Here is a 916,800-nt window from a genome sequence, read left to right on the forward strand (position 1 = left end):
ACCTTGTAGGGCAGTTCGCACCTGACCGCCCACTCCCAGAACGCGTGCACGCCCTGGGACGTGAGCCGCTCACTGGCCGGGATGAGCGCGTGCAGTTCGTAGCGGTCCGAGGGGCCGAAGTAGCCCTCGGCGTCCTCGGGTCCGAGGGAGAAGTGCGCGTTGAGCGTGTCAACCACGAGGTTCTCGGCGACCTCGGCGTCCCCCAGAACCCCCAGCGTGACGGTCCGCAAAGCCATATTTTCCTCACATGAGTTCATCGGGTGGGGCGTCAGTGATAGTGCCTCTGCTGACCCTTCGGAAATAGATGCGACAGGGCACTTTGTTTAAGGACCACTCGTCTGGCGGAATGTGCGCCGCAAGGGTGAGACAGCCCTCTGACCTCACGGACCAGGCATTGGCATCCCCCGTCTGGACCTGCCGCGCGTCACGGTGGCAATTTGAGGTGGCTCACTCGAACGGCTCAGAAGATGGAGAGTGCCGGCGATCGAGGCGGCGGAAATTACGACGAGAAAATGCCTGTCGACCCAGCGGTCCAGTGCTCCTGCGACTCCCAGCGCGGCGATAGCTTTCACGTAGGCGGCGAGCATGTCGGGCACCGGCAGAGCCGAGCACGCCGCGCTGATGAGCGGCCGGACCAAGCACTCCCAGACGAAGAACGTAGCGAGTGCGAGAACTATCAGGTAGAGCATGGCGATTCCCGGGTCACGGGGCGCTGGCGTACACAAGCCGATAGGACGCGCCCACGCCGATCTGCCGTCGAATGAGCTGATCGAGACGGTACTGACTGACCCTTTTTCCGCGGTAATAATGCGAGCGGGAGTCCCCGGGCGTCCCCTCCCACATGTAGTCGGCGGAGGGCTCGTTCCCGTCGAAGTAGGGGGCGAGCCTGTCGGCCTCCTCGACCAAGAGGTGGTCATAGCGGAAAGTCAGCGGGCCAATATTCGCGTAGGGCCCGTTCTTCACCAGCGACTGCCACAGGAAGCCGTCCCACTGCACGACGGCGCCCGCGGTGTACGGCAGGGTCTGGGACCAGGTCGGCTCGACGTCCGGCATGTCGTCCCGGAGCGACCACACCGCGTCGTTGGTCCCCGGCTGGACGGCGGCGTAGACGCTCGCCACGTCGTCGGCCGCGTATCCGAGGTAGAGCCGCAGGGAGCCGCCGTAGGTGCTGGAGGTCTTGAACGTCACCCACAGTCGGGTCCAGGTGGTGTTTCCCGTTGGGTCGAAAATCGGCGTGCTCGTGCCACGGATGATGTTGATGCCGTTGTTGGCCCACAGGGTGATTGGGACTTCGCCGGCCATCGGCAGCACGTAGATGGAGGCCGTGTAGACAGTGTCCGGCTTGAGCCGGTCGACGAGGGCTGGCTGGGAGGTCTGAGAGATCACGCCGGTGCGCGGCGACGTGCCGTTGATCAGCGTGGCCGTGGGCACGGTGGCGATGCTGTAGTGCGCCGCATTGCCGACGACGCCTCCCCCGTTGGCCAGCGTCAGCGCGGCCGTTACACCAGCGTCCTTCTCCTGGCTCCAGCCCCAGAGCGAGTTCTGGAAGGAGGGGTTCTTGGCCAGGTTCACACGCGTGGCCCGGAGTTTGATGATGAGCTGTCGGGGCGGCTGCCACGGCCGCGCGGGGGATGCGCCGGCGCTGCGGGTGGCGATGGTGGAGGGCACCCACAGGCGGTGCTCGTCCACGAAGAACTGCACCCGGGCGGCACCGCCGGAAGTGACCCGGGGTACGACGGCGGCCCAGGCGGCGTTCGCGTCCATGGTGTGCGTGGCGGATGCCTGCTGCCACTTGTAGCCGCCGCCTGCGGTGACGGGGTCCCCGGCCGCGAAGCTGCCGATCAGGTTGAAGTTGGCGTCGTAGCGCAGGATGGCGCACCGGAACTGCATGCCGGCCGTCTGGCAGGCGACGGAGATCTGCGCCTGGTAGGTGACGCCGGGCTCGACCCGCACGAGTGCGGCTTGCAGTGGCTCCAGGGTCAGTGAGGCGGGGGCTGGGATGGGGTTGCCGCCGGTGGCGCCCGAGCCGTCCGGGTTGTCGGGCAGGCCCTCGCCGGGCAGAAAGGTCCGGTACTTGACGTCCGCGTAGGTGGCGCGCTTGGCCCGCAGGTTCGGGTAGGAGCCGAACTGCGCGACGGCCTCGTAGCTGTTTGTGGGCGGCGGGCTCTGGTAGACGAACTTGCCGGAATACTCGCCGCAGGAGGTGTACTCGCGGGTGCGGTCGTACGTCATGTGCGCGGTTTCCCCGCCGCCACCGACCGGCGTGTACATGAGCCGGCCCTCGTAGGAGGACTGCTCCAGATCGAAGAGGTTGCTGCCGAACTGGCTGGTGTCGGCATCGACACCAGGCGGGGTCTTTTCGAACTGGACGTAGGAGATCTGCTGTGTTTCGCCGACGGCCATGGCGGACGAGGTGATGCCGAGACGGGCGTAGTCGTAGATGCCGTAGATGGCACCGACGGGCCCCGGGCTGTAGACGGAGTTGCGGGCCTCCACGGTCAGGGACAGGCGCCGCCACGTGTTTGTCGGGTCGGTGCCGCCGATGCGGAGGGTTGCAGAGGTCGGGTAGCTGAAAGCCGGATCGGCGTATACGGACGGGCCGTAGGGCACCACTGCGAAGTCCGTGAAGGCGCCGGGGACGTTCGAGTAGGTCAGGGCGAGTGTGCCGTTGCCGACGCTGCGGCCGGCGTTCATGGAGACCTGGGTGATGAGCCGGAGGGCGGGGGCAAAGATGCCTGTGCTCGGCGTGGTGCCGTTCAGCGTGAGGGGGGCGGGGACGGTCATGTGCGCACCCTTTCGAGCAGGCCGTAGCCCAAGGCCGTGTTGTTGCGGGTGTCGGAGACGTTGGCGAGGGTGCGCCAGCCCGACCAGGCGCGGGCCTCGACGAGGATGTCTCCGGCCCGGTTGCGTACGCGCATGCGCTCGCCGTAGGCGATGGGCGCCCAGGTGGCCACCACGGCGACGTTGACGGCGGTGACGGTGCCGCCGGAGACGGTTACGGTGGTGTAGGTGAGCCGGTCGCGGGAGGCCAGCCAGTAGGCGGAGGCGTTGTACCGGAAGACCAGGCCGTGTTCCATGGTGGCCTGGCTGCTGTCCGGGGCGGACATGAAGGTCACGTGGGCCTGCTCGCCCTGCTGGCCCGTGGGGGCGGTGGGGTAGACCCAGTCCCGCTGGTAGAAGAGGACGCGGCCGGCTCGGCGCTCCAGGTCAGAGGCGGAGTTCCATCCGGTGGGCCGCACGACACCGCGGCTGTTTCCCCAGGAGCCGCGTACCGTCACCCAGGGGATGGGGACGCCATGATTTCCGGCCGCAGGTACGGTCCATCCCGTGGGAGGGCCGCTCGTGTAGGCCGGGTAACTGGGGCTCGTCTCGAACCGGTCAAACTGGAGCTGGGCGTCGGACATGACGAAGCCCAGGCCGCCGTAACCGCCGCTGGCGTTGTACCAGTTGACGAAGAGCCGGACGTCTGCCCCGGACGCTGTCGAAGTGCGGTTGTGGTAGAGCGAGTAGGTGTACCGCTGGACGTTCAGGCCACACCAGCGCCACCAGAGGTTGTCGGTGGTGTAGCCGGTCGGGTAGACGCCGAAGGAGGCGCGGGCGGCCTCGTAGAGGTGGCCGCGCCAGGAAATGCGGTCGCCTTTCTGATACGAGCGCGTGGGTGACCAGGACACGACTCGCGGCGTGTGGATCGCGTCGGTGAGGACGCGGCTGGGTTCCGGGGAAGTGTTGGCGCGGTAGGCGCGGAACTCCCACTTGTCGGGGTTGAGGTCGGGCTGCCGGCCAACGCTCTGAGTCCTGGCGACGTACACCGGAGGGGTGGCCCAGCCGAGCGGGTTCCAGGTCACGGCCTGACCGGGGTAGTACGTCTCCGCCGCGCTCCAGGTGTTGGCACGCACGAGGCCGGCCAGGAAGACCTCCCGCGTGCCCGCCGTTCCCAAGGCGGTGTAGTTCAGGGAGTTCCCGGTGCCGGGGCTGTTGGTGCCGACAGAGGCACCCTGGGGTGAGATCCACCAGTCGGGATTGGTGGTGGCGGTGACGTCCGGGTTGACGTCTCCGCCGGGGATCTTGAGGTTCCAGCTACCGTAGCCGCCGGTCAGCGGGTTCCATTCGGTCTGGACGTCCTTCAGCGTGTTCGGTGCAACGGCCTGCCAGTAGGTGGCGGACTGGGCGTGGCCGGTCGGCGGGATGTTCAGGTTGACGCCGGTGCCTTGGATGATCAGGTAGGAGATCGTGATGTCGTAGCCCTTGGACAAGGCATTCTTGCCGGTCGTCGTCAGGGTGAGGGTGTTGCCCGTCGCGGTGAGGTTGAAGGTGCCGACGACAGCGACCGGTACCTGCTGCCGCGAGGAGCTGTACAGGTCGATGGGTGTCATGCCGGCGTCGGTGCCGTTGACCTTTCCGTAGACGACGCCGCCGGCTGGGTCGGCGATGAGCACGACAAGGACGGTGTAGGTGCCGGCCGCGGGCGCGCTGAAGGTGTAAGTGAGTGTGCTGCCGGCCGAGGCGCCGCTGAGCCGGACGTAGCCGGGGTAGGGGTCGGCCACCCGATCGGGGTCTTTAACGACCGTGCCGGTCCCCGTTTTGGCCGGGTTGGACGATGTAGAGGACAGGTAGACGGATTCGCGGCGGGGCGTGCCGGTGGCCGCGTACAGACCGCCGTTGTAGGAGACGATGTCCGAGTAGAGCTGGGAGCCGACAGTGGTGTAGTAGATCCTGTCGCGCTGCCACGCCGGATACGTCGGGCTGGAGAATGCGGCCTCGTCGAGGTCGTGCATTTCGTTGTAGCCAATGATGACGTCGCTGTCCCAGCCCGTGGCCGCCTTGACGAGGGCCTGGGTGGACTCCGTGCTTCCCCGGTCGCGTTGAATGAGTGCAGCGTTGGCGACGTAAGAGCGGCGCAGCTCGGGTAGCGCGGGCATGCGGTCATCGATGCCCATTTCCTTCGCCAGCAGCATGAGCTGGCGATCTGTGCACCGCATGACGTCGTTGAGCCGCAACAGTTGATCATGCTCGCATTTGATGACGTCAAAGTAGTACCCGAAGATGCTGCAAAACCGGGCCAGTTGCTCGTTTACGGGAATGCTCGAAGCGGTGCTTTCCACCACGTCGATCTTGTAGGGGCGAGGGATGTGGTCGTACAGCAGCTCGCTGTGCCGGAAGTTCTTCACGGCCAGGCCGACGCAGCCACCACACCGGGTCCATGCCTCGGTCATCCCAGTCAGGCTCCAGCTCCCCGGGTTCGTGTCGGGCTGGAGCCCGCTGGCGGTCGCTGTCGCGGAGTAGACCCGGCCGCTGTAGGTGACGAGGTCACCCGGGTAGTACGTGGCGGTGGCGTCATAGGCGTCGGGGGCGACGCTCACGAACACCGCGTAGTAATAGACCTGCCCGGGGACGACGGTGTCGTCTAGGAACCGGTTGGTAGGCTCGCCGCTGCCGCTGCCGACGCCAGCAGCATTTTCGAGGATGACCCAGCCGTCGTCCTCCGTCTCCGGCACGCCGTAGGAATTGCGCACCAGGCGGAGGCGACTCCACTGCTTGACGCCGGTAAGGATTTGGCTGGAGTTCGCCTGAATCGGCGTCTCCCAAGAAACTTCGAGCGCGCCGTACCCACGCTGCTCGGCGGACATGGCCGACTCGAAGGAGACGAAAAGCGGTGCACCGTAAAGAGTCTTGGCGTAGATGTCAAGTTCGTAGACGCCCATTACTACCTCACGTCAGGTCGCGCACGAACGACATCGAGATCATGCAGTTGGCGTCTACCGTGTTGTCGCTCGCACCGTGCTGGCTTACCTGTACCTGAATGGGCACACCCTTATTCCAACGCCCCTGCCAGGACACGTTGATGCGGTGGCGAATCCACGTCTGAGTCTCAATGAGACTGTCCTGACCGGCGATTTCCTCGTTGCCACGCATCACCCGGATGTGGACGAAATGCAAGTCGTTGGGCCGCCTCACAGTGGAGTCCGCCCACACGTTCACAGACAGATCCCAGAAACCCGTCTGCGGTGAGTAGATGTTAGATCCGCCCTGGTACATCCGGTGAGGGTCGTAGTCGGCCGCGCCCCACTTAAACGGAGCCCACCTTCCCTCGCCGGCCGGAACTTTCATGCCCGGTGCGCGGATTGCCGCGGCGATCGGCTTGGTGGGCTTGTTCGTACCGGTCTGACCGACCAGGAGCTGTGTCATGAGTGTCAGCCAGGTCATCTGCTGCTGCATCGCCTGGAGCCGACCGGCGACGGAGGGAAACTTCTTGGACGCACCGAAGTTGGCGACCGGCGCCGGAGTCTTGAGGGTCATCGTCCCGGTCTTCGGCGGCCAGGATGTGTTGCCGCTGGGCACCCACCCCGACCAGACGTGTGGGTTGACGCCCACAGTCTTCTCGACAGCCGCCAATTCGTTCTGGAGATCATTGACGTGAGCAGCCCAGATGACGTCGACTTGGTCCGTCTTCGGGGCGAAACTCCGAATCGACATGGGGTAGACAGCGGGCATGGCGCGGGCTCCTATACTCCGCCGCTGGCGGTGATCGCAATGTTGCCGACAATCGGAATTTCGTTGTCACGGCAGACGACATCGGCCGTCCCGGACTGAGTCAGGTCGGAGCGCGCCATCATCTGAATGACCGCCCACTCCACCCCCGGGACGTCCTGAATCGCGCGGTAGAGGTGCGAGATGGAGATGCGCGATCCGAAAGTCGTTTGGGGTGGCGTGAAGACCTTCTGAATGGCCTGCTGTACGGCCAGCTTGACCGTGTCGCGTCGATACCGCGGCTGCACGGAGACGAGCACAGGAAGAGTGCTGCTGCCGATGTTCACGGGCACCAACGTCCCGTTGACGACGGCGACGACGACACCAGACAGGGAGCGGGCTTGTACGTACTGGGCCACCGCGTCTCGCTGGCCTTCGCTCGGGAGGATGTTGTTGGGGCCGATGATGAAGATCGTCACTGCTGATGCGGAACGCACCACCGCGCGGGCGTCGGCCACGCCGGCGACGGCCAGGGCCAGGTCGGAGTAGTCGGTGGCGCTGACGGCCCTGCCCTGGGCGCGGAACACTCGGGGGGCATTGAGCCGGATCTGGTCGGTGGTCTCCTCGTCGGCACCGCCGGCCATGGGGGAGGAACCTGCGACCACTACGCCGGGGACCCCTTCGGCCAGATCGACGATGCTGCCCTGCGGGATGTTGCCGTGTGAGCCGCCGCCGGTGCGGTACGCCGCGGCGATGGTCAGCCCGGTGGCGGGGATCGCGCCGGTGACGCCGTCTCCGAAGGTGACCTTGGTGACGCCCTGGTCGTCGGTGACCGCCGTGAAGATCAGGTCGGAATCCCTCGCCAGCAGGAAATCATCGACACGGGTCCACTCCGTGCCGCCTACTCCGTCGTCCACGAAGATCCGCACGGTGTCGAGCAGCACGGGACTTTGCGCGAGCGTGAAGGTCTGGCTCTTGGTGCCATCGCTGCTGCCGATGTCCTCGACACGGACGGTCGTGGCCGGCTGCCCGGCGGTGGACGCGTACAGGGCCAGGGAGCGAGTGCCCTGAGTGGCGCCCTCGGCAACCAGGGCCACGACCTGGGGAGCGGGCTCGGTGTAGGCCGGCACGATGACGTCACTGGTCGTCTCGAAGGTCAACGGCCGGTCGATGGCCGGGATGTAGTTGGTGATGACCTGCGTGCCGGCCGGCAGGACGACGGGCGACGTCAGTCCGGGAGTGGGAGAGAACGCCACCTGGCCGGTGGAGGGGATCGCAGTGTGGGGCCGGTAGCCGAGCTGCTGCGCGATGGCCACGACGCTGGATCGCTGGGTCGCGGTCGCCAGAAAGGCTTCGTCCTGAATGCGGTCCTGGTAGAAACTGATGATGTCGCCGAGGTAGGCGAAAAGCTCCACCATGACGACGCCGAAGTCCGCCGGGGACCGAGAGGTCCACTCAGGGAGTACCTGCTGAGCGTACGCCAGCAGAGAATCGCGGTATCCAGTGAAATCGCGCGACGTGTAGTCGATACTCGCTACCGCACCGCTTTCGACTGCCACCACTCACACTTCCTCTCGGTCCCCGCCAGCGGGATCGATTCAGAAATGTGTGCCGGCTGATAAATGTGATTCTACGGTTCGCAGCGCGTGCCCGGTAATGCGCTACTCCGCGGTTGATACGACGGTGCCTCCGACCAGGACTCCGACGGTGCGGGTGGTGTCCTGCTCGGCACCGGGGGTGTCGCTGCGGGAGACCTGCACGTTGATGTGGACCGTACCGAGGTCATCGTTCACGTCGGCGACGACGGCCGACACGACGGCGCTGGGCTCGTACTGGCTGACGGCGTCGAGAACGGCTCGCTCAAGCTGGTCGTAGGCCACGTCCGCATCGACGGCGAAGAGGGCGGCAGACGTCGGCACACCGTAGGTGGCGCGCATCACCCGCTCGCCGGGCAGAGTGCCGACCAGGGCGTGGACGCGGTCCACGAGTTGCTCGCGAGGGTCGGTGGTGGAGGCCACTGCCCCGGTGTGGTCGATGGCGAACGGTGTGCGCATGGCGACGCTGACCGCGGAGTCCTTCGGGTCGGTGGTTTGGATTACCGCCGGCGCCTCGGCCGTCTCGACGGTGAGGGGGACCAGGGCGGCGGCGCGGGTGAGAGCGTCCCCGAACGCGAAGAAGGGCGGCATCCGGTTGCTCGGGTTGCTGAGTGCTGCCTGGCTCAGATCGCCGTCGAGGTAGAAGCTCTTGCGCAGGGAGCGCGTGAGGTCGATCTGGACGCCACCGCCGACCTTGGCCTTGTTGACGATGTTTTGCGGGTCGCTGCCTTCGAAACGCAGGGGCGGCGTGTCGACGACGAAGCCGGCCGCGGCGAGTTCCTGTGTGACGAGAGCCACGAGGACGTCATCGAGCCCGGAGACGTAGGCCACCTCCTCGTTCTCGCGCTGGTCTTCGACCCCGCGCAGTGAGATGGCGCGGGCCGCGTTGCCCACGTTCACCTGGCAGAACGGTTCGTCGAAGGTGACGGCGGGCAGGGCGAGAGTGCTGGCGGTGAGGTTGCTGAGTCCCTCGAAGCTGTAGTAGGCCCCGTTCTTGCCGGCACAGTAGGCGGCGAGCTGAGAGGTCGGCGGTTCGATGGCACCGCCGTGGATGGCGATGTAGACGAGGTAGTCGCCGACGCCGTACCGGTTCTTGATGTCGTAGTCGATGCCGAGGGTCTTGGAAGCGGCCAAGGCGCGGAAGTACGGGTAGTAGGTCACGGCGGCTCCTCAAATGATGCGGGCGCGAATGCCGGTCAGCGACAGGTCGTAAGGGGGTGCGGTGCCAGCGGGGAAAGTCGCTGCGATGACGCCGTTGTTCTGCATCTGAATGCGGGCTGCGGGGGTGTCGTGCTGCCCGACCGGGATGACGGTGATCGATTTGTTGTCGAAGGACGCGGTAGAGCTGGCCCCTTCAGTGCGGTAGACGGCGGTCACCGTGTAGGTACTGCCCGGTGTCATGCCGGTGATCTGCCGCGTGCCCGCCGCGGTGGCGTTGTCCGGGCCCTGTACCTCCGCGGACCGGTGGTCGTCAGCTTCGGCGATGACAGAGGACCCCTGGAGAACACGTACGCTCATGAGGGAGCGCCCAGTCGCGGTATTGTTCTGCATCTGGGCCACGAAGAAGACAACGGCTTCTCCGGAAGCCGGCGAGATGAAGCTAACGCTGGGCCCGTTAGAGTCGGTGACGTAGGTAGCACTTGTGGTCGAGGTGCTGAAACGGTACTCCGCGTGGGCGGTCCGCGAGTTGTACGCGGTGTAGTAGCTGGTGGCTACCGGAGCGTGATAGCCCTCCAAAGGCCGGGCGCCCAGAGGGAGATCCGCGAAAACGACGGGCGCACCCAGCGGAATGGCGCCGCTCGTCTCGACTGACCCTGACAGCTCGACCATGCCGTCCTGGGTGAGACGGTAGACGGGGTCACCCAACCACGACTTCGTCCAGCCGGCCCGGAGGGCAAGCGGACGCCAGGCGGATTCCGCTCGCGGCCAGTAGACGGGATAGTTCAGATCTCCGCCCTCGAAGGCGACAGTGACCTTGTCGCCAGGGGCCGCAATGCCGTACGACACCGGCTCCGCCCAGCCGGAAACCATGGTGCCGGTGAGCTGCGGGATACGTACCCGAACGCGCCGGCGCTTCAGCGGGTCGTCCGTCGCGACGACCAACCCCGCGTAGACACCATGGAGCGCGCTCATACGCCCCCTCCGGTGTAGGCGGCCCTCCAGCGGCCCGAGACGAGCACGGTTGGTGCCGCGCTCTTCGGGCGCTGTTGGACATTCAGCTCCAGCGCGCGAGCGCTGTTACGGCCGACGACGAGCCTCGTGCTGTACGTGCTCTTCTGGGGATACAAGTGGTTGATCTCCAGTTTGTGCACGGCGGAACGGACCATCCACATACCTTCGTTGGCGTCGCCCAGGCCGGCACCGCGCAGCTCGACGAGTGACCCCGGCTTCAGCCTCGGGTCCCCATTGACGACCGCGCGGGCTTCCACCCACAGCCAGTCGGCCTCGGCCCCGAGCAGCCGCTGAGACTGTGCGTAGGACTCGGCCGGCCGGGCGGTGTACTGGGCCGTCAGGAGCGGGTTCACGGGGTCACCCTGGACGGTGGTGCGAGGCTGAGCGTACGTGCTCTGGGTCAGCACGCTGGAGGTGCGGTTGTAGGCGACGGTCTCGTACCGGGCGCGCAACCCGCCGGCGGGGTCGGTGTCTCCCACGACGGCGGAGAACTCGCGGATGCTGTCGATGACGCCGGGCGACTTCCGCTGGTAGAACGTGGGCCAGGTGCCATCCGTCGCCGGCATCACGGTGCCGCGGTCGACGAACCACAGCCGGGTGTTGTCGCAGTACAGCCGGTATCCGATGCGGTCGGCCAGATCGTTGAGGTACTGCCAGTCGCTGGCGGCCTGGGTGCTCTGCTCGTAGACCTGGGCTGTGGCGTCGATCTGTGGCTGGAGGCTGTAGTCCTGAGCGATCTGCCGCGCAGTGGCCGAAGCCGTCATGCCGCGCCAGGTACGGTTCCGGCGCGTCTGCATCGGCATGCTCGCTCCGGTCAGGGTGTACACCACTGGCACCTGCACCGCGTACCCGAACCGCGGGTCCGCCTCATTGGCGACGGCCCGGCTGGAGGCGACGTAGCCGTACCAGTCGGCGGAGTCGTCGCTGTACCAGCCGAACTGGAGATGCACAGGGGTGTTCTCAGGCCAGACCGAACCGGCCGGCGTCCGCCACTGCTGTGCGGGGAACCGGGGGTTGTACGTGTGCATCACGGTCAGTTCAGCGATCTGGTGAGCGCCTTCGGCCTGATAGATCTCCACGCTCGACAGCCAGGCGGCCTTTTCCAGAGCGGGGCGCCGGGCGTACAGATGCGGCCGGTAGACCCTACGCCACGCCACGGGGCACCATGATCTGCTGACCGGCCGGCACCTGTGTCCAGTCCAAAATCTGGGGATTAGCCTCGGCGTACATCCACCAGCTCGACTCCGAGCCGTAGTAACGCGAGGCCACGTCGTCGACTCGGTCACTGGTGCGCCACCGATAGTCGCTGACCCGCAGCGACTGGTTGGCGGGGCGCCGATGCATGACCGCGAGCTGGAGTCGCCCACGGCGGTCGGCGACGAGCGCGGTTTCGTTGCGCTGGTATCGCGAGGTGATGTCAATGGCCACGGTTTCCTCCTCACACCCATCCGGCCGTGCTCATGAGCTGCATGGAGACGCTCACCGCGCAGCGCACGGGGGTCATGCGCTGGCTGAAGTGCGTGTATGTGATGTCCAGAGAAGAGACATAGCCGAAATACTCCATGCGGCTGAGCGCCGGCAGTTTGTCTCGCATGGCGGTGCGCGCCTGTCCGAAGCGGCACCACACCGGCCGCATCTGCATGACGCCGATGACGTTGTCCGCGTCCGCGGACGACTCGGCCGAGGATTCCGTTCCCTGGTTCCAGACGACCTGCTTTTCGTTGATGCCGACCAGGTTGTAGAGCACATGGATGTCCGCCATGACGCCGTAGGTGCCCTCGACGGTGTTGAATTTCGTCGGATCGCTCATCTCGTAGCTGCGGTCGAACAGCAGCGAGAAGGACAGGGTGCCGCCTGCGGCGATGAGCGGTGTGCCCGAGTCCTGGTCCGAGCGCGTGTACGCCGGCATGACCTGATTGGCGGCGTCGATGCCGTGGCTCACCTGCACCGTGGATGGGTTGTACAGAAAATTGAGCATGTAGAAGCGTCCGGACTGCCCTTTGGGAAACGCAGTGGTCATGTACCCGCGGTGCAGTCCGAAGCTGGAGCCCTTCTTCTCCCCGGGCAGGTAGGAAGGGATCGACTGGATTCGCGGGTCGAAGTTGTTTTCCCAGATACCCTTGCCAGGAAGGTTGGTGGAGTCCTTTTTCTTTTCGGCCATCACCAGCCACCCATCAGCGTCTTGATACGGTCGTCGGCCGCGATGTGGGTGACGAATGCCTGCGCCGCATTCTTGGCGCCCTCCGCGGTGGCCGCGGGCATCTGGACCACGACACTGCCCGCTTCGAACTGGAGCGTGACCTGGCCGGCCGACTGCTCGGAGCGGCTGCCCTGGCCGGAAGAGGGAGTCAGGCCCTGGTTGAGTAGGGCTTGGCGCACAGTGTGGGCCGTGTTGCGCTCCAGGACCATTTCGCCGCCGTGGAGTTTGACGTCGAGCCCTTCACCGGGCTGCCCCGGGACTTCCCAGGCACCGTCCGCGTACCAGTGCGGGTTCTTCGAGTTCCAAAAGTTCCACGCCTTCTGCGGAGATCCGTAACGCCGCTTGATGTAATTCAGGCCCCAGTCGATCTGCTTGGCCGGGGAATTACGCCACGCCTTGGTTGCCGTCTCCGGGTAGAGATTCGACATGGCCTGCGGGATTCCGTACGCGTCGGATGTGGGGTTGTCCGCCCAGTGCTTCCACCCGGATTCGCCCATCCACAGCTTGTAGAGGGCATCCCACTGCGAACCGGTCCAACCGCGCTCGGCGGCCATTTTCTTGCCGAGCTTGACGTTCGCCTGGACGTTGTGGGGCGCGTCCTTCCCCGCGTCTCCACCGGCGTCGGTGTTCTCCGCTTCCGCCTCTTCATCCTGTGTCGCCTGGGGCGTGCGGCTGATGGACTGGACACTGCCTCCGCCGCCGCCCAGGGCCGCGGCCAAGGCGTCAACCTCCTCCACGGAGCCGTACGCGGAGACGGTCAGGCCGCCACTGCCCGCTCCCTCACCGGTGGTCGGGTCCTTCTGTTCGCCGGACAGCGACTCGGTGGCTTCCATGCCACCTGAGAGAACGCGGCGGGCCCGCTTGAACTTGCTGTACATGGGCCCTTCGACCACGCCTCGGCCGGGGTTCGCAGCCTCGACGACCTTGCCGCCGCCCACGTACAGGCCCACGTGAGACAAGTCCTTGTAGAAGACGAGATCGCCGGCGCGGATCTCGTCCATGTCGATCTCTACGCCCTTGTCAATCTGGTCGTAGGTCGTCCGCGGCAGCTTCACACCTGCCTCGGCGAAAGCCTGCTGCATGAGGGAAGAGCAGTCCCAGGCATCGGGGCCGGTGGCGCCCAGGACGTACCGGTCGCCGACTTGGGCACGGGCGAAGGAGATCGCTTTGGACACGCCGCCGCCGGTGACACCGGGCTTGTCCGCCTTCTTCTTGCTGCCGCCCTGCTTGGACTCCGGTGTCCCCCTATCACCGCCGAACAGGCCCTTGGCCCAGTTCCAGGTGCTCTTGGCCCAGGAAGACTGATCGGTGCCCTCTCCCCAGTCGCCGAAGAACACATTCGAGCCGGAGTTCCATCCGGACTTCAGGCCCGTGCCGAGGGAGCCCCAGAAGCCGCCGCCCTTGGCGCTACCGGCCATGGTGCCGATGGTGTCGGCGAGCGGTTCGAGAGTCTTCTGGAGCAGCGAATGGATATCGGCGAGGGTGTTGGCCGACGCTTTGGCGGCGTCCAGAAAGGAAGCGCTAGCGGGGAGGTGGCCTTCCCGGTCCAGGCCCTGGAGGTAGCGCTGGGAGTCTTGGTAGCTGTCGCCAACGCTCGGCGCGTATTTCTTGATCTGGTCGCGGGCCTTCTCACCTTCTTCGTCCCGCCGGCCAGCGTCCTCGATGGTCCGCAGCGCCTGTTCCTCGCTCATCCCTTTCAGTCCCGACTTACGGGAGGGGTTCATCAGGTCGCGCAGCAGCTCGACCTGATTGCGCATCGCCTCCGCTGACTGACCGCTGAGGCCGGCCTGCCGGGCGAAGGCGGACATCGACATGGACAGGGAGCCGCCCTGAGCGAGCTGCGCAGCGAGCTGGGAACCGGAGAGGTTGCCGAAGTTGCCGTTGTTCACCCGCTGGGCCAGTGACAGGGCGATGGACGCGGAGCTGTTCTGGGCGCCGCCGGCGAACCGGGTCGGGGCCAAGCCGAACATTTGGGCGCTGTAAAACGCCTGGGCCGTGCCGAGTTCCTGTTGCATCTGGGCGGCGCCCTGAATGCCCAGGCCAGGAGTGACGTACGCGGCCGAGGACGCCCGGCGCATCTGCTGGGCGTACTGGTTCAAGGGGTTCTGCTGGAGGATGGCGTTGGCGCCGCCGAACACGTCCTCGTTGCTGGTTCCCCACATGATGGTGCCGTAGCGCTTCATCTCCCGGCCGTAGCCGCGCGCCCGGGTGCCGGCGGTGCCGGCGTCGTCGGGCCGCATGAGGGAGAAGCGGCGCTCGTACTGCCCCAGCATCTCCTCGAAGCCGCCGGCGTAGTAGGAGCGGGCGGCCCCCACGACGGCGCCGGCGACCTGCCCGCCCATCGCGATGCGGTTCATCGTGGTCTGGGTGCGCTGTTGGGCCTGGAGCCGTTGCATGTCGCTGTACATCTGCGCCATGCCGGCGGAGTGCTGGTTGTCCTGGAGCGTCCATTCGCGGCGCGTCCGGGCCTGGTTGTTGGCGTAGAGAATGGCCTGCTCGTCGAGCAGATCCTGTGCCTCCTGCCGCCGCCAGGCCGGGGCGCTCATGTTGTTGACGTTTCGGGTGCCGACCCGCAGTTGCCGGTCCCACTGGAGCCGCTGACGTTCCAGCTCGTCTTGCATGCGCTGCCGGGCGACGTTGTGGGCGTCGTACTGCTGGGTGTAGCGCTGCTGGAGCCGGCCGAGCTGATCCCCCGTGCGCTGTCCCTGGCTCGCGTTGGACGCCTGCCAGCCCATCGTGGACAAGCCGGCGGTGCTCGCGAACCGGTTCGTGAAAGTCGTGAATGCCCGGGTGAGCGCGTCGATCTGCTGCCCGAGGTTATTCGTGCCGAAAAGACGGCCGCCAGCGGGATTGGGGCCGGGCGGCGGGCCAGGCGGCGGCGGGGGAGTGGCCACTTACTGCCTCCTTTCGACTTCCCAGGCGGCTCGTGTCACCCAGTGGTGGCGCTCTCGAATGGAGAGGGATTTGATCTCGCTCAGCGACCAGGCGGAGTAGAACCGGGCGAGGATCTCGAACTCACCGAAGGCGCGGCCGTAGTTACAGTCCGCGAAACAGGACGGCCAGGTTGATCGGCAGCGGGACCTCCTCTCCGCACGTCTCGTGCGTGAAGGAGAAGTCCAGGAGGCGCGGTCCTGGCTGGGTCTTCACGAGGAACTCGGAAATGGCCTGCCGGTCGGCCATGGAGATGCTCTGGGCCGGCGGGCGCCGTACTTCGGTGCCGTCTGGCTGAACCAGGCGCAGGACGCAGCGGCTGAGGATTTCCGAATCCTGCTTGGCACGGTTGCCCTTGATGGCGAAGACCGCCTCCTGGTCCTGGCCGGTGGGAAGCCGTACGAACGCCTTGGCGCCCTTGCGTAGCGGCACCTCGAACTCGATGCGCTCGGGGTCCTCCAGCTCGACGGTGGGGACGGCGCTGAGATGGACGGTCAGGTCGACCAACTCGCCGCACGTCCGGCAGGGGAGCCGCTCGAATTCGAGGTCTTCGCCGAAGGTGCAGCGCCGGATGGCCATGATGAGCAGCTCTCGGTCGCCGATGAGCAGTTCGCCGGCGAGCTTGCGGCTCATGGGCTCGCCGCCGATGCTGACCACGCCCCGCAGCAGGAGGGCCTCGAAAACCTTGTACGGCACTCCGCCGACGCCGGCCGCGGCGATGGCTTCCTCGTCGTAGCCGTTGAGTTCACGCACTTCTGCGTCGCGGTACCAGACGCCGTCACGGTTGATTCCGCGGTAGAGAGTGACCTGATTGTCCCCGGGGTTGTCGATGGTCGGCCGGCCGGATTCGCGGTCCTCCGTGAGGAGCGCCTGGGTCGCGGCGGTGGCCTCTTCGGGATTCTCCAGGCCGCTGAGGGCCTTTCCGCCGAAGGTCTCGAAATCGGGGAGCACAATGGGCTCAGACATGTGTGGTCCTTCGAGTTGCGAGTGAATTAGGGCAGCGAGATTCCGGACCCGGGCCCGTACTTGTTCGCGATCTTGAAATCCCAGCCTTCGTGGGCGAGGGTGATCTGCTGGAGTTCGATGCCGTTCGCGCCTGCATCGAGATCACCGAATGCGATCGACGTTGGCCAGCAGTTGTATACCCGCCAGCCCGCCTTGTAGTAGACGGTCTTCGTCGTCACGGGGTGGTCGAGCAGGAAAATGTCCATCGTGGCGCGAAAGTTTTTCGAGCCGTCGTTTCCGCCGGTGCCCTGCATGACCATGAACAGTTGCTTGAGCCACGCGTAGATGTCGGAGTCGCCGCAGATCAGCCCACGGGAAAGGGTGATCGGGGCGAAGTCGGACTGGCCGGGCATCTTCTGCGTCGTGGTGTTCATGCCGCCCTGCCGGTACACCACCACGTCGGTGGTGATGCTCAGCCCGCTGACGGACATGAAACCGAGCTGATTGGAGCGCTTGGAGCTGTCCAGAGTCGAGTTCGCCAGATGGATTTGCACCTGGAATTTGAAATTTCGGAGCGGGTCCGTCTGGAGCTGGGCGAGGCTCGGCTTCTGGGTCGTGCTCGTGGTCGCCACGGTTCACCTCTCATTTCCCTGGTCGAGGGGCCGCCGGAAAGATCAGAAATGAGAGGCGGTCGTGCTACGGATGTCAGATGGTCGTGGTCTCCTGCGTGGAGTCCGTCACCGAAGAGACACCGCCCTGGTGCTGGCTGATCTCAATGACGATGAACTCGGAGGGGCTGGCCAGAGCCACACCGACAGCGATGCGGACTTCGCCGAGGGCCACTGTCTGCGGCGTGTTGTTGGTCTCGTCGCAGACCACGAAATACGCCTCGTCCGGGATGGTGGACTGGAGCTGGCCGGCCTGAGTGAGCGTCTGGAGCTGCTGTTGCACCAGGGCGGAGAGCCGGGCCCACAGATCCGGCCCGTTCGGCTCGAAGATCGCGAACCGGGTAACGTTCTCCAGCAGGTTCGCGACGTACATCAGCATGCGCCGGACGCTGATATACCGGTCGGGCATGCCCTGGCGCAGCGTGCGGGCACCCATGATGCAGTAGCCCGCCTGCGGCACCGGGCGGATGATGTTGACGCCGCTGTCGTTGAGGGCGTCGAGCTGGTCGCCGGTGAACAGGTGCTCCACCCCGACGGTTCCGACAAGGTCGTAGGCAACGCCGGCCGGGGACCGGTTGGGGCCCACCGCGGCGTCGGCCTGGCTGAACTGCCCCATCACCGCACCGGCAGGCGGGAGCATGCGGGTGCTGCTGACCGAGGAGCCCGCAGGGTCCGCGATCTGAATCCAGGGGCCGTAGAACGCCGCGTACGACGTCGGCGGGGCATAGGCGCCTGCGGTCTCCTGGTACTTGGTCGCCGCGGTGTCGGCGGTGATCGGCGCCGGCTGCCGCGGGGCATCGAGGACCAGGAAGGCCGACCGGCGGGACTCGGCCCAGACCAGGGCCGCGTTGACCTGGGTCGCCGGGGGGATGTGGTCCGGCATGCTCGTGTTGCCGCACAGGTTGACCAGCAGCACGTCCGAGACGGACGCGAACTGAGTGCTGAGCTGCTGCGCCAAGTTCACGGCCTGGACGCCGTCGGCCCCGGCGGACAGGGGGGCGTCAGTGACGAACTCCGGCAGCCACGAAGCATCGGGCGTCGCCCCCGTTCCCGGCGTCGCGGACGTCGGAGGCAGAAGGTTGGTGACCCGGATGTAATTCGAGCCGCTGGTCGCGGAGTTCACTACACCGACGATGTAGCGGGGGTCGGTCGGGCTGAGCGACAGATCCTGCCAGGTCTCCACCAGGTTGGCCTTCGCCGTGCCGCCGTACTTGACGAACAGGTGGAAGCGGCCGGTCGTCCAGCTCGGTGTCACGCTCACGTGGATCTTGTTGCCGTACTGGCCACGGCCGAGGGCCTCGACCTGGAGGGCATCCACCTCGGTGTACCCCTCAGCTGTGTCGAAGCTGGCCGGAGTATCCATTGGCTGGCCCGCGGTCTCGCCCTTGTAGGGGGTGATCTGCACGTGGTAGGTCGTGCCGGGCGCGAGGTTGGTGAAGGCTGCCTGCGGCTTGCCGCTCTCGGGCTGCTCCACCCACACGACCTGGGCGAAAGAGCCCTCGTCGGGACGCGTGACGACGACTTCGTAGGCGTCCACGGAGGTGAGCGGGGTGATCGCCGTCCATTCGATCACGAAGGCGGTCTGCTCGGGGTTGGCAGTCACCGGTGCTTCCGGGGTGACGAGCTGCACGCCGGTGACCTTGGCGGCGGGCGCGGTCCCTGGACCGGTCGGGGCGGTGCCGTCCGGAGTCGGAGTGATTGTCTCCGCCGGCGGGAGCGGTTGGTTCTTCACGACTAGGCGGGCGGCCACGCTGTCGGTGGGGGTGGCTCGGAGAATCCAGGCAGCGCGGCCCCCGTTCGAGAAGTAGGAGTACACCTGGAAAGGCATGTAGTTCAGGCCGTTTCCGAAGCCGCCGTACAGGCTCACGAACTGCTCCCAGCTCGTCACCTTGACGGGAGCGCTGGGGCCGGCATCGTGTGTGCCGACGAACGCGGCCACTGCCACGCCAGGCGCGCTGACCTGCTGGGGGAGAGGCTTCAGCGTCTCGGTGATGTACACCCCGGGGCGCCGGTACGGGAAAGTCGTGGGCGTGGTCATGCGGTATCAGCCTCCGAGGGGGTGACCACCTGTGGGGGACTCAGCTCGACGGTGTGGCCCTCGTCGAAATAGCGCTTGTCGAGCCAACTGATGAGGATTCGCTGGGCCGGCGTGAGGGTGCGGATGTCGTCGAGGAAGATTTCGCTGGAGACTCGGATCACCCACGAGGCGATGAAAAGTCTCTTCCCCTGTTCGTCCTTCGACTCGCTGTATTCCGGACCACCGAGAAGGTCCAGTCGGCGAACTGTTCCGTCTTCGCCTATGGGCAAGTAGCCGAAACGGGCGGGGAGAAAGTGGAAGCCAGTGAGCGCGCCGGTCATCTCAATGAGATGGGTCTCTTTCCGCGCGTAGGCGTCGATCTGGTAGTCGACGTTCACCGGGATGGGCATCTGCGCCATGTACGGCGACTGCTCGGGGTCCGCCATGTCGGACCACGACTCGTAGCCTTCCGGGGCGTAGTGCAGATTCACCATGCCCCGGTGCTCGCGGTCCTCATCCCGGGAGATCCGGGAGTGCGAAATGAGAATCAGCGGATAGGTGGCATCCGCCAGTTCGTACTCAGGGTTCCTGTACCGCACGGTGACCTTGCGGCCAGTACCGGAAGTGGCATCATGCACCGTCAGGCCCATGAGCTTCTGCTTCAGGGCCTTATCTTCGTTCAGAAGAAAGGGCACGTGGCACTCCGGTATGGGCGGTTGTGGATCGCCCCACCAGAATGCGTGCGCCTATTTGCGAGCAGTTAATGAGCGCTGAGTCAGAAGACGCCGATGATCTTCAGGATGACCAGCACGAGAAGCACGATGAGTACGAGACCGACAATCTGAGAGACAGTCATGGCGGCCAGCTCCTTCGGGATCGCTTTTGGCCTGCCGCCCCGAGCACGGCAGGCCAGGGCTCCTAATGGTCGTCCTGAACGCCCGGCTGCACCTGGGCGCCCTGGCCGCCGTGCCGGCCCTGGGGACCGCGGGACCCGTCGTCGCCTCCCTGCCGGCGGCGGTCGTCGCCATCGTCGTCTCGCTCGCGCCGGCCGCGGCCCGGACGGTCGTCCTCGTCCCCCTCGCCGCTGCTCGGGTCCTCCGGTGCGAAAGCTGCCCCACCCTCGGCGTAGCGGTAGCCCTCGCTCAGGGCCACGGACTCCAGCATGAGCTGGTTGCCCTCCGGCACCGAGTACTGCGACGGGTCCTCCAGCTCGATCGGGCCGTACTTGATCGTCATGTCGATGCCGTCGGCGTCCACCAGGACGTAGCGGGCCATGAGACCTCCTTGGGAAAAGGCATGGAGCGGTCACAAATAGGATCTGAACCTGAGCGTCGCACGTGGTGATATGCGCGAGTTAATCCCTAGAACCAAGCGGTTTCTGACCAGGACTTGACGGGCTTGGTGACCCAAGCAGTTCCATTCCACACCTTGAGAGGCTTCGGAACCCAGGCGCTCCCGTTCCAGACCTTCACCACGGTCGTCGGCTTTGTGTTGACGTTGTCGACCTGGGCCGGCTGGGTGATACTTCCCGCGTCCGCGTAGCCCTCGAAGTTCGTTCGAAGCGTTCCGAATTTCAGCCACTGCGGAGTGGGCATGCTCCGGCGCACGGTCCAGGTCGATGCGTCCGGACTGGTTTCCCAGTAGAAGGTGCCGCCCGCTTCCCGGAACCGGAACCAGCGGTGGGCCACTGGGTCGTACGGAATAGTCGTCGGAGACGCATCCCAATACCCGACCGCGTTTTCAAGCACCAGCGTCTGGTTCCAGACGACCCACTTGAAACGCACGAACGTCCCGTTGTCCACCGGCCCCAGAATGAGCGCCGAGAACGTGGTGTTGCTGCCGCCCGTGGGAATCTTGACGATCTCGGCGTAGTGGGTTGTGCCGGTGATCTCGTGCGGCGAATTTGCCATCAGGCCCGCGAACTGCTCGTTGGCCTGGGCGGAGACGCGGTGCCAGTTTTCGTTCCAGAATGTGTCGCCCCAGTACACGAACTGCGAGGAGATGCCGGTAGTGAACTTATCGACGACCTCGGAAGTGGGCTTCGAGAAGAGCCCGTCCGCCCCCGAAAATTCCACCCATCCCGGATTCGTGGTGATCGCCGTGCTGCCGGACACGAGGTCTGTGGTGCCAGTAGCGCCGTAGTACAGGGTGCCGCTGTAGGAAGTGGCGTCGGTATTGGTGGCCTGGTAGCCGAACTCGACCACGATCCGGTCGCCGATCTGAAGCGCAACCGCTCCGACCGCCTGCTCCGTGGCCGCGCCGCCTACTGCCGTTGTCGGCCACGTTCCGCTGCCCTGCCAGTTGTCCAGCAGTGTCCCGCGCACCGTGTCACTGTCTCCGGCCGTGACGTACATGTGCACCTGCGTAACCAGGGCGGCGGCCGTCGCCGACGCGAGACGGCCGACACAAAAATCAACCGTCCCCGACAGAGTGCCGGCCTTCCGCGCCGGCGGGCTGATCCACCGGCCCAGCAGGACACTGTTCGGCGCCGCCGAGGTCTCGGCCATGACCGACGTCGCAGAAGTGCCGGCGGGCTGGCGTCCGAGCAGCCCAGCAACGGTCGACGTGGCATCCGTCCACGCGCCGCGCTTCGTCGCCGGTGTGTAGGGCGCGGCGGAGGAGGTGAGCCAGAAGCGAGTGGCCACGAGGGTGCCTCAGTTCGTGTCGATCCACACGTCCCCGAGAGCGGGGTTGGTGGGTGCGGTGATCCCGACCGTGATCTTCGGGACGTTGATCTGCGCCGCGGGCACCTTGGCGTCGGCGCCCAGGCCGGCCACGCCGTTGGCCGCGCCCACCTTGTCCGACGAGAGGACGTTGCCGCCCGTGGTGGGCACTGTCTGGGGAGCGAGTTGCCTGGCGACCATCAGCCCACCACCGTGACTCGGAACGTGTCCGCGGCGTAGGAGCTGGCCGTGGTGACGCTGATGGTGTTGGCGTCGACCACGTTGAACTTCGCGCCCACCAGCTCGCCTGTCGAGATCTCCTTCAACGAGGGCTCCAGGATGTCTGTGGTGTTCAGGCCGTGCACGATGTTCAGCGGCGTCCCGCCGGTCAGGGCGCCGACGTTCGCGCTGTACTTGCCGACCGTGCCCAGGGCGGTGCGGGCGCCGGCCGCGGTGGTGGCACCGGTGCCGCCCTTGGCGATGGTGACCAGGCCGACGGTCAGGCCAGCAGCGGACTTCGCGAGGGTGGCGTCCGCCAGCTCCAGGCTGAATGTCGTGCCGGACAGCTCCAGGCCCTGCCCGTCGGCGGTGTAGGTCTGGCCGCCGGCGGTGTACTGCACCCACGTCTGCGTCCAGGCGCCGGGCGGACCGGAGGGGGTGGCCGTCTGGATGTACTGAGTGCCGGCCCGGGTCCCCTCGGCCACTGCCACGAGCGTGCCGTCGAGGATCTCCCCGGTCGCGTCGGCGTCCGTGCGCCGGGTGGCCGGCTGACCGGACCCGGGGTAGGTGTAGAGGCCGTTCTGGGTGCCGGTGGTCTGTGCCGCCGCGAGGAAGGTGTTGTTGGCGGCCATCGTGACGCCGTCGATCGTGGCCGGCAGATTCGACAGGTCGATGTTGGCGGTCGCCACGACTCGGACCGGGTCCTTCACCCCGGCGATGCCCGCGCGCAGGTTGTCCGCGTACTGCTTCGTCACCAGATCGGTTGGAGCCGTGGGGTCGGCCGCGTTGGTGGCCCGCTGGCCGCCCAGGGAGACGGCACTGCTCGGCGCGGCGAACTGGTCGAGCCGGTACGCCTGCACCACGGCGGCGAGGTCGCTGATGGTGCTCGCCGCCTGGGTGCCGGTGTGGTCTGCGCGCGAGAGCGGGTCCTTCCACACGCTGGCGTTCCAGAACTTGACCGTGTGGTTGACGGTGTCCGTCCAAAGCTGGCCCTCGACGGGCGTGGTGGGTGCGGAACTGGCGCTTTCCGGCACGAGGCCCTGGACGGGCAGCTTGTTCAGCCGTACCGGGAACCGGAAATCGGTAGTGGCCATCGGGCGCTCCTAGTGCAGTACTGCTGAGCCGGTCTCCGCGAACGCGAAGCGGACCAGCACGGTGGTGGGGGTGGGGTATTCGACGGAGCCGCCGATTTCACGACCTGCGACGTCGTACAGACTCACGGCCGGCCGGTACGGCATGGTGTGCGGGATCGTCCACTCCGTGCTCGCCGAGGTCTGGGTGAATTCCTGCGGCCTCGGGGCGACCCGGGCTTCAAGGGCGTCGAGTTGCTCGCTGGTGACTTCTCCTGGGTCACCCTTGTCGCCCTTGGCGCCCTGGGGGCCTGCGACCGGCAAATAGTTGCCGGCGTAGGGCGAGACGGGGGCGATGTCCGCCAGGTCGACCGGCCCGGTGCCGCCGGGCAGCATGATGTGGAAGATCCTGGGAGGGATGCCCTTCAGCTTCTCGGTGACCTGGTAGGACCAGCCCTGCGGCGACATGCCGGGCACGTCAGTGGGGATGAGATCGACCTCGAACGCGCCGGTGGAGTCCAGGGTGACCTTTGCTGCGGTTGTGGCGATGACATCGGACGCTGGCAGGGTCAGGACGGACGGCGGCGCGAAGGCCACTGTCCCCGACAGTGGTGTCCCGTCGGGGGCGATGTAGCGGCCGGTGAGCCGGACAGAAGGGACGCCATCCGGTACGGCCTTGGTGAAGACATCAGGAGGAATAAGGGTCATCGCTCTCTTCCTCCGGGGTGATCACCGTCTGCGCCATCTGCTCGGGCGTGACGGCCGGCAGCTCGGTCGGGTCGGTGAGGTACTGCGCGAACTGGGGGTCGTTGACCAGCTCGTCGTTCTGGATTTGCTGGGCCTCGATGACGACCACGACGTCCCGCCGGCGAATCTGGCCGAGGACGTTGAGCCGCTGCACGCCGTAGAGGGCGTTGTCGTACGCGATGCGGTCGCGCTGGAAGCTGCCGTGCTTGATGTCCATTTCGGTGAGCCCGAACTTGACGAGCTGGTCGTATTCCAGGACCACACGCAGCGTGTCCGTGATGTAGAGGCCGCTGTCGCGGGGGTCGGTGTTGGCCGATTCCACGTGCGTGACGTGCAGGGCCGGGAGCTGCCAACGGCCGTAGTAGACACGGCCGGCGCCGGTGGCCTCGTCGTACACCTCGTGCATTTCCGACTCGGCGTGCTGGAACCGGAAATAGGTCACCGAGTCACCTGTGCGGGCCTGCCAGCCCCGCAACGCCCTGTGGATCAGGGTGGTCTCCGTGTTGACACCGAAGCGTCCACGCTTCCAGTCCGCGCGTCCTTGCACAGCCGGTCACCCCCACGTGCCCGGGTAGAGCGGCGAGGGGATTCCGGACTCGTCGTCGTAGGCGTCGCCGTCGATGGGCGGAAGAAGCCGCTCGGGCTTGGACGTGTCGTCGTACTCGCGGGCCTGGAAGAGAGGCACGAGCCTGTTCGTCGTGCGGGAAATCCGCCGGAGCTGGAACATTTCGATCCGGCCGAGCCCGACATTGAGCTGCTGGGCGAGGTTGTTGTAGCGGTCCTGGATTTGCGCCAGATGCTCCATGAGCTGCCGGTACCGCTGGCTGCGGGGCACGAAGGTGCCCTCGCTGGTGTTGACGTCGATGTCCGTGCTCGCGTCGGTCGCGAGTGTCCAGAGGACGTTGACCACGGCGAGGTAGGCGACCAGCGGCTCTTCGACCGCCGGCAGATTCTCCAGGTCGATGGGCTCCAGGTCGTAGCGGATGTGCCCGTGTCCGTCGCGGTAGCGGGTCCGCAGTGTGCGGCCGTAGGTGTGCTGGTTCATCGCGTCGGCGACGTACGTCTCCAGGTCCGCATCGCTGAACATGCCCTCGGAGGTGCCGCGGACGATGAGCGTCTGGCCGTGCTTGAGCGGGCTGTACGCCGGGTTTATCAGCAGGATGCTGCCTTCGGCCGGGTTGAGGACGTAGTCCGTGTCCTCCACCAGCTCGACGGTGCTCGCGGGGTCGGCAACGGTGACCTTGGCCTGCACGGACGAGACGTTGACCTCGCTGAGGTCGTACGACGACAGCTCGTCTCCGCCGACGAAGGTGTCCACGAACGGGGCGCTGAAGTCCCCGATCTCGGACCGGACCCGTCTGATGATTCCCGCGAGCGTCGCCACGTCAGGTCACCGCCAGCGTCATCGTCAAGCTGCCGGCCGCGAGCTGGAGGGCCTGGTTCTGCGCCGTGGTGATCGGCGAGCCCAGATTCCATGCCATCAGACACAGCCCGGTCGGCTGGCCCGCAGAGGACGTCATGCGAGTCACCAGCGCGGCCCCGGTGATCGGTGCTGCCAGACCGGCAGGGTCGCTGAAGGGGCCGAACTGGACGAGGTCCGTGTTCGTGGCGGTCCTGCTGCCGGGGGAGGCAGCTCCCCAGGGGATGGGCTGCCGCGCGTAACCGGTGCCGGCGGCCTCGCTGCCGACCAACGTAGTCATGTCGGTCTGGGCGTCGGTGACGACCTGGGTGAGCAGCATGAGGTACGTCGTCCGCGGCTGGGGAATGCCGGCCGCGGTCTTCGCCTGCCACTCGGCTTCCAGCGTCGTGGTGCGGCCGGTGAGGAAGTCGAGCGCGGACACGGCGCCCTGCACCGCGATGAACCCGTTGGCGGCCATCAGCCACCGCCAGCCATCTGCGCCTGCCAGTCCGCGTACTCCGGAGGTTCCTCGCCGGGGCCGACCAGGGCGCAGAACTGCGACTCAGGGAGAGAGATGTGGTGCTGGGAGAGCCGGCCGGGCGCGGTCTGCTCCAGCCACATGGCGACGACGGTGTCTTCGGCGCTGTACCCCACGCCGGCCGTGGCGGGTGCGACCACGTCCAGGACGAGGAGCATGCGGCCGTGCTCCTGGACCTCATCGCCGCCGGGGGGCCGGTACCGGTGCGTGCGCGTCAGCATTCCGACGCCCTCCCCGAAATCGGAGAGCAGCCGGTACCACTGACCCTTGGCCGGGGTGTCCTCGGTTTCCGCGAGGCTCTTCAGTTCCGCCACGAGGGCGCCCCTTTCCTTTAGGAGAGCCACTGCCAGACGTAGCCGAGCCGGTCGAGATGCAGGGCGACGTTGAGGGGGACCTCGTAGACCTGACCCTCCTTGAAATCGAAATCCGTGCCCTGACCGATGGTGACCTTCTCCAGATCACACGCGATACGGATCTTGACCTTTTCCGGAGGCAGCTCGACGGGCGTGTCCGTGGAGCTTTCCTCGGACACGGCCTGAATGGTTCGCCCCTTCTCGTCGAGAGAAATGGGCTGATCAAGATTCGCGGCAGCCTCGGCATGCTGCATGGCGAGTTCGCCCTTGCGCTTCGCCAGTTCTTCGGCGTGCTGCTCGGCGAGGATCGCCTTCTTGTTCCCGGTGTGATCCTTCGGATTCCGCTTGGTGCGCGGGTTCGCGGGCACGGTTGTTCTCCTAGCGAGTCGAGTGAGGAATCCGGGGCGGCGAGAGTCGATTACCGCCGCCCCGGAGAATAGGGCCGACCGGCTTGATCAGTTGGTCACGCACTGCACCACGGCGTAATCCGTGATGAGCCCAAGACCGAAAATCGAGTACCACGCCAGCGCGTGCTCGCGGCCGAAGTCGAGCACACCGCCGTCGCGCAGCTCGACGGGGAGGGAGATGGCGTGACCCGCCGCGTTGTCCCCGATTACCAGAGCGCGGTAAAGCGGGTTCGCCGGCGCGTTCGGGTTGGACGGCGTAGACGTCACCTCGGGAATGGCCGGGGTCGATCCGGACGCAGTCCGGGCGGGCTGGCCACCCCACTTCTGAGCAGTGTTCGTCGGAATGTTGGTTCCGAGCTGCTGGGTAGCCGGCGGGGTCGTGTTGCCCTGGAAGACCTGGGTGGTCTCGATGAACACCACGTCGTTCAGGCGGCCAATCTCTCCGAGCATGAAATTGCCCGGAGCGGCATACTTCGTGACCTCAATGAATTCGGGGTCATCGCGAAGCCGACGGCTCTGATGCGGGTGCACGAATGCCACGTAGGTCTCGCCGAGCCGCGGGACGTTCTTCGTGGCGAGGGTCTCTACGGCGTCCTTGACCAGCGCGGAGGTGAAGTAGAAGCCGCCGTTGGTCGCCATGGTCGCCTCGGAATCGGCGAACATTCCCCGGTCGTACGGAGAAAGCGGAGTACGCGCGGCTCCGGCCGACCAGGATGCGAGCTTGTCGTATCCGTAGAGGACCGACGGGGCGCCCATGAAGGTGTCCCTCGCGAGCGCATCGATGTACTGGGCCATGTTCCTCCCCAAAAGGCGAGCGCCCGACGCCATTACGTCGTCGAAGCTCGCGTTGAGGAGGAGTTCGGTCACCGCGATGGCGAATCCGTGTTCCGCGACGGTGATGGTGATCTGCTCGGCGGACAGTGCGTGCGTTTCCATTCGCACGCCTTCCACGAGCTGCTGAGCGCCGTCGAGCGACCGGTACCTCATGAAGTTCACCGTGAGGCCGGGGGCAGTCCCGAGTTCGGTCTTCTTCACAAGAAATTGCTCGAAACGCAGCACCGGCATCGCCTGGAACAGAATTTCCTTGCTCCAGATGGTCTGGATGGCCGGCGTGAGCATCGTGGAGTTCGCCGCCTGGTAGGCGGTCGGCGTGGGCGACAGGACCGGAGTCCCGGTGATTCCGCTTGCCACGGGAACCTCTCATTCCGTGATCGGCCGCCGGAATGAGTAGGAATGAGAGGCGGACCTGGTAGGGAGCTGGTCAGTCGAACAGCCCGCGGTTGCTGGAGTTGCTGGCTGCCGAGCCGAGAAGCTGAGAGCGGTACTTCGCGAATTCGGACATCGGCATGTTCTTGATGTCGTCGACCGAAAGCTGCCGGGCGCCGGCGTCACCGTCCGTCGGACCGTTTCCGGTGTAGCCGGTAGCGGAAACGCCGCGCATCTGCGAGCGAGCCTGCTGCTGCGCCGACTGCATCGACTGGAAGATGGCGTCCGTCTTCGCCTTGAGGATTTCGATCGACTGATCCACCTCTTCGCGTGTGTTACCGCTGACGAGGTCGACCAGTTCGGGAGCGATGTTGTTCCGCTCCGCGCCGATTCGTTCCTGAATGTATGCACGGAGCGCGTTGTACTCGGCCTCCTTCGCGAGGGCCGCGCGCTCCTGCTCGCGCTCCGCCTGAAGCTCCTGGAACTTTCGCTCCCATTCCGTGGAGCGCTCCTCGACGAGCCGCTTGGCGGACATCTCCGCCTCCGCCTTTTCCTTGGCGGCCTGCTCCTCCGCGGCCTGGCGCTCGGCCTCGGCCTGCTCTCGCGCCTCACGCTCCTCGCGCAGGGCCTTCAGTTCGGCTTCGAGGGCCTGGAGCCGCTCGTCACCCTTGGTCAGGCGCGAGTAGAGCTTGTCCTTCTCCTCCTGGCGGACCTGCTCCAAGTCCGCGGCGGTGAAGGTGCGCCCGCCCTGGCCCGGCTGCTGTTCGGCCGGCGGATTGGCGTCGGTGCGTACGGTCACGGTGCCGTCGGCGTTCGCCTGCGCGCCACTGCCCGGGTGGGCCGGGGGCCCCGGCGGGTTCGGCGGAGAGGGGTTCGGGTTGTCTGGCACTGCTTCACTCCGAATCGGGTGGAGCCGCCGGAACGATTAGAAATGAGAGGCGGACGGTTCAGTCGTTTTCCGGATTCCTCCGCTGGGCGAGTTTCGTGCCCTTGGAGAGCGTCACGAGTTCACTCAGGACTGATTCGATGTCCTGGCCGCGGCCTGTGCCGGGGAGACCCGGCAGGGGCCCGGCGCTTGTAGCTCCCGATTTACCGGTGTCCTTGGAGGACCCGTTCGCGGGAGCCGGGGGCGGGCTTTCCACGCCGGTTGGCGGCAATCCCGTTGAGCGCAAGATAGCCGAGGCAATTTGCGCCTTGATAAATTCGAGTGCGCCGTCTTCCTTGGCTTCGGCCAGGCGCTCGTCGAAAATCTCCTGCATCTTCTCGTCGACGAACACCTCGCCGAGGTCTCGCAGGGCTCCGCGCTTGGACTCCAACCCCAATGCCAACTTCGCCTGCACCTCGTTGAGCTTGACCAACTCGTCGACCGGAAGCGGCGGCGGCCAATCACACGTGGTGTCGTAGACGGTCGGGTCCCGCGGGTCGATAACGAGAGGCTGTTCCTCCGAGGTCCGGATTCCTTGGGTGGCCGGGTTGTAGATTCGGGTCTCCGGCTCGTACAGGAACAGCGTGCGCAGAATCAGTTCGTTGATCCGGCGTAGTCCATCGGTGTAGTTGGTCTGCTTGAGCGAGTACCGCTGCATCAGCGGGAAGAACTGGATGGACAGTGCGACACCCGAGGTATTGGAGATCGCCTGGGCCTGGCCCAGGGCCGACTCCGGGACGCCGGTCAGCTCGTGCATGCTGCGCTTGACCAGGTCCAGGTAGGCGAGGGGACCACTCAGATCGACACCGTTCTCCAGGTTAAAGACCGACGCGTCTTTCGGGAGCCCGCCCCAGATTTTGCGCGGGCCCTTCTCCAAGTTGCTCGCCTTGGCGCCGGTGATGATGGTGACCGGGGCCGAGTGGTAGTTGACGATGTCCGAGATCTCGGTGGCCTTCTCGTTGAATTCGCGATTCAGCGGGATAACGTCAACGATGTCGGCCAGGCCCCAGGGGGAGCCGGATACGGAGATGTTACGGATGTGAACGACCGGGATCTGTCCGAGGGGATTCTCCCGAGCGTCGAGGAGTTCGTCATTGACGTACTCCTCAATAAACTCGTCGGTGATGATCTCCGTGTAGGTGTATACGGCACGGGTTCCCTCTAGGGAGGTGCCCCAGAATTTGTACTTGACCTTTACGCGGAGCAAACGATCGCGGTCGTGTGGGTGGTACTCCGGGAATACCTGGGCGCTGTTCATCGGCAGGATGCGCACCCGGCCGGCGTGCACGTTGCCGGCGGGATCGGTCCAGGCCGGCTCGTAGGCCACCTTCACGAAGCAGTCGCCGGATACGCCGCCGTTCTCGCCCATCTGCCACAGCAGTGACTTCTTGTCGTTGTCGATGTTCCAGGCGCGGTCAAGCAATGCCGGGACGATGTGCTCGTATTTCTTCTCTGCCTGGAAATGGACACCGCGGCCGAAGGTGAAGTTGGTGATGTATCGGCTGAGGGCGCCAACATAGTTGATGGTGATGTTGGGCTCGCCGGCCTCACGCTTGTAGGCCCAGTGCTAAGTGATAGCCCAGGTACCAAGACCAGTGGTTGGCGTAGCGGGTCAGGCGGGGACCGTGGACCTCGAATTCCTCGGTAACTCGTCCGCCAGCTCCACCAGGCCGAGCGGGCTGACCGACACGGTCAGGTCACTCGCGGATGCTCGCATGCTGGGGGATACAAAGGCGATCGACATGGCATCACCTCCTCTCAGGCGCTATGGACTGGGTCAGATGGGCAGGTAGGGGACTGTCGACCCGGTCCAGGGCAGTGCGATGAGGTAGAGGCGCGGGTCCATCGACTGCGTGTAGACATTCGCGTTGGACACCGAAGCGCCGTAGACGTCTGCGGCCAGGGCGACGTTGACGGAGTCGCCGGCCTCGACGGTTTCCAAGAAAAAGAGATGGTGAGCCTGGTCGTTTCCGTTCTCGACGCCCCAGTTCCGCGACACGTAGGCGGTGCCTCCGTCGGCACGGACCATGAGGCGCGTCCGTACGGCAGTGCTGACGGAGGCCACTGACCAGCCGAGGATGACGCTGGCAAAGACGATCAGCAGTCGGCGCTGGGAGAAGCTGGGCACTTGGTACGAGTGGATCGTCGTGGCTGACTTGGTAGTGCCGGGCATGCTCCAGGCCGAGGTGCGCGACGTGGACTTGGCCCACGGCGCGACGCTGAGCGCGGAGACCTGTCCTTGCAGCGTGGTGATCTGCGCCTGCTGCTTGGACTGGGTCGTGTTGAGTGAGCCGATGGATGCGGACGCGTCGATCACACTGGGCTGGAGCGGCCCGGTCGGGGCGGTGCTGCCGCCGATGACGTTCTTGAGGACCGTGTCGATTGCGTCGGCAACGGCGGCAAGGTCCACGGGGACATCCGGGACCTTGCCTTCGCTGGGAACGGGGATCTTCGCCCACGGAGTGGACTGGCCGGGGTTGGTCACGGGGTAGTCCTCAGTCCACCCGTGCGTAGTTCCGGCGCTGGTGGCGGCCCTCGCCGCGGTTGACGTTCGAGTACTTCAGCTCGGGCTCCGAGGCACCCTCCGCCATGGCAGAGATGAAAGTCGGGGCCTCGGGCCACGAGGCGCTGCCGACATGGGCGCGCTCGCGCATGGTCTCCTCGGCCGACTTCTGCCACACGGGGAGGTTGTGGTTCGAGCGGCCGGGCGGGGTGCGGTAGCCCTGCATGACTCCGGTGCTGAATTCGTTCGGGATGTCGCTGTCGCTGGCCACACCCTCCTGGAAGCGCAGGGGGCCTCGGCGAGAGGGGTTGTTCGCGGTCTTCCGCTCGTAGAAGCGGTCGGCGCTTTCCTGGAAGTGCGGGTCCGGGGCGAGAGGGCTCTGCGCCATGGTGGGCCTCCAATTTGAGACGTCTCACCAAGGACGCTAAGCACGCCTTTTTTCGTGCCGTTAATGCCTACCAGGGGCTGTTGTGCATCTCGGCTTCGGGGAGCGCGATATCCGCCGTGAGGAAGAGGGCGTTCGCGAGGGAATCCACGTAGTCGTCGTGGGCAGCGTCAACCTCGGGGGCAGCGACGATGATGTGCGGACCCTGGTAGGTCAGCTCCGCGTCTTCCATCTGCTGCCTAAACTTCCGCCAGTTCTTGGTCTGCCGGGTCTTCGCGTGTGCCGGCCAGATGACGAGCCCCTTGGACATGAGGTCCATCATGTGCGCCCACCGCTTGGTTTGGTTCGTGCGGTCGCTCTTCAGGTCGACGATCTGGGCGTACGGCATCAGGACGCGCAGGCGGCTGGCGACGACGTCCCCCAGTCCGCCGGAGTCGATGCCAATGGCGAAGACGTTGTAGTGATTGAGGAAATCCACAATCCGGTAGTACTGGGTTTCCCAGTCGAGTCCGGTGAGGTCCAGCCAGTTGAGCACGCGGTGCTCGAAGTACCCGTACTCATCTGGATAGTCCCAGTTCACCCAGCAAACGGTGACGACGGTAGAGTCTGTTTTCCTCGCGGGGTCGATTCCTACGACGACGGGGGAGCGGTGCCATTCCTGGACCACGCGCATGGAAACGTCGCCGAGTGAGTCGAATCGGTCACTGGTGACCAGCATGCCCTTGTCGAGCAGCCAGATGAGACGGTAGCTCAGTTTGAATTCGTCGGACTCTTCGCCGAGCCGGTCCATCTCGGACTGGACGAATTTCTTGTACCGCGGGACGTGCTTGGCGACCTCCTTCCAGTCCACCTGGAAGTGGTCGTTCTTTCTACCTTTGCGGGTGGCTTCCCGCCGGTTCTTCTGGATCTGCTCGTAGAAGGAATTTTTGTTGTAGGTGGGGGTGCCGGTGAGGCACAGAGTCCCCGCGGTGCTCGAAAGCATCGGTGCGATCGACTTGTTGAGCACCTTCTCGTCCGCGGCCTGGGCCTCGTCGACCACCACTAGGTGGTAGGTCTGGCCTTCGATCTGGGCCTTCGGGTGCGCGGTCTGCTTGCGGATGATGGACCCGCAGCGCTTGAACCGCAGCAGCTTTCCGCGGGTGATGAGTTTTTCGTCGATCTCGGGGTCGGCGAGCAGCTCCTGGGCGCGCTCGGACGTGAGCCGGCCGACGATCCGGGAGAACAGGGTCTCCGACATCTCGTCCGTCGGGGCGAAGACGCCGATCCAAAGGCCCTCGCGGAACTTGCCGAGCAGGGTCGGGAAGAGCTTGGCGAGGCGCGGCAGCATGATCGCCGCCCCGCATACCGTGTCGGCGACCGTCTCGCTTTTGCCGGACTGCCGGGACCACAACGCGGTGATCTTGGCGGAGTCCTCGGTGATGAGGGACTCCAGGATGCGCCGGGCGAGGGGGAGCTGGTAGGGGCGCAGGGGGTGGCCGGACAGTTCGTCGATGACAAGGATGATCTTGTCGATGATGTCCGCGATGAGGGCGGGGTCGCTGCTGTCCTTGGACGCCGGCTCGGGCTCCTCGGGCATGCCCAGGGTCAGCTCGTGATCGGTGGCGTCGAGCGGCGTGGTCCCCATGCCGGCGAAGCTAAAGCGGTGCAAATATGGACAGATAATGCTCCTGCTGCTGTGAGCTGCGTTACTTGGTCTCGATACTTGCGACCTAACACCAAGTAACGCCCTACGGTGCGGCCATGACCACCGCGGACTTCTTCGACCTGAGCGCCCTCAACGCCGACCGGCTTGCCGAGCGCACCATCGACCAGATCGCCGACGCCTACCGCGAGCTGAAGGCGCTGAAGAGCCAGGAGACCGCGGACCGCTACCGCAAAGAGATCGACTTCTTCCTCGCGTTCATGCGCAAGTTCGGCGCCGACCCCGCGCACCCGACACAGCCCCATGTCAGCCGCTACCTCGCCTACCTGGCCAGCGAGCAGCACCCCGACCACCCGGGCCCCTGCTGGCACGAGTGCAAGTACCTCCCGTACGCGCCGGCCTCGCGTCAGCACCGGCTCGACGTCCTTCGCGACTTCTATGACTACGCCATCGCCAACGGCCTCCGCCTGCCGGCCAACCCCTGCACGGGCCTGATCATCCACGTCCCCAAGCCCGACAAGATCGACCACCTCACCGAGTGGGAGGCCCGCGACCTGTGGACCAAGGTGCGGGAGAAGTCGGCCCGCGACGCCGTGGTGGTCGGCCTGGGCCTCGGCTGCGGGCAGCGTAAGGAGGAGAGCATCCTCAGCCTGGCCGAGAACCTGGGGGAGAACGCGTTCGGCCCCACGTTGCGCTTCTGGCGCGTCAAGGGCCGCTACTGGCAGACGATCAACCTGCCGCTCCCTGTGCACGAGGCGATCACGACCCTGCTCAACGGCCGCACCGAGGGGCCGATCCTGCTCACCGGCCACCGCCCCTCCGCGAAGCTGGGCAAGGGGCTCACACCCCAGGGCGTGGACCACATCATCAAGGAAATCCGCGGATACACCGGCGTCCGGCCCGACGACTTCCACCACCATCTGATGCGCAAGACGTCGATCACTTTCGCGCGCACCCTCAAGGGCCTGGCGCTGGAGACCACCATGACGTTCTACGGGCACCAGAATCTCCGGGACCACCACCGGTACGACGCCTTCGCCCGCGACACCTTCGTCCGTGAAATCCGCAACCCTGCACAGGAACGCGGATTCTGGCGCCTGGCCGCCTGACGAATATCCGCAGAAAACCCTCCCTGCCTACGGTCGAAGCACCGGCCTCGGACGGGAGGGTTTTCCATGCCTCTGCACGGATTCAGTGACGACGAAATCCGCGAATACATTCTCAGCAGCCGCGAGCAGCTTGGGCCCCGCAAGTTCGCCGCGCTCGTACGCGCCTTCCACCTGGGCGACGACCAGGCCCTGCTCACCGAGCGGCCCACGAACACCTCGAACCCGCCCCGGCCGCGGACCATGGCCGCCGGCTACGACTACCGGTCCCGGACCATGTTCGTCAGGTTCCGAGGCGAAAAGATCGGCTCCGGCCTCTACCGCGACGGCGTCGGCTACGAGTACTACAACGTCTCCCGTCGTGAATGGGATCGTTTCCGCCGTGCCCCTTCGCCCGGCCGGCTGATCAACACCCACTTCAACAACAAGCCCTACAGCCCGGCGGCCTGGTGACGCTCATGCTCATCACCACCACCCGCTGCCGGCGCGACTGGCCCCGCCGCTACACGACCTACTACCAGGAGACGGAACCCCCCTACCGGCGGGCCGAGCCCGCCACCGTCTTCCGCCTCGGCACCCGCGGCCTCGTGGTCGGCCGCTGGACCTCCCGCGCCGACGACGAGCACCAGGCCCTCGCCCAGGCCCTCAGCGCCCGCCCTGCGGCCGTGCTCAGCTCAGAGGGCAATCTGCTGCCCAACTACCGCCGCCACACCCCGGAGACGCCGTGTTCGCCCGCCGAGACACCCCCAACCCGTACCTGACCGACGCCCGCCGGCGCATCGCCAAGATGACCCCGGACGCCGCGCGGGAGTACAGCATCTCGGTCTGGGCCTATGGCATGCGCGTGGCCGAGAACCCCGCCGAGCACCTCCCTGACGACCTCGGAGAGTGGGACATGGCACTCGCCACTCTCCAGGCCGTCAGGGAGCGAATGATCGACGCTTAATAGGTCAGCGCGATGTCCGTCTCGTTCTTCGCGATGACATGCCCCTCGACGCTGTCACGCGCGGCGCCGGCCTGGCAGACGGTCATGGTCGGCACGGCGTCCCTGTCGGTGCTCCAGGCGTCGATGTGAGCCACGAGCTTGCGGGCCAGGTCGGCACCGTCCGGCCCGTAGCCGGCAGCGCCCAGACGCCAGGGCCGCTCCGCATCGGCGTCCTCCCGCTGGAGGATCATGTAGGTCAGCGATTCGTCGGCGACGAGCGCAGGGGTCCGCACCGGAATCGCGGGCCGGCGCACTCCCGCCTCCAGGGCCTCCTTGGTGACCTCCAGCCGGCACACGCGGTCGTCGGTGACGGTGGCCCGCAGCCAGACCCCGTCGAACGGCTCCTCGCTGCCGACCCGGGCCTCCGACCACACCTCGACGAGCGATGTCGAGAAGACGTCGGCGAGAAGGCCACCGTCGACCTTCTGGTCCTGGTCGTAGTGCAGCCGGATCGTCCCGTCGGCGAGTTCGGTGGTGCGCTCCCCGTCCTGGCCGATGATGGGCACGAAGCCACACAGCTCCATTCCTTCGGAGACGAAGGTGTCGCCGCGGCGGGTCATGGCGACGGAGCGCGTCTGTCCGCGCCAGCGGAACGGCAACACGAGCTGGCCGCCGTCAGCGAGCTGCTCCCACCAGGCGTGGGGGATGTCCCAGAGACCGACGGTGGCGATCATCCGGTCATACGGAGCGTTTTCCGGAGCCCCCTTCAGACCGTCTCGCTCGATGACCGTCACACGCTCGTAGCCGGTGTTGTTCAGCGCGGTCCGCGCGTGTAGAGCCACATCCGGGTCGATATCCACGGTGGTGACCTCGCCGGCCTCGCCGACGATCTCGGCCAGGAGTGCGGCGTTGTAGCCGGTGCCGGCACCGACCTCCAGGACCCGGTCGCCAGGCTGTGCGTCGAGCTGCGCGAGCATCATCGCGACGATGGACGGCACGGACGCGAGCGACAGCGGCAGCGGACCGCTGGGGTTGTCCTTGATGCTCACCGCCTCGTCGGTGTACGCCTTCGACGGGTCGAGGCCCGGAAGGTGCTGATCGCGCCGGACAGTGCGCATGGCCCGCTCGACCGCCGCCGGCAGAGCGCGGCCGGCCGTGATCTGGTCGACGAGTCGGTTGCGCCGTTCGTCCAGGGTGGGTGTGTCGTTCACAGGGTTCCTTTCAGTGCAGAAGGAGGCACGTCTCCCACCCTGATGCAACGGGATGGGAGGGATTGAGGGTGTGGATGGTCAGGAGCACACCGTCGGCGCCCGTGAGCAGCCCGGCGCCTTCGGGAAGCGGATTGTGCGCCAGGTGGGCCGTGAACCGGGCCCGAAGACGCGGCAGCGTACGGCGTAGAGGGCTGTCGGAGTCGGTGTCGGCAGCCGCTCGGTCCGCAGCGAGGCACAGGCCGGCCCAGCCGTGGCAGACCGTGGGATCGGTGATGCGTGCGAGTTGGTCGGGGTCACGCAAGCACGCGGTCAGGAGGCTTTCTGCCCGGAGACGGCTGTCCTCCCTGCCGCAGGCAATCGCGGCCAGTTGTAGGGCTCGGGCGATGCCTGGCGTGCCGTAGCACCATGAGGGCCTGCCCGCCCGGAACTGAGGCACGGGACCTGCCAGCCACCTGTCCACAGAAACCGTCTCGGGCCAGGCCGCGCTCCCCGCCGGCGTTGGGTGAGCCCATTGCTCCAGGAGCCCGCAGGACGCCGTCAGGGCCTCAAGCTGGCCGGGCACGGTGTGCCCCGCTCGGCTCGCCAGGGCGAGAAGGGCAATGGGGCCGGCGACCCCATGAGCCATCCCGAAGTTCCCGTGCCCGGTCGGCCAGGCATCGTCAGGGTGGCTGGTGGGGCTGTCGGAGGTCCACCAGCCTGGCAGCTCGCGGCCGTCGACTTTGACCCGCTCCTGGAGCAGCCGGACCAGATACCGCAGGACGCCGTGCAGTGACTCGGTGCTCGAATCGCGGTGCAGGAAATACGCACCGAATCCAGTCAGGCCGCTGATCAGGTCGTACTCACGCATGCATGGCGGCCGGCCGTCGTCCATGCGCTGTTCGGCCGTCGACAGGCGCTGGGCCACCAGCATGGTCAGGGCCTCGTCCAGAGCTTCGAGCGCGGACCGGTAGGCGGGGTGCCCAGCCGAATGCAGGGCGAACGCCACGGCGGGGGCCCCGTAGTACAGGCCGGCGCTCTCGTGGTGTCCCGTGGGCGCCTTCGCGGCCATCGCGCGTGCCGCACGGTGCGCGGCCTGCCACCGACCGCTTCCCTGGGCGAGCAGCCCTTGGTACAGGACGGAGCCGGGCAGACCGCGCCCTAAGTCGTGGAGGACGTCAGTCATTGGTCGCCCTCCGGGCGAGCAGGGACCGGCACGCCTGCCGTGCCGCATGACGGCATGCTGCCTCTGTCTCCCTGTCGGGCCCCATGAGCCGGTTGTGGTGCATGTGCAGCAGCGATTCCAGCACGGAATCGAGCGGCCGGCCGCCGAGCTGCATGCGGTACGCGTCCAGCGCCTTGCTGCGGCGTTCCCGCGCGTTGACGATCCGGTCCGTCCAGCCTGTGCACCGGCCGAGGGCGCCTGCACGGATCTCGTCCAGGACGGCCCGGGTGATCTCCTGCCGGCCGGATGCGTCGGCGGCGGTGGTGGCCAGCCAGCGCACGCCTTCCTCTTCTCCCAGCAGTCCGCGCGCCATGTCGATCATGCCGAGTGCGCACAGGACGTTGCGGTCTGCCTTGGGGATGTCGGCGAGGAGGTGACGTGTCATGTCGCTGTCCGCGACGAATACGGCCTCGGCGGCTTCGAGTACCGGCCCGGTGCCGTAGCGGCCGAACTCGGGCCGGTAGCCGTCGATGACGAGCCGGGAGACAAGGCCGGCACGCTGGAGCTGCTCGGTCCACTCGGTCAGGGCCTGGAGCACCTCGGCGTACGACGCAGCGTTCTGCGCGGCGATGCGCAGCCTGAGATGATCATGTTCCTGCGAGGTGTGGTAGCGGATGAACCAGCAGTCACGCCCACCGAGTGTGTCGAGCAGCTCGGGGAGCCGACGGGTGAGGATCTCGTCCATCACGGTGGGGTGCGTGAAGAGCTTGGCCTGCGCCCACTGGGCGGCGCCCGGGGGCGGCAGCATCTCGTTGCGCACGACCGGCGCCATCGCGATGTCCGGGTGCGGCAGTGGAGAGCGCGCAGATGTCATGGGCAGGGTGATCTCGTGCGCGTGCCCGATCCAGCCCAGCTCGTGGTCTTCGGGGACCTCTATCAGCTCCGCATCCCCGTGACGTTTGAGGTGGGCGTGCAGCAGCCGCGCGTGAACAGGTTCGGCCAGGTCGAGACGCAGGTACCGGTCGTCGGAGAACAGCTCGACCCGGTGGGGGCACTTCCAGTTGGCGGCCCACCTGGTCAAGGCGTCGTGCCAGGCGGGGCCGAAGCTGCTGTCGGGCAGATCCTTGGCGGTCACGCGCCAGCGGGCGCAGGACAGGATGGCCTTGCCGTAGCGAACCCGCGGCAGGTAGGGCATCCCCACGGCAAGCGGTCCCCAGTCGAAACGGGTCCAGGCGCCGGCGAAGCTGCGGGCGAGCAGAGCAATGAACCGGGCCAGGGGAGGGGCTTGCTTTTCCAGCGCGAGCGGGTGAAGCACGACGGGTTCCACCACACGCCGGCGCGACAGACTCACCAGGTGCATCCGCCGGCTGGTGGACAGCACGGCGAGGTCATCGAGCGGGATCACGTGATCCGCGTCCTCCCAGTGCTCGCCCACAGGGATGACGTACGGCAGGAACTGCGGTGTGCGCGCGATATTTTCGGCGTGCGGGTGGGGCGGGACGAAGGAGAGCTGGGCCGGGAGAGCACCGTCGACCAGGGTGGGCAGCTTCCTGTAGGCCGCGCCCATCCCGCTGTCGTCGAGGGTGACAGCGAAACGCCCGGAGTACACGCCGGTGCTCCACGCGGGACGCACGGTCAGGGTGAAGTCGCCCTCGTCCACGGCCGCGGCCGTGGCGGCGTGGACGCGTACGGCCATCTCCATGTGTGGCACGACCGGCACTTCGTCCAGGTCGGCGGTGCACAGCTCGTCGAGGTCGGCGTCCGTGAGCCGGATCTCCTGGGCCTCGTGTATGGCGGTCTGCCACGCCTTGCGCATGAGCAGTTCATCGCGCGGAAGAACACTGACGGGAGGCTCCGTAAGCAGGGACATGGGGAAGTCCGCCGGCAGGCTGGCTCCGGCAGCCAGGTCGGCGGCCTCCCGGATCGGCACGAGACTGCCGGCGCCGTACCGCTCCCAGAAAATCTCGTGGTACGTGGACCACACTGGCCGTTCCCGCAGGTTCCTGGTCAGGCGAAGCAGCGCTTCTCCGGCGCGTTCGGCTTCCTCCAGGACGGGCGGGGGCACGCGCACCGTGGCGTCCAGCCGCAGATCGACGCTGAGCCGCGTCCGGCCTTCGTCGCAGACCCCGGTCATCCTGTCCGCAGCCGTCTGACGCAGCTTCCTGGCGACGTCGGGGGACTTGGCGGCGTTGTGCGCGCCGAACAGGCGGTGAATGTCCGTTAGCTCATCGAGCACGCCGACCGTGCCGGGGTTCAGGTTCGCCTTCACAGGCAGCAGGAGGCGAAGCATGTGCCCGAGGGGGTCGGGCTCTGTCATGGGTGCGGCCAGGTTGCTGGCCAGCGCGCCGGCCTCCAGAGCATCAGCGACAAGACGCATCGCTTGGCCGGGTGTGCCGCCCAACTCGCCTAGGTGAAGCAGCAGTTCATGCCCTGGGACGGGGTCGGCGGCGAGCTTCAGCAGGGCAGCCAAGGGCCGGTGGACACGCATGCTGGCCATTCGGCCACCGGACAGCGGACGGTCCAGGACGTCACCGCGCCTCACCACCAGGTCATCCACACGGAAAGACAGGTGCGGTACCACGTCGGGCCGGGCAGCAAGATCGCGGCGAACGTGGTCCAGCCACAGGGTGTCCGGGCGGGCGAGGGGCGTATGCGCTGTGCCGATCGTTCCGGTGCAGGGTCCGCGGCCCGCGGTGGCCACACCGGCGAACAGGCCGAAGGGCGTAGGCCGGCCCGCTGCGCGCAGGAAGTACCTGGCAGTGGCGGCCACCGTCTTGCGGAGCTGCTTCGGTGAGACGTCCTGTCCTTGCAGGACGCGGTCGGCGGCTTTGGCGAGTCGAGGCGTGGCCGCCCGAGCCGCATCCGAGAAGGTGGGGTTGGCCCAGACCTCTTCCAGCCAGCGCCGGCAGTCGGCCGGATCGTCCTCGACTGGCCATCGGATGTTCTGGGAGTTCAGCGGCAGCACGGCCGCCCGCACGAGAAGCACGTCGCCGCTGCTCAGGAGTTTGGCCCGCGTCTTCATGGATTGCCCTTCTGCCATGCCAGTGCGAGGCGGGTGACCGCCCCGCACTGGCTTCAGCTCAGATCAGAAGTCAGCTCGCGCACGCCGAGGCGCAGGAGCTGCCGCATCCGTCGCCGCTGCCGCAGTCGGCAGGTACGGGGGTCGGCGAGTCCGTGATCGTGATGTCGAGCTGCCAGTCGTCGATGTCGAGCTGGCCGGCGTCGGCCGGGACGGTGATCTTCTGCGGGGTCAAGGCAGTACCTCCGTGTGGGACGTCTCGCAGTGGGCGAGCGGGAAAGGGAATCTCTCCCGCGGTGAAAAGTAGAGCTTCTGTCATCCCGAGAGGAAGAGGTAAATGGGCCTGATTGGAAAATGGCATATGCTGAATTCGGCGATAATTTGCAGGCATGCCAAAACTCCGGAAGCGCTCAAATGACTTCCGGAATTAGCGAAGGGAATTGCCGTCCAGGTGAGCGCCTGGGCTGGTGGCGACCAGGGAGTCAGCACTCGCAATGCCAGCCCAGACGCAGCACTAGGTGCGACTTAAAGTTCGTCCCCGGAATCACCACCCTTCTGAATCGGCATCGTGAGCCGCCCGTACGACGGGTAGGGAGACGTGGAAGTCCCGTCGAAGGCGGAGTCCAGGTAGTCCTCTTCAGCACGGCAGGGACACCACGGAGGGCAGCACTGCCGGCGGCCGGCGGCGCGCACGATCAGGGCGACCGTGCCGGTCCAGACCGCTATGCCGAAGACGCCGATGAGCGCGCATACCTCTGCACTGCTGGCTGTCCTGCTGGTCATGCTGGTCTCCTCGATGGGGCCTGGCCGGCGGCCAACTGGAGGGCATCGCGCGCCGGCCAGGCCCGCTTTCAGGCGGCGGGAGGGCCTTCCTGAACACCTCCCGCCACCGCTTGTGCGCCCGAATGGGCTGGAATCGAGCCGAGTTGAGATGCACGGCCCGGCCCGCATGCTCCTTCGGAGGTCGGAGCCGGGCCGTGCATCACTGCCGCTGCGAAACCGCCGCAGCAGGTCCCGCCGGGCTAGGGCTCGATCTCGCCCGGCAGGGTGTCTTCTGGAACCGGCCCCAGCTTCTGCTCCAGGCCCCGGCGCAGCCGGTCAAGGAGCTGCAAGCTGGCAAATGGGTCAGGGGCCACCGGAAGGCCGGAGTTGGCCTCCTGGAGCATGCGCCCCTTGGCCTCCTCGTTCGCGTCCTCCAGTGCCCGCTTACGAGCCCGGTCAGCGAGGGTCAGCTGAAGTGCGCGGTACTTGCTGAACACGAACCCGAGCTGCTCTGGGGTGGTACGGATCTCGACGGAAGCGACCGTGCCGCCGGGGGCGTCCTCCCGGTAACCCAGCACGGTCAGCCGCAGAGGGCGGTCAGGGTACGGGTCGTGGGCTAGCTCTGCCTCGGACAGGAGCGACAGGTCGAATTCCTGCTTCGCGGTGGCCTCGTCTGTCGCCCTCATGGCCAGAACCTGATGATTTTCCCGTCGGAAACCGGGATCAGCTCGACGTGCCGGGATAACCCGGCTACGAGCTGCAATCCCCGGCCGTTCTCATCACCCTCACCGGAGAATCTCGGCTCCGGCTTGCTGAACGATGCATCCCTCACATCGACCGCGCCCGAGGGCCACACCGTGATCTCGAAGCACTCCCCGGTGGCGTGTTGGACCGCGTTCGTGGCGAGTTCGCTGACGAGCAGAGCGCAGGTGTACACCTGCTCCTCGGTGCCGCCGGCCTGAGTGAAGGCCCTCCTCACCCAGTCCCGCGCCAGACCAACCGCAGCCGGCAGTCGCGGGAACGAGCTTCTATCCACGAAGGCGTGGTGCTGTTGGTGCTGATCTTGCTGTTGGTGCTGATCTGTGCGCATGGCAGCCTCCAGCACGCGGCTATCGGCCAGCCGCGCAAGACGAACACGCACCGCTACGAGCCCCGTTCGGTGCGTTGCCACTGAGTGTGCTGCGTACGTAACTGCGTACGCAACCCAGAAGCCCGAATTGGCCCCGGACGTGCCACGATTGGGTGGCTTCGCGCTACCCTGCGCACGGAAGCCCGCCGACAGAAGGGAGGGATGATCTTGGCGGTCAACACCGCAGCCCTGCGGGCACGCAAGCGGTTCGGCGAGGAGCTGGCGCGCGTGCGAAAGAACACGCTCCTCAACGGCAAGCGAGTGCAGCAGATCGACGTCGCCAAGGCGATCGGGCGCACCACCTACCACCGTTACTCGCAGATCGAGACGGGCAAGTCATGGCCGAAGGACGACGAGTGGGCCACGATCTGCAAGTTCCTCAAGATGGACCCGGTCACCCGGGCCAAGCTGACCACCATGATCAGCGAGGGCAAGGCCATCGCCGGCGCCTGGTGGACCGACTTTGCTGACGAGTTCCCCGAGAGTCTCATCGAGTTCATCGCCTTCGAGGACGCCGCCGCCCGTATCACCACCTCGGCCGTGGGGACGATCCCGGCCCTGCTGCAAACGGCGAACTATGCACGCGCCTGGAGCGCATCGGTGGCCAGCTCGGTGCTGGCACAGGACCAGTTGGAACGCTCCGTGGCCCTTCGCCGCGGCCGACGCGCTGTGTTTGACAGGCCGCGGCCGGCCTCGCTCGAAGTGATCGTGAGCGAATCCGTCTTGCAGCAGGAAGTGGGCGGGAAGGGCGTCATGGTCGAGCAGTTGGACTCGCTGCTCGAAGATGCACGTAAGCATAAGGTCGCGTACAGGGTCATCCCGGAAACAGCCCCCGCGACCCTCGTGTACCCCTTGCATCTCCTTGAGTTTGACGGAGAGGGTGAGGACCCCATCGCCGTGTACGACACGATGACTGGGATGTTTCTGCGGAATACCCCTCGGGATGTCCGGGAAGCGCGCTACTACCTCGACTCTATGCGGACGCTGTCCGAAGGTCCGAGGGAGTCGTTGGAAATGATTCGATCGATCAGGAAAGAGAAGTCCCGTGGCTGACCACGCCGCCCTCGCGACCCAGCAGGTCTCTGAGGAAGATTTCTTCAAGTCGTCCTACTCCGGCAGCGGCAGCGGTTCAGACTGCCTGGAGACAGCGCCGCTCACCGGCGGGGTCCGAGTGCGGGACTCCAAGAACAAGCGAGGCCCCGTGCTGAACTTCGCCTCCGCCGGCTTCCAGGCGTTCATCGCCTCTGTGAAGGAGGACGACTCCTACCTCACCGACTGACAACCGGCGAAGGCCCCTCGCTCTGGCACGACTCAGAGCGAGGGGCCTTCGTCATGACCGCCTCTGGGACTTCGCCTTCCCACCGGCGGCCTTCTTCCCCTTGCGTGCGGGGAGCTTGGACTGGTCCGTCTTGTCGGCCCACTCCTCCGCCCAGGGCTTGCCCTTGGCGAAGGCCATCTTCTGCTGGGCCTTGCTCTTGAACGGCATCGCTACAGGCCGAGGACGACGCCGAGCTGGACGCTGACGGACACGAGGACGCTGAGGACGTCGGACATGGGTGACCTCCGGGTCAGTACGTGGGTGCCATGAAAATCGAGCTGCGGCCGTGGCCCATGGCCGGCGCTCCGGTGGGCGCGGCGCCGAGGCCGAGCTGGGCGCGGGTGGGGCGTCCGCGGACCGGGCTCGTGCCGGGCTGGGCGCTCAGCCGGGGGAGGGTGGCCGCGGTGTGGGCTGGCGTGCCGCGAGGGTCGGGAAGCTCCGAGGGCCAGCCGGCCGCGAGGCTGCTCCTGGGCCATCCGGTGGGAGTGCCGGGGAGAACCTCCTGGAACGCGTGCCACGACGGGTTCGGACGTCGCACGAGGGGCATGACGATCACCTCGACATCAGGCGGGACCACACCCACCGTGCCGGCGTCGAATTCGGGGCGGGTAATTTCAGGGGTTGCCGTATTCGGGCCTGGCGTAGGTGAGCTTCGGGAGCTGCTGGACGAGCGACCTGATCCGCTTGTACTTCACCCGGGTCGTGTGCCGGTCCCACGGGTAGTCCTCGACGACCGGGACGTTCGGGAAGAGCCAGAGGTCGTCGGGGTGGATGTGCCAACTGAGTTGACCGGTGGGGCACTCGACGTACAGCACCGGCCAGCCAGGGGCGAGAGGGTCGGTGTAGCTGAGTGCGCCGCCGAAGAGCGCGACCATCACGGCCAGGAGGTGGGCGCGCTCCGTGTAGATGTCGATCTCCGCCTTTTCGGAGCCGTCAGCCATCTGAGTGTCCTTTCGGAACGGGGCTGACGCCATCTTGAAACGGACGACCTTGGGTTCCAGCGCGACACGGACCGGCTTTCGAGTGAACCGGGGAAAAGATCGGCGGAGTTTTCGGTCGCTCACTCACATGGCCGTCATGCGCCGCGGCGGGGGGCGTAGACGAGGGCCGCAGCGACCGCGAGCCTGTAGGTGAGGTACGGCCGGCGCAACTCGTGGACGTGCAGCTCCAGGACGCGGTTGAGCGCCCGGTACAGATCGGTGCGCACGCCCAGGCCCTGGCCCTTGTGGTACGTGTAGCCGGGTTTCTGGTGGCCGTCGTCGGCCAGGTGCAGCAGCGGCAGAGTGGCCGGCGGTGGGGCGCCGCGTAGGTCGACATGGTCGCAGTCGGGGCAGCAGCACGGCCGGCCGCGGAAGCTGTCGACCTGCCAGCACTCGGCGTGCTCGCCGGCTGCGCAGGCCGGGGAGAGGAACAGGTCGGTGCTCAGCGCCGCGAGGAACGCGGCCTCGGGCAAGACGTCGGTGTACTCGCCGTCATCCACGGCGTGCTCCTCGGGGCGTCGGGGGAACAGCAAGACCCCCTGCTGAGGAGGAACAGGTCATCAGCAGGGGGCCATTCGCTGCGGTCTCAGGTCCGTCCCCGTCACCTCGCCGTGGAGAGCGACGCCGTCACGGCGGGGGACTTTCCGTCGTCCGTCGTACTGAGCAACGGTCTCCGGTGCCGGCAAGTTACGCCTTTTCGCAGGGGCCACTCGAATGGCCGAAGCGAAGCCGGTACCGGTCCAGCATTTCCAGTACGGGAGCCGACCCGTAAAGCAGGGGGGCGTCGGGGCACTCCGCCTGGTAGGCCAGCCAGAGCATGGCGACGGCGTCCCTGGCTGTTCTGCGCAGTCGGCGCCGCGGAAACACCGTCAGGCCCCTGCCCAGCCGCCGGTAGCGCTCCCTGCGGACGAAGGCCGCGCGCAGGGGAGGGCTGATCCGGCGGAGGGAATCGACCTCCACCCACGGGTCCGTCCAGTGAACGCCGTAGTTCACCGGGAGCCAGACGGCATCCATCAGAAACAGCGTGAAGTTGCCCACCGCTCTGGCCATGTACCGGGCGTCGCGTTCCAGCAGGCGCCGGCTTTTTCGGCTCTTGAGGTCGGCGTCCTGGACGTAGAACCTCAGATATGCAATCGCCCAGAGACGCGGGTCGTCCACGGCTTTCGGTTCCGCCATTTGCGGCATGTCAGCGATTAGCCTTCCAGCATGATTCACGTGCCTGAGCCGCGGGCCCTGTGCCCGGAGTGCGGCAGCAGAATTGAGGCAACTCGAATGGACTACGGGTATTGCTCACTGTGCCGCGATTTCCACGCGGCCAACGAAGATGTGGGGCCTGCCGGCCTCTCGCCGGTGCCCGTCATGGGCGGCGGTTTCATGCGCTGCTGTAGTGCCTCGCTGCGGGCCTGGACGGTCTACCACCCGGCGCCCTGGCCGGCCGGCATGCTCGTTCGGTGCGTCTACAGCGAGGACGCTCACCTGCACGCCATGCGGTTCTGCACCTGCGGCTACTGGCACTGGGCCCGCGCCATGTGCGATGACTTCCAGAAGGAGGCTGCCGAGTGACCGGGGAAGCCTGCACGTGCGTCATCACCGCCCTCGTCGAAATGGCCCCCGACCTCAAAACCGAAGTCGGCCGCTTTTTCCACTGCCGCAATCACGGCCAGATGATCGTCTGGGACGGGCAGCGCTGGCGCTGGTCGAACCAGCCCGAAGATATCGCCCAGCTCCCTCGAACGGCGGACTGCGCACCCGCCGACCCCGTGCCAGACTGAATCCGGCAGAACGGGGCTGGCGAGGTCCCACGCAGGTCGAAAGCCGCACCTTTTTGCGCATGGGGTGCGGCTTTCTCCTATGTACGGAGAAACGGCCGGTAGCCCTCGGGACGCAGCTCGACCTCGTAGTGGCCACCCACAGTGGGGGCGAACACGATGCTGCACGGGAAGATGTCGTCGTGGCCCACGATGGCGCGGGCGCGGTTCTCGACTTCTTCCGCCCAGTCCCGCATTTCCGCCGGCAGGCGCCAGGTGCCCTGCGAGCACTCCATCCACACGAGCCGCTCCTGGGGCGCCGTATAGATGCCTTCGACCCACAGCGTCACGGGGCGTTCGACGCTGAAAATCTGCATGCCTCGCACCTTGTTGAGGTACTGCGTCCTCAGCGTCCCGTTCAGGGGCAGCAGTGCCACGACCTCTCCTTATACGTTCTGCGCGGATGACAGTATCCGGACCGCCAAGCCGCCGGCCTGCCGGGAGAAGGCGGCCACTAGAGGCAGGGTCAGCAGCCCTCGGCGCAGGTCCGTGTCGACCTGGCGGGCCCAGTCGTGCAGGCCCTGGGGCAGGACGTAGCGGAGGCCGTTGGCGGGGGTCAGCGCCCAGTGCCCGTAGCCGCCGTCCCACTCCAGGGCATGCACGGTGAGCACCAGGCCCATGTCGCCGGGGTGGACGGCCGGCACGACCAGGCGGTGGGGGAGCGGGGGCCGCTCGCGCAGTTCACAGGTCGACATGGACCCGCCCTGACTGGAACTCGGCGGTGGCTTCCGGGTGGCCGCTCCGCGCCTCCGCTTCGGAGCCGTACGTCCACAGCCGCTTCACGAAACGAGGTTCGGGGCCCGCGGTGTACAGCACCGAGGCGTACAACTGCGGCACGTGTCCCTCCGGGACCGGTCCGCGGGAGGCTTCGTCGTCGAAGACCTGAAAAACCGTGCGCACGACGGCCGGCCGGCCTGACGGGAGTCTGATCGGGGTCCAAACCAGGGTGCAGCGATCGAGGTCTTCGGCCAGTTCGATGGCCTCCCGGGTGGTGATCGGCTCGCCCTGGAGGTTGAAGGCGATGGGGTCGCCACCCGGACCGCGAGGGACCGCGTCCATGTCCTGTTCCAGTTCGAGTAGGGCTTGGCTCAGCACGCTGCGTCCTTTCCCTGGAAAACGAAGGCCCGGCGCAACCAGGAGAAAAGGGCGCTGGGGGGGATAGCGCCGTGCGTCGACTGGTTGCGCCGGACCGTTCCGAGGCGCGTGCCAAGCGGGGCCCTGGCGACCGAGGGGGTGATCGACCAGGACCCCGCTCCGTGGGCACGCACAGACATCAACTCATGACTCCCTGTGGGAGTCACGCAGTTTCGGGGTTATTTCCCGCTGCATCACTCGAATGGGTGACGAAACTACCCTCTGCGCATATGCCAGGCGGTGATGATGCCCAGGATGCCCGGTATGGGTGTCCAGATATTGAGATTTTCAGCGAAGGAGATTACGGTCCGTTATCCCTTCACGGGAGCATCACTAGACATCCAACTCTCCTTCACGTCCGGGTCGGCCGCCTCCTCCACCGCCTCGCGCTCCGCCACGAGCTGCATGAAGTCCTCAACCGAGTCGGTGATGACGAAGACGCGCTCCAGGCCGGTGATGCGCATGACCTCCTCGACCTTGTCGCTCAGGTTGACCAGCGCGAAAACGGCCGGCCGCCCCTCGCTGGCCCGCTGAAAAGACTTGTAGCAGCCGACCAGTGCCCCGATCGCCGTGGAATCGAAGAACGGCACTTCGGACAGCTCCAGACCCAGATGTCGCACCTGCTTGTCCAGCGCCGCGCCCCGCACGAACTCCCGCCAGCGGGGCACCGTGTAGACGTCCACCTCGCCGTCCGTCCGCACCAGCACTGCTCCCTGACCCAGCTCCTCGCGGGAAACCCCGATGTCCATCCCAGCCCCTACTCGCCACGGTCCGGTTGGTGCGACGGGTCCGGGCAGACCAGCAACCCAGTCCAGTCCCTCTGGTACTTCTTCGCTGGATGCACCGGGCACCACCGCATGTCCACCGGCCTCGCCATGAACGGCAGAGCCAGCCGCTCCGCCTCGGCGACCTTGTCCTGCAAGTCGAACGGCATTGATCCACTCCGTCACAACGTGACCACTGTCTGTGCGGAAGAGTAGACCTGCGTACGCAACTGCGTACGCACAACGCTCAGATGGCATATGCCAGCACCGCCGCCGGCCTGCACCGCAGCAATGAATAAAAAACGCCACCACCCAAATGGGTTAGCCACGGTTTGCATAAACCGAAACTAGCTCCATAACTTCACGTTTCAGGAGGTCACATGACGCGCTACGCAAACCGATGGGCCGAATGCTGGCCCCACACGGTCACCTCAACCCGCCACGTCGAAGTCCTCGCCGACCGCGGCGCCTGGCGCGCAGAAGCGCTCGACAAGCGCATCCGCATCGACGAGGCCCTCCAGTACCACCAAGCCGACGACAACGGCCGCTGCCCCACCTGCCAGCAGCCGGCCCCCTGCCTCACCGCCTACGCCCTCACCACCCGCACCATCTGGGCCCGCATCGCCCAGGCCGAACCGCGCACCCAGACCCTCACCCCCGACGACATCAAGGCCGCCGTCGCCGAGCTGGCCCGCGAAGCCGCCACCACGGCCGGCAACCCCCCACGACGAGAGGCCAGTTAGCACACCGCTACTGGCCAGCTACCATGCGCGCATGAGCGAAGACGTGCGCCAGTCGAACAGCCCCGTCATCCTCCGCCCCCAAGAGCCCTGCCCCCGCTGCGCCAAACTGATCACTGTCGCGCAGGACCCCGACCGGCAGCGCAGCGGAGACGCCGGCGCCGCGCTCTCCCAGCTCATCGAGCACCACATCGCCGACCACGGGACCACCGCCGACCCGCTCCCCGGCTGCCCCGAGTGCACGCGCAAAAAGCTCACCGAAAACCACAGCGCGCTCATGGCGCACTGGGCCCGCACTCACTACGTCATGCACACGCTGGGCATCCTCAGCGAACCGGGACGCTACCTCCGCTTCGCGGACCAGCCCGACCCCCGGACATGACGGAGGGCCCGGGTTCTTCTCGGGCCCTCCGCTGTTTCTCGATCACGAGGATCTTCCGTAGAAGCTCGGTTGCGATCGGCAGTTCATCGCGCAACATGGTCCGAGCGGAGCCTGCTCCCGGCAGGCGACGCGACGCAAAAATCCCAGCCTGGAGGAGCAATGAGCGAGCCGGCCGAAGCACGAGTCGCCCGCCGGGACAAGGACGGCCGGCCACTCGATTTGATGGAGTGGGCGAGGCTGTATGAGGACGACGACTACCGCCTGGTCGCCGAAACTCAGGTCGACGACGTGCTCGTGCGCACGCTGTGGGAGGGTCACGACGTCCAGGTCACGTGCGCCGGCGACATGTTCCACACCGGCGTCCGCCGCGGTGACCGATGGACTGACGAATGGGTCGGCCACCACCCGTGCACGCTCATCGAGGCCGAGGCCGCCCACGAGATCGTCGTCGCGAAGATCCGGGAACAAGCCAACAAGCACTGACGGCTGCGTACGCAACTGCGTACGCACTAGCCTGCCGCCATGACTCAACCACGCCGAAGCAGCGACGAGTTGTTGGCGGAGGCCGGCAGGCTGTACCGGGCCTCGCTCCCGCAGCGGACCCCCGAGGAGGCGGAACGGGACCGAGAAGCGTCCTGGGCCCGCCTCTCAGCCCAGTGGAAGGCCGACCTCGACGCGGAGAACGCCGTCGCCTGCACCCTGTGCCTCACCCGCCGGCCTCGCATCCGCGACGACGAGCCCCTGTACTGCCTGGCCGAGGAATGCGTGAACGCCCGCAAGCCCTGGCACTACCACCGCGTCTGGAACAGCAAGACGGCCGACCAGCGCGAGAAGCGCCGGCACCGCCGGCGCCTCCGCAGGGGTCGACTGCCTCAGACACCCTCGGCGGAGGGAGCGACCACGTGAAGTCGAAGCAGGACATCGACGAGGCCATGGATGCGCTGGAGCAGCAGCAGGGCCACGACAAGGCCCGGGACATCGCTGCCAGCGCGCTCAACTGGGTCCTCAGCGATGACGACAGCGTCGAGCACCTGCTGTGGGAACTCGGAATGGGGCCCCAGCCCCCGCGCTGAATCCAGCCCCCCGCCATTTTTCGACCGGGCATCCGCTACGGTCGAGCTGAGGCTGGCCCCATGTGTGGAGCAGGACGGGCCAGCCTCACCATCAAGCGCCGGCGGCTCTCGCTACCCCCGTCGAGGGCCGCCGGCTCCTGGAGCACGCCGGGCAGCGCATGTCCGGCTCCGGTAACCCAGGCCCGCGGCCACTGCCGTCGGCATGGACACTGCCTCTGGAGGGAGGGCCGATATGCGTATGGAGCACCAGGCCCCCCGACGTTCGCTTTGCCCGATTAATGGTGGGGGGTGCCTTTCGCGAGGATTCGACCCCCACGGGGCTTTCGCGCCACTTCGGGAGTCTTGGGGTGTTGGCGGAGATTACGAGCTATACCCGCCTCTGCTGCAAAGGCTCTCCATGTCTGCTAAGTCGCGCATGTACGCCTATGCCCCATATTACAGGGCGTAAGATTCCTTACACCAAGTAAGTGTAGACGCACAGTGACCGACCGTGCGCGAGGCGTGATGCAAGTGGACGGCGGCCCATCGCTTTGCCGAGCGAATTTCAGCAAATTCCGGCACATGGTGCGTAAATCGCAATCCTGCTGTTACTCCGCGCGGGCAGGCAATCGTGAGGCACTGCCTAAAGAGGGCGCTTAGGGGTATACGGTGCGGCCCTGGCATAAGCTATTTCCAGGGCAAGTGGGGGTTACCACCTCATAGCCCGCATGCCACGCGTAGGCCATACACACGCACGAGCACGGCACAAGCTGCACAGCGGGGCAAGCATGCTCATCCTCTCTTCACTCTTATACGTAGCAAGAGGGGCAGATACTTCAGAACCCCCGAATTTTCGCGCCCTGGCATTTTCTAGGGCGTGTCCGTCATGCCCTGGTATGTGGTGGCGAAGCGCTGAGCGCCCCTCTGACGCGCCGGACCCCGTGAGGGTACCGAGCGACGCGGACAGCGAGACAGGCCGCGAGGCGGGCGCACACGGGTACTGACGGCCCCCGTACGGCCGGGCGGCCGGGCCGAATTGGCGCCATGCGAGCACGTCACCGGCCGTATGCGGGCCCGGGGGAGCGGCGCCGGAGGGACGGCCCCCGGCGGGGGGAGCGGCCCCCAGGGGAGCGCACACGGCCGCGACTACTTTCCGTGAATTTCTGCGGGTTTTCTCACTCTGCGTAGAGAATTCGGGCCCGTCGGGGCCGCTTGCAAGGTGCCGACAAGCGTTACTGACGCTGTGTCAGGAAATCGCATTTTCGCAGCTCAGAGGCCCTTTTCGGCCTTATTGAAAATCGCCCCCAATAAGGCGCCGACGGCGCCGTGATCATGGAATGTAAGGGTCGCAGAGCACTAGTGATCTTACCTTTAGGTAAAGGGAAGGCAAATAAACGAGATGGCTGCAAGCCTCTGACCTGCATAAACGCAGACTCCTCAGGATTCCCCGCGAAAACAGGTACACAGAGCCCCCGAGTTCCTCTAATGTCTTCCTTGTCACCGCAACCGAGAGGGGGCGGGGACAGCAAGGGAACGGAGCGGGCAACGACGACTCGCATAGCACCCCCGGACACGCCGGGCGAGTGCATGGACCTAGGTAGAGCTGTGCTTTTTCCAGCTCCCCCCGCGATTCCCGGCGGGTGCGTGTGGTGCACGTGCTGCGAAACACGTGTGCGCTTGGCAATGCGCCATATCCGTGAGGACTGGTGGCCTGTCTGGCGAATATTGATAGCTAATCCGTGCGCGTTACGTGAGTGACGTCAAGCGGGAAAGTGGACGCCGAACACATACGTTCTTGCTCAAGGTAGGGGCGCGAGTGTGTCGCTAGGCGGTGTGCCGTAAAGGGAAACCAGCGGCCTTTATCCCTTGCCCGATACCGAATGATCCTTGCTCGCACCACTAAGAGCATGGCTGCGGATTAGCTCGGCGATTAGCACAAGGGGTGACGTATGCCTAGCAAGCGTGCGCCACCTAGCCACTGATGACCGGACCGCCACAACGGGACCGATTCAGTGTTTGCCATGGCGGGGGCGAGTAGTCCCCCGGGATTTTCTCGCCCCCGCGCATGGTTTGTTGCCTAACCACTTGTTGATCATTGCCAACCTCGTAACACAAGGGGGGGACCTATGCCGACTCCGAAGATTGCGCGTAGGAAGTACGGAAAGCCGCTGTTCTCTGGACTTGACACGGAGGACAAGTCGTCGTCACAGCTTTACCGCGAGAATTTCGCGCGTGAGCAGGCCACCGAAAGCGCACGCGCGCACTTGCAGACCCTGCCGACCGCGCCGCAGTTCCGGGAGTTGCCCGCGAACAATCCGGCCGCGCGCTCGAAGTACGACCCCCCGAAAGCGGACGCGCGCTTGACCATGACGCGCGGTGCCAAGGGTGTGCGGAATACCATCGGCACCACAAGTGTGCCCACTGGGCTGCGTAAGAGCGCTGGTGAAAAGCTGCACCCGAAAGCCAAGGATGGACGCCGTAAGACGCGCGCTGCTGCGGCGACGCGTTCCAAGGGTGCCGAGAAGATCGTCTATAACTCGCGCGTCGGCATGACTGCCGCAAAGCGCATGACGCCGGAATTGCGCGCGAACGTGGCGCGCGAAGTTGCGGCGCAGCATGCCAAAACCCTGCGCACGCGTGAGGCCACGCGCGTGGAAAACGCGCACGCCGCGCGTGAGGCCGCGCGTAAGAACCTGCACGACGCCATTGCCCGCGAGCGTGACGCGCTCGCGCGTGGTGACACCGACGCCGCAAAGGCCGCTCGCGCGGACATCAAGAAATTCCGCAACGCCGCCAAGTTCAAGGGGAACTGACCATGAGCAACCGCCCGATGGCCTACAGCACGATCACGGCCATGCAGTCTGCCAACAGTCGCCACGTCATGGGCGCGCTGGCCGCGCTCGCCGGGGAGAACACCGCGAAGAAGCGACGCCGGATGCGCGGCCAGCAGGCGGCCCGGATCGCGCACGCCAACTTGCGGCCCGCGCCCGGCACGCTCGGCGAGACGAAGCGGCCGTGCGACATCCCGGTGACGTTCAAGGCGGCGAAGCCGGAGCGGCGCCGGGTGGTGCGTGCGGCGACGTCGACCGCGCCGGAGCCGGTCAAGGCGGAGCCCACGCCGAAGTACCGGCCGATCAAGGCCGCTGAGGTCCCGGCCGAGATCAAGGCCGCGACGCGTAGGCGGCTGGCCGACGGCGGACTGACCGGCGAGTGGTTGCGCGTCGGCATCCTCGACGGTCGGGACAACCTGACGGTTCACGTCTACGCGCGCAAGCACGGCGCATCGGTCCGCTATTCGACCGGCGCCTGACGCAGCGCATACCGGGGCGCCATTCCGGGCGAGGAATCGTCACGGGGTGGCGCCCTTTTCCATGCCCAGAAAGGGGGCAGCAATGCCCAGCATCACCGAACCGATCGCGCATATGGACATGGAGCCGATCACGGTTCCCGACGTGTACGCGCGACGCGTCCCGCGCGACGACATCGGCCCCGCGTTCCGTGAGCACGTGTCCCGGCTCGTCGGAGACGGGGTGATCGACTACGACTGGAAGACGGTGGGAGAGTTCGCCGACCGGTCGGGTGATTACCTCACAGTGCTGGCGTGCGTGCGCGGCGGGGAAATCTGGTACGGCCTGGAAATCATCGACGGGTCCGACGTCCTCCCGGCCGGACGATTCCGTAAGGCCGGGAAGTACGCGTGCATCACGCGTGAGGACAACGAACGCGAAATGTTGTGCGGCGCGACCGGGTACGTCCTCCAGCCGGAATTCTGCGATCGGTCCTCATCCCGGTACGTCACGCAGTACTGCTCCGGCTGTGACCGCGTGTACCGCCGGGAGAACGGTGGACGCGTGGCCAGCAGTGAAGACGACACGCTCTGACCCATCCTCGCGGCGGCATGGTCCCTGACGTTCCCTCGCACGAGAGGGGCTGTGCCGCTTCGACGATCGGTCCGTCAATCCGCACGGACACAGCAGCAACCGGCGCTCCGCATTCGGTGGGGCGCCATTTTCATGCCCGAAGGGAAACCCATGACGTACAAGATCATCGACACGGCCGGCCAGACCCGGACCTTCCTGGAGCTGGGTACCGCGCTCGCCCTGGCCGCCGGTCCGATCGAGGCCACCGACGAGAACGGCCGCACGGTCGTGATCGACCCGGCCGAGATCGGCGGTCAGAAGTGAGGCGCTCGCTGCTTCGTGCTGCGGCTCGACGCAGCATCCGATTCGACCGGCCTAGCGCGGTGCGCCGTTCCCAGGAGACGCGCGACCGGCTCGCGCACCTGCGGACCATTCGGCACGAGATTCCGGCGCACGCCTTCGAGTACCGCTGGTTCCAGGCGGCGCGCAATCGGCGGTTCCTCCGGCAGGACATCGACATAGAAATCCGGCGCATGACGGCGCACCGGACCGGCTGAGTAAAGGAGACAAGTGCAATGCGCGCGTGCACCACCATTCCGCTGTCCGTCACCATCTCGGGCCAGGAAATGCCCCGACTGAACCTGCTGTGTCCGCTGTACGGCAAGACGAAGAGCGGTCGCAAACGCGCGGATTTCACGCGCACGGTCAAGCTCGCCATTCGCCTGATCGACCGAAAGGAAGAGGTATGCCGCTGATCCCGCTGCCGCACTTGGAGGCCGGGGAAAAGACCTGGAGGGCTCGCGCTCGCTGGGTCACGTTCGAGATGACCACCCCGCCCGGATCGGCGCCCGAGCGTGTGCAGGAATGCCGTCGCTCGCTGGCTCAGCCGACGTATTTCGCGCGGGAGGAGACGGCGTCCGGGATCGTGCTACGGCCCAACCTGCTGTCCGCCGTGTGGTGGGCCCGGGGTTTCGCCGCGAACCAGAACAAGGTCGCGCCGCGCATGGCGCGTCGGGAGGGAGTAGAGGCATGACGCGAGCACGCAGGTACCCGATCGGCCCGCGGCCTGAGCTGACGGAGGCCGAGAAGGCGGAGCGGGAAGCGATGAACCAGCCGAGGCCGCGCGTACGGTCAGAGGCCGAGCGGAAAGAACTCGCGGCGCGGGTGCGTGAACTCCAGCAGGTCGACAGGCCGCTCACGACGGCCGAGCTGGTGCCGGGCCTGTGGGTGCGGATGCAGTACGTGAACGCGGTTGGCAAGCCCGCGGGGTCCCGGGTCGGGCTGCTGGCGGAGGACTACCGGGAGCCTGACCGGCTCGTGCTGTGGTCCTACGTCTACGACGGATTCCCGCCCGGCGCAAACCTCGTGCTCGGTCCCACCTTCGGACGTGACCGGGAGATGCCCACACACGAGATGCGGCCGGTCGACCCAAGCAGGTTTCGGGAGCAAGAGCGGGCGCAGATCGCGGCGTACGCGGAGCGCGGGCGCTGGAACCGGGACAAGTGCCGCTGGGAGCTGGAGCAGTAGACGCGTAGATGGCTTCAGTCGGCCTCGGTGTCAGGGGGCATCGAGGCCGGCGGTGGCTGTGCGCGACATGCAATCAGTCGGGCTGTGGCTCCGGCCGACCGCGGGTCGGCAGGGATGCAGCAGCAACTCGAAGCGCCGCCGTACGGGTGGCGCTTTTTTCATCTCGTTTTTGCGAGGGGGCAGGGTATTGCGAATGGGCGATGCTATCGACGCGGTCGAGCGAATGCGCATGCTGAACGTCTTCCGTTTCAAGCACGTTGAAGGCGAAGAGTTCCGCGTGTGTGAGTCTCCGTGGCCGCAGGGCGTGATGTCAGATGAGGAGTACGCGCGGTTCCTGGCGGCGGCGGACTCCAGGCACGACACCTACATGCAGAACGGCCGCAATCCGGTCCGGCCCACGGACTGCATGTACAAGGTGGTCGTGAAGCGGCAGGTCGTGGCCTGGGTGACGGCCGACGGTGTGCGGCACGTCATCGAGGGCGATCACGGACCGGCGATCAATCAGGTACGCGACCTGGCGCGCAAGCACCTGGCGGCCGACCCGAAGGCCCAGCAGATGCTCGCCGACGAGAGGGGGGACATCGAGCGGATGACCGCCGAGTGGTTCCCGCGCATCATCGGCGAGTTCCGCGGGCGAGCCGCACCGGGCAGCAAGCTGAACCGATACCCGGCCGGGCTGACGGTCCGGGAGTGGACGGACCAGCGGTACAAGGAGGAGCGGGCGCGCACCGGCAAGCAGTGGCCGTTCATCCCCAACCCGACGGAGGAGTACACCGACCGGGAGCGGGCCGAGTGGGCGGCCGAGGCCGACCGGTACGAGGCCGCATTCCGTGAGCGATTCCCGGTCGAGCACCGGCTGTGGGAGTTCCGCCAGTGGTGGGACCGAACCCAGGCACAGCGCGCACAGGAACCGCCGATGGACGTCAAGAACGGCATGCGCATTCTCATTCAGGAGTGCGGCGTGCTGGTTCCAGCCGTCATCGACGCCACCTGCAACAACAAGCACAACCCGGAGCCGACCGTTGACCTGCGGGTCAAGCCGTCGAGGGCGGAATCCGACGGGCTGAAGCGGTGGGTGCGGCTCTGGCCCAGCCGAGCGGTGGCGTACGAGGACATCCCGGAGGACGTCCGGCAGCACTGGGACGACACCTGGGCGGAAATCGAGAAGCTGGTCGTGCAGTAGGACAACTGCACCATTCGACGGATTGGGAGCCGTAGGGCGCGTATGTGCCGGGCGGCTCCCTTTTCGCTGTCCATCCTGAATTCTAGATCCGTCCATCGAATGGCGGAGCGAGGGAGTTTCAAGTGCTGGGCTCGAACTCGGTGACAAAGGTGATCGACCGCCTCCAGGACGCGCAGGGGTGGACGGACAACACGGTGCTCGACCTCCTGATCAGGTTCGTGGACGAGCAGGGGCAGGCCGCGGAATTGGACGAGTACCTGACGCGCGTGGCGAACGAGGAGAACGACACCGACGAAAAGTAGGCGATGGGCCGCGTTCATCGACAGGGTGCGTGCCTGGTTCGAGCAGCTCCCTGCTCGCTGTCCATCCTGAATTTCAGTCTCCGTCAATCGAATAGCCGAAGGAGGGTTAGTGAACGCGCGACGAATGAAGGCGCTGCGGCGCAAGCAAGAGACCGCCCGCATGCGACACCAGGTGGAGACGGCCCGTGCCTTCGTAAAACAGTGGCGGTGGGTCCTGGTCGAATTGCCCAACGGCTACGACTGCCACCTGAACTGCGGTGAGGCCGAGGCTGCGTACGCACTATGGCAGGTGTTCGGCGACCCGGAGGCCGCTGAGTCGCTCATCGAGCAGCACACCGAGAAGGACGAGTGCGGCGACAGCCACCACGAGTGCACGGAGGCGTGCCAGTGATCGACCGCAGCGACGAGACGCACACGTACGACGGAGTCGAGATCACGGCCGGCCTCAAGGTCTTCAACTACTACGACCAAAAGTGGGGGGTGGTCACCCAGGAGCAGTTCGAGCGGAACGGGGACATCGACCCCGGCGGCAAGCACTTCAACGGCTGGTACGACGTCCAGCACGACGACGGCTCCACCGTGCTGCTGAACGGCCACCGCATGTCCACGGTCAACCCGAATGGCGGACCGAAGGTTCTCCGTGACCTGCTCAAGTTCTGAGAAGGGGACTGCACATGTTCACGGTCTGCATTCTGGAACCGTGTTGCCTGCTGACGGAGCCGGGGTACGACCCCGGTCCGCGCCCGCGGTACCACCGGACACCCGGTGGGTGGCCGCCGCGCTGCACGCATCCGGTGCCGCGAGTAGCGACGCTCACCACCTACCAGGACCGCGCGGCGGCCGAGGCGGAGTACATGGGCAAGGCGCGTGGTTGGTACTCGACCGACGGCTACATGTTCGAGGGCGAGATGCCGCCGGAAGGCGAGCGGTTCCGCATCCTGCCGATCGGCGGCAGCCTGACCACGCACTACTACCACGGTGAGCCGGTCGAGATCCCGTTCCCGACCATCGAGATGGCCCGGGAGTACGCCGAGGACTGGCACGAGTACCCCAACGCCAAGCGGTACCAGCAGATCCTGTTCAACATCGTCGGCGACCGGGATACGCGGGTGCGCTGGTCGTCGTACGGGGTCTCGGTCGGCACCGAGCTGGAGGCAGGTGCGTACGCCTGAGTCGGCCGGCCTGCTGTGGTTCTTCATGCTCCAGCAGTACGTGCCTCCGGCCGGTGATCAACCGGCCGAGTGGGTCAACACGGCGACTCGGTACGTGGAACTCAAGCCGCGCGGAGACGGGCTGGAAACCGACCCGGTGACGGCGTACTGCGTCCGCCATATGCGAGCACGCCAGCGAAAAGGCGAGCCGCAATTCCGCGTGATGGTCCGCGAGTACCAGGGCCGCGCATTCCGTCAGCAATTCGTGGTGCACATCGACGGCACCCGCACACCAATAAGCGACTGAGCTAACGGAAGTCCAGGACGCAGCAGCAACGCCGCGCCCCGGGCTTTCGCCTGCCAGCCGTAGCGAAATGGAGGAGCAATGGACGGAACGACTACCGACGTCGAGACGTACGTCAAGCACACGGCGTTCAGCCGTGAGGTTCGGCCGATCGGGGAGCCGATCACGCACGCCGGGGAGTCCCCCGAAACTCTCGTGGAGGGCCGAATGCTGGTCCGCGTGCGGCCCTTCTACAAGGTCCCCGCCAGCCAGTGCTCGCTCACGACGGCGCGCTCCCCGTTCACCTACGAGGGCTACGTGGTCGGCGTGACGGCCGGCTCCATGGTCACCGTCCGCATGAACGCCTTCCAGGACTGCGCGCCCTGGCCCATCGAGGGCGCCTTCGACGTCAGCGAGCTGCACCGGGCGTACTCCTGCGAGTGCGCCGCGTGCAAGGGAAAGAACGGCATCTCGGAACACGACGGAGCGTGATATGGGAATCAACCTGCGGTTCGAGGGCGACGGGATTATCGGCGAGTGGTCCGCGTGGCTGGACGACAAGGCCGAGGAATTCGACCGGCTCGACGTCCTGTACGAGAAGTGGTCGGAGAAGCACGCGACCTGGCAGGACTACCCGTACGGCCCGATCCAGTTCCTGAACTGGCTGAAGCGGTACGGCATGACGGTCGAGCCGCCCCACTGGAGCGGTGAGCTGAAGACCGAGCACACGTCGAACTTCATCTCGTGGATCGACGAGGCGCTCCACTACACGATCTTCAAGCTCAACGGCACGTACTTCGTCGCGGTCTCACAGCCGAGCCACGTCAAGGACCCGAACTTCTACCGGCTCACCTGCGACGAGCCCGACGACTTTCTGAAGGTCACCGACGCGTGGATGGAGTGCGAGGGTGGCCACGCATTCGAGACCGAGAACACCTTCCACTGGCAGTTCTACGTCGAGGGCGTCGGCCCCCGCGGGCAGAAGTACCGGCTTTACGACCTGGACCGGGACGGGGATGGCGACCTGCTGTGCCCGAAGTGCACGAACAAGATCACGAAGGTGGGAGCGAACTGATGGTGACGATACAGGCGGCGACCGACTTCCTGAAGGGAATCAAGCCGGGCGCGCGGGTTTCGTTGTTGGACCCGCACGACGTGAATTCGCGCAACGAGTGGCAGGCGCTGCACGTACTGGAGGGGGAGCAGCCGACCCTTCCGTACGTGCCGGTCTGCCGGGACATGACCCACACCCGGATCTACATGCGGGTGTGGGTGCACACCGGGTTCATCGCGAACCTGTGCGCGTGTGAGCTGGCGGCCGGCCGCAAGTGGATCGCAACGTGGGACATGCCGGCCGACGCCAAGCACGTCATGTCGGCAACCGGGTTCGAGGACCGGGAGACCAGCCAGACCTGGCAGTCGACCCGGTGTGGCGTGCTGCTGGAGACGACTGACGGCCGCCGCCCGTACAAGGACGGACACCTCACCTACCCCACCCCCACCCACTGGCACAAGATCACCTGCCCGGGGTGCGCGATGCGTGAGGGGAAGGACCCTGAAGCGATCGAGGGCGTGACCGTCTTCGGCTCCCCCTTCTGAGTGCCTGCCCGGCCGACGAGCAGCGGTGCCGTCCTCCCCTATGCGGTATCCGGCGGGTTCGATTCCCGCGCCGGGCGCTGATGAAAGTCGCAGAGAGGAATGAGTGTGGCCGACATTTCGATGACCGATCTCGCAAGTGCAGCCGCTGAATTGGTGGTGTCCCGGCTCGACGAGAAGTACGGGCTGGTCTACGTCGACCGCGGCCAGTGCCTGAGCGACGAGCAGATCCGGAAGCTGCTCGCCGGTGACGAAGACGTGCTGGACGTCGAGTGGGAGTCCGAGAACAGGTGGCACGGTACGAAGTACGTCCTAGAGAACCTGCTGGACCAGGACGCCCGGGAGTGGCTGGAGGAGCACGGCGCCCTGGACCAGGTCCGCGAGGCCATCGAAGAGCGTGACGAGTCGGACCCGATCAGCGACCTGATGCGCGAGACCGGCTCGAAGCTGTTCCGCTACCGGCTCGACGGTGAGGCGAAGGCCGACCCGTGGCGATTCTCGGACGAGGAGACCGAGGACGCAGCACGAACTCTCGGTGACGCGGCCGGCCTCGACTTCTGGGACAACGTCGGCGCATTGCGGGAGCTGGTGGCGCACGCCAGTTACGGCGGCGGCCTGTACGTGCTGTGGCGCGGCAGCGTGAAGCCGGTTTACGAGGCCGTGTGCAAGGTGCGCTGGAGCGACCCGGTGCCCGAGATCACGGTGCAGTGGACCGACCCGGAGCTGCTCGTGCTCGACACGTGGAACGGCTCCGGTCACTCGGTGCGGGTGCGCGGCACCGTACGTCTCCCGTTCGATCCGGACCGGCTGTCCCTCGACACCGCCCGGATGCCGGGCGGCTACTCCTGGACGGACACCGTCGGAGGCGGATACCGGCCCGAGGGCGACGAGCCCGAATTCATCTACCCGGAAACGGAAAACGAGGCGGTTCAGCATGGCTGACATCAAGGCCGAAAAGATCGGCCTGGCATCCGGGGACTACCAGCTTCCCTGTGGCTGCAACATCCGTGTGGTATTTCCCGGCGGATACCTCCACCTGCACCACACCGGCAGCCAGTGTCCGGAGCTGGCGCGGCTGTGGAAGGAGGTCCAGTCCCTCCAGAACAGCTACGGGGCCCCCGACCCCTGGAACTGGCGGTCGATGGACAAGTACATCGAGTGCCTGCGGCACGTCGGCGCGTGGGAGGGCCGCATCAAGAGCACGGAGCAGGAGCGCGACAAGTACCCGCACCCCGACGCCGAGGCCGACTACCCGATCACGAAGGAGACCACCGGTGTCGACACTCGCGCCTGAGACGCGGACCGAATCCGGTCCGCCAGTACCGCTGCCCAGGATCAGGGTCCGGGCCCAGTCGGACGACGAGCCCGGCGCGTACCCGGTAGGCAGTGAGTGGTGGGAGGCCAAGGACACAGCAGCAATGCATGCCGGCCGCTTGGCCCCGCTGGTCATCGAGATCGTCGACGGCGCCGGCCGGGTCATGGCCGACTGCCCGAACCGGATCGGCCCCCCCAGCTTGATCGGCGTCTACGACAAGCCGGAGGAAATCGCTGATCCGTGGGTTCAGTACTACGCCGCCGATCACTGGACGCCCTGTTTCGGAATCGAGCCCGGGGACCTGGTCACCTTCGGCGGCGGCCAGAACTTCGCCGTCATCAACTTCGAGCAGGTCGACCAGGACTACGGCGACGTCGGCGCCAACACCGGATTCCTGCTCTGCCAATCCGCCGCAGCGCCGGCCGTCCGCTTCCTCGTGCCGGTGGAGGAGCTGAAGAAAGTGAAGGAGATCACCGCATGAAGGAGATCGGTGACATCGTCGGGGGCGAAGGCTGGACGATCGTCCACCTGGCCCGTCAAAAGCACTACGACGATCGCTACTACGGGCAGTTCCTCGGCGCCCGAGAGCACGCCCCCAGCGGCAGCACGGAGTGGATCGTCGGCCGCCTGTACCCGGGCAAGAGCCTGGACGACGGATTCGTGCACGGGGAATGGGCGTACTCGAAACGCTTCGCCGAAAGGCGGGCCACGGACAACGCGGATGCTGCGCTGAAGGCGTACATCGAGATGTCCCACGCCACGTTCGTCTGGAGCCGCGTCTTCGAGCAGGAGACCGGCCAGGCGATCGACCGGCACCTGGCCGGCCCCGAGGTCGCCGGCGCTCCGAAGCTGTCCGCCGGCTGGCAGCGCAGCGACCCTGGCCCCTCCGTTCCGCACGGCAGCCACACCATCTACCTGCCGTTCCACGAGGCGAAGTACTACCTCCTGCACTTCCTGCGGGACACCCAGCTCAGCGCGATGGCGCACCTGACCCAGGGCGTCACCCTCGACCGGCACCAGGCCGTGGACCTGGTGGTGAACGCCATCGGCCCGGTGCGCTTCGACTACGGCTACAACACCTACTGGCTCGCGGCCGAAGGCCCCGTCACGACCGTTTGATGAGAGGAACCACCCTCATGCGCTGTTCGACCATCTCTTCCACGGTCGCCCCCGGCGACGAGCCGTGCAAGAAGACCGCGACCCACCTGCTGATCGGCTCCATCCGCGAGGACGAAGGGGACCGTAAGCCCTTCCGAGACCCGGTGTGCGAGCCCTGCGGCGAGTCCTACACCCGGCGCCCCGCGCTGCGGGCGCGCATCGTCCCGCTCCACGTGCACATGCCGGAGAGCGCGTTCATCGGGATCGTCGAGGGGCACCGGCTGGTCAAGGACCCCGAGCACGAGGCCCGGTGCTACGACTGCGGCACGGCCGGCACCCCGACGTGGTTCCAGTTCCAGACGAACGGTTGCCCCGGCCGGCCGGAGTCCATCACCGTGCTGTGCCAGCCGCGCGAGTCCTACGGTGCCTCGCTCGACGAGTGGGCCCCGGAATCCGCACGCCTGTGGTGGAGCTACGCCGTTGACTACCTCCACATGCCCATCGAGGACTGGCGGCCGGTCACTGAGGCGACGTACAGCGCCTACTTCACGTTCCGCGACCGCGAGTACGCCGTGCAGCACAGCATGCTCGGCCGCCGGTTCGGAGCGGTGAAGCTGCCGAACCGGGGTCGTCCCTCGCCGGAGATCATCAACGCCGACCTCGACCCCTACAACCAGGCCGTCTTCAGCTTCCACGGCCGGGTGACGGAGTCCGGGTCCGAGTACTTCGCCGCCTGGACGCCCGGCCACGCGAACATCCCCGACCGCGAGCTGATCATCCTCTACACCCCCGAGGGCGCGATCAGCGAAGTCCTGCGCGTCCCGGGCCTGCGGTCGTGGGCCGAGACCACCGGCGCCATCTGCGACGCATTCGGCCCGATCAGCCGCATCAAGCTCCAGACCCGCATCTACGAGTAGGAGAAACCTTTGTCTGCGCCCCGCTTCATCTACCATCCGACGACCCCGCCCGGCGATGAGCCGACAAGGTTCCAGGTCTACGTCGACCCCGTTGGCTCCGCCCTGGAGGTCGACGACACATACCTCGGCACGGTCTACCTGACATCGGGGGGCGGATGGGTAGCCGACTGGAGCAAGCTCAACGGCGCCCCGGCCCTCGCCATGCCCGGCTTCCAGTCGAAGGAGGACGCGGCTTCCGCTCTGTACTGGTTCGCCCCGCCGGCGCAGTCGGCACGGAGTCGGCCGGCGGGTAGGGCGCTGTCGATGTCCGATGAACGCAAGATCGACCTGTCCCAGTGCGGGTGCTGCGTCAACAACGACTGCGAGTGCGAGGGACTGAACCGGATCTCCCAGCGTTTCGGCGTCACGCAGACCTACCAGGTCCAGCCCTCCCTCATCCCGGCCCCCGGAGCCCTCTTCTCCCTCCTGCCGATGAAGGACAGCGGAGACTTCCTCGTCGACCTCAACACGTGGGGCGCCGGTTCCGGCATCGGCTACCTCCAGCAGCGCGACGACGGCCGCTTCGACGTCCGCGTGGGCGCCAAGTCGCTCGGGATCGCGCCGTCACCGGAGACCGGCATGTGGGCGTGCCTCCAGGCCCACACCGGCACCAAGCTCTACGGCCGACTCTTGGACGGCTTCGAGTCGCACGACCAGGCCCCGACCGACACCAAGTAACCCACCCCACCACCAACCGACGAACCGGAAGGAACCCGAACTGATGGAGAAGATGAAGGTGAGCGCCGCACTGGAGCTGGCGCAGAAGGAGAAGGCGGCCGGCCGCTCCGGGGAGCTGCTGTTCGGCGGCCGGGCCAACACCGTCAAGCCCAGGTCCCCGAAGAGGGTCACGCTGACCCTGCTGCACCGAGGGAAGGTCGAGATCCGCGACCTGGACGGCAACCTCGCCGACGACACCCGCACCGGCACCGTCATGTGGTTCGGCGCCCCCGAGGAGACCACGGAGGAGGCCAAGTGACCGAGCTGACCTACAGCGGCGACGACTGGCGCGAGGCCCTCAACAAGGCCGGGGACGCCGAGTTCTGCGAGATCGACTCCCGTGAGAAGGGCGGAGAACTGGCAGGCGTCGTCAGCGAGCTGTACAACGACGAGGCTGGCTCCGACGAGGGCCTCGTGTTCGCGGCCATCACCGTGGCGGAGAAGCTGCGCCCCGAGTTCGACCGGGACTTCCTGACACGGGTCATCAAGACCTACGACGAGGAGACCACGGGCCGGTTGGTGGAGCGCGCGATCGGCTTCATCCAGGGGCGCTGGCCGGACTTCCCCATCAACTTCACGCGGAACCTGGAGCAGTTCGCGGTCGAGTACGCACTGCGGCACGAGGAGCGCGCGGCCGACGACGGCACCAGCGGTCCGATGTGCGTCTTCAACGTCGCCGAGCTGCTGGCGAAGAAGTGACATGGCACGGCCCACCGTGAGCAACCTGCCGCCGGACGATGCCGACGATCCGATCCCGCACCCGCTGTCCGTCGACCCGTTCGTCCCGCCGCCCGGCTGGACCATGCACGCCATCCGCGCCTTCGAGACGCGGCTGAGCGTGTGCAAGCAGCAGGCCCGGAAGATGCCGGAGGACGCGTGCTACCTGCTGCCCGCGATCGAGAAACTCTCGCGCTGGGTGCACGCCGTGCCGGCCGTCACGGAGTACTCCCTGATGTCCATCGAGCGGATCACCGGCTGCATCAACGACGAGTACTTCCAGCAGTACGCCAAGGAACTCGTCATCGAGCCTTGGGGAATCCCGGCCGTCGACACCTACCACTACCCCTGGAACCAGATCACCTAGCACGTCGGCTCACATGGTGGGCCGCGGACACAACAGAAATCCGAGACGGTCCGTTCGTATGCGCAGCCGTCTCCCGTCGACACGAGGAGCACCGCCATGAAGCGCCGCAAGCGCTACCCCTACTCCGAGCTTCCCGACGGCCAGTTCGTGAGGGTCTGGACCAACTCCACCCAGCCCCAGTACTACTACGGCCGCGTCCGGTACCACCGCCGCAACGACAAGGGGCGGCCGGTCGGGATCACCGCCGTGGAGACGCTGGACGCGCGGGACCTGGGTGACTGGTACAAGCGCCCGCGAGGTTGGTACCGCGAGATGGAGACCGAGTTCATCGAGCCGGTGAACCGCCTCACCGAGAAGCCCACCAAGGGCTCGTTCATCTGCGGCCATCCGATCGGCACCAGCGACGAGCCGGGTTACTGCACCGAGACGACCGTCGAGGACACCGACCGGTGCGCCGCCCATCAGGACACCACCATGGGCCGCCCCGAGCAGCCCGCCGGCGACTGAGCCGACGCTCACCCGACCAACGCGGCCCCTCACATGAGGTGCCGCTTTTTCATGCCCGAAAGCGGAAGGACGGCATGACGGCCGGCCCCGTGCTCCGGCCCGGGAGCCGGTCCTTTTGTGTGCCCACGTAGGAAAAGACCCCACTCCGCACCCCCGGTGGGGGCGAATAAACCAGCACATCACTCGAATGGGTGACCTGACTAATTACGGCTGTGCTCGTTGGGCCAAGAGCGCCGGCCGCGAGACGAAAGGACCCGCCATGACCACCAGCACCACGCCGAACACCCCGCCCGACAGCGGCTGGCTGACGGACCTGACCGAGAAGCAGAAGCAGAACCTGGCCGGCGCGAAGGTGGACGTCTTCTGCGGTCTGAGGGCGGCCAACGGTCTGGTGATGGACATTGAGGACGGCGTCATGCGCCTGTTCCGCGACGACCACGCCGAGCCCCTGGAGTTCCCGGTCGCCAGCACCAGCTACTCGCGCGTGCCGGGCACGCCGATGCGGCCGGCCCTCGCCCGTGCCCTGGTGTACCAGCGTGACTGGGAGGTGCAGCGGGCCTCCCTGACCAATGACAACGGCGACGCGCTGAACCAGGCCCAGTACGACGACGCGCTGAGCGAGTACGAGATGGGTCTGCCGGACCTCTATGACGCGCTGATCATGGAGTACGCCGGCGCGATCTTCCAGCCCGCCGTGCCCGGCCAGGGGGGCAACGCATGAAGGTCTCCTTGGTCCCGGGGACCCGCGTGATCCTCGACGACCCCGAGTACGGCGACTGGCACGGGCGGCTCGTGGTGTGCCTGTGCAAGCGGCACGTCTGGCAGCAGCAGGTGGGAGAGGGCGGACCCGGCCGCGAGTGCGGACACGCCCGGTGCGGCTTCTCTCCGGCAGCCGACGCCTGCCCCTGGCCGCTCCACGTGGTGTGGGACAGCCACTGGTCCGACACCGATGGCCCTAACGAATCGCACCAGGGCCCGGACTCCCTCCGGCTCGAACTGCCCCCTGCCGAGTGATCCGGCCGTTTCCGTGGCGCCCCTTCGGGGGCGTTGCGGTCTTTGCCGAGATCCACGCCCCACGCCCCTTTCCACGAGGAGAAACGCATGCCCACCCAGACTCAGCCCGAACATCGCATCGACATCATGCGAGGCGTCGGGCCCACGGAATTGTCCCGGTACACCGGTCACTACTTCCAGGTGCTACGCGGCACCGAGGGCTACGCCGGGCTCCTGGTCCGAGTCGACGGCCGCTACGCCGAGATCTTCCAGCCCCGCCTCCGCGGCACCGAGCGCTTCAAGATCGGCAACTGCACGTTCATCCGCTCCCTGGACAAAGCCCCGCGCCCGGCCTACGCCCGCGCGCTGGCCCACCAGCGGCAGTGGGAGGCCATCGACCTCAGCCTGCGCCGCGGCGTCGAGGACGCCCAGATCACCGACCAGGCCATCTGGGACCGCCGACGCGGCGAGTGGGAGCACGGCCTGGTCGCCATTCACGAGGCCCTGATGCAGGAGATGTACGAGATCCCGGTGTGTGACCTGCACCCCGTCTACGACGGAGAGTGAAGATGACGAAGCACGTCATTCAGTTCAGCGGCGGGCTCGGCAGTTTCGGGGCCGCCCTGTGGGTCGCCGAGAAGCATGGCACCAGCAACATGACGCTGCTGATAGCCGACACCAAGATCGAAGACCCCGACCTGTGGCGTTTCGCCGACGACACCAGCCGCCTGCTCGGCGTGCCGCTGACGAAGGTCGCCGACGGACGCACGCCGTGGGAGCTGTTCCGGGACAAGCGGTTCCTGGGCAACGACCGCATCACGCCGTGCACGAAGTACCTCAAGCAGATCCCGTGCCGGAAGTGGATGAAGGAGCACGCCCCGGTCGACGACTCGCTCGTCTACATCGGCGTCGAGAAGACCCCGCGCGACCGGCGCCGGGCTCCGGCCATCGCCCGGAACTGGAAGCCCTGGCAGGTGCGCTTCCCGCTGTGCAACCGGTGGATGCCGGAGCTGGGCAAGGAGGAGTCCAAGGCCCAGCTCATGGACCTGTCCCGGTGGTACGGCATCGAGCCGCCCCGGCTGTACGCGCTCGGCTTCGAGCACAACAACTGCGGCGGTACGTGCGTGCGCGCCGGCCAGAAGCAGTGGAAACACACGCTCGATGTGCTGCCGGAACGGTTCGCCGAGGCCGAGCGGGAGGAAGCCAGCCTCCGCGAGCAGCTCGGCGACGTCACGATGCTCCGCGAACGCCGCAAGGGCACCGCCTACGGCCTTCCCCTCTCCGTTCTCCGGCGTCGCCAGGACGCCGTCGCCGCGTTCACCACCCTTTAGGAGAACCATGACCACAACTGACGACCGCCCGGTGCTGCGCACGCCGACCGGCGGTGCCGAATCCCGGCCGCAGCGCCCCGAGCAGTGGCACGGCCACCCCTACGTCTGGGCCTGGAACGTCTCACTGGGCGCGACGAGCCCCACGTACATCGAGGGCGAGTGCAAGGCCGCCAAGGACGCCGGCGCCCCGCCCGACGCCGTGTACCGCACGAGAGACGACGACCCGAGCATGCCCGGTGAGTGGATCACCGTCGGCATGATGGTCAACGACCTGGCGCAGCAGCGCGTGCGCGAGTACGCCCAGGCCCTGGTCGACTGGCAGGACGCGCTCAAGGCGTACCGGCCCCGGCCTGTGATGCAGCCGCTCCAGGCGAAGCCGGCCGAGCCGCAGACCGACGAGTCCGAGAGCGCGGAGACCGAGGAGCCGGAATACGAGTACGCCGTCACGTTCACCGCCAGCTTCACCGGCGTCGTCACCGCGCGAAGCCTGCTGGATGCGACGAAGAAGATGACGCCGGGGGAGAAGTTCGCGCCCAGCGGTTACGGCGTCCTGGACCTGCCGGGCGACCACGGTGTGCTCTGGCACGCCGCGTTCGACTCGTGCAAGGGCACGATCGTGACAACGACCGACCCGCGGATCAGCCGTGACAACAGGCCGGCCGAAGCGCCAGCCGCCGAGAAGCCGGCCGAAGTGCCGACGGCGGCCGAGGACACGGCTGGACCGACGCCCACCGCAGGGCGTGGCGTGCGGCTGGTCAGGCGCCGGGCATAGCCCCCGACCACTCTGTGCAGGGCCCCGGGCTCGAAGAGCCGCCCGGGGCCCTTCGTCCGTTCACACACTGGAGGAAGACCCGCATGAGCAACACCGACGAGACGAACGACGAGGGCAAGTTCTTCACCGCACCCGTGGTGCAGAAGTCCACCAACTACCCCCTGGCCGAATTCGTCATCGCCGCGCTCCTCGGCATCGACGAGTTCACCGAGGACAACGAGGAGGAGTGCCTGCGCCGGACGAAGGCGGTCTTCGAGCTGTACGACCAGCTCGGCATCCCGCTCGTGTACTTCAAGGACGAGACGCCCTTCGCTGCGCGCTACGTCAACCGCGCGCTCATCCGCCGGCACCGGGGCCAGCGCACGGACCACCGCTGGAAGACGCCCGAGGAGTTCGACAAGCACCTCAAGCTCACCAAGGCGACCCGCACCGGCAAGCTGAGCCGCTCCTGCCACCGCGTTCTGCGCACCGGCTCGGCGCTGCGCCTGGAGGAGCCGTGGGTGGTCTACCAGGAGATCGACGACCACTCCGACACCGAGATCCGCCGGGTGGAGCTGTACCCCGACGGCCGCATGCTCTGGCACGACGACGACGCCTTCGAGCCGGGGACGGCGACGAAGGAGTGGGTGGAGACCGCCGAGATCCCGCTGCTGTCGGTGCGCAACAGCGCCGCCTTCCGGGAGGTCACGGAGGTGCCGGCGGAGGAGTTCGAGAAGCTCTGGAACGCGGCCAGGAAGGAGGGCTGCAAGTGGCCCGTGGACCTGCGGGCGCCGCGGCCCTGGCTGACCATCGAGCAGACCGAGACGGTCTACTGCGCCGAGACGCAGACGACCGACGACGGCTCGGCGTTCTGCACCGAGCACCGCGAGATGGCCGGCAGGGTGTTTCCCGCGCTGTTCCACAGGGCGTAGGTTCTGGGGGCAACGACACAGCAGCAACGAGGGACCACCCGAGGCTCAAGGCATCAGACCAACCCACCTAATCGAACTAGTATCGAAAACTTGGTGGGTGCATCCGGGCAGGACCATCGAGAGGCGTGGGGCGCGGTGAAGACAATTCGCCGCGTCGCGGGCTGACGGCTTCGCCACCTCATCTCCTACTCGGGATGACCGGTCAGGGGGTGCGGTGGAGTGGCTGCCAGCATCATCGTGCATTTGAACTACTTACTTCTTACGGACTGAAAGTTGAAAGGCGAGGACGTGGCCGAGCGCACCGCGATGAACTGGACGGACGACGACGGCAAGCAGCGGAAGATCCTCAAGAGCGGGATCGAGCGCCTGCGTTACGTGGCCAAGAGGTCCGGCACCGGACGCTTCCAGATGCCTCCCGGCCAGCCGGTCTGGAACACCAAGGACGTCCGGAACTTCGAGGATCTGGGCCTGTGGGCGGTGACCTGGCTCGAAGAAGGCGACGTCGACCGGGTGGGGGCCTGGCGCATCGACGGGATCACCGACAAGGCGCAGCGGGTGCTCGACGAGTGGAAGCGGCTCGTGGAGGGCGGCGGCGCCCAGCGCGGCCCCAAGCGTGGGCAGGGCGCGAACGGCGCCTGAAAAAGACAGTCCCCCTATATTTCCTCATCGCACCGAAGGCATCAAGTCAGAGTTGAGCCGAGCCTTCCGAGTGACATATGCGTTTCGCATGTACCGGTCAAGGTTGCTGGTGAAGCGGAGAAGGGGGAGACCAGCGCACACCACCATGCGCCTGGCGTATGCGCCCCTCGCGGCAGTGAAAGTACGGGCAGTTCCTGGCAAAACCTCATAGAGCCAAAGTCAGCCCAAAGAGCCTCCCCTACCCTTTCTTCCAGGTCTCACACCACTAGCTGCCGCTACAGTGCAGCCCCAGGTGCGACAACGATAAATAGACCCGTGGAGGAACAGCCATGGCGGTTCAAAGGTACGACGACCTGGACGGCACCGAGGGGGCGGAGACGGTGCGCTTCGCACTGGACGGCCGAGCGTACGAGATCGACCTAGCTGACAAGAACGCCCAAGCGTTCAGGGCCATGTTCGGGCCCTACCTGAACGTCGCACGTCCGGCACAGGACGCCCAAGGGGGGGTCCTCCTCTGCTTGCCAGCCCGCCTGAACCAGGACACCGGGCAGTTGATTCTCACCGACGAGGTCAGCAACCAGGCGCACCCCGCTGTAGCCACCGCAATCGGAGGCGGCGGGGTTGTTCTTACCGGGGAAGACCGGTACGGCCGACCTGCCCTCAAGCTGGCCACGGACGACGCCACGGACGTCACCCCTGACTCTGCTGACCCTGCTGCACCTTCAGAGAAAGGCCCGGCCGCCCGGCCGCCCGCCCGGCCGGTCGATGGGCCGGCACAACCGTCCCACGCCTCAGACACCGAGGTCCGCAACTGGGCCAAGCGCTGGTCTGTGCCCGGCCTCCCCACCCGAGGCCGCGTGCCGGCCAAGATCCGCGCCGTCCACGACCACTTCCACGACAACAACCTGGAGCCATGGAAGGAGCTGCTGCGCGAGCACGGCGTGGACCCCGCACAAGCCGAAGCCGACGCACGCGCGCTCACCGCCGTCGACTCCAAGAAGCGCACAGAACCCACTCAGGACGAACGCGACAGGAAGGCAGCAGAACGGGTCGGCAAGCTCAGCTCCGCCCAACTGACGCGCCTGCGACGCATGTACGCCGCAGAGGACGGCCGCGCAGTCTCGGACCGCAAGAACGGGGACACCACCAGCTTCGAGGCCCTCGCCCACCGCGGATGCTGTATCCAAGTCGAGACGGACGAAGCCCAGCGCACCAGCACCTACGAGATCACCAACGTCGGGCGCCTCTGGTTCGAGGTCCGTGGCATCGACCCAGTAGGTAGCTAGCGTGCACCCCCACCCCCCACACGGCCACCCGCTGTGGGGGGTGCACAGCAGCTCAAAGCCGTAAGCCCCCAAGGCCCCGTTAACACGGGGCTTTTTGCATTCACCCAGAAGGGAAGAACCGTGGCCCAGAAGATCCGCGTCATCCTGCTCGATGACCTCGCCAACGACGGCACCACCGAAGCCGATGAGACGGTCCAGTTCAGCCTCGACGGGGTGGACTACGAGATCGACCTCACCAAGGACAACGCCCACAAACTCCGGGCCAGGCTCAAGGAGTTCACCCAGGCCGGCCGCGTGGTCAAGCGCGGTGCCAAGCGCAGCAGGCAGCCCCTGACCGAGCGGGCCGGCAACGGGGCGACCACGAACCGGCACCAGGGCGGAAAGGACCCCGCGGTCATTCGGGCCTGGGCCGTCAAGGAGGGGCTGATCCCCGCCGGACAGCGAGGCCGGCTCGCCGCGAAGTACAGGGAGGCGTACACCGCCGCCCAGTTCCACAACTACGGCCCCCTGAACAAGCTGAAGGACGATCTGGAGGCCCCGGGCGACACCCCCGCCCTGGAGGAGTCCGGCGAGCCAGCCGGGGACCAGGCCAGCACCCCCGAGGACCCGCGCGAGGTCAAGGCCCGCGAGCACTACAAGCCCCTCACCCGGCGCAGCCCCGAGATGGAGGACGACAAGAAGTGGGCCCGTCGCACCGCCCACGGCTGCCAGCGCACCGACAAGGTCGAGCAGATGACGCTCGTCGAGCGCATCAACGCCATCGCTGCCGGCGGCAGCGACCGCAACCTGACCATCCTTGGCATGCTCGCCGGCATCCTCCCCCTCAAGACCGGAAAGGTCTCCCACCTCACCGGCAGCGCCATGCGCCTCCAGAACCTGGAGATGATCCAGTACGCCCCCGACAGCGAACACGGCTGGAAGATCACCGAGTTCGGCCGCTACGCCCACGCTTGGCATCACGGTGCGGAATAAACCCCCCGGTTGGGTGGAGCCTGCGAAAACGCGTGGAAGCGGGCTCCACAAGCGTTGGGCCAACGGTTCACCCATTCGAGTGTCGATGTAAGAAATCACCCAAGCTCGTTCCGGCCAAGGTCACCCCCCGGCTATTTTGTGATCCATCGCAATAAGAGAGCGACAGGGAGTAACCGTGACAACAAGCGAAGCTCACGAGCTGCCCACCGAGGAAGAGGTATACGACCACATCCGCAGCATCGCCCCCAGGTACCGCCGCTGCGCCGCAGGTGACCACAACTGGAAGATGACCGAAGGCGCGGGCTACACCGCAGGCGGCAGAGCCTTCCGGGGGAGCGACCTCAGCAGGGCGGCTTGGTTCGAGTGCACGGACACCTGCGTACCCGACGAAGAGGGTGAGCGCGGCTGCGGCCGGCAGCGCGGCTACGAGATGGAGTACGACGCGCGGCGTGGCCGCCTGGTCCGCACCACCGTCTACAGCTACAGCAACATGAACCCCGAACTGGCGAGCCCCAAGGGCATCTCGTTCACGGGCATCAACGTCCGCAGCGAGATGCCGGACGTCATGCGCGACGACCAGGTCCGACGCCAGTTGCTCCAGGTCACCGCCGTCAAGGGAGCCGCGTAAATGGCACAACGCCTCGTCACGGAACAGTTCTGCGACTGGCATGGCCAGCTCGACCAGCCCCAGCAGGTCCCCGCCGTCCACGTCCGGACCAACCCCCACGGCAAGGACAATGATCTCTGCGAAGCGTGCTGCATGATGTTCGACTGGGGCATGCCCCGAGTCGAGACGCTGATGGCGTTCTTCAACCCGGAGGTCATAAAGCGACTCCTTCGTGTCGGCCGGGAACCCGCCGAAGCCAAGAGCGAGCGCCGCTCCGCTCAGCTCGCCCTCCCCGGAGCCGCGCCGGCGTCGAAAGCCGTGCCGACCCCGAAAAAGGAAAAGACGAAGAAGACCACCACGCCCGACCCGGAATCCGTCCCGGAGAGCAACGCACGAAAAAGCGCCATCGCCAACCGCGGACGCTGGAAGCCGGACGTGGACCAGGTGCTGTGCCCCCTGGACCACAAGGGAGCCAACAGCCCCAAGCGGTACTGGGTCGACGTACGAGACCGCGGAAGCCATGCGAAGTCCAGCCACAAGGGGCTTCGGGGCCCGCAGGTTCCCTACGAGCTGCCCCCCGACGCCAACTTCACCCTGGACGTGAAGTGCTTCGACCACAAGGTGTGCGCGGAGGCTGGCGGTTTCGGATTCAAGACTCCCGCAGGACTGGCCATGCACATCACCAAGGCCGACGCAGAGGGCTGGGAGAAGGCATCCAGCAAGGACACAACCACCACAGACTAAGCTGCCACGGCAGCAGAAAACGACACAGGCCCCCGTCTTAGGCAGCCAGGACAGGGGCCCTCGTTGTGCCTGCTCTCAAGTCGCGTGCCGAACGGTGATCGTCCGCTGAATGAACCTCGCCTCCTCCATCACCGGCCGCGACCGGGCGAGGAACTCTGCGGCAAGCCACTGACGCCTCGGGTCGGCCGCGAGGCGTTCCCACAAGGCAGAAGGCAGCGACTGGTAGAGGGCATCGAGCGCCTCGGAGTTGGGCGTCCGGGCCAGGCCGCCGGCCAGCATGCCCTCTGCGTCACGAAAGTCCATGACGAGCAGGCTAGAGGGATGTCCGGGCCATTTCTGCGGCGCGTCACTCATATGGGCGTAGTTGAGGGAAAGTCCGAGCGGCGAGGGCGTACGTCAGATGGCCGTAATGTCTCACCCGCACGTAGGGATGAACCGTCTGCCATTAGATTGACGGGACTGTCCTATATATCCGAGTGGTGAAATCGACGCCTAGCGTTCCCGTATGTCTGAAAGCGTCACGTTTGTGTGGAAGCCGGGCCCCCCGCTCACCGCCGCCGAGCGCCGACGGCTCCAACAGCTCCTCTTCGGTGATCCAAACGAGGTACGCTGCCCCGAAAACGGCCCGACCCCCAAGCGCTTGGTGGAGCACGAGGGGGCCGGAACCAACCCGGCGGTGCGCGAACACCCCGGGGATGGAACAGTCGCGGAGGACTGAACATGCCTATTGTGGCACGCCCACGCCTGGCTGCTGAAGCAGCGATCGTCGTTGCGAAGTACGCCCGAGTTTCGACCCTCGACCAGCTCGACGGCTTCGGACTCGAAGACCAGGACAAAATCACGAACGGCTGGCTCGACCGCCATCCCGAGGCAACCGTCTACGACACCTACGTGGACGAAGCCGTATCCGGCGCACTGGAAAACCGTCCTGAGATGGACCGCCTTGTGGTCGATGCCCACAAGCAGTGCTTCAACCGCATCCTGGTCCCCAAGGTCGACCGCATCGGCCGTACCGCCCGCGCCGCCTACCAGTGGGCCTGGAACATGGCGGACATCGGCGTCTACTTCATCTCCGTCACCGAAGGAATCGACACCAGCACCGACGCGGGCTGGGCGCAGTTCATGCAGTACGTCACCTTCTCCGAGATGGAGTGGCGGCGTATCAAGGAGCGCACCTTCGCCGGCCGCGAGCTGAAGATCAGTTACGGCGGCTGGCCGGGCGGCCCCGCACCCTACGGCTACAAGATCGCCCAGGACACCTCCTGGGTCGGCAAGCGCAGGAAGAAGTTCTCGGTCCTCGTCACAGACGAGAAGGAGAGCATGGTCCTGTGGACCGCTGTCCACTTCGTCGTCGACAAGGGCATGAACTTCACCGAGGCCGCTGAAGCACTCAACGAGCGAGGGCTGTACACCCGCAGCGGAGTCCCGTGGACCGCCGCGAACCTCCGCGGTCGCCTCTACAGCGAAACCATCCACGACGGATACGTGGTCTACCGCAAGACCAACCGCGGTAACGGCAAGAACACCACCCTGCGCTACGAAGACGGCGCCCCCGTCTACGGCGAACCGGTCAAAATCGGCGTCCCGCCCATTTTCGACGAGGAGCGCGCCAGGGCACTCATGGAGGCGATGAAGAAGATCGGCTTCCAGAACGGCCGCAGCGCCGACCGCGTCTACCCCCTCTCCGGCCGCATCCACGGTCACTGCGGGGAGGTCTACACAGGCGCCGGCCGCGGCGAAGATGAAGCCGACCGCGCCTACCGCTGCAAGGGCATGAAGAACAAGGGAGGCTCCTGCGGCGAGCCGTACTTCAACGCCAACGAAATCGAGGGCGTCATCTGGGCGGAGCTGACCAAGCTCCTCAAGGACGAGGACCGCCTGAAGGCGATGGCAGCCGAATGGGTCCACAGCCTGCCCGGCGACAAGGAGAAGTACGAGAAGCGCGTCCAGGACTACGACAAGAAGATCAAGGAGCAGGACCACCTCATCAACACCAAGGTCCCCGAGTACATGCGCGAGGGCGTGGATGGCAAGGTCGTGGCTGCCGCCGTCCGGACGATGCAAGCGGATCTGGAGAAGTACAAGCAGGAGCGCAAGTTCGCCCAAGACTGGCTGGACGCGTACGCCGAGTACCAGCGCCAGGCCCACAACCTCGTGGACATCGCCAACAACGCCCGCGAGCGCCTGGACAGCATGACCCTGGCCGACCGCAAGGAAATCTTCGACATGTTCAATCTGTCGGTCGTGCCCGGCAAGATGGACCACGTCGCGAAGCCCGGCGTGCGGTGCGCGGTGCAGCACTGGCATTGGGACACCGGAACCCTGGTTCCGCCCGACCCGACAGACGCCGACTGGGAAGCCGTACTCGATACCCTCCAGCCGTTCTTCGGCGGCAAGAAGAAGAAGCACTTCACGAGCAAGTACGACATTCGCCAGCAGTTCTGCGGGATGCTTCACCGCCTGCGCCACGGTCTCTCGTGGGTCGACATGCCGCTCACCTGGGGCCCCATCAATCCCATGCGCGAGAGGCAGCTCACCTGGTTCAAGGCGGGGGCCTGGCCCGAGATCATGAAGACGCTGCGGGCCGACGAGAGGGGGGTGCCGGCGTACAAGCGTCCGACGCTGCCGCAACTGACTGTGACGGGTCAGCTCCGTGCCGGCCTGCTCGCGGAGGTCAGGACCGAGGAGCCGCGGCCGAAGCCGGCGGACCGGAACGCAGCCAAGGCGGACGGTCCCGGCTACACCGTTCTTTCTGCGACTGCTCAAATCGGCGTCGAGACCACCGTCAACCTCATCGGCAACGGCACCTACGCCCTGCTCACCCACCCCGGGCAGCGGGCCCGGCTCCAGCGCTCCCTGGCCGCCGGCGACCACGCCCTGCTGGAGACCGGCGTCGAGGAACTCCTGCGCTACGACGGCCCCGTGGAGCTGGCCACCTGGCGGTTCGCCACCCGCCCGCTGACCATCGGCGGACAGGACATCGCCCCCGGCGACCCCGTCCTCGTCGTCCTCGCCGCCGCCGACCGGGACCCGGCGAGGTTCGCTGACCCCGACACCCTCGACCTCGCCCGTCGCGACAACCAGCACCTCGGATACGGCCACGGCATCCACTACTGCCTCGGCGCCCCGCTCGCCCGCCTGGAGGGCCAGACCGCGCTCGCCACCCTCCTGGCCCGCCTGCCCGACCTGCGCCTCGCCGAGGATCCCGCCGAACTGCGCTGGCGCGGCGGGCTCATCATGCGCGGACTGCGCACCCTGCCCGTGTCGTTCACACCGGCCCCGGCGGCGGGCCCCGCGGCGGACCCCGTCCCGGGACCCTCGGGCAAAGGTGACACGCGCTCAACTTCGTGATCTTCACGTGATCTGCGCGGCATGAACTTGTGACAAGTGATCGTCTGCCTATACGTTCACGGATCAGCGCGGCGCCGAGCGCCACCCGCCGCGCGGGTCAGCGCTGTCTCCGAAAGGTCTTCGCATGCTCTCCGGGAACGGTCGTCACCGCCGCCCCCGCCAGGCCCCGGCTCTCGTCGTCGCCGCCGGCGTGACCGGCTCCGCCATCGCGATCCCGCTCCTCGGGGCCTCCGGTGCCAGCGCGGCCGACGGCGCGGCGTGGGACCGTGTCGCCGAGTGCGAGACCGGCGGCGCCTGGAGCCAGAACAGCGGCAACGGCTACTACGGCGGGCTCCAGTTGCCCCAGGAGAAGTGGGAGCAGTACGGCGGCCTCGCCTACGCGTCGAGCGCCGACCAGGCCAGCCGGTCCCAGCAGATCAGAGTCGCCGAGAAGCTGCTCGCGGCCGAGGGCATCACCGCGTGGCCGACCTGCGGACTGCTCGCCGGCCTGGAGAACGACTCGCCGTCGGCGGTCGGCGGCGGCACCGCGGATGACGGATCGTCGGACGCGACGCCCACCGCTCCCACGTCACCCACGTCACCCACATCGGACGCATCGGGCACCCCCGGGGCGACAACGGAGTCCGCGCCCGAGACCGCGCCCGAGAGCGTGCCTGCGTCACCGACCGCCCCGGACCCCGACGCGTCCGCCTCGACGGCCGCGCCCACTCCGTCCGGCACTCCCACGAACGGCACGGACGAATCCCCCAAGTCCGACACGTCCGGCGAAAATGGCTCGCCCGCGGCGACCGCCACCGACTCGGCCACCGCAAAGCGCGACGACTCGGACAACTCCGGGCAGGGTGCCGGTTCTTCGGATCTGACGGACACCGGCCAGAGCGGCACCGGCCGCCACCGCGGCGAGAGCGCGGACGAGGGTGCCGGGGACGGTCGTACGGGCGAGTCGGCGGGGCGGCATGCCTCGCGCGGCGACGCCGCCGTGCGGGATGCCGCGGACGGCACGTACACGGTCCGCTCCGGCGACAGTCTCTGGGGCATCGCCGACTCCCTTGAACTGGACGGCGGGTGGCGCGCGCTCTACGCCGCCAACGAGGAGGCCGTGGGTGCCGACCCGGACCACATCCTGCCCGGTCAGACGCTTGCAGTGCGGGTCGAATCGGGCGAAAAGTAGCGGGAGTTCATGTCAGGGTTCGGGCGCTGATGTCCGGTTTAGATGCCGTGAGAGATAGGTCTCAGAAGCCCTGATCGTCTTTGAAAATCCGCGGTGCGCGTGACTACGGTCGTGATCGCTCGCCATCGCGGGCCCCGGCTGCCGCAACGCCGAATCCTGCCAGCGGCCGTCCGGGAACAGTCGTCGCGTCAAGCGCCGTAGGCAGGAGCGGGGGACCCAAGGTAAGTGCCCGACCGGCCAGTTGCGCCGGAACGGCTAGGGGTGAAGCCGCGCTTCTCGTAAAGAGAGGTGTGGCCGGGCAATTCCACCGGCCCGAACCCGACAGCTCACCTCGTAGGCGTCGGTGAGGGGATCCAACCATGCTGTTTTCCGGCAAGGGCAAGCACCGTCGTCCGTCCAAGGCCACTCGCGCCATCGCCGTCGCCGGCGTCACCGGCGCCGCCGTCGCCGCCCCGCTGATGGCGGCCGGCAACGCCTCCGCCGCCACCGCCGCAGAGTGGGACGCCGTCGCCCAGTGCGAGTCCGGCGGCAACTGGTCCATCAACACCGGCAACGGCTACTACGGCGGTCTGCAGTTCTCCGCCTCCACCTGGGCCGGCTACGGCGGCACCCAGTACGCGGCCACCGCCGACCAGGCCACCAAGGCCCAGCAGATCGAGATCGCCGAGAAGGTCCTCGCGGGCCAGGGCAAGGGTGCCTGGCCGGTCTGTGGCAAGAACCTGTCCAGCGCCCCGTACGGCGGTGGCGGCTCCACCGAGTCCGGCGGTTCCTCGAACGGCTCCTCGAACAGCGCCTCCGGTGCCACCGAGAGCCGCGAGACCGAGCAGAAGGCCTCCCGTTCGCAGGAGCGCCCGGCCGCGCCCAAGGCCGAGGAGAGCAAGAAGACCGTCACCACCCCGACCGGCAAGAAGGTCGAGAAGGGCGACGGCGAGTACAAGGTCGTCAAGGGTGACACCCTCAGCTCCATCGCCACCGAGCACGGCGTCGAGGGCGGCTGGCAGAAGCTGTTCCAGCTGAACGACGACATCGTCGAGGAAGCCGACCTGATCTACCCGGGTCAGCAGCTGCACCTGAAGTAAGCAGCGGCCCGCAGTCCCCCCGTCCCGGTGCGTGTTCCCCCGTACGCACCGGGGCGGGGTTTTTCGCGCCGCCGTCCCGGGGAACCGGTGAGCCGCCGACCGCCGACCGCCGACCGCCGACCGCCGACCGCCGACCGCCGCCCGCCGGGCCCGGGAGCCGTCGCCGGGAATCCGGGGATACGCCTTTGTTCCGTTCGGAAACAATTTGCTCTCGGTTCTGTCCAAGGGGTGGGTGACCGGCTGGCCGATCGCCCGGAGCCGGTTAGGCTCATCCCGCAGAGCCCCACGGCCGGCCCGCACAGCCACCGCGGACCTGCCCAACAGCGTCACATCCACGAAGGAGATGCTCGTGCCGTCCATCGACGTCGTCGTAGCCCGGGAAATCCTGGACTCCCGAGGCAACCCCACGGTCGAGGTCGAGGTCGGCCTCGACGACGGCAGCACGGGTCGTGCCGCCGTCCCGTCCGGCGCCTCCACCGGCGCCTTCGAGGCCATCGAGCTCCGCGACGGCGACACCAGCCGCTATCAGGGCAAGGGTGTCGAGAAGGCCGTCCTGGCCGTCATCGAGCAGATCGGCCCGGAGCTGGTCGGCTACGACGCCACCGAGCAGCGCCTGATCGACCAGGCCATGTTCGACCTGGACGCCACCGACAACAAGGGCTCCCTCGGCGCCAACGCCATCCTCGGCGTCTCGCTCGCCGTCGCCCACGCCGCCTCCGAGGCCAGCGACCTGCCGCTCTTCCGCTACCTGGGCGGCCCCAACGCGCACCTGCTGCCGGTGCCGATGATGAACATCCTGAACGGCGGGTCGCACGCCGACTCGAACGTGGACATCCAGGAGTTCATGATCGCCCCGATCGGCGCGGAGTCCTTCTCCGAGGCCCTGCGCTGGGGCACCGAGGTCTACCACACCCTGAAGAAGGTCCTGAAGAACAAGGGCCTGGCCACCGGCCTCGGCGACGAGGGCGGCTTCGCGCCGAACCTCGGCTCCAACCGCGAGGCCCTCGACCTCATCCTCGAGGCGATCAAGGAGGCCGGTTACACGCCCGGCGAGCAGGTCGCCCTCGCCCTCGACGTCGCCGCCTCCGAGTTCTACAAGGACGGCGTCTACACCTTCGAGGGCAAGGAGCGCTCGGCGGCCGAGATGACCGAGTACTACGCCGAGCTGGTCGAGGCGTACCCGCTGGTCTCCATCGAGGACCCGCTGTTCGAGGACGACTGGGAGGGCTGGAAGACCATCACCGGCCGGCTCGGTGACAAGGTCCAGCTCGTCGGCGACGACCTGTTCGTCACCAACCCGGAGCGCCTGGCCCGCGGCATCGAGGAGAACGCCGCCAACGCGCTGCTGGTCAAGGTCAACCAGATCGGTTCGCTGACCGAGACCCTGGACGCCGTCGAGCTGGCCCAGCGCAACGGCTTCAAGTGCATGATGTCCCACCGCTCCGGTGAGACCGAGGACGTCACCATCGCCGACCTGGCCGTCGCCACCAACTGCGGCCAGATCAAGACCGGCGCCCCGGCCCGCTCCGAGCGCGTCGCCAAGTACAACCAGCTGCTGCGCATCGAGGAGATCCTCGACGACGCGGCGGTGTACGCCGGCCGCAGCGCCTTCCCGCGGTTTCGCTCGGCGAACCACTAAGCACGGCGAGGGCTGACCCCGCCCTCGTGGGCAGCGTCGTCCGTACGTCCCCGTATCCGGTCCCGTACCGTGTGCGGGGACGTACGCACGTATGAACACGGTATGAACACGCACGACGTGAACGGGAGGCGGGGCACATGGCGGTGAAGGACCGGGACCGTTTCTCCACCGCGACGCGGATCCGGCTGCTCGGGGAGCAGACCGCGGCCCGCGTCTACCGCTCGCAGACCAGGCGCCAGGCCCGCCGCTCCCGGCTGACCGGCCGGGCGGCGCTGCTCGCGCTGGTGGTCTGCTCGCTCGTGGTCGCGCTTGCCTACCCGATACGGCAGTACATCGCCCAGCGGGCCGAGATCGCCGACCTCCAGCGGCAGAAGCAGGAGGCCGAGCAGCGGGTCGAGGAGCTGCGCGACCTCAAGGCACGCTGGCAGGACGACGCCTACGCCGCCCAGCAGATCCGGCTGCGGCTGCACTACGTGCTGCCCGGGGAGACCGGGTACATCATGCGGGACCCGGACCCGGTCAGGAAGTCCCGCACCGGCCCCGGGGCGGCCGACCGCCCCTGGTACCGCAACGTGCTGGACGGGGTGGACAAGGCCGACGCCGCCGCCGACCGCTGAGCCGCCCCGGGACCGGCGTGCCCGACACCGACCAGACAGAAAGACACCCGAAGACCGTCATGGAAACCCCTCCGCCGCCCACCCCGCGCACCGAGCCCACGGACGCGGACGTCGAGGCCTTCAAGCACCAGCTCGGACGTCCGCCGCGCGGACTGCGCGCCATCGCGCACCGCTGCCCCTGCGGGCAGCCGGACGTCGTGGAGACGGCCCCACGGCTGCCCGACGGCACCCCCTTCCCGACGCTGTACTACCTGACGTGCCCGCGCGCCTCCTCGGCGATCGGCACGCTGGAGGCGAACGGCGTGATGAAGGAGATGACCGAGCGGCTGGCCGCCGACCCGGTGCTGGCCGCCGCCTACCGGGCCGCGCACGAGGACTACATCCGGCGCCGCGACGAGATCGAGGAACTGAAGAACTTCCCCAGCGCGGGCGGCATGCCGGACCGGGTGAAGTGCCTGCACGTGCTGGTCGCCCACTCGCTGGCGGCCGGCCCGGGCGTCAACCCGCTGGGCGACGAGGCGATCGCCATGCTGCCCGAGTGGTGGCGCAAGGGACCGTGCGTGACGGCCCCGGACGAGGGCGGCCAGGGCGAGGACCAGGACCAGCACGAAGGGGGCGCCGAGTGACCCGGGTCGCCGCCATCGACTGCGGTACGAACTCCATCCGGCTGCTGGTCGCCGACATCGACCCGGCCAAGCGCGAGCTGACCGACCTGGACCGGCGCATGACGATCGTGCGGCTCGGCCAGGACGTCGACCGCACCGGCCGGCTGGCCCCCGAGGCGCTGGAGCGGACCTTCGCCGCCTGCCGCGAGTACGCCGAGGTCATCAAGGAGCACGGCGCCGAGCGGGTGCGCTTCGTGGCCACCTCCGCCTCCCGGGACGCCGAGAACCGCGACGAGTTCGTCCGCGGGGTGATGGCCATCCTCGGCGTGCAGCCGGAGGTGATCACCGGCGACCAGGAGGCCGAGTTCTCCTTCACCGGCGCCACCGAGGAGCTGACCGGACGGGCGGACCTGCACCGGCCCTTCCTGGTGGTGGACATCGGCGGCGGCTCGACCGAGTTCGTCGTCGGTGACGACCATGTGCGCGCCGCCCGCTCCGTCGACGTCGGCTGCGTCCGGATGACCGAGCGCCACCTGGTCCGGGACGGGCAGGTCACCGACCCGCCCACCGAGGAGCAGATCACGGCGATGCGGGCCGATATCGAGGCGGCCCTCGACCTGGCGGAGCAGACGGTGCCGCTGCGCGAGGCCCGCACCCTGGTCGGCCTGGCCGGCTCGGTCACGACGGTCTCGGCCATCGCGCAGGAGCTGCCCGAGTACGACTCGACGGCCATCCACCATTCCCGCGTCTCCCGCGACCGGGTCCGCGAGATCGCCCACTGGCTGCTGCACTCCACCCACGCCGAGCGCGCGGCGGTGCCGTCCATGCACCCGGGCCGCGTCGACGTGATCGCGTCCGGCGCCCTCGTCCTGCTGGCGATCATGGACCGGATGGGCGCGGAGGAGGTCGTGGTGAGCGAACACGACATCCTGGACGGGATCGCCTGGTCCGTGGCGTAACGGGGCGGACGGCGGGGGTCAGTGTCCCGACGGCGGCGGGTTCTTCGCGACGGTGACCGCCATCAGGGCCAGGTCGTCGGCGAGGACGCCGCCCGCGTGGCGGTGGACCAGGCGGGCCAGGGTCTCCACCACGGTGGGCGGCCCCTGACGCCAGGCGGCGCGCAGGCCCTCCGCGGGCGAGAAGAACGCGCCGTCGGCGTCCCGGGCCTCCAGCAGGCCGTCGGTGCACAGCAGGAGCAGGTCGCCGGCGGCGAAGGGGCGGCTGTCGTACTCCCAGGGGCCGGGGTCCAGCTCGCCGAGGCCGAGCGGGAGCCCCGTGTCGGCCGGCGTCCACTCCTCGACGCCCGCCTCGCTCGCCAGGAACGCCGGGCAGTGGCCCCGGCTCAGCAGCCGCACCTCCTCGCCCCCGGGCGGGATCTCGGCGACGGCCGCGGTGACGAAGCGCTCGCCGTCCACGTCCTCGCCGCCGTCCGCCCCCTGACCGGCGCGCACGGCCGCCACGTCGTGGGCGTACCGGGTGACGGCCTCGTCGAGATGGCGGGCGAGCAGCGGCAGCGTCTCCGTGTGGTGCGCCGCCTCCCGGAAGCTGCCCACCAGCGCCGCCACGCTCGGGATCGCGTCCAGGCCCTTGCCGCGCACGTCGCCGATGAGCAGCCGTACGCCGTACCGGGTGCGCTCGGCGGCGTACAGGTCCCCGCCCACGGCCGCCGAGTGCGAGGCGGCCTCGTAACGCACGGCGATCCAGGTGCGTCCCAGCCAGGCCCGCACCGGGGGCAGCACCGCGCGCTGCGCGTACTCCGCGGCCTTCGCGGCTCCCGCCAGCCGTCGGCGCAGGGACAGCCGCAGCGCGCACAGCGGTACGGACACCCAGACCAGCAGGAACAGGGCGAAGTAGTCCGCCGCCCGATGGCCGGCGTCGTTCGCCAGGTGCCGGGTGAACAGCAGCAGCACCCCGGCCGCGCTGTTCAGCACCGCCAGCAGCACCACCATGGGCAGCGCGTAGACGCAGGCGGCCATCATCGCGCTGAGGACCAGCAGGGAGTTGCCGGTGACGGGCGCCGAGGTGGTCAGTTCCACGGCGACGGCCAGCACGATCAGGGCCACGGGCAGCCATCGGGCCCACCGCGGCAGCGCGATGCTCTCCGGCTCCGGGGCGTAGGAGAGCAGCCCCGTCGCACGGCGGTGCGGGCTCATGCGGAACCTTTCTCTCCCCGAGCACACTAGGGACGACTGAGCAGGTCGGCCAACGTGTGAGCGCGTTCGGGGGGTCGCGGGGCGGCGCCGGGAGGAGCCTCGCGAGAAAGTTCGTGAAGTTCTTCACAAGGAAATGGGCCCTGTCGGACGACAAAAACCCGGCCGTTGACCCTTTTGAGGGCTCAACTGCCCTTTGAACACGTTCAGGATGCCGCCCGGGGCGGGTTCGGCGGACGGGGTGGCCGGCCCCGGTCCGGCCGGTTCCACGATGCGGATGGGCAGCTCACGCGGCATTGACAGCCGGGTCCCCTACACGGTGGTTCCCGTTCGGCGCCATGATCTCCGTCACTGGGCGGCGGAGTGTAACACAGCCCTGACCGGAGCTTGTGAAGGGGCGCACGAAGCACCCCCCTCAGACGGGTGGATACTCGATGGCATGAGCACCACGGAGCGTCCCAGGATCCTCGTAGTAGGCGGTGGGTACGTAGGCCTGTACGCAGCTCGGCGCATTCTGAAGAAGATGCGTTACGGAGAGGCGACCGTCACCGTCGTCGACCCCCGGTCGTACATGACCTACCAGCCCTTCCTCCCCGAAACCGCCGCCGGCAACATCTCCCCGCGACACGTCGTCGTCCCCCTCAGGCGCGTGCTCCCCAAGGCGGAGGTCCTCACCGGCCGGGTCACCACCATCGACCAGGACCGCAAGGTGGCCACGATCGCCCCGCTGACCGGCGAGGCGTACGAGCTGCCCTTCGACTACCTGGTCATCGCCATGGGCGCGGTCTCCCGCACCTTCCCGATCCCCGGCCTCGCCGAGCAGGGCATCGGCATGAAGGGCATCGAGGAGGCCATCGGCCTGCGCAACCACGTGCTGGAGCAGCTCGACAAGGCCGACTCCACCACCGACGAGGAGATCCGCCGCAAGGCGCTCACCTTCGTCTTCGTCGGTGGCGGCTTCGCCGGTGCGGAGACCATCGGTGAGGTCGAGGACATGGCCCGGGACGCGGCCAAGTACTACACCAACGTGTCCCGTGAGGACATGCGCTTCATCCTCGTCGACGCCGCCGACAAGATCCTCCCCGAGGTCGGCCCCAAGCTCGGCAAGTACGGCAAGGAGCACCTCGAGGGCCGCGGCGTCGAGGTCTACCTGTCCACCTCCATGGAGTCCTGCGTCGACGGCCACGTGGTGCTGAAGAACGGCCTCGAGGTCGACTCCAACACGATCGTGTGGACGGCGGGCGTCAAGCCGAACCCGGCCCTGACCCGCTTCGGTCTGCCGCTCGGCCCCCGCGGCCACGTCGACTGCGAGCCCACGCTCCAGGTCAAGGGCACCGACTACATCTGGGCCGCGGGCGACAACGCCCAGGTCCCGGACCTGGTCGGCCGCAAGGCCGGCAACGAGAACGCCTGGTGCCCGCCGAACGCCCAGCACGCGCTGCGCCAGGCCAAGGTGCTCGGCGACAACGTGGTGTCCGGCATGCGGGGCTTCCCGCAGAAGGACTACAGCCACGCCAACAAGGGCGCGGTCGCGGGCCTCGGCCTGCACAAGGGCGTCGCGATGATCGTCCTGGGCAAGACCAAGATCAAGCTCAAGGGCCGGCTCGCCTGGTACATGCACCGCGCGTACCACGGCATGGCGATGCCGACCTGGAACCGCAAGATCCGGGTCTTCGCGGACTGGACGCTCGGCATGTTCCTCAAGCGCGAGGTCGTCTCGCTCGGCGCGATCGAGTCCCCGCGCGAGGAGTTCTACGAGGCCGCCAAGCCGGCCCCGGTCGCCGCGGCCAAGCCCGAGGGACAGAAGGCCAAGGCCTCCTGACCCCGGTCACCTCGACCACTCCCCGAAGGGGCCACCCGCCATCCGTGGTGCGGGCGGCCCCTTCGGCGTTCGCCTCCACCTGATCTCTCGCCGTCGGCTTCTTCGGACGAGGTGGCGCCCTCGCCGCGGCGCGCTTGTCCTCCGACCGTCACCCCGCACGAAGGTTTACCCAGCCATAACGCGCACGGGGGACTGCGGCGGGGGCGCTCAGGTGTTTACGTGGTGTCGGACTTTCGGGATCGTTGTCACGGAGGTGTGCACCATGGCGGACGTCGCGCCGCGGCTGAAGGGGCTGGTCGAACAGATGCTGGGGGCTCCGCTCCCGGTCCGCGTCCGTGCCTGGGACGGTTCGCAGGCCGGCCCGCCGGGCGCCCCGGTACTGGTCGTCCGCAGCCGCCGCGCCCTGCGCAGGCTGCTGTTCAAGCCCGGTGAACTGGGCCTGGCCCGCGGCTGGGTGGCCGGCGACCTGGACGTCGACGGCGACCTCTACGCCGCCCTGGATCTGCTCTCCGGTCTGATCTGGGAGCGCGGCGAGGACGCCAGGACCCTCGGCCAGGCGCTGCGTGACCCCGAGGTGCGCGCCGCCGTGCGCGGGCTGGTCAGGCTCGGCGGGCCGCCGCTGCCGCCCGCCCCGCCCGCCGAGGAGGTCCGCCGGCGCCGGGGCCATCTGCACACCCGCCGCACCGACAGACGCGCCGTCAGCCACCACTACGACGTCGGCAACGACTTCTACGAACTCGTCCTCGGCCCCTCCATGGTCTACTCGTGCGCCTACTGGGACGAGTCCCCCGGGGCCTCCGGGGCCACGCTGGAGACCGCCCAGCGCGACAAGCTCGAACTCGTCTGCCGCAAGCTCGGCCTGAAGCCCGGTCAGCGGCTGCTCGACGTCGGCTGCGGCTGGGGCTCGATGGCCATCCACGCCGCCCGCGACCACGGGGTGAGCGTCGTCGGCATCACCCTCTCGCAGGAGCAGGCCGCCTACGCCCGCAAGCGCGTCGCCGAGGAGGGGCTCACCGACCGGGTGGAGATCCGCGTCCAGGACTACCGGGACGTCGCGGACGGGCCCTACGACGCGATCTCCTCCATCGGCATGGCCGAACACGTCGGCGCCGGCCGCTACCTGGAGTACGCCCGGGTCCTGCACGCGCTGCTCAAGCCCGGCGGACGGCTGCTGAACCACCAGATCGCCCGCCGTCCGGAGCGCGACGAGACCGCGTACAGCGTGGACGCCTTCATCGACGCCTACGTCTTCCCCGACGGCGAACTGGCCCCCCTCGGCACCACCGTCACCCAGCTGGAGCGCGCCGGGTTCGAGGTGCGCGACGTGGAGTCGATCCGCGAGCACTACGCGCTCACCCTGCGCCGCTGGGTCGCCAACCTGGAGGACGGGTGGCCGCGCGCCGTGCAGCTCACCACCCCCGGCCGGGCCCGCGTCTGGCGCCTGTACATGGCGGCCTCCGCGCTGGCCTTCGAGCACAACCGCATCGGCGTCAACCAGGTCCTGGCGGTGCGCACCCCGGAGTCCGGCGCCTCCGGCATGCCGCTGCGCGCCCGCACCTGGAACTGACCGCGCGAGGGCCCCGCTCCCCTTTCGGAAGGGAGCGGGGCCCTCGTCGCCGTACGCCCGCCGCGGCTACTCGGTCTTGATGGCCGTCAGCATGTTCAGCCGCGCCGCCCGCCGGGCCGGCCACAGCGCCGCCAGGACACCGACGACCGCGGCCAGCGCCAGGAAGACCGCCATCCGCTCCCACGGCAGCACCAGCTCGTACGTCGCCATCGTCGAGCCCAGCAGCTCACCGGCCGCCCAGCCGAAGAACACCCCGAGCCCGATGCCCAGCACACCGCCGAACAGGGAGATCACCAGGGACTCCAGGCGGACCATCCGCTTGATGCCCCGGCGGTCCAGGCCGATCGCCCGCAGCATGCCGATCTCCTGGGAGCGCTCGAAGACCGACATGGCCAGGGTGTTGATGACCCCGAGGACCGCCACGATCACGGCCATGGCCAGCAGGCCGTAGAGCATGTTCAGCATCAGCGTGAACATCTGCGCGATCTCCTGGGAGATGTCCTTCTTGTCCTGGATCTTGATCGCCGGGTTGGTGCCGAGGGCATCGACCAGCCGGTCCTTCGTCGCCTCGGAGGTGCCGCCGGAGGTCTTCACCATGACCTGCATGTCGACCGGGTCCGGCTGGTGCGGGGCGAGGGTCGCGGTGTCGAGCATGATGCCGCGGATCATGTCGTTGCCCCGGTAGACCCCGGCGACCGCCAGCCGCTGCTTCTTGCCGTCCTCGTAGGCGACGGTGAAGGACGAGCCGGCCTTCCAGCCGTGCTCCTTCGCGGTGGTGTCGTCGACGACGACGTCCGTGCCGCCGACCTCGAAGGTGCCCGAGTCGACCTCGAGGTCGGTGAGCTTGCCGATGGTGGAGCCGTCGACGCCGGTGAGGTACTCGGTCTCGCCGCCGATCCGGGAGGGCGCGTTGCGCAGCGGGCTGGTGGCGGTGACCCCGTCGACCCGCCGGAGCTTCTCGGCGACGTCCGGGGAGAGCGGGTTGTGGTTCGCCATGGAGACCACGTAGTCGGCCTCGATCGCCGCCGACGCCATCTTGTCGATCGACTTCTGCAGGCTGCCCGCCATCACCGTCATGCCGGTGATCAGGGTGAGCCCGATCATCAGCGCCGAGGCGGTGGCGGCGGTACGGCGCGGGTTGCGCACCGAGTTCTGCCGGGCGAGCTTGCCGGCGACGCCGAACGCGCGCAGCACGGGCGCCGCGGCGGCGATCAGCGGGCGGGAGAGCAGCGGCGTCAGGACGAACACGCCGATGATCAGCAGCACCGCGCCGAGTCCCATCGGGGCCTGCCCGTCCGAGCCGTTCATCGTCGTGGCCGCCAGGACCACCGCGACGCCGGCCGCCGAGAACAGCGCGCCGAGGGTGTTGCGCAGCACCAGCGACTTGGTCGTCGCCTTGGCGTGCAGGCTGCTCATCGCCGCCACCGGCGGGATCTTCGCCGCCCGGCGGCCCGGCAGCCACGCGGCCAGCACGGTGACCAGGATGCCGACCGCGAGGGCCGCGACCACCGTGCCCGGCGTGATCACCAGGGGGCCGTCGGGCACGGGTGCGTCCAGGGCGCCCATCAGGGAGCGCAGCCCGGCACCGATCCCGACGCCCGCGACCAGGCCGACCACGGCGGCGACCGCGCCGACCACGAACGCCTCGATCAGCACCGACCGGGTGACCTGCTTGCGGGAGGCGCCGACGGCGCGCAGCAGGGCCAGCTCCTTGGTGCGCTGGGCGACCAGCATGGTGAAGGTGTTGGCGATGATGAACGTGCCGACGAACAGCGCGATGCCGGCGAAGACCAGCAGGCCCTGCTTCAGGCCGCTCATCGACGAGGCGATCATCTCCGCCTGGTCGTCGGCGAGCCGCTTGCCGGTGGTGGTCTCCACGACGTCCTCCGGCAGCGCCCTGTCCAGCTCGGCCTTGAGCGCGGCCTGGGTGACGCCGGCCTTCGCCTTGACGGCGATCTCGTCGTACGTGCCCGTCCTGCCGAACAGCTGCTGGGCGGTCGCCGTGTCGAACAGGGCGAGGCTGCCGCCGGCCGCGACATTGCCGTCGTCGGTGGTGAAGATGCCGGTGATCTCCGGGGTGAGCACCGGGCCGTCGACCGACAGCCGCACGGTGTCACCGACCTGGTAGCCGGTGCGCTCGGCGGTCTCGGAGTCGATGAGGATCTCGCCCCTGCCCTTCGGGGCGCGCCCGTCGACCAGCGGGTACCGGGGGTCCTTGCCGCCCCAGTAGTTGCCGCCCTGCGTGCTGAAGCCGTCGCCGATCAGCTTGCCGTCCTTGTCGGCGACGGCGGTGAAGCCCTGCACGACGCCGATCGCGGACGCGGCGCCGGGCACCTGGGCGCTCTTCTCCAGCAGGGCGTCGGTCAGCTCGTGCTGCTTGCCGACCCGGTCGCCCTCGGCGTCCTGGTAGTCCGGCGTGACGGCGACGTCCACCTGGTCGAAGCCCTTGGCGGAGCTGTTCTGGTAGGCGTCGGAGACGGTGTTGGTGAAGACCAGGGTGCCCGACACGAACGCCACGCCGAGCATCACGGCGAGCACGGTCATCAACAGCCTGGCCTTGTGCGCGAGTACGTTGCGCAAGGCGGTACGGAACATGGGGGTCTTCTCTGTCCAGACAGACGTACGACGGGGGGAACGGGGCGAGCGGTCGTCAGCTGGTGCGGCCCTTGGCGTCGAACTGCTTCATGCGGTCCAGCACCGAGTCGGCCGTCGGGCCGAACACCTCGTCGACGATCCGTCCGTCCGCGAGGAACACCACCCGGTCCGCGTAGGCCGCGGCCACCGGGTCGTGGGTCACCATCACCACCGTCTGGCCCAGCTCCCGCACCGAGTTGCGCAGGAAGCCCAGCACCTCGGCGCCGGAGCGCGAGTCGAGGTTGCCGGTCGGCTCGTCCCCGAAGATGATCTCCGGCTTGGAGGCCAGCGCCCGGGCCACGGCCACGCGCTGCTGCTGGCCGCCGGAGAGCTGGGCGGGGCGGTGGCCGAGCCGGCCGGAGAGTCCCACCATCTGGATCACGCTGTCCAGCCACTGCTTGTCCGGCTTGCGGCCCGCGATGTCCATCGGAAGGGTGATGTTCTCCAGGGCCGTCAGCGTCGGCAGCAGGTTGAAGGCCTGGAAGATGAAGCCGATCTTGTCCCGGCGCAGCTTGGTCAGCTGCTTGTCCTTCAGGGAGCCCAGCTCGGTGTCTCCGATGCGCACCGAACCGGAGGAGAAGGTGTCCAGGCCGGCCACGCAGTGCATCAGCGTGGACTTGCCGGAGCCGGAGGGGCCCATGATCGCGGTGAACTGGGCGCGCGGGAAGTCGACGGAGACCCGGTCGAGGGCGACCACCTGGGTCTCGCCCTGGCCATAGATCTTCGACAGCTCCGTGGCCCGTGCGGCCACGGAGGTGGTCCGGTCGGCGATGGGTGCGGTGGTCACGGGAAGGGTGCTCCTGACGGGACGACGGTGTGTTCGGGACGTCATCCATCGTCTCGGCCGCCGGGCGCCGTGTAGTCAGCCGCTGTTCCGGTTCCGGGGGGCGACTCGGGTCGGACACCGCGGGGAGGTGTCATACCTGGGGAGGACGAGCGCCCCTGACAGCGTCCCTGACATCTCGGGCCGTCCGCCGACCGTGTGAGAACAGGTCGTACGCCCTGGTCGGGACGGTGAAATTCCGTCATTCCGCACGCACGGCCGTCCGTCGCGAGCAAGGCTATTGGCAGGTGCGGAGGCATGCCCGCGTGACTGATGCTCCCTCAGACATCAATAAAATAAGACAACATCGCGTGCTCGCCCCGATGTTCGAGGTGTGCGTCCCGATAGGCTCGGGATCTCGACGCGGAGCCCACGGCCTGCCCGGATGGTGGAATGCAGACACGGCGAGCTTAAACCTCGCTGCCCCTACGCGGGCGTGCCGGTTCAAGTCCGGCTCCGGGCACCTCCACATCGCTGATCCCCCGACGACTTCCCCGCAGACCCGTTGACAGCGGGCGTACGTGGCCGGAAACTCACGTCAGCAGATAGTGAAGAAAATTTCGCTACACGAACAGCGGAAGCGGAGCTGCGGCGCCGCGACGTCGACCACCACGGCGCCGGCGGCAGCGCCGGCGACCACGTGACGTGACGGCAACGATGCCGATCGAGACGTGGCGGCAACGACGCCAATCGAAGGGAACGACCGATGCGCACCACCGTCGGGATCATCGGAGCCGGCCCCGCCGGCCTGCTCCTCGCCCGGCTGCTCCACAACGCCGGGATCGACTCGGTCGTCCTGGAGAGCCGCGACCGCGCCTACGTGGAGCGCCGCCAGCGCGCCGGGATCCTGGAGCAGGGGACCGTGGACGTGCTGCGCGCGGCCGGTGCCGGGGAGCGGATGGACCGCGAGGGACTGCGCCACGACGGCATCGAGCTGCGGTTCGACCGGAAGCGCCATCGCGTGGACTTCCCCGCCCTGACCGGCGGCCGGTCGGTGATGGTCTACGCCCAGACGGAGGTGTGCAAGGACCTCATCGCCCTCCGGCTGAAGGAGGGTGGCCCGCTGCTGTTCGAGGCGGAGGCGCTGGCCGTCGAGGGCGCCGGCACCGACCGCCCGCGCGTCCGCTTCCGCCACGGGGGCGTGGAGGACGTGCTGGACTGCGACTACGTCGTCGGCTGCGACGGCTTCTGGGGGGTCGCCCGCAAGGCGATACCCACCGGCCTCGTCCGCACCTTCGAACGCGCGTACCCGTTCGGCTGGCTCGGCATCCTCGCCGACGTCGCCCCCTCGCACGACGAACTGGTCTACGCCCGCCACGACCGCGGCTTCGCCCTGCTGTCCATGCGCTCCCCGTCCGTCTCCCGCCTCTACCTCCAGGTGCCCGCGGACGCCGACGCGGAGGACTGGAGCGACGAGGAGATCTGGGCCGAGCTGGAGCGCCGCTTCGAGACCGCGGACGACTGGCGGCTGGAGCGCGGCCCGATCACCCAGAAGTCGGTCACCCCCATGCGCTCCCACGTCCACGAACCCATGCGCCACGGCCGCCTCTTCCTGGCGGGTGACGCCGCTCACATCGTGCCCCCCACCGGCGCCAAGGGCCTGAACCTCGCCGTCGGCGACGTCGTCACCTTCGCGCGGGCGCTCACCCACCGGCGGGCCACCGGCTCCGACGAGCTGCTCGACGCCTACTCCGCGACCTGCCTGCGCCGGGTCTGGCAGGCCGAGCGGTTCTCCTACGACATGACCGCCCTGCTGCACCGCGCCCCCGACGCCACCGGCTTCGACGACCGCCTCCAGATCGCCCGTCTGGACCGCATCGCCTCCTCCCGCGCCGCCGAGACCGACCTCGCCGAGGCCTACACCGGTTTCCCGTTCGACCGGGGGTGAGGCCCCCGCCGTGAGGGGAATCACGGATCGGCGTACCGTGTTGGCCAGCAGCACGGGGGAAAGATCCTCCCCAGGCACTAGGGTCAATCCTTTGCCTTTCCATTACTCTTGAGCCAAGGCCGCGCAGGGCGGCCATGGAGGAGTGAAATGAGGAGCACGAACCCGGTCTTCTCGCGACGGGGGTTCAGCCGCGACAACGGCTACGCGGGCTTCAACACCGCGCCGCAGGCCGGGGGACCCGCCGTCGCCACGCAGGCCAACCCGTACGCGCAGCCCACCGGCAATCCGTACGCGCAGAACCCGTACGCCCAGCAGGACCTGCAGCACGGCGCGCCGCCGCAGGCGCCGGCCACCACCGGCCGGATGACGATGGACGACGTCGTCATGCGGACCGCCACCACCCTCGGCGTGCTCGTCGTCACGGCGGCACTCGCCTGGGCGCTGCTGCCGGTCGACGAGGCCAACCTCGGGCGGTCGTACGGCATCGCCATCGGCGCCGCGGTGATCGGCATGGTCCTGGCGCTCGTCCAGGCCTTCAAGCGCAAGGCGTCGCCCGCGCTGATCCTGACCTACGCGGCGTTCGAGGGTGTCTTCCTCGGCGTCATCTCCAACGTCGTCGACACCCACATCGCCGACGGAGCGGCGATGCAGGCCGTGATCGGCACCATGGCGGTCTTCGCCGGTGTGCTGGTGGCGTACAAGGCGGGCTGGATCCGCGTCAACCGCCGTTTCTACGGCTTCGTCATGGCGGCCGCCCTCGGCTTCATCCTGCTGATGGCGGTGAACCTGCTCTTCGCGGTCTTCGGCGGCGGTGACGGCCTCGGCTTCCGCAGCGGCACCCTCGGCATCATCTTCGGCGTCGTCGGCATCATCCTCGGCGCCTGCTTCCTCGCCCTGGACTTCAAGCAGGTCGAGGACGGCCTCGCCTACGGCGCCCCGCGCGAGGAGGCCTGGCTCGCGGCCTTCGGCCTCACCCTGACGCTGGTGTGGATCTACCTGGAGTTCCTGCGCCTGATCTCGATCCTCAACAGCAGCGACTGACGCGACGACGGACGGCTGCCGACGCAGGCGCGTGAAAGGGCCCCGGGTCTCCTCCCGGGGCCCTTCGTCCTTGTGGCAGTGCGCGCCTAGAGCAGTTTGCGCGCGGCCCTCCTCAGGTCGTACTCGTGGATGATCGCCTTGGCGTGGCCGTAGGCGAGGTTGTGTTCGTGGCGGAGCCAGCTGACCTTCTCCTCGAAGCGGAGAGCGGGGCCCTCTTCGACGGTGCGCAGCCAGTCGGAGATCTCACGGCCGGTGCACTGGGGGATGCGGGCGAGCAGGTTGCGATGGGTTTCCTCGGAGAGGACGTGGGACATCGGCGCCTCCGGACGCATGGGATGTAAGCCGGTCCTTCAGGTCACCGTGCCTGAGCGTTCGCGCGTTGGCAACAGTCCCGCACATCCGCGTACGCTCACGCCGTGGTTGATACGACGCCTCTGACCCGCGCGGTGGATCACTTCGCCGACCGGCTGCGGGCCGCCCCGCAGAGCCGGTTGCAGCGGGGGGCCGCCGCCGAAGCACTGGAGCTGGCCAGGGAGTTGGCCCGGCGCGCCCAGCTGGCCGAGCGGCCCGGCAGCGAGCCCCGGCAGATGCCCGACGCGGGGATGTTCGCCGCCGCCGACCAGATCACCGTGGCCGCACACGATTTGGCCCTCGTACTCAAGAGCGAGGCCGAGCTGGAGGACGCGGTACGGCTGGTGGCGGACGCACAGAAACGCGCCGGGGTGTGAGTCCCCGGCGCGTGCGATGCGGTCGGCCCCGGCTCTCTGCCTTCCCGGCTCCCCGGCTCCCCGGCCTTCCCGGCTCCCTGACTAGAGGGACGCGATGACGCGGTCCGCCAGGATGTAGACGCTCTCCTCGCCGCAGGCGAAGGTCAGCGCGTACGCCCCCGACACGCCCGACCCGCCCAGCAGCACCGGCGTGTCACCCGCGCGCAGCGCTGCGGACAGGCGCTCGGCGGTCTCCCGGTGGCCCGGGGTCATGCACAGCGTCGTGCCGTCGGCGAAGACGTAGACGTCCAGGGTGCCCAGCGGGCCCGGGCGGACGTCCGCCAGGCCGACGCGGCCGGCGGCCAGCTCCTCCAGCGTGGCGACGGTGCGCTCGTGGTCGTTCACGGCCGGTGACGGGTTGGGTACGAAGTCGGGGTGCGAGGGGTGCCGGCGGCGGGCGGCGGCCAGCTCGGCCGACTCACCGGACGGCTCGTCGGTGTCCGCGCCCGGCTCGGTCACCGGCTCCAGGCCCGCCAGGTCGGCCGGCCGGGGCAGGAACAGCTCGCTGTCCGGCAGGCCCAGCAGCAGCGGCGTGTCGGAGGCGTCCCGCGTCTCCTGGGCGGCCCAGAAGGCACGCGCCTCGGCCAGCTCCCGCTCCCGCTCCTCGGCCAGCGCCTCGGCGACCGCGGCGCGTATCTCCTCGGCGTCGGCGGTGCGGGCGGCGGGGACCCGCGCCGGCCCGGCGGCTGCCCGGCCCTCGGCCAGCTCGGTGTGCAGGGCCGCGACCTGGCGACGCAGCACCAGAATGCTGCGCAGGACCGCGACGCCCACGGCGCCGGTGGCGGCCGTGGTGAGCAGCAGGGCGATCTGTGTTGCGCTCACTGACGTACTCCCGGTTCAAAGTCGACCCCCGACTTCCTACATCAGCTTGAAGGGCGGACTAACCCGCTGTCAGTGCGTAACGTCACGAAACGGACAGGACTTTTTGCCCGGCAGGGGTGGGTGTGGCTGTGTTGACCTGCGTGGATCCTGTGGCGAGGGAGATAGGTCACATCCTGGGGGAGATTGGGTCACAAAACGGCCCGGAACCCTGCTTCAGGCGGGGTTCCGGGCCGGTCGTCACGTTGGGTCCGCCGGGTGCTACTGACAGTCCCTCAGCGGTGCCCCGGTGCCCTTCATCGGTGTGCCGGTCAGCTCAGGCGCTCGATGACCATGGCCATGCCCTGGCCGCCGCCCACGCACATGGTCTCCAGGCCGAACTGCTTGTCGTGCCACTGGAGGGAGTTGATGAGCGTGGTGGCGATCCGGGCGCCGGTCATGCCGAACGGGTGGCCGACGGCGATGGCGCCGCCGTTGACGTTCAGCTTCTCCAGCGGGATGCCCAGGTCGCGGTAGGAGGGGATGACCTGCGCGGCGAAGGCTTCGTTGATCTCGACCAGGTCGATGTCGTCGATGGTGAGCCCCGCGCGCCTGAGCGCCTGCTGCGAGGCCTCGACCGGGCCCAGGCCCATGATCTCCGGGGAGAGGCCGGAGACGCCGGTGGAGACGATCCGGGCCAGCGGCGTCAGGCCCAGCTCGCGGGCCTTGGTGTCGCTCATGATCACCAGGGCGGCGGCGCCGTCGTTGAGCGGGCAGCAGTTGCCGGCGGTGACCATGCCGTCGGGGCGGAAGACCGGCTTGAGGCCGGCGACGCCCTCCATGGTGACGCCGGGCCGCGGGCCGTCGTCCTTGGAGATCACCGTGCCGTCGGGCAGCGTGACCGGGGTGATCTCGCGCTCCCAGAAGCCGTTCTTGATGGCCTCCTCGGCGAGGTTCTGCGAGCGGACGCCGAACTCGTCCATGTCCTGGCGGGTGATGCCCTTGAGCCGGGCCAGGTTCTCGGCCGTCTGGCCCATCGCGATGTACGGGTCGGGCAGCAGGCCGTCCTCGCGCGGGTCGTGCCAGGTCGTCCCCTCCTGCTCGGCGACCGCGGCCGTGCGGGCCTCGGCCTCGGCGAACAGCGGGTTGTGCGTGTCGGGGAGGGTGTCGGAGTTGCCCTTGGTGTAGCGGGACACCATCTCGACACCGGCCGAGATGAAGACGTCGCCCTCACCGGCCTTGATGGCGTGCAGGGCCATGCGCGAGGTCTGCAGGGACGAGGAGCAGTACCGGGTGACGGTGCAGCCCGGCAGGTGGTCCATCCCCATCTGTACGGCGATGATCCGGCCGAGGTTGTGGCCCTGCTCGCCGCCGGGCAGACCACAGCCGAGCATCAGGTCGTCGATGTCCTTCGGGTCCAGCTCCGGCACCTTGGCGAGGGCGGCCTGCACGATCGTGGCGGCCAGGTCGTCCGGGCGCAGGTCCTTGAGGGAGCCCTTGAACGCGCGGCCGATGGGGGAGCGGGTGGCAGAGACGATCACGGCTTCGGGCATCACGGCTCCATTGGCTTACGAGGGTCGGGCGGCTGCTTGGGAAGTTACCGGGACGTATGGCCTGGGTCACGGGTCCGGCGGTGTGACATGGACCGCAACTTTCTAAGCGCTTGCTTTTCGGGTGGCGGCGCGGTGTTCCGGGCCGTTGGGCGTTTGAGTACCGGCAGGTACGCCGGGCCGTCCGGCGTCTGAGTCCCGGCGGGTGTTCCGGGCCGTCCGGCGTTGCGTCCCGGCGGGTGTTCCGGGCCGTCCGGCGTTGCGTCCCAGCGGGTGCCAGGCCGTCCGGCGTCTGAGGGCGAGGCCGTTCAGGCCGGTGGGGACGGGCGGCGGACCCCCGGCGAGCCCCGCACCAGCGCAGGGATGCGTCACACGGAAGGGGCCGCAGGAGCCGGGTCCGGCTCGGCCACCCGGCGCCGCCGCCGGCGCTTCAGCAGGGCCCACGGCCCCCGCGCCCCCGTCGACGCCGCCGCGACCTCCGTACCCGCCTCGGAGGCGGCCTCGGCCGCGGCGCGCGCCACCGGCAGGAAGCCCTCGTGGCGGGTGACGTCCGGACGCTCCTCCTCCGGCCACAGGCCGAGCGCCGCGCAGACCGTCGGCAGCACCGCCATCGCGGCGGTGGCGTAGCCCTCGGCGGAGGGGTGGTAGTTGTCGGGACCGAACATCGCCCGCGGGTTCTCCGCGAACTCCGGGCCCAGCAGGTCGCCCAGCGACACCGTGCGCCCGCCCTGCTCCACGACCCCGATCGTCTGCGCCGCCGCCAGCTGCCGGGACGCCCGCCGGGCCAGCCAGCGCAGCGGCTGCCGCACTGGCTCGATGGTGCCCAGGTCCGGACAGGTGCCGACGACGACCTCCGCCCCGGCCGTGCGCAGCCGCCGCACCGCCGCCGAGAGGTGACGGACCGAGCTGGTGGCCGGCATGCGGTGGGTGACGTCATTGGCGCCGATCATGATCACGCAGATGTCGGGCACCCGGGCGGGGTCCGCCAGCACCAGCCCCACCTGCCGGTCCAGGTCGTCCGAGCGGGCCCCCGGCAGCGCGACGGACTCCAGCCGGACCGGGCGTTCCGCCACCGCCGCGAGCCCCGACGCCAGCAGTGCGCCCGGTGTCTGCCCGGCCCGGTGCACGCCCTGACCGGCCGCCGTGGAGTCGCCCAGCATCACCAGCCGCAGGGGAGGCTCACCGGCCGTCGGCAGCGTGCCGCCGTACAGGCCCCCCGCGTTCGGCACGCGACCCGGCGTGCCGTTGCCCACCCGGCGTCTGGCCAACCGCACCTCGGCCAGCAGCAGACCGACCGTGGCGGCGCCCGCCAGACCGATGCCGCCGCCGCCGTAAGCCGCGCCGGCCGCGATCCGCCGGGCCACCCTCGCCCTCGACATGCTCGTCATGCGTCGCCGCCACCTCCTCACGAGCCGTACAACCAGTGCTTGCCCCGTACCGGCCGTCGTCCAATCTCAACGGGGAGTGAACGACCGCCACGGGGCCGCGGGGCACCGGCAGGCCATAGGCTGGCTGGCGGAACATCACAGCCATTTCTTTCGACCACATCTTTTGCGGCATCCGGAGACAACGGTGCAATTCCACGACTCGATGATCAGCCTCGTCGGCAACACCCCGCTGGTGAGGCTCAACAGCGTGACCCGGGGCATCAGGGCGACCGTCCTGGCCAAGGTGGAGTACTTCAACCCGGGCGGCTCGGTGAAGGACCGCATCGCCCTGCGCATGGTCGAGGCCGCCGAGCAGAGCGGCGAGCTGCGGCCCGGCGGCACGATCGTCGAGCCGACCAGCGGCAACACGGGTGTGGGACTCGCCATCGTGGCCCAGCAGAAGGGCTACAAGTGCATCTTCGTCTGCCCGGACAAGGTGTCCACGGACAAGATCAACGTGCTGCGCGCGTACGGGGCCGAGGTGGTCGTGTGCCCCACGGCGGTGGACCCCGAGCACCCCGACTCCTATTACAACGTCTCCGACCGGCTGGTCCGGGAGACGCCCGGTGCCTGGAAGCCCGACCAGTACTCCAACCCGAACAACCCGCTCTCCCACTACCACTCCACCGGTCCTGAGCTGTGGGAGCAGACGGAGGGGAAGATCACCCACTTCGTCACCGGCGTCGGCACCGGCGGCACCATCTCCGGTACCGGCCGGTACCTGAAGGAGGTCAGCGACGGCCGGGTCAAGGTGATCGGCGCCGACCCCGAGGGCTCGGTGTACTCCGGCGGCTCCGGGCGGCCGTACCTCGTCGAGGGCGTCGGCGAGGACTTCTGGCCGACCGCCTACGACCGGACCGTCGCGGACGAGATCGTGGCCGTCTCCGACAAGGACTCCTTCCAGATGACCCGGCGGCTGGCGAAGGAGGAGGGCCTGCTGGTGGGCGGCTCCTGCGGGATGGCGGTCGTCGCCGCCCTGGAGGTCGCCGAGCGGCTCACCGAGGACGACGTGGTGGTCGTGCTGCTGCCGGACAGCGGACGCGGCTACCTCAGCAAGATCTTCAACGACGAGTGGATGGCCGACTACGGCTTCCTGGAGGACGCCGGCCCCAGCGCCCGCGTCGCCGACGTCCTCCACGACAAGGAGGGCGGCGCCATCCCGTCCCTCGTCCACATGCACCCGGACGAGACGGTCGGCCAGGCCATCGAGGTGCTGCGCGAGTACGGCGTCTCGCAGATGCCCATCGTCAAGCCCGGTGCCGGCCACCCGGACGTCATGGCCGCCGAGGTCGTCGGCTCGGTCGTCGAGCGGGAGCTGCTGGACGCCCTGTTCGCCAAGCGGGCCTCGCTGGACGACCCGCTGGAGAAGCACATGTCCGCCCCGCTGCCCCAGGTCGGCTCCGGCGAGCCGGTCGCTGACCTGATGTCCGTCCTCGGCCGGGCCGACGCGGCGATCGTCCTCGTCGAGGGCAAGCCGACCGGTGTGGTGAGCCGTCAGGACCTGCTGGCGTTCCTCGCCAGGAGCGGCAAGTGAGCGGACGGCACCCTGGGCCTGATCCGGGCTTCTGGTCGCCGGTCGCCGGGCGCTGATCGCCGGGCTCTGGGCTCCGTTCTCCGGGCTTTGCGTGAACCCCGGGTGAACGGCCGGTGCCGAGGGCGGAGTTGAGGCGGCCGGTGGCCGGTGCGGACTTCGCGGAAGTGGTACGCGGGTGTCACGTCCGCGCAGCACTCGCTTAACACCGGCCCGTCACAGTGGGGTTGTCGGAAGGGAGAAGCGGGAGCGGCTCCCCGCGCCCCCTCCGGCACCGTACGGCGTCACGGACTTCCGGAGCGGCTCCCGGACCTCCCTGGACGCCACGGACGCGCCGCCCGGCCCGTGGGCCCGGCCCCGCGTCCCTCGCGGGGACCGCCGTCGTCCCGCCCCCCGGCAACGGGGGTGCGGCGGTCCCCGCGCTCACCTCACGCCGACGGCGCCGGTCCTCGAGTCCCGGTCCTCGGCCCCTCCCGGTCCTCGGCCCCTCCCGGTCCTCGGCCCCTCCCTGTCCTCGGCCCCTCCCTGTCCTCGGCCCCTCCCTGTCCTCAGCCCCTCCCGGTCCTCAGTCCTCCCAGTCGCCGTCCCGCTCGTGCCGCCGCCGGCGCCGGAACAGGCCGGGGTCGGTGCGGGCCACCTGGACGACGTTGACGCCGACGATGCCGGCCCAGGCGACCAGGAGCCCGGGGAGGTGGGCGGTCCCGGCGCCGATCGCCGACAGGGGGACGGCGAGGACCAGCGAGACGATGCCGAAACCGAACCGCTCGCCCCAGGAGTCCGTCGGTCTCGGCGACCGGGAGTCCCGGGCCACCCGCGTCTGCTGCTCGGCGAGCTGCCGTCGCATCCGGCGCTCGACCGCGCCGTCGATGCGCTGATCGACCTTCTCCAGGAACGAGTCGACCAGCGCGGACTCGTACTCCTCGCCCAGCTCCCTGCGGGCCTGCAGGGCGGCGTCGAGTTCCTTCTTCAGGTCGGCGTCCCGCGCGTCCATTCCGGTCATACGGCCCACGGTAGGCAGCCGGAGACCGGGTGGCACTGGGGTTAGCCCCCGTTTCCGTGCGGGGGACGGCCGGGCGGTGGAGGCCCCTGCGGCTGTATAACGGTATGCAGGCCCTACGGTCCGTGAATGGGCGGCCGGGCGCAGAGGCGGTCCGTGAAGAGGCGAGGATCGAGGGGGAGCACAGTCATGAGCGGGAGCGGGAGCGGGAGCGGGAGTGCGACCGACAGCCCTGCCGCGAGGCTGCAGGCGCTCTTCGAGGGGCACCGGCTGACGCCCACCCAGCGGCGCATCGCGCACAGCATGGTGCGGCGCGCGGCCGACGTGCCCTTCCTGTCCAGCGTGGAGCTGGCCGAGCTGGCCGGGGTCAGCCAGCCGTCCGTGACCCGGTTCGCCGTCGCCCTCGGTTTCGACGGCTACCCCGCCCTGCGCCGCCATCTGCGCGAGGTCGCGCCCGCCGGACCGGCCGCCGAGCCCGGCGCCCACAACGAGTACCAGCAGGCGGTCGAGGCCGAGATCGAGAACCTGCGCCACCTGGCGGCGGCCCTGGCCGACCCGGGTCCCGTGCGGCAGGCGGGGCGGGTGCTCGCCGCGAGCCGCCCGCTGCCGGTCCTCGGGCTGCGTGCGGCGGCCGCCCAGGCGCACGGCTTCGCCTACTTCGCCGCCAAGGTCCATCCGGACGTCCGGCTGCTGAACGAGGGCGGCACGATGATCCACGACCGGATCGACGCCGCCGTCCGGGCCGGTGCCGGCGCCCTGCTCTGCTTCGCGCTGCCCCGGCATCCCCGCGAGGTCGTCGACACCCTCGTGCACGCCAAGGAGGCGGGGCTCACCGTGGTCACCGTCGCCGACTCCGCCTTCGCGCCGGTCGCCAAGGTGTCCGACCTGCTGCTGCCGGCCGCCGTCGGTACCGGGCTCGCCTTCGACACCGCCTGCGCGCCGATGCTGCTCGGCCGGGTGCTGCTGGAGGCGATGTGCGACGACCTGCCGGACGCCCAGGCGCGGCTGGAGGAGTTCGACGCCAAGGCGGCGGCGCGGGGCCTGTTCGTGGAGTGACGGCCTCGTGAGGGCTGCCGGTGGCCGTTCTCAGATTCGTCTCACGTTTCCGCGTTACCGTGGCCGGGCTCACACACCCTCGGACGCTGCAACAGACGAGAGACGGAGGCGGAACGTGGCGCGCGGAGGACAAGGGCTGGCCCGGGTGGCCGTCGTCGTACGGGCGGGAGCGGCACCCATGTGGTGGCTGGGCGTACTCGCGGCAGGCATCGGACTGCTGGTGCCGGGCCTGACCGGACGCCGGATCGGCGTGCTGGCCGGGGCGGCGCTGTTCCTGGTCGCGGTGGGCGTCGTGGCCTGCGTCCGCCGCAGGCGGTACACCGCCCTCGCCCGTTCGGCCGCCCGCGCGGGCAAGCACGACGTCCTCCAGGACCGGGCGGTCACCGCGCGCAACTGGCGCCGGGGCCACCGCTGGTGGCTTCTCCTCGCCTTCCTCGCCGCCCTGGGCGGTTCCTTCGCCGCACCCGCCGCCGGCGGCATGCTGCTGGCCGGCTGCGGCGCGGGCCTGTGGGTCAAGGCCGCCTGGATCGGCCGCCTCGAACGCACCGAGGATGCCCTGCTGTGGGTCCGCGTCGACTGGCTCGCCAGGAACGCCGGACGCCCCACCGGCAAGACGGTCAGGGCCTACCGCAGCACGGGCATCGCAGCGGGCGACGCGGCTCCGGGCGGAGCGAGGCGAAAGGCGCCGGCCCTGGTGTGACGGGCGGCTGAACGACGCCGTAGGGGCGCGGATGCCGTGACATCGTGCGGCTCGGCCGCGGAACGCGACCGGCCACGGCGAAGCCGCAGCCCTCGACCGATCCTGGCCCCCTACGGCGCTGCCCCCGGCCCGTACGGCGCTGCCCCTGCCCCTACGGCACTGCTCCCAGCTCCTAAGGCGCGAGGCCGGACGTCAGGGCATCGGCGTGCGCCCCTCCCGCTTCGGTGACGATCTCCTCGACCGACTGGGCCTCCCGGACGACGGCGAAGGCCACGTTCGCCCCGTCCGTCGAGAACCCGTAAATCCCGGGCCGCGCGAGCGAGTTGTACGCGTAGTGGTGCGCGAAGCAGTACGCCCCCGTGTCCAGCGCCGCCACATGGTCCCCCTGCTCCACCAGCGGCAACTCCCGCCCCACCGCCAGCAGGTCCCCGGCGAAGCACGCGGGCCCGGCCACGTCCTGCGCCACGACGGCCCCCTCCTTCGGCCGCCCCTTGCCGTCGAAGACGGCGATCCGCAGGGGCCACGCCCCCGGCGCGTACACCGTCCGCGTCGCGACCTGCACGCCCGCGTGAGTGACCGCGACCGGCCGCCCGCCCGCGCTCTTGGCGTACTCCACCCGCGCCACCACCGTCCCGTGCTTGGCCAGCAGCGACCGCCCGAACTCGGTGACCAGCCCGTACCGTCCGTCGAACAGCCCCGGCACCGCCTCGCGCAGCACGCGCGCGTACTCGGCGTACGTCGGGGCCGTGGCGTCCGAGGCGAAGTTCACCGGCAGTCCGCCGCCGATGTCGAGAGTGTCGATCTGCCGGCGCCCGGCCCGCTCGTTGATCTCCTCGGCCAGCGTGTACGTCTCCCGCACGCCCTCGGCCATCAGCGGCAGCGGTATGCCCTGCGAGCCGGTGTGCGCGTGCAGCCGGGTCAGCCAGGGCCGGTCCAGACAGGCCCGCACCACCCACTCCCGGGCGCCCTCGTCGCGCAGCGCCACCCCGAACTTCGAGGTCGCCGTGGCCGTCGACAGCGCCTCGATGGAGCCGCCGCCGATCTGCGGGTTCACCCGGACGCCCAGCGGCGAGCGGCTGGGCGCGGACCTCATCAGCGCGTCGATGCGCTCCAGTTCCTGCGGGTTGTCCGCGTTGACGGCGATGCCCAGCGCCAGTGCCTCGCGCAGTTCGCCCGGTGTCTTCGCGGGCGAGTCGAGCACCGTGTGCCCCACCGGTACCCCGGCCGCGCGGGCCAGCGCCAGCTCCCCGGGGCTCGCGACCTCCGCGCCGATGCCCTCCTCGTGCAGCAGTCGCAGCACCGGCACCAGCGGCGTCGCCTTCACCGCGAACGCGTGCAGCACGGGCGTCCCCGGCGCCACCACCGCGTCGAACGCCGCCCGCAGCTCGGCCGCCGACTCCCGGATGCCGGCGACGTCCAGCAGCCCCAGCACGGCGGAGTCGGGCCCGAGCAGCCCCTGTTCCACCGCCGCCCGCACGGCCTGGTCCCGTCGCGCCGCCCGCTCCCCGCCGGTGCCGCCGTCGGCCTGTCGCATGTGGTCCCCCGTCCCGTGGATGCCTGCGCCCATACGTCCAGCCAAACATCCGCGACGCGCCGACGCCGACCTCACCCCGTATTGACTAGCTCTATTCAGGGGGCCAGGATGTGAATATCCGCAGCAACAATCCGTCGGGAGCAAGCCCAGCCACCAGGAGGCACACCATGTCCGGACCTCGCCCTGTCCGAGCGCCGCGCGGCACCACGCCGAGCGCCCTGGGATGGCAGCAGGAGGCCGCCCTGCGGATGCTGCAGAACAACCTCGACCCGGAGGTCGCCGAGCACCCCGACAAGCTCGTCGTCTACGGCGGCACCGGCAAGGCCGCCCGCGACTGGCGCTCCTTCGACGCCATGGTCCGCACCCTGAAGACCCTCCGGCAGGACGAGACGATGCTCGTCCAGTCCGGCCGCCCCGTCGGCGTCATGCAGACCCACGAATGGGCCCCGCGCGTCCTCATCGCCAACTCCAACCTCGTCGGCGACTGGGCCACCTGGGAGGAGTTCCGCCGGCTGGAGGCGCTCGGCCTGACCATGTACGGGCAGATGACGGCCGGCTCCTGGATCTACATCGGCACCCAGGGCATCCTCCAGGGCACCTATGAGACCTTCGCCGCCGTCGCCGCCAAGAAGTTCGGCGGCTCCCTCGCCGGGACCATCACCCTCACCGCGGGCCTCGGCGGCATGGGCGGCGCCCAGCCGCTCGCCGTGACCATGAACGACGGCGTCGCCCTCTGCATCGACTGCGACCCGCGCGCCATCGACCGCCGCATCGAGCACCGGTACCTCGACGTCAGGGCCGACTCCCTCGACCACGCCCTCCAGCTGGCCGTCGAGGCCCGGGACCAGCGCAAGCCGCTGTCGATCGGCGTGCTCGGCAACGCCGCCGAGCTGGTGCCGCAGCTGCTCGCCATGGGCGCGCCCATCGACATCGTCACCGACCAGACCTCGGCCCACGACCCCCTGGCCTACCTGCCGGACGGCGTCGCCTTCGAGGACATGGCCGACGCGGCCGCCAAGGATCCGGCCGGCTTCACCGCCCGCGCCCGCGAGTCCATGGCCCGGCACGTCGAGGCCATGGTCGGCTTCCTCGACGCCGGTGCCGAGGTCTTCGACTACGGCAACTCCATCCGCGGCGAGGCCAAGCTCGCCGGCTACGAGCGGGCGTTCGCCTTCCCCGGCTTCGTCCCCGCCTACATCCGCCCCCTGTTCTGCGAGGGCAAGGGCCCCTTCCGGTGGGCGGCCCTGTCCGGCGACCCGGCCGACATCGCCAGGACCGACAAGGCGATCCTCGACCTCTTCCCGGAGAACGAGTCCCTGGCCCGCTGGATCCGGATGGCCGGTGAGAGGGTCCACTTCCAGGGCCTGCCCGCGCGCATCTGCTGGCTCGGCTACGGCGAACGGGACAAGGCCGGCGAGCGGTTCAACGACATGGTCGCGAGCGGCGAGCTGTCCGCGCCGGTCGTCATCGGCCGCGACCACCTCGACTGCGGCTCCGTCGCCTCCCCCTACCGCGAGACCGAGGCCATGCTCGACGGCTCCGACGCCATCGCCGACTGGCCGCTGCTCAACGCCATGGTCAACGTGGCCTCCGGCGCCTCCTGGGTCTCCATCCACCACGGCGGCGGCGTCGGCATGGGCCGGTCCGTCCACGCCGGTCAGGTGACGGTCGCCGACGGCACCGCGCTCGCCGGGGAGAAGATCCGCCGGGTGCTCACCAACGACCCCGGCATGGGCGTGATCCGGCACGTGGACGCCGGGTACGACATCGCCGAGTCGGTCGCCGAGCGGCGCGGGGTGCGGGTCCCGATGCGCGAGGGTGACGACGTTCGCGAGGGTGACCGGGCGTGAGCTTCCACAGCATGTGGGCGGAGCTGCTGCCGATCGGCCGCAGCTCCGCCTCCGGCGGCTACCGGCGCTTCGCCTGGACCGAGGCCGACGCCGACTGCCGGGCCTGGTTCGAGCAGCAGGCCCGCTCCCGCGGGCTCGTCCACGAGACCGACCGCAACGGCAACCAGTGGGCCTGGCTCGGCGACCCGGCGGCGGGGAACGCCGTCGTCACCGGGTCACACCTGGACTCCGTGCCCGACGGCGGCGCCTTCGACGGCCCCCTCGGCGTGGTGTCCGCCTTCGCCGCCCTGGACGAGCTGCGCGGGAGGGGAGCGCGGTTCACCAGGCCCGTCGGCATCGTCAACTTCGGCGACGAGGAGGGCGCCCGGTTCGGCCTCGCCTGCGTCGGCTCCCGGCTCACCGCGGGGGTGCTCACCGCCGAGCAGGCGCACCGCCTGACCGACGGCGACGGGATCACCCTCCCGCAGGCCATGGCGGCCGCCGGACACGACCCCGAGGCCATCGGCCCGGACCCGGAGCGGCTGAACCGCATCGGCGCCTTCGTCGAACTCCACGTCGAACAGGGCCGCGCCCTGGACCTGTCCGGGGACCCGATCGGCATCGCCAGCGCCATCTGGCCGCACGGCCGCTGGCGGTTCGACTTCCGCGGCGAGGCCAACCACGCCGGCACCACCCGCCTCGCCGACCGCCGCGACCCCATGCTCGGCTACGCCGAGACGGTGCTCGCCGCCCGCCGCGAGGCCGGACTTGCCGGTGCCGTCGCCACCTTCGGCAAGATCGCCGTCGAGCCGAACGGCGTCAACGCCATCCCCTCCCTGGTGCGCGGCTGGCTCGACGCCCGCGCCGCCGGGCAGGAGGCCCTGGACGCCGTGGTGAACGGTGTGGAGAAGGCCGCCCGCGCCCACGCCGGCACCCACGGCGTCGCCCTCGACGTCGAACGCGAGTCCTTCACCCCCGTCGTCGAGTTCGACCACGCCCTGCGCGACGAGGTGGCCCGCATCCTCGGCAAGGACACCGACCCCGGCCTGAGGGTCCCCGTCCTCGGCACCGGTGCGGGACACGACGCCGGGATCCTCTCCGGACGCATCCCGACCGCCATGCTGTTCGTGCGCAATCCCACCGGTGTCTCGCACTCCCCGGCCGAGTTCGCCGCCGAGGACGACTGCGTGGCCGGGGTCGCCGCCCTCGCCGACGTACTGGAAGGACTGGCCTGCACGTGACCGTCTCGCAGCGGACCTACTGGCTGGAGCACGCCTGGCTCGGCACCCACGTGGAGCCGGGCGTCACCGTGACGGTGTCCGTCAGCGGCTCCGCCGCGGGGGCCGACGGCCGCATCACCGCCGTCCGCCGGGACACCCCCGCCCCGCCGCCCGGCGCCGAGGCCCTGCGCGGCCTGACCGTGCCGGGATTGGCCAACGCCCACAGCCACGCCTTCCACCGCGCCCTGCGCGGCACCGTCCAGGTCGGCTCCGGCACCTTCTGGACCTGGCGCGAGGTCATGTACTCCGTCGCCGACCGGCTCACCCCGGAGACCTACCACCAGCTGGCCCGCGCCGTGTACGCCGAGATGGCCCTCGCCGGCGTCACCGCCGTCGGCGAGTTCCACTACGTCCACCACGCGCCCGGCGGCGTCCCCTACGCCGACCCCAACGCCATGGGCGAGGCACTGATCGAGGCCGCCGCCGAGGCGGGCATCCGCATCACCCTCCTGGACACCTGCTACCTCTCCTCCGGTTTCGGGCAGCAGCCCAACGGCCACCAGCTCCGCTTCTCCGACGGAACGGCCGAGGCCTGGGCGGAACGCTGTGCGGTTCTCAAGGAACGGGATCACGCACGGATCGGGGCGGCCGTCCATTCGGTGCGGGCCGTGCCCGCCGACGAACTGGCGACCGTGGCGCACTGGGCTCACGACCGGCGGGCCCCGCTGCACGTCCACCTGTCCGAGCAGACCGCCGAGAACGACGCCTGCCGCGAGGCCCACGGGTGCACTCCCACCCGCCTGCTCGCCGACCACGGCGTCCTCGGGCCGCGCACCACCGGCGTGCACAACACGCACCTCACCGACGAGGACATCGCCCTGCTCGGCGGCAGCGGCACCGGCACCTGCATGTGCCCGACCACCGAACGGGACCTCGCCGACGGCATCGGACCCGCCGCCGCGCTCCAGGCCGCGGGCTCACCGCTCAGTCTCGGCACCGACAGCCACGCCGTCATCGACCTGCTCGAAGAGGCCCGCGCGATGGAGCTGAACGAACGGCTGCGCACCCGCACCCGCGGCCACTGGACGGCCGCCGCCCTGCTGCGCGCCGCCACCGCCGACGGTCACGCCGCCCTCGGCTGGGACGACACCGGCACCATCGAGGCAGGCGCCCGCGCCGACCTCACCACCCTCGCGCTCGACTCGGTTAGAACAGCGGGCCCGCCGCCCCGCCTGGGCGCCGAGACCGCCGTATTCGCCGCGACGGCGGCGGACGTACGGCACACGATCGTCGCGGGCCGGCACGTCGTACGCGACGGGGCCCACACGCTCGTACCCGATGTGCCGCGGGCGTTGGCCCGTGCCGTCGAAGCCCTGCGTGCGTGACCACCGCCCGACCCAGCCCCCACGAGGACGACGCCATGAGCAGCAGCACCGTCATCACCAACATCGCCGCGCTGGTCACCAACGACCCCTCCCTCGGGCGGGGGTTCCCCCTCGGCCTGGTCCGGGACGCGGCCGTCGTCATCGACGGCGACCGCATCGCGTGGACCGGTGAATCCAGCAAAGCACCCGCCACTGACAATCGCCTCGACGCCGAAGGCCGGGCGGTGCTCCCCGGCTTCGTCGACTCCCACTCCCACCTGGTCTTCGCGGGCGACCGCACCGAGGAGTTCAACGCCCGGATGTCCGGCCGCCCCTACAGCGCGGGCGGCATCCGCACCACCGTCGCCGCCACCCGGGCCGCGAGCGACGCGGAACTGGAGGCGAACGTCACCCGTTACCTCCAAGAGGCCCTCCGCCAGGGCACCACCACCTTCGAGACCAAGTCCGGCTACGGCCTGACGGTCGCCGACGAGTCCCGCGCCCTGCGCATCGCCGCCCGCCACACCGACGAGGTCACCTTCCTCGGCGCGCACATCGTCGCCCCCGAGCACGCCGAGGACCCCGCCGCCTACGTCGACCTGGTCACCGGCGAGATGCTCGACGCCTGCGCCCCGTACGCCCGCTGGATCGACGTCTTCTGCGAGAAGGGCGCCTTCGACGGCGACCAGGCCCGCGCGATCCTCACCGCGGGAAAGGCCAGGGGCCTGCACCCGCGCATCCACGCCAACCAGCTCTCCTACGGCCCCGGTGTCCAGCTCGCCGTGGAACTCGACGCCGCCAGCGCCGACCACTGCACCCACCTCACCGACGCCGACGTCGACGCCCTGGCGGGCAGCCGGACGGTCGCCACCCTCCTGCCCGGCGCCGAGTTCTCCACCCGCGCTGAGTGGCCCGACGCCCGGCGCCTGCTCGACGCCGGCGCCACGGTCGCGCTGTCCACCGACTGCAACCCCGGCTCGTCCTTCACCTCGTCCGTCCCGTTCTGCATCGCGCTCGCCGTACGGGACATGGGGATGACGCCGGACGAGGCGGTCTGGTCGGCCACGGCGGGCGGCGCGGCGGCCCTGCGCCGCGACGACGTCGGCCGCATCACCCCGGGCGCGTACGCCGACCTGGCCCTCCTCGACGCCCCGAGCCACGTCCACCTGGCCTACCGGCCCGGCGTGCCGCTGGTGGCCGGCGTGTGGCGGCGCGGCGTCCGCGTGGTCTGAGCGAGCGAGGCGAGCACCGGCGGCATGCGGGCGTCGATCCCGGCGGCCGTCCGGCAAGCCCTAGGGGGGCGGTCCGAGATCGGACCGCCCCCCTAGGGCAACCGGAGAACCGAAGCACCCGGGAACCGGGACACCCGGGACCGAAGCGCCGGGGCACCGGAGAACCCGCGAATCGAAGGACAACCGTGGAGGCGACCGTCACCCCGCCGCCACGGTCACTCCTCGACGGTCAGCCCCTTGCGCAACCGCACCAGCGTCCGCGACAGCAGACGCGACACGTGCATCTGGGAGATGCCGAGTTCCTCGCCGATCTCCGACTGGGTCATGCCCGCGACGAAGCGGAGGGAGAGGATCTTCCGGTCCCGCGGCGGCAGCTCGGCGATCAGCGGCTTGAGCGACTCGACGTACTCGATGCCTTCGAGTCCGTGGTCCTCGTAGCCGATCCGGTCCGCCAGCGCGCCCTCGGCGTCGTCCTCCTCCGGCTGGGCGTCGAGCGAAGCGGCCGTGTAGGCGTTCGAGGCCGCCATGCCCTCGACGACCTCGTCGTTGGAGATGCCGAGGCGCTCGGCCAGCTCGGCCACCGTCGGCGCGCGGTCGAGCTGCTGGGCCAGCTCGTCGCCGGCCTTGGCCAGGTCGAGCCGGAGTTCCTGGAGGCGGCGCGGCACGCGAACGGACCACGAGGTGTCGCGGAAGAAGCGCTTGATCTCGCCGATGATCGTCGGCATCGCGAAGGTGGGGAATTCCACACCCCGGGAGAGCTCGAAGCGGTCGATCGCCTTGATCAGGCCGATCGTGCCGACCTGGATGATGTCCTCCATCGGCTCGCTGCGCGAGCGGAAGCGGGAGGCGGCGAACTTGACCAGCGCGAGGTTGAGTTCGACGAGCGTGTTGCGTACGTACGCGTACTCGTGGGTGCCTTCCTCCAGGGACTCCAGCCGCTCGAAGAGGGTCTTGGACAGCGCCCGGGCGTCGGCCGGTGCCACCTCGTCGTACGCGGGGATGTCCGGAAGTCCGGTGAGCGCGTCGTCGGGTTCGACGACCGCGTCGTGGTGCCCGATGGGATCCAGATGTTCCGGAGGGAGTGTCGACGTCGCTTCTTGGGTACGCGATCCGTCGAGCCGGGGTGACATGATGTCCTCCATCGTTCTCGGCATACGGCTGCCGAAGCCAGATACGTGCACTGCGGTGTGCGGCGCCTCCAAAGCCGGCCGTGTCGGTTACGTGTTCCTCTAGGCCTACCGGCTTCACCGAGCCCACCGCAAGTGCGTTATGTGCAGGTATGTCCGGTTCTGTGTGGATGTTCGGGTGTCGAAGAGGGGCGGGAAGGCGTAGTGTTCGAGGGCGTCAGCAGCAGTCACGACCCCGGGAGAGAGAGACGGCATGGACCGCGGGACGGTCGGCAGCGCACAGTCGGGCCGGCTTCTGGTTGAGGTGCGGGAAGAGGGCCTCAGTGCCGTCGTGACTCCGGCGGGTGAGCTCGATCACCACACCGCCGATCTGTTGCGTGAGCCACTCGAGGAATGTCTCGCCAAGGGATTCAACCGGCTTGTCGTCGATTGCTCCCGTCTGGAGTTCTGCGACTCCACGGGGCTCAACGTCCTGCTCGGTGCGCGGCTGAAGGCGGAGGCCGCGGGAGGCGGAGTGCATCTGGCGGGAATGAAGCCGGTCGTGGCGCGCGTGTTCGAGATCACGGGAGCGGACGCCGTCTTCACCGTGCATGACACGCTTGAGGCCGCGCTGGCGAACGAGTCCGGCTGAGCCGCCTTGAGCGGCCGGAGACGTGGCTCGTGCGTCCCCTGTGACCGGCGTTTTCCGCCCCGTACGGGGTGTACTGCCGAATACAGGGGTGTTCAGCCGGTCCGGTCGGGCAGGAGACATCCTGAACATGTCGGCTGTCGGACGGGGGCGCCGGGGGTGGGCACACCGCTTGTACTGCGTGATCGACTGTGTACGACCTTGAAACGTGAACTGGTGAATCGGTGAGGTGAAGCGCTGATGAGCACCACCCGGCCCTACTCGCCGGGCGACCGCGGTCCGGAGCCCAGCGGCGCTTCCGCGGCGTCCGAGGGGGGCGCGTCCGGGACCGGTGAGCCCCTGGGACCAGTGGGACCAGCGTCCGTGACCGGGACGCCGGACGGGCACGTGGCCGCACCGTCCGCGGCGCCGCCCGGCCGGCAGGCCCGCCGGTTGAGCTTCGACGGCGCGAGCGGCGTCGTACCGCTGGCCCGCGACTTCACCCGGCAGGCGCTGTACGCGTGGGGCTGGCTGCCCGCCGCGACGGCCGACCAGCGGGCCGCCGCCGAGGACGTGCTGCTCGTCGTCTCCGAGCTGGTCACCAACGCCTGCCTGCACGCCGAGGGACCGGACGAGCTGTGGATCACCTGCGACAAGAAGGTGATCCGGCTGGAGGTCTCCGACCGCGGCACGGGCCAGCCGGCCCCCCGCACCCCGCACCGCGCCGGACGGCCCGGCGGCCACGGCATGTTCATCGTGCAGCGGCTCTGCCTGGACTGGGGGGTCGTACGCAGCCCGGGCGTCGCGGGCAAGACGGTGTGGGCGGAGCTGGGCGCACCGGCGTAGTCCCGCCGCGGAGACGGGGCGTGGGCCTCCGCTCCGGTCATGCCCGGGCTCCATCGGCCACAGTGCGCCCCGCCGACCAGGGTGGCCATGCCGACCAGGGCGGCCCTGCCGACCAGGGCCGACCGCCCCCGCGGCCCGGCCAGAGGGGCCCTGAAGCGGTCCGGCCCCCCGCATCCCCCATCTCTCCATCCCCCCATCCCTGGCCCCCCCATCCCCGTCCGGCCCCCCGGCCCTCACCCCGGCCCGCCCCGACATCCCCCCGAACCGCCCACCGCCCGTCCGTCCCCCCGGCGGGCCTCACGCGGCCGGTCCGCCCCCGGAAACGCCCGGAGGGCCACCGCGTCCCCAGGGACGCGGCAGCCCTCCGCAGAGCAGGCGGGTACGTCTCAGCGCACGTCGCCCATGAGCTCCTTGACCCGCTTGCGGTACATCCAGATCGCCACACCGGCGACCACGGCGAGGGTGGCCTCCGCGGCCACGACGCCCGTCTTGTTCAGGTCGACACCGGCGATGGAGAGCAGACCGGTCGTGGCGTCACCGGCGGTGACGGCCAGGAACCAGACACCCATCATCTGCGAGGCGTACTTCACCGGCGCCATCTTCGTCGTGACCGACAGGCCGACCGGGGAGAGCAGCAGCTCACCACAGGTCTGGACGAAGTAGATCGCCACCAGCCACAGCGCCGCGGCCTTGTGCCCGCCGTCCGCGATGGTGAGCGGCGCCAGGAAGAGGAAGAAGGACGAGCCGACCAGGACCAGGCCGAACGAGAACTTCACGATCGTGCTCGGCTCCTTGCCCCGCCGGTTCAGCGCCAGCCACAGCGTGGCGAAGACCGGGGCCAGGGCCATGATCAGGACCGGGTTGACCGACTGGTACCAGGAGACCGGGAACTCCCAGCCGAGGACGTTGTTGTCCGCCGAGGACTTGGCGAAGATCGACAGGGTCGAGCCACCCTGGTCGTAGATCATCCAGAAGACGGCCGCGGCCACGAAGAACCAGATGTACGCGGACATCTTCGACTGCTCGGTGCGGTCCAGCTCCTTGTCGCGCTTGATGCGCGTCAGCACCATCACCGGGATGATCACGCCGAGCAGGGTCAGCGGAACCAGGATCCAGTTCAGCGTGTAGTTGCCGGAGAAGCCGACGATCGCGTAGAAGACGACCGCGAGGGCGGCCCAGAACGCGGCCTTGCGCAGCGTCGAGGTCTTCTCCGCCGCCGACAGCGGCTTCGGGACGACGCTGGAGTGCGGCGCCAGGTGGCGGCTGCCGATCAGGAACTGGGCGACACCCAGCGCCATGCCGAGCGCGGCCAGCGCGAAGCCCAGGTGCCAGTTGACGCTCTCGCCGACGGTGCCGATGATCAGCGGCGCGCCGAAGGCACCGAGGTTGATGCCCATGTAGAAGACGGTGAAGCCACCGTCGCGGCGCGGGTCGTCCGGGCCGTTGTAGAGCTGGCCGACCATCGTGGAGATGTTGGCCTTCAGCAGACCCGAGCCGATCGCGACCAGTCCGAGACCGCCGTAGAACGTGCCGGTGAAGGGCAAGGCCAGCGTGAGGTGGCCGAGCATGATCACGCCGCCGGCGACGGCGACGGTCTTGCGGGGGCCCCAGACACGGTCGCCGAACCAGCCGCCCGGCATCGTGAGCAGATACACCAGCGACAGGTACACCGAGTAGATCGCGGTCGCGGTGCCGGCGCTCAGGCCGAGACCGCCCGGAGCCACGAGGTACAGCGGAAGCAGTGCCCTCATGCCGTAGTAGGAGAAACGCTCCCACATCTCGGTCATGAAGAGGGTGGCCAGACCCCGGGGGTGGCCGAAGAAGGTCTTCTCGGAACCGGGGGTGCCCGGGGAGACCGAGTCCTTCGTCAGGCTGGACGCCATGGTCGATCCTTGCTGGTCGGGACGCGCACGTAAGGCGATGCGCGCCCGGTGGGGGCGGCCGGCACCGGCGGCCCGCCCGTCCACCCCACGCCCACGGGGAGCCCGCTCCGGATCACGGAGCGGAGGACGGTGACCTCCGGGATCCACGCCTCATGGCGCGTTCGTGCGCGGTGAGGCCCGGCCACAGGTCATTCCACTCAAGGCTGGCCGTCGGCCAGCCCGCACACAAAAGAGACCTTCAGCGTCGAACAGCGCCAAAGGTCCCCGTGGTGCTACAGGCGTTGGTTCACCATACGGCAGGACACCGACCGGTATGGAAGGGCTTGTGTGGCGGATCACAGGAAAAACTGGAACCGCGCGCCCCTATTCGAAGGTGTCCAGCAAGATGGACTCCCATACCTCCAGGATGCCGATCAATGCCCTGTGCAGGCAAGTTGGGGCGGGAACCGACGGTGGCGATCACGGCCCGGACGTTCCGCCAAGCGGACTACCATCGGCTCATGACCCGTGTACTGCTCGCCGAGGACGACGCGTCCATCTCGGAGCCACTGGCCCGCGCACTGCGCCGGGAGGGGTACGAGGTGGAGGTGCGTGAGGACGGACCCACCGCGCTGGACACCGGGCTGCAGGGCGGCGTCGACCTCGTCGTGCTGGACCTCGGTCTGCCCGGCATGGACGGCCTGGAGGTCGCCCGCCGGCTGCGCTCCGACGGCCACACCGTGCCGATCCTCATCCTGACCGCGCGCGCCGACGAGGTGGACACCGTGGTCGGTCTCGACGCCGGCGCCGACGACTACGTCACCAAGCCGTTCCGGCTCGCCGAGCTGCTCGCCCGGGTCCGCGCCCTGCTGCGCCGCGGCGCCGCCGAGCCGCAGCAGCCGCCCGCCACCCACGGCGTGCGCATCGACGTCGAGTCGCACCGCGCCTGGATGGGTGACGAGGAGCTTCAGCTCACCGCCAAGGAGTTCGACCTGCTGCGGGTGCTCGTCCGGGACGCCGGCCGGGTCGTCACCCGCGACCAGCTGATGCGCGAGGTCTGGGACACCACCTGGTGGTCGTCGACCAAGACCCTCGACATGCACATCTCCTGGCTGCGCAAGAAGCTGGGGGACGACGCGGCCAACCCGCGCTACATCGCCACCGTGCGCGGCGTGGGCTTCCGCTTCGAGAAGAACTGAGCCCGCTCCGGGGTCCGCACAGGCAATTCCGTCTCCGGGGTCTCCACAGGCAGTCCGGCTCTCCACAGGTAGTCCGGGTCTCCACAGGTAAGAGGACATGCGCCGCCGACTGATCCAGTCCACGCTCGCCGTGGTGCTCGTGGTGATCGCCGTCTTCGGCGTCTCCCTCGTCATCGTCGAGACCCGCGCGATCAGCAGCACCGCGCAGGAGCGCGTCGACCTGGAGGCGGCCCGGCTGGCCAGCATCGTGGACAGCCGCCTGCTCGGCGCCGGCACCGTCGACGTCAACGTCCTGCGCCAGCAGCTCGAGGGCGACCGCTACGCCGAGATCCGCATCCCCGGCAAGCCGGTCATCGAGGTCGGCACCGAGCCCACCGGCGACGTCATCCGCGGTGAGGCCACCGGCGAGGAGGGCGAGACGGTCGTCGTCGAGGAGCCGCGCTCCTCCGTGACCCGCGAGGTCGGCCGGACCCTGCTGATCATCGGGCTGGTGGCGCTGCTCGCGGTGATCGCCGCCGTCCTGCTGGCCGTACGCCAGGCCAACCGCCTCGCCTCCCCGCTCACCGACCTCGCCGAGACCGCCGAACGCCTCGGCTCCGGCGATCCGCGCCCGCGGCACAAGCGGTACGGCGTCCCCGAGCTGGACCGGGTCGCCGACGTGCTGGACTCCTCCGCCGAGCGCATCGCCCGCATGCTGACCGCCGAGCGCCGCCTGGCCGCCGACGCCTCCCACCAGCTGCGCACACCGCTGACCGCGCTGTCGATGCGGCTGGAGGAGATCACCGTCACCGATGAACCGGAGACGGTGAAGGAGGAGGCGATGATCGCGTTGGCGCAGGTGGAACGCCTGACGGACGTGGTGGACCGGCTGCTGACGAACTCCCGCGACCCGCGCAGCGGCTCCGCCGTCACCTTCGAGCTGGACGACGTCATCCAGCAGCAGATCGCCGAGTGGCGCCCGGCCTACCGCAGCGCCGGGCGGGCGATCGTCAGCTCCGGCAAGCGGCATCTGGAGGCCGTGGGCACGCCCGGAGCGGTGGCGCAGGTGCTGGCGGCGCTGATCGAGAACTCCCTGATGCACGGCGGCGGCACCGTCGCCCTGCGCACCCGGGTGACCGGCAACCAGGCGGTGGTCGAGGTCACGGACGAGGGACAGGGCGTCCCGGCCGACCTCGGGGCGAGGATCTTCGAGCGCACGATCAGCGGACGGAACTCCACGGGCATCGGCCTGGCCGTCGCCCGCGACCTGGCGGAGGCCGACGGCGGACGCCTGGAACTGCTCCAGTCCAAGCCCCCGGTGTTCGGCCTGTTCCTGTCGCGCACGCCGCCCTCGAAGAGGTCGTCGGACTCGGGCCAGACGGTCAGATAGCCGCTCGCCGGGCCGCGCGCGGTGACACTCGCCGGGCCGCGCGCCTACGGTCGCCGGCCGGCGCCCACCCGTGTGGCCCTCGTCGCACGGCCGTCGCGCACCGCCGTCGGCTGCTCGTGCTCCAGGAAGGACTCCGCGCGGGTCACGGGCTCGTGCGGCGGCAGCGCGCGGAACACCCAGCTGCGGTACGACCAGAAGCGGAACAGCGTGCCGAGACCGATGCCGAGGAACTTGAAGATGTTGCTCTGCAGCGGGCTGTCCCAGCCGAAGCCGTACGTCGCCGTGAAGAGCACGCCGTTCTCGATCACCAGTCCGACGGCGCTGAACACCAGGAACAGCGACATCTCGCGGGTACGGCGGGTCTTGTCGCGGTCCCGGTAGGTGAAGTAGCGGAAGCCCAGGTAGTTGAAGACGATCGCGACGATCGTGGCGATGATGCTCGCCCGCACCACCTGGAGGTCGGTCGTGTGCCGTACGAGGTTGAAGACACCGAGGTTGACCAGCACCCCGGCTCCGCCCACCGCGCCGAACTTCACGACCTCACGGACGAGCCGCTCGACCCGCTGCCGCACCGCGCCCGGTGGCGCGGGAGGTACCGAGGGAAGCCCCGAGGAACCATGTCCCATGGTTGTGCCGGCCCCCGTCCGTCGGTTGGCGTCAACCCAGCCATGCTAACCACCCGGACGCGCGATCTTCCTGCCGACCGCGGCGGGGGCCGGGCGGAGGCCGCCGAACAGGGCGGGAGACGGGGTGGTCCGTCGTGGCCGATACGCTAGGGGTGTGACGTTCCCGGTAGTCGGCATGGTCGGCGGGGGCCAGCTCGCTCGTATGACACACGAGGCGGGCATCCCGCTGGGCATCAGGTTCAAGCTTCTCAGTGACACTCCTCAGGATTCAGCGGCGCAGGTCGTCGGCGATGTCGTCATCGGCGACTACCGCGACCTGGACACGCTCCGTGAGTTCGCCCGCGGCTGTGACGTGATCACCTTCGATCACGAACACGTGCCCACCGAGCACCTACGGGCCCTGGAGGCGGACGGCATCCCCGTGCGCCCCGGCCCCGACGCGCTGGTGCACGCCCAGGACAAGGGTGTGATGCGGGCCAAGCTCGACGCGATCGGCGTGCCCTGCCCGCGGCACCGCATCGTGTCCGATCCGCAGGACGTCGTCGCCTTCGCGGCGGAGGGTGACGGCTTCCCCGTCGTCCTCAAGACCGTCCGCGGCGGCTACGACGGCAAGGGCGTGTGGGTCGTGGACTCCGTGGCGGAGGCGGCCGAGCCCTTCCGCGCGGGCGTCCCGGTCCTCGCGGAGGAAAAGGTCGGCTTCGTACGGGAGCTGGCGGCCAACGTCGTCCGCTCCCCGCACGGCCAGGCGGTCGCCTACCCGGTGGTGGAGTCCCGCCAGGTCAACGGCGTCTGCGACACGGTCATCGCCCCCGCCCCCGGCCTGGACGAGACCCTCGCCCTGCAGGCCGAGCGGATGGCGCTGAACATCGCCAAGGAGCTCGACGTCGTCGGCCATCTCGCCGTCGAGCTGTTCCAGACCCGCGACGGGCGGATCCTGGTCAACGAGCTGGCGATGCGACCGCACAATTCCGGCCACTGGTCGATGGACGGCGCCATCACCTCCCAGTTCGCCAACCACGTCCGCGCCGTCCTCGACCTCCCCCTCGGCGACCCGCGCCCGCGCGCGAAGTGGACGGTGATGGTCAACGTCCTCGGCGGCGACTTCCCGGACATGTACTCCGCGTACCTGCACTGCATGGCCCGCGACCCCCAGCTGAAGATCCACATGTACGGCAAGGACGTGAAGCCCGGCCGCAAGGTCGGCCACGTCAACACCTACGGCGACGACCTGGACGACGTGCTGGAACGCGCCCGTCACGCAGCCGGCTACCTGAGAGGCACGATCACCGAATGAGCCCTGTTGTTGGCATCGTCATGGGGTCGGACTCCGACTGGCCGGTGATGGAGGCCGCCGCGAAGGCCCTCGACGAGTTCGAGATCCCCTACGAGGTCGACGTCGTCTCGGCGCACCGCATGCCGCGCGAGATGGTCGCGTACGGCGAGGAGGCCGCCGGGCGCGGCCTGAAGGCGATCATCGCGGGTGCGGGCGGCGCCGCCCATCTGCCCGGCATGCTCGCCTCGGTCACCCCTCTGCCGGTCATCGGCGTCCCGGTGCCGCTGAAGTACCTGGACGGCATGGACAGCCTCCTGTCCATCGTGCAGATGCCGGCCGGGGTCCCCGTCGCCACCGTCTCCGTCGGCGGTGCCCGCAACGCCGGTCTGCTCGCCGCCCGGATGCTCGCCGCACACGACGAGGAGCTGCTCGGCCGGATGCGGGAGTTCCAGCAGGAGCTGAACGAGCAGGCCACCGAGAAGGGCCGCCGGCTGCGCTCCAAGGTCGACGGCTCCGCGTCCGGCTTCGGCTTCGGGAAGTGATGCGGGTGACGTCCCTGGACCGGGCCCGGGAGCTGCTCGGCGAGTTCCCGGTCGTCGACGGTCACAACGACCTGCCCTGGGCGCTGCGCGAGCAGGTCCGCTACGACCTCGCCGCCCGCGACATCGCCGGCGACCAGTCCGCCCACCTGCGCACCGACCTGCCCCGGCTGCGGGCGGGCGGGGTCGGTGCGCAGTACTGGTCGGTGTACGTCCGCTCGGACCTGCCCGACGCGGTACCGGCGACGCTGGAGCAGATCGACTGCGTACGGCAGTTGCTCGACCGCCACCCGCGGGAGCTGCGCGCGGCGTTCACCGCCGCGGACATGGAGGCGGCCCGGGCGGAGGGCCGCATCGCCTCGCTGATGGGTGCCGAGGGCGGCCACTCGATCGCCAACTCCCTGGCCACGCTGCGCGGCCTGTACGCGCTCGGCGTGCGCTATCTGACCCTCACCCACAACGACAACGTGGACTGGGCGGACTCGGCGACGGACGAGCCGCGCGCCGGCGGCCTGTCGGCCTTCGGCCGGGAGGTGGTGCGGGAGATGAACCGGCTCGGCATGCTGGTCGACCTCTCGCACGTGGCGGCGACGACGATGCGCGACGCGCTGGACACCTCCACGGCCCCGGTGATCTTCTCCCACTCCTCCGCCCGGGCCGTGTGCGACCATCCCCGCAACATTCCGGACGACGTCCTGGAGCGCCTCCCCGCCAACGGCGGCATGGCGATGGTGACCTTCGTACCGAAGTTCGTCCTCCAGGCGGCCGTGGACTGGACGGCCGCCGCGGACGAGAACATGCGCGCGCACGGCTTCCACCACCTCGACACCAGCCCCGAGGCGATGAAGATCCACCGCGCCTTCGAGGAGCGCACCCCGCGCCCGGTCGCCACCGTCTCCACGGTCGCCGATCACCTCGACCACATGCGCGAGGTCGCCGGCATCGACCACCTCGGCATCGGCGGCGACTACGACGGCACGGCCTTCACCCCCGACGGCCTGAACGACGTCTCCGGTTACCCCAACCTGATCGCGGAGCTGCTCGACCGCGGCTGGTCGAAGACCGACCTGGCCAAGCTGACCTGGCAGAACGCGGTCCGGGTGCTGGGCGCGGCGGAGGACGTGGCCCGCGGCCTTCAGGCCACGCGGGGGCCGTCCAACGCGACCCTGGAAGAACTCGACGGCTGATCGCCGAGGGCGGGGTAGTCGGTGTAGCCGTCGGCCCCGCCCACGTACATCAGGTACCGGTCCCGCACCTGGTTCAGCGGTGCGCCGATCCGCAGGCGCCGGACCAGGTCGGGGTTGGCCAGGAAGGGCCTGCCGAGGGCGATGAGGTCGGCCCCGGCGGCCAGCAGCCGCCCGGACGCGCGGTGCACGGCGTCGGAGGACATCTCCGTCAGCACCGGGTTGGCGACGAGCGTCCCCGGCCACGCGGCGCGGATCCTTTCGAACACGGGGGCGTCCGGATCGGCGTACACCAGGTGCAGATACGCCAGCCCCAGCCCGCCGAGCCGTTCGGCGAGCGCCGGGTAGATCTCCTCGGTCTCACCTTCCGCGATGCCGTTGACGGTGTTGCCGGGGGAGACCCGCAGCCCCACCCGGTCGGCCCCGATCTCGGCGGCCACCGCCTCCGTGACCTCCGTCGTGAACCGGATGCGCCGCTGGACCGGTCCGCCGTAGCCGTCGGTGCGGTGGTTGGTGTTGCGGGCCAGGAACTGGTGGAGCAGATGCCCGTTGGCGGAGTGCACCTCCACGCCCTCGAAGCCGGCGTCGAGGGCATTGCGGGCCGCCTTCGCGAAGTCGGCGACGGTGGCGCGGATGTCCGCGGCCGTCATCTCACGCGGCACGACGGCCGCCCGGTGCCCGCCGGGCGTGAAGACCGTCTCGGGGAGCGGCACCGGTGAGGGCGCCACCGGCGTCAGCCCGCTGGTGGCGGTATGCCCGACCCGGCCGCCGTGCTGGAGCTGGAGGAACATCCCGCCGCCCCCGGCGTCGCGCACCGCGTCGGTGATCCGCCGCCAGCCCGCCACGTGCGACGGCGTGTGGACGGCGGTGATGTTCGGGTACGTCTGCCCGACCGCGTTGGGCGTCGCTGCCTCGGCGATGATCAGCCCGGCGGAGGCGCGCTGGGCGTAGTAGGTGGCCATGAGCGGGGTCGGGGTGCCGTCGGCGGCGGCGCGGTTCCGGGTCAGCGGCGCCATCAGCAGGCGGTTGGGAAGGGTGAGCGGGCCCAGTCGGGCGGGTGTGAAGAGTGCTGGCGTCTGCGTCATGCCCGTACGCTAGAACCTGACACTGATGTCAGAATCAAGCCCGGGGGTGGGACGGATGCGGATCGGTGAACTGGCCCGGCGCACCGGAGTGAGCGAGCGGTCACTGCGCTACTACGAGCAGCAGGGCCTGCTCGCGGCCGAGCGGACGCCCGGCGGACACCGCGCGTACCCGGAGGCGGCCGTCGACCGGGTCGTCCGGATCCAGGAGCTGTACGCGGCCGGGCTGTGCAGCAGCAAGATCGCGCAGCTCCTGCCCTGCATGCGGGACGCGGACGGCGGCCCTTCGTCCGTCGCCACGCCGAAACTGGTCGCCGACCTCACCGCCGAGCGCCACCGCATCGACCGCATGATCACCGACCTGGTGCGGTCCCGGGACACCCTGGACGAGGTGATCGACGCGGCCCGCGGCCGCCAGGGCCTGTCCGACAGGCCCTGGGCCGTACGTACCCCCGAACGCCCCGCCCGCCAGGAAGGGTCCCCGGCTCCGTGCGACGGTGACGGTACTGCACGACGACCGTACGGAGCCCGCCATGGCTGACCTCCAGGACGACCTGCATCCGCCCGCCGAGGCCGGCGAGCTCGACGACCTGCCGGTGCCGCTGCCCGCCGAGGCCTTTCCGCCGGAGCCGTACGCGCCCGTCTCCGACCCCGACGACGAGCCGCTGGCCCGGGCCCACGCCGTCCTGGCCGCCCATCCCGTCGCCGACGGCTACAGCGGGCTGCCCTGGGCACTCAAGCACCTGCCCTGGTACGACCTGGAAGAGGGCGAGAGCTCCGTCGACACGGATGTGCCGCGGCTGCGGCAGGGGCATGTGGGTGCGCTGTTCTGGTCGCTGCATCTGCCCGACGGCCTCGACGGCGACCGGGCCGTCGGCGCCACCCTGGAGCAGCTGGACCTGGTCAAGCAGGTGGTCCAGGCCCACCCCGAGGGGCTGCGGATGGCCTACGACGCCGGGCAGACCACCGACGCCCGCAACTGCGGCCGCACCGCCGTCCTGCTCGGACCCGCCGGAGCCGCCGCCCTCGGCGACTCGCTCGGCACCCTCCGCGCACTGCACGCCCTCGGCCTGCGCGTGCTGACCCTGGCCGGGGCCGGCTGGGCAAGCGAGGCCGGGCTGACCCGGTTCGGCGAGGAGGTGGTCCGCGAGATGAACCGGCTCGGCGTGATCGCCGACCTCTCCGGCGCCTCCCCGGAGACCATCCGGCGTACCTTCGCCGTCTCCAAGGCACCGGCGCTGTGCAGCCGCTCCGCCGCCCGTGCCCTGCGCCCGCACCCCGCCAACCTGCCCGACGACCTGCTGGCCGAGCTGGGCGCGGCCGGGGGGCTGTGCCTGGTGCCGCTGACCGCCGAGCAGACCGGCCCGACCGTCCGCGACGTCGCCGACCACCTCGACCACATCCGCGACGTCGCCGGCCCCGGGTGCGTCGGGCTGTCCGGCACGTACGACGCCGGCACCGCGCACCCGCTGGAGCTGGGCGACGCCTCCTGCTACCCCCGGCTCATCGCCGAGGTCCTGCGGCGCGGCTGGGACGAGGCCGACGTGGCCCTGTTGACCTGGGGCAACGTCCAGCGCGTGCTGCGCGGCGCCGCGTTCACCGCCCGCGCCGCCCAGGTGCGGCGCCGGCCGTCCACGGCAACCATCACCGAGCTCGACGGATAGGCGCCGACGGCGTCGCGCTGGGGCCCCGCAACGGCCTCACGGGTGCTCGATCCGGCACAGGCAGAACGGATGCCCGGCCGGATCGGCGTACACCTGGAAGCCCTTCTTCTCCCGGTCCTCCAGATCCAGTGGCCGGGCGCCCAGTGCCAGCACCTTCTCGTGGGCCGCGTCGATCTCCTCCCAGGTGGACCCGGCGTCGAAGTCCAGGTGGAACTGCTGGGCGTTGCGGTCCGAGCGCGGCCACTCCGGCGGGGTGAGGCCCGGTGCCCGCTGGAAGGAGATCCGGGGCCCGCCGGGCACCTGGAGCACCACCCAGTCGGGGTCCCCCTCCTCGGGCGTGCCACCGGCCACCTGCGCGTAGAAGCGGGCCAGCTCACGTGGGTCGGGGCAGTCGACGACGACGGAACGCACACGCGCCACGGGTGCCATGAAGTGTTCCTCCCGGTGTCGGGTCGGTGTCGGGCGCCCGCTCAGCAGGCACACAGACAGAACGGGTGCCCGGCGGGGTCCGCGTAAACCCGGAAGCCGCGTGAGCGGTCCTCGGTGTCCAGCGGCCGGGCGCCCAGCTCCAGCACCGCCTTCTCCGCCGCGTCCAGGTCCTTCACGTTCAGGTCCAGGTGGAACTGCTGCGAGTGCTCGGGGGACGGCCACCGCGGCGGGACGAACCCGGGGGCGGCCTGGAAGGCGAGTGTCCGCCCGCCGGGCAGCTTCAGGTCCAGCCACTCCGGTTCCACCTCGTTCTCCTCGATCGTGCCGCCGAGCACTTCGGCGTAGAAGGCGGCCAGTGTGCGGGGGTCGGGACAGTCCAGGACCACGGGGCCCAGTTCGGCGACAGCCATGACTTCCTCCTCGAAGCCTTCGGTTACCCACAAGGAGCGGGTAACCGGTAACGGTTACTGCATGCTGCCCTATCGGGGGTAACGTCGCAAGCATGAGTGAGAGGTCGCCCGCACCCGGAGGGCTCGCCCTGATCGAGTCCCTGGTGAACACACTGGACGTCGAGACGGGCGCCGACTCGCTCGGCACACCGGAGGGCCGGGCGCGTTTCGGGATCACTGAGGACGACCTGCCGGACGTACGCGAGCTGCGCGAGTCGCTCCGCGCCGCCCTGCTCGCCCACGCCGGTCACCCGCCGCACCGCGCCGTGACCCCGCTGGGCGAGCTGCTGGCCGCCGCGCCGCTGGTGGTCACGGTCGACGCGGCCGACGGCTCCGCCGCCCTCGCCCCCGCCGACGGCCGGCCGCTGCCCGCCCGGGTCGCCGCCGCCGTCGCCGAGAGCCTGGTCGCGGGCACCTGGAGCCGGCTCAAGGCCTGTGAGGCCGCCGACTGCCTCTGGGCGTACTACGACCGCAGCCCCGCCGGACGCGGTCGCTGGTGCTCGATGCAGGTGTGCGGGGCGCGGGCGAAGATGCGCCGGTACCGGGCAGCGGCCAAAGGGGCCTAGGGGCCCGTCGCGAAAGCGGCGCCTGCCGCGCGACGCACGGAGGCGCACCGCACGAGCGCACCGAGGCGCGACGCACAGCCCGTTTTCCCGGCCGCCCGGGCCGGTGTGGGGCAGAATGCAGCACGACGCCGGTTCGGCCGACTGAGCCTCGGCCGAACCGGCGTCACCCGTCTCCTCGGACGGCGCCTCCGTTCAGATGGTCGGACGTTCAGGCGGTCGGCCGTCCAACCGGCCGGGCGTTCAGGCGGTCGGGCGGCCCATCGCCCGGTACGTCCACCCGGCCCGCCGCCACGCCTCCGCGTCCAGCGCGTTGCGCCCGTCGAGGATCACCCGGGCCGCCGTGGCCGCGCCCAGCTCCTCCGGGTCCAGCTCCCGGAACTCCCGCCACTCCGTCAGGTGCAGCACCACGTCCGCGCCCCGCACCGCCTCCAGCGCCGAGTCGGCGTACCCGAGGGTCGGGAACAGCCGCTGGGCGTTCTCCATGCCCTTCGGGTCGTACACCGTCACCTGGGCGCCCTGGAGGTGGACCTGCCCGGCGACGTTCAGGGCGGGGGAGTCCCGTACGTCGTCGGAGTCGGGCTTGAAGGTCGCGCCGAGCACCGCGACCCGCTTGCCCAGGAAGGGACCGCCGCCCAGGGCCTGCCGGGTCAGCTCCACCATCTGGCCGCGCTGGCGCATGTTGATGGAGTCGATCTCGCGCAGGAAGGTCAGCGCCTGGTCGGCGCCCAGCTCACCGGCGCGCGCCATGAACGCCCGGATGTCCTTCGGCAGACACCCGCCGCCGAACCCGATCCCGGCCCGCAGGAACTTCTTGCCGATCCGGTCGTCGTACCCGATGGCCTCCGCCAGCTTGGCGACGTCCCCGCCCGCGGCCTCGCACACCTCCGCCATCGCGTTGATGAAGGAGATCTTGGTGGCGAGGAAGGAGTTCGCGGCGGTCTTCACCAGCTCGGCGGTGGGGAAGTCGGTGACGACGAACGGCGAACCCTCCGCGACGGGCGTCGCGTACACCTCCCGCAGCAGCTTCTCGGCCCGCTCACTGCGCACCCCGACCACGATCCGGTCCGGGTGCAGCGTGTCCTGGACGGCGAAGCCCTCGCGCAGGAACTCCGGGTTCCAGGCCAGCTCGGCGTCCCCGCCGGCCGGCGCGTGCCCGGCGAGGTAGGCGGCCAGCCGGTCGGCGGAGCCGACGGGCACGGTCGACTTGCCGACGACCAGGGCGGGCCCCTTCAGGTGCGGGGCGAGCGAGGCGATCGCGGAGTCGACGTACGACATGTCGCACGCGTACTCACCGTGCTTCTGCGGCGTGTTGACACACAGGAAGTGCACGTCGCCGAAGGCCGCCAGCTCGGCGTAGTCCGTCGTGAACCGCAGCCGCCCGCTGGAGCCCTCGATCCCCGTGACGTGCCGGCGCAGCAGTTCCTCCAGTCCCGGCTCGTACATCGGGACCTCGCCGCGCCGGAGCTTCTCGATCTTCTCCGGCACCACGTCAAGACCCATGACCTCGAAGCCCAGCTCCGCCATGGCCGCCGCATGGGTCGCGCCGAGGTAGCCGGTGCCGATCACGGTGATCTTGATGGCCATGGATGCTCCAGGGGTGTACGGCGGGCGTGCGCGCCCGAGCATAACCGGGCACGGGGGCGGGGCCTTGACGGGCAGCTTTCCCGCTGTCGTCAAGCTCACCTATCCATGACCACGGACGCAGCTCTAAAATTCGAGTTACTTAACGGTAGTTAGCGTGACCAGCATCGCAGCGTTTTGGAGCGTGAGAGACCTTGGCCGGATCGGCTGACTTCGACCTGTACCGCCCGTCCGAGGAGCACGACATGCTCCGCGACGCCGTCCGCGCGCTGGCCGAGGCGAAGATCGCGCCGCACGCCGCCGCCGTGGACGAGGAGGCCCGCTTCCCGCAGGAGGCCCTCGACGCCCTGGTGGCCAACGACCTGCACGCCGTCCACGTCCCCGAGGAGTACGGCGGCTCGGGCGCCGACGCGCTCGCGACGGTCATCGTGATCGAGGAGGTGGCCCGCGTCTGCGCGTCCTCCTCCCTCATCCCGGCCGTCAACAAGCTGGGCTCCCTCCCGGTGATCCTCTCCGGCTCCGAGGCGCTGAAGAAGAAGTACATGACCCCGCTCGCCAAGGGCGACGGGATGTTCTCGTACTGCCTGTCCGAGCCCGACGCGGGTTCCGACGCCGCCGGCATGAAGACCAAGGCGGTCCGCGACGGCGACCACTGGATCCTCAACGGCGTCAAGCGCTGGATCACCAACGCGGGCGTCTCCGAGTACTACACGGTCATGGCGGTCACCGACCCCGCCAAGCGCTCCAAGGGCATCTCCGCCTTCGTCGTCGAGAAGTCCGACGAGGGCGTCTCCTTCGGCGCCCCCGAGAAGAAGCTCGGCATCAAGGGCTCCCCGACCCGCGAGGTCTACCTCGACAACGTCCGCATCCCCGCCGACCGCATGATCGGCGAGGAGGGCACCGGCTTCGCCACGGCGATGAAGACGCTGGACCACACCCGCATCACCATCGCCGCCCAGGCCCTCGGCATCGCCCAGGGCGCCCTCGACTACGCCAAGGGCTACGTCCAGGAGCGCAAGCAGTTCGGCAAGCCGATCGCCGACTTCCAGGGCATCCAGTTCATGCTCGCCGACATGGCCATGAAGATCGAGGCCGCCCGCCAGCTCACGTACGCCGCCGCCGCGAAGTCCGAGCGGGGCGACGGCGACCTCACCTTCCAGGGCGCCGCCGCCAAGTGCTTCGCCTCGGACGTGGCCATGGAGGTCACCACGGACGCCGTCCAGCTCCTCGGCGGCTACGGCTACACGCGCGACTACCCGGTGGAGCGCATGATGCGCGACGCCAAGATCACGCAGATCTATGAGGGCACGAACCAGGTGCAGCGGATCGTGATGGCCAGGAACCTGCCGTAACGGCGGGCCGAGCCGACGGCGGGGGTGCCCGGTTCCGGGCGCCCCCGCTCCTTGGTTCCCCCGCTACTCGTGGACACGCGGGGCCGGGCCCGGAGGGCCCTTCGCCGGCGGAGGGGTCCGCGGCGCGGACGCGATGGCGCCGGTCAGGTCGCCGCGCAGGGCGGCGATGACGAAGGCCGTCATGGAGGCCAGCAGGAGCACCGCGAACGATCCCCAGATCACCGGGAGCGACCACATGGGCCAGTCGTTGCCCGCCTGCGCCCACAGGGCCATGATCGCCACGACGGCCAGGGCGACGCCGTGCCACCGCACCACGGTCGCCGCCGCCCGGTGCCGCCGGTTGCGCCGCGCGACCAGTGCCCAGACCGCTCCGACGAGGGCCGTCGCGCCGAACGAGAAGCAGGCGAGCGCGCCGCCGAGGCGGTCCGCGCCCCAGTTCACGGGCCCGGCGGAGGTCTGCTGCCGCAGTCCTTCGGCGCGCAGCTCGACGACCTGACCGTGCCAGACGATGCCGACGACCTCGTCGCCCGGCTCCAGCTCCGACACCACGGGGCCGGTGTCCCGGAACGTCACCTCCCAGGGCTCACCGGACGGCAGCAGCAGCTTCGCCTCCGGCGGCTCGCTCCGCTTCATGCGGTTGGTGTCGGCCGACCGGACGGTGTACTTCTGCTCCCACAGACACCCCGACGCCTCCACCGGAACGGAACGGCACGGCGGCGCGGCACGGAACTCGCGCTCCCGCTCCAGCGCGCCGCCGATCTCTCCGGCCGTCGCCCCGCCCACGCCGAGAGCCGCGATGGCGAGCATCAGCCACACCACGGCCCCGACCGTCTTGTTCTCCCCGGCTCCCACTGTGCCCCCCTCACCGCTCTCGTCCCCCGTAGGCGCATTCGAGCACGTCGGACGGATGGCCGCCCATGCCCGCCACCGGCAACCCACGGCCCACCGGATTGCCGGACCGGGGCAGCGAGCGGCCCGGATCCAGCGGGCGGGCGAGGCGGGTCAGCCGGTCAGCCGGTCAGCCGGTCAGCCGGTCAGTCCTCGAACCCCTCCGCCGCCCGCTGCCGGCGCAGTTCCAGGATCGCGCGGCGCCGGGCCAGGCGGTGGGTGCGGCGGATCTGGGCCTCCTGGTAGCGCCGCTTGTCCCGCTCGGTCTCGGGAATGACCGGCGGCACCTGACGCGGCTTGCCGTCGGCGTCCACCGCGGCGAACACCAGGTACGCCGAGCCGACCTGGGTGGGCGGGGTGGACTCGTTCCAGCGCTCGGCCAGCACCCGTACGCCGACCTCCATCGAGGTCCGGCCGGTCCAGTTGACCTGGGCCTTCACATGGACGAGGTCGCCGACGCGGACCGGTTCGAGGAACGCCATCTGGTCCATGGAGGCGGTGACGGCGGGACCGCCGGAGTGCCGCCCGGCGACGGCGCCGGCCGCGTCGTCGACCAATTTCATGATCACTCCGCCGTGCACCGTGCCCAGGAGGTTGGTGTCGCTGTGGGTCATGATGTGGCTGAGGGTGGTACGGGAGGCCGAGGTCGGCTTGCCCGGGATCTCCGGGGTGCCCGACTCGGCGGCCGAGGCCTGGTGTGCCTGGTCTGTCATGGCCTCCACCTTATGCCGAGGCGACATGGGTGTGATTTGTGTCAGCTTCGCAACAGCACTGCCCCTGTTTTCCGACGACTCTTGTCCGCCGCCCAGCGCCGACCGGCACACTGGGGCGCATGAGTGATTGGCCCGAGGGATGGTCCGGCGACAACCGCGGCAGCCGGTACGGACGCGGCAGCGCGAGCGCACAGCCCGAGAGCGCCCGCGTGATGCGGCAGATCCGCCGCGGCCCCGCGGCGCCCGGCCCGGCCCCGGCCGCACCGCCGTACGGCGGCGTTCCGCAGCAGCCGTCGTACGTCGACGGCCGCGGCCACGACGGCTACGGCCATGCCGGTCCCGGCGGGTACGACAGCGGCTACAACACCGGCCAGGTCTACGGCAGTCCCGGCGGCCGGGGCCCCGCCGGTCCCGGCCCGGGCGGCCCGCGGCCCGCGCCGAACTGGGGCAGACGCATCAAGCTGACGGCCATCACCCTGGCGACCGTGCTGGTCGTCACGTTCGTCGGCACCTACTTCTGGGCCGACTCCAAGCTCAACCGCGAGGTCGACCTCTCCAAGGTCATCGACCGGCCCGAGGCGGGTGAGGGCACGAACTACCTCATCGTCGGCTCCGACAGCCGCGAGGGCATGACCGACCAGCAGAAGAAGGACCTGCACACCGGTTCCGCCGAGGGCAAGCGCACGGACTCGATGATGATCCTGCACACCGGCGACAACGGCCCCACGCTGATCTCCCTGCCCCGCGACTCCAACGTGGAGATCCCGTCCTTCGTCGGCTCCGACTCAGGCAAGCGCTACGAGGGCACCGGCCGGCAGGTGAAGCTGAACGCCGCCTACGCCGAGGACGGCCCCGAGCTGCTGGTGCGCACCGTCGAGCACAACACCGGCCTGCGCATCGACCACTACGTCGAGATCGGCTTCGCCGGCTTCGCCAACATCGTGGACGCGGTCGGCGGCGTCGAGATGGACATCCCGCAGGACATCAAGGACACCAAGTCCGGCGCCGACCTGAAGAAGGGCAAGCAGACCCTGGACGGCCAGGAGGCCCTGGCCTTCGTGCGCACCCGGTACGCGTTGAAGGGCTCCGACCTGGACCGCACGAAGAACCAGCAGAAGTTCCTGTCGGCCCTGGCGAGCCAGGTGGCCACCCCGTCCACCGTCCTGAACCCCTTCCGGCTCTACCCGACCATGGGCGCCGGTCTGGACTCGCTCATCGTCGACAAGGACATGGGCCTGTTCGACCTGGCCGGCATGTTCTGGGCGATGAAGGGCGTCAGCGGCGGCGACGGCACCTCCATGAACATGCCGATCGCGGGCAACGCCGCCAACGGCAACCTCCAGTGGGACACCGCCAAGGTGAAGCAGCTGGTGGACCAGCTGAAGAACGACGAGAAGGTCACCGTCTCCGGCAAGTGAGCCGCCGGCCGCCGTCGCCGGGCGTCAGGGCTTGCCGCAGACCACCTCGTCGCCCCGTACGACCGTGCCCGGCTTCTGCGGCGGCTCCTCGGGCCGCACCGTGCGCACCTCCTTGAAGCCGGCGCCCGCGATCACCTTCAGCGTCGGGCCCAGGCCCTTGACCGCCCGCAGTTCGCTGCCGGGCAGCGCGGCGGCCAGCGACTTGGCCGAACGGTCCCAGCGGGGGTCGTAGGCGACGATCGTCCGCTCCACGGAGGGGGCCGCCGCGTTGACCGGAGCCCCCGTGGTGCGGAACCCGGTCGCCGCGAGGGCCCTGTCGACGCGCTTGCCGAGCCCGGGCGTGCGGGTGCCGTTCTCGATCTGGACGCGGATCTGCCGGGGGTCCACCGGGACGCGCACCGCCTGCTTCCCGGGCCTCGGCCGGGGCGGGGTCAGCGGCTTGTCCTCGCGCAGCGCCCGGAAGACCCGCTCGGACTTGACCGGGTCCCACTTCAGGGTCGAGCCGACGCCCTTCACGGCGTACCCCATCTGCCCGATGGGCACGGTCGTGAACTCCGAGGACGAGGGGGAGAAGTTCCGCATGGCCCGGCCCAGGGCCAGCAGTTCGTCGGTGCCGAAGCCCTTGTCGGCGCGGACCGAGCCGAGCACCGCGCGGGTGATGTCCCGGAACTTGATCGGGTTCAGCAGGATCCCGGAGGACGTGGCCCGGTCGATGAGGGCGGCCAGGAAGCGCTGCTGGCGCTTCATCCGGCTCAGGTCCGAGGCGCCGTCGACGTGCCGGGCGCGGACGTACTGCAGGGCCTGGCCGCCCATCAGGGTGTGGGTGCCGGACGGCAGGTCGAGCCCGCTGTGACTGTCCTTGAGCGGCTCGGCGGTGCAGATCTCCACCCCGCCGAGCACGTCGACCGTCTGCATGAAGCTGGTGAAGTCGACCTCCAGATAGTGGTCGATCTTCACGCGGGTCATGTTCTCCACGGTGCGGATCGTCAGCCGCGGCCCGCCCTCGGCGTACGCGGCGTTCAGCTTGAGCGGGTGCCCGCCGTGCCGTTTGCCGGAGTTCCGGTCGGTGTGCGGCGGCGTCATGGCGTACGAGTCGCGGGGCAGGCTGACCACGCTGGCGCGGTCCCGGTTCTCCGAGATGTGCACGATCATGATCGTGTCGGTGCAGTGGCAGGGTGCGCCGCCGAGCCGGTACTTCCTCCGCTCCTCAGCGGAGATCTTCTCCCGGCCGTCGGTGCCGACCAGCAGGACGTTCATGCCGTGGCCGGCCGCCGGGCGGTTCTTCATGTCCTTGAAGGCGTCCACCCGGGAGATGTCCGCGTCCAGCGTGGACAGCACGGCGTGCCCGATCCCGGCGGAGGCCAGCACCACCACGGACAGCGCGGTCACCGTCCGCATGGCCCAGCGCGGACGTCTGCGCCGCACGGGCGCCCGCCGGGCAGCCTGCGGGCGCCGCCGCTGCGGCGGGGGGCCGCCCCGCGCGGGCGCGGCCGGGACCCGGGGAGCGGGGGAGCGGGGCGGCTTGGGCAAGGGGACACCTCCGCGAGGACGGGCCCGTACGGGCTGCGGCCGGACGTGGGAACCCTGAGCACGGTAGGCCGATACGATCTGCTGCCCGGGGCAGCGCCCCCGCGGCGCGCACCGGTGTCCCCCGTTCGCGGTAACGTGAGCACCGATGAACGCCAAGTCCGACGTGCGGCTCCCCGCCGTTTCCGTGATCATGCCCGTCCTCAACGAGGAGCGGCATCTGCGCGGCGCCGTCCGCGCCATCCTCGCGCAGGAGTACGCCGGTGAGATGGAGGTCGTGATCGCCCTCGGTCCGTCCACGGACCGCACGGACGAGATCGCCGCCGAGCTGGTCCGCGAGGACCCGCGGGTGCACACCGTGCCCAACCCCACCGGGCGTACCCCGGCCGCGCTGAACGCCGCGATCAAGGCCTCCAGCCACCCGGTCGTCGTCCGCGTCGACGGTCACGGCATGCTGTCGCCGAACTACATCGCCACCGCCGTACGACTCCTGGAGGAGACCGGCGCGCAGAACGTCGGCGGCATCATGCACGCCGAGGGCGAGAACGACTGGGAGCACGCGGTGGCCGCCGCCATGACGTCGAGGATCGGCGTCGGCAACGCAGCCTTCCACACCGGCGGCCAGGCGGGCCCGGCCGAGACGGTCTACCTCGGTGTGTTCCGGCGCGAGGCGCTGGAGCAGCAGGGCGGCTACAACGAGGAGTTCATCCGCGCCCAGGACTGGGAGCTGAACTTCCGCATCCGCGAGGCCGGCGGGCTGATCTGGTTCTCGCCGGAGCTGAAGGTGTCCTACCGGCCGCGGCCGAGCGTGCGGGCGCTGGCCAAGCAGTACAAGGACTACGGCCGCTGGCGGCACGTGGTCGCCCGCTACCACTCCGGCTCCATGAACCTGCGCTACCTCGCCCCGCCCACGGCGGTGTGCGCGATAGCGGCCGGCCTGGTGGCCGGCGCCGCGCTCACGCCGTGGGGCTTCGTGATCCCCGGTGGCTACCTGGCCGCCATCGCCGCCGGGTCGGTACCGGCCGGCAAGGGGCTGCCGGTGAAGGCGCGGCTGCAGATCCCGGTCGCGCTGGTGACCATGCACATGTCGTGGGGCTGGGGTTTTCTGACCAGCCCGCGGTCGCTGGCGAGGAAGGTCATCGCGTCGCGCCGGCCGGCGGTGCCGACGCGGGCCTGAGCGCGCCTCCGGCCGACAGGGCGAAGGCCCTTCCGCACCACTGCGTTCGGAAGGGCCTTCGTCGTGAGAGCGGCTCGGTGACGGAGGGTCAGCCGCAGTGGTCGTCGTACTGGATCCGGACGTGGCTGTGCGCACCGGCCTCGCTGCCCCAGTCGACGCAGGAGTTCCGGGCGTACACGTAGACGGGGCCCGCGTAGTACTTGTAGGTACCCGCGTCCATTTCGCTGGACTTCCACACGGTGTCGTTCCGGGAGAGCCGCAGCCTGGCGTCCAGGTACATCGCGGTGCCCGGGCGGTCGCTGACGGTGACGACGCAGTTGTAGCCGTTGTAGCCGTTGGAGCTGTTGTAGGTGAGGAAGGTGTGCCCGTCGTAGGGGTCCATGGAGTCGATCACGCTGTAACCGGATCCGCAGGCGCCGTTGTAGGACGCGGCCGCGGCAGTGCCGGTGGCGGCGATCGTTCCGGCGACGGTCAGACCGAGGACGACCGATGCCGAGCCAAGTCGCTTGTCACTGAGCATGATTGGTTATCCGTAAAGTAAAGATCACTCCCAGCGGTAGGGCGCATAGACGTCCATGCACTGGCCGCTGTCCGAGCCGTTGATGGCGTCGGCGCTCTCGGGTACGGCCCCGGCCTTCGGCGGCGACTGCTGCGGATAGTCCGTTCCCGAGCGCCAGTCGGCACCCACGACCAGGGTGACGCCCGAGACGTCGGTGCTCTGCCGCACCGAGCTCGCCGGGAGGCCCAGTGACTCGGCGACGCGCCGGGCGTCGCCCTTCAGGTCCGCGCTGGGGAAGCGGATGACCGTCGTTTCCTCGCCGGGCAGCGCGGAAGGGTCCGCCACCGCCTGGGTGAAACCCTTGTCGACGAGCAGTCCGGCGATCTCCTCCGCCCGTCGGGGCACCATGGACTCCGTGCCGCTCCGCGTGCCGTTCCGTACCTGCACGGCGATCTCGGCGTCGGCGGCCGCCGGCTCCCCGGAGGCCGGCTCCTCGGGCGCCCGCTCCCCGGCCGGGGTCTTCGGCGCGCCGGAGCCCGTGCCGTTGTCGTCGAAGGAGACGTCGTCGCGGAGCATCGCCCACACCTTCTCGGCGTCGGCGCCGTCCGGGATCACGTGGTTGGCGTTCCGCGGATCCTGGACCCAGGGCATGGTCGTCATGGTGATGCGGTTGGTGGGCACCGACTTGAGCTGAAGGGCCAGTTCGTACAGCTTCTGCACCGAGCCGATCTCCTCCGAGACCTTCAGGGACTTCGTGGCCGCCTCGGCCAGGTCCATGAGCCGTCCCGTGTCGGTGAAGACGTTCTGCTCCTTCAGCGTGCGGATCATCGAGTTCATGTACATGTGCTGGGCCCTGGCGCGCAGCGGGTCGCTGCCCCAGGCGTGCCGGGTGCGCAGCCACTGCAGGGCCTGCTCGCCCTTGATCTTCTTGCGGCCGGCGGTCATCTTCAGCCCGGAGCCGCCGCCGTGCCCGGCCAGCGGGCGGTCCCACACGTTCTGGCGCACGCACACCTCCACCCCGCCGATCGCGTCCGCCATCTTCACGACGCCCGCGAAGTCGATGGTGATCCAGTGGTCGATGTAGACCCCGGTGAGGTTCTGCCAGGTCGCCAGCGTGCAGCCGGCCCCGCCGCGGGCGAGCGAGGCGTTGATGATGGTGGTGGTCGTCGGGAAGGTCTCGCCGGACTCCGGGTCCGTGCACCGGGGGATGTCGACCCGGGTGTCGCGCGGAATGCTCACCACCGCGGCGCTCTTGCGGTCCGCGGAGAGGTGGACGAGCATCTGCACATCGGCCAGTGGCGGATTGCCCCGGTTCTGCCTGCTGCCGCCCAGTGCCACGTTCTCGTCGGAGTTACGGCTGTCGGAGCCGATCACCAGGATGTTCAGCGGTGTCTGCCCGGCCGCGTTCGGTTCCGCCTTCTCCGCCTTGGAGTCACCGCTGCTGCGCTTGCCCTTCTGGATGTTGTCGTTCAGATGCCGGTAGTACAGGTATCCGGCACCCGCGGCAGCCAGTATCACCACCGCCAGAACGGTCGCCGACCACCGAAGGACCCGCCGCCTGCGGCGCTGCCGCCCGGTCCCGCGGCCCCCTCGGCGCCACCCGCCCGCGTCGTCCCGGCCGGACTCGGCAGACGTGTCCCGGTCCTGCGCCGCGGGGGACGCCACGTCCTGCGCCGCGGGCGCCTCCTCCTGCACACTGCTCTGCCTCAACGTCCTGTCCTTCCCCGCCCTTTGCCCACGCCGCGCCGCTCCCCGCCGGACCTTGCGGTCCGGCGGTGCGGATGCCGGCACGGTGGTGTCCTGTCTCAGACCAACGGGGGACCGGCACGGTTGCGCTGGCGGGCGGGCCGCGCCTGTCACCGGCCGTTCCGCGTACGACACGGCCTGGCGGTCGCCCGGCCGGACGCACGGCAGGCCGGTCAGGCCATGGGCCGTCGCCGGCTCAGCCGGCGCACTTGACCTGGTCGGCGGTGGACTTCTCCACATTGGGCGCGGTCGCCGGCGTCGCGTTCAGCTTCTCTCCGGCGCCCTTGAAGTCCTCGCCCAGGATCAGTGTCATCGCGGGCAGCCCCTGGGAGTTGGTCACGCTCTCGCCCTCCTTCATCGCCGAGCCGGACAGGCCCAGCAGGTCGGCGAGGCGGCGTGCCTGGTCGGCCTGGTCGGGGGCGTACTCCAGGGTGGTCTTGGCCTGGTTCTCGGGCGCGTTGCCCGCGTTCTCGGACTTGGTGACGCCCGCCTCGGTCTGCAGCCAGAGCAGTTCCCGCTGGGCGCTGCCGCTCGGGGCACCGCCGTTGAGGACGCGGACCCGGACCTCGGAGGCGTCGGCCTTGGGCCCCTCCAGACGCGCGGCGACGGCCGCGGCCTCCTTCTTCTTCTTTTTCTTGACCTCGGTGAACGAGACGTCGTTCTGGATCATGTCGAAGACCTGCGGGGCCTTGGACTCGTCCAGGACGACCGTCGCCTTGACCGTCTCGGCCGGGTTGTCGCGCACCGGCACGGTGGTGAACGTCAGGTTCTTGGTGTCGAGCTTGCCCAGCTCCAGCCCGAGGTCCTTCAGCTTGCCGATGCTGTCCAGCTGGGAGTCGACGGTGAGGGCCTCGGTGCCCGCCTCGGCCAGCTTCAGCATCTTGGACGGGCTGGTGAGCGTGTCGTTGGACTTCAGCTTGCGCATCAGCGAGCTGAGGAACTGCTGCTGGATCTCGATGCGGCTCAGGTCGCCGCCCAGGCCCACGGAGTGCCGGGTGCGTACGAAGGCCAGCGCCTGCTCGCCCTCGATGGTGTGCTCGCCCGCCGGGAGCTGCAGATGGGAGTCCGGGTCGTCGATGTCCTTGGCCAGGCACACATCGACGCCGCCGACCGCCGAGGTCAGCGTCTTGACCGCGTTGAAGTCGGCCACCATGAAGTTGTCCGGCTGCACCCCGGTCAGCTCGGTGACCGTCCGCATGGTGCAGCTGGGGGTACGGCCGGACTGGCCGAGGCTGGTGTTGAAACGGACGCCCTGCTCGCCGGCGATGACCTTCGTGGTCCCGTCCTCCTGCGTGGTCGGGCAGTCGGGGATGTCGACGATCAGGTCGCGCGGGATGCTCAGCGCGGTGGCGTTCGACCGGTCCTTGGCGACGTGCAGCAGGATCGTGGTGTCCGCGTGTCCGGCGCTGCCGGCGTCACCGTAGCCCTCGTTGCCGGCGCCGGTGCGCTTGTCGGTGCCGATCAGCAGGATGTTGATGGCCTCGTCCTTGCGGAAGCCACCGGTGCCCGCGCCGTCGTCGGAGACCGAGGTGATGTTGTCGTTCAGGTGCTCCAGGTAGAGGTACGCGGCCGCGGCGGTGCCGAGGACGACGAACGCCAGGGTGCCGCCGGACCACACCAGGGCTTTCTTCGCCGTCGACTTCTTCTTCACCGGACGGCGTCCGCGCCGCCCAGGCGGCGGTTCCGCGGGTGCGCCGCGCCGCCTGCGGGGGGACGGGACCTCCCTGCCGGGTGCGTCCCGGCCGGGTGCGTCCCTGCCGGGTGCGCCACGGTCCGGGTTCGCCGTACGGCGACGGGACGCGCCCGCTCTGTCCGGGGCGGCTCTGCGGGGACCGGGCACCTTCGACTGCGGAGCGGAAGGGGTCAGTCGCAGTTCGTATTCGCCGGTGCGCGGATTGAGCACCCACTGGTCTGCGGGGTCGGTGTTGTCCGCCCGCCCACGGCCTTGCGCGTCCACGGTTGTCCGAATCCTCCGTCGGGGCCACGCGGCGCCTTCCCCCTCAAAGGCGCTCGGGTCTCTCACTCGGTGCACGACCGCGGGACGACTGCCTCGGGGTGGGGTGCACCGGATCGCTCACACTATCCGCCCAGTTCAGCGTCCGGCGACGCCGGTGACAAATTCCACGACGCTTACAACCGGGCAATCCACCCAATTCCATGGACAAGAGTCCGTTCCTGCGACTGCCTTTGAGGCCGCTTTACCCGCAGGCGTCCTCGGCGGCGGTGTTCCCGCTGAACGTCGGCTCGGGGGAATCCGCGTCCGCGGGCTCGTCCCCCCGCCTTTCGCCGGACGTTGCGTCGTCGTGTCCGTACGGTCCGTGACCGGCGGAATCGGGTGCGCCCTCGGTGGCGGCGACCGCCACCGGTTCATCCATTCGCAGGCGGGTGAACAGCTTCTCCGCCGCGCTCTCCACGAGTTGGTCGCGATTGACGTCCTGTGCGTACGGCTCCCGCGGAACGGTCAGGAATTGCACGCGTTCGGTGGGAATGTCGCGCAGCCCGCGCACGAGGTCGTACAAACCGCGCAGGCTCGCCAGATCCGGGTCGGTGGTGAGAGAGGAGGTGGCGGCGTCCAGAACCGGGTACAGCTTCGCCGGATTCAGCAGAACGCCATTGCTTCGCACCTTGTTGACGAGCGCCCCGAGGAAGTGCTGCTGCCGTTCCATCCGGCCGGTGTCGCTGCCGTCGCCGAGCGACTTGCGGGCGCGGACGTAACCGAGCGCCTGTTCCCCGTCGAGCGTCACCCGCCCGGCGGGCAGCCGGAGGCGGGCCGCCTCGTCGTCGATCGGTTCCGTCAGGCACACCTCGACGCCGTCGACCGCGTCGACCATCTCCTTGAAGCCGTGGAAGTCGACGACCACGTGGTGGTCGAGGCGGATGCCGGTGAGTTTCTCCACCGTCCGGATCGTGCACGCCGAACCGCCCGCCTCGAAGGCGTAGTTGAACATGGTGAACACCGGCTCGGTGCGCGAGCCGTCCGGGCGGCGGCAGCCGGGCACGTGCACCATCAGGTCGCGGGGGAGGGAGACGGCGGTGGCGCTGCGCCGGACGGCCGCCAGGTGCAGCAGGATCACGGTGTCCGAGCGCTCGGTCCCCGGGTCCCGCCCGTAGCGGGCGTTGTCGTCGCCGGAGCGCGAGTCCGAGCCGATCAGCAGGATGTTCTGGGCGCCCTGCACCAGGGCGGTGGGGCGCTCCTCGTCGTACCGGGCGAGCTCGGCCGCGGCGGCCTCGTCGGGCGTGATGTTCCCGTCCAGCTTGGCGTACACCGCCCAGCCGGCGGCCGCCGCGCCGGCCGTGACGACGGCGACCGCGAGGGCGGCCCCGCCCAGCCGGCGCCGGCGCCGCCGCCGTAGCAGTCCGGGCCCGGACGCGGACGCCCCCGCGCCGGGCCCCAGGGTCCGGCCCCCGGCGGCCCCGGAAGCGGTCTCCGGAGCGGCCTCCGAAGCCGCCTCCGAAGAGGACGCCTCTGCCCTGTCGCCCACGTCTGGCGCCACCCCTCATGCCGTACGAGCGTGCCGTGCCTACGTGTCGTGCGTGCGTGCTGCTGGTCCTACGACCATGGCCCGGATGCGGGGTCGGGGCTGGGCGGGGATGGGCCGAATGGGGGGCGGGGGTGGCCGGGTGGGGTGGTTGGGCGGCTGGTCGGGCAGGCAGGCGGGCGGGCGAGCTGGTCGGGTGGGCGTTGGCCGAGTGGCCGGCCGAGGGCGTGGCCGAGTGGCCGGCCGAGCTGGTCGGGTGGGCGTTGGCCGAGTGGCCGGCCGAGGGGGTGGCCGAGTGGCCGGCCGAGGGAGTTGACCGAGTGGCCGGCCGATGCCTGAAGGGGCGCCGGTCAGCGAGCCGTCGCCGTCACCCGCTCCGTCTCGATCCGCTGGTCCAGCGCCTCGGCCCCCAGCCGGTCCAGGTGCCGGCACAGCACCACCGACCCGCCGGTCGCCAACGGTCCGTACAGCCCGGCGTTCAGCCCCTCCCAGGTGTCGTACGGCAGCCCCGACAGCAGCCGCGCGCCCGGTCCCGTGAGCCCGAGCCCCGTCGCCTCCGCGCGCGCCCGCTCGACCACCTCGGCCCCGCTGAACTCCCGCCCGGCCACGATGAGCCCGGGCTCCTCCGGGTCCACCGGCGCGTACGGCACGAACCGGTCCCCCTGGCCCGGCACCTCCACCGCGTAGTCGACGAAGCCCTCCGGCACCTGCGGGAACCGTCCCCCGAGCGGGCGCAGCGCCAGCGCGATCCGCGCCCCGGAGCACGCCCGGGCCGCCTGGAGCGACTCCGGCTCCGGTCCGCTGACCGCCACGTCCGCCGCCGCCGGGTCCCCGGCCACATCGGCGACCGCCCCGACCGACGCGCAGGCCAGCAGCCACACCGCCGTCTGCCAGTGCGCGGGCAGCAGCAGCGCGACCCGGTCCCCCGGCTCGACGGACAGCTCGTCCTGGAGGAGGTTGGCGGTCTTGGCCACCCAATTGGCGAAGGTGGCCACGGACAATTCGACGCGTTCGCCCGTGGCGTCGTCGTAGAAGGTCACCAGGGGGCGTCCCGGGTCCGCGGCGAGCGCGGAACTCAGCAGGTCGGCAGGGGTGCGGTCGGTGGCGTTCACCCGCGCAAGCGTACGCGCACCACGCGGCGCGCACCGAGCGGAGAAGGCCCCGGACCACCACCGGATCGGCCGAACACCCCTGGCGGGCCGTCAAGTTCCAAATGGACAGATTTGTACAGTCGTGTCCAGGATCGGGAACATGCGTGGATTCCTTGCTTCCTCGATCGGTGTCACGTGTGCAGCCGCCCTCGCCTTCCCGCTCGCCCCACCCGCGGCCGCCCAGGCGCCCACAAGCGGGAGGCCGTCGGTGTCGGCCGAGCCCCACGTCCCCGGCAACACCCAGTCGCTGCCCCTGAGGCCTCTCGTCGGCGACCGCGCGCCCGGCGCCGCCGTGCAGGGCCTGCCGCGCCGCGACGTACGGCACTTCTCGCTCGTCGGGGTCGTGTGGGACGACCCGGACACCGAGCTCCACGGCAGCGTCCAGGTCCGCACCCGCGCCGCCGACACGGGCGCCTGGTCCGACTGGCAGGACCTGCAGACGCACCAGGCCGAGCACGCCGCCGACCCGGACACCCCCGAGCGCACCTCGGGGCGGGTGCGCGGCGCCACGGCACCGCTGTGGGTCGGTGAGTCGGACGGGGTGGAGGTCCGGGTCCGGGCCCACGCGGACGGAGCCGAGGACCAGGGCGCCGGGGCGACCGACCGGGCCGTACCGCCGGCCGCCGCGCCCCTGCCCTCCGGCCTCCGCCTCGAACTCGTCGACCCCGGCGAGGGTGATCCGCCGCCCGCCGGCGTCCCCGCGGACGGACCGCGCACCGGTGCCCTGAGCGCCGAGGCGGCCGCGGCCGGGGCCGCGTCCGCCGTCAACGCCGACCTCGCCCCGCTCGGCGCCGTCGAGATCCCGGCGCTGAGCCGCGCCCAGACCGAGAGCGAACTGCTCGCGCTGGGCATCGACGCCCTGACCGGGCAACCGGGGCAGTCGGGGCAGCAGCAGGCCAAGCCGTACGTCGGGCCGCGGCCGCGCATCGTCACCCGCCGCGGCTGGGGCGCCGACGAGAGCCTGCGCGAGAAGAAGTTCGCCTACACCAAGAAGGTCAAGGCGGCGTTCGTGCACCACTCGGCCACCGGCAACAACTACCGCTGCTCGCAGGCGCCCTCCGTCATCCGCGGTATCTACCGCTACCACGCCAAGAGCATGGGCTGGCGCGACATCGGCTACAACTTCCTCATCGACAAGTGCGGAAAGATCTACGAGGGCCGGGCCGGCGGGGTGGCGAAGCCGGTGCTGGGAGCGCACACCCTCGGGTTCAACAGCAACAGCATGGGCATCGCCGTTCTCGGCACCTACACCTCCAAGAAGCCGTCCGCCGCGGCGGTGCGGGCCGTCTCCCGGCTGACCGCGTGGAAGCTCGGTCTCTACGGCATGAACCCGCGCGGCAAGACATACCTGAAGTCCGCCGGTGGCAATCTCCACCGAAAGGGCAAGAAGGTACGACTGAACGTCATCTCCGGTCACCGCGACGGATTCCGTACGGACTGCCCGGGACGGAAGCTGTACGGCAAACTCGGCACGGCCCGCTCGACCGCGGCCCGCTACCAGGGACGCTGAGGGCGGACGCAGGGGAAGACGGAGGGGAAGACAGAAGAGCGCACAGAGGGGAAGACAACAGAGGCGGCACGCACCGCACCGCCGTCGCCGGCACCACCGAACGGTCTGCATACACTGGCCGGTCGAAAGACAGTTCGGCCGGTCCCGGCAGGAAGCAGAGACGACAGGTGACAGAAGCGATCCTCCTGGTCGGCGGCAAGGGTACGCGGCTGCGTCCGCTCACGGTGCACACGCCGAAGCCGATGGTCAGGGCGGCGGGGGTGCCGTTTCTCATGCATCAGCTGGCGCGGGCGAAGGCGGCGGGGGTCGAGCACATCGTGCTCGCCACGTCCTATCTGGCCGAGGTCTTCGAACCGTACTTCGGCGACGGCTCGTCGCTCGGACTGCACCTCGAGTACGTCACGGAGGAGGAACCGCTCGGCACGGGCGGCGCGATCCGCAACGTGGCCTCGCGGCTGCACTCCGGGCCGGACGAGCCGGTACTGGTCTTCAACGGCGACATCCTGACGGGGCTGGACATCGGTGCGCTGGTCGACACCCACGAGTCGACGGGCGCGGACGTCTCCCTGCACCTGACGAAGGTGACCGACCCGAGGGCGTACGGCCTGGTCCCCACGGACGACACGGGACGCGTCCTGGCGTTCCTGGAGAAGCCCCAGACCCCGGAGGAGATCGTCACCGACCAGATCAACGCGGGGGCGTACGTCTTCCGCCGTTCGGTCATCGACACGATCCCGGCGGGCCGCCCGGTCTCGGTCGAACGCGAGACCTTCCCGGGACTTCTGTCGGCCGGAGCCCACCTCCAGGGCCTGGTCGACTCCACCTACTGGCTGGACCTGGGCACACCGGCGGCGTTCGTACGGGGCTCGGCGGACCTGGTCCTGGGCCGCGCCCCGTCCCCGGCGATACCGGGCCGCTGCGGCGACCGGCTCGTCCTGCCCACGGCGACGGTCGCGCCCGACGCCAAGCTGGCGGGCGGGACGGTGGTCGGCGAGGGGGCGTTCGTGGCGGAGGGCGCGCGGGTCTTCGGCAGCACGGTCCTGCCGGGGGCGGTGATCGAGCCCGGCGCGGTCGTCACGGACTCCCTGATCGGCAACCGGGCCCGGGTGGGCCAACGCTCGGTGCTGACCGGCACGGTCATCGGCGACGGCGCGGTCGTCGGCGCCGACAACGAACTCCGTGAGGGCGTCCGCGTGTGGTGCGACGCCCGCATCCCGGCGGGTGCGGTCCGCTTCTCCTCGGACACGTAGCCTCGCGGCGGCTTCGGGGTGGCGGTGGCGGTCGTGGGGTGTCTGCGGCGCCGTGGGTGGATGCCTGCGGCGCCTGTGCGGGTGGTTGGGGGTGCGCGTCTCATGCCTGCGGCGCCTGTGCGGGTTCGGTGGGGGTACGCGTAGCGCCTTGGGTGCGGTGGGTGGTTCGGGGCCGCGCCGGGGGGGTGTCCGTCCTCGGAACGTCGCGGAATCGGTCTGTTGTAGAGGGTGCCCGTGTTGACGCGACAACCGCTGCGGGCGGACACCCCCCGACACGTCCCCTTCCCGCCGCGGGCGGCTGCGGGCAGCGCCCAGGCCAGTCGTCCCTTCCCGCCGTGGGCGGCTGCGGGCAGTGCTCTGGCTGGTCGCTTCTTTCGCGCGGTGGGCGAGTGCGGGCAGTGGTCTGGCTGGTCGCTTCTTTCGCGCGGTGGGCGGCTGCGGGCAGTGGTCTGGCTGGTCGCTTCTTTCGCGCGGTGGGCGAGTGCGGGCAGTGGTCTGGCTGGTCGCTTCTTTCGCGCGGTGGGCGACTGCTGGCGCGCCCCGCCTGGCCGTCCAGCCGCGGGGCAGTCGTGCGAACGGCCCGGGAGGTGCCCCCAGGGCGGCACGGGCGGGTGCTGGGGGCACCCCCTCTGGGGGAGGCACCCCGTTCCGCCGGGTTGCGCGGCGCCCCGCCCTCAGCCGTGACGCCTCACAACCGCCCGATGTCCCGCACAGCCATGCGCGGCGCCCGCCTCGGCGGCACCCTCCCGCTCAGCAGGATCAACCGCGCCGCCCGATGCCGCTGCCCGGCATACGGCTCCAGCAGGCGCAGCATCTCCGCGTCATCGGCCCCCCGGTTCCCCGCCAGCGCCCACCCCACGATCCCGGGCAGATGCAGGTCCCCCACCGTCACCGCATCCGGCGCCCCATGACTGCGCTGCACCACCTCCGCCGAGGTCCACGGCCCGATCCCCGGCACGACCTCCAACCGCGCCTGCGCAGCCGTCGGCTCCATCCCGGCCGCCTCCTCCAGCCGCGCGGCGACCCGCACCGCCCGCAGGACGGTGGACGCCCGCTTGTTGTCGACGCCCGCCCGGTGCCACTCCCAGGACGGGATCAGAGCCCACGTCCGCGGCCCCGGCATCACGTACATCCGCCCGGGCACCGGCCCCGGCGCCGGCTCCCCGTACCTCCGTACGAGCAACCGCCACGCCTGATAGGCCTCGACCGTCGTGACCTTCTGCTCCAGCACCGACGGAATCAGCGACTCCAGCACCAGCCCCGTCCGCGTCAGCCGCAGCCCCGGCCGCCGATGCCGCGTCAGCGCCAGCACCCGGTGCCGCGGCCGGAACGCGGACGGGTCGTCGTCCGCGCCGAGCATCCCCGGCAGCCGCTCCAGCAACCACTCCGCGCCCGGCCCCCAGGCCTCGCCCCGGACCTCGCCGCCGCGTGCCGCGACGCGCAGCGTCCCGGGCCCGGCGGGCGTCAGGCTCGCCCGCCACACCGAGCCGTCCGGCATCGCCCGGAACGTCGGGTCACCCGGCCCGCGCCGCAGCGGCCCCAGCACCAGCCCCAGGTCGAACGGCCCGTCCGGCACCCAGGTGCGGACCTTCCCCGGCGCCGCGGCCTGCCGCGGCACGGCGGCCCGCCCGCCGCGCACGGTCGTCCGTGCCGGCCGGGGAGCGAAACGTCCAGCCACGAGTGAGGTCCCGGGAGAAAGAGTGAGCGGAAGAGGTCAGTACGAGGGTAGGCGCTCGCGCCCCGCGGTCACCGCACCTCCACGAAGGCCCCGGCGTCCCGCTCCGGCCGCGGCCGCGGCTCCTCGGCCGGGTGGCCGACCGCGACGGCACCCATGGGGTCCCAGTCCGCCGGCAGGTCCAGCACCTCCCGCACGACGTCCCGGCAGAACATCGTCGACGACACCCACGCCGAGCCCAGCCGCTCCCCGGCCAGCGCCACGAGGAAGTTCTGTACGCCCGCCCCGGCGGCCACCACGAACATCTCCCGCTCGGCCCCGTCCCGCCGCGCGTCCCCGTACGTGTGGGAGCCGTCCATGACCAGGCACGGGACGACGAGACAGGGCGCGTTGCGCAGCACGTCGCCGCGCCGGATCCGCCGGGCGATGGACTCCTCGCTCCTGCCGTCGCCTCTGAGGTCGGCGATCCAGGCGTCCCGCATCGCGTCCAGCAGACGGGCGCGGGACTCCGGGGACTCCAGGAGGACGAAACGCCACGGGGTGGTGTGGTGCGGGGCCGGTGCGGTGACCGCCGCGGCCACCGCCCGCCGTACGGCTCCCGGATCGACCGGCTCGTCGGTGAAGGACCGGACGGTACGGCGCTGGCTCACCGCCTGCCGTACCGCCTCCGAGGTGCCCAGGCGGAACATGTCGTCCCGCGCCCCGCGCACCATGGCGCGCGCCCCGTCGCCGTCGTCCTCGGCCACCACGTGCGGCAGGCCGCGCACCACGGCGACGGGCAGCCCGGCGGACTTGCCCTTGACCAGGTCGCCCGCGGCGGCGAGTTCGTCCGCCGTGGCGACGACGGTGGCGTTGAGCGGGTTGCCGTGCGCGTCCGTGCCCCCGCGCAGGTCGTCCAGGACCCGGACGCCGGCCGCGCCGATCGCCACGTCCGTCAGCCCCGAGCGCCAGGGCCGGCCGACGGTGTCGGTGACGACCACGCCGACCTTGACCCCGAGGGCGTCGCGCAGCCCGTCGCGGATCGCGCGGGCCGAGGCGTCCGGGTCCTCGGGGAGGAGCAGCACGGTACCGGCGGGGGTGTTGGACGCGTCGACGCCCGCCGCCGCCATGACCAGCCCCTGGCGGTTCTCGACGATCCGCAGCGTGCCGCGCCGGGCCACCACCCGTACCGTCTCCGCGTCGATCGCCGCCTCCCGGTCGGGCGCCCGCACGACGCGCCCCTCCGCCTTGGACACGATCTTGGAGGTGACCAGCAGGACGTCCCCGTCGGCCAGCTGCGGTTCGGCCGCGGCGATGAGCTCGGCCAGGTCGGCACCCGGGGTGATCTCGGGCAGGCCCGGTACGGCCCAGACCCGGTAGCCGTCCGCGCTCACGCGGCCCGCACCTCCTCCGCGAGGGCCAGCGCCTCGCGGGCCATCCGGGCGGTCGCCGCCACGTCCGTCATCATCAGCGGCACCGCCCGGCAGAGGATGCCGGCCGCCTTCACGCGCGTCACGGCCTCCGCGTCGACCGTGTCGACCAGCCAGCCGTCCAGCAGGCCCGAACCGTAGTGCTCGGCGACCGCCGCCGCCGTGGCCTCCACGCCCACCGCGGCCAGTACCTTGTCGGCCATCCCGCGCACGGGCGCGTCCCCGACGATGGGGGACAGGCCGACCACCGGCACCCCGGCGTCGGCGATCGCCTCGCGGATGCCGGGCACGGCGAGGATCGTGCCGACGGAGACCACGGGGTTGGAGGGCGGGAAGAGGATCACGTCCGCCTCGGCGATCGCCTCCAGCACGCCGGGCGCCGGCTTCGCCTGCTCGGCGCCGACCGGCACGACCGCCTCGGCGGGGACGGAGGCGCGCAGCCGTACCCAGTACTCCTGGAAGTGGATCGCCTTGCGCTCGCCGTCCAGCTCGACGGCGACATGCGTCTCGACCCGGTCGTCGGTCATCGGGATGAGGCGCACGCCCGGCTTCCAGCGGTCGCAGAGGGCCTCCGTCACCGCGCTGAGCGGGTATCCGGCGCCGATCATCTGCGTCCGCACGATGTGCGTGGCGAAGTCCCGGTCGCCGAGCCCGAACCACTTTGGGCCCACGCCGTACGCCGCCAGCTCCTCCTTGAGGTGGAAGGTCTCCTCGGCCCGCCCCCAGCCCTGCTCCTCGTTGATGCCGCCGCCGAGCGTGTACATCACCGTGTCGAGGTCCGGGCAGACCTTCAGCCCGAAGAGGTGGATGTCGTCCCCGGTGTTGCCGATGACCGTGATGTCCGCGTCCGGCGCGGCCTGCTTCAGACCGCGCAGGAACCGGGCACCGCCGATGCCGCCTGCCAGAACCACAATGCGCATGGCCCCAGTCTTGCAGGCGGGTACGACAGTGCGTCAGGCAGTCGTCACGGCCCCGGCATCGTGCGGCGCTGCGGCCGTGCACTGCGCCGAGTACGCCGCGTGCATCGGCATCTCCGTCAGGCCCGGGTGGTAGACGTGCAGGCTGACCGCCGGCTCCAGCGCGTCGTTGATCACCTCGTGCACGTATCCCGGAGCGAACACCCGCTGGGTGCCCGGCCGCAACGCGCGCGTGCCGCGCCGCGTGCGCTCGGTCAGGGTGCCGTCCAGGACGGTCAGCACGCCGGACGAGGGGCCGTGGTCGTGCAGCCCGCTGCCCTGGCCGGGCACCCAGGACAGCAGCCACACCTCGTAGCCGGGGCCGGTGCGCAGCCGGTGGTACCAGCGGGTCGTGGCGTCGTAGCGGACCAGGTGCTCCCACTGGGTCCGGTCGGCGGCGATGGAGCGGGCGAGACCGGCGTACTCGGCGACGGTGGCCGGGTGCTCGCGCGGTGCCTGGAGGAGGTGCGGGACTTCGAGGATGTCGCCGGCGATCTGCAGGTCGCTGTCGCTGTTCATGGGGTGCGGTGGTTCCTCGGCGGAGGGGAATGGGGGATGCGGAGAAGACGGAGGGCGCCCGGGTGAGGGCGGCGCGGAGAAGCGGTCGGGTGGGGTGGACCCGGGAAACAGCCGGAGCGCGCTTGGCTCAACAGCTGGAACGGCAACAACAGCTACAGCGAGCACGGGCAGCACCGTGGGACCCGGCGGGGCGGGTCGAGGTGAGTGCCAAGTTCGCGAGCATGCCCACTAGGACACCGGCTCACACCCGCACTGTCAACTTGATGCCCGTTATGTGGGACATGGTTCACCTCTTCCGGTTCATCTCACAGGTGAAAGGTTTGCTCACCCGGTTGTCGGGACACATGGCGCACAAGCCGGGCGCACAACCCCCGTTGCGATCCTGTGATGCGAACGTGATCCAGTTCGCTTCGGCGGGTGCGTCGGAACGAGATCGAACACGAGGGCGTCCTCCCCTGTGCAGGTGCTGTGTGGGGGTGGGGGCCCTCGCGGGCCTCGTTGGTATGTCAAGGTTTATGGCGATTTGAACACTTTCCGCATGGCCTTGGTTCCGCAGAGTGAATAAGGGGCCCAATAGCAGATCTCGGCTTGACTCGCCCGGAGCAGCACACTTGTAATTTCACTCGTGTCGTTCAGCCGGAATCGGTAACGGCAACATCACGGGGACGCGAAAGACGGACGAGGGGCGCACATGACCGAGCTGGTGCAGCAACTGCTGGTCGACGACGCGGACGAGGAACTCGGCTGGCAGGAGCGCGCACTGTGCGCCCAGACCGACCCCGAGTCCTTCTTCCCCGAGAAGGGCGGCTCCACCCGGGAGGCCAAGAAGGTCTGCCTCGCCTGCGAGGTCCGCTCCGAGTGCCTCGAGTACGCGCTCGCCAACGACGAGCGCTTCGGCATCTGGGGCGGCCTGTCCGAGCGGGAGCGCCGCCGGCTGAAGAAGGCCGCCGTCTGACGGACGGCACATCGGATCAGTACGCAAGTCTTCAGGGCACGGCCCGTCGCAGGTGGGTTATCCACAGGCGGCGGGCCGCCCTGTTGCCCAGCCGCTAGTGTGGTCGCTCGTCCGAGACGCCCCGCCGCCCCCATCAGGCACGGGCGTCCACCGCAGTCCACCGAACCGGGGCCCGTACCTCGATGTCCGTGCACAGCCACCCGGCAGCTCCTCAAGAGGCGGCCGCCACAGCAGCGTTCGACCAGGCCCACGCGCCTGCGTTCGACCCGGCCCACGCTCCCGAGTTCCCGCGTCACGTGGTGACCGCCGTCCTCGTCTCCCACGACGGCGCCCGCTGGCTGCCGGACGCGCTCGCCGGGCTGCTCGGGCAGGAGCGCCCCGTCCAGTCCGTCATGGCCGCCGACACCGGCAGCGGCGACGACTCCGCCCGGCTGGTCACCGACGCCGTCGGTGACGACCGCGTACTGCACCTCGCCCGGCGCACCGGCTTCGGCCAGGCCGTCGAGGAGGCCGCCCGCACCGCGCCCGTCCTCACCCCGGACGACCTGCCCTACCTCAAGCGCCCCAGCGGCTGGGACCCCGTCACGCGCACCTGGCGCGACGACGCCTACGACCTGCCCGAGCTGCCCCACGGCGAGCCGGTCCAGTGGCTGTGGCTGCTGCACGACGACTGCGCCCCCGAACCCGACGCCCTCGCCGAACTGCTGCGCGTCGTGGACAACGAGTACCAGCTCGGCCGCGAGGACGTCGCCGTCGTCGGCCCCAAGCTCCGCGGCTGGTACGACCGCCGCCAGCTGCTGGAGGTCGGCGTCTCCATCGCCAACTCCGGCCGCCGCTGGACCGGCCTGGACCGCCGCGAGCAGGACCAGGGCCAGCACGACCACGTACGCCCCGTGCTGTCCGTGTCCACCGCCGGCATGCTGGTCCGGCGCGACGTCTTCGAAGGGCTCGGCGGCTTCGACCGGCGGCTGCCGCTGATGCGCGACGACATCGACCTGTGCTGGCGCGCGCACGCGGCCGGTTACCGCGTCCTCGTCGCCCCGGAAGCGGTCGTGCGGCACGCCGAAGCCGCCTCCCGCGAGCGCCGCACCGTCGACTGCGCGGGCCGCACCACCGCCTCCCCGCACAAGGTCGACAAGGCCGGCGCCGTCTACACCCTGCTCGTCAACGCCCGTACCGCCGCCCTGCCCTGGGTGCTGCTGCGCCTCGTCCTCGGCACCCTGCTGCGCACCCTCGCCTACCTGGTCGGCAAGGTCCCCGGCCAGGCCGTCGACGAGATCCGTGGCCTGCTCGGCGTGCTGCTGCGGCCCGAACGCATCCTCGCCGGGCGGCGCGTGCGCGGCCGCCCCCAGGTCGACAAGGGCGAACTGCGGCCCCTGTTCCCGCCGCCCGGAGCCACCGTCCGCGCCACCGTCGAGCAGGTCGCGGGCAACCTCGTCGGCCGTTCCGACGCCGAGGCGGCCGTGGGCGCCGGACGGCACGGCGGCGCCGTCGAATCCGGACCCGGCGACGACGACGCCGACTTCCTCCAGGTCGAGCAGTTCGCCCGGCTCAAGCGCATCGCCCGCAAGCCCGGCCCGGTGCTCTTCCTGGCCCTGCTGCTGTTCTCCCTGGTCGCCTGCCGCGCCCTGCTCGGCGGCGGGGCACTCGCCGGCGGCGCGCTGCTGCCCGCCCCGGCCGACGCCGGCGACCTGTGGTCCCGCTACGCCGACGCCTGGCACGCGGTGGGCGCCGGCGGCACCGCCGCCGCGCCGCCCTACCTGGCGATCGTGGCCCTGATGTCCTCCCTGCTGCTGGGCTCCACCGGCCTCGCCGTCACCGTCCTGCTCGTCTGCTCGGTGCCGGTGGCCGGCCTCACCGCTTACTTCGCCTCCCGACCGCTCGTCACCTCCCGGCTGCTGCGCGCCTGGGCGGCCGTCGTCTACGCCTTCCTGCCCGCCGCCACCGGTGCCCTCGCCGGCGGCCGCATCGGCACCGCCGTCCTCGCGATCCTGCTGCCGCTCATCGCACGCGCGGGCGTCGCCGCCGCCGGCCTGGCCAACCCGGCCGGCGCCCGCGGGAGTTGGCGGGCCACCTGGGCCTACGCCCTGCTGCTGACCGTCAGCACCGCGTTCACGCCCGTGGTGTGGCCCATCGCCTTGGTCCTCGGCATCGGCGTACTCGCCCTGCGCCGGGGCGACATCACGGCGTACGGACTGCGCTTCCTGGCCCAGCTCGGCACGCCCCTGCTGCTCCTCGCGCCCTGGTCGCTGACCCTGCTGCCGTTCGGCTTCTTCCGCGAGGCCGGTCTGGAATACGGCGCCTCTGCCGCCTCCGCCCTCGACCTGCTCGGCGCGAGCCCCGGCGGCCCCGGCACGGTCAGCGGCCTGATGCTCATCGGCATCGTGCTGGCCGCGCTGGCCGCCCTGCTGCGCTCCGAACGCCGGCTGGGCATCTGGGCCGCCTGGGCCGCGGCCCTGGCCGGGCTCGTGTTCGCCGTCCTGTCCAACGGCTCCGCCTGGGCCGGGCCCGCGACCCTCGTCTACGGCATCGCCCTGCTGTCCGCCGCCGCCCTCGGCGCGGACGGGGCACGCTCGCGCGTGGCCGAGCAGAGCTTCGGCTGGCGCCAGCCCGTCGCCGTACTGATCGCGTTCGCCTCGGCTGCCGGGCCGCTGCTCGCCGCCGCCGGATGGATGATCCGGGGCGCCGACGGCCCGCTGGAGCGGCGCGACCCCGTCCAGGTGCCCGCCTTCGTCGCCGAGGAGAGCCGCACCCGCGACCAGGCCCGCACCCTCGTCCTCGACAGCGACTCCGCCGCCCACGTGCGCTATGTGCTGGTCCGCGGCTCCGGCGCCCGCCTCGGCGACGCCGAACTGGCCGCCGCCGACGGCGAGAACGGCAAGCTCGCCAAGGTGGTCGCCAACCTCGTCGCCGGGTCCGGCGCCGACCAGGCCGACCAGCTCGGCGGCTTCGCGGTGCGCTACGTCCTGGTGCACAAGGGCGCGCCGCGCCAGGTCACCCGCGTCCTGGACGCCACGCCCGGGCTGAGCAGGCTCAGCCAGCAGGACGGCAGTGCGCTCTGGCGCGTCGACCAGGAGGTCGCGCGGGCGACCGTCGTCTCCGGGTCCGGCGAGCCGCAGCCCGTCGCCGCCGGCCCCGTCGAGATCCACACCGAGATCCCGTCCGGCTCCCAGGGGCGCGTGCTGCGCCTCGCGGACACGGCCGACGCCGGCTGGACGGCCACCCTGGACGGCAAGCCGCTGAAGCCCACCACGGTCGACGGCTGGGCCCAGGGCTTCGAACTCCCCGCCACCGGCGGCAGCCTGGACGTCACCCACGACGCACCGCTCACCCACACCGCCTGGCTGTGGGCCCAGGGCCTGCTCGCCGTCGTCCTCGTCGTCCTCGCGCTGCCCGGCCGGCGCCGCGACGTCGACGACGACCTGCCCGACGAGCCGCTCGTCCCGGCGCAGGCCGTCGCCGGCGAGGGCCGCCGCGCCCGCCGGCTGCGGGCCCAGGCCGAGGCCGGGCCCGGCGCCCCGGCGACCGGACCGGAGGAAGAGACGGCGCCGGAGGAGCCGGCGGCGGTCCCGCAGCAGCAGGCCTACGACGAGTGGGACCCGGCGAGTTACCCGGGCGCCGGGTACGGCACGCACGACGCGTACGGCGGCGAGCAGCAGTACACCGGGGCGGGCGGCTACGGGCAGCAGCAGCCGTACGCCGGTGACACCCACCAGGGCGGGCAGTACGACCCCTACGCCTACGGCGGGCCGTCCCAGTCGGCACCCGGCCAGACATACGGCCAGACGTACGACCAGACGTACGGGCCCGGCGGTTACGGCACCGCGTACGACCCGGCACCACCCCACCACCCGCACGGCACGGGCAACGAGCGTCCCGACGGGAGCCAGCAGTGAACCGCACGACCCTCTCCCTCCTCGCCGGCGTCACCGCACTCGCCGCCGTCACCGGATTCGCGGCCGTGTCCACGCCGGAGGCCACCGGCGCGGGCAGCGCGGCCGAGGCGGCCGCCCGGCTCCCCGTGGAGCGCACCAGCCTGGTGTGCCCGGCGCCCAGCAACTCCGACCTCGCCGAGACGACGTACACGTCGTTCACGCCCGTCACGAAGGGCGCGGAGAAGGACGGGAACGCCGAACTGCGGGCGGCACAGGACGGCGAGGAGGCCGGAGCGGAAGCGGGGCAGGAGAAGGAGGCCGGCGAGAAGAAGGCAGACGAGCCCGCCCTGGAGCCGAAGGCGCCCGGCACACCGGTCACCGCAGAGAAGTCGGGCGGCGACGCGCCCGCGCTCGTCGGGACGGCGGAGGGGCGGTTCGCACCCGGCTGGACGGTGCAGCAGACCACGGAGGTCACCGCGGGTACCGGCCGGGGACTGCTGGGCGTCAACTGCACGTCGCCCGACACGGAGTTCTGGTTCCCCGGAGCCAGCACGGCGGACGGCCGCACCGACTACGTGCATCTCACCAACCCCGACGACTCGGCCGCCGTGGTGGACATCGAACTGTACGGCGAGGACGGCGCGCTGAAGTCGACGGTGGGCGAGGGCATCACGGTCCAGCCGCACGCGAGCGAGCCGATCCTGCTGTCCACGCTCAGCAACGAGAAGCAGACCGACGTCACCGTGCACGTGAGCGTCCGCAGCGGGCGGGTCGGGGCGGCGGTGCAGGCCCTGGACGACAAGGCCGGAGGCGACTGGCTGGCCCCGACCGCGGACCCGGGGAGCAGCCTGGTGCTGCCGGGCATTCCCAAGGACGCGTCCGCCGTGCGGCTGGTGCTGTTCACACCGGGCGACACCGATGCCGACCTGAAGGTGCGGCTTGCCTCGACGTCCGGGCTGATCACGCCGGCCGGTCACGAGACGGTGCGGATCAAGGCCGGCCGGACGACCGCCGTCGACCTCGGGGACGTCACGCGGGGCGAGGCGGGCTCGCTGGTGCTGACGCCGACGGAGCGGGCCGTGCCCGTGGTGGCGGCGGTGCGGGTGGTGCGGGGCAAGGGCACCGGCCAGGAGACGGCGTACATCCCGGCGACGAGCCCGATAGGGGCGCGCGCGACCTCGTCGGACAACCGCTCCAAGGGCACCACGCTGTCCGTGGCGGCACCCGAGGACACCGCGAAGGTGAAGGTCACCGCGTCGGCGGGCAGCGAGGGCGGCACGACGCAGTCGCGGACCTACACCATCAAGGGCGGCACCACCCAGGACGTCGAGGCCCCGGTCCCCGGCGGCCTGAAGGGCACGTACGCCCTGACGGTCGAGCCGGTGTCGGGCGGCCCGGTGTACGCGTCCAGAACCCTGACGGCAACGCACGACGACGTCCCGTTCTTCACGGTGCAGCCCCTCCCGGACGACCGGGGGACGGTCGCGGTGCCGCAGGCGGACGAGGACCTGTCGGTGCTCCAGAGGTAGCCGGGTGCGGGCGGGTGGGGCCCGGCCGGGCGGCCGGCGCTTCGCGGCCGGGCCCCGTCCGCCTCAGTCCTCCCCGTACCGCGGATCCACCGTCTCCGGCGTCAGCCCGAGCAGCTCCGCGACCTGCTCGACCACCACCTCGTGCACCAGCGCCGCCCGCTCGTCCCTGCCCTTCGTACGGATCTCGACCGGCCGCCGGTACACCACCACCCGGGCCCGTCGCCCGTCCCGCGAGGGGACGGTGCCGCCGAGCGGAACCGCCTCGTCGCTCCAGCCGTCCCCGGCCGCCCCGTCCAGCCGCGGCACCTCCAGCACCAGGAAGTCGATGTCGGCGAGCTGCGGCCACCGCCGCTCCAGCCGTTCCACGGAGTCCTGCACCAGGTCCGCGAACACCTCGGCACGGCTGGCGGCCAGCGGTACCTGCGGCGGTGCGATCGGACCGCGCATGCCCCGGCCGTGGCGATCACGGCGGCGGGGCCCGGGGCGGCCGGCGGAACGGGGTGTCGCGGGGGTGTCCATCACTGGTGAAGGTTAGTACTCGCCGGGTGTGCGCGCCGGGCTCCACACCGAGACCGGACCTCACCGGAGCCCCCCGTACCGCATGTCGCGGGATGACCATTCCGGCCAAGGTTGGGTTCGATTCCGTATCCCTCCGAGACCGGTGATCTCAAGGCAATTGATGCTGTTTGTGCCGGGTCGTGACCGCCTCCGGCCGCGTCCGATCCGCCGATCCCCGATGTCCGCGCAGGTCGGAGTGGCGCCCGCGGACGGCCCTGTGGGGCGTTTCACAGCACGACACGGTGGAGTGACCTGGTGGAGAGTCGTCGCGGCCCGCTCAAGAGTGCGGTACCGTCCAACATCGTGAGCCCTGTACGTCGCTGTTCGCGCACCGCCTGCGGCCGTCCCGCCGTCGCGACGCTGACGTACGTCTACGCCGACTCGACCGCGGTCCTCGGCCCGCTCGCCACCTACGCCGAACCCCACTGCTACGACCTGTGCGCCGAGCACTCCGAGCGCCTGACCGCACCCCGCGGCTGGGAGGTCGTCCGGCTGCTCGACGGCTCGGCCCCCGCCCGGCCGAGCGGCGACGACCTGGAAGCGCTCGCCAACGCCGTGCGCGAGGCGGCCCGCCCTCAGGAGCGCGCCGCCGGAGCCGGCGGCGGGGCACGCGCGGCCGACCCGATGGAGGTCGCCCGGCGCGGCCACCTCCGGGTCCTGCGCTCCCCCGACAACTGAGGCGCCTTCCGCCGCGCCGCCCCACGCCCACGTCCACGGCCATGTCGCCGACGGCGGGCCGGATGCCGCCCTGACCTTCGCGAACCGCGCGGCGCGCGGCCGGCGGGAGCGGGTAGTTTGTGCCTCATCGACAGGACTTTCAGGAAGGTTGGCCGTGGCTGCTGATCTGTCGCAGATCGTGAAGGCGTACGACGTACGCGGTGTGGTCCCGGACCAGTGGGACGAGTCGCTGGCCGAGCTGTTCGGCGCGGCCTTCGTCCGGATGACCGGCGCGAGCGCCATCGCGACCGGGCACGACATGCGGCCCTCGTCCCCGGGACTGTCGGCGGCCTTCGCGCGCGGCGCGGCGGCCCAGGGCGCCGACGTCACCGAGATCGGCCTGTGCTCCACCGACCAGCTCTACTACGCCTCCGGCGCGCTCAACCTGCCGGGCGCCATGTTCACGGCCTCGCACAACCCCGCGCAGTACAACGGCATCAAGTTGTGCCGCATGGGCGCCGCCCCCGTCGGCCAGGACACGGGCCTGGCCGAGATCCGCGAACTCGTCGAGCGGTGGACCGGGACCGGCGCCCCCGAGCCGGCCGCCGAGCCGGGCACGATCGGCCGGCGCGACACACTGGCCGACTACGCGGCCCATCTGCGCTCCCTCGTCGACCTCTCCTCCGCCCGCCCGCTGAAGGTGGTCGTCGACGCGGGCAACGGCATGGGCGGCCACACCGTCCCGTCGGTCCTCGCCGGTCTGCCCGTCGACCTTGTCCCGATGTACTTCGAGCTGGACGGCACCTTCCCCAACCACGAGGCCAACCCGCTCGACCCGGCCAACCTCGTCGACCTCCAGCGGCGGGTCCGCGAGGAGGGCGCCGACCTCGGCCTCGCCTTCGACGGCGACGCCGACCGCTGCTTCGTCGTGGACGAGAACGGCGACCCGGTCTCCCCGTCCGCGATCACCGCCCTGGTGGCGGCCCGCGAACTCGCCCGGAACGGCGGCCGGGGCACCGTCATCCACAACCTCATCACCTCCTGGTCCGTCCCGGAGGTCGTCGCCGAGAACGGCGGCACGCCCGTACGCACGCGCGTGGGCCACTCCTTCATCAAGGCCGAGATGGCCCGGACCGGCGCGATCTTCGGCGGCGAGCACTCCGCGCACTACTACTTCCGCGACTTCTGGAACGCCGACACGGGCATGCTGGCCGCCCTGCACGTCCTGGCGGCCCTCGGCGGCCAGGACGGCCCGCTGTCCGCCCTGGTCGCCCAGTACGACCGCTACGTCGGCTCGGGCGAGATCAACTCCACGGTCGCCGACCAGACGGGCCGCCTGGCCGCGATCAAGGCCGCGTTCCAGGGCCGCGACGACGTCACCCTGGACGAGCTGGACGGCCTGACCGTCACCGCCGCCGACTGGTGGTTCAACGTCCGCCCCTCCAACACGGAGCCGCTGCTGCGCCTCAACGCGGAGGCGCGCGACGAGGCGACGATGACCAAGGTCAGAGACGAAGCATTGGCGATCATCAGGGGATAGCGCACCGAGCCGCCGGCAGTCCGGGGCACCCGCGCCCGCCCCACCCCGGCGGTACCCTGACCAGCACATCCGCACATCCCAACGCTCCCGAAGGGAACCCCCATGCCGCTCGAAGCCGGCCTCCTGGAGATCCTGGCCTGCCCGGCCTGCCACGCCCCCCTCAAGGAGCAGGACACCGAGCTGATCTGTACCGGACAGGACTGCGGTCTGGCGTACCCCGTCCGCGACGGTATCCCCGTCCTCCTCGTCGACGAGGCCCGCCGCCCCGAGTAGACGCCGGGGAGAGCCCGGGGAGACCCCGAGGAGAGCCCGGGTGGACCACGGGTAGACGGAGCCCACCCGGGCAACCGCACCACCGGCACCGCGTAACAGACGTCCCGGCGATCGGAGACTGCCGCCATGCTCGACGAATCGCTGCTCGACAGCCCGGACGGGCTCGCCGACGCCGACCGCCGCGGTCTGCTCCGCGGCGCCGCGGAGGCCGGCGCCCGCGTGCGCACCGCCGCCCGGCACGCCGCCGAGGCCGGCATCAACGACCTCGAACCGGACGGCCGCCCCCGCGCCGTCCTCATCGCCGGCCCCGGCGCCGCCGCCACCCAGGCCGCCGACCTCCTCGGCACGCTCGCCGGCGCCGGCAGTCCCGTCACCCGCCTCGCCCCCACCGGCGTCGCCCCCGCGGCCGGCGCCCTGCGCTGGGAGCTGCCCGGCTGGGCCGGCTCCGTGGACCTGCTGCTGATCGCCACCCCCGACGGCACCGAACCGGGCCTGTCCCTGCTCGCCGAGCAGGCCTACCGCCGCGGCTGCACGGTGGCCGCCGTGGCCCCCGCCCGATCCCCGCTCGACGAGACGGTGAACGGCTCCCACGGCCTGTTCATCCCCATGGCCACGGCCCCCTACGACCAGGACGAGCCGCTCGCCGCGGCCGCCCCCGGCGTCCTGTGGGCGCTGCTCACGCCGCTCCTGGCGCTGCTGGACCGCACCGGACTGCTCAGCGCCCCACCCGACGCCCTCCTGAAGGTCGCCGACCGCCTGGACCAGGTCGCCGAGCGCTGCGGGCCCGCCATCGCGACCTACAGCAACCCCGCCAAGACCCTGGCCGCCGAGCTGGCCGACGCCCTCCCCGTCGTCTGGACCGAGGGCACCTCCGCCGGCCCGGCGGGCCGCCGCTTCGCCGCCGCCCTGGCCGAACTGTCCGGCACCCCGGCCGTCGTGGCGGAGCTGCCCGAGGCGCTCGCCGCACACAGCGCCCTGCTCGCCGGCCCCCTCGCCGCCGGCGCCGACCCCGAGGACTTCTTCCGCGACCGCGTCGAGGAGCCACCGGCCCTGCACGCACGCGTGGTGCTGCTGCGCGACCGCCCCATCGGCGGCCTCACCGCCGCTCCCGCCGCCCGTGACGTGGCCCTCGACCACGACACACCGATCAGCGAACTGGAACCGGAGGCGGGCGGCGAACTGGAGACCCTCGCGGAACTGATCGCCATGACGGATTTCGCCGCCGTTTACCTGGCGCTCGCCTCGGGCGCCTGATCTCAGTGGGTACTGAGCCCCGTACGGACTGAGCCGCGCGCCGGCGCACGTACCGCGACACGCCCCGAAGAACCGGCAGAGAGAGCCCATGGACCGCCTCGACAACGCCATCCGCCCCTACGCCTGGGGTTCCACCACCGCGATTCCGGAGCTGCTCGGTGCCGAGCCGAGCGGCGAACCGCAGGCGGAGATGTGGATGGGAGCCCACCCCGGCGCCCCCTCCCGCACCGGCCGGGGCACCCTGGCCGAGGTCATCGACGCGGCACCCGAGCGGGAACTGGGTTCCGCCTCCGTCGCCAGGTTCGGCCCGCGCCTGCCGTTCCTCCTCAAGCTCCTCGCCGCCGGCGCACCCCTCTCCCTCCAGGTCCACCCCGACCTCGAACAGGCCGCGCGGGGCTACGAGGACGAGGAGCGGCGCGGCATCCCGGTGGACGCCCCGCACCGCAACTACAAGGACGCCAACCACAAGCCGGAACTGATCTGCGCCCTCACCGAGTTCGACGGCCTGTGCGGTTTCCGTCCCCCGGCCGAGACCGCCGACCTGCTCGACGCGCTCGGCGTCGACTCCCTCAAGCCGTACGTGGACCTGCTGCACGCCCACCCCGAGGACGCCGCCCTGCGCGAGGTCCTCACGGCCGTCCTCACCGCCGACCCCGAGGAGACGGCCCGCACGGTCGCCGAGGTCGCTGCCGCCTGCGACCGCCTCGGCGGCGCCCACGCCTCCTACGCCGACATCGCCCACCACTACCCGGGCGACCCCGGCGTCCTCGCCGCGATGCTCCTCAACCACGTCCGGCTCCAGCCCGGCGAGGCGCTCTACCTCGGCGCCGGCATCCCGCACGCCTACCTCAGCGGCCTCGGCGTCGAGATCATGGCCAACTCCGACAACGTCCTGCGCTGCGGCCTGACCCCCAAGCACGTCGACGTCCCCGAACTGCTGCGGATCGTCCGCTTCCAGGCGGGGGACCCCGGCGTCCTGCGCCCGGAGGCCTCCCCGGACGGCGAGGAGGTCTACGACACGCCGATCGACGAGTTCCGCCTCTCCCGGTACGTCCTCCCCGAGGGCACCGCCGCCCACGACCTCACCCGCCCCGCACCGCAGATCCTGCTCTGCACCGCGGGCTCCGTACGGGTCGGCGAGCACGAGCTGACCCCCGGCCGGTCCGTGTTCGTCCCGGCGGGCGAGAAGGCCGAGGTGTCCGGGGCCGGCACGGTCTTCCGGGCCACCGTATGCATCTGACGCGTACACGGCGGACGGGCGGGCACACGACGCCGGACCGGACTGCAAGAATGGCCCACCGCCGACGCGGGCACGGCCGGTCACCGGCCGGGCGCCCTGAGCGGCGTACGTACGCAGTGCAGACGAAGGCGAAGGGACAACGCGGCACATGAGCGCGTCAGGCGGAACCAAGGCGATCGTGGCGGCACTGTTCGCCAACCTCGCGATCGCGGTAGCGAAATTCGTGGCGTTCCTCTTCAGCGGTTCCTCGTCGATGCTCGCCGAGTCCGTCCACTCGGTCGCCGACTCCGGCAACCAGGGCCTGCTCCTCCTCGGCGGCAAGCGCGCCAAGCGCGCCGCCACCCCGCAGCACCCCTTCGGCTACGGCCGTGAGCGCTACATCTACGCCTTCCTCGTCTCGATCGTGCTGTTCTCGGTCGGCGGCATGTTCGCCCTCTACGAGGGCTACGAGAAGATCAAGCACCCGCACGAGATCGACCACTGGTACTGGCCGGTCGGTGTCCTGGTCTTCGCGATCATCGCCGAGACGCTCTCCTTCCGGACCGCCATCCAGGAGTCCAACGCCCTGCGCGGCGACAAGTCCTGGAAGGAGTTCGTCCGCCACGCCAAGGCCCCCGAGCTGCCGGTCGTCCTGCTGGAGGACCTCGGCGCCCTCGTCGGCCTGATCCTCGCCCTCGGCGGCGTCGGCCTGGCCCTGCTCACCGGCAACGGCGTCTGGGACGGCATCGGCACCCTCTGCATCGGCGTCCTGCTCATCCTCATCGCCCTCGTCCTGGCCGCCGAGACCAAGTCCCTGCTGCTCGGCGAGGCCGCCGGCGCCGACGACGTCCGGCGGATCGAGGCCGCCGCCGTCGCGGGCGACACGGTCACCGGCATCATCCACATGCGCACGCTCCACCTCGGCCCCGAGGAACTGCTCGTCGCCGCCAAGATCGCCGTACGCCACGACGGCACGGCCACCGAGATCGCCGCCGCGATCGACGCCGCGGAGGGCCGCATCCGCGAGGCCGTCCCGATCGCCCGCGTCATCTACCTGGAGCCCGACATCTACGACGAGGCCGATGCGGACAAGGGCCCGGACCGCGAGGCCAGCCCCGGCGGGCCGGCTCCCACCGCCCACTGACGCGCCCGGCCCGGCGGCGGCAGCCACGGAAAACCGGCTGCCGTCGGAGCCGGACTGGGGACAGCGGCGGCCACCGGTGTAGCTTGGAACGGAGCCAGACGTCGCTGCTGATGGCGGTCGGGCGGTCGCACCAGGGGCCGGCCGAGGGAGAGAGGGCCTCCGACGGACTGCGCTGCGCGTCACGCGGGCATGCCTGTGTCCTCATCGGGCACCCCTGTGTCCGCCGCCGCGCAGATCAGCCCTGACCACCTCGACCAGACCCCGAGGAGCAGCTACACGATGACGACTGCCGAGAACCGACAGGACTTCAAGGTCGCCGACCTGTCCCTGGCCGAGTTCGGCCGCAAGGAGATCAGCCTCGCCGAGCACGAGATGCCGGGCCTGATGGCGATCCGTGAGGAGTACGCCGAGGCGCAGCCGCTCGCCGGTGCCCGGATCACCGGTTCCCTGCACATGACCGTGCAGACCGCCGTGCTGATCGAGACCCTGGTCGCCCTGGGGGCGCGGGTCCGCTGGGCGTCGTGCAACATCTTCTCCACGCAGGACCATGCCGCGGCCGCGATCGCCGCCGCGGGCATTCCGGTGTTCGCCTGGAAGGGCGAGACGCTCCAGGAGTACTGGTGGTGCACCGAGCAGGCGCTGACCTGGCCGGACAGCCCGACCGGCGGCCCGAACATGATCCTGGACGACGGTGGTGACGCCACCCTCCTCGTCCACAAGGGCGTCGAGTACGAGAAGGACGGCAAGGTCCCCTCGCCCGACACCGCCGAGTCCGACGAGCACCGCGTCATCCTCGAGCTGCTGAACCGCACCCTGGGCGAGAACCCGCAGAAGTGGACGCAGCTCGCCTCGGAGATCCGCGGCGTGACGGAGGAGACCACCACCGGCGTGCACCGTCTGTACGAGATGCAGCGCGACGGCATCCTGCTGTTCCCGGCGATCAACGTCAACGACGCGGTGACGAAGTCGAAGTTCGACAACAAGTACGGCTGCCGGCACTCGCTGGTCGACGGCATCAACCGCGCCACGGACGTGCTGATCGGCGGCAAGACCGCGGTGGTGTGCGGCTACGGCGACGTGGGCAAGGGCTGCGCGGAGTCGCTGCGCGGGCAGGGCGCCCGGGTCATCGTCACCGAGATCGACCCGATCTGCGCGCTCCAGGCCGCGATGGACGGCTACCAGGTCACCACGCTGGACGAGGTCGTCGAGCAGGCCGACATCTTCATCACCACGACCGGCAACAAGGACATCATCATGGCCTCGGACATGGCCAGGATGAAGCACCAGGCGATCGTGGGGAACATCGGCCACTTCGACAACGAGATCGACATGGCCGGCCTGGCGAAGGTGCCGGGCATCGTCAAGGACGAGGTCAAGCCGCAGGTCCACACCTGGACCTTCCCGGACGGCAAGAAGATCATCGTGCTGTCCGAGGGCCGCCTGCTGAACCTGGGCAACGCCACCGGACACCCGTCGTTCGTGATGTCCAACTCCTTCGCGGACCAGACCCTGGCCCAGATCGAGCTGTTCACCAAGCCCGAGGCCTACCCGACCGGCGTCTACGTGCTGCCCAAGCACCTGGACGAGAAGGTCGCCCGCCTCCACCTCGACGCCCTCGGCGTCAAGCTGACCACGCTGCGCCCGGAGCAGGCCGAGTACATCGGCGTCGAGGTCGAGGGCCCGTACAAGCCCGACCACTACCGCTACTGACAGCCGCCGCGCCGCGGCCTGCCGGGAGCACGTCCGTGCACTGACGCGCTCCCGGCAGCAGGTGCTCCGAGACAGGCCCCCGCACCCCCGTGCCGGGGGCCTGCCCCGTTGCTTGCCGGACCCGCAGCGCCGGACCAGCCCGTCACCACCCAGGACCCCCATGCCCCGCGGCCGTTATTCGCTCCACGATCCGCACGATCACACCCCCCTCGCCGAAGAGCACTTCCAATGCGCCGTCGGCCCCTCCGGCTGGCGCTACGTCTCGCAGCTGACCACACCCACCGGCGACCACGGCGGCTCCGTCGACCTCACCCTCGACGAACTCGGCCGCCCCATCCGCCTGGAACTCCACGCCGCGAGCTGGCAGGTGCGCGGCGCCGCCCTCGACGGCGTCACCTGGGTCCGGACCGACCCCGCCGGGACTCACGCCACCGAAGGCAATGTGCGCGCCCACGCCTTCGCCGGCACCTCCCCGGCCTTCCTCGTCGCCACCGCCCGTCTCCTGCGCCTCACCCCCTCCACAGCGGCAACCCGCCTTCGTCTCGTCACCTTCACGGACCCGGTCCTCGCCCCCCGTACCGTGGACCAGTCCTGGGCACTGGTGAACAGCGAAGCACACGCCACTGACAACGGCCCGCTGATCGTGGACGAATACCAGGTCACAGCCCTGGACACGGGCGAGCAGCACACCGTGCACATCGCCGGCGACGTCGTACTGGCGGCCCCCGGCGTCGAACTGGAGGACCTGGAGTCGCCGCCGTCCGTGTTCCCCTGACCGCAGGCAGGCCCTTCGCGCCCTACGCCGGGGGCGCGAATCCGGTGCCCGAGCCACGCTCCTCCACAGGCGCCTCCTGCGGCCCTTCCTGCGGCACCGAGGGCCGAGGAGTCACGGCCGCCGGGGGAGTCCGGGCCGACAGGGAGGGCGCTGGGGAGGCCTGAGGAGCGGCGGCGGGAGCGGCGGGGGCCGAGGGAGCCGCAGCCGCCGGGGAAGCCGTGGCTTCCGCTTTCCCGACCGGGCCGCTGCCGAAGACGCGCCGGGCCTCGCGCGCCTGCCGCTCCTGCAGCACCGCCGCCAGATACGCGGCCGGCGGGACGCCCTGCGGGGCCGGCGCGCCCGTACGAGCGGCGACATCGGCGGCCAGCCGCTCGGCCATCGCCCAGCCGACCTGCTGATCCAACTGCCGCATCCGCGTCAGGTACTGCCGCACGGCCAGCCACAGATCGTCCGGCACCGCCGACAGGTCAAGCTCCGAGAACCGCCCCGCCAGCCACGGCGGAGGCGGCGGCACGAAGCCGCCCGGTGCGGCCGGCACCCGCTCCCGTACGACCAGCGTCCCGGCGAACACATCACCGAGGCGCCGTCCACGCGCCGACACCAGCGAGGCGATACAGGCGACGACTCCCAAGGTCATCAGGATCTCGATCACCCCGATCAGCCCCCGGACCAGCGCATGCCGGAACCGGATCGGCCCGCCGTCGTCGCGCACCACGCGCAGTCCGCACGCCATCTTCCCGAGCGACCGCCCGTGACTGAGCGTCTCGACGGCTATCGGCCCGCCCACCAGTACCAGTACGAAGGTCCCGAGCGACAGCGCGGTCTGCGCCGCCACGTCCAGCGAGGCGGTGGCGGCCACCAGGCCGACGGTCACCGCGATGTACACGGCCACGGCCACCGCCAGATCGAGCAACACGGCCAGCGCCCTGCTGGGCAGTCTCGCGGGGCGCAGCTCCAACGCCACCGCCTCGCCCGTCACCAGATCACTCACGCCGCCGTCCTTCCCCTGACCTGCCTCGAACACCGCCAGTCTGCCAAGCTGAGGGCGCATCGCGCGTCAGTACGACAAGCTGATTCATGACGACCCGCCGACGACAGCCGAGGAGCAGGCACACCGATGGACCTCGACGTCTTCGTCTCCGCCCACCGAGCGGAGTGGGACCGCCTCGACGCCCTGCTCAAGCGCCAGCGCCGCCTGACCGGCGCCGAGACCGACGAACTCGTCACCCTCTACCAGCGCACGGCGACCCACCTCTCCCTGATCCGGTCCAGCGCTCCCGACCCGCAACTGACCGGACGCCTCAGCCAACTGGTGGCACGCGCGCGCAGTGCCGTGACAGGCACCCGACGCGCGTCCTGGCGCGACGTGACCCGCTTCCTCGCCCACGGCTTCCCCGCCGCCGTCTACCGAACCCGCCACTGGTGGGTTCCCACCGCGCTGGTCTCCACCGCGGTGGCAGCCCTCCTGGGCTGGTGGATCGGCACCCACCCGGAAGTCCAGTCCACCATCGCCGCCCCCGGCGAACTGCGCGAGCTGACCCGCCCCGGCGGCCAGTACGAGTCGTACTACTCGACCCACCCCGCGGCCTCTTTCGCCGCACAGGTCTGGACGAACAACGCCTGGGCAGCCGCGCTCTGCCTGATCCTGGGCGTCTTCCTGGGCCTCCCGGTCATCTGGATCCTCTTCCAGAACATGCTCAACCTGGGCGTCGGCTTCGGCCTGATGTCGTCCGCCGGGCGCCTCGACACCTTCCTCGGCCTGGTCCTCCCACACGGTCTGCTGGAACTGACGGCGGTGTTCGTGGCGGCGGGCACCGGCCTGCGTCTCGGCTGGACCGTCATCGACCCGGGCCCACGCACCCGCCGCACGGCCCTGGCGGAGGAGGGCCGCGCCGCCATCGGCATGGCGATCGGCCTCGCCCTGGTCCTCTTCGTCTCCGGCGCGATCGAAGGCTTCGTCACCCCCTCCGGCCTGCCCACCTGGGCCCGCATCACCATCGGCGTCGTGGCCGAGCTGGCCTTCCTGGCCTACGTCTACGTCCTGGGCGGACGTGCCGCGAGAGCCGGAGAGAGGGGCGACGTGGAGGCGGCCGAACGCAGCGCCACGGTCCCGACGGCCGCCTGATGTGCGCGCAGGCCCGGTGAGCTGCTAGTGTCCTCTTCGCCTCGCAAGAGCCGTTGACACGGATCGCGCGAGGAGGTAGATTCGAACAGTTGCCTGGAGATGGGTTCACCCCAGAGGGCAGCAGGCAGTATCTATCTGCTTCTCAATTCTTGAAGAAGCCTCCCGATGAATCGGAAACCAACGCCGGTAAAACCGGCCCGGAACTTCTGATAAAGTCGGATCCGCCGGAAAGGAAACCGCGAGAGCGGGAACCTGGAAAGCACCGAGGAAATCGGATCGGAAAGATCTGATAGAGTCGGAAACACCGAAGGGAAGCGCCCGGAGGAAAGCCGCGAGAGAGTCTCTCGGGTGAGTACAAAGGAAGCGTCCGTTCCTTGAGAACTCAACAGCGTGCCAAAAGTCAACGCCAGATATGTTGATACCCCGTCTACCGGACCTTCTGGTCTGGTGGCGAGGTTCCTTTGAAAAAATACAGCGAGGACGCTGTGAACGGCCAGGGATATTCCTCCTGGCTGTTCCGCTCCCGTGAAAAGCATTCACGGAGAGTTTGATCCTGGCTCAGGACGAACGCTGGCGGCGTGCTTAACACATGCAAGTCGAACGATGAACCTCCTTCGGGAGGGGATTAGTGGCGAACGGGTGAGTAACACGTGGGCAATCTGCCCTGCACTCTGGGACAAGCCCTGGAAACGGGGTCTAATACCGGATACAACCACTGGGGGCATCCTCTGGTGGTGGAAAGCTCCGGCGGTGCAGGATGAGCCCGCGGCCTATCAGCTAGTTGGTGAGGTAATGGCTCACCAAGGCGACGACGGGTAGCCGGCCTGAGAGGGCGACCGGCCACACTGGGACTGAGACACGGCCCAGACTCCTACGGGAGGCAGCAGTGGGGAATATTGCACAATGGGCGAAAGCCTGATGCAGCGACGCCGCGTGAGGGATGACGGCCTTCGGGTTGTAAACCTCTTTCAGCAGGGAAGAAGCGAAAGTGACGGTACCTGCAGAAGAAGCGCCACTAACTACGTGCCAGCAGCCGCGGTAATACGTAGGGCGCAAGCGTTGTCCGGAATTATTGGGCGTAAAGAGCTCGTAGGCGGCTTGTCACGTCGGTTGTGAAAGCCCGGGGCTTAACCCCGGGTCTGCAGTCGATACGGGCAGGCTAGAGTTCGGTAGGGGAGATCGGAATTCCTGGTGTAGCGGTGAAATGCGCAGATATCAGGAGGAACACCGGTGGCGAAGGCGGATCTCTGGGCCGATACTGACGCTGAGGAGCGAAAGCGTGGGGAGCGAACAGGATTAGATACCCTGGTAGTCCACGCCGTAAACGGTGGGCACTAGGTGTGGGCAACATTCCACGTTGTCCGTGCCGCAGCTAACGCATTAAGTGCCCCGCCTGGGGAGTACGGCCGCAAGGCTAAAACTCAAAGGAATTGACGGGGGCCCGCACAAGCGGCGGAGCATGTGGCTTAATTCGACGCAACGCGAAGAACCTTACCAAGGCTTGACATACACCGGAAACATCCAGAGATGGGTGCCCCCTTGTGGTCGGTGTACAGGTGGTGCATGGCTGTCGTCAGCTCGTGTCGTGAGATGTTGGGTTAAGTCCCGCAACGAGCGCAACCCTTGTCCCGTGTTGCCAGCAGGCCCTTGTGGTGCTGGGGACTCACGGGAGACCGCCGGGGTCAACTCGGAGGAAGGTGGGGACGACGTCAAGTCATCATGCCCCTTATGTCTTGGGCTGCACACGTGCTACAATGGCCGGTACAATGAGCTGCGATACCGCGAGGTGGAGCGAATCTCAAAAAGCCGGTCTCAGTTCGGATTGGGGTCTGCAACTCGACCCCATGAAGTCGGAGTCGCTAGTAATCGCAGATCAGCATTGCTGCGGTGAATACGTTCCCGGGCCTTGTACACACCGCCCGTCACGTCACGAAAGTCGGTAACACCCGAAGCCGGTGGCCCAACCCCCTTGTGGGGAGGGAGCTGTCGAAGGTGGGACTGGCGATTGGGACGAAGTCGTAACAAGGTAGCCGTACCGGAAGGTGCGGCTGGATCACCTCCTTTCTAAGGAGCACTTCTAGGCTGCCTCGGCAGTCCAGAGGCCAGTACATCAGCGAGTGTCTGATGCTGGTTGCTCATGGGTGGAACGTTGACTACTCGGCACACTCGGTCTGTTCGGGCCGCTAGTACTGCTCTTCGGAGCGTGGAACGCGGACCACGGGAGGCGCGGGGGTGTCGGGCACGCTGTTGGGTATCTGAGGGTACGGCCCGTGTGGCTGCCTTCAGTGCCACCAGTGCACTCGGGAGTTTTTCCGGGGTGATGGGTGGTTGGTCGTTGTTTGAGAACTGCACAGTGGACGCGAGCATCTGTGGCCAAGTTTTTAAGGGCGCACGGTGGATGCCTTGGCACCAGGAACCGATGAAGGACGTGGGAGGCCACGATAGGCCCCGGGGAGTCGTCAACCAGGCTTTGATCCGGGGGTGTCCGAATGGGGAAACCCGGCAGTCGTCATGGGCTGTCACCCGCTGCTGAACACATAGGCAGTGTGGAGGGAACGCGGGGAAGTGAAACATCTCAGTACCCGCAGGAAGAGAAAACAACCGTGATTCCGGGAGTAGTGGCGAGCGAAACTGGATGAGGCTAAACCGTATACGTGTGAGACCCGGCAGGGGTTGCGTGTACGGGGTTGTGGGATCTCTCTTCCACGGTCTGCCGGCCGTGGGACGAGTCAGAAACCGTTGATGTAGGCGAAGGACATGCGAAAGGTCCGGCGTAGAGGGTAAGACCCCCGTAGTCGAAACGTCAGCGGCTCGTTTGAGAGACACCCAAGTAGCACGGGGCCCGAGAAATCCCGTGTGAATCTGGCGGGACCACCCGCTAAGCCTAAATATTCCCTGGTGACCGATAGCGGATAGTACCGTGAGGGAATGGTGAAAAGTACCCCGGGAGGGGAGTGAAATAGTACCTGAAACCGTGTGCCTACAAGCCGTGGGAGCGTCGGAGCAAGGCTTGCCTTGTTCTCGTGACTGCGTGCCTTTTGAAGAATGAGCCTGCGAGTTTGCGGTGTGTTGCGAGGTTAACCCGGGTGGGGTAGCCGTAGCGAAAGCGAGTCCGAATAGGGCGTTTTTAGTAGCACGCTCAAGACCCGAAGCGGAGTGATCTAGCCATGGGCAGGTTGAAGCGGAGGTAAGACTTCGTGGAGGACCGAACCCACCAGGGTTGAAAACCTGGGGGATGACCTGTGGTTAGGGGTGAAAGGCCAATCAAACTCCGTGATAGCTGGTTCTCCCCGAAATGCATTTAGGTGCAGCGTCGTGTGTTTCTTGCCGGAGGTAGAGCACTGGATAGGCGATGGGCCCTACCGGGTTACTGACCTTAGCCAAACTCCGAATGCCGGTAAGTGAGAGCGCGGCAGTGAGACTGTGGGGGATAAGCTCCATGGTCGAGAGGGAAACAGCCCAGAGCATCGACTAAGGCCCCTAAGCGTACGCTAAGTGGGAAAGGATGTGGAGTCGCAGAGACAACCAGGAGGTTGGCTTAGAAGCAGCCACCCTTGAAAGAGTGCGTAATAGCTCACTGGTCAAGTGATTCCGCGCCGACAATGTAGCGGGGCTCAAGCGTACCGCCGAAGTCGTGTCATTCACATATTAGCCCCAACGGGTGTGTGGATGGGTAGGGGAGCGTCGTCTGCCGGGTGAAGCAGCCGCGTAAGCGAGTTGTGGACGGTTGACGAGTGAGAATGCAGGCATGAGTAGCGATACAAACGTGGGAAACGTTTGCGCCGATTGACTAAGGGTTCCTGGGTCAAGCTGATCTGCCCAGGGTAAGTCGGGACCTAAGGCGAGGCCGACAGGCGTAGTCGATGGATAACCGGTTGATATTCCGGTACCCGCTGTGAAGCGTCAAACATCGAATCCAGTGATGCTAAGCCCGTGAAGCCGTCGGCTGAGTCTTCGGACGAGGTCGGAGTGGTGGAGCCGGTGACCCGAGCTGGTAGTAGGTGAGTGATGGGGTGACGCAGGAAGGTAGTCCATCCCGGGCGGTGGTTGTCCCGGGGTAAGGGTGTAGGACGTCAGGTAGGTAAATCCGCCTGGCAATAGTCTGAGACCTGATGCCGAGCCGATTGTGGTGAAGTGGATGATCCTATGCTGTCGAGAAAAGCCTCTAGCGAGTTTCATGGCGGCCCGTACCCTAAACCGACTCAGGTGGTCAGGTAGAGAATACCGAGGCGTTCGGGTGAACTATGGTTAAGGAACTCGGCAAAATGCCCCCGTAACTTCGGGAGAAGGGGGGCCATTTCTGGTGATGAGTCTTGCACTCTGAGCTGGGGGTGGCCGCAGAGACCAGCGAGAAGCGACTGTTTACTAAAAACACAGGTCCGTGCGAAGCCGTAAGGCGATGTATACGGACTGACGCCTGCCCGGTGCTGGAACGTTAAGGGGACCGGTTAGTCACTCTTCGGGGTGGCGAAGCTGAGAACTTAAGCGCCAGTAAACGGCGGTGGTAACTATAACCATCCTAAGGTAGCGAAATTCCTTGTCGGGTAAGTTCCGACCTGCACGAATGGCGTAACGACTTCTCGACTGTCTCAACCATAGGCCCGGTGAAATTGCACTACGAGTAAAGATGCTCGTTTCGCGCAGCAGGACGGAAAGACCCCGGGACCTTTACTACAGTTTGATATTGGTGTTCGGTTCGGCTTGTGTAGGATAGCTGGGAGACTGTGAAGCTCGCACGCCAGTGTGGGTGGAGTCGTCGTTGAAATACCAGTCTGGTCGTGCTGGATGTCTAACCTGGGTCCGTGATCCGGATCAGGGACAGTGTCTGATGGGTAGTTTAACTGGGGCGGTTGCCTCCTAAAGGGTAACGGAGGCGCCCAAAGGTTCCCTCAGCCTGGTTGGTAATCAGGTGTTGAGTGTAAGTGCACAAGGGAGCTTGACTGTGAGACCGACGGGTCGAGCAGGGACGAAAGTCGGGACTAGTGATCCGGCGGTGGCTTGTGGAAGCGCCGTCGCTCAACGGATAAAAGGTACCCCGGGGATAACAGGCTGATCTTCCCCAAGAGTCCATATCGACGGGATGGTTTGGCACCTCGATGTCGGCTCGTCGCATCCTGGGGCTGGAGTCGGTCCCAAGGGTTGGGCTGTTCGCCCATTAAAGCGGTACGCGAGCTGGGTTTAGAACGTCGTGAGACAGTTCGGTCCCTATCCGCTGTGCGCGTAGGAGTCTTGAGAAGGGCTGTCCCTAGTACGAGAGGACCGGGACGGACGAACCTCTGGTGTGCCAGTTGTCCTGCCAAGGGCATGGCTGGTTGGCTACGTTCGGGAGGGATAACCGCTGAAAGCATCTAAGCGGGAAGCCTGCTTCGAGATGAGGACTCCCACCCACTTGATGGGGTAAGGCTCCCAGTAGACGACTGGGTTGATAGGCCAGATATGGAAGCCGGGTAACCGGTGGAGTTGACTGGTACTAATAGGCCGAGGGCTTGTCCTCAGTTGCTCGCGTCCACTGTGTTGGTTCTGAAACCACGAACAACCCGCCCATGTTTGGGTAGCTGGTTGGTTGTTTGTTTCATAGTGTTTCGGTGGTCATAGCGTAGGGGAAACGCCCGGTTACATTCCGAACCCGGAAGCTAAGCCTTACAGCGCCGATGGTACTGCAGGGGGGACCCTGTGGGAGAGTAGGACGCCGCCGAACAATTTTTGGGAGAACCCCGCACTGGAAACGGTGCGGGGTTTTCTGCGTTTAAGAGAGTTTCAGGCCACGGTTGTGGGGCCGCAGCCCGCCTGCCTTACAGGCGGCCCGCGGCCTTCAACGCCAGATACGCGTCCGACAATGCCGGCGCCAACTCGTCCGGTGTCGCGTCGACGACGGTCACGCCGTGGCGGCGTAGTTGTTCCGCGGTTCGCTCGCGTTCGGACTGCGCCTGTGCCGCCGCTGCGGCCTCGTACACGGATTCCGTACTGCCGCGGGCCTTCGCCATGCGGGCGACGTGCGGGTCGGCCACCGAGGCAAGCAGGACCGTGTGCCGCTGGGTGAGCCGGGCGAGGACGGGGAGCAGGCCTTCTTCGATCGGGGCCGCGTCCAGCGTGGTGAGGAGCACGATGAGGGATCGGCGGGGCGCCGCCCGCAGGGCGGTGGCCGCGAGACCCCGTGCGTCGGTTTCCACCAGCTCCGGTTCCAGTGTGGCCATGGCGTTGACCAGGGCAGGCAGGACGTCGCCCGCCGTGCGGCCCTGGACGCGGGCGCGTACTCGGCGGTCGTAGGCGAGGAGATCCACGCGGTCGCCGGCGCGGGAGGCCAGGGCCGCCAGGAGGAGTGCCGCGTCCAGGGAGGCGTCGAGGCGAGGCGCGTCGCCCACCCGGCCGGCCGACGTGCGGCCGGTGTCCAGGACGAGCACGATGTGGCGGTCGCGTTCGGGGCGCCAGGTGCGTACGGCGACCGTGGTCTGCCGGGCCGTCGCTCGCCAGTCGATGGAACGGGTGTCGTCGCCGGGGACGTACTCGCGCAGGCTGTCGAACTCGGTGCCCTCGCCGCGGGTCAGCACACTGGTGCGGCCGTCCAGTTCCCGGAGGCGGGCGAGCTTGGAGGGCAGGTGCTTGCGGCTGGTGAACGGGGGCAGGACGCGGACCGTCCAGGGGACCTCGTGGGTGCCCTGGCGGGCGAACAGGCCGAGCGGACCGTACGAGCGGATGGTCACGCGGTCGGCCTGCCGGTCGCCGCGGCGGGTCGGTCGTAGGCGGGTGGTGATGCGACGGCGTTCGCCGGGGGGAATCGTCAGGCGGTGGCGGGACGACGCGGTTTCCGTGCCGGGCTGCCAGCTGCTGGGGGGCCAGGCGTCGCGGAGGCGGGCGCGCAGGGGGCGGCCCGACGGGTTGGTCAGCGTGAGGGTGACGTCCGCCGTGTCGCCCAGCCGTACGGACGTGTCGCCGGAGCGGGCCAGGCCCAGGCGCCGTACGGGGGCCGCGAGGGCGTAGTCGCAGGCGCAGGCGACGGCGAGCGGGGCGTTGACCGCGAGGATGCCCGTCCAGCTGGGTTCCCAGATGCCGACGGGGAGGGAGCCTAGGGCCGCGAGGAGCGCGGCGCGTCCGGTGAGCGCCATCAGCGGGGCACGGGGACGTGGGCGAGGATCGCGTTGATCACGGAATCGGCCGTCACGCCCTCCATCTCGGCCTCGGGGCGGAGCTGGACACGGTGGCGAAGGGTGGGCAGCGCGAGGGCCTTCACATCGTCCGGGGTGACGTAGTCGCGGCCGGTCAGCCATGCCCACGCGCGGGCGGTCGACAGCAGGGCGGTGGCGCCGCGCGGGCTGACGCCCAGGGTGAGGGAAGGGGACTCGCGGGTGGCGCGGCAGATGTCGACGACGTACGCCGTGATCTCGGGGGAGACCGTGGTCTTGGCGACGGCGGCGCGGGCCGCCTCGAGGTCGGCGGCGTTCGCGACGGGGCGCAGGCCGGCGGCGCGCAGGTCGCGCGGGTTGAAGCCCGAGGCGTGCCGGGTGAGGACGTCGATCTCGTCCTGGCGGGAGGGCAGCGGGATGGTGAGCTTGAGGAGGAAGCGGTCCAGCTGGGCTTCCGGGAGGGGGTAGGTGCCCTCGTACTCGACCGGGTTCTGGGTCGCGGCGACGAGGAAGGGCTCGGGCAGGGCGCGGGGGGTGCCGTCCACCGTGACCTGGCGTTCCTCCATCGCCTCCAGGAGGGACGACTGCGTCTTCGGCGGGGTGCGGTTGATCTCGTCGGCGAGGAGGAGGTTGGTGAAGACCGGGCCGGGCTGGAAGGAGAACTCGGCCGTGCGGGCGTCGTAGACGAGGGAGCCGGTCACGTCGCTCGGCATCAGGTCGGGGGTGAACTGGACGCGCTTGGTGTCGAGTTCGAGGGCCGAGGCGAGAGCGCGCACCAGGAGGGTCTTGGCGACGCCGGGGACGCCTTCGAGGAGGACGTGGCCGCGGCACAGGAGGGCCACGACGAGGCCGGTCACGGCGGGGTCCTGGCCGACCACGGCCTTGGCGATCTCGGCGCGCAGGGTTTCGAGGGAGGCGCGGGTGTCGCGCGGGTCCCCGGTCTGCCCGGCGTTGTCAGTGGTCGGGTCCATCATGGACGGCGTACCTCTCTTTCGAGGGCGTCGAGTTGGTCGGCGAGGGAGATGAGGGCCGCGTCGTCGCCTGGCGGCGGGCCGAAGAGCAGGGTGGGCAGGGACTGTCCGTCGCCGTGCGTGCCCTGGAGGTGGGCGGACAGGGCGGGCAGCAGGGTCTCGGGCGTGTGCGCCTGGGAGGCGGGGGTGCCGACGAGGGGGGCGAGGCGCGTGCGGGTGGTGGAGCGAAGAGCGGCGGCCGCGCGGTCGCGGGCGTTCGCCTTGCGGTAGAGGCGGGCGCGGCCTTCGACGGTCTCGGAGGCGCGGATCGCTACGGGGAGTTTTTCGGGCACGAGGGGGCCGAGTCGGCGCGCCCTCCAGAGCGCGGCGAGTGCCGCGGCGATGAAGACCTGGAGCGTGCCCCAGAGCCAGCCGGAGGGGAGCAGGTCGAAGAAGTCGCGTTCCTCTTCCGGGGTGGCGGTGCTGTCGGCGAGCGAGGGGAGGTACCAGACCAGATGGGGGCGGGAGCCGAGCAGTTGCAGGGCGAGCGAGGCGTTGCCGTGGTCGTCGAGTCGGTCGTTGTGGAGGATGTCGGGGGCGCCGAGGACGATCGTGTCGCCTTCGGCCTTCTCCTCGCGTGCCTGCGTCGGCTGTTCCGGCGTCTGCGGGATGCGCAGCAGGGTGGCCAGGCGCTGGCTCGGGTAGCAGCGGTCGGCGTCGAGGTGGGTGGTGGTGTAGCGCAGGCCGCCCGTGTCGGCGTTGCCGGCGCGCCGGGCGGCGGGCAGGGCGCAGTCGGGGGACAGCGTCGAGTCGAGGCTGATGGCGGGGTCGGCGGTGACGCCGGGGGCGAGCCGCTCGACGGACGAGCTGCCGGGGGCGACCAGGACGGTGCGGCCGCCGGATCCGGCGGTGACCGAGTGCAGGTCGGCTTGCTGGCGCTCCGTCAGGCGGTCGGGGACGGCGACCAACAGGGTGGTGTCGGCGCCGGTCGCCGCGCGTGCCTGGGCGAGGGTGGTGACGACGCGGGTGGACACGCCCCGGTCGGTGAGGAGTTCGGCGACGGCTCGGCTGCCCCGGGGGTCGACGGAGCGTGGGTCGAGTTCGCCGTGCCGGGCGTCGGAGCGGACGACGGCGATCGCGACGGCCCCGGCGACGAGGAGGACCAGGGCGAGGACGATGCCCCGCGCGCGGGTCCACAGCCGGTGTGCGGTGGGCGAGGCCGAGGTGGGTCGGAGGGTGGCCTCGGTCGTCATCCGGCGGCTCCCTGGCGGGTGTGGTGGTCCGCGGTGCGGGCGCTGCTGTCGGCCGGTTGCGGCTTGCTGCGCTCCAGGCGGCGGTCCAGGTCGGCGATGCGACGGTACGACTGTTCGCTCGCCGACCGGCCGCCGTATGTGACGTCGTCGAAGTCGCGGGCGGCGGTGCGCAGCGCGGCGCCGTGCGCGGGCAGGGCGTGGCCGGCTTCGGCGGCCGCCTCGTCTGCGGTGCGGCCGGGGCGGACGTCGAGCAGGGCGCGCTCCTCCAGGGCACGGACGATGGCCCGCATGCGTTCCTGGACGGCCTGGTTCCAGTGGCCCTGGGCGGCGTGTGCGTCGGCCGCCGTGCGGTGTTCGGCGGCGCTGCGGGGGCGGTCGTCGAACACGGCGGCGGAGGAGACGGGGCGGCGGCGGGGGGTGCCCAGGCGCCACCAGAGGGCGCCCAGGACCGCCAGGACGGCGAGGATGATCACGACCAGGCCGAGCGTACCTCCCGGTGCCGCGGTCGAGGCGGCGCTGAACAGGTCGTCGATCCAGTCCCAGAAGGCGTCCAGGGCCCGTTCGAACCAGCTGGGGTCGTCCTCGTGGTACATGCCCTTGGACAGCTCGCGCCGGGCCGCCTCGCGCGCGGGGTCGCGTGGGATCGTCAGCGGCGGTTCGTCGTCGGAACGCGGCAGCGACCGGACGACGGTTTCGCCGGCGCGCAGCAGCGTCCGTACGGCGGCGCCCGGCAGCGCCTCTGTGAGAACTCCCCCCGGCGTGCTCACCGCATCAGCTCCCCGGGATGGCGCCGGGCGTGCCGGGGGCGCCGGGGCCGTAGCTCTGGACGCCGGCGGCGCGGGCCAGGTCGAGGTCGAGGGCCTCGCGGCGGATGCGCTGGTCGATGTAGAGGAGCACGGTGACCCCTGCCGTGATCGGGAACGTGATCATGGAGCCGATCACCGAGCCGATGCCGCTGACGATGAGGAAGGTCCAGCCGACGTCGCCGGTGCCGTTGAGGAAGCCGCCGACGCTCTCGCCGTCGAGGGTCGCGGCGAGGACGGCGAAGGGGATGACGATGATCGACGCGACGACGTTCGCGATGATCGTGGCGAGCAGCTGGATGCCGAAGATCCGCCACCAGGAGCCGCGCACGAGCTTGGCGGAGCGGCTCATCGACTTCACGATGCCCTGCTTCTCCAGCATCAGCGCGGGCGATGCCAGGGAGAAGCGGATCATGAGCCACAGGGCCAGGACGGCGGCGCCGATGATGCCGAGGACGGTCAGCGCGACCGCCGCGTCACCGCCGGCCGTGACGGCGACCAGCAGACCGGGCAGGGCGCCGACGGTGACGACACCGGCGGTGATGAGCAGCAGCAGGACGATCAGGCCGAACAGCTTCACGACCTGGGGGCGGGCGTCTCGCCAGGCTTCACGGGTGGTGACCGGTTTGCCGAGCACCGCGCGGCTGGTGACGGTGGTCAGCAGGGCGGTCGCCACGACCGTGCCGACGAGGGTGATCACGAAGAGGACGCCCGAGCTGATCATGGCGTCGGCCATGGCGTCCCCGAGTTCGCCGAGGGTCGCGCTCGGGTCGTTGAGGGCGTCCGTGCTGGTGTCCAGGACGAGCCCCTGGAGCAGGACGACGATGACCTCTATGACCACCGCGACGGTCAGGGAAATGCCGAGGACGGTGCGCCAGTACGTGCGCATGGTGGAGACCGCGCCGTCGAGGATCTCGCCGACGCCGAGCGGGCGGAGCGGGATCACGCCGGGCTTGGCCGCGGGCGGAGGGCCGCCCCAGCCGCCGTAGCCTCCGGGGCCGCCGTAACCGCCCCAGCCGCCGCCCGGGCCGCCGTGGCCGCCGCCGGGGGGCGGGGCGCCCCAGCCCGGGCCGGGGGGCGGGGGAGGCGGTGCCTGGCCGGGGCCCGTGGGTGCGGACCACTGGCCGGGTGGCGGCTGCTCCTTGGACCACTTCGTGCCGGACTGGTCCGACGGCTGTGCGCCCTGATCCGGATCGGGGCCCGGGCGGTCGGCCGGCCCGGCGGGGCCGGACGCGCCGGGCTGCCGCCCGTCGGACGGGGAGGATCCGGGCGAGGCCCAGCCCGGAGTGTCATTCATCGTCGCTCCTTCACGGTGCCCGTCCGCGGTCGCGGCGGCAGGTTGGCAGCCATCGTGCCATGTGGCGGTCGGGTGGGGACCGGCCACGGTAGGGGGTGCGCACCTTCAATTGTCCGCGGGATACGGGGCAGACTGACCGCATGGCTGATCAGTACGCGCAAAGCGGCGAGGACAAGCGGCCGACCGACATCCCGGCCCTCCGCTGGGAAGAACCTCCAGAGGGCCCGGTGCTGGTCCTGCTGGACCAGACGAGGCTGCCGGCCGAGGAGGTCGAGCTGGTCTGCACGGACGCGTCCGCGCTGGTGGAGGCGATCCGTTCGCTCGCCGTGCGCGGGGCCCCGCTGCTCGGCATCGCGGGCGCGTACGGCGTCGCGCTCGCCGCCGTACGGGGCTTCGACGTGGACGAGGCCGCCGACTCGCTGGCAGGGGCCCGGCCCACCGCGGTGAACCTCGCCGTCGGCGTGCGGCGGGCCCAGGCAGCTCACCGGGCCGTGCTCGCCGAGGGCGGTGACGTCCGGCAGGCGGCCGAGGCGGCGCTGACCGCGGCCCGGGCGCTGCACCGGGAGGACGCCGAGGCCAGCGCCCGCATGGCCGAGCACGGGCTGGCGCTGCTCGACGAGCTGCTGCCGGGCGGCGGACACCGCATCCTCACGCACTGCAACACCGGGGCGCTGGTCTCCGGCGGAGAGGGCACGGCGTTCGCGGTGGCGCTCGCGGCGCACCGGGTGGGGCGGCTGCGGCGCCTGTGGGTGGACGAGACCCGGCCGCTGCTGCAGGGCGCCCGCCTGACCGCGTACGAGGCGGCCCGCAACGACATGGCGTACACGCTGCTCACCGACAACGCGGCCGGTTCGCTGTTCGCGGCCGGGGAGGTCGACGCGGTGCTGGTCGGGGCGGACCGGATCACGGCCGACGGATCGGTGGCGAACAAGGTGGGGACCTATCCGCTCGCCGTGCTCGCGCGGTACCACCACGTGCCGTTCATCGTGGTGGCGCCGCTGACGACGGTGGACCCGGACACCCCCGACGGGGCGTCCGTCGAGGTCGAAGAGCGGCCCGGATACGAGGTGACCGAGGTCACCGCGCCCCAGGTGCCGGTGGCGGGCACGGCCGGGGGGATCCAGATGGCGCCGCTGGGGACGCAGGCGTACAACCCGGCGTTCGACGTGACCCCGCCGGAGCTGGTGACGGCGATCGTCACCGAGCAGGGCGCGATCTCGCCGGTGACCGCCGAGGCGCTCGCCGGGCTGTGCGCCGGATCCCGCCGGGAGACGTCCGGCTGAGGCGGTGCGGGGCCGGACCGCGCGGTCGCGGAGGGGCGGGGGCAGACAGTGACGGTCGCGTACGACTATCGTCACGAGGCAGTGACCTGCCTCACCTGCGCCTTCGCCACCGTTATGAGAATGGGATGATGTCGTTTATGAAGGGACGAGTCCTTGTCGTCGACGACGACACCGCACTGGCCGAGATGCTCGGCATTGTGCTGCGTGGTGAGGGTTTTGAGCCGTCTTTCGTAGCCGACGGCGACAAGGCGCTGGCCGCCTTCCGTGAGACCAAGCCCGATCTGGTGCTGCTGGATCTGATGCTGCCCGGCCGCGACGGCATCGAGGTGTGCCGCCTGATCAGGGCGGAGTCCGGGGTGCCGATCGTGATGCTGACGGCCAAGAGCGACACCGTCGACGTGGTCGTCGGCCTGGAGTCGGGGGCCGACGACTACATCGTCAAGCCGTTCAAGCCGAAGGAGCTGGTGGCCCGGATCCGGGCCAGGCTCCGGAGGTCCGAGGAACCGGCGCCCGAGCAGCTCGCCATCGGTGACCTGGTCATCGACGTGGCCGGTCACTCCGTGAAGCGGGACGGGCAGGCGATCGCGCTGACGCCGCTGGAGTTCGACCTGCTGGTCGCGCTGGCCCGCAAGCCGTGGCAGGTGTTCACGCGCGAGGTGCTGCTCGAGCAGGTCTGGGGCTACCGGCACGCGGCGGACACCCGGCTGGTCAACGTGCACGTGCAGCGGCTGCGCTCCAAGGTCGAGAAGGACCCGGAGAAGCCGGAGATCGTGGTGACCGTCCGTGGTGTCGGTTACAAGGCCGGGCCGAGCTGACATGTCCGAGGACAGTGCCGCTTCGGCGCCCGGCCGGTCCGGGGCCCGTGCCGGGCGGCCTGTCGACCGGACATGCGCGGGCTCCCGCTGGGGGCGCCTGCTGGAGAGCGGGCTGCTGCACGGCGGAGTGCAGGGCAGCCCGGTGCTCCGGCTCTTCATGCGCTGGGTGCGCCGGCCGTTGCTGCCCGTCATGCGGCTGTGGCGGCGCAACATCCAGCTCAAGGTCGTCGTCACCACGCTGCTGATGTCGCTGGGCGTCGTCCTGCTGCTGGGCTTCGTCGTCATCGGCCAGGTCCGCAACGGTCTGCTGGACGCCAAGGTCAAGGCGTCGCAGAGCCAGGCCACCGGCGGTTTCTCGGTGGCCAAGCAGCGGGCCGACGAGGCGGCCAGAGTCACCGACGAGGGCGGCAGCCCCCCGGACGCGCGTCCCTCGCAGAACGTGATCCAGTGGATGAGCGAGCTGGTGAAGGCGCTCTCCAGCGGCGGCCAGGGCGCCTTCGAGGTGGTCACGCTCCCGGTGGGCGGCGACGGCGGTGGCGGGCGCGGTCCGCGCGCCTCCGGCCTGGTCGACCCGACGGCCAGCGTGCCCGTGGCCCTGCGCGAGCGGATCGACAGCGACCCGACGGCGGCGCAGAGCTACACCCGCATCATCTACAACTCCAGCGAGGCCTCCCAGCCGGCGCTGGTGATCGGCAAGCAGGTCAACGACCCCAACGGTGACCCGTACCAGCTGTACTACCTCTTCCCGCTGACACAGGAGGAGAAGTCGCTGAGCCTGGTCAAGGGCACGCTGGCGACGGCCGGGCTGTTCGTCGTGGTCCTCCTCGGAGCCATCGCCTGGCTCGTGGTGCGGCAGGTCGTCACGCCGGTGCGGATGGCGGCGAGCATCGCCGAGCGGCTGTCCGCCGGGCGGTTGCAGGAACGGATGAAGGTCACCGGCGAGGACGACATCGCACGTCTCGGCGAGGCCTTCAACAAGATGGCGCAGAACCTCCAGCTGAAGATCAGCCAGCTGGAGAACCTGTCGCGGATGCAGCGGCGGTTCGTGTCCGACGTCTCGCACGAGCTGCGGACGCCGCTGACCACCGTCCGGATGGCGGCCGACGTCATCCACGACGCGCGCGTGGACTTCGACCCGGTCACCGCGCGGTCGGCCGAATTGCTCGCCGACCAGCTGGACCGGTTCGAGACGCTGCTCGCCGACCTGCTGGAGATCAGCCGCTTCGACGCGGGCGCGGCGGCGCTGGAGGCGGAGCCGATAGATCTCAGGGAGGTCGTGCGGCGAGTCGTCAGCGGGGCCGAGCCGCTCGCCGAGCGCAAGGGCACGCGGATACGTGTCGTCGGCGACCAGCAGCCCGTCGTCGCCGAGGCCGACGCCCGGCGGGTGGAGCGGGTGCTGCGCAACCTGGTCGTCAACGCCGTCGAGCACGGCGAGGGCAGGGACGTCGTCGTGCGGCTCGCCGCGGCCGGCGGGGCGGTCGCGGTCGCGGTGCGCGACTACGGCGTCGGACTCAAGCCCGGCGAGGCGACCCGGGTGTTCAGCCGCTTCTGGCGGGCCGACCCGGCACGCGCGCGTACCACGGGAGGTACGGGCCTGGGGCTGTCGATCGCCCTGGAGGACGCTCGGCTGCACGGGGGCTGGCTGCAGGCCTGGGGCGAGCCCGGCGGGGGCTCGCAGTTCCGGCTGACGCTGCCCAGGACGGCGGACGAGCCGCTGCGGGGCTCGCCGATACCGCTGGAGCCCACCGACTCGCGGCGCAACCGCGGACTGGGCGACGCCGGACTGCCGAACGCCGCCGATCGGCCGGCCGCAGTGCCGGCGCAGGCGACGGCCGGGCAGGCACCCCCGGCTCCGCACCGGGACCCGATACCGCCGAAGGCGGCGCCGGCTCCCGCGGCCGATCCGACGGCGCTGCCCGGCAACGGCGCGCGTGTGGTGCCGCGGCCCGTTTCGGGCGCCCGCGCGCAGGACGACCCGTCCGCCACGGAGGCGCGGGGCCGCACCGACGGCACCGGTCCGGAGGACTCGAGCAGGCAGGGGGAGGCTTTTCGTGGGCGCTGACCGGGAGGGGAGCGGCCGGCGCCGGCCCATGCGCTCGGTGGTGTACGCGGCCTGTGGCGTCGTACTGCTGGCGGGGTGTGCGTCCATGCCCGACAGCGGTGACCTGCGGGGCGTGGAGTCGACGCCGCGGCAGGACGCGCAGGTACGCGTGTTCGCCATGCCACCGCCGGAGGACGGCTCGCCGACGGAGATCGTGCAGGGTTTCCTGGAGGCGCTGACCAGCGACGATCCCAACTATGAGATGGCGCGCCAGTATCTGACGGGCGAGGCGGCGAAGACCTGGCGGCCGGAGCTGTCCACGACCGTGCTCGCGGGCGGTCCGGGCCCCGCGTCGGGGCCCTCGGTGCTGCGCGAGGACACGCGCGAGTACGCGCTGACCCTGACCGGCATCAAGGTGGCCACGGTCGACGCGCAGCGGTCGTACACGCCCGCCGAAGGGCAGTACCGGGAGTCGGTGCACCTGACGCGGGACACCGAGAGCGGGCAGTGGCGCATCGACGCGCTGCCGCAGGGCGTCGTCATGGGCCAGTCGGACTTCCAGCGCAACTATCTGTCCGTCAACAAGTACTACTTCGCCTCCAACGCCCCGGCGGACGCTCAGGCCGGCGCGGCCGGGCAGCCGGCGGCCGTCGCCGATCCGGTGTACGTGCGGCGGCGGGTGGAACCGATGACGCAGGTCGTGCGTTCTCTCATCAGCGGCCCGAGCAGCCTGCTGGGCCCGGTGGTCAGGTCGAGTTTCCCGACCGGTACGGCGCTGGCGAAGGGCGCAGCGCCACTGACCCCGGACGACCGCAGCCGGGTGGAGGTGCCGCTGAACGACAAGGCCGCCCGGGTCGGTGCGGACAAGTGCGACGAGATGGCCGCCCAGCTGCTGTTCACGCTGCAGAGCCTCACGCCGACGGTGGAGGAGGTCGAGCTGCGGGCGGGCGGATCCTCGCTGTGCTCGCTCACCGGCGACCAGGCCGCGGCGGTCGCCTCGCGCGGCTCGGCGCGGCCCCCGGACTACCTGTACTTCCTCGACGACAAGCACCGTCTGGTGCGGATCCCGTCGGACAGCAGCTCCACCAGGCCCCATGTGACCCCCGCCCCGGGGGCGCTGGGCGAGGGGGACACGGCCCTGCGGTCGGTGGCGGTGTCGCGCGACGAGCACACCGCGGCCGGAGTCGGTCTCGACGGCCGTGCGCTGTACGTCGGATCGCTTGTGTCGGGTGGTTCGCTCGGCGAGCCGGTGCTCGTCAGCCGGGGCAAGACGGAGCAGGACCGGTTCACGCCGCCCAGCTGGGACGCGTACGGCGACCTGTGGGTCGCCGACCGGAACCCGCAGGACCCGCGGCTGCTGGTGCTGCGGGAGGGCGCGGGCGGACCGGTGGAGGTGCGGGTCCCGCAGCTGGACGGGCGGATCGAGGCCGTGCGGGTGGCCGCCGACGGGGTGCGGATCGCGCTCGTCGTGGAGAAGGACGGTGACCGCTCACTGCTCATCGGCCGGGTCGAACGCGGCGAGAAGGCCGGTGACCGGCCGACGGTCCTCGAACTGCGGTCGGCCACACCCGCACTGGAAGAGATCAAGGCGATGTCCTGGGCGGGCGACAGCCGCCTGGTGGTGGTCGGACGCGAACACGGGGGCGTGCAGCAGATCGGGTACGTCCAGGTCGACGGCTCCACGCCGGAGGCCTCGGTGCCCGCGGCGCTGACCGGGGTCAAGGAGATCGCCGCGTCCGAGGACGAGCGGCTGCCGCTGGTGGCGTACTCGGAGGACGGGATCGTGCGGCTGCCGTCCGGGATGCAGTGGCAGAAGGTGACGGAGGGCACGGCGCCGGTCTATCCGGGGTGAGCGGTCCAGCACCGGCGTGTGCTTTGGGTGACCGCTGCGCTGAGGGTGGCACCTGCGCTGAGGTGACACAAGCGCTGAGGGTGAGCTGTCCGGCCGGTGAGGTGCTTCGGGCGGGCGTGCGGTGCTGCGGACGAGTGGTGTCACGGCCGTGCGGGGCCGCGGAAATGCCGTGCCCGAGGATGGGCCGTTTCGCTGGTGGGGCTCGTGTGAGGGACGCCCGTCGGCCGACGGCAGGAGTTGTCCACAGGGGTTTTCCACAGGGCTGGCCGAGTGGGGCCGGCGTTGGCACAGTGGTGGCCATGCGGGGGTGGTGGCAGGACCTCACCGACCTGGTGCTGCCGGCCGAGTGCGCAGGCTGCGGCGGGCCTCGCACGGTGCTCTGCCCCGAGTGCCGTGCCGCCCTGAGCGGGGCCGCACCGCGCCGGGTGCGACCGGTGCCGGAGCCGCCGGGGCTGCCGGTGGTGCACGCGTCGGCCCGGTACGCGGACGAGGTGCGGGCCGTGCTGCTGGCTCACAAGGAGCGCGGCGCGCTGGCGCTCGCGGGGCCACTCGGCGTGGCCCTGGCGGGGGCCGTGCGGGCCGGGCTCCGGGAGGGGCCGGCGGGTGGCGCCCACGGGGCCGGAGAGGGCCCGGCGCCGGTGGTTTCGCCGTCGGCGGGTGCGCCGGTGCTGCTGGTGCCGGTTCCGTCCGCGCCGCGGGCCGTGCGGACGCGTGGACACGATCCGGCGCGGCGGATCGCCCTCGTGGCCGCGGGTGAGCTGCGGCGGGCCCGGACGCCCGCCCGCGTGCTCACCGTGCTGCGCCAGCGGCGGGCCGTGGCCGACCAGTCGGGGCTCGACGCCCGGCAGCGGCTGGAGAACATGGCCGGCGCGCTGGCCGTGGCGCCGGGCGGCGGCCGGCTGCTGCGCGACGGTGGCCCGGTGGTGCTCGTCGACGACCTGATGACGACGGGCGCCTCGCTGACGGAAGCGGCGCGGGCGGTGCGGTCGGCGGTCGCGGAATCCGGTGCGTCGAGTGAGCGGAGAACCGGGGGCGGCACGTACAGAACGGCGACGACGGCCGTGTATCCGGGAGCAGCGTGGGAAGGCAGAGAGGAACGGAAGGCCGGAGCAACGGAAGTGAGGCTGAACCGGGCGTCTGCCGGACGGGGAATGACGGACGCGAACGGGGGTGGCGGCATGATCCGTTTCGCGATCGGCGCGGCCGTGGTGGCCGCTTCGCCAGATGCTTTTCAAATAAACCGGAACTGATTGAGATCTTGCGTCGTTCCAGGTAATGAGCAGGACCAATTCACCTGAACGGAGGTACGCCGCGGTAGAGGGTGACGACATCCGTCCGGGCGAGATATGTTCGGTTGTGAGGGAAAGCCGCAGGCCACACCTCTCCTGACCGAATGCCGTGCAGCGGATTTTCCGCATCACCCGCGCCGGTGGAGTGGAGATCTCGCCGACGGGGGAGGAGGTGGAAGTCACCGAGTCCGAGGTTCCGGGACTCACCGGAGCCTGGTGCAAAAGGGAGATGCTCCGCCGTCGAAGCGGAGCGATCCGGGAACGGAGTTCTGCGTGGACATCGTCGTCAAGGGCCGCAAGACCGAGGTGCCCGAGCGGTTCCGGAAGCACGTGGCCGAGAAGCTGAAGCTGGAGAAGATCCAGAAGCTCGATGGCAAGGTGATCAGCCTCGACGTCGAGGTGTCCAAGGAGCCCAACCCCCGACAGGCCGACCGCAGTGACCGGGTGGAGATCACGCTCCGCTCCCGCGGGCCGGTGATCCGGGCGGAGGCAGCGGCGAGCGACCCGTACGCGGCGCTCGACCTGGCGGCGGAGAAACTCGACGCCCGGCTGCGCAAGCAGCACGACAAGCGCTTCTCGCGACGCGGCGCGCGCCGGATCTCGGCCGCCGAGGTCGCCAACCACGTCCCGGACGCGGCGACGCTCAACGGGGCGGGAAGCGTCGCTCCCCGGGAGGAGCAGGAGCGCGTGCCGACCAAGAAGATCGGTTCGCTGGAGGTCCAGGGCGACGGGCCGCTCGTCGTCCGCGAGAAGACCCACTCGGCCGCGCCGATGACCCTCGACCAGGCGCTCTACGAAATGGAGCTGGTCGGGCACGACTTCTACCTGTTCATCGACTCCGAGACCAAGGAGCCCAGTGTCGTCTACCGGCGGCACGCGTACGACTACGGCGTGATCCATCTGCAGACAGACACGATGGTCACCCAGGCGCACGCACCCGAGGCAGGCGGTGCGCTGGGCGGCTGACCGGGCCGGCTGACAGCAGAGGCGGTGCCCCTGGAGCGCATGTGCGCCCCCCAGGGGCACCGGTGTGCGACGGCGTGCGACCCCTTGGGGCACCGCTCTGGCACCCCGGTGTCGCCCGGGCATGGAATCATGGCCGCAACGGCCCAACCGGTGGGTCGTTGCCTTGGGTTGGCGATGGCTCAGGAGCACAGGCCACAGCCGTCAGGGGGAGGAACGATGGCGGACAGCTTCGGACCGATGCGGGACGACGACGCGGACGACGGCGTTGTCGGCATGGGCCCGGACGCGGGCTCTCCACGCAAGGAGCCGATCAGAGTCCTGGTCGTGGACGACCATGCCCTCTTCCGCCGTGGCCTGGAGATCGTGCTCGCGGCCGAGGAGGACATCCAGGTCGTCGGGGAGGCGGGTGACGGGGCCGAGGCCGTGGAGAAGGCGGCCGACCTGCTGCCGGACATCGTGCTGATGGACGTACGGATGCCCAGGCGCGGCGGGATCGAGGCCTGTACCTCCATCAAGGAGGTGGCCCCCAGCGCGAAGATCATCATGCTGACGATCAGCGACGAGGAGGCCGACCTCTACGACGCGATCAAGGCGGGCGCGACCGGTTATCTGCTCAAGGAGATCTCCACGGACGAGGTCGCCACCGCCATCCGCGCGGTGGCCGACGGTCAGTCGCAGATCAGCCCCTCCATGGCGTCCAAGCTGCTCACCGAGTTCAAGTCGATGATCCAGCGGACCGATGAACGCCGTCTGGTGCCCGCGCCCCGGCTCACGGACCGCGAGCTGGAGGTGCTCAAGCTCGTCGCCACGGGCATGAACAACCGCGACATCGCCAAGGAACTGTTCATCTCCGAGAACACGGTGAAGAACCACGTGCGCAACATCCTGGAGAAGCTCCAGCTGCACTCGCGGATGGAGGCCGTGGTCTACGCGATGCGGGAGAAGATCCTCGAGATCCGGTAGCGGCGCCGAGCGCCGGTGAGCGGCGGCCGGTCGCGGTCGGTGCTCAGCCGGTCAGGCGGCTCAGCTCCCGCGCGAGGGGTTCGAGCAGTGCCGGATCGTCGATCCGCTCCACGCGTACGTCGGTGCAGTCCACCCAGCTCGCGGCCTCGATCAGGGCCTGCGCCACCGCCGGGACCGCCCTGGGTCCCTCCAGCGCGATCTGCTTGGCCACCAGCGTGCGCCCCTGCCGGGCCGGGTCGACGCGGCCGACGAGGCGGCCACCGGCGAGGACCGGCATCGCGAAGTAGCCGTGCACCCGCTTCTGCTTGGGCACATAGGCCTCGAGGCGGTGGGTGAAGCCGAAGATCCGCTCCGTGCGCGCCCGCTCCCAGATCAGGGAGTCGAAGGGGGACAGGAGTGTGGTGCGGTGGCGGCCCCGGGGAGGTGTCTCCAGTGCCGCCGGGTCGGCCCAGGCCGGTTTGCCGCCCCAGCCCGCCACCGCGACCGGAACCAGGCCCGAGTCGGCGATCACCGCGTCGACCTGCTCGGCCTTGAGGCGGTGGTAGTCCGCGATGTCCGCGCGGGTGCCGACGCCCAGGGACTGGCCGGCCAGGCGGACCAGGCGGCGCAGGCACTCGGTGTCGTCCAGCTCGTCGTGCAGCAGGTCGGCCGGGACCGCCCGTTCGGCCAGGTCGTAGACCCGCTTCCAGCCGCGGCGCTCGACGCAGACCACCTCGCCGTACATGAGCGCGCGCTCGACGGCGACCTTCGTGCCGGACCAGTCCCACCACTCGCTGGTCCTCTTCGCCCCGCCCAGTTCCGTCGCGGTCAGGGGGCCCTCCGCCCGGAGCTGCTTGATGACCTGGTCGTAGACGCCGTCGGGAAGCTCGTGATTCCACTGAGGGCGGCCGCGGTAGGCGCGGCGGCGGAAGGCGAAGTGGGGCCACTCCTCGATGGGGAGGATGCAGGCGGCGTGGGACCAGTACTCGAAGGCGTGCGTGTCCGTCCAGTAGGCGTCCTCGACCGTCCTGCGGCCCACCGCGCCGAGGCGGGCGTACGGCACGAGTTCGTGGGAGCGGGCGAGGACGGAGATGGTGTCGAGCTGGACCGCGCCGAGGTGGCGGAGTATGCCGCGGACGCCGGCGCGGCGATCTGGGGCGCCGAGGAAGCCCTGGGCCCGGAGGGCGATGCGGCGGGCTTCGGCTGCCGAGAGCTCCGTGGTGGGGCGCGGGAGGGTCGTCATACGTCCGCACGATAAGGGGTGGCACTGACAGAGGGGCCGGCAGTGGGAGGGGGAAGGGGGAGGGGCGGGGGCCGCGGTCCGGCCCCCGCGCCCGTCCGTGCCGCCCTCGGGGTCCCTCCCAGCTCGTCCAGACACCGGGGACACGATCGTCCGCGGCTGCGCAGCGGCGTGGGCACGCGGTCGCGCCGCTACGAGCGGGCCGGCAAGTACGGGGCCGTCGACGGCAGGCCCAGGTCCGACGGGAGCAGGGAGCCCACCCAGCAGTCGCGGCGTACGCCCTTGTTGTTGATGCCCGCCCGCAGGGTGCCCTCCAGGGTGAAGCCGGCGCGTCGCGCCACCGCGCGGGATGCCGTGTTGCCGACCTCCGCGCGCCACTCCACGCGGTCGACCTTCAGTTCGGTGAACGCCCAGCGGGACGCGGCGACGGCGGCCTCCGTGACGTACCCGTTGCCGCGGTGCTCCTTGGCGCCCCAGAAGCCGATCTCGGCGGTGCCCAGGGAGAGCATCGTCAGGCCGAGCATGCCCACCAGGTCGCCGGCGGGCAGGAACAGGCCGAACGTGAACATGGTGGAGTTCGCCCAGCCGTCGGGAACCATCCGCTCCGTGAAGCCGCGCGCGTGCTCGGGGAGATACGGCGAGGGCATCGTGGTCCAGCGCTGGATGTCGGGGTCCTGGCAGGCGGCGTACACCGCCTCGGTGTCCCGCGGGCCGACCGTGCGCAGGGCCAGGCGGTCCGTGGTGAGCGTGAGGGGTTCCATCGGCCGATTCTGCCGGGCGGCCCGTACCGGAGGCCAACCTTTTGCCGTGCGTGAACGGGCGGTCACGTGTCGCGCGGATCGTCGGCGGACGCGGCACCATCCACGGGCTCCGGACGTTGTCCTCAGTGAAAGCAGACTGGAGCAGACTGGAAGCGACATGAAGGAGCGGACGGTCGCCGCCACAGCAGGCCTCCCGGGGCGGCGGGGTCCTCGCTTACGATGGCCGTTGCTCAGTCACGTCCAGAATCGTAAAACCGACCGTCCCAGGCCCGACCGGCAAGGAGACCAACCCCCGTGTCCGTCCTCTCGAAGATCATGCGTGCAGGCGAAGGCAAGATCCTGCGCAAGCTGCACCGCATCGCGGACCAGGTCAACTCCATCGAAGAGGACTTCGTCGACCTCTCCGACGCCGAGCTGCGGGCCCTCACCGATGAATACAGGCAGCGCTACGCCGACGGCGAGAGCCTGGACGACCTGCTGCCCGAGGCGTTCGCGACCGTCCGCGAGGCCGCCAAGCGCGTCCTCGGCCAGCGGCACTACGACGTCCAGATGATGGGCGGCGCCGCCCTGCACATGGGCTACGTGGCCGAGATGAAGACCGGTGAGGGCAAGACCCTCGTCGGCACGCTGCCCGCCTACCTGAACGCGCTGTCCGGCGACGGCGTGCACATCGTCACGGTCAACGACTACCTGGCCGAGCGCGACTCCGAGATGATGGGCCGCGTCCACAAGTTCCTGGGCCTGAACGTCGGCTGCATCCTCGCCAGCATGACGCCGGCCCAGCGCCGCGAGATGTACGGCTGCGACATCACCTACGGCACCAACAACGAGTTCGGCTTCGACTACCTGCGCGACAACATGGCGTGGTCCAAGGACGAACTCGTCCAGCGCGGCCACAACTTCGCCATCGTCGACGAGGTCGACTCCATCCTCATCGACGAGGCCCGTACGCCGCTGATCATCTCCGGGCCGACCGACCAGGCCACCAAGTGGTACGGCGACTTCGCCAAGCTGGTCAAGCGCCTGAAGCGGGGCGAGGCCGGCCAGCCGCTGAAGGGCATCGAGGAGACCGGCGACTACGACGTCGACGAGAAGAAGCGCACGGTCGCCATCCACGAGTCCGGTGTCTCCAAGGTCGAGGACTGGCTGGGCATCGACAACCTCTACGAGTCGGTGAACACCCCGCTGGTGGGCTACCTGAACAACGCCATCAAGGCCAAGGAACTCTTCAAGAAGGACAAGGACTACGTCGTCATCGACGGCGAGGTCATGATCGTCGACGAGCACACCGGCCGTATCCTCGCCGGCCGCCGCTACAACGAGGGCATGCACCAGGCGATCGAGGCGAAGGAAGGGGTGGACATCAAGGACGAGAACCAGACCCTCGCCACGATCACCCTGCAGAACTTCTTCCGCCTCTACAACAAGCTCTCCGGCATGACCGGTACGGCGATGACCGAGGCCGCCGAGTTCCACCAGATCTACAAGCTCGGCGTGGTCCCGATCCCGACCAACCGGCCGATGGTCCGCAAGGACCAGTCCGACCTGATCTACCGCACCGAGGTCGCCAAGTTCGACGCGGTCGTCGACGACATCGCCGAGAAGCACGAGAAGGGGCAGCCGATCCTCGTCGGCACCACCTCGGTCGAGAAGTCCGAGTACCTCTCGCAGCAGCTCAGCAAGCGTGGCATCCAGCACGAGGTGCTCAACGCCAAGCAGCACGACCGGGAGGCGAGCATCGTCGCCCAGGCCGGCCGGAAGGGCGCCGTCACGGTCGCCACGAACATGGCCGGCCGCGGTACGGACATCAAGCTCGGCGGCAACCCCGAGGACCTCGCCGAGGCGGAGCTGCGCCAGCGCGGCCTCGACCCCGAGGAGCACATCGAGGAGTGGGCCGCGGCCCTGCCGGCCGCCCTGGAGCGCGCCGAGCAGGCCGTCAAGGCCGAGAAGGAAGAGGTCGAGGAGCTGGGCGGCCTCTACGTGCTCGGCACCGAGCGGCACGAGTCGCGGCGTATCGACAACCAGCTGCGCGGTCGTTCCGGCCGTCAGGGCGACCCGGGCGAGTCCCGCTTCTACCTGTCGCTGGGCGACGACCTGATGCGCCTGTTCAAGGCCCAGATGGTCGAGCGCGTGATGTCGATGGCCAACGTCCCGGACGACGTGCCGATCGAGAACAAGATGGTCACGCGCGCGATCGCCTCCGCCCAGTCGCAGGTCGAGCAGCAGAACTTCGAGACCCGCAAGAACGTCCTGAAGTACGACGAGGTCCTCAACCGGCAGCGCGAGGTCATCTACGGCGAGCGGCGCCGCGTCCTGGAGGGCGAGGACCTGCACGAGCAGATCCAGCACTTCATGGACGACACGATCGACGCCTATGTGCAGGCCGAGACCGCCGAGGGCTTCCCGGAGGACTGGGACCTGGACCGGCTGTGGGGCGCCTTCAAGCAGCTCTACCCGGTGAACGTCACCATCGAGGAGCTGGAGGAGGCGGCCGGCGACCGGGCCGGGCTGACCGCCGAGTACATCGCCGAGTCCATCAAGGACGACATCCACGAGCAGTACGAGGCGCGGGAGAACCAGCTCGGCTCCGAGATCATGCGGGAGCTGGAGCGCCGGGTCGTGCTGTCCGTGCTGGACCGCAAGTGGCGCGAGCACCTCTACGAGATGGACTACCTCCAGGAGGGCATCGGCCTGCGCGCGATGGCGCAGAAGGACCCGCTGGTCGAGTACCAGCGTGAGGGCTTCGACATGTTCACCGCGATGATGGAGGGCATCAAGGAGGAGTCCGTCGGCTACCTGTTCAATCTGGAGGTCCAGGTCGAGCAGCAGGTCGAGGAGGTCCCGGTGGAGGACGCCAAGCCCGCTCCGTCGCTGGAGAAGGGCACCCCGCAGGACGCGGTGCCGGCCCAGGCGGGCGCGCGCCCGGAGATCCGGGCCAAGGGCCTCGACGCCCCGCAGCGGCGCAACCTCCACCTGACCGCCCCCACCGTGGACGGCGAGGGCGGCATCATCGAGCGCGACGTCAGCGAGGACGGCGAGCCCGTGCGCTCCCCGGCCGACGGACTCACGCGCGCGGAGCGCCGCAAGCAGGCCAAGGGCGGGCGGCGCCGCAAGAAGTGACGGCCGCCTGCGCCGCTTGAGCGGCAGGGCGGGCCGGGAAGGGCCGGGGCACCTCGCAGGGTGTCCCGGCCCTTCGTATGGGGTCCTCTCCTCGGATGAGGTCCCTCAGGGATGCCGCGGGGGCCTCAGTCGTCGTCGACGTGCGGCATGCGCGGGCCGCCGAGTTCCACGGCCGAGCAGCGCCAGCGCAGGTCCCGGCCCCGTTCCAGGCGGAACGCCATGGCCCGCAGCCGGTCGCCCGCGCCGATCCGGACGAAGACCTCCAGGGCGCCGGGGCGCGGTGCGAAGTAGCCGACGTCCCGGACGACGGGCCGGGCGCCGCGGGTGCGCAGAGGGCCGCGTTCGGCGAGCCAGGCCAGTTCGTCGTAGGCGCGGCCGACGGTGTGCCGCAGCATCGAGTGCACGGGGCGCTGTCCGCAGAGCACGGCGAGGAGCCGTTCGGCGAAGACGTCGGTGGGGCGGGGCTGGGGAGGCGGTACCGGGCGCCGGGGGGTCTGGGCGGGGACGACCGGCGCGGGGGCCGCGGAGCCGGTGACCGGGTGGCAGGCGGCCGGTGCGGTGGCGCGGGGGGCGGCCGGTGCGGCGGGGGCCGTGCGGGAGGCGGGCGGGCGCTTGTCAGGGCCCGTCGGCGGCCGGGTGTCCGTGGGGCGCGTGCGGGAGCGTGGGCGCTGGGCGGAGGGGCCGGGCGGACGGCCGCCGGCTGCGGTGCCGCGGCCGGTCCTGCCGGGGCCGCGGGGCGGGGTGCCGCCGCCCCTGGAGGACGGCCCCTCGCCCGGGCGGCGGGCGGTGAGGGCGCCCGGTGCCGTACCGGCCTCCGGAGCGGTGCGGGCCGGGCCCAGGGGCTCCTGGTGGATCGGCGGCCGGCCGGCCGGGCGGCGTTGTGTCCTGGTCATGACCTTGTACATGGGGTCCCCGTTCTGCGGCCCGGTCGATACCGGGCAGTAACTTGTGGTCGGGGATCTTGTACGGGGACAGGGAGGGCGGGGGCAAGGACGGGGCGTGGCGGGCCGAGGGGACGGGGAGGTTCACCTATCCGGGTGGCGCGGTACCGGGCGGCGGCCGATGCGGGCGGCCGCGGCGGGTGAATCCGCGGCGTGAAGTGGACGTCCCGCGCGTCACGGGTGGGAACTCGAAAGGGGACACCTCCGCGTATCCTGAAGCCTCATCCAAGCCGAGCCCGATCCGGAGTCCGACCCGAGATCCGACCCCGGAGATCCGACCCGAAAGCGGCCAGCATGCGCGTCTACGTCCCCCTGACCCTCCCCGGTCTCGCCGAGGCGCACAGGACGGGCGAGCTGGGGGCCGCACCGCTCGTCGCGTACGCCGTCACGCCCGGGTTGCGCGAGTGGTACCTCTCGGAGGACGTCGAGGAGCTGGAGTACGCCGCCCTGAACCGGGCCGCGCTGGCCTCGCTGCGGCTGCTGGCGGCGGACGCCGGCGCGGCGCGGCGCCGGGTCGTGGTGGCCGCCGACGTCCCCGACGGCGCGGCGAGCGCCGACCCCGGCCGGGGACTGGACCCGGCCGCGCTCGGCGAGGTGCGGATCACCGCGGCCGTGCCGCTGGCCAAGGCGGCCTCGGTGCACGTCGACTCCGCCGACGCCGAGACGGACGTCGCCGCGGCCGTCGCAGCGCTCGCGGCGGCGGACGGCGGGGACGACGACGCGCAGTTCGTGGTGGACGGCGCCGAGGACCACGAGCTGCTGTGGTACGCGACGCAGGAGATTCCGAACCTGATCGGGTCCGGGGGCTGAGCCGCGCGCCCCGGCCTCACCGCCGAGCCGCTGTGAGTGTCAGTGGCGGCGGGTACGTTTTAGAACATGGGGATGCAGACAGGGGCACACATCGTCTGGGACTGGAACGGCACGCTGTTCCACGACAACGACGCGGTCATCGGGGCGACGAACGCGGCCTTCGCCGAGCTGGGGCTGGAGCCGATCACGCTGGAGCAGTACCGGGCGATGTACTGCGTGCCGGTGCGCACGTTCTACGAGCGGTTGCTGGGGCGGCTGCCCACCGACGCCGAGTGGGAGCTGATGGACGACACCTTCCACCGGCACTACATCGAGCACCGGGTGCGGTGCCGGCTCGCCGAGGGTGCGGCGGAGCTGCTCGCGGGGTGGCGGGAGGCGGGGCGCAGCCAGTCGATCCTCAGCATGTACGGGCACGAGGAACTGGTTCCGCTGGTTCGCGGATTCGGGATCGAGGCGCACTTCATACGGGTCGACGGGCGCACCGGGCCGTCGGGCGGCAGCAAGGCCGAGCACATGGTGCGTCACCTCGGGGCCCTGTCCGGGGTGGAGCCCTCCCGCACGGTGGTGATCGGGGACGCCGCCGACGATGCGCTGGCGGCGCGGCACGTGGGGGCGCGGGCCGTGCTCTACACCGGGGGGTCGCACGGCCGGGCCAGCCTGGAGGCGGCGGGGGTGCCGGTGGTGGATTCGCTTGCGGAAGCCGTGGAGGAGGCGGAGCGCTTGGCGGCGTAGCCGGGGCGGGGGGCGGGTTCGGGCCGGCATTGATCAATCTCCCAGGCCCTTCAGGCACTGGGGGAGGCGTGATCGCCCGCGGTTGCGCGCGTGGCGGCCCGCGGCTCCGCGTGCGACTGCCCGTAGTCGGCTCGTCTCTGTGCAGAACGTCAAACTTCCGCCCCCGGTTTTGTACACATACGGCTCATGACGGGCCCCCTGGGGAGAGCGATAGCCTTATGGCGTGATCAGCGCGATAGCTCGCGGGGGCACCGTTGCCTCCGCCCTGCGCCCGGTGAGCACGGAACACATCCGTGACCGGGCGGCGGTCGCTGGTCTTCGCGGGCGGGACGGGGCGTCGAGCGCCCCCGGGACGCCGAGCACCCCCCGGACGGCGGCGCCACCGAAAGCGGTGTCCCATCCGGTGGGCGCGTCCAACACGGCTGATACGCCCCCGCTCATCTCACCTTGCGGCATAGCGTCTGGTCAGACCGGAAACCCCGCGTCTGGGCGTCACGCCGGAAGGCAGGAGACCGTACTTCCTTCAACGTCACGCAACGGCGCGCGACAGGAGCCAGAGGACAATGCAGACCAAGCTGGACGAAGCAAAGGCCGAGCTGCTCGAAAGGGCCGCCCGGGTAGCTGAGAACAGCCCGGTCGGGGGGCACCTCTCGACTGGGACGACGGGCGAGGCCGCTCCGGACACCCCGGACCGTGAGTCCGTGCTCGCGTTCCTCAAGCGCTACTACCGGCACACCGCTCCGGAGGACCTCACCGACCGCGACCCGGTCGATGTCTTCGGGGCCGCCGTCTCGCACTACCGACTGGCCGAGAACCGCCCGCAGGGCACGGCCAACGTGCGGGTCCACACGCCGACGGTGGAGGAGAACGGCTGGACGTGCAGCCACTCCGTCGTGGAGGTGGTCACGGACGACATGCCCTTCCTCGTCGACTCCGTGACCAACGAGCTGACCCGGCAGGGACGCGGCATCCACGTCGTGATCCACCCGCAGTTCGTGGTGCGCCGCGACGTCACCGGCAAGCTGATCGAGGTGCTCACCACCTCGCCCACCGGCGACCTCCCGCACGACGCGCACGTGGAGTCCTGGATCCACGTGGAGATCGACCGGGAGACCGACCGCGCTGACCTGAAGCAGATCACCGCCGATCTGCTGCGCGTCCTGTCCGACGTCCGCGAGGCCGTCGAGGACTGGGGCAAGATGCGGGACGCCGCCGTCCGCCTCGCCGAGGAGCTGCCCGCCGAGCCCGCCCCCGGTGATCTCAACGACCAGGAGGTGGGTGAGGCCCGCGAGCTGCTGCGCTGGCTGGCCGACGACCACTTCACCTTCCTCGGCTACCGGGAGTACCAGCTGCGCGGCGACGACTCCCTCGCCGCCGTCCCCGGCACCGGCCTCGGCATCCTGCGTTCCGACCCGCAGCACCACGCCGCCGACGACCACCCGGTCAGCCCGTCCTTCGAGCGGCTGCCCGCCGACGTCCGCGCCAAGGCGCGCGAGCACAGGCTGCTGGTGCTGACCAAGGCCAACAGCCGGGCGACCGTGCACCGGCCCTCGTACCTGGACTACATCGGCGTCAAGAAGTTCGACGAGAACGGCAACGTCGTCGGCGAGCGGCGCTTCCTCGGCCTGTTCTCCTCCGCCGCCTACACCGAGTCGGTCCGCCGGGTCCCGGTCATCCGGCGCAAGGTGGCCGAGGTGCTGGAGCGGGCCGGTTTCTCGCCCAACAGCCACGACGGCCGGGACCTGCTGCAGATCCTGGAGACGTACCCGCGCGACGAGCTGTTCCAGACGCCGATCGACGAGCTGCAGGCCATCGTCACCTCCGTGCTCTACCTCCAGGAGCGCCGCCGCCTCAGGCTCTACCTGCGGCAGGACGAGTACGGCCGCTACTACTCGGCGCTCGTCTACCTCCCCCGGGACCGCTACACCACCGGCGTCCGGCTGCGGATCATCGACATCCTCAAGGAGGAACTGGGCGGCGTCAGCGTCGACTTCACCGCCTGGAACACCGAGTCGATCCTCTCCCGGCTGCACTTCGTCGTCCGCGTGCCCCAGGGCACCGAGCTGCCCCACCTGTCCGACCTGGACAAGGAGCGCATCGAGGCCCGGCTCGTCGAGGCCGCCCGTTCCTGGGCCGACGGGTTCGCCGAGGCGCTGCACGCCGAGTTCGGCGAGGAGCAGTCCGCGGACCTGCTGCGCCGGTACGGCAGCGCCTTCCCCGAGGGCTACAAGGCCGACCACGGCCCGCGGTCGGCCGTCGCCGACCTCGGTCATCTCGAGCGGCTCGACGAGGACCGGACGTTCGCGCTGAGCCTGTACGAGCCGGTCGGCGCCGCGCCCGAGGAGCGCCGCTTCAAGATCTACCAGAAGGGCGGCTCGGTCTCCCTCTCGCAGGTGCTGCCGGTGCTCAGCCGGCTCGGTGTGGAGGTCACCGACGAGCGGCCGTACGAGCTGAGGTGCTCGGACCGGACGACGGCCTGGATCTACGACTTCGGCCTGCGCATGCCGAAGTCGGTGGTCGGCGCCGGCGACTACCTGGGCGACGACGCCCGCGAGCGGTTCCAGGACGCCTTCGCCGCCACCTGGACCGGCCGGGCGGAGAACGACGGTTTCAACGCCCTCGTGCTCAGCGCCGGGCTGACCTGGCGGCAGGCGATGGTGCTGCGGGCGTACGCCAAGTACCTGCGCCAGGCGGGCTCCACGTTCAGCCAGGACTACATGGAGGACACCCTCCGCAACAACGTCCACACCACCCGGCTGCTCGTCTCGCTGTTCGAGGCACGGCTGTCGCCGGAGCGCCAGCGCGCCGGGCACGAGATCGTCGACGCCCTCCTGGAGGAGGTCGACGCGGCCCTCGACCAGGTGGCGAGCCTCGACGAGGACCGGATCCTGCGGTCCTTCCTCACCGTCATCAAGGCGACCCTGCGGACCAACTTCTTCCAGGAGGCGGCGGGCGGCAGGCCGCACGAGTACGTCTCCATGAAGTTCGACCCGCAGGCCATCCCGGATCTGCCCGCGCCGCGCCCGGCGTTCGAGATCTGGGTGTACTCGCCGCGCGTCGAGGGCGTGCACCTGCGCTTCGGCAAGGTCGCGCGCGGCGGTCTGCGCTGGTCCGACCGGCGCGAGGACTTCCGCACCGAGATCCTCGGCCTGGTCAAGGCGCAGATGGTGAAGAACACCGTCATCGTGCCGGTCGGCGCCAAGGGCGGCTTCGTCGCCAAGCAGCTCCCGGACCCGAGCGTCGACCGCGACGCGTGGATGGCCGAGGGCATCGCCAGCTACAAGACGTTCATCTCGGCGCTGCTGGACATCACCGACAACATGGTGGCCGGCGAGGTCGTGCCCCCGGCCGACGTGGTCCGGCACGACGAGGACGACACCTACCTGGTCGTCGCCGCCGACAAGGGCACCGCGACGTTCTCGGACATCGCCAACGAGGTCGCCGAGAGCTACAACTTCTGGCTCGGCGACGCCTTCGCCTCCGGCGGCTCGGCCGGCTACGACCACAAGGGCATGGGCATCACCGCCCGTGGCGCCTGGGAGTCCGTCAAGCGGCACTTCCGGGAGCTGGGCGTGGACACCCAGACCGAGGACTTCACGGTCGTCGGCGTCGGCGACATGTCCGGTGACGTGTTCGGCAACGGCATGCTGCTCAGCGAGCACATCCGGCTGGTCGCCGCCTTCGACCACCGGCACATCTTCATCGACCCGAACCCGGACGCGGCCGTCTCCTACGCCGAGCGCCGCCGCCTGTTCGAGCTGCCCCGCAGCTCCTGGGAGGACTACAACTCCGAGCTGCTGTCGGCCGGCGGCGGCATCTTCCCGCGCACGGCCAAGGCCATCCCGGTCAACGCCCACATCCGCGAGGCCCTCGGCATCGAGGAGAAGGTCACCAAGATGACCCCGGCCGACCTGATGCGGGCGATCCTCAGGGCGCCGGTGGACCTGCTGTGGAACGGCGGCATCGGGACGTACGTCAAGGCGTCCACGGAGTCGCACGGCGACGTCGGTGACAAGGCCAACGACGCCATCCGCGTCGACGGAGCCGACCTGCGCGTCAGGGTGGTCGGCGAGGGCGGCAACCTGGGCCTGACCCAGCTCGGCCGGGTCGAGTTCGCGCTGCACGGCGGGCGGATCAACACCGACGCCATCGACAACAGCGCGGGCGTGGACACCTCCGACCACGAGGTGAACATCAAGATCCTGCTCAACGGGCTCGTCGCGGACGGCGACATGACGGTCAAGCAGCGCAACAAGCTGCTCGCCGAGATGACCGACGAGGTCGGCCGCCTGGTGCTGCGCAACAACTACGCGCAGAACACGGCGATCGCCAACGCGCTCGCGCAGTCCAAGGACATGCTCCACGCCCAGCAGCGCTTCATGAAGCACCTGGTGCGCGAGGGCCACCTGAACCGGGCGCTGGAGTTCCTGCCCACCGACCGCCAGATCCGCGAGCGCCTGACCACCGGGCACGGGCTGACCAGCCCGGAGACGGCGGTGCTGCTGGCGTACACGAAGATCACGGTCGCCGAGGAGCTGCTGCACACCTCGCTGCCCGACGACCCGTACCTCAAGGGCCTGCTGCACACCTACTTCCCGGCGGCGCTGCGCGAGCAGTTCCCGGACCGGATCGACGGCCACCCGCTGCGCCGCGAGATCACCACCACGGTGCTGGTCAACGACACGGTCAACACGGGCGGTACGACGTATCTGCACCGGCTGCGCGAGGAGACCGGCGCCTCGCTGGAGGAGATCGTGCGGGCGCAGACCGCGGCCCGCATCATCTTCCGCTCCTCCCCGGTGTGGGACGCGGTGGAGGCCATGGACAACAAGGTCGACGCCGACGTCCAGACCCGTATCCGGCTGCACTCGCGCCGCCTGGTCGAGCGCGGCACGCGCTGGCTGCTCAACAACCGGCCGCAGCCGCTGGAGATCGCCGAGACGGTGGACTTCTTCGCCGAGCGGGTCGAGCAGGTCTGGTCCCAGCTGCCGAAGCTGCTGCGCGGCGCGGACGCGGAGTGGTACGTGAAGATCTACGAGGAGCTGACCGGGGCCGGTGTGCCGGACGACGTCGCCACCCGGGTGGCCGGGTTCTCCTCGGCCTTCCCGACGCTGGACATCGTCCTGGTGGCCGACCGCATGGGCAGGGAGCCGCTGGAGGTCGCCGAGGTCTACTACGACCTCGCCGACCGGCTGTCCATCACCCAGCTGATGGACCGCATCAGCGACCTGCCCCGCACCGACCGCTGGAAGTCCATGGCCCGTGCGGCGATCCGCGAGGACCTCTACGCGGCGCACGCGGCGCTCACGGCGGACGTCCTGGCGGCGGGCAACGGCTCGTCGACGCCGGAGCAGCGGTTCAAGGTGTGGGAGCAGAAGAACGCGGCGATCCTGGGCCGGGCGCGCACCACGCTGGAGGAGATCCAGAGCTCGGAGGCGTTCGACCTGGCGAACCTCTCGGTGGCGATGCGGACGATGCGGACGCTGCTGCGGACGCACTCGTGATGCGGTGAGCCGGTGGGCGCCGCGGGCCGGTGACGGGCCGGGGCGCCTCACAATTCGGACATCACGGATAAGTTGGGTGGGTGACTGAGCGTCTCCCCCGAGTGGCCGCCGCAGGCGTCCTCCTCCTGCTGCTCCTGGTCGTCGCCCGGCTCCCGTGGGCCGGCGACCTCGGGCTGCACGCGGCCACCGTCGAACGCCTGCGGCACAGCCTCACCGACCCCGGCAACCCACTGGTCGACGCGGACACCCCGAGCCCCTACTACTCGCCGTGGACGGTGCTCCTCGGACTGCTGGCGCGGATCGGCGGCGTCCCGGCCTTCGTCGTGCTGCGGATCGGCGCGCTGGTCGCGCTCGTACTGCTGGTGACGGGGGTCCGGGCCTACGTCCGCACGCTGAGCGCGCACCGGGCCGCGCCCGCGCTCGCCCTGCTGTGCCTGCTGCTGCTGTGGGGGACCGCCCCGTTCGCGTGGAGCGGCTTCCTCGGCCTGAACTCCCTGGCGCTGACGGTGTCGTACCCGAGCGTGCTCGCGCTCGGCCTCGCCTTCCACCTCTGGGCGTGGCTGACGCGGGCGCTGCGCGCGGCGGACCCGGCCGGGTGGGGGACGTGGGCGGGGCTGGGCGTGCTGTGGGCGGTGATCCTGCTGTGCCACCAGTTCTCCGGGGTCGTCGCCTCGCTGGGCGCCCTCGCCACGGTGCTCGGGGTGCGGGCCGGGCGGCGGCCGGTGTGGGCGCGGCTCGTGGCCGGGGGCGTACTCGGCCTGGTGGTGCTGTGGGCCTGGCCGTACTACGACTTCTTCGCGCTGTCCGGGGCCGGGGACGGGCTGGAGGCGGTGCACCGGCCGCTGTACCGGGACCTGGTGGAGCGGTACTGGCTGGTGCTGCTGGGGGTGGCGGCGCTGGCCGTGCGGTGGCGGCGGGACCGGCGGGACGTGCTGGTGCTCTTCTTCCTGCTGGGCGTGCTGGTCGTGGCGGCGGGCGGAGCGACCGGGCACTGGTCATGGGGCCGGGCGCTGCCTGCCGCGCTGATCCCGGCGCAGCTCGCGGCGGCGCTGGAGGCGACCGGGGCGGGGCGGCGGGCGGTGCGGGCCGGGTGGGCGGGTGTGCTCGCCGGGGCGCTGGCCGTGGGGGTGTGGGCCCAGGCGGGGACGGCCGGGTACGTGGTCGACCGGGGGGTGCTGCCGGCGGCGGTGGCGGAGAAGTACCGGGAGCCGTGGGCGGGTTACCACTGGATCACTCCGTGGGTGCGGTACGGGGACGTGGTCATGGCGCGTGTTCCGTTTCCGTCCCGGCAGATTCCGGCGTACGGGGCGTACACGGTGGCGCCGGGGTATCCCGACTTCTTCCTGCCGGACGAGGGGGAGCGGCGGGAGGCGGTGCGGCGGTTCTTCGCGGAGGGGACTTCGGGGAGCGAGCGGCGGAGGATCCTGCGGGAGTACGGGGCACGGTGGGTGGTGGACCGGGGGGTGGGGCTGCGGGGGGTCGAGGGGTTGCGGGCCGTGGAGTGGGGGCCGGGCGGGCAGGTGCTGTACGAGGTGGTCTGACCGCGAGGGGCGGGCCGCGAGGTGGGCCGGTCAGCGCAGCACGCTGCCCACCAGTCGGGCCGCCCGCCGCACACCCGGCCGGGCGAGGCGCCGTACCAGCGGCCTGACCATCCGCTCCGTCACCCCCACCGGCTCCCACCGCACCTGGAGACGGCCCGGACCGTGGCCCTCCGGTTCCACCGTGACGCGGTGCGGGGCGGTGCCGGAGCGGTAGGGCACGCGGGCGGTGAGCGGAGGGAAGGACAAGGGGGCCAGGAGGATGCCCGTGTGGGTCTGCGTCCGGTGGCGCAGGCGCAGCACGGGGTGGCGCGTGCCGTCGAAGCCGTGGAAGGGGAGCGGGGCCGTGGCCAGGTCCAGGCGGAGCCGGCCCTCGAAGACGCCGGGGCGGAGCGGCGAGAGGCGGAACGGCACCGTCATGCGGTGCCGGCCGGGGGACAGCAGCAGGGTGGCGCGCTGGGGGCCGACCGGGAGGCGCAGCGCGGGGTCGTAGGTGCGGACGGTCAGGTCGACCGAGGCGCCGGGGCCGCGTGTCACCTCGGTGATCTCGTGGCGGAACAGTGCGGCGAAGAACGGGCGGGTGTCCAGCTCCAGGTCGCTCACGTCGAGTTCGCCGCGGGCCGGGGCGGACGTCGGCACCTCCTCGCCCCAGTACGTCCGGCCCGTCTCCGGGTCCACCGTCACCCGACGGGGCGCCACCTCGTGGCCCAGCCCCCGGGCCGCGGTCCGCGCGTCGGACAGGCGCCGGTCGCGGACGAGCTGGACGACGACCCGTTCGGCTCGCGGCAGGCGGGCGTAGGCGCCCGGGACCAGCGTGTCGAGGTAGGGGTTCACGATGTCCGCGAAGGACGCCAGCCACTCCTCGCTCCGGTAGGGCAGGTCCCCGGCGTACATCCGGAAGTCGTGCTTGAGGAACTTGAAGTCCTTGTCCTCGCGCAGCGCCTCGCGCCCGCTCTCGGCCAGGAAGGCGTCGATGAGCCGCTGGACGTGGACGCGGTCGCGGACGTTGGACAGCCGGTCCCGCTGGTTGGATATGGAGGCGGTGCCGGCGGCGGCGTACGGGGCCACGTACCAGCGGTAGACCGGCTCCGGGACGATCGCGAACGTCTTGGCCAGGCAGTAGGCCTGCGCCGAGAAGAGCTGGTCCTCGTAGTGGATGCCCTCGGGGAAGCGCAGGTTGTGCCGGTCGAGGAAGGCGCGGGCGTACATCTTGCTGGTCGACAGGTGCTCGAAGAACAGCCGCGGATCGGCCTCGATGCCGTCCAGCGTGCGGCGCTCGGCCACCAGGCGCGGCATCCAGGTCGAGCGGCGGCCGTTGTCCACGCGTATCCGCTGCACCGCGCCCATCGCGAAGTCCAGGTCCCGTTCGCGGTGCGCGGCGAGCAGCGACTCGACGGCCCGCTCGGGGAGTTCGTCGTCGCTGTCCAGGAACATCAGGTACGGCGCCCGGGCGATCTCCAGGGCGCGGTTGCGCGGCGCGCTGCACCCGCCGCTGTTCTCGTCCAGCCGGAGGTACACGATCCGGGGGTCCTCCGCCGCCAGCCGGCGCGCCACCTGCGGGGTGGCGTCCGTCGAGTGGTCGTCGCTGATGACGATCTCGATGTTCGCGTGCGTCTGCCGGCGGACCGAGGCGACGGCGCGCGGGAGGCGCTCGGCGTCGTTGTAGACGATGACCGTGACGGTGACGTCGGGGGTGCCGGTGGTCATGGGCAGACCTCCTCGGGGCTCGGGGCCGGGGTGCGTTCCTCCAGCGGCAGCACGGGCGGCAGCGACTGTTCGTCCTCGCCCAGGAAGACCCGGCGTACGACGCGTTCGGCGGCGCGTCCGTCGTCGTACTCGCAGAACCGGCGCCGGAAGGCGGCCCGCGCCTTGGTCGCGCGCTCGTCGCGCCAGGCGTCCGTGGTGAGGATCTCCGCCAGCTCCTCCTGGGTGCGGGCCACCGGGCCGGGCGCCTCGGCCATGAGGTCGAAGTAGACGCCGCGGGTGGTGCGGTACGTCTCCCAGTCGTCGGCGTGGATCACGATCGGGCGGTCGAGGTTGGCGTAGTCGAACATGATCGACGAGTAGTCGGTGACCAGCGCGTCGGCCGCCAGGCAGAGGTCCTCCACGGGGTCGTAGGAGGAGACGTCCACGATCCGGCCGGTGCGGCGCAGGCCGGTCAGCGGGGAGGCGGCGCCCTCGTAGAAGTAGTGGCCGCGCACCAGCAGGACCGTCTCCTCGCCGAGCCGGTCGGCGAGTGCGGCGAGGTCCAGGCGCGGGGTCCAGCCGGCCTCGTAGTCGCGGTGCGTGGGCGCGTACAGCACGGCCCGGCGGCCGGGGGCGATGCCGAGGCGCTCGCGTATCGCGCGCACGTCCCGCGCACCGGCCGTGTAGTAGACGTCGTTGCGCGGATAGCCGTGGTCGAGCGAGACGTAGCGGGACGGGTACGCGCGCTGCCACATGCGGGTGGAGTGGCTGTTGGCGGAGACGCTGAAGTCCCACTTGTCGACGCGTTCCAGCAGTGCGGCGAAGTCCAGGCCGCGGGCGGCGGCCGGGTAGGGCATCTGGTCCAGGCCCATGCGCTTGAGCGGGGTGCCGTGGTGGGTCTGGAGGTGGACCGCGTCCGGGCGTTTGACCACGGCGTTGGGGAAGTTGACGTTGTTGACCAGGTACTTGGCGTGCGCCAGCGTCTCCCAGTAGCGGCGGGTGCCGGGGACGACGTGGTCGGTGCCGGGCGGCAGCAGGGCCACGTTGTCGGCGGTCACCACCCACACCGGGCGGATGTGCGGGGCCAGTTCGCCGAGCTTGGCGGCGATCGCGGCCGGGCTGCACGCCACGCCACGGTTCCAGTACGCGGAGAAGACCGCCAGCTCCGGGTCGACCGGGTCGGCGAGCGCCCTGCGGTACTGGTGCTCGCGGAGCCGGGCGCCGGCCTGGTGCCGGCCGGTCTTCACGGCCTTGCGGACGGTGCGGCGCGTGCGGTTGGCGGCCTGGAAGGCGCGGTACCGGGTGTAGGAGCCGTCCTCCAGCAGCGACCGGCGGACGCCCTCCAGGCCTCCGGGGCGCCGGTGGCCCTCGGGGCGGCGGCGTACGGCCGCCAGCGAGGCGCGGCGGAAGAACTCCCGGGCGACGGGCTCGGGCATCCCGGCGCGGACGAAGGTGCGCAGGCAGTCGCGGACCATCAGGTCGTAGAGGACGGACTGGGCGGCCGGGCGGTCGCGGGCCAGGTCGAGCAGCATCTCGTAGCGGTCGACCAGGGCGTGGTGCTGCTCGGCGGCGGGCGGCGGGAGGCTCTCGGCACGCAGTCGGCGGTCCTCGTACGCGGGGTGCGGCAGGCAGGCGACGCGGTCGGCGAGCAGCAGGGCGGAGTACGCGACGAAGGGCTCGTCGTCCGTGGTGAGCCGGCGCTCGTGCGCCCGCCAGAAGTCGGCGCGTATCACGCGGTTGCCGAGCAGCGGGGTCAGCCGCAGCAGGCGCGCCATGTCGTCGAGGGCGAGGTCGGCGCCGCCCGCGCGGGCGAGCAGCGGGCCGTCCGGGGAGGGCAGGGCCGAGGCCCGCCAGGTGCTGCGGACGTGGTCGACGAGCAGGACGTCCACCGGGTCCGGGAGGCCGGCGGTGTGCTCGGCCAGGGTGTGCGGGGCGCCGGGGGGCAGTCCGTCCTTGGCGCGTACGAAGTGCAGCCAGCGGCCGGAGGCGTGCGCCGCCCCCGCCGTACGGGCCGCCGCGTCGCCGGCGCCCTCCGGCAGGGGCAGTACCCGGAAGTCCGGGGCGTGCCGTTCGGCCGTCTCCCGGGCCCAGTCGCCGACCGCGGCGACGATCACCTCGGCGTTGGGGAGGGGATGGGCGGCCAGGGAGTCGAGGAGACCGGTCAGATGGTCCTGGAGGTTGGGTCCGTGGACGACGACGCTGAGTTCGGGTGTCTCGGACAACGCGGCGGACTCCTCATCTCATCGCACCGGGCATGCCTGTCCGGCCATAGTGGCACTGATCGGGCGAAAGGGGTGACCCCGGCTACGCCTCATGAGGGACGGGCTACCCGGGGCTCGGGCTTCGACACGGGTCCGGCTTCGGCTCGGGGGCGGTTTCGGCCCCGGCTTCGGCTTCGGTCCGGGCTTCGGCTTCGGTCCGGGCTTCGGCTTCGGTCCGGGCTTCGGCTCCGGTCAGGGTTTCGCCTTGGCCTTCGGCTTCGCCGTCCTGCCCGGGCCGCCCGTGAAGGCCTCGTACTCCTTGAGCACCTCCTCCGTCGGCCCGTCCATGCGCAGTTCGCCGCGCTCCAGCCACAGCACGCGGTCGCAGGTGTCGCGGATGGACTTGTTGCTGTGGCTCACCAGGAACACCGTGCCCGCGTGCTTGCGCAGCTCGCGGATGCGGGCCTCGGAGCGCTTCTGGAAGGAGCGGTCGCCGGTGGCCAGCGCCTCGTCGACGAGCAGGACGTCGTGGTCCTTGGCGGCGGCGATGGAGAAGCGCAGGCGGGCGGCCATGCCGGAGGAGTACGTGCGCATCGGCAGGGTGATGAAGTCGCCCTTGTCGTTGATGCCGGAGAAGTCGACGATCTCCTGGTAGCGCGCCCTGATCTGCTCCCGGGACATGCCCATGGCCAGCCCGCCGAGGTGGACGTTGCGCTCGCCGGTCAGGTCGTTCATCAGGGCGGCGTTGACGCCGAGCAGGGAGGGCTGGCCGTCGGTGTAGATCCGGCCGTTCTCCACCGGCAGCAGTCCCGCGATCGCCTTGAGCAGGGTCGACTTGCCGGAGCCGTTGGTGCCTATCAGGCCGATCGCCTCACCCCGGTACGCGACGAAGGACACGTTCTTCACCGCGTGCACCCGGCGCACGCCCGCCGCCTTCTCGGTCTGCCCGCGCCGCAGGATGCGGTTGAGCGCGGCGGTCGCGGAGCCGCGTCCGGCGCCGGTGCCGTTGACCCGGTAGACGATGTCGACGCCGTCGGCGATGACGGTGGGGGTCTTCTCGCCGGTCTTTCCGCTGGTTCCGTCGCCGGCCCTTTCGCCGGTCCTCTCGCTCGCGTTGTCAGCCACGGCCGTACGTCTCCTCAGCCTTCCAGAAGTAGATGAAGCCGCCGATGCCGGCGAGCAGCGCCCAGCCCGTCGCCAGCAGCCACACGTGGTCCGGCAACTGGCTCGCGTGGAAGCTGTCGATCAGGGCGAAGCGCATCAGGTCGATGTAGACGGCGGCTGGGTTGACCTGGAGGACCGGTGCCACCCAGGACGGCAGGTCGCCGGCCTCGCCCGCCATGTGGTGGATGCTGTACATCACGCCGGAGGCGTACATCCACGTGCGCAGCAGGAACGGCATCAGCTGGGAGAGGTCGGGGATCTTTGAGCCCAGGCGGGCCAGGATCATCGACACGCCCGCGTTGAACAGGAACTGCAGCACCAGGGCCGGGACCGCCAGTACCCAGGAGGCGGCGGGCGGCACGCCGAAGGCGAGCAGGATGACGGCCAGGGCGGCCATGGAGAACAGCAGCTGCTGGAGCTGCTGGAGGCAGAAGGAGACCGGCAGCGCGGCGCGCGGGAAGTGCAGCGCGCGGACCAGGCCGAGGTTGCCGGAGACGGCCCGGGTGCCCGCCATGATCGAGCTCTGGGTGAACGTCCATACGAAAACGCCCGTGACCAGGAACGGGACGTAGTCCGCCACGCCTCTGCTGGTCTGCATCAGCCGACCGAAGACGAAGTAGTACACCGCCGCGTTCAGCAGCGGGGTCATCACCTGCCAGACCTGGCCCAGCTTCGCCTGGCTGTACTGGGCGGTGAGCTTGGCGGTGGCGAAGGCTCCGATGAAGTGCCGGCGTGCCCACAACTGCCGGACGTACTGGGGCAGTGAGGGGCGGGCGCCGCTGACCGAGAGGCCGTGCCGGGCGGCGAGCGCGGCGAGGTCCCCGGCGGCCGGGGCGGGGGCCTCCCGGTGGGAGGCGGGGGATGGGGGCGGTGTGTGGAGTACCTGGCTCACATCCGCTGCTTTCGCTCGGGGGTGGGACGAGGGATCGCGGGGCCATGTCGCCGAGGGCTCATGGGCGACGTCGGGACGGCACCGTATCGTCGCTACGTGAGCGTAGGCCCGACCTGCGTCGGGACGCAACCGTTTCGTCGTGACGTAGCCGCCCCTATGCTTGGGCCGTATGACGACGAACGCCGACGATTCCCAGCCGCGCCCTCGGCGCCGGGCCCCCGCGGGGGCGGCCGTGCTCCGTCAGGACGTGACGGAGGCCATCCGGGCGGCCGTCTTCGAGGAACTCGCGGCCGTCGGCTACGCACGGATGTCCATCGAGGGGATCGCGCGCCGCGCGGGCGTGGGCAAGACGGCGGTGTACCGGCGCTGGCGCTCGAAGCTGCACCTGGTGCTCGACATCGTCTCGGCGCTCGCGGTGCAGGGCCTGCCGGCGCCGGACACGGGCGCCCTGGAGAGCGACCTGCGGCTGCTGTACGAGGTGACGTCCCGCGCCCTGCGCCACCCGGTGGCCTCGCAGATCATCCCCGACCTGCAGGCGGAGGCGGCCCGCAACCCCGACATCGCCGAGGCCCTGCAGAAGGCCCTGCGGGAAGGGCAGGAGGGTGTCGCCAGCAAGATCCTGGCGGCGGCGGAGCAGCGCGGCGAGCTGCGCTCCGGCTTCGACGACGAACTGGCCCTGGACCTGATCTCGGGCCCGCTCTACTGGCGTTCGGTGGTGATCCGCAGCGGTGTGCTGCCGCACGGCTACCTGGACGTGCTGGCCCGGGCGACGGCGGCGGCGCTGAAGGTGCTGTGACGCGGGGGCCGTACACGCCGAGGTGGTGAGCACCCCGCCCACGGCGCGGACAGCCGTCGGTTGTCGTTCGAGTGCGGCCCGGTGGGCTGGTCGCGCAGTTCCCCGCGCCCCTGGGGCGTCACCCGGACCCCGGTCGGCTACCCCCGCGCCGCCTCCGGATGCAGCCGGACCCAGCCCGACCAGGCCGAAGTGATCATGTCCTGCACGTCGTACTTCGCCTTCCAGCCCAGTTCGGTGGCGGCGCGGTCGGAGGAGGCGACGACGCGGGCCGGGTCGCCGGGGCGGCGCGGGGTGACCGTCGGGGGACGGTCGTAGCCGGTGACGGCGTTGATGCGGTCGATCATCTCCCGGACGGAGACCCCCTCGCCCCGGCCGATGTTCAGGGTGAGGTCGCGGCCGGGGGACGCCTGGAGCGCGCGGGCCGCCGCCACGTGGGCCTCGGCCAGGTCCACCACGTGGATGTAGTCCCGGACGCAGGTGCCGTCCGGGGTCGGGTAGTCGTCACCGAAGATGCGCGGGGCCGCGCCCTCCGTGAGCTTCTCGAAGACCATGGGGATGAGGTTGAAGACGCCGGTGTCCGCCAGCTCCGGGGCCGCCGCGCCCGCCACGTTGAAGTAGCGCAGCGACGCCGTGGACAGCCCCGTCGCCCGGCCCGTGGCCCGGACCAGCCACTCGCCCGCGAGCTTGGTCTCGCCGTACGGCGACATGGGGGCGCAGGGCGTCTCCTCCGTGACCAGTTCCACGTCGGTCATGCCGTAGACCGCCGCCGAGGAGGAGAAGACGAAGGACGGCACCTCGGCCTCCGCGACCGCCTCCAGCAGGACCCGCAGGCCCTCGACGTTCTCCCGGTAGTAGCGCAGCGGCAGGTCCACCGACTCGCCGACCTGCTTCTTCGCCGCCAGGTGGACGACCCCGGTGACCTCGTGGCCGGCGAGGGCACGCCGGACGCGCTCGCCGTCCAGGGTGGAGCCCACCACCAGCGGGACGCCGTCGGGCACCCGTTCGGCGATCCCGGTCGACAGGTCGTCGTAGACCACCGCCTTCTCGCCCGCCTCGGTCATCGCCCGTACGACGTGCGCTCCGATGTAGCCGGCGCCGCCGGTGATCAGCCAGGTCATGTGCGGCCGTCCCCTCGTTCCGTTCCGCTGCGTGGTCGTCTCTCAGTGAAGCAGGCGCCGGAGTCTGCCGCGCACCACGGCCCCGGCCCCGCGCGGCCCGGCCGCCACCCGCAGGGCCAGCGCGCCGGAGTGCGTGGCGTACGACTGGACCAGGAGCAGGCCGTACCGGGCGCTCGGCACGGCGCGGCGGCGCAGCAGACCGTCGCCCGCGCGCGCATGCGCCGTGACCTCGCGGCTCGCGCCGTCCCCGAAGCGCAGGCGCAGGTACAGGTCCCAGGTGCCCGCGCCGGACGCGGCCAGGGCGGCCAGATCCACGGGCGCCACCGCCCGCCACCCGTCCGGTGCCGGCGCCAGGGCCGCCGTACGGCACGAGGCCGTCCGTCCGTCGTCCCGGCGCCGCCACTCCACCTCCACCTCCCGCGGACCCGCCTGCGCTACGCGCCCGTACAGCTCGTGCAGGCGCAGCCGCAGCCGGCTGTCCCGCGCGCGGGGGCGCAGCTCCGCGTCGACGGCCAGCGGGAGCATGCCCACCGGCCGGGCCAGCAGGGGCTCCAGCGTCACCTCGGGCAGGTCGTCCGACCACACCGGCGTGCCGTCGGCGGCGCGCGCGTAGGGCGGCAGGAGGCGGGCCGGGCGGGCCGCCAGCTCCCGCAGGCGGGGCAGGTCGCACGGCTCGGGAGAGGCCAGCACGACCCGTCCGAGCAGGCTGCCCGGCGCGGCCGGTGAGCGCGCCCAGTCGGCCGCGTCGTACTCCGCGAGGCACTCCCGCGTGCGCGTCCACCACGCGCGCTGATAGCGCGCGTCCCGCAACTCCAGCTCGTGCGCGTACAGGCGCAGTTCGTGGTCGAGGAACCGGGCGCGCGCCGCCCGCGCCAGCTCCTTCTGCCCGGCGCCGAGCAGAATGTCGTACGCCGTGCGGCACGCGTGCGTGCGCGCCCGCCACTTGCCGACGCCGGACCGGTCCAGCGAGATGGACAGCCGCTCGGCGGACCGGCGGACGTGCCACACGTAGACCCGGTCCGGGACGAGGGCGATGCGCGGACCGGCGGCCAGCACGCGCGCGGTGAAGACGATGTCCTCGTAGGGGAAGCGGCCGTCGGGGAAGCGGATGGCGTGTTCGCGCAGGAAGTCGGTGCGGTAGAGCTTGTTGACGCACAGGGCGTCCCGCACGAGGCGGGGGCACCGCGCGGGGTGGTCGACGACGGTGCGCGTCCCGTAGAGCGCCGGCTGCCACGGCACCTCGCGGCCCGAGGGCAGCTCGCGGCGTACGCACAGCCCGCTCGCGACCTCCGCGCGCCCCGCGGTCGCCGCCGCCAGCAGTACCTCCACCGCCCCTGGCGCCAGCACGTCGTCGCTGTCCAGGAACATCACGTACGGCGTCGTCACCGCGTCCAGCCCGGCGTTGCGCGGCGTGCCGCAGCCGCCGCTGTTGGCCGTGCGCCGGATCACCGTCAGACGCGGTTCCGTCTCGGCCATGCGTGCGAGCAGCTCCGCGCTGCCGTCGGTCGAGCAGTCGTCCACGGCGACGACCTGGCGGACGACGGGGCCCTGGGCGAGCGCCGAGCGCACGGCGTCCGCCACGTGGGCCGCGTCCTGGTACCCGATGACGACGACGCCGACCGGGGCTCGCGGATTGGCTCGGGGAATCCGTCTCATCACGACGGATCGTAAGTCGTACGAAAGTCATATGGATGCCGATAAGGCGGCATCCGGCGTAAGCGTCGGTGCGGGCGCGCTACGCCCGGTCCGGCGGCGCCGGCCGCACCTCCGCGGGCCGCAACTGCGCCGACGCCGCCGTGTCCAGTGCGGTCGTGAGGCGGTCGAGGCGGGAGCGCAGGTCCTCGATCTCGTCCAGGCCGAAGCCGGTCGCCGCGGCGATCCGGCGCGGCACCTCCAGCGCCCGCTCGCGCAGCGCGACGCCCTCCTCGGTGGCCCGCACGTGCACCGACCGCTCGTCGCGCGCGCTGCGCTCCCGTCGCACCAGCCCCGCCGCCTCCAGCCGCTTGAGCAGCGGCGACAGCGTGCCGGAGTCGAGCCGCAGGTGCTCGCCGAGCCGCTTGACGGGCAGCTCGCCGTGCTCCCACAGCGCCAGCATCACCAGGTACTGCGGATAGGTGAGCCCGAGGTCCTTCAGGAGCACCCGGTAGACGCCGCCGAAGGCGCGCGAGGCGGCGTTCAGGGAGAAGCAGATCTGCCGGTCGAGGCGGAGCCAGTCGGCTGCGGGCGTGTTCATGCCCCCAGCGTAGCCGATGCGAGCAATTCGATTGTGCACAACTTAATTGTGTGCTCTACTTGGCGTCGTCAGGCCGCCCCGGAACCCCGGAGCGGCACGATCCTCATCACGGAGGGCTTCCATGAACGCGCTCTACACCGCCGTCGCCACCGCCACCCACGGCCGCGAGGGCCGCGCCGTCTCCTCCGACGGCACGCTCGACCTCCAGCTCGGCCTCCCGGTGGAGATGGGCGGCGACGGTCGGGGCACCAATCCCGAGCAGCTGTTCGCCGCCGGCTACTCCGCCTGCTTCGCCGGCGCCCTCGGCCTCGTCGGCCGGCAGGCCAAGGTCGACGTGAGCGACGCGGCGGTGACCGCCGAGGTCGGCATCGGGAAGCAGGGCGAGGGCTTCGGGCTGGCCGTCACCCTCCGGGTCGAGCTGCCCGGCACCGTGGACGAGGCGACCGGCCGCAAGCTGGTCGAGCAGGCCCACCAGGTCTGCCCGTACTCCAACGCCACCCGCGGCAACATCCCGGTCGAGCTGGTCATCGAGTGACCGCCGGCCGGCGGGCCCGTCAGCCCACCCGCGCCAGCACCTCGCCCGTCCGCTCGCTCCACGCCACCACCACCGCCTCCTCGGGCACCGGCTGCCACCGCGTCAGCAGCAGCCAGCGCACCCCGTAGCGGCGCACGACGGCGGCGCGCTCGGCGCGGGTGGAGCCGGGGGCGAGATAGGCCTCGACGTCGGCCACACGCCGCCGCCGCTCCCGCTCGTCCAGGGACGGGTCCGGCCAGGCGGGCGCGGCGAGGTTGGGGCCGTACCCGGCGATCGCGTGCACGGCGTAGTACCCGTCGGTGATCACCACCTCGCCGGGGGCGATGTACCGCGCCGCCCAGGCGTACGCCGGCCAGTCCGGCGGCTGTTCGAAGCCGACCGGGTCCAGCGCGCGCGGCACCACCGCCCCCGCCTGCACCGTGAGGAAGCCGAGGCAGGCGCCCGCGGCCGTCGCCCCGCCCAGCAGCCGCCGCCACCGGCGCCACGGGCGGGGCGCCGCCAGCTCCGCCGCCAGCGCGAACTGCAGCGGCACCAGGGTGAGCCCCAGGATCCTGCCGTAGGTGTAGTGGCCGCTCAGCCAGCCGTACGCCACCACCAGGCAGTCGAGGGCGAACAGCAGCACCAGCGGGTCCCGGGCCGAGCGGCGCCCGCGCAGCCACAGCGCCGGCAGCCCGAGCAGCGCCAGCCAGAACTGCCCGGGAAGGTTCAGGTACAGCACCCGGTGCATCGCGTCCACGCTGTCGTCCCCGGCCAGCGCGAACACGTCGAAGTAGGGCCAGGCCGCGGCCGTCGCCACCGCGACCGCGGCGGTCAGCGCCCACCTTCCGACGACGGCTCGCCGCCACCCCCGTTGCCATCCCGCGACGAACGCCACCGCGCCCAGCACCGCGGCCACCGACGTGATCGGGTGCACCAGCAGGATCAGCGCGTAGACCACGCCGAGCCCGGCGTAGCCCGCGAAACCGCGCAGGCCGCTCGGCCCGACGTAGCGCACCCGGCGCGCGTCCCGTGCCCGCGCCCCGGTCAGCGCCCAGGCCCAGAAGGTGAGCCCGATCGCGAACGCCGACGGGTAGCCGAGGTTGCCCGTCATCGACATCAGCCCGAGGTAGCCGCTCCACCAGGCCCGCTCGGTCCCCCACAGCAGGGTCATCGCCGCCAGCGCCAGCACCGGCGCCCAGGGCCGGGGTGTCAGCACCCGCACCAGACGCCCGATGCCGGTCAGCAGCACGAGCAGGTTCAGCGGCCCGGCGAGCCGCACCACCTCCCAGCCGCCCAGCCCCGTCAGCCGGGCGAAGGCGCCCTGCGCCACCGCGTACGGCGAGTAGTAGGCGCTGCCCGCGCCCGGCAGGTCGGCCATCGGATGGCGCGGACTGAGCAGGTCGGCCTTGAGCCGCTCGACGACGGCTGCGTGCTGGCCGGCGTCGCAGCACAGCGGCATCCGCCAGTACGCCAGCGTCATCAGCAGCCAGAACAGCAAGCCGGCGACCTGGTAGGGCGTGGGCCGCCACACCCGGCCGCCGCGCAGCGCCGTCGCACCGCGCACGGTCCGCCGGACGAGGACTCCGGCGCTCACTGGGCTGTCGGGAAAAGGAGCTTTCGGGGCATTTGCCGTATGTTCCCGGTCGGGTCAACGGCATGACGTCATATCACCGTATCGAGTGATGATCGGCGTGGGCCTGGGATGGCAGCGCCACCAGGTTGCCTCGCACCACCGGCTCCAGCAGCAGCGGCAGACCCACCACCGGCAGCAGCCAGGCCAGCACGATCAGCCGCTCGCCCCAGATGTTGATGTCCGGATGACCGGCCTGGGTGAGGACCCCGGTGAACGCCGCCGCGACCAGGAAGCCGCCGAACGCCGGCCGCCGCAGCGCACCCCACGCCCCGGCGGCCAGCGCGGCCACGAACAGCGGCTGCCACAGCTGCCGGCGCAGCCACTCCAGCCAGAAGTTGCCCTGCAACTGCACGAACTCCCGCCACGGCCGCTCCCGGTCCGGCCGGGAGAAGTGGCCGGTGAGCAGGTCCTGCACGCTGTCCGTCATCGTCGGGTAGTGCAGCAGCCGGGCCAGCAGCAGCGTCCCGGCGGCCGCGGTCAGGCCCGCCCCCGCGATCGCCCACACGCCCCGGCCCGCCGGCCGCCCCCGGCCGCGCCGCCGCACGGCGAGCACCGTGCCCGCCACCGCCAGACAGGCGCCGAGGAAGAGCGACTGGGAGTGCTTGACCGTGAACAGGAGCACCAGCGAGCCGGCCACCAGCGCCAACCCGGCCCGTGCCCGCCGCCCCTTGAGCACCAGCGCACAGCCCCACACCGCCGCCAGCGTCAGCGCCATCATCAGCCCCTCGGTCATCGGGCGCATGGCGGTCGTCCCGCACGGCAGGACGTAGTACAGGGCCTGCCCGGTCAGCGCGAGCGGCACCGGCACGGACAGGGTGCGCAGGATCAGGAAGGCGAGCACCCCGCCCGCCGCCGCGATGACGACGCTCGCGGCCCACAGGCCCCACGTCACGCCGAGCACGGTGACGAACGGCACCAGGAACACCGGGTAGCCGGGCCGCACCTCGAAGATCCGCTGGAAGCGCTCCGGCATGAACGGCACCGTGTGGCCGGAGGTCTGCCCGTCGGCGAGCCGCGTGTCCACCAGCTGCCACTGTTCCCTGTGGCACTCGGTCTTCACCCGGTCGGTGGGGTCGGGCCGGTGGAAGTGCACCACGTCCACGCTCTGGTTGCGGCGTGCCGTCGAGGCCCCGCTGAGGCAGAAGTGGTCGATGGTGGCCGCCGCGGCCTCCCGCTTGTCCTCGCCCGCGAGGCTCAGCGCGTACGACAGGTAGTTCTTGGTGTCGGGCGTGTCCCGGCCGGTGACGTTCGCGAGCTGGAGCACGGCGAACACCGCGGCCAGGACCAGCACCCAGGTGCGCGGTCTCATGACGAGGCCAGCGCGTCACGGCCGGCCGGGACGGAACGCGCGCCCGGTACCTTCGCGGGCGCGGGCATCTCCTCGCCCAGCATCAGGGTCCGCACCACCCGCTCGGCCGCCCGGCCGTCGTCGAACTCGCAGAACCGGTCCCGGAAGGCGGACCGCAGCCGCGCCGCCTCCTCGTCCCGCCACGTTCCCGAGGCGAACAGCCACGCCAGCTCCCGGTAGGAGCGCGCCACATGGCCCGGCGCCTCGGCGGTGATGTCGAAGTAGGCGCCGCGGCTCGCCGCGTACGCGCCCCAGTCGTCGGCGTGCACCACGATCGGCCGGTCCAGGTTGGCGTAGTCGAACATCAGGGCGGAGTAGTCGGTGACCAGCACGTCCGAGGCGAGCATCACCTCCTCGACATACGGCTCGTCCGTGGCGTCGACCAGCACCCCGCGCCGGTGCAGCTCCGCCAGGCCCATCCCGCGCGCGTGCCCGGCGGCCAGCGACGGATGCAGCCGGACGACCAGGGTGTGCCCCTCGCCGAGGTCCCGTGCGAGCCGGGCCGGGTCGAACCGGTCGACGTGCCCGCCCCGGCGGTAGTCGCGGCGGGTCGGCGCGTACAGCACCACCGTGTGGTCCTCCGGGATGCCGTACCGGAACCGGAAGGCGGCACCGTCCTCCGGGCCCGCGGCGACCAGCACGTCGTTGCGGGGGCTGCCGGTGCGCACCGAGGTGAAGTGGCAGGGGTAGGCCCGCTCCCACACCAGCTCCGAGTGCCGGTTGGCGACCAGGCTGTAGTCCCAGCGGTCGGCGCGGCGCAGCATTCCGGGCACGTCGGTCTGGAACCGGGCGCCGGGCTTGCCGAGCAGATCGGCGCCCATGTACTTCAGCGGGGTGCCCTGGTGGGTGTGGATGTGCACGCTGCCGGGCCGCTTGGGCACGCTGCCGGGCCAGTTGACGTTGTTGACGAAGAACGTGGCCCGATCCGTGACCCGGCGGTAGGCCGCGCTGCCGAGGATCACGTACTCGGTGTCCGGCGGCAGCAGCGCCGCTTCCGTCGCGTCCCGCACCACCCACACCCCGCGCAGCCGCGGGGCCAGCTCCCGCGCCTTGCGGTAGATCGCCGCCGGGTCGCCGAGCACACCCCGGTGCGAGAACGCCGAGTACACGGCGAGGTCCGGGTCCAGTGGCCGGCGCGCGTTCACCGCCGACCGGGCCCGCCCCAGCCGTCCGGCGGCCGCCTCGCGCGCCTGCCCGGCCCGTCGGCCCAGCTCCCGTGCGGCCCGGCCCGCCTGCCGCCGGACGAAGTAGGCGGCGTAGCCGCGCTCCAGCACCCGCAGTTCGGGCGGGACGGACACCCCCTCGGGCCGGTACGCGCGGAACATCCGCGCGGTACGGCGGAAGAACTCGCCCTTGTCGGACGGGGGCAGCCGGTCCGGCTTGGCGAGGATGTCCAGGCAGTGCTCGCCCATCTTGGCGTGCAGGAACGGCCGCCAGCCGGCCAGCTCCGGGCGGGTGTCGACGAAGGCGAACACCCGCTCGTACTGCTCGTGGATGTCGAAGTGCTTGCGGCTGGTGGTGGACAGGATGTTGCCCTGCCGCCGCTGCCGGTAGTTCAGGCAGATCCGGTCCAGCGCGGCGATCCGCCCGGCGCTGAGCATCACCGGGAACGTCCACGGCGTGTCCTCGTAGTAGCCGGGCGGGAAGGTGAAGCCCTCCCGCCCGACGAAGTCGCGCCGGTAGACCTTGTTCCACACCACCATCAGCAGATCGAGGATCTGCGGATGCTCGGCGGCGGTGAACGTGCCGTCGCCGGCCTCGGCGAGCACCCGCGCCAGGACGTTGCGGCGGGTGCCGCCCCACCAGTAGGTGCGCGCGTAGTCGAAGACCAGCACGTCCGGGTCGTCCGCCTCCGCCAGCCGGTCGGCCAGCGCGCGCAGCGCGCCCGGCGTGAGGGTGTCGTCGCTGTCCAGGAAGAACAGGTAGTCGCCGGTGGCGTGCTCCATCCCGGCGTTGCGGGCGCGGCCGAGGCCGACGTTCTCCGGCAGGTGCAGCACGCGCACCCGGTCGTCGCGGGCGGCGTACTCGTCGAGGATCGCGCCGCAGCCGTCCGGCGAGCAGTCGTCCACGGCGATCACCTCGATGTCGCGGTAGCACTGCTGAAGGACCGAGTCGAGGCATTCGGCGAGGAACCCCTGCACCTTGAAGCAGGGGACGATGACGCTGAAGCGGGGCACTTCGGGTTCAGCTCCTTACGAGGGTGGCGGCGGGGGCCGGGGAGCGCTCCGCGAGCGGGGTCACGGGCGGAATCGCCTCGGGCGGCTCGCCGAGCAGCACCCGGCGCACGACGCGCTCGGCGGCCCGGCCGTCGTCGAACTCGCAGAACCGCTCCCGGAAGGCCGCCCGCAGCGCCGTGGACTCGGGCCCCGCGTACGAGCCGTCGGCGAAGACCTTCGCCAGTTCCTCCGGCGTCCGCACGACCGGGCCGGGCGGCGCCGCCATCAGGTCGAAGTAGACGCCCCGTGTCTCCCGGTAGACCTCCCAGTCGTCGGCGTACACGACGATCGGCCGGTCCAGGTTGGCGTAGTCGAACATGATCGACGAGTAGTCCGTGACCAGCGCGTCGGCGGCCAGGCAGACGTCCTCCGAGGAGCGGTGCGCGGTCACGTCGATGACCCGGCCGGTGCTCCGCCGCCCGCCGCGGTCGTAGAAGTAGTGGGCGCGCAGCAGCACCACCACGTCCTCGCCGGCCGCCTCGCAGAACGCCTCCAGGTCGAGGGGGCCCGCGTCGAAGCCGGTCTCGTAGTCCCGGTGCGTCGGCGCGTACAGCACGGCCGTCTTCCCCTCCGGGACGCCCAGTTCGCGCCGGATGCGGGCCACGTCCTCGGCGGTCGCCGTGTAGTACACGTCGTTGCGCGGATAGCCGTATTCCAGCTGCTCGTACGAGCCCGGGAAGGCGCGCTCCCACATGCGGGTGGAGTGGGAGTTGGAGGAGAGGTTGTAGTCCCAGCGGTCCACCCGGCCCAGCAGCTTGGCGAAGCTGCCGGTGGCCGCCGCCACCACCGGGTACGTCGACTGGTCGACGCCCATCGTCTTCAGCGGCGTGCCGTGCTGCGTCTGGAGGTGCACGCTGCCGGGGCGCTTGACCACGCCCTCCGCGAAGTTGGCGTTGTTGATCAGGTACTTGGCGCGGGCCAGCACCTCCCAGTAGCGCCGGCTGCCGATGACGGCGTGCTCGACGTCCTTCGGCATGGTGTGCGCCTGGTCCGGCTCGACCAGGAACACCGACCGGATGTGCGGGGCGAGTTCGCGGGCCTTGGCGTGGATCGCGGCCGGGTTGCAGGCGTAGCCGCGGCCCCAGTAGGCGCAGTACACGGCGAGGTTCGCGTCCAGGGGCCGGCGCAGGTGGAGCCGGTACAGCAGCCGGGTGCGCAGGCCGCGGGGGCGCGGCAGCGCCTGGAGGGCACGGGTCGCCGCCCGGTTGGCGCCGCGCAGCGCCCGGAACGCCGTGTACGACCGGGCCGCCAGCAGCCGGTGCTGCACCCCGAGCCTGCCGCCCGGCGGCCGGAAACCGGCGGGGCGGTGCCGCCGGTACAGCGCGCTCGCCCGGCGGAAGAAGGCGCGGCGGTGCCGGGGCGGCAGCCGGCGCGGGTGCGTGGCCGTCTTCAGGACCGCCGCGAACAGCTGCTCGAACAGGGCCGTACGCCGCTCCTGGGCCAGCTCTGCCTCGGCGGCGTGCGCCAGCACCAGCTCGGCCTGGTCCAGCAGTGCGCCGTGGTGGTCGCCGGGCAGGTTCAGCCGGCTGCCCTGCCGTCGCACCAGGTGCCGTACCAGGACGGCGCGCAGCACCGCCATACGCGCCGCGCCCGCCGCCACCAGCCCGCCGAAGCCGACGTCGGTGTAGTGCCCGGCCGGGAAACGAAGATCGCGTGCGGTGAGGAACGCGCGGCGGTAGGCGGCGCTCCACGCCGGCAGCCGGACGCCGGTCAGGTGCGGGACACGGTCGGGGGCGAAGACGCCGTCCGGGGTGCCCGCGAGCACCTGCGCGGCCGGGTTGGTGGGCTCGCCCTCCCACCAGGGGACGCGTTCGTGCTCGAAGTACAGCACGTCGACGTCGTCGCCGGCCTGGGCCAGCCGCGCGTCGAGCGCCGCCAGCGCGCCCGGTACGAGGGTGTCGTCGCCGTCGAGGAACAGCAGATACGCGCCGGTCGCGGCCTCCATCCCCGCGTTGCGCGCCCCGGCCAGGCCGTCCGACGGCGGTGAGTGCACGGGCGCCACCCGGGAGTCCCGCTCGGCCAGGGCGGCGGCGACGTCCGCCGCCGAGCAGTCCAGCGTCCGGCACACCGGGATCAGCTCGAAGTCGCCGAAGGACTGGGCGAGGACCGAGTCCAGCGCCTGGGACAGCCGGCCCGCGACCCCATGGGACGGGACGATGATGCTGAAGCGGGGCATTCTGTGCTTTCTGTCGTCTTCGTGTGGTGGGCCCTCGTGCGCCGGACGGCTCAGTCGACGCGGCGGCGGCCGGGCCGGCCCGTCGGCCGCCGGGCGGGCGGCCGGGTCGGGGTGGGCCGCGAGGAGCTGCGGAGCATGTGGCCTCCCTGTGGGAAACGCGGTCAGCGGCTCGGGGTGACGGTGCGCGGGCCGGCCGGTCGCGGCACGGACGCGAGCGGCGAGTGCGGCAGGGACGCGGCGGCGGAGGGGGCCGGGTGGCGCTCGTCGAGCGGTACGACCGGTGGCAGGTCGCTCTCGCTCGCGCCGAGCACCACACGGCGTACGACCCGCTCGGCGGCGCGACCGTCGTCGTACGGGCAGAACCGGGCGCGGAACGCCGATCTGAGCTGCGCGGAGCGCGAGCCGCGCCAGTGGCCGGTGGCGAAGATGTCGATCAGCTCGTCCTCGCTGCGCGCGACCGCACCGGGCGGGAAGGCACGCAGGTCCAGGTAGGTGCCGTGGGCGGCCTCGAACGCCTCCGGCTCGTCGGCGTGCAGCACGATCGGCCGGTCCAGGCCCGCGTAGTCGAACATCAGCGACGAGTAGTCGGTGACCAGCGCGTCCGAGGCCAGGCAGAGCGAGGCCATGCTCGGGTGGCCGGTGACGTCGATGAGCCGGTCCGAGGCGCCCTCGCGCCGGAAGGGCCCCCGGGCCAGCACCACGAAACGCGGGCCGAGGCGGCGCAGGACCTGCTCCAGGTCCAGGCCGGGACGCTGGGTGCGGCGGTAGTCCCGGTGGGCCGGCGCGTACAGGATCGCCACCGTGCCCTCGGGGACGCCGAGCAGCTCGCGCAGCCGGGTCACGTCGGCGGCCGTGGCCGTGTGCAGCGCGTCGGTGCGGGGCTGGCCCACCTCCAGCGTGGTGTAGCCGCCGGGGAAGACCCGTTCCCAGGCCAGCGTGGAGTGGCGGTTGGCCGAGACGACGTAGTCCCAGGCCGCGACGGCGCGCAGCATCCGGGCGAAGTCCGTTCCGCGGGCGGCGGCCGGGCGTTCCTGGAGGTCCAGGCCGGCGTGTTTCAGCGGCGTGCCGTGCAGGGTCTGGATCAGCACCTGGCCGCGGCGCTTGACCAGCCGGGCGTCGAAGCCGGTGTTGTGCACCAGGTATTTGGCACGGGCCAGCTCCGTCAGGTAAGCGGCCGTGCCGGGCGTCACCCGACGCGGGCCCGGCGGGACGGCGTGGTGGTGCGCCGGGTCGGCGGCCCACGCGGTGCGGACGTGCGGCGCGAAGGTGCGGAACGCCTGCTCCAGCGCTCCCGGATTGCACCCGTGGCCCCGGCCGCCGTGGGCCGCGAACAGAGCGCGGTCGGCACGCACCGGAAGCAGGCGCTGGAGGCGGTAGTGCAACCCGAGCCCGGCCGTGCGCACGGCGCCCAGCAGCCGCGCGGTGAGCTTCCGGGCGCCGCGCGCCAGGGCCGCCGCCAGCCGCAGGGCGCGGTACGTCCGGTACAGGCCCAGGCGGGTCAGGGTGTGGTGCACGCGCGCGCGGGGGGTGACGGTGGCGCCGGGGACCCGGTGGCGGCGGTAGTGGGCGCGGGCCCGGCGCAGGAACTCGGTGCGTGCGCCGCGCGGCAGCCGGCGCCGGGAGTACACCGTGGCCAGGTGGTCGACCATGCGGCGGAACAGCACCGGCCGCCAGCGGGCCAGCTCCGGATCGGACTCCAGGAACGCGAACACCCGGTCGTACTGCGCGAAGACGTCGAAGTGCCGCTCGCCGGGCGTGCCCAGGATGCTGCCCTGCCGCCGCTGCCGGTAGTGCACGCAGACCCGGTCCAGGGTGGCGATCGACTCCGCCGTCATCAGCACCGGGTAGGTCCAGGGGGTGTCCTCGTAGTAGCCCGGCGGGAAGGAGAAGCCCTGGCGTTCGACGAACTCCCGGCGGCAGGTCTTGTTCCAGGCGACCATCAGCAGATGCAGCAGCCCCGGACGGTCGGCCAGCCGGAACGGGGCCGGGCCCTCCTCGGTGAGGCGCGCGGCGGCCTGGTTGCGCACGGCCTCGCCGGTCCAGTACGTGCGTGCGTAGTCGTAGACGAGTACGTCCGGCTCGTCCGTCTCCTTCAGCCGGTCCGCGATGGAACGCAGCGCGTCGGGGGTGAGGGTGTCGTCGCCGTCGAGGAAGACCAGGTAGTCGCCCGTGGCCCGGTCCATCCCGGCGTTGCGGGCCGGCCCCAGGCCGGCGTTCTCGGGCAGGTGCACCGGCCGTACACGCGGGTCGCGGGCCGCGAACTCGTCGATGATCGCGCCGCAGGCGTCCGGTGAGCAGTCGTCGACCGCGATCAGTTCGAAGTCGGTGTACGACTGCGACAGCACCGAGTCCAGGCACTCGTGCAGATACGCCTGAACCTGGTACGCGGGGACGATGACACTGAACCGGGGCACGGGGACATCCATGGGTCGGCGCGGGCGTTCGGCCCGGGAACGGCCAATGGAGTGACTTGGTTACGGTGCCTACGGCATTCGGGGGACCGGACTCGAACACGGCAGGGGGCGGACCGGCAGCCGGTCCGCCCCCGAGCCAGGGCCACAAGTTCTCGCCGTGCGCCGCTACTTCACCGCGCCCGCCATCACGCCGGACACGAACTGCCGCTGGAAGGCGAAGAACACGGCCAGCGGGATCACCATGGAGATGAACGCGCCGGGCGCCAGCACGTCGATGTTGTTGCCGAACTGCCGTACCTGCGTCTGGAGGGCGACCGTGATCGGCTGGCTCCCGGAGTCCGAGAAGATCAGCGCGACCAGCATGTCGTTCCACACCCACAGGAACTGGAAGATGCCCAGACTGGCGATGGCCGGGCCGCCGAGCGGCATCACGACCCTGGCGAATAGCCGCAGTTCACCCGCCCCGTCGAGGCGGGCCGCCTCCAGCAGCTCGCGCGGGATCTCCGCGAAGAAGTTCCGCAGCAGGAACACCGCGAACGGCAGGCCGAAGCCGACGTGGAACAGGATCACCCCGAGGATCGACCCGAACAGGCCGATGTTGCCGAACAGCTCGGCGATCGGGATCAGCGCCACCTGCACCGGCACCACCAGCAGCCCCACCACGCCGAGGAACCACCAGTCGCGGCCCGGGAACTCCATCCAGGCGAACGCATAGCCCGCCAGCGAGCCGATGACGACGACGAGGACCGTCGCCGGGACGGTGATCAGCACGGTGTTGACCAGCGAGTTCGTGATGTCGCTGTTGCGGAGCAGCTCGTCGTAGCTGGCGAAGGTGAGCTGGGAGGGCTTGGTGAGGACCTCCCACCAGCCGCTCGCCGCCATGTCCCGCGGGGTGCGCAGCGAGGACAGCAGCAGACCGATGGTCGGGACCAGCCAGAACAGGCCGACCACGATCAGGAACACCTGAACCAGGCCGCCGCTGACCCTTTCGGCGAGCCGTGAGCCCAGCGACCGCTTCGGCTCGGCGGGGGAGGCGGGCGGCTTCGGCTCCGCCTTGGTGAGAGGACCCGCGTCCGCGCTCATCGCCGCACCTCCCGCCGGAGTCGTCGGACGTTACTGTGCTCATCCGGAGGAGAACCCCCGGACTCCCGGCCGCAGCACGGCACATGCGATGTCATCGCCGCACCTCCCGCCGGAGTCGTCGGACGTTGAACCACATGACGGGGATCACCAGCAGCAGCAGGAACACCGCGATCGCGCTGGCGACGCCCGGCTGGTCCGCCGCGAAGCCCTTGCGGTACAGCTCCAGGGCGAGCACGTTCGCGTCGTCCTGCGAGGAGCCCGGCGCGATGATGAACACCAGGTCGAAGATCTTCAGCACGTTGATCATCAGGGTGACGGCCACGACCGCGAGGACGGGCGCGAGCAGCGGCACCGTGACCCGTCTGAAGACCTGCCACTCGTTGGCGCCGTCGACCCGCGCGGCTTCCAGCAGTTCCCGGGGCACGCCCGCGAGTCCCGCCGCGATCAGCACCATCGCGAAGCCCGCCCACATCCACACGTACGACCCGATGATCGCGGGCGTCACCAGTGACGGGCCGAGCCAGTTCAGGCCGTTGTACGGCTCCTTGAAGTTGTCGCCCGGCAGCCGCAGCAGCGCCCCGTCGGCCGCGGCGGGCAGCGTGAACGTGCCGTCGGCGGCGGCCGTCGTCGACGCCACCACCCTGCCGTCCTTCACCGCCTCGATCTTCATCCCGGCATAGCCGAGCTCGGCGTCGTCGACGCCGTTGAGCTGCCCGACGCCCTTGCCGCGGGTGAAGTCCTGCCAGGTCGTGCCGGTGACCTTGCCCGGCTCGGCCCGCGGCGCCACGGCCGTCTTCGCGTCGTCCGGCATCACGTCGGGGGCGACGCCGACCAGCGGCAGCGCCACCGGGTCGCCCGCGCGGACCGGCTCCTTGGTGACGAACGCGCCGCCGCCGGCCGGCTGAAGCGGCGACTCGCGGCCCGGGTGGGCCTTCGGGAACGCCGACGCCTGGGCGAACGTGTCGTGCACGCCGACCCATACCGCGTTCGCCACGCCCTTGTCCGGGTCCTGGTCGTAGACCAGCCGGAAGATGATGCCGGCCGCCAGCATCGAAATCGCCATCGGCATGAAGACGACCAGCTTGAACGCCGTGCCCCAGCGCACCCGTTCGGTGAGCACGGCGAAGATCAGACCGAGCGCGGTGGCCACCGTCGGCGCGAACACCACCCAGATGATGTTGTTCTTCAGCGCCGTACGGATGCCGTCGTCGGTGAACAGGGCCTGGTAGTTGTCGAAGCCGGCGAAGGAGTCGCCGGACTGGTCGTAGAAGCTGCGGACGACCGAGTACCCGATCGGGTAGACCACGAGCGCGCCGAGCAGCACCAGGGCGGGCAGCAGGAACAGGGCCGCCACGGTCCTGCGGGTGCCGGTCACGCTCTTGCGCGGGCGGGGGGCCGGGGGCGTCACCCCGGTCTTGGCGACGCCCTCCGCGGCAGCCGACGTCATCGCGTCAGTTCCCGTACGCGGCGGCCGCGTCGGCCTCCAGCTTCCGCTGTGCGCCCGCGACGTCCTTCGGGTTCTTCAGGAAGTCCTGCAGCGCCTTCCACTCTCCCTTGCCGGGCGTGCCGCCGAAGGCCTGCGGGGCCTGGTCGGACATGTCGAACCGGAAGTCGTCACCGGCCGCGATCAGCGCCTCGGCGATCCCCCGCTGGACGTCGTTGGGGTACGCGGAGGCGTCCACGTTCTTGTTCGGCGACAGGTAGCCGCCCAGCTTCGCGTGGATCACCGCCGCGTCCGGGGAGGCCAGCCAGGTGGCCAGCGCCTGCGCCGCCTTCGAGTCCTCCAGGATCACGGCCGCGTCACCGCCGGAGACCACCGGCGCGATGTCACCGACCGCCGGGAACGGGAACGCCTTGGCGTCCTGCCCGACCTTCGCGGTCGTCTCGCCGATGTTCACCTGCACGAAGTCGCCCTCGAAGACCATCCCCGCCTTCGGCTGGGCGCCGCCGGTGAAGGTCTGCGTCACCGAGGCCGGGAACTCCGTCTGCAGCGCGCCGGACGCGCCGCCCGCGATGTAGTCCTGCTTGCCCCAGATCTCGGCGAGGGTGGTCAGCGCCTCCTTCACCGACGGGTCGGTCCACTTGATCTCGTGCTTGGCCAGCTGGTCGTACTTCTCCGGACCCGCCTGCGAGAGGTAGACGTTCTCGAACCAGTCGGTCAGGGTCCAGCCGTCCGCGCCGCCGACGGAGAACGGGGTGACGCCCGAGTCGTAGACCGTCTGCGCGGTGCTGAGGAGTTCGTCCCAGGTCTTCGGCTCCGAGACGCCAGCGTTCTCGAAGACCTGCGTGTTGTACCAGATCAGCGACTTGTTGGCGGCCTTGTAGTAGACGCCGTACTGCTTGCCGTCGACCTTGCCGATGTCCTGCCAGCCCGGCGAGTAGTTCTCGCCCAGTTCCTTGAGCGCCTCGGCGCCCAGCGGCTTGGCCCAGCCCCTGTCCACGGCCTGCTTGATGGCGCCGGGCTGCGGCAGCATCACCACGTCCGGCGGGGCCCCGCCCGCGATCTTCGAGCCGAGGAAGTTGATGATCGGGTCCTGGGCGGGCACGAAGGTCACCTTGGCACCGGTGCGCTTCTCGAACTCCGCGAGGACCTTCTTGAAGTTCTCCTGCTCGGCGCCGGTCCAGACCGCGGCGACCTCCAGGGTCTCGCCGTCCAGCTTGGGGAGGGTGACGGCGCTCTCCGTCTGCTGGTCGCCGCCGCCCTGGCCGCCGTTGCCGTTGCCGCCGTCGTCGTCCCCGCCGCACGCGGTGAGCGAGAGCGCCAGCGCGCCCGCGGCGAGGGCCGCCGCGACTCTCGTGGCCTGCCTGACGGTCCTGCGTTTCCCGATGGTGCTGCTCGTGCGCATCACTGCCCCGTTCTTCGTGCCTCGTCGAGCGTTCGGCGCTGTCCCGTGCGGTCTGGTGTACGCCCGGGGGGTTGGGGGCGGCAAGAGCGCGTCCCTTGTCAACCGGGGGATCGTGACCCCCTCGTGACCATGGGTTGCGGGGGTGGGGGGTGGGAGTGGTCCGGGGCGCGAGGATTGGGTGACTGAGAGTCAGGCTTGGGGCGCCGCCGGGGTGTTGGGGGCAGTGCAGGGTTGTTGAGGGGGGCAGGCCTGGGGCAGGAGCGTGGGTGGACGGGCGTCAGAGCAGCGACGGCACTTCCGCCGCCGAGACCTCGCGGGCCGCCCGCTCCAGCGCGCTCGCCAGCAGTGCCAGGTCCGTCGGGCCGTTGCCCAGCTCCCGGACGGGACGTCGGGTGGGCGGATCGCCCATGCGGTGCCACTCCAGTGGGACGACCGTGGGGCGCAGGGTCGCCGTGCGGGGGATGCGGCCCGTGACGCGGCCCGCCTGCAGCGGTATGACCCGGCCGTCGGGGACGGTCAGCCGCCCGCGTCCGGGGGCCGGTTCGTCCGGGCCGGGTACCGGCGTGTCCAGGGTGACGCGCAGCGCCGCCCGGCGCGCGGGCTCCGTCTGCGCCGTACGGCCACCGGGGGTCGCCGCCGCGACCAGGTGGACGCCGAGCCGCTCGCCCTCGCGCGCCACGGCCTCCAGCGCCCGCATCACGGACCCCGCGGCGGGGCGCCCGGGCGATCCGAGGGCGGGCGTGACCAGGGCGTCCAGGTCGTCGACGACCACCACCAGCCGGGGCAGCGGCGGCGCGGCCTCCGCCCGACGCCGCGCCGCGCCCGGCCGCAGCCGCAGCGTCGAGCTGGGCGGGGCGTCCAGGTCCGCGGCGCCAGGGGACGGGGGACCGGTGGGAGTGGTGGGGGCGGTGGATGGGGTGGCGCCGGTATCGGCGGTGTGCGCGGGGGCCACGGCGGGGCCGGTGGCCGGGGCGGCACCGGTCGTCCCTGAGAGACCGCTGGTGCTGCTGGTGCTGCTGGCGCTGCTGTTGGTGCTGGTTCCGGTGCGGGTGCGGGCGCCCGCCGTGCGCTGGGCGACCATCCGGCCCGAGACCTCGCGTCCGGTGTGCCACTCGGTGAAGTCGGACCGCCCGAGCAACTCGGCGCGGCGCTTGAGCTCGGCGCTCAGCGACTGGGCGAACTCCCGCATGCGCACCGGGTCGTTGGCGGTGAGGTGGGTCGTGACGTGCGGGACGTCCGTGCAGCTGCGCAGGCCCTCGCCCACCGCGCCGCCGGTGCCCACGCCGTCCCGGCCGTCGATCAGGACGACGCCCAGGCGGTCGGGGCGCTCGGCCGAGGCGAGCGAGGCGACGAGCGCTCGCAGCAGCTCCGTACGGCCGCTGCCCGGCGGCCCCTCGATCAGCAGATGCGGTCCCTCGGCCGCCAGGTCCACGGTGACCGGGCCGCGCGGTCCGGCCCCCAGCACGCCGTGTGCACGCCCGCCGAGGGCGGTGGTGTCGTCCGCCGCGTCCGCCCACCGCGCCATCAGGGACGCCGGGGTGGCCCGGGCCAGGCCCAACTCGTCGAGGAGCCGGGCCGTCCGGGGGAGCGGTGCGGACACGCGCGGGTGCCGCTGACCGAGGGTGCCCTCCGGGCGCAGCGGGGCCAGCGCCCGCGCGAACCGCTCGGCCCAGGGCTGGGAGACGGCGTCCACCGTGCCGAGGGTGCCGTGGCCCACCGGACCGGGCCGGGGGGCGTCCGTGCCGGGTGCGCCCGCGCGGGCGACGCGGAGCAACCGCAGGGCCGTCGCCACGTCCCCGCTGAGCAGTGCGACGGCACCGCACTCCCGGAACACCGGCGAGACGGCACAGGCCGCCTCGTACGTCTCCGTCACCGGCGAGGCGGGGGAGGCGGCGGGCGTCTCGGCGAGGCACACGAGGTGGATCCCGGCCCGCGGCCCTTCGACCGCCAGCCGCGCCACCGCCTCGCGCACGTCGGCGCCGCCGGGGTCGCCGTCCACCACGACCACCGTGTACGGACCGGCGAAGCCGGCCGGCTCGCCGGAGTCCCCGTCGGCACGTGCCCAGGAGGGCCGCCGGACGGTCCCGGCCGCGTCTTCCGTGGCCGGGGTGTGGGGGTAGTGGCCGGCCGGGGCGGCCGGCAGGCCCGGTCCGGCGACCGCCCACCGTGCGGCGGAGCCGAGGACGGGGGCGGCAGCGCCGGACGCTCCGGGGGTTGGCGCCGCGGCGCCGGTTGTGCCCGAGTCGGGGACGCCGGGGACGGGGGCTGCCGAGCCGGGTGCGCCGGAGGTCGGGGGCGCCGGCGGTGTTGCCCGGGGGGCGGGTGCTGGGGAGGCTGATGCTCCGCCTGCGGTTGGTGTGGGCCGTGATGCGGTGGGCGCGGAGTAGCCGGGTGCCGCCGAGGCGGATGCTCCGAGAGCCGGTGTAGCCGGTGTCGGGGAGCCGGCGGCCTCTGCGGTCCCTGCCGCCGCGCCGGGTGCCGCGGTGCCGTGCCCTGCGGTGCTGTGCGCTGCGGTGCCGTGCCCTGCTGTCCCGTGCGCTGCTGTACCGGCTGTTCCGGGGAGCGGCCCCCCGGCGCGGGCGGCCGGCACGGTGTGGGCGGGCGTCGCCGGGCGTGGCCTGCCCGACCGGGCGTCCGCCAGGTGGTCCTCCAGCCGGCGGACCAGTTCCTGGACACGCGCCGCGGCCTGCTCGCGGTCGTGGGCGAGCAGGAGACGGCAGTCCTGGCCGTGCCCGGGGCGCAGATGCGGCAGCCAGCCCAGCCAGGACCACTCGGCGGTGCGCTCCTGGACCGGGCGGGCGCGGTCCGTGCTGATCAGGACGATCTCCAGGACGTCGGGGGAGTGCAGCGCGGCGAGCTGGGCCAGCACCGCGCGGGCCAGCCCGGAGAGCCGCTCGCGCGGACCCGCCAGCCCGAGCGCCCCGGCCTCGCGCAGCCCGGCGGTCACCGGCACCGCGGGCAGCGGCGACGAGCCGCCCGGCGCGACCCGGTCGGCCGTGCCGAGCCGCACGGTGAGCGCCTCCGGATGCCCCGGCCCGCGCTCCCACAGGCGAGGCCCGGGGCCCAGCGCCGTCAGCAGGAGCGCGGCCGGGTCGGGCCACCTCTCCGGTGTCGGGGGCGCGGTGACAGTGGCCTCGGCCGCGGGGTCGCCGGCCGGTTCGGCGTCGTACGCCGGACGCCCGGCCGCGCCCGGCTCACCGCGCCCGCCGGTCAGCCGCCGCGCCCACGCCGTGAGCCCCCCGCGCCTGCGCACGCCCTGTGGGGCATCGGTCCCCCGCACCGGAGTGCCCTTCCGGCGGCCGGTCCCGCTCCCGGCGACCGAGTCCCCGGAGTCGGTCGCCGGGGGCGGGCCGGCGTGCGTGGCGTCGGCGGCCCCGGCGCCGGACGCGGACGGGTGGTCCCCGGTGCCGGCGAGGGGCGTGGCGGTCGGTGCGGCGGCGGGCGGGCGGGTGCCGCCGTGCGTCTCGATCGTCGGGGCGCCGCCCTGGCCCGGTACGAGCGGCGCCTGCGGAGCGCCGTGGTCCCGGGCGCCGGGCGAGGCGTCGGCGGAACCCCAGCCCGCCGAGCCGTAGGCGTGCGGGGTCCCCCGGACTTCCCGGCCGCCCTCGTGGGCCTCCCGCCGTTCGCGGGCGCCCGGCCCGTCGTGAACCTCCGGGCCTCCTCGGGCTTCCTGGCCTTCTCGGTGGGCTTCCTGGCCTCCTCGGGCTTCCGGACCTCCGCGGGCTCCCGGGCCCACCTGGGTGCCGCTGCCCACCAAGGCGCTCGGCCCCCCACGGGCGTCCCCACCCCCGTGCGCGTTCGGGCCCCCGTGGGTGCCCGGGCCCCTGTGGCCGTCTTCGCTCCCGTGGGTGCCCGGGCTTCTGTGGCCGTCTTCGCTCCCGTGGGTGCCCGGGCTTCTGTGGCCGTCTTCGCTCCCGTGGGTGCCTGGTCCCCTGTGGTCGTCCTCGCTCCCGTAGGCGCTCGAACCCCTGTGGCCGTCCTCGCTCCTGTGGGTGCCCGGGCCCGCACGTCCGTCCTCAGCGCCGTGGGCGCCCCGGCCCCCGCGACCGTCCTCGCCCCCGTACGCGGCCGGCCCCCCGGGGCCCGCCGGGCCGCTCACCGCATGGTCCGTGCGCGCGGGTGCCGCTCCGCTCCCCCCGGCCGGTACGGCCACGCGCACGTGCCCCTCGCCGTCCGGGGTCGTCACCACCCGCTCCGACCCCCGGCCCGCCACCAGCCGCAGCGCCGACTCGCCGATCCGCAGCAGCGCACCCGGCGCGAAGCGGACGGGGCGGTCGCCCACGCGGGCGCCGTCCAGGGTGGTGCCGTTCGTCGAGCCGAGGTCGGCGACCGAGACGTGGCCGTCGGCCGCGACGGTCACCGCGCAGTGGAACCGGGAGACGTCCGGATCGTCGAGGGCTACGTCGGCGCCGGCGGAGCGGCCGAGCCGGATCTGGCCGCCGTGCAGCAGATGGACACCGCCCGCGTCGGGACCGGCGACCACATGGAGCTGGGCCGGGGCGTCGTCCGCCTCGGGGTGGGGCTCCGGCTCGCCCGGGGCGCCCAGCGACAGCACGGCACCGTCGATCAGCGGGGGCTCGCCCAGCGTGCAGCGCTGGGCGTCGAGCCGCCGCTCACCGGCGTACAGCACCACGGAACCGGAACCGGAAGCGGAGCCGTCACCACCCGGGAGGGCCGAGGCCAGCGCCGACGCCACCGCGGCCAGGGCCGTGCCGGCCGGGGCGGTGACCAGCACGTCGCAGCCTGCGGCGCTGCCCGCCGCGGAGGACGGGCGCAGCGGGTCCACGACGGTCAGCCGGATCTGCATCACTTCCCCCACCGCCACACGAGCACGTCTGCCAGTTCTGGAGGCATCCTCGCACCTGCCGCTGACAACGCGCCCGCCCTCCACCGTTCAATGATCTTGATTGGTCGGCTCTGCCCGCAAAAGTGCCTGACCAGTGCCGCCCGGCTGATCGTTTGAGCATCGCTTGAGATCGGTCACGTCCGGGCCCGGCAACCAACGGACCGGGTCGAGCGTCTTTCCTGTGAACACGCACCGGAAGCGGAACCCGGGCGCGGATGACGGACCGACGCGGAGACCGACGGAGATCAACCGCGGGCCCGCGGCCGGGCCACAGACGACGACGGCCCGGTGCCGCGCAGGGCGGCATTACAGTGGGTCGGAAACGCCAGCAAGCAGCAGGGAGCGCATGACGTGCGGCCGGTAGGCAGCAAGTACCTCCTCGAGGAGCCGCTCGGACGCGGCGCCACGGGGACCGTCTGGCGAGCCCGCCAGCGTGAGACCGCGGGCGCCGAGGCGGCCGTACCCGGACAGCCCGGCGAGACCGTCGCGATCAAGGTCCTCAAGGAGGAGCTCGCGAACGACGCCGACGTCGTGATGCGCTTCCTGCGGGAGCGGTCCGTACTGCTGCGGCTGACCCACCCGAACATCGTCCGGGTCCGCGACCTGGTGGTGGAGGGCGATCTGCTGGCGCTGGTCATGGACCTCGTCGACGGCCCCGACCTGCACCGCTACCTGCGTGAGAACGGGCCCTTCACCCCCGTCGCCGCCGCGCTGCTCACCGCTCAGATCGCCGACGCGCTCGCCGCCAGCCACGCCGACGGCGTCGTGCACCGCGACCTGAAGCCGGCCAACGTCCTGCTGAAGCAGGACGGCGGCGAGATGCACCCGATGCTCACCGACTTCGGGATCGCGCGCCTCGCCGACTCGCCCGGCCTCACCCGCACCCACGAGTTCGTCGGCACGCCCGCGTACGTCGCGCCGGAGTCCGCCGAGGGCCACCCGCAGACCTCCGCCGTCGACGTCTACGGCGCCGGCATCCTCCTCTACGAGCTGGTCACCGGCCGTCCGCCGTTCTCCGGAGGCTCGGCCCTGGAGGTCCTGCACCAGCACCTCAGCGCCGAGCCGCGCCGCCCGTCCACGGTCCCCGATCCGCTCTGGACGGTCATCGAGCGCTGCCTGCGCAAGACCCCCGACGAGCGCCCCAGCGCCGAGAACCTCGCCCGTGGCCTGCGCACCGTCGCCGAGGGCATCGGCGTGCACGCGAGCTCCGCGCAGATCGCCGCCGCGGAAGGCGTCGGCGCCCTCCTCGTCCCGGACCCGGCACCCGCCCCCGTGCCCGGCACGCCCGGTGCCGCCGACCCGACCCAGGTGCTGCCCCACGGCGCGGGCTCGTACGACCCGAACGCCGCGACCAGCGTCCTGCCGCACACCGGCGGCCCGGCCGGCGCCGCCGACCCCACCTCCGTCCTGCCGAACCGCGGCGCGGCCGACCCGACCGCCGTGATGCCCCCGGTGCCGCCGGGGCCGCCCGGTCAGCAGGGCCAGCAGGGCCAACAGGGCCAGCAGGGCCAACAGGGCCAACAGGGCCAACAGGGACAGGGCGGGAGCCCCGAGGACCCGCACCCCTGGCAGAACCAGCTGCGCGCCGCCCGCGACCGCAACGAGCAGACGCAGGTCCAGTACCTCGACCCCGCCCAGGACCCGCTGCGCCGCCGCCCGCAGCGCCAGGTCGCCCGGCCGCAGCAGCAGCCGCAGCGGCCGCCGCAGGGCGGGCCCCAGCCCCAGCAGGGATACGGGCATCCCCCGCAAGGCCGGCCGCAGCGCTACGCCACCCCTCAGCCGCAGCAGCCCCCGCAGCCCCAGCCGCAGCGGTACGCCCCGCCGCCCACGCCCGAGCCGCAGCGCCCCCGGCGCGAACCCCGGCCGCCGAGGCAGCGCAGCGCCAACCCCATGCGGATCCCCGGCCTGGGCTGTCTGAAGGGCTGCCTGTTCACGATCGTCATCCTGTTCGTGGCCGGCTGGCTGGTCTGGGAGCTGAGCCCGCTCCAGGAGTGGATCGGCACCGGCAAGGGCTACTGGGACCAGATCACCACCTGGGTCGGCGATGTCGCGTCCTGGGTCCAGGACCTGGGCGGCAGCGGCGGTACGGGCTCCGGCACCGGCTGACCGGCCCGGCCGCCCCGGCCGCGGCCAGGTTGGGGATTTGTCGACACCTGGCGGGTGATTTCCGCCTCCGCGGTGAAGGTTGGCTCGCCGTACGCGTAGTTTTGGCGACAACACGCGTCGGTAGGAGCAGTCTTGGCACGGAAGATCGGCAGCCGGTACACCGCCCACCAGATCCTCGGGCGGGGCAGCGCCGGCACGGTGTGGCTGGGCGAGGGGCCGGAGGGCCCTGTGGCGATCAAGCTGCTGCGCGAGGACCTCGCCTCCGACCAGGAGCTCGTCGGCCGTTTCGTGCAGGAGCGGACCGCACTGCTCGGCCTGGAGCACCCGAACGTCGTCTCCGTGCGCGACCTGGTCGTCGACGGCAACGACCTGGCCCTCGTCATGGACCTGGTCCGCGGCACCGACCTGCGCACCCGGCTGGACCGGGAGCGGCGCCTCGCGCCCGAGGCGGCGGTGGCGATCGTCGCCGACGTGGCCGACGGACTGGCCGCCGCGCACGCCGCCGGGGTCGTCCACCGCGACGTCAAGCCGGAGAACGTGCTGCTGGACATGCAGGGCCCGCTCGGCCCGGGCGCCTCGCACCGCGCCCTGCTGACCGACTTCGGTGTGGCCAAGCTCATCGACACCCCGCGCCGCACCCGCGCCACGAAGATCATCGGTACCCCCGACTACCTGGCGCCGGAGATCGTCGAGGGCCTGCCGCCGCGTGCGTCCGTGGACATCTACGCGCTCGCCACCGTCCTGTACGAGCTGCTCGCGGGCTTCACCCCGTTCGGCGGCGGCCACCCCGGCGCGGTCCTGCGCCGCCACGTCACCGAGTCCGTCGTCCCCCTCCCGGGCATCCCGGACGAGCTGTGGCAGCTCCTCGTGCAGTGCCTGGCCAAGGCACCGGCCTCCCGGCTGCGCGCCTCCGAGCTGGGCGCCCGGCTGCGCGAGCTGCTGCCGCTGCTGGCGGGCATGCCCCCGCTGGACGTGGACGAGCCCGGCGCGGAGCAGCCGGAGGAGGTCCTCGACGACGCCGAGGAGCCGGCCGAGGGCCCCGCGCGGGCCGGGGAACCGGTACGGCGCCGTGGCGCGGTCCCGCTGGTGCCCGGTGCCAAGCCCGCCGACTCCAACCGCGACACGCACACCTCCATGCGGGTACCGGCGCCCGACGAGCTGGCGGGTGGCGCCCGCGGGACCGCCCGCGCCCCGCGCGCGAGCGGCGCCCCACGCCCCGGCTCGGCCCGCAACCGGGCCGCCGCCCGGCGCCGCCGGGCCGCGCTGAGCGCCGGTGCGCTCGCCCTGGCCGCCGCGATCGGCGCCGGCACCTGGCTGGCCACGTCCGGTGACGACACGGGCGCCGACCCGCAGGACACGAAGAACTCAGCCCCCGCCTCGCCGTGAGGGCCCCCGCCTCGCCGTGACGGGCTCCGCCTCGCCCTGAGGACCCCTGCCCCCGTGACGGGCCCCGCCTCGCCGGGAGGCGGTGCACCCGTCCGCTCGCCCGCACCCGGCGTGGACCGCTTGGCGGAGCCGTTACGCTGGATGCGTGGCAGTCGTCGATGTATCCGAAGAGCTCAAGTCCCTCTCCTCGACCATGGAGTCGATCGAGGCCGTTCTGGACCTCGACAAGATGAGGGCAGACATCGCCGTGCTCGAGGAGCAGGCGGCCGCGCCGTCCCTGTGGGACAACCCGGACGAGGCGCAGAAGATCACCAGCCGGCTCTCCCACCTCCAGGCCGAGGTCAGGAAGGCGGAGGCGCTGCGCGGACGGATCGACGATCTCGCCGTGCTCTTCGAGATGGCCGAGGAGGAGGACGACCCGGACACCCGCGCGGAGGCCGAGTCCGAGCTCACGGCCGTCCGCAAGGCGCTGGACGAGATGGAGGTCCGTACGCTCCTCAGCGGGGAGTACGACGCCCGTGAGGCGGTCGTCAACATCCGCGCCGAGGCCGGCGGCGTCGACGCGGCCGACTTCGCCGAGAAGCTCCAGCGCATGTACCTGCGCTGGGCCGAGCAGCGCGGCTACAAGACCGAGATCTACGAGACGTCGTACGCGGAGGAGGCCGGCATCAAGTCGACCACCTTCGCCGTGCAGGTGCCGTACGCCTACGGCACCCTCTCCGTGGAGCAGGGCACGCACCGGCTGGTGCGCATCTCGCCCTTCGACAACCAGGGCCGCCGCCAGACGTCCTTCGCGGGGGTCGAGGTGCTCCCCGTCGTCGAGCAGTCCGACCACGTCGACATCGACGAGTCCGAGCTGCGCATCGACGTCTACCGGTCCTCCGGTCCGGGCGGCCAGGGCGTGAACACCACGGACTCCGCGGTGCGCATCACGCACATCCCCACCGGCATCGTCGTCTCCTGCCAGAACGAGCGCTCCCAGATCCAGAACCGCGCCACGGCGATGAACGTCCTCCAGGCCAAGCTGCTGGAGCGGCGGCGCCAGGAGGAGCAGGCCAAGATGGACGCCCTCAAGGGCGACGGCGGCAACTCGTGGGGCAACCAGATGCGTTCCTACGTCCTGCACCCGTACCAGATGGTCAAGGACCTGCGGACCGAGCACGAAGTCGGCAACCCCGAGGCCGTCTTCAACGGTGAGATCGACGGCTTTCTCGAAGCCGGAATTCGCTGGCGCAAGCAGCAGGAGAAGTAACCGGACTGCAAAAACGCCGCTTTGTCGACAAGGCAACTGCCGCCCTCCCGGCGGCAGTTGCCTTTTCTGTGCCGGTGATGTCCGGGTTTTACATCACACTCACGCCCTTCCGTTCCTGGCATACATCTCGTACCTGGACATCGCGTGCGCAACGGCCTTGACGTTGCTGTGAAAAATCGGAAGGGTGAGGCGCGGCATGCGTATTTCTGGGGCGCATGTGAACCGGGGGACTTGGCTTCGATACCGCTGCCCCCGTCGATCACGGCCCCGAACGCCGCCTCATCGACTATTCGGCTACTGGGGGTAGCAACTACATGACGAAGAAGACGCGGATCCGTGTCGCGCGCATAGCCGCGGGCGCGGTGATCGCCGCCGGCGCTTCGCTGACCGCCGCGGGTGCGGCGTCGGCGCTCGAGATCGGTGTGACCGCTGAGACGAACGAGGGCGGCCTCGGTCTCGGCATCGGTGTCGAGGCCGGCGAGGAAGAGACCGGCAACCCCTGTGACATCGTCGTCGACCCCTCGTGCGAGCCGGGCGGCGGCTCCGAGGGCGGCACCGGCACGGGCGGCTCCGAGGGCGGTACGGGCACGGGCGGCTCTGAGGGTGGTACCGGTACCGGTGGCTCTGAGGGTGGTACCGGTACCGGCGGCTCCGAGGGTGGCACGGGCACCGGCGGCTCTGAGGGTGGCACGGGCACCGGCGGCTCTGAGGGTGGCACGGGCACCGGCGGCTCTGAGGGTGGCACCGGCACGGGCGGCTCTGAGGGTGGCACCGGCACGGGCGGCTCCGAGGGTGGCACGGGCACCGGCGGTTCCGAGGGTGGCACCGGTACCGGTGGCTCCGAGGGCGGCACCGGCACGGGCGGCTCCGAGGGCGGTACGGGCACCGGCGGTTCCGAGGGCGGCACCAGCACCGGCGGTAACGGCGGTTCCACCGGCGGCAACGGTGGCTCCACCGGCGGCAACGGTGGCTCCACCGGCGGTAACGGCGGCGTGATCGGCGGCTCCGACACCACCGGCGGTTCCACCGGCGGCGACGGCACCACCCCCGACGGCGGTGGCAACGACGCCTCCGCGCAGGAGGAGGGCTCCTCCGCCCTCACCGACACCGGCACGGAGGTCCCGGCCTCCGACGCCTCGGCCCAGGGCAACGGCGAGGAGCTCGCCGAGACCGGTGCCGCGGAGACCACGTTCCTGGTGATCGGCGCCGCCACGATGATCGCCGGCGGCATCGGCTTCCGCGTGCTGCCGCGCGTGGTGGCCGGCCACGGCGCGGCTGCCTGACGGTAACCGTACGAACACGGCGAGGGGCCCGGAGCACAGTGCTCCGGGCCCCTCGCCGTGTGTCCCGCGTCAGGCGGTCTGGTGGGCCAGCAGCGCCACCGCCGCGACCAGCACCGCCAGCAGCGCGATCAGCGCCATCGGGTTCAGACCCGCGAAGAAGTTCCCCTGCTGCAGTCGCTCGCGGTTCGCCCGGCACACCGGGCACCGGCCCTCGTTCACGGGCGCCGCGCAGTTCGCGCACACCAACCGGTCGTACGTCATGCGCTCGCCCTCCTTGCACCGCACCGGTGTGTCGGTTCACGTGGTCACGTGTTCACGTACCCAACGCTCGCAGTCCCGCGAACGTTCCTCGTTCCACTGTGCCAGGTTCCGCGCGTCGCTGCGCGCGGTCCTCCGGGCGCCGGGGCAGGGACAAAACGCGCAACCAGCGCGCAACCCCGACCGGTGACTGCGGTCCCATACCCACTTCGCGTATGGTCACGCACATCTACCCCCGGCGACCCGTGGTGCATCCGTGATCCGATTCGACAACGTCTCCAAGGTCTACCCCAAGCAGAACCGCCCCGCCCTCAGGGATGTATCCCTGGAGGTCGAAAAGGGCGAGTTCGTCTTCCTCGTGGGGTCCTCCGGCTCCGGAAAGTCCACCTTCCTGCGGCTGGTCCTCCGCGAGGAGCGGGCCAGCCACGGACAGGTGCACGTGCTGGGCAAGGACCTCGCCCGCCTGTCCAACTGGAAGGTGCCGCACATGCGGCGCCAGCTGGGGACCGTGTTCCAGGACTTCCGCCTGCTGCCGAACAAGACGGTCGGCGAGAACGTCGCCTTCGCCCAGGAAGTGATCGGCAAGTCGCGCGGCGAGATCCGCAAGTCCGTGCCGCAGGTGCTCGACCTGGTCGGGCTCGGCGGCAAGGAGGACCGCATGCCGGGCGAGCTGTCCGGCGGTGAGCAGCAGCGCGTCGCCATCGCGCGGGCCTTCGTCAACCGGCCCAAACTGCTGATCGCCGACGAGCCCACCGGCAACCTCGACCCGCAGACCTCCGTCGGGATCATGAAGCTGCTGGACCGCATCAACCGCACGGGCACCACCGTGGTCATGGCCACCCACGACCAGAACATCGTGGACCAGATGCGCAAGCGCGTCATCGAGCTGGAGAAGGGCCGCCTCGTCCGCGACCAGGCGCGCGGCGTCTACGGCTACCAGCACTGAGACCGCACGAGATGCACGGAAAGGCATAACCAGACGCCATGCGCGCCCAGTTCGTCCTGTCGGAGATCGGCGTCGGTCTCCGTCGCAACCTGACGATGACGTTCGCCGTCATCGTCTCCGTCGCCCTGTCGCTCGCCCTGTTCGGCGGGTCGCTCCTGATGAGCGACCAGGTGAACACGATGAAGGGCTACTGGTACGACAAGGTCAACGTCTCGATCTTCCTCTGCAACAAGAGCGACGCCGAGTCCGACCCGAACTGCGCCAAGGGCGCGGTCACCCAGGACCAGAAGGAGCAGATCCAGGCCGACCTCAAGGAGATGTCGGTCGTCGACACGGTGACGTACGAGTCGCAGGACGAGGCGTACAAGCACTACAAGGAGCAGTTCGGCGACTCGCCGCTGGCCAGCTCCCTCACGCCGGACCAGCTCCAGGAGTCGTACCGCATCAAGCTGACCGACCCGGAGAAGTACCAGGTCATCGCCACCGCCTTCGACGGGCGGGACGGCGTGCAGTCCGTGCAGGACCAGAAGGGCATCCTGGACAACCTCTTCGGGCTGCTGAACGGCATGAACTGGGCGGCGCGGGCGATCATGGCGCTCATGCTGGTCGTCGCGCTGATGCTGATCGTCAACACCGTGCGCGTCTCGGCGTTCAGCCGGCGGCGCGAGACCGGCATCATGCGCCTGGTCGGTGCCTCCGGGTTCTACATCCAGGCGCCGTTCATCATGGAGGCCGCGGTCGCGGGGCTCATCGGCGGCGCGGTCGCCTGCGGGTTCCTGGTGGTCGCGCGGTACTTCATCATCGACCACGGGCTCGCGCTGTCCGAGAAGCTCGATCTGATCAACTTCATCGGCTGGGACGCGGTGCTCACGAAGCTGCCGCTCATCCTCGCCACCAGTCTGCTGATGCCCGCGTTGGCCGCCTTCTTCGCGCTGCGCAAGTACCTGAAGGTGTGACACATGCCAAGAGGGTCGTACGGACAAGCGTCCGTACGACCCTCTTCGCTTGTCCTAGACTCACCGGCATGTCAGGTCGTGACCTGTTCTGTCAGCCCCGCCGCATTCGCCACGGCGCCGCCCTGACATTGGTGTTCGCCAGTGTCCTGGTGGCCGGCGCGGCCACCGGCTCGCTCCCCGCGGGCGATCACGAGCCGGCGTCCGACCCGTCCCGTCAGGCCGCCCCCGCCGGGCGCCACGCGGACGTGGCCCGTGCGGCGGCCGAGGCGATGGCCGACGGCAAGTCCCCCGTCGAGGCGGCCGAACGGGCCGTCAGCCGCAGCGGGGACCGCTGGGGCGCCGTCTACTCCCCGGGCGAGTACCAGGAGTTGGCGGAGGCCCTCGACGGCCGGTACACCGGCGTCGGCCTCTCTGTGCGACGCGGCCGCGACGGCCGTGTCGAGGTGACGGAGGTGCGGTCCGGCTCGCCCGCTGCCGACGCCGGGATCCGCGTGGGCGACCGGCTGCGCAGCGTCGACGGCGGGACGGTCGACGGGCGGCCCGTCACCGAGGTCGTCGCCCTGCTGCGCGGCGACGCCGCCGACGCGCCCGCCGGCAGCACCGTCCGGCTCGGCCTGGAGCGCGGCACGCGCGCGTGGACCGAGACCGTGCGCCGCGCGGAGCTGACCACGCGGCCCGTCACCGTGCGCCGGCTGGCGAGCGGCGCGACCGTCGTCAAGGTCGCCTCCTTCACCAAGGGCGTCGGCGAGGAGGTGCGCACGGCCGTACGGCGCTCCCCGGCCGGCGCCGGCATCGTGCTCGACCTGCGCGGCAACTCCGGCGGCCTGGTCGGCGAGGCCGTCACCGCCGCCGCCGCCTTCCTCGACGGCGGTCTCGTGGCCACCTACGACGTGGACGGCGAGCAGCGCGCCCTGCACGCCGAGCCCGGCGGGGACACCACCAGCGCCCTGGTCGTACTCGTCGACGGCGGCACGATGAGCGCCGCCGAACTGCTCGCCGGCGCCCTCCGGGACCGCGGCCGCGCGGTCGTCGTGGGCTCCCGCACCTTCGGCAAGGGCTCGGTGCAGATGCCGGGCACGCTGCCGGACGGCTCGGTCGCCGAGCTCACCGTGGGGCACTACCGCACCCCCGCCGGCCGCGGTGTCGACGGCACGGGCATCACGCCCGACCTGGAACTCGACGCCGTCGACCCGACGGCCCTGCGCCGCGCGGAGACGGTGCTCAGCGGCCTGGGGGCGTAGCCGCGCCCGCCGCGTAAACGGCTTCCCGCCGACCCCCTCCGTAGTGCGAAAATGGTCGGCACTATGGCTAAGGAAAAAGGGCGCAAGCTGATCGCGCAGAACAAGAAGGCGCGGCACGACTACCACATCCTCGACACCTACGAGGCCGGCCTGGTCCTCACCGGCACCGAGGTGAAGTCACTGCGCCAGGGGCGGGCCTCGCTGGCCGACGGCTTCGTCCAGCTGGACGGGCACGAGGCCTGGCTGCACAACGTGCACGTGCCGGAGTACAGCCAGGGCACCTGGACCAACCACAGCGCCCGCCGCAAGCGGAAGCTGCTGCTGCACCGCTCGGAGATCGACAAGCTGGAGTCGAAGTCCCAGGAGACCGGGCACACCGTCGTGCCGCTCGCCCTGTACTTCAAGGACGGCCGGGCCAAGGTCGAGATCGCGCTCGCGCGAGGCAAGAAGGAGTACGACAAGCGTCAGACCCTCCGGGAGAAGCAGGACCGGCGCGAGGCCGAGCGGGCGATCTCGGCGATCCGGCGCAAGCAGCGGGCGTGACAGAGGTCACATCCCGGGGCCGGGAATGCCCGGGTGACGTACATGGTTGAACCTGCTGCCACACCCGGGTGACGCCGGAGAATACGCTGGCACTGACGGGTGCCGGTCACGTACGATGGCATCCGCACCGCAGGACGGTGCGACGCGGCCCTCTTGGAGGGTTTGAACGTATTCAATTGAACAGCGCAACATGGGGATGATCGGTTTCGACAGCGGCTGTCGAAGCAGGGGAAGCGTGTCGAGGAAGCGGCCATGATCTCGTAAACCACAGGCCGAAAAAAATAATCGCCAACACCAAGCGCGATTCCTCCCAGCAGGCCTTCGCCCTCGCTGCCTGATCTCAGGTAGCAGAGCGAGCCTCCTACTACGGGAGTGTCAGCCCGGGGCTGTTCCCGACCCGGAACCTGGCATCAGCTAGGGAACTAAACCTCGATCCCGGTCACGGGGTGAAGAGGGAAATCACACAGTGACTGAGCCCGTCGGAGACTTGTCCGCGTGATCTCCGGGGCCGAGAAAATCGAAGCGGACTGCACACGGAGAAGCCCTGGTTCCGCACCGTTGGACGCGGGTTCGATTCCCGCCATCTCCACAATCTCCATGTGACGAGGGCCCGGTGGTCGTAGACCACCGGGCCCTCGTCGTGTTTGTGGGGCCCAGCCCCATACCGAGGAGGGGTTCGCGCTTCTACGGTCCCTCCGCATGACACAGACGACACCAGCGCGGGTGACCCGGCCCAGGGTCGCGACCGTCCTGCTCACCGTCCTCGCCGCCGTCCTCTCCGTACTGCTCGCCCCGGCACCGGCCGCCGCCGCCACCCTCCAGGAGGTCACCGGCTTCGGCTCCAACCCCGGCGCGCTGCGGATGTTCCGGTACGTCCCCGACGGGCTGCCCGCCGGGCGGCCGGTCGTCGTGGCGCTGCACGGCTGCACCCAGAACGCCTCCGGCTACGGCACCGGCAGCGGCTGGCTCCAGCTCGCCGACCGGTGGGGCTTCTCCGTCCTTCTGCCGCAGCAGCAGAGCGCCAACAACCCCTCCTTCTGCCTGAACTGGTTCCAGACGGGCGACATCGCCCGCGGCCGGGGTGAGGCGGCGTCCATCGCGCAGATGGTGGACCGGCAGCTCGCCGACGTCTCCGGCGACGCCGCCCGCGTCTACGTCACCGGGCTGTCCGCCGGCGGGGGCATGACCGCCGTGATGACGGCCACGTACCCGGAGAAGTTCGCCGCCGCCGGGATCGTCGCCGGGCTGCCGTACGGCTGTGCGCAGGCGGCCGGGTCGCCGTACGTCTGCATGTACGTCGGCGCCGCGCAGACCCCGCGGCAGTGGGGCGACCGGGTCCGGGCCGCCCGCCCGGGGCACGACGGGCCCTGGCCGGCGCTCACCGTCCTGCACGGTACGGCCGACTACACGGTCAGGCCGGTCAACATGACCGACCTGGTCGCACAGTGGACCGACGTGCACGGCGCCGACCGGACCGCGGACGTCAGCGACACCGTGGCCGGACATCCGCACCAGGTCTTCCGGGACCCGGCCGGCCGGGCGGTCGTGGAGACCTACGCCCTCACCGGCATGGGCCACGGCCAGCCCGTCGATCCGGGGACCGGGCCCGAGCAGTGCGGCACCGCCGGCGCGTACGCCCTGGACGTGAACCTGTGCGCCGCCCACCGGCTGGGCCGGGCCTGGGGCCTGGGCTAGGGCCTGTTGCCGGGTGGGCGCCTGCCGCGCGACGCCGCAACAGGGCCTCGGCCGCGTCCGGTCCGGGGCCGACGGCACACCGGACCGCCTCACGGCACCGGCGGCGGAGCCGTGCTCGCGCGGGGCGTGAGGCGGGGCGCCAGCAGCGTGACCGCAGGGGCCGGCGCGCCGGCCGGCCCGCTCATCAGCAGGTCCACCGCGCGCCTGCCCGCCTCCTCGGCCGGGACGCACACCGAGGTCACCGGGACGCGGGCGGCGGCGGCGACCTCGTCCGGGCAGATGGCCGTGACCGACAGGTCGCCGGGCACTCGCAGCCCGAGCCGCCGGAAGGCGTCGACCAGTGGCCCCAGCAGCGGCTCGTTGTGCACGACGACACCGGTCGGCGCCGGGTGCCGGGCGAGCAGCGCCTCGGCGATCCGCCGGGCGCCGTCCCGCCCGGCGGCGCAGGGGTGCACGGAGGAGACCAGCCCCGCACGGTCGGCGGCGGCCGTGAACCCGCCCAGCACCCGGTGGGCGAACGCGGTCTGCCGCAGGTACACCTCCGGCGGCGAGCCGATCAGCGCCACGACCCGGTGCCCCAGCCCGGCCAGATGGTTCACACACAGTTCCGCGGCCGCCCGGAAGTCCAGATCGACGCAGGTCAGACCGTCGGGCTCGGCGGGCACGCCGATGAGTACCGACGGCCGGCCGAGCCTGCGCAGCAGCGGCAGCCGGGGGTCGCGCAGCTCCACGTCCATCACGATCACCGCGTCCGCCGTCCCCGCGGCCGCGATCCCGCGCAGCCCCTGCTCGCCGTCCTCCCCGGTGACCAGCAGGACGTCGTGGTCGTGGGCGCGGGCCGCACCCACCACGGACACCGCGAACCGCGTCACCACGGGCACGTCGACGCCGGAGCGCAGCGGGACCAGCAGCGCCAGCACCCTGGACCGGCCACCGGAGTGCGGGCGGTAGCCCAGCTCGCGGACGGCCGCCTCGACGCGGCGCCGGGTCGCCTCCGAGATCGGGCGCTTGCCGCTGAGGGCGTACGAGACGGTGCTGGGGGACACCCCGGCCCGCCGGGCCACGTCGGTGATCCTGGCCATCCGCCTCGCCCCTCCGGTGTCGACGCCGTCGAAGCGCTTCGACGCAGGAAGGTAAGGGCGCGACGTGAGGGCGTCAATGGTTCCGGCGGCACCCGGGGGACGGCAGCAGCGCCAGCAACAGCGCCACCGCGGCGGCCGTGACCGGAACGCCGTACCCGGCCGTGGCCGAGATGTGCTCCACCGTCCAGCCCCCGGCCGCGCTGCCGCAGGCGATGCCGCCCAGCAGGCCGGTCACCGCGAGGGTCATGCCCTCGTTGAGGCGGCCCTCGGGCGTGCGGCGCTGGACCAGCGTCATGGTGGTGACCATCGCCGGGGCGGTCGCCATCCCGGAGATCAGCAGCGCGCCCGCGAGCAGCGGGAGCGAGCCGGTGAGGGCCGCCGCGAGCAGCGGCAGGGTCAGCAGCAGCGCCATCGCTGCGACGCACCACGGCAGACGTGCCTCGGCGGGCCCGGCCGGCCTCAGCGCGCCGTACAGCAGACCCGCCGCGCACGAACCGGCCGCCTGCAGTGCCAGGACCAGTCCGGCCGCCGTGCGGTGCCCCTGTGCGTCCGCGAACGCGATCGTGACGACCTCCATGGCGCCGAACACCCCGCCCACGGCCAGGCACACCACCAGCAGCGGCGGTATGCCGGGTGCCCGCAGCGGTGCCCTGGCGTGCGGGCGCGGCCGGGCGGGCGGCTCGGTCGCGCGCTGGGCGGTGAACAGGAGCATGCCGGTCAGCAGCAGCACCGCCCCGACCAGCGTGCCCGCCTCCAGGAACAGCGCCCCGCACAGCACGGCCGCCAGCACCGGGCCCAGCATGAAGCACAGTTCGTCGGTGGCCTGCTCGAAGGAGTTGGCGGTGTGCAGGCCGTCGGCGTCGCCCTTGAGCAGGTGGGCCCAGCGGGCCCGGGCCATGCCGCCGGTGTTGGGGGTGGTGGCGGTGGCGGCGTACGCGGCGAACAGCGTCCAGTCGGGGGCGCCGTGCCGCACGCACAGCAGCAGGGCGAGCGAGCCGAGGACGGCGAACACCGTGGCCGGTACGGCCACCCGGGCCTGGCCGTACCGGTCGACGAGCCGCGCGGTCCACGGCGCGGCCAGCGCGGTCGCCGCGAGCCCGGTCGCGGTGACGGCGCCGGCCAGGGCGTACGAGCCCCGGGTGCCGGCGATCATCACGACCGCGCTCACGCTGAACATGCCCATGGGGAGCCGGGCGATGAGGTTCCCGATCGTGAACGCCCGGGCGCCGGGGACGGCGAGGAGCCGGCGGTACGGGCCCGGCGGCCGGGAGCGCGGTGGGCGGCGACGGCGCGGGCGGGTGTCGTGCGGGTTCCGGCGGCGCGGGCCGAAGTCGGCGATGACCAGGGTGTCGGCGGTGACGGTCGGCAGGAGACCCCGGCGGGGCGGATTCTGTGCGGTCGGCTGCGGCATGGCCCCACCGTCCCGCCCGGCCGATCATGCGGTCCAACACCTTCTCCGGGCGCATTGACGCACTCCGGTTGTAGATTCGCCGGATGCCTTCCCCCGACCTCCCCGGCCACCCCGGCCACCTCGAACCCCGCCTTCTGCGCGCCTTCGTCACCGTCGCCGAGGAGCTGCACTTCACCCGGGCCGCCGCCCGGCTGTACGTGGCCCAGCAGGCGCTCAGCCGGGACGTACGGCGGCTGGAGCGGGAGCTGGGCTGCGAACTGTTCGTCCGGAGCACCCGGCAGGTGACGCTCACCGCCGACGGCGAGCGGCTGCTGCCGTACGCCCGGCGGGTGCTCCAGGCGCAGGACGACCTCCTCGCCGCCTTCGGGCAGGCCCGGCCGCTGCTGGTGGACCTCAACTCCCCGGGGCTGGCCACCGGACGCGAGGTGCTGCACCGGGCCCGCCGGCTCGCCCCCGACCAGGAGTTGATGGCCCGTTACGAGAGCGGGCTGACGTACGCCGCCGCCGAAGTGCTCGCCGGCCGCCTCGACGCGTCGTTCGGGCGGTTCGCGGGGCTGGCGCCGGCGCTGCGGGCCGGGCTCTCCCACCAGCCGGTCCGGTACGAGCCCATGGCGGTCGTGCTGCCCGAGGACCACCCGCTGGCCCCGTGGCCCGAGGTGCCGCTCGCCGCGCTGGCGGGGGAGACGGTGTACGCCGGGGCCGGCAATCCGCGGACACCGGAGTGGACCGACCTCGCACAGCACCTGTTCGAGGGACGCGGCATCGATGTGGCGTCACCCGTTCCGCTGGCCGTGGGGGAGGAGGAGTTCCAGCGGATCATGGGGAAGTCGCCCACCCCGATCCTCGCCGTCGTGCACTTTCCGGCCATGCCGCGCACGGTGGTGCGTCCACTGGTCGATCCGGTGCCGCTGTCGCCCGTGTCACTCGTCTGGCGAAAGGGGCTGGTGCACCCGGCGCTGGACGCGCTCCGCCGGGCCGCGGCCCAGCTCGCGGCCGAGAACGAGTGGCTCCGGCGACCCGCAGACGGATGGATTCCGGACAGTGATGCCACTGTGATGTCCGTCCCCAACTGACACCGTGGAAACCACAGGCTCTCCACGTGCGCTACATTCTTGGCCTGAGCACGGTGTGGTACAGGGGGCGCTCGAACCTGGTGGGGGCCGGTTCGGTCGACGGGTGCTCGGAGTCGTATGCGCACCCGGAACTGTCCCGTGGGGGGAAGTGCGTGCGCGTGAAGAAATGGCAGAAAGACGCCCAACCGGAGTGGCCCGAGGCCGCCTCGGTGACCCGCGGGCTTCCTGAGACGAGGCCCGGCGCCGGCATGAGGCACGGGTTTCCCGAGACCGGCGCGTTCCCCGAGCCCGGCGCCGGCATACGCCCGCCCGGCCAGGACGCCGCCCCCGCCACCTCCGCCGCCTCCGCCGCCTCCGCCGCCCCCACCCGGACACCGGGTTCCCGAAGGGACCGAAACCCCATGGGCCCGGACCGAACGGGCGCGCACCGCCCCGGCGCAAACCGAATAGGCCCGGACCGAATAGGCCCGGACCGAGCAGGCCCGGACTGGACGAGCGCGGAGCGGCCGGGCCCCGACCGGACGGGGCAGGACCGGACCCGCCCCATGCGGCCGTACCGACCCGGTGGCCCGGACGACGACGCCACGGACGTCCTCCCCTCGGTCGCCGCCACCCGAGCCTTCCCCGGCCCCGGTACCGGCCCCGGTACCGCCCCCCTCCGCGACCCATGGGCGGACGCGCCCGGTACCGGCCCCGGTACCGCCCCCCTCCGCGACCCATGGGCGGACGCGCCCGGAACCGCGGCGCCCTCGCCGGACGCCGGCGCGGAACACACCCACGACCCGCACGAGGTGACGGTCCAGCTCGACGCCGTCCAGCTCGGGGACGGACTGCTCCGCCGGGCCGAGGGCACCCCCCGCAGGGCCCCCGAGGGCTCCGACGGGCCCGTCTTCGTCGACGCCTCCGGCCGCCGCAGCCGCCGTTTCCGCCGCCTCGGCATAGCCGTCGGCATCGCCTGCGCCGTCTACGCGGTCGTCATGGTGGCCACGCTGATGTCCGGCAACTCCAACGCGCCCTGGCTGCCCGTCCCGGGCCAGCAGGAGGGCAAACCGGCCGGCCAGGTCGACACCACGCCGCTGCCCGAGGAGCCCGTAGAGCCGTCCGCCACCGCCGGCGGCACCGTCCCCCGTGCCACCCCTTCGGCCGGTGACACGGCGGCACCCGCCCCCGGCGCCGAAGCACCCGCCGCCGGCACCACCGCCGACCCCGCACCGCCCGCCGGTGCGGCCGACCCCGAGCCGACCGCCACCCGGACCACCCCCAGGCCGGGCGCCGGCGGCGCGACCGAGCCGGGCCCGGGCGACACGCCGAAGGCCCCGGACCCCGGCCCGGTGGACCCGAGCCCCACGGACGGCGGCGAACCCTCCCCCGACCCGTCCCCGACCACCGGCGGCGGCGACTCCGCGGGCACCGGCGGCGACCCCGGGACCGGCACCGTCCCGAACGGCGCGACCGACCCGTCCCCCGTCGCGGCCCCGTTCGCCGACGCTCACCCCTCTCCCTCCCCGTCCCCGGAGTACACCCTCTGATGGCATCCCGCACCCGCCGTCACCGGGCCGCGACCGGAGCCCGTGACGGCTCCCCGCGGCGCCGTCTGCCCTTGCGCCTGCTGCTGCCGGTGCTCGTCCTCGCCGCCCTGATGGCGATGCTCATGCTGCGCGGCTACGTGCACAGCGAGATCCTCGCCGACCACCGCGTCCAGGCCCCCGCCGCCACCGACCGGGTTCCGGAGGAGATCCTGGAGGGCGGCCCCGTCATCGACACCCGTGGCGGCCGCACCGAGAGCCTGAGCGTCCCGGACCACCGCCTGGTCCTCACCTTCGACGACGGCCCGGACCCGATCTGGACCCCGAAGGTCCTGGACGTGCTGAAGGAGCACGACGCGCACGCCGTCTTCTTCGTCACCGGCACCATGGCCTCCCGCTACCCGGACCTGGTCAGGCGCATGGTGGACGAGGGCCACGAGATCGGCCTGCACACCTTCAACCACCCCGACCTCTCCCTCCAGTCCAAGGACCGCATCGACTGGGAGCTGTCGCAGAACCAGCTCGCCATCACCGGCGCCGCCGGCATCCGCACCTCCCTGTTCCGGCCGCCGTACTCCTCCTTCGCCGACGCCATGGACAACGAGACCTGGCCGGTCACCCAGTACATCGGCTCCCGCGGCTACATCACGGTCGTCAACAACACCGACAGCGAGGACTGGCAGCGCCCCGGCGTCGACGAGATCATCCGCCGGGCCACGCCCGAGGGCGGCAAGGGCGCCATCGTCCTGATGCACGACTCCGGCGGCGACCGCAGCCAGACCGTCGCGGCGCTGGACAGGTTCCTGCCCGACCTGAAGAAGCAGGGCTACGAGTTCGACAACCTCACCGAGGCCCTGGACGCGCCCAGCGCGCACAGCCCCGTCACCGGGACCGACCTGTGGAAGGGCAAGGCCTGGGTCTTCCTGGTCCAGGCGTCCGAGCACATCACCGACGTCCTGGTGGCCGGTCTCGCGGTCATCGGCTTCCTGGTCATCGGGCGCTTCCTGCTGATGCTGGTCCTCTCCGGCATCCACGCCCGCCGGGTGCGCCGCCGCGGCTTCCGCTGGGGACCGCCGGTCACCGAACCCGTGTCGGTGCTGGTCCCGGCGTACAACGAGGCCAAGTGCATCGAGAACACCGTCCGTTCGCTGATGGCCAGTGACCACCCCATCGAGATCCTGGTCGTCGACGACGGCTCGACCGACGGCACGGCCCGCATCGTCGAGGCCATGGGCCTGCCCAACGTCCGCGTCGTCCGGCAGCTCAACGCGGGCAAACCGGCCGCGCTCAACAGGGGCCTGGCCAACGCCCGCCACGACATCGTCGTGATGATGGACGGCGACACGGTCTTCGAGCCCTCGACCGTCCGCGAACTCGTCCAGCCCTTCGGCGACCCGAACGTCGGCGCGGTCGCCGGCAACGCCAAGGTCGGCAACAAGGACAGCCTCATCGGCGCCTGGCAGCACATCGAGTACGTGATGGGCTTCAACCTGGACCGCCGCATGTACGACGTCCTGCGCTGCATGCCGACCATCCCGGGCGCCGTCGGCGCGTTCCGGCGCTCGGCGCTGGAGCGGGTCGGCGGCATGAGCGACGACACGCTCGCCGAGGACACCGACGTCACCATGGCGCTGCACCGCGACGGCTGGCGCGTGGTCTACGCCGAGAACGCCCGCGCCTGGACCGAGGCGCCGGAGACCGTCCAGCAGCTGTGGTCCCAGCGCTACCGCTGGTCCTACGGCACGATGCAGGCGATCTGGAAGCACCGCCGGGCCCTGATCGACAAGGGCCCCTCGGGCCGCTTCGGCCGGGTCGGACTGCCCTTCGTCTCGCTCTTCATGGTGCTGGCCCCGCTGCTGGCCCCGTTGATCGACATCTTCCTCCTCTACGGGATCGTCTTCGGCCCGACCGAGAAGACGATCGTGGCCTGGCTGGGCGTGCTGGCGATCCAGGCGGTCTGCGCGGCGTACGCCTTCCGCCTCGACCGCGAACGCATGACCCATCTCATCTCGCTGCCGTTGCAGCAGATCCTCTACCGCCAGCTGATGTACGTCGTGCTGCTCCAGTCCTGGATCACCGCGCTCACCGGCGGCCGCCTGCGCTGGCAGAAGCTGCGCCGCACCGGTGTCGTCGAGGCGCCCGGCGGCGCCCCCGGGATGCCGCGCCAGCGGACGCGCGGCAGCGATGACCGGAGGCCGGTGGCATGACCCACGGACACCCGACCGGCACGAGCCCGGAGCCGACCCCCTACGGAAGCCCCCAGGCGCCGTACGGAACCCCGCAGGCGCCCTACGGAGCCCCCCAGCCGCCGTACGGGATCCCGCAGCAGCGCACCACGGTCCCGGCTCCGGAGCCCGCACCGCAGAGCGCGCCGGAGACGGGGGCCGCGGCCCCCCGGAAGCCGGGCCGCGACCGCTACCTGGACCTGCTGCGCTCCGTCGCCCTGGTCCGCGTCGTCGTCTACCACCTCTTCGGCTGGGCCTGGCTGACGGTGCTGTTCCCGTCGATGGGCGTGATGTTCGCGCTGGCGGGCTCCCTGATGGCGCGCTCCCTGAACCGGCCCGCGCTGGGCGTGATCAAGAGCCGTGTGCGGCGCCTCCTGCCGCCGCTGTGGGCGTTCAGCGCGGTGGTGCTGGCGCTGCTGTTCGCCGGCGGCTGGAACCCGGCCGACGACGCGGACCACGGCGACACCTGGGGCCTGCTCGGCCTCGTCAACTACCTGGTCCCGATCGGCGCCCCGCCCTTCCCCTGGCAGATCGGCTCGCCGTCCGGGCTGCTGGAGGACACCTGGGCGGTGCAGGCCGCGGGTCCCCTGTGGTACCTGCGCGCGTACCTGTGGTTCGTGATCGCCTCCCCCCTGCTGCTGTGGGCGTTCCGCCGGGCGCCGTGGCCGACGCTGCTCGCGCCGCTGGGCCTGACGGCGATCGTCGGCACCGGCCTGGTGACCATCCCCGGCGAGACCGGCAACGCCGTCACCGACTTCGCGGTCTACGGCGGCTGCTGGGTGCTGGGCTTCGCCCACCACGAGGGCCTGCTGAAGCAGATCCCCCGCTATGTCTCCGTCTCGCTCGCGGCCCTGATCATGGCGTTCGGCCTGTGGTGGGCGTCGAACCACCTGGGCGCCGACGGCTGGGACCTGAACGACATCCCGCTGGCCCAGGCCACCTGGTCCTTCGGCTTCGTCGTGATCCTCCTCCAGTACTCCCCGTCCTGGCAGGAACTCCCCGGCCGGCTGAAGAGGTGGGACCGGCTGGTGACCCTCTCCAACAACCGGGCGGTCACCATCTACCTGTGGCACAACATGCTCATCATGGCCACGATCCCGATCATCGACCTGGCCTTCGAACTCCCCTTCATGCAGAGCGAGCGCGCCGTGGACGCCCTCGGCTCGACCTACACGCTGTGGATGTTCTTCCTGGTCTGGCCCCTGATCGGCCTGATGGTCGTCGCGGTCGGCTGGGTCGAGGACCTGGCGGCCGGGCGCAGGCCGCGGCTGTGGCCGAACGGGACCGGCAGGCGGCGGTCGCGGAGCAGGTGACCGCCCGGGCCGCGCCGTGACCTCTCACCCCGCTCCCCGGCGGGGTGAGAGCAACGTTCCCTTCCGGTCACCCACAGGCACAGGCCGGAAACGCGTCCTCCCTACCTTCGGAACTCCGAGTTTCGGAGCACCGTGGAGGCGTCATGACAGGCCCTGGTACAGCCCCCGCACCCCGGCACAGGGGCGGCCGCTGGATCGAGCGCTGGGACCCCGAGGACGAGACGTTCTGGCGGGAGACCGGTGAGAAGGTCGCCAACCGGAACCTGTTCTTCTCCGTGCTGTCCGAGCACATCGGGTTCTCGGTGTGGACCCTGTGGTCCGTGCTCGTCCTCTTCATGGGACCCGAGTACGGGCTGACCGCGGCCGACAAGTTCCTGCTGACCTCCGTGGTCACCCTCGTCGGCGCGGTCGTCCGGGTGCCCTACACCTTCGCCGTCGCGGTCTTCGGCGGCCGGAACTGGACGATCATCTCGGCCAGTCTGCTGCTGATCCCGACCGTCGCCGCCTTCGTCGTGATGGAACCGGGGACGTCCTACTCCACCTTCCTGCTGGTCGGCCTGCTGGCCGGCATCGGCGGCGGCAACTTCGCCTCGTCCATGACCAACATCAACGCCTTCTTCCCGCTGCGGAAGAAGGGCTGGGCGCTCGGTATGAACGCGGGCGGCGGCAACATCGGCGTGCCCGTCATCCAGCTGGTCGCCCTCGCCATCATCGGCGCGAGCGGGGGACCGCGGGTGCTGCTCGGCATCTACATCCCGCTGATCGTCCTCGCCGCCACCCTCTCCGCGCTGTACATGGACAACATCGCGTCCGTGAGGAACGACACCGGCGCCGCCAAGGACGCCGCCCGGGACCGCCACACCTGGATCATGGCCTTCCTCTACGTCGGCACGTTCGGGTCGTTCATCGGCTACAGCTTCGCCTTCGGGCAGGTGCTGACCAGCCAGTTCGGGCGGACTCCGATGCAGGCCGCCTACCTCACCTTCATCGGTCCGCTGCTCGGCTCGCTGATCCGGCCCGTGGGCGGGCGGCTCGCCGACCGGTACGGCGGGGCGCGGATCACGCTGTGGAACTACGTCGCCATGGGCGCCGCCACCGCCGTACTCGTCATGGCCAGCATGCAGCGGTCGCTGGCGCTGTTCGTCGCCGTGTTCGTCGTGCTGTTCGTGCTCAGCGGGCTCGGCAACGGCTCGACGTTCAAGATGATCCCCGGCATCTTCCAGGCCAAGGCGCTGGCCAAGGGCCTGTCCGGGGAGGAGGCGGCCGCGTACGGGCGGCGGCTGTCCGGTGCCTCCATGGGGCTCATCGGGGCCGTGGGCGCGCTCGGCGGCGTCGGCATCAACCTCGCCTTCCGGCAGTCCTTCCTCTCCTACGGCTCCGGCACCGGCGCCTTCGTCGCCTTCCTCGCCTTCTACGCCGCCTGCTTCGCGGTCACCTGGGCCGTATACCTCCGCCGCCCGGCCGCCACAGCGCCGGACCAGGGCGTCGCCGCCGAGACGAAACCGCAGTTCAGCTACGCCGACGTGTGACCGCGCGGGACGTAACACTGGTGACATACGTCCGAACCGAGCCTGTCACGAGCCGTTGACAGGCTCGTCCGGCACGTGGGTGTGAACGACGCGTGAATGTGAATGATCAGGGGCGAGTGCCATGGACGACGAACAGCAGCGACCGGACCACGGCCCGCTGGCCGGCTTCACCGTGGGGGTGACCGCCGCCCGCCGGGCCGACGAACTGGGGGCGCTCCTGCAGCGGCGCGGTGCCGCAGTCCTGCACGCCCCCGCCCTGCGGATCGTGCCGCTCGCCGACGACAGCGAACTGCTCGCCGCGACCAAGGAGATCATCGGCCAGGCGCCCGACGTGGTCGTCGCCACCACGGCCATCGGCTTCCGGGGCTGGGTCGAGGCCGCCGACGGCTGGGGGCTCGGCGAGGCCCTGCTCGACCGGCTGCGCACGGTGGAGCTGCTGGCCCGCGGCCCGAAGGTCAAGGGCGCGGTCCGGGCCGCCGGGCTGACCGAGCGGTGGTCGCCGTCGTCCGAGTCCCTGGCCGAGGTGCTGGACCGGCTGCTGGAGCAGGGCGTCGACGGCCGCCGCATCGCCGTCCAGTTGCACGGCGAGCCGCTGCCCGGGTTCGTGGAGGCGCTGCGGGCGGGCGGCGCCGACGTCGTCGGCGTCCCCGTCTACCGGTGGCTTCCGCCGGAGGACCTCGGTCCCGTCGACCGGCTCCTGGACGCCGCCGTCTCGCGCGGCCTGGACGCCGTGACCTTCACCAGCGCGCCCGCCGCCGCCTCCCTCTTCTCCCGCGCCGAGGAACGCGGGCTGCTGCCCGAACTGCTCGCCGCCCTCGGCCACGACGTCCTGCCGGCCTGCGTCGGCCCGGTCACCGCGCTGCCGTTGCAGGCGCGCGGGATCGACACCGTCCAGCCCGAGCGGTTCCGGCTCGGCCCGCTCGTCCAGCTGCTGTGCCAGGAACTCCCGGGCCGCGCGCGGTCGCTGCCGCTGGCCGGGCGCCAGGTGGAGATCCGCGGGCACGCGGTGCTGGTGGACGGCGAGCTGAAACCCGTACCGCCCGCCGGGATGTCGCTCCTGCGGGCGCTGGCCCGGCGGCCCGGCTGGGTGGTCTCCCGCGCGGAGCTGCTGCGGGCCCTGCCGGGTACCGGGCGCGACGAGCACGCGGTGGAGACGGCGATGGCCCGGCTGCGCACCGCCCTCGGGGCGCCGAAGCTGATCCAGACCGTGGTCAAGCGCGGCTACCGGCTCGCCTTGGACCCGGCCGCCGACACCAAGTACGCCGACGACGACGCCTGAACCCCGTACGGCCGGCCGGAGGGGTTCCGGAGCCGGGAGCGGGCGGGCACTGTGGGAGGGGAATGCTCCGGGAGCGCTCCGCTCCCACCTGCTGGGGAAACCCTAGGCGGTGACAGGCACATGGCACTGGGTACGGCCACGTCCCCGTACGACCTGCGGTTCGACACCGGACGGATCTGTCTGGACCTCCTCACCACCACCCACCCGGTCGAGCGGCTCACCTCCGTCGCGGTGCTGCGCGCGTGGATCACCGGCTGCGGGCTCGTCCCGCCGGGCACCCCGCTGGCGCACGCAGACGCCTCCTGGCCGGCCGCCTTCCGCGAACTGCGCGCCCAGACGTCCCTGTTGGTGCGCGCCCGCCCGGCACCCGGCGCCCGTCCCTACGACCTGGCGCTGGCCCGGGTGAACGACCTGGCCCGCGCCGCGCCCCCGGCGCCGCGCGCGGTGCGCGGCGAAGACGGTGCCCTCGTCCGGGAGCTGACCGGCCCCCCGGAGTGCACCGCCCTGCTGGCCGCGGTGGCCCGGGACGCCGTGGAACTGCTCACCGATCCCGTCGCCCGTGCGGCGCTGCGCCAGTGCGAGGGCGACAACTGCCCGATCGTGTACCTGGACACCTCCCGGGGCCGCCGCCGGCGCTGGTGCTCCAGCGGGATCTGCGGCAACCGCGAACGCGTCGCCCGCCACCGCCGCCGCGCCGCCGCCCTCGCCCGCGCGTGAGAGATCACGTGGCAAATCGCGTGGGAAATGTGGCCGCATGTCCCGCTCGTCATGCCCGCCGGAGAAAACTGCCGCCCCCCTTTGAACACCCGGCGCCCCGCATCCGTACCGGATGGGCGAGCGACCGACTCGGGGGAGGCCCCGGACATCGGAGGTGGGCGTGCGCAAGGATCCCGTCGTGGCCAGGGAACGTGGAACGAGGGCCCGACATCGCATGTCCTCCCAGCCCTCGGAACCCGACGAGGAGCTGATGCGTGCGCTGTACCGGGAGCACGCCGGACCGCTGCTGGCGTATGTGCTGCGACTGGTCGCGGGGGACCGGCAGCGCGCCGAGGACGTCGTGCAGGAGACGCTCATCCGTGCCTGGAAGAACGCCGGTCAGCTCAATCGGGCGACCGGATCGGTACGCCCCTGGCTGGTGACGGTCGCCCGGCGCATCGTCATCGACGGCCACCGCAGCCGGCAGGCCCGGCCGCAGGAGGTCGATCCGTCGCCGCTGGAGGTCATCCCCGCGGAGGACGAGATCGACAAGGCGCTGTGGCTGATGACGCTGTCGGACGCGCTCGACGACCTGACCCCGGCCCACCGGGAGGTTCTCGTCGAGACGTACTTCAAAGGGCGTACCGTCAATGAGGCGGCCGAGACACTGGGCATACCTAGCGGCACCGTGCGCTCACGGGTGTTCTACGCCCTGCGCTCGATGAAGCTGGCTCTGGAGGAGCGGGGGGTGACGGCGTGATGAGCGGATACGGAGGCTTTCAGGGATACGGCGCGGGTGACACGGGTAACTCTGGACCCATGAGCCCCACGCAGGGAGCACCGGTGCCGAACGAACACGAGACCGTCGGCGCCTACGCCCTCGGCATCCTCGACGACGCCGAGGCCACCGCGTTCGAGGCGCATCTGGCCGGCTGCGAGTGGTGCGCCCAGCAACTGGACGAGCTGGCCGGGATGGAGCCGATGCTGGCCGCCCTCGCGGACCTGCCGGGCGCCGGCACGCCCGCGATCGCCGAGTCACTGTCGGCGAAGCCCAGCCCGCGGCTGTCGGAGAAGCTCGTCGACGAGGTCGCCGAGCGCCGCGCCCGCAAGAAGCGCCGCAACCTCTACCTGGTGGGCACCGCCGCCGCGCTGATCATCGGCGGTCCCTTCGCGGCCGTGGCGACCACCGGCGACGGCGGCGGCGGTGGCGGCCAGAAGACCGAGGCGGCGCCGGAGGCCGGTCCCGCCGCCTCCGCCTTCGCCGAGATGCCCGACCGGGTCAGCGCGACCGACCCGAGCACCAAGGTCAGCGCGACCGTGGCCCTGGAGAAGAAGGCCTGGGGCACCCACGCCGTCCTGGAGCTGAAGAACGTCAAGGGCCCGGAGAAGTGCTCCCTGATCGCCGTCGGCAAGAACGGCGAGCGCGAGACGGTCACCTCCTGGTCCGTCCCGGACTGGGGCTACGGCATCCCGAACGCCACCACCGAGCAGGCCAAGAAGCCGCTCTACGTCCATGGCGGCGCCGCCTTCGAGCCCAACGAGATCGACCACTTCGAGGTCATGACCTTCGACGGGAAGCGGCTCGTGGAAGTCGACGCGTAGCCTCCGGTGGCCCCCTTCGCGTACGGTTGACGGCTGCCCAGCACGTCAGAAGGGGGCCCGGTGGCCGCACAGGCTCAGCAGGATTCAGCGGTCGGCTCGGTGCACGACTCCGTACGCGACCGAGAGATCAGCGTGGAGCAGGAACACCTGGACCGGGTGTACCGCCGCCTCGAGGAGAAGATCCACGAGGCCGAGTTCCTCATGGACGACGCGGCCCGGCGCGGCCAGGTCGGCACGCCCGGCGCGCTGGCCGAGCGGGACGCCCAGGTCTACCGGGCCGGCATCCACCTCAACCGGCTGAACAACGAGTTCGAGGACTTCCTCTTCGGCCGTATCGACCTGCTCCCCGGCAAGGACGGCAAGAAGGGCCCGGACGGCGCCTACACCGCCGTGGAGCCCGCCGAGGGCGCGGTGCGGCCGGACAACACCGCAGACATCGCCGAGACCCTGCACATCGGCCGTATCGGCGTCCTGGACGCGGACTACGCCCCCCTGGTGATCGACTGGCGGGCGCCCGCCGCCGCGCCCTTCTACCGCTCCACGCCGGTCGACCCCGGCCGGGTGGTCCGCCGCCGGGTCATCCGCTCCAAGGGGCGGCGCGTCCTCGGCGTGGAGGACGACCTGATGCGCCCCGAGGTCCGGGCGCACCTCGACGGCGACGAGCTGGCGGTGATCGGCGACGGCGCCCTGATGGCCGCACTCGGCCGGGCCCGCACCCACAGCATGCGGGACATCGTCGCCTCCATCCAGGCCGAGCAGGACCTGGTGATCCGGGCCCCCGCCGCCTCCGTGACCTACGTCGAGGGCGGCCCCGGCACCGGCAAGACCGCCGTCGCCCTGCACCGGGCGGCGTACCTGCTCTACCAGGACCGGCGCCGGTACGCGGGCGGCATCCTGATCGTCTCCCCGACCCCGCTGCTGGTGGCGTACACCGAGGGCGTGCTGCCCTCCCTGGGCGAGGAGGGACAGGTCGCCATCCGGGCCATCGGCTCGCTCGTCGACGGCGCCGAGGCCGGGCTCTACGACTCCCCGGCCACCGCCCGTGCCAAGGGATCCGCCCGGATGCTCAAGGTGCTGCGCAAGGCCGCCCGCGGCGCCCTGGAGCTGAACGACGCGCCGCAGCGGCTGCGGGTCGTCGCCTTCGGCCGCCGGCTCGAACTGCAGGCCGAGGAGCTGGCGGGCATCCGCCGCGCCGCCCTCGGCGGCACCGCGCCGGTGAACCTGCTGCGCCCCCGCGCCCGCAAGCTGCTGCTGGACGCCCTGTGGGACAGATCCGGCGCCGCCGCCCGGCACACCGACCCCGAACTGGCCGCCGAGCTGCGCTCCTCCTTCGACGAGGACGTGTCGGCGGAGGACTCCTTCCTCGCGTTCCTGGACGCCTGGTGGCCGGAGCTGACCCCGGCCGCGGTGCTGGCGGCCATGGCCGACGAGCGGCGTCTGGGCCGCTGGTCCCGCCGGGTGCTCAACCCCGGTGAGGTCCGCCGGATCGCCCGCTCGCTGCGCCGCGAGGGCTACTCGGTGCACGACATCGCCCTGCTCGACGAGTTGCAGGCGATCCTCGGCGCCCCGGCCCGCCCGCGCCGCAAGCGCGAGATCGACCCGCTGGACCAGCTCACCGGCCTGGAGGAGCTGATGCCGCAGCGCGAGGAGAGCCGGCGCGAGCGCGCCGAGCGGCTGGCGCAGGAGCGCACCGAGTACGCCCACGTCATCGTCGACGAGGCGCAGGACCTCACGCCGATGCAGTGGCGCATGGTCGGCCGCCGCGGCCGGCAGGCCACCTGGACGGTCGTCGGCGATCCGGCCCAGTCCTCCTGGTCCGACCCCGAGGAGGCGGCCGCGGCCCGCGACGAGGCCCTCGGCAGCCGCCCGCCCGTCTCCCACCACCACTCTTCCGAGGAAGGCCCTGCGGGCCGCCCCTCTCGTGGGCGCCGCTTCCGGCTGACCGTGAACTACCGCAACCCGGCCGAGATCGCCGAGCTGGCCGCCAGGGTGCTCGCCCTGGCCATGCCGGGCTCCGAGTCGCCCTCGGCGGTGCGCTCCACGGGCGTGCGGCCGCGGTTCGCGGTGGCCGGGGACGCGCCGGCCGACACCGTCCGGGCGGAGACCGCCCGCCTGCTGGACCGGGTCGACGGCACGGTCGGCGTCGTGGTGGCGATGAACCGCCGCGAGGAGGCCCGCCGCTGGCTGGCCGGGCTCGGCGACCGGGCGGTGGCGCTCGGCAGCCTGGAGGCCAAGGGTCTGGAGTACGACGCGACGGTCGTCGTCTCCCCGGCCGAGATCGCGGACGAGTCGCCGGCCGGGCTGCGTGTGCTGTACGTCGCACTGACCCGGGCCACCCAGCAGCTGACGGTCGTCTCGGGGGAGCGGGACGAGCCGGACGAGGCCGGGGTGCCGGACCTGCTGCGCGACTGAGCCGGACGGCGTGAGGCCCGCACCGTCGATGGTGCGGGCCTCACGCGCTGCGTCTGAGTGGCACCGACCCGCCATGCTCGCCTCGCGGCAAGTGGTCGCTCGCAGCGACGATGGTTGGGCCCGGGGGCTTGGATCGAGCCGGTGCCACGTCCACGGTAACAAACGATCGCCGTAGGGCCATTCCCCTTCCCGGGGCAGTTTTCTCCGTCACCCGATGGTCTTCCTTCCGCCTTGAACTTCTCGTATGGTGGAAGTCGTTTTCCGAAAGACGGCTACCGCTGGCCGGCCTGCGCGCGAACAAAACGTTCGCAATCCAGGGCGGCTAACAGGTACTGAGCGGTAGGTGCGACGATCGGACGGCACAACACAGCCATACGGTGAAAGCAGAGGAAGTCGGCCATGGCAACGGCGCCCAGCGTCTCCTACTCGATGACGGTCCGGCTGGAGGTGCCCGCGGGCGGAACCGCCGTCTCGCAGCTCACCACCGCCGTGGAGTCCTCCGGAGGCTCGGTGACCGGCCTCGACGTCACCGCCTCCGGCCACGAGAGGCTCCGGATCGACGTCACCATCGCGGCCAGCTCCACCGCGCACGCCGACGAGATCGTGGAGAAGCTGCGCGGCATCGAGGGCGTCACGCTGGGCAAGGTCTCGGACCGCACCTTCCTGATGCACCTCGGCGGCAAGATCGAGATGGCGTCGAAGCACCCCATCCGCAACCGTGACGACCTCTCCATGGTCTACACGCCGGGCGTGGCCCGCGTCTGCATGGCCATCGCCGAGAACCCCGAGGACGCCCGCCGGCTGACCATCAAGCGCAACTCCGTCGCGGTCGTGACGGACGGCTCCGCGGTGCTGGGCCTGGGCAACATCGGCCCGAAGGCCGCGCTCCCCGTCATGGAGGGCAAGGCGGCCCTGTTCAAGCGGTTCGCCGGCATCGACGCCTGGCCGATCTGCCTCGACACCCAGGACACCGACGCGATCGTCGAGATCGTCAAGGCGATCGCCCCCGGCTTCGCCGGCATCAACCTGGAGGACATCTCCGCGCCCCGCTGCTTCGAGATCGAGGCCCGGCTGCGCGAGGCCCTGGACATCCCCGTCTTCCACGACGACCAGCACGGCACCGCGATCGTCGTCCTCGCCGCCCTCACCAACGCCCTGCGCGTGGTCGACAAGGGCATCGAGAACGTCCGCGTGGTCATGTCCGGCGCCGGCGCGGCCGGTACGGCGATCCTGAAGCTGCTGCTCGCCGCCGGGGTGAAGAACGCCGTCGTGGCCGACATCCACGGCGTGGTGCACGCCGGCCGCGACGACCTCGTCGACGCCGCCCCCGGGTCGGCGCTGCGCTGGATCGCCGACAACACCAACCCCGAGGGCCTCACGGGCACGCTGAAGGAGGCGGTGCGCGACGCCGACGTCTTCATCGGCGTCTCGGCCCCCAACGTCCTCGACGGCACCGACGTGGCCGCGATGGCGGACGGCGCGATCGTGTTCGCCCTCGCGAACCCCGACCCCGAGGTCGACCCGGCAATCGCCCGTCAGACGGCCGCGGTTGTGGCCACGGGCCGCTCCGACTTCCCCAACCAGATCAACAACGTGCTGGTGTTCCCGGGCGTCTTCCGCGGTCTGCTGGACGCCCAGTCGCGCACCGTCAACACCGAGATGATGCTGGCCGCCGCGCAGGCCCTCGCCGACGTGGTGACCGAGGACGAACTGAACCCCAACTACATCGTCCCCAGCGTCTTCAACGACAAGGTCGCCGGTGCCGTCGCCGGCGCGGTCCGCGAGGCGGCGAAGGCGGCGGGCGCGACCGCGTAGGGGCGATCCACCGGACGGTGCGGGCCGCGCCACGGCGGCTGTGAGGATCTTCACGGCCGCCGTCCGGCGCGTCGCGGAACCGGCGGACCCGGCCCGCCCTCTAATGTGGCGGCCAGGCTCAGGCCCTCTCATCGTGTGACTCCCAAGGGTGTTCTCACGACTCCTGGGGGTGCCGGATTGGCTTTACCGCCGCAGGTGGAGGCAGGATGCCTCCCTGGGCGCGAGGGTCTGACGACGGACCCGGGTCCGGGACCTCACCGGGGACCCTGGCAGCATCGGCTTGGCCGTGCCCATCATGCGGCTTGGCCGCGTGGCACGCCGCAACGGCAAGAAGAACACGGGAGTAACAACATGAACCGCAGTGAGCTGGTGGCCGCGCTGGCCGACCGCGCCGAGGTGACCCGCAAGGACGCCGACGCCGTGCTGGCCGCGTTCGCCGACGTCGTCGGCGACATCGTCTCCAAGGGCGACGAGAAGGTCACCATCCCCGGCTTCCTCACCTTCGAGCGCACCCACCGTGCCGCTCGCACCGCCCGCAACCCGCAGACCGGCGAGCCGATCCAGATCCCGGCCGGCTACAGCGTGAAGGTCTCCGCGGGCAGCAAGCTCAAGGAAGCGGCCAAGGGCAAGTAAGGGCGCCTTCACGCCGTACCGGCGTGGCGCCACGGGCGACTGCGGGCCGGCTGTGGCTGGTCGCGCAGTTCCCCGCGCCCCTTCGGGGGCGCTTCTCCACACGCCGATGGGGCGGCCACCCGAGTCCGGGTGGCCGCCCCATCGGCGTGTGCCGGGCCGTCGGTCAGCCGAGCGCCTTGCCGGGCAGCTCGACCTTCGCGCCCAGCTCCATGAGCTTCTCCATGAAGTTCTCGTAGCCCCGGTTGATCAGCTCGATGCCGTGCACCCGGGAGGTGCCCTGGGCGGCGAGGGCGGCGATGAGGTAGGAGAAGCCGCCGCGCAGGTCGGGGATGACCAGGTCGGCGCCCTCCAGCTTGGTCGGGCCCGACACGACCGCCGAGTGCAGGAAGTTGCGCTGGCCGAAACGGCAGTGCGATCCGCCGAGGCACTCGCGGTAGAGCTGGATGTGGGCGCCCATCTGGTTCAGCGCGGAGGTGAAGCCGAGGCGGGACTCGTAGACCGTCTCGTGGATGATGGACAGGCCCGTGGCCTGCGTCAGCGCCACCACCAGCGGCTGCTGCCAGTCGGTCTGGAAACCGGGGTGGACGTCCGTCTCCAGGGCGATGGACTTCAGCTGTCCGCCCGGGTGCCAGAAGCGGATGCCCTCGTCCTCGATCTCGAAGGCGCCGCCCACCTTCCGGTAGGTGTTCAGGAACGTCATCATCGACCGCTGCTGGGCGCCGCGGACGTAGATGTTGCCCTCGGTCGCCAGCGCCGCCGACGCCCAGGACGCTGCCTCCAGGCGGTCCGGCAGGGCGCGGTGGTTGTAGCCGCCGAGCCTGTCCACACCGGTGATGCGGATCGTCCGGTCGGTGTCCATCGCGATGATCGCGCCCATCTTCTGCAGCACGCAGATCAGGTCCTCGATCTCCGGCTCCACGGCCGCGTTGGACAACTCCGTGACGCCCTCGGCCAGAACGGCCGTCAGCAGCACCTGCTCGGTCGCGCCCACGGACGGGTACGGCAGCCGGATCTTCGTGCCGCGCAGCCGCTGCGGGGCCTCCAGATACTGGCCGTCCGCCCGCTTCTCGATGGTCGCGCCGAACTGCCGCAGCACGTCGAAGTGGAAGTCGATGGGCCGGCCGCCGATGTCACAGCCGCCCAGGCCCGGGATGAACGCGTGCCCGAGGCGGTGCAGCAGCGGCCCGCAGAACAGGATCGGGATACGGCTCGACCCCGCGTGGGCATCGATGTCGGCCACGTTGGCGCTCTCGACGTGCGTCGGGTCGAGCACCAGTTCACCGGGCTCCTCGCCCGGGCGGACCGTCACCCCGTGCAGCTGCAGCAGTCCGCGTACGACACGCACGTCGCGGATGTCCGGCACGTTGCGCATGCGGCTCGGCGCGCTGCCGAGCAGCGCGGCGACCATGGCCTTCGGTACGAGGTTCTTCGCACCGCGGACACGGATCTCGCCCTCCAGCGGGGTCCCGCCGTGGACAAGCAGTACGTCATCAGCGCCGTTGACGGTCATGAATCTCGCGTTCCGTGGGGTGGGGCAGGGGCCAGGAGGGAAAGGGTAATCGCCTTGCACCCCCCTTCTGTAAGCCCACGTACCGCCCCGCACCGTCATAGCTCTGTCACAACACGAACCGTTGGGTGACGGGCACATGCGGTCACGGCCGGCACGTGTGCGCGTGGGCTGCACCGGTGCGCCCTGACCTGCTCCTCACCCCCGTGCCCCGATTGCCTCCCCACGGACGGACAACATGCGGGATCATGTCTGCCATGACCGAGGTGTCCTCGCTCACAGGGCGGCTGCTCGTGGCCACGCCCGCCCTGGCGGACCCGAACTTCGACCGCGCGGTGGTGCTCCTTCTCGACCACGACGAGGAGGGCTCCCTCGGCGTCGTCCTCAACCGTCCGACGCCGGTGGACGTGGGCGACATCCTGGAGGGCTGGGCCGGCCTCGCCGGTGAGCCCGGCGTCGTCTTCCAGGGCGGCCCGGTCTCCCTCGACTCCGCCCTCGGCGTCGCCGTCGTCCCCGGTGACACCGGCGGCGGGACCGCGCCGCTGGGCTGGCGCCGGGTGCACGGCGCGATCGGCCTGGTGGACCTGGAGGCCCCGCCGGAGCTGCTGGCCCCCGCGGTGGGCTCCCTGCGGATCTTCGCCGGATACGCCGGTTGGGGCCCCGGCCAGCTGGAGGACGAGCTGGGGGAGGGCGCCTGGTACGTGGTGGAGTCCGAGCCGGGCGACGTGTCCTCCCCGGCCCCCGAGCGGCTCTGGCGGGAGGTGCTGCGCCGCCAGCGCAACGAGCTGGCGATGGTGGCGACGTACCCGGACGACCCATCGCTCAACTGAAGCGTGTGAGCTTCAGTACCCTTGGCACTTATGAGCACTCTCGAGCCCGAGCGCGGGACTGGTACGGGGACCCTCGTAGAGCCGACGCCACAGGTGTCCCACGGTGACGGCGATCACGAGCGCTTCGCCCATTACGTCCAGAAGGACAAGATCATGGCGAGCGCCCTCGACGGCACCCCCGTCGTGGCGCTCTGCGGCAAGGTCTGGGTACCGGGCCGCGACCCGAAGAAGTACCCGGTGTGCCCCATGTGCAAGGAGATCTACGAGTCCATGGGCGCCGGCGGCGACGAGGGCAAGGGCGGCGGCGACAAGAAGTAGCCTCCCGCGGCCCGGCTGAGTCCCGCGAGGCCCCTGGAGCGCGTCGGCGCGCGCTCCGGGGGCCTTTGTGTGCCACGAAGTGGTCGAGACCTCTTGTGGGCATGTTCATGTTGTCCCTAGCCTCCTCGGAGTTGTGCAGAGCAAAACCGTCATTGCGCATGCTGCAACGCTCTGGAGGATCTCTCCATGAAGCTCTCCCCCCGGCTGGCCGGACTCCTGGCCGCGGCCGTCGTCGCCACCGCCTGCGCGCCCCAGACGTCCGGCAACTCCTCCGCCGGCCGGGACGACAGGCCCGGCACCCTGCGGGTCTGGCTGTTCCAGGAGGTCGGCAACAAGCCCGAGGAACGGGTCGTCGACGCGGTCCTGGCCGGCTTCGAGAAGGCCCACCAGGGCACCGAGGTCACCGTCGAGTACATCCCCGTCGAGACCCGCGCCCAGCGCATCAAGGCCGCCTTCAACGGCCCCGGCAGCGCCCCCGACGTCATCGAGTACGGCAACACCGACACCGCCGGCCATGTGAAGGACGGCGGGCTCCTGGACCTCACAGAGGAGTTCGGCGCCTGGCCGGAGGCCGAGACCACCGACCCGACCGCCCGGCAGTCGGTCACCGTGGACGGCGAGGTCTACGGCGCCCCGTACTTCGTCGGCGTACGGGCCCTGTACTACCGCACCGACGTCTTCGCCCGACTGGGCCTCGAAGCCCCGAGGACGCTGGAGGAACTGGCGTTCACGGCGAAGAGGATCCGCGCCGCCGAGCCGGACCTGTACGGCATCGCCGTCGGCGGCGCCTACACCTACGGCGCGCTGCCGTTCCTCTGGGCCCACGGCGGCGAACTCGCCACCGGCAAGGGCGGGTCGTACGCCTCCGCCGTCGACAGTGCCGCCGCGCGGCGGGGCATCGAGGCGTACACCTCCCTCTTCGGCGACGACAACTGCCCCGCCGCGAAGTGCGCCGGCACGGGCGGCAAGGACACCGTCACCGCGTTCGCCTCGGGCAAGGCGGCCATGGCCATCGGCGGGGACTTCAGCCACCGGGCGGTGGAGGCGGGCCGGGCCAAGGGCAGGTACGCGGTGGTCCCGCCGCCCGGCGTCGAGCCAGGGTCGACCGCGCCGGCCTTCGCGGGCGGCAACAACATCGGGGTTTCGTGATGCTGCTGATCCTGCTCGCCGTGACCCTGGTGTACCTGCGGCTGCTGCGTCGCCAGGGGGAGGAACTGTGAATGCTCCGCGCGCGGGTGCCCCGTCCGTGGCGGCCGGCGGCCGAGACCTCGGCGCTGCTGATCGCCGTCGTCGTCGCCTTCCCGCTCTACTGGATGGTGCTGAGCGCCGTCAGACCGGCCGGGGAGATCGAGTCCGCCGAGCCCCGGCCATGGACGCTCGCGCGCTCCCTGGACTCCTTCCGGCGGGTCTTCGAGCAGCAGGAATTCGGCCGCTGCTTTCTCAACAACCTCCTTGTCGCGGGGGTCGTCGTGATCGCCTCCGCGTTGATCGCGTTTCTCGCCGCGACGGCCGTGACGCGATTCCGGTTCCGCTTCCGGACCACCTTGCTGATCATGTTCCTGGTGGCCCAGATGGTGCCCGTGGAAGCGCTCACGATCCCGCTGTTCTTCCTCATGCGGGACTTCGGCCGGCTGAACACGCTGGGCTCGCTGATCCTGCCGCACATCGCCTTCTCGCTGCCGTTCGCGATCTGGATGCTGCGGGGCTTCGTGAAAGCCGTGCCCCGGACCCTGGAGGAGGCCGCCCAGCTCGACGGAGCGAGCCGGGCGCGATTCCTCTGGCAGATCCTTTTCCCGCTCGTCTTCCCGGGGCTGGTGGCGACCAGTGTGTTTTCCTTCATCTCGGCCTGGAACGACTTCCTGTTCGCCAAGTCCTTCATCATCAGCGACACCTCCCAGTCCACGCTGCCGATGGCGCTGCTGGTCTTCTGCAAACCGGAGGACCCGGACTGGGGCGGGGTGATGGCGGCGTCCACGGTGATGACGATCCCGGTGCTGGTCTTCTTCGTACTCGTGCAACGACGACTCGTCTCCGGCCTCGGCGGAGCGGTGAAGGACTGACGTGATGGACGTGATTCCCCGGCCGGCGCAGCTGACGGCCCACAAGGGCGGGTTCTTCGAACTGGGCCCGGACACCGCCCTGGTGGCGGGCGCGGGCACGGAGCGGACCGAACGCTGGCTGCGCGGCACGCTGGGCGCGGCCACCGGCCTGCCGCTCGCCCCCGGGGCGAGGGACGGCGACGCCGTCCGGCTGTCACTCGACGGGGACCTGGAGGCGGAGGGCTACCGGCTCACCGTCGAGGCGACCGGCGTGCACCTCACGGGCGGCGGTCCGGCCGGCCTCTTCTGGGGCGCTCAGACGCTGCGGCAACTGCTCGGCCCGGACGCCTTCCGGCGCGCGCCGCTCCCCGGCCGGCGGTGGCGGCTGCCGCTGGTCCGAGTGCGGGACGCCCCCCGCTTCCGCTGGCGCGGCTTCATGCTCGACGTCGCCCGGCACTTCATGCCCAAGGACGGCGTCCTGCGCTACCTCGACCTGATGGCCGCGCACAAACTCAACGTCTTCCACTTTCATCTGACGGATGATCAGGGCTGGCGTGTCGAGATCGAGCGGTATCCGAAGCTCACCGAGACCGGTTCCTGGCGGGCCCGCACCAAATTCGGCCACCGGGCCTCGCCGCTGTGGGAGGACAAGCCGCACGGCGGTCACTACACCCAGGACGACATCCGGGAGATCGTCGCCTACGCCGCCGAACGGCACATCACCGTCGTCCCGGAAATCGACGTGCCCGGACACTCGCAGGCCGCCATCGCGGCGTATCCGGAACTCGGCAACACCGATGTCGTCGACACCGCCGCCCTGTCCGTCTGGGACACCTGGGGCGTCTCTCCGAACGTCCTCGCCCCCACCGACGGCACCCTGCGTTTCTACGAGGGGGTGTTCGAGGAACTCCTCGCCCTTTTCCCCTCGGAGTTCATCCACGTCGGCGGCGACGAATGCCCGAAGGACCAGTGGCGGCGCTCGCCGGTCGCGCAGGCGCGCATCAAGGAACTCGGGCTCGCGGACGAGGGCGCGCTCCAGTCCTGGTTCATCCGGCACTTCGACCGCTGGCTCACCGCACGCGGGCGCCGGCTCATCGGCTGGGACGAGATCCTGGAGGGCGGCCTGGCCGACGGGGCGGCCGTGTCGTCCTGGCGCGGGTACGCCGGGGGGATCGCCGCCGCCCGGGCCGGGCACGACGTCGTCATGTGCCCCGAGCAGCAGGTGTACCTGGACCACCGGCAGCACGCGGGCGCCGACGAGCCGGTACCGATCGGGTTCGTGCGCACCCTGGAGGACGTCTACCGGTTCGAGCCCGTTCCCCCCGAGTTGACGCCCCGGGAGGCCCGGCACGTCCTGGGCACGCAGGCCAACGTGTGGACCGAGGTGATGGAGAGCCCCGCGCGGGTGGACTACCAGGCCTTCCCCCGCCTCGCCGCCTTCGCCGAGGTCGCCTGGAGCGCCCTGCCGGCCCCCGCCGAACGGGACTTCGCCGACTTCGAGCGCCGGATGACCGCCCACTACCGGCGGCTCGACGCCCTGGGCGTGGCCTACCGGCCGGCCGCCGGGCCGCGGCCGTGGCAGCGCCGCCCCGGCGTGCTCGGCCGGCCGGTCGACGGCCCGCCGCCGAACAAGTAGGACCGGCACCCGAACGAGTACACCCAGCCCCGAACCAGCAGAACCGGCCCTGAAAAGTGCGAAGAACGCCGCAATCTTCACCGAAGAGTGCCAATTCGTACGGCGTGGACAAACCTCGTAGATGCCGAGCGAAACGGACCATCTCGCCGGTGAGGTGGGCGAATGCCTCCTAGCGGACCCCCGCGCTCGGGCCCTGCGAAGATGTGCCAGAGTTGCCACGTCCGCCCTGTCAGCACGTACCGTACGGCAGCACAGGCGGGACCAGGTGGACAGCGGGAAGGGGCAGCCGGTTTGAGCACGCACGCACCGCAGGCGGCGCAGGCCGTCACGCTGCCCACGACCCTGGACGAGGCGGTGGCGGCGCTCACCGCCATGCCCGCCGCCGTGCCCGTGGCCGGCGGTACCGACCTGATGACCGCCGTCAACTCCGGGCAGCTCAGGCCCACCGCGCTGGTCGGCCTCGGCCGCATCAGCGAGATCCGCGGCTGGCAGTACCAGGACGGGCACGCACTGCTCGGCGCCGGCCTCACGCACGCGCGCGTGGGCCGCCCCGACTTCGCCGCCCTGATCCCGGCCCTCGCCGCCGCCGCCCGCGCGGCGGGGCCGCCGCAGATCCGCAACGCGGGCACCCTGGGCGGGAACATCGCCGCGGCCGCCCCCACGGGCGACGCCCTGCCGGTGCTGGCCGCCCTGGAGGCGACGCTGATCATCGCGGGCCCGGGCGGGGCCCGCCGGGAGATCCCGGTGTCGCACCTGCTGGCGGGCATGGAGATGCTTCGCGCGGGCGAACTCATCGGTTACGTGCGCGTGCCGCTGCTGCACGCTCCGCAGGTCTTCCTCAAGGCGACCGGACGGACCGGACCGGGCCGCGCGGTCGCCTCCGTGGCGCTGGTGCTGGACCCGGCCCGGCGTGGCGTGCGGTGCGCGGTCGGCGCCATCGCCCCCATGCCGCTGCGGCCCCTGGAGGCCGAGCAGTGGGTCGGCGGGCTCATCGACTGGGACAACAACCGCGCGATCGTGCCCGAGGCCGTGCACGCCTTCGGCGAGTACGTCGCCGCGGCCTGCATCCCCGACCCGGCCCCGGCCGAGGACGGCTCCCCGCAGCAGCTTCCGCCCGCCGTACTGCACCTGCGGCGCACCGTCGCCGCGCTGGCCCGACGAGCACTGGGGAGGGCGCTGTCGTGACCGACGACCAGCACGGAGACCGGCACCCGGAGGGCGCCGCCCAGGGCGGCGGACGCTGGGACCCGCTGCCCCAGGGCGACTACGACGACGGCGCCACCGCCTTCGTGCAGCTCCCCGAGGGCGGCATCGACGCGCTGCTGGAGACCCACGAGAGCCCGCTCGCCGCGCCCGGCCACGGCTACACGCCCCCGCAGATAACGGTCACGCCCGCCACCACCGGCACCGACCCGGCGGCCACCGGCACCTGGACGATGCCGGCCGCGCCCGTCGACGGCACGCAGTGGCACGTCCCGGACGCCCACCGGCAGGATCCGCACCAGCACGACGCGCACCAGGAGGACCCGCACCAGCAGGACCCGTACGGCACCGACGCCGGGTACCGACAGCAGGACCCGTACGGCGCGGCCGGGCAGCAGTACGGCGGGGACGACCGGTTCACGTACCGGCCGGGGGCCACCGGCCACTGGGACTTTTCGGAGGCCGCGCCGGACGCCGAGGCCACGGCCGCCGACGGCTCCGCCGGGAGCGGTGCGCCCGGCCACGACGTGACCGGGCAGTGGTCCATTCCCGTCGCCGGGGGCGATCTTCCGGACGAGTCGGGCGAGTTCACCGCGTCCTCGCTGGCCGACCAGTGGGGCGGCACCGCCCCGGCCACCCTCCCCGGCGGAGCCCCCGCGCCCTGGGCCACCCAGGAGGTGGGGCAGCCGTGGTCCGCCTCCGCCCCCGCCCCCGAGCGGCCGGCGCAGGCGGAGCACGCCGCGGAGCAGCCGTCCGGGCACCCGGCCGAGCACCTCACCGAGGACGCCGAAGGCGCCGCGGCAGCCCCCGAGAGCCCCGCCGAGCCGTCGGCCGAGCCGCTCCCGGCCCCGGCGGCGCCCGACGCCGAATCCGCCCCGGAGAGGGCGGAGGAGTCCGCGCCGCCCGCCGGCACGGAACCGGCGGAGTCGACCGACCCGCAGCCGCAGCCGGAACCGGAGCCGCAACCGGAGGCGGAATCGCAGCCGGAGCCGGAGCCGGAGCCGGAGACCGAGCCGGCCGCCGAGGCCCCCCAGGAACCCGCGCCCGGGCCGGCCGCCGAGCCGACGCCCGAGTCCGCGCCCGACGCGGCGGCCGAACCGGCCTTCGCGGCGGAGCCGGCGCCCGAGCGGGCCCCCGACCCGGCGTCCGACGCGGACACCGCCGCGCCCGACCCGGACACCGCCGCGCCCGCCCCCGACCCGGCCCCGGCGCCCGTGCAGGAGCCCGCCGTCTCCGCCGGTCACCACGAGGAGCACCCCCTCGCCTCGTACGTGCTCCGCGTCAACGGCACCGACCGGCCCGTCACCGACGCCTGGATCGGCGAGTCGCTGCTGTACGTGCTGCGCGAGCGGCTCGGCCTCGCGGGCGCCAAGGACGGCTGCTCGCAGGGCGAGTGCGGCGCCTGCAACGTGCAGGTCGACGGCCGTCTGGTCGCCTCCTGCGTGGTCCCGGCCGCGACCGCGGCCGGCAGCGAGGTGCGCACGGTCGAGGGACTGGCCGCCGACGGCCGGCCGTCGGACGTGCAGCGGGCGCTCGCCCGGTGCGGTGCGGTGCAGTGCGGTTTCTGCGTGCCCGGCATGGCGATGACCGTGCACGACCTGCTGGAGGGCAACCCGGCGCCCACCCGCCTGGAGGCCCGCCAGGCCCTGTGCGGCAACCTGTGCCGCTGCTCCGGCTACCGGGGCGTCCTGCGGGCCGTCGAGGAGGTCGTCGCCGAGCGCCAGGCGCACGGCGCGGCCGACGCGCCCGACAGCGCCGACGGCCACGCCACGTCCGGCGGCTCCGGCCCCTCCGGCACGACCGGCACCGACGAACCCCGCATTCCGCACCAGGCGGGCCCGGGGGCGGGCGGCGTGCACCCGTCGGCGTACGAGAGCCCGGACGCTCCGGGGGCCCGCGCACCGCACGACCAGCCGCACGACCAGCCGCACGACCACCCCCACGGCGAGACGCCGTACGGCCAGGACGGAGGCCACGCGTGAGCAACGAAGCAGCCACCGCGGAGGCCGCGGGGGCCACGGAGGCGGCCCCCGCCCCCGAACCGATCCCGCACGGCCTCGGCGCCTCCCTGCCACCCGCCGACGCACGCGCCAAGACGGAGGGCACCTTCCCGTACGCCGCCGACCTGTGGGCCGAGGGCCTGCTGTGGGCGGCCGTGCTGCGCTCACCCCACCCGCACGCGCGCATCGTGTCCATCGACACCACCCACGCGCGCGAGATGCCCGGCGTCCGGGCGGTCGTCACGCACGAGGACGTGCCCGGCACGCCGCTGCACGGACGCGGCCGGGCCGACCGTCCCGTCTTCGCCTCCGAGGTCGTACGGCACCACGGCGAGCCCATCGCCGCCGTCGCCGCCGACCACCCGGACACCGCGCGGATGGCCGCCGCCGCCGTCATCGTCGAGTACGAGACGCTCGACCCGGTCACCGACCCCGAACAGGCCTTCGAGGCAGAGCCGCTGCACCCCGACGGCAACCTGATCCGGCACATCCCGCTCCGGCACGGCGACCCGGAGGCGGCCGGCGAGATCGTCGTCGAGGGCCTGTACCGCATCGGCCGCCAGGACCCCGCCCCGATCGGCGCCGAGGCCGGGCTCGCCGTGCCGCGACCCGACGGCGGCGTGGAGCTGTACCTGGCCTCCACCGACCCGCACAACGACCGCGACACCGCCGCCGCCTGCTACGGCCTGTCGCCCGAACAGGTGAAGATCGTGGTCACCGGGGTGCCGGGCGCCACGTCCGACCGCGAGGACCAGGGCTTCCAGCTTCCGCTGGGCCTGCTGGCGCTGAAGACCGGCTGCCCGGTGAAGCTGACCGCCACGCGCGAGGAGTCCTTCCTCGGCCACGCCCACCGCCACCCCACCCTGCTGCGCTACCGCCACCACGCGGACGGCGAGGGCCAGCTGGTGAAGGTCGAGGCGCAGATCCTGCTCGACGCGGGCGCCTACGCCGACACCTCCTCCGAGGCCCTGGCCGCCGCCGTGGCGTTCGCCTGCGGCCCGTACGTCGTGCCGAACGCGTTCATCGAGGGCTGGGCAGTGCGCACCAACAACCCGCCCTCCGGTCATGTGCGCGGCGAGGGCGCCATGCAGGTGTGCGCCGCGTACGAGGCGCAGATGGACAAGATCGCCAGGAAACTGGGCCTGGACCCGGCCGAGGTGCGCCTGCGCAACGTCCTGGCCACCGGCGACGTACTGCCCACCGGCCAGACGGTCACCTGTCCGGCCCCGGTCGCCGAACTCCTCCAGGCGGTCCGCGACTTCCCCCTCCCGCCGCTGCCCAAGAACACGCCCGAGGAGGAGTGGCTGCTGCCCGGCGGCCCCGAGGGCGCGGGTGAACCGGGCGCCGTGCGCCGCGGCGTGGGCTACGGCATCGGCATGGTCCACATGCTCGGCGCGGAGGGCGCGGACGAGGTCTCCACGGCCACCGTCAAGGTGCAGGACGGCGTCGCGACGGTGCTGTGCGCGGCCGTCGAGACCGGCCAGGGCTTCAGCACGCTCGCCCGGCAGATCGTCCAGGAGACCCTCGGCGTCGACGAGGTGCAGGTGGCGCCCGTCGACACCGACCAGCCCCCGGCCGGCGCCGGCTGCCGGGGCCGCCACACCTGGGTGTCGGGCGGTGCGGTGGAGCGGGCGGCCAAGATGGTCCGCACCCAGCTGCTCCAGCCGCTCGCCCACAAGTTCGGCATGTCGACGGAGCTGCTCCAGATCACCGACGGCAAGATCACGTCGTACGACGGCGTGCTGTCGACCACGGTCACCGAGGCGATGGAGGGCAAGGAGCTGTGGGCCACCGCCCAGTGCCGCCCGCATCCCACCGAGCCGCTGAACGAGTCCGGCCAGGGCGACGCCTTCGTGGGCATGGCCTTCTGCGCGATCCGCGCGGTCGTGGACGTCGACATCGAGATCGGCTCCGTACGGGTGGTGGAGCTGGCCGTCGCCCAGGACGTGGGCCGCGTCCTGAACCCGGCCCAGCTGACCGCCCGGATCGAGGCCGGGGTCACCCAGGGCGTGGGCATCGCGCTGACCGAGAACCTGCGCAGCCCGCGCGGCCTGATCCGCCACCCCGACCTGACCGGCTACGCCCTGCCGACCGCCCTGGACACGCCCGACATCAGGATCGTCAAGCTCGTCGAGGAACGGGACGTGGTCGCCCCCTTCGGTGCGAAGGCGGTCAGCGCGGTGCCGGTGGTGGCCTCCCCGGCGGCCGTCGCCTCCGCCGTGCGCGCAGCCACGGGACGCCCGGTCAACCGCCTGCCGATCCGCCCGCAGGCCGCCGTGGTGACCGGCACCTGACACCGCTCCCGAACGCGCCCCGGACGGCGGGGCGTTGTCAGTGGTGGCGCGTAGGGTTCGAAGCGGTGGGAACGGCTGCCGTGCCCACCGCGCACGGGCACGCACACAGGCGGGGGAGACGATGCACGGGGGCATGCGGGAGATCACGAGCGGTGCGGCGACGCGGGCGGTGGCGCCGGTGCCGTCGCCGCTGACCCTGGTCCGTTTCGCGACGGCGGCGGACGATCCGTCCTGGGCGCGCGGCGCGTCCCGGCGCACACCGGCGGGCTGCGAGGTGCCGCTGTTCTGGCGGGCGGCCGCGCTGATCGGCTGCCTGGTGCTGGCGGCGGGCCGCAGCCCGGTGTCGGGCCCGGCCGTGGAGCTGCCGCCCCGGCTGCTGGACCGGGAGTTCGGCCGGGGCCGGGTGACCCGCTTCGAGGACATCGACTTCCCCGCGTGCCTCACCCACGAGCCCACCCGCCGCTTCCTGCGCGAGACGGGCCTGCCCGAAACCGCCTTCCCGTTCCTCCACGACGCCGAGGAGATCGCCCTGCCCACCCTCGCCGAGTACTACGCGGACCCGGCCGTCGGGCAGGCGGACCGCCTCATACGCCTGGGCCGGCTGGCCGACGGCCATGACGTGGTCGTCGACGGCGCCACCGGCGCGGTCCTGACCCGTCACCCGGCCGACGACAGCCGCCGCCCCCTGGCCCCGGACGTCTCCGCGCTGGCCTTCACCCTCTGGCTCCTGCACCGCGCCGGTCCCCGGGGCCGGTCGTAGGACCAAGTTCCCGGTGCCGAACCGTCTCCCGACAGGGGTCACCCCGGGATTCGGCCCCTTACTCTTGCGGCCATGACCGTCCCTGAACCCCGCGACACAGGCGTCGCCGACACCGCTGCCGGCGCCGTCCGCCCGCCGCCCGCCTAGAGGCGACCGCCGAGGTCACCGGGGCGCCGGCCGCCGAGGAGACGGTGCTGAGCCGTACCTGCCGGGCCCTGAGCGTCGGCATCGTCTCCGTGATCGTGCTGATCGTGTTCGAGGCGACCGCGGTCGGCACGGCGATGCCGGTCGCGGCGCGCGAGCTGGACGGGGTGTCGCTGTACGCCTTCGCCTTCTCGGGGTACTTCACGACGAGCCTGTTCGGGATGGTGCTCTCCGGCCAGTGGTCGGACCGGCGCGGTCCGCTGGCGCCGCTGGCCTGGGGCATCGCGAGTTTCGCGACGGGGCTGGTGCTGTCGGGGACGGCCGGGGCGATGTGGCTGTTCATCCTCGGGCGCGCCGTGCAGGGGCTCGGCGGCGGGCTGGTGATCGTCGCGCTGTACGTCGTCGTCGGGCGGGCCTGCCCGGAGCGGCTGCGGCCGGCGATCATGGCGGCGTTCGCGGCCGGCTGGATCGTTCCGTCCATCGTCGGCCCTCCCCCACTGCTTCAAGGGCGTGGGAGGTGCCCCCAGCCTCGGGCGCGGTGACCGAACACCTCGGCTGGCGCTGGGTCTTCGTCGGCATCCCGGTCCTGGTGGTCGTGCCGCTGGCGCTCGCCCTGCCGCAGATCCGCACCCGCGCCGCCGGCCCGGTGACGCTCCCGCCCCGGGGGAGCCCCCCGCCTCCTTCGACCGCCGCCGCATCCGCCTCGCCCTCGGCATCTCCCTGGGCGCCGGACTGCTCCAGTACGCCGCCCAGGACCTGCGCCGGCTCTCCCTGGTCCCCGGCGCGGCGGGCGCGGCGCTGCTCGTCCCGGCCGTCCTCGGCCTGCTGCCCCGCGGCACCTACCGCGCCGCCCGCGGCCTGCCCTCCGTCGTGCTGCTGCGCGGCATCGCCGCGGGCTCCTTCATCGCCGCCGAGTCCTTCGTGCCGCTGATGCTGGTCACCCAGCGCGGCCTCAGCCCGACACTGGCCGGCTTCTCGCCGGCGGCGGGCGGCGCCACCTGGGCGCTGGGCTCCTGGGTGCAGTCCCGGCCACGCCTGGAGGCCCGCCGGGAGCGGCTGATGACCGTCGGCATGGTCCTGGTCGCCGCCGCGATCGCGACCGCGCCGAGCGTGCTGATCGAGGCGGTGCCCGCCTGGACGGTGGCCGTGGCCTGGCCTTCGGCTGCTTCGGCATGGGCCTGATGATCTCCTCCACCAGCGTCCTGCTGCTGAAGCTCTCCGCCCCCGAGGAGGCCGGCACCGACTCCGCCGCCCTGCAGATCTCCGACGGCCTGTCCAACGTGCTGCTGCTGGCCACCGGCGGAGCCGCCTTCGCCGCCCTCGGCGGCGGCACCGTGAGCCACGCGGCGACCCAGGCCGGCGGCTCCCACCCGGCGGCCTTCCTGGCGGTGTTCCTGCCGATGGCCGCGGTGGCCCTGGTGGAGGCGTGGGTGACGACGCGCCTGCGGGCCCGGTGAGCCACCGGCGACCGGCGGGGCCGCTGTGACGTCCGTCCCACCCGGGGGTGACCCGGCCCGGACCCGGCGTCGACCGGCCCGGGCCGCCGGTAGGGTGGCCCGGTTGTCATACGTGGCCGAGCCGATCTACCCCCTTCGGAGACCGTGACTACCACCGCCAGCTCCTCGCACCACCTGTCCCCGGCCTTCCCCGGCCGCGCACCCTGGGGCACCGCCAGCAAGCTGCGGGCCTGGCAGCAAGGGGCGATGGACAAGTACATCCAGGAGCAGCCGCGCGACTTCCTGGCGGTCGCCACCCCCGGCGCCGGCAAGACGACCTTCGCGCTGACGCTGGCGTCCTGGCTGCTGCACCACCACGTCGTGCAGCAGGTGACCGTGGTGGCCCCGACCGAGCACCTGAAGAAACAGTGGGCGGAGGCGGCGGCCCGGATAGGGATCAAGCTCGACCCCGAGTACAGCGCCGGACCGCTCGGCAAGGAGTACCACGGCGTCGCCGTGACCTACGCGGGTGTCGGCGTGCGGCCGATGCTCCACCGCAACCGCTCCGAGCAGCGCAAGACCCTCGTCATCCTCGACGAGATCCACCACGCCGGAGACTCCAAGTCCTGGGGCGAGGCGTGCCTGGAGGCCTTCGAGCCGGCCACCCGCCGGCTCGCGCTGACCGGTACGCCGTTCCGGTCCGACACCAACCCCATCCCGTTCGTGACGTACGAGGAGGGCGGCGACGGCATCCGGCGCTCGGCGGCCGACTACACCTACGGGTACGGCTCCGCGCTCGCCGACGGGGTCGTGCGGCCGGTCATCTTCCTCTCCTACAGCGGAAACATGCGCTGGCGCACCAAGGCGGGCGACGAGATCGAGGCCCGCCTCGGCGAGCCCATGACCAAGGACGCGATCAGCCAGGCCTGGCGCACCGCGCTGGACCCGCGCGGCGAGTGGATGCCCGCCGTGCTGCGCGCCGCCGACCAGCGGCTGACCGAGGTCCGCAAGGCCATCCCGGACGCGGGCGCCCTCGTCATCGCCTCCGACCAGGACTCCGCCCGCGCCTACGCCAAGCTCATCCGCGAGATCACCGGCGACAAGGCCACCGTCGTGCTGTCCGACGACGCCGGCGCCTCGAAGAGGATCGACGAGTTCAGCGCGGGCACCGACCGCTGGATGGTCGCCGTCCGCATGGTGTCCGAGGGCGTGGACGTGCCCCGGCTGGCGGTCGGGGTGTACGCCACGACCATCTCCACGCCGCTGTTCTTCGCCCAGGCCGTCGGCCGCTTCGTACGGTCCCGGCGGCGCGGCGAGACGGCGTCGGTCTTCCTGCCGACCGTGCCGGACCTCCTCTCCTTCGCCAACGAGATGGAGAAGGAGCGCGACCACGTCCTCGACCGGCCCAAGAAGGGCGGCGAGGAGGACCCGTACGCCGAGTCCGAGAAGGAGATGGAGGAGGCCAACCGGGAGCAGGACGAGGACACCGGCGAGCAGGACATGCTGCCCTTCGAGGCGCTGGAGTCCGATGCCGTCTTCGACCGGGTCATGTACAACGGCGCCGAGTTCGGCATGCAGGCCCACCCCGGGAGCGAGGAGGAGCAGGACTACCTCGGCATCCCCGGGCTGCTGGAGCCCGACCAGGTGCAGCTCCTGCTCCAGAAGCGGCAGGCCCGGCAGATCGCGCACAGCCGCAAGAAGCCGGACGAGGAGGCCGACCTGCTCGAACTGCCCGCCGAGCGGCGGCCGGTCGTCTCCCACAAGGAGATGATGGAGCTGCGCCGGCAGCTCAACGGCCTGGTCGGCGCCTACGTCCACCAGAGCGGCAAGCCGCACGGCGTCATCCACACCGAGCTGCGCCGGGTCTGCGGCGGCCCGCCCAGTGCCGAGGCCACGGCCGGGCAGCTGCGGCAGCGGATCGCCAAGGTCCAGGAGTGGGCGACCCGGATGAAGTGAGGCGCGCGGCCGGCCCGGGCGTGCGCCCGCCGCCGACCGGCGCCTGCCCCGGGGTGCGCGTGCCCTGAGCGTGCGCCGTACGTATCGGGACAAAAGTCGGTAGTCCCTCTCGGCCACTGCCCGGATTCTGGACGGAGACTTCCGCTGAGCGGACCGGCTCGCTACTGTCCCTGCACGCACACGCCCCGTGGCAGCGCCGCCGCGGAGCGCAGCCGTGAAGCGACTTGGGTCCGGACCGCACGCCGGGCCGCCGGCCGATCGGCGGCCTGAAGCGCGTCACCGACGGGACTCGGTGACGCATCCGCCGCGACGGGCCGCCGACCTCACCACTGAAGGAGTGGGCGTCGTGACCGCGGAGACTTCCCAGACGCTCGACAGAGGACTGCGCGTCCTCAAGCTGCTGGCCGACACGGACCACGGGCTGACCGTGACCGAGCTCTCCCACAAGCTGGGGGTGAACCGGACTGTCGTGTACCGGTTGCTCGCCACGCTGGAGCAGCACGCGCTCGTACGCCGTGACCTGGGCGGACGTGCCCGGGTCGGGCTCGGGGTGCTCGGCCTGGGCCGCCAGGTGCACCCGCTGGTCCGGGAGGCCGCGATGCCGGCACTGCGGTCGCTGGCCGAGGACATCGGGGCGACGGCGCATCTGACGCTGGTGGACGGCGCGGAGGCGCTGGCCGTGGCCGTGGTCGAGCCGACCTGGACGGACTACCACGTGGCGTACCGGGCCGGGTTCCGGCATCCGCTGGAGCGCGGGGCCGCGGGCAAGGCGATACTCTCCGCCCGGATGCAGCAGCCCGACGACCCCGGCTACACCCTGACCCACGGGGAGCTGGAGGCGGGGGCCTGCGGGGCCGCGGCGCCGTTGCTCGGGGTGTCCGGGGTGGAGGGCAGCGTGGGCGTGGTGATGCTGGCCGACGTGGTGCCGGAGCGGGTGGGGCCGCGGGTGGTGGACGCGGCCCGGGAGGTGGCGGAGGCGCTGCGGTGACCGCCCGGCCGCGGGCGGCGCCCCGCGAACGCCGGCCAGCGTGACCCACCCTTCGGGAGCCAGGTCGGGTGCGTCACCAACGGGCGCCAGGTCACCCCGGCCGAAACCCCCACGTTAGATTGACCCCGTGCTCTCTCGTCTCTCCCGCCCCCGTGCTCTGGCCGTCTGTGCCCTGCCCGTCGTGGCGCTGCTCGCCACCGCCGTGTTCGCGCCGCTGCCGTTCTCCGTCGCGCGGCCCGGTCTGACGGCGAACGTGCTCGGCGAGAACCGGGGCACCCCGGTGATCACCGTTTCGGGAGCGCCGACCCACGACACCAGCGGCGAGCTGCGGATGACGACGATCGAGGCGACCGGCCCGGACGCGCACATCTCGCTCGGTGACGTGATCGACGGCTGGTTCGCCACCGACCGTGCGGTCATGCCCAGCGACGCGGTCTACCCGAGCGGCGACAACCTGAGGGAGATCGAGCAGTACAACGAGGAGCAGATGGAGGAGTCCCAGGACGCGGCGACCACGGCCGCCCTGGGCCACCTCGGCCTCGACTCCGCCGACATCGACGTCACGCTGCGCCTCGCCGACGTCGGCGGACCGAGCGCCGGGCTGCTGTTCGCCCTCGGCATCATCGACCGGCTGGGCCCCGGCGACCTCACCGGTGGCCGGATCATCGCCGGCACCGGCACGATCACCCCCGGCGGCGAGGTAGGCGCCGTCGGCGGCGTACCGCTGAAGACGCAGGCCGCCCGGCGGGACGGGGCGACCGTCTTCCTGGTGCCGAAGGCGGAGTGCTCGGACGCCAGGGCGGAACTGCCGGAGGGGCTCCGGCTGATCCCGGTCGAGACGCTCGACGGCGCGGTCGACGCCCTGGAGGCCCTGGACACCGGGAAGGGCAGGGTCCCCGCCTGCTGACCGCGCTGCTGACCGCGCCGGTCGGGCCTCCGCCGGGTGAGCCCCCGCCGGGTGAGCCCCCGCCGGTGACCCCCGCCGAGGCTCGCCCGCCTCAGCCCTCCTTCACGAAGCCCTTCTCGATCATCCAGTCCAGCGCCACCTGGTGCGCGTCCTCCCCCTCGACGTCGACCTTCGCGTTCAGCGCCCGCGCCACGTCGTTGGTCAGCGCCTTCGTCACGGGCTCCAGGACGGTGGCGATCGCCGGCCACTTCTCCAGCGTCGCGGTCCGCACCATGGGCGCCGCGTTGTAGTTCGGGAAGAACTGCTCGTCGTCCTCCATCACCACCAGGTCCATCGACTTGATCCGCCCGTCGGTGGTGTACACCTCGCCGTAGGTGCAGGCACCCTTCGCCGTCTGGGTGTAGATGATCCCGGTGTCCATCTGCGTGATGTCGCCCGGTGGGATGTCCATCCCGTACGCCCTCTCCATCCCCGGCAGCCCGTCCGCCCGGTTGGAGAACTCGACCTCCACGCACAGCGTCACCGCACCCGGGTCGGTCTTCGACAGCTCGGCCACCTCGGACAGGGTGTCCGTGCCGTACTTCCGGTGGTTGGCCCGGTTCATCGCCAGCGCGTAGGTGTTGTTCAGCGGCGCCGGCGGCAGCCAGGTCAGCCCGTTCCCCAGGTCCTCGTCGCGCACCGCCCGCCACTGCTCCCGCTCGTCCGGGATGGGCTCGCCGTGCCCCAGGTACGTGATCCAGGCGGTGCCCGTGTACTCGTACGTGGCGTCGGCGTCGCCGTTCTCCACCGCCGCGCGGGTGCCGACGGAGCCCTGGATGCCGGTGCGGTCCAGCACCTCGGCGCCTGCCGCCTCGAAGGCGATCCCCATGATGGCGCCCAGGATGAGCTGCTCGGTGAACTGCTTGGACACGACGGTGAGGCTCGCGCCGTCGAGCGGCCGGCCCCGGCCGATCGTGCCCGGCTCCACGTCGTCGGCCATGGGCGAGCCGCTGGTGAGGCCGCAGCCGGAGGCGGCGACCAGGGCCGTGGCCAGCAGCAGGCAGGCACGTCGTCTCATGCTCCCGCCTCCAGTCCGCGCGGGCGCAGCAGCAGTTCGGCGAGCGAGGCCAGCCAGTCCACCAGCAGGGCCAGGGCGACGGTGAGGATCGAGCCCAGCACCAGCACCGGCATCCGCTGGCTGGTGATGCCGGTGGTGATCAGCACACCGAGACCGCCGCCCCCGCCGAAGACCGCGAGCGTGGCCGTGCCGACGTTGAGGACGAGCGCGGTGCGCACGCCGGCCAGGATCAGCGGCACGGCCAGCGGGAGTTCGACGCGGGTCAGCACGCCCAGGGGGGACATGCCGATGCCGCGGGCCGCCTCCAGCAGCGTCGGGTCGTTGGCCTTCAGTCCGGCGATGGTGTTCGACAGCACCGGCAGGACGGCGTAGACGATGATGCCGATCAGGGCCGCCCGGCGGCCGATGCCCAGCCAGATCACCAGCAGCGCCAGCAGACCGATCGCGGGGGTCGCCTGGCCCATGTTGGCGAACGCCAGCGCCACCGGGGTGGCCTTCCGGAACGCCCGGCGGGTGAGCAGGATGCCCAGCGGAATGGCGATGATCAGCACGAAGAAGGTGGAGATCACCGTCAGCTGCACGTGCTGCCACAGCGCCTTGCTGACCCGGCCGTCCGACAGGGCGTTGCGGCTGAGCGCGTCCAGGTCGGCCTGCCGGAACCACAGCCAGGTCGCCAGCAGCACCGCGATGACCAGCACCGGCAGGAACGTCAGCTTCTGCCAGGTGACCCGCCGCTTGGTCGCGGCCGGCGACGGGGGGCCGGGCTCCGGCTCGCCCTCCGCGTCGCCCGCCTCCGCGTCGCCCGCCTCCGCGTCGCCCGCCTCCGCGTCGGCCGCGTCGGCGTCGGCCGCCTCCGCGTGGTCGTCGTCGCGGAGCCCGACGTCCGGCCCGCCGTCCTCGGGCCGGCCCTCGGGCCGCGGCGGCCGGCGCCTGACGATGCGCGCGGAAACACGCCGGGACGAGGGCCCGGGGGAGTCATCCGAAGGACTTCCGGAAGAGGTGCTCACGCCTTCGCCTCCCCTCCGAAGCCCTCCTGCTCGGCATGGGTGCGATCGGCGCGGGCCTCCTCCAGGTCGTGCTGGTGCTCCAGCGCGTCCAGCCGGTCCGCCTCCAGCAGCTCGTGCACGGAGTTCAGCAGCGTCTCCATGTCGACGACGCCGATGTACTCGCCGCGCCGGCCGGTGACCGCCACCCGCCCGGTGTTGTCGGTCAGCACCGCCTCCAGCGCGTCCCGCAGCGTCGCGTCCCGGGTCACCGTGTCGTGCACCAGGGTGCCCGCCCGCGCCAGCGATCCCCTGGCCCGCATCAGGTCACCGCGCCGCAGCCATTTGTACGGCCGCCCCCGCTTGTCCAGCAGCAGGATCTCGTTGCTGCCGCTGTCCCGCAGCCGGTTGAAGATGTGCTGGAGCGGGTCGTCGACGGTCACCGTCGGAAGGTCGGTGATCTCCACGTCCCGCACCCGGGTGAGGTTCAGCCGCTTCAGCGCCGCCCCGGCGCCCACGAAACCGGAGACGAAGTCGTCCGCCGGGTTGGTGAGGATGGCCTCCGGGGTGTCGAACTGCGCGATGTGGGAGCGTTCGCGCAGTACGGCGATCCGGTCGCCGAGCTTGATCGCCTCGTCGAAGTCGTGGGTGACGAAGACGATCGTCTTGTGCAGCTCGTGCTGCAACCGGATCAGCTCGTCCTGGAGGTGGTCGCGGGTGATCGGGTCCACCGCGCCGAACGGCTCGTCCATCAGCAGCACCGGCGGATCGGCCGCCAGCGCCCGCGCCACGCCCACCCGCTGCTGCTGGCCGCCGGAGAGCTGGCGCGGATAGCGGCCGTGGAACTCGCCCGGGTCCAGTCCCACCAGGTCGAGCATCTCCTCCACCCGGGAGCGGATGCGGGACGTGGACCAGCCGGCCATCTTCGGCACCAGGGCGATGTTCTGCGCGACCGTCATGTGCGGGAACAGGCCCGAGGCCTGGATGGCGTAACCGACCTTGCGGCGCAGCTTCACCGGGTCCATGTCGGTGACGTCCTCGCCGTTGATGCGGATGCGTCCGCCGGTCGGTTCGATCAGCCGGTTGATCATCTTCAGGGTGGTGGACTTACCGCAGCCCGACGGGCCGACGAAGATGACAGTCTCGCCCGCCTTGATCTCCATGGAGACGTTGTCGACGGCCGGCTGCGGATTGCCCGGGTAGCGCTTGGTGAGGTTGTGCAGCTCGATCGCGGCACCCGACGCGGCGGGACTCTCAGGCACGGATCCCCCTCGGAATGGTCAGCCGCCCGATCAGGACGTACGCGGCGTCGAACAGCAGGGCGAGGACGATGATCCCGAGCGTGCCGGAGAGCACCAGGTTGAGCGCGTTCTTACTCCCCAGGGAGGCGATCCCGCGGAAGATCTCGTTGCCGAGGCCGGGCCCGGAGGCGTACGCGGCGATGGCGGCGATGCCCATGAGCATCTGCGTCGAGACCCGGATGCCGGTGAGGATCGGGGGCCAGGCCAGCGGCAGCTCCACCCGGAGCAGCCGGGCCGTCCGGGACATGCCGATGCCCTTCGCGGCGTCCACCAGCGCCGGGTCGACGCCGCGCAGCCCGACGATGGCGTTCCGCACGATCGGCAGCAGCCCGTACAGGGTCAGCGCGGTCACCGTCGGCGGCACGCCCAGGCCGACGATCGGGATGAGCAGGCCGATCATGGCCAGCGACGGGATGGTCAGGATGGTGGAGGTGGTGACGGTCGCCAGGCTGCCCGCCCACTCGCTGCGGTAGGTGACGACACCGAGGAGCACGCCGAGCACCGTCGCCACCACCATGCACTGGAAGACGGCACTGGCGTGCTGGTAGGCGTCGGTGAGCAACTGCTGGTGGCGGCTGACCAGGAACTCCCAGAAGTTCACCGCGCTCACCTCCGGGACGGCCGGTCCTACTCGCGTCTGTCCTGGGCCGCCTGCTCCACCAGCGGGATGATCCGCAGCGGAACCGGATTCTCCATCACGATCGCCGTGGCGGCCCGGACGATGCCATCAAAACCGACAACCCGGTCGATCACACGCTGGAGATCGGCGTTCGAGCGGGCCACCAGCCGGCACAGCATGTCCCCGGTGCCGGTGGTGGTATGCAGCTCCAGCACCTCCGGCACGGTCGCCAAGTGGGCGCGCACGTCGGCCCCTTGGCCCTGCCGGATCTCCAGCGTGGCGAACGCCGTGACCGGATAGCCGAGCGCGGCCGGGTCGACCTGCGGGCCGAAGCCCCGGATGACTCCGTTCGACTGAAGCCGGTCCAGTCGCGCCTGCACCGTCCCGCGCGCCACGCCCAGCCGCCGGGACATCTCCAGCACCCCGATCCGCGGCTCCCGCGCCAGCAGCCCGATGATCCGCCCGTCCAGTCGGTCGATCGCCACGCCCGTCACCCTCCCGGCTGGTCATCCTGTACAGAACGCCCGCCAAGACGCGTCCCACACTGAGCAGATTGCCCAGTGAAAACGCAAACTATTGCGCACCTTGCGGGGGCGGGAGACCCTGCGGCTATGACGCAGACCACACACCACACTCCCGACACCGCCCGGCAGGCCGACCCCTTCCCGGTCAAGGGAATGGACGCGGTCGTCTTCGCCGTGGGCAACGCCAAGCAGGCGGCGCACTACTACTCCACCGCCTTCGGCATGCAGCTGGTCGCCTACTCCGGACCGGAGAACGGCAGCCGCGAGACCGCGAGCTACGTGCTGGAGAACGGCTCCGCCCGTTTCGTGTTCACCTCGGTGATCAAGCCGGCCACCGAGTGGGGCCGCTTCCTCGCGACCCACGTGGCCGAGCACGGCGACGGCGTCGTCGACCTCGCCATCGAGGTCCCGGACGCCCGCGCCGCCCACGCCTACGCCGTCGAGCACGGCGCCCGTTCGATCGCCGAGCCGTACGAGGTGAAGGACGAGCACGGCACCGTCGTCCTCGCCGCCATCGCCACCTACGGCGAGACCCGGCACACCCTGGTGGAGCGCACCGGCTACGACGGCCCCTACCTGCCCGGCTACGTCGCCGCCGCCCCGATGGTCGAGCCGCCCGCCCAGCGCACCTTCCAGGCCATCGACCACTGCGTCGGCAACGTCGAACTCGGCCGGATGAACGAGTGGGTCGGCTTCTACAACAAGGTCATGGGCTTCACGAACATGAAGGAGTTCGTGGGCGACGACATCGCGACCGAGTACAGCGCGCTGATGTCGAAGGTCGTCGCCGACGGCACGCTCAAGGTCAAGTTCCCGATCAACGAGCCCGCCGTCGCCAAGAAGAAGTCCCAGATCGACGAGTACCTGGAGTTCTACGGCGGCGCCGGCGTCCAGCACATCGCGCTGAACACCAACGACATCGTGCAGACCGTCCGCACGATGAGGGCGAACGGCGTGCAGTTCCTGGACACGCCCGACTCCTACTACGACACCCTCGGCGAGTGGGTCGGCGACACCCGCGTACCGGTCGAGACCCTGCGCGAGCTGAAGATCCTCGCCGACCGCGACGAGGACGGCTACCTGCTGCAGATCTTCACCAAGCCGGTCCAGGACCGCCCGACCGTCTTCTTCGAGATCATCGAGCGGCACGGCTCCATGGGCTTCGGCAAGGGCAACTTCAAGGCCCTGTTCGAGGCGATCGAGCGCGAACAGGAGAAGCGCGGCAACCTCTGACGGCCCCGGCCGCTAGAAGGCGGGCGGGTCCTCCACCGAGGGCTCGCCCAGCCGCCGCAACGCCCGCTTCGCCTCCGGCACCCGCAGCGGCGAGAAGTACGGGTCGATCCGCAGCGCCTCCTGAAGGTGCCGCCGAGCCGCCCCGTACCGCCCCAGCTTCCGCTCGATCATGCCCCGGTGGAATACGTACAGCGCGCTGCGCACCCCGCCGCCGTGCTCACCCTCGGTCGCCCGCGTCGCAAGGCGCAGCGCCTCCTCGTACCGCCCGGTCCGGTACAGCGCCCAGCCCAGCGCGTCGGCCACCGCCGTGGCCGGCTGCCGCTTCCACTCGGCCCGCAGCCGCCGCACCGCCGCCTCCGCGTCCCCGTGGTCCGCCTCGAACCGCCCCAGCACCAGCTGCTCGTCCACCCCGGCCGCCGCCGCCCGGCGCACCCGGTCGCGCAGCAGGTCGTACTGGACCTTCGCCGCCTGCCCCAGCCCCAGCGACTGGTACAACTCGCCCAGCTCCAGCGCCCAGTCGGGCCGCGGCTGCTTGGCCAGCGCCGCCTGGTACGCCGTCAGCGCCTCCGACGTCCGGCCCAGCGCCGCCAGCGCCCTGCCCTGCCCGGCCTGCGCCGCCCGCAGGTCGGGGTCGGTGCGCAGCGCCTCCTCGAAGTGCCGCAGCGCCATCTCCCGGTCCCCGCGCTCCAACGCCAGCCGCCCGGCCTGCTCCAGGTACGCCGCCCGCTCGGCCGGCGCCTCGGCCGCCGCCGCGGCGTCGGAGATCTGCGCCGCGGCGTCCTCCCGCCAGCCCTTGTCCCGGTAGACGGCCGCCGCCCGCGCCTTGACCGCCGGACCCGAGCCCAGCTCCGTCATCCGGTCCATCGCCTTCGCCACGGCCTCGTGGTCCCCGAGGCCGGTGTACGCGTCGATCAGCACCGCCTGCGTCGTCCACCGCTTCGGCGCCGCCTCGCGCGCCGCCTCCGCCCACTTCCGCGCCGCCGGGAAGTCCCGGCGCGCCACCGCCAGCGCCGCCAGCCCCTCCAGCGCCCGAGAGCCGCGCGCCCCGTGCTTCAGCGCGTTCCGCAGCGCCCGCTCGGCCCGCGGGTACTGCCCGGCATCCGCCGTCCGCCGCCCCTGCTCCACATACGCCGTCCCCAGCACCGCCCACGCCCCGGCGTCCCCGGGGCGGGCCCGCACCCGCGCCTCCTGCTCCCCGACCAGCACCGCCAGGTCGGACAGCGCGGCCGGCGCCCCGGCGGCGACCGCGCTCCGCGCCTGCGCCGCCGGCCCCGGTGCCGGCGGGGGAGCGGACTCCCGCTCCCAGGGCGACACCACCAGCACCCCGCCGAGTACGGCGCCCCCGGCGGCCGAGGCGACCAGCGCCCGCCGGATACGGCGGGCACGCCGCCGCCGGTGGCCCGGAGCCTCCAGAATGTTGATCACACCGCATACTGTGCGCCCGTACGGCCGCCCCGCCCGGGCAGCCCGAGGCCGCCGCACGCGGGGTTCACACCGATGGCCCCCCGGTGCGACCCTGTGATCATGAGCCGTATCGAAGCGCGCCCCGACGAGGGCGGCGCGGTCACGGGCGACCTCGTCGACCGGCTGCTCGCCGGCCTGCCCGCCGACGCGCTCCTCACCGACCCCGAGGTCACCGCCTCCTACGCCCACGACATGGCGAGCTTCTGCCCGGCCGGCGCCCCCGCCGTGGTCGTGCTGCCGCGCACCGTCGAACAGGTCCAGCACGTCATGCGCACCGCCACCGAGCTGCGCGTCCCGGTCGTCCCGCAGGGCGCCCGCACCGGACTGTCCGGCGCGGCCAACGCCTCCGACGGCTGCATCGTGCTGTCCCTGACCAAGATGGACCGCATCCTGGAGATCAGCCCGGTCGACCGCGTCGCCGTCGTCGAACCGGGCGTCGTCAACGCCACGCTCTCCCGCGCGGTCGGCGAACACGGCCTCTACTACCCCCCCGACCCCTCCAGCTGGGAGATGTGCACCATCGGCGGCAACATCGGCACCGCCTCCGGCGGCCTGTGCTGCGTGAAGTACGGGGTCACCGCCGAGTACGTCCTCGGCCTCGACGTCGTCCTCGCCGACGGCCGCCTGATGACCACCGGCCGCCGCACCGCCAAGGGCGTCGCCGGGTACGACCTCACCCGGCTGTTCGTCGGCTCCGAGGGTTCCCTCGGCATCGTCGTACGGGCCGTGCTGGCGCTGCGCCCCAGGCCGCCGCGGCAACTGGTGCTGGCGGCCGAGTTCGCCTCCGCGACGGCCGCCTGCGACGCGGTGTGCCGGATCATGGCGGGCGGCCATGTGCCGTCCCTGCTGGAACTGATGGACCGTACGACGGTCAAGGCCGTCAACGACCTGGCGCACATGGGTCTGCCGGAGACCACCGAGGCCCTGCTGCTGGCCGCCTTCGACACCCCGGACCCGGCCGCCGACCTCGCCGCCGTCGCCGCCCTGTGCGAGGCGGCCGGCGCCACCCAGGTCGTCCCCGCCGACGACGCCGCCGAGTCCGAACTGCTCCTCCAGGCACGGCGGCTGTCGCTGACCGCGCTGGAGGCCGTCAAGGGCACGACGATGATCGACGACGTGTGCGTGCCCCGGTCACGGCTCGGCGACCTGCTCGACGGCGTCGAGCGCATCGCCGCCAAGTACGGCCTCACCATCGGGGTGTGCGCCCACGCGGGCGACGGCAACACCCACCCGACGGTCTGCTTCGACGCCGCCGACCCCGAGGAGTCCCGGCGCGCCCGCGAGTCCTTCGACGAGATCATGGCCCTCGGCCTGGAACTCGGCGGCACGATCACCGGCGAGCACGGCGTGGGCGTGCTGAAGAAGGAGTGGCTGGCGCGCGAGATCGGCCCGGTGGGACTGGAGATGCAGCGGGCCGTCAAGCAGGCCTTCGACCCGCTCGGCATCCTCAACCCGGGCAAGCTGTTCTGAACCCCGGACGTTCACTGGGCGAGCAGCTCGGCCAGACCGTCGTCCAGGCCCAGCCGCCCGCCCTCGGTCCCCGGGGGGCACGCTCGCAGCGTCCGCTCCAGCCAGGCCGACACCTGCGCCGTCGGAGCCTCCAGCAGGGCGTCCCCGTCCGGGCTGCTCAGCGCCATCAGCACGACGCTGCGCCCGTCCGCCTTCGTCGGCCACACCCGCACGTCCCCCTGCCCGCACGGCCGGAACACGCCCTCGACCAGCAGATCGCGGGCGAAGGTCCAGTGCACCGGCCGTTCGGAGTCGACGTGGAAGGTGATGTGGACGGCGTACGGGTCGTCGGTGCGATAACCGAGCCGGGCCGGCACCGGAGCGGCGTGCCCCGGCGACAGGATGAGCCGCAGTTCCAACTCCCGCTCTACGACCGTGTGGTGCATGGCGTGCGTACCTCTCTCGTGACTCGGGCCGGACCCGTGCCGGCCCGTCACGAGTGAGAGCGGCAGGAGCGGGAAGCGTTACGCGGGTTCGCGGAAGTCCACCGGAATTTTTTCCAGGCCCCTTGCCGGGGTGTGAAGCCGTGTGCACGAGGTTGCCCGGAAAGGGGCGGGTCCGGCGGGAGTGGCGGTGCGCGGTGCGCCGGTCTGATAGATGTGGAGGCCCCCATACCACCCATCGAGCAGATACGGGACGACGGACATGAGCGCCCCAACCCCGGCCCCCGGCGACGACAGGCCCCGCGAAGGGTACTACCCGGACCCGTCCATTCCTGGATATGTCCGGTACTGGAACGGCGCCGCCTGGGTGCCGGGCACCAGCCGGCCGGCGCCCAAGGACGGCGAGTCGCTCGCCCCGCCGCCCGGCGTGCGTCCCGCCCGGCCCTCCGTCGAGGAGACCGGCCCGCACTTCTTCGACGAGGACCCGGTCGAGGAGCACTCCGGGCCCGCCGCCCCGTCACAGCACGGCAGCGCCCCGGAACCCGCGTCCGCGTGGGCCACCGACGAAGGCCGCCGCGCGCCGTGGCCGGCCCCGCAGGGCAACGACCCGAGACTGCCGCACGGGTCCGCGTCCGCGCCGGCGGAGCCCCGGCCTGCCGGCGGCTGGCCCGCGGCGGGTGGCGGGTCCGCCGGGTCCGCAGGGACCGGGTCCGGTGCCGGGTCCGCCGGGTCTGGATCTACCGGGTCCGGGACCGCCGGGTCCGGCGCCGCCGGTGCCGCGGCCGCCGAGGGCCGTTCCGCCGACGCCGGGTCCGCCGGTGCCGCCGGGCGTTGGCCGGCCGCCGGTGCCGGGCCCGCCGGTGCGCCCGCCGCCCACCCGTCCGCAGCCCACCCGCCCGCCGAGCGCCCCGCGCAGCCCGAGGGCCGCGCGGCCCGGGGCGAGGGCGCGGCGGCCCCGGCCGGTGAGGCGGAGGACAGGTCCGGGGGGACGTTCGTCTTCCGCCGCCCGACCGCCGCGCCCGCCGCCGACGAGGGCACGATGACCTTCCGCGCGATGCCCCCGCGCGGGGCACAGCGGAAGGCCGAGGCGGGGACCGGCACCGCGGGCCCGTCCGGCGGCCCGTCCGGCGGCCCGGGCTTCGGCGCCGGGAAGGCCGCCGCGGCGCAGGCGGGACCGGCGGCAGCCGCCGCCCCGACGGCGCTCTCCGGCCCGCAGCAGTCGCCCCCCTCGGTCCCGCAGCAGGCCGCGGCCCCGCAGCAGGGCCCCGCCGCCCAGCCGGCCCCCGCCGCTCAGCCGGCGGCCCCCGCCGCCCAGCAAGCCGCGGTCTCCCAGCCGGCCCCCACCGCCCAGCCGGCCCCCGCTCCCCCACAGACCCCGGCTCCGCAGGCCGCCGCCCCGCTCACCAGCGGCCCCGGCGGCGGGCAGCCCTCCTGGGCGCAGCAGGTGCACCGGCTCGCGGGCGCCGCGGGGGACGAGCAGCCCGTCGCGCCCTGGAAGCCGCCCGTCGACGACCCCTTCCAGGCCGCCGCCCGGCGCCAGTCCGCGGCGCGCCCCGCCGGGATCGGCAAGCGGCTGGCCGCCCGGCTGCTGGACACCCTGGTGCTGGCCGCCCTCACCGCCGTGGCCGCCGTACCCCTCGGCATCAAGGCGATCGACCACGTCAACGAGAAGATCGACGCGGCCAGGCTCTCCGGGGAGACCGTCACGGTCTGGCTGCTCGACGGCACCACGTCCACGTACCTGGGCATCGTGCTGGCCGTCCTGCTGCTCTCCGGCGTTCTGTACGAGGTGCTGCCCACCGCCAAGTGGGGCCGCACCCTCGGCAAGAAGCTGCTCGGCCTGGAGGTGCGGGACATCGAGGGCCACGAGCCCCCGTCCTTCGGCGCCGCGCTGCGCCGGTGGCTGGTCTACAGCGTCCCCGGCCTGCTCGTCGTCGGTGTCGTGGGTGTCGCGTGGTGCCTCTTCGACCGCCCCTGGCACCAGTGCTGGCACGACAAGGCGGCGCACACGTTCGTCGCGGGCTGACCGGCGCCCGGCGCGGCCCGCCCCGGCCTCGGGCGGCCGTACTCCGGACGGCGGCTCGCCGGATGCGCCGCCGCGGGGATCACGGTCGACTCGGGCCATGAGCAGTGAACCGCCCCCCGGCCCCGGCCAGCAGCGGCCGGACGACGACGACCCGTTCAGGAAGCAGCCCCCGCCGCCCGGAACGGGTCCGGGTGCGGGCGCCGGCAGTGGTGGCGCCGGCGGCTCCGGCTCGCCGTACGACAACCCGCCGCCCGGGGCCCCGCCCCCGCCCGGCGGCATGCCCCCGCCCGGAGGCGCTCCGCCGCCCGGCGGTGGCGGCCCCTACGGCGGCGGGCCTTACGGCGGCGGCCCCTCCGGCGGTGACCCGTACGGCGGAGGCTCCTACCCCACCGATCCGCTGTCCGGCATGCCCCCGCTCGCCGACAGCGGCCGGCGCACGCTGGCGCGGATCATCGACATGATCCTGGTGGGCGTCGGGGTCTGGCTGCTCAGCTGGGCGTTCGGGGTCAACGAGTACGAGGTGTACGGCGACCGGGTCGAGGTCGACGAGTCCTTCGGCCAGTCGGTCATCGCCGTCGTGCTCTACATGGCCTACGACACCTTCCTGACGGCCAAGCGGGGCCAGACCCTCGGCAAGCAGTGGCTCGGCATGCGGGTGGCCAACCTGGACAACGGCGCCACACCCTCCGTCCAGACCTCGCTGATGCGCGCGGCGGTGCTGTGGGTTCCGTTCGCCTTCTGCTGCGCCTGCGTCTGGACGGTCATCTGCGGCGGCTGGAGCTTCTTCGACAAGCCCTACAAGCAGGGCCTGCACGACAAGGCGGCCAAGACGGTGGTGGTCAGCGCCCGTTGAACCCCGTGAGGCGCGGCCGGGCGGTCAGGCGGCCCGCTGGCGCACCGGCTCGCCCGCCCGTCCGGCCGTCCGGGGGGACGGCGCCGGCTCCCGGTGCCCGGGGGCCACGGCGGGCCGAGGGGCCGCCGTCCGCCGCGGCCCCGGCGCCGCGACCGTCAGGGCGACCACCAGCCCGAGGCCGAGTGCCACGACGGCGATGGCGGCGGTGACGGCGACTCCCGGTCCGGAACTCGCCTGCGCCGCGAGGAGCATGGCGATGGTCGAGAAGATCACGGTGCACGAGCCGTAGGCGAACTGTGCGACGGTCGGGCGTGGCATGGCCATCGTGTCCTCGGCAGACATCGGGGGTGAAACGGGCTGTCGGCCTGGCTTTCCGCCGACGTCGGGCGTTCCGCCAATCGACTCTAGTCGCCTCCATGCCCGAGCGGAACGGACAGTAAGCGTGACCTGACCAACAGCACCGATGCACCGGGGGCGCACGGAGTCATGACGTCCACCAAGTGGACGGGCCCGCGCGCCCGTTCGAGGCCGACCGTCCGCAAAGCGGACGTGGACTCCGCATAGTGCACTTGATCTGCTCAAGTCAAGGTCTGTCTTTTCCGGCGAACCTCTAGTCCAATGTCGTCACTTGAAAACACGCGTTGATCACGTGTGCGCGGACCCCAGCATGTCCCTGACCCCCCATCCGCGCACGCGCACGCGGGGGAGGAACTCAAGTGACCAGTAGACCCTGGACGTTGAGAGCAGCGGCCACCGCCGTCGCCATCGCCGCGGCCGGCGCCACGCTCTCCGCCGCCGGTGTCGCGCAGGCGGACGCGCCCGCCCGCCCGGCCGCCGTGGACCGCCACGACCCGCACCCGGAGAAGGGCAACCACTCGCACGACCTCGAAGGACCGCTGAGCAAGACGCGGGCGGCCCAGCGCGAGGAGGCCCTGAAGCAGGTCATCTCCGGCAAGGCCTCGGTGAAGAAGAAGGACGGCTCGAAGGTCGTCCAGCTCAAGAGCAAGAAGGGCGACGCCAAGTACGTCGAGCTGGGCCGGGAGAAGACCGACAAGATCTTCACCATCCTGGTCGAGTTCGGCGACAAGATAGACAGCCGCTACGGCGGCACCCCGGGCCCGCTGCACAACCAGATAGCCAAGCCCGACCGCAGGACGGACAACTCCACGGCCTGGAAGGCCGACTACGACCAGCAGCACTTCGAGGAGCTGTACTTCGGCTCCGGCAAGGGCGTCAACTCGGTCAAGACGTACTACGAGAAGCAGTCCTCCGGCCGGTACTCGGTCGAGGGCGAGGTCTCCGACTGGGTCAAGGTCCCCTACAACGAGGCCCGCTACGGCAACAACGCCTGCGGCGCCACCAACTGCCCGAGCGTGTGGAACGTCGTCAGCGACGGCCTGAACGCGTGGGTCGAGCAGCAGAAGGCGGCCGGCCGCAGCGACGCCCAGATCAAGGCGGACGTCGCCCGCTTCGACGAGTGGGACCGCTACGACTTCGACGGCGACGGCGACTTCAACGAGCCCGACGGCTACATCGACCACTTCCAGATCGTGCACGCCGGCGAGGACGAGTCCGCGGGCGGCGGCGCCCAGGGCACCGACGCGATCTGGGCCCACCGCTGGTACGCCTTCGGCACCGACGCCGGCGCCACCGGCCCCGAGCAGAACAAGCTGGGCGGCGCGCAGATCGGCTCCACCGGCGTCTGGGTCGGCGACTACACCGTCCAGCCGGAGAACGGCGGACTCGGCGTCTTCGCCCACGAGTACGGCCACGACCTCGGCCTGCCGGACCACTACGACACCGCGGGCGGCGAGAACTCCACCGGCTTCTGGACCCTGATGTCCTCCGGCTCCTGGCTCGGCACCGGCCGCAAGGAGATCGGTGACCTGCCCGGCGACATGACCGCCTGGGACAAGCTCCAGCTCGGCTGGCTGAACTACGACACCGCCAAGGCGGGCGTGAACTCCTGGCACAAGCTGGGCGTCGCCGAGTACAACACCAAGCACAAGCAGGCGCTGATCGTGGAGCTGCCGAAGAAGGCGGTCACCACCGAGATCATCACCCCCGCCCAGGGCGAGACCCAGTGGTGGAGCGGCAGCGGTGACAACCTCAAGAACACGCTGGCGCGTTCGGTCGACCTCACCGGCAAGTCGTCCGCCGAGCTGACGTTCGACGGCTGGTACGACATCGAGGCCAACTACGACTACCTCTACACCGAGGTCTCCACCGACGGCGGCGCCAACTGGACCGCCATCGACGGCACCGTGGACGGCAAGCCGATCCCGCGCGACGGCAGCGACAAGCCCGCCCTGCACGGCACGCTCGAGGGCTACACCGAGTTCGCGTACTCCCTCGACGCCTACGCCGGCCAGAAGATCGACCTCCGCTTCCGCTACCAGACCGACGGCGGCGTGGCCCAGAAGGGCTTCACGGCCGACGCGATCACGGTCACCGCGGACGGCGCGGCCCTCTTCACCGACAACGCCGAGACGGCGGACGGCGCCTGGAAGGCCACCGGCTTCACCCGCGTCGGCGCGTCCTTCACCAAGGACTACGCGCAGTACTACATCGCCGAGAACCGGCAGTACGTCTCGTACGACAAGACGCTGAAGACCGGCCCGTACAACTTCGGCTTCACGTCCCGCCCGGACTGGGTGGAGCACTACGCGTACCAGAACGGCCTGCTGATCTGGAAGTGGGACACCTCGCAGCAGGACAACAACACCAGCCAGCACCCCGGCACCGGCCTGGTCCTGCCGGTCGACTCCCACCCGACCGCGCTGAAGTGGGCCGACGGCACGCTGATGCGCAACCGCATCCAGAGCTACGACGCGCCGTTCAGCAAGTACCGCACCGACGGCATGACGCTGCACAAGGCGGACGTGGCGACCTGGATCCCGGGCTCGAAGGGCGTGCCGGTCTTCAACGACCGGAAGAACGACTACTACGACCCGTCGAACCCGACCGGTGGCGTCAAGATCACTGACACCAACACGAAGATCAAGATCCTCAAGGAGGCCAGGAACGGCTCGACGATCGAGCTGGAGGTCGGCCCCGCGGGCAGGTAAGACCACATCTTCGCAGGTCAGAGCGTGATCGGCGGTGACCCCCTGGCGGGTCACCGCCGATCCGTGTTTAGGTGCGTCCTGTGGCTCTCTTATTGACACCAGCTGATACGGGGGTATGACCGCATGGCCGCAGGAGGTTTCTGCAAGCTACCGAACGGCACCGTGGTGGTGGCACTGAACCTGCCCAGTCCCGCCGCCGACGGGCCGGGCAGCGTCCGGGTGCTCGTGCACGCGGCGAACCGGGCGCGCGCCCTGACCAGGCTGCGCAACCTGGGGCTGCGGGCGGTCTACCTGCGGGGCAACGCCGCCCCGCCGAGCCCGGACGAGATCACGGCGGTCCTGCACCACCCGGACGGCCTGATATGGCGCACGGCCCCGGCCGGCGGCATCACGGGCCCGGACCCGGTCCAGGAGCTGTGGCACCCGATCCGGGCACTGCTCAGACGCCCGACGGCACAGACGTGAGGGGCCCGGCGGGCTACTGGACGACCGGCTTGCCGGACAGCTCCACGCCCGCCTCCCGCAGCTCCTCCAGCGCCCGCTCGGTGGAGTCCGGGGCCACCCCGGCGGTCAGGTCGAGCAGGACGTGGGTGCGGAACCCCTCCTTCGCGGCGTCCAGCGCGGTGGCGCGCACGCAGTGGTCGGTGGCGATGCCGACCACGTCCACCTCGTCGATCTCCCGCTCCCGCAGCCAGTCGGCGAGCTTCACGCCGTTCTCGTCGGTGCCCTCGAAGCCGCTGTAGGCCGCGGAGTACGCCCCCTTGTCGAAGACGGCGTCGACGGCGCCGGAGGCGACGGCGGGGGCGAAGTTGGGGTGGAAGCCCACGCCCTCGGTGCCGGCCACGCAGTGGGCGGGCCAGGAGTGGACGAAGTCGGGGTTGTCGGCGAAGTGGCCGCCCGGTGCGATGTGGTGGTCCCGGGTGGCCACGACGTGGCGGTAGCCGGCGGGCGCCTGCCCGATCAGCTCGGTGACGGCGGCGGCCACGTCGGCACCCCCGGCCACCGCGAGGCTGCCTCCCTCGCAGAAGTCGTTCTGCACGTCTACGACGATCAAGGCGCGGCGCATGGCGGGTGTCCTTCGACTATGGGATCCGGGGAGGAACGGATGACAGCGGGTGCCGGCCCGGAGGTCGTCGGACCCCCGGGCCCGCGGCGTTCGGCGGCGGTACGGGACAGGGCACTGCGGGCTTCATCGCGTCGCACTCGTCCTAGCTACCCGAGCCCCCGTGCACGTACTCCGTCGGAATGACGGGTTCCCCCCGGGACAGCTGTATAGCGGACAGCGGCAGGTTCGCGCGGGCCGCGATGTGCCGGTCGCGGGGGACGTCCAGCGGCTCGCGGGCGACGACCGCGCCGCCCTTGACCAGCTCCACCTGGAGCCGGCGGTCGGCCAGCTCACCGGGGACGGGCCCGGTGCCGACCACCTCGGCCTCGGCGATCCCGTGGGCGTCCGGGCGCCGGGCGGCCCACTTGCGCCCGCCGATGGAGGTCTTGCCGCCGGTGGACTTCTTGGCCACCGGCACCAGCGGCGCCGAGGGGTCGGCGGACTCGGCGCGCGCGACCAGCTTGTAGACCATCGCGGCCGTCGGGTACCCCGACCCGGTCACCAGCTGGGTGCCGACCCCGTAGGCGTCCACGGGTGCCGCCGCCAGCGAGGCGATGGCGTACTCGTCCAGGTCCGAGGTCACCACGATCTTCGTCCCGGTGGCACCCAGCTCGTCGAGCTGCTGCCGCACCCGGTGCGCCACCAGCAGCAGGTCCCCGGAGTCGATCCGCACGGCGCCCAGCCCGGTGCCGGCGACCTCCACGGCGGTACGGACCGCCTCGGCGACGTCGTAGGTGTCCACCAGCAGGGTCGTGCCCCGGCCGAGGGTGTCCACCTGGGCCCGGAAGGCGTCCCGCTCGGTGTCGTGCAGCAGCGTGAAGGCGTGCGCGGAGGTGCCCACGGTCGGAATGCCGTAGCGGAAACCGGCGGCCAGGTCGGAGGTGGTGGCGAAGCCGCCGACGTAGGCGGCCCGGGCGGCGGCCACCGCGGCCAGCTCATGGGTGCGGCGGGCGCCCATCTCGATCAGCGGCCGGCCACCGGCGGCGGAGGCCATGCGGGAGGCGGCCGCCGCGATCGCGGAGTCGTGGTTGAGGATCGACAGGATCACGGTCTCCAGCAGCACGCACTCGGCGAAGCTGCCCTCCACCCGCATGATCGGCGAGCCCGGGAAGTACACCTCGCCCTCGGGGTAGCCCCAGATGTCACCGCCGAAGCGGTAGTCGGCGAGCCAGGCCAGGGTCTCCTCGTCGACGATGCCGCGCTCGCGCAGGAAGCCGAGGACGTCCGCGTCGAACCGGAAGTTCTCCACCGCGTCCAGCACCCGCCCGGTCCCGGCGACGACGCCGTAGCGCCGTCCGTCCGGCAGCCGCCGGGTGAAGACCTCGAACACGCTCCGCCGTCCGGCCGTCCCCGCCCGCAGGGCGCCCTGGAGCATCGTCAGCTCGTACTGGTCCGTGAAGAGCGCCGTCGAGGGAACGCCCACCCGTCGCCCGCCACCGCCCTTGCGCGGAAGCGCTTCGCGCTCTTCTTCTTTCGGCAGCCCAAGGTCCGCTGTGTTCATGGTCAGGGATCGTACCCCCATTTCGTCAGTCTGACGATTTATGGGCAACAGGCCCGGCCGCCCAGCCCGTTTGTGCGAGTACCCCCCTGTGGTGGCAGCATGGGCCATGTGACGGCAGCCGCACCCATCGAGATCGAGAAGACCGAGTCGGCGGAGGAAGTCTCCGCCGTGCCCGAGCCCGACGTGCCCTGGGTGACGATCGTTCACAACGACCCCGTCAATCTCATGAGCTATGTGACGTATGTCTTCCAGTCGTACTTCGGCTACTCCAAGGACAAGGCCACCAAGCTCATGCTCGACGTCCACCACAAGGGCCGGGCGGTCGTCTCCAGCGGCACCCGCGAGGAGATGGAACGGGACGTACAGGCCATGCACGGCTACGGGCTGTGGGCCACCCTGCAGCAGGACCGGAAGTAGCGAATCTCCTCCATGCCAGGACACTTCGAACCGCTCCCCGGCGGCGGCGCGGCCGTCGCCCTCGACGACGTCGAGATCTCCATCATCCGGTCGCTGGCCGTGCAGCTGCTCGAGCTGATCGGCCCCGGCCCCGCCGAGGACGCGTCCGGCGACCCGCTCGCCGAGCTGTTCGCCGACGGCCCGAGCGAGCCGCCCTCCGACCCGGTGCTCCGGCGTCTGTTCCCGGACGCCTACAGCGACCCCGAGGCGACCCCGGGCCCGCGGGAGGCGGAGGAGCGGCGGGCGTACTCCGCCGAGTTCCGCCGCTACACCGAGAACGACCTGCGGGCCGGCAAGCGCGACAACGCCCTGGCGGTGGTGCGCTCCCTGGACGCGCTGGCGTCCGAGGCCGCGGGCGAGGGCGGGGCCGTGCTGAAGCTGTCGGCCGGGGAGTCCCGGCAGTGGCTCGGCGCGCTGAACGACCTGCGCCTGGCGATCGGCTCCCGGCTGGAGATCGCGGACGAGGAGGACACCGACCTGCTCTACCGCCTTCCGGACGAGGACCCGCGCAAGCCGATGGTGATGGCGTACCTGTGGCTGGGCGGCCTCCAGGAGACGCTGGTCTCCACACTGATGCCCTGACCGTCGCCGATGCCCTGGCCGTCGCCGATGCCCTGGCCGTCGCCGATGCCCTGGCCGTCGCCGATGCCCTGGCCGTCGCCGACGCCCTGGCCGTCGCCGACGCCCTGACCGTCGCCGACGCCCTGACCGTCGTCGGTGCCCTGACTGCCGGTGATGCCCTGATCGTCCCGGTTCGGGCGTCCGCTCAGCGGAGTCTCAAATCCGGGTAAGGATCACGTCAAGAGAACGTCCCCTTGTGTCCCCTTCGGGCGTTCTTTGAGCCTTTCTGTCTGTGTGCTGCCTCACAGTGCGCCTCTGCGCTGCCCGTTGCCGGCGTGGTAAATCTTCACGACCGCCCGGCGAACACCACCCGCATGTTCGGCCGGGTGCGCCACCGAGCCGGCGGACCGCCGGCCAGGCACGAGCGGACCCGGGAAAGCCCGCTCAGCTCCATCATCCGGGGGGATCGAGACCCGATCCGGGGCCGACGCGAAGGTCCGGGTCGGCATGGAGAAAGGCGCACCAACACATGACCTCAGCGCAGGTCGACAAGGCGAACGCTCCGGAAGAGGGGTACGAGCGCGGGCTCAACAGCCGTCAGGTCCAGATGATCGCGATCGGCGGCGCCATCGGCGTGGGTCTCTTCCTGGGCGCAGGGGCCAACATCGCCAAGGCCGGACCCAGCATCATCCTGATGTACGCCCTCGCGGGCGTGATCATCTTCTTCATCATGCGGGCGCTCGGGGAGCTTCTGCTCTACCGTCCGGTCTCCGGCTCCTTCGCCGAGTACTCCCGCGAGTTCCTCGGCCCGTTCTTCGGCTACTTCACCGGCTGGACGTACTGGCTGATGTGGGTGGTCACCGGCATGGCCGAGCTGACCGCCGCCGCCATCTACATCAACTTCTGGTTCCCCGCGATCCCGCAGTGGGTGTCGGCGCTGGTCTTCCTCGTCCTGCTGTTCGCGGCCAACCTGATCTCGGTGAAGCTGTTCGGCGAGATCGAGTTCTGGTTCTCGATGATCAAGGTCACCGCCATCATCGGCATGATCGTGATCGGCCTCGGCGTGCTCACCCTCGGCTTCAGCCAGGCCGGCGACACCGCCGCCGTCTCCAACCTGTGGGCCTTCGACGGCTTCTTCCCCAAGGGCGTCGGCTCCTCCCTGATGACCCTCCAGGGCGTGATGTTCGCCTACCTCGCCGTCGAGCTGGTCGGTGTCACGGCCGGTGAGTCGGAGAACCCGGAGAAGACCCTCCCCAGGGCCATCAACACCCTGCCCTGGCGCATCGCGCTGTTCTACATCGGCGCCCTCACCGTCATCCTGTGCGTGGTGAAGTGGACCGAGTTCGCCGAGGGCGTCAGCCCCTTCGTGAAGGCGTTCGCGGTCATCGGCATCCCGGCCGGCGCCGGCATCGTCAACTTCGTCGTCCTCACCGCCGCCCTGTCCTCCTGCAACTCCGGCATGTACTCCACGGGCCGGATGCTGCGCACGCTCGCGGACAACGGCGAGGCGCCGCGGGTCTTCCGGCGGCTGTCGTCCACCAAGACCCCGGCACTGGGCATCGGCGTCTCGGTGGTCTTCATGGGCATCGGCGTGGTGCTGAACTACACGGTCCCGGAGAAGGCGTTCGGCTACGTCACCTCGGTCGCCACCGCGGCCGGCATCTGGACCTGGCTGATGATCCTGCTCAGCCACGTCCGCTACCGCCGCCAGGTGGTCGCGGGCCGTCTGCCGGCCTCGTCCTTCCCGGCGCCGGGCGGCTCGGTGTGCTCCTGGATCGCCATCGTCTTCCTGCTCTTCGTCACCTGCCTGATCGCCTACGACGCCGACGCCCGGGTCTGTCTGTACGTGATGGCCGGCTGGGCCGCCGCCCTGTCGATCGGCTGGGCGGTGCTCAAGAGCCGCAGCCCCGAGGTCACCGAGCGCCGCCCGTCGGAGTTTGAAAGGGTCGGCTGACCAGGGCTCTCGCGCGCACTCGCGGACGTGGGGCCGCACGGGGTACTCGTGGCACCCCGGCGCTGCCGCCGTCCAGGCGTCCGGCATGTGGGCCGTTCCGTACCACCCACCGGTACGGAACGGCCCATCTGCTTATCCTGACTCCCATGCTGACCATCACCCAGGCCCTGTACGACCAGATCGTCGCCCACGCCCGCGCCGACCACCCCGACGAGGCGTGCGGTGTGGTCGCCGGCCCCGTGGGCGAGGGCCGCCCCGAGCGCTTCGTCCCGATGCTCAACGCCGCCCGCTCGCCCACCTTCTACGAGTTCGACTCGCAGGACCTGCTCAAGCTCTACCGCGAGATGGACGACCGCGACGAGGAGCCGGTGGTCATCTACCACTCGCACACGGCGACCGAGGCCTACCCCTCGCGCACCGACATCTCCTACGCCAACGAGCCCGGCGCCCACTACGTGCTCGTCTCCACCGCCGACACCGACGGCGCCGGCGAGTTCCAGTTCCGCTCGTTCCGGATCGTGGAGGGTGAGGTCACCGAGGAGGAGGTCAAGGTGGTGGAGGCCTACTGATCCCACCATCCGGACGTAAAGCGACCGGAATGTGAGATCACACTCCGAATCCCGGACCGGGAATCGATACGATGAGCCCATGGTTCTTCTCGACGTGAGCGACAAGGCGCCGGGCACGCTGCTCGTGGCGCGGCTGCACGTCGACCTGTGCAGGCTGAACAGCGCCATCTGTTGACCCTCCGCTGCCGCCGCTCGGCCAGTGGGCCGCGGCGGCCTCGCCGTGCGCTCTCTTCGAACCGACCACACCTTCCGACAGGAGCCCTCAGCCATGGCCATCGAGGTCCGCATCCCGACCATCCTCCGCCAGTACACCGACGGTCAGAAGGCGGTGGAGGGCACCGGGGACACCCTCGCCGAACTCTTCGCCGACCTCGAGACCCGGCACGCGGGCATCCAGGACCGTCTCATCGACAAGGCGAACGGCGACCAGCTGCGCCGCTTCGTCAACGTCTACCTCAACGACGAGGACGTCCGCTTCCTCGACGGCATCAACACCAAGCTGGCCGACGGCGACAGCGTCACGATCCTGCCGGCCGTGGCCGGCGGTATGGCCTGATCGGGATGCGGTACGACTCCCCGCTGGCCGCGGTCGGCAACACCCCGCTGGTGCGCCTGCCGCGGCTCTCGCCGTCCGATGACGTCCGTATCTGGGCCAAGCTGGAGGATCGCAACCTCACCGGCTCGATCAAGGACCGCCCGGCCCTGCACATGATCGAACAGGCGGAGAAGGACGGCCGCCTGACCCCGGGCTGCACGATCCTGGAGCCGACCAGCGGCAACACCGGCATCTCGCTCGCCATGGCGGCCAGGCTCAAGGGCTACCGCATCGTCTGCGTGATGCCCGAGAACACCTCCCAGGAGCGCCGCGAGCTGCTCGCCATGTGGGGCGCGGAGATCATCTCCTCCCCGGCCGCCGGCGGCTCCAACACCGCCGTACGGGTCGCCAAGGAGCTGTCCGCGGAGCACCCGGACTGGGTGATGCTCTACCAGTACGGCAACCCGGGCAACCCCGGCGCCCACTACGCGACCACGGGCCCGGAGATCCTGGCCGACCTGCCCTCGGTCACCCACTTCGTCGCGGGCCTCGGCACCACGGGGACGCTGATGGGCGTCGGGCGCTACCTGCGCGAGCACAAGCCCGACGTGAAGATCGTCGCCGCCGAGCCCCGCTACGACGACCTGGTCTACGGCCTGCGCAACCTCGACGAGGGCTTCGTACCGGAGCTGTACGACGCCTCCGTGCTCACCACCCGCTTCTCGGTCGGCTCGGCCGACGCCGTCACCCGCACCCGCGAGCTGCTCCAGCAGGAGGGCATCTTCGCGGGCGTCTCCACCGGTGCCGCCCTGCACGCCGCGATCGGCGTCGGGAAGAAGGCGGTGAAGGCGGGGGAGAGCGCCGACATCGTGTTCGTCGTGGCCGACGGCGGCTGGAAGTACCTCTCCACCGGCGTCTACACCGCGGCCACCACCGAGGACGCCATCAAGACCCTCCAGGGCCAGCTCTGGGCCTGAGTCCCGGGGGCCCGGCTCACGTGGCGAGGTGCCGGACCTGGTCCCACAGGACCGGGTCCACCTCGCCCACCCGGCGCCGGAAGTCCCGCACCGGGACCTCCCGCAGCTCGTCCGTCTCCAGGTAGCTCGTCCGGCCCTGCGCGTCCCCGACCGCGCCCGGCGGCAGCGGGATCACCCCCGACCGTGCCTCCCGGTACCGGCTGGTGATCTTGGCGACGAGCACCCGCCGTCGGTGCACCGACAGCACCAGGCACGGCCGGTCCTTGGCGCCCGGCCCCTCCTCGTACGGCACGCTCGCCCACCAGATCTCCGCCGGCCGCGGCCGGACGGCCCGCTCACCGGGGCGCCCCGGCGGCCTGCGCCGTCCCCGCGGCCCCGGCGGCCGGTGCCCCCGGCCCCAGCCGTCGACGAGCGCGGCGACGAGCGCGAGCAGCACCACCGCCGCGAGCGCGAGCCACCACGAGGTATCCATACGACGACGTTACCGGCGCGCACCTCTTCCGCGCGCCCCCTCATCGGTCCCACGAGCCCCGCTTCCAGCCGAACCGGTGACACCGCAGGTGAGTTCCCCCACAACGGCACCTGGCGGAGGAGCGACCCGAGGTTTTGCGCCTTACGCTCGACAAACCGCACGACCCCCGTCACTCCGTATCCGCCAGATATCCGCCAGCGGAGGTTTCTGCTTCATGAAGCTCACCGTCGTCGGCTGCTCGGGGTCGTTCCCGTCCGCGGAATCGGCCTGCTCGAGCTACCTCGTCGAGGCCGACGGCTTCCGGCTGCTCCTCGACATGGGCAACGGCGCCCTGGGCGAGCTGCAGCGCCACTGCGGTCTCTACGACCTCGACGCGATCTTCCTCAGCCACCTGCACGCCGACCACTGCATCGACATGTGCGCCTACTTCGTGGCGCGCTACTACCGGCACGAAGGCGGCCGCTGCGCCCCCCTCCCGGTCTTCGGGCCCGAGGGCACCGAGCACCGGCTCACCACCGCCTACGCCGACACCCCCTCCGCCTCCTCCATGAGCGAGGTCTTCGACTTCCACACGGTCAAGCCGGGCACCTTCGAGATCGGCCCCTTCACCGTGCACACCGACCAGGTGGCCCACCCCGTCGAGGCCTACGGCGTCCGCATCGAGCACGACGGCAGGTCGCTGACGTACTCCGGCGACACCGGCGTCACCGACGCGCTGGACGAACTGGCCCGGGACGCCGACCTCTTCCTGTGCGAGGCCGCCTTCACGCACGGCAAGGAGAGCATCCCCGACCTGCACCTCAACGGCCGCGAGGCCGGCGAGACGGCCGCCCGCGCGGGCGCCCGGCGCCTGGTCCTCACCCACATCCCCCCGTGGACCGACCCGCAGACCAACCTGGCCGACGCCCGCGAGGCGTACGCCGGACCGGTGGAGCTGGCGGCGCCGGGGAGGACGTACGAGGTCTGAGCGGTACGGGACCGTACGCGGACACGCGAAGGCCCCGGAACCCTGCGGTTCCGGGGCCTTCGTCATGTCCTGCGGCGCACGCTCACGCCTTCGTGAGGTCCTCGACCTCCTCCTCGGGCTCGCGGCCCGGGGTCGGCAGATTGAACTTGACGATCGCGAACCGGAAGATCACGTAGTAGATCACCGCGAACACCAGGCCGATCGGGATGATCAGCCATGGCTTGGTGGCCAGGTTCCAGTTCAGCGCGTAGTCGATGAAGCCCGCGGAGAACGTGAAGCCCGCGTGGACGCCGAGCGCCCAGGTGATCGCCATCGACAGGGCGGTCAGCACCGCGTGGATCACGTACAGCACCGGCGCGATGAACATGAACGCGAACTCGATCGGCTCGGTCACACCCGTGACGAAGGAGGTCAGCGCGAGGGAGACCATCATGCCCATCACGGCCTTGCGGCGCTCCGGACGGGCGGCGTGCGCGATGGCGATCGCGGCGGCCGGGAGACCGAACATCATGATCGGGAAGAAGCCCGACATGAACTGCCCGGCGGTCGGGTCACCGGCGAAGAACCGGTTCAGGTCACCGTGCACCACGTCGCCCGCGGCGTTGGTGAAGTCGCCGATCTGGAACCACGAGACGGTGTTGACGAACTGGTGCATGCCGATCGGGATCAGCGCGCGGTTGATCAGACCGAACAGACCGGCGCCGAAGGCCCCGAGGCCGGTGATCCACTCACCCGCGTCCGAGATGACCTCGCCAACAGGCTCCCAGACCAGGCCGAAGAAGACACCCACGGCGGTGCCGACGAAGGCCATGATGATCGGCACCAGTCGACGGCCGTTGAAGAAGCCGAGCCAGTCCACCAGCTTCTTGCGGTGGTACCGCTGCCACAGCACCGCGGCCAGCAGGCCCATCAGGATGCCGCCGAGGACACCGGGGTTGTTGTAGGTCGCGGCTATGTCCTCGCCGGCCTTGACCTGGGCCTCGGTGACCGGGAACGCCTTCAGGACGTTGCTGTAGACCAGGAAGCCGACCAGGGCGGCCAGCGCCGTGGAGCCGTCGGCCTTCTTGGCGAAGCCGATCGCCACACCGATGCAGAACAGCATCGGCAGGTTGTCGAAGATGGCGCCACCGGCGGTGGCGAACACGGCCGCGACCTTGTCCCAGCCCAGGCCGTCCGCGCCGAACACGTCGGGCTGGCCCAGACGCAGCAGAATGCCCGCCGCCGGCAGTACGGCGATCGGGAGCTGCAGGCTGCGGCCGATCTTCTGCAGACCCTGGAAAAGACCGGATCCCCGCTTCTTTGCGGGGGCCGCCGTATCGGTGGCGGTGCTCATACTTCCTCCATCGGGTGGTGGTCTACACCACTCAGTGGTGTAGACCTGTTGTAGCACGATGAAGGGGCCGTAAGGAACCCGCGATTCCTCATACTGATCCGCTACGGGCAGTGCCGGAAAACGGCCACGCAAGGGCCCCCGGACCGGGGGTCCGGGGGCCCTGGAAAAGGGTACGTGCGAGCTACACCTTGGTCACGTCCTCGACCTCCTCCTCCGGCTCCCGCCCCGGAGTCTTCAGGTCGAACTTCGTGATCGCGAACCGGAAGACCACGTAGTACACCACCGCGAAACCGAGCCCGATCGGAATGATCAGCCAGGGTCTGGTCGCCAGGTTCCAGTTGATGACGTAGTCGATGAGCCCCGCCGAGAAGCTGAACCCGTCCTTCACACCCAGCCCCCACGTCACCGCCATCGACACCCCCGTCAGCACCGCGTGCACCGCGTACAGCACCGGCGCGATGAACAGGAACGAGTACTCCAGCGGCTCGGTGATCCCGGTCACGAACGACGTCAGCGCCACCGACAGCATCAGACCGCCCACCTCCTTGCGGCGGTGCGGCTTCGCGCAGTGCGTGATCGCCAGCGCGGCGGCCGGCAGCGCGAACATCATGATGGGGAAGAAGCCCGTGGTGAACTGGCCCGCGTTCGGGTCACCCGCCAGGAACATGTTGATGTCACCGTGCACCACCGTGCCGTCCGGCTTGGTGTAGCTGCCGAACTGGAACCACATCGGCACGTTCAGGAACTGGTGCAGCCCGATCACCAGCAGCGCCCGGTTCGCCACCCCGAACACACCCGCTCCCCACGCGCCCAGGCCGGTCAGCCAGTCGCTGAAGCTCTCCAGCGCGTCACCGATCGGCGGCCAGACCCACAGGCACAGGGCGGCGAACAGGATGGCCACGAACGCCATGATGATCGGCACCAGCCGGCGGCCGTTGAAGAAGCCCAGCCAGTCCACCAGCTTCGTCCGGTGGAACCGCTGCCAGAAGTAGGCCGCCAGCAGGCCCATCACGATGCCGCCGAAGACGCCGGGATTCTGGTAGGTGAACGCCGTCACCGTGCCCGACCCGTCGGTCAGCCGGCACCCCACCTGCGGCACCGCCTCCGCCCCTGCCGGACAGTCCTCCGGGAACTGCCGCAGCACATTGAAGTAGACGAGGAACCCCGCCACCGCCGCGAGCGCCGTCGAGCCGTCCGCCTTCTTCGCCATGCCGATGGCCACGCCCACGCAGAACAGCAGCGGCAGCCCCAGCGAGCTGTCCAGCAGCGCCCCGCCCGCACCCACCATGACCTTGGAGACATTGCTCCAGCCCAGCCCGTCGTCCCCGAACACGTCCGGCTGGCCCAGCCGGTTGAGGATGCCCGCGGCGGGCAGGACCGCGATGGGCAGCTGGAGGCTGCGGCCCATCTTCTGCAGCCCCTGGAACAACTTGTTCCAGCGGGCACGGGCAGGGCTGACCGTGCTGTCGGCACTCATCCGGTTCTGGTCTCCTGGGGCGGAAGGCGGTTCGGCGGCCGTCCACTAGGGTGGTGTAGACCAGTCGGCGGACGGTTCCGCTGTCGTGACGCCATCATTCGGCACCCACGGCACGACCGCTCGCGAAGATGGGCCAACTGTGGGTTACTGCGACAAAGCGGTTCGGATCAGGGAGAAGGAACATGGCCAGCAAGGCTGAGAAGATCGTTGCCGGGCTCGGCGGCATCGACAACATCGAAGAGGTCGAGGGCTGCATCACCCGCCTCCGCACCGAGGTCTCCGACCCCGCGCTGGTCGACGAGTCCGCCCTCAAGGCCGCCGGCGCCCACGGCGTCGTCAAGATGGGCAGCGCCATCCAGGTCGTCATCGGCACCGACGCCGACCCGATCGCCGCGGAGATCGAAGACATGATGTGAACCACCGGTTCACCGGCCCCACGGGCCGTGGGGCCCCTCCCGAGACCCCGGGAAGGGCCCCTTCCGTATGCGGCTAGGCTCACCCGCATGTCACGAATCGACGGCCGCACCCCCCAACAGCTCCGCCCCGTCACCATCGAACGCGGCTGGAGCAAGCACGCCGAGGGCTCCGTCCTCGTCTCCTTCGGCGACACCAAGGTCCTGTGCACCGCCTCGGTCACCGAAGGCGTCCCCCGCTGGCGCAAGGGCAGCGGCGAGGGCTGGGTCACCGCGGAGTACGCCATGCTGCCCCGCGCCACCAACACCCGCGGCGACCGCGAGTCCGTCAAGGGCAAGATCGGCGGCCGCACCCACGAGATCAGCCGCCTCATCGGCCGCTCCCTGCGCGCGGTCATCGACTACAAGGCGCTCGGCGAGAACACCGTCGTCCTCGACTGCGACGTCCTCCAGGCCGACGGCGGAACCCGCACCGCCGCCATCACCGGCGCCTACGTCGCCCTGGCCGACGCCGTCGCCTGGGCCCAGGACAGGAAGCTGATCCGCGCCGGCCGCAAGCCGCTCACCGGGACCGTCGCCGCCGTCTCGGTCGGCATCGTCGACGGCACCCCCCTCCTCGACCTCCGCTACGAAGAAGACGTTCGCGCCGAGACCGACATGAACGTCGTGTGCACCGGGGACGGACGCTTCGTCGAGGTCCAGGGCACCGCCGAGGCCGAACCCTTCGCCCGCGAGGAACTGAACGCCCTCCTCGACCTCGCCACCGCCGGCTGCACCGAGCTCGCCGAACTCCAGCGCAAGGCGCTGGCCACGGCCCTCGAAAGGTAAACGGAACGCCAAGAGCGGACCAGGAAACGACGGCCCGGCACGCAACTGCGCCGTCCGCCGCCGCGTCACTACAGGTACGGGCGTGCGGCTCACCGCCGTACGCCCGGCGCAGTACCCACGAGGGGCCGCCCGGCCCCGACCGAACGGGAGGACCGCACCATGGCCGCGATACGACGCAGCCGACGTCGCCGTACCGCCATCGCCGCCGCAGCCCTGGCGGCCGCCGGCCTGACCACCGGTCTCACCACCGGCTGCGACGCCGTCGGCAAGGCACTGGACTGCGTCCAGGCCGCCGATGCCATAGCCGGAAGCGTCACCGAGCTGCAGCAGGCCGTGGAAAACGCCTCCAACGACCCGACCCAGCTGGAGGAGTCCCTCACCTCCATCGACAAGAACCTCGACAAGATCGGCGACAAGACCGACAACGCCGACGTCAACAAGGCCGTCGACGACCTCGGCAAGGCCGTCGACAACGTCCGCACGTCGATCGAGAACGGCGACAACACCCCCGACATCAGCCCGGTCACCGATGCGGCCGGCGAACTGACCAAGGTCTGCACCTCGTAGCGGACCAGGCGGCCGGCGGAAGCGGGCGGCACGAAGGAGCCAGGCGGGTCCGGGGATACTGATCCCCATGACCCGCCTGATCCTCGCCACCCGCAACGCCGGAAAGATCACCGAACTGAGGGCCATCCTCGCCGAGGCCGGCCTGCCCCACGAACTGATCGGCGCCGACGCCTACCCCGACATCCCCGACGTCAAGGAAACCGGCGTCACCTTCGCCGAGAACGCCCTGCTGAAGGCCCACGCCCTGGCCCGGGCCACCGGCCTCCCGGCCGTCGCCGACGACTCCGGCCTGTGCGTCGACGTCCTGAACGGCGCCCCCGGCATCTTCTCCGCCCGCTGGGCCGGCCGTCACGGTGACGACAAGGCCAACCTCGACCTGCTCCTGGCCCAGCTCTCCGACATCGCCGACGAACACCGCGCCGCCCACTTCGCCTGCGCGGCGGCGCTGGCCCTGCCCGACGGCACGGAGCGGGTGGTCGAGGGGCAGCTGAGGGGCGTCCTGCGCCACGAGCCCGCCGGCACCGGCGGCTTCGGCTACGACCCGATCCTCCAGCCGGACGGCGAGAGCCGGACGTGCGCGGAACTGACCCCGCAGGAGAAGAACGCGATCAGCCACCGCGGCAAGGCGTTCCGGGCACTGGTGCCGGTGGTGCGGGAGCTGATCGGCTGAGGCGTGAACGAGGGTGGCCTGCGAACCGTCCTTGGTTTCGCAGGCCACTTGCGTGCGGCGGAAGGGATTCGAACCCTCAAGCCCGTTCAAGGGCCACAGATCCTAAGTCTGCTGCGTCGCCATTGCGCCACCGCCGCCAGCGTCTGCCATCGTACCGGGAGCCGTGCGTCGCCTTGAGCCTCCCCTGCACCAGGTGCTGGTGATGGCATGAGAGTTGGGGCAGATCTCGCACGGAGTGGCGAACCGTTCATCGGACAGTCACGACCGCTATGCGGAACGGCTCCTGCCGCGCCGAGGCGGCAGGAGCCGTTCGCCGGCTGCGGGGGCCGGCGGTCAGATGCCCAGGTCCTTGATGATCTTGGCCACGTGGCCCGTCGCCCGGACGTTGTACAGGGCCTTCTCGACCTTGCCCGCCTCGTCCACGACGATCGTGGAGCGGATGACGCCCAGGTACGTCCTGCCGTAGTTCTTCTTCTCGCCGAAGGCGCCGTACGCGTCCAGGACCTTCTTGTCCGGGTCGGCGAGCAGGGTGACCTTCAGGGACTCCGCGTCGCGGAATTTGGCCAGCTTCTCCGGCTTGTCCGGGGAGATACCGATGACGTCGTAGCCGGCGCCGGCCAGCAGTTCCAGGTTGTCCGTGAAGTCGCAGGCCTGCTTGGTGCACCCCGGGGTAAGGGCAGCGGGGTAGAAGTAGACGATGACCTTGCGGCCCTCGTGGTCGGACAGGGACACCTCGTTGCCGTCGGCGTCCGGGAGGGTGAAGGCGGGGGCCACGTCCCCGGGCTGCAGTCGCTCGCTCATCGAACCAATGTAACCGGGGGTCCTGACCGTGCGGGCGGGCGGGAAGCTGACAGACTGTCCGGAACAAGCATCAGCATCACATCGGAGGCCGTACGGTGGCGGACACGTCGGACACCAGAACCCCGGCGCAGATCGAGGCGGACATCAGGCGCCGTCGCGAGGTGCTGGCCGAGACGCTCGACGAGATCGGGATGCGCGTGCATCCGAAGACGATCATGGGGGACGCCAAGGCCAAGGTCGTCTCCAACATCGACCACACTCTCGGGCGGGCCTATGTCGGAGCCAACCGGGTCGTCAGCGATGTGAAGGGACAGTTCGTGGACGAGGACGGCGCGCCCCGGATGGAGCGGGTGCTGCCGGCCGCGCTCGTCGTGGTGGGTGTCGTGGGGCTGCTCGCCCTCGGCACCCGGCGGCGCAGGGCATGAGAAGAAGCAGGTAGGTTCACAGGCGTGAGCGCCAACAGAAACGACCACAGCATCCCGCACGACAAGCTGCCCATCCGCATGCTGCACGACCGTGTGCTCGTGCGGCAGGACACCAGCGAGGGCGAGCGGCGTTCCGGGGGCGGCATCCTGATCCCCGCCACGGCGGCGGTCGGCCGGCGGCTGGCCTGGGCCGAGGTCGTCGCGGTGGGGCAGAACGTACGGACCGTGGAGCCGGGCGACCGGGTCCTGTTCGACCCGGAGGACCGTGCCGAGGTCGAGGTGCGGGGCGTGGCGTACGTCCTGATGCGTGAGCGCGACCTGCACGCCGTGGCCGCGGACCGGTTCGAGGGGTCGGAGGACTCGACCGGCCTGTACCTCTGAGCCGGCCGCCGCATCGGCGGGCCGTCGGGCCCGAGGGGCTGGTGACCATCGTCACCAGCCCCTTTGTGCGTCCTTTGCTACCTTGGAAGCAACCCGACGAGACGCGCCGTACCGGGTGAAGGCAAAGACGACGCACCACCGTTCAGTTCGCTCGCGTTCGCCTCGGAGGTGCCGTCATGGCCTGGGTTCTGCTGATCGTCGCCGGTCTGCTGGAGGTCGGCTGGTCGATCGGGATGAAGTACACCGACGGTTTCACCCGTCTCGTCCCCAGTCTCCTCACCGGCGCCGGCATCGTCGCCAGCATGCTGCTGCTGTCGTACGCCGCCCGGACCCTGCCCATCGGCACCGCCTACGGCGTGTGGGTGGGCATCGGCGCGGCCGGGGCGGCGGTGCTCGGCATGGTGGTGCTGGGGGAGCCGGCGACCGCCGCGCGGATCTTCTTCGTCTGTCTGCTGCTGGTCGCCGTGGTGGGGCTGAAGGCGACCTCCGGCCACTGAGCCGGGGCCTTCGAGCCGGTGGCCGCCGGGCGCCGGCCGGGGCGTCAGTCGGGGCGTCGGGGCGTCAGTCCGGGCGCGGCGTCCACGGGAACCGGCCGACCGTCGTCGCACCGTCCGTGTCGCCGCCGCCTCCGCCGCCTCCGCTGCCCGCACCGTCGTCCCCGCCGCCGGTGGTGGCGCCGCCCCCGCCGCCGGTGCCGGGGTCGCCGGTTCCGCCGCCGGTCGGGGCCTCCCCGGAGGCTCCGCCGCCGGTGGTGCCGGGCTGGGCGGTGCCGCCGCCCGTGTCCGCGTCCCCGCCGGTCGAGGCGTCGCCCGTGGCGCCGCCGTCGGTCCGGCCCTCGGTCCGTCCCGGCAGGGCCGGGCTCGTGCCGTCCCGGTCGTTCGCGCTGGGGCTGGCGCTGCCGGCCGGGTCGCCGGTGCCGGCGCCGGAGGACGGTTCGCCGGACGGGGCCTGGCTCGCGTCGGCGCCGGACTGGAGCCGCAGGTCGAAGTCGCTGACCGGCTCGCCTTCCAGCGCCTCCCGGGTGAACTGGGCCCAGATCTCCGCGGGCGCCCCGCCGCCGTTGACGCGCTCCAGGCCCATCGCGCCGTACAGCGACTTGTGGGCGGCGGTGACCGGGTCCTGGCCCATGACCGCGACCACGGTGGCCAGCTCGGGGGTGTAGCCGGCGAACCAGGCGGCCGTGTCCTCCTCCGCCGTGCCGGTCTTGCCGGCCACCGGCCGGCCGGCGGCCTGGGCGGCGGTGGCCGTGCCGTTCTGGACGACGCTGCGCAGCACCCGGGTGGTGGTGTCGGCGGCCTCGCGGCTGACCGCCTGCCGCTCGCGCCGCTCCGGCAGCCGGATCTCCTCGTCGCCGCCCCGGGTGACCTTCTCGACCAGGGTGTACGTGCCGTGGCGGCCGTGGTTGGCGAGGGTGGCGTAGGCCTCCGCCATGTCCAGGACGCTCGCGGTGGAGGTGCCGAGGGCGACGGACGGGCTCGCGACCAGCTCGGGGGTGTCGGGGGACAGGCCGAGGTCGATGGCGGTCTGCTTGACCTTGTCGGAGCCGACGTCCACGGCCATCTGCGCGTAGACCGCGTTCACGGACTTGTCGGTGGCCTCCTGCACCGTGATGTCGCCGTAGTCGCGGTGGTCCTCGTTCTCGGGGGCGTAGTGGCCGCCGGACCAGCCCTGGACGGGGCGTTCGCTGGTGCCGTCGTAGACGGTGTTCGGGGTGATCAGGCGGCCGTCCTGGGTCTGGGAGTGGTTCTGGACGGCCGAGGTGAAGACGAACGGCTTGAAGGTGGAGCCCACCTGGAAGTCGCGGCGGGTGGCGTTGGGCGTGTACTGCTTGACGTAGTCGACGCCGTTGTACATGGCGAGGACCTTGCCGGTCCCGGGGTCGACGGCGGCTCCGCCCGCGCGGACGTAGGTGTCCACCTTGCGGTTCTTCTTGTCCAGCTTGGACATCAGGTTGTCGTCGACGGCCTTGACGAAGGCGTCCTGCTTGTCCTTGTGCAGGGTGGTGGTGATGCGGTAGCCGCCGCGGTCGAGTTCCTCCTCGGAGACGATGCCGTTCTGGACGAGGTGGTCCTTGACGATCTGGACGACGTAGCCGCGCTGTCCGGACATGCCGGTGGAGACGGTGGTCTCCTTCGGCACCGGGAAGGTCAGGCCCGCCCGTTCGGAGGGGGTGAGCCAGCCCTGCTCGACCATGCCGTCCAGGACGTAGTTCCAGCGGGCCTCGGCGGCGGGCTTGTTCTCGGGGTGGGCGACGACGTCGTACTGGCTGGGGGCGTTCAGCAGGGAGGCGAGGTAGGCGCCCTGGGCCGCGTCCAGCTCGGTGGCGTTCACGCCGTAGTAGGCCTGGGCGGCGGACTGGATGCCGTAGGCGCCCCGGCCGAAGAAGCTGGTGTTGAGGTAGCCCTGGAGGATCTCGTCCTTGGTCTTCTCGCGGTCGAGCTTGATCGCGATGAAGAACTCCTTCACCTTGCGGGTGATGGTCTGCTCCTGGGCCAGGTAGTAGTTCTTCACGTACTGCTGGGTGATCGTCGACCCGGACTGCTTGCCCTTGCCGGTGGCGGTGTTCCAGGCCGCGCGGACCATGGCCTGGAGGTCGACGGCGGACTCGGTGTAGAAGTCCCGGTCCTCGGCGGCGAGCACGGCGCGCTGGGCGTCCTTGGAGACCCGGGCCAGGTCGACGCTCTCCCGGTTGACCTCGCCGTCGCGGGCCAGCACGGTGCCGTCGGCGTACAGGTAGACGTTGCTCTGCTGGGTCGCGAGGGCGTTGGCCGAGGGGATCTTGACCAGCGAGTAGCCGAGGAAGAAGCCGCCGATCAGCAGCAGGACGCCGACGGCACAGGTGGTCAGGACCGTGCGCCAGGTCGGGATCAGCCGGCGCCAGCCGGTGCGCCGGGGGCGCTTCGGCTTGCCACCGGCCGCGGGCGCGCCGGTCGCCGCGGTGTGCTCGGGCTTGTCGGCGCCCCGGGACCCCGGGGCGTTGCTGCGTGCCCAGGCCGGGATCGGCGGCTTCGGCTGCGGCTCGTCGCTCATGGTGTGCGGAGACTCCTGTGGTGCCTGCGGTGCGCTGTGTCGTACGTCTGCGTCTGGTCCGTACGTCTGTCCGTATGTCTTGGTGCTTATGTCTCGGGGGCTTGTCCCGGGGGCTGTGTCTCGCGTGCTCGTGTCTCGGGCGCTTGTCCCGAGGGCTTTCGTACGCCCCGAGAAGAAGGTCCTCAGAAGAAGACTGTCCCATCCGGCGATCAGTTCCCCGACCCGAGACCGTGTCGCGCCGGAAAATCCGTGGCGGGCCCGCGTCCGGCCGCACTAGGCTCCTGCGCTTCGGTGCCGGGCGAGGGGAAGGGGCGGCGGGCGTGGACGTGGGCGGCGCGGCACGGCTGTACGCGTCCGTCGCGGCGGGCGGGTTCCGGCGGTACGCGACCTACCGGGCGGCCACCGCGGCCGGGGTGTTCACCAACACCGTCTTCGGGCTGATCCTCGCCTACACGTACGTGGCCCTGTGGGATCAGCGGCCCGGCCTCGGCGGGTACGACCAGGCGCAGGCCCTGACCTATGTGTGGCTGGGGCAGGTGTTCCTGTCGACGCTGGCGCTCGGGGGCGGCGGCGTCGAGAACGAGTTGATGGAACGCATCCGTACGGGTGATGTGGCGATCGACCTGTACCGGCCCGCCGACCTCCAGCTGTGGTGGCTGTCGGCGGACCTGGGGCGGGCGGTGTTCCAGCTGCTGGGGCGCGGGGTGGTGCCGTTCGCCTTCGGGGGGCTGTTCTTCCATCTGGCGGTGCCCGCGGACCCGGTGGTGTGGGCGGCGTTCCTGGTCGCGGTCGCGCTGGCGATGGTCGTCAGCTTCGCCATCCGGTACCTGGTGGCGCTGTCGGCGTTCTGGCTGCTCGACGGCACCGGTGTGACGCAGATGCTGATGCTCACCGGCACGTTCTGCTCGGGGATGCTGCTGCCGCTGAACGTCTTTCCCGGCGTGCTCGGCGAGGTGGTCCGGGCGCTGCCGTGGTCGTCGATGCTCCAGGCGCCCGCGGACGTGCTGCTGGGCGAGGCCGATGTGCTCGGCACGTACGCCTTCCAGGCCGGGTGGGCGGTGGTGCTGCTGGCGGCCGGGCGGCTGCTGCAGTCGGCGGCGACGCGACGGGTGGTGGTCCAGGGTGGCTGAGGGCGGTGCCGTGGGGGGGCAGGGCCGCCGCGGGCGCCTCCCGGCTCGGGGAGGGGCTGCGTGCCTACAGGCTGATCGCGGGGATGTGGATCCGCTCCACGATGGCCTACCGGGCCTCCTTCGCGCTGACCACGGTGGGCAATTTCGCGCTGACCGCGCTCGACTTCGTGGCGATCCTGCTGATGTTCTCCCGGGTCGACGCGCTCGGCGGCTACAGCCTGCCCGAGATCGCCTTCCTCTACGGCCTCTCCAGCGTCTCCTTCGGGCTCGCCGACCTCGCGATCGGCTCCATGGACCGGCTCGGGCGGCGGGTGCGCGACGGCACCCTCGACACGCTGCTGGTGCGTCCGGCGCCGGTGCTGGCGCAGGTGGCCGCCGACCGGTTCGGGCTGCGCCGGCTGGGCCGGGTCACGCAGGGAGCCCTGGTGCTGGGCTATGCGCTGAGCGTCGTCGACATCGACTGGACGCCGGCGAAGCTGCTGCTGATGCCGGTGATGGTGGTCAGCGGTGCGGCGATCTTCGGGGCGGTGTTCGTGGCGGGCGCGGCCTTCCAGTTCGTGGCGCAGGACGCCTCCGAGGTGCAGAACGCGTTCACGTACGGGGGGACGACGCTGTTGCAGTACCCGCCGACGGTGTTCGGGCGGGAACTGGTGCGCGGGGTGACGTTCGTACTGCCGCTGGCCTTCGTCAACTGGCTGCCGGCCACCTATGTGCTGGGGCGGCCGTATCCGCTGGACCTGCCGCGGTGGGTGGCGTTCGCGCCGCCGCTGGTGGCCCTGGCGTGCTGCGCGCTGGCGGGGCTGGCGTGGCGGGCGGGCCTTCGTTCCTACCGGAGTACAGGGAGTTAGCCGAGGTGGACAGTGACGTCAGCGGAGTTGCTGATGGGGGCGCCGGGGGTCTCGGGGGCGTCGGCGACTTCATCCGTCTGGACGGGGTCGAGAAGGTCTTCGACGTGCGGAAGAAGACCGGCTTCCTGAAGCGGGAGCGGCGGCAGGTGCGGGCCGTGGACGGGCTGTCGTTCACGGTGGCGCGCGGTGAGATGGTCGGCTACATCGGCCCGAACGGCGCCGGCAAGTCGACCACGATCAAGATGCTCACCGGCATCCTCACGCCGAGCGGCGGCCGGCTGCGGGTGGCCGGTATCGACCCGTCCCGCGAGCGGACCCGCCTCGCGCACCGCATCGGGGTGGTGTTCGGGCAGCGTACGACGCTGTGGTGGGACCTGCCGCTGATCGACTCCTACCGGCTGATGCACCGCATGTACCGCATCCCGGACGCCCGTTACCGGGCCAACCTCGACCGCTGCGTCGAACTCCTCGATCTGGGCGCCCTGCTGGACGTGCCGGTGCGTCAGCTGTCGCTGGGCCAGCGGATGCGGGGGGACATCGCGGCGGCGCTGCTGCACGACCCCGACGTGCTCTACCTCGACGAGCCGACCATCGGCCTGGACGTGGTGTCCAAGGCCAAGGTGCGGGGCTTCCTGCGGGAGTTGAACACCGAGCGCGGCACGACGGTGCTGCTGACCACGCACGACCTGCAGGACATCGAGCAGTTGTGCTCGCGGGTGATGGTCATCGACCACGGGCGGCTGATGTACGACGGTCCGCTCGCCGGGCTGCACGAGGCGGGCGAGAGCGAGCGGACCCTGGTGGTGGACCTGGAGCGGGAACTGCCCCCGATCGACGCCCCGGCGCCCGCGCGGGTGGTCCGGGTCGACGGCCCCCGGCAGTGGCTGGCGTTCCCGGCGACGGCCTCGGCGGCCGGGCTGGTGGCGTCGATCGCCGCCGCGTATCCGCTGGTCGACCTTTCGGTGCGGGAGCCGGACATCGAGGCGGTGATCGCAAAGATGTACGCGGAGAGGGCGAGCGCGTAGTGCCGCGCACGACGACCTCGTAGGCTGCTGTACATGACCGACGACGCCCCGGAACTGCGTGCATCCGACGCCGATCGCGAACGAGTCGCCGAGGTCCTGCGGGACGCCCTCGCGGAGGGCCGGCTGGACATGGCGGAGTTCGAGGAACGGCTGGACGCCACCTACCAGGCCCGCACCTACGGGGAACTCGCGCCGATCACCAGGGATCTGCCCGTCGGTGACGCGCCCGCGCCCCGGGTGTCGATGACCAAGGAACCGGTGGGCGGCGACGAGTGGGCGGGCCGGATCACGGGCGGTGAGGGGTCGTCGACCTGGGCCGTGGCCGTGATGTCCGGGTTCCAGCGCAAGGGGCGCTGGACGGTGCCCAGGCGGTTCAACAGCTTCGCCTTCTGGGGCGGCGGGGACATCGATCTGCGGGAGGCGAACTTCGCGGACCGCGAGGTCGTGATCAACTGCGTCGCGATCATGGGCGGGATGAACGTGGTCGTGCCGCCCGGCGTCGAGGTGATCGTGCGCGGGGTCGGGATCATGGGCGGCTTCGACCACCGCGAGGAGGGCGTCCCCGGCGACCCGGGCGCCCCGCGCGTGATCGTCACCGGCTTCGCCTTCTGGGGCGGCGTCGGCGTGGAGCGCAAGCTGACCCGGGCGGAGCGGCAGCGGCTCAAGGAGGAGCGGCGCCAGGAGAAGCTGGAGCGCCGGCAGGAGAAGGAGGAGCGCCGGCGGGACAGGCTGGAGCGCAAGGCCTCCGGCAACGAACTGCCGGGTTCCCGCCACGGCCTGGGAGCCGACCTGCACGGCCTGAACCTGCACGAGCCACGCCCCGAGGAGCGCGACCGCCGCCGGGATGTGTGACGCCGGGGTCGTGTGAGGCCGGGTCGTACGGGGTCGGATCACGCCGGGGTCGTGTGAGGCCGGGTCGTACGGGGTCGGATCACGCCGGGGTCGTGTGAGGCCGGGTCGTATGGGGTCGGATCACGCCGGGGTCGTGTGAGGCCGGGTCGTATGGGGTCGGATCACGCCGAGGTCGTGTGAGGCCGGGTCGTATCGGGTGGGATGACGCCCGGATGCGACGCCGGGTCGGGTGACGCCCGGGGCGGGTGACGCCCGCGTCGTGTGAGGCCGGGTGGTATCGGGTGGGATGACGCCCGGATGCGACGCCGGGTCGGGTGACGCCCGGATGTGACGCCGGGGCGGGTGACGCCCGCCTCGTGTGCGGTCGGGGCGTATGAGGTCGGGTGACGCCGGGTGGTGTGACGCCGGGTCGTGTGGCACCGGGTCGTGTGACACCGACGGCGCCTGACCGGGGGTGGCCGGGGTTGAGTGGGGGTGCCTGCGCCTGTGCCTACGCCTGCGCTCGGGGTGCCGGTGTCTGTGCTGGGGTTCTGCGTCCGCGCTGGTACAACGGGCCTGCGCCGGGGGCCGCCCGGGCCCGCGCCGGGGCGTCGCCTGCGGCGGGCATGCGGCCCGCGCCCGGGCCGGGAGCATTTCCCGCAGGCCCGCGCCGGACGCCGTGGCCGCGCTCGCGCCGGGACCACCGCTCGCGCCGGGACACCGCCCGGGACGGGACAGCGCCCGCCCACCGGGAACGCAGCCCGTGCCCGCGGAGGAGCGGCCCCGCGGCCAGGGAGGGTACGCGGGCCGTGCCGCCGTCGGGTCCGCCCGGAGGCCGGGCCTCGCGCCACCTGGTGCTGGGCCGGAGCCCGAGCCGGAGCCCGAGTCGGAGGCGGAGCCCGAGCCCGAGCCAAAGCCGGAGCCCGAGCCGGAGCCCGAGCCAGAGGCGGAGGCCGAGTCGGAGCCGGAGCCCGAGCCAGAGGCGGAGGCCGAGCCGGAGCCGGAGCCGGAGCTGTGGCCGGTCGGCCGGACCGCACCGGCGGAGCGGTCGCCGAAGCCAAGCCCGCTCGGCCCACCGCCGGACCGGCACCGGCCGGTGTGCGGCCGGCCCACCGGCACCGGCACCGGCGGCCCCCGGCCGGCTCACAGCTGGGCCGGTGCCGCCCCCTTCAGCAGCTCCAGGTCGAAGACCTCGGCCATCCGCGCGTACCCCCGGTCGCTGGGATGCAGATGGTCCCCGCAGTCGTACTCGGCGCGCAGCCGGCGCGGGTCGTACGGGTCGCGCAGCTTCTTGTCGAAGTCGACCACCGCGTCGAACACCCGGCCCGCGCGGATCTCGGCGTTGATCTTCTGCCGCACCGCCTCACGGGCGGCGGTGTAGCCGCGGTGACCGCCGAACGGCATCACGGTCGCGCCGGTGACCTTGAGACCGCGGGCGTGGGCCTGCTCGACCATGCCGCGCAGGCCGTCCAGGATGGCGTCGGAGTCGGCGGCCGGGTGGCGCAGGATGTCGTTGACGCCGAGGACGATGACGACGGCCTTGACGCCCGGCCGGCCGAGGACGTCCCGGGCGAACCGGTCGACGCCGCTCGGGTTGTCGGCGGGGCGGCCTTGGCCGCCGGTCAGCACCCGGTTGCCGCTGATGCCCTGGTTGACGACGCTGTATCGGGGGACGTCGCGGCCGGACCCGACCGCGGTGCGCAGCCGCGCGGCCAGTACGTCGGTCCAGCGGCGGTTGGTGTCCATGGTGGAGGAGACGCCGTCGGTGATCGAGTCGCCGATGATGACGACGGTGCCCTCGGCCTCGTTGCTGAGCACGTCCAGCGCGGTCAGGTAGCGCCAGTACGACGTCTTCTCGGCGTACGCGCCACCGGTCACGTCCTCGGTGCGGTCACCGGTGGCGAGGTAGCTGGTCTCCCGCGCGTGCCGGTGGTAGGTGACCGGCCCGGACGGCGTGGGGGAGTACGTGGTGACCAGCACGTCGCTGCCGTACGGGACGGTGAGCTGCACGGCGTCGCTCATCACCTGGCCGCCCGCCGGGATGACGACCTGGGGGTTGCCGGCGAAGGTCAGGCGCCGCATGGTCTCGGCGACCGCCGCGGGGGTGTCCTGCCCGGCGGCGAGGGCGATCGAGGCGTGCGTGACGGTCAGCGGTGACTGGCCGTAGAGATTGGACAGCGTGATCCGGGCACTCGTGCCCCCGATGTTCGCGTGCACGACGTTGCGCACCGAGCGGCCCGCCATGCCGGTCAACTCGGTGCCCGGCTCCGCCCCGGCCGGGGAGGCGGACCAGGCGCCGACCCAGGTGCCGGTGGAGGCGGGCGCGGCGGGGTTGTTGGCGCGGCCGCCCGCGGAGAGCGTCGTCCGGTCCTTCGTGCCGTCGTCGGCCGCCACCCCGACGAAGATGGCGGCGGACAGGGCCACGATCGCGGCGACGACGGCGGCCAGCAGGGCACGGTGCTGGTGGGTACGGGGTGCCCCCCCGTCACGACCCCGGGTCATGCTGTGGTGTTCTCCTCGGGCGATGGGAGCCTCGGGCTCCGGTCCGATGAGCCCATGATGCGGCAGAGGTCTGGCCGGGGTGCTGGGACCCCCCGGCATTACCCCGTCCGGACAGACGCCGGGAACCTGTGTTCTGTTCCCGGAGTCGGTCAGGAAGGGACAATGTGTGAGAGATCACCGAGCGGGTGGAGCGGATGGAACGGACAAAACCTGAACTCCCGGACAGCGGGAGCGGTGCGGGCGGTCAGGGAGCCGTAGGGCAGGCCGCCCGCCCCGGTGCCGTCACGAACCGCGCGATGACGACGTTCAGCGCGGCAGACGAGGAGAAGCGGCGCGGCGTGCGCCGGATGAAGCTCACCGCCACCGGACTGCTGCTCTTCGTCGCCCTGGTCTACGTCCTCACCGAGTGGGCCTCGCACGCGGGCGCCGGCCCCTGGGCCGGGTATGTCTCGGCCGCCGCCGAGGCCGGCATGGTCGGCGCGCTCGCCGACTGGTTCGCGGTCACCGCCCTCTTCCGCCACCCCCTGGGCATCCCCATCCCGCACACCGCGATCATCCCCACCAAGAAGGACCAGCTCGGCGTCTCGCTGGGCGAGTTCGTCGGCGAGAACTTCCTCTCCGAGGACGTCGTACGGCAGCGGCTGCGCGCCGTCGGCATAGGCAGCCGCCTCGGCGCCTGGCTCGCGGTCCCCGAGCACGCCGACCGGGTCACCGCCGAGCTGTCCGCCGCCCTGCGCGGCGCCCTGACCGTCCTGCGGGACTCCGACGTCCAGGCGGTGGTCGGAGAGGCGATCACGCGCCGGGCCGACGCGGCCGAGATCGCGCCCGGCGTCGGCAAGATGCTGGAGAAGGTCGTCGTCGACGGCGGCCACAAACGGGCCGTCGACCTGGTGGTCGGCCGGGCCCACGACTGGCTGGTGCTGCACGGCGACTCCGTGATGGACGCCGTCCAGGGCGGGGCGCCCGGCTGGACCCCGCGGTTCGTGGACCGCAAGGTCGGCGAGCGCGTCTACAAGGAGCTGCTGCGCTTCGTCACCGAGATGCGCGACATGCCCGCCCACCCGGCGCGCGGCGCCCTCGACCGGTTCCTGACCGACTTCGCCTCCGATCTCCAGTCCGACACCGACACCCGTGCGCGGGTCGAGCGGCTGAAGACCGAGGTGCTGGGCCGGAGCGAGGTCCAGGACCTGATCACCTCCGCCTGGACCGCCGTACGATCCATGATCGTTTCGGCGGCGGAGGACGAGCGCAGCGAGCTGCGGCTGCGGGTGCGGGCCTCGCTGCTGTCGCTGGGGCAGCGCATGGCCTCCGACTCCAAGGTGCAGGGCAAGGTCGACACCTGGCTGGAGGGGGCGGCGGTGTACGTCGTCACCACCTACCGGCGGGAGATCACCTCCCTGATCACCGACACGGTGGCGGGCTGGGACGCCGAGCACACGACGAAGAAGATCGAGGCCAACATCGGCCGCGACCTGCAGTTCATCCGCATCAACGGCACGGTGGTGGGCTCGCTGGCCGGGCTGCTGATCTACACGGTGTCGCGTGTGCTGGGCGCGTAGGCCTGTTCGACGACAGCACCGGCTCCCTCCCGGCCGAGCGCGACCGGCGGGCCGAGCACGACCGGCGGGCCGGGCGTGGCCGTCGGCCGGGCGTGACCGTCGGCCGGGCGTGATCATCGGGCCGAGCATGGTCATCGGGCTCCCGGGCTCCCGGGCACATGGGAGGGGTTCGCTCGACGGAGAGGGAGCCCTGACAGCGGATTCGTCGCCGGGCTCGGTGCCCGCATCCACCGGAACCGTCACCACCGCCGTCCCCGCCCGCCTGGACCGGCTGCCCTGGTCGCGGTGGCACTGGATGATCGTGGTCGGTCGCGTCACCGTCTGGATCCTGGACGGCCTCGAGGTCACCATCCTCGGCAACGTCGCCGGCCGCCTCGCCGAGGAAGGCAGCGGCCTGGACATCACCTCCGCCCAGGTCACCGGCATCGCCGCCGCGCTGTGTGTGGCGGGCGCCTGTTCCGGGGCGCTGTTCTTCGGCTGGCTGACCGACCTCCCCCACTGCTGAACGCGTGGGGACCCCCATCGGCCGCAAGAAACTCTTCATCACGACGCTGGCCGTCTACCTGGCGGCGACCGCGCTGACGGCGCTGTCCTTCGACACCTGGTGGTTCTTCCTCTTCCGGTTCCTCACCGGCTTCGGCATCGGCGGCGAGTACGCGGCCATCAACTCCGCGATCGACGAGCCGATCCCGTCCCTCTACCGGGGCCGGGTCGACCTGATCATCAACGGCAGCTACTGGCTCGGCGCGACGCCGTGCCGAACAGCAGCAGGCGGAACGCCGTTCCCTGGGGACATCGCCCGTCCGCTGTCGGCGACGGAGGCGACGGAGGCGACGGCGGGCAGGACGCCGGGGGCGTCGAAGGGGACGCCGGGGTCCGGGTACGGCGAGGTGCAGGGGGCCGAGCCGTGCCGGCGCACCCTCAGGCGCGTCGGTCGGCGACCGCCCAGGACGCCAGGGCGACGGCGCCCGCGACGCCGGACACGGCGGGCCAGGCGCCCACCTTCTTGGCCAGCGGGTGCGACCCGGCGAAGGCGGCGACGTACGCGGCCGTCAGCGCCCCCGCGGCCGTCCCGCCGGCCCGCTGCCGCCACTGCCGCGCGGCGGCGGCCCCGGCGACGGCGAGAACGGCACCGCCGAGCGGCCGTTTCCTCGTCCACCGGGCCACGCCGTACCCGCCGACGAGTCCGCCCGCGGCGACCGCCGCGCTGGGAACCCTGGCCATGTCTGCCTCCTGCTGCTGACGACTGGATCCTCGCTCCGAGGCTAATCCGCCCACGCCCCGGCCCCGGCCCCGGCCACGCCCCGCCCCCGGCCCGTACCCCCACGCCCCTCGCCCGGTCCGACCAGCGGAAAGCCCCCTCCAGGCCTTCCCTTGAGTCGGGGCTTGTCAAGTTTCCTCCTCGGAGCTATATAAGAAGAGGCAATCAGGGCATCGCACAGCAGCGCCTGAACGAGAGGAGTGAACTGTGATGCTCATGCGTACGGACCCGTTCCGCGAGTTCGACCGCCTCGCGCAGCAGGTCTTCGGGAACACCACCCGCCCGGCCGCCATGCCGATGGACGCCTACCGTGCCGGGGACGACTTCATCGTCCATTTCGACCTCCCCGGCATCGACCCGGAGACCATCGAGCTGGACGTCGAGCGCAACGTCCTCAACGTCCGCGCCGAGCGCAGGTCCCCCGCCCCCGAGGGCGCCGAGACCCTCGTCGCCGAACGGCCCGCCGGCACCTTCACCCGCCAGCTGTTCCTCGGTGACACGCTCGACACGGACCGGATCGACGCCTCGTACGACGCCGGCGTCCTCACGCTGCGCATCCCGGTCGCCGAGCAGGCCAAGCCGCGCCGCATCCAGATCTCCGGCGGCAGCGACCGCAAGCAGCTCAGCGGCTGAGCGGCCCACCGCGTCCACCCGTATCCACCACATCCACCACATCCACGAGGCGCGTCCCGCAGGCCCGGCATCCGCCTGCGGGGCGCGGTTCCGTCCGCCCGTCACAACTGGAGAAGGAGTCCGCAGATGACCGTGCCGACGATGCCGAATCCGACGACGCCGAACCCGACGACGACGCCGCCGCACGGTGCACGGCCCGGATGGACCGACCTGATCGAGGAGGTACGGGAGGCCGGCCGGTACCCGACCCGGGCGGAGGCGGAGAGCGTCACCCGTATCGTCCTGTCCGCCCTCGGCGGGCACGTCGTCGGCGACGAACGCGTCGCGCTGGCCCGCGCCCTGCCCGAGGAGGCGGCACGCGTGGTCGCCGAGCAGATACCGGCCACCCGCCCGCTGACCGCGCCGGAGTTCGTCGACTCGGTCGCGGCCCGCATCGAGGGCTCCACCCCCGCCACGGCCCGCTGGGACGTCAGCTCGGTCCTCAGCGTCCTGCCGCCGCTGATCGGCGACGACCTGGTGACCCGCGTCCTGGCCCAGCTCCCGCCGGGCTACGCCCTGCTGTTCGGCCGCGCCGATCTCAGCGCGGTGGCGTGACGCCCGCCCGCTGCCCGGGGCCGGCCCTCGGCCGGCCCCGCCCCTCCTCCGTACGGGCGACTGTTCAGGCGGCGGGTACGAAGCAGGGCGGGGACTGCCGAAGAATCCCTGACGGGCCCGGCCCGCGGATCCGGGCGACGGCGGCACCTCCCCGGAATCCGCCGCGGGGCCCCACGGACACCGCCAGGCGCACGAGGGAGAGACCATGACCGAACCCGACACGGAGCGGGAGGCGCGCGCCGGGACGGCGGTGGTGGACGGCGCCCGCGTGGCCTACTGGGAATCCGGCCCCGCCGACGGCGAGCCGGTCCTGCTCCTGCACGGTTACCCCGCCAACCACCACTGCTGGCGCCACCAGGCCCCCGCACTCGCCCGGGCCGGCCACCGGGTCGTCGCCCCCGACCTCCTCGGCTGGGGCCGCTCCGACCGCCCCACCCACCTCCCCTTCGACTACGACACCGAGGCCGCCCGGATCGGCGTACTGCTCGACGCGCTCGGCATCGAGGCCGTGAACCTCGTCGGCCACGACTACGGCGGTTTCCTCGCCCTCGGCTTCACCCAGTCCCACCCCGGCCGCGTGCGCCGCCTGGCCCTGCTCAACAGCCGGGCGCAGTCCACCTTCGTCCCCCGCTGGTACGCCGCCTTCGGCCTGATCTCCCTGACCGGTCGCATCCCCGCGCTCCACCCGCTGCTCAGCCGACTCCCCCTCGCGCGGATCCACCGGCGGTCACTCACACCCCTGGTCCACGGCGGCCACCTGGACGAGGACGGGCTGAACGGCTACATCGACTGGATGCGCACCCGGGAGGGCCGCCGCTGGCTGGCCCACTACTTCGGCGACTACCGGGTGACCGTCCGCCCCGAACTGCGCCGCCGCCTCGGCGACATCACCTGCCCGACCGCGATCATCTGGGGCCGCGCGGACACCTACCTGCGCCCGGCGATCGCCACCGAACTCGCCGAGCGCATCCCGCACGCGGAACTGACGATGCTGGACGACACCGGCCACTGGGTGATGGACGAACGCCCGGCCGAGGTGACGCGCGCGCTGAAGGAACTCCTCCTCCGCGACACATAAGTGGCGCAGGTCACATCCGACTGCTCTCTCGGGACGTCACACGACGCCCGTCCCCTCCGTCGTATCTGCGTAAGGCCGAACACACCGAACACACCGAACACACCGAACACGCCGAACACCCGCCACGCAGCCGGAGGAATACCGATGGAAGCCCGCATCAACCCGTTCGAGAGCACCGTCGCGAAGAAGGTCGTGCAGCACCTGGCCTCGACCAACAAGGCCATCTCGGACACGGGCCTGCCGATGGCCACCCAGGAACTGGTGAAGCTCCGCGCCAGCCAGATCAACGGCTGCGGTTTCTGCACCGACATGCACGCCAAGGACGCCGCGAAGGCGGGGGAGACCGCCCTGCGCCTGAACCTCGTCGCCGCCTGGCGGGAGGCCACGGTCTTCACCGACGCCGAGCGCGCCGCCCTGGAACTGGCCGAACAGGGCACCCGCATCGCCGACGCCGCCGGCGGCGTCACCGACGAGGCGTGGGAGAACGCGGCCAAGCACTACGACGAGGAACAACTCGCCGCGCTGGTCTCCCTGATCGCCGTCATCAACGCCTTCAACCGCATGAACGTCATGTTCCGCCTGCCCGCCGGGGGCTACGAGCCGGGGATGTTCGGCTGACGGGCGGACGGTAAGGCCATCTCGGCGGGCCCCGTACCCCTCCTTTGGGGGGCGCGGGGTCCTGCTGTCCACCGGTCCTCCGCCTGGCCGTCGAGCGGCATTGCTTCGCCCGCTCCTTCGCATCCACTTAGGTACGGTGAGAAACGCGTTCGGCCGTCGTCCAAGGCGGACCTCTGTCTCACCCCGGTGAAAGCGAGAGGGAGAGGCCCGGCATGCGCGCATGCCGCAGTTGCTGCCCCCTCTCGTCCACGCGCAAGGTGAACGTCTCGGGCCCCGGCCGCCCGGCTGCGTCGAAGGCGTCCAGTACGTGCTCGACACGTTCCCAGAGCCTCAGGGGACCGCCTTCCCGCACGTCCCAAACCCCGCCACTGACGGAGAGGGTCGCCGCCGACCCCGTGCCGACGTCGACCAGACGCACGACCCCGTCGACGGTGACGATCTGGGTGTCCGGCACGGCACACTGGGCCAGGAAGCGAAGGTGGAACGCCTCCTCCGTGGCGGCCGTGATCCGCTCGGGACCGTGCCGAGCAGGTCGTGGTCGCTCCGGTAGGCCCGCAGCCCAGTCAGCGGGATTGCCGAACGGGGGCGCGGCATGCACCCGGGCGGACATGTACGAGACGGTACCCGGCAACAACGGCCCTTCGGCCGTGCCGTCCTCGGCAACGGTGAGCAGGACGCGCGCGTACCCGTAGAGCCAGCCGGACAAGTTGAGCAGGACCTTCCCGCCGGGCCGGGTCTGAGCGAGCAGCGCCCGCGGCACGGTGCGGAAGGAACAGGCGGTCACGATCCGATCGAACCAGGCCTCCGGCCAGTACCCGAACAGCCCGTCCGCCACGGCCAGGGTCGGTGTGTGGCCGCAGCCCTGCAGGACGTTCGCCGCTGCTTCCAGTCGGTGCGGGTCGATGTCGACGCTCGTGACGTGTGACGACCCCAGCCGCTCGCAGGCCAGAGCGGTCGAGTAGCCCGTCCCAGTCCCGATCTCCAGCACCGTGTGTCCGTCGGTGACCTCGGCGTCGCCCCACATGCGTACGACGAGTGACGGGAGCGTCGATGACGAGGTGGGGGTCCCACCATGCCGAACGGCAGGGTTCTTCCAGTCGGGCTCCTCGCCGTCGAACTGTGTGATCAGCGTGGCGTCGGAACAGGCGGCGGCCAGCCACCGGCCGTAGTCGAGCTCGGCCGTTACGGGCTCCCACACGGTCAGACGCTGTGCCTCGGGTTCTTCGGCAGCCAAGTAGAAGCCAGGAACGAACCGGTGCCGTGGCACGGCCTCCACGGCCGCACGCCAGCCGGGATCGACCAGCACGCCTTTCTGCACGAGCGTCTCCGCCATGGCCTGGCGCAGATGGGCCGCGTCGGTCTCACGGTCGGCGGGCATCGTCATGACGTGCTGCTTCCTTCCGGACGAGGATGTCGGCGAACGCCTCGGTGACGTCCTCCAACGCGGTGACGAAACGGACGGTCTGGGTTTCGTCCAGCGCTGCCGTGGCGTACGGCGGCGGACTGACCGGCAGCCGGTCGGTCACCAGACGCAGGGCCCAGGGGTCCTGAGCGGCCAATGCATCCATGTCCTCACCCTTCTTCTTCGATGGATACGCGACGTGCCTCTTCGGCCTCTCCCACGAGCCGCGCCCGGCCGCGCTGGAGAAGGGCGGTGATGGCCCGGGGCGCGCAGAGGTCCCCCTCGTAGCGCGGCGGCACGACCCAGTAAGTGCCCGGTGGCTGCTGCCGGTCGATGCGCGGCACACCCAGGTACGTGCCGTGCCCGAGACAGGGGGCGACATCGGAATAGGCCCAGACCAGGCCCGCATGTCCCTGGATCAACGCGTAGTACGTCCCGTCGGCCACCCGTCGGTCGAAAATGATCGACCCGCCGAGCGACTCCCCCAGCGCCACGGCCACGCGGTCCCTATCCGCGGAACCGACGGCGGCGTGCACGACCTTCGACGACATACGCACGGCAGCGATCCGCTGTCCGAGGGGCAGAAGTGCGACGCCTTGCGCGTCCCACTCCTGCCATGCCCGTGCAGGCATCGGATGGGTGCCAGCGAGCCACCCGGCGATCGCCCTGTCCAAGGCCTCCTGCGTGTACAAGGCTCGCTCCTCGGTGTCGACTCACGGTCACTTCGTCGATCAGAGTCCACGAAGTGTGTGTAAGTAACGAGGACTTCAGAAGGTCACGTGAAGGACTCGAAAAGGTCCTCACTTCCGCCTATCGAGTGGTCAGTGTCTCTGAATGGGACTCACTGTGGGATGGTCGACCCAGCCGACTCAAGGAGGTGCTCGTGCCCAGACCGACAGGGAACGTCCGGCTGAAGGCCGCCCGGGTGGCCGCAGGGTTCAACTCCCAGCAGGACTTGGCAGACGCTCTCACGGAGCATGCGAAGCGTCTGGGCATCCGCAGCCTGTCCGTCGGGGTGCGACAGGTCCGTCGCTGGGAGTCGGACAATCCTCCCTGGCCCCAGCCGGACTGCCAGAGGGCGCTGACGCACCTGCTCGGACAGGATCTGGAGTCGCTCGGCTTCACGCCCCCGTGGGGCGCGGACGACCGTCGTCGCGATCGTGTCCGAGGCAATCCGGTCACAGGCGGCCTGCGACCGCTGACCACGGCCGTCCGTCTCGGCCCTGTCACAGGATCCCAACCCGACACAGCGGGCACGGACTACGCGACGGTCACCCGGGCGCATCGGCGGCTCTACTGGTCCGTTGCGCCGACCGACCTGCACCCGGCGGTTATGGCACACGCGACGCTGGGCAGTGTGCTGGTCGGGCAAACAACCGAGCCGACCCGTCGGCTGATCGCCGCATCCTTGGCCGAGACGTACCTCATGGCAGGCCGGCTCGAGTTCTTCGACCTGCGTGAACCGGCCACCGCGCACGAGACCCTCGTTCTGGCCTTGCAGGCAGCGGGTGAGGCCGACGATCCGCTCCTCGGCTCGGCGGTCATCGCCCACATGGCGTTCGTCCCGGGCTGGGGAGGGGACCGGGACGGCGCCCGGGAGCGGATGATCGCCGCCCGCACCTACGCCCGCCGAGCCCCGGCGTCAGCGGAGTTCCTGGCCTGGCTGGACGCCGTGGAGGCGGAGTGCGAGACGCGGTGCGGCGACACCCGCACCGCCCTGCATCTGATCGGCCACGCCGAGGACGTGATGCGGGACGGCAGTGATCACCCATCACCGGAGTGGATGGACTGGTTCTCCCCGGCGCGCCTTGCGGCCTTCAAGGGCAACACCCAACTGCTCGCGGGTCATCTTCCACAGGCCCGCGAGACCCTCCTCGGGGCCCTGGAGGCCTTGTCACCCGGCGAGCAGAAACAGCGGACGGTCGTGTACGGCGATCTGGCGGCCGTCGAAGCAGCCACCGGGAACACGGAAGCGGCCTGCGAGTACGCCGGCCAAGCCCTCGATCAGCTTGCCGCCACCTGGTACGCGACTGGCATGGACCGGGTGCGTGAGGTCCGCCGGGCGCTCACCCCACATCAGCACGAGCGCTGCGTCCGCGAGTTGGACGACCGCCTCTATGACTGGTCGACGACGGTCAGCGTGCTGAGCCGTTGAACGTCTGGATTCTGCTGGGCAGTTCGGCTAGCCCCTCGACGCGGAAGGTCGGAAGCTCCATGGCCTCCGCACTGTTCCACTGAATGGTGGCCCAGGGCCCGCGATGGACCAGTGCGGTATGCATTCCCGCCTCGCGGGCCGGCCGGATGTCGTTGTCGCAGCGATCACCGACATAGAGGATCTGGCCGCCTTGGAAGGGCACGGCGTCGGTGACTCGCTTGAAGAACTCAGGGTCGGGCTTGCTCGCCCCCCAGTCGTCGGACGTGCCGATCAGGTCCACGTCCTCGGTGAACAGTTCCCGGAGGATCCGCCCTGCCCGGACGGTCTGGTTGCCTGCGATACCGAGCCAGAGACCGTCGGCCCGGAGCTGTCGTAGCGTCGGCCGCACATCCGCGTAGAGATCCTCCTCGCCGAAGGACTCCGGTTGCCCGGCGGCGGCACGCTTCTCGCGCTCGGCGTAGAGGTCGAACCCGGGCCGGAACTCCTGAAAGGTCTCGCGGTAGTCACGGCCTTGGGCGACCACGGCGCCGAACATCGCGTGGAACGTGTGGCGCGGCACGCCGAGCCAGTCGGCCCAGGTTCCGTACTCACGGGTCTCGTCCACGAGACACTCACCGACGTCGAAGACCACTGCGCGGATCATGAGAGCAGCGTATAGCGCTGGCGACTCACTCCAACGTGCTCCTCATCGAATTAGCCCGCCGCGATCGCTGAGTACGTCCACACGTCGGCTGGCAACTCGTGCTTCAGGCTCCACGTGATGCTCATCGGCTTGCTGCCTCTGTGGCTCTCGTAGGTTGCCGGGCCGAGGAGCATCCAGGGTTGGGGCTTGCCTATGTCGGTGTTCTTGTAGCGCCGCATGAACAGCAGGATGTGGCTTCCTCGCCGTGCGTGTTCCTGATACCGCCTACCGGTAGGGGAGTCCTCAGCCGTGTTGTTCTGCGACTCCCAGTGGAAGAGACGCGGGCTCAGCGCGTAGTCCTTGTACCGGACCGTGGGTGAAAAGTCCTTCTCGTTCTTCTCCAGAGTGATCAGCAACGCGTCCGTTTGCAGGTCCTCGACCCACTGCACGCCCTGGGCGAAAGACCGCGGCATCTGGCCACCGAATCGGGCCACGCCGAGGGCGGCCAGGATTTCGGAGCGGTTGTAGGAGCTGTGGATCTTCATCGGAACCTGGCTGAGACCGCCCGACAGCGGGATGGGGAAGTGGTCAGCCTGCTCCATAACGAACGACAGCAGTTGTGTCACCTCGTGGCGGAACGCCTTCTGCGGACGCAGCGATTCGAGCCCTTCCCGGAAGCTGGAGAATCCGCCCGCGTTGTCCCAGAGGTTGAAGAAGAGCATGCGGGCGTAGCCCTGGTCCGTGGGGCCCAACTCCTCGTACGGGGGAGCATCGTCGCTGAGGAGGCGCAGGTACGCCTGGGCGCGCTCGGGGCCATCAACGTGGAGAAAAGCGTGGACGCGCTTGAGGAGCCCCGTCTCCCCCTCAGGTGCGGCCGCCTCGATGAGACCGGCTCGGCGCAGGATGGTCGTCCAGGAGTTGTCGCTCTTATACAACTCCTTGATCTCTCGGCGACTTTCCCGCAGGTAGTCGGCCAGGCGCGGGGTACTGTACGCCTTCACCTCGTTGACCAGCGTCTTCACCGTGGCGCCCAACTGTGTCCTGATGTTGTCGAGGACGAGCTTCTTGGACTTGCCTTCCAGGATGATCTGGCAACCGGAGGGCAACTGCGGGAAGTCACGCTCGATGTGCTCGACCAGACGGTTTCGCGTCAGGTTGGTCAACGCCCGGAACTGCTCTTCGAAGCGGAATTCGGCGCGGTGCTGGCCGATGAAATCAAGAACGGTGAGTACCGGTTTCGTCTCCGTCCGTCGCAGCCCTCGCCCCAGTTGCTGCAGGAAGACCGTGGCACTGTTGGTGGGACGCAGGAGCAGCAGAGTATCGACGTCCGGGATGTCGAGGCCCTCGTTGAAGAGGTCGACCGAGAAGATCACTTGCAGTTTGCCCTCGCGGAGGTCGGAGAGCGCACGGGCGCGCACATCCGCAGGCGAGTCACTGTCGAGCGCGACTGCCTGGAAGTTGGCCTTGCGGAAGAAGTCGGCCATGAAGTGTGCGTGCGCCTTGCTTACGCAGAACCCCAGAGCCCGCATCGAGCCTGGGTCGGACACCTTGTCCAGGATCTGTTTCACCACGATGCGAGCACGGGCGTCGTTGCCCGTGTAGAGGTTCTCGAGATCCTGGTCGGCGTAGCCACCTCGCTGCCAGCCCAGGTTCGTCAAGTCCGTGCCGTCCGGGATACCGAAGTAGTGGAAGGGAGACAGGAGCTCGTTCTCCAGGGCCTCCCACAGGCGCATCTCGGCCGCGATACGACCGTCGAAGAATTCGTCCTGGACGTTGAGTCCGTCCATCCGCTCGGGAGTCGCCGTCAGGCCCAGCAGTTCCTTCGGCTCGAAATGATCGATGACCCGGCGATACGTTGAGGCGGTGGCGTGATGGAACTCGTCGATGACGATGACGTCGAAATGGTCGGCAGCCAACTGCTCCAACCGCTGGACGTTCAGGGACTGCACGCTGGCGAAGACGTGGTTCCACTCGCGTGGATCCGCACCGCCGTAGAGCAGCTCTCCGAACGATGCGTCGTCCAGCACCTCACGGTAGGTCCGCAGCGACTGCTTGAGGATTTCCTTGCGATGGGCCACGAAGAGCAGCCTCGGTCGTTCACCGGCCGACTGCTGGCACAGGCCGCGGTAGTCGAGCGCGGCCATGACGGTCTTGCCCGTTCCGGTGGCCGCGACGAGCAGGTTCCGATGCCGCCCGCGGATCTCGCGCTCCACACTCAACCGCTCGAGCATGTCCCGCTGATGCGGGAAGGGGCGCACTTCGAGGCCGGAGAGGTTGATCTTCAGATCGGTCGTCGAACCCGTTCCGCTCGCCTGCTCCAGCGCTGCGGCGAGACGCTCTCCGTGAAGGACGGGGTCGTATGTCTCGAAGGCGGTGTCGTTCCAGTACGCGTCGAAGGTCGCCTCGAACTTGTCCAACACGGCGGGTGTGGCCACGGACGACAGGCGTACGTTCCACTCCAACCCATCGAGCAACGCTGCCCGCGACAGGTTCGAGCTGCCGACGTAGGCCGTGTCGAATCCCGTCTTGCGTCGGAACAGCCACGCCTTGGCGTGGAGCCGAGTCGAGCGGATCTCGTAGTTGACCTTGACCGTGGCCCCGAAGTCGCGGACGAGACGGTCGAGGGCATGGCGGTCGGTGGCGCCCATGTACGTGGTGGTGATGACCCGGATCGGCACGCCCCGTTCTCTCGCGGCGCGCAGGGCATCCTCCAGAACGCGGATGCCGTACCACTTCACGAACGCGCAGAGCAGGTCGATACGGTCCGCTGTGGCCAGCTCCGCCCTCAGCTCGGTGCCAAGGCTGAGGTCCTCCGGCGAATTGGTGAGCAGCGACGTTTCGGACAGTGGGGTGAGCGGTCGGATCGCATAGGCCCCGGGGGCCTCCTGCTCGGCTAGGGCCAGCAACTGCCGTGGCCCCTGGGCGATGCTGCTGACCTGGTCGCCAGCTTCCTGCTCGGAGGAACCGGCGGTCAGGGATTGCAGTATCCGGTTGGCGAATGACACCTGTTGGTCGGGCGGGAGCTGATTGAGTCGGCGGGCCACTACGTCAGCGATGTGACGTGCCAGCACATGAGGTGACGACTCCGCACTGACCTCGGCGTCGATGGCCTTCCATCCCGCAGCCTCGAGTTGCGTCAGTTCGTCCTGCACGCTGTCCGTGATCAGCTTCTCGTAGACACCCGCGACCGGCTGCGCCAGCTTCCCTGCGTCCCCCACCGAAACCCCCCTCGATCAACACATCGATGTGACCTAGTTCTAACAGGGGCCGCTGACAATGCAGGAGCAAGCCGCCCGGCTCTCACCTCAGGTAGAGGGTCGAGCGGTACTCAACGAAGCGGAGCAGGAGATCACAGGCGCCCGTGACACTCGCCGTACGCCGTTCCCGACCCACACCAGCACCCCGCCCCCCGCTCCGGCGGCCACTCCATCGCCCTCCCCCGGGCGGCCAGGGTCGTCGCGTACTGGGGGAGCAGGGTCGCGTCCTCCGGGGAGGCGGCCTCCGAGGCGGCGAAGGCCTCGTAGGAGGGGACCGTGCCCCGCACGATGCCCAGGTTCGGCGTTCCCGACGAGGCCAGTTCCCGCAGGGCCGCCTCGGTCGCCGAGACGTGCTCCTCGTAGGAGGGGTACTCCCCGGACAGGGACGGGTACGCCTCCAGCAGTTCCGCCAGTTCGTCCGCCGGCCAGTGGAGCATGGCGACGGGGAAGGGGCGGGACAGCGCCTCCCGGTACGCCCCGAGTTCCGCCCTGAGCCGGGAGATCTCCGCCGCCAGCTCCGCCGGGTTGTCCGAGCCCAGGGACCAGACGCGGCCCGGGTTGTGGAGCTCGTCCAGGGAGATCGGCATCGAGTGGAGGGTGTCGGCCAGGGTGTCCCACTCGTCGTGGGCCAGGCCCAGCATCCGGCGGACCCGGTGGCGGCCGATCAGCAGCGGGCGGGTCGGGCGCGGGGGCTCCGGTACGTCCGTCAGGAGCAGCCGGGCGCCCTCGGTGAACGTCTCGTGGGCCGCCTCCAGCTCGTCGTGGGACTCCAGGGCCTCCGCCACGATCACCCACGGCGCCGCATCGCGCGGGGACGCCGCGCGGACGCCGTCGATGATGGCCTTGGCCTCCGCCTCGTGACCGTACTCCCACAGGTTCGACGCCTTCAGGGCGCGGACCAGGGCCGGGTTCTCCAGCCCGGCCGGCGAGGACAGCAGGCGGTCGTAGAGCTTCGTGGCGGCGGGGCGGTCGCCGGACAGTTCCAGGTGGGCCGCGGCCCGCAGCAGCAGGGCCTCGGCGTCCTCGGGATAGAGGCCGGCGGTCCGCTCCAGGCGTGCCGCCTCCGCGGTGTGGTCGACGTTCTCGGCAGGAGTGTCGGGGCGCATGAGGGACACCGTACTGCCGAGAGGTGACGAAGGTCAGGCGGCGGTATGGCGGCCTCTGTACGGCGGCCCCTGCGTGATCGGGTCCTGTATGGCCGAGGGGCGCGTCCTGTATAACCGAGGGAAGTGTGAGCGTCCGTTCGGGAGGGAGGTGGCCGCCGGTGATCCGCGACCGGGTCCGTACGCGTTCCCTCGCCGCCCTGCTGCTCCTCTTCCTCCAGCTCGCCCTTCTCGACACCGGCAGCCTCTCCGCCGCCGTCGCGCTCGCCGCGACCGCCGCGGCCGGGGCCGCGCTCGCCGCGTGCTCCGTGATCGCCGCCCGCTGCGCGCCCGCCGTGCCGCCCACCCGGGTGCGTACGGCCATCCGCGACCGGGACCGGCGTACGGCCTTCCTGCCGCAACGCGATCCCGACGCCCCGGGCCGCCGTCGGCCCCGAGCGCCCGGTCGCGCCCTTCCGGCGACCGCCGCGTAGGGCCCCTTCCACGCCAGCAGTCCGGCCCCGCGCGGGGCGTGTCGTCATGCCATGCCGCACACCCTCTTCACCCGGCACGACGAGACCCCGGAGGGCTCACTCACCGATGTCCGTATTCTCTGCATTCCCTGCATACTCTGCATACTCTGCAGTTTCTGTATTTTCTGTATTTTCTGTATTCTCCGGCTTCGCCGGTCTGGTCGAGCGGCTCGCCGACCTGCTTCAGCCGCTGTTCGGCGCCTCCGCCGCTGCCGCCGCCATCGTCCTGTTCACCGCGCTCGTACGGCTGGTGCTGCTTCCCCTGTCCGTCGGCGCCGCGCGCGGCCAGCGGGCGCGGGCCGCGCTGCAGCCGAAGATCGCCGAGCTGCGGCGCAGGCACGGGAAGAACCCCGAGAAGCTCCAGCGGGCCGTGCTGGAGCTGCATGCCGAGGAGAAGGTGTCGCCGCTGACCGGCTGCCTGCCCAGCCTCTGCCAGCTGCCCGCCTTCTTCCTCCTCTACCACCTGTTCTCCAGCTCCTCGATCGGCGGGCGGGCCAATGAGCTGCTGGCCCACCGGCTGTCCGCCGCCCCCCTGGGCGGGCGGTGGGCCGACGCCCTCGACGCGGGCGGGCTCGTCGGCGGAGCCGGGCTGGTCTACCTCGCGCTGTTCGCCTTCGTCGCCGGTGTCACCGCCTTCGGCTACCGGCTGACCAAGCGGACGATGGCCGCCCGGCCGGTCGCCCGGCCCATGACGGGCGACGGCGCCCCCGGGCTGGGCGCCGTCGGCAAGGTCATGCCGTTCATGTCCTTCTTCACCCTCGTCACGGTGGCCGTCGTCCCGCTCGCCGCCGCGCTGTACGTCGTCACCAGTACGACGTGGAGTGTCGTCGAGCGGGCCGTGCTGTACCGGTGACGGTCGCGGGGGCCCGGGACCGGCCGGCGTCGCCGGACCCCCGCGCCGTGGGCGTCACCGCCGGCGCGTCACAGCTTCCGCAGCTTGTTCTCCGTCACATGGCCGCCGACGTCCCGGCCGAGCTGCAGGCCGTCCACCGCGTCCCAGGTGAAGTGGACGCCGAGCCAGAGGCGGCTGTCGGCGTTCTCCTCGGCGGCCTGGGCGAAGCCGCTGAAGGTCCGGTGCTTCACCGGCGACTTGGGGTCGTCGGTGGTCGCGGTGAACGTGATCCGGTCCGTTCCGAAGACCTCGGTCATCACCGCCTGCCAGGCCCCGCCGAACGTCGCGTGCCCCGACGCCCAGGCGGGGAAGCAGGGCGAGGGGCCGAGCGGCTGCCAGGCCGGGTCGTTCAGGCCTTCGCGGATCGCCGTCACCGGGCGCCACAGGTCGATCGGCGTGCGGTACTTCACGTCCCACCCGGCGATCGCGCCGTCCGCCATCGCCAGCGACACCAGCGCGTACATCCGGGCCGTGCGGTAGGTGTCCACCCGGCGCTGGTCGGCGAGGGTGCCGGTGAGTTCCAGGAACTGGCCGGGCGTCTTGTACGTGCCGTCGGCGTCGTTGGCCCAGAACCAGGCCGCCGCCGTCTGGTCGGTGGTGCGCTCGGTGGAGTCGGCCCCGCCCAGCCTGCGGACCTCGTCGACCTGCTCCCGGTACTCCGGGCTCGCCAGCAGCGCCTCGTACGTGCCGTACGTCCGAGGCGTCGGGGGCCGGAACCGGTCGGCGGAGCCGAGGACGAACGGCCGCACCTGCGCCCAGTGCGGGTCGACGGCGTCGCTCTCCGCGGTGCATCCGCTGTTGCCGGTCGGACGCCAGGCCCCGGGCCTGCCGTCCACGCGGTACGTCGCGGTCTCGCGCGAGCCGTCCTCGTACCGCGTGTTCCACATGCGGTCGGCGATCGGTTCGGCCGCCAGCGACTTGAGGATGTCGAAGTCGGTCCACTCGTGGCCGAAGCGCTCCTTGAAGCGCGTGTTGATCAGCGTCGCCTGGCTGGGGAACAGGCGCACCAGGAGATTGCGGGCCGTGTGCCCGATCAGGCGCTCCTCCTCGGCGGGCCCCTCCAGGAAGGGCGCCCCCGAGTACTTGGGAGCCTCCAGATACGGCTCGAACTTCAGCGAGTGCCAGGTGCGCTGGTAGGCGCTCTCCGCGTCGTGGATCGCGGCGTTCATCATCGCCGCCGCCCGCGTGAGCGGGCCCGGCCCGACCTTCCTCTGGCGCTGGAAGACCTCCAGCAGCACCTCGTTCCAGTACTGCACCGGGCGGCCGTCGAAGGTGTCGGCCTGTGCCGCCGAGGGTGCGGCGGCGAGCGTGGTGGCGCCTGCGACGGCGGGTGCGGCGGCGGCCGACGGAGCCGGCACGGACAGCGGTGTCAGCACAGCGGCCAGCGCGGCCGACAGCGCGAGCCACGACCTCCTCGACGCGGTGCGCACCACCCGGGGGCCGCTCACCGCGGTGCGTAACGCCCGGGGGCCGCACGCCGGGGTGCGTGACACCCGGGTGCGGCCGGGTCTCGTGGATGTCCTCGAGAACATGTGCGTCCCTCCCCTGTGAGCCCGGCGCCCACTGCGCCGGTGGGCCCAAGCTAGGAAGCCCGCGCGTGCCCGGGCATCCCGCAGGAGGCGGACCGCCGGTAAACCACCGGCGTATCCGGACGGCCGTCCTGCACCGTGCGTGGTAAGCCCGGCTTCGTACATGTGCGCGGATGGCTACGGTCCAGTACGTGAACGGGGTATTGCGGATTGGACCCCCACCTTGGAGGATCGACCAAGTCCTCCGATGGCTGCACCGGCCGCACCCAGTCGCACCTCATCGGGCGGGGCACCCGCGACGACGAGGGAGTTGGGGAACATGAAGCTGCTGCGAGTAGGTGCGGCAGGGGCCGAGCGGCCCGCGCTGCTCGACGCCGACGGAACCCTGCGGGACCTGTCGGGTCTCGTGCCGGACATCGACGGGAGCCTGCTCGCCGATGACGCGGCCCTCGGCCGGATACGGAGCGCCGCCGAGGCCGGTGAGCTGCCCGCGCTGGACGCGACCGGGCTGCGGATCGGGCCGCCGGTGGGCCGGATCGGCAAGGTCGTGTGCATCGGGCTGAACTACCACGACCACGCCCGGGAGACGGGCGCCGAGCCGCCCGCCGAGCCGGTGGTGTTCTTCAAGGCGGCCGACACCGTGGTGGGGCCGAACGACACCGTGCTCGTCCCGCGCAGGTCCGTGAAGACGGACTGGGAGGTCGAGCTGGCCGTCGTCGTCGGGCGTACGGCCCGGTATCTGGAGTCGGCCCGGGCGGGGCTCGCTAGCGTCGCCGGGTACGCCGTGGCGCACGACGTCTCCGAGCGGGAGTTCCAGATCGAGCGCGGCGGGACCTGGGACAAGGGCAAGAACTGCGAGACGTTCAATCCGCTGGGGCCGTGGCTGGTGACCGCGGACGAGGTGCCCGACCCTCAGCGGCTCGGCCTGCGGCTGTGGGTGAACGGGGAGCTGAAGCAGAACGGGACCACCGCGGACCAGATCTTCCCGGTGGGGGAGGTCGTGCGGTACGTCAGCCAGTTCATGACGCTCTACCCCGGGGACGTCATCAACACCGGGACGCCGGCCGGGGTGGCCATGGGGCAGCCGGAGCCCAAGCCCTATCTCCGGGCCGGAGACGTCGTGGAGCTGGAGATCGACGGGCTGGGCAGGCAGCGGCAGGAGCTGAAGGACGCCTGAAGGACGCCTGAGGGAGCCTGAGGGGCGCTGAACCGCGGTCCGGCGGTGGGCGCGGGCCCGTCGTGGCGGGTCGCGCGCCCACCCGGCGGAGCCGCAGGTGTCGCAACCCCGCGCCCTTCAGGCCTCGCACCTCACCCCAGCAGGGAAGCCAGCCGGCGCCAGCCCTCCCTCGGCAGGGCGTTCTGGTCGGTGCCCTCCACCACCTGGAGGGCGACGTGGTCGGCGCCCGCCTCGTGGAACTCCGCGACGCGGCGGCGGATCGTGGTCTCGTCGCCCCAGGCGAAGACCGCGTCGATCAGACGGTCGCTGCCGCCGCCGGTGACGTCCTCCTCCGAGAAGCCCAGGCGGAGGAAGTTCTGCGTGTAGTTCGGCAGCTCCAGGTAGCGGGCCAGATAGGCGCGGGCCGTGGCGCGGGCGCGGGCCGGGTCGGCTTCGAGGACGACCTTGAACTCCGGCGCCAGCAGCGGCCCCTCGCCCAGCCGCTCCCGCGCCTGCGCGGTGTGCTCGGGCGTGACCAGGTACGGGATCGCGCCCGCCGCCCGGTCCCGGGACAGCTCCAGCATCTTGGGGCCGAGCGCGGCAAGGACCCGGCCGTGGGCGGGCATGCCCGCCTTGTCCAGGGCGTCGAGGTACTCGACCATCGTCGAGTACGGCCGCCCGTACGCGCGCACCCGCGGGCCGTGGCTCACGCCCAGGCCCAGCAGGAAGCGGCCCGGGTGGGCCACCTCCAGCTCGGCGAAGCGGGCCGCGGCGGCGGAGGCCTCGTGCTCCCAGATGCTCTGGATGCTGGTGCCGACCACGATCCGCGAGGTCGCCGCGATGAGCGGGGCGGCGTGGCCGGCGTCGCTGTTGCCCCCGAGCCACAGGGCGCCGAACCCGAGCTGCTCCAGCTCCGCCGCCGTCTCGGCCCGTTCGCCGCGTCCGTCCGGGGCCTCGGAGCGCAGGCCGACGCTCCAGATGCCGTACCGTCCGACGGATTCCTTCAGGGCGGTCGTGGCGTCGCGCATGGGTGCGATCCCTTCGCTGGGGGCATGATCGTCACTCTTACGTCGCGTGCCAACCACCGGGACGCACGGGTGATTCCCGTCGGTGCCCGGCCGTCGTCCGATCGGTGCCCGGCCGGAGCGGGTCCGGGCTATGCGCCCCGCTCGTCCAGGAACCGCTCCAGCGCCTCGACCACCAGCCGGTGGTCCTGCACCTGCGGCAGACCGGACACCGTCACCGCGCCGATCACGCCCACGCCCTCGACGGTGATCGGGAAGGAGCCGCCGTGTGCCGCGTAGGCGTCGAGGTCGAGGCGGGAGGACTCCTCGAACGTGGTGCCCTTGGCCCGGAAACGGGCGCCGACCAGGTACGACGCCGAGCCGTAGCGCTCCACCACCCGGCGCTTGCGGGTGATCCAGGCGTCGTTGTCGGGCGTCGAGCCGGGCAGGGCGGCGTGGAAGAGCTGCTGGCCGGCGCGGTGGATGTCGATGGCGACCGGTGCCTGCCGCTCGCGGGCCAGCTCCACCAGGAGTGAGCCGAGCGCCCACGCGTCGTCGTGGGTGAAGGAGCGGAGCACCAGGCGGCGTTCCTGCGCCTCCAATTCCTCCACGCTCGGGGCCGGTTCAGGAGTCGTCTTCGGGGCCGGTCCCGGCTCGCGCGTCGTCACAGGGTCACCGCCACTCCGTCTCGGGCCGAACGGCGGGCCGCTTCCAGCACGTCCAGGGCCGCCGCCGCCTCGCGGACGCCCACCGGGTTGGGGGCGCCCTCGCGCAGCGCCGCCGCCACCGCCGCGTAGTACGCCGGGTAGTCGCCGGGCAGGGACTGCTCCACGCGTCCGCCGCCGGTCAGCGGGGACTCACCGGCACCGACGCGGCCCCACAGCGACTCGTCCTCCTCGCCCCAGCCCGGGCCGGGCCGCTTGCCCTCGCGCAGCGCCGCCTCCTGCGGGTCCAGGCCGTACTTGACGTAACCCGCCTGCGAGCCGAGCACCCGGAAGCGAGGGCCGAGCTGGGCCGTGGTCGCCGAGACGTAGAGGTGGGAGCGGACGCCGTTCGCGTGCGTGATCGCGATGAACGTGTCGTCGTCGGCCTCCGCGCCCGCGCGGCGGACGTCCGACTCGGCGTACACCTGCGTGGCCGGGCCGAAGAGGACCAGGGCCTGGTCGACGACGTGGCTGCCGAGGTCGTACAGCAGTCCGCCGATCTCCGCCGGGTCGCCGGACTCGCGCCAGCCGCCCTTCGGCTTCGGCCGCCAGCGCTCGAAGCGCGACTCGAAGCGCCACACGTCGCCCAGGGCGCCCTCGGTGAGCAGCTTGCGGAGGGTGAGGAAGTCGTTGTCCCAGCGGCGGTTCTGGAAGACGGAGAGCAGCAGGCCGCGCTCCTCGGCCAGCGCCGCCAGCTCCCGCGCCTCGGCCGCCGTGCCCGCGACCGGCTTGTCCACGACCACCGGCAGACCGGCCTTCAGGGCGGTGGTGGCCAGCGGGACGTGCGTCTTGTTCGGGGACGCGACGACGATCAGGTCCAGTTCGGCCGCGCGGCCGAACAACTCGTCCGGCGTCGCGGCGATCCGCACGTCCGGGAACTCGGCGCGGGCCTGCTGCTGCCGGTCGGGGTGGGAGGTGACCACCGTGTCCAGGGCCAGGCCCTCGGTGGCGGCGATCAGCGGCGCGTGGAAGACGGAGCCCGCCAGGCCGTAGCCGACGAGGCCCACGCGGAGCGGGGTGCCGGGGGGTGTACCAGTCATGCGTCCACTTTCGCAACGCTGTTGCCAAAGTGCAAGCAGGAGGGACAATGAACGGCGTGAACAGGAGTGACGGCGGCGCCAATCTGCTCGCCCTGCGCAGCCACAACGCGGCGCTGGTGCTGGACCTGCTGCGTACCGCCGGTGCGCGGGGCATCAGCCGGCTGGAGCTGGCCGAGCGGACCGGGCTCACCCCGCAGGCGGTCAGCAAGATCACCGCCCGGCTGCGGCAGGACGGCCTCGTCGCGGAGGCCGGGCGCCGGGCGTCCACGGGCGGCAAGCCGCGCACGGTGCTGCGGCTGGTGCCGGAGGCGGGGCATGCGCTCGGGGTGCATCTGGACCGGGACGAGCTGCGGGCGGTGCTGGTCGATCTCAACGGCGCGGTGGTGGGGGAGCGGCGGGCCCCCCTGGACCTCGGCGCGGGCGCGGAGGCGGTGCTGGACGGGGTGACCCGGGCGGCGGAGGACCTGGTGGCCGACGTCCTGCGCCCGGAGGGGGCGGCCGGGCGGCGTGCGGGCGGGGCGGACGTGCGCCGTCGGGAGGGGGCGGCCGGGTCTTCGGGCGGGCCGTCTCTCGCCGGTGCGCCGACGCCGCTCGGTCTGGGCGTCGCCCTTCCCGGGCCGCTGGACCACGCCCGTGGCGTGCTGCACCGGGTGACCGGGTTCCCCGGGTGGGACGGCTTCCCGCTGCGTGACGCGCTGGCGCGGCGGCTCGGGGTGCCGGTCGTCGTCGACAAGGACACCAACGCGGCGGCGCTGGGCCTGGCCGTGGGCGGGGGCGTCACCGCGGTGGCACCGGAACTCGCCGTCGGCGCCGCGGACCGGGGCACGAGCGGCTCCGTGCAGGGCGGTTGCTTCGCCTACCTGCATCTGGGCACCGGCCTCGGCGCCGGGCTGGTGATCGACGGGAGCGTGCACCGGGGGGCCCGGACGGGGGCCGGTGAGTTCGGGCACCAGGTCATCCAGCTGGACGGGCCGCCCTGCACCTGTGGAGCCCGCGGCTGCGTCGAGGCCCTGTGCCTGCGCGCCGTCGCCCGCGGCGACCTGGAGGAGGCGGCCCGGGTGCTGGGCGCGGGCGCCGCCAACCTCGCCGGACTGCTGGACGTCGACCTGGTCCTGCTCGGCGGCCGGACCGTCGCCGCCGCGCCCGAGGTCTTCGTCCGTGGCGTCGGCGCCGTCCTGGACGCCCGGGCCCGGCGCGAGGGCGGGCACGAGGGCGCCGTACCGGTGCGGATCGCGCCCGGCGGGGAGCGCGGGGTGGCCGAGGGCGCGGCGCAGCTGCTGCTCGCGCCGCTGTTCGGACGGGGAGACGCCTGACGGGCGCGGGCGCGGGCGCGGCGGCACCGCGAACGACGCCGGCGCCCGCGCGGCGGAGGCACTCCCGGTACGGGGCGGTGCGCCTTGCGCGGCGGAGGCACTCCCGGTACGGGGCGGTGCGCCTTGCGCGGCGGAGGCACTCCCGGTACGAGGCGGTGCGCCTTGCGCGGCGGAGGCACTCCCGGTACGGGGCGGTGCGCCCTGCGCGGCGGAGGCACTCCCGGTCGTGGGCAGCGCCTCCGGCACGGCGGGCGGGGACCCGTGCCGCGGTGGACGGTGCCTCCGGCGCCCCCGCCCCGGCAGGCGCCCCGGCAGGCATCCCGGCCCTGCGACCGCCCCCGCGGCTCAGCGGCCGACGGCGCAGGCGTCCCCGTTGAGGGTGAACCGCGGCGGCGGCGACGCGTCGCCGGTGTGGTCGGCGAGGTAGCCGAGGGTGATGCTCGCACCCGGGGCGATCCGGGCGTTGTGCGGGGCGTTGGCCGCCGCGATCGTGTTGCTGCCCTGGGTCAGGTCGGTGTTCCAGTCGGAGACGACGGTCTGCCCGAGGGCCAGCGGGAACTCGAGCGTCCAGCCGTTCACCGCCGTGTCGCCGGTGTTGGTGACGGTGAGGTCGACGGTCGTACCGGTGTCCCAGGAGGTCACGGTGCGGTCCACCCGGCAGGTGGGGTCCTCCCGCGCGAACGACACGCGGTGCAGGCCGCCGGGCAGGTCGTTGACGACGTAGAACTCCCCGTCGGCGGTGGTGCCGATCGACGTCACCTGGGTGGGCATCTCACCGATCTCGGCCTGCTCGTAACCACCGCGGCCGTCGGGGCGCAGCGCCCAGACCGTGGAGGAGCAGTAGTCGGTGGCGATGTAGGTGCCGCCGACCAGGTCGGCGTACTCCCGGCCCCGGTAGACGTGCCCGCCGATGACCGAACAGCCGCCGGTGTACGGGGAGTACGTGAAGACCGGCTCGGTGTACCGCTCACCGGGCGGGCAGTGGCCCCCTGCGAACCTCTCCAGCCCTTCGTAACAGGACCAGCCCAGATTCAGCCCGCCGCGGCCCGGAGCGAGGTGGTCGACCTCCTCCCACCGGCCCTGGCCGACGTCGCCGATCCACATCGAGCCGTCGGCGCGGTCGAAGGAGAACCGCCACGCGTTGCGCAGGCCGTGGTGCCAGATCTCCGCGCGGGCGCCGGGGGTGTCCACGAAGGGGTTGTCGTCGGGGACGCAGTAGGCGAGCGGGGCGCAGCCGCGGCTCACGTCGATGCGCAGGATCTTGCCCAGCAGGGTGTCGAGCCGCTGCCCGGCCCCGAAGGGGTCCCCGGAGCCGCCGCCGTCGCCGATGCTCCAGTAGAGGTTGCCGTCGGGGCCGAAGGCCAGCTGGCCGCCGTTGTGGTTGCTGTACTCGGCGTGCTCCTGGGAGAGCAGGACCTCAAGGCGCCGTTCATCGAGCCGGTAGCGGGCGAGGGTGACCGCGCCGTCGGGCAGCGCCGTGTACGCCAGGTACAGGGTGCGGCTGTCGGCGAAGTCGGGCGCGAGGGCGATGCCGAGCAGGCCGCGCTCGTTGCCGGACTCGTCCACGGCCGACGTGATGTCGAGGAGCGGGGTGCCGGCCAGGCCGGTGTCCGGGTGGTAGACGCGGACGGTGCCGCGCTTCTCGGTGATGAACAGGCGGTCCGTGCCGTCGTCGGGGGCGACGAGGGCGGTGGGCCGTCTCAGCCCGGAGGCGACCTGGGTGGTGGTCGCGCTGAGCGACGGCAGGGGCACGGGTGCCGCGTCCTCCGCCGTCGCGGCGGCGGGCGACGGGGCGAGGAGGGTCAGCAGGAGGGCCGGCAGCGCTGCCAGGAGCACGGTCAGCGTGCGCGTCACGCGACGCCGCACGCCTAAGCTCTGGTCATGCATATGACAATCCATGATCTCTCTCCGTAGAGGCGGGCGGGGCGGGCGAGGCGGGGCATGGCATGGGAGCGCTCCCGCACCAGGCTGCGGGTCACGAAACGGAGCGGCAACGTTCGATCGCGCCACTTTCGCGCCGCTTGGCGCAAACCTTGCGTATCGGCGTATCGGCGTATCGGCGTATCGGCACCACTGGTGCCCACTGCCGTCCACCGGCACATCAGCAAACCGGCACACCGGCACCCCGGTACCGCCGGCCGAGGGCATTCGTCCCCCCGTCCGGGGCCCGTGGCCCGAATGGCGGTGTGCGAAACGGGCCTCGACCGGCACGCTCATGTGTTCATGCGACTGTCCACGCCCTCGTCCCCCTGCCTGCTGGCGGCAGCCGCCCTCCTGGCCGGTTCCGCGTCCGTGCCCGCCGTGGCACACCCGCACGCCGGCCCGCCTGCGCCGCTGCCCGCCTGCACCGCCCCCGAAGACCACACCTTCCCGCTCACCACCCGCATCCACGGCGGCCCCGCCCGCTACGAACCCGGCGGTGGCTACGGCACCTGGTACCTGGACCTGCACAACACCACCGACCGGACCTGCTCCGGCGTGCACCCCGTCGTCGTCCTCGTCGACGAGGAGCGCGCGCTGCGGCCCGGGCAGCCGCGCCTGGAGTTCTACGCGGACGATCGCCCGCACGCCGTCCGCTTCGAGGAGACCGACGCGGACGAGCTGGTCGGCGCGTTCACCGGCGAGGGCGACGACTTCCCCGGCTTCACCGTCGGCCCCGGCCGGACCGTCACCGTGAAGGTGCGGCTCGCGCTCACGTCGGACGCCGTGCCCAACGAGGTCACCGCCAACGCCGCCGTGGTCCAGCGTCGCGCCGGCGACGGCGACTGGGTCGGCCAGTCGAACGACTACCGCTTCCGCATCGCCGCCGACGAGACGAGCGCCGATCCCGGCGCCGACGCCGACACAGGTCCCGACGCCGACCCGAGCACCGGTCCAGGCACCGACCCGGGCGCCGACCCGGGCACCGCCGCCTCCCCCGCCCCCACCGGAGACCTCGACGTCGCCGACGAACTCGCCGGCACGGGGCTCGGCCGGACCTACGCCGCCCTCGCGGCCACGGCCCTGCTGCTCGCCGCCGGAACCGGAGCCGTGGTGCTGGGCCGGCGCGGACGCCGCTGACGGATTGCCACGCAGGGCACCGTCGCCCCGGCGCGGACACCGTCATCGTCACTGCATCCCCTCCTCGGTGTGACCCGGCTGGGCCTCGGCCACCGACGAGTTCTGGCCCCGCACCCGGCGCGGCCGGTCCCGTGAGCCGACGGCAAGTCCCGTGAGCTGACGGCAAGTCGTCCGCCCGCCTGGACTTCACCACCCTCCACCGGCAGGAGGTCGGCCGGGCCACCCAGATCTACCCCCCGTGCCCTCCGGTGCCTCCAGCGTCCGCTTCCGCTTCCGGCGCACCGGGTCCGACAACCGATACCGGCTGATCGACGGGGTCACTTACCACCACCTCCTGATTAGGCTGTGGGGCGTCGGTACGCCGTGGTTCCGGCGCCCCAGCCCTGCCCGCACGACGCCAGGAGTTCGAAGCACATGGCAGACCGCAAGCCCATCGAGTCGTGGCTCACCGACATGGACGGCGTGCTCATCCACGAGGGCGTTCCGATCCCCGGCGCCGACGCCTTCCTGAAGAAGCTGCGCGAGTCCGGCAAGCCCTTCCTGGTCCTCACCAACAACTCCATCTACACGGCGCGCGACCTGCACGCCCGGCTGAACCGGATGGGCCTGGAGGTGCCGATCGAGTCGATCTGGACCTCCGCGCTGGCCACCGCCCAGTTCCTGGACGACCAGCGGCCGGGCGGATCGGCGTACGTCATCGGCGAGGCCGGACTGACCACGGCGCTGCACGACATCGGGTACGTCCTCACCGACCACGACCCCGACTACGTCGTCCTCGGCGAGACCCGCACCTACTCCTTCGAGGCCATGACCAAGGCCGTCCGGCTCATCAACGACGGCGCCCGCTTCATCGGCACCAACCCCGACGAGGTCGGCCCCTCCACCGAGGGCCCGCTCCCCGCGACCGGCGCCGTGGCCGCGCTGATCACCAAGGCCACCGGCAGGCAGCCGTACTTCGCGGGCAAGCCCAACCCGCTGATGATGCGCACCGGACTGAACACCATCGGCGCCCATTCCGAGACCAGCGCCATGATCGGCGACCGGATGGACACCGACGTGCTGGCCGGCATGGAGGCCGGCATGCAGACCTTCCTGGTCCTCACCGGCGTGACCCGCCCCGACCAGGTGGAGAACTTCCCCTACCGCCCGTCCCAGGTCGTCGACTCGATCGCGGACCTGGTCGACCGCATCTGAAGCGCCGTCCCGCATGCCGGTCCCGGGCGCCCGGGACCGGCATGCGGCGTGGTGAAATGCCTTGTGTCGCAAGGGACTCGGCAGCCACGGGGGACATGAGCGCATGACGAACACCAGCATGTACATCGGGCCCGACTCCGCCCCGGACCGGTACCGGCTGCTGCGCTCCATCGGTCGCGGCGGGGAAGCGGTGCTGTACCTGGCCGAGATCGAACTGAGCGGGGCGAGCGAACCGGTCGTCATCAAGGTCTTCGACGCGGAGGCCACCCTGACCCCAGCCGAGCTGGCCAAGGTCAGCGCCCGCTGGAGTGAGCAGGCCGAACTGCTGCGCTTCGTGCACCGCCTCGGCGTCGTCGGCGTCCGCGAGCACTTCGAGGGCCCGCCCGCACACCGCAAGGGCGCGGCCGGCACCCCGGCGGGGCGGTCCCTGTGCCTGGTCATGAACTACGTCGAAGGCGTCGACCTGCGCGACTGGCGGGCCGAACACCCGCTGGTCACGCCCGCCGAGCGCCGGGAGGCGGTGCGGTACCTGGAGCAGCTGGCCGAGGTCCTGGACTGGCTGCACGCGGGCAAGGGCACCCCGTCCGGCCGGGTCGTGGTGCACGGCGACCTGTCCCCGGGCAACGTGATGGTCGACGCCAACGGCCAGGCCACCCTCGTCGACTTCGGGCTCAGCAAGCTGACCGCGGAACACCGCACCGCCGAGGTCTGGTTCACGCCCGGTTTCGCCGCGCCGGAGGTCTTCGAGGGCCGGCGCACCCCGGCCACCGACCGGTACGCCTTCGGGGCGATCGCCTGCTTCCTGCTGAGCGGCGAGTCCCCGGCCCACACCCCCGAGCAGCTGCGCGGTCAGTTCCTCGCCCTGCCCGAGCTGACCGCGCTGCCCGCCGAGCGGCAGGCGGAGCTGGCCGCCGTCTGCGCCACCGATCCCGAGCAGCGCCCGGACTCACTGGTGCGGTGGGTGTCCGGTCTGCGCACCGCGGTGATCTCCACGACGACGGCCGCCTCCCGGCGGATGGCCGGCGCCGCCCCCGCCGCGGCCCCCGTGGACACGCCGCCCGCGCCGGCCACGCCCCCGGCGGCGGACTACGTCCCGGCCCGGCCGACGACCGCGCCCGCCCAGCCGGCCCGGCCGCCCCGGACCACACCGACCCGGGCGCTGACCCCCGAGGCCCCGCCGACCCTGCCGCCCCCGCAGCCGCCGCACGGCCCGCACACCGCCGCCGCGGCCACCCAGCCCGCGACACCGTCCCCGCTGCCGCCCCCGCCGCCCTCCAAGCGGTCGCGCCGCGCCCTGACCATCGCGGCCACCCTCCTCGCGGTCGCCGTGGTGGCCGGCGCCGGCACCTACGCCGCCGTGCGCATGACGGAGGACGACCGCACCGGCAACACCGCCTCGCAGGACGACCCGCCGCCCGCCGCGGCCACCCCCGGGCCCGCCGACACCCCGGACGCGGAGCCCAGCGTTGCGCCCACACCGTCGAGCAGCCCCGAAGGCGCCGGTGACGGCACGGCGAGCCCGTCGGCCACCGGCACCGGCGCCGGGGCCGGCACCGGCAAGCTGCCACTGACGTCGCTGGAGGCGGTGGAGATGAAGAACATGGAGCAGGGTTCCGCCACGGTGGACACCCAGGACCACGAGGACGCACTCCTCGCGGACGCGGGCTTCTGCTTCGTCAGCTCCGCGGAGTACAACCTCGCGCGGGAGTGGAACACCCTTCGGTTCACCGCGGGCATCACCGACGTGTCCGCAGACGGCATCCCCCGCAAGCTCACCGTCCACGGCGACGGAAAGCTGCTGACCAGCAAGACGCTGAACTTCGGCACGGCCGAGTCGGTGTCGGTCGACGTCAGCGATGTGCTGCGGCTGCGCATCGAGGTCAGGAACGTTGACAGCGACGGCTGCAGCAGCGACGTCGTGACCGCCCTGGCCGGCCCCCTGCTCACGAGGTGACAGTACGGCCCCCCGTCACCCGGTCGGCCCAGCCTGAGCGCGGCGCCGGGTGCGGGGAGCGGGCCCGCGGGGGAGTCTCCAGGTAACTGGAGGTACACGATGGGCTCACTGAAAATCACTCTCTGTGCCGGAGCCGCGCTGGCCTCGGTGCTCGGCCCGACGGCGTACGCGGCGTACGCGGCGGACGGCGCCGGAGTCTCGGTGACCCCGGCCAGACCCGCGCCCGGCACCGACGTCACGCTCCGCGTGGCCGACTGCACCGAGAAGACGGCCGTCGCCGCGTCGGCGGCGTTCGTCACCGACGCCCGGCTGTCCCTCGCCAGCACGGACGGCGCACTCGTCGGCTCCAGCCGCGTGAAGTCCACGGTCACCGCGGGCGCCTACGCCGTGAAGGTCCGCTGCGGCGGCGCCGAGCGGACCGGCACCCTCACCGTCGCCGAGCGGGCCCGCTCCTCGGCCGGCGCGTCGGCCCGGCCCACCGCCCACCCCTCGCCCGTCGCCCCCGTGGACGCGGGCGGCGGCGGCACCGCGCACCTGGCCGCCGCCGGCGGACGGGACGACGACGCCCGGGCGGAGGGCCCCGGCACGGCCCACGCGGTGACCGGCCTGGTCCTCGCCGGCGTCGCCGCGGTGGCCGTGGCGCTGCGCAGCGCCCGCCGGAGCCGCGGAACGGACTGAGCAGACCCATGTCCGATCAGGAGCGCCCCGCGGGCAGCGGCCGTCTGGCGACCGGTATCGCCTGGGCGGTGCTGCTCCTCGGGCTGTGGCTGTGGGGCCGCGAGGCCACCGACGTACCCGACGGCATATCCGGGCCGGCCACCGGCGACATGGCGGCGGCCGGCCGCCCCCCGCACATCGATCTCCCGCCGGCCCACCGGCCGCTCGACGCGGCTCTGCCGCAGCGCCTGGACATCCCCGGACTCGGCATCCAGGCACCGGTGATGGCCCGCGGCCTGGACGCCGAGGGCGCTCTCGAGGCACCGCCCTTCGACCGGGCCGGCTCGGTCGGCTGGTACGCGGCCGGGGCGACCCCGGGGGAGGCCGGCACGGCCCTGATGGTGGGCCACGTCGACACCGAGACCCGGCCGGCCGTCTTCTACCGGATCAGCACCCTGGAGCCCGGTGAGACGATCCGGGTCATCCGCGACGACGCCGGGGTCGCCGAGTTCACCGTCGACGACATCCAGGTCCTCACCCGCGACGGCTTCGACGCCCACCAGGCCTACGGGCCGCACCGCACCGGCCGCGCCGAGCTGCGGCTGATCACCTGCGGCGGCAGCTTCGACGAGGCGGCCAACGGCTACACGGCGAACGTGGTCGTCTCGGCCTACCTCACCGGCACCGGCCTGTAGCACCCGCGCGACCGGCCTGTGGCACCCGCGCGACCGGCCTGTGGCACCCGCGCGACCGGCCTGTGGCACCCGCGCGACCGGCCTGTGGCACCCGCCCGGCGCCCCGGGCCCACGGGCCTCGTGGGTGCCGGGGGCGTATGTCAGGATTGAGCCTCCGAACAGTGCACCAGGGGGGTTGGATGTACGGCAGCAGGGGGGCCGGAACGTTTGCCGCGGCCAAGGCGTCCGCGGCGGTGCTGGGGGTGGCACTGCTGCTCGCCGGCTGTTCCTCCTCCGGGGGCGGGGAGGACAAGGAGCGGGACGGCGACGCGGGCGGCGGGATCACCCAGCAGCCCAAGGACGCCGCGCCGTTCTGGGTCAACCCGGACGGCACCGCGGCCCGGGCCATGGCCGAGCTGAAGCAGGACGGCAAGGACGCGCAGGCCGAGGAGATCCGCGAGATCGCCCAGCAGCCGGTCGCCGAGTGGATCAGCCCGGAGAACCCGGAGGAACAGGCGCGCGGCTTCACCGAGGCCGCTGACGAGGCCGGCCGCACCGCGCTGCTCGTCCTCTACAACATCCCGCACCGCGACTGCGGCCAGTACTCCCAGGGCGGCGCCGCCGACGGCGACGCCTACCGCGCCTTCGTCGACGGCGTAACCAAGGGCATCGGCGACCGCTCCGCCACGGTCGTCCTGGAGCCGGACGCGGTCCTGCACCTGGTCGACGGCTGCACGCCGGAGCAGTACCACGAGGAGCGCTACGACCTCCTCAAGGGCGCCATTGCCAAGCTCAAGTCGCTGAAGAACACCAAGGTCTACCTGGACGCGGGCAACGCCGACTGGGGCCACCCCGACCAGATCTTCGAGCCGCTGAAGTGGGCGGGCATCGACCGGGCCGACGGCTTCTCGGTCAACGTCTCCAACTTCTACACGACCGAGGACTCCATCGCCTACGGCAAGGAACTGTCCGCCAAGGTGGGCGGCAAGCACTTCGTCATCGACACCAGCCGGAACGGCAACGGCCCGTACACCGAGGGCGACCCGGGCGAGCGCTGGTGCAACCCGCCGGGCCGCGCCCTCGGCGAGACCCCGACGACGAAGACCGCCGACCCGCTGGTCGACGCCTACCTGTGGATCAAGCGCCCCGGCGAGTCGGACGGCGAGTGCAAGGGCGGCCCGAAGGCGGGCCAGTGGTGGTACGACTACGCCCTGAAGCTGGCGCAGGCCTCGACGCCGTAGGGAACCGCGGCGCTCCCGCACCCGGCGACCGGGCCCGCGGGAGCGCCGCGGCGAGAAGGACCTACGGAACCTTCACCCACTCCGCCTTGCTCGGCACGCCGTTCTTGTCCGTGACGAACAGCATGTACCACCCCGACTGCACAAGGTTCCTGTTCTCCGGCACCGTCACCGTCACCTGATCCCCGGACGCCTTGAAGTCCAGCGCGATCGACCGCTGGTCGACGTCGGTCACGTGCGTGGACGCGCTCGGCCGGATCAGCCGCACCTTCTCGATCGACGAGCCCGCCCTGGAGGTGAAGGTCCCGGACCCGCCGCGCTCGATGGTCTTCGGACCACCGGACAGGTCCGGCCGCTCCTCGCCGTACAGATACGGCGGCGTGTAGATCTCGATGCGCTGCTCGAACGTGCCCGGCTTGGTGTTGGCCTTGTCGGCGAAGAGCGAGTCCGAGCCGAAGAACATCACGCGCCCGTCGGGCAGCAGGACCGATCCCGAGTGGTAGTTGCGGCCCACCAGCGGATCGGCGACCCGCTCGAACGCGTTCTTCTCCGTGTCGTAGATCCGCGCCTGGAGGATGTTGGAGTCACTGCGGCCCCGGTAGTCCTCCGAGCCGCCGGAGACCAGCACGTCGTCGTTGGGGAGGATGGAGGCCTGCGGGTAGCGCGTGCCCTTCTCCAGCGAGGGGCCGTCCGTGAACCGCGGCTTGTCGTCCTTGAGGTCGACCAGCCGGGTCTTGTTGCTGGACAGCTTGGACTCGCCGACCCCGCCGCCGCCGATCACCATGTACCGCTCGTCCTGCGCGGGCGGCAGCAGCACGGTGCCGGAGGTCTCCAGCCGGTCGGCGTCGCTCATGCCGGGGATCTTCGTGAACTTGTTGGTCTCCACGTCCCAGACGCCCGGGTCGCGGCCCACGTCGTCGGGCCCGTAGCCGGCGTTGGAGCCCGAGTAGAAGATCTTCCCGTTCTGCATCAGGAACAGCGCCGGGTACGTCGGGAACTGACGCTGCTCCTCGGTGTACGTCCACTCCTTGGTCTTCGGGTCGTAGATCTCGTTCTTGCCCGGGACCAGCTGGCCGATGTCGTCGAGGCCGGAGACGCTGAGGATCCTGCCGTCGCTCAGCGTGGTGAGGGTCGGGTACCAGCGGGCCTCGTGCATCGGGTCGACCTTGATGTACTTCTCGGCGACCGCGTCGAACTCATAGGTGTCCCGGATGCCCTGGAAGTCCTTCTTGTCGAGGGCGAGCTTCTCCGCGATGCCGTACGTGTTGCGGGCGTCCTCGCCCTTGAGGCCCTGGATGCGGTAGTTGTCCTGGGTGCCGGTCTGGTACTTCCGGCCCTCCCGCTCCGCCTCGACGTAGACGCGGCCGTAACCCGGGGTGTTGCCGAGGAACCTGCCGGTCGCCTTGTCGAAGTTCTTCTCCGCGCGCGGGACGAGGACCGGGTCCTTGGAGACGAAGGTCTTGCCGTTCTGCTTGCCGGTGAACCGGGTGCCGGCGGGCAGGGTGATCGGCTTGTCCGGGTTCTCGTTGTGGACGATCATCAGGCCGCCGGCCTTCTTCACGTCGCCCTTGAGCTTCTCGTACCGCTTGGTGCCGCCCGCGATCAGCAGATTGCCGTCGGGCAGCTGGGTGTGGCCGGTGCAGAACAGGTCGGTCGGGGTGGGGACCTTCTTGATGGTGCCCTTGACCGGGTCCCAGATCCGGGTGTCGTACCGCTTCGCGTCGAAGTTGTCCTGGTTGTTCCCGGACCCGGCGACGAGCAGCACCTTGCCGGTGTGCAGCAGCGCCGCGTGGATGGTGTTCTGCCGGTACTTCTCGGGGAACTCGACGATCTCCCACTTGCCGTTCTCGGCCTTGTACTCCGGCTTGTTGATGGTGTACTGGTGGTATTTCTCGGTCCCGAAGCGGTACAGCCACGGCCCGTTCATCCCGGCCAGCGCGACTACCACCGCCGTACCTATCGCGAAGCGACGGGCCCGGCGGCGGCCGGCACGGTCTTTCATTCCTTACGTCCCCCAAGTCCACCAAGGGCGATCTGCATGGTCTGGTCGTTCCCCCCGTCGGCTCCGCCGCCTCCCCCGGACGCGGCCCAGGTGGGCCGCTGCTCCGGCGCGTGCGGCCCGTGGCCCGTCGGCTGCTGCGGTATGACGGGCTGCGGCTCGTACCCCGCCGCGGGCGCCGGTTCCCGTACCTCGGCGGCGGCCGGGGCGGCGGGCCGCTTCTTCGCCTGACGCAGCGAGTGCCGCCAGGCGAAGATCGGCGTCGCGGTGACCAGCATGGCGAACGACGCCCAGATGATCATCGCGGGATGGGAGTTGCCGAAGACGAAACCGGCGACGATCGACGCGCCGAAGATCAGGATGAAGTACCAGTGGTACCGGAAGGTGCCCAGCCACCGGTCCGGGCTGGCCGAGTCGCCCTTGGGGGTCACCACGAACTTGCTCTTGCGGCGCAGCACCGAGTCGATCAGCGCCTTGGCGTACAGCGGTGCCGACAGGGCGGACATCACCATGCCGGCCACACCGCCGGAGCCCTCGGGCTCGTGCGGGGACACGTTGTGGCGGCGGTTCCAGACGTACAGGCCGATCTGGAGCGCGGAGGCGTTGCCGTAGAGCATCAACCAGACCGCCGGGTCGATGTTCACACCCGAGGCGCCCAGGCCCAGGAACAGCGCACAGCTCAGCGCCGCGAGGATCCAGTTCAGGGCCGACATCGGGTAGAAGATGATCATCATGGTGTAGTTGAAGAGCTTGCTCGGCGGCAGCGAGTACCAGCCCTTCCAGTACTGCTTGAGGATCGTCTCGTACGTCCCCCGGGACCAGCGCATCTGCTGGGTGAAGAAGTCCGTCCAGGCGTTCGGGCCCTCGCCGACCGCGAGCACGTCCGGGGTGTAGACCGAGCGCCACTTGCGGCCCGTCGCCGGGTTCTTGGCGCGGTGCATCTCGAAGCCGGTCGCCATGTCCTCGGTGATCGAGTCGTACAGACCGCCGATCTGCTTGATCGCCTTGATCCGTACGGCGTTGGAGGTGCCGACGAACATCGGCGCCCCGTAGCGGTTGCCGGCCCGCTGGATCAGCGCGTGGAAGAGGAACTGCTGGGACTCGGCGGCCTTGGTGACGAAGTTGTCGTAGTTGCCGTAGACCTGGGGGCCGATGACGAAGCCGACGTCCGGGTCGCGGAAGAAGCCGAGCATCCGCTCCAGGTAGTTGGGCAGCGGCACGTGGTCGGTGTCGACCGAGGCGAAGAAGTCGTAGTCGTCGCCGTGCGCCTCCAGCCAGGCGTTGTAGTTGCCGTGCTTGGTCTTGGCGCGGTGCGGGCCCTTCTTCCGGTTCCACTTCGCCACGCCCTTGCGGGAGAAGTGGTGCACGCCCAGGCGCGCGCACACCTCCTTCACCTCGGGGTCGTCGCCCTCGTCGAGCAGCCAGACGTGCAGCAGACCGCGGTGGCGGATCTTGACGGCCGCCTCCAGGGTCTTCGTCACCATCTCCAGGGGCTCCTTGCCGGGCACGAAGGAGGTGAGGAAGGCCACCCGGGTGCCGGTCTCGGGCACCACCGGGACCGGGTCGCGGGCGACCAGGGTGGCGTGCGCGTTCGACAGCACGTTCATACAGCGGAAGAACTCGATCAGGCCGATCGAGACGAGCATCACGATGTCGAGGGCGGGCAGCCAGTCGAAGGCGGGGTAGTCGCGCTCGGTCCAGTGCGCGGGCTGCAGCAGCCAGAACAGCAGCACCAGCGACAGCACCGGGGCCGCGACCAGCATCAGGGTGATCCGGATGCGGTGGGGCTCCTGGGATATCAGCGAGCGGTACTGGACCTTGTACGGCTTGTGCGGGTCCGGCTGGGTGAGGGGGCCCGCCAGCCGGCTGTAGTGCTCGTAGTCGTACCTCGGCAGGCTCTTCCTGATCCGCCGGAACGTGCCGGTCGTGCTGTTCCGATGCGCGGGCACCCTGAGCTGGGTGGTCCGGGACGGATCGAAGTCCTGTCGGTCGCCCGTCGGCGTCGACGCCATGAGTCATCCCCCCACACGCGGCGCGCCGCGTGTTCCGTCGCTTCCTGCGCCCGGTTCCGGGTCCCCCTCGACCTTCACGGGCGTGTCAGTGGCGGGTCGCTGCCGCCACGTCATCCACACACCTTATAGACATGGAGCGACGCCTCCCGGTTGCATGGTGCCCCCTCGGCATCCGGTCACCACCGGGATCCCACCACCCCGCGGCACCGGAAACCGGTTCTCCCCCCCAACCGGACCAGGGTTCTACGGCGTTCGTCATGATCGCAAGATGCGAAACGCGGTGTTTGCCGGTCAAACGTGTTCATTGTGGCGTGTGGGGAGCGCACGACGAAGGCCCCCCGCTCGAAGCGGAGGGCCTTCGCTGTCGGTGCGCCGCCAGGGACTCGAACCCCGGACCCGCTGATTAAGAGTCAGCTGCTCTAACCAACTGAGCTAGCGGCGCCGGCTGACGCCCACAACTCTACCCGACCCCGGAGGGTGCTCCTGACCGCCGGCCGGGGGCCGGGCCGGCGCCCGGGAGGCCCCCGTACATCATTCGGACCGTCAGCATGCGCGGTTCGAAGTCAGTTGAGAAACTGACGCACGTGTACCGCCGCGGACTTTTTCAGCAGGAGTGTGAGGGGAATCGCATGGAGGCTCCGGTATTCGAGGAATTCGACCCGGAGGTCGACTGCGACTGCCCGGGCTGCCGGCACTGGCGGCGCGTCCTGCCGCATTCCCCGTCCGGCCGCACCTTCGCCCATCCGGCGGCCCACCGGACCCTGATCGTGGCGGCCGCGGCCGCGGCCTCCGCCGCGCTCGGCGCGAGCCAGGCGGCAGCGCTCCCGGCCGCCGCCCACGCCCCCGACCGGCCCGGCATTCCCACAGGTGACGAGCCCGACACCCCGCAGGGCGACCGGGCTCCGCTGCACGGCGCGAGCGGGAAGCCGGTGGTCCCGCCGGCCGGCGCCGGTGTCCGCGCGATCACCCGGACGGAGATCATCAACCGGGCCAAGAAATGGGTCGCCGCGAAAGTGCCGTACAGCATGACCGCCTACTGGTCCGACGGTTACCGGCAGGACTGCTCGGGCTATGTGTCGATGGCCTGGAGCCTGCCCGGAAACGAATGGACGGGCAGCCTCGGCACGTACGCGGACCGGATTTCCAAGGAGGAACTCCAGCCCGGTGACATTCTGCTGTTCCACAACACGTCCGATCCGCACGCGGGCTCCCACGTGGTGATCTTCGGCGGCTGGACGGACCACACGCACACCTCCTACACCGCCTACGAGCAGACCCGCCCGCACACCCGGAAGCAGACCACCCCCTACGCCTACTGGAGCAATTCCTCCCGCTATCTGCCCTACCGGTACAAGGGTGTGGTGTCCGCCACCCCGGACACCGCGGGGCCCCAGGCAGCGCCCTCGACGCGCTACCCGGGGGCGGCGTCCTTCGGACCCGGCGCCGACAACGCGTACGTCACCCGGCTGGGGCGGCTGCTGATCGAGCGCGGCGGCGGGCGCTTCTACGCCTCCGGGCCGGGACCCCGCTGGTCGGACGCGGACCGCAGGGCCACCCAGGCGTTCCAGCGGGCCCAGGGCTGGCGCGGCGCCGACGCCGACGGGCTGCCGGGTCCGGCCACCTGGGAGCTGCTGGCCACCGGCAAGGGCAGGGACATCCCGGCCGCGGCGGCGGGCGGACCGGCCCCGGAACCCGCCTCGCACGGGGTGCCCGGCTACCCGGGCCGTGCGATGTTCCGGCCGGGCGCCACCAACGAGTACGTCACCCGGCTGGGCAGGCAGCTGGTGAAGAAGGGATTCGGCAAGCACTACACGACCGGTCCGGGCCCGCGCTGGGGCGAGGCGGACCGGCGGAACGTCGAGGCCTTCCAGCGCGCCCAGGGCTGGCGCGGCGGAGCGGCCGACGGCTACCCGGGCCCGGAGACCTGGCGGCGGCTGTTCTCCTGACCACCGGCCCGCACCGGCATCCGCATCCGCGACCCCACCGGTCACCCCACCTCCTCTCACCACTCCCACACGTCTCCTCACCCCCTCATCTCCTCACCCCCACTCCTCTTCGGACCCTGCACTCGCCGACCCCCCGTTCATGACGCATCTGGCGCGGAGGCTGGAGCACGCATGAGTACGACCTCTTCGACGACCACGTCACCCACCCCCGAGCCGAGCGGACCGGCGGAGGGCGCGGCCCGGCCCGTCCGGCTCATCCAGAACGAGTCCACCACCGAGATCCCCGTCCACCTGCTCTTCCGCGACGACCCGGACCCGGAGCCGGTGCCGCTGCGACCGGCGGTCGTCGGCCGCAGGCAGGGCACCGGGGAGCAGCCGCGGCTGCGCCGTCCGCTGCCGGGGAAGCCGCGGCCCGTGCCGCAGGTCGACCCGGACCTGGTGGAGCGCCCGGCTCGGGTGCTGCCCGGCGCGGCCGGCGTGCTGGCCGGTTCCTGCGGCGCGGCCGGCTGTGCGGTCACCACGTGGTGGGCGGGCATCCTGCCGCCGATCGCGGCCTCGGCGCTTCCGGCGTACCAGGGTGCCGGGCTCGGTCCGGTGCAGTGGGCGGCGTACGCGGCCGCCGGGGCGCTGGGGCTGTTCGGCTTCGGCGGGCTGGCCCGGGGCCGGACCGGGCGGGCCTGGGTGCTCGGCCTGTTCGGGCGCTACCGGGGGACCGTCCGGCGCACCGGCCTGATGTGGGTCAACCCGCTGCTGCTGCGCCGCCGGGTGGACGTCCGGCTGCGGCACTGGCGCAGCGAGCCGATGCCCGCCGCCGACGGCAGCGGCGTAGCGCTGCGGGCGGTGACGCTGGTGGTGTGGCGGGTGCGGGACACCGCGCGGGCCACGCTGGGCGTCGAGGATCACGAGACGTATCTGCGCGAGTGCGTGGAGGCGGCGCTGGCCCGGGTGCCGGTGGAGACACCCGGCGGGTCGCGGGGTGCGGCGGACGCGGCGGCCGAGACGCTGACCCGGCTGGTGGCGGCGGAGGCGGCGGCGATCGGTCTGGAGGTCTTCTCGGTGCGGCCGGTGCGGGTGGAATACGCCCCCGAGGTCGCCGCCGCGATGCACCGCCGCCGGATCGCCGCCCTGGACGCGCAGCACCGGGCGACCGTGCTCACCTCGGTCGTGGACTCGGTGGAGGACACGGTGACCCGGCTGACCACCCGCGGGCTCGTCACGCTCGACGACTACGAGCGCAAGGCGCTGGTGCGGGACCTGACGGTGGCGTTCTGCGCGGGACGCGGGGAGGGCCCGCACTGACGGTTCCGCGACGGCTCCCTGACGGCTGCCCGAGGCGCCCCCGAGGCGCCCTCGACCGGGTTCCTCGATTGGTATGGACATGTTCAACTAACGGCAATAACCTGAGACTTGGTCTAGACCTGCACGGCTCACTGAACCTCCCCCACGTCACAGGAGCGGCAGTATGCGCAAAAGGACCAAGTTGTACGCCGGGGCGGTGGGTCTGGCGACCACCGGCGCCCTGGTGCTCTCCTCCGGCGGTGCCAGCGGTCACGGCTACACCGACCTGCCCATCAGCCGGCAGAAGCTCTGCCAGAACGGCTCCGTCAGCAACTGCGGTGCGATCCAGTGGGAGCCGCAGAGCGTCGAGGGCCCGAAGGGCTTCCCGGCGGGCGGACCGGCGGACGGGCGGATCTGTTCCGCGAACAACGCCCCGTTCTCCCAGCTCGACAGCCCGAAGACCCCCTCGGGCGGAGCCTGGCCGACGACCAGGGTGACCGGCGGGCAGAACTACACCTTCCGCTGGCAGTTCACCGCCATGCACGCCACGACCGACTTCAAGTACTACGTGACGAAGCCGGGCTGGAACCAGAACCACAACCTGTCCCGGTCCGACCTCAACCTCACGCCGTTCCTGACGGTGCCGTACAACGGGCAGCGCCCGCCGTCCACGCTCTCCCACAGCGGCCGGCTGCCGTCCGGGCTGAGCGGCCACCACGTCATCCTCGCGGTGTGGACGGTCGCCGACACCGGCAACGCGTTCTACGCGTGCTCGGACGTGACCTTCTGAGGCTCAGAGGAAGGGGCCCCCTCGCGTCCGCGAGGGGGCCCCTTCGTTTGTGCGCCGCCAGGGACTCGAACCCCGGACCCGCTGATTAAGAGTCAGCTGCTCTAACCAACTGAGCTAGCGGCGCATGACTCCCGCCGACCGCGCGTTTCGCTCTCGCGGCGGCGACGAGGAAAATACTACCTGGTCCACGGAGGTGCTTCCGACCACGGACAGGTGAACCGGGAGAGCCGCGGGCCGGGTGTCCTAGATCGCCAGCGACAGCAGTACCCGCGCCGCGTTCCGGTTCAGCGTGTCGGCCGCCCGGCGCAGCCGGTGGGCGTGCTCGACCGGCATGGACAGCGCCAGGCAGCCCGCCGAGGCGCCGGCCGTGATCGGGACCGCGGCGCAGACCGTGCCGACCGCGTACTCCTGGAGGTCGAGGACGGGCACCGAGGGCGGCTGCGCCTCCAGGCGGGAGAGCAGCAGTCTGTCGCTGGTGATCGTGCGCGAGGTGAGGCGGGCCATCTTGTGCCGGGCCAGATGGTCCCGGCGGCCGGCGTGGTCCAGCTGGGTGAGCAGGCTCTTGCCGACCGCGGTGGCGTGCGCCGAGCAGCGGAAGTCGACCCACTCGTTGACCTTGGGCGCGGCCGGGCTGTCGGCGTACTGGGTGACGCGGACCTCGCCGTCGACGTACCGGCTGATGTAGACGGCCGCGCCGACGGAGTCGCGCAGCCGGTCCAGGGTGCGCTGGAGCTTGTCGCGCAGTGCCTCCTCGTGCCCGTGCGCCGAACCCAGCCGGGCGAGCGCCTCCCCGGTGACGTACGCCCCCTCGTGCCTGCCGTCGGTGATCTGCTCGACGTACCCCTCCCGGCGCAGCATCCGCAGCAGCGTGGTCAGCCGCTCGGGGGCCAGGCCGGTGTGCCGGGCGAGCCGGGCCTCGGTGACTCCGGTGCCGTGCCGTGCCACGACCTCCAGGACCCGCAGGGCGTCCTGGGCGGAGTGGAGCGGAGCGGTCGGCTTGTGCTGCAGCGCCACGGTGGTCTCCCTGCGCTCGCTCGTTGGGCCGTGGTCCGGACGGCGAATCCCTCTCACGATAGCGGCCAAAGGGCCTGAATTGCGCGGCGGTTGACGAGAATGCCTGCCCTCCCAACTGGGGCGTTGACCGCTGGCATATGCCAAAGGAATGCCCCAACGCCCGGACCTCGGGCGTCGGGGCAGACACTGCCGGCCGTCAGAGGACTGCGCTGAGGAACTCCCGGGTCCGGTCGTGCTCGGGCTCGCTGAAGATCTTCTCCGGCGCACCCGCCTCGATGACGCGGCCCGAGTCGAACATCAGGACCTGGTCCGAGATGTCCCGGGCGAAGTTCATCTCGTGGGTCACGCAGAGCATGGTGATGTCCGTGCTGCGCGCGATGTCCCGCAGCACGTCCAGCACGCCGGCGACCAGTTCCGGGTCGAGCGCGGAGGTGACCTCGTCCAGCAGCAGCACCTTGGGCCGCATCGCCAGCGCCCGGGCGATCGCCACCCGCTGCTGCTGGCCGCCGGAGAGCTGGGCCGGGTGAGCGTCGCACTTGTCGGCCAGGCCGACCATGTCCAGCAGTCCCTTGGCCCGCTCCACGGCCTCGTCCTTGGACATCCCGAGGACGGTGACCGGCGCCTCGGTGATGTTCCGCAGCACGGTCATGTTCGGGAACAGGTTGAACTGCTGGAAGACCATCCCGATCTTCTTGCGGACCTCGCGGACCTCCTTGTCGGAGGCCGGGAACAGCCGCTGCCCGTCGACGGTGATCACGCCCTCGTCGGGCTTGAGCAGCGTCATCAGCAGTCTGAGGATCGTCGTCTTGCCCGAACCGGACGGGCCGATCAGGGTGACGTGCTTTCCGGCGTCCACGGCGAAGTCGAGGTGGTCCAGGACGGTGTTGTCCCCGAACCGCTTGGTGACCTGCTCCAGCCGGATCAGCTCGCCGCCGCCCGACGCGGTGCTCTTCTCGGGGTTCTCGGGGGTGGGAAGGGTGTCAGTGGACAAGGCGTCGCTCCAGGGCTCGCAGGGCAAGGGAGGCCAGGTAGGAGATGACGATGAAGGCCACGCCGATCACCGTCAGGGGCTCGGTGAACTGGAAGTGCTCACGGGCGAAGAGCTGCGCCTCGCCGAGCATCTCCAGCACGGTGATCGCCATCAGGATCGGGGTGTCCTTCAGCATGGCGATGACGTAGTTGCCCAGCGCGGGGACGACCCGGCGGATCGCCTGCGGGAGGATCACCGCGGCCCAGGTCCGGCGCAGGGGCAGGTTCAGCGCCGTGGCCGCCTCCCACTGGCCGACCGGTACGGCTTCGATGCCGGCCCGGTAGACCTGCATCGTGTAGGTCGAGTAGTGCAGGCCGATGCCGATCACGCCGGTGGTCAGGGCGGAGGCGGTCAGGCCCCACTCGGGCAGCACGTAGAACAGGAAGAACAGCTGCACCAGCAGCGGAGTGTTCCGCACGAACTCGGTGATCGCACCGACCGGCCAGGTGACCCAGCGCGAGGGCGCCCGCATCAGCAGCGCCCACACCAGGCCGAGGACGAAGGAGATCACCGATCCGATGACCAGGATCTGCAGGGTGACCAGCAGGCCGTCCCAGAAGTGCGGCATGAAGTCGGCCACCGCGTTCCAGTCCCAGTTCACGAGACACCTCCCACGGTGGCCTCGGGCTGCCGAATGGCTTCGGTGCCGGTCCGAGGCGTCTTCCCCACCCCTGCCTTCAGCTTCTTCTCCAGGCCCCGCATGAGCCGGGTGAGCAGGAAGGCGATGACGAAGTAGATGAACAGGATGTACGTGTAGATCTCCGCGCTCTCCTGCAGCGCGAGACGCACCAGGTTGCCGCTGAACGCCAGGTCGCCCATGCCCATGAGGGACACCAGCGCGGTGCCCTTCAACAGCTCGACCAGCAGGTTCGAGAACGGCGGGATCATCTCCGGCACGGCCTGCGGCAGCAGGATCAGCCGCATCCGCTGCCAGGGCGTGAAGCTGAGGGCGATACCGCCCTCCTTCTGGGCCGGATCGACGGCCGCGATCGCACCGCGCACGATCTCCGAGCCGTACGCCCCGTACGTGAGCCCGAGCGCGAGCGTGCCCGCCCACATCGGCACGAGCTGCCAGCCGAAGCTCAGCGGCAGCACGAAGTAGATCCAGAAGATCATGATCAGCGCGGAGGTCCCACGGAACACCGTGGTGTACAGGCCCGCGAGGAACCTGACCACCCGCGACTGGTGGGTGTGGGCGATGCCGACCACGAAGGAGATCGCGGCGCCCAGCAGCGCGCTGAAGACAAGCAGCTGGATGGTGGTCCACACGCCCCTGACGACGAGTTCCCAGAGTCCGGATGTCATCCGCCGCAGAGCTCCTTCGCGGTCAGATCGGTCATCTCTTCCTCCGTGAAGCCGAACGGGCGCAGGATGCGCAGCAGTTCGCCGCTCTTCTTCATCTTGTGCAACTCGACGTTGAAGGCGTCACGCAGGTTGGTCTCGTTCGGCCGGAACGCGAAGGCGCCGCCGTCGACGTGCGGTTCGCCGTTGACGATCGGCTTGAACGGCTCGGTCACCTCGGCCTTGGTGGACTTCTTCACCACCTCGCGGGTGGTCAGCGCGGTACCGGCGAAGACGTCGGCGCGTCCGGTCTCGACGGCGTTGAGACCGGCCACCTGGTCCGGCACGATCAGGATCTCGCCCCGCGGGTAACCGGCCTCCACGGCGTACCCGATCTCCGCGTAGCCGGTGCCGGTCGCGAACTTCGCCTTCTTCTCCACGACGTCCCGGTAGTTGTGCAGGCCCAGGGGGTTGCCCTTGCGCACGATGAACGAGTCGAGCATCTGGTAGTCGGGGTCGGAGAAGATGACCTGCTCGCAGCGCTCGGGGTTGACGTACATCCCCGCGGCCACGATGTCGAACTGCTGCGACTTCAGACCGGGGATGAGGGAACCGAACTCGGTCGGCACCGGCTGCACCCGGTCCACGCCGAGACGTTGGAAGATGACCTTCGCCAGCTCCGGCGCCTCGCCGGTCAACTCGCCGTTCTTGTCGATGTACCCGAAGGGGATCTCCCCGGCGATGCCGAGCCGCGCGACGCCCTGCGCCCGGAGCCGCTCCAGGAGTTCACCCCCCTCCGTGTCCGAGGCGGTGGCCACGCGCGAGCATCCGGCGGCACCCAGCGCGCCGAGCGCCGCGACCCCCGCGAGCAGCGACCGGCGCGTGGGCCCGGATATCCCGGATATGCGGTCACGCCTGACTGTGGGCGGAATTCTGTCTGGTGGTGAGGCCATGGGCGCGCGGCTACCCGAAGCCCTCCGAGTTATGCCGGTCTTTTTCGGACCGGTATCGCACCGATGCGCCCTTGACCGCGGCGGCCGCGGGCACTGCCATGGGGGGATGGCTGATCGCTTCATCGAAGTCTCGCTGGTCAAACGCGACATCCGCTGCACGGCCCGGCTGCTGGACGACCGCGCTCCGCTCACCTGCGCGGCCGTCTGGGACGCGCTGCCCCTGGCCGGCGACGTCTACCACGCGAAGTACGCGCGCAATGAGATCTACGCGCTTTTCCAGCCCTTCGCGGAGAAAGAGCCGCCTCTGGAGAATCCGACCGTAACCCCTATCCCGGGCGATCTGTGCTATTTCGCCTTCGCGGGCACGGAGCTGGGCACCAAGGCGTACGGCTACGACCGTGAGGTCCGCCCGGGCACCACCCTGGTCGACCTGGCCCTGTTCTACGAGCGCAACAACCTGCTGCTCAACGCCGATGTCGGCTGGGTGCCCGGCATCGTCTGGGGCCAGGTCGTCGAGGGACTGGACGCCATGGCGGAGGGCTGCAACGACCTGTGGCGGTCGGGAGCGGCGGGGGAGGCGCTCAGCTTCCGCCGGGTGTAGTGCCGGAGCCGGGCCGCACGACGGGTTCGGCGACCCCGGCCTCGTACAGCGCGTGGGCCGTCCGCAGGAGCAGATCGTCCCGGTGCCGGGCGGTCACGAGCTGCATGCCGATCGGCAGGCCGTCCCCGTCCCGCCCGACCGGGACCGTCGCGGCCGGCTGCTGGGTCAGGTTGAACGGGTAGGTGAACGGCGTCCACCCCGTCCACCGCCGGTGCCCCGAGCCCTTGGGCACCTCCACGCCCGCCTCGAACGCGGTGATCGGCGTGGTCGGCGTGACCAGCACGTCGTACGCCTCGTGGAAGCGGCCCATCCGGCGGCCCAGCTCCATGCGGACGTCCACGGCGGCCAGGTACTCCAGCGCGGAGTGCCGCGCCCCGGCGGCGCAGACCTCCCGCAGGCCCGGATCGAGCAGCGCCCGCTGCTCGGGCCCGAGGTGCTGCACCACCCGCGCCGCCCCGCTGAACCACAGGGTGTGGAAGGCCTCCACCGGCTCGGCGAAGTCCGGGTCGGCCTCCGTGACGTACGCGCCCAGGTCCGCGAGCCGCTGCACCGCGTGCCGCACCGCCGCCGCCACCGCCGGCCGCACCGCCACCTGCCCGCCCAGGCAGGGGGAGTACGCCACCCGCAGCCCCCGCACCCCGCCGGACAGCGCCTCCGTGTACGACCCGGGCGGCGGCCCCAGCGCGGACCAGTCCCGGGCGTCCGGCACCCCGATCACGTCCAGCAGCAGCGCCGCGTCCGCCGCGTCCCGGGTCATCGGGCCCACGTGGGCCAGCGTGCCGAAGGCGCTCGCCGGGTAGAGCGGCACCCGGCCGTAGGTCGGCTTCAGGCCGAAGATCCCGCAGAAGGCCGCCGGGATGCGCACGCTGCCGCCGCCGTCCGTGCCCAGCGCCAGCGGCCCCGCACCGAGGGCCACGGCCGCCCCGGCGCCCCCGCTGGAGCCGCCGGCGGTACGGGAGGGGTCGTGCGGGTTGCGGGTGATGCCGCTCAGCGGCGAGTCGGTCACGCCCTTCCAGCCGTACTCGGGTGTCGTCGTCTTCCCCAGGAAGACCGCACCGTGCTCCCGCATCCGGGCGACCGCGGGGGCGTCCTCCTCCCAGGGGCCCTCCGGCGAGACGGCGCGCGACCCGCGCAGGGTCGGATGGCCGCGCATCAGCAGGATGTCCTTCACCGTGGCCGGGACGCCGTCGAGCCGTCCGCACGGTTCGCCGCGCCGCCACCGCCGCTCCGACTCCCGTGCCCGGTCGAGTGCCTCCTCGGCGGTGAGCCGGACGAAGGCGTTCACCTCCGGCTGGATCCGCTCGGCCCGCTCCAGCGCGGCCCGGGTCGCGTCCACAGGGCCGAATGCGCCCTTGCGGTAGCCGTCGATGAGCTGTACGGCGGTCAGCTCGGTGAGGTCGGTCATCCACCCTCCAAGGGAGTCAGTGTCCGGGTACGTACCCGCGCTGCTTGTCGACCACGTTCGTCAGAGGCCTGCCCGCCGACCAGCTCTCGTACAACTCCACGAACTGCGCACCCAGCTCGTCCCGCCAGCCGATCGTGTCCCCGCTCATGTGCGGCGACACGATCAGTCCCGGGACCTGCCACAACGGACTGCCGGCGGCCAGCGGCTCGGCCTCGAACACGTCCAGGGCCGCGCCCGCGATCCAGCGCTTGGCCAGCGCCTCGGCGAGCGCCTCCTCGACCACGAGCTGGCCGCGTCCGATGTTGACGAAGCGGGCGGAGGGCTGCATCACGCCGAACCGGCGGGCGTCGAACATGCCGCGCGTGTCCTCGGTCAGCGGGGCGGCCGCGATCACCCAGTCGGCGCGGGCCAGCAGCCGGTCCAGCTCCTCGGGGCCGTGCACGCCGGTGCGCGGGGTGCGGCCGACCAGCGCGGTGGTGATGCCGAGCGCCTTCAGGGTGTGCGCGATCGCCCGTCCGATCGGCCCCGAGCCGACGACGACCGCACGGGTGCCGGCCACCCGCTGCGACTCCCGGTGCCGCCAGGTCCGCTCCCGTTGCAGCTCCAGAGTCCTCGGCAGATCCTTGGCCATCGCCAGGACGAGGGCGGCGACGTACTCGGCGATGGGCTGGTCGAAGACCCCGCGGGCGTTGGTCACCACGGTCTGTGAGGCGGCGAGTTCCGGACACATCAGATGGTCCACCCCCGCGCTCGCGGTGTGCACCCAGCGCGGCCGGGGCCCACCGCCGGGCCACGCCTTCCGCACGGCGTGCGAGGTGAAGTCCCACACGAGCAGCACGTCGGCGTGCGGCAGCCGCTCGGCGAGCGTCGACTCGTCCGCGTACTCGATCCGGGCGCGTCCGGTGAGGCGGCCGAGGCGGGGGCGGGGGTCGGCGTCGAGGACGAGGAGGGTCGGGACGGGGCTGGTCATCGGCAGGCGCTTCTCCGGAGAAGGGGTGTGCGGCCGGTCCTGGAGGATGGGGGTGACCGACCTGTTGCGGCGGTCGCGGCACGGGGGCTGACGAGGGATTAACCAGCTGTTGACCTGCTGGTGACGCGCGCGGATTGACCACGCTCGCACCGGAACCTACCGTCGTCAACACGGCCGTGCGTACGGTGCGTTGTCCTCTCCTCCCTCAGTGTGAGGCCGGTGCGTGCCATGGACATCTCCTTTCTCGGCGGACCCGCCCCGCAACGCGGTGTCGGTGTCGTCGCTCCCTTCGACTTCGCTCTCGACCGCGAACTGTGGCGCTGGGTGCCGGACGAGGTCTCGCTCCACATGACGAGAACGCCGTACGTGCCGGTCGAGGTCAGCCTGGACCTGGCCCGCCTGGTCAGCGAGCACGAGACGCTTCAGGAGGCCACCCGGACCCTGAACGCGATCGCCCCCGGCGTCCTCGCCTACGCCTGCACCTCGGGCAGCTTCGTCGGCGGCATCGCCGGCGAACGCGCGATGTGCGCGGCGATGACCCGGGCCGGTGCGACCCCGTCGCTGACCACCTCCGGCGCGCTCCTGGAGGCCCTGGCCGAGCTGGGCGTACGCCGGGTCGCGCTGGTGACCCCGTACACCGTCTCCGTCACCCGGGCCCTGGAGGAGTACGTCGCCCAGGGCGGCGTCTCGGTCACCGGCTGCGCCTTCATGGGCCTGACCCGGCACATCTGGAAGGTCGGGTACCGCGAGGTCGCCGACATGGCCCACCGGGCGGTGCCCCGGCCGGGGGCGGCGGACGCGCTCTTCATCTCCTGCACGAACCTGCCCACCTACGACGTGATCCCGCAGCTGGAGGCCGAGCTGCGCATTCCGGTGATCTCCGCCAACCAAGTGACGATGTGGGCGGCGCTGCGCCGGCTGGGTACCCCTGCCGTGGGGCCGTATCAGGCGCTGATCGACCCGGCGGCCCGGTTCGGTTCCGTGGTGTCGGAGGTACCCGAGGCCCCGGGTGCCCCGAGCCTCCCGGGGGTGCCCGGCGTCCCCGGCCTTCCGGGTGTGTCGGGGGTCCCGGGGGTGTCCGGTGTCCCGGATGTGTCCGGCGTCCCGGGCGTTTCTGGTGTCTCCGGGCTTCCGGAGGAAGAGCAGCAGCAGGAAGGGTGGACATGACAGCACTGGGATTCCTGTACCCGGGTCACTCCGGCGAGGACGACTATCCACGCATCGAGCAGCTCCTGGGCAGTGACATCCGGGTCGACCTGGTGCACACCGACATCGGCGAGGACGCGCACCGCGTGGACGCGCTGCGCGAGATGGGCTCCCCGCAGCGGCTCGCGGCGGGCGTGCAGGAGCTGCGGCACGCGGGTGCGGAGGCCGTGGTGTGGGCGTGCACCAGCGGCAGCTTCGTGCACGGCTGGGACGGCGCCCACCAGCAGGTCCGCACCCTGGCGGCGACGGCCGGCATGCCGGCCTCCTCGACTTCCTTCGCCTTCGTGCACGCGATCCGGGAGCTGGGTCTGCGCCGGGTCGCGATCGGCGCGACGTACCCGGAGGACGTGGCCCAGCTCTTCGCGGAGTTCCTGCGCGCGGCCGGTCTGGAGGTGGCCGGCGTCCGCAGCTCGGGGATCATCACGGCGGCGGAGGTCGGCACCTGGACCGAGGCCGAGGTGCTGGCCCTGGCCCGCGCGGCGGACCATCCGGAGGCGGAGGCGATCCTCCTCCCCGACACCGCGCTGCACACGGCGGCCCACATCCCGGCCCTGGAGAAGGAACTGGGCAAGCCGGTCCTCACCGCCAACCAGGTCACGGTCTGGGAGGCGCTGCGCCTGGCGGACCGCCGGGTGAACGCTCCCGAGCTGGGCGCCCTGTTCACCCGGGAGCCGATCGTGCAGGCCTAGGGCGATCGTGCAGGCCCGGGGCACGATCCGCCGGACCGGTCCGAGATCCGCGGGCAGGTCCGGCACAACCTTGATCGGCTCGCCACAGTCTTGCTCCCGTAATCCCCGCGCCGCGTTCGGCGCGGGGCGTTGAACACAGGGAGTAGCACCGTGCGACCCACCGCCGTCCGCCGTACCGTCCTGACCGCCTCCGCGGCCACCCTCGCCCTGCTGGTCACCGCTTGTGGCGGCGGTGACCAGAAGGGCGGGAACGCCGAGGACAAGGGGGCGAAGGACGGTGGCGCGTCGAGCGCTCCGGCGGCGAAGGCGCTGACCGCCGCCGAGCTGGAGAAGCTCGTGATCGCCTCGGCCGATCTGAAGGACCACAAGGTCACCAAGCCGGGGAAGGACGCCGTCGCCGACCCCGCCACCCTCTCGGTCGGGAAGGCCGAGTGCGAGCCCGTCGCCCAGGTGCTGTCGGCCCTGCCGGCGGGCAAGCCCGCGGCGAGCGCCCAGCGCCTCGTCGTCCAGGAGTCCGCCGCGGCCAAGGAGGGCATGCCGGACCTCGACGGGCTGACGGAGGAGCAGGCCAAGGAGGCGATGCTCAACTCCCTCGACGTCACCAAGACGACGACCTCCCTCTGGTCCTACGACGCCGACGGCGCGGAGCAGACGCTGAAGACCCTGCGGGAGGCCGGCAAGAAGTGCGCCGGAGGCTTCAGCATGTCGGTCGAGGGAGAGAAGCAGCAGGTCACCAAGATCACCGAGGAGAAGCTCACGGCCGGGGAGGACGCCGTCGCCTGGACGGTGGGCACGAAGATGGACGGCACGGCCGCCGACACGAAGGTCGTCGTCTTCCGCCAGGGCACCACGCTCGCCGGGTTCTCGTCCTTCAACATCGCGTCGGTCACCCGGGGCGAGGCGTTCGACCAGCCGACCGCGGTGATCGACGCGCAGGAGGCCAAGCTCGGCTGACCGAAGCGGGGCCACGAAAGAACCCCGGCCCCGCTTCCGCGGGACCGGGGTCTTGACCGGAGCGCTGGGCAGGCCTTGCACCTGCATCTCCCCGCAGGAAGCGGGGCGTCTTTCCTTGGACCACCAACGCACTACCGGCTACCGGGAGTTGCCCCGGCGACCAGCGTGCGATGAGCGTACCGCAGCGATGCCCGGCACGCACATCGGCCCGCCCCGGCACCGCTACCCGGCGGTCCTGGAGCTTGTGACCCAGAAGGCAAGGACCCAGAACAGGGCCAACATCGCCACCCCCACCCACGCTCCGGTCATTGCCAGAACCGAAACGCAGGTACGCATCAGCATCTCTTGCCGCTGGAGCGCCCCTGTCGGGTGCGCCGTGCTTCCCGAAACTCCCGTATCTGTTGCTCGTCCCGCTCAGCAGCGCGTCGCCGTGACCGGGCCAGCAGCGGCTGGAGCACGGCGTACATCGCCGAGTAGACCAGGCACCGGGCGGCCAGGTCCCAGCCCCACGCCCGATCGGTGATCGCGGTCGTCAGTACGCCCGCCACCATGCCGCCGGCGACCGGCGCGCCGACCCGTCTCCACCACGGCCTCATGGGGTGCGGCTACCCCCGAGCGGCGGCCGGGCACCCGTCCGCGCGTCGATCAGGCCGTACTGCGAACCGGCGTCGCTGCGTGTCCCAGCTCGCACCACACGTACTTGCCGCGGTTGCCGTCCCTGGCGAGCGGTTGCCAGCCCCACACGTCGGCGCAGGCCCGCACCAGGGCCAGTCCGCGGCCCTCCTTCGATTCCGTCGCCTGCTCGAAGGGCCTGGGCGGTTCCGGGGGCGAGGGGTCGGCATCCCACGCACCGATCCGCAGGATGCCCGTTCCCGACCAGCGCACGCGTAGTGCGGCCGGTCCTTTGGTGTGGCGTACGGCGTTGGAGGCCAGTTCCGCCGCCAGTAGTTCGGCGACGTCGACCAGGCGGATCAGGCCGTGCAGGGTGAGGGTGAGGCGGAGGGTGCGGCGGCAGACGGTGACCGCGCGGACGTCGTTGGGGATGTGGAGGCAGTACTCCCACGGTTCGTTTTCGGGCATGCGGACTCCTCGGCGGTGAGGGGGAGTTGAGAGCGGGCGGGCCGGTGTCATTGCCGCGTCCGTCGTGGCAGGGCGGAGCGGTGCGCTTCCGGGGGCCTGGTGTCGCACGGTGTGCGTTGCGTCACCGACGGTAGGACCTAAATTTAGGTCCCGGCAAGTCGTTGCCGTAATCTTTCACCGAACGAGTCGGGCCTGAGTGGCAGTTGGGGCGAGGAGGAAGTGGATGGGGCGTCGTCAGCAGCCCACCGCGCGCCAGGTGCGTCTGGGGCATGAGCTTCGAAGGCTGCGAGAGGCCGCAGGACTCAAAGCGACCGAGGCGGCGAGCCTGCTCGGCGTGACCTCTGTGCAGATGAGTCAGATGGAGTCCGGGATCACGGGAGTGAGCGAGCGGCGACTGCGTCGGCTCGCTGCCCACTATGTGTGTACGGACGAGGGTTTGATCCACGCCCTGGCGGCGATGGCCACCGACCGCACGCGGGGATGGTGGGAGGAATACCGAGGCCTCCTGCCCGCGCAATTCCTGGACCTTGCCGAGTTGGAGCATCACGCCACTCACAGATGGGACGTGGACTTCCTCTACGTCCCGGGCCTTCTCCAGACGGAGGACTACGCGCGGGCCGTCTTCTCCTACCGTGTTCCCGAGTTGCCCGAGGACGAGTTGCAGCTGCGGGTGCGTCATCGCATGCAGCGCCGGGTGATCCTCGATGGGCCGGCGCCTGTCCCGTACGAGGCGGTAGTCCATGAAGGCGCGCTCCGTATCAGGGTCGGTGACCGGGCTGCGTCTCGTGCGCAGCTCTCGCACATCCTCGACCTGTCCACGGCGGGCCACATCACCGTGCGGGTCATCCCATTCGAATTGGACGGCTTCGCTGGGGCCGCGAGCGGGATGATCTACGCCGGTGGCGCCGTGCCCAAGCTGGACACGGTCGTACGGGATGCCCCTCACGGCACCGCCTTCGTCGATTCGGAAGCACAACTCGGCGCCTTTCGAACGCTCTTCCGTAAAGTGAAGGCTGTGACTCTGGACCCCGCTCAGTCCCGTGACTTCATCCACAGGTTGGCGAAGGAACTGTGAGGCTCTCGATGGCTGCATCCGGCAACTGGCGCAAGTCTTCCTACTCGGGACCGGGCGACGGCAATGCCTGCGTGGAGGTCGCCCACCACAGCCCCCGTATAGCCGTCCGCGACTCAAAAGCGCCGACCCGCGCCATCCTCACCTTCCCCGCTCCTGCCTTCACCGCCTTCATCGCCTCCCTCAAAGCCTTGGACCAGGAGAGCTGAAGCCATGGGTACACCCCAAACTCTCCGCTGGCAGAGGTCGTCATACTCCGGCGGCGGAGAGGGCAACGACTGCGTCGAGATCGCGGAACTGGACGACCTCATAGCCGTCCGTGACTCGAAGACCCCGGCCCGGGTCATCCTCACGTTTCCGGCTCCCGCCTTCGTGTCGTTCCTGGACGCTCTGAAGGCCAGTCCCGAAGGTGGACGATGACCACCCCCGGGCACCTGGCAGAAGTCGTCCTACTCGGGCGGCGGCCAAGGCGACGCCTGTGTGGAAGTGGCGCACCACCGGTCGCGGATAGCCGTGCGTGATTCCAAGGCGCCGACGCGTGCCCCCCTCACCTTCCACGCGTCCGCCTTCACTGCCTTCATCAGCACCCTCAAAGCCCCCCACCAGGAATAACCCGCCCCCACCTCCTGTTGACCCCGGCGCGAACGTCACCCGTCTCAGCGCCACCCAGGAGGCACCCCACCATGTCCGAAGACGCCGCAGAGGAGATCCGGGGCACCGCCCACGGCACCGCTCCCGTCCCCCTCTCCGTCCTGGACCTGGTCACCGTCGGCGCCGGACGGACGGCCACCGACGCGCTGCGCACCAGCGTCGAGCTGTCCCGTCTCGCGGAGTCCCGCGGGTTCCACCGGTACTGGGTCGCCGAGCACCACTCCATGCCCGGCGTCGCCTCCTCCTCGCCGGCCGTGATCCTGGCGCACCTCGCCGCGCACACCGAGCGCATACGCCTCGGCTCGGGCGGCGTCATGCTGCCGAACCACGCGCCCCTCGTCATCGCGGAGCAGTTCGGGACGCTGGAGGCCATGGCCCCCGGGCGGATCGACCTCGGCCTGGGCCGCGCCCCCGGCACCGACGGTGCCACCGCCGCCGCCCTCCGGCGTGCCGACCGGCTCAGTGAGGGCGCCGACGAGTTCCCGCAGCAGCTCGCCGAACTCGTCCGGTTCCTGGACGACGACTTCCCCGACGGGCACCCCTACCGGCGCATCCACGCCGTGCCGGGGCCGGTCCAGGCCACGAGCCCCGGCGGCGTCCAGTCCCCGCACCGGCCGCCGGTGTGGCTCCTCGGCTCCTCCGGGTTCAGCGCGCGGCTGGCCGGCGCCCTCGGGCTGCCCTTCGCCTTCGCCCACCACTTCTCGGCGCAGAACACCGTCCCCGCGCTCGACCTGTACCGGGAGACCTTCCGTCCGTCCGCCGTCCTCGACCGGCCGTACGCCCTGATCGGCGTCTCCGCGCTGGCCACGGAGGACGAGGAGGAGGCCCGGCGGCAGGTGCTCGCCGCCGCGCTGAACATGGTGCGGCTGCGCACCGGGCGGCCCGGACTGGTGCCGACGCCCGAGGAGGCGGAGGCGTACGACTTCAGCCCGACGGAGCGGGAGTTCGTCGCCTCCTGGAACGCGAACGTCATCCACGGCACGCCGGAGGCGGTCCGCTCCGGCCTCGACGACCTCCACAAGCGCACCGGCGCCGACGAGCTGATGATCACCGGCAACGCGCACAGCGGCGACGTACGGCTGCGCTCCTACGAGCTGATCGCCGACGCCTACGGGTTGCCGACGGCCGGCTGAAGCAGCAGCTCGGAGATGCGGTCCGGCGAGACCGGGCGCGAGTACAGCCAGCCCTGGCCGGTGTCGCAGCCGATCCGGCGCAGGCGGGTCGCCTGGTCGGACGTCTCCACGCACTCCGCCGTGACCGTCAGGCCGAGCCGGTGGGCCAGCTGGACCATCGCCTCGACGATCACCTCGTCCGCCGGGCTGGTCCGGTCGGCGTCCGTCTCCGCGTCCCGCTCGGCGCTGCGGGCGTCGTACTGGAAACCGCGCACGAAGGAGCCGTCCAGCTTCAGGACGGAGACCGGGAGGCGGCTCAGGTACGCCAGGTTCGAGTAGCCGGTGCCGAAGTCGTCGATGGCGATGTGCACGCCCATGTCGCTGAGCGCCTTCAGGGCCTGGAGCGGGCGGCCCGCCGAGCCCATCACCGCCGACTCCGTGAGTTCCAGCTGCAGCAGCTCCGGCGCGAGTCCCGTCTCGGCCAGCGTCGCCGCCACGTCCGCCACCAGGTCCGAGTCCCACACCTGCCGTACCGCCACGTTGACGCTGACGAAGATCGGCGGCTCGCCCGGGTTGTCGAGCTGCCAGCGGCGGGCCTGGCGACAGGCGGTGCGCAGCACCCAGCGGCCGAGGGGAACGATCGAGCCGTCCTCCTCCGCCAGTGCGATGAACCGATTCGGCGCCAGTACGCCGAACTGAGGATGATTCCAGCGGATGAGCGCCTCGACGCCGCGCAGCCGCCCGTCCTCCATGCCGACCAGCGGCTGGTACTCCAGGGCGAACTCGCCGCGGTCGATGGCCGGGCGGAGGGTGGAGGCGAGGGCCTGGCGGGTCATGCGGTGGGCGTTGCGCTCGGGGTCGAACAGCGTCCAGCGGGCCTTGCCGTCCGCCTTGGCCCAGTAGAGCGTGGTGTCCGCCGCCTGCATCAGGGCGGTGGGGGTCGTCCCGGCGGCGTGCCGTTCCACGACGCCGATCGACGCGGTCACCGACAGGCGGCGGCCGGCCAGGTCGAAGGGTTCCTGGAGGGCGGCCAGCGCGGATTCGGCGAGGTCGGCGAGCTGGTCGGTGCCCGTGGAGTCCTCGACCAGCAGCGCGAACTCGTCGCCGCCCAGCCGGGCCACCAGCGGTGTGCCGGTCCGGGTGTGGGCGGCCTCCTCCGCGCAGCGGCTGAGGCGCTCGGCGACGGCGGTCAGCAGACGGTCCCCGACGCGGTGGCCCAGGGTGTCGTTGACGGCCTTGAAGCCGTCCAGGTCCAGGTAGCACAGGCCGATCCGGCCGGTGCCGCCGTGCTCGTACGACTCCGGCTCCAGGGCGGCGGTGAGGCGCTCGAAGAACAGGGCGCGGTTGGGCAGCCGGGTCACCGGGTCGTGCATCTGCAGATGGCGCAGCCGGGCCTGGAGTTCGCGCCGGGCGCTGATGTCCGCGACGGACAGCAGCAGGCCGGGCGCGTCCCCGGCCAGCGGCGCCACGGTGACCTGCGCCCACAGGGACTGGCCGTCGGGGCGTTTCAGGCGCCGGGTGCAGCGCAGCCGGGGCCGGTCGCCGCGCAGCACCTCGCGGTACGCGCTCCAGGTGCGGGCGTCGGAGGCGAGGTCCACCAGGTCGGCCGCCGGGCACCCCGCCAGGTCCTCGGGCGTGGCGCCGAGGAGCGTGCCGAGCGTGTCGTTGGCGCTGACGACCAGGCCCTCGGGGTCGACGACGGCCATGGCGAGCGGGGCCGCCGTGAACACGGAACGGTAGGGCGGGGCGTCGCCCGCGAGGCCCGTACGAGGAGCCAGGCCGATGTCACTGTCTGTGACGGCTGACCGGTCGAGGTCTGCCGCGGGCGTCGGCCCTTCGGACGTTCCGCTCACCGCTTGCTCCCGCAGTGCACTCGATCGCTGTCCGTGCCGGAAAGTGTGCCGATCATAGAGGCTGGCCCGGGGGCCTTCCAGCCGCTGCGCGGTGTCCCGGGCGGGCGGGAAGCCCTGCCAGATCGTTTCTGCTCACCAATGGCCGGGTCCCAAACGTCCCCGACCAGTTGTGACGTTCCGTGAGTGGCTCGGGGGTGTCGGTTCTGGCGGGCGCGCGGAATTCCGGGCGGCTCACCCGACCGGTGCAGTCGGACAGGGCGTAGTACGACAAATATGCACAAGCTGGGTGCGGTGTCCCGCGAACCGCCCCGGAGGTCCATGTGCCGCGCCAGCTCCCCCTGAGGCGACTTCCCCGAGAGGCCCTCAAGGGCCTCGGTGGCGTGGGGCGCCGGGCGAGTCGCGGAGGGCGCCGGGCGAGCGGCGAGGGACGCCGGGCCGACGGGAACCCGCCCCGGACCGGGCTGCGCAGGACGGCCGCCGTGGCCACCACCATGTCGGCACTGGCCGCGACCTCCCTGGTGGCCGCGCCCTCGGTCGCCGAGCCATTCTCGCCCGAACCCTGCGCCCTGGAGCGGACCGACGCCCACCACTCCGAGGGTCTGGACACCTGGAACGCCGCCTATCCGCGGCCGACGCGCGCCCTGGACGCGGTGATGGTGTTCCTGTCCTTCCCGGACTCCCGGCCCCTGACCGCACCGCTGGAACTGGCCGCCGACCACTTCCCGGCCACCACCCACTTCTTCCAGCGGGCCTCCTACGGCAAGTTCACGCTCCGCCCGCACCCCCTGCAGCACTGGGTGCCCATGCCGCGCCCGTCGACGGCGTACGCCATACAGCGCGACTGGGACGCCCCGAGCCGCGCCGCCTACCTGCGCGACGCGCTGGCCGCGGCGGACCGGCACGTGGACTTCTCCCGCTACGACATCGTCTACTTCGTCGCCGACCCGGACGCGCCCGGCGTGGACTCGGACGCCACGAAGGTCGTCAATCTCGACACCCCGATGCGGGCGGACGGCACCGACATCCGGCGGGTCGTCACCGTCTTCGAGAACCACCCGCCGGACCGCCTGGTCCTGGCCCACGAGACGGGGCACGTCCTGGACCTGCCCGACCTGTACCACCGGCCGGCCGACGGCAAGGGCGACTGGGACACCTATGTCGGGGACTGGGACCTGATGGGCAGCCAGTTCGGCCTGGCCCCCGACCTGTTCGGCTGGCACAAGTGGAAGCTGGGCTGGCTGGAGTCCCGGCAGGTGGTCTGCGTGCGGGGCTCGGAGCCGACGCGGCTGACGCTGGAGCCGCTGGGGGCCGGGCCCGGGGTGCCGGTGACGGGCGCCGCCGGGGCGCCGGCCTTCGGGCTCGGCCGGGGCACCAAGCTGGCGGTGGTGCGCACCGGTGCCCGGAGCGCGCTGGCCTTCGAGGCGCGCGGCCCGGTGGGCAGCGACATCGGCGCCTGCCGGGCGGGGGTGCTGGTGTACCGGGTGCACAGCGGGGCTCCGTCCGGCGGCGGGCCGATCGAGGTGATCGACGCCCATCCGCGTACCTCGGCGTGCTGGGAGGGCTCGGTCTACCCGCCGCTCGCGGACGCGCCCGTCGGGCTCGGGGAGAGCTTCACGGTGCCGGGGGAGGGCGTGCGGGTGGAGGTGGCGGGGCGGACGGTGTCCGGGGCCTGGACGGTGACGATCACGCCGGGGCGCCCGGTGTGAGGATGCCCGGCCGGTGGGCGTGCGGGGGGCGCGGAACGGGCGCGCGGAGGGCACGGAAAAGACCCCCCGCTTGCGCGAGAGGCCTTCTCGTGTCGTGCGCCGCCAGGGACTCGAACCCCGGACCCGCTGATTAAGAGTCAGCTGCTCTAACCAACTGAGCTAGCGGCGCCTGCTGACGTCGTAGACCTTAGCACCCTGCTCGGCGGGAGGAAAAATCGATATCCGCACGGCCGCGCGGGCCGCCCGGACGGCCGCCCACAGCAGGACCTCGGGGCCCGGCAGCCAGGGCTGACGGGTGTCGGGGGCGACCAGCCAGCGGGAACCGGAACCCGGGCGGGCGGGCGTCCCGGCGACGGCCGGGACGGTCACCGCGTCCCCGGTGCCGTGGCACAGCAGCGACGGCACCGTGCCGGTACGGCCGCCCCACTCCTCCCACTCCAGCAGCGAGGGCAGCCGCTGGGCCGTGCCGGGCGCGGCGAACAGCAGCATCCGGCCCCGTAGCTCGGCCACCGGCCCCGAGCCCGGGCCCTCGGCCCACAGCCGGTCCAGCATCCGGCGCCCGAACATCGCCGAGGCGCTGACCACGTCGAAGGCGGAACCGCAGGGCAGCACCACCGGGGCGTCCGGCCGCTCCTCCCACAGGGCGAGCGTGCTGCGCGGGTACGGGCCGGCCGAGGCCAGCCAGGCGGCGCCGTCCGAAGTGACGTGGGAGACGTTCGGTGTGCTGCTCATGGGGTCCACATCTACCCCCGGTGAGCAGTCCGTTCCGCTGGGTTGCCGGAATCCGGGACAGGAGGGGGAGGCGAGGAGTATCTTGCCCGCCTGGCATATGCCGGGCGTGGGTGGGAGGCGGACTCACACCGGGTCGACGTGCCCCCGGCTGCCCTCGGCGCCCCGCATCAGATCACGCCCGAACTCCACCATCTTCTTGGCGTAGTCCTCGGTCCACTCGGCCCGCTCGGCGATGTCCGCGGTCGTCAGCCGGTCGAACCGCCGCGGGTCGGCGAGCTGCGCCGCCGCCACCGCCTGGAACTCCATGGCGCGGTCCGCCGCCACGCGGAACGCCTCCGTCAGCTCCGTCGCGCGCTCCAGCAGCGCCCGCGGGTCGTCGATCGACTCCAGGTCGAAGAAGTGCTCCGGGTCCGCGGCCGCCGCCGCGGGCTCGAAGAGCAGGGGCGCGGGGCGTAGCCGCGGTTCGTTCGGACGCGGCGTGGGCTCCGCCATGTCTTCTCCTCACTCGTACGTCGCGCGTGACCCTCGCCCCGCGAGCGGGGGCACTCCGGTGGAGCGGGCCACCGTCCATTGTCCCGCGCCCGCGCAAGGGGGCATCGAGGACCACTCGCGCCCCCTACGGCCGCCAGGGCACGGCGTGCCGGGACAGGTGGGCGAGGACCGCGTGGTTGGCCTCCCAGCCGTCCGGGAACTTCACCACCGTGCCCAGCTGGACCGGCTCCGTGGACGGGTAGTCGTCCAGGAGGGCGTCCACACCCGCTCGGCAGACGACGACGCAGGCGTGCCGGTGCCGGGAGGCCAGGACGCACAGGCGGCCGGTCTCCAGGTGGAAGGCGGTGGCGTCGGGGCGGCCGGAGAGCGGATGCAGGACGACCGTCACGTCGTACTCGCGGCCCTGCAGCCGGTTCGCCGTGTCGACGGTCACGTCGGTGACGCCCAGCTCCGCCAGCGCCGCGCGCACCGCGGCCGCCTGGTCCCGGTGCGCCGTGCCGACGGCGATCCGCCCGGCGGCCAGCGGCACCGGGTCGGGCGAGCGCTCCGACGTCGCCGCGCCGTCCCGGTCCAGCAGGCGCCGGACCACCGTCGCCACCGCCCGCACCGCCTCCGGGTCCGTGCGCGGGGTGTGCCGCGCGGGCAGTTCCAGCAGGCCCCAGCCGGAACGGGCCGCCTCGTCGATCACCCGGTCCGGGGCGGACCCGTCCGACGGCACCGCGAAGGCGAGGCTCCGGTCGCCGTGGCCGGTGCCGCTGCGGAACGGCGTGTACGGGTAGAACGCGTCCGAGACCAGGGGGGCCGCCGACGCCGGGAGCCGCCAGGAAACCGGCAGGCGGTGCTGGGGCAGGCCCGGGTTGTGGGCCAGCAGGGTCGTCACCGCCGACGCCGACGGGTCGTACGACAGGCCCGCCCACTGCTCGCTGCCCACGGTCGCGAACGGGTCCAGCTGCCCCGGGTCGCCCACGAACAGCGCCCGCTCGAACAGCCCGGCCACGGCCAGCAGCGAGTCCGACCGCATCTGGTACGCCTCGTCCACGATCGCGTGCCGCCACGGCTCGTCGACCTTCACGTGCGCCCACTTCGCGGCGGTGGACAGCACGACGTCGAGACCGGCGAGGTCGGAGGCCTTCGCCGACTTGCGCACGTTGGGCAGGTCGTCCAGCGCCTTGTCGTACGGGTCCGCGTCACTGCTGTGCAGCCGGCCCACCGGCAGCTCGGGGTTCTTCTCGGCGAGCCGCAGCACCAGGTCGTCGACCTGGGCGTTGGTCTGCGCGACGACCATCAGCGGGCGCCCCGCCTCGGCCAGCTCCAGCGCCGCCCGGACCACCAGGGTGGACTTGCCGGCGCCCGGTGGGGAGTCGACGACCACGCCGCGCTCGGTGCCGTGCAGGGTGTCGTGGAGGATCGCGGCGGTGGCGCGGCCCGCCTCGGCGCCCGGGTCGAACGCGGCGCCCGGGGCGGCGGTGGCCTCGGCGGTCACGGTCACAGCACATCCTCCTCGGTCATCGGATCGGCGGGTTCGGGCACCGGGTCCTCACCGGGCGGCCCGCCGTGGGTCCACGGCGTCCGCTCCCGGTCGGGCAGCTTCGCGCCGCCGCGCTGCTCGTGCTCGAAGAGGGTGAAGCAGACCCGGTCGCCCTTCTCCGGCACCGACCCGGCCTCCGGCTCCCGGCCGCGGCCCATCCTGTCGACGATCCGGAGGACGTACACGCCCTCGTCCTCCTGCCCGGCGAACTCCGCCGCCTGCGGCTTCCCGCCCAGCGACCGGTACACCTTCACCCGCTCGCCGAGCTGCGGCCGGTCGTCGGTGCGGACCGTGACCAGCGGACGCGGGCTGGGCCGCCTGCTCTCGCTGTACGCCATGACCACATCCGTGACCTCGCCCGCGAACGCCTCCCCGGCCAGCCGCCGCCCGGCCATCACCAGCGGATCGTCCAGCGCCTCCTGCGCCTCCAGCCGGGCCTGCTCGCGCTCGCGGGTGGCGAGCTTGTTCGCCGCCGTCACCGCGTCGTCGTGGCGCGGCTGCGGCGGCTCGCCCGCGGCGATCCGGTCCCGGTGCCCGGTGAACGACCAGCGGTCGCGGGTCCACCGCTCCTCGACGTGCGCGCCGGCCGGCAGCTCCCGCAGCAGCTCCAGGCCGCGCCACACCGCGTCCCAGGCCGGCCGGGTGTGCCCGGCGACCAGGTCGCGGATCTCCCGCTCGGCGGCGGCCAGCGCACCGAGCCGCTCGTCGGCCGCCGGCCCGTCCTCGGCGGCGGCCAGCGCGGTGCGGGCCCGGTCGTACCGCTCGACGGCCGGGGCGAGCCGCTTGTTGTCGAACGCCGGGTCGGTCGCCGGTCCGGCGGGCGGGCACAGCAGCTGGCCGTCGGCGTCCCGGGCCAGCTCCGCCCGCAGCGCCTCCTCGGCACCCACGGCCCCCTCGGGCGGGTCGATCCAGGCGAGCAGCGCCGCCAGGTGCTGGTCCTCCAGCGTGGACTGGCCGGTCGCCCAGTGCCGGCCCAGCAGGTCGGTCATGGCCAGCAGCAGCGAGGAGCCGGGCACCCTCGCCCGCTCCCCGTAGTGGGTCAGCCACCGGCCGAGCAGCGGCACGCGCGGCGGCGCGGGGTGCGGCGCCTCGGGGTCCTGCTCGGCCGTACGCCGGAACCGCATGGAGCGGCCGAGCAGCCGTACGAAGTCGATGCCCGCGCGGCTGGGCACGATCAGCTGCGCGGCGTCCGCGCACAGGTCGACCTCGACCTTGACCCGTTTGCCGGTCTCCGGGTCGGTCTCGGTGCGCTCGGCGGCCTCGACGGCGTCGGCGTACGACTCCACGTACGGCAGCACGATGTCCGCCAGCTCGGCCAGGAACGCGAACCGGAGGTCGCGGTCCCGCGGCTGCGGCACCACCAGCAGGTGCGGCGCGTCCCGGTCGGTGCCGACCAGCGCGCCGAGCGGGGCGCCGGCCTCACCGGCGGTGGTGAGCGGAACGAACACCAGCGGCCGGTCGGACAGGTGCCGGTGCCGCACCGTGGCGGTGGGCCGGGCGCGGCCGGCCCGCACGGCCTCCAGCCGGGCCAGCGTCGTGATCAGTGACACGCCGTCGCCCCCGACGCCATCGCCCCCGGCGCCGCCGTCTCCAGCGCCTCCGCCCGCAGCGCCGCCGCCCGGCGCAGCGCCGCCACCGCCGGGTCGTCCGGATCCCCGGCCTCGCCGCGGGCCGCCGCCAGGACGTCATCGACCGTGGCCAGACCGCCCAGTTCCGCCCGCACGGAGCGGCCGAGGCCGGTCACCGCGCCGGCCTCGCGGGACCGGGCGCGGCAGTGGAAGGCCAGCTCGCACGCCGACAGGCACTCGGGCGCGTACGTCGCCGGAACCGCCTCGACCGCGGCCGTCAGCTCCTCGGCCGGCAGGTCGGGGGAGAAGCACGTGCCCTCGGGGAGGGCGTCGGCGATCTCCTCGATCCGGGTGAGCCGGGCCAGCTGGCGCCCGGTCACCGCGCGCTGTTTGCGGACGTCGACGGCGGAGGCGGTGGGCAGGTTGGAGAAGTCCTTGGGGCACACGAGCAGGACCCGGTGGCGCACGCGCGGAGCCGGGTCCAGCCTGGCCGCGACCTCCTCCAGCGCCAGCACGTACACCGCCGCCTGCCGGGCCGCGGCGCCGACCTTCGCCGGGTCCGCTGAGCCGTCCAGCATCGGGAACGACTTGATCTCCACGACCGTCCAGCTGCCGTCGGGGTGCACCACCACCGCGTCCGGCTCCAGGAAGGCGGGGGAGCCCGCCACGTCGAGGGCGACCATCGGGTGGTCCAGCAGGGTCCAGGCACCGGACGCGGTGGCCTCCCGCAGCGCCAGCGCCGTACGCGCCGCGCGCCCCTCCGGGCCGGTCGCGGAGAGGTCGGGCACCGCCGCGCCCCCGGGCGGCTCGGCACCCCGGTCCAGCTTCTCGTGCACCAGCCGCAGCAGCTCCGTGCCGCCGTCCGCCTTGACCCGCGCCTCGAAGGCGTTGCCCCGCATGAACGCGAACTGCGACTGCCCGAAGACCGACGGCGCGCCCAGCGCGCTCGCCAGCGCCGCCTTGTTCACCCCCGCGCCGTCGAGGATCGCCCGCCGTCTGCACCCGGGGTTGGCGGCGAGGGCGGCCAGGGCGCGGGCGTCCAGCGCCTTGGCCGGTACGTCGGGACCCCGCAGCTCAGCGAGCCGGTGCCGGAGTGCCGTCCCCCGCTTCCGCGGGTGCGGTGTCCGGCTCGGCTCCGGACGGGAACCGCTGGTCGCGCTGCCGTGGAATTCGCTCACCCGCGGAAGTCTGGCATCCGCCACTGACAATCGGGGAAACCGCGTCGGCCGGGGCCGGTGCGACGGGTGTGCCGCCGGGCGTCACCGACCGTGCGGCGATCCGCGCCCGCACCCGGTCGGCGTACCGCATGACGTGCGGCGTCAGCAGCAGCCCCGCGCCCATCACGGCGGCGCCGGCCACGGCGTCGAGGAAGTAGTGGTTGGCGGTGCCCATGACCACGATCGTGGTCACCAGCGGGTAGACGACGGCCGCCGCCTTCGCCGCGCGCGTGCCGCCGTACCGCCACAGGATCACGCCGCACCACAGCGCCCAGCCGACGTGCAGGCTCGGCATGGCCGCGTACTGGTTGGTCATCCCGCCCAGTCCGCGCGGCGCGCTCGCCTCGCCGCCCCACCAGCCGTACGAGCTGTAGAACGCCATGGTGTCGACGAAGCCGTGGCTCGGGTCCAGCAGCCGCGGCGGGCAGGTCGGCAGCAGGGTGAAACCGATCAGGCCGATGAACGTGGACGTCATCAGCCAGGTGCGGGCCGCGCGGTAGCGCACGGTGCGGGAGCGGAACAGCCAGATGAGGACCGCCGGGGTCACCAGGTAGTGCAGCGACGCGTACCAGAAGTCGGCCGGTATGCCGAGCCAGGGCTCGCTGGTGAAGAGACGGTTCAGCGGGTGCTCGGCGTTGAGGTGGAAGGCCTTCTCGACGCGCAGGATCGCCAGGCCGTGGTCGACGGCGTCGGAGACGTCGCCGCGCACGAGCAGCCGGCCGACGGAGTAGCAGGCGTAGACGAGGAGGATCAGCGGCAACTCGGTCCACCAGCGCGGCCGGGCCCACGGGGCAGTCGCCTCGGTGCCCGGTCTCCCCGGTATCTCGGTGTCCCGCATCCGATCGCCCTCCCCCTTCGTCTCACGCACCCCGACCAGGCCGGGCGTGCCACTCTACGGCGTAGGGCGCCCTCGTTCGCGGGGCGCCTCGGCCCTGATAGACGCTGGGATCGCCCCCCGGGTTGCTCCTGCACAGGGTGCGCGATGATGGAGGGGCTTCGCTCGACATTTCTTCCGGAAGGCGGCCCCCTCCATGGCACCGCGCATCCTGCTGGCCCGGCACGGACAGACCGAGTGGTCGCTGTCCGGCAAGCACACCGGCCGGACCGATGTGCCACTGCTGGAGGAGGGCCGCCGCGGCGCCAAGCTGCTCGGCGAGCGCCTGCACCGGGCGCCGTTCGACGGCCTGTCCGGTGCCGAGGTGCGCACCAGCCCGCTCTCCCGCGCGCGTGAGACGTGCGAACTCGCCGGGTTCGGCGACCGCGCCCGCACCTGGGACACGCTGATGGAGTGGGACTACGGGACGTACGAGGGCATGACCCCGGCCCAGATCCAGGCCGCCCGGCCGGGCTGGCTGATCTGGCGCGACGGCGTCCCGGAGGGGGAGAGCCTGGCGGACGTCACCGCGCGCGCGGACGAGGTGGTGGAGTGGGCCCGCGCGGCCGACCGCGACGTGCTGGTCTTCGCCCACGGGCACATCCTGCGCTCCATCGGCGCCCGCTGGCTGGGCCTGCCGCTGGACTTCGCGGCGCGCATACGCCTGAACCCGACGTCGCTGTCGGTGCTGGGCTGGGCCTACGGGGAGCCGGCGATCGAGAACTGGAACGACGTGGGGCACCTGGCGGGCTAGCCGCGGCAAGGGCGAGCGCCGGGGCACCCCCTCAGGGGGAGGCGCCACGCCGCGCCCGGCCGCGCGCGCCTCCCCCGCAGCGCACCGTCACCACCTCACGCGGGCCGCGGCAGCGAGGCGTGCCGCTCCAGGAACGCCGACACCCCCGAAGCCCGCCGGTGAGGCGCCAGCACCCGTGCCGTCCCGCCCAGCATCGTCTGCACCCGCGACGACTGGACCTCGCCCAGCAGATCCAGCACCCGCATCCCGGCCGCCGCCGCCTCGTCGGGCCGTCCGCCGCGCGCGAGGTCGTCGGCCAGCTCGGCCGAGTACAGCGCGATGTTCCGGGTGAAGTGCGGGTCCTGCAGATCGGCGGCCCGCCGCGCGTGCCGGGCGGCCCGAGGCCAGTCGCCCAGCGTCGACCAGCACTGCGCCTCCAGCCCCTCCAGCTCCGCCTCCCCGTAGAAGCTCATCCACTCGGGGTCGGCGTCCGAGGGCCCCCGCTCGAAGAGGGCCTGGGCGCGGGCCAGCGCCTGCGCGCAGCCGGCCCGGTCGGCGAGTCCCGCCCAGCCGCCCGCCTCGCGCAGCGCCAGCAGGGACATCAGGCGGGCAGAGCCCAGGGGGCGCGCGGCGCGTTGCGCGGCCTGGGCGGCCCGGACCGCCTCGCGCGGCCGGCCCGCGTCCCGCGCGAGGAACGCCGTGTTGCAGAAGGCGTGGGCCTCCAGGCCGGGATCCCCGTTCATCCGGGCGGTCGCGAGGGCCTCCGCGTAGTGCGAGCGGGCGTCGTCGAAGCGTCCGGAGTCATGGGCCAGCCAGCCCACGGAGATGGCCAGTTCACCGGCGCCCGAGTAGAGCCGGTCCGCCGTCGTCTGCCGGGTCGCCCCGGCGTCCAGCAGCGCGTACGCCGTGCGCAGCGGGGCCGCCGCGCGCCGGTAGAGACCGTCGGCGCCGTGCCGGTCGTCGAGCAGCCGGATCCGGCGGACGGCTTCTTCCAGGGCGCCCGCGTCGCTCGCCCCGGGGCGGCGCGCCGGGCCTGGAACCGCGGCGGCCTCCCGGGCGAGGCCCAGCGGGCCCAGCGAGGCGGCGGCCACCGTGGCGCCCCCGCCGGTCATGAATGCGCGACGCAGCACGTCGCTCTCCTCGTAGTTGTCGTGCGTGATGTACGGGTCCGGCGTGTCATACGTCGCGTGCGCCGCGCGCGTTTCACGGGCGGCGCGTGCCCGGCGCCCGCGTACCGACGAGCGGGGCGCGAACCCCAGGTCGGTGAGCGTGCGGCCGGGGAACATGTGCAGGAACACCCGTTCGTACGCGTAGTTGGGGCAGCGGATCTCGCCCGACTCGACGCGGCCGATGTACCGAGCGTCACAGCTGACGCGCTCGCCGATCTCCCGTGCGGCCCGGCGGACCGCCGCCGCGAACTCGGCCGGCGAGCGCTGTCCGCGCAACCGCCGGAAGGCGAGGTTCGGCTGCGGTGGCCGTTCGGGCTGGGGGGAGGTCACCGTTGACGACGCCATGGCCGGGCCCTCTCGTGCGAACCGTCGAACCATGCCGGGCTCAGGGCGAGTTGTCGGGGTGATGACATGATCGACCCGTTTGCCGCCCTGTTTCCGGCGAGCAAGAACGTACCTGCTGTGACGGACCCGCCACGCGGTGTTTGGCTACAAACCGGATATCTCATCCGTCATCTGCCATGAAGTGCCATCCTTTACGGCCGACTTGTGCCGTAGCCGTTGACGGTCTGCCGCGTTGCACAGAGTGGACCGGGAGGCCCCCGACTCCCGACCGCTCGTCCGAGGAGGGGTTCCGTGGTGGAGGCCGGGATGGATACCAGCCGGATCAGCAGTCTCCGTAGTGCCTGTGACGCCTGTGACGTGGTGACCGTTCCGACGCGCCAAGGGCTGGAGGCCGTCGACATCCTCAGACGAGCAGCCGGTGACGGGGTGGGGCCCGTGCTGCACGACGACGGCTGCGGCACCCTCGGCTTCCTGGTCCCGCCGGGGACGGCCGCCGCGTGGGACGTGCCGGGGAGTACGTGCACGGAGACCGACGGGCGGGGCCTGAGACTCGCCCCCCTTCCCCCGGTGGAGGGCTCGGACTGGCTGGTGCCGCCCGGTGAGGCGGACCTCGCGACCGACCCGGCCGTGCTGCGGGCCGCGCTCGGCGAGGCGGCCCGGCTGCTGGAGGCCGCGGACAACTGCCGCTGACTTCCGGCGTGGGCCCCCGACGGCCCCCCGACGCGGGCCTCCGACGCGGGCCCAATGCCGACAATGCCGCTCCTCGGCGCCGGCCTCCGACGCTGCCTCTCGGCGCCGGCCCCCGACGCCGCCCCTGACGCCGACCGCCAAGTCGACGCCTTCTCACGCCGACGACTCCTCCCGTCGGCGTACTCTCATGTCGCCCCTCGCCCCTCGCACCCTCGCACCCTCGCCGCCTTGGCTCCGTCGCCCCCCCCTGCGTCGGAGCCGCCGAACCCCGCTCCGCCCCGCCCCGCCCCGTCCCGCGATAATGGACCGGTGGGAAGGACCAGGAAGCCCCGGCGCGGGCGCGATGCCGCGGATGTCGTCGTCGAGGACGTCGACGGCGGGCGCGCCGAGCTGATCCCCGACCGGGACCGGGCGCGCGCCTGGACGCTGCTCATCGACGGCGCCCCGCAGTCGCACGTCGACCTCGACGACCCGGCCCACCTGTCCTTCGAGTACCAGCGCCGCATCGGCCACGTCATCGACCTGGCCGCCCCGCCGGGCAGACCCGTCCACGCCGTGCACCTCGGGGGCGGCGGCTTCACCCTCGCCCGCTACGTCGCCGCCACCCGCCCCCGCTCCACCCAGCAGGTCGTCGAGCGGGACGCGGCCCTCGTCCAACTGGTCCGCCGCGAACTGCCGCTGAACCCCGGCGCCCGCGTCCGGGTGCGTTCCGCCGACGCCCGCGCCGGGCTCGCCAAGGTGCCGGACGGCTGGGCCGACCTGGTCGTGGCGGACGTGTTCAGCGGCACTCGCACCCCGGCCCACCTGACCTCGACCGAGTTCCTCGACGAGGTCCGCCGGGCGCTCGCCCCCGGAGGGGTCTTCGCCGCCAACCACGCCGACGGCCCGCCGCTCGCCCACCTGCGCGGCCAGATCGCCACCGCGGCCGCCCGCTTCCCGGAACTGGCCCTGATCGCCGACCCGGCCGTGCTGCGCGGCAAACGCTTCGGCAACGCGATCCTCGTCGCCTCCGGCCAGCCGCTGCCGGTCGCCGAACTGACCCGCCGGGCCGCCTCCGACGCGCAGCCCGCCCGGGTGGAACACGGCCGGGCGCTGACCGACTTCACCGGCGGCGCCGCCCCCGTGACGGACGCCGTGGCGGTGGCCTCACCGGCGGCGCCCGCGTCGGTCTTCCGGTGAGGCCGCGGCCGCGGGGAGCGCCGGCGGGCGACCTCGGCCCTCGTCCGACACGAGGGCGGCGGGGTCAGTAGCTTCCGGTCTCCACCCGCGGCGGCCCGTCGTGCCAGGTGCAGAACACCGACACCCGGTCCGCGCCCGAGGCGAACTCCACCCGGATCCACGACTCCGTCTTCCACACCTGCATCGACCAGCCGGCCTCCGGCGCGGCGGACACCAGGGTCGCGGACGTCTCGCCGAGGTCGAACACCGCGCGCCCGCCGTCGGTGTCGTAGCCCTTCACCCGCCCGGAGGCGGTGGGGGACGGGCCGGGCGCCTCGGGGGCGGTGCCGTCCGGGGCGCGGGACGGCGCCGGGCCGGGCTCGCGCCGGGGCGTCCCGCTCGGCGACGGCGATGGAGACGACGACTGCGACCGGCCGGCCGACGGCGACCGCCGTGCCGTGGCGGAGGCCAGCGGCTCCGAGCCCTGCGCGGCCGCCTCGGCACCCTTGATGGGCAGGGCGCGGGGCGGGTCGTACGCCGTGCCCGCCATGACCGTGTGGACACCCCACCACGACAGCGTGACCGCCGCGCCGGTGGCGAGCAGCCAGGCCAGTACGTGTACGAGTCCTCTGCGCATCGCCGCCATACTGCCTCACACGTCCCACGCGTGTCGCCCGAGCGGAGTTGTCCCCAGGCCCGCACCGGGCTTGTCCGCATGGCGTACGGTGCCGCCCATGGCAAGTGTGCTCGTGGTCGAGGACGACCAGTTCGTACGCTCGGCGCTCATCCGGCACCTGACCGACGCCGCGCACACGGTGCGCAGTGTCGGCACGGCGCTGGAGGCGCTGCGCGAGGTCGCCCATCACCGTTTCGACGTCGTCGTCCTGGACCTCGGACTGCCCGACCTCGACGGTTCCGAGGCCCTGAAGATGCTGCGCGGCATCACCGACGTGCCGGTGATCGTCGCCACGGCCCGGGACGACGAGACGGAGATCGTCCGGTTGCTGAACGCCGGGGCGGACGACTACCTCACCAAGCCGTTCTCCGTGGAGCACCTGTCCGCGCGGATGGCGGCCGTGCTGCGCCGCGCTCGGTCCGGCGCCGGCGAGGCAGCGCCGTCGACCGTGCTCCGGGTCGGCGGCCTCACCGTCGACCCGCTGCGCCGCCAGGCCGAGCTGGACGGCGTCCGACTGGACCTGACCCGCCGCGAGTTCGACCTGCTCGCCTTCCTGGCCCGCCGCCCCGGCGTGGTCGTGCCCCGCAGGGAGCTGCTCGCCGAGGTGTGGCAGCAGTCGTACGGCGACGACCAGACCATCGACGTCCATCTGTCCTGGCTGCGGCGGAAGCTGGGCGAGACCGCCGCGTCGCCCCGCTATCTGCACACCCTGCGCGGGGTCGGCGTGAAGCTGGAGCCACCGGCCGTCGAGCCGTCCGGAGCGGAGCCGTCGCGATGAGATGGGCCCTGGTCAAGGTCTCGCTCGCGGTCACCGCGATGGTCGTGATCGCGTTCGCGGTCCCGCTCGGACTCGTCATCCGCGAGATGGCCCGGGACCGCGCCTTCTCCAGCGCCGAGCGGGAGGCGGCGGCGGTCGCGCCCGCCCTGTCCATCACCACCGACCGGGACCAGCTGGAGCGGGTGGTCGCCTCCGCCGGTTCCGGGGGCGCCGGGCTGGCCGTGCACATACCCGCCTCCGGCCGGGACGGCGACCGGGTCGACATCGGGCGGCAGCGCGCCACCGAAGAGGACATCGCGGCCGTACGCGACATGGGCCGCGCCTCCACCACGGAGGTGACCGGCGGGTCCACCCTGCTCCAGCCGGTCGCCCTCAGCTCCGGCGAGATCGCGGTGGTCGAGGTCTACGTCCCCGAGTCCGAGGTCACCAACGGCGTCGGCACCGCCTGGGCGGTGCTCGCCGCGGTCGGGGCCGCGCTGATCGTCGGCTCGGTCGCGGTCGCCGACCGGCTCGGCGTCCGGATGGTGCGGCCGGCGCGGCGCCTCGTCGAGGGCGCGCAGGAACTGGGCGAGGGAAAGCTGGGCGCGCGGGTGCCGGAGGAGGGGCCGAGCGAACTGCGGCTCGCGGCCGTCGCGTTCAACTCCATGGCCGACCAGGTCGTCCAGCTCCTCGCCAACGAACGGGAGCTGGCGGCCGACCTGTCGCACCGGCTGCGCACCCCGCTGACCGTGCTCCGGCTGAACGCCGCCTCGCTCGGCGACGGCCCGGCCGCCGAGCAGACCCGGACCGCCGTGGAACAACTGGAGCGCGAGGTCGACACCATCATCCGCACGGCGCGGGACGCCAAGCCGCAGACGACCGCGGCCGGCCCCGGCACCGGGTGCGACGCCGCCGAGGTGGTCCGCGAACGGATGGCGTTCTGGTCGGCGCTCGCCGAGGACGAGGGCCGCAAGTGGCGGATGGCCGGCGCGGACCGGCCGGTGCGCATACCCGTGGCCCGCGCGGACCTGGCGGCGGCCCTGGACGCCCTGCTCGGCAACGTCTTCCGGCACACTCCGGAAGGCACCGCCTTCGCCGTTGACGTGCACAACGGCGAGGAGGCGGTGATCGTCCTGGTGTCGGACGCCGGCCCCGGCATACCCGACCCCGAGGCGGCGATGGCACGCGGCCGGGGCTCGGGCAGCGACGGTTCGACCGGCCTCGGCCTGGACATCGTGCGCCGGCTCGCGGAGTCGACGGGCGGGGACGTGCGCATCGGCTCGTCCGTGCTCGGCGGCACCGAGGTGCGCATCTGGATCCAGCTCGACGGGCGGTCGGCCCCGGTGCGGCGCGGGCACCGGGGCTCCGTGCGACGCCGCCGGCAGCCCCGCCCGAGACCGACGCCCGATCGGCCCCGATCCCTTCCTTGAGCCCGCCCCGAGATCACCGGCCCCCGCCCGGACCAGCCATCCGGTGATCGGCGTCAGCGATGTCGTGTCCGAGGTCTTCGACGTCGACGACGCCGCCCAGCTGGTGGACTTCGCCGAGGCCAAGGGGCTCGGCCGGCTGTCCATGTGGTCCGCGGTCCGCGACAAGGCCCGCCCGGGCGGCCCGAAGCCGGCCGCCGACGCGACGTGCAGCTCCCCGGCCCAGCGGAAGCACGCCTTCGCGAAGGCGTTCGCCGCCCACCGGTGACCCCCAGGGGCGGGGCGCGGCACCCGGTCTCCCGGGCGCCGCCCCCCTGGCTCCGCCTACGCCCCCTGCTCCGCCGTCTCCACCGACGGCAGCGTCCCCGTCCGGGCCGCCTCCCCGTACCACCGGGCACTCGACTTCGGCGTCCGCTCGAGGGTGACGTAGTCGACGTAGACCGCGCCGAACCGCTTCTCGTAGCCGTACGCCCACTCGAAGTTGTCCATCAGGGACCACAGGTAGTAGCCGCGCACGTCCGCCCCGTCGGCGATGGCCCGGCGGACCGCCGACAGATGGCCGTGCAGGTAGGCGATGCGCTCGGGGTCGTGCACCCTGCCGTCCGGGTCGGGCTTGTCGTCGTAGGCGGCGCCGTTCTCGGTGATGTACAGCGGCAGGCCCGGCGCCTCCCGGGTGTAGCGCATGATCAGCTCGTGCAGCCCGGAGGGGTCGATCGTCCAGCCCATCTCCGTGCGCTCACCCGGCGTCTGGTGGAACGCCACGTCGTCCGCCCCCGGCCACGGCGAGTGGTCGCTGGCCCCGTGGCCGTCGGCGCGCGGGCCGCGGGCGTCCGCGTCCCCCGCCGAGACCAGGGCCGGCGTGTAGTAGTTGAGGCCCAGCGCGTCCAGCGGCTGGTGGATCGCCGCCAGGTCGCCGTCCTGCACGTACGCCCAGTCGGTGAGCGAGGCCGTCGACTGCAGCAGGGACTCCGGGTAGGCGCCGTGCAGCAGCGGGCCGTGGAAGACGCCGTTGGCCAGGTCGTCGATGCGCTGCGCCGCCGCCAGGTCCTCCGGCCGCCGGGAGAGCGGGCGCACCACCGAGGAGTTGAGGCTGAGCGCCACCGTGTTGCGGGCCGGCATCACCGAACGCAGGGCCGTCGCGCCCAGCCCGTGCGCCAGGTTCAGGTGGTGGGCCGCGCGCAGGGCCGCCACCGGGTCCGTACGGCCGGGGGCGTGCACCCCGGAGCCGTAGCCGAGGAAGGCGCTGCACCACGGCTCGTTGAGCGTGATCCACTGCTCCACGCGGTCGCCGAGCGCCGCGCCGACGATCTCCGCGTACTCCGCGAACCGGTACGCCGTGTCCCGCTCCGGCCAGCCGCCCGCGTCCTCCAGCTCCTGCGGCAGGTCCCAGTGGTAGAGGGTGACGGCCGGCTTGATGCCGTGCGCGAGCAGCTCGTCGACCAGCCGGCGGTAGAAGTCCAGGCCGCGCTGGACGGCGGGGCCGCGGCCGGTCGGCTGCACCCGGGGCCAGGAGACGGAGAAGCGGTAGGCGTTCAGGCCCAGCTCCGCCATCAGGGCCACGTCCTCGCGGTACCGGTGGTAGTGGTCGACAGCGATGTCACCGGTCTCGCCGCCGGCCGTCCTGCCGGGCGTATGGCTGAAGGTGTCCCAGATCGACGGGGTGCGGCCGTCCTCCCGCACCGCGCCCTCGATCTGGTACGCCGAGGTCGCGGCGCCCCAGAGGAAGGCGGGAGGGAAGGTGACCGGGGACACCGGAGTTGCGGACTCAGGCATGGAAGCGCTCCCAACGGAGGTCGTGAAGACCGACGGGCGAAGAGGACGCCGACGGCACAGGAAGGGGAAGGGGAAGAGGGGGGAGGGACTGGGGAGGGACGGAGGGGAAGCAGGGCGGAGCGGGACGGGAAGGGGCCGGTACGACGGTGGCCCGGCCCCCGGGAGCCGGGGCGTCAGCCCTTGACGGCGCCCTGCATGATGCCGCCCACGATCTGCTTGCCGAAGATCGCGAAGACGATCAGCAGCGGCAGCGTGCCGAGCAGCGCGCCCGCCATGATCAGGGACTGGTCGGGGGTGTAGCCGCGGCCCAGGCCCGCCACCGCTACCTGCACGGTGGGGTTGCCGCTCTGTGTCAGCACCAGGAACGGCCACAGGAAGTCGTTCCAGACCTGCACGAACATCAGCATGCCCAGCACCGCCATCGCGGGCCGCGCCGCCGGGAACACCACGTGCCACACCACGCGCCAGCTGCTCGCGCCGTCCATCCGCGCGGCCTCGATGATCTCGTCGGGCAGGGCCTGGAGCAGGTACTGCCGCATGAAGAACACCCCGAAGGCGCTCACCAGCGACGGGAGGATCACCGCTTGGAGCTGGTCGGTCCAGTCCAGCTTGGCGACCATCATGTACAGCGGGATGACGCTCAGCTGCGGCGGCACCATCATCGTGCCGATCACGATCAGCATCAGCGCGCCGCGGCCCTTGAACCGCAGCTTGGCGAAGGCGAACCCGGCGATCGTCGACAGGAAGACGATGGTGAGCGACGAGACGCCCGCCACGATGGTGGTGTTGAGGAACGCCTCGCCCAGGTTGGCGTCGGTCCAGGCGATCTCCATCTTGTCGAACAGGTTGGAGCCGAACCAGAACGGCGGCGGGGTCTGCGCCAGCCGCTGGTTGTCGCGGGACGCCGCGATCGCCGTCCACACCAGCGGGAACAGCGAGCCGATGGTGAACAGGGCGAGGATGACGTACGCGATCGGCCCGGCGTGCAGTTGCCCGCCCGCGCGCGCCGACTTCGAGCGCCGGGGCCGCTTCGGCGGCGGGGAGGCCGGATCGGCCGGAGGTTTCGTCAGGGTCGTCGTCACGGCCGGTTCTCCTTAACCACTGGCGCGCAGCCGGCGCGAGATGACGTAGTTGACGATGCCGATCACGATGAGGATCAGGAACATCGTCCAGGCGATCGCGGAGGCGCGGCCCAGGTGCTGGTTGACCCAGCCCTGCTCGTACAGATACAGGCCGAGCGTCTGGAACTGGTGCTCGGGGCCGCCCGAGGCGCCCTTGTTCGCGTCGAACAGCAGCGGTTCGCCGAACAGCTGCGAGGCGCCGATGGTCGACACGACGACCGTGAACAGGATCGTGGGGCGCAGCGACGGCAGCGTGACGTGGAAGAACTGCTGCCAGCGGCTGGCGCCGTCCAGCGCCGCCGACTCGTACAGGTCCTGCGGGATCGCCTGCATCGCCGCCAGGTAGATCAGCGCGTTGTAGCCGGTCCAGCGCCAGATGACGATCGAGGAGACGGCGACCTTCGAGGCCCAGTGGTCGTTCTGCCAGTCGATGTTGTCGATGCCGACGAACCCCAGCGCCCAGTTGATCATCCCGTAGTCGCGGCCGAAGAGCAGCACGAAGACGAGTGAGGCGGCGGCGATCGAGGTCGCGTACGGCGCCAGCATCACGACCCGGTAGAAGGTCGAGTTCCGCAGCTTGTAGTTGAGGATGTGCGCCAGGCCCATCGCCATGAGCAGCTGTGGCACCGTGGAGATGACGCCGATGATCAGCGTGTTCTTCGCCGCGTTCCAGAAGAAGTCGTCGTCGAAGATCCGGGTGTAGTTGCGCAGGCCCGCCCACTCCATGTCGGTGGGCGCGGTCAGCTCCACCGAGTGCAGCGACGCCCAGCCGGTGTAGACGAGCGGGAACAGACCGAACGCGGCGAAGAGCAGGAAGAACGGCGAGACGAAGGCGTACGGGCTCCAGCGCGTGTCCCGCTGCCAGCGGCGGGACAGGCGCTCCCGCTTCTTCGCCTCCGCGGGGGACGGCGCGTCGGCCGGGCCACGGCCCGGGGCCGCGCCCCCCTCCTTCGCGGGGGGCGCGGCGGTGTCGTGCCTGGTTGCCATTCCGGTCACTGGTCCAGGTTGTTGTCGATGGTCTTCACGGCGTTCTCCCAGGCCTCCTCGGCCGACTTGCCCTGGGTGACGAGGATGACGCCGTTGTCGGTCAGGCCCTGCTGGATGATCTGGTCCTTCGGGCCGATGACCTGGACCGGGCTGCTCGTGGCGGCCTCCGCGAAGATTTGGCCGATCGGGGCGTCACCGGTCATCTCGTTCGTGGCGTTCTTCACCTCGGGCAGCTCGTACGCCGTCTGCGCGCTCGGGAAGCTGCCCTGCACGGCGAACAGCTTGGCCTGCTGCTCGGGCGCGGTCAGCCAGGCGGCGAGCTTGGCGGCCTCCTCGGCGTTCTTGCCGGACTTGGGCACCGTCAGGAAGGAGCCGCCCCAGTTGCCGGACTTCGGCGCCGTGGCCACGTCCCACTTGCCGGCCGCCTCCGGCTTCGACTTGCCCTTGATGTAGCCGAGCATCCACGGCGGGCAGGACATCGCGGCGAACTTGCCGTTGGCGATGGTGGTGTCCCAGGCCGGCTGGAACTGCGTCTGGTTGCCGATCAGTCCGTCCTCGGCGGCCTTCGCGGTCAGGTCGAACGCGTCCTTCACGGCGGGGTTGGTCTTGTAGATGACCTCGCCGGAGGAGTCGTAGAAGCGCTCCTTCTCACTGCTGAGGATGGCGTTCAGCAGACCACCGGGGGAGTCCAGGAAGGTGGTGCCCTCGGGGGCGTTCTTCTGGTAGTCCCGGCCGACCTCGACGAACTTGTCCCAGCTGCCCGCCCAGAGCTTGCCGACCTCCTCGCGGTCGGTGGGCAGACCGGCCTTCTCGAACAGGTCCTTGCGGTAGCAGACGGCCATCGGGCCGACATCGGTGCCCAGGCCGATGGTCCGGCCGTCCTTGGTGGTGGCCTGCTGCCACTTCCAGTCCAGGAAGTCGCTCTTCTTGCCGTGCTCGGACAGGTCCATCAGCTTGTCGGACTGGGTCTGCACGATCTCGGCGATGTTGCCGACCTCGACGCCCTGGATGTCCTGCAGGCCGCTGTTGGTGGTCAGGTGGTTGACCAGGGCGGGATAGTAGTTCTCGTTCCGCTCGACGACCGTCTGCTCGACGTCGATGTCCGGGTTGAGCTTCTCGTACTCCTCGTAGAGGCCGGCCTCCTCGAACCCGAAGGTCCCGAACAGCCCAAGGGTGATCTTGGTCTTGCCGCTGCCGCCGCCCGACGACGAGCCGGACTCGTCCCCGCCGTCGTCGGCGCAGCCGACCAGCAGCCCGGCGCCCAGCGATGTGATGGCCGCGACGACCAGCGCCTTGCGGGCGATGGGGGTTCCCCGGCTCGAGCGAAGTCGAGAGTGGGGGAGGGTACGTGCTGCTCGCATTGCGTCCTCCTGTTGCCCTGACGTGCCGACCCCCCGGCCAACTGCATGGTCGGGCCCGCTGCTTCATCTTCGTTCGTCGCTGCGGCTCGGGCGGGGAACGTGCGGGATGTGTATGTGCGAGGTAGCGTGGGAGCGCTCCCACAGGTGATGTGTTGAAGAGTCGTGGGTCCGGGCGGGGGTGTCAAGGGAGTGGACGCGGAGATCTGCGTTCAGTTATCTGCCTGTTAACTGGAGGCCGGAGGAGCCGAGGAGACGGTACTCCGAGGCCGAGGCGGTGGCCCGGGGCCGGTCATGGGACCCGGTCGGCCTGTTAAATTCCAGGCCAGCCGCAGAGTGCGGGTCTCGACGGGAGGCGGAGCCCATGGCAAGCCACACAGCGCGCGGGCGGAGTGGTGGCCGGACCACCCTCGAAGAGGTGGCGGCACGCGCCGGCGTCGGCCGCGGCACGGTCTCCCGGGTGATCAACGGCTCGCCCCGGGTCAGCGAGGCGACGCGCGCGGCCGTCGAGGCGGCGGTCGCGGAACTCGGCTACGTCCCGAACACCGCGGCCCGCGCCCTGGCCGCCAACCGCACGGACGCGATCGCCCTCGTCGTCCCCGAGCCGGAGACCCGGTTCTTCGCCGAGCCGTACTTCTCGGACATGCTGAAGGGCGTCGGCTCGGAGCTGTCCGACACCGAGATGCAGCTGCTGCTGATCTTCGCGGGCAGTGACCGGGAGCGGCAGCGGCTCGCCCAGTACCTGGCCGCGCACCGGGTGGACGGCGTCCTGCTGGTCTCGGTGCACGCCGACGACCCGCTGCCGGACCTGCTGGGCCAACTGGAGATACCGGCGGTGATCAGCGGCCCGCGCTCGGCCGGGGAGACGCTGGCGTCCGTGGACTCCGACAACTACGGCGGCGCCCGCTCGGCGGTCGAGCACCTGGTGGCCCGGGGGCGGCGCCGGATAGCCCACATCACCGGCCGCCTCGACGTCTACGGCGCCCAGCGGCGCATCGACGGCTACCGCGACGCCCTGCGGGACGCGGGCCGGGCGGTGGACGAGCGGCTGATCGAGGCCGGGGACTTCACGGAGGACGGGGGCCGCCGCGCGATGGCGGCGCTGCTGGAGCGGTGTGCCGATCTCGACGCGGTCTTCGCCGCCTCGGACGTCACCGCTGCGGGCGCCCGCCAGGTGCTGCGCGAGGCCGGCCGCCGCATCCCGGACGACGTGGCGCTGGTCGGCTACGACGACTCGGCCATCGCCCGCCACATGGACCCGCCGCTGACCAGCGTCCGCCAGCCCATCGAGGAGATGGGCCGGGCGATGATCGACCTGCTGCTGACGGAGATCGCCGACCGCCGCCCGGCGGCGTCCCGGGGCCTGGAGCGGCAGCATGTGGTGCTGGCGACGGAGCTGGTGGCGCGCACCTCGTCGTGATCGGCGGAGCCGACTCCCGGGGGCGGCCCTGGGGGGAAACGCAGATCAGCCGGCGACCCTGTTCCCAAGGTCACCGGCTGATCACTCAGGGTGAGTGACGGGACTTGAACCCGCGACTTCCTGGACCACAACCAGGTGCTCTACCAGCTGAGCTACACCCACCACGACCGGTGCCCGAAACCTCTGACGAGGTGTTCCGTGGGTTTCCCCGACCGGCCGAGAAAAAGTGTACAGGGTCCGAAGGGGTGCTCGCGCACGTCTTTCGCGGCGCCCCGTCCGGGGTCGTCTACTGGGCGGGCAGGACGTGCTTGGCGGCGATGGCCTTCGCGGCGTCGGAGTCGGGCCCGGGCTGCGGGACGAAGACGGCCTCGCGGTAGTAGCGCAGTTCGGCGATGGACTCGCGGATGTCGGCGAGTGCCCGGTGGTTGCCGTTCTTCTCGGGGCTGTTGAAGTACGCCCGCGGGTACCAGCGGCGGGCCAGCTCCTTGATCGAGGACACGTCGACGATGCGGTAGTGGAGGTAGTCCTCCAGGGTGGGCATGTCCCGCAGCAGGAAGCCGCGGTCGGTGCCGACGGAGTTGCCGCACAGCGGGGCCTTGCCGGGCTCCTTCACGTACTTCTTCACGTACGCCAGGACCTGTTCCTCGGCGTCCGCCAGGGTCGTGCCGTTCGGCAGTTCGGCGAGCAGTCCGGAAGCGGTGTGCATCTGACGCACCACCTCCGGCATCGTCTCCAGGGCCCGTTCCGGCGGGCGGATGACGATGTCGACACCGTCGCCGAGCACGTTCAGCTCGGAGTCGGTGACGAGGGCGGCCACCTCGATGAGCGCGTCGTCGGACAGCGAGAGGCCGGTCATCTCGCAGTCGATCCACACCATGCGATCGTTCATGCGAACACTTTATTGCCGGTGCCCCCCCAAAGGATCCCCGGCGTTGCGGCGGGGCGCCGTGCCGGGGGGCGGACGCCGGACGGGACGGGGTCCCGTCCGGCGTCGCCCGCGTCACGTCGCGCTGCGCTGTCCCGGCAGGCTGGCACGGCTCGGGACGTATGCCTCGCGGGGGTCGCGGCCGTTGTCCGTCGTCGCCGACGCCGGGACCGGTGCTGACGTGCGGCGGGTCTGGAACGGCAGCGGGCTGTCGGGCGGCGGCGCGGTCGGCTGCTGGCCCTCGGGCGGGCCCGCGGTCCTGGCGACGTGCGCGGCACCGGCGTCAGCCGTCTCCACCGGGCGGTCGCCCTGCGGCCGGCGGGCGCGGTACGCGGCCCGGTACGCCGCCGGGGAGGAGCCGAGCTGGCGGCGGAAGTGGCCGCGCAGGGCCACCGGCGAGCGGAAGCCGCAGCGGCCCGCGACCTCGTCCACCGAGTAGTCGGACGTCTCCAGGAGGCGCTGCGCCTGGAGCACCCGCTGGGTGATCAGCCACTGCAGCGGGGCACTCCCCGTCAGTGAGCGGAAGCGGCGGTCGAAGGTGCGGCGGCTCATGTACGCCCGTGCCGCCAGCGTCTCCACGTCGAACTGCTCGTGGAGGTGCTCCAGCGCCCAGGCGACGACCTCGGCGAGCGGGTCGGCGCCGATCTCCTCCGGTAAAGACCTGTCGAGGTAGCGCTCCTGGCCGCCGCTGCGGCGCGGGGGCACCACCAGGCGGCGGGCGAGCGCTCCGGCCGCCTCGTTGCCGTGGTCGGTGCGCACGATGTGCAGACACAGGTCGATGCCGGCCGCGGTGCCGGCCGAGGTCAGCACGTCTCCGTCGTCCACGAAGAGTTCCCGCGGGTCGACGTGGACCGACGGGTAGCGCTTGGCCAGCGTCGGCGCGTACATCCAGTGGGTGGTCGCGGGGCGGCCGTCCAGCAGGCCCGCCGCGGCGAGCACGAAGGCACCCGTGCACAGCCCGACGATGCGGGCCCCCTCCTCGTGCGCCCGGCGCAGTGCGTCGAGTGCCTCCTGAGGTGGCGGCGAGGTGATCGAGCGCCAGGCCGGCACGACGACCGTGCCCGCCCGGGAGATCGCCTCCAGGCCATGTGGTGCGGTGAGTTCCAGGCCCCCGGTGGTCCGCAGCGGGCCGTCCTCGCCGCCGCACACCAGCAGTCGGTAGCGCGGCACGCCGGCGTCCTGGCGGTCGATCCCGAACACCGACAGCGGTATGGAACTCTCGAAGATGGGGCCGCCGCTGAACAGCAGCACCGCGACGATCTCCTTGCGGCGGCGCCCGGAGAGCTTCCGGGCCGTGGCTTCCGGCGCGGCGGTGGAGTCGTGGCTCATGGCTGCTAAGCCCCCCTCGGTGGTCGCGGCGCCCTGATCCCTTCGGGTCTGTCGCTCCAACACGTTTCCCCTCGGTCCTGCACGAGTCCCCCGCCGTAGACAGTCAAGATCGAATCTACTGTGTCCTGTCGCGCCCAGGTGGCCGGTTCGGCACTTGGGACATTGTCGACATGGCAACTTGGCGTAAAGCATTCGATCACGAAGCGTTGCACTCCGGAGCGTCGCAGGGAAGTGCGCCTCGTGGTGGTGGCTAATCCCCGTAGGGTGCGCAGGGTCCCCGAGACCCTTTCCGTGCAGGTGGAACGGGGGTTGGGGGGTCGTTTCGGCGGGTGATACCCCTGTCCGAGAAGTTGGCTGAAAAGAGACGGGCGCGTGCACAGAAACCGGTCAACCGCCCGGTGTGTTCCCTCCGGCGTGCCGACCGCCGCGGTGCGCCCCCGCCTGCGCGGCCACGCGTTCGGACCGGTGCAGCAGCAGCCGGCAGGCGGTGGTGACGGCGGCCAGGCCGAGGGCGGGGCCAGCCGCGCCCGCGGGGGAGGCGCCGCACAGCAGCAGGACGACCGGGACCAGCAGGCAGCCGAAGGCGGCCCAGCGGACCAGGCCGGTGATCTCGTCGCGGGAGTGGCGGGGGCTTCGGGGGCTCCGGGGACCTCGGGAGCAGCGGAGGTCGCGGGAGTCGCGAGAGCCGCGGCGGCGTCGGTGTCCTCGGGCGTCGCGAGCCCCGGCGAGTGGTCCGGGCGTCTCGGTGCGGCGGGGTCCGGGCATGCGCGCTCCCTGGAGTGGGTCACGGGGTTCAACGCCGGCCCGGGGCGGCGGTCACGGTCGGTCACGAAGGACGTGGCCGAAGGTTGAATACTGTCTAAACCGCCTGTACAGCGCAGCAACCATTGCGTTACGGACGCACCCTCGTGCATGCTCCGGTGAACCCCGCGGCGGAGCGTCGCGGGATCCGGGCGAAGGAGGAGTGCCGCCGTACCCTTGGGGGTATGGGGTCGGGAAGGTTGTTCCCGGACACAGCTCCGCCGCACACTGTCGTCCCATCCATAAAGGATCACAACGCCGAGACAGCCATGGCCGGTCACGAATTTTTCGAACCCGCGGACCGCAAGCGGCCCGTCGCCGACCCGACGGCGGCCGAGCCCTTGGCGGCGGAAGAGCCACGCCATGCGTGCGACCCCGCGTTCAAGCACGGAGTGGTCGTCGGCTTCGACGGCTCCATGTCCAGTGAGCGCGCCCTGGCGTACGCCATCGGCATGGCGCGGCGCCTGGCGGCGGGACTGATCATCGTCCATGTGGCCAACCGGTTGCCCACCACGGTGTGGGCGGGCTGCGAGCCGCCCGTCTTCGTCGACGTGCCGGATCACCGCACCGAGGTCCTGGGGCTGGAGCTGGCCTGTGCGGACTATCTCGCCGAGGTGCCGTGGATCCTGGTCGAGCGCGGCGGCGACATCTGCCACGAACTCGAAGAGGTGGGGCGGGAGTACGAGGCCGACGCGATCGTCGTCGGCTCCACGCACGGCATCGTGGGCCGGATCTTCGGCTCCGTCGCCGGACGCCTCGCCAAGCGCGCGCAGCGGCCCGTCGTGGTCATTCCCTGACTCGTTTCCCGCCTCCTGTCTCCCGCTTCCCGTCTCTTTTCCCGTCTCCGGCCGACGCACGGCCCGCCCCTGGCGAACTCCCTGAAAATACTGGCCCGTAGAGGTGTTTGTGCCCTTGTGAAGGGCATATACGGGTCACCGCACAACTGCACATGCAAGAAGGGAGCCCGCCGTGGACAACGACGTCTCAGCGGGAAGCACCACCACGACCACGATCTTCGGCCGACTTGCCCTCGGCATCACCCTGTTGGCCTTCGGCCTCGGCCACACCGGCGTGATCGGCGGGGTGAGCGCGGCCGACGCCGCGACCGTCGCCCAGTACGTCGGCGGGGTCGCCCTCTTCGTCGCCGGCCTGATGGCGTTCCGCGACCGCGACACTGCCACCGGGACGGCCTTCGCCGCGCTCGGTGCCCTCTGGTTCACCTGGGCCGCCGGGGCGGGCGGTCAGGCCTCCGCCAACGCCGCCGGACTCTTCCTGCTGTTGTTCGCCCTCGTGGCCCTCACCCTGACCTTCGCCGGTGGCGACATGCTCGGTCAGGGCACCTACGGGCTGCTCTTCGTCTCCCTGCTGCTGATCGCCATCGCGCGCTTCGCCGACGCGGAGGGCCTCGCCAGGGCGGGCGGCTGGTTCGCGGTCGCCGCGGGAGCGGTGGCCTGGTACGCGGCGACGGCGGCGTTGGCCCACTGGCCGACGGCCGTGTCGCGACGCGGTGCGGGCCGGGGGGTGACGGCCACCGGTTAGCTGTCGCCGGCTGGGGGTTGGGCGGCCCCCGGCGATGAGGACGGCCCCCCGCGTGTCTGGTGGCGACACGTGGGGGGCCGTTCGGCTGTTCGGCCTCTGCGGGGGATCGGTTGCTCGCGCAGTTCCCCGCGCCCCTGAAAAGCAGGGCGCTGCCGGACCGCCGTCGAGCTGGTACCCGCGCCCGTTCGGTGGCGCGCTACTCGACCGTCACCGACTTGGCGAGGTTGCGGGGCTTGTCGATGTCCCTGCCCAGCGCCAACGCCGTGTGGTAGGCGAGGAGCTGGAGGGGGATGCCCATGAGGATCGGGTCGAGTTCGTCCTCGTTCTTCGGGACGACGATGGTGTGGTCGGCCTTCGCCTCGGCCTGGTGGGCCACCGCGAGGATCTGGCCGCTGCGGGCCTTGATCTCCTCCATCGCGGCGCGGTTCTTCTCGAGCAGGTCGTCGTCCGGGACGATCGCGACCGTCGGCAGGGCGGGCTCGATCAGGGCCAGCGGGCCGTGCTTGAGCTCGGAGGCGGGGTAGGCCTCGGCGTGGATGTAGGAGACCTCCTTGAGCTTCAGGGAGGCCTCGCGGGCCACCGGGTAGCCCCTGACGCGGCCGATGAAGAGCATCGAGCGGGCCTCGGCGTACTGCAGGGCCAGCTTCTTGACCTCCTCCTCCTGCTTCATGATCTCGGAGATCTGCTCGGGCAGCTTCCGCAAACCCGCGATGATCCGCTTGCCGTCGCGGACCGACAGGTCGCGGGTGCGTCCCAGGTGGAGGGCGAGCAGGGCGAAGGCGACCGTGGTGTTGGTGAAGCACTTGGTCGACACCACGCAGACCTCCGGGCCCGCGTGCACGTAGATGCCGCCGTCCGCCTCGCGGGCGATCGCCGAGCCGACCACGTTGACCACGCCGAGGACCCGGGCGCCCTTGCGCTTCAGCTCCTGCACGGCCGCCAGCACGTCGTACGTCTCACCCGACTGGGAGACGGCGACGTACAGGGTGTCGGGGTCGACGACCGCGTTGCGGTAGCGGAACTCCGAGGCCGGCTCGGCGTCGGCGGGGATGCGGGCCAGCTCCTCGATCATCTGGGCGCCGATCATGCCCGCGTGGTAGGAGGTGCCACAGCCGAGGATCTTCACCCGGCGGATCCGGCGGGCCTCGCGGGCGTCCAGGTTGAGGCCGCCGAGGTGCACGGTGGAGAAGCGGTCGTCGATCCGGCCGCGCAGCACGCGGTCCACGGCGTCGGCCTGCTCGTGGATCTCCTTGTGCATGTAGGTGTCGTGGCCGCCCATGTCGTAGGAGGCCGCCTCCCACTCCACGGTGGTCGGCTCGGCGGTGGTGCGGGTGCCCTCGGTGGTGTAGGTGCGGAAGTCGTCGGCCTTCAGGGTGGCCATCTCGCCGTCGTCGAGGGTGACTATCTGGCGGGTGTGGGCGACCAGGGCGGCGATGTCCGAGGCGACGAACATCTCCTTCTCGCCGATGCCGAGCACGACCGGGGAGCCGTTGCGGGCGACCACGATGCGGTCGGGGAAGTCGGCGTGCATGACGGCGATGCCGTAGGTGCCCTCGATCACCCGGAGGGTCTCGCGGACCTTGTCCTCCAGCTTCTCGGCCCCCGAGCGGGCGATCAGGTGGGTGAGGACCTCGGTGTCGGTCTCGGAGAGGAACTCGACGCCGTCCGCCTCCAGCTTGCGGCGCAGGTCGGAGGCGTTGTCGATGATGCCGTTGTGCACGACGGCGACCTTGTTGTCGGCCGACATGTGCGGGTGGGCGTTCACGTCGGACGGGGCGCCGTGGGTGGCCCAGCGGGTGTGGGCGATGCCGGTGGTGCCCTTGAAGCGCGCCGGGACCTTGGCCTCCAGGTCGCGGACCCGGCCCTTGGCCTTGACCATCTTCAGGCCGGACGCCTTGGGGGAGGTCACCACGATGCCGGCCGAGTCGTAGCCGCGGTACTCCAGCCGCTGGAGGCCCTCCAGCAGCAGCGGGGCGACGTCACGCTTCCCGATGTATCCGACGATTCCGCACATATATACGCATTCCTCAGCCGTAGACGATGCGGCGCAGCTGGCGGAGCGTCAGCTCCGGCGGTGCCACCGCCCGGTATTTCAGGTCCGCCGCGATCTGCTCGAAGATCGTCGCGTTCACCAGGCCGCGGGCCTGGAGTTCGCGGTGGCGGCGACGGACGTACTCCTCGGTCGTCTCGTCGAAGTAGGCGAGCACGTCCTGGATCACACGCAGCGCCTCGCCCCGGCTCAGCGGGGTGGACCGCGTCAGATGATCAACGAGTTCGTCGTGCACCCGGTAGATCCTGGGGTACCGGCGTGGCTTTCGCAAGGAGTCTGCCCGATTTCGGGCAGGGCTCTGCGCGCATCGCTCACATTCGTTTGAGGATCGCCTGCTTGGCGAGGGCGAACTCGTCATCGGTCAGCACCCCGGAGCGGCGCAGCTCGCCCAGTTCGCGCAGCCGGCGGAGCAGGGCGTCGTGGTCGTCCTCGGCGGCGGGGGCCGGCTGCGCAGGGAGAGCGGCCGCGTCGGGTCCGGCGGGGCCGGCCGGGTGCGGGAGGCGGGCCTGCACGGCGGCGGCGACCAGGGCCATCAGGGGGTCCTTCTTGAAGCCCCACAGCTCCACCGCGTTCGGGTCGTACTTCGGCGGCGCCTTGGTCGGCGCGTTCCTCACGGTGAAGCGGAGGCAGCCGTTCTCCAGACCGACCGCCGGGTGCCACTCCACGGCGACGATGTCGGCCAGGCCCAGGGTGCGGGTCCCGGCGGCGACCTTGGCGTCCTCCGTCTTCCAGTTCCACTCCAGGCGGACCCGCTCGCCGTCGAAGCTCGCCGTGCCGTCCCCGGCCGACACCGACAGCGGCACGGACGGGCCCGGCAGCAGATACGCGTCCACCGGGCCAGGGGGAACCTGCTCCAGGAGCAGGGCGTTGCGCACCTCGTCCACGAAGTACTCGGCGACGCCGTACCGGTCGGACTCCACGACGAGTTGGTAGGGGTCGTGGGGTTCCGTCAGCCGCCCGCCGGTCGCGTGCAGCAGGGGGTCGGCGCCGTCCCGCAGGCGCAGCCTGAGCCGCCCGGACTTCCTGCCCTGCTCGAACGACACCCCGGCCAACGCGCCCAGGGGCACGACCAGTTCACCCAGTTCCTTGCGCAGCAGACCGACGTTCTTGTCCCGTCCGGGAGTCAGCCGCAGGGCGTCGCCGTCGAACGTCCATGTGCCGTCCTTCTGGATGATTTCCGCCATGGGGTGGATTGTTTCATCAGATTAGGTACACAGTGGTCCAGACCTCTTGGAGCTCCAACGGCTCATGGAAGGGAATGTTTTGTGACACAGCACCACAGAACGCTCCGCCTTCTCGGTTCACTGCTCCTCGTCGCGGCCCTGGGCGCCTCCGTCACCGGCGCCGTCCCCGTCCGGGAGGCCGCCTCCGCCGCTCCCACCCCGCTCGACCGGATCATCCCGGCGCCCGCCTCGGCCGACCCGGGCGGCTCCCCGTACCGCATCACCCCCGGCACCCGCATCCGCGTCGACGGCCCGCCGGCGGCCCGCCGCGTCGGTGAGTACCTCGCGGACGTCCTGCGGCCCGCCACCGGCTACCACCTCCCCGTCACCTCCCACGGCCGCGGGGGCATCCGGCTCCGCCTCGCCGAGGGCCCGTACGGCGCCGAGGGCTACCGCCTGGAGAGCGGCCGCTCGGGCGTCACCATCACCGCCACCGAGCCCGCCGGCCTGTTCCACGGCGTGCAGACCCTGCGGCAGCTCCTCCCCGCGGCCGTGGAGAAGGACTCCGTGCAGCGCGGCCCCTGGCTGGTCGCGGGCGGCACCATCGAGGACACCCCGCGCTACGGCTGGCGCGGCGCCATGCTGGACGTCTCCCGGCACTTCCTGACCCTGGACGAGGTCAAGCGCTACATCGACCAGCTCGCCCTCTACAAGATCAACAAGCTGCACCTGCACCTCAGCGACGACCAGGGCTGGCGCATCGCCATCGACTCCTGGCCGCGCCTGGCCACCTACGGCGGCTCCACGGAGGTCGGCGGCGGGCCCGGCGGCCACTACACCAAGGCCGAGTACAAGGAACTCGTCCGCTACGCCGGCTCCCGCCACATGGAGGTGATCCCCGAGATCGACATGCCGGGCCACACCAACGCCGCGCTCGCCTCCTACGCGGACCTGAACTGCGACGGCGTCGCGCCCCCGCTCTACACCGGGACCAAGGTGGGCTTCAGCTCCCTGTGCGTCGGCAAGGAGATCACGTACGACTTCGTGGACGACGTCGTGCGCGAGATCGCCGCGCTCACCCCCGGCCGGTACTTCCACATCGGCGGCGACGAGGCGCACTCCACCAGCCACGAGGACTACACGACGTTCATGGCGCGGGTGCAGCCGGTCGTCGCCAAGTACGGCAAGACCGTCATCGGCTGGCACCAGCTCACCGGCGCCGCCCCGGCGGAGGGCGCGCTCGCCCAGTACTGGGGACTGGACTCCACCAGCGCCAAGGAGAAGGAGCAGGTGGCCGCCGCCGCGCGGAACGGCACCGGGCTGATCCTGTCCCCGGCCGACCGGATCTACCTCGACATGAAGTACGACAAGAACACCCCGCTGGGCCTGTCCTGGGCCGGCTACGTCGAGGTGCGGCGGTCCTACGACTGGGACCCGGGCGCCTACCTGCCCGGCGTCCCCGACTCCGCGATCCGCGGCGTGGAGGCACCGCTGTGGACGGAGACCATCGAGAACTCCGAGCACATCGACTACATGGCCTTCCCGAGGCTGCCCGGCGCCGCCGAGCTGGGCTGGTCCCCCGCCTCGACGCACGACTGGGAGGACTACAAGGTGCGGCTCGCCGCACAGGGACCGCGGTGGGAGGCGATGGGGATCGGGTTCCACCGGTCACCGCAGGTGCCCTGGCCGGCCGGCGGGACGGACACCGCCGGCTGACCCGCCGGCGACCCGTGCAGTCCCGCGCAATCCCTGGGGAACCGGTGCCGGCGCCTGCGAGGACGCGGCCCGGCTGCGTCTCTGACCCGGGCCCGCGCGCCGCACGCGGGGGAGGACCTCAAGGCCGCCACGGCAAAGTTCACCGTTCACGCCCTCGCGGCCGAGTCGGCCGGCTGCGCGACGAGCAGTGACCGGGCGCCCCGGCACGCCGGACGGGCACCCCGGAGGACCGTACTCCGGGGTGCCCGTCTGCCGGGGAGGGCCTACCGGCCCGCGAGGGGGTTCTTCAGGCTGCCGACCAGCTGGAGCGCGCCGGACGGGTCCGCGAGGTCCACCATCTGCTTGTTGTTGCGCAGCTGGAGCCGGTTGAGGCAGGACAGCGCGAACTCGGGCGCGAACATGTCGTACCGGGCGAACTTGTCGGCCAGCTCCGGCACCGACGCCTGGTACTCGCGGGTGGCCTCGGCGACCGTGCGCCAGAAGTCCTCCTCCTCCAGGATGCCCTCGGTGGCCAGGTTCGCGGCGAGGAAGCGGAAGAAGCAGTCGAAGACGTCCGTGAAGATGGAGAGCAGCTTCTTGTCGTCGGGGACCTCCACCGCGATCCTCGACACCTCCGGAGGCAGCACCGCGTCCGGGTCCATCACCGCGATCTCCTCGGCGATGTCCTTGTAGACCGCCCGCTGCACGACGCCGTCCTTCAGCACCAGGATGACGTTCTCGCCGTGCGGCATGAAGACCAGGTCGTAGGCGTAGAAGCTGTGCAGCAGCGGGGTGAAGTAGGCCCGCAGGTAGTGCCGCAGCCAGTCCCTCGGGGCCAGGCCGGACCGCTCGATCAGCGCGCCCGCGAAGGACGCGCCCTCGTGGTCGACGTGCAGCAGGGAGGCCATGGTGGCCAGGGACTCGCCGTCCTGGAGGGACGGGACCGGGCTCTCCCGCCACAGGGCCGCCAGCATCTTGCGGTACGGCGAGTAGCGGTCGGTGGCCTTCTCGTACTCCAGGTGCCGGTAGCCGACCGCGGCCCGCTCCCGGATGATGGTCAGACCCGTCGCCTTCAGCACCGGGTCGCCCTCGATGAGCTGGGCGAGCCAGTCGTTGATCGCCGGCGTGGCCTCCATGTAGGCGGCGGACAGGCCGCGCATGAAGCCCATGTTGATGACGGACAGGGCCGTCTTCACATAGTGCTTCTCGGGGTGGGAGACGTTGAAGAAGGTCCGGATGGACTGCTGGGCCAGGTACTCGTCGTCGCCCTCGCCCAGGCAGACCAGGTGCTTCCGGGCGACCTCGGCGGCGAAGGTGACGGTCAGCTTGTTCCACCACTGCCAGGGGTGGACCGGGATGAGCAGGTAGTCGGCCGGGTCCAGGCCCTGCTCGCGCAGGATGCCGTGGAAGCGGTCGACGGTCGCCCCGCCCAGCTCCTGCCGGAAGAAGGACTCGTGGTCGATGCCGACGCCCGCGGTGAACGCGGCGCGCGAGCGGTGCGCGGCCAGCCACACCAGGCGGACCGGGCTCGCGGTCTCCGGGGCGTACGAGAGGTACTCGTGGATGCCGAAGCCGAGCCGTCCGTTGTTGGCCACGAAGCAGGGGTGGCCCTCGGTCATGCCGGTCTCGATCGCCTGGAAGCCGCTGCGGGCCAGCTCGGCGGCGGGGACCTGCGGTTTGGTCAGCTTGTAGCAGGTGCCGGAGAGGGTGGAGGAGATCTCCTCCAGGTAGACGGGCAGGATCTCGTCGCTCAGGCCCAGGGAGTCCTTCAGTTCGACGAAGAAGTCCAGGGCGGCGAGCGGGAGTTCGCCGCCGTCACGGTGGCGGGTGATGGACCCGGCGTCCACCTGCCAGTGGTCCAGGGCGCGGACGGTGGCGGCGAAGCGGTACGCGGTCTGGCCGTCGTCGCTGCGGACGACGTACCCCCCGCCGTCCCGCTCCGGGGTGAGCAGCCGCTCGTGGGTGAACTCGGCGAGCGCCTTGCGGATCAGCAGGCGGTTGGCCTGCTCCCAGCGCTCGGGGGTCAGGTGGGCCACGGCATCGGCGAGGCTCATGCTCCCACCGCCTTCTCGAACTGCTCGCGCGTGCAGAAACTCAGCAACGCCTTCTTCTCCGGCTTCTGGATCTCGCGTGCGGGGACGAATCCGACGGCCTCGTTCAGGGCGTGCACCGCCTTGTTGGTCACGTCCGGCTCGACGACCACGCGCCGGGTCGCCGGGTCCGCGAAGAGGTGGCGCATCACGGCGGTGATCACGGCGCGGGTGAAGCCGTGCACGGGCCGGTCGGTCGGCGCGACCAGGAAGTGCATGCCGACGTCGCCCGGCTCCGGCTCGTACAGCCCGACCAGCTCGCGGTGGGCCGGGTCGTACTTCTCCATCAGGAAGGCGGGGACGCCGTCGTGCAGGCCGAGGTAGGCGTGGTGGTGCTCGTCGGCCGCGATCTCCATGTAGGCGCGCTCGACGTCCACCAGCTCGGCGTCCTGCATCATCCAGAACGCGGCCTTGGGGTGGGTCACCCAGCCGTGCAGCAGCTCGGCGTCCTTCGTCGGGTCGAGCGGGCGCAGGGTGAGGGTGCCGACGGTGCGGGCGTTGGCGGCGGTGGTGCTCATACGGCGAACTCCTGGAACGCGATGGTCTTCTCGACCGGGTAGTACTCGGTGCCGAGCAGCTCTCGGATGATGTAGCTGTTGCGGTAGGCGCCCATGCCCAGGTCGGGGCTGGTGATGCTGTGCGTGTGCACGCCCGCGTTCTGCAGGAAGACGCCCTTGCCGGTGACGTCGACGGCGTAGTTGCGGGCGACGTCGAAGTTGCCCTGGGAGTCGTAGCGCAGCCGGTCGCGGACCGGCTTGAGGAACTCCGGCTCGGCGTACCGGTAGCCGGTGGCCAGGATCAGGCCGTCGGAGCGCAGCTCGAAGTCCTTGCCCTGCTCCTCCTGGCGGAAGGTGAGGGTGTAGGTGCCGTCCGCGTACCGGGCCTCGGTGAGCGCGGAGTTGGTGAGCAGCCGGGTGGGGACCGGGCCGCCGAGCTTCTTCTGGTAGAGCAGGTCGAAGATCTCGTTGATCAGATCGCCGTCGATGCCCTTGAACAGGCCCTTCTGCTGGGCGGTGAGGCGGTAGCGGGTGGCCTCGGGCAGTGCGTGGTAGTAGTCCACGTACTCCGGGGAGGTCATCTCCAGCGTCAGCTTGGTGTACTCCAGCGGGAAGAAGCGCGGGGAGCGGGTGACCCAGTTGAGCCGGTAGCCGTGGACGTCGATCTCGCTGAGCAGGTCGTAGTAGATCTCGGCGGCGGACTGGCCGCTGCCGACCAGCGTGATCGACTCCTTCCGCTGCAGCTCCGCCTTGTGCTGGACGTAGCGGGAGTTGTGGATGAAGTCGCCGGCCAGGCCCTGGCAGGCCTCGGGGATGTGCGGCGGGGTGCCGGTGCCGAGGACCAGGTGGCGGGCGCGGTAGGTGTCGCCGGAGGTGGTCTCCACGACGTACAGGCCGTCCTCGTCCCGGTACGTCACCTCGGTGACCGTCGTGCCGAAGCGGACGCTGGTCAGTTTGTTCGCGGCCCAGCGGCAGTAGTCGTCGTACTCGACGCGCAGCGGGTAGAAGTTCTCGCGGATGTAGAACGAGTACAGCCGGCCCTTCTCCTTCAGGTAGTTGAGGAAGGAGTAGGGGGAGGTCGGGTCGGCGAGGGTGACCAGGTCCGACATGAACGGGGTCTGGAGGTGGGCGCCGTCCAGGAACATGCCGGCGTGCCACTCGAAGTCGGGCTTGGACTCCAGGAAGACGCCGTCCAGCTCGGCGATGGGCTCGGTGAGGCAGGCGAGGCCGAGGTTGAAGGGGCCGAGCCCGATCCCCACGAAGTCGTAGGTCTTCGTCGTGGCGTCAGGAAGCGCGGTCAAGGGACTCTCCCAGGTACTGCTCGGCGTGGCCGGCGATCAGGTCGAGGACGGCGGCGATGTCGTCCGTCGTGGTCTCGGGGTTGAGCAGGGTGAACTTCAGGTAGTGGCGCCCGGCCACCTTGGTGCCCGCGACCACCGCGTCGCCGGAGGCGAACAGGGCCTTGCGGGCGTGGAGGTTGGCGCGGTCGATCTCGGCGGGGTCGGTGACGGCCGCCGGGATGTAGCGGAAGACCAGGGTGGACAGCGTCGGCTGGACCACCACGTCGAAGCGCGGGTCGGCGGCGAGCAGCTGCCAGCCCTCGGCCGCGAGGTCGCAGACCTCGTCGAACAGCTCGCCGATGCCGTCGGCGCCCATCACGCGCAGCGTCATCCACAGCTTGAGCGCGTCGAAACGGCGGGTGGTCTGCAGGGACTTGTCCACCTGGTTGGGAATACGTTCCTGCACCATGCGGCGCGGGTTGAGGTACTCCGCGTGGTAGGTGGCGTGGCGCAGCGTCGAGGCGTCCCGCACCAGCACGGCGGACGAACTCACCGGCTGGAAGAAGGACTTGTGGTAGTCGACGGTGACCGAGTCGGCCCGCTCGATGCCGCGCAGCCGGTCCCGGTACTTCAGCGAGGCGAGCAGTCCGCAGCCGTAGGCGGCGTCGACGTGCAGCCACGTGTCGTACTGGCCGCACAGCTCGGCGATCTCCGGCAGCGGGTCGATGGAGCCGAAGTCGGTGGTGCCCGCGGTGGCGACGACGGCCATGGGGACGAGGCCGTCCCGCGCGCAGCGCTCCAGTTCGCGGGCGAGGGCGACGGTCTGCATCCGCTTGTCGTGGTCGACCGGGATCGGGACCACGGCGTCCTGGCCGAGGCCGAGCAGCTTCGCCGACTTCTTCACGCTGAAGTGGCTGACCTCGGAGGCGAAGATGCGCAGACCGGCCAGGTCGGGGGACTTCGCCTCCTCGCGGGCCAGCAGCAGCGCCTGGAGGTTGGACTGGGTGCCGCCGGAGGTGAAGACGCCGTCGGCGGCGGGGCCGAGGCCGATGCGGGCGGTCGTCCAGTCGATCAGTTTCCGCTCGATGAGGGTGCCGCCGACCGACTGGTCCCAGGTGTCCAGGGAGGAGTTGACGGCGGACAGGACGGCCTCGCCGAGCACGGCCGGGATGACGACCGGGCAGTTGAGGTGGGCCAGGTAGCGGGGGTGGTGGAAGTAGATCGCGTCCCGGAGGTAGACCTCCTCCAGTTCGTCGAGGACCGCGGCCGTGTCGTGCAGCGGCTCGTCGAGGTCGATCTCGTCGATGCGGGGGGACAGGGCGTCGACCGCGACGCCGGTGAACGGACGGTCGGTGGTGGCGAGTTTGGCGGCCACCCGCTCGACTCCTTCGGTCACGGAACGGCGGTACTGCTCCGCGGTGGTGTCGTTGAGCAGGTGCGAGCGCATGTGGGGGTCCTCCGGTGGGGACGGTCCGTGAGGGACGAGAAGAAGGCGGAGCCGGGGCGGAGTTCCGGCCGGGGCGGGCGGCTCCAACTTAGGTAAGCCTAACCTAATCGGAGACGGGGTAAACGCGGGCTTCTACGTGACTAGCGTCACTCGCGCGCCAACAGCCCCAGGGCGTACGGGAGTCAAGCCTCTTCCCGCAGCTGCTCCTCCGTCAGTCCACGGCGCCAGTAGCCGACGAAGGTGACCCGGCGCCGGTCGATGCCGCGCTCGCCCACGAAGTGCCGGCGCAGCTGCTTCACACAGCCGGACTCGCCCGCCATCCACACGTACGGGCGCTGGGCGGCGGGGAGTTCGGCGGAGCGGATGGCGTCGAGAGCCAGGGGAGAGCCTTCGGCGCGGTCCGGGGCCGCGTCCCGGACCAGCCAGGTGATCTCGGCGTCCGCCGTGGTCGTCAGCTCCTGGACGTCCTCGGCGTGCGGCACCTCCAGCCACACCCGGGCGCGGGTGCCGGGCGGCAGCGCCTCGACGACCGCCGTAGCGGCGGGGACGGCGGTCTCGTCGCCCCAGATCACCACCAGGTCGGTGTCCTCGGGCGGCCGGAAGCGGATGGCCCGGTTGTCCGCGATCGCCGGGCCGAGCACCAGCACCCGGTCGCCGGCCGCGGCGCGCGCGGCCCAGCGCGAGGCGGGCCCGGCCTCGATCGCGGCACCCGGCTCGACGCCGTGCAGCACGAAGTCGATGTCGATCTCGGTGGTGCGGCCGTGGTCGTCCCGGCGCAGCGACCGCAGGGTGTACGAGCGCATCACCGCCCGTACGTCGTCGGGGAGTTCCCGCCAGCCCTGCCACCAGCCGTCGCCCAGCTCCAGGGGAACCCGCGGCTCGCTCTGGCCGGGCTGCGGCAGGAACAGCGACAGGGACTGGTCGTGCCCGTCGGAGTGGAAGGCGTGCAGATCGGGTCCCGCGAACGTCACCCGGGTCAGGGACGGGCCGAGCCGCCTCGTCCGTACGACCTGGAGGGAGAAGAAACGGAACGGGGCGGCTACGGCAGTCGTCACTCAAGGCTCCTGCGAGTCGGGGTGGGCCGGGGTCAGCTGACCTTCTTCGCCTTCTCGATGGCCTCGGCGAGGTTGTCGAGAAGCGGCGTGCACTTGTCGTACGACAGGATCGGCTCCGGGGACCGGGCGATGACCTGGCCGGCCTTGACCGCGGGCAGCTTCTTCCAGGTGCCCTCGGTGATGTCGGCCGGCTGGATGGTGGAGGAGCGGTCGTCCATGATGATGACGTCCGCCGGGTACTTGTCGACGTTCTCCCAGCTGAGGCTCTCGAACCAGCCGCCGGTCGCCTTCTTGGCCTCCTCCGAGGGCTCGACGAAGTTCACGCCGAGGGCCTTGAAGTACTCCAAATCCACCGAGAGGTTGGTGCCGGAGACGTAGAAGAGCTGGTCGCTCGCCGAGCCGGCCAGCACCTTGATCTCGGGGCGGGCCTTGGCGGCCTTGCGCAGCCGCTCGCTGGCGGTCTCGAAGTCCTTCTTGGCCTGGACCACCTTCTCGGCCTGCATGTCCGCGCCCAGCGACTCGGCCAGCTCCCACATGCGCTGGAGCGGCCGGCTCAGCTGGCGGTCGAAGACGGAGATGGCGACGCTCGGCGCCAGCTGCGCGATCTTGTCCTTGGACTCCTCGGGGACCGACCAGAGGGTGCCCGCGGTGTCGAACGTGGTGCTGATCAGCAGCTCGGGGGAGAGAGCCGCGTACTTCTCGACGTTGAGCTTGCCCCACTCGTTGCCGAGGACGGTGACCTTGCTGACGTCCATGTCGCCGGCCTGGACGTCGGGCTTGCCGTCCTTGGTGGTGGTCGGGCCGAAGACGCCCTTGACCTGGATGCCGTAGTCCCAGAGGGCGGCGGCGACACCGGTGAAGGCCACGATGTCCGTGGGGACCTTGTCGAGCTTCACGGTCTTGCCGCGGTCGTCCTTGAAGGTCCAGGGGCCGGACTTGGCGGCAGCCGTCTCCTTGTCCGAGCCACCGTTTTTCGCGTCGTCGTCACCGCAGGCCGTGAGCACGGCACCGAGGCCGAGTGCGCCGCCCGCGGCGAGTATTCCGCGGCGGGTGAGGTGGGTAGCTCTGGCGTTGGGCATGGCGTAGCTGCTTTCGAACGGGGCGGAGCGTCCGCTGGGACAGTTCGAAGGTAGGTTAGCCTAACCTCAGGTCTTGTCCAGTGGGCGGGGTCACTCCGCGCCCGTCCGAAGCGCGGCCGGGCAGGGTGAGTTCAGCTCACCAGCCCCAACTCCCTTGCGATCAGCATCCGCTGGACCTCGCTGGTGCCCTCGCCGATCTCCAGGATCTTCGAGTCACGCCACATCCGGGCGACCGGGTACTCGTTCATGAAGCCGTAGCCGCCGTGGATCTGCGTGGCGTCCCGGGCGTTGTCCACCGCGACGGTCGACGAGTACAGCTTCGCCAGAGCCGCCTCCTTCTTGAACGGCTCGCCCGTCACCAGCCGGGAGGCCGCGTCCCGCCAGGCGAGCCGGGCGGTGTGCGCCTTCATCTCCATATCGGCGATCTTGAACTGGATCGCCTGGTTCGCACCGATCGGCCTGCCGAAGGCGTGACGTTCCTTCGCGTACTTGACCGACTCGTCCACACAGCCCTGCGCCAGGCCGGTGGCCAGCGCCGCGATGGCGATCCGGCCCTCGTCGAGGATGCGCAGGAACTGGGCGTAGCCGCGGCCCTCCTCGCCCAGCAGGTTGGCGGCCGGGACCCGTACGTCGTCGAAGGACAGCTCACGGGTGTCGGAGGCGTTCCAGCCGACCTTGGAGTACGGCGGGGCGACCGTGAAGCCGGGCGTGCCCGAGGGCACGATGACGGCCGAGATCCGCGGCCTGCCGTCCGGCTTGCGGCCGGTGACCGCCGTGACCGTGACCAGACCGGTGATGTCCGTGCCGGAGTTGGTGATGAAGCACTTGGTGCCGTTGATCACCCACTCGTTCGTCGTCTCGTCCAGCCGCGCCGTGGTCCGGGTCGCACCCGCGTCCGAGCCGCCGTCCGGCTCGGTCAGGCCGAAGGCGCCGAGCATCTCGCCGGCGCACAGCTTCGGCAGCCACTGCCGCTTCTGCTCCTCGGTGCCGAACAGGTGCAGCGGCATCGCGCCCAGCGAGACGCCCGCCTCCAGCGTGATGGCGACCGAGGAGTCGACGCGGGCCAGCTCCTCCAGCGCGATGCCGAGGGCGAGGTAGTCGCCGCCCATGCCGCCGTACTCCTCCGGGAAGGGCAGGCCGAACAGGCCCATGCGGCCCATCTCGCGGACGATCTCGTACGGGAACTCGTGCCGCTCGTAGAAGTCGCCGATCTTGGGCGCCACGACGTCGTGCGCGAACTCCTCCACCGTGCGGCGGAGTTCCTCGAGTTCTGGGGAGAGCTTGTGGTCCATGGTTGTCACTGCTCCTTGTGGGAGGCGGCGTCGGAGCCGGTGGAGGAGAGGGCTCGTACGGTGCGGGACGGGCTGGGGCGGCCCAGCCGGCCGGCCATCCAGACGCTCGTGGCGACGAGACGGCCGAGGTCGACCCCGGTGTCGATGCCGAGGCCGTGCAGCATCCACACCAGGTCTTCGGTGGCGAGGTTGCCGGTGGCGGACTTGGCGTACGGGCAGCCGCCCAGGCCGCCCGCGGAGGCGTCCACGGTCGTGACGCCGCACTGGAGGGCGGCGAGGGTGTTGGCGAGCGCCTGCCCGTAGGTGTCGTGGAAGTGCACGCCCAGCACCTCCGTGGCGATGCCGGCCTCGCCGAGGGCGGTGAGCAGCGCGGTGACGTGGCCCGGGGTGGCCACGCCGATGGTGTCGCCGAGGCTCAGTTCGTCGCAGCCCATGCCGACCAGGGCGCGGCAGACCCGGACCACCTGCTCGACGGGGACCGCGCCCTCCCAGGGGTCGCCGAAGCACATGGACAGATAGCCGCGGACGTGGCCGTCGGCCGCCTTGGCGCGGGCCACCACCGGCTCGAACATGGCCAGCGCCTCGTCCACCGTGCGGTTGAGGTTGGCCTTGGCGAAGGACTCCGTCGCGCTGGCGAAGACGGCGACCCGCCGGGCGCCGAGGGCCAGCGCGCGGTCCAGGCCGCGCTCGTTGGGGACCAGGACGGGCAGGTCCACGGGGAGTTCCGCGACCTGCGGGTACAGCTGCTCGGCGTCCGCCAGCTGGGGCACCCACCTGGGGTGGACGAAGCTGGTCGCCTCGATGGTCGTCAGGCCCGCGTCGGCCAGCCGCCGGACGAACTCCGCCTTGACGTCCGTCGGGACGGTGGCCTGCTCGTTCTGCAGGCCGTCGCGGGCGCCGACCTCGTGGATGCGGACGCGGGCGGGCAGTCCCGGGGCCGGGACGGTCATGGGCAGTCCGTCGGTCATGCCGTCTCCTCCTTCGCCGTGGCCTCCCTCGCCGGGTCCTCCACAGGGGCGATGACCGCCAGGACCTGGTCCATGGCGACCGCCGTGCCGGGGGCGACGTCGAGTTCGGCGACCGTGCCGGCGTGCGGGGCGGAGATGACGTGCTCCATCTTCATCGCCTCCACGACCAGCAGGCTCTGTCCGGCGGCCACCTCGTCGCCGACGGCGACCTTCACCACCGTCACCGTCCCCGGCATGGGCGCGGTGAGCGAGTCGGCGCCCGCGTGCGCGGCGCGGGTGAGGGAGGCGGTGACCGGGTCGTGGTCGCGCACGTGCCAGGCGTCGCCGTCGCGGCCGAGCCAGTCGGCGGCGCGGTGGAAGGTGTGCCGGACGCCGTCGAGGGTGACGGACACCCGGTCCTCGGTGACGGTGTGGGTGCCGCGCGGAGTGTGCTCGACGGGGTCGCCGCCGGCCTTGAGCGGGAAGGCGACGGGCCTGTGCTCGCCGCCGAGGCGCCAGCCGCTCGGCACCGAGAACGGGTCCGTCCAGCCCGTGCCCCGGGGGCGCAGCGCGTCCAGGCGCACGGCCGCCGCCGCCTCGTACACCTCCTCGGGCACGTCCGTGGTGACCAGGCCGTCGACCTCGCGCTCGACCAGCCCGGTGTCCATCTCGCCGGACACGACCGCCGGATGGGCGAGCAGCCGCCGCAGGAACCCGGCGTTGGTCTGCACACCCAGCGTCACCGTCTCCGCCAGCGCCGCCCGCAGCTTGCGCAGGGCCGAGGCGCGGTCGGGGCCGTAGGCGATCACCTTGGCCAGCATCGGGTCGTAGAGGCTGCCGACCTCCGTGCCCTCGGTCAGCCCCGAGTCGGTGCGGACGCCGTCGCCCTGCGGCTCGCGCAGCCGCAGCACCGTGCCGCCGGACGGCAGGAAGCCGCGCGCGGGGTCCTCGGCGCACAGCCGGGCCTCGACCGCGTGCCCGGTGAGCCGCACGTCCTGCTGCCCGAACGCCAGCGGCTCGCCCGCCGCCACGCGCAGCTGCCACTCCACCAGGTCCAGGCCGGTGACCAGTTCGGTGACCGGGTGCTCGACCTGGAGGCGGGTGTTCATCTCCATGAAGTAGTACGAGGACGGGTCGGTGCCGGGGACGATGAACTCCACCGTGCCCGCGCCCCGGTAGCCGCAGGAGCGGGCCGCCTGGACCGCCGCCTCGCCCATCGCGGCCCGCGTGGCCTCGTCGAGGAGCACACTCGGCGCCTCCTCGATGATCTTCTGGTGCCGGCGCTGGAGCGAGCACTCGCGCTCGCCGAGGTGGACGACACCGCCGTGCCCGTCCGCCAGGACCTGGATCTCGATGTGCCGGGGCCGGTCGATCCACCGCTCCACCAGCAGCGTGTCGTCCCCGAAGGAGGCGCGGGCCTCGCGGCGGGCGGCGGCGATCTCGTCGGCGAGCAGGGACTCGTCCCGCACCAGCCGCATGCCCTTGCCGCCACCGCCGGCCGACGGCTTCAGCAGCACCGGCGTGCCGATCTCGCGGGCCGCGGCCACGAGCTGCTCGTCCGTCAGGCCGCTGCCGCTGGAGCCGGGCACGACGGGGACGCCCGCCGCCTTCACCGTCTCCTTGGCCCGGATCTTGTCGCCCATCAGCGCGATGGCGTCCGCGGGCGGGCCGATGAAGACCAGCCCGGCGGCCTCGCAGGCCCGTGCGAACTCGGCGTTCTCCGCGAGGAAGCCGTACCCGGGGTGGACGGCCTGGGCGCCGGTGCGGGCGGCGGCGTCCAGCAGCCGCTCCACCGACAGATAGCTCTCCGCGGCCGGGGGCGGGCCGATCCGCACCGCCGTGTCGGCCTCCCGCACGTGCCGGGCGTCCGCGTCGGCGTCGGAGAAGACGGCCACCGAGCGCACGCCGAGCGAGCGCAGCGTCCGGATGACACGGACGGCGATCTCGCCCCGGTTGGCCACCAGTACTGTGTCGAACATCGTCGTACTCCCCCTCACATCCGGAAGACGCCGAACTGGGGTTCACCCAGGGGCGCGTTGGCGCAGGCGGTCAGGGCCAGGCCCAGCACCTGACGGGTCTCGAGCGGGTCGATCACGCCGTCGTCCCACAGGCGGGCGGTCGCGTAGTAGGCGTTGCCCTGCCGCTCGTACTGCGCACGGACGGGCGCCTTGAACGCCTCTTCCTCCTCCGCCGGCCAGGACTCGCCGCGGGCCTGAAGCTGGTCCCGCTTGACGGTCGCCAGCACGCTGGCGGCCTGCTCGCCGCCCATCACGGAGATCTTGGCGTTCGGCCACATCCACAGGAAGCGGGGGGAGTAGGCCCGGCCGCACATCGAGTAGTTCCCGGCGCCGTAGGAGCCGCCGACCACCACCGTCAGCTTCGGCACGCGCGTGCAGGCCACCGCCGTGACCATCTTGGCGCCGTGCTTGGCGATGCCGCCGGCCTCGTAGTCCTTGCCGACCATGAACCCGGAGATGTTCTGCAGGAACACCAGCGGGATGCCGCGCTGGTCGCACAGCTCGATGAAGTGGGCGCCCTTCTGGGCGGACTCGGCGAACAGGATGCCGTTGTTGGCGACGATCCCGACCGGGTGGCCGTGGATCCGGGCGAAGCCGGTGACGAGGGTCTGCCCGAACTCGGACTTGAACTCGGCGAAGCGGGAGCCGTCGACCACGCGCGCGATGATCTCGCGGACGTCGTAGGGGGTGCGGGAGTCGACCGGCACCGCGCCGTACAGCCCGTACGGGTCGACCTTGGGCTCGACGGACTCGGTGACCGACCAGGGCAGGGGGCCGCGCCCGGGCAGGGTGGCGACGATGTTCCGCACGATCCGCAGGGCGTGCGCGTCGCTCTCCGCGAGGTGGTCGGTCACGCCCGACACACGCGCGTGCACCTCGCCGCCGCCCAGCTCCTCGGCGGTCACCACCTCGCCGGTGGCCGCCTTCACCAGCGGCGGGCCGCCCAGGAAGATCGTCCCCTGGTTGAGGACGATCACGGCCTCGTCGCTCATCGCGGGCACGTACGCGCCACCGGCGGTGCAGGACCCGAGGACGGCGGCGATCTGCGGGATGCCGGCGCCCGACATCCGGGCCTGGTTGTAGAAGATCCGGCCGAAGTGGTCCCGGTCGGGGAAGACCTCGTCCTGCATCGGCAGGAAGGCCCCGCCGGAGTCGACCAGGTACAGACAGGGCAGCCGGTTGTCGAGCGCGACCTCCTGCGCGCGCAGATGCTTCTTCACGGTCATCGGGTAGTACGTGCCGCCCTTGACCGTGGCGTCGTTGGCGACGATCACGCACTCCCGGCCGCTGACCCGGCCGATCCCGGCGATCACCCCGGCGGCCGGCGCCTGCCCGTCGTACAGCCCGTCGGCCGCGAGCGGCGCCAGCTCCAGGAACGGCGAGCCCGGATCCAGCAGGCCGTCCACCCGGTCCCGCGGCAGCAGCTTGCCGCGCGCGGTGTGCCGGGCCCTGGCCTTCTCGCCGCCGCCGAGCCGGGCCGCGGCCAGCTTGGCGCGCAGCTCCTCGACGAGGGCGCGGTGCGCCTCCTCGTTGGCCCGAAAGGCCTCCGACGCGGGATCGGCCGCGCTCGTCAGCTCCGGTGCCTCATGCATCCTGCGGTCCCCTCACCCAGTGGTCCACCAGTTAATGAGCGTTAACGCATTTCCCTCAGGTTAACGAACGCTAACCTCCCTGTCTAGAATCGTCTCCATGGCCACCAGAACCGACGCCCCCACCCGCCGCGAGCAGATCCTCAAGGAGGCCGCCCGGCTGTTCGCCGAGCGCGGCTTCCACGGGGTGGGCGTGGACGAGATAGGCGCGGCGGTGGGCATCAGCGGGCCCGGCCTGTACCGGCACTTCGCCGGCAAGGACGCGATGCTCGCCGAGCTGCTGGTGGGCATCAGCGGTCAGCTCCTGACGGGTGCGAAGCGGCGCCTGGCGGAGGCCGAGCGTGCGGACGGCGCCGGCGGGGCGGCCCCCGAGGCGGTCCTCGACTCGCTGATCGAGGGGCACATCGACTTCGCGCTCGACGACCGCCCGCTCATCACCCTGCACGACCGCGAGCTGGACCGCCTCCGGGACACCGACCGCAAGATGGTCCGCCAGCTTCAGCGCCAGTACGTCGAGCTGTGGGTGTCCGTGGTCCGCCGGGTCTACCCGGGGCTGAGCGAGCCCAGCGCCCGCTCGGCGGTCCACTCCGTCTTCGGCCTGCTCAACTCCACTCCCCACCTGGGCCGCCCCGGCTCCCTGCCGGGCCGCGGCACGACGGCCGCGCTGCTGCACCGGATGGCCCGGGGGGCGTTCGCGGCGGCGGGGGCGGACGGGACGCCGTAGGGCGGCGTGCGCGCGGGCCCGGCAGGCTCACGGACCTCTCACCGCGCCGGCCGGCAGGTTCCGGCGCCTCCCGCCGCGCCGGGCGGCCGGACGTGACCCGCGTCCCAGCGGGCGATACGCCCGGGACCCGCACGGGCGGCTGCCCTCACAATGGAGCCATGCCGATACCCGGGACACCCAGCCGCGCCGAACTCGTCGAACACCTGGTCAGGACCCGCATCGCGGGTGACGTGGCCACACCCCGCGAGAACAACCTCTCCCACTACCGGAAACTCGCGAACGGCGACCGCCACTACTGGCTCGGCCTGGAGCTGGGCGACCGCTGGACCGACGAGCAGGACGTCCTCGCGGTGATGGCGGAGCGGGCCGGCGTCAACGACGACCCCGAGTGCCGGTACGGCCAGGACACCATCGACCCCGAGCTGACCGTCGCCGCCCTGGAGCGCATGGCCGGACGGCTGCGCAAGGCGGCCGACGGCGGGCAGCGGGTGCTGTTCGCCACCGGCCACCCGGGCGGGCTGCTCGACGTGCACCGGGCCACCGCCGCCGCGCTGCGCGCCGCCGGCTGCGAGATCGTCGTCATCCCGGAGGGACTGTCGACGGACGAGGGATACGTCATGCAGTTCGCGGACGTGGCGGTGCTGGAGCACGGCGCCACGCTGTGGCACACCCACTCCGGCGAGCCGATGCGGGCCATCCTCACCGGCCTGGAGCGCGAGGGCCGCCCGCTGCCCGACCTGGTCGTCGCCGACCACGGCTGGGCCGGGTACGCGGGACAGCACGGCGTCGACTCCGTCGGCTACGCCGACTGCAACGACCCGGCGCTCTTCCTCGCCGAGTCCGAGGGCACCGTCCAGGTCACGGTGCCGCTGGACGACCACGTGGTCAGCCCCCGCCACTACGACCCGATGACGGCGTATCTGCTGGCGGAGGCGGGACTGGCCTAGCCGGGGGACCGGGTCGGCGGCGGGACCGGCCTGGCCGGGGGACCGGGTCGGCGGCGGGGCCGGCCTGGCCGGGGGACCGGGTCGGCGGCGGGGCCGGCCTGGCCGGGGGACCGGCCCGGGGCAGGACCTCACGGCCAGGGGTTCAGCCCCTCCGTCCTGCGCTGCGCGTAGCCGGGCGTCGGGTCCAGGTAGACCCGGCGCACCCCGGGCAGCGCCGCGCGCAGCCGGTGTTCGGCTTCCTCGCAGGCCCACTCGATCTGGGCCGCCGTGGACACGTCCCGGAAGTCGACCTTGGCGGCGACCAGGGCCTGGTGCGGCCCCTGCACCAGCGTGGTCAGCTCCAGCACCGCCTCGACGTGCTCCACCGCCAGCAGCTCCGCCCGGACCCGCTCCCGCAGGGGCACCGGCAGCGGGCGTCCGATGAGGAACCCGGCGTTGGACCGGCCGAGCACCCAGGCGACGTACAGCAGCACGGTGCCGATGCACAGCGAGGCGACGCCGTCCCACACGCCCGAACCGGTGAGCTGCCCGCCCAGCAGCCCGCCCGCGGCCAGCACCAGGCCGATCAGGGCGGCGGAGTCCTCCAGGACGACGGCCTTCACGGCGGTGTCCGGGGTGCGGCGCAGATACCGGCCGAAGGGCACCCGGAAGCGGGCCGCCTCACCGCGCGCCTGCCGCACACCCGTCCGCAGCGAGTAGGCCTCCAGCCCGAAGGCGACCGCCAGGACGGCGTACGCCACCAGCGGGTCGCCCGGCTCCTCGCCCGCTACGAGGGTGTGGACACCGTCGTAGAAGGAGAAGACCGCGCCGCCCACGAAGGTGGCGACGGCGGCGAGCAGCGCCCAGATGTAGCGCTCGGGGGCGTGGCCCAGGGGATGGTCCTCGTCGGCGGGCTTCTCGCTGCGCTTGAGCGAGGCCAGCAGCATGACCTCGGTGACCGTGTCGGCGACCGAGTGCGCCGCCTCCGACAGCATCGCGCTGGACCCGCTGAGCACGCCGGCCACCGCCTTGGCGAGCGCGATGCCCAGATTGGCGAGGGCGGCGACGATCACCGTGAAGGTGCTCTCGCCGCCGCCCGGAGCGGCCTGTGGAGCGGCTTGTGGAGGGGTGTGAGCCATGCCCCTCAGTGTTCCCGGGGGACGCGCACCACGCCTTCCTGGATCACCGAGATGGCGAGCCGCCCGTCCTGTGTGTAGATGCGGGCCTGGCCGAGTCCCCGGCCGCCGTGCGCCGACGGGGACTGCTGGTCGTACAGCAGCCACTCGTCGGCGCGGAACGGCCGGTGGAACCACATCGCGTGGTCCAGCGACGCCCCGACGACGTCCCCGACGGCCCAGCCGCCCCGGCCGTGCGCGAGCAGCACCGAGTCCAGCAGCGTCATGTCGGAGACGTAGGTGGCCAGCACGACGTGCAGGTGGGGGTTCCCCCGGACGGAGTCTGGGGGAGGGTCGTCGGCGAGCTTGCCGTTGGTGCGGAACCACACCTGCGAGTGCGGCTCCCGGGGCTCGCCGAAGCTGCCGAACGGCGGGTCGTCGACGTAGCGCAGGTCGACCGCCGCGCGTGCCTCGATGAACCGCTCGACGGTCTCGGCGGGCAGGTGCGGGTAGCTGCGCAGCCGTTCCTCGCCGGTGGGCAGCGTGGCCGGGTCCGGCGCGGGCGGCATCGGGGCCTGGTGGTCCAGGCCCTCCTCGTACGTCTGGAAGGACGCCGACAGGCCGAAGATCGGCTTGCCGTGCTGGACGGCGACCACCCGGCGGGTGGTGAAGGAGCGTCCGTCGCGCAGCCGGTCGACGTTGTAGACGATCGGGGCGTCCGGGTCGCCGGGGCGCAGGAAGTACGCGTGCAGGGAGTGCGCGAGCCGGTCCGCGGGGACCGTGCGCCCGGCGGCGACCAGCGCCTGGGCGGCCACCTGCCCGCCGAAGACCCGGGGGACGACGGCGGAACGGGAGTGGCCGCGGTAGATGTCCTCCTCGATCCGCTCCAGGTCGAGCAGATCGAGGAGGGACTGGAGTGCGTCGCTCATGCCCTGCGGTCTACAGGCCCATGTCCTTGGCGATGATCATCTTCATGACCTCGCTGGTGCCGCCGTAGATGCGGTTGACGCGGTTGTCCGCGTACAGGCGGGCGATCGGGTACTCGTTCATGTAGCCGTAGCCGCCGTGCAGCTGGAGGCACCGGTCGATGACGCGGTGGGCGACCTCGGTGCAGAACAGCTTGGCGCTGGCGGCCTCGGCGGCGGTCAGCTCACCGGCGTCCAGGGCCTCCAGGGCGCGGTCGGCGACCGCCTCGGCGGCGTCCACCTCGGCCTGGCAGGCGGCCAGCTCGAACTTGGTGTTCTGGAACGCGGCGACCGGCTTGCCGAAGACGGTGCGGTCCTGGACGTACTGCTTGGCGAACCGGACGGCGGCCTTGGCCTGGGCGTAGGCGCCGTAGGCGATGCCCCAGCGCTCGGACGGCAGGTTGGCGCCGAGGTAGGAGAAGCCCTTGTTCTCCTCGCCGAGCAGGTCCTCGACGGGCACCTTGACGTCGACGAACGCCAGCTCGGCGGTGTCGGAGGTCCTCAGGCCCAGCTTGTCGAGCTTGCGGCCGACCGAGTAGCCCTCGGACTTGGTGTCCACGGCGAACAGCGAGATGCCGTAGCGGCGGTCCTCGGGGGTGGGCGGCGCGGTGCGGGCGCAGACGATGACCTTGTCGGCGTGCACACCGCCGGTGATGAAGGTCTTGGCGCCGTTGAGGACGTAGTGGGTGCCGTCCTCGCTCAGCTTGGCGGTGGACTTCATGCCCGCGAGGTCGGAGCCGGTGCCCGGCTCGGTCATCGCGATGGCCCACATCTCCTCGCCGGAGACGAACTTCGGCAGGTAGCGCTTCTTCTGCTCGTCGTTGGCGAGCATCTTGATGTAGGGCAGGGCGAGCAGGACGTGCACGCCGGAGCCGCCGAAGCTGACGCCCGCGCGGGCGGTCTCCTCGTACTGGATCGCCTCGAACTTGTGGCTGTCCAGGCCGGCGCCGCCGAACTCCTCCGGGACGTTGATGCCGAACAGGCCCAGCTCGGCCAGCTTGTAGTAGAACTCGCGCGGCGCCTGGCCCGCGGCGAACCACTCGTCGTAGACCGGGACGACCTCGGCCTCGATGAAGGCGCGCAGGGTCTCCCGGAACGCCTCGTGATCCTCGTTGAACACCGTACGGCGCACGCCGCCACCTCCACCGGTACGTCTCTGTCTAAGCGCTTGCTCAGATTGCACCGTACCGGTCGGTAGGGAGGGCGTCCAGGGAGGGGGACGGGTAACGCTCGTCACGCGGGTCGCGTCCAGGGTCGTACTCAGATCCGCCGCAGCGCGAACCACAGCTCCATCCGTACGTCCGGATCGTCCAGGTCGGCGTCGAGCAGGGCCGCGCAGCGGGCGATGCGCTGGCGGACGGTGTTGCGGTGCACGGACAGGGCGACGGCGGTGCGGTCCCAGCTGCCGTGCAGGGAGAGCCAGGTGCGCAGCGTCTCCGGCAGCGCCGGGACGGCCGCGAGGGGCGCGAGCAGGGCGCGGGCGTGCGCCTCGGCCTCCTCGTCCGGGAGCAGGTCGGTCAGGGCGGGCCGGTCGGCGTGGCGGACCAGCGGGGTGCGCCGGGCGCGGGCGCGGGCCAGGGCGCGGGCCGCCTGGGCGTCGGCGGCCGGCCAGTCGCGCGGGGCGACGGGGGCGCTGACGCCCAGGGTCCAGCCGGGCTGCGGGGCCGGTTCGCGGCCGGCGGGCAGCACCACCCGTACGACGTCCCCCGCGGTGTCCACCAGCGGCGAGCCGAGCGCCGTGCCCAGGGCCGAGGCGGCCACCGGGTCGGGGACGGGGCGGGCGCCGGGGCGGGCGGTGCCGTCGGTGCCATCGGGCCTTGCGGTGCTGTCGGGCTTTGCGGTGCCCTCGGGCCTTGCGGTGCCGTCGGGGTGGGCGTGCACGACGTGCCAGTGCGCGGCGTCACCGAGCAGCGGCGCGACCTCCTCCGGCGGGACGCCCAGCAGCAGGCGAACGAGGGCAGAGGAGCGGGCCGCGCCGGTGCCGCTGTGGTGCTCGCCGGTGAGCAGGGTGAGCAGCACGGCGGCGACCGAGGCGATGGTGTGGTCCCCGGGCTCCCGGTGCGGCGCGGCGACGCCGAGGACGAAGCCGTCCCGGGCGGCGCCGAGGGCGTAGGCGGACAGGTGGACACCGGCGACCGTGTCGGTGGCGGTCGTGGACGGCCGGGCGGCGACGAAGCGGGCCAGGTCGGCCAGGGCCGCCCGCGTCCCCTCCGGCTGCTCCCGCCCCACCGTCGCGATCTCGGCGCCCTCCGGCCCGTACAGCGCCGCCCGGCCCCCGAGGCGGGCGGCGAGCCGGCGCAGCACCGCCGGTACCGGGTCCGTGGAGGAGGCCGCGGCGGCCAGGCCGTGCTGGGCCTCCGACACCCGGCGCAGCTCCGCCAGCCGCGCCTGCGCCATCAGCTGCCACACCGCGCGGGCCACCGCCGCGAACGTCGTCCGCTGCGGCACCTCCAGCAGCGGCAGCCCGTGCCTCTCGCAGGCCGCGGCCAGCGCCCGCGGCACGGTGTCCCGCACGGGCGCCACGCCGAAGCCGAGGGCGGCACCGCCCGCGGCCACGATCCGGGAGACGTAGCCGTCGAAGTACGCGTCCTCGTCGGCGGCCCGGGGGATGTGCACGCCGGCCGTCAGCAGCAGCTCGCCGCCGAGCAGGTACGGGAACGGGTCGGACATCTCCGAGGTGTGCGCGGCGTGGATCACCACGCCCGGGCCGGGGCCGGCGACGACCTCGCGCAGGGCCAGGTCCTCGCGGGACAGCAGGGCCGCGAGGGGCACGGGAGGCGTGGGAGGGACGGCCGGTTCCTGCACGATGGACATTCCCTCCACTTCAGCGGCCCCCAGTGGATGAAACGTACACTTCGCAGCCGCTTTTCGGCCACCTACTGTCAATCCAGACCGGAAGCCACACCGGCCGCAGCGGGTACGGGCGGATGTCCCCGCGACGCGCGCCACCCGGTCGTCCCCATCAGCACGACACGCCACCGGAGTGCGCGAAGGAGGGCCCCATGGCCGTCGACTACCTAGTGATCGTCGTCTATCTGGCCGGCATGCTGGCCATGGGCTGGTGGGGCATGCGCCGCGCCAAGTCCAAGAGCGAGTTCCTCGTGGCCGGCCGCCGTCTCGGCCCCGCCATGTACTCCGGCACCATGGCGGCGATCGTCCTCGGCGGCGCGTCCACCATCGGCGGCGTGGGCCTCGGCTACCAGTACGGCCTGTCCGGCGCCTGGATGGTGGTCACCATCGGCCTCGGCCTGCTCGCGCTCTCCGTCTTCTTCTCCGCCCGCATCGCCCGCCTGAAGGTCTACACCGTCTCCGAGATGCTCGACCTGCGCTACGGCGGCCGGGCCGGCGTCATCTCCGGCGTGGTCATGTGGGCGTACACGCTGATGCTGGCCGTCACCTCCACCATCGCCTACGCCACGATCTTCGACGTCCTCTTCGACGTGAACCGCACGCTCGCGATCATCCTCGGCGGCTCGATCGTCGTCGCCTACTCCACGCTCGGCGGCATGTGGTCCATCACCCTCACCGACATGGTGCAGTTCGTGGTGAAGACCATCGGCGTGCTGCTCCTGCTGCTGCCCATCGCCGTCGTCAAGGCCGGCGGGTTCAGCGGGATGAAGGCCCAGCTGCCGACCTCGTACTTCGACCCGCTGGGCATCGGCGGCGAGACGATCTTCACCTACGTGCTGATCTACACCTTCGGCATGCTCATCGGGCAGGACATCTGGCAGCGCGTCTTCACCGCACGCAGCGACAGGACCGCCAAGTGGGGCGGCACGATATCCGGCACCTACTGCCTCGCCTACGCCGTCGCCGGCGCGATCATCGGCACGGCCGCCAAGGTGCTGTACCCGAACCTCGCCAACGCCGACGACGCCTTCGCCACCATCGTCAAGGACGAGCTGCCGGTCGGCGTGCGCGGCCTGGTGCTGGCCGCCGCCCTCGCCGCCGTGATGTCGACGTCGTCCGGTGCCCTGATCGCCTGCGCCACCGTCGCCAACAACGACATCTGGGCGCGGCTGCGCGGCGTGGTCCGCGAGACGGAGGGGGACGTGCACGACGAGGTGAAGGGCAACCGCGCCTTCATCCTCCTCATGGGCGCCGCGGTGATCTGCGCGGCCATCGCGGTGAACGACGTGGTCGAGGCACTGACCGTCGCCTACAACCTCCTCGTCGGCGGCCTCCTCGTCCCGATCCTCGGCGGGCTGCTGTGGAAGCGCGGCACCGTGCAGGGCGCCCTCGCCGCGGTCACGGTCGGCGGCCTGGCGGTCGTCGGCCTGATGGCGGCCTACGGCATCCTCGCCAACCAGCCCGTCTACTACGGACTGCTCGCCTCGCTGGCCGCCTACGTCGTCGTGTCCCTGGTCACCAGGCCCACCGACGCGGCCGTCCTCGCCGCCTGGCGGGAGCGCCTCGCCGGACGGGCCCCCGAACCCGTGTCCGAACCGGTGCCGGCTCCCCGCTAGAGTCGGACCATAGCAAGTAGTACATACGCGACGAAGCGTACGAAGGAAGGCAGTTCATGAGCAGCAACGAGACGCCCCGCGGCCCCGTCGACTCCTCCCGCGTCCCGCGGTACGCCGGCCCCGCGACCTTCGCCCGGCTGCCCCGCCTGGACGAGGTCGGCACCGCCGACGTCGCCGTGGTGGGCGTGCCGTTCGACTCGGGCGTCTCCTACCGGCCCGGCGCCCGCTTCGGCGGCAACGCCATCCGCGAGGCGTCCCGGCTGCTGCGCCCGTACAACCCGGCGCAGGACGCCTCCCCCTTCGCGCTCGCCCAGGTGGCGGACGGCGGCGACATCGCCGTGAACCCGTTCAACATCAACGAGGCCGTCGAGACCGTCGAGGCGGCGGCCGACGACCTGCTCGGCACCGGCGCCCGCCTGATGACCCTGGGCGGCGACCACACCATCGCCCTCCCGCTGCTGCGCTCGGTGGCGAAGAAGCACGGCCCGGTCGCCCTGCTCCACTTCGACGCCCACCTGGACACCTGGGACACCTACTTCGGCGCCGAGTACACGCACGGCACCCCGTTCCGCCGGGCGGTCGAGGAGGGCATCCTCGACACCTCCGCGCTCTCCCACGTCGGTACGCGCGGCCCGCTGTACGGCAAGCAGGACCTCGACGACGACGCCAAGATGGGCTTCGGCATCGTGACGTCGGCCGATGTGATGCGGCGCGGTGTGGACGAGGTCGCCGACCAGCTCCGCCAGCGCATCGGCGACCGCCCGCTGTACATCTCCATCGACATCGACTGCCTGGACCCGGCCCACGCGCCCGGCACCGGCACCCCGGAGGCGGGCGGCATGACCTCCCGCGAGCTGCTGGAGATCCTGCGCGGCCTGGCCTCCTGCAACCTGGTGTCGGCGGACGTCGTCGAGGTGGCCCCCGCGTACGACCACGCGGAGATCACGTCGGTGGCGGCGTCCCACACGGCGTACGAACTGACCACGATCATGTCCCGACAGATTGCCGAGGCGCGCGCGAAGTGACCCACGACCACGACCTGGTACTCCGCCCGACCCCCGCCCAGGCGGAGGCCGCGCTGAACCCTCCCCCCGGCCGCAACGGCGGAGACCTGGTCGTGGAGACCCTGGCCGGGCTCGGCGCGACCACCGTCTTCGGCCTGCCCGGCCAGCACGCCCTCGGCATGTTCGACGCCCTGCGCCGCTCGGACCTGCGCTACGTCGGCCTGCGGGTGGAGAACAACGCGGGCTTCGCGGCCGACGCGTACGGCCGGATCACGGGTGAGGCGGCGCCGCTGCTGCTGTCGACCGGCCCCGGCGCGCTGACGTCGCTCGCCGCGCTCCAGGAGGCCCGGGCGGCCTCGGCCCCGGTGCTGGCGATCAGCAGCCAGATCCCGAGGGCGGGTCTGGGCGGCGGCCGGCACGGCTACCTCCACGAACTGCCCGACCAGGCGGCGTCCTTCCGGGGCGTGGTGAAGTCCGTCCACACGGTCCGCGCCCAGTCCCAGATCCCGTCGGCGATCGCGGAGGCCTGGAAGTCGGCGCTGACGGCCCCGCACGGCCCGGTGTGGGTGGAGATCCCGCAGGACGTGCTGCTGGCCGACGCCTCGCTCCCGGTGGTGACGGGCGTGGACGCGACGCCGGAGGACCTGGTCCCGCGGGTGGAGCTGACCGCGGTCGCGGCCGACCTGCTCTCCCGCGCCGCCCGCCCGGCGATCATCGCGGGCGGGGGAGTGGTCCGCTCGGACGCGACGGGCAAGCTGCGGCAGCTGGCCGAGCGGCTGCAGGCCCCGGTCGTGACGACGTTCGGCGGCAAGGGCGCGTTCCCTTGGGAACACCCCCTCTCCCTCCAGTCCTGGCTGGAGGACCGCCACACGACGGACTTCCTGGAGGACGCCGACGTCCTGCTGGTGGTCGGCTCGGGCCTCGGCGAACTCTCCTCCAACTACCACACGTTCAAGCCCCGCGGCCGGGTGATCCAGATCGAGGCCGACCTCGGCAAGCTGGAGTCCAACCACCCGGCCCTGGGCATCCACGCCGACGCCCGCCTGGCCCTCCAGGCCCTGCTGGAGACGGTGGAGGAGCGCCGGGACGAGACGGCACCGAGCCGCGTCCGCGACGTACTCGGCCGGGTCCGCGACCGCATCGCGTCCCAGGACCTCACCATGGAGCAGGAGGTCCTGGCGTCGGTCCGCCGGGCGCTCCCGGCCGACGCCCCCAGCTTCTGGGACATGACGATCCTGGCCTACTGGGCCTGGTCGGCCTTCGACGCCAAGGGCCCCAACACCATGCACTCGGCCCAGGGCGCCGGCGGCCTCGGCTACGGCTTCCCCGCCGCCCTCGGCGCCGCGGCGGCCGACCCGACCCGCCCGGTCCTGGCGGTGTCCGGCGACGGAGGCGCCCTGTACTCGATCGCCGAGCTGGCGACGGCCCGTCAGTACGACCTGCCGGTCACCTGGCTGATCGTGGACGACGGCGGCTACGGCATCCTGCGCGAGTACATGACCGACGCCTTCGGCCGGGCCACGGCGACGGAGCTGACCCGCCCGGACTACGTGGCCCTGGCGGAGTCGTTCGGGGTACCGGGCGTACGGACGTCACCGGAAACCCTGGAGACGGACCTGTCCAAAACCCTGTCGGCCCCGGGGCCGTCGGTGGTGGTCCTCCCGGCGGTGCTGAGGATGTTCGCGCCTACGCATCTGCCTTCAACGCCCTGACGAACGACGCCCAGCCAGCTGTGGAGAAGACCACGGCCGGTCCATGGGGGTTCTTGGAGTCGCGGACGGGGACGCCGGAGGAGTGGTTGTCGAGGACTTCCAGGCAGCTGCCGGCGTTGTCGTCGCTGTACGACGACTTGCGCCAGCCGGTCAGCGTGGTCGCGTCGGGGATGATGTGCTCAGTCATGGTGCCCGTACTCCTTCGCACTGGCCCTGAGCAGGGCTAGTGAGTCCTTCAACGGCATCGCGTCGCTCAGCGCGAGATCGTAGCGATGGTGCAACTTGTGGACTGCGGGCGGGGAGTCGTGCAGCTTCCCCACATGCCCGCCCTCGGTGTAGGCCAGCGGTGGTTGGTCCTCGAACCACATCAGCGTGAGCATGCTGCTCATCAGCGGATGATGGCCCACGGCGAATGGCAGCACGTGCACACGGACGCGTCCAGCCTCGGAGAGACGCGCGACATGCATGATCTGCTCCGCCATGACGTCGGCGCTGCCGATGGGACGCCGCAACAGTGTCTCGTCCAGCAGTGCCCACACCACAGGCGTCACCGGGTCGTCGAGAATCTTCGCCCGCTCAAGGCGTGTGACAACCCGCCTGTCACATTCCTCGTCGCTCACCGGAGGGAACGCCATGCCCAGAACCGCACGCGCGTACCGTTCCGTCTGAAGAATGCCCGGGAAGTACGCGAGTGCGAACTCGCGGATCTCCACCGCCTGTTGTTCGAGGACGCGCACCCTCTCGAAGTACTCGGCGACCGACACGTCGTCGTCCTGCGGCAGAAATCTGCTGAGCACGTCCCCGGTGTTCAGAGCGTTGTCCAGCCGCCGCGCGTCCTCTCTGGACGGCACCCGGCGCCCCGCCTCGATGTGCGCGATGTGCGAACGCGTCATGAACGCTATGTCGGCCAGTTGCTGCTGGGTCAGCCCCGCGGTCTCCCGCTGCTGCCTGAGCCAGTCGCCGTAGATGTTGCTCACCGGTTCGACCCCCGGGTGACAAAGCCACCGTCACGTCCGCACTACTGGCGAGCCTAGCCCCGGCCGTCTCACTGTGTACGCGATTCGCTACGGAAAGCGATCCCCCCTCCCGCGGACACACCGAACGGAGCCGCCGTCATGCCCGACGGAATGGACGCACCCCGCCTGCTGCCCTGGCAGAGCGACGAGGGCAAGCCCTGTTACCTGCTCACGGACGGCACCGGCCCCCTGTCCCGGCTCGCCGACCACGTTGAGACGGTGCAGCTGGAGACGGCCGCCCGACTCCTCGCCCACGCCGCCGACCTGCTGGCCGCACCCCGGGCGACACCCGACCAGCTCCGCTTCCTCCTGCACCGGATGCACGAGTCCCTGACCGACGTCCACCGCATCGCCCGGAGCCGGGGTGTCAGGCCCCCGGTCTAGGGTGAGAACGACCGCCCGTTCGAACTGCGCCGCGAGGTTCACCCATGTCCGTCCCCTCCCCAGACCAGGCCGTAGCCCACTTCGGCCCCGCCGGGATGCGCCGCTTCTCCCTCACCGGGACACCCGGCCTGCGGCTCCCCGGGGCGGCGCGCGAGCTGCTGACCGAGACCGGTGTCCCGCTCCTCGTCGCCCCCTACTTCCGGGCCGCGGCCGAGACGGACGCCGTACCGCTGGGGACGTACGCGGGACATCACGGTGTGGAGCACCCACCGGCCGGGACGGACGGCTGGGCGCGCATCGGCCACGACCGGCTGGCGCAGCTCTGCGTACGCCCGGACGGGGCCGTGCAGGCGGTGTTCCTCGGCGACGAGGCGGACGACATGTTCGTCGCCACCGACCTCGCCTCGCTGATCGCCTGCCTGGCGGCCCTGGACCGAGCCCTGCCGGTGATCGCCGCCGCACCGGGCCTGCCGGAGGCAGCGGCTGCCTTCCGTGAGCTGAACGAGGAGCTGCGCACCATCGACCCGTCCGCCTTCGCGGAGCGGGAGAACTGGTGGCCGCGCGTCCTGGACGACGTACGGCACACCCTCAACTTCCCCTTCTCCTCCGCTTTCGAGTACGTCGACGAGGCGGGGACCAAGCAGATCGTCACGGACGCCACGGGACCGGGCCGCCCGCACCCCGAGGAGATCATCCGCCTCCGACTGGAGGCGGAGGGAGTCCCGGCGGAACGCGTCCGGCGGGTGTACTGCGAACTCCAGCCGTGCATGATGCCGGGCCACTACTGCGCGGTCTGGCTGCAGCAGGCCTACCCGCACGCGGAGTTCACGCACAGCTTCGACTACGGCGAGACCGCCGACTCCCGTGAGCAAGGGCTGAAGGAGCTGATCACGTACACCGCGCAGCAGGCGGGCCGCCGTTGACCGCCTCGGGCACCTCGGGCTCCTGGGCCCGCCCGGCGGCGGGCCGTGAACCGGCCGGTGCCGCGCTCCTGGGCTGGCTCGCCGACCCGGCGGCACCCCGACTGTGCCTGGTGACGGGAAGAGAGCGATGCGGCAAGTCCCAGCTGCTGGCGTGGCTGGTGGCACACGGTACCCGTCCCGGGACGGCACCGGAGCGTCGCGTGCACGGTTTCGTCCCGCTGGCCGGGCAGGGCGTACGTACGGCGGTATGGGCCCTGGCCGACCAACTCGGCGTGGCGGCACGCGCGCCGGGGGAACTCCTCGCCGAGCTGTCGGCGGACCGGCGCCGTACCGTGCTCGTCCTGCCGGACCTGCACGCGGCCACCGACCCGTACGCGCTGACCGACCTGATCAGAGAGCTGGCCGGACTGGAGCATCTGAGGGTCGTCGTGGAAGCGCGGACCGGGCACGACGCCGTACCGGCGCTGAAGACGCTCGCCCCTGCCGAGATGGACCTGGACGACCCTCGGTGGACGGACCCGGCCCGGGCCGAGGCATGGCGGGCCGGACACCCCACACGTCAGACGCCGGTGCCACCTGTTCCGGTCGAAACGGAATCCCCTGACCTGGACGACCCCGTGGCGATCTGCGCGGCGGACCCGGACCGGGTGACGGCGGCGTACGAGGCGGACGCCGACCCGCGAGGGGGCCTGCGGTCGGCGTGGCTGCGTGCCGGTCAGTCCCTCCTGCGCGCCCAGCGGCCCGCCGACCGTGCCCTGGTCCTGCTGGCCGCCCTCGGTGACGGCGCGGATCCCCGCCTCGCCCCCGCGCTGGAGGAACTCGCGGCAGAGACGCCGTGGCGGCTGGTCTGGTCCCGCATACGCGGGGATGTGACGCCACCGTGGCCGGGCCCGGCCCTGGCGCTGGCGGCCGGCCGGGGCCCACTGGAGGGACAGCTGCTGGTCGCCGACCAGACGGGTACCCTGCGCGCAGTGTCGCTCTCCGACGCGGCCCCGGCCGGTCGTATGCCCGACCTCGTGCCGGACCTCGTCGGCCTGGCGGCACTGCCGGACGGCACGGTGATCGTGCTGGACGGCGAGGGACGCCTGCGCAGCCACCGAGCCCCGACCGCCCCTCGTCCCTTGGGCCTGGCCGCCCTCCTCGACGACGGTACAAGCGTGGGCCGACAGGCGATGGACGTGCTCCGGGCGGCCGTGACGCAGACGCGGATCACCGCGCTGGCGGCTTCCGAGCACGCTGTGGCGGTGGCGGACGGAACGGGAAGGGCGTACGCCGCGTTCCTCGCCGACCCGGACCGTGTACCGCCGTCCGAGCACCTGCACGAGGGCCCTGTCACGGCCCTGGCGCTGGCGGACGTACCGATTGACGAAGCCGGACAGCACGTCTGCCTGTTGTACAGCGGGGGAGCGGATGGCCGCGTCCGCGCGTGGGGCCCCGGGCACGAGCCGCTGGAGGTCCCGGTCGCCGAACGCGGCTGCCCGGTCCGCGCGTTGGCGGCCGGGACGACACCGTCGGGCCCGACCCTGTCGGTCGCCTGGGCAGACGGCCTGGTCGAGCTCCGCCGCCTCGACACCCACGAGCGGCGCACGTTCCACCCCGGGCCGCCGGTGACGGCCCTGGCACTGGCACCGACGGAGGAACTGCTGATCGGCACGGACGAGTCGCTGACGTGTCTGCGGCCGGTCCCGCCCGCCGTGGAGGGACTGTGACGATACGTCAACAGTTGCTGCAGTAACCGTAGTTTCGGTTGACGAACGCATGTCCGATTGTGAGGCTGAAGGGAGGTGATCACCGGGGGAGATGTGACACGTGGGCAAGAAGCTGCCCGATGAGCTCGTCGAGATCCTTGACCTGGTCGGTGTGCAGTGGCCGAACATCGACGAGGACGAGGTCCGCGACACCGCCAAGGACTATCGCAGCCTCGCCGAAGGCATACGGGACGTCATAGTTGAGGGCAACAAGGCCTGCTCGCACATAATCGGCGGGCGCAGCAAGGGCAAGACGGTCGATGCACTGGACCGCCGCTGGGGCAAGCTCACCACCAAGGACCTGACCACCTTCGCCAAGGCCCTCGACGACCTCGGTGACGCCCTCGACGACTGCGCCGGCTTCATCGAGGGCTGCAAGGTCGCCTGCATTGCAGAGCTCACCGCCACCGCCGCCAGCGCCACCGCCGGAATCGTCGGCATGTTCTTCACCGCGGGACTCAGCGGCATTCTCAGCGCAGCCGCGATAGCAGCCTGCCGACTCGCTCTGAACGAGGCGATCGACTACGCGGTCGAACAGATCACGTCGATCGTCACGGACCGGATCGAGGCCAAGATCCTCGCCAAGATCGAGGACGTCTTCACCGACCGCCTGGACGCCGACGACGAGGACCTCTCCCGCTACGCGGCGGGTGGCTCGGACATGGCCCAGGACCTGGTGATCGAGTTCGACGAGTTCGATCGCGCCACCGGCGACTACGGCACGACCCGCGAGAACTTCGACAAGAAGAAGGGTGCCCACAAGACCGGCGGCACCAAGCGCCGCTCCTCCGTCAAGAAGGACAGCCGCTTCCACAAACTCGCCGCCGTCATGGACAAGTGCGAGGACGCCGTCGACAAGAAGGCCGACGAGACGGTCGACGTACTGGAGAAGCACGGCGGGGCGATCGACAAGGGCAAGAAGGAACACAAGGAGCGGGACGAGAAGGCCAAGCGGGACATCGACGGCTGCGACAGCGGCGATGTGCCGATGTATCTGCTCGACGCGGACGGCAAGGTGCAGCAGCTGCTGCCCAACGGCACGACCAAGCCGGTCAGTGAGAATGACAGCTCCGGGATCAACACCATTCTGGATGAGGGCAGGGCTTGGCGGCCGTGGACCAATCCGCAAGATAACACCAAGTTCCCCATCTCAGACGGTGGCGCGGACGCCAAGAGGGTCGAGTCCACGAAGATTCCGCCAGGGTCCAACGAATTGGCGCGAGCTACCCAGATTGCGCGCTATAACAAGGCGCACTACGCGCCTGATCAATACAAGCGGGGAGGGAACTACGCGTCGGGCCTTTTTGATGACGGGAGCGGCCGTAAATTCATTCTCGTCGGCTATAGCGACGGCCCGCACTCCGAGAGGATGATCGGTTACCCTGTGCTGCGACACAAGGAGGGAAAAAATCTCACCGCCCTTTATACGGAGCGTGAGCCCTGCCAGGAACGCAGTTATTACTGTGATCAATGGCTGGCGAAGCATTTTTCCCCTGATCTCGCAGTGACTCATAGCGCCAAGTACGATCAGGATGAGGCAGGTCCGGATGGTAAGGAGTTGACCAAGTATCGCCAGGATCGCGAACACAGGGAGTATGTGAAATTCCTGGAAGGTGAGTGGAAGGAAAAGGGGGTGGATGGAGGTGTGTCCAGAGATATAATCGATGTTCCACCCTTCAGGAAGAAGGGTTCTTGAGTATTGGTTGAGTCGATCTGAGGGCTGTATATGTTGTTCGGCGTGTCACGTGACCGCCTGGTCTCCATGGTGGGGGATGAGGCCGTTTTCGTTGCGACTCCTGACATGCTTGCAGATATCCCTGACGGTGTGCCTGGTTATGAGATTCTGGCAACCGTCGGCATTCCTACGGGGATCTTCCGGCCTCAGGCGCCGCTGGACTCGGGATGCTTTCCGTCGGTGAACGAGAAGATCGACGTTGCCGACTATGTCGCACCGGCCGGTGCGGAGACGTGGAGGGTGTTCGGCTGGATTCCGTTGACTCATCTGGCTCTGGACGTATCGAGCGGCAGGGTCTTCGGGTTCTCGGAGAACGGGGGGCCCGTACAGTGTTTGCACAAGGATCTTTCCTCGCTGGTGAAACTCACCTCTGAGCTGGGAGCGCTTCTCAAGAGCTTCGTATCCACCGGAGATGACGACGAAGACTACGAACGCAGAGCAGCAGCCGTTGAGCACATCCGTGCGGAGGTGGAGGAGCGCGATGAGCTCCCCTTCCGTGGCGACTCCATATGGCCGGAAGTCATGGAGGAGATTGCCGCCGGAATGTGGTCCTGAGACGCGGCGGCCGAGATGGCGTTCTCTCCGTGCAACTCGTTCGGCCCGGGAGCGGCGGACCGGCACACCCAAACGTCTATGCCTTCGGTGAATGGGGTGGATCGACTTCACCACCCGTCCCACCCCAGGACACCCACCCGCCCTACCGTGCCCCCATGCGTCTGCGACCTCTCATCGCCACTGTCGCCGCCACCCTCACCGCAGCCGTCTGCCTCACCACCACCCCCGCTGCTGCCCACGGCAAGCCCCAGCACCACAACAGCTGCTCTCCCTCCGTGATCCTCACCGCCTACTCCGACGCCCTCGACAAGACCACCCACGACGGCACCTACGTCGGCAACCTCTCCGCCGTCGCCCCCGACCGGCACCGCACCCTCGCCGCGCTCTCCGACCGGTCCGCGCTCTTCCGGTTGGACACCCAGACCTTCGCGCCCGAGCGTGTCGTCCAGCTCGCCGACGAGAGCGGCGCCGCCCTCGACGCCGAGGGGCTCGTCGTCGACCGGGACGGCACCTATCTCGTCGCCTCCGAGGGAGAGCCCACCGTGCGCCGCTACGCACGGGACGGGGGCCGGATACTCGAACGGCTGCCCGTGCCGGACGATCTCCGGCCCGCCCCTGACGGCCGCGCCCGTGGCAACGGCACCTTCGAGGGGCTGACCCTGCTGCCCGGCGGGCGGAGCCTCGTCGCGTCCATGGAGTATCCGCTGGCCGGCGATCCCGCCGACCTCGTGCGGTTCCAGACCTGGCAGCGGACCCACAAGCACGGCGGCGGCTTCCGGCTCGGCGCGCAGTACGGCTACCGCGTCGACCCCGGTCTCGGCGTCTCTGAGATCACCGCCACCCCCGACGGTCGCCTCCTCGTCCTCGAGCGCGGCTTCACCGCCGGTGTCGGCAACACCGTCCGCCTATACCAGGCCGACCTCCGCCACAGCACGGCAGACCTCCGGCCCCTCACGGCCGGCAAGCGCCTCCTCGCCGACCTCGCCCAGTGCCCCTCCCTCGGCGCCCCCGCCAAGCAGCCCCAGCCCAACCCCCTCCTCGACAACTTCGAGGGCATGGCCGTCACCGGCCGCACCCACGGCCGCCTCGACGTCGTCCTCGTCAGCGACGACAACCAGAACGACGCACAGACCACCCGCTTCCTGTGCCTGAGGGTGCGAGTGTGATCACCACGGGACTCGAAAACGACGAGACCTTGGAAGACTCGGCTCGAGAACCGAGGATGGCGGACTACTTCGGCCTCACCGGCGTCACATACTTCCCCCGCTTCTCCGGCAGTCACCTGCGAAGTGACGTAGCACACTTTCTGTCGAATATCGGACTACCGGAAAGCTCGTTCTCTTCGAGTCGACTCGACCTTGAAGACGAGTCTTTGGAAAGGGTTGACGACAAGCCGACGCTGAAGGCCACCCTCGAGGCGGACGAGGCCGAATGCCCGCCCGAATCCGAAGGGTGGGAGATCCTGGGTGCGTTCAACTGCGCGACGGTCGCCATCGATCCGAGTGATGGGCGCATCTACTCCTTCCCTGAGGGAGAGGTGGCCTACACCTTCATGCACGCAGATATTTCCTCATTCGTTCATTCCCTCATCGTCATGGAGCAGGGAAAGCGCGAGTACATGGGGCTTCCGGTGGGTGATGAAGGGGAACGCGTGCGCGTCGTGGAGCGCCTCAGGCGGCAGATTTCCGAGGTCGACCCGACCCCTTTCGCCGATGAAGACGGTGAGTGGAGCAGGCTCCTCGAGGAGATCGGTTTCGGAATGTGGGGCTGATGCGGAGGCCGGCGGCGGTCGGCACGCGCACCTGCACCCTCACCTCCTCCTCCCCGCCTCCCCGCGGCACGGCTGCGAGGCCCGAGCAGGACCGCGGGATGAAATCGCCCTCCGTCCGCGTTGGTGCCTTCCGGTAGACCAGGCAGAACCGACCGGCAGGACCGGCAGACCGACGATCACGGAGGGCACCCGCGTGGACGCGCAACGGGGATGGGCACGGCGACTGGTCGGATACGCGTGGCGGTATCCCAAGGACGTCGTCCTCGCCCTCGGCTCCTCCCTCGCCGGCATGGCCGTCATGGCCCTCGTCCCGCTGATCACCAAGGTGATCATCGATGACGTGATCGTGGGCAAGACCAGGGACATGGCGGTCTGGGCCGGTCTCCTCATCGGCGCCGCCCTCGCCGTCTACGCCCTCACCTACATCCGCCGCTACTACGGCGGCCGGCTCGCGCTCGACGTCCAGCACGACCTGCGCACCGACATGTACGGGACGATCACCCGGCTCGACGGCCGGCGGCAGGACGAGCTGTCCACCGGGCAGGTCATCGGGCGGGCGACCACCGATCTCCAGCTGATCCAGAGCCTGCTGTTCATGCTGCCCATGACCATCGGGAACGTCCTGCTGTTCCTGATCTCCCTGGGGATCATGGCCTCGCTGTCCCTGCCGCTCACGCTCGTCGCGCTCGCCGTCGCGCCCGCCCTGTGGTTCATCGCCAAGCGCAGCCGCACCCGGCTGCACCCCGCCACCTGGTACGCCCAGGCCCAGGCCGCGGCCGTCGCGGGCGTCGTCGACGGCGCCGTCAGCGGCGTACGCGTGGTGAAGGGGTTCGGGCAGGAGGAGCAGGAGACCGGCAAGCTCAGGGAGGTCGGGCGCAGGCTGTTCGCCGGGCGGCTGCGGACCATCCGGTTGAACAGCAGGTACACCCCGGCGCTCCAGGCCGTCCCCGCCCTCGGGCAGGTCGCCATGCTCGCCCTGGGCGGCTGGCTGGCCGTGCGCGGTGACATCACGCTCGGCACCTTCGTCGCCTTCTCCACCTACCTCGCCCAGCTCGTCGGCCCGGTCCGGATGCTGGCCATGGTGCTCACCGTCGGCCAGCAGGCCCGGGCCGGCACCGAGCGCGTGCTGGAGCTGATCGACACCGAGCCGGCCCTCACCGACGGCACCAGGGAACTGCCCGCCGACGCGCCCGCGACCGTCGAGTTCGACGACGTGTCCTTCGGGTACGACCCCGACCGCCCCGTCCTCGACGGGCTCTCCTTCGAGATCCGGCCCGGCGAGACCCTCGCCGTCGTCGGCTCCTCCGGGTCCGGCAAGTCCACCGTCTCCCTGCTCCTGCCGCGCTTCTACGACGTCACCCGCGGCGCCGTCCTCGTCGGCGGCCACGACGTGCGCGAACTGACCCTCGACTCGCTGCGCGCCGCGATCGGGCTGGTCCCCGAGGACTCCTTCCTCTTCTCCGACAGCGTGCGCAACAACATCGCCTACGGGCGGCCCGACGCCACCGACGAGGAGGTCGAGGCCGCCGCGCGGGCCGCGCAGGCGCACGGGTTCATCAGCGATCTGCCCGAGGGGTATGCCACGAAGGTCGGCGAGCACGGCCTCACCCTCTCCGGCGGCCAGCGCCAGCGCGTCGCCCTCGCCCGCGCCATCCTCACCGACCCCCGGCTGCTGGTCCTGGACGACGCCACCTCCGCGGTGGACGCCCGGGTCGAGCACGAGATCCACGAGGCGCTGAAGGAGGTCATGCGCGGCCGCACCACCCTCCTCATCGCCCACCGCCGCTCCACCCTCAACCTCGCCGACCGCATCGCCGTCCTCGACCAGGGCCGCCTCGTCGACCTCGGCACCCACGAAGAGCTGCGGGAACGCTGCGCCCTGTACCGGCGGCTGCTCACCGACCCCGACGAACTGGGCGGCGTCTCGCCCGGTCACGCCCAGCCCGCCGCACCGGCCGAGGACACCTCCGTCCGCGACGAACTGGACGCCGAGTTCGACGCCGAGCGCGGCATCACCCCCCGGCTGTGGGCGGGGGAGCGCCGGCCGCGGGACGCGGCCATGGAGGGCACCCCGGCCACTCCCGAGCTGCTCGCCCAGGTCGACGCGCTGCCCCCGGCGACCGGCACCCCGGACGTCGACGAGGCACAGGCCGTACAGCCGGAGGAGTCCTACGGGCTGCGGCGTCTGCTGCGCGGCTTCGGGCTGCCGCTGCTGGTCAGCCTGGGCCTCGTGGCGGTCGACGCCGGCACGGGCCTGCTGCTGCCCGTCCTGATCCGGCACGGCATCGACGACGGCGTCACCCAGGCCGCCCTCGGCGCGGTCTGGGCCGCGTCCCTGCTGGGACTGCTCGTGGTGACCGCCCAGTGGGCGGCGCAGACCGGCGAGATCCGGATGACCGGGCGGACGGGGGAGCGGATCCTCTACGCCCTCCGGCTGAAGATCTTCGCGCAGCTCCAGCGGCTCGGTCTTGACTACTACGAGCGCGAGCTGACCGGGCGGATCATGACCCGGATGACCACCGACGTCGACGCGCTGTCGACGTTCCTGCAGACCGGCCTGGTCACGGCGTTCGTCTCGCTGGTCACCTTCTTCGGCATCATGGCCGCCCTGCTGGTGATCGACATCCAGCTCGCGCTGGTCGTCTTCGCGACCCTGCCGCCGCTGATCGTCGCCACGTACTTCTTCCGCCGGGCGAGCGTGAAGGCGTACGAACTGGCCCGGGAGCGGATCTCCACGGTCAACGCCGACCTCCAGGAGTCGGTGTCCGGGCTGCGGATCGTGCAGGCCTTCCGGCGCGAGCGCGACGGCGGCCGGAACTTCGCCGAGCGCAGCGACGCCTACCGGCAGGCCCGCATCCGCGGCCAGTGGCTGATCTCGGTCTACTTCCCGTTCGTGCAGCTGCTGTCCTCCGCTGCCGCCGTCGCGGTGCTGATCGTGGGCGGCCACCGCATCGACGACGCCACGCTGACCACCGGCGCGCTGGTGGCGTACCTGCTCTACATCGACCTGTTCTTCGCCCCCGTCCAGCAGCTCTCCCAGGTCTTCGACGGCTACCAGCAGGCCTCCGTCTCCCTCGGCCGCATCCAGGAACTGCTGCGCGAGCCGACCTCCACCCGGGCCCCGCGGAAGCCGCTCGACGTCCCCGCCCTGCGCGGCGAGATCGCCTTCGAGGGCGTGCGCTTCTCCTACGGGGACGAGGAGGAGGCCCTGCGCGGCATCGACCTGCGCATCCCCGCCGGGCAGACCGTCGCGTTCGTCGGCGAGACCGGCGCCGGCAAGTCCACCGTCGTCAAGCTGGTCGCCCGCTTCTACGACCCGACCGGCGGCCGGGTCACCGTCGACGGGCGGGACCTGCGCACCCTCGACCTCACCTCCTACCGGCACCGGCTCGGCGTCGTCCCACAGGAGGCCTACCTCTTCCCCGGCACCGTCCGGGACGCCATCGCCTACGGCCGCCCCGACGCCACCGACGCCGAGGTGGAGGCGGCGGCCCGGGCGGTCGGCGCCCACGAGATGATCGCCACCCTGGAGGGCGGCTACCTGCACGAGGTCGCCGAACGCGGACGCAACCTCTCCGCCGGGCAGCGGCAGTTGATCGCGCTGGCCCGCGCCGAGCTGGTCGACCCGGACGTGCTGCTGCTGGACGAGGCGACGGCGGCGCTGGACCTGGCGACCGAGGCGCAGGTCAACCAGGCCGCCGACCGGCTGGCGGGGCGCCGTACCACGTTGGTGGTCGCCCACCGCCTGACCACGGCCGCCCGCGCGGACCGGGTCGTCGTCATGGACCACGGGCGGGTCGCGGAGGACGGCACCCACGACGAACTGCTCGCCCGCGACGGGCACTACGCGCGGCTGTGGCGGACCTTCGTCGGCGCCGCCGAGCCGGAGGAGCCGGTGGGCGCCTCGCGGTGACCGTGCGCCGCACGCGGTGACGTACGCCCGGCACGCGCCCGGCCTACGCCCCCCGTGCGACCGTCGCACCACGGCGCCGCCACAGTCGTGCAACCATCCGGCCTACGCCCGGCGTCCGTACACCCGTACGTCAACCGACGCCGTACGGGAGGGACGACAGTGGGCAGAGGTGCTGCGATACGCAGGCGGCTGGCGCTCGGCGTGGCCGTGCTGACGGCGTCAGGACTGCTCGCTGTGGCGGCGCCGCAGGAGGCGCACGCCGCCGCGTCCTGCCCCGGCCGGAAGGTCCGTACGCTCCCGTTCTCCGCCGGCACCGTGCTCGTCTACAAACGCAACGGCTACGTCTGCGCCGTCACCGTCCCCCAGCGGCACGGCACCAAGCGCTTGATGTCCGTCAGCGTGCAGCCGCGCGGCGGCCGGCCGGTCGTCGACGAGGGCCGGTTCGCCTACCGGGCCGGCCCGGTGACCGTGCACGCCGGCCAGCGCTGCGTGTGGGTGCGGGGCAAGGTCAGCCGGGGGGCGGTCAGTTCCGGCTGGATCCTGTGCTGACCGAGGGGTTCACCTCCATTTGCCGATCTCCCCTGGTGCGCACCCGAGTTGCTCCGATAGCTTCCGGGCGCACATCTGTCTCACAGGGGAGAAGGCATGCGCAAGGCGCTCAGATGGCTGCTGGCGCTGGCGGTGCTCATAGGCACCGTCGGCACGGCCGGGACGGCCACCGCCGCCCAGCCGGAGGCCACCGGCTCCACCGACATCAAGGAGAGGCTGCTCTCCATACCGGGCATGAGCCTGATCGAGGAGAAGCCGTACCCCGGCTACCGCTTCTTCGTGCTGAACTACACCCAGCCGGTCGACCACCGCCGTCCGTCCGACGGCACGTTCCGGCAGCGGATCACCGTGCTGCACAAGGACGTCGACCGCCCGACGGTCTTCTACACCGGCGGTTACAGCGTCTCCACCAACCCCAGCCGCCGCGAGCCGACCCAGATCGTCGACGGCAACCAGGTCTCCATGGAGTACCGCTTCTTCACCCCGTCCCGGCCTGACCCGGCCGACTGGTCCAAGCTGGACATCTGGCAGGCCGCCAGCGACCAGCACCGCATCTTCAAGGCCCTGAAGCCGATCTACGACGAGAACTGGATCTCGACGGGCGGCTCCAAGGGCGGCATGACCGCCACGTACTACGAGCGGTTCTACCCGCGCGACATGGACGGCGTCGTCGCGTACGTCGCCCCCAACGACGTGGTCAACAAGGAGGACTCGGCCTACGACCGGTTCTTCGCCACCGTCGGCACGAAGGAGTGCCGCGACAAGCTGAACGCCGTGCAGCGCGAGGCGCTGGTGCGCCGGGAGCCGCTGAAGAAGAAGTACGAGGCCCTCGCCGCCGAGAACGGCTACACCTTCAACACCGTCGGCAGCCTGGACCGCGCCTACGAGGCGGTCGTCCTGGACTACGTCTGGGGCTTCTGGCAGTACAGCACCGTGAAGGACTGCGCCGACATCCCGGCGGACGCCAAGAACGCCATCGACCAGGAGATCTGGGACTCCGTCGACACGGTCTCCGGCTTCTCCTTCTACACCGACCAGGGGCTCTCCCCGTACACGCCGTACTACTACCAGGCCGGTACGCAGCTCGGCGCGCCGACGATCCACTTCCCGCACATCGAGAAGAAGTACATCCGCTACGGCTACCAGCCGCCGCGCAATTTCGTGCCGCGCGACATCGAGATGCGCTTCGAGCCGTGGGCCATGCGGGACATCGACCGCTGGGTGCGCCACAACGCCCGCCAGATGCTGTTCGTGAACGGCGAGAACGACCCGTGGAGCGCCGAGCCGTTCCGCCTCGGCCACGGTGCGCGTGACTCCTACGTCCTCACCGCCCCCGGCATGAACCACGGCGCCAACGTCGCCGGACTGGTCCCCGAGGAGAAGGCCTTCGCCACGGCCCGCATCCTGGAGTGGGCCGGTGTCGCCCCGGCGAAGGTCCAGGCGGACCCGGCGGCGGCCAGGCCGCTGGCGAAGTTCGACGCCAAGCTGGACAAGCGGGGCGTCGAGCGGGAGCCCGCGCTGCGGCCGTAGGACCGTGACCGCGCCCGGCCGTCACCCAGGACTCACAGCGGCCGGGCGCAGCCCACCGGGCGCTCGCCGCCCAACCGGACGTACAGAGCGGTCGACGACGGGCACCGCGCCCGGTCGTCGACCGCTTCCGTCACCTGGTACTGCGGCTTCCGCTGCCCCTCGCCCTCGCACGCCGTCTCCCGGACCTCGCCGTCACCGGCGTCGCGGACGCAGTCGCCGACGATGGTGTGCGGGCCGCCCCCGCCGCCGGGGTCGCCCGGGTGCGGCGGCCGGAGGTTGCGCATGCAGGCGTAGCCGCCCGGGACGGCGCCGTCGCCGTCCTCGTCGAAGGACGGGCGCCGTTCGCTGATGTGCAGCACGAAGTCGGTGGCCGCCGGGCACGGCGGTCCGTTCCGCACCCGGCCGTCGTGCCGGGCCACGACCCGTGCCGCCGCCCGCTCGCCGGAGCACGGCACCTCGGTGAAACCGGTCCGCCCGAACGAACTGCACTCACCGCGCCCGAGGAACACCGCCCCGTACCCCGACGGCCGGGTCGCCGCCGGCACCGGCGTCCCGGCACCGCCCAACCGCACGTCGTCCGCGGCGCCGGACGGGCTCTGGCACCCCGTCAGCAGCGCCAGGAGCGCGCACAACGCCGCGCCCGCGCCCCCCACCGGCCATCTCTCACGCATCGCCACCCCCGGCAGGCTCCCCCGAGCCCCGCCCAGCGTGGCCCGCCGCAGCGGGCGCACGCCAGACGCGCGGGTTGCTTCGCGCAGGGCGCGGGGGGCGCTCCCGGCGCGCGTCGCAGGCGCACTACCCTGGCCAGGCACCCGCGCCCGCGCCACGCCGGGCCAGGCAGCCGCGCCCGCGTCACGCCGGGCCAGGCAGCCACGGGCACGCCACGCTCGGCCAGGCAGCCGCGCCTGCGTCCCGTCCGGCCAGGCAGCCGCGCCCGCGTCACGCCGGGCCAGGCAGCCACGCGCACGCCACGCCGGCCAGGCAGCCGCGCCCGCGCCACGTCCGGCCAGGCAGTCGCGCCCGCGCTATGACCGGTACGACAGCCCGTGCCCGACGGGATACAGCACCGTCGCCGGGTCGTCCGCCCGGACCACCGGCACCGGCAGCTTCCCGCGCGGCGACTCCCGCCCCGCGATCACCCGGGCCGCCGCCCGCACCTCGACGTCCGTCCAGGAGTAGGCGGCGAGGTAAGCGGGCACGTCCGGCAGCTGGGCCACGTCGTACGGGTTGCGGACCGCGACCGCGACGACCGGCCGCCCGGTCGCCAGCAGCCGGCCGACCAGCGTCCGCTGGCTGCTGTTCGCGGTGACGTTGTACGTGGCCACCACGACCGCGTCGGCGTCCTGGGCCGCCGCGACGGCCGCGTCGATGGCGGCGGCGGACGGGGAGATACCGGTGGACCGGGCGGTCGCCGTGAAGCCCAGGTCGGTCAGGGCGCCCGCGAGCACACCGGTGGGCGGCCCGGTCGTGCCGGACGGCGAGGCCGGGTCGGCGCCGACCACGAGGAGCCTCGGCGTCCGTCGCTTCGACAGCGGCAGCAGCCGCCCCTCGTTCACCAGCAGCGTGGTGGTCCGTCCGGCGATCCGGTCGGCCGCCGCGAGATGCCCGCGGGTGCCGACGGTGCGGTCCACGTCCCGGGAAGAGGTGTACGCGTCCCCGAACAGCCCCAGCTTCGCCTTGAGCCGCAGCACGCGCAGGATCGATTCGTCGAGCCGCGCCTCGGCCAGCTCGCCCTCCTGCACGGCCGTCAGGACCGCGTTCCAGGCGAGGTCCAGGTCCGGCGGGTTGAGCAACTGGTCCACGCCCGCCTTCAGTGCCAGCACCGGCACCCGGTCGTCGCCGTACTTGGTCCGCACGCCCTGCATGCCGAGGGAGTCGGTGACCACCACCCCGTCGTAGCCCAGCTCCTCGCGCAGGATGCCGGTGAGGATGGGGCGGGAGAGGGTGGCCGGGTCGCCGGAGCCGTCGAGGGCCGGGACCATCAGGTGCGCGGTCATGATCGAGTCGATGCCGGCCTCGATCGCCGCCCGGAACGGCGGCGCGTCCAGTTCCTCCCACTGCTCCCGGCTGTGGGTGATGACCGGGAAGCCGGTGTGGCTGTCGGTGGCCGTGTCCCCGTGGCCGGGGAAGTGCTTGGCGCACGCGGCGACACCGGAGCGCTGATAGCCCGTCACCTCGGCGGCCACCAGCCCGGCGACCGCCTGCGGGTCGGCGCCGAAGGAGCGGACGCCGATCACCGGATTGGCCGGGTTGACGTTCACGTCGGCGACGGGGGCGTAGTCCTGCCGGATGCCCATGGCGCGCAGTTCGGCGCCCGCGATCCGGCCGAGGGCACGGGCGTCGGACCGCGAGCCGCCGGCGCCGATCGCCATGGCGCCCGGGAAGAGGGTCGCCGGCTCGCCCACGCGAGCCACTATGCCGTGCTCCTGGTCGGTGGAGATGAGCACGGGCAGCCCGCGCGGCAGTTCCAGGGACGCCTTCTGGATGCCGTTGGAGAGGTCGGCGATCTGGTGCGGGTCACGGGTGTTGTGCGCCCAGGCGAAGTAGATGACGCCGCCGACCCGGTATCTGGCGACCAGCTCGGCGGCGGTGCGGACGCCGATCTCCTTGAGGTTGGCGTCGATGTCGGCCTGGTCGGGCGCGGTGGCGGAGTGGCCGTAGACCCGCATGACGAAGAGCTGCCCGACCTTCTCCTCCAGGGTCATCCGGGAGATGAGGGAACGGAGCCTGTCGTCGTCGGGCCGGTCGGCACCGGCCTGCGCGGTGCCGGTGCCGGCGGCCGCCACGGCGGCGGTGAGGCCCGCGGTGGCGGCGAGGACGGCGCGTCTGGAGGGCTGGGCGGTGCTTGCTCTGCTTCCTGTGCTTCCCGTGCTGCTGTCGTGCACGTGCGCTCCTTCCGGAGGGGCCGCTGGCTGGGACGTGCGGGAGCGTGCTGGGCGTGCGGGGAGGTGCTGGGCGTGCTGAAGCCGCACTGAAGGAAACTTCCGAGGAGTCACCAATATCCGGGAAGTTTCTGCCAGTCAAGGGAACGCACAGGAGTCGTGAACGGGCCGCCGTCGGCGTTGTGGGAGGGGGGCGCGCCGACGGCGGCGTGCTGCCGGCCGCGGTGCGGCGGAGAGGGTGGCCGGCGATCGCAGCCAGTGGCGAGGACCGCCACCGCACCGCGAGACTCGTCCGGCAGCGTACGGGTGGGACGCGCGAGGCCGGGGCCGGGTTCCCGCACCGGGCGAGGGCTCCCCGTACCGGGGTGAGGGTTCCCTACCAAGGGTCCTCGTGGGTGACCCCGCACCGGGGTGGGTGACCCCGCATCGGGGCGAGTGTCCCCGCATCGGGGTCAGGGTCCCCGCATCGGAGCGAGGGTTCGCATCGGAGTAAGAGTCCCCGCGCCGAGGTCAGAGCCCCGCGCCGGCTGGTCCGCGCAGGGTGAACGGTGCGAGTCGGTGCCCGTGCCCTCAACGGGGCCCGTGGGCCGACACGGCCGGCCAGTGCTCGCGCAGCGCCCGTACCGTCTCCGCGATCGCCGGACGCCGCGCCGCCCCCGCGCGCCACAGGGCGTACAACCGCCGTACGGGCAGCGGGTCGAGCGGCACCTCCACCACCCCGTCGGGCAGCGGACCGCGCCCCAGCCGGGGGATGACGGCGACGCCCAGTCCGGCGGCGACGAGAGCGACGAGGGTCGGGTTCTCGTCGGCCTGGTGGACGATGTCCGGCTCGTGCCCGGCCGTGCGCAGGGTGCGCATCAGCCAGTCGTGGCAGACCCGCCCGGGCGGCTGGCAGATCCACCGCTCTCCACCCAGCTCCGAGCGGCGCACCCCGGTGCGCCCCGCGAAGGGATGCCCCGCGGGCACGAGCAGGTCGCACAGGTCCTCGCCGATCACCGCCTGCTGCACGCCGGCCGGTGCGGGCAGCGGCGCGATGTCCCAGTCGTGCGCGACGACCAGGTCGACGGCGCCCTTCGCCACCAGGTCCACGGACAGATGCGGATCGACCTCGGTCAGCCGGGCGTCGAGCGCGGGGTGCCTGACCGCCAGGTCGGCCAGCACGGACGGCATCAGCCCGCGGGCCGCCGACGCGAACGCGGCGATGGTCAGCCGCCCGGCCGCCGCCCCGCGCCGCTCCTCCAGCTCGGTCTCCGCCCGCTCCACGATGGCCAGCAACTCCCGGGCCGTGTCGGCCAGTTGCCGCGCCTCGTCGGTGAGCCGCACCCCGCGCCCCTCCCGCTCCAGCAGCACCGTCCTGGTCTCCCGCTCCAGCTTGGCGATCTGCTGGGAGACGGCGGAGGGCGTGTAGCCGAGGGCCGCGGCGGCGGCCCCGACGGTTCCGTGCACGGAGACGGCGTGCAGGGCGCGCAGTCGCTGGAGGTCGAGCATGACGGCTCCTCGGGCGCTCGGCGGTGCTTGACCGCTCAGCTGATTGCTTAGCAAGTCTTCACCCAATCATGCAGCAATCATCGCTGGTGCTACACGGTTGCTCCGGGTGACCCTCGACGCATGCGACCCTCCCGGATGCCCCCGTCCCACCTCGGCCTCGCCGTGCTCGTCGCCGCCGTCTGGGGCGTGAACTTCACCGTCATCGCGATCGGCCTCGACCACTTCCCGCCGCTGCTCTTCTCCGCGCTGCGCTTCCTGGCCGCGGCGCTCCCCGCGGTGTTCCTCGTGGGCCGCCCGAAGGTGGCCTGGAAGTGGATCGTGGGCGTGGGGCTCATGCTCGGTGCGGCCAAGTTCGGCCTGGTGTTCATGGGGATGGACGCCGGGATGCCGGCCGGGCTGACCTCCCTGGTGCTGCAGATCCAGGCGGTGTTCACGGCCGTGATCGCCGCGGTGGTGCTGCGGGAACGGCCCACCCGCATACGGGTGGTGGGCATGCTCGTGGCCCTCGCCGGGATCGGCGTCGCGGCGGTCGACGAGGGCACGAGCGGCCCGCTCGGCGCCTTCGCGCTGGTGGTCGCGGCGGCGGCCTGCTGGGGCGTGTCGAACGTCCTGACCCGCAAGGCGTCGCCGCCGGACGCCCTGAACTTCATGATCTGGGTCAGCACCGTCCCGGTCCTGCCCCTGCTCGGCCTGTCCCTCCTGCTGGAGGGCCCGTCCCGGGACCTGGCGGCGCTCCGCGCGCTCGACTGGCAGGGCGCGGGCACGGTGCTGTTCGTCGCCTGGGTCGCGACCGTCTTCGGCTTCGGTGCCTGGGGCTGGCTGCTGCGCCGCCACCCGGCGTCCACGGTGGCGCCGTTCTCCCTGCTGGTCCCGGTCTTCGGGATGTCGTCCGCGGCCCTGTTCCTGGGCGAGCCGGTGACCCCGCTGCGCTGGTGCGCGGCGGCCCTGCTGGTGGCCGGGGTGACGCTGACGACGGTCGGGCCGGGCAGACGCGCGGGCACCGCCGAAATGGATCAGCGGGTTTACCTACCGTCTCCGGATCGCACCGCTGAAACTATTTGTCGGGAGAACTCTTCACTCGATTGCCGCGCATCTGCGGGAAGCGGGCCGCGTTAGTCGGGATATGACCAAGGCGGCTGGGGAAAAATGCGCCCCCGGAAATTCGGGCGGGACAAAATGACCACAGCGCGGGCGGTCCCGGCGGGGCCCTACGTTTACATTCCGGCGCCGAAGCAATCCGCGGGCGCGGTGAGAGGGGCCCTCACAAAAGACGGACGCCTTATTACGCTCATGGAAACGGAAAGTATTCTGCGGGATTTTCTGAGCGTCATGGGCGAACTGCAGGCGGAAGCTGCTCGGCGGTGGGGCGAGACGAACTCATGGCCCGCCTTCGCGGGATCTGAGTGATCGGGTCGCCTGGTGTACGACGGATACATGGGTCATTCCCCGGAGTATCCCGGCCATTACGGCGGTGGCGCCGGCGGGGCGGGCACCGGACGGCATCGCGCACCCGCCGAGGACCTCTCGGTGCCCCTGGTGCCACCGGACCCGCTGTGGGACCCGGCCGAGGAGCTGGCCTTCATGCTCCAGGACGCGATGGAGGAGGGCCGCCCCCGGATTCCCGCTCCGCGTGACGAGGTCTCGGTCGCGGCCCCCGTCCCCGGAAGCCCCATGGGGACGCTTCAGGAGATCACCGCGGAACTGCCGCCGCTCAGGGACGCCGCCCGCAGCCACCGCAAGGTGCGCGAACGGCGTCACCTGGGCGCGGTCCGCACCATCGGCCGCGTCGTCGCCGCTCTCGTCGCCGTCGGAGCCTCGGCGGTGAGCCTCTTCAGCGCCGTGGTCGCCTACGATCCGCTGCGCGCCGTCGCCGAGTCCCGCATGCAGGTCGGTTCCGTCGCCTGGTGGCCCCTGCTGGTCTACGGCCCGTGGCTGGTGGCCTCGCTGTCCGTGCTGCGGGCCGCCCTCTACCAGCGCCGCGCGACGCACTCGTGGTGCGTGGTCCTCGGCTTCTCGGTCATCGGCATGCTCCTGTGCGTCGCCCAGGCGCCGAGGACCGCCACCGACATCGCGGCGGCGGCCCTGCCGGGCCTTGCCTCCCTGGCCTGCTTCCAGCAGCTCGTACGCCAGATCACCCTGACCCGGCCGCCACGTCGGGCGACGCCGCGGCACAGGCTGCGGCCGCCCGCACCGGATGCGGGCGTCGAGGCGGAGGAGACGGCGGCCCCGAGCGCGGACGAGGACGCCCCCGTCGTCCAGGGCGCGCAGCCCGACGGCGCTCCCGGGCCCCGGCCGGCGGGGCCCGCGTCCCGGGCGCCGGAGCCGGGCACCGGCACGTACGTGATCAGCGACTGCCGGACCGGCCCGGCGGAACCGGGCCGGCCGCGGATCCGCCCGGGCGTGGCCGGGGAGAAGGTCAGGCCGACTCGCTGAGCAGCCGGACGAGGTGCTCGCGCCCCCCGGCCAGCAGGCCGGGGAGCGGGGCGGCGGCCTCGTACCAGCGCTTCTCGTACTCCCAGCACAGCCAGCCGTCCCAGCCGTGCCGGGACAGGATCTCCACGCACTCGGCGAGCGGGAGGACACCGGCGCCGAGCGGGAGCGGGGTGGTGTCCTCGGCGGAGGCGATGTCCTTGACCTGGACGTAGCCGAGGTGGGGGGAGAGGGCAGCGTGGGAGTCGGTGGGCTGCTCGCCGCCGAGCCAGGTGTGCATGACGTCCCAGAGCGCCCCGACCCGGCCGTGGCCGACCAGCCCGAGGACGCGCATCGCGTCGGCGCCGGTGCGGTGCGAGTCGTGGGTCTCCAGCAGGATGCGCACACCCGCTTCGGTGGCGTGCTCGGCGGCCGTGCCCAGCCGGCGGGCGGCGATCGCGTCGGCCTCGTCGGGGCTCTGGTCGCCGCCGCCGGGGAAGACCCGGACGTACGGGGCGCCCAGGTCGCGGGCCAGGTCGAGGAGGGCGCGGATCTCGTCGATCACGGGCTTGTCGTCGCCCGGCGCGGCGACCCGCGGGTAACCGGCGACGGCGAGGATCTCGACGCCGGCCGACCGGAACCGGGCCGCGACGTCGGCGCGTTCGGCCGGGGTGAGGCCGGGGTGGACCGGCTCCTCGGGGTGGGCGCGCAGTTCGACGCCGTGGTAGCCGTGGGCGGTCGCGAGCCCCAGCACATCGGTCAGGGGCAGGCCGGGGACACCGAGGGTGGAGAACGCCAGCTTCATGTCGTCGGACCCTACCCGCTGCGACGCCGGTCACTCGGCGTCCTGCGCCGCCGACGGCGCCGTCACTCCCTCGGCGCCGCCGACGACCCGCGCACCATCAGCTCTCCCCGCACCGTCGCGATCCCCCCGGGCGGCGGTTCCTCCCGGCCCATCGCGATGCGCCCCGCGCGTGCTCCCGCCCCGGCGAGCGGCAGGCGCACCGTCGTCAGGGCGGGCACCGCGTCGATGCTGAACGGCAGGTCGTCGAAGCCGGCGACGGACACGTCCGCGGGGATGCGCAGTCCCGAGTCCCGCAGCGCGGCGCACGCGCCGAGGGCGACCGAGTCGTTCGCGGCGACGACCGCCGTCAGGGTCGGGTCCCTGCGCAGGAGTTCGAGGGTGGCCTCGTAGCCGGACTGCCGGTCGTAGCGGCCGTGGACCGTGCGCCGGGGGTCGTCCTCGATGCCGTGCGAGGCCAGCGCGGCGCGGTGGCCCTCCAGGCGGTGCCGGGTCGTCGTGTGCTCCTCGGGCCCGGCGATGTACCCCAGGCGCCGGTGGCCGAGGCCGATCAGATGCTCGGTCAGTGCCTGCCCGCCCCCGCGGTTGTCGAAGGTCAGCGCCACCGCCCCGGTCTGCGGCGCCGGCGGCCGGCCGCACAGCACCACGCGCGTCCCGGCGTCCGCGAGCCTGCGCAGCTTCGCCGCCACGGCCGCCTGGTGCGCCGCGTCCTCCACCGCGCCGCCGGTCAGCACCACGGCCGCCGCCCGCTGCCGTTGCAGCAGCGTGAGGTAGGTCAGCTCGCGCTCCGGGGAGCCGCCGGTGTTGCACACCACGGCGAGCCGCTCGCCGCCGGCTCTGCCGCCCGGCCCGCCGATCTCGGACTGGATCGCGCTCGCCATGAGCCCGAAGAACGGGTCGGCGATGTCGTTCACCAGGATGCCGACCAGGTCGGACGTCGCGGCGGCCAGGGCGCTCGCCGGGCCGTTGAGCACGTAGTCCAGTTCGTCGACCGCCTTCAGCACCCGCTCGCGGGTGGACGCGGCCACGGGGTAGTTCCCGTTCAGCACGCGCGACACCGTCGCGGGGGACACCTGCGCGCGGGCCGCCACGTCCGCCAGGGTCACCGTCATGTCCTCGTCCTCCGGTCGCGCGTCTCGTCGTACGACGCCGTACGCCCTCGTCACCCGACGCCGTACGCCCTCGTCACCTAACAGGGGACCTTACGGCCGCCGCCCGCCGTTGTTCGCCCCCTCGAACAACTCGCCCCGGCCGCGGTCTTGTCCGGACCACCGTCCACAGGCTAGCTTCGACCCTGATAGAAAGCGCTTGCTGCCGCGCTCACCAGTCAGCCAGTCACCGCTGGCACCTCTGCGGCGCGCGGACCGCGTACGACGCGTACGAAGGGAATGACGTGACACGCAAGACGGTGCGTATCGCCATGAACGGCGTCACCGGGCGCATGGGCTACCGCCAGCACCTGGTCCGCTCCATCCTGGCCATCCGCGATCAGGGCGGCCTCGACCTCGGCGGCGGCACCGTGCTGTGGCCCGAGCCGGTCCTCGTGGGCCGCCGCGAGCACGCGCTCCGCGCGCTGGCCGAGCGGCACGGACTGGAGCACGTCTCGACGGACCTGGACGCGGTCCTCGCCGACGGGAGCGTCGACGTCTACTTCGACGCGCAGGTGACCTCGGCCCGCGAGGAGGCGATCCGGAAGGCGATCGCCGCGGGCAAGCACATCTACACCGAGAAGCCGACCGCCACCGGCCTCGACGGCGCCCTGGAGCTGGCCCGGCTGGCGAACGCGGCCGGAGTCAAGCACGGCGTCGTCCAGGACAAGCTGTTCCTGCCGGGCCTGCTCAAGCTCAAGCGGCTCATCGACGGCGGCTTCTTCGGCCGCATCCTGTCCGTGCGCGGCGAGTTCGGCTACTGGGTCTTCGAGGGCGACTGGCAGGAGGCCCAGCGCCCGTCCTGGAACTACCGCGCCGAGGACGGCGGCGGCATCGTGGTCGACATGTTCCCGCACTGGGAGTACGTCCTGCACGAGCTGTTCGGCCGGGTGCGGTCCGTCCAGGCGCTCACCGCCACCCACGTCCCGCAGCGCTGGGACGAGAACGGCAAGCCCTACGACGCCACCGCCGACGACGCCGCCTACGGCGTGTTCGAACTCGACGGCGGCGCCATCGCCCAGATCAACTCCTCCTGGGCGGTCCGCGTCAACCGCGACGAACTGGTCGAGTTCCAGGTCGACGGCACCGAGGGCTCGGCGGTCGCGGGCCTGCGCAACTGCCGTGTCCAGCACCGGTCCGCCACGCCCAAGCCGGTCTGGAACCCCGACATCCCGGCCACCTACTCCTTCCGCGACCAGTGGCAGGAGGTCCCCGACAACCAGGAGTTCGACAACGGCTTCAAGGCGCAGTGGGAGCTGTTCCTCCGGCACGTCTACGCCGACGCGCCCTACCACTGGGACCTGCTGGCCGGCGCCCGCGGCGTCCAGCTCGCCGAACTCGGCCTGAAGTCCTCGGCGGAGGGCCGCCGGATCGACGTACCGGAGATCGCGCTGTGACCATCCACCTGCCGAACCCCGACGGCACCCTGCGGGCGTACGAACCCCGAACCGACCCCCTCGCCCTCGGTCCGGGAAGCGCTTTCACCTCCCGTACGGTCTTCTCCGCCGCGCACGTCGTCGCCGACCCGTACGCCGACGTGTCGCCCGACTCGCCCGCCGCCGTCGACTGGGACGCCACGCTCGCCTTCCGCCGCCACCTGTGGGCGCACGGCCTGGGCGTGGCCGAGGCCATGGACACCGCCCAGCGCGGCATGGGCCTGGACTGGGCCGGTGCTGCGCAGCTGATCCGCCGGTCCGCCGCCGAGGCGAGGTCGGTGGGCGGCCGGATCGCCTGCGGCGTCGGCACCGACCAGCTCACCGCGGGCACGCTCGCCGAGGTCCGGGCGGCGTACGAGGAGCAGCTCGCGGTGGTGGAGGGGGCCGGCGCCCAGGCGATCCTGATGGCCTCCCGCGCCCTCACGGCCACCGCCACCGGCCCCGACGACTACCTGGACGTCTACGGCCACCTGCTCCGCCAGGCCGCCGAGCCGGTGATCCTGCACTGGCTCGGCCCGATGTTCGACCCGGCCCTGGAGGGTTACTGGGGTTCGGCCGACCTGGACGCGGCGACGGAGGTGTTCCTGGAGGTCATCGCCGCGCACCCGGACAAGGTGGACGGCATCAAGGTGTCGCTGCTGGACGCCCGGCGCGAGGTCGACCTGCGCCGCCGCCTGCCGAAGGGCGTGCGCTGCTACACCGGCGACGATTTCCACTACCCCGAGCTGATCGCCGGTGACGAGGAGGGCTTCAGCCACGCCCTGCTGGGCATCTTCGACCCGCTGGGCCCGCTGGCGGCGGAGGCGGTACGGGCGCTGGACACCGGGGACGTCCAGGGCTTCCGCACCCTCCTCGACCCCACCGTCGCCCTCTCCCGCCACCTCTTCCAGGCCCCCACCCGCTACTACAAGACGGGCGTGGTCCTCCTGGCCTGGCTCGCCGGCCACCAGAGCCACTTCACGATGGTCGGCGGCCTGCAGTCGGCCCGTTCCCTGCCGCACCTGGCCCGCGCCTACGAACTCGCCGACGGCCTGGGCCTGTTTCCGGACCCGAAACAGGCCGAGGAGCGGATGCGGGCCCTGCTCTCCGTGCACGGAGTGGACCAGTGACCGATCTCGAGCGGTTCAGCATCAACCAGATGACCGTCAAGCAGCTGTCCCTGCCCGAACTGGCCGACGCCTGCGCCGCGCTCGGCGTGCGCCACGTGGGCCTGTGGCGCGAACCGGTCCAGGCGTACGGCGTTCAGGCCACGGCCAAGCTGATGCGCGACGCGGGCCTGTCCGTCAGCACCCTGTGCCGGGGCGGCTTCCTCACGGACATCGACCCGGTCCCGCGGGCCGAGGCGCTCGGCGACAACCACGCGGCGATCGACGAGGCCGCCGCGCTGGGCACCGACACCCTGGTCCTGGTCTCCGGCGGACTCCCGGCCGGCAGCAAGGACCTGCACGGAGCCCGGGAACGCATCGCCGACGCCCTCGCCGTCCTCGGCCCCTACGCAGCCGAGCGCGGCGTCCGCCTGGCCATCGAGCCCCTGCACCCCATGTACGCCGCCGACCGCTGTGTGGTCTCCACCCTCACCCAGGCCCTCGACCTGGCCGAGCGCTTCCCGGCCGAGCAGGTCGGCGTCACGGTGGACACCTACCACATCTGGTGGGACGACCAGGCCCCCGCCCAGATCGCCCGCGCGGGCGCGCAGGGCCGCATTCACACCTTCCAGCTCGCCGACTGGACCACCCCGCTCCCGGAGGGCGTCCTCAACGGCCGCGGCCAGCTCGGCGACGGCGCCATCGACATGCGCGAGTGGAAGACCCACGTGGAGGCGGCCGGCTACACCGGCCCGATCGAGGTGGAACTGTTCAACGAGGGGCTGTGGTCCCGGGACGGCAGGGAGGTCCTGACGGAAACGGCGAAGCGGTTCCTGACGCACGCGGCGTAGTGCCAGTGGGACGGCGTCAGTCTTCGAAGAACGCCCAGAAGACGCCGACCTCCTCCTCGGACACGGCGACGAGACCGCAGTCGGTGGTGTAGACGGCCAGGCACTCCCACTGGGTGTCGGGGTTCAGGAGGTCGGCGTCCGGGTTCTCCCGGGCATCCCCGGCGTTGGTGAAGAAGCGTGCGTCCGGACCGAACCGCGACAGAATCTCCCGGGACGAGCTGAACAGCCCGTCCTTGTGCTGCTCGTACCCGGGGCGGTTGGCGGCTTGGTACCACTCGCCTCCGAGTGCGACCAGCAACTGGCCGGCCGGCCTCCTGCGGACCTCGTACAAGGAGTTGCCGAGCACGTCGAGGCTCCAGGGCATGAAGGGAGAGCCCGTACCGCTTCGGTCCTCACCGACTTCCGGTGCGAAGTTGATCGACATCCAGCGCCTCGGGTCGGTGGTCTTGAGCGCCATGACCGCAGCCGTGTCGCGGCGCCAGTCCGTGTGGCTACGAGGCCCCACGCTCACGAACGTCCAGCCGCCCCCGAAGAGGTCGAGCACGGCCGACTTCCAGGACGCGGCGCCGACGGTGGTCTCCTGCTCAGGCAGGGGTTCTTCGATCACACGAAGAAGGCTGCCAAAAAGTCTTCTCCGGCCGTGCAACCCTTCCCCCACCTCGCCGGTCGTACTTGGCATCAGGACACCTCGGTGGGGGGATCCGGGGGGATCGCGAGGGTCCTGGTGGGAGGGGAAACCCCGAGGGGGTCGGGTCGGTGACCTGGCCCCCTCGAAGCTGTCACGGAGCGGGACGGCGGCGGGCGGTCAGAAGAAGACGCCGCAGCGGAGCAGGACGTTCGCGTACGGGCGGGCCCCGCCGGTGCGGACGATCAGGCGGGCGGACACCGACAGTCGTTTGAGGTGCTCGTGCGGGACCAGGTCCAGGGACGGGAAGTGGCCGGCCAGCAGGGTCGCCGCCTCGGGGTTGGCCCGGCACACCTCCTCCTCCGCCGTCGCGCCCTCGGTGACCAGCTCGGCCGGCAGGCCGTCCAGCACCTCGGCGAAGGACGGCACCCCGGCCCGGAACGCCAGGTCGACCACGCGCGGCCCGTCGGGTACCGGCATGCCCGCGTCGCAGACCAGGACCCCGTCTCCGTGGCCCGGTTCGGCCAGGGCGCCGCAGAGGTGGCGGTTGAGGATGCCGGACTTCTTCACCGGGCCTTCTCCGAGGGCATCCTGCCGGGCACCGTGCCGGGTGCCGTGCCGGGCACCGTACGTCCTTCAGCGGCCGCCACAGCGCCTCCTCCGAGGCCCGTCACAGCGCCTCGACCTCCGCCGCCGTCGGGTACGACGCCTGCGCCCCCGCCCTCGTCACCGCCGCCGCTCCGACCCGGGCCGCGTACGCCGCCGCCTCGGCGAGCGACGCGCCGGTGCCCAGCCGCCAGGCCAGCGCCGCGGTGAACGCGTCGCCCGCGCCCGTGGTGTCCACGGCGTCCACCTTCACCGAGGGCACGCGTGTGACGCCCTCCGCCGAAGCCACCAGCGCTCCCTCGGCACCCAGGGTCACGACCACCGAGCGCGGCCCCTTCGCCAGCAGGATGCGCGCCCAGTCCTCGGGCGCCTCGCTCACCAGGGAGCCGCCGAGCAGCACCCTCGCCTCGTGCTCGTTGACGATCAGCGGGTCGCACGCGTCCAGCACCTCGCGCGGCAGCGCACGCGGCGGGGACGGGTTCAGGACGAAGCGGCTGTCCGGGGCCAGGCTCCGCACCACCTCCACCACCGTCTCCATCGGGATCTCCAGCTGTGCCGAGACCACCCGCGAGGCGTGGAACAGGCTCGCGGCGGCGCGGACGTCCTCCGGTGCCAGCCGGCCGTTCGCGCCCGGCGAGACCACGATGCTGTTGTCCCCGGACGGGTCCACCGTGATCAGCGCGACGCCCGTCGGAGCCTCACCGACCAGGACGCCCACCGTGTCCACGCCGGCCGCCCGCTGCGAGTCGAGCAGCAGCCGGCCGTAGTCGTCGTCGCCGACCCGCGCCAGCAGGGCCGTACGGGCGCCCAGCCGGGCGGCGGCGACCGCCTGGTTGGCGCCCTTGCCGCCCGGGTGGACGGCCAGGTCGGAGCCGAGCACCGTCTCCCCGGCTCCGGGGCGCCGTTCGACGCCGATGACCAGGTCGGCGTTGGCCGACCCCACGACCAACAGGTCGTAGTCGTACATGGGTTGTCTCCCCACTCTCCCGCTGTCTCCCCGCGGGCTCATGACCCTAGTGGCCCTGGTGACCGTGGCCCTCGTGACCGCGGTCCTCATGACCGGGCGGGCGGTCGGCCGTGACCGCCCGCCCCGAACGCCGGCGTACGCCGGTGTGTCAGCCGTCGAAGCCGGCCACGTTCTCCTTCGTGACCACCTTCACCGGCACCTTCACCGTCTCCTCGACCTTCTTGTCCTCGGCCGCGCGCAGCGCGTTCTCCACCGCGATCCTGCCCAACTGCCTGGGCTGCTGCGCCACGGACGCGTACAGCGTGCCCTCCTGGACCGCCTTCAGTCCGTCCGGAGTGCCGTCGAACCCGACGACCTGCACCGACTTCCCGGCCTTGGCACCGAGCGCCTTGATCGCGCCGAGCGCCATCTCGTCGTTCTCCGCGAACACGCCGTCGATGTCGGGGTGCGCCTGGAGCAGGTTCGTCATCACGTCCAGGCCCTTGGTGCGGTCGAAGTCCGCGGGCTGCTTGGCGACGACCTCGATGCCCGGGTAGTCCTTCAGCCCCTCGGCGAACCCGGCGCCGCGCTCCCGGCTGGCGGAGGTCCCGGCCTGCCCCTGGAGGATGATGATCGTGCCCTTGCCGCCGAGCTTCTCGGCCAGCGCCCTGGCCCCCAGCTCGCCGCCCTCGACGTTGTCCGAGGCGACCAGCGCGGCCGTGTCCGCCTCGTTGACGCCGCGGTCGACGGCGATGACGGGGATGCCGGCCTTGTTCGCCGCCCGCACCGAGGGGCCGGCCGCGTCGGAGTCCACCGGGTTGACGATGACCGACGACAGGCTGCCGCTGGTGAAGTTCTGCAACTGGTTGGCCTGCTGCGAGGCGTCGTTCTGCGCGTCCGTGACCGTCAGCTCGACGCCCAGCTCCTTCGCGCGCTCCTCCGCACCGGCCCGGATCTGCACGAAGAACGGGTTGTTGAGCGTCGACAGCGACAGGCCGACCCGCTGCGTCCCGCCCGCCGGGGAGCCGCCGTGCAGGAGCGAGGTCGCGCCGACGACGGCCACCGCCACCACGGCCGCGATCACATACGTCAGCGCCTGCCTGCCCTTGCCCCCGCCGGACGCGCCCGCCGCCGGCGTGGTCGCCCCCGTCCTGCGCCGCACCGTGTCCAGCAGCACCGCCAGCGCGATGACGACGCCGATGACGACCTGCTGCCAGAAGGCCGACACCGACAGCAGGTTGAGGCCGTTGCGCAGCACCGCCAGGATCAGCGCGCCGACCAGTGTCCCCGACGCCCGGCCGGTGCCACCGGCGAGCGAGGCACCGCCGATCACGACGGCCGCGATGGCGTCCAGCTCGTAGCCCTGCGCGGCCTGCGGCTGCGCCGAGGACAGCCGGGCGGCGAGCACGACGCCCGCGGCGGCGGCGAACAGCCCGGAGAACGCGTAGATGGCGAGCTTCTGCCGCTTCACCCGCAGCCCGGACAGCCGGGCCGCCTCCTCGTTGCCGCCGATCGCGTACATCGAGCGGCCGATGTACGTCCGTCCCAGCACGAACGCCGTGACCAACCCCATGACGACCATCACGAGCACCGGCACCGGCAGCCACCCGCCGAGCGTGTCGCCGAGGTGCGAGACCGACTCCGGGAAGGCGATCGGCGAGCCCTGCGAGACGACCAGCGACAGCCCGCGCGCGACCGACAGCATGGCCAGCGTCGCGATGAACGGCGGCAGCTTCCCGTACGAGACGAGGAAGCCGTTGACCAGGCCGCAGGCGATGCCGGTGGCGACCGCGAGCAGCACCGCGATCGGCACCGGTATCCCGGCCTCGGTGGCGCTCCACCCCAGCACGGTGGCGGACAGCGCGGCGACCGAGCCGACCGACAGGTCGATGCCCGCCGAGACGATGACGAAGGTGACGCCGAAGGCGAGGATCGCGGTCACCGCGGCCTGGACGCCGACGTTCAGCAGGTTGTCGGCGGTGAGGAAGTCGCCGGACAGCGCCGACATCGCGACGACCAGGACGATGAGCGCGGTCAGCGCGCCGTTGTCGAGCAGCAGGCGGCGCAGGCCGCCCGTGGCGCCGCCCTGCGCGCCCGGCTTGCTCTTGAGCGTGTCAGTGGCCACGGGAGGCCTCCGTTCCGTTGCTGGTTCCGTTGCCGGCGGGAGTACTGACGGCGAGCGCCATCACGGCGTCCTGGGTGGCCTCCTCGGCGGTGAGTTCGCCGGCGATCCGGCCCTGCGCCATCACCAGGACCCGGTCGCTCATGCCGAGCACCTCGGGCAGGTCGCTGGAGATCATCAGCACGGCGGCACCGGCGGCCGTCAGCTCGTTGATCAGCTGGTAGATCTCGACCTTGGCGCCGACGTCGATGCCGCGCGTCGGCTCGTCCAGGATTAGCACCCTGATGTCGGCCAGCAGCCACTTGCCGATGACGACCTTCTGCTGGTTGCCGCCGGACAGGGTGCGCACATGCTGGCCGAGGCCCGCCATCCGCACGCCGAGCTGCTCGGCGATCCGGGCCGCCGCCGTGCGCTGCCCCTTGAGGTCGACGAGCCCCGCGCGGGTGGCCGACTTCAGGGTGACCAGCCCGAGGTTCTCCTCGACGGAGGCGTCGAGGACGAGCCCCTGGCCCTTGCGGTCCTCGGGCACGAGCCCGACACCGGCCGCCAGCGCGGCGTTCACGTCGTGCCGCCGCAGCCGGGCGCCGCCGACGGTCACCTCCCCCTTGTCGTAGGGATCGGCGCCGAACACGGCCCGGACGACCTCGGTCCGCCCGGCGCCGACCAGCCCCGCGATGCCGACGACCTCACCGGCGTGCACCTCGAAGCCCACGTCGTGGAAGACCCCGTTCCGGGTCAGCCCCTCGACCTTGAGCAGCGCCTCGCCCGTGCCGGCCCGCTGGCGCGGGTACTGCTGCTCGATCGACCGCCCGACCATGAGCCGTACGAGCTGGTCCTCGGGCGTCGAGGCCGGGACCTGCCCGACACTCCTGCCGTCCCGGATGACGGTGACCCGGTCCCCGAGGGCGGCGATCTCCTCCAGGTGGTGGGTGATGAACACGACCCCGACCCCGTCCTCGCGCAGCCGCCGCACGATGGCGAACAGCTTCTCGACCTCCTCGGAGGTCAGCACGGCGGTCGGCTCGTCCATGATGAGCACGCGCGCGTTCAGGCTGAGCGCCTTGGCGATCTCGACCATCTGCAGCCGGGCGATCCCGAGTTCCCGCACGCGCGCGCGTGGCGACACCTCCACCCCGACCCGCTGGAGGAGCACCTCGGCCTCCGCGTCCATCCTCTTCCGGTCGATCATGCCGAGCCGGCGCGGCTGCCGCCCGAGGAAGATGTTCTCGGCGACCGTCAGATCGGGTACGAGATTGAACTCCTGGTAGATGGTGGCGATCCCGAGGCGCTCGGAGTCCTGCGCACCGTGGATGCGCACCCCTGCGCCACCGACGAGGATCCGCCCGGCGTCGGGCGTGTGGGCGCCGGAGAGCATCTTGATGAGCGTGCTCTTGCCCGCGCCGTTCTCGCCGAGCAGCACGTGCACCTCGCCCCGGCGCAGATCGAAGTCCACGCCGTCGAGCGCGACCACACCGGGAAAGGTCTTGCGGATGCCCTCGATGCGCAGCAACTCGTCCGGGTTGCTCACGACGTACTCCTTCGTACGGGGGAGGGGGACGGCGGCGGAGGGGCGGCCTGTGCGGGCGCCGTTTCGCCGCACGAGCGGCGCATCACGAGCCGGGCCGGAAGGGTGACGGACCGTCCGAGCCGCCCCTCGATCCGGTCGACCAGGGCGCGCACGGCGGCCCGCCCCAGCTCGCCCGTGGGCTGGGCGATCGCGGTGACGGGCGGATCGGTGTGCACGAACCACCGGATGTCGTCGAACGCGGCCAGTGCGAGGTCGTCCGGAACCCGCAGCCCACGCGCGCGTACGGCGTCCAGCGCGCCGAGCGCCATCAGGTTGTCGGCGGCGAACACGACCTCGGGCGGCTCGGGCAGGTCGAGGAAGCCTTCGGTGACCCGCCGCCCGCTCTCGGCCTGGAAGTCACCCTGACCGACGTAGGTGTCCGGGAGGGCGAGGCCGTGTTCGCCCAGGGCCTCCCGGAAGGCGTCCACCCGCTCCCGCCCGGTGGTGGTGGCGGCGGGTCCGGCGATGATGGCCAGCCGCCGGTGCCCGAGGCCGTACAGGTGCGCGACGAGATCCCGCACGGCGGCCCTCCCGTCCGCGCGCACCACCGGCACGTCGACGCCCGGGATCCACCGGTCCACGAACACCATCGGCGTCCCGGCCCGCGCGGCGTCCAGCATCCGCGGGGAGCCGCCGTCGGTGGGGGAGACGAGGAGACCGTCGATCCGCCGGTCCAGCAGCGTCGTCACGTGGTGGTCCTGGAGATCGGGCCGCTCGTCGGCGTTGCCGATGATCACGCTGTAGCCCAGCGCGCGGGCTTCCTCCTCCACGGACCGGGCCAGCTCGGTGAAGTACGGGTTCAGCACGTCGCTGATGACCAGCCCGAGGGTGCGGGTCTGGTCCGTCCGCAGCGACCGGGCGACGGCGTTGGGCCGGTACGCCAGCGCCTCGACGGCGGCCAGCACGCGCGCGCGTGCGGCGTCGCTGACGGCGGGGTGCCCGTTCAGGACGCGCGAGACGGTCGCGACCGAGACGCCGGCCTCGGCGGCGACGTCCTTGATGCTCGCCATCGCCGTTCCACCTCCTCGTGGAATCGATTACAGCGACGAATTGGAATCGATTACACGACGAGGCGGCAAGGGGGCGGAGTTGGCCGAGACTCAATCGTGACCGGGGCGGGCCCCGGCCCGCCGTCCGCCGGATCAGCTCCCGGAGGCGGCCGACACGCCGGCGTACCGGGCCGCCAGCTCACAGGACCGCAGCCGGTCCTTCAGGGCATACACGGGCGTGACGAGCATCAGCTCCTGCGCGCCCGTGCCGTCGACGAGATCCGCGAGCCGCCGCACCACCGTCTCGGGGGTGCCGTACGCCTGCTGGGCGTGGAAGCCGGCCAGGCCGCGCCGCTCCTCGTCCGTGAAGGTGTGCTCGGCCGCCTCGGCGGGCGTGGGGAACGCGAAGTCGCTCCGTCCCTTGAGCAGCCCGGCCTTGACGACGTTCATCGGCCCGGCGAGCCAGAACGCCTCTTCCTCGGTCGGCGCGCACACCGTCTCCACGCACAGCAGGACACGCGGGGCCGCGCACCAGCGGGACGCCGTGAAGTGGGCGCGGTAGTGGTCGATCACGGCGGCGGTGTTGTCCGGGCGGATGTGATGGGCGACGGCGACCGGCAGGCCCAGGCGCGCGGCGAGGGCGGCACCGGCCGTGCTGGAGGCCAGCAGCCACGGTTCGGGGAGCGCGCCGAGGGCAGTGAGGTCGTCGTCCAGCAGGAATCGCAGGGTGTCCGCCACGTCCTCCCCGTACTCCTCGTCCGTGGGCGGCGGCGCCCCACGCCGCAGCGCCCGTACCGTCGGCTCGTCGAAGGTGCCGGGACCGCGGCCGATCCCGAGGTCGATGCGGTCGGGGTGCAGTGCGGCGAGCGTTCCGAACTGCTCGGCCAGCATGATCGGAGTGTGGTTGGGCGCGAGGACACCCCCGGAGCCCAGCCGGATCGTCGAGGTCGACGCGGCGGCGTGGGCGATGAGGACGACGGGAGGGAACGCGCCGATGGCGGGCGAGCGGTGGTGCTCGGCGTACCAGATCCTCCGGTACCCCATGCTCTCGACCTCGCGGGCGAACTCGGTCGTGTCGCGCAGGGTTTCGGCGGCGTCGGCGCCGGCCTGAACCATCGCGACTTCCAGTACGGAGAGCGGCACGGCGATCATGCGGCCAGTATGGCCGACCCCGTCACCCGGGCCGACTGCTTCCGGCCGCGCCCTCGACGGCCACGTCACCGTCAGGCGGCCGGTGAAGGTGCCCCCGCCGGGCTCCCGACCTCGCACCACACGTACTTGCCGCGGTTGCCGTCCCTGGCGAGCGGCTGCCAGCCCCACACGTCGGCGCAGGCCCGCACCAGGGCGAGGCCCCGCCCCTCTTCGGACTCCGCGGCCTGCTCGAACGGCCGCGGCGGTTCCGGGGGCGAGGGGTCCGCGTCCCACGCACCGATCCGCAGGACGCCCGTCCCCGACCAGCGCACGCGCAGCGCCGCCGGTCCCTTGGTGTGGCGTACGGCGTTGGAGGCCAGTTCCGCCGCCAGCAGTTCCGCGACGTCGACCAGACGGATCAGGCCGTGCAGGGTGAGGATGAGGCGGAGGGTGCGGCGGCAGACGGTGACCGCGCGGACGTCGTTGGGGATGTGGAGGCAGTACTCCCACGGTTCGTTTTCGGGCATGCGGACTCCTTGGCGGTGAGGGAGAGTTGAGGCGGAGCGGGCGGGCCGGTGTCAATGCCGCGTCCGTCATGGCAGGGCGGAGCGGTGCACTTCCGGCGCCTCGGTGTCGCACGGTGTGCGTCACGTCACTGACGGTAGGGCTAACATGTCATACCGAGCAAGCCGGTCGCCTAATCTGACCCCGAACGGGTTGCATCCGAGGGCCCGTTGAACCGAGGAGCCGTCGATGGTTTTGAGGCGCGAACCCACCGCGCGACAGATGCGTCTGGCAGCTGAATTGCGCAGGCTTCGCGATGCGTCAGGGCTCACCGCCGTCGAGGCCGCGGCGCTGCTCGGGGTGCATCGGGTCCAGATCAGCCACATCGAGTCCGGGCTCGCGGGCGTGAGTGAGGAGCGGCTGCGTCGCCTCGCGGCTCACTACTCGTGCACGGACGAGGCGTTCATCGACGCTCTCGTGACCATGGCGACCGACCGGACGCGCGGCTGGTGGGAGGAGTACCGAGGGTTGCTGCCCACGCCGTTCCTGGATCTGGCAGAGCTGGAGCATCACTCCACGTACCGATATGACGTGGAGTTGCTGTTCGTCCCCGGGCTGCTCCAGACAGAGAGCTATGCTCGCGCCGCCTTCTCGTCCAGGATTCCCGAACTGCCCCATGAGGAACTTGAGCTGCGAGTCCGCCACCGGATGGAACGCAAGGTGATCCTCGAAGGCCCGGCGCCCGTGCCGTACGAGGCCGTCGTTCACGAAGCGGCGTTGCGCATCAGGGTCGGGGATCGAGCCACGGCGCGGGCCCAGCTCGCTCGCGTCCTCGAACTCTCCGACGCGGACCACATCACCGTACGCGTCATCCCCTTCGACCTGGACGGCTTCGGGGGCACCTGGAGCCCGATGATGCTGGCCGGTGGGGCCGTGCCCAAGCTGGACACCGCCGTTCGTGACGCGCCCCACGGGACCGGCTTCATCGACTCCGAAGCCCAACTGGGCGTCTTTCGAACGCTTTTCCGTAGAGTAGAAGGCGTCTCACTCGACCCCGCTCGGTCGCGTGACTTCATCCACACACTGGCCAAGGAACTGTGAGGGTCCGTGACCACTCCCGACAACTGGCGGAAGTCGTCCTACTCCGGCGGCGGCGACGGCAACAACTGCGTGGAGGTTGCGTCCTCTGCCACCCATGCAGCCATGCGTGACTCCAAAGCCCCCACCCGCGCGATTCTCACCTTTTCAACCATGGCCTTCGCTCTGTTCGTCGAACACCTCAAGGAACCGGCCGACAAGTTGTGAGGTGACCGTGACCATGCCCGACAACTGGCGGAAGTCGTCCTACTCCGGCGAGGGCGACGGCAACAACTGCGTGGAGGTCGCGTCCTCTGCCACCCACACAGCCGTCCGCGACTCCAAAGCCCTCACCCGAGCCACCCTCACCTTCCCCGCCACCGCCTTCACGCCCTTCCTCGGCGCCCTCAAGCAGACCGACAGCCCCGCAGGGGGCCCGCTTCCGGGATCCTTCTCCGTATGAGAACACCACCGAACGGGCTGCCCGCCTACCGGGTCCTGACCGGGCCGGACGACGCCTCGTTCTGCCGGCGTGTGAGCGAAGCGCTGGAGCTCGGTTACGAGCTCCACGAAGGCCCCGCCGTCACCTTCGACGGTGAGCGGGTCATCGTCGCGCAAGCGGTGGTCTGGCCGGCGCAGTCGTAGGGACCGGTCCTGCTTGTCACACCCCACCGGTACCGTCGGATCATGCCCAACCAGTCCGCAGCGGTACCCGGTGAACGGCGACTCGCCGTGCTCGAAGGCGTCCTGGAGCGCATCACGTACGCCAACGAGGAGAACGGCTACACGGTCGCCCGCGTCGACACCGGCAGAGGCGCCGGCGACCTGCTCACCGTCGTCGGCGCGCTGCTCGGGGCCCAGGTCGGGGAGTCCCTGCGGATGGAGGGGCGCTGGGGGTCGCACCCCCAGTACGGCAAGCAGTTCCACGTCGAGAACTACACGACCGTGCTCCCGGCCACCGTCCAGGGCATCCGGCGCTATCTGGGCTCGGGCCTGGTGAAGGGCATCGGCCCGGTCTTCGCCGATCGCATCACCCAGCACTTCGGGCTGGACACCCTCCAGATCATCGAGGAGGAGCCGCAGCGGCTCATCGAGGTCCCCGGCCTCGGGCCCAAGCGGACGAAGAAGATCGCCGACGCCTGGGAGGAGCAGAAGGCGATCAAGGAGGTCATGCTCTTCCTCCAGACCGTCGAGGTGTCCACGTCCATCGCCGTGCGCATCTACAAGAAGTACGGCGACGCCTCGATCTCCGTCGTCAAGAACCAGCCGTACCGCCTGGCCGCCGACGTCTGGGGCATCGGCTTCCTCACCGCCGACAAGATCGCCCAGTCCGTCGGCATCCCGCACGACAGCCCGGAGCGGGTGAAGGCGGGGCTCCAGTACGCCCTGTCCCAGGCCACCGACCAGGGCAACTGCTACCTGCCCGAGGAGAAGCTGATCACCGACGCGGTCAAGCTGCTCCAGGTCGACACGGGCCTGGTCATCGAGTGCCTCGCGGAGCTGGCGGAGCCACCGGAGGACGGCGGCGACCCCGGCGTCGTACGGGAGAAGGTCCCCGGCCCGGACGGGGGCGACCCCGTCACGGCCATCTACCTCGTCCCCTTCCACCGGGCCGAGCTGTCGCTCTCCGCACAGCTGCTGCGCCTGCTCCGTACCGATGAGGACCGGATGCCGTCGTTCCGGGACGTCGACTGGGACAAGGCGCTCGGCTGGCTGCAGGGCAGGACCGGTGCCGACCTCGCCCCCGAGCAGGAAGCCGCCGTCAGGCTCGCCCTCACCGAGAAGGTCGCCGTCCTCACCGGCGGCCCCGGCTGCGGCAAGTCCTTCACGGTGCGCTCCATCGTGGAGCTGGCCCGCGCCAAGAAGGCCAGGGTGGTGCTCGCCGCGCCGACCGGCCGCGCCGCCAAGCGGCTGGCCGAGCTGACCGGCGCGGAGGCCTCCACCGTCCACCGCCTGCTCGAACTCAAGCCGGGCGGCGACGCCGCCTACGACCGTGACCGGCCGCTCGACGCCGACCTCGTGGTCGTGGACGAGGCCTCCATGCTCGACCTCCTCCTCGCCAACAAGCTCGTCAAGGCAGTCCCCCCGGGAGCCCATCTCCTCTTCGTCGGCGACGTCGACCAGCTGCCCAGCGTCGGCGCCGGGGAGGTGCTCCGGGATCTGCTGGCCGACGGCAGTCCGATCCCCGCCGTGCGGCTCACGCGCGTGTTCCGCCAGGCCCAGCAGTCCGGTGTCGTCACCAACGCCCACCGGATCAACGCCGGGCAGCACCCGGTCACCGACGGCATGAAGGACTTCTTCCTCTTCGTCGAGGACGACACCGAGGAGGCCGGCCGGCTCACGGTGGACGTCGCGGCCCGGCGCATCCCGGCCAAGTTCGGACTCGACCCGCGGCGCGACGTGCAGGTGCTCGCCCCCATGCACCGGGGACCCGCCGGCGCGGGCACCCTCAACGGGCTCCTCCAGCAGGCCGTCACCCCCGGCCGCCCCGACGTACCCGAGAAGCGGTTCGGCGGCCGGGTCTTCCGCGTCGGCGACAAGGTCACCCAGATCCGCAACAATTACGACAAGGGCGAGAACGGGGTCTTCAACGGCACCGTGGGTGTCGTCACCGCGCTCGACCCGGTGGACCAGCGCCTCACGGTGCTGACGGACGAGGACGAGGAGGTCGCCTACGAGTTCGACGAGCTGGACGAGCTGGCCCACGCCTATGCGGTGACCATCCACCGCTCCCAGGGCAGCGAGTACCCGGCGGTGGTGATTCCCGTGACCACGGGCGCCTGGATGATGCTCCAGCGCAACCTGCTGTACACGGCGGTCACCCGGGCCAAGAAGCTGGTCGTCCTCGTCGGTTCGCGCAAGGCGATCGGGCAGGCGGTGCGCACGGTCTCGGCGGGCCGGCGCTGCACGGCGCTGGACTTCCGCCTTTCGGGAGCCCGCCCCGCCGGCCTCTCGGCAGCCGGCCCCGTCACCGCCGCCGAAAAATGATCGATCAAATGAGTCACGAAGGTCACAGAGCCCTTCCAGGCGGGCTGGGAAGGGGGCAGGATGAGCAAGTTGGCGGCACTGAGTGCCGCCGATAGGCCCGATGGTCGACCCCGAGTGCACTCTCCTCAGCCAAGTGGGGGATGGTAGAGACAGTCAGGGCACCTCGAAGATGAGGCACTACGTCGGTGAGGGAAGACGTGAGCGACAACTCTGTAGTACTGCGGTACGGCGACGGCGAGTACACCTACCCGGTGATCGACAGCACCGTCGGCGACAAGGGCTTCGACATCGGGAAGCTCCGCGCCCAGACCGGTCTGGTGACACTGGACAGCGGGTACGGCAACACCGCCGCGTACAAATCCGCCATCACCTATCTGGACGGCGAGGCGGGCATCCTCCGCTACCGCGGCTACCCGATCGAGCAGCTGGCCGAGCGCTCCACCTTCCTGGAGGTCGCCTACCTGCTGATCAACGGCGAGCTGCCGACCGTCGACCAGCTCACCGGGTTCCAGAACGACATCACGCAGCACACCCTGCTGCACGAGGACGTCAAGAACTTCTACCGCGGCTTCCCGCGCGACGCCCACCCGATGGCCATGCTGTCGTCGGTCGTCTCCGCGCTGTCCACCTTCTACCAGGACAGCCACAACCCGTTCGACGAGCAGCAGCGCAATCTCTCCACCATCCGCCTGCTCGCCAAGCTTCCGACGATCGCGGCCTACGCCTACAAGAAGTCGGTCGGCCACCCGTTCGTCTACCCGCGCAACGACCTCGGCTACGTCGAGAACTTCCTGCGCATGACGTTCTCGGTCCCGGCGCAGGAGTACGACCTCGACCCGGTCGTCGTCTCCGCCCTGGACAAGCTGCTGATCCTGCACGCGGACCACGAGCAGAACTGCTCGACCTCCACGGTCCGCCTGGTGGGCTCCTCGCAGGCGAACATGTTCGCCTCGATCTCCGCCGGCATCAACGCCCTGTGGGGCCCGCTGCACGGCGGCGCCAACCAGTCGGTGCTGGAGATGCTGGAGGGCATCCGCGACACCGGCGGTGACGTCGACACCTTCATCCGCAAGGTGAAGAACAAGGAGGACGGCGTCCGCCTGATGGGCTTCGGCCACCGGGTCTACAAGAACTTCGACCCGCGCGCCAAGATCATCAAGGCCGCCGCGCACGACGTGCTCTCCGCCCTCGGCAAGTCCGACGAGCTGCTGGACATCGCCCTGAAGCTGGAGGAGCACGCGCTCTCCGACGACTACTTCACCGAGCGCAAGCTCTACCCGAACGTCGACTTCTACACCGGCCTGATCTACCGGGCCATGGGCTTCCCGACCGAGATGTTCACGGTCCTGTTCGCCCTCGGCCGCCTTCCGGGCTGGATCGCCCAGTGGCACGAGATGATCAAGGAGCCGGGCTCCCGCATCGGCCGCCCGCGCCAGATCTACACGGGCGTGGTCGAGCGCGACTTCGTGCCGGTCGAGGAGCGCTGAGCAGCGCGCATCCCGCGGTACTTCGAAGCCCCGTACCACTGAGGTTGGTGCGGGGCTTCTCCCATCCCCCGCGCAGTCGCCCCCCCCGGCACGGTTCGTGTCCCGCGCACAGTGCGCATCGCCCCGCACGGGCGGTCGGCGACAGCAGAAGGCGCCCCGGTGCGCCGGTCCCCCCACGGGCCGACGACCAGGGCGCCTTCCCATGTCCCGGTGCGGATTCCCCCCACGGGATCCGGCCGGGCGTCTGTGAGGACAGCGCCTGAATCGCTGTGTGAGCACAACGAGCAGAAGTCGCCGTACTCGTCCTGTGCTGTTGTGTTGCCTGCGTGCGGTCTGCCGGGACAACGCACGCCCGGGAGGGCCGCTCAAAGCTTCCCGGTGTACGTGCCCCGGCAACGCATTTCCGGGGAAGTCCCCCAAGACATCCCCAGATGCCGGATTGCGCCCCCCAAGACGCCGGCCGACATCGCCAACTTAGACCTTCGAACCCCTTCGATGGTTACGTTCGCATCACTGTGATCTGCGTCTCTTGCGTATGTCCGGTAGATACGCAAGGGACCCGATTCGCGGAACGGGATCCAGCGTAAGGAAGATGCGTGGGCCTTGTGAAGAGCTTATGTGAGGCGTCTGCCGGACTCCAGGGGGGCTGCCGTTCCGGGATCAGCGGAACCTGCGCAGCCGGAGGCTGTTGGTGACCACGAACACCGACGAGAACGCCATCGCCGCCCCGGCGATCATCGGGTTCAGCAGCCCGGCCGCGGCCAGCGGCAGCGCGGCCACGTTGTAGCCGAAGGCCCACCCGAGGTTGCCCTTGATCGTCGCCAGCGTCCGCCGGGAGAGCCGGATGGCGTCCGCGGCCACCCGCAGGTCCCCGCGGACCAGGGTCAGGTCGGCCGCCTCGATGGCCGCGTCCGTGCCCGTGCCCATCGCCAGCCCCAGATCCGCGGTGGCCAGCGCGGCGGCGTCGTTGACCCCGTCGCCGACCATCGCGACCGTGCGGCCTTCGGCGCGCAGCCGCCGTACGGCGTTGACCTTGTCCTCGGGCAGCACCTCGGCGAGCACCTCGTCGATGCCGACGGCCCGGGCGACGGACTCGGCCACCCGCCGGTTGTCGCCGGTCAGCAGCACGGGCCGCAGCCCGAGCCGGCGCAGCTCGGCCACCGCCTCGGCGCTGGTCTCCTTGACCGTGTCGGCGACGGCGACGACACCGCGTGCCGCCCCGTCCCAGCCGACGACGACGGCCGTACGACCGTCCCGCTCGGCCCGCTCGGCGGCGCGGGCGACGTCCTGCGGCACGGACGCGAAGAGGCGCCCCACGGCCACCTCATGGCCCTCCACGCGCGCGCGTACACCGCGTCCCGGCACGTTCGCGAAGTCCTCCGCGTCCGGCAGCGTGCCCAGCCGCCGCTCGGCGCCCGCCGCGATCGCCCGGCCCACGGGATGCTCGGAGGCCCGCTCGACGGCGCCCGCGAGGCGCAGCACCTGCTCCTCGTCGGCGTCCTCGGCGGCGTACACCTCGTGCAGGGTCATGCGGCCGGTGGTGACGGTGCCGGTCTTGTCGAGGACGACGGTGTCGGCCCGCCGCGTGGACTCCAGCACCTCCGGGCCCTTGATCAGGATGCCGAGCTGGGCCCCGCGGCCCGTGCCGACCAGCAGCGCGGTCGGGGTGGCCAGCCCCAGCGCACACGGGCAGGCGATGATCAGGACGGCGACGGCGGCCGTGAACGCGGCGACGGTGTCGCCGGTCGTGCCCAGCCAGCCCCCGAAGGTGCCGGCCGCGATCAGCAGCACCACCGGCACGAAGACGCCGGAGATCCGGTCGGCGAGCCGCTGCACCTCGGCCTTGCCGCTCTGCGCGTCCTCCACCAGCTTCGCCATCCGCGCCAGCCGGGTGTCGGCGCCCACCCGGGTGGCCTCGACGACGAGCCGGCCCCCGGCGTTGACCGTGGCGCCGGTGACGGTGTCGCCGACGCCCACGTCCACCGGTACCGACTCGCCGGTCAGCATCGCGGCGTCCACCGCCGAGGCGCCTTCCACGACCGTTCCGTCGGTGGCGATCTTCTCGCCGGGGCGGACGACGAACCGGTCGCCGACGGCCAGCCGGTCCACCGGTACCCGCACCTCCCGGCCGTCGCGCAGTACGGCCACGTCCTTGGCGCCCAGCTCCATCAGCGCCCTCAGCGCGGCGCCCGCACGCCGCTTGGAGCGGGCCTCCAGATAGCGGCCGAGCAGCAGGAACGCGGTGACACCCGCGGCGGTCTCCAGGTAGATCGCGGAGGCACCGTTTGCGCGGGAGACGGTGAGTTCGAAGGGGTGCCGCATGCCCGGCATCCCCGCGTCGCCGAGGAACAGCGCCCACAGCGACCAGCCGAACGCCGCGAGGGTGCCGAGGGAGACCAGGGTGTCCATGGTGGCCGCGCCGTGCCGCAGGTTGCTCCAGGCGGCGCGGTGGAAGGGCAGGCCGCCCCAGACGACGACGGGCGCCGCGAGGGTGAGCGAGAGCCACTGCCAGTGGTCGAACTGGAGCGCCGGGACCATGGCGAGCAGGACGACGGGGGCGGCGAGGGCCGCGGAGACGACCAGGCGCCGACCCAGGGCGGACAGCTCGGAGTCCGTGGCGGGCGTGCCGTCCCGCTCCGTCCCGGCACGGGCCGGGTCGTCCGCTCGCTGCGGCTCGGCCGGCGGGGGCGGCTCCTCGGCGGTGTACCCGGTCCTGACGACGGTGGCGATCAGGTCGGCGACCTCGATGGTCGCCGGGTGGCTGATCCGGGCCTTCTCCGTCGCGTAGTTCACCGTGGCGGTGACGCCGTCCATCCGGTTGAGCTTCTTCTCGACGCGGGCCGCGCAGGACGCACAGGTCATGCCGCCGATGCGCAGCTCGACCTCCGCACGGCCGGGGTCCGTGCCGGTCGGGGCCGCGGGGAGCGGGGTGCCTTCGGTGGTGCTGGTCATGGTCCGGACTCCATACGGACGGCCGGGCCGTGCCGGTGCGGCGCGGCCCGGCCGGCGGGGCTGCGGTGGCGGTCGGGAGGGTGCCGCTCAGACCGTGCCGGCGAGCTCGAAGCCCGCCTCGTCGACGGCGGCGCGCACGGCCTCCTCCTGAAGCGGTGCGGCGGAGACGACGGTGACCTCGCCGGTCGAGGCCACGGCCTTCACCGAGCTGACGCCGGGGATCTCGGAGATCTCGCCGGAGACGGCGCCCTCGCAGTGTCCGCAGCTCATCCCGCTCACCTTGTAGACGGTGGTGACGGAACCCGGGGTGTCGGTCTTGGCGGTCATTCGCAACTCCTCGTCGGGGCGTGGGGGGCGGGTACCCGGCATCCGGGGCCCGGAAGGCCCCGGATCGGATCACACGTTCCCCACCATACCCCTAGGGGGTACTGGTGTCGCGTACCGGGGTTTCCGGACAGCGTAAAAGGACGCCCTCCCTCCCGTGTGCCGGCGCCTCCCGCTCGGCGCCTTCCTGTGTCACCTCGGGGGCGGGCGTCACTCGTGCCTCCGTCCTCGGTTGCTCGGCCGGGACGCCACCCAGGCGCGGATCGTGTCGGCGTACCAGTAGGGCTTGCCGGCCTCCACGTGGTCCGGTGGCGGCAGCAGGCCGTGCTTGCGGTACGACCGTACGGTGTCCGGCTGTACCCGGATGTGGGCCGCGATGTCCTTGTACGACCAGAGCCTGCGGTCGGTCATGCGTTGCACCTCCCCGCGCGTTGCCGCGGCGTCGGCCGGGAACGGCCGTCGGGGGAGCCGGGCACTGCGCTGGTGATCATCAGCCTGTGCCCGCTCAACGACGCACCGTGAGGGCCGGAGGGTGATCGTGCGTGCGTGTGACCGAGGGGCCGCGTAGGCGTGACGCCTGTGACGCATCGGTGGTGTTTGTGACACGAGTGCTGCACGCGCGTACGCGGGCTCGTGGGCGCGGCGCATTGACCCGGAGGGCGCCGCGCGTCAGTTGACCCGGACGGCGCCGCCCCTCGGTCGAAGATGCCAAGAATGTCATTCGAATGTCCGGACAAAGCATTGACAGGTCTGTCGGCGCCGCACTACAAAGCCGGAGGAAGAGACCGCCTCCGGTGCGGGAGGCCGCTTCGCCCTGGCAGGAGCGAAGCGCGGGCGCCGACTCCCCGCCCGCTGCGCCCCCGCGCCGGAGGCCCGGCCGGCCCGTACCGCCCTGCCCCTGCCACCCGCCCGGAACATGTGTCTACGCGCGGACCCGAACCGCAGACACTGTGTCGGGCGCATGCGAGGTCCACGCCTGGTGGGATGTATCCGTGGCCGAGACCGCGACCCGAACACCGTGGTCAAGGCCGCTGAGCTGTACGAACGGCACGTCTGGACCCGACGCCGCCATCTGCGAAGGAGTACTCGGTCATGACGAAGATCGTCAACCACTGGATCGGCGGAAAGGCCGTCGAGGGCGCCTCGGGCACCTACGGGCCGGTGACCGACCCGGCGACCGGTGAGGTCACCACCAAGGTCGCCTTCGCGTCGGTCGAGGAGGTGGACGCCGCCGTCGCCGCCGCCCAGGAGGCGTTCCGGACCTGGGGCCAGTCCTCGCTGGCCCAGCGCACGTCGATCCTGTTCAGGTTCCGGGCGCTGCTGGACGCGCACCGCGACGAGATCGCCGAGCTGATCACCGCCGAGCACGGCAAGGTGCACTCCGACGCCCTCGGCGAGGTCGCGCGCGGCCTGGAGATCGTCGACCTGGCCTGCGGCATCAACGTCCAGCTGAAGGGCGAGCTGTCGACCCAGGTCGCCACCCGCGTCGACGTGGCCGCGATCCGGCAGCCGCTGGGCGTCGTCGCCGGCATCACGCCGTTCAACTTCCCGGCGATGGTGCCGATGTGGATGTTCCCCATCGCCATCGCCTGCGGCAACACCTTCGTGCTCAAGCCGAGCGAGAAGGACCCCTCGGCGTCGATGAGGATCGCCGAGCTGCTCGCCGAGGCGGGCCTGCCGGAGGGCGTCTTCAACGTCGTCCACGGCGACAGGGTGGCCGTGGACCGGCTGCTGGAGCACCCCGACGTCAAGGCCGTGTCCTTCGTCGGCTCCACCCCCATCGCCCGCCACATCCACACCACCGCCTCCGCCAGCGGCAAGCGCGTGCAGGCCCTGGGCGGCGCCAAGAACCACATGCTGGTGCTGCCGGACGCCGACCTGGACGCCGCCGCGGACGCCGCGGTGAGCGCGGCCTACGGCTCCGCCGGCGAGCGCTGCATGGCGATCTCCGCGGTCGTCGCGGTCGGCGCCATCGGCGACGAGCTGGTCGAGAAGATCCGCGAGCGCGCCGAGAAGATCAAGATCGGCCCCGGCGGCGACCCGGCCTCCGAGATGGGCCCGCTGATCACCAAGGCCCACCGCGACAAGGTGGCGTCCTACGTCGAGGGCGCGGCGGCGGAGGGCTGCGAGGTGGTCCTCGACGGCACCGGGTACACCGTCGACGGCCACGAGAACGGCCACTGGATCGGCATCTCGCTGCTCGACAAGGTGCCGACCACCGCGAAGGCCTACCAGGACGAGATCTTCGGCCCGGTGCTGTGCGTGCTGCGCGCCGAGACATACGAGGACGGCGTGGCCCTCATCAACGCCTCGCCCTTCGGCAACGGCACCGCGATCTTCACCCGGGACGGCGGCGCGGCCCGCCGCTTCCAGCTGGAGGTCGAGGCCGGCATGGTCGGCGTGAACGTCCCGATCCCGGTGCCGGTCGGCTACCACTCCTTCGGTGGCTGGAAGGACTCCCTCTTCGGCGACCACCACGTCTACGGCAACGACGGCACGCACTTCTACACCCGCGGCAAGGTCGTCACCACCCGCTGGCCGGACCCGGCCGACGCCCCCGCCGGCGTGGACCTGGGCTTCCCGCGCAACCACTGAGCCGCGGGCTTCCGCGCAACCACTGAGCCCCGGGCGGCCCGCCGCCGCGTACCACGACCGCGGTACGCGGCGGCGGCGCCGTACGCCCACGGGAGGTCCGGGAGTTCGTCCCCGGGACGGCACCGGTTGTCGGTGGCGGCCCGTACCGTTGACGCATGGATCTTCGACTGCCCGGACTGCGAGGGCTGCTTCGGGGGCCGCGCCGGATGCTGACCGCCGCGGCCGCCGTCGTCGTACTCGCCGGTGCCGGTACGTGGACGGCCGTCGCCGCCTCCGACGACGCGCCGGAGGTGCGCCGCGCCGACCGGGTGATGCCGGTGGGTGACGGCGTGCGCCTGGACACCTCGTACTTCACGGCGGGTCCCCCCGGCCGCCGTCCGGCCGTCCTGCTGGCCCACGGCTTCGGCGGCAGCAAGGCCGACGTGCGGGACCAGGCGGAGACCCTGGCCCGGGACGGGTACGCGGTCCTGACCTGGTCGGCCCGCAGCTTCGGCAGGTCCACGGGGAAGATCGGGCTGAACGCCCCCGACGCCGAGGTCGCCGACGTCTCCCGCCTGCTCGACTGGCTGGCCGGGCAGCCCGAGGTGCGCCTCGACGGCAAGGGCGACCCGCGCGTGGGCATGGCGGGCTCGTCGTACGGCGGCGCGGTCTCCCTGCTGGCCGCCGGGCACGACGACCGGGTGGACGCCATCGCCCCGGCCATCACCTACTGGAACCTGGCGGACGCCCTGTTCCCGAACGGCGTCTTCAAGAAGCTGTGGGCGGGCCTCTTCGTCAACAGCGGCGGAGGCTGCGAGAAGTTCGAGGAGCGGCTCTGCCGCATGTACCAGCGGGTCGCCGCGTCCGGCGAGCCGGACGCGGCCGCGGTGAAGCTGCTGGAGGAGCGCAGCGCACAGGCCGTCGGTGACCGCATCGAGGTACCCACGCTGCTGATGCAGGGCCAGTCCGACTCCCTCTTCCCGCTCGCCCAGGCCGACGCGGCGGCGAAGGCGATCCGGGCGAACGGCGCTCCCGTCGACGTCGACTGGATCGCGGGCGGCCACGACGGCGGCGACATGGAGACCGACCGTCTCCACGCGCGCGTGCAGGCCTGGTTCGACCGCCATCTCAAGGGCGACAAGGGCGCCGACACCGGCCCCGCGTTCCGGGTCAGCCGCACCGGGGGCGTCGACTCCACCGACGGGCAGGCCCAGTTGCGCGGCGCGAGCGCCGACACCTACCCGGGCCTGGAGAGCGGACGCCGGCCCGTACCCCTGACCGGCGGCGAGCAGACCTTCGCCAACCCCGCCGGGGCCAGCCCGCCCGCCGTCTCCGCCCTGCCCGGCCTCGGCGGCTCCGGCGGGCTGGCCCAGCTGTCCTCGCTGGGCGTCGGCGTCTCGCTCGACTTCCCCGGCCAGTACGCCGCGTTCACCTCCGCGCCCGTCCGCGACGACCTGCGGATCACCGGATCGCCGGAGGCCACCGTCCACGTCCGGTCCACCGCCGAGGACGCGGTCGTCTTCGGGAAGGTGTACGACGTCGGCCCGGACGGCACCCGCCAGGTGCTGCCCGCCCAGCTCGTGGCCCCCGTCCGGGTGGCGGGCGCCCAGGCCGGCAAGGACGTGACGCTCACCCTCCCGGCGATCGACCACGAGGTGCAGAAGGGCCACCGGCTCCGCCTCGTCCTCGCCTCCACGGACCTCGGTTACGCCTCACCGGCCGCCCCGGCGACGTACACGGTCTCCCTGAAGGGCGACCTGACCGTCCCGACCGCACCCGGCGTGCGGACCGCCGCCGCCCCGCTGCCCGCCTGGGTGTGGTGGCTGCCCCCGGCCGGCGCGGTGACCGCCCTGGCCCTGCTGCTCACGGCACGCCGCCGCACCGCGGCCCCCGCCCCGGATCCGGCGCTGGCCGAAGTGCCCCTCGAGATCACCGGACTGAGCAAGCGCTACGCCGGGTCGAGCGACCGGTACGCGGTCCGGGAGCTGTCCTTCCGCGTCGAGAAGGGCCAGGTCCTCGGCCTGCTCGGCCCCAATGGCGCCGGCAAGACGACGACGCTGCGCATGCTGATGGGCCTGATCCGGCCGGACGACGGCGAGATCCGCGTCTTCGGCCACGCGATCCGTCCCGGCGCGCCCGTGCTGTCCCGGGTCGGCGCCTTCGTCGAGGGCGCAGGCTTCCTGCCCCACCTGTCCGGCCGGGAGAACCTGGAGCTGTACTGGAAGGCCACCGGCCGCCCGCCGGAGGACGCGCACCTTCAGGAGGCCCTGGAGATCGCGGGCCTCGGCGACGCGCTGGCCCGCGCGGTCCGCACCTACTCGCAGGGCATGCGCCAGCGCCTCGCCATCGCCCAGGCCATGCTGGGCCTGCCGGACCTGCTCATCCTCGACGAACCGACCAACGGCCTGGACCCGCCGCAGATCCGCGAGATGCGCGAGGTGATGATCCGCTACGCCGCCGAGGGCCGCACGGTGATCGTCTCCAGCCATCTGCTGGCCGAGGTCGAGCAGTCCTGCACCCACCTGGTGGTCATGGACCGCGGCCGGCTCGTCCAGGCGGGCCCGGTCGGCGAGATCATCGGCTCCGGCGACACCCTCCTGGTCGGCACCGACGTGCCCGTCGAGGAACCCGTCGTCGACAAGGTCGTCGCACTGCCGGGCGTCGCCTCGGTCGTGCGCACCGACGACGGGCTGCTGATCCGGCTCGACGCCGACGGCACCGCGCCCCGCCTGGTCGCCGAACTGGTCCGGCTGGAGGTGCCGGTGGCGTCGGTCGGTCCGTACCGCCGCCTGGAAGACGCCTTCCTCACCCTGATCGGAGGCTCCGCATGAGCCCGCTCACCGAACCGGCCGAGACCGCCTCCGGCTACCGGGCGGGCCGCACCCTGCCCCTGCGGGTGGAACTGGTCCGCCAGCTCAAGCGGCGCCGCACACTGGTCATGGGCGCGATCCTCGCGGCGCTGCCGTTCGTGCTGGTCGCCGCCTTCGCGATCGGCGGCGAGCCGGACGGGCCCGACGACCGGATCACGCTGATGGACACGGCCACCGCGTCCGGCGCCAACTTCGCCGCGGTCAACCTCTTCGTGTCCGCCGGATTCCTGCTCGTCATCCCGGTCGCCCTGTTCTGCGGGGACACCGTGGCCTCCGAGGCGAGCTGGTCCTCCCTGCGCTACCTGCTGGCCGCCCCGGTGCCACGCGCCCGGCTGCTCGCCTCCAAGCTCGCGGTCGGGCTCGGTCTGAGCCTCGCCGCCATGGTCCTGCTGCCGGTGGTGGCCCTCGCCGTCGGCACGGTCGCCTACGGCTGGGGGCCGTTGCAGATCCCCACCGGCGGTGCGCTCGACGCGGGCACGGCGGTGCAGCGGCTGGTCGTGGTCGTGGCGTACATCTTCGTGTCCCAGCTGGTCACGGCGGGGCTGGCGTTCTGGCTGTCCACGAAGACCGACGCCCCGCTCGGCGCGGTGGGCGGCGCCGTCGGCCTGACCATCGTCGGCAATGTGCTGGACGCGGTGACCGCCCTCGGCCACTGGCGGGACTTCCTGCCCGCGCACTGGCAGTTCGCCTGGGCGGACGCCCTCCAGCCGAGTCCGGAGTGGTCCGGCATGATCCAGGGCACCGCCGTCTCGGTAACGTACGCGCTCGTGCTGTTCGCCCTGGCCTTCCGGGGTTTCGCCCGCAAGGACGTGGTGTCCTAGGTCAACGGAGGATCACCCACCGGTCTCGACGGGCCCCCGCCGTGCCCAGTTCGAGACACACCCGTGACGCCCCGTGCCGCACGTTCCGTCCCCCCACCGCGTCACAGTCACGTACGTCGGCATCGGCGGACCAGTCAGGGCACCGGTCGACGGACCGGGTGACGGTCCGGCCGATGGACCAGTCAACGGACCAGGGGGCACGGACGATGAGGCGGCACGGGACACGACAGCTGCACCGGCCACGACGGCTGCGCGGCGCACTGCTGGCGTTCACGGCGGCGGGCGGCCTGCTGCTCACCGGCTGCAGTGGCACCGGCGGCGACGACCAGGGCAGCAGAGCGGACGGCAGGCACGGCGGCGGCAACGCCCTCCCGGGGCCGCGGCCCCCGGCCGACCGGGAGGTGAGCACGGGCGGACAGGGCGACGACCGGTACGAGGAGCCGCAGGACCACCTCTCCACCTTCGCCCTCGACGTCGACACCGCCTCCTACGGCTACGCCCGCCGCACCCTGGCCGGGGGCCGGCTCCCCGACCCGTCGACGGTGCGCCCCGAGGAGTTCGTCAACAGCTTCCGCCAGGACTACGCCCGCCCCGACGGCAACGGCTTCACGGTGACCGTCGACGGCGCCCGGACCGCGGACGAGGACTGGTCCCTGGTCCGCGTGGGCCTGGCCACCCGGGCCGCCGAACCGGCGGACGAACGCCCGCCCGCCGCCCTCACCTTCGTCATCGACATCTCCGGCTCCATGGCCGAACCCGGCCGCCTCGACCTCGCCCGGGAATCCCTCGGCGTGATGACCGACCGGCTGGACGACGACGACTCGGTGGCGATCGTCACCTTCAGCGACGAGGCCGAGACCGTCCTGCCGATGACCCGGCTCGACGGCAACCGCGACGAGATCCACGACGCCATCGACGGCCTGGAGCCCACCGACTCCACCAACCTCGGAGCGGGCGTCGAGACCGGCTACGACACCGCCGTGAAGGGCCTGCGCGAGGGCGCCACCAACCGGGTCGTCCTCGTCTCCGACGCCCTCGCCAACACCGGTGACACCGACCCCGACACGATCCTCGAACGCATCGCGGACGAGCGCCGCGAGCACGGCATCACCCTCTTCGGCGTCGGCGTCGGCAGCGACTACGGCGACGCGCTGATGGAACGCCTCGCCGACAAGGGCGACGGCCACACCACCTACGTGTCGGATGACGAGGAGGCCCACGAGGTCTTCAGCGAACAGCTGCCCCGGCACATCGAGCTGACCGCCCGCGACGCCAAGGCCCAGGTGGCCTTCGACCCGGAGACGGTCGCCGAGTTCCGGCTCATCGGCTACGACAACCGCCGGGTCGCCGACGACGACTTCCGCGACGACCGGGTCGACGGCGGCGAGATCGGCCCCGGGCACACGGTCACCGCCCTCTACGCCGTCCGCACCGAGCCCGGCGCCGACGGTCACCTGGCCACCGCCACCGTCCGCTGGCTGGACCCCGGCACCCGCGCCCCGCACGAGGAGTCCGGCGACGTGGAGACCGGCGCCCTCGACGACGACGTCTGGAGCGCGGGCCGCGGCATGCAGGTCACGGCGACCGCCGCCTGGTTCGCCGACGCCCTGCGCTCCTCCCACGGACGCGACGGACGCGACGGACGCGACGGACGCGACGGCCCCCTGCCGGGCGCGCCGGGCCTCGCTGAACTCGCCGAGCGGGCCGACGACCTGGCGGACCGGACGGAGGACGAGGACATTCGCGGGCTGGCCCGGGCCATCGAAACGGCGAACCGCCTGATGTGAGCGGACGGGGCCGGGCCGCGGCTTTCCGAACCCTTGACTTTCTTACGCGTGGGTAAGTTGACTCTGGAGTAAGTAAGCCTGCCAGCACGTCAGCCACCGCCGCGACCGGGAGCCGCCATGGGCGTACGCAAGGATCTGAAACGGGCGAAGCGCCACAGCCAGCTGGCGTCCCGCACCCGAACCGAGACCGTCAGGGACGCCCACGGCACGGTCCGCGAGGCCCGCACCGCACCCCTGGCGTCCCGACCCACCACCGGCAGCACCGCCGACATCCCGTTCACCAACGCCGCCGAGGCCCCCGACGCGGTGCTCCTGCGCCGGGAGACGGCCGGCGCCTGGCGGCCCGTGACCGCGGCGGCCTTCGCCCGTGAGGTGACCGCCGTGGCCAAGGGGCTGATCGCCGCCGGCCTGGAACCCGGCGGCCGGGTCGCCGTGATGTCCCGCACCCGCTACGAGTGGACGGTCCTCGACTTCGCCATCTGGGCCGCCGGCGGCCAGAGCGTCCCCGTCTACGCCACCTCCTCCGCCGACCAGGTCGAGTGGATCGTCCGCGACTCCGGCGCCCGCCACGTGATCACCGAGACTGCGGACAACACCGCCACCGTCCTGGCCGGCACGGCGGACCACCCCGAACACCCACACACCTGGGAGCTGGACGCCGGTGCGCTCGACGACCTCACGGCCCTCGGCCGGGACGTCCCCGACGAGGAGGTCACCAAGCGCCGCACCGCCCTGACCCCCGAGACGGTGGCCACCGTCTGCTACACCTCCGGCACCACCGGCCGCCCCAAGGGCTGCGTCCTCACCCACGCCAATCTGCACGCGGAAGCCGCCAACACGGTCGAGCTGCTGCACCCGATCTTCAAGGAGGTCACCGGCCAGACCGCCTCGACCCTCCTCTTCCTCCCGCTCGCCCACATCCTCGGCCGCACCATCCAGATCGCGTGTCTGATGGCCCGCATCGAGATCGGCCACTGCCCGAGCATCAAACCCGACGAACTGCGCCCCGCGATGAAGGCGTTCCGCCCCACCTTCCTCGTCGGCGTGCCCTACCTGTTCGAGAAGATCCACGACACCGGCCGCGCGACCGCCGAGAAGATCGGCCGCGGCGCCTCCTTCGAGCGCGCCCACCGCATCGCCGTCCGCTTCGGCGAGGCCCACCTCAACCGCTTCCTCGGCCGCGGCAAGGGCCCCGGCCCGGGCCTGTGGGCCGCCTGGGCACTGTACGACCTGCTGGTCTACCGCCGGGTCCGCCAGGAGCTGGGCGGCCGGCTGCGCTACGCCATCAGCGGCGGCTCCCCGCTCGAACGGGACCTCAACCTGTTCTTCTACGCCGCCGGCGTCATCGTCTACGAGGGCTACGGCCTGACCGAGACGACCGCGGCCGCCACCGTCGTCCCACCGCTGAAGCCCCGCCCCGGCACCGTCGGCCTGCCCGTACCCGGCACGGCGGTCCGCATCGCCGACGACGGCGAGGTGCACATCAAGGGCGGCATCGTCTTCGGTGCGTACCGGAACGACCCGGCCGCCACCGACGAGGTTCTCCGGGACGGCTGGTTCGCCACCGGCGACCTCGGCTCCCTGGACGCCGACGGCTACCTGACCATCACCGGACGCAAGAAGGACCTCCTGGTCACCTCGGGCGGCAAGAACGTCTCCCCGGCCGTCCTGGAGGACCGGCTGCGCAGCCGCCCGCCGGTCGGCCAGTGCCTGGTCGTCGGCGACAACCGGCCCTACGTGGGCGCCCTGATCGCCCTCGACCCCGACGCGGTCGCCCACTGGCTGGCGGTCCGCAAGCTGCCCGCCGACACCCCGCTGTCCGAACTGGTCCGCGATCCGCGGCTGCGCGCCGAGGTTCAGCGGGCCGTCGACTACGCCAACGCGGCGGTCTCGCGCGCCGAGTCCATCCGCGCCTTCCGCCTGATCGACGGCGAGTTCACCGAGGAGAACGGGCTGCTGACCCCGTCGCTGAAGGTCAAACGGCATGCGGCGGTGACGGCGTACGCGGCGGAGATCGAGGCGCTGTACGGGCAGCAGCGCTGACGGACGAAGAGGTCCCTTTCTCCCAGGGAATTCCTCCGCGACAAAGGGTGCTCACGCCAATGCACTCTCTTTTCTCGACATGCGAGGGCTCCGGCCGCGCTGCGCCATGGGGCATTCGAGTGAATTCCTCATGGTCATCCGTTTCGTAGTTTCCCCGGCAGTCATTTCCTCGTTTGCAGGCTGCGGTCATGGTGCGAGCCATCGAAACGGTGCTCGCTCGGCTTCGGCCGTCACTCCAGCATGACTGCAGAGAAGGGACATGACATGAAGAAGAGTGCTGCTCTCGTCGCGGGCACGATCATGGCTCTGGGTATGGGCACCCCGGCCGTCGCCGACGCCGACACCGCGGCCGTGGCCATGGATTCCGAGGGCGATTTCTCCGGCAACGTCGTCCAGGTGCCGGTCAGCGTACCGGTGAACGTCTGTGGCAACACCATCAACGTCATCGGTCTGCTGAACCCAGCGTCCGGCAACGAGTGCGAGAGCGACTGACGCCGTCGGGCACCAGCCGCCCGGCTGCGTCATCGTCGGCCTCGGGCGACCCAGTTGGTGCCAAGGCCGGTTTCCCACATCTACCAGCAGGAAGATCAAGGAATTGCGACAGACCTTGAGCAGGGGAATGGTCGCGGCCGCCGCCGCGACCGGCGTCCTGTCCTTGTGCGGCAGCCCCGCCCTCGCCGACGCGCAGGCGGACGGGGTCGCCAAGAATTCTTCGGGTGACTTCTCCGGCAACGTTGTCCAGGTGCCGGTCAACGCGCCGGTGAACGCCTGCGGCAACACCGTCGACGCGGCTGCAGCGCTCAACCCGTCCTTCGGCAACAAGTGCGGACCCGACTCCGACGAGCGCGAGGACCACGACTCCGGGTACGGCGCGGACGAGGACTGGGGCTACGGCTCGGACGACGGATACGGTTACGGCGAGGACGACAGTTCCGGCTCCGCCGCGGACAGCCGGACCGAGGGCTCGTCCGGTACCGGTTCCGGCAACGTCGTCCAGGTGCCGGTCAACGCGCCGGTGAACGCCTGCGGAAACACCGTCGACGTGGTCGGTGCGCTCAACCCGGTGGCCGGCAACAGTTGCGGACATGGTGGTTACGGCGACGAGGCAACACCTTCGAAGCCGCAGCCGCCGGACGGCCACACCCCGCCGCCGGCGGCCGAGGAGAAGTCTCCCCCGGCCGGTGAGGAGGAGACCCCGCCGTCGGACGGGGAGGAGAGCACGCCGCCCGCTGGTGAGGACAGTGCGCCGCCCGCGGGCGAGGACAGTGCGCCGCCCGCCGACGCCGGTCACGGGACGCCGTCCCTGCCGGAGACTGGTAGCGAGGGCCTGCTCGGCGCCGCCACCGCGGGTGCCGGGTTGATCACCGGAGGTGTCCTGCTGTACCGTCGCAGCCGCGCCGTCTCCGCTCGGTAGCGTCGCCGCGGCCCCTTCCCCGCTCCGCCCCCGCACGGCGCCGACGGCCCGGCCGGGGGCGGAGCTGTGTCCGCCGCCCCCGTTCAGCGGCTGCCCGCCCGTTCGCCGACGCCGAGGCCTACCGGGTCGGCCGGGTCCGCCGGATCTGCCGGGCCGGCCTGGACCGGCAGCCGGGTGGCGGCCGTCTGCGGAAGCGGGCGGACGCCCGCCATGCCCCTTCGCCCCGTGTCCTGTCGGCGCAGGCGCTGAACCAGCCGCCTGGCCACATGGCGGCCCCACAGCCCCCACAGCTCTCGGCCGGGGCCCCGGTCGTCCGGAGCGTGCCAGGCAGGCTCCCGCCCGCCGGGCGCCGGCCGCAGCGCGGTCAGCGGCGCGTAGTTCTCCACCACGAACACCCGGCCCGGCACGGCCGCCCCCACCGGCAGTGGACGGTGCGTCAGGTCAAGGTGCAGAGCCCGTACGACGTCCAGCCCGGCGGTGTCGGTGAAGAGCCGGAACTGGGCGCCGGGACGTGGGTTGAAGTCGAGCAGGTGATAGCGCCCCGTGCTGCCGCAGCGGCGGAAGTCGAGGTCGAGGACACCGCGGTAACCCAGCTCGCCGACGACCCGCTCGGCGAGCGCGCGCACCCCCGGGTCGGGTGCCCAGCGGCCGACCGCGGTCAGGCCGGCGCCGCGCGGCCGGGCGTGCGTCTTCCGGCCGGTGCCGCCCGCGCGCAGGGTGCCGCCGCGGTCGACGTACCCGTGGAAGAACCAGTCACGGTCCGGGCCCGGAGGCAGGAAGGCCTGCAACAGCAGTCGGCCTCCCGCCTCCTCGGCTCGCGCGTACAGTTCTCGCGCCTGCTGCGCGGAGCGTACGAGCCGTGTGCTGCGCAGCCCGCTGCCGGCGGGCAGCAGCCAGGGCCGGCTCCACTTCGCGACCACCGGCGGCCCCAGCGCCTCCACCGCGCGGACGGCCTCGGCCGCGCTGTCCGGAAGCACCGTCACCGGATGCGGGATGTTGAGGGCCGCGCACACCGCGGCGAGTTCGGCCTTGTCGGCCACGCGCTCGGGCAGCGGGCCGGGCAGGTCCGGTAGCAGATAGCGGGAGACCAGCTCCGCGCGCGTGCGGCCCACCGCGATCGCACTCGCGTCGTCCATCGGCACCAGGACGGCGGGCCGCGCGATACCGGCCGCGACGCGGCGCAGTACTTCCGCGATGTCCGCCGGGGATGCGCCGGGCGGCGGCGGGGTGTGCAGCCGGCGGATGTAACGGGAGGCGCCGACCGGGCTGTGCGCGCAATCGGCGACCACGTGCACGTCCACGCCCGCCCGGCCGAGGGAGCGCACGGCGCCCAGGGTGCCGTGGTGGAAGGGATTGGGGTCGATGCGCAGGACGACAGCGGGAACGCGGGTGTCGAAAGACGACACTGACTTTCTTCCTTCGGTTCGGGAGTACTCGGAAGCCGTAGTACCGGTGGCGTGATGGCCTCTCACATGACTGACTGTCAACAGACGAGGAGAAAGAGCAGCTGAGACAAGAAGGAAACAAGGGAGAAAGAGAGGGCCGGTATGCCCCCACACCAGCCACGGACGCGGATGCGGCGGTCGGCGCTCGTGGCGGCAACGATCGCCGTGTCGGCCGCGCTGGCCGCGGGCCCGGTGCGGGCCGCCGGCCCAACCGACCCCGGACCGTCCGCCTCCGCCGCACCGTCCGCTTCCGCCGCACCGTCCGCTTCCGCCACACCGTCCGCTTCCGCCGCACCGCAGGAGCCACCGGGCGGTGTTCCCGCCTTCGGTGCCTACCTGCAGTACGACTCCCGCGGCGTGGCCCGGATGGCCGAGCTGAGCCGTTGGCTGGGCGGTGCCGAGTTGCGCGTCGGCCACACCTATCTGCCTGGCGACCGGTGGAGCAACATCGCGGGCGCCCCGGGCTTCCTCGACGCGTGGGCCGACTGGCGGAGCCGCGGGGCCGATCGGCTGTTCGTCCTCAATGTGCCCATGCTGGAGCGCAACGAGGAGGGCATCCCCGACCACGAGGTGCGCGAGCTGCTGCGCGCGGGCGCGGCCGGACGGTTCGACCACCATTTCCGGGCCCTGGCCGAGCGGCTGGTCGAGCTGGAGGTGCCGGACACGGTCCTGGTGCTGGGCTGGGAGATGAACGGCACCACGTACACCCACCGCTGCGGTCCGGACCCGCGGGCCTGGAAGGCGTACTGGAACCGGATCGTCACCACCATGCGCGCCGTGCCGGGCCAGCGGTTCCGCTTCGACTTCGCGCCGAGCCGCGGCCGTGACGCCGTTCCCTGGACGGAGTGCTACCCGGGGGACGACACGGTCGACATCATCGGCATGGACTCCTACGACCAGCCGCACGGCATGACCTTCGACGAACAGGTGACCGAGCCCTACGGCCTCCAAGCGCACGTCGACTTCGCCCGGGCACATGGCAAGCCCATCTCCTATCCCGAGTGGGGACTGTTCCGCAACGGCGACAACGCCGAGTACATGCGGCGCATGCTCGCCTGGATGGACGAGCACCGGCCGCTGTACAACACGCTGACCGACTACTGCCCGCACGGCGTGTGGCAGTGCGCCGGCAATCCCCGCTCGTCCCAGGTCTACCGGTCCGTGCTGTCCGGCCGCACGGACGAGCCCGGCACCCCGCCGGCACCGGTGCCGACGCCGCAGCCAACCAGGCCCGAGCCCCCGGCCGGCTGCTCGCCGCTGGACCTCGGTGACTGGTTCGACCGCTGGTTCGAGCGCTGGTTCGGCAGCCGGCTGTGCCTGCGCCTGGACCGGCTGCCGGAAGACCGCTAGCGGCGCACGGTGGCGGCCGGCCCGGTCAGCCCCCGCCGCCACCGTCGCGCTCCTTCCGGCCGCGCAGGAACTCCTTGCCCCGACGGCGTGCGGCGATGTCACCGACCGCCGCCGCCAGCAGCGGTGCGGTGCGCCGCCGGGCCAGCAGCAGCCGCTGGTTGACCACCCTGCGGGGCCGCCAGTGGTGCTTGTACGGTTCGTCACCGCGCAGCAGACTCAGCGTTCCCCGTCCCTGCGCCAGGCTGTGCCCGGAGCAGGAGTCCAGCAGCATCGTTGCCACGTCCGCCCTGCGGTCGCGCAGCCGGGGATGGGCGCCGTACAGGTAGCCGCCCGCGAGCCCCGGTGACAACAACGTCAGGTCGACGGCCACCACCTCGTCGTCCAGCCGGAACTCGGTGACGACCGCCTCCCCGGAGCACACCATCGCTCCCGCCGACCGCACCAGGTGCTCACGGAACCGGGCCCGCAGATGCTCCCTGTTCACTCCCCGCGCCTGCCACTGCAACCGGTGCAGCTCCAGCAGCCGTCCCACCGCTGCCTCCGCTTCACAGGGCAGGACGACGTGGCTCTTGACGCCGAGCGCGTGCAGCCTGCGCAGCTTGGCCCGGGCCCGCTGCTGAGACTTGGCGGAGGGCAGCCGGGCGATCAGGTCGGGCATCGGGACGGCGGGCAGCTCCAGGCAAGGGGAGTCGTCGACCTGGCGCCGGGGTCCGCGCCAGCGGGCGTACACCCGTTCGGCTGCGCCACCGGGCCGCACCTCACGGAGATCGACGAGGGCGGTGCGCGCGGCGGCCGACAGGGCGTCGGTGAGCTCGGCCACCGCAGCCTCGCCGTGCTCGTCGTCCACCAGGACGTCCCCGTAGTCGGAGATCGTCCCGCCGAGCGGTACCAGGGCCGGCACCGGCCGCCGTACGCGCATCAGCGGGGCGGCGGCGACCAGTGCGGGCCCGTCGCGGACCACGAGCAGCCGCAGCCGGCCCGGCCTGCCGTACGAAAGCCACCACGAGTGCAGCCAGGCGTGGCTCTGGAACGGGGTCGCCGACCCGCACCGCCGGTGCAGGCGCCTCCAGTCGGTGTCCAGACCGGCGAAGCTCCGCTCGTCGGTGATCAGTTCGGTCCGGTACGTCACAGGTGCCCGCGGACGTCGGAGGTGGGCACGGGGGCGTGGGCGGGCCCGGGCACGGCGGCCGGGCGGCCGGGTGTGTCCGCGGCCCGGCGCGGCCGGACCAGCAGGCCGAGCGCGCCGAGCAGGCCGCCCGCGCTCGCCCCGACCAGGCCGGTCAGCGCGGCGGACGCGGACGACGGCTCGGCGGGCTCGGTGGCGCGGGCGAACTGCCGCAGTCCGACGTGGGTGGCGTGCGCCGTGGTGCTCGCGTGCTGGGTCAGCGCACGGGCGACGGCGTTGGCCATGTCCGCGGCGAGGCCCGGGCGGGCGGAGGTGGCGGTCACCGCGACCATCGGCGCGTCCGGCGAGGTCGCCGTCCGCACGCTCTCCTCCAGCGTCGCGGCCGGCACCCCCGCCCACACCTGTGCGTCCCCGAGTACCGCGAGCTGTGTGGCGACCCGGCCGTAGGCCTGTGCGAAGCCCAGCGCGGACGCCGGGTCGCTCCCCTCGGCCGGTACGGCGACGACGTAACTGGTGGCCGTGTACTGCGGCGACCGGGCCAGGCCGTAGGCGCCGCCGGCCAGGGTGCCGGCCAGGGCGCCCGCGATCAGCAGGGACCAGGACGGCAGCGACCGGGCCCGGGACCTGACGCGGGTTCCGGCGCGGGCCAGGGCGGTGGCTGGGCGGCGGCAGCCGGGCGCCTGCCCGTCGGCTCGGTCGCCGGCCCGGCTGTCGGGCCTCTTCTGTGTCTTGTTCTCCGTCTTGTCCGTCATACGGAATTGACTCCCTGGGATGCGGATGCCGGGGGCAACGCGTGCGCGAGGACGGTGGCGTACACGTCCATCAGCTGGGCGGCGCTGTGGGTGATGCAGTAGTGGCGGGCGGCCTCCGGCGGATGGCGCGGGGAGGGCCCCGCCGCCCGGACCTCGGCCAGGGCGCGCGCGAACTCTTCCTCGCCGCCGCGGACACGCCGGGCGCCCGGCGCGGTGTACGGGGGCAGGTCCTCGATCGCCGGGCAGGAGGCGTACAGCACCGGCAGCCCGGAGGCGAGCCCTTCCACGGCCGCCAGCCCGAAGGCCTCCTCGGGGGACGGGGAGGCCAGCACGTCCATCGCGGACGCCAGCGACGGCAGATCGGGGCCGGGGGAGCCGTCGGGCAGGTAGGGGCGTTCCCCGGTGAGCAGCACCCGGTCGGTGACCCCGGCCTCGTGGGCGGTCCGGCGCAGGAGATGCTCCTCGGGGCCGCCGCCGACCAGCAGCAGCCAGTAGTCCCGGGGAAGGCGGGCCAGGGCGCGGACCAGGACGTCGAACCGTTTGTCGGCCACGAGCCGGCCGATGCCGCCGATGACGTAGGCCTCGTCCGACAGCCCCAGCCGGCGCCGGGTGGCCAGCCGCCGTACCGGGTCGAAGCCGAAGCGGTCCAGGTCGATGCCGTTGGGAACGACTTCGATACGCGGCGCGGGCACGCCCCAGCGTCGCAACCGGTCGGCGACGGTGGGGGAGACGGCGACGGTGGTGCTGCCCAAACGCTCCCCGGCCAGGTACAGGGCGCGTACGCTCGCGGTCAGCGGGCGCCCCTCCATCCGGGTGTCACCGAGGGAGTGCTCGGTGGCGACGACCGCGCGGACGCCGGCGAGCCGGGCGGCGAGCCGGCCGTAGACGCAGGCCCGGTAAAGGTGGGTGTGGACCAGGTCGTAGCCGCCGTCGCGGATCAGGCGGACCAGGCGTGGCAGGGCGGACAGGTCGCGGTTGCCGGTCATGCCGAGGTGAACCACGTGCACCCCGTCGGCCGCCAGCCCGGCGGCGACCGTTCCCGGCTCGGTGAGCGTGACGACGTCGCAGTCGACGGGCAGATGCCGCAGCAGCAGCCGAAGTTGCTGCTCGGCGCCGCCGGCACCGAGACCGGTGATGATGTGCAGGACCCGCATCTCACACCCCCTCGGCAGCACGTCGTCGCCACCGGTGCAGTGCCCTCTTCAGAAGCAGCCGTACGGCCGTGTCGCTCTCCCCGACATGGATCCGGGGGAGGGCGTACGGGCCGGTCAGCGCACCGGGGTCGATGGCGCAGCCGTAGCCGTACCCGGCCTGCCGTACGGCGTCGGCGACCCGCCGGTCGACGGTGCCGTACGGGTAGCAGAACCCGGTGACCGGAGCACCCGTCAGCTCAGTGAGCCGCGCTCTGCTCCCGGCGACCTCCGCCCGCAGCGTGGCGTCGTCGGCCTCGGTCAGGTCGACATGGGTCAGCCCGTGGGAGCCGATCTCCACGCCCTCCGCGGCGACGTGCCGGATGCCGTCCGCGGTCAGCAGTGGCTTGCGCGGGCCCAGCCGGTCCCAGGCGTTGTCGGCGCCGAGCCGGCCCGGCAGCACGAACAGGGTCGCCCCGCAGTCCCATTTGCGCAGCAGCGGCAGGGCGTGCGTGACGAAGTCGGCGTACCCGTCGTCGAAGGTCAGCCCGACCAGGCCCCGGCCCTCGCCACGGGCGCGGGCGGCCAGCAGGTCGGCGACGGACACCCCGCGCAGCCCGCGCCGCCGCAGCCAGCCGAGCTGCCCGTCGAGCCGGCCGGGCGTGACCGTGACGCGGTACGGGTCGTCGGAGCGGTCACCCACTGAGTGGTACATCGCGATCCAGGGGACGCGCGGCGGGCGGGCACCGGTGGCCGCCCGGGCGTCAACGTGGCCTGCGGAGCCGGGGGAATCTGCGGTAGCTGCGGAGACGGCCATACGGAAACCTTCGTGAGACGGAACGGAGAAGACTCGGGGCCGCGGCGGCCCCCGGGACGCCCAGAACCGGGCCGGCCAGGACGAAGACGACGGCGACGGTCGCGGCTCCCGCGGCCAGACCGGGCACGGGGGCGGCGCACCGGCCGGCGACCGCCGCACCCGCCGCCGTCGCCACCGCCGCCGCGGCCAGTGCCCGGCCCAGGCCGGCCAGGAGGTGGCCGGTGTGCACCGGGACACTGCGCGGTCCCATCCCGGCGAGCAGCAGCGCCGCCGTGACGGTGATGCCGGCGGCGTTGGCGGCAGCGATGCCCCGCACCCCCCAGGGGCCCACGGCGCAGGCGCCGATGACGGCGGTGGCGGCGACACCGGCGGCCATCGCCCCCAGTGGGTACCAACTGGCGCGACCCGCCGAGAAGTACGAGCGGGCCAGCGCGCCGACGACCGTCTGGGCGAGCAGCCCAAGGGCGTAGACGCGCATGACGCCTGCGGTGGCCGCCGTGTCGGCTTCGGTGAACGCGCCGCGCTGGAAGAGGAGTTCGGCGAGCTGCGGCGCGCAGGCGACGACCGTGGCCGCGCCCAGCAGCACCAGGCAGGCGGCCAGTGCCACGTCCCGCTCCACCCGGGATCGGGCCCGCTCGGTGTCGCCGTCGGCCAGGGCCCGCGCCACCACCGGGAAGGTGACCGTGCAGAGCATCAGCGACAGGGTCATCGGGATCTGGGCGACCTTCTGCGCGTAATTCAGGTGCGAGATGGCGCCGGGGGGCAGGCCGGAGGCCAGGAACCGTTCGATGAGGACCTGTGCCTGCCGGCAGAGCGCGAACAGCAGGACGGTGGTGAACAGGGCGAGGGCGAGCGGACGCGTCTCGTCGGCGACGGGGCCCGCTCGCCGCGTCCGCCCCCGCCGCATCTGCCCGAGCAGTGAAGGAAGCTGGGCCGCCACCATCAGACAGCCGCCCACCGCGACTCCGGCCGCCGCCGATCGGACCCCCCAGTCCCCGGCGAACAGGAACATCGTGGTGATGATGCCGGTGTTGTAGGCGACGTAGATCGCCGCCGGCGCCAGGAAGCGGCGGTGGGCGCGCAGGGCCGCGCTGGCGTACCCGGCGAGCCCGAAGCTCAGGACACAGCTGGCGGTGAGCCGCGTGCAGTCCACGGCGAGTGCCCGGTCGGGCAGGCCGGGCGCCAGCAGTCGGACCAGGTACGGGGCGGTCAGGGCGGTCAGCGCGGCGACCGCGGCGAACGCGAGCGCCAGCCGGGGCAGGGTGGCGGCGACCAGGGCGCGGACCGGGTCGCCGGCAGCTCCCCGCGCACGGCGGGCCAGGGCCAGGCTGAACATCGGAACCAGCGCGAACGCCAGGCCGTCCTCGATGAGCAGCGTCGCCGCGAACTCCGGCACCGTCCACGCCACCAGGAACGCATCCGTCCCGCTGCCCGCTCCGAAGAGCCGGGCCAGGGCCTGATCCCGCACCAGCCCCAGCACCGACGCGGCCACGGACAACGCGGCGGTGAGCAGCGCCGCCCGGGTCAACGCCCGCGAGCCACCGGCTCGCCCGCCGGGCTCGGTTACGGCCTCGGCCACGGACGGGGCACGCCCGATCGCCGAACCGGCGTGCCCGAGGCCCGGCTCGCCGTTCCCCACCGCGGGGACCACCGCCGGGCCGGCCGGGGGAGGTGTCACCGTCATCGGGCCCCGACTTCCTCGTCACCGGTGCCGACCGCCCAGCGGGCCGCGAGTCCGAAGCACACTGCCGTCAGCACGGTCGAGGGCCCGCCGATGTCCGCGTACGCGAAGTCCGTCAGCTGCCACACCAGCAGCCCGCACGCGATCAGCCCGCTCTCGTGGCGGGCCGCGCGGCGCCGCAGCCGGAGAATCCCGCACACCAGCAGCGCCAGCCAGCTCCCCACGAGGGTGAGCAGCCCGAGCAGCCCCTGTTCGGCGAGTACGAGCAGGTACATGTTGTGCGGCGACAGCAGCGGCTGCCGGCGGAACGCCGCGCCCGCTCCCTCCGTGTCGCTGCCCGAGGCCAGCGCCAGCGAGGCGTGCGAGTCCCGGTGTTCGGGGAAGCCCTTCAGGCCGACGCCGGTCAGCGGCTTCTCGCGCCACATGCCGACCGCCGCCGCCCACATCGTGTAGCGGTCGGTCACGGACTGGTCGGGGGCGTCGGCGATCCGCGTGATGCTGTCGACGCGCTCGTGGAGCATCGCCGTGCCCAGTCCCAGCCCGCCCACCAGGACCACCCCCACCGCGACCACGGCCGTCCCCACCGCCAGCGCCCGCCGCGCCCCCGCGAGCAACAGCAGCGCCGCACACGTCACCGCCGTGGCGATCCACGCCCCCCGGCTGAAGGAGAGTGCCAGCGGCGCCGCCAGCGCCACCGCGCACCCGGCCGCGACGGCCCGCTCCCGCAAGGACACCCGCCCCAGGGCGAGGCCGGTGGCGCACACCAGCCCCAGAGAGACGACGGTCGCCATGCCCATCACGTCCTGCGGCCCGAACGTGCCGACGGCCCGCACCGGTTCACCCCGGTAGGAAGCCCCGGTCCCGGTGACGTACTGGTGCACGCCCACGGTCCCCTGCCACAGCGCCAGCCCGATCAGCGTCCAGGCCAGCAGCCGTACGTCGCGCCGGTCGCGGACCAGCAGCAGGACGGCGGCCGGGACGAGTACGAAGATCTGGAGGTAGCGGCCGAGCCCTGTGAGCCCGGCCCCCGGCGACGGTGCCCCCACGGCGGCGACCGCCAGCCCCAGCACCGGCAGCCCCAGCAGCATCGCCGCTCGCCGGGACAGCGGGCGCCGGCGCTCCCGCACCAGACGCAGCGCGCACCACAGAACCAGGACCGCCGAGACCGCGTCCGCCGGGTGCGCGCCACCGTCGCCGCCAGGCGGACGCGGCACGGCGAGCAGGGCGATCACACCGACCACCGGCACCACGGGCGGCGGCGTGCGGGCGCCCGGCGGGGAGAGGAGCAGGGCGTGGCTCACCACGATCAGCTCCCCGTGGGGCGCACGAGCGTGGCCGCCGTCCGCAGCAGGATGCACACGTCCTGCCAGAGCGACCAGGTGTCGATGTAGGCGTTGTCGAACCGGGCCCGGTCCTCGATGGAGGTGTCTCCGCGCAGTCCGTGGATCTGCGCCAACCCGGTGATCCCGGCCGGCACCCGGTGACGGGCGGCGTAACCGGTGTAGGTCTGACTGAACTTCGTCACGAAATAGGGGCGTTCGGGGCGCGGCCCGACCAGGCTCATGTCCCCCCGCAAGACGTTCCACAGCTGGAGCAGCTCGTCCAGCGAGCTCCGGCGCAGGAAGCGGCAGAACCAGGTCATCCGGCGCTCGTCCGCCACGCTCCAGCGGGTCGCCGCCTCATGCGCGTCGGCCGGGCGGTGGGTGCGGAACTTCAGCAGGGTGAACGGCTTCCCCCCCTGGCCGACGCGTTCCTGGCGGAAGACGACCCCCGGCCCGTCGCTGACCCGCAGCACCGCCGCGCAGGCCAGCAGCAGGGGGCTGAGCACCACCAGCAACACCCCCGACACCAGCACGTCCAGCACCCGTTTGCCGGCACCGGCCCGGCCCGGCCCCGGCGCCAGCTGCCGACCGGAGAACCCGGCGAACCGGTCCCGGCCCGGATACCACCCCGGGTACGAAGAGGGGTCGGCGTCCACCTCCCAGACCGCGCAGCCCGACTCGGCCAACGTCCGCAGCAGCGGCGTGTGCTTCACCCGTACGGAAGGGTGCACGGCCAGCACGTCCCGGACCCCGTTCTGCACGACAGCCCGCTGCACCTCCTCGTCCGTGGTCAGTACGGGCAGCGGTTCCGTACCGTCCGCGTCGTCGGCGACGATCCCCACCGGCCGCACCCCGCAACGCGGGCCGCGCAGCACGGCGGCGGCCACGCGCCGTGCGGTCGCCGCCGGCCCGACGACGAGGGCAGCGTGCGGGTGGTCCAGCAGCGCCGTACGGCGCCGCCGGTGCACGGCGCCGCGGCCCGCGCAGCTCACCGCCAGCTGCACGGCGAAGCCCGCTAGCAGGGCCGGCGCCGACAGCGCATACCGTGGATCGCAGGCCGCCGCCAGTGCTGCCAGCGCCAGCCAGACCACCGCGATCCGGCCGCACACGACGGGCAGTTCCTCCAGCACAGCCGGCACCCGCCGCACCCGGCGCGGTGCCAGCAGCAGAGAGGCGCCCACCAGCAACGCCGCGAAGAGCGGCCGGTGCGGCACACCGGGCGACGCCAGGGCGGCGAGCAGGGCGGCGACGCCGTCCGCGACGAGCAGCGGCAGCACGGAGCCGGGCCGCGCGGCCGGACGTCCGGTGGGGAATGGCGGACCGGGCATGGCACGCGGCGGCAAGACCGAGACCGGGGGCCGCCCGAGGTCGCGGGGCTGCCCGGCGGGGGTGGGGACGGTGCTTTCCGCGGTCACGAGTGGATGGACTCCCTGTACTCGGTGGGCGTGGCGGACCACCCCGAGGCGTCCGGTCCGCTGCCGAGGAGCTGGCGATACACTTCCGCGACGGCCTCGGCCGTCAGCCGAACGTCCCGTGCGGCCCGGACGTGCGCCAGCCCCTGGCGGCCCAGCGACGCCCGCAGCGGCGGATCGAGCAGCAGACCGGCGACCGCGTCCGCCAGCGCCGACGGATCCCGCGCCGGTACCAGGCAGTGCGGCACGAGGGGCGGCGGCAGGGCTTCACGGGCCCCGTTCACGTCCGTCACCACCACTGGTCGGCCGCAGGCCATCGCCTCCAGCGGCGCCAGCGCCATGCCCTCCCAGCGCGACGGCAGGACGACCAGATCGGCGGCCCGATACCAGTGGGCGGGGTCGGTGACCGGTCCCGTGAACCGTACGGACCCCGGCGCGGCCGCCCGTAGTTGCTCACGGTCCGGCCCGTCACCGACCAGCACCAGCCGCGCCGTCGGCACCCGCTCAAGGACTCGGTCCCAGGCCGCCAGCAGGACGTCCTGGCCCTTCTGCCGGCACAACCGCCCCACGCAGACCACCAGTGGCGCCCGCGTCTCGGCCGCGGCCACGGGACGCGCGGCGGGGCGGAAGCGGTCCGGGTCGATGCCGTTCGGAATCACCGCCCACTTGCCGCGGATTCCGGCCCGTACCCCGGTGCGGCGCTCCGCCTCACTCACGCACACCAACCGCGCCGCCCACCGCGCCCCCCACCGTTCCCATGCCCGCGCGAGGGCCGCGGTGGTGCCGCCGACGGCTTCGAACGACCAGGCGTGCGGCTGGAACACGGTGGGGATCCGCCCCCGGACGGCGAGCCGCCCGGCGAGCCCGGCTTTCGCGCTGTGCGCGTGCACCAGATCGGGCCGTACGTCCGCCACGACACGCCCGAGCCGCCGTACCTCCGCGGCGAGTGACGGCGTCGGCGAGCGCGCGGCCCGCCACAGCCGTACGTCGGCACCCAGCGAGCGGAGCGTGCCGGCCAGGGCGCCTTCCGGGCAGGCGACCGCGACATGCAGTCCCGCGGCGAGCTGTGCCCGTGTCAGGTCGCTCACCACACGGGCGACTCCGCCGTCCACCGGCTGGGTGACGTGGAGGACTCGAAGCGAAGGGTCGGTCGCTGACAGGTGCATGCGCGGCTTCCTCGCTCATGGGTAGTGCACAGGACGGGCGGGAACGCGCCTCACTGCGGTGGCACGAGGGATGCGTCGATTGGCCGGAACTCTAGCCACAAAGTTAACCAACAGGGAGAAGCCGGATAAGTGTGTCGGATGGGGTAATGCAGGTGCCCTGGGAGGGATCACCCCATCGGCGCACAACCCACGCACGCGGCTCGCGTTCACAGTGCACCGGGCACCCCGTCCGGATGTTCGTGTCAAACCCCGAGGAGCACCTGTCCATGTCGCGTACCGCGAGAAGCCTGGTCCTGACCTCCGTCGCCATCGCTACGGTGACGGGCACCACTGGTGTCGCCGCTGCCCACGACGCCGGTGCGCGGGCGGTCACCGCCGACTCCGGTGGCGGGCTGTCGGGCAACGTGCTGCAGGCCCCGGTCCACGTACCGGTCAACGTCTGTGGCAACACCATCAACGTCATCGGTCTGCTGAACCCGGCGTTCGGCAACGAGTGCGAAAACGGCTGACGCTGCCTGGCCCCCTGACCGGCCGGCCGCCTCACGCTTCCCGCGGGCGGCCGGCCGAGCGCGGTACGGCGCTGCCCTGAATGGGCGGCGAGCCGACGGGTGACGCTGGACAGGCCGTCTCGCCAGCGACGGCACCGTCGGCACAGAGAACCCTCACTGCACTGCGCCACGGTTCGGTTGCGGAGCGCGGGGATGGATCCCACGGTGGGCACAAGACCCTACGCACCACCGAAAGGACCCCCATGCGTCTGCCTGCACGGCGAACCGCCACCTCCGTACTCTGCGCCACCCTCCTGCTCGGGGTCACCGGGCCGGCGGCGATGGCGGCCGAGGGCGACGCGGCCCGGGAGCGCACCCACACGGCAGTGCGCGCGCCCCTCCCCGACGCCGACGAACTGAACACCCAGGTGGAGACCCTGAGCACCATGGGTGGCTATCTCCAACCGGTCACCGAACTGCTCGGCACCGTGCTGAAGAAGAACGACGGCCGTCTCACGCCCCATGAGCGGGACCAGCTCACCGCCGCCATCGAGGAAGCACTCGCCAAGGCCGAAGCGCCCAAGTCACCCGCTGCCACCGATCCGGACGACGACGATGACGGCGATGACGATGACGATGACGACGACGAGGACTGGGACGATGACGACGACGAGGACTGCGACGATGACGACGACGGGGACTGGGACGGTGGGGGCTGGGTGAAGGAGCCGGGGGCCAACACGCCGGCGCGACCCCCGGCCGACGGTGCTTCGGACGCCACGGCACCGAACGGCACCGCGCCCGCCACCTTGCCGGCCTGGATCTCCCCCACGCAGGACGACCCGGCTGCCGCCTCGGCCGCCGATGCCATCACCATCGCGATGGCCGCGCTTCAGGCGGAGGTCGACGCCCTGGTCAAGGCCAGCACCTCCGGCACGGTCGAGCAGATCGGCTCGGCCGCCTCCGATGTGGTGAAGGGCCTCCTCGACGCCGTCGCAGCCACGCTGGCAGGCGGCGAGTTGCCCGCCCCGACGGTGGCGGACCCCGCCTGACACCGACCCGTCACCCTCTGGCCGTCGCACCTGCCCTGGGCAGGTGCGACGGCCCTTCTCATGACCTTCTGGCGCCTATCTCATATGAGGAGAAAGGGAGGCGAGAATTCCCCTCGGCGTGGGGTTTCCGTTCCCGAAGGATGTCGTTAGGCACGGCGACAGATGTCCCTCATGGGACACCAGTTGCCGAGAGAGGAACACAATGAAATCGCTGAAGGCCGCCGCCGTCATCGCCGGATCCGTCGTCCTGGCCGGCGCAGCCACACCCGCTCTCGCCCAGGCCCCCGGCGGCGCCGGGATCGCGCCCACCGGCCTCGACGGCGCGGTGGACACGCTCGCCAAGGGCCCCGTCCACGTGGTGCCGCTCCACCACCGGCCAGACGTACTCGGCACCGAGAACCCTGAGAGCAAGGACTCCGTGCTGGACACCGTGAAGGGCGCCGCCACCCAGCCGAACCCTGCGGGTGGGCTGCTCGGCGGCCTCCCGCTGAATGGCTGACGTCCGCGGCACCGGCGCAGAGCCGGCGGTCTCTTCGCCGTACCACCCGCGCTGTCGCGGCACTCGAGTGAATCCCGCATCGCGGGCCACTCCTACCGCCACGCACACGACCGAACCGGACGAGGAGTCGGACATGGACGTCAGCGCGGGTGGCACAGCGAAGGAGACGGAGCGGGATCCGGCGGGCCCGGCGCGCGGCGGGCCCGCGTCCGTCACCCGGCGCGACGTGGTGCGCGGGCTGCTCGCTCCCGCCGTCGCCCTGCCGCTCACCTCCCTGACCGCCGCGTCCCCGTCTGGCGGCGACACCTTCGACGAGCACTACCGCGGACGCCGCGTCGAGGGAACCGCGGCTCCGGCCGGCGGCTGGCACGTCACCGTGGACGGCCGGCCGCTGCACCTGATGCGCCGCGCCGACGGCACCTGGATGAGCGCGGTCGACCACTACCGGTCGTACCCCACCCCGCTCGAGGCGGCCCGCGCAGCTGTCGACGAACTGGGCCCCGGGCAGCACTTGAGCACGACCACGGCACACGGCGGCCAGGGGCACCCGGGGGGGCGCCATGGCGTACACGCGTAAGGACGTCAGTACCCTCACCCGGACCGAGCGGCGGCGGTTCGTCAAGGCGCTACTGGAGTTGAAACGCCGCGGCGAGTACGACGAGTTCGTGCGGACGCACATCGAGTACTACGTCCCGGACGGCGAGGAGGGACTGCGTACGGCCCACATGGCGCCGTCCTTCCTGCCCTGGCACCGGCAGTTCGTGCTTGAGCTGGAGCGGGCGCTGCGTCGGGTGGACGCGTCCGTGTCCGTACCGTACTGGGACTGGACGAAGGACCGCTCCGCCACCTCCACGCCCTGGACCGCAGACCTGCTCGGAGGCACCGGGCGGCGGTCCGACCTCCGGGTGACGACCGGCCCGTTCGCCTACGCGCAGGGCAACTGGACCCTCACGGAGAACGTGACCGACGCCGAGTTCCTCACTCGGGATCTCGGCCGCCCCCGTGACCCCATCCGGCTGCCGACCCGGCAGGACCTGGACAGCGCGCTGGACGACCCCGTCTACGACGCCTCCCCGTGGGACTCGACGGCGAAGAGGGGATTCCGCAACAAGCTGGAGGGATGGGGGCCCGGACGCGGCAGCGCCTCCTGGCGCAACCACAACCGGGTGCACCGCTGGGTCGGCGGCGCCATGAACGGCGGCGCCTCCGTCAACGACCCGGTCTTCTGGCTGGTGCACGCCTTCCTCGACCTGCAATGGTCCCGTTGGCAGCGCCGGCACCGAAACGCCCGCTACCTGCCGGCCGATCCGCCCGGCCGGGACAGCGACCAGTACGGGCGGATCGTCGCCCGGCACGAGAGGCTGCCGCCCTGGAACGTCACACCGGACGAACTGGAGGACCACGGCCGGATCTACCGGTACGCATGACATACCCGGGACCCGGACCGGAGGCAGAGTCCCGGCTTCGGGTGCCCGGCACCTGTTGACCCTCCGTTCCAGCGCGCTTACCCATGACGGCCTCGCACATGGCGGTCGGCCTGGTCTCGCCGCAGGGAGACATGACCGACGGGCCGGCCGGTCACGTGTGACACGGAAAGGTGAATGCGGGGCGAGGCCGAGGGCCAAATGGGTGGAATGGGGCCGGAAGGAGTCCCGAAGCACCGCTAGCATCCCGCACCATGACTTCTCCGAACACCGCACCCGCAAAGCCAGAAGGCTCCCTTCTGGGGACTCTCACCATCGTCCCCTGGTCCAGCGTGCCTTCCGCCGACACTCCACGGCTGCCGTTTCTCACGGTGTACTCGCTCGGTGACGGTATCGAGGGTCCCGAGACCGGTGAAAAGACGATGCGTGCCCACCTGGAGAAGATCGGCCTGCCGGTGACCGGCCAGCCGGTCGAACTGACCCAAGAGGCCAAGGCCGCCGTCACCTTGCTGGTGGAAGCCGAACAGGCCGTGCTCACCATGCCGTTTCTCCGGGTGCAGTGTCCCGTTCCACCGCATTGGCAGGACGCCGCGCACAAGAACGGAAAAGTTCATCTCATCTGCCTGACCCGCCCGTGGCCGCACGCCGCTCCGGGGCAGGACCTGAGCCCCGAGCAGCTGCGCGGCTTCCTCGCCGATGAGGAAATCCGGTCGGCCAGCACCCACTGCCTGGTTCCGGTCACCCGTCTGCGCCGCTGAGAACACCGTTCCGCCGAGACGCGATGGCTGAGTGACCGCACCTGACTTTCCTCGTTGTCCGGTAAGGCAGGAAACGAGCGTCAAGTCAGGGGCCTGCCCGTCGTGGTGCAGGCCGTGAAGGTATTACTTTAAGGAATTCTCATGCGACGATCCCTTACTGTAGGCGTTACGGGACTGGCTGCTCTGGCCTGGGCTGGCGCAGGAACCGCCCAGGCTGTGGACGTTGCCGACGCATCCACCCTGGAAAGCATTCCGGCTGTCTCCCCCGTCGGCCTGAGTGATGCGGTCGAGGGGGCGGCGCAGAAGCCGACGAGCCTGGTGGCGGACGCCGGCGGAAAAAGCGCCCAGACGGTACTCCCGGAAGCGGGAAAGGCGGCACGTCTGGTGTGACCGACCGCGCTCGGCCGTGCGCATTCGTCCCCTCTCGGGCGGGCCGTCCCTGCCTGTGTTCACAAGGACGCGGCAGGGACGGCCCGCCGGTCAACGCGTGGAAAATTCCGGTCCGGACCGCTGGCTCGTTCGGATCCGTTACTCACCAAGTCACACGAATCCGGTGTTCGGGTGATTGCGGAACGCCGAGGGAAACGTCCGAGGAGGAAAACAGTTAGCGAGAGTGCTGACGTCTTCGTCGGAGAACGTCACCATACGCGAGGAAGGTAAACACCATGGATGTCAAGAAGATCGTCGCGGGGTCCATGCTGACCTTGACTGTCACCGGGGTCGGCGTCACGCCGGCCGTGGCCGACGAAGAGGTCCGCGGTCACTACTCGCAGAGCGTCGAAATCATCCGTGACGTCTGCCCCACGATCCAGGACATCGACGTCCTCACCATCGAGGTTCTGGACGAGGCCCGTGCGTTCCAGTGCAACGAGATCCGTCAGGGGTCGAAGGTGAAGGACGACTCCTCCGCTCCTGCCCTGCCTGTCCTGGGACGCGTCCTCAACTAGCTCTCGGACGCCGTTTACCCGGTTTCCTGCGGCCCCCTACCGTAGCGGGCAAACAGGCCCCGGTGCCACGCGAACAGCCGCGCGGCACCGGGGCCTCGTGCTGGGGCCGATCGAGTCGAAAATCGCCATGCTGATCCGATTGGATAACCGACACCCCGGCCCATCCATTGCTGCAAGCGGATGAATCGAGGATGGGACACGAAACTCCGAGGGCGCGCAGCCGGTTAGTGAGCTGTCGGCACTCACCACAAGGTGTCGCGGTATCACGCACAAGGAAGGCAACACGAATGAACGCCAAGAAGGTCCTCGCCGGTTCGATGCTGACGCTGGCTGCTACCGGCGCGGCGGTTTCGCCGGCCGTGGCCGACGAAGAGGTGCACGGTCACTACTCGCAGAACATCGAGATCATCCGCGACATCTGCCCCACGATCCAGGACATCGACGTCCTCACCATCGAGGTCCTGGACGAGGCCCGTGCGTTCCAGTGCAACGAGATCCGCCAGGGGTCGAAGGTGACCGACAGCTCGTCCGCCCCCGCCCTGCCGATCCTCGGGCAGGTCCTCAACTAAATCGTGGACACCGTGCAATCGGTGTCCTTCGATTCCTCTCTCGTCGTTCGGTGTTCTACGAGTTCTGTCCTCGTCGAGGGAGAATGCGCCCCGGACTGTGCGACCAGCCGCACTGTCCGGGGCGTTTGTTCTGTGCGGCATCCGGCGCCCTCCGGTTGCCCATTGCTGCAAGTGGATGAATTAGGGTCGCGGTGCGAAACCCCGAGGGTATGGAGTTGGTTAGTAGGCTGTCGGCACTCACCACTACGTGCCGCGGCTATCACGCACAAGGAAGGCAACCCGAATGAACGCCAAGAAGGTCCTCGCCGGTTCGATGCTGACGCTGGCTGCTACCGGCGCGGCGGTTTCGCCGGCCGTGGCCGACGAAGAGGTGCACGGTCACTACTCGCAGAACATCGAGATCATCCGCGACATCTGCCCCACGATCCAGGACATCGACGTCCTCACCATCGAGGTCCTGGACGAGTCCCGTGCGTTCCAGTGCAACGAGATCCGCCAGAAGTCGAAGGTCAAGGACGACTCCGCTGCGCCGGCTCTCCCCATCCTCGGTGCGGTCATCGACTGAACGAGTAGTTGAGGCAGGCTCTACTGCTGACGCCGGGGCCGCCGCCTCAGGAGCGGCCCCGGCGTAATGCGCAACGGCTCGACCACACGAGTCCTGGGCGCATGCGCTGAAAAAGCCTGAGGCTTCCGATCTTCTGATCGAGAGGCCTCAGGCTTTTTCTGTATCACCCGAGATGGAGTGGATCCGGCTACTAGTCCATGACGCTCACGAGCGCGCTGTGGTGCACGGATCCGGCCCAGATCCCCGTGCCGGAGGATGTCTTCAGACTTTCGAAGCTTCCCCCGATCTTTCCGGCGGCGACCAGGCGGTCGCGGTGTTCATCTTCGTTCGCGGTGGCAGTTCCGGCTCCCAGCGCGACGGCGGCGGCAGCGATAGCCGCGCACGTCATGAACTTCTTCATCATTTTCTCTCCGGGTTGAACGGTCGAGCCGTCCCTTGCATGGGACGGGCTTCCGCGGTGATGCTAGCCCTGAATGCGGAGATATCCGCTGGAAACGGGCGTGGCTCACTCTTTCGGTACGAGCGTTGAGCCCATTCGGCTGGGTAAGGGGACCTCGCCGACCGGGTGCGCAGGGGTACCGCCGGGTGCGTGGCCCGCCGCGCGGCGGAGGCGCTTGGGTGAGTGCGGGGGCGGGCCCGGTGTCAGCGCTTCGGGAGGCCGCAGTCGCGCGGTCCGCCCCGGCTGAAGCGTCGGCTCGGCTCCAGGGGGGCGCGGTCGGACCGCCCGCGCAGGCGGGTAACGACTCCATGCTACCTGCGGAATGCCCGCAGACCCGAGAATGGGTCGGTGGCGCCCCCGGCAGGACTCGAACCTGCGGCCAAGCGCTTAGAAGGCGCCTGCTCTATCCGCTGAGCTACGGGGGCCTGGTGTGGTGGCCTCGGTCGTGGTGCCCGGGTGTGGGCCGATCCGTGACGTTGCCGGGGACAAGGATAGGGCTCCCGGCTCCTTGTCCCAGTTGCTTCGCCTCCGTGGCTCGATGTGGAGGTTCAGTGAAGCGATCCTGATAATCGCAGGCAGGTACGAATCGTGCATCGCTTTTGGCGTCTCGCGCATCGGGTGTTGTGCACTCGTTATGCCTGGGCCGCGCTCCTGCCCCACTCGTCCCTTGTGCCCCTTGTGTCCGATCGGCGCGCAGGCATGCTCATATGCTTCAGAATTCCCCTGAAATTGGGCATTCTTCGCATGTGGTGACCTTGGACGTACGGCCTCAGCTGCTCGACGCACTCTCCGCGCTGCGCGACCGTGTCGCGGCCGCACGCTTCCCGCTGCCCCTGGCGGGGGCCCCACGCGCGCGTGCCAACCGCGACGAACTGCTCGCGCAGCTCGACGACTACTTGGTGCCCCGGCTGAGAGAACCCGAAGCGCCGCTTCTGGCCGTCATCGGAGGCTCCACCGGCGCCGGGAAGTCCACCCTGGTGAACTCGCTCGTCGGGCGCCGGGTCAGCGAGGCGGGCGTCCTCCGGCCGACCACCCGCACGCCGGTCCTGGTCTGCCATCCGGAGGACCATCACTGGTTCAGCGGCATGCGGGTGCTGCCCGACCTCACGCGCGTGTGGGTGCCCCATCAAGACCCCGCCGACGACCTCCTGATCCCCGGCGAGAACCCCGCGCGCGTGCTGCGCATCGAGACCGCCGACACGCTGCCGCCCGGCCTGGCCCTGCTCGACGCGCCCGACATCGACTCCCTGGTCGCCGAGAACCGGGTCCTGGCCGCCGAGCTGATCTGCGCCGCCGACATCTGGGTGATGGTCACCACGGCCGCCCGGTACGCCGACGCCGTGCCCTGGCATCTGCTGCGCACCGCCAAGGAGTACGACGCCACCCTGATCACCGTCCTCGACCGGGTGCCCCACCAGGTCGTCTCCGAGGTGTCCCGGCAGTACGGCGCCCTGCTCACCAAGGCGGGCCTGGGCGACGTCCCCCGGTTCACGGTGCCGGAGCTGCCCGAGTCGGCCTGGGGCGGCGGACTGCTGCCGGCCACCGCCGTGGCCCCGCTGCGCACCTGGCTCGTGCACCGGGCGCAGGACCCCGCGGCCCGCGAGCACGCCATGGCGCGTACGGCCCACGGCGTCCTGAACTCCCTCAAGGCCCGCCTGCCCGAACTGGCCAGTGCCGCCGCCGCGCAGTACGCCGCGGCACTGCGGCTCACGGCCGCCGTGGACGGGGCGTACGACAGCGAGCACGCGCGCGTGCGCGGACGGTTGCAGGCGGGGGCCGTACTGGCCGGGGACGCCCTGAAGCGGTGGCGGGCCTTCCCGCTGGACTGCACCGCCGGGGAACTCCTCGACTCGCTGGTGGAGAGCCTCAGCGCGCTCCTGCTGTGCGCCGTCACCGCCGCCGACGAGCGCGTGAACGACGCCTGGCGGCGCGAACCGGCCGCCGGCGGTCCGGGACTGACGGACCGCGACGGGCTCCCGGAGAACGCCGAGCACCGCATCGGGATGGCCGTGCGGCGGTGGCGGCGGGAGCTGGAGGAGTACGCCGAGGACGAGGTGCACGAGCTGGAGCGGAGCCTCGCGCCGGACCCCGAGGTGGTCGCCGCCCTGGTCGCCACCGCGCTGCTGGGCGGGCGCCGAGGGAGGTCCGCCGGGGAGGGGCTCGCCGAGCGGCTCGGCGCCCACGGGGCGCTGCGGCTGCGGGACCGGGGCGGGCGGCTGCTCACCGAGCACGTGGACCGGATCCTGCACACCGAACGCGAACGCCGGCTCGCCCCGCTCGACGCGCTGGACGTCCATCCCGAACCGCAGGCAGAACTCATCGCCGCCCTGTCCGTACTGCAGAAGGAGAGGTGACCGGTGACCGCCGTCACTGACCAGGACCCCACCGAGCACACCGACCACACGGGGGACACGGGCGCACGGAGCGACGACTCCGGGAACGGACGCCCCGACGGGGACACCCCCCGTGAGCAACGTCCTCCCTCCTCCGAGCGGACCGAACACGCCCGGAACGAGGACGCGGACGGGGAGGGCCCGGCGCGGGGCAGGCGGCCCCGGGAGCGCTGGCGCCTGCTGGACCGCGCACGCGACCGGGAACGGGAGCGCGGGGACGAACGGGAGCGGGAGAGCGAGCGGGGCCGCGAGGGCGAGCGAGAGCGCGACGGCGAGCGGGGACGCGGGCGCGATCGAGAGCACGCGGGTGATCGGGAACGGGACGCCCGCGCGCGCGTGAAGGCCGTCGACGCCGCCCACGCGGACGACGAGGGCGCCTGGGACGACGGGCTGATCGCGCGGCGGGTGAACGAGACGGAAGAGGCGGAGCAGTACGCCCGAGTCGAGCGGTACACCCCCGTGGACCGCGGCAGGCCGCACGGCGCGTCGGGCGTGACGCCCCTGGCGTACGACGGGCCGCTCCGGGCACGGCTCGACGCCCTGCGCGAACTGGTCGGGCTCTCCCGCACCCGGCTCGACAGCAGGACGCTCGCCGAGGCCGGCCGGGTGCTCGACGAGGCCGCCGCGCGACGCAGGCTCTCCGGGCAGCACACCGTCGTCGCCATCGCGGGCGCCACCGGCAGCGGCAAGTCGCAGCTGTTCAACGCGCTCGCCGGGGTGACGATCTCGGAGACGGGCGTGCGCCGGCCGACCACCGCGGCGCCCATCGCATGCAGCTGGAGCGACGGTGCGGCCAGCCTGCTGGACCGGCTCGGCATCCCCGGCCGGCTGCGGCGGCGCCCGGTGCAGCACCCGGACGCCGACTCGCAGCTGCGCGGACTCGTCCTGGTCGACCTGCCCGACCACGACTCGGCGGCCGTGCAGCACCGTGAGCAGGTGGACCGCATCCTGGCCCTCGTCGACGCCGTCATCTGGGTCGTCGACCCCGAGAAGTACGCCGACGCCGTCCTCCACGAGCGCTATCTGCGGCCCATGGCGGGGCACGCCGAGGTCACCTTCGTCGTCCTCAACCAGATCGACCGGCTGCCCGGCGAGGCCGCCGAGCAGGTCCTCGACGACCTGCGGCGCCTGCTCGACGAGGACGGCATCGCGCTGGGCGAGTACGGCGAACCGGGCGCCACCGTGCTGTCGCTGTCCGCGCTCACCGGCGACGGCATCGGCGAGCTGAAGGAACTCCTCGGCCAGTTCGTGGCGGAGCGGAGCGCGCCCGCGCGGCGCATCGCGGCCGACGTGGACGCCGCCGCCTGGGGGCTGCGGCCCGTCTACGTCACCGGGCGGCGCACGGGGCTCAGCGAGGAGGCGCGGGAGGAGTTCGCGGCGCGGCTCGCGGACGCCGTCGGCGCCACCGCGGCGGGTGACGCCGCCGAGCGCGCCTGGCTGCGCAACGCCAACCGCGCGTGCGGCACGCCCTGGCTGCGGCTGTGGCGCTGGTACCACGACCGGCGCGAACCCTCCACCGGACGGCTCCCGCTGCGCGCCCAGGCCGACGAGGAGGCCACGGCCCGCCAGCGCGTCGAACAGGCGGTGCGTACGGTGTCCGACCGGGCGTCGGCCGGGCTGCCCGCGCCATGGGCGCAGGCGGTGCGCGAGGCCGCCGTGCGCGGCTCCCAGGGGCTGCCCGAGGCGCTCGACGAGCTGGTCGCGCGCGCGGGGCTGCCGCCGGGGCGCCCGCCGCGGCCGGGGTGGTGGCCGATGGCCGTACTGGCCCAGGCGTCGATGACACTGCTGCAGGTGGTGGGCGGCCTGTGGCTGCTGGGCCAGATCATCGGGGTCATGTCGCCGAACCTGGGTGTGCCGGTGCTGCTGATGGTGTGCGGCATCGTCGGCGGCCCCGTCATCGAGTGGAGCTGCCGCATGGCGGCCCGCGGCCCGGCCCGGCGCTACGGCCACGAGGCGGAACGCCGATTGCGGGAGGCCGCCGCGGGCTGCGGCCGGGCCAGAGTGCTGGACCCGGTGGCGGCGGAGCTGCTGCGGTACCGGGAGGTGCGGGAGCAGTACGGGCGGGTCACGGGGGTGGGGGCGAGGTAGGCGCAACCGGCCCGGGAGTGACTCACGTGGACGCGGCCGCCCGATGCGCGGACGTGGAGGATCACCCGCACGGGTGACGGGGTTTTCCACAGACGGACGGGTGGTCCACAGCGCTCGGCGGGCCCGCCCCGGCGGCGGCAGTCTGGCCGTACGCCGACCGCGACGGAGCGGCCGGCACGGCAGACGCAGCCCCGCGGGACGGGCCCGCGGGCGTAAGGGGTGGACGACGATGAACGAGACGATGGTCTGCGCGGTGGGCAACGTGGCGACCCAGCCGGTGTACCGGGAACTGGCGAACGGCCCGTCGGCCCGGTTCCGGCTCGCGGTGACCTCGCGCTACTGGGACCGCGAGAAGAACACATGGACGGACGGCCACACCAACTTCTTCACGGTGTGGGCCAACCGGCAGCTCGCCACCAACGCCGCGTCGTCCCTCGGGGTGGGCGATCCGGTCGTCGTCCAGGGCCGGCTGAAGGTGCGCACGGATGTGCGCGAGGGGCAGAGCCGGACGTCGGCGGACATCGACGCGGTGGCGATCGGCCACGACCTGGCGCGCGGCACGTCGGCGTTCCGGCGCGCGAACAGGCCCGAGACGACCGCCTCCCCGCCGCGCCCGGAGCCGGACTGGGAGACACCCGCGGCCGACGACGCCAAGGCCCCGGAACCGGAAGTCCGTTTGGAACCGGCGGCGGTGACCTGACGTCTGCCGGCCGCGTACACGGGAGCCGACCGAACTGCGGCTTATCGGCGCATCCATGCCGGACGGTCCCGCATGGATTTGTCGATAAGCCCTGCTCACGGCTGGTCCGGCGATAACGATTCCGAGTCGGATCGGTGATCGGACGGCATCCCCGTGAAGGCTGGTGCCGGAGATCTTTAGGATGCCGAACAGGCCTACCGTGGCTGCTGATTCTGCTGGTGGGACCGTGCCCCCCACACCAACTGGTCCTGCTCGAAGGGGAATTTGGTGCTTGCTTCGTTCTCTGTGCTCTCCGTGACCGGGCGAGGAGCGGCGCGTCTCGCCGCCGCGACGGCGGTGTCCGCGCTGGCCGCCACCGCCGTGGTGACCGGCGCCGGCCGGGCCGCCGCGGACGGGACGGCACCGGGCCAGGGCGGAGCGACGGCGACGATAGGCGGACTGAAGACGTACGGCGCCGCGGTGATACGCGGCGACGCCGGCGACCAGCAGGTCTCGGCCGGCCTGTTCGAGATGTCCGTCGACGGCGGCGGCATGCTGCAGACCTACTGCGTCGACGTCCACAACCCCACCCAGAAGGACGCCAAGTACTACGAGACCCCGTGGAGCGGGACCTCCCTGGGCGTCAACGAGGACGCCGGCCGGATCCGCTGGATCCTGCAGAACTCCTACCCGCAGGTCAACGACCTCGCGGCGCTCGCCAAGAAGGCGGGCGTGCGCGGCGGGCTCACCGAGCAGGACGCGGCGGCCGGCACACAGGTGGCCATCTGGCGCTACTCGGACGACGCCGATGTCGAGGCCGTTGACCCGCAGGCCGAGCGGCTCGCGGACTACCTGGAGAAGAACGCCCGCGACCTGGGCGAGCCCGAGGCGTCGCTCACCCTCGACCCGCCCGCGGTCTCCGGCCGCCCCGGGGAGCCGCTCGGCCCGATCACGGTGCACACCAACGCCGGCGGCGCGACGGTGACACCGCCGGTGGACGCGGCGACGAGCGGCGTACGGATCGTCGACAAGAACGGCAAGCCCGTCACCTCCGCCGCCGACGGCAGCCGCCTCTACTTCGACGTGCCCGAGGACGCCGCGGCCGGTACCGCCGCGCTGACCGTGCAGGCCTCGACGTCCGTGCCGGTCGGACGCGCCTTCGCGTCCGAGAGCCGCAGCCAGACCCAGATCCTGGCCGGCTCCAGCGAGTCGACGGTCTCGGCCACGGCGAGCGCGACGTGGGCGGAAGAGGGCCCGATACCCGCGCTGTCCGTGGCGAAGAACTGCGCCGAGGGCGGCGTGGACATCACGGCGGCCAACAAGGGCGACGAGGCGTTCACGTTCGAACTGATGGGGACGGAGCACACCATCGCGGCCGGCGAGACCCGGACGGTGACGGTGCCGCTCCAGGAGGACCGGTCCTACGACTTCACGATCCGGGGGCCGGGCGGCTTCGAGCAGCGCTTCACCGGCGTCCTCGACTGCCGGACCCGGACCGGCACGACGGGCGGCGAGGTGACCCAGACCCTGACCGAGCCGGGCCCCGCCACGGTGGGCGGCTCGGCGTCGGACGCCAACCTCGCCGAGACCGGCGGCTCGGGTGTCACCCCGCTGATCGGCGGCATCGCCCTGACCCTGCTGGTGCTCGGTGGCACGACGCTGCTGGTGGTCCGCCGGAAGAACGCGGCGCGGAGCTGACCGGCATGACGGACGACGGCGTCCTGCGCCTCGACCGCGCCGGCGCCGAGGACCTCCACGAGGTGCTGTGGCTGGTGGGCGAGCACCTCGCCGCCGGCGCCCCCGTCCCGGCGCCGCCCGCCGGGACCGACGACCGGCTGAGCCGGGTGATCCGCACATCGGGCGACGCACTCGGCAGAGGCGGACCCACCCGACAGCTCCGAGGCCAGGCGAAAGCCCCAGGTCAGAGCGGCCAGGGCAGACGCGTTTCCTCCCAGGGGTGGCGGTACGGCAAGATGGGGTGTATCTGCCCACTGCCAGATTTCAAGCTGCCGGACGGTTTCTCTTGGCTGAGTTCATTTACACCATGCGCAAGGCGCGCAAGGCGCACGGCGACAAGGTGATCCTCGATGACGTCACCCTGAACTTCCTCCCCGGGGCGAAGATCGGCGTCGTCGGCCCGAACGGTGCCGGTAAGTCGACCGTTCTGAAGATCATGGCGGGGCTGGAGCAGCCGTCGAACGGTGACGCGTTCCTCACTCCCGGTTACACCGTGGGCATCCTGCTCCAGGAGCCCCCGCTGAACGAGGACAAGACGGTCCTGGAGAACGTCCAGGAGGGCGTCGCCGAGATCAAGGGCAAGCTCGACCGGTTCAACGAGATCGCCGAGCAGATGGCGACCGACTACACCGACGAGCTGATGGACGAGATGGGCAAGCTGCAGGAGCAGCTCGACCACGCCAACGCCTGGGACCTCGACGCCCAGCTCGAGCAGGCCATGGACGCGCTCGGCTGCCCGCCCGGCGACTGGCCCGTGGCCAACCTCTCCGGCGGTGAGAAGCGCCGCGTCGCGCTCTGCAAGCTGCTGCTGGAGGCGCCCGACCTGCTGCTCCTCGACGAGCCCACCAACCACCTCGACGCCGAGTCGGTGAACTGGCTGGAGCAGCACCTCGCCAAGTACGAGGGCACCGTCGTCGCCGTCACCCACGACCGGTACTTCCTGGACAACGTCGCCGGCTGGATCTGCGAGGTCGACCGCGGCCGGCTGCACGGCTACGAGGGCAACTACTCCAAGTACCTGGAGACCAAGCAGACCCGTCTGAAGGTCGAGGGCCAGAAGGACGCCAAGCGGGCGAAGCGGCTCAAGGACGAGCTGGAGTGGGTGCGGTCCAACGCCAAGGGGCGGCAGGCCAAGTCCAAGGCGCGACTGGCCCGCTACGAGGAGATGGCCGCCGAGGCCGAGAAGATGCGGAAGCTGGACTTCGAGGAGATCCAGATCCCGCCGGGGCCGCGCCTGGGCAACGTCGTCGTCGAGGTGAACAACCTCAGCAAGGCGTTCGGGGACAAGGTCCTCATCGACGATCTGTCGTTCACGCTGCCGCGCAACGGGATCGTCGGCGTCATCGGGCCCAACGGCGCCGGCAAGACCACCCTGTTCAAGATGATCCAGGGGTTCGAGGAGCCGGACTCCGGCACCATCAAGGTCGGCGACACCGTCAAGATCTCCTACGTCGACCAGAGCCGCGAGAACATCGACCCGAAGAAGACGCTGTGGGCCGTCGTGAGTGACGAGCTCGACTACATCAACGTCGGTCAGGTCGAGATGCCCTCGCGGGCCTACGTCTCCGCCTTCGGCTTCAAGGGCCCGGACCAGCAGAAGCCCGCCGGGGTGCTCTCCGGCGGTGAGCGCAACCGCCTCAACCTCGCGCTCACCCTCAAGCAGGGCGGCAACCTGCTGCTCCTCGACGAGCCGACCAACGACCTCGACGTCGAGACGCTCTCCAGCCTGGAGAACGCGCTGCTGGAGTTCCCCGGGTGCGCCGTGGTCGTCTCCCACGACCGGTGGTTCCTGGACCGCGTCGCCACGCACATCCTCGCCTACGAGGGCGACTCCAAGTGGTTCTGGTTCGAGGGCAACTTCGAGTCGTACGAGAAGAACAAGATCGAGCGGCTCGGTCCGGACGCCGCCCGTCCGCACCGCGCCACCTACAAGAAGCTGACCCGGGGCTGATCGATCTTGCGGCACCTCTACCGCTGCCCGCTGCGCTGGGCGGACATGGACGCGTACGGCCACGTCAACAACGTGGTCTTCCTCCGCTACCTGGAGGAGGCCCGTATCGACTTCCTGTTCCGCCCGGACAAGGAGTTCCAGCAGGGATCGGTGGTGGCCCGCCACGAGATCGACTACAAGCGGCAGCTCGTCCACCGGCACACCCCGGTCGACATCGAGCTGTGGGTCACCGAGATCCGGGCCGCCTCCTTCACCCTCTCCTACGAGGTGAAGGACGGCGACCAGGTCTACGTCCGCGCCTCGACCGTCATCGTGCCCTTCGACTTCGAGGCACAGCGGCCCCGGCGGATCACCGCGGAGGAGCGGGAGTTCCTCGAGGAGTACACCGATCCCGCCGAGGACAAGGACAAGAAGGGGACCGAGGAGGAGGCCGTCGCCGCATGACGGTGCTCCATCTCGCCGACGAGGGGGAGGCGGCGGATCTCGCGGCCTTCCTCTCCCGGCTGCTCCACTACGACCGGTCGGCGGCGGTCCGTCTCCAGGCGGCCGGCACCGCGCTCGCCGTCTTCGGCCGGCCGCCGTCCTTCGAGGTGCTGGCCATCCGCGCGGTACGGCTCGCCAAGCCGTACGAGAACGGGCTCGACGTCACCCTCGACGTGACCGTGTCCGCCGGTGAGCTGCTGGAGTCGGTGGACGAGGCGGGCGCCACGGCTGCCGTGCCCGGTGCGGTGACCGGGCCCCCGTGGGCGGGCGTCCTGCCGCCGCGCGGCGGCTGGCGGCCCGAGCCCGGGCTGCCGCCCCTGGACGCCCTGCGCGCCCTGGTGGCCGCCGGCGTCGCCGAGTTCCGCCGCCGGACGCAGGAACTGGCACCGGAGGCACGTACCCGGGCGGAACTCGACCGGATCGGGCGGGACATCTGGTCCCGTACGGTCGGCGGCACCGGGCTGCCGGTGCGGGCCGTGCACGCGGCCCAGTCGCTGGGGTTCCTGCGGCCCGCGGGGCCCGGGAGCACACCCGGGCTGTTCTCCTCGGGCGCCTGGCTGCGGCTGCGGACGCCGTACGGGTCCGTCGCCGTGCGCCGGGCCGGGACCAGCGCGCTGGGCATCAGCGTGAGCTGACCGCCGGGCCGCGCGACGGTCAGTCGCGCTCGGTGTCGTCCGGGCGTACCGCGATGTGGTCCGGCTCCAGTTCCAGCGCCACGCGGTCGCGCATGCCGAGCGCCCTGGTGTACTCGGCGGGCAGCTGGAGGCGGCCCGCGCGGTCCAGCATCGCGTACTCGCGCGCCACCACCGTCTCGTCGCCGGTCGCGGCGTCCACCTCGCTGCGGCGCAGCACCTCCGTCGAGGTCCGGCCGTCGCGGATGGCGACCGTGCGGCGGACCTCGCCGGCCACCGCCTGGTCGTGGGTGACGATCACGACGGTGGTGCCCAGGCGCTCGTTCGCGGTGCGGAAGGCGGCGAAGATCTGCTCCGCCGTGTGCGAGTCGAGTTCGCCGGTGGGTTCGTCGGCGAGCAGTACCGAGGGCTCGTTGGCCAGGGCCACGGCGATCGCCACGCGCTGCTGCTGGCCGCCGGACAGCTGTGCCGGGCGGCGGTCCCGGCAGTCGGCGACGTCCAGCAGCTCCAGCAGCTCCAGGGCGCGGCCGGACGGCCCGGGCCCGGCGGGTGGGCCGGCGGCCCCGGACGCGGCCGGCTCCACCGCGGGAGCCGCTGACCTGCATCGGCAGGACGACGTTCTGGACGGCGGTCAGGTACGGCGGCAGATTGCGGGAGGTCTGCTGCCAGACGGAGCCGACGACCTCGCGACGGTAGGCGAGCCGGTCCTTCGCGGACATCGTCAGCAGGTCGCGGCCGGCGACGCGGGCCGCCCCGGCGGTGGGGGTGTCCAGGCCGGCCAGGATGTTCATCAGCGTCGACTTGCCGCTGCCGGACGCGCCGACCAGGGCCATCAGCTCGCCCCCGCGGACCATCAGGTCCAGACCCTGGAGGGCCTGCACCTCGACGCCGTCCGCACGGAAGACGCGGACCAGCCGGTCGCAGGTGATCAGGGCGTCGTGGCCGTAGGCGGGGCGGTTGCGCGCGGCGGTGGCGCGGTCGGCCAGGTCGGTGAGGCTGGGGCCGGTGAGGGCGGGGTCGGTGGTCATCGGGTCTCCTGGAAGGCGCCCGGGGGTGGGATGAGGATGGCTCGACCGCGCCGGCGGGGTGCCGCCGTCCTGGGCGGGGCGCCGCCCCGGCGGCGTGACGGCCGGCGGCCACCGTGACGGCCCGCGGCTGCGCCGGCCGGGCCGGCTCCGCGGTTCATCGGGCGTCCCCCGCCCGCAGCTCCACCACCGAGCCCCGGCGGTCCGACCACCAGGCCTGGGCTCCGGCGACCCCCACCGACACCGCCAGCACCGTGGCCGCCGGGACCGCCAACGACCACAGGTCCGTGCGCAGTTCGGCCGGTTCACCGGTCGGGGACGCCGTCGCCGCCAGGGCGATCGTCGTCAGGTCGATGCCGGGGGAGAGCAGGCGGACGGTCGCCCAGCCGGTCAGGGCACCGCCCGCGGCGGCCAGGAAGGCCTGCGGGAGGGACTCCAGGACCAGCAGGCGGCGGCCCTGGGCGCGGGTCAGGCCCATGGTGCGCAGGCGGGCCAGCAGGGCGGTGCGTTCCGGGGCGGCGCGCAGGAAGGACAGCAGCAGGGCGAGGACGGCGTAACCGGCGCCGGCCGCCACCGCCATCGCGTAGACCCGCTCGGCGCCGGACTGGAGCGGCGAGTCGACGTACCGGGCGCGCTCCTCCGTCCGCAGCCGCACGGACGCCGCATCGTCCGTCGTCCGGCGCAGCGCCCCGGCGTCCAGGCGCGCACCGGACAGCAGCAGCACGGTCGGGCGGGCCGCCCCGGCCGACAGTCCCGCGCGGTCCACGACCAGGAACTCGGTACCGGCACGGCCGGGGTGCGGTCCCGGACCAGGACGATCCGGACGCTGACCGTCGTGCCGTCGTCCCAGCGCACCGGGAAGGGACCGGTGCCGTAGCGCTCCGCGACCTCGCGGGAGGCGAGCGCCGGGAGCGGGGCCTCCCCCTCGTTCCCGGGACGCGTCAACTCGCCCGCGTCGAAGGGGCCCAGACCCGACCGTGCCGACAGTTCGGCATAGGTGCCGGGGTCCACGCCCGCCACCGGTACCGGCTGCCGGCCGTCCTGGAGCTTGGCCTGCTGGGCGAGGCTCGCCGCGGCCAGCGCCTCGACGCCGGGCGCCTCGCGCAGCCGGCCGGGCAGGCCGGAGGGCAGCGGCCCGGCCGCCTCCACCCGGGCGTCGGCGCCGAGGGCGAGCAGCGCCGCCCGCTCCCGGGCGTCGTCCACGCCGGCCAGCACCGAGCCGCCGAAGGCCGCCGTGGTGAGTGCCGTCAGCAGCGCCAGCAGGGGCAGCGCCGCCGATGTGGAGGTGCGGCCCGCGCGGGCCAGCGACAGGTGGGCCGCCGCGCCGCGCCGCGCAGCCGGACGGCCGGGCGGGCCAGCCGGCGCAGCGGCAATGGGTGGAGACGCGCCAGCACCAGCGCCGCGACCGCGCCCACCAGTACCGGTGCCAGTGGCACCAGGTCGCCCGCGGTGCCGGACGCGCCGCGCCTGCGCAGCAGTTCGACCGCGCCGAGGGCCAGGGCCACCAGCGTCAGTTCCGCGACCGTCCGGCGCCGGGACGGACGTACCGCCGCCACGTCCTGCCGGCCGCCGTGCATCCGGACCGCTCGGTGCGCGACGGCGGCCCGTACCGGCAGCGCGGCACAGGCCAGGACGGTGACCGCGGCGGCGGCCCACACCGCGGGGCGAGCCGGGCGCCGGGCAGGGCGACGGCCAGGCCGAGGGCGCCCGCGGGCAGCGCCGTGGCCGCGGCCTCCGCCAGCAGCCTGTCCGCCACGCCGGCCAGGGACGCGCCGCGGGCGCGCAGCAGGGCCAGTTCGGTGCGGCGCCGGTCGGAGGCGAGACCGCCCGTCATCAGCAGGACGACGGCGGCGACGGTGCCGGTGCCGGCCGCGGCGACCGCGACCAGCGGGCCGATGCCGGCACGCAGACGCTCGTAGGAGCCGAGCACTTGGTCGAGGCCGGTGCCGACGTCGGTGTACGGGTCGATGGCCGAGCGCATCTCCCGCACGCCCGGCCCGGACTCCGGCGCGGCCACGGACGCCTTGAGCCGGTCGAGATCGCGGCCGTGCAGCGCGTCGCCGTCCGGGACCAGGTGCCAGTCGCGCTGGGCGCTTCCGGCGGTGCCCAGCAGCACCGGTGCGGCCTCGGGGGCGAGCAGCAGGGCGCCGAGCCAGTACTTCGGGGCGTCCGGGCCCTCGGTGCCGGGGACGCGCACCAGAGACGGGGTGCGCAGTACGGGTTCGGTCGACCAGTAGGCGCCGTCGGGTTCGCGCGGGTCGAGGATGTCGGTGACCCGGACGGCGAGCGGTGCCTCCGTGGCGGGGACGTGCAGGACGGAACCCACCTCGATGCGCAGGGTCTTCGCCGTCTCAGCGGTGACCGCGGCCTCGACGGCGCCGGTCGTGGCGGTGACCGGGCCGTCGGCCACCCGGGGCAGGCGGCCGGAGCGCAGCCGGGCGTGGTCGCCGAGGCCGTGCGGGGCGGCGAGGACCATCTGCGCGGGCAGCCCGTTGGGCCGGGGCAGCCAGGGCTCCGGCACCGGCAGGCCCTCGACGGTGCGCACCCCGTACGTCGATCGTGACCGGTCGACGACGAGCGGGCCAGGCACGGCGCCGACGACGGCGCGGTAGTGGTCGCCGAGCACCTCCGGGGTCAGCTCGTGCTCCCGCTCGCGGGCCGCGAGTCCGAGGCCGGGCTCCGGCGCGGTCACCAGCACGCTGGTCCGGTCGGGATGGGACCGGGCGACGGCCCGGCTCAGCCCCGCGTCCTCGTACCGCTCCAGCGCCCGCGGGAACGCGGCGGCCAGACACGCGGTCAGCGCGACCAGCAGCGCCAGCGCCACCGCGGCACCGGGGGCGGCCCGCAGCCGCGTACGCACCCAGGGCACGGCCGCCCGCTTCACCGGCCTTCACCTCCTTGCCCGGTGCCGTGCGGCGCGGTGGGTTTCCGCGGCACGTGCGGCGTGGCGGTTCTGTGCGGCTCCTGTGGCGCGGTGGTTCTGCGCGGCTCGTGCGGCCTGCTGGTTGGGTGCCGTTCGTGTCGCACGTGCCGTTCGTGCGGCGTCGGCGTCGGCGTCGGCGTCGGCGTCGGCGTCGGCGGAGTGGGCCCCGATGGTGTGGTGGCGTGCGTCATCCCGTCTCGCCTCCCTGCTCGCGGAGCGTCGCCGCCGGGTCGGTGCGGCGGACCGACAGGGCCGCCGTGACCAGCAGCGGGGCGAGGGCCACGGCCGCCAGGAGTACGGCGACCCGCCCCGGCGGCAGGACAACGTGCACGTCGGGGACCGGCCGGGTGGCCTGCGAGGTCAGGACGATCAGCGGGACCACCGCCCGGGTCAGCACCGCCCCCAGGGCGGCGCCCACCAGCAGGGCCAGGCCGACCAGCAAGCCCTGCTCGACGGCGACCGCACGGGCCAGCCGGCCGCGCGGGGCGCCCAGCGCGCGCAGCACCGCGAACTCGGCGCCGCGCTCCCGGAGGGACCCGGCCACGCTCACCGTGAAACCGACCGCGGCCAGCAGCGCCGCCACCACGGCCGCCGCAGCGAACGCCGCCTCGCTGCCCGCGCCGAACGGGTCGTCCCGCAGCCGTTCCGCCAGCTCGTCACGCACCACGACCTGTGTCGGCTCCACGTCCGGGAAGGCCCGTAGGACCGCCGCGACCTCGTCGGCCCGGCCCGGCGCCGGCCTCAGCCACCACTCGGTGGGTGTGATGGCCGTGCCATGGCGCTGCTGCAGGACTCGGTTCACGGACCGCAGATCGACGAGCACAGCCCCGCCGTCCTGTGCCGATGATGTCTCCGGCGCCGTGGTCGGCAGCTCTCGTACCGCCCGCGCGATGCGCACCGGCACGTCGTGGCCCCCCAAAGCCACCTCGATGCGCTGACCGACGCGGGCGCCGGTCGAGGCGAGGAAGCGGTCGGTGGCGACGGCCGCGACCGTGGCAGGCACGGGCCGGGCGATCCACAGCCGTACGGTGAGTTCCGACGGGTCCAAGGCTCTCCCGGCCGGGGTGCGTCCGGTGTCGTACTCGGTTGACGGCGGCGTGGACGACCGCAGGGGCAGTTCGGTGGGAGCCGTCTGCACGCCCGCTCCCGCGTCCGGCGCGTCCCTGTGCCCGGCCGCCGTCCACGCGTCGGGCAGCTCCAGCCGCCGTACCGTCCCGTCGGCGGCCGTGGCCGTCATCCCGGCCACGGTGAGGCGGTGCCGTTCGGCGCGGCCCGGCGGCTGGACCATGACCAGCTCCACGCCGGTCAGGGTCAGCGGTCCGGCGGTCACGCCGACGGCCAGGGTGCGGGCGCGGCCGTCGGCGGCCAGCTCGCCGGCGGGCAGTCGGTACGGGGTGCCGTAGCGGTCCTCGACGGTGACCGTCAGGTCCGCCGTCATGGCGGAGCCGGGGTCCGAGCTGCGCAGGGTCGCCGTCAGACCCAGCCGCGCGGTCCCCGCGGGCACCCGCACGCCCGCCGCCGCGCCCTCGGCGGCCATCCCGGCCAGCAGCGGACGTACCGGCCCGTCGGCCAGGTCGGGGCGGATCAGCACCGCGTCCGCCGCCCGCGAGGTGTCCAGCGCCAGCACCGTCGCCGTCCGGTCGCCGGACAGCGTCAGCTCGGAGCGGACCGCCGGGGCGATCTCCCGGACGCCCGGCACGGCCGCGTACGTCTCGGTACTGCCCAGCTCCGCCTGCCCGGCGGAGAGCATCCGCACCGGCGCCCCGGCGCGGAAGTCGGCCTGGTCGTCCTGCGAGCGGTCCCAGGACGCCCCCTGCCCGACGGCCAGCATGCCCAGCGCCACGGCGAGCACCAGCAGCAGCACCGGACCGGTCCCGCGCATCGGGCGGCGGCTCAGCTGCCAGCCCGCCAGCGCCGCGGTCAGCCCGCGCCCGCCGGCCGCCCGGCGCTCGGCCGGCGGGCCACCGGCGGCAGCAGCCGCAGCGTCAGCACGGTGCCCGCCAGCAGCGCCAGCGCGGGCGCCGCGACGAGCAGCGGGTCGACGCCGAGAGGGCCGCCGCCCGAGCCGCCCGCCCGGCCGTCCGCCGCCGCGCCGGAGGTCTGCCGGTCCAACTGCCAGTAGGCGACGCCCGCCACCAACAGCAGCCCGGCATCGGCGCCCGCGCGCAGCGGTGCGGGCAGCGGCCGGGCCCGGCCCCCGGCCGCCTGCGACGAGGTCAGCGCCGGCAGTGTCACCGCCACCGCGCAGCCGACCGCCGCGAGCGCCGTCACCAGCCACACCTCCGCGCTGCCGCCGTCCGGCACCTCCCAGCGCAGCCCGATCCGGTCCAGCGGCCCCCCACCCGGCCAGCAGCCGGGTCAGCGGTCCGGCCAGCAGCGGCGCGCAGACCACCGCGGGCACGGCCAGCAGCAGCGCCTCCAGCGCGGACGTGCCCGCGAGCCGGACCCGGGAGGCACCGCGCGCCCGCAACAGCCGCAGCTCGCCCGCGCGTTCGGCGCTCAGCAGCCGGGCCACCAGCAGCAGCGCAGCCCGCCAGCAGGACCAGCTGGACGGCGATGACCAGGACGGTGGAACGCGAGACCACCAGCGAACGGCCGAGGCGGTCGAGGACCTCGGGCAGCCCGGTGGCCGCGGTGGCCGCGCCGCTGAGCACCGGCCGGTCGCGCAGCCACGCCGTGCCCTCCCGGCCGACGCGCGCAGTGCCGCCGTCCGCCCGGCCGTCAGCGACGCGTAGTCGGCCGAGGCCAGCCACCCGGACGTCCCGGTGCTCACCGCACCGCCGGTCACCACGCCGGGCGCGGCCAGCAGCGGCCCGTACGTCGTGAAGCCGCCCTGCCCGACGCCGCGCCCCTCCAGGTCTTCCAGCCGCCAGTACGCCGCCGTGGCCTCGGCGGGCCGGTACGGGCCGGTGACCGTCACGGGCACCGCCGGGCCGTCGAGCCGGTCGGTGAGGGTGAGGCGGGCGCCGGGGCGCAGGCCCAGCCGCTCGGCGGCGCCGGCGGGGAGGGCCACCTCGACCGGGCCGTCCGGCCGCCCGCGCGGCATCCGCCCCTCGGTCAGGCGCACCTGTCCGGCGTCCAGCTCCGCGAAGAACGTCAGGTCGGGTTCGCCGGACGGTTCGGCGGTGCTGCGGTGCTGCGGGGCCGCGGCCCGGCGGGGAGCGCGTACGGGCCCGACCGCTTGAGGGTCCGCACCGTCACCGGCAGCCCGCCGAAGATCCGCTCGGCGCCCTCCCGTACGGCGGCGTCGGCCTCCTCGCGCCGGTCCTCCGGTACGTCCGCCTTGACGATCAGCGCGGCGTCGGCGGCGCCCCGCGGGCCGGCCAGCGCGTGCCGCAGGGCCGCGTCGCCGACGGTGCCGGTGTACGCGGTGAGAGTGGCCAGTACGGCCGTGGTCAGCAGGACGGTGAGCAGGGCGGCGGCGAAGCAGCAGCCGGTGCGCGCGGGCGCGCAGCAGCACGAACCCCGCCGGCCCCCGAACCCCGTCAGCCCGGCCCCCGCCGCTGTCGTACAGGCTTCCGGTGATGTTGTCAGAGGCGACGGGCGCGGGGTAAGCGCTTGAGGCGCGGACTTGACCGGATCGTGACCGGAATGCGGCGACGGCGACCGGAATCCGCGCGTCAGGTGGAGGTCTGTGCCGACCGGGCCGTCAGTCCGGGGTGTTCACCATCGAGGCGGCCGCGTACGTCATGTAGTTCCACAGCGTCCGCTCGTGCTCCTCGGACAGGCCCAGCTCGTCGACGGCCGCCCGCATGTGCTTCAGCCAGGCGTCGTGCGCGGCCCGGTCGACGGTGAAGGGGGCGTGGCGCATGCGCAGCCGGGGGTGGCCGCGGTTGTCGCTGTACGTCGTCGGGCCGCCCCAGTACTGGATCAGGAACAGCGTCAGCCGCTCCTCGGCCGGGCCCAGGTCCTCCTCGGGGTACATGGGCCGCAGCAGCGGATCCTCGGCCACGCCCTGGTAGAAGCGGTGGACGAGCCGGCGGAAGGTCTCCTCCCCGCCGACCTGCTCGTAGAAGGTCTGCTCCTGAAGCGTGCCGCGCCGAATCTCGGTCACGTGTGTGCCTCGCCAATCTCGTGCCGGTCCGCCCCGAGGCTGTTCGGCCGGGGGTCCGGGGGCGGTCCCCCCGGAATTGCAGTACGTGCTCCATGGTCTCAGACGGCCCGGCATAGGACTCAAGGCTTAGGCCCCCCTACTGTGGAGGTATGGGCGGGCACGCGCCGGATGCAGAGCCGGACCGTCTCGCCGCCTCCGCGCGGGCGGCGCTGGTGCGGGAGATCGAGCTGAGCGGGGCCTGGGCGGACGACCCGGTGTGGCGGGCGGCGTTCGAGGCGGTCCCGCGGCACCTCTTCGTGCCGTACTACTACGTGGGCGTCGCCGGCGGCTACGAACGCCGCTGGGCCGAGCACCCCGACCCGGCTGCGCGCGAGCGCTGGCTGCGCGGCGCCTACGCGGACACCCCGCTGGCCACAAGGCTGCGCGACGGGGAACTGCTGTCCTCCAGCAGCCAGCCCTCGCTGATGGCGATGATGCTGGCCGCGCTGGAGGTGCGGGACGGCGACACGGTCCTGGAGATCGGTACCGGCACCGGTTACAACGCGGCCCTGCTCGCCCACCGGCTAGGCACCGGCGACCTGGTCACCACCGTCGACCTGGACCCGGAGATCACCGAGTCCGCCCGCCGGCACCTGGACACCGCCGGGTACCACCCGGCCGTCGTCACCGGCGACGGGGCGCGCGGTGTTCCCGAACGCGCTCCCTACGACCGGATCATCGCCACCTGTGCGCTCTCCTCCGTACCGCGCGCCTGGCTCGCCCAGTGCCGTCCCGGCGGCCGGATCCTCACGCCGTTCGCCACCGGCCTGCTCGCGCTCGACGTACGGGACGCCGAGCACGCCGAGGGGCGCTTCCTGCACACACCGGCCTACTTCGTGCCGCTGCGCGGCGCCGAGCGGAGCCGGCCGGAGGCGCCGGGTCTGGGCGGGGTGCCGCGCCGGGCGCGGGAGGACGACCTGTTCCGGTTCCTGCTCGCGCTGACCCGCGGCAGCCTCGATCCGCAGGAGGCGTACGCACTGTGGGTGCGCGAGTGCGCACCCCGGCGCGAGCGCTACGGCGTCACCGTCGGCGGCGACCGCGCGTGGGCGTGGCTGGACGACCCGGAGGGGCCGTACGTGTGGCCCCTCCCCGACGCCCCGCCGCGCGGCTGAGCGGGGTCAGCCCCGGCGGATCGTGATCGTCGTCCAGGCGCCGACGTGCACCCGGTCGCCGTCCTGGAGCGGGACCGGCACGAAGGGCTGGATCGGCTCCTCCGCGCCGTTGACCGTGGTGCCGTTGGTCGAGTTCTGGTCGACGATCGCCCAGCCGCCGTCCGGCTGCTGCACCAGCACCGCGTGCTGGTGCGAGACGCCCGGGTCCTCCGGCGGCACCGACAGGTCGATGTCGGGGGTGTCGCCGGTGGAGTGGCGGCGGCGTCCGATGGTGATCTGGTTGCCGGTGAGCGTGCGCTGCTGCTCGGGCGAGTAGGCCGGCAGGTTCAGGCCCGCGGCCTCCGGGCCGGAGCGCTGCATCATCGCCATGAAGTACTCGCGGTCCGGGCCGATCGTCGCCGTCCAGGTCACCTGCTGATGCTGCGGGGGCGACTGATGCTGCTGCGGCGGCTGCGGGAAGCCCGGGCCGGGCGGCGGCGGGGGCGGCGGGGCCTGGGTGGCGCCGGGCTGCGGGTAACCGTAGCCACCGCCCCGACCAGCGCCGTTCGGGCCGCCGGGGCCGCCGGGGCCGCCTCCGGGCCCGGTCGACGGCGGGGGGAGCAGCCAGTCGTCGTCACCGCCGCCGAAGGAGGGACCGCCCGGCTGCGGCCGGCCGGTCTCCTGCGGGAAGGCGGGCGGGGCCGGCGGGCCGGACTGCTGGAACCCCTGCGGGGCGCCTCCCGGTCCACCGGGCCTGTTCTGCCCGTCACCCTGGCCGTGGCCGTGGCTGCCGTGGCCGCCGTGGCCGCCGTGGCCGCCGGGGCCACCAGGACCGCCGGGGCCCCCGGGACCACCAGGGCCGGGCGGCGGGGGGACCGGGCGGGACGGGTCGCCGCCGAAACCGGGCGGGCCCGGCGGGATCGGCTCGGCGGGGCGGTTCATCTGCGACGGGCGGGAACTCTGGTAGTCGTAGCCGCCCTCACCGCCGTACGACGGCCCGGGGCCGGGCGGCGGCTGCTGGAAGCGGCCGGCCGGGTCGGGCGCCGGCGGGCGCGGCGCGGCCGGGGTGTACGAGGTGGCGGTGTTCGTCAGGAAGTTCCACCGGCACTCCTCGCAGAAGGGCGCGCCGCCCTCCCGGGGCGTACGGCACTGCGGGCACAGCTCCGGCTCGGCGCCGGGGCCGCCGCGGCCGGCCGGGCCCCCGGGCCCAGCTCCGGGGCCGCCGGGCGGCGGGAAGCCGTAGCCGCCGGCCGGGGGTGGCGGCGGGGGCGGCGGCACGGCACCGGCCATGCGGTGACCGCAGACCTCGCACCAGTCGTCGGAACCCGACTGGTGTCCGTTCGGGCAGGTCGGCATGTCGGTGCTTCCCCCTCTTGCGGAGCTTCTCGCGTGGTGGCCTGTGTTACTTCTTGACGCGAACGGTCTTGGTCGACCGGGTTTCGAGAGTCATCTCGTCCGCCTCCTCGACCTTCGCCTTCAGTCGCACAGTACCTGCCGCGGCGTCGACCACGTCCACCACCTTCGCAAGCAGTTTCGCAGTATCCGCGTTTCCGGAGGCCCCGGCGAGCTGAACCGCGCGGCCCAGTCTGGCCGTTGCCCCGTCGATGTCTCCCGCCTTGCGCAGTTCGAGCCCCTGCTGGATGGCCTGTGCCAGTTCCGCCTGGCCGGTGTAGTGGGCGACCTGCGGGTTGATGGACGTGGAGGCGACCATGTCGTCCGTCCACATCGCCCGTACGAGCCCCTGGGCCCCGAGGTTCTGGGCTGTCCCGTCGGGCTGCGGTACGACCAGCGAGACGCGGGCGGCGAGCATCTCCTGGCCGATCCCGGCGGGCGGAACCTGCACACAGACGTGGTAGTCGCGGGACTCGTCGCCCCAGGAGCCGGTGGGGTAGTCCCCGGCCCGCGGGCCCGCCTCCGTGCGGCGGTCGGTCAGCTCCTCGACCGTGGGCGCGACCTGCTTGACGAACTTCACCGTGGCACCGGCCGGGGTCCACAGGCGCAGCGCGACGTCCGCGACCTCCTTGCCCATGGCCGTCTCCATCATCTGCGTGAAGTCGGCGGTCAGGCCCGCCGGGTCGGCGACGATGTCGGCCGTGCCGAGCAGGGCGGAGGCGATGCCTGTGACTTCTTTCACTTCCCAGTCGGTGCCCACGCCGCGCGCGTCACAGGTGAACCGCCCGGCGCAGGTGTCCAGCGCCGCCTTCAGCTCCTCGGGCGACTCGTGCTCGTTGCGGCCGTCGGTGAGCAGGATGCCGTGCCGGATGGCGACGTCCGCGGAGGCCAGCAGCCGGTCGGCCAGCCGCAGCCAGGTGCCGATGGCCGTTCCGCCGCCCGCGCCGAGCTTGCGCAGGGCCTGTTTGGCCTGTTCCCGGGTGGCGGGATCGGCGACCGCGAGCCGGCCGTCGCCCGGGTAGACCTCCTTGGCCACGTGGGTGCCGCCGACCACCGCGAAGTGCACGCCGTCGCGCAGGGTGTCGATCGCGGCGGCCGTCGCGTCCCGGGCGTTGCGCATCTTGCTGGGCGGGTAGTCCATCGACCCCGAGCAGTCGACCAGGATCGCCACCGCCGCGGACGGCCCGTGGCCGGGCGAGTACAGGTGCGGCGCGGCGACCGCGCTCCCGATCGTGCCGCCGCCGGTGGCGGTGACCGTCACGATCGCGTTGACCTCGCCGGCGCCCTCCGGCAGGTACTCGTTCTGGTACACGTCCACCGAGAACCGCGGCACGTTCGATTTCGAGAAATTGGCCATGCCCGATCGCATCCCCCTCTGCTCCCCCACGGTGGTGGGGCGATGGCTGAAGCGGGCCGCCCCCTGCGGTCCGCGAGGCCGGCCCCGCGCAGGCATGCGCGACCCCCGGCCTCAGCCGATACCTACCCTTGCGGCGGGGCGGGGAACGGCACGACCGCCACTGTTACGTTGTCGTGGCCCCCGCCGTCCAGGGCGTGGCCGACCAGCACCCGGGCGCTGTGCAGCGGGCGGTCGGCGGCGTCGAGGGGAACGGCCTCGGCCATGTCCTCGGCCGCCTCCGCGTAGTTCCACAGGCCGTCGGTGCACACCACGACCACGCCGGGCCGGTCCGGCTTGAAGGCCGCGGTGTGCGGCTCCAGTTCGTAGGCGTCGGCGCCGAGCCAGCCGGTGATCGCGTGGGCGCGCTCGTCGGCGTAGGCCTCGGCCTCGTTCATCAGACCGGCGGCGACCATCTGCGCGGCCCAGGAGTCGTCCTCGGTGAGCCGGGCGGCCGGTGCCGAGCGGTCCGCCGGGACCCAGTAGACGCGGCTGTCGCCGACCCAGCCGACGACCAGCAGCCCGGAGGTCACCACGGCGCCGACCAGGGTGCAGGCCGGGGCGTTCTGGTGCGCGGCCTGCTCGCGGGCCGTCGCGGGCTCCTCCGCCAGCGCGTTGACGGCGTGCGAGGCGGCGACGATCGCGTCGTGCATGGCCTGCTGCGGATGCGTGCCGCCCGGCAGCGCGGCCAGCAGCGACTCGCTCGCCGCCCGGGACGCGGCCAGGGACGCGTCGTCGGGCCGCGTCGCCGAGGAGACGCCGTCGCAGACGATGGCCACGGCCGCGGTCGTGCCGTCGGGCAGCGCCGTCCGGCCGAGGGCGAACGCGTCCTCGTTGCGGTGGTGGCGCAGCCCGCGGTCGCTGACGGCGGCGACCGGACCGGACTCCTGCTCCATGTGGTCGCGTTCGCGGGGCTGGGCGTGCCCGCAGTTCTCGCAGTAGCCGTCGTCGTCGACGCGACCTGCCCGGCAGGCCACGCACACCGGCTCGCCGGGCGCGGGTGCGGACGCGGGTGCGGGTGCGGCAGACGGCATGGCCGGCGGGGCGGGCGGCGGGGCGGGCAGGTCGGTGACCAGGCGCGGGTCCGGCGCCTGGAGCGGGTACTCCTCGGGCTCCCGCGGGCGGTCGAACCGCACGCCGGGCGCGGGCGCGGCCGGCGGTACGGGCGGCGGGGGCGCCTGCGGCGGCAGCGGTCCACCGCCCGAGTCGGTGCCCGGCAGGTCCGCCGGCAGATGCGCCGACGCGGACGGGCCCGGGCCGTCCGGCCCCCCGGCCACCGGCCAGGGCGCGCCGCCGGGCGGTGCCGCCGGGCGGGCGGGACCGTCGCCCGGCGGGCCGGGCTCGGGCACCGAGCCGTACGGCGCGATCGTCGGGTCGTCCTGAGGCCGTTCGGGCACGGCGGACAGGTCGTATCCGCACGCTCCACAGAAACGGTCACCCGACTCGAGGGGTTCCTCGCAGCTCGGGCAGGCAGACAACTGGGGCATCTGCGACATCAACTACACCCACGTCCGGGGGCGGTAACGGTTGGCTCGTTCCACCAGGTCGATCCTCTCCTCGCCGCCCCGCGCCAGCCGGGCCAGCGTGCGGTACGAACGCTCCAGGCCGAACCTGAGGCCCCGTTCGTCCAGGCCACTGCCGAGCAGTGTCCGCCCTCCGGCGGCTGGAGAAGCGGAACCCTGGCCACCGGAGAGTACCCAGTCCAGGGCGGAGCCGAGGACTTCGGCCGCCAACTGCTCGCGGCGCGCCGGGTCCAGACCGTACACGTCCAGCGCCTCGACCTGCGTCGCGGCGGCGGTCAGGTCGTCCAGGAAGGGTACGTCGGCCCCGACGGCCGTGCGCTGCCGGAGCCGGGCCCGCACCGCCGCCACGCGGGCGGCCGTGTAGTGGATGGACGACTCCGGCACCGACTCCAGCGTCCGTACGGCGCCGCGCCGGTCGCCGGTGGCCAGCTGGACCCGGGCCAGGCCGAACGCGGCGCTGACGTAGCTCGGGTCGGCCGACCACACCAGCCGGTAGTACTCGGCGGCGTTGTCCAGTTGACCCAGCACCTCCGCGCACAGCCCGAGCGCCAGCTTGGGCGCGACCTCGCCGGGGAAGGCGTCGTAGATCGCGTCGAAGGCCAGCGCGGCGCCCTCGTGGTCGCCGGTCACCAGCGCGGCCACGCCCCGGTACCAGACCACCCGCCAGTCGTCGGGCCGTTCGCCCTCCAGCGCCGCCAGGGCGTCCAGCGCGGCCGGCGCGTCACCGCCCTCCAGCCGGGCGCGGATCTGCCTGAGCCGCGTCTCGACGGACGGTGCCGGCGCGGCGGCCAGCGCGGTGAGCAGCTCGCCCGGCGCGGAGGCCATGAGGCCCGCGAGGAAACCGGCGTTGGGGTCGCCGGGGTCGACGCGGGGGACCGGCAGGGCGAGGGACGCGTGCGGGGCGTCGACGGGCTTGACCAGGCTCGCGGTGCCGGCCGGGGCGCCGGTGCCGCCGGGGTCGGTGCCGTCGGGCGTTGCCGTGCCGTTGGGCGCTGCGGTGCCGTTGGGCGCTGCGGTGCCCGCCGGGCCGCCCGGGGGGAGCGGGGCCGGTATGGAGGTGCTCGCCGGGCCGGAGGGGGCGGGCGGGGCGGGGACCGCGGCGTTGGCGGCGGGCAGGGCCCCGTTGCCGGTACCGGCGGCACCGGACAGGGCGCCGTTCCCGGTCCCGGCGGTGCCGGGGCGTACGGCGGCCCGGCGTCCGCGCACGGGCACCGCCCGCGCCCCCAGCCGCGACACCTCCCCGTCCAGCTTCGGGAACAACTCCGTGTCCGTGACCCGGACCTCCGGACCGAACAGGGTCGACAGGGCGGGCCGGGCGCGGCCCGTCTGGAGCGAGACCACCTCGCGCAGTACGCCGGTCAGCTGCTCGGCCATCTCCTGCGCCGAGGCGAAACGGCGGCCCGGATCCGGGTCGGTGGCGCGTACCAGGAGCCGGTAGAAGGACTCGTAGCGCCGGAAGACCTCGATGGTGTCCGGGTCGGGCAGGGAGTCGGCGTAGACGCCGGTGTAGCCCTGGAAGTCGAACGTCAGCACCGCGAGCGTGCGGCCCACCGTGTACAGGTCGGAGGCGACCGAGGGGCCGACGTCCGCGACCTCCGGCGCCTGGTAGCCCACCGTGCCGTAGATCGCCGACTCGTCGTCGTCCATGCGGCGCACCGCGCCCATGTCGATCAGCTTGAGCTGGTCCTCGGTCTGGATGGCGTTGTCGACCTTGAAGTCGCAGTACAGCAGGTCGCGGCTGTGCAGGTGGGCCAGCGCCTCCAGCGCCTCGATGCCGTACGCGCAGGCCTGCTCCACCGGCAGCGGGTCGCGCCGTCCCTCCGGGGTGCGGCGGGCGTTGGCGATCTCCTTCAGGGACTTGCCGCCGACGTACTCCATCACGATGTAGCCGTCGAGGGAGCCGGTGCGCTGGTCGAGGTGCTCGACGAAGTTGTAGATGCGCACGATGTTGGCGTGCCCGATCTCGGCGAGGAAGCGCCGCTCCGAGATCGCGGCGGCCATCGCGTCCTGGTCGCCGGTGTCCAGCAGGCCCTTGAGCACCACCCAGCGGTCGGAGACGGCCCGGTCGACGGCGAGGTAGATCCAGCCGAGCCCGCCGTGCGCCAGACAGCCCACGACCTCGTACTGGCCGTGCACCACGTCCCCGGCCGTCAGCTTCGGCACGAACGAGTACGGGTGCCCGCACTTGGTGCAGAACCCTTCCGTCCGGCCCGGCCGGTCACCGCGCGCCCGCCCGACCGGCGCCCCGCAGTCCGACCGCGAGCAGAACCGCTTCCGCTCCGGCACCTCGGGGTCGGCCAGCACCATCGAGCGGGGGTCGGGCCGGGGGATCGACGGGACCTGGACCAGGCCCGCGCCCAGCCGGCCGCGCGTGGTGGAGGCGGCGCCCGAGCCCGAGCTGCGCACCGACACCGACCGGCCGGTCGACTTGCCGGACAGGGACCGCGAGAGCCGACCGGACACCGACCGGCGCGACTTCGACGACTGCGACGACGTACGCGAACTGCGGCCGCTGGAGCGGGAGCTGCCACTGCCCCGCGAGCCCCTGCCGCCGCCGGTGATGCCGGTCGGCGCCGAACCGACCATGCCGGAGGCGGACACCACCGGTGCCAGGCCGCAGGTGTCGCAGTACAGCTCGCCCCCGCCCATGTCCTCGTAACCGCCGCCGCAGCCCGGTCGCTGGCAGCGGCGCGAGCTGCCGCCGCTGCCCTCCGGGCCCGAGCCGCCGCCGGTGGGCGCGGAGCCTGCCGGGCCGGAGGCGGACGCCGACGGTGCCAGGCCGCAGGTGTCGCAGTACAGCTCGCCGCCGACCACGCCCCCCGTGTCCCCCGCGTCCCCCGCGTCCCCCATGTTCACGTAGCCGCCGTCGCAGCCCGGGCGTTGGCAGGGCCGCTGTGCCTGACTCATGACGTTGCCTCCCCCTCGTCCCTCAGGCGCCGGGCCTGGCGCCGCCGAGCTGCTCCATCGCCGCCTGCTGGTAGCGCAGCACGGCCTGCTCGGCGACGCGCAGGTCGCAGGGCGCGCTCCACAGCATGCGGCGGGCCTTCTCGTACTTCTCGACCAGTTCGGGGTCCTCCGCCAGGCCGTGCCGGGTCACCTTCGCCCGGTACGCGTCGAGCCGCCCGCGCAGTTCGGCGCGGACCGCGAGCGGCGCGGTGACCGCGGTCAACGACTCGCGGGCCCGGATCAGTTCGTCCTCCGCCTTCTGCTCCAGCGACTCCAGCAGCGGTGACAGCCGGTGCCACTGGGCCTGTCTGCGGTACTCGGCGGCCGTCGCCAGCTGCTCCTGCATCGCGGTCGGCGGCCCGCTGACGACCGGCACCTCCGTCGCGGCGATCTTCGCCAGCACCTCGCCGCGCGCGGTGCGGGCCTCGGCCAGCGTGCGGTCCGCGCGGGACAGCACGTCCCGCAGCTTCACGATCCGCTGCTCCGCGTCCTGACGCACCGCCAGGACCGCGTCGATCTCCCGGCGTACGTCCTCCAGGGCGCGCGCCTCGCGGTCGTACACCGTGGTGTCCGGCCGGCCGCCGCCCGGCGCCGAACTGCCCTCGGCCGGCACCCAGAACGCCAGCGGGTCGGACACCACCCGCTCGCGCAGCCTCGTCAGCGTGCGAGTGATCCGCTCCAGGTCGTCGCCGGCCGGGTGCTCGCCGGGGCGGACGCCGACGGAGTGGGCGAGCTGCCGGGTGCGCTGGAGTTCGGCGGCGAGCAGATCGATGCGGGCGGGCAGCGCCGACCAGACCGCGTCGGCGGCGACCACCATGTCCAGGGAGGCCGCGTACAGCTCGTTCATCCGGTCCACCAGCGTGCCGAGCGAGAACCGCTCACTGAGCCGGGGTCCGCCCGGAGTGCCGGACAGCGTGGGCGCGTTGGCGGTGGCGGTGGTGGCGCTGCCGGCCACCATCACCGACTCGCCGCGCAGCAGCTCGGTCAGCTCCGCCAGGTCCTCGCGGCTGGACCAGCGCCGCCGGGCGCGGATCTCCCGGGCGGTGCGCAGCGCACCGGAGTAGGCGTCGAAGCAGGTCCACAGCAGCGTGATCGACGCCTCCGTGGCCGCCCAGCGCTCGGCGGTCAGGCCGGTGAGGTCGGCGCCCTCCAGGAGTCTGCGGCCGGCATGGTCCTGCAGGGCGAGCAGCGAGGTCTCGATCGCCTCGTGCTCCGCGCCGAGCCGCCCCAGCGCACGGTCCACCTCGTCCCGGTCCATCACCGGCCCGGTGGGTCCCGTGCCGCCCATCGATCACCTCTCGCTGTGTCGGACGTGTGCTCTCTCGGGTACCTGTGCCGGTACCTGCTGTCCCCGCCGGTCCCCCTGCCGTTCCTGCCGTTGCCTGTTCCGCCGGCCGTTCAGTTCTCGCGCTCGTACCGCGGCGCGGGCGGTTCCGACTCGGCCGGGTCGTCGCCCAGTGTCGCCGACAGCCACCGCTTGTACGACTGCTGCCAGCCGTTCGCGGTGTCCTTGCGGAAGTCCACCAGGATCTGGTTGACCCGGCGTACCAGATCGTCGGCGTCCTTCTTCATCGCCACGCCGTAGTACTCGGTGGTGAACGCGTCGCCCTTCAGTTCGACCGTCGGGTCCTGTGCCGCCTGGCTCGCGGCGAGCGCGCCGTCGGTGACCACCGCGTCGACCTCGCCGAGCTGGAGCCGCACCAGGCAGTCGAGCTGGTTGGGTACGGTGGTGCCGAGGTCGGCGGAGGCCACGAGCCTGCCGTCCTTCCGGTCCTGCTCCAGCGTGCTGAACGCCGTCGAACCCGTCGCCGTGCAGATCTCCTTGTCGGCCAGCGTCTCGTCGTACCCCGTGATCGGCGAGGACTTGGGGGCCAGCAGCTGCTGGCCGGTCCTGAAGTACGGGGCGGAGAAGGCGACGTCCTGGATGCGGGCGCAGTTGATGGTCATGGTGCGGACCACCATGTCGACCCGGCCGTTCTGGATCGCCGGTATGCGCTGGTCGGTGGGGATCGCCTTGAACTGGACCGCGTCCGGGTCGCCGAGGATGTCCTCGGCGATGCGGTGGACCAGGTCGATGTCGAAGCCCTCCAGCTTCGCGGCGCCGCCGCTGTTCGGGTCGCGGTAGCCCCAGCGGTAGCTGCTCTGGTCGACGCCGACGACCAGCTTGCGCTTCTCGCCCACCCGGCTCTTGATCGCGTCGATGGTGGGGCCGTCCGCGCCGGACGGGGACAGCGTCTGCTTCTCCGGGTCCGTGCACTCCTGCTCGGCCCGGGCCTGGCTGCCGTGGGCCACGTTCTGACCGTCCGGACCGGTCCCGTCGCCGGAGCCCCGCGACTGGACCAGCGGCAGCAGCAGCGCGAAGAGCACGGCCAGGGCGCACAGGACCGCCATCGCGCCCACTCCGCCCCAGCCCTTCAGGCCGGCCCGCAGACGTCGTGCACTCATCCTCGCGCCCCCTCTCACCGGTACTCCGACAGCCTGCGGCTGATGCCCAGCACCGCGCCGGCCGCGCCGAGGACGGCGAGGACCGCGGCGCCCGCCGGCAGGCCGGTCATCGCGTCCCGTCCGTCACCGGCCGCCTGCTCGAACTCGCGCTCCTCGTGGGCGAGGGCGTCGGCGAGGTTGGCGTCGATGTTGTCGAAGCACTCGACGGTGGCGCCCTTGCCGCCGATCACCCGGTCCAGCGCCTGCTGGTAGTTGCCGTTCTCGTCCTCCTCGCGGGCCGCGCCGTGGCGTTCGGTCCACTCCCTCATGTTGCCGGCCGCCGCGGTGACCGGCCGCTTCCCGGTCTGGTCGTCGGCCAGCCGCTCGGCCTCGGTCAGGCGCGCGTCGAGGGTCCTCATGTTCTGCCGGAAGTCGTGGTCGTAGGCGTCGTACGTCTTGTCGCCCACCTTCTTGGTCTCCGCGCCGCGGGCGACCAGGGTGAGGTTCTCGTTGCCGCGGGCCTTGAGGGAGGCGATGCGGGCGTCGTGCAGGACGTTCAGCGAGCGGACCCCGTGGGTGCGGGACTCGTCCAGGTTCGCGCGGGCGACGCTGTGGCCGACGGCCAGCCACAGCAGGACCACCGTGGTGGCGGCCGTGGCGGCCACCAGGCCGTGGTTGAGGACGCGGTTGGTGCGCCGGTAGGTGCGGTGCTGGGCCCAGGCCAGCGCGGCGAGCGCCGCGACGCCGAGGGCGATGGCCGCCCACGGGTAGGGCGTGGCGTCCGCGTAGTCCGCGCGCAGCCGCTCGTTCTCCTTCTTGTAGAGGGCCTCCGCCGCCGGGAGCATCTCCTGCTGCATCTTCTCGTTGGCGTAGCGCAGATAGGCGCCGCCGACCGGGAAGCCCTGGCGGTTGTAGGTGCGGGCGCGCTCCACCAGGCCCTTGTACTCGGGCAGCAGCCGGTTGAGCTTTTCGATGGTCGCCGCCGACGGGGAGCCCGGGTCGGAGGAGGCCGCGGCGTTCACGAGACCCGCCGCCGCCGTGCGGATGCCCTTCTCGTACCGGTCGCGGGAGGCCTTCGTCTCCTGGCCGCCGGCCAGGAAGCCGCTGGAGGCCGCCGTGTTGGCGTCCGCGAGCGAGCGGTAGATGTCGGCCGCGTCGGAGGTGAGGGGCTGACTGCGGGTGAGGACGTCGTCGGCGGCGGCGGCACGGTTGGTGGTCTGCCAGGCGGTGACGGCGCCGAAGGCGATGACGAGCAGGGCGAGGAGGGCGCCGATGGCGCGCAGCCGGCCCGGTTCGGTGGTGGCCGCGGCGCGCAGCCGGTCCAGCCCCTCGGCGAACGCGGTGCGGCGCTGCTGGAGTTGGGCCCGCGGCGGGGCACCGGGCGGGGTCGCGGGACCGGGCTGCGGTGGCACGGCCGGCAGGGTGGGCGTGCCGGACCGCGGTGGTGGTGCCGTGCTGCCCCTCGGCGGTTGTGTCACTGCTGACCTCCCCCATGGTCATCCGTCGCCGCAAGTATCGCCCCCGGCACCGACATCCGCACCGGCCTTCACCCGATCTTGATCCGATCCCGGGCTCCGCACCATCCCCTGCCCATGAATACGCCGTCGGAATCGGTTCGGTTCCCGCCCGGCCCGGGCCTCAGGCGCCGTACCGCGCGCGAACCCGTGCGTGCGCGCCCGGCGCCGCCCCCAGGCGGTCCAGCCCCAGCAGCACCGCCCCCAGGACCGGCCGCGCCGTCACCACCCGGGGCACCGCCTTCGGCGCGCGGGCCGCCAGCAACTCCCGGACGCGGGTGTCGAGTCGGGGGTGGCGCGCGGCCAGCACACTGCCCCCCAGCAGTACCGGCGCCGCCTCCTCCAGCAGGTCCAGCCGGGTCAGCGCCACCGTGGCCATGGCCACCACCTCGTCGGCCTGCCGGTCGACGATCGCGCCGGCGACCGGGTCGCCCTGCGCCGCCGTCGCGAACAGCACGGGCGCCAGCTCGTGCCGCCGCACAGCAGCGATCCCGCCCAGGTGCAGCGCCTCGACCAGGGCGTGGACGGACGGCAGCCCGAAGTGGCCGGGAACCGTCCGGGCCAGTGCCGTCGGGTCCCCGCGCCCGTCCTCCGCGCGGGCGGCGTGCCACAGCGCCTCCTCTGCCAGGCCCCAGCCGCCGCCCCAGTCACCGGAGATGCGGCCCAGGGCCGGGAACCGGGCGGTGCGGCCGTCGGGGAGCATGCCGACGCAGTTGATGCCGGCGCCGCAGACCACGGCGACCCCGCGCGGCTCGGTGACGCCGACCCGCAGGATCGCGAAGGTGTCGTTGCGGACGTCGACGCCGTCGCCCCACGCGCGCGCGTGCAGCGCGGCGGCCAGTCGTTCCTCCTCCACCGGCAGGTCGGCGTTGGCCAGGCACGCCGAGACGTGGTCCACGGCGCTGACCCGGGCCTCGGCGAAGGCGCGCGTCACCACCTCGGCGAGGGCGTCCACGGCCCGCTCGACGCCCACCGCGGGCGGGCGGAAACCGCCGCCCCGGGCCGTGGCGAGGACCTCCCCGCCGCCCGTGACCACCGCCACGTCGGTCTTGCTGTTCCCCGCGTCGACGGCGAGCACCGTCCCGGTCACGCCCACGCGAGGTGCTCCCGGTTGTGCGCGATCAGCCGGTCGGTGAGGCGGTCGGCGCAGGCGTACTGGCCGACGAGGGGGTGCGCGAGCAGCGCCCGGAAGACCCGGTTCCGGCCGCCGTGCAGGGCCGCGTCCAGGGCCAGGTCCTCGTACGCCGTCACACTCGCCATCAGGCCCGCGTACAGCGGGTCCACCTCCGGCACCGGCAGTGGCCTCGCGCCCTCGCCGTCCACCGCCGCCTGCACCTCGATCACCGCGTCGTCCGGCAGGAAGGGCAGCGTGCCGCGGTTGCAGGTGTTCACCACCTGGTGGGCTGTCGCGCCGGCGCCCCCGAGGAGCGCCGCCGCCAGGTCGACCGCCGCCTCCGAGTAGTAGGCGCCGCCGCGCTCGGCCAGCAGGGCGGGCTTCTCGTCCAGCGCGGGGTCGGCGTACAGCCTCAGCAGCTCCCGCTCCATCGCCGCGACGTCCGCCGCGCGGGACGGCTTGGTGCGCAGCTCCTCCACGACCTCGTCATGGGCGTAGTAGTAGCGCAGGTAGTAGGAGGGCACGACGCCCAGCCGGTCCAGGAGCGGGCGGGGCAGCCGCAGGTCCGCGGCGATCGCGTCGCCGTGCTCCGCCAGCAGCCGGGGCAGGACGTTCTCTCCCGCCGGTCCGCCCAGGCGCACACCGGTCTCCCAGGTGAGGTGGTTCAGGCCCACGTGGTCCAGGTGCACGCCGGCGGGCGCGACGTCGAGCAGCGCGGCGAACTTGCGTTGCAGGCCGATCGCCACGTTGCACAGGCCGACCGCCTTGTGACCGGCCCGCAGCAGGGCGCGGGTGACGATGCCGACCGGGTTGGTGAAGTCGATGATCCATGCCTCCGGATTGGTGCGCCGGACCCGTTCGGCGATGTCCAGCACCACCGGGACCGTGCGCAGCGCCTTGGCGAGGCCGCCCGCGCCGGTGGTCTCCTGGCCGACGCAGCCGCACTCCAGCGGCCAGGTCTCGTCCTGCTCGCGGGCCGCCTGACCGCCGACGCGGAGCTGGAGCAGGACCGCGTCGGCGCCGTCCACGGCGGCGTCCAGGTCGCAGGTGGTGACGAGCCGGCCGTCGTGGCCCTGCCGGGCGAGGATGCGGCGGGCCAGACCGCCCACCAGTTCCAGGCGGTCCTCCGCCGGGTCGACGAGGACGAGTTCCTCGACGGGCAGGGTGTTCCGCAGCCGGGCGAAGCCGTCGATGAGTTCCGGTGTGTAGGTCGAGCCGCCGCCGACCACGGTGAGTTTCATAGATGTCAGCCTTTGTTTCGTCGGCCTGTGTTTCGTCGGCCTTTGCTGTGTCGGCCTCTGCTGGGTCAGCTCCTGCTTCGGCCGGCCCGTGACTCCGGCCGTCGCGAGGTGTCGAAGACCTCGTCGCGGGTGGTCGCGAGCGCGCTCTCCAGCGCGCCGCGCAGTACGGGGTCCGCGGTCACGTCGCCGAGGACGAGCCGGGGGCGGGGTGCGGCCAGCTCCTCCAGCTCGGCCTGGACGAGGGCGCGCAGTGCCTCCCCGCCGGAGGTGAGGGCCGTGCCGGCGAGGACGACGAGTCCGGGGTCCAGGACGGAGACGAGGGAGGCGAGGCCGGTGGCCAGCCGGGTGGCGTACTCCCGGAGCAGGCGGCGGTAGGGCTCGTCGTCGGCCGGGGAGGCCGGGGAGGCCGGGGAAGCAGGGGAGGCCTGGGCGGCCCGGCCGAGCAACTCGGCGGCGGCCTCGGCGTACGGGCCGGACGGCAGGTCGGGGACGCCCAGCTCGCGGGCCAGCTCGGGAACGGCCTGCGCGCCGGCCAGCTCCTGGTAGCCGCCGCTGCCCGCGCGGCCGACCTGGCGGACCAGCGGGGCGCCCGGCACCGGCAGGAACCCGACCTCGCCGGCGCCACCCGTGAAGCCGCGGTGCAGCCGGCCGCCGAGGACCAGGGCGGCGCCCAGGCCCTCCTGGTTCCACAGCAGCACGAAGTCGTCGTGGCCGCGGGCGGCGCCGAGCCGCTGCTCGGCCACGGCGGCGAGATTGACGTCGTTCTCGTACTCCACCGGCATCGGCAGGGCGGCGGCGAGGTCGTCCAGCAGGGTGGGGGAGTGCCAGCCGGGCAGGTGGGCGGCGTAGCGCAGGCGGCCGGTGCCGGGGTCGAAGGCGCCCGGGGTGCCGATCACCAGGCGGTGCACGTCGGCCCGGGTGAGCCCGGCCGCCCGCACCGCGCCGTCCAGGGCGTCGGTGACCTGCTGGACGACGGGGGCGCCGGTGCGCCGGGCAGGGGTGGGCAGCTCGTACCGGCCGACGGTACGGCCGGTGACGTCGGCGACGGCGGCCAGGATGCGGTCCCGGGTGACGTCGAGGCCGGCGGCGTACGCGGCGGCCGGGTTGACCTCGTAGAGCTGGGCGACCGGCCCCGGACGGCCCTCGGTGGTGCCGCCGGCCAGCACCAGTCCCGCCGCCTCCAGGCGGGCCAGCAGCTGGGACGCGGTCGGCTTGGACAGGCCGGTGAGCCTGCCTACGCGGGTGCGGGACAGCGGGCCGTGCTCCAGCAGGAGGTCCAGCGCGGCGCGGTCGTTCATGGCGCGCAGGACGCGCGGGGTGCCCGGCGTGCCGGTCGTCGTGCCGGTCGTTCCTGCCATGCGATTCCCACCTGCCTCTCGGCCGCGCGACGTTTCGGCGGGCGGCGGGGACGTCGACGGGAGCCACCGCGACGCCACCGCGCCATCGTTCCGGCTATTGTTAGGAAAGTTTCCTGCCAACGCCGGAGAAGGTAGGCCCGCACCGGAAGGGGCGTCAAGAGGCCGCCCCCGCGGGCGGCCGGAGCCGGTCCTGCGGGGGCGGGTGCCGAAGAGGTGAGCGTCGGTCGGGCTACTTGGCGGTGCTGGTCGTACCGGAGGGGCCGGGCAGCGGGGAGGCGGCGATCGACTGCGGGGAGATCGAACTGGCGTAGGCCGACGGGGCCGCGACACCGGCCGTCGGGTCGGCGGCCTGCCCCTGGTCGCCCGCGGCGGTGGCGCCGCCGACGATGGGGATGTCGGCCGCGTCGAAGGCGCGCTTGATGCGCCAGCGCAGCTCGCGCTCGACGGTGACGGACTTGCCCGGCATGGTCTTCGCCGAGACGCGGACCACCATGGAGTCCAGGTACACGCTGTCCAGGCCGAGCATCTCGATCGGCCCCCACAGCAGCTCGTTCCAGGGCTCCTCCTTGCCCATCCGCTCGCCGACCGCGCCGAGGGTCTCCCTGACCTTGTCCAGGTCCTCGTCGGACCGCACGGTCACGTCCACGCCGGCCGTGGACCAGCCCTGGGAGAGGTTGCCGATCCGCTTGATCTCGCCGTTGCGGACGTACCAGATCTCGCCGTTGTCGCCGCGCAGCTTGGTCACCCGCAGCCCGACCTCGATGACCTCGCCGCAGGCCACGCCCGCGTCGATGGTGTCACCGACGCCGTACTGGTCCTCCAGGATCATGAAGACGCCGGACAGGAAGTCCGTGACGAGGTTGCGGGCGCCGAACCCGATGGCCACGCCGGCGACACCGGCGGACGCCAGCAGCGGCGCCAGGTTGATCTGGAAGGTGCCGAGGACCATCAGGGCGGCGGTGCCGAGGATCACGAAGCTGGCGACCGAGCGCAGCACCGATCCGATGGCCGCCGCGCGCTGCCGGCGGCGCTCGGCGTTGACCAGCAGCCCGCCCAGCGCGGGGCCGTCCACCGACTGGACCGAGCGGTTCATGCGGTCTATCAGCTTGGTGATGGACCGCCGCACGACGGCTCTGAGCACGACCGCGATGACCACGATCAGCAGCACCCGCAGCCCGATCGCGAGCCATGTCGACCAGTTCTGCTCGACCCAGCTCGCGGCGTTCGTCGCACGCTCCTGGGCGTCCTGGAGCGAGGGCACGGCCGGAACCGTCGTCCCGTCCGGGGAGGGCGAGGGGGACGGACCGGCGGCCGGTGGGACGGCGGCGGACAGGGACACGGCGGCTACCTCCAGGTGCGCGTCCGCCCCCCGGGCGCGGCACGGTCGGTCGCGACCGTGGCCGGCATCGGTCCAAGGTCACGAAAAGGTCACCGGACGGGCGGAATCACCACACTAACGGGGCACGGTGTGCGGATCGGCGGGAACGGCGGGGCTGAGGCGGTGCTCACCCGCGCTTGAACAGGTCAGGCCCCGGGGGATGCATCGGATGTGGTCGAAAACACTCCCAGCCCGTTACCGGGACATGGTGGCGCTTCCACCAGCCATGAGGGGAAACTGACTACGGATCGTCCCGGCGCGAGCCACGCGCCGCCGGCGTACAAGGAGGCATCCGTGCCGCATGTCCTGGTGCTCAACGCGTCGTACGAGCCGCTCGGCGTCGTACCGCTCCGCCGCGCGCTCGTCCTCGTCCTCGAGAACAAGGCCGTATGCCTCGAGGAGTCCGGCGCCTACCTGCACAGCGCAACCGTCACCGTCCCCGCTCCCAGCGTGGTCCGGCTCAAGCGATTCGTGCGGGTCCCCTACCGGGGACCCGTGCCTCTCACCCGGCGGGCGCTCTTCGCGCGCGACGGGGGCCGGTGCATGTACTGCGGTGGCGTCGCAACCAGCGTCGACCACGTCATCCCGCGCAGTCGCGGGGGCAAGCACGTCTGGGACAACGTGGTGGCGTCCTGCCGCCGCTGCAACCACGTGAAGGCCGACCGCCACCTCGGCGAGATCGGCTGGCGGCTGCGCCACAAACCCGCCCCGCCCACCGGCCTGGCCTGGCGCATCATCGGCACCGGGCATAGGGACCCGCGCTGGCTGCCCTACTTGCAGCCGTACGGCGCGGACGACGCCTTGGCCCGGATCGACGGCATCTCCGCCTGACGGTCCGGGCCCGCGTCTGCCGGGTGCCTGCCCGGCGGGCGGGACACTCAGCGCACCCAGCTCTTCAGCGGCTCGGTGTCCAGAGTGATCCCCACCGGCTCGGGCAGGGCGACCTCCTTGCCGAAGGGCAGCGTCCGCACGGTCTCGTACCGGCCGCCGTCCGGCTGGCTGTGTACCTTGACCTCGCAGGTGTCCCGGTCGATCAGCAGGTAGACCGGGATGCCGGCCCCGGCGTAGGCCCGGGGCTTGTCGACGCGGTCACGGCGGTCGGTGTCGGAGTCGTACGACGTGACTTCCACGACCATGAGGACGGGGGCGGGGTCGGCCCATTCGCCGGCGCCGGCGAAGGCGTGGCTGGGGACCAGCGAACCGTCCGGGCGGGCGCGGCCCTCACGGTAGGTCTCGACGACGAGGCCCTGGTGCGAGTCGAGCCACAGCTCCGGGCGATGCTGCATGCAGACCCTCGTGAGCCATTCGATGATGCTTCCGTGGTCGCCGTCGGGCACGGCCTTCCCCCCGATGTGTCCGTTGACGAACTCGAGCCGCGCGCCTTCTGTGCTCCGGGCGGCGTGCCGGGCGAGTTCCTCGAACTCGGTGACGAGCATCTGGGGCCTGTCAGCGGTCACGGTCACAGGGCTCCGGCCTTACGGGGTTCCACGATCTCAGCGTAGGTCAGGTTCCGGCCGGAGGTGTCCCACTCGGCGTACACCGTCCTGCCGACCGTCCGCGGCTCCCAGCTCCACCGGTCGGCCGGCGCCGCGACGAGTAACAGGCCCGCCCGAACCGACCGGCGGCCCCTCCGGGAGGGCGAGGGATCGGCACCCTCTCCCCGCGCGGACCGCTCATTTCCACTCGCAGTACGCGGTGACCGAGGCCGACGCGTACGCGGACGGGCCGGCCCCGCAGGCCGCCGTGCAGCAGGGCGCTGGTCATCAGCTCCGACACGACGGGAACTCGCCGGCGTGTGCGTGGAGGACCAGGAGGCAAGCAGCGCTTACCGGGACTTCTCGGCCGGCGAGTGCGTCGAGGTCGCCCTCAACGTCCCCGGCGCCGTCGACGTCCGTGATTCCAAGGACGCCGGTGACGGTCCGACACACCGCCTGACGCCGGAGGCCTGGACGTGTCGCTGCGCTGATCCGTCAACCGGCCCGCTTCAGTTCGCGGGTGACGGCCTGTGCGTTCTGTCCGAGGACGGTCTCCTCGAGGCTGCTGTCGTCCCGGCGGGAGAACCGCTCACCCCGTGCGAAGTCCTCCTCGCCGAGGACGCGGCCGCACCACTCTCCTCGCCCTGCCGTGCCGTCGTCGAAGGGGACGGCGGCGCCCTCGCCGAGGACGGTCCACCGGCCCTCGTCCCAACGGAGGGCGAGGAGATAGGTGTGGCCCGGTTCCAGCCGGGGCGCGGCCGCCGTCGTTCTCTTGACGCGCGTGCCGCTGTCCCGGTACACCCGCCAGCCGGCGGCGACCATCTCGAAACTCTCGCCCATCGAACGGCGGGGCCGCTCGGAGGACCAGAGGACGTCGTCCGTACGGAAGCTCACGGCGCGGTCGGTCTGGTACTGCACGGAGCCCTTGTCGAAGTCGCGGCGGTTGGTGTCCCGTTCCGCCGTCGGGCTGGCGACGACGACGTGATCGGCGTTGTCCACCCAGTCCTTCGCCGTGAGGGACGGGCGGTCGTCGCCGGTGATGCCGCAGCCGACCACGGTGTCCAGCCCGCCTCGGCCCACCAGGACACCGGCGGTCATACCGGCGAGCGCGATACCGGCGACGACGGGACGATTCAGCAAGCGGTCGGAAGACAGCGTACGCACGTGGGTCAGGCTCCTGCGAGGTGAGAGAGGAAGGCGCGGCCGGCGGTCGCGGTGCGGCGTCGGAAGCCGGCGTTTCAGAGCGGCACGTCCAGGGACGGAGGCAACAGACGGAGCCGCAGCGGCGTGCGCACGGCCGTTCCACGGCATGGCGAACCCCCCCAAGGCGACGGTGCCCCCCGTTCGCCGGTCGACGCGCATGGCGGCGGACGGAGTGGATCCGACCGCCGCCATGATCATTTCATGTGCGTCGTCCGGCGCAGGCACCGGCCGGCCGCGCCCTCCGGTGACCGGGCCCTGGGCCGTTACACGTACCGCAGCTCTCCCGGCCGCACCGACCGCCGCAGCAGCGGGAGGGCCGTGGCCGTCGCCAGGAGGCAGGCCGCGTAGACGGCCGGCGGGACGAGGAAGGCCGCGGCCGGCAGGGAGCCGGTGTCCATGAGGGTCGTGTACCAGGTACCGATGGCCATGCCGCCCGCGCCCGCCACGAGTACGGCGGGGGCCAGGGGGAGCGCCGTCTCCAGGAGCAGGGCCCGGTTCAGCACCGCCCCCGGGACGCCGGCGGCGACCTGGGCGGCCAGCGTCCGGCGGCGGGTGGTCAAGGACTCCGCGGTGCCGACCGCGAGGCCGGAGAGCGTGATGGCGAGGGCGACGAGGAGCGCCGCGCCGGTCAGGTCCAGGCCGGTGGTGTAGTAGTCCATGTCCGCGGCGGAACGCTCCCTGCGCAGCTCGGTGAGCATGGCGTGCCGGATGCACAGGAACGCCGTCCCGGCGACCGTCACCAGCAGTACCGCCGCGTGGGTGCGGGACGCCGCCCACGGGTCGTCGCGCAGCCGTTCCGCCGCGATCAGCGGCGCCGGCCGCCCGGCCCGCGCCGCCAGCAGCCGCCCGACGGACCGGGAGGTCCCCCCGGCCAGCCACACCGCGCCCGCGCCGACGGCCAGGACCAGCCCGAAGACGGTCAACGGCCCCTGCCAGTGGTCCCGGCCGCCCGACCCGGCCCCGGTACTGGTCACCGCCGGCAGCGCCACCGCCGCCATCAGCACCAGCCCGCCCAGGAACACCAGCCCCGGCCCGCGTCCCGTGCCCGGTCGCACCCGGCGCACCCAGCCCAGCGGCGAGGCCACCACCCGGCGCAGCGCCAGCGCCCCCGCCGCGGCGCCCAGCACCGGCACCGCCACGGCCACCAGCGCGATGCCCACCCAGGTCAGCGCCGTCGGCCGGCTCCACAGGCGCAGCAGGAGCAGCACCGAGAAGACGGTCGTGACCGCCGAGCCGACCAGACAGGTCAGCCCCGTCTCCAGCGCGGCGATCCGCCGCACCTGCCACGGCGTCGCCCCGGCCAGCCGCAGCCCCGCCAGCCGCCGGTCGCGGTGCACGGCGCCGATCCGGGCGCACTGGCCGAGGAAGCCGAGGACCGGGACCAGCAGCATCAGCAGACTGACGATCACCCCGGCGCGGGTACCGGGCTCGTCCAGCAGGCCGTGGCCGACGGAGACGCGCCAGCCGCCCCGCAGCGACGCGAGGGTGACCGCCGCCAGGGCGAAGCCCGTCGCCAGCCCCGCGCCCATCGCCGTGAGCACGATCCGCCACCACTCCCGCCGGCCGGAACCGCGCACGAGCTGCCAGGCCAGCCGTACGTCCGACACCGTCGCCGCGCTCATGCCGACACCCCCAGCGGAGCCACGACGCCGTCCCGCAGCCGCACCTCGCGGTCCGCGTACGCCGCCACCTGGGCGTCGTGCGTGACCAGCAGCACCGCCGCGCCCGACTCGCGGACCGTGTGCGCCAGGGCCGTCATCACCTGCTCGCCCGCCAGCGAGTCCAGCGCCCCCGTCGGCTCGTCCGCGAAGACCACCTTCGGGCCGGTGACCAGGGCCCGCGCCAGTGCCACCCGCTGCGCCTGACCCCCGCTCATCTCACCCGGCCGCAGCTCCTCCTGCCCGCGCACCCCGAACCGCTCCAGCCACTCACCGGCCCGCTCCCGGGCCGCCGCGCGGTCCGTGCCCCCCAGCATCAGCGGCAGGGCCACGTTGTCCAGCGCCGTCAGCTCCGGAATCAGCTGGCCGAACTGGAAGACCACGCCGAAGTCGGTCCGGCGCAGCTCGCTCAGCCGCTTCTCCGGCAGCGCGTCCAGCCGCTCCCCGGCGTACGTCACCGCCCCGGCGTCCGGCCGGACGATCCCGGCCAGGCAGTGCAGCAGCGTCGACTTGCCGCTGCCGCTCGCGCCGGTCACGGCGAGGATCTCGCCGCCGCTCAGTTCGACGGAGGCGCCGCGCAGGGCCTCCGTCCGGCCGTGCGCCTTCACCAGGTCGCGGGCCGCGAGCAGCTGCCCCGGCGTCTGTCCGTTTCGCGTGTCCCCGTTGCTCATGCCGTGTCGACCTCCGCGGTCAGGGTGGTGAGCCGGGCCGCCGTGGTGGCCATCCAACGGAGGTCGGCATCGAGGTGGTTGAGGGCGTAGTCCGCCGAGAGCACGGTCGCCAGGTCCGCCCCCGGTGCCGTCTTGACCGCCGTGAGCTGCCGCATCCGCTCCATGTGGGCGGCGCGCTGCGCGCTCAGGTAGGCGGCCGGGTCGCCGCCGGTCAGGATCGAGACGACGACCTTGGCGAAGATCTCGTTCGTCACGAAGGGCGCGGGCGGGGCGACTTCCGCGGCCCACCGGGCCAGCTCGCGCGCGCCCTCGTCGGTCGCGCGGTACGTGGTCCGCTCCGGGCCGCCGTCCGCCTCGGTGCCCTTGACCTCCGCCAGGCCGTCCCGGACCAGGCGTTGCAGGGTCGTGTAGACCTGCCCGTAGGCCAGCGGACGGGCCTGCGGGAAGCGTTCGTCGTGGCGTCGCTTGAGGTCGTAGCCATGGCCGGGCCCCGAGGCGAGCAGCCCCAGCAGGATGTGACGGGTGCTCATGCGAGCCATTATGTACTCAGTGCATGTACTGAGTGAATAGTCGGCCCGGGAAACGGCGGTTCCGACGGCAGGAGCGAGGGCCCCTGCGGGGAGGAGAGCGGCGCCGGCGGCCGGGCGGGCCGCGCGGTTCACTCCGCGACGGCGTACGCCTCCACCGACCACAGCGAGTACCCGTACCGCGTCGCCCGCTTCTCGCCCTGCACGCGCACGTACCGCACGTCCCGCGCGTCCATCCGGACCGACTCGCGCCCGCCCCGGCCGTCCCGTACGGCCGCCGCCGTACGCCAGCGGCGGCCGTCGGCCGAGACCTGGACGCGGTACGCCGACGGGTGGGCGTCCTGCCAGTGCAGGACGACCTGGCCCAGCCGCACCGTCCGGTCCAGCTCCACCTGCCACCAGGCACCGTCGTCCACCGGGGACGACCAGCGCGTCCGCGGGTCGCCGTCGTTCGCCGCCGAGGCCGGGAAGTCGGGCGTCTCGTCGCCCGAGGAACTCGCCGTGCCGCTGCGCGCCAGGTCGGGGCCGGCGGTGCGCGGGAAGGAGTGGACCGTGAGCGAGCGGCCGGTGCCGGCGAACGACAGCCGCACCTCGTACGACCGCGCCGGCGTCCCCGGCGCCACGGTCACCCGGACCGGCACGTCCACCCGCTGGCCGCGCGGCAGCGTCAGCGGCCCCTCGGGCACCCGCACCTCGACGCCCTCGGGAGCCTCGGCGGTGAGCCTGCCGCGCACGTCGGCCGGCCGCTGCGAACCGAGCCGCACCGTCAGCCGCTCGGTACCGCCGATCTCCGCGTCCGTCTCCTCGCGCGCCAGGTCCACCGACACGGCGGAGCCGGCGAACCACGGCACGACGTGCCGCAGACCGGCGGAGCCCGTTCCGGTGACCCGGACCGCGTCCGCACCGGCCCCGGCCCCGCCCGGCGCGACCTCCGTGGCCCCGCTCGGGTCCAGCGACCCGACCCGGCGCCAGCCCGCACCGCGGACGTGCACCTCGACGTCGCCGCGGGTGCCGGGCTCGGCGAGCACCGTCACCGCGGACACGTCCCGCGCGCGCGGGAAGCGGACCGTCCGGCCGCCCGACGCCTCGTCCGCGCTCACCGTCGGCTCGCGGTCCAGGCCCGCCCAGGCCGCGTACGCCTTCTGCGCCCGCCGCAGGAAGGCGTCCAGCACGCCCTCGCCGACCGTCACCCGCGCCGACTCCAGCCGCTCGCGCTGCCCGCCGAGCCGCCGGTACGCCGTCCACGCCGCCGCGGCGCCCCCGGCGCGCTGCGCCCGCAGCATCCCCAGCGCGGTCGTGCCGGCCTCGCCGTACCGGGCCAGTTGCTCCGACCAGGGGGCGACCTCCGCGGCGAGCCCGTCGCCCGCCAGCCGGTCCGGCAGCTCGCGCAGCACCGCGAACTCCTCCCGCAGGCGCCGCTCCGCCGAGCCGCCGCTGGCCTCGGAAGCCGTGCCGCCGCCGGACCCGGGAGCCGTGCCGCCGCCGGACCGGGGAGTGGCGTGCTCCCGCCAGAACGCCTCGATCAGCGGCCGCAGATACGCCGACTCCTCCGTGTCCAGCACCGACGACGCGTCGTTGCCCGCCAGTGCCGACAGCGCCTCCTGGCGGGGCCCGGCCCCGCCCGCGAGGGCGTCGATCGCGGCCCGCCAGGACTCCTCGGGCCGGTAGGCGCGCGGGTTCCAGGCGTAGTCGGCCGAGGTGAACAGCGGGATGCGGGACACCTCCGGCTGCTCCATCGCGTTGGCGAGCAGCGCCGCCGAACCGGAGGCCACGGCCGGTTCGCGCCCCTGGTAGGGGCCGAGGAAGAGGCGGCCGGGGGCGTAGTCGTTGACCGGGTAGTTGTCCAGCGTCACCAGCCGGTGCCCGAACACCTCCCGCGCCTTCGCCAGCTCCCGCCCGGTGATGGTCCGCGGCACCACGCCCACCCCGGTCCACGCCACCTGCACGGCCCTGTCCAGGGCCTGCGCCAGCGCCCGGCGGTAGGCGGTCGAGCCGTCCTGGTAGTACTCCGTCGGCATCACCGTCAGGTCGACGGTCTCCGGGTAGCGCTCGGCCAGGTGCCGGGCCACCGCGTTCGCCACCCGCGCCTGCGCCCGCGCCGCCGCCTCGGGCCCCGACCCGAACCGCTCCGCGTCCGCCCCGCAGTGCCACTCGCTGTAGCTGACGTCCTGGAACTGGAGCTGGAACGCCCGGAAGCCCAGCGACCGCATCGCGTCCAGCTTCCGCGTCAGCGCCCGTACGTCGTCGTCCGACGAGAAGCACATCGCCTGGCCCGGCGCCACCGCCCAGGCCGGCGTGACGTGGTTGCGCCGGGCCCGCTCGGCCAGCTCCCGGAACTGCGCCCGCTGCCCGGCCGGGTAGGGCTCGCGCCAGCGGGCCTGCCGGTAGAGGTCGTCGCCGGGGGCGTACAGGTACCGGTTCTGCTTGGTGCGGCCCAGGAAGTCCAGCTGCTCCAGACGCTGCCGGTGGGTCCACGGGGTGCCGTAGAAGCCCTCCGCGATGCCGCGCACCGCGGTGCCGGGCCAGTCCCGCACGGACACGGCCGGGATCGTGCGGTCGGCGCGGATCAGCTGGCGCAGCGTCTGCACGGCGTGGAACAGCCCGTCCGGCCCGCTGCCGGTGAGGGTGACGGTGCCGCGCTCGACGGTCAGGCGGTAGCCGCCGGAGGGCAGGGCGTGCCGGGAACCGCCCCGGGGTTCCCGCTCCGTCTCCGCGCGGACGACCAGCGCCCCGGCGGGCGGTCGCTCACCGGCGGCCGGCGTCGTGACCCGCACCCCGGCGCCGTCGAGCAGCGCGCGCAGCTCCCGCACGGCATACGGGTCGGCGCCCGCGCCGGTGATCAGCGCCACCTCGTCCGGGACCGGGACCGGGGCGCCGGTCACCCGCAGGGACTGCGGCCGCGGCCAGACGGCGACCTCGGCCGCCCCCGCCGTCTCGGACGCCGACTCCGTCGCACCGGGGGAGGGCGCCGAGGGCGGGGCCGCCGCGGCGGAGGCCGTGCCCAGCGCCCCGGCGAACAAGGTCAACGCGAGGGCGGCAGCCCCCTTCCTGTGCCGTGGCTGCACGGCCCCCTCCCGGTCACTCGGCATCCGCGCCCCCCGCAGTCAGGTCACAGAGGCATCACAGAGACACCGAGCCCACCACTCGTGCACCGAACGTGTCAACGACAGTGACTCCAGTGACGGAATTGCCCCGATCTCCGGGTTGCTTTCCGGGGCAGAATGTGACCAGAGACACGTTCACCGATCTGAGACGTCTGTCCTCGCGTCCACTGGGTAGGGCTGCACCAACCCGCAAGCCACCGACCTGCAAGCAGCCAACCTGCGAGCCGTGCTCGACCGTGCTGACCAAGGAGACCCCGTGACTGCACCGGCACACCTTCCGCTTCCCGCCCAGTCCAAACCCGTGGCGGAGCCGTCCATCACGCCCCTGGTGGAGTCTTCCGCCGAGTCCGACACCCCGCACGTGTGCGCCTTCAGCGCCGAGGGCACCTGCGCCGAGGCGCCGCTCACCAGCGAGCCGCCGCTGCCCGACGCCGAGCCCCTCACCAGCGAGTCGCCCTTCGCCGACGCGATGCCGCTGACCAGCGAGTCCTCGCCCGAACTCACGGCAGTGGTGCCCGAGCAGGGCACCGCGTCGTTCGCCGTCCCGGAACCCACGAGGTCCTAGATGACAGCTGCCCGGCCGGCCGAGCCCCCCGCCGAGGACCTGTCCCGGCTCGCCGCACTGCACGGCGTCGCCACCTCCTACAGTCCGTCCCCGGACCGTACGGTCGCGGCCTCGGCCACCGCCGTCACCCTCGCTCTGGCGGCCCTCGGCGTCGACGCCGGCAGCCCGCAGGCCGTGCGCGCCGCGCTCGCCGCCCGCGAGGCGGAGCTGCGCACGCGCCTGCTGCCGCCGACCGTGGTCCGCTGGAGCGACGGCGGCGTCCCGGCCGCCCTGGCCGGGCTGCCCGAGGGCACCCGGCTGAGCATCGACACCGAGCAGGGCGAGACCCGCACCGACCCCGGGGACCTGCCGGCCGGCGTGCACCGGCTGACCGCCACCGCCCCCGACGGGCGCGTCGGCCGCTGCCACCTCGTCGTCGCCCCGGCCCGGCTGCCCGCGCCGGCCGGACGCTCGTACGGGCTGCTCGTCCAGCTCTACTCCCTCCTGTCCCGCCGTTCCTGGGGCATGGGCGACCTCGGTGACCTCGGCGAGCTGTCCGCCTGGGCCGGCCGCTCCCTCGGCGCCGGATTCGTGCAGGTCAACCCGCTGCACGCGGCCGTACCCGGCGCCCCCACCGACCCCTCTCCGTACCGGCCCTCCTCCCGCCGCTTCCCCGACCCCGTCCACCTGCGCGTCGAGGACATCCCCGAGTTCGCGCACGTCGACGACCGCGACCGCGTGCACACCCTGCTGGAGCGGGCCGGGCGGCTGCGCGAGGCGGTGCTGGAGAAGGACGCCCTGATCGACCGCGACGCGGTGTGGGAGCTGAAGCGCGAGGCGCTGGAACTGGTCTGCGAGGTTCCGCTCGGACCCGGCCGCCGCGCCGCCTACTGCGACTATCTCGCCGCCCAGGGCCAGGCCCTGGAAGACCACGCCACCTGGTGCGCCCTCGCCGAGGTGCACGGCTCCGACTGGCACCGCTGGCCCGCCGGGCTCCAGGACCCGGGCTCCGCCGAGACCGCCCGCGCCCGCGCGCGGCTGATGGACCGCATCGACTTCCACAGCCGGCTCGCCTGGCTCACCGAGTCCCAGCTCGCCGCCGCCCAGCGCACCGCCCGCGAGTCGGGGATGCCGGTCGGGATCGTGCACGACCTGGCGGTCGGCGTGCACCCCGGCGGCGCCGACGCCTGGGCGCAGCGCGACCACTTCGCCGCGGGCATGTCGGTGGGTGCTCCGCCGGACGCCTTCAACGCCCGCGGCCAGGACTGGGGGCTGCCGCCCTGGCGCCCCGACCGGCTCGCCGAGTCCGGCTACGCCCCCTTCCGCGGCCTCCTGCGCGCCCTGTTCCGCTACGCGGGCGCGCTGCGCATCGACCACGTGATGGGCCTGTTCCGGCTGTGGTGGGTCCCGCACGGCCACCCGCCCACCGAGGGCACCTACGTCCGCTACGACGCCGAGGCCATGCTCGCCGTCCTGGTCCTGGAGGCCTCCCGCGCCGGGGCCGTGGTGATCGGCGAGGACCTCGGCACCGTCGAGCCCGGCGTCCGCGAGACGCTGCGCGAGCGCGGGGTGCTCGGCACGTCGGTGCTGTGGTTCGAACGCGACTGGGAGGGCGACGGGCGCCCCCTGCCGCCCGAGAGCTGGCGCGCCGACTGCCTGGCCACCGCGACCACCCACGACCTGCCGCCCACCGCCGCCCGCCTCACCGGCGAGCACGTCGAACTCCGCGCTGGTCTCGGACTGCTCACCCGTCCGGCGGAGGAGGAACGGGCGGAGGCGGCGGCGGACACGGCGGAGTGGCTCGACCTGCTCGCCCGCCTCGGCCTGCTGCAGGGCACCGGCGGCGGCACCGGCACGGCCGCCGAGGAGGCCGAGGTCCAGGCCCTCCACCGCTATCTGCTGGCCACCCCCGCCCGCATGGTCGGCATCTGGCTCCCCGACGGGGTCGGCGACCGCCGCCCGCAGAACCTCCCCGGCACCTGGGACCAGTACCCGAACTGGCGCCTGCCGATCGCCGACGCCGAGGGCCGCCCGATGACGCTGGAGGACCTGGCCGCCTCGCCACGTCTGCGCGCACTGATCGAGGCGGTGCGGGACTGAACACCGGGGGCCTTACACCGGGGGCCTTCGCCTTCCCGGCCCGCCTTGACGTGGCCTGTCCGGCACTCGACCGCAAGGCGTGGGCCGGGCCCACCCAGCCCGTCCGGCGTTGGAGGACGAGGCCGTTCAGGCCGGAGCGGGGGCCCGGGGGCGGCAGCCCCCGGAACGACGGCCACACCGATGCCGAGCACCGGACAGCCCGGGCAGAGCCCAATACGGCACCCCGGCCGCGCATCGCCGACCGCCGTGAACTAACTTTGGCACCGTGGACAAGAACAACGCCCTGCGCGCCGGCACCCTGGCGGCCGGTACGACGCTGATGATGCTGCTCATGTCGTCCCCCGCGCTCGCGCTGACCCGCGACGACGGTGACGACCCCGGCACGGGCCTGAGCGTCATCGAGACGCTGGGCCTGTTCGTGTTCGCCCCGATCGTGCTGTTCCTGGTCATCGCGGGCCTCACCCTGGTCCTCGACCGGTCCAAGCCGGAGCACCGGGTGACCAGCCGCAACGTCAAGACCAAGGAGACGGTGAAGGCCGACGCCAAGGCCTGACGGACGTCTCCCTCCCGGAACCCGGGAGGCCCGCGCTTCACCGAGGGCGCCGGCCCCGCCGCACGTACGCGCAGCTGCCGTACGCGGGCGAGGCCGGCGCCCTCGGCATGTCCTCGGGCGGTGCGCGTCACGGGTTCGGCGCGGTCAGATAGCGCTGGAGCGTGGGGGCCACCCACGCCACGACCTCCTCGCGGGCCAGCGCCACGGCCGGCGGCAACCGCAGCACGTACCGGGTGAGCGCCAGCCCGAGGAGCTGCGCCGCCACGAGCGCGGCCCGCGCCGGGGCCTGTTCGGGGTCGGGGCACACCTGCCGGGCGACCGGCAGCACCTGGTCGCGGAAGACGCCCTGGGTGCGCTCGGCCCCGGCGCGGTTCGCGGCGCCCACCCGCAGCAGGGCCGTGAGCACCTCGTTCTCCTCCCACATGGCGAGGAAGTGCCGCACCAGGGCCTCGCCGACCTCCGCGCGGGGCAGTGCGGACAGGTCGGGGAGCTTCAGGTCGACGGTGACGACCGCCGCGAAGAGGCCCTCCTTGTTGCCGTAGTAGCGCATCACCATCGAGGGGTCGATGTTCGCGTCCCGCGCGATGGCCCGGATGGTGGCCCGCTCGTACCCGTCCGCGGCGAAGCGCTCGCGGGCCGCTTCGAGGATGGCGGCGCGGGTGGCGTCGGAGCGGCGGGAGGCCGACTGGGGCGTCTGAGACATGCCCACAAGCGTATGCCTACAGCCGTTGGCCAACAAGCGTTGACGCCTGCCGTCGCTACCCCTACGGTGACAACAAGCGTTGGCAAACGGGCGTTGGCGAACGAGTGTTGGCGAACGACCGTTGGCAAGCCAAGTGTCGGCACCGCAAGGAGGCCCCAGATGAACGGCACGCACGGTACGAACGGCACGCACGACAACGGCACCCCGGACCGCAGCGCCCCGGGCCGCGACACCCCCGGCTCCGTCATCGTCGTCGGCTCCGGCCCCACCGGGCTCCTGCTGGCCGGCGACCTGGCCGCCGCCGGCGTGCCCGTCACCGTCGTCGAGAAGCGCCCCCACCGGATCAGCAACCTCTCCCGCGCCTTCGCCCTGCACGCCCGCACCCTCGAACAGCTCGACGCCCGCGCCCTCGCCTACGAACTGGAGGCCGTGGGCCGCCCCCTCGACCGCCTCCGCCTCTTCGGCCGGCTCACCGTCGACCTCCGCACCCTCCCCTCCCGCTTCCGGCACGTCCTCGTCATCCCGCAGTACGAGGTCGAGAAGGCCCTGGAGCGGCGCGCGGTGGAGGCCGGCGTCGACTTCCGCCACGAGACCGCCGTGACCGGGCTGGAGCAGGACACGGACGGCGTGACCGTCGAGGTCCGGGGACCCGGCGGGCGGACGGAGGCGCTGCGGGCGGCGTACGTCGTCGGCGCCGACGGGATGCGCAGCACCGTGCGTGACGCGGTCGGACTGCCCTTCCCGGGCCACTCCGTCATCCGGTCCGTCGTGCTCGCCGACGTGAAGCTCGCCGAGCCGCCCGGGACGCTGCTCACCGTCAACGCGGTCGGGGACGCCTTCGCCTTCGTGGCGCCGTTCGGCGACGGCTACCACCGGGTGGTCGGCTGGCACCGGGGCCGCAACGTCCCCGACAGCGAGCCGGTCGACCTGGCGGAGATCAAGGAGATCACCCGCCTCGCCCTGGGCCGGGACTTCGGGATGCACGACCCCCGCTGGATGTCCCGCTTCCACAGTGACGAACGCCAGGCGCCCGCCTACCGGGTGGGCCGCGTCTTCCTCGCCGGCGACGCGGCGCACGTGCACACCCCGGCCGGCGGCCAGGGCATGAACACCGGGCTCCAGGACGCGGCCAACCTGAGCTGGAAGCTGGCGGCCGTGCTGCACGGCCACGCGGCGCCCGCCCTCCTCGACACCTACCAGGCCGAGCGCCATCCCATCGGCCGGGCGGTGCTGCGCAGCAGCGGCGGCATCGTGCGCCTCGCCATGGCCAAGCGCCCCTGGACGCGGGCGCTGCGGGCGACGGTCACCACCCTGCTGAACCAGGTGGGCCCGGCCCGCCGCCGGGCGGCCGGCCAGATCACCGGCATCGGCTACCGGTACGCCGCCCCCCGGGGCGCCCACCCCCTCACCGGCACCCGCGCCCCGGACGTGGCCCTCGCGGGCGGCGGCCGGCTCTACGAGGCGCTGCGCGGCGGCCGGTTCGTGCTGATCGCGCCGGACGGTTACGCGGCCGACGAGGGCGCCGCCCGCAAGGACCGGCTCGCCGTGGAGCGTTGGGCGAGCGCCCGGCGTACGGCGCTGCTGGTGCGGCCCGACGGCTACGTGGCCTGGGCGGCGGACGCCGCGGACGGCCCGGCGATCGAGGCGGTCCTCGTGGCCCACGTGGGCTGACGCCCTCCCGCCCTCCCGCCCTCCCGCCCTTACGCCCTCCCGCCCTTACGCCCTCGCGCTCTCCAGCCCTCGCGCCCTCGCGCTCTTGCGGGGTCGAGCGGGACGCCTAGCGCTCGCTCGCGGACAGCAGGTCACGCAGCAGGCCGGCCAACTGGCCGGCCTGTTCGGCGTCGAGGGCGGACAGCGCCTCGGTCTGCACGGCGAGGCCCGCGCCGACCGCCTCGTCGACCAGCTCCAGCCCCTTCTCGGTGAGCGTGACCCGCAGTCCCCGGCGGTCGTGCGGGTCGGGGGAGCGGCGCAGCAGGCCGGCGCGCTCCAGCTTGTCGAGGCGGCCGGTCATGCCACCGGTGGTGAGCATCAGGGTCGCTGACAGCTGCCGGGGGGAGAGGGCGTACGGCTCGCCGGAGCGGCGCAGCGTCGCCAGGACGTCGAACTCCCCGCGGGAGATCCCGAAGCGCGCGTAGGTCCTGTCGATCCGGTCGCCCATCGCGCGGGTGATCCGGTAGATGCGGCCGAAGACCTCCATGGCGGTGGTGTCGAGGTCGGGCCGGACCGCCGCCCATTGGCCCACGATCGCGTCGACCGGGTCCCGGTACTGCTCGGACTGCTGCTCGGGGCGCTCACTCATGGGACGAGTATCTGCCGACGTCGGGTCGGCCGCAAGAAAGTAGCTTGACGAAAAGTAGCTTAGAGCTAAGCTACTTTCTACTGACCTACTTCGGTCGGCCCACTCCCTCCCGAAGGGACCACCCATGGTCGCGAGCCGCCCCGCCCTCATCGCCCTGACCGCCCTCGCCCCCGTCTCCTGGGGCACCACCTACGCCGTCACCACCGAGTTCCTCCCGCCCGACCGTCCCCTGTTCACCGGGCTGATGCGGGCGCTGCCCGCCGGGCTGCTGCTGCTCGCCCTCGCCCGGGTGCTGCCGCGCGGCGTCTGGTGGGCGAAGGCGGCGGTGCTCGGCGCGCTGAACATCGGCGCCTTCTTCCCGCTGCTGTTCCTGTCCGCCTACCGCCTGCCCGGCGGCCTCGCCGCGGTCGTCGGCTCGGCCGGCCCGCTGGTCGTCGTCGGGCTCTCGGCGCTGCTGCTGGGGCAGCGGCCCACCCTGCGCTCCGTCCTCACCGGCGTCGTCGCCGCCTTCGGCGTCAGTCTGGTCGTCCTGAAGGCGGCCGGGGCGCTGGACGCGGTCGGCGTGCTGGCGGCCCTCGCCTCCACGGTCTCCATGTCGACCGGCACCGTGCTCACCAAGCGGTGGGGCCGTCCCGAGGGTGTCGGTCCGCTCGCGCTCACCGGCTGGCAGCTCACCGCGGGCGGTCTGCTCATCGCGCCGATCGCCCTGCTCGTCGAGGGCGCGCCGCCCGCGCTGGACGCCCCGGCGGTCGGCGGCTACCTCTACCTCGCCGTGGCGAACACGGCGATCGCGTACTGGCTCTGGTTCCAGGGCATCGGCCGGCTCACCGCCACCCAGGTCACCTTCCTCGGGCCCCTGTCGCCGCTGACCGCGGCGGTCGTCGGCTGGGCGGCGCTCGGCGAGGCGCTGACGCCGGTGCAGCTGGCGGGCATGGCCCTGGCCTTCGGGGCGACGGTCGTGGGCCAGCTGACGGCGCGCCCGGCGCGGGCGCAGGCGGGGGTGCAGGCGCAGGCGCGGGTGCGGGAGCAGGAGCAGGAGCGGGCGCAGGTGGGCCGACCGTTCAGTTCTCCTGAAGGGAATGGTCGTAAAGATTCGATGGACCTGACAGGTGCGGCGGTGCGACGGTAGGTCCACGGCGATCACCGACCACCAGCGAAAGGACCTCCGTGCCCGTAGTCCACGACCGGACCACACCCCCCGCCACCACTTCCGCCACCACCTCCGCCACCCCGAGGGCGACGGCTCCCGTCGCCCTCGGGGTCGCGCTCGCCGCCCTCGCGACCCTCGTCTGGTCCGGCAGCTTCGTCACCTCGCGCGCCCTCGGCGACAGCGTGCCGCCCGTCCAGCACGCGTTCTGGCGCTGGGTGGTCGCGCTGGCCGCCGTCGCCCCGTTCGGCGCCCGGCAGGCCTGGCGGCAACGGGCCCTGATCCGCCGTCACCTCGGCTTCGTGCTCCTCGTCGCGCTGCTCGGCGTGGCCACCTACAACACCCTCGTGAACCAGGCCGGGGTCACCACGCCCGCCGCCAACATGGGCATGATCATGGCCGCCTCGCCGGTGCTGATGGCGGTGTTCGAGCGGGCGGGCGGCGTCCGTCTCGGCGCCCGCCGCGTCGCCGGGCTGCTCGTCGCCTGCACGGGTGTCCTGCTGCTCGTCGGCGGCGCGGGCGCGGTCGGCCTCGCGGCCGGCGACCTGTGGATGATCGCCGCCGCCTGCTGCTTCGGCTCCTACAGCGCGCTGCTGCGCCGCAGGCCCGCCGAACTGGGCGGTGCCGCCCTCCTCTTCACGACCTTCCTGCTCGGCACCCTGATGCTGCTGCCCGCGCAGGCCGTCAGCCTCACCGTCCAGGGCGGCTTCGCGCCGACACCCGGCACCGTCCTGCCCCTGCTCTACGTCGGCGTCGCCTCCTCCGCCCTGGCGTTCTTCGCCTGGAACAAGGCGATCGCCCTGATCGGCCCGACCCGCGCGGGCATCGTCTACTACCTCCAGCCCGTCTGCGTGGCCCTGCTGTCCTGGGCGCTGCTCGCCGAGCCGACCGGCTGGGCGCAGGCCGGCTGCATGGCGCTGATCCTGGGCGGCGTCATCCTCGGCGCGGGGTCGCGCAGGTGACGGCGAGGCCCCGCGGCTAGATTGCCGCCATGGCCGAGTGGGACATCAGGAAGCTTCAGATCCTGCGGACGCTGCGGGAGCGGGGGACGGTGACCGCGACGGCCGAGGCGCTGCGCATGACGCCGTCGGCGGTCTCCCAGCAGCTGACCAACCTGTCCCGGCAGCTGGGCGTCGAGCTGCTCCGGGCGCAGGGCCGGCGGGTCCGGCTGACGGACGCGGCCCGGCTGGTGCTGCGGCACGCCGAAGCGGTCTTCGAGCAACTGGAACGAGCGGATGCCGAGTTGGCCGCCTACCTGCACGGGGACGCCGGCGAGGTCCGGGTGGGGGCCTTCTCCACCGCCGTACCCGCGCTGGTCGTACCGGCCGTGACGGCGCTGCGGGCGGCGCACCCGGGTGTGTCGGTGCGGGTGCGGGAGGCGGAGGCGCAGGAGGCGTACGAACTGCTGGCGGCCGGGGAGGTGGACCTCGCGCTGTCACTGGCGGCCCAGGCGCCGACTGCGGCGGACCCGCGTTTCGCCCGGGTGCCGCTGCTCGCCGACCCGCTGGACGTCGCTCTGCCCCGCGACCACCCGCTGGCGTCCGCGGAGGGGCTGCGGCTGGCCGACCTGGCCGCCGAGCCGTGGATCTTCGGCGGCAGCGGGCCCTGGTCCGACATCACGCGCGCGGCGTGCGAGACGGCCGGGTTCCGGCCGCACCAGGGGCACGCGGCGGCCGGCTGGACGGCGATCCTCGCGATGGTCGAGGCGGGGATGGGGGTGGCGCTGGTCCCCCGGATGGCGGCGGTGCCCCGGGACGGGGTGGCGATGCGGGAGCTGACCGAGGACCGCCCGGTACGGCACGTGGTCGCGGCGGTGCGCAAGGGCGCCGGGGACGGGGCGGCGGTGGGCAGGGTGCTCGACGCGCTCCGCTCGGCGGCGCGGGCGTGAGAGACGGCCACGCGCCCCGCAGCGCCTGACCGCGGACACGCGCCCCGCGGAGCCTGAATGCGGCCACGCGCCCCGCGGAGTCCGAACGCGATCAGCTCCCGGCCCCGCGCCCCGGATACGACGGGGCGCCCGGCATCGCACCGGGCGCCCCGACAACGTACCGGCGGGCTGCCTACTCCGCCGCCGCGTCCGCCGCCTGGGCCCGCAGCGCGCGCTCCACGCCCGCGCGGGACTCGGAGACCAGGCGGCGCAGGGCCGCGTTCGGCTCGGCGGACGACAGCCAGGCGTCCGTCCGCTCCAGCGTCTCCCGCGACACCTGCACCGACGGGTACAGGCCGACGGCGATCTGCTGGGCCATCTCGTGCGAGCGGGACTCCCAGACGCCCTTGAGCACCTCGAAGTACTTCTCCGCGTACGGCTCCAGCAGCTCCCGCTGGTCGACCTGGACGAAGCCCGAGATCACCGCCTCCTGCACCGCGTTCGGCAGCTTGTCGGACTCCACGACCGAGGCCCACGCCTCCGCCTTGGCCTCCGGGGCCGGGCGGGCGGCCCGGGCCATGGCGGCGTGGCGCTCACCGGCGGCCGTCCGGTCCCGCTCGTACTCACCGCCGATCTCCGCCTCGTCGAACCGGCCCACCGCCGCGAGCCGCTGCACGAACGCCCAGCGCAGCTCGGTGTCGACGGCCAGCCCCTCGACCTGCTGGGAGCCGTCCAGCAGCCCCTCCAGCAGGTCCAGCTGCTCCGGCGTCCGCGCGGTCGCCGCGAAGGCCCGTGCCCAGGCCAGCTGGTGGTCGCTGCCCGGCGCGGCGGCGCGCAGGTGGGCCAGCGTGGCCTCGGTCCAGCGGGCGAGCAGCGCGTCGCGGGCGGCCGGGTCGGCGTACAGGTCGACGGCCAGCTTCACCTGGCGGTGCAGCGACTGCACCACCCCGATGTCGGACTCCTTGCCGATGCCGGACAGCACCAGGGAGAGGTAGTCGCGGGCGGCCAGTTCCGCGTCCCGGGTCATGTCCCAGGCCGACGCCCAGCACAGGGCGCGGGGGAAGGACTCCGCGAAGTCACCGAGGTGCTCGGTGACGAACGCCAGGGACTGCTCGTCCAGGCGGACCTTGGCGTAGGAGAGGTCGTCGTCGTTGAGCAGCACGACCGCCGGGCGGCGCTTGCCGACCAGCTGCGGTACGTCCGTCAGCTCGCCGTCGACGTCCAGCTCCAGGCGCTCGCCGCGCACCAGCCTGCCGCTCGGGTCGAGGTCGTAGCAGCCGACCGCGATGCGGTGCGGGCGCAGCGTCGGCTCGCCCTTGGCGCCGGCGGGGAGCGCCGGGGCCTCCTGGCGGACGGCGAAGGAGGTGATGGTGCCCTCGGTGTCCGTGTCGATCACCGGGCGCAGGACGTTGATGCCGGCCGTCTCCAGCCACGCCTTCGACCAGGTCTTCAGGTCCCGCCCGGAGGTCTCCTCCAGGGCGCCCAGCAGGTCCGACAGCCGGGTGTTGCCGTACGCGTGGCGCTTGAAGTAGGCCTGCACGCCCCGGAAGAACTCGTCCTCGCCGACGTAGGCGACCAGCTGCTTCAGCACGGAGGCGCCCTTGGCGTACGTGATGCCGTCGAAGTTGACGAGCACGTCGTCCAGGTCGCTGATGTCCGCCATGATCGGGTGGGTGGACGGCAGCTGGTCCTGGCGGTAGGCCCAGGTCTTCATGGAGTTGGCGAACGTCGTCCACGAGTGCGGCCAGCGCGAGCCGGGCGCCGCCGCCTGGCAGGCGATGGACGTGTAGGTGGCGAACGACTCGTTCAGCCACAGGTCGTTCCACCACTCCATGGTCACGAGGTCGCCGAACCACATGTGGGCCAGCTCGTGCAGGATGGTCTCCGCGCGCATCTCGTACGCCGCGTCCGTCACCTTCGACCGGAAGACGTACTGGTCCCGGATGGTGACCGCGCCCGCGTTCTCCATCGCGCCCGCGTTGAACTCGGGCACGAACAGCTGGTCGTACTTCTCGAACGGGTACGCGTAGTCGAACTTCTCCTGGAACCACTCGAAGCCCTGCCGGGTCACCTCGAAGATGGCGTCCGAGTCGAGGTGCTCGGCGAGCGAGGGACGGCAGTAGATGCCGAGCGGCACGGACTGGCCGTCCTTCTCGTACACGCTGTGCACGGAGTGGTACGGGCCGACGATCAGCGCCGTGATGTACGTCGAGATGCGCGGCGTCGGCTCGAACACCCAGACGTTGTCCCGGGGCTCGGGGGTGGGGGAGTTGGAGACGACGGTCCAGCCCTCGGGCGCCTTGACGGTGAACTGGAAGGTCGCCTTCAGGTCCGGCTGCTCGAAGCTCGCGAACACCCGGCGGGCGTCCGGCACCTCGAACTGGGTGTACAGGTAGGCCTGGTCGTCGACCGGGTCGACGAACTTGTGCAGGCCCTCACCGGTGTTGGTGTAGGCGCAGTCGGCGACGACACGGAGGATGTTGCGCCCCGGCAGCAGGCCGGGCAGGGCGATCCGGGAGTCCGCGAACACCTCGCCGGGGTCCAGCGAGTCCCCGTTGAGGGTGACTTCGTGGACGGTCGGGGCCACCAGGTCGATGAAGGACTCCACCCCGTTCCCGGCCCCGCTCTCCGCGCCGTCCCGCGCGACGTCGAAGCGCACGGTGGTCACGGACCGGAAGGTGTCGCCCTCCTGCGCGCCGGAGAGGTCGAGATCGATCTCGTACGAGTCAACGGTGAGCAGCTTCGCCCGCCGCTGCGCTTCTTCGCGAGTCAGGTTTGTGCCAGGCACGCGGTCATCTCCTCGTGATGTGTCGGTGGCGTCATCCTTCCACGGCCACGGTGCCGAACGCGATGTCCGTTTCCCGCCGGTCAGCGCGGCCGCCGGGCCCCAGCGTGGGGTGCATGACCCACACGTACACAGCGGACCCCGTCCCGGCGCGGACGCTGAAGGAACTGCGACACGTCGACGACGCGGGACGCCCGGCGGTCGCCGCGACGGACCGGGAGGGCGGGGCGCCCCTGCGCTGCTGTCTCCGGCGCAGCGCGCCGGGGGAGCGGATCGCCCTGGTGTCGTACGCGCCGCTGCGCCGCCGGGCGCGGGAGACCGGCACCGGCCCCGGGGCCTACGACGAGCAGGGCCCCGTCTTCATCCACGCCGGGGAGTGCCCCGGCCCGGCCGGGGAGGCGCTGCCCTTCACCGACGCCCACCGGGTGCTCCGCCGCTACTCCGCCGAGGGCCGCATCCTCGGCGGCCGGCTGGTCGGCCCCGGCCCCTTCGAACCCGCCCTCGCCGAGGCGTTCGCCGACCCGTCCGTGGCACTCGTCCACGTCCGGGCCGTGGAGTACGGCTGCTTCCTGTACGAGGTGCGCCGGCCCCAGGGCCCGCCCGGCCGAACCTAGTGGCTCGTCACGCGACCTCGGCCGGGTACTCGAGCCGTGGTCGGCGAGAGGTTTTGCCAAACGGTCGACCATCGATCGTCCCTGCTCAGATAGCTTTCCGGCATCCGTTGAAGGTGATGAGCGGGCTGCTTGCGCCCTGGTGGAAGCAGCTTGCTGGGAGGCATGTGATGAGTTCGATCAACGTCGTGGAGACAGCGGCCACGCTGCCGGCTGCCTGGAGCTCCCACTCCTTGGGAGAGGTAGGGGCGGCCTGTGTGAAAGTCCTCCGTATGGACAGCAGCCCGGTCCGGGAAGAGACTCACCGAGCTGATGAGGTGCTGCTGGTGCTCGACGGGCGGCTGGAACTGCTGGTGGAGGGCATCAAGGTCGCCGTGGAGACAGGCGAGATGTACCGGGTGCCGGCAGGTGCTCGACACGCGGTCGGCCCGGGTAGCCGCGGCACATTGGTGATCGTGGAGGAACCTGGGGCGTGAACGCGCTCACCCGGCCCGGGCCGGGTAATCGGTCCAGGCGCGGATCGGTGAGCCGGGAGCGAAGTTCGCCCTCGGCTCGGCGCGGGCATGGCGCGGCCGTCGCGGAGGCGTCCGGTTCCGCCGCCACCGCCCGCGCGAAGGCTCGGACCGTCTCCGTCTCCCGGTCCCGGTGCCACACCAGGCCGAGGGCCGACTCGGGCAGGCCCTCGACGGGGACGAAGACGACGTCCTCCCGGCGGTGGTGGTCGGCCGTGGGCCGGCACAGCAGCAGGCCGCCGCGCCCGGCCGCGACCAGGCTCAGCCCCTCCTGGAGGGTCGTCACCTCGGGCCCGGACAGGTCTCCGGGGGCCTGCACCGCCCGCCAGTACGCGGGCGCCGGGGGAGCGGGCCGGACCAGCGGCACGGCGGCCAGCTCGGCGACGGTGACCGAAGGACGGCCCGCGAACGGGTGGCCCGCGCGGACGGCGACCGTCTGCTGCCGCAAGGAGAAGACCGGGCCCAGCACCAGGTCCCGCTCCTCGACCGGCAGCAGCACGACGGACGCGTCCACCACCCCGTCCCGCACCGCACCGAACGGGTCCGCGAGCGGGATCTCCACCAGCTCCGTCCCGCACCCCGGATACGCGGCCTGGAACGCGGTCACCGCCCGCACCAGCCGGGCGTCCGCCGTCCCCTGGAAACCGATCCGCAGCGTGCCCCCGACGCCCCGCGCCGCCGCCCGCGCGCCCTCCACCGCCGCGGCCAGCGCGTCGTAGGCCGGGCGCAGGTCGGCGAGGAACCGCTCGCCGAGCGGGGTGAGCGTCACCCGGCGGCTGGTGCGGTGCACCAGCGTCGCTCCGATCCGCCGCTCCAGCGACCGCAGCAGCTGGCTCACCCGGCTCTGCGAGACGAACAGCCGCTCTCCCGCCCGGCCGAAGTGCCGCTCCTCGGCGAGCACCAGGAAGCATTCCAGTTCGCGTGTCTCCAGCCCGGCCACGGCCGATGACCTCCCGCCCGACGATCGAATGAGTCCCGCTCATGCAAGGCTGAGGACTTCGCCGTTGTTCCCGGCGCCCCGCCGCCGAAGGGTGGAGGGCATGTCCTCCATGACCACCGACCCTGCCTCCCACGGCACCTCACCCGCCGACGCCCCCCGTCGCCCGTGGGCCGCCGTGCTCGCCGTCGCCGCCGCCACCTTCGCGGTCGTCACCACCGAGATGCTCCCCGTCGGCCTGCTCACCTCGCTCGGCACCGGCCTCGGCGTCTCGCCCGGCACCGCGGGCCTGGCCGTCACCCTGCCCGGCCTGGTCGCCGCGGCCGCCGCGCTGCTGCTGCCGGTGGCCGTGCGCCGCGCCGGCCGGCGCACGGTGCTGTGCGTGCTGCTGCTCCTGCTCGCCGCCGCCGACCTGCTGTGCGCGCTCGCCGGCGACTTCACCGTCCTGCTCGCCGCCCGCGCCGTCGTCGGCGTGTGCATCGGCGGGGTGTGGGCGGTGGCCGCGGGGCTCGCCGTACGGCTGGTCCCCGGGGCCTCGGTCGGCCGGGCCACCTCGGTGATCTTCAGCGGGATCGCGGTGGCGTCGGTGCTCGGCGTGCCCGCGGGCACCTTCCTCGGGGACCTGGCGGGCTGGCGGTGGGCGTTCGCCGCGCTGGCCGGGCTCGCGCTGGCCGTGGCGGGCGCGCTGGCGCTCGCGCTGCCGCCGCTCCCCGCCGACCGGCCGGTACGGCCCGGCGCCTTCGCGCGGCTGCTGCGCGTGCCCCGCTTCTCCCGCGGCCTGCTCGCGGTGGCCCTCCTGGTCACCGGCCACTTCGCCGCGTACACCTACGTCCGGCCCGTCCTCGAACGCGTCCCCGGCACCGGAGCCGGCCAGATCAGCGCCCTGCTCCTCGGCTACGGCCTGGCGGGCGTCGCCGGCACCTTCACGCTGGGCGCGCTGGCCGCCCGCGACCCGCGCCGGGCGCTGCTCACCGTCAGCGCCGGGATCGGCGCGGCCGTCGCCCTGCTGGCGCCGTCCGGCGGCTCGTTCGCCGCGTCGGCCGCGCTGCTCGCGGTGTGGGGCGTGCTGTACGGGGGTGTCTCGGTGTCCGCGCAGAACTGGCTGGCGGCCGCCGCACCGGGCGCCCGGGAGGCGGCGTCGGGCCTGTTCGCGGGCGTGTTCAACGCGGCGATCGCGCTCGGCGCGTTCACCGGCGGCCGGATCGCGGACGGGCCGGGGCTGCCGTACGTGCTGGGCGCGGGCGCCGGGCTGGCCCTGCTCGCGCTGGCCGCCGTCGCGTACGCCGGACACGCGGCTGGGGCGGCCACCGCCATGCGGTGACCGCCCCAGTGCTCGGCTCGCGCCGCCTGCCCGGCCTAGGCGGCGGACAGCTCCGCCGCCACCAGCTCCGCGATCTGCACGGCGTTCAGCGCCGCGCCCTTGCGCAGGTTGTCGTTGGAGACGAACAGGGCGAGGCCGTTCTCCACGGTCTCGTCCTCGCGGATACGGCCCACGTACGACGGGTCCTGCCCGGCCGCCTGGAGCGGGGTGGGCACGTCGGTGAGGACCACGCCCGGGGCGTCGGCCAGCAGCTCCTTGGCGCGCGCGGCGCTGATCGGGCGGGCGAAGCGGGCGTTGACCTGGAGGGAGTGGCCGGTGAAGACGGGCACGCGCACGCAGGTGCCGGACACCTTCAGCTCGGGGATCTCCAGGATCTTGCGGGACTCGTTGCGGAGCTTCTGCTCCTCGTCGGTCTCGTTCAGACCGTCGTCGACGATCGAGCCGGCCAGTGGCAGCACGTTGTACGCGATCGGCGCCACGTACTTCTCCGGCTCGGGGAAGGTGGCCGCGGTGCCGTCGTGGGTGAGCTTGGGGGCGTCCTCGCCGACCTTCTTGACCTGCTCGAACAGCTCGTCGACGCCCGCGAGGCCGGAGCCGGACACCGCCTGGTAGGTGGCGACGACCAGGGCCTCGAGGCCCGCCTCGGCGTGCAGCGGACGCAGCACCGGCATGGCGGCCATCGTGGTGCAGTTCGGGTTGGCGATGATGCCCTTGGGGCGGTTCCGGATCGCGTGCGGGTTCACCTCGGAGACCACCAGCGGCACCTCGGGGTGGCGGCGCCAGGCCGAGGAGTTGTCGATCACCACCGGGCCCTGCGAGGCGACCTTCTCGGCCAGCGCCTTGGAGGTGGCGCCGCCCGCGGAGAACAGCACGATGTCCAGCCCGGAGTAGTCGGCGGTCGCCGCGTCCTCCACCGTCACGCCGTCCAGCTCCCGGCCCGCGCTGCGGGCGGAGGCGAACAGGCGCAGCTCGTCGACCGGGAAGTTGCGCTCCGTGAGAATCCTGCGCATGACCGTGCCGACCTGACCGGTGGCTCCGACGATTCCGACCCTCACGACGACTCCCTTTCGTGACATGCGTGCGCCCGCCCTGGGTGGCTGGGGCTTTTCCATCATGCGGCCATCCCCGGTCCACCTGTCCAGTTCTTTGGCCGGTGAGACCGAGGGGTGGGACGCGGCGGCTCGGACGGCGGTCGCGGTCCTGCGGTCGCCGCCCCGGCCGAGCTGGAGGAATTCACCCGTACCGGGCCCCGCGCCGCAAGCTGTGCTGCCTGGCCCCTGCCCCTTTCCGCCCGGCCCACACCCGGTGTGACGTACGCCTCCCTCCTGCCGGTCCGGCCCGCGGCGAACGTTTCGGCCCCGTCCGGCGTCATAGGGGAAACGCGGCGAGGGAGGGGTGGCTGTGCTGCGCAGAAGCGGCAGGAGGGCCCGCCGTGGCCGGACGGACGCCGTACAGGGCGATCCGCTGGACGCGGCCCAGGAACGCCGGGTGCGGGCGGTGCTCGCGCTGGGCGGCGTGCCGCAGGCGGACCTGCCGGACGGGGTACAGCAGGTCCGCCTGCGGTTGCTGGAGCGGGCGGCGACCGGTCACGAGGCGCCGCGCGACGTGTCCGCGTGGGCCGCGGTCGTCGCCTCCAACCTGGCCATGGACTGGCACCGTGCCAAGCGCCGCCAGGAGCGGCTCGGTGAGCGCCTCGCCGCGCTGCGGCAGGCCGAGCACCCGTCCGGCGAGGAGACCAGCCTGCTCTCCCTCGCCGTCGCCCGGGGCCTGGACGAGCTGCCCGACGCCCAGCGTCAGGTCCTCGTACTGCGCTTCTACGCCGATCTGCCGGTGCGCGGCATCGCCGAGGAACTGGGCGTCCCCGAGGGCACGGTCAAGAGCAGGCTGCACACCGCGGTACGGGCGCTGCGGGCCCGGCTGCACGAGGACGAGGTGGTGTGACATGGCCGCCGAGCACGAGGACCGCGCCGTGGACGCGCTGATGGCCGCGATCACGGACCAGCCGCTGCCGCCGGGGGACGGGCCGGACCCCGCCCTCCCGGCGGAGCACCGGTCGGCCACGGCCGACGTCGCCCTGCTCCGGGAGCAGCTGAAGATCATCGGAAACGCCCTGGCGGACGCCGCCCCGGGCTCGGCTCCCGAGCCTGCCCCGGCCCCGAAGCCGGCGCCCGCCGCCGCGGGCCCGGGTCCCGGGCCCACCGCCCTGGGCGCGGAGCCGGCGACCGCCACAGGGCCGGAGCCTGCACCCGGCCCGGGAACCGGGCCGGAGCCCGAGCCGGTTCCTGCCCCGGAGGCCGGGCCGGTCGCCCCTGACTCGGGGCCCCGCCCCGCCGGGTCCCGGCCCCGCCCCCGGTCCCGGCCCAGCCCCCGGCCCCGCCCCGGGTCCCGGCGCCGGCCCCTCGCCGTCGCCCTCGGGGCCGTTGCGGCGGTCTGTGCCGGCACCCTGGTGGCCGGTCTGGGCTGGCTGGCGGCGCAGGGCGGGGGAGGCGCCAGCGACGCGGCGAGCGACAAGGCCGCCGTGCAGGACGCGGACGGCGTCGCCTTCGGCAGCCCCCGCCACCTCGCCTGCGCCCGCCTGGTGGCCGAGGGCACGGTGACCGGCGTCGAGCCGCTGACCGGCGGCGAGCGGCACCGGATCAGCCTCGACGTGACCCGCTCCTACAAGCCGGACCCGGGGAAGCGGCGGATCACCTTCCTGCTCGACGACGCCACCGCGCGGCTCCACGTGGGCGACCGGGTGCTGGTCGGCGTCCCGCTGGGCGGCGACACCGCGGACGCCGTGATCACCGGCGAGCGGGCCATCGCCGCCGAACGCCCCTGGATCACCGCCTCTCTGCCCGAGTCCCGCGCCCTCACCTGCGACTGACCCGGAGCGGACGGAAACGCGAAGGGGCGGGCGCCCGTCGGACGCCCGCCCCGGGCCTCGCGGCCCCGTGCCGTGCCGGACCTACGGCACGACCTTCTCGATCGCCACGCTGCCGACGCCCGCGACCGTGCCGCGCGTGTTGGCCAGCTGGACCCGGCCGAAGAACGCCCGGCCCTCGGGCGCGGCGGCGCGCACCGTCACGCTCGCCGAGACCGTGGCCGTCTCACCCGTGCCGAGCCGGACCGGCGCCGACCCGTCCACGGTGACCGCGCCGAGGGAGTCGGCGAAGTACACGTCCCGGTAGTCGTACTCCGTGGAGCCGGCCGGGATCGCGTAGCCGAAGACCTCGACGGTGTACGTACCGGCGGCCGGCTTGCGCACCGAGACCGACTCCTCCGAGTCGCCGTCGGCGGACTGCCCGACCACCTTGCCGTCCTGGTCGTACACGGTCAGGTCGAGGTCGGCGGCGGCGTCCGAGACGCCTCCGATCGCGACGTCCAGCGACTCGGCGCCGGCGGGCACCGCGACGGTGGAGGTGTGCGTCTCGCCCGGCTTGATCGTCGGGCGGGCCGACTTGGCGGAACCGAGCGGGCCGCCGACCAGCTTGCCGTCGATCGGGGCGAACTCGTTCGTCACCTTCCAGGAGGCGTCGACCGGCGTGCCCACCTTCGCCTCGGGCACCGTCACGACCTCCGGCTCGAAGGCGGCACCGAGGACGGTGGCGTCGAGCCGGTAGGGGTTGTCCAGCAGCGGCGAGGTGCGCCGCGACTCGACCTCGATCTCCCAGACGCCGGGCTGCGGGTCGGCGTAGGAGCGCACGTCGGGCCGGCAGCCGTTGCCGTCGAGGTAGTTGTTGTAGCAGTTCGGCGTCGACGTCCTGTCGACCGGGACGCCGTAGGGGTGGATGGCGATGAACCGGGTCTGGCTCTTGCCCTTCAGCCCGCCGATCGCCACCTCCAGCGTCTTCGCGCCCTCGGGGACGGTCACGAAGTACGACTCGGTGCTGTTGCGCTGCACGGAGCCCGACGCGGAGAAGCCGCGCTCCAGCGGCGCCGCCGCCACGACCGTCGTCAGCACCTGCTTGTCGATGCCCCCGGTGCGCGGGTCGTCGACCTCCAGGATCGCGCTCTTGAGGCCCTGCGACCGCGGCCCGGCCTCGACCTCGACGGTCACCGGCCGGTTCAGCGGCAGCCGCACCTCGTCGGAGCCGACGATCCGGAAGGTGCGCCCGGCGTTGTTCTCGAAGTGCAGCTCGTGCCGGATCGCCCGGTCCGCGCCGGAGGTGCGGGTGAGGGTGATCTCGTACCGCTTCTTCTTGCCGACCTGCACGCCGCCCTCGCGGTCGTACAGGCCGGTGCCGTACCCGGGAGTCTTCAGGAACTGGTCGATCGCGGTGTCGACCGGCGCCTTGACCGTGTACTCGTGCGCGGTGGCGCCCTTGCGGATCGCCTTCCAGGCGTCCACCACGTTGATCAGGCCCGCGCCCTCCTCGTACGCCTGGACGCCCGGGATGTGGTCGGCGGTCGAGGTCAGCGCGGTGCGCAGCTTCGCCGGGGTGAGGCCGACACCCTTCTGCTTCGCCGCGCTCAGCAGCAGCGCGGCGGCGCCGGCGGCCTGCGGCGAGGCCATCGAGGTGCCCTGGAGCATGCCGTAACCGGCGGGCAGGTCGTAGCCCGCCTCCGGGACCGGCGCTCCGGGCGCCCAGGTCTGGATGGTGTTGACGGCGGCGCCGGGCGCGACCAGGGTGGGCGTGAACCCGCCGTCCTCACGCGGGCCGCGCGAGGAGAACGGCATCATCGCCTGCTTCTTGCGCACCTCGGAGCCGTAGTTGGCGGCCCAGGTCTCGCGGGAGGCGGACGCGCCGACCGAGATGACCTTGTCGGCCAGGCTCGGGTCGCCGATGGTGTTGGCGCCGGGGCCGGAGTTGCCCGCGGAGATCACCAGCTGAACGCCGTAGGTGTCGATGAGCCGCGTGTACAGCGCGGCGCGCGCGTTGTTGCCGTCGTTCAGCGCCGGGAGCCCGCCGATCGACATGTTGACGATGTCGACGCCGCGGTTGACGACGAGGTCGATCATGCCCTCGGTGAGCGCGACGTTGGTGCAGCCGCCGCTCCAGGTGCAGGCACGCGAGGAGACGATGTTCGCGCCGGGCGCGGCACCGTTCATCCGCCCGCCGAACAGGCCGTTGGCGGCGGTGATGCCGGCCACGTGCGAGCCGTGCGAGCCCTCGATGAGGCCGATGTTGACGAAGTCGGCCTTGGCGCCGGAGCCGAGGACGACGTCCTTGCGGATCTCGACGACGAACGGCTGCCGCTCGGCCACGTCGGTCGACGGGTCGTCGGTGCCGAAGTACCCGATCTGGAAGCCGTCCTTGTACGGCTTCATGGGCGTGTCGTCGGTGAAGTCGTGGTTGCCGTTCAGGTCGACGCGGACCGTGCCGGCCGCCGCGTCGTACAGCACGCCCCAGGAGTCGGTGGTGTCACCGTCCCGGTTGGCGTCGCCGTTCGCGTCGCCGCCGACGGTGTAGTCCTCGCGGAAGGCGTCGACCTGGTAGGAGCCCTCGGGCGCCGTCCAGGTCTCGCCGTCATGGGTGAACACCGGCCCGGAGACGGAGGTGGTCATCGGGCGCCAGGTGCGGTCGCCGTCCACGACCGGGTCGGTGGCGGTGACCCAGTCGACGATCTTGCGCTCGCCGGTGGTGGTCCTCTGCAGCGCCGGGTGGGCGAGGTCGACGCCCGAGTCGAGGATGCCGATGGTGATGCCGCGGCCGTCCGCCTTCGGGTTCTTGCGCACGAAGTCGACGGCGCCCGTCTCGTGGGACGGGTTGTACGGGTTCTCGGCGGGGGTCCTGCGGTCCGGCCCGGTGTAGCGGCCCTCGGCGGCCGCGGGGGCGCCCTCGGCGCGGTCCGCGCTCGGCGTCGGGTCGTCCAGCGGGATCTCCTGGCGCAGGTCGATGCCGTGCACGGAGGAGAGCTTCGCGGCGGCGGCGATGGCCGCGTCCGCCCGGTCGGTGGGGACGGTGGCCCGGACGTAGCCGAGCTTGTCGAAGGTGCGGCCCACGGTGCCGCCCCGGACCGCGTCCAGTTGCTTCGCGACCTGCTCGGTGCCGCCGGGCGCGGTCGCGACCATCATCGTGATGTTCTTCTCGCCCTCGGCCTTGGCCTCGGCGAGCAGGTCCGCGTCGTCCGAACCGAGCTTGTCGTGCGCGGACTTGGCCGTGTCGTCGGCCGGTACGGACGCGGCGGACCCGGCCGGGTCGTCGGCGGCGAAGGCCAGGGGGATCGGTCCGGCCGCGGACAGCGCGGCGACGAGACCGGCGGCCACGGCGACACGGGCCACGCGTCTCGTGCCCGATATCGGGTCACGCTGGGGGGAGTGGGTCATCGGCATCCCTTGTAGTAAAGGAGCGTTCGTGGAACGACCGGAGCTGATCGGCCCTGGCCGTGACGATCCGGAATACGATCCCGGACGATCGCAGAGCTTTACGCAAGGGACAGGCGATTGGGGAGGGTTGACCGAATCGCAATGGATGCATGGGGAAAACCCCCGATGCGCTTATCCGGACAGGACCGCGCGAAGGCAACAAGTCGCCGACCGGTCCGGGTTAACGTCCCGGAGTGCGACAGACGCTGAGGGTGGCGGCCTACGCCGTGGTGGTGCGCGACGGTCGGCTCCTGCTCGCCCGGTCCCCGGGGCCGGGCGGCGTTCCCGAGTGGGTGATGCCGGGCGGGGGCATGGAGCACGGCGAGGACCCCTACGACACCGTGCGGCGGGAGGCCGAGGAGGAGACCGGCTACCGGATCGAGGTCACCGGACTGCTCGGTGTGGACTCCACCCGCCGCACCTTCCCCGGCCGCCTGGGCCGCGCCGTCGACCATCATGGCGTACGCCTCGTCTATGAGGGGCGCATCACCGGCGGTGAACTCCGCAACGAGGTGAACGGATCCACCGAGCTCGCCGCCTGGCAGCCCCTGGACGCCGTTCCCGGACTGGTCCGCGTCCGCATGGTCGACATCGCCCTGCGGCTGTGGCGCGAACGGCCGGCGTCGGGACACTTCACCACCCAGTACACCGAGAAGGGCTGAATCCCGATCAACCCGCACAACCGACGGCAACCCCCGCACCACCGGCCGGAGTCTCTCCCCCCGACCACGTGCCGAACGGCACGGACCGGCACGACGGCAAGGGGGAGACGGATCATGCGCAAGACGACCTCAGGCACGCGGACGGCGTGGGTGGCGACCACCGCCGTGGCCCTGTCACTGGCGCTGGCGGGCCCCGCGGTGGCGGCGGCACCGGCGCAGGGCGAGGACGGAGGCAAGCGGCACCAGGCGACCAGGAAGGCCATGCGGGACGCCGTACGGGCCGGTGTGCCCGGAGTGACGGCGACGGCCCGGGACGCCCGCGGGACCTGGGCGGCGACGGCCGGCGTGGGCGACCTGCGGTCCGGCGAGCCGCGTTCGGCGTACGACCGCTACCGGGTCGGCAGCATCACCAAGACGTTCGTCGCCACCGTCCTGCTGCAACTGGAGGCCGAGGGCAGGCTGTCGCTGGACGACACGGTGGACGAGTGGCTGCCCGGCGTGGTCGAGGGCAACGGCCACGACGGCACCCGCATCACCCTGCGCCAACTCCTCAATCACACCAGCGGCATCTACAGCTACACGGCGGACGAGGACTTCGGCCGCCGCCACTTCCTCAAGGAGGGCTTCTTCGAGCACCGCTACGACACGGTGCCGGCGAGGGACCTGGTCGCCATCGCCATGGGCCACGAGCCGGACTTCGCGCCGGGCACCTCCTGGAACTACTCCAACACCAACTACGTCCTGGCCGGGATGGTGATCGAGAAGGCCACGGGCCGCGGTTACGGAGCGGAGATCCGCCGGCGCATCATCGAGCCACTGCACCTGCGCGCCACCTCGCTGCCGGGCACCCGCGTCACCGTCCCGCAGCCCAGCAGCCGGGCCTACTCCAAGCTGGCCGGGACGGCGACCGGGCGCACGTACGACGTCACCAGGCTCAACCCGTCCATCGCGGGGGCGGCCGGCGAGATGGTCTCCGACTCGGCCGACCTGAACCGCTTCTACTCGGCCCTGCTGCGCGGCAAGCTGCTGCCCGCCGCGCAGCTCGCACAGATGACGGACACGGTCGACGTCGCCAAGGGCCTCGGCTACGGCCTGGGTCTGATGAGGACGGAGCTGAGCTGCGGCGTGAACGTCTGGGGCCACGGCGGCGGCATCCACGGCTCCGTGTCGGAGGCGGTCACGACGAAGGACGGCCGGCACACCCTCGCCCTCAACTTCAACGGGGACTGGTCGGGTGACGGCGGCGCGGTGATCGAGGCGGAGTTCTGCGCCAAGTGATCGAGGCCGAGTTCCGCGCCGGGTGACGGAGGGCCGGCACAGGAGGAGGGGCCGCCGGTGATCCGGCGGCCCCTCCTCTCCCCTCCTGGCCCCGCCCCGGTCCGTCACTACCGGGGCAGCACCACGACATACGCGGCGGGTTCCCGGTCCGCCGCCGCCATCAACGCGGTACGCACCACCGCCGCCTGCTGCTCCAGGGACTCACGGAGCTTCCTGGGCGTCAGGTGGACGACCGTGATCCCCAGCCTTTCCAAGTGCTCGCGCTTGCGGGCGTATTCCGACCACAGCGCGTCCTCTTCCTGCGACTGCCCCTGCCGGTGGGCGCGGGTGTCCAGCTCGACCGCCACCGCCTGCTCCGGCCAGTAGGCGTCCAGGCCGCCGAGGTGGGGACCGCCGGGCAGCCGCAGATCGACGTTCCACAGCGGTTCCGGCAGACCGTGCTCGCGCACCATCCGGTACAGCCGGTCCTCCGCGAGCGCCCGCCCCTCCGCCAGCAGCGAGTCCACCGCGTCCACCACGTGCGGCCGGTTCAGCAGCCGGGCCCGGGTCAGCTCGCGGACCACCGCCGGCGGTTCGCAGTGCCCGCCGCGCACCGCCTCCGTCAGCAGCCGGCGCACCATCCCCGCGTCCGCCGACTCCGCCACCGCGTCGGCCAGGGCCCGCGCGACCGGTGCCACCGGCACCCCGGTGACCTGCTCCGGCGTGGGCAGCGCGGCCGTACGGACGATCCGCGCGCAGCCCGTCGACCGCAGCCGGCGCAGCCGCGGCACGAGGACGTCGAACGCGTCCAGGGACGTCAGCGGGGGAGCGGAGGCGAAACCGTGCAGGGTGAGCGCGGCCGGCCCGGTGATCATCACCTCCGCGTACGCCGGTCCGGGCGGTGTGCCCCCGCCGGGCTGGGGCGGCACGGCGGTACCGCGGTCCCGGGCCGCGTACAGCAGCACCGCGTGCAGCCGCTCCTCGCTGGTCGGCGGTCCCGGGTGGAGCAGGACGACACCGGGGAGCAGCTGCTGCCAGGGTCCGCCCGGGCGGCACTGCTCGTCGGTCTCGGCGGCCGTGACACCGTGCGCGCGCAGCTGCGCGGCGGTCAGCACGGCGGGCCGGCCGGTGGCCAGGTGGTGCAGGGGGCGGGGGGAGAGCGGGGGGTTGTGGGTCATGACCGGGGATTTCCCGCGTCCCATCCATCCCTTAACCGCTGTTACACGCCTGTCGACGAATGCGGACAAGCCCGCCCTAAAGGATGCATGTTCGGATGCCGAAAACCCCTGGTCCGTTCGGGGGCGGGCCAGGGGTTACGGCCTGAGCGCACTCATCTTGTAACGATGACGGAACGCCCAATCTTTGGCCAAAGATGCGGTGTTCTTTCGGTACCGGGTTCGGTGCCGCGCCCCCTCATCGACCACCGGCAGCCGCGTCGCACTCCTGCCCTCGCAAGGCACGGGCCAGATCGTCCCGCGCCTCCAGCACCAGCCGCCGCAGCGCCGGGGCGGCTCCGGCGTGCGCCGCCAGCCACGCGTCCGTCGCCTCCAGCGTCGCCGGCGAGTCCTGGAGCGCCGGGAACAGGCCCCGCACCACGTCCATGCCGATCTGGATCGACCGCTCGGTCCACACCCGCTCGATCGCCGCGAAGTACTTCTCCGCGTACGGCGCGAGCAGCTCCCGCTGCGAGGACTGCGCGAACCCGGCGATGGTCGCCTCGACCAGGGCGTTGGAGAGCGCGTCCGACTCCACGACCTGTGCCCAGGCCTGCGCCTTCACCGCCGCCGACGGGCGGGCCGCCAGGCAGCGGACCTGGTGGCGCTTGCCGGAGGCGGTGTCGTCGCGGGCCAGCTCGGCCGCGAGCACGGCCTCGTCCGCGCCTCCGTGCGCCGTCAGCGGCTCCAGGAACGCCCAGCGCAGTTCCTGGTCCACGTCCAGACCGTCGATCTTCTCGGTGCCCTCCAGCAGCCCCCGCAGCAGCCCGAGGTCCGCCTCCCCGGACGCCACCGCCGCGAAGAACCGGGCCCACGCCAGCTGGTGCTCACTGCCCGGCGCCGCCTCCCGCAGCTCCCGCAGCGCCCCCTCGGCGAGCAGCCGCCCGCCGGTCTCCCGCCAGTCGGGGGCGGCGTAGTGCACCAGCGCCGAGTTCGCCCAGGCGTGCAGCATCTGGAGCACGCCGATGTCGGACTCGCTCCCCGCGAACCGCAGGACCAGGTCCACGAAGTCCCGGGCCGGCAGCAGCGCGTCCCGCGTCATGTTCCACAGCGCCGACCAGCACAGCGCGCGGGCGAGGGGGTCGGTGACGTCGCCGAGACCGGCCCGCAGCGTGGCCAGCGAGGTCTCGTCGAAGCGGATCTTGCAGTAGGTCAGGTCGTCGTCGTTGACGAGCACCAGCTCCGGCGCCTGCTCCCCGGCCAGCTCAGCCACCACCGTGCGCGGCCCGTCGACGTCTGTCTCGGCACGCGCGTACCGCTCCAGCGCCCCCTCGGGGGAACGCCGGTACAGGCCCACCGCCACCCGGTGCGGGCGCAGCTCGGGGTGGCTCTCGGCCGCCTCCTGCACCACGGCCAGCTCGTCGATCCGGCCGTCGGTGCTCAGCAGCACCTGCGGGGTCAGGGAGTTGACGCCCGCCGTCTGGAGCCAGGAGCGCGCCCAGGCCGCCATGTCCCGTCCGCTGGTCTCCTCCAGCACCGACAGCAGGTCACCGAGCCGGGTGTTGCCGTACGCGTGCCGCTTGAAGTAGCGCCGGGCGCCCTCCAGGAACGCGTCCTGGCCGACGTACGCCACCAGCTGCTTGAGCACCGAGGCGCCCTTGGCGTAGGTGATGCCGTCGAAGTTGAGCTTGGCGTCCTGAAGATCGCGGATGTCGGCGGTGATCGGGTGGGTGGACGGCAGCTGGTCGGCGCGGTAGGCCCACGCCTTGCGGCGGTTGGCGAAGGTGATCCAGCCGTCCGTGAATCGGGTGGCGCCGACCAGCGAGAAGGCGCCCATGAAGTCGGCGAAGGACTCCTTCAGCCACAGGTCGTCCCACCACTCCATGGTGACCAGGTCGCCGAACCACATGTGCGCCATCTCGTGCAGGATCACGTTGGCGCGGCCCTCGTACGACGCCTGCGTCACCTTGCCCCGGAAGATGAACTCCTCCCGGAAGGTCACCAGACCCGGGTTCTCCATCGCGCCGAGGTTGTACTCGGGCACGAACGCCTGGTCGTACTTGCCGAACGGGTACGGGTAGTCGAAGTGGTCGTGGAAGAAGTCCAGGCCCTGCTTGGTGACGGTGAAGACGTCCTCGGCGTCGAAGTGCGGGGCGAGTCCCTTCCGGCACATCGCGCCGAGGGGGATCGCCAGCCGCGTACCGTCCTTCAGGGTCCGCTCGTAGGAGTCCGTGACGTAGTGGTACGGCCCCGCGACGACACACGTGATGTACGTCGGGATGGGCTTCGTCTCCGCGAACCGCCACACCCCGTCGGCGCGTTCGCCCACGCCGTTGCTCCACACCGTCCACCCCTCGGGCGCCCGCACCTCGAAGCGGAAGGGCGCCTTGAGGTCCGGCTGCTCGAAGTTGGCGAACACCCGGCGGGAGTCGGCCGGCTCGTACTGGGTGTAGAGGTAGACCTCGCCGTCCTCGGGGTCGACGAAGCGGTGCAGGCCCTCGCCGGTGCGGGAGTAGGCGCACTGGGCGTCGACCACCAGCTCGTTGTCGGCGGCCAGGTCCTCCAGGAGGATCCGGGAGCCGTCGAAGACCTCGCGGGGGTCGAGGTCGCGGCCGTTGAGGGAGACGGCCGTGACGCTCGGTGCGATCAGGTCCGCGAAGCCGGCCGCGCCCGGCTCGTTGCAGCGGAAGCGGATCGTGGTGACGGACCGGAAGGTGCGCGGCCGCTCCCCGTGCGCGTCGCCGACCGCGGAGCGCACGTCGAGGGACACCTCGTACCCGTCGACGGACAGCAGGGCTGCCCGCTCCCGGGCTTCGTCGCGGGACAGATTCTCACCGGGCACGGGCGGCACTCCCTCGGCTCGTGTTCAAGATGTGGACAGCGCCGATCCTGCCATGTGCCCCTGACGGCGGGCACCCGGGAATGACCGCGGCAAGCGGTGGCGTTGTCCGGGTGATCGTCCGCCGTGACGCCGGCCCTGAGGAGAGACATGTCCGACAAGACGCCCGTCGACTTCTGGTTCGACCCGCTGTGCCCCTGGGCCTGGATGACCTCCCGCTGGGTGCTGGAGGTGGAGAAGCTGCGGGACATCGAGGTCCGCTGGCATCTGATGAGCCTCGCCGTCCTCAACGAGGACAAGCTCGACGAGCTGCCCGAGGAGTACCGCGAGATGCTCGAGACCAAGGCCTGGGGCCCGGTCCGCGTCGTCATCGCCGCCCAGGAGGAGCACGGCGCAGACGTCCTCGGCGACCTCTACACCGCGCTCGGCACCCGCTTCCACAACCAGGGCGAGGGGCCGGAGAAGGAGACGGTCGCCGCCGCGCTGAAGGACGTGGGCCTGCCCGAGTCCCTCATGGACCACTGGGACGACACCCCGTACGAGGCGCAGCTGCGCGCCTCCCACAAGGAGGGCATCGACAAGGTCGGCCAGGAGGTCGGCACCCCGGTCATCGCCGTCCCCGGCGCGGACGGCGGGCAGATCGCCTTCTTCGGCCCGGTCGTCACCCCCGCCCCCAAGGGCGAGGACGCGGCCAAGCTCTGGGACGGCACCCTCGCGGTCGCCTCCATCCCCGGCTTCTACGAGATCAAGCGCACCCGCACCAAGGACCCCGACTTCAGCAACCTGTAGCGGTCACGCGTGACGGGCCCGGGCCGGCGCGGCACCCGGGATCCGTCGTACGCGGTCGGCCGGGGCGCGTCGTACGGCGGTCAGGTCAGGCCGTGCGCCGGCGGCTGCCCGCGCAGCCAGCGCCCGACCTCCTCCGCGGCCGTCCGCGCCGCCTTCCGGGCCGCCGCACGCGTCGCCCCGCCCAGCCTCGGGGTGAGCACCACCCGGTCGGCGAGGCCGAGCAGCCGCGCGTGATCCGGGCCCGTCTCACCGCCCCCGGTGTCGAGCGCCGCCGCCGACACCCGGCCGCTCTCCAGCGCGTCGCACAGCGCCCCCTCGTCGAGGAGCGGCCCCCGGGCCGTGTTCACCACCACCGCCCCGGGCGGCAGCAGCGCCAGCTCACGGGCGCCGATCAGGCCGCGGGTGCCCGGGCCGTCCCCGGCGTGCAGCGTGATCACCCGGGAGCGGGCCAGCAGGTCGTCGAGCGAGGACACCCGCAGCCCGTGGATCTCGCCGCGCACGTACGGGTCGTACACCATCACCTGGGCGCCGAAGGCGCACAGCACCCGCGCCACCCGGTCGCCCACGGCCCCGTGGCCGATCAGCCCGACGGGCAGGTCCTCCAGCTCCAGCCCGGCCCGCTCGTAGGCCGGGGTCTCGGTGCCCGCCCACGGGACCCGGCGCAGGACCGCCAGCATCAGGCCGAGGGTGTGCTCGGCGGTGGCGGCGGCGTCGCAGCCGGGCGCGTGGCACACCCGGACGTCCCGGATCTTGGCCGCGTCCAGGTCGACGCCGGCCGGGCGGCTGCCGCACACCGCGACGAGACCGAGGCCGGGGCAGGCGTCCAGGACGCGGTCGGTGACCGGTCCCGACCGGGTCACCAGCACCCGGGCCCCCGCCAGCGCCTCGATCAGCTCCTCCTCGGCGCCGTCCCGCGCCGGGCCCGGCTCCAACTGCCGCAGGTCGAGGGGACGGTCGCCCAGCTCGTCGCCGACCGCGCGCGCGATCAGCGACGACGGGACGAAGGGGTCGCCGGCGGCCACGACTCGTACCGGATCGGTCATCGCAGGAGTTCTCCCGTCTCGTCGCTGCTCCTCGGACGCGCCGCTCCTGGGGGACAGGTGACTTGAGGGCACTTGAGCGCGCCGGAACCGGTGCGTCAATCCCCCGCGGGGCCCAAGTTCCGCGCCGTCACGGGGGAAAGGCCCGTACCGGCCGATCGGGCCCCGGCCGTGCGGCCCGGCGCGCGGAGCCGTACGCTCGCCTCGTCGGCGGGCGGACGTGGCGGAGAAGTCCAGGTCCTCGCCCACGGCACCACCCGAAACTGGAGGCGAGGCCCACCCCATGACGGAGATCGACACCTCTGTGCCGCACTCGGCCCGGATCTGGAACTACTGGCTGGGCGGCAAGGACAACTACCCGGTGGACGAGGCGGCCGGCGACGCCTACACCGCCGTCTTCCCCGGCATCGTCACGATCGCCCGCAGCAGCCGCGCGTTCCTCGGCCGCAGCATCCGGTACCTGGTGCAGGAGGCGGGTGTACGGCAGTTCCTCGACGTCGGCACCGGGCTGCCCACCGTCGACAACACCCACGAGGTCGCCCAGCGGTACGCGCCCGAGTCACGGATCGTCTACGTCGACAACGACCCCCTGGTCCTCGCCCACGCCCGCGCCCTGCTCACCTCCAGCCCAGAGGGCGCGACCGCGTACGAGGACATGAGCCTGTACGAGCCGGAGAAGATCCTCGAGGCGGCCGGCCGCACCCTCGACCTGAGCCGCCCCACCGCCCTGATCCTCAGCGGCATCCTGGGCCACGTCACCGACTACGACGTCGCCCGCGAGCTGGTCCGCCGTCTGATGGCCGGCCTGCCCTCCGGCAGCTACCTGTGCGTCAACGACGGCTCGCGCGGCACCGACCCGGCCTACGAGGAGGCCCAGGACGGCTACAACGAGACCGGTGCCGTTCCTTACTTCCTGCGGCCCGTCGAGCAGATCGAGGCCTACTTCGAGGGTCTGGAGCTGATCGAGCCGGGCGTGGTGTCGGTGCCGCTGTGGCGCCCGGACACCACCGTGGACGGTGCGCAGCCGCGGCCGATCGGCCAGCACGGCGGGCTCGCCCGCAAGCCCTGACCCGGCGCGTACACCGCCGGACACGGAAGGCCCCCGCGAGTCACGTCCTCGCGGGGGCCTCCCTCTTTCCGCCTGCCGCCGTGAAGGGTGAGAAGACGATCACGAGGCAGGACGTCCTGCGGGCCCGGTGGGCCGGTGGTCAGGGCGCCAGCAGCAGCGTGTTCGCGCGGGACCTGGCGGCCTCGTAGCGCTTCGCCACGTCCTGCCAGTTGACGACCTGCCACATCGCCTCGATGAAGTCCACCTTCTGGTTCCGGTACTGGAGGTAGAAGGCGTGCTCCCAGGCGTCGAAGACCAGGATCGGGGTGGAGCCCTGACCGACGTTGCCCTGGTGGTCGTAGACCTGCTCCACGATCAGCCGCCCGCTCAGCGGCTCGAAGGCCAGCACGCCCCAGCCGGAGCCCTGCGTGGTCGCGGCGGCCTTGGACAGCTGCGTCTTGAAGGCCGCGAAGGAGCCGAACGACTCGGCGATCGCGTCCGCCAGCTCGCCCACGCCGTCCTTCTCCAGGGGCTCGCCGCCGCCGTCGCCGGTCATGTTGTGCCAGTAGATCGAGTGCAGGATGTGCCCCGAGAGGTGGAAGGCCAGGTTCTTCTCCAGGCCGTTGATCGAGCCCCAGGACTCCTTGTCCCGCGCCTCGGCGAGCTGCTCCAGCGTGTCGTTGGCGCCCTTCACATAGGCCGCGTGGTGCTTGTCGTGGTGCAGCTCGATGATCTCGGGGCTGATCACGGGCGCCAGCGCGGAGTAGTCGTACGGCAGTTCAGGAAGCGTGTAGACGGGCATCGCGGTATCCCCTCCGACCTCTTATTGCAAAAGGCTTGCAGGTGCACGCTAGCAGCAAGAGCGTGCGCACGGGTGCGGGGGCACGCGAAAGGGCCCCCGCACGACCGGTCTCCGTGCGAGGGCCCTCGGGGGGTGTGGGGGCGTCAGTCGCGGGCGCTCGCCCGCGTGCGCTGCCAGGCGTAGCCGACGGCCGCGAGGACCAGCGTCATGCCGCCCGTCGAGTACAGCTGCACCCGCGTGTCGGGCTCACGGGCCATCAGGATGAACACCGCCGCCATGCCGGCCAGCGCCACCCAGGTCAGCACCGGGTAGGCCCACATCCGCACGGCCAGCTTCTCCGGCGCCTCGCGCTCCAGGCGGCGGCGCAGCCTGAGCTGCGAGACCGCGATGAAGATCCAGACCACCAGGATCACCGCGCCGATCATGTTGAGCAGCCAGGAGAAGACGTCGTCCGGCCGCCAGTAGCTCAGCAGCACGCAGCCGAAGCCGAAGACGCAGGAGGCGAGCACGGCGACGCGCGGCACGCTGCCCGACACCCGGCCCAGCGCCTTCGGGCCCTGGCCGCGCTGCACCAGCGAGTAGGCGATGCGGGAGGCGCCGTAGATGTTGGCGTTCATCGCGCTCAGCAGCGCGACCAGCACGACGACGTTCATCAGCTGCCCGGCGCCCGGGATGCCCAGCTCGTCGAGGGCGGCGACGTACGGGCCGCTCTCGACGACCTCCGGGGAGTCCCACGGGACGAGGGTGACGATGATCGCCATCGAGCCGATGTAGAACACCGCGATGCGCCACATCGCCGTCCGCACGGCGCTCGCGACGCCCTTGACCGGGTTCTCCGACTCGGCCGCGGCGATGGTGACCGTCTCCAGGCCGCCGTACGCGAAGACGGACGCGAGCAGGCCGATCACCAGCCCCTCGCCGCCGTTGGGCATGAAGTCGGAGAGATGGCTCGCGCCCGGCGAGTCGGTACCGGGCAGCACGCCCGCGATGGCCAGCCCGCCCAGCACCAGGAACAGCGAGATCGCGCCCACCTTGAGCGCGGCGAACCAGAACTCGAACTCGCCGAAGTTCTTCACGGCCGCCAGGTTGGTGCCGCAGAAGACCAGCATGAACAACGCCACCCACGCCCACTCGGGCGTGCCCGGCAGCCAGCCGCTGACGATCTTGGCGGCACCGATGCCCTCCAGGCCGACCGCGGTGCACAGCAGTACCCAGAACGACCAGCCGGCGGTGAAACCGGCCCAGGGGCCGATCGCCCGTTCGGCGTGCGCGGAGAAGGAGCCCGACGACGGATACGCGGCGGACATCTCGCCGAGCATCCGCATCACCAGCATCACGAGGAGGCCGGAGAGGGCGTAGGCGAGGACGATCGAGGGACCGGCGGCGGCGATGCCCGCGCCGGACCCGACGAACAGCCCGGCGCCGATCACGCCGCCGAGGGCGATCATGGAGAGGTGGCGCTGCTTGAGGCCGTGGGAGAGGGAGGCGTCGTCCGGCTTCGGCGGCGTCCCGGTGGTGGTGCTGGACATGAGCGGCTCGTCCAATGCGTGCGATGGCCTGCGGAAGGGCAAAAACCCCCACAGTCTCGGGGCTCGCGCCGCCCCGGAACACCGGCTGCCCACGATGTGGACGATCCCGATACCGAGGGTGATCGCCCGATTGCCCGGACTCGGTTTGGTGAATCCCTACAGCCCTCACCGGTGGATCGGTGCGGCACCCGCCGCCACCGGCCGCCGTGACCCGCACCTCGCCGCCTCAGTGACCGGTTTCACGCCCCGTCGGGTTATGCTCGCCCCCTTTGTCGGGAGCCCACCAAGCCGCCGCTCGACCCTTTGTCGACCGCTGATGGTGATCGGCTCCGGCGCGCTGGGATAGCGTCACCGTGTCCGACATGTCCACACCACCGCGGAGTCCCCATGAGCACCGCTGCCGCAGCCCCCGCCCGCCCCGGAACGGTCCTCGCCGACCTCCTCCCGTCCTCCCGAGTCCGGGACGCCGCGCTCGTGGTCGGCGGCGCCGCCCTCACCGGCCTCGCGGCCCAGATCTCGCTGCCCGTGCCCGGCTCCCCGGTCCCGGTGACCGGCCAGACCTTCGCCGCGCTGCTCGTCGGCACCACTCTCGGCGCCGGCCGCGGGCTGCTCTCCCTCGCGCTGTACGCGCTGGTGGGCATGGCGGGCGTGCCGTGGTTCGCGGGTGGCGCGTCCGGCACCGCCGCCCCCTCCCTCGGCTATGTCTTCGGCATGATGCTCGCCGCCGCGGCCGTGGGCGCCCTGGCCCGCCGTGGCGCCGACCGCTCCGTCTGGCGCATGGCCGGCACGATGCTGATCGGCGAGGCGATCATCTACGCCGTCGGCGTCCCCTACCTGGCCCTCGCCACCGGCATGTCCGCCACCGCCGCCGTCGCGGCCGGCCTCACCCCCTTCCTGATCGGCGACGCGCTCAAGGCGGCCCTGGCCATGGGGCTGCTGCCGACCGCCTGGAAGCTGGTCGACAAGCGCTGAACGACCGGACGTTCCCCCGGCGGAGGCTCGCCCGGCCACACCACGACGTCGGCCGGCCGGGCCTCCTGCGCGTTCCGGCGCCGCCACGACCCCGCTCGGGACGTCCGCAGAGCCCGGAGTTCAGGCAGGACGGCACGGACGTCAGACGACGGAGAAACCGGCCCAGCGCCCGAGCGCGCGGTCGGCGTGGGCGGAGAACGACCCGGACGTCGGGTCGGCGCCGATGACACCGCCGACGGCGATCATGGACAGATGGCGGTTCTTGAGCCCGGCGTGCAGCCCGGAGCCGGGGTTTCCGATGGGTTCGGGGCTTTCTTCCGCCTGGGTCGAAGTCGGCCGCGAGGTCATGCGGTGGATTTCCCTCGCACCGGTGGTGCTGTCTCTCGTCCGGCCGGTGGACGAATCGGTCGAGGGAAACAGAGGTAAACCGTTCCATTGACCTTCGAATGCAGACCGCTCCTTGAGTTTCTCCTGAGCTTCTATGACAGGCTCTGCATTTCCCAAAGCGCCACCCCGCGCCTGAGCCCGGAAGCGGGCGTGTCACACTCGTCGCATGCGCGTGTACCTCGGCTCCGACCATGCCGGTTTTGAACTCAAGAACCACCTCGTGGAGTGGCTCAAGGCCGCCGGCCACGAGCCCGTCGACTGCGGCCCGCACATCTACGACGCCCAGGACGACTACCCGCCCTTCTGCCTCCGCGCCGCCGAGCGGACGGCCGCGGACCCCGACGCCCTCGGCATCGTGATCGGCGGCTCCGGCAACGGCGAGCAGATCGCCGCGAACAAGGTGAAGGGCGTGCGGGCGGCCCTCGCCTGGAGCGAGGAGACGGCCGAGCTGGGCCGGCAGCACAACAACGCCAACGTCGTCGCGGTCGGCGCGCGCATGCACACGCAGGAGGAGGCGACCAAGTTCGTCGAGACCTTCCTGAACACGCCGTTCTCCGGCGACGAGCGCCACGTCCGCCGCATCGACATGCTCGCGTCCTACGAGACGACGGGCGACCTCCCGCCGATCCCGGCCCACCACCCCCAGCAGTAGGCAGGACCCACCCGCCCGGGCGGAGCCACCCCCGCCCGGGCCACCGCGTGCCGCAGCCCGACTTCTGCCGCCGGCGAGGACCGGCAGCGACCCGGGACGCGACGACCGGCACCGACCCGGGATGCGACGACCGGACGAGACCCGGGGTGCAGGGGGCGCAGCCCCCGGCGGGGTGCGGGGCGGAGCCCCGGAACCGAGGCCCGCTCCTCGACTGACCGAGTCGGGTGGGCGGGTGGGCGAACTCTCTGGGGGTGCTGGGGGTGCAGCCCCCGCCGGGGCCCGGGGCGGAGCCCCGGAACCGAGGCCCACCGCTCGACCGACCGAGTCGGGTGGGCGGGCGGGCAAAAAACGAAAGGAACCCCACCCGTGCCGGAAGGGCACACGATCCACCGCCTGGCCCAGGACTACGCCACCGCCTTCACCGGCGGCCCGGCAGTGCACGTCACCAGCCCCCAGGGCAAGTTCAGCGACGCCGCCGCCCTCCTCGACGGCACCCCCCTCCGCACCGCCGACGCCCACGGCAAGCACCTCTTCCTCGGCCTCGGCGCCGCCGACTGGGTCCACATCCACCTCGGCCTCTTCGGCAAGGTCGCCTTCGGCCCGGCCCCCGCGCCCCCGCCCACGGACACCGTCCGCCTCCGCCTCGCGAACACCACCGCCTACGCCGATCTGCGCGGCCCCACCACCTGCGCCCTGATCACCGAGCCCGAGAAACAGGCGATACACGACCGCCTCGGCCCCGACCCCCTGCGCCCCGACGCCGACCCGCAGACCGCCTACGCGCGCATCCGCCGCAGCCGCACCACCATCGCCGCCCTGCTGATGGACCAGAAGGTCATCGCCGGCGTCGGCAACGTCTACCGCGCCGAGGTCCTCTTCCGGCACGGCATCGACCCCTACCGCCCCGGCAGGGACATCGCACCCGCCGAATGGGACGCCCTCTGGAGCGACCTCGTCGACCTCATGCGCGAAGGCGTGCGCAACAACCGCATCGACACCGTCCGCCCCGACCACACCCCGGAGGCGATGGGCCGCCCGCCGCGCGTCGACGACCACGGCGGCGAGGTCTACGTCTACCGCAGGGCCCACCTGCCCTGCCACATCTGCGGCGGCGAGATCCGCACCGCCGACCTCGCCGCCCGCAACCTCTTCTGGTGCCCCGCCTGCCAGCGGACCTGAACCCGCGTCAGAACGTCAGAACCCGTGCGGCAGCCACGGCGCCACGTCGGAGGCGAACCCCCACGACGCCTCCGCCAGCGCCCCCGGCCGCAACTCCCGCACCCGCCCGGCCTCGGCCAGCGAGCCCAGGGACACCCCACCGAGGTAGGCCGCCCCCAGCTCCCGTACGCCCAGAGCCAGATCCGCCGCGTCGGACGTACGCGCGCAGGACGCCCCCTTCGCGTCACCCGTCAGCCGCCAACGCCCCGCGTTCCAGGGACAGAAGGCGTCCTCCACCTCGAACACCACGTCCACCGGAGCCTGGTACGTCCGCGCCTGCAAGGCTTCCCCCACGTCCACCAGCCGCACGTACAACGCGTCCCGCAGCCGCGGCAGACAGCGCCGGATGTCCGACACCTGGTACTGCCAGGCCTCGTCCACCGGCCGCCCCTGCACGGTCAGCTTCGTCGTCAGGTCGACGCCGAACAGGAAGCGCCACAGCGCCGCCCGAGTCGCCGGGTCCAGCGCCTCCAGGTCCTGCAACAGCACCGTCCCGTCGTGCCCGCTCGGCCCCCAGCCCAGCCGCACCCGGAACCGCGCGTACCCCGTGACCTCCCCGTCCCGCGACGCGACCACGCACTGCAACGGCGACGCCCCGTCCCGCGCGCTCTCCGGGTCCAGCAGCCCCACCCGCTCCCAGCCCGGCCGCCGCGCCAGCATCCCCGGCCGCCGCGGTACCAGCCGCGCGTACACCGCCTCACAGGCTTCCAGCACGTCGCCGGGCGCCGCGTACCGCAGCCGTACGTCATCGGTGCCGGACGGCACCGACAGCCGTACCCGGCCGGTATCGATCTCGGCGCTCATCTGGAAGGTCGCCGCGCCGTACCCGAACCGGCCGTAGATCGCCGGCTCGGACGCCGTCAGCACCGCCAGCGGCTCGCCCCAGGACCGGACGTCGTCCAGCTGCCGCCGCATCATCGACGTCAGCACGCCCCGCCGCCGGTGGGTGGCGGCGACGCTCACCATGGTGACGCCCGCCGCCGGCACCTCGGCCCCGCCGGGCACGGTCATCCGGAAGCCGAACGCCCCCGCCGTGCCGACACAGGCATCGCCCTCCCAGACACCGATGGAACGGTCGAACTCGGTCAGGGAGTTCCACAGTTCCTTCTCCTCGGCGGACTCCGGAACCGCGCCGAAGGCGCGGATCAGCGTGCCGTACCAGGCCTCCCACTCGTCCTTGCGCAACACCCGCAGGTCCGTCGCGAGGTCGGTGCCGCCGGTGCCTTCGGTGCCCTCATTGCCCATGGGGCCATGCCTATCAGGGGCGCCGCGGGACGGGCGAGGGAATTTCCGCCCGGTGGCCGCACGGGGTCGCGCCGTGAAGTTCACTGTGAAGTCCGGCCCCGGACGGGGGACAAGTGGGACCTCCCGTGCCAAGCGGCTGCTCCGATGGATAGGGTCCCGAACTGATGACAGCAGGACGACAGCGGCGCGCCGCAGCCGAGACGTTCCCGGCCCGGTTGAAGAAGCAGTGGCACCGGGCCCGCGTCGGCGTGCGCCGATCCGCCGTCGACTACTTCCGCGGCGACGGCTCCGACTGGATCGCCCTGGCCGGACTGCTGCTGATGATCCCCCTGATCGCGGCCGGCACGATGGCCAACTCGGTGTGGGTGTCCCCGGCCGCGCTGGTCCTGCCGATCGTGGCCGGCGGCCTGCTGCTGCGCCCCGCCAGCCTGCTCGGCCTCTACGCGGCGGCGGCCACGGCGCTGATCGTGGAGTCCGTACAACTCGGCCCGTACACCGAGGGCCCCTCCCGGGTCACCCCCGGCGTGGTCCTGGTCGTCGCCGCCTGCGGCTTCTTCGGCCTGCTGCTCGCCCAGTTCCGCAGCCGGGTCGGCGTGCCCTGGCGGCGCGGCGGCACCATGCTCTTCGACCTGCGCGAACGCATCCGCGTGCAGAGCAAGCTGCCCAAGCTGCCGGCCGGCTGGCACCGGGAGATGGCCCTGCGCCCGGCCGGCGGCCAGTCGTTCTCCGGCGACTTCGTGGTCGCGGCCCGCACCAACGGCGGGCGGACGCTGGAGGTGGTCCTCACCGACGTCTCCGGCAAGGGCATGGACGCCGGCTCCCGCGCCCTGCTGCTGTCGGGCGCGTTCGGTGGCCTCCTCGGCAGCCTGCCCCCGCACGCGTTCCTGCCGGCCGCCAACGGCTATCTGCTCCGCCAGGACTGGGACGAGGGCTTCGCCACCTCCATCCACCTGGTCCTGGACCTCGACTCCGGCGACTACGAGCTGTACTCCGCCGGGCATCCGCCGGGGCTCCAGCTCAGCGCGGGCAGCGGACGCTGGGAGCAGAAGGCGGCCGAGGGGCCGCTGCTGGGCGTGTACGACGGCGCCCAGTTCGACCCCGTCAAGGGTTCGCTGCGCCCCGGCGACGTGCTGATGCTCTTCACCGACGGCCTGGTGGAGACCTCCGACCGGGACATCGTCGAGGGCATCGACCGGCTCACCGGCGAGGCCGACCGCTATGTGGCCGGCGGCTTCCACGGCGCCGCCTGGCATCTGATCGAGTCGGTCGCCAAGGACGTCAACGACGACCGGGCGCTGCTGCTGATCTGCCGGGAGGGCCCCACCGCCCAGGCCCGGGCGCAGGCGGAAGCCGAGGCCCGGGTCCGGACGGCACAGAGCCGGACCTTGGCACACTGAGGACGTGACCCGGACACCCCTGCTGACGCCGACCGACATAGAGGCCATCGCCCGTGCCGCCCACGAGGGCCAGACCGACAAGGCCGGACGGCCGTACGCCGAACACCTGGCGGCCGTCGCCGACGGAGTCCGCCGCCGCGGCGGGGACACCGACCAGATCGCGGCGGCCTGGCTGCACGACGCCGTCGAGGACGACGCCCTCACCGAGCGGTGGCTGCGCGAGGCCGCGCTGAGCCGCCGTACGAAGGACATCGTCCTGGCGGTCACCAAGCGGGCCGGCGAGTCCCCCGAGGCGTACGCCGGCCGCATCCTCGCCACCCCCGGCGCGCTGCTGGTGAAGGAGGCCGACCTGGCGCACAACGCCGACCCGGCGCGGCTGGCGGTCCTGGACCCGGCCACGCGCACACGACTGACCGAGAAGTACGCACGGATGCGCGCACTCCTCGGTCTGGACGTCTGAAGGGGAGCCGGACGTCTGAAGGGGAGCCGGACGTCTGAAGGGGAGCCGGACGTCTGAAGGGGAGCCGGACGTCCGAAGGGGAGCCGGACGTCCGAAGGGGAGCCGGACGTCCGAAGGGGAGCCGGACGTCCGAAGGGGAGCCGGACGTCCGATCCGAAGAGGCCGGGGACCGGCCGGCCGACGGACGAGCGGGCCCCGCCTAGACCGGCACCTTCTCGCCGGACTCCCGCGTCCCGGCCGCCGCCGTCCCGTCCTTGTCCCGCCGCTCGCGCTCCCGGGCCGCCTCGCCCGGGTCGCGCCGGAAGGCCCACTCCATCCTGGGCTCCACCACGCACCGCAGGACTCGCTGGACGGGCTTGGTGCACAGCAGCGTGATGCCGACGGCACCGGCGACGGTCAGGGCGACCGCGCCGAGCGGCGTGTCCAGGGCGGCGCTGTGGAACCAGCCCGAGTAGATGCCCTCCTTCACCACGAAGCCGTGCAGCAGGTATCCGTAGATCGTGCCCGCGCCGAGCGCCGTGAACCACATGCGCCGGCCCGGCACCCAGGCGAAGAAGCACGCGGTCAGCACCAGCGAGCAGCCGAAGAGCGCCAGCGTCAGGACCGGCCCGGTCCACCACGCGGCGTCCGTGTTCTGCGCGGCGGCGTTGCGGTAGAACCAGCCGGTGTCCATGCGCGGCACCGACCACCAGCCGATGACCAGCGCCGCCGCGACCACGGGCACCGACGCGATCCGCACCGAGCGGCGCCGCACCAGTTCGAAGTGCTCGGGCCGCAGCAGCAGTCCCAGCACGAAGCACGGCAGGAACTGCAGCACCCGCTGCATGTTCAGGTCGTTGCCGATCGTGGGCGTCATGGACGCCAGCGCCGCGATGACCAGCGCGATCGGCAGCGGCCAGCGGACCGTCTTCCAGATGGGGGTGGTCAGCCGCCAGACGAACAGCGCGCACAGGAACCACATCAGGTACGTGGCGTCCAGCAGGCTGATGTCGTGGCCCGGGTCGTTGTCGCCCCAGCGGCGGTGCAGCGAGTAGGCGACCTCGAAGACGACGTACGGGACGACGACGCCGGTGATCAGGCGCTTGACGCGCTTGGGGCTCAGGTCGAAGCTGCGCGAGAAGTAGCCGGAGATGATGATGAACGCCGGCATGTGGAAGGTGTACAGGACCCGGTACAGGGTCTCCACCGACCGGTTGCCGTCCAGGATCTGTCCCCAGGCGTGCCCGACGCCGACCAGCACGATCGCCAGGTACTTGGCGTTGTCGAAGAACGCGTCGCGCCGGCCCGGCGGGTTCTTGCCCCGGTCCTGCGGCGTGGGCCGTGGGCTCGGCACTCCCGACACCGTCGACTCGGCCGGGGGGAGCGGCGTACTGCGGTGGCCATGCGGTCGCAGCGAGTTCGTCATGGACCCTCCCGCCGGGAAGTCGGCGAGCAGGCCCGGGACCTCGCTGCGCTTACGGGGGACGTGGCAGCGTTGAACATCTGAGGCACCCTAGCGTCGTGCGAGCTATTCCGTAAAACGCCTGGCGCCGGACCCGACGCCGTTTTGCATATCGCCACCGACTACCCGCTATTAACCGGAGGTTGACACCCTCGCCGGTGTGACGCCTCCCACGAGGCAGAGGTCGGGGCGGGGCCTGGGATGCCCTGCTTGTCACGATCATTCGTGACTGAACATCCCATAAGTCCGGCGGGCGACTCCGGTGGAATGTCTGATTCAGCGTGCTTCAGTGACCGTTGGCAGGGTCTTCGGTGTACGTGCCGCCACAATTCGAAATACCTGCGAACGTGTTGTGTGGGCACGGAAACGAAGTGATCGAATTGCCCGTCCGCGTGGAACCTCGAAATTCTGTGCGGGGCGCGGCCGTCGGTTTCCCTCACGCACGCCGCAGCGGCGGCCGGACCGCCGGACCGCGGGGCCGGCGCCGCGCGGACTCGGCCAAACGTTGCGTCAGCTGCCGCATGGGGCGGCCGGGTTGGTGGCACGATGGTTCTGGCGGGGGTGTGCGGGGCGGCACCCCCGGGCCGGGAGAGCGGACCGACCGAGGGTGTGATCAGTTGTGGCCATTTCACTGTCAGTGGTGCTGCTGTTGGCGATCATCCTGGTGGTGCTCCTGCGGGGAGGCTCCCTGAAGGCCGGCCCCGCGATCGTCGCGGTGCTCTTCGGGTTCTTCCTCGCCTCGACCGGCGTGGCCCCGTCGATCAACCGCTTCATGGACTCGATAGCGGACACGATCAACTCGATCAGCTTCTAGCGGACGCCCCGGACGCCTGGACGTCACGGACACCCGGACGCGCCCCGGACAGCCGGACGCCCCGGCCCCGGAACGCGCGTGGGGCCCGGTTCCACGGAACCGGGCCCCACGGCCGAAGAGAGCGGGCGACGGGAATCGAACCCGCGTAGCCAGTTTGGAAGACTGGGGCTCTACCATTGAGCTACGCCCGCACGGCGCGCACCGCGCGTCGGTGACCGCGGCACGAAGTGCATCGTAGCGGGTCGCACCCCGTCCACGCACACCCCGTTTCCGTTCGCCGCGGAGCGTCATCGGCGCCCGGGGAAATGCGGCGGCCCGCGGAGGCCGGCGGCATGTACCCTACGTCTCGCACCAGACGGGGTGTGGCGCAGCTTGGTAGCGCGTCCGCTTTGGGAGCGGAAGGCCGTGGGTTCAAATCCCGCCACCCCGACCATTCGCCGGTCGGTCACCGGCCGCCCGCCGGCTCACCCACCGGCCATCCGGCCGATCACCTCGCTTGATCGAGCTTGATCGCCTTTTGGGCCGTGTACCCGCTGCCGTTACTATGCAAGCTGCACGCCCGTGTGTCTCATCCTGTGCAGTCCTCCGGGCGGCGAAATCGGCCGGGCCGCTCTGGCTCCGGCAGAACCCAAGAAGTCAGCCACAAGGAGACCGAACCGTGAAGAGCGCCGTGGAGACCCTGAACCCGACCCGGGTTCGGCTCACTGTCGAGGTGCCCTTCGAGGAGCTCAAGGACAGCCTCGACGCGGCGTACAAGAAGATCAACCAGCAGGTCACGGTGAAGGGCTTCCGCAAGGGCAAGGTCCCGGCCCGAGTCATCGACCAGCGGTTCGGCCGGGGTGCCGTGCTGGAGGAGGCGGTCAACGACGCGCTTCCGAAGTTCTACACCGACGCCGTCAACGAGGCCGAGCTGAACCCGCTGGGGCAGCCCGAGGTCGACATCACGGAGCTGAAGGACGGCGAGACGCTGAACTTCACCGCCGAGGTCGACATCCGCCCGGCCCTGGAGATCCCGGACTACTCCGGCATCGAGGTCGAGGTCGACGCCGTCGAGGTCACCGACGAGGACGTGGAGAAGTCGGTGGAGGAGCTGCGCGAGCGGTTCGCCTCCACCACCCCGGTCGAGCGCGCCGCCGAGGACGGTGACGTCGTCACCATCGACCTGGAGGCCAAGGTCGACGGCGAGGTCCTGGAGGACGGCATCGCCAACGGTGTCTCCTACACCATCGGCTCCGGCGAGCTGCTCGACGGCATCGACGACGCCGTGAAGGGCCTGTCCGCGGGCGAGGAGGCCACCTTCACCTCCGAGCTCAAGGGCGGCTCGGCGGCCGGCAAGGAGGCCGAGGTCACCGTCAAGGTCACCCAGGTCGCCAAGCGCGAGCTGCCCGAGCTGGACGACGACTTCGCGCAGCTGGCGTCGGAGTTCGACACGCTGGAGGAGCTGCGCGCCGACAGCCGCAAGCGCCTGGCCAACATGAAGCAGTACGACCAGGCCACCCAGGCCCAGGAGCGCGTCCTGGACAAGCTGCTGGAGCTGGTCGAGGTCCCGGTCCCCGAGAAGCTCCTCGAGGACGAGGTCAGCACCCGTAAGCACAACCTCGAGCACCACCAGCTCGGCCAGATGGGCCTCACCCTCGACAAGTACCTCGAGATCCAGGGCAAGACCGCCGAGGAGTTCGACGCCGAGACCCGCGAGGCCGCGGTCAAGGGCATCAAGACCCAGTTCGTCCTCGACGAGCTGGTCAAGCAGGAGAAGCTCAACGTCAACCAGGAGGAGCTCACCGAGCACCTCATGCGTCGTGCGGCCTCCTCCGGCATGTCCCCCGACCAGTTCGCCCAGGCCGTCGTCGAGCAGGGCCAGGTGCCGCTGCTCGTCGGTGAGGTCGCCCGCGGCAAGGCCCTGGCCGCCGTGGTCGAGAAGGCCACGGTCAAGGACACCAACGGCGAGATCGTCGATCTGGACGAGGAGGAGGAGACCGCGGCCGAGGCCACGGACGCCTCCGCCGAGTCCGGCGAGGCCGCCGAGGCCGCCGAGGACAAGGGCGGGGAGAAGGCCGAGGGCTGAGTCCAGCCCCGCCTCTCACGGCTGTGGAACGGGCCCCGGACGATCGTCGCCGGGGCCCGTTCCGTCGTACGGCGGCGCGGCGTCCCAGGGGGCGCGAGGGGCTGTGCCCGCGACCGCGCACCACCCCCAGCAGCCCGTGAACCGGCAGCACAACGGCGAGGGGCCGCCCCCGCTCGTCGGAGCCCTCCGCGCTACGCCCCCGGCGAACACCCGCGGAACCGGGATGGCGCCGCAGGCCCACCGCGTTAGGGTCCATGAATACGAGGGCAGGGGAGTCCCCGAAGCGGCTCCAGCCCCGCAGGGAAACGTGAGACGGCCCGGCGCCGTCGTAAGACGAGCAGGTGGATACGTGACGAATCTGATGCCCTCCGCCGCCGGCGAGCCTTCCATCGGTGGTGGCCTCGGCGACCAGGTCTACAACCGGCTGCTCAACGAGCGGATCATCTTCCTCGGCCAGCCGGTGGACGACGACATCGCCAACAAGATCACCGCACAGCTGCTGCTCCTTGCCGCCGACCCGGACAAGGACATTTACTTGTACATCAACAGCCCCGGCGGTTCGATCACGGCCGGCATGGCGATCTACGACACCATGCAGTTCATCAAGAACGACGTGGTGACCATCGCCATGGGTCTCGCGGCGTCCATGGGCCAGTTCCTGCTCAGCGCGGGCACACCGGGCAAGCGCTTCGCGCTGCCGAACGCCGAGATCCTGATCCACCAGCCCTCCGCCGGCCTGGCCGGCTCCGCGTCGGACATCAAGATCCACGCCGAGCGGCTGCTGCACACCAAGAAGCGCATGGCCGAGCTCACGGCCCAGCACACGGGCCAGACGGTCGAACAGATCACCCGTGACTCGGACCGCGACCGCTGGTTCGACGCCTTCGAGGCCAAGGAGTACGGCCTCATCGACGATGTGATCCCGACGGCCGCCGGCATGCCGGGCGGCGGCGGCACCGGGGCCTGACCCGCCCCCGCACCAGCCCCGAGCCGACCGCCTCAGCCTCTTCCAGGAGACCACTGTGAACGACTTCCCCGGCCGCGGCCTCTACGACCGCACGCCAGCCGTGCAGGACACGCGCGCCGCGCAGGGCCAGTACACCGGCCCGCAGGCCGAGTCCCGCTACGTGATCCCGCGCTTCGTCGAGCGCACCTCCCAGGGCGTCCGCGAGTACGACCCGTACGCGAAGCTCTTCGAGGAGCGGGTGATCTTCCTCGGCGTCCAGATCGACGACGCCTCCGCCAACGACGTCATGGCGCAGCTGCTGTGCCTGGAGTCGATGGACCCCGACCGGGACATCTCGGTCTACATCAACAGCCCCGGCGGCTCCTTCACGGCCCTGACGGCGATCTACGACACGATGCAGTACGTCAAGCCGGACATCCAGACGGTCTGCATGGGCCAGGCGGCCTCCGCCGCCGCCGTCCTGCTGGCCGCCGGCACGCCCGGCAAGCGCATGGCGCTGCCGAACGCCCGGGTCCTGATCCACCAGCCGTACAGCGAGACCGGCCGCGGCCAGGTCTCCGACCTGGAGATCGCCGCCAACGAGATCCTGCGGATGCGGACCCAGCTGGAGGAGATGCTGGCCAAGCACTCCACCCAGTCGATCGACAAGATCCGCGAGGACATCGAGCGCGACAAGATCCTCACGGCCGAGGACGCGCTGAGCTACGGCCTGATCGACCAGATCATCACCACCCGGAAGATGGACAACGCTTCCCTGCGCTGAGGCAGGAGGCTGTATCGTCTGCCGCCCCTTGGCATGGTTGGCACGGTTCACGTCAAAGCGAACCGTGCCAAGGGGGGCCCGAACGGGGGGCCCGGCAAGGTACCGTCGGACATAAGGCAGCACCAGGAGTCCGCTGGACGTCGACGTCGCGTCGAACTCCAGGAGTCTCCCAGGCGAAGGGGAAGCACACCGTGGCACGCATCGGTGACGGCGGCGATCTGCTCAAGTGCTCGTTCTGCGGGAAGAGCCAGAAGCAGGTCAAGAAGCTCATCGCAGGGCCCGGTGTGTACATCTGCGACGAGTGCATCGACCTCTGCAACGAGATCATCGAGGAGGAGCTGGCCGAGACCAGCGAGGTCCGCTGGGAGGAGCTGCCCAAGCCCCGGGAAATCTACGAGTTCCTCGAGGGGTACGTGGTCGGCCAGGAGGCGGCGAAGAAGGCCCTCTCCGTCGCGGTGTACAACCACTACAAGCGGGTCCAGGCCGGTGAGAACGGCGGCGCCCAAGGCCGTGACGACGCCATCGAGTTGGCCAAGTCGAACATCCTGCTGCTGGGCCCCACCGGCTCCGGCAAGACACTGCTCGCCCAGACCCTCGCCCGGATGCTGAACGTCCCGTTCGCGATCGCCGACGCCACGGCGCTCACGGAAGCGGGGTACGTCGGCGAGGACGTCGAGAACATCCTCCTGAAGCTCATCCAGGCGGCGGACTACGACGTCAAGAAGGCCGAGACCGGCATCATCTACATCGACGAGATCGACAAGGTCGCGCGCAAGAGCGAGAACCCGTCGATCACCCGCGATGTGAGCGGCGAGGGCGTGCAGCAGGCCCTGCTGAAGATCCTGGAGGGCACCACGGCCTCGGTCCCGCCCCAGGGCGGCCGCAAACACCCCCACCAGGAGTTCATCCAGATCGACACGACGAACGTCCTGTTCATCGTGGGCGGTGCCTTCGCGGGCCTGGAGAAGATCATCGAGGCCCGGGCCGGCGCCAAGGGCATCGGCTTCGGCGCGCAGATCCGCTCCAAGCGCGAGCGCGAGGCCAAGGACCACTTCGAGGAGGTCATGCCGGAGGACCTGGTGAAGTTCGGCATGATTCCCGAGTTCATCGGCCGCCTCCCGGTCATCACGTCGGTCCACAACCTCGACCGCGAGGCACTCCTCAAGATCCTGGTCGAGCCGCGCAACGCCCTGGTGAAGCAGTACGAGCGCCTCTTCGAACTCGACGGAGTGGAGCTGGACTTCGAGCGCGAGGCCCTGGAGGCCATCGCCGACCAGGCCATCCTCCGCCAGACCGGCGCCCGCGGCCTGCGCGCCATCATGGAGGAGGTCCTCCAGGGCGTGATGTACGAGGTCCCGTCCCGCAAGGACGTCGCCCGCGTGGTCATCACGGCGGACGTGGTCCTCTCCAACGTCAACCCGACGCTGATCCCGCGGGATTCGCGGGGGCGGGGCTCGGGGGAGCAGAAGACGGCGTGACGTGACATGGGAAGGGGCCCCGGTCGGCGGACCGGGGCCCCTTCGCACGTCGTGCCGCATCACACCTTGACGCGGATGTCCTTGCGGAGCTTGGTCGTGAGGTCCACCGCCACGTCCTTGCTGATGTCCTTGTCGACCTCGCCCGGCGACACCAGAGCCAGCGTGCTGTGATCGGCCCACGCGCAGAACCAGTCGGTCTTGACCTTCTTGGTCTGCGGGTTCGCGCCCTTCGCCGCCTGGCACTTCATCAGCGCGCCGTCGAGCTCCACCTCCTCCGGCTCACCGAGGAGTTCCGACTTCGCGCCGCCGCTGCCGGAAGACCCGTCCTCGGCCGACTTCTTGAACTCGGTGAAGAGGGTGTCGAGAGCGGCCTCGGGGTCGGAGATCTCGCCGTAGGCGCCGAAGAACGTGAGCGTCGAGAACTCGGAGGGGACCGAGCCGGGGTCGCCCGGGTCGTACGAGGACGGGTCGATCGTGGAGTAGAAGCCGAACGAGGACTCGCCGTTCTTGACGCCGCTCTTCGCCAGGTCCTTGGCCACGTCGTCCCCGCCGGACGTCGCACCCTCCTCGGACATGCGGTTGTACTCCCCGCCGATCACCGACTTCGGCGCGGTCAGCTTGTGCGGGCCGTCGTCCTCCAGGCCGCCCGCGCCGCCGCCCCCGCCGAGGACGAAGTACGCGCCCACGCCGATCGCCGCGACCACCGCGACCGCGCCGATGATCAGGCCGGTCTTCTTCTTGCCGCCGCCCGCGGCCGGCGGCTGGGGCATGCCGTAGGGGGCCTGGCCGTAGGGCGGCTGCTGACCGTACGGGGGCTGCTGGCCGTAGGGCGGCTGCTGCGGCGGGACACCGCCCTGCTGCGGGTGGCCGTAACCCGGCTGGGGCTGCGGCGGAGGCGTCTGCTGGGGGTAGCCGTAGCCGGGCTGCGGAGCCTGCGGCTGCTGGCCGTACGGGCCCGGCTGGCCGTACGGACCGGGCTGCTGGGGCTGCCCGCCGTACGGGCCCGGCTGGTTGTAGCTCATGTTCTGGGTTCCCCTCCAGATGCTTACGCGTTGCTGACATCCTGACGCAGACATGCCGGGGGCAGGTCACCGGGGGCCGCACCGTTACAAAGGAATCGCGTTTCGGGACAGGCTCGTGACCCCTCTAAACTGACCCCGTGACCGAGAACTCTCAGCAGCCGCAGCAAGCGCCCACCACCGAACTGCCGACCCAGTACACGCCGGCCGAGGTAGAGGGGAAGCTGTACGAGCGCTGGGTGGAACGGGGTTACTTCGAGGCGGACGCGGGGAGCGACAAGCCGCCGTACACCATCGTCATCCCGCCGCCGAACGTCACGGGCAGCCTGCACCTCGGGCACGCCTTCGAGCACACGCTGATCGACGCCCTGACCCGCCGCAAGCGGATGCAGGGCTACGAGACGCTGTGGCAGCCCGGCATGGACCACGCCGGCATCGCCACGCAGAACGTCGTCGAGCGGGAGCTGGCCAAGGAGGCCAAGTCCCGGCACGACCTGGGCCGTGAGGCGTTCGTCGAGCGCGTCTGGCAGTGGAAGGCCGAGTCCGGCGGTCAGATCGGCGGGCAGATGCGCCGCCTCGGCGACGGCGTCGCCTGGTCGCGCGAGCGCTTCACCATGGACGAGGGGCTGTCCCAGGCCGTCCAGACCATCTTCAAGCGGCTCTACGACGACGAGCTGATCTACCGCGCCGAGCGCATCATCAACTGGTGCCCGAGGTGTCTGACGGCCATCTCCGACATCGAGGTCGAGTACCAGGACGACGACGGCGAGCTCGTCTCCATGAAGTACGGCGACGGGGACGAGACGATCGTCGTCGCCACCACCCGTGCCGAGACGATGCTCGGTGACACCGCCGTCGCCGTCCACCCGGACGACGAGCGCTACAAGCACCTGGTCGGCAAGCTGATCAAGCTGCCGCTGACCGACCGCTCCATCCCGGTCGTCGCCGACGAGCACGTCGACCCCGAGTTCGGCACCGGCGCCGTCAAGGTGACGCCCGCGCACGACCCGAACGACTTCGAGATCGGCCAGCGCCACGACCTGCCCGCCATCGCCGTGATGGACGAGCACGCCGTCATCACCGCCCACGGGCCCTTCCAGGGCCTGGACCGGCTGGAGGCCCGCTCGGCCATCGTCGCCGCGCTGCGCGCCGAGGGCCGGATCGTCGCGGAGAAGCGGCCCTACGTCCACTCCGTCGGCCACTGCTCGCGCTGCAAGACCACCATCGAGCCGCGCCTGTCCATGCAGTGGTGGGTCAAGGTCGGCCCGCTGGCCAAGGCGGCCGGCGACGCCGTCCGCGACGGCAAGGTCAGGATCCACCCGCAGGAGATGGAGAAGCGCTACTTCGACTGGGTCGACAACCTCCACGACTGGTGCATCTCGCGCCAGCTGTGGTGGGGCCACCGCATCCCGGTCTGGTACGGGCCGAACGGCGAGGTCGTCTGCGTCGGCCCCGACGAGGAGCCGCCGGCCGGCGACGGCTGGCACCAGGACTCCGACGTCCTGGACACCTGGTTCTCCTCCGGCCTGTGGCCGTTCTCCACGCTGGGCTGGCCGGAGCAGACCGAGTCGCTCGCGAAGTTCTACCCGAACTCCGTCCTGGTCACCGGCTACGACATCCTCTTCTTCTGGGTCGCCCGGATGATGATGTTCGGCCTCTACGCCATGGACGGCACCCCGCCGTTCCACACCATCGCCCTGCACGGCATGGTCCGCGACCAGAACGGCAAGAAGATGTCCAAGTCCTTCGGGAACGTGGTCAACCCGCTGGACTGGATGGACAAGTACGGCTCGGACGCCCTGCGGTTCACGCTCGCCCGCGGCGCCAACCCGGGCGTCGACGTCCCGATCGGCGAGGACTGGGTCCAGGGCTCCCGCAACTTCGCCAACAAGGTCTGGAACGCCACCCGCTTCGCGCTGATGAACGGCGCGACGGTCGAGGGCCCGCTGCCGGACGCGTCGCAGATGTCCTCGACGGACCGCTGGATCCTCTCCCGGCTGAACTCGGTCGTCGCCGAGGTCGACGCGTACTACGAGGACTACCAGTTCGCGAAGCTCTCCGACGCCCTGTTCCACTTCGCCTGGGACGAGGTCTTCGACTGGTACGTCGAGCTGTCCAAGACCACCTTCCAGGCGGGCGGCGAGGCGGCCGAGGTCAGCAAGCGCGTCCTGGGCGAGGTCCTGGACGTCACACTGCGACTGCTGCACCCCGTGGTCCCCTTCGTCACCGAGACGCTGTGGACCACGCTGACCGGCGGCGAGTCGGTCGTGATCGCGGAGTGGCCGTCCGACTCGGGCTTCCGGGACGCCGACGCCGAGCGCGAGATCGAGACGCTCCAGTCCGTCATCACCGAGGTCCGCCGCTTCCGCGCCGACCAGGGTCTCCAGCCCGGCCAGCGGGTCCCGGCCCGGCTGACGCTGGACGGCACGGCGCTGGCGCCGCACGAGCCGGCCGTCCGCCAGCTGCTGCGCCTCCAGCCGGAGGGCGACGCCTTCACCGCCACGGCCACCCTGCCGGTGGCGGGCGTGGAGGTCGCGCTGGACCTGTCCGGCGTGATCGACGTCGCGGCGGAGCGCAAGCGGCTGGCCAAGGACCTCGCCGCCGCCGAGAAGGAGAAGGCCCAGGCCACGGGCAAGCTGGGCAACGAGGCGTTCCTGTCGAAGGCGCCGGACCACGTGGTGGAGAAGATCCGCACCCGCCTGGCGAAGGCGGAGGAGGACATCACCCGCATCCAGGCCCAGCTGGAGAAGCTGCCGCAGGCGTAAGTGCTGCTACGCGGACGAGGGCCCCGGTGCCGCCGTGTCGGCGCCGGGGCCCTCACATCCCTCGGGGGCGCGGGGCTGTATCGATGTGCGGCTCCGCCGCGTGGGCGCGGGAAACGCCGCACGGCCCGCACTCGCACGAGATGACCAGCCGCCCCCGTCCCTGGGCGCCGCCGACCACCGCACGTTTTGTCACAGCCGCTCCGTAGACTGGGCCCCGTGAGCGACAACCCCGGCACCAACGACCAGCCCGACCCTCTCGAATCCTTCGACGAGATCATCGCCGCCGAGACCGACCGCGACCCCGATCTCGCCGTCATCGAGGCCGGCAGCCGCACCCTGCGCACCCAGGGCGGCCCGCCGCAGGCCGACGTGCCCGGGCGGCCCGAGGACCCCGAGGTGGACCGCGCCCTGCGCGAGGTCGAGGGGGAGCTGGCCACCCGCTGGGGCGAGACCAAGCTGGAGCCCTCCGTCAGCCGCATCCGCGCGCTGATGGACGTCCTGGGCGACCCGCAGCGGTCGTACCCGTCCATCCACATCACGGGGACGAACGGCAAGACCTCCACCGCCCGCATGATCGAGGCCCTGCTCGGCGCCTTCGAGCTGCGCACCGGGCGGTACACCTCGCCCCACGTGCAGTCGATCACCGAGCGGATCAGCCTGGACGGCGCGGCGATCTCCGCCGAGCGCTTCGTCGAGACGTACCAGGACGTCAAGCCGTACGTGGAGATGGTCGACGCCCAGCAGGAGTACCGGCTGTCGTTCTTCGAGGTGCTGACCGGCATGGCGTACGCCGCCTTCGCCGACGCGCCCGTGGACGTCGCCGTCGTCGAGGTCGGGATGGGCGGCAGCTGGGACGCCACCAACGTGATCGACGGGGACGTCGCCGTGGTCACGCCCATCGACCTGGACCACACCGACCGGCTCGGCAACACGCCCGGCGAGATCGCCACCGAGAAGGCCGGCATCGTCAAGCAGGGCGCCACCGTCATCATGGCCCAGCAGCCGGTGGACGCGGCGCAGGTGCTGCTGAAGAAGGCCGTGGACGTGGACGCCACCGTGGCCCGCGAGGGCCTGGAGTTCGGCGTCGTGGCCCGGCAGGTCGCCGTCGGCGGCCAGCTGCTGACGCTGCGCGGGCTGGGCGGCGAGTACACCGACGTCTACCTGCCGCTGCACGGCGCGCACCAGGCGCACAACGCCGCCGTGGCGCTCGCCGCCGTGGAGGCGTTCTTCGGCGTGGGCGCCCAGCGCGTCGAGCCGCTGGACATCGACACGGTGCGCAAGGCGTTCGCCGCCGTCGCCTCGCCGGGTCGGATGGAGGTCGTACGGCGGTCGCCGACCGTCGTCCTGGACGCGGCGCACAACCCGGCCGGCGCACGGGTCACCGCCGAGGCGGTCGGAGAGGCCTTCCAGTTCAGCCGGCTCATCGGCGTGGTCGGCGCGAGCGCCGACAAGAACGTCCGGGGGCTGCTGGAGGCCTTCGAACCGATCTTCGCCGAGATCGTCGTCACCCAGAACTCCAGCCACCGCGCGATGGACGCCGACGAGCTGGCCGCGCTCGCCGTGGAGGTGTTCGGCGAGGAGCGGGTCCAGGTCGAGCCGCGGCTGCCGGACGCGCTGGAGGCCGCGATCACGCTGGCCGAGGAGGAGGGCGAGTTCGCCGGCGGCGGAGTGCTCGTCACCGGTTCCGTCATCACCGTCGGCGAGGCCCGACTGCTCCTGGGGAGGGGCTGAGATCCCGTGCGTACGCTCTGTTCATCGACCCTGATCGGCGAGTTCTTCGTCATCGGCTTCGCCGGGCTGGTGGCCATGAAGGACCCGGACCTGTCCATGGGGACGGTGTGGACGGTCAGCGGCATCGCGATGTTCCTGTGCCTGGTGCTGTGCGGCCTGGTGACCCGGCCGGGCGGCGTCGCCCTGGGCTGGGCGCTCCAGGCCGCCCTCATCGCCTCCGGCTTCGTGGTGCCGATGATGTTCGTCCTGGGCGTGATCTTCGCGGCCCTGTGGTGGGCGTCCGTGCACTACGGAAGGAAGATCGACGAGGCGAAGGCGAGATTCGCGGCGCAGGCCGGTTCGGACCCCTCGACGGCCGACGTGGCGTGACGCCCCGCGCCGCGGGTGGCGCGACGGCTCCGGGCCGCGCGGGGGGCCGGTGACGCCGGGGCGCTCCGAGCCCCCGCGATGCCGGGCGGGCGTTGTGCACTCCTGCGCTGGGGTGGTTGCCGTCCGTTCCTGCGCCGGGGCCGGGGCCGGTGCCCGTCCGTTCCTGGGCCGGGGTGGTTGCCGGCTGTTCCTGCGCCGGTGTGGTGCGTGCTCCGGCGGCGGGGTGTCCGGGGCGGCCCGGCCGACGTGAGCGGCCGTGCGGGGCTGCCCGGCCGCCGCCTCCAGCCTCCCCGTCGCCCCGCGGAACCGCTTCGGCTGACGCTGCGTGACAGGCGGCGCGACACGCCCGGTAACCTCAGTCATCACCTCGCACAATCCCACATTCCAAGGAGCCCGTCGTGACTCAGCGCACCCTCGTCCTCCTCAAGCCCGACGCCGTCCGTCGTGGCCTGACCGGCGAGATCATCAGCCGTATCGAGCGCAAGGCGGGCTGGCGGATCACCGCGCTGGAGCAGCGCACCCTGAGCACGGACACCCTGGAGCAGCACTACGGCGAGCACAAGGGCAAGCCCTTCTACGAGCCGCTCGTGGAGTTCATGTCCTCGGGACCGGTCGTGGCCATGGTCGTCGAGGGCGAGCGGGTCATCGAGGGCGTGCGTGCCCTGGCCGGCCCGACCGACCCGATCGCCGCGGTGCCCGGATCCATCCGGGGGGACTACGGCGTCATCGTCCGGGAGAACCTGATCCACGCCTCCGACTCCGAGGAGTCCGCCGAACGCGAGCTGAAGATCTTCTTCCCCGGGCGCGTCTGACCCGTCCGGCGAGCTGCCGGTTCCTGACATCCCGTCAGCCAAATGGCGCAGCTGACCTGGGGGGCCGCGTATATGCGGCGGCCTTGTGACACATGCGTGCCGATCGGGGGAACGTTTGCCTCCGTCGGCCCGTCTCCACAAGCGAGGCGGCGTGCCATCTGCTGACAATGGCGAAGACCCTCGCACGGTGTTCGTGAAAGCGCGTCTACGATGGAAGCATTCACGTCACAGCAACCCACCTCGCCGACCTGAAAAGCCCTCAAAGGCTCGTGGGAAGGCCAGTCGAATCCTGATGGGGAACTCTATGTCGTTCATCGGCCGTGACATGGCTGTCGACCTCGGGACCGCCAACACGCTGGTGTACGTCAGGGGTCGCGGGATCGTACTCAACGAGCCGTCCGTCGTCGCGATCAACACCAACACCGGTGGCATCCTCGCGGTCGGCGCCGAAGCGAAGAAGATGATCGGGCGCACGCCCGGCAACATCGTTGCCGTGCGTCCGCTGAAGGACGGCGTGATCGCCGACTTCGAGATCACCGAGCGGATGCTCCGCTACTTCATCCTGAAGATCCACAAGCGGCGGTATCTGGCTCGTCCGCGGGTCGTCGTCTGTGTGCCCTCGGGCATCACGGGCGTCGAGCGTCGCGCCGTCATCGAGGCGTCGTCCCAGGCCGGCGCCCGCCAGGTGCACATCATCGAGGAGCCCATGGCCGCGGCCATCGGCTCCGGCCTGCCGGTCCACGAGGCCACGGGCAACATGGTGGTCGACATCGGCGGCGGCACCACGGAGGTCGCGGTCATCTCCCTCGGCGGCATCGTCACCGCACAGTCCATCCGCGTCGCGGGCGACGAGCTGGACAACGCGATCATCCAGCACATCAAGAAGGAGTACTCCCTCCTCCTGGGTGAGCGGACGGCCGAGCAGATCAAGATCACGATCGGTTCGGCGTACGACCTCGACACTGACGAGCACACCGAAATCCGCGGCCGGGACCTCGTCTCCGGGCTGCCCAAGACCGTCGTCATCTCCGCCGGCGAAGTGCGCAAGGCGATCGAGGAGCCCGTCAACGCCATCGTCGACGCCGTCAAGACGACCCTCGACAAGTGTCCGCCGGAGCTGTCCGGCGACATCATGGACCGGGGCATCGTCCTGACCGGCGGCGGTGCGCTGCTGCGCGGCCTGGACGAGCGGCTGCGCCGGGAGACCGGCATGCCCATCCACATCGCCGAGGACCCGCTGGACAGCGTGGCGCTCGGCTCCGGCAAGTGCGTGGAGGAGTTCGAGGCACTCCAGCAGGTGCTGGACGCCCAGCCCCGCAGATGACACAACGCTTCGATTCCGCCGTACGAGACGATCTCCTCTCGTGCGGCGGATCGTTGATATAGAGACAGGACGGTGCCCATAACGCCCTTCAGGGGGCGTTCCCGGGCGGTACAACCGAATCCCCGCCCCACCGAATCCCCACTCAACACCGACGAATTTCCCGAATTCCGACGAGGAAGGCACGGCCGCCGCACGTGAGGGACACGAAAGAGAGCCGGCTGCTCCTGGTGCTGCTGATCGCCGTAGCGTTCGCGCTGATCACGGTGGACATCCGCGGCGGGAAGGATTCACCGGTCGACGGTGCCCGCCAGGCCGCGGCCACCGTCTTCGGCCCGATCGAGAACGGGGTGTCGGCCGCGGTCGACCCCGTCGGCAACGCGATCGCCGCGGTCCGCGCCTCCGGCGAGCGCCACGACCGGCTCGCGCAGCTGGAGAACGAGAACGCGGCCCTGAAGGCGAAGCTGGGCAGCGACGACCGCAGCCGCAGCCGTCTCAAGCAGCTCGACAAGCTGCTGAAGACCGCCGGCAAGGGCCAGTACGGCATCAAGGGCGCCCAGGTCATCGCCATAGGAGCCGCCCAGGGTTTCTCCTGGACCATCACCATCGACGCCGGTGCCAACGACGGCATCGAACGCGACATGACCGTCCTGAACGGCGACGGCCTGGTCGGCCGGGTCACCACCGTCGGCCCCAACTCCTCCACGGTGCTCCTCGCGACCGACCCCGACTTCACCGTCGGCACCCGCATGGAGTCCACCGACGAACTCGGCTTCGCCTCCGGTCAGGGCGACCGCCCGCTGCGCGTCGAACTGCTCAACGGCAAGGCCGACGTGAAGAAGGGCGACCGCCTGGTCACCTTCGGCTCGCAGGCCGACAAGCCCTTCGTGCCCGGCGTGCCCGTCGGCGTCGTCTCCCGCGTCGACCCCTCCAGCGGCGACCTGACCCGCAGGCTCTACGTCACGCCGTACGTCAGCTTCACCAAGCTCGACATCGTCGGCGTCGTCGTCCAGGCCCCCGAGAAGGACCCGCGCGACACCGTGCTCCCGGACAAGCCCAAGCCGACCCCGAAACCGACCGTGACGGTGACCGTGACGCCGTCCGCCGACGCGCCCGCCGACGGCCAGGTGCCGCCCGAGCAGCCCGAGCAGTAGGAGCTTTGAGTCCCATGCGCGTCAACCGGATCCTGCTCTCCGTCTCCCTGGTCGTCGTCGCCCTGGTGATCCAGGTGAGCGTCCTCGCCCGCCTCCACCTGCCCGGCGCCGTCCCCGACCTGCTGCTGCTCACCGTCCTCGGCTTCGCCCTGGTCTACGGCCATGTCGGCGGCGCCCTCATCGGCTTCGGCGCCGGACTCCTCGCCGACCTCGCCCCGCCCGCCGATCACGCGGCCGGGCGCTACGCCCTGGTGCTGTGCGTCATCGGCTACCTCGCCGGGCTCGTCAAACCGGAGAACGGCCGGCTGAAGTCGGCCACCGGCCCCATGGTCGTGGTGGCCGTCGCCGCCGTCGCGACCACGCTGCTGTACGCCGGCGTCGGTGCCCTCGTCGGCGACACCGCCGCCCGCCACGTCGGACTGCCCGGCCTGGTGTTCACCGCCGCCCTGTACGACCTGCTGCTCGCCCCGTTCGTCGTGCCCGGGGTCATGGCCCTGGCCCGGCGCGCGGAGAACGACCCGCTCGCCGAGACCAACTCCGCCGGGCAGGGCACCGACATCTCCTCCGGCTGGCTCTCCTCGGGCACCGGGCTGCGCATCGGCGGGCAGCGGAGCGGGCTGCGGGTGAAGGCGGCGCGGGCGCGGATGGCCCGGGCGGGGCGGATCAAGGGGGTCAAGCGGCTGTGAGCGCGGGGAAGTTCACCGGAACGGGTGAGACCAGCAGGAACGCCGCCTCGCCGGCCGGGCGTTCATCACTTGTACCCAGGCCGTCGTTCGTACACGGGCCGTCGTTCGTACACAGGTCGCCGCGCGTACACGGGCCATCGCTCGTGCACGCGCAACCGTTCGTGCACGCGACATCACCCGCACACGCACTCGCGTACGCGTACTGAGAGGGGGAGACAGCCGCAGTGACCAACATTCCCGAGACCGGACGAAACCCACGCGTCCAGATCCGGCTGGCCGTCATCCAGATCCTCGTCCTCTCCCTCCTCGGCACCCTCGGCGGGCGGCTGTGGTACCTCCAGATCCGCCAGGGCGACGAATACGCCAAGGAAGCCTCCGGCAACCACGTCCAGCAGGTCGTCCAGCCGGCCGTACGCGGCTCGATCCTGGACGCCCGCGGTGTCGCCCTCGCCGACAACGAGACCCGGCTCGTCGTCTCGGCCTCCCGCACCGACCTGCTGAAGATGAAGGACGACGGCAAGGCGGTCCTCACCAAACTCGCGGGCGTCCTCGGCATGCAGCCCAAGGAGGTCATGGAGAAGGTCCGGCTGTGTGACGCCGAGACGCCCCAGCCGTGCTGGAACGGCTCCCCCTACCAGCCGATCCCCATCACCGACGAGGCCACCCCCAAACAGGCCCTGCAGATCCGCGAGCGCGCCGAGGACTTCCCCGGCATCACCGCCGAACCGCAGGCCATGCGCCGCTACCCGAGCCCGGGTCAGGCCAACACCGGCCAGGTCCTCGGCTACCTCTCGCCCGTGACCGACGAGGAGATCCAGGAGGCGCAGGACACCGACTCGCCCTTCCTGCGCTCCGACCAGGTCGGCCGCTCCGGGCTGGAGCGCCAGTACGACAGGGCGCTGCGCGGCAAGGCGGGCGTCACCCGCTACGAGGTCGACAACCTCGGCCGCGTCATCGGCATGGCCGAGGCCGACCCCGCCCAGCCCGGCTCCAGCCTCGTCACCAGCCTCGACGCCCGCGTGCAGCGCATCGCGGAGTACGAGCTGAACGAGGCGATGAAGGAGGCCCGCAAGCAGTACGACGACAACACCGGCGAGAACTACAAGGCCGACGCCGGCGCGGTCGTCGTGATGGAGGCCAAGACCGGACGGGTCGTCGCCATGGCGTCCAACCCGACCTACGACCCGAACGTCTGGGTCGGCGGCATCTCCGCCAAGGACTACAAGAGGCTCACCGGCAAGGACTCCCACTACCCGCTGCTCAACCGCGCCATCCAGGGCCAGGCCGCCCCCGGCTCCATCTTCAAGGTGGTCTCCACCGCCGCCGCGGTCGAGGCGGGCTACGACTTCGACGGCGGCTACAACTGCTCCAGCTCGTACTCCGTCGGCGGCCAGGTCTTCAAGAACTTCGAGTCCCAGAGCTTCGGCTCGATCGGCCTCGGCCGGGCCCTCGAGGTTTCCTGCGACACCGTCTACTACCGCCTCGCGCACGAGGAGTGGAAGAAGGACGGCGGCATGAAGCCGAAGAAGCCCAACGACTACTTCTACAAGGCCGCCCACCAGTTCGGCCTCGGCGAGAAGACCGGCATCGACCTGCCCAACGAGGTCACCGGCCGGGTCCCCGACCGCGAGTGGAAGCAGAACTACTGGGAGGCCAACAAGGACGCCTGGTGCAAGACCGGGAAGAAGGGCGGCTCCTACGTCGAGAGGCTCGCGTACGAGGGCTGCCTCGAGGGCAACAAGATGCGCGCCGGTGACGCGATCAACTACTCCATCGGTCAGGGCGACACCCTCGTGACCCCCATCCAGATGGCCACCATCTACGCGGCCATCTCCAACGGCGGCACCATGTACGACCCGTCCATCGGCAAGGCCATCATCAGCCCCGACGGCAAGCAGGTCACCGACATCAAGCCCGAGTCGCACGGCAAGCTGCCGATAAGCCAGGCGACGCTGAAGAAGATGGACGACGCCCTGGAGGGCGTGGCCACCCGCGGTACGGCCGCGTGGCGGTTCGAGGGCTGGCCGCAGGACGAGATCCCGATGCACGCCAAGACCGGTACCGCCGAGGTCCACGGCAAGCAGACGACGTCGTGGTTCGCCACGTACACCGACGAGTACGCGATCGTCATGACGATCGCCCAGGGCGGCACGGGTTCCGGCGCCTCCGGCCCGGCCGTCCGCAACATCTACGACGCGCTGTACGGCGTCCAGGAGGACGGCTCGATCGACAGGAAGAAGGCGCTGCTGCCCGAGCCCCAGCAGGGCCTGCCGAAGATCAAGGCGGACGGGACCATCGCCTCGCCGAAGATCTCCGAGGACCCGGTGAAGGACATGCTGGCCGAGCAGGAGGCCGCCGAAGAGGGCGCCGACGTCCCGGCCGACGGCGGGCAGGACCCGCAGGACCAGGGGGCGACCGTGCCGCCGCCGCAGACGGAGAACCGTGAGACCAGGCGACGCGGCCGGGGACGGAGCGGTCGGCGTAACCGGAGGGTGCGCACATGACGGGCGCGAACAGTTTCCAGGTCTCCGGGTACGGGCCGGAGCGCGCCGGATGGACGCGCCTGTTCGCGCGGGACGGTGTCGCGCGCCGGATGGACTGGCCGATACTGCTGGCGGCCACCGCGCTCTCGCTGCTCGGCTCGCTGCTGGTCTTCTCCGCGACCCGCAACCGCACGGACATCAACCAGGGCGACCCGTACTACTTCCTGGTCCGGCACCTGCTCAACACCGGCATCGGGATCGCCCTGATGATCGGCACGGTCTGGCTGGGCCACCGCACCCTGCGCACGGCCGTGCCGGTCCTGTACGGCGCGTCGGTGTTCCTGGTCCTGCTGGTGCTCACGCCGCTGGGCACGACGATCAACGGTGCGCACTCCTGGATCAAGCTCCCCGGCGGCTTCTCCGTGCAGCCCTCGGAGTTCGTGAAGATCACGATCATCCTGGGCATGGCGATGCTGCTGGCCGCGCGGGTGGACGCGGGCGACAAGCAGTACCCCGACCACCGGACGGTGCTGCAGGCGCTGGGGCTGGCCGTGGTGCCGTCGCTGATCGTGATCCTCATGCCCGACCTCGGGTCGGTCATGGTCATGGTGGTCATCGTGCTGGGCGTGCTGCTCGCCTCCGGCGCGTCGAACCGCTGGGTGTTCGGGTTGATCGGCGCCGGCGCGCTCGGCTCCATCGCGGTGTGGCAGCTGGGCATCCTCGACGACTACCAGATCAACCGCTTCGCGGCGTTCGCCAATCCCGAGCTGGACCCGGCGGGCGTCGGCTACAACACCAACCAGGCCCGCATCGCCATCGGCTCCGGCGGCCTGACCGGCTCCGGCCTCTTCAACGGCTCGCAGACCACGGGCCAGTTCGTGCCGGAGCAGCAGACGGACTTCGTCTTCACGGTGGCGGGGGAGGAGCTGGGGTTCGTCGGGGCCGCCTTCATCATCGCCCTGCTGGGCGTGGTCCTCTGGCGCGCCTGCCGCATCGCACGGGACGCCACCGACCTGTACAGCACGATCGTCGCGGCGGGCATCGTCGCGTGGTTCGGGTTCCAGACGTTCGAGAACATCGGCATGACGCTCGGCATCATGCCGGTGACGGGCCTGCCCCTGCCGTTCGTGTCGTACGGAGGCTCGTCGATGTTCGCCGTGTGGGCAGCGGTGGGTCTGCTCCAGTCGATCACGGTGCAACGCCCCATGTCGGCGTGACCGCTGCGGCACCGCGGGCACTGGGCGTCTGAGGGCGCCTGGGGGCGCCGGGAGCACTCGCCCGGCGCCGACCCCGTGACCCGCCCCGCCCGCCCGACTAGATTCGCCCCATGGCGGACACCAAGCGCGAGATCGAGCGGAAGTACGAGTCAAAGGACAGCGGCCTCCCCGACCTCACCGGCGTCCCCGGTGTCGCGGCCGTCGTCGACAAGGGCGTCGCCCACCTCGACGCCACCTACTACGACACCGCCGACGAACGCCTCGCCGCCTCCTCGGTCACCCTGCGCCGCCGCACCGGAGGCTCCGACGCCGGCTGGCACCTGAAGTTCCCCGTCGCCCCCGGCGTCCGCGACGAGATCCGGGCCCCGCTCTCCGACCACGTCCCCCGCTCCCTCGCCGGCCTCGTCCGGTCCCGGGTCCGCGACGCAGAGCTGGTCCCCGTCGTCCGCCTCGTCAGCGACCGCGACATCCGCGACCTCGTCGACGCCGACGGCCGGCTCCTCGCCGAGGTCAGCGTCGACGCCGTCCACGCCGAACGCCTCACCGGCACCGGCACCGGCACGGGCACGGGGAAAGGCACTGCCACCGCCCAGTGGTCCGAGATCGAGGTGGAGCTCGCCGACGGCGGCGACCCCGCCCTCCTCGACAAGATCGACAAACGCCTGCGCAAGGCCGGCGTACGCCCCTCCCGCTCGGCGTCGAAGCTGGCCAGGGCCCTGAGCCGGACGAAACCGAAGAAGCAGCGCGGAGCGGCCGCGCGGAAGCCCCAGCCCCCGGCCCCCGTGACCGCCGGCGAGCACGTACTCGCCTACGTCCGCGCCCAACGGGACGCCCTCGTCGCGCTCGACCCCGACGTACGCCGGGACGTCCCCGACTCCGTGCACCGGATGCGCGTCGCCACCCGCCGCCTGCGCAGCACCTTCCGGTCGTACGCCAAGGTCCTCGACCGCACCGCCACCGACCCGATCGGCGCCGAACTGAAGTGGCTGGCGGCGGAGCTGGGCGCCGGCCGCGACCAGGAAGTCCTCACCGACCGCCTGACCACCGCCCTGGCCGAGCTGCCCCGCCCCCTCCTCGCCGGACCCGTCCGCACCCGCCTGCGCACCTGGTCGCACGCCCGCGGCGGCGGCTCCCGGCGCAGGCTGATCGCCGTACTGGACGGCGGCCGGTACCTGGCGCTGCTCGCCGCCCTGGACACCCTGCTCGCCGACCCGCCGCTGCGCCCACCGGCCGGCGCCAGAAAGCCGGGGAAGGTGATCGGGGCGGCGGTACGCAAGGACTTCGGGCGGGTGTCCGAGCTGGTCGAGCAGGCCCTCTCCCTGCCCCCGGGAGACGAACGCGACCAGGCGCTGCACGACGCCCGCAAGGAGGCCAAGCGGACCCGCTACTCCGCCGAGGCGGCCGTCGGCCTGCTCGGCGACCCGGCCGCCGACCTGGTGCGGTCGATGAAGTCGCTCCAGCAGCTCCTCGGCGACCACCAGGACAGCGTGATGACCCGCGAGGCCCTGCGCACACTGGCCCGGCAGGCGCACGCGGCCGGCGAGAACTCCTTCACGTACGGCGTGCTCCACGGCCGCGAGGAGCGCCGGGCGGCGGACGCGGAGGCGGCGCTGCCCGGACTGTGGGAGACGGTCCGGGGCGGGCCGGTGTTCTGAGCGGTGCGGGGGACCTCCCCGATCGGGTTAGTCTGGATGGTCACCCTGTCCGCACACAAAGGTTCCGCGAGATGTCTGCCGAAGCCACCGAGTCCGTGTCTTCTGTGTTTCCGCAGCTCGAAGCGCTGCTCCCGCATGTGCAGAAGCCGATCCAGTACGTCGGCGGCGAGCTCAACTCCACGGTCAAGGACTGGGACTCCTGCGACGTCCGCTGGGCGCTGATGTACCCCGACGCCTACGAGGTCGGACTGCCCAACCAGGGCGTCATGATCCTCTACGAGGTCCTGAACGAGCAGCAGGGCGTCCTCGCCGAGCGCACCTACAGCGTGTGGCCGGACCTGGAGGCGCTGATGCGGGAGCACGGCGTCCCGCAGTTCACGGTGGACAGCCACCGCCCGGTGAAGGCCTTCGACGTCCTCGGCCTGTCCTTCTCCACGGAGCTGGGCTACACCAACATGCTGACGGCCCTGGACCTGGCGGGCATCCCGCTGGAGTCGAAGGACCGCGGCCCGGACGACCCGGTCGTCCTGGCCGGCGGCCACGCGGCCTTCAACCCCGAGCCCATCGCCGACTTCATCGACTGCGCGGTGATCGGCGACGGCGAGCAGGCGGTCCTGGAGATCACCGCGATCATCCGCGCCTGGAAGGCGGAGGGCCGCCCCGGCGGCCGCGAGGAACTCCTGCTGCGCCTGGCGAAGACGGGCGGGGTGTACGTCCCCGGCTTCTACGACGTCGAGTACCTGCCGGACGGCCGCATCGCCCGCGTCGTCCCCAATCGCTCGGGCGTCCCGTGGCGGGTGTCCAAGCACACGGTGATGGACCTCGACGAGTGGCCCTACCCCAAGCAGCCCCTCGTCCCGCTGGCCGAGACGGTCCACGAGCGGATGTCCGTGGAGATCTTCCGCGGGTGCACCCGCGGCTGCCGCTTCTGCCAGGCCGGCATGATCACCCGCCCGGTGCGCGAACGCTCGATCACCGGCATCGGCGACATGGTGGACAAGGGCCTGCAGGCGACCGGCTTCGAGGAGGTGGGCCTGCTCTCCCTGTCCTCGGCGGACCACTCGGAGATCGGCGACATCGCCAAGGGCCTGGCGGACCGCTACGAGGACGACAAGATCGGCCTGTCGCTCCCGTCCACCCGCGTCGACGCCTTCAACATCGACCTGGCCAACGAGCTGACCCGCAACGGCCGCCGCTCCGGTCTGACCTTCGCCCCCGAGGGCGGCTCGGAGCGCATCCGCAAGGTCATCAACAAGATGGTCTCCGAGGACGACCTCATCCGGACCGTCGCCACGGCCTACGGCAACGGCTGGCGCCAGGTGAAGCTGTACTTCATGTGCGGCCTGCCCACGGAGACCGACGACGACGTCCTTCAGATCGCCGACATGGCGACGAAGGTCATCGCCAAGGGCCGCGAGGTGTCGAGGTCCAACGACATCCGCTGCACGGTCTCCATCGGCGGCTTCGTGCCCAAGCCGCACACCCCCTTCCAGTGGGCCCCGCAGCTCTCCGCCGAGGAGACCGACGCCCGCCTGGCCAAGCTCCGCGACAAGATCCGCGGCGACAAGAAGTACGGCCGCTCCATCGGTTTCCGCTACCACGACGGCAAGCCCGGCATCGTCGAGGGACTCCTCTCCCGCGGCGACCGCCGCATCGGCGCCGTCATCCGCGCCGTCTACGACGACGGCGGCCGCTTCGACGGCTGGCGCGAGCACTTCTCGTACGACCGCTGGATGGCCTGCGCCGACAAGGCGCTGGAGCCCTTCGGCGTGGACGTCGACTGGTACACCACCCGCGAGCGCACCTACGAGGAGGTCCTCCCCTGGGACCACCTCGACTCGGGCCTCGACAAGGACTGGCTCTGGGAGGACTGGCAGGACGCCCTCGACGAGACGGAGGTCGAGGACTGCCGCTGGACCCCGTGCTTCGACTGCGGGGTGTGCCCACAGATGGACACCCAGATCCAGATCGGCCCGACCGGCAAGAAGCTGCTGCCGCTGACGGTGAAGCAGCCGGCGGGCAGCGGACACACGCACTGAGCAGGGGCCCCTCCTCACGAGGGGCCCTTCTTCGTGCATCCGCGCGGCCCCGCAAGGGTGTCTCGCCGTCGCGATCCGGGTGCCGGTGCGGATCGTCGTGTTCGTGCTGGTCGTGCCGGCGCGGGTGGTGTGGGACGCGCTCGTCGTCGCGGGACGGTTCCTCGACGACGTGGTGCTGCGGCCGGTCGGGCGGGCTCTGGCGTGGGTCGGGCGGGCCGTGTTCGTGTGGCCGTTCGTGGGGCTGTGGCGGTACGCCGTGGTGCCCGTGGGGCGCGGGCTCGCCTGGCTCGGGAACGTGCTCGTCGTCGTACCGGCCGGGTGGCTGTACCGGTGGACGCTGGTTCCGGCGGGGCACGGGCTGGCGTGGCTGTACGTGCGCGTGCTCACGCCCGTCGGGCATGCCGTGCTCCGGGCGCTCAGGGGCGTGGGCGCGGCGTTCGCCGCCCTCGGGGGCGCTCTGACCCGGTTGGGGAACGTGCTCGTCGTCGTACCGGCGGTGTGGCTGTACCGGTGGGTGCTGGCCCCCGTCGGGCGGGCGGCCGCCTGGTGTGTGCGGGCGGTCGTCGCCGGGATCGGTGTGGTTCTGTACTGGACCGCCCGGATTCTGCTGGTCCTGCCCGCCCTGGCACTGTGGCGGTGGGTGCTCGCGCCCGTCGGGCGGGTCCTCGGGGTCGTCGGCCGGGAGGTCCGTGACGCCCTGGGGCATGCCTGGCGCGTGGCCGGGTACGTGTCGCGGGCAGTCGGGCGGTTCCTCGGGACGCTGCTGCGGTGGGCCCTCGTGGAGCCGGTGCGCCGGGCGTACCGGAGGGTGCTGACGCCGGTCGGGCACCTGGTGCGGGACACCGTGCTGCGGCCCGTCGCCGAGGCCGGCCGGCAAGCGCTCGCCGCCTGCCGGGCGTCCGTGCGGCAGGCCCGCGCCGACCTGCGCCGGATGCTGTCCGGCGAGCCGGAGCGGGTCCCGTCGGTGGACCGGCGGGAACCATCCGGTGGCGGGCGACGTAGTCTTGGTAGAAGTACGACCGCTCTCACGAAGGACTGAACGACACTGGGCAAGCGACAGCCCGAAGGCCCGCCGCCGGTACCCGCGGTGCAGCGCATCCGTCTGCGGTACACCAAGCGCGGCCGCCTCCGGTTCACCAGCCACCGTGACTTCCAGCGCGCCTTCGAGCGTGCGCTGCGCCGCGCCGAGGTGCCCATGGCGTACTCGGCGGGGTTCACGCCGCACCCGAAGGTGTCGTACGCCAATGCCGCACCCACCGGCACGGGCAGTGAGGCGGAGTACCTCGAGATCGCGCTCACCGAGGAGCGTGACCCGGAGCAGCTCAGGGTGCTCCTCGACGCGTCGCTGCCCACCGGGCTCGACATCGTCGACGCCGTCGAGGCGCGGACCTCCGGGCTCGCCGACCGGCTCACGGCTTCCCTGTGGGAGCTGCGGCTGGACGGCGTGGACCCGGCCGACGCCGGGCGCGCGGTCGAGGCCTTCAACAGGGCCGAGGCCGTCGAGGTCCAGCGCAGGACCAAGAACGGCGTCCGCACCTTCGACGCCCGCTCCGCGGTCGTGAGTCTGGAGAGTGCGGAAACGCACGGTTCGCCGGCTGATAGGCCGACCGACCAGCCCTGTGCGATACTGCGGCTGGTTGTTCGGCACGTGACGCCTGCCGTACGACCCGACGACGTCCTGTCCGGTCTCCGCGCCGTGGCCGACCTGGCGCCGCCGGTCCCCGCAGCGGTGACCAGGCTGGCGCAGGGGCTGTTCGATGAAGAGACCGGCACGGTGACCGACCCGCTCGCGCCCGACCGCGAGGCAGCAGCGACCGAGCCGAAGAAGGCCGCCGCGACTGCCGCCGCGACGGCGTTGGCGTAAGGAAGGTTCCGCGTAGGGACGGACGTCGTAAGCGCCGCCCTTGAACTCGGGAGCCACCTGGGTCGGGCAGCGCACCGACCAGAAGACTTTCGCCAGGCCGTAAGCGACAAGGCGTGCGGAACCGGCGAGACAGGACACAGGAAGCTCCCGAGCGGCGCCCGCGCCCCGGACGGCGGCAACCGCGCACCGCGCGAGCCGCGGACGTCACCGGTGGTCGACTCGATCGACACCGGACCAGGCGCGGCGCCCGGGAGCCCGACGGGAGAAACGCCCGCATGCTCGAACCAATCGAATCCGTAGAGTCCTCAGAGTCCTCCACGGGCTCCGAGACGAACAACTCTCCCAGCGACACGCTGCCGCCGCGCCGTCGGCGCCGGGCCGCGTCCCGCCCGGCGGGACCGCCGGCCGCCTCCTCCGGAACTCCGGTGGAGACCGTCGAGCCGGTCGTCGTGGTCGCCGAGGCCGACGCCGTCCCCGACGCGGTCGAGGACGAGGAGAACGCCCAGGCCGAGGTCCGGACCGAGGCAGAGGCCAAGAACACGGACACGGACACGGCCGCGGAGGAGCCCGCCCCCGCCGGCCGGCCGCGGCGCCGCGCGGTCCGTCGCGCCTCCGCGCCCGCCGGGTCCCCCGGGTCGGCCGAGGCCGCCGAGACCGTCGTACCGGCGACGCCCGCCGCCGAGGCCGCCGAGGCCGGGGCTGACGTGCGGGCCGAGGAGCCCGCCGCGGCGGCCGAGGCCACCCCGGCCGCCGAGAACGCCACGCCTCGCCGTACCCGCCGGCGCGCCACGCGCAGCGCGACCTCGCCCGACCTGCCGGCCACCGCCTCCGCGTCCGCGGAGCCCGAGACGCCCGCGGAGCGCGAGACGCCCGCGGAGCGTGAGACGCCCGCCGCGGCGGACAAGGCCGAGGCCACCGAGCCCGCGCCCGCCGAGGAGGCCGCGCCGCGTCGGACACGGCGCCGTGCCACGCGGCGTACGTCCGTTCCGGCCGCCGCCACTGCCGCTGCCGAGCCGAGTGAGACCGCCGCGCCCGCGGAGCAGGCCACCGCCGCAGCCGCGGAGACCGCCTCGGCGCCCACCGCCGAGCCCGCCGCTCCGGCCGAGACCACCGCTCCGGCCGAGACCACCGCTCCGGCCGAGACCACCGCTCCGGCCGAGACCACCGCTCCGGCCGAGCCCGCCGCCGAGGACGCCGCCCCGCGCCGTACGCGCCGCCGGGCGGCCCGGAAGGCCGCCACCGGCTTCGCCGCGCCCGCCGTGCCCGCGGCCGCCGCCGAGCCGTCGGCCGCCTCCGCCGAGGCGTCCGCCGACGAGCCCGCCCGGGAGGAGGCGCGGAAGCGCCCGGCCCGGCCGGCCGTCGCCGTGTTCCAGCCGCCCGTCTTCACCGAGCCCAGGTTCCAGACGCCCGAGCGGGCCGCCGCGGAGGCCGCCGCCGAGGCCACCGAGGACGAGGAGCCGGCCGAGTCCGTGGAGCGCCCGCGGACCGAGGAGCCGGCCGAGGAGCAGCCGACCGGTGGCCGTCGCCGCCGTCGCCGCCGGGGAGCCGCCGCCGAGGAGGCCGAGGACCGGGCCGCCGAGAGCGCCGTGACCGACGAGCAGGAGGCCGAGGGCGAGGCCGAGGCCGAGGAGTCCGGCGAGGACCATGGCGACGACGCCGAGGCCGGCGAGGAGGGCGGGTCGCGCCGTCGCCGTCGCCGGGGCGGCCGTCGCCGTCGTCGGGGCGAGTCCGCCGACGACGGGTCCGGTGACTCCGCGGACGCCGAGCCTGAGAAGGCCGCCGCCGCGCAGGCCGCCCAGGACGCCGAGGACACCGCGGAGCAGCTCGAGGAGGACGCCGAGGAGGCCGACGAGAGCGAAGGGCGCGGCGAGGAGCAGGGCGCCGCCGGGTCCGGCTCCAGCAGCAGCCGGCGCCGTCGCCGCCGTCGCCGCCGCGCCGGTGACGCCTCTCCCGAGGCCGAGCCGTCCGCCGACGACCCCGAGCGCACCGTGGTCAAGGTCCGCGAGCCGCGACCCGCGCGGGAAAAGGGTGCCGAGCCCTCCGACGAGGTGCAGTCCATCAAGGGCTCCACGCGCCTGGAGGCCAAGAAGCAGCGCCGCCGCGAGGGCCGCGAGCAGGGACGCCGCCGCGTCCCGATCATCACCGAGGCCGAGTTCCTGGCCCGCCGCGAGGCCGTCGAGCGCGTCATGGTGGTCCGCCAGCATGGCGACCGTACGCAGATCGGCGTCCTGGAGGACGGCGTGCTCGTCGAGCACTACGTCAACAAGGAACAGGCCGTCTCGTACGTCGGCAACGTCTACCTCGGCAAGGTGCAGAACGTCCTGCCGTCGATGGAGGCCGCCTTCATCGACATCGGCAAGGGCCGCAACGCCGTCCTGTACGCCGGTGAGGTCAACTTCGAGGCGCTGGGCATGGCCAACGGGCCGCGCCGCATCGAGTCCGCGCTGAAGTCGGGCCAGTCGGTGCTGGTGCAGGTCACCAAGGACCCGATCGGCCACAAGGGCGCCCGCCTCACCAGCCAGGTCTCCCTCCCCGGCCGCTACCTGGTCTACGTGCCCGAGGGCTCGATGACCGGCATCAGCCGCAAGCTGCCCGACACCGAGCGCTCCCGGCTGAAGACCATCCTCAAGAAGATCGTTCCCGAGGACGCGGGCGTCATCGTGCGCACCGCCGCCGAGGGCGCGAGCGAGGACGAGCTGCGCCGGGACGTCGAGCGGCTGCAGGAGCAGTGGGAGGACATCAAGAAGAAGGCCAAGAGCGGCAACGCCCCGACGCTGCTCTACGGCGAGCCGGACATGACCGTCCGGGTCGTCCGCGACATCTTCAACGAGGACTTCACCAAGGTCGTCGTCAGCGGTGACGACGCCTGGCAGACCATCCACGGCTACGTGTCCCACGTGGCGCCGGACCTCGCCGACCGGCTGTCCAGGTGGACCTCCGAGGTCGACGTCTTCGCCACCTACCGGATCGACGAGCAGCTCGCCAAGGCCCTGGACCGCAAGGTCTGGCTGCCCAGCGGCGGTTCGCTGGTCATCGACCGGACCGAGGCGATGGTCGTGGTCGACGTCAACACCGGAAAGTTCACCGGTCAGGGCGGCAACCTCGAGGAGACGGTCACCAGGAACAACCTGGAGGCGGCCGAGGAGATCGTGCGCCAGCTGCGGCTGCGCGACCTCGGCGGCATCATCGTCATCGACTTCATCGACATGGTGCTGGAGTCCAACCGGGACCTGGTGCTGCGCCGCCTGCTGGAGTGCCTGGGCCGGGACCGTACGAAGCACCAGGTCGCCGAGGTGACCTCGCTGGGGCTCGTGCAGATGACCCGCAAGCGGGTCGGGCAGGGGCTCCTGGAGTCCTTCTCCGAGACCTGCGTCCACTGCAACGGGCGCGGTGTCATCGTCCACCTCGACCAGCCGTCCGCCGCAGGCAACGGCGGGGGCAAGCGCCGCAAGCGGGCCCGTGCCGGGGCCGCCGAGCAGCCGCACGAGCACGAGGCCGTGGCCGCCCTCGACACCGCCGAGACGGCGGAGGAGGAGGCGGAGACCGAGTCCGAGGTGGCCGCCGAGGCCGCCGCGCCGGTCGCGCTGCCGGCCCCGGACTTCGCCCCGGACGAGGAGCTGTTCAGCAGCGTCGCCGAGGCGGAGGCCGCGGCCAAGCGCGGGCGCACGCGGCGCCGGGCGAGCCGGCGGGCGTCGGCCCCGGCCGGTGCGCCCCGCACCGAGGTCGAGCAGGCCGGGCAGGCCGAGGAGACGCCCGCCGCCAAGGGCGCCGTGGGCAAGGACGGGTCCGAGGCCGAGAGCGTCAGGTCCGTGGCGCCGACCGCGCAGGACGTCACGGTCGAGGAGGAGATCGAGCGTCCCGTGCGGCAGGAACCGGCCGCCGAGGTGCTGGCGGAGCCGGCTGCCGTCGAGGACGCCGTCTCCGGCGCGCAGGCTCCGGCCACCCGTGAGGCCCAGGCCGCCGAGGAGGCCGCGCCCAAGGGCCGTACACGCCGTCGGGCGACCCGCAAGGTGTCCGCGCCCGCCGGTTCGCCCGCGGGGGCCGAGGCCGCCGTGGTGACGGTCCCGGAGACGGCCACCGCCGAGCCGAAGGCCGAGGAGGCGCCGGAGCCGGTCGCCGCCGGGCAGCCCGGGGCCCCGGCCGGGACCGCCGCCGAGGCACCCGCCGAGCCCGCCGCCCCGGCCCGCCCGCGGCGCCGCGCCGTGCGCAAGGCCACCGCGCCCACCGCGCCGGAGGAGACGGCCGTCGTGGTCGTCCCGTCCACTCCGGCGGAGGAGACCGCGGCCGAGGAGACCCCGGCTTCGGGTGAGCCCGCCGAGGCGGAGGCCGCCGGGGCGGAGGCCGCGCCGGCCAAGAAGACCGCCCGCAAGGCGGCCAAGAAGGCGACGGCGAAGAAGGCCGCCACCACCAAGAAGACGGCGGCGAAGAAGACGGCCGCGAAGAAGACCACGGCGAAGAAGGCCGCCACCACCAAGAAGACGGCGGCGAAGAAGACGACCGCCAAGAAGGCCACGTCCAAGAAGACCTCGGCGGCGGAGCAGTCCGCCCCGTCCTCGGTCCAGGCCGTGACCGACGAGGGCTGAGCCCGGCGCCGTACGTGTGGTCCTGTCCGCGAGCGGGCAGGACCACACGCTTCCCCGGGGGCCGACGGCACCTCACCCGGGCGCCCGGTCCTTCGCGCGCCCACAGCACAGTCAGTAAGGAGAGAACCGCGATGATAGGCCTCGTGCTCGCGGCCGGCGCCGGGCGCCGTCTGCGGCCGTACACCGACACCCTGCCCAAGGCCCTGGTGCCCGTGGCGAACGAGGGTTCCCCGGACGCGCTGAGCGTCCTGGACCTGACGCTGGCCAATTTCGCCGAGGTGGGGCTGACCGAGGCCGGGATCATCGTCGGTTACCGCAAGGAGGCGGTGTACGAGCGCAGGGAGGCGCTGGAGGCCAAGTACGGCCTGAAGCTCACCTTGATCGACAACGACAAGGCCGAGGAGTGGAACAACGCCTACTCCCTGTGGTGCGGGCGGGACGCGCTGAAGGACGGTGTGATCCTCGCCAACGGCGACACCGTGCACCCGGTCTCGGTCGAGAGGACGCTGCTGGCGGCCCGCGGCGACGGCAAGAAGATCATCCTGGCGCTGGACACGGTCAAGCAGCTCGCCGACGAGGAGATGAAGGTCGTCGTCGACCCCGGCAAGGGCGTCCGGCGGATCACCAAGCTGATGGACCCGGCGGAGGCGACCGGCGAGTACATCGGCGTGACCCTGATCGAGGGCGAGGCCGCCGCCGAGCTGGCCGACGCGCTGCGGGCGACCTTCGAGCGTGACCCGCAGCTGTACTACGAGGACGGTTACCAGGAACTGGTGAACCGCGGCTTCAGGATCGACGTGGCGCCGATCGGCGACGTCAGCTGGGTCGAGATCGACAACCACGACGACCTCGCCAGGGGACGGGAGATCGCGTGCCGGTACTGACGAGGCTCATCCCCTCGCCGGTCGTCGTCGACATCCGGCCGGGCGCCCTCGACGACCTGGCGGGCGTCCTGGCGGACCAGCGGATATCGCAGTCGGGGAACCTCGCCGTCGCGGTCAGCGGCGGCTCGGGCGCGCGGCTGCGCGAGCGGCTGGCGCCCGCCCTGCCCAGCGCCGACTGGTTCGAGGTCGGCGGGGGCACGATCGACGATGCGGTGCGGCTGGCCGACGAGATGAAGGGCGGCCGCTACGACGCGGTCGTCGGGATCGGCGGCGGCAAGGTCATCGACTGTGCGAAGTACTCGGCGGCCCGTATCGGCCTGCCCATGGTCGCGGTCGCCACCAACCTCTCCCACGACGGCCTCTGCTCGCCGGTGTCGATCCTGGACAACGACGCGGGCCGTGGCTCGTACGGCGTGCCCACGCCCATCGCGATCCTGGTCGACCTCTCGGTGATACGCGAGGCGCCCATCCGGTTCGTCCGCTCCGGGATCGGCGACGCCCTGTCCAACATCTCCGCGGTCGCGGACTGGGAGCTGGCCAACCGGGTCAACGGCGAGAAGATCGACGGCCTGGCCGCCGCGATGGCCCGCCAGGCCGGTGAGGCCGTGCTGCGCCACCCGGGCGGCTGCGGCGACGACGGGTTCCTGACCGTGCTGGCCGAGGGCCTGGTGCTGTCCGGCATCGCCATGTCGATCGCGGGGCACAGCCGGCCCTCGTCCGGCGCCTGCCACGAGATCAGCCACGCCATCGACCTGCTCTACCCCGGGCGGGCGGCGGCCCACGGCGAGCAGGTGGGCATCGGCGCGGCCTTCGCGATGTATCTGCGCGGCGAGGCGGAGGCCTCCCGGATGATGGCCGGGGCGCTGCGCCGGCACGGGCTGCCGGTCGTGGCCCAGGAGATCGGCTTCGCCGACGACGAGTTCGTACGGGCGGTGGAGTTCGCCCCGCAGACCCGGCCGGGCCGGTACACCGTCCTGGAGCACCTGGACCTGTCGCCGGCGCGGATCGGGGAGGCGTACGCCGAGTACGTGACCTCCGTCGCGTCCGTCACGGACTGAGCCGCTCCCGGGCCCCGCGCCCGGCCTGCCCGGGGTCCGGTTTGACCCCGGGGAGCGGCCACCGTAACCTTGACCGTCGGCGTGTCCACTGACCCGCCACATCCCCGTAAACCTCTTCCTCCCGGGCGCGAGTCGTGGCCGGGAGAGGCCGTCCGCGTTCGGCGCGGGACGGCTGGCCTGCGGGGGTGCCGTTTCTTCGAGCGTAGAGAGTGAGTTCCGCGTGTACGCGATCGTGCGCAGCGGTGGTCGTCAGCACAAGGTTGCTGTCGGCGACATCGTCGAGGTTGACAAGATTTCCACCGCCAAGGTCGGCGACACGGTCGAGCTCTCGACCCTGCTCGTTGTCGACGGCGACTCCGTGACCAGCGACCCGTGGGTGCTGGCCGGCATCAAGGTCCAGGCCGAGGTCGTGGACCACCACAAGGGCCAGAAGATCGACATTCTGCGCTACAAGAACAAGACCGGCTACCGCCGTCGTCAGGGCCACCGCCAGCAGTACACGGCGATCAAGGTCACTGAGATCCCCACGGCTGCGAAGTAAGGGACTGAGAACAGATGGCACACAAGAAGGGCGCATCGTCCACCCGGAACGGTCGCGACTCCAATGCCCAGCGGCTCGGCGTGAAGCGCTTCGGCGGTCAGGTCGTCAACGCGGGTGAGATCCTGGTCCGTCAGCGCGGCACCCACTTCCACCCGGGCGCCGGCGTCGGCCGTGGCGGCGACGACACGCTGTTCGCGCTGCAGGCCGGTTCGGTGCAGTTCGGCACCAACCGCGGCCGCAAGGTCGTGAACATCGTTCCGGTCGCCTGATCCAGGCCGTACCCGGACGTTTCGCGAGGCGGACCTCACTTCCCGGTCGGGAAGGCGGGTCCGCCTTTCGCGTGTTAAGACAAGAAATCACTGATACGTCTCTGGAGGCACCCCACCATGACCACCTTCGTGGACCGCGTCGAACTGCACGTCGCCGCGGGTAACGGAGGCCACGGCTGTGCCTCCGTTCACCGGGAGAAGTTCAAGCCGCTGGGCGGCCCGGACGGCGGGAACGGCGGCCGGGGCGGCGACGTGATCCTCACCGTCGACCAGTCGGTGACCACGCTGCTGGACTACCACCACTCCCCGCACCGCAAGGCCACCAACGGCAAGCCCGGCGAGGGCGGCAACCGTTCCGGCAAGGACGGCCAGGACCTCGTCCTGCCGGTGCCGGACGGCACCGTGGTGCTCGACAAGGCGGGCAACGTCCTCGCCGACCTGGTCGGGCACGGCACCTCGTACGTCGCCGCGCAGGGCGGCCGGGGCGGTCTCGGCAACGCGGCACTGGCCTCCGCCCGGCGCAAGGCGCCCGGGTTCGCGCTGCTCGGGGAGCCGGGCGACCTCCAGGACATCGTCCTGGAGCTGAAGACGGTCGCCGACGTGGCACTGGTCGGCTACCCGAGCGCGGGCAAGTCGTCGCTGATCTCGGTGCTGTCGGCAGCCAAGCCGAAGATCGCCGACTACCCCTTCACCACGCTGGTACCGAACCTGGGCGTGGTGACGGCCGGTTCCACCGTCTACACCATCGCCGACGTGCCCGGTCTCATCCCCGGCGCCAGCCGGGGCAAGGGGCTCGGCCTGGAGTTCCTGCGGCACGTGGAGCGGTGCAGCGTGCTCGTGCACGTGCTGGACACCGCCACGCTGGAGTCCGACCGCGACCCCGTCTCCGACCTCGACGTCATCGAGGAGGAGCTGCGCCAGTACGGCGGCCTGGACAACCGTCCGCGCATCGTCGTGCTGAACAAGATCGACGTACCCGACGGCAGGGACCTCGCCGAGATGGTCCGGCCGGACCTGGAGGCGCGCGGCTACCGGGTCTTCGAGGTGTCCGCGGTGGCCCACATCGGCCTGAAGGAGCTGTCGTTCGTCCTCGCCGACCTGGTGGCCACGGCACGTGCCGCCAAACCGAAGGAGGAGGCCACGCGGATCGTCATCCGGCCCAAGGCCGTGGACGACGCGGGGTTCACCGTCACGCGCGAGGACGAGGGCCTGTTCCGGGTGCGCGGCGAGAAGCCCGAGCGCTGGGTGCGGCAGACCGACTTCAACAACGACGAGGCCGTCGGTTACCTCGCCGACCGGCTGGGCCGCCTCGGCGTGGAGGAGGAGCTGCTGAAGGCGGGCGCCCGCGCCGGGGACGGTGTGGCCATCGGCCCCGAGGACAACGCGGTCGTCTTCGACTGGGAGCCGTCGATGATGGCCGGTGCGGAGATGCTCGGCCGCCGCGGTGAGGACCACCGGTTCGAGGGCACGCGTCCGGCGGCCCAGCGCCGCCGGGACCGGCAGGCGGAACGGGACGAGGCCGAGCGGGAGTACGACGGTTTCGAGCCGTTCTGAGAGCGGGAGGGTGGTCCGTGCGGGCGCTGCGGACCACCCCGGCACGCTCGGCGAGCCGACAGGCACTCCCTGCGCCCATACCCGCTGGCGTACCAAGGCGAACACGACGCGTACCACGATGAACACGAGCGACAGGTCTGACCGCGCCTGTGACTCGATCTTGATGCGTGGCGCGAGCAACCTTTGTGCAGTGCAACCGATCAAATCAGGTGCAATGCCAGCCATTGGGCGGTGATGGGACCACATCGCCTCAAGGGGGAGGACCTCGCCTGTGAAAATCGCATTTCTGGTGCGCGACCTGTGTCACATGGGGGGCGTGGTCAGTGCCACGCAGAATCTGGCGGGAGCGCTCGCGGGCGGCCATGACGTGGAGATCGTGGCTCTGCGTAAGGTCCGCGACAGATCGCGCTTCGCCCTCGACGACCGGGTGAGTGTCCGAGCCCTCACCGACCTGCGGGAGCACTCGCCGGCGTACGACGGTGACGACCTCCTGGCGCATGAATTCCCGGTGCGCTACCCGTACCCGGAGAGCGAGAAGAAGCCCGTGGTCAGCCGGCTCGCGGAGAAGCGGCTCTTCGCCTATCTCGCGGAGACCGACGCCGACGTGGTGATCAGTTCCAATCCGCGTATCACCACGCTGCTGGCCACGGCGCCCGGCGGATACCTGAAGGTCGCCCAGGAACACTCGATGCCCGGGATCTACGCGGCTGCCCTGCGCCGGGTCCTGTTCGAGGAGGCCTACCCCAGGCTCGACGCGATCACCGTGCTCTCGCCGGAGGAGCGGGAGAACCTCGGCGGTCTGGTGCCGCACGTCCGGGACCGCATCCACGTCATGCCCAACTGCATCCCGGACCCGGGCGGCCGGCAGTCCGACGGGACGACCAGAATGGTCGTGACCGCGGGCGTCTTCAAGCCGCACAAGAACTTCCAGGGTCTGGTCGACGCCTTCGCGACCGTGGTGGCACGCCACCCCGACTGGGGGCTGCGGATCTACGGCAGCGGCCCTGAGGAAGCGGCCATGCAGCGCAGGATCCAGGAGAAGGGTCTGTACAACCACGTCCATCTGATGGGGCCGGCGTTCCCGGTGACCGCCGAGTTCACCAAGGGGTCGATCTTCGTACTGCCGTCGCTGCGCGAGCCCTTCGGGAACGTGACGGTGGAGGCGATGACCCGCGGGCTGCCGGTGGTCAGCATGGACTGCGACCACGGGCCGCGGAACATCCTGACGCACGGGCAAGACGGTCTCCTCGTGCCCAACGGCGACAACGAGGCCATGGCGGAGGCGATCATCGACCTGATCGAGGACGAGGACCGGCGCGTCAGGATGGGCCGGCAGGCCAGGCTGACCTCTGAGACGTTCGGCCCGGGCCCGAGCGCCGAGCGGTTCGAGGCGATCCTGGCCGAGGCCGCCGCTGTCCGCCGGCTGCCCGGCGCGGTCGACTGCACCGTCCTCGCCGGCGGCGACGTCCGGGTGGACCTCCGCCCGCAGGAGGGTACCGACGCGGTGCCGGACGGGCTGACGCTGCTCTGCCGTGATGTGCGCGGCAAGAAGAAGTCCGAGACGTTCCCGTTCATCGGCGGCTCGGCGGTCATCGCACGCCGTGGCGCGCTCGCCGAGGGGCTGTGGGAGTTCGCCGCCTCGGCGGAAGGCCGGGAGAAGCCGCTCCGCGTCGAGCACTGCGATGTGCGGAACCTGGTCGCTCCGGCCTGGGAGGCGGGCCCGGAGGGCCTTCAGGTGCTGCTGCCGTACCAGGAGAAGGACGGCCGGCTGCGGGTGCGCAGCCGGGTGCGGGCGGAGCACGCCGAGGCCAGCCGGGTCGACGTCCGTGAGCGCGATGTGCTGGTGGAGGGCGAGTACTGGGGCGCCGAGTCCGTCACCACGGACGGCGTCGTCACGGCGGTCAACCGCAGGGAGCGCAAGCGGGTGCTGTCCTTCCCCGTCGCCTGGGCGGAGGGGACGCGCTTCCGGTGCGAGATACCGCTGGCCGCCCTCGTCGCCGAGCACGGTGACGGGGAGGAGGTGTGGGACGTCTGGGTGCGGCCCACCGCGGGCGGCCCGGCCCGGGTCGGCAAGCTCGCCACCGACATCCTGGAACCGCACAAGGTTTTCCGCTACCCGCGCCCCGTGCAGGAGCGGCCCCGTACGGCCGCGGCGAGCGAACGCCGCTCCTCCGGCCGGCGTTTCCTGCGTACCGGCCGCGGCACGCAGGCTCCCGCCGCGGCCGCCAGGGTCGAAATCCGGCCATACTACACGACGGCCGCCCAGCTGGCGTTCAAGACGGTCGCGTTCTGACCTGCCCGAGTGGGCCCGGTCCACAGCCCGACCCTCTGGCGTCCGGTCTACGACCCGATCGGCGGCGTGGCCGTCGTGCAGGTCGCAGAACAGGTGGTGGAACCGGTCGAACCGGTCCTTGGTACTGGGCCTGGGCCCGGTTTCGATGTCCTGGATGGCGTCGATCAGCTCCTTGAAGTTGTCGGTCACTGAACGCTTCTCATCCTGAGCGCCAGATGATCTCGATGACGTGAATGGCAGCGACCGTGCGACCGATGCGGTTGGTGCTGCACCGGGCCTTGCGGAGGATCCGCCATTGCTTGAGGCGGGCGAAGGCGCGTTCGCCCGGTGCTCGCAGCCGGGCGTGGTCCCGGTTGTACTGCCGGTAGTGCTCGGGAAGCTCGTGGTTGCGGTAATAGGGAGTGCGGACGGTGGCGCCGGCCCCCTGGTAGGCGCGGTCGGCCAGGACGAGGAGCTGACGGGACAGACAGGCGTGGATCACACCGTGTGCACGGGCGGCTGTCAGGTCGTGGGTGCGGCCGGGCAGAGCACGGGAGAACCACAGGGGTGTTCCGTCCGGAGCGGCCACGGCCTGCACGTTCATTCCGTGGCGCCGGTGCTTCATCGAGTAGTACGGCTGGTCCGCCGCGATGCGGTCGGTGGTGATCAGGGTGCCGTCGAGGATGACGAACCCCTCCGGAGGCGGCTCGCGCAGGGCCTCGTGCAGGCTTGGGGCGCGCTCGGCGAGGAGGTCGATCGTCTCGCTCACGTACCGGCCGGCGGTGGCGGTGGAGACGCCGAACCCCGCGGCGACCTGGGCCAGAGTCTCGTTCTTGCGCAGGTGCACCAGGACGAGCAGGGCCTGCCGGAAGCAGCTCAGCCTGCGCCAGCGGGAGTTCAGCTCACACCTTCGGGCGTAGATCAGCCAGGAAACATGCTCAACGACCTTGAGCGGGACGTCGAGCATGGCACGATACGGGACCAACAGGGCTCCTGCGTCGAGACGTTGGCGAGTGAGATCACCAGCCGAAACGACCAGGAGCCTTGCCACGTCACGGGCCCTGACCGCCAGCCGTCGTCACCCGCGAACCACAGGATGAGAAGCGTTCACTGAGCGTTTTCCAACTTGCCAGCAGGGCCGGACGCTTGGGCTGACAGATAGGTGAAGCCCCTGGTAGATGGGTTTTCGACCAAGAAGAACCATCTCCACCAGAGGCTTCGTGTGCTGTGTCCAGCTCTGCCCTGCGCTTCCTGTCCTCCCATCTCCGTCAACGGCGTCGGGAGCTCGGTACCGGGTGGCGGTCGCCTGAGCCCAGGCCGACAGGCACTCCTCACGCTCGCCCACCTTCGCAACGGCCACTCGTATGCCCAGCTCGAGGCCGGGCCCGATGTCGGGACCACCACTGCCTACCGGTACATCACCGAGGCCGTCGAGGTCCTGACCGCATTCACCCCGACTCTTGCGGAGGCGGCCCGGGCGGCATCGACGAAGGCGTTCGTGCTGCTGGACGGCACGTTGCTGCCGATCGACCGGATCGCCGCGGACCGTCCGTACTACTACGGCAAGCACAAGAAGCACGGGATGAACGTGCAGATCCTGGCCGATCCGTCCGGTCGGCTGCTGTGGGCGTCGCCGGCTCTGCCCGGTGCCGTCCACGACGTCCGGGCCGCCCGGGAACACGGCATCATCGACGCTCTCACGGCGGCCGGCATCAAGTGCTGGGCGGACAAGGGGTACCGAGGTGCCGGAGGCATGGTCCGTGTCCCGTACTGGGGCCGATAGCAGACCCTCTCCGCTGGTCAGAAGGCCGTCAATCGGTCCCATGCGAAGATCCGAGCCCTGGTCGAGCAGGCCGTCGCCACACTCAAGTCCTGGAGAGTCCTGCGCAAGCTCCGGTGCTCGACCACCCGTATCACGAGCCTCTTCCAAGCCGTCCTCTGCCTGCGTCTGACCAGCTCAGATTGAGCTTGGAAAACGCTCACTGGGCCGGGGGAGTCCTGCTCGAAGTCGAAGTACAACTCGTACAACTCCGCAAAGGCATGGCGGAGCTGAGGCGGGCGAGCCCTGCGAAGGAAGTGTCCCGACCGGTTACCGAACCGTTGTCGCCGTGTCTGCAACCGTGCTGTGCATCACATCGGATAGTGATGGCAATGTCCTGATTGCCTATCTGATCCCATTGCGGTGTTGATCAAATGCGTCATAGGAAGGGATGGGGCCGTGAAACTCAATACACAAAGGGGGGGACATTGTGTCCGCCGCATCCCTGACCAGGCGGCAGATCCTCGTCGGCATAGCCGTCGCAGGAGCAACTGGAACACTTGCCACCGCTATTCCGCCACGCTCGGCGTACGCCGCCGACTCCGGATTCGACGAGCGCCTGCCCGACACTGACCGCGCCAAGGCAGTGCGCGCCTACAAACTCGGCGGCAGAGCCGTGCGGGAGCAGGCTGCCGCAGTCCTGGCTGGTACTGCATCCCTGAGCCAGTTCCTTTCCACAGGACTGGCCGAGGCCCGGGCCGAGGACAACCGATTCGCGGTCTTCGAGGGCCTTGCCTATGCCGGGAAGTCCACTCAGGAGGCGGCCAGTCAGGCTCTCGCCACCGGCGACGACGCCATCTCAGGCTTCCTCAAGGACGGTTTCAAGCAACCCCTGCTGACCGATCTGCGCGTCGAGGTCTTCCGCGTGATGCGCAACGCGGGCAGAGCCGTCCAGCGGGAGGCAACCGCCGCCCTGGAGAAGAACACCCAGGGAGCCCTCTCCGCGTTCCTCACCGACGGGCAGTACGCCGCTCTCGAGGAGGACGAGAGGGTCGAGGTCTTCAAGATTCTTGGAACCGCCTCGCCGGAGGTGAAGAAGTACGCCGAGCGGGCGCTGGCAGACGGTACTCCGAAGGCCATTCACGACTTCCTGACCACCGGTCAGCACATCGCGCGGGCCCGTGACGAGGAGCGCGCCACGATCGACCAGCTCGTCGCGATTGTAGAACGAGAGGGTAGAAACGCCGCCCTCAAGACGGAGAAGGCCGTCGCTACGTCCGAGCACGCCAAGCAGGCCGCCGCCAAGGCCAAGGCCGCGGCGTTGCTGGCGGCGGAGGAAGCGAAGGCGGCGCAGCAGGACGTCCGCAAGTCGGCCCGCGCGGCCGAGGCGGCGGCGTCGGCCGCGCGGGGGGCAGCGGGCGCGGCCCAGACCGCCATCAGCGCCTCCCGCGCGGCGCAGTCCGCCTCCTACCGGGCAGCGCAGTCGGCGCAGGCCGCCGCCGCCGCGGCGGCCCAGGCAGGACGGGCGGCGTCCCGTGCCTACAACGCCGCCATCGCCGCTTCCGGAGACGCCTCCAAAGCGGCCGCGGCCCGCAGGGCTGCCGAAGGCGCCCGCGACGCGGCCAAGAAGGCGCGCACCGCGGCCGCGGCGGCCGACCACGCCGCCGCCGCGTCGAAGCAGGCTTCGGCCGCTGGCTCGGCCGCGGCATCCGCCGCGAACAACGCCGCCGCGGCGGCCAGCGCCTCGGCCGACGCCGCGGCGGCGGCCGGAGCGGCGACCAGCCACGCCCGCCGGGCCCGTGAGGCGGCCCAGGAGGCGAGCAGCCAGGCCGCTCTCGCCAGCCGCGCGGCGGGAACCGCACAGCGCCTCGCCAACAAGGCCGCGTCCGCCGCCGCCGCGGCACGCGCCGCCGCCAACTCGGCGGCGGACCACGCAGACAAGGCGGCCGACGCCGCCGAGGACGCCGCAGAGCACGCGGGCCAGGCCATCGAGTACGCCAAGCGGTCCACCGCCTACGCCAACGCCGCCGTGGAGGCCGCCACCACCGCTTCCGACGCGGTGAAGCAGGCCCAGGAGGTGGAGACGGCGGCCCGCGAGGCGGAGGCCGACCGTATCCGGCAGGACACCGAGGTCGGCATCGAGGTCGCCCGGCTGGCGGCGCAGATGGAACAGGAGAACATCGAGCGCGTCCAGCAGCAGCAGAGCCAGAGCGCCCAGACCTCCCAGGAGATCGCCGATCTCATCTCCCAGGCGGAGAAGGCGCTGCAGGGGAACGACAGCGCCAGGGCCGTCAAACTCGGCCGGAAGGCGGCGGTCGAGCTTCTCGACAGCCACGGCACATGGACGCGGGAGGCTGCGGAGTTCGCGCTCGCCGGGAGCGACTACGACGTCTTGAACTGGATCGACGCCGGCCGTCTGGCCGCCCAGCGGCAGGACGACCGGGAGAGCGTACTGGCCCTGGCCGAGGTCGCGTCTCCCGATGTCGCCGCGGCCGCGGCGCAGGCGCTGGAGAGCGACGACCCGGACGCCGCCCGGAAGTTCCTCGATCACGGCATGATCACGGCCTCGGAGACCGAGAGCCGCGTCGCCATCTTCAAGATCCTGGGGCAGAACCCCGGGAAGGCGGTCAAGGCCCAGGCCGAAGCGGCCCTGGCCGACGGCAGCGCGGAGGCGATGTACCGCTTCCTGACGGTCGAGTACACGCAGGCCATCAAGGAAGACGACACGGTTGAGATCTTCAAGATCCTCAACTCCGGCGGGGCGTACCTCAAGGCCGCCGCGACGATCGTCCTCGAAGGCTCCGCGCAGATGCGCAGGAAGTTCATGGCCCGCGACCGGTTCAACGTGGCGCGCCTGGACCAGGACTCCGCCGCGCACGTCGCGTCCGTGCGGGCCGCCATCGCGCACGCCGCGCACGTCGCGCACAAGGCCCTGGAGGACGCCGCGCGTGCCTCGAAGGCCGCTGCCGAGGCACGCAAGGCGGCCCAGGAAGCCGCGGACTGGGCGGCCAAGGCCAACGACTACGCCTCCGACGCCGCGCGCTCGGCGCAGGAGGCCAAGTCCAACGCGGACGCCGCCGACGCCTCGGCGGCCGACGCGCTCAAGTCGGCGGAATCGGCGAAGCAGGCCGCCAGTGTGGCGCGTTCGGCCGCCCGGCGGGCGAACTACTCCTCCAACCAGGCATGGGACGCGGCCCGCCAGGCGCAGCAGTCGGCCGCGTCGGCACAGGCCTCGGCGTCCCGGGCGCTGGCGGCGGCAGTACAGGCGGGGAAGGACAAACAGGCGGCCTCGGCGGCGGCCACCGAGGCGCACAGCATCGCCGAGCAGAAACGAAAGGCCGAGATCGCCGCCGCGGCACGTGAGGCGGCGCGGAAGGCGCAGGAGAACGAGAAGACGGGAACAGACCCGTCCGACACCCCGGACAGCGACCATTCCAAGAAGGACAAGGAAGGGGAGTTCCTGGGGCTGACGGCGCAGCAGTGGTCCGACTACTCCAGCACGGTGAGCACGTGGGCCGGCACGCTCGCCACGGCGGCCGGCGCCATCGCCCTCATCCCTGGCCCGCACACTCCGTTCTTCGCCGGTGCGGCGACCGTCCTCGGGGGCATCTCCGTGGCCGCGGCCGGAGTGACCGCCATCGCCGACTACTTCGCCGACGGCGACTGGAAGAAGTCTCTGGGCACGTTCGCCGTGTCGGCCATGTTCTTCGGCAAGGGCCGGGGGATCGGCTGGGCGTCCAAGAAGGTCGAAGGACTCAAGGGAATCGCTGACACATTCGGCTCGAAACTCTCCGGTGTACTGGAGGACGGGGCGATGTCCGTGGTCGGCTGGATCGGATAGAAACCGGAAAAAGCAAGCTGAACATCACCTGACGGCGGGTGGGTGATCATATGGTCACCCACCCGCGGGCCAGCCTGGAACATACCCCCAACCCGGGAATACTCATGTCTCATCTTTCCACCGAGCATTGGTGTGTGATTGCCGCCCTTTCGGGGGTAGCCGCGATCGGATCGGCTTTCCTGTTCTTCCCAGGGTGGAAAATGCGAGCGATCATGGCCGTCGGGCCCGTCGTCGCGGTTCCCGCCCTTTACGTCCAGGCAGTGGCCCGGGATCACGGCCCGCGGGAATCGTTCATTCTCTACTTCATCGTCATGGTGACGTTCGTCCTGCTCATGGCCATGAGTCGTGGCTACATCAGGCGGAACACCGTGCGGTACCGCCGGGGGGAACCTCTCGAGGAGTACCCGCTGTGGAAGTCGGCGCTGGTCGTGCTCGTGCTGGCCGCTGTGGCGATCCCTCTCATGGTCGTTCTCCTGTAGCAGGCGCCGGCCGGGGTCCGGAGCCCTCCGGGGTTCCGCCCATGTCCCTTGCACGTGTGCGGAAAATGCATGCCCTTCATGTGAAAGGAATCATCTCTATGAGTCTCATACGGCGGATCATCGCCACGAGTGCCGTCGCCGCGGCCGGCATCGGCCTGGTCGCCGCCGGCCTGGCGGACACGGGGCGGGAGCAGGCCCCCGTGCAGACGGTCGCCGACGGCGAACCCGGTTATGCGGTCGAGGACTTCAACTACCCGCAGGCCGACAAGATCGAGCAGGAACTCGGCATCATCCTCAAGCGGGGCGACGGCCACATCACCCTCGCGGAGTGCGGCTCGGCCGAAGGCCTGCTGGAGGTGTACTCCCGCCAGACCCAGAAGATCTGCTTCCGCGCCACCGGCGACTCCGGGTTCCTGACGATGGAGATCCCAGCCGTGTACGGCGTCAAGGCGGGAGCGGAGCACGACGCGAGCCTGAAGCTGACTGCCGACGGCGAGACTCAGAACGTGTTCGCGGACAAGAATTCCTTCAAGCCGGCCGGGGAGGCTCTCGACCCCGACGGGCGTGACCACGTCCTCGTCGAGATCCGCACCTCCAAGTGACCTCTCCAGCGTGGACGGAACTGCCCGGATCGTCGCGGTGGTATCGCGGTACGACTAGGGCGGCTGCCGTGGCACCGAAGCGGCGCAGGCCCCGGCGCTGACCATTGGGCGATCAGAAGAAGCACTGTGAGATCGGTGACTGACCCCGAAGATAGCGATCACATGTTGATAGAGATCACCAGCAATTAAGTAGAGAGAGGGCAATGAATATCAGATCGACCAGACGCCCTGCGGGCCTTCTGGCAATGCTCGCAGCGGCCGTGATTTCCCTGCCGCTGGCTGTCACTGCCGCCCCCGCTCAAGCAGTTGTGGGCACTCCGGCTCCGGACGACGCTCACACCTTCGCCGCGAAACTCGTCATCGGAGACCACAACCGAGGATGTTCCGCGGCGCTTGTTACGCCGGAGTGGTTGCTGAGCGCGGCCAGTTGCTTCGTGGACGACCCTGCGGCCGGCCTCGCCCTTCCGGCGGGCAAGCCCGCGCTGAAGACTGTCGCGACCGTGGGAGGGGGGCCCTCCTCCGCGGTCCGGCAGACCCGTGACGTGGTCGAACTCCGCCCCCACGGGCAGCGTGACCTGGTGCTGGCCCGTCTTGCGCAGCCGGTAGTGGGTATCGCTCCGGTATCCGTCGCCGCCGCGCCCGCCACGGCCGGAGAGCAACTGACGGTTGTCGGCTACGGTCGGACGGCGCGGGACTGGGCGCCAGAGAAGCCTCACACGGGGACCTATACCGTCGGCGCGGTTGGTGACGATGAGATCACCGTCAGCGGCGTGAACGGTGCTGCCATCTGCAAGGGCGACGCTGGGGGACCGACGCTGCGTATGGTCGGTGGCAGGGCACAACTCGTTGCTGTGAGCAGCCGCTCCTACCAAGTCGGCTGCTTCGGCGTGGACAGCCCGGAAGGTACACCGAACACGGCAACCAGCACCCGCGTCGACGACGTACGCGCCTGGATAGCCGACAACGCCAAGCAAACGCCGGTTCAGGACTACAACGGCGACGGCCGCAGTGACGTCGCCACGTGGTACGACTACGCCGACGGCAGTGACAAGGTGCACCTGTGGAACGGCGGTGCGGACGGCGCCATAAAGCTGCCCACCGTCGCTTATTCAGCCGGTGCCGGTACGTGGACCAAAGACCACGCGAAGCTGGTCACTGGTGACTACAACGGTGACGGTCGCAGTGACATCGGGACGTTCTACGGCTACTCGAACGGGACGGTGAAGCTGTTCACCAAGAGCGCCAAGACCGACGGCACGTTCGAGGGGGCCGTGGTCTCCTGGACTGACACCGACTGGACCTGGGCGCGGATGCACCCTTATTCCGGGGACTTCAACGGTGACGGCCGCGATGACATAGCCGTGTGGTACGACTATGCCGATGGCAGTGACAAGGTCTTCACCTTCCTTTCGAAGGAAGACGGCACCCTCAAGGCGCCCTTCACCGCTTGGAGCCGTTCCAGCGGTTGGTTTTTCGACCACATGAAGGTAGCCACCGGTGACTTCAACGCCGATGGTCGCGACGACCTGGGCCTCATGTACTTCTATGACTCCGGCGAGGTGAGGACCATAACCCTGCCGTCCTTGGAGACCGGCGCCTTCCAGCACGGGCAGGTGGAAGGGTGGACCAGTGCCTCCTGGGGGTCGGCGGAGCGCACCAGTGTCCAGTCCGGCGACTTCAACGGTGACGGCCGCGACGAACTGGCTGCCTGGTATGACTACAGCGACGGCTCGGACGCGGTCATCACCTTCTCGTCGACCAGCTCCAACGGAGCGCTCACCAACCGCAAGGAGGTCTGGCGGGCGGACGCCGGCCGGTACGTGCGGGACAATATGCGCCTCTTCGGCGGCGACTACAACGGTGACGGTCGCGACGATCTCGCCGCCCTGTACGGCTACAACAACGGCAGCATCAAGATGATCACATGGGTGGCCAAGGCGGACGGCACGCTCAACGAGCCGCTGCACGGTGCCGAGAAGACGACGGGGTGGAACTACGACCGCGTGAGCGTCTTCGTACGCTGACCCGCCGGTCGGTGACTGACGGCCGGGCCCGGTACGCCACCGGCCCGGCCGTTTCGCATCTCCCGGATACGACACCGGCCTCCGGCTCTGCCGTACGCGCACCTGTGTGCCGGCCTTCACACACCGGTCGGCCGGTGAGGCTCAGCTCCGGTCAGGACGGTGAGCATCTGACGCCCGTACGGTATGGGGCAGGCCACAGAGGATGGCCTGCCCCATACAAGGTCGGTGGCTCAGTTCTCGCGCTCGAACCGGCGTGCTTGCTCGAGCATCAGGTCCACGACGCGACCGGCGGCATGGCCGTCGTCCAGGTCGCAGAAGAGGTCATGGAAGCGCTGGTAGCGCTCCGCGTACTTCGCGGACACCTTGTCGATGTCACACAGGGCGCTGACCAGCTCCTCCGACGTCCGGATGAGCGGGCCCGGAGCGTCGTTCTCGAAGTCGAAGTAGAAACCGCGCAGCTTGTCCCGGTAGTGCTCCAGGTCGTAGGTGAAGAAGAGCATGGGGCGCTTCAGGTGCGCGTAGTCGAACATCACTGACGAGTAGTCCGTGATCATCACATCCGCGATGAGATACAGGTCGGCGATGTCCGGGTACTCCGACACGTCGTAGACGAACCCGTTGCCCGCGCCCGGGATGCTGTCCACCACGTTGGAATGCCGCCGGACCAGCAGGACGTGATCGTCCCCGAGTCGCTCGCGAGCGTCCTCGACATCGAGGCGCAGGTCGAACTTGAACTGGCCCCGGCGGTGGGACAGGTCATCCCGCCAGGTCGGCGCGTACAGCACGACGCGCTTGTCGGTGGGCAGACCGATGCGCTCCTTGATCTCCTTGGCCCGCTGTTCGAGATCGGGGGAGTAGAGGTAGTCGTTGCGCGGATACCCCGTCTCGACGATCTCCCCGTCGTATCCCATGGCGCGCTTGAGGATCGGTGTGCTGAACCGGTTGGAGGAGACCAGCATGGTCCAGTTGCGGGCCTCCTGGATCAGCCGCTCGTGGTACTGCGGGTCGAACTTCGGCGCCTCGATGTCCAGGCCGATCTTCTTCAGCATGGTGCCGTGCCAGGTCTGCACGATCACCTGGCCAGGGCGTCGTTCCATCCAGTGCGGCAGGTGGGCGTTGGTGACGATGTAGCGGCAGCGGGCCAGGGCCTCGTACCACTCCGTGCTCCAGAACCGCACCTTCCGCGCGGTGTCGGGCAGGTCGACCTGGCCGTCGCGGACCAGCCACAGATACTCCAGGTCGGCTCCCCGGCGCAGCAGCTCCTCGTGCATGGCACGCGGCGAGTCCGAGTATTGCTTGCCGTTGTAGCTGATGAACAGCACGGCGTCGCGGAGGGGCTTGTGCCTGCCTGCTTCGTAGACATCCCTGCGCAGCCGTTCCTGGCGGTAGGCGCCTCGCTCCAGGATGGACAGGTCGGACGGGCAGTGCAGCTGCGGAAAGTCGTACCAGCGCGCCTCGAACTCGTACTCGCGGTCCTTGGCGGCACCGCGCACCGGGAAGCTGGCCACGGCCAGCCGGTCGATGACGAACGGAATGTCGTAGCTCCCGTCGGCGAGGCGCAGGAAGAAGTTCCAGCGCCCGCTCTTCAGGGGCAGCGTTGCGTCGGGCCCGGACATGGAAGCAGGCGTGAACTCGGCGCGGAACGAGCCGTCCGGCGACGTATGCAGCGGCACCGTCTTCTCGTCGAAGCGGTCACGGGCCTTGATCACGAGGACCGCACCCGCGATGTCGGCAGGAGTGCTGCCCTGGACGAGATAGCGGTCCCCGGACCACACGACCTTGGTGATCTTGGCCTGGAGAGGGCGGCCTGAGAACTTCAGATAGCCGTTGTATCCCGATATCAGCGCGATCTCGTTGCGGTCGGAACCTTCGGCGAGGGAAGCGGGCAGCCGCACCTGGCGGTCGGCGAGGCCTTCGCGCACCACGGTGGAGAAGCGGCGCTCCGTTCCGTCGGGAGCCACCGCGACGAGCTGTGTGCTCCAGTTGCGGCGTGAGGCGAGCGCGGGGTTGGCGCCGCCGGCGGCGTTCTCCTCCTTGACGACGTCCTGGTGCTCGCGGAGCAGCGCGATGTCCAGCATGGGCACGCGGACGGTGAATGGCGTGCGCGAGTCGGAGCCGGCGCCGAGGCTGACCGGGTAGTGCAGCTGCTCTCCGCTCTTGCGGTTGGTCACCCGCAGGGAGACGGTCTCGCCCGCAGCGAGGGGCACCCGAATCTCACCGTCGATCTCGATTTCCGTACCCACCGCGCGGTGGTCCGTGATCAGCGCGCGGACCCGCTGGACAACGAGGCGCAGCGCGCCCTTCTCGGGGGTGGGCAGCAGCCGGAAGTCCTCGTCCAGCCAGCGGTACGGCGGGTGGTTGGCCCGCGCCGGTCCCTTCACCTGGACCGCACGCTTGCGTACGAGCCCGGACGTGGTGATGCCGATGCCCACCCGCCAGGTGCCCTCTTCCCAGTGACCGCCCCGGCGCAGCTTGGCGGGGTCGAGTTCCAGCTCCCAACCGGACCAGTCGTAATTGGTGTGTCGCTGTCCGGACAGCGAAGTGGCCTCCGGGGCATAGGTGTTCCGCAGCGGCATCACGGAGATCTTGCGGGAGCCGTCCTTCTTCAGGACGAGGATCTTGACGGCACTGCGCTTGGTCGACTGGTCGATCCGGTTGATCCATGCGTGCCCGGAGAGGAATAGTTTGCCGTCTTCGTTCCAGCCGATGTTCTGCAGCGGGGCGTGCAGCTTCAGGTCAGGATCGATGCGCCGGGCTTTCCTCGGCAGCTGGGCGGCGACCGACTCCATGCCCGGGTAACTGATGTACTTGCGGATCAACCCGTCGATCTCCACGCGATCGCCGCGCCGCTCCGTCCTGATCATTTCCACGATCTCGTCCACCGCGTGCTTGCGGACGAGCAGCCACTTGATACGCGCGGCTGCGGGCAGGTTCATGACGATCTGTGGGTCGACCTGGTCCAGGTACTTGTTGATCACTCGCAGGAATTCGGCCCGGAACTCCTCGTCGCCCTCGGGCAGGACGTTCATGAAGATGCGCAGGTCGCCGGTGAGCGCGGTGTGGTCGTACTCCCGCTTCAGCTCGGCGGCCAGCCCCCCGGGCTGAGTGGCGAAGAACCTGCTGACTGACTCCACCGCGGCCGCACGGTCACGTACGGCCTTGGGCTCGGTGCGGCGCTGGGTGATCGAGGGAGCGGCCTCCCCCTCACGGAGCCGCCAGTAGTACGTGGGCTCGCTGATGATGTCGACGGCCTCGGCGAGGAACTGCGCCGGCAGCATCACCGGGACGTCTTCGTACAGCACCCCCTCGGGGAAGGCGAGCTGGTGCTTCTCCCAGAACGAGCGGCGGAACACCTTGTTGCAGGCTATTCGGTCGGTCAGCAGCTTCCGGTTCCGTGACACATGCGTGCCCTTGACGGCGCCGCCCGCCAGGATGCGGTGCATCGGCGACTGCCAGACCTTGGTGCTGTTGATGTGTTGCACATTGCCCGTGACGAAGTCCGAGCCGCTCTCGTCCAGGCTCTCCACCATGAGCCGGTACGCGTTCGGCGGGATCATGTCGTCACTGTCCACGAACGCGACGTACTCGCACTCGGGCGCCAGATGAGATAGGCCCGTGTTGCGGGCGGCGCCGAGCCCGGCGTTCTCCTTGCGGATCAGCTTGAACCGCGCGTCGCGATCGGCGTACTCGGCGGCGATGGCGGCCGAGCCGTCGGGCGAGCCGTCGTCGATCATCAGCACTTCGATGTCGCGGAAGGTCTGCGCGGCGAGCGAGTCCAGGCACGCGGGCAGGTACCGCTCGACGTTGTAGATGGGCACGATGACACTGAGCCGAGGGGCCATGGCTTGGTGGTCTTCCTTTCGGGGTTCAGGCCCGCTCGACCAGTTCGAGCGCCTGGGCGGGGGTCGGGGCGTGGGAGCGTTCGTCGAACGGGACGAAGGGCAGTTCCTTCTCCTCGCCGAGGAAGACCCGGCGGACGACGCGTTCGGCTGCGTGTCCGTCGTCGAACTCGCAGAAGCGCCGGCGGAAGGCTTCCCGGCGCTCGGCCGCGTCCCCGTCGTCGTAGGCGCCCGACCCGAGCAGACTGATCAGCTCCGCCTGGGTGAGGGCCACCGCGCCGGGCGGCTGGGCCAGCAGGTCGAAGTAGGTGCCGCGGACCGCGGAGTAGACGTCCCAGTCCGGTGCGTAGACGATGATCGGGCGGTCCAGCAGGGCGTAGTCGAACATCGCCGAGGAGTAGTCGGTGATCAGCGCGTCGGCGGCGAGGTACAGCTCCTCCACCCGCGGATGCCCCGACACGTCCATGATCCGGCCGCGGCGGCGCAGTTCGGCGATGTGCGGCGAGCTGCCGTAGAAGTAGTGGCCGCGGATCAGCACGGTGACGTCGGGCCCCAGCTCCTCGGCCAGGCGGGCCAGATCGAGGCTCGGGGTGAAGCCGGGCTGGTACTCCCGGTGGGTCGGCATGTACAGGAACGCCTTGGTGCCGTCCGCCAGCCCGAGGGCCGCGCGGGCCCGGCGCACGTCTTCGGCGCCGGCGTTGACCAGGACGTCGTTGCGCGGGTAGCCCGTCTCCAGCGAGGTGAAGGAGCAGGGGTAGACCCGCTCCCAGATCGCGGTCGAGAAGCGGTTGGAGCTGATGCTGTAGTCCCAGCGGTCGCAGCGCTCCAGCAGCTTGTCGAAGCTCATGTTGGTGGACGCCGGGTACTTCTGCTGGTCCAGGCCCATGGTCTTCAGCGGCGTGCCGTGGTGGGTCTGCACATGGATCTGGCCCTCGCGTTTGACCACGGCGTCCGCGAAGTTCACGTTGTTCACGAGGTACTTGGCACGGGCCACGGCCGCCCAGTACTCCCGCGAGCCCACGCACACGTGGTCCACGCCCTCGGGCACCTGGTCCACGGCGTCGGCCCGGACGGCCCACACCCGGCGGATGTGCGGGGCGAGCCGGGCCAGTTCGGCGTCGATCGCCGCGGGGTTGCACGAGACGCTGCGGTTCCAGTAGGCCGTGAACAGCGCCAGGTTCTGATCCAGCGGCAGTCTCAGCTGGGACTGGTAGAAGACGCCCATCGCGCTGCGCTTGGAGCGGTTGACCGCGCTGCGGGCCCGCTTCCTGACGGACTGGCGGAGCTTCACCGCCGCGGTGGCGCTCGCCATGGCGGCGTACGCGTCGCGCTGCAGCATCGTGTACTTGTGGCCGCGGCCGCCGGGCGGACGCGTGAAGCCCTGGGGCAGGCGCGCGCGGTAGTCGGCGGAGGCGCGGTGGAAGAACTCGGCGCGCGCGTTCTGCGGCAGCCGGCCCGGGCGCTCCAGCACGGTCAGGTAGTGGTCGACCATCTTGCGGAACAACGGGCCGCGCCACTCGTCGAGTTCCGGACGCTCGTCGAGGAAGTCGAAGACCCGCCGGTACTGGTCGAAGACGTCGAAGTGCTTACGGCTGACCGTCTTGAGGATGTTGCCGCCCTCGCGCCGCTGGCGGTACATCACGCAGACGCGGTCCAGTACGGCGATGGTCTCGGCGCTGATCAGCGAGCAGTACGTCCAGGGGGCGTCCTCGTAGTACCCGGGCGGGAAGGCGAGTCCGGCGCGGGTGATGAAGTCGCGCCGGTAGGCCTTGTTCCAGACGATCTGCAGCAGGTCGAGCAGTTCGGGACGCTCGGCCAGGGAGAAGGGCCTTGGGCCCGCGCCCTTGAGCAGGTCCGCCCGCATGTTGGGACGCACCTTGCCGTCCCAGTAGGTGCGGGCGTAGTCGTAGATGAGTATCTCGGGGTTCGAGGCGGCCTCGAGCCGCTCGGATATCGCCGACAGCGCGCCCTCGGACAGAGTGTCGTCGCTGTCCAGGAACAGCACGTATTCGCCCTGCGCCTTTTCCAGTCCGGCGTTTCGCGCCCGGCCCAGACCCACGTTTTCCGTGAGGTGAATCACATGAATCCGGGTGTCGCGCTGTGCGTACTCGTCGAGAATTGCCCCTGAGCCGTCCGGCGAACAGTCGTCGACCGCGACGATCTCGAAGTCCGTGTAGTCCTGCCCGAGTACGGAGTCAAGGCACTCGGGCAGATAGCCCTGCACCTTGTACACAGGGACGACGAGGGAGAGTTTGGGCATCCTTACAACCTGTTCCGAGACTGGGCCACGGCAGTACGTGCGGGACCGGAGCGGGCTCCGAGCGCGGGGCCTGGAACGCGCCGCCGCATCAGCGTAAAGGATTCACGCGGAGTTTCCGTGGGCAAGGTAGCGGGACTCCCTGTGCCCGGCCAGTGCCGAATCTTGTGACCCTTTCTCGAATTATGTCCCTTTTGCCCGACTCGATTTTCCGCGGCCCGCGGGCAAGTCTGCCCCCAGTGACATCGACTTGGGAGGCACGAGGATGAGCTGGCTGGTCACGGGCGGAGCCGGGTACATCGGCGCACACGTGGTGCGCGCCATGGTCGAGGGCGGCGAGCGCGTGGTCGTGTACGACGACCTGTCCACCGGCAGCGAGGACCGCGTGCCCGACGGGGTGCCGCTGGTGGTCGGCAGCGTGCTCGATCCGGTCCTGCTCGAGCGGGTGATTCGTGACGAGGCTGTGACAGGTGTGGTGCACATCGCAGCCAAGAAGCAGGTGGGGGAGTCCGTCGAGCGGCCGCTCCACTACTACCGGGAGAACGTGACCGGCCTGCAGACCCTGCTGGAGGCCATGCGGGCCGGCGGCGTCGACCGGCTCGTCTTCTCCTCCTCCGCCGCGGTCTACGGCATGCCGGATGTGGATCTGGTCACGGAGGAGACGCCGTGTGCGCCCATGAGCCCGTACGGCGAGACCAAGTTGGCCGGCGAGTGGCTGATCAACGCCGCCGCCCGGGCGTACGGCATCCGGGCCGCCTCCCTGCGCTACTTCAACGTGGCGGGGGCGGCGGCGCCGGAACTGGCGGACACCGGCGTGTTCAACCTCATCCCCATGGTCTTCGAGCGCCTGGAGGCGGGGGAGGCCCCGCGGATCTTCGGTGACGACTACGCCACCCCCGACGGCACCTGTGTGCGCGACTACATCCACGTCGAGGACATCGCCTCCGCGCACCTCGCGGCGGCACGGCGGCTGCGGGACGCCGCGGAGGGGACGGCACTGACCATCAACATCGGCCGGGGCGAGGGCAGTTCGGTCCGGGAGATGGTGGAACGCATCCTCAAGGTCACCGGCCGGCAGGAGCCGGCCCCGGCGGTGGCCGAGCGCCGGCCCGGCGACCCGGCCCGCGTGGTCGCCTCCGCCGACCGGGCCCGCGAGGAGCTGGGCTGGTCGGCCCGGCACGGCCTGGACGCCATGATCGACTCGGCCTGGCAGGGCTGGCGCCACCACCACGCCTGACGCTGCCCGCGGGGCACGGCCGGCTTCTTCGCCCCCGCCGCCCCTGCCCATCCCGGCCCTGGGGGCTCCGCCCCCGAACCCCCGTTTCGGCCTGGACGGCCTCGTCCTCAAGCTCCTCCAGAGGGGGTACCCCCAGACGGGCTGGTTTCTCAGCCCCTCCGGCGCTTGAGGAGCGGGGGTCCGGAGGTCCGGGGGTCCGGGGGGAGCCCCCGGGGACGGGCCGGGTAAGGGCGGCGGGGGCGCAAATCCCTCGTTCAGGCCCCGGCCGGCGCCTCCGCCGCCGCGGGCGCCCGACGCGGCGCGGGAAGCTCCGCCGAAGACCACCGCGCCCTCCGCGCCCTCCGCGCCCGATGCTCCCGGGCCACCGCCGCCAGCGCCTCCACCGCCGCACCGAACCGCTCCTGCGAGGGCGGCTCGGCCGGCCCCAGCAGCCGGCGCGCCAACGCGGCCCGCGCCTCGGCGAGGTCGTCCTTCTCCGGATGCCGCACCGCCTCCAGCAGCCCGGCCACCCCGCCCGCGTCCGGCGTCAGCACGGTCGCCGCCGCCACGGTCGGGAACGCCGCGCGGAACGCCTCCTCCGTCAGCCCGCCGGTGTTCGCCACCGCGTACGGCTTGCCGCTCGCCAGGAAGTCGCTGATCACACTGGACACATCGCTGATCAACAGGTCGGCCCGGTTGAAGCAGGCGTAGAGCGCGGGCCGGGCGTCCGTGACGACCTGGTGCTCCCACGCCGGCAGCGCGGCCCAGTACGCCTCCTCCCAGGCCGCCGTCGCCCGCGCCACCCGCTCCGCGCGCCCCGCCGGCGGCGCCGGCTGCCGCAGCATCCGCTCCACCTGGTCGGCCGCCGCCCGGAACCCCGACGCGGTGAGCCGGTCCAGCTCGGCCGCGGACCGGTCCCGCTCGGCCACCGCCGAGGCGTCCGGGCGGGGCCCGCTCCGCTCCCGGTTCGCCGCCCTGATCAGTTCCCGGATGCGAAGATCGGCGGCCCCGGCCCGCGGATCCACCGACCCCGTCAAGGGGTGCGGCTTGTACAGCAGCCGCACCCCGGGGTCCGTCAGCAGCGCCCGTACGAGGTTCTCGCCGACCGCGACCAGGGAGGTGTTGCCGGGGTTGCCGTCCCAGCCCTCCCACGTCGGCGCGTACAGGACGGTGGTGTACGGACCCGCCGGCGGCCCCGCGTACGGCCGCACGGCGTCCAGTTGCGGACGGCCGATCTCCACCACGTCCTTGTCCTCGACGCCGACCTCGGCCAGCGCGTACCGCTCGCGCGCCGCCGGGCCGGCCACCCACACCTCGTCGTACGCCTTCGCGTACGGGTTGCAGGAGGACAGCTTGTCGCTCTCGCCGTGGTTGACGAAGGCGTGCTTGATCGTGGGGATGCGCAGCACCTGCGAGGTCTTGCCGGAGTTCGACGGGTGCAGCAGCACCTGGAGCGTGGAGTGCTCCAGACGCATCAGCGTCGACACCTTCGGCAGGCACACGATCGGGATGTCGGTCTCCTCGATCCGCTGCACCATGAACCGTTCGCGCAGCACGATCAGCGGTCTCCCCCCGAGCCGGGCCAGCGGCTCCAGCCACATGTTCGCCTGGTACGCCGAGGAGGCACCGCCCGAGAAGTACAGCCCGACGGTCGGCCGGTACTGGGCCAGCCAGGCGTCGAACCAGTCCAGCACCTCCTGCTCGCCGGCCGGCCGCCGCCCCGGCAGCAGCCGCAGCAGCAGCGCGGCCAGCCCGGCCAGCGAAAGGACGAGGGACAGGGCCAGGCCCGCCGCCCCGTACACCGGAGCGTCGGCCGCCGCCGTCGCCAGCAGCCCGGCCGTCGCCGGCAGGCCGAAGACCGGCAGCCGGTGCCCGGGGCGGCGCAGCAGCACCGGCGGGGCCGGGGACAGCCGCAGCGCCGAGGCGTCGATGTTCCGGGTCACCACCGGGAGCGTCCGGGTACGCCGGACCAGCACGGAGACCGCCTGGATCGCGCTGTGCAGCGCGTAGAAGGCGAGCAGCCCGGCGACGAGCGGCGCGTACACCGTCTCGCGGTGCTGCTCGCCGAGCCGCAGCAGGCCCACCACCAGCAGCAGGTCCCGCAGCACGTGCCGCACGGTGGCATCCGCCTGCGACTTGGCGAACAGCGACACCATGCCGCGCTGCCAGCGGTACAGCACGGCCTCCGCGGCCAGCGACGCGACGGTCGCCGCCAGCAGCAGCGGTACGTGCGGCAGCAGCGCACCTACGGCCTGCGCGGTGCACGCGGCCGCCAGCACGCCGAGGACGAGCAGCTTTCCGGCGGTCTGCGGGCGCGGGAGGCGCGCGAGGAGCCGCCGGGGGAGAGAGGGTACGGGCACTGCGGTCACTCCAGGGTTGTCGCAGAGGGTGCGTACGGGTTAACGCGCGGCGACCTCCGGACGACACGCGCGTGCCCGGGACCTCGCGTGCGTGGTGAGTGCTATGGCCCCCGGGGCCCGGTCGTCCGGCCCCGTGACCTTCTGCCCTTCTGCCCCTCTGACCTCCTGGGTCCCAGACCCCCTGGTCGTCTTCCCTGGCCCCCTGGTCCCCTGGTCCCCTGGTCCCCTGTTCCCTGCCTTCTGGTCCAGGGCACGTCCGGGCCCGCAGGGCCCCGCAGGCCCGCACAGGAGCCGTGTCCGGGCCCGGAGGAGCCGTGCCCGAGCCGGGCCGGCCCCGGCCCGGCCCCGGCCTGACTTCGGCCCGATACCGGCCCGATACCGGCCCGATACCGGCCCGATACCGGCCCGAACCCTGGCCGGGCCCTCCCGAACCCCTGTCCGAGCCCTGAAACCCGCGCGCGCCCCCGCTCCGTCCTCGCGTAGATTGCGGTTCCGGGGGACCCGGACGGACATGAGGGGAACAGCGCAGGTGACAGGGGCAAGGCAGGCCGTGGGCGAGGCCCGCAGGATCGTCGTCAAGGTCGGGTCCTCGTCGCTGACGACCGCGTCCGGAGGGCTGGACGCCGACCGGGTCGACGCGCTCGTCGACGTGCTCGCCAAGGTCCGCAGCGGCGGTGAGCGCGAGATCGTCCTCGTCTCCTCCGGTGCCATCGCCGCCGGCCTCGCCCCGCTGGGCCTGCGCCGCCGCCCCCGGGACCTGGCCCGCCAGCAGGCCGCCGCCAGCGTCGGCCAGGGCCTGCTCGTCGCCCGCTACACCGCCTCCCTCGCCCGCTACGGCGTCCGCGTCGGCCAGGTGCTGCTGACCAGCGACGACATGAGCCGCCGAGCCCACCACCGCAACGCCTCGCGCACCCTGGACAAGCTGCTCGCCATGGGCGCCCTGCCGGTCGTCAACGAGAACGACACCGTCGCCACCGACGAGATCCGCTTCGGCGACAACGACCGCCTCGCCGCCCTCGTCGCCCACCTGGTCCGCGCCGACCTGCTGGTCCTGCTGTCCGACGTGGACGGGGTGTACGACGGCGACCCGAGCAGGCCCGGCACCTCCCGGATCGCCGAGGTGCGCTCCCCCGCGGACCTGGCGGACGTCGAGATCGGCAGCGCCGGCAAGGCCGGCGTCGGCACCGGCGGCATGGTCACCAAGGTCGAGGCGGCCCGGATCGCCGCCGCCGCCGGCATCCCCGTGGTGCTGACCAGCGCGGTCCATGCCGCCGACGCCCTGACCGGCCAGGACACCGGCACCTACTTCCACCCCACCGGCAAGCGGTCCGCCGACCGGCTGCTCTGGCTGCAGCACGCGTCCACCCCGCAGGGCGCCCTGACGCTGGACGACGGCGCGGTGCGGGCGGTCGTCCAGGGTCGCAAGTCGCTGCTGCCGGCCGGGATCTCCGCCGTCGAGGGCGAGTTCAGCGCGGGCGACCCCGTCGAACTGCGCGACGGCGCGGGACGCGCGGTGGCGCGCGGACTGGTCACCTTCGACGCCAAGGAGATCCCCCGGCTGCTCGGCCGCTCCACCCGGGAACTGGCGCGCGAACTCGGACCCGCGTACGAACGAGAGGTCGTACACAGGGACGATCTGGTGATCCTGCACCCGTAATCGGTCGAAACGTCCCCGCACCGGTGGTGGACGTTCCGCAAAATCGCCACACGATTGCCTGCGGCCTGCTCAACTTTGTCTCAGGGACAGGCCCGGTTCCCCCGCCGGGCGGAGGTGAGCGCGTGAAGGAGGCCGTCGTGAGACGAGTGCGCCGGGGCACGGCAGCGTCCCGCGGTGCCGGAACCCGTGGGGCCGGGTCCCGTGGCGCCGGATCCCTGGGCGCTCCCGGTTCCCGCGCGACCGGCGAGGAGCGCGCCCTGACGAGCGTCGCGGCCGGTGACCGCTGCGCGGACGAGGACCCCGCCGACCCTGCCGACACCCCCCGCCTGTGGCACGTCACCCTCAGCGTCTCCGGCGCGCGGGCCCCGCTCGGCGAGGTCCGGCGCGCCCTGGAGCAGCTCGCCCACGACCACCCCTTCCTGCTGACCAGCCGGTACGCCGCCGACCACGCGGAGATCCGCTACTGGGAGGAGGCGCGCGACCTGCACGACGCCGCCGCCGTCGCGCTGCGCCTGTGGGGCGAGCACCGCCGCAGCGCGGGGCTGCCGCCCTGGGAGATCGTCGGCCTGGAGGTCATCGACCGCGCCACCTACCACCAGCGCGTCTCGGCGGGTTACGGCCCGGCACCGGCGACACCTGTCGGGGTTCACCCCTTTTGACCGGACGCGGGGCTTTGTCTCGGGGTGTGGAACGGCCGCTGGACGCCCCTGACCGGCGGACTACCCTTCCCTCATGACCACGCTCTCGCCGTACGACTCGATGTCCCCGGTCACCCGGGCCGCCTACCGCGCCAAGGCCGCCGCCGCCGACCTCGCGCCGCTGCCGCGGGCGGCGAAGGACGACGCCCTGCTCGCCGTCGCGGACGCCCTGGAGGTCCGCACGAGCGAGATCGTCGAGGCCAACGCCCAGGACGTGGCCAAGGCCCGCGAGGCCGGCACCTCGGAGGCGATCATCGACCGGCTGACGCTCACCCCGGAGCGGGTGCGGGCCATCGCCTCCGACGTCCGGGACGTCGTCGCCCTGCCCGACCCGGTCGGCGAGGTGGTCCGCGGCTCCACCCTGCCCAACGGCATCGACCTGCGGCAGGTCCGCGTCCCGCTCGGCGTGGTCGGCATCATCTACGAGGGCCGCCCCAACGTCACCGTCGACGCCGCCGCCCTGTGCCTGAAGTCGGGCAACGCGGTGCTGCTGCGCGGCTCCTCCTCGGCGTACCGCTCGAACACCGCCCTCGTCCGGGTGATCCGCGACGCCGTGGGCGGGGCCGGGCTGCCCGCCGACGCCGTGCAGCTGGTGCCCGGCGAGAGCCGCGACAGCGTGCGCGAGCTGATGCGCGCCCGCGGCCTGGTCGACGTGCTGATCCCGCGGGGCGGCGCCTCGCTGATCAACACGGTCGTCCAGGAGTCCACCGTCCCGGTCATCGAGACCGGCACCGGCAACTGCCACGTCTACGTCGACGCCGCCGCCGACCTCGACACGGCCGTCGAGATCCTGATCAACTCCAAGGCCCAGCGGGTCGGCGTCTGCAACGCCGCCGAGACCCTCCTGGTGCACCAGGACATCGCCGCCGACTTCCTGCCCCGCGCCCTGGACGCCCTCGCCGAGGCCGGTGTCACCGTGCACGCCGACGAGCGGGTGCTGGCCTACGCCAAGGACTCCCGGGCGACGGTCCTGGAGGCCACGCCGGAGGACTGGGAGACGGAGTACCTCTCGTACGACATCGCCGCCGCCGTCGTCGACTCCCTCGACAAGGCCGTCGAGCACATCCGGCTGTGGACCTCCGGGCACACCGAGGCGATCGTCACCGCCTCGCAGCAGGCCGCCCGCCGGTTCACCCAGCTGGTCGACTCCACCACGGTCGCGGTGAACGCCTCCACCCGCTTCACCGACGGCGGCCAGTTCGGCTTCGGCGCCGAGATCGGCATCTCCACGCAGAAGCTGCACGCCCGGGGCCCGATGGGCCTGCCGGAGCTGACCAGCACCAAGTACATCGTCACCGGCGACGGGCACGTACGACGCTGAGACCATCCCGTCCGGACCGTCCCGCCCGGGCGGTCTCGCGGTGTCTCATCCAGCGGATGAATTTCCATACCGTCTGCCCAAAATGACCCCCCAGGTCTACTCTGGATCCGTGCCGGAGGACGTGGGGGGCACGCCGTTCCCTGACGGCTGGGAGCCCGACGACGACCACGACCGCGGGGTGTCGGACGAAGAGTTCGCCTCTGTGGTCTTCGACGAGGCCTTCGTACGTGCGGCCGAGGTGCACGAGCCGACCGCCGTCGAACGCCTCCTGGCCGCCGCGCAGGCCAGAGCCGAGGCCTCCGAGGCGGAGGCACGCGGCGCCCGCGCCCGGGGCGAGCGCTACGACGACGGGTACGGCGACTTCGGCCGAGACTCCGACGACCACGACTTCGACGACGCGGACGACGGCGTCGACCCCCTCGACCGTCCGTACGGCGCCCCTGCGTCCTACGGCAAGCAGGTCCGCTGGCACCGGCCCGTCGCCTGGATGCTCGCCCTCGTGATGGGCGTCGGCATGGTCGCCCTGGCCTTCGCCGCGGTCTACCGGGGCGCGTCCTCGGGCAGCGACCGGGACCAGGTCCCGCCGCCCGCCTCGACCGGACCCGAGCAGGGCGGCGCGGCGCCTCCCTCGGCCTCCGCCGACTACTCCCAGCCGGCCGTGTCGGTGCTCCCACACACCCCCTGAACTTGGTGAGAACCTGCCAGAAGTTGCCCCGGAGCACGGCGTTTACGGGGTCGCCGGCCGACCTACCCTGAAGGTATGGGAGGGCCTGCGGACCCGCCTGACGGGGCACCCGAGGGCGCACCCGGAGGCGGCGAGGAAGAGTACCGATCCGTCGTCTTCGACGAGTCGTTCGTCCGTGCTGCCCGCCTCCAGGAGTACTCCGCCGAGGAGCGCATCAGCGACCACGCGCCCCCCGTCCGCAGCCGCATACCCCTGCGGCCGGGCCTGCCCCGGCAGGCGCTGATCCTGGTCGTACTGGTCGCCGTGGCCTTCGGTACCGCCGTCTTCATGGGCCTGCGCCACCCCGCGCAGGCCCCCACCGCCCAGCCGGCCGCCGAGCCCCTGCGGACGACCGTCGTCCCGCTCGCCCCGCGGGGCCCGGTCCCCGGCGCCGCCGACGCCGACCGCCTGTACGCGCACAGCCCCGCCGCGGAGTTCCGCGTCGGCGCCGAGGGCGTGCCCCTGCCGACCGACCGCAGCACCGCGCACTTCACCGAGGAGCAGGTGACGAACGCCCTCACCACCGCCCGGAGCTACATCGTCCGCTCCGCGCTGGACCCGGACGTGCTCACCGGCGGAGCGGTCCGCCCGGTGCGCGTCCTGCTCGCCCCCGACCAGCTGGAGCAGTTCGACGCCAGCTTCGACCGGCCCGCGGCCGACGGCCGGCACGCGGCGACCGGGTGGCTGGTCCGGTTCGACACCGACCGGGTCGAACTGACCGGCGACGAGATCCGCGTGCGGGGCAGTCTGCGGGCCGCGGAGAGCGACGCCGCCACCCTGGAGGTCACCGCCGAACACACCGTCGTCTATCCGGTGCGGCCCGCGGGGGACGACCGGGCCGAGGTGTCACTGTTCACCGTCCGGCGCGAGCTGCACTTCCGGTTCGACCGGGACGACCTGCGACTGCACCAGGCCCGGCTGGTCGCCTCCCACGTCCAGGCCGGACCGCTGTCCTGCGCCGAGGACTCGGCGGACCGGCTGCGCCCGCTGCTCGCCGGGCAGACCGCCGAGAAGGGCGGTCCGGCCGACACCGACCCCTACGCCACCGACGGCGCCGTCGGCCTGTGCGGCACGCTGGCGGGCAGCGCACAGCCGGACGTCTGACGACGGCCCCGGGCCGCCCGGGTCCCACCCCGGCCGGCGCCGCGGCGACCGCTCAGTCCGGAGCCCGGCCCAGTCCGGACGCCGGCCCAGCCCTGCGCCGGCTCAGCCCGAGGTCCCCGCCCCGCCGCTCCCGCCAGTCCCGCCGCTCCCGCCGCGACCGTCTGCCCCGCCGGTCCCCTCGGTCCCGTCGGTCCCGTCCGTGCCGTCGGCCTTCGGCGGCCTCGGCTGGGGGCCGGTGAACCCGCCGAAACCGCGCCGCATCCGCTCGCCCAGGTCCCCGGCTCCGCCGGCGATGTCGTTCACCAGCTTCATCAGCGGGTCCTTGGAGCCGCGCACCTGGGTGGCGTAGCTGGACGCCGACTCGCGGAAGGAGTCCCGGACCGAGGCGTCCCCGTCCTCCTCGCGGCGCGGGTAGTGGCCGTCCATGATCCGCTGGTAGTCGCGGGAGGCGGCCCACTTCTTCAGCTCGGCGGCCCGCACCGTGGTGAACGGGTGGGAGCGCGGCAGCACGTTCAGGATCTTCAGCACGGAGTCGCGCAGGTCGCCCCCGGCCTCGTACTCGTCGGCCTGCTCCAGGAACGCGTCCACGTTCATCTCGTGCAGGTGGTTGCCGCCCGCGATCTTCATCAGACCGCGCATGGATGCCTGGATGTCCTGGCCGACCAGCAGCCCCGCGCGGTCGGCGGACAGCTCCGACTTGCGGAACCACTCGCGCAGCGCGGTCACGATCGCCATGATCGCGATGTTGCCCAGCGGGATCCAGGCGACCCGGACGGCGAGCGACGTCAAGAAGAGCAGGACGGTGCGGTAGACGGAGTGCCCGGACAGCGCGTGCCCGACCTCGTGGCCGATGACCGCGCGCATCTCCTCCTCGTCGAGCAGCTCGACGAGCCCGGTGGTGACGACGATGATCGGCTCGTCCAGGCCGATGCACATCGCGTTCGGGTTCGGGTCCTGGTTGACGTACATCGGCGGGACCTTCTCCAGGTCCAGGATGTAGCAGGCGTCCCGCAGCATGTCGTTCAGATGGGTGAACTGCCGGTCCGAGACGCGCACCGAGTCGGACAGGAACAGCAGCCTGAGACTGCGCTCGGGCAGCAGGCCGCTGAGGGTCTTGAACACCGTGTCGAAACCGCTCAGCCTCCGCAGGGCCACCAGGGCGCTGCGGTCGGCCGGGTGCTCATACGCACGCGAGGAGATCCCAGGGAAGCGCCTGCGCTGCCTGCTCGGCACGTGCTCGTGCCCGTTGTGCTGGTGGCCGTCGGACATGTCTTCCCCCAGGTGCGTCTGTATGGCCCTTTGCGAACCCCGGTACGGGTCCTGGTGCCCCCGAAGCAGAGCCCAGCCTAGGCGGACATACCGTGGGAACGCAGTACAGCGAAGGAGTCCGCCTCATGGAGCACACCCCCCACACCACCTGGCTCGCCGACGCCGCGGGGGCCGCCGCCGAGCAGCAAGGGGCGGGCAATCTGCTCCGGGTCGTCCTGATCGTGATGGTGCTGGGCTGCGTGCTGACCGCGTGGTTCCTGCTACGGGGCTACAAGCGGAAGGACGACTGAGCCGATCGGAAGGTTCCCCGGCCGGTCCGCAACGGCGGAGTCGGCGTGAGCACCCGGACGGTGCCCGCATACGATGAGCCGACGTCCTTATCCCGCCCACACCTGATAGGTCCTGCCGAAGATGAGCTTCCACAGCACCGCTGCGCAGTTGGTCACCGTTGCCGCCGAGGGCGGCGAGGGGCACGGCGGCAACCACGAGAGCCTCAACCCCTACGTCACCGGCATCGGCGCGTTCGTCGTCCTGATGCTCCTGCTGTGGATCACCACCCGCTTCAACCGCGACCGCTGAGCGCGGGCCCGGACTCCGCCCTGATCCGGGGCCTGTCCGGCTAAGGCCCCGGGCCGGGCCGGTAGGGTCTGCACGCATGGGAGAGCAGGACATGCCTACCGGTCCGGCGGACGGCACGGCGAGCGGCGCGCGGCGCGGCTCGGCGAGCGGCCGCGCCGTCGGCACCGGCAGCGGCCCGTCGCGGCCCGACAAGCGCCGGCTCGGCGTCATGGGCGGCACCTTCGACCCGATCCACCACGGGCACCTCGTGGCGGCCAGTGAGGTCGCGGCCCGGTTCCACCTCGACGAGGTGGTGTTCGTCCCCACCGGGCAGCCCTGGCAGAAGAGCCACCGCACGGTCTCCGCGGCCGAGGACCGGTACCTGATGACGGTCATCGCGACCGCCGAGAACCCCCAGTTCTCGGTGAGCCGCATCGACATCGACCGCGGCGGTCCCACGTACACCGTGGACACCCTCCGTGACCTGCGCGCGCTCAACCCCGACACGGACCTGTTCTTCATCACCGGCGCCGACGCCCTCGCCCAGATCCTCACCTGGCGCGACAGCGAGGAGCTGTTCTCCCTCGCGCACTTCATCGGTGTCACCCGGCCCGGCCACCACCTGACCGACGCCGGGCTCCCCGAGGGCGGTGTCTCCCTCGTGGAGGTGCCCGCCCTCGCCATCTCCTCCACGGACTGCCGTGCGAGAGTCGCGGGCGGCGACCCGGTCTGGTACCTGGTGCCGGACGGAGTCGTGCGCTACATCGACAAGCGCCAGCTGTACCGCGGCGAGTGAGCCGAGAGGGGCACCGGTGAACGACCGATACGACGCGGGATACGGCGACGGTCACGCCGACCAGTACGAACTCGTCGGTTACGACGAGTACGGCCGGCCCGTCTACCGCCAGGCCGCGGCGCAGCCCGCCCCGCAGCAGACGTACGACCCGTACGCCCAGCAGGGACAGCAGGGCTACGCCTACGACCCGTACGCCACCGGCACCCAGCAGCCCGCCCCCGCGTACGACCCCCACCGCTCCTACGACGGCCACGACGGTTACGACGGCCAGGGCGGCTACGGGGGTTACGGCGGCTACGACACCGGTCGGCAGCAGCCCGCCCCGTCCTACGACCCGTACGCCTCCGGCACGCGCGCGTACGACGACCCGTACGGCCGGGCCGAGGCCGGTGGCGGGCCGCAGCCGCGGACGGCCGAGCAGACGGCGTACATCCCGCAGCAGGCCGGCCCGCCCGAGGGACCGGGCACCTCCACCCGGGACGAGCCGGACCACCGCACCGAGCAGGCCGAGTACGGCGCCGAGCAGGCCGAGTACGGCGCCGAGCAGCCGGAGTACCGCACCGAGCAGTTCTCCTTCGTCGAGGAGCCGGACGCCGACTCCGAGGACGTCATCGACTGGCTGAAGTTCACCGAGAACCGCACCGAGCGCCGGGAGGAGGCCCGGCGTCGCGCACGCGCGCGTGTCATCGCCCTGACCGTCGTCCTGGCCCTGGTCGCGGTCGGCGGCGTCGGCTACCTCTGGTCCGCGGGCAAGCTGCCCGGACTGTCGTCGTCGGACGGCAAGGCCGGCGGCACGACGGCCGCGGGCGCCCAGAAACGGGACGTGCTCGTCGTCCACCTGCACGACACCGACACGGGCGGCACCACCACCGCACTGCTCGTCGACAATTCCACCGCCGAGCGCGGCACCACCGTCCTGCTGCCCAACTCCCTCGCCCTGACCACCGACGACGGCACCAGCAGCACGCTCGCCGAGTCGGTCGACGAGGCCGGTCCCGACGCCACCCGCACCGCCCTCGACTCGGTGCTCGGCACCGACATCGAGGGCACCTGGCGCCTGGACACCCCCTACCTGGAGATCCTCGTCGACCTGGTCGGCAACATCGAGGTCGACACCGACGCCGACGTCCCCGACCCGAAGGCCAAGGACAAGGGCGCGACGCCCCTCGTCCGCAAGGGGGAAAAGCAGACCCTCAGCGGCAGGATGGCCGTCGCCTACGCCACCCACCGGGCTTCCGGTGAGGCACAGAACGCCCAGCTGGAGCGGTTCGGGCAGGTCCTGCAGGCGGTGCTGCGCAAGCTGTCCTCCGACCCGCAGGCCGCGACCACCACGATCGAGACCCTCGGGCTGATCCTCGACCCGCCGCTGACCGACCAGGACCTCGGGTCCTTCCTCGCCTCCCTCGCCGACCTCGCCAAGGGCGGCGACTACGAGACGGCCCTGCTGCCCGTCCAGGACGACGGCTCGCTGAGCCCCGAGGCGAGCGAGTCCGTCGTCGAGGACGTGCTCGGCGGCACCGCGAACAGCCCGGACGACGACGCCGCCGTCAGCGTCTCCGTCCGCAACGCCACCGGCGACCAGGACGACACCGCCAAGGCCCGCGTCGTCCTGCTCAACGGCGGCTTCACCTTCCTCCAGGGCGGCACCGCCTCCGCCGCGCAGGCCACGTCCGAGGTCGTCTACGCCGACGCGGCCGACAAGGAGAACGCCGTCCAGGTGGCAAAGACCCTGGGCCTGCCCACCGACTCCGTCACCCAGGGCAAGGTGTCCTCGAACGCGGACGTCACCGTGGTCCTCGGGCAGGACTACGCACCCTCGTCGTAGCGGAGAGTAATGAAGCGGGACCCGGTCGGCGGTCATGAGACCCTGGGAGTCAAGTGACCGTCGACCGAAAGCCTCGTAGTGACCGCGACCGACCGCTCCCTGGAGCTCATCAACACCGCCGCCCAGGCGGCCGCCGACAAGCTCGCCCACGACGTCATCGCCTATGACGTCAGTGACGTGCTGTCCATCACGGACGCCTTCCTGCTGGCGTCCGCGCCCAACGACCGTCAGGTCAAGTCGATCGTCGACGAGATCGAGGAGCGCCTCGGCAAGGAGTTCGGCGCCAAGCCGGTGCGCCGCGAGGGCGACCGCGAGGCCCGCTGGGTCCTGCTCGACTACGTCGACATCGTCGTGCACGTCCAGCACAGCGAGGAGCGGGTCTTCTACGCGCTGGAGCGGCTCTGGAAGGACTGCCCCGAGCTGGAGCTGCCCGCCGACGCCAGGGCGACCCGCGGCAAGGGCGAGGAGCACGCCAAGCAGCGAGCAGCCGAGGAGGCCGCGGAGACCGGCGGAGAGTGGCGATGAGCGCCACCGGTGAGGTCTCGGGCCGCCCGGCGGGCCGGGGCCGCCGCATCATCCTCTGGCGGCACGGCCAGACCTCGTGGAACGTGGAGCGCCGCTTCCAGGGCACCACGGACGTCGAGCTGACCGAGACCGGCGTCGCCCAGGCCCGCCGCGCCGCCCGGCTGCTGGTCAACCTGAAGCCGGACGCGATCATCGCCTCCGACCTCCAGCGGGCCGCCCGCACCGCCGCCGAGCTGGCCGCGCTCACCGGCCTGGACGTCGCCCTCGACGAGGCGCTGCGCGAGACGTACGCGGGCGTCTGGCAGGGGCTGACGCACGACGAGATCATCGAGCGGTACGGCGAGCAGTACTCGGCCTGGAAGCGCGGTGAGCCGGTCCGCCGCGGTGGTGGCGAACTGGAGACCGAGGTCGCCGACCGCGCCGCCCCCGTGGTGCTGCGGCACGCCGAGAAGCTTCCCGACGACGGCACGCTCGTCGTGGTCAGCCACGGCGGCACCATCCGCACCACCATCGGCCGCCTCCTCGGCCTGGACCCGCACCACTGGGAGAGCCTCGGCGGCCTGACCAACTGCTGCTGGTCCGTCCTCAGCGAGGGCGCCCGGGGCTGGCGCCTGCTGGAGCACAACGCCGGCACGCTGCCGGAGCCGGTGCTCGGCGACGACGACTGAGCGGCACGGGGGAGGGCCTCTCGCGGGGCCCGGGACCTCGATTTCACTTTCCGGCAGGTCGCAGGCTAAAGTTCTTCTTGTTCGCCCCGCCGAGCGGGAAGAACACCGGCCAGGGGCTATAGCTCAGTTGGTAGAGCGCTTGCATGGCATGCAAGAGGTCAGGAGTTCAATTCTCCTTAGCTCCACAGCTCCACGGACGATCCCGTCCCCTTCGGGGGGCGGGATTTTTCGTCGTGCGCGGTTGAGTAGTCCGCCTCACCCGGGCGTATACCTCGGTGGAGGTCTGCACGGACGCCGTGACCGGACCGGTGCCGAGGCGTCGCTGACCGTGTTGGTCCGGTCGTGGCAGAATCAAACGGCCGGAAGGGGGCGCGGCCCGACGGGAGGGAGTAGCGATGCCTGCGAGCATCCTCGAGGAGGTCGACGGCCTCCTCGACGTGGCGTTGACACGGAACACGACCACTCGCCTCAGCTGCCCTTCCTGCGGTTCCGCGCACGTCGCCCAAGTCCTCGGTGACAACGGCGGGATCTCCTACGTGTGCACGGCCTGCGGCCACAGCTGGAGCTGATCGATGGGTGCACACAGGCGGAAATGCGACTGGTGCGACAGTGGTACGCCGATCGTCCGCGACATGGAACCGGTCAATCCCGAGTACCAGTACTGGTGCGAGGAGTGCGCGCGGGCGCTGATCATAAAGGGCGACCCGATCGAGACGTACCGCGAACTGGAGGGGGAGCCGATCTACGGCCGGCTCCTCGAAGAGCACTGCACGCTGAAGAGGTTCTACTCGTTCGTCACCGCGTGACCCGCGAAGGCACGCAGCGAATCGGATAACTCGGACAGTACGGACAAACCGGGAAACGATTTGGTGCGGGGCCGGGTCGACCGTGTAATGTTGGCGTCGCCGCCGGGGAAACCACCCGGAAGCGACAAGGGGCTATAGCTCAGTTGGTAGAGCGCTTGCATGGCATGCAAGAGGTCAGGAGTTCAATTCTCCTTAGCTCCACAGACAAAGATCCCCCGGGTCCTCAGGACCCGGGGGATCTTGCGTTCCGTGCCGCCCGCTCAGCGCCCGAGGGCGCGGCGGCCGCGGCCCTGGGACAGCACCGGAAGATTGCTGCGCGTGGGCGCCTGCCCGCGAGTGTCCTCCTCGATCCGCAGGGCGAGCGCCGGACAACGGCGCACCGCGCGCAGCGCCTTCGCCTCCGCGTAGCGCGGCACCTCCGCCTGGGCGACCGTCGGGAACCCGTCGGCGCCGAGCTGGAAGACCTCCGGGAGGATGTCGGCGCACAGGCCGTGGCCCCGGCACAGCGTCCAGTCGACGTAGATCCTCTGCCGGCTGGGGCCGTTCTCGCCGGCCGCGCCGCCGCCCGGGATGCCCGTCGGGGCCCTGCCTCCCCCGAAGAGTGGGAGCACGCCCTGAACGGGCCGCCCGCAGCCATTGCCGAGGACGTGGGCGGCAAGATCGTCGGTGAACGCCTTGACGGTCGACTCCAGGAACATCGCCGAGCCGTCCGGGTGCGAGCACGCGCCGCGCCGTTTGACGTTCCTGGCGACCTGCTTGACCGCCTCCAGCGCGGCCGGGCCGCCGCCGCTCAGGATGTCCTCCAGGCCGCGCGCGGCGGCCGGCAGACCGAGGTAGCAGGGGCCGCACTGGCCCGCGCTCTCCTCGGCCAGCCACTGCGCCACCCGCAGCGACTCGCCCAGCGGGCAGGTCTCCTGACTGATCGGCAGGATCGCCCCGGCACCCAGCGAACCGCCCACCGCGTCCAGGGAGTTGCGGGAGACGATCGCGTCGTTGACCGTCGCCGCGTCGATCCACTTGCCGTGGTAGCCGCCGGTCAGCACGCCCTGCGGCACCGGTGGGGCGCCGGCGAGCTGGAGGACGTAGCGCAGCGGCACCCCCGTGGGGACCTCGATCACCATCGGGCGGGCCACCGCCCCGGAGACCGTGAGCATGACGGTGCCCGGCTCGTCGTACAGCCCGGTGTTGCCGTAGCGCTCCGGGCCGATGCGGGCGGCGATGGCCAGCTGGGCGAAGGTCTCGGCGTTCGACAGCAGCGTCGGGGCGCCGCCGACCCCGCTCCTCGAGGCGCTGGTCTTGCGGCCGGGCGGGATCGCCGGGCCGCCGTCGATGGAGCGGATCAGCGAGGCCGCCGCGCCGGTGACCATCCGTACCGGATTGCGCTGCACGCGCGCGCGGAGGGCCGAGCGGCGGCCGTTGCTCAGGCCGCGTTCGGCGAGCGCGGCCTCCATGGAGCGCTGTGTGGACTCCCGGGTGACCCCCACCACGAGCGTGCGGGCACCCAGCGCCTCGGCGCACAGCAGCGCGCCGTCCAGGATGAGGTGCGGGGCACGGTTGATCAGCACCGTGTCCTTGCGGCAGGCCGGTTCGTCCTCGCTGCCGTTGACGACCACGACCGGCCGCACGCCCCGCTTGATCGCGGACTCGGCGACCGAGCGCAGCTTCTTGTGGAAGGGGAAGCCCGCGCCGCCGCGGCCCCTGAGGTTGATGCGTTCGGCGAGCTGCGCGAGCTGCTCGCCGCCCAACGGTTCCAGTGGCCCGTGCACCTTCAGGTGCATGGGCAGATCCAGTCGTTCGACAAGGTCGAAGCCCGACGTGAGCTGGGGAAGTCCGACCACGCGGACTTCGGGTACGTCGGGCAGGGCCTCGTTCACTTCAGGCCTCCGGAAGGCGTGTTCCAAGGTTCGCCCGAACCCGGTGCGTCGAAGTTGTAGTCGTAGGAGGCACCGGGGGTCGTTTCGGTTGCGGGACCGCTGTTGTACGTGTCGTTCGGGTAGTACGTGTCGGAGACGGTGTTCGTCTCACCGGTGTCGTACACGTCACTCGATCCGTAGCCGGAGGCGTCCGGGACGCCGTAGGCCGGGATGGTGGCTCCGGTGTCGTTGAGCGGGTCGTACGCCGACGGGGGCGCCTCCCCGACCGGCGGCGGGGACGGGATCGGCCAGCTGCCGGAGGCGCTGCCGACGCGGTCCGTGCCCTCGGCGGGACGCAGGTCGAGCGGCATCCCCACGGGTGCGGTCTGCTCGGCCGCCAGCGACTGCTGCGCGTGCGAGGGTCTCGAGACGGCCCGGTAGGCCGCCGCGAAGCCGTTGGCCGGTTGCTCCTGGGGGGCGGGGCGCTCGGCCGGCTCGTACCGCGGGGGCGGCGGGGCCGCCCAGCGGTCCTCGAAGCCGCCCGGCAGTCCCTCGAAGCCGCCCTGCCTTCCGCCCTGGCCCCCGGACCCTCTCTCGTAGCCCGGCAGCGCGCCGGTCGCGCGGGCCCGGATCTCCTCCAGCTCCTCGCGGACCAGCCGCTCCCGGCCCCCGAACAGCTCGCCGAGCGCGTCGGCCACCTTGCGCCTGACCGGCCGGGGGGCGGCCCGCAGCGCGAGGGCCGCCATGACGCCGAGCACGGACAGGCCGTACAGGATCGTGAAGACCGGCTTCGCCGCGCGACCCGCGTAGAGTCCGTGGAGCAGGGCGAAACACCAGGCCGGGTAGGCCAGCATGTGCATGGCGCGCCAGCGGGAGGCGATCAGCGCGGGGGCTGCGAAGCGGTTGCGCAGGGCGCCGGTGATGCCCACGAAGAGCATCAGCAGGCTGGCCAGCGTGCCGAAGCCGATCAGCACCTCGCGGCTGGCGAACTCCTCGGAATCCGTGGCCAGCAGCCCGAAGGGGATCACCGCGGCGACCCACGTGGTGTGCTCCAGGGCGAGCTTCACCCCGATGTGCACCAGGAGGAAGACGATCGAGGCCACGGCCGTGATCCGGTGCACGGCCTGGGCCATGATCCGCCGGCGGGCGTCGAGGAGCATCCGGTCCTGGGCCACCAGGCCCCAGATGACCGAGCAGCTGAGCAGGACCAGGGAGAACACACCCGCGCCGAAGTTGAGGAACTCCGCGAACGAGGTGTCCGCCGTGCTGTCGTTCGTGGTGTCCACAATGCCGTCGTCGGTCACCACGGCATGCCTCCCCACGTCGTGACGCGGGGCGGGAGCGGTGGGGTACTGCGTGGAGGGTTCATGGGGCGACTCCGAGCGGTTCGGGAAAGAGCGGTCCCGCTGCCGCACTCTAGGTCGCGCCGTACCCATGGGTACGGGGTTTGCGTTATTGCGCTGTTATCAAACGACAATCTGGTTGCTGTAATGCCCCTTAGCGACTGTTACGCCGAGTAATCTTTGACCTTGGTTCAGGTTCGGGGGTGCTCGGACCGGGTGCTCGCAGGGTCCTGGAAGCCCGTCGCAGCCCGCTCGGCGACTGCGGTACCCTGACGCCATGCGTGCCGTACGCCTTCTGCTTAGCGAGCCGCGCTGATCAGTCCCGACCGCCGGCGCTCCGGACGGTCGGAATCGGCGCGGCGTCCCCTCCTGTGCGAGGGGATTTTTCATTTCCGGAAAGTCGCAGCCGCAGGCAGAGACGATCGATGGAGCTTTGAGGATCATGAGCGAGACGAACCCCGCAGCCACCGAGGTGGCGGCGCCGCACCGCTACACGGCCGCCCTGGCGGCCGAGATCGAGGCACGCTGGCAGGACTTCTGGGACGCCGAGGGGACGTACGCGGCGCCGAACCCGAAGGGTGACCTGGCAGGCGATCCGGAGACGGTCGCCAAGCCCAAGAAGTTCATCATGGACATGTTCCCGTACCCCTCGGGTGCGGGCCTGCACGTCGGCCACCCGCTGGGCTACATCGCCACCGACGCCTTCGCCCGCTTCCAGCGGATGACCGGCCACAACGTCCTGCACACCCTGGGCTTCGACGCCTTCGGCCTGCCCGCCGAGCAGTACGCCGTGCAGACCGGCACGCACCCGCGCGTGTCCACCGAGGCGAACATCAAGAACATGCAGAGCCAGCTGCGCCGGCTGGGCCTGGGCCACGACAAGCGCCGGTCGTTCGCCACGATCGACCCGGACTACTACAAGTGGACCCAGTGGATCTTCCTGCAGATCTTCAACTCCTGGTACGACGAGGAGGCGCGCAGGGCCCGCCCGATCGCCGAGCTGGTCGCCCAGTTCGAGTCGGGTGAGCGCGCGGTCCCCGGCGGCCGTACCTGGACCGAGCTGACCGCCCGCGAGCGTGCCGACGTCCTGGGCGAGTACCGCCTGGCCTACGCCTCCGACGCGCCGGTCAACTGGTGCCCCGGCCTGGGCACCGTGCTGGCCAACGAGGAGGTCACCGCCGACGGCCGCTCCGAGCGCGGCAACTATCCCGTCTTCAAGGCCAAGCTGCGCCAGTGGAACATGCGCATCACCGCCTACGCCGACCGGCTGCTGGAGGACCTGGAGGCGCTGGACTGGCCCGAGGCCATCAAGCTGCAGCAGCGCAACTGGATCGGCCGCTCCGAGGGCGCCCGCATCGACTTCCCGATCGACGGCGAGCACATCACGGTCTTCACCACCCGCCAGGACACCCTGTTCGGTGCGACCTACATGGTGCTGGCGCCCGAGCACCCGCTGGTCGAGAAGTTCACCCCGGCGGCCTGGCCCGAGGGCACCCACGAGGTGTGGACCGGCGGTCACGCGACCCCGGCGGAGGCCGTCGCCGCCTACCGCGCGCGGGCCGCGGCCAAGTCCGACGTCGAGCGGCAGGCCGAGGCCAAGGACAAGACCGGCGTCTTCACGGGCGCGTACGCGACCAACCCGGTCAACGGCGAGAAGGTCCCGGTCTTCATCGCCGACTACGTCCTGATGGGCTACGGCACCGGCGCGATCATGGCCGTCCCCGCGCACGACAGCCGCGACTTCGCCTTCGCGCGCGCCTTCGAACTGCCCATTCGGTGCGTCGTCGAACCGACCGACGGCCGCGGCGTCGACACCTCGACGTGGGACGACGCCTTCGTCGCGTACGACGCGAAGATCGTCAACTCCGCGGGCGCGGACGTCTCCCTGGACGGCCTGGGCGTCGTCGACGCCAAGGCGCGCATCACCGAGTGGCTGGAGCGGTCCGGTGTGGGTGAGGGCACCGTCAACTTCCGGCTGCGCGACTGGCTGTTCAGCCGTCAGCGGTACTGGGGCGAGCCCTTCCCGATCGTCTACGACGAGGACGGCATCGCCCACGCCCTGCCCGAGTCGATGCTGCCGCTGGAGCTGCCCGAGGTCGAGGACTACAGCCCGCGCACCTTCGACCCGGACGACGCCGACACCGAGCCCGAGACGCCGCTGTCGCGCAACGAGGAGTGGGTGAACGTCACCCTGGACCTGGGCGACGGTCCCAAGCGGTACCGGCGCGAGACCAATACCATGCCCAACTGGGCCGGCTCCTGCTGGTACGAGCTGCGCTACCTGGACCCGCACAACTCCGGGCAGCTGGTCGACCCGGAGATCGAGCGGTACTGGATGGGCCCGCGCGAGGGGCAGCCGCACGGCGGCGTCGACCTGTACGTCGGCGGTGCCGAACACGCCGTGCTGCACCTGCTGTACGCGCGCTTCTGGTCCAAGGTCCTGTACGACCTGGGGCACGTCTCGTCCGCCGAGCCGTTCCACAAGCTGTTCAACCAGGGCATGATCCAGGCCTACGTCTACCGCGACAGCCGTGGCATCGCGGTGCCGGCCGCCGAGGTGGAGGAGCGCGACGGCGCGTACTACCACCAGGGCGAGAAGGTCAGCCGCCTGCTGGGCAAGATGGGCAAGTCGCTGAAGAACGCGGTCACCCCGGACGAGATCTGCGCCGAGTACGGGGCCGACACGCTGCGCCTGTACGAGATGGCGATGGGCCCGCTGGACGTCTCCCGGCCGTGGGACACGCGCGCGGTGGTGGGCCAGTTCCGGCTGCTGCAGCGGCTGTGGCGCAACGTCGTCGACGAGGACAGCGGCGAGGTCACCGTCGTCGACGCCGAGCCGGACGAGGACACGCTGCGCGCCCTGCACAAGGCGATCGACGGTGTGCGCGGCGACCTGGAGGGCATGCGGTTCAACACCGCGATCGCGAAGATCACGGAGCTGAACAACCACCTGACCAAGGCGGGCGGTCCGGTGCCGCGGCCGGTCGCCGAGGCGCTGGTGCTGATGGTGGCCCCGCTGGCCCCGCACGTCGCCGAGGAGCTGTGGCGCAGGCTGGGGCACACCGACTCGGTGGTGCACCAGGACTTCCCGGTCGCCGATCCGGCCTACGTCGTCGACGAGACCGTCACCTGCGTCGTGCAGGTCAAGGGCAAGGTCAAGGCCCGGCTGGAGGTCGCCCCGTCCATCTCCGAGGAGGAGCTGGAGAAGGCGGCGCTGGCCGACGAGAAGGTCGTGGCTGCGCTGGGCGGGGCCGGTGTCCGCAAGGTGATCGTGCGGGTGCCGAAGCTGGTGAACATCGTCCCGGCGTGACCGTCGCCGGACCGTGGGTCCGGCTTGGGGACAGTCCCCTACGGGCAGGTTCCGGGTTCGGGTGGAACCCCGGGCCTGCCCGCTGCGTTTACCGTGGAGGAGCGGCGCGACCGGTGCCGCGTGACGGCAGCCTTGCCGAAGGAGGAGCACCGTGGAAGCAGTGATCGCAGTCTTCGCCCTGCTTTTCGTGCTCCTCGTCGCCCTGGGCGCCTACGCCACGGTGAAGGCCGTCGGCGCCGCCAAGCGCAGTGCCGACCGCCGCATCACCCAGGCCCGCCGCACGGTCGAGGACCACACGCTGCGGGCCAAGTCCCTGGTACAGGCCGGCCCGGCGGGCGAACTCGCCCAACTGCGCCTGAAGCTGCGCACCTCCATGCGGGCCACGCAGGACGCGCTGCACGCGGGCGTGGCCGAGGACGAGTCCCTGAAGGAATCCCTCGCCCTCTTCGAGCGGCTCAGCGCGCACGGACACGAACTGGACGGCGAGCTGAGGCGCCTGGAGTCCGAGCCCGACCGCGCCAGGGTCGCCGAGCGCCTCCCCGGGCTGCGCGAGCGCACCGAGCGCGTCACCGAGGCGGCCGACTCCCTGCGCTGGGCGGCCCGCGACCGGGCCCGCCGGTTCGCGGAGGACGACCTGGACACGCTCAGCGCCCAGATCGACATCGAGGCCGGTGCCCTGCGGCACTGGACGCGGACGGATCCCTCCTCGGCGCCGCCGCCATGGCCCGAGGCATCCGAGGCCGCCGACGGGACCGGTCGGCAGACCTGGCCGGAAACCCCGGAGCAGAGCCCCGCGGAGGAACCGGAAACCCCGGAGCAGGGGCCCGCGGAGGAAGCGGCACGGCCGGCCATCACCCCGCCCGGCCCGCGCCCGTCCTACCCCTGGCAGAAGAAGGCCCGGCCGGAGAACACCACCTGACCGCAGCGACGTCCGTGCCCGGGTGCGTGTCGTGGCGGTGACGGGGCCGGACTGCCGCACGGGCGCTACGCCAGGTAACCTCCAGCTCATGTCCCGCCATGTCGCGATCGTCACCGATTCAACGGCCTACCTTCCGGCCCGGACGATGGAGCGCCACGGCATCACCGCGGTACCCCTGACCGTGGTTCTCGGCGACCGCGCGCTGGAGGAGGGCACCGAGATCTCGACCCGCTCGCTGGCCCAGGCACTGCAGAAGCGACGTCCGGTGACCACCTCCCGGCCCAGCCCCGAGCAGTTCGCCGAGACCTACCGCAAGGTCGCCGAGTCGGGTGCCACCGGCATCGTCTCCCTCCACCTCTCCGCCGAGCTGTCGGGCACCTACGACGCCGCGGTGGTCGCGGCCCGCGAGGCGCCGGTCCCGGTGCGCGTGGTGGACACCGGGATGATCGCGATGGCCCTGGGGTTCTGCGCGGTCGCGGCGGCCGAGGCGGCGGACGGCGGCGGCACGATGGACGAAGCCGTCACGGCGGCGGAGAAACGCGCGGCGGGCACGTCGGCCTACTTCTACGTCGACACCCTCGACTATCTGCGCCGCGGCGGCCGGATCGGGGCGGCGCAGGCCCTGCTCGGCTCGGCGCTCGCCGTCAAGCCACTGCTGGAGCTGAGCGACGGCCGGATCGAGCCCCTGGAGAAGGTGCGCACCGCGTCCAAGGCGATCGCCCGCCTGGAGGAGATCGCCGCCGAGCGGGCGGGCAGTGCCCAGGTCGACATCGCCGTCCACCACCTCGCCGCCCCCGACCGGGCCGCGGCCCTGGCGGACCGGCTGGGCGCCCGGGTGCCGGGACTGGCCGACCTGCACGTGAGCGAGGTCGGGGCGGTGATCGGGGCGCACACGGGGCCCGGGTTGCTGGGGGTCGTGGTCGCGACGCGGTGAACTGCCGCCACGGGGCGGTTCGCTGATGCTTGGGATGCCTCTGCTTACTTCTGATGCTTCCGATGCAGTCCGATGCATTCGATGCATTCGATGCATTCGATGCAAGCGGTGCTTCCGGTGCTTCTGAGGCATGTAATACGTGGGTCACTCGTCGGAGTGACGGAGATATCCACAACCGGGCGGTAGTCCCCGGGAAATGAGCAAGATCATCGCGAGTGCGGCGGGCTGCCCGATCCTCGTCGCATGGCACTGCGATCACACACCCACACCGCCCGTCCCACCAGCGGCCCGGGCCGCGGTCCGGCGTCCGACGTCCGCACCCGGCACCGTCGCCCGCCCCACGTCCGCGGGCACGGGCACGCACGGTACCTTCGCCGTCGTGCGCCCGCGGAGGAGCTGCGCCGGCGTGCGGAGACCCTCTTCGGCGACGGGCCGAGGCCGAAGGAGGAGACGGGCAAGGGACCCCCTCGGGGAAGGCACGGCACGACTGACCTGGGGACGGAGGCAGCGGACCGGGGGACGGGGGCAGCCGATCGAGGGGCGGAGACAGCCGGCCGGGGGACGGATACGGGGACGGATACGGGGACGGGGGCAGGGGCGTTCCACGCGGGTCGTGAAGCGGTCGGCGGGCAGGCAGGGGCGGTCCCGCCTCGTGCGGTGCTGGGGCCACCCGGTGCGGGCCATGGCGCAGCCGGTGAAGAGACGGGAGGAACTGCCGCGCCTGCGCAGGAGAGCGGCTTGTTGCGGCAGCGCCTCGGGCTCGCCCTGCGGGAGCGGATGCCGTTGTGGCTGCAGGCCCGGTGCGGGCTGGAGCGGCGCAGCGTGCTCGCGCTCACCGTGGTCCTGGTCGTCGCCGCGGTCCTCGCCGTCCAGCACTTCTGGACCGGCCGGACCCAGCCCGTGCGTGCGCCGGAGATGGTGCGGACGGCCCCGCCGTACGGTGCCCAGGGCGACGAGGCCGGAGCCGCGGCCGCACCGGCTGCCGCGGCCGGCACGCCCGACAGCACGGCCACGCCGGGCGCCGAGATCGTGGTGGACGTCGCGGGGAAGGTGCGGGACCCCGGGGTCCATCGCCTCCCGGCCGGATCACGGGTCGAGGATGCCCTGCGCGCGGCCGGCGGCGTGCGTGAGGGCACCAGGACCGACGGCCTCAACCGCGCGCGCTTCCTGGTGGACGGCGAACAGATCGTCGTCGGCGGGCCGGCTACCGGGGCGGACACGGCGACCGGGGCGGGCCCGGTTGCCGGTGTGGGTTCCGGCGGGTCACCCGGCGGTGGGCCGCCCGGCGCGGCGGTCGGAGTGGCGCCTGCGGCTCCGATCTCCCTCAACACGGCGACCGCCGACCAGCTCGACACCCTGCCCGGTGTCGGCCCCGTGCTGGCCCGGCACATCATCGACTACCGCACGCAGCACGGCGGCTTCCGCTCGGTCGACGAACTGCGCGAGGTCAACGGCATCGGCGACCGCCGCTTCGCCGACCTGCGAAACCTCGTACGGCCATGAGGCAGCACGAGGACCGCGCCGCCCCGGTGGGCTCGTGGCCCGGTCGGCAGGAGGGGCGGCAGCCCGGCGCGGGCGCCGGGACCACGCCACCCGCCCGGTCGCCCGTGCACGCCGCGTCCGGGAACCGGCTCGGCGCCGCGCGTCCGCGGCAGGACGGCCCGGCCGACCTGCGGCTCGTGCCGCCCGCGCTCGCGGCATGGGCGACGGCGGCGCTGATGCTCGGTGCCGCGCCCGGATGGGCCGCCGCAGTCGTGGCCGTCTGCCTGGCCGTCGCCGGAGCGCTGCTGGCGGCGCGTCGACGGGCGCGGCGGCAAGCAGAGGGACGGGAGTTGGATGCCGGGCGGCGGGCTGCCGGGGGGCGGGAGTTGGATGCCGGGCGGGGGGCTGTCGGGGGACAGGGGTCCGTTGCCGGGCGGGGGGCTGTTGGAGGGCGGGGGTCCGCTGCCGGGTGGGGGGCTTGCGAGGCACGGGAGCGCGTTGCCGGGCGGCGGGCCGTTGGAGGAGGCGGGTCCGTGGCCGGGCGGACGTCGGCGGGGCCGGCCCGGCCCCGACCCCGGGGGGCGGTCGCCGCCGTGCTGCTCTGCGTCGCCGCGTCGGCCGCCTCGGCCGGGCTGCACGGGGCGGACCTGCACCGCGGGCCGGTGCCCGAGCTGGCGCGGCGGTACGCCACCGTGACCGCCGAGGTGGAGGTCACCTCCGACCCCCGGCTCACCCGGCCCCGCGTCCGCGGCAATCACGCCGCTCCGCCCGCCGTCCTGGTCGGCGCCGAGGTACGGCAGGTGAGCCTGGCGGACGGCTCGGCGCTGACCACGCGGACGCCGGTGCTGCTGATCGTCGGCCCCGACGCCGCCGCGGCACCCGGCGGTGGCGGGGAGGGGGCCGCCACGGCGCGGCCCGCCGTCCCACCGCCCGCCGCCGAGGGCGCCCGCGCCTCGCCCTGGCTCGGCCTGCTGCCGACCACACGGCTGCGTGTGACGGCCCGGACGGCACCGCCCCTGCCGGGTGGCGGCGACCGGATCGCCGCCGTGCTGCGGGTGCGGGGCGGGGCGGCGCCGGAGGTGGTGGCCGAGCCGTCGGGCGCGCAGCGGCTGGCGGGCCGGCTGCGCGCCGGGCTCAGGGAGGCGACGGACGGCCTGTCGCCCGACGCGCGGGCGCTGCTGCCGGGACTCGTCGTCGGTGACACCTCGCGGGTCACCCCAGAGTTGGAGGAGGCCTTCGAAGAGACCGACCTCGCGCACACGCTCGCGGTGTCCGGGGCCAACTTCACCATTCTGCTGGCCCTGTTGCTCGGGCCACCGGGCCTGGCCATGCGCAGCGAGCGCCGAGGACTGGCGCCCCGCCTCGGCATCCCGCTGCGGGCGACGGCCGTGCTCGGCGGCGCTCTGGCGCTGGGATTCGTCGTCGTGTGCCGGCCCGAGCCCAGCGTGCTGCGCGCCGCGGCCTGCGGCGGAGTGGCGCTGCTGGCGCTGGCCACCGGGCGCCGCAGATCCCTGGTGCCGGCTCTGGCGACGGCCGTCCTGCTCCTGGTGCTCTACGACCCGTGGCTGGCCCGCAGTTACGGCTTCCTGCTCTCCGTACTGGCCACCGGCGCCCTGCTCACCCTCGCACCGCGGTGGAGCGCCGCGCTGCGCCGGCGCCGGGTCCCGCCCCGGCTCGCCGAGGCGCTGGCCGCCGCTGCCGCCGCGCAGGCCCTGTGCGCGCCGGTCGTCGCGGTGCTGTCGGCACGGGTGAGCCTGGTCGCGGTGCCGTGCAACCTCCTTGCGGAGTTCGCGGTGGCGCCGGCCACCGTGCTGGGCTTCGGCGCGCTGGCGGCGGCACCGCTGGCGATGCCGGTGGCGAAGGCGCTCGCCTGGTGCGCGAGTTGGCCCGCCGAGTGGCTGGCCGGGGTGGCCCGCGGCGGGGCCGCGCTGCCCGGCGCGGGAGTGGACTGGCCCGGCACCTGGAGCGGGGCGGCGCTGCTCGCCCTCGCCACGGTGGGCGTCCTGCTCGTCGGCCGGGGGCTGCTGAGGCGCCCTCGGTGGTGTGCTGTCGGCGCGGTGCTGCTGGTGCTGGCCGTGGTGCAGCCGCCGCCGCTGGCCCGGGTGGTCACGGGCTGGCCACCGCCGGGCTGGCGGTTGGTGATGTGCGACGTCGGCCAGGGCGACGCCCTCGTCCTCGCCGCGGGGGACGCCACGGGAGTGGTCGTGGACGCGGGGCCCGATCCGGTGCTCGTCGACCGCTGTCTGCGCTCGCTCGGCATCACTCGTGTTCCGCTCGTCGTCCTGACCCACTTCCACGCCGACCACGTGGCGGGCCTGCCCGGGGTACTGCGGGGCCGCTCGGTGGGCGCCATCGAGACGACCGGCTTCGAAGAGCCCGCCGAGCAGGCTGACTTCGTCCGCAGGCAGGCGACGGCCCGGCGGATTCCCCTCCGTCACGCGGTCGCCGGGGAGGTGCGGCGGTCCGGGCAGCTGTCCTGGGAGGTGGTGTGGCCGCCCGCGGCCACCGGGCCCGCCGCGGCGCCGGGGCGGGAGCCGGAGCCGGAGCCGGAGGGACCGAACGACGCCAGCGTCACCCTGCTGGTCCGCACGGCCGGGCTGCGCCTGCTGCTCCTCGGCGATCTGGAACCCCCGGCCCAGCGTGCCCTGGCGAGGTCACCGACGGCGCCCGCGCTGGAGGGCGTCGACGTGCTGAAAGTGGCACATCACGGCTCGGCGTATCAGGACCCGGCCCTCATGCGACGCGTCGCGCCGAGGCTGGCGCTGATCTCCTGCGGCGAGGACAACCCGTACGGGCACCCCGCGCCCAGCACGCTCGGGGCGCTGCGTGCCCAGGGCGTGACGGTGCTGCGAACGGACCGGGACGGCGCGCTGGCGGTCACGGGCACCGACGAGGAGCTGGGCGTGGTGGCGGACTGAGCCACGCTCGGCGACGGGCTGAGGCCGTTCCGGACCGGGGCGGCGTGCTCGCGCGGTGGCGGACAATGGCCGGTGTGAGTGACGTGAGACATCTGCTCGTGCTGCCCGATCGCGAGGCCGCGGAAGAGGCCGCGGAGGCGCTCGGGGAGCGGTTCGGCCTGGTGGAGGAACCCCGTGTCGTGCGGGACGCGTTGGCCGGGGAGGACGACGCCGAGGACGCCCAGTGGCTCGTCGTCCTGCGCGACGAGGAGGAACGGCTGGACGCCGAGGAACTGGACGAGTTCGCGGCCCAGTGGGACGGCTGGCGCGAGGAGCCCTAGCCTCACGGCGAGGACACCGCACCGTCGAGCGACGGCCGAACGACGGTGGGGGCCTTGCGTGGCCGGGTGACCGCACGTCCGGACCGACGGTGCCGCAGCCCTCTGCGGCGGGGTGGCGAGGCCTCCGCGGTCCTCCGCCACAGAAGCTCCGCCGCACCTCGTCCCTCCACGACAGGAGCCCCGTCACCTCTTCCCGGAGGCTTGTCCAGGGGTCCCGCCACCTCTCCCCGCAGCTCATCCAGGAGCCCCGCCTCCCCCCTCACCCCACCCCACCCACCCCACAGGCTCACCCCAGGACCCGCCACCCCACACCCGGGCCCCCGCCCCCCGTCGCAGTCACCGCACAGCCCCGCCGCCCTCACAGCGCGGCGTTGTCAGTGCCGCGTGCGATGCTTGTCGCGATGGCCAGGAAGACTGCGAACGACGACCCTCTCGCCCCGGTGACCCTCGCCGTGGGCCAGGAGGACCTCCTGCTCGACCGTGCCGTGCAGGAGGTGGTGGCCGCCGCCAAGGCCGCCGACGCCGACACGGACGTACGCGACCTCACCCCGGACCAGCTGCAGCCCGGCACGCTCGCCGAGCTCACCAGCCCGTCGCTCTTCGCCGAGCGCAAAGTCGTGGTCGTACGCAACGCGCAGGACCTGTCCGCCGACACGGTCAAGGACGTGAAGGCCTATCTCGGTGCCCCCGCCGAGGAGATCACCCTCGTGCTGCTGCACGCGGGCGGTGCCAAGGGCAAAGGCCTGCTGGACGCCGCGCGCAAGGCGGGGGCCCGCGAGGTGGCGTGCCCGAAGATGACCAAGCCGGCGGACCGGCTGGCCTTCGTGCGGGCGGAGTTCCGCACCACCGGGCGGTCGGCCACGCCGGAGGCCTGCCAGGCGCTGGTCGACGCGATCGGCAGCGACCTGCGGGAGCTGGCGTCGGCGGTGTCCCAGCTGGTCGCCGACGTCGAGGGCACCGTCGACGAGGCGGTCGTCGGGCGGTACTACACCGGCCGCGCCGAGGCCTCCAGCTTCACGGTCGCCGACCGGGCGGTCGAGGGACGGGCCGCGGAGGCGCTGGAGGCGCTGCGCTGGTCCCTGTCCACCGGCGTGGCACCGGTGCTGATCACCAGCGCCCTCGCGCAGGGCGTGCGGGCGATCGGCAAGCTGTCGTCGGCGCGCGGCGGGCGGCCCGCCGATCTCGCCCGGGAGCTGGGCATGCCGCCGTGGAAGATCGACCGGGTGCGCCAGCAGATGCGGGGCTGGACACCGGACGGCGTCGCGGTGGCGCTGCGGGCGGTGGCCGAGGCGGACGCCGGGGTCAAGGGAGGCGGTGACGACCCCGAGTACGCACTGGAGAAGGCCGTTGTCACCATCGCCCGTGCGGCGCGGTCGAGGGGCCGGGCGTAGAGGAGGAGAATCGGTGTGTCAGCCGTAGTCGCCCAGCAGTGGAGAGGTGGCGAGCGTCATGGCTGAACACCCGCACGCAGTACTCGTCCGTAAGGGCTATGAGGCGTTCTCGAGCGGGGACCTGGACACCCTGCGCGGCCTGATGGCGGCGGACGCCACGCATCATGTGCCCGGGACCGGCGTCCTCTCGGGTGACTTCAAGGGGCAGGACGCGATCATCGACATGTACCGGCGGATCGCCGCGGAGACCGACGGAACGGCGCGGGTCGAGCTGCGCCACATCCTCGTCGACGGCCGGGGCCACGCGTCGACCCTGCACCGCCTCATCGCCGACCGTAAGGGCAAGCACCTGGAGGAGAACGGAGGCATCGTCTTCCGCATCGTCGGGGACAAGATCACCGATCTCGACGAATGCGTGGAGGATCTCGACGCGGCCGACGACTTCTGGTCGTAGCGCTCAGCGGCGGGTGTGCTCCCTACGCATGCCCAAGGATCCGGACACGCGTGTCCAAGGCCCCGCGCACACGCGCGCCCAAGGCCCGCACACGCGTGCCCAACGCCCGCTCACGCATATTGAAGGCCGCGCAGACGCATGCCGAAGGCCCCGCCCGGCACCCTGGGGAAGGGTGCTGGGCGGGGCCTTCGGTTCACGCTCGTGGACCCGTGCCCGCGTGGCGAACGCAGGCCGCGCACGGATCCGGGGTGCCGGTCGGGAGCGGATGAGAGAGGGCCCGCCCTGGGTCCTTCCGGCGATCAGACCAGATAGGGGATTCAGCCCTTGATGGCGGCGACCTTCTGCGCCAGCGCCGACTTCTTGTTGGCGGCCTGGTTCTTGTGGATGACGCCCTTGGAGACGGCCTTGTCGAGCTGACGCGCAGCGATGCGCTGGTACTCGGTGGCCTTCTCCACGTCACCCGCGGCAGCGGCCTCGCGGGCCTTGCGGATCGCGGTCTTCAGGGAGGACTTGACGGCCTTGTTGCGCAGCCGAGCCTTCTCGTTGGTCTTGATCCGCTTGATCTGGGACTTGATGTTCGCCACGAATGAGCCTTTTCAGGTTCTGGCACGGGGCCGGGCGGTGTGCCGCACGGATCCTGTGCCGGTGATTTCCAGATGACGTGTCTCACGCTGAGAGGGCAAGAGACACAGCCCCCCACACTACCAGCGGCCCATTCCGTGGCCCAAACCCGTCGCCGGTCTCCACGCGTGGGACCATGGAAGCTACGTATCGATCCGATCCGACCCGAGACCGCAGACACTGCGGACGCCTCAAGAATCAGGACCCTGCGTGCCCGCGATCCCTAGCCATGTGCCCGAGCCGAGCCGAACCGACCCGGCTCTGATCCGCAACTTCTGCATCATCGCGCACATCGACCACGGCAAGTCCACGCTCGCCGACCGGATGCTCCAGCTGACCGGTGTGGTCGAGCAGCGGCAGATGCGCGCCCAGTACCTCGATCGCATGGACATCGAGCGAGAGCGCGGCATCACGATCAAGTCCCAGGCGGTGCGATTGCCGTGGGCCCCGACCCACGACAAGGGCAACACGCACATCCTCAACATGATCGACACCCCGGGGCACGTCGACTTCACCTACGAGGTCTCGCGGTCGCTCGCCGCGTGCGAAGGGACCATCCTCCTGGTCGACGCCGCCCAGGGCATCGAGGCCCAGACCCTCGCCAACCTCTACCTGGCGATGGAGAACGACCTCACGATCATCCCCGTGCTGAACAAGATCGACCTGCCGGCCGCGCAGCCCGAGAAGTTCGCCGAGGAGCTGGCCAACCTGGTCGGCTGCGAGCCCGACGACGTGCTCAAGGTCTCCGCGAAGACCGGGCTCGGTGTCGAGGCGCTGCTGGACAGGGTCGTCGCCGAGGTCCCGCCCCCGGTCGGCGTCAAGGACGCCCCCGCCCGCGCGATGATCTTCGACTCCGTCTACGACTCCTACCGGGGTGTGGTGACGTACGTCCGTGTCATCGACGGCCAGCTCAACAAGCGCGAGCGCATCCGGATGATGTCCACCGGCGCCACGCACGAGCTGCTGGAGATCGGCACCAACTCGCCGGAGATGCTGTCCGCCGACGGCCTCGGCGTCGGCGAGGTGGGATACCTCATCACCGGCGTGAAGGACGTCCGCCAGTCCAAGGTCGGTGACACCGTCACCAGCCAGCAGAAGGGTGCCGAGGAGGCGCTCGGCGGCTACAAGGACCCCAAGCCGATGGTGTTCTCCGGCCTCTACCCGCTGGACGGCTCGGACTACCCCGAGCTGCGCGAGGCGCTGGACAAGCTCCAGCTCAACGACGCCGCCCTGGTCTACGAGCCGGAGACCTCCGCCGCCCTCGGCTTCGGCTTCCGCGTCGGCTTCCTGGGCCTGCTGCACCTCGACGTGATCCGCGAGCGGCTGGAGCGCGAGTTCGGGCTCGACCTGATCGCCACCGCGCCCAACGTGGTCTACCGCGTGATCATGGAGGACGGCACCGAGCACACGGTCACCAACCCGAGCGAGTTCCCCGAGGGCAAGATCAGCGAGGTGTACGAGCCGGTCGTGCGCGCCACCCTGCTGGCGCCGACCGAGTTCATCGGCTCGATCATGGAGCTGTGCCAGAACCGGCGCGGCACCCTGCTCGGCATGGACTACCTGTCCGAGGACCGGGTGGAGATCCGTTACACCCTCCCGCTCGCCGAGATCGTCTTCGACTTCTTCGACCAGCTGAAGTCCAAGACCCGCGGCTACGCCTCCCTCGACTACGAGCCCACCGGCGAGCAGACCTCCAGCCTGGTCAAGGTCGACATCCTGCTGCACGGCGACAAGGTGGACGCCTTCTCGGCGATCACCCACAAGGACCAGGCGTACGCGTACGGCGTCCGGCTCGTCGCCAAGCTCAAGGAGCTGATCCCGCGGCAGGCCTTCGAGGTGCCGGTGCAGGCCGCCATCGGCTCCCGGGTGATCGCCCGCGAGACCATCCGCGCCATCCGCAAGGACGTCCTCGCCAAGTGCTACGGCGGTGACATCTCCCGTAAGCGGAAGCTGCTGGAGAAGCAGAAGGAAGGCAAGAAGCGGATGAAGATGGTGGGTTCCGTGGAGGTTCCGCAGGAGGCCTTCATCGCCGTCCTGTCCAGCGACGACAGCGCGGGATCCGGCAAGGGCAAGAAGTAGCCGCCCGCAAAAGAGGCGGAACGGGGCCCGTCGTGCGAAAGTGCGGCGGGCCCCTTCGTGTGCGCCGGCGCTGTCTGTGGGAAGTGACAGGGTGCGGGCTCTTACGTCGTGGCCGACCTGCCTCTACTCTGTCCCTGCCCGATAGTTACTCATGAGTTAAACAACCGCCCGAGTGTGAGAACCAGCCCCGCCTGAGCCAGCCCCCACCTGAGCCGGCGCAACGAGCCAGCCGCAACGAGCAGCCGCACCGTCGCGGGCCCGGAGGATGTCGTGAGCGACACACAGACACTGATCGAGAACCGTCCGCCGTCCGTGGCGGGCCTCTTCCTGGAGCGCGTGGCAGCCACGCCGGACGCCGAGGCGTACCGCTATCCCGTGCCGCCGGCCTCGGGCCACGGCCCGGACGACTGGAAGTCGCTGAGCTGGGCGCAGGCCGCCGAGCGTGTGTACGCGATCGCGGCCGGCCTGATCGAGCTGGGCGTGCAGCCCGAGCAGCGGGTGGCACTGGCCTCGGCGACCCGGATCGAGTGGATCCTCGCCGATTTCGGCATCATGTGCGCGGGCGCGGCGACGACGACGATCTACCCGCAGACCAACGCCGACGAGTCGGCGTACATCCTCTCCGACTCCGGGAGCCGCGTGCTCATCGCGGAGAACGCCGAGCAGCTCGCCAAGGCGCGCGACAAGCGCGGCGAGCTGCCCGAGCTCACCCATGTGGTGGTGATCGACCCGGCCGGCGCCGACACGTCCGAGGACTGGGTGCTCACCCTGGACGAGCTGGAGAGCCGGGGCAGGGCCCGCCTGGAGAAGGACCCGGACCTGGTCAAGGAGCGGGTCGGCGCGCTCACCAAGGACCAGCTCGCCACCCTCATCTACACCTCCGGCACCACCGGCCGCCCCAAGGGTGTCCGCCTCCCGCACGACAACTGGTCGTACATGGCGAAGGCGATCGCCGCGACCGGGCTGGTCGGCCCGGACGACGTGCAGTACCTGTGGCTGCCGCTCGCGCACGTCTTCGGCAAGGTGCTGACCTCCGGCCAGGTCGAGGTCGGTCACGTCACCGCCGTCGACGGCCGGGTCGACAAGATCATCGAGAATCTGCCGGTCGTCCAGCCGACGTACATGGCGGCCGTGCCGCGCATCTTCGAGAAGGTCTACAACGGGGTCGCGGCCAAGGCGAAGGCCGGCGGCGGCGCCAAGTACAAGATCTTCCAGTGGGCCGCCGGCGTCGCCCGCGAGTACGCCAAGGTCACCCAGGACAACTTCCGCCGCACGGGCACCGCGAACGCGCCCTTCGGGCTGTCCGCCAAGCACAAGGTCGCCGACACCCTCGTCTACGCCAAGATCCGCGAGGCCTTCGGCGGCAACCTGCGTGCCTGCGTCTCCGGCAGCGCCGCCCTCGCGCCGGAGATCGGCTACTTCTTCGCCGGCGCCGGCATCCACATCCTGGAGGGCTACGGCCTCACCGAGTCCTCCGCCGCCTCCTTCGTCAACCCCGGCGAGGCGTACCGCACCGGCACGGTCGGCAAGCCGCTGCCCGGCACCGAGGTGCGCATCGCCGACGACGGCGAGATCCTGCTGCGCGGCCCCGGCATCATGGAGGGCTACCACAAGCTGCCCGAGAAGACCGCCGAGGTGCTGGAGTCCGACGGCTGGTTCCACACCGGCGACATCGGCGAGCTGTCGGCCGACGGCTACCTGCGCATCACCGACCGCAAGAAGGACCTCATCAAGACCTCCGGCGGCAAGTACATCGCGCCCGCCGAGGTCGAGGGCCGGTTCAAGGCGGTGTGCCCGTACGTCTCCAACATCCTGGTGCACGGCGCCGACCGGAACTTCTGCACCGCCCTCATCGCCCTCGACGAGGTGGCGATCACCGAGTGGGCCAAGGAGAACGGCCTGGAGGGCAAGCCGTACGCCGAGATCGTCGCCGCGCCGGCCACCGTGGAGATGGTCGACGGCTACGTCAAGCAGCTCAACGAAGGCCTCCAGCGCTGGCAGACGATCAAGAAGTTCCGGCTGCTGCCGCGCGACCTCGACATCGAGCACGGCGAGCTCACCCCGAGCCTGAAGCTGAAGCGGCCGGTCGTCGAGCGCGAGTACAAGCACCTGATCGACGAGATGTACGAGGGTGCGCGCGAGGCCTGAATCACGGATGCGGTCCGGATCGGTCCCGTTCCGGACCGCTCCCGACCGCCTCTGTAGCACGGTTGTCACCCATGGCGGCCCACTTCGGTAACTCGGCGCGTACGCCCGCGTCCGGTCTGTCACTCTGTCGGCAGCGACCGCGGTGTACACGTACGAAATTCCCAGGGGGCCGTCCATGGGGGCCATTCCGACGCAACGGGAGACCGTCTTCCGTGCCGATGGCGTGCCCGCGCACTCCACGACTTCCGGGCAGACGAGCGCGACCCTGCCCGGAAGCTCCCTCGCGCCGGGAGCCGCCCGCGCGCTGCTGCGGTCGGCGCGCGCCGAGTGGACCGGGCTCGGTCTGCCCGGCGCCGAGCACCTGACCGACCGCCTCCTCGAGGACGCCCTCGTGGTCGTCAGCGAACTCGTCACCAACGCCGTCGTGCACGCCGGCACCGACGTCGAGGTGGTCTGCCGGCTGGAGGACAGCGGCGCCCTGGTCGTCGAGGCGTGCGACCGCCACCCCTCCCGCGCCCCGCGCAGCGGCGACCCGCAGTCGCCGTACGACGGCTCCGAGTACGGTCGCGGACTGCGGCTGGTGGCCGCGCTCTGCGAGACGTGGGGGATCACCTACCGCGTCGGCGCCAAGTCCGTCTGGGCGCGCCTGTGCCCGGCGGCCGCCGGGCAGGCCGCCGCGCGGACCGAGGCGTACGCCGGAGAGGGCGACCTGGCGCAGGGCCTGCGGTGCGCCGGACTGCTGGCCCCCGAGCCGCCCGAGGCGGACCGCGACCGGGAGTGGCTGGGCCGGGCGGCGCTGTCCTTCCTCGCCGAGGCCTCCGACCTGCTCGCCGGACAGCTCGACGAGGACCTGGTCGCCTCCCTCACCGGCCAGCTGATCGTGCCCCGGCTCGCCGACTGGTGCGCGGTGTGGATGGAGGACGAGGCCCCGGGCCGCTCCGCCACCGGCGCACGGCTCGCCCGCGTCTGGCACGGCAGCGAAAGCCGCATCGAGGAACTGCGCCGGGCCCTGGAGAAGGACCCGCCGCGCCCGCCCGACCCCGGCCACGCCGGTCCGGCCGGTCCGGTCGCCCATCCCTGGCCCGGCGAGGCGCTCGGCCCGCACGAGACGCGCGGCGCGGCCCTCGCCTACCGGCTCGCCGCGGGCGGACGGCCCCTGGGCACCCTGGTCATCGGCCGGGCCGGGCCGCACCGCATCCCCGACGAGATCACCGGCCTCGTCGAGGACCTCAGCCGCCGGGTGGCGCTCGCGATCGGCGCCGCCCGGCAGTACGCCCGGCAGGCCGCCATCAGCGCGGTCCTCCAGCGCGGCCTGCTGCCCGGCGCGGTCGCCGAGATCCCCGGCGTGCGCACCGCCCTCGTCCACGAGCCGTGCGTCAAGGGCGGCCCCAGCGGTGACTTCTACGACCTGTTCCCGGCCGGCGACGGCCGCTGGTGCTTCGCCGTCGGCGACGTCCAGGGCAAGGGTCCCGAGGCCGCCGTCGTCATCGGGCTGGCCCGGCCCTGGCTGCGGCTGCTGGCCCGCGAGGGGTACGGCGTACCCGGCGTCCTGGACCGCCTCAACCAGCTCCTCCTCGACGACGCCACCGAGGCAGCCGACGCCGCCGCCCGCGCGCTGGTGGCCGCCGGCGCCCGCCCGGCCGCCCCCGGCGACGGCCCGCAGACCCGCTTCCTGTCCCTCCTCTACGGCGAACTGGTGCCCTTCGACGGCGGGGTCCGCTGCACCCTGGCCTCCGCCGGCCACCCTCTGCCGCTGCTGCTCGCCCCCGACGGCACCGTCCGCTCCGCCGCGCAGCCGCAGACCCTCCTCGGGGTGATAGAGGACGCGACGTACACCAGCGACACCGTCGAGCTGCGCTCCGGCGACACCCTGCTGTGCGTCACGGACGGGATCACCGAGCGGCGCGACGGCTCCCGCCAGTTCGACGACGGCGACGGGCTCGCCGCGGCGCTCGCCGGGTGCGTGGGGCTGGACGCCGAGCCGATCGCCGAGCGCATCCGGCGGCTCGTGCACGAGTTCGGGGACCGTCCGCCGGAGGACGATCTGGCCCTGCTGGTGCTCCAGGCGGAGTAGCCCATGCGGTACGGGACAATGGAGGAATGCCCTCCGCACTCCCCGACGGCGAACCCGTCCCGGCCGACGGCGCGCTTCCCGCCTCCGCGCTCACCGGGGCCGCGGACCGCCCCCTCGGCTTCTATCTGCACGTCCCGTACTGCGCGACCCGCTGCGGTTACTGCGACTTCAACACCTACACCGCCACCGAGCTGCGCGGCACCGGCGGCGTGCTCGCCTCCCGCGACAACTACGCCGGGACGCTGACCGACGAGGTCCGCCTCGCCCGCAAGGTGCTCGGCGACGACCCGCGCGAGGTCCGCACGGTGTTCGTCGGCGGCGGCACACCCACCCTGCTGGCCGCCGACGATCTCGTACGGATGCTGCGCGCGATCCGCGACGAGTTCGGGCTGGCGCCGGACGCCGAGGTCACGACGGAGGCGAACCCGGAGTCGGTCGACCCGGCGTACCTGGCCGCGCTGCGGCAGGGCGGCTTCAACCGGATCTCCTTCGGCATGCAGAGCGCGCGGCAGCACGTGCTGAAGGTGCTGGACCGCACCCACACGCCCGGCCGGCCCGAGGCCTGCGTCGCGGAGGCCCGCGCGGCCGGCTTCGAGCACGTCAACCTCGATCTGATCTACGGCACGCCGGGCGAGTCCGACGACGACTGGCGGGCGACGCTCGACGCCGCGCTCGGCGCCGGCCCCGACCACGTCTCGGCGTACGCCCTGATCGTCGAGGAGGGCACCCGGCTCGCCCGCCGCATCCGGCGCGGTGAGGTCCCGATGACGGACGACGACGTGCACGCCGACCGGTACCTGATCGCCGAGGAGCGGCTCTCGGCGGCGGGCTTCGACTGGTACGAGGTCTCCAACTGGGCCACCTCCGACGTGGGCCGCTGCCTGCACAACGAGCTGTACTGGCGGGGCGCCGACTGGTGGGGCGCCGGGCCCGGTGCGCACAGCCACGTGGGCGGGGTGCGCTGGTGGAACGTGAAGCACCCGGGCGCGTATGCCGCTGCGCTGGCCGGCGGGCGGTCGCCGGGGGCGGGGCGGGAGGTCCTGGCGGAGGAGGACCGGCGGGTGGAGCGGATCCTGCTGGAGCTGCGGCTGCGGGAGGGCGTGCCGCTGTCGCTGCTGCGGGAGCGGGGGCTGTCGGCGTCGCGGCGGGCGCTGGCGGGCGGGCTGCTCCAGGAGGGGCCGTACGGGGAGGGCCGCGCGGTGCTGACGTTGCGGGGGCGGTTGCTGGCGGATGCGGTGGTGCGGGACCTGGTGGACTGACCGGACTGTTCTCGCCCCCGCCGCCCCCACCCGTCCCCTCCCCTGGGGGCTCCGCCTCAGACCCCCGGTTGTCGGCCTGGACGGCCTCGTCCTCGAGCTCCCCCAGAGGGGGTACCCCCGGACGGGCTGAAAGCCAGCCCCTCCGGCGTTTGAGGAGACGGGCCGGGGCGGCGGGGGCGAGGGACTTACGCCGTGACGAAGTCGATCAGTTCCTCCACCCGCCCCAGCAGCTCCGGCTCCAGGTCCTTGTACGAACCGACCCGGGACAGGATCCGCTGCCAGGCCGCGCCCGTGTTCTCCGGCCAGCCCAGCGCCCGGCACACGCCCGTCTTCCAGTCCTGGCCGCGCGGTACCCGGGGCCAGGACCCGATGCCCAGGGCCGACGGCTTCACCGCCTCCCAGATGTCGATGTACGGGTGGCCCACCACCAGGGCGTGCTCACTGGTCACCGACTCCGCGATGCGCCACTCCTTCGAGCCCGGCACCAGGTGGTCCACCAGGACGCCCAGGCGCGCGTCCGGCCCGGGGGCGAACTCGCCGACGATCGACGGCAGGTCGTCCACGCCCTCCAGGTACTCCACGACCACGCCCTCGATGCGCAGGTCGTCGCCCCACACCTTCTCCACCAGCTCGGCGTCGTGCCGCCCCTCGACGTAGATGCGCCCGGCGCGGGCCACGCGCGCGCGTGCGCCCGGAACGGCGACCGAACCGGACGCCGTACGCGTCGGACGCGCCGGCCCCGAGGACGGCCGCACCAGTGTCACCACCCGGCCCTCCAGCAGGAACCCGCGCGGCTGGAGCGGGAACACCCGGTGCTTGCCGAAGCGGTCCTCCAGCGTCACCGTGCCCGCCTCGCAGCCGATCACCGCCCCGCAGAAGCCGGTCCCCGGCTCCTCCACCACCAGTCCCGGCTCGGCCGGAACCTCCGGCACCGGCTGCGGCTTCTTCCACGACGGGGTCAGATCGGGGGAGTACTGGCGCATTCTCCCGACGATAGGAGAATCCCGCGTGCCGTGATCAGCGCGACACGCCGTACCGGGCCGCCAGCGCGTCCCGCTGGGCCCGGACGAAGGCCGCGTCCACCACCGCGCCGTGCCCGGGGACGTACAGCGCGTCGTCCCCGCCGAGGTCGAGGAGCCGGTCCAGCGCGGCGGGCCAGTGCGCCGGTACGGCGTCGGGGCCCGCCTGCGGAGCCCCGGACTCCTCGACCAGGTCGCCGCAGAAGACGACCTCCGGGTCGCCCGGCACCAGCACCGCCAGATCGTGCGCCGTGTGCCCGGGCCCGAGGTTGGCCAGCAGCACCTGCCGGCCGCCGCCCAGGTCGAGGGTCCACTCGCCGCACACCTGGTGGCGCACCGGCACCAGGGCGTCGGCCGCCTCCGCCGCCCGGCGTGCGTCCAGGCCGTGGGCGACCGCGTCCGCCCGCAGTTCGTCCCGCCCGGAGCCGGTACCGAGGACGGTGTCCACGCCCACCGCGCCGAACACCTCCGCGCCCGCGAAGGCCGCCGCGCCGAAGACGTGGTCGAAGTGGGGGTGGGTCAGCGCGAGATGCGTCACACGGTGACCGGCGAGCGCCTGCGCCTCGGCACGCAACCGGGCGCCCTCCCCGAGGCTCGACCCGGCGTCGATCAGCAGCGCCGCGCCCCGGCCGACGACCAGCCCCGCCGTGCAGTCCCACACCGGCAGCCGGCACCGCCCGACACCGGCCGCCACCCTCTCCCATCCCAGCTCTTCCCAAGTCACCGTCATACCGCGACGCTAACGGGGACGACGGATCCGGGCACGACGGCGCAGGCCCGCCCTTGCCCGGGGTGTGCCCCACGGCCGTACACTGGCCGGGGAAGTCTGGCACTCACACGCGCCGAGTGCCAGGAGGGGAAGCCGGACGAAGGACTTTTGGAGGTGTGCGCGATGCTCAGTGAACGAAGGCTGCAGGTACTGCGCGCCATCGTCCAGGACTACGTCGGCACCGAGGAGCCCGTCGGCTCCAAGGCCCTCACCGAGCGGCACAACCTCGGCGTCTCCCCGGCCACCGTGCGCAACGACATGGCGGCCCTGGAGGAGGAGGGGTTCATCGCCCAGCCGCACACCAGCGCCGGGCGCATCCCCACCGACAAGGGCTACCGGCTGTTCGTCGACAAGCTGGCCGGGGTCAAGCCGATGACGGCCCCCGAGCGGCGCGCCATCCAGAACTTCCTGGAGGGCGCCGTCGACCTCGACGACGTGGTGGCCCGCACGGTGCGGCTGCTGGCGCAGCTGACCCGGCAGGTCGCCGTCGTGCAGTACCCGTCCCTGACCCGCTCGACCGTGCGGCACGTGGAGCTGCTCTCGCTCGCGCCCGCGCGCCTGATGCTGGTGCTGATCACGGACACCGGGCGGGTGGAGCAGCGGATGGTCGACTGTCCGGCGCCGTTCGGCGAGTCGTCGCTGGCGGATCTGCGCGCGCGGCTCAACAGCCGGGTCGCGGGCCGCCGGTTCACGGACGTGCCGACGCTGGTGGAGGACCTTCCGGACGCCTTCGACCCCGAGGACCGCGGTACGGTCTCGTCGGTGCTCTCCACTCTCCTGGAGACACTGGTCGAGGAGAACGAGGAGCGGTTGATGATCGGCGGCACCGCCAATCTCACCCGCTTCGGGCACGACTTCCCCCTCACGATCCGGCCGGTGCTGGAGGCGCTGGAGGAGCAGGTGGTGCTCCTCAAGCTGCTCGGCGAGGCCAAGGATCCGGGCGTGACCGTCCGTATCGGTCATGAGAACGCCCACGAAGGACTCAACTCCACGTCCGTCGTGTCGGTGGGCTACGGTTCGGGCGGCGAGGCGGTTGCCAAGCTCGGCGTGGTCGGACCGACCCGCATGGACTACCCGGGAACGATGGGAGCGGTACGCGCAGTGGCACGGTACGTCGGACAGATCCTGGCGGAGTCGTAGGTGGCCACGGACTATTACGCCGTTCTCGGCGTGCGCCGCGACGCGTCGCAGGAAGAGATCAAGAAGGCCTTCCGGCGGCTCGCGCGCGAGCTGCACCCGGACGTCAATCCGGATCCGAAGACCCAGGAGCGGTTCAAGGAGATCAACGCCGCTTACGAGGTGCTGTCGGACCCGCAGAAGAAGCAGGTCTACGACCTCGGCGGCGACCCGCTGTCGCAGGCCGGCGGCGGTGGCGGGGCCGGCGGCTTCGGCGCGGGCGGCTTCGGGAACTTCTCGGACATCATGGACGCGTTCTTCGGTACGGCGTCGCAGCGCGGGCCGCGCTCGCGCACCCGCCGGGGCCAGGACGCGATGATCCGGATCGAGGTCGAGCTGGACGAGGCCGCGTTCGGGACCACCAAGGACATCCAGGTCGACACGGCCGTCGTCTGCAACACCTGCAGCGGCGAGGGCGCGGCGCCGGGCACGAGTGCCCAGACGTGTGACATGTGCCGGGGCCGCGGCGAGGTCTCCCAGGTGACCCGGTCCTTCCTGGGCCAGGTCATGACCTCCCGCCCCTGCCCCCAGTGCCAGGGCTTCGGCACGGTGGTCCCGACCCCGTGCCCGGAGTGCGCCGGCGACGGCCGGGTCCGCTCCCGTCGCACCCTGACCGTGAAGATCCCGGCCGGTGTCGACAACGGCACGCGGATCCAGCTGGCCGGTGAGGGCGAGGTCGGGCCCGGCGGCGGTCCGGCCGGTGACCTGTACGTCGAGATCCACGAGCTGCCGCACCCCACCTTCCAGCGCCGCGGTGACGACCTGCACTGCACGGTCACCATTCCGATGACGGCGGCGGCCCTCGGCACCAAGGTGCCGCTGGAGACGCTGGACGGCATGGAGGACGTCGACATCCGGCCCGGCACGCAGTCCGGCCAGTCGATCCCGCTGCACGGCCGGGGCGTCACCCACCTGCGCGGCGGTGGCCGGGGTGACCTCATCGTGCATGTCGAGGTCACGACGCCGACGAAGCTCGACCCCGAGCAGGAGCGGCTGCTGCGGGAGCTGTCCAAGCTGCGTGGTGAGGAGCGGCCGCAGGGGCAGTTCCAGCCGGGGCAGCAGGGGTTGTTCTCGCGGCTGAAGGACGCGTTCAACGGACGCTGACGGGATGGTGGCGGACGGCCGGTTCTCGCCCCCGCCGCCCCTACCCGGCCCATCCCGGGGGCTCCGCCCCGGACCCCCGCTCCTCAAACGCCGGAGGGGCTGAGAAACCAGCCCGTCTGGGGGTACCCCCTCTGGGGGAGCTTGAGGACGAGGCCGTCCAGGCCGAAATCGGGGGTCTGGGGGCGAAGCCCCCAGGGGACGGGTAGGGGCGGCGGGGGCGAGAACCCGTGTGGGCCGGTGCTGACGGTGGTCCGCGGGTGCGGATGCTCCTGGCGTATGCCAACGGAAGGCCGGATTCGGACTTGTTCGGAGGACGTGAAAACATGCCGTCATGTCCTCCGCACTGACCGATCTTTTCCCTTATCCGATCGTGCAGGCTCCCATGGCGGGCGGCGTCTCCGTGCCGCGGCTCGTCGCCGCCGTCTGCGAGGCCGGCGGGCTCGGCTTCCTGGCCGCCGGGTACAAGACCGCGGACGGGCTGTACCAGGAGATCAAGCAGGTGCGGGGGCTGACCGGCCGTCCCTTCGGCGTCAACCTCTTCCTACCGCAGCCGGAGACGTCCGACCCGGCCGCCGTCGACGTCTACGCCCACCAGCTCGCCGGTGAGGCCGGCTGGTACGAGACCGAGCTGGGCGACCGGGACAGCGGCCGGGACGACGGCTACGAGGCCAAGCTCGCGGTGCTGCTCGACAACCCCGTGCCGATGGTCTCCTTCCACTTCGGTGTGCCCGGCCGCGAGGTCGTCGACTCCCTGCACCGCGTCGGCACCTTCGTCCTGGTCACCGCCACCACGGCCGAGGAGGCCCGGGCCGTGGAGCGGTCCGGGGCCGACGCGGTGATCGCGCAGGGCGTGGAGGCCGGCGGACACCAGGGCACCCACCGGGACCTGCCGGAGACCGACGGCTCCGGGATCGGGCTGCTGCCGCTGGTCACCGAGGTCCGCGAGGCGGTGAGCCTGCCGATCGTCGCCGCCGGCGGCATCATGCGCGGCGCCCAGATCGCCGCGGTGCTCGCGGCCGGGGCGAGCGCCGCCCAGCTCGGCACCGCGTTCCTCGCCACCCCCGAGTCCGGTGCGCACGACCTGCACAAGCAGGCGCTGACCAACCCCCTCTTCGTCCGCACGGAGCTGACCCGCGCGTTCTCCGGCCGTCCGGCGCGCGGCCTGGTCAACCGCTTCCTGCGCGAGCACGGCCCGTACGCCCCGGCCGCCTACCCGGAGGTCCACCACCTCACGGCGCCGCTGCGGAAGGCGGCGGCGAAGGCCAAGGACGCGCAGGGCATGGCGCTGTGGGCGGGCCAGGGCCATCGCATGGCCCGGGAGCTGCCCGCCGGTCAGCTGGTGGAGGTCCTGGTGGCCGAACTCGCCGCCGCCGGGACAGCGTTGTCGGCGTACGTCACGGGAGGTGGGGGCCGATGACGGCGCCGGTGTTCGTGGCGGAGCACCTCGACGCGACCGGGGACGGCCGGTATGTGCTCGACGGTCTCGAGGGGCGGCACGCCGTCTCGGTGAAGCGGCTGCGCGTCGGCGAGACCGTGGTCCTCACGGACGGGGCCGGGCGCTGGGCCGGGGGCGAGGTGCTGGCCACCGAGGGCAAGGACCGGCTGGTCCTGCGCCTGGACCCGGTCGCCGAGGAGCCCCCGGAGCAGCCCCGCATCACCGTCGTCCAGGCCCTGCCCAAGGGCGACCGCGGCGAACTGGCCGTCGAGACCATGACCGAGGTCGGCGTCGACGCGATCGTGCCGTGGGCGGCGTCCCGCTGCATCACCCAGTGGAAGGGCGAGCGGGGCCGGAAGGCCCTCGGCAAGTGGCGGGCGACGGCCCGCGAGGCCGGCAAGCAGTCCCGCCGGGTCCGCTTCCCCGACGTCGCGGACCTCGCGACCACCAAGCAGGTCGCCGCACTTCTCGCCGCCGCCGACTTCGCCGCCGTGCTCCACGAGACGGGCGAGGAGCCGCTGGCCACCGCCGAACTGCCCGGCACCGGCGAGATCGTGCTGGTCGTGGGTCCCGAAGGCGGCGTGAGCACCGAGGAGTTGGCGCTGTTCGCCGAGGCGGGCGCGCAGCCGTACGTTCTCGGCCGCACCGTCCTGCGGACCTCGACGGCCGGCACGGCGGCGACCGCCCTGCTGCTGGGGCGCACCGGCCGCTGGGGCTGACGAGCGGGGTCGCCACCGGGGTGGTGCGAAGTGGCCGTATGCGCCCTACCGTCTCGCGCCCGTCGGTGGCAGGCTGCCCGGCATGGGGGCAATGAGGCGGTTGCTGGGCGCCGGGATCGCCGTGCTCGCCGTCGGCGGGGTCGTCGCCTGCGAACCGGGCGGAATGAGTTCCGCGTCCGTCGCGTACACCACCGACGAGACGGTGACGCGGGAGATGCAGCGGCGCGACACCGAGGTGCGCTGGCTGACGTGCACGGCCGACTACGGCGACTCCGGGCGGTCCGCGTCGGCCACCGAGGAGACCGTCGCCTCCGTCGACTGCGAGGGCGAGACGAAGGACGGCAAGAAGATCACCGTCGACGGCAAGGTGACCCGCATCGTCGACGGCGCCTGCGTGCGCGGCGAGTTGACCGCGAAGGTGGACGGCAGGCAGTGGTTCCGCGTCAACGGGCTGGGCGACTGCGACGCCACCCCGACCCCGCCCGGGAACGGCCCCGGCGGCAACGCTCCCCGGCCCACCGTCACCGTGACCGTCACCAAGACCGTCTGGTGCCAGGAACGCCCCGGATGCTGGCCCGAGGGCAAGTGATCCAAACTGATCCAAACCCCTGTCCGGCGAGGCCGCCGCTGCATAGGCTGAGGGCGTGACTCAGTCCGCAGCGCCTGCCTACCTCCGGTTTCCGCACCCGCACGGCGAGTTGGTCGCCTTCACCGCCGAGGACGACGTGTGGCTCGCCCCGCTCGACGGCGGGCGGGCCTGGCGGGTCAGTGCCGACAACGTGCCGGTCACCCAGCCGCGCATCTCGCCCGACGGCACCACCGTCGCCTGGACCTCCACCCGGGACGGCGCCCCCGAGGTGCACGTCGCGCCCGCCGACGGCGGGCCCGCCAGGCGCCTGACGTACTGGGGGAGCCCGAAGACCCAGGTGCGCGGCTGGACCCCGGACGGGCACGTCCTGGCCATCAGCGCCCACGGCCAGGCCAGCCTGCGCCGCACCTGGGCCCGCGCCGTCCCGCTCGACGGCGGACCGGCCGACACCCTGCCGTACGGGCCCGTCGGCGACGTCGCGTACGGGCCGCGCACCGTGCTGCTGTCCGCGCCCATGGGCCTGGAGGCGGCCCGGTGGAAGCGGTACCGGGGCGGCACGGCGGGGAAGCTGTGGATCGACCCCGACGGCAACGGCGAGTTCGTACGGCTGCACCAGGACCTCGACGGCAACATCGAGTACCCGATGTGGGTGGGGGCGGGGGCCCCCGAGCGAAGCCGGGAGCGGGGCAGGATCGCGTTCCTCTCCGACCACGAGGGGACCGGCGCCCTGTACTCCTCCCTCGCCGACGGCTCCGACCTGCGCCGGCACACCCCTCTCGACGGCTTCTACGCCCGGCACGCCGCCACCGACGGCACCCGCGTCGTGTACTCCTGCGCCGGTGAACTGTGGGTCCTGGACGACCTGGACGGCGCCGAGCCGCGCCGCCTCGACGTCCGGCTCGGCGGGCCGCGCGTCGACCTCCAGCCCTACCCGCTGAACGTCTCCCGGTTCTACGGCTCCGCCGCTCCCGACCACACCGCCCGCGGCAGCGCCGTCTGCGTGCGCGGCGGCGTCCACTGGGTGACCCATCGCTCCGGGCCCGCCCGCGCGCTGGCCGCGACGCCCGGCGTCCGGGCCCGGCTGCCCCGCACCTTCCGCGCCGAGGGCGAGGAGTGGGCGGTGTGGGTGACGGACGCCGAGGGCGACGACGCGCTGGAGTTCGCGCCCGCCACCGGGCCGGCCCCCGGCACGACCCCGCGCCGGCTCGCCGCCGGACAGCTCGGCCGGGTGCTGGAACTGGCCATGGCGCCCGACGGCAGCCGGGCCGCCGTCGCCTCCCACGACGGGCGGGTCCTGCTCGTCGAGCGCGAGACCGGCGAGGTCCGCGAGGTCGACCGCAGCGCGGACGGTGACGTCTCCGGGCTGGTCTTCTCGCCCGACTCGGCCTGGCTCGCCTGGTCGCACCCCGGCCCGCGCCCCCTGTGCCAGCTGAAGCTCGCCAACACCACCGACCTGTCGGTCACCGAGGCGACCCCGCTGCGCTTCCAGGACTACGCCCCCGCCTTCACCCTCGACGGCAAGCACCTCGCGTTCCTGTCGGCCCGCTCCTTCGACCCGGTCTACGACGAGCACGTCTTCGACCTCGCCTTCGTCGAGGGCGTCCGCCCGTACCTGATCACGCTCGCCGCCACCACGCCCTCGCCCTTCGGCCCGCAACGCCACGGACGCCCCTTCGAGACCCCGGACCGCGACGAGACCCCCGACAGCGAGGGCGCCCCCGCCACCCGCGTCGACCTGGAGGGCCTGGCCGACCGGATCGTGCCGTTCCCCGTCGAGGCCGCCCGCTACTCCGGGCTGCGCGCCGCCAAGGACGGCGTGCTGTGGCTCAGGCACCCGGTCGCCGGCGTGCTCGGCGCCTCCCGGGCCACCCCCGACGACCCCGACCCCAAGACCGAGCTGGAGCGCTACGACCTCGCCCAGCAGCGCGTCGAGCATCTCGCCGCCGACGCCGACGACTTCGAGGTCAGCGGGGACGGCAAACGGGTGCTGCTGTGGACCGACGGCCGGCTCAAGGTCGTGCCCAGCGACCGCCGCGCCTCGAACGACGAGGACAGCGACACGAACATCACCGTCGACCTGACCCGGGTCCGCCAGAGGGTCGACCCGGCGGCCGAGTGGCGGCAGATGTACGAGGAGACCGGCCGCATCATGCGGGACCACTTCTGGCGGCCGGACATGAGCGGCGTCGACTGGGACGGCGTACTGGACCGCTACCGCCCCGTCCTCGACCGGCTCGCCACCCACGACGACCTGGTCGACCTGCTGTGGGAGGTGCACGGCGAACTCGGCACCTCGCACGCCTACGTCGTCCCGCGCGGCGGTCACGGCCGCGGCGCCCGGCAGGGCCTGCTCGGCGCCGACATCTCCCGACACCAGGACGGCACCTGGCGCATCGACCGCGTGCTGCCCTCGGAGACCTCCGACCCCGACGCCCGCTCCCCGCTCGCCGCGCCCGGCGTCGCCGTACGCGCCGGGGACGCGATCGTCGCCGTCGCCGGACAGCCCGTCGACCCGGTCGCCGGGCCGGGCCCGCTGCTGGTCGGCACGGCGGGCAAGCCGGTGGAGCTGACCGTCCTCCCGTCCGGCGGCGGCGATCCGCGGCACGCCGTCGTCGTCCCACTCGCCGACGAGGAGCCCCTGCGCTACCACGCCTGGGTCGCCGACCGCCGCGCCTACGTCCACGAGCGGTCCGGCGGCCGGCTCGGCTACCTGCACGTCCCCGACATGCAGGCCCCCGGCTGGGCGCAGATCCACCGGGACCTGCGGGTCGAGGTCGCCCGCGAGGGCCTCGTGGTGGACGTCCGGGAGAACCGCGGCGGCCACACCTCGCAGCTCGTCATCGAGAAGCTGGCCCGGCGGATCGTCGGCTGGGACCTGCCGCGCGGCATGCGCGCCGACAGCTATCCGAGGGACGCGCCGCGCGGACCGGTCGTCGCCGTCGCCAACGAGTTCTCCGGCTCGGACGGCGACATCGTCAACGCGGCGATCAAGGCGCTCGGACTCGGCCCGGTGGTCGGCACCCGCACCTGGGGCGGCGTCATCGGCATCGACAGCCGCTACCGCCTGATCGACGGCACGCTCGTCACCCAGCCGAAGTACGCGTTCTGGCTGGAGGGTTACGGGTGGGGCGTGGAGAACCACGGCGTCGACCCGGACGTGGAGGTGCCGCACCCTCCGCAGGACCACGCCGCCGACCGCGACCCCCAGCTGGACGAGGCGGTCAGGATCGCCCTGGAGGCCCTGGAGCGGGCCCCGGCGAAGACCCCGCCGGACCTGCCGTAGTCCGCCGGCCCCCGGCCACGGCGGGCCGGCGGATACGATGCCCCTAGAAGATCATCGGCGTGAGGAGGCCCCATGGCAGGGGAACCGCAGGACGACTGCCTGTTCTGCAAGATCGTCGCCGGCACGATCCCGGCGACGATCGTCCGCGAGACGGAGACCACCGTCGCCTTCCGCGACATCAACCCGCAGGCGCCCACGCACGTCCTGGTGATCCCCAAGGCGCATCACCGGGACGCCGCCGCGCTCGCCGCCGCCGACCCGGCGCTCGCCGCGGACGTGCTGCGCGAGACCCAGGCGGTCGCCGACGACGAGAAGCTGGAGAGCTACCGCATCGTCTTCAACACCGGCGCCGGCGCGGGCCAGACCGTGTGGCACACCCACGCCCACGTGCTCGGCGGGCGCGGCCTCGAATGGCCCCCCGGATAGGCGGCCGTGTCCGTCCGCGAACTGGTGGTCCTCGGCACCGCCAGCCAGGTCCCGACCCGGCACCGCAACCACAACGGCTACCTGCTGCGCTGGGACGGTGAGGGCATCCTGTTCGACCCCGGCGAGGGCACACAGCGCCAGATGCTGCGCGCCGGGGTCGCCGCGCACGACCTGAACCGGATCTGCGTCACCCACTTCCACGGCGACCACAGCCTCGGCCTCGCCGGTGTGATCCAGCGCGTCAACCTCGACCGGGTGCCGCACCAGGTCACCGCGCACTACCCCCGCTCCGGGCAGCGCTTCTTCGACCGCCTCCGGTACGCCACCGCCTACCGCGAGACCGTCGACCTCACCGAGGCCCCGGTGGACGCCGACGGCACCCTGGCGGTCACGCCCGCCTACACGCTCCGGGCCCACCGGCTCTCCCACCCCGTCGAGTCCTACGGATACCGGCTCACCGAGCCCGACGGCCGCCGCATGCTGCCCGACCGGCTCGCCGCGCACGGCATCAAGGGCCCCGACGTGGGCCGCATCCAGCGCGAGGGCGAGCTGGCCGGCGTACGGCTGGAGGACGTCAGCGAGGTGCGCCGGGGCCAGCGGTTCGCGTTCGTCATGGACACCCGGCTGTGCGAGGGCGTGCACGTCCTCGCCGAGGGCTGCGACCTGCTCGTCATCGAGTCCACGTTCCTGGACGAGGACGAGGAACTGGCCGTCGAGCACGGCCACCTGACCGCCGGCCAGGCGGCCCGGGTGGCGAGGGACGCGGGGGTGCGGCACCTGGTCCTCACCCACTTCAGCCAGCGCTACTCCGACCCCGAGGAGTTCGAGCGACAGGCACGGGCCGCCGGGTACGAGGGCGAGCTGACCGTCGCCCATGACCTGCTCCGGGTAGCGGTTCCGAAACGTCGGTGAGACCGCCGTACGATGCACTGATGCCCCTGCCCAAAGCTGAACTGCACCTGCACATCGAAGGAACTCTGGAACCGGAGCTGGCTTTCGAGCTGGCCGCGCGCAACGGTGTCGCCCTGCCCTACGCCGACACCGACGCCCTCCGCGAGGCCTACCGGTTCGCGGACCTCCAGTCCTTCCTGAACCTGTACTACGAGCTGATGGCCGTCCTGCGCACCGAGCGGGACTTCGAGGACCTCGCCGACGCCTACCTGGCCCGCGCCGCCGCCCAGGGCGTGCGGCACGCGGAGATCTTCTTCGACCCCCAGGCGCACCTGTCCCGGGGCGTCGGCATGGAAACGGTGGTCGAGGGGCTGGGGCGGGCGCTCGACCGCAGCACCGAGAGGCACGGCGTCTCCACCCGGCTGATCATGTGCTTCCTGCGGGACGAGTCCGCCGAGTCGGCCCTCGACACGCTCCACCTGGCCAAGCCCCACCTGGACCGGATCACCGGCGTCGGTCTGGACTCCGCCGAGGTCGGGCACCCGCCGGCGAAGTTCCGCGAGGTGTACGAGACGGCCGCCGCCCTCGGGCTGCGCCGGGTCGCGCACGCGGGCGAGGAGGGCCCGCCGGAGTACATCACCGAGGCCTTGGACGTGCTCGGCGTCGAGCGCGTCGACCACGGCCTGCGCTGTGTGGAGGACCCGGCGCTGGTCGAGCGGCTGGCGCGCGAGCGCGTCCCGCTGACCCTGTGCCCGCTGTCCAACGTCCGGCTGCGCGCCGTCGACACCCTCGCCGGCCACCCGCTGCCCGCCATGCTGGACGCCGGCCTGATGTGCACCGTCAACTCCGACGACCCGGCCTACTTCGGCGGCTACGCCGGCGACAACTTCGACGCCGTGCGGGACACCCTCGGCCTGCCGCCGGAGCGGCTGCGCGAACTCGCCCGGAACTCCTTCCTCGCCGCCTTCCTGGACGACGACGAGCGGCTCCGGGCGCGGTACCTCGCGGAGGTCGAGGCGTACGAGTTCGGGTAGCGCGCCGTAGGAGTCAGTGCCCGGGCCCCGGTGCGGCCGCCGCGTGCCGGGGCCCCGCGGTGTCGTAGGCCCGCTGGACGGGAACGGCCGGGGCCTCCACGGGGATCTCCACGACCGGCTGTTCCGGGGCGCCGACCTCGGGGACCGCGCCGCTGGGCGTGCCGGTGGTGGCGGCGACCACGGCCGCCGGGTGGCCGCCGCGGCGGCGCACCGCGCCCGGCAGCAGCGGGCGCCCGCCGGTGTGCAGGGCGACGGCCGTCATCGGCACGGCGACCAGCAGCAGACCGGCACCGAGGACCGCGCCCATGACCGGGAACCCGGCCTGCGCCGACAGCACACTGCCGGTCAGCGGCCCCGCCGACGAGCCCAGCGAGGAGGCCGACCCGACGAGCACCGCCCACCTGCCGCGCGGGTCGAGGGAGGCGGCGAGCCCGATGAGGTACGACAGGACCACCGGGTACAGCGTGTTCCAGGCGATCTCCCCGGTCGCGAAGGTCGCCGGACCGGTCGCGGACGCGGTCAGCGCGATGCATCCGGCGATCAGCAGCGTCCCGGCGCCGATGGGCACCGCACGCCCCAGCCGGGCCCCGAGCGCCCCGGCGGTCAGCACGCCGACCAGTCCCGCGCCCAGTGCCGCGGCGAAGACGAGCCCGAGCGTGGCCTCGCCGAGGTGCGCCTGCTCCAGGCCGATCCTGCCGCTGACCCCCCACAGGGAGTTCTGCGCGAGCGACCAGCACGCCACCGCGGCGGCGAGGACCAGTCCCGAGCGACGGCGGGGGAGGGGCGCCCGGTCGGCTGCCCCGGGCGACGACACGTCGCGCGCCGGGCCGGGCAGGCGCCCGGTCAGCGGCCACACGGCGAGGGCGGTCAGCGCGATCGCGGCCAGCGGCAGCCCGTGGCCGGGGCCGAGGTGCGGAACCGTCAGATACACCGCGCCGGCCAGCGCGGACACGGTCAGCAGCCCCAGGGTGGAGGCCCGGTGGGGATCCCGCTCCCCGGCGATCCGGGTGGCGGCGACCGTCATGGCGGTCCCCGAGCCGAACCCGCCCACCACCGCACCGGCGACGACGGCCGGTACGTCGGTGGTGAGGGCGGCGGTGCCGTAGCCGAGGGCGGCCAGGACGAGCCCGAGCCGGGCCAGCGACCGGGCGCCGACCCGCTCGACGTGGGAGGCGAGCAGGAAGCCGGCCGTCGCCGAGCTCAGCAGCAGCGCGCTGCCGACCGCGCCGGCCTGAGTGGCGGTCAGGGCGAGTCCGCTGTCCAGTCTGCCGACGGTGGTGGGCAGGAGATACGGAGCGAGGTACCCGGCCGTGAAGAGGGCGACGAGGGGCCAGGGGGTGGTGCGGGCGACGAGGGGCCAGGGGGTGGTGCGGGCGAACACGGGCGTTCCCAGGGCATGCGAAAGGAAGGGGACAGAAAAGGGAAAGGCGCAGAAGGGAAAAGTTCAGAAGGGGAGGGGCGACGACCGTCGACGGACAGGAACGCGCGGGCAATTTGTATCAAGCAAGGGGACGAGCAGGCGAAGCCAGGGAGTGTGATGTGGAGCACTCTTGTGTTTGGGGCTCATGGGGCTGGGTAGCAGTGGCCCCTTGTGCCGGTGGACCGCCCGGCTCGCACCGGTGAGCGTGCCGCGCCCGGACCGGCGGGCCCGCCCCGCCCGCGGTTGCCCCGTTGACGCCTCTTCGTTCGGCTCCCTAACCTGCATTCTCATATGTGGATACCGTTCGGAGGAGCCGCCCTATGGCCGACCACCCCGTGCGCGACCTCGCCATCACGGACGTGCGGCTGACGCCGGTCCTGGTCGCCGATCCACCGCTGCTGAACACACAGGGCGTGCACCAGCCGTACACTCCCCGGCTGATCGTCGAGGTGGTGACGGCCGACGGCGTCACCGGCGTGGGTGAGACGTACGGCGACACCAAGTACCTGGACCTGGCCCGCCCGCTCGCCGAACGGGTGACGGGCCGCCGGGTCACGGACGTGAACGAGCTGTTCGCCCTCGCCGACGCGGTGGCCGTCGGGTCGTCCCAGGACTCCGGGCGGATCGACGTCGGGGGCCTGCGCGGTGTGCAGACCCCCGACAAGCTGCGCCTGTCCGTCGTCTCCGCCTTCGAGGTCGCCTGCCTGGACGCCCTCGGCAAGTCGCTCGGCCTGCCCGTGCACGCCCTGCTCGGCGGCAAGGTGCGCGACGCCGTGGAGTACGGCGCGTATCTCTTCTACAAGTGGGCCGCGCACCCGGAGGGCGTGGCCTGCGAGAAGGACGACTGGGGCCCCGCCCTCGACCCGGCGGGAGTCGTCGAGCAGGCCCGCACCTTCCAGGAGCGGTACGGCTTCACGTCCTTCAAGCTCAAGGGAGGCGTGTTCCCGCCGGAGGAGGAGGCCGCCGCGATCCGGGCGCTCGCCGAGGCGTTCCCCGGCCACCCCCTGCGCCTCGATCCCAACGGTGCCTGGTCCGTGGCGACGGCACTGACGGTCGCCGAACGGCTCGGGGACGTGCTGGAGTACCTCGAGGACCCGGTGCTGGGTACCTCCGCCATGGCCGAGGTCGCGGCGCGGACCGCGGTGCCGCTGGCCACCAACATGTGCGTGACGACGTTCGCCGAGATCAAGGAGGCGTTCACGCGCGACGCCGTGCAGGTCGTCCTCTCCGACCACCACTACTGGGGCGGGCTGCGCAACACCCGGCAACTCGCCGCCGTGTGCCGCACCTTCGGCGTCGGGGTGTCGATGCACTCCAACACCCACCTGGGCATCAGCCTCGCCGCGATGACCCAGGTCGCGGCCACCGTCCCGAACCTGCACCACGCCTGCGACTCGCACTACCCCTGGCAGCCGGAGGACGTGCTCACCGAGCGGCCGGCCTTCGAAGGCGGCAAGGTCACCGTCTCCGACGCCCCCGGCCTCGGCATCGCACTCGACCGCGACCGGCTGGCGTACCTGCACCGCCGCTGGCTGGACGACGACGGCACGCTGCGCGACCGCGACGACGCGGCCGCGATGCGGGTCGCCGACCCCGGCTGGGTCACGCCGTCCGTGCCGCGCTGGTGACCGGGCGCGACGCCGGACCGGGCTGTCGCTCCCGTGGTGCACACTGGCCTGACCCGCACCATGTCAGTCCGTGTCAGGGAGCGCACCGTGACAGCGACCACCGTGTCCACCGCGTCCGCGTCCGAGGTCTCCGGCAGGTCCGCCCGCCACGCCGACGGGCAGGCCCGCCACCACCCCCATGTCGACCCCCTGGCCGCCGTGCGCGCACCGGGCGACCCGTCCTGCGACGTGTACCTCACCGGCACCGTCTTCCTCGACATCATCTTCACCGGGCTCGACTCCGCCCCGGTGCGCGGGACCGAGTCCTGGGCCCGCGGCATGGGGTCGAGCCCGGGCGGCGTGGCCAACATGGCCACCGCGCTGGCCCGCCTCGGCCTGCACACCTCGCTCGCCGCGGCCTTCGGCGACGACCACTACGGCGACTACTGCTGGGACGCCCTCGAACAGGGCGAGGGCATCGACCTGGCCCTCTCCCGCACCGTGCCCGGCTGGCACTCGCCGGTGACGGTCTCGATGGCGTACGAGGGGGAGCGCACGATGGTCTCCCACGGCCACGAGCCCCCGCCGGAGGAACCGGCCCCCGACTGCCCGCCCCGCGCGCGTGCCGCCATCGCCTCGCTCGCCCCCGGCCACCGCGCCCCCTGGATCGCCCAGACCGCCGCGAAGGGCACCCGCGTCTTCGCCGACGTCGGCTGGGACGACACCGGCGCGTGGGACCTGGCGGGCCTGCCGGACCTCGCGCACTGCGAGGCGTTCCTGCCGAACGCCGAGGAGGCCATGCGCTACACCGGCACCGACTGCCCGCGCGCCGCCGCCCACGCCCTGACCGAGCGGGTGCCGCTCGCGGTGGTCACCCTAGGCGCGGAGGGCGCCTACGCGGTCGACCGGCGCACGGGGGAGACCGCCGAGGTCCCGGCCATCGAGGTCGAGGCGCTGGACCCGACCGGCGCCGGTGACGTCTTCGTCGCCGGGTTCGTCACCGGCACGCTGGCCGGCTGGCCGCTGGCCGACCGGCTCGCCTTCGCCGGCCTGACCGCGGCCCTGTCCGTCCAGGAGTTCGGCGGCTCGCTGTCGGCGCCCGGCTGGTGCGAGGTCGCGACCTGGTGGCGCAGGGTCCAGTCGGTCGAGGGCCAGAACCCGGCGGCGCTGAGCCGCTACGCGTTCCTCGCCGGACTGGTCCCCGACGAGCCGGTCAGGCCCTGGCCGCTGCGCAGGGCGGTCCCGACGATCGGCTTCCGATGCCCGACGTGACCCCCGGCCGGCCGCTCAGAACCCGAGCCGCCGCAGCTGCTTCGGGTCGCGCTGCCAGTCCTTCGCCACCTTCACGTGCAGGTCGAGGAAGACCGGCGTGCCCAGCAGCGCCTCGATCTGCTTGCGGGACTTGATGCCGACGTCCTTCAGGCGCTTGCCCTTCGGGCCGATGATGATGCCCTTCTGGCTGGGGCGCTCGATGAAGACGTTGGCGTGGATGTCCAGCAGCGGCTTGTCGGCCGGGCGGTCCTCGCGCGGGAGCATCTCCTCGACGACCACCGCGATGGAGTGCGGCAGCTCGTCCCGGACGCCCTCCAGCGCGGCCTCCCGGATCAGCTCGGCGACCATGACCTGCTCGGGCTCGTCGGTGAGGTCGCCCTCCGGGTAGAGCGCCGGGCCCTCGGGCAGCAGCGGGATCAGCAGGTCGGCCAGCAGGCCCACCTGCTGGTTCGCGGTGGCCGAGACCGGCACGATCTCGGCCCAGGTGATCCCCAGCTCCTTGCCCAGCTGGTCGATGGCGATCAGCTGCTCGGCCAGGGTCTTGGAGTCCACCAGGTCGGTCTTGGTGACGATGGCGACCTTCGGGGTCTTCTTGATCCCGGCCAGTTCCTTGGCGATGAACCGGTCGCCGGGGCCGATCTTCTCGTTGGCCGGCAGACAGAAGCCGATCACGTCGACCTCGGCCCACGTGGTGCGGACGACGTCGTTGAGCCGCTCGCCGAGCAGGGTGCGCGGCTTGTGCAGCCCCGGGGTGTCCACCAGGATCAGCTGGGAGTCCGGCCGGTGCACGATGCCCCGCACCGTGTGCCGCGTGGTCTGCGGCCGGTTCGAGGTGATCGCCACCTTCTGCCCGACCAGAGCGTTCGTGAGGGTGGACTTGCCCGCGTTGGGACGGCCCACGAAGCAGGCGAAACCGGCCCTGTGGACAGCCTCGGCCGGCTCTTCGGATGACTGGGTACGGACGCTCATGGCGTCCATTCTCCCTGATCCCCGGACCCGCGCCGCACCGTCCACCGCCCCGCGCCCGCTGGCCGCCGCGAAAAGCGGCCGAGCCCCGGCCCCCTGCACGGGGGAACCGGGGCTCGGCGGGAGCGCGGATGTCAGCCGAAGGCCTTGACCGCGTTCCAGTTCACACCCAGGACGACCTTCACGGGAGGGTTCGTGTTGGTCCTGGACGGGTGGTAGATCCGGGTCTGGCCGTCGGAGGCCAGGCGCGCCCAGATGTCGGGGATGCCGTCGCCGTTGACGTCCGGGATGCCGAGGGCCGTCGGAACATTGGCCTCGGTCCAGCTGGTGCCGTAGGCCACGTCCCCGTTGAGGGAGTTGGCGGCCAGCTTGAGCGAGACCAGGTCGACGCTGCCGCTGACGGTGCCGGGCTTGCCGTGGCGGACGTACATGTTGCCGTTGTCCAGGTTGCGCCACAGCAGGTCGGGCGTCTTGTCCCCGTTGATGTCCGCGACGTTGACGATCTCCCGGCGGGCCCAGGCGTCGCTGTTCATCAGCGTGGCGGTCCGGAAGGTAGCGCCGCTGTAGCCGGACAGCGTCCAGAACCCGGCTCCGGCCCGCAGGACGAGGTCCGGGTGCCCGTCGCCGGTGATGTCGCCGACGGCTCTGATCTGGGTCCAGGTCGAGGGCGCCGGGGTGCCGGCGGGCAGGCGGAGGCTGATCCGCTTGTCGACGTTGAAGCTGCCGTAGCCGTCTCCCGGGTAGAGCCAGGCGCGGCCGTCGGGGGTGACGGCGAACAGGTCGGTGGTGCCGTCACCGGGGTAGGCGTCCGCGTGGTGGGTGATCAGCGCCGCCTTGCCGGTGGCCGGGTCGTACCAGTGGTTCTCGGGGTGCAGCTTCTTGTCCGAGGTGTACGCCGCGCCCAGGCAGCCGTACAGCTCGCCGCCCGTGTTGCCGACACAGTTGAACAGGTTGCCGTCGGCGTCCACGATCAGCAGGTCGGGAATGCCGTCGCCGCCCGTGTCCCAGGGCTCGTCGGCCTTGTCCCGCGGCGGGACGTAGAAGGTGTAGTCCGAGCGGGCACTCTTATTGCCGTACGCGTCATAGGCGTACACGTTCAGCCAGTTGGGGCCCGCGTGCGGCGGCTTTAGGGCGGTCACGGTGGCGACCCCGTCGGCGTTGGCGTTCACGTAGGTCCAGTCCAGCCCCTCGATCGCGTACTGGAACTTGGTCGCGCCCGGCGAGCGGAAGGTCACCGAGCCGGTCGCGCCGAACTTGACCTTCGACCAGGTCTGGCCGTCGGATGTGGCTTCGGGGAAGGCCTCGCTCTCGATCTCGGGCTGCGGCGGAGCGGTGGCGTCCACGGTGATCCGGCAGGGCTCGGTGCCCGGCGGGAAGAAGGAGGAGACCAGGCCTCCGGAGTCCTCGGCGCGCACGTCCCACGAGTAGGTGGTCTTGTCCTCCAGCGGGAACGTGGCCGGGATGGTCACCCTGGCGGTGCCGGCGGAGTCGGGGGTGGCGAGCGTGCCGGACGGCACGGTGCCGCCGGTCTTCCAGAACCGGAAGCGGAGCTTGCTGAGGTTGCCGTCGGGGTCCTTGGCGTTGGCCGACAGCGTGATGTTGGTCTTGCCGACGGTCACGCCGCCGCCCGGGCCGACCGCGCACGTGCCGCCGGGCGAGGACTTGCCGCCGGTCGGCTCGCCGGGCTTGCGGTTGTAGACCACTTCCAGCGTCGCCGAGGTCGCCCGGAACTTCCGCCACGTCTGGGTGTCCGACTCGCTGGTCGCGCGCATGCCGAAGGTGATGTTCGACCAGCCGCTGTCCGCGCCCTTCTGGGCGGCCGTCTTCACGTTGAACGCCTCGTAGGCGTCCGGGCAGGAGCTGGAGGACCAGCCGTGCGCGAACGACTGCGCATCGAGCTTGGTGGACCAGCTGGGCTGCTTGTTCCACGTCGTACCGGAGGAGATCGCCCCGGTCAGCCAGAACTGGAACTCGCGCTTGGTGCAGGACCAGGAGTGGTTGTTGAGCACCTTGAAGGTCGCGGAGGAGACCGTCGCGCCCTTCAGCGCGCTGCTGTAGTTCATGCGCCAGAAGGAGCGTGCGGTGCCGTTGGTGTCGTCCTCGTGGCCGACGCGGGCGTCCGAGGTGCCGGAGCTGAAGTTGGTGCCGTTCCAGAAGCTGCTGTTCGGGTACGGCTTGTACGCCACCGTCCAGGCCAGCCAGCCGGCGTTCAGGGTCGGGTCGACGAACACCGGGAAGCGGGCGTCCTCGTCGGTCAGCAGGCCCAGCTCACCGAGGTTCAGGTCCAGCCGGGCCGTCCCGGTCCGGTCGCCCTCCAGACGGAGCGGCAACCGGTCCTGGCGCGCGCCCGGCTCGATACCGCTCAGGCCGGACAGTTTCAGCACGTCGGCCGGCGTCTCGACCGAGGTGCGCGGCGCGCCCTCGGCCAGTTCGGGGTCACGGCCGGCGGAGTCCCAGGCGAAGGGCGTCGGAACGGAGCCCAGCTCCTTGCCGGACCGGTCGAGGACCAGGACGCGGCTGCCGCTCTCGTCGTACTCGAAAACCGCCGTGTCCGAGCGCAGTCCGTACGAGACCTCGGCGAGCGCCTCGCTCCGCGCCGCCTGCCGGTCCTTGACGATCAGCAACTGCGCGAAGCCGCCCTCCTCGCGGGCGACCAGCAGCAGGTCGACGCCCGGCAGCACCTCGGGGTACAGGGCCCGGGGACCGTCCAGTACCGGCTCGGGCAGCGGCCCCGGCCAGGTGTAGGCGACGGTGTGGCCGTCGATGTCCAGTTCGGCCAGCACCGTGTCCTGGTCCGCGGTCTCCGCGGCCAGCGGCAGGCGGGCGTAGGAGCGGTCCGCGCGGTCGTTCCGGCCGGGGGTGCCGCTGGAGAACCGCACCGGCACCGGTGGGTTGGCCGGGCGGACGCCGAGGCCGTCGGCGTCCTCGGTGCGCCGCAGCCGGTTGTCGATCGGCGCCCACGCCCCGTCGGCGTTCTTCGCCCGCTGGGGCAGCGCGCTGATCCGGGTGCGCAGCTGTCCGTCCGGCTGCGCCCAGGTCTGCGAGGTGGCGCTGGTCGCCGTGTCGACGAGCACCCGCTTGCGGGTGCGCCGGGCCTCGGCAGCGGCGGCGGCCTCGTCACGCGGGCCGGTCGTCGTCTGCTTGGCGTCGGCCGGCTTGCGGGCCTGCGGTGGCGACGAGTCGTCGGGCAGCCACCACGGCAGCAGGGCGGCGGTCAGTGCGGCCAGGACGAGGCCGAGGGTGAGGGTCAGCCTGGTGCGCGTGCGCACGAAGGGGCTGAGAAGACGAGGCGGCGCAGGCACGGCGGCGGTTACTCCCGTGTGGACCAGGCGGATGGGGAGAGCACGGACAGCCCCGGACTGCAGGTCACGGGGCATGGGCGCGCATACGATCACACGATTCACACACCGTGTCGACGCATGAGGAATTTATGAAGCTGTGATGGTCGGTCAGCGGGTGTGCGATGACCGGCAGCAGGTGTCGTGTCTACGGCTTTTGATCACCTGTTGTGAGCCGATGGAAGTGGTTTTTCGCCATAGATCGCGTCAGTCACGAGAAAGCCGCTTCTGATGGGCGGTGCACCGTGGCGCAGCTCACTCCAGAGGCTTCTGGTGGCCTCTCGCTGATCTTGAAATGTGTGGCGCTCATGACAGAGGGTGCGGGGCACATTCGTATTGCCTGGGTGGGAGTCGACGCGCATGCGTGCTCAAGGTCCGCTGTCCTGGCCGGCGTGGAGACGCCCGGCTCCGGCAGAGTCACAACGACGGCGTCGCCGGCACGGCCGCGCGGCGACCGTCCTTTTGCTGTCCACGACGCTGATGGTGACCAGCCTCAGCGCTCAGGCGTGGGCGGTACCCGGCCCCGGCATGAGCCGCGAGGAGTCGGTCGACCTTCCCGACCTGCCGAAGAGCACGCCGGTCGACGGGGACGAGCAAGCCGAGAAGAACCTCACGACGGCCCCCGAGGTGCCCGTCGACCCCTACGCGCCGACCGCCGTGACGCCCTGGTCCGACGGCAGCGGCACCGCGACCCTGGCCCCGGACGCCGAGGCCGGCACCATGGTTGCGGTCTCCGACGGCGTGCCCGTCGCGGTGGGCGTGCCCGCCGGCGCCGACCCCGCTGCGATCGCCGGCGAGTGGAAGGTGGACCTGGCCGCGCCGGCCGCCTCCCAGGACGCCGGTGTCTCCGGCCTGATCATGAAGGTCACCCCGCCGGCCACCGCAGACCCGACCGCGCAGGTGGCGCTCGCCGTCGACACCACTTCCTTCGCCGACCTCTACGGCCCGCAGGCCGCCGATCGCTTCGGCCTGGTGCTGCTGCCCGAGTGCGTGCTCAGCTCCCCCAACAGCGGCGACTGCGCCGCCGAGGGCGGAGTCCAGACGATGTCGGGCAAGGCGGACGACGACAACGCCGAACGGCTGCCCAGCACCGTGGAGGTGGTGCCGGCGAGCAAGGCGCCCACCAAGGCCAAGGCTCCGAAGAACGCCTCGAAGCACAAGATCCTCTCGGGCTTGGTGCCGGTCGCCAACCTGCTCGGCGCCGAAGCGTCCGCCGAGCCGGACGCCGAGTCGGCCCCCAAGCCGTCCGGAGCCTCCGTCCGTACCGCCTCCGCCACCTTCGCGAGCACCGACGCCCTCCAGGCGGTCGACGCCTCCGGCCCACAGGTCGTCGGCGCCATGGACACCGGCGCCTCGGCCGCCGGCGACTTCACCGCGACCCCGCTGCTGTCCTCCGGTTCCTGGTCGGCCGGCGCCTCCTCGGGCGCCTTCACCTACGGCTACCAGGTCCAGGTGCCCGAGACCGCCGGCGGCCTGATGCCCAAGGTCGCGCTGAGCTACTCCTCGCAGTCGGTCGACGGGCGCACCTCCGCCACCAACAACCAGGCCTCGTGGATCGGCGACGGCTGGGACTACAACCCCGGCTCCATCACCCGCACGTACGCCAACTGCCGCCAGGACTCCAAGAAGGCCGGGTCGAACAACGCCAAGCACCGCACCGCGGACCTGTGCTGGGGCTCGAACAACGCCACCCTCTCCCTCGGCGGCACGACCACCGAGCTGGTCTGGGACGAGGCCAAGGGCACCTGGTTCACCGCCAACGGCGACGGCTCGAAGATCGAGCGGATCAAGGGTTCGGCGACCGGCAACGGAGCGAAGGACGGCGAGTACTGGGTCGTCACCACCACCGACGGCACCCGCTACCACTTCGGCCTGCACAAGCTCCCGGGCTGGACCGAGGGCAAGCCGGTCACCGACTCGGTGCTGACCGTGCCGGTCTACGGCAACCACCCCGGCGAGGACTGCTACAAGGCAGGTGACTGGGCCGGTTCCTGGTGCACCCAGGCCTGGCGCTGGAATCTCGACTACGTCGAGGACATCCACGGCAACGCCATGTCCCTGTGGTGGAAGACCGAGCAGAACCACTACGCCCGCAACTTCAACTTCAAGGCACCGGTCGTCTACGACCGCGGCGGCTACCTGTCCCGTATCGACTACGGACAGCGCAAGGACAGCATCTTCTCCGCGACCGCCCCGGCCCGCGTCCTGTTCAAGGTCGCCGAGCGCTGCCTGGACGAGGCCACGCTGACCTGCTCCGATGCGAACTTCAGCGACAAGGACCCCGGCAAGTACCGGATCTGGTACGACACCCCGGCCGACCTGCGCTGCGAGGCCGGCAAGAAGTGCTGGAACGCCGGTCCCTCGTTCTGGACCCGCAAGCGCCTGACGGAGATCCAGACCTCCGCGCAGCGGCGCACCGACACCGACAGCCGCCAGGTAGTCGACCGGTACAGCCTGAAGCAGAGCTTCCCGGTCCTGAAGACCGGCCCGAACACCGCCCTGTGGCTGGAGTCCATCCAGCGCACCGGCTACGCCCGCAAAGGCTCCACCGACGACAGCGTCACGCTCAACGCGGTGCGCTTCGAGTCCAACGCCGAGGACATGCCCAACCGGGTCATGCGGCCGAACGACCCGCGCCCCGGCTTCTCGCGGCTGCGCATCGAACGCGTCATCAACGAGTACGGCGGCGAGACCGTCGTCGCCTACAAGCCCGCCGCCGGCGACTGTGCCACCGGCACCGGACTGCCCGGCAAGAGCGACACCGCCGCGCTGAAGTCCAACACCCGCCTGTGCTACCCGCAGTTCTGGAACCCCGACCCCGAGGTCGAGGACATCGACTGGTTCCACAAGTACGTCGTGGACTCCATCGAGGAACTGCCCAACGTCGACGGCGCGTTCGCCACCCGCACCGCCTACGCGTACAAGAACGCGGGCTGGAAGCTCGCCGACGCGGAGTTCACCAAGAAGTCCACCCGCACCTACTCCCGGTTCGCCGGGTTCGAGCAGACCACGGTGATCACGGGCACGGACGAGCCGTCCATCGGCAGCAAGAAGTCCAAGGCCGTCACCCGCTACTTCCGCGGCATGGGCGACACCGTCCCGGTCACGGACATCACCGGCACCGAGATCGCCAAGGACCGCGAGCCCTTCGCCGGACGTATCGCCGAGGAACTCACCTACACGAGCGCCTCCGCGGCCGACACCGACTGGCTCTCCCGCAGCGTCACCGTGCCGGCCGCCACCGAACTGGGCAAGCGCGACCGCGACGACGGCCTGGACCCGCTGCGCGCCTGGCGCGTCACCGAGCCCAGGGAAGTGGCGTACACCAAGTCCTCCGGCACGGGTGACGACGATCGTACCCAGCGCGTCGTCGAGACGAAGACCACCTATGAGCCGACGCACGGCCTGCCCACCCAGGTCGAGTCGCTCGGCGACACCGGCAAGCCCGGCGACGAGTCCTGCACCAAGCTGGAGTACCTCCACCACACCGGCAAGAACATCATCGGCCTGACCAAGCAGGCCCTGATCTCGCCGACCACCTGCGCGAACGCCGACTTCGCCGACCTGTCCACGCTGAGCGGCGCCACCCGCACCGCCTACGACGGGCAGGGCTACGGCACCGCGCTCTCCTCCACCACACGTGCACTGGCCACCGAGACGTGGTCGCTGAACGGCGCCGGCACCGGCTTCCAGTCCAACGGCACCAGCGCGTTCGACGCCGTCGGCCGCGTGGTCAAGCAGACCGACCCGGACGGCAACTCCGGCACGATCACCTACACCCCGTCCACCGGCCAGGTGTTCACGGTCACCGAGACCAACGCCGCCGGCCACACCCAGAAGCAGGAGCTGGAGCCGGGCCGCTCGACGACCCTGCGGACCACGGACGCCAACGGCCACGTCAGCGAGGCCAAGTACGACCCGCTGGGCCGCCTGGTCGAGGCGTGGGCCCCGGGCCGCACCCCCTCCGGCTCGGCCGTCCCGGACTTCCGCGCCGTCTACACCATCCCCGCGTACGACCCGCAGAACCCCGACCGCAAGCCCCCGTACGTCACCACCCACACCCGCGGCCACAACGACAGCGTCGAGACCTCCGTCACCCTCTACGACGGCCTCGGCCGCGAGCGGCAGACGCAGGAGGAGGCCGACGGCGGCGGTCACCTGATCACCGACACGCTGTACAACAGCTCCGGCGAGGTCTGGCAGACCAACAACGCCTACCTCACCCACGAGGCCGAGCCCGGTGAGCTGTTCACCCCGCTCGCCGACACGGCGGTCCCCAACATCACCCGCTACACCTACGACGGCCTCGGCCGCGTGGTGCAGGAGACGCCGGTCCTCAAGGTCAAGGACCCGGCGACGGGCGAGGCCACGTCCGAGCCGGTCCCGGCCCGCGCCACCCGCTACGAGTACGGCGCGGACTGGTCGAAGGTGAGCCACCCGACCGGGGCTTCCTCCTACCGCGTCTACACCGACGCGCTCGGCCGCACCTCCCGGGTGGACACGTTCAACCCGCAGGCGCCCGAGGGCTACACGTCGATGCGCTACACCTACGACGCGCACGGCCAGATGGTGAAGGCGGTCAACTCGGCCGACGAGACCCATCCGTGGACCTGGACCTACGACCACCGCGGCCGGCAGACCAGCGCCACCGACCCGGACACAGGCACCACGCGGACGACGTACGACCACCGCGACCGGCCGCTGACCACCACCAACGCCCGCGGCATCACCGTCTGGAACGGCTACGACGTCCTGTCCCGCCCGACCGAGCAGCGTCTGGACAGCTCCACCGGCAAGCTGCTGGCCGACTTCGGCTACGACTCGGCCCCCGGCGGCAAGGGCATGCCCGCCACCGCGACCCGGCACACCGACGGACAGGCGTACACCCAGCGGATCAACGGCTACACCAAGGACTACCAGCCGACCTCGACCACACTGACCCTGCCGCAGACGCTGGCCGACACCTGGGGCCTCCAGACCTCCTACACATACGGCTACACGTACAGCGACACCGGCGCGCTGAAGGAGGCGTCCCTCCCGGCCGTCGGCCGGTTCGACGCCGAAAAGCTCGTCGTCCGCTATAACAAGGACGGCAAGCCCCTGTCGATCTCCGGCAAGGACTGGTACGGCGCCGAGACCGTCTACGACTCCTACGGCCAGGTGCTGCGCTCCACCCTGGGTGCCCAGCCGTACCGGGTCTGGACACAGAGCTCGTACGATGAGTCCAGCGGCGAGCTCAAGGAGCAGTCGGTCTACCGCGAGCAGGCCGGGGGCCAGAGCCTGGTCGCCGGGCACCTGGTCTCCAATCGGTCGTACACCTACGACCCGGCCGGCAACGTCACCTCCATCCGCGAGCACTCCGACGGCATCGCCGAGCGCCAGTGCTTCTCCTACGATCCGCTCGGCCAGCTGAAGACGGCCTGGACCGCCAAGGACCAGACCGCCTGCGGCGGCCCGAAGAACAGCGACGGCACGCTCAACGTGGCCGCCGGCAAGGACAGCTCCGGCTACTGGCAGGAGTACGAGTACGACCTGCTCGGCAACCGCACCAAGCTCACCGAGAAGAACCTCACCGGCGACACCGCCAAGGACGCCACGACCACCTACGCCTACGGCAAGGCCGACGGCACCCAGCCGCACACGCTGACCAAGGTGTCCAAGACCTACACCACGCCGCAGGGCGCCCAGGTGAAGGCCGAGGCCGAGCGGCTGTACGAGCTGACCGGCGAGACCAAGTCCGTCACCTCCGTCGAGAACGGCGACAAGCAGGAGCTGACCTGGACCCACGACGGCCAGGTCGACCGCATCAAGGGCCAGGGCACCGGCGGCAAGACCCCGTACGTCGGCCTCGCCGACAAGTGCCTCGACCTCAAGGGCGGCACGACGACGGCCGGCCAGCCGATCCAGCTGTACACCTGCAACGGCTCCCCGGCCCAGAGCTGGAAGTTCACCCCCAAGCCGGGGGCGACCGATCCCGACCAGGGCACGCTGCGTGTCTACGACGACTGGTGCGTGGCGCCGGCCTCGAACACCTCCAACGCGGCCCTGCAGCTGGACAAGTGCGACGGCTCCAGCTCCCAGCAGATCCAGCGGACCGCGACCGGACTCCGCCATGTCGCGACGGGCCTGTGCCTGGCGGTCAGCGGCGGCAACTCGGCGAACTCGACGCCGATCGTGCTCAACCCCTGCTCCTTCTCGCAGGCGTCGCAGCAGTGGACCGCACAGAACGACACCCGGCACATCTACGGTCCCGACGGCTCCCGGCTGCTGACGATCAAGGGCAAGGAGGCCACCCTCCACCTGGGCGAGGCCGAGGTCACCGTCCAGCGCGGCGGCGTCCTGGTCAGTACCCAGCGTACCTACACCGCCCCGGGCGGCGCGGTCATGCGCTACGCCTACGGCAACGGCGGCGAGAGCCTGGTCGCGCTCGCCGGCGACCACCAGGGCAGCAGCTACGCGGAGGTCGCCCTCAAGGACGGCATGGAGGTCCGCGTCCGCAAGCAGGACCCGTTCGGCAACCAGCGCGGTGCGGGCACGGCAGGCGTCAACTTCCAGAGCCACACCGGCTTCCTGGGCGCGACGCGTGACGACGCCTCCGGCTACCAGCCGCTGGGCGCCCGGCTCTACGACCCGGTGGTCGGACGCTTCCTGTCCGCCGACCCGGTGCTGGACCTGAACGACCTGCTCCAGTCCAACGGCTACGCCTACGCGCACAACAACCCGGTGACGATGTCCGACCCGACGGGTCTGGCCATCACCCTGACCGCCTCCGAGCGGGCCGCGGCCCTCGCGGGCGCGGGCCTGTCCCCGGCACAGGTCGCCCAGGCACAGGCCACCATGGGCAAGTCGCTCAGCTCGGTGATCCTCTCGGCGGCCTGGGGCGCGCTGAAGGACTTCATCGGCATCAATGACGCCCTGGCCTGTTTCGGCGGTGACATGTGGTCCTGCGGCAGCCTGATCGTCGGGGCGATCCCGTGGACCAAGCTGGGCAAGATCCCGTCGGTGCTGAAGGCGGTCAGCCGCACGATCGACGCCATCCAGGCCTTCCGCAAGGCGAAGAAGGCGGCGGAGGCGGTCCTCCGCGCGGCGAAGGCGGCCGAGGCCGCGGCGCTGAAGGCGAAGAAGGCGGCGATCGAGAAGGCGAAGAAGGAGGCCGCGCAACGCGCCAAGAAGAAGGCGGCGGAGCAGGCCAAGAGAACCTCCGACAAGGCGGTCGCCCAGACCAAGAAGACCGGCAACCCGGTCCAGAAGCAGGCCCAGGCGAAGTCGGCCCCGAAGGCGTCGTCGGTGAGTAACAGCTCCAAGGGCGGCGGAGGCAAGGGCGGCGGCTCCAAGCCGGGCGGCGACTCCGGCGGCTCCTCCCGCACCAAGGGCGGCGGCAGCAGCGGAAGCGGCGGCTCCGGCAAGGCCGACGGCGGGGGCGGCGGCTCCTGCCCGATCAACAACAGCTTCGTCCCGGGCACCCGCGTCCTGATGGCCGACGGCACCACCAAGCCGATCGAGCAGGTCAAGGCCGGCGACAAGGTCGTCGCCACCGACCCGAAGACCGGCGAGCGCCGCGTCGAGACGGTCACGGCCGAGATCAAGGGCGAGGGCCTGAAGCACCTGGTCAAGGTCACGATCGACACGGACGGCCCGAAGGGCGAGAAGACGTCCGAGATCACGGCCACCGACGGCCACCCCTTCTGGGTCCCGTCCCTCGGCAAGTGGCTCGACGCCACGGACCTGAAGCCCGGCCAGTGGCTCCGCACCAGCGCCGGCACCCACGTCCAGATCACCGCGGTCAAGCGCTGGACGAGCCCCGGGGCGACGGTCCACAACCTGACCGTTGGTGACGTCCACACGTACTTCGTGGCGGCGGGGGCTGCGCCGGTCCTGGTCCACAACTGTGGCACCGGTGGAGCTGATCCCGACCACCTTCAGGACATGGTCGATGACATGACCGATCTCGCCGGGGGAGGCGCGGGCTGGCGCACTATGGGCGCGCTTCACGCCGACACCCCGACGGGTGGATTGGATCTTGTCGCCGTGGGAGCGCGTGCGGACCTTACACAGAAGCAGTGGACGGCGCTTCCGTCGCTCGGCTCGGGCACCCTCGCCATTCGTGTCCCGCAGCCGGCCAGGACGGTGGCCAAGGACGATCTCTGGCATGCCGAGGTGAAGCTGTGGACGGAGGCGGCGGGTATCCTCCAGATCCAGCCGCGTCTGCTCGTGGTCAGCAGACCCATCTGCCCCGCGTGTGAGAATTTCCTGACACGTCGAGGCGCGACCATCACGTCGGCCACCACGGCTGCGTGGTAGGCGACTGATTGAGGGCTGTGGGGGGAGCGGGTGTTCGCTCCCCCCACAGTCGTGGCGATCGTTCAGGATGGAGCACACACATGCAGGATGTGGCGCGCGGCGCTGCCCTGGCTTATAACGCGTCCGTGGTCCTGCGGATCGGGAGCGCGGTTTTTGTCGTCTGTCCGGACGACCGTCTCCAGTCCCTGTATTACCGCGTGGATGCGGGAGTCAGGGCCGTGTGGCGCCATTTGCGGGGTTCCGACATCCATCCCGGAATCCTTCAGGGGGCCGAGGAGGCGAACCGCACGTTGTGGCAACAGGCCCGGGCGCTTCCCCTGCCCGAGGAGTTCCTCGCGGGTTACCACGACCTCGCCGCTGGTGCGCTCGCCCATTTCGGCCGGAACGAGGCCGTGTCCAGGGACGACATGTCCACCCGGGCCACCGAGACCGTCGGCTTCCTGGAAGCCGGAGTGGACAGCGCGGAGGGAGCGGTGGCCTTCGAGCGGTCGTGCCAGGCGGCCACCGACTCCCTTCTCGAGAGCTGGGCCGATGATCCGCTGTCCACGATGAGGAAGGTGCGTCGCGAGACCGATGTGTGGGCCCTGGCCTACCAGCGGTTCGTGAGGCCGGAGCTGGGCCGTGGTCACGGCGTCACGGACTGACCGGTTCGCCGCACTGAGAGCTCGGACGGCCGAGGGCGTTGTTCCGCCCTCCACCGCTCCTGGAAGGGTGGACGTCAGCCCGCCGTCACCGTCCCCCGCACCGTCCCGTCCGGCCCCGCCACCAGTACCGGCGTCTGAGGGCCGCCCAGGTCCCGTACCGCCGCGCGGTCCTCGTCGGACGCCGTGTCGGCCTCCGTCACCACCGCCGCCGCCTCCAGGGACTGGGCGCCGGAGGCCACCGCCATCGCCACCGCCGTCTGGAGTGCGCTGAGGTTCAGGGAAGCCAGGGCGACCGTGCCGGCGACGTACGTGCGACCCGTTTCGTCGCGGACGGCGGCGCCCTCGGGGACGCCGTTGCGGGCGCGGGCCGAGCGGGCCAGGGTGACGATCTTGCGGTCCTCGGGGGAGAGGTCGGTGGTGTCGGTCATGGACGCAGCATACGTAGGCGTACGCCGCAGCAGGCGCCCGGTCACCCCATCGCCGGGTAGGTCGCCCCGGGCCGGTCGCCCGGTCATCCCGCCACCGGGTAGGCCGCCCCGGGCCGGTCGCCCGGTCACTCACCCCGCCACCGGGTACATCGCGCCGCGCCGCCCCTCCGGCGAGGCCAGCCAGCGGAGCTTCGCCGGACTGTTCGCCTCGTCCAGGGGCGTGTGCAGGACGATGAGGAGGTCCGGGCGCGCCGGTACCTGAAGCGCCGTCGACTCCAGGCACAGCAGGCCGACCAGCGGATGGTCCAGCTCCTTGCGGAGTTGCCCGGCGTCCTCGATGTCCCGCCGGGCCCACAGCCGCCGGAACTCCGCACTCGCCGCCGACACCCGGTCCAGCACCTCCCCGAACCCCTCGTCGTCGGGTGCCGCCGCGCACGCGGCCCGGAACTGGGCGACGACCGTCCGGGCGTTCCGCTCCCAGCTCTGCGAACGCGCGCGGTACATCGGGTCCGTGAAGAAGTCCACGAGGCAGTTCTGCGTGGTGCCCGGCCGCATGCCCAGCACCGTCGCCGCCGCCTCGTTGTGCAGGACGAAGTTGTAGTACCGGTCCATGATGTGCGCCGGATACGGCATCCACGTGTCGATCAGCCGCCGCAGCCCTTCGCACATGTCCCGCTTCTCCGGCGCCACCTCGGCCGCGGGCGGATTGAGCCCCGCGAGGACGTACAGATGGCGGCGCTCAGCGTTGCTGAGCCGCAGCACCCGCGCGACCGCGTCCAACACCTGCGGCGAGACGGAGATGTCCCGGCCCTGCTCCAGCCACTGGTACCAGGACGCGCCCACCCCGGCGAGCACGGCGACCTCCTCGCGGCGCAGCCCCGGCGTCCGGCGCCGGCCACCGCCACCCGGCAGCCCGACGTCCTCGGGCGAGACCCGGGCCCGGCGGCTCATCAGGAACTCGCGCAGTTCCGCCCGGCGGCCGGTCCTCCGGCCCACCCCCGCCTCCATCACGTCCGGCACACGTCCCCCCGGTGTCTCACGGCGCACCTCCCTGGTGGCGCCACCACCAGGACAACTGGCCGCTCCCCACGGCTATTCCGGCGCCCGCAGGCTCGTGACCATGGCGATCGACACCGACTTCCCCGTACCCAAGCCGCCCGCTCCCCGGCTCACACACCGCGACAAGCTGGTCCTCTTCGTGCTGTGCGCCGCCCAGTTCATGGTCGCGCTGGACTTCTCCGTCCTGAACGTCGCCCTGCCCGTGCTCGGCACCGACCTGGGCATGAGCCCCTCCGCCCTGCAGTGGGCGGTGACCGCGTTCGCGCTGCCGTCCGGCGGCTTCCTGCTGCTCTTCGGACGGATCGGCGACCTCTACGGCCGCCGCCGGCTGTTCCTGGCCGGCCTCGCCGTCTTCGGCGCGGCCTCGGTGCTGGCCACCTTCGCCTGGGACCCGGCGTCCTTCCTCGCCGGACGCGCCCTGCAGGGCCTCGGCGCGGCCGTCATCGTCCCGACCGGCATGTCGCTGCTGACCACGACCTTCCCCGAGGGCCCGGCCCGCGACCGTGCCCTCGGCATCTCCGGCACGCTGCTCTCCCTCGGCTTCACCGTCGGCATGGTGGCCGGCGGCGTCCTGACCGACCTGCTCGGCTGGCGCTCCACCATGGGCCTGCTCGCCCTGTTCGCGTTCCTCGTGCTGCCGCTCGCCCCCGGCCTGCTGCCCGAGTCCCTCCACCGCAGCCCTGAACGCCCGGGCGGTGCCCCCACCCCCGGCCGGCCCCGCCTGGACACCCCGGGCGCGGTCACCGTCACCGGCGGCCTGCTCGCGCTGATCTACGCCCTGACGACGGCCGCCGAGCACGGCTTCGGCCGTACCGACGTCCTCGTCACCCTCGTCGTCGGCGTCCTGCTGCTGACCGCCTTCGTGATCGTCGAGTCCCGCACCGCGACCCCACTGGTCTCCCTGCGGATGCTGCGCCGCCGCACCGTCGCCTGGGGCAACCTCGGCGGACTGGTCACCTTCTCCATGATGTCGACGGTGGTCTTCGTCCTGACCCTGTACCTCCAGCAGGTCCTGGGCCTGTCGGCGTTCGAGACCGGCCTCGTCTTCGGCGTGCAGGGCGTGCTCTCGGTGGTGGCCGGCGCGTACGTGCCGCGGGTCGTCGGCCGGATCGGCGCCCGCCGCACGCTGGTCGCCTCCCTCGCCGGGCAGGGCCTGCTGGGCGCCGCATTGCTCGGGCTCGGCGAGGGCGGCCGGTCGGTCTGGCTCGCGACGGCCGCCGTCTCGCTGGCCAGCATGTGCCACCTCGGCGCGATCATCTCCTACGGCATCACCGTCACCTCCGGCGTCCCCGACGGGGAGCAGGGCCTGGCCACCGGCCTGGTCACCTCGACCCAGCAGGTCGGCATCACCGTCGGCATCCCGCTGCTGGGCGTGCTGGCCACCACGTCCACGGACCTGATGACCGGCGTGCACACGGTGCTGGCGCTGGACGCGGCGATCGTGCTGGCGGCGGCGGTGCTGGTGGCGCTGGGCCTGCGCTCGGCCCGCCGCGATGGCCCGGGTGCCGCGGATGCGGACCGCCGGGACGGCTCAGGGACGGTCGAGGCGGAGCCGGTCGGCTCGCGGTAGACCGGCCACCACCAGGTCGTAGGAGTCCTCGACGAGCTCCCGGACGAGCCGGTCCGGGAGCGAGCCGTCCACCGTCACCGTGTTCCAGTGCCGCTTGTTCATGTGCCAGCCGGGCACGATCAGACCCTCGTACTCGCCGCGCAGCCGGACCGCGTCGTCCGGGTCGCACTTGAGATTGACCTTCAAAGGCCGCGCGTCGAGGCTCGCCAGGGCGAACATCTTGCCCAGCACCCGGAAGACCGAGGTCTCCGGGCCGAACGGGAAGTCCTCGACGGCCGCGTCGAACGACAGACAGAACGCGCGCAGCTCCTGCGGGGTCACTCCGGCCCGGCCTCCCCGGACGCGGTCGCCGGGGCCACCGGCTCCGCCAGCACCGTCACGATCTTGTTCCGGCGGCCCGCGGCGGCCTCCGCCGTCAGCCGCAGCTTCCGCCCGTCGGGCAGCTCGACGACGGACGAGGCCCCCGCGATCGGCACCCGGCCCAAGGCCTTCGCGAGCAGACCGCCGACCGTCTCCACGTCCTCGTCGTCGAACGCCTCCAGGCCGTACAGCTCGCCCAGGTCGCCGATGTCGAGGCGGGCGGTGACCCGGAACCGGTCCTCGCCCAGTTCCTGGACCGGCGGCAGCTCCCGGTCGTACTCGTCGGTGATCTCACCGACGATCTCCTCCAGGATGTCCTCGATGGTGACGATGCCGGCCGTGCCGCCGTACTCGTCGATCACCACGGCGACGTGATTGCGCTGCTTCTGCATCTCGCGCAGCAGATCACCGGCGTTCTTGGTGTCGGGCACGAAGAACGCCGGCCGCATCGCCGTGGACACCAGGTCGCTCTCCGCGTCCCGGCTGATGTGCGTCTTGCGGGCCAGGTCCTTCAGGTACACGATCCCGACCACGTCGTCCTCGCTGTCCCCGGTGACCGGGATCCGGGAGAAACCGGAGCGCAGGGCGAGGGTCAGGGCCTGCCGGACGGTCTTGTACCGCTCGATGGAGACCAGGTCGGTGCGCGGCACCATGACCTCCCGTACGAGGGTGTCGCCCAGCTCGAACACCGAGTGCACCATGCGGCGCTCCTCGGCCTCGATCAGCGACTCCTTCTCGGCCAGGTCGACCAGCGCCCGCAGCTCCGCCTCGGAGGCGAACGGCCCGCGCCGGAAGCCCTTGCCGGGGGTGAGCGCATTGCCGATGAGGATCAGCAGCGACGGGATCGGGCCCATGATCCGGTCCAGCGGCACCAGCACGTACGCCGCCGCCGTCGCCGTGTTCAGCGGGTGCTGGCGGCCGATGGTGCGCGGGGAGACCCCGACGGCGACGTACGAGACGAGCACCATGACCGCGATGGCGATCAGCAGCGCCTCGGTGGTGCTGGGGAACTCCCGCAGGCAGGCGTAGGTGACCAGGGCCGCGGCGGCCATCTCGCAGGCGACGCGGACCAGCAGCGCCACGTTCAGGTAGCGGGTCGGGTCGGCGGCGACCTTGGCCAGCCTGGCGCTGCCGCGCCGCCCGGAGCGGGCGGCCTCCTCCGCCCGGAAGCCGGAGACGCGGGCGAGGCCCGCCTCCGCGCAGGCGGCGAGCCAGGCGACGACGACCAGGGCGATGGCGCCGGTGACGAGCGGCAGACTCATGACACGGTCGGGGCCGGGGACGGGCCGGTCAGGCCCTTCTCCGCACGCCAGCCGTCCACGATGGCCGCCTGCAGGCCGAACATCTCGGCCTTCTCGTCCGGTTCCTCGTGGTCGTAGCCGAGCAGGTGGAGCACACCGTGGACGGTGAGCAGCTGCAACTCCTCGTCCATGGTGTGCTGCGTCGGTGCTTCCCGGCCCTGCTTCTCGGCGACCTCCGGGCAGAGCACGATGTCGCCGAGCAGGCCCTGCGGCGGCTCGTCCTCGTCCTTGGACGGCGGCCGCAGCTCGTCCATCGGGAAGGACATGACGTCGGTGGGGCCCGGCAGGTCCATCCACTGGATGTGCAGCTGCTCCATGGCATCGGCGTCCACGACGATCACCGAGAGCTCGGAGAGCGGGTGGATGCGCATCCGTGCGAGCGCGTAGCGGGCGATGTCGAGGATCGCCTGCTCGTCCACCTCGGTGCCGGACTCGTTGTTGACGTCGATCGACATGGTCGTGCTGGTCTACTTCCCCTTGGAACGCCTGGTGCCGGACGGCTTGCCGTGGGCCTTGTGGCCGGGTTCGCCGTCCTCGGTGCCGTGCGTGCTGTCGTACTTCTCGTAGGCGTCGACGATACGGCCCACCAGCCGGTGCCGTACGACGTCCTGGGACGACAGCCGGGAGAAGTGGACGTCCTCCACCCCTTCCAGGATCTCCTGCACCTGCCGCAGACCCGACTTCTGCCCGCCGGGCAGGTCGACCTGCGTCACGTCACCCGTGATCACGATCTTCGAGTCGAAGCCGAGCCGGGTGAGGAACATCTTCATCTGCTCGGGGCTGGTGTTCTGCGCCTCGTCCAGGATGATGAAGGCGTCGTTGAGGGTGTTGTGCGTCAGCAGGTAGTCCTGTGTGACGTACAGCGAGTCCTCGGCCGCCACCTGGATGCAGACGGTCTCCTCCCTGCCCGCCGGTTCGATGCTGTCGATGAACCGCATCGGGCGTCCGCCGCCTCCGGCCGCGTGGTACTTGTCGCGTTTACGGGCCAGGCGGAAGGGTTCGACCCCTTCGGGGAGGCGGATGTCGATGATGTGGGCGTCGCGGCAGTGGGCGACATCCCGACCGTTCGCCCGGCCCGGCGTGCGGCCCTCGGCAGCGCGCCGCCGTGTGTAAGCCACGCCGCCGAGTGACCGGACCAGTGCGATGACGTCGTCGCGGAGGAGAATCGACGTCGTCGTGTACTGGATGCGGCAGGTACGGTCAGCCTGCGTGACAGGGCCTCCGTCGGAGTCGAGCAGTCCCTGCAGCACAGCCAGGCGGACGTCGGCGGAGTTGTTCAGGTAGTCGTCGGGCACGAACGTGGAGTGCGACCGGGTGCGCAGCAGGTCCGGCTCACGCAGTACCCGCGTGACCGGGTTCTCGAGGGTGACCACGTCACCTGGCGCCTTGATCCGGTCGAGGACGTGGTCGGGCCCGCCCCGGTGCCGTGCCTCGACGCCTGGCAGCGCAGCCTCCAGCGCGCTGACCAGCTCGGAGTCCTCCGTGGAAAAGGAGGGCGCGGTGGAGCCGGTCAGACAGCCGTCACCGAGCAGCAGCCCCAGAGCGTACGGGTCCACGGGGACCTTCCGCTCGGGAAGCTCCACTGGCGCCGTGAGCAGCGGCAGCTCGTACCGGCGTGCGTGTGCCGCACGCAGGTTGCCGATCATGTCCTGGGTCTCCAGGACCCGCCACGGCTTGTTGCGGCGCTTGTCCGAGGCCGTACGAACCGTCCACAGATGCTCGCCGCAGCACAGGGTCCAGGCGCCGTCCTGGGCCGTGACACGGTAGACGTCCTTCTCGCCCTGCGGGTAGACGCCCAGAACGGGGGTCGGCTCACCGTTCGAACCGATGACCAGGTCACCGACCTCAAGGTCACCGATGGGGCGCCAGCCGTCCGGGGTGAGGACGTTCGTGAAGAGCGGCTGCGCGCGGCCACGCATGTACGCCAGCGGTGCCACCTCGATCGTGCCCGCCGCCATCAGCCGGGGGATCGAGTCCGGGTCGATCATGTCGTGCAGCGCGTCGTACAGCGGGCGCAGATACGGGTCGATCTTCTCGTAGAGCGTGCCGGGCAGGAAGCCCAGCCGCTCGCCGGCCTCGACCGCCGGGCGGGTCAGGATGATGCGGTTGACCTGCTTGGACTGCAGGGCCTGCACCGCCTTGGCCATCGCCAGGTAGGTCTTGCCGGTGCCCGCCGGGCCGATGCCGAAGACGACCGTGTGCTGGTCGATCGCGTCGACGTAGCGCTTCTGGTTGAGCGTCTTGGGGCGGATCGTGCGGCCGCGCGAGGACAGGATGTTCTGGGTGAGCACCTGGGCCGGGGTCTCCTGGCCGTCGCTCTCGCCGTTCTCGCTCGCCTTCAGCATGGCGATCGAGCGTTCCACTGCGTCCTCCGTCATCGGCTGTCCGGTGCGGAGCACCAGCATCATCTCGTCGAACACGCGCTGGATGAGGGCGACCTCATGGGAGGTGCCGACCGCGCTGATCTCGTTGCCCCGGACGTGGATGTCGGCCGCCGGGAAGGCCTTCTCGATCACGCGCAGGAGGGAGTCGCCGGATCCCAGTACGGTCACCATGGGGTGCTGGGCGGGGACGGTGATCTGTGCTCTCGCCTGCCCCTGCGCGGGGTTGTGAGCTGAGGGTGTCTGAGTCATGGGCCGGCGCTTGAGGCCTGCATGTCCTCCTCTGCGGCGTATGCCGCGTGACTGGCGTGGTCTGACGTGTTCCAGCGTACGACTTGGCGCCGACAGCACCGAGAGCTTTTCCCCGGACTCCCGGCCCAGCGGCAGGACCTGTGCCACCGGCCCCCGCCTCAAGCCCACGCTCCACGTCCGCACCACCAGCACCGCCGCTCACGCGGCGCCGGTCACGCCCCCTCCTTCAGCACCCGCGAGATCAGCTTCCGCTGCTCCTCCGTGAGCCGGGGGTCGGCGGCGTAGACCGTCTTCCCGTCCACGGTGATCTGGTAGCTGAACCCGTCCGGCACCCCGACCGGCGGCGTGCCCCGGCCGGCGGAGACCGCCTGCTCGGCCAGGGCGTGCCACTCGCCCGCGTCCGGGCGGCCCGTGGTGTCCACCTCCGCGTGCCGCTCGATGCCCGCGAAGCCTCCTGTGCGCCTCACCTGAATCCGCATGGGTCCGTGTCTAGTACGGAACTACAGCAGCCGCACCCCGACCTGTTCCCAGCCCTTGCGCACCGCCTCCAGCTCGTCCGCGTCGCCGTAGCGCTCCCGGGCCGCCTTCACGGTCAGCGTGGCGAAGTCCGCGAACAGCGCGTCCTGCCGCAGTTCGCCGCCGGTGAGCACGTCGTACCAGACCTGCCCGGCCCGCTCCCAGGCGTGCCCGCCGAGTGCCGTGGCGGCCAGGTAGAAGGCGTGGTTGGGGATGCCGGAGTTGATGTGGACGCCGCCGTTGTCGCGGCCGGTGCGGACGTAGTCGTCCATCGTCGCCGGCTGCGGGTCCTTGCCGAGCACGTCGTCGTCGTACGCCGACCCCGGCTCCTTCATGGAGCGCAGGGCCACGCCCGTCACCCGCGGCGCGAGCAGCCCGGCGCCGATCAGCCAGTCGGCCTCGGCGGCGGTCTGGCCGAGCGTGTACTGCTTGATGAGGGCGCCGAAGACGTCCGAGACGGACTCGTTCAGGGCGCCGGGCTGGCCGAAGTAGGTCAGGTTGGCCGTGTACTGGGTGACGCCGTGGGCCAGTTCGTGGCCGATGACGTCGATCGGGATGGTGAAGTCGAGGAAGATCTCCCCGTCCCCGTCGCCGAACACCATCTGCTCGCCGTTCCAGAACGCGTTGTTGTACTCGCGGTCGTAGTGCACCGTCGCGTTCAGCGGCAGTCCGCCGCCGTCGATGGAGTCGCGGCCGTACGCCGACAGCAGCAGCTCGAAGGTGGCGCCCAGGCCCGCGTAGGCGCGGTTGACGGTGGCGTCCCGGCCGGGCTCGTCGCCCTCGCCGCGCACCTTCCTGCCGGGCAGGTCGGTGCCGTGCCGGGCGTCGTGGATCGTCCGGCGGGGCCGCGGGGGCCCGGCGTCGGCGGGCGGGGCCGCGGTGGGGGCGCCGATGACCGTGGTCAGGCGGCGGTGGGTGCGCTCGAAGGCGTCACGCTGGAGGGTCCGGCGCGCCGGACCGGCCAGGACCGGGTCCTCGGCCTGGGCGAGCCGGTCCAGGACGTGCGGCGGGACGATCGTGCAGAAGACGGGCTGGAAGCCCCCGTTGGTGGTCATGTCCGGCACCTTTGCACTGGGTGACCCCGCTGTCACCACCTGCAACCATGATTGGTGAAATGCCGTGGCGGCGGAGGTCTCCGGGGGGCGAGAAGTGGTATGCGGCACTTTTTGCCCTGGTTATCCCTCTGGTCCCGCATACTGATACGGGCCCGCGCATCCGGCGTGGCTCGGTTAGGCTGCGGAGCATCATGCGTTTCGGGCTGCTTCTCCTTAGTTGCCGCGGCGAGGGCCTGTAGTCGAGGCCGACTCCCTCCCCGCGGAGCTTGGCGCTGCCGTCGGCCGTCCACCCGGATTCCCGCGGTGACCCGCGGACACCCAGAGGAGCCCACGCCACCATGGCGAACCGCCAGCAGCCCAGTTCCATGCCGATCAGCAAGTACCGCGGCTACGAGCAGGTCGACATCCCCGACCGCACCTGGCCGAACCAGCGGATCACCAAGGCCCCCCGCTGGCTCTCCACCGACCTGCGCGACGGCAACCAGGCCCTGATCGACCCGATGTCGCCCGCCCGCAAGCGCGCGATGTTCGACCTGCTGGTCAAGATGGGCTACAAGGAGATCGAGATCGGCTTCCCGGCCTCGGGCCAGACCGACTACGACTTCGTACGCTCCATCATCGAGGAACCCGGCGCCATCCCGGACGACGTGACGATCTCCGTGCTGACCCAGGCCCGCGAGGACCTGATCGAGCGCACGGTGGAGTCCCTGAAGGGCGCCAGGCGCGCCACCGTCCACCTGTACAACGCCACCGCCCCGGTCTTCCGCCGGGTCGTCTTCCGCGGCTCCCGGGACGACATCAAGCAGATCGCCGTGGACGGCACCCGGCTGGTCATGGAGTACGCGGAGAAGCTGCTGGGCCCCGAGACGGAGTTCGGCTACCAGTACAGCCCCGAGATCTTCACCGACACCGAGCTGGACTTCGCCCTGGAGGTCTGCGAGGCGGTGATGGACACCTATCAGCCCGGCCCCGGCCGCGAGATCATCCTCAACCTGCCCGCCACCGTCGAGCGCTCCACGCCCTCCACCCACGCCGACCGCTTCGAGTGGATGGGCCGCAACCTCTCCCGCCGCGAGTACGTCTGCCTGTCCGTCCACCCGCACAACGACCGCGGTACGGCGGTGGCGGCGGCCGAGCTGGCCGTGATGGCCGGCGCCGACCGCGTCGAGGGCTGCCTGTTCGGGCAGGGCGAGCGCACCGGCAACGTCGACCTGGTCACCCTGGGCATGAACCTGTTCTCCCAGGGCGTCGACCCGCAGATCGACTTCTCCGACATCGACGAGATCCGCCGTACGTGGGAGTACTGCAACCAGATGCAGGTCCACCCGCGCCACCCGTACGTGGGCGACCTGGTCTACACGTCCTTCTCCGGCTCCCACCAGGACGCCATCAAGAAGGGCTTCGACGCCATGGAGGCCGACGCCAGGGCCAAGGGCGTCACCGTCGACGACATCGAGTGGGCGGTCCCGTACCTGCCGATCGACCCCAAGGACGTCGGCCGCTCCTACGAGGCGGTCATCCGCGTCAACTCGCAGTCCGGCAAGGGCGGTGTCGCCTACGTCCTGAAGAACGACCACAAGCTGGAACTGCCGCGCCGGATGCAGATCGAGTTCTCGAAGATCATTCAGGCCAAGACGGATGCCGAGGGCGGCGAGATCGCGCCGAAGGACATCTGGGCCGTCTTCCGGGACGAGTACCTGCCCAACCCGGAGAACCCCTGGGGCCGGATCCAGGTCAGGAACGGCCAGTCGACGACCGACCGGGACGGCGTGGACACCCTGACGGTGGAGGCCGAGGTCGACGGCGTGGAGACCACGCTGGTCGGCACCGGCAACGGACCGATCTCGGCCTTCTTCCACGCGCTGCAGGGCATCGGCATCGACGCCCGGCTGCTGGACTACCAGGAGCACACGATGAGCGAGGGCGCCTCCGCGCAGGCCGCCTCCTACATCGAGTGCGCCATCGGCGACAAGGTTCTGTGGGGGATCGGAATCGACGCGAACACCACGCGCGCCTCGCTGAAGGCGGTCGTCTCCGCCGTCAACCGCGCGACGCGCTGACCAGTCGAATCGGTGGTTTCGGGCCCCGCTCGCCGCAAACCGGCGGGCGGGGCCCCGTCGGATACCGGCCAGATACCCGTGCAGGTCACGGAAAGGTCTCGTACGAGGTACTGACTCCACGTCGACGATGTGGCTAACATCACGCCAGCGCGGCGATGCTGCCGCGCGGTTACGGAGGTGCGACGTGCTGCCTGGACGGGGACGAAACGGCCGAGCTGCCCTGCTGCCACGCATCGCGGGCACGCGCACCGCGTGGACGCCGGTCGGCGACGGCGAGTTCTTCTGCCCCGGGTGCGGGGGCGACCGCAACTACCAGCGCCTGGCCGGCCGCCGCCGCTTCACGCTGCTCGGTCTGCCCGTGCTGCCGCGCGGCGAGACCGGCCCGGCGATCGAGTGCGCCGCCTGCCGCCGCCACTTCGGCACGGACGTCCTCGACCACCCGACCACCACCCGCTTCTCGGCGATGCTCCGCGACGCCGTCCACACCGTCGCCCTCGCGGTCCTCGCCGCCGGCGGCACGGCCTCCCGCACGGCCCTGGAGACGGCCGTCTCGGCGGTGCGCGCGGCCGGCTTCGCCGACTGCACCGAGGAACAGCTCGACACCCTCGTCGAGGCGCTCGCCGCGGACACCGGGCGGTTCCACGGCGAGCCCTGCGTGCCCGGCCTGGCCATAGAGCTGCACGAGGCGCTGGACCCGCTGGCCCCGCACCTCGCCGCCGCCGGCCGCGAATCGATCCTGCTCAAGGGCGCCCGTATCGCCCTCGCCGACGGCCCCTACACCCCCGCCGAGCGGGACACCCTGGCGACCGTCGGGGCGGCCCTGGCCATCAGCTCCGACGACGTCACCCGCCTGCTGGCGGCGGCACGTACGCCGTCCTGACACCTCCGCCGCTCACGCCCGCTCCCGCTCCCGCTTCCGCTTCCGCTTCCGCTTCCGCGGGAGCACGGCACCGGCGGATCACCCGCGGCGGTACCCGCTCGTCCCGGCACATCAAGCGCCCGCTGGCCCCGACTCGGACGGCACCACCCTCGCGCCCACCCGGGCGTGGGCACTGGCCCGCCTGCACGAACCACTGACGGTCACGCGGCTCGCCGCGCACGCCCACATGGCGCCGCGCACCTTCGCCCGGAGGCTCGTCGCCGAGACCGGCGCGACGCCCCTGCGGTGGCTGCTCTCCGCCCGCCTCGACCGGGCCCGGGAGCTGCTGGAGACCACCGGACTCCTCCGGCTGCACTTCCGGCGCTCCCTGGGGACGACACCCACCGCCTATCGCGCGGCGTTCGCCCGGGGGCAGCCGGTCACAGGAAGAAGCTGTCGTGCCGGACCTGGAACTCCCGCAATTCCTCGCCGCCGCGCCGCGCGAACTCGGCGACGCGCTCGAAGTACTCCTCGCGCGGGGCACCTGGGGAGAACAGCATCAGCATGGACAGGGGCTCGTCGCTGTCGTTCTTGAAGGCGTGCAGCCCGCCGACCGGCACGTACAGGAAGTCGCCCTGGCGTCCGGTGATCCAGCGTTCACCGTCGTAGAGCCGGACCTCGCCGGACAGGACGTAGAACGACTCGGAGATGCTCCGGTGGAAGTGGGTCTTCGCGCCGGGCGCCTTGGGCCCCATGTCGACCTTGTACAGCCCGAACTCACCTCCCGTGGAGGCGTGACTGGCGAGGTAGTGGGTGGTCGTCCCGTTCGGGGAGACGATGTCGGGCGGGCTGTCGGCCGCCCTGAACACGGCGTTGATCTCGCCCTTCTCACCGAGGTAACGTGGCTCCGGATACGACATGGGTGGCCCTCTCCGTTGGTCGTCACGGCCCGTAACTCTCGCAGGCAGGGGGCGCCTTCGTCATCGTCCGACGGACCGGGAACGGACTAGGGCGGGCGGCGTAGGCCCCGCCTCCCACTCCCCGACGGTTCCTATGAACGCCGTCCAGGCCGCCGCCCCCACGACGACCACCGGCCCGCCGGCCACCTTGCTGTCCCGGACGGGAACGAGGCCGGGGACTCCGTCGGCGACCTCGAGACATTCTTCGCCACCACTGCCACCGCTGTAGCTGCTCTTGCGCCAACAGGCGTTGGTCAGGTCGTACCCGCGCATCGTCTGTAGCCCTCCGCCGCCGTCACGATCATGGACAAGGACGCCTCCAATGACAGAGACGCGGCCCTGAGAAGATCGTAATCCGCGTGCACACGCTTCACTACTGCCGGATCGTCCAGCAGGTTGCCCGACAGCACGCCCTCTGTATAGACGGTTGGCGGCGCATCCTCGAACTCCATGAGCCTCATCAACTTGCCCATCTGCGGATGCGCTCCTGCGGAGAAGGGCAACACCTGTACCAGGACCTTACGGGCGCCGGCCATCGCCGCGATGTGGTCCAACTGCCGGGCCATCACTCCGGAAGAACCAACTGGCACGCGCAGTGCGGTCTCATGCAGCAGTACCCAATACACCGGCCGTGTAGCGTCCTGAAGAATCTGCGCTCGCTCGACACGGAGCCGGACTAACTCCTCGATGTGCTCGTCCGGGGAGAGTGGGTTGCTCGACAAGTAGATCGCACGGGCGTACTCAGGTGTCTGGAGAAGCCCCGGAACCACGGCAGGCGCCCACTCGCAGATACTCGTCGCCAGCCGCTCCAGTTCCGCCGCGTGCGCGAAGTACTCCGCATAGCGCTGTTCCTTGATGAGTTTCCGTCAAAGCCGCTCGAAAATACCGTCGGTTTGCAGCGCCTCGTCAATCCGCTGTGCCACATCCAACTGCGGTTCCCGAATGGCCTGTTCGAACTGCCCGATGTAGCCCCCGGAAACGAACACCCGCGACCCCAGCTCCACCTGCGTGATCCCCGCGTCCTCCCGCCTCCGCTTCAGCTCAGCGCCGAAGAACTCCCACACCGCCTGCCGCGAACCACTGGCCATGGCCAACCCTCTTTCTGCGGCCTCCACTTGCCGTGCGCGGACCCCTGCCGAGTGTAAGCAAAGAAGGGCATCGTCGAGGTAAGAAGAGTGAAACCCGAAAAGAAAGGGAAGCGCGGTGGAGGCACGACACTCGGCGTTCTGCGTCGAAGAAGCGGAGGAAACAGTGAAGGAATTGCGGGCGGCGCTCGCCAAGGCCGGAATTATCCTGCCGTCACTCGGGCTGGACCCGGTGAGTCTTGCGCGGGAGGCGCCCTGCCCGCTCATCGAATTGGGGCGCTGTTCCGTCGAGACCGCGCAGCGCCTCGCGGCGGTGCTGCGATGAGGAGCCATCCGCCCGTCGGCACGTACGCCGTCGACACCCGCACCGGACGTCTCGGCGTCGTCATGGGGCACGAGGGGCCGTACGTGCAGCTGCGGCCGTACGGCGGCGGGAGGGAGTGGGACGCCGAGCCGGGTGCCGTCCGTGTCGCCACCCCCGCCGAGCGGCTCCGCGCGGCCACCGCCTACGCCAATGCCCGCAGTCGCGGTGAGGTGCCTTGAACGTAGGCGACAATGGACCGCATGAGTCTGTTCCGCGACGACGGCATCGTGCTGCGCACCCAGAAGCTGGGCGAGGCGGACCGGATCATCACGCTGCTCACCCGCGGTCACGGCCGGGTACGCGCCGTGGCGCGGGGCGTGCGGCGGACGAAGTCGAAGTTCGGGGCGCGGCTGGAGCCGTTCTCCCACGTCGACGTGCAGTTCTTCGCCAAGGGCAGTGAGCTGGTCGGGCGCGGGCTGCCGCTGTGCACGCAGAGCGAGACCATCGCTCCGTACGGCGGCGGGATCGTGACGGACTACGCCCGGTACACCGCCGGGACGGCGATGCTGGAGACCGCGGAGCGGTTCACCGATCACGAGGGGGAGCCGGCGGTGCAGCAGTACCTGCTGCTCGTCGGCGCCCTGCGCACCCTCGCCCGGGGCGAGCACGCCCCGGGGCTGGTCCTCGACGCGTTCCTGCTGCGCTCCCTCGCCGTGAACGGGTACGCGCCCACCTTCGGCGCCTGCGCCAGGTGCGGGATGCCCGGTCCCAACCGGTTCTTCTCGGTCGCCTCGGGCGGTTCCGTCTGCGTCGACTGCCGGGTGCCCGGCAGCGTCGTACCCTCGCCGCAGACGCTGGAACTGCTCGGCGCGCTGCTCGCGGGAGACTGGGAGACGGCGGACGCCTGCGAGCCGCGGTACGTCCGGGAGGGCAGCGGGCTGGTGTCCGCGTACCTGCACTGGCACCTGGAGCGCGGGCTGCGCTCCCTGCGATACGTCGAGAAGACCTAGAGAAGCGACAGCACGAGGAGACGAGAGACACATGGCCGTACGCGGGATCCTGGGGCGCCAGCGCCGGGAGTACAGGACGCCGGAGCCGCACCCGTCCGGCGCGCGGCCACCGAAGCTCCCCGGTGAGCTGGTCCCGAACCACGTGGCGATCGTCATGGACGGCAACGGACGCTGGGCCAAGGACCGCGGCCTGCCGCGCACCGAGGGGCACAAGGTCGGCGCCGAGCGGGTGCTGGACGTGCTCCAGGGAGCCATCGAGATGGGCGTGGGGAACATCTCGCTGTACGCCTTCTCCACCGAGAACTGGAAGCGCTCGCCGGACGAGGTGCGCTTCCTGATGAACTTCAACCGGGACTTCATCCGCAAGACCCGCGACCAGCTCGACGAGCTGGGCATCCGGGTGCGCTGGGTGGGCCGGATGCCGAGGCTGTGGAAGTCCGTCGCCAAGGAGCTCCAGGTCGCCCAGGAGCAGACCAAGGGGAACGACCGGCTGACGCTGTACTTCTGCATGAACTACGGCGGCCGGGCCGAGATCGCCGACGCCGCGCAGGCGCTGGCCGAGGATGTGCGGGCCGGGCGGCTCGACCCCTCGAAGGTGAACGAGAAGACCTTCGCCAAGTACCTGTACTACGCCGACATGCCGGACGTGGACCTGTTCCTGCGGCCCAGCGGTGAGCAGCGGACCTCGAACTACCTGCTCTGGCAGAGCGCGTACGCCGAGATGGTCTTCCAGGACGTCCTGTGGCCGGACTTCGACCGGCGCGACCTGTGGCGCGCGTGCGTCGAGTTCGCCTCCCGCGACCGGCGGTTCGGCGGGGCCATCCCGAACGAGGAGCTGCTGGCCATGGAGGGCAGGCAGCCGTAGGGCCGGGGCCGGGGCGGGCCGCTAGGGTTCCGCCCATGGATCACCAGGGGCGGGACATCATCGAGCACACGGACGCCGACGTGGTGGAGCTGGTCTTCCGGCCGACCCGCGCCGACATCCTCACCGGCATCCGCACCCGCGACCGGGTGCGGAGGCTGGCGGTGCTGCGCGGGGCGCTGGTGGCCCTGTTCGCCGTGGCCGTGGTGGTGGGCGCGGTCAAGGGCGCGGCGTGGCTCTCGCTGGTGCTGTACACCGTGTGCGGCGTCGTGATCTGGTGCACGCCGCGCTTCCAGGCGAACCATGTGCTGCGCACCGTCTCCTGGCAGGGCGATTACCGCGCCACGGTCACCACCGGCGGGGTCACCGTGGAGACCGAGCACACCGTGCTCACCCAGCGGTGGTCCGTCTTCCGCGGCCACCGGGAGACCCGCGACCACCTGGTCCTGCTCAGCCGGGACCCGAGCATCCTGGTCATCGCGGTGCTGCCGAAGCGCGGCCTGGGCGCGGAGAGCGATCTGACCCGGCTGCGCGACCTGCTGGCCGCGCATCTGCCCCGGGTCTGAGCTCGGCTCGCGGGGCGCCGTCCCACGGGCGGGCGGGCTAGTTGCCGGCCGTCGCGCACTCCGCGCAGGTGCCGAAGATCTCCACCGTGTGCTGCACGTTGACGTAACCGTGCTCCGCGGCGACGGCCTCCGCCCACCTCTCCACCGCCGGGCCCTCGACCTCGACCGCCTTGCCGCAGGAGCGGCAGACCAGGTGGTGGTGATGGTCGCCGGTGGAACAGCGGCGGTAGACGGACTCGCCGTCGGCGGTGCGCAGCACGTCGACCTCGCCGGCGTCGGCGAGGGACTGCAGGGTGCGGTACACGGTGGTGAGGCCGACCGAGTCCCCCTTGTGCTTGAGCATGTCGTGGAGCTCCTGCGCGCTGCGGAACTCCTCGACCTCTTGCAGGGCCGCCGCCACGGCGGCGCGCTGCCTGGTGGCCCGGCCCTTCACGGGCGGTCCAGCGGTGGTCACCGGTTGCCTCCTCACGTCTGCTCCTGCCGGGCCATTGTGCCAGCCCGGTTCGGCAGCGGTCAGACGCCGACCTCGTCGCCGGAACCCCGGCTGGCCGGAATCGCACACTCCGCCGGGTCCGGAGCGGGCCGCACCGCAGCGGCCGCCCGCGCGCGTCGCCGGGCCAGCGGTGCCGCCAGCGCGGTCAGCACGATGAACGCGGCGATGGTGAGCAGCACGATGGTCGCGCCGGGCGGAACGTCCTGGTAGTAGGAGGTGACCGTGCCGCCGATGGTCACGCTCACGCCGATCGCGACGGCGATCGCGAAGGTGACCGCGAAGCTGCGGCTGAGCTGCTGCGCGGCGGCCACCGGGACCACCATCAGCGCCGAGACCAGCAGCAGGCCGACCACGCGCATCGCGACGGTCACCGTCACCGCCGCCGTGATCGCCGTCAGCAGGTTCAGGGCGCGCACCGGCAGGCCCGTCACCCGCGCGAACTCCTCGTCCTGGCTGACCGCGAACAGCTGACGGCGCAGGCCGACTGTGACCAGGACCACGAAAGCGGCCAGGACGCAGATCGCGGTGACGTCCGATTCCGAGACCGTCGACAGCGAGCCGAAGAGGTACGAGTTGAGGTTCGAGGTGGAGCCGCCGGGGGCGAGGTTGATGAACATCACGCCGCCGGCCATGCCGCCGTAGAAGAGCATGGCGAGGGCGATGTCGCCGCGGGTGCGGCCGTACCAGCGGATCAGCTCCATGAGGACCGCGCCGAGGACGGAGACCAGCGTCGCCATCCACACCGGGGACCAGGAGAACAGGAAGCCGAGGCCGACACCGGTCATCGCGACGTGGCCGATGCCGTCGCCCATCAGTGCCTGGCGGCGCTGCACCAGGTAGATGCCGACGGCGGGGGCGGTGATGCCGACCAGGACGGCCGCCAGCAGGGCCCGCTGCATGAAGGCGTAGTTCAGGAGTTCCATCGGATCACTCGGTTCAGCTCAGCAGGCCCGTGCGGACCGGTTCGGCGCCCGCGGGTGCGTGCGGGTGGACGTGGTCGTGGCCGGGCAGGGCGTGCTGGCCGACCGCCTTCGGAGGCGGGCCGTCGTGCACGACGCAGCCGTCGCGCAGGACGACGGCCCGGTCGATCAGCGGCTCCAGCGGGCCCAGTTCGTGCAGGACCAGCAGGACGGTGGCGCCCGCCGCGACCTGGCCGCGCAGGGTCTCGGCGAGGACCTCCTGGCTGGCCAGGTCGACGCCGGCCATCGGCTCGTCCATGATCAGCAGCTCGGGTTCGGGGGCGAGCGCGCGGGCGATCAGGACCCGCTGGTGCTGGCCGCCGGAGAGGGCGTCGACCGAGTCCTTGGCCCGGTCCGCCATGCCGACCAGGTCCAGGGCCCTGCGCACGGCCTCGCGGTCGGCCTTGCGGAGCATGCCGAAACGGGCCCGAGCGAGCCGGCCGGAGGAGACGATCTCGGTGACCGTCGCGGGCACACCGCCCGCGGCCGTGGTGCGCTGCGGCACGTAGCCGACGCGCGCCCAGTCGCGGAACCGGCGCCGGTCGGTGCCGAACAGCTCGATCCGCCCGGCGCTGACCGGAATCTGGCCGATGACGCTGCGCACGGCGGTGGACTTGCCGGAGCCGTTCGCGCCGAGCAGCGCGACGACCTCGCCGCGGCGCACGGTGAGGTCGATGCCGCGCAGCACCGGGCGCGAGCCCAGCTCGGCGCGGACGTCGCGCAGGGATATGACCGGCTCGGTCATGCCGTCCTCCGAAGGGCCGGTCACTTGGCGCCCAGGGCCTTCTGCAGGGCCGCGAGGTTGGCCTCCATGACCTGGATGTAGTCGTCGCCGCGGGACTTGTCGGTGATGCCCTCGACCGGGTCGAGGACGTCCGTCTTCAGGCCGGCGTCCTTGGCGAGGGTCTTCGCGGTCTTGTCACTGACCAGCGTCTCGTAGAAGACGGTGGTCACGCTGTCCTCCTTGGCCACGGTCTGCAGGTCCTTGACGCGGGCGGCGCTCGGCTCGGACTCCGGGTCGAGGCCGCTGATGGCCTCCTCGGTCAGGCCGTAGCGCTCGGCGAGGTAGCCGAAGGCGGCGTGCGTGGTGATGAAGACCTTGGTGTCGGTGTTCTTCAGCCCGTTTGCGAACCTGGTGTTCAGGGCGTCGAGCTTGCCGACCAGGGCCTGGGTGTTCTTCTTGTAGTCGGCGGCGTGGTCGGGGTCGGCCTTCTCGAAGGCCTTGCCGACGCCCTCGGCGACCTCGGCGTACTTGACCGGGTCCAGCCAGATGTGGGGGTCCTTGCCGCCTTCGCCGTGCTCGTGGCCGTGCTCCTCCTCGGCCGCGTGCTCGTCCTCGTGCCCGTGCTCGTCCTCGTGGCCATGGCCGCCGACCTCGGTGCCGTGCTCCTCCAGGGAGGTCAGCGTGGTGGCGTCGATCTTCGTCTTGATCCCGGACTGGGCGATGGCCTCGTCGACGGTGGGCTGGAGGCCCTTGACGTAGAGCGCCGCGTCGGACTCCTGGAGCTGCGCGGTCTGCTTGGCGCTGATCTCCAGGTCGTGCGGCTCCTGGCCGGGTTCGGTGAGGCTGGTGACGTTGACGTGCTCGCCGCCGATCTGCTCGGCGAGGAAGGCCATGGGGTAGAAGGACGCGACGACGTCGAACTTCTCCGTGTTGCCGGGGTTGCCGGAGTTACCGGCGTCGCCCGTGGCCGCGCTGCCGCCGCCGCAGGCGGAAAGGGTGGTGAGACCGAGCGCGGCGGCCGCCGCGACCGCTATGCCGGATATGTGGCGTCGTCGTACGTTCATGACAGTCATTTTCAACGAATCTGGAAACCGTTGTCAACAAACGTCCGATCCGGCCCCGGGGGCCCCCGATTTGATTGAGGGGGAGTCCGCGCCGGTAACCTGAAGCATTCGCTGGAAGCATCTCGCTTCGTCGCCCGTCGTCGTAATGAAGAGAGCACCGTGGCCGCCGACAAGATCGACACCATCGTCAGCCTGAGCAAGCGCCGTGGCTTCGTATTCCCCTGCAGTGAGATCTACGGCGGCCAGCGTGCCGCCTGGGACTACGGTCCGCTGGGTGTCGAGCTCAAGGAGAACCTCAAGCGCCAGTGGTGGCGCTACATGGTGACGTCGCGCGAGGACGTCGTCGGTATCGACTCGTCCGTGATCCTGGCCTCCGAGGTCTGGGTGGCCTCCGGTCACGTCGCCACCTTCACGGACCCGCTCACCGAGTGCACCTCCTGCCACAAGCGGTTCCGCGCGGACCACCTGGAGGAGGCGTACGAGGAGAAGAAGGGCCGCGCCCCGGAGAACGGCCTCGCGGACATCAACTGCCCGAACTGCGGCAACAAGGGCCAGTTCACCGAGCCCAAGCAGTTCTCCGGTCTGCTCTCCACCCACCTCGGCCCGACCCAGGACAGCGGCTCCGTCGCCTACCTGCGGCCCGAGACCGCGCAGGGCATCTTCACCAACTTCGCCCAGGTGCAGACCACTTCGCGCCGCAAGCCGCCGTTCGGCATCGCCCAGATGGGCAAGTCGTTCCGCAACGAGATCACGCCGGGCAACTTCATCTTCCGCACCCGCGAGTTCGAGCAGATGGAGATGGAGTTCTTCGTCAAGCCGGGCGAGGACGAGAAGTGGCACGAGTACTGGATGGAGCAGCGCTGGAACTGGTACACCGGCCTGGGCCTGCGTGAGGAGAACATGCGCTGGTACGAGCACCCGGCCGAGAAGCTCTCCCACTACTCCAAGCGCACCGCCGACATCGAGTACCGCTTCCAGTTCGGCGGCAGCGAGTGGGGCGAGCTGGAGGGTGTCGCCAACCGGACCGACTACGACCTCTCCTCGCACGCCAAGGCCTCCGGCCAGGACCTCTCCTACTTCGACCAGGAGGCCGGCGAGCGCTGGACGCCGTACGTCATCGAGCCGGCGGCCGGTGTCGGCCGGGCGATGCTCGCCTTCCTGCTCGACGCCTACGTCGAGGACGAGGCGCCGAACGCCAAGGGCAAGATGGAGAAGCGGACCGTGCTGCGCCTGGACCACCGCCTCGCCCCGGTGAAGGTCGCGGTGCTGCCGCTGTCCCGGAACCCCGAGCTGTCGCCGAAGGCCAAGGGGCTCGCGCAGGCCCTGCGGCAGAACTGGAACATCGAGTTCGACGACGCCGGTGCGATCGGGCGCCGCTACCGCCGCCAGGACGAGATCGGTACGCCGTACTGCGTCACCGTCGACTTCGACACGCTGGACGACAACGCGGTGACGGTGCGTGAGCGGGACTCGATGAAGCAGGAGCGGGTGTCGCTGGACCAGATCGAGGGGTACCTGGCCTCGCGGCTGATCGGCTGCTGACGCGTTCTTCTGGATTGGCCCCCGATGCGGGACCCCGAGTGGTCCTGTATCGGGGGCCTCTGCGTCGCCAGGGTGGTGCCCATGAGCATCGCGTTCCTGCTGACCACCCTCGTGGTCGTCGCCACCCCCGGTACCGGGGTCGTCTACACCCTCGCCGCCGCCCTCTCGCGCGGGCGCCGGGCGAGTGTCGTCGCCGCCTTCGGATGCGCGCTCGGGATCGTTCCGCACATGCTGGCCACCGTCACCGGTGTCGCCGCACTGCTGCACGCGAGCGCCACGGCCTTCCAGGTCCTCAAGTACGCCGGCGTGGCCTACCTGCTGTACATGGCGTGGGCCACGCTGCGGGACAAGGAGGCGATCACGGTGGACGGCGACCGGGGCGCCGCGCACGTCCCGGCGGTGCGGGTGATCGCACGCGGGGTGCTGATCAACATCCTCAACCCGAAGCTGACCCTGTTCTTCTTCGCCTTCCTGCCGCAGTTCGTGCATCCCGGGGAGGCGCACGCCCTGCCGCGCATGCTGGTGCTGAGCGGTGTGTTCATGGCGGTGACGTTCCTGGTGTTCGCCGGGTACGGCGTCCTGGCCGCCTCGGTGCGCAGCCACGTCATCTCCCGGCCGCGGGTGATGGCGTGGCTGCGGCGGAGCTTCGCCGGGTCCTTCGTGGCGCTGGGGGCGAAGCTGGCGTTCACGGCGCGGTGAGCGCGTCCCGCGGTGGGCCTGGCGGACCTGGCGGACCTGGCGGTGCGGGGGCCGCGGGCGGCCTGAGCGGGGCGGCCCGGGATCAGATGAGCGTCTGCTTGTAGTAGACGCTGGCGCGCTTGCGGGAATCCGTGTCGGACGTGACCGAGGCGAACCCCGAGCAGAGGCGGACGGCCAGCGGGTCGGCGGGGTCCGGGACCTGGATGGCCATGCCCTCCGGCTCGCGGTACGGCAGGCTGTACCCGGCCCTGGTCAGCTTCTGCTCCACCACGGTGCCGGTGTTCCAGTCGACGCAGGTGATGAAGGTGTTGCCGTACGGGCTGACCGACCCGTCCTTGCCGTACTGGGTGCCGGCCAGGAGGTACAGGTAGGTGCCGAAGGCGGCGAAGCCCTGGAACGTGTCGGGGTGACCGGGCTGGAGGTCGGCGGGCTGGGGCACGTCGGCCAGGGCGGCCCGGCCGCCCGCCTTGAACGCGGCCAGGTCGTACAAGCGGTACCGGAAGGCGCCGCCCACCCGGCAGCGGACGGCGAGCCGCCGGTGCACCGGGTCGAGTGCCACGGTGGTGCGGTCGACGCCCTGCTCCAGCGCGAACTGCGTGAGGGCCGGGGACTCGGGGGTGAGGACGGTTCCGTCGGCGAATTCGAACCGGGCGAGGCGGCTGCCCCAGCCCGTCACGGTGCCGTCCGAACTCCGCGACTGGACGGCCGCGGTCTCCGTCCACAGAAAACTCCCGGACCCGGTGGATTCCACGCCGATCTGCACGCCGTGCCCGAATCCCCTGAGATACATGGCGCCCAGGATGTTCCCGGACAGATCCGTCCGGGTCACGCACAGGTCGCCGTTGGCGCTGCGCTCGGCGCCGGTGTAGGTGCGGGATTCCCCGGGGAGCCGCCGACCGCCGTCGACGAGCTGCACGAAGAAGACGTGCCCGCGTGCGTTGTCGAAGGCCAGCGACTGCAGGACGCGGGTCTCGTTGAGGCGGATCTCGCGCAGCAGTCTCTCCGACGGCGCGGAGAGGTCGAACCGCTTCGTGGCGGGGACCGCGCCCGCTGTGGCGGCCGTCGAGGTGTCGGCGGGGCGGGCGGAACTCCGCGCCGCACCGGCGATCACCTCGACCGCGGCAGCGGTGGTCGCGATGCCCGCGAGCTTCAGAATGCGTCTCCGCCCAAGCATGTGAGTGAACCCCCGGAAAAGGATCAGTATCACCGTCATACGCCCATGCGTGAGGAGGAATGACCTTCCTTGCGCCGGGGCCGGACGGTAAGTGGCCGGTCATTGAAACACCCGGAATCCACAACGGGCAGCCGCATGTGCGGGCGCGGGACGGTCATGTACGTGCCGGCCGCCGACGCCGCCCGGGAGCGGCTGGAGAAACCGCGCGCGATCGCATCGCAACGACGGAGCAGATCGCCGGGATGACCGCCCGAAGTGCGGGAACCCGGGCCATGACGGAAGGTGATGTTCTCAATCGGTGAGAACGTCGTGGAGGACAGTCATGGCTGAGCAGGAGACGGCGCGGACGCTTCCGCAGCCGCTGAACGCCGCCGTGTCGGCGCTGCAGCACGTGCCGGGTGCCGGGATGGTCGGCAGGGCGGCCGGGGGAGCGCTGGACAGGATCGGCGCCGTGTCACCGCGGGGACGGCGGTTCGCGGTGTACACGGGAGCCGGAGCACTGGGCATCGCGGGGCTGGTGGAGTGGCCCGTGGCGCTCACCGCTTCGGCCGTGGCGTGGCTGACGCAGCCGCGCCCCAAGGAGACGGCGGAGGCCCGGACCGTGCGCGCGGCGGGGGACGCGAACGGGGCGGGCACGACGGCGGACTCGAAGGACGGCGCCAAGGGCACGACGGCGAAGAAGAGCACTTCCGGGTCCGGGGGTACCGGCAAGAGCACCGCCGCACGCTCCAAGAGCACCTCCTCGGGCAAGAGCACGTCCGCGAGGAAGAGCACGTCCTCGGACAAGAGCACGTCCTCGGACAAGAGCACGTCCTCGGGCAAGAGTGCGGCCGCAGGCAAGAGTGCGGCCAAGAGCACGACCAAGAGCGCGTCCCGGGCCAAGAGCACGACCGGGCCCAAGAGCTCCTCCGGCACCAAGGCCTCCTCCAAGGCCAAGCCCAAGAGCTCCTCCGGCACCCGGAGCGGGACGGCCCGGAAGACGACGGCATCCGGATCGCGCAGCAGGAAGGCGGGCTGAGACACAGCAATGGGCGCGGGACTCCTGACACGTTCCTCGGGCGCGGTGGCCGGCCTCGTGCTGGCCGGGCCCCGGCTGCTCGCCCGCGGGACCGCGCCCGCGGTCGGTGCCGCGGCAGGCGCGGTGGCGGGCACGGCACGGGCCGGTGTACGCAGTGCGGACTTCGCGGCGCGGGCGGCCAGAGTCGCCCGTGCCGCCCTGCCGGGCGGCAGCCGGGACTGGCGGGCCGGGGCCCGTGCCCACCTCGCGCTGCGGCTGGCCGCGACGGACAAGGTGCGCCGGGCGGGCGGCTTCGGGCGCGTGGCGCGGCGGGTCGCGAAGGCGCTGGCCGAGCACCCGGACGTCGCCTTCGCCTACTGGGACGACGGACTGGCCCGGCTGGTGGTGGCCGCCACCGAGGAAGCGGTCACCGACCGGGTCGTGGACCGGGCGAACGAACTCGCCGAACAGCACGGGCTCAGGCGCGCGGACGACCTGGTGGAGGAGTTGGCCCACCCCGGTGACCCCACCTCCGTCCGGGTCGCCGCGACCGCGCTCGGCGCCGACGTCCTGGGCATCGCCGCCGGGCTGACCGGCTCCGCGCTGCGGCTGCCCGCCTCCCCCCGGCTGGTCACCGCCGTGGCGACGCTGCTGCGCGAGAACCCCACGTTCCGGGCCTGGCTGCGCGAGCGGCTCGGCCCCACCCGGATGGACGTGGCGATGGCCGCCGCCAACGCGGCCGTGCACGGCGTCGGCCAGTCCCCGACCTCGCTGGTGCTCGACGGGGTGCTGCGCGTCAGCCAGCTGGGCGAGGCGGTGGCCCGGTCGGCCGCCTTCGAGGTGGTCCACGACCGGCTGTGTGCGCCGGGCCGCGACAGCCTGCCCGCCGACCCGTCGCTGCGCCCGCCGCTGCGGTCCTCCCCGGCCCAGGAGTACGCCGCCCACGCCTCGACCGGCAGTGTGGCGGGCGCGGCGGCCACCCTGCTGGTCAAGCACGACCTGAACGAGGCGGCCGAGGCGGTGCTGGCCGGCTCGCCCAAGGCCGCCCGGTACGGGCCCGCCGTCTTCCACGCCGCACTGAGCGCGGCGCTCTCCCGCACGGGCGTGCTGGTGCGCGACCCCGAGCGGCTGCGGCAACTGGAGTTGGCCGGCACCGTCGTCCTGCACCCCAGCGCGCTGCGGCTGCCCGACGAGGGCGCCGACCCGTGGACCGAGGACGTGCTGGACGCGGCGCGGCGCGCCGGGCTGCGCGTGGTCATGGTGCACGACCCGGCGCTGGCCGACTTCACCGGCCTCGCCGACCAGGTGGTGAGCGCCGGGCGGCCGCTGCGGGACGTGGTGGACGACCTGCGCGCCGAGGGCGGCGTCCTCACCGTCGTACGGCCCCGGCCTGGCGACGACGGCGCGCTCCTCGACGGGCTGCTCGGCGGCGACGTGGCGGTGGCGCTCGCCGACGCCGACGCCCCGGTGGCCTGGGGCGCGGACGTGCTCGCCCCGCACGGCCTGGTCGACGTGTGGCGGCTGCTGCGGGCGGTGCCGGCGGCCCGCGGGGTCGGCCGCCGGTCGCAGGTGCTGGCCCGCTCCGGGGCCGCGCTGTCCGGACTGCTGGTGGCCGTCGGCGAGGCGCGGCAGAGCAAGGGCCGGAGCCGCGGCCCGTCGTCGCTGCTCGGCATGCGGCACGCGCCGGTCGACGCGGCCGCCACCGCGGCCCTGGTCTCCGGCACCCGCGCCGCGCTCGGCGTGGCGATGGCCCGCGCCCCGCACCCCCGGCCGCGGGTGGCCTGGCACGCGCTGGACCCGCAGGGCGTACGGGAACGGCTGGAGCGGGAGAAGGAGCCGGAGCCGTCCACGACGGAACAGCTGGCGGCGCGGCTGCGCGCGGCGGCCGACCGGGCGGGCCGGGTGCCCGCGCTCGCCCCCGTGAAGTGGACATGGCAGCTCGGCCAGGCGGTGCGCGGCGAGCTGGACGACCCGCTCACGCCGGTGCTGGCGGTCGGCTCGGCGGCCGAGGCGATCCTCGGGTCCGTCATGGACGCGCTGCTCGTCGTCGGCGCCCTCGACCTCAACGCGCTGGTCGGCGGTTTCCAGCGGCTGCGGGCCGAGCGCGCGCTGGCCGGACTGCTGGCGCAGCAGAAGCAGAAGGCGCGGGTCGCCGACGAGGAGACGCACGACGCGTCGGCCGAGGCCCGCGTCGTCGACGCCGCCAAGCTGCACCCCGGCCACATCATCGACCTCAAGGCGGACGACGTGGTGCCCGCCGACGCCCGGCTGCTGTGGGAGGACGGGCTGGAGGTCGACGAGTCCGCGCTGACCGGTGAGTCCCTGCCGGTGGACAAGTGCGTCGACCCGGCGCCGCAGGCCCCGGTGGCCGAGCGGTACTGCATGGTCTACGAGGGCACCACCGTGGTCGCCGGACGCGCCCAGGCCGTCGTCGTCGACATCGGCGAGCACACCGAGGCCGCCCGGGCCGTCTCGCTCGCCGCCCGCACCCCGGCCGCCGCCGGTGTGCAGGCCCGGCTCCAGGAGCTGACCCGCAAGGCGCTGCCGCTGACGCTGGCGGGCGGCGCCGCGGTGACCGGCCTGTCGCTGCTGCGCGGCACCCCGATCCGGCAGGCGGTCAGCGGCGGCGTGTCGGTGGCGGTGGCCGCCGTGCCCGAGGGGCTGCCGCTGGTGGCGACGGTGGCCCAGCTGGCCGCGGCCCGCCGGCTCGGCCGCCGGGGCGTGCTGGTGCGTACCCCGCGCACGCTGGAGGCGCTGGGCCGGATGGACACCATCTGCTTCGACAAGACCGGCACGCTGACCGAGAACAAGCTCCGGCTGGTGAAGGTGTCCGCCGCCGACGGCACGGTGCACAAGCTCGGCGAGCCGGAGGCCGCGGAGGCGGTACGGATCGCCGCCCGCGCCTGCCCCCGGCTGAACGGCGACGGCGGCGCCCGGCCCACGCACGCCACCGACGAGGCCGTGCTGGCCGCCGCCGGGGACGACCCCGACTGGACGCAGGAGGAGGGCCTGCCCTTCGAGACGTCCCGCGGCTACGCCGCCGCGGTCGGCCGGGACGCGGACGGCACGCCCGTCCTGGTGGTCAAGGGCGCCCCGGAGACGGTGCTGCCCGCCTGCGCCGGGCTGCCGGACGACGCCTCGGAGGCGGCGCACGACCTGGCCCGTGCCGGGCTGCGCATCATCGCCGTGGCGCAGCGGCCGCTGACGGACGACGAGGACCCGGCCCAGGCACTGGAACAGCCGCCCGCCAAGCTGGAGTTCACCGGACTGCTGGCGCTGGCCGACGTGGCGCGCGAGACCTCGCCCGCGCTGGTGCGCGGGCTGCGCGAGGCGGGCGTACGGCCGGTGGTGCTGACCGGCGACCACCCGCAGACCGCCCGCGCCATCGCCGCCGACCTGGGCTGGCCCGAGGACGCGGTCGTGGTCACCGGTGACGAACTCGCCGCCGCCGACCGGACGGAACGCTCGCGGATGCTGCGCGACGCCGACGTGGTGGCCCGGGTCGCGCCCGAGCAGAAGCTCCAGGTCGTGGAGTCGCTGCGGGACGCGGGGCGGGTCGTCGGCATGGTGGGCGACGGCGCCAACGACGCCGCCGCCATCCGCGCCGCCGACATCGGCGTCGGCATCAACGCCCGCGGCTCGGCCGCCGCGCGCAACGCCGCCGACCTCGTCGTCACCGGGGACGACCTGCTGGTCCTGACCGAGGCGGTGCGCGAGGGCCGGGCGCTGTGGCACAGCGTCGCCGACGCCATCGCCATCCTCATCGGCGGCAACGCGGGCGAGGTCGGCTTCGGCATCCTCGGCACCGTCCTCGGCGGATCGGCGCCGCTGTCCACCCGGCAGATGCTGCTGGTGAACCTGTTCACCGACCTGTTCCCGGCGATGGCGGTGGCGGTCACCTCGATCGAGGAGACCGAGGAGGACCAGACGGAGGCCACCGACGCGCCGCTCGGCACGGCGGTCCTGGGCGAACCGCTGATCCGGCAGATCCGGCACCGGGCCCTGACCACGTGTCTGGGGGCGACGGTGGCCTGGCTGTTCGGCCGGTTCACGCCGGGCACGGCCCGCCGCTCCACGACGATGGCCCTGTGCGCGGTGGTCGGCACCCAGCTGGCCCAGACCCTCGCCGACCGCCGCGGCAGCCGCCTGGTCCAGGTCACCTCCCTGGGATCGGCCGCGGCCCTGGTCGCCCTGGTCCAGACACCGGGTGCCAGCAACCTCTTCGGCTGCACCCCGCTGGGCCCGCTGGCCTGGGCGGGCGTCGCCCTGGCGATCGCCCTGGCGCTGGCCGGCCAGCGGGCCGTGCCGCACGTGGAGGAGGCGGTGACGAAGTGGTGGCCGAAGCTGGCGGAACGGCTGCCGGAGCCGGCCCGGTGACCCGGCCCCGCAGCGCCGTTCCGCAGGCGTCCCTCACCGGAGGGTGAGCGGGGTCTCGGATTCGACGCGGGTCAGCTTCTCCGGGTTGCGGACGTAGTAGAGGCCGGTGATGCGGGCGTCCTCCACCCGGATCGCCATGACCCCGTCGAGTTCGCCGTCCGCCCGTACGAGCAGTGCCGGGTTGCCGTTGACCACGGTGAGTTCGGCGGTGAGCGCGGCCTCGACCTTGCCGGTGCCGCCGATGATGAAGCGGGCCACCTTGTCGGCGCCGGTGACCGGCCGCAGCGCGGCCTGCTTGACGCCGCCGCCGTCGCCCATGAGGACGACCTCGGGGGCGAGCACGTCGAGCAGGCCCTGCGGGTCCCCGCTCTCGACCGCGCGCCGGAACGACTCCAGGGCCGTCCGGGTCTCGCTGGGGGAGACCGCCTGGCGGGGGCGGCGGGCATCCACGTGCCGGCGGGCGCGGTGCGCGATCTGGCGGACGGCCGCCGGGCTCCTGCCGACGGCGTCGGCGATCTCGTCGTAGCCGATGTCGAAGACCTCGCGCAGCACGAAGACGGCGCGCTCGGTCGGCGACAGGGTCTCCAGGACGAGCATGAGCGCCATGGACACGCTCTCGGCCAGCTCGATGTCCTCGGCCACGTCCGGCGCGGTGAGCAGCGGCTCGGGCAGCCACTGGCCGACGTACGCCTCCTTGCGGCGCTTCATGGCGCGCAGCCGGTTGAGGGCCTGCCGGGTCGTGATCCGCACCAGGTAGGCGCGCTGGTCGCGCACCTGGTCCAGATCGACGTCGGCCCAGCGCAGCCAGGTCTCCTGCAGGACGTCCTCGGCGTCGACCGCCGACCCGAGCATCTCGTAGGCGACGGTGAAGAGCAGGTTGCGGTGGCTGACGAAGGTCTCGGTCGCCGGGTCGGTGGCGTGGTCGCTCATGTCTCGCTCCGTGGTCTTCCTCGCCCGGTGAAGGGCCGCAGGCCGTGGCGGCCCCGCGCGGGGTGCCGCGAGTGATCGTCGCACCGGCGGGGGGCGGTACCCGGCGGGCGCCGGTCACCGGCGCCATGGCCGGCGTGCCGCCGCCCCCGGCACACGCGGTCCGGGCTGAGGCTCACGGGGTGGTCCTCGCCCCGGCGCCGGCCGGGGCGCCGCCGTGCCCGGCCGCCAGCAGCTGCCGCCGCTTGGCGCCTCCCGGCACGCGGTGCAGGCCGTACGAGCCGGGCTTGTGCGCCTCTTCGCCCAGGTGCTTGATGATGCCCTGGCACACCTTCTCCTTGAGCTTTGCGCCGGGGCGGCCGCCGATGTGGAACCCCACCGCGACGTCGTACCGGTGGGCGAACTGGAAGATGCCGGCGCGTCGGCCCAGGCTGATGCACTGGCCGGCGAACACCTGGTTGAGGGCCGAGGGCTGCTCGCCCTCGATCCGGCTCAACACCGTGTCGGCGGCCCGTGCGCCCAGGGGGATCGCGGCCTGGCAGCTCATCCGCAGCGGCAGGCCGGACGGTGCGGCGGAATCCCCGGCCGCGACGATGCGCGGGTCGTCCACGCTCGTCAGCGTCTCGTCCGTGAGCAGCCGGCCCAGGGTGTCGGTGGTCAGCCCGCTGCGCGCGGCCAGGTCCGGCACGCCGAATCCGGCGGTCCAGACGGTCACCGCGCTCGGCAGCTCGCGGCCGTCGGCGAGCCGCACGGCGTCGCGGGTCACGGCCGTCACCCGCGTGTCGCTGCCGTCCAGGACGGTCACCCCGAGTCCGGCCAGCCGCCGGGCCACCGAGCGCCGCCCCCGCGGGTGCAGGTACGGGCCGAGCGGCCCACCGCAGACCAGGGTCACGGCCCGGCCGGTCTCCGCCAGCTCGGCGGCGGTCTCGATGCCGCTCGGGCCGGCCCCGACCACCGTCACCGCGGCCGTGGCCGGCGTGGCGTCGAGGACCGGCCGCAGTCGCCGCGCCTCCTCCAGGGCGGCGATCGGGTGGGCGAACTCCGCCGCTCCCGGCACGCTCGGGTCGGCGCTGCCGCTGCCCACGGCGTAGACCAGGTAGTCGTAGCCCACCGTGTCACCGGTCGCCGGCGTCACACTGCGCCCGGCCGCGTCGATCCGGGTCACGGTGTCGACGACCAGCCGGACGCGCTCGCTCAGGACCTCCCGGTAGTCGACGACCGCGTCGTCGGACCCGCCCACCAGCTGGTGCAGCCGGACCCGGTGGACGAAGGTGGGACGCGGGTTGATCAGGGTCACGGTGACGTCGTCGCGGCGCGTCAGACGGTTGGCCGCCATCACGCCGGAGTACCCGCCGCCGATCACGACCACGTCGGTGTTCTTCTCAGCCATGGTGTCTCCTGTCTCCCGAGGGGTTCGGCCTCAAGACACCGGGGGGCCGGGGAATGTGACACCAAGGTGAGGCCAATCACATCCGACGGGGCTTCGCCCTCGTGCACACCTCCACGCGCAAGCGATGAGTTCTTTCTGGAACAAGCCCGGGAGGCGGCGCAGGGCAAGGACGTCCGGCTCGGCGGCGGGGCCACCACCATCCGGGAGTTCCTCGAGGCCGACCTCGTGGACACCCTGCACGTGGCGGTCTCACCGGTGAAGCTCGGCGCCGGGTCCCGCCTGTGGGAGTCCCCCGACGAGCTGCTCGACCGCTTCCACCGCGACGTCGTGCCCAGCCCGAGCGGTGTGTCCCACCACCTGTTCTGGCGGAAGTGACATCCCCCGCACCGCACCGGGCACCGAGCACGGTTCCCGGTGCGGGCACAATGGAGGAATGTCCACGCCGTCCGCGCCCACCACGCACCCGTCGCTGAGGATCGGTCCGCACACCGTCCAGCCGCCCGTCGTCCTCGCCCCCATGGCCGGGATCACCAACGCGCCCTTCCGCACCCTGTGCCGGGAGTTCAGCGCCGGCAAGGGGCTGTACGTCAGCGAGATGATCACGACGCGGGCCCTGGTCGAGCGGAACGACAAGACGATGCAGCTGATCAAGTTCGACGCGAGCGAGCGCCCGCGGTCGATCCAGCTGTACGGCGTCGACCCGGTGACCGTCGGCAAGGCCGTCCGCATGATCGCGGAGGAGGACCTCGCCGACCACATCGACCTGAACTTCGGCTGCCCGGTGCCGAAGGTGACGAGGAAGGGCGGCGGCTCGGCCCTGCCCTACAAGCGGAACCTGCTGCGGGCCATCCTGCGGGAGGCCGTCAGCGGGGCCGGCGACCTGCCGGTGACCATGAAGATGCGCAAGGGCATCGACGACGACCACCTCACCTACCTGGACGCCGGCCGCATCGCCGTCGAGGAGGGCGTCACCGCCATCGCCCTGCACGGCCGCACCGCCTCCCAGCACTACGGCGGCACCGCCGACTGGGACGCCATCGCCCGGCTCAAGGAGCACGTCCCGGAGATCCCCGTGCTCGGCAACGGCGACATCTGGTCGGCCGGGGACGCGCTGCGGATGGTGCGGGAGACCGGCTGCGACGGGGTCGTCGTCGGGCGCGGCTGCCTGGGGCGGCCGTGGCTGTTCGCGGACCTGGTCGCCGCCTTCGAGGGGCGCGACGACGCCTTCGTGGAGCCGACGCTGCGCGAGGTCGCCGACGTGATGGTCCGGCACGCGCGGCTGCTCGGCGAGTGGCTCGGCGACGAGCGGCGGGGCGTGGTCGACTTCCGCAAGCACGTCGCCTGGTACCTCAAGGGCTTCGCGGTCGGCTCGGAGATGCGCAAGCGGCTGGCCGTCACCTCCTCGCTGGAGGCGCTCCGGGCCGGGCTGGACGAACTGGACCTGGACCAGCCCTGGCCGGCCGGTGCCGACGGCCCGCGCGGCCGTACGTCCGGCAACAACCGTGTCGTGCTGCCCGACGGCTGGCTGAAGGACCCCTACGACTGCGCGGGCATCGGCGAGGACGCCGAACTGGACACCTCCGGCGGCTGATCAGCCCCCGGAGGGGTGCGGCGTCGAGCCGTACGCCGTCAGGAAGCGGTCGCGGAAGGCGTCCATCCGCCACACCGGGGCGTCCTGGGCGGGCCGCAGGCCCTCCGTCCAGTCCCAGTCGTCGATCTTGTCCAGCACCCGCGGGTCCTTGGCGACGATCGTCACCGGCACGTCCCGGCTCGCGTCGTTGCCGGAGACCCGGGACCTCGGCTGGTGGTCGCCGAGGAAGACCAGGACGGTGTCGTCGTCGCCGTAGCGCTCCAGCCACTGGGTGAGGCTGGTGAGCGAGTACTGGACCGACTTGCCGTACTCCTCACGCGACCTGGTCGTGTCGGCGATGACGTCGTCCGCGTCCTCGCCCGCCCGCTCGACCGACTCGAAGATCCGCCCGTCGCCCAGCTCCTCCCAGCCGACCATCCGCGGGATCGGCGCCCACGGCTGGTGGCTGGAGGTCAGGATGACCGCCGCCATCAGGTCCTTGTCCCGCTCCCTGCCGTGCTCCAGGCGCTGGAACGCCTCCAGCGCGTACTGGTCCGGCATCGTCGACCAGCTGAACTTCGGGCCCCGGTAGCCCAGGTCGAAGGCGTCGTAGACCTTGTCCAGGCCGTAGAACTCCCCCTCCGGCCAGGCCTTCTGCACGCCCGGCATGATCCCGACCGTGTCCCAGGCACCGGTCCTGGCGAACGCCTCGGTGAGGGTGAGGTGGTCGCCGGCGGTGACGGTACGGTAGCGCTGCTGGCTGGAGACCCACAGGCCCGACATGAACGTGGAGTGGCCCAGCCAGCTGCCGCTGCCGAAGGTCGCCGAGGTCAGCCAGCCGCTCTTCGCCCGGTACCCCGCCTGCGTCAGCGCCTGTGCGCTCGTGTCGAGCGTCCGGTCGACGCCGGGCGCGATCAGCGGGTCCTCCAGGGCGGTGCGGCCGTAGCTCTCGATGAACGCGAAGATCACGTCCTTGCCGCGCAGGTCGGGCACGAGCTGGTCGCCGGGCGTGGCGCCGAAGGCGTCCTTCTTCGCCTCCTTCGCGAACGCCGCCTCGTCGCGCAGGGTCTGCACGGTCAGCCGGGCCTGGTTCTCCGCCGCCCAGGCCGCCTGGCGGGAGGCCAGCGGTGTGCCGAACAGCTGGAGGCCGAGCGCGGAGCAGGTGATCCACACCGTGCCCGCGAGCAGCGCGCCCCGGGTCGCCCGGTCCCGGTGCGCGGCCAGCAGCTCGCCGATCCGCACCGTCGCCAGCGCCATGAGCACCGGCAGCAGCAGCGCCGACCCCACGGCGCCGGCCGTGGCCAGGGCCGCCGTCGTGCCGCCCATCGAGTCCGCCACGTAGGACCGGGCGTCGTCCAGCAGCTCCCAGTCCAGAACGATGTTGAAGCCCCGGCCGAGGTACTCCCGGAACCCCATGTCCAGTACGTTCACCACGGTCAGCGCGCCGAGTCCCGCCCCGCACAGCACCGCCGCCACCAGCCGTGGCCGGCGCGGCAGCGCCAGCAGCACCGCCGCCGCGATGATCGCCTCCGCCGGGATGCGCGCGAACCGGTCGGGCCGCAGGGCGGCGACGGTGTTGGGCAGCAGCAGCGCACCGAGGACGAGGGCGGCCGCCAGCACGGTGGTGGTCCGGCGCAGGGCGCGGGCGGCTGCCGGGTGGCGGGTGCGCCAGGCGAGCCGGTGAGCGAGGCGGTGCTGGAGAGGGGCGAGGCGGTGCTGGAGGGCGGCGAGGCGGTGCTGGAGGGGGGCAGGACGCTCCTTCTGGGAGGGCCGTGCCGAGGCGTCCGCATCGTCGGGCGGGCTCTCGGCGGCGGTGGCGGCGTTGTCGGTCGAGCCGGGCAGCTGACGAGAGCGCGTGAAGACGGGCACCCGAAGGTCCTTCCGTACGAAACCCGTTGGACGGCGGACCCGGCGTGGGGGACCGGGTCCGCCGTAGCCCCGTACGGCCGATGGGTGACCTGCGTTCAACGCGGCCCGGTGGATTTGGCCGGAACTCCCTCCTCGGCGGCGGTGCCGGGGCGGAGGGGCGCCGCCGCGCGGCTCGGGGGCCCGGTCCCTGACGGGCGGGTTTCCGTCCGGTCCGCCGTCCGGGGGCACGTCCGCATGGTGAAATCCGGGCGGCTGTGGCAGCGTGATTCTCGCCACCCCTGATAAGGGCAGCGCTCAGATGAGCGAAATCTGAGCGGATGCACTTCTCAAAGAATGGCACTGAGTGCCACGGCTTGATCGTTCATCGAGCGAACTCATACGTGACAAACAGTGCTCGTTTGAGCGCTGGGAGGCGCGCACGGGAGTTGATTCGTTCAAGAAGTGAACACATGGTAGTCCGGTTACTTGCCAAGCCTTGACTTTCGATCCGCTGGCGGACGAGTGGTTACAGGCGCATGACGCACAAGTAGACGTACCCAGGTGCCTTTGGTCTGGGTACATTCCTCGCCGTCAGGGCAGCCACCGCGTCCTCGAGGAGTCGAGACCCGTGTCGGAAAACAAAGATCCCCAGGTAGCTGAGCACGGCGAAAGCGTTGAGGGCGTGAAGTTCGTTTACGACTTCACCGAGGGCAACAAGGACCTCAAGGACCTGCTCGGCGGCAAGGGTGCCAACCTCGCCGAGATGACCAACCTGGGCCTCCCCGTCCCGCCCGGCTTCACCATCACCACGGAGGCCTGCAAGGTCTACCTGGAGAGCGGCGAGGAGCCGGCGGCACTGCGTGACGAGGTGAGTGCGCACCTCGCCGCCCTCGAAGAGAAGATGGGCAAGAAGCTCGGCCAGGCCGACAACCCCCTCCTCGTGTCGGTCCGCTCCGGGGCCAAGTTCTCCATGCCGGGCATGATGGACACCGTCCTCAACATCGGTCTCTCCGACAAGTCGGTGCAGGGCCTGGCCAAGCAGGCCGGCGACGACCGCTTCGCGTGGGACTCCTACCGCCGCCTCATCCAGATGTTCGGCAAGACCGTCCTCGGCGTCGACGGCGACCTCTTCGAGGACGCGCTGGAGGCGGCGAAGGCGGCCAAGAAGGTCGCGGTCGACACCGAGCTGGAGGCGGCCGACCTCAAGAAGCTGGTCACCAAGTTCAAGAAGATCGTCAAGACCGAGGCCGGCCGGGACTTCCCGCAGGACCCGCGCGAGCAGATGGACCTCGCCATCAAGGCGGTCTTCGACTCCTGGAACGGCGAGCGCGCCAAGCTCTACCGCCGCCAGGAGCGCATCCCGCACGACCTGGGCACGGCGGTCAACGTCTGCTCCATGGTCTTCGGCAACCTCGGCCCCGACTCCGGCACGGGCGTCGCCTTCACCCGCGACCCCGCCTCCGGCCACCAGGGCGTCTACGGCGACTACCTCCAGAACGCGCAGGGCGAGGACGTGGTCGCGGGCATCCGCAACACCGTGCCGCTCGCGGACCTGGAGTCGATCGACAAGAAGTCGTACGACCAGCTGATGCAGATCATGGAGACGCTGGAGAACCACTACAAGGATCTCTGCGACATCGAGTTCACCATCGAGCGCGGCCAGCTGTGGATGCTCCAGACCCGCGTCGGCAAGCGCACCGCGGGCGCCGCCTTCCGCATCGCCACCCAGCTGGTGGACCAGGGCCTGATCGACGAGGCCGAGGCGCTCACCCGCGTCAACGGCGCCCAGCTCGCCCAGCTGATGTTCCCGCGCTTCGACGAGAGCGCGAAGGTCGAGACGGTCGGCCGGGGCATCGCGGCCTCGCCGGGCGCGGCGGTCGGCAAGGCGGTCTTCGACTCGTACACCGCCGTGAAGTGGTCCCGCTCGGGCGAGAAGGTCATCCTGATCCGCCGCGAGACCAACCCCGACGACCTGGACGGCATGATCGCCGCCGAGGGCATCCTGACCTCGCGCGGCGGCAAGACCTCCCACGCGGCCGTGGTCGCCCGCGGCATGGGCAAGACCTGTGTCTGCGGCGCCGAGGAGCTGGAGGTCGACACCAAGCGCCGGCGCATGACCGTCCCCGGCGGCCATGTGGTCGAGGAGGGCGACGTCGTCTCCATCGACGGCTCGACCGGAAAGGTCTACCTGGGCGAGGTGCCGGTCGTGCCCTCCCCGGTCGTCGAGTACTTCGAGGGCCGGATGCACGCGGGCGCCGAGGACGCCGACGAGCTGGTCGAGGCGGTCCACCGCATCATGGCGTTCGCGGACCGCAAGCGCCGGCTGCGCGTGCGCGCCAACGCCGACAACGCCGAGGACGCGCTGCGCGCCCGCCGCTTCGGCGCGCAGGGCATCGGCCTGTGCCGCACGGAGCACATGTTCCTCGGTGACCGCCGCGAACTGGTCGAGCGGCTGATCCTGGCCGACACGGAGACCGAGCGGGAGGAGTCCCTGAAGGAGCTGCTCCCGCTCCAGAAGCAGGACTTCGTGCAGCTGTTTGAGTCGATGGACGGCCTGCCGGTCACCGTCCGCCTCCTCGACCCGCCGCTGCACGAGTTCCTGCCCGACATCACCGAGCTGTCGGTCCGGGTGGCCCTCGCCGAGTCCCGTCAGGAGCCGCACGAGAACGAACTGCGCCTGCTCCAGGCGGTGCACCGGCTGCATGAGCAGAACCCGATGCTGGGTCTGCGCGGCGTACGCCTCGGCCTGGTCATCCCCGGCCTGTTCACGATGCAGGTCCGGGCCATCGCGGAGGCCGCGGCCGAGCGCAAGGCGGCCAAGGGCGACCCGCGCGCCGAGATCATGATCCCGCTGGTCGGCACGGTCCAGGAGCTGGAGATCGTCCGCGAGGAGGCCGACAAGGTCATCGCGGAGGTCGAGGAGGCCTCCGGGGCGCAGCTCAAGCTCTCCATCGGCACGATGATCGAGCTGCCGCGGGCCGCGCTGACCGCCGGGCAGATCGCGGAGGCGGCGGAGTTCTTCTCCTTCGGCACCAACGACCTGACCCAGACGGTCTGGGGCTTCAGCCGGGACGACGTGGAGGCCTCGTTCTTCACGGCGTACCTGGAGAAGGGCATCTTCGGCGTCAGCCCGTTCGAGACGATCGACAAGGACGGTGTCGGCTCCCTGGTCGCCGCCGCCGCGAAGGCGGGGCGGCAGACCCGCCCCGACCTGAAGCTCGGCGTCTGCGGCGAGCACGGCGGCGACCCCGAGTCCGTCCACTTCTTCCACGAGGTGGGTCTGGACTACGTCTCCTGCTCCCCGTTCCGCATCCCGGTCGCCCGCCTGGAGGCGGGCCGTGCGGCGGTCACGTCGCAGGGCAGCGACCACCGCTGAGCCCCTCGCGGGGCGACTGAGCCCCGGAGCCGTCGTCTGTCACCCGACCACCCTCACCGATCGGCGACGGCTCCGGACCACGGAGAGAGGGCGGCACCCCGTGCGGGGGGTGCCGCCCTTTCGCATGTCCGGCCCGTCCGGCGTGGATGTCCGGCGCGGGCTACGACCGGAACGGACCCCGTACCTCGTACGTGATGCCGCCCGACGAGCTGCCGCTCGTGCCGCGCTGGCTGGAGAAGTACAGGCGGGTGCCGTCGGGGGAGAAGGCCGGGCCCGTGATCTCCGAGCCGGACTGGCCGTCGATGCGCAGGAAGGGGGCGATCACGTCGTTCGGCGTGATCACGCAGATCTCCATGTTGCCGCCGTCCTCCGCCACGAACAGGTCGCCGGACGCGGAGCCGGTGACGTTGTCCACGCCGGTCAGCGGGGCGGTGCCCGCGGTCACCAGGGAGTCGTCGTAGGCCAGTTCGATGGTCTGGGCGGCGGCGTTGTACTGCCAGACGCGGTTGTCGCCCTTGGTGGTGAACCAGCAGGTGTCGTCGGCGTAGTAGCAGCCCTCGCCGCCGTTGAAGCGCTTGGCGCCCGAGACCTGGCGGCGGGTGGCGGTCGCACCGGAGGGGTCCGGGACCCGGGACCAGGTCACCGGGCCGCTGGTGCCCGAGCCGGCCACCAGCACCTCCAGCGTGCCGGAGGACAGGTCGCCCCAGGTCGTCGGGCGGAACCGGTAAAAGCAGCCGTCGGAGACGTCCTCGGTCATGTAGACGACCCTGCGGACCGGGTCGGCGGCCGCCGCCTCGTGCTTGAAGCGGCCCATGGCGTCCCGGCGGACCGCCGCCTTCACGCCCCACGGGTCGGTCTCGTAGACGTAGCCGCGGTCCACCTCCTCGCAGGACAGCCAGGTGTTCCACGGGGTCTTGCCGCCCGCGCAGTTCTGCCGGGTGCCGGAGAGGACGCGGTACGCCGACGTGATCGCGCCGGTCGACGAGAACTTCACCGCGCTCGCGCCGCCCGACGGGTTGATCTCCGAGTTGGACACGTAGATCCAGCCCGGCCCGTCGGCGTAGCAGGCGCCGCCGTCGGGGGCGTTGTGCCAGGTGTACGACGTGCCCGGGACCTTCTGGCCGGAACGGGCGACGACCCGGCTGGTGAAGCCCGCGGGGAGCCGGATGCCGTTGGCGTCGGGGGAGCCCAACGGGCCGTACGGGCCCGTGCCGGGCTGGGCGGGGGCGGCGTATGCGGCGCCGCGCCACAGGGTGCCGCCCAGCGCGGCCGACGAGCCGCCGAGGGCGACCGCCCGCAGGAGGGTACGACGTTCCACTCTCACTCCCAGAGTGCCGTGACCGCCCCGCCGCCGGGTGACGGCGGGGTCGCGCGATCAGGGACCCTAGGGAAGCGTGATGGACAGGGCATGGACATGCCGTAACGGGGTGCCGTACAGCTGTCGGACGCGCCCGCGACGGAATATGAGGTGGCGTCAGCTGGTGCCGCGCCGCCTGCGGGCCGCCACCAGCAGGCCGCCGCCGGCCAGCAGCACGGCCGCGCCGCCCGCCGCGAGGTACGGGGTGGTGCCGTCGCCGCCGGTCGCCGCCAGGTCGGTGTCCTTCTGTCCCGAGGTGCCGGACTGCCCGGGGGTGCCGGACTCGCCGCCCGCTCCGGTGCCGGTGTCCCGCCCGCTGCCGGAGTCGTCCTTGTCGTCCGCCGGGACGAAGCCGGCCGGCGGCTTGTCGCAGCCGGTGCCGTCGCCGTCGCGGTCGAGATGCTTGCCGTAGTGCTCGTCGCCCGCGGGGATGTCCCGGTACCCGTTGTCGTACGCCTCGGTGCAGTTCTCGAACGGGTGGTTGCCGTCGTGGGCCTGGGCGGCGGTGGCGGGCAGGGCGGCCAGGGCCAGGGCGGTGACGGCCACGGCGACGGGCTTGCGCAGCAGGTGCACGGAGATCCCCCCGGATCGGTTCGGTGTGCGTGCGGAACGTGAGGTGACGAACGTATTGAGGGGCTGCCGATGCGGCGGCGATATGAACGACCCGTGATGTTAACGTGACGTGACCGGAAGGTAGCTGTCCGCTTCTGGGGTAGGCGGTGCAGTGAGATGGCGGTCGGGAAGGAGCCGGCGATGGCCGGATGGAGCGTACGGGACATCCCCGACCAGGACGGGCGCGTCGCCGTCGTCACCGGGGCCAACAGCGGACTCGGATACGTGACCGCACGGGAACTCGCGCGCAAGGGGGCGCGGGTCGTGCTCGCCTGCCGGAGCGAGGCGCGCGGGCGTGCGGCGCTGGCGCGGCTCCTCGCGGAAGTGCCGGACGCCCGCGCCGAGACCCGGCGGCTGGACCTCGGGGACCTCGGGTCGGTAAGGGAGTTCGCGGGCGGCCTGCCGTACGGCCACCTCGACCTGCTCGTCAACAACGCCGGGGTGATGGCCCTGCCGTACGGGACCACGGCGGACGGCTTCGAGACCCAGTTCGGCACCAACCACCTCGGGCACTTCGCCCTCACCGGACTGCTCATGCCGGCCCTCTTCGCGGCCCCCGCCGCCCGCGTCGTGACCGTCTCCAGCCCGCTGCACGCGCTGGCCAACGTCGATCTGCGCGACCCCCACGCCACCCGCCGGTACGGCCGTTGGGCCGCCTACGGCCGGTCCAAGTCCGCCAACCTGCTCTTCACCCACGAACTGGCGCGCCGCCTGGCGCGGCACGCCCCGGACGTCGTGGCGGCCGCCGCCCACCCCGGCTACGCGGCGACCAACCTCCAGACCGCCGGGCCGAGCGCGGAGGGGCGCCGGACCGCCGAGCGGGCCATGCGGGCCGCCAACCGGATGTTCGCCCAGTCCGCGGAGGCGGGGGCCCTGCCCCTGCTGTACGCCGCGACCGCGCCCGGGGTGCGTCCGGACTCCTTCACCGGCCCGTCCTTCCTGATGTGGCGCGGGGCGCCCGCACCGTCCTGGCGGGCGCCCTGGACCCTCGACGACACCATGGGGGAGCGGCTGTGGGCCGCCTCCGAACGGATGACCGGGGTGACGTACGAGACGCTGACGGCCTAGGTGTGCTGTCCGGAGAGGTTGGTGACGCGGCGTCGTCGCCCGGCAGGTGCCACTTTCGCAACAGGCCCTGGCGGCCGGACCGCCCGCTCGCCGGCTGTCCACCACCAGGTCGGTGCCGCCGGCGGCGCCGATGCGGATGCCGCGCGTCAGGCCGCCTTCGCCTCGTACGCCGTCACGCGTACCGACTCGTCGTCCAGGCACTGCCCGGTCGCCAGGTCGAAGCGCTGCTTGAGCAGCGGCGAGGCGACGAACGGACGGCCCTGGTGGGTGCCCGTCAGGCCGCGGGAGAGGACCGCCGCTCCGGTGAACGGGTCGCGGTTGTCGATGGCGTACAGCCCGCCCGCCCGGTCGCGGAACAGGGCCGCCTGCCGGCCGTCCGGCAGCAGCACCGCCACGCCGCGGCCCGGCAGCAGCGCGCTCAGGTCGCAGGCCGTGAACCAGCCGTCGGTCAGCTGGATCCGGACCTTCAGATCGGTCGTCTCGGGTGCCAGGGTCATCGCTGGGCGCTTCCTTCCAGGACGTCTTCCGTGACGGACGGCCGCATACCGATGTTCAGCAGCGGCAGGTCGGGCTTCATCTGGTCGCGCTCGGGCACGAAGGCGACCACCGGGTCGGGGGTGTCGGGCGCGTTCACGAAGGACACGAACCGGGCCAGCTTCTCGGGGTCGTTGACCGTCTCGGCCCACTCGTCGCGGTAGTGGGCGACGTGCGCGGCCATCAGCGCCTCCAGCTCGTCGCAGATGCCGAGCGAGTCGTGGACGACCACGTCGCGGACGTGGTCCAGGCCGCCCGGGATCCGCTCCAGCCAGGTGGAGGTGCGCTCCAGCCGGTCGGCGGTGCGGATGTAGAACATCAGGAACCGGTCGATCAGACGGACCAGTTCGGCGTCGGACAGGTCCTGCGCGAGCAGGTCCGCGTGGCGCGGGGTCGCGCCGCCGTTGCCGCCGACGTACAGGTTCCAGCCGTTGGACGTGGCGATCACGCCGAAGTCCTTCGACTGGGCCTCCGCACACTCCCGGGCGCAGCCCGACACCGCCGACTTCAGCTTGTGCGGGGAGCGCAGCCCCCGGTAGCGCAGCTCCAGGTCGATCGCCATGCGCACGGAGTCCTGGACGCCGTAGCGGCACCAGGTCTGCCCGACGCAGGACTTCACCGTGCGCAGCGACTTGCCGTAGGCGTGCCCGGACTCGAAGCCCGCGTCGACCAGCCGGGCCCAGATCAGCGGCAGCTGCTCGACGCGCGCGCCGAACATGTCGATGCGCTGGCCGCCGGTGATCTTCGTGTAGAGCCCGAAGTCCCGGGCGATCTCGCCGATCACGATGAGCTTCTCCGGGGCGATCTCACCGCCCGGGATGCGGGGCACGACCGAGTACGAGCCGTTCTTCTGGAGGTTGGCCAGGAAGTGGTCGTTGGTGTCCTGCAGCGCCGCCTGCTCGCCGTCCAGGACGTAGCCGCTCGCGCCGATGGCCGGGGCCAGGGAGGCGATGATCGAGCCGACCGCCGGCTTGCACACCTCGCAGCCGTCGCCGCCCCGCGCGCTCTCCCGCCCGTGCCGGTCCAGCAGCTCCTGGTAGGAGCCGATGCGCAGGGCGAGGACGATCTCGTACAGCTCCTCGCGGGTCTGGGCGAAGCAGCCGCACAGGCCCTTGTCGACCTCGACGCCGCTCGCCTCCAGCTCGGCGGTGACCAGCTGGCCGAGCACCTTCACGCAACTGCCGCAGCCCGTGCCGGCCTTGGTGCACTTCTTCACCTCGGGCACGGTGGCGCACCGGTGCTCGGTGACCGCGCCCCGGATCGTGCCCTTGGTGACGTTGTGGCAGGAGCAGATCACCGCGTCGTCCGGCAGCGCGGCCGGGCCGAGCTGGGCCGGGGCCCCGGCGCCGGCGGGCAGGACCAGCGCCTCGGGCGCGACCGGCGGGACCGAGCCGGTCAGCGCGCGCAGCGTGCCGTAGGCCTCCGCGTCGCCGACCAGGATGCCGCCGAGCAGCGTGCCGTCGCGGCCGACGACCAGCTTCTTGTACAGGCCCGCGCGGGAGTCGGAGTAGACGACGTCCAGGCAGTCCCCGGCGGTGCCGTGCGCGTCGCCGAAGGACGCCACGTCCACACCGAGCAGCTTGAGCTTGGTGGACAGGTCGGCGCCGGTGAACCTCAACTGCTCGGTCTCGTCGGCGGCGATCGCCGCGGCGGCCGTCTCCGCCTGCTCGTAGCCCGGCGCCACCAGCCCGTACACCCGCCCGTCGGCGGCCAGCGCGCACTCGCCGATCGCGAACACGTGCGGGTCGGTGACCGTGCGGCACTGCTCGTCGACCGTGATGCCGCCGCGCTCGCCGACCGCCAGGCCGCAGTCCCGGGCCAGCTGGTCGCGGGGACGGACACCGGCGCTGAACACCACCATGTCGGCGGCCAGTTCGGAGCCGTCGGACAGCTTCATGCCGGTGACCGCGCCGTCCGCGCCGGTCACGATCTCCTGTGTGCCGGTGCCGGTGTGGACGGTCAGGCCCATGCCCTCGATGGTGCGCAGCAGGGCGGCGCCGCCGCCGTCGTCGACCTGGACGGGCATCAGGCGCGGCGCGAACTCCACGATGTGGGTGGCCAGCCCCAGGCCCTTCAGGGCACCGGCCGCCTCCAGGCCGAGCAGACCGCCGCCGACCACCGCGCCGGTCTTCGCCCGGGACCGCGCGTACTCCTCGATGGCGAGCAGGTCCTCGATGGTGCGGTAGACGAAGCAGCCCTCGGCGTCCTTGTTCGGGACCGGCGGGACGAACGGGTAGGAGCCGGTGGCCAGCACCAGGACGTCGTAGCCGACGACCAGACCGGACCGGGCGGTGACCTTCCGGGCCTCCCGGTCGACGGTCTCGGCGGGGTCCCCGACGTGCAGCTCGATGCCGTGCTCGGCGATGAAGGCCATGTCGGTCATCGACAGGTCCTCGGGCGTCTTCCCCGAGAAGTAGGAGGTGAGCTGGACGCGGTCGTAGGCGGGGCGCGGCTCCTCGCACAGCACGACCACGCGGTGCGTGGCGGTCAGGCCGCGCTCGGCGAGCGCTTCGAGGAAGCGCTGGCCGACCATGCCGTGGCCGACGAGCACGATGGTGGGGGTGCCCCCCAGGGTGGCGGTCATCAGGAGCCTCCGTCATTGGTGAGCAGGTGGAGCAGGGGGCCGCCGCCGGACGGGAGCGGCTCTGCTCCCTCCCAGGCGCGCGCGAGCGCGCCCACGGTGCCGAGTTCGCCGACGAGCACCCCGCCGACCAGGCGGTCGTCGCGGACGACGACCTTGCGGTAGGTGCCGCGGGTGGCGTCGGCGAGCTGCACGACGTCGTCGCCGGGGCGGGGGTCGGTCTCGCCGAACGCGGCGAGGTCGAGGGGGCTGTCGGGCCCGGTGAGCGTCAGCCGGGTCAGCGAGCGGGTGCCGGTGTAGCGGGCGCCGGGGTCGCCGGCCAGCGACGCGGCGAGCGCGTTCGCCTGTTCCAGCGCGGGCGCGGCGAGCCCGTACACCGTGCCCGCGTGCTGGGCGCAGTCCCCGACGGCGCGGATGTGCGGGTCGGAGGTGCGCAGCTCGTCGTCGACGAGCACGCCCTTGTGCACGGCGATGCCCGCCTCCCGGGCCAGGCCGGCCCGCGGACGCACACCGCAGGCCAGCACCACCAGGTCGGCGTCGAGGGCGTATCCGTCGGCCAGCTCCACCGAGCGCACCGCGCCCGCGACGCAGCGCACGTCCCGGACGCGGCACTCGGTGTGCACCTCGACGCCGAGGCCGGTCAGGTGCCGGTGGACCAGTCCGGAGGCGGCGGGGTCGAGCTGGCGCTCCATCAGCCGCTCGGCCTGCTGGGCCAGCACGACCTGCGCACCGCGCACGGCCAGCGCACGGGCCGCGGAGACGCCGAGCAGTCCGCCGCCGACGACCACCGCGCGCGCCCCCGGCCGTACCGCCTTCGACAGGCCCAGGCAGTCGTCCATGGTGCGGAAGGCGTGCACGCCCTCGGGCAGCTGGTGGCCGGGGGTGAACAGGCCGCGCAGCGGCGGCAGTACGGGGTTGGAGCCGGTGGCCAGGACGAGGGTGTCGTAGGCGATCGCGGAGCCGTCGGCGCACCGGACGGTCCGCCCGGCCCGGTCGATGCCGGTGACCCGGCCGCGCAGCAGCCCGGCGGGCGCCGGCAGCGCGATCACCTCGGGGCTGTACCGTCCGGCCAGCACCTCGGCGAGCAGCACCCGGTTGTACGGGCGGTGCTCCTCGTCGCCGACGACCAGCGCGGGGGTGCCGAGCTCGCCGAGCCGCCGGGCGAGCGTCACGCCCGCGAGGCCGGCGCCAATCACCACCACACGCGTATTCGAGGTCATGGCATCGAGCGTGCGGTGCCGGTGTTACCCGGTGGGATCACGTCTGTTTCCCGCGGGGAACGCTGCCCTCAGCGGGGGAGCGGGCCGGGTGTGAGGGCCGGCCCGGACGCCGCGCCGAACCTCAAGAGACCCTCATCTCGATGGACGCCCCATCCATCTCCTCCATAGGCTCGCGATCATGCCCGACATATCGCTGACCGCGCTCGTCCTGCTGTGCCTCGCGGCGCTGGCCGCCGGCTGGATCGACGCCGTGGTCGGCGGCGGCGGACTGCTGCTCCTGCCCGCCCTGCTGCTCGGGCTGCCCGCCGGTACCCCGGCCGCGCACGCCCTCGGCACCAACAAGGCGGTGGCCATCGTCGGCACCACGGGCGCCGCGGTGACGTACGCCCGCAAGGCGCCGGTGGACGTGGGCACCGCCGTACGCATCGGGCTGGCGGCGCTGGCCGGGTCCTCGGGCGGGGCCTTCTTCGCCGCCGGGATGAGCACGGAGGTCCTCAAGCCCGTGATCATGGTGGTGCTGCTCGCCGTCGCCGCCTTCGTGATCCTGCGCCCGTCCTTCGGCACCGCCCCCGCCGCCGGCCCGGGCTCGCGGCGGCAGAAACTCGCCGCGATCGGCCTGGCCGGGATCGGCATCGGCTTCTACGACGGTCTGATCGGGCCCGGCACCGGCACCTTCCTGGTGCTGGCGCTCACCGCCCTGCTCCACCTCGACCTGGTGACCGCCTCCGCCACCGCGAAGATCGTCAACTGCTGCACCAACGCGGGGGCCCTCGCCATGTTCGCCTGGCAGGGTGCGGTGCTGTGGCAACTGGCCGTCCTGATGGCCGTCTTCAACCTGGCGGGCGGCACCCTGGGCGCGCACACCGCCCTGAAGCGCGGCAGCCGCTTCGTCCGCATCGTGCTGCTGACGGTGGTGTTCGCGCTGGTGGCGAACCTGGCGTACGAGCAGTGGCTGGCCTAGGGCCCGTCGGCTCTGGGCCGGCGGGCTCACCCCGCCTGGCGCAGGTCGAGCAGGTCGATCAGGCCGGTGCCGTCCTCGTCGCCGTGGCCGTCGGCGAGCCTGCGCGCCATCAGGTCGAAGTACGGGGTGAGCAGCTCCGCGCTCACCCTCTGCTCCTCGGCGGTGCGCAGCAGCGTGGCGTTGCCCGCGACCTGCATCGCGAGGTTGGAGACGACGCCCAGGGTGTAGTCGCCGCTCTCCAACTGCTCGGCGGTCAGGTGGACGGCCGGGGCCATCGAGGTGAGCCAGGACCCGAGCAGCGGCGCCAGCTCCTTCGGCGCGACGTCCTCGTGGCGGAAGAGCGCGAAGGCGTGTGACACGCCCGCGAACATGCCGCTCATCGCGCTGAGCAGCGCCACGTCGTACAGCGCGGCGAAGCCGGGGTCGGCGCCCACGTAACGGACGCCGGACGGCACGGCGAGGGTGTCCCGGTGCTCCTCGAAGAGTTCGGACGAGCCGCTGTACAGGATGTACGCCCCGGACTCCGGCTCCCCGATCATCGGCGGTACGGCCATGATCCCGGCGTCCAGGAAACGGGCGCCGCGCTCCGTCGCCCAGGCGGCCCGGGCCCGGCCGTCGGCCGGGGTGCCGGTGGTGAGGTTCACCAGGTCCCGCCCGGCCAGGTCGGTTCCCTCCAGTGCCTCGCCCACCGAGGCGTCGTCGAGCAGGCAGACGATCACGAGACGGCTCGCGGCCACCGCCGCCCCCGCGGTCGGGGCCACCGTCGCGCCCTCGGCGGCCAGGGTCTCGGCACGGGCGGGGGTGCGGTTCCAGACGGTCACGGGGTGTCCGGCGGCGAGCCAGGCCCGGGCGAGGGCGGCGCCCATGGCGCCGGTGCCGAGGAGGGTGAGCGAAGGGGCGGTACGGGGAGCGGATGCGTGGTCGGTCATGGAGATCAGCCTCGGCCGCGGGAACATTCCGCTCAAGTACGCACTTGAGAGTGGGTGGTTACCTCGACGGAAGCGTGCAGGCAGGCACAGGAGGCGGGAGTCGGGCGATGAGGGCGCTACGGCGGCCGGGAGCGTACGTCTGCGGGATCGACGCGGCGATGGACGTGATCGGCGGGAAGTGGAAGGTGGTGATCCTGTGGGCGCTGGGCGAGCGGCCCCGCCGCTTCGGCGAGCTGCGCCGGGAGCTGCCCGGGGTGACGGAGAAGGTGCTGACCGCGCAGCTGCGCGAGCTGGAGGCGGACGGCATCGTGCACCGCGAGAGCTACGACGAGGTGCCGCCGCGCGTGGAGTACTCGCTGACCGCGCGCGGCGTCGCCCTCAACACGGCCCTGGAGCCGCTGGGCGCCTGGGGGAAGGCGAACGTCCTGACCGAGGAAGCGGGCATTCCCGGGAGCGCGCCGGAGGGCGCCACCATGGGCGTGGCCGAGGGCGCCACCGCGGGCGCGTCCGGGGGTGCCACCGTGGGTGCTTCCGCGCGGCGTGCCGCGAGTGCGACCGCGGGGGCTGCCGCGAGCGTGCCCCGGGGTGCCGGTGTGGGTGGCTCCGCGGGGGTTGCCGCGGGCGGAGCCGAGGGTGTCACCGTGGGCGCTTCCGCGGGGGGCACCGCGAGCGCCCCTCGGGCTCCCGTGAGCGTCTCCGCCGGCGCGGTCCCGGGGTGATCGCGGTGCTCCCGTGAGTGCCAACGCGGGTGCTCCCGCTGGGGCGATCGGGGATGTGGCCGCGGATGTTCCCCTGGGCGTCGGCGAGGCTGCTCCTGTCAGTGCGATCCCGGGTGTCACCGCAGGTGCTACCGCAGGCGTCACCGCAGCTCCTCCGCCGGTGCGGTCCTGGGGGGACCTCGGTGCTCCCGTGGGTGCCAATGCGGGTGCTCCCGCTGGGGCGATCGGGGATGTGGCCGCGGATGTTCCCCTGGGCGTCGGCGAGGCTGCTCCTGTCGGTGCGATCCCGGGTGTCACCGCAGGTGCTACCGCAGGCGTCACCGCAGCTCCTCCGCCGGTGCGGTCCTGGGGGGACCTCGGTGCTCCCGTGGGTGCCAATGCGGGTGCTCTTGCTGGGGCGATCGGGGATGTGGCCGCGGATGTTTCCCTGGGCGTCGGTGCGGCTGCTCCTGTCGGTGCGATCCGGGGTGTCACGGCAGGTGCTGCCGCAGGCGTCACGCCGCTCCCCGGCCGGTGCGGTCCCGGGGTGTCACCGCGGCCGACCCCGTGGGCGTCAGCGCAGGTGCGCCCGCAGGACCCCGCAGGCGGTACCGCCCCGGGCCCGGCGGGACCCCGCAGGCGGTACCGCCCCGGCCCCGGCGGCGGCCCGCGGGGCGCTCAGCGGCTGCCGGTCAGGTGGGCGAAGACGACGACGTTGCCCTGGTAGCCGGTCGTGCGGGAGTAGCCGCCGCCGCAGGTGATGACCCGCAGCTCCGGCCGCTTCGCCGCCCCGTACACCTTCTCGTCGGGGAACTCCCGCGCCTGGTACGCCTCGACCGCGTGCACGGTGAACACCGCCACGGAGCCGTCCCGCCGGTCCACCTCGATCGCGCCGCCCTTCTTCAGCGCGCCGAGCCGGTAGAAGACGGCGGGGCCCTCGGCGTTGTCGACGTGCCCGGCGACGATCGCGGTGCCCCGCTCACCGGGGGTGGTGCCGGCCTCGTACCAGCCGGCCAGGTTCTCGTCCTCGGCGGGCGGCACCTCCAGGCTGCCGGTCCCGGTCAGGCCCAGGCCGGTCAGCGGCGCGTCCACGCCGATCGCCGGGATGCGGATGCGGTCCGGCGGGGAAGGGGCCAGCGGCGGTGCGGCGGGCGCCTGCCGGGCCTGCCCGGTGCGGGCCTCGGCGGCGGAGGGCTGCGGCGGCGGCCCGGTCTCGGCGCCGCTGCGCAGCAGCCACGCCCCGGAGCAGAGGGCGACCACGGTGACGGCCGCTATGGCGGTGTTGCCGACCCTGCACATGACGACCCCTCTCCGATCGGGCTCCCCGGCCCCCTCCGGGCCGCGAGGGGCGTCGGACCCGGAGGGGGTGGGGAAGTGCGGTACCGGCGGACGGACAGCGGAGGGTGTCCGTCAGATCCCGTCGCCTCTCGCCCGGCGATGCAGGAGCCAGGTACCGCCCGCGGCGGCGACGGCGAGAGCCGCCACGCCGGCCGCGGTCTGCACGGGATCGGGGCCCAGAGCGCCGCCGACCCCCGTCTTCACGCTTCCTCTGGGTGCCACCTGCCCGCGCACGGACGTCAGTGTGACCACCAGGTCGCCCGTCACCTTCCGGCCGCCCTCGGCACAGGTGGCCACGATCTCGTACGTCCCCGGCTGCGCGCTCGGCGGCACCCTGAACTGCCCGATCGCCTCGCCCTCGTGAGCGCTGGGCGTCATCGTGAAGGCACCGGCGCCCACCGCGCTGGCGTCGCCCGCCGCCGTACCGGCGTCGCCGCACGCCGTGCTCGTCACCGTGGCCCGGTCGCCGGGGACGACCGAGGACGGGAAGACGTCCAGGCCGTCGGCCACCGCGTCGGCGCCGTACGCGGGCGCGGCGACGAGACCCGCGGCGGCGACGGCGAGTGCGGTACCGGTCAGCAGGCGGGCGGTACGTCGCATCGATGCTCCTTGCGCTCTTCGGTGGCCCTGCCCTACCGAGGAAAGACGCACCGCACCCGGCCCGCTTCCTGAGAGCGCGTCAGAAATGAGGTGAACGGGTGGTGCCGGTGTTTCCGGGCCCCCGCGTGGCACGCCGTTTCGGCAGGTCACCGACGTGCGGCGGACGCCCGGCGGAAAAGCCCCCGATGGACGCACGGTGCGGGTGTGAACGGGTGACCACGGGACGCGGGGGCTTTCCGGAGGACACCGCTTGACCTCGACCAAGGTTGAGATATCAGGCTGTCCGCATGAACACCGAGACCATGCCTCTCCAGGTGACCCTTGTCGTCGGCAGCAACCGCCACGGCCGCTTCGGCCCCGTCGTCGCCGACTGGCTGCTGGACCGCATCCACGCCCACCCGGACCTCGTCCCCCAGGTCGTGGACGTGGCCGACACGGACCTGCCCATGTCCCTCGCCCCGAGCCCCGAGGCGTCCGCGGCGCTGGCAAACGTCACCCCGAAGCTGGCCGCCGCCGACGCGTTCGTCGTACTGACCCCCGAGTACAACCACTCGTATCCGGCGGGCCTGAAGAATCTCATCGACTGGCACTTCGCCGAGTGGCGGGCCAAGCCCGTCGGGATCGTCTCCTACGGCGGACTGGCCGGCGGGCTGCGCGCGACCGAGCACCTGCGCCAGGTCTTCGCCGAACTCCACGCCGTCACGGTCCGCGACACCGTCTCCTTCCACAACGCCGGCGCGGCCTTCGACGACGCGGGCCGCCTCAAGGACCCCTCCGAACCGGACGCGGCGGCCAAGACGATGCTGGACCAACTGGTCTGGTGGGGCCGGGCCTTGCGGGAGGCGAAAGACAAGCGCCCGTACGACGCCTGACCCGGCGCCGGCCGGCACCCCCGTCACCGGGGCGCCGGCCGGACCCGGGCGCGCGGCCGGCGGCGGTCAGCCCACGTTCACCGCGCTCCACGCCGCCGCCACCGCGTCTCGCTCCGCGCTGCCGGCGCCGTACAGGTCCTCCGCCGCCTTCAGGGTCGCCGTCCGGGCGCCCGCGTAGTCGGTGGAGGAGGTCATGTAGACGGTCAGGGCCCGGTACCAGATCGCGCCCAGCTTCTCCTTGCCGATCCCGGTCACCGTGGAGCCGTCGCAGGTGGGGGAGGAGTGCCGCACGCCGCCCACCGTCTTCGGGCCGCTGCCCTCGGCCAGCAGGTAGGCGAAGTGGTTCCCGACGCCGGAGGAGTGGTGCACGTCGAGGTCGCCCACCGAGGTGCTCCAGCAGTCCGCCGAACTGCCGTCCCGGCTCGGCTCGTCCATGCGGCGCAGGGCCTCCCGGCCGAAGCCGGAGCGGACCACCTTCTCGCCGATCAGCCAGTCACCGGGATCGGCGGGGTTGCCGGCGTAGAACTCCACCAGGGTGCCGAAGATGTCGGACGTGGCCTCGTTCAGACCGCCGGACTCGCCCGAGTACGTCAGCGCCGCCGTCTTCGACGTCACGCCGTGCGACATCTCGTGCCCGGCGACGTCCAGCGAAACCAGCGGGCCGAAGGCCGTCCCGTCGCCGTCGCCGTACGTCATGCAGAAGCAGGTGTCGTCCCAGAAGGCGTTGTTGTACCGGGTGCCGTAGTGCACCCGGCTGTACGAGCCCTTGCCGTCGCCCGCGATGCCGCTGCGCCCGTGCATGTTCTCGTAGTAGTCCCAGGTGACGTCCGTGCCGTACTGCGCGTCCACCGCGGCCGACGCGCGGTCGGACTCGGTGCCGGTGCCCCAGTGGTTGTCGGCGTCGGTGAACGCCGTCGAGGGCGCCCGGCTCAGACAGACCGTCAGGACGCACAGGTCGTTCCGGTTCGCCGCGTCGCCGGTGTAGGTGTTCCCGCGCGTCGGGTCCTTCAGTTCGTAGCCCGACCCGGACGGCGTCGTCGTCAGCGGCACCGTCCCGCTGTACAGCGACTTCCCGTCGCCGGAGGCGGTCTGCAGACCGTCCCAGGCGTCGATCCGGGCACCCGTGTTCGCGTCGGTCAGCACGGTGCGCGCCACCGGGTTGCCGGCGGAGTCCAGTGCCACCGCGTCCGTGCGCCAGGCCAGCCGGGGCGCGCCGTGCAGGGCGTCGACGACCAGCTCCGGCTTGGCGGTCAGCCGCTTCAGCAGCTCGCCCGGGTGCGCGGCGCGCAGCAGGCCGGCGGCCAGGTCGGCGGCCTTCGGCGCCGCCAGGGCGGGGGTGACCGTCGGGAGCGAGAGCGACCGCTTCGTCGCGCGGTCCGCGCCGCGGAAGGTGCCGTCGGGGGCCAGGTGGACCACGAAGTCGCCGCCCAGGACGGGCAGCCCGCGGTAGGTGCGGTCGTAGCGGACGTGCTGGGTGCCGTCCGCGTCGACCACCACGTCACGGACCTTCGTCCGTTGAGGGCCCGTCAGGCCCAGGCTCGCGGCGTGCTGCGCGAGGACCGCCGCCGCGTTCTCGACGGCTTCGGCGCGGGCCGGACCGTCGGCCGCCTGTGCGGTGGGGGAGAGGGCGGCGACCAGCAGGGTCGCGGTGGTGACGGCGAGGCCGGCCGTGGCGGGACGGGAACCTCGTACGTGCCGTATTCGGCTCATCGCTCTCCTTGGGGAGGCGCCTGCGGGCGCGTATGGGGGGAGTCGCCTCGATTCAAGGTGGCCCCGACCTGCCATGTCCATGGCGGCCGCGTGGAGATCATGAGGGGAGAGAATGGCGTCCGTGGAAGCTGTGCGACTGCCGTTCTTCGTCTACGGCACCCTCCGCCCGGGCGGCCCCAACCACGCCCTCTTCCTGCGCGGCCGGACCCGCGCCGAGGAGCCGGCCACCCTCTTCGGCGCCGTGCTGTACGAGGGCCCCGGCTACCCGTACGCCGTGGAGGAACCGGGCGGCCGGGTCGCCGGGGACCTGGTGACCGCGGAGCCGGAGGCGTACGCCGAACTGCTGCTCGCGCTCGACCGGCTGGAGGAGTACGCGCCGGGCGACCCGCGCAACCTCTACGAGCGGGTGGCGAGGGACGTCGTCCGGGGCACCGACGGCACGCGCGTGCGCGCCTGGGTGTACGTCGCCGCGCCCGCCGTCGCCGCCCGGCTGCGGGCACGGGGTCGGCGGATCGAGGGCGGGGCCTGGTGCCCCACCGGGGACCGGAGCGCTACGGGGCCATTGCCGCCTCCGCCGCCTCCGCCGCCTCCGCCGCCGTCTCGACCGCCTCCGCCGCCTCCGCCGTCTCGACCGCCTCCAGCCGCACCGCGCACGCCTTGAACTCCGGCATCCGCGAGGCCGGGTCCAGGGCCGGGTTGGTCAGCGTGTTGGCGCGGCCCTCGCCCGGCCAGTGGAACGGCATGAACACCGTGTCCGGACGGATGCCGGTGGTGATCCTGGCCGGCGCCACGGCCCGGCCCCGGCGGGAGACGACGGCCACCGGATCGCCCTCGGCCGCGCCGAGCCGCGCCGCCAGCCGCGGATGCAGCTCCACGAACGGTCCGGGCGCGGCGGCGTTCAGCTCGTCCACGCGCCGGGTCTGGGCGCCGGACTGGTACTGCGCCACGACCCGGCCGGTGGTCAGCAGCACCGGGTACTCCTCGTCCGGCTCCTCGGCGATCGGACGGTGTGCGACCGGCACGAAGCGGGCCCGGCCGTCGTCGGTGGCGAACCGGTCGAGGAAGAGACGGGGAGTGCCGGGGTGGGCGCCCGCGGGTGTCTCCTCCCGCGCCGGGTCGTCCGGCGCCACGTCCGGCGAGGCGTCCTCCGTGTCGTCCGGCGTCAGGCCAGGGGCGGTGTCCCCGGCCGGCGCCGGGCACGGCCAGAAGACGCCGTTCTCCCGGGCCAGCCGCCGGTAGGTGATGCCGGAGTAGTCCGCGGGCCCGCCCGCACTCGCCCGGCGCAGCTCCTCGAAGACCTCCTCCGGGTCGGTCGGGAAGCCCTTCTCCAGCCCCCTCCCGCCGCCGAGCCGGGCGGCCAGCTCGTGCAGCACCTCCAGGTCGCTGCGCACCCCGTCCGGCGGGGAGACCGCCCGCCGCCGCAGCAGCACGCGCCCCTCCAGGCTGGTCGTGGTCCCGGTCTCCTCCGCCCACTGGGTCACCGGCAGCACGACATCTGCCAGCGCCGCCGTCTCCGACAGCACCACGTCGCACACGGCCAGGAAGCCGAGGGACCTCAGGCGCTCCTCGACATGCGCGGCGCGCGGCGCCGACACCACCGGGTTGGAGCCCATCAGCAGCAGCGACCGGATGTCCGTGCCGAGCGCGTCGAGCAGCTCGTAGGCGCTGCGTCCCGGCCCGGGCAGCGAGTCCGGGTCCACGCCCCACACCCCGGCCACGTGCCGCCGCGCCGCCGGGTCGGTGAGCTTGCGGTAGCCGGGCAACTGGTCGGCCTTCTGGCCGTGTTCCCGCCCGCCCTGCCCGTTGCCCTGCCCGGTCAGGCAGCCGTACCCCGACAGCGGCCGTCCGGCCCGCCCGGTCGCCAGGCACAGGTTGATCCACGCGCCCACCGTGTCGGTGCCCTTGGACTGCTGCTCGGGCCCGCGCGCGGTCAGCACCATGGCCGCCTCCGGCGCGCAGAACATCCGTACCGCCTCCCGCAGCTGCGGAACGGACACTCCCGTGATCCGCTCCACCAACTCGGGCCAGTGCGCCATGGCCGCCGCCCGCGCCTCCTCCCAGCCGGCCGTGCGCTCCTCGACGTAGGCCTCGTCCACCCGGCCTTCGGCGACGATCAGGTGCAGCATCCCCAGCGCGAGCGCCAGATCGGTGCCCGGACGGGGCGCCAGGTGCAGATCGGCCTGCTCGGCCGTCTTCGTACGGCGCGGGTCGACGACGATCAGCGTGCCGCCGTTCTCCTTCAGCTCGTTGAAGAACCGCAGCGACGGCGGCATGGTCTCCGCGAGATTGGAACCGACCAGGATCACGCACCCCGTCCGCGGGACGTCCTCCAGCGGGAACGGCAGCCCCCGGTCGAGCCCGAACGCCTTGGTCCCGGCCGCCGCGGCCGACGACATGCAGAACCGCCCGTTGTAGTCGATCTGCGAGGTGCCCAGCACCACCCGGGCGAACTTGCCCAGCGCGTACGCCTTCTCGTTGGTCAGCCCGCCCCCGCCGAACACGCCGACCGCGTCCGGCCCGTGCTCGGCCCGCACCCGCGTGAGGTTCGCGGCGATCCGGTCCAGCGCCTCCGCCCAGCTCGCCGGCGCCAGCGTGCCGTCGCCGGCCCGCACCAGCGGGGACGTCAGCCGCACCCGGGAGGACAGCACCGCCGGGGCCGTACGCCCCTTGCCGCACAGCGCGCCCCGGTTCACCGGGAAGTCCGCGCGCTCGGTCACCTCGACGGTCCCGTCGGCGGCGGGCGTCAGGTTCATGCCGCACTGCAGGGCGCAGTACGGGCAGTGCGTGGGTGTCGGCGTCACGGATTTCTGCATGTCACCCACAGTGCGTGCCGCGTGTTACGCGTCCGGGCGGCTCCTTGTTACACGGCCGGGACGGCGACCTCCCCGCCGCGGTCCGGCCGCCGTGAGGTGCCGGCGGGTCCCGGCCGGTCAGCCTCCGCCGGCCGGTCACCCCCGGCCGGTCACCCCTGGCCGGTCAGCCTCCGCCGGTCAGCGCCCGCGCCACTCCGGGCTCCTCCGGTCCGAGGAACCGCGGATCGGGCTCGAACGCCGCGTCCAGCGCCGCCTTGCCCGCCGCCAGCACCTCCCGCGCGCCCCCGTAATACCAGGTCAGGTCGTGTACGGCGGCGACCCCGACGCCGTACGAGGCCACCCCGGCCTCCTCGCACAGCGCCACCGCCCGCCGGATGTGGAAGTCCTGGCTGATCAGGACCGCCCGTTCCACCCCGAAGACCTTCTTCGCCCGGACGCAGGAGTCCCAGGTGTCGAAGCCCGCGTAGTCGCTGACGATCCGCCGGTCGGGCACCCCGTGCCGGACCAGGTAGCTCCGCATCGCGTCCGGCTCGTCGTAGTCCTTCCGGCTGTTGTCCCCGGTGACCAGCACCACCTTCACCCGGCCCGCCCGGTACAGGTCGGCCGCCGCGTCCAGCCGGTGCGCCAGGTACGGCGACGGCTCCCCGTCCCACAGCCCCGCGCCGAAGACGACGGCGACATCGGTGCGCGGCACGTCGGCGGTGGTGTGCAGCCGGCCGTCGGTCACCAGCCGCAGCCAGGCCGCCGGCAGCAGCGCCAGCACGCAGACGGCCATCACGGCCTGCACCAGCCGCCGCCGCCCCGCGCGGGTGCGCGGCAGGCGCGGTCGGCCCGGTCTCCAGCGGCGCATCGGACGGTCCCCTCCCCGGTCGGCCCCCGACACCAGGGACGCCCGGCGGGGCCGTCCGGTTCTCCTTCCCCTGCGCACCTTCCCCCTCTCCCTCCCGTTCCCCCTCCCCGGCGGAACCGCGGCCCGCTCACGCACCGCGCCGTCCCCCCGGTGAACCACCGGAAAATTCCCGTGACACCCGCGCAACGAGGAGGCAACGTCCCGCCGCCACCATCGCTGCATGACAGCGACGAGCAAGACGACCGGACCCCGCCCCGCACCGCCCGCCCTGGTCGTCGTGGCGCACGGCAGCCGCGACCCGCGCGCGCTGCGCACCGTCCGCGCCCTGCTGGACCGGGTGCGCGACCTGCGCCCCGGCCTGCCCGTGCACCTGGGGCACATCGAGCTGAACGAGCCCCTGCTCCCCGACACCCTCGCCGCGCTGGGCGACACCGAGGCGGTCCTCGTCCCGCTGCTCCTCAGCCGCGGCCACCACGTCAAACGGGACATCCCCGAGATGGCCGCGGCGGCACCGGCACGCACGCGCGTGGCCGCCCCGCTCGGCCCGCACCCGCTGCTCGTGGACGCCCTGCACGACCGCCTGACGGAGGCCGGCTGGCCCGCCGACGGCGCCCGCGACGAGAGCGCCGTCGTCCTCGCCGCCGCCGGCTCCCGCGACCCGGACTCCCGCATCGACACCACCCGCACGGCCCACCTCCTCTCCGCCCGCCTGGGCGTCCCGGTCGTCCCGGCCTACGCCTCGGCCGCGGCCCCGACGGTGCCGGAGGCGATCGCGTCCCTGGCCGCGCAGGGCCGGCCCCGAGCGGCGGTGGCCTCCTGTTTCACGGCCCCGGGCCGCTTCGCGACGGAATGCGCGACAGCGTCCCCGTGGCTCACTTCGTCGCCCCTGGGCGTCCATCCGGCCGTGGCCCGCCTGGTGTTGCGACGCTATGAAGAGGCGTGCACGGCAACGCCGGCCGGGGACGCGGGGCTGTGTGCGTCCGCGGCTCCGCCGCGCGGTGCGACCGGCCACAAACAACCCGCACTCGCCTGACAACGGACCCCGGCGGACGCGATGGCGCTTACTGTCGACCCATGGAAGGCACCGCACCCGAACACCAGGCCCCGCCCCCCGCCGGATACGACCCGGCGTCAGCCGCCCGCTGGGCCCCCGAACCGGACAAACGCCCCGGCCGCACCGCCTTCCAGCGCGACCGCGCCCGCGTCCTGCACTCCGCCGCCCTGCGCCGCCTCGCCGGCAAGACCCAGGTGGTCACCCCCGACACCACCGGCCGCGGCCCGGCCTGGGACGCCAGCCCCCGCACCCGCCTCACGCACAGCCTCGAATGCGCCCAGGTCGGCCGCGAACTGGGCGCCGCCCTCGGCTGCGACCCCGACCTGGTGGAAACCGCCTGCCTGGCACACGACCTCGGCCACCCGCCCTTCGGGCACAACGGCGAACAGGCGCTGAACGAGTTCGCCGAGGACTGCGGCGGCTTCGAGGGCAACGCCCAGTCCCTGAGACTCCTCACCCGCATCGAGCCCAAACGCTTCACCCCTCAGGGCTCCGTCGGCCTCAACCTGACCCGCGCCGCCCTGGACGCCGCCACCAAGTACCCCTGGCCGCGCGGCGCCCACCCCACCGACCCGGCCTCGGCCAAGTTCGGCGTGTACGAGGACGACCTGCCCGTCTTCACCTGGGCCCGCAAGGACGCCCCCGGCGCCCGCACCTGCTTCGAGGCCCAGGTCATGGACTGGGCCGACGACGTGGCGTACTCCGTGCACGACGTCGAGGACGGCCTGCACGCCGGTCACCTCGACCCCAACTGCCTGCTCGCCGACCCCGAACGGGAGGCGGTCTTCGAGGTCGCCGTCGGCCGCTACGTCCCCGCCGGCACCGACCCCGCCGAACTCGCCGCCGCCCTCGACCGGCTCCTCGCCCAGGAGTGGTGGCCGCACGGCTACGACGGCACGGCGATCGCCCAGGCCCGCCTGAAGGACGCCACCAGCCAGCTCATCGGCCGGTTCTGCCTGGCAGCCGAGGGCGCCACGCGCGAGGCGTACGGCCACGGACGGCTCACCCGGTACACCGCCGAGCTGGTCGTACCGCGCGAGACCCGTATGGAGTGCGCCGTCCTCAAGGCGGTCGCCGACCGGTACGTCATGCAGCGCGCCGAACAGGAGCTGCTCCGCGCCGACCAGCGGATCGTCGTCGCCGAAATCGCCGAGGCGCTCACCGCCCGCGCCCCCGACGGTCTGGACCCGCAGTTCCGCGCCCTGTTCGACCGCGCCGGCGACGACCGCGCCCGCAAACGGGTGATCGTCGACCAGATCGCGTCCCTCACCGACACCTCGGCCCGCTCGCTTCACGCACGGCTGACGGGGCACACGAGAGACTGACCTGATCGGGCCACTCCCCCTTCCCGCAACACGCTCCGTGCGGGACGCTCGCATGTGGCGGCATTCCGACGAGGAGGCAAACACGTGGTCGACGCGGATCAGACATTCGTCATCGTCGGAGGAGGCCTGGCCGGTGCCAAGGCCGCCGAGACGCTCCGCGCGGAGGGCTTCACCGGCCGGGTGATCCTCGTCTGCGACGAGCGCGACCACCCCTACGAACGCCCGCCCCTGTCCAAGGGTTACCTGCTCGGCAAGGAGGAGCGCGACAGCGTCTTCGTGCAGGAGCCCGCCTGGTACGCGCGGCACGACATCGAGCTGCACCTCGGCCAGACGGTCGTCGAGATCGACCGCGACGCCAGGACCGTCCACTACGGCGACGACGGCACCCGCGTCCGCTACGACAAGCTGCTGCTGGCCACCGGCGCGGAGCCCCGCCGCCTCGACGTCCCCGGCACCGACCTGGCCGGCGTCCACCACCTGCGCCGCCTCGCCCACGCCGAACGCCTCAAGGGCGTCCTGGCCGCCCTCGGCCGGGACAACGGCCACCTGGTGATCGCCGGCGCCGGCTGGATCGGCCTGGAGGTCGCCGCGGCGGCCCGGGAGTACGGCGCCGAGGTCACCGTCGTCGAGCCCGCGCCCACCCCGCTGCACGGCGTCCTCGGCCCCGAACTGGGCGGCGTCTTCGCCGAGCTGCACCAGGCGCACGGCGTGCGCCTGCGCTTCGGCGTGAAGCTGACCGAGATCGTCGGCCAGGACGGCGTCGTCCTCGCCGCCCGCACCGACGACGGCGAGGAGCACCCGGCGCACGCCGTGCTCGCCGCGATCGGCGCCGCACCGCGCACCTCGCTCGCCGAGGCCGCCGGCCTGGAGATCGCCGACCGCGCCCGGGGCGGCGGCATCGTCGTCGACGACCGGCTGCGCACCTCCGACCCCGACATCCACGCGGCCGGTGACGCGGCCTCCTTCCACCACGCCCTGTTCGAGACCCGGCTGCGGGTGGAGCACTGGGCCAACGCGCTCCACGGCGGCCCGGCGGCCGCCCGCGCGATGCTCGGCCAGGACGTGGTCTACGACCGCGTGCCCTACTTCTTCTCCGACCAGTACGACCTGGGCATGGAGTACTCCGGCTGGGCGCCGCCGGGCTCCTACGACCAGGTGGTGATCCGCGGGGACGCCGCCAAGCGCGAGTTCATCGCCTTCTGGGTGAAGGAGGGCCGAGTGCTGGCCGGGATGAACGTCAACGTGTGGGACGTCACGGAGCCGATCCAGCAGCTGATCCGTTCCCAGGCCCAGGTGGACGCCGAGGCACTGTCGAACCCGCACGTACCGCTCGAAAGCCTCACCTCTTAGGTGTCGGTCCGTCCCCGTAGACTTCACGCGTGGCAGGACGGATCAATGACGAGGACGTGAAGGCGGTTCGGGACGCGGTCCCGATCGACGCCGTGGTGTCCGAGTACCTCCAGCTGCGAGGCGCGGGCGGCGGCAACCTCAAGGGGCTGTGCCCGTTCCACGACGAGAAGTCACCGTCCTTCCAGGTCAGCCCCAGCAAGGGGCTGTTCCACTGCTTCGGCTGCCAGGAGGGCGGCGACACCATCACGTTCGTGATGAAGATCGACCACCTCACCTTCTCGGAGGCGGTCGAGCGGCTGGCCGGTCAGGCCGGCATCACGCTGCGCTACGAGGAGGGCGGGTACAACCCCGCCCACCAGCGCGGCGAACGCATCCGCCTGGTCGAGGCCCACAAGATCGCCGCGGAGTGGTACGCGGAACAGCTCGCGACCTCGCCCGAGGCCGAGACCGGCCGGGTCTTCCTCGCCGAGCGCGGCTTCGACCAGGCCGCGGCGCTGCACTTCGGCGTCGGCTACAGCCCGCAGGGCTGGGACCACCTCACCCGCTATCTGCGCGGCAAGGGCTTCAGCGACAAGGAGCTGATCCTCTCCGGCATCTCGCAGGAGGGCCGCCGCGGTCCCATCGACCGCTTCCGCGGCCGGCTGATGTGGCCCGTCCGCGACATCGGCGGCGACGTCGTCGGCTTCGGCGCCCGCAAGCTCTACGAGGCGGACAACGGCCCGAAGTACCTGAACACCCCCGAGACCGCCATCTACCGCAAGTCCCAGGTCCTCTACGGCATCGACCTGGCGAAGAAGGACATCGCGAAGACGAGCCGCGCGGTGGTGGTCGAGGGCTACACGGACGTGATGGCCTGCCATCTGGCCGGCGTGACCACGGCCATCGCGACCTGCGGCACCGCCTTCGGCGGCGACCACATCAAGATCCTGCGCCGCCTGCTGATGGACAACGGCAGCGCCCGCGTGATCTTCACCTTCGACGGCGACGCGGCCGGCCAGAAGGCGGCCCTGCGCGCCTTCGAGGACGACCAGAAGTTCGCCGCCGAGACCTACATCGCCATCGCCCCCGACGGCATGGACCCCTGCGACCTGCGGCTGGCCAAGGGCGACGAGGCGGTCGCCGACCTGGTCGAGCCGCGCACCCCGCTGTTCGAGTTCGCCCTGCGCCAGATCGTCGGCCGCTACGACCTGGACACCCCGGCCGGCCGCGCCGCGGCCCTGGACGAGGCGGCCCCCGTCGTCGCCCGGATCAAGAACAGCGGCGCCCAGCACGAGGTCGCCGTGCAGCTCGCGGGCATGCTCGGCATCCTCGACACCCAGTTCGTGGTCAAGCGCGTCGCCCAGCTCGCCCGCTGGGCCCGCGACCGCGGCGGCAAGGGCGCCCCCGCCCCCGACCGGCAGCGAGGCCCCCGGCAGCAGTACGCCGCCGCGCCCGCCGCCCCCGCCCCGCGCGGCCCGGCCCTCAACCTGCGCAACCCCGTCTACGCCACCGAACGCGAGCTGCTCAAGCTCGCCCTCCAGCGCCCGGAGCTGGTCTCCCCGGCCTTCGACGCGTACGGCGTCGACGAGTTCACCGCCCCGCCGTACGCGGCCGTCCGCCAGGCCATCCTGGAGGCGGGCGGCGCCGAACCGGGCGTCGCCGACCCGCAGGGCTACCTGGTCCGCGTCCGCGAGGCCGCCCCGGACGACACGGTCCGCGCCATGGTCACCGAACTGGCCGTCGAGGCGATCCTGCTGCGCCGCGAGGTCGACGAGGCCTACGCCGGCGCCCAGCTGGTCACCGTCCGGCGCCGCGCCGTCGAGCGCCGGGTCCGCGACGTCCAGAGCCGGCTGACCCGCCTGGGCAACCACGGCGACCCGGCCGAACTGGCCGCCGTGCAGAACGAACTGTGGGTCCTCCAGCAGTACGACCAGGCGTTGCGGGAGCACGGAGCCGCCGCCCTGTGAGGCGCCGGGGACGCCCCGGGTAACCAGGCGGTCACGGACCGGACGCAAAAAGTCACCGCACGCCCCTCGTGGCGGCGATGTGTCGTACCCCACACTGGGTTGCGGTGCCTGAGTCCTCGGAGCGCGGCCGACCCGTCCCCCACGGGTCCGACACCCCCGCGGTTCCGACCATCGCGAACGGGACGGACAGCGGCGAGGCCGCCGGCTCCGCCCCCGAAGAACCGCTGCCGTACGCCCTGGCAGCGATCATCCTGGAGGTCGCCCCCGTGCAGACCCAGACCCTCACCCACACCGACGTCCGCACCGACGGCCCGGAACCGGACGTCGAGATCGACGTGCTCGTCGCGGAGTCCCCGCGGAACCGGGTCGTGCACCCCTCGCACCACCGGCCGGAGGAGCCGGCCGCCGAGGCGCTCGAGCCGGGCGACGAACCGGCCGGCGAACCGGGCGACGCGCCGGCCGACGCCGTCGAACCCGAACCCGTCGAGGTGCCGCCCGCCCGTGCCGACACCGGCGGCCCGTCCTCGGACCTGTTCCGCCAGTACCTGCGGGAGATCGGCCGCATCCCGCTGCTCACCGCGGCCGAGGAGGTCGAACTCGCCCGCCGGGTGGAGGCCGGCCTGTTCGCCGAGGAGAAACTGAGCAGCACCCCCGACCTGGACAGCCGGCTCGCGCACGACCTCGACCGGCTGGTCGTCATGGGACGGCTGGCCAAGCGCCGCCTGATCGAGGCCAACCTGCGGCTCGTCGTCTCCGTCGCCAAGCGGTACGTCGGGCGAGGCCTGACCATGCTCGACCTGGTCCAGGAGGGCAACCTCGGCCTGATCCGGGCGGTCGAGAAGTTCGACTACGCCCGCGGCTTCAAGTTCTCCACGTACGCCACCTGGTGGATCCGCCAGGCCATGTCCCGGGCCCTCGCCGACCAGGCCCGGACCATCCGCGTCCCCGTGCACGTCGTCGAGCTGATCAACCGCGTCGTCCGCGTCCAGCGCCGCATGCTCCAGGAACGCGGCTACGAACCGACCCCGGAAGAGGTGGCCGCCCACCTCGACCTGCTCCCGGAACGGGTCAGCGAGGTCCTGCGCCTCGCCCAGGAGCCCGTCTCCCTGCACGCCCCCGTCGGCGAGGAGGACGACGTCGCCCTCGGCGACCTGATCGAGGACGGCGACGCCACCAGCCCCGTGGAGTCGGCGGCGTTCCTGCTGCTGCGCGAGCACCTGGAGGCGGTGCTCTCCACCCTCGGCGAGCGCGAACGCAAGGTCGTCCAGCTCCGCTACGGCCTGGTCGACGGCCGCCCGCGCACGCTGGAGGAGATAGGCCGCATCTTCGGCGTCACGCGCGAGCGCATCCGCCAGATCGAGTCCAAGACCCTCAACAAACTCCGCGACCACGCCTTCGCCGACCAGCTGAGGGGCTACCTGGACTGACCGCGGGGTGCCGCTGACCGCAGCGGCACCCCGGCACCGGGCGACGCGTCAGTCCACCTCGGCCACGGCCTGTGCGAACTGCGCCCGGTACAGCCGTGCGTACGCCCCGCCGGAGGCCAGCAGCACCTGATGCGAGCCCTGCTCGACGATCGACCCGTTCTCCATCACCAGGATCGTGTCCGCGTCCCGGATCGTCGACAGCCGGTGCGCGATGACGAACGACGTCCTGCCCGAGGCCAGCTTCGCCATCGCCTTCTGGATCAGCACCTCCGTCCGCGTGTCCACGGAACTCGTCGCCTCGTCCAGCACCAGGATCACCGGATCGGACAGGAACGCCCGCGCGATGGTGATGAGCTGCTTCTCCCCGGCGCTGACCCCCGTGCCCTCGTCGTCGATCACGGTGTCGTACCCGTCGGGCAGCGTCCGGATGAACCGGTCGGCGTGCGCCGCCCGCGCCGCTTCCTCGATCTCGCCCCGCGTGACCTCCCTGGACGCCCCGTACGCGATGTTCTCCGCGATCGTGCCGCCGAACAGCCAGGTGTCCTGGAGCACCATGCCGATCCCGGCGCGCAGCTCGTCCCGCGACATCCGGGCGATGTCCACACCGTCCAGCGTGATCCGCCCGCCGGACACCTCGTAGAACCGCATCAGCAGATTGACCAGGGTCGTCTTCCCGGCTCCCGTCGGCCCGACGATGGCGACCGTGTGCCCCGGCTCGACCTTCAGCGACAGATCCTCGATCAGCGGCGTCTCCGGGTCGTACCGGAAGGACACGTGCTCCAGCTGCACCCGCCCGCGCGGCTCGGCCGGCCGCTCGGCGGGCACCGGGTCGGCCTCCTGCTCCTCGGCGTCCAGCAGCTCGAAGATCCGCTCGGCCGAGGCGACGCCCGACTGCACCAGGTTCGCCATCGACGCGACCTGCGTCAGCGGCATGGAGAACTGCCGGGAGTACTGGATGAAGGCCTGCACGTCGCCGATGGACAGCGAGCCCGACGCCACCCGCAGGCCACCCACCACCGCGACCAGCACATAGTTCAGGTTGGACACGAACATCATCAGCGGCTGCATGATCCCGCTGTTGAACTGCGCCTTGAACCCGGCCTCGTACAGCGCCTCGTTCTGCTCGGCGAACTGCCGCGCCGACTCCTCCTGCCGGCCGAACACCTTCACCAGCGCGTGCCCGGTGTACATCTCCTCGATGTGCGCGTTGAGCGTCCCGGTGGACCGCCACTGCCGCACGAACTGCGGCTGCGACCGCTTGCCGACGCGCGTGGCGACCACGAACGACAGCGGCACGGTCACCAGCGCGACCAGCGCCAGGATCCAGGAGACGTAGAACATCATCGCCAGCACGCCGATGATCGTCAGCACGGAGTTGATGAGCTGGCCCATCGACTGCTGGAGCGTCTGCCCGATGTTGTCGATGTCGTTCGTCGCCCGGGACAGCACCTCACCGCGCCGGCTCTTGTCGAAGTACGACAGCGGCAGCCGCGACAGCTTCGTCTGCACGTCCTCGCGCAGCCGGAACATGGTCCGGTTGACCGCCCGGTTCACCAGCCGGGTGGCCACCGCCATCAGCAGCCCGGCCACCGCGAAGGTACCCAGCGCCAGCATCAGGACGTTCCCGACCGCGCCGAAGTCGATGCCCTCGCCCGGCGTGAAGTCGGTGCTGCGCAGCATGTCGGCGACGTCCCCGTCCCCGCGCTCCCGCATCGACTCCAGGACCTGCTCCTTCGTGGCACCGGCGGGCATGTCCCGCCCGACGATGCCCGCGAAGACCAGGTCGGTGGCGTGGCCCAGGATCTTCGGCCCGACCACGTTCAGGCCGACGCTGATCACCACGCACAGCAGCAGCAGGCCGATGGTCAGCCGCTCCGGCCGGAACTGGGCGATCAGCCGCTTGCCCGATCCGACGAAGTCCATCGACCGCTGGTCCGGGCCGCCCCCGGCCATCATCCGTGCCGCCGGCCCGGCCATCAGGCAGCCTCCGCTTCCGTCAGCTGGGAGAGGACGATCTCCCGGTAGGTGTCGTTGGCCGCCATCAGCTCGTGGTGCCGGCCGGTGCCGACGACCCGGCCCTCGTCGAGGACCACGATCCGGTCGGCGTCCCGGATGGTCGCCACCCGCTGGGCGACGATGACCACGGTGGCCTCGGCGGTCTCCTCGTCGAGCGCGGCGCGCAGCGCCGCGTCGGTGGCGTAGTCGAGGGCGGAGAAGGAGTCGTCGAACAGATAGATCTCCGGGCGCTGCACCAGCGTCCGCGCGATGGCCAGCCGCTGCCGCTGGCCGCCGGAGACATTGGTCCCGCCCTGCGCGATCGGCGCGTCGAGGCCGCCCTCCAGCCGCTCCACGAAGTCCTTGGCCTGCGCCACCTCCAGCGCGTGCCACAGCTCCTCGTCCGTCGCGTCCGGGTTGCCGTAGCGCAGATTGGTCGCGACCGTGCCCGCGAAGAGGTACGGCTTCTGCGGCACCAGTCCGACGGTCCGCGCCAGCAGCTTCGGCTCGACGGTCCGTACGTCCACGCCGTCGACCAGCACCTCCCCGTCGGTGGCGTCGAACAGCCGGGGGACCAGCCCGAGCAGCGTGGACTTGCCGCTGCCGGTGGAGCCGATCACGGCGGTCGTCTCGCCCGGCCGCGCCACCAGGTCGATGTTCCTCAGCACCGGCTCCTCGGCGCCCGGGTAGCGGAACCCGGCACCGCGGATCTCCAGATGCCCGTGCCGGCGCAGCTCCGTGACGGGTGCCACCGGCGGCACGACGCTGCTCTCGGTGTCCAGCACCTCCTGGATGCGCTCGGCACACACCTCCGCGCGCGGCACCATCATGAACATGAAGGTGGCCATCATCACGGACATGACGATCTGCATCAGATAGGCCAGGAAGGCGGTCAGGTCGCCGATCTGCATGCCGCCGCTCGCGATCCGGTGGGCACCGAACCACACCACCGCGATCGACGACAGGTTCACCACCGTCATGACCACCGGGAACATCAGCGCGAGCAGGTTCCCCGCCCCCAGCGCCACGTCGGTCAGTTCGGCGTTGGCCTTCCGGAACCGGTGCTGCTCGTACTCGTCGCGGACGAAGGCGCGGATGACGCGGTTGCCGGTGATCTGCTCGCGCAGCACCCGGTTCACCGTGTCCAGGCGCTTCTGCATGGCCCGGAACAGCGGCCGCAGCCGCCGCACGATCACCGTCACACAGACGCCCAGCACGGGCACGACCCCGACCAGCACCCCGGACAGCGGTACGTCCAGGCCGAGCGCCATCACCACACCGCCGACGCACATGATGGGCGCCGACACCATCAGCGTGAACGTCATCAGCGCCAGCATCTGCACCTGCTGCACGTCGTTGGTCGTCCGCGTGATCAGCGACGGGGCGCCGAAGTGACCGACCTCACGCGCGGAGAACGACTGCACCCGGTCGAAGACGGCCGCCCTGAGGTCCCGGCCGAGCGCCGCCGCGGTGCGCGCACCGTAGTAGACGGCCGCGACGTTGCAGACCACCTGCGCCAGCGAGATGCCGACCATCAGGGCGCCGTAGGTCAGGATGTAGCCGGCGTCGCCGTGGACGACACCGTTGTCGATGATGTCCGCGTTCAGGGTCGGCAGGTAGAGGGTGGCGCAGGTCTGCAGGAACTGCAGCGCCACCACCAGGGCGATGGGTTTTTTGTAGGGCCTGAGACAGGCCCGCAGCAGTCGTATGAGCACACTGGTCTCTCGGGAGTCGGCGACGGGGGCCGGTTGGTTGCCCCTGGCCCCTATCGTCGAACATTCCACCGGTGTTACCTCAACCGATTAACCCAACAGGGCCAGTGCCGCGGCCCTACGGACGGCTCTACGGACGGACCGGCGGGCGGACCTACAGATGGAACGCCCCCGGATGGGTCTGCTCCCGCACCGACACGAACTGCTGGCGCACCGCCTGACCCACCGCCAGCTCCTCGCCCGGCTCCAGCACCTGCGCCACCGCGCCCTGCCAGGCCGGGGGAGTACGCGGATCGAGCGTGCCCTGCGACGCCCCGAGCGCCCACGCCGCCTGCCGGGCGGCACCGACCGCCGCGTAGTCCGCGGGCTGCGGTACGACGACCTGCGCGCCGAACAGCGACGGGGCCGCCGCCTGCACGGCCGGCAGCTCGGCCGCCGCGCCCAGCAAGAAGATCCGCCGCACCTCCACACCCCGGCCGCGCAGCACGTCCAGCGCGTCGGCGAGCCCGCACAGCATGCCCTCGAACGCGGCCCGCGCCAGATGCTCCGGCTTCATCGACTCCCGCCTGAGCCCGGCCAGCGTCCCGGCGGTGTGCGGCAGGTGCGGTGTGCGCTCACCCTCCAGATAGGGGAGCAGGACCAGCCCGTGCGCCCCCGGCGTCGACTTCATCGCCAGCTCGGACAGGCTCTCCAGATCCGGCACCCCGAGCAGCTCGGCGGTGCCGCGCAGGGTCCGCACGGCGTTCAGGGTGGTGACGACCGGCAGGTGCATGCCGGTGGCGTCGGCCAGGGAGGTGATCATGCCGGTCCGGTCGACCAGCGCCTCGGGGTGCACGGCCATGACGGACCCGGACGCCCCGAGCGACACCACCGCGTCGCCCAGTCCGATGCCGAGCCCGAAGGCGGCGGCCTGGGTCTCGCCGGTCCCGGCGGAGATCAGCAGGCCCTCCGGCGTCGTGCCCGCCGCGTCGGCCGGGCCGATCACCTCCGGCAGCATCGCCTGGTGGCCGAGGGCCAGCTCGACCAGGTCGGGCCGGTAGCCGCCGGTCGCCGCCGACCAGTAACCGGTCCCGGAGGCCGCGCCCCGGTCGGTGGTCCGCCTGACCGGGCGCCCGAGCAGCTGCCACACCAGCCAGTCGTGGGCCTGCAGCAGTACGGCGGTCCGCGCGGCGGCCTCCGGCTCGGTGCGGGCGAGCCAGCGCAGCTTGGTCACCGGCTGTGCGGCCTGCGGCACGCAGCCCACGGCCTGCGCCCAGGCCTCGCGTCCACCCAGGGCGTCGATCAGATCGGCGGCGGCGACCTGCGTCCGCTTGTCGGCGCCCACCATCGCCGGACGCACCGTGCCGCCCTGCGTGTCCAGCGGCACCACCGCGCCCGCCTGCGCCGAGACGCCGATGGCCTGCACGCCCTCCAGCAGTCCGCCGCCGGCCGCCTCGCCCAGCGACAGCAGCCACGCCTGCGGGTCCACGTCGGAGGGGCGGCCGCCTCCGGCCTCGGGACTCTCCAGCGGGTGCGGCGCGTAGCCCTGCCGGAGCACGGCGCCCGTTTCCGAGTCACAGACGACGATACGAGTGAAATCGGGTGAGCTGTCCAACCCGGCGACTATCCCCATGGCGAAAATTCTGCCGTACCGCGGTGCCGGGCTCGGCCGTGGGCGTCATGGACGCCGTGGCGGTGCCGGTCGCCCGCGGGCGTGGGTGATCCGCGACCGGTCGCGCCCATGCGGCGGGGCGGTACCTCGGTACCGCCCCGCGCCCCGGCCGGTGCTGCCGCGCCCGGTGTCCACGCTCCCGCTACGTGTTGCTGGTGCCCCAGTCGTCCCCGGCACTGCCGTCGGAGCTGCGCTCGCGCAGGGCGCGGACGCGCTGGGCGACCGAGTCGGGCATGCGGTCGCCGACCCTGTCGCTGACCACGTGGTACGCCTTGTCGGCGAAGTGCCGGCCCTGCTGCGCGGCCGACTCCGCGGTGTTGCGGACGGCCGGGTTCTGCGAGACCTGACGAGCGGACTTCTTCAGCTGTTCGTAGCGCTCGCGCCCGGCCTTCGTGCCCAGCACGTACCCCACGGCGAGTCCGACGACGAACGTGAGCCGGTAACGCATGGCGGCCACCCTTCCCTTACGTGTCTACGGTGCCGGGGGGTACCGATTGGCGGAGCACCCCCCTGCTTGCGCTAATGTATGTGTCGCAGCGAGCGCGCGCCCTCTGGCGAATACCCAGGGAGGTCCGTTCGATGCAGACGAGGCATTCCTCCGTAGCTCAATTGGCAGAGCAGCCGGCTGTTAACCGGCAGGTTACTGGTTCGAGTCCAGTCGGGGGAGCTCGGTCCTCCGTAGCTCAATTGGCAGAGCAGCCGGCTGTTAACCGGCAGGTTACTGGTTCGAGTCCAGTCGGGGGAGCATGCTGAACGAGGGCCCTCCGGGGTCCTTTTTCATGTCCGGTCCGTCATCTGGGAACCGGACGGTCCGCGGTGGAGTCCTCAAGGTCAGCAAGGTGCCGTGGAAGCCGACCATCCGAGGCAGGAGATCGTATGAGCGGCTATGCTGCGGCAGACGGCGCGCACAAATGTGCGCGACACGCCGCTATGGGGCGGTAGCTCAGCCGGTTAGAGCAGCGGACTCATAATCCGTCGGCCGTGGGTTCGAGTCCCACCCGCCCCACCAATGCACGTCAGAGAAACGTTCTGACCTGCGCAAACGCCTCTTCGGTGGCCGGATTCGGGGCCCTGGGGCAAGGGATCCCACTCCGTTGGCCGTTACTCGGTGAACGTATGGGCTGGGGGTGCGTCTGTGCTGTGACCTGCGGTGATGTGCGACGGGAGGGGCAGCGCGCCGGAGCGGAACCGTGGCCAGGGGACGCTCAGGGGACACCAGGTTCCGGAACTGCGGTGCGGCTTCGCGGATGCCACCCGTACTCGGCAACGGCCACCCGTCAGCCGCGTAAACGGCCCTGCGGGTCAATGCATGTATCAGGGTTGCTCCGTCGCCGCATGCGGCCGCGCACAGGTGGGACGGCAGGGGCCGTCCTCCGGGAGCTGCCGATCCGCGGTTGAATATCCGGTGTGGCACGGAAAGTTGTGGGGTTCGGCGAGAACGATCTGCGGGCGCTGGCCGGGGCTCGGTCCTTCGAGCGGGGGCTGGGGTATCTGGACGCGGTGAGTGGGCTGGAGGTGGGGGAGGGCTCGGTCACCGCCGTCGTGCACGGTACGGACGTCTACGAGGTGGAGCTCACCCTCGGCGGGGATGAGGGGGTCTCGGGATGGTGCGACTGCCCGTACGGACAGGAGGGCAACTTCTGCAAGCACTGTGTGGCGGTGGGGCTGACCGTGCTGCGGCGGGCGAAGACGATTCCACACCAGCGAGCCGCGGCACGGGCACGGGCTTCCGGCTTGGAGGCGTGGCTTTCGGCGCTGTCGCGTGACGAACTCCTGGCGCTGGTGCGGGAGCAGGTCGCCGAGGACCGGGGACTGCGTCGGCGTTTGGAGCTGCGGGCAGCCGCTGCTCGTTCCGACCTCGGTACGGTCCGGGATCGGATCGTCGCGCTGATCGATCCCCGGCCGTTCGCCCGGTACGGGTACATCGAGTACGCGGATGCCTCCGGGTATGCGCGGCAAGTCGCCGAGGCGGCGGCCGCGCTGCGCGCCCTGACCGCCGAGGGGCAGGCGGCGCAGGCGGTGGGTCTGGCCGAGGAGGCGATCCGGGTGCTGGGGGAGGCGTACGGGGAGATCGACGACTCCGACGGTGTGGTCGGGGAGGCCGCCGCCACGGTGGCAGAGGCCCATGTGGAGGCCTGCGGGGTCGCACGCCCCGATCCGGATCGGCTGGCCGAGTGGCTGGTCGGCACGGTGCTGGACGACAGCAACGACGTGGCAGACCTGGATCCGCTCGACTACGCCGATGTGCTGGGACCGAGCGGGCTGGCCCGCCTGGGGCAGCTGGCGGCCGAGGCGCGGCGGCGCAGGCCGTCCGGCTGGGCGGAGCGGTACCTGATGGAGCGCCTGGTCAAGGCGGGGGGTGACGTGGACGCGCTGGTAGCCCTGTACGCGCAGGACCTCGACCCGTCCGGTGCCACCCATCTGCGTATCGCCGAGGAGCTGGAATCGGCGGGCCGCTCGGACGAGGCGCTCGCCTGGGCCGAGCGCGGACTGCGGGACTGCGCGGCCGAGACGCACATCGACGGCCGTCTGGTCGAGCACGTATGCGTCCGGTACGCAAAGACGGGGCGGGCGGCGGACGCGGTCGCGGTGCGGCGGGACCGGTTCCGTGTCGAGCGGTCCCTGGCCGCCTACCGGCAGCTGCGCTCTGCCGCCCAGGCGGCGGAATGCTGGGAGGCTGAGCGCGCGGCCGCGCTGGCCGCTCTGAGGGAAGACGCCCGACGTGAGCGCGGCGGCCGGTTTGGCGGGCCCGTGCTGATCGACGCGCTGCTCGATGACGGCGATGTGGACACGGTCTGGCGGGAGGCCGCCGACCTCGCCGACGACCGGCAGTGGGAACAGCTCGCCGACCTGTCGCGCGAGACGCACCCGGCCGAGACGCTCGCGGTCTACCTGCGGCTGGTCGAGCGGTTGAAGGAGCCGACCGGCGACCGTGCCTACGAGCGCCTGGCGCGGCTGCTGCTGGGTGCCCGTGACTGCCATCGTGCGCTGGGGACCCAGGAAGCGTTCACCGAGTATCTCGCCGGCCTGCGGACGGAACTGAAACGCCGGCGCAAGCTGATGAGCATCCTCGACCGGTATGGGCTGTGAGGGGTGGGGCCCGGTGCCCGCTGACCGCGTGCCGGGCGGCGCTTCTCAGTTCCTGAGGTCGATCATGCGTACTGGCTGCCCGGTCGCACGGGCGATCGACTCGAAGTCGCGGTCGTGGTGGAGCAGCGTCAGCCCCGCCTCTTCCGCGGCAGCGGCGACGAGCAGGTCGACGGGGCCGGCACTGCGATGCTCGCCCTTGGCGGTGAGCAGTTCCTGGACGACGCGTGCGCGCCGGTAGATGCCGTCGGGCATAGGGCACCAGGCGTAGTGGGCATTCAACGTGCGCTTGACGCGCTCCCGGTCCGCCGCCGAGCGTGCTGAGTAGAGGACTTCCAGTTCTGTGACGTCGCACAGGGCGACGAGTCCCGCGCCGATCCTGTCGTCCCACTCAGCCGTGGTCCGGCCGAGGAGGACGCGCGCGAGGGCGGAGGTGTCGATCAGGTAGTCGGCGACGGTCACTCATCCGCTCCTGCGTCGCGGACACCGTCCGGCCCGCCGGTGGGCCGGTACTTGCTCTTGTCGAGAAGGATGTCGATATCCAGGGCGCCTTCGGTGACCAGTTCGCGGGCTTCTTCGAGAGCGCGCAGTCGGCGGTAGCGGGCGGTGACCTCCCGCAGGGCGGTGTTGATGGTGTCGCGCTTGGTCGTGGTGCCGAGTTCCTTGGCGGCGGCCTCCAGTGCCTCGTCGTCGAGATCGATCACGGTGCGGCTCATGGCGCCTCCTTGTGTATACGGCAGCGTATATCAATATACATGATCGAGTATGCCTGTGGGTGTCACTTGTTCCGAGCCCCTGCGCCCGGCGGTCCAGCGCAGGGATGTGGCAGGGATTGCCGCTGCCGGGGCCTCATCGGGAAGAATGCCAGGACGATGACGTCACACCCTGCCGAACCGGACCGTATCGGCGCCGCCGAGGCCGTCACCTCCGCAGAGGAGTCCACGGAGACCTCGTACGCCCCCTTCGCCCACCTCAGCGCGCCCAACGCCGCTCTCTACCGCCGGGTGATGCGCGTGTTCCTGGCGGCCAAGGAGCGCTTCGCGGTGCATCTGCGGCCCGAGGACGTGCACGCCGGGCTGCCGCCGGAGCACCGACCCGCCGGCCCCGATGCCGTCGTCAAGGCGCTGGACAGCCTCGTCGGGTGGGGCAACCTGCGGGCGGATCCGGACACCTCCCGGGTCACCGCGGTCGAGGACTTCTACCGCAGGCGCTTCATCTACCAGCTCACCCAAGCCGGCGAGGCCGCGGAACAGGCGCTGTCCGTGTACGACGAGGCGTTGGGGCGGCGCGGCGCACTCCAGGCGGTGGCGCTGCACGACATCGTCACGCACCTGCGGGCGCTGCTCGTGCTTGCGGCAGAGGAGGAGCCGGACGCGGCCAAGGCGCACCTGGCGCTGTCCGCGCTGACGAGCCGGTTCGAGGCGCTGGCCGACAATGCGCGGGCGTTCATGGCATCGCTGCAGCGCACCATCGACCTGCACGGCGTCGAGGTGGAGGTCTTCCTCGCCTACAAGGACCGGCTGATCCAGTACCTGGAGCGGTTCATCCAGGACCTGATCACTCTCGGCGGGCGGATCGCCCTGCTCATCGGGGAACTGGAGGACCAGGACCGGGTGGGCCTGCTGCTGCGGCTGGCAGCCGCGCGGGAGGCGGCCGATGCCGCTCCGGACGAGGCCGACACAGCCGAGACGCAGGCGTACGAGCGGTGGGCGGGGCGCTGGGCCGGACTCGCCGCCTGGTTCGTGTCGGCGGACGGCCGCGAGTCCCAGGCCCGCCTGCTGCGCGGACGCGCGCTCGGCGCGATCCCGCAGCTCCTGGCCGTCGTACGGCAGTTGAACGAGCGGCGGGCCGGGCGCTCGGACCGGTCGGCGGACTTCCGCACCCTGGCCCGCTGGTTCGCCGAAGCCCCGGACGACGGGGCGCGGCACCGGCTGTGGCGGGCCGCCTTCGGCCTCTACCCCGCCCGGCATCTCACCGTCGACGCCGACACCCTCGCCGAGCGCGCGGCGCGTCCGGTGGCCCCCGCCACCCCTTGGGCCGCGGCCGAGCCGCTGCGGATCAGCCCGCAGTTGCGCCGTACCGGAAGCTACGAGCGGCGCGGCAAGCCCCGCAGAGTGCAGGACCGGTCCGGGCAGCGGCGGCAGCTGGCCGAGCTCGCCGCGAGGCAGGCGGAGGAGATCGCGGCCGCCCGCGCCCGGCTGGCGACGGACGGCACCACCCGCCTGTCCGCGCTGGGAGAGCTGGACCCGGTGGCCTTCGGGCTGTTCCTCCGGCTGCTCGGCGACGCCCTGGCCACCTGGCGGCCCGGCACGACCACGACCGTCACCACCAGCAACGACGGCACGATGGAGATCCGCCTCGCCGCCCTCGACGAAGGCACGACGGCCGAGATCCGCACGCCGGGCGGAGTGTTCCGGGGACCCGACCACACCGTCGAGATCACCGACCTCACGCAGAACACAGCGGCGCAGGAGGCGCGATGACCACGTCCCTGGGCGAGGTGCTGGACAACCGGCGCACCGCCGAGTTCCACAAGGCCGCCCGCGCCCTGCTCAAGGAGCCGCTGCTGCTCGCCCGCGGCCCGAGTGCCGACGCCTGCCGCCTGGTCCGCCGGTACGCCGGCGAGTTGCGCGACTGGTTCGAGCGCAACACCGGCTGGTCGCTGCGGGTGGACGCGGAGTCCGCCCGGCTGCGCAGGGCGCCCGGCACCCTCGCCGACCCGACCCACCCGGCGCGCGAGGCGTCCCGCGCCGGTGCGCCGTTCACCCGCCGCCGCTACGTGCTGCTGTGCCTGGCGCTGGCCGCACTGGAACGCGGGGAGGCCCAGGTCGCGCTCGGCCGCCTCGCCGAACAGGTGGTCCTGGACGCCGCCGACCCGCGTCTGGCCGCCGCCGGTGTGGAGTTCACGCTGGAGCGGCGCGAGGAGCGCCTGGACCTCGCCGCCGTGGTGCGGCTGCTGCTGCGGTACGGGGTGCTGCGCCGGGTGGCCGGGGACGAGGACGCCTACGTCAGCGGGGCGGGCGACGTACTGTACGACGTGGAGCGCCGCGTGCTCGCCGGGCTGCTGGCAGCCCGCCACGGACCGTCGGTGATCACCGCCACGGACTTCGAGGAGCGGCTGGCCGCGCTCACCGCGGAGAGCGCGCTGGACAGCGACGAGCTGCGGTTCCGCGCGATCCGCCAGAAACTGACCCGTCGGCTTCTCGACGACCCGGTGCTGTACTACGACGAGCTGACCGACGAGGAACTGGTCTACCTGACCCGCCAGCGCGCCTTCCTCACCGCCCGCGTCACCGAACTGACCGGCCTCGTTCCCGAGGTGAGGGCCGAGGGCATCGCCATGGTCGACCCCCAGGACGACCTCACCGACGTACGCATGCCCGAACAGGGCACCCACGGGCACGTCACCCTGCTGCTCGCCGAGCACCTCGCCGCCGCGGACGGTGAGGTGAGCCGGGGTGAACTGGAGCGCCGGGTAAGGGAACTGGCGGCCGCCCACGGCGCGTTCTGGTCCAAGAGCGCCAGGCAGCCGGGCACGGAGGGGGAGCTGGTCGAGCAGGCCCTGGCCAAACTGACCGCGCTCGGCCTGGTGCGGCGTACGCCCGACGGCGTCGCCCCGCTGCCCGCGCTCGCCCGGTACGCCGTCGGTGAGACCGTCGTCGTGGAACCCGCACACCGCACCCCCCAGCGAAAGGCACAGCAGCCGTGACGGCCCTGCCCCACCCCGTGCCCGGCCGGTGGCGGCCGCTGCGCATCGGCCTGGTCGACCTCTTCTACTACGACACCGAGGAGTTCTGGTTCCGCGACGGCCGCCTGCTGCTGCGCGGCAACAACGGCACCGGCAAGTCCAAGGTGCTCGCCCTCACGCTGCCGTTCCTGCTGGACGGCGACCTGTCGGCGCGCCGGGTGGAGCCGGACGCCGACCCGGGCAAGCGCATGGAGTGGAACCTGCTGCTCGGCGGTGAACACCCCCACCCCGAGCGGCTCGGCTACACCTGGATCGAGTTCGGCCGCGTCGACACCGACACCGGAGAGAGCCACTTCCGCACCCTCGCCTGCGGGCTGAAGGCGGTGGCGGGCCGCGGTATCGCCCGCCACTGGTACGCCGTCACCGACCAGCGGATCGGCCGGGACCTCAGCCTGCTCGACGCGACCGGCACCGCCCTGTCGCGGGACCGGCTCGCGGAGGCTCTCGCCGGGCACGGCATGGTGTACGACACGGCCACGGCCTACCGCCGGGCGGTCGACGAGGCCCTGTTCGACCTCGGTGAACGGCGCTACGCCGCCCTGGTCGACCTGCTCGTCCAGCTGCGCCAGCCGCAGCTGTCGAAACGGCCCAACGAGACCGCCCTGTCCCGCGCACTGACCGAGGCGCTGCCGCCGATGGATCAGGCCGTGATCGCCGACGTGGCCGACGCGTTCCGCTCCCTGGACGAGGAGAAGGAGGAGCTGCGGGCGGCGAGCGAGGCCGAACGGGCCGCCTCCGCCTTCCTGGACCACTACCGGCGCTACGCCCGCGTCGCCGCCCGCCGCCGGGCCCGGCTGCCCCGCAGCGAGCACGCCCGCTACGAGCAACTGCACCGCGACCTCGCCCAGGCCCGGGCCGAGCGGGAGCAGGCCGAGACGGACCGGGAGGCGGCGGCCGGGCGGATCGCCGAGTCGGAGGAGACCGCCACGCGGCTGAAGGCACAGCAGGCCGCGCTGCGCGAGGGCCCCGAGATGCGCAGTGCCCGCGAGCTGGAGCAGGCGGCGGCCGACGCGCGCCGCACCGCGGAGGAGCACCGGCGCGCCGAGACCGACCGTCAGGACGCGGCCCAGGTCCACACCCGCGCCCTGGGGCGTCTCGGCACGGCCGGGCGGCGCCTCGCGGCGGCCGAAGAGCAGGTCGCGGACCTGGGCGAGCGTGCCCGGAACACAGCGGCGGCGGCCCGCCTCGACGGCGCACCGCGCACCGACGGCACGCCGGAGGCCGAGCTGCGGCGCGCCGCCGAGGAGGCGGTCGCTCGCAGGCGACGCACCATCGACCACATCGAGGAGCTGGCCGACCGTGCCGACCGGGCCGCCGCCGAGCGGCGCGCCGCCGCCCGCCGGCTGGACGAGACCGAGACCGAGGCCGGCTACACCGGACGACGGCAGGCCGAGGCGGAGCAGAGCGCCGAGGCGGCGGGTGCGGACCTGGTCGCCGGCGTCCGCGCCCATCTGGAGACCTGCCAGGAACTCACCGTCTCCGATCCCCTCGGGCTCCTCGACGCCCTGCAGGACTGGGTGACCCACTGCCACGCCCCGTACCCGGCACGGGAAGAGGGTGGTCACGCCCATCGCGCACGGGCGGCACACCTGGCCGACCAGGCAGCCGTCCTCGGGCAGGAACTGGCCGGCCTCAAGGCCCGGCACGCCGAGGCCGAGCGGGAGCTGGCCGAACTCCAGGCGGGCGGCCTGCGCGGACCGGCCGCGCCGCACACCCGCACCCCCGGCCTGCGCGAGCAGGCCCCCGGCGCACCCCTGTGGCGGCTGGTCGACTTCCGCGACCACGTCACGGCCGCCGAGCGGGCCGGACTGGAGGCCGCACTGGAGGCGTCCGGGCTCCTGGACGCGTGGGTGTGCCCGGACGGCACCGCCCTGCGCGCCGACGGCCACGACGTCCTGCTGTCGCCCGCGGCCCCGCTGACCGGCGGCACGCTCGCCGACGTGCTCCGCCCCGCCGCGGACCACGGCGACCAGCGGGCGTCGGCGGTGGGCGAGCAGACCGTCGCCCGTCTCCTCGCCGGTGTGGGGCTCGGCTCGGGCGGTGACACCTGGGTGAGCGCGGACGGCCGCTTCCGCGTCGGCGCGCTGACCGGCAGCTGGTCGAAGCAGACCGCCGTGTACGTCGGCGAGGGCGCCCGCGAGGAGGCCCGCCGCGCGCGGATCACCGCTCTGCGCGACAAACTCGCCGCACACGCCGACGCCATGGCACGCCTCGACGCCGAACGCGCCACGGTCGCCCGGCGCCGCAGCACCCTGGACGCCGAACTGGCCGGCGTCCCCGACGACGCCGCCCTGCGGCACGCGCACGCCCTCGCCGCCGCGGCCTCGGACGCCGCCCACCGGGCCCGGGCCCGCCGCGACGAACGCGCCGCCGAACTCACCGAGGTGGCCCGGCAGGAGGCCGAGGCCGCCACCGAACTCGCCGACACCGCCGCCGCGGTGAACCTGCCCACGGGCCGGGAGGATCTGGCCGCCGTCCGCCAGGCCCTCGCCGAACACACCACCGTCCTCGCCGGACTGTGGCCCGCGCTGCGCGAACGCACCGACGCGGCACGGGCCCTGGCCGACGACCGCGCGGAGGCCCAGCGGGCCGAGGAAAAGGTGGCTCAGCTGGCCCGGCGCGCCGAGGACGCGGCCCGTGCCGCGACCGCCGCCGACGAACGCCACGCCACCCTGCGCTCCACCGTCGGCACCGCCGTCGCGGAGCTTCAGCGGCGCCTTGCCGAGACCGCGGACGCGCTCGTCGCATGCGACCGTGAGCAGCGCCGGGCCCGCGAGGACCACACCGCCGCCGACCGGCGCGCCCACCTGGCACTCGGGCACATCCAGCGCCTGGAGGTGAACGTGCGCGAGACCACCGAGGCCCGCGCCGAGGCCATCGCCGCACTCCAGCGGTTCGCGGCCACCGGGCTGCTCGCCGTCGCCCTGCCCGAGGTGACCCTGCCCGACCTGGCCGCCGGGCCCTGGGCCGCCACCCCGGCCATCGCGCTCGCCCGCGCGATCGAGAGCGACCTGTCCGGCACCGACGACTCCGACGGCGCCTGGGAGCGCGTACAGAAGAAGCTCAGCGAGGAGTACAAGAGGCTCCAGGACGCGCTCTCCCGGGGCGGTCACAGCGCCTCGGCCCGGATGACCGAGGACGGAATGGTCGTCGAGATCGTCTACCAGGGCCGTACGCGTGCCGTCCCCGACCTCGCCGAGGCCCTCGCCGTGGAAGTCGCCGAGCTGACCCGCATCCTGTCCGCGCACGAGCGGGAGATCCTCGAAACCCACCTGCTGACCGAGGTCGCCGGGACCCTGCAGGAGCTGATCGGCGCCGCCGAGCGCCAGGTGCGGGCCATGAACGCCGAACTGAGGGAGCGGCCCACCTCCACCGGCATGAGGCTGCGCCTGGCCTGGCGCCCTTCGCGCAAGGCCCCGGCGGGCCTCGCCCAGGCCCGCGAGCGGCTGCGCCAGTCCGCCGACGCCTGGACGGCCGAGGACCGGGCCGCGGTCGGCGAGTTCCTGCAGGCCGAGATCGCCCGCCGCCAGGCGGACGACACCGCGGGCAGCTGGCTGGAGGTGCTCACCGCGGCCCTCGACTACCGCGCCTGGCACGAGTTCGGCATCGAACGCCACCAGCACGGCAAATGGGTTCCCGCCACCGGGCCGGCCTCCGGCGGAGAGCGCGTCCTGGCCGTGAGCGTGCCGCTGTTCGCCGCGGCCTCCTCGCACTACGCCACGGCCGCGCCCCACGCCCCGCGGCTGGTCACCCTGGACGAGGCGTTCGCCGGCGTCGACGACGACTCCCGCGCCAAGTGCCTCGGCCTGCTGCACGCCTTCGATCTGGACGTGGTGATGACCTCCGAACGCGAATGGGCCTGCTACCCACAGGTCCCCGGCATCGCCATCGCCCAGCTCTCCCGCGTCGACGAGATCCCGGCCGTCCTGGTGACCCGCTGGGAGTGGGACGGCACCGCACGGGTCAGGGGCGGTGAACCGGGTCGCCTGAACGGAGGCATCCCCGCGCAGACCGGCTCGCGGACCGACGGGCAGACCGGCCCGCGGACGGCGCAGGACGCGGCTGACGCACAGGACGGCCTGTGGGCATGAGCGACAGGCCTTGAGCGAGGGGGACATGAGCGAGCACACCGGCACCCGCCGACAGCCCTCGGCACCCGTCGACCGCGACCGCCTGACCCGGCTGCTCGGCGGCCCCGACCTCGCCTGGCTGGTGGATCGCGTCCGCCGGCGTATGGCACGGAACGAGCCCCTCACCGGCCCGGTCACCCTGAGCGCCCCCACCGCCGGTCAACGGGCCGCCGTGGAACGGCTGCTGGGCCGCGCCCCCGGCGCCGGACGCGCGCTGAGCGTCCGGCTCGACGCCGTGGACGCCGTCCTGCGCCGCTCCGGCGTCAGCCCCGACGGCCTGGCAGCGGCCGTCACCGCCCTCACCGGACCCGTCGCCCGGCTGGCCGACGTACGCGAACGGGAGGAGCTCGCCTGGCGGGACGCGTACGCCCCGCTCGACGAGCTCGTCCGCACCCACAGGCCCGAACTGGCCGACTGGGCCGAGCGGCTGCGTGCGGACGGCCTCGCTCGCCGGCTCGCCCGCACTCCGCAGGCGGCGCAGCGCCTGCTGGGCGATACAGCCGAGGCCCTGCGGCGGCTGCCGGCCGAGCCCGCCGTGTCCCTGTCCGCGTTCGCCGCCGGCACCTTCGGCGACGCGCACGCCCTCGACGACGGCACCCCGCGCGCCACCCTCGTCCTGTCCGGCGTCCGCACGGTGACCGGCTTCCCGGACGGCAGCGGAGCGGAGTGGCGCCGCGAGGCATGGGCATCGGCCGGGCTCCTCAAGGACGCCCTGTCCGCCACGGTCCTGACCCTGGGCCTGCGCGGCTCCCCCGCCCTCGACTGGTCGGCGGACGAGGGCGAACCCGCGGTCCTGACGCTACGGCAGCTCACCCGGCACCCGCCGCGCACGGCACCCGCTGTCGTCCGCGTCTGCGAGAACCCGGCCGTCCTGGCCACCGCGGCCGACACCCTGGGCGCCGCCTGCCCGCCGCTGGTCTGCCTCCAGGGCCAGCCCTCGGCCGCCGCCCTCACCCTGCTGCGCCACCTGCACGCCCACGGAACCACACTGCGCTATCACGGCGATTTCGACTGGGGCGGTCTGCGCATCGCCTCCGCCCTGCTGCGCCGTGTCCCCTGGCACCCCTGGCGCTACACGGCCGCCGACTACCGCACCGCGGTCACCGCCACCCCCCTGGCCCCGCCTCTGACCGGCACGCCGACCACTGCCGCGTGGGACCCGGACCTGCCCGCGGCCCTCATCGAACTCGGCGTGCGCATCGAGGAGGAGACGGTACTCGACGACCTGCTGGCCGACCTCGGCCAGTGAGCGGGGGCGGCTACGGCGCCGTAGCCGCCAGGGGACACGCAGGGGACGGAAGGACCCGGAAGGATCAGGAAGGCCGGCGCAGAGACAGAATGGGAAACCCATCTGACCTGCACTTATAGGAAGACCGAGGCAAGAGCGGGGACGGATCGGAAGATCCGAAAGGGACTCATGATCCGTCGGCCGTGGGTTCGAGTCCCACCCGCCCCACTGCGCGTCTCCTGGGCGGAATCGTTTTGACCTGCGTCGGAGTGACCGGCGCCGCCGCCGGGCCCTGCCAGCGCTTCCGTGGTCGATTCTGCCCACGAGGTGGTCACAGAGTGATCACCCGCGTCCGAAGATCGCCCGGACGGTGCCTTCGGAGCCTTCCGTATCCGCGTCCTGCGGGAGCGGCTCCGAGGGGGCTGTCCCCCCTCGCGGTCCGGGGGGCCGCTCCATGTCCTGGCCGTGTCGTCAACACACAGAATCCCTGCATGTCTTCAAAGCGAGTGCAGAAACGAATGGTTGCCGGCGCCGCCCTCATCGGCAGCACGTCCGCCCTGATCGCTCCGGCCGCGGTGGCCGACGCCCACGGCCGGCAGTCACCGGGCGGTGCCGTGGTGTCCGTCGAGCAAGTGGCCGACCTGACCGCGGAGGAGGTGTCCGGGGAACTCCAGGGCAAGATCGACTCTTCCCAGGTCCGTTACGGCGTGTCCGCCTACCAGGTGGTTTACCGCACCACCGACAGCTCGGGCGCACCCACGAGGGCCAGCCAGCTCGTGGTGCTGCCCAAGAGCGAGGCGCGCCGACTGCCCACCGTGGTCTGGCTGCACGGCACCACCGTCCACCGCAAGGACGTCGCCTCGGAGAATCCGGCATCGAACGACCGGCTCGCAGCACTGCTGTTCGCGTCGACGGGGCGAGCGGTCTCGGCCCCTGACTACGTGGGCCTCGGCAAGGGCGACGGGTTCCATCCTTACGGCGACCCGGGCGCCACCGTCGCGGCAGCGGTCGACGGACTGCGCGCGGCCCGGACCCTCACCCACCGAAAAGGCCGGGAACTGGAGCGGAAGGTGCAGATCAGCGGGTTCTCACAAGGTGGGCCGGCCACGATGCTGGTGGGCCGGGCGCTGCACCGGAAGGGCGGTGACCGGTACTTCCGCCCGGGCGCGCTCGCCCCGGTCGGCGGTCCCTTCAACCTCTCCGCCTTCGAAGCCGCGGCGGCCGATGACGAGATCGCGAAGTCCGGGCTCTACCTCGCCTACTTCGTCACCGCCTGGAACAAGACCTACGGCCTCTACCGCTCGCCCGGCGAGGCGTTCCGAGCCCCCTACGACCAGCAGGTGGAGAGCCTCTTCGACGGCCACCACACCACCGCGCAGATCGCCGCCGCCCTCCCGGCCGCCTCCAGGGACCTGTTCACCGAAGAGTTCCTGGCCAGGATCCGCAAGCCCACCGGGGTTCTCAAGGACAAGTTGCACCCGCTGGACCACACCTGCGACTGGCAACCGAAGGTACCGGTGGAGATCTTCCACGGCCGCGGGGACAAGGATGTCGACTTCTCCCACGCCGGTCACTGCGCGGACCAGCTGACGGAGAACGGTGCCGCACACCGGCTGACCGACGTCGGCGACCACGACCACAACGGATCGGTACGGCAGGCCCTCCCGCGTATCGTCCGGTTCTTCGACCGGGCGGGCGGGACCGGCTGAAGGGCGTGCGTGTCCGGCGTCGTCCTATGGGCCCGCTTTGCGGGCCCGGAAGTGTGGGGCGAGGCTGGAAGAGGGGTGGGCTGTCACCGATGACCGCGGCACGCCCGACGTGGCTGGAGGGTTCTCATGGCTGTACTGATGGAGATCTAATTTCCGGGAGTGACGGCGGAGCAGTACGACGCCGTGGACCGGCGCGTGGGCGCGCGGTCGGATCAGTCCCCGGACGGGCTGCTGTACCACACCGCGATCATCACGGAGGCGGGTCTGCGCGTCATCGACCTGTGGGAGTCGGCCGAGGCGTGCCATGACTTCTTCACGCGGCGGCTCGGGCCGGCCATCGAGGAGCACGGCTATCCCGAACCGTCCGGGCCGCCGAAGTTCTCGCCCGTGCACTACCACTACGAGCGGCGGCAGCCGGTCGGCGCCTGAGGTACCGGCCGCCGCTTCCTGCCGGAACGTCATGGAGGTCTGGCGGCCGGTCCGTCTCTCCGGGGCGCAGGGGTCAGGATGCGGCGCCCGGTGTGCCGGGCCCGGTGTCCGTGGTGGGCTCCTCTTCTCGTTCGCCCTCCGCCTGGGACGGGGTCGGGTGCGGCGGGGACTGGCGCTCGGGCGCGGTGCGGTCGTCGTCGCGTTCGCCCTCGGCCTGGGACGGGGTGGTCTGGTCGCTCATCGTGATGCCTCCCGCTCGCGGGACGGGTCCGGGGGTCCGGGTACCCGCCGGCCACCCGCATCACGCGCCGCACCGGCGGCGGCGGTCTCAGCCGCCCGTGTGCCGGGCCAGGGCCGCCCGCAGGGCGGTGCGCACCTCCTCGGGCGGTGCGGGGCCGTCCCCCACGGTGCTCGCGGTGACCGCCGCCGCGACGGTGCGCAGCTTGGTGTTGGACAGCTGGGACGTCTCCCGCAGGATGTGCCACGCCTCCTCGGGGGTACAGGCGTGGACGGCCATCAGCACGCCGCGTGCCTGGTCGATCACCGGGCGGGAGTCGATCGCCTGCCGTAGCTGCTCCACCTCCTCCCGGAGCACCCGGAGGTCTTGCGACCCCTCCGGCGCCGGCTGGCCGTCGGTGACGCGCAGGGGGTCGGTGCCGTCCAGGCCCGCCAGCTCCAGGGTCCGGCGCGGCTGGCCGCGCCAGTGTCTCGCCGTCACGGGCACTCCGTGCCGGTGGCCGTAGCCGCCGAGCAGGTCCAGGAACTGCAGCCCCGCCGCGTCCATGAAGTCGACGTGTCTCATGTCCGCGTCGATCCGGCGGAGGCCGGTCGGCAGGTCGGCCAGGGCCTCGGCCAGGACGTCCGCGCATCCGCGGACCAGTTCCCCGCGCGGAAGGAGCACTGCCCGGTCCGCTTCCACCCGGCCCTCGATGACCAGTCCGGCTGGCCTCCCCGCCGGCCGTGGTGGTGCCGCTGAGGTCATGTCACCGCCTTGTCGGTCCTCGTGGTCCTCGACGGAATCCGTCCGATGTCATGTCCCCCGTGGCCGCCCGTTCGGGCGGTGCTGGAAGTGCGCCTGCCCGCCGTCCGGTGGAGTACACCCGATACCGGGGAATGACCGGCACCGGGTTGGGTAGAGGCGTCTCGTCCGGGAGCATGGGAGACGAGCGTGGGCACTCGGAACGAGGTGCCGTACGGCACGGTCGGCGAGGCGCCGGGGCTGGCGGTGTCACCGCTGACCGGGCGCAGGGGCGTCAAGGCGGTCGGCGAAGTGGGGCTGACGACGCGCAGCACCTGGCAGCGGGTGCTGGAACAGGCGGTGAGCGAGGGCGAGGACGAAGGCGTGTACTACTTGGAGCTGTCCGACGTGACGTTCGTCGACGTCGCCGGAGCCGGGGAGCTGGCGGTCGCCGCCCAGCGCCTGCCGGACGGCCGTAGGCTCGTGCTGCACCGGCCGCCGTCCACCCTGTGCCGGGCCCTGGACATGTTCTGGCCCGACCTCCCGGCGATCGAGGTGTCGATGTCATGAGTACCGTGGGCGCATCGCCCCCCGAGTCCGCCGAGTCTCCCGAGTCCGCCGAGTCTCCCGGACCGTCCGGGTCCGCCGGGTCCTTCGTCCATCCCGCGCTGTTCTACCGGGACGACGACCAGTACCTCGCCGGCACCGTGCCGTTCGTACGGGACGGCCTGGCGGCCGGGGAGCCGGTGGCCGTGGCCGTGCCGGGGGAGCGGCTGGAGCTGGTGCGGGAGGCCCTGGGCGGCGACGCCGGCGCCGTGCGGCTGCTGGACATGCGGGAGGCCGGGCGCAACCCGGGGCGGATCATCCCCGGCGTGCTGCGCGCCTTCGCCGACGCCCAGGAGTCCGGGCGCCGGGTGCGGATCATCGGTGAGCCGATCTGGGCCGGCCGCACGGCCACCGAGTACCCGGCCTGCGTCCAGCACGAGGCGCTGATCAACGCGGCCTTCGCGGGGCGCACGGTGACCATCCTGTGCCCGTACGACGTCCGGCGCCTCGACGAGCGGGTCCTCGCCGACGCGTACGCCACCCATCCCACGGTCATCACGGACGGCTCCGCGATCGCGCGGGACAGCGCCGCCTACGACCCGTCCGGCGTGGTCGCCCGCTACAACGAGCCGCTGCCGTCCGTGCCGGGCGGCCTCGCCTTCGCCTTCGACCGGCAGACGATCTCCGAGGCCCGGCACGTCGCCACCGGCGAGGGTGCGCGGCTCGGCCTCACCGGGGTCCGGCTGGACGACCTGGCGCTGGTGACCGCCGAGCTGGTCACCAACAGCGTCGTGCACGGCGGCGGGAGCGGCGTTGTGCGGGTGTGGGAGGAGAACGGCACCGTGGTGTGCGAGGTGCGCGACGGCGGACGGCTCACCGACCCGCTGGCCGGGCGCCGGCCCGCCCCCCGCGACCGGCGCGGCGGTCGCGGGCTGCTGCTGGTCAACCTCGTCTCCGACCTGGTCCGGATACACACCGCGGTGGACGGTACGACCGTGCGGTGCTGGTTCGCCGTGTGAGCGGTGTGAGCCGGGAGCCGCGCGAGCCGTGCGCGTGAGCCGTCCGGGTCCTCAGGGATGTCCGGGCCGTCGGTTCGTCCGGGCCGTCGGTTCGTCCGGGCCCCCGGGCCCCCTGGCCCGCGGGCGTCCGGCCCCGGTGCTCACAGCGGTGACTGCCAGGTCACCGTCGTGCCCGGCCCGCCGTCGTCGGTCACCGTCAGCCGCACCCCGGCCCGGCCGTCCGGCAGCGTCGCCGTCGCGTCGACCCCGACCTCGACCCGGGACACGGCGGGGCGGCGGGAGGCCGCGGCCAGGGCCCGGCGCAACGCGGTGAGCAGGCGGTCCGCGACCTTGTCCGGTACGCGGCTGTCGACGGCGCCCGTGAAGTGCGTGGCAGGCGCAAAGCCCAGCAGCGCGGCGGCGGTCGCCGTCTCCCGCAACACCCTGCCGCGCAGGCCGGCCGGCTGTTCCGCCGGCGGCTGCTGGAGCGCGATGATCGCCGTACGGACCTCCCGGACCGTCGACCGGAGCTCGTCCACGGCCTGCCCCAGGACGTCGCGGACGCCGTCCGCGCCGGGGCGCCGCTGCGTGGACTCCAGCATCATCCCGGTGGCGAACAGCCGCTGCACCACCAGGTCGTGCAGGTCCCGGGCGATCCGGTCGCGATCCTCGTAGACCGCGAGGCGGCTGCGGCGGCGGTGCGCGTCGGCGAGGACGAGGGCGAGCGCGGCCTGGGAGGCGAACTGGGCCCCCAGCAGCCGTTCGACGTCGGTGTACGCGCGGTCGCCGCGGCGGCGCGGCAGGGCCAGGGTGCCGATCAGCCGGCCGCTCGCCTTCAGCGGCAGCAGCATGCTCGGCCCGAACCGGTGCCGTACCTCGGTCGTCATGCGCGGGTCGGTCGCCGAGTCGTCGACGAACACCGGCTCCCCGCCGAGCAGTTGCTCCAGCACCGGGCTGCCCGGCGCGATCGTGGCGCCGACCAGGCCGTCGGGGTCCTCGGGGTCCTCGGGGCCCTCCGGGGCCGACGCGGTCACGATCTCCATGCCGCCCTCGGCGGTGGGCTGGAGGATCACGCCCGCCGAGGCGCCGGCGAGCAGCCGGGCCCGTTCGGCGACCGTCCGCAGCGCGTCGTCGCCGGCCCGGCCGGTGAGCAGCGCGGTGGTGACGGCGGCGGCGCCCTCGATCCAGCGCTCGCGCTGCCGGGCCGTCTCGTACAGCCGGGCGTTGCCGATCGCGATGCCGGCCTGGGCGGCCAGCACACATACCAGCTGCTCGTCCTCGGCGGTGAACGGAGTGCCGTCCGGCCGGCCGGTCAGCCGCAGCTCGCCGAACTCCTCGTCCCGCACCAGGACCGGCACCCGCAGCCGGTGCGCCGCGCTCTCCGGACCGGCGGCCGCGGCGGAGGCGGTGCGGATCCCGGTGAGCCCGTCCGGGCCGGGCGCGGCCGTGGCGAGGACGGCGCGGGCCGCGCCGGTCAGCTCCGCGGCACCGTCCACCAGGTGCTGCAGCGTGCTGCGCAGATCCAGGTCGGATCCGACACCGAGGACCGCTTCGAGCAGGCGGGTGAGCCGGGGAGGCCGGCCGGTCGTGCCGTCGGGGTCCACCGACGGCGGTCAGTCGGCCGTCGTCGTGTCCAGCGCCAGTGGCTCGACCTTGCCCTCCAGCATGGTGCCCAGGCCCTGGACGGCACAGATGTCGGGCCGTTCGGCGATGTGCACCGGCATGCCGGTCGCCTCCCGCAGCATCTGGTCGAAGCCGGGCAGCAGCGCACTGCCGCCGACCATCATGATGCCCCGGTCGGCGAGATCGGCCACCAGGTCCGGCGGACAGTCCCGCAGCACCTTGCCGATGCCGTCCAGCACGGCCGTCAGCGGCGTCTGGATGGCGTCCCGTACGGCGGCGGTGTCGACCTGCACGCTGCGGGCCAGGCCGGTGGCCACGTCCCGGCCGTGGATCTCCGTGGACGCCGGGCCCTGCGGGGTGAGCCCGTTGCCGGACAGGGCGAGCTGCAACGGGCGTACCGACTGGCTCGGCAGCACCAGCTCGTGCTGGTGGCGCAGGTGCTGCACGATCGCGTGGTCGACGGCCTCGCCGCCCACCGGGATCCGCTCGGCCGTGACGATCGAGCCCAGGGAGAGCACCGCGACCTGCGTGGCGTGCGCCCCGCACACCATGATCATGGTGGCCTCGGGCTGCTCCACGGGCAGCCCGCAGCCGACGGCGGCGGCGATGAGCGTGTCGACCAGCTCGACGCGGCGCGCCCCGAGCCCGACGAGGGTCTCGATCGCCGCCCGCTGGGCCAGCGGATCGGCGTCGTGCGCGGTGCAGGCGGCGGCGCGCAGCCGGGGCTTGCGGCGCAGCGCCCGGCGGACCTTGTCGCCGAGCAGGTGCCGCAGCATCCGCTGCGCCATCTCGATGTCGACGACCGTGCCGCCGTGGACGGGCCGTACGACGCGGATGTAACCGGGGGTGCGGCCGGTCATCTGCTCCGCGAACTCGCCGACCGCGATGAGCGCGCCGGTACGGGTGTTGACGGCGGCGGCGGACGGCTGGTCGACGACGAGACCGGCGCCCTTCACGTACACCCGTGTGCGTGCCGCCCCGAGGTCGACGGCGAAGTGGCAGCGGCGCAGCTGCTCCAGACTGGCGGTCATGCAGATCCTCCGAGAGCGCGGACCGAGCGGGCCGCCGGGTGGCCGGCCTCCTTCGCATGGTGCGGGCGGCAGGGGGGCGGGCGCCCGCTGGAGGGGGCCGGGAGGGGGGCCGCTGAATGGGGGGTCTCGGCCGGCGGCGGGCTCCCCACGGCGCTGTCGGCGCCTCTTCAGCGGCCGTCCACGGCGTGACGGCGGCACTTCATGGCATGACGGCGGCCCTTCATGGTGTGTCAGCGGCTCTCCACGGCGGTGAGCAGCGGACGCAGGTCCGGTACGAGGAGCGCGTCGCCGTCCGTGGCGCGCAGCCGCCGGGCCGCCTCGTCGCGCCCGCAGCCGATGAACGGCATGCCCAGCGCACGGGCGGCGGACTGCTCGGCGACGGAGGAGCCGAGCAGCACGCACTCGGCCGCGGCGGCGTCCAGCCGGTCCAGGGCCCGGCGCAGCACATCGGGGTCGGGCATCAGCCGGGTGAGGTCGGCGTCCCGGCCGTGGACGCCGCCCGGCAGGCACCCCATCAGGTCGCGCCGCCGCAGAAAGGCCCGGACCGGAGCCTCGGCCCGGTCGGTCACCACGGCGACGGGCACCCGCTGTGCGCGCAGGGCCCGGATCAGGCGGTCGGCCAGAGGTGTGGGCCGGGCGGTGCGCGCCGCCCGTTCCTCGTGCCGGTCGAGCCGCAGGCGCACGTCGGGGGCCAGCCGGTGGCCGGCGAAGGCGCGGATGAGATCGAGCGTGCCGGCGTAGCCCTCCGAGGCGGGCGGCGGACCGACCCGGGGCAGCGGCTCGGACCCGGACAGCGCGTCCCCGGGGTCGCGCTCCTCCGCGAGGAGTTCCATGACGTCCAGCAGCACCTCCCGCTCGGCACCGGGCCGGTACAGCCGCGCGACGACGTCGTCGAAGCCGAAGAGCACACAGCGGGCGTCCAGCAGCGCGTCCTGAGCCGTGCGCCCACGGCTCCGCCCGCTCCGGTCCGCGCGGCCGGAGCCGGTGACCCGGCCGATGGCGTACCCGGGCACGGTCACCCGGGCGAGAGCCGTGGCGAGGTCCCGGCCCGTTCGGCGGGCGTCGGCCAGCGCCCGGGCGAGGACGCGGGGCGGGTCGGTCCCGGGGTGCGCCGCGGCCCGTACCGGATCGTCGACCCGCCAGGTCACCTCGATGCCGGCACCGTCGCCGGGGACCAGCCGACGTTCCCGCAGGTCGACCTCGGCGTACCGCCAGCGCGCACGCTCGGCGGCGGGCGTCGAGCGCACGATCGCGGCGTCCGCCGCGACGGGACCGCCGTCCGGCGGGAGCAGCACGACGGCCTCGGAAGCGTCACGCGGACCGGGGACCCAGCCGCCGGACGGCATCGGATAGGGCCCGCGCACCGCGGCGCCGGAGCGGTGGCCGGCCCCGCGCACCGTGTGGAACCAGCCCGCGCCGCCGTCCAGCGGGAGGAACACGCCCGGCGCGTACAGGGGAGTGCCGTCCTCGTCGTCGGCGTCCTCGTCGTCGTACACGGCGCTCGACACGGCGACGACCGCCTGTGCCGCCGACTCCTCCAGCGCCGCGTCGACCGCCTCCGGGTCGGCGCGGTAGGCCTGCTCCGAGGTCCCGTCCGGCCAGGACTCCGCCAGCCAGAACTCCACCCGCAGCCGCAGACCGCCCACCTGCGCCAGGCGGGCGGGCAGCCCGTTCACGGTGGCCCGCATGAGCCCGGTGGCCGGCAGGGCCGGGGACAACAGGACGAGGACTCCCGCACCGTCCTCGACCAACTCGCAGGCGGTGCCCACATCGCTGTCCGCGACCAGCTCCGTGACCAGCCGTCGCAGGGCCGCCTGCGCCTGGTCGCCGCGGGGGCCGTCGGCGAGGGCGTAGTGGGCGCGGTAGCAGTACGCGGTGCCACCGTCGGCCTCGTACTCGTCCGGGAACTCCTCCGGGAACTCCTCCAGGAACTCCTCCGGGGGCTCCTCCGGGGGCTCCTCCGGCAGGTCCGGCGGGGCGTCGTCCTCGTCCTCGTCGCCGTCCCGGTCGTCGTGCCCGTCGTCGTGCGCGTCGTGGCCCGGGACGGCCGCGGCCACCGGCTCCTCCCGTCGGTGCTCCCGCGGTTCCTCCTCCGGTTCCGCCAGCAGCGGCGTCCACAGCTCGTCCTCCGTCGGGAACGGTCCCTCCGGCAGCTCGTCCGGGGCGGCCACGACGCTGTCCGCGGCGCTCCCGGCGTACGGCCGTGGGTCGTCGGGGGCGTCGGGGTCGTCCGGTGGTTCGGCATGCTCCTCGCGCAGTTCCCGGCCGAGGGCCAGCAGCTCCGGGTTGCGGCCGCCGGACAGCTCGTACTCCTCGTACACCTCCAGGGCGTCCTCCACGCGTCCCTGCCGGCGCAGCGCGATCAGGTACAGGCGGCGGAAGTCCTCGCGGAACGGGTGGGCGTGCAGCAGACCGGACAGATCGGCGGCGGCCCGGTCCGCGTCGCCCAGCGCCAGGTCCAGCTCGGCGCGCCTGCCGTGCAGGGCGAGGCGTAGCCGCAGCAGGCGGTTGCGGGCGGTGCGGGCGGCGGGGCCCGGCAGGTCCGCGAGGGGGTCGCCGCTCCGCCACAGGCCCAGCGCGTCGGTGACGTGCCGGCGGGCGTCGTCGTACGCGCCCGTCGGCGCACTGGCGTCGGCGCGCCGCACCAGTTCCTCGCAGTGCACCACGTCCACGTAGTCGGCGCTGGTGTGCAGCGCGTAGCCGTGGGACGGCGTCGCCAGCACACCGGGGCCCAGCGCGGCCGCCAGCCGTGTCGCCATGCCGCGCAGTTCGGCCCGCGGGTCACGCGGTTCGTCGCCGGGATCCCACAGGCCCCACCGCAGCTCCTCGTGGGTGACCGTGCGGCCGTGCTTGAGCAGCAGCATGGCGAGCAGCGCCCGTTCCTGCGGTGAGAAGTCGGGGGAGCCGTCCGGGAGTTCGACGGCCAGGGGGCCGAGCGCGCGGTAGGAGCGGCGGGCGTACTCCTCGCGGGCCCGCCGCGGCAGCTCGGGGTCGGTCAGCAGGTCCCGGCCCCGGGTCCGGGCGCTCGGCGAGCGGGACATCAGCAGGTCGAGGGCGTGCGAGTAGGGGACCCGCAGGTCTTCGGGCAGATGCGTGAGCTGCCGGGAGTCGATCGGCACGGTGAGGTGCGAGGTGCCCGACGCCAGCCGCAGCAGGACCTCGCACAGCGCGCGCAGATCCTCGGACCGGCCGCCGGGGCGGGCGGACCTCCCCGGTGCGAAGAGGCTGAGCTTGGCCGTCCCGTCCGGCAGCAGCACCACCCGGGACGTCTCCAGCGCGCCGTGCGCGACCCCGGCTCCGTGCAGGGCGGCGAGGGCGCCGGCCAGCTGGGCCCCGACCGACACGGTCAGCGGCGCCGGCAGCCGGTGGCCGTAGGGCCGGGCCAGGACGTTGAGGGCGATGCCGTCGAGGTGCTCCATCACGACGTAGGGGATGTCGTCCTCGACGCCGGCGTCGAGGACGGCCACCACGTTGCGGTGGTCGAGGCCCATGAGGAGCCGCGTGTCCCGCAGGAACGCCTCGCGCCCCGCGCGGTCGGTGAGCGCCTCGTGCAGCCGGATCGTCACCGTCCGGCCCGCTTCGGTGTCCTCCGCCAGCCACACCCGGCCGGCCGGACGCAGCCGCTGCACCAGCCGGTACCGGCCGCCCAGCCCGGCCGGGAACGGCGTCCGGTGCGGTGCGGGACCGGAACCGGGACCGGGGGCGGGTGCCGTGACCGGTGCCGGCTCGGTGCCGGACAGCCGCCGCGCGCTCTCCGGACTGATCGCGGCGAACGCCTCGCCCCGAGCGCCGGTCTCGGTGCCGTCCGGGGCCGGGGTCAGCGCCCGGAACTCGCCCGGCGAGCGGCCTGCGCGCTCGTCGATCAGGCCGCCGGTGCGCAGCAGGAGGTCGTGCGTACGGGCCCGCGCGGTGCGGGGCAGTCCGCGCAGCAACAGCTCGGGCACGCCGGGCCGGAAGGCGTAGGAGCCGGGCGGTCCGGCCACGGAGGTGAGCATGCCGCTGAGGATCACCTCGGCCAGGTGCTGCGGGCGCGGGTGCGGCTCGACCGCGGCCTGCACCAGCCGCATCACCGGCAGGTCCGGGCGGCCCAGGGCCAGATGCCCGGCCAGCCGGAACGCCTCCGGGGAGGCGGTCGCCCGGAACCGCAGGACCAGTTCCCCGGCGGACAGCCGCGCCACGTCGGTCCGGTCGTCGGCGTCGGCGGGCAGCGGCCGGTCCAGCGCCGCCGCGGCGCCCGGGTACGCGGTGCCGCCCGGACTGGCGACCAGCGCGGCCCAGTTCGCCAGCCACTCGGGGCCCGGCTCCAGCACGGGGACGGTCACGGTGCCCTTGCCCCCGGGGCCGCCGGCGGTGTCGTACGGGGTGAAGGCCAGCGCCGCGCTGGGGGCGGCCCGGTGCGGGGCGGACAGCAGGCCGGGAACGGGCGGCAGTGCCGTGTCCCGCCACAGGTGCTCCGGCAGCGGCTGGACCACGGCCAGGGGCATCCGGTGCGCCCAGCGGCGCAGGGTGGCGAACCAGCGGGTGCCGGCCGGGCCCGCGCGCCACTGGGGGCCCATGCAGTCGCTGATGAGGAGGGTGACGGTGCGGCCGTCGGCGGGGGCGTGGCCGGCGCCGCCCACCGTGCCGTCGGGTTCCGCGCGGTGCAGGGTGACGGTGCGGAAGACGCCGGACTGGGCGAGCGCCGTATGCAGTTCGCGGACCAGCGGGCGCCAGACGGGCATCGTGGGACCGGTGTCGTACAGCAGGTTCAGCCGCAGCCAGCGCTCGCGCACCGGGCGCATGACCGGCAGCCACCCTTGCGGGTCCGTGCCGAGCCGGGCGAGGCGGTCGGCGGTCGCCGCCTCGTCCACCTCCTGCCCGGCGGGGGCGTCGGTACGGCGCTGCAGCGGGCGCAGGGCGCGCTGCAGCGCCAGCGGGTGACGCAGCATCGGCGGTGCGGGGGCCAGCAGGGCGGCGTGGGGCTCGGCCGTCGCCCCGTCCGGGGCGGGGCCGGGGGCGGAGGGCGTGGGCGGCAGGCGCAGCGGGGCGCGGGGGGACTCGGGGCCGGGAGGCGGCTCCTCGTGCCGGGGGCACCGGTCGGGCGACGGCCGAGCGGGCGGCGGCGCGGGGGCGCCGGGGGCGCCGGAGGCGTCGGTGGTGGTCCCGGGCGGTGGCTCGGCGGGTGACGGCGGGGCCGTGACGTCGCCGCCGACGGGACCCATGTGCCCGGCCAGCCACAGCAGTTCGGCCAGTTCCCGCGGGGTCGGGCGCACGCCGGAGGCCGCCCGGGCCAGTACCTCGGCCAGGCGGGACAGCGGCTCCGGTGGCCCCGGGAGGTCAGAAGGCATCGGACTGCGGGGACCGGCCCAGGTACGGCATCAACTGCTCGGCCAGCTCGTCCAGGGAGTCGGCGCCGAGACCGGAGGCGCGGGCCAGGTAGATGGCGTTCAGCAGCTGGTCGGTGGCCAGTTCGCCACTGTCGACCCGGGACAGGAAGCGGGTGATCAGCTGCTCGGCGTAGGTGTCGGGCTCGCCCAGGTGCGCGCGGACGATTCCGGCGAGCTGCCGGTCGTCGGGCTGCCGCAGCCGCAGGGTGACGCAGCGGCGCAGGAAGGCGGGCGGGAACTCGCGCTCGCCGTTGCTGGTGAGGACGACGAACGGGAAGGCGCGGCAGCGAACCCGGCCGCGCTCGACCGGCACCCGGCGGTCGGTGCCGTCGATCATCACCTCGGCCCGGCCGTCCGGCGTGTCCCGGGAGGCCCGGACCAGCTCCGGGATCTCGTACTGGCCCTCCTCCAGGACGTTGAGCAGGTCGTTCGGCAGGTCGAGGTCGCTCTTGTCGATCTCGTCGATGAGCAGGGCGCGCGGGCGGGCGTAGGGGAGGAGGGCGGTGCCGAGCGGGCCGAGGCGCAGATGGTTCTCGATGCCCGTCGCACCGGGCTCGCCCTGGCGCGCCGCGTACAGCCGGGACAGCGGGTCGTACTGGTAGAGGCCGTCGTGGAGGGTGCTGCGGCTGGTGATGTTCCACCTGAGGACCGGCCCGAGGCGCAGTTCCCGGGCGACCGCGTAGGCCAGGGTCGACTTGCCGGTGCCGGGCGGGCCGGTGACCAGCAGCGGACGGCGCAGGTAGAGGGCGGCGTTGACGAGCTGCACCGTCTGCTCGGTGGCCCGGTAGGTCGCGGCGCGGTGCGCGCGGTCGGGGGAGACGGCGGCCTCGTCGTCGCTCTCGTCCGGCGGGTCGAGCACGGGCCGGCCGTCGAAGGCCCGCCAGGGCGGGGGCGGCGGCAGTTCGGTGATGCCGTCGTGCGGTTCCATCGCGCCGGTGTAGACGGGCCACAAGGGCATGGTTCTTCTCTCCGGGGGTCGTTCTCGCGCGGGTCGCGCGCCGCCCACGCGGGCGGACGGCTTCGGTACGGACGGCTCGGGCGCGGGCGGTTCGGGTGCGGGCGGCTTCGGTGCGGACGGCTCGGGCGCGGGCGGTTCGGGTGCGGGCGGCTTCGGGTGCGGGCGGCTCGGGCTGCGGACGGTTTCAGTCGACGGGCGAACGGAGGCTGGCGGCGGGCTCGGGGAAGCAGCGGGGGTCGTCCCACAGCAGCTGGACGTCGCGTGCCCAGTGCTCCTCGGGGACGTCGGCCGCCTCCGCCGCCATCCGGAGGTCCATCACCAGGCGGGGGAGTTCGGACGGCGGGACGCCCGCCACGGACACGGCCAGCTCGTCGAGGAACGCGGTGCCCCGGCACGGGCCGTCGTGGCCGCCGCCGGGGCAGCCGTCCCGTGGCCACAGCAGGATCGGGACGGGCACGGTGAGGCCGATCTCGAAGTGCTCCCGCGCCCCCTCGGGCGAGGCGGCGTACCCGGTCAGCTCGGCGTCGTCGCGCAGCCGCATGCGCAGCCCCGCGGGATGCTCCCGGCTGCCGCAGTCGACGCGGTGCAGCGCCGCGCCGGGGCTGGCGTCCAGCTTGCGCCACTTCTTGCGCAGCTGGTGGCGCAGCCGGCCGCCGCGGTGCCGGGACCGGTCGGTCACCACCAGCGGGTAGGCGCAGCCGAGCGGAGTCCGGTCCTCCGGGCCGCACTCCCAGTGCGCCACCCCGACGTTCAGCAGCTCGCGCGGCAGGACGAACGCCAGCAACTCCTCGGCGCCCGGGTCGAGTTGCGAGCACGCCTCGTCGACGCGCTGCTGCACATACGACCGCACCGCGCTGCGCGGCAGCCGGCGGGCGCCGACCGGACGGCGCTGCCCGTCCCGGTAGGCGGACACCTCGACGGTGACCTGGTCGGCGCCGGCGCCGCTGTGGTCGATCTCGACGACGATCGGCGACCACGTCGCCGGGCGCTGCGGCGGGGCGTCCAGCAGCTCCTGGAGCCGGTCGGCGAACCGCACCACGGCCCCTGGGTCCGGGACCTCGAACTGCACGTACGCGGCGGCGGCCCACAGCGAGGCGAACCCCTCCTCGGGCGGCGGCGGGGCGAAGTCGTCCATGGCCGAGGCGTACAGCCGCTGCGGATCGCAGCTCAGGCCCGTCTCCTCGGCCCGGCGGACCAGCGCGTACAGCCGTCCGAGGGCGTCCGCGCGGTGACCGGGGGTGGGGACCAGCTCGGCGAGCCCGCGCCAGTAGCGCGCCATCACCTGGACCGGCAGCATCCAGCCGACCCGCACGTCCCTGGCACCCGCGACCGTCAGGACCATGCCGACCACCGCGCCGTCCGGCAGCATCATCGCCGCGCCGCTGAACCCGGCGGCCAGCGGCTGCCCGTGCGCGGTGAGGGCCTCCAGCTGCACCCGCTCGTCGGCGATGAGCGGGCCGGGCTGCGCCCGGTAGGAGGCGAGCATGCCCTCGTCGTAGCCCTCGGGGAAACCGTAGGCCACCAGTTCGGCGCCCTGCTCCGCGCCCGGCGGGGCGAAGGCGGCCGGGGTGAGCGGCACATCGCGGTCCAGTTCGAGGACGGCGAGGTCACCGCGGTCGTTCGGGCCGCCCCGCCAGCCGCCGTGGACGGTGACGGTGGCGGTCAGGGCGCCCAGGTCGGCGCGGCCCGGGAAGCTCACGGCGATCTCCGCCCGGTCGCTGAAGCGCACGACGTGGGCGCAGGTGAGCACCTGGCGCGCGGAGACCAGGAAGCCGGCGCCGACCTCCCTGCCGCACTCGATCCGGGCATGCCACGCAGTGCCGCTCATGACCGGCGGGCCGCCTCCCCGTCCGCCGGAGAGGCCGGCGCGCCACCGGGCGACCAGGTCAGCTTCACCACCAGGTGTCCCTCGGCCGTGCCCTTGGCGATGATCGCCCCGGCCTCCGCGCTCAGCCTGACCCCGAACTCCAGCTCCACGTTGTCCGGCCGCAGCGTGCCGTCCCGGAAGACCCGCAGCGCGGACTCGGCCGCCGCCCGCACCCCGTCCAGCGCGCCCTCGAAGGTGCGTGCCGCCTGCGCCGGTCCGTCGCCGCGCGAGACCAGCCGGGCGCCGGACTCGTCGTCGACGGCCTCCACCACCACCTGGGCGCCGTCCTCCGTCTTGAACTCCACCAGCCGGTCCATGGCGCCGTTCACTCCCCCGTCTTCCTGGTTCCGATCGCGAACACCATTGTGACGGAAGGGGCTTGGCGCCGTACCGGAACATGTCGGCCGTCCTCCGGCCGTCTGGCGGAAACCCGCCAGGGCATCAAGCCGCCATGACCCGCCAACCCTCCCGGATCACAAGCACCTTGAGACTCTTCGCAGCACTCGACGAAGAAGAGGTGTGCATGAGCGGCTCACTTGTCGGACGCGGGGCGACCCTCCTGTCGGCCGGGCTGGTGATCGCGTTGCTGCCGGCCGGAGGGGCGGCGGCGCGGGAGGGAGCGGCGGGCAGCAGCGCCGGCCCCCCGGCCACCGCCCGCACCGTCACCCTCGTGACCGGTGACCGGGTGACCGTCACCGAGTTGGCGGGCGGCCGGAAGACGGTGACCGTGGAACGGCCGCGGGGCGCCACCGGTGCCGTGCGCACCCAGCGCGCGAACGGCTCGATCACCGTCGTGCCGGACGAGGCGCTGCCGTACCTGCGGGCCGGCACTCTGGACGAACGGCTCTTCGACGTGAGCGGGTTGCTGCGGCAGGGCCTCGCCGACGGCCGGACCGGCGGGCTGCCGCTGATCGTGACGTACGAGAAGGACGCGCGGGCCGTCACCCCGCGCGGCACCGAGCGGACCCGGTCGCTGCCCAGCGTGCGCGGCGCCGCCGTCGAGGCGGACGAGGGGCGCGGCTTCTGGCGGGATTTCACCCGGGGCAGTGGCATCGAGGGCGTGTGGCTCGACGGGCGCGTCCGTGCCGAGATGGCCGAGAGCAATGCCCAGATAGGCACCCCCCGGGCCTGGGAGGCGGGACTGACCGGCAAGGGCGTCACCGTCGCCGTGCTGGACAGCGGCGTCGACGCGGGCCACCCCGACCTCGCCGGGCGGATCGCCGAGAGCCGCAGCTTCGTCGAGGGCGAGGAGGTCGCCGACCGCAACGGGCACGGCACGCACGTCGCCTCCACCGTCGGCGGCAGCGGCGCCGCCTCCGGCGGCAGGGAGAAGGGCGTCGCGCCCGCGGCGGCCCTCGCCGTCGGCAAGGTGCTCGGCGACCAGGGCTCGGGCAGCGAGTCGCAGATCATCGCCGGCATGGAGTGGGCCGCGCGGGAGGTGGGCGCCGACATCGTCTCGATGAGCCTCGGCTCCACCGGACCCAGCGACGGCACCGACCCGATGGCCCGGGCCGTCGACACCCTCTCCCGGGAGACCGGAGCGCTGTTCGTGGTCGCCGCCGGCAACACCGGCGTCCCCTCCTCCATCGGCTCGCCCGGCGCCGCCGACGCCGCACTGACCGTCGGGGCCGTCGACGCCGCCGACGAGGCCGCCTGGTTCACCAGCGGCGGCCCGCGCCACGGCGACCAGGCCCTCAAGCCCGACCTGTCCGCCCCCGGCGTCGGCATCCTCGCCGCCCGCTCCTCGCTGACCGAGGGCAGCGGCGACTACGCCGAGATGAGCGGTACGTCGATGGCGGCCCCGCACGTCGCCGGGGTGGCCGCGCTGCTCGCCGAGCGGCACCCCGACTGGACCGGCGCCCAGCTGAAGGACGCCCTGATGTCCACCTCGAAGCGGCTCGGCGCCTCCGCCTACACCCTCGGCGCGGGCCGGGTCAGCGTGCCGGACGCGATCGGTGCGGACATCACCGCGACGGGCAGCGCCGACCTGGGCTTCCTGTCCTGGCCGTACGACGCGGACCAGCCGGTCACCCGGACCGTCACCTACCGCAACTCCTCCGCCGCGGACGTGGAGTTGAGCCTGTCCGTCGAGGGCGCCCCCGACGGCGTGGCCACGCTCGCCGACACCACCCTGACCGTGCCCGCGCACGGCACCGCGTCGACCACGGTGACCGGGGACGGCACCAGGGCCCCGGTGGGCGGCACCAGCGGGCACATCGTCGCCTCGGCCGGCGGCACGCCCGTCGCGCACACCGTGTTCGGGCTGGTCAAGGAGGAGGAGCGGTACACGCTCACCGTCCACGTCAAGGACCGCGCGGGCGAGCCGGCCGCCGCCGGCCTCGTCGTGCAGCAGCTGGCCGAGGGCGTCGACCCCGTCCCCGCGCACGTCGGCGGCTCCGGCACCCTGCGGCTGCGGCTGGAGCCGGGGACGTACAGCCTGACCTCCTTCCTCGACGTGCGCGGCAGCCACGGCGCCGACTCGCTGGGGCTCGGTTTCCTCGCGGCGCCCGAGATCCGCCTCGACCGGGACCGGGAGGTGACCCTCGACGGGCGCGAGCTGCGGGAGATCCGCGCCGAGGTGGGCTGGCGCACCGAGACCCGGCAACTGCTCATGGAGTACGGCCGCAGCGCCCACGGCTCCGACCTGTTCGGCGCGGTGCAGGTGCCGGTGAAGTACGACAGCGTCTTCGCCGCGCCGACGAAGAAGGTCACCGAGGGCGGCTTCGAGTACCGGACCGTGTGGCGGCTCGGCAAGCCGGTGCTGGAGGTCCGGGGCGTCGGCGAGGCGGTCGTGCAGCCCGGCGGCACCCTGATCGAGGGCCGCGCCCGGCTGCCGCTGGCCGACGTCGGCGACGGCCCGTTCACCGGCGTCGGCGGCAAGGCGGTCCTGGCCCGGCTCGCCGACGGCACCGAGCCGGCTGGCCTCGCCCGGGCCGCCCAGGAGGCGGGTGCGAAGGCGCTGTTCGTCACCGACGACCGGCCCGGACGGCTGACCGCCTGGTGGGGCACGGACACCGGCGACCGGCCGCTCCAGATCGCCACGGTGAACGCCGCCGACGCCGAGCGGCTGCGCGCCGCGGACCGGGTCGACATGACCGGCACCCGCAACACCCCCTACACCTACGACCTGTCGGAAGGACACCCTGGCGCGGTGCCCGACCGGGACCTGACGTACGAGCCGGGCCGGCGCGACCTCGCCGTGCTGGACACCGATTACCACGCGGTGAAGCCGGTGACCGGCGGCGAGTTCCGCCACTCGATCACCGGCACCTTCCCGATCGGCATCGGCTTCCGGGAGCGGATCGACTACCCGGCCGAGCGCACCGAATACGTCTCCACCGGCCCCGGCCAGCTGTGGCACGAGTCCGTCACCGCCGCCGACGGCACGCTGGAGCAGCGTGGCGGGCTGGTGGAGTACCGGGGCGGTGCGCGCACGGACCTCGACTGGTTCAAGCCGGTGTGGCACCCCTGGCTGGGCACCGGGCTCGGCTGGGGGCAGCAGCGGATGGGCAACCGGCTGCGGTTCAACACGCCCGGCTGGGGCGACTCCGGGCCCGACCACACCGGCTTCGGTGACGTGTGGAGCGAGGACAGCGGCATGTCCCAGACCACGGCCGTGTACCTGGACGGCGAGCCGGTGGACGAGGCGGCGGGCTCCTCGGCGTACGTCTGGGACGCGCCCGCCGACGAGCGCACCTACCGGGTCGTGACCGACACGGCACTCGACGCCGGCCGCTGGGAGCGGGCGGTACGGGGCCACGCCGAGTGGACCTTCCGGTCGGCCGCCACGCCCGAGGACCGCTGGACCTTCCTGCCGCTGATCAACCTCGCCTTCGACGTCGACACCGACCTCGCGGGCGACGTGCGCGGCGGGCGGAAGGTGCCGGTCGGGCTCGGCGCGGAGTACGTCGAGGGGGCGCCGGGGACCGGGCGGATCGGCGGCGCCGAGCTGGAGGTGTCGTACGACGACGGCAAGAGCTGGCGGCGGGTCCGGCTGACCGGCGACGGCGGCGGGGCCGCCTGGCGCGGGACGCTGCGGGTGCCGCGGGAGGCGGAGTACGTCTCGCTGCGCGCGTCGGCCCGGGACGACCGGGGCGGCTCGGTGACGCAGGAGATCGTCCGGGCGGTGGGCGTGCGCTAGGGCCGCTTGCGCAACAGGCCCTGGGCGGCGGAGGCGCGCCGGACATGCGTGCGGCGCCGCCTCCCTGGGACGGGGAGGCGGCGCCGCCGGGTTTCCCGGACCCTCAGACCAGCCAGCCGACGAAGTGGACGAGACCGGCGAGGATGTCGGTGAGAAGGTTCATGATCGTGCTGCTCCTTGCAGTGTTGCCTGTGTTGTGGGACCTGTGCGTCAACTACGGTCTGCAGCCCGTTGCTCGCACACCGTAAGTCTCGTTGGTCTCACGGGTCACAGGCGCGCTTATGAGCGACGATCACCTGTTCCAGGGAACAACTGATCCCCTGTTCGGATCCGGATCACGCCCAGCTCCGCCAAGTCCTGCGGTGCGAGCCGGAGCTGGCCCGCCGTCGCCTCCGCCTCCGACGCCGGGCGCTTCAGGATCGCCGCGGCGAGTTCGGGTGCGATGACGGAGAAGTAGCTGTCCGGCGTGGCCCAGGTGCTGCCGGGCGCGGCCAGTGCCAGCGCGCCCCCCGAGCCGCCCTCGCCGATCACCAGCGTGGTGACCGGCGTCCGCGCCTCGGCGACGGCACCGAACAGCTCGGCGATCGCGGGCCCCGCCCCCTGTCCTTCCGCCGCCGCGTCGTTGGCGGCGCCCGGGGTGTCGACCAGCGTCAGCACCGGGATGCCGAGCCGGTCCGCGAGCCGGATCAGCCGGGCGGCGGTGCGGTATCCGGCGGGGCGGGTCGGGGCCCCGGTCTGGGCGGCGTACGCGATCGTCCGCCCGGCGTGCTCGCCGAACCCGCACAGCATGCCTCCGGGGTCCCGGCCGCCGCACCGGTCGCCGGACAGGGCCACCCGGTCGGTGAAGTAGGCGTCCAGGTACGCCCGGGCGCGGGGGCGCTCGGGCGCCCGGGCGCGCCGCACCGCCTCCCAGCCCGTGGCGGGCGGCCGTGCCGCGCCGAGCGGCTCCGGCACCGGCGCCGGAGCGCCTGACGGCGCGGTCAGCAGCCGCAGCCACCGGCCCAGCGTGCCGCGCAGCTCCCCGGGCGGTACGACGGCGTCCGCCGAGCCCGCCGCGACCTGCGCCTCGGCCGTGTACGCCGCCGGGTCCGCGTCCGGCGGCCGGACCCGCGAGCCGGCGAAGCCGACCTGGGCGCCGGGCAGCGCGAGCACCACGTCGGCCCCCGCACCGAGGGTGGCCCAGCCGCCGCCGGTGGCCGGGTCCCGCAGGACGGCGATCTGCGCCAGGCCCGCCTGACGCGTCAGCACCGACTGCCGGGCCACCCGCTGCAACTGGGTCAGCGCGAACATGCCCTCCTGCATCCGGCTGCCGCCGGTGGCGACGAGCGGCACCACCGGCAGCCGGTGGGCGCGGGCGTGCTCGTACGCCGCCTCCAGCCGGTCCCCGGTGCGCTGCCCGAGCGAGCCGCCGAGGAAGGCGAACTCGAACGCGATCAGCACCGCCCGGGTGCCGTCCACGGTGCCGGTGCCGCAGACGACGGACTCCGACTCGCCGGTGCGCTCGGCGGCGCGGGCGCGGGCGGCGTCGTAGCCGTTCCAGCCGAGCGGGCCGTCGGGCGGGGACTGCCGCTGCGGGTACGTCAGTTCGGTGAAGTCGTCGGTGACGAGGGCGAGGACCCGGCGGGCGGAGAGCCGGTCTGCCGGGCCGGCCGGGTGCGCCGGGTCAGTCATGGGTCAGCGCCCGCTTCATGATCTTCCCCATGTCGTTGCGCGGGAGGGCGTCGAGGTGGCGGACGACGCGGGGCCGCTTGTGCGGCGCGAGGCGGCTTGCGACGTGGTCGGCCAGCTCGTCGGGGGCGGGCGGCGACTGCGGGTCGGCGGGCACGATCCACGCCACGATCCGCTCGCCGAGGTCGGCGTCCGGTTCACCGGTCACGGCGGCCTCCCGCACCCCCGGATGCTCCAGCAGAACGTTCTCGATCTCCCCGGCGCCGATCTTGTACCCGCCGCTCTTGATCAGGTCGGTGGCCTTGCGGCCGACGATGCGGACGTGGCCGTCGGGGTCGCGCACCGCCATGTCGCCGGTGCGGAAGAAGCCGTCGGCGGTGAAGGCGGCGGCGGTGGCGTCGGGGCGGTTGAGGTACTCGGTGAACAGGGTGGCGCCGCGGACCTGGATCTCGCCGACGGTCTCCCCGTCGTGCCCGTCGATCGGCGTGCCGTCCTCCGCGACCAGCCGCAGCTCGACCCCCGGCAGCGGCACGCCCACGGTCCCCGCGCGGGGCTCGCCGTCGGCGCGGACGCCGGGCCGGTGGTCCGGGGGTGTCCACCGGGACGAACACAGCATCAGCGTCTCGGTCATCCCGTACCGCTCGATGACCCGCCGGCCGGTCGCCGCGGCGATCCGCTCGTGGTCGTGCACGGGCAGCGCGGCGGACCCGGACACCAGCAGCCGGGCCCCGGCCAGCGCCTTGACCAGCTCCGGCTCCTCCGGGAGGGCCTCGGCGATGCGGTGGTACATCGTCGGGACGCCGAACAGCATGGTGGCGCCGGAGTTCAGCTCGCGGGCGACGCCGTCGGTGCCGAACCGGCCGAGGTGCCGGACGGATCCGCCGCGCCGCAGCGGCCCCAGGATGCCGAGCACCAGCCCGTGCACGTGGAACAGCGGCAGCCCGTGCACCAGCACGTCGTCGCCGGTCCACCGCCAGGCGTCGGCGAGCGCGTCCAGCGTCGCGGCGACGGCCCGCCGGGGGATGACGGCGCCCTTGGGCGGGCCGGTGGTGCCGGAGGTGTAGACGACCAGCGCGGGCGCGGCCTCGTCCAGGGACTGGTCGTCGGGTACGGGGCCGGTGGCGCGCACGTCGACGTCGAGCCGCGGCAGGCCGTCGAGCGGCGCGGGCGGTTCGGCGTCCGGCGCGGTGAGGACGAGCGACGGTGCGCTGTCGGACAGGATGTGCCGCAGCTCCTTCTCCCCGGACCTGGGGTTGAGCGGCACGGCGGCGACACCGGCGAGCAGCGCCGCCACGACGGCTACCGCGGTCTCCGGCGTCGGCGTCGCCCAGACGGCCACCCGCCCGGCGCCCCGGAGCCTCCCGGCCGTGGCGCCGGCCGCGGCGGCCAGTTCCGCGTAGGTCAGGGACCGGTCGCCGAACCGCAGTGCTGCCTGCTCGCCCGGGTCGCCCGTCAGGGCGGGAAAGAGGGAGGGCACAGGGACTCCTCGTCGCTCGTGCGTACTGGTACGGGACAACTCTGCCGGTTCCTACCCCGGGAACCCGGGCGAGCCGCAGCGGGAGGAGGTTGATCCCCGTCACCCTGCCCGGCCCGGCCGCCGCGTCAGGCCGCCGCCTCCACCACGTCCGCCACCACGCAGCCGACGTTGTCGGGGCCGCCGGCGTCGTTCTGTTTCAGTCGTCCCGGCCCACGCCACCGCTCGCCTCGGCGCCCACCGCCGTCCGCTGCAACAGCCCCCACGTGAACTCCGCGACCACCTCCCGCCGCATCCCTTCCGCGTCCGGCGCCGTGAAGGCCAGTCCCCAGCGGGTCGGGGCCGATCCCTGGAGGGGGCGGGCCGGGGAGAAGGCGCGGGCGGCCTCGTCGATCGTGCAGGACCAGGGGGTGAGGTCGGACAGCGTGTGCAGCCGGGGGCCCTCGGCGCCCGGCGCGCGGACCAGCCACTCGGTGAGGACCGCGCCGTTCGCCGCGACCACGACCTCGAAGCGGAGGCCGGGCCACAGGGGCAGGGGCCAGCGGCGGGCCTCGCACTCCAGGTCGCCGATCCGGCGCGGGGCCGTCGACTCCGGCTCGCCCAGGACCGAGCGGTAGCGCGAGGCGGCCGAGCGGGCGCGTGGTGAGCGGATCATCGCCTGCCAGCGCCTGTTCGCCTCCCGCATCTGTGCGATCGACGCGCCCAGTTCGCGCCGGGCGTCCTCCACCAGGCCCGGGTTGTGGTCGGTCATCCGGCGCAGGAGTACGAGCTGGAAGTCGAGCCGGGTGAAGGGGCTAGCGGGGCGTTTCTCGGGCGGCATGGGTGCCATCGTCGCCCACCGGGCGCGCTCCCGGGCGGCGGCCGTCCGGCAGGAACAGCACCGAGTTGACGTAGCGGGGGCCCGAGCGGAAGGGCAGGACGCGGGGGAGCAGACCGCGCTCGACCACCCACGACGCGGCGGCCTGGTGGGACTCCAGGGGGAAGGAGGCCAGCGGCACCCAGCCGGCGCCGGGCAGCACCCAGCCCTCGTAGCCCAGCGTGGACAGGTACGTCACCACCGGCGCGATCGGCTGGATGCGGGACTCCAGTTCGATGAAGAGTGCCGGGCGGTCGCGCGCCAGCAGTCCCGTCGCCCCGCGCAGCACCGCCGCCTCGCTGCCGTCCACGTCGACCTTGATGAAGCCGACGTCCGTCAGGCCCAGGTCGTCCAGGGTGACGCACGGCACGTCCAGGGCGCGGGCGTGGATGTCGCGGCGGACCAGGGACGAGACGCCCCGGTCGCCGGGGTCGTCCGGCGGCAGCCACAGCCGGGCGATGCCGGGGCGGTCGGACGCGGCGGCCCGGACCACGCGCACGTTCGCCGGGGCGCCGGAGGCCAGCAGCCGGGCCAGGTGGGGGACCGGCTCCACGGTGACCACCTCGCGGGCGCGGCGGGCCAGCCGGTGGGTCCACGGGCCGTACCAGCCGCCGATGTCGACGGCCGTGCCGCAGCCGGGCGGGCACATCTCCGCCAGCCGCGCCAGCTCCGGTTCGAAGCGCGGGTAGACCGCTCGCGCCGTCGCCGCCACCAGGCGCCGGGGCAGCAGCGGCGCCAGCCGGGCGGCCAGGGTGCGCGGCGCGGTGCCCGTCACGGCGTCATCCGCTTCAGCAGTTCCTCGTGCCGGTCCTCCGGCACCTGCTCCCCGGAGGACGGCAGCAGCTGCGGGATGCCGTCGACGATCGGATAGCGGCGGTGCAGCCGGGGGTTGTACAGCGACTCCTCTTCGCCGGAGCCGGGCTCCGGTGCGAGCAGGTGCAGCGGGCCCTTGTCGAGCGGGCAGGCGAGGATCTTCAGCAGCGGGTCGTCGGGTTTCATGGCGGGGTCAGCTCCTTGGCGCCGATGGGGGGTCGGGGGGCGGCGTCGTGCTTGGGCATGCTCAGCAGCACCGCCAGGGCGAGCACCGTGCCCGTGACGCGCAGTGCCAGCCGGGCCGGGTCCTCGGGCAGCGCCTCGCCGAACGAGAGCGTGCCGAGCACCGCCGTGTACAGGCAGGTCACCGTCGTGCACACCGGCACGATGAGGGAGGCCCGGCAGCGTTGCAGCGCGGCCTGCGACATGACCAGGCCGAACGCGCCGGTGAACAGCAGCAGGTACGGGTAGGGGGAGCCGAGCACGTCCAGCAGGGCACCGCCCGGCCCGTCGGCAGACAGGTAGCCCGAGACGCCCTTGATCGCGAGCGAGCTGACGCCGTAGAGCAGGCCGACCGCCACCCCGTACTCGACGCCGGTCGACGGCGGCCGGTGCCGGCGGCCGGCGCGGCGCTCGGCCGACCGGTACAGCCACACCCCGGCCGCCAGCGAGGGCACGCACACCAGCAGCACCAGCGCGTACGGCGCCGACCGGCTCACCGTCTCGGAGCCCTCGCGCAGCGACAGCACCACCATCAGCAGCGCCGCGAGGATCGCGGCCAGCGCGTACCGCTCCCGGCCGCTGGTCCGCTCGCCCAGCACCCGGGCCGACAGCAGCACCAACAGCACCAGGCCGGAGACGAACAGGCCCTGCGCGGCGGCGATCGGCAGGGTGCGGTAGACGACCAGCTGCGCGGCGAACCCGGAGGCCAGCGCCAGCGAGCCGCCGATCCACAGCGGGCTGCCCAGCACCAGCCGCAGCAGCCGGACGGGCCGGCGCACGCTCACCTCCGGCAGGGCGGCCAGCGCCCGCTTCTCCAGGACGAACCCGGTGCTGTACAGCACGTTCGCCAGCAAGGCCGCGGCCACTCCCCACCACATCCGAAACGTCCCCCTTACGTCCGGCGCGCGTGCAGCAACAGGATCGACGCCAGCGCCGGCCGGGCACAGGCCAGCCGGTCCAGCGGACGCAGCGGGCGCGGCACGCCGTGGAACGGGGCCCCGGCCAGGCGTACGACGTCGAAGCCGGCCGCCGCCACGAACTCCCGCAGCGCGCGGGCGGTGTACAGCCGCAGGTGGCCGACCACCTCCGAGCCGGGGCGGCCGTGGATCGCGCGCAGGCTCACCTCGGAGAACACCGGCTGGACCCCGGCCAGCAGCAGCGCCCGGTTGTACCAGGCGGCCAGGTTCGGGGTGGACAGCATCAGATGGCCGCCGGGCCGCAGCACCCGGCGGATCTCGTCCAGGGCGGCGTCCGGGTCCACCAGGTGCTCGACGACCTCGCTGAACAGCACCGCGTCGGCGGTGCCGGTCCCGAACGGCAGGCCGCCGCCGGTGAGTTCGCCACGCACCGCGTACGGCAGCCGGGGGCGGGCGCGGCGCAGGGCGTCCTGGGACCAGTCGACGCCGACGATCCGGTGCCCGGAGAGGTACGGGGCGGCGGTCGCGGCGGCGGTGCCGTCGCCGCAGCCGATGTCCAGGACGGTCTGCGGACGCTCCTCGCCCGCCAGCGCCCGGGCCAGCATGCGCGCCTGGCGGACGCTGCGGGGCGTGCCGGAGGCCACGGGGACGGCCGGGTTCTCGTAGAAGTCGCGCAGCTGAGGGGGGCGGGCGGGGGCCGAGGTCACGAGGTCACCTCCGTGGCGTGCAGGTGGTGCTCGAACAGGTCCCTCAGACGGGCGCCGTCGCCGTGCCCGAGCAGGGTGCGCGACCAGCGCAGGACGAGGTGGAGGCGGCCCGCGGTGGAGGCGGTGGTGAAGGTGAGGCCGCGGGGCATCCGGGCCGGGGCGGAGAACCACACCGCGTGCGCCCGGCCGGCCTCCTCGCCGAAGTCCAGCGGGTAGGGGATCCGGCCGATGTTGCTGAGCAGGGTCGTCGACGTCCAGGGTGCGGCGGCCCGGCGCAGGGCGCGGGTGAGGGCGGCGCGGGCGGTGACCGGGGCCCACGGGGAGGTCAGCAGGGCGGCGCCGTGGCCGAGCTGCGGGCGCGGGAGCGCCTTGAGGGCGCGGGTGCGGGCGGCCGTGCGGCGCAGCAGCGCGGGCAGGTCGGTGGCGGCCGTCTCCTCGGCGGCGAAGGGGACTTCCACCAGGCGGGTGCCGTTGCCGATGGGCATGCCCGCGTCCCGGGGGCGGTCGTCGACCGGCATGGTGATGCGCAGCGGGCGCGGGCGGGCGCCGTGCTCCCGGTTCCAGTGCGCGACGGTGAGCGCCGTGGCGACCATGAGCTGGTCGTTGACCGTGTAGGCGGCGCCCTTGGGCCGGTGCGGGAGGGCGAGTTCGGCGACCAGCATGCCGTTGCCCGGCGAGGACTCGGGGGAGCCCGGGGCGACGCGCGCGGGGCGGGCCCAGTGGGACGGGGCGGTGGTGTCCTGCGGGGCCTCGGCCGTGGTGCGCACGGGCGGTGCCGCGGGGGAGTTGTCCCGGCCGCCGTACAGCTCCGCCGCCGTGGCCAGCACCCGCAGGCAGGCCGGGCCGTCCAGGGCGGTGTGGTTGATGGCGAGCAGCAGCACGGTGCCGTCGCCCTCCTCCACCATCTCCAGCCGGATCGGCGGCGCCGCCGACAGCGGGGGCGCCTCGGTCAGCGCCCGCGTCCGCGCGTCCCGCAGCGCACCGCGCCCCGGCGGCGCCACCCGCACCACGTCCACGTCGGGGGCGGCGGTCAGCTCCCACTCGTAGCGTCGGCGGTACCAGGGCCCGGGCGCCTCCCGCATCAGGACGCGGGGGTGGCGCAGCAGGGCCTCGCCGACGGCCTTGCGGAGCCGGGCCACGTCGATGCGGCCGGGCAGGTGGACCTCGATGTGGACGGTCTCCGGCTCCTCTTCCTGGAGGCAGTGCCGGGCCACCTCGTCCACCACCGGGAACGGAACGCGCACCGGTGCGGTCGTCATGCCGGCTCGCCCCTCTCTCCGCCGTCGCCCCCGACGCGGGGCAGCGGCCGGGTCGGTGCCTCCGGGTCGGTGGCGGGCCCCGGCGGGCGCCAGCTCACCAGCGCCGCGAACAGGCCGGTCAGCGCCAGCAGCTGGGCGACGTGCCCGAAGGCGCCCGCACCCGCCCCGGGCGGCTCCCCGGCCCCGAACGCGGCGGCGATCCCGGCCCCGGCCAGCGCCGCGAAGGCCACCGGCACCAGCAGTGCGTGCCGCCGCCACGCCAGCACCGCCAGCGCCGGGATCAGCAGGGCGAGCCACCCGGCGATCACCACGCCGACCAGCGTCAGCGCCACCGTGCCGAGCCACAGGCCAGGCGCCGGCGGCACCGGCTGCGGCGCGTCCGGGCTGGGCTCGCGCCGCCGCCACAGCACCAGGCCGATCAGCGCGGCGATGCCCACACCTGAGCCGATCAGCGCGGCGTCGTACGTCGTCGCCGGCCCGTACGTCAGCTTCACCGAGCCGCCCGCGCCCTCCGGGACGCGCCAGCCCTGCTGCCAGCCGTCCAGCCGCACCGGCGTGAGTTCCCTGCCGTTCAGCGTGGCCTTCCAGCCCTCGTTGAAGTTCTCGTACATGGTCAGGTACGAGGCGGCGCCCGAGCCGACGGTCACCTCGCGGCGGTCGCCCAGCCAGTCCCGGATCTCCAGCTCCCGCCCGGCCGGCGGGCCGGTGACCGAGCCGCGGGTCAGGGTCACGCCGGTCAGCGCCAGGGGGCCCGCGTCTCCGCCCTCCAGCCGGTGTTCACCGGCCGGCAGCTCCACCTCGGCGCCCTCCCGGCCGTCCTGGCACAGCGTCAGTTCCACCGGCCGCCGCTCGACCAGGTCGCCCACCCTGCCCTTGACGGACGTCGGGTACAGCTCGCCGTCCAGCGCCACGTCCGGGCCCTTGCCGCACGGCAGCGTGAACTCCCGGGCGGCGTCCGGCTGCGGGGTGCGCAGCTGCTCCAGCGCCGGGACGTAGGCCTCGGTCAGGCCCACCGGCAGCTGGAGCTTCTCGTCGGCGACCGGGTTGTGCAGGGTCAGCGGGGCCGTCTCGGTGACGGTGATGTCCAGGCGGTCGGTGGTGATCGGCTCGAAGCGGACCCAGCCGTTCTCGTCGACCCCGGCGATCACCGCGCCGTCCGGGGAGCTGATGTGCACCTGCGTGGGCCGGGTGGACAGCCCGCCCGCGGCGGCCAGCACCAGCCGGTCCACCGGCACCTTGCCCTCCCAGCGCAGATGGACGGTGGGCCGGTCGCCCGCGATCCACGCCGTCGTCAGATCGCCGTCGGTGAGGTTGCGCGCCGCCAGGCCCGCGCCGAGGCGCGCGGTCGAATCGGCGGTGGCGGTGATCCGCGCCCGCTGCTCGGGCGCCACCTCGTACAGCAGCTCGTCCAGTTCCGCGCCCGGCACCGGCACCGCGCTCGCCCGCACCGCGAAGGTGCCGGCCGCGGCCGTGGTGAAGCGGCGGTGCAGCCCCGCCTCGGTGCCGGTCGGGGACAGGCCGGTCGGGTCGGCCGTGCGGTGCAGCGAGACGATCTCGGCGGCGGCGTCGGAGCCGGCCGCGTCGGTGGGCAGCCGCAGCAGGCGGGTGACCTGGATGTCCGGCAGGCCGATCTCGGCGAAGCCGGCGCCGGTCAGCCCCTCCTTGCGGGCGGTGGAGTCGACGATGGTCAGCTTCATCCAGTCCGTCGGACCCGCGGGTGCCCGGACGGTCTGCGTCATGCCGTCCGCCCGCAGGAAGCTGGTCCGCGAGCCGTTCTCGGTCTCCACCCGCACCCGGGTGGCCGCCGCCCGCCCCCCCTCCTGCGGCAGCGGCGTCACCTTGAAGGAGTCCGGCATGTCGTACGAGCCGTTGAAGCCGATGCGCAGCCACTGCCCGTCCGGCGAGCCGGGCACGCCCTCCGTCCAGGCCGTGTCCGGGTTGCCGTCGAAGGCGTTCACCGGGTCGTACTGCGGCAGGTGGAACAGCCAGTTGCCGTAGGAGGAGGCGGTGACCGAGCGGGCGCCGCGCAGCTCGGCGACGGTCTGGTGGTCCAGGCCCTCGGTGGGCAGGATCTGGTGCGGTTCCTCGCCCGGGTTCTGCACGGCGTCCGGGGCGTTGCGCTCGTCGCGGGTGTACGTGTACGAGGTGTTGGCGTTGACCAGCCCGAACCGGGTGTCGGCGCGGCGCAGCCCGTCGCCGGTGACCTGCACGTCCGGGGTGCCGACGCCGGGGTGGCGGTCCCCGGTCAGGACGGTGGGCCGGCCGCGCAGTCCGGCCGCCAGCGGCAGCAGCGCCTCCGGACCGCCGGAGACGACGGCCGTGGCGGCGACCGGCGCCAGCCCCGCCTGTCCCGGCCGCGGCACGTCCTGGCCCGTCGGCCGGTAGATCTCCACCGCCCGCTGCCGTGGGTACAGCCCCTCGACCTGGAGCGGGGCGTCGTCGGCGATGACGCCGCCGGTCATCACCGGGCCGAGCCCCGTCACCCGCTCGTACCCGGACTGCTCCAGGGCCCGTTTGACCGTCGCGGTCGGCACATGGCCGATCTGGTCCGGGTCGAGATCGTTGCGGACCACGACGTAGTGGATCCCGGCCCGGCTCAGGTAGTCGGCCAGCCCCGGTGTCGCGCCGCCGGTCATCAGGGCCTGTTCCACGGCGTCCATCGCGCGCCGGTTGCCGGGGGTGCCGAACGGGACGTAGTCGCGCTGGGCCCAGCGGGAGCCGGCGACCACGTCGAGCGGCTGGTCGATGGTCGAGCCCCAGGTGTGGATGCCGTGGGCCGTCGCCGGGACGACCAGGGCGCGGGAGTCGGGGGAGTACTTCTCCAGCCAGTCGGCCGTGGCCTGCCAGTAGGCGGGGATCTTCTGGAACGAACCGGGGTTGAGGATCGAGCCGTTGAGGTACGGCCACAGCAGTCCGGGCAGGATCAGGACGGCCGCCGCGAGCGCGAGGAACGGGCGTCCGCGCACCCGGCGACGGGTCCCGCGCCGCTCGGCGGCCACGCCCACCAGGTGGGCCAGGCCCAGCACCAGCGCCAGCGCCGGGCCCGTCTGGAACTTGTAGATGTTGCGGAACGGCGACAGCCAGCCGTCCAGCCAGTCCTGCACCAGCCCGTGGAACGGGGCGCCGGCCGCGCCGCCGTACCCGGCGAGCAGCACCAGCGCCGCCACCAGCACGGTCAGCACCAGCCAGCGCCGCTCCGGCATGTCCCGCCGGGCCAGCCCGGCCAGGCCCAGCCCGGCCGCCAGCGCCGAAGAGACGATGACGAGGACCGAGGACGCCACCGTCCAGCCCGCCGGCAGCCAGGCCTCGCCGAAGTGCAGATAGGCGACCCAGTTCCCGGCGCCGCGCAGTGCCTCCGTCGCCGACATGGTGGACGTGGTGGTCTCGGCGGTCTCGATGTAGGGCAGGAAGTTCTCCCCGTAGGCGCCGAGCAGCAGCAGCGGGATCCACCACCACGCCGTCACCACGACGACCGCCGGCGCCCACCAGGCGATCAGCCGCCACTTGCGGGGACCGGGCGGCCGGGAGAGGAGGTACAGCCCGACCGGCAGCAGGGAGGCCAGTGTCGAGGCGGCGTTCACCCCGCCCATGAACGGCACCAGCAGCGCCGAGCGCAGCGCGGCGACGCGGGCGGTGTACCGCTCGTCGGCCAGCGGCAGCAGCACCCACGGCAGGAACGCGCCGGGCAGCGCGGCGGCCGACGTGGAGCCGACGACGACGGTGAACACCGGCCACAGCGCGTACGCCGTCGCCGCGAGCAGCCGGGAGGCGCCGCTGCCGGCGCCCAGCCGTTCGGCCAGCCGCAGCGCGCCCCAGAAGGCGACGGTGACGATCAGCGACATCCACAGCCGCTCCGCCAGCCACACCGGCAGCTGGACCAGGTCGGCCAGCCAGTAGAACGGCAGCATCGGCCAGAGGTAGCCGACGTACTGGTCCTGGATGCCGCCGAAGCCGTTCTGGTCGTGCCAGAGCTGGCCGAGGCCGGCCAGGAACCGGCCCGGGTCGACGGTGACGCCGAGCTTGGTGTCGAAGGTCTGCCGTCCCGGTTGCACCGCCAGGAACAGGATGAACACCACGGCCCAGAACCCCAGCAGCCAGCGCCGCGAACGCGGGCCGTCCGGCGGGCCCGCGTGGGCCGCGGGGGTGGGGACGGCTGCCGGAGGAGGAGCCTGGACCGTGGTCGTCATGAAGGACACCGCCGGAGGATGAGGAGGAGGTTCCAGGTGGCGAACTCGCGGACGCCGGGCGCCTTGACGACGGCCTCCGCGAGGAACGGCCAGTAGCGGGAGCGGGCGGCGACGATCCGGACGTCGTCGCGGGCGCGCACCTGCCGCAGCGTGGTGCCGATGTGCACCGGGAAGAGGTTCTCGCCCAGGGTGTGCTTGGCGTCCCGGCCGGTGCGCCGCCGGTGGCGGGCGCGGGCCCGCTCGGCGCCGAGGTAGTGCCACGGGGCCCACTCGTGCCCGCCCCACGGCGACAGCCAGTTGGTGAAGGAGACGTAGATCAGCCCGCCGGGCCGGGTCACCCGGGTCAGTTCGCTGAGGAAGGTCTGCGGATCGGCCACGTGCTCCAGCACGTTGGAGGAGAAGGCGATGTCGGCGGCCCCGTCGGGCAGCGGCAGCAGGTAGCCGTCGGCGACCACCGTGCCCTCGGGCGGCTTCTCGCCCAGCTCCCGTACGTCCGGTTCGCACAACAGGGCCTGCGCCCCGCGGCGCCGGAACTCCGCGGTGAAGTGCCCGCTGCCGCCGCCGACATCGACGACGACGCGCCCGGCCAGCGGGCCGTCGTACGCCTCCAGCTGGTCGGCGGCGTCGCGGGCGAGCAACGTGTAGCAGGTCTCGGGGTCGTCCTGCTCGTGGAGAAAGGCACGGAAGAGGGCGAGGGAGCGCCGAAGGGACGGATCCTTCAAGCGCCGGTGCGGCAGGGTCTCCCTCAAGGGGCGCGGGACCGTGACCTGTGCCACTCCGCCGCGCGGGCGCGACCGGCCACCCCCGGCCTGCAGTCGCGCGACAGCCTCACTCACCCGGCGAAAGGGCGTCACGTGGCCCAACCCTTCACCGCCTCCGCGGCAACGGCCCGGAACTGCCGCACCGTCCGGTCCCAGCGGTAACCCGCCGCCCGGTCACGCGCCGCCTTGCCCATCAGCTCCCGGCGGTGCGCGGACAGCGCCAGCGTGCACCAGGCCGCCGCGAACGACGACTCCCCGTGCGCGAGTACACCCGTCTCGCCGTCCACCACGGAGTCCCGCAGTCCCGGCACGTCGAAGCCGACCGTCGGTGTCTGACGGGCCGCCGCCTCGGTCACCACCAGGCCCCAGCCCTCCACCGCCGACGGGTGCAGCAGCAGCCAGGCCGCGCACAGCAGCCGGTGCTTCTCCGCCTCGGTGACATGGCCGGTGAACTCCACGCCGGGACCGGCCAGCCGCTCCAGCCGCTCCCGCTCGGGGCCGTCACCGACGATCAGCAGCCGGCCGCCGGTGACCGGGCGGACCCGTTCCCACAGCCGCAGCAGCAGGTCGATCCGCTTGTACTCGACCAGCCGGCCCACCGCCACGAACAGCGGCTCGGGGGAGCGGTCGGCGCGCGGGCCGGGTTCCTCGACGCCGTTGTGCACCACCCGGATGCGGTCGCGCTCGACGCCGATCGCGCGCAGCGCGTGGGCGGTGGACGGGGAGACGGCGACCAGCAGACCGCGCTGCCGGGCGCCGGTCAGCGCCCAGTGCTCCAGTCGCCGGCCGAGCCGGGCGGCCGGGGCCAGCGGACCGCCGAACCGCATCCGCCACAGGTCGGTGTGCACATGGTTGACCAGGCACAGGGTGGGGCCGCGGTGCCACAGCGGTGCCAGGTACGGCATGCCGTTGCACACCTCGACCAGCAGGTCGGTCTCGCCGACCTGGCGGGCGAAGGCCGAGCGGGCGCGCAGATAGTGGCCGTAAGGACCGCCCGCCGACACCACGCGGTAGTCGCGGTAGGCCGCCGGGCCGCCGCACAGCAGGGTGACCTGGTGGCCGAGCCGGGTCAGTCCGTCGGCGAGCCGGTCGACCAGCAGCTCGGAGCCGCCGGCCGACGGGTTGCCCAGGTCGCGGTGGGCGAGGAAGGTGATCCGGCGCGGATGTGGGGGGAGCGCCGGGGGGTGCTGCGGTGCGCTGGGGAACGCGGTGCGCAGCGAGGAGGGCACGTGCTGGGGCATCGGTGCTCCAACTCGTCTCGGGGTGCGGAAATCGGCGTGGGAAAGGGGCGGAGGCGCGAGGCGGTCGGCCCCCGGCGGTGACGTGCTGTGGGGTTCCTGAGCCGTTCCTGGGAGGGGGGTGTGGACGGGTCGTGCTCGGGTGGGGTTGGACAGTTTTCGCCCAGCCGTTCGCCAGGGCTACTCACCGGCGTGACAATTTCGGGCTTTGTTAGAGCCGATGTCACATCAATGCGTGAGGGTGGGGTCCGGCGATCCCGGCATACCGGGTTCCATGCGGGGATTACGGCCGCGGGCCACCAGAACGCCACCGGTCACCGCGAGGACGAGTCCGGCCGCGGCGGCCCCGATCGGCAGGGTCTCGCCCACCAGGCGCAGCTGACCGCTGTCCTTCCTCGCCTGGTCGACCGCGAACTTCTGGGTCTCCTCGGTGAAGGACAGCTTCCGGCTGTCCAGCAGCACCGCGGCGTCCTCGTCGGCGCCCGGGGCGCGCAGGGTCTGCCGCGGACCGGTCTGCGCGTAGATCACCCGGCCCGTGGCCTGGTCGACGACCAGCTCGATGCCGTGGTTGGCGTACCACTCCTCGGCCAGCACCTGCGGCCGGTCCGGCTCGTCCACCAGGCGGCCCGGGACCAGCCGGGTGCCGGTCTTCGTGGCCGGCACCTCGGCGGTGAAGCGCAGGCCCTCGTAGTCGCGGATCTTCTTGCGGCCCTCGTAGTGCAGGATCACCGTCGAGCCGAGCGTGTTGTCCCACCAGCGGTAGGAACGTTCCTGCACGTCGAAGGGGAACTTCAGGTACGCCTCGCCCTCGATGTACGGCTTCTCGCCGCAGCAGTGCACCGGCCGGTTGGAGTCCCGGTCACTGACCCAGCGGTGCGGGGTGAAGTCCAGCGCGTCGTGCGGATCGGAGGCGGGCAGCGACTTGTCCGTGTCGACCGAGGTGATCACGTCCCAGACCGCCGCGCCGCTGCGCTCGCTCTCGGCCACGTCGCCGCGGACCCGCTGGGTGACGGTGATCCTCTGGCCGGGCACGGTCTCGACGCGCTCCAGGTCGAAGACGCTGCCGGTGCCGGTGTAGACGGCGGTGGTGTCGATGTCGATCGGGTTCACCGCGGCACGCGGCTTCACGTACCAGGCGAGCAGCGGGGCGAGGACCAGCAGGAACGTGCCGAGACCAAGCGTGATCAGGGAAAAAGGGGAGGCAGTACGGCGCATCCGGGCGCTCCAGGAAGTGGAGGAACGTGGCGGGAACGTGCGCGTTCGGTATGGGCCGGGAACCGTAGGCGCCTCTTGACGAGGTGTCAATGCTTGTCGAAACTGACCCCGACAGGCAGGGGCGGGACGCCCGGGTGGGGCACGACCGCGTACCGAATCCGGACGGATCCGGACAGAGAGGCTGACCCTGCGATGTCCAGACTGCTCGCCGCCATGCTGACCGTCGCGCTCGCCGCCGCCCTCGCCGTGGGCTCCGCGCTCGGCGTCGTCGCGCTGCTCCGGGCCACGCCCGACCAGCCCAACAACCCCATGATCACCTACGAGCACGCCGGTCAGGGGGACTGATCCCGTGCCGCCCGCCCGCCCGGGAACCGTCGCCGCCCGCTCGGCCTGGCAGGACGTGCCCCGCCACCAGGTGCACCGGTTCGCCGCGGTCGCCCTGGCCGAGGCGCCCGCGCTGGCCGAGGAGATCCTGCGCGAGATCCAGCGCGAGTACCCCCACCTGCCCGCCGTCCTCGACGACTCCGGCGAGCCGATGGCACTGGTCGGCATCCGCCGCGCCATCGAGTCGTTCGTCACACACCTGGAGCACGCCGCCGACTCCGACGGCCGCCCGACCGTCCCGCCGGACGTCTTCCAGGAGTTCGGCCGCGGCGAGGGCCTGCACGGCCGCTCCCTGGACTCCCTCCAGGCCATCTACCGCCTGGGCGTACGGCTGGCCTGGCGCCGCTTCGCCGACATCGGCCAGCGCGTCGAGATCCCGCCGCCGGCCATGTACGAGCTGGTCGACGCGGGCTACGAGTACCTCGACGGACTGGTCGACCAGTCCGTGCGCGGCTACGCCGAGGCCGCCGCCCGCCAGGCCGGGGAACGCCTTCGCCTCCAGCGCCGCCTGATGGAGCTGCTGTTCAGCGAGCACCACCGGGGCGACGCCGCCGAGGCGCTGGCCGAGCGGGCCGCCCGGATCGGCTGGCCGCTGCCCCGCAAGGTCGCCGTCGGCGTGCTGCTGCGCCCGGCCCGGGAGGCGGTCGCGCCCGCCGTCGGACAGGGCGTGCTGCTCGACATGGAGCACGAGCAGCCCCGCATGGTCGTGCCCGAACCGGACGCCGCCGGCCGCCATGAGCTGCTGCACCGGGCGCTGACCGGCTGGGCCGGGGCCATCGGCCCGCCCGTCACGCTCGCCGACGCGGCGAAGTCGCTGCGCTGGGCCGAGGCCGCCGTACGCCTGATGGAACGGCGGCTGCTGCCCGCCGGGGAGGTGCTGCACTGCACCGAGCACACCGAGGCGCTCGTGCTGCTCCAGCCCGAGGAGCTGATCGACGACCTGGCCGTGCGGTGCCTGGCCCCGCTGGCGCACTGCGGTCCGGCGCACGGGCGCAGGCTGGCGGAAACGTTACTGGCGTGGCTGGAGACGCGGGGCGGGGCGCCGGAGGTGGCCGCGCGGCTCGGCGTCCATCCGCAGACCGTCCGCTACCGGCTGCGGCAGATCCGCGAGCTGTGGGGGGACGAGATCGATGATCCGGACCGGCGCTTCGAACTGGAGCTGGTGCTTCGCGCGCGGAGGCTGCGCGGCGAACTGGGGGCGCCCCGGTTCTCCGGACAGCACAGCTAGGGCCGGCTGCGAAAGTGGCGTCGTCGCCCGGAGGGCGGCCGGGTGCCGGGCGTCGCGCGGCAGGCACCACTTTCGCACAGGCCCCAGCGGCCGTCGGGCGTCCGCCGGCCCGCGATGGCTGGTCGCGCCCACGGCGGCGGAGCCGCACATCGACACGGCCCCGCGCCCCTCCAGGGGCGCCGGCCGGGCCTGCGGGCGAAAGTCACGCACCATTGCCCGCAGAGGTCGGTGTGACTAGCCTGTGTTCGTCATGTCGATCGCCTGTTGAAATTTCGAACACAGGCTGGGACTCAGGAAGGGGGCCGGACCGTGGGACGCCTCGTACCTGCCGTGACCCGGGCTCTCGACATTCTCGAGCTCTTCCTCGACGGGGACGGCACGCTCTCCGCCCCCGACATCGTGCGCAAGCTCCAGCTGCCCCGCACCACCGTGCACGAGCTGGTCACCACGCTCGCCGCCCGGAAGTACATCGTCCCGGTGTCCGGGCAGCCCGGACGCTACCGGCTCGGCGTCCGCCCGTACCAGCTCGGCGCCCGTTACGCCGAGCACCTGGACCTCGCCGCCGAGGGACAGCAGGTCGCCCGGTCCGTCGCCGAGACCTGCGACGAGACCGTGCACGTGGCGATACTCGAGGACACCGACGTCATCTACATCGCCAAGGTCGACTCCACGCACGCCGTGCGCATGGTCTCCGCGGCCGGCCGCCGGCTGCCCGCCCACTGCACCTCCGTCGGCAAGATGCTGCTGGCCTCCCTCCCGGAGCGGGAACTGGCCGCCCGGGTCCCCGACGGCGCCGGGCTGGCCGCGATGACCCCGAACAGCATCACCGACCCGGCCGCCCTGCGGGAGGCCCTGGCGGAGATCCGGCAGCGGGGCATCGCCGTCGAGAGCCGCGAGTCCAACCCGGACGTCAGCTGCGTGGCCGCGCCGGTGCGCGACCGCACCGGACGGGTGGTCGCCGCGCTGTCCATCTCGGTGCCCATGATCCGCTGGAGCGAGGCGCGCCGCGCCGAGCTGGAGCAGCTCGCCGTCAAGGGCGCCGCCGAGCTGTCCGAGCGCCTCGGCCACCGGAGCGCGGTATGAGCTACGAGGTGGCGGTACGGGCCGAGGCGGCGCTCGGCGAGGGGCCGACCTGGGACGCGGACGCCGGCTGGCTGATCTGGGTGGACATCCTCGGCTGCCGGGTGCACACCTACGACCCGGCCGACGGCCGCCGCACGGTGCGCACCACCGAGCAGCACGTGGGCGCCGCCAAGCCGCGCACCGGCGGCGGGCTGGTCCTCAACCTGCGCGACGGCATCGGCCTGGTCGACCCCGACGGCACCTTCCGCCCGCTGCTGCACGACCCCGTCCCCGGCCGCCGGGGCAACGACGCCGCCGTCGCGCCCGACGGCAGCCTGTGGGCCGGCACCATGCGCTACGACGAGGCGCCGGGCGGCGGCACCCTCGGCCGGGTCACCGGCGACGGCACCGCCCGCGTGGTGCTGGACGACGTGGCGGTCAGCAACGGCACCGGCTGGAGCCCCGACGGCCGGCTGATGTACTACGTCGACTCGCCGACCCGCCGCATCGACGTCTTCGACTACGACGCGGACGAGGGACGGATCGGCGGGCGCCGCACCCTGGCCGGGATCGAGGAGGGCGCCGGGTTCCCGGACGGCCTCACCGTGGACGCCGACGGCTGTGTGTGGGTCGCCCTGTGGGACGGCGCCGCGGTCCGCCGCTACACGCCCGACGGCCGGCTCGACCGGGTGATCGACCTGCCGGTGCCGCGCGTCACGGCCTGCGCGTTCGGCGGCGCGGACCTGACCGACCTGTACCTCACCACCGCCCGTACGGGCCTGGCGGCACCGCACCCGCTGGCCGGCTGCCTGCTGGTGGTGCCGGGCGCGGGCCGGGGGCTGCCGCAGCCCGCGTTCGCGGGCTGACCCCGGGCTCAGCCCGCTGCCCGCTCCAGCGCCCGCAGGATCTCCCGCTCGCCCTGCGTCAGCGGCGGCTCGGCGGCCGGGGGCAGGGCCGGTCCGCTCAGCGTGGCCAGCAGGGCGTCCGGGCGCAGCACCCGCCCCGGGCCCGAGCGCAGGCTGGTCACGTCCCACAGCGCGGCGGCGGCCGGGTAGCAGCCGGTCGCCGCTTTCGTCAGCCGGCGCGTGTACGCGGCGGCGAGATGGTCCGCGGGGCCCGGCCGCCCGCCGCGCACCCCCGGGTACATGACGTCCTGGCCGACGGCCGCGGCCCAGGCCGCCTCCACCGGCCGGGCCGCCCCGCGCTGCACCCGGCGCGCGAGACCGGGCGCGGCGGGCCCGGTGCGCCGCACCTCCCGGGCGAGGACCCGCGCGCCGAGCGCCGCCACCGACATGCCCTGCCCGTAGGCGGGGTTGAAGGTGGCCAGCGCGTCCCCGAGCACGACGAATCCCTCGGGCCACCGCCGGGCCCGCTCCGCGTACCGCCGGAGGTTGCTGGTGCTGCGGCTGACGTGCACGTCGGTGAGCGGCTCCGCACCGGAGATCAGCCGGCCCACGATCGGGTGCGGCAGCCGGAGGGTGTAGCGCAGGAAGCCGTCCGGGTCGGCCGGCGGCTCCGCGCCCCGGGTGCCGGCCAGGCTCACCATCCAGCGGCCGCCCTCGATCGGCAGCACCATGCCGCTGCGGCCGGGCCGGCAGGCGTACGGATCGGGCTGCAGGACCGTCAGCGGAAAGGTTTCAGCGCCCTCGGGCACGCGGTAGATGCGGGTGGCGTTGACCAGGCCGGAGTCCACGCTCCGCGCGCGGATGCCGGACACCCCCAGCTCCCCGAGCCAGGTGAGGAAACGCGAACCGCGTCCGCCGGCGTCCACGACGAGGTCGGCGGCGAGCCGCTCCTCCCCGGAGCCGGCCGCGATCCTGACCCCGGTGACCCGGTCCGCCCCGCCGGTGAGCCCCACGGCACCGGCCCGGCGTATCGCGACCCCGGCGAGCGGCCGGACGGCTTCCCGCACCACCCAGTCCAGCAGCGCCCGACTGCACGTCAGCATGGCGGGCCCCGGGTGCCGCCAGCGCCGGAACCAGCCGTCCGGGGTCAGTGCCACCATGCCCTGCCCCAAGGAGACCTCATGGGCACCGGCGGCCAGCAACTGCTTGCGCAGGCCGCCGCCCGGCAGCAGTTCCTCCATGGCCTCCATGCCGCCGGCCATCAGCAGGTGCGCGTGGCGGCCCTGCGGCACGCCCCGGCGGTGCTCGGGGCCGTCGGGCAGGTCGTCGCGCTCCAGCACGATCACCTCGTCGACGGCGGTGGACAGCGCCGCCGCGGCCAGCAGGCCGGCCAGACCGGCACCGATGACGACAGCTCTAACGGGCATGGGACTCCTCGGGTTTGCCAGTGCCGGCGGTCAGCCCTGGTTCCAGCCGTGGGCGGCCCTCACCGTACCTTCACATACGGCGCTCGCGGCAGGTGATGCGGCCAGCGCCTCCGCCAACTCCACCAGGCCACTGGGTCCGGAGACCTCCGTGGCGTGCAGCCGGTGGGTGCTCGGCGAGTCCAGCGGCGCCTCCCGCGCGGCGACGCGGCGCGCGGCGTCGGCGAGCATCGCCGCCTCCGCGGCCAGCCGGGCCTGGTGCGCGGAGCGGCCCGCCCGCAGCGCGGCCTCCCGCTCGCGCTCGCGCACCCGGTCGTCGAAGTACGGGGCCAGCGCCAGCAGGGCGTCGTGGATGGAGACCTCGCGCCACTGCAACCGCTCCCGCGGCGACTGCCACCAGGAGACCGGCGGCTTCGGCGCGGTCGACACGAACCGCAGCAGGGCCCACAGCGGACCGAGGCGCCGGTAGTCGCCCAGCCCGCGCCAGTGGGCGACGGCCGCGGGCAGCAGCCGGGGCAGCACGAAGCCGGCCGAGCAGGTGAGCGCGCCGAGCGAGGCCATCGGCGGGGCGATCACCGTGGACAGGAAGTCCAGGTCGTGCCCGGACCAACGGGCCACGATGGCCAGGTACTTGGTCAGCTGGAAGCCCACCACGTCCAGCAGGCACCCGGTCAGGATCAGCCGCAGCCCGGTCCGCAGCAGCCCGGTCACCTCGCGGCTCCACTTGACGCACACCGCGCACATCATCACCAGTGCGGCGCTGTGCCCGACCAGGTAGAGCAGGATCATCTCCCGCATGTACGGCGTGTTCGCGTAGTAGGTGTCGAGGTCGGTGAGCCGCTCGGTGCGCGCGTCCGCGAGGGCGAACAGCACGACGACGGCGACGATCAGCAGCGCGTAGGCGGCCATGGTGCGCAGCACCCGGCGCCGGACCCGCTCCCGGGGGCCGCCCCGCCAGTTGATCAGCAGGACGACCAGCGAGCAGCTGTACGCCGAGAGCATGCCGTAGGTCAGGGGGGCGCCGAAGTTCGGTACGCCGGTCCAGTCGTTGACGGCGGCCAGGGTGAGCGGAGCCGAGCAGACGAAGACGAGGGCGCCGAGGACGATCGCCGCGCAGGTGGACAGGGTCAACGGGTCGCTGACGGCCAGCCGGGGCCGGCGGAACAGCACGACGCAGGCCAGGCCGAACACGAGGGCCGCCAGATACACGACGAGGCTCATGCCCGTGGACTCCGTTCGGTCGGCGCCCGGTTCACGCGGCGCCCGTGGGGGTGGCGGCGCCGCGCTCCCGGGCGGCGCGTGCGGAACCGTTCAGCGCGTCGGCGACCTGTGCCAGCACGCCGGGCCCGGGCACCGGCAGCGGCGGGGGCTCGCCCCCGCCGCGTGCCACCCCGGTGACGGCGGGCCGTGCGGCCGCCTCCGGGACGGCGGTGGCGACGATCGCCGCCCAGGCGGCCGCCTCGGCCCGGTCCGGATCGTCCGTCTCGCGCAGCACGGCCTGACGGGTCCGCTCGTACAGGGACCGGTCCAGATGGGCGTCCAGGTAGCTCAGGGCGTTGTGGATGCTCGTCTGGCGCCACATCAGACGGGTGGTGGGGGAGGCGAAGCGGGGGCGGGGCAGCCGCAGCGACCGGGCGGTCAGGACGCCGGACAGCTCGCGCTCCAGCGGCGCCAGGCGAGTGTACATCCGCCGGGCCCGCCGCCAGTCCGCCAGATGCGGCCCGGCCAGCGGGATCAGCACACCGGTGACGGTGATCAGCGCGCCCAGTCCGGCCGCGGCCGGGGAGACACCGGTGGCCAGCACCGACCAGTCCCGGCCGCTCCAGTGGGCGCCCACGGCGACGAGCTTGGCGACGCTGTACCCGGCGTTGCACAGCGTGCCGATGCCGAGGACGGTCAGACCGACCCGGAGCGGGCCGCGCACCTGCCGGGCCCAGCGCAGCGCCGACACGGTGGTGACGCCGACGGCGGCGAGATGGCCGACCAGGTACAGCACGATCATGTGGGCGATGTACGGCGTGGTCGCGTAGTACGTGTCGAAGTCGGTGCGGCGCTCCACCGGAGCGTCGCCGAGGGCGAACGTCGTCGCGATGCCGATGACGACGCAGACGTAGCCGACGACCCAGCGGCGGGCGGTCCGGTGCACCCGCGGCCCGCCCCGCCAGTAGACGATCAGCACCTGGCTCGCGGCGCTGTAGGCGGTGATCGAGGCGTACGTCAGCGGCGCCGCGAGGTTGGGGGCGCCGGTGAGGCGGTTGACGGTGCCGACCGTCGGCGGGGCGCCGAGGAAGAAGCACAGCCCGGCCAGGGCCAGCACCGCGCAGATGGCCCGCAGGTAGGGGTCGCCGCGGTGACGTATCAGGTCCGGTGCCTTCACCAGCAGGCCGAGCCACAGCGCGGCGCAGCTGACGTAGTTGACCAGGCCGCTCATCCGCGGGTCCCGCGGTAGTTGAGCGCGGCCCCGATGCGGCCCGCCAGCCCCTGGGTGTCGTTGCCCCGCGCGGCGTACACGGAGTCCTCCGAGGCCTCCAGCCAGGTGCGCAGCCGGCGGCCCATCAGCATGCCGAAGCGGTCCGCCTCCTGCTCCTCGGCCAGGCTGAAGTCGGTGCGGGCCGCGACCGGCCGGGGGGCGCCCGGGGCGGCGGGAGGGGCCGGGGCGTCCGCCTGGCGGCGGTTCATGTGCCACACCTCGTGGCAGAGGATCACGATCTGGTGCCACACGGCGGCCCGCCGGTCGACCACCACGACGTCGTGCGTCTCGCCCTCCAGCCAGAGCCCGCTGGCGGTGTGCGGCGGGAAGGTCTCGCGGCGCACCACGATCTCCCGGCCCCGCCACGCGGCGACGGACTCCACCAGTGCCTCGAACAGGACCTCGGGGTCCGCGGGGATCGGTACCCGGATGGGGTCGATGAGAGCGTCAGCGAGGCGACGCATCTGCCTGCTCGTACGCACCGTTCTCCCCTTGCTCGCCTGGTTGCGCGGTCACCCGTGCAATATGCCAAGACAAACGTCCTCGGAGCCACCTCCGGTTCAGTCGGCGACCGGAACGTTGCCCTTCTGAGCCTCGGCGCGGGTGCGCACCGCGCGGATGTCGTCGGGGCGGCGCAGTGCCCGGGACAGGGCGCCGATCTCCCGCAGCAGCTCGGTGGTGTCGGGGTCGCCGGCGGCCCCGCCGGTGCCCGGCCGCTGCCGGGCGTCCACGGCGTCCAGGACGGCGACCGCCGCGGCCAGCGCCCTCGCCCGGTCCGGGGCGAAGCCCAGGCCGCGGGCGGCGGCGTAGCAGCGGCGGCGCAGTTCCTCGTCCAGACCGCGGGCCAGCGGCAGCAGCGCGTCGCGGATGAACGTCTCGCGGCGGGTCAGCCGCAGTTCGGGGCTGGAGCGCAGCACGAACGGCACGCCGCCGCCCTGGACGGTGCGCATCAGCGCGTACAGCGGGCGCAGTTCGCGGTGGGCGAGCCGCAACCGCCAGCGCTCGTGCAGATATTGGCCGGCGTGCGGCAGGATGAAGCCGATCGCGATGAGGACCGCGGACAGACAGGCCACCGGCGGGGCGACGTCGGTGTTGAGCCGGTCCAGATCGCCGCCCGTCCAGCGGGCGACGACGGCGGTGAGCTTGGCGGCGGCGAAGACCAGGTTCATCGCGTAGCCGAGACCGAGGAACTTCAGGCCCCAGCGCAGCCAGGCGTCGAGGCCGTCGGTGCGGATCCAGTTCCAGATCAGCTTGGAGGTGATGAGCACGGCCGTGGTGTGCGCGAGCAGGTAGAGCAGGATCAGCTCCCGCATGAACGGCTCGGTGGCGTAGTACGTGTCCAGGTCCTGGAGCCGTTCCACGGACGCGTCGGCGAGGGCGAAGAGCACCCACAGGGCGACGATGACGCCCGCGTAGCCGGAGACGACCCAGCGCCGGGCGCGGCGGGTCGCGGCCGAGCGGTCGGACAGGCCGTTGCGCCAGGCGATGATGAGCAGCAGACAGGAACCGCAGAACGCGGTCAGCAGGGAGTACACCCAGGGCGCGGAGATGTTGGGCACGCCCGTCACGCGGTTGACCCAGGCGATCGTCGAGGGCGCGACGAAGACGAACACGGCGCAGGCGAGCAGCAGCAGTCCGCCGACGGCGCGCAGCAGCGGGTCGCTCCAGAACCGGATGATGGTGGGCAGTTTGATGGCGAGGGCGGAGGCCAGGACGGTGGCCGGGACCCACCAGAAGTCGGTGTAGAACCCGCTGAGGAATCCGCCCATCGCGCCCCCTTCTCACCGCCGGTCCGCGGCGTTGTCGAGCGTACGCGCTGGAAAGTCCTGCGCAACCCATTGACGGGCGGGGCCCGCGAATCTACGGTCCCGTTCGAAGTTACGAGCGTCATCCGAGATATCGAACAGTGATGACGGAACACGGATCTCGCAACAGATGGGCAGGGCATGGGACGACCTGGCCTGAATCGCAGGCAACTACTGACCGCGGCGAGCGGCCTCACGGTCGCGGGCAGCTTCGGCTTCGCGGCGCTCGGGGCCGGGGCCGACGCGCTGGCCACCGGCGCGGACACCCGTGTGCGCTTCTGGAACCTCTTCAGCGGCGGCGACGGTTACAACATGATCGCGATGCTGGACGCCTTCCGCGCGGAGCACCCGGACATCGCGGTGAAGGATTCCACGCTCCAGTGGGGCAGCCCCTTCTACACCAAGCTCGCCATGGCGGCGGCGGGCAGCCGCGCACCGGAACTCGGCGTCATGCACCTGGGCCGCGTCACCGGCTTCTCGCCGGGCCGTCTCCTGGACCCCTGGGACGTCGGCCTGCTCGCGAAGTACGGCGTGAAGGAAGCGGACTTCAACCCCGAGCTGTGGAAACGCGCCGTGATCGACGGCAAGCTCTACGCCCTGCCGCTCGACATCCACGTCCAGCTCTGCTTCTACCGCAAGGACGTGCTGAAGCGGGCGGGCCTGCTCGACGCCGACGGGCGGATGGTGACCGCGACGTCGACCGACGAGTGGTTCGCCATGCTGAAGGAGGCCAGGAAGGCCACCAAGAAGGGGCTGCAGACCATCGGCCTGTGGCACAACGACCAGAACTTCCAGTGGTGGTTCTTCGTCGCCTTCTACACCCAGCTCGGCGGCACCTGGTTCAACGAGGCCAACACCGAGGTCACCTTCGACACCGGCAAGGCGGTCCAGGTCCTGGAGTTCCTGCGGCGGCACATCACCGACGGATACGCCAACCCGAACTTCGGGGGCGGCGCGGGCGCCGAGCAGTTCGTCAACGGCTCCCCGTTCGCCTGGGAGGGCAACTGGTCGGTGCCGGTCTTCGACAACGCGAAGATCGACTACGGAGCGACCCCGCTGCCGCCCGTCTTCGGCAAGCCGGCCACCCACGCCGAGTCGCACGCCTTCGTGCTCCCGCACCAGGCCGGCCGCGGCGGCGCCACCAACGAGGCCGCGCACCGGCTCGCCGCCTACGTCGTACGGCACGCCCGGCAGTGGGCCGCCGGCGGGCACATCCCCGCCTACACGCCGACCCTGTCCACGGACGCCTACCGGAAGCTGACCCCGCAGAGCGAGTACGCCTCGGCGATGGACCACCAGGCCACCGAGCCGAAGGTGTGGTTCGCCGGCTCCACCGGCATCCTCGCCCAGCGGGTCGGCCCGATCGTCGTCTCCTCGACGACGGGCTCCGCCAGGCCCCAGGCCGCGGCCGGTCGGATGAAGAGCATGCTCACCCGGCTGCTCGCCGCCAAGAACCCCATGGACGGCAGGACCGCCGCGCAGGGAGGTGCGGCCACATGACGACGACCAGTGCCGAGACCGTCATCCCCCCGGTGCGTGCCAGGGCGGCCGCCGCCCGGAGCGCCCCCGTCCGCCGCAGACAGGGCCTCCAGCACGGCGGCTGGTTCATCGCCCCGTTCCTCGCGCTGTTCGCGCTGTTCGTGATCTGGCCGCTGCTGCGCGGCCTCTACCTCAGCTTCACGGACGCCAACATCTCCGGCGAGGGCACGAGCTTCGTCGGCCTCGACAACTACCGCGAGGCCCTCGGCGACCCGCTGATGTGGGACTCGCTCGGCCACAGCGCCTTGTTCACGCTGCTCGTCGTGCCCTGCCTCACGGCCCTCGCCTTCCTCCTCGCGATGCTGGCCCACCACATCGAGCGCGGGAAGTGGCTGTGGCGGCTGTGCTTCTTCATGCCGTTCCTGCTGCCGTCCACCGTCGCGGCCAACCTGTGGCAGTGGCTGTTCAACCCGGGCACCGGCATGATCAACCACGTCTTCGGCATCGACACACCGTGGCTGACCGACAAGTCCTACGCCCTGCTCGCCATCGTCGTCTGCACCCTGTGGTGGACGGTCGGCTTCAGCTTCCTGCTCTACCTCGCCGCCCTCCAGGGCATCCCCGCGCACCTCTACGAGGCGGCCAAGCTGGACGGCGCGAACGCCTGGCACCGCATCGTCCACATCACCCTGCCGATGCTGCGCAACATCACCGGACTCGTCGTCGCCCTGCAGATCCTCGCCTCGCTCCAGGTCTTCGACCAGGCCGTCGTCATGCAGGACTTCGGCCCGGGACCGGAGGAGTCGACCCGCACCTTCGTGCAGTACACCCTCGAACAGGGCTTCACCAGCTACCGCGTGGGCTACGCCTCCGCGATCTCCATCATCTTCTTCGTGCTCATCGCGGCCGTCGCGCTCGCGCGGATGTGGCTGCTGCGCAACCGTGAGGAGGGCGGCCGATGACCACCGCCGCACAGATCCGCGTCAGGCCGCGCCGGCCCTGGACACCCAGCCAGATCGCGCTCACCCTGCTCGGCGCCGCCGTCTCCGCCGTGTTCCTCTCGCCGCTCGCCTGGGCCCTGTTCACCTCGCTGAAGTCCGAGACCGAGGCCGTCGAGGTGCCGCCGCACTGGCTGCCCGAGGACTGGACCGGCCAGGCCTGGTCGGGCATCTTCGAGACCGGCAACCTCACCAACTGGCTCGTGAACTCCCTGGTCGTCTCCGTCTGCGTCACCGCCGTCGTGCTGGCCGTGGCCGCGCTCGCCGGATACGGCTTCGCCCGCACCGAGTTCCGCGGCAAGGGCGTCCTGATGGGCGTGGTGATGGCGGGACTCATGGTCTCCCCGGCCGTGCTCGGCGTCCCGCTGTTCACCACCGTCCAGCAGATGGGCATGGTCGACACCTACTGGGGCATGATCCTGCCCCAGTGCGCGCCCGCCGCGATGGTCTACATCCTCTACAAGTTCTTCCAGGGCATCCCGCGCGAACTGGAGGAGGCCGCCTTCATCGACGGCGCGGGCCGCTGGCGGGTGTTCTTCACGATCATCCTGCCGCTGTCCCGCCCCTCCCTCGCGGCGGTCGGCATCTTCACCTTCATCAGCTCGTGGAACAACTTCCTGTGGCCCTACATGGTGACCAACAACCCCGACCTGATGACCATGCCGAACGGCATCGCGACCGTCATGAACTCCTACGGCATCCAGTGGGCCCAGCTCATGGCCGGCGGCCTGATGGCGGGCCTGCCCCTGATCATCGTCTTCGTCTTCTTCCAGCGGCAGATCGTGGCGGGCGTCGCCCACACGGGATTGGCAGGACAGTGACCATGCGCACACTCCTCACCGCCGCGGCGACGGCCACGGTCCTGACCCTGCTGCCCCACGCGGCCCAGGCGGCCGAGAGCTACCCGGACCCGCGCCCCGTCACCGGCCAGCAGATCATCCACGACCCCACCGTCATGCGGCTGAAGTCCGGCGGCTACGTCGCCTACTCCACCGGCGGCATCATCGGCGCCCGCCTCTCCGAGGACGGCAAGCATTGGGACGACGCGGGCAACGCCTTCGCCGAGCCGCCGGGCTGGTGGTACGAGTACAACGACACCGCCGACCCGTGGGCCCCCGACCTCTCCTGGCGCGACGGCCGCTACTGGCTCTACTACGCCGTCTCCTCCTGGGGCAGCAACCACTCCGCGATCGGCGTGGCCACCTCCCGCACCGGCCTGCCCGGCACCTGGACCGACCACGGCAAGGTCTTCTCCTCCGAGACGACCGACCCGTACAACGCCATCGACCCGGCGGTCGTCAAGGCCGACGGCACGTTGTGGATGTCCTTCGGCTCGTACTGGTCGGGCATCCGCATGGTCGAACTGGACCCGCGCACGGGCAAGGCGGCCGACGGCGCCACGGTCCACCACCTGGCGACCCGCCCGGACGAGCCGTACGCCGTCGAAGGCCCGGCGATCGTCAAGCACGGCCGCCACTACTACCTCTTCGCCTCCTACGACGCCTGCTGCTCGGGCGTGGACAGCACCTACAAGATCCGCGTCGGCCGCTCGACTTCGGTCACCGGCCCGTACGTCGACAGCACCGGCAAACCGATGCTGGAGGGCGGCGGCGACCTCCTCCTGGAGGGCCACGGCCGCTACATCGGCACCGGCGGCCAGTCCGTCTTCAAGGACCGGGGCGAGGACTGGCTGGCGTACCACTACTACGACGCCGAGGACGAGGGCACGCCCAAGCTCGGGCTGAACCCCTTGGACTGGAAGAAGGACGGCTGGCCCGTCGTCCGCCAGGGGCGCGGGGAACTGCGCGAGTGACCACGACGAACCCGCACCGAAAAACGCACCGAAAGGACCCCATGCGAACCGCCCGCTTCACCCTCGACCCCGCCTTCGCCGTCGCCGAGGTCAACCCCCGCCTCTTCGGCTCGTTCGTGGAACACCTCGGCCGCTGCGTCTACACCGGCATCTACGAACCGGACCACCCCACCGCCGACGAGGCGGGCCTGCGCCAGGACGTCCTGGACCTCGTCCGCGAACTGGGCGTCACGGCCATCCGCTACCCGGGAGGCAACTTCGTCTCGGGCTACAAGTGGGAGGACTCCGTCGGCCCCGTGGAGGAAAGGCCCCGCCGGCTCGACCTGGCCTGGCGCACCACGGAGTCCAACCGCTTCGGCCTCTCCGAGTTCATCGCCTTCCTGAAGAAGGTCGGCCCCCAGGCCGAGCCGATGATGGCCGTCAACCTCGGCACCCGGGGCGTCGCGGAGGCCATCGAACTCCAGGAGTACGCCAACCACCCCGCCGGCACCGAACTCTCCGAGCGCCGCATCTCGCACGGCGACAAGGACCCCTTCGGCATCAGGCTGTGGTGCCTGGGCAACGAGATGGACGGCCCCTGGCAGACCGGCCACAAGACCGCCGAGGAGTACGGCCGCGTCGCCGCCGAGACCGCCCGCGCCATGCGCCAGATCGACCCGTCCGTCGAACTCGTCGCCTGCGGCAGCTCGGGCCAGTCGATGCCCACCTTCGCCGAGTGGGAGGCGACGGTCCTCAAGGAGACCTACGACCTCGTCGACTACATCTCCCTGCACGCCTACTACGAGCCGCTCGACGGCGACGTCGACTCCTTCCTCGCCTCCGCCGTGGACATGGAGTCCTTCATCGAGAACGTCGTCGCCACCTGCGACCACGTCGGTGCCCGCCTGAAGTCCAAGAAGAAGATCAACCTCTCCTTCGACGAGTGGAACGTCTGGTACCTGTCCCGGACCGACGCCGAGGTCAGCGCGCTGGACTGGCCCGAGGCGCCCCGGCTGCTGGAGGACAACTACAGCGTCACCGACGCGGTCGTCTTCGGCTCGCTGCTCATCGCCCTGCTCCGGCACGCCGACCGCGTCACCGTCGCCTGCCTCGCCCAGCTCGTCAACGTCATCGCCCCGATCATGACCGAGCCGGGCGGCCCGGCCTGGCGGCAGACGACGTTCTTCCCCTTCGCCCAGGCCTCGCGGTACGGCCGCGGCCAGGTCCTCGACGTCCGGGTGGACTCACCGACGTACGAGACGAAGAAGTACGGCGAGGCCGACCTCCTGCACGCCACCGCCGTCCGCGCCGACGACGGCACGGTGACCGTCTTCGCCGTCAACCGCGGCCGCACCGAACCGCTGCCTCTCCAGGTGGCCCTGAACGGACTGGACCTCGGCCGGGTGGTGGAGCACAGCGCCCTCGCCGATGCCGACCCCGACGCCCGCAACACCCTCGCCGAGCCCGACCGGGTCACCCCGCACCCGGTCGAGGGCACGGAGCTGCGCGAGGGCGTGCTGCACGCCGTCCTGGAACCGCTGTCCTGGAACGTGATCCGGCTGGCGTAGGCGGTACCAACGTCCCCGGACAGCACACCTAGCGGCCGGGGGAGTCCACCGGTGTCACCGGTACTCCTCCGGCCGCCGCGCCCAGCAGTTTCAGCCGTACCTCACCCGGCCCGGCCGGCGTGTCGCCGTCGGCCAGGACGGCCAGCGCCAGGGTGTTGGCGGCACCGCGGGTGCGCAGCAGGCCGCCCGGCAGCGCGAAGGTGTGCGGCGGGCCGCCCCCGTTCACGTACTGCCCCAGGTTCCAGCCGTTGAGGAAGACCTGGACCCGGTAGGCCCGGCCCGGGTCGTCGGCGAGGGCGAGCCCGATCGAGGCGTCCACGTCCGGAGGGACCTCCAGCCGGAAGGCGGTCCGGTACCAGGTGACGCCCTGCCGCCGGTCGGCGCGCGGCAGCGTGACGGCCTCCCAGCCGCCGTCGTCGTGGCCCGGCAGATGCCAGCCGTGCCGCTCCCCGTACAGGCCGCCGTTGTTGAGCGGCCCGCGCACCGGGTCGGGCCCGGCGGCCCCCTGCAACCGCCACCGCACTTCCGGCACCGCTCCCTCGAAGCTCGCGCCGATCAGCCCGCGCGCCGTCTTGTGGGTGCCGCGGGCGTCGGCCTCGGCGCTGTGCCCCATGGGCCGGACCAGCACGGAGAGCACCGGCGTCCCGGTGGCGCCGCCCGCCCGCAGCCGCCCGCGCAGCCGCGCCGGCACGGGGAAGCGGGCCGTCGCCGTCCGGGTGCGCCGCCCGGCGGCGGCGTCGTCGGCCTCCGGCATCCGGCGGGTGCCCAGCGGCTCGCCGTCCAGCCAGGCCATCAGCACACCACCGGTGCCCGCACCCCAGGTCAGGGACACCGACTCCACACCCGCGGCGTTCGTCAGGCGCCCCCGGTACCAGACGTCGCCGTAGTGGAAGCCGTAGTCGTCGGCGAACAGCACGGGCTGGTGACCGGGCACGGGCGTCGGGCCGGCCGACGTCCGTTTGTCCGCGACCGTCCAGTCCCCGTCGTCGAAGCCCGGCGCGGACTCCGGGTTCTCCGTCCGCCGCCGCCAGCCGCCGAGCACGGGCAGCACCAGGGACGGCGCGGCCTGCGGCCGGCGTTCGGCCGTCATGCTCCCGTCCAGGCCGCGCTTGTCGCGGAGCACGCCGCCGTTCCAGCTGACCTGTGTGGCGCCGTGCGGGCCCCACACCTCCACCCCGAGGTCGTCGACGACGTCGCCGGTGAGCACGACGGTGCCCTCGCGCACGGCGGCGGAGCGCAGCAGCGCCGGGCCGTAGACGAGGAACGTGCCCGACGGGACCGTGCACGGCCACAGGCGCAGCGAGGTGTCGTCGTCGGCGAAGAGCAGCAGCAGCGTCCGGTCCGATCCGCCGCCCTCGACCCGGACCCGGGTCAGTCCCCCCTCGCCGAGCGGCGCGGTCACATGCAGCCGGCCGCGCTCGTACGCCCAGGCCGCCTCCCGGTCCAGCCGCGTGGGCTGCGGATCGCTGGGGCAGTCCAGCACGACGTGCGCCGTCTCGCCGCGCCGGCCCGTGAACACGGCGATGTCCCAGCGCCCGGCGGTCAGGAACGCCATGGGCTGGACGGTGGCGTAGGCCAGCTTCCGCCGCCCGCCCATGGTCAGCCCGGTGACGAGCAGCCGGGCGTCCCCGGCCGGCAGGGTGACCGGCGTCTCGACGGCGGTGCCCGGCAGCCTTGCGGAGACGGCCGTGTCGGCGTCGTTGCGCAGCACGTACACATGGGCGCCGGTGTCGGGGTTGGCCAGGTGGGTGACGGCCAGCCGCTCGTCCGACGCCCGCACCTCGGGCGCCCGGTCCAGCCGCGCCAGGTCCGGGACGTGGCGCAGCAGGTGCCCGAGCTGGTGGGTGACGGCCAGCTCGTCCGTCGGCTGCCGTCCCGCGTCAATGGCGGCCCCGGCCCCGTGCGCCGCGGTGGCGCCGGCCGCGGGCAGCCAGCCCCACGAGGTGCCGCCGAACGCCAGCGAGACGTTGGGACGCGCGCCGCCCTCGGCCAGCCGTGCCAGCCGCTGCTGCCGCTCGTCGGCCGCACCGTGCGTCGGCCGCCGCTCGGCGTACCCCCGCACCAGGGGGACGTCGATGCCGTCGGCGCGCACCTTGCGGCGCAGCCGGGTCCGGTACGCCGAGTCCGGAGCGTCCTCCAGCTCGTAGAGCAGGACCGTGCCGCCCCCGCGGGTGTACAGGTGCCGGGCGGCCACGGCGTCGACCGCCGTCAACCAGGCGTCGGCGTGCCGCAGATAGCCCGGGTCGGTGGTCCGGGCCCGCGCCTCGGCCGCCGTCAGCCACCCGGGGAGGCCGCCGGCGTCGAGGCCGTCCCCGCCGAGGTACGGCCCGGGCCGCAGGATCACGTACAGGTGCTCCTCGGCCGCCGTGCGCAGCAGCAGGTCCAGGTCCCGCACGCCGGTGAAGTCGTGGCGGCCGGGTGCGGGGCAGTGCTGGTTCCAGGGGACGGGGACGCTGACCGCGTTGTATCCGTGCGCCCGCATCCGCTGGAGCACGTCCCGCCACAGCGACGGGCTCGGCAGCCGGAACGCGTGCAGTTCGCCCGGCCACAGCAGCAGCCGGCGGCCGTCCACCAGCAGCGAGCTGCGGTCGAAGCCGACCTGGTGCCGGCGCCCGTCGGCGGTGGGCGGCGGCGGGGGCGGGCCGGTGAGCACGCCGAGGCCGGCGTCGGAGGGGTGCGCCGTACCGATGCTGCCGCCGCCGAGCGTGAGACCGAGCACGGTGGTGCCGGCGAGGGCGCTGAATGTACGTCTGGTCAGCTCCAAGGGAGCGCCTCCTGTTGCCTGTGCTGTGCGGCGTGCCCGGTGACGAACGGCGGGGGTTCACGCGCCGTTCATCACCGGGCCATTGTGTACGTCCGCGCGGTGACGGCCGAATCCCGGTGCGCGTGGCGCCGGACGCCCGTGCGTTTCACGCCCGGATGTGCGGCTGTGAATGGCCGGAGAGCCATCTGTGCGGGGAGGGGACGGGGCGTACGTTCTGGCATGCGCATGACGCGCACAGGATGTACACGGCACGTGCACACCCCCCATGCAACGGATGGGAGAACCATGGCCGGTGGCCTGTTCCTGAGCGGCGCGATCGCCGCGCTCCTCACCTCGGTGCTGCCCGCGCAGCACCCCGCCGACGGGTTCGACGACCCGCCCCCGGACCGGATCGTCATCAAGGTCGCCACGGTGAACGGCTCCGGCTGCCCGCAGGGCACCGCCGCCGTCGCCGTCTCCGGGGACAACACCGCCTTCACGGTGACCTACAGCGACTACCTCGCCCAGGCCGGCGGCGGCTCCGACCCCACGGCGTTCCGCAAGAACTGCCAGCTCAGCCTGATCGTCCACGTCCCGCAGGGCTTCACGTACGCCGTCGCCGGCGCCGACTACCGCGGCTTCGCCGCCCTCCAGTCCGGCGCCCGCGGCACGCAGCGGGCCTCGTACTACTTCCAGGGCTCCCCGAACACGGAGTACCGCACCCACCCCTTCAGCGGCCCGTACAACGACAACTGGCAGGCCACCGACAGCACCGAGTGGGCCCAACTGGTGTGGGCGCCCTGCGGAGTCCAGCGCAACTTCAACATCAACACGGAGCTGCGGGTCAGCGCGGGGTCGACGTCTCCCGACAAGGTCAGCTTCATGACCATGGACTCGACCGACGGTGACATCAGCACGATCTATCACCTGGCCTGGAAGGAGTGCCCGCGCAAGTGAGCCCGGGGGCCGCCCGCCGGGCGGGCGGCCCGACGGTCACTTCGTGACGTGCGTGAGGAAGTCATCCCAGGCAGTGGGGGAGAGGGCGAGCTGAGGCCCTTGTTTGTCCTTGGAGTCGCGGACGTGGACGGTGCGGGGGCAGGTGGCGATCTCGACGCAGTCGCCAGAACCGCTGCTGCTGTAGCTGGACTTGTGCCAGGCGAGGGCTACTTCGACGCAGTCATCGCCAGAACCGCCGCTGTAACTGCTCTTGAACCAGGCCAGTTCGCTGGTGCTCATAGCTCTCCTCGAATCCGCTGCAACAGGCTCATCGAGTCCTTGAGAGTGAGAGCCTGCGAGCGCATCCTGACATACCGCATCTGGAGCATGCTGACCACCTTTGGGTCAGCGATGAACTGGCCGCTTTCCTGCCCCTCGCAGTAGGCGAACCACTTGTTCTCCGGAGTCTCCAGCAGCCGCATGGGACCGTCCAACCCCGCGTGGGTCTCCTGCTCGGTCGGCATCATCTGGATGTCCACGTTGCGCAGTCGGGCGATCTCCAGCACGTGGTCGATGAGCTCCCGCGTGACCTCCACCCCGCCCGTGTGCCGTCGGAACAGATGCTCTTCCAGAATGAAGCCGAACGCCGTATTCGGCCGTTCCCGCAGCAGCCGTTGGCGCTCCGCCCGCGCCACCCACTGCGCCTCGATCTGTTCGTCGCTCAGCGGTGGGAGTTGGTTCGTGAACAACGTCCGCGCGTACGCCTCCGTCTGCAACAGTCCGGGAATCAACCGGCATTCGTACGTGTACAACGTGATCGCCGTGGCCTCCAACTGCGCCCACCGCCGAAACCACGCCGCCAGCCCCGGCTGCCGGGCCAGATGCTGCGCCGCCCGCTGTAAGGCGCCCGTGTTGCCCAGCACTCCCTCGGCCCGTTCCGCGAACCGCGGATCTGGCATCCGCCTCCCCAACTCCACCGACGCCACGGTGTGTTTGGACAGCCCCACCAGGCCCCCGAACTCCTCCCGGCTCAACCCGGCATGCTCCCGCAGGGCCTGGACGACCGCCCCGAACGTCCGCAGACTGTCCGAGGACTCCGGCTCGCCACCCGTCCCGGCACCGCCCGTACCCGCCACACCATCGACCACCGTCGGCCACCTCCCGCCGCCATGGTCACGGCCGGTGACGAGTACCGTCCAGCCCGTCACCGCGTACGCTCGCGCAGCGTACGCGCCGCCTACCTGGTAAACCGCCACCGGACACAGCCACATTGGCCGCATGACCCCACCGCACACCCCTCAATGGCCGGTTACCGTACGTGTGTTCACCCAGCGCCTCAGCGCCACCCCGCGCGGCGCCCGCCTGGCCCGGCGCCTCGCCCTGACCCAGCTCCACGCCTGGGGCATCCCGCACGGCAGTGACACCTCGGAGGCCGTCGCCGTGATCGTCACCGAGCTGGCCGCCAACGCCGTGACCCACGGCCGCGTGCCCGGGCGGGGCTTCGAACTACGGCTGTCACTCCCCACGGGCAGCATCCGCATCGAGGTCAGCGACACCCGCACCGACGCGCGACCCCCCAAGCCCGGAGACGTACGGCCGCCCCACCTCCTGGACGAGCGCGGCCGCGGACTGGTCCTGGTCGAGGCGCTCGCCGACCGGTGGGAGGTGCTGGACCGCGAGCCGCAGCCGGGCAAGACCGTTCGCGCGGAGGTCGACGTACCGGGATGTCTGCCCCTCTTCGGTGCCCGTCGCTGACCGCTGTTGCTGCGTAAACCATTGACGCGCAAAGGGTTCGATTCTACGGTCCGTTCGTTCGAACTTGCGAGCTCTGTCCGAAATATCGGACAGTGAACCCCATCCCCGCAAGGAGGACCCGCGTGAGCCGCACCTCCCGCACTCTCCGCAAGCGCACCACTCTGATCGCCCTCCCCACCGCCGCCCTGCTGGCCCTCATCCCCTCCACGGCCTCGGCGTACCCGAACCCCGGCCGGGTCACCGGGTCCGTCGTCACGCACGACCCGACGATGATCCGCACCTCGTCGGGGGAGTACCTGCTCTACGCCACCGGCGGCGGCATCTCCCACAAGACCTCGTCCGACCGGATCGCCTTCCGGGCCGGCGCCGACGCCTTCGCCTCGCGCCCGAGCTGGTGGTCGCGGTACTCGTCGGTCCCGGAGGCCTGGGCCCCGGACATCTCGTACCACGGCGGCAAGTACCTGATGTACTACTCCGTCTCGTCGTTCGGCTCGAACACCTCGGCCATCGGACTCGCCGGTTCCACCACCGGCCGGCCCGGCAGCTGGACCGACCACGGGATCGTCTACACGTCCAGTTCCTCCAGCGACTACAACGCCATCGACCCCAACCTCTTCGTCGACGACGACGGCAAGTGGTGGCTGTCCTTCGGCAGCTGGTGGACCGGCATCAAGATGATCCGCATCGACCCGTCCACCGGCAAGCAGCACGCCTCCGACCGCACCCGTCACTCCCTCGCCTCCCGCCCGACCGGCACCAAGGCCGTGGAGGCCCCGTTCGTCGTCAAGCGCGGCGGCTACTACTACCTCTTCGCCTCCTACGACACCTGCTGCGCGGGCACCAGCTCCACCTACAAGGTGAAGGTGGGCCGCGCCACCAGCGTCACCGGGCCCTACCGCGACCGCAACGGCGTCTCGATGATGAACAACGGCGGGACGCCGGTGCTGGAGTCGCACGGCAGCGTCATCGGACCCGGCGGCCAGTCGGTCATGAAGGACGTCGACGGCGACCTGATCGTCTACCACTACTACGACGGCAACGACAACGGCACGCCCAAGCTCGGCATCAACCTCCTGGACTGGAGCAGCGGATGGCCCGTCGCCTACTGACCCTGCTGGCCGCGCTGCTGCTCGCCCTCTCGCTCGGGCAGCCGTCGGCGAGCGCGGCCTCGTTCGCCAACCCCGTCAAGGCGGTCAAGGGGGCCGACCCCTGGATCGTCCACCACGACGGCGACTACTACCTGGTGTCGACGAGCTGGACCGACGTCATCACCATCCGCAAGGCGCCCACCCTCGCCGGGCTCGCCACCGCCCCGAGCGTGCAGGTGTGGCGGGGCGACGCCGCCTCCCGGTGCTGCAACATCTGGGCGCCCGAGCTGCACTTCATCGACGGCCGCTGGTACCTGTACTACGTGGCCGGGCAGAACGTCGCCGACTACAACCCCACGCAGCGCAGCCACGTCCTGCAGAGCGCCGGCTCCGACCCCATGGGGCCCTACACCTACCGCGGACAGCTCAACTCCGCCTGGATGCTGGACCCGACGGTGGCCACCATCGGCGGGCAGCTGTACCTCTTCGGCAGCACGCACGACGGGACCCAGAACATCGTCGCGGCACGGATGTCGAACCCGTACACGGTGAGCTCCTCGTTCTCCACCGTCTCCAGGCCCACGCACGACTGGGAGCGCTCGGGTGCCCCGGTCAACGAGGGGCCGGAGATCCTTCAGCGGGGCGGCCGGACCTTCCTGGTCTACTCGGCGAGCGGCTGCTGGACGCCGGACTACAAACTCGGGCAGCTGGAACTGACCGGCACCAGTCCCACGTCCGCCTCCTCCTGGACGAAGAAGCCCGTCCCCCTCTTCCAGCGCAGTGACGCCAACGGCGTCTACGGGCCCGGGCACAACGGCTTCTTTACCTCGCCGGACGGCCGGGAGAGCTGGATCGTGTACCACGCCAACGACTCCGCCTCGGACGGCTGCGACAACGGCCGGACGGCACGGGCGCAGAAGTTCACCTGGAACGCCGACGGGACGCCGAACCTGGGCACCCCGGTGCGGCTGGGCGCGTCCCTCGCCGGGCCGTCGGGGGAGCCGTCCTCGGCCTCGACGACGTACACGGTCGTCAACCGCAACAGCGGCAAGTGCCTGGACGTCGCCGGCGGTTCGGCCGCCGACGGCGCGAACGTCGCCCAGTACACCTGCCACGGCGGCGCCAACCAGCGATGGCGTCTGGAGGACCTCGGCGACGACACCCACCGCCTGGTCAACGTGGCCTCCGGCAAGGCGCTCGACACGGCCGACTGCTCCGCGGCCGACGGGGCCGGGCTGCGCCAGTGGTCCTGGCTGGACAACACCTGCCAGCGGTTCCGGTTCCTGGCCACGGACGGCGGTCACGTCCGCATCGTCAACCAGGCCACCGGCAAGGTCGCCGACGTCGCGAACTGCTCCACTGCCGACTCCGCCGACGTCCGGCAGTGGACCTGGCTGAACAACGCCTGCCAGCAGTGGCGGCTGACGCCCGTCTGATGGCGGGTCCTAGCCCGCGCGTTTCACTTGCTGCGGTGTCCGGATCCTGACCGGAAAAGCGAAAGTGCCTTCTGAGTCGGCGCCCGCCACTTGATGCCGTTGTCCACGAGATACCGGATGGCATCGAGCATCGCGCGGTGGCAGTACGCCTCCGGCTGCCCTCCCCGGCCGCGTATCCAGCCCGGCACCGGCAGCAGCGGCCGGACGGCAACCCACTCCTCCTGTGTCATGTCCGACGGATACCGGCGCTCGCGCATCGGGTTGTCGGCGGTGTTTCCGAACCGGTGAGCCAGACAGTCACACGCGAGAGAGTGGCCGAAGTGGACTCCGCCCCCCCCGCGGTGGCATACAACTGCAACAACAGGGCCTCCTGGCGCACGACTTGGCGTAGACACCCACCGAGCTGCCAAGAGGCCCTGTTCCCATGCCCAGCACCGGCCGCGATCACCCGAACGAGACTCCCGTTCGACGAACACCGCTCAAGATCGAAAAGACAACAACTTCTAAAGGGCACAGCCGCGCAGAGACCGGCGCACCCATGGGGTGGCAGGCCACCCACTTCTGGACCCAGGTCGGGCGCCGCTGCCCACCCAGTGCTCGATCTGATCAGCACCTGTAGCCCCCGCTCCCCTTGCCGAAGAACTTCAGGTCTGCTCGCTCCTCTCCTTCCTGATGTCCCTGATTCCTTTGATTGTGTAGAACGTTACGGCGATACTCAATGCGATCTCGCATGCACCCCACAGCCTGGACCAGCCGTCCTCTTGGACATTTCCAATCCCACTCACCAGCAAGAAAGGAAGGAAGAAAAGGAGGGGTGACAGTTTATACTTACCCATGAGTAAACTCCCTTAGAGGTCCTAACAGAAGTTGTTGATCAAGTAACCATCGGCTTGTCTGCTCGTTGGGCGGGTCGTGGGGAAGCGTCAGTCGCGGCCGTGGATCGTGTCGGACGAACTGTGGTCGCTCATCGAGCCGTTGCTGCCCGAGCCGGGGCCGAAGCTGGTGGCGGGCCGTCCGCGGGTGCCGGACCGGCAGGCGTTGTGCGGGATCCTGTTCGTGCTGCACACCGGGATCCAGTGGGAGTACCTGCCGCAGGAACTGGGCTTCGGCTCAGGTATGACCTGTTGGCGGCGGCTGGCCGAGTGGAATGAGGCCGGCGTGTGGGAGCAGCTGCATCTGGTCTTGCTGAAGAAGCTGCGGTCGGCGAAGAAGCTCGACTGGTCGAGGGCGGTGATCGACTCCTCCCATGTGCGGGCGGCCCGCCGGGGCCCAAAAGCGGTCCCAGCCCGGTCGACCGAGCACGGCCGGGCAGCAAGCACCACGTCCTTGTCGACGGGCAGGGCATCCCGCTCGCGGTGTCGCTGACCGGCGGAAATCGCAACGACGTCACCCAGCTCCTGCCCCTGCTCGACAAGGTCCCACCAGTCGCCGGCGCCGTCGGCAGGCCGCGGCGACGGCCGGACATGCTCTTCGCGGACCGCGGCTACGACCACGACCAGTACCGGCGGCTGCTGCGGAAGCGAGGCATCCGGCCCGCGATCGCCGAACGCGGCCAGCCCCACGGCTCCGGCCTGGGCATCTTCCGCTGGGTCGTCGAACGCACCGTTTCCTGGCTGCACGGCTTCCGCCGCCTGCGCATCCGCTGGGAACGACGCGACGACATCCACGAAGCCTTCCTCGGCCTCGCCACCTGCCTCATCACCCACCGACACGTCCAACGCCTTTGTTAGGACCTCTTAGAGCGACCTTCACCCTGAGCCGGTAGGGGGTCACACTCGCCCCCCTACCGGCCCGGTTGGCTATCGGCAACTATTCTTGCCGGTATATCTCCTGCATACGGAACGGCGACCTGAATGGGTCAGTGCGTCATTCCACTCGTTTCGGAACTTTCGATTGCGGTTCCAGTTCCGGTAGTCGTTCATCACGGTTTGGGCGCCCCATCCCGCGAGCGCACAGGCGGCAAACCTGCCCCCTGAGGAGGCGCATCGCCTGATGGTCTTTCTAGGGTTCCGTATAGCTTTCCAGGCCCTCCGCACGGTTTTTGTGCGACCGAACGGAGTGACAAGCCCAACTCCTCCGAGCGCCATTTTCCCGGAGAAGTATACGGAGCGCCAATTCGGGTTACGCCCTATACGGGTCATCTTGTTCGTGAACCGGTTCCACTGCTTCTTTCCCCAGCTCCATCTGCCGTCCAGGTCGTAGCGGTTGAGCGGGTCGGCGTGCACGTACTCGTAGGCATTGGCGTTGCCACCCGCGATGGGGTCGACGGTCAGGAAGCGTCCGATGGTGGGGTCGTAGAGGCGAACACCCATGAGAGTGATGCCGTTGGGGGTTTCGCTGGAGCGTTGCTTGCCACCGAGCCAGCCGTAGCGGGCGGGGTCGGTGCCCGGCAGGGGGTTGCCGTACTCGTCGTAGGTGTTGACCACGGGAGTGGTGTCGTCCACCAACGGGATCTGTGTGCCGATGTCGCCGTGCAGGTTGGCCAGTTGCAGAGTGACTGCGCCGGTCGCACCGGTGGTGGCGATCAGGTTTCCGGTCAGGTCTTCGAGGCTGCGGCTGATGGCGCCGTTGCCTTCTGCGATCCAGTCCGGGCTATCGCTGTCGTTGCCGTAGTGGTTGCTCTTGGTGGCGGCTGTGCCCCAGGTGCCGTCCTCGGACTGTTCCTCGGTGCTCCATGAGGCCAGACGTCCGGCCACGTCCAGGTTCCACGTCGTCCGCTTGGAGTCGGCGGTGATCTGGCGGACAAGGTCGTTGGCGTAGTAGACGTACTGGGCGCCACCGGCCTGTGCCGTGGTGCGGCCGAAGGCGTCGTAGACGGTGCCGGAGCTGAGCAGCCGGTCGGCACTGTCGTAGGTGTGGTTGACGGTGTTGGTGGTGGGACTGCCTCCATCGACATCGTCGACCGTGGAGGTCAGCGAGGTGCGGTTGGTGTTGTCGTCGAAGCCGTAGGCGCGGTGCGCGGTGACACCCGCCTGGGAGTCGTCCACCTTGGTCAGGCGGCCCGCCGCGTCGTAGGTGTACTCCCGGTAGGCGCCGCCTCCGGTGTAGGTGCTGTGGGATACGACCTGGTCGTGGATGCTCTGGCTGGTGGACTCGCCCTGGACGGTCCAGCCGGACTCCCAGTGCCAGTAACGGGAGGTTTCGGTGCCGGTGGGGTCGAGGTTGAACTCGACGTCCATGTTCCACGGCAGCTTCTGCTTGTAGAGACGGCCGTCGGAGTCGTAGAAGCCGGTCACGTCACCGATGGTGCCCATGACCGAGTCGTGGACCCTGGTCGGCAGGCCGGCGGGGCTGTCGTAGTCATAGGTGACCGTGGAGGGGACCGAGTCGGTGACGCGGATGCGGCGGTCGCGGTTGTCGTACTGGGTGCGGGTGGTGTTGCCCGCGCCGTCGTCGTAGCTGATCTCCCTACCGAGGAGGTCGGTGGTGCGGCGGATGGTGGCGGTGCCATTGGTGAGGGTCGCCACTGAGCCGTTGGTCGGCTCGTAGGTGGTGGTCTGTGCCGGTATCGCGTTGCCAGCGCCGCCCGTGATCTTGGTCTGGGTCAGGCGTCCGGCCGTGTCGTAGGTGTTCTCCGTGGTGCGGGTGACACCGTTGGCGGTTTCGGTGACCTTGGCCGGGTTTCCCCACCGGTCGTACTCGGTGGTGGTGAGTGGCAGTTCGTCGGGGTTGGAGCCGCCTCCGGTGATTCTGCCGGCGGGGCCGGTGGTGCAGACCAGGTCGGCCCATTCCGGCCGTCCTTCACAGATGCCGGTGCCGGTGGCGGACCAGTAGCGGGTCACCGTGGCGCCGGCGTCGGCGCCGTTGGACTTGGGCAGGGTCGTCTTGGTGATCCGGCCTTGGACGTCGTAGCTGGTGGTCTTGGTCAGCTTCAGTCCGCCCGGGTCGGTGACTTCGCTAGTGGGCAGGCCCTTGGCCCAGTCGTAGGCGGTGGTGGTGGTGCGTACGTCGCCGTCGGTGGGGTAGCCGTCGATCGCCGCGCCGACCTGGGTGGTGGTGATCTGGTCGGTGACCGTGGCGGTGCCGTCGGTGGGCCGTCCCTCGTCGTAGCGGTTGACGGTGTGTTCGCGGGCGGCGACCTGGACTCCGGCCGGGAGGTCGGGGCTGTCCTCGTCGCCCTTGAGGGCCTTGGTCAGGGTGACCAGGTGCAGCGGCCCGGATTCCTCCAGCTTGCGTTTGCCGTCGGCGGAGTACTCCGAGACGGTGGCGAGCTTGCGGGCGCGTTCGGCCGGGGAGTCGGCGAGGATGCCGAGTTCGCTCTGGGTGTTGACCTGGTAGTCCGCGTTGCCCAGGGCGAGTTCCAGGTTGGTGGCGGTCAGCTCGAAGACGGTGTTGCCGAACCGGTCGTACTGCTTGGCGGTCAGGTGCCGGCCGGGCAGGCCGGTGTTGGCCTCGCGGCCGGAGGCGTTGGTGTAGGTGATGGTGGCCTTGTCGTAGTCGGCAGCGCCCAGGTCGCCGCCGGTGTGGGAGGCAGGCACCTGGTCGGCGGGGAAGACGGCGGTGGCGTCCGTCGGCGCCTCCGTCTGGCCCCACTTCGCGGTATCGGCGGGCGAGACCTGGTTCGGGGCCTTGGTACCGGACAGCGGTACATCGTAGACGAGAGAGGTGGTGGCCTTGCCGCCGTCCTGCTCGTCCTTGGTTCCCGCCTTCAGCGTCGGACGGGCGACCGCCAGCAGCATGCCGTCACCGGCTGCCGCGTTGGCGCCGGCCTTGCCGTACTGGAACGTCCAGGGCAGTTCGCCCGGCGGGGTCATGGTGACCACACGTCCGGCGCTGTCGTAGGTGTAGGTCGTCTTCAGCGCCGGGGAGATTCGCGGGTCCCACTGCTCGCGCAGGCGGCCGGTGCTGTCGTAGGTGTACTGGGAGACGACCGTGGCGGTGGAGGTCGACGCTCCCGGGGCGGTGGTCCACATGCGGATCCGCGTAACCTGGCCGGCCACGTCACCGAGCGTGCTGCCGCTCGCGGTGGTCGTGGTGGCGTACTGGTACTCCAGGATCCGGCAGCCCTTGGTCGACGGCGTGCCCGCGCAGGTGGCTGCGGAGACAGCGGAGGAAGGCGCGATCACGTACTTGGGGCGGGCCAGGGTCTTGCCGTCCACGGTGACCTTTTCCGAGATCACGGTCGTGGTGGAGTTCTCCGTGGGCAGGAAGGTTCTCGACAGCTGCCAAGTGGTGGCCGCGGGGTCCAACTTGGTGAACGCCGACGTGGTGCCCTCGGTGTCCTTCAGCGTGAAGGAACCGGTCAGCGAACCGGTCAGGGAGAGGTCCTCAGCTCCCGTCTCCGGTTTCCAGCCGCCGCCCGTGGTGGCGGTGAAGCCGGTCTCCTCGCCGTCCACGTCGACGACGGCCACCGAGGTGGCCGAGGTCTTGCGGACGTAGGCCCAGTCACTGTCGGAGAGTTCGGCCACGGTGCCCGCGGTCCACTGCGGACCGAAGATTGCTACCTGCCCCTCCTGCTGCGCCCCGTTCGCCGGGCGGCGGGAGGAGAACGTACGGGCCGCGGTCAGGCCGAACCCGGAGGCGTCGGTGGCCGACAAGCCGAAGTCACCCGTGAGCGTGTTCACGCTGCCCGGGCCGATCTCCTCGCTGGGGGCCTGACCGGCGTTGCGGTCCACCGTGATCGTGCTCGCCGGGGAGGCATCGCTGGTGCTGCCGTCGGTGAACACCGCGCGGACGTCCACCGGGCCGTCCTCACCGAAGGTGTCGGTGACGTTCCAGATGAGCGCTTCGGCGCCGCCTGCGGTGACCTTCGCCGGCCACGCCGTCAGGCTGGAGCCGTCGGCCTTGCGGCGGACGTCCTTGACGGGGATGTCCTTCCAGGTGTCGGCCTCGCCGCGGCGGTACTGGTAGCGCACCCCGGTGTCGCCGGCCTTGCCCTCACCGGTCAGCTCGGCACGCCGGGCGGGACGGTCTCCGTCACCCGGGGTGAGCAGCGCGGCGCCGGAGCCGGCGTAGAAGGTGTAACTGGTGCTGGAGGAGACGTTGCCGGCCGCGTCCTTGGTGCGCGCGTTCAGGGTGTGCTTGCCCGCGCGGAAGGCCGGCTTGCGGGTGACAGCCGCTCCCGTGGTGGCCGCCGACTGCCAGGTGCCGCCGTCCAGGTTCCACTGGACTTCCTTCACATCGCTGGCCGGCGGGGTGAAGGTGAACGTGCCGGTGAAGTCACCGTTGCCGTCCGGCGTCCCGGACCACTGACCGGCGGGGAAGTCGGTGGAGGACACCTTCGTCGTCGCCGGTGCCGTGGTGTCGACCGTGAGCGTGCGGAAGCCGGACCAGGCACTGTTCGCAGAGCCATCGGTAGATCGGGCGCGCCATTTGTAGCTGCCTGCCGGCAGGGCGGTGCCCGGCTTCCAGGACGCCTGCGCGCCGGAGGCGACGTAGCCGCTGGAGCCCGTGCGCAGTGCACTGGTGCCGTTGGACGTCCACACCTCGAAGTCGAACTTGACCTGCGAGCCGTCGCCGTCCAGCGCCTTGGCTGACAGGGTCGGGGTGGTGACGTTGGTGGCGGCCGAGGCCGCCGGGGCTATCAGGGTCGGGACCTCGGGGACGGAGTTGTAGGTCACCGACAGATACGGTGCGTTGGAGGCGGCGTTGCCGGAGTTGAACCGCTTCCAGCCGTAGGGGTCGGTCTCGTCCGAGGCGCGCAGGCCCAGGTGGTTGGTGGCGTTGCCGTTGGACGTCCATGCCTGCACCAGTGAGGTGGCGTCGATGTTGACCCAGCCGTCGTTGCAGGAGCTGGAGTAGCCCTTGGTCTGCGTGCTGGTCGCGTACTTTGTGCCCCAGTTGGGCTGGCTGGTCCAGCGGGTGCTCGTCGAGGCGGCCCCGGTGCTGTACAGGTCCCAGCCCTTGGCCGTACACGACCAGGAGTGGAACTCGTACAGGTTCAGCTTCGCCGCGGTGATCTGCTTCCCGGTGATGTTCTTCATCGGGAAGGACAGGAAGGAGCGGGCCACCTGGCTGGAGCCGTTGTTGCCGATCTTCAGCTCGGTCGCGGCGGACTGGTCGGTGGTGTAGCCCTGCTGGACGAAGGTGTCGAAGCTGGCGCCGACGTTGAGGGTGGGGTCGATGGTGACCGGGAACTGCGTCTTGTCGTCCGCCAGGAACTTCGCGTCCGGGGTGAGCGTGAGGGTGATGGTGTCGCCGTCCTGAGCGACCTTCACCCCGACCTTGGCGGTGTGCCTGTGCTCGCCGGAGTTCTTGTCGGTACGGGCGTCCCACATCACCGGCGACGGCAGGATGCCGGCCGTCTTGCCCTTGGCGTCGGTGAAGGTGACCGCCCCGTCCTCATGCGCCTTCGCGGTCAGACCCTTGGCCCTGAGGCTGTAGGTCACCTGACCGTTGGCGTCGACGGCGGAGCGGTCCTTCAGCTCAAGGAACTGCTCGTAACCCGTCCGCGTCGACTCGATCAGCAGGTCGGTGGCCGGAAGCACATTCTCGTACCGGGCGACCGTGTCCTCGGCACCCTCGATGGTGGGCGTGGGCAGGGCGCCGTACCAGCCGAGCTGCATCTGCCGGCCCGCACGGTCCTCCATGGTCACCAGCGGCACCGGTGCCGCAGTGCTCTTCGATCCGGCCGCTTTCAGGCCCTTCGGGGCGGCCTTCTTGCCCGCGAGCGTCAGCCCGTGAGGGTGCCCCTTCGCCGTGATCGACCCGTCCTCGGCCTGCGTCAGCGACGCGTCGACACCGTGCCACGCACCGTCGTCTCCCTTGAAACGGATCGGGCCGGCATACGCCTCCTCCGTCACCGTGCCATCAGGGTTGACGTATGTGGTGGAGGTCTCCGACCGCGCATCAGTGGCCTCGATACGCCGGTTCTGGATCTTGGCCTTCAGGCGGGCAGCCGCCACCGACCCAGCAGTGGCAGGGCCGAGATCCTTGGCCGCCTTGGCGTCGGCCGCCGGCCGCTCGTGCGGCAGGGCGACGGACTGGCCGGTCGACCCCACCACGACGGCAGCCTCGGCCGCCATCAGCAGCGTCACCGCCACGGCAACCGGTCGCCACCGGCGCAGCGACGGCGGTGGCAGGTACTCGTACTCCGAGTCGGCGGCCTCATGCCGCGTGACTCTGCGGAACACATGGGTCATGTGAGCTTCCTCGAATCGATGCAAGGACACCCCGAGGCAGCCATGACGACACGGCGTTGCCTCAGCGGGTGTGGTGGAGCAGTAAAAGAAGCGCCCTTTGGGGCGAGCAGTTCAGGGACGTCCGCCGCAGGCTCGCCGCGGCCATCCGGGGCGGTGCCACGAACCCGGTGGCCGGCGTCTGCTCCTCAAAGCGAACCCCTCTGGCAACAGTCAAGGGACCGCTCGTTTCCCGCCAGCGCCACTACGGCGCACCACGCAGGCCATGGGCCATCAACTCAGCGTTGGGCAAGGGAACTTCCGACGGAGCACCGCTCTGACTGCTTCAGGCCCTTTCCAGCCAAGGCCCCGTGGCCGCCGACTCTGATCGCCCGTCATCCATGGCGGTGTGCGCTTGACTCCATCGCCGCCTCAGACACCGGGATGGATCCGGCCGACCGTGCAAGGAGAGGCACGCCGGCCAGTGGACCTGAGCAGCCGCGGGAACGGCACGCTTGGGGGCGCCGGCAGAGCAACGGTCGCCACGGACAGCCACAACGGGGTGTCGGCACCGCGCCGAAGCACCGAACAGCGCGTGCACAGCAGCCAACCTGCCTCGAAGTCATATGTGCGGACATATCCATCGCAGCATGTGCAGGCCGGACAGCCGCTTCAAGACAGTCTTGCGTCACCCACACGCCGCCCCGGCCGCACCCATTTAAGGATGTATGTTCTATTTAGCCCTGATGTGATCAGGCTGAAAAATGGCCTCGGCGGCAACGTCCCATCTCATACCGCACCTTGCGCCCCTCTTCGTGGAATGCACACTTATGGCGTCCGGCGAGCGCAGCCGTAACCGTGGCAGCCGCCCATTCCCAAGAGGACGTCCCCTCGATGACCGACCCGAGCACAGTCACGCCCGCCTGCCGCGCACGCAACCGGAACCGCACCGCTCACCGCTGGCTCACCCTCGCCGTCCAGATCACCGGCCGCATGCTGTGCTGGAACCTGGCCATCGGCATGGCGGCGGCCGCCACCAACGTTCTCGCCACCCCGCAAGCCGGCTGGTGGCCGTACACCTGGCCCGTGCCGTGGTACCTCACCTGCCTGTCCGCCCTCGCGTGGGCGATGCTGCGGGCCCGTGAGAAGAACACCGCACGTCCGCCCGCCGAAGAGGACGACGATTCCCTGCAGGAAGAATGGAGGAAAGCCGCCTGAGCGCGGCCATGCGGTTCCGCCGCACACTCCGCCCGGGCGCACCTACGTGACGACCGCATGGCCCGGCACCTGCAACTCCACGACGAGTACTGGGAGACGTACATCCTGGACCCCGGCACCGAGGCCGGCGGGCCGGAGGAACCCAAGGAACTCGCCCAGCGAGTAGCGAGGCTTGAGACCCTCTGTGCGGAGATCATGACGCGACTCGAAACAGCGGAAGCGCAGCTTGCCGCGCGACATCACGAGGAGAAGTGAGTCACTCGGCGTGGCCGCCGGCTGGGTGCCGCTGTCGTTGCAAGGGTGAAGTGACAGCGGGCGCCGGCGGTGCACGATCCTCGTCATGAGGTATGCGGGGGGCGGCTGTCCGACCGCGTACGGCCGCCGAAGGCGGCCCGCAGGTCACGGGTGTCGCGGAAGTCGGCGTACGCCTGGTACGCCACCTGGCGCGAGGGAGACAGCGCGGCTCTGGAGTACTAGCCGGTCCGGCCCATCCCGGCCGCGTCCGGCCAGCTCTGGGCGGTGCCCGGCCGGCCCGTCGCCGGGACCGCTTCCAGGCCGTTGGTGCCGCGCACCTGCGCCGCGGTGAGACCGCCGCGGGCCGGGACGCCGGGCGGCGTCGGCCCGGTCTGGGCCGGTGCCGCCACCGGCCCCGGGGTCGGGACCGGCACCGGCATGGGCTGTGGTGCCGGTGTCGGCTGTGCCGCCGGCAGCGGCATCCCGGCGCCGGGGGCCGCGGAGGCGGCCGGTACGGCGGCGGGGAGCGGCATGCCGGTGCCGGCGGCCGGGGCGGCGGCGGGACCCGGGACGCCGACGCCGGCGGCCTGCGCGGCAAGCCCCCGCACACCGCCCCCGTTGGTCTCGCTCACCAGGCGGTCCACCGCCGCCGTACCCGAGCTGTAGCCGATACCGGTACCGGTAGCCGGCCCGGGTACGGCGGCTCCCCTCCTGGACGTCCCGTAGAGCACCTCTTCCAGGCCGGACACCAGGCGACGCACGTCCACCGGGGGGCGCACCACGAGACGCAGGAAGCGACTGGACGAACCGATCTTGTTGCCGCACTCGCGGACCAGGACCCGGTGCTCGGTGAGCATCCGGTCCCGGACCACGGTGCCTTCGGCGCCGAGGGGGAGGCGCACGAAGAGGAAGTTGCCCTGGGAGGGGTAGACGGTCAGGCCGGGCAGCGCCGACAGCCGGCCGGACATCTCCAGGCGGTCGCGGCGGACCTGTTCCAGGCTCTGCGCGTACTCGGCGCCGTGGTCGCGCAGCATGAACACCACGTGCTCGGCGAAGGAGTTGAGGTTCCACTTGGGGAGCATGGCGCGCACCCGGCCCGCCAGCGCCGGGTTGGCGACCAGGTAGCCGAAGCGGACGCCGTGCAGCCCGAAGTTCTTGCCGAGGCTGCGCAGGACGATCACGTTGGGCCGCAGCACGGCCTCCTGGACGACGGACGGTTCGGCCTCGGCGTCGGCGAACTCCAGGAAGGACTCGTCGATCACCACCAGGTCCCGGTCGGCCATCGCGTCCATGAACTGCACCACGGAGTGCTTGTGCAGATAGCCGCCGTCGGGGTTGTTCGGGTTGCACACGACGGCGACCCGGGTGCCGCGGGCCCGGATGAACTCGGCGTACTGCGCGAGGTCGAGGGCGAAGCCGCCGGACTCCTGGAGCGGGAACATGTCGACCCGCTTGCCGGTCTCCATCGGCTGGTCGGTCCAGCGGCCGAAGGTGGGGACGGGGACGGCGAGGGACTCGCGGACCAGCAGATGGTCCAGCCAGGTGATCAGCTCCGTGGAACCGTTGCCCATCGCCACGCACTGCGGCGGCAGCTGCAGCAGACTGCTCAGCTCCGCCGTGATGGTCTCCGCGCCGCTCGGGTAGTACGTGACGATCTCCCGCAGCCGGGCCGCCATCTCGTCGAACATCGCCTGCGTGGGGAAGTACGGGTTGCAGGGGATGCAGAAGTCCACCGGGCCGGCCCCGTCGCTCTCCCGCGTCAGCGCCGCCATCGACGGGCTGTGCGCCGCGGTGCTGCGGAACAGCGAGGTGACGTTGCCGGCCAAGGGAACCTCCGTCTCTGGGCGGCCCGCGCGGGGGAGCGCGGGCCGCCCATCAGTACGGAGACGGACGTACCGCCGTTCAGCCCATGTGAGGAAAATGTGACGGCGGTGGTTTACGGAGTCGCTCGGGGCGTCACGCGTCGAACGAGTGCACCGTCGTCGTCCGGTACGTCTGCCCGGGGCGCAGCACCGTCGAGGGGAACGCCGGCCGGTTCGGCGAGTCCGGGAAGTGCTGGGTCTCCAGGCACAGCCCGTCGCCCTGCCGGTAGACGGAGCCGCCGGTGCCGGTCAGCGTGCCGTCGAGGAAGTTGCCCGAGTAGAACTGCAGGCCCGGCTGGTCGGTGGCGATGCGCAGGATGCGGCCGGAGGCGCGGTCCCGGAGGGTGGCGATGTGCTCGGGACGGTCGGTGACGCCCTTGTCCAGCACCCAGTTGTGGTCGAAGCCCTTGGCCGTGACCAGCTGCGGGTGCCCGGCCCGGATGTCCCGGCCGATCGGCTTGGCCCGGCGGAAGTCGAAGGGCGTGCCCGCGACCTTCGCCAGTTCGCCGGTGGGGATCAGGCCCGCGTCGGTCGGCGTGTAGCGGGACGCGGCGATCGACAGCTCGTGGTCCTCGATGGTGCCGCTGCCCTCGCCGGCCAGGTTCCAGTAGACGTGGCTGGTGAGATTGACGACGGTGGCCCTGTCGGTGGTCGCCTCGTAGTCGATCCGCCAGTCGCCGCGCCGGGTGAGGGTGTACGTCACCGTGGTCCGGAGCGTGCCCGGGTAGCCCATCTCGCCGTCGGCGCTGGTGTAGGACAGCCGCAGGCTGACGTCGGAGCCCGCCGTGAACGGCTCGACGTCCCACACCCGCTTGTCGAAGCCCTGTGCGCCACCGTGCAGGCTGTTGTCGCCGTCGTTGACCGAGAGCCGGTACTCCGTGCCGTCCAGCGTGAAGCGGCCCTTGCCGATGCGGTTGCCGTACCGGCCGATCAGGGCGCCGAAGTACGGGCTGGAGGCCACGTAGTCGTCGAGGTCGGCGAAGCCCAGCGAGACGTTCTCGTAGCGGCCCCGGCGGTCGGGGATCTCCAGGGACTGGACGATCCCGCCGTAGGACAGGACCTTCATCCGCGTGCCGCCGTTCGCCAGCGACCAGCGGTGGACCCGCGTGCCGTCGGCGAGTGTGCCGAAGTGTTCCCTCACCGGCTTCCTGCCTCCCGTGGCGTGTGCCGTGCCGCCGCTCGCCGCGGTGGCGGCGGCCACCCCGGCCGCGGCGGCTCCCGCGATGACCGTGCGTCTGCTCAGTTCCATGTGCGGCTCTCCTGTAAAGGAATCGGGCCCCGCCTTCGAGGCGGGGCCCGTGCTGACTACGAACCGACCCTGCGCTTGTTCCACACGTCGAACCCGACCGCCGCCAGCAGCACCGCACCCTTGATGACCTGCTGCCAGTCGGTGCCGATGCCGACGAGGTTCATGCCGTTGTTCAGCACGCCCAGGACCAGGCCGCCGATGATCGCGCCGAGCACCGTGCCGACGCCGCCGCTCATCGACGCGCCGCCGATGAACGCGGCCGCGATGGCCTCCAGCTCGAAGTTGAGGCCGGCCTTGGGCGAGGCCGCGTTGAAGCGGGCGGCGAAGACCAGACCCGCCAGGGCCGCGAGCATGCCCATGTTCAGGAAGACCAGGAAGGTGACCTTCTTGTCCTTCACCCCCGACAGCTTGGCCGCGGGCAGGTTGCCGCCGATGGCGTAGATGTGACGCCCGATCACCGCGTTGCGCATCAGGTAGCCGAATCCGACCACCAGCACGGCGAGGATCAGCAGCACGATCGGGGTGCCCTTGTAGCTGGCCAGCAGCAGCGTGGCGGCGAGGATCGCGGAGACCAGCGCGACCAGCTTGAGCAGGAACAGCTTGGCGGGCGGCACGTCGAGGGAGAACTCCTGCTGCCGCCGGCGGTCGCGGACCTCCCGGAAGACCACGAACGCGATCAGCGCGAAGCCGAGCAACAGGGTGAGGTTGTGGTAGTTCGTCTCCGGGCCGACCTCGGGCAGGAAGCCGTTGGCGACCTTCTGCAGCCCCCTCGGGAACGGGCCGAGGGTCTGGCCCTCCAGGAAGATCTCGGTCAGGCCGCGGAAGAGCAGCATGCCCGCCAGGGTCACGATGAACGACGGTATGCCGCCGTACGCGATGAAGAACCCTTGTAGCGCGCCCGCGAGCGCCCCCACCGCCAGGCACAGCACCACCGCGACGGGCCAGGGCAGATCGTTGCGGACCATGAACACCGCGGCCATGGAACCGACGAACGCCGTCAGCGAGCCCACCGACAGGTCGATGTGGCCCGAGATGATGACCAGCATCATGCCGATCGCGAGGATCAGGATGTAGCTGTTCTGCAGCACCAGGTTGGAGACGTTGCGCGGCAGCAGCAGGTCGCCGTCGGTCCACACGGCGAACAGCGCCACGATCAGTCCGAGGGCGATCAGCATGCCGTACTGCCGCATGTTGCGGCGCATGCCGTCCAGCATCAGCTGGAGCAGGCCGCTGCCCGTGCCCGCTCCCGACTTGCCGGGTGGCGCGGGGGCCGGTGTCCTGGCGGTCACGTCCGTGCTCATCGGGTTACCTCTTTGTCCTTCGTCATCTGACGCATCAGCGCTTCCTGGGAGGCCTCGGCCCGTGAGAACTCGCCGGTCAGCCGGCCCGCGGCCATCGTGTAGATGCGGTCGCACATGCCGAGCAGCTCGGGCAGCTCGGAGGAGATGAAGACGACCGCCTTGCCCTGGGCGGCCAGTTGGTCGATGACCGTGTAGATCTCGTACTTGGCGCCGACGTCGATGCCGCGCGTCGGCTCGTCCAGGATCAGCACGTCCGGACCCGCGAAGATCCACTTGCTCAGGACGACCTTCTGCTGGTTGCCGCCGGACAGCTTGCCGACCGGCTCGAAGACGGTCGGCGCCTTGATGTTCATCGAGGTGCGGAACCCCTCGGCGACCTGCCGCTCCTCGTGCTCGTCGATCACCCCGTGCCGGGCGACCTTGCCGAGCGCGGTCAGCGAGATGTTCCGGTTGATGGTGTCGATGAGGTTCAGGCCGTAGTGCTTGCGGTCCTCGGTGACGTACGCGATGCCGTGCCGGACCGCCTCCGGGACCGTCTTGGTGCGGATCTCGGTGCCGTCCTTGAGCACCGTGCCGCCCGCGTACCGGCCGTAGGTGCGGCCGAAGACGCTCATCGCCAGCTCGGTGCGGCCGGCCCCCATCAGCCCCGCGATGCCGACGATCTCCCCGCGGCGCACCTGGAGGGAGACGTCGTCGACGACCTTGCGCTGCTGGTCGATCGGGTGGTGCACGGTCCAGTTGCGGACCTCCAGGGCGGGGGCGGCACCCTCCTCCGGCTGGTGCGGTGTGCGCTCCGGGAAGCGGTGCTCCAGGTCGCGGCCGACCATCCCGCTGATGATCCGGTCCTCGGTGGTCCCCGGGGCCTTCACGTCCAGCGTCTCGATGGTGCGGCCGTCCCGCAGGATCGTCACCGAGTCGGCGACCTTGCGGATCTCGTTCAGCTTGTGCGAGATGATGATCGAGGTGATGCCCTGCTTCTTCAGCTCCAGGATCAGGTCGAGCAGTTTGCCGCTGTCCTCGTCGTTCAGCGCGGCGGTCGGCTCGTCCAGGATGAGCAGCTTCACCTTCTTCGACAGCGCCTTGGCGATCTCCACCAGCTGCTGCTTGCCCACGCCGATGTCGGCGACGCGGGTGTCGGGGTGGTCGCCGAGCCCGACCCGCCGCAGCAGTTCCGTCGCGTGCCTGAGCGTCTCGGTCCAGCTGATGATGCCGCGCCGGGCGTGCTCGTTGCCGAGGAAGATGTTCTCCGCGATGGAGAGGTAGGGCACCAGGGCCAGCTCCTGGTGGATGATCACGATGCCGTGCTGCTCACTGGCCCGGATGTCCTTGAAGGCGCAGACCTCTCCCTGGAAGAGGATCTCGCCCTCGTACGTGCCGTGCGGGTGGACGCCGGAGAGGACCTTCATCAGGGTCGACTTACCGGCTCCGTTCTCCCCGCAGATGGCGTGGACCTCGCCCTGCCGGACGGTCAGGGAGACGTCCGACAGCGCCTTGACGCCGGGAAAGGTCTTGACGATCGAGCGCATTTCCAGGACGGGTCCCGCCATGGTCGTGCCTTTCCATCAGTGGTGAGTCGTCGGTCGGTGGCGGTCAGTCGAGGTCGCTCTCCTTGATGTAGCCGGAGTCGACGACGACCTTCCGGTAGTTGGCCTTGTCGACGGCCACCGGCTCCAGCAGGTACGCCGGCACGACCTTCGCCCCGTTGTCGTAGGTCTTGGTGTCGTTGACCTCGGGCTTCTTGTCGTTGAGCAGGGCGTCGACCATGTTGGAGGCCACCTTGGCGAGTTCGCGGGTGTCCTTGTACACGGTCATCGACTGCTGGTCGGCGATGATCGACTTCACCGAGGCGACCTCGGCGTCCTGACCGGTGACGATCGGCAGCGGCTTCGCCTTGGTGCCGTAACCGTCGGACTTCAGCGACGACAGGATGCCGATGGAGATGCCGTCGTACGGCGACAGCACCGCGTCGACCCGGTCGCTGCGGTAGGCGGAGGTCAGGATGTCGTCCATGCGCTTCTGCGCGGTGCCGCCGTCCCAGCGCAGCGTGGTGACCTGGTTGAGCTCCGTCTGCTTCGACTTGACGACCAGCTGCCCCTTGTCGATGTAGGGCTGGAGCACGTTCATCGCGCCCTGGAAGAAGTAGCGGGTGTTGTTGTCGTCGTTGGAGCCGGCGAACAGCTCGATGTTGAACGGGCCCTTCTCGCTGCCGTCCTTCAGGCCGAGCTTCTCGACGATGTAGGTGCCCTGGAGTTCGCCGACCTTCTCGTTGTCGAAGGAGGCGTAGTAGTCGACGTTCTCGGTGCCGAGGATCAGCCGGTCGTAGGAGATCACCGGGATGCCTGCGTCCTTGGCCTGGCGGAGGACGTTGTTCAGCGACTTGTTGTCGATGGCCGCGACGATCAGCGCCTGGACACCCTGCGTGATCATGTTCTCGATCTGCGCGACCTGCTGGTCCGGGTCGTCCTCGCCGTAGGCGAGCCTGGTCTTGAAGCCCCTGGACTCCAGGTCCTTCTTGACGTTGTTCCCGTCGGCGATCCAGCGCTCGGAGGACTTGGTCGGCATCGCGATGCCGATGGTGGCGCCTTCGGCGCTCTTCTTGTCCTCCTCGCTGCCGCCCTCGCTGTTCTGGCCGCAGGCGGTCAGGGTCAGGGCGAGAGAGGCCGCGGCGGCTATGGCGGTCAGTGCGGCTCTGCGGTTGCGCATGGTCATCATCCTTGATGTGTGCCGGAAGGAACCGAGACGAGGTGTGGGGGATTGTGCGCGGTCATGTCGTCTTTTGTGAAGGGGGTTTCCGGAACGTTATGACGAAATCTCGAACCGGTTGAGCGAGCCCGGCAGCCGCGAGCCGAGCGGCGCCATGTCGCCGTCCGCGCCGTGCCGGGCGAGCAGGTCGAGGGCGAGCCGTCCGCGCCGCACCCGCTCCTTGGCGCCGGCCAGCGCCAGGTCCCGCAGATGGTGGCCGTACGGGTAGATGCCGGGCGCCTTGGCGAGGCCGAACTTCAGATACAGCGGGGCGCCCCGCCGGATCAGCTCGGCCACCTCGTACATCCGCACATAGCCGCCGAGGTCGTCAGGCGCCTCGATGTACATGTCCATCGGGGCGGCCGAGACCCGCCGGATCTCGGTCAGGTGCTCCGGTGTCAGGTCGCTGGGCACGTTCACCGAGTCCGCACCGAGCCGCTCGTAGACCGCGTACGAGGCCGGGTTGACCGGGCCGATCAGGGCCGACACCTTGAGCGTGGTGTCGGCCGGGAGCAGCCCGGCCGTCCGCGCCCGGTGCAGCGTCCACAGCACCCCCTCGTCGGCGACCAGCAGGCACTTCACACCCAGCTCGGTCGCCCGTACGGCGTCCTCGACGCACCCGGCGACCGCGTCGTGGCCGCGCGCCCTGAGGCCCGCGCCGCCGGAGTCGGTCCGGGTCGAGCCGCCGATGTCCCAGGTGCCGCGCGGGCCGGTGAACAGGCACAGCTCGATGTCCCGTTCGGCGGTGGCCTCGACCATCTCGGTGATCTCGGTGTCGGTCAGCATCCACACGCCGCTGCCCTGGCTGATCCGGTGGATCGGCACGTCCAGTCGCGAGGACTCCTTGAGGACGACCGCCAGCGCCTCCGGGCCCTCGCACGAGGGGATTTCGGTGCGCCAGCGGCCGCCGCCGGGGAAGGAGTGCGGCGAGGAGTCGGCGGGGTCGGGGGCGGGCGCGCCCAGACCGAGGGCGGCGAGCACGTGCTCACCGGGCCTGCGGGGAGCGGCCGTGGCGGAAGCGTCGGTCACAAGCTGTCCTTCGTGTTCGGTATGCCGGACGAGGTTCGCGGCTCGGGGTGGAGCGCGGGAAGAACCCGGGGCGGAAAGAGATGGTGGAGGTACGCCGGTACGGAGGCCGTCAGGTCGCCCCCGTACCGGCGTACGGCTGTGGGGGCTACCGACCCCGGGGACGCAGCAGCACCTTGCCGACCTTCGGATCGCCGGACCCGACCAGCTCGATGGCGTGCGCGAAGTCGTCGAGCGGCAGTTCGTGCGTCACCAGCGGCAGCGGATCGAGCAGCCCGGCCGCGAACACCCGCACCGTGTGCGCCCAGGCGTCCGGCGGCGCTCCGAAGACGGTGTGCACCTCCAGCTGCCGTACCACCAGATCGGTCGGGTCGAGGCCGTCGGCGCCCGGCGCCGGGATCCCGGTCAGCACCAGCCGCCCGCCGCGCCGGAGCAGGGCCGCGGCGGTGCGGGCGGCGTCGGCGGACCCGGCCGTCTCGATGACGACGTCGAAGTCGTCGGGCAGCGTGCGGTCCTTGGTGCGGAAGTCGGTGGCGCCGTACCGCCGCGAGAGCTCCTCCCGGTCGTCGCGCGTGCCGACGACCAGCAGCTCGGCCGGGGAAGCGGCCGCCAGGAACTGCACGGCGAACATCCCGAGGGTGCCGGTGCCGACGACCGCGACCCGCTCACCCGGGCGGGCGTTCGCCTTCAGCGCGGCCGCGGCGATGCAGGCGGCCGGCTCCAGCAGGGCGGCGGCCGTCAGGTCGGCGCCGCCCGGGAGGACGTGCAGCAGGCGGGCCGGGAGCGTCAGGGTCGGGGCCATGGCGCCCGGCTCGGTGAACCCGGTCTCCGCGTACCCGGCGGTGCACAGCGTCGTCTCACCGGCGTGACAGCGGTCGCAGACCTGGCAGTTGCGGAAGCCCTCCCCGACCACCTTGCGCCCGACGAGGTCCGCGGGAACACCGGCGCCGACCGACTCCACCGTGCCGGACCACTCGTGCCCCGGGGTCAGCGGGTACCGCACGTATCCCTCGGGCCGGTTGCCCTGGTAGACCTCGCGGTCGCTGCCGCAGATCCCGGCGGCGTGCACCCGGACCAGGGCCTCGCCGGGGCCGGGCTCGCGCGGCACGTGTGCCGCCAGCCGGTGCGTGCCCGGCGCCTCGACGACGACCTCGGCACTCACGCCTGCGTACCCTTCGGGTTGCGCCGCTCCCAGCCCTCGGCCCACAGGTCGAACCGGGCCTGCTGCTGCGGGAACTCGGCCGCCGCGTCGGTGTCCAGCTCGACGCCGAGACCGGGGGCGTCGGAGAGGTGGAAGCAGCCGTCCTCCGGGTTCACCTGGGGAGCGCCCTTGACGACCTTCTTGATCTCCGCGTCCGCGAAGTCGTTGAAGTGCTCGAGGATCTTGAAGTTCGGGGAGGTGAAGCCGACCTGGAGGGAGGCGGCGGTGAGCACGGACCCGCCGACGTTGTGCGGGGCCACGAGCATGTAGTGCGTCTCGGCGGTGGCGGCCAGCTTCCGGGTCTCCCAGATGCCGCCGATGTGACCGACGTCCGGCTGGATGATGTCCACCGACTGGTCCTCGAACAGCTCCCGGAACTCGATCCGGTCGTGGATGCGCTCACCGGTGGCGACCGGCAGGTCCACCTTCTCGGCGACCTTCTTCAGCGCCTTGAGGTTCTCCGGCGGCACCGGCTCCTCCAGCCAGGCCGGCTTGAAGGGCGCCATCTCCTTGGCGAGCCGGACGGCGGTGGCGGGGGAGAAGCGGCCGTGCATCTCCAGCATCAGTTCGGCGTCCGGTCCGATGGCGTCCCGCACGGCCTCGATCAGCGACACGGCGTACAGGGTCTGCTCGTGGTCGAACTCGAAGTGCCCGGTACCGAACGGGTCGATCTTCAGCGCCCGGTAGCCGCGCTCCATGACCCCCTGCGCGGCCTTGTGGTACGCCTCCGGGGTCCGCTCGGTCGTGTACCACCCGTTGGCGTAGGCCTTCACCTTGTCGGTGACCTTCCCGCCCAGCAGCTGCCAGACGGGGACGCCGAGGGCCTTGCCCTTGATGTCCCAGCAGGCCATCTCGACGACCGCGATGCCGGACATCACGATCTCGCCCGCGCGCCCGTAGTCGCCGTACTTCATCCGCCGGGCCAGGTCCTCGACAGCGAAGGGGTCCGAGCCGAGGATGTGGTTGGTCTCGGCCTCCTTCAGATAGCCGAGGAGGGCGTCGGTGTGCCCCAGCATGCGGGTCTCGCCGACTCCCGTGATCCCTTCGTCGGTGTGCACCTGAACGTACGTCAGGTTGCGCCACGGCGTTCCGACCACGTGTGTGCTGATTCCGGTGATGCGCACGGCAGTTACCCTTCGCTGTGTTCGATATTTCGGCACTCGTTCGAAATGCTGGCGTGACAGTAAGGACGGGGCGGCGGGGGTGTCAATGGGGTGGACACATAACGGTTTCGGGAGTTTCGGCCCGGGGGGCCGGGCGCGGGCGCCGGGTTCCCCACACAACCTTCACAGTGGCCACTGGTGGCGCGGCCCGCGCGGAATCTACCCTTCCCGCGTCATGGACTTCTGCCACCCGTGCCGACGGCACCTCAACGGCGCTCTGGCCTGCCCGGGGTGCGGCGTCCCCGCCGAACAGCTCCATCTGTACGCGGAGCAGGACGGCCAGGAGTACGGCACCGGGGGCGACGGGAGCGATGCCCAGCCGTACGGAGACGCGGCGGAGCAGCCGGGCCGGGCCGCCCGCCGCCGTGAGGCACGGGGCCACCGCGGTCGCGAGCGGGCGCCGGGGCCCGACGACGGCCGGCCCGATCCGGTGGTCTCGCCGACTTCGGCGGCCTCGGCAGATCACGGAGCTTCGGCGGGCTCGGCGGGGCAGGCGGCTTCGGGGGGCTCCGCAGGTCCGGCGGGCTCGGCAGGTGCGGGCAGGCGCAGCGGTCCGGGCGGCGCCGGAGGCAGCCGCCGGGACCGCAAGGCCGCGGCCCACCGCCGGCGACGGCGCCGGGCCCTGCTGGTCACGGCCGGCTTCGTGCTCGCGGCCGGCGGGCTGAGCCTCGCCGAGCTGGGCATGGACGCGCCCGACGACCCGCCGCAGCCCGCTGCCGCCGGGAACGAGTCGCCGGACGGCGGGGCATCGTCGGAAGCCGTCGCGGACCCCGCCACCCCGGCCGGAGACACCTCCCGCCCCGGCGCACCGACGGCCTCGCCGTCACCGGGCGACACCTCGGCCTCCCCGTCGGCGTCCGCCTCGGAGTCCCCCGGCGAGGAGGAGTCGGACGCCGCGCCCACGGAAGAGACGTCGTCCGGCCCGCCGGGCACCGACCCGGCCCCCGACCCCCCGGCCGCCCCTTCCTCGGCCCCGGCCCCGCCCCCGCCGGCCGACCCCACGCCCGAGCCCGCCGAGCCGACCACGGCCAACCCGACCCCGGAACCCACGCCCACGGAAACGTGCGAACGGTTCCTGTGGTGGTGCACGTAGGGCCGGACCGGCCCCCATCAGGTCCTGGGCGACCCGCACGCCCCTGAAAGGAGCGCGGGGAACTGCGCGAGCAACCACAGCCCACCTGCAGCCGCCCCCGAACCGTCCCCCCGGCCTCAACCGGCCTCAACCGGCCTCAACCGGCCTCAACCGGCCTCCACCGGGCCTCGGGGCTGCCTGCTCGCCCCTGAAAGGGGCGCGGGGAGCTGCGCGAGCAACCACGACCCACCCGCAGCGGCCCCCGAACCGTCCCCCCGGCCTCAACCGGCCTCCACCGGGCCCCGGGGCTGCCTGCTCGCCCCTGAAAGGGGCGCGGGGAACTGCGCGAGCAACCACGACCCACCCGCAGCCGTCCTCGAAGCGCACCCTCGAAGCGCACTCCCGAAGCGCACTCCCGAAGCGCACCGCCGAAGCGCGCGCCCCGGCTCAGGCGCCCCGCGTCCCGTCCGCGGCGAGCATCCGCCGCAGCAGGTCCCGCAACGCCTCACGCTCCGCACCGGACAGCCCGGCCAGCGGTTCGCGGGCGAAGCGCAGGGACTCGCGCAGGTCACGGGCCATCCGGCGGCCCTCGTCCGTCGCCGCCGCCACCTTCACCCGCCGGTCGGCGGGGTCCAGCCGCCGCTCCACCAGCCCCCGTGCCTCCAGCCGGTCCACGATCCCCGTGACGTTCGACGGCTCGCACTTCAGCTTGTGCGCCAGCTTCCGCATCGGCAGCGGCTCCAGGGACAGCAGGCTGAGCAGCTTCGCCTGGGCTCCGGTCAGCGCCTTCTCGGCGGCCGCCTCCTCGTAGTCGGCGGAGAAGCGGGCCACGACCTCGCCGATGAGCTCGACGACCTCAAGGGTCAGCGCGTCCGGACGCCGGGGATGTGGTGAGGGAGACATGGGCCCAGGGTACAGGTGTTTGACAACCTGAAATGTTCAGGAGCATCGTTGTTTCAGGTACTGAAATACCTGGAGTGTCCGTGCTCCCCCGCACCCGTCGAAAGGCACCCTCACCATGACCGACTCCCCCTCCCTGCCCTCCGTCAACCGCGAATGGCACCTGCTCAGCCGCCCGGTCGGCTGGCCCGAGCCGAAGGACTTCGCCCTGGTCGAGGCCCCGATGCCGACGCCGGGCGAGGGGCAGGTACTGGTCCGCAACCGGTACGTCTCCGTCGACCCGTACATGCGCGGCCGGATGAGCGCCGCCAAGTCCTACGTCGCCCCCTTCGAGCTGGGCAAGGTCATGCAGGGCGGCGCGGTCGGCGAGGTCGTCGCCTCCAATGCCGAGGGCATCGCCGTCGGTGACCACGTCCTGCACTTCTTCGGCTGGCGCGAGTACGCCGCCGTGGACGCGAAGAACGCCGTCAAGGTCGACCCGGAGGCCGCCCCGCTGTCGACGTACCTCGGCGTCCTCGGCATGACCGGGCTCACCGCCTACGCCGGTCTGCTGCGCACCGCCGCCTTCAAGGAGGGCGACGCGGTCTTCGTCTCCGGCGCCGCGGGTGCCGTCGGCAGCCAGGTCGGGCAGATCGCCAAGCTCAAGGGCGCCTCGCGGGTCATCGGCTCGGCCGGCTCCGCGGAGAAGGTCAAGCTGCTGGTCGACGAGTACGGCTTCGACGCCGCCTTCAACTACAAGGACGGTCCGGTGAGCGAGCAGCTGCGCGCCGCCGCCCCGGACGGCATCGACGTCTACTTCGACAACGTCGGCGGCGACCACCTGGAGGCCGCGATCGGCTCCCTCAACCAGGACGGCCGCATCGCGATCTGCGGAATGATCTCCGTCTACAACAACACGGAGCCCGCCCCCGGCCCGAGGAACCTGGCCCGGCTCATCCAGACCCGTGGCCGCATCGAGGGCTTCCTCGTCGGCGACCACTACGACCTCCAGTCGCAGTTCGTGCAGGAGGTCGGCCCGTGGGTGCGCGACGGCCGGCTCAAGTACCGGGAGACCGTCGTCGAGGGCATCGAGAACAACCTGGAGGCGTTCCTGGGCGTTCTGCGCGGCGACAACATCGGAAAGATGGTCGTCAAGCTCTGACGTCACACTCCGTACCCCCGGCCGGACCGGCCGGGGGTTCACCCATTTTCCGGTATGCGATAGCTTCTTTCCGAAATCTGTCGCGATCGTGGGCGCGAGTCGCGGCAGACCGAGGGAGGAAGACAACCGCATGCCCATTCAGCAGTCCGAGGTCCTGTACACCGCCGTCGCCACCGCGCAGAACGGCCGCGACGGCCGGGTCGCCACCGACGACGGCAAGCTCGATGTCGTGGTCAACCCGCCCAAGGAGATGGGCGGCAACGGCGAGGGCACCAACCCCGAGCAGCTGTTCGCCGCCGGCTACAGCGCCTGTTTCCAGGGTGCGCTCGGCGTCGTCGCCCGCCAGGAGGGCGTCGACGTGACCGGCTCGACCGTCACCGCGAAGGTCGGGATCGGCAAGAACAGCGAAGGCTTCGGGATCATCGTCGAGATCTCGGCCGAGATCCCGACGGTCTCCGCCGCCACCGCCCGCTCGCTGATCGAGAAGGCCCACCAGGTCTGCCCGTACTCGAAGGCGACCCGCGGCAACATCACCGTGACGCTCGCCTGACCCGGTTCGTCGCGTACGACGAAGGCCGCACCCCTGGACGTGGGGTGCGGCCTTCGTCCGGCCCGGCACGCCGCCCCCGCGGCCCGATAGAGTGCCGTCATGCGCGATCTTGGGGCGGGATCCGGCCACCTCCTGGAGGGCCAGCGCTGGGTGGCCCGGCACGGCAAGAGCTACGGCTTCGGGCTCGTCCCGGGCCTGGTCACACTCGTCCTGTACGCGGCGGCGCTGGTCGCGCTGGCGCTGTGGGGCGCGGACGCCGTCACCTGGGCGACGCCGTTCGCCGACGACTGGTCGAGCCCCTGGCCGGGGCTGTTCCGCGGCTTCCTCACCGCCGTCCTGTTCGCCCTGGCGCTGCTGCTGGCCGTCCTCACCTTCACCGCGGTCACCCTCCTGGTCGGCCAGCCCTTCTACGAGAGCCTCTCCGAGCGGGTCGACCGGGACGTCTCCCCGGACGGCACCGCCCCCGAGTCGGACCTGCCGCTCTGGCGCGACCTGTGGATCTCCGGCCGGGACAGCCTGCGCATCCTGGCCCGAGCCGCCCTGTGGGGCCTCCTGCTGTTCGCCTGCGGCCTCATCCCGGTCGTCGGCCAGACGGCCGTCCCGGTGGTCGGCATCTTCGTCACCGGCTTCTTCCTCACCGAGGAGCTGACCTCCGTGGCCCTCCAGCGCCGCGGTGTCCAACTGCGCGACCGCCTCGCCCTGCTGCGCTCCCGCAAGACGCTGGTCTGGGGCTTCGGCACCCCGCTCGCCCTGGCCTTCCTGGTGCCGTTCGCCGCGGTGTTCCTGATGCCGGGCGCGGTGGCCGGCGCCACGCTGCTCGCCCGCGAACTGCTGGGCGAGGAGACCCGTGAGGGCGAGGAGACCCGCCGGGGCGGGGAGACCTCCGAGGGCGAGCAGGTCGCCGGATGACCGAGGTCCTCGCCGTCGCCGTCATCACCGTCCTGGCGGTCATCGCCCCCGGCGCCGACTTCGCCATGGTGGTCCGCAACAGCTACCTGCACGGCCGCCGCACCGGTGTGCTCGGCGCCCTCGGCGTCGCCGCCGGCGTCCTGGTGCACGTCACCTACACGATGCTCGGCGTCGGGCTGCTGATCGCGTCCTCCGCCTTCCTGTTCACGGTCATCAAGCTGGTCGGCGCCGGCTACCTGGTCTACATCGGCGTCCGCACCTTCCGGACCCGCGGCGAGGTCGAGATCGACCTGGAGCACCGCAGTGGCCTGACCCCCTTCGCCGCCCTGCGCACCGGCTTCCTCACCAACGTCCTCAACCCGAAGACGACCCTCTTCGTCGTCTCGACCTTCGCCCAGGTCGTCGGCCCCGGCACGCCGGTGTACCAGCAGGTGGGCTACGGCCTGTTCATGTCGCTGGCCCACCTGCTGTGGTTCGCCGTCGTCGCGGTGTTCTTCTCGCAGAGCCGCATGCGCGCGGCGATGCTGCGCGGCCAGAAGGTCCTGAACAAGGTGATCGGGTCCGTCCTGGCCGGCCTCGGCATCAGCCTCGCGTTCGCTCCGTCGCACTAGCACCCGTACCGGCCCCGGCTCCGGCCCCGACCGCCACGGCCACGATCGCCCGGGTCTGCGCCACGATGTCCAGCCGGTTGCGGACGAACTCCGGGTCGGTGACCTCGGTGGTGTTGCCGGCGCCGAACCGGAGCACCGGCGTGTGCACGTGGCCGCCCGGCAGCCGGCCGCGCAGCCCGAGCCGGTCCCGCAGCAGCGTCGCCCGGTAGGCGATCTCGTTGGACAGATAGTCCCCGCCGCCTCCTTCCCGGGCCGTCGAGCCGGGCGTGGGCCCGTCCGGGCGTACGACGGGCTCGGTGCCGCCCTCCGGGACCTCGGTCACGGACGTGTTGTCGTACACGGGGAACCGCCCGGTGTCCGCCGCCACGATGCCGGCGTACGGCAGGGTGGTCGTCGTCCACTGCGGCTGCGACGCCGGGTCGGTGACCGGGATCGTCTCCGTCCGGCCGATGTTCTCGTTGTCCGCGAAACCGCCCCGCCAGGCGCCGTTGGTCCGCTCGATGTCGAACCGGCCCACGCGTCCCTGGCTGACGGTCGCGAACAGGTCCACCTCGGGCAGACGGGGCCGCAGCGCCCGCTCCACCGTCCCTTCGGTGAAGTCCCGCCAGCGCACCGGGAACACGGCCGTCTCCACCCGCGCCGGGCCCTCGGCCGTCTGGATCACCGTGCCGTCGAGGGCGAGCGCCACGGCTCCGGACGGGTTGGAGATCCGGATGTCACGGTCGAGGGTGAACGGGTCGAACCCGGTGACCAGGACGCGCTTCAGCCCCTTGCCGCGCGGGTACCGCACGGTCGTCTGCCCGCGCGAGGTCCGCTCCAGCGTGTCCAGCAGCTCCGCGCGCTGACGGGCCGTCAGCGCGAACCCGGATTCCCAGGTGCGCAGTTCCCGCGTCATCCCGAGCCGCGCCCAGTACAGCGGCCGGTCGTCGTCCCTGCTCAGGTCCCCGCCGGCCGGGCCGCGCCCCTGCGCCCGGTCCACGGCCCGCCGCCACAGGGCCTCGCCCTCGCGGACGACGACGCGGCGGGCCTCGGCGTAGGAGCCGGCGCTGTGGAGCCTCTGGGTGAACGCCGGTGCCACCGCGTCGAATCCGGACCGTCTCAGGATCTCCCGCGGCACCTCCCGGTCGAGCCGCTGCTCCTCCACGGTGGGGGAGGGCGCCGGGCGGGGCGAGGGCGCAGCCGTCGCCGTCACCGGTGTCGCGAGCCCCGCCACCAGGGCCAGTCCGAGTACGCCGGTGCGCATACGTATGGAGTTCAAGGGAGTCCGGGTCCTTCCGTCGCCGTGGGGTGCGTCCGCTGGACGGTCGCAGTATCGCGTGACGGAAGTGACGTGCGCTACAGGGCGGTTCGGCGCTCCGGGTGCTCGGGGTGCTCCGGGGCCCGGGTGGCTCAGGCTTCGCCGAGCAGGGTCAGGAAGTCGCGGAAGGCGCCCGGCATGTCCACCGACTCCGGGTCCAGCAGCCACTGGTACTGCAACCCGTCGAGAAGCGCCACGACCAGCGGCGCGGCCTGCTCGGGGGTCAGCCCGCCGGGCAGCCGGTCACCGTACTCGGCGCGCAGCAGCTCCGCCATGGAGGCGCGCACCCGCTGATAGCGCTCGGTGAAGTACTCACGGGCCGGATGCCCTTCCGTGACGCTCTCCCCGAGCAGCGCGGAGAAGGTCTGGATGATGGCTGGCCGCATCGCGTTGTACTCGACCAGGGAGGCCAGCAGGTCCAGCCGCAGCCGCTCGGCCGGCACCGAGTCCCAGCGGTCCCGCTCCCTCAGCACCGCCACCAGCAGCGCCTCCTTGGTCGGGAAGTGGTGCATCAGCCCCTGCTGGGTGAGGCCCACCCGCTCGGCGACCGCGGCCAGGCTCGCGCCCCGGTAGCCGCGCTCGGCGATCACCTCCAGGGCGGCCCGCACGATCTCCGTGCGCCGTTCCCCGCTTCTGGCCCTGGTCGTCATGGCGTCACGGTACGACATCCGGACGAGGTGATCATAACGCTAACATAACGAAACCTACTGGTCACCAGGTGCCGGGGGCAGGATGGGGACGGCCAACGGCTTTCGACGAGGAGGTGCCGCGATGGCGCGGACAGAGGCACGGGCAGGGGCACAGGCAGAGGCGCGAGCGAAGGTGCAGGCCAGGACCGGAGCGGAGGCGGCCCGCGAGGCGGTCGTGGAGGCCGCCCTCGGCAAGCTCGGCCTGGAGGCCAAGACCCGGCTGCTGTCCGGACAGGACATGTGGACCCTGCCCGCCCTGCCGGAGATCGGCCTGAAGTCCCTGGTGATGTCCGACGGCCCGATCGGCGTCCGGGGCGTGCGCTGGACCGCCGACGACCCGTCCGTGGCGCTGCCCTCACCGACCGCGCTGGCCGCCTCCTGGGACCCCGGGCTGGCCCGCCGCGCGGGCGTGCTGCTCGCCCAGGAGGCCCGCCGCAAGGGCGTCCACGTGCTCCTGGCGCCCACCGTCAACCTCCACCGTTCCCCGCTCGGCGGCCGGCACTTCGAGACCTACAGCGAGGACCCGTACCTGACCGGGCGGATCGGCACGGGCTATGTCACGGGCGTCCAGTCCGGCGGCGTCGGCACCACCGTCAAGCACTTCGTGGCCAACGACGCCGAGACCGACCGCTTCATCGTGAACAACCTGGTCTCCGAGCGCGCCCTGCGCGAGCTGTACCTGGCGCCCTTCGAGATGATCGTCGAGAACGCTCACCCCTGGGGCATCATGACCGCCTACAACCAGGTCAACGGCACGACGATGACCGAGCACCGGCACCTGGTGAACGAGGTGCTGCGGGGCGAGTGGGGCTTCGACGGCTGCAACGTCTCCGACTGGATGGCCGCCCGCTCCACCACCGGCGCGATCAAGGGCGGCCTGGACGTGGCGATGCCCGGCCCGCGGACCGTGTACGGCGAGGCCCTCGCCCGGGCCGTGCGGGACGGCGAGGTCGCCGAGGCGGAGGTCGACGCGGCCGTCCGCAACGTCCTGCGGCTCGCCGCCCGCGTCGGCGTCCTCGACGGCGCCGACCCCGTCGTCCCCGAGCCGCCGGCGCACATCGACGGCGCGGCCCTGGCCCGGGAGATCGCCCGCCGCTCCTTCGTCCTGGTCCGCAACGAGCGCCGGGCGCTCCCCCTGAAGCAGGGCACGGTCGCCCTCATCGGCGCCGCCGCCCGCGACGCCCGCGTCCTCGGCGGCGGCTCCGCCACCGTCTTCCCGGCGCACGTCGTCTCCCCGCTCGACGGCCTCACCGCCGCCCTCGGCGAGGACGGCCTGACCTACGCCGTCGGCGCCGACCCCAACACCGAACTCGCCGTCGCCGGACGGGGCTTCGAGCTGCGCGCCGTCTGCCGCGACGCCGACGGCCGGGTCATCGGCACCGGCTCGGCCCCGGGCGGCCAGATCCAGTGGATGGGCAGCGACCTCCCCGACGGCGTCACCCACGACGCCCTGCACAGCGTCGAGCTGACCGGCACCTTCACCCCGCGCGAGGCCGGCCCGCACACCTTCGGCATCAAGGGCGTGGGCCCCTTCACCCTCACGATCGGCGGCCGGACGTACTACGACGACGTGCAGCGCACCGCCAAGGACGACCCCTTCGAGGCCGTCTTCGGCGCCCACGTGCCCCGCGCCGTGGTCGAGCTGCCCGCGGACGAGCCGGTCGAGGTCTCCCTCACCTGCGTCGTCGACCTGCCCGAGGACATCCCGATGAAGGCCGTCACCTTCGCCCTGTGCCACGCCGAGCCACAGCGCGACCCGGACGAGCTGATCGCCGAGGCCGTCGAGGCCGCGCGGAACGCCGACACCGCCGTGGTCGTCGTCGCCACCACCGACCGCGTCGAGTCCGAGGGCTTCGACCGCACCGACCTCACCCTGCCCGGCCGCCAGGACGACCTGGTCCGCGCGGTCGCCGCCGCCAACCCGAACACGGTCGTGGTCGTCAACTCCGGCTCCCCGGTGGAACTGCCCTGGCGCGAGGACGTCGCCGCGGTGCTGCTGAGCTGGTTCCCCGGCCAGGAGGGCGGCGCCGCCCTCGCGGACGTGCTCACCGGCGCCCACGAGCCCGGCGGCCGGCTCCCCACCACCTGGGGCGCCCTGACGGACGCCCCGGTCACCCGGGTCACCCCCGACCACGGCGAGCTGCGCTACGACGAGGACCTCTTCATCGGCTACGCCGCCTGGGAGAAGGCGGGCCGCACCCCGGCCTACCCCTTCGGCCACGGCCTCGGCTACACCGAGTGGGCCTACGAGTCGGCCGAGGCCGACGGCACCACCGTCAAGGTCCGCCTCCGCAACACCGGCGAGCGACCCGGCCGCGAGGTCGTACAGCTCTACCTCGCCCCACCCGCACCCGACGCCGCCCGCCCCGCGCGCCGGCTGGCCGGTTTCGCGGCGGTGGAGGCCGCGCCGGGGGAGGTGACCGAGGTGACCGTCGAGCTGCCGCGCCGGGCCTTCGAGGTCTGGGACGACACGGCCGGAGCGTGGACCTTTGTGAAGGGTTCGTACGAACTCCGGATCGGTCGCTCGATCGCGGACCGCAGGATCACCACGACCGTTAACGTCTGAGACGGGACGGCGGTCCCCCTTGAGCAGCCCCGGCCCGGGACCTGACGGCCGGGCCGGGGCTCGGCACCCTCATCCCCGTTCGGCCGTGACCGCGCGGTGGGCGATCTCCGCCAGCCGGGCCTGGCCGTTCACACTCGGGTGGAACCAGTCCCACTGGCTCAACTGCCGCGCACCGAAGCGGTACGCGTGCACCGCTCCGCCGTCCGTGCGGCAGCGCCGGTCCTGCGCGCAGACCTCCCGGAGCGCCTTGTTGTAGTCCCGCACCCGCTGGTCCACCGTCTCCCGGCGCTGGGTCGCCGCCGCGTCCAGGGCGTCGGCGTCGCCCAGCATCGTCGGGCAGATGCCCAGCTTCCACACCTGCTTGCCCATCGCGCTGGTGCGCCCCTGCGCCCACAGCCGCTTCAGGTCCGGGATACTCGCCACATACACCTGGGTCTTGGGCAGCGCCTTGCGCAGCGTGCTCATCGCGGTCTCGAACTGGGCGCGGAAGTCGGCCACCGACGTCATCGCCGACGTCGAGGCACGGCAGGCGTCGTTCGCCCCCACCAGCACCGTGACCAGCTCCGGCTTCCGCGCCGCCGCCCGGGTCATCTGCCCGGCCAGATCCGCCATCCGGGCCCCGCTCACCGCGAAGTTCCAGCTCCGCTGTGCCGCGTCCGCCTTCCCCAGCAGCCGTACCGCCAGACTGTCGACCTCGGGGCGGGTGCCGGTCGCCCACGACACCTCGGGGCAGTCCGACAGCACCGCGCAGGCGTCGAAGCCGGTGGTGATGGAGTCGCCGACGGCGGCGACCGACTCCGGGCTGGTGTCCCAGACCGGCGTGGGGGAGGGCCTGGCGCTGCGCTCGGCGGGGGCGGAGGCGTCGCCGCCGACCGCGTCACAGCCCGTGAGCCCCAGCACCGCCGCGCTCAACACGGCGAGCACCGCCCGTGAACGGCGACCGCGCCCCGCCTGCTCCATCCGGTCCCATCCCTCGCTCGTCCCGCGTGGTCTCCCCACGGTGCTCAACCCATGACACCGCGCGAGGGTTCCCGGGGCGGCCGATGCGACGGCTCACACCCGTACAAGCGTCCTGCCGGGTGAATGGCGGAGGTTTCCCGGCCCCGGGACCGACGGTACGTCACACTCCTTGCCCCGCCGCACGGTAGCCTCGCCATCAACGCGGCCCGCCCGGCCGCTGCCGTTCGCCCGTTCCGAGATTGTCCCGCTCAGCCCGGAGGTTCCGGTGACGACACGTGGAGTTCTGTACGTGCACTCCGCGCCGCGCGCGCTCTGCCCGCACGTCGAGTGGGCCGTCGCCGGGGTGCTCGGCACGCGCGTGAGCCTCGACTGGATCCGGCAGCCCGCCGCGCCCGGCACCTGGCGCTCGGAGTTCTCCTGGCAGGGCGAGGCCGGCACCGCCTCCAAACTCGCCTCCGCACTGCGCGGCTGGCACCTGCTGCGCTTCGAGGTCACCGCCGAGCCCTGCGCCACCGCCGAGGGCGAGCGTTACAGCTGCACCCCCGACCTCGGCATCTTCCACGCCGTCACCGGCATCCACGGCGACATCCTCATCCCCGAGGACCGCCTGCGCGCCGCCCTGACCCGCGCCCAGCGCGAGGAGACGGACCTGGAGCTGGAGATCGCCAAACTCCTCGGCAAGCCCTGGGACGACGAACTGGAACCCTTCCGCTACGCGGGCGAGGGCGCCCCGGTGAGGTGGCTGCACCAGGTGGTGTGAACGCCCGGCAGGACACGACACGACGGCGATGGCCCGAACCCCGTCTCAGGGTTCGGGCCATCAAACGTTCAGGCAGACCGGTCAGACCGTCCGGAACGCCAGCACCACGTTGTGCCCACCGAAGCCGAACGAGTCGTTGAGGGCGGCGATCCGGCCCTCGGCCGGCAGCTTCCGTGCCTCACCGCGCACGACATCGGCGTTGGCCTCGGCCTCGGGGTCGAGGTTCTCGACGTTGATGGTCGGCGGCGCCACCCGGTGGTACAGCGCGAGCACGGTCGCGACCGACTCGACACCACCGGCGCCGCCGAGCAGATGCCCGGTCATCGACTTCGTGCCGGACACCGCGATGTGGTCGGTGTCGTCACCGAACACCTTCCGCAGCGCCTTCAGCTCGGCGATGTCACCGGCCGGCGTCGACGTGGCGTGCGCGTTGACGTGCACGATCTCCGCCGGGGCGAGGCCGGTGTTGTCCAGCAGGTTCTGCAGCGCGTGCGAGATGCCGCGGCCCTCCGGCTCCGGCTGCACGATGTCGTGGCTGTCGGCGGAGATGCCCTGGCCGACCGCCTCGGCGTACACCCGCGCCCCGCGCCGGGCGGCGTGCTCGGCGGACTCCAGGACGATCACGCCGGCGCCCTCGCCGAGGACGAAGCCGTCGCGGGCCACGTCATACGGACGGGACGCGCCCTGCGGGTCGTCGTTGTTCTTGGACATCGCCATCATGTTGCCGAACGCGGCGATGGGCAGCGGGTGGATCGCCGCCTCCGTACCGCCGGCGACGACGATGTCGGCGCGGCCCGTGCGGATCATCTCGATGGCGTAGCCGATGGCCTCGGCGCCCGACGCGCAGGCGGAGACCGGGGTGTGCACACCCGCCCGGGCACCCACGGCCAGCCCCACGTTCGCCGAGGGGCTGTTGGGCATGAGCATCGGCACGGTGTGCGGGGAGACCCGGCGGACGCCCTTCTCCTTCAGTACGTCGTACTGGTCGAGCAGCGTCGTCACACCGCCGATGCCGGAGGCGATGACCGCGCCCAGCCGGTCCGGGTCGACGTCGGCGCCCTCGCCGGCCTTGGCCTCGAAGCCGGCGTCCTTCCAGGCCTCCTGCGCCGCGATCAGCGCGAACTGCGCCGAGCGGTCCAGTCGGCGGGCCTGCGGCCGCGGGATGACCTCGGTGGGTTCCACGGCGATCTGCGCGGCGATGCGGACCGCCTGCTCGGCGGCCCAGTCCTGCTCCAGCGGGCCGACGCCGGAACGGCCGGCGACCAGACCCTCCCAGGTCGAGGCCGCGTCGCCACCCAGCGGTGTGGTTGCGCCGATACCGGTGACGACCACGGTGCGATTGGTCGAGCTCACGGGAATTCTTTCTCCAAGAAACGAGGATTCGTACGGCGCCACCGCCGGGTGGCGGGGCAGTGGGCCCGGGCCGGGCGGCCCGGACCACGCCCGAGTGATCGGTAGATCAGCCCTGGTGCTTGAGGATGTACTCGGTCGCGTCGCCGACCGTCTTGAGGTTCTTGACGTCCTCGTCCGGGATCTTGACGTCGAAGCGCTCTTCGGCGGCGACGACGACCTCGACCATGGACAGCGAGTCGACGTCCAGGTCGTCGGTGAAGGACTTGTCCAGCTGGACGTCCTCGGTGGGGATCCCGGCGATCTCGTTCACGATCTCCGCGAGACCGGCGACGATCTCTTCCTGAGTGGCGGCCATGGTGGCGCTCCTTCGTAGATTTTCAGGGGGTGTGGCGCCCGCCGCGTCAGCGGCAGGTGGTTCGGCGAATTCCGTACCGGACCGCATGATCCGGCACGGAGTGCCTAGGGGAGGGTAACGACCGTCGCGGCGTAGACGAGACCCGCCCCGAAGCCGATGACGAGCGCGGTGTCGCCGCTCTTCGCCTCGCCGGTCGCCAGGAGCCGCTCCATCGCGAGCGGGATCGAGGCGGCCGAGGTGTTGCCGGTGGTACGGATGTCACGGGCGACCGTGACGTGCTCCGGCAGCTTCAGCGTCTTCACCATCGAGTCGATGATCCGCACATTCGCCTGGTGCGGAATGAAGACGTCCAGGTCGTCCGGGCTGATTCCGGCCGCGTCCAGCGCCTGCTGCGCGACCTTCGCCATCTCGAACACGGCCCAGCGGAACACCGCCTGGCCCTCCTGCGTGATCGCAGGAAACTTCACGTTCCCCTCGCTGTCGAGGGGCAGTTCGGTCACGTCGCCGATCCGGAACCGGTCCCAGGAGACCGTCTGCTTGATCGTTTCGGCCTTGTCGCCCTCGGAGCCCCACACGGTCGGGCCGATCGCGGGCTCCTGGGACGGGCCGACGACGACCGCGCCCGCGCCGTCGCCGAACAGGAAGGCGGTGGCCCGGTCCTCCAGGTCGGTCAGGTCGGACAGCCGCTCGACGCCGATGACCAGGACGTGCTCCGCCGAGCCCTCGACGACCATGCCCTTGGCCAGGGTCAGGCCGTAGCCGAAGCCGGCGCAGCCCGCGGAGATGTCGAAGGCGGCGGCCCTGTCCGTGCCCAGCTTGTCGGCGATCTCGGTGGCCACGGCCGGCGTCTGGCTGAAGTGCGACACGGTGGAGACGACCACCGCGCCGATCTGTCCGGCGTCGATCCCGGCGTCCGCGATCGCCTTGCCGGCCGCCTCGACGGACATCGCCGCGACGGTCTCCTCCGGCGAGGCCCAGTGCCGGGTCTCGATGCCGGAGCGGGAGCGGATCCACTCGTCGGACGAGTCGATCTTCTCCAGGATCACCTCGTTCGGCACCACGCGGGTCGGGCGGTAGCCGCCGACGCCGAGGATGCGCGCGTACGGGGCACCCTTGCTTGGCTTGATCTTCGGCATGCTCTCGGGCTCCTTCAGCCCGCCGCGGCAGCGGCAGATGTGGACGTCTCCGCGATCAGCTCGCGGGCGGCGTCGAGGTCGGCGGGGGTCTTCAGGGCCAGCGTCTTCACACCGGGCAGAGCGCGCTTGGCCAGCCCGGTGAGCGTGCCGCCCGGGCAGACCTCGATCAGGGCGGTGACGCCGAGCTGCTTGAACGTCTCCATGCACAGGTCCCAGCGGACCGGGTTGGCGACCTGGCCGACCAGCCGGTCCAGCACCTCGGTGCCGGTGGCGACGGTCCGGCCGTCCTTGTTGGAGACGTAGGCGACCTCCGGGTCGGCGGGCGTCAGCTCCTTGGCGGCCGCGGCCAGCTTCTCCACCGCGGGCGCCATGTGGTGGGTGTGGAAGGCGCCGGCCACCTTCAGCGGCACGACCTTGCGCACACCCTCCGGCTTGTCCTCGTTCAGCGCGGCGAGCTGCTCCATCGTGCCGGCGGCGACGATCTGGCCCGCGCCGTTCCTGTTCGCCGGGGTCAGGCCGAGCCGCTCCAGGTGCGGCACGGTGACCTCGGGGTCGCCGCCGAGCAGCGCCGACATGCCGGTCTCGGCGACGGCGGTGGCCTCGGCCATGGCCAGACCCCGGGTGCGCACCAGCCGGACGGCCTCCTCGTCGGGCAGCACTCCGGCGAGCCCGGCGGCGGCCAGTTCGCCGACGCTGTGTCCCGCGACGGCGCCGACCTTGCGCGGCAGCTCGGCCGGGTCGTCGAAGAGCAGGTAGGCGGAGGCCAGCGAGGCGGCGACCAGCAGCGGCTGGGCGACCGCCGTGTCGCGGATCTCCTCCGCGTCCGCCTCCGTGCCGTAGCGGATCAGGTCGAGTCCTGCGGCGTCGGACCATGCCTCCAAGGCACCGCGGACGCCGGGGAGGTCGAGCCAGTCAGTCAGGAAGCCGGGCGTCTGGGCGCCCTGGCCGGGAGCGACGAGTACGAGCACTCTCACACTCTCTCTTGGGGACGGCCACGGCCGCCCGTGGGGACAGGGACGAAGAACACGAGGGCGTTTTGTGGGCCCCCGACAAAAGCCTAGAGTTGCGGATCTCCATCGGCCAGACGCCCCAGGATCAGCGCGATTCGCAGGGTGAACGCAGACCGTACATCAGACGGCGACCACCCGGTGACGTCAGTCACACGTCGGAGCCGGTAGCGCACGGTGTTGGGGTGAACGAACAGCATCCGCGCGGCGCCCTCCAGGCTGCTGGCCTGTTCCAGATAGACGCTGAGCGTCTCCAGCAGCGCGGCCCCGGCCTCCTCCAGCGGTCTGTAGATCTCCTCCACCAGCTGTTCGCGCGCCGAGGGGTCTCCGGCGATCGCGCGCTCCGGCAGCAGATCGTCCGCCAGCACCGGGCGCGGGGCGTCCTGCCAGGCGGAACACGCCTTGAGCCCGGCCGCGGCGGCCTGCGCGGACCGGGTCGCGGTCAGCAGGTCCGGCACCACCGGCCCGGCCACCACCGGCCCCTGCGCGAACGGCCCGATCAGCGACTTGGCGACGGCCAGCGGGTTGTCGCTGCCGCCCGCGATGACGACCAGCCGGTCGCCCAGCACCCCGGTCAGCACCTGGAGCTTGGCGTGCCGGGCCGCGCGCCGTATGGCCTCCACCGTCAGCTCGGAGTCCCCGTCGGGGGCCGTGCCCAGCACCACGCACACGTGCTCCGGCGAGTTCCAGCCCAGGGCCGCTGCCCGCGAGACGGCGCCCTCGTCGGCCTCCCCGCTGAGCACGGCGTTCACCACGAGGGACTCCAGCCGCGCGTCCCAGGCACCGCGTGCCTCGGCGGCCTGCGCGTACACCTGGGCGGTCGCGAAGGCGATCTCGCGGGCGTACACCAGCAGCGCCTCGCGCAGCACCGACTCGTCGCCGGGTGCGGCGACCTCGTCGATCGCGGACTCCATGACCTCGATGGTGGTGCGCACCATCTCCACGGTCTGGCGCAGCGTGATGGCCCGGGTCAGCTCGCGCGGGGCGGTGCCGAAGACGTCGGTGGAGATGGCCTGCGGGGCGTCGGGGCGCCGGAACCACTCCGTGAAGGCGGCGATGCCCGCCTGGGCGACCAGCCCGATCCAGGAACGGTTCTCCGGTGGCATGGCCCGGTACCAGGGCAGCGTCTCGTCCATCCGCGCGATCGCCTGCGCGGCGAGCGAGCCGGACGACCGCTCGAGCCGCTTCAGCGTCGCCGAGTGCGGGTGCAGGTCGCGCGGGACGGCCGGGTTCTTGCTGGATTCGGGTTCGGGCACGGGGACAAGACTGCCTTATCGGGACGGGCGCGCGCGCCGCCGGGTCTACGGTGGACGGCGTGATGGACGTACGGCGCGCCGACGAGCGCTATCCAGGGGGCGACCCGGCGGCCGGGATCGAGACGTGGCACGCCTTCTCCTTCGGGCCCCACTACGACCCCGGCAACCTGCGCTTCGGCGCGCTCATCGCCTGCAACGAGGAGCGGCTCGCACCCGGCGCCGGGTTCGACGAGCACCCGCACAGCCACACCGAGATCCTCACGTGGGTCGTCGAGGGTGAGCTGACCCACCGGGACACCACCGGCCACGAGACGGTGGTCCGCGCCGGCGACGTGCAGCGGCTCAGCGCGGCGTCCGGCGTCCGTCACGTCGAGCGCAACGACGGCGCGGCCCCGCTGACCTTCGTGCAGATGTGGCTGGCCCCGCGCGAACCGGGCGGCGAGCCGTGCTACGAGATCGTCCACGGCATCGCCGACGCCACGCCGTACGCCGTCCCCGAGGCCGGCGCGATACTGCACGTACGGCGGCTGGCGGCGGGGGAGCGGACGGCGGTGCCGGACGCGCGGTACGTGTACGTCCACGTCGTCCGCGGCGGCGTGCTGCTGGACGGCACGGAGCTGCGCCCCGGGGACGCGGCGCGCATCACCGGGGCACGGGGCCTGGAGGCGGAGGGGGCGACGGCGACGGAGCTGCTCCTGTGGGAGATGACCGGCTAGCGGGCCTCGGCCAGCACGGCGTCCGTGAACGCCGGCCACGCCTCGGTCGCCCAGGGGCCGAAGGCCCGGTCGGTCAGCGCCACGGCGGCGAGGCGCGCGTCGGGGTCGATCCACAGGAACGTGCCGGACTGCCCGAAGTGCCCGAAGGTGCGCGGGGAGGAGGCGGATCCGGTCCAGTGCGGGGCCTTGCCGTCGCGGATCTCGAAGCCGAGACCCCAGTCGTTGGGGTTCTGGTGGCCGTAGCCCGGCAGGACGCCCTTGGTGCCCGGGTACTGCACGGTCATCGCGTCGGCGACCGTCCGCGGGTCCAGCAGCCGCGGCGCCTGCACCTCGGCCGCGAACCGCAGCAGGTCCTCCACCGTCGACACCCCGTCCTTCGCCGGGGAGCCGTCGAGCGAGGTGGCCGTCATGCCCAGCGGCTCCAGCACCGCCTGCCGCAGATACTCGGCGAACGGGATGTCGGCCGCCTTCGCGATGTGATCGCCGAGCTGCTCGAAACCGGCGTTGGAATACAGGCGGCGGTCACCGGGCGGGGCGGTCACCCGGTGCTCGTCGAAGGCCAGCCCGGAGGTGTGGGCGAGCAGATGCCGGACCGTCGATCCGGGCGGCCCGGCGGGCTCGTCCAGCTCGACGGCGCCCTCCTCGTACGCGACGAGCGCCGCGTAGGCCGCCAGCGGCTTGGTGACCGAGGCCAGCGGGAAGCGCTGTCCGACGGGGCCGTGGGTGCCCAGGACCGTGCCGTCGGCGCGTACGACGCCCGCCGCGGCGGTGGGGACCGGCCAGTTCTCGATCGACGCGAGGCTCTTCAAGGACATGCCTGCGAGCCTAAGCGACGCGGGTCCCGGCCCTTCGGCCGCGTCCTGGCACTTCTCACCGAATCCGCTTGCTTGGAGCGCACTCCAAGGTCCTAGCGTTGAGGTCATGACGGTGACGGAGAGCACGGCCGCCCAGACCGACAGCTGTGCCGGACCGCCTCGGCGGGACCGGCGGCCGGACGGGCAGGACAAGTACACGATCAGCGAAGTCGCCGCTCTCACCGGCCTGACGACGCACACCCTGCGCTGGTACGAGCGGATCGGCCTGATGCCGCACATCGACCGGTCGCACACCGGGCAGCGCCGCTACCGCAACCGCGACCTCGACTGGCTCGACCTCGTCGGCAAGCTCCGGCTGACCGGCATGCCCGTCGCGGACATGGTGCGCTACGCCGAACTCGTCCGCGAGGGCGACCACACCTACCCCGAGCGCTTCGAGCTGCTGAAGGCGACCCGTCAGGACGTGCTCGCCAGGATCACCGAACTCCAGGGCACGCTCGCCGTGCTCGACCGGAAGCTCACCTTCTATGCGGACGCCGGGCGCGCCCTGGCGTCGGAGAGGTCCCGATGACGGACGGCAGGATCACGACGGTACGGCTGGGCGCGGGCGGGCCCGAGGTGGGTGTCCAGGGCCTGGGCTGCATGGGCATGAGCTTCGCCTACGGCCCCGCGGACGCCGGCACGTCCCGGGCGACCCTGGAACGGGCGCTGGAGCTGGGCGTCACGCTGTACGACACGGCGGACGTCTACGGGCTCGGGGAGAACGAGAAGTTCCTCGCGCCCTTCCTCCGGGCGCACCGCGACGAGCTGGTGCTCGCCACCAAGTTCGGCCTCTCCCTGAACGACGCCGACCCGGCGAAGCGCATCATCCGCAACGACCCGCCCTACATCCGCAGGTGCGTCGAGGCGAGCCTGAAGCGGCTCGGCGTCGAGGTGATCGACCTCTACTACATGCACCGGCGCGACGTGGACGTGCCGATCGAGGAGACCGTCGGCACCATGGCCGAGCTGGTGCGCGAGGGCAAGGTCAAGCACCTGGGGCTGAGCGAGGTCACGGCGGAGGAGCTGCGGGCCGCGCATGCCGTGCACCCGATCGCGGCCGTGCAGTCGGAGTGGTCGCTGTTCAGCCGGGACATCGAGGCGCACGTCGTACCGGCGGCCCGTGAGCTGGGCGCCGCCCTGGTGGCGTACTCACCGCTCGGCCGGGGCTTCCTCACCGGCTCCGTCATCGGCACCGACGGGCTCACCGCCGACGACTTCCGCCACCGGCAGCCCCGTTTCCAGGGCGAGAACGCGCGGGCGAACGCGGCCCTGCTGGACCCCGTCCGCACGGTCGCCGAGGCCCACGGCGCCACCCTCGGCCAGATCGCCCTGGCCTGGGCCCAGCAGCGGACGGCGGTGCACGGCCTGCCCGTCGTCCCCATCCCCGGCACGAGGAAGCCGCACCGGGTGGAGGAGAACACGGCGGCGACGCGGATCGTCCTGACGGACGGCCAGCTGGCCGCGCTGGACCCGATCGCCGAGAACGTGTCGGGCGACCGCTACGCGGACATGGCGTTCACGTCGGCGGGGAGGGAATGAGCGGCGCCCCCCGGCGGCCGGGGGGCGCAGCGCGCCCAGGGGCGCGGAGGGCGGGGTCAGAGCATGCCGTTGCCCACCGGGCCCGCCCCGGCCAGCCAGATCAGGGCCAGGAGGGTGTCGATGGCGCCCAGGACCACGGCGACCAGGGCCGGGACATTGCGAGAGCCGGCCCAGGTGCGGCCCATGGACAGCCAGCCGCAGGCCATCGCCACGGGGCCCAGCAGGATCCCCAGGACGAAGAAGCCGGCGACCGCGCAGACGACTCCGACGACTCCGAGCGTCGCGCGATCCGGTGCTCCTTTGCTGCTGAACGCCTGGGGGCGCCCCCATCGTGGCCCCGTCCGGCCGCGTGAGCGGGGGTGCTTGCGCGTTCCTTGGCCGAAGCTCGCCATCATCAACTCCCCGAGGGATTCCTCGATTCGGGTTCGAAGTGCGAGTACCCCGGAGAACGCCGAAAAGGCTGCCTGCGCGCTGCCCCCCTCCAGCAGCGCGCCGCAGCCGACCGTCCTCCGTGCCCTGCGGAGGACTTGACCCACTGTGACCTGAGACGCCCCCGGAGCGGGAGGGCCGGCCGGTCCTGTCACCCTGATAGGGGAGAACGCGAACCGGCCCGGCACACCGTCAGATGTGACCGACGCCCGCCCCCGCCTCCGCGTTCGCCCCCCGCTTGGTGAGGAACGCGACCAGCACCGCGACGACCGCCACTCCGGCCGCGACCAGCGACGCCAGGCTCATGCCGGACAGGAACGTGTCGTGGGCGACGTCCGTGATCTTCGCGGCGACCGCCGCCGGCGTGCCCTCGGGCACCGGGGCCACGCCGACCTGCACCGCCTCGGACGCCTGCGCCGCCTGCTCCGGCGTCAGCCGCGGCAGCCCCGCGTCCGCCCAGTTGCCCGCCAGGTCGTTGTCGACCTTGGAGGCCATCACGGCACCCAGCACCGCCGTGCCGAGGCTGCCGCCGATCTGCATGGCGGCCTGCTGGAGACCGCCCGCCACGCCCGACAGCTCCATCGGGGCGTTGCCGACGATGACCTCGGTGGCGCCGACCATGACCGGCGCGAGGCCGAGGCCCAGCACGGCGAACCACAGCGACATCAGGCCGCTGCCCGTCTCCTTCTCCAACGTGGACATGCCGTACATGGCGATCGCGGTGAGCGTCATGCCGCCGGCCAGCGGAATCCGCGGACCGACCTTCGTGATCATCGCGCCCGCCAGCGGAGAGCCGACGATCATCATGCCGGTGAGCGGCAGCAGGTGCAGACCGGCGTCGACCGGGCTCATGCCGTGCACGTTCTGCAGGTAGAAGGTGACGAAGAACAGGCCGCCCATGAAGGCGATGGCCATCAGGACCATCAGCACGACACCCGCCGACAGCGGCACCGACCGGAACAGCGCCAGCGGGATCAGGGGCTCCCTCACCCGCTGCTCCCAGAGGCCGAAGAGCAGGAAGCCGACCACCGAGGCGCCGATGAACAGCCAGGTCTTGCCGTCGCCCCAGCCCCACTCCGGCGCCTTGATGAGGGCCCAGACCAGGCAGAACATCGCGGCGGACAGCAGGGCGATGCCGAGCAGGTCGAAGGAGCGCGGCGCGTTCTTCGCGCGGCGGTCCAGCAGGATCCAGGCGCCGAGGGCGACCGCCAGGACGCCGACCGGCACGTTGATGAAGAACACCGACTGCCAGTTGACGTGCTCGACCAGCACGCCGCCGAGGATCGGGCCGCCCGCGGTGGAGGCACCGATGACCATGCCCCAGATGCCGATCGCCATGTTGAGCTTCTCGGCCGGGAAGGTGGCCCGCAGCAGGCCCAGCGCGGCCGGCATCAGCAGCGCGCCGAACAGGCCCTGGAAGACGCGGAAGGTGATGACCATCGCGATGCTGTCCGACAGCCCGATGGCACCGGACGCGGCGGCGAAGCCGACGACGCCGATCAGGAAGGTCTGCCGGTGGCCGAAGCGGTCACCGAGCTTGCCCGCGGTGATGAGGGTGACCGCGAGGGCGAGGAAGTAGGCGTTGGTGATCCACTGCACCTGGGCGAAGGTGGCGCCCAGGTCCCGGGCGATGGCCGGGTTGGCGATGGCCACGATGGTGCCGTCCAGGGCCACCATCATGACCCCGACCGCGACGGTTATGAGGGTGAACCAGGGGTGGCCGCGCAGCCCCTTGGCCGGCGCCGCATCCGACGGGGTTGGTGCCTTGTCCCCCGGCCCCGCCGTGTCGATGGTGGTCTGACTAGTCATGTGTTCGAGGCTAATGACAGCCACTGACAGTTGACAAACCAATTCACTAGTCGGTAACTGACACGACATTCCCTATAGCCTGAACTGGGGGAACAGTTGGAGGACCGTCGAGGAGAACCCTTTTGAGCGCCCCTTTCAGCACGCCCGGCCCGACGGCGACGCCCGCACCGGGCCTGCGTGAACGCAAGAAGCAGCGCACCCGGGACGCGCTGCTGCGGGCCGCTCTCGAACTGTTCACCGAGCGGGGTTACGAGGAGACGACCGTCGACGACATCGCCGCGGCCGTGGACGTCTCGCAGCGCACCTTCTTCCGCTACTTCGCCAGCAAGGAGGAGGCGGCGTTCTTCGTCGCCCGGCTCGCGGAGGCCCGGTTCGTCGACGCCGTGCGCGGGCGCCCGCCCGGTGAGACGCCGTTCGAGGCGCTGCGCCAGGCGCTGGTGGAGAGCTGGGACGGCATCGGCGCGGCCATCGAGCAGCTCGTGCCGCTGGACCTGCACATGCGCTTCTACCGGGTGGTCGAGTCGACGCCCGCGCTGCTCGCCGCGCATCTGCGGCGCGCGACCGAGCTGGAGGAGGAGATCGCGCGCGTCGTCGCCGCCCGGGAGGGCCTCGACGTGGACGCCGACCCGCGGCCGCGCGTGCTCGTGGCCGTCTTCGGCTCGGTGATGCGGGTGACGGAACGCATCTGGTCGGCGGGCGACGACATCGGCCTCGCCGCGCTCCGCGACCTCACCACCACCTACCTCGACCAGGTGGGCCCGGCGCTGACCGGCAACTGGCGTAGCCCTGATCCCCGTATCACATGACCGAAACGTGATCCGCGTCACTTGGCTCACGCGAGACCCTCTCGTTCTCCTAGTGTGTCCTCCCAGTGACTTCCTTCGACACCTCCCCGCACCTGTTCGAGACGACCCCGCAGCTGAACGTGGGGCGTGCGCTGCTCGCTCTGGCCGTGGTGTTCGTGATGCTGGCCACCACCGGCTGGACGGCCCTGCGCGAGCAGCGGGTGACGCCGGCCCTCGAGGCCTCCGTCGCCGCCTGGGAGGACGGCCGGATCGGCGGACGCGATCTGCCGGACGCGCAGGCGGCCCCCGCCCGGCTGGCCCGCTTCTTCGCCTCGCTCACCGAGGGGCAGCGGGCCCAGCTGGCCCGCCGGTACCCCCTCGCGGTCGGCAACATGAACGGGGTCCCCGTCCGGCTGCGCTACCAGGCCAACAGACTGGCCCTGGGCGAGGCGCGCTCGGAGGAGCGAAAACGGATGCGCGACAGCCGCCTCACCCCGGCGGGGCAGCAGGAGGCCGGCTGGCGGATGCACCGCTACGAGTCGCTGCTGCGCCCCGGCCGCAACATCCTCGCCTTCGACCCGGCGGGCTCGGGCCGGGTCGCGGAGGTGTTCGGGAACCTGGACCGCGCCGAGCGCGTGTCCGTCGTCGTCCCCGGGACCGACACCGACCTGCTCACCTTCCAGCGCACCCACCGCCGCTACGCCGCACCGGTCGGCATGGCCAGGTCGCTGTACAAGGCCGAGCGCGAGACCAGCCCGGACACGCGTACGGCCGTGATCGCCTGGGCCGACTACACGGCACCCCGCGGGCTCGGCATGGACGCGGCCACCGCCACGCTCGCCGCGCACGGGGCCGTACGGCTGAACGGGCTGGTGCGCGCGCTGCCCGGCCGGGCGCCGGTCTCGCTGTTCTGCCACAGCTACGGCTCGGTGGTCTGCGGGCTCGCCGCCAGGGAACTGCCCACCCGGGTGACCGACATAGCGGTGGCCGGCAGCCCCGGCATGCGCGTCGAGAAGGCGTCCCAGCTGCGCACCTCGGCCCATGTGTGGGCGATGCGGGACGCCGACGACTGGATCCAGGACGTGCCGTACCTGGAGCTCGGCGGGCTGGGCCACGGAGCCGACCCGGTGTCGGCCGCGTTCGGGGCGCGGGTGCTGTCGGCGCAGGGCGCCGAGGGGCACAGCGGTTACTTCGTGCCGGGCACGCGGAGCCTGGCGAACTTCGCGGAGATCGGTGTTGGCGCGTACCGCGCGGTCGACTGCGCACGCGGAGACGAAGGCTGCCGGGCCGGTTTGTCCGCAGCGGCGGCGGCCGGACGCGCGTAGAGGCGAAGAAACCGCGGTCTGCGCGGGGAGGGGACGAAGCAGCTCGTGCCGCATACGATGAGCCGCATGGGTGACGTACTGGCCGGATTTCATGCCGCCTGGGAGTTCGAGTCCGACTCCGTGCTCATCCGTTACGAACGGGGGATTCGAACACCTAAGCTCTTCCAGGCCCTGGGGGAACGCCGCATACCCCTGGAGGCGATCGCCGGGGTGACGCTGACGCCGGGCAGACGGGGCACGGTCGTGCTCCGCGCCGAGCTGCGGCCCGGCGCCGATCCGCTGCTGGAGGCGGCGGCGGGGCAGCTGAAGGAGTCCAGCGACCCGTACCGGCTGGTGCTGCCGGCCGACAAGGGCACGCTCGCGGAGTACTACGCCGACGAGCTGCGCGCCCGGCTCACCGGGGACGGACCGGCCGAGCGGCATCTCGTGTCAGCCCCCGAGCCGCCGCTGCACTTCAAGGCGTACGACGGCAAGGCGTCCTTCGACGGGACCTCGGTGTCCTTCCGGTGGTTCTGGACGGGTGCGTCGTCGGCGAAGTGGAAGGCCGGCGACCAGACGTTCGCGGTCGCCGACCTCAGCGGGCTGGAGTGGCGGTCGCCGGAGGTGTTCGAGGGGTACCTGCGGTTGCAGTGCCGGGACGCGACCGGTCCGGCGCCCGCGCAGGCCGACCAGGACCCGGCGTCCGTGGTGTTCGGACTGGGGTACGGGGCGGTGCACGAGTCGTTGCCGTTCGCGGCGGCGGTGCTGGCCGCGCTGCGGCAGGCGGAGCCGGTCGCGGTGCCGGTCACGGTGCCGGTCACCGCGGGGCCCCGGCGGGACCCCGCGGACATCGCCGAGCGGATCCGGCATCTCGGGGAGCTGCATCAGGCGGGTCTGGTGACGGACGAGGAGTTCTCCTCCAAGAAGGCGGAGCTGCTGGCGGAGCTCTAGCGGCCGCCGGGCTCTGTTCCGCCCTCGTCGAGGGCCGGCCTCAGGTGCCGCTCGGCTGGATCATCCGCCGGCCCGCGGTGCTTCCGCCGTCCACCGTGACCGACGCACCCGTCATATAGGGGAAGTCGTCGGACGCGAGCCCGAGCACCGCGCGCGCGATCTCCTCGGCATCGGCCATCCGTTCGAGACCGTCGACGTTGAGCGGCCCCCACGCCCGCTTGTACCCGGCCCAATCCGCGTCCGGGATTCCGGGCGGGCGGACGAAGGGGGTGTCGGTGGTGCCCGGCAGCAGGGCGTTGAGCCTGATCCCCCTGGGTCCGTACGCGAGCGCCGCGGACTTCACCACGCCCTGCACCGCCCGCTTGCTCGCGGTGTACGCGGCGCCGTTCGGCCGCGCCTGTTCGGCCGCCGACGACGAGGTGCAGATGATGACGCCGCGCTGCGCCCTGAGCATGTGCGGGATCTCGTACTTGATGGCGAGGAACACACCCCGGGCGTTGGTGGCCTGGACGTCGTCCCACTCCTCGACGCTCATCTCATGGGGCGATTTGCCGCCGCCGATGCCGGCGTTGTTGAAGGCCACGTCGATGCCGCCGTAACGGCTCGCGACCCGGTCCACGAAGCTCTGCACCTGGGCGGCCACCCGGACGTCGGCCTGGATGTAGGTGGCTTCGCCGCCCGCGTCCCGGATCTCACGTTCCACCTGGCGCCCCAGCTCCGCTCGCCGGCCGCAGAATCCGACATGGGCGCCCTCCCCGGCGAACGCCTTCGCCGCCGCCCTGCCGATGCCCGATGTGGCACCCGTGATGAGCACCGATTTTCCCCGGAAGCGGCCGGCCCTGGTGCGGGACCCGGACGGGGCGCCGGCCGCTCGGGCGGTGGTGCCGAAGGCCGCGCTCGCCACGCCCAGGGCGGCGGCACCACCGAGCAGGGACCGCCGCCCCGGGGCCGCGGAACGCGCACTCGCGCCGCTACTGGTGTCCGTGTTCGCATGCGTATCCATGCCGAGCACACTGGCATCCCCTCCCGGGTGACCGGCTCCTTCCTCGGGCCGGACACCGCGGCCGGCCGGAGGAGTTGCCCTCCTCCCACGGCAGGACCCCGGGAGCACGGACGTCCGCCTATCGTGGGCCGCGTGAACCGATCCTGGATCGAGCTGGCGTTCGACCGGAGATTTGCCGTCATACGGGTCTTCGCGCTCGCCGGCGTACTGATCGGCGACGTCCTGCTGCGGCAGCGGCCGTCCGGAGCACAGGAGTGGGGCCTTGCCGCGGCCGGGCTCGTGCTGTGCCTGGCCGCGGGCAGGTGGGCGTTCGGCGCGCTCCTGGCGCAGTCGGCCCTGCTCGTGGTCGCACACGCGCTGGGCGCGAGCACCGTCTCCTCGCTGAAGGTACTGGCCGCCGTGACCCTCTTCGAGCTGGCGGTTCGGCAGTCCGGGCGCCGCCTGGCCGCGGGGACGACGGCACTGGCGCTCGCCGTCGCCGTGAACCGCATCGAGGACCTGCCCGGCGAACTTCTCCCGGTGCTCTACAAGATGGGCGTCGTCGCCGGCCTGCCACTGCTCCTGGGCGCGTACGTACGCGTGACCCGCGACGCCGCGGTGCACGCCCGTCAGCGCGCGGAACAGCAGGAACTCCGCGCCGGACAACAGCTGCTGGCCGCCCGCGCGGCGGAGCGCACCACCATCGCCCGCGAGCTGCACGACCTCGTCGCCCACCACGTCTCATCCATGGTGCTGCGCGTCGGTGTCGCCCGGCATGTCGTCGCCGCCACCGGCACCACCGATCCGCGGATCACCGAAGTCCTCGACGACCTGCACTCCAGTGCCGGCGCGGCACTGACCGACCTGCGCCGCCTGGTGGCCGTACTGCGCGCCCCGGACCGTACCGGTCCCGACACCGGCTCCCTGGTCTCGCCCGGGGCACTGCCGGCGGCGTTGGAGTCGGTGCTGGAACACAGCCGCCGGACGGGCCTGGCCGTCACCGCTCGGCTGGACCCCCGTGTCGCACGGCTCGACGCGGTACGTGGCCTCGCGGTCCTCCGCCTGACCCAGGAGGGCTTGGCCAACGCGGCCAAGCACGGCGGGCCCGGCACCCACGCCGAGCTGGCCGTGCGGATGGCCGATGGCGCCGTACACGTGACGATCCACGACGACGGGGCCGGAAGAACCCGGCCACCGGCCCCGGGCCCGTCCGGCCACGGCTTGACCGGCATGCGCGAACGCGTGGACCTGCTCGGCGGCCGGCTGGCCGCGGGCCCCGCGGCCCGGGGCTGGCGACTCACGGCCGAACTGCCCGCCCTCGCACCCGTCATGGAGCCCCAGCCGTGATCCGCATCCTCGTCGTCGACGACCAGCAACTCGTCCGCATGGGGCTGCGCATGCTCTTCGAGCAGGCTCAGGACATCGAGATCCAGGGCGAGGCGGACAACGGAGCGGAGGCGGTACGGCTGGCGGAACGCCTCACTCCCGACGTCGTCCTGATGGACCTGAGAATGCCCGGCATGGACGGCATCACGGCCACCCGCCGCATCCTGGCGGCACGCCCCGCCACCCGGGTCGTCGCCCTCACCACCTTCGACGACGACGACCATCTGTATCCGGTGCTCGCGGCCGGAGCCTGCGGTTTCCTCGTCAAGGACACCCCACCGGCCGAACTCCTGGCCGCCGTACGCCGGGCCGCCGACGGGGAGGCACCCTTCAGCCGGGACGTCCTCGGCCGCCTCGTCGCCCAGGCCCTCCACGCCCGCTCCTCCTCCGACGCCCCCGCGGACCCCCCGGTACCGGCCGTCACCCCGCGCGAGCGGGAGGTACTCGGCCTGCTCGGCCTGGGCCTGTCCAACAAGGAGATCGCCGACCGGCTGCATCTCGGGGTCACCACGGTGAAGACGCACGTGGCGAGCCTGATGGCGAAGACGGGCCGGGACAACCGCATCCGTCTCGCCGTGCTCGCGGTCCTCACCGGCACCACTCCGGACTGACCCGCCCCCGCTCCGGGAGGGCCGCCGCGCCGGGAAGCGGGCAACGCCGGGTCAGCCGTCCGGCCCCGCTCCCGACGCCCCGCCCCGCAGCGTCGCCACCTCCGCCCGAAGCGCCCGTACCTGCTCCGTCAGCTCCCGGAGCGCCTCCGTCTGCCGGCGTTCCTCCGCGTCCTCCTTCTCGAACCGCGCGATGAACCACGCCGCGATGTTCGCCGTCACCACACCCAGCAGCGCGATCCCCGACAGCATCAGCCCCACGGCCAGCACCCGCCCCAGCCCGGTCGTCGGCGCGTGGTCCCCATACCCCACGGTCGTCATCGTCGTGAACGACCACCACACCGCGTCACCCAGCGTCCGGATGTTCCCGTCCGGCGCGTCCCGCTCCACCGACAGCACCGCCAGCGAACCGAACATCAGCAGCCCGACCACCGACCCGGCGACGTACGTGGTCAGCCGGACCTGCGAGGCCATCCGCGCCCGCCGCCCCACCAGCAGCAGCGTCGAGACCAGCCGCAGCAGCCTCAGCGGCTGGAGCAGCGGCAGCGCCACCGCGCACAGGTCCAGCCAGTGGGTGCGCACGAACTTCCAGCGCTGCTCGGCGAGCCACAGCCGCACCAGGTAGTCCACGGCGAACGCGGCCCACACCGCCCACTCGGTCACCGCACAGGCGAGGACCACCGTGCGGCTCACGGGGCTGACCACGATCGGCACCGCGTAGGCGACGGCGAACAGCACTGCGAGCGCCAGGAGCGGCCCCTGCGTGCGGCGCTGCCAGCGCTCCCGTGCCGTCGGTTCCGCGGTGCCCTCGTTCATGCCCGCATGGTAGGTGCCCGGCCGGTACCCGCATGCGCCGAGGGCGGCCCGGCCGCAGCCGGGCCGCCCCCGGCGGATCCGTACGGTGTGCTACGCGTCGCCGCCCGCGGCGCCCGGGTCGGCCGCCGTCACGTCGAGCAGCTGGTAGCGGTCGACGGCCTGCTTCAGCACCGACCGGTCGACCTTGCCCTCGCGGGCCAGCTCGGTGAGGACCGCGACGACGATGGACTGCGCGTCGATGTGGAAGAAGCGGCGGGCCGCGCCCCGGGTGTCGGCGAAGCCGAAACCGTCCGCGCCGAGGGACTGGTAGGTGCCCGGCACCCAGCGCGCGATCTGGTCGGGGACCGAACGCATCCAGTCGGAGACGGCGACGAACGGGCCCTGCGCGCCGGCCAGCTTCCGGGTCACGTACGGCACCCGCTGCTCCTCCTCCGGGTGCAGCAGGTTGTGCTCCTCGCACGCCACCGCATCGCGCCGCAGCTCGTTCCAGGAGGTCGCCGACCAGACATCGGCCTTCACGTCCCACTCCTCGGCGAGGATCTTCTGGGCCTCGACCGCCCAGGGGAGCGCGACGCCGGACGCCATGACCTGCGCCGGGAGCGAGCCGCCCGTGCCTTCGCTGAAGCGGTAGATCCCCTTGAGGATGCCCTCGACGTCCACGTTCTCCGGCTCGGCCGGGTGCTGGATCGGCTCGTTGTAGACGGTGAGGTAGTAGAAGACGTCCTCGCCGTGCGGATGGTCCTGGGAGCCGCCGTACATGCGGCGCAGGCCGTCCTTCACGATGTACGCGATCTCATAGCCGAAGGCCGGGTCGTACGCCACGCAGGCCGGGTTCGTCGACGCCAGCAGCTGGGAGTGGCCGTCCGCGTGCTGGAGGCCCTCGCCGGTCAGGGTGGTGCGGCCGGCGGTCGCGCCCAGCACGAAGCCGCGCGCCAGCTGGTCGGCCATCTGCCAGAACTGGTCGCCGGTCCGCTGGAAACCGAACATCGAGTAGAAGACGTACACCGGGATCAGCGGCTCGCCGTGGGTCGCGTACGCCGAGCCCGCCGCGATCAGCGACGCCGTGCAGCCGGCCTCCGAGATGCCGTCGTGCAGCATCTGGCCGGTCGGCGCCTCCTTGTAGGCGAGCAGCAGCTCGCGGTCCACGGACTCGTACTGCTGGCCGAGCGGGTTGTAGATCTTCGCGCTCGGGAAGAACGAGTCCATGCCGAACGTGCGGTACTCGTCCGGCGCGATCAGCACGAAGCGCCTGCCGATCTCCTTGTCCCGCATGAGGTCCTTGAGGAGCCGGACGAAGGCCATGGTCGTCGCGATGGACTGCTGGCCCGAGCCCTTCTTCACCGTCGCGTACGTCTTGTCGTCGGGCAGCGGGAGCGGCTCGGAGCGCACGACGCGGGTGGGGACATAGCCGCCGAGCGCCTTGCGGCGGTCGTGCATGTACTGCATTTCCTCGGTGTCCCGGCCGGGGTGGTAGTACGGCGGCGGGCCGGACTCCAGCTCCTTGTCGGAGATCGGCAGGTGCAGCCGGTCGCGGAAGTGCTTGAGGTCGTCGACCGTCAGCTTCTTCATCTGGTGCGTGGCGTTGCGGCCCTCGAAGTTCGGGCCCAGCGTCCACCCCTTGATCGTCTTGGCGAGGATGACCGTCGGCTGCCCCTTGTGCTCCAGGGCCGCCTTGTACGCCGCGTAGATCTTCCGGTGGTCGTGACCGCCGCGGCCCAGGTGCAGGATCTGGTCGTCGGTCATGTTCTCGACCATCGCGCGCAGCCGGTGGTCGTCGCCGAAGAAGTGGTCCCGGATGTAGGCGCCGGACTCGGTGGCGTACGTCTGGAACTGGCCGTCCGGCGTGGTGTTCATGCGGTTGACCAGCACGCCGTCCCGGTCCTGCGCCAGCAGCGGGTCCCAGGTGCGGTCCCACACCAGCTTGATCACGTTCCAGCCGGCGCCCCGGAAGACCGACTCCAGCTCCTGGATGATCTTGCCGTTGCCGCGTACCGGGCCGTCCAGCCGCTGGAGGTTGCAGTTGACCACGAAGGTCAGGTTGTCCAGGCCCTCGCGGGCGGCGATCGTCAGCTGGCCGAGCGACTCCGGCTCGTCCATCTCGCCGTCCCCGAGGAACGCCCACACGTGCGACTTCGAGGTGTCCGCGATCCCGCGCGCGTGCATGTAGCGGTTCATCCGCGCCTGGTAGATCGCGCCGATCGGGCCGAGGCCCATCGAGACGGTCGGGAACTCCCAGAAGTCCGGCATCGAGCGCGGGTGCGGGTACGACGACAGCATGTACGGCGCCTTGGACTTCTCCTGGCGGAAGCCGTCCAGGTGCTGCTCGGTCAGCCGGTCCAGCAGGTACGCGCGCGCGTAGATGCCCGGTGAGGCGTGGCCCTGGAAGAAGACCTGGTCACCGCCGTCGCCCTCGTCCTTGCCCCGGAAGAAGTGGTTGAAGCCGACGTCGTAGAGGGACGCGGAGGAGGCGAACGTGGCGATGTGGCCGCCGACCCCGATGCCGGGGCGCTGGGCGCGCGAGACCATCACGGCCGCGTTCCAGCGGGTGGCGTTGAGGATCTTGCGCTCGATCTCCTCGTTGCCCGGGAAGAACGGCTCGCTCTTGGTGGGGATGGTGTTGACGTAGTCCGTGCTGCGCATCTCGGGCACGGCCACGCGCTTCTCGCGGGCCCGCTCGATCAGCCGCAGCATCAGATAGCGGGCCCGTTCCCGGCCGCGCTCGTCCACGGCGGCGTCCAGGGAGTCGAGCCACTCCTGCGTTTCCTCCGGGTCGAAGTCAGGAACCTGACTCGGAAGGCCGCCAATGATGATCGGGTTGCGATCGGATGCGGAAGCCACGCTGTTCCTTCGCTGTCAGAGGGCCGTTTGCCGGATTTTCCCGGATTCCCGGGCGTGCCGCCGGGTGTGCCCCGGGAGCCTGCACCGGACCCCATCGTCTACCCAGCGAGGGCAAACGTCATCTCTACCGTGAGGTAACCGATTCCCCCACGGGGTTCCGGGGCAAGTTCATTCGAGTCTCGTACCCGTGGATGGTTCCCAAATGCGCAAACGGGGCAGAAGGGTGTGGTGTACGTCACCTTCGGTCGGGACGCCATGGCTGAAGTTGCGGCGACACGGCCGGGATCGTCACCGTTTCGGCGGTCCCAGCCGCCGGGTACTTGCGCGATCCGTCCCGCCCGTGTGGACTACGGCCAATGCTTCGCGCACGCGCGTGGCTGAGATATTTACCAAGACATGATCAGGAGGCAACCCGTGAGCGCGACCGCGGACCACGCGGAGGAGCGGACGAACCCTGCCGCCAGGCTGGGGTTCCAGCCCGGGCAGGTGGTCCAGGAGATCGGCTACGACGAAGACGTGGACCAGGAGCTCCGCAAGACCATCGAGAGCGCCGTCGAGGGCGACCTGGTGGACGAGGACTACGACGACGTGGCCGACGCCGTTGTGCTGTGGTTCCGTGACGACGACGGCGACCTGACGGATGCGCTGGTGGATGCCACCACGTACATCGAAGAGGGCGGGGCGATCCTGCTCCTCACGCCGAAGACCGGACGTTCCGGATACGTCGAGCCCAGTGACATCTCGGAAGCCGCGACGACGGCGGGGCTGACCGCCTCCAAGAGCGTCAGCGTCGGCAAGGACTGGAGCGGCAGCCGACTGGCGACGCCGAAGGCCGCCAAGTCCAAGCGATAGCCCCGGCCCCGTCCCCGAGACGCGGGCGGACGGGCCGACGCCGGTCGTCGGCCCGTCCGCCGTGCCGTGATGATCCCTGCGTAGGGTGGGTTCCCAGCGAACAGCCCCCACGAAGGGACGAACACGACGATGGCGATCCAGGTCGGCGACAAGGCCCCCGACTTCGAACTCAAGGACAACCACGGCGCCACCGTGCAGCTGTCCGACTTCCGCGGCCGCAAGAACGTGGTGCTGCTCTTCTACCCGTTCGCCTTCACCGGTGTGTGCACCGGCGAGCTGTGCGAGGTCCGCGACAACCTGCCGCAGTTCTCCGACCGCGACACCCAGGTGCTCGCCGTCTCCAACGACTCCATCCACACCCTGCGCGTCTTCGCCGAGCAGGAGGGCCTGGAGTACCCGCTGCTGTCCGACTTCTGGCCGCACGGCAACGTCTCGCGCGCCTACGGCGTCTTCGACGAGGACAAGGGCTGCGCCGTGCGCGGGACCTTCATCATCGACAAGGAGGGCGTCGTGCGCTGGACCGTCGTCAACGGTCTGCCGGACGCCCGCGACCTCGCCGAGTACGTGAAGGCGCTCGACAGCCTGTGACCCGACACCCGCTGATTTGTCGGCCGCAGGGCCTGCGGCCGGCGGGAACCCGTCACTAGGATCGAACCGTTGATCCGGTACCCACTGCAATTCACCGCACGACAGTCAACGCACTACGGGGCGACCCGCCCCTGGACACCAATGGAGGACTCGTGGGAGTCAGCCTCAGCAAGGGCGGCAACGTATCGCTGACCAAGGAGGCCCCCGGCCTGACCGCGGTCATCGTCGGTCTGGGGTGGGACGTCCGCACCACGACCGGCACCGACTTCGACCTGGACGCCAGCGCGCTGCTGCTGAACAGCGCGGGCAAGGTCGCCAACGACCAGCACTTCATCTTCTTCAACAACCTCAAGACCCCGGACGGCTCGGTCGAGCACACCGGCGACAACCTCACCGGTGAGGGCGAGGGCGACGACGAGCAGATCAAGGTCGACCTGGCGAACGTCCCGGCCGACGTCGAGAAGATCGTCTTCCCGGTCTCGATCTACGACGCCGAGAACCGCCAGCAGTCCTTCGGCCAGGTCCGCAACGCGTTCATCCGCGTCGTCAACCAGGCGGGCGGCGCCGAGATCGCCCGCTACGACCTGAGCGAGGACGCCTCCACCGAGACCGCGATGGTCTTCGGTGAGCTGTACCGGCACGGCGCGGAGTGGAAGTTCCGCGCCATCGGCCAGGGGTACGCCTCCGGCCTGCGCGGCATCGCGCAGGACTTCGGCGTGAACGTCTGAGCGAGCACCTCGCCCGTCCGGCGCCGCACGGTCTGCGTGCGGCGCCGGACGCGCAGAACAACCAGGTATCGGCACCCGGGGAGGGATCAGCAAGATGGGCGTCACGCTTGCCAAGGGGGGCAATGTCTCCCTGTCCAAGGCCGCACCGAACCTCACTCAGGTGATGATCGGGCTCGGCTGGGACGCGCGCTCCACCACCGGAGCGCCCTTCGACCTCGACGCCAGCGCGCTGGTGTGCAGCGACGGGCGGGTGATGGGCGACGAGTGGTTCATCTTCTACAACCAGCTCAAGAGCCCCGACGGCTCCGTCGAGCACACCGGCGACAATCTCACCGGCGAGGGCGACGGCGACGACGAGTCGCTGCTGATCGACCTCTCCAAGGTCCCCGTCCGGTGCGACAAGATCGTCTTCCCGGTCTCCATCCACATGGCCGACGAGCGCGGCCAGACCTTCGGTCAGGTCAGCAACGCCTTCATCCGCGTCGTCAACCAGGCCGACGGCCAAGAGCTCGCCCGCTACGACCTCAGCGAGGACGCCTCCACCGAGACCGCGATGATCTTCGGTGAGGTCTACCGCTACCAGGGCGAATGGAAGTTCCGCGCGGTGGGACAGGGGTATGCGTCGGGGCTGCGGGGCATCGCTCTAGACTTCGGAGTCAACGTTTCGTAAAGCCGGGTACGGCGACGGGGGAGGCCCTCCTCGAGCTGCGCTTGGGGCGGGACCCTCATCAAGGATTGGGTAGCCAGTGGTTCTGAAAACCTTCGGCTGGTCGTTCGCGGTCACCGCGGCCGGCTTGGTCGCGGCGTTCTTCTTCGGGGGGTGGACCGCCTTCGGCATCGTGGCGATCCTCTCCATTCTCGAAATCTCGCTGTCGTTCGACAACGCGGTGGTCAACGCCGGCATCCTCAAGAAGATGAATGCCTTCTGGCAGAAGATCTTCCTGACGATCGGCATTCTGATCGCCGTCTTCGGCATGCGGCTGGTGTTCCCGGTCGTCATCGTCGCCGTCAGCGCCCAGCTCGGGCCGATCGAGGCCGTCGACCTCGCGCTCACCGACAAGGACCGCTACCAGGAACTGGTGACCGACGCCCACCCGTCGATCGCCGCCTTCGGCGGCATGTTCCTGCTGATGATCTTCCTGGACTTCATCTTCGAGGACCGGGACATCAAGTGGCTCGGGTGGCTGGAGCGGCCGCTCGGCAAGCTCGGCAAGGTCGACATGCTGTCGGCCTGCATCGCCCTGATCGTGCTGCTGATCTCCGCGATGACCTTCGGCGCCCACGCCCACCAGCACGGTGGCACGCACGCCGACAAGGCCGAGACGGTGCTGCTGTCCGGTGTCGCCGGTCTGATCACGTACATGGTCGTCGGTGGTCTGTCCGGCTTCTTCGAGGAGAAGCTGGAGGAAGAGGAGGAGCGCGAGCACGAGGCCGAGGAGCAGGCCGCGCGCCAGGGCAAGCCCAAGTCGGCCATCAAGCTGGCCGGCAAGGCCGCGTTCTTCATGTTCCTCTACCTGGAGGTCCTGGACGCGTCCTTCTCCTTCGACGGCGTGATCGGCGCCTTCGCCATCACCAACGACATCGTCCTGATGGCCCTCGGCCTGGGCATCGGCGCCATGTACGTCCGTTCGCTCACCGTCTACCTGGTCCGCCAGGGCACCCTCGACGAGTACGTCTACCTGGAGCACGGCGCGCACTACGCGATCGGTGCCCTCGCCATGATCCTGCTGATCACCATCCAGTACGAGATCAACGAGATCGTCACCGGCCTCGTCGGCGTGGTGCTGATCGGCGCCTCCTTCTGGTCCTCCGTCCGCCGCAACCGCGCGATCGCCGCGGCCGAGGGCGGCTCGACCCCCAAGACGGAGGTCTCCTCCGGGGTGTGAAACACCCTTCCGTCCGGGACCGGTTCGCTCCCGGTGCGCCCGCACCAAGAGTGTGAACGGACTCGCCGCGAGGAACGCTCTTGCGGGGCGGCCGTCGAGGACGACTCCTCGACGGCCGCCCCGTTTCGATGACGCACTGACGTGGGGGCGGGAATGGGTTTGCTGGACGGACTGTGGCGCGGCCGGGCGACCGACTTCGACTCGGGCAACGCGGCGACCAACGCCATCGAGCTGACCAAACGGCACGGCCAGGTCTCCCTGACCAAGCAGGGCGCGGCCACCGGCCATCTGCGCATCAACCTCGCCTGGCGGATGCGCACCTCCGACATCTCCGGCTCGCAGCGGGAGAGCCTGCTGCGGCACCCGCTCAGGGCGCTCAAGCCCCCGGAGGTTCTCGGCCACAGCCAGAGCATGGTCAACGTCGACCTCGACCTCGGCTGCCTCTACGAGCTCCAGGACGGCTCCAAGGGTGTCGTACAGCCTCTCGGCGGCTATCTCGGCGACGTCAACGCCCCGCCGTACGTCAAGCTCAGCGGCGACGACCGGTTCGGCTCGGGCTCCGGCGAGACGATCTACGTCAACCTCGACAACCGGGACGCCATCAAGCGGCTCCTGGTCTTCGCCTACATCTACGACCAGACGCCCGCCTTCGACCGCACGCAGGCCATCGTCACGCTGTACCCCAGCAACGGCCCCCGCATCGAGATCAGCCTCGACGAACGCCATCCGCAGGCCCGCTCCTGCGCCGTGGTGATGATCGAGAACGTCAAGGGCGAGATCATCGTCCGCCGCGAGGTGAAGTTCGTCTACGGCTTCCAGGGCGAACTGGACCGGCTGTACGGGTGGGGCCTGCAGTGGGGCAGGGGGTACAAGGCCAAGGCGGAGCGGTAGGACCGTGCCCCACAGGGGCGCGGGGCGCGGCTACTACCTCCCGATGAACTGCGGCCCCTGCGGCGGCATCCGGAAGTCCGGGTCCGGGACCACCGCGGCCGCCGGCGGATAGCCGTACGCCGGCCCGCCGGCCGGTTGCGGATACCCGTAGGCGGGCTGCCCCGCCGGCTGCTGCGGGTAGCCGTACGCCGGCTGGGACGGCACCCCGGCGGCCGGGGGCTGCTCCGGCGGCAGCGGCGCGGCGGGGCTCACCGTCGGCGGCTCGGGCGCCGAAGCCGTCGGCGTCGGTGTCGGCGCGGACCGTCCGCTCTCCTCCGCCTCCGACTCGTCCACCGAGATGCCGAAGTCGGTCGCCAGGCCCTGCAACCCGTTCGAGTAGCCCTCGCCCAGCGCCCGGAACTTCCAGCCCTCCCCGCGCCGGTACAGCTCCCCGCAGATCAGCGCGGTCTCCTGGCCCGTCTCCGGCTTGATGTCGAAGTACGCCAGCGGCTCCCCGTCGGGGTCCGCCGCGTCGTGCAGCAGGATGCGCAGGTCGGGCACCCGGTCGAAGGCGACGCCGTCCGCCGAGGCGACCAGCAGGATCCGGCCGACCGACGGCTCCACCCCGGAGAGGTCTGTCTGGATCGTGTCGGTCAGGCCGTCGGCGCCCGGCTTCTTGCCGAGCCGCCAGACCTTCCCGGAGGGGTGGCGGGGCTGGTTGTAGAAGACGAAGTCGTCGTCGGAGCGCACGCGGTCGTCCGGGCCCAGGAGCAGCGCGGAGGCGTCGACCTCGGGTACCCCCTGCCGGGGCGTCCAGCGCAGCACGGCGCGTACCGTGGTGACTTCCAGCGGGACGTTCGACCCCTTCAGCATCGCGTGCGTCATGCCCGTCATCCTGCCCTCTCGGTCCTGGTCACGACAACGCGGGGCGGCATCGGAGGTTGCCGGCGCCACCGGTGGGTTACCTGGAATTCATGCCCGGCGGGAACCCCGGACACGGATCCCTACGTACTATTACCGGCCACCTTCGGACGTTCACAGGTCGCCCAGACACCACGGGGGAGTTCATATGCGTCATTTCGGGCATGTTGCGCCTGAGGTGCGGAAGCGTCTCTTCCACAAGGAGCCCAGCACCTTCACCGCGGACTCCCCGTCCCGGCTGCTGTCCGCCGCGCTGGGCGCCACGCTGTACAGCCCGGCCACCCGGCCGCGGCTCGCCGACGACGTGCTCAAGCAGGGCGCCCGCGGTGTCGTCTCGATGGTGCTGTGCCTGGAGGACTCGATAGACGACGCCGACGTGCCGACCGGCGAGGAGAATCTCGTACGCCGGCTCACGGACCTCCTGGAGCACCCCGGGGCGCAGGTGCCGCTGCTGTTCGTCCGGGTCCGCACCCCCGAGCAGATCCCCGACCTCGTGCGCCGCCTCGGCCCCGCCGTCCGGCTGCTGTCCGGATTCGTACTGCCCAAGTTCACCGAGGAACGCGGCATCCCCTTCCTGGAGGCGCTCTCCGGCGCGGAGGCGGCGAGCGGCCGCCGGCTGTTCGCCATGCCCGTCCTGGAGTCGCCCGAGCTGCTGTACCGGGAGTCCCGGGTGCAGACCCTGGAGGGCATCTTCCGCGCGGTCGACAAGTACCGCGACCGCGTCCTCGCCCTGCGTCTGGGCGTGACTGACTTCTGCTCCTCCTACGGGCTGCGCCGAGCCCCCGACATGACGGCCTACGACATCCAGGTCGTCGCCTCCGTGATCTCCGACGTGGTGAACATGCTCGGCCGGGCCGACGGCACCGGCTTCACCGTGACCGGGCCGGTGTGGGAGTACTTCCGGGTGCAGGAGCGCATGTTCAAGCCGCAGCTGCGGCAGAGCCCCTTCCTCCAGGTGCAGGCCGCCGAGCTGCGCCAGAAGCTGATCGAACACGCCATGGACGGCCTGCTCCGGGAGATCTCCCTGGACCACGCCAACGGCCTGCTCGGCAAGACCTGCATCCATCCCTCCCACGTGCTGCCGGTGCACGCACTGTCCGTGGTCAGCCGTGAGGAGTTCAGTGACGCCCAGGACATCCTCCGGCCGGAACGGGGCGGTGGGGGTGTGCTCAGGTCGGCCTACACGAACAAGATGAACGAGGTGAAGCCGCACCGCGCCTGGGCCGAGCGGACGCTGCTGCGCGCCGAGGCCTTCGGGGTGGCGAACGAGGACATCGGCTTCGTGGAGCTGCTCGCCGCCGGACTGCCGTACTGATCGCAAGGAATGCATGAACGCATTGAACGCCGCACTGAACGACGCACTGGACGACCCACTCGACGACGCGGGGCACGACGCAGCGCACGAGGCGGCGGGCGGCGCCGCGGACGCCGGTGACGCCGGTGACGCCGGGCACGCCGGGCACGCCAAGGACACCGGGAGGCACGAGCACATGGACGAGGGCACGCGCGCCGACGGGCCGGCCGAGGTCTGGTCCGGCAGCTGGGTCGCCGAGCGGCTCGGCGTCGAGCTGACCGGCGACGACCGGCTCACCGGCCTGCTGGGGCTCGCCCTGCGCCGCAACCCCAAGCGGGCGCACCTCCTGGTCTCCCAGGTCCTGGGCAAGCACGTGCCCCAGTCGCCCGCCGTGGTCCACGGCCACGGCCTCGCCCTCGGCCGGCGGGTCCGCGAACTGCTCGGCGCCGAGGAGGCCGCCTCCGCCGTCGTCCTCGGGTACGCGGAGACGGCCACCGGCCTCGGCCACTCCGTCGCCGACGGCCTGGCCCCCGCCGCCTGCCTGCACTCCACCCGCCGCCCGGTGGCCGGCGTCGCCCAGGCCGGCGGCTTCGAGGAGTCCCACTCGCACGCCACCTCCCACCTGCTGCTGCCCGAGGATCCCGGCCTGCTGGCCGGTGACGGGCCGCTGGTCCTGGTCGACGACGAGTTCTCCACCGGCAACACGGTGCTCAACACCGTCCGCGCCCTGCACGAGCGCTACCCGCGCGAGCGGTACGTGGTCGTGGCCCTGGTCGACATGCGCTCGCCCGCCGACGCCGGACGGCTGGAGGAGTTCGCCCGCGAGATCGGCGCCCGTGTGGACCTCGTCACGACGGCCTCCGGAACCGTACGGCTTCCACCGGACGTGCTGGAGAAGGGGCAGCGGCTGGTCGCCCGGCACGAGACGGCCGCCGCCCGCGCGCCGGCCCCCGCCCGGCCCGCGGCGGGCGCCGTCCGCCGCGTCGACCTGCACTGGCCGCACGGACTGCCCGACGGCGGCCGGCACGGCTTCACCGCCGCCCACCGCGCCCGCCTGGAGGACGCGCTGCCGGGCATGGCCGCGCGGCTCGCCGCCGCCCTGCCCGCCGACGCGCGCCGCGTCCTCGTCCTCGGCTTCGAGGAGCTGATGTACGCCCCGCTGCGCCTGGCCTGCGAGGTGGAGCGGACCGTCGACGCCGAGGTGCGCTACTCCACCACCACCCGCTCGCCCGTCCTCGCCGTCGACGACCCCGGCTACGCGATACGCACCCGCCTGGTCTTCCCCGCCCACGACGACCCCGCCGACGGGCCCGGCGACCGCTACGCCTACAACGTGGCCGGCGGGGGCTTCGACGCCGTCGTCGCCGTCGTCGACTCGTGCGCCGACACGCCCGCGCTGCACGCGCCCGGCGGACTGGCGGCCCAGCTCGCCGCCCACGTCCCGCACGTCCTGCTCGGGGTCGTCCCGTCGTACGTCCCCGGGACATCCGCCCCCGGAGCACCGTCCGCCCCCGAAAGGCCCGCCATGCTGCCCGAGCCCCTCCGCGGCCCCGCCTTCTCCTCGTACGCGCCCGAGGAGGTCGGCTGGCTGCTCCAGGACCTCTCGGACGTGTCGCTGGAGGCGCCGACCGAGGAGCGCGAGGAGGCGATCCAGAGCGGCGGCGCGCACTACGCCGAGTCGCTGCCGGTGGAGTACCAGCCCAGCGAGCAGTACCAGCAGCTGTTCCACTCCGCGCTGCGGGCGTCCGCCGACCGGCTGGCGCAGGCCGTCGGCACCGTCACCGAACTGGTGCTCGCCGAACGGTCGCCCAGACCCGTCCTGGTCTCCCTGGCCCGTGCGGGCACGCCGGTCGGCATCCTGATGCGCCGCTGGGCGCGGTACCGGCACGGCCTGGACCTGCCGCACTACGCCGTGTCCATCGTCCGCGGCCGCGGCATCGACGCCAACGCCCTGCGCTGGCTGGCCGACCGCCACGACCCCGCCGACGTCGTCTTCGTGGACGGCTGGACCGGCAAGGGCGCCATCACCCGTGAACTCGCCGACGCCCTGCGCGAGCTGGAGGCCTCCGACGGCATCACCGGCTTCGACCCGGAGATCGCCGTGCTGGCCGACCCCGGCTCCTGCGTGACGACCTACGGCACCCGGGACGACTTCCTCATCCCCTCCGCCTGCCTCAACTCCACCGTCTCCGGCCTGATATCGCGCACCGTGCTCCGCGCCGACCTGGTCGGCCCGCACGACTTCCACGGCGCGAAGTTCTACCGCGAACTCGCCGGCGCCGACCTGTCGTCGGCCTTCCTGGACACCGTCTCCGCCCGCTTCGGTGACGCCGTGGACGCCGCCGACGCCCGGGCCGAGGAGCTGCTCGCCACCGATCGCACCCCCACCTGGGAGGGCTGGGCGGCGGTCGAACGCATCAGCGCCGCCTACGGCATCGACAACATCAACCTGGTCAAGCCCGGCGTCGGCGAGACCACGCGCGTCCTGCTGCGCCGGGTGCCGTGGAAGGTGCTGGCCCGGGCCGGCGCCGGCCGGGACCTGGACCACGTCCGGCTGCTCGCCGAGCAGCGCGGGGTGCCGGTGGAGGAGGTCGCCGACCTGCCCTACACCTGCGTCGGGCTGATCCACCCCCAGTACACGCGCGGGGCGACCGGCGCCGACGGCAAGGCGGTGACGGCCTGATGACCGTGCTCGTCGCGAGCGACCTGGACCGGACGCTCATCTACTCCGCCGCCGCGCTGGCGCTGACCATGCCCGACGCCCGGGCCCCCCGGCTGCTGTGCGTGGAGGTCCACGAGAGCAGGCCGCTGTCGTACCTGACCGAGACGGCCGCCCGGCTGCTGACCGACCTCGGTGACGCGGCCGTGTTCGTGCCGGCCACGACCCGGACCCGCAAGCAGTACCAGCGCATCAACCTGCCGGGCCCGCCGCCCGCCTACGCGATCTGCGCCAACGGCGGCCATCTGCTCGTGGACGGCGAGACCGATGGGGACTGGCATGCCCGGGTGACCGCGCGGCTGGCCGACGAGTGCGCCTCGTTGCACGAGGTGCAGGAACACCTGATGCGAACCGCCGACCCGGTGTGGGTGCGCAAGCACCGCAGCGCCGAGGACCTCTTCGCCTACCTCGTCGTCGAACGCGAGCTGCTGCCCGAGGACTGGGTGAAGGAACTCGCCGTGTGGGCCGAGAACCGGGGCTGGACGGTGTCCCTCCAGGGCCGCAAGCTCTACGCCGTCCCCAAGCCGCTGACCAAGAGCGCGGCCGTCCGCGAGGTCGCCCGCCGCACCGGCGCCGGCCTCACCCTCGCCGCGGGTGACTCGCTTCTCGACGCCGACCTGCTGCTCGCGGCCGACCGGGGCTGGCGCCCGGGCCACGGCGAGCTGGCGGACGCCGGCTGGACGGCACCGGCGATCAGCGTCTTGCCCGAGCGGGGGGTACTGGCTGGCGAGCGGATTCTGCGGGAGTTCCTGCGGGCGGCCGGTTCGTCCGGCTGACCTCGCCGGGTTCCGGGGCGGTGTGGGTTCCGGTGTCCGTGCGGGCGTCCGGCCGCCCCTCGCGGTGCCCGCGCCCGCCCCGCCTGCGCCGGCCGGCCCCCGGCCGCAGCAGCCGCACGCCGACGAACGCCAGCAGGGCCAGGGCGGCCCCGGCGAGGACCACCTTGGAGTAGGCGGAGGCGATGGTCGTGACCTGGGTCCAGTTGTCGCCCAGGGCGTAGCCGGCGAGCACGAACGCCGTGTTCCAGATCGCGCTGCCCAGCGTGGTCAGGCCCAGGAAGACGGGCAGCCGCATCCGCTCGACGCCGGCTGGCACCGAGATCATGCTGCGGAAGATCGGGATCATCCGGCCGAAGAACACCGCCTTGGTGCCGTGCCGCTGGAACCACGCCTCCGTCTTCTCGATGTCGGCCACCTTCACCAGCGGCAGCCGGCCGGCCAGCGCCACCGTGCGGTCCCGGCCGAGCAGCGCGCCCACCCCGTACAGGGCCAGCGCGCCGATCACCGAACCCGCCGTCGTCCACAGCAGCACGGCGAGCAGGTCCATCCGGCCGGAACTCGCCGCGAACCCGGCGAGCGGCAGGATCACCTCGCTCGGCAACGGCGGGAACAGGTTCTCCAGAGCGATGGCGATCCCGGCGCCGGGCGCGCCGAGCGCGTCCATCAGGTCGTTGATCCACTGCGGTGCGGCCGTCATGCGGCCAGGCTAGGAAACCGGACCTGAAGGGAAGCTGAGGAAGGGGTTCCGGCAGGAGGGATCGAGCCGGCGAGCCGGCCTCAGCCGCAGCAGCCGCCCCCGCAGCAGCCGCCTCCGCCGCCCGACGGGGGCGCCGGGGACGGCGCGGAGGAGGAGCCGCCGACCGCGACCGTCGACAGCAGCTTGACCGTGTCGTCGTGGCCCGCCGGGCAGGGGGCGGGGGCGGAGGACTCCGCCATGGGACGGCTCAGTTCGAAGGTGTCGCCGCAGCTGCGGCAGCGGTACTCGTAGCGAGGCATGCGCACAGGTTAACCGGCGTCCGGCAGGGGTGGGCGGGCCCGGCCGGGACGCGAACCCCTCAGTGTCCGGCGCCGCGTTCCTCGCGGATCTGGCCGACCACGCGGGCCACCGTCCGGCGGACCGCCTCGGTCTCCGTCAGGAAGTGCCAGTAGTCGGGGTGCCGGCCCTCCAGCGTGGCGACGGCGCGTTCCAGCCGGGCCACCGACTCGTCCAGCGGGCGGGCGTGCCGTGGGTCGGGGGTGTTGCGGCCGGCCATGGCCAGCCGCTGGGCGTCGCGGATGGCGAACCGGGTCCGCTCGATCTCCTGCTGCGGGTCCTTCTGCACGGCGTTCAGCTGCCGCAGCCGGTCGCCGGCGGCCGACACCGCCTCGTCGGTGGCGTTCAGCAGGGCGCGGACGGTCGACAGCAGCGCGGTGGCGTCGGGCCAGCGCTGTTCCTCCCGGGCCGCCTGGGCCTCGGCCAGTTTCCGCTCGGCCTGCCGGACGGTTTCCGCGGCCTGTTCCGGCACCTGCTGGAGGTCCTGCCAGCAGGCGATGGCGAAGCGCCGCCGCAGCTCGCTGAGGACCGGCTCGACCTGTTCGGCACGGGTGGTGAGGGCCTGGGCGCGGGTGCGCAGGGAGACCAGCCGGGTGCTGATCTCGGCGGCTCGCTCGGGCAGCCGTTCGGCTTCGGCGCGGACTGCCTCGGCCTCCCGGGTGACCCGCTCGGCGCGCTCCAGGGTCTGCGGCACGCCGTGCCGCCCGGCGCCCTGGTTCAGCCGGGTCAGCTCCGGGCCCAGTGTGGCGAGGCGGGCGGCCAGGTCGTCCGCCCTGAGCCCCGAGTCGCGGGCGGCGTCCAGGGCGTCGGAGGCGGCGAGCAGGGACTGCCGGGCGCGTTCGACGGCGGGCGCCAGCCGGGCCAGCTGGGTCTCGGCCTTGCCGATCAGCGGGCCCAGCCCCTCGGCGAACCGGTCGAGTTCCCGCTTGACCTTTCCCAGCTCATCCGTGGCGGCGGTCAGCTCGGTGCGGGCCCGGGACGCGGCGGACGCCTCCAGGTCGTCCCGGTCGAGGTCGTGGGCGTCGACGGCGCTGATGTACCGGTGGCTGACCTCGTCGATCCGTCGGCCCAGCGCCTCGAAGTCGGTGACCGCGCGCCGGGCGGCGGGGGAGTCGTCGACCGCGGTGATCGTCTCGATGGAGATCCGCAGGTCCCGCTGGGCGGTGTCCAGTTCGTAGAAGGCCGCCGCGGCGGCGTCCTTGGCGGCCTGGGCCTCCGCCCGCTGGCTCTCGGCCCGGCCGCCGAACCAGCGCCGGGTGCCGCCGCCGGTGAAGGCGGCGGGCAGTGCCAGGACGGCGACCAGCGGCAGGCCCATCAGCACCAGCGTGTCACGCACCGCACCGGACCGGCGAGGGCGCCGGGACCGGCAGGACCGGCGCGGCCGGTGCGCCCCGCTGGGCACTCGTGGCTCGTACGGCGCCTGAGGCATCCCCGGCTCCTGCGGCGCCTGTGGCTCGTCGGGCGTTCCGGGCTCGTAGGGCGCCTGAGGCATCCCCTGCTCGTCGGGCATCCCGGGCTCGTTCGGTGCCTGTGGCTCGCCGGGCATCCCCGGCTCGTACGCCGTCTGCGGCCCGTACGGCGCCTGCCGCGCGTGGGGCCCGTCCGGCCCGAGCGGTGTACGCGGTTCGTACGGCCCGTGCGGCTCGCGTGATCCGCGGGCGGCCGAGGCCCGGCGCGATGCGACAGGCGCGCACGGCACCATCGGCGGCGCCTCCGGCTGCGATGGTGTCGCCGTCACATCCCTCTCCCGTGTCGTCCGCCCTGCCCGGGTTCATTCTCCCACCCGTAAGGGACGAACACACGGTCCGGTCAGTTCACCGTCCGGACCCTGACTCCGCCGTCGCCGCTACGGGCGTCCACCACCCGGGAGCTGGCGTCGTCCCGGGGCACGGACACGTCCACCGAGCCGTCCTCGGTCTCGGCCGTCACCCGGTACGTGGCCCGGGGCACGGACACGTCCACCGAGCCGTCCTCGCTGCGGGCCTCCACGAGGTCGGGCACGGCACCGAGCCGGAGGCGCACCGAGCCGTCCTCGGTGTGGGCCCTGACGGTGCGCGAGGAGACCTCCGCACGGACGGAGCCGTCGTCGCTGCGCAGCTCCAGCGGCCCGGTGGAGTCGGTGACGCGCACGGAGCCGTCCTTGGTACGGACGGCCAGCGCGCTCCGCAGCCCCCGCGCCCGCACGCTGCCGTCGTCGCTCTCGACCTCGACGGCGATGCCGCGGGGCACCTCGATGCGGTGCTTGGCCGCGCAGTCGGCGACCACGCCGGAGCAGTTCACCCGCAGCACCAGCCGGTCGCCGTCCATCCTCCAGGTCACCTCGGGCTCGTCGCCGAACGCGACCGACCCCTGCCACCACCGGGTGACCGCGATCCGGCCTGCCTCGTCACCGTCCACGGCGACGGCGACGATCTCCAGCGCGGAGTCGTCGGAGTCCACGGTGAGTGTGCGGCCCTGGAGGGCGAAGGACCGGTGCTCGGGGTCCTTGTCCTCCGAGGCTGAGGAGCAGGCGCTCAGACCCGCGACGAGTACGGCGACGGCACCCGTGACGGCGAGCGCGCGAGCGGGAACGGTACGGGCACGGGCGGCCATGACGATCTCCCCCTGGAAACGGACGACGGGCCCCGGCGCCGCGGCCGGCCCCTGCGGAACGGCGCGGCGCGACGGGACTCCTCGACCGTACGGAGCGGCGGAGCCCGGGGGGATCCGGGACGCCACCGGATCGGGGTGGGGTTAACCCCCGGCGATCCCCGCCCCGAGCGGCGCGGACGGGCCCGGATACGGGTTTGCGGGTCAGTGCCCCGGGCAATGTAGGCTGTCGACTCGTCCTGGGCGCGTAGCTCAGGGGTAGAGCGCCTGCCTTACAAGCAGGATGTCGGCGGTTCGAAACCGTCCGCGCCCACCAGGACCGACGCCGGACGTCGGCGAAGAGGCCCTCGGGAGACCTTCCCGGGGCCTCTTGTCGCGTTTCCGTAGGATGGGCCCGTGATCAGCCCCGGGCAGCGCGACCGCCGACCGCAGACGCGGTGGTGGCGGGCCGTGTCCGTGCTCGGGCTGCTGGCGGGACTGCTGGGGATGCACGGCCTCGCCCCCGGAGGCGGCGGCCTGCCCGAGCGCTCCGGCGCGCACGACCGGAGTCACGCCCGTGCCCACGACCTGACCCACGCCCAGGGCCGTGCCCGGGCCCACGCCGGGCCCGCGGCCGTCGGCGCGCACGGCCGGGCCTGTGCCGATGACGGTCACGGCGGTGGCGGGCACCCCCGGCACGCCGACGCGACCTGTGCGTCCGGTGCGGTGAGCGGCGGTCCGGTGCTGCCCGCCCTCGTGCCCGCCCCGGTTCCGGACGGCGCGGCCGCCGAGACCGTACGCGCGCATCCGGCCGAGGCGCCCGACGGCGCCCGCGCGCCGCCCTCCCTGGCGGAACTCCAGCTGCTGCGGATCTAGACACCGCCGCCGTGCCGCGCCCCGCCGGGCGCGGTGCTCGCGCATGTCGAAAAACCCCTCCATCAGCAGGAGTTCACGCATGACACACAGGCACAGCACCCGTACCCGCACCCGCCGCGCCGCCCTCGCGGTCGCGACGGCCACCGCCGCCCTGCTCCTCGCCGCCTGCGGCGGCGACGGCGGCGGGCACGACGGTCACGGTTCGGCGTCCGCGGGTGCGAAGGCCACGCCGTCGGCGGGCACGGGGACCGCGGACGGGGCGCACAACGCCCAGGACGTCGCCTTCGCACAGGGCATGATCCCGCACCACCGTCAGGCGCTGGAGATGGCACGGCTCGCCGCCGACCGGTCGGCCTCGGCGGAGGTCAAGGACCTCGCCGCCCGCATCGAGCAGGCGCAGGACCCGGAGATCCGGACCATGACCGGCTGGCTGAAGTCCTGGGGCGAGGACGTGCCCGAGGCGACGGACCCGATGTCCGGCACGGACGGGTCGGGCCACGCGGGCCACACCGGGATGCCCGGGATGCCCGGGATGCCCGGGATGATGGACGCCCAGGAGATGGAGGAACTGGCCGAGGCCGAGGGCGAGGCCTTCGACCGGCTGTTCCTGACCTTGATGGTCGAACACCACGAGGGTGCCGTCGAGATGGCCACGACCCAGCGGGAGAAGGGCCGCTACGGTCCCGCCGGGGTCATGGCCGAGGACATCGTCCGTGCGCAGAAGGCCGAGATCGCCGAGATGAACAAGCTCCTCGGCAAGGGCTGAGGCTCCCCGTACGCCCCTACGAGCCCTGTCCGGCGGTCCCGTCGGGCGGGGTCTCGTGGGCGTGCTTCAGCCGGCTGCGGGCGTCCACCGCGTCGGGGCCGGTGAACTCCGACCAGTAGCGGTGGGTGCTGACGAAGACCGCCAGCTCGCGCTCGCGCCGCCGCAGCTTCTCCACCTCGGCCTGTTCGTCCGCCGACCAGCCCGGCGAGGCGGGGCGTTCGACCTTGCGCCAGCCGGTGTCGTCGCTGAAGCCGTCCAGTGGTTCGACGGACCAGGGGAGCCGTTTCAGCAGGGCCGACAGCTCGGCCCGGACCTGATGCAGTTCCTCCTGACCGGCGAGGAGGTCACTCGGAAAGTCATAGGTCGTAGCCACGGCCCAATGATACTCCTGTTCGATTTTGAGGTGCGCGTTCCTCGGGGGTCCTCGCCGGGTTCCACCCGAACGTGTACCGCGAGGGCCTGCGCCGGGTGAGACTGGGGGCATGTGCCGCAGCATCAAGACCCTTCGCCCGCCCGTGCTGGCCGAGCAGGCCACCGACGAGGAGATCCGGGCCGCCGCCCTCCAGTACGTGCGCAAGGTCTCCGGCTTCCGGGCCCCGGCCGCGCACAACCGGGAAGTGTTCGAACAGGCGGTGGACGCCATCGCCGCGGCCACCGCCGACCTGCTGGGCGGCCTGGAGGTCCGCGGCGCCGGCGCCCGCCGGGCGGGGTGACCTCCTACGACGCCTCCGCGGCCCGCGGCTCCCGGCGCATCAGGTACGCCGCGCCCGCCCCCGCCGCGGACAGCGCGACCAGGGACACCCCGGTGGCCAGCCAGGTCGCGCCCAGCCACTGACCGCCGAGGTAACCGAGCGTGACGCTGTAGCCGGCCCAGGACAGGCCGGCCAGCGCGGACCAGGGGAGGAAGTCGCGGGCCCGGCGGTGGGCGGCGCCGGCCACGAGGGAGACGACGGAGCGGCCGGCCGGGGCGAAGCGGGCCAGCACGACGAGCGCGCCGCCGCCGCGGGCCAGGGCGCCGCCGAGACGTTCCTGCGCCGTGGTCAGGCGGCGGGAGCGGGCGATCGCGCGGTCCAGTCGAGGCCCGCCGCGCCAGGCGAGGCGGTAGGCCACCAGGTCGCCGAGCACGGAGGCCGTGGCGGCGCAGAGCGTCAGCACCAGGATGTCGGGGACGTCGCCCGGCACCTGCGCGGCCGCCGCGCCGGTGGTCGCGGCCGTGCCGGCTGCCGCCGCGGTGGCCGCCGTGATGACCAGAACCCCGCTCGGCAGCATCGGCAGGAACACGTCGAGGAGGACCGAGAGGGCCACCAAGGCGTAGATCCACGGGCTGCTGACCAGCGACCCCACACTCTCGAACACCGCGACTCCCCGTGACTCCCCCGTCGGCCGGCCGGCCGCGACGCGCGGGGAGCGGCTGGGTCGGCCATGACAGCCATACAGCGTACGCCCGGGGTGTGACAGAGAGTTCACAGGGGCCTCGGGTGTCCGGCACGGGGTGTTCACCCGGCTGCCGCCTCCCGGGGGCGGCGGGGGGTGGTGTCCCGTAGCAACGACGGTGGGGGCCGCGCGGCGGGGGCGGGCCCTGTCGGCCGGGCGCCGCTCGGGCGTCGGCCGGCACACCGTCGACCCGGAGGAACGGAACACATCATGGTGGCAGCAATATGTGCGGGTGCCGTCGCGGCGGCCGTGCTCGCGAGCGGCGCCGTCCCGCACGACTTCTCCCTGCGCTCGGACGCCCGTTTCCGGCCGGCCGGCATGGGTTCCCCGCCGTCGGCGGTGACGTACGACAAGAGGCTGGTCCCGGCCGGCTCGTGGATCGAGGTGCGGCAGTACACCGCCGTCGGCGGTGAGACCACGGTCGAACTACGGGTGAAGGGCATCAAGCCCGGTCACGCCTACGGCGTCCACGTGCATCGCAGGCCCTGCGGCAACGACCCCGCCGCCGCGGGCGGGCACTACCAGCACTGGCCGTCCGACGATCCCCGGGCCGCCAACCCGCACAACGAGGTCTGGCTCGACTTCGCCCCCGACGCCCACGGCGAGGCCCGGGCGCGTGCCCAGCACCCCTGGGGTTTCCGGCCGGGCCAGGCGAACTCCGTCGTGATCCACGACGAGCCGGGCAACTCCGGGGAGCGGATCGCCTGTTTCACGGTGCCGTTCCGACCGGTTCGCTGAACGTGCCGGGGCCCTCCCGTGCGTGCCGGACGGACGGGCGCGTACGGGAGGGCCCCGGCACGGCCGGATCAGGCGGTGACCGGCGTCTCCTCGGCGGCCGGGCGCTGCTGCCCGGACTCCAATCGGTCGAAGCTCCGCCGCGGGACCGTCCCCGCGACGCCGCCGGAACCGATCCCTCAGGGGCTCAGCTCCGTGTCCCGCACCGTCCGCAGGGACGGCCCCGGCCCGCCTCCGCCGGCCCGGGCCCGCTCCAGCCGCAGCCGGGCCGAGCGCCCGCGCAGCGTCAGCGTCATGAGCTGGTTGCCGAACCAGGGCCCGCCGCGCTTGCGCCAGCGCACCGCCGGGCGCGCGAGCCGTCCGTGCCGGGCGAAGACCCGGCCGAGGGCCCGCGCCGGGGCGCTCCAGCCGAAGCGGAAGCCCAGGCGGATGGAGAGCGGCACGGAGTTGTGGACGGGCGAACAGGTCAGCTGCACCACCCGCGCCTCGGGGGCCCCGTCGGCCCCGGCCGGCCAGGACGGCTCGGCCACGTAGGCGTGGTGCACGTCTCCCGAGAGCACGCACACCGTCGCGGGCGCC

At 71.9% G+C, this 916,800-nt stretch carries 774 protein-coding genes, 15 tRNA genes, 3 rRNA genes, 1 other RNA gene, 20 pseudogenes and 2 riboswitches (2 of these 815 only partly in view); of the genes and pseudogenes, 451 read left to right on the forward strand and 362 right to left on the reverse strand.

The genetic code is table 11. The annotated features are described in order from the left end of the window. The 32 genes from ACLGIH_RS20045 to ACLGIH_RS20200 form a co-directional block, all read right to left on the reverse strand. On the reverse strand, window positions 1-236 hold the beginning of the coding sequence (locus ACLGIH_RS20045; RefSeq protein WP_416526624.1) for a hypothetical protein. The gene continues 649 nt to the left of window position 1, outside the view; the window shows 236 of its 885 coding nt (coding positions 1-236); it begins with the start codon at window positions 234-236; its stop codon lies off the left edge, out of view. 144 nt (window positions 237-380) lie between these two features. After that, window positions 381-689: a hypothetical protein gene (locus ACLGIH_RS20050; RefSeq protein WP_416526625.1), complete on the reverse strand. Its 309-nt coding sequence runs from the start codon at window positions 687-689 to the stop codon at window positions 381-383. Between the two features lie 13 nt (window positions 690-702). After that, window positions 703-2,784: a hypothetical protein gene (locus tag ACLGIH_RS20055; RefSeq protein ID WP_416526626.1), complete on the reverse strand. Its 2,082-nt coding sequence runs from the start codon at window positions 2,782-2,784 to the stop codon at window positions 703-705. Next, window positions 2,781-5,702, reverse strand: a complete 2,922-nt coding sequence (locus ACLGIH_RS20060) for a hypothetical protein (RefSeq protein WP_416526627.1) — start codon at window positions 5,700-5,702, stop codon at window positions 2,781-2,783. The genes ACLGIH_RS20055 and ACLGIH_RS20060 overlap by 4 nt, the downstream gene beginning before the upstream one ends. Before the next feature lie 7 nt (window positions 5,703-5,709). Next, window positions 5,710-6,492: a hypothetical protein gene (locus ACLGIH_RS20065; RefSeq protein WP_416526628.1), complete on the reverse strand. Its 783-nt coding sequence runs from the start codon at window positions 6,490-6,492 to the stop codon at window positions 5,710-5,712. Between the two features lie 11 nt (window positions 6,493-6,503). Beyond that, window positions 6,504-8,030, reverse strand: coding sequence for a baseplate J/gp47 family protein (locus ACLGIH_RS20070; RefSeq protein WP_416526629.1), 1,527 nt, complete (start codon window positions 8,028-8,030; stop codon window positions 6,504-6,506). A 99-nt stretch (window positions 8,031-8,129) separates the two neighbouring features. After that, window positions 8,130-9,224 (reverse strand): poly-gamma-glutamate hydrolase family protein, encoded by a 1,095-nt coding sequence (locus tag ACLGIH_RS20075; RefSeq protein WP_416526630.1) that lies wholly within the window; start codon window positions 9,222-9,224, stop codon window positions 8,130-8,132. 9 nt (window positions 9,225-9,233) lie between these two features. Next, window positions 9,234-10,196: a phage baseplate assembly protein V gene (locus ACLGIH_RS20080; RefSeq protein WP_416526631.1), complete on the reverse strand. Its 963-nt coding sequence runs from the start codon at window positions 10,194-10,196 to the stop codon at window positions 9,234-9,236. Then, window positions 10,193-11,392, reverse strand: a complete 1,200-nt coding sequence (locus ACLGIH_RS20085; protein WP_416526632.1) for a phage late control D family protein — start codon at window positions 11,390-11,392, stop codon at window positions 10,193-10,195. Before ACLGIH_RS20085 ends, ACLGIH_RS20080 begins: the two co-directional genes overlap by 4 nt. After that, on the reverse strand, window positions 11,379-11,663 hold the full coding sequence (locus ACLGIH_RS20090) for a hypothetical protein (RefSeq protein ID WP_416526633.1): 285 nt from the start codon (window positions 11,661-11,663) through the stop codon (window positions 11,379-11,381). Before ACLGIH_RS20090 ends, ACLGIH_RS20085 begins: the two co-directional genes overlap by 14 nt. A gap of 10 nt (window positions 11,664-11,673) precedes the next feature. Beyond that, complete coding sequence (locus ACLGIH_RS20095) at window positions 11,674-12,396, reverse strand: hypothetical protein (RefSeq protein WP_416526634.1); 723 nt, start codon at window positions 12,394-12,396, stop codon at window positions 11,674-11,676. Beyond that, the gene (locus tag ACLGIH_RS20100) at window positions 12,396-15,329 is read right to left on the reverse strand and encodes a C40 family peptidase (protein WP_416526635.1); all 2,934 of its coding nucleotides are present in this window, start codon (window positions 15,327-15,329) and stop codon (window positions 12,396-12,398) included. The genes ACLGIH_RS20095 and ACLGIH_RS20100 overlap by 1 nt, the downstream gene beginning before the upstream one ends. Before the next feature lie 142 nt (window positions 15,330-15,471). Next, window positions 15,472-16,332 carry a T4 family baseplate hub assembly chaperone gene (locus ACLGIH_RS20105; RefSeq protein ID WP_416526636.1) on the reverse strand — a complete coding sequence of 287 codons (861 nt, stop codon included), beginning with the start codon at window positions 16,330-16,332 and terminating at the stop codon, window positions 15,472-15,474. A 26-nt stretch (window positions 16,333-16,358) separates the two neighbouring features. After that, the gene (locus ACLGIH_RS20110; RefSeq protein WP_416526637.1) at window positions 16,359-16,943 is read right to left on the reverse strand and encodes a phage tail protein; all 585 of its coding nucleotides are present in this window, start codon (window positions 16,941-16,943) and stop codon (window positions 16,359-16,361) included. Window positions 16,944-17,016: 73 nt separating this feature from the next. Further along, entirely contained in the window at window positions 17,017-19,017 is a 2,001-nt protein-coding gene (locus tag ACLGIH_RS20115; protein WP_416526638.1) for a fibronectin type III domain-containing protein, read from the reverse strand. Beyond that, window positions 19,014-19,691: a hypothetical protein gene (locus ACLGIH_RS20120; protein ID WP_416526639.1), complete on the reverse strand. Its 678-nt coding sequence runs from the start codon at window positions 19,689-19,691 to the stop codon at window positions 19,014-19,016. Before ACLGIH_RS20120 ends, ACLGIH_RS20115 begins: the two co-directional genes overlap by 4 nt. Before the next feature lie 223 nt (window positions 19,692-19,914). Beyond that, window positions 19,915-20,271, reverse strand: coding sequence for a hypothetical protein (locus ACLGIH_RS20125; protein ID WP_416526640.1), 357 nt, complete (start codon window positions 20,269-20,271; stop codon window positions 19,915-19,917). Between the two features lie 86 nt (window positions 20,272-20,357). Continuing rightward, on the reverse strand, window positions 20,358-21,641 hold the full coding sequence (locus ACLGIH_RS20130) for a hypothetical protein (protein WP_416526641.1): 1,284 nt from the start codon (window positions 21,639-21,641) through the stop codon (window positions 20,358-20,360). Window positions 21,642-21,650: 9 nt separating this feature from the next. Further along, window positions 21,651-21,860: a hypothetical protein gene (locus ACLGIH_RS20135; RefSeq protein WP_416526642.1), complete on the reverse strand. Its 210-nt coding sequence runs from the start codon at window positions 21,858-21,860 to the stop codon at window positions 21,651-21,653. Further along, entirely contained in the window at window positions 21,860-22,972 is a 1,113-nt protein-coding gene (locus tag ACLGIH_RS20140; RefSeq protein ID WP_416526643.1) for a hypothetical protein, read from the reverse strand. Before ACLGIH_RS20140 ends, ACLGIH_RS20135 begins: the two co-directional genes overlap by 1 nt. Before the next feature lie 9 nt (window positions 22,973-22,981). Then, window positions 22,982-23,656 (reverse strand): hypothetical protein, encoded by a 675-nt coding sequence (locus ACLGIH_RS20145; protein ID WP_416526644.1) that lies wholly within the window; start codon window positions 23,654-23,656, stop codon window positions 22,982-22,984. After that, complete coding sequence (locus tag ACLGIH_RS20150; RefSeq protein WP_416526645.1) at window positions 23,637-24,242, reverse strand: hypothetical protein; 606 nt, start codon at window positions 24,240-24,242, stop codon at window positions 23,637-23,639. Before ACLGIH_RS20150 ends, ACLGIH_RS20145 begins: the two co-directional genes overlap by 20 nt. Window positions 24,243-24,248: 6 nt before the next feature. After that, window positions 24,249-25,079, reverse strand: coding sequence for a hypothetical protein (locus tag ACLGIH_RS20155; RefSeq protein ID WP_416526646.1), 831 nt, complete (start codon window positions 25,077-25,079; stop codon window positions 24,249-24,251). Window position 25,080: 1 nt separating this feature from the next. Continuing rightward, window positions 25,081-25,572 (reverse strand): phage tail fiber protein, encoded by a 492-nt coding sequence (locus tag ACLGIH_RS20160; RefSeq protein ID WP_416526647.1) that lies wholly within the window; start codon window positions 25,570-25,572, stop codon window positions 25,081-25,083. Further along, window positions 25,572-25,946 carry a hypothetical protein gene (locus ACLGIH_RS20165; RefSeq protein WP_416526648.1) on the reverse strand — a complete coding sequence of 125 codons (375 nt, stop codon included), beginning with the start codon at window positions 25,944-25,946 and terminating at the stop codon, window positions 25,572-25,574. The genes ACLGIH_RS20160 and ACLGIH_RS20165 overlap by 1 nt, the downstream gene beginning before the upstream one ends. 17 nt (window positions 25,947-25,963) lie before the next feature. Continuing rightward, window positions 25,964-26,353, reverse strand: coding sequence for a hypothetical protein (locus ACLGIH_RS20170; RefSeq protein WP_416526649.1), 390 nt, complete (start codon window positions 26,351-26,353; stop codon window positions 25,964-25,966). Between the two features lie 87 nt (window positions 26,354-26,440). Further along, complete coding sequence (locus ACLGIH_RS20175) at window positions 26,441-27,583, reverse strand: N4-gp56 family major capsid protein (RefSeq protein WP_416526650.1); 1,143 nt, start codon at window positions 27,581-27,583, stop codon at window positions 26,441-26,443. 70 nt (window positions 27,584-27,653) lie between these two features. Beyond that, window positions 27,654-28,487, reverse strand: coding sequence for a hypothetical protein (locus ACLGIH_RS20180; RefSeq protein ID WP_416526651.1), 834 nt, complete (start codon window positions 28,485-28,487; stop codon window positions 27,654-27,656). 58 nt (window positions 28,488-28,545) lie between these two features. Beyond that, complete coding sequence (locus ACLGIH_RS20185; RefSeq protein ID WP_416529434.1) at window positions 28,546-30,054, reverse strand: phage portal protein; 1,509 nt, start codon at window positions 30,052-30,054, stop codon at window positions 28,546-28,548. 246 nt (window positions 30,055-30,300) lie between these two features. Beyond that, complete coding sequence (locus ACLGIH_RS20190; RefSeq protein WP_416526652.1) at window positions 30,301-31,008, reverse strand: hypothetical protein; 708 nt, start codon at window positions 31,006-31,008, stop codon at window positions 30,301-30,303. Between the two features lie 10 nt (window positions 31,009-31,018). After that, window positions 31,019-31,414 (reverse strand): hypothetical protein, encoded by a 396-nt coding sequence (locus tag ACLGIH_RS20195; RefSeq protein WP_416526653.1) that lies wholly within the window; start codon window positions 31,412-31,414, stop codon window positions 31,019-31,021. 67 nt (window positions 31,415-31,481) lie between these two features. Beyond that, window positions 31,482-33,035 (reverse strand): phage terminase large subunit family protein, encoded by a 1,554-nt coding sequence (locus ACLGIH_RS20200; protein ID WP_416526654.1) that lies wholly within the window; start codon window positions 33,033-33,035, stop codon window positions 31,482-31,484. 116 nt (window positions 33,036-33,151) lie between these two features. Between ACLGIH_RS20200 and ACLGIH_RS20205 the strand changes: the two genes are divergently transcribed. From ACLGIH_RS20205 to ACLGIH_RS20220, 4 genes are all read left to right on the forward strand, one after another. Beyond that, window positions 33,152-34,162, forward strand: coding sequence for a tyrosine-type recombinase/integrase (locus tag ACLGIH_RS20205; RefSeq protein ID WP_416526655.1), 1,011 nt, complete (start codon window positions 33,152-33,154; stop codon window positions 34,160-34,162). 66 nt (window positions 34,163-34,228) lie between these two features. Continuing rightward, the gene (locus tag ACLGIH_RS20210) at window positions 34,229-34,612 is read left to right on the forward strand and encodes a KTSC domain-containing protein (protein WP_416526656.1); all 384 of its coding nucleotides are present in this window, start codon (window positions 34,229-34,231) and stop codon (window positions 34,610-34,612) included. 5 nt (window positions 34,613-34,617) lie between these two features. Continuing rightward, entirely contained in the window at window positions 34,618-34,920 is a 303-nt protein-coding gene (locus ACLGIH_RS20215; protein ID WP_416526657.1) for a hypothetical protein, read from the forward strand. Beyond that, entirely contained in the window at window positions 34,884-35,105 is a 222-nt protein-coding gene (locus ACLGIH_RS20220) for a hypothetical protein (protein WP_416526658.1), read from the forward strand. Before ACLGIH_RS20215 ends, ACLGIH_RS20220 begins: the two co-directional genes overlap by 37 nt. Here the strand turns inward: ACLGIH_RS20220 and fxlM are convergent. The 7 genes from fxlM to ACLGIH_RS20255 all read right to left on the reverse strand — a co-directional run bounded on the left by fxlM (window position 35,102) and on the right by ACLGIH_RS20255 (window position 42,253). Beyond that, window positions 35,102-36,295 carry a methyltransferase, FxLD system gene (gene fxlM / locus ACLGIH_RS20225; protein WP_416526659.1) on the reverse strand — a complete coding sequence of 398 codons (1,194 nt, stop codon included), beginning with the start codon at window positions 36,293-36,295 and terminating at the stop codon, window positions 35,102-35,104. The two genes, ACLGIH_RS20220 and fxlM, sit on opposite strands and share 4 nt — an antisense overlap. Before the next feature lie 10 nt (window positions 36,296-36,305). Continuing rightward, window positions 36,306-37,457: a lanthionine synthetase C family protein gene (locus tag ACLGIH_RS20230; RefSeq protein ID WP_416526660.1), complete on the reverse strand. Its 1,152-nt coding sequence runs from the start codon at window positions 37,455-37,457 to the stop codon at window positions 36,306-36,308. Continuing rightward, on the reverse strand, window positions 37,450-40,458 hold the full coding sequence (locus tag ACLGIH_RS20235) for a lantibiotic dehydratase (protein ID WP_416526661.1): 3,009 nt from the start codon (window positions 40,456-40,458) through the stop codon (window positions 37,450-37,452). The genes ACLGIH_RS20230 and ACLGIH_RS20235 overlap by 8 nt, the downstream gene beginning before the upstream one ends. Before the next feature lie 70 nt (window positions 40,459-40,528). After that, window positions 40,529-40,690, reverse strand: a complete 162-nt coding sequence (locus ACLGIH_RS20240; protein ID WP_416526662.1) for an FxLD family lanthipeptide — start codon at window positions 40,688-40,690, stop codon at window positions 40,529-40,531. A 290-nt stretch (window positions 40,691-40,980) separates the two neighbouring features. Beyond that, entirely contained in the window at window positions 40,981-41,238 is a 258-nt protein-coding gene (locus tag ACLGIH_RS20245; protein WP_416526663.1) for a hypothetical protein, read from the reverse strand. A 239-nt stretch (window positions 41,239-41,477) separates the two neighbouring features. Beyond that, window positions 41,478-41,903 carry a hypothetical protein gene (locus tag ACLGIH_RS20250; RefSeq protein ID WP_416526664.1) on the reverse strand — a complete coding sequence of 142 codons (426 nt, stop codon included), beginning with the start codon at window positions 41,901-41,903 and terminating at the stop codon, window positions 41,478-41,480. Continuing rightward, a complete protein-coding gene (locus ACLGIH_RS20255) occupies window positions 41,900-42,253 on the reverse strand; it encodes an ATP-binding protein (RefSeq protein ID WP_416526665.1) in 354 nt (117 codons plus the stop codon). The genes ACLGIH_RS20250 and ACLGIH_RS20255 overlap by 4 nt, the downstream gene beginning before the upstream one ends. 6 nt (window positions 42,254-42,259) lie before the next feature. On the opposite strand from ACLGIH_RS20255, the gene ACLGIH_RS20260 reads away from it, so the two are divergent. From ACLGIH_RS20260 to ACLGIH_RS20270, 3 genes are all read left to right on the forward strand, one after another. Beyond that, window positions 42,260-42,391 carry a hypothetical protein gene (locus ACLGIH_RS20260; protein WP_416526666.1) on the forward strand — a complete coding sequence of 44 codons (132 nt, stop codon included), beginning with the start codon at window positions 42,260-42,262 and terminating at the stop codon, window positions 42,389-42,391. A 123-nt stretch (window positions 42,392-42,514) separates the two neighbouring features. After that, window positions 42,515-43,399, forward strand: a complete 885-nt coding sequence (locus tag ACLGIH_RS20265) for a helix-turn-helix domain-containing protein (RefSeq protein ID WP_416526667.1) — start codon at window positions 42,515-42,517, stop codon at window positions 43,397-43,399. Further along, complete coding sequence (locus ACLGIH_RS20270) at window positions 43,392-43,625, forward strand: DUF397 domain-containing protein (RefSeq protein WP_416526668.1); 234 nt, start codon at window positions 43,392-43,394, stop codon at window positions 43,623-43,625. The genes ACLGIH_RS20265 and ACLGIH_RS20270 overlap by 8 nt, the downstream gene beginning before the upstream one ends. Window positions 43,626-43,676: 51 nt before the next feature. On the opposite strand, the gene ACLGIH_RS20275 is transcribed toward ACLGIH_RS20270, so the two are convergent. The 5 genes from ACLGIH_RS20275 to ACLGIH_RS20295 all read right to left on the reverse strand — a co-directional run bounded on the left by ACLGIH_RS20275 (window position 43,677) and on the right by ACLGIH_RS20295 (window position 45,820). Continuing rightward, window positions 43,677-43,832, reverse strand: a complete 156-nt coding sequence (locus ACLGIH_RS20275) for a hypothetical protein (protein ID WP_416526669.1) — start codon at window positions 43,830-43,832, stop codon at window positions 43,677-43,679. An 82-nt stretch (window positions 43,833-43,914) separates the two neighbouring features. Next, window positions 43,915-44,211, reverse strand: coding sequence for a hypothetical protein (locus tag ACLGIH_RS20280; RefSeq protein ID WP_416526670.1), 297 nt, complete (start codon window positions 44,209-44,211; stop codon window positions 43,915-43,917). A 67-nt stretch (window positions 44,212-44,278) separates the two neighbouring features. Further along, entirely contained in the window at window positions 44,279-44,605 is a 327-nt protein-coding gene (locus tag ACLGIH_RS20285; protein ID WP_416526671.1) for a hypothetical protein, read from the reverse strand. 134 nt (window positions 44,606-44,739) lie between these two features. Continuing rightward, window positions 44,740-45,144: a hypothetical protein gene (locus ACLGIH_RS20290; RefSeq protein ID WP_416526672.1), complete on the reverse strand. Its 405-nt coding sequence runs from the start codon at window positions 45,142-45,144 to the stop codon at window positions 44,740-44,742. Window positions 45,145-45,331: 187 nt separating this feature from the next. Next, window positions 45,332-45,820: a hypothetical protein gene (locus ACLGIH_RS20295; protein ID WP_416526673.1), complete on the reverse strand. Its 489-nt coding sequence runs from the start codon at window positions 45,818-45,820 to the stop codon at window positions 45,332-45,334. 198 nt (window positions 45,821-46,018) lie between these two features. Between ACLGIH_RS20295 and ACLGIH_RS20300 the strand changes: the two genes are divergently transcribed. After that, window positions 46,019-46,207, forward strand: coding sequence for a hypothetical protein (locus tag ACLGIH_RS20300; RefSeq protein ID WP_416526674.1), 189 nt, complete (start codon window positions 46,019-46,021; stop codon window positions 46,205-46,207). Then, window positions 46,204-46,416 carry a hypothetical protein gene (locus ACLGIH_RS20305; protein WP_416526675.1) on the forward strand — a complete coding sequence of 71 codons (213 nt, stop codon included), beginning with the start codon at window positions 46,204-46,206 and terminating at the stop codon, window positions 46,414-46,416. The genes ACLGIH_RS20300 and ACLGIH_RS20305 overlap by 4 nt, the downstream gene beginning before the upstream one ends. A gap of 77 nt (window positions 46,417-46,493) precedes the next feature. On the opposite strand, the gene ACLGIH_RS20310 is transcribed toward ACLGIH_RS20305, so the two are convergent. The 5 genes from ACLGIH_RS20310 to ACLGIH_RS20330 all read right to left on the reverse strand — a co-directional run bounded on the left by ACLGIH_RS20310 (window position 46,494) and on the right by ACLGIH_RS20330 (window position 48,520). Further along, window positions 46,494-46,829, reverse strand: a complete 336-nt coding sequence (locus ACLGIH_RS20310; protein WP_416526676.1) for a hypothetical protein — start codon at window positions 46,827-46,829, stop codon at window positions 46,494-46,496. A gap of 9 nt (window positions 46,830-46,838) precedes the next feature. Then, window positions 46,839-47,147, reverse strand: a complete 309-nt coding sequence (locus ACLGIH_RS20315; RefSeq protein WP_416526677.1) for a hypothetical protein — start codon at window positions 47,145-47,147, stop codon at window positions 46,839-46,841. Continuing rightward, the gene (locus ACLGIH_RS20320) at window positions 47,134-47,547 is read right to left on the reverse strand and encodes a hypothetical protein (protein ID WP_416526678.1); all 414 of its coding nucleotides are present in this window, start codon (window positions 47,545-47,547) and stop codon (window positions 47,134-47,136) included. The genes ACLGIH_RS20315 and ACLGIH_RS20320 overlap by 14 nt, the downstream gene beginning before the upstream one ends. A 350-nt stretch (window positions 47,548-47,897) precedes the next feature. Next, window positions 47,898-48,335 (reverse strand): STAS domain-containing protein, encoded by a 438-nt coding sequence (locus ACLGIH_RS20325; RefSeq protein ID WP_416526679.1) that lies wholly within the window; start codon window positions 48,333-48,335, stop codon window positions 47,898-47,900. Between the two features lie 8 nt (window positions 48,336-48,343). Then, on the reverse strand, window positions 48,344-48,520 hold the full coding sequence (locus tag ACLGIH_RS20330; protein ID WP_416526680.1) for a hypothetical protein: 177 nt from the start codon (window positions 48,518-48,520) through the stop codon (window positions 48,344-48,346). A gap of 210 nt (window positions 48,521-48,730) precedes the next feature. Between ACLGIH_RS20330 and ACLGIH_RS20335 the strand changes: the two genes are divergently transcribed. From ACLGIH_RS20335 to ACLGIH_RS20545, 43 genes are all read left to right on the forward strand, one after another. Continuing rightward, the gene (locus ACLGIH_RS20335; RefSeq protein ID WP_416526681.1) at window positions 48,731-49,093 is read left to right on the forward strand and encodes a hypothetical protein; all 363 of its coding nucleotides are present in this window, start codon (window positions 48,731-48,733) and stop codon (window positions 49,091-49,093) included. Window positions 49,094-49,124: 31 nt separating this feature from the next. Next, window positions 49,125-49,472 carry a hypothetical protein gene (locus ACLGIH_RS20340; protein ID WP_416526682.1) on the forward strand — a complete coding sequence of 116 codons (348 nt, stop codon included), beginning with the start codon at window positions 49,125-49,127 and terminating at the stop codon, window positions 49,470-49,472. Window positions 49,473-49,631: 159 nt separating this feature from the next. After that, window positions 49,632-49,955, forward strand: coding sequence for a hypothetical protein (locus ACLGIH_RS20345; RefSeq protein WP_416526683.1), 324 nt, complete (start codon window positions 49,632-49,634; stop codon window positions 49,953-49,955). A 39-nt stretch (window positions 49,956-49,994) separates the two neighbouring features. Beyond that, window positions 49,995-50,378 (forward strand): hypothetical protein, encoded by a 384-nt coding sequence (locus tag ACLGIH_RS20350; RefSeq protein WP_416526684.1) that lies wholly within the window; start codon window positions 49,995-49,997, stop codon window positions 50,376-50,378. Continuing rightward, window positions 50,375-50,545: a hypothetical protein gene (locus ACLGIH_RS20355; protein WP_416526685.1), complete on the forward strand. Its 171-nt coding sequence runs from the start codon at window positions 50,375-50,377 to the stop codon at window positions 50,543-50,545. The genes ACLGIH_RS20350 and ACLGIH_RS20355 overlap by 4 nt, the downstream gene beginning before the upstream one ends. A 2,105-nt stretch (window positions 50,546-52,650) precedes the next feature. After that, the gene (locus ACLGIH_RS20360; RefSeq protein ID WP_416526686.1) at window positions 52,651-53,337 is read left to right on the forward strand and encodes a hypothetical protein; all 687 of its coding nucleotides are present in this window, start codon (window positions 52,651-52,653) and stop codon (window positions 53,335-53,337) included. A 2-nt stretch (window positions 53,338-53,339) separates the two neighbouring features. Continuing rightward, complete coding sequence (locus tag ACLGIH_RS20365) at window positions 53,340-53,834, forward strand: hypothetical protein (RefSeq protein WP_416526687.1); 495 nt, start codon at window positions 53,340-53,342, stop codon at window positions 53,832-53,834. Between the two features lie 82 nt (window positions 53,835-53,916). Beyond that, window positions 53,917-54,405, forward strand: coding sequence for a hypothetical protein (locus ACLGIH_RS20370; RefSeq protein ID WP_416526688.1), 489 nt, complete (start codon window positions 53,917-53,919; stop codon window positions 54,403-54,405). 150 nt (window positions 54,406-54,555) lie between these two features. Beyond that, entirely contained in the window at window positions 54,556-54,708 is a 153-nt protein-coding gene (locus ACLGIH_RS20375; protein WP_416526689.1) for a hypothetical protein, read from the forward strand. A 59-nt stretch (window positions 54,709-54,767) separates the two neighbouring features. Then, window positions 54,768-54,941, forward strand: a complete 174-nt coding sequence (locus ACLGIH_RS20380; protein ID WP_416526690.1) for a hypothetical protein — start codon at window positions 54,768-54,770, stop codon at window positions 54,939-54,941. Between the two features lie 18 nt (window positions 54,942-54,959). After that, the gene (locus tag ACLGIH_RS20385) at window positions 54,960-55,139 is read left to right on the forward strand and encodes a hypothetical protein (protein WP_416526691.1); all 180 of its coding nucleotides are present in this window, start codon (window positions 54,960-54,962) and stop codon (window positions 55,137-55,139) included. Then, window positions 55,130-55,417 (forward strand): hypothetical protein, encoded by a 288-nt coding sequence (locus ACLGIH_RS20390; RefSeq protein WP_416526692.1) that lies wholly within the window; start codon window positions 55,130-55,132, stop codon window positions 55,415-55,417. The genes ACLGIH_RS20385 and ACLGIH_RS20390 overlap by 10 nt, the downstream gene beginning before the upstream one ends. Further along, window positions 55,414-55,911: a hypothetical protein gene (locus ACLGIH_RS20395; protein WP_416526693.1), complete on the forward strand. Its 498-nt coding sequence runs from the start codon at window positions 55,414-55,416 to the stop codon at window positions 55,909-55,911. The genes ACLGIH_RS20390 and ACLGIH_RS20395 overlap by 4 nt, the downstream gene beginning before the upstream one ends. A gap of 307 nt (window positions 55,912-56,218) precedes the next feature. After that, on the forward strand, window positions 56,219-57,094 hold the full coding sequence (locus ACLGIH_RS20400; RefSeq protein ID WP_416526694.1) for a hypothetical protein: 876 nt from the start codon (window positions 56,219-56,221) through the stop codon (window positions 57,092-57,094). Window positions 57,095-57,216: 122 nt separating this feature from the next. Next, the gene (locus tag ACLGIH_RS20405) at window positions 57,217-57,396 is read left to right on the forward strand and encodes a hypothetical protein (RefSeq protein WP_416526695.1); all 180 of its coding nucleotides are present in this window, start codon (window positions 57,217-57,219) and stop codon (window positions 57,394-57,396) included. Window positions 57,397-57,505: 109 nt separating this feature from the next. After that, window positions 57,506-57,787, forward strand: a complete 282-nt coding sequence (locus ACLGIH_RS20410; RefSeq protein WP_416526696.1) for a hypothetical protein — start codon at window positions 57,506-57,508, stop codon at window positions 57,785-57,787. Next, window positions 57,784-58,056 carry a hypothetical protein gene (locus tag ACLGIH_RS20415; RefSeq protein ID WP_416526697.1) on the forward strand — a complete coding sequence of 91 codons (273 nt, stop codon included), beginning with the start codon at window positions 57,784-57,786 and terminating at the stop codon, window positions 58,054-58,056. Before ACLGIH_RS20410 ends, ACLGIH_RS20415 begins: the two co-directional genes overlap by 4 nt. Before the next feature lie 134 nt (window positions 58,057-58,190). Continuing rightward, a complete protein-coding gene (locus ACLGIH_RS20420) occupies window positions 58,191-58,568 on the forward strand; it encodes a hypothetical protein (RefSeq protein WP_416526698.1) in 378 nt (125 codons plus the stop codon). Beyond that, window positions 58,555-58,854, forward strand: a complete 300-nt coding sequence (locus tag ACLGIH_RS20425) for a hypothetical protein (protein ID WP_416526699.1) — start codon at window positions 58,555-58,557, stop codon at window positions 58,852-58,854. The genes ACLGIH_RS20420 and ACLGIH_RS20425 overlap by 14 nt, the downstream gene beginning before the upstream one ends. A gap of 78 nt (window positions 58,855-58,932) precedes the next feature. Beyond that, window positions 58,933-59,322, forward strand: coding sequence for a hypothetical protein (locus tag ACLGIH_RS20430; protein ID WP_416526700.1), 390 nt, complete (start codon window positions 58,933-58,935; stop codon window positions 59,320-59,322). A gap of 1 nt (window position 59,323) precedes the next feature. Then, window positions 59,324-59,905, forward strand: a complete 582-nt coding sequence (locus ACLGIH_RS20435) for a hypothetical protein (protein ID WP_416526701.1) — start codon at window positions 59,324-59,326, stop codon at window positions 59,903-59,905. Next, entirely contained in the window at window positions 59,905-60,429 is a 525-nt protein-coding gene (locus tag ACLGIH_RS20440; RefSeq protein ID WP_416526702.1) for a hypothetical protein, read from the forward strand. The genes ACLGIH_RS20435 and ACLGIH_RS20440 overlap by 1 nt, the downstream gene beginning before the upstream one ends. A gap of 120 nt (window positions 60,430-60,549) precedes the next feature. Beyond that, window positions 60,550-61,368 carry a hypothetical protein gene (locus tag ACLGIH_RS20445; RefSeq protein WP_416526703.1) on the forward strand — a complete coding sequence of 273 codons (819 nt, stop codon included), beginning with the start codon at window positions 60,550-60,552 and terminating at the stop codon, window positions 61,366-61,368. Next, the gene (locus ACLGIH_RS20450) at window positions 61,361-61,720 is read left to right on the forward strand and encodes a hypothetical protein (protein ID WP_416526704.1); all 360 of its coding nucleotides are present in this window, start codon (window positions 61,361-61,363) and stop codon (window positions 61,718-61,720) included. Before ACLGIH_RS20445 ends, ACLGIH_RS20450 begins: the two co-directional genes overlap by 8 nt. Continuing rightward, the gene (locus ACLGIH_RS20455; RefSeq protein ID WP_416526705.1) at window positions 61,701-62,222 is read left to right on the forward strand and encodes a hypothetical protein; all 522 of its coding nucleotides are present in this window, start codon (window positions 61,701-61,703) and stop codon (window positions 62,220-62,222) included. Before ACLGIH_RS20450 ends, ACLGIH_RS20455 begins: the two co-directional genes overlap by 20 nt. Beyond that, on the forward strand, window positions 62,219-62,860 hold the full coding sequence (locus ACLGIH_RS20460) for a hypothetical protein (RefSeq protein ID WP_416526706.1): 642 nt from the start codon (window positions 62,219-62,221) through the stop codon (window positions 62,858-62,860). The genes ACLGIH_RS20455 and ACLGIH_RS20460 overlap by 4 nt, the downstream gene beginning before the upstream one ends. Window positions 62,861-62,877: 17 nt before the next feature. Beyond that, entirely contained in the window at window positions 62,878-63,756 is an 879-nt protein-coding gene (locus ACLGIH_RS20465) for a hypothetical protein (protein WP_416526707.1), read from the forward strand. A gap of 9 nt (window positions 63,757-63,765) precedes the next feature. Further along, window positions 63,766-64,473 (forward strand): hypothetical protein, encoded by a 708-nt coding sequence (locus tag ACLGIH_RS20470; RefSeq protein WP_416526708.1) that lies wholly within the window; start codon window positions 63,766-63,768, stop codon window positions 64,471-64,473. Between the two features lie 43 nt (window positions 64,474-64,516). After that, window positions 64,517-64,771 carry a hypothetical protein gene (locus ACLGIH_RS20475; protein ID WP_416526709.1) on the forward strand — a complete coding sequence of 85 codons (255 nt, stop codon included), beginning with the start codon at window positions 64,517-64,519 and terminating at the stop codon, window positions 64,769-64,771. After that, window positions 64,768-65,211, forward strand: a complete 444-nt coding sequence (locus tag ACLGIH_RS20480; protein ID WP_416526710.1) for a hypothetical protein — start codon at window positions 64,768-64,770, stop codon at window positions 65,209-65,211. The genes ACLGIH_RS20475 and ACLGIH_RS20480 overlap by 4 nt, the downstream gene beginning before the upstream one ends. A 1-nt stretch (window position 65,212) precedes the next feature. Continuing rightward, a complete protein-coding gene (locus tag ACLGIH_RS20485; RefSeq protein ID WP_416526711.1) occupies window positions 65,213-65,596 on the forward strand; it encodes a hypothetical protein in 384 nt (127 codons plus the stop codon). Window positions 65,597-65,692: 96 nt separating this feature from the next. Continuing rightward, window positions 65,693-66,103 (forward strand): hypothetical protein, encoded by a 411-nt coding sequence (locus ACLGIH_RS20490; protein ID WP_416526712.1) that lies wholly within the window; start codon window positions 65,693-65,695, stop codon window positions 66,101-66,103. 259 nt (window positions 66,104-66,362) lie between these two features. Further along, window positions 66,363-66,824, forward strand: coding sequence for a hypothetical protein (locus ACLGIH_RS20495; protein WP_416526713.1), 462 nt, complete (start codon window positions 66,363-66,365; stop codon window positions 66,822-66,824). Continuing rightward, window positions 66,821-67,117 carry a hypothetical protein gene (locus ACLGIH_RS20500; RefSeq protein WP_416526714.1) on the forward strand — a complete coding sequence of 99 codons (297 nt, stop codon included), beginning with the start codon at window positions 66,821-66,823 and terminating at the stop codon, window positions 67,115-67,117. The genes ACLGIH_RS20495 and ACLGIH_RS20500 overlap by 4 nt, the downstream gene beginning before the upstream one ends. 87 nt (window positions 67,118-67,204) lie before the next feature. Beyond that, window positions 67,205-67,663 (forward strand): hypothetical protein, encoded by a 459-nt coding sequence (locus tag ACLGIH_RS20505; protein ID WP_416526715.1) that lies wholly within the window; start codon window positions 67,205-67,207, stop codon window positions 67,661-67,663. A 2-nt stretch (window positions 67,664-67,665) separates the two neighbouring features. Beyond that, entirely contained in the window at window positions 67,666-68,427 is a 762-nt protein-coding gene (locus ACLGIH_RS20510) for a hypothetical protein (protein WP_416526716.1), read from the forward strand. Window positions 68,428-68,434: 7 nt separating this feature from the next. Then, complete coding sequence (locus ACLGIH_RS20515; RefSeq protein ID WP_416526717.1) at window positions 68,435-69,199, forward strand: hypothetical protein; 765 nt, start codon at window positions 68,435-68,437, stop codon at window positions 69,197-69,199. An 83-nt stretch (window positions 69,200-69,282) separates the two neighbouring features. Then, the gene (locus ACLGIH_RS20520) at window positions 69,283-70,110 is read left to right on the forward strand and encodes a DUF6881 domain-containing protein (protein WP_416526718.1); all 828 of its coding nucleotides are present in this window, start codon (window positions 69,283-69,285) and stop codon (window positions 70,108-70,110) included. Between the two features lie 288 nt (window positions 70,111-70,398). After that, window positions 70,399-70,749 (forward strand): hypothetical protein, encoded by a 351-nt coding sequence (locus ACLGIH_RS20525; protein ID WP_416526719.1) that lies wholly within the window; start codon window positions 70,399-70,401, stop codon window positions 70,747-70,749. A gap of 329 nt (window positions 70,750-71,078) precedes the next feature. Further along, window positions 71,079-72,035: an Lsr2 dimerization domain-containing protein gene (locus tag ACLGIH_RS20530; RefSeq protein ID WP_416526720.1), complete on the forward strand. Its 957-nt coding sequence runs from the start codon at window positions 71,079-71,081 to the stop codon at window positions 72,033-72,035. 120 nt (window positions 72,036-72,155) lie between these two features. Beyond that, window positions 72,156-73,007, forward strand: a complete 852-nt coding sequence (locus ACLGIH_RS20535) for a histone-like nucleoid-structuring protein Lsr2 (RefSeq protein ID WP_416526721.1) — start codon at window positions 72,156-72,158, stop codon at window positions 73,005-73,007. A 175-nt stretch (window positions 73,008-73,182) separates the two neighbouring features. Continuing rightward, on the forward strand, window positions 73,183-73,635 hold the full coding sequence (locus ACLGIH_RS20540) for a hypothetical protein (protein ID WP_416526722.1): 453 nt from the start codon (window positions 73,183-73,185) through the stop codon (window positions 73,633-73,635). Next, window positions 73,636-74,358: a hypothetical protein gene (locus ACLGIH_RS20545; protein WP_416526723.1), complete on the forward strand. Its 723-nt coding sequence runs from the start codon at window positions 73,636-73,638 to the stop codon at window positions 74,356-74,358. A gap of 75 nt (window positions 74,359-74,433) precedes the next feature. Here ACLGIH_RS20545 and ACLGIH_RS20550 read toward each other — a convergent pair whose 3' ends face one another. After that, window positions 74,434-74,661: a hypothetical protein gene (locus ACLGIH_RS20550; protein WP_416526724.1), complete on the reverse strand. Its 228-nt coding sequence runs from the start codon at window positions 74,659-74,661 to the stop codon at window positions 74,434-74,436. 417 nt (window positions 74,662-75,078) lie between these two features. On the opposite strand from ACLGIH_RS20550, the pseudogene ACLGIH_RS20555 reads away from it, so the two are divergent. The 8 genes and pseudogenes from ACLGIH_RS20555 to ACLGIH_RS20590 form a co-directional block, all read left to right on the forward strand. Then, a pseudogene (locus ACLGIH_RS20555) lies at window positions 75,079-76,197 on the forward strand (recombinase family protein); the annotation flags it as partial. A gap of 930 nt (window positions 76,198-77,127) precedes the next feature. Beyond that, window positions 77,128-77,709 (forward strand): annotated as a pseudogene (locus ACLGIH_RS20560) (cytochrome P450); the annotation flags it as partial. 124 nt (window positions 77,710-77,833) lie between these two features. Beyond that, the gene (locus ACLGIH_RS20565) at window positions 77,834-78,880 is read left to right on the forward strand and encodes a transglycosylase family protein (protein ID WP_416526725.1); all 1,047 of its coding nucleotides are present in this window, start codon (window positions 77,834-77,836) and stop codon (window positions 78,878-78,880) included. 183 nt (window positions 78,881-79,063) lie between these two features. Continuing rightward, window positions 79,064-79,235: riboswitch (cyclic di-AMP (ydaO/yuaA leader) on the forward strand. 4 nt (window positions 79,236-79,239) lie between these two features. Continuing rightward, window positions 79,240-79,959 (forward strand): transglycosylase family protein, encoded by a 720-nt coding sequence (locus ACLGIH_RS20570; RefSeq protein ID WP_416526726.1) that lies wholly within the window; start codon window positions 79,240-79,242, stop codon window positions 79,957-79,959. Window positions 79,960-80,308: 349 nt separating this feature from the next. Further along, window positions 80,309-81,598: a phosphopyruvate hydratase gene (gene eno / locus ACLGIH_RS20575; RefSeq protein WP_416526727.1), complete on the forward strand. Its 1,290-nt coding sequence runs from the start codon at window positions 80,309-80,311 to the stop codon at window positions 81,596-81,598. A gap of 137 nt (window positions 81,599-81,735) precedes the next feature. Then, window positions 81,736-82,215: an FtsB family cell division protein gene (locus tag ACLGIH_RS20580; RefSeq protein WP_416526728.1), complete on the forward strand. Its 480-nt coding sequence runs from the start codon at window positions 81,736-81,738 to the stop codon at window positions 82,213-82,215. A 59-nt stretch (window positions 82,216-82,274) separates the two neighbouring features. Continuing rightward, window positions 82,275-82,841, forward strand: coding sequence for a DUF501 domain-containing protein (locus ACLGIH_RS20585; protein ID WP_416526729.1), 567 nt, complete (start codon window positions 82,275-82,277; stop codon window positions 82,839-82,841). After that, window positions 82,838-83,779: a Ppx/GppA phosphatase family protein gene (locus tag ACLGIH_RS20590; RefSeq protein ID WP_416526730.1), complete on the forward strand. Its 942-nt coding sequence runs from the start codon at window positions 82,838-82,840 to the stop codon at window positions 83,777-83,779. Before ACLGIH_RS20585 ends, ACLGIH_RS20590 begins: the two co-directional genes overlap by 4 nt. Window positions 83,780-83,797: 18 nt before the next feature. Here ACLGIH_RS20590 and ACLGIH_RS20595 read toward each other — a convergent pair whose 3' ends face one another. Continuing rightward, entirely contained in the window at window positions 83,798-84,973 is a 1,176-nt protein-coding gene (locus ACLGIH_RS20595; protein ID WP_416526731.1) for a PP2C family protein-serine/threonine phosphatase, read from the reverse strand. Window positions 84,974-85,409: 436 nt separating this feature from the next. Here ACLGIH_RS20595 and ACLGIH_RS20600 point away from each other — a divergent pair, with 436 nt between their 5' ends. After that, a complete protein-coding gene (locus ACLGIH_RS20600) occupies window positions 85,410-86,792 on the forward strand; it encodes an NAD(P)/FAD-dependent oxidoreductase (RefSeq protein ID WP_416526732.1) in 1,383 nt (460 codons plus the stop codon). 262 nt (window positions 86,793-87,054) lie between these two features. Continuing rightward, window positions 87,055-88,359: a class I SAM-dependent methyltransferase gene (locus ACLGIH_RS20605; protein WP_416526733.1), complete on the forward strand. Its 1,305-nt coding sequence runs from the start codon at window positions 87,055-87,057 to the stop codon at window positions 88,357-88,359. A gap of 66 nt (window positions 88,360-88,425) precedes the next feature. On the opposite strand, the gene ACLGIH_RS20610 is transcribed toward ACLGIH_RS20605, so the two are convergent. After that, on the reverse strand, window positions 88,426-90,954 hold the full coding sequence (locus ACLGIH_RS20610; protein WP_416526734.1) for an ABC transporter permease: 2,529 nt from the start codon (window positions 90,952-90,954) through the stop codon (window positions 88,426-88,428). 55 nt (window positions 90,955-91,009) lie between these two features. After that, complete coding sequence (locus ACLGIH_RS20615) at window positions 91,010-91,780, reverse strand: ABC transporter ATP-binding protein (protein ID WP_416526735.1); 771 nt, start codon at window positions 91,778-91,780, stop codon at window positions 91,010-91,012. Between the two features lie 415 nt (window positions 91,781-92,195). On the opposite strand from ACLGIH_RS20615, the gene ACLGIH_RS20620 reads away from it, so the two are divergent. From ACLGIH_RS20620 to ACLGIH_RS20630, 3 genes are all read left to right on the forward strand, one after another. Continuing rightward, a tRNA-Leu gene (locus tag ACLGIH_RS20620) sits at window positions 92,196-92,279 on the forward strand. A gap of 243 nt (window positions 92,280-92,522) precedes the next feature. Then, a complete protein-coding gene (locus ACLGIH_RS20625) occupies window positions 92,523-93,704 on the forward strand; it encodes a 4-hydroxybenzoate 3-monooxygenase (RefSeq protein ID WP_416526736.1) in 1,182 nt (393 codons plus the stop codon). A gap of 147 nt (window positions 93,705-93,851) precedes the next feature. Beyond that, window positions 93,852-94,745 (forward strand): Bax inhibitor-1/YccA family protein, encoded by an 894-nt coding sequence (locus tag ACLGIH_RS20630; protein WP_416526737.1) that lies wholly within the window; start codon window positions 93,852-93,854, stop codon window positions 94,743-94,745. A gap of 86 nt (window positions 94,746-94,831) precedes the next feature. On the opposite strand, the gene ACLGIH_RS20635 is transcribed toward ACLGIH_RS20630, so the two are convergent. Continuing rightward, on the reverse strand, window positions 94,832-95,059 hold the full coding sequence (locus tag ACLGIH_RS20635) for a DUF4287 domain-containing protein (RefSeq protein ID WP_416526738.1): 228 nt from the start codon (window positions 95,057-95,059) through the stop codon (window positions 94,832-94,834). 102 nt (window positions 95,060-95,161) lie between these two features. On the opposite strand from ACLGIH_RS20635, the gene ACLGIH_RS20640 reads away from it, so the two are divergent. Then, window positions 95,162-95,473: a hypothetical protein gene (locus ACLGIH_RS20640; protein WP_416526739.1), complete on the forward strand. Its 312-nt coding sequence runs from the start codon at window positions 95,162-95,164 to the stop codon at window positions 95,471-95,473. 81 nt (window positions 95,474-95,554) lie between these two features. Here the strand turns inward: ACLGIH_RS20640 and ACLGIH_RS20645 are convergent, their stop codons facing one another. From ACLGIH_RS20645 to ACLGIH_RS20655, 3 genes are all read right to left on the reverse strand, one after another. After that, window positions 95,555-96,334, reverse strand: a complete 780-nt coding sequence (locus ACLGIH_RS20645) for a hypothetical protein (protein ID WP_416526740.1) — start codon at window positions 96,332-96,334, stop codon at window positions 95,555-95,557. Between the two features lie 308 nt (window positions 96,335-96,642). Continuing rightward, entirely contained in the window at window positions 96,643-97,863 is a 1,221-nt protein-coding gene (locus tag ACLGIH_RS20650; protein ID WP_416526741.1) for an acetyl-CoA C-acetyltransferase, read from the reverse strand. A gap of 365 nt (window positions 97,864-98,228) precedes the next feature. Next, the gene (locus ACLGIH_RS20655) at window positions 98,229-99,248 is read right to left on the reverse strand and encodes an SGNH/GDSL hydrolase family protein (protein WP_416526742.1); all 1,020 of its coding nucleotides are present in this window, start codon (window positions 99,246-99,248) and stop codon (window positions 98,229-98,231) included. Between the two features lie 184 nt (window positions 99,249-99,432). Between ACLGIH_RS20655 and ACLGIH_RS20660 the strand changes: the two genes are divergently transcribed. Continuing rightward, window positions 99,433-100,821: a cystathionine beta-synthase gene (locus tag ACLGIH_RS20660; RefSeq protein WP_416526743.1), complete on the forward strand. Its 1,389-nt coding sequence runs from the start codon at window positions 99,433-99,435 to the stop codon at window positions 100,819-100,821. A 562-nt stretch (window positions 100,822-101,383) separates the two neighbouring features. Here the strand turns inward: ACLGIH_RS20660 and ACLGIH_RS20665 are convergent. Next, window positions 101,384-101,809: a hypothetical protein gene (locus ACLGIH_RS20665; protein WP_416529435.1), complete on the reverse strand. Its 426-nt coding sequence runs from the start codon at window positions 101,807-101,809 to the stop codon at window positions 101,384-101,386. Between the two features lie 195 nt (window positions 101,810-102,004). Here ACLGIH_RS20665 and ACLGIH_RS20670 point away from each other — a divergent pair, with 195 nt between their 5' ends. Both ACLGIH_RS20670 and ACLGIH_RS20675 read left to right on the forward strand, forming a co-directional pair. Further along, complete coding sequence (locus tag ACLGIH_RS20670) at window positions 102,005-102,871, forward strand: MurR/RpiR family transcriptional regulator (protein ID WP_416526744.1); 867 nt, start codon at window positions 102,005-102,007, stop codon at window positions 102,869-102,871. A gap of 115 nt (window positions 102,872-102,986) precedes the next feature. Beyond that, the gene (locus tag ACLGIH_RS20675; protein WP_416526745.1) at window positions 102,987-103,571 is read left to right on the forward strand and encodes a hypothetical protein; all 585 of its coding nucleotides are present in this window, start codon (window positions 102,987-102,989) and stop codon (window positions 103,569-103,571) included. Between the two features lie 172 nt (window positions 103,572-103,743). On the opposite strand, the gene ACLGIH_RS20680 is transcribed toward ACLGIH_RS20675, so the two are convergent. Next, complete coding sequence (locus ACLGIH_RS20680; RefSeq protein ID WP_416526746.1) at window positions 103,744-105,105, reverse strand: type III PLP-dependent enzyme domain-containing protein; 1,362 nt, start codon at window positions 105,103-105,105, stop codon at window positions 103,744-103,746. Window positions 105,106-105,272: 167 nt separating this feature from the next. Between ACLGIH_RS20680 and hutU the strand changes: the two genes are divergently transcribed. Genes hutU through hutI form a run of 4 tightly spaced genes read left to right on the forward strand, consistent with a single transcriptional unit; the run spans window position 105,273 to window position 110,750 of the window. Next, complete coding sequence (hutU, locus tag ACLGIH_RS20685; protein WP_416526747.1) at window positions 105,273-106,955, forward strand: urocanate hydratase; 1,683 nt, start codon at window positions 105,273-105,275, stop codon at window positions 106,953-106,955. Continuing rightward, complete coding sequence (locus ACLGIH_RS20690) at window positions 106,952-108,175, forward strand: allantoate amidohydrolase (protein ID WP_416526748.1); 1,224 nt, start codon at window positions 106,952-106,954, stop codon at window positions 108,173-108,175. The genes hutU and ACLGIH_RS20690 overlap by 4 nt, the downstream gene beginning before the upstream one ends. Then, window positions 108,172-109,539: a formimidoylglutamate deiminase gene (locus tag ACLGIH_RS20695; RefSeq protein WP_416526749.1), complete on the forward strand. Its 1,368-nt coding sequence runs from the start codon at window positions 108,172-108,174 to the stop codon at window positions 109,537-109,539. Before ACLGIH_RS20690 ends, ACLGIH_RS20695 begins: the two co-directional genes overlap by 4 nt. Window positions 109,540-109,574: 35 nt before the next feature. Then, entirely contained in the window at window positions 109,575-110,750 is a 1,176-nt protein-coding gene (hutI, locus tag ACLGIH_RS20700; RefSeq protein ID WP_416526750.1) for an imidazolonepropionase, read from the forward strand. 215 nt (window positions 110,751-110,965) lie between these two features. On the opposite strand, the gene ACLGIH_RS20705 is transcribed toward hutI, so the two are convergent. Then, window positions 110,966-111,880 carry an RNA polymerase sigma factor SigF gene (locus tag ACLGIH_RS20705; RefSeq protein WP_416526751.1) on the reverse strand — a complete coding sequence of 305 codons (915 nt, stop codon included), beginning with the start codon at window positions 111,878-111,880 and terminating at the stop codon, window positions 110,966-110,968. 250 nt (window positions 111,881-112,130) lie between these two features. On the opposite strand from ACLGIH_RS20705, the gene ACLGIH_RS20710 reads away from it, so the two are divergent. Together ACLGIH_RS20710 and ACLGIH_RS20715 are read left to right on the forward strand one after the other, a co-directional pair. After that, window positions 112,131-112,508 carry an STAS domain-containing protein gene (locus ACLGIH_RS20710; RefSeq protein ID WP_416526752.1) on the forward strand — a complete coding sequence of 126 codons (378 nt, stop codon included), beginning with the start codon at window positions 112,131-112,133 and terminating at the stop codon, window positions 112,506-112,508. A gap of 237 nt (window positions 112,509-112,745) precedes the next feature. Then, on the forward strand, window positions 112,746-113,330 hold the full coding sequence (locus ACLGIH_RS20715; RefSeq protein WP_416526753.1) for an ATP-binding protein: 585 nt from the start codon (window positions 112,746-112,748) through the stop codon (window positions 113,328-113,330). A 386-nt stretch (window positions 113,331-113,716) separates the two neighbouring features. On the opposite strand, the gene ACLGIH_RS20720 is transcribed toward ACLGIH_RS20715, so the two are convergent. Beyond that, window positions 113,717-115,213, reverse strand: coding sequence for an oligopeptide:H+ symporter (locus ACLGIH_RS20720; RefSeq protein WP_416526754.1), 1,497 nt, complete (start codon window positions 115,211-115,213; stop codon window positions 113,717-113,719). Window positions 115,214-115,713: 500 nt separating this feature from the next. Between ACLGIH_RS20720 and ACLGIH_RS20725 the strand changes: the two genes are divergently transcribed. Together ACLGIH_RS20725 and ACLGIH_RS20730 are read left to right on the forward strand one after the other, a co-directional pair. After that, the gene (locus tag ACLGIH_RS20725) at window positions 115,714-116,391 is read left to right on the forward strand and encodes a response regulator transcription factor (RefSeq protein WP_416526755.1); all 678 of its coding nucleotides are present in this window, start codon (window positions 115,714-115,716) and stop codon (window positions 116,389-116,391) included. A 97-nt stretch (window positions 116,392-116,488) separates the two neighbouring features. Then, complete coding sequence (locus ACLGIH_RS20730; RefSeq protein ID WP_416526756.1) at window positions 116,489-117,760, forward strand: ATP-binding protein; 1,272 nt, start codon at window positions 116,489-116,491, stop codon at window positions 117,758-117,760. Between the two features lie 44 nt (window positions 117,761-117,804). Here the strand turns inward: ACLGIH_RS20730 and ACLGIH_RS20735 are convergent, their stop codons facing one another. Further along, complete coding sequence (locus ACLGIH_RS20735) at window positions 117,805-118,386, reverse strand: GtrA family protein (RefSeq protein WP_416526757.1); 582 nt, start codon at window positions 118,384-118,386, stop codon at window positions 117,805-117,807. Between the two features lie 154 nt (window positions 118,387-118,540). Here ACLGIH_RS20735 and ACLGIH_RS20740 point away from each other — a divergent pair, with 154 nt between their 5' ends. Genes ACLGIH_RS20740 through ACLGIH_RS20750 form a run of 3 tightly spaced genes read left to right on the forward strand, consistent with a single transcriptional unit; the run spans window position 118,541 to window position 121,385 of the window. After that, on the forward strand, window positions 118,541-119,680 hold the full coding sequence (locus tag ACLGIH_RS20740; RefSeq protein WP_416526758.1) for a 5-(carboxyamino)imidazole ribonucleotide synthase: 1,140 nt from the start codon (window positions 118,541-118,543) through the stop codon (window positions 119,678-119,680). Further along, window positions 119,677-120,201 carry a 5-(carboxyamino)imidazole ribonucleotide mutase gene (gene purE / locus ACLGIH_RS20745; RefSeq protein ID WP_416526759.1) on the forward strand — a complete coding sequence of 175 codons (525 nt, stop codon included), beginning with the start codon at window positions 119,677-119,679 and terminating at the stop codon, window positions 120,199-120,201. Before ACLGIH_RS20740 ends, purE begins: the two co-directional genes overlap by 4 nt. A gap of 5 nt (window positions 120,202-120,206) precedes the next feature. Next, entirely contained in the window at window positions 120,207-121,385 is a 1,179-nt protein-coding gene (locus tag ACLGIH_RS20750) for a dipeptidase (RefSeq protein ID WP_416529436.1), read from the forward strand. Here the strand turns inward: ACLGIH_RS20750 and ACLGIH_RS20755 are convergent. Then, on the reverse strand, window positions 121,334-122,467 hold the full coding sequence (locus tag ACLGIH_RS20755) for an alkene reductase (RefSeq protein WP_416526760.1): 1,134 nt from the start codon (window positions 122,465-122,467) through the stop codon (window positions 121,334-121,336). The two genes, ACLGIH_RS20750 and ACLGIH_RS20755, sit on opposite strands and share 52 nt — an antisense overlap. A 55-nt stretch (window positions 122,468-122,522) precedes the next feature. Here ACLGIH_RS20755 and ACLGIH_RS20760 point away from each other — a divergent pair. Together ACLGIH_RS20760 and ACLGIH_RS20765 are read left to right on the forward strand one after the other, a co-directional pair. After that, window positions 122,523-122,876 (forward strand): annotated as a pseudogene (locus ACLGIH_RS20760) (MerR family transcriptional regulator); the annotation flags it as partial. A gap of 121 nt (window positions 122,877-122,997) precedes the next feature. After that, the gene (locus ACLGIH_RS20765) at window positions 122,998-124,128 is read left to right on the forward strand and encodes a dipeptidase (RefSeq protein ID WP_416526761.1); all 1,131 of its coding nucleotides are present in this window, start codon (window positions 122,998-123,000) and stop codon (window positions 124,126-124,128) included. 36 nt (window positions 124,129-124,164) lie between these two features. Here ACLGIH_RS20765 and ACLGIH_RS20770 read toward each other — a convergent pair whose 3' ends face one another. Next, complete coding sequence (locus ACLGIH_RS20770) at window positions 124,165-124,557, reverse strand: VOC family protein (protein ID WP_416526762.1); 393 nt, start codon at window positions 124,555-124,557, stop codon at window positions 124,165-124,167. A gap of 41 nt (window positions 124,558-124,598) precedes the next feature. After that, window positions 124,599-124,967 carry a VOC family protein gene (locus tag ACLGIH_RS20775; protein WP_416526763.1) on the reverse strand — a complete coding sequence of 123 codons (369 nt, stop codon included), beginning with the start codon at window positions 124,965-124,967 and terminating at the stop codon, window positions 124,599-124,601. A gap of 92 nt (window positions 124,968-125,059) precedes the next feature. On the opposite strand from ACLGIH_RS20775, the gene ACLGIH_RS20780 reads away from it, so the two are divergent. Beyond that, window positions 125,060-125,572, forward strand: a complete 513-nt coding sequence (locus ACLGIH_RS20780; RefSeq protein WP_416526764.1) for a CGNR zinc finger domain-containing protein — start codon at window positions 125,060-125,062, stop codon at window positions 125,570-125,572. A gap of 240 nt (window positions 125,573-125,812) precedes the next feature. On the opposite strand, the gene ACLGIH_RS20785 is transcribed toward ACLGIH_RS20780, so the two are convergent. Further along, window positions 125,813-127,156 carry a UDP-glucose dehydrogenase family protein gene (locus ACLGIH_RS20785; protein ID WP_416526765.1) on the reverse strand — a complete coding sequence of 448 codons (1,344 nt, stop codon included), beginning with the start codon at window positions 127,154-127,156 and terminating at the stop codon, window positions 125,813-125,815. 191 nt (window positions 127,157-127,347) lie between these two features. On the opposite strand from ACLGIH_RS20785, the gene ACLGIH_RS20790 reads away from it, so the two are divergent. Then, window positions 127,348-128,505: an acyl-CoA dehydrogenase gene (locus tag ACLGIH_RS20790; RefSeq protein WP_416526766.1), complete on the forward strand. Its 1,158-nt coding sequence runs from the start codon at window positions 127,348-127,350 to the stop codon at window positions 128,503-128,505. A 63-nt stretch (window positions 128,506-128,568) separates the two neighbouring features. Here ACLGIH_RS20790 and ACLGIH_RS20795 read toward each other — a convergent pair whose 3' ends face one another. Next, window positions 128,569-129,357, reverse strand: a complete 789-nt coding sequence (locus tag ACLGIH_RS20795) for a hypothetical protein (protein WP_416526767.1) — start codon at window positions 129,355-129,357, stop codon at window positions 128,569-128,571. 182 nt (window positions 129,358-129,539) lie between these two features. Further along, a complete protein-coding gene (locus ACLGIH_RS20800) occupies window positions 129,540-130,106 on the reverse strand; it encodes an acyl-CoA thioesterase (protein WP_416526768.1) in 567 nt (188 codons plus the stop codon). A gap of 119 nt (window positions 130,107-130,225) precedes the next feature. Between ACLGIH_RS20800 and ACLGIH_RS20805 the strand changes: the two genes are divergently transcribed. Beyond that, the gene (locus ACLGIH_RS20805) at window positions 130,226-131,524 is read left to right on the forward strand and encodes an LCP family protein (RefSeq protein WP_416526769.1); all 1,299 of its coding nucleotides are present in this window, start codon (window positions 130,226-130,228) and stop codon (window positions 131,522-131,524) included. A gap of 24 nt (window positions 131,525-131,548) precedes the next feature. Here ACLGIH_RS20805 and ACLGIH_RS20810 read toward each other — a convergent pair whose 3' ends face one another. Then, the gene (locus tag ACLGIH_RS20810) at window positions 131,549-133,054 is read right to left on the reverse strand and encodes an LCP family protein (RefSeq protein WP_473246759.1); all 1,506 of its coding nucleotides are present in this window, start codon (window positions 133,052-133,054) and stop codon (window positions 131,549-131,551) included. Window positions 133,055-133,199: 145 nt separating this feature from the next. On the opposite strand from ACLGIH_RS20810, the gene ACLGIH_RS20815 reads away from it, so the two are divergent. After that, entirely contained in the window at window positions 133,200-134,228 is a 1,029-nt protein-coding gene (locus tag ACLGIH_RS20815; protein ID WP_416526770.1) for a glycosyltransferase family 2 protein, read from the forward strand. Between the two features lie 88 nt (window positions 134,229-134,316). Here the strand turns inward: ACLGIH_RS20815 and ACLGIH_RS20820 are convergent, their stop codons facing one another. The 5 genes from ACLGIH_RS20820 to ACLGIH_RS20840 all read right to left on the reverse strand — a co-directional run bounded on the left by ACLGIH_RS20820 (window position 134,317) and on the right by ACLGIH_RS20840 (window position 141,064). Continuing rightward, the gene (locus ACLGIH_RS20820; protein ID WP_416526771.1) at window positions 134,317-134,748 is read right to left on the reverse strand and encodes a spore-associated protein A; all 432 of its coding nucleotides are present in this window, start codon (window positions 134,746-134,748) and stop codon (window positions 134,317-134,319) included. A gap of 24 nt (window positions 134,749-134,772) precedes the next feature. Next, entirely contained in the window at window positions 134,773-136,437 is a 1,665-nt protein-coding gene (locus ACLGIH_RS20825; protein WP_416526772.1) for an LCP family protein, read from the reverse strand. A 232-nt stretch (window positions 136,438-136,669) separates the two neighbouring features. Beyond that, the gene (locus ACLGIH_RS20830) at window positions 136,670-138,430 is read right to left on the reverse strand and encodes an LCP family protein (protein WP_416526773.1); all 1,761 of its coding nucleotides are present in this window, start codon (window positions 138,428-138,430) and stop codon (window positions 136,670-136,672) included. A gap of 241 nt (window positions 138,431-138,671) precedes the next feature. Continuing rightward, window positions 138,672-139,868 (reverse strand): LCP family protein, encoded by a 1,197-nt coding sequence (locus ACLGIH_RS20835; RefSeq protein ID WP_416529438.1) that lies wholly within the window; start codon window positions 139,866-139,868, stop codon window positions 138,672-138,674. Between the two features lie 434 nt (window positions 139,869-140,302). After that, entirely contained in the window at window positions 140,303-141,064 is a 762-nt protein-coding gene (locus ACLGIH_RS20840; protein ID WP_416526774.1) for a TIGR03089 family protein, read from the reverse strand. Between the two features lie 139 nt (window positions 141,065-141,203). On the opposite strand from ACLGIH_RS20840, the gene ACLGIH_RS20845 reads away from it, so the two are divergent. Then, window positions 141,204-142,613 (forward strand): peptidoglycan recognition protein family protein, encoded by a 1,410-nt coding sequence (locus ACLGIH_RS20845; RefSeq protein WP_416526775.1) that lies wholly within the window; start codon window positions 141,204-141,206, stop codon window positions 142,611-142,613. A 167-nt stretch (window positions 142,614-142,780) separates the two neighbouring features. Then, window positions 142,781-143,863 carry a mannose-1-phosphate guanylyltransferase gene (gene manB, locus ACLGIH_RS20850; protein WP_416526776.1) on the forward strand — a complete coding sequence of 361 codons (1,083 nt, stop codon included), beginning with the start codon at window positions 142,781-142,783 and terminating at the stop codon, window positions 143,861-143,863. A 688-nt stretch (window positions 143,864-144,551) separates the two neighbouring features. Here the strand turns inward: manB and ACLGIH_RS20855 are convergent. The 4 genes from ACLGIH_RS20855 to ACLGIH_RS20870 form a co-directional block, all read right to left on the reverse strand. Continuing rightward, window positions 144,552-145,541 carry a DNA-3-methyladenine glycosylase family protein gene (locus tag ACLGIH_RS20855; protein ID WP_416526777.1) on the reverse strand — a complete coding sequence of 330 codons (990 nt, stop codon included), beginning with the start codon at window positions 145,539-145,541 and terminating at the stop codon, window positions 144,552-144,554. A gap of 68 nt (window positions 145,542-145,609) precedes the next feature. Continuing rightward, window positions 145,610-146,911, reverse strand: a complete 1,302-nt coding sequence (locus ACLGIH_RS20860; protein WP_416526778.1) for a coenzyme F420-0:L-glutamate ligase — start codon at window positions 146,909-146,911, stop codon at window positions 145,610-145,612. Beyond that, window positions 146,908-147,867: a 2-phospho-L-lactate transferase gene (gene cofD / locus ACLGIH_RS20865; protein ID WP_416526779.1), complete on the reverse strand. Its 960-nt coding sequence runs from the start codon at window positions 147,865-147,867 to the stop codon at window positions 146,908-146,910. Before cofD ends, ACLGIH_RS20860 begins: the two co-directional genes overlap by 4 nt. Before the next feature lie 33 nt (window positions 147,868-147,900). Beyond that, on the reverse strand, window positions 147,901-148,422 hold the full coding sequence (locus ACLGIH_RS20870) for a cysteine dioxygenase (RefSeq protein WP_416526780.1): 522 nt from the start codon (window positions 148,420-148,422) through the stop codon (window positions 147,901-147,903). 691 nt (window positions 148,423-149,113) lie between these two features. On the opposite strand from ACLGIH_RS20870, the gene ACLGIH_RS20875 reads away from it, so the two are divergent. The 3 genes from ACLGIH_RS20875 to ACLGIH_RS20885 all read left to right on the forward strand — a co-directional run bounded on the left by ACLGIH_RS20875 (window position 149,114) and on the right by ACLGIH_RS20885 (window position 154,781). Continuing rightward, window positions 149,114-149,377, forward strand: coding sequence for a WhiB family transcriptional regulator (locus ACLGIH_RS20875; protein ID WP_003975777.1), 264 nt, complete (start codon window positions 149,114-149,116; stop codon window positions 149,375-149,377). A gap of 182 nt (window positions 149,378-149,559) precedes the next feature. Next, on the forward strand, window positions 149,560-153,273 hold the full coding sequence (locus ACLGIH_RS20880) for a glycosyltransferase family 2 protein (RefSeq protein ID WP_416526781.1): 3,714 nt from the start codon (window positions 149,560-149,562) through the stop codon (window positions 153,271-153,273). Further along, the gene (locus tag ACLGIH_RS20885) at window positions 153,270-154,781 is read left to right on the forward strand and encodes a DUF5719 family protein (protein ID WP_416526782.1); all 1,512 of its coding nucleotides are present in this window, start codon (window positions 153,270-153,272) and stop codon (window positions 154,779-154,781) included. The genes ACLGIH_RS20880 and ACLGIH_RS20885 overlap by 4 nt, the downstream gene beginning before the upstream one ends. Before the next feature lie 63 nt (window positions 154,782-154,844). Here ACLGIH_RS20885 and ACLGIH_RS20890 read toward each other — a convergent pair whose 3' ends face one another. Then, the gene (locus ACLGIH_RS20890) at window positions 154,845-155,300 is read right to left on the reverse strand and encodes a metallopeptidase family protein (RefSeq protein ID WP_416529439.1); all 456 of its coding nucleotides are present in this window, start codon (window positions 155,298-155,300) and stop codon (window positions 154,845-154,847) included. 294 nt (window positions 155,301-155,594) lie between these two features. Here ACLGIH_RS20890 and ACLGIH_RS20895 point away from each other — a divergent pair, with 294 nt between their 5' ends. The 8 genes from ACLGIH_RS20895 (at window position 155,595) to ACLGIH_RS20930 (ending at window position 163,911) form a co-directional block, all read left to right on the forward strand. Beyond that, window positions 155,595-156,017 (forward strand): DUF3499 domain-containing protein, encoded by a 423-nt coding sequence (locus tag ACLGIH_RS20895; protein WP_416526783.1) that lies wholly within the window; start codon window positions 155,595-155,597, stop codon window positions 156,015-156,017. 154 nt (window positions 156,018-156,171) lie between these two features. Continuing rightward, window positions 156,172-157,536, forward strand: coding sequence for a phosphomannomutase/phosphoglucomutase (locus tag ACLGIH_RS20900; protein ID WP_416526784.1), 1,365 nt, complete (start codon window positions 156,172-156,174; stop codon window positions 157,534-157,536). 102 nt (window positions 157,537-157,638) lie between these two features. Further along, complete coding sequence (locus ACLGIH_RS20905) at window positions 157,639-157,809, forward strand: Trm112 family protein (protein WP_014673093.1); 171 nt, start codon at window positions 157,639-157,641, stop codon at window positions 157,807-157,809. A gap of 126 nt (window positions 157,810-157,935) precedes the next feature. Further along, entirely contained in the window at window positions 157,936-159,063 is a 1,128-nt protein-coding gene (locus tag ACLGIH_RS20910) for an SIS domain-containing protein (protein WP_416526785.1), read from the forward strand. Window positions 159,064-159,151: 88 nt separating this feature from the next. Further along, the gene (gene manA, locus ACLGIH_RS20915; RefSeq protein WP_416526786.1) at window positions 159,152-160,303 is read left to right on the forward strand and encodes a mannose-6-phosphate isomerase, class I; all 1,152 of its coding nucleotides are present in this window, start codon (window positions 159,152-159,154) and stop codon (window positions 160,301-160,303) included. A gap of 148 nt (window positions 160,304-160,451) precedes the next feature. Then, a complete protein-coding gene (locus ACLGIH_RS20920; RefSeq protein ID WP_416526787.1) occupies window positions 160,452-161,426 on the forward strand; it encodes a cation diffusion facilitator family transporter in 975 nt (324 codons plus the stop codon). A gap of 279 nt (window positions 161,427-161,705) precedes the next feature. Beyond that, window positions 161,706-163,136, forward strand: a complete 1,431-nt coding sequence (gene ahcY / locus ACLGIH_RS20925; protein WP_416526788.1) for an adenosylhomocysteinase — start codon at window positions 161,706-161,708, stop codon at window positions 163,134-163,136. 160 nt (window positions 163,137-163,296) lie between these two features. Then, window positions 163,297-163,911 carry a hypothetical protein gene (locus ACLGIH_RS20930; protein WP_416526789.1) on the forward strand — a complete coding sequence of 205 codons (615 nt, stop codon included), beginning with the start codon at window positions 163,297-163,299 and terminating at the stop codon, window positions 163,909-163,911. Between the two features lie 22 nt (window positions 163,912-163,933). Here the strand turns inward: ACLGIH_RS20930 and ACLGIH_RS20935 are convergent, their stop codons facing one another. Beyond that, window positions 163,934-164,902 (reverse strand): RDD family protein, encoded by a 969-nt coding sequence (locus ACLGIH_RS20935; RefSeq protein ID WP_416526790.1) that lies wholly within the window; start codon window positions 164,900-164,902, stop codon window positions 163,934-163,936. Between the two features lie 126 nt (window positions 164,903-165,028). Here ACLGIH_RS20935 and ACLGIH_RS20940 point away from each other — a divergent pair, with 126 nt between their 5' ends. From ACLGIH_RS20940 to rrf, 4 genes are all read left to right on the forward strand, one after another. Continuing rightward, entirely contained in the window at window positions 165,029-166,036 is a 1,008-nt protein-coding gene (locus tag ACLGIH_RS20940) for a stage II sporulation protein M (RefSeq protein ID WP_416526791.1), read from the forward strand. Window positions 166,037-166,571: 535 nt separating this feature from the next. Continuing rightward, window positions 166,572-168,100 (forward strand): 16S ribosomal RNA (locus ACLGIH_RS20945). Between the two features lie 307 nt (window positions 168,101-168,407). Next, a 23S ribosomal RNA gene (locus tag ACLGIH_RS20950) occupies window positions 168,408-171,530 on the forward strand. An 87-nt stretch (window positions 171,531-171,617) separates the two neighbouring features. Further along, a 5S ribosomal RNA gene (gene rrf, locus ACLGIH_RS20955) occupies window positions 171,618-171,734 on the forward strand. Together the 16S, 23S and 5S rRNA genes form the textbook arrangement of a ribosomal RNA operon. 94 nt (window positions 171,735-171,828) lie before the next feature. Here rrf and ACLGIH_RS20960 read toward each other — a convergent pair. Genes ACLGIH_RS20960 through ACLGIH_RS20980 form a run of 5 tightly spaced genes read right to left on the reverse strand, consistent with a single transcriptional unit; the run spans window position 171,829 to window position 177,460 of the window. After that, entirely contained in the window at window positions 171,829-173,139 is a 1,311-nt protein-coding gene (locus ACLGIH_RS20960; protein WP_416526792.1) for a DUF58 domain-containing protein, read from the reverse strand. Then, window positions 173,139-174,128, reverse strand: coding sequence for an AAA family ATPase (locus tag ACLGIH_RS20965; RefSeq protein ID WP_416526793.1), 990 nt, complete (start codon window positions 174,126-174,128; stop codon window positions 173,139-173,141). Before ACLGIH_RS20965 ends, ACLGIH_RS20960 begins: the two co-directional genes overlap by 1 nt. Then, window positions 174,128-175,360, reverse strand: a complete 1,233-nt coding sequence (locus ACLGIH_RS20970; protein ID WP_416526794.1) for a DUF4350 domain-containing protein — start codon at window positions 175,358-175,360, stop codon at window positions 174,128-174,130. Before ACLGIH_RS20970 ends, ACLGIH_RS20965 begins: the two co-directional genes overlap by 1 nt. Continuing rightward, entirely contained in the window at window positions 175,357-176,127 is a 771-nt protein-coding gene (locus ACLGIH_RS20975) for a DUF4129 domain-containing protein (protein ID WP_416526795.1), read from the reverse strand. Before ACLGIH_RS20975 ends, ACLGIH_RS20970 begins: the two co-directional genes overlap by 4 nt. A 4-nt stretch (window positions 176,128-176,131) precedes the next feature. Then, window positions 176,132-177,460 (reverse strand): DUF7847 domain-containing protein, encoded by a 1,329-nt coding sequence (locus ACLGIH_RS20980; RefSeq protein ID WP_416526796.1) that lies wholly within the window; start codon window positions 177,458-177,460, stop codon window positions 176,132-176,134. Window positions 177,461-177,600: 140 nt separating this feature from the next. Here ACLGIH_RS20980 and mtnA point away from each other — a divergent pair, with 140 nt between their 5' ends. The 7 genes from mtnA to ACLGIH_RS21015 all read left to right on the forward strand — a co-directional run bounded on the left by mtnA (window position 177,601) and on the right by ACLGIH_RS21015 (window position 186,669). After that, a complete protein-coding gene (gene mtnA, locus ACLGIH_RS20985) occupies window positions 177,601-178,743 on the forward strand; it encodes an S-methyl-5-thioribose-1-phosphate isomerase (RefSeq protein ID WP_416526797.1) in 1,143 nt (380 codons plus the stop codon). A gap of 125 nt (window positions 178,744-178,868) precedes the next feature. Next, window positions 178,869-179,558: a two-component system response regulator MtrA gene (gene mtrA, locus ACLGIH_RS20990; RefSeq protein ID WP_189869080.1), complete on the forward strand. Its 690-nt coding sequence runs from the start codon at window positions 178,869-178,871 to the stop codon at window positions 179,556-179,558. Window position 179,559: 1 nt separating this feature from the next. Then, window positions 179,560-181,620: an MtrAB system histidine kinase MtrB gene (gene mtrB, locus ACLGIH_RS20995; protein WP_416526798.1), complete on the forward strand. Its 2,061-nt coding sequence runs from the start codon at window positions 179,560-179,562 to the stop codon at window positions 181,618-181,620. Continuing rightward, window positions 181,610-183,451 (forward strand): LpqB family beta-propeller domain-containing protein, encoded by a 1,842-nt coding sequence (locus ACLGIH_RS21000; protein ID WP_416526799.1) that lies wholly within the window; start codon window positions 181,610-181,612, stop codon window positions 183,449-183,451. Before mtrB ends, ACLGIH_RS21000 begins: the two co-directional genes overlap by 11 nt. A 299-nt stretch (window positions 183,452-183,750) precedes the next feature. After that, window positions 183,751-184,701 (forward strand): ComF family protein, encoded by a 951-nt coding sequence (locus ACLGIH_RS21005; RefSeq protein WP_416526800.1) that lies wholly within the window; start codon window positions 183,751-183,753, stop codon window positions 184,699-184,701. 312 nt (window positions 184,702-185,013) lie between these two features. Continuing rightward, a complete protein-coding gene (gene hpf / locus ACLGIH_RS21010; protein WP_416526801.1) occupies window positions 185,014-185,706 on the forward strand; it encodes a ribosome hibernation-promoting factor, HPF/YfiA family in 693 nt (230 codons plus the stop codon). A 216-nt stretch (window positions 185,707-185,922) separates the two neighbouring features. Further along, complete coding sequence (locus ACLGIH_RS21015; protein ID WP_416526802.1) at window positions 185,923-186,669, forward strand: response regulator; 747 nt, start codon at window positions 185,923-185,925, stop codon at window positions 186,667-186,669. Between the two features lie 43 nt (window positions 186,670-186,712). On the opposite strand, the gene ACLGIH_RS21020 is transcribed toward ACLGIH_RS21015, so the two are convergent. Continuing rightward, window positions 186,713-187,891, reverse strand: coding sequence for a winged helix-turn-helix domain-containing protein (locus tag ACLGIH_RS21020; protein ID WP_416526803.1), 1,179 nt, complete (start codon window positions 187,889-187,891; stop codon window positions 186,713-186,715). 188 nt (window positions 187,892-188,079) lie between these two features. Beyond that, window positions 188,080-188,649, reverse strand: a complete 570-nt coding sequence (locus ACLGIH_RS21025; protein ID WP_416526804.1) for a GNAT family N-acetyltransferase — start codon at window positions 188,647-188,649, stop codon at window positions 188,080-188,082. Window positions 188,650-188,943: 294 nt separating this feature from the next. Here ACLGIH_RS21025 and secA point away from each other — a divergent pair, with 294 nt between their 5' ends. Further along, window positions 188,944-191,769 (forward strand): preprotein translocase subunit SecA, encoded by a 2,826-nt coding sequence (secA, locus tag ACLGIH_RS21030; protein ID WP_416526805.1) that lies wholly within the window; start codon window positions 188,944-188,946, stop codon window positions 191,767-191,769. A gap of 125 nt (window positions 191,770-191,894) precedes the next feature. Here secA and ACLGIH_RS21035 read toward each other — a convergent pair whose 3' ends face one another. Further along, window positions 191,895-192,674, reverse strand: a complete 780-nt coding sequence (locus ACLGIH_RS21035; protein ID WP_416526806.1) for an Rv3235 family protein — start codon at window positions 192,672-192,674, stop codon at window positions 191,895-191,897. 330 nt (window positions 192,675-193,004) lie between these two features. Here ACLGIH_RS21035 and ACLGIH_RS21040 point away from each other — a divergent pair, with 330 nt between their 5' ends. From ACLGIH_RS21040 to ACLGIH_RS21055, 4 genes are all read left to right on the forward strand, one after another. Further along, window positions 193,005-193,520, forward strand: coding sequence for a DUF6912 family protein (locus ACLGIH_RS21040; RefSeq protein WP_416526807.1), 516 nt, complete (start codon window positions 193,005-193,007; stop codon window positions 193,518-193,520). A gap of 66 nt (window positions 193,521-193,586) precedes the next feature. After that, window positions 193,587-194,252, forward strand: coding sequence for an HAD family hydrolase (locus tag ACLGIH_RS21045; RefSeq protein WP_416526808.1), 666 nt, complete (start codon window positions 193,587-193,589; stop codon window positions 194,250-194,252). A gap of 563 nt (window positions 194,253-194,815) precedes the next feature. Next, window positions 194,816-199,756 (forward strand): NAD-glutamate dehydrogenase, encoded by a 4,941-nt coding sequence (locus tag ACLGIH_RS21050; RefSeq protein ID WP_416526809.1) that lies wholly within the window; start codon window positions 194,816-194,818, stop codon window positions 199,754-199,756. A gap of 80 nt (window positions 199,757-199,836) precedes the next feature. Next, window positions 199,837-201,297, forward strand: a complete 1,461-nt coding sequence (locus tag ACLGIH_RS21055; protein ID WP_416526810.1) for a hypothetical protein — start codon at window positions 199,837-199,839, stop codon at window positions 201,295-201,297. A gap of 30 nt (window positions 201,298-201,327) precedes the next feature. Here the strand turns inward: ACLGIH_RS21055 and ACLGIH_RS21060 are convergent, their stop codons facing one another. The 4 genes from ACLGIH_RS21060 to ACLGIH_RS21075 all read right to left on the reverse strand — a co-directional run bounded on the left by ACLGIH_RS21060 (window position 201,328) and on the right by ACLGIH_RS21075 (window position 207,237). Further along, complete coding sequence (locus tag ACLGIH_RS21060) at window positions 201,328-203,001, reverse strand: glycosyltransferase (RefSeq protein WP_416526811.1); 1,674 nt, start codon at window positions 202,999-203,001, stop codon at window positions 201,328-201,330. Further along, window positions 202,998-205,202: a CDP-glycerol glycerophosphotransferase family protein gene (locus ACLGIH_RS21065; RefSeq protein ID WP_416526812.1), complete on the reverse strand. Its 2,205-nt coding sequence runs from the start codon at window positions 205,200-205,202 to the stop codon at window positions 202,998-203,000. The genes ACLGIH_RS21060 and ACLGIH_RS21065 overlap by 4 nt, the downstream gene beginning before the upstream one ends. A gap of 231 nt (window positions 205,203-205,433) precedes the next feature. Further along, window positions 205,434-206,222 (reverse strand): ABC transporter ATP-binding protein, encoded by a 789-nt coding sequence (locus ACLGIH_RS21070; protein WP_416529440.1) that lies wholly within the window; start codon window positions 206,220-206,222, stop codon window positions 205,434-205,436. 76 nt (window positions 206,223-206,298) lie between these two features. Then, complete coding sequence (locus ACLGIH_RS21075; protein ID WP_416526813.1) at window positions 206,299-207,237, reverse strand: ABC transporter permease; 939 nt, start codon at window positions 207,235-207,237, stop codon at window positions 206,299-206,301. 169 nt (window positions 207,238-207,406) lie between these two features. Between ACLGIH_RS21075 and ACLGIH_RS21080 the strand changes: the two genes are divergently transcribed. After that, window positions 207,407-208,033: a TetR/AcrR family transcriptional regulator gene (locus ACLGIH_RS21080; protein WP_416526814.1), complete on the forward strand. Its 627-nt coding sequence runs from the start codon at window positions 207,407-207,409 to the stop codon at window positions 208,031-208,033. A 137-nt stretch (window positions 208,034-208,170) separates the two neighbouring features. Here ACLGIH_RS21080 and galE (ACLGIH_RS21085) read toward each other — a convergent pair whose 3' ends face one another. The 3 genes from galE (ACLGIH_RS21085) to ACLGIH_RS21095 all read right to left on the reverse strand — a co-directional run bounded on the left by galE (ACLGIH_RS21085) (window position 208,171) and on the right by ACLGIH_RS21095 (window position 211,384). Then, complete coding sequence (gene galE / locus ACLGIH_RS21085) at window positions 208,171-209,151, reverse strand: UDP-glucose 4-epimerase GalE (RefSeq protein ID WP_416526815.1); 981 nt, start codon at window positions 209,149-209,151, stop codon at window positions 208,171-208,173. 42 nt (window positions 209,152-209,193) lie between these two features. Continuing rightward, window positions 209,194-210,807 (reverse strand): glycosyltransferase family 2 protein, encoded by a 1,614-nt coding sequence (locus ACLGIH_RS21090; protein ID WP_416526816.1) that lies wholly within the window; start codon window positions 210,805-210,807, stop codon window positions 209,194-209,196. 79 nt (window positions 210,808-210,886) lie between these two features. Continuing rightward, complete coding sequence (locus ACLGIH_RS21095; RefSeq protein WP_416526817.1) at window positions 210,887-211,384, reverse strand: MarR family winged helix-turn-helix transcriptional regulator; 498 nt, start codon at window positions 211,382-211,384, stop codon at window positions 210,887-210,889. Between the two features lie 121 nt (window positions 211,385-211,505). Between ACLGIH_RS21095 and ACLGIH_RS21100 the strand changes: the two genes are divergently transcribed. After that, entirely contained in the window at window positions 211,506-211,919 is a 414-nt protein-coding gene (locus ACLGIH_RS21100; RefSeq protein WP_416526818.1) for an organic hydroperoxide resistance protein, read from the forward strand. Between the two features lie 19 nt (window positions 211,920-211,938). Here ACLGIH_RS21100 and ACLGIH_RS21105 read toward each other — a convergent pair whose 3' ends face one another. The 9 genes from ACLGIH_RS21105 to ACLGIH_RS21145 all read right to left on the reverse strand — a co-directional run bounded on the left by ACLGIH_RS21105 (window position 211,939) and on the right by ACLGIH_RS21145 (window position 230,421). Next, window positions 211,939-213,492 carry a hypothetical protein gene (locus ACLGIH_RS21105; protein WP_416526819.1) on the reverse strand — a complete coding sequence of 518 codons (1,554 nt, stop codon included), beginning with the start codon at window positions 213,490-213,492 and terminating at the stop codon, window positions 211,939-211,941. 73 nt (window positions 213,493-213,565) lie between these two features. Beyond that, window positions 213,566-214,840, reverse strand: a complete 1,275-nt coding sequence (locus ACLGIH_RS21110; RefSeq protein ID WP_416526820.1) for a hypothetical protein — start codon at window positions 214,838-214,840, stop codon at window positions 213,566-213,568. Beyond that, complete coding sequence (locus tag ACLGIH_RS21115) at window positions 214,837-217,056, reverse strand: bifunctional glycosyltransferase/CDP-glycerol:glycerophosphate glycerophosphotransferase (RefSeq protein WP_416526821.1); 2,220 nt, start codon at window positions 217,054-217,056, stop codon at window positions 214,837-214,839. The genes ACLGIH_RS21110 and ACLGIH_RS21115 overlap by 4 nt, the downstream gene beginning before the upstream one ends. 7 nt (window positions 217,057-217,063) lie before the next feature. Next, window positions 217,064-219,271, reverse strand: a complete 2,208-nt coding sequence (locus ACLGIH_RS21120; protein WP_416526822.1) for a bifunctional glycosyltransferase/CDP-glycerol:glycerophosphate glycerophosphotransferase — start codon at window positions 219,269-219,271, stop codon at window positions 217,064-217,066. Window positions 219,272-219,432: 161 nt separating this feature from the next. Further along, window positions 219,433-221,685 carry a bifunctional glycosyltransferase/CDP-glycerol:glycerophosphate glycerophosphotransferase gene (locus ACLGIH_RS21125; protein ID WP_416526823.1) on the reverse strand — a complete coding sequence of 751 codons (2,253 nt, stop codon included), beginning with the start codon at window positions 221,683-221,685 and terminating at the stop codon, window positions 219,433-219,435. Window positions 221,686-221,850: 165 nt separating this feature from the next. Next, window positions 221,851-222,768, reverse strand: a complete 918-nt coding sequence (locus ACLGIH_RS21130; protein ID WP_416526824.1) for a carbohydrate ABC transporter permease — start codon at window positions 222,766-222,768, stop codon at window positions 221,851-221,853. 91 nt (window positions 222,769-222,859) lie between these two features. After that, window positions 222,860-224,215: a carbohydrate ABC transporter permease gene (locus tag ACLGIH_RS21135; protein ID WP_416526825.1), complete on the reverse strand. Its 1,356-nt coding sequence runs from the start codon at window positions 224,213-224,215 to the stop codon at window positions 222,860-222,862. A 4-nt stretch (window positions 224,216-224,219) separates the two neighbouring features. Next, window positions 224,220-225,614, reverse strand: coding sequence for an ABC transporter substrate-binding protein (locus tag ACLGIH_RS21140; protein WP_416526826.1), 1,395 nt, complete (start codon window positions 225,612-225,614; stop codon window positions 224,220-224,222). A 277-nt stretch (window positions 225,615-225,891) separates the two neighbouring features. Continuing rightward, window positions 225,892-230,421, reverse strand: coding sequence for an FtsK/SpoIIIE domain-containing protein (locus ACLGIH_RS21145; RefSeq protein ID WP_416529441.1), 4,530 nt, complete (start codon window positions 230,419-230,421; stop codon window positions 225,892-225,894). 390 nt (window positions 230,422-230,811) lie between these two features. Here ACLGIH_RS21145 and ACLGIH_RS21150 point away from each other — a divergent pair, with 390 nt between their 5' ends. The 4 genes from ACLGIH_RS21150 (at window position 230,812) to ACLGIH_RS21165 (ending at window position 236,487) form a co-directional block, all read left to right on the forward strand. Continuing rightward, window positions 230,812-232,566 (forward strand): serine/threonine-protein kinase, encoded by a 1,755-nt coding sequence (locus ACLGIH_RS21150; protein WP_416526827.1) that lies wholly within the window; start codon window positions 230,812-230,814, stop codon window positions 232,564-232,566. 132 nt (window positions 232,567-232,698) lie between these two features. Continuing rightward, window positions 232,699-233,952: a serine/threonine-protein kinase gene (locus ACLGIH_RS21155; RefSeq protein ID WP_416526828.1), complete on the forward strand. Its 1,254-nt coding sequence runs from the start codon at window positions 232,699-232,701 to the stop codon at window positions 233,950-233,952. 145 nt (window positions 233,953-234,097) lie between these two features. Next, entirely contained in the window at window positions 234,098-235,204 is a 1,107-nt protein-coding gene (prfB, locus tag ACLGIH_RS21160) for a peptide chain release factor 2 (protein ID WP_416526829.1), read from the forward strand. 314 nt (window positions 235,205-235,518) lie between these two features. Beyond that, window positions 235,519-236,487, forward strand: coding sequence for a hypothetical protein (locus ACLGIH_RS21165; RefSeq protein WP_416526830.1), 969 nt, complete (start codon window positions 235,519-235,521; stop codon window positions 236,485-236,487). Window positions 236,488-236,556: 69 nt separating this feature from the next. Here ACLGIH_RS21165 and ACLGIH_RS21170 read toward each other — a convergent pair whose 3' ends face one another. Beyond that, complete coding sequence (locus ACLGIH_RS21170) at window positions 236,557-236,748, reverse strand: hypothetical protein (protein WP_416526831.1); 192 nt, start codon at window positions 236,746-236,748, stop codon at window positions 236,557-236,559. A gap of 253 nt (window positions 236,749-237,001) precedes the next feature. Here ACLGIH_RS21170 and ftsE point away from each other — a divergent pair, with 253 nt between their 5' ends. The 6 genes from ftsE to ACLGIH_RS21200 all read left to right on the forward strand — a co-directional run bounded on the left by ftsE (window position 237,002) and on the right by ACLGIH_RS21200 (window position 242,126). After that, on the forward strand, window positions 237,002-237,691 hold the full coding sequence (ftsE, locus tag ACLGIH_RS21175; RefSeq protein ID WP_416526832.1) for a cell division ATP-binding protein FtsE: 690 nt from the start codon (window positions 237,002-237,004) through the stop codon (window positions 237,689-237,691). Between the two features lie 38 nt (window positions 237,692-237,729). Beyond that, the gene (ftsX, locus tag ACLGIH_RS21180; RefSeq protein ID WP_416526833.1) at window positions 237,730-238,647 is read left to right on the forward strand and encodes a permease-like cell division protein FtsX; all 918 of its coding nucleotides are present in this window, start codon (window positions 237,730-237,732) and stop codon (window positions 238,645-238,647) included. A 68-nt stretch (window positions 238,648-238,715) separates the two neighbouring features. Then, entirely contained in the window at window positions 238,716-239,888 is a 1,173-nt protein-coding gene (locus tag ACLGIH_RS21185) for a S41 family peptidase (RefSeq protein WP_416526834.1), read from the forward strand. 63 nt (window positions 239,889-239,951) lie between these two features. Continuing rightward, window positions 239,952-240,431, forward strand: coding sequence for an SsrA-binding protein SmpB (smpB, locus tag ACLGIH_RS21190; protein WP_416526835.1), 480 nt, complete (start codon window positions 239,952-239,954; stop codon window positions 240,429-240,431). A gap of 192 nt (window positions 240,432-240,623) precedes the next feature. Beyond that, window positions 240,624-241,023, forward strand: a transfer-messenger RNA (tmRNA) gene (gene ssrA, locus ACLGIH_RS21195). Window positions 241,024-241,130: 107 nt separating this feature from the next. Next, a complete protein-coding gene (locus ACLGIH_RS21200) occupies window positions 241,131-242,126 on the forward strand; it encodes an extracellular catalytic domain type 1 short-chain-length polyhydroxyalkanoate depolymerase (protein WP_416526836.1) in 996 nt (331 codons plus the stop codon). Window positions 242,127-242,215: 89 nt separating this feature from the next. Here ACLGIH_RS21200 and ACLGIH_RS21205 read toward each other — a convergent pair whose 3' ends face one another. Together ACLGIH_RS21205 and ACLGIH_RS21210 are read right to left on the reverse strand one after the other, a co-directional pair. Then, window positions 242,216-243,208 (reverse strand): LacI family DNA-binding transcriptional regulator, encoded by a 993-nt coding sequence (locus ACLGIH_RS21205; protein WP_416526837.1) that lies wholly within the window; start codon window positions 243,206-243,208, stop codon window positions 242,216-242,218. Between the two features lie 73 nt (window positions 243,209-243,281). After that, window positions 243,282-244,619, reverse strand: coding sequence for an MFS transporter (locus tag ACLGIH_RS21210; RefSeq protein ID WP_416526838.1), 1,338 nt, complete (start codon window positions 244,617-244,619; stop codon window positions 243,282-243,284). An 83-nt stretch (window positions 244,620-244,702) separates the two neighbouring features. On the opposite strand from ACLGIH_RS21210, the gene ACLGIH_RS21215 reads away from it, so the two are divergent. The 12 genes from ACLGIH_RS21215 (at window position 244,703) to ACLGIH_RS21270 (ending at window position 260,722) form a co-directional block, all read left to right on the forward strand. Next, entirely contained in the window at window positions 244,703-245,692 is a 990-nt protein-coding gene (locus tag ACLGIH_RS21215; RefSeq protein ID WP_416526839.1) for a LysR family transcriptional regulator, read from the forward strand. Between the two features lie 545 nt (window positions 245,693-246,237). Then, window positions 246,238-247,221 carry a hypothetical protein gene (locus tag ACLGIH_RS21220; RefSeq protein ID WP_416526840.1) on the forward strand — a complete coding sequence of 328 codons (984 nt, stop codon included), beginning with the start codon at window positions 246,238-246,240 and terminating at the stop codon, window positions 247,219-247,221. Continuing rightward, complete coding sequence (locus ACLGIH_RS21225; protein WP_416526841.1) at window positions 247,221-249,425, forward strand: bifunctional polysaccharide deacetylase/glycosyltransferase family 2 protein; 2,205 nt, start codon at window positions 247,221-247,223, stop codon at window positions 249,423-249,425. Before ACLGIH_RS21220 ends, ACLGIH_RS21225 begins: the two co-directional genes overlap by 1 nt. Beyond that, a complete protein-coding gene (locus ACLGIH_RS21230; RefSeq protein ID WP_416526842.1) occupies window positions 249,422-250,756 on the forward strand; it encodes an acyltransferase family protein in 1,335 nt (444 codons plus the stop codon). Before ACLGIH_RS21225 ends, ACLGIH_RS21230 begins: the two co-directional genes overlap by 4 nt. 143 nt (window positions 250,757-250,899) lie before the next feature. After that, entirely contained in the window at window positions 250,900-252,285 is a 1,386-nt protein-coding gene (locus ACLGIH_RS21235; RefSeq protein WP_416526843.1) for a nitrate/nitrite transporter, read from the forward strand. Window positions 252,286-252,406: 121 nt separating this feature from the next. Next, a complete protein-coding gene (locus tag ACLGIH_RS21240) occupies window positions 252,407-253,564 on the forward strand; it encodes a uroporphyrinogen-III synthase (RefSeq protein WP_416526844.1) in 1,158 nt (385 codons plus the stop codon). A 120-nt stretch (window positions 253,565-253,684) separates the two neighbouring features. Then, window positions 253,685-254,281 carry a CGNR zinc finger domain-containing protein gene (locus ACLGIH_RS21245; RefSeq protein ID WP_416526845.1) on the forward strand — a complete coding sequence of 199 codons (597 nt, stop codon included), beginning with the start codon at window positions 253,685-253,687 and terminating at the stop codon, window positions 254,279-254,281. Between the two features lie 214 nt (window positions 254,282-254,495). Further along, window positions 254,496-255,020: a sigma-70 family RNA polymerase sigma factor gene (locus ACLGIH_RS21250; protein ID WP_023550130.1), complete on the forward strand. Its 525-nt coding sequence runs from the start codon at window positions 254,496-254,498 to the stop codon at window positions 255,018-255,020. 59 nt (window positions 255,021-255,079) lie between these two features. Further along, on the forward strand, window positions 255,080-255,862 hold the full coding sequence (locus ACLGIH_RS21255; RefSeq protein WP_416526846.1) for an anti-sigma factor family protein: 783 nt from the start codon (window positions 255,080-255,082) through the stop codon (window positions 255,860-255,862). A 60-nt stretch (window positions 255,863-255,922) separates the two neighbouring features. Continuing rightward, the gene (locus tag ACLGIH_RS21260) at window positions 255,923-258,274 is read left to right on the forward strand and encodes a HelD family protein (protein ID WP_416526847.1); all 2,352 of its coding nucleotides are present in this window, start codon (window positions 255,923-255,925) and stop codon (window positions 258,272-258,274) included. Between the two features lie 399 nt (window positions 258,275-258,673). Then, window positions 258,674-260,089: an NAD-dependent malic enzyme gene (locus tag ACLGIH_RS21265; protein WP_416526848.1), complete on the forward strand. Its 1,416-nt coding sequence runs from the start codon at window positions 258,674-258,676 to the stop codon at window positions 260,087-260,089. A 351-nt stretch (window positions 260,090-260,440) separates the two neighbouring features. After that, window positions 260,441-260,722, forward strand: coding sequence for an HU family DNA-binding protein (locus tag ACLGIH_RS21270; protein ID WP_003990598.1), 282 nt, complete (start codon window positions 260,441-260,443; stop codon window positions 260,720-260,722). A gap of 163 nt (window positions 260,723-260,885) precedes the next feature. On the opposite strand, the gene murA is transcribed toward ACLGIH_RS21270, so the two are convergent. Then, entirely contained in the window at window positions 260,886-262,232 is a 1,347-nt protein-coding gene (gene murA, locus ACLGIH_RS21275) for a UDP-N-acetylglucosamine 1-carboxyvinyltransferase (RefSeq protein WP_416526849.1), read from the reverse strand. A gap of 254 nt (window positions 262,233-262,486) precedes the next feature. Here murA and ACLGIH_RS21280 point away from each other — a divergent pair, with 254 nt between their 5' ends. From ACLGIH_RS21280 to ACLGIH_RS21340, 13 genes and pseudogenes are all read left to right on the forward strand, one after another. After that, a complete protein-coding gene (locus ACLGIH_RS21280) occupies window positions 262,487-263,059 on the forward strand; it encodes a YqgE/AlgH family protein (RefSeq protein WP_416529442.1) in 573 nt (190 codons plus the stop codon). A gap of 30 nt (window positions 263,060-263,089) precedes the next feature. After that, window positions 263,090-263,377 carry a DUF3039 domain-containing protein gene (locus tag ACLGIH_RS21285; RefSeq protein ID WP_416526850.1) on the forward strand — a complete coding sequence of 96 codons (288 nt, stop codon included), beginning with the start codon at window positions 263,090-263,092 and terminating at the stop codon, window positions 263,375-263,377. Between the two features lie 186 nt (window positions 263,378-263,563). Next, window positions 263,564-264,520: pseudogene (locus tag ACLGIH_RS21290) on the forward strand (extracellular solute-binding protein); the annotation flags it as partial. A 77-nt stretch (window positions 264,521-264,597) separates the two neighbouring features. Beyond that, on the forward strand, window positions 264,598-265,437 hold the full coding sequence (locus tag ACLGIH_RS21295; protein ID WP_416526851.1) for a carbohydrate ABC transporter permease: 840 nt from the start codon (window positions 264,598-264,600) through the stop codon (window positions 265,435-265,437). Between the two features lie 4 nt (window positions 265,438-265,441). Next, window positions 265,442-267,052, forward strand: coding sequence for a beta-N-acetylhexosaminidase (locus ACLGIH_RS21300; protein WP_416526852.1), 1,611 nt, complete (start codon window positions 265,442-265,444; stop codon window positions 267,050-267,052). 291 nt (window positions 267,053-267,343) lie between these two features. After that, window positions 267,344-268,237, forward strand: coding sequence for an FAD binding domain-containing protein (locus ACLGIH_RS21305; RefSeq protein ID WP_416526853.1), 894 nt, complete (start codon window positions 267,344-267,346; stop codon window positions 268,235-268,237). Next, on the forward strand, window positions 268,234-270,237 hold the full coding sequence (locus tag ACLGIH_RS21310) for a (2Fe-2S)-binding protein (protein ID WP_416526854.1): 2,004 nt from the start codon (window positions 268,234-268,236) through the stop codon (window positions 270,235-270,237). Before ACLGIH_RS21305 ends, ACLGIH_RS21310 begins: the two co-directional genes overlap by 4 nt. After that, on the forward strand, window positions 270,234-272,549 hold the full coding sequence (locus ACLGIH_RS21315; protein ID WP_416526855.1) for a xanthine dehydrogenase family protein molybdopterin-binding subunit: 2,316 nt from the start codon (window positions 270,234-270,236) through the stop codon (window positions 272,547-272,549). The genes ACLGIH_RS21310 and ACLGIH_RS21315 overlap by 4 nt, the downstream gene beginning before the upstream one ends. A 133-nt stretch (window positions 272,550-272,682) precedes the next feature. Beyond that, the gene (locus tag ACLGIH_RS21320) at window positions 272,683-273,309 is read left to right on the forward strand and encodes an SUKH-4 family immunity protein (RefSeq protein ID WP_416526856.1); all 627 of its coding nucleotides are present in this window, start codon (window positions 272,683-272,685) and stop codon (window positions 273,307-273,309) included. 72 nt (window positions 273,310-273,381) lie between these two features. Next, window positions 273,382-274,910: pseudogene (locus tag ACLGIH_RS21325) on the forward strand (MFS transporter). A gap of 144 nt (window positions 274,911-275,054) precedes the next feature. Further along, a complete protein-coding gene (locus tag ACLGIH_RS21330; protein WP_416526857.1) occupies window positions 275,055-276,845 on the forward strand; it encodes a DEAD/DEAH box helicase in 1,791 nt (596 codons plus the stop codon). Window positions 276,846-277,191: 346 nt separating this feature from the next. Then, the gene (locus tag ACLGIH_RS21335; RefSeq protein WP_416526858.1) at window positions 277,192-277,833 is read left to right on the forward strand and encodes an IclR family transcriptional regulator; all 642 of its coding nucleotides are present in this window, start codon (window positions 277,192-277,194) and stop codon (window positions 277,831-277,833) included. A gap of 127 nt (window positions 277,834-277,960) precedes the next feature. Further along, a complete protein-coding gene (locus tag ACLGIH_RS21340; RefSeq protein WP_416526859.1) occupies window positions 277,961-278,740 on the forward strand; it encodes a S16 family serine protease in 780 nt (259 codons plus the stop codon). 91 nt (window positions 278,741-278,831) lie between these two features. Here the strand turns inward: ACLGIH_RS21340 and ACLGIH_RS21345 are convergent, their stop codons facing one another. From ACLGIH_RS21345 to ACLGIH_RS21365, 5 genes are read right to left on the reverse strand one after another with little or no spacing between them, the layout of a single operon-like run. Next, window positions 278,832-279,797 (reverse strand): glycine betaine ABC transporter substrate-binding protein, encoded by a 966-nt coding sequence (locus ACLGIH_RS21345; protein WP_416526860.1) that lies wholly within the window; start codon window positions 279,795-279,797, stop codon window positions 278,832-278,834. Continuing rightward, the gene (locus ACLGIH_RS21350) at window positions 279,794-280,804 is read right to left on the reverse strand and encodes an ABC transporter permease (protein WP_416526861.1); all 1,011 of its coding nucleotides are present in this window, start codon (window positions 280,802-280,804) and stop codon (window positions 279,794-279,796) included. Before ACLGIH_RS21350 ends, ACLGIH_RS21345 begins: the two co-directional genes overlap by 4 nt. Then, on the reverse strand, window positions 280,801-282,042 hold the full coding sequence (locus tag ACLGIH_RS21355; RefSeq protein WP_416526862.1) for a betaine/proline/choline family ABC transporter ATP-binding protein: 1,242 nt from the start codon (window positions 282,040-282,042) through the stop codon (window positions 280,801-280,803). The genes ACLGIH_RS21350 and ACLGIH_RS21355 overlap by 4 nt, the downstream gene beginning before the upstream one ends. Continuing rightward, window positions 282,035-282,682 carry an ABC transporter permease gene (locus ACLGIH_RS21360; protein WP_416526863.1) on the reverse strand — a complete coding sequence of 216 codons (648 nt, stop codon included), beginning with the start codon at window positions 282,680-282,682 and terminating at the stop codon, window positions 282,035-282,037. The genes ACLGIH_RS21355 and ACLGIH_RS21360 overlap by 8 nt, the downstream gene beginning before the upstream one ends. 26 nt (window positions 282,683-282,708) lie before the next feature. Further along, the gene (locus tag ACLGIH_RS21365; RefSeq protein ID WP_416526864.1) at window positions 282,709-283,185 is read right to left on the reverse strand and encodes an Lrp/AsnC family transcriptional regulator; all 477 of its coding nucleotides are present in this window, start codon (window positions 283,183-283,185) and stop codon (window positions 282,709-282,711) included. A gap of 126 nt (window positions 283,186-283,311) precedes the next feature. Between ACLGIH_RS21365 and hppD the strand changes: the two genes are divergently transcribed. Continuing rightward, the gene (gene hppD / locus ACLGIH_RS21370; protein ID WP_416526865.1) at window positions 283,312-284,457 is read left to right on the forward strand and encodes a 4-hydroxyphenylpyruvate dioxygenase; all 1,146 of its coding nucleotides are present in this window, start codon (window positions 283,312-283,314) and stop codon (window positions 284,455-284,457) included. A gap of 12 nt (window positions 284,458-284,469) precedes the next feature. On the opposite strand, the gene ACLGIH_RS21375 is transcribed toward hppD, so the two are convergent. Then, window positions 284,470-285,879 carry a tetratricopeptide repeat protein gene (locus tag ACLGIH_RS21375; RefSeq protein WP_416529443.1) on the reverse strand — a complete coding sequence of 470 codons (1,410 nt, stop codon included), beginning with the start codon at window positions 285,877-285,879 and terminating at the stop codon, window positions 284,470-284,472. A 96-nt stretch (window positions 285,880-285,975) separates the two neighbouring features. On the opposite strand from ACLGIH_RS21375, the gene ACLGIH_RS21380 reads away from it, so the two are divergent. Then, window positions 285,976-287,391 carry an FAD-binding oxidoreductase gene (locus ACLGIH_RS21380; RefSeq protein ID WP_416526866.1) on the forward strand — a complete coding sequence of 472 codons (1,416 nt, stop codon included), beginning with the start codon at window positions 285,976-285,978 and terminating at the stop codon, window positions 287,389-287,391. 11 nt (window positions 287,392-287,402) lie between these two features. On the opposite strand, the gene ACLGIH_RS21385 is transcribed toward ACLGIH_RS21380, so the two are convergent. Then, window positions 287,403-287,816, reverse strand: coding sequence for an SsgA family sporulation/cell division regulator (locus ACLGIH_RS21385; protein WP_416526867.1), 414 nt, complete (start codon window positions 287,814-287,816; stop codon window positions 287,403-287,405). A 259-nt stretch (window positions 287,817-288,075) separates the two neighbouring features. Between ACLGIH_RS21385 and ACLGIH_RS21390 the strand changes: the two genes are divergently transcribed. Together ACLGIH_RS21390 and ACLGIH_RS21395 are read left to right on the forward strand one after the other, a co-directional pair. Next, a complete protein-coding gene (locus ACLGIH_RS21390) occupies window positions 288,076-289,839 on the forward strand; it encodes an RDD family protein (RefSeq protein WP_416526868.1) in 1,764 nt (587 codons plus the stop codon). Window positions 289,840-289,936: 97 nt separating this feature from the next. Beyond that, the gene (locus tag ACLGIH_RS21395; RefSeq protein WP_416526869.1) at window positions 289,937-290,692 is read left to right on the forward strand and encodes an RDD family protein; all 756 of its coding nucleotides are present in this window, start codon (window positions 289,937-289,939) and stop codon (window positions 290,690-290,692) included. A 24-nt stretch (window positions 290,693-290,716) separates the two neighbouring features. Here the strand turns inward: ACLGIH_RS21395 and ACLGIH_RS21400 are convergent, their stop codons facing one another. Continuing rightward, window positions 290,717-291,010, reverse strand: a complete 294-nt coding sequence (locus ACLGIH_RS21400) for a hypothetical protein (protein WP_416526870.1) — start codon at window positions 291,008-291,010, stop codon at window positions 290,717-290,719. A gap of 398 nt (window positions 291,011-291,408) precedes the next feature. On the opposite strand from ACLGIH_RS21400, the gene ACLGIH_RS21405 reads away from it, so the two are divergent. Next, the gene (locus ACLGIH_RS21405) at window positions 291,409-293,760 is read left to right on the forward strand and encodes an immune inhibitor A domain-containing protein (RefSeq protein WP_416526871.1); all 2,352 of its coding nucleotides are present in this window, start codon (window positions 291,409-291,411) and stop codon (window positions 293,758-293,760) included. 123 nt (window positions 293,761-293,883) lie between these two features. Continuing rightward, complete coding sequence (locus ACLGIH_RS21410; protein ID WP_416526872.1) at window positions 293,884-294,225, forward strand: hypothetical protein; 342 nt, start codon at window positions 293,884-293,886, stop codon at window positions 294,223-294,225. A gap of 13 nt (window positions 294,226-294,238) precedes the next feature. On the opposite strand, the gene ACLGIH_RS21415 is transcribed toward ACLGIH_RS21410, so the two are convergent. Both ACLGIH_RS21415 and ACLGIH_RS21420 read right to left on the reverse strand, forming a co-directional pair. After that, window positions 294,239-294,826: an isochorismatase family protein gene (locus tag ACLGIH_RS21415; RefSeq protein WP_416526873.1), complete on the reverse strand. Its 588-nt coding sequence runs from the start codon at window positions 294,824-294,826 to the stop codon at window positions 294,239-294,241. Window positions 294,827-294,968: 142 nt separating this feature from the next. Next, window positions 294,969-296,366, reverse strand: coding sequence for a nicotinate phosphoribosyltransferase (locus ACLGIH_RS21420; protein WP_416526874.1), 1,398 nt, complete (start codon window positions 296,364-296,366; stop codon window positions 294,969-294,971). 99 nt (window positions 296,367-296,465) lie between these two features. Between ACLGIH_RS21420 and clpS the strand changes: the two genes are divergently transcribed. From clpS to ACLGIH_RS21460, 8 genes are all read left to right on the forward strand, one after another. After that, a complete protein-coding gene (gene clpS, locus ACLGIH_RS21425) occupies window positions 296,466-296,783 on the forward strand; it encodes an ATP-dependent Clp protease adapter ClpS (RefSeq protein WP_416526875.1) in 318 nt (105 codons plus the stop codon). A gap of 12 nt (window positions 296,784-296,795) precedes the next feature. Further along, window positions 296,796-297,404, forward strand: a complete 609-nt coding sequence (locus ACLGIH_RS21430) for a DUF2017 domain-containing protein (RefSeq protein WP_416526876.1) — start codon at window positions 296,796-296,798, stop codon at window positions 297,402-297,404. Continuing rightward, on the forward strand, window positions 297,356-297,613 hold the full coding sequence (locus ACLGIH_RS21435) for a hypothetical protein (protein WP_416526877.1): 258 nt from the start codon (window positions 297,356-297,358) through the stop codon (window positions 297,611-297,613). Before ACLGIH_RS21430 ends, ACLGIH_RS21435 begins: the two co-directional genes overlap by 49 nt. Window positions 297,614-297,912: 299 nt before the next feature. Then, on the forward strand, window positions 297,913-299,337 hold the full coding sequence (locus tag ACLGIH_RS21440) for an amino acid permease (protein ID WP_416526878.1): 1,425 nt from the start codon (window positions 297,913-297,915) through the stop codon (window positions 299,335-299,337). A gap of 146 nt (window positions 299,338-299,483) precedes the next feature. Further along, window positions 299,484-299,906, forward strand: a complete 423-nt coding sequence (locus ACLGIH_RS21445; RefSeq protein WP_416526879.1) for a M67 family metallopeptidase — start codon at window positions 299,484-299,486, stop codon at window positions 299,904-299,906. Between the two features lie 79 nt (window positions 299,907-299,985). Next, window positions 299,986-300,081: a putative leader peptide gene (locus ACLGIH_RS21450; protein ID WP_019065921.1), complete on the forward strand. Its 96-nt coding sequence runs from the start codon at window positions 299,986-299,988 to the stop codon at window positions 300,079-300,081. A gap of 93 nt (window positions 300,082-300,174) precedes the next feature. Beyond that, on the forward strand, window positions 300,175-300,462 hold the full coding sequence (locus tag ACLGIH_RS21455) for a MoaD/ThiS family protein (protein ID WP_416526880.1): 288 nt from the start codon (window positions 300,175-300,177) through the stop codon (window positions 300,460-300,462). A gap of 5 nt (window positions 300,463-300,467) precedes the next feature. Continuing rightward, the gene (locus ACLGIH_RS21460; protein WP_416526881.1) at window positions 300,468-301,418 is read left to right on the forward strand and encodes a PLP-dependent cysteine synthase family protein; all 951 of its coding nucleotides are present in this window, start codon (window positions 300,468-300,470) and stop codon (window positions 301,416-301,418) included. Between the two features lie 16 nt (window positions 301,419-301,434). Here the strand turns inward: ACLGIH_RS21460 and ACLGIH_RS21465 are convergent, their stop codons facing one another. Further along, entirely contained in the window at window positions 301,435-301,890 is a 456-nt protein-coding gene (locus tag ACLGIH_RS21465; protein WP_416526882.1) for a type II toxin-antitoxin system PemK/MazF family toxin, read from the reverse strand. Between the two features lie 214 nt (window positions 301,891-302,104). Here ACLGIH_RS21465 and ACLGIH_RS21470 point away from each other — a divergent pair, with 214 nt between their 5' ends. After that, the gene (locus ACLGIH_RS21470) at window positions 302,105-302,857 is read left to right on the forward strand and encodes an MBL fold metallo-hydrolase (protein WP_416526883.1); all 753 of its coding nucleotides are present in this window, start codon (window positions 302,105-302,107) and stop codon (window positions 302,855-302,857) included. 82 nt (window positions 302,858-302,939) lie between these two features. Here ACLGIH_RS21470 and ACLGIH_RS21475 read toward each other — a convergent pair whose 3' ends face one another. Both ACLGIH_RS21475 and ACLGIH_RS21480 read right to left on the reverse strand, forming a co-directional pair. Then, window positions 302,940-304,190, reverse strand: a complete 1,251-nt coding sequence (locus ACLGIH_RS21475) for a PTS transporter subunit EIIC (protein WP_416526884.1) — start codon at window positions 304,188-304,190, stop codon at window positions 302,940-302,942. Window positions 304,191-304,371: 181 nt separating this feature from the next. Next, entirely contained in the window at window positions 304,372-305,667 is a 1,296-nt protein-coding gene (locus tag ACLGIH_RS21480; RefSeq protein ID WP_416526885.1) for a PTS transporter subunit EIIC, read from the reverse strand. Window positions 305,668-305,849: 182 nt separating this feature from the next. On the opposite strand from ACLGIH_RS21480, the gene ACLGIH_RS21485 reads away from it, so the two are divergent. From ACLGIH_RS21485 to rdgB, 4 genes are all read left to right on the forward strand, one after another. After that, on the forward strand, window positions 305,850-306,083 hold the full coding sequence (locus ACLGIH_RS21485; RefSeq protein ID WP_416526886.1) for a PTS sugar transporter subunit IIB: 234 nt from the start codon (window positions 305,850-305,852) through the stop codon (window positions 306,081-306,083). An 87-nt stretch (window positions 306,084-306,170) separates the two neighbouring features. Next, complete coding sequence (gene rph, locus ACLGIH_RS21490) at window positions 306,171-306,908, forward strand: ribonuclease PH (RefSeq protein WP_416526887.1); 738 nt, start codon at window positions 306,171-306,173, stop codon at window positions 306,906-306,908. A 159-nt stretch (window positions 306,909-307,067) separates the two neighbouring features. Next, entirely contained in the window at window positions 307,068-307,475 is a 408-nt protein-coding gene (locus tag ACLGIH_RS21495) for a hypothetical protein (RefSeq protein ID WP_416526888.1), read from the forward strand. Between the two features lie 67 nt (window positions 307,476-307,542). Further along, a complete protein-coding gene (gene rdgB, locus ACLGIH_RS21500; RefSeq protein WP_416526889.1) occupies window positions 307,543-308,145 on the forward strand; it encodes an RdgB/HAM1 family non-canonical purine NTP pyrophosphatase in 603 nt (200 codons plus the stop codon). Window positions 308,146-308,198: 53 nt separating this feature from the next. Here the strand turns inward: rdgB and ACLGIH_RS21505 are convergent. Continuing rightward, window positions 308,199-308,282, reverse strand: a tRNA-Leu gene (locus tag ACLGIH_RS21505). Window positions 308,283-308,478: 196 nt separating this feature from the next. After that, window positions 308,479-308,946: a thioredoxin-dependent thiol peroxidase gene (gene bcp, locus ACLGIH_RS21510; RefSeq protein WP_416526890.1), complete on the reverse strand. Its 468-nt coding sequence runs from the start codon at window positions 308,944-308,946 to the stop codon at window positions 308,479-308,481. A gap of 95 nt (window positions 308,947-309,041) precedes the next feature. Here bcp and ACLGIH_RS21515 point away from each other — a divergent pair, with 95 nt between their 5' ends. From ACLGIH_RS21515 to ACLGIH_RS21525, 3 genes are all read left to right on the forward strand, one after another. Continuing rightward, on the forward strand, window positions 309,042-309,371 hold the full coding sequence (locus tag ACLGIH_RS21515) for a DUF3618 domain-containing protein (RefSeq protein ID WP_416526891.1): 330 nt from the start codon (window positions 309,042-309,044) through the stop codon (window positions 309,369-309,371). A 24-nt stretch (window positions 309,372-309,395) separates the two neighbouring features. Then, the gene (locus ACLGIH_RS21520; protein ID WP_416526892.1) at window positions 309,396-309,752 is read left to right on the forward strand and encodes a GroES family chaperonin; all 357 of its coding nucleotides are present in this window, start codon (window positions 309,396-309,398) and stop codon (window positions 309,750-309,752) included. A gap of 71 nt (window positions 309,753-309,823) precedes the next feature. Next, window positions 309,824-309,889: riboswitch (guanidine-III (ykkC-III) riboswitch) on the forward strand. A 39-nt stretch (window positions 309,890-309,928) separates the two neighbouring features. Next, a complete protein-coding gene (locus ACLGIH_RS21525; RefSeq protein WP_416526893.1) occupies window positions 309,929-310,249 on the forward strand; it encodes a DMT family transporter in 321 nt (106 codons plus the stop codon). A gap of 64 nt (window positions 310,250-310,313) precedes the next feature. On the opposite strand, the gene ACLGIH_RS21530 is transcribed toward ACLGIH_RS21525, so the two are convergent. Continuing rightward, complete coding sequence (locus ACLGIH_RS21530; protein WP_416526894.1) at window positions 310,314-312,782, reverse strand: transglycosylase domain-containing protein; 2,469 nt, start codon at window positions 312,780-312,782, stop codon at window positions 310,314-310,316. 320 nt (window positions 312,783-313,102) lie between these two features. On the opposite strand from ACLGIH_RS21530, the gene ACLGIH_RS21535 reads away from it, so the two are divergent. From ACLGIH_RS21535 to ACLGIH_RS21550, 4 genes are read left to right on the forward strand one after another with little or no spacing between them, the layout of a single operon-like run. Beyond that, complete coding sequence (locus tag ACLGIH_RS21535; RefSeq protein WP_416526895.1) at window positions 313,103-313,912, forward strand: ABC transporter permease; 810 nt, start codon at window positions 313,103-313,105, stop codon at window positions 313,910-313,912. Between the two features lie 5 nt (window positions 313,913-313,917). Continuing rightward, complete coding sequence (locus tag ACLGIH_RS21540; RefSeq protein WP_416526896.1) at window positions 313,918-314,760, forward strand: ABC transporter permease; 843 nt, start codon at window positions 313,918-313,920, stop codon at window positions 314,758-314,760. Between the two features lie 5 nt (window positions 314,761-314,765). Further along, window positions 314,766-315,785, forward strand: a complete 1,020-nt coding sequence (locus tag ACLGIH_RS21545) for an ABC transporter ATP-binding protein (RefSeq protein ID WP_416526897.1) — start codon at window positions 314,766-314,768, stop codon at window positions 315,783-315,785. Window positions 315,786-315,818: 33 nt separating this feature from the next. Then, a complete protein-coding gene (locus ACLGIH_RS21550) occupies window positions 315,819-316,637 on the forward strand; it encodes a DUF1707 SHOCT-like domain-containing protein (protein ID WP_416526898.1) in 819 nt (272 codons plus the stop codon). 1,122 nt (window positions 316,638-317,759) lie between these two features. Here the strand turns inward: ACLGIH_RS21550 and ACLGIH_RS21555 are convergent. Next, window positions 317,760-319,118, reverse strand: coding sequence for an SGNH/GDSL hydrolase family protein (locus tag ACLGIH_RS21555; RefSeq protein WP_416526899.1), 1,359 nt, complete (start codon window positions 319,116-319,118; stop codon window positions 317,760-317,762). 194 nt (window positions 319,119-319,312) lie between these two features. Here ACLGIH_RS21555 and ACLGIH_RS21560 point away from each other — a divergent pair, with 194 nt between their 5' ends. Together ACLGIH_RS21560 and ACLGIH_RS21565 are read left to right on the forward strand one after the other, a co-directional pair. Then, on the forward strand, window positions 319,313-320,677 hold the full coding sequence (locus ACLGIH_RS21560; protein ID WP_416526900.1) for a DUF445 domain-containing protein: 1,365 nt from the start codon (window positions 319,313-319,315) through the stop codon (window positions 320,675-320,677). Between the two features lie 190 nt (window positions 320,678-320,867). Beyond that, window positions 320,868-321,426 (forward strand): annotated as a pseudogene (locus ACLGIH_RS21565) (MFS transporter); the annotation flags it as partial. Between the two features lie 172 nt (window positions 321,427-321,598). On the opposite strand, the gene ACLGIH_RS21570 reads toward ACLGIH_RS21565, so the two are convergent. Continuing rightward, complete coding sequence (locus tag ACLGIH_RS21570) at window positions 321,599-321,901, reverse strand: hypothetical protein (protein WP_416526901.1); 303 nt, start codon at window positions 321,899-321,901, stop codon at window positions 321,599-321,601. Window positions 321,902-322,148: 247 nt separating this feature from the next. Here ACLGIH_RS21570 and ACLGIH_RS21575 point away from each other — a divergent pair, with 247 nt between their 5' ends. The 4 genes from ACLGIH_RS21575 to ACLGIH_RS21590 all read left to right on the forward strand — a co-directional run bounded on the left by ACLGIH_RS21575 (window position 322,149) and on the right by ACLGIH_RS21590 (window position 324,861). Then, window positions 322,149-322,571, forward strand: coding sequence for an Hsp20/alpha crystallin family protein (locus ACLGIH_RS21575; protein WP_416526902.1), 423 nt, complete (start codon window positions 322,149-322,151; stop codon window positions 322,569-322,571). Between the two features lie 126 nt (window positions 322,572-322,697). After that, window positions 322,698-323,165: a DUF2267 domain-containing protein gene (locus tag ACLGIH_RS21580; protein ID WP_416526903.1), complete on the forward strand. Its 468-nt coding sequence runs from the start codon at window positions 322,698-322,700 to the stop codon at window positions 323,163-323,165. A gap of 205 nt (window positions 323,166-323,370) precedes the next feature. Beyond that, window positions 323,371-324,243: an alpha/beta fold hydrolase gene (locus tag ACLGIH_RS21585; RefSeq protein ID WP_416526904.1), complete on the forward strand. Its 873-nt coding sequence runs from the start codon at window positions 323,371-323,373 to the stop codon at window positions 324,241-324,243. A gap of 144 nt (window positions 324,244-324,387) precedes the next feature. Continuing rightward, window positions 324,388-324,861 carry a carboxymuconolactone decarboxylase family protein gene (locus ACLGIH_RS21590; protein WP_416526905.1) on the forward strand — a complete coding sequence of 158 codons (474 nt, stop codon included), beginning with the start codon at window positions 324,388-324,390 and terminating at the stop codon, window positions 324,859-324,861. 178 nt (window positions 324,862-325,039) lie between these two features. On the opposite strand, the gene tgmC is transcribed toward ACLGIH_RS21590, so the two are convergent. Genes tgmC through ACLGIH_RS21605 form a run of 3 tightly spaced genes read right to left on the reverse strand, consistent with a single transcriptional unit; the run spans window position 325,040 to window position 326,955 of the window. After that, window positions 325,040-326,245 carry an ATP-grasp peptide maturase system methyltransferase gene (gene tgmC, locus ACLGIH_RS21595; protein ID WP_416526906.1) on the reverse strand — a complete coding sequence of 402 codons (1,206 nt, stop codon included), beginning with the start codon at window positions 326,243-326,245 and terminating at the stop codon, window positions 325,040-325,042. Beyond that, window positions 326,223-326,429 carry a hypothetical protein gene (locus tag ACLGIH_RS21600; protein WP_416526907.1) on the reverse strand — a complete coding sequence of 69 codons (207 nt, stop codon included), beginning with the start codon at window positions 326,427-326,429 and terminating at the stop codon, window positions 326,223-326,225. The genes tgmC and ACLGIH_RS21600 overlap by 23 nt, the downstream gene beginning before the upstream one ends. Window positions 326,430-326,433: 4 nt before the next feature. Further along, a complete protein-coding gene (locus ACLGIH_RS21605) occupies window positions 326,434-326,955 on the reverse strand; it encodes a hypothetical protein (protein WP_416526908.1) in 522 nt (173 codons plus the stop codon). Between the two features lie 191 nt (window positions 326,956-327,146). Here ACLGIH_RS21605 and ACLGIH_RS21610 point away from each other — a divergent pair, with 191 nt between their 5' ends. Further along, on the forward strand, window positions 327,147-328,418 hold the full coding sequence (locus ACLGIH_RS21610) for an NsdA family TPR-like regulatory protein (protein ID WP_416529444.1): 1,272 nt from the start codon (window positions 327,147-327,149) through the stop codon (window positions 328,416-328,418). Here ACLGIH_RS21610 and ACLGIH_RS21615 read toward each other — a convergent pair. The 3 genes from ACLGIH_RS21615 to ACLGIH_RS21625 form a co-directional block, all read right to left on the reverse strand. Further along, window positions 328,399-329,061, reverse strand: a complete 663-nt coding sequence (locus ACLGIH_RS21615; RefSeq protein ID WP_416526909.1) for an HAD family hydrolase — start codon at window positions 329,059-329,061, stop codon at window positions 328,399-328,401. The two genes, ACLGIH_RS21610 and ACLGIH_RS21615, sit on opposite strands and share 20 nt — an antisense overlap. 50 nt (window positions 329,062-329,111) lie before the next feature. Beyond that, entirely contained in the window at window positions 329,112-332,258 is a 3,147-nt protein-coding gene (locus ACLGIH_RS21620; protein WP_416526910.1) for a DEAD/DEAH box helicase, read from the reverse strand. 131 nt (window positions 332,259-332,389) lie between these two features. Beyond that, a complete protein-coding gene (locus tag ACLGIH_RS21625) occupies window positions 332,390-333,403 on the reverse strand; it encodes an SEC-C domain-containing protein (RefSeq protein ID WP_416526911.1) in 1,014 nt (337 codons plus the stop codon). Window positions 333,404-333,561: 158 nt separating this feature from the next. Between ACLGIH_RS21625 and ACLGIH_RS21630 the strand changes: the two genes are divergently transcribed. Then, on the forward strand, window positions 333,562-333,873 hold the full coding sequence (locus ACLGIH_RS21630; RefSeq protein ID WP_416526912.1) for a DUF6412 domain-containing protein: 312 nt from the start codon (window positions 333,562-333,564) through the stop codon (window positions 333,871-333,873). A 106-nt stretch (window positions 333,874-333,979) separates the two neighbouring features. Next, window positions 333,980-334,765, forward strand: a complete 786-nt coding sequence (locus tag ACLGIH_RS21635) for a YidC/Oxa1 family membrane protein insertase (protein ID WP_416526913.1) — start codon at window positions 333,980-333,982, stop codon at window positions 334,763-334,765. A gap of 68 nt (window positions 334,766-334,833) precedes the next feature. Here the strand turns inward: ACLGIH_RS21635 and ACLGIH_RS21640 are convergent, their stop codons facing one another. After that, window positions 334,834-336,252, reverse strand: coding sequence for a vanadium-dependent haloperoxidase (locus ACLGIH_RS21640; protein ID WP_416526914.1), 1,419 nt, complete (start codon window positions 336,250-336,252; stop codon window positions 334,834-334,836). 400 nt (window positions 336,253-336,652) lie between these two features. Here ACLGIH_RS21640 and ACLGIH_RS21645 point away from each other — a divergent pair, with 400 nt between their 5' ends. Then, window positions 336,653-337,510: a fumarylacetoacetate hydrolase family protein gene (locus ACLGIH_RS21645; RefSeq protein ID WP_416526915.1), complete on the forward strand. Its 858-nt coding sequence runs from the start codon at window positions 336,653-336,655 to the stop codon at window positions 337,508-337,510. A gap of 131 nt (window positions 337,511-337,641) precedes the next feature. On the opposite strand, the gene ACLGIH_RS21650 is transcribed toward ACLGIH_RS21645, so the two are convergent. The 3 genes from ACLGIH_RS21650 to ACLGIH_RS21660 all read right to left on the reverse strand — a co-directional run bounded on the left by ACLGIH_RS21650 (window position 337,642) and on the right by ACLGIH_RS21660 (window position 340,237). Further along, complete coding sequence (locus tag ACLGIH_RS21650) at window positions 337,642-338,517, reverse strand: LLM class F420-dependent oxidoreductase (protein ID WP_416526916.1); 876 nt, start codon at window positions 338,515-338,517, stop codon at window positions 337,642-337,644. Window positions 338,518-338,645: 128 nt separating this feature from the next. After that, entirely contained in the window at window positions 338,646-339,161 is a 516-nt protein-coding gene (locus tag ACLGIH_RS21655; RefSeq protein ID WP_416526917.1) for a heme-degrading domain-containing protein, read from the reverse strand. Next, window positions 339,158-340,237: a Gfo/Idh/MocA family oxidoreductase gene (locus tag ACLGIH_RS21660; protein WP_416526918.1), complete on the reverse strand. Its 1,080-nt coding sequence runs from the start codon at window positions 340,235-340,237 to the stop codon at window positions 339,158-339,160. The genes ACLGIH_RS21655 and ACLGIH_RS21660 overlap by 4 nt, the downstream gene beginning before the upstream one ends. 47 nt (window positions 340,238-340,284) lie before the next feature. On the opposite strand from ACLGIH_RS21660, the gene ACLGIH_RS21665 reads away from it, so the two are divergent. Continuing rightward, window positions 340,285-341,550 carry an ROK family transcriptional regulator gene (locus tag ACLGIH_RS21665; RefSeq protein ID WP_416526919.1) on the forward strand — a complete coding sequence of 422 codons (1,266 nt, stop codon included), beginning with the start codon at window positions 340,285-340,287 and terminating at the stop codon, window positions 341,548-341,550. Window positions 341,551-341,895: 345 nt separating this feature from the next. On the opposite strand, the gene ACLGIH_RS21670 is transcribed toward ACLGIH_RS21665, so the two are convergent. Beyond that, window positions 341,896-343,404 (reverse strand): PQQ-dependent sugar dehydrogenase, encoded by a 1,509-nt coding sequence (locus ACLGIH_RS21670; protein ID WP_416526920.1) that lies wholly within the window; start codon window positions 343,402-343,404, stop codon window positions 341,896-341,898. Window positions 343,405-343,773: 369 nt separating this feature from the next. On the opposite strand from ACLGIH_RS21670, the gene ACLGIH_RS21675 reads away from it, so the two are divergent. From ACLGIH_RS21675 to ACLGIH_RS21700, 6 genes are all read left to right on the forward strand, one after another. Then, window positions 343,774-344,610, forward strand: a complete 837-nt coding sequence (locus ACLGIH_RS21675; RefSeq protein WP_416526921.1) for a hypothetical protein — start codon at window positions 343,774-343,776, stop codon at window positions 344,608-344,610. A gap of 414 nt (window positions 344,611-345,024) precedes the next feature. Continuing rightward, window positions 345,025-345,804, forward strand: coding sequence for an HAD-IIA family hydrolase (locus ACLGIH_RS21680; RefSeq protein ID WP_416526922.1), 780 nt, complete (start codon window positions 345,025-345,027; stop codon window positions 345,802-345,804). 103 nt (window positions 345,805-345,907) lie between these two features. Further along, a complete protein-coding gene (locus tag ACLGIH_RS21685) occupies window positions 345,908-347,758 on the forward strand; it encodes a protein kinase domain-containing protein (protein WP_416526923.1) in 1,851 nt (616 codons plus the stop codon). Window positions 347,759-347,857: 99 nt separating this feature from the next. Beyond that, window positions 347,858-348,436 (forward strand): hypothetical protein, encoded by a 579-nt coding sequence (locus tag ACLGIH_RS21690; RefSeq protein WP_416526924.1) that lies wholly within the window; start codon window positions 347,858-347,860, stop codon window positions 348,434-348,436. Between the two features lie 8 nt (window positions 348,437-348,444). Beyond that, window positions 348,445-349,110 (forward strand): class F sortase, encoded by a 666-nt coding sequence (locus tag ACLGIH_RS21695; RefSeq protein WP_416526925.1) that lies wholly within the window; start codon window positions 348,445-348,447, stop codon window positions 349,108-349,110. Between the two features lie 179 nt (window positions 349,111-349,289). Beyond that, window positions 349,290-350,330, forward strand: a complete 1,041-nt coding sequence (locus tag ACLGIH_RS21700) for a glycoside hydrolase family 6 protein (protein WP_416526926.1) — start codon at window positions 349,290-349,292, stop codon at window positions 350,328-350,330. Window positions 350,331-350,391: 61 nt separating this feature from the next. On the opposite strand, the gene glxA is transcribed toward ACLGIH_RS21700, so the two are convergent. The 3 genes from glxA to ACLGIH_RS21715 form a co-directional block, all read right to left on the reverse strand. Then, entirely contained in the window at window positions 350,392-352,329 is a 1,938-nt protein-coding gene (gene glxA / locus ACLGIH_RS21705; protein ID WP_416526927.1) for a radical copper oxidase GlxA, read from the reverse strand. Next, the gene (locus ACLGIH_RS21710; protein WP_416526928.1) at window positions 352,326-354,338 is read right to left on the reverse strand and encodes a glycosyltransferase family 2 protein; all 2,013 of its coding nucleotides are present in this window, start codon (window positions 354,336-354,338) and stop codon (window positions 352,326-352,328) included. Before ACLGIH_RS21710 ends, glxA begins: the two co-directional genes overlap by 4 nt. A 368-nt stretch (window positions 354,339-354,706) precedes the next feature. After that, a tRNA-Lys gene (locus ACLGIH_RS21715) sits at window positions 354,707-354,780 on the reverse strand. Window positions 354,781-354,967: 187 nt separating this feature from the next. On the opposite strand from ACLGIH_RS21715, the gene ACLGIH_RS21720 reads away from it, so the two are divergent. The 3 genes from ACLGIH_RS21720 (at window position 354,968) to ACLGIH_RS21730 (ending at window position 358,352) form a co-directional block, all read left to right on the forward strand. Next, a complete protein-coding gene (locus ACLGIH_RS21720) occupies window positions 354,968-356,284 on the forward strand; it encodes a peptidoglycan-binding protein (protein ID WP_416526929.1) in 1,317 nt (438 codons plus the stop codon). A gap of 171 nt (window positions 356,285-356,455) precedes the next feature. Then, window positions 356,456-357,583: an SPFH domain-containing protein gene (locus tag ACLGIH_RS21725; RefSeq protein WP_416526930.1), complete on the forward strand. Its 1,128-nt coding sequence runs from the start codon at window positions 356,456-356,458 to the stop codon at window positions 357,581-357,583. Window positions 357,584-357,746: 163 nt separating this feature from the next. Beyond that, a complete protein-coding gene (locus ACLGIH_RS21730; protein ID WP_416526931.1) occupies window positions 357,747-358,352 on the forward strand; it encodes a lytic polysaccharide monooxygenase auxiliary activity family 9 protein in 606 nt (201 codons plus the stop codon). A 50-nt stretch (window positions 358,353-358,402) separates the two neighbouring features. On the opposite strand, the gene ACLGIH_RS21735 is transcribed toward ACLGIH_RS21730, so the two are convergent. The 6 genes from ACLGIH_RS21735 to ehuB form a co-directional block, all read right to left on the reverse strand. Beyond that, window positions 358,403-358,476: transfer RNA gene (locus tag ACLGIH_RS21735), tRNA-Lys, on the reverse strand. Between the two features lie 119 nt (window positions 358,477-358,595). Further along, on the reverse strand, window positions 358,596-359,366 hold the full coding sequence (locus ACLGIH_RS21740; RefSeq protein WP_416526932.1) for an IclR family transcriptional regulator: 771 nt from the start codon (window positions 359,364-359,366) through the stop codon (window positions 358,596-358,598). A 196-nt stretch (window positions 359,367-359,562) separates the two neighbouring features. Beyond that, window positions 359,563-360,357, reverse strand: a complete 795-nt coding sequence (ehuA, locus tag ACLGIH_RS21745; RefSeq protein ID WP_416526933.1) for an ectoine/hydroxyectoine ABC transporter ATP-binding protein EhuA — start codon at window positions 360,355-360,357, stop codon at window positions 359,563-359,565. After that, window positions 360,347-360,997, reverse strand: a complete 651-nt coding sequence (ehuD, locus tag ACLGIH_RS21750; protein WP_416526934.1) for an ectoine/hydroxyectoine ABC transporter permease subunit EhuD — start codon at window positions 360,995-360,997, stop codon at window positions 360,347-360,349. The genes ehuA and ehuD overlap by 11 nt, the downstream gene beginning before the upstream one ends. Next, the gene (ehuC, locus tag ACLGIH_RS21755; RefSeq protein ID WP_416526935.1) at window positions 360,994-361,701 is read right to left on the reverse strand and encodes an ectoine/hydroxyectoine ABC transporter permease subunit EhuC; all 708 of its coding nucleotides are present in this window, start codon (window positions 361,699-361,701) and stop codon (window positions 360,994-360,996) included. Before ehuC ends, ehuD begins: the two co-directional genes overlap by 4 nt. Beyond that, window positions 361,698-362,630 carry an ectoine/hydroxyectoine ABC transporter substrate-binding protein EhuB gene (gene ehuB / locus ACLGIH_RS21760; RefSeq protein ID WP_416526936.1) on the reverse strand — a complete coding sequence of 311 codons (933 nt, stop codon included), beginning with the start codon at window positions 362,628-362,630 and terminating at the stop codon, window positions 361,698-361,700. Before ehuB ends, ehuC begins: the two co-directional genes overlap by 4 nt. Window positions 362,631-362,736: 106 nt before the next feature. On the opposite strand from ehuB, the gene ACLGIH_RS21765 reads away from it, so the two are divergent. Then, window positions 362,737-363,231: a DUF3830 family protein gene (locus tag ACLGIH_RS21765; protein ID WP_416526937.1), complete on the forward strand. Its 495-nt coding sequence runs from the start codon at window positions 362,737-362,739 to the stop codon at window positions 363,229-363,231. On the opposite strand, the gene ACLGIH_RS21770 is transcribed toward ACLGIH_RS21765, so the two are convergent. Next, window positions 363,212-364,636 carry an amidase gene (locus ACLGIH_RS21770; RefSeq protein WP_416526938.1) on the reverse strand — a complete coding sequence of 475 codons (1,425 nt, stop codon included), beginning with the start codon at window positions 364,634-364,636 and terminating at the stop codon, window positions 363,212-363,214. The genes ACLGIH_RS21765 and ACLGIH_RS21770 overlap by 20 nt on opposite strands. A gap of 16 nt (window positions 364,637-364,652) precedes the next feature. Then, on the reverse strand, window positions 364,653-365,606 hold the full coding sequence (locus tag ACLGIH_RS21775) for a D-2-hydroxyacid dehydrogenase (RefSeq protein WP_416526939.1): 954 nt from the start codon (window positions 365,604-365,606) through the stop codon (window positions 364,653-364,655). A 228-nt stretch (window positions 365,607-365,834) separates the two neighbouring features. Between ACLGIH_RS21775 and ACLGIH_RS21780 the strand changes: the two genes are divergently transcribed. From ACLGIH_RS21780 to ACLGIH_RS21790, 3 genes are all read left to right on the forward strand, one after another. After that, window positions 365,835-366,773 carry an aspartate racemase/maleate isomerase family protein gene (locus tag ACLGIH_RS21780; protein WP_416526940.1) on the forward strand — a complete coding sequence of 313 codons (939 nt, stop codon included), beginning with the start codon at window positions 365,835-365,837 and terminating at the stop codon, window positions 366,771-366,773. Beyond that, a complete protein-coding gene (locus ACLGIH_RS21785) occupies window positions 366,770-367,501 on the forward strand; it encodes a maleate cis-trans isomerase family protein (protein WP_416526941.1) in 732 nt (243 codons plus the stop codon). Before ACLGIH_RS21780 ends, ACLGIH_RS21785 begins: the two co-directional genes overlap by 4 nt. Before the next feature lie 150 nt (window positions 367,502-367,651). Next, entirely contained in the window at window positions 367,652-368,455 is an 804-nt protein-coding gene (locus ACLGIH_RS21790) for a hypothetical protein (protein ID WP_416526942.1), read from the forward strand. Between the two features lie 335 nt (window positions 368,456-368,790). Here the strand turns inward: ACLGIH_RS21790 and ACLGIH_RS21795 are convergent, their stop codons facing one another. Beyond that, window positions 368,791-369,051 carry a hypothetical protein gene (locus tag ACLGIH_RS21795; RefSeq protein WP_416526943.1) on the reverse strand — a complete coding sequence of 87 codons (261 nt, stop codon included), beginning with the start codon at window positions 369,049-369,051 and terminating at the stop codon, window positions 368,791-368,793. Window positions 369,052-369,100: 49 nt separating this feature from the next. Beyond that, window positions 369,101-369,535 carry an ATP-binding protein gene (locus ACLGIH_RS21800; RefSeq protein ID WP_416526944.1) on the reverse strand — a complete coding sequence of 145 codons (435 nt, stop codon included), beginning with the start codon at window positions 369,533-369,535 and terminating at the stop codon, window positions 369,101-369,103. Window positions 369,536-369,758: 223 nt separating this feature from the next. Here ACLGIH_RS21800 and ACLGIH_RS21805 point away from each other — a divergent pair, with 223 nt between their 5' ends. From ACLGIH_RS21805 to ACLGIH_RS21825, 5 genes and pseudogenes are all read left to right on the forward strand, one after another. Continuing rightward, window positions 369,759-370,610, forward strand: a complete 852-nt coding sequence (locus tag ACLGIH_RS21805; RefSeq protein ID WP_416526945.1) for a helix-turn-helix domain-containing protein — start codon at window positions 369,759-369,761, stop codon at window positions 370,608-370,610. A gap of 8 nt (window positions 370,611-370,618) precedes the next feature. After that, entirely contained in the window at window positions 370,619-370,816 is a 198-nt protein-coding gene (locus ACLGIH_RS21810; RefSeq protein WP_416526946.1) for a DUF397 domain-containing protein, read from the forward strand. A gap of 4 nt (window positions 370,817-370,820) precedes the next feature. Further along, entirely contained in the window at window positions 370,821-371,027 is a 207-nt protein-coding gene (locus tag ACLGIH_RS21815; protein WP_416526947.1) for a DUF397 domain-containing protein, read from the forward strand. A gap of 24 nt (window positions 371,028-371,051) precedes the next feature. Then, window positions 371,052-371,219, forward strand: a pseudogene (locus ACLGIH_RS21820) (DUF397 domain-containing protein); the annotation flags it as partial. A gap of 71 nt (window positions 371,220-371,290) precedes the next feature. After that, a complete protein-coding gene (locus tag ACLGIH_RS21825; protein WP_416526948.1) occupies window positions 371,291-372,391 on the forward strand; it encodes an LLM class flavin-dependent oxidoreductase in 1,101 nt (366 codons plus the stop codon). Here ACLGIH_RS21825 and ACLGIH_RS21830 read toward each other — a convergent pair. Next, window positions 372,367-374,223 carry a putative bifunctional diguanylate cyclase/phosphodiesterase gene (locus ACLGIH_RS21830; protein WP_416526949.1) on the reverse strand — a complete coding sequence of 619 codons (1,857 nt, stop codon included), beginning with the start codon at window positions 374,221-374,223 and terminating at the stop codon, window positions 372,367-372,369. The genes ACLGIH_RS21825 and ACLGIH_RS21830 overlap by 25 nt on opposite strands. A 491-nt stretch (window positions 374,224-374,714) precedes the next feature. Here ACLGIH_RS21830 and ACLGIH_RS21835 point away from each other — a divergent pair, with 491 nt between their 5' ends. After that, window positions 374,715-375,929, forward strand: a complete 1,215-nt coding sequence (locus ACLGIH_RS21835) for a M6 family metalloprotease domain-containing protein (protein WP_416529445.1) — start codon at window positions 374,715-374,717, stop codon at window positions 375,927-375,929. Window positions 375,930-376,024: 95 nt separating this feature from the next. Here ACLGIH_RS21835 and ACLGIH_RS21840 read toward each other — a convergent pair. The 7 genes from ACLGIH_RS21840 to ACLGIH_RS21870 form a co-directional block, all read right to left on the reverse strand. Next, a tRNA-Lys gene (locus ACLGIH_RS21840) sits at window positions 376,025-376,098 on the reverse strand. Beyond that, the gene (locus tag ACLGIH_RS21845; protein WP_416526950.1) at window positions 376,089-376,661 is read right to left on the reverse strand and encodes a bifunctional DNA primase/polymerase; all 573 of its coding nucleotides are present in this window, start codon (window positions 376,659-376,661) and stop codon (window positions 376,089-376,091) included. Before ACLGIH_RS21845 ends, ACLGIH_RS21840 begins: the two co-directional genes overlap by 10 nt. A gap of 123 nt (window positions 376,662-376,784) precedes the next feature. Next, window positions 376,785-377,153 carry a hypothetical protein gene (locus ACLGIH_RS21850; protein WP_416526951.1) on the reverse strand — a complete coding sequence of 123 codons (369 nt, stop codon included), beginning with the start codon at window positions 377,151-377,153 and terminating at the stop codon, window positions 376,785-376,787. Window positions 377,154-377,277: 124 nt separating this feature from the next. Next, window positions 377,278-378,636, reverse strand: coding sequence for an AAA family ATPase (locus tag ACLGIH_RS21855; protein WP_416529446.1), 1,359 nt, complete (start codon window positions 378,634-378,636; stop codon window positions 377,278-377,280). 2 nt (window positions 378,637-378,638) lie between these two features. Continuing rightward, window positions 378,639-380,231, reverse strand: coding sequence for a hypothetical protein (locus ACLGIH_RS21860; protein ID WP_416526952.1), 1,593 nt, complete (start codon window positions 380,229-380,231; stop codon window positions 378,639-378,641). After that, the gene (locus ACLGIH_RS21865; RefSeq protein ID WP_416526953.1) at window positions 380,222-381,427 is read right to left on the reverse strand and encodes a hypothetical protein; all 1,206 of its coding nucleotides are present in this window, start codon (window positions 381,425-381,427) and stop codon (window positions 380,222-380,224) included. The genes ACLGIH_RS21860 and ACLGIH_RS21865 overlap by 10 nt, the downstream gene beginning before the upstream one ends. Then, window positions 381,324-382,304 carry a phosphatase PAP2 family protein gene (locus tag ACLGIH_RS21870; protein WP_416526954.1) on the reverse strand — a complete coding sequence of 327 codons (981 nt, stop codon included), beginning with the start codon at window positions 382,302-382,304 and terminating at the stop codon, window positions 381,324-381,326. The genes ACLGIH_RS21865 and ACLGIH_RS21870 overlap by 104 nt, the downstream gene beginning before the upstream one ends. 193 nt (window positions 382,305-382,497) lie before the next feature. Here ACLGIH_RS21870 and ACLGIH_RS21875 point away from each other — a divergent pair, with 193 nt between their 5' ends. Beyond that, window positions 382,498-383,094 carry a histidine phosphatase family protein gene (locus ACLGIH_RS21875; RefSeq protein ID WP_416526955.1) on the forward strand — a complete coding sequence of 199 codons (597 nt, stop codon included), beginning with the start codon at window positions 382,498-382,500 and terminating at the stop codon, window positions 383,092-383,094. A 95-nt stretch (window positions 383,095-383,189) separates the two neighbouring features. Here ACLGIH_RS21875 and ACLGIH_RS21880 read toward each other — a convergent pair whose 3' ends face one another. After that, on the reverse strand, window positions 383,190-384,587 hold the full coding sequence (locus ACLGIH_RS21880; RefSeq protein ID WP_416526956.1) for an NsdA family TPR-like regulatory protein: 1,398 nt from the start codon (window positions 384,585-384,587) through the stop codon (window positions 383,190-383,192). 291 nt (window positions 384,588-384,878) lie between these two features. Between ACLGIH_RS21880 and ACLGIH_RS21885 the strand changes: the two genes are divergently transcribed. Together ACLGIH_RS21885 and ACLGIH_RS21890 are read left to right on the forward strand one after the other, a co-directional pair. Continuing rightward, a complete protein-coding gene (locus tag ACLGIH_RS21885; protein WP_416526957.1) occupies window positions 384,879-385,277 on the forward strand; it encodes a hypothetical protein in 399 nt (132 codons plus the stop codon). A gap of 309 nt (window positions 385,278-385,586) precedes the next feature. Then, window positions 385,587-386,456, forward strand: a complete 870-nt coding sequence (locus tag ACLGIH_RS21890) for a spermidine synthase (RefSeq protein WP_416526958.1) — start codon at window positions 385,587-385,589, stop codon at window positions 386,454-386,456. A 64-nt stretch (window positions 386,457-386,520) separates the two neighbouring features. On the opposite strand, the gene ACLGIH_RS21895 is transcribed toward ACLGIH_RS21890, so the two are convergent. Then, on the reverse strand, window positions 386,521-387,072 hold the full coding sequence (locus ACLGIH_RS21895; RefSeq protein WP_416526959.1) for a hypothetical protein: 552 nt from the start codon (window positions 387,070-387,072) through the stop codon (window positions 386,521-386,523). A gap of 97 nt (window positions 387,073-387,169) precedes the next feature. On the opposite strand from ACLGIH_RS21895, the gene ACLGIH_RS21900 reads away from it, so the two are divergent. From ACLGIH_RS21900 to ACLGIH_RS21910, 3 genes and pseudogenes are all read left to right on the forward strand, one after another. Continuing rightward, window positions 387,170-387,889: a response regulator transcription factor gene (locus ACLGIH_RS21900; protein ID WP_416526960.1), complete on the forward strand. Its 720-nt coding sequence runs from the start codon at window positions 387,170-387,172 to the stop codon at window positions 387,887-387,889. Next, entirely contained in the window at window positions 387,886-389,298 is a 1,413-nt protein-coding gene (locus ACLGIH_RS21905; protein ID WP_416526961.1) for a sensor histidine kinase, read from the forward strand. Before ACLGIH_RS21900 ends, ACLGIH_RS21905 begins: the two co-directional genes overlap by 4 nt. Before the next feature lie 40 nt (window positions 389,299-389,338). Next, a pseudogene (locus ACLGIH_RS21910) lies at window positions 389,339-389,563 on the forward strand (cellulose binding domain-containing protein); the annotation flags it as partial. A gap of 56 nt (window positions 389,564-389,619) precedes the next feature. Here ACLGIH_RS21910 and ACLGIH_RS21915 read toward each other — a convergent pair. The 4 genes from ACLGIH_RS21915 to ACLGIH_RS21930 form a co-directional block, all read right to left on the reverse strand. Then, a complete protein-coding gene (locus ACLGIH_RS21915) occupies window positions 389,620-391,068 on the reverse strand; it encodes a GH1 family beta-glucosidase (RefSeq protein ID WP_416526962.1) in 1,449 nt (482 codons plus the stop codon). A gap of 173 nt (window positions 391,069-391,241) precedes the next feature. Then, a complete protein-coding gene (locus ACLGIH_RS21920) occupies window positions 391,242-392,150 on the reverse strand; it encodes a carbohydrate ABC transporter permease (RefSeq protein WP_416526963.1) in 909 nt (302 codons plus the stop codon). A 12-nt stretch (window positions 392,151-392,162) separates the two neighbouring features. After that, window positions 392,163-393,176, reverse strand: coding sequence for a carbohydrate ABC transporter permease (locus tag ACLGIH_RS21925; RefSeq protein ID WP_416529447.1), 1,014 nt, complete (start codon window positions 393,174-393,176; stop codon window positions 392,163-392,165). A gap of 5 nt (window positions 393,177-393,181) precedes the next feature. Then, window positions 393,182-394,537 carry an ABC transporter substrate-binding protein gene (locus ACLGIH_RS21930; protein WP_416526964.1) on the reverse strand — a complete coding sequence of 452 codons (1,356 nt, stop codon included), beginning with the start codon at window positions 394,535-394,537 and terminating at the stop codon, window positions 393,182-393,184. A gap of 361 nt (window positions 394,538-394,898) precedes the next feature. Here ACLGIH_RS21930 and ACLGIH_RS21935 point away from each other — a divergent pair, with 361 nt between their 5' ends. After that, on the forward strand, window positions 394,899-395,954 hold the full coding sequence (locus ACLGIH_RS21935; protein WP_416526965.1) for a LacI family DNA-binding transcriptional regulator: 1,056 nt from the start codon (window positions 394,899-394,901) through the stop codon (window positions 395,952-395,954). Window positions 395,955-396,043: 89 nt separating this feature from the next. Here ACLGIH_RS21935 and ACLGIH_RS21940 read toward each other — a convergent pair. The 4 genes from ACLGIH_RS21940 to ACLGIH_RS21955 form a co-directional block, all read right to left on the reverse strand. Then, a tRNA-His gene (locus ACLGIH_RS21940) sits at window positions 396,044-396,116 on the reverse strand. Between the two features lie 124 nt (window positions 396,117-396,240). Beyond that, window positions 396,241-396,843: an oligoribonuclease gene (orn, locus tag ACLGIH_RS21945; RefSeq protein ID WP_416526966.1), complete on the reverse strand. Its 603-nt coding sequence runs from the start codon at window positions 396,841-396,843 to the stop codon at window positions 396,241-396,243. 111 nt (window positions 396,844-396,954) lie between these two features. Further along, entirely contained in the window at window positions 396,955-398,208 is a 1,254-nt protein-coding gene (locus ACLGIH_RS21950) for a helix-turn-helix domain-containing protein (RefSeq protein WP_416526967.1), read from the reverse strand. A 387-nt stretch (window positions 398,209-398,595) separates the two neighbouring features. Further along, window positions 398,596-398,973, reverse strand: a complete 378-nt coding sequence (locus ACLGIH_RS21955; RefSeq protein WP_416526968.1) for a hypothetical protein — start codon at window positions 398,971-398,973, stop codon at window positions 398,596-398,598. A gap of 305 nt (window positions 398,974-399,278) precedes the next feature. Here ACLGIH_RS21955 and ACLGIH_RS21960 point away from each other — a divergent pair, with 305 nt between their 5' ends. Together ACLGIH_RS21960 and ACLGIH_RS21965 are read left to right on the forward strand one after the other, a co-directional pair. After that, window positions 399,279-399,806: a universal stress protein gene (locus tag ACLGIH_RS21960; RefSeq protein WP_416526969.1), complete on the forward strand. Its 528-nt coding sequence runs from the start codon at window positions 399,279-399,281 to the stop codon at window positions 399,804-399,806. 172 nt (window positions 399,807-399,978) lie between these two features. Beyond that, the gene (locus ACLGIH_RS21965; protein WP_416526970.1) at window positions 399,979-400,548 is read left to right on the forward strand and encodes a GPR1/FUN34/YaaH family transporter; all 570 of its coding nucleotides are present in this window, start codon (window positions 399,979-399,981) and stop codon (window positions 400,546-400,548) included. 196 nt (window positions 400,549-400,744) lie between these two features. Here ACLGIH_RS21965 and glmS read toward each other — a convergent pair whose 3' ends face one another. The 3 genes from glmS to ACLGIH_RS21980 form a co-directional block, all read right to left on the reverse strand. After that, a complete protein-coding gene (gene glmS / locus ACLGIH_RS21970; protein ID WP_416526971.1) occupies window positions 400,745-402,562 on the reverse strand; it encodes a glutamine--fructose-6-phosphate transaminase (isomerizing) in 1,818 nt (605 codons plus the stop codon). 13 nt (window positions 402,563-402,575) lie between these two features. Continuing rightward, window positions 402,576-402,833 (reverse strand): hypothetical protein, encoded by a 258-nt coding sequence (locus ACLGIH_RS21975; RefSeq protein ID WP_416526972.1) that lies wholly within the window; start codon window positions 402,831-402,833, stop codon window positions 402,576-402,578. A gap of 76 nt (window positions 402,834-402,909) precedes the next feature. Next, window positions 402,910-403,782, reverse strand: coding sequence for a DUF4429 domain-containing protein (locus tag ACLGIH_RS21980; protein ID WP_416526973.1), 873 nt, complete (start codon window positions 403,780-403,782; stop codon window positions 402,910-402,912). Window positions 403,783-403,863: 81 nt separating this feature from the next. Between ACLGIH_RS21980 and ACLGIH_RS21985 the strand changes: the two genes are divergently transcribed. After that, window positions 403,864-405,477, forward strand: a complete 1,614-nt coding sequence (locus ACLGIH_RS21985) for a beta-N-acetylhexosaminidase (RefSeq protein WP_416526974.1) — start codon at window positions 403,864-403,866, stop codon at window positions 405,475-405,477. A 263-nt stretch (window positions 405,478-405,740) separates the two neighbouring features. On the opposite strand, the gene ACLGIH_RS21990 is transcribed toward ACLGIH_RS21985, so the two are convergent. The 10 genes from ACLGIH_RS21990 to ACLGIH_RS22035 form a co-directional block, all read right to left on the reverse strand. Continuing rightward, window positions 405,741-407,510 carry an IucA/IucC family protein gene (locus tag ACLGIH_RS21990; protein ID WP_416526975.1) on the reverse strand — a complete coding sequence of 590 codons (1,770 nt, stop codon included), beginning with the start codon at window positions 407,508-407,510 and terminating at the stop codon, window positions 405,741-405,743. Then, window positions 407,507-408,064, reverse strand: a complete 558-nt coding sequence (locus tag ACLGIH_RS21995) for a GNAT family N-acetyltransferase (protein ID WP_416526976.1) — start codon at window positions 408,062-408,064, stop codon at window positions 407,507-407,509. Before ACLGIH_RS21995 ends, ACLGIH_RS21990 begins: the two co-directional genes overlap by 4 nt. Beyond that, complete coding sequence (locus ACLGIH_RS22000) at window positions 408,061-409,344, reverse strand: lysine N(6)-hydroxylase/L-ornithine N(5)-oxygenase family protein (protein ID WP_416526977.1); 1,284 nt, start codon at window positions 409,342-409,344, stop codon at window positions 408,061-408,063. Before ACLGIH_RS22000 ends, ACLGIH_RS21995 begins: the two co-directional genes overlap by 4 nt. Beyond that, window positions 409,328-410,770, reverse strand: coding sequence for a lysine decarboxylase DesA (desA, locus tag ACLGIH_RS22005; RefSeq protein WP_416526978.1), 1,443 nt, complete (start codon window positions 410,768-410,770; stop codon window positions 409,328-409,330). The genes ACLGIH_RS22000 and desA overlap by 17 nt, the downstream gene beginning before the upstream one ends. A gap of 182 nt (window positions 410,771-410,952) precedes the next feature. Beyond that, on the reverse strand, window positions 410,953-411,825 hold the full coding sequence (locus ACLGIH_RS22010; protein ID WP_416526979.1) for a siderophore-interacting protein: 873 nt from the start codon (window positions 411,823-411,825) through the stop codon (window positions 410,953-410,955). Between the two features lie 32 nt (window positions 411,826-411,857). Then, window positions 411,858-412,904 (reverse strand): ABC transporter substrate-binding protein, encoded by a 1,047-nt coding sequence (locus ACLGIH_RS22015; RefSeq protein ID WP_416526980.1) that lies wholly within the window; start codon window positions 412,902-412,904, stop codon window positions 411,858-411,860. 131 nt (window positions 412,905-413,035) lie between these two features. Then, window positions 413,036-414,196: an acyl-CoA dehydrogenase family protein gene (locus tag ACLGIH_RS22020; protein ID WP_416526981.1), complete on the reverse strand. Its 1,161-nt coding sequence runs from the start codon at window positions 414,194-414,196 to the stop codon at window positions 413,036-413,038. A gap of 5 nt (window positions 414,197-414,201) precedes the next feature. Beyond that, window positions 414,202-415,164: a hydroxymethylglutaryl-CoA lyase gene (locus tag ACLGIH_RS22025; protein WP_416526982.1), complete on the reverse strand. Its 963-nt coding sequence runs from the start codon at window positions 415,162-415,164 to the stop codon at window positions 414,202-414,204. Beyond that, window positions 415,161-417,122, reverse strand: a complete 1,962-nt coding sequence (locus tag ACLGIH_RS22030) for an acetyl-CoA carboxylase biotin carboxylase subunit (RefSeq protein ID WP_416526983.1) — start codon at window positions 417,120-417,122, stop codon at window positions 415,161-415,163. Before ACLGIH_RS22030 ends, ACLGIH_RS22025 begins: the two co-directional genes overlap by 4 nt. A gap of 14 nt (window positions 417,123-417,136) precedes the next feature. Next, a complete protein-coding gene (locus ACLGIH_RS22035; protein WP_416526984.1) occupies window positions 417,137-418,753 on the reverse strand; it encodes a carboxyl transferase domain-containing protein in 1,617 nt (538 codons plus the stop codon). A 97-nt stretch (window positions 418,754-418,850) separates the two neighbouring features. Here ACLGIH_RS22035 and ACLGIH_RS22040 point away from each other — a divergent pair, with 97 nt between their 5' ends. Continuing rightward, complete coding sequence (locus ACLGIH_RS22040) at window positions 418,851-419,474, forward strand: SACE_7040 family transcriptional regulator (protein WP_416526985.1); 624 nt, start codon at window positions 418,851-418,853, stop codon at window positions 419,472-419,474. Window positions 419,475-419,632: 158 nt separating this feature from the next. Further along, the gene (locus tag ACLGIH_RS22045; RefSeq protein WP_416526986.1) at window positions 419,633-420,421 is read left to right on the forward strand and encodes a phosphatase; all 789 of its coding nucleotides are present in this window, start codon (window positions 419,633-419,635) and stop codon (window positions 420,419-420,421) included. Between the two features lie 128 nt (window positions 420,422-420,549). On the opposite strand, the gene ACLGIH_RS22050 is transcribed toward ACLGIH_RS22045, so the two are convergent. The 4 genes from ACLGIH_RS22050 to ACLGIH_RS22065 form a co-directional block, all read right to left on the reverse strand. Then, the gene (locus tag ACLGIH_RS22050; protein ID WP_416526987.1) at window positions 420,550-421,539 is read right to left on the reverse strand and encodes a cation diffusion facilitator family transporter; all 990 of its coding nucleotides are present in this window, start codon (window positions 421,537-421,539) and stop codon (window positions 420,550-420,552) included. 5 nt (window positions 421,540-421,544) lie between these two features. Next, entirely contained in the window at window positions 421,545-422,444 is a 900-nt protein-coding gene (locus ACLGIH_RS22055) for an acyl-CoA thioesterase (RefSeq protein WP_416526988.1), read from the reverse strand. A 10-nt stretch (window positions 422,445-422,454) separates the two neighbouring features. Then, window positions 422,455-423,612, reverse strand: coding sequence for an acyl-CoA dehydrogenase family protein (locus ACLGIH_RS22060; RefSeq protein ID WP_416526989.1), 1,158 nt, complete (start codon window positions 423,610-423,612; stop codon window positions 422,455-422,457). Window positions 423,613-423,740: 128 nt separating this feature from the next. Beyond that, the gene (locus tag ACLGIH_RS22065) at window positions 423,741-425,294 is read right to left on the reverse strand and encodes a PucR family transcriptional regulator ligand-binding domain-containing protein (protein ID WP_416526990.1); all 1,554 of its coding nucleotides are present in this window, start codon (window positions 425,292-425,294) and stop codon (window positions 423,741-423,743) included. Window positions 425,295-425,482: 188 nt separating this feature from the next. On the opposite strand from ACLGIH_RS22065, the gene ACLGIH_RS22070 reads away from it, so the two are divergent. From ACLGIH_RS22070 to ACLGIH_RS22080, 3 genes are read left to right on the forward strand one after another with little or no spacing between them, the layout of a single operon-like run. Continuing rightward, complete coding sequence (locus tag ACLGIH_RS22070; RefSeq protein ID WP_416526991.1) at window positions 425,483-426,946, forward strand: sodium:solute symporter family protein; 1,464 nt, start codon at window positions 425,483-425,485, stop codon at window positions 426,944-426,946. 56 nt (window positions 426,947-427,002) lie between these two features. After that, window positions 427,003-427,971, forward strand: a complete 969-nt coding sequence (speB, locus tag ACLGIH_RS22075) for an agmatinase (protein ID WP_416526992.1) — start codon at window positions 427,003-427,005, stop codon at window positions 427,969-427,971. After that, window positions 427,968-429,662: a thiamine pyrophosphate-binding protein gene (locus ACLGIH_RS22080; RefSeq protein ID WP_416526993.1), complete on the forward strand. Its 1,695-nt coding sequence runs from the start codon at window positions 427,968-427,970 to the stop codon at window positions 429,660-429,662. Before speB ends, ACLGIH_RS22080 begins: the two co-directional genes overlap by 4 nt. Here the strand turns inward: ACLGIH_RS22080 and ACLGIH_RS22085 are convergent. Further along, window positions 429,637-429,849, reverse strand: a complete 213-nt coding sequence (locus ACLGIH_RS22085) for a DUF397 domain-containing protein (RefSeq protein ID WP_416526994.1) — start codon at window positions 429,847-429,849, stop codon at window positions 429,637-429,639. The two genes, ACLGIH_RS22080 and ACLGIH_RS22085, sit on opposite strands and share 26 nt — an antisense overlap. Further along, window positions 429,842-430,639, reverse strand: coding sequence for a helix-turn-helix domain-containing protein (locus ACLGIH_RS22090; protein ID WP_416526995.1), 798 nt, complete (start codon window positions 430,637-430,639; stop codon window positions 429,842-429,844). The genes ACLGIH_RS22085 and ACLGIH_RS22090 overlap by 8 nt, the downstream gene beginning before the upstream one ends. Before the next feature lie 138 nt (window positions 430,640-430,777). Between ACLGIH_RS22090 and ACLGIH_RS22095 the strand changes: the two genes are divergently transcribed. The 10 genes from ACLGIH_RS22095 to ACLGIH_RS22140 all read left to right on the forward strand — a co-directional run bounded on the left by ACLGIH_RS22095 (window position 430,778) and on the right by ACLGIH_RS22140 (window position 443,786). Then, window positions 430,778-431,062 carry a hypothetical protein gene (locus tag ACLGIH_RS22095; protein WP_416526996.1) on the forward strand — a complete coding sequence of 95 codons (285 nt, stop codon included), beginning with the start codon at window positions 430,778-430,780 and terminating at the stop codon, window positions 431,060-431,062. Window positions 431,063-431,106: 44 nt separating this feature from the next. Next, the gene (locus ACLGIH_RS22100; RefSeq protein ID WP_416526997.1) at window positions 431,107-431,985 is read left to right on the forward strand and encodes an SUKH-4 family immunity protein; all 879 of its coding nucleotides are present in this window, start codon (window positions 431,107-431,109) and stop codon (window positions 431,983-431,985) included. Beyond that, complete coding sequence (locus tag ACLGIH_RS22105; protein ID WP_416526998.1) at window positions 431,982-433,694, forward strand: WD40 repeat domain-containing protein; 1,713 nt, start codon at window positions 431,982-431,984, stop codon at window positions 433,692-433,694. The genes ACLGIH_RS22100 and ACLGIH_RS22105 overlap by 4 nt, the downstream gene beginning before the upstream one ends. A 100-nt stretch (window positions 433,695-433,794) precedes the next feature. After that, window positions 433,795-435,429 carry a WXG100-like domain-containing protein gene (locus tag ACLGIH_RS22110; protein WP_416526999.1) on the forward strand — a complete coding sequence of 545 codons (1,635 nt, stop codon included), beginning with the start codon at window positions 433,795-433,797 and terminating at the stop codon, window positions 435,427-435,429. Between the two features lie 42 nt (window positions 435,430-435,471). After that, on the forward strand, window positions 435,472-436,023 hold the full coding sequence (locus ACLGIH_RS22115) for an SUKH-4 family immunity protein (protein WP_416527000.1): 552 nt from the start codon (window positions 435,472-435,474) through the stop codon (window positions 436,021-436,023). A gap of 155 nt (window positions 436,024-436,178) precedes the next feature. Next, the gene (locus ACLGIH_RS22120; RefSeq protein ID WP_416527001.1) at window positions 436,179-437,189 is read left to right on the forward strand and encodes an esterase-like activity of phytase family protein; all 1,011 of its coding nucleotides are present in this window, start codon (window positions 436,179-436,181) and stop codon (window positions 437,187-437,189) included. Beyond that, entirely contained in the window at window positions 437,186-437,794 is a 609-nt protein-coding gene (locus tag ACLGIH_RS22125) for an SUKH-4 family immunity protein (RefSeq protein ID WP_416527002.1), read from the forward strand. The genes ACLGIH_RS22120 and ACLGIH_RS22125 overlap by 4 nt, the downstream gene beginning before the upstream one ends. 193 nt (window positions 437,795-437,987) lie before the next feature. Next, the gene (locus tag ACLGIH_RS22130) at window positions 437,988-441,707 is read left to right on the forward strand and encodes an ABC transporter ATP-binding protein (RefSeq protein ID WP_416527003.1); all 3,720 of its coding nucleotides are present in this window, start codon (window positions 437,988-437,990) and stop codon (window positions 441,705-441,707) included. A 159-nt stretch (window positions 441,708-441,866) separates the two neighbouring features. Beyond that, window positions 441,867-442,256, forward strand: coding sequence for a hypothetical protein (locus ACLGIH_RS22135; protein WP_416527004.1), 390 nt, complete (start codon window positions 441,867-441,869; stop codon window positions 442,254-442,256). A gap of 96 nt (window positions 442,257-442,352) precedes the next feature. Continuing rightward, window positions 442,353-443,786, forward strand: a complete 1,434-nt coding sequence (locus ACLGIH_RS22140; RefSeq protein ID WP_416527005.1) for a S28 family serine protease — start codon at window positions 442,353-442,355, stop codon at window positions 443,784-443,786. Window positions 443,787-443,818: 32 nt separating this feature from the next. On the opposite strand, the gene ACLGIH_RS22145 is transcribed toward ACLGIH_RS22140, so the two are convergent. The 3 genes from ACLGIH_RS22145 to ACLGIH_RS22155 form a co-directional block, all read right to left on the reverse strand. After that, on the reverse strand, window positions 443,819-444,457 hold the full coding sequence (locus ACLGIH_RS22145) for a hypothetical protein (protein ID WP_416527006.1): 639 nt from the start codon (window positions 444,455-444,457) through the stop codon (window positions 443,819-443,821). Window positions 444,458-444,811: 354 nt separating this feature from the next. Next, on the reverse strand, window positions 444,812-446,671 hold the full coding sequence (locus ACLGIH_RS22150) for a glycoside hydrolase family 3 protein (protein WP_416527007.1): 1,860 nt from the start codon (window positions 446,669-446,671) through the stop codon (window positions 444,812-444,814). Window positions 446,672-447,238: 567 nt separating this feature from the next. Then, the gene (locus tag ACLGIH_RS22155) at window positions 447,239-448,156 is read right to left on the reverse strand and encodes a LysR family transcriptional regulator (protein WP_416527008.1); all 918 of its coding nucleotides are present in this window, start codon (window positions 448,154-448,156) and stop codon (window positions 447,239-447,241) included. Between the two features lie 135 nt (window positions 448,157-448,291). Between ACLGIH_RS22155 and ACLGIH_RS22160 the strand changes: the two genes are divergently transcribed. Next, on the forward strand, window positions 448,292-449,272 hold the full coding sequence (locus tag ACLGIH_RS22160; protein ID WP_416529448.1) for an EamA family transporter: 981 nt from the start codon (window positions 448,292-448,294) through the stop codon (window positions 449,270-449,272). 318 nt (window positions 449,273-449,590) lie between these two features. Further along, window positions 449,591-450,589: a DUF2637 domain-containing protein gene (locus ACLGIH_RS22165; protein ID WP_416527009.1), complete on the forward strand. Its 999-nt coding sequence runs from the start codon at window positions 449,591-449,593 to the stop codon at window positions 450,587-450,589. On the opposite strand, the gene ACLGIH_RS22170 is transcribed toward ACLGIH_RS22165, so the two are convergent. Together ACLGIH_RS22170 and ACLGIH_RS22175 are read right to left on the reverse strand one after the other, a co-directional pair. Continuing rightward, complete coding sequence (locus ACLGIH_RS22170; RefSeq protein ID WP_416527010.1) at window positions 450,573-451,370, reverse strand: sugar phosphate isomerase/epimerase family protein; 798 nt, start codon at window positions 451,368-451,370, stop codon at window positions 450,573-450,575. The two genes, ACLGIH_RS22165 and ACLGIH_RS22170, sit on opposite strands and share 17 nt — an antisense overlap. 62 nt (window positions 451,371-451,432) lie before the next feature. Continuing rightward, a complete protein-coding gene (locus tag ACLGIH_RS22175; RefSeq protein ID WP_416527011.1) occupies window positions 451,433-452,479 on the reverse strand; it encodes a LacI family DNA-binding transcriptional regulator in 1,047 nt (348 codons plus the stop codon). A 281-nt stretch (window positions 452,480-452,760) separates the two neighbouring features. On the opposite strand from ACLGIH_RS22175, the gene ACLGIH_RS22180 reads away from it, so the two are divergent. From ACLGIH_RS22180 to ACLGIH_RS22190, 3 genes are read left to right on the forward strand one after another with little or no spacing between them, the layout of a single operon-like run. Next, window positions 452,761-453,912 (forward strand): Gfo/Idh/MocA family protein, encoded by a 1,152-nt coding sequence (locus ACLGIH_RS22180; RefSeq protein WP_416527012.1) that lies wholly within the window; start codon window positions 452,761-452,763, stop codon window positions 453,910-453,912. Beyond that, a complete protein-coding gene (locus tag ACLGIH_RS22185; RefSeq protein WP_416527013.1) occupies window positions 453,909-455,060 on the forward strand; it encodes a dihydrodipicolinate synthase family protein in 1,152 nt (383 codons plus the stop codon). The genes ACLGIH_RS22180 and ACLGIH_RS22185 overlap by 4 nt, the downstream gene beginning before the upstream one ends. Next, on the forward strand, window positions 455,057-455,887 hold the full coding sequence (locus ACLGIH_RS22190) for a sugar phosphate isomerase/epimerase family protein (protein WP_416527014.1): 831 nt from the start codon (window positions 455,057-455,059) through the stop codon (window positions 455,885-455,887). The genes ACLGIH_RS22185 and ACLGIH_RS22190 overlap by 4 nt, the downstream gene beginning before the upstream one ends. Before the next feature lie 16 nt (window positions 455,888-455,903). Here ACLGIH_RS22190 and ACLGIH_RS22195 read toward each other — a convergent pair whose 3' ends face one another. The 8 genes from ACLGIH_RS22195 to ACLGIH_RS22230 form a co-directional block, all read right to left on the reverse strand. Next, window positions 455,904-456,494, reverse strand: a complete 591-nt coding sequence (locus tag ACLGIH_RS22195; protein ID WP_416527015.1) for a hypothetical protein — start codon at window positions 456,492-456,494, stop codon at window positions 455,904-455,906. Between the two features lie 198 nt (window positions 456,495-456,692). After that, the gene (rbsD, locus tag ACLGIH_RS22200; RefSeq protein ID WP_416527016.1) at window positions 456,693-457,082 is read right to left on the reverse strand and encodes a D-ribose pyranase; all 390 of its coding nucleotides are present in this window, start codon (window positions 457,080-457,082) and stop codon (window positions 456,693-456,695) included. Between the two features lie 100 nt (window positions 457,083-457,182). Next, the gene (locus ACLGIH_RS22205) at window positions 457,183-458,085 is read right to left on the reverse strand and encodes a ribokinase (RefSeq protein ID WP_416527017.1); all 903 of its coding nucleotides are present in this window, start codon (window positions 458,083-458,085) and stop codon (window positions 457,183-457,185) included. 148 nt (window positions 458,086-458,233) lie between these two features. Further along, entirely contained in the window at window positions 458,234-460,189 is a 1,956-nt protein-coding gene (locus ACLGIH_RS22210) for an ABC transporter permease/substrate-binding protein (protein ID WP_416527018.1), read from the reverse strand. Further along, window positions 460,179-461,714: a sugar ABC transporter ATP-binding protein gene (locus ACLGIH_RS22215; protein WP_416527019.1), complete on the reverse strand. Its 1,536-nt coding sequence runs from the start codon at window positions 461,712-461,714 to the stop codon at window positions 460,179-460,181. Before ACLGIH_RS22215 ends, ACLGIH_RS22210 begins: the two co-directional genes overlap by 11 nt. After that, a complete protein-coding gene (locus ACLGIH_RS22220; protein WP_416527020.1) occupies window positions 461,711-462,763 on the reverse strand; it encodes a LacI family DNA-binding transcriptional regulator in 1,053 nt (350 codons plus the stop codon). Before ACLGIH_RS22220 ends, ACLGIH_RS22215 begins: the two co-directional genes overlap by 4 nt. Before the next feature lie 132 nt (window positions 462,764-462,895). Next, the gene (locus ACLGIH_RS22225; RefSeq protein ID WP_416527021.1) at window positions 462,896-463,894 is read right to left on the reverse strand and encodes an LLM class flavin-dependent oxidoreductase; all 999 of its coding nucleotides are present in this window, start codon (window positions 463,892-463,894) and stop codon (window positions 462,896-462,898) included. Between the two features lie 71 nt (window positions 463,895-463,965). Further along, a complete protein-coding gene (locus ACLGIH_RS22230; protein ID WP_416527022.1) occupies window positions 463,966-464,400 on the reverse strand; it encodes an ATP-binding protein in 435 nt (144 codons plus the stop codon). A 226-nt stretch (window positions 464,401-464,626) separates the two neighbouring features. Between ACLGIH_RS22230 and ACLGIH_RS22235 the strand changes: the two genes are divergently transcribed. From ACLGIH_RS22235 to ACLGIH_RS22260, 6 genes are all read left to right on the forward strand, one after another. After that, on the forward strand, window positions 464,627-465,478 hold the full coding sequence (locus ACLGIH_RS22235) for a helix-turn-helix domain-containing protein (protein ID WP_416527023.1): 852 nt from the start codon (window positions 464,627-464,629) through the stop codon (window positions 465,476-465,478). Between the two features lie 6 nt (window positions 465,479-465,484). Beyond that, window positions 465,485-465,682 carry a DUF397 domain-containing protein gene (locus ACLGIH_RS22240; RefSeq protein WP_416527024.1) on the forward strand — a complete coding sequence of 66 codons (198 nt, stop codon included), beginning with the start codon at window positions 465,485-465,487 and terminating at the stop codon, window positions 465,680-465,682. 7 nt (window positions 465,683-465,689) lie between these two features. Further along, entirely contained in the window at window positions 465,690-465,917 is a 228-nt protein-coding gene (locus ACLGIH_RS22245; protein WP_416527025.1) for a DUF397 domain-containing protein, read from the forward strand. Then, the gene (locus tag ACLGIH_RS22250) at window positions 465,914-466,099 is read left to right on the forward strand and encodes a DUF1737 domain-containing protein (RefSeq protein ID WP_416527026.1); all 186 of its coding nucleotides are present in this window, start codon (window positions 465,914-465,916) and stop codon (window positions 466,097-466,099) included. Before ACLGIH_RS22245 ends, ACLGIH_RS22250 begins: the two co-directional genes overlap by 4 nt. A gap of 42 nt (window positions 466,100-466,141) precedes the next feature. Then, entirely contained in the window at window positions 466,142-468,442 is a 2,301-nt protein-coding gene (gene recD2 / locus ACLGIH_RS22255; protein WP_416527027.1) for an SF1B family DNA helicase RecD2, read from the forward strand. 197 nt (window positions 468,443-468,639) lie between these two features. Then, window positions 468,640-469,929, forward strand: coding sequence for a citrate synthase (locus tag ACLGIH_RS22260; protein ID WP_416527028.1), 1,290 nt, complete (start codon window positions 468,640-468,642; stop codon window positions 469,927-469,929). Between the two features lie 660 nt (window positions 469,930-470,589). Here ACLGIH_RS22260 and ACLGIH_RS22265 read toward each other — a convergent pair. The 3 genes from ACLGIH_RS22265 to ACLGIH_RS22275 form a co-directional block, all read right to left on the reverse strand. Continuing rightward, window positions 470,590-472,881, reverse strand: a complete 2,292-nt coding sequence (locus ACLGIH_RS22265; RefSeq protein WP_416527029.1) for a heavy metal translocating P-type ATPase — start codon at window positions 472,879-472,881, stop codon at window positions 470,590-470,592. Window positions 472,882-472,968: 87 nt separating this feature from the next. Further along, window positions 472,969-473,208, reverse strand: coding sequence for a heavy-metal-associated domain-containing protein (locus tag ACLGIH_RS22270; RefSeq protein ID WP_416527030.1), 240 nt, complete (start codon window positions 473,206-473,208; stop codon window positions 472,969-472,971). 207 nt (window positions 473,209-473,415) lie between these two features. Next, window positions 473,416-473,616, reverse strand: coding sequence for a helix-turn-helix transcriptional regulator (locus tag ACLGIH_RS22275; protein WP_416527031.1), 201 nt, complete (start codon window positions 473,614-473,616; stop codon window positions 473,416-473,418). A 370-nt stretch (window positions 473,617-473,986) separates the two neighbouring features. On the opposite strand from ACLGIH_RS22275, the pseudogene ACLGIH_RS22280 reads away from it, so the two are divergent. The 9 genes and pseudogenes from ACLGIH_RS22280 to ACLGIH_RS22320 all read left to right on the forward strand — a co-directional run. Further along, window positions 473,987-474,076, forward strand: a pseudogene (locus tag ACLGIH_RS22280) (5-deoxy-glucuronate isomerase); the annotation flags it as partial. Between the two features lie 43 nt (window positions 474,077-474,119). Beyond that, a pseudogene (locus ACLGIH_RS22285) lies at window positions 474,120-474,301 on the forward strand (hypothetical protein); the annotation flags it as partial. Further along, the gene (gene mmsA, locus ACLGIH_RS22290) at window positions 474,298-475,800 is read left to right on the forward strand and encodes a CoA-acylating methylmalonate-semialdehyde dehydrogenase (RefSeq protein WP_416527032.1); all 1,503 of its coding nucleotides are present in this window, start codon (window positions 474,298-474,300) and stop codon (window positions 475,798-475,800) included. The pseudogene ACLGIH_RS22285 and the gene mmsA (ACLGIH_RS22290), both read left to right, overlap by 4 nt. 155 nt (window positions 475,801-475,955) lie before the next feature. Further along, on the forward strand, window positions 475,956-478,610 hold the full coding sequence (locus ACLGIH_RS22295; protein WP_416527033.1) for an alpha/beta fold hydrolase: 2,655 nt from the start codon (window positions 475,956-475,958) through the stop codon (window positions 478,608-478,610). Further along, window positions 478,607-479,470, forward strand: coding sequence for an ABC transporter permease (locus ACLGIH_RS22300; RefSeq protein WP_416527034.1), 864 nt, complete (start codon window positions 478,607-478,609; stop codon window positions 479,468-479,470). The genes ACLGIH_RS22295 and ACLGIH_RS22300 overlap by 4 nt, the downstream gene beginning before the upstream one ends. A 206-nt stretch (window positions 479,471-479,676) precedes the next feature. Continuing rightward, window positions 479,677-481,257 (forward strand): vWA domain-containing protein, encoded by a 1,581-nt coding sequence (locus ACLGIH_RS22305; protein ID WP_416529449.1) that lies wholly within the window; start codon window positions 479,677-479,679, stop codon window positions 481,255-481,257. A gap of 117 nt (window positions 481,258-481,374) precedes the next feature. Then, a complete protein-coding gene (locus ACLGIH_RS22310) occupies window positions 481,375-483,300 on the forward strand; it encodes an AMP-dependent synthetase/ligase (RefSeq protein ID WP_416527035.1) in 1,926 nt (641 codons plus the stop codon). A gap of 264 nt (window positions 483,301-483,564) precedes the next feature. Continuing rightward, complete coding sequence (locus ACLGIH_RS22315; protein WP_416527036.1) at window positions 483,565-483,792, forward strand: chaplin family protein; 228 nt, start codon at window positions 483,565-483,567, stop codon at window positions 483,790-483,792. Between the two features lie 115 nt (window positions 483,793-483,907). Next, a complete protein-coding gene (locus ACLGIH_RS22320; protein ID WP_416527037.1) occupies window positions 483,908-484,714 on the forward strand; it encodes a chaplin in 807 nt (268 codons plus the stop codon). Window positions 484,715-484,797: 83 nt separating this feature from the next. Here ACLGIH_RS22320 and ACLGIH_RS22325 read toward each other — a convergent pair whose 3' ends face one another. Further along, window positions 484,798-486,120: a carboxylate--amine ligase gene (locus ACLGIH_RS22325; RefSeq protein WP_416527038.1), complete on the reverse strand. Its 1,323-nt coding sequence runs from the start codon at window positions 486,118-486,120 to the stop codon at window positions 484,798-484,800. Between the two features lie 141 nt (window positions 486,121-486,261). Between ACLGIH_RS22325 and ACLGIH_RS22330 the strand changes: the two genes are divergently transcribed. After that, a complete protein-coding gene (locus ACLGIH_RS22330; protein WP_416527039.1) occupies window positions 486,262-487,509 on the forward strand; it encodes a glycoside hydrolase family 26 protein in 1,248 nt (415 codons plus the stop codon). Between the two features lie 25 nt (window positions 487,510-487,534). Here ACLGIH_RS22330 and ACLGIH_RS22335 read toward each other — a convergent pair whose 3' ends face one another. Genes ACLGIH_RS22335 through ACLGIH_RS22370 form a run of 8 tightly spaced genes read right to left on the reverse strand, consistent with a single transcriptional unit; the run spans window position 487,535 to window position 496,915 of the window. Continuing rightward, a complete protein-coding gene (locus tag ACLGIH_RS22335) occupies window positions 487,535-488,638 on the reverse strand; it encodes a GNAT family N-acetyltransferase (RefSeq protein ID WP_416527040.1) in 1,104 nt (367 codons plus the stop codon). After that, window positions 488,635-489,387, reverse strand: a complete 753-nt coding sequence (locus ACLGIH_RS22340; protein ID WP_416527041.1) for a YveK family protein — start codon at window positions 489,385-489,387, stop codon at window positions 488,635-488,637. Before ACLGIH_RS22340 ends, ACLGIH_RS22335 begins: the two co-directional genes overlap by 4 nt. Further along, complete coding sequence (locus tag ACLGIH_RS22345) at window positions 489,384-490,541, reverse strand: glycosyltransferase (protein ID WP_416527042.1); 1,158 nt, start codon at window positions 490,539-490,541, stop codon at window positions 489,384-489,386. The genes ACLGIH_RS22340 and ACLGIH_RS22345 overlap by 4 nt, the downstream gene beginning before the upstream one ends. Before the next feature lies 1 nt (window position 490,542). Further along, on the reverse strand, window positions 490,543-491,232 hold the full coding sequence (locus ACLGIH_RS22350) for a polysaccharide deacetylase family protein (protein WP_416527043.1): 690 nt from the start codon (window positions 491,230-491,232) through the stop codon (window positions 490,543-490,545). Window positions 491,233-491,281: 49 nt separating this feature from the next. Further along, on the reverse strand, window positions 491,282-493,018 hold the full coding sequence (locus ACLGIH_RS22355; protein ID WP_416527044.1) for a lipid II flippase MurJ: 1,737 nt from the start codon (window positions 493,016-493,018) through the stop codon (window positions 491,282-491,284). Continuing rightward, window positions 493,015-494,316, reverse strand: coding sequence for an O-antigen ligase family protein (locus ACLGIH_RS22360; RefSeq protein ID WP_416529450.1), 1,302 nt, complete (start codon window positions 494,314-494,316; stop codon window positions 493,015-493,017). Before ACLGIH_RS22360 ends, ACLGIH_RS22355 begins: the two co-directional genes overlap by 4 nt. A 5-nt stretch (window positions 494,317-494,321) precedes the next feature. Next, complete coding sequence (locus ACLGIH_RS22365) at window positions 494,322-495,752, reverse strand: exopolysaccharide biosynthesis polyprenyl glycosylphosphotransferase (protein WP_416527045.1); 1,431 nt, start codon at window positions 495,750-495,752, stop codon at window positions 494,322-494,324. Next, entirely contained in the window at window positions 495,749-496,915 is a 1,167-nt protein-coding gene (locus ACLGIH_RS22370; RefSeq protein WP_416527046.1) for a glycosyltransferase, read from the reverse strand. Before ACLGIH_RS22370 ends, ACLGIH_RS22365 begins: the two co-directional genes overlap by 4 nt. A 266-nt stretch (window positions 496,916-497,181) precedes the next feature. Here ACLGIH_RS22370 and ACLGIH_RS22375 point away from each other — a divergent pair, with 266 nt between their 5' ends. From ACLGIH_RS22375 to ACLGIH_RS22420, 10 genes are all read left to right on the forward strand, one after another. Next, window positions 497,182-497,424 carry a chaplin gene (locus tag ACLGIH_RS22375; RefSeq protein ID WP_416527047.1) on the forward strand — a complete coding sequence of 81 codons (243 nt, stop codon included), beginning with the start codon at window positions 497,182-497,184 and terminating at the stop codon, window positions 497,422-497,424. Window positions 497,425-497,666: 242 nt separating this feature from the next. After that, window positions 497,667-498,455 carry a hypothetical protein gene (locus ACLGIH_RS22380; protein ID WP_416527048.1) on the forward strand — a complete coding sequence of 263 codons (789 nt, stop codon included), beginning with the start codon at window positions 497,667-497,669 and terminating at the stop codon, window positions 498,453-498,455. A gap of 202 nt (window positions 498,456-498,657) precedes the next feature. Beyond that, window positions 498,658-498,954 (forward strand): hypothetical protein, encoded by a 297-nt coding sequence (locus ACLGIH_RS22385; protein ID WP_416527049.1) that lies wholly within the window; start codon window positions 498,658-498,660, stop codon window positions 498,952-498,954. Between the two features lie 133 nt (window positions 498,955-499,087). Further along, on the forward strand, window positions 499,088-499,531 hold the full coding sequence (locus ACLGIH_RS22390) for a tyrosinase family oxidase copper chaperone (RefSeq protein ID WP_416527050.1): 444 nt from the start codon (window positions 499,088-499,090) through the stop codon (window positions 499,529-499,531). Then, window positions 499,515-500,381 carry a tyrosinase family protein gene (locus tag ACLGIH_RS22395; protein ID WP_416527051.1) on the forward strand — a complete coding sequence of 289 codons (867 nt, stop codon included), beginning with the start codon at window positions 499,515-499,517 and terminating at the stop codon, window positions 500,379-500,381. Before ACLGIH_RS22390 ends, ACLGIH_RS22395 begins: the two co-directional genes overlap by 17 nt. Window positions 500,382-500,632: 251 nt before the next feature. Beyond that, entirely contained in the window at window positions 500,633-501,136 is a 504-nt protein-coding gene (locus ACLGIH_RS22400; RefSeq protein WP_416527052.1) for a DUF5949 family protein, read from the forward strand. Window positions 501,137-501,352: 216 nt separating this feature from the next. Beyond that, entirely contained in the window at window positions 501,353-501,526 is a 174-nt protein-coding gene (locus ACLGIH_RS22405; RefSeq protein ID WP_416527053.1) for a hypothetical protein, read from the forward strand. A gap of 275 nt (window positions 501,527-501,801) precedes the next feature. Further along, complete coding sequence (locus tag ACLGIH_RS22410; protein WP_416527054.1) at window positions 501,802-502,083, forward strand: hypothetical protein; 282 nt, start codon at window positions 501,802-501,804, stop codon at window positions 502,081-502,083. A 287-nt stretch (window positions 502,084-502,370) separates the two neighbouring features. After that, window positions 502,371-502,652 (forward strand): hypothetical protein, encoded by a 282-nt coding sequence (locus ACLGIH_RS22415; protein ID WP_416527055.1) that lies wholly within the window; start codon window positions 502,371-502,373, stop codon window positions 502,650-502,652. 283 nt (window positions 502,653-502,935) lie between these two features. Continuing rightward, window positions 502,936-503,217, forward strand: coding sequence for a hypothetical protein (locus ACLGIH_RS22420; protein ID WP_416527056.1), 282 nt, complete (start codon window positions 502,936-502,938; stop codon window positions 503,215-503,217). Between the two features lie 190 nt (window positions 503,218-503,407). Here ACLGIH_RS22420 and ACLGIH_RS22425 read toward each other — a convergent pair whose 3' ends face one another. Further along, window positions 503,408-503,620: a hypothetical protein gene (locus ACLGIH_RS22425; RefSeq protein ID WP_416527057.1), complete on the reverse strand. Its 213-nt coding sequence runs from the start codon at window positions 503,618-503,620 to the stop codon at window positions 503,408-503,410. Between the two features lie 385 nt (window positions 503,621-504,005). Continuing rightward, window positions 504,006-504,081: transfer RNA gene (locus tag ACLGIH_RS22430), tRNA-Arg, on the reverse strand. Between the two features lie 321 nt (window positions 504,082-504,402). Between ACLGIH_RS22430 and ACLGIH_RS22435 the strand changes: the two genes are divergently transcribed. The 7 genes from ACLGIH_RS22435 (at window position 504,403) to ACLGIH_RS22465 (ending at window position 513,622) form a co-directional block, all read left to right on the forward strand. Then, window positions 504,403-506,010 carry a dynamin family protein gene (locus ACLGIH_RS22435; protein ID WP_416527058.1) on the forward strand — a complete coding sequence of 536 codons (1,608 nt, stop codon included), beginning with the start codon at window positions 504,403-504,405 and terminating at the stop codon, window positions 506,008-506,010. A 3-nt stretch (window positions 506,011-506,013) separates the two neighbouring features. Beyond that, on the forward strand, window positions 506,014-508,137 hold the full coding sequence (locus ACLGIH_RS22440; protein ID WP_416527059.1) for a YfjP family GTPase: 2,124 nt from the start codon (window positions 506,014-506,016) through the stop codon (window positions 508,135-508,137). A gap of 229 nt (window positions 508,138-508,366) precedes the next feature. After that, complete coding sequence (locus ACLGIH_RS22445) at window positions 508,367-508,837, forward strand: single-stranded DNA-binding protein (protein ID WP_416527060.1); 471 nt, start codon at window positions 508,367-508,369, stop codon at window positions 508,835-508,837. 267 nt (window positions 508,838-509,104) lie between these two features. Further along, entirely contained in the window at window positions 509,105-510,514 is a 1,410-nt protein-coding gene (locus tag ACLGIH_RS22450) for a Cys-Gln thioester bond-forming surface protein (protein WP_416527061.1), read from the forward strand. Between the two features lie 325 nt (window positions 510,515-510,839). Beyond that, complete coding sequence (gene ettA / locus ACLGIH_RS22455; RefSeq protein ID WP_416527062.1) at window positions 510,840-512,504, forward strand: energy-dependent translational throttle protein EttA; 1,665 nt, start codon at window positions 510,840-510,842, stop codon at window positions 512,502-512,504. Between the two features lie 6 nt (window positions 512,505-512,510). Next, window positions 512,511-512,948: an acyl-CoA thioesterase gene (locus ACLGIH_RS22460; protein ID WP_416527063.1), complete on the forward strand. Its 438-nt coding sequence runs from the start codon at window positions 512,511-512,513 to the stop codon at window positions 512,946-512,948. Continuing rightward, entirely contained in the window at window positions 512,945-513,622 is a 678-nt protein-coding gene (locus ACLGIH_RS22465) for a DUF8185 domain-containing protein (RefSeq protein WP_416527064.1), read from the forward strand. The genes ACLGIH_RS22460 and ACLGIH_RS22465 overlap by 4 nt, the downstream gene beginning before the upstream one ends. 19 nt (window positions 513,623-513,641) lie before the next feature. Here ACLGIH_RS22465 and ACLGIH_RS22470 read toward each other — a convergent pair. From ACLGIH_RS22470 to ACLGIH_RS22485, 4 genes and pseudogenes are all read right to left on the reverse strand, one after another. After that, a pseudogene (locus ACLGIH_RS22470) lies at window positions 513,642-514,647 on the reverse strand (ABC transporter ATP-binding protein). A gap of 154 nt (window positions 514,648-514,801) precedes the next feature. Then, a pseudogene (locus ACLGIH_RS22475) lies at window positions 514,802-517,528 on the reverse strand (FtsX-like permease family protein). A gap of 226 nt (window positions 517,529-517,754) precedes the next feature. After that, complete coding sequence (locus ACLGIH_RS22480) at window positions 517,755-519,449, reverse strand: FtsX-like permease family protein (protein ID WP_416527065.1); 1,695 nt, start codon at window positions 519,447-519,449, stop codon at window positions 517,755-517,757. A 38-nt stretch (window positions 519,450-519,487) separates the two neighbouring features. After that, window positions 519,488-519,838, reverse strand: coding sequence for a hypothetical protein (locus tag ACLGIH_RS22485; protein WP_416527066.1), 351 nt, complete (start codon window positions 519,836-519,838; stop codon window positions 519,488-519,490). A gap of 158 nt (window positions 519,839-519,996) precedes the next feature. Here ACLGIH_RS22485 and ACLGIH_RS22490 point away from each other — a divergent pair, with 158 nt between their 5' ends. Further along, a complete protein-coding gene (locus ACLGIH_RS22490; protein WP_416527067.1) occupies window positions 519,997-520,302 on the forward strand; it encodes a hypothetical protein in 306 nt (101 codons plus the stop codon). Window positions 520,303-521,216: 914 nt separating this feature from the next. Here ACLGIH_RS22490 and ACLGIH_RS22495 read toward each other — a convergent pair. Continuing rightward, window positions 521,217-521,621: a globin gene (locus ACLGIH_RS22495; RefSeq protein ID WP_416527068.1), complete on the reverse strand. Its 405-nt coding sequence runs from the start codon at window positions 521,619-521,621 to the stop codon at window positions 521,217-521,219. 149 nt (window positions 521,622-521,770) lie between these two features. On the opposite strand from ACLGIH_RS22495, the gene ACLGIH_RS22500 reads away from it, so the two are divergent. Then, complete coding sequence (locus tag ACLGIH_RS22500; protein ID WP_416527069.1) at window positions 521,771-522,772, forward strand: methyltransferase domain-containing protein; 1,002 nt, start codon at window positions 521,771-521,773, stop codon at window positions 522,770-522,772. A gap of 6 nt (window positions 522,773-522,778) precedes the next feature. Here the strand turns inward: ACLGIH_RS22500 and ACLGIH_RS22505 are convergent, their stop codons facing one another. From ACLGIH_RS22505 to ACLGIH_RS22555, 11 genes are all read right to left on the reverse strand, one after another. Further along, the gene (locus ACLGIH_RS22505) at window positions 522,779-524,107 is read right to left on the reverse strand and encodes an FHA domain-containing protein (protein WP_416527070.1); all 1,329 of its coding nucleotides are present in this window, start codon (window positions 524,105-524,107) and stop codon (window positions 522,779-522,781) included. 46 nt (window positions 524,108-524,153) lie between these two features. Next, the gene (locus ACLGIH_RS22510) at window positions 524,154-525,500 is read right to left on the reverse strand and encodes a vWA domain-containing protein (RefSeq protein WP_416527071.1); all 1,347 of its coding nucleotides are present in this window, start codon (window positions 525,498-525,500) and stop codon (window positions 524,154-524,156) included. A 122-nt stretch (window positions 525,501-525,622) separates the two neighbouring features. Continuing rightward, window positions 525,623-527,032: a PP2C family protein-serine/threonine phosphatase gene (locus ACLGIH_RS22515; RefSeq protein ID WP_416527072.1), complete on the reverse strand. Its 1,410-nt coding sequence runs from the start codon at window positions 527,030-527,032 to the stop codon at window positions 525,623-525,625. Window positions 527,033-527,035: 3 nt separating this feature from the next. Continuing rightward, a complete protein-coding gene (locus ACLGIH_RS22520; RefSeq protein ID WP_416527073.1) occupies window positions 527,036-529,966 on the reverse strand; it encodes a serine/threonine-protein kinase in 2,931 nt (976 codons plus the stop codon). A 22-nt stretch (window positions 529,967-529,988) separates the two neighbouring features. Next, window positions 529,989-531,293: a hypothetical protein gene (locus ACLGIH_RS22525; RefSeq protein ID WP_416527074.1), complete on the reverse strand. Its 1,305-nt coding sequence runs from the start codon at window positions 531,291-531,293 to the stop codon at window positions 529,989-529,991. A gap of 110 nt (window positions 531,294-531,403) precedes the next feature. Beyond that, on the reverse strand, window positions 531,404-532,450 hold the full coding sequence (locus ACLGIH_RS22530; protein ID WP_416527075.1) for a glutamate ABC transporter substrate-binding protein: 1,047 nt from the start codon (window positions 532,448-532,450) through the stop codon (window positions 531,404-531,406). Window positions 532,451-532,464: 14 nt separating this feature from the next. Further along, window positions 532,465-533,850, reverse strand: coding sequence for a hypothetical protein (locus tag ACLGIH_RS22535; protein WP_416529451.1), 1,386 nt, complete (start codon window positions 533,848-533,850; stop codon window positions 532,465-532,467). Window positions 533,851-534,067: 217 nt separating this feature from the next. After that, on the reverse strand, window positions 534,068-535,039 hold the full coding sequence (locus ACLGIH_RS22540; RefSeq protein ID WP_416527076.1) for an N-acetylglucosamine kinase: 972 nt from the start codon (window positions 535,037-535,039) through the stop codon (window positions 534,068-534,070). After that, the gene (locus ACLGIH_RS22545) at window positions 535,030-536,298 is read right to left on the reverse strand and encodes a 6-phospho-beta-glucosidase (RefSeq protein ID WP_416527077.1); all 1,269 of its coding nucleotides are present in this window, start codon (window positions 536,296-536,298) and stop codon (window positions 535,030-535,032) included. Before ACLGIH_RS22545 ends, ACLGIH_RS22540 begins: the two co-directional genes overlap by 10 nt. Window positions 536,299-536,363: 65 nt before the next feature. Beyond that, the gene (locus ACLGIH_RS22550) at window positions 536,364-537,656 is read right to left on the reverse strand and encodes an ROK family transcriptional regulator (protein ID WP_416527078.1); all 1,293 of its coding nucleotides are present in this window, start codon (window positions 537,654-537,656) and stop codon (window positions 536,364-536,366) included. A 229-nt stretch (window positions 537,657-537,885) separates the two neighbouring features. Beyond that, the gene (locus ACLGIH_RS22555; RefSeq protein WP_416527079.1) at window positions 537,886-538,995 is read right to left on the reverse strand and encodes a mechanosensitive ion channel family protein; all 1,110 of its coding nucleotides are present in this window, start codon (window positions 538,993-538,995) and stop codon (window positions 537,886-537,888) included. Window positions 538,996-539,328: 333 nt separating this feature from the next. Between ACLGIH_RS22555 and ACLGIH_RS22560 the strand changes: the two genes are divergently transcribed. After that, window positions 539,329-539,865 carry an HNH endonuclease gene (locus tag ACLGIH_RS22560; RefSeq protein ID WP_053763139.1) on the forward strand — a complete coding sequence of 179 codons (537 nt, stop codon included), beginning with the start codon at window positions 539,329-539,331 and terminating at the stop codon, window positions 539,863-539,865. A gap of 47 nt (window positions 539,866-539,912) precedes the next feature. Here ACLGIH_RS22560 and ACLGIH_RS22565 read toward each other — a convergent pair whose 3' ends face one another. After that, a complete protein-coding gene (locus ACLGIH_RS22565) occupies window positions 539,913-540,497 on the reverse strand; it encodes a Uma2 family endonuclease (RefSeq protein ID WP_416527080.1) in 585 nt (194 codons plus the stop codon). A gap of 336 nt (window positions 540,498-540,833) precedes the next feature. On the opposite strand from ACLGIH_RS22565, the pseudogene ACLGIH_RS22570 reads away from it, so the two are divergent. Beyond that, window positions 540,834-540,974: pseudogene (locus ACLGIH_RS22570) on the forward strand (DUF397 domain-containing protein); the annotation flags it as partial. A 30-nt stretch (window positions 540,975-541,004) separates the two neighbouring features. Here the strand turns inward: ACLGIH_RS22570 and ACLGIH_RS22575 are convergent. The 5 genes from ACLGIH_RS22575 to ACLGIH_RS22595 form a co-directional block, all read right to left on the reverse strand. Further along, window positions 541,005-541,673: a hypothetical protein gene (locus ACLGIH_RS22575; protein ID WP_416527081.1), complete on the reverse strand. Its 669-nt coding sequence runs from the start codon at window positions 541,671-541,673 to the stop codon at window positions 541,005-541,007. 302 nt (window positions 541,674-541,975) lie between these two features. Then, on the reverse strand, window positions 541,976-543,334 hold the full coding sequence (locus tag ACLGIH_RS22580) for an FtsX-like permease family protein (protein WP_416527082.1): 1,359 nt from the start codon (window positions 543,332-543,334) through the stop codon (window positions 541,976-541,978). Continuing rightward, entirely contained in the window at window positions 543,331-544,041 is a 711-nt protein-coding gene (locus tag ACLGIH_RS22585) for an ABC transporter ATP-binding protein (RefSeq protein WP_416527083.1), read from the reverse strand. The genes ACLGIH_RS22580 and ACLGIH_RS22585 overlap by 4 nt, the downstream gene beginning before the upstream one ends. After that, a complete protein-coding gene (locus ACLGIH_RS22590; protein WP_416527084.1) occupies window positions 544,038-544,571 on the reverse strand; it encodes a PadR family transcriptional regulator in 534 nt (177 codons plus the stop codon). Before ACLGIH_RS22590 ends, ACLGIH_RS22585 begins: the two co-directional genes overlap by 4 nt. Window positions 544,572-544,699: 128 nt before the next feature. Next, window positions 544,700-547,657: a beta-N-acetylglucosaminidase domain-containing protein gene (locus ACLGIH_RS22595; protein ID WP_416527085.1), complete on the reverse strand. Its 2,958-nt coding sequence runs from the start codon at window positions 547,655-547,657 to the stop codon at window positions 544,700-544,702. A gap of 271 nt (window positions 547,658-547,928) precedes the next feature. Here ACLGIH_RS22595 and ACLGIH_RS22600 point away from each other — a divergent pair, with 271 nt between their 5' ends. The 3 genes from ACLGIH_RS22600 (at window position 547,929) to ACLGIH_RS22610 (ending at window position 550,869) form a co-directional block, all read left to right on the forward strand. After that, window positions 547,929-548,237 carry a hypothetical protein gene (locus ACLGIH_RS22600; protein ID WP_416527086.1) on the forward strand — a complete coding sequence of 103 codons (309 nt, stop codon included), beginning with the start codon at window positions 547,929-547,931 and terminating at the stop codon, window positions 548,235-548,237. Next, window positions 548,238-550,316 carry a 4-alpha-glucanotransferase gene (malQ, locus tag ACLGIH_RS22605; protein WP_416527087.1) on the forward strand — a complete coding sequence of 693 codons (2,079 nt, stop codon included), beginning with the start codon at window positions 548,238-548,240 and terminating at the stop codon, window positions 550,314-550,316. A gap of 265 nt (window positions 550,317-550,581) precedes the next feature. Next, window positions 550,582-550,869: a hypothetical protein gene (locus ACLGIH_RS22610; RefSeq protein WP_416527088.1), complete on the forward strand. Its 288-nt coding sequence runs from the start codon at window positions 550,582-550,584 to the stop codon at window positions 550,867-550,869. 127 nt (window positions 550,870-550,996) lie between these two features. On the opposite strand, the gene ACLGIH_RS22615 is transcribed toward ACLGIH_RS22610, so the two are convergent. Continuing rightward, on the reverse strand, window positions 550,997-551,572 hold the full coding sequence (locus ACLGIH_RS22615) for a TetR/AcrR family transcriptional regulator (protein ID WP_416527089.1): 576 nt from the start codon (window positions 551,570-551,572) through the stop codon (window positions 550,997-550,999). 159 nt (window positions 551,573-551,731) lie between these two features. Here ACLGIH_RS22615 and ACLGIH_RS22620 point away from each other — a divergent pair, with 159 nt between their 5' ends. Further along, window positions 551,732-553,243: an FAD-dependent monooxygenase gene (locus ACLGIH_RS22620; protein WP_416527090.1), complete on the forward strand. Its 1,512-nt coding sequence runs from the start codon at window positions 551,732-551,734 to the stop codon at window positions 553,241-553,243. Window positions 553,244-553,349: 106 nt separating this feature from the next. Here the strand turns inward: ACLGIH_RS22620 and ACLGIH_RS22625 are convergent, their stop codons facing one another. After that, on the reverse strand, window positions 553,350-553,871 hold the full coding sequence (locus ACLGIH_RS22625; RefSeq protein WP_416527091.1) for a MarR family winged helix-turn-helix transcriptional regulator: 522 nt from the start codon (window positions 553,869-553,871) through the stop codon (window positions 553,350-553,352). Between the two features lie 124 nt (window positions 553,872-553,995). On the opposite strand from ACLGIH_RS22625, the gene ACLGIH_RS22630 reads away from it, so the two are divergent. The 3 genes from ACLGIH_RS22630 to ACLGIH_RS22640 are packed head-to-tail and all read left to right on the forward strand — an operon-like array spanning window position 553,996 to window position 556,906. Next, window positions 553,996-555,000 (forward strand): EamA family transporter, encoded by a 1,005-nt coding sequence (locus ACLGIH_RS22630; protein ID WP_416527092.1) that lies wholly within the window; start codon window positions 553,996-553,998, stop codon window positions 554,998-555,000. Between the two features lie 38 nt (window positions 555,001-555,038). Continuing rightward, on the forward strand, window positions 555,039-555,980 hold the full coding sequence (locus tag ACLGIH_RS22635; protein ID WP_416527093.1) for a DMT family transporter: 942 nt from the start codon (window positions 555,039-555,041) through the stop codon (window positions 555,978-555,980). A gap of 29 nt (window positions 555,981-556,009) precedes the next feature. Further along, on the forward strand, window positions 556,010-556,906 hold the full coding sequence (locus tag ACLGIH_RS22640) for a LysR family transcriptional regulator (RefSeq protein ID WP_416527094.1): 897 nt from the start codon (window positions 556,010-556,012) through the stop codon (window positions 556,904-556,906). 172 nt (window positions 556,907-557,078) lie between these two features. Here ACLGIH_RS22640 and pepN (ACLGIH_RS22645) read toward each other — a convergent pair whose 3' ends face one another. Then, on the reverse strand, window positions 557,079-559,673 hold the full coding sequence (gene pepN / locus ACLGIH_RS22645) for an aminopeptidase N (RefSeq protein ID WP_416527095.1): 2,595 nt from the start codon (window positions 559,671-559,673) through the stop codon (window positions 557,079-557,081). 113 nt (window positions 559,674-559,786) lie between these two features. Between pepN (ACLGIH_RS22645) and ACLGIH_RS22650 the strand changes: the two genes are divergently transcribed. Continuing rightward, on the forward strand, window positions 559,787-560,284 hold the full coding sequence (locus ACLGIH_RS22650) for a DUF1203 domain-containing protein (RefSeq protein ID WP_416527096.1): 498 nt from the start codon (window positions 559,787-559,789) through the stop codon (window positions 560,282-560,284). 269 nt (window positions 560,285-560,553) lie between these two features. Further along, window positions 560,554-560,757 (forward strand): cupin domain-containing protein, encoded by a 204-nt coding sequence (locus ACLGIH_RS22655; protein WP_416527097.1) that lies wholly within the window; start codon window positions 560,554-560,556, stop codon window positions 560,755-560,757. Window positions 560,758-560,878: 121 nt separating this feature from the next. Here ACLGIH_RS22655 and ACLGIH_RS22660 read toward each other — a convergent pair. After that, window positions 560,879-561,733, reverse strand: a pseudogene (locus ACLGIH_RS22660) (LysR family transcriptional regulator); the annotation flags it as partial. Between the two features lie 109 nt (window positions 561,734-561,842). Here ACLGIH_RS22660 and ACLGIH_RS22665 point away from each other — a divergent pair. Next, on the forward strand, window positions 561,843-563,051 hold the full coding sequence (locus tag ACLGIH_RS22665; protein ID WP_416527098.1) for an MFS transporter: 1,209 nt from the start codon (window positions 561,843-561,845) through the stop codon (window positions 563,049-563,051). Between the two features lie 35 nt (window positions 563,052-563,086). Here ACLGIH_RS22665 and ACLGIH_RS22670 read toward each other — a convergent pair whose 3' ends face one another. Next, the gene (locus ACLGIH_RS22670) at window positions 563,087-564,106 is read right to left on the reverse strand and encodes an aspartate-semialdehyde dehydrogenase (protein ID WP_416527099.1); all 1,020 of its coding nucleotides are present in this window, start codon (window positions 564,104-564,106) and stop codon (window positions 563,087-563,089) included. Between the two features lie 340 nt (window positions 564,107-564,446). Here ACLGIH_RS22670 and ACLGIH_RS22675 point away from each other — a divergent pair, with 340 nt between their 5' ends. Both ACLGIH_RS22675 and ACLGIH_RS22680 read left to right on the forward strand, forming a co-directional pair. Beyond that, a complete protein-coding gene (locus ACLGIH_RS22675; RefSeq protein ID WP_416527100.1) occupies window positions 564,447-564,992 on the forward strand; it encodes an RNA polymerase sigma factor in 546 nt (181 codons plus the stop codon). 1 nt (window position 564,993) lies between these two features. Then, window positions 564,994-565,917, forward strand: a complete 924-nt coding sequence (locus ACLGIH_RS22680; protein ID WP_416527101.1) for a hypothetical protein — start codon at window positions 564,994-564,996, stop codon at window positions 565,915-565,917. 81 nt (window positions 565,918-565,998) lie between these two features. Here ACLGIH_RS22680 and ACLGIH_RS22685 read toward each other — a convergent pair whose 3' ends face one another. Continuing rightward, window positions 565,999-569,301, reverse strand: coding sequence for a S8 family serine peptidase (locus tag ACLGIH_RS22685; RefSeq protein WP_416527102.1), 3,303 nt, complete (start codon window positions 569,299-569,301; stop codon window positions 565,999-566,001). 233 nt (window positions 569,302-569,534) lie between these two features. Between ACLGIH_RS22685 and ACLGIH_RS22690 the strand changes: the two genes are divergently transcribed. Together ACLGIH_RS22690 and ACLGIH_RS22695 are read left to right on the forward strand one after the other, a co-directional pair. After that, a complete protein-coding gene (locus ACLGIH_RS22690; protein WP_416527103.1) occupies window positions 569,535-570,002 on the forward strand; it encodes an NUDIX hydrolase in 468 nt (155 codons plus the stop codon). Between the two features lie 114 nt (window positions 570,003-570,116). Then, window positions 570,117-571,280, forward strand: coding sequence for a serine hydrolase domain-containing protein (locus ACLGIH_RS22695; RefSeq protein WP_416527104.1), 1,164 nt, complete (start codon window positions 570,117-570,119; stop codon window positions 571,278-571,280). Between the two features lie 107 nt (window positions 571,281-571,387). Here the strand turns inward: ACLGIH_RS22695 and ACLGIH_RS22700 are convergent, their stop codons facing one another. Further along, entirely contained in the window at window positions 571,388-572,437 is a 1,050-nt protein-coding gene (locus ACLGIH_RS22700) for a hypothetical protein (protein WP_416527105.1), read from the reverse strand. A 235-nt stretch (window positions 572,438-572,672) separates the two neighbouring features. Then, window positions 572,673-575,255, reverse strand: a complete 2,583-nt coding sequence (gene pepN / locus ACLGIH_RS22705) for an aminopeptidase N (protein ID WP_416527106.1) — start codon at window positions 575,253-575,255, stop codon at window positions 572,673-572,675. A 147-nt stretch (window positions 575,256-575,402) separates the two neighbouring features. Between pepN (ACLGIH_RS22705) and ACLGIH_RS22710 the strand changes: the two genes are divergently transcribed. After that, window positions 575,403-576,041 (forward strand): mycothiol-dependent nitroreductase Rv2466c family protein, encoded by a 639-nt coding sequence (locus ACLGIH_RS22710; RefSeq protein ID WP_416527107.1) that lies wholly within the window; start codon window positions 575,403-575,405, stop codon window positions 576,039-576,041. 80 nt (window positions 576,042-576,121) lie between these two features. Here the strand turns inward: ACLGIH_RS22710 and ACLGIH_RS22715 are convergent, their stop codons facing one another. Next, window positions 576,122-577,084, reverse strand: coding sequence for an NAD(P)-dependent oxidoreductase (locus ACLGIH_RS22715; protein ID WP_416527108.1), 963 nt, complete (start codon window positions 577,082-577,084; stop codon window positions 576,122-576,124). 280 nt (window positions 577,085-577,364) lie between these two features. Here ACLGIH_RS22715 and ACLGIH_RS22720 point away from each other — a divergent pair, with 280 nt between their 5' ends. Continuing rightward, window positions 577,365-578,150 carry an SAM-dependent methyltransferase gene (locus ACLGIH_RS22720; protein ID WP_416527109.1) on the forward strand — a complete coding sequence of 262 codons (786 nt, stop codon included), beginning with the start codon at window positions 577,365-577,367 and terminating at the stop codon, window positions 578,148-578,150. 139 nt (window positions 578,151-578,289) lie between these two features. Here ACLGIH_RS22720 and ACLGIH_RS22725 read toward each other — a convergent pair whose 3' ends face one another. Both ACLGIH_RS22725 and ACLGIH_RS22730 read right to left on the reverse strand, forming a co-directional pair. After that, window positions 578,290-578,931 carry a superoxide dismutase gene (locus tag ACLGIH_RS22725; RefSeq protein ID WP_416527110.1) on the reverse strand — a complete coding sequence of 214 codons (642 nt, stop codon included), beginning with the start codon at window positions 578,929-578,931 and terminating at the stop codon, window positions 578,290-578,292. A 143-nt stretch (window positions 578,932-579,074) separates the two neighbouring features. After that, the gene (locus ACLGIH_RS22730) at window positions 579,075-580,460 is read right to left on the reverse strand and encodes an amino acid permease (protein ID WP_416527111.1); all 1,386 of its coding nucleotides are present in this window, start codon (window positions 580,458-580,460) and stop codon (window positions 579,075-579,077) included. A 387-nt stretch (window positions 580,461-580,847) separates the two neighbouring features. Between ACLGIH_RS22730 and ACLGIH_RS22735 the strand changes: the two genes are divergently transcribed. Further along, window positions 580,848-581,432 (forward strand): biotin transporter BioY, encoded by a 585-nt coding sequence (locus tag ACLGIH_RS22735; protein ID WP_416527112.1) that lies wholly within the window; start codon window positions 580,848-580,850, stop codon window positions 581,430-581,432. A gap of 147 nt (window positions 581,433-581,579) precedes the next feature. Here ACLGIH_RS22735 and ACLGIH_RS22740 read toward each other — a convergent pair. After that, a pseudogene (locus ACLGIH_RS22740) lies at window positions 581,580-581,780 on the reverse strand (amino acid transporter); the annotation flags it as partial. A 205-nt stretch (window positions 581,781-581,985) separates the two neighbouring features. Between ACLGIH_RS22740 and ACLGIH_RS22745 the strand changes: the two are divergent. Together ACLGIH_RS22745 and ACLGIH_RS22750 are read left to right on the forward strand one after the other, a co-directional pair. Next, window positions 581,986-582,471, forward strand: coding sequence for a ribose-5-phosphate isomerase (locus ACLGIH_RS22745; protein ID WP_416527113.1), 486 nt, complete (start codon window positions 581,986-581,988; stop codon window positions 582,469-582,471). A gap of 366 nt (window positions 582,472-582,837) precedes the next feature. After that, window positions 582,838-583,650, forward strand: a complete 813-nt coding sequence (locus ACLGIH_RS22750; RefSeq protein ID WP_416527114.1) for an Fpg/Nei family DNA glycosylase — start codon at window positions 582,838-582,840, stop codon at window positions 583,648-583,650. Between the two features lie 15 nt (window positions 583,651-583,665). On the opposite strand, the gene ACLGIH_RS22755 is transcribed toward ACLGIH_RS22750, so the two are convergent. Beyond that, the gene (locus ACLGIH_RS22755; RefSeq protein ID WP_416527115.1) at window positions 583,666-584,934 is read right to left on the reverse strand and encodes a GNAT family N-acetyltransferase; all 1,269 of its coding nucleotides are present in this window, start codon (window positions 584,932-584,934) and stop codon (window positions 583,666-583,668) included. Window positions 584,935-585,098: 164 nt separating this feature from the next. On the opposite strand from ACLGIH_RS22755, the gene ACLGIH_RS22760 reads away from it, so the two are divergent. Then, window positions 585,099-586,331, forward strand: coding sequence for a PP2C family protein-serine/threonine phosphatase (locus ACLGIH_RS22760; protein WP_416527116.1), 1,233 nt, complete (start codon window positions 585,099-585,101; stop codon window positions 586,329-586,331). Window positions 586,332-586,335: 4 nt separating this feature from the next. After that, complete coding sequence (locus ACLGIH_RS22765) at window positions 586,336-586,791, forward strand: HD domain-containing protein (protein WP_416527117.1); 456 nt, start codon at window positions 586,336-586,338, stop codon at window positions 586,789-586,791. Window positions 586,792-586,990: 199 nt separating this feature from the next. On the opposite strand, the gene ACLGIH_RS22770 is transcribed toward ACLGIH_RS22765, so the two are convergent. Next, window positions 586,991-588,196, reverse strand: coding sequence for an acyltransferase family protein (locus ACLGIH_RS22770; protein WP_416527118.1), 1,206 nt, complete (start codon window positions 588,194-588,196; stop codon window positions 586,991-586,993). A gap of 655 nt (window positions 588,197-588,851) precedes the next feature. Here ACLGIH_RS22770 and ACLGIH_RS22775 point away from each other — a divergent pair. Further along, window positions 588,852-589,046: a hypothetical protein gene (locus tag ACLGIH_RS22775; protein ID WP_416527119.1), complete on the forward strand. Its 195-nt coding sequence runs from the start codon at window positions 588,852-588,854 to the stop codon at window positions 589,044-589,046. 120 nt (window positions 589,047-589,166) lie between these two features. Here ACLGIH_RS22775 and ACLGIH_RS22780 read toward each other — a convergent pair. Beyond that, window positions 589,167-589,237: transfer RNA gene (locus ACLGIH_RS22780), tRNA-Gly, on the reverse strand. A gap of 165 nt (window positions 589,238-589,402) precedes the next feature. On the opposite strand from ACLGIH_RS22780, the gene ACLGIH_RS22785 reads away from it, so the two are divergent. The 5 genes from ACLGIH_RS22785 to clpX all read left to right on the forward strand — a co-directional run bounded on the left by ACLGIH_RS22785 (window position 589,403) and on the right by clpX (window position 594,319). After that, window positions 589,403-589,479, forward strand: a tRNA-Pro gene (locus ACLGIH_RS22785). A gap of 225 nt (window positions 589,480-589,704) precedes the next feature. Next, window positions 589,705-591,111 (forward strand): trigger factor, encoded by a 1,407-nt coding sequence (tig, locus tag ACLGIH_RS22790; protein WP_416527120.1) that lies wholly within the window; start codon window positions 589,705-589,707, stop codon window positions 591,109-591,111. 361 nt (window positions 591,112-591,472) lie between these two features. Further along, window positions 591,473-592,078, forward strand: a complete 606-nt coding sequence (locus ACLGIH_RS22795; RefSeq protein WP_030240055.1) for an ATP-dependent Clp protease proteolytic subunit — start codon at window positions 591,473-591,475, stop codon at window positions 592,076-592,078. 55 nt (window positions 592,079-592,133) lie between these two features. Beyond that, on the forward strand, window positions 592,134-592,841 hold the full coding sequence (locus ACLGIH_RS22800; protein WP_416527121.1) for an ATP-dependent Clp protease proteolytic subunit: 708 nt from the start codon (window positions 592,134-592,136) through the stop codon (window positions 592,839-592,841). Between the two features lie 191 nt (window positions 592,842-593,032). After that, on the forward strand, window positions 593,033-594,319 hold the full coding sequence (gene clpX, locus ACLGIH_RS22805) for an ATP-dependent Clp protease ATP-binding subunit ClpX (protein WP_416527122.1): 1,287 nt from the start codon (window positions 593,033-593,035) through the stop codon (window positions 594,317-594,319). Between the two features lie 59 nt (window positions 594,320-594,378). On the opposite strand, the gene ACLGIH_RS22810 is transcribed toward clpX, so the two are convergent. Then, window positions 594,379-595,341 carry a hypothetical protein gene (locus ACLGIH_RS22810; protein ID WP_416527123.1) on the reverse strand — a complete coding sequence of 321 codons (963 nt, stop codon included), beginning with the start codon at window positions 595,339-595,341 and terminating at the stop codon, window positions 594,379-594,381. Window positions 595,342-595,478: 137 nt separating this feature from the next. Here ACLGIH_RS22810 and ACLGIH_RS22815 point away from each other — a divergent pair, with 137 nt between their 5' ends. The 20 genes from ACLGIH_RS22815 to ACLGIH_RS22910 all read left to right on the forward strand — a co-directional run bounded on the left by ACLGIH_RS22815 (window position 595,479) and on the right by ACLGIH_RS22910 (window position 624,616). Further along, a complete protein-coding gene (locus ACLGIH_RS22815) occupies window positions 595,479-598,103 on the forward strand; it encodes a valine--tRNA ligase (protein ID WP_416527124.1) in 2,625 nt (874 codons plus the stop codon). A gap of 216 nt (window positions 598,104-598,319) precedes the next feature. After that, window positions 598,320-599,834, forward strand: coding sequence for a bifunctional tetrahydrofolate synthase/dihydrofolate synthase (gene folC, locus ACLGIH_RS22820; protein WP_416527125.1), 1,515 nt, complete (start codon window positions 598,320-598,322; stop codon window positions 599,832-599,834). A 6-nt stretch (window positions 599,835-599,840) separates the two neighbouring features. Beyond that, window positions 599,841-600,203 carry a DUF4233 domain-containing protein gene (locus ACLGIH_RS22825; RefSeq protein ID WP_416527126.1) on the forward strand — a complete coding sequence of 121 codons (363 nt, stop codon included), beginning with the start codon at window positions 599,841-599,843 and terminating at the stop codon, window positions 600,201-600,203. A 398-nt stretch (window positions 600,204-600,601) separates the two neighbouring features. Next, window positions 600,602-601,015, forward strand: coding sequence for a nucleoside-diphosphate kinase (ndk, locus tag ACLGIH_RS22830; protein ID WP_416527127.1), 414 nt, complete (start codon window positions 600,602-600,604; stop codon window positions 601,013-601,015). Between the two features lie 304 nt (window positions 601,016-601,319). After that, window positions 601,320-602,339: a rod shape-determining protein gene (locus tag ACLGIH_RS22835; RefSeq protein WP_416527128.1), complete on the forward strand. Its 1,020-nt coding sequence runs from the start codon at window positions 601,320-601,322 to the stop codon at window positions 602,337-602,339. 194 nt (window positions 602,340-602,533) lie between these two features. Further along, window positions 602,534-603,490 carry a rod shape-determining protein MreC gene (gene mreC / locus ACLGIH_RS22840; RefSeq protein ID WP_416527129.1) on the forward strand — a complete coding sequence of 319 codons (957 nt, stop codon included), beginning with the start codon at window positions 602,534-602,536 and terminating at the stop codon, window positions 603,488-603,490. A gap of 14 nt (window positions 603,491-603,504) precedes the next feature. Then, on the forward strand, window positions 603,505-604,176 hold the full coding sequence (gene mreD / locus ACLGIH_RS22845) for a rod shape-determining protein MreD (protein ID WP_416527130.1): 672 nt from the start codon (window positions 603,505-603,507) through the stop codon (window positions 604,174-604,176). A gap of 224 nt (window positions 604,177-604,400) precedes the next feature. Further along, on the forward strand, window positions 604,401-606,680 hold the full coding sequence (gene mrdA / locus ACLGIH_RS22850) for a penicillin-binding protein 2 (protein ID WP_416527131.1): 2,280 nt from the start codon (window positions 604,401-604,403) through the stop codon (window positions 606,678-606,680). Next, window positions 606,677-607,876, forward strand: coding sequence for a rod shape-determining protein RodA (rodA, locus tag ACLGIH_RS22855; protein ID WP_416527132.1), 1,200 nt, complete (start codon window positions 606,677-606,679; stop codon window positions 607,874-607,876). The genes mrdA and rodA overlap by 4 nt, the downstream gene beginning before the upstream one ends. Before the next feature lie 110 nt (window positions 607,877-607,986). After that, window positions 607,987-609,531 carry a CYTH and CHAD domain-containing protein gene (locus tag ACLGIH_RS22860; protein WP_416527133.1) on the forward strand — a complete coding sequence of 515 codons (1,545 nt, stop codon included), beginning with the start codon at window positions 607,987-607,989 and terminating at the stop codon, window positions 609,529-609,531. Window positions 609,532-609,602: 71 nt separating this feature from the next. Continuing rightward, on the forward strand, window positions 609,603-611,570 hold the full coding sequence (locus ACLGIH_RS22865) for a TIGR03960 family B12-binding radical SAM protein (protein WP_416527134.1): 1,968 nt from the start codon (window positions 609,603-609,605) through the stop codon (window positions 611,568-611,570). Between the two features lie 37 nt (window positions 611,571-611,607). Continuing rightward, window positions 611,608-612,609, forward strand: coding sequence for a hypothetical protein (locus ACLGIH_RS22870; RefSeq protein WP_416529452.1), 1,002 nt, complete (start codon window positions 611,608-611,610; stop codon window positions 612,607-612,609). A 48-nt stretch (window positions 612,610-612,657) separates the two neighbouring features. After that, a complete protein-coding gene (locus ACLGIH_RS22875; protein ID WP_416527135.1) occupies window positions 612,658-613,434 on the forward strand; it encodes a TIGR03936 family radical SAM-associated protein in 777 nt (258 codons plus the stop codon). Between the two features lie 275 nt (window positions 613,435-613,709). Further along, window positions 613,710-618,017, forward strand: coding sequence for a ribonuclease E/G (locus ACLGIH_RS22880; protein ID WP_416527136.1), 4,308 nt, complete (start codon window positions 613,710-613,712; stop codon window positions 618,015-618,017). A gap of 131 nt (window positions 618,018-618,148) precedes the next feature. Then, on the forward strand, window positions 618,149-618,901 hold the full coding sequence (locus ACLGIH_RS22885) for a phosphocholine cytidylyltransferase family protein (RefSeq protein ID WP_416527137.1): 753 nt from the start codon (window positions 618,149-618,151) through the stop codon (window positions 618,899-618,901). Next, complete coding sequence (locus ACLGIH_RS22890; RefSeq protein ID WP_416527138.1) at window positions 618,889-619,959, forward strand: iron-containing alcohol dehydrogenase family protein; 1,071 nt, start codon at window positions 618,889-618,891, stop codon at window positions 619,957-619,959. Before ACLGIH_RS22885 ends, ACLGIH_RS22890 begins: the two co-directional genes overlap by 13 nt. Window positions 619,960-620,179: 220 nt before the next feature. Continuing rightward, window positions 620,180-620,500, forward strand: coding sequence for a 50S ribosomal protein L21 (rplU, locus tag ACLGIH_RS22895; protein WP_004001309.1), 321 nt, complete (start codon window positions 620,180-620,182; stop codon window positions 620,498-620,500). 14 nt (window positions 620,501-620,514) lie between these two features. Then, window positions 620,515-620,769: a 50S ribosomal protein L27 gene (rpmA, locus tag ACLGIH_RS22900; RefSeq protein ID WP_037935795.1), complete on the forward strand. Its 255-nt coding sequence runs from the start codon at window positions 620,515-620,517 to the stop codon at window positions 620,767-620,769. Between the two features lie 117 nt (window positions 620,770-620,886). Continuing rightward, window positions 620,887-622,323 (forward strand): GTPase ObgE, encoded by a 1,437-nt coding sequence (gene obgE, locus ACLGIH_RS22905; RefSeq protein ID WP_416527139.1) that lies wholly within the window; start codon window positions 620,887-620,889, stop codon window positions 622,321-622,323. Window positions 622,324-622,630: 307 nt separating this feature from the next. After that, window positions 622,631-624,616 (forward strand): glycosyltransferase, encoded by a 1,986-nt coding sequence (locus ACLGIH_RS22910; RefSeq protein WP_416529453.1) that lies wholly within the window; start codon window positions 622,631-622,633, stop codon window positions 624,614-624,616. 199 nt (window positions 624,617-624,815) lie between these two features. Here the strand turns inward: ACLGIH_RS22910 and ACLGIH_RS22915 are convergent, their stop codons facing one another. Next, window positions 624,816-625,562, reverse strand: a complete 747-nt coding sequence (locus tag ACLGIH_RS22915; protein WP_416527140.1) for a transposase family protein — start codon at window positions 625,560-625,562, stop codon at window positions 624,816-624,818. A gap of 260 nt (window positions 625,563-625,822) precedes the next feature. Here ACLGIH_RS22915 and ACLGIH_RS22920 point away from each other — a divergent pair. The 5 genes and pseudogenes from ACLGIH_RS22920 to ACLGIH_RS22940 all read left to right on the forward strand — a co-directional run bounded on the left by ACLGIH_RS22920 (window position 625,823) and on the right by ACLGIH_RS22940 (window position 633,300). Continuing rightward, window positions 625,823-626,561: pseudogene (locus tag ACLGIH_RS22920) on the forward strand (transposase family protein). Between the two features lie 283 nt (window positions 626,562-626,844). Further along, window positions 626,845-630,195, forward strand: coding sequence for an ALF repeat-containing protein (locus ACLGIH_RS22925; RefSeq protein WP_416527141.1), 3,351 nt, complete (start codon window positions 626,845-626,847; stop codon window positions 630,193-630,195). Window positions 630,196-630,329: 134 nt separating this feature from the next. Further along, the gene (locus ACLGIH_RS22930; RefSeq protein ID WP_416527142.1) at window positions 630,330-630,674 is read left to right on the forward strand and encodes a hypothetical protein; all 345 of its coding nucleotides are present in this window, start codon (window positions 630,330-630,332) and stop codon (window positions 630,672-630,674) included. Between the two features lie 98 nt (window positions 630,675-630,772). Next, the gene (locus ACLGIH_RS22935; RefSeq protein WP_416527143.1) at window positions 630,773-631,276 is read left to right on the forward strand and encodes a hypothetical protein; all 504 of its coding nucleotides are present in this window, start codon (window positions 630,773-630,775) and stop codon (window positions 631,274-631,276) included. Window positions 631,277-631,521: 245 nt separating this feature from the next. Then, on the forward strand, window positions 631,522-633,300 hold the full coding sequence (locus ACLGIH_RS22940; RefSeq protein WP_416527144.1) for an FG-GAP-like repeat-containing protein: 1,779 nt from the start codon (window positions 631,522-631,524) through the stop codon (window positions 633,298-633,300). Between the two features lie 230 nt (window positions 633,301-633,530). Here the strand turns inward: ACLGIH_RS22940 and ACLGIH_RS22945 are convergent, their stop codons facing one another. Both ACLGIH_RS22945 and ACLGIH_RS22950 read right to left on the reverse strand, forming a co-directional pair. Beyond that, on the reverse strand, window positions 633,531-637,142 hold the full coding sequence (locus ACLGIH_RS22945) for a bifunctional glycosyltransferase/CDP-glycerol:glycerophosphate glycerophosphotransferase (protein WP_416527145.1): 3,612 nt from the start codon (window positions 637,140-637,142) through the stop codon (window positions 633,531-633,533). 25 nt (window positions 637,143-637,167) lie between these two features. After that, the gene (locus tag ACLGIH_RS22950; protein ID WP_416527146.1) at window positions 637,168-639,399 is read right to left on the reverse strand and encodes a bifunctional glycosyltransferase/CDP-glycerol:glycerophosphate glycerophosphotransferase; all 2,232 of its coding nucleotides are present in this window, start codon (window positions 639,397-639,399) and stop codon (window positions 637,168-637,170) included. Window positions 639,400-639,661: 262 nt separating this feature from the next. On the opposite strand from ACLGIH_RS22950, the gene galE (ACLGIH_RS22955) reads away from it, so the two are divergent. Beyond that, window positions 639,662-640,633 (forward strand): UDP-glucose 4-epimerase GalE, encoded by a 972-nt coding sequence (gene galE, locus ACLGIH_RS22955; RefSeq protein WP_416527147.1) that lies wholly within the window; start codon window positions 639,662-639,664, stop codon window positions 640,631-640,633. A 254-nt stretch (window positions 640,634-640,887) separates the two neighbouring features. On the opposite strand, the gene ACLGIH_RS22960 is transcribed toward galE (ACLGIH_RS22955), so the two are convergent. Next, window positions 640,888-642,981 carry a hypothetical protein gene (locus tag ACLGIH_RS22960; RefSeq protein ID WP_416527148.1) on the reverse strand — a complete coding sequence of 698 codons (2,094 nt, stop codon included), beginning with the start codon at window positions 642,979-642,981 and terminating at the stop codon, window positions 640,888-640,890. Window positions 642,982-643,501: 520 nt separating this feature from the next. On the opposite strand from ACLGIH_RS22960, the gene proB reads away from it, so the two are divergent. From proB to ACLGIH_RS22985, 5 genes are all read left to right on the forward strand, one after another. After that, window positions 643,502-644,629, forward strand: coding sequence for a glutamate 5-kinase (gene proB, locus ACLGIH_RS22965; RefSeq protein ID WP_416527149.1), 1,128 nt, complete (start codon window positions 643,502-643,504; stop codon window positions 644,627-644,629). Window positions 644,630-644,766: 137 nt separating this feature from the next. After that, window positions 644,767-645,288, forward strand: coding sequence for a hypothetical protein (locus ACLGIH_RS22970; RefSeq protein WP_416527150.1), 522 nt, complete (start codon window positions 644,767-644,769; stop codon window positions 645,286-645,288). A gap of 73 nt (window positions 645,289-645,361) precedes the next feature. Continuing rightward, window positions 645,362-646,648, forward strand: coding sequence for a glutamate-5-semialdehyde dehydrogenase (locus ACLGIH_RS22975; protein WP_416527151.1), 1,287 nt, complete (start codon window positions 645,362-645,364; stop codon window positions 646,646-646,648). 109 nt (window positions 646,649-646,757) lie between these two features. After that, window positions 646,758-647,333 carry an SCO2584 family spore wall biosynthesis protein gene (locus tag ACLGIH_RS22980; RefSeq protein WP_473246760.1) on the forward strand — a complete coding sequence of 192 codons (576 nt, stop codon included), beginning with the start codon at window positions 646,758-646,760 and terminating at the stop codon, window positions 647,331-647,333. A gap of 75 nt (window positions 647,334-647,408) precedes the next feature. Beyond that, window positions 647,409-648,476, forward strand: a complete 1,068-nt coding sequence (locus ACLGIH_RS22985) for an SCO2583 family membrane protein (RefSeq protein WP_416527153.1) — start codon at window positions 647,409-647,411, stop codon at window positions 648,474-648,476. Window positions 648,477-648,578: 102 nt separating this feature from the next. Here the strand turns inward: ACLGIH_RS22985 and ACLGIH_RS22990 are convergent, their stop codons facing one another. Further along, complete coding sequence (locus ACLGIH_RS22990; RefSeq protein WP_416527154.1) at window positions 648,579-649,745, reverse strand: M48 family metallopeptidase; 1,167 nt, start codon at window positions 649,743-649,745, stop codon at window positions 648,579-648,581. Window positions 649,746-649,870: 125 nt separating this feature from the next. Here ACLGIH_RS22990 and ACLGIH_RS22995 point away from each other — a divergent pair, with 125 nt between their 5' ends. The 10 genes from ACLGIH_RS22995 (at window position 649,871) to ACLGIH_RS23040 (ending at window position 655,124) form a co-directional block, all read left to right on the forward strand. Continuing rightward, window positions 649,871-650,035 (forward strand): hypothetical protein, encoded by a 165-nt coding sequence (locus ACLGIH_RS22995; protein WP_416527155.1) that lies wholly within the window; start codon window positions 649,871-649,873, stop codon window positions 650,033-650,035. A 121-nt stretch (window positions 650,036-650,156) separates the two neighbouring features. Next, a complete protein-coding gene (locus tag ACLGIH_RS23000; protein ID WP_416527156.1) occupies window positions 650,157-650,324 on the forward strand; it encodes a hypothetical protein in 168 nt (55 codons plus the stop codon). A gap of 76 nt (window positions 650,325-650,400) precedes the next feature. Beyond that, window positions 650,401-651,099 (forward strand): nicotinate-nucleotide adenylyltransferase, encoded by a 699-nt coding sequence (gene nadD / locus ACLGIH_RS23005; RefSeq protein WP_416527157.1) that lies wholly within the window; start codon window positions 650,401-650,403, stop codon window positions 651,097-651,099. Window positions 651,100-651,115: 16 nt separating this feature from the next. Continuing rightward, a complete protein-coding gene (locus tag ACLGIH_RS23010) occupies window positions 651,116-652,924 on the forward strand; it encodes a LytR C-terminal domain-containing protein (RefSeq protein ID WP_416527158.1) in 1,809 nt (602 codons plus the stop codon). A 78-nt stretch (window positions 652,925-653,002) separates the two neighbouring features. Beyond that, window positions 653,003-653,449, forward strand: a complete 447-nt coding sequence (gene rsfS, locus ACLGIH_RS23015; protein WP_416527159.1) for a ribosome silencing factor — start codon at window positions 653,003-653,005, stop codon at window positions 653,447-653,449. After that, entirely contained in the window at window positions 653,446-654,117 is a 672-nt protein-coding gene (locus ACLGIH_RS23020; RefSeq protein ID WP_416527160.1) for a histidine phosphatase family protein, read from the forward strand. Before rsfS ends, ACLGIH_RS23020 begins: the two co-directional genes overlap by 4 nt. A 112-nt stretch (window positions 654,118-654,229) precedes the next feature. After that, window positions 654,230-654,302, forward strand: a tRNA-Ala gene (locus ACLGIH_RS23025). 210 nt (window positions 654,303-654,512) lie between these two features. Continuing rightward, window positions 654,513-654,686 (forward strand): hypothetical protein, encoded by a 174-nt coding sequence (locus ACLGIH_RS23030; protein WP_416527161.1) that lies wholly within the window; start codon window positions 654,513-654,515, stop codon window positions 654,684-654,686. 3 nt (window positions 654,687-654,689) lie between these two features. Continuing rightward, complete coding sequence (locus ACLGIH_RS23035) at window positions 654,690-654,923, forward strand: hypothetical protein (RefSeq protein ID WP_416527162.1); 234 nt, start codon at window positions 654,690-654,692, stop codon at window positions 654,921-654,923. A 128-nt stretch (window positions 654,924-655,051) separates the two neighbouring features. Then, a tRNA-Ala gene (locus ACLGIH_RS23040) sits at window positions 655,052-655,124 on the forward strand. Between the two features lie 59 nt (window positions 655,125-655,183). Here the strand turns inward: ACLGIH_RS23040 and ACLGIH_RS23045 are convergent. Together ACLGIH_RS23045 and ACLGIH_RS23050 are read right to left on the reverse strand one after the other, a co-directional pair. Then, the gene (locus ACLGIH_RS23045; protein ID WP_416527163.1) at window positions 655,184-656,797 is read right to left on the reverse strand and encodes an NADH-ubiquinone oxidoreductase-F iron-sulfur binding region domain-containing protein; all 1,614 of its coding nucleotides are present in this window, start codon (window positions 656,795-656,797) and stop codon (window positions 655,184-655,186) included. Further along, complete coding sequence (locus tag ACLGIH_RS23050; RefSeq protein ID WP_416529454.1) at window positions 656,794-658,080, reverse strand: cytochrome b/b6 domain-containing protein; 1,287 nt, start codon at window positions 658,078-658,080, stop codon at window positions 656,794-656,796. The genes ACLGIH_RS23045 and ACLGIH_RS23050 overlap by 4 nt, the downstream gene beginning before the upstream one ends. 481 nt (window positions 658,081-658,561) lie before the next feature. Here ACLGIH_RS23050 and leuS point away from each other — a divergent pair, with 481 nt between their 5' ends. From leuS to ACLGIH_RS23090, 8 genes are all read left to right on the forward strand, one after another. Then, window positions 658,562-661,429: a leucine--tRNA ligase gene (gene leuS, locus ACLGIH_RS23055; RefSeq protein WP_416527164.1), complete on the forward strand. Its 2,868-nt coding sequence runs from the start codon at window positions 658,562-658,564 to the stop codon at window positions 661,427-661,429. Window positions 661,430-661,580: 151 nt separating this feature from the next. After that, complete coding sequence (locus tag ACLGIH_RS23060) at window positions 661,581-662,348, forward strand: hypothetical protein (protein WP_416527165.1); 768 nt, start codon at window positions 661,581-661,583, stop codon at window positions 662,346-662,348. Window positions 662,349-662,436: 88 nt separating this feature from the next. Beyond that, window positions 662,437-663,282 carry a DegV family protein gene (locus ACLGIH_RS23065; RefSeq protein WP_416527166.1) on the forward strand — a complete coding sequence of 282 codons (846 nt, stop codon included), beginning with the start codon at window positions 662,437-662,439 and terminating at the stop codon, window positions 663,280-663,282. A 243-nt stretch (window positions 663,283-663,525) separates the two neighbouring features. After that, window positions 663,526-664,785: a ComEA family DNA-binding protein gene (locus ACLGIH_RS23070; RefSeq protein ID WP_416527167.1), complete on the forward strand. Its 1,260-nt coding sequence runs from the start codon at window positions 663,526-663,528 to the stop codon at window positions 664,783-664,785. 104 nt (window positions 664,786-664,889) lie between these two features. Beyond that, complete coding sequence (locus ACLGIH_RS23075; protein ID WP_416529455.1) at window positions 664,890-667,682, forward strand: ComEC/Rec2 family competence protein; 2,793 nt, start codon at window positions 664,890-664,892, stop codon at window positions 667,680-667,682. Between the two features lie 74 nt (window positions 667,683-667,756). Next, window positions 667,757-668,002 (forward strand): hypothetical protein, encoded by a 246-nt coding sequence (locus ACLGIH_RS23080; RefSeq protein ID WP_416527168.1) that lies wholly within the window; start codon window positions 667,757-667,759, stop codon window positions 668,000-668,002. Window positions 668,003-668,403: 401 nt separating this feature from the next. Then, window positions 668,404-669,393, forward strand: coding sequence for a DNA polymerase III subunit delta (gene holA, locus ACLGIH_RS23085; protein ID WP_416527169.1), 990 nt, complete (start codon window positions 668,404-668,406; stop codon window positions 669,391-669,393). Window positions 669,394-669,451: 58 nt separating this feature from the next. After that, complete coding sequence (locus ACLGIH_RS23090; protein WP_416527170.1) at window positions 669,452-669,847, forward strand: nuclear transport factor 2 family protein; 396 nt, start codon at window positions 669,452-669,454, stop codon at window positions 669,845-669,847. Between the two features lie 317 nt (window positions 669,848-670,164). On the opposite strand, the gene rpsT is transcribed toward ACLGIH_RS23090, so the two are convergent. After that, window positions 670,165-670,431 carry a 30S ribosomal protein S20 gene (rpsT, locus tag ACLGIH_RS23095; protein ID WP_416527171.1) on the reverse strand — a complete coding sequence of 89 codons (267 nt, stop codon included), beginning with the start codon at window positions 670,429-670,431 and terminating at the stop codon, window positions 670,165-670,167. A gap of 247 nt (window positions 670,432-670,678) precedes the next feature. Here rpsT and lepA point away from each other — a divergent pair, with 247 nt between their 5' ends. From lepA to hemW, 4 genes are all read left to right on the forward strand, one after another. Continuing rightward, the gene (gene lepA / locus ACLGIH_RS23100) at window positions 670,679-672,547 is read left to right on the forward strand and encodes a translation elongation factor 4 (protein WP_416527172.1); all 1,869 of its coding nucleotides are present in this window, start codon (window positions 670,679-670,681) and stop codon (window positions 672,545-672,547) included. 270 nt (window positions 672,548-672,817) lie between these two features. Further along, window positions 672,818-674,695, forward strand: coding sequence for an AMP-dependent synthetase/ligase (locus tag ACLGIH_RS23105; protein WP_416527173.1), 1,878 nt, complete (start codon window positions 672,818-672,820; stop codon window positions 674,693-674,695). A 175-nt stretch (window positions 674,696-674,870) separates the two neighbouring features. Beyond that, the gene (locus ACLGIH_RS23110) at window positions 674,871-676,769 is read left to right on the forward strand and encodes a SpoIIE family protein phosphatase (RefSeq protein ID WP_416527174.1); all 1,899 of its coding nucleotides are present in this window, start codon (window positions 674,871-674,873) and stop codon (window positions 676,767-676,769) included. A gap of 26 nt (window positions 676,770-676,795) precedes the next feature. Then, window positions 676,796-678,028: a radical SAM family heme chaperone HemW gene (gene hemW / locus ACLGIH_RS23115; RefSeq protein ID WP_416527175.1), complete on the forward strand. Its 1,233-nt coding sequence runs from the start codon at window positions 676,796-676,798 to the stop codon at window positions 678,026-678,028. 185 nt (window positions 678,029-678,213) lie between these two features. On the opposite strand, the gene ACLGIH_RS23120 is transcribed toward hemW, so the two are convergent. Together ACLGIH_RS23120 and ACLGIH_RS23125 are read right to left on the reverse strand one after the other, a co-directional pair. After that, on the reverse strand, window positions 678,214-679,011 hold the full coding sequence (locus tag ACLGIH_RS23120; protein WP_416527176.1) for a DUF3097 domain-containing protein: 798 nt from the start codon (window positions 679,009-679,011) through the stop codon (window positions 678,214-678,216). Window positions 679,012-679,045: 34 nt separating this feature from the next. Further along, a complete protein-coding gene (locus tag ACLGIH_RS23125; protein WP_416527177.1) occupies window positions 679,046-679,777 on the reverse strand; it encodes an MBL fold metallo-hydrolase in 732 nt (243 codons plus the stop codon). A gap of 162 nt (window positions 679,778-679,939) precedes the next feature. Between ACLGIH_RS23125 and hrcA the strand changes: the two genes are divergently transcribed. The 9 genes from hrcA to ACLGIH_RS23170 all read left to right on the forward strand — a co-directional run bounded on the left by hrcA (window position 679,940) and on the right by ACLGIH_RS23170 (window position 690,473). After that, window positions 679,940-680,956, forward strand: coding sequence for a heat-inducible transcriptional repressor HrcA (gene hrcA, locus ACLGIH_RS23130; protein ID WP_416527178.1), 1,017 nt, complete (start codon window positions 679,940-679,942; stop codon window positions 680,954-680,956). After that, window positions 680,957-682,096 (forward strand): molecular chaperone DnaJ, encoded by a 1,140-nt coding sequence (gene dnaJ / locus ACLGIH_RS23135; protein ID WP_416527179.1) that lies wholly within the window; start codon window positions 680,957-680,959, stop codon window positions 682,094-682,096. Between the two features lie 331 nt (window positions 682,097-682,427). After that, entirely contained in the window at window positions 682,428-683,513 is a 1,086-nt protein-coding gene (locus tag ACLGIH_RS23140; protein ID WP_416527180.1) for a nitronate monooxygenase, read from the forward strand. Further along, complete coding sequence (locus ACLGIH_RS23145; RefSeq protein ID WP_416527181.1) at window positions 683,510-684,250, forward strand: 16S rRNA (uracil(1498)-N(3))-methyltransferase; 741 nt, start codon at window positions 683,510-683,512, stop codon at window positions 684,248-684,250. The genes ACLGIH_RS23140 and ACLGIH_RS23145 overlap by 4 nt, the downstream gene beginning before the upstream one ends. An 82-nt stretch (window positions 684,251-684,332) precedes the next feature. After that, complete coding sequence (locus ACLGIH_RS23150) at window positions 684,333-684,839, forward strand: hypothetical protein (protein WP_416527182.1); 507 nt, start codon at window positions 684,333-684,335, stop codon at window positions 684,837-684,839. A 55-nt stretch (window positions 684,840-684,894) separates the two neighbouring features. Further along, a complete protein-coding gene (locus ACLGIH_RS23155; RefSeq protein ID WP_416527183.1) occupies window positions 684,895-688,122 on the forward strand; it encodes a S41 family peptidase in 3,228 nt (1,075 codons plus the stop codon). Between the two features lie 72 nt (window positions 688,123-688,194). Beyond that, window positions 688,195-688,548 carry a histidine triad nucleotide-binding protein gene (locus ACLGIH_RS23160; protein WP_416527184.1) on the forward strand — a complete coding sequence of 118 codons (354 nt, stop codon included), beginning with the start codon at window positions 688,195-688,197 and terminating at the stop codon, window positions 688,546-688,548. A 6-nt stretch (window positions 688,549-688,554) separates the two neighbouring features. After that, on the forward strand, window positions 688,555-689,460 hold the full coding sequence (locus ACLGIH_RS23165) for a ribonuclease Z (protein WP_416527185.1): 906 nt from the start codon (window positions 688,555-688,557) through the stop codon (window positions 689,458-689,460). A gap of 20 nt (window positions 689,461-689,480) precedes the next feature. Further along, window positions 689,481-690,473 carry an adenosine deaminase gene (locus tag ACLGIH_RS23170; RefSeq protein WP_416527186.1) on the forward strand — a complete coding sequence of 331 codons (993 nt, stop codon included), beginning with the start codon at window positions 689,481-689,483 and terminating at the stop codon, window positions 690,471-690,473. Window positions 690,474-690,486: 13 nt separating this feature from the next. On the opposite strand, the gene ACLGIH_RS23175 is transcribed toward ACLGIH_RS23170, so the two are convergent. Beyond that, a complete protein-coding gene (locus ACLGIH_RS23175; protein ID WP_416527187.1) occupies window positions 690,487-691,854 on the reverse strand; it encodes an MFS transporter in 1,368 nt (455 codons plus the stop codon). Window positions 691,855-692,213: 359 nt separating this feature from the next. Between ACLGIH_RS23175 and ACLGIH_RS23180 the strand changes: the two genes are divergently transcribed. Together ACLGIH_RS23180 and ACLGIH_RS23185 are read left to right on the forward strand one after the other, a co-directional pair. Continuing rightward, complete coding sequence (locus ACLGIH_RS23180) at window positions 692,214-693,521, forward strand: glucarate dehydratase family protein (RefSeq protein ID WP_416527188.1); 1,308 nt, start codon at window positions 692,214-692,216, stop codon at window positions 693,519-693,521. A gap of 60 nt (window positions 693,522-693,581) precedes the next feature. Then, window positions 693,582-694,772, forward strand: coding sequence for a carbohydrate kinase family protein (locus ACLGIH_RS23185; protein ID WP_416527189.1), 1,191 nt, complete (start codon window positions 693,582-693,584; stop codon window positions 694,770-694,772). A 15-nt stretch (window positions 694,773-694,787) separates the two neighbouring features. On the opposite strand, the gene era is transcribed toward ACLGIH_RS23185, so the two are convergent. Both era and ACLGIH_RS23195 read right to left on the reverse strand, forming a co-directional pair. Next, the gene (gene era, locus ACLGIH_RS23190) at window positions 694,788-695,741 is read right to left on the reverse strand and encodes a GTPase Era (protein WP_416527190.1); all 954 of its coding nucleotides are present in this window, start codon (window positions 695,739-695,741) and stop codon (window positions 694,788-694,790) included. Window positions 695,742-695,872: 131 nt separating this feature from the next. After that, window positions 695,873-699,007, reverse strand: a complete 3,135-nt coding sequence (locus tag ACLGIH_RS23195) for an FG-GAP-like repeat-containing protein (RefSeq protein ID WP_416527191.1) — start codon at window positions 699,005-699,007, stop codon at window positions 695,873-695,875. A gap of 549 nt (window positions 699,008-699,556) precedes the next feature. Between ACLGIH_RS23195 and ACLGIH_RS23200 the strand changes: the two genes are divergently transcribed. After that, the gene (locus ACLGIH_RS23200) at window positions 699,557-707,377 is read left to right on the forward strand and encodes a ricin-type beta-trefoil lectin domain protein (RefSeq protein ID WP_416529456.1); all 7,821 of its coding nucleotides are present in this window, start codon (window positions 699,557-699,559) and stop codon (window positions 707,375-707,377) included. Between the two features lie 80 nt (window positions 707,378-707,457). Next, complete coding sequence (locus ACLGIH_RS23205; RefSeq protein ID WP_416527192.1) at window positions 707,458-708,021, forward strand: hypothetical protein; 564 nt, start codon at window positions 707,458-707,460, stop codon at window positions 708,019-708,021. 74 nt (window positions 708,022-708,095) lie between these two features. Here the strand turns inward: ACLGIH_RS23205 and ACLGIH_RS23210 are convergent, their stop codons facing one another. Both ACLGIH_RS23210 and ACLGIH_RS23215 read right to left on the reverse strand, forming a co-directional pair. Beyond that, complete coding sequence (locus ACLGIH_RS23210; RefSeq protein WP_416527193.1) at window positions 708,096-708,449, reverse strand: cytidine deaminase; 354 nt, start codon at window positions 708,447-708,449, stop codon at window positions 708,096-708,098. Between the two features lie 129 nt (window positions 708,450-708,578). Further along, entirely contained in the window at window positions 708,579-709,457 is an 879-nt protein-coding gene (locus ACLGIH_RS23215; RefSeq protein ID WP_416529457.1) for a helix-turn-helix transcriptional regulator, read from the reverse strand. Between the two features lie 112 nt (window positions 709,458-709,569). Here ACLGIH_RS23215 and ACLGIH_RS23220 point away from each other — a divergent pair, with 112 nt between their 5' ends. Next, window positions 709,570-711,078 (forward strand): MFS transporter, encoded by a 1,509-nt coding sequence (locus ACLGIH_RS23220; RefSeq protein ID WP_416527194.1) that lies wholly within the window; start codon window positions 709,570-709,572, stop codon window positions 711,076-711,078. On the opposite strand, the gene ACLGIH_RS23225 is transcribed toward ACLGIH_RS23220, so the two are convergent. From ACLGIH_RS23225 to ACLGIH_RS23250, 6 genes are all read right to left on the reverse strand, one after another. Next, window positions 711,040-711,399, reverse strand: a complete 360-nt coding sequence (locus tag ACLGIH_RS23225; RefSeq protein WP_416527195.1) for an MmcQ/YjbR family DNA-binding protein — start codon at window positions 711,397-711,399, stop codon at window positions 711,040-711,042. The two genes, ACLGIH_RS23220 and ACLGIH_RS23225, sit on opposite strands and share 39 nt — an antisense overlap. Beyond that, the gene (locus ACLGIH_RS23230; RefSeq protein WP_416527196.1) at window positions 711,396-712,700 is read right to left on the reverse strand and encodes a hemolysin family protein; all 1,305 of its coding nucleotides are present in this window, start codon (window positions 712,698-712,700) and stop codon (window positions 711,396-711,398) included. Before ACLGIH_RS23230 ends, ACLGIH_RS23225 begins: the two co-directional genes overlap by 4 nt. Continuing rightward, complete coding sequence (gene ybeY / locus ACLGIH_RS23235) at window positions 712,697-713,194, reverse strand: rRNA maturation RNase YbeY (RefSeq protein ID WP_416527197.1); 498 nt, start codon at window positions 713,192-713,194, stop codon at window positions 712,697-712,699. The genes ACLGIH_RS23230 and ybeY overlap by 4 nt, the downstream gene beginning before the upstream one ends. A gap of 12 nt (window positions 713,195-713,206) precedes the next feature. Further along, on the reverse strand, window positions 713,207-715,372 hold the full coding sequence (locus ACLGIH_RS23240; RefSeq protein WP_416527198.1) for a PhoH family protein: 2,166 nt from the start codon (window positions 715,370-715,372) through the stop codon (window positions 713,207-713,209). 212 nt (window positions 715,373-715,584) lie between these two features. Beyond that, window positions 715,585-715,851, reverse strand: coding sequence for a protealysin inhibitor emfourin (locus ACLGIH_RS23245; RefSeq protein ID WP_416527199.1), 267 nt, complete (start codon window positions 715,849-715,851; stop codon window positions 715,585-715,587). A gap of 21 nt (window positions 715,852-715,872) precedes the next feature. Next, window positions 715,873-716,943 carry a M4 family metallopeptidase gene (locus tag ACLGIH_RS23250; RefSeq protein ID WP_416527200.1) on the reverse strand — a complete coding sequence of 357 codons (1,071 nt, stop codon included), beginning with the start codon at window positions 716,941-716,943 and terminating at the stop codon, window positions 715,873-715,875. A gap of 338 nt (window positions 716,944-717,281) precedes the next feature. On the opposite strand from ACLGIH_RS23250, the gene leuA reads away from it, so the two are divergent. Further along, window positions 717,282-719,003, forward strand: a complete 1,722-nt coding sequence (gene leuA, locus ACLGIH_RS23255) for a 2-isopropylmalate synthase (protein WP_416527201.1) — start codon at window positions 717,282-717,284, stop codon at window positions 719,001-719,003. Window positions 719,004-719,187: 184 nt separating this feature from the next. Then, window positions 719,188-719,883 (forward strand): TerB family tellurite resistance protein, encoded by a 696-nt coding sequence (locus ACLGIH_RS23260; protein ID WP_416527202.1) that lies wholly within the window; start codon window positions 719,188-719,190, stop codon window positions 719,881-719,883. Between the two features lie 419 nt (window positions 719,884-720,302). On the opposite strand, the gene ACLGIH_RS23265 is transcribed toward ACLGIH_RS23260, so the two are convergent. The 3 genes and pseudogenes from ACLGIH_RS23265 to ACLGIH_RS23275 form a co-directional block, all read right to left on the reverse strand. Further along, window positions 720,303-720,782, reverse strand: a complete 480-nt coding sequence (locus ACLGIH_RS23265; RefSeq protein ID WP_416527203.1) for a cupin domain-containing protein — start codon at window positions 720,780-720,782, stop codon at window positions 720,303-720,305. 60 nt (window positions 720,783-720,842) lie between these two features. Next, the gene (locus ACLGIH_RS23270; RefSeq protein ID WP_416527204.1) at window positions 720,843-721,094 is read right to left on the reverse strand and encodes a DUF397 domain-containing protein; all 252 of its coding nucleotides are present in this window, start codon (window positions 721,092-721,094) and stop codon (window positions 720,843-720,845) included. Next, window positions 721,076-721,909 (reverse strand): annotated as a pseudogene (locus ACLGIH_RS23275) (helix-turn-helix domain-containing protein). The gene ACLGIH_RS23270 and the pseudogene ACLGIH_RS23275 overlap by 19 nt, the downstream one beginning before the upstream one ends. A 115-nt stretch (window positions 721,910-722,024) precedes the next feature. Here ACLGIH_RS23275 and ACLGIH_RS23280 point away from each other — a divergent pair. The 5 genes from ACLGIH_RS23280 to ACLGIH_RS23300 are packed head-to-tail and all read left to right on the forward strand — an operon-like array spanning window position 722,025 to window position 724,648. After that, window positions 722,025-722,231: a hypothetical protein gene (locus tag ACLGIH_RS23280; RefSeq protein WP_416527205.1), complete on the forward strand. Its 207-nt coding sequence runs from the start codon at window positions 722,025-722,027 to the stop codon at window positions 722,229-722,231. Next, window positions 722,228-722,449: a hypothetical protein gene (locus tag ACLGIH_RS23285; RefSeq protein WP_416527206.1), complete on the forward strand. Its 222-nt coding sequence runs from the start codon at window positions 722,228-722,230 to the stop codon at window positions 722,447-722,449. The genes ACLGIH_RS23280 and ACLGIH_RS23285 overlap by 4 nt, the downstream gene beginning before the upstream one ends. Before the next feature lie 21 nt (window positions 722,450-722,470). Next, window positions 722,471-723,220, forward strand: a complete 750-nt coding sequence (gene recO / locus ACLGIH_RS23290) for a DNA repair protein RecO (RefSeq protein WP_416527207.1) — start codon at window positions 722,471-722,473, stop codon at window positions 723,218-723,220. 31 nt (window positions 723,221-723,251) lie between these two features. Then, window positions 723,252-724,085: an isoprenyl transferase gene (locus ACLGIH_RS23295; RefSeq protein ID WP_416527208.1), complete on the forward strand. Its 834-nt coding sequence runs from the start codon at window positions 723,252-723,254 to the stop codon at window positions 724,083-724,085. Between the two features lie 35 nt (window positions 724,086-724,120). Beyond that, on the forward strand, window positions 724,121-724,648 hold the full coding sequence (locus tag ACLGIH_RS23300; protein ID WP_416527209.1) for a YcxB family protein: 528 nt from the start codon (window positions 724,121-724,123) through the stop codon (window positions 724,646-724,648). Between the two features lie 37 nt (window positions 724,649-724,685). On the opposite strand, the gene ACLGIH_RS23305 is transcribed toward ACLGIH_RS23300, so the two are convergent. From ACLGIH_RS23305 to ACLGIH_RS23320, 4 genes are read right to left on the reverse strand one after another with little or no spacing between them, the layout of a single operon-like run. Continuing rightward, a complete protein-coding gene (locus tag ACLGIH_RS23305; protein ID WP_416527210.1) occupies window positions 724,686-725,102 on the reverse strand; it encodes a Fur family transcriptional regulator in 417 nt (138 codons plus the stop codon). Between the two features lie 59 nt (window positions 725,103-725,161). After that, window positions 725,162-726,064: a metal ABC transporter permease gene (locus ACLGIH_RS23310; protein WP_416527211.1), complete on the reverse strand. Its 903-nt coding sequence runs from the start codon at window positions 726,062-726,064 to the stop codon at window positions 725,162-725,164. Window positions 726,065-726,077: 13 nt separating this feature from the next. Then, window positions 726,078-726,845, reverse strand: coding sequence for a metal ABC transporter ATP-binding protein (locus ACLGIH_RS23315; protein WP_416527212.1), 768 nt, complete (start codon window positions 726,843-726,845; stop codon window positions 726,078-726,080). Between the two features lie 20 nt (window positions 726,846-726,865). Continuing rightward, window positions 726,866-727,888, reverse strand: coding sequence for a metal ABC transporter substrate-binding protein (locus ACLGIH_RS23320; RefSeq protein WP_416527213.1), 1,023 nt, complete (start codon window positions 727,886-727,888; stop codon window positions 726,866-726,868). A gap of 159 nt (window positions 727,889-728,047) precedes the next feature. Here ACLGIH_RS23320 and ACLGIH_RS23325 point away from each other — a divergent pair, with 159 nt between their 5' ends. Further along, the gene (locus tag ACLGIH_RS23325) at window positions 728,048-729,430 is read left to right on the forward strand and encodes a glycine--tRNA ligase (protein WP_416527214.1); all 1,383 of its coding nucleotides are present in this window, start codon (window positions 728,048-728,050) and stop codon (window positions 729,428-729,430) included. Between the two features lie 81 nt (window positions 729,431-729,511). Beyond that, complete coding sequence (locus tag ACLGIH_RS23330) at window positions 729,512-730,129, forward strand: LysE family translocator (protein ID WP_416527215.1); 618 nt, start codon at window positions 729,512-729,514, stop codon at window positions 730,127-730,129. Between the two features lie 82 nt (window positions 730,130-730,211). Here the strand turns inward: ACLGIH_RS23330 and ACLGIH_RS23335 are convergent, their stop codons facing one another. Next, window positions 730,212-731,303, reverse strand: a complete 1,092-nt coding sequence (locus tag ACLGIH_RS23335) for a phage baseplate protein (protein ID WP_416527216.1) — start codon at window positions 731,301-731,303, stop codon at window positions 730,212-730,214. A 322-nt stretch (window positions 731,304-731,625) separates the two neighbouring features. Here ACLGIH_RS23335 and ACLGIH_RS23340 point away from each other — a divergent pair, with 322 nt between their 5' ends. Together ACLGIH_RS23340 and ACLGIH_RS23345 are read left to right on the forward strand one after the other, a co-directional pair. Further along, complete coding sequence (locus tag ACLGIH_RS23340; protein WP_416527217.1) at window positions 731,626-732,321, forward strand: hypothetical protein; 696 nt, start codon at window positions 731,626-731,628, stop codon at window positions 732,319-732,321. 9 nt (window positions 732,322-732,330) lie between these two features. Next, window positions 732,331-736,677, forward strand: coding sequence for a cation-translocating P-type ATPase (locus ACLGIH_RS23345; protein WP_416527218.1), 4,347 nt, complete (start codon window positions 732,331-732,333; stop codon window positions 736,675-736,677). A gap of 33 nt (window positions 736,678-736,710) precedes the next feature. On the opposite strand, the gene ACLGIH_RS23350 is transcribed toward ACLGIH_RS23345, so the two are convergent. Then, window positions 736,711-737,607 carry an RNA polymerase sigma-70 factor gene (locus ACLGIH_RS23350; protein WP_416527219.1) on the reverse strand — a complete coding sequence of 299 codons (897 nt, stop codon included), beginning with the start codon at window positions 737,605-737,607 and terminating at the stop codon, window positions 736,711-736,713. A gap of 172 nt (window positions 737,608-737,779) precedes the next feature. Continuing rightward, window positions 737,780-738,994 (reverse strand): NAD(P)/FAD-dependent oxidoreductase, encoded by a 1,215-nt coding sequence (locus ACLGIH_RS23355; protein WP_416527220.1) that lies wholly within the window; start codon window positions 738,992-738,994, stop codon window positions 737,780-737,782. Window positions 738,995-739,129: 135 nt separating this feature from the next. On the opposite strand from ACLGIH_RS23355, the pseudogene ACLGIH_RS23360 reads away from it, so the two are divergent. Then, window positions 739,130-739,369 (forward strand): annotated as a pseudogene (locus ACLGIH_RS23360) (dihydrofolate reductase family protein); the annotation flags it as partial. Between the two features lie 58 nt (window positions 739,370-739,427). After that, window positions 739,428-740,585 (forward strand): tRNA dihydrouridine synthase DusB, encoded by a 1,158-nt coding sequence (dusB, locus tag ACLGIH_RS23365; protein WP_416527221.1) that lies wholly within the window; start codon window positions 739,428-739,430, stop codon window positions 740,583-740,585. Here dusB and ACLGIH_RS23370 read toward each other — a convergent pair whose 3' ends face one another. Then, on the reverse strand, window positions 740,586-742,433 hold the full coding sequence (locus ACLGIH_RS23370; RefSeq protein WP_416527222.1) for an alkaline phosphatase family protein: 1,848 nt from the start codon (window positions 742,431-742,433) through the stop codon (window positions 740,586-740,588). Window positions 742,434-743,040: 607 nt separating this feature from the next. Here ACLGIH_RS23370 and ppdK point away from each other — a divergent pair. Next, window positions 743,041-745,788: a pyruvate, phosphate dikinase gene (ppdK, locus tag ACLGIH_RS23375; protein ID WP_416527223.1), complete on the forward strand. Its 2,748-nt coding sequence runs from the start codon at window positions 743,041-743,043 to the stop codon at window positions 745,786-745,788. Between the two features lie 160 nt (window positions 745,789-745,948). Here the strand turns inward: ppdK and ACLGIH_RS23380 are convergent, their stop codons facing one another. Continuing rightward, window positions 745,949-747,106 carry an alkaline phosphatase PhoX gene (locus tag ACLGIH_RS23380; protein ID WP_416527224.1) on the reverse strand — a complete coding sequence of 386 codons (1,158 nt, stop codon included), beginning with the start codon at window positions 747,104-747,106 and terminating at the stop codon, window positions 745,949-745,951. 156 nt (window positions 747,107-747,262) lie between these two features. After that, on the reverse strand, window positions 747,263-747,718 hold the full coding sequence (locus ACLGIH_RS23385; protein ID WP_416527225.1) for an excalibur calcium-binding domain-containing protein: 456 nt from the start codon (window positions 747,716-747,718) through the stop codon (window positions 747,263-747,265). A gap of 180 nt (window positions 747,719-747,898) precedes the next feature. On the opposite strand from ACLGIH_RS23385, the gene ACLGIH_RS23390 reads away from it, so the two are divergent. Further along, window positions 747,899-748,825, forward strand: coding sequence for an oxidoreductase (locus tag ACLGIH_RS23390; RefSeq protein WP_416527226.1), 927 nt, complete (start codon window positions 747,899-747,901; stop codon window positions 748,823-748,825). Between the two features lie 146 nt (window positions 748,826-748,971). On the opposite strand, the gene nirD is transcribed toward ACLGIH_RS23390, so the two are convergent. Genes nirD through ACLGIH_RS23405 form a run of 3 tightly spaced genes read right to left on the reverse strand, consistent with a single transcriptional unit; the run spans window position 748,972 to window position 753,160 of the window. Continuing rightward, a complete protein-coding gene (nirD, locus tag ACLGIH_RS23395) occupies window positions 748,972-749,322 on the reverse strand; it encodes a nitrite reductase small subunit NirD (RefSeq protein WP_416527227.1) in 351 nt (116 codons plus the stop codon). Then, window positions 749,319-751,943 carry a nitrite reductase large subunit NirB gene (gene nirB / locus ACLGIH_RS23400; RefSeq protein ID WP_416527228.1) on the reverse strand — a complete coding sequence of 875 codons (2,625 nt, stop codon included), beginning with the start codon at window positions 751,941-751,943 and terminating at the stop codon, window positions 749,319-749,321. Before nirB ends, nirD begins: the two co-directional genes overlap by 4 nt. Beyond that, window positions 751,943-753,160, reverse strand: a complete 1,218-nt coding sequence (locus ACLGIH_RS23405; protein WP_416527229.1) for an NAD(P)/FAD-dependent oxidoreductase — start codon at window positions 753,158-753,160, stop codon at window positions 751,943-751,945. The genes nirB and ACLGIH_RS23405 overlap by 1 nt, the downstream gene beginning before the upstream one ends. A 178-nt stretch (window positions 753,161-753,338) precedes the next feature. Here ACLGIH_RS23405 and ACLGIH_RS23410 point away from each other — a divergent pair, with 178 nt between their 5' ends. Next, on the forward strand, window positions 753,339-754,121 hold the full coding sequence (locus ACLGIH_RS23410) for a sulfite exporter TauE/SafE family protein (RefSeq protein WP_416527230.1): 783 nt from the start codon (window positions 753,339-753,341) through the stop codon (window positions 754,119-754,121). A gap of 26 nt (window positions 754,122-754,147) precedes the next feature. On the opposite strand, the gene ACLGIH_RS23415 is transcribed toward ACLGIH_RS23410, so the two are convergent. Beyond that, window positions 754,148-755,050 (reverse strand): NAD(P)-dependent oxidoreductase, encoded by a 903-nt coding sequence (locus tag ACLGIH_RS23415; RefSeq protein WP_416527231.1) that lies wholly within the window; start codon window positions 755,048-755,050, stop codon window positions 754,148-754,150. 107 nt (window positions 755,051-755,157) lie between these two features. On the opposite strand from ACLGIH_RS23415, the pseudogene ACLGIH_RS23420 reads away from it, so the two are divergent. Then, window positions 755,158-755,478 (forward strand): annotated as a pseudogene (locus ACLGIH_RS23420) (winged helix-turn-helix transcriptional regulator); the annotation flags it as partial. 948 nt (window positions 755,479-756,426) lie between these two features. Here the strand turns inward: ACLGIH_RS23420 and ACLGIH_RS23425 are convergent. Beyond that, window positions 756,427-757,047, reverse strand: a complete 621-nt coding sequence (locus ACLGIH_RS23425) for a class F sortase (protein WP_416527232.1) — start codon at window positions 757,045-757,047, stop codon at window positions 756,427-756,429. Between the two features lie 111 nt (window positions 757,048-757,158). After that, window positions 757,159-757,686 carry a hypothetical protein gene (locus ACLGIH_RS23430; RefSeq protein WP_416527233.1) on the reverse strand — a complete coding sequence of 176 codons (528 nt, stop codon included), beginning with the start codon at window positions 757,684-757,686 and terminating at the stop codon, window positions 757,159-757,161. Between the two features lie 287 nt (window positions 757,687-757,973). On the opposite strand from ACLGIH_RS23430, the gene ACLGIH_RS23435 reads away from it, so the two are divergent. Next, a complete protein-coding gene (locus ACLGIH_RS23435; protein ID WP_416527234.1) occupies window positions 757,974-758,558 on the forward strand; it encodes an NADPH-dependent FMN reductase in 585 nt (194 codons plus the stop codon). A gap of 66 nt (window positions 758,559-758,624) precedes the next feature. Here ACLGIH_RS23435 and ACLGIH_RS23440 read toward each other — a convergent pair whose 3' ends face one another. Further along, on the reverse strand, window positions 758,625-760,268 hold the full coding sequence (locus ACLGIH_RS23440; protein ID WP_416527235.1) for a M4 family metallopeptidase: 1,644 nt from the start codon (window positions 760,266-760,268) through the stop codon (window positions 758,625-758,627). 112 nt (window positions 760,269-760,380) lie between these two features. Between ACLGIH_RS23440 and ACLGIH_RS23445 the strand changes: the two are divergent. Then, window positions 760,381-760,797, forward strand: a pseudogene (locus tag ACLGIH_RS23445) (gamma-glutamylcyclotransferase family protein); the annotation flags it as partial. Window positions 760,798-760,819: 22 nt separating this feature from the next. On the opposite strand, the gene ACLGIH_RS23450 reads toward ACLGIH_RS23445, so the two are convergent. Both ACLGIH_RS23450 and ACLGIH_RS23455 read right to left on the reverse strand, forming a co-directional pair. Beyond that, the gene (locus ACLGIH_RS23450) at window positions 760,820-763,081 is read right to left on the reverse strand and encodes a molybdopterin oxidoreductase family protein (RefSeq protein ID WP_416527236.1); all 2,262 of its coding nucleotides are present in this window, start codon (window positions 763,079-763,081) and stop codon (window positions 760,820-760,822) included. Between the two features lie 163 nt (window positions 763,082-763,244). Further along, window positions 763,245-763,931, reverse strand: a complete 687-nt coding sequence (locus tag ACLGIH_RS23455) for a SanA/YdcF family protein (RefSeq protein WP_416527237.1) — start codon at window positions 763,929-763,931, stop codon at window positions 763,245-763,247. A gap of 220 nt (window positions 763,932-764,151) precedes the next feature. On the opposite strand from ACLGIH_RS23455, the gene ACLGIH_RS23460 reads away from it, so the two are divergent. The 5 genes from ACLGIH_RS23460 (at window position 764,152) to ACLGIH_RS23480 (ending at window position 771,033) form a co-directional block, all read left to right on the forward strand. Next, entirely contained in the window at window positions 764,152-764,964 is an 813-nt protein-coding gene (locus ACLGIH_RS23460) for a sirohydrochlorin chelatase (protein ID WP_416527238.1), read from the forward strand. Between the two features lie 41 nt (window positions 764,965-765,005). Next, the gene (locus ACLGIH_RS23465; RefSeq protein ID WP_416527239.1) at window positions 765,006-766,310 is read left to right on the forward strand and encodes a deoxyguanosinetriphosphate triphosphohydrolase; all 1,305 of its coding nucleotides are present in this window, start codon (window positions 765,006-765,008) and stop codon (window positions 766,308-766,310) included. 84 nt (window positions 766,311-766,394) lie between these two features. Beyond that, window positions 766,395-767,660: an NAD(P)/FAD-dependent oxidoreductase gene (locus tag ACLGIH_RS23470; protein WP_416527240.1), complete on the forward strand. Its 1,266-nt coding sequence runs from the start codon at window positions 766,395-766,397 to the stop codon at window positions 767,658-767,660. 29 nt (window positions 767,661-767,689) lie between these two features. After that, complete coding sequence (gene dnaG, locus ACLGIH_RS23475) at window positions 767,690-769,606, forward strand: DNA primase (protein WP_416527241.1); 1,917 nt, start codon at window positions 767,690-767,692, stop codon at window positions 769,604-769,606. A 104-nt stretch (window positions 769,607-769,710) separates the two neighbouring features. Next, window positions 769,711-771,033 carry an RNA polymerase sigma factor gene (locus ACLGIH_RS23480; protein ID WP_416527242.1) on the forward strand — a complete coding sequence of 441 codons (1,323 nt, stop codon included), beginning with the start codon at window positions 769,711-769,713 and terminating at the stop codon, window positions 771,031-771,033. A 48-nt stretch (window positions 771,034-771,081) separates the two neighbouring features. Here the strand turns inward: ACLGIH_RS23480 and ACLGIH_RS23485 are convergent, their stop codons facing one another. From ACLGIH_RS23485 to ACLGIH_RS23500, 4 genes are all read right to left on the reverse strand, one after another. Beyond that, a complete protein-coding gene (locus tag ACLGIH_RS23485; protein ID WP_416527243.1) occupies window positions 771,082-773,010 on the reverse strand; it encodes an ABC transporter ATP-binding protein in 1,929 nt (642 codons plus the stop codon). Then, window positions 773,010-774,743 (reverse strand): ABC transporter ATP-binding protein, encoded by a 1,734-nt coding sequence (locus tag ACLGIH_RS23490; RefSeq protein ID WP_416527244.1) that lies wholly within the window; start codon window positions 774,741-774,743, stop codon window positions 773,010-773,012. Before ACLGIH_RS23490 ends, ACLGIH_RS23485 begins: the two co-directional genes overlap by 1 nt. 151 nt (window positions 774,744-774,894) lie before the next feature. Further along, window positions 774,895-776,352 (reverse strand): xylulokinase, encoded by a 1,458-nt coding sequence (locus ACLGIH_RS23495; protein ID WP_416527245.1) that lies wholly within the window; start codon window positions 776,350-776,352, stop codon window positions 774,895-774,897. 181 nt (window positions 776,353-776,533) lie between these two features. Next, complete coding sequence (locus ACLGIH_RS23500; RefSeq protein ID WP_416527246.1) at window positions 776,534-776,839, reverse strand: YtxH domain-containing protein; 306 nt, start codon at window positions 776,837-776,839, stop codon at window positions 776,534-776,536. Between the two features lie 146 nt (window positions 776,840-776,985). On the opposite strand from ACLGIH_RS23500, the gene ACLGIH_RS23505 reads away from it, so the two are divergent. The 4 genes from ACLGIH_RS23505 (at window position 776,986) to ACLGIH_RS23520 (ending at window position 779,481) form a co-directional block, all read left to right on the forward strand. Continuing rightward, window positions 776,986-777,058 (forward strand) — tRNA-Asn (locus tag ACLGIH_RS23505). Between the two features lie 5 nt (window positions 777,059-777,063). Then, window positions 777,064-777,136 (forward strand) — tRNA-Asn (locus ACLGIH_RS23510). 187 nt (window positions 777,137-777,323) lie between these two features. After that, window positions 777,324-777,400: transfer RNA gene (locus ACLGIH_RS23515), tRNA-Ile, on the forward strand. A gap of 398 nt (window positions 777,401-777,798) precedes the next feature. Beyond that, window positions 777,799-779,481 (forward strand): SWIM zinc finger family protein, encoded by a 1,683-nt coding sequence (locus ACLGIH_RS23520; RefSeq protein ID WP_416527247.1) that lies wholly within the window; start codon window positions 777,799-777,801, stop codon window positions 779,479-779,481. Window positions 779,482-779,526: 45 nt separating this feature from the next. On the opposite strand, the gene ACLGIH_RS23525 is transcribed toward ACLGIH_RS23520, so the two are convergent. After that, a complete protein-coding gene (locus tag ACLGIH_RS23525; RefSeq protein WP_416527248.1) occupies window positions 779,527-779,940 on the reverse strand; it encodes a PIN domain nuclease in 414 nt (137 codons plus the stop codon). After that, window positions 779,937-780,194, reverse strand: coding sequence for a type II toxin-antitoxin system VapB family antitoxin (locus ACLGIH_RS23530; RefSeq protein ID WP_416527249.1), 258 nt, complete (start codon window positions 780,192-780,194; stop codon window positions 779,937-779,939). Before ACLGIH_RS23530 ends, ACLGIH_RS23525 begins: the two co-directional genes overlap by 4 nt. A 156-nt stretch (window positions 780,195-780,350) precedes the next feature. Here ACLGIH_RS23530 and ACLGIH_RS23535 point away from each other — a divergent pair, with 156 nt between their 5' ends. From ACLGIH_RS23535 to ACLGIH_RS23560, 6 genes are all read left to right on the forward strand, one after another. Beyond that, window positions 780,351-781,961 (forward strand): TIGR02677 family protein, encoded by a 1,611-nt coding sequence (locus ACLGIH_RS23535; RefSeq protein ID WP_416527250.1) that lies wholly within the window; start codon window positions 780,351-780,353, stop codon window positions 781,959-781,961. Then, complete coding sequence (locus ACLGIH_RS23540; RefSeq protein WP_416527251.1) at window positions 781,958-783,187, forward strand: TIGR02678 family protein; 1,230 nt, start codon at window positions 781,958-781,960, stop codon at window positions 783,185-783,187. Before ACLGIH_RS23535 ends, ACLGIH_RS23540 begins: the two co-directional genes overlap by 4 nt. After that, window positions 783,184-787,317, forward strand: coding sequence for a TIGR02680 family protein (locus ACLGIH_RS23545; RefSeq protein ID WP_416527252.1), 4,134 nt, complete (start codon window positions 783,184-783,186; stop codon window positions 787,315-787,317). The genes ACLGIH_RS23540 and ACLGIH_RS23545 overlap by 4 nt, the downstream gene beginning before the upstream one ends. Before the next feature lie 25 nt (window positions 787,318-787,342). Next, complete coding sequence (locus ACLGIH_RS23550) at window positions 787,343-788,605, forward strand: TIGR02679 family protein (RefSeq protein ID WP_416527253.1); 1,263 nt, start codon at window positions 787,343-787,345, stop codon at window positions 788,603-788,605. Between the two features lie 470 nt (window positions 788,606-789,075). Beyond that, window positions 789,076-790,293 (forward strand): alpha/beta hydrolase family protein, encoded by a 1,218-nt coding sequence (locus ACLGIH_RS23555; protein WP_416527254.1) that lies wholly within the window; start codon window positions 789,076-789,078, stop codon window positions 790,291-790,293. Between the two features lie 159 nt (window positions 790,294-790,452). Further along, window positions 790,453-790,722, forward strand: coding sequence for a hypothetical protein (locus tag ACLGIH_RS23560; RefSeq protein ID WP_416527255.1), 270 nt, complete (start codon window positions 790,453-790,455; stop codon window positions 790,720-790,722). 73 nt (window positions 790,723-790,795) lie between these two features. On the opposite strand, the gene ACLGIH_RS23565 is transcribed toward ACLGIH_RS23560, so the two are convergent. Beyond that, window positions 790,796-790,963, reverse strand: coding sequence for a hypothetical protein (locus ACLGIH_RS23565; protein ID WP_416527256.1), 168 nt, complete (start codon window positions 790,961-790,963; stop codon window positions 790,796-790,798). Between the two features lie 87 nt (window positions 790,964-791,050). Next, window positions 791,051-791,704, reverse strand: a complete 654-nt coding sequence (locus ACLGIH_RS23570; RefSeq protein ID WP_416527257.1) for an ANTAR domain-containing response regulator — start codon at window positions 791,702-791,704, stop codon at window positions 791,051-791,053. 186 nt (window positions 791,705-791,890) lie between these two features. Between ACLGIH_RS23570 and ACLGIH_RS23575 the strand changes: the two genes are divergently transcribed. Together ACLGIH_RS23575 and ACLGIH_RS23580 are read left to right on the forward strand one after the other, a co-directional pair. Then, window positions 791,891-792,250, forward strand: a complete 360-nt coding sequence (locus ACLGIH_RS23575) for an STAS domain-containing protein (protein WP_416527258.1) — start codon at window positions 791,891-791,893, stop codon at window positions 792,248-792,250. Then, the gene (locus tag ACLGIH_RS23580; RefSeq protein WP_416527259.1) at window positions 792,247-793,245 is read left to right on the forward strand and encodes an anti-sigma factor RsbA family regulatory protein; all 999 of its coding nucleotides are present in this window, start codon (window positions 792,247-792,249) and stop codon (window positions 793,243-793,245) included. Before ACLGIH_RS23575 ends, ACLGIH_RS23580 begins: the two co-directional genes overlap by 4 nt. Window positions 793,246-793,385: 140 nt before the next feature. On the opposite strand, the gene ACLGIH_RS23585 is transcribed toward ACLGIH_RS23580, so the two are convergent. The 6 genes from ACLGIH_RS23585 to ACLGIH_RS23610 all read right to left on the reverse strand — a co-directional run bounded on the left by ACLGIH_RS23585 (window position 793,386) and on the right by ACLGIH_RS23610 (window position 804,386). Then, complete coding sequence (locus ACLGIH_RS23585; protein ID WP_416527260.1) at window positions 793,386-794,828, reverse strand: GAF domain-containing protein; 1,443 nt, start codon at window positions 794,826-794,828, stop codon at window positions 793,386-793,388. A gap of 9 nt (window positions 794,829-794,837) precedes the next feature. Further along, the gene (locus ACLGIH_RS23590) at window positions 794,838-795,878 is read right to left on the reverse strand and encodes a rod shape-determining protein (protein ID WP_416527261.1); all 1,041 of its coding nucleotides are present in this window, start codon (window positions 795,876-795,878) and stop codon (window positions 794,838-794,840) included. A gap of 230 nt (window positions 795,879-796,108) precedes the next feature. After that, window positions 796,109-801,205 carry an SAV_2336 N-terminal domain-related protein gene (locus ACLGIH_RS23595; protein ID WP_416527262.1) on the reverse strand — a complete coding sequence of 1,699 codons (5,097 nt, stop codon included), beginning with the start codon at window positions 801,203-801,205 and terminating at the stop codon, window positions 796,109-796,111. Beyond that, entirely contained in the window at window positions 801,195-802,202 is a 1,008-nt protein-coding gene (locus ACLGIH_RS23600; RefSeq protein ID WP_416527263.1) for an AAA family ATPase, read from the reverse strand. The genes ACLGIH_RS23595 and ACLGIH_RS23600 overlap by 11 nt, the downstream gene beginning before the upstream one ends. Before the next feature lie 184 nt (window positions 802,203-802,386). Next, window positions 802,387-804,030, reverse strand: a complete 1,644-nt coding sequence (locus ACLGIH_RS23605) for a VMAP-C domain-containing protein (RefSeq protein ID WP_416527264.1) — start codon at window positions 804,028-804,030, stop codon at window positions 802,387-802,389. Further along, window positions 804,027-804,386, reverse strand: a complete 360-nt coding sequence (locus tag ACLGIH_RS23610) for a CU044_2847 family protein (protein ID WP_416529458.1) — start codon at window positions 804,384-804,386, stop codon at window positions 804,027-804,029. The genes ACLGIH_RS23605 and ACLGIH_RS23610 overlap by 4 nt, the downstream gene beginning before the upstream one ends. Before the next feature lie 206 nt (window positions 804,387-804,592). Here ACLGIH_RS23610 and ACLGIH_RS23615 point away from each other — a divergent pair, with 206 nt between their 5' ends. Then, the gene (locus ACLGIH_RS23615; RefSeq protein ID WP_416527265.1) at window positions 804,593-808,210 is read left to right on the forward strand and encodes a S8 family serine peptidase; all 3,618 of its coding nucleotides are present in this window, start codon (window positions 804,593-804,595) and stop codon (window positions 808,208-808,210) included. A 279-nt stretch (window positions 808,211-808,489) separates the two neighbouring features. Here the strand turns inward: ACLGIH_RS23615 and ACLGIH_RS23620 are convergent, their stop codons facing one another. The 12 genes from ACLGIH_RS23620 to pgfA all read right to left on the reverse strand — a co-directional run bounded on the left by ACLGIH_RS23620 (window position 808,490) and on the right by pgfA (window position 823,527). Next, on the reverse strand, window positions 808,490-809,881 hold the full coding sequence (locus ACLGIH_RS23620; protein WP_416527266.1) for a carboxyl transferase domain-containing protein: 1,392 nt from the start codon (window positions 809,879-809,881) through the stop codon (window positions 808,490-808,492). Next, window positions 809,874-811,355 (reverse strand): acyl-CoA synthetase, encoded by a 1,482-nt coding sequence (locus ACLGIH_RS23625; RefSeq protein ID WP_416527267.1) that lies wholly within the window; start codon window positions 811,353-811,355, stop codon window positions 809,874-809,876. Before ACLGIH_RS23625 ends, ACLGIH_RS23620 begins: the two co-directional genes overlap by 8 nt. A gap of 196 nt (window positions 811,356-811,551) precedes the next feature. Further along, on the reverse strand, window positions 811,552-812,172 hold the full coding sequence (locus ACLGIH_RS23630; protein WP_416527268.1) for a hypothetical protein: 621 nt from the start codon (window positions 812,170-812,172) through the stop codon (window positions 811,552-811,554). Further along, on the reverse strand, window positions 812,147-812,983 hold the full coding sequence (locus ACLGIH_RS23635) for an FkbM family methyltransferase (RefSeq protein WP_416527269.1): 837 nt from the start codon (window positions 812,981-812,983) through the stop codon (window positions 812,147-812,149). The genes ACLGIH_RS23630 and ACLGIH_RS23635 overlap by 26 nt, the downstream gene beginning before the upstream one ends. Further along, window positions 812,980-813,207, reverse strand: coding sequence for a Trm112 family protein (locus ACLGIH_RS23640; RefSeq protein WP_416527270.1), 228 nt, complete (start codon window positions 813,205-813,207; stop codon window positions 812,980-812,982). Before ACLGIH_RS23640 ends, ACLGIH_RS23635 begins: the two co-directional genes overlap by 4 nt. Beyond that, window positions 813,204-814,109, reverse strand: a complete 906-nt coding sequence (locus ACLGIH_RS23645; protein WP_416527271.1) for a hypothetical protein — start codon at window positions 814,107-814,109, stop codon at window positions 813,204-813,206. Before ACLGIH_RS23645 ends, ACLGIH_RS23640 begins: the two co-directional genes overlap by 4 nt. Window positions 814,110-814,135: 26 nt before the next feature. Further along, window positions 814,136-814,867: a class I SAM-dependent methyltransferase gene (locus ACLGIH_RS23650; protein ID WP_416527272.1), complete on the reverse strand. Its 732-nt coding sequence runs from the start codon at window positions 814,865-814,867 to the stop codon at window positions 814,136-814,138. Continuing rightward, a complete protein-coding gene (locus ACLGIH_RS23655; RefSeq protein WP_416527273.1) occupies window positions 814,864-816,126 on the reverse strand; it encodes a condensation protein in 1,263 nt (420 codons plus the stop codon). The genes ACLGIH_RS23650 and ACLGIH_RS23655 overlap by 4 nt, the downstream gene beginning before the upstream one ends. Next, window positions 816,123-820,313, reverse strand: coding sequence for an alpha-(1->3)-arabinofuranosyltransferase domain-containing protein (locus ACLGIH_RS23660; RefSeq protein WP_416527274.1), 4,191 nt, complete (start codon window positions 820,311-820,313; stop codon window positions 816,123-816,125). Before ACLGIH_RS23660 ends, ACLGIH_RS23655 begins: the two co-directional genes overlap by 4 nt. After that, the gene (locus tag ACLGIH_RS23665) at window positions 820,310-821,035 is read right to left on the reverse strand and encodes a class I SAM-dependent methyltransferase (protein WP_416527275.1); all 726 of its coding nucleotides are present in this window, start codon (window positions 821,033-821,035) and stop codon (window positions 820,310-820,312) included. Before ACLGIH_RS23665 ends, ACLGIH_RS23660 begins: the two co-directional genes overlap by 4 nt. A 128-nt stretch (window positions 821,036-821,163) precedes the next feature. Continuing rightward, window positions 821,164-822,315, reverse strand: a complete 1,152-nt coding sequence (locus tag ACLGIH_RS23670; RefSeq protein WP_416527276.1) for a glycosyltransferase family 4 protein — start codon at window positions 822,313-822,315, stop codon at window positions 821,164-821,166. Between the two features lie 225 nt (window positions 822,316-822,540). Beyond that, entirely contained in the window at window positions 822,541-823,527 is a 987-nt protein-coding gene (gene pgfA, locus ACLGIH_RS23675) for a cell envelope lipid trafficking protein PgfA (RefSeq protein WP_416527277.1), read from the reverse strand. Between the two features lie 192 nt (window positions 823,528-823,719). Between pgfA and ACLGIH_RS23680 the strand changes: the two genes are divergently transcribed. The 4 genes from ACLGIH_RS23680 to ACLGIH_RS23695 all read left to right on the forward strand — a co-directional run bounded on the left by ACLGIH_RS23680 (window position 823,720) and on the right by ACLGIH_RS23695 (window position 827,067). After that, window positions 823,720-823,872 (forward strand): hypothetical protein, encoded by a 153-nt coding sequence (locus ACLGIH_RS23680; protein ID WP_416527278.1) that lies wholly within the window; start codon window positions 823,720-823,722, stop codon window positions 823,870-823,872. A gap of 4 nt (window positions 823,873-823,876) precedes the next feature. After that, on the forward strand, window positions 823,877-825,139 hold the full coding sequence (locus tag ACLGIH_RS23685; protein ID WP_416527279.1) for a PucR-like N-terminal domain-containing protein: 1,263 nt from the start codon (window positions 823,877-823,879) through the stop codon (window positions 825,137-825,139). A gap of 309 nt (window positions 825,140-825,448) precedes the next feature. Continuing rightward, window positions 825,449-826,222: an IclR family transcriptional regulator gene (locus tag ACLGIH_RS23690; protein ID WP_416527280.1), complete on the forward strand. Its 774-nt coding sequence runs from the start codon at window positions 825,449-825,451 to the stop codon at window positions 826,220-826,222. Next, window positions 826,219-827,067, forward strand: coding sequence for an SMP-30/gluconolactonase/LRE family protein (locus ACLGIH_RS23695; protein WP_416527281.1), 849 nt, complete (start codon window positions 826,219-826,221; stop codon window positions 827,065-827,067). The genes ACLGIH_RS23690 and ACLGIH_RS23695 overlap by 4 nt, the downstream gene beginning before the upstream one ends. A gap of 8 nt (window positions 827,068-827,075) precedes the next feature. Here the strand turns inward: ACLGIH_RS23695 and ACLGIH_RS23700 are convergent, their stop codons facing one another. The 5 genes from ACLGIH_RS23700 to ACLGIH_RS23720 form a co-directional block, all read right to left on the reverse strand. Continuing rightward, a complete protein-coding gene (locus ACLGIH_RS23700) occupies window positions 827,076-828,473 on the reverse strand; it encodes an FAD-dependent oxidoreductase (RefSeq protein ID WP_416527282.1) in 1,398 nt (465 codons plus the stop codon). A 30-nt stretch (window positions 828,474-828,503) separates the two neighbouring features. Then, on the reverse strand, window positions 828,504-829,691 hold the full coding sequence (locus ACLGIH_RS23705; RefSeq protein ID WP_416527283.1) for an MAB_1171c family putative transporter: 1,188 nt from the start codon (window positions 829,689-829,691) through the stop codon (window positions 828,504-828,506). 31 nt (window positions 829,692-829,722) lie between these two features. Next, the gene (locus ACLGIH_RS23710) at window positions 829,723-830,901 is read right to left on the reverse strand and encodes an MAB_1171c family putative transporter (RefSeq protein ID WP_416527284.1); all 1,179 of its coding nucleotides are present in this window, start codon (window positions 830,899-830,901) and stop codon (window positions 829,723-829,725) included. After that, the gene (locus ACLGIH_RS23715; protein WP_416527285.1) at window positions 830,898-831,404 is read right to left on the reverse strand and encodes a toxin; all 507 of its coding nucleotides are present in this window, start codon (window positions 831,402-831,404) and stop codon (window positions 830,898-830,900) included. The genes ACLGIH_RS23710 and ACLGIH_RS23715 overlap by 4 nt, the downstream gene beginning before the upstream one ends. 96 nt (window positions 831,405-831,500) lie before the next feature. Beyond that, window positions 831,501-832,709 (reverse strand): MAB_1171c family putative transporter, encoded by a 1,209-nt coding sequence (locus ACLGIH_RS23720; protein WP_416527286.1) that lies wholly within the window; start codon window positions 832,707-832,709, stop codon window positions 831,501-831,503. 177 nt (window positions 832,710-832,886) lie between these two features. On the opposite strand from ACLGIH_RS23720, the gene ACLGIH_RS23725 reads away from it, so the two are divergent. The 5 genes from ACLGIH_RS23725 to arfA are packed head-to-tail and all read left to right on the forward strand — an operon-like array spanning window position 832,887 to window position 838,582. Beyond that, window positions 832,887-834,245 carry an extracellular solute-binding protein gene (locus ACLGIH_RS23725; protein ID WP_416527287.1) on the forward strand — a complete coding sequence of 453 codons (1,359 nt, stop codon included), beginning with the start codon at window positions 832,887-832,889 and terminating at the stop codon, window positions 834,243-834,245. Beyond that, on the forward strand, window positions 834,242-835,186 hold the full coding sequence (locus ACLGIH_RS23730) for a carbohydrate ABC transporter permease (RefSeq protein WP_416527288.1): 945 nt from the start codon (window positions 834,242-834,244) through the stop codon (window positions 835,184-835,186). The genes ACLGIH_RS23725 and ACLGIH_RS23730 overlap by 4 nt, the downstream gene beginning before the upstream one ends. Continuing rightward, window positions 835,183-836,043: a carbohydrate ABC transporter permease gene (locus ACLGIH_RS23735; protein WP_416527289.1), complete on the forward strand. Its 861-nt coding sequence runs from the start codon at window positions 835,183-835,185 to the stop codon at window positions 836,041-836,043. The genes ACLGIH_RS23730 and ACLGIH_RS23735 overlap by 4 nt, the downstream gene beginning before the upstream one ends. Before the next feature lie 2 nt (window positions 836,044-836,045). Continuing rightward, window positions 836,046-837,035, forward strand: a complete 990-nt coding sequence (locus ACLGIH_RS23740; protein ID WP_416527290.1) for an arabinan endo-1,5-alpha-L-arabinosidase — start codon at window positions 836,046-836,048, stop codon at window positions 837,033-837,035. A 41-nt stretch (window positions 837,036-837,076) separates the two neighbouring features. Next, window positions 837,077-838,582 carry an arabinosylfuranosidase ArfA gene (arfA, locus tag ACLGIH_RS23745; RefSeq protein ID WP_416527291.1) on the forward strand — a complete coding sequence of 502 codons (1,506 nt, stop codon included), beginning with the start codon at window positions 837,077-837,079 and terminating at the stop codon, window positions 838,580-838,582. A gap of 28 nt (window positions 838,583-838,610) precedes the next feature. Here arfA and ACLGIH_RS23750 read toward each other — a convergent pair whose 3' ends face one another. Continuing rightward, complete coding sequence (locus ACLGIH_RS23750; RefSeq protein ID WP_416527292.1) at window positions 838,611-841,346, reverse strand: beta-galactosidase; 2,736 nt, start codon at window positions 841,344-841,346, stop codon at window positions 838,611-838,613. A gap of 285 nt (window positions 841,347-841,631) precedes the next feature. Between ACLGIH_RS23750 and ACLGIH_RS23755 the strand changes: the two genes are divergently transcribed. Further along, window positions 841,632-842,282 carry a DUF4360 domain-containing protein gene (locus tag ACLGIH_RS23755; protein WP_416527293.1) on the forward strand — a complete coding sequence of 217 codons (651 nt, stop codon included), beginning with the start codon at window positions 841,632-841,634 and terminating at the stop codon, window positions 842,280-842,282. Between the two features lie 36 nt (window positions 842,283-842,318). Here ACLGIH_RS23755 and ACLGIH_RS23760 read toward each other — a convergent pair whose 3' ends face one another. Further along, complete coding sequence (locus ACLGIH_RS23760; protein ID WP_416527294.1) at window positions 842,319-842,561, reverse strand: DUF397 domain-containing protein; 243 nt, start codon at window positions 842,559-842,561, stop codon at window positions 842,319-842,321. Continuing rightward, window positions 842,558-843,409 (reverse strand): helix-turn-helix domain-containing protein, encoded by an 852-nt coding sequence (locus tag ACLGIH_RS23765; RefSeq protein WP_416527295.1) that lies wholly within the window; start codon window positions 843,407-843,409, stop codon window positions 842,558-842,560. The genes ACLGIH_RS23760 and ACLGIH_RS23765 overlap by 4 nt, the downstream gene beginning before the upstream one ends. Before the next feature lie 130 nt (window positions 843,410-843,539). Between ACLGIH_RS23765 and ACLGIH_RS23770 the strand changes: the two genes are divergently transcribed. The 3 genes from ACLGIH_RS23770 to ACLGIH_RS23780 all read left to right on the forward strand — a co-directional run bounded on the left by ACLGIH_RS23770 (window position 843,540) and on the right by ACLGIH_RS23780 (window position 846,540). Continuing rightward, window positions 843,540-844,016: an ATP-binding protein gene (locus tag ACLGIH_RS23770; RefSeq protein ID WP_416527296.1), complete on the forward strand. Its 477-nt coding sequence runs from the start codon at window positions 843,540-843,542 to the stop codon at window positions 844,014-844,016. A gap of 122 nt (window positions 844,017-844,138) precedes the next feature. After that, window positions 844,139-845,125, forward strand: a complete 987-nt coding sequence (locus ACLGIH_RS23775) for an arabinan endo-1,5-alpha-L-arabinosidase (protein ID WP_416527297.1) — start codon at window positions 844,139-844,141, stop codon at window positions 845,123-845,125. Then, window positions 845,107-846,540: a family 43 glycosylhydrolase gene (locus ACLGIH_RS23780; protein ID WP_416527298.1), complete on the forward strand. Its 1,434-nt coding sequence runs from the start codon at window positions 845,107-845,109 to the stop codon at window positions 846,538-846,540. The genes ACLGIH_RS23775 and ACLGIH_RS23780 overlap by 19 nt, the downstream gene beginning before the upstream one ends. 23 nt (window positions 846,541-846,563) lie before the next feature. Here ACLGIH_RS23780 and ACLGIH_RS23785 read toward each other — a convergent pair whose 3' ends face one another. Continuing rightward, complete coding sequence (locus tag ACLGIH_RS23785; protein ID WP_416527299.1) at window positions 846,564-846,770, reverse strand: transposase; 207 nt, start codon at window positions 846,768-846,770, stop codon at window positions 846,564-846,566. 682 nt (window positions 846,771-847,452) lie between these two features. Here ACLGIH_RS23785 and ACLGIH_RS23790 point away from each other — a divergent pair. After that, window positions 847,453-848,270, forward strand: a protein-coding gene (locus tag ACLGIH_RS23790; RefSeq protein WP_416527300.1) for an IS5 family transposase whose coding sequence is annotated in 2 segments (ribosomal slippage) — window positions 847,453-847,804 and window positions 847,804-848,270 — 819 coding nt in all. Because the reading frame shifts where the segments join, the coding sequence is not laid out codon by codon here. 69 nt (window positions 848,271-848,339) lie between these two features. Here the strand turns inward: ACLGIH_RS23790 and ACLGIH_RS23795 are convergent. Then, window positions 848,340-854,621 carry a DNRLRE domain-containing protein gene (locus tag ACLGIH_RS23795; protein ID WP_416527301.1) on the reverse strand — a complete coding sequence of 2,094 codons (6,282 nt, stop codon included), beginning with the start codon at window positions 854,619-854,621 and terminating at the stop codon, window positions 848,340-848,342. A gap of 870 nt (window positions 854,622-855,491) precedes the next feature. On the opposite strand from ACLGIH_RS23795, the gene ACLGIH_RS23800 reads away from it, so the two are divergent. Both ACLGIH_RS23800 and ACLGIH_RS23805 read left to right on the forward strand, forming a co-directional pair. Then, complete coding sequence (locus ACLGIH_RS23800; protein WP_416527302.1) at window positions 855,492-855,815, forward strand: hypothetical protein; 324 nt, start codon at window positions 855,492-855,494, stop codon at window positions 855,813-855,815. Between the two features lie 57 nt (window positions 855,816-855,872). Further along, window positions 855,873-856,070 (forward strand): hypothetical protein, encoded by a 198-nt coding sequence (locus ACLGIH_RS23805; protein ID WP_416527303.1) that lies wholly within the window; start codon window positions 855,873-855,875, stop codon window positions 856,068-856,070. Between the two features lie 218 nt (window positions 856,071-856,288). Here the strand turns inward: ACLGIH_RS23805 and ACLGIH_RS23810 are convergent, their stop codons facing one another. The 8 genes from ACLGIH_RS23810 to ACLGIH_RS23845 form a co-directional block, all read right to left on the reverse strand. Next, entirely contained in the window at window positions 856,289-857,875 is a 1,587-nt protein-coding gene (locus tag ACLGIH_RS23810; protein ID WP_416527304.1) for a pyridoxal phosphate-dependent aminotransferase, read from the reverse strand. 130 nt (window positions 857,876-858,005) lie between these two features. Continuing rightward, window positions 858,006-859,160, reverse strand: a complete 1,155-nt coding sequence (locus ACLGIH_RS23815) for an aldose epimerase family protein (RefSeq protein ID WP_416527305.1) — start codon at window positions 859,158-859,160, stop codon at window positions 858,006-858,008. Between the two features lie 56 nt (window positions 859,161-859,216). Next, window positions 859,217-860,461, reverse strand: coding sequence for a multiple monosaccharide ABC transporter permease (gene mmsB / locus ACLGIH_RS23820; RefSeq protein ID WP_416527306.1), 1,245 nt, complete (start codon window positions 860,459-860,461; stop codon window positions 859,217-859,219). Beyond that, window positions 860,458-862,008: a multiple monosaccharide ABC transporter ATP-binding protein gene (gene mmsA, locus ACLGIH_RS23825; RefSeq protein WP_416527307.1), complete on the reverse strand. Its 1,551-nt coding sequence runs from the start codon at window positions 862,006-862,008 to the stop codon at window positions 860,458-860,460. The genes mmsB and mmsA (ACLGIH_RS23825) overlap by 4 nt, the downstream gene beginning before the upstream one ends. Before the next feature lie 43 nt (window positions 862,009-862,051). Further along, window positions 862,052-863,164 carry a multiple monosaccharide ABC transporter substrate-binding protein gene (chvE, locus tag ACLGIH_RS23830; RefSeq protein ID WP_416527308.1) on the reverse strand — a complete coding sequence of 371 codons (1,113 nt, stop codon included), beginning with the start codon at window positions 863,162-863,164 and terminating at the stop codon, window positions 862,052-862,054. Between the two features lie 96 nt (window positions 863,165-863,260). Beyond that, a complete protein-coding gene (locus ACLGIH_RS23835) occupies window positions 863,261-864,232 on the reverse strand; it encodes a hypothetical protein (protein WP_416527309.1) in 972 nt (323 codons plus the stop codon). A 145-nt stretch (window positions 864,233-864,377) separates the two neighbouring features. Further along, window positions 864,378-865,391, reverse strand: a complete 1,014-nt coding sequence (locus tag ACLGIH_RS23840) for a zinc-dependent alcohol dehydrogenase (RefSeq protein WP_416527310.1) — start codon at window positions 865,389-865,391, stop codon at window positions 864,378-864,380. Then, on the reverse strand, window positions 865,388-866,554 hold the full coding sequence (locus ACLGIH_RS23845; protein WP_416527311.1) for a mandelate racemase/muconate lactonizing enzyme family protein: 1,167 nt from the start codon (window positions 866,552-866,554) through the stop codon (window positions 865,388-865,390). The genes ACLGIH_RS23840 and ACLGIH_RS23845 overlap by 4 nt, the downstream gene beginning before the upstream one ends. A gap of 214 nt (window positions 866,555-866,768) precedes the next feature. On the opposite strand from ACLGIH_RS23845, the gene ACLGIH_RS23850 reads away from it, so the two are divergent. Then, entirely contained in the window at window positions 866,769-867,686 is a 918-nt protein-coding gene (locus ACLGIH_RS23850; protein ID WP_416527312.1) for an SCO2400 family protein, read from the forward strand. A gap of 426 nt (window positions 867,687-868,112) precedes the next feature. On the opposite strand, the gene ACLGIH_RS23855 is transcribed toward ACLGIH_RS23850, so the two are convergent. Further along, window positions 868,113-868,568: a MarR family winged helix-turn-helix transcriptional regulator gene (locus tag ACLGIH_RS23855; protein WP_416527313.1), complete on the reverse strand. Its 456-nt coding sequence runs from the start codon at window positions 868,566-868,568 to the stop codon at window positions 868,113-868,115. Between the two features lie 115 nt (window positions 868,569-868,683). Between ACLGIH_RS23855 and ACLGIH_RS23860 the strand changes: the two genes are divergently transcribed. The 4 genes from ACLGIH_RS23860 to ACLGIH_RS23875 all read left to right on the forward strand — a co-directional run bounded on the left by ACLGIH_RS23860 (window position 868,684) and on the right by ACLGIH_RS23875 (window position 871,776). Continuing rightward, window positions 868,684-869,706, forward strand: coding sequence for an NADP-dependent oxidoreductase (locus tag ACLGIH_RS23860; RefSeq protein WP_416527314.1), 1,023 nt, complete (start codon window positions 868,684-868,686; stop codon window positions 869,704-869,706). A gap of 130 nt (window positions 869,707-869,836) precedes the next feature. Then, window positions 869,837-870,256: an organic hydroperoxide resistance protein gene (locus ACLGIH_RS23865; RefSeq protein ID WP_416527315.1), complete on the forward strand. Its 420-nt coding sequence runs from the start codon at window positions 869,837-869,839 to the stop codon at window positions 870,254-870,256. Between the two features lie 99 nt (window positions 870,257-870,355). After that, window positions 870,356-871,165 (forward strand): EI24 domain-containing protein, encoded by an 810-nt coding sequence (locus ACLGIH_RS23870; RefSeq protein WP_416527316.1) that lies wholly within the window; start codon window positions 870,356-870,358, stop codon window positions 871,163-871,165. After that, complete coding sequence (locus ACLGIH_RS23875) at window positions 871,162-871,776, forward strand: LysE family transporter (RefSeq protein WP_416527317.1); 615 nt, start codon at window positions 871,162-871,164, stop codon at window positions 871,774-871,776. Before ACLGIH_RS23870 ends, ACLGIH_RS23875 begins: the two co-directional genes overlap by 4 nt. On the opposite strand, the gene ACLGIH_RS23880 is transcribed toward ACLGIH_RS23875, so the two are convergent. Further along, window positions 871,748-873,019, reverse strand: a complete 1,272-nt coding sequence (locus tag ACLGIH_RS23880; RefSeq protein WP_416529459.1) for a pyroglutamyl-peptidase I — start codon at window positions 873,017-873,019, stop codon at window positions 871,748-871,750. The two genes, ACLGIH_RS23875 and ACLGIH_RS23880, sit on opposite strands and share 29 nt — an antisense overlap. A 146-nt stretch (window positions 873,020-873,165) precedes the next feature. Then, window positions 873,166-873,741, reverse strand: coding sequence for a TetR/AcrR family transcriptional regulator (locus ACLGIH_RS23885; RefSeq protein ID WP_416527318.1), 576 nt, complete (start codon window positions 873,739-873,741; stop codon window positions 873,166-873,168). Between the two features lie 103 nt (window positions 873,742-873,844). On the opposite strand from ACLGIH_RS23885, the gene ACLGIH_RS23890 reads away from it, so the two are divergent. Beyond that, a complete protein-coding gene (locus ACLGIH_RS23890) occupies window positions 873,845-876,328 on the forward strand; it encodes a beta-glucosidase family protein (protein ID WP_416527319.1) in 2,484 nt (827 codons plus the stop codon). 69 nt (window positions 876,329-876,397) lie between these two features. Here ACLGIH_RS23890 and ACLGIH_RS23895 read toward each other — a convergent pair whose 3' ends face one another. Beyond that, window positions 876,398-877,288 carry an SGNH/GDSL hydrolase family protein gene (locus tag ACLGIH_RS23895; RefSeq protein ID WP_416527320.1) on the reverse strand — a complete coding sequence of 297 codons (891 nt, stop codon included), beginning with the start codon at window positions 877,286-877,288 and terminating at the stop codon, window positions 876,398-876,400. A gap of 265 nt (window positions 877,289-877,553) precedes the next feature. Here ACLGIH_RS23895 and ACLGIH_RS23900 point away from each other — a divergent pair, with 265 nt between their 5' ends. Then, the gene (locus ACLGIH_RS23900; protein ID WP_416527321.1) at window positions 877,554-878,048 is read left to right on the forward strand and encodes a DUF3145 domain-containing protein; all 495 of its coding nucleotides are present in this window, start codon (window positions 877,554-877,556) and stop codon (window positions 878,046-878,048) included. Between the two features lie 81 nt (window positions 878,049-878,129). Here ACLGIH_RS23900 and ACLGIH_RS23905 read toward each other — a convergent pair whose 3' ends face one another. From ACLGIH_RS23905 to fasR, 5 genes are all read right to left on the reverse strand, one after another. Beyond that, on the reverse strand, window positions 878,130-879,401 hold the full coding sequence (locus tag ACLGIH_RS23905; protein WP_416527322.1) for a beta-ketoacyl-[acyl-carrier-protein] synthase family protein: 1,272 nt from the start codon (window positions 879,399-879,401) through the stop codon (window positions 878,130-878,132). 106 nt (window positions 879,402-879,507) lie between these two features. Then, on the reverse strand, window positions 879,508-879,756 hold the full coding sequence (locus tag ACLGIH_RS23910; RefSeq protein WP_210875806.1) for an acyl carrier protein: 249 nt from the start codon (window positions 879,754-879,756) through the stop codon (window positions 879,508-879,510). A 104-nt stretch (window positions 879,757-879,860) separates the two neighbouring features. Continuing rightward, a complete protein-coding gene (locus ACLGIH_RS23915) occupies window positions 879,861-880,892 on the reverse strand; it encodes a ketoacyl-ACP synthase III (protein WP_416527323.1) in 1,032 nt (343 codons plus the stop codon). A 14-nt stretch (window positions 880,893-880,906) separates the two neighbouring features. Beyond that, a complete protein-coding gene (locus ACLGIH_RS23920) occupies window positions 880,907-881,860 on the reverse strand; it encodes an ACP S-malonyltransferase (protein WP_416527324.1) in 954 nt (317 codons plus the stop codon). 89 nt (window positions 881,861-881,949) lie between these two features. After that, a complete protein-coding gene (gene fasR, locus ACLGIH_RS23925) occupies window positions 881,950-883,155 on the reverse strand; it encodes a fatty acid biosynthesis transcriptional regulator FasR (RefSeq protein ID WP_416527325.1) in 1,206 nt (401 codons plus the stop codon). A 59-nt stretch (window positions 883,156-883,214) separates the two neighbouring features. Between fasR and ACLGIH_RS23930 the strand changes: the two genes are divergently transcribed. Continuing rightward, a complete protein-coding gene (locus tag ACLGIH_RS23930) occupies window positions 883,215-883,871 on the forward strand; it encodes a pirin family protein (RefSeq protein WP_416527326.1) in 657 nt (218 codons plus the stop codon). Here the strand turns inward: ACLGIH_RS23930 and ACLGIH_RS23935 are convergent. Continuing rightward, entirely contained in the window at window positions 883,868-884,686 is an 819-nt protein-coding gene (locus tag ACLGIH_RS23935; protein WP_416527327.1) for a serine hydrolase domain-containing protein, read from the reverse strand. The genes ACLGIH_RS23930 and ACLGIH_RS23935 overlap by 4 nt on opposite strands. Before the next feature lie 106 nt (window positions 884,687-884,792). On the opposite strand from ACLGIH_RS23935, the gene ACLGIH_RS23940 reads away from it, so the two are divergent. Beyond that, window positions 884,793-885,257, forward strand: coding sequence for a MerR family transcriptional regulator (locus ACLGIH_RS23940; protein WP_416527328.1), 465 nt, complete (start codon window positions 884,793-884,795; stop codon window positions 885,255-885,257). Then, window positions 885,254-886,267, forward strand: coding sequence for an aldo/keto reductase (locus ACLGIH_RS23945; protein ID WP_416527329.1), 1,014 nt, complete (start codon window positions 885,254-885,256; stop codon window positions 886,265-886,267). Before ACLGIH_RS23940 ends, ACLGIH_RS23945 begins: the two co-directional genes overlap by 4 nt. Before the next feature lie 56 nt (window positions 886,268-886,323). On the opposite strand, the gene ACLGIH_RS23950 is transcribed toward ACLGIH_RS23945, so the two are convergent. Together ACLGIH_RS23950 and ACLGIH_RS23955 are read right to left on the reverse strand one after the other, a co-directional pair. Beyond that, window positions 886,324-886,662, reverse strand: coding sequence for a small hydrophobic protein (locus ACLGIH_RS23950; RefSeq protein WP_416527330.1), 339 nt, complete (start codon window positions 886,660-886,662; stop codon window positions 886,324-886,326). Window positions 886,663-886,888: 226 nt separating this feature from the next. Continuing rightward, window positions 886,889-888,505 carry a DHA2 family efflux MFS transporter permease subunit gene (locus tag ACLGIH_RS23955; RefSeq protein WP_416527331.1) on the reverse strand — a complete coding sequence of 539 codons (1,617 nt, stop codon included), beginning with the start codon at window positions 888,503-888,505 and terminating at the stop codon, window positions 886,889-886,891. A 122-nt stretch (window positions 888,506-888,627) separates the two neighbouring features. Here ACLGIH_RS23955 and ACLGIH_RS23960 point away from each other — a divergent pair, with 122 nt between their 5' ends. From ACLGIH_RS23960 to ACLGIH_RS23970, 3 genes are all read left to right on the forward strand, one after another. After that, window positions 888,628-889,311, forward strand: a complete 684-nt coding sequence (locus tag ACLGIH_RS23960) for a TetR family transcriptional regulator (protein WP_416527332.1) — start codon at window positions 888,628-888,630, stop codon at window positions 889,309-889,311. A gap of 65 nt (window positions 889,312-889,376) precedes the next feature. Further along, on the forward strand, window positions 889,377-890,615 hold the full coding sequence (locus tag ACLGIH_RS23965; protein ID WP_416527333.1) for an alpha/beta hydrolase: 1,239 nt from the start codon (window positions 889,377-889,379) through the stop codon (window positions 890,613-890,615). Window positions 890,616-890,681: 66 nt separating this feature from the next. After that, entirely contained in the window at window positions 890,682-891,545 is an 864-nt protein-coding gene (locus tag ACLGIH_RS23970; protein ID WP_416527334.1) for a DUF4429 domain-containing protein, read from the forward strand. Window positions 891,546-891,585: 40 nt separating this feature from the next. Here the strand turns inward: ACLGIH_RS23970 and ACLGIH_RS23975 are convergent, their stop codons facing one another. Next, entirely contained in the window at window positions 891,586-892,548 is a 963-nt protein-coding gene (locus tag ACLGIH_RS23975; RefSeq protein WP_416527335.1) for an SDR family NAD(P)-dependent oxidoreductase, read from the reverse strand. 132 nt (window positions 892,549-892,680) lie between these two features. On the opposite strand from ACLGIH_RS23975, the gene ACLGIH_RS23980 reads away from it, so the two are divergent. Both ACLGIH_RS23980 and ACLGIH_RS23985 read left to right on the forward strand, forming a co-directional pair. Beyond that, a complete protein-coding gene (locus tag ACLGIH_RS23980; protein WP_416527336.1) occupies window positions 892,681-893,874 on the forward strand; it encodes a sensor histidine kinase in 1,194 nt (397 codons plus the stop codon). Beyond that, on the forward strand, window positions 893,871-894,524 hold the full coding sequence (locus ACLGIH_RS23985) for a response regulator (protein ID WP_416527337.1): 654 nt from the start codon (window positions 893,871-893,873) through the stop codon (window positions 894,522-894,524). Before ACLGIH_RS23980 ends, ACLGIH_RS23985 begins: the two co-directional genes overlap by 4 nt. A 51-nt stretch (window positions 894,525-894,575) precedes the next feature. Here ACLGIH_RS23985 and ACLGIH_RS23990 read toward each other — a convergent pair whose 3' ends face one another. Together ACLGIH_RS23990 and aceE are read right to left on the reverse strand one after the other, a co-directional pair. Continuing rightward, a complete protein-coding gene (locus tag ACLGIH_RS23990) occupies window positions 894,576-895,337 on the reverse strand; it encodes a potassium channel family protein (protein ID WP_416527338.1) in 762 nt (253 codons plus the stop codon). Between the two features lie 90 nt (window positions 895,338-895,427). Further along, window positions 895,428-898,175 carry a pyruvate dehydrogenase (acetyl-transferring), homodimeric type gene (gene aceE, locus ACLGIH_RS23995; RefSeq protein ID WP_416527339.1) on the reverse strand — a complete coding sequence of 916 codons (2,748 nt, stop codon included), beginning with the start codon at window positions 898,173-898,175 and terminating at the stop codon, window positions 895,428-895,430. Window positions 898,176-898,589: 414 nt separating this feature from the next. Between aceE and ACLGIH_RS24000 the strand changes: the two genes are divergently transcribed. From ACLGIH_RS24000 to ACLGIH_RS24025, 6 genes are all read left to right on the forward strand, one after another. Further along, window positions 898,590-899,027, forward strand: a complete 438-nt coding sequence (locus ACLGIH_RS24000; protein WP_416527340.1) for a DUF3052 domain-containing protein — start codon at window positions 898,590-898,592, stop codon at window positions 899,025-899,027. A 129-nt stretch (window positions 899,028-899,156) separates the two neighbouring features. Continuing rightward, window positions 899,157-899,615 (forward strand): peroxiredoxin, encoded by a 459-nt coding sequence (locus tag ACLGIH_RS24005; protein WP_416527341.1) that lies wholly within the window; start codon window positions 899,157-899,159, stop codon window positions 899,613-899,615. Window positions 899,616-899,767: 152 nt separating this feature from the next. Next, on the forward strand, window positions 899,768-900,343 hold the full coding sequence (locus ACLGIH_RS24010; protein ID WP_416527342.1) for a calcium homeostasis/redox stress adaptation protein: 576 nt from the start codon (window positions 899,768-899,770) through the stop codon (window positions 900,341-900,343). 94 nt (window positions 900,344-900,437) lie between these two features. Further along, on the forward strand, window positions 900,438-901,013 hold the full coding sequence (locus ACLGIH_RS24015) for a TerD family protein (RefSeq protein ID WP_416527343.1): 576 nt from the start codon (window positions 900,438-900,440) through the stop codon (window positions 901,011-901,013). Between the two features lie 76 nt (window positions 901,014-901,089). Continuing rightward, the gene (locus ACLGIH_RS24020; RefSeq protein WP_416527344.1) at window positions 901,090-902,229 is read left to right on the forward strand and encodes a DUF475 domain-containing protein; all 1,140 of its coding nucleotides are present in this window, start codon (window positions 901,090-901,092) and stop codon (window positions 902,227-902,229) included. A gap of 153 nt (window positions 902,230-902,382) precedes the next feature. Beyond that, window positions 902,383-903,120, forward strand: a complete 738-nt coding sequence (locus ACLGIH_RS24025; RefSeq protein WP_416527345.1) for a TerD family protein — start codon at window positions 902,383-902,385, stop codon at window positions 903,118-903,120. A gap of 33 nt (window positions 903,121-903,153) precedes the next feature. Here the strand turns inward: ACLGIH_RS24025 and ACLGIH_RS24030 are convergent, their stop codons facing one another. Then, window positions 903,154-903,984, reverse strand: a complete 831-nt coding sequence (locus ACLGIH_RS24030) for a TerD family protein (RefSeq protein ID WP_416527346.1) — start codon at window positions 903,982-903,984, stop codon at window positions 903,154-903,156. A 184-nt stretch (window positions 903,985-904,168) separates the two neighbouring features. On the opposite strand from ACLGIH_RS24030, the gene ACLGIH_RS24035 reads away from it, so the two are divergent. The 3 genes from ACLGIH_RS24035 (at window position 904,169) to ACLGIH_RS24045 (ending at window position 908,809) form a co-directional block, all read left to right on the forward strand. Next, a complete protein-coding gene (locus tag ACLGIH_RS24035) occupies window positions 904,169-905,335 on the forward strand; it encodes an HpcH/HpaI aldolase/citrate lyase family protein (protein WP_416527347.1) in 1,167 nt (388 codons plus the stop codon). A 175-nt stretch (window positions 905,336-905,510) separates the two neighbouring features. Continuing rightward, the gene (locus ACLGIH_RS24040) at window positions 905,511-907,997 is read left to right on the forward strand and encodes a phosphoribosyltransferase (RefSeq protein ID WP_416529460.1); all 2,487 of its coding nucleotides are present in this window, start codon (window positions 905,511-905,513) and stop codon (window positions 907,995-907,997) included. Next, entirely contained in the window at window positions 907,997-908,809 is an 813-nt protein-coding gene (locus ACLGIH_RS24045) for an HAD family hydrolase (RefSeq protein WP_416527348.1), read from the forward strand. Before ACLGIH_RS24040 ends, ACLGIH_RS24045 begins: the two co-directional genes overlap by 1 nt. On the opposite strand, the gene ACLGIH_RS24050 is transcribed toward ACLGIH_RS24045, so the two are convergent. The 4 genes from ACLGIH_RS24050 to ACLGIH_RS24065 form a co-directional block, all read right to left on the reverse strand. Then, window positions 908,727-909,506, reverse strand: coding sequence for a DedA family protein (locus ACLGIH_RS24050; protein WP_416527349.1), 780 nt, complete (start codon window positions 909,504-909,506; stop codon window positions 908,727-908,729). The genes ACLGIH_RS24045 and ACLGIH_RS24050 overlap by 83 nt on opposite strands. 80 nt (window positions 909,507-909,586) lie before the next feature. Beyond that, a complete protein-coding gene (locus ACLGIH_RS24055; protein ID WP_416527350.1) occupies window positions 909,587-909,805 on the reverse strand; it encodes an FmdB family zinc ribbon protein in 219 nt (72 codons plus the stop codon). Between the two features lie 59 nt (window positions 909,806-909,864). Further along, entirely contained in the window at window positions 909,865-911,271 is a 1,407-nt protein-coding gene (locus ACLGIH_RS24060; protein WP_416527351.1) for a coiled-coil domain-containing protein, read from the reverse strand. A 380-nt stretch (window positions 911,272-911,651) separates the two neighbouring features. Then, window positions 911,652-912,434, reverse strand: coding sequence for a DUF4097 family beta strand repeat-containing protein (locus ACLGIH_RS24065; RefSeq protein ID WP_416527352.1), 783 nt, complete (start codon window positions 912,432-912,434; stop codon window positions 911,652-911,654). Between the two features lie 238 nt (window positions 912,435-912,672). Here ACLGIH_RS24065 and ACLGIH_RS24070 point away from each other — a divergent pair. The 3 genes from ACLGIH_RS24070 to ACLGIH_RS24080 all read left to right on the forward strand — a co-directional run bounded on the left by ACLGIH_RS24070 (window position 912,673) and on the right by ACLGIH_RS24080 (window position 914,052). Next, a tRNA-Val gene (locus tag ACLGIH_RS24070) sits at window positions 912,673-912,747 on the forward strand. Between the two features lie 80 nt (window positions 912,748-912,827). After that, on the forward strand, window positions 912,828-913,286 hold the full coding sequence (locus ACLGIH_RS24075; RefSeq protein WP_416527353.1) for a DUF6153 family protein: 459 nt from the start codon (window positions 912,828-912,830) through the stop codon (window positions 913,284-913,286). A 79-nt stretch (window positions 913,287-913,365) separates the two neighbouring features. Continuing rightward, a complete protein-coding gene (locus tag ACLGIH_RS24080) occupies window positions 913,366-914,052 on the forward strand; it encodes a DUF305 domain-containing protein (protein ID WP_416527354.1) in 687 nt (228 codons plus the stop codon). Window positions 914,053-914,068: 16 nt separating this feature from the next. Here ACLGIH_RS24080 and ACLGIH_RS24085 read toward each other — a convergent pair whose 3' ends face one another. Beyond that, window positions 914,069-914,425, reverse strand: coding sequence for a hypothetical protein (locus ACLGIH_RS24085; protein ID WP_416527355.1), 357 nt, complete (start codon window positions 914,423-914,425; stop codon window positions 914,069-914,071). Between the two features lie 109 nt (window positions 914,426-914,534). Between ACLGIH_RS24085 and ACLGIH_RS24090 the strand changes: the two genes are divergently transcribed. Beyond that, window positions 914,535-914,765, forward strand: coding sequence for a DUF2277 domain-containing protein (locus ACLGIH_RS24090; protein ID WP_416527356.1), 231 nt, complete (start codon window positions 914,535-914,537; stop codon window positions 914,763-914,765). Window positions 914,766-914,769: 4 nt separating this feature from the next. On the opposite strand, the gene ACLGIH_RS24095 is transcribed toward ACLGIH_RS24090, so the two are convergent. Continuing rightward, the gene (locus ACLGIH_RS24095) at window positions 914,770-915,408 is read right to left on the reverse strand and encodes a DedA family protein (RefSeq protein ID WP_416527357.1); all 639 of its coding nucleotides are present in this window, start codon (window positions 915,406-915,408) and stop codon (window positions 914,770-914,772) included. A 288-nt stretch (window positions 915,409-915,696) separates the two neighbouring features. On the opposite strand from ACLGIH_RS24095, the gene ACLGIH_RS24100 reads away from it, so the two are divergent. Beyond that, complete coding sequence (locus ACLGIH_RS24100; protein ID WP_416527358.1) at window positions 915,697-916,224, forward strand: superoxide dismutase family protein; 528 nt, start codon at window positions 915,697-915,699, stop codon at window positions 916,222-916,224. A gap of 176 nt (window positions 916,225-916,400) precedes the next feature. On the opposite strand, the gene ACLGIH_RS24105 is transcribed toward ACLGIH_RS24100, so the two are convergent. Further along, window positions 916,401-916,800, reverse strand: partial view of an alkaline phosphatase D family protein gene (locus ACLGIH_RS24105; RefSeq protein WP_416527359.1) — the end only. Its footprint extends 1,265 nt past the window's final position; the window shows 400 of its 1,665 coding nt (coding positions 1,266-1,665); the start codon falls outside the window, past its right edge; the stop codon is at window positions 916,401-916,403.

This window comes from Streptomyces hamibioticus (assembly GCF_047946815.1).
In the GTDB taxonomy this organism is placed as follows: Bacteria; Actinomycetota; Actinomycetes; order Streptomycetales; family Streptomycetaceae; genus Streptomyces.

What these genes read in the sequence shown, in the direction of transcription:
- ACLGIH_RS20050 (WP_416526625.1), bottom strand. Translation starts at nt 689, where the DNA reads ATGCTCTACCTGATAGTTCTCGCACTCGCTACGTTCTTCGTCTGGGAG.
- ACLGIH_RS20055 (WP_416526626.1), bottom strand. Translation starts at nt 2,784, where the DNA reads ATGACCGTCCCCGCCCCCCTCACGCTGAACGGCACCACGCCGAGCACA.
- ACLGIH_RS20060 (WP_416526627.1), bottom strand. Translation starts at nt 5,702, where the DNA reads ATGGGCGTCTACGAACTTGACATCTACGCCAAGACTCTTTACGGTGCA.
- ACLGIH_RS20065 (WP_416526628.1), bottom strand. Translation starts at nt 6,492, where the DNA reads ATGCCCGCTGTCTACCCCATGTCGATTCGGAGTTTCGCCCCGAAGACG.
- ACLGIH_RS20080 (WP_416526631.1), bottom strand. Translation starts at nt 10,196, where the DNA reads ATGAGCGCGCTCCATGGTGTCTACGCGGGGTTGGTCGTCGCGACGGAC.
- ACLGIH_RS20095 (WP_416526634.1), bottom strand. Translation starts at nt 12,396, where the DNA reads ATGGCCGAAAAGAAAAAGGACTCCACCAACCTTCCTGGCAAGGGTATC.
- ACLGIH_RS20105 (WP_416526636.1), bottom strand. Translation starts at nt 16,332, where the DNA reads ATGTCTGAGCCCATTGTGCTCCCCGATTTCGAGACCTTCGGCGGAAAG.
- ACLGIH_RS20115 (WP_416526638.1), bottom strand. Translation starts at nt 19,017, where the DNA reads ATGACCACGCCCACGACTTTCCCGTACCGGCGCCCCGGGGTGTACATC.
- ACLGIH_RS20125 (WP_416526640.1), bottom strand. Translation starts at nt 20,271, where the DNA reads ATGGCCCGCTACGTCCTGGTGGACGCCGACGGCATCGACATGACGATC.
- ACLGIH_RS20135 (WP_416526642.1), bottom strand. Translation starts at nt 21,860, where the DNA reads ATGGTCGCCAGGCAACTCGCTCCCCAGACAGTGCCCACCACGGGCGGC.
- ACLGIH_RS20140 (WP_416526643.1), bottom strand. Translation starts at nt 22,972, where the DNA reads ATGGCCACTACCGATTTCCGGTTCCCGGTACGGCTGAACAAGCTGCCC.
- ACLGIH_RS20145 (WP_416526644.1), bottom strand. Translation starts at nt 23,656, where the DNA reads ATGACCCTTATTCCTCCTGATGTCTTCACCAAGGCCGTACCGGATGGC.
- ACLGIH_RS20160 (WP_416526647.1), bottom strand. Translation starts at nt 25,572, where the DNA reads ATGGCCGCCAACGGGTTCATCGCGGTGCAGGGCGCCGTGTCCGCGCTC.
- ACLGIH_RS20195 (WP_416526653.1), bottom strand. Translation starts at nt 31,414, where the DNA reads ATGGCGCAGAGCCCTCTCGCCCCGGACCCGCACTTCCAGGAAAGCGCC.
- ACLGIH_RS20200 (WP_416526654.1), bottom strand. Translation starts at nt 33,035, where the DNA reads ATGGGGACCACGCCGCTCGACGCCACCGATCACGAGCTGACCCTGGGC.
- ACLGIH_RS20205 (WP_416526655.1), top strand. Translation starts at nt 33,152, where the DNA reads ATGACCACCGCGGACTTCTTCGACCTGAGCGCCCTCAACGCCGACCGG.
- ACLGIH_RS20210 (WP_416526656.1), top strand. Translation starts at nt 34,229, where the DNA reads ATGCCTCTGCACGGATTCAGTGACGACGAAATCCGCGAATACATTCTC.
- ACLGIH_RS20215 (WP_416526657.1), top strand. Translation starts at nt 34,618, where the DNA reads ATGCTCATCACCACCACCCGCTGCCGGCGCGACTGGCCCCGCCGCTAC.
- ACLGIH_RS20230 (WP_416526660.1), bottom strand. Translation starts at nt 37,457, where the DNA reads ATGACTGACGTCCTCCACGACTTAGGGCGCGGTCTGCCCGGCTCCGTC.
- ACLGIH_RS20235 (WP_416526661.1), bottom strand. Translation starts at nt 40,458, where the DNA reads ATGAAGACGCGGGCCAAACTCCTGAGCAGCGGCGACGTGCTTCTCGTG.
- ACLGIH_RS20245 (WP_416526663.1), bottom strand. Translation starts at nt 41,238, where the DNA reads ATGACCAGCAGGACAGCCAGCAGTGCAGAGGTATGCGCGCTCATCGGC.
- ACLGIH_RS20250 (WP_416526664.1), bottom strand. Translation starts at nt 41,903, where the DNA reads ATGAGGGCGACAGACGAGGCCACCGCGAAGCAGGAATTCGACCTGTCG.
- ACLGIH_RS20275 (WP_416526669.1), bottom strand. Translation starts at nt 43,832, where the DNA reads ATGCCGTTCAAGAGCAAGGCCCAGCAGAAGATGGCCTTCGCCAAGGGC.
- ACLGIH_RS20280 (WP_416526670.1), bottom strand. Translation starts at nt 44,211, where the DNA reads ATGCCCCTCGTGCGACGTCCGAACCCGTCGTGGCACGCGTTCCAGGAG.
- ACLGIH_RS20285 (WP_416526671.1), bottom strand. Translation starts at nt 44,605, where the DNA reads ATGGCTGACGGCTCCGAAAAGGCGGAGATCGACATCTACACGGAGCGC.
- ACLGIH_RS20295 (WP_416526673.1), bottom strand. Translation starts at nt 45,820, where the DNA reads ATGGCGGAACCGAAAGCCGTGGACGACCCGCGTCTCTGGGCGATTGCA.
- ACLGIH_RS20300 (WP_416526674.1), top strand. Translation starts at nt 46,019, where the DNA reads ATGCGCTGCTGTAGTGCCTCGCTGCGGGCCTGGACGGTCTACCACCCG.
- ACLGIH_RS20315 (WP_416526677.1), bottom strand. Translation starts at nt 47,147, where the DNA reads ATGTCGACCTGTGAACTGCGCGAGCGGCCCCCGCTCCCCCACCGCCTG.
- ACLGIH_RS20325 (WP_416526679.1), bottom strand. Translation starts at nt 48,335, where the DNA reads ATGGACATCGGGGTTTCCCGCGAGGAGCTGGGTCAGGGAGCAGTGCTG.
- ACLGIH_RS20330 (WP_416526680.1), bottom strand. Translation starts at nt 48,520, where the DNA reads ATGCCGTTCGACTTGCAGGACAAGGTCGCCGAGGCGGAGCGGCTGGCT.
- ACLGIH_RS20335 (WP_416526681.1), top strand. Translation starts at nt 48,731, where the DNA reads ATGACGCGCTACGCAAACCGATGGGCCGAATGCTGGCCCCACACGGTC.
- ACLGIH_RS20340 (WP_416526682.1), top strand. Translation starts at nt 49,125, where the DNA reads ATGAGCGAAGACGTGCGCCAGTCGAACAGCCCCGTCATCCTCCGCCCC.
- ACLGIH_RS20345 (WP_416526683.1), top strand. Translation starts at nt 49,632, where the DNA reads ATGAGCGAGCCGGCCGAAGCACGAGTCGCCCGCCGGGACAAGGACGGC.
- ACLGIH_RS20350 (WP_416526684.1), top strand. Translation starts at nt 49,995, where the DNA reads ATGACTCAACCACGCCGAAGCAGCGACGAGTTGTTGGCGGAGGCCGGC.
- ACLGIH_RS20360 (WP_416526686.1), top strand. Translation starts at nt 52,651, where the DNA reads ATGCCGACTCCGAAGATTGCGCGTAGGAAGTACGGAAAGCCGCTGTTC.
- ACLGIH_RS20365 (WP_416526687.1), top strand. Translation starts at nt 53,340, where the DNA reads ATGAGCAACCGCCCGATGGCCTACAGCACGATCACGGCCATGCAGTCT.
- ACLGIH_RS20370 (WP_416526688.1), top strand. Translation starts at nt 53,917, where the DNA reads ATGCCCAGCATCACCGAACCGATCGCGCATATGGACATGGAGCCGATC.
- ACLGIH_RS20375 (WP_416526689.1), top strand. Translation starts at nt 54,556, where the DNA reads ATGACGTACAAGATCATCGACACGGCCGGCCAGACCCGGACCTTCCTG.
- ACLGIH_RS20385 (WP_416526691.1), top strand. Translation starts at nt 54,960, where the DNA reads ATGCGCGCGTGCACCACCATTCCGCTGTCCGTCACCATCTCGGGCCAG.
- ACLGIH_RS20390 (WP_416526692.1), top strand. Translation starts at nt 55,130, where the DNA reads ATGCCGCTGATCCCGCTGCCGCACTTGGAGGCCGGGGAAAAGACCTGG.
- ACLGIH_RS20395 (WP_416526693.1), top strand. Translation starts at nt 55,414, where the DNA reads ATGACGCGAGCACGCAGGTACCCGATCGGCCCGCGGCCTGAGCTGACG.
- ACLGIH_RS20400 (WP_416526694.1), top strand. Translation starts at nt 56,219, where the DNA reads ATGTCAGATGAGGAGTACGCGCGGTTCCTGGCGGCGGCGGACTCCAGG.
- ACLGIH_RS20430 (WP_416526700.1), top strand. Translation starts at nt 58,933, where the DNA reads ATGGACGGAACGACTACCGACGTCGAGACGTACGTCAAGCACACGGCG.
- ACLGIH_RS20435 (WP_416526701.1), top strand. Translation starts at nt 59,324, where the DNA reads ATGGGAATCAACCTGCGGTTCGAGGGCGACGGGATTATCGGCGAGTGG.
- ACLGIH_RS20440 (WP_416526702.1), top strand. Translation starts at nt 59,905, where the DNA reads ATGGTGACGATACAGGCGGCGACCGACTTCCTGAAGGGAATCAAGCCG.
- ACLGIH_RS20445 (WP_416526703.1), top strand. Translation starts at nt 60,550, where the DNA reads ATGACCGATCTCGCAAGTGCAGCCGCTGAATTGGTGGTGTCCCGGCTC.
- ACLGIH_RS20450 (WP_416526704.1), top strand. Translation starts at nt 61,361, where the DNA reads ATGGCTGACATCAAGGCCGAAAAGATCGGCCTGGCATCCGGGGACTAC.
- ACLGIH_RS20460 (WP_416526706.1), top strand. Translation starts at nt 62,219, where the DNA reads ATGAAGGAGATCGGTGACATCGTCGGGGGCGAAGGCTGGACGATCGTC.
- ACLGIH_RS20465 (WP_416526707.1), top strand. Translation starts at nt 62,878, where the DNA reads ATGCGCTGTTCGACCATCTCTTCCACGGTCGCCCCCGGCGACGAGCCG.
- ACLGIH_RS20475 (WP_416526709.1), top strand. Translation starts at nt 64,517, where the DNA reads ATGGAGAAGATGAAGGTGAGCGCCGCACTGGAGCTGGCGCAGAAGGAG.
- ACLGIH_RS20485 (WP_416526711.1), top strand. Translation starts at nt 65,213, where the DNA reads ATGGCACGGCCCACCGTGAGCAACCTGCCGCCGGACGATGCCGACGAT.
- ACLGIH_RS20490 (WP_416526712.1), top strand. Translation starts at nt 65,693, where the DNA reads ATGAAGCGCCGCAAGCGCTACCCCTACTCCGAGCTTCCCGACGGCCAG.
- ACLGIH_RS20495 (WP_416526713.1), top strand. Translation starts at nt 66,363, where the DNA reads ATGACCACCAGCACCACGCCGAACACCCCGCCCGACAGCGGCTGGCTG.
- ACLGIH_RS20500 (WP_416526714.1), top strand. Translation starts at nt 66,821, where the DNA reads ATGAAGGTCTCCTTGGTCCCGGGGACCCGCGTGATCCTCGACGACCCC.
- ACLGIH_RS20505 (WP_416526715.1), top strand. Translation starts at nt 67,205, where the DNA reads ATGCCCACCCAGACTCAGCCCGAACATCGCATCGACATCATGCGAGGC.
- ACLGIH_RS20510 (WP_416526716.1), top strand. Translation starts at nt 67,666, where the DNA reads ATGACGAAGCACGTCATTCAGTTCAGCGGCGGGCTCGGCAGTTTCGGG.
- ACLGIH_RS20515 (WP_416526717.1), top strand. Translation starts at nt 68,435, where the DNA reads ATGACCACAACTGACGACCGCCCGGTGCTGCGCACGCCGACCGGCGGT.
- ACLGIH_RS20520 (WP_416526718.1), top strand. Translation starts at nt 69,283, where the DNA reads ATGAGCAACACCGACGAGACGAACGACGAGGGCAAGTTCTTCACCGCA.
- ACLGIH_RS20530 (WP_416526720.1), top strand. Translation starts at nt 71,079, where the DNA reads ATGGCGGTTCAAAGGTACGACGACCTGGACGGCACCGAGGGGGCGGAG.
- ACLGIH_RS20545 (WP_416526723.1), top strand. Translation starts at nt 73,636, where the DNA reads ATGGCACAACGCCTCGTCACGGAACAGTTCTGCGACTGGCATGGCCAG.
- ACLGIH_RS20550 (WP_416526724.1), bottom strand. Translation starts at nt 74,661, where the DNA reads ATGGACTTTCGTGACGCAGAGGGCATGCTGGCCGGCGGCCTGGCCCGG.
- ACLGIH_RS20565 (WP_416526725.1), top strand. Translation starts at nt 77,834, where the DNA reads ATGCTCTCCGGGAACGGTCGTCACCGCCGCCCCCGCCAGGCCCCGGCT.
- ACLGIH_RS20570 (WP_416526726.1), top strand. Translation starts at nt 79,240, where the DNA reads ATGCTGTTTTCCGGCAAGGGCAAGCACCGTCGTCCGTCCAAGGCCACT.
- ACLGIH_RS20580 (WP_416526728.1), top strand. Translation starts at nt 81,736, where the DNA reads ATGGCGGTGAAGGACCGGGACCGTTTCTCCACCGCGACGCGGATCCGG.
- ACLGIH_RS20585 (WP_416526729.1), top strand. Translation starts at nt 82,275, where the DNA reads ATGGAAACCCCTCCGCCGCCCACCCCGCGCACCGAGCCCACGGACGCG.
- ACLGIH_RS20595 (WP_416526731.1), bottom strand. Translation starts at nt 84,973, where the DNA reads ATGAGCCCGCACCGCCGTGCGACGGGGCTGCTCTCCTACGCCCCGGAG.
- ACLGIH_RS20600 (WP_416526732.1), top strand. Translation starts at nt 85,410, where the DNA reads ATGAGCACCACGGAGCGTCCCAGGATCCTCGTAGTAGGCGGTGGGTAC.
- ACLGIH_RS20605 (WP_416526733.1), top strand. Translation starts at nt 87,055, where the DNA reads ATGGCGGACGTCGCGCCGCGGCTGAAGGGGCTGGTCGAACAGATGCTG.
- ACLGIH_RS20610 (WP_416526734.1), bottom strand. Translation starts at nt 90,954, where the DNA reads ATGTTCCGTACCGCCTTGCGCAACGTACTCGCGCACAAGGCCAGGCTG.
- ACLGIH_RS20625 (WP_416526736.1), top strand. Translation starts at nt 92,523, where the DNA reads ATGCGCACCACCGTCGGGATCATCGGAGCCGGCCCCGCCGGCCTGCTC.
- ACLGIH_RS20630 (WP_416526737.1), top strand. Translation starts at nt 93,852, where the DNA reads ATGAGGAGCACGAACCCGGTCTTCTCGCGACGGGGGTTCAGCCGCGAC.
- ACLGIH_RS20635 (WP_416526738.1), bottom strand. Translation starts at nt 95,059, where the DNA reads ATGTCCCACGTCCTCTCCGAGGAAACCCATCGCAACCTGCTCGCCCGC.
- ACLGIH_RS20650 (WP_416526741.1), bottom strand. Translation starts at nt 97,863, where the DNA reads ATGCCCGAAGCCGTGATCGTCTCTGCCACCCGCTCCCCCATCGGCCGC.
- ACLGIH_RS20655 (WP_416526742.1), bottom strand. Translation starts at nt 99,248, where the DNA reads ATGACGAGCATGTCGAGGGCGAGGGTGGCCCGGCGGATCGCGGCCGGC.
- ACLGIH_RS20665 (WP_416529435.1), bottom strand. Translation starts at nt 101,809, where the DNA reads ATGGACGCGCGGGACGCCGACCTGAAGAAGGAACTCGACGCCGCCCTG.
- ACLGIH_RS20670 (WP_416526744.1), top strand. Translation starts at nt 102,005, where the DNA reads ATGAGCGGGAGCGGGAGCGGGAGCGGGAGTGCGACCGACAGCCCTGCC.
- ACLGIH_RS20680 (WP_416526746.1), bottom strand. Translation starts at nt 105,105, where the DNA reads ATGCGACAGGCCGACGGCGGCACCGGCGGGGAGCGGGCGGCGCGACGG.
- hutU (WP_416526747.1), top strand. Translation starts at nt 105,273, where the DNA reads ATGTCCGGACCTCGCCCTGTCCGAGCGCCGCGCGGCACCACGCCGAGC.
- hutI (WP_416526750.1), top strand. Translation starts at nt 109,575, where the DNA reads ATGAGCAGCAGCACCGTCATCACCAACATCGCCGCGCTGGTCACCAAC.
- ACLGIH_RS20705 (WP_416526751.1), bottom strand. Translation starts at nt 111,880, where the DNA reads ATGTCACCCCGGCTCGACGGATCGCGTACCCAAGAAGCGACGTCGACA.
- ACLGIH_RS20710 (WP_416526752.1), top strand. Translation starts at nt 112,131, where the DNA reads ATGGACCGCGGGACGGTCGGCAGCGCACAGTCGGGCCGGCTTCTGGTT.
- ACLGIH_RS20715 (WP_416526753.1), top strand. Translation starts at nt 112,746, where the DNA reads ATGAGCACCACCCGGCCCTACTCGCCGGGCGACCGCGGTCCGGAGCCC.
- ACLGIH_RS20720 (WP_416526754.1), bottom strand. Translation starts at nt 115,213, where the DNA reads ATGGCGTCCAGCCTGACGAAGGACTCGGTCTCCCCGGGCACCCCCGGT.
- ACLGIH_RS20725 (WP_416526755.1), top strand. Translation starts at nt 115,714, where the DNA reads ATGACCCGTGTACTGCTCGCCGAGGACGACGCGTCCATCTCGGAGCCA.
- ACLGIH_RS20730 (WP_416526756.1), top strand. Translation starts at nt 116,489, where the DNA reads ATGCGCCGCCGACTGATCCAGTCCACGCTCGCCGTGGTGCTCGTGGTG.
- ACLGIH_RS20735 (WP_416526757.1), bottom strand. Translation starts at nt 118,386, where the DNA reads ATGGGACATGGTTCCTCGGGGCTTCCCTCGGTACCTCCCGCGCCACCG.
- purE (WP_416526759.1), top strand. Translation starts at nt 119,677, where the DNA reads ATGAGCCCTGTTGTTGGCATCGTCATGGGGTCGGACTCCGACTGGCCG.
- ACLGIH_RS20755 (WP_416526760.1), bottom strand. Translation starts at nt 122,467, where the DNA reads ATGACGCAGACGCCAGCACTCTTCACACCCGCCCGACTGGGCCCGCTC.
- ACLGIH_RS20765 (WP_416526761.1), top strand. Translation starts at nt 122,998, where the DNA reads ATGGCTGACCTCCAGGACGACCTGCATCCGCCCGCCGAGGCCGGCGAG.
- ACLGIH_RS20770 (WP_416526762.1), bottom strand. Translation starts at nt 124,557, where the DNA reads ATGGCACCCGTGGCGCGTGTGCGTTCCGTCGTCGTCGACTGCCCCGAC.
- ACLGIH_RS20775 (WP_416526763.1), bottom strand. Translation starts at nt 124,967, where the DNA reads ATGGCTGTCGCCGAACTGGGCCCCGTGGTCCTGGACTGTCCCGACCCC.
- ACLGIH_RS20780 (WP_416526764.1), top strand. Translation starts at nt 125,060, where the DNA reads ATGAGTGAGAGGTCGCCCGCACCCGGAGGGCTCGCCCTGATCGAGTCC.
- ACLGIH_RS20785 (WP_416526765.1), bottom strand. Translation starts at nt 127,156, where the DNA reads ATGGCCATCAAGATCACCGTGATCGGCACCGGCTACCTCGGCGCGACC.
- ACLGIH_RS20800 (WP_416526768.1), bottom strand. Translation starts at nt 130,106, where the DNA reads ATGACAGACCAGGCACACCAGGCCTCGGCCGCCGAGTCGGGCACCCCG.
- ACLGIH_RS20805 (WP_416526769.1), top strand. Translation starts at nt 130,226, where the DNA reads ATGAGTGATTGGCCCGAGGGATGGTCCGGCGACAACCGCGGCAGCCGG.
- ACLGIH_RS20815 (WP_416526770.1), top strand. Translation starts at nt 133,200, where the DNA reads ATGAACGCCAAGTCCGACGTGCGGCTCCCCGCCGTTTCCGTGATCATG.
- ACLGIH_RS20820 (WP_416526771.1), bottom strand. Translation starts at nt 134,748, where the DNA reads ATGCTCAGTGACAAGCGACTTGGCTCGGCATCGGTCGTCCTCGGTCTG.
- ACLGIH_RS20845 (WP_416526775.1), top strand. Translation starts at nt 141,204, where the DNA reads ATGCGTGGATTCCTTGCTTCCTCGATCGGTGTCACGTGTGCAGCCGCC.
- cofD (WP_416526779.1), bottom strand. Translation starts at nt 147,867, where the DNA reads ATGCGCATTGTGGTTCTGGCAGGCGGCATCGGCGGTGCCCGGTTCCTG.
- ACLGIH_RS20870 (WP_416526780.1), bottom strand. Translation starts at nt 148,422, where the DNA reads ATGAACAGCGACAGCGACCTGCAGATCGCCGGCGACATCCTCGAAGTC.
- ACLGIH_RS20875 (WP_003975777.1), top strand. Translation starts at nt 149,114, where the DNA reads ATGACCGAGCTGGTGCAGCAACTGCTGGTCGACGACGCGGACGAGGAA.
- ACLGIH_RS20880 (WP_416526781.1), top strand. Translation starts at nt 149,560, where the DNA reads ATGTCCGTGCACAGCCACCCGGCAGCTCCTCAAGAGGCGGCCGCCACA.
- ACLGIH_RS20890 (WP_416529439.1), bottom strand. Translation starts at nt 155,300, where the DNA reads ATGGACACCCCCGCGACACCCCGTTCCGCCGGCCGCCCCGGGCCCCGC.
- ACLGIH_RS20905 (WP_014673093.1), top strand. Translation starts at nt 157,639, where the DNA reads ATGCCGCTCGAAGCCGGCCTCCTGGAGATCCTGGCCTGCCCGGCCTGC.
- ACLGIH_RS20910 (WP_416526785.1), top strand. Translation starts at nt 157,936, where the DNA reads ATGCTCGACGAATCGCTGCTCGACAGCCCGGACGGGCTCGCCGACGCC.
- manA (WP_416526786.1), top strand. Translation starts at nt 159,152, where the DNA reads ATGGACCGCCTCGACAACGCCATCCGCCCCTACGCCTGGGGTTCCACC.
- ACLGIH_RS20920 (WP_416526787.1), top strand. Translation starts at nt 160,452, where the DNA reads ATGAGCGCGTCAGGCGGAACCAAGGCGATCGTGGCGGCACTGTTCGCC.
- ahcY (WP_416526788.1), top strand. Translation starts at nt 161,706, where the DNA reads ATGACGACTGCCGAGAACCGACAGGACTTCAAGGTCGCCGACCTGTCC.
- ACLGIH_RS20930 (WP_416526789.1), top strand. Translation starts at nt 163,297, where the DNA reads ATGCCCCGCGGCCGTTATTCGCTCCACGATCCGCACGATCACACCCCC.
- ACLGIH_RS20940 (WP_416526791.1), top strand. Translation starts at nt 165,029, where the DNA reads ATGGACCTCGACGTCTTCGTCTCCGCCCACCGAGCGGAGTGGGACCGC.
- ACLGIH_RS20960 (WP_416526792.1), bottom strand. Translation starts at nt 173,139, where the DNA reads ATGGCGCTCACCGGACGCGCCGCGCTCCTCGCGGCCCTAGGCTCCCTC.
- ACLGIH_RS20965 (WP_416526793.1), bottom strand. Translation starts at nt 174,128, where the DNA reads ATGGACCCGACCACTGACAACGCCGGGCAGACCGGGGACCCGCGCGAC.
- ACLGIH_RS20970 (WP_416526794.1), bottom strand. Translation starts at nt 175,360, where the DNA reads ATGACGACCGAGGCCACCCTCCGACCCACCTCGGCCTCGCCCACCGCA.
- ACLGIH_RS20980 (WP_416526796.1), bottom strand. Translation starts at nt 177,460, where the DNA reads ATGAATGACACTCCGGGCTGGGCCTCGCCCGGATCCTCCCCGTCCGAC.
- mtnA (WP_416526797.1), top strand. Translation starts at nt 177,601, where the DNA reads ATGGCTGATCAGTACGCGCAAAGCGGCGAGGACAAGCGGCCGACCGAC.
- mtrA (WP_189869080.1), top strand. Translation starts at nt 178,869, where the DNA reads ATGATGTCGTTTATGAAGGGACGAGTCCTTGTCGTCGACGACGACACC.
- mtrB (WP_416526798.1), top strand. Translation starts at nt 179,560, where the DNA reads ATGTCCGAGGACAGTGCCGCTTCGGCGCCCGGCCGGTCCGGGGCCCGT.
- ACLGIH_RS21005 (WP_416526800.1), top strand. Translation starts at nt 183,751, where the DNA reads ATGCGGGGGTGGTGGCAGGACCTCACCGACCTGGTGCTGCCGGCCGAG.
- ACLGIH_RS21015 (WP_416526802.1), top strand. Translation starts at nt 185,923, where the DNA reads ATGGCGGACAGCTTCGGACCGATGCGGGACGACGACGCGGACGACGGC.
- ACLGIH_RS21020 (WP_416526803.1), bottom strand. Translation starts at nt 187,891, where the DNA reads ATGACGACCCTCCCGCGCCCCACCACGGAGCTCTCGGCAGCCGAAGCC.
- ACLGIH_RS21025 (WP_416526804.1), bottom strand. Translation starts at nt 188,649, where the DNA reads ATGGAACCCCTCACGCTCACCACGGACCGCCTGGCCCTGCGCACGGTC.
- ACLGIH_RS21035 (WP_416526806.1), bottom strand. Translation starts at nt 192,674, where the DNA reads ATGTACAAGGTCATGACCAGGACACAACGCCGCCCGGCCGGCCGGCCG.
- ACLGIH_RS21040 (WP_416526807.1), top strand. Translation starts at nt 193,005, where the DNA reads ATGCGCGTCTACGTCCCCCTGACCCTCCCCGGTCTCGCCGAGGCGCAC.
- ACLGIH_RS21045 (WP_416526808.1), top strand. Translation starts at nt 193,587, where the DNA reads ATGGGGATGCAGACAGGGGCACACATCGTCTGGGACTGGAACGGCACG.
- ACLGIH_RS21050 (WP_416526809.1), top strand. Translation starts at nt 194,816, where the DNA reads ATGCAGACCAAGCTGGACGAAGCAAAGGCCGAGCTGCTCGAAAGGGCC.
- ACLGIH_RS21060 (WP_416526811.1), bottom strand. Translation starts at nt 203,001, where the DNA reads ATGACCACCGGCACCCCCGACGTCACCGTCACGGTCATCGTCTACAAC.
- ACLGIH_RS21080 (WP_416526814.1), top strand. Translation starts at nt 207,407, where the DNA reads ATGACGACGAACGCCGACGATTCCCAGCCGCGCCCTCGGCGCCGGGCC.
- galE (WP_416526815.1), bottom strand. Translation starts at nt 209,151, where the DNA reads ATGACCTGGCTGATCACCGGCGGCGCCGGCTACATCGGAGCGCACGTC.
- ACLGIH_RS21090 (WP_416526816.1), bottom strand. Translation starts at nt 210,807, where the DNA reads ATGAGACGGATTCCCCGAGCCAATCCGCGAGCCCCGGTCGGCGTCGTC.
- ACLGIH_RS21095 (WP_416526817.1), bottom strand. Translation starts at nt 211,384, where the DNA reads ATGAACACGCCCGCAGCCGACTGGCTCCGCCTCGACCGGCAGATCTGC.
- ACLGIH_RS21100 (WP_416526818.1), top strand. Translation starts at nt 211,506, where the DNA reads ATGAACGCGCTCTACACCGCCGTCGCCACCGCCACCCACGGCCGCGAG.
- ACLGIH_RS21110 (WP_416526820.1), bottom strand. Translation starts at nt 214,840, where the DNA reads ATGAGACCGCGCACCTGGGTGCTGGTCCTGGCCGCGGTGTTCGCCGTG.
- ACLGIH_RS21120 (WP_416526822.1), bottom strand. Translation starts at nt 219,271, where the DNA reads ATGCCCCGCTTCAGCATCATCGTCCCGTCCCATGGGGTCGCGGGCCGG.
- ACLGIH_RS21130 (WP_416526824.1), bottom strand. Translation starts at nt 222,768, where the DNA reads ATGAGCGCGGACGCGGGTCCTCTCACCAAGGCGGAGCCGAAGCCGCCC.
- ACLGIH_RS21135 (WP_416526825.1), bottom strand. Translation starts at nt 224,215, where the DNA reads ATGACGTCGGCTGCCGCGGAGGGCGTCGCCAAGACCGGGGTGACGCCC.
- ACLGIH_RS21140 (WP_416526826.1), bottom strand. Translation starts at nt 225,614, where the DNA reads ATGCGCACGAGCAGCACCATCGGGAAACGCAGGACCGTCAGGCAGGCC.
- ACLGIH_RS21145 (WP_416529441.1), bottom strand. Translation starts at nt 230,421, where the DNA reads ATGCAGATCCGGCTGACCGTCGTGGACCCGCTGCGCCCGTCCTCCGCG.
- ACLGIH_RS21165 (WP_416526830.1), top strand. Translation starts at nt 235,519, where the DNA reads ATGACGAAGAAGACGCGGATCCGTGTCGCGCGCATAGCCGCGGGCGCG.
- ACLGIH_RS21170 (WP_416526831.1), bottom strand. Translation starts at nt 236,748, where the DNA reads ATGACGTACGACCGGTTGGTGTGCGCGAACTGCGCGGCGCCCGTGAAC.
- ftsX (WP_416526833.1), top strand. Translation starts at nt 237,730, where the DNA reads ATGCGCGCCCAGTTCGTCCTGTCGGAGATCGGCGTCGGTCTCCGTCGC.
- ACLGIH_RS21185 (WP_416526834.1), top strand. Translation starts at nt 238,716, where the DNA reads ATGTCAGGTCGTGACCTGTTCTGTCAGCCCCGCCGCATTCGCCACGGC.
- smpB (WP_416526835.1), top strand. Translation starts at nt 239,952, where the DNA reads ATGGCTAAGGAAAAAGGGCGCAAGCTGATCGCGCAGAACAAGAAGGCG.
- ACLGIH_RS21200 (WP_416526836.1), top strand. Translation starts at nt 241,131, where the DNA reads ATGACACAGACGACACCAGCGCGGGTGACCCGGCCCAGGGTCGCGACC.
- ACLGIH_RS21205 (WP_416526837.1), bottom strand. Translation starts at nt 243,208, where the DNA reads ATGGCCAGGATCACCGACGTGGCCCGGCGGGCCGGGGTGTCCCCCAGC.
- ACLGIH_RS21210 (WP_416526838.1), bottom strand. Translation starts at nt 244,619, where the DNA reads ATGCCGCAGCCGACCGCACAGAATCCGCCCCGCCGGGGTCTCCTGCCG.
- ACLGIH_RS21215 (WP_416526839.1), top strand. Translation starts at nt 244,703, where the DNA reads ATGCCTTCCCCCGACCTCCCCGGCCACCCCGGCCACCTCGAACCCCGC.
- ACLGIH_RS21220 (WP_416526840.1), top strand. Translation starts at nt 246,238, where the DNA reads ATGCGGCCGTACCGACCCGGTGGCCCGGACGACGACGCCACGGACGTC.
- ACLGIH_RS21225 (WP_416526841.1), top strand. Translation starts at nt 247,221, where the DNA reads ATGGCATCCCGCACCCGCCGTCACCGGGCCGCGACCGGAGCCCGTGAC.
- ACLGIH_RS21230 (WP_416526842.1), top strand. Translation starts at nt 249,422, where the DNA reads ATGACCCACGGACACCCGACCGGCACGAGCCCGGAGCCGACCCCCTAC.
- ACLGIH_RS21235 (WP_416526843.1), top strand. Translation starts at nt 250,900, where the DNA reads ATGACAGGCCCTGGTACAGCCCCCGCACCCCGGCACAGGGGCGGCCGC.
- ACLGIH_RS21240 (WP_416526844.1), top strand. Translation starts at nt 252,407, where the DNA reads ATGGACGACGAACAGCAGCGACCGGACCACGGCCCGCTGGCCGGCTTC.
- ACLGIH_RS21245 (WP_416526845.1), top strand. Translation starts at nt 253,685, where the DNA reads ATGGCACTGGGTACGGCCACGTCCCCGTACGACCTGCGGTTCGACACC.
- ACLGIH_RS21250 (WP_023550130.1), top strand. Translation starts at nt 254,496, where the DNA reads ATGTCCTCCCAGCCCTCGGAACCCGACGAGGAGCTGATGCGTGCGCTG.
- ACLGIH_RS21255 (WP_416526846.1), top strand. Translation starts at nt 255,080, where the DNA reads ATGAGCCCCACGCAGGGAGCACCGGTGCCGAACGAACACGAGACCGTC.
- ACLGIH_RS21265 (WP_416526848.1), top strand. Translation starts at nt 258,674, where the DNA reads ATGGCAACGGCGCCCAGCGTCTCCTACTCGATGACGGTCCGGCTGGAG.
- ACLGIH_RS21270 (WP_003990598.1), top strand. Translation starts at nt 260,441, where the DNA reads ATGAACCGCAGTGAGCTGGTGGCCGCGCTGGCCGACCGCGCCGAGGTG.
- murA (WP_416526849.1), bottom strand. Translation starts at nt 262,232, where the DNA reads ATGACCGTCAACGGCGCTGATGACGTACTGCTTGTCCACGGCGGGACC.
- ACLGIH_RS21280 (WP_416529442.1), top strand. Translation starts at nt 262,487, where the DNA reads ATGACCGAGGTGTCCTCGCTCACAGGGCGGCTGCTCGTGGCCACGCCC.
- ACLGIH_RS21285 (WP_416526850.1), top strand. Translation starts at nt 263,090, where the DNA reads ATGAGCACTCTCGAGCCCGAGCGCGGGACTGGTACGGGGACCCTCGTA.
- ACLGIH_RS21295 (WP_416526851.1), top strand. Translation starts at nt 264,598, where the DNA reads ATGCTCCGCGCGCGGGTGCCCCGTCCGTGGCGGCCGGCGGCCGAGACC.
- ACLGIH_RS21300 (WP_416526852.1), top strand. Translation starts at nt 265,442, where the DNA reads ATGGACGTGATTCCCCGGCCGGCGCAGCTGACGGCCCACAAGGGCGGG.
- ACLGIH_RS21320 (WP_416526856.1), top strand. Translation starts at nt 272,683, where the DNA reads ATGCGGGAGATCACGAGCGGTGCGGCGACGCGGGCGGTGGCGCCGGTG.
- ACLGIH_RS21345 (WP_416526860.1), bottom strand. Translation starts at nt 279,797, where the DNA reads ATGAGACGACGTGCCTGCCTGCTGCTGGCCACGGCCCTGGTCGCCGCC.
- hppD (WP_416526865.1), top strand. Translation starts at nt 283,312, where the DNA reads ATGACGCAGACCACACACCACACTCCCGACACCGCCCGGCAGGCCGAC.
- ACLGIH_RS21385 (WP_416526867.1), bottom strand. Translation starts at nt 287,816, where the DNA reads ATGCACCACACGGTCGTAGAGCGGGAGTTGGAACTGCGGCTCATCCTG.
- ACLGIH_RS21390 (WP_416526868.1), top strand. Translation starts at nt 288,076, where the DNA reads ATGAGCGCCCCAACCCCGGCCCCCGGCGACGACAGGCCCCGCGAAGGG.
- ACLGIH_RS21395 (WP_416526869.1), top strand. Translation starts at nt 289,937, where the DNA reads ATGAGCAGTGAACCGCCCCCCGGCCCCGGCCAGCAGCGGCCGGACGAC.
- ACLGIH_RS21400 (WP_416526870.1), bottom strand. Translation starts at nt 291,010, where the DNA reads ATGCCACGCCCGACCGTCGCACAGTTCGCCTACGGCTCGTGCACCGTG.
- ACLGIH_RS21410 (WP_416526872.1), top strand. Translation starts at nt 293,884, where the DNA reads ATGGCCGCAGGAGGTTTCTGCAAGCTACCGAACGGCACCGTGGTGGTG.
- ACLGIH_RS21415 (WP_416526873.1), bottom strand. Translation starts at nt 294,826, where the DNA reads ATGCGCCGCGCCTTGATCGTCGTAGACGTGCAGAACGACTTCTGCGAG.
- ACLGIH_RS21420 (WP_416526874.1), bottom strand. Translation starts at nt 296,366, where the DNA reads ATGAACACAGCGGACCTTGGGCTGCCGAAAGAAGAAGAGCGCGAAGCG.
- clpS (WP_416526875.1), top strand. Translation starts at nt 296,466, where the DNA reads ATGGGCCATGTGACGGCAGCCGCACCCATCGAGATCGAGAAGACCGAG.
- ACLGIH_RS21430 (WP_416526876.1), top strand. Translation starts at nt 296,796, where the DNA reads ATGCCAGGACACTTCGAACCGCTCCCCGGCGGCGGCGCGGCCGTCGCC.
- ACLGIH_RS21440 (WP_416526878.1), top strand. Translation starts at nt 297,913, where the DNA reads ATGACCTCAGCGCAGGTCGACAAGGCGAACGCTCCGGAAGAGGGGTAC.
- ACLGIH_RS21445 (WP_416526879.1), top strand. Translation starts at nt 299,484, where the DNA reads ATGCTGACCATCACCCAGGCCCTGTACGACCAGATCGTCGCCCACGCC.
- ACLGIH_RS21450 (WP_019065921.1), top strand. Translation starts at nt 299,986, where the DNA reads ATGGTTCTTCTCGACGTGAGCGACAAGGCGCCGGGCACGCTGCTCGTG.
- ACLGIH_RS21455 (WP_416526880.1), top strand. Translation starts at nt 300,175, where the DNA reads ATGGCCATCGAGGTCCGCATCCCGACCATCCTCCGCCAGTACACCGAC.
- ACLGIH_RS21460 (WP_416526881.1), top strand. Translation starts at nt 300,468, where the DNA reads ATGCGGTACGACTCCCCGCTGGCCGCGGTCGGCAACACCCCGCTGGTG.
- ACLGIH_RS21465 (WP_416526882.1), bottom strand. Translation starts at nt 301,890, where the DNA reads ATGGATACCTCGTGGTGGCTCGCGCTCGCGGCGGTGGTGCTGCTCGCG.
- ACLGIH_RS21470 (WP_416526883.1), top strand. Translation starts at nt 302,105, where the DNA reads ATGAAGCTCACCGTCGTCGGCTGCTCGGGGTCGTTCCCGTCCGCGGAA.
- ACLGIH_RS21475 (WP_416526884.1), bottom strand. Translation starts at nt 304,190, where the DNA reads ATGAGCACCGCCACCGATACGGCGGCCCCCGCAAAGAAGCGGGGATCC.
- ACLGIH_RS21480 (WP_416526885.1), bottom strand. Translation starts at nt 305,667, where the DNA reads ATGAGTGCCGACAGCACGGTCAGCCCTGCCCGTGCCCGCTGGAACAAG.
- ACLGIH_RS21485 (WP_416526886.1), top strand. Translation starts at nt 305,850, where the DNA reads ATGGCCAGCAAGGCTGAGAAGATCGTTGCCGGGCTCGGCGGCATCGAC.
- rph (WP_416526887.1), top strand. Translation starts at nt 306,171, where the DNA reads ATGTCACGAATCGACGGCCGCACCCCCCAACAGCTCCGCCCCGTCACC.
- ACLGIH_RS21495 (WP_416526888.1), top strand. Translation starts at nt 307,068, where the DNA reads ATGGCCGCGATACGACGCAGCCGACGTCGCCGTACCGCCATCGCCGCC.
- rdgB (WP_416526889.1), top strand. Translation starts at nt 307,543, where the DNA reads ATGACCCGCCTGATCCTCGCCACCCGCAACGCCGGAAAGATCACCGAA.
- bcp (WP_416526890.1), bottom strand. Translation starts at nt 308,946, where the DNA reads ATGAGCGAGCGACTGCAGCCCGGGGACGTGGCCCCCGCCTTCACCCTC.
- ACLGIH_RS21525 (WP_416526893.1), top strand. Translation starts at nt 309,929, where the DNA reads ATGGCCTGGGTTCTGCTGATCGTCGCCGGTCTGCTGGAGGTCGGCTGG.
- ACLGIH_RS21530 (WP_416526894.1), bottom strand. Translation starts at nt 312,782, where the DNA reads ATGAGCGACGAGCCGCAGCCGAAGCCGCCGATCCCGGCCTGGGCACGC.
- ACLGIH_RS21550 (WP_416526898.1), top strand. Translation starts at nt 315,819, where the DNA reads ATGACCGACGACGCCCCGGAACTGCGTGCATCCGACGCCGATCGCGAA.
- ACLGIH_RS21555 (WP_416526899.1), bottom strand. Translation starts at nt 319,118, where the DNA reads ATGACCCGGGGTCGTGACGGGGGGGCACCCCGTACCCACCAGCACCGT.
- ACLGIH_RS21560 (WP_416526900.1), top strand. Translation starts at nt 319,313, where the DNA reads ATGGAACGGACAAAACCTGAACTCCCGGACAGCGGGAGCGGTGCGGGC.
- ACLGIH_RS21570 (WP_416526901.1), bottom strand. Translation starts at nt 321,901, where the DNA reads ATGGCCAGGGTTCCCAGCGCGGCGGTCGCCGCGGGCGGACTCGTCGGC.
- ACLGIH_RS21575 (WP_416526902.1), top strand. Translation starts at nt 322,149, where the DNA reads ATGCTCATGCGTACGGACCCGTTCCGCGAGTTCGACCGCCTCGCGCAG.
- ACLGIH_RS21580 (WP_416526903.1), top strand. Translation starts at nt 322,698, where the DNA reads ATGACCGTGCCGACGATGCCGAATCCGACGACGCCGAACCCGACGACG.
- ACLGIH_RS21585 (WP_416526904.1), top strand. Translation starts at nt 323,371, where the DNA reads ATGACCGAACCCGACACGGAGCGGGAGGCGCGCGCCGGGACGGCGGTG.
- ACLGIH_RS21590 (WP_416526905.1), top strand. Translation starts at nt 324,388, where the DNA reads ATGGAAGCCCGCATCAACCCGTTCGAGAGCACCGTCGCGAAGAAGGTC.
- tgmC (WP_416526906.1), bottom strand. Translation starts at nt 326,245, where the DNA reads ATGACGATGCCCGCCGACCGTGAGACCGACGCGGCCCATCTGCGCCAG.
- ACLGIH_RS21600 (WP_416526907.1), bottom strand. Translation starts at nt 326,429, where the DNA reads ATGGATGCATTGGCCGCTCAGGACCCCTGGGCCCTGCGTCTGGTGACC.
- ACLGIH_RS21615 (WP_416526909.1), bottom strand. Translation starts at nt 329,061, where the DNA reads ATGATCCGCGCAGTGGTCTTCGACGTCGGTGAGTGTCTCGTGGACGAG.
- ACLGIH_RS21625 (WP_416526911.1), bottom strand. Translation starts at nt 333,403, where the DNA reads ATGCGCCCCGACACTCCTGCCGAGAACGTCGACCACACCGCGGAGGCG.
- ACLGIH_RS21635 (WP_416526913.1), top strand. Translation starts at nt 333,980, where the DNA reads ATGTCCGTATTCTCTGCATTCCCTGCATACTCTGCATACTCTGCAGTT.
- ACLGIH_RS21645 (WP_416526915.1), top strand. Translation starts at nt 336,653, where the DNA reads ATGAAGCTGCTGCGAGTAGGTGCGGCAGGGGCCGAGCGGCCCGCGCTG.
- ACLGIH_RS21650 (WP_416526916.1), bottom strand. Translation starts at nt 338,517, where the DNA reads ATGCGCGACGCCACGACCGCCCTGAAGGAATCCGTCGGACGGTACGGC.
- ACLGIH_RS21660 (WP_416526918.1), bottom strand. Translation starts at nt 340,237, where the DNA reads ATGACTGGTACACCCCCCGGCACCCCGCTCCGCGTGGGCCTCGTCGGC.
- ACLGIH_RS21665 (WP_416526919.1), top strand. Translation starts at nt 340,285, where the DNA reads ATGAACGGCGTGAACAGGAGTGACGGCGGCGCCAATCTGCTCGCCCTG.
- ACLGIH_RS21675 (WP_416526921.1), top strand. Translation starts at nt 343,774, where the DNA reads ATGCGACTGTCCACGCCCTCGTCCCCCTGCCTGCTGGCGGCAGCCGCC.
- ACLGIH_RS21680 (WP_416526922.1), top strand. Translation starts at nt 345,025, where the DNA reads ATGGCAGACCGCAAGCCCATCGAGTCGTGGCTCACCGACATGGACGGC.
- ACLGIH_RS21685 (WP_416526923.1), top strand. Translation starts at nt 345,908, where the DNA reads ATGACGAACACCAGCATGTACATCGGGCCCGACTCCGCCCCGGACCGG.
- ACLGIH_RS21690 (WP_416526924.1), top strand. Translation starts at nt 347,858, where the DNA reads ATGGGCTCACTGAAAATCACTCTCTGTGCCGGAGCCGCGCTGGCCTCG.
- ACLGIH_RS21695 (WP_416526925.1), top strand. Translation starts at nt 348,445, where the DNA reads ATGTCCGATCAGGAGCGCCCCGCGGGCAGCGGCCGTCTGGCGACCGGT.
- ACLGIH_RS21700 (WP_416526926.1), top strand. Translation starts at nt 349,290, where the DNA reads ATGTACGGCAGCAGGGGGGCCGGAACGTTTGCCGCGGCCAAGGCGTCC.
- glxA (WP_416526927.1), bottom strand. Translation starts at nt 352,329, where the DNA reads ATGAAAGACCGTGCCGGCCGCCGCCGGGCCCGTCGCTTCGCGATAGGT.
- ACLGIH_RS21710 (WP_416526928.1), bottom strand. Translation starts at nt 354,338, where the DNA reads ATGGCGTCGACGCCGACGGGCGACCGACAGGACTTCGATCCGTCCCGG.
- ACLGIH_RS21720 (WP_416526929.1), top strand. Translation starts at nt 354,968, where the DNA reads ATGGAGGCTCCGGTATTCGAGGAATTCGACCCGGAGGTCGACTGCGAC.
- ACLGIH_RS21725 (WP_416526930.1), top strand. Translation starts at nt 356,456, where the DNA reads ATGAGTACGACCTCTTCGACGACCACGTCACCCACCCCCGAGCCGAGC.
- ACLGIH_RS21730 (WP_416526931.1), top strand. Translation starts at nt 357,747, where the DNA reads ATGCGCAAAAGGACCAAGTTGTACGCCGGGGCGGTGGGTCTGGCGACC.
- ehuC (WP_416526935.1), bottom strand. Translation starts at nt 361,701, where the DNA reads ATGACATCCGGACTCTGGGAACTCGTCGTCAGGGGCGTGTGGACCACC.
- ehuB (WP_416526936.1), bottom strand. Translation starts at nt 362,630, where the DNA reads ATGGCCTCACCACCAGACAGAATTCCGCCCACAGTCAGGCGTGACCGC.
- ACLGIH_RS21765 (WP_416526937.1), top strand. Translation starts at nt 362,737, where the DNA reads ATGGCTGATCGCTTCATCGAAGTCTCGCTGGTCAAACGCGACATCCGC.
- ACLGIH_RS21770 (WP_416526938.1), bottom strand. Translation starts at nt 364,636, where the DNA reads ATGACCGACCTCACCGAGCTGACCGCCGTACAGCTCATCGACGGCTAC.
- ACLGIH_RS21775 (WP_416526939.1), bottom strand. Translation starts at nt 365,606, where the DNA reads ATGACCAGCCCCGTCCCGACCCTCCTCGTCCTCGACGCCGACCCCCGC.
- ACLGIH_RS21780 (WP_416526940.1), top strand. Translation starts at nt 365,835, where the DNA reads ATGGACATCTCCTTTCTCGGCGGACCCGCCCCGCAACGCGGTGTCGGT.
- ACLGIH_RS21785 (WP_416526941.1), top strand. Translation starts at nt 366,770, where the DNA reads ATGACAGCACTGGGATTCCTGTACCCGGGTCACTCCGGCGAGGACGAC.
- ACLGIH_RS21795 (WP_416526943.1), bottom strand. Translation starts at nt 369,051, where the DNA reads ATGAGGCCGTGGTGGAGACGGGTCGGCGCGCCGGTCGCCGGCGGCATG.
- ACLGIH_RS21800 (WP_416526944.1), bottom strand. Translation starts at nt 369,535, where the DNA reads ATGCCCGAAAACGAACCGTGGGAGTACTGCCTCCACATCCCCAACGAC.
- ACLGIH_RS21805 (WP_416526945.1), top strand. Translation starts at nt 369,759, where the DNA reads ATGGGGCGTCGTCAGCAGCCCACCGCGCGCCAGGTGCGTCTGGGGCAT.
- ACLGIH_RS21810 (WP_416526946.1), top strand. Translation starts at nt 370,619, where the DNA reads ATGGCTGCATCCGGCAACTGGCGCAAGTCTTCCTACTCGGGACCGGGC.
- ACLGIH_RS21815 (WP_416526947.1), top strand. Translation starts at nt 370,821, where the DNA reads ATGGGTACACCCCAAACTCTCCGCTGGCAGAGGTCGTCATACTCCGGC.
- ACLGIH_RS21825 (WP_416526948.1), top strand. Translation starts at nt 371,291, where the DNA reads ATGTCCGAAGACGCCGCAGAGGAGATCCGGGGCACCGCCCACGGCACC.
- ACLGIH_RS21835 (WP_416529445.1), top strand. Translation starts at nt 374,715, where the DNA reads ATGTCGGCACTGGCCGCGACCTCCCTGGTGGCCGCGCCCTCGGTCGCC.
- ACLGIH_RS21845 (WP_416526950.1), bottom strand. Translation starts at nt 376,661, where the DNA reads ATGAGCAGCACACCGAACGTCTCCCACGTCACTTCGGACGGCGCCGCC.
- ACLGIH_RS21850 (WP_416526951.1), bottom strand. Translation starts at nt 377,153, where the DNA reads ATGGCGGAGCCCACGCCGCGTCCGAACGAACCGCGGCTACGCCCCGCG.
- ACLGIH_RS21870 (WP_416526954.1), bottom strand. Translation starts at nt 382,304, where the DNA reads ATGCGGGACACCGAGATACCGGGGAGACCGGGCACCGAGGCGACTGCC.
- ACLGIH_RS21875 (WP_416526955.1), top strand. Translation starts at nt 382,498, where the DNA reads ATGGCACCGCGCATCCTGCTGGCCCGGCACGGACAGACCGAGTGGTCG.
- ACLGIH_RS21880 (WP_416526956.1), bottom strand. Translation starts at nt 384,587, where the DNA reads ATGGCGTCGTCAACGGTGACCTCCCCCCAGCCCGAACGGCCACCGCAG.
- ACLGIH_RS21895 (WP_416526959.1), bottom strand. Translation starts at nt 387,072, where the DNA reads ATGCGCAGAGGACTCGTACACGTACTGGCCTGGCTGCTCGCCACCGGC.
- ACLGIH_RS21900 (WP_416526960.1), top strand. Translation starts at nt 387,170, where the DNA reads ATGGCAAGTGTGCTCGTGGTCGAGGACGACCAGTTCGTACGCTCGGCG.
- ACLGIH_RS21905 (WP_416526961.1), top strand. Translation starts at nt 387,886, where the DNA reads ATGAGATGGGCCCTGGTCAAGGTCTCGCTCGCGGTCACCGCGATGGTC.
- ACLGIH_RS21915 (WP_416526962.1), bottom strand. Translation starts at nt 391,068, where the DNA reads ATGCCTGAGTCCGCAACTCCGGTGTCCCCGGTCACCTTCCCTCCCGCC.
- ACLGIH_RS21925 (WP_416529447.1), bottom strand. Translation starts at nt 393,176, where the DNA reads ATGGCAACCAGGCACGACACCGCCGCGCCCCCCGCGAAGGAGGGGGGC.
- ACLGIH_RS21930 (WP_416526964.1), bottom strand. Translation starts at nt 394,537, where the DNA reads ATGCGAGCAGCACGTACCCTCCCCCACTCTCGACTTCGCTCGAGCCGG.
- ACLGIH_RS21935 (WP_416526965.1), top strand. Translation starts at nt 394,899, where the DNA reads ATGGCAAGCCACACAGCGCGCGGGCGGAGTGGTGGCCGGACCACCCTC.
- orn (WP_416526966.1), bottom strand. Translation starts at nt 396,843, where the DNA reads ATGAACGATCGCATGGTGTGGATCGACTGCGAGATGACCGGCCTCTCG.
- ACLGIH_RS21950 (WP_416526967.1), bottom strand. Translation starts at nt 398,208, where the DNA reads ATGAGCCACGACTCCACCGCCGCGCCGGAAGCCACGGCCCGGAAGCTC.
- ACLGIH_RS21955 (WP_416526968.1), bottom strand. Translation starts at nt 398,973, where the DNA reads ATGCCCGGACCCCGCCGCACCGAGACGCCCGGACCACTCGCCGGGGCT.
- ACLGIH_RS21960 (WP_416526969.1), top strand. Translation starts at nt 399,279, where the DNA reads ATGGCCGGTCACGAATTTTTCGAACCCGCGGACCGCAAGCGGCCCGTC.
- glmS (WP_416526971.1), bottom strand. Translation starts at nt 402,562, where the DNA reads ATGTGCGGAATCGTCGGATACATCGGGAAGCGTGACGTCGCCCCGCTG.
- ACLGIH_RS21980 (WP_416526973.1), bottom strand. Translation starts at nt 403,782, where the DNA reads ATGGCGGAAATCATCCAGAAGGACGGCACATGGACGTTCGACGGCGAC.
- ACLGIH_RS21990 (WP_416526975.1), bottom strand. Translation starts at nt 407,510, where the DNA reads ATGAGCCTCGCCGATGCCGTGGCCCACCTGACCCCCGAGCGCTGGGAG.
- ACLGIH_RS21995 (WP_416526976.1), bottom strand. Translation starts at nt 408,064, where the DNA reads ATGAGCACCACCGCCGCCAACGCCCGCACCGTCGGCACCCTCACCCTG.
- desA (WP_416526978.1), bottom strand. Translation starts at nt 410,770, where the DNA reads ATGCGCTCGCACCTGCTCAACGACACCACCGCGGAGCAGTACCGCCGT.
- ACLGIH_RS22015 (WP_416526980.1), bottom strand. Translation starts at nt 412,904, where the DNA reads ATGCCCAACGCCAGAGCTACCCACCTCACCCGCCGCGGAATACTCGCC.
- ACLGIH_RS22020 (WP_416526981.1), bottom strand. Translation starts at nt 414,196, where the DNA reads ATGGACCACAAGCTCTCCCCAGAACTCGAGGAACTCCGCCGCACGGTG.
- ACLGIH_RS22025 (WP_416526982.1), bottom strand. Translation starts at nt 415,164, where the DNA reads ATGACCGACGGACTGCCCATGACCGTCCCGGCCCCGGGACTGCCCGCC.
- ACLGIH_RS22030 (WP_416526983.1), bottom strand. Translation starts at nt 417,122, where the DNA reads ATGTTCGACACAGTACTGGTGGCCAACCGGGGCGAGATCGCCGTCCGT.
- ACLGIH_RS22035 (WP_416526984.1), bottom strand. Translation starts at nt 418,753, where the DNA reads ATGCATGAGGCACCGGAGCTGACGAGCGCGGCCGATCCCGCGTCGGAG.
- ACLGIH_RS22040 (WP_416526985.1), top strand. Translation starts at nt 418,851, where the DNA reads ATGGCCACCAGAACCGACGCCCCCACCCGCCGCGAGCAGATCCTCAAG.
- ACLGIH_RS22045 (WP_416526986.1), top strand. Translation starts at nt 419,633, where the DNA reads ATGCCGATACCCGGGACACCCAGCCGCGCCGAACTCGTCGAACACCTG.
- ACLGIH_RS22050 (WP_416526987.1), bottom strand. Translation starts at nt 421,539, where the DNA reads ATGGCTCACACCCCTCCACAAGCCGCTCCACAGGCCGCTCCGGGCGGC.
- ACLGIH_RS22055 (WP_416526988.1), bottom strand. Translation starts at nt 422,444, where the DNA reads ATGAGCGACGCACTCCAGTCCCTCCTCGATCTGCTCGACCTGGAGCGG.
- ACLGIH_RS22065 (WP_416526990.1), bottom strand. Translation starts at nt 425,294, where the DNA reads ATGTCCATCGTGCAGGAACCGGCCGTCCCTCCCACGCCTCCCGTGCCC.
- ACLGIH_RS22070 (WP_416526991.1), top strand. Translation starts at nt 425,483, where the DNA reads ATGGCCGTCGACTACCTAGTGATCGTCGTCTATCTGGCCGGCATGCTG.
- speB (WP_416526992.1), top strand. Translation starts at nt 427,003, where the DNA reads ATGAGCAGCAACGAGACGCCCCGCGGCCCCGTCGACTCCTCCCGCGTC.
- ACLGIH_RS22085 (WP_416526994.1), bottom strand. Translation starts at nt 429,849, where the DNA reads ATGACTGAGCACATCATCCCCGACGCGACCACGCTGACCGGCTGGCGC.
- ACLGIH_RS22095 (WP_416526996.1), top strand. Translation starts at nt 430,778, where the DNA reads ATGCCCGACGGAATGGACGCACCCCGCCTGCTGCCCTGGCAGAGCGAC.
- ACLGIH_RS22100 (WP_416526997.1), top strand. Translation starts at nt 431,107, where the DNA reads ATGTCCGTCCCCTCCCCAGACCAGGCCGTAGCCCACTTCGGCCCCGCC.
- ACLGIH_RS22120 (WP_416527001.1), top strand. Translation starts at nt 436,179, where the DNA reads ATGCGTCTGCGACCTCTCATCGCCACTGTCGCCGCCACCCTCACCGCA.
- ACLGIH_RS22140 (WP_416527005.1), top strand. Translation starts at nt 442,353, where the DNA reads ATGCGCAAGGCGCTCAGATGGCTGCTGGCGCTGGCGGTGCTCATAGGC.
- ACLGIH_RS22145 (WP_416527006.1), bottom strand. Translation starts at nt 444,457, where the DNA reads ATGCGTGAGAGATGGCCGGTGGGGGGCGCGGGCGCGGCGTTGTGCGCG.
- ACLGIH_RS22155 (WP_416527008.1), bottom strand. Translation starts at nt 448,156, where the DNA reads ATGCTCGACCTCCAGCGACTGCGCGCCCTGCACGCCGTCTCCGTGCAC.
- ACLGIH_RS22160 (WP_416529448.1), top strand. Translation starts at nt 448,292, where the DNA reads ATGCCCCCGTCCCACCTCGGCCTCGCCGTGCTCGTCGCCGCCGTCTGG.
- ACLGIH_RS22165 (WP_416527009.1), top strand. Translation starts at nt 449,591, where the DNA reads ATGGGTCATTCCCCGGAGTATCCCGGCCATTACGGCGGTGGCGCCGGC.
- ACLGIH_RS22170 (WP_416527010.1), bottom strand. Translation starts at nt 451,370, where the DNA reads ATGAAGCTGGCGTTCTCCACCCTCGGTGTCCCCGGCCTGCCCCTGACC.
- ACLGIH_RS22175 (WP_416527011.1), bottom strand. Translation starts at nt 452,479, where the DNA reads ATGACGGTGACCCTGGCGGACGTGGCGGCCCGCGCGCAGGTGTCCCCC.
- ACLGIH_RS22205 (WP_416527017.1), bottom strand. Translation starts at nt 458,085, where the DNA reads ATGTACGACTACGACCTGTTGGTCGTGGGGTCGGCCAACGCCGACCTG.
- ACLGIH_RS22220 (WP_416527020.1), bottom strand. Translation starts at nt 462,763, where the DNA reads ATGGCGAGCATCAAGGACGTCGCCGCCGAGGCCGGCGTCTCGGTCGCG.
- ACLGIH_RS22225 (WP_416527021.1), bottom strand. Translation starts at nt 463,894, where the DNA reads ATGATCGCCGTGCCGCTCTCCGTACTGGAAGTCGCGATGGTTCAGGCC.
- ACLGIH_RS22230 (WP_416527022.1), bottom strand. Translation starts at nt 464,400, where the DNA reads ATGCCCGAAAACGAACCGTGGGAGTACTGCCTCCACATCCCCAACGAC.
- ACLGIH_RS22235 (WP_416527023.1), top strand. Translation starts at nt 464,627, where the DNA reads ATGGTTTTGAGGCGCGAACCCACCGCGCGACAGATGCGTCTGGCAGCT.
- ACLGIH_RS22250 (WP_416527026.1), top strand. Translation starts at nt 465,914, where the DNA reads ATGAGAACACCACCGAACGGGCTGCCCGCCTACCGGGTCCTGACCGGG.
- recD2 (WP_416527027.1), top strand. Translation starts at nt 466,142, where the DNA reads ATGCCCAACCAGTCCGCAGCGGTACCCGGTGAACGGCGACTCGCCGTG.
- ACLGIH_RS22265 (WP_416527029.1), bottom strand. Translation starts at nt 472,881, where the DNA reads ATGACCAGCACCACCGAAGGCACCCCGCTCCCCGCGGCCCCGACCGGC.
- ACLGIH_RS22270 (WP_416527030.1), bottom strand. Translation starts at nt 473,208, where the DNA reads ATGACCGCCAAGACCGACACCCCGGGTTCCGTCACCACCGTCTACAAG.
- ACLGIH_RS22275 (WP_416527031.1), bottom strand. Translation starts at nt 473,616, where the DNA reads ATGACCGACCGCAGGCTCTGGTCGTACAAGGACATCGCGGCCCACATC.
- mmsA (WP_416527032.1), top strand. Translation starts at nt 474,298, where the DNA reads ATGACGAAGATCGTCAACCACTGGATCGGCGGAAAGGCCGTCGAGGGC.
- ACLGIH_RS22295 (WP_416527033.1), top strand. Translation starts at nt 475,956, where the DNA reads ATGGATCTTCGACTGCCCGGACTGCGAGGGCTGCTTCGGGGGCCGCGC.
- ACLGIH_RS22300 (WP_416527034.1), top strand. Translation starts at nt 478,607, where the DNA reads ATGAGCCCGCTCACCGAACCGGCCGAGACCGCCTCCGGCTACCGGGCG.
- ACLGIH_RS22305 (WP_416529449.1), top strand. Translation starts at nt 479,677, where the DNA reads ATGAGGCGGCACGGGACACGACAGCTGCACCGGCCACGACGGCTGCGC.
- ACLGIH_RS22310 (WP_416527035.1), top strand. Translation starts at nt 481,375, where the DNA reads ATGGGCGTACGCAAGGATCTGAAACGGGCGAAGCGCCACAGCCAGCTG.
- ACLGIH_RS22315 (WP_416527036.1), top strand. Translation starts at nt 483,565, where the DNA reads ATGAAGAAGAGTGCTGCTCTCGTCGCGGGCACGATCATGGCTCTGGGT.
- ACLGIH_RS22330 (WP_416527039.1), top strand. Translation starts at nt 486,262, where the DNA reads ATGCCCCCACACCAGCCACGGACGCGGATGCGGCGGTCGGCGCTCGTG.
- ACLGIH_RS22340 (WP_416527041.1), bottom strand. Translation starts at nt 489,387, where the DNA reads ATGACGGACAAGACGGAGAACAAGACACAGAAGAGGCCCGACAGCCGG.
- ACLGIH_RS22345 (WP_416527042.1), bottom strand. Translation starts at nt 490,541, where the DNA reads ATGCGGGTCCTGCACATCATCACCGGTCTCGGTGCCGGCGGCGCCGAG.
- ACLGIH_RS22350 (WP_416527043.1), bottom strand. Translation starts at nt 491,232, where the DNA reads ATGTACCACTCAGTGGGTGACCGCTCCGACGACCCGTACCGCGTCACG.
- ACLGIH_RS22355 (WP_416527044.1), bottom strand. Translation starts at nt 493,018, where the DNA reads ATGACGGTGACACCTCCCCCGGCCGGCCCGGCGGTGGTCCCCGCGGTG.
- ACLGIH_RS22370 (WP_416527046.1), bottom strand. Translation starts at nt 496,915, where the DNA reads ATGCACCTGTCAGCGACCGACCCTTCGCTTCGAGTCCTCCACGTCACC.
- ACLGIH_RS22375 (WP_416527047.1), top strand. Translation starts at nt 497,182, where the DNA reads ATGTCGCGTACCGCGAGAAGCCTGGTCCTGACCTCCGTCGCCATCGCT.
- ACLGIH_RS22380 (WP_416527048.1), top strand. Translation starts at nt 497,667, where the DNA reads ATGCGTCTGCCTGCACGGCGAACCGCCACCTCCGTACTCTGCGCCACC.
- ACLGIH_RS22385 (WP_416527049.1), top strand. Translation starts at nt 498,658, where the DNA reads ATGAAATCGCTGAAGGCCGCCGCCGTCATCGCCGGATCCGTCGTCCTG.
- ACLGIH_RS22390 (WP_416527050.1), top strand. Translation starts at nt 499,088, where the DNA reads ATGGACGTCAGCGCGGGTGGCACAGCGAAGGAGACGGAGCGGGATCCG.
- ACLGIH_RS22395 (WP_416527051.1), top strand. Translation starts at nt 499,515, where the DNA reads ATGGCGTACACGCGTAAGGACGTCAGTACCCTCACCCGGACCGAGCGG.
- ACLGIH_RS22400 (WP_416527052.1), top strand. Translation starts at nt 500,633, where the DNA reads ATGACTTCTCCGAACACCGCACCCGCAAAGCCAGAAGGCTCCCTTCTG.
- ACLGIH_RS22410 (WP_416527054.1), top strand. Translation starts at nt 501,802, where the DNA reads ATGGATGTCAAGAAGATCGTCGCGGGGTCCATGCTGACCTTGACTGTC.
- ACLGIH_RS22415 (WP_416527055.1), top strand. Translation starts at nt 502,371, where the DNA reads ATGAACGCCAAGAAGGTCCTCGCCGGTTCGATGCTGACGCTGGCTGCT.
- ACLGIH_RS22420 (WP_416527056.1), top strand. Translation starts at nt 502,936, where the DNA reads ATGAACGCCAAGAAGGTCCTCGCCGGTTCGATGCTGACGCTGGCTGCT.
- ACLGIH_RS22425 (WP_416527057.1), bottom strand. Translation starts at nt 503,620, where the DNA reads ATGATGAAGAAGTTCATGACGTGCGCGGCTATCGCTGCCGCCGCCGTC.
- ACLGIH_RS22445 (WP_416527060.1), top strand. Translation starts at nt 508,367, where the DNA reads ATGAACGAGACGATGGTCTGCGCGGTGGGCAACGTGGCGACCCAGCCG.
- ACLGIH_RS22465 (WP_416527064.1), top strand. Translation starts at nt 512,945, where the DNA reads ATGACGGTGCTCCATCTCGCCGACGAGGGGGAGGCGGCGGATCTCGCG.
- ACLGIH_RS22480 (WP_416527065.1), bottom strand. Translation starts at nt 519,449, where the DNA reads ATGCGCGGGACCGGTCCGGTGCTGCTGCTGGTGCTCGCCGTGGCGCTG.
- ACLGIH_RS22500 (WP_416527069.1), top strand. Translation starts at nt 521,771, where the DNA reads ATGGGCGGGCACGCGCCGGATGCAGAGCCGGACCGTCTCGCCGCCTCC.
- ACLGIH_RS22505 (WP_416527070.1), bottom strand. Translation starts at nt 524,107, where the DNA reads ATGCCGACCTGCCCGAACGGACACCAGTCGGGTTCCGACGACTGGTGC.
- ACLGIH_RS22510 (WP_416527071.1), bottom strand. Translation starts at nt 525,500, where the DNA reads ATGGCCAATTTCTCGAAATCGAACGTGCCGCGGTTCTCGGTGGACGTG.
- ACLGIH_RS22515 (WP_416527072.1), bottom strand. Translation starts at nt 527,032, where the DNA reads ATGTCGCAGATGCCCCAGTTGTCTGCCTGCCCGAGCTGCGAGGAACCC.
- ACLGIH_RS22520 (WP_416527073.1), bottom strand. Translation starts at nt 529,966, where the DNA reads ATGAGTCAGGCACAGCGGCCCTGCCAACGCCCGGGCTGCGACGGCGGC.
- ACLGIH_RS22525 (WP_416527074.1), bottom strand. Translation starts at nt 531,293, where the DNA reads ATGGGCGGCACGGGACCCACCGGGCCGGTGATGGACCGGGACGAGGTG.
- ACLGIH_RS22530 (WP_416527075.1), bottom strand. Translation starts at nt 532,450, where the DNA reads ATGAGTGCACGACGTCTGCGGGCCGGCCTGAAGGGCTGGGGCGGAGTG.
- ACLGIH_RS22545 (WP_416527077.1), bottom strand. Translation starts at nt 536,298, where the DNA reads ATGAAACTCACCGTGGTCGGCGGCGGCTCGACCTACACACCGGAACTC.
- ACLGIH_RS22550 (WP_416527078.1), bottom strand. Translation starts at nt 537,656, where the DNA reads ATGGCAGGAACGACCGGCACGACGACCGGCACGCCGGGCACCCCGCGC.
- ACLGIH_RS22580 (WP_416527082.1), bottom strand. Translation starts at nt 543,334, where the DNA reads ATGAGCGCGGCGACGGTGTCGGACGTACGGCTGGCCTGGCAGCTCGTG.
- ACLGIH_RS22585 (WP_416527083.1), bottom strand. Translation starts at nt 544,041, where the DNA reads ATGAGCAACGGGGACACGCGAAACGGACAGACGCCGGGGCAGCTGCTC.
- ACLGIH_RS22590 (WP_416527084.1), bottom strand. Translation starts at nt 544,571, where the DNA reads ATGAGCACCCGTCACATCCTGCTGGGGCTGCTCGCCTCGGGGCCCGGC.
- ACLGIH_RS22595 (WP_416527085.1), bottom strand. Translation starts at nt 547,657, where the DNA reads ATGCCGAGTGACCGGGAGGGGGCCGTGCAGCCACGGCACAGGAAGGGG.
- malQ (WP_416527087.1), top strand. Translation starts at nt 548,238, where the DNA reads ATGACAGCTGCCCGGCCGGCCGAGCCCCCCGCCGAGGACCTGTCCCGG.
- ACLGIH_RS22615 (WP_416527089.1), bottom strand. Translation starts at nt 551,572, where the DNA reads ATGTCTCAGACGCCCCAGTCGGCCTCCCGCCGCTCCGACGCCACCCGC.
- ACLGIH_RS22620 (WP_416527090.1), top strand. Translation starts at nt 551,732, where the DNA reads ATGAACGGCACGCACGGTACGAACGGCACGCACGACAACGGCACCCCG.
- ACLGIH_RS22625 (WP_416527091.1), bottom strand. Translation starts at nt 553,871, where the DNA reads ATGAGTGAGCGCCCCGAGCAGCAGTCCGAGCAGTACCGGGACCCGGTC.
- ACLGIH_RS22630 (WP_416527092.1), top strand. Translation starts at nt 553,996, where the DNA reads ATGGTCGCGAGCCGCCCCGCCCTCATCGCCCTGACCGCCCTCGCCCCC.
- ACLGIH_RS22640 (WP_416527094.1), top strand. Translation starts at nt 556,010, where the DNA reads ATGGCCGAGTGGGACATCAGGAAGCTTCAGATCCTGCGGACGCTGCGG.
- ACLGIH_RS22650 (WP_416527096.1), top strand. Translation starts at nt 559,787, where the DNA reads ATGACCCACACGTACACAGCGGACCCCGTCCCGGCGCGGACGCTGAAG.
- ACLGIH_RS22655 (WP_416527097.1), top strand. Translation starts at nt 560,554, where the DNA reads ATGGACAGCAGCCCGGTCCGGGAAGAGACTCACCGAGCTGATGAGGTG.
- ACLGIH_RS22665 (WP_416527098.1), top strand. Translation starts at nt 561,843, where the DNA reads ATGACCACCGACCCTGCCTCCCACGGCACCTCACCCGCCGACGCCCCC.
- ACLGIH_RS22680 (WP_416527101.1), top strand. Translation starts at nt 564,994, where the DNA reads ATGGCCGCCGAGCACGAGGACCGCGCCGTGGACGCGCTGATGGCCGCG.
- ACLGIH_RS22685 (WP_416527102.1), bottom strand. Translation starts at nt 569,301, where the DNA reads ATGACCCACTCCCCCCAGCGTGACCCGATATCGGGCACGAGACGCGTG.
- ACLGIH_RS22695 (WP_416527104.1), top strand. Translation starts at nt 570,117, where the DNA reads ATGCGCAAGACGACCTCAGGCACGCGGACGGCGTGGGTGGCGACCACC.
- ACLGIH_RS22700 (WP_416527105.1), bottom strand. Translation starts at nt 572,437, where the DNA reads ATGACCCACAACCCCCCGCTCTCCCCCCGCCCCCTGCACCACCTGGCC.
- ACLGIH_RS22710 (WP_416527107.1), top strand. Translation starts at nt 575,403, where the DNA reads ATGTCCGACAAGACGCCCGTCGACTTCTGGTTCGACCCGCTGTGCCCC.
- ACLGIH_RS22715 (WP_416527108.1), bottom strand. Translation starts at nt 577,084, where the DNA reads ATGACCGATCCGGTACGAGTCGTGGCCGCCGGCGACCCCTTCGTCCCG.
- ACLGIH_RS22720 (WP_416527109.1), top strand. Translation starts at nt 577,365, where the DNA reads ATGACGGAGATCGACACCTCTGTGCCGCACTCGGCCCGGATCTGGAAC.
- ACLGIH_RS22725 (WP_416527110.1), bottom strand. Translation starts at nt 578,931, where the DNA reads ATGCCCGTCTACACGCTTCCTGAACTGCCGTACGACTACTCCGCGCTG.
- ACLGIH_RS22730 (WP_416527111.1), bottom strand. Translation starts at nt 580,460, where the DNA reads ATGTCCAGCACCACCACCGGGACGCCGCCGAAGCCGGACGACGCCTCC.
- ACLGIH_RS22735 (WP_416527112.1), top strand. Translation starts at nt 580,848, where the DNA reads ATGAGCACCGCTGCCGCAGCCCCCGCCCGCCCCGGAACGGTCCTCGCC.
- ACLGIH_RS22745 (WP_416527113.1), top strand. Translation starts at nt 581,986, where the DNA reads ATGCGCGTGTACCTCGGCTCCGACCATGCCGGTTTTGAACTCAAGAAC.
- ACLGIH_RS22755 (WP_416527115.1), bottom strand. Translation starts at nt 584,934, where the DNA reads ATGGGCAATGAGGGCACCGAAGGCACCGGCGGCACCGACCTCGCGACG.
- ACLGIH_RS22760 (WP_416527116.1), top strand. Translation starts at nt 585,099, where the DNA reads ATGACAGCAGGACGACAGCGGCGCGCCGCAGCCGAGACGTTCCCGGCC.
- ACLGIH_RS22770 (WP_416527118.1), bottom strand. Translation starts at nt 588,196, where the DNA reads ATGACGAACTCGCTGCGACCGCATGGCCACCGCAGTACGCCGCTCCCC.
- ACLGIH_RS22795 (WP_030240055.1), top strand. Translation starts at nt 591,473, where the DNA reads ATGCCCTCCGCCGCCGGCGAGCCTTCCATCGGTGGTGGCCTCGGCGAC.
- ACLGIH_RS22810 (WP_416527123.1), bottom strand. Translation starts at nt 595,341, where the DNA reads ATGAGCTACAACCAGCCGGGCCCGTACGGCGGGCAGCCCCAGCAGCCC.
- ACLGIH_RS22835 (WP_416527128.1), top strand. Translation starts at nt 601,320, where the DNA reads ATGTCGTTCATCGGCCGTGACATGGCTGTCGACCTCGGGACCGCCAAC.
- mreD (WP_416527130.1), top strand. Translation starts at nt 603,505, where the DNA reads ATGCGCGTCAACCGGATCCTGCTCTCCGTCTCCCTGGTCGTCGTCGCC.
- rodA (WP_416527132.1), top strand. Translation starts at nt 606,677, where the DNA reads ATGACGGGCGCGAACAGTTTCCAGGTCTCCGGGTACGGGCCGGAGCGC.
- ACLGIH_RS22860 (WP_416527133.1), top strand. Translation starts at nt 607,987, where the DNA reads ATGGCGGACACCAAGCGCGAGATCGAGCGGAAGTACGAGTCAAAGGAC.
- ACLGIH_RS22865 (WP_416527134.1), top strand. Translation starts at nt 609,603, where the DNA reads ATGTCTGCCGAAGCCACCGAGTCCGTGTCTTCTGTGTTTCCGCAGCTC.
- ACLGIH_RS22880 (WP_416527136.1), top strand. Translation starts at nt 613,710, where the DNA reads ATGCTCGAACCAATCGAATCCGTAGAGTCCTCAGAGTCCTCCACGGGC.
- ACLGIH_RS22885 (WP_416527137.1), top strand. Translation starts at nt 618,149, where the DNA reads ATGATAGGCCTCGTGCTCGCGGCCGGCGCCGGGCGCCGTCTGCGGCCG.
- rpmA (WP_037935795.1), top strand. Translation starts at nt 620,515, where the DNA reads ATGGCACACAAGAAGGGCGCATCGTCCACCCGGAACGGTCGCGACTCC.
- obgE (WP_416527139.1), top strand. Translation starts at nt 620,887, where the DNA reads ATGACCACCTTCGTGGACCGCGTCGAACTGCACGTCGCCGCGGGTAAC.
- ACLGIH_RS22910 (WP_416529453.1), top strand. Translation starts at nt 622,631, where the DNA reads ATGGGGGGCGTGGTCAGTGCCACGCAGAATCTGGCGGGAGCGCTCGCG.
- ACLGIH_RS22915 (WP_416527140.1), bottom strand. Translation starts at nt 625,562, where the DNA reads ATGCTCGACGTCCCGCTCAAGGTCGTTGAGCATGTTTCCTGGCTGATC.
- ACLGIH_RS22935 (WP_416527143.1), top strand. Translation starts at nt 630,773, where the DNA reads ATGAGTCTCATACGGCGGATCATCGCCACGAGTGCCGTCGCCGCGGCC.
- ACLGIH_RS22940 (WP_416527144.1), top strand. Translation starts at nt 631,522, where the DNA reads ATGCTCGCAGCGGCCGTGATTTCCCTGCCGCTGGCTGTCACTGCCGCC.
- ACLGIH_RS22945 (WP_416527145.1), bottom strand. Translation starts at nt 637,142, where the DNA reads ATGGCCCCTCGGCTCAGTGTCATCGTGCCCATCTACAACGTCGAGCGG.
- ACLGIH_RS22950 (WP_416527146.1), bottom strand. Translation starts at nt 639,399, where the DNA reads ATGCCCAAACTCTCCCTCGTCGTCCCTGTGTACAAGGTGCAGGGCTAT.
- galE (WP_416527147.1), top strand. Translation starts at nt 639,662, where the DNA reads ATGAGCTGGCTGGTCACGGGCGGAGCCGGGTACATCGGCGCACACGTG.
- ACLGIH_RS22975 (WP_416527151.1), top strand. Translation starts at nt 645,362, where the DNA reads ATGACCACGCTCTCGCCGTACGACTCGATGTCCCCGGTCACCCGGGCC.
- ACLGIH_RS22985 (WP_416527153.1), top strand. Translation starts at nt 647,409, where the DNA reads ATGGGAGGGCCTGCGGACCCGCCTGACGGGGCACCCGAGGGCGCACCC.
- ACLGIH_RS22990 (WP_416527154.1), bottom strand. Translation starts at nt 649,745, where the DNA reads ATGTCCGACGGCCACCAGCACAACGGGCACGAGCACGTGCCGAGCAGG.
- ACLGIH_RS22995 (WP_416527155.1), top strand. Translation starts at nt 649,871, where the DNA reads ATGGAGCACACCCCCCACACCACCTGGCTCGCCGACGCCGCGGGGGCC.
- ACLGIH_RS23000 (WP_416527156.1), top strand. Translation starts at nt 650,157, where the DNA reads ATGAGCTTCCACAGCACCGCTGCGCAGTTGGTCACCGTTGCCGCCGAG.
- nadD (WP_416527157.1), top strand. Translation starts at nt 650,401, where the DNA reads ATGGGAGAGCAGGACATGCCTACCGGTCCGGCGGACGGCACGGCGAGC.
- ACLGIH_RS23020 (WP_416527160.1), top strand. Translation starts at nt 653,446, where the DNA reads ATGAGCGCCACCGGTGAGGTCTCGGGCCGCCCGGCGGGCCGGGGCCGC.
- ACLGIH_RS23030 (WP_416527161.1), top strand. Translation starts at nt 654,513, where the DNA reads ATGCCTGCGAGCATCCTCGAGGAGGTCGACGGCCTCCTCGACGTGGCG.
- ACLGIH_RS23035 (WP_416527162.1), top strand. Translation starts at nt 654,690, where the DNA reads ATGGGTGCACACAGGCGGAAATGCGACTGGTGCGACAGTGGTACGCCG.
- leuS (WP_416527164.1), top strand. Translation starts at nt 658,562, where the DNA reads ATGAGCGAGACGAACCCCGCAGCCACCGAGGTGGCGGCGCCGCACCGC.
- ACLGIH_RS23065 (WP_416527166.1), top strand. Translation starts at nt 662,437, where the DNA reads ATGTCCCGCCATGTCGCGATCGTCACCGATTCAACGGCCTACCTTCCG.
- ACLGIH_RS23070 (WP_416527167.1), top strand. Translation starts at nt 663,526, where the DNA reads ATGGCACTGCGATCACACACCCACACCGCCCGTCCCACCAGCGGCCCG.
- holA (WP_416527169.1), top strand. Translation starts at nt 668,404, where the DNA reads ATGGCCAGGAAGACTGCGAACGACGACCCTCTCGCCCCGGTGACCCTC.
- ACLGIH_RS23090 (WP_416527170.1), top strand. Translation starts at nt 669,452, where the DNA reads ATGGCTGAACACCCGCACGCAGTACTCGTCCGTAAGGGCTATGAGGCG.
- ACLGIH_RS23110 (WP_416527174.1), top strand. Translation starts at nt 674,871, where the DNA reads ATGGGGGCCATTCCGACGCAACGGGAGACCGTCTTCCGTGCCGATGGC.
- hemW (WP_416527175.1), top strand. Translation starts at nt 676,796, where the DNA reads ATGCCCTCCGCACTCCCCGACGGCGAACCCGTCCCGGCCGACGGCGCG.
- ACLGIH_RS23120 (WP_416527176.1), bottom strand. Translation starts at nt 679,011, where the DNA reads ATGCGCCAGTACTCCCCCGATCTGACCCCGTCGTGGAAGAAGCCGCAG.
- ACLGIH_RS23125 (WP_416527177.1), bottom strand. Translation starts at nt 679,777, where the DNA reads ATGACGGTGACTTGGGAAGAGCTGGGATGGGAGAGGGTGGCGGCCGGT.
- hrcA (WP_416527178.1), top strand. Translation starts at nt 679,940, where the DNA reads ATGCTCAGTGAACGAAGGCTGCAGGTACTGCGCGCCATCGTCCAGGAC.
- ACLGIH_RS23140 (WP_416527180.1), top strand. Translation starts at nt 682,428, where the DNA reads ATGTCCTCCGCACTGACCGATCTTTTCCCTTATCCGATCGTGCAGGCT.
- ACLGIH_RS23145 (WP_416527181.1), top strand. Translation starts at nt 683,510, where the DNA reads ATGACGGCGCCGGTGTTCGTGGCGGAGCACCTCGACGCGACCGGGGAC.
- ACLGIH_RS23150 (WP_416527182.1), top strand. Translation starts at nt 684,333, where the DNA reads ATGGGGGCAATGAGGCGGTTGCTGGGCGCCGGGATCGCCGTGCTCGCC.
- ACLGIH_RS23160 (WP_416527184.1), top strand. Translation starts at nt 688,195, where the DNA reads ATGGCAGGGGAACCGCAGGACGACTGCCTGTTCTGCAAGATCGTCGCC.
- ACLGIH_RS23170 (WP_416527186.1), top strand. Translation starts at nt 689,481, where the DNA reads ATGCCCCTGCCCAAAGCTGAACTGCACCTGCACATCGAAGGAACTCTG.
- ACLGIH_RS23180 (WP_416527188.1), top strand. Translation starts at nt 692,214, where the DNA reads ATGGCCGACCACCCCGTGCGCGACCTCGCCATCACGGACGTGCGGCTG.
- ACLGIH_RS23185 (WP_416527189.1), top strand. Translation starts at nt 693,582, where the DNA reads ATGTCAGTCCGTGTCAGGGAGCGCACCGTGACAGCGACCACCGTGTCC.
- era (WP_416527190.1), bottom strand. Translation starts at nt 695,741, where the DNA reads ATGAGCGTCCGTACCCAGTCATCCGAAGAGCCGGCCGAGGCTGTCCAC.
- ACLGIH_RS23200 (WP_416529456.1), top strand. Translation starts at nt 699,557, where the DNA reads ATGGTGACCAGCCTCAGCGCTCAGGCGTGGGCGGTACCCGGCCCCGGC.
- ACLGIH_RS23205 (WP_416527192.1), top strand. Translation starts at nt 707,458, where the DNA reads ATGCAGGATGTGGCGCGCGGCGCTGCCCTGGCTTATAACGCGTCCGTG.
- ACLGIH_RS23210 (WP_416527193.1), bottom strand. Translation starts at nt 708,449, where the DNA reads ATGACCGACACCACCGACCTCTCCCCCGAGGACCGCAAGATCGTCACC.
- ACLGIH_RS23215 (WP_416529457.1), bottom strand. Translation starts at nt 709,457, where the DNA reads ATGGAGGCGGGGGTGGGCCGGAGGACCGGCCGCCGGGCGGAACTGCGC.
- ACLGIH_RS23220 (WP_416527194.1), top strand. Translation starts at nt 709,570, where the DNA reads ATGGCGATCGACACCGACTTCCCCGTACCCAAGCCGCCCGCTCCCCGG.
- ACLGIH_RS23230 (WP_416527196.1), bottom strand. Translation starts at nt 712,700, where the DNA reads ATGAGTCTGCCGCTCGTCACCGGCGCCATCGCCCTGGTCGTCGTCGCC.
- ybeY (WP_416527197.1), bottom strand. Translation starts at nt 713,194, where the DNA reads ATGTCGATCGACGTCAACAACGAGTCCGGCACCGAGGTGGACGAGCAG.
- ACLGIH_RS23240 (WP_416527198.1), bottom strand. Translation starts at nt 715,372, where the DNA reads ATGACTCAGACACCCTCAGCTCACAACCCCGCGCAGGGGCAGGCGAGA.
- ACLGIH_RS23245 (WP_416527199.1), bottom strand. Translation starts at nt 715,851, where the DNA reads ATGCGGATTCAGGTGAGGCGCACAGGAGGCTTCGCGGGCATCGAGCGG.
- ACLGIH_RS23250 (WP_416527200.1), bottom strand. Translation starts at nt 716,943, where the DNA reads ATGACCACCAACGGGGGCTTCCAGCCCGTCTTCTGCACGATCGTCCCG.
- leuA (WP_416527201.1), top strand. Translation starts at nt 717,282, where the DNA reads ATGGCGAACCGCCAGCAGCCCAGTTCCATGCCGATCAGCAAGTACCGC.
- ACLGIH_RS23265 (WP_416527203.1), bottom strand. Translation starts at nt 720,782, where the DNA reads ATGTCGTATCCGGAGCCACGTTACCTCGGTGAGAAGGGCGAGATCAAC.
- ACLGIH_RS23270 (WP_416527204.1), bottom strand. Translation starts at nt 721,094, where the DNA reads ATGCGCGGGTACGACCTGACCAACGCCTGTTGGCGCAAGAGCAGCTAC.
- ACLGIH_RS23285 (WP_416527206.1), top strand. Translation starts at nt 722,228, where the DNA reads ATGAGGAGCCATCCGCCCGTCGGCACGTACGCCGTCGACACCCGCACC.
- recO (WP_416527207.1), top strand. Translation starts at nt 722,471, where the DNA reads ATGAGTCTGTTCCGCGACGACGGCATCGTGCTGCGCACCCAGAAGCTG.
- ACLGIH_RS23295 (WP_416527208.1), top strand. Translation starts at nt 723,252, where the DNA reads ATGGCCGTACGCGGGATCCTGGGGCGCCAGCGCCGGGAGTACAGGACG.
- ACLGIH_RS23300 (WP_416527209.1), top strand. Translation starts at nt 724,121, where the DNA reads ATGGATCACCAGGGGCGGGACATCATCGAGCACACGGACGCCGACGTG.
- ACLGIH_RS23310 (WP_416527211.1), bottom strand. Translation starts at nt 726,064, where the DNA reads ATGGAACTCCTGAACTACGCCTTCATGCAGCGGGCCCTGCTGGCGGCC.
- ACLGIH_RS23315 (WP_416527212.1), bottom strand. Translation starts at nt 726,845, where the DNA reads ATGACCGAGCCGGTCATATCCCTGCGCGACGTCCGCGCCGAGCTGGGC.
- ACLGIH_RS23320 (WP_416527213.1), bottom strand. Translation starts at nt 727,888, where the DNA reads ATGAACGTACGACGACGCCACATATCCGGCATAGCGGTCGCGGCGGCC.
- ACLGIH_RS23330 (WP_416527215.1), top strand. Translation starts at nt 729,512, where the DNA reads ATGAGCATCGCGTTCCTGCTGACCACCCTCGTGGTCGTCGCCACCCCC.
- ACLGIH_RS23335 (WP_416527216.1), bottom strand. Translation starts at nt 731,303, where the DNA reads ATGCTTGGGCGGAGACGCATTCTGAAGCTCGCGGGCATCGCGACCACC.
- ACLGIH_RS23340 (WP_416527217.1), top strand. Translation starts at nt 731,626, where the DNA reads ATGGCTGAGCAGGAGACGGCGCGGACGCTTCCGCAGCCGCTGAACGCC.
- ACLGIH_RS23345 (WP_416527218.1), top strand. Translation starts at nt 732,331, where the DNA reads ATGGGCGCGGGACTCCTGACACGTTCCTCGGGCGCGGTGGCCGGCCTC.
- ACLGIH_RS23350 (WP_416527219.1), bottom strand. Translation starts at nt 737,607, where the DNA reads ATGAGCGACCACGCCACCGACCCGGCGACCGAGACCTTCGTCAGCCAC.
- ACLGIH_RS23355 (WP_416527220.1), bottom strand. Translation starts at nt 738,994, where the DNA reads ATGGCTGAGAAGAACACCGACGTGGTCGTGATCGGCGGCGGGTACTCC.
- dusB (WP_416527221.1), top strand. Translation starts at nt 739,428, where the DNA reads ATGTCCACGCCGTCCGCGCCCACCACGCACCCGTCGCTGAGGATCGGT.
- ACLGIH_RS23390 (WP_416527226.1), top strand. Translation starts at nt 747,899, where the DNA reads ATGGCCGGATGGAGCGTACGGGACATCCCCGACCAGGACGGGCGCGTC.
- nirD (WP_416527227.1), bottom strand. Translation starts at nt 749,322, where the DNA reads ATGACCCTGGCACCCGAGACGACCGATCTGAAGGTCCGGATCCAGCTG.
- nirB (WP_416527228.1), bottom strand. Translation starts at nt 751,943, where the DNA reads ATGACCGCCACCCTGGGGGGCACCCCCACCATCGTGCTCGTCGGCCAC.
- ACLGIH_RS23405 (WP_416527229.1), bottom strand. Translation starts at nt 753,160, where the DNA reads ATGACCTCGAATACGCGTGTGGTGGTGATTGGCGCCGGCCTCGCGGGC.
- ACLGIH_RS23410 (WP_416527230.1), top strand. Translation starts at nt 753,339, where the DNA reads ATGCCCGACATATCGCTGACCGCGCTCGTCCTGCTGTGCCTCGCGGCG.
- ACLGIH_RS23415 (WP_416527231.1), bottom strand. Translation starts at nt 755,050, where the DNA reads ATGACCGACCACGCATCCGCTCCCCGTACCGCCCCTTCGCTCACCCTC.
- ACLGIH_RS23425 (WP_416527232.1), bottom strand. Translation starts at nt 757,047, where the DNA reads ATGTGCAGGGTCGGCAACACCGCCATAGCGGCCGTCACCGTGGTCGCC.
- ACLGIH_RS23430 (WP_416527233.1), bottom strand. Translation starts at nt 757,686, where the DNA reads ATGCGACGTACCGCCCGCCTGCTGACCGGTACCGCACTCGCCGTCGCC.
- ACLGIH_RS23435 (WP_416527234.1), top strand. Translation starts at nt 757,974, where the DNA reads ATGAACACCGAGACCATGCCTCTCCAGGTGACCCTTGTCGTCGGCAGC.
- ACLGIH_RS23440 (WP_416527235.1), bottom strand. Translation starts at nt 760,268, where the DNA reads ATGAGCCGAATACGGCACGTACGAGGTTCCCGTCCCGCCACGGCCGGC.
- ACLGIH_RS23450 (WP_416527236.1), bottom strand. Translation starts at nt 763,081, where the DNA reads ATGCAGAAATCCGTGACGCCGACACCCACGCACTGCCCGTACTGCGCC.
- ACLGIH_RS23455 (WP_416527237.1), bottom strand. Translation starts at nt 763,931, where the DNA reads ATGCGCCGCTGGAGACCGGGCCGACCGCGCCTGCCGCGCACCCGCGCG.
- ACLGIH_RS23460 (WP_416527238.1), top strand. Translation starts at nt 764,152, where the DNA reads ATGACAGCGACGAGCAAGACGACCGGACCCCGCCCCGCACCGCCCGCC.
- ACLGIH_RS23465 (WP_416527239.1), top strand. Translation starts at nt 765,006, where the DNA reads ATGGAAGGCACCGCACCCGAACACCAGGCCCCGCCCCCCGCCGGATAC.
- ACLGIH_RS23485 (WP_416527243.1), bottom strand. Translation starts at nt 773,010, where the DNA reads ATGGCCGGGCCGGCGGCACGGATGATGGCCGGGGGCGGCCCGGACCAG.
- ACLGIH_RS23495 (WP_416527245.1), bottom strand. Translation starts at nt 776,352, where the DNA reads ATGGGGATAGTCGCCGGGTTGGACAGCTCACCCGATTTCACTCGTATC.
- ACLGIH_RS23500 (WP_416527246.1), bottom strand. Translation starts at nt 776,839, where the DNA reads ATGCGTTACCGGCTCACGTTCGTCGTCGGACTCGCCGTGGGGTACGTG.
- ACLGIH_RS23530 (WP_416527249.1), bottom strand. Translation starts at nt 780,194, where the DNA reads ATGAGCCGCACCGTGATCGATCTCGACGACGAGGCACTGGAGGCCGCC.
- ACLGIH_RS23535 (WP_416527250.1), top strand. Translation starts at nt 780,351, where the DNA reads ATGACGTCACACCCTGCCGAACCGGACCGTATCGGCGCCGCCGAGGCC.
- ACLGIH_RS23540 (WP_416527251.1), top strand. Translation starts at nt 781,958, where the DNA reads ATGACCACGTCCCTGGGCGAGGTGCTGGACAACCGGCGCACCGCCGAG.
- ACLGIH_RS23550 (WP_416527253.1), top strand. Translation starts at nt 787,343, where the DNA reads ATGAGCGAGCACACCGGCACCCGCCGACAGCCCTCGGCACCCGTCGAC.
- ACLGIH_RS23555 (WP_416527254.1), top strand. Translation starts at nt 789,076, where the DNA reads ATGTCTTCAAAGCGAGTGCAGAAACGAATGGTTGCCGGCGCCGCCCTC.
- ACLGIH_RS23565 (WP_416527256.1), bottom strand. Translation starts at nt 790,963, where the DNA reads ATGAGCGACCAGACCACCCCGTCCCAGGCCGAGGGCGAACGCGACGAC.
- ACLGIH_RS23570 (WP_416527257.1), bottom strand. Translation starts at nt 791,704, where the DNA reads ATGACCTCAGCGGCACCACCACGGCCGGCGGGGAGGCCAGCCGGACTG.
- ACLGIH_RS23580 (WP_416527259.1), top strand. Translation starts at nt 792,247, where the DNA reads ATGAGTACCGTGGGCGCATCGCCCCCCGAGTCCGCCGAGTCTCCCGAG.
- ACLGIH_RS23590 (WP_416527261.1), bottom strand. Translation starts at nt 795,878, where the DNA reads ATGACCGCCAGTCTGGAGCAGCTGCGCCGCTGCCACTTCGCCGTCGAC.
- ACLGIH_RS23595 (WP_416527262.1), bottom strand. Translation starts at nt 801,205, where the DNA reads ATGCCTTCTGACCTCCCGGGGCCACCGGAGCCGCTGTCCCGCCTGGCC.
- ACLGIH_RS23600 (WP_416527263.1), bottom strand. Translation starts at nt 802,202, where the DNA reads ATGCCCTTGTGGCCCGTCTACACCGGCGCGATGGAACCGCACGACGGC.
- ACLGIH_RS23605 (WP_416527264.1), bottom strand. Translation starts at nt 804,030, where the DNA reads ATGAGCGGCACTGCGTGGCATGCCCGGATCGAGTGCGGCAGGGAGGTC.
- ACLGIH_RS23610 (WP_416529458.1), bottom strand. Translation starts at nt 804,386, where the DNA reads ATGGACCGGCTGGTGGAGTTCAAGACGGAGGACGGCGCCCAGGTGGTG.
- ACLGIH_RS23615 (WP_416527265.1), top strand. Translation starts at nt 804,593, where the DNA reads ATGAGCGGCTCACTTGTCGGACGCGGGGCGACCCTCCTGTCGGCCGGG.
- ACLGIH_RS23620 (WP_416527266.1), bottom strand. Translation starts at nt 809,881, where the DNA reads ATGACTGACCCGGCGCACCCGGCCGGCCCGGCAGACCGGCTCTCCGCC.
- ACLGIH_RS23630 (WP_416527268.1), bottom strand. Translation starts at nt 812,172, where the DNA reads ATGCCGCCCGAGAAACGCCCCGCTAGCCCCTTCACCCGGCTCGACTTC.
- ACLGIH_RS23640 (WP_416527270.1), bottom strand. Translation starts at nt 813,207, where the DNA reads ATGAAACCCGACGACCCGCTGCTGAAGATCCTCGCCTGCCCGCTCGAC.
- ACLGIH_RS23655 (WP_416527273.1), bottom strand. Translation starts at nt 816,126, where the DNA reads ATGACGACCGCACCGGTGCGCGTTCCGTTCCCGGTGGTGGACGAGGTG.
- ACLGIH_RS23660 (WP_416527274.1), bottom strand. Translation starts at nt 820,313, where the DNA reads ATGACGACCACGGTCCAGGCTCCTCCTCCGGCAGCCGTCCCCACCCCC.
- ACLGIH_RS23670 (WP_416527276.1), bottom strand. Translation starts at nt 822,315, where the DNA reads ATGCCCCAGCACGTGCCCTCCTCGCTGCGCACCGCGTTCCCCAGCGCA.
- pgfA (WP_416527277.1), bottom strand. Translation starts at nt 823,527, where the DNA reads ATGCGCCGTACTGCCTCCCCTTTTTCCCTGATCACGCTTGGTCTCGGC.
- ACLGIH_RS23680 (WP_416527278.1), top strand. Translation starts at nt 823,720, where the DNA reads ATGTCCAGACTGCTCGCCGCCATGCTGACCGTCGCGCTCGCCGCCGCC.
- ACLGIH_RS23695 (WP_416527281.1), top strand. Translation starts at nt 826,219, where the DNA reads ATGAGCTACGAGGTGGCGGTACGGGCCGAGGCGGCGCTCGGCGAGGGG.
- ACLGIH_RS23700 (WP_416527282.1), bottom strand. Translation starts at nt 828,473, where the DNA reads ATGCCCGTTAGAGCTGTCGTCATCGGTGCCGGTCTGGCCGGCCTGCTG.
- ACLGIH_RS23705 (WP_416527283.1), bottom strand. Translation starts at nt 829,691, where the DNA reads ATGAGCCTCGTCGTGTATCTGGCGGCCCTCGTGTTCGGCCTGGCCTGC.
- ACLGIH_RS23710 (WP_416527284.1), bottom strand. Translation starts at nt 830,901, where the DNA reads ATGAGCGGCCTGGTCAACTACGTCAGCTGCGCCGCGCTGTGGCTCGGC.
- ACLGIH_RS23715 (WP_416527285.1), bottom strand. Translation starts at nt 831,404, where the DNA reads ATGCGTCGCCTCGCTGACGCTCTCATCGACCCCATCCGGGTACCGATC.
- ACLGIH_RS23720 (WP_416527286.1), bottom strand. Translation starts at nt 832,709, where the DNA reads ATGGGCGGATTCCTCAGCGGGTTCTACACCGACTTCTGGTGGGTCCCG.
- ACLGIH_RS23725 (WP_416527287.1), top strand. Translation starts at nt 832,887, where the DNA reads ATGGGACGACCTGGCCTGAATCGCAGGCAACTACTGACCGCGGCGAGC.
- ACLGIH_RS23730 (WP_416527288.1), top strand. Translation starts at nt 834,242, where the DNA reads ATGACGACGACCAGTGCCGAGACCGTCATCCCCCCGGTGCGTGCCAGG.
- ACLGIH_RS23735 (WP_416527289.1), top strand. Translation starts at nt 835,183, where the DNA reads ATGACCACCGCCGCACAGATCCGCGTCAGGCCGCGCCGGCCCTGGACA.
- ACLGIH_RS23740 (WP_416527290.1), top strand. Translation starts at nt 836,046, where the DNA reads ATGCGCACACTCCTCACCGCCGCGGCGACGGCCACGGTCCTGACCCTG.
- arfA (WP_416527291.1), top strand. Translation starts at nt 837,077, where the DNA reads ATGCGAACCGCCCGCTTCACCCTCGACCCCGCCTTCGCCGTCGCCGAG.
- ACLGIH_RS23755 (WP_416527293.1), top strand. Translation starts at nt 841,632, where the DNA reads ATGGCCGGTGGCCTGTTCCTGAGCGGCGCGATCGCCGCGCTCCTCACC.
- ACLGIH_RS23760 (WP_416527294.1), bottom strand. Translation starts at nt 842,561, where the DNA reads ATGAGCACCAGCGAACTGGCCTGGTTCAAGAGCAGTTACAGCGGCGGT.
- ACLGIH_RS23770 (WP_416527296.1), top strand. Translation starts at nt 843,540, where the DNA reads ATGACCCCACCGCACACCCCTCAATGGCCGGTTACCGTACGTGTGTTC.
- ACLGIH_RS23780 (WP_416527298.1), top strand. Translation starts at nt 845,107, where the DNA reads ATGGCCCGTCGCCTACTGACCCTGCTGGCCGCGCTGCTGCTCGCCCTC.
- ACLGIH_RS23785 (WP_416527299.1), bottom strand. Translation starts at nt 846,770, where the DNA reads ATGACACAGGAGGAGTGGGTTGCCGTCCGGCCGCTGCTGCCGGTGCCG.
- ACLGIH_RS23795 (WP_416527301.1), bottom strand. Translation starts at nt 854,621, where the DNA reads ATGACCCATGTGTTCCGCAGAGTCACGCGGCATGAGGCCGCCGACTCG.
- ACLGIH_RS23800 (WP_416527302.1), top strand. Translation starts at nt 855,492, where the DNA reads ATGACCGACCCGAGCACAGTCACGCCCGCCTGCCGCGCACGCAACCGG.
- ACLGIH_RS23805 (WP_416527303.1), top strand. Translation starts at nt 855,873, where the DNA reads ATGGCCCGGCACCTGCAACTCCACGACGAGTACTGGGAGACGTACATC.
- ACLGIH_RS23815 (WP_416527305.1), bottom strand. Translation starts at nt 859,160, where the DNA reads ATGGAACTGAGCAGACGCACGGTCATCGCGGGAGCCGCCGCGGCCGGG.
- mmsB (WP_416527306.1), bottom strand. Translation starts at nt 860,461, where the DNA reads ATGAGCACGGACGTGACCGCCAGGACACCGGCCCCCGCGCCACCCGGC.
- mmsA (WP_416527307.1), bottom strand. Translation starts at nt 862,008, where the DNA reads ATGGCGGGACCCGTCCTGGAAATGCGCTCGATCGTCAAGACCTTTCCC.
- chvE (WP_416527308.1), bottom strand. Translation starts at nt 863,164, where the DNA reads ATGCGCAACCGCAGAGCCGCACTGACCGCCATAGCCGCCGCGGCCTCT.
- ACLGIH_RS23850 (WP_416527312.1), top strand. Translation starts at nt 866,769, where the DNA reads ATGGACTTCTGCCACCCGTGCCGACGGCACCTCAACGGCGCTCTGGCC.
- ACLGIH_RS23855 (WP_416527313.1), bottom strand. Translation starts at nt 868,568, where the DNA reads ATGTCTCCCTCACCACATCCCCGGCGTCCGGACGCGCTGACCCTTGAG.
- ACLGIH_RS23860 (WP_416527314.1), top strand. Translation starts at nt 868,684, where the DNA reads ATGACCGACTCCCCCTCCCTGCCCTCCGTCAACCGCGAATGGCACCTG.
- ACLGIH_RS23865 (WP_416527315.1), top strand. Translation starts at nt 869,837, where the DNA reads ATGCCCATTCAGCAGTCCGAGGTCCTGTACACCGCCGTCGCCACCGCG.
- ACLGIH_RS23870 (WP_416527316.1), top strand. Translation starts at nt 870,356, where the DNA reads ATGCGCGATCTTGGGGCGGGATCCGGCCACCTCCTGGAGGGCCAGCGC.
- ACLGIH_RS23875 (WP_416527317.1), top strand. Translation starts at nt 871,162, where the DNA reads ATGACCGAGGTCCTCGCCGTCGCCGTCATCACCGTCCTGGCGGTCATC.
- ACLGIH_RS23880 (WP_416529459.1), bottom strand. Translation starts at nt 873,019, where the DNA reads ATGCGCACCGGCGTACTCGGACTGGCCCTGGTGGCGGGGCTCGCGACA.
- ACLGIH_RS23885 (WP_416527318.1), bottom strand. Translation starts at nt 873,741, where the DNA reads ATGTCGTACCGTGACGCCATGACGACCAGGGCCAGAAGCGGGGAACGG.
- ACLGIH_RS23890 (WP_416527319.1), top strand. Translation starts at nt 873,845, where the DNA reads ATGGCGCGGACAGAGGCACGGGCAGGGGCACAGGCAGAGGCGCGAGCG.
- ACLGIH_RS23895 (WP_416527320.1), bottom strand. Translation starts at nt 877,288, where the DNA reads ATGGAGCAGGCGGGGCGCGGTCGCCGTTCACGGGCGGTGCTCGCCGTG.
- ACLGIH_RS23910 (WP_210875806.1), bottom strand. Translation starts at nt 879,756, where the DNA reads ATGGCCGCCACTCAGGAAGAGATCGTCGCCGGTCTCGCGGAGATCGTG.
- ACLGIH_RS23915 (WP_416527323.1), bottom strand. Translation starts at nt 880,892, where the DNA reads ATGCCGAAGATCAAGCCAAGCAAGGGTGCCCCGTACGCGCGCATCCTC.
- ACLGIH_RS23935 (WP_416527327.1), bottom strand. Translation starts at nt 884,686, where the DNA reads ATGTCCTTGAAGAGCCTCGCGTCGATCGAGAACTGGCCGGTCCCCACC.
- ACLGIH_RS23940 (WP_416527328.1), top strand. Translation starts at nt 884,793, where the DNA reads ATGACGGTGACGGAGAGCACGGCCGCCCAGACCGACAGCTGTGCCGGA.
- ACLGIH_RS23945 (WP_416527329.1), top strand. Translation starts at nt 885,254, where the DNA reads ATGACGGACGGCAGGATCACGACGGTACGGCTGGGCGCGGGCGGGCCC.
- ACLGIH_RS23950 (WP_416527330.1), bottom strand. Translation starts at nt 886,662, where the DNA reads ATGATGGCGAGCTTCGGCCAAGGAACGCGCAAGCACCCCCGCTCACGC.
- ACLGIH_RS23955 (WP_416527331.1), bottom strand. Translation starts at nt 888,505, where the DNA reads ATGACTAGTCAGACCACCATCGACACGGCGGGGCCGGGGGACAAGGCA.
- ACLGIH_RS23970 (WP_416527334.1), top strand. Translation starts at nt 890,682, where the DNA reads ATGGGTGACGTACTGGCCGGATTTCATGCCGCCTGGGAGTTCGAGTCC.
- ACLGIH_RS23975 (WP_416527335.1), bottom strand. Translation starts at nt 892,548, where the DNA reads ATGGATACGCATGCGAACACGGACACCAGTAGCGGCGCGAGTGCGCGT.
- ACLGIH_RS23990 (WP_416527338.1), bottom strand. Translation starts at nt 895,337, where the DNA reads ATGAACGAGGGCACCGCGGAACCGACGGCACGGGAGCGCTGGCAGCGC.
- ACLGIH_RS24005 (WP_416527341.1), top strand. Translation starts at nt 899,157, where the DNA reads ATGGCGATCCAGGTCGGCGACAAGGCCCCCGACTTCGAACTCAAGGAC.
- ACLGIH_RS24015 (WP_416527343.1), top strand. Translation starts at nt 900,438, where the DNA reads ATGGGCGTCACGCTTGCCAAGGGGGGCAATGTCTCCCTGTCCAAGGCC.
- ACLGIH_RS24025 (WP_416527345.1), top strand. Translation starts at nt 902,383, where the DNA reads ATGGGTTTGCTGGACGGACTGTGGCGCGGCCGGGCGACCGACTTCGAC.
- ACLGIH_RS24030 (WP_416527346.1), bottom strand. Translation starts at nt 903,984, where the DNA reads ATGACGCACGCGATGCTGAAGGGGTCGAACGTCCCGCTGGAAGTCACC.
- ACLGIH_RS24035 (WP_416527347.1), top strand. Translation starts at nt 904,169, where the DNA reads ATGCGTCATTTCGGGCATGTTGCGCCTGAGGTGCGGAAGCGTCTCTTC.
- ACLGIH_RS24040 (WP_416529460.1), top strand. Translation starts at nt 905,511, where the DNA reads ATGGACGAGGGCACGCGCGCCGACGGGCCGGCCGAGGTCTGGTCCGGC.
- ACLGIH_RS24045 (WP_416527348.1), top strand. Translation starts at nt 907,997, where the DNA reads ATGACCGTGCTCGTCGCGAGCGACCTGGACCGGACGCTCATCTACTCC.
- ACLGIH_RS24050 (WP_416527349.1), bottom strand. Translation starts at nt 909,506, where the DNA reads ATGACGGCCGCACCGCAGTGGATCAACGACCTGATGGACGCGCTCGGC.
- ACLGIH_RS24055 (WP_416527350.1), bottom strand. Translation starts at nt 909,805, where the DNA reads ATGCCTCGCTACGAGTACCGCTGCCGCAGCTGCGGCGACACCTTCGAA.
- ACLGIH_RS24060 (WP_416527351.1), bottom strand. Translation starts at nt 911,271, where the DNA reads ATGCCTCAGGCGCCGTACGAGCCACGAGTGCCCAGCGGGGCGCACCGG.
- ACLGIH_RS24065 (WP_416527352.1), bottom strand. Translation starts at nt 912,434, where the DNA reads ATGGCCGCCCGTGCCCGTACCGTTCCCGCTCGCGCGCTCGCCGTCACG.
- ACLGIH_RS24080 (WP_416527354.1), top strand. Translation starts at nt 913,366, where the DNA reads ATGACACACAGGCACAGCACCCGTACCCGCACCCGCCGCGCCGCCCTC.
- ACLGIH_RS24090 (WP_416527356.1), top strand. Translation starts at nt 914,535, where the DNA reads ATGTGCCGCAGCATCAAGACCCTTCGCCCGCCCGTGCTGGCCGAGCAG.
- ACLGIH_RS24100 (WP_416527358.1), top strand. Translation starts at nt 915,697, where the DNA reads ATGGTGGCAGCAATATGTGCGGGTGCCGTCGCGGCGGCCGTGCTCGCG.